The following is a 922,746-nucleotide window of genomic DNA, read 5'->3' as shown; positions in this document are numbered from 1 at the left end:
AGTCCAGCTCGTGCACGAGGTCGCGCAGGACGCCGCCCTCGCCGGCGCGGGCGGAGTAGGACTGCCGGTGGTCCCGCTCGGGACGCCAGTCGGGCAGCCACGACTGCGACCAGGCGTGCGCCGACACGACCCCGCCGGGCGTGCCCTCGACGACGGAGCCGGTGGAGGCGAGGACGTGGCGGAACGCCTCGTGGGCGCGCAGGGGAGCGGCGACCCACACGTCACCGGCGCGAGGATGCCCGGCGAGCGCCTCCGCGGCGGACCGCGTCGGGGCCACGGGCTTCTCGAGGAGGACGCGACGCGCACCGGCGTCGAGGGCGGCCACGGTGTCGGGGACGTGCCGCCCGGTGTCGGTCGCCACGACGACGAGGTCCGCCCCGCCGAGCGCGTCCGCGCCTGACGCGTCGTCGAGGAGACGGACGCCGGGCAGGTCGGGATCGGTGGAGCTGCCGCGCGGCCGGACCGGCCACAGCGAGACGGTGCACCCGATGCCCGCGAGGACGCGGGCGTGACGGCGCCCGATCGACCCGGCCCCTCGCACGACGACGACCGCGCTCACGTCGCGCTCACCCGGTCCTCCTTCGCCCTAGTAGGTTTCCCATCGTGGCAGACGACCGCGAGTCCCCGGCGACCGACACCGAGCCGCCCGAGCCCGCGCCCGCGTCCGTGCCGGGTGCAGCCGGTGCCCCGGCCGCAGTCGCTGCCACTGGTGCAGCCGCTGCGAGGGGTGCGACGGGGGTCTCGCTCGGCACCCACTCGGTCATCTACCTCGTCGGCACCGCCCTGCAGGGCCTCGGGGTCCTGCTCGTCCTGCCGTTCGCGACCCGGGTCCTCGGCCGGACCGAGTTCGGTCTGGTGGCCACGGGGCTGGTCGTCGTGCAGATGGTCGGCACCATCGCGGCCGCGGGGCTCCCGCAGGTCATCCTGCGCGAGCACCACCGCGGCGCCGAGGGGCCGAGGGTGGCGCGCGCCCTGGCCGGGACGATGGTCCTGCTCGCGCTCGGGCTCGGTGTCGTCGGCCTCGTCGTCGCCCTCGTGCTGTCGGCGGTGGGCCACGGCGACCTCACCGTGTGGCTGCCGCTCGTCGTCGCGTCCGTGGGGCTGACCACGGTGGTCTCCGGTCAGACCCTCATGCGGGCTCGCTTGCGGCCGTGGGGTTTTCTCGCGCTGGCGGTCGTGGCGACGGTCGGTGCGCAAGCGGCCGGGGTGCTCGCCGCTCGCGCCGAGCCGACCGCGGGTCGCTACCTCGTCGGCTACGCGGCGGTCGTCGTGCTCGCCGCCCTCCTCGCCCTCGTCGTCGGACGTCCGTTGCCGCCGACGGTCGAGCGGGCCCGTGTCCGGGCCGGCATCCGGCTCGCGGCGCCCCTGCTGCCGCAGGCCGTCGCGATGCTCGGGCTGCTGTCCGGCGACGTGCTGCTCACCGGCTGGCTCGTGGGCGCCGGCGCGGCCGGCGAGTACCAGGTGGCCCTGCAGCTGGGGAACATGCCCTTCGTCCTCGCCGTCGCGCTCTTCAACGCCTGGGGCCCGCTCGTCCTGTCGCGCCCGCTCGAGGACCGCTGGGCCTGGACCGCCCGCACCGGCACGGCCCTGACCACCGTCGTCGGTGCGGGGGCCGCCGGCGTCGCGCTCCTCGGTCCGTGGCTCGTCGCGCTCATGACCGACCAGACCTTCGACCGGGCCGGCATCGTCGCGGCCCTCGGCGTCGTGTCGACGGTGGCCGTGGCGTACATGGTCTACCAGGGTGCCTCGCTCGCCGTGCTCGACGCCGAGCGCACGGGGCGGCTCGCCTGGGCGGCGCTGGCGGCGCTCGGCGTCCTCGTCGTGTCGGCGTGGCTGCTGGCCGCGGTGGCCGGCCTCGGCCTCGTCGGCGTCGCGATCGCGAAGGCGCTGGCGTACGTCGCGCTCGTGGGCGCGACGACGTGGTTCGCCGTGCGGCACTCGCCGCTGAGGTGGCCCGCTCGGCTGCCCGCAGTGGCGCTGGCCTCGTTCGCGCTCGCGCTCGTCGGGGCCGCGCTGCCGGGCGACGGTGCGGGCGCGTGGGTGCGCGGCGCCCTCGCGGTCGCCGTCGCCGGCGGCGCCCTCGCCCTCGCGCCGGGCGTCCTCCGGAGCCTGCGCGGATAGGATGAGGCGCCCGCCGGGCGGCGCTTACCACGCCCCACCCGCTCGACCTTCCGCTCGACCTTTGAGGAGAGACGCTTTCGTGGTGACACCCCTCGTCCACATGGGACTGGGCTACGACGACCTCCTCGTTCCGGCGCTCGTCCACGCCGGCTTCGAGACCAAGGACCTCGTCCTCGTCGTGCGCACCGACGCCAACCTGGCATGGGTACGCCGCCACGCGCCCCGGGCCACCGTCGTGCGGCTGCCCTACGCCCGGGCGCGCAGGGCGAACGTCGTCAGCGGGCTGGCCCCGCACGCCGCCCTGAAGCGCGCCTGCGCCGGCGTCGGCCTGGACCCGCTCGACCTGCTCGTGTCCGAGCGGGCCCTGCGCCGCAACCGGGTCGACACCGCGATGAACTTCCTCAACCTCGCCGCCGAGGAGCTCGAGGCCGTCATCGCCGACCGCGGGCCGATGCTCGCGCTCGTCGAGTTCACCGTCACCTCCGAGCTGCTCACGGCCGGGCTCGTGACCCACCACGGGGGTCTCGCGACGTGGCCGCGCGGCATCCGCCTGCCCTCCGACCGGTTCGGCCTCATCGGCGCCCCCAAGGGAATCACCTTGTGGGAGAGGCAGGTCGAGGACTCCTCCGCCGTCGAGGCGGGCGAGCGGTTCATCTCCGACTGGAGGACCGAGCACGGCCGTCCCATGGGCTACGCCCGCAACCTCAAGGTCGAGACCGGCGGCGAGATCTGGCGTCTGGCCACCGACCGCGTCCGGGAGTTCGCGGTCGACCGCGGCGCCAACCTCCAGCTTCCTCGGCCCAGCGACTACGCGCGGCTGCCATGGCTCAACCCGGTCAAGGCACGGCTCAACCTGCGCGAGTACCAGTCCCGGCGGTGGGACCCGGTGCCCGAGCGGTTCGTCTTCCTGCCCCTGCAGGTGCAGCCCGAGTCCAGTGCCGACGTCATGGGGCAGGAGTGGCGTGACCAGGCGTACACGGCTCGAGTCCTCGCCGACGCCCTCGCACCCCTCGACATCGGCGTCGCCGTCAAGGAGCACGCCCACTTCATGTGGCGACGCGACCCCGACTACTGGCCGCAGTTCGACCTCCACCCGAACATCGCGACCATCGACCCGTTCGCCGACTCGCGGGACCTCATGAAGCGCGCCGTGTTCACGACGACGGCCACGGGGACCGTCGGTCTCGAGGCCGGGCTGCTCGGCCTTCCCGTCGTGTCGGGTGCACGGATGCCCTGGAGCGCGCTCGGCAACGTCGCCACCCTCGCCAGTCCCGACGACCTGCCGCAGTTCGTCGAGGACCGCGGATGGGAGTCGCTGGGCGCCGAGCAGCGCGACATCGACGACTGGTTCGTCCACTCGTACGTGCGCAACTCGTGGGAGGGCCTCGTGCTCGACCCCCCTCGCGTGCCGGCCGTCCTCGAGCCCGAGAACATTCGCAAGGTCGGCGGTGCCCTCGCCGAGGCGGCGACCTCGCTCGGCCACGTGCGGCAGGGGGCCTGACGTGGCGGGCTGGGTCGTCCTCGGCGCCGGCGGGCACGCGCGTTCGGTCGTCGACGTCCTCGAGCGCGCCGGCCACCGTGTCGTCGCGGTCGCGGGCGACGCCGGTGGGCGGGCCTGGCACGTGGAGGCCCTGGAGACCGACGTCGACGCGCTCGACCGCGCGGCCGCCGACGCCCTCGACGTCGCGGTCGCGATCGGCAGCAACCCCGCGCGCACCCGGCTGCTGGGCCAGGTCGCAGAGCGCGGTCTCGCGGCACCGGCCGTCGTGGCCGCCACCGCCACGGTCGCCCCGCAAGCCCGGCTCGGCGCGGGCACCGTCGTGCTCGAGCACGCCCACGTCGGGCCCGCGGCCTCCCTCGGCACCGCCGTCGTCGTCAACACCGCGGCCGTCGTCGAGCACGACTGCACGGTGGGTGACGGCGTCCACGTCGCACCTGGCGCCGTGCTCCTCGGGGCCGCATCGGTGGGCGCCGGCTCGCTGGTCGGCAGCGGGGCCCGCGTCCTACCGGGCGTCCGTGTCGGGGCCGGCGTCACCGTCGGGGCCGGCGCCGTCGTCACCGAGGACGTGCCCGACGGCGCCACCGTCGTCGGCGTCCCCGCCCGCCGGACCGCAGGAAGCGTCGCGGCTTCCCGGACCCTCCAGGACTCCCAAGGGTCGCGCACCCCCGAGACGAGCCACCCCCGCAGGACCGGAGAACGCCCGTGACCACCGACCCGCTCGACCCGCACGCACCGGCCGGAGGTGCGCCGGGCGTCCGCCCCGTCGACCTCGCGGGCACGACCGTGCCGACGCCGGGACAGGTCCACGTCATCGCCGAGGCGGGCGTCAACCACAACGGCGACCTCGACCTCGCCCACCGGCTCGTCGACATCGCCGCGGCCGCCGGCGCGGACGCCGTGAAGTTCCAGACCTTCTCGCCGGACAAGCTCGTCTCCTCGGCCGCCGCCACGACGCCGTACCAGCGCGACCGCGGCGGCAGCTCGGACCAGCGCAGCCTCCTCGAGGCACTGACGCTGCCGGGGTCCGTCTGGGCCGAGCTGCGCGACCACGCGCGCGAGGCCGGCACGACGTTCCTGTCCACCCCGTTCGACCTCGACAGCGCCGAGCTGCTGGTCGGCCTCGGGCTCACCGCGCTCAAGGTCAGCTCGGGCGAGCTGACGAACCTGCCGTACCTGCGCGAGCTCTCGCGACTCGGCGTGACCCTCCTCGTGTCGACGGGGATGGGCACCGGGGCGGAGGTGGCCGAGGCCGTCGAGGCGTGCGCCGACGCCCCCGGCCTGGTCCTGTTCCACTGCGTGTCGGCCTACCCGGCGCCCGTCGACGAGTGCAACCTGCGGGTCATCCCCGCGCTCGCGGCCCGGCACGGGGTGCCCGTCGGCTGGTCCGACCACACGCCGGGCCTGACCACCGCCCTGGGCGCGGTGGCGCTCGGCGCGCCGGTGCTCGAGAAGCACTTCACCGCCGACCGCTCGCTGCCGGGCCCCGACCACCTCGCGAGCCTCGAGCCCGACGCCCTGAGCGAGTACGTCCGCGAGACCAAGGCGCTGGCCCGGGCCCTGGGGGACGGCGTCAAGGTGCGCCAGCCCTCGGAGGAGGAGAACGCGACGCTCGTGCGCCGGTCGTGGCACGTGGCGTCCGACCTGCCCGCCGGGCACACCCTGACCGGCGCGGACCTGCGGCTGCTCCGGCCCGAGGGCGGGCTCAGCCCGGCCGTCGACGTGCGTGGACGCGTCCTCGTCCGTGGCGTCACGGCCGGCGCGCCGCTCACCGACGCCGACCTCGAGGCCTGACGTGCCGGCTCCCGGTGCGCACGGCGGCGACCGCACGACCGTCGCCGTCTTCGTCGGCACGCGTGCCGACCTCGGCCCGCTCTCGCCCGTGCTCGAGGCGCTCGCGGCGGCCGACGACGTCGAGCTGCACGTGCTGACCGGCGTGATGTACGCGCCCGACGACCTGGCCGCGGCGCTGCCGCCCGTGCTGGCTCCCGAGGAGTGGCGCTCCCGCGTCGAGCCGCTGGCCGACCCGATGACAGCGGTCACCGTGGGGACGCAGCTCGAGCAGGGCGCGGTGATCGCCCGGGCCGCCGGGGAGGTGCTCGGCCGGCTCGACGCCGACGCCCTCGTCGTGCTCGGGGACCGGTGGGAGCTGCTCTACGTCGTGCCGCCGGCCTTCCTGCTCGGCGTGCCGGTGGTCCACCTGCACGGTGGCGAGGTGACCGAGGGTGCCGTCGACGAACGGGTCCGGCACGCCGTCACCAAGCTCGCCGACCAGCACTGCGTCGCCTCGGAGGAGGCCGCGACGCGCCTTCGGCAGATGGGCGAGCCGGCCGACCGGGTCCACGTCACCGGGGCCCCCGGCCTCGACCGGCTCGCGGCCGCCGAGCCGCTCGACGACGCCGCGCTGGCGACCCTCGTCGGCGTCGACGCGGTGACGCGTCCCTTCGCACTGTTCACCTACCACCCGCCGACGGCCCAGCCCGGGGCCCCGGTAGGGAGGTGGGCGCGCGAGGCCCTCGAGGCGACGCTCGCCGCGTCGGGCACCGTCGTGGCGACCCACCCCGGCATGGACGAGGGGCGTGAGGCGATCATCGCCGCGCTCGAGCAGGTCGCGGCCCACGAGCCACGGCTGCGCGTCGTCGAGGCCCTCGGTCGGGACTACCCGCGGGTCCTCGCGTCGGCCGACGTCGTCGTCGGCAACTCCAGCTCGGGCGTCATCGAGGCGGCCAGCGTCGGGGTGCCGGCCGTCGACGTGGGGGAGCGGCAGCGGGGCCGGCTGCGGGGCGCCAACGTCGCCCATGCCGAGGAGGGACGCGTCCCCGTGGAGACCGCCGTGCGCGCGGCGCTGACCGCGGCGGCCCGCGCGCGGGCCCGCGCGACCACCAACCCGTACGGAGCGGGTGATGCCAGCGGGCGCATCCTCGCTATCGTTCGGGGAGCGGGCACCGCCCCGCGCGTCAAGCGCTTCGTCGACCTGCCCGTCCGCGACGGAGCCGCACCAGCGAGGCCGACGGGCGAGGAGGACCGGTGACCGCCCGAGACCTGCGCGCCGCGAGCGCGCCGACGACGGCGACGATCCGGGACGCCCTCGAGGTCGTCGACCGCAGCGCGACGCTCGTCTGCCTCCTCGTCGACGACGCCGGCCGCCTCGCCGGGCTGCTCACCGACGGCGACCTGCGGCGCGCCTTCCTCAAGGGGTCCAGCCTCGACGACCCGGCCCTGGAGCACGCGACGACGAGCCCGCAGGTCGTGGCCGCCGGCTCACCGCGGGCGCTCGTCCTCGACCTCATGCAGGCGCTGCGGATCTCCGCGGTGCCGGAGGTCGCCGACGACGGCACGCTCGTCGGGCTGCACACGCTGTCCGACGTCGTCGGGTCGGCACCGCTACCCAACGTCGCCGTCGTCATGGCCGGAGGTCGTGGCACCCGTCTCGGCGACCTGACCCGCGACACCCCGAAGCCCCTCATGACGGTCGCCGGCCGCTCGATCCTCGAGTGGATCGTCCTCGGTCTCGTCGGCGACGGCATCCGCGACATCTACGTCAGCGTCAACTACCTCGCCGACCAGATCGAGGAGCACCTCGGCGACGGCTCGCGCCTCGGCTGCACGGTCCGCTACCTGCGCGAGGAGCCCGACCTGCCGCTCGGCACCGCAGGCTCGCTCACCCTGCTGCGCGAGCAGCGCCCCGACCTCGCCCACCCGGTCGTCGTCATGAACGGCGACCTCATGGTCGACTACAGCGCGGGCCAGCTCCTCGAGGCGCACCTGCGCACCGGTGCCGCCCTCACGGTGGCCACCCGCACCTACCAGCACGAGGTACCGTTCGGCGTCGTCGAGAGCGAGGGCGGGCGGGTCACCGGCCTGTCCGAGAAGCCGACCCTCAGCCTCGACATCAACGCCGCCGTCTACGCGGTCGAGCCGCGCGCGCTCGCGTGGCTGCCCGCCGGCCGGGCGAGCACGATGCCCGAGCTCGTCGAGACGTGCCTCGGGCGGGGCGAGCCGGTGACGGCCTGGCCGATCCAGTCCGAGTGGATCGACGTCGGCACGCCCGGTGACCTCGCCCGCGCGCAGGGCCAGGGCTGAGGGCGCCGGCCTCCGTCCGAGCCCGACGTCGACCCGACCAGGCCGACGACCGACGAGCACGACGACTGACCAGCACGACGACTGACCAGCACGACGACGAGCCACGAGCATGACGAGTACGACGAACCCACACGACGAGAAGGCAGCTGTGACAACGGAACCCACGCCCCAGCCGATGACCGGGTCGATCGCCGACAAGACCGTGCTCGTGACCGGCTCCGACGGCTTCATCGGCAGCAACGTCGTCGAGCGGCTCCTCGCCGACGGCGCGAAGGTGCGGGCCTTCTGCCTCTACAACTCCAACGGCTCGACCGGCTGGCTCGACGAGTCGGACACCTTCCGCCGCGCGGTGCGCGACGGCCGGGCCGAGGTCGTCCTCGGTGACATCCGCGACCCCGAGCACGTCATGGCCAGCGCCGAGGGCGTCGACGTCGTGCTGCACCTCGCCGCGCTCATCGCGATCCCGTTCTCGTACGTGGCGCCCCGCTCCTACGTCGAGACCAACGTCATCGGCACCCTCAACGTCCTCGAGGCCGTGCGCCGCCAGGGCGTGCCGCGGATGGTCAACACGTCGACGTCCGAGGTGTACGGCACGCCCGAGTCGGTGCCGATCACCGAGGAGCACCCGCTGCGCGGCCAGTCGCCGTACTCGGCGACGAAGATCTCGGCCGACAAGATGTGCGAGTCGTACGCGTTGTCGTTCGGCACGCCGGTCACGACGCTGCGGCCCTTCAACACCTTCGGCCCGCGCCAGTCCACACGCGCCGTCATCCCGACGGTCCTGTCGCAGCTGCTCGCCGGCGCGTCCGAGCTGCGGCTCGGCGACGTGACGCCCAGGCGCGACTTCACCTTCGTCAGCGACACCGCCGACGGCTTCGTGCGTGCCGCCCTCGCGGACGTCGAGCCGGGGACGACGATCCAGCTCGGCACCGGGCGCACCGTGTCGGTCGGCGACGTCGTCGAGCTGTGCAAGAAGGTCACCGGCAACGACGCCGACGTCGTCACCGAGAGCGACCGCATCCGCCCGGAGAACTCCGAGGTGCAGGTCCTCCTGTCGGACCCGTCGCGCGCCAACGCGGTCCTCGGCTGGGCGCCGACCGTGTCACTCGAGGAGGGCCTGGCCGCGACGGCAGAATGGCTGCGCCCGCGGGTCGACCCCGAGACGGCCGGGCGGTACCACCGGTGACGACGGGCGCAGCGAGGCCGCCGGCCGGGGAGGCGCACGCGCCGGGCTCGCGCGGGCCCGAGGGCACGATCCCGCTGGCCGTCCCCAACATCGGCGAGCTCGAGCGTCGGTACGTCCTCGAGGCGGTCGAGTCCGGGTTCGTCTCGTCCGTCGGACCGTTCGTCTCGGAGTTCGAGCACCGGTTCGCCGAGCGCGTCGGGGCCCGGCACGCCGTCGCCTGCGCAACGGGGACGGCCGCGATCCACGTCGGTCTGCTGCTGCTCGGCGTCGAGCGGGACGACGAGGTGTTCTGCTCCGACTTCACCTTCGTCGGGTCGGTCAACCCCATCGCCTACGTCGGGGCGCGCCCGGTGCTCGTCGACTCCGAGGCCCGCACGTGGAACCTCGACCCCGAGCTGGTCGCCGGCGAGCTGGACCGCCGGGCCGCCGAGGGTCGCCCGCTGCCGAAGGTCGTCGAGGTGGTGCACGTCCTCGGCCAGCCCGCCGACATGGAACCCCTCGTCGATGCGTGCGCACGCCACGGCGTCGCGATCCTCGAGGACGCCGCCGAGTCGCTCGGCGCCACGTGGTCCGGCGGTCGGTACGCCGGGTCGCACACCGGCACCGTGGGGCGGGTCGGCTGCTTCTCCTTCAACGGCAACAAGATCGCCACGACCGGTGGCGGCGGGATGCTCGTCACCGACGACGACGAGCTCGCCGCGCGGGCCCGCCACCTGACCACCCAGGCCAAGGTTCCCGACGTCGGGTACCTGCACGACGAGGTCGGCTACAACTACCGGCTCACCAACCTGGCCGCGGGCCTGGGCCTGGCCCAGCTCGAGCGCCTCGACGAGTTCGTCGCGGCCAAGCACCGGATCGCGACGCGGTACGACGAGGCGTTCGCCGGCCTCCCGCTCGTCCTGCCGCCGCGCGTCGAGGGTCTCGACGCGACGTACTGGCTCTACTCGGTGCTCGTGCCCGAGGGTGACGGCCGCGGCCGGGACGAGCTGCTCGGACACCTCCACGCGCTCGGGGTCGGCGCCCGCGCGCTGTGGCGACCGCTGCACGCGCAGCCGCCGTTCGCGACGGCGCCGGTGCTCGGCGGCGGGGTCGGCTCGGGGCTCTTCGCCCGCGGCGTCTCGCTGCCCTGTGCCACCGAGCTGACCGAGGCCGACCAGGAGCGCGTCATCGAGGCGGTCCGCTCGTTCTTCTGAGCCCCCGGGCCGCCCACGCGGCGGTCCGATGACGCGCAGGGGGCCGCATGTTGGCAGGATGGCCCGGTGGAGATCGCGACCGGGTTGCTGGCGATCGCCGCGACCGTCCTCGGCGGCGCGTGGCTGGCTGACCGTCTGCGCCTGCCCGCACCGCTCGTCCTCATGCTCGTCGGCATCGTCGGGTCCTACCTGCCCTTCGTGCCCCAGGTGGCCCTGACCCCCGAGGAGGTGCTCCTCGGCATCCTGCCGCCGTTGCTCTACGCGGCCGCCATCCAGACCTCGCTCGTCGACGTCCGCACGTACAAGGGCACGATCGTGTCGCTGTCGGTGGGGCTGGTGCTGTTCACCGCCCTCGCCGTCGCGGTGTTCCTGCACCAGCTGATCGGCCTCGGGTTCGCCGTGGCGTTCGCCATCGGTGCCGTCGTGGCCCCGCCCGACGCGGTCGCGGCCACCGCGGTCGGACGGCAGATCGGGCTGCCGCGGCGGCTCGTGACGATCCTCGAGGGCGAGTCGCTCGTCAACGACGCGACGGCGCTCGTCGCGCTGAGCACGGCGCTCACCGCGGCCGGTCTCGCGACGGGCGACCGGGCGCAGACCCTGACCTTCGGCGGTGTCGTCGGACAGTTCCTCTGGGCCTCGGTCGGTGGTGCGGCGATCGGCTTCGTGGTGTCGCTGGTCGTCCTCGTCCTGCGCAAGCGGTTCTCGACCGAGGCCGCCTTCGACACCGTCCTGTCGTTCATGGTGCCCTTCGCCGCCTACGTCCCCGCCGAGGAGCTGCACGCGTCGGGGGTCATCGCCGTCGTCACCGCCGGCATCGTCCTCGGTCACCGGTCGCCGCGGTCGCAGACCGGCGCGTCACGGCTGTCCGAGCGGATCAACTGGGGGTCCATCCAGTTCCTCCTCGAGAACGCCGTGTTCCTCCTCATCGGCCTGCAGGTCTCGTACGTGGTCGAGAAGGTGCGCGCGTCGTCGCTGTCGTGGGGCACCATCGCGCTCGCCGCCTTCGGCACGCTCGTCGTGGTCCTGCTCGCCCGGCCGGTCTGGGTGTTCCCGTTCCGGTGGTTCAAGTCCAGCGTGCTCCGCCTCGAGGCGCCGTCGCCGTGGTCGCACTCGGCGGTGCTGTCGTGGGCCGGCATGCGTGGCGTCGTGACGCTCGCGGCCGCGCTGCTCCTGCCGGACCAGACGCCGCACCGCGACGTCCTCGTCCTCGTCGCCGTCGTCGTCACGGTGGGGACGCTGCTCGTCCAGGGCACGACCCTGCCGCGCCTCGCGCGTCGGCTCGGGGTGCGCGGCCCCGACCCGCGTGAGGACGCCCTCCAGGCCGCGACCGTGCTCCAGGCCGCGACGCGGGCCGGGCTGGAGGCCCTCGACGCGATGCCCGACGTCGACGACGCGACGCGGACGACGCTGCGGGACCGCGCCGACGACCGGCTCAACCAGATGTGGGAGCGCCTCGGTCCGAGGGGCGCCGACGTCGACGAGACGCCGAGCGAGCGCTACGTCCGTGCCCGCATGACGATGCTGCAGGCCGAGCGCGGCGAGGTGCTGCGGCTGCGTGACGAGGGTCGGGCCGACCAGACCGTGCTCCGCGTCGTCCTCGGGGCCCTCGACCTCGAGGAGACGATGCTGGACCGCATCGACGACCAGCAGGAACGACTGGCAGAGAGCGAGATGTTGCCCGTGGAGACCCTCGAGAGCCCGTGCGAGCACCTGGAGGACACCGACTCGTGCGCCGAGCCGCGCACGCCCGAGGGCTGCGAGGAGTGCCTCCGCGCCGGCACGACGTGGGTGCACCTGCGCCTGTGCCTGCAGTGCGGTCACGTCGGCTGCTGCGACTCCTCGGAGTTCAAGCACGCGACGGCGCACTTCCACGACGTCGGACACCCGGTCATCCGCTCCATCGAGCCGGGTGAGACGTGGCGCTGGTGCTACCTCGACGAGGTCGTCGGCTAGCCAGCCGCGGAGTCGCGCGTCGTCAGTCGAGGCGCTGCACGACCGTGTGCGTGCCGGCTGCCGGGTCGTGCTCGACGGACGTCGTGGCGCCCTGCACGAGCGCGAGGAACGGCGCGACGTGCCCGCACTCGACGTCGGCCAGGATCGGCACGCCGAGCATGCCGAGGGCGTCGCTGACGGCGTCGTGCTGGGTGAACCCGCCCGGCTCCGGGGCGTTGGTGCGGGACACGAGGATGCCGGTGGCCGCGTCGAAGAAGCCGCGCAACCGCATGGCGTGAAGGGCACGGCAGACGTCGTACGAGGGCCACTCGGCGATGTCGAGCAGGACGACGAGGCCCTCCGGGGCGTGCCGTGCGGCAAAGGTGCTCGTGTCGCCGTAGGTGCTGCCGGCGAGGAAGCTGATCGTCTCGACGCAGCCACCGACGAGCCGCCCCGAGAAGCCCGCGGGCTCACCCTCGTGCCCCGGGTCGATGCGGGTCCACGTACCGCGTCCGTCGAGGGTCATCCGCGAGACCGTCGGGTCGGCGGCGTAGTCGTCCCAGCCGCCGGAGCGGAACCGCCCGGGGGAGCGCTGCACCAGCTCTTCGCCGGCTGAGGCCGACGCGACGTCGACCCAGTGCAGGATGCCGTCGGGCAGGACGTACGGGGTGTCCATGAGGTTCTGCCCGTGGATCGTGGCCAGGCCGGTGGTGAGGGTGAGCGGGGTCAGCCACGTCGAGGTGTCGGAGAAGCCGACGCACCACGTCGGCTCGGCGGACGAGACGGCGTCCAGGTCGAGCAGGTCGAGCAGGTCGATGCCGGTCTCACCACCCCAGGGCGGCACCACGGCCCTGATCGTGGGGTCGGTGAGCATCGACATGAGCTCGGCCGCGCGTGCCTCACGCGGCCCGCTGACGTGACTCGTTGCGTGGTTGAGCTCGCCCACCACCACGTCGAACCCGCGGTCGCGCAGGCACCGGACGGCATGGGTGAACCGACCCCACAGGCGGTCCTGGACGCCCGAGCTCGGCGAGGTGACACCGACCCGGTCGCCGGGACGCAGGGGAGCGGGGTAGCGGATCGGCATGGCCGACATGCTGCCAGCCGTGCCGACCCGCCACACCCCGGCTTCCGCCGGTGCTCAGGGCTTCGCGGCCGCGAAACCCTGCTCGAGGTCGGCGAGGATGTCGTCGATGTGCTCGATGCCCACGGCGAGGCGAACGAGACCCGGCGTGACGCCCGCCGCGAGGCGGTCCTCCTCGGGGCCCTGCGAATGGGTCGTCGAGGCGGGGTGGATGACCAGGGACCGCACGTCGCCGATGTTCGCGACGTGGCTGTGCAGGGTCAGCGCCTCGACGAACCTCTTGCCGGCATCGAGACCACCGGCGATCTCGAACGAGAGCACCGCGCCCGCGCCACGGGGCGCGTACTTCTGCGCCGTGGCGTGGGAGGGGCTGTCCGGCAGCGACGCCCACACGACCCGCTCCACCTGGGGGTGACCCTGCAGGTAGGCAGCGACCCTGGTGGCGTTCGCGAGGTGGCGCTCGATGCGCAGCGACAGCGTCTCGAGGCCCTGGGCGATGAGGAACGCGTTGAACGGTGCCGCGGCCGGCCCGAGGTCCCGCAGCAGCTGCACACGCGCCTTGAGGATGTAGGCGAGGTTGGCCCCGAGCGGGCTGCCGACGCCGAGGTCCCGGGCGAAGACGAGGCCGTGGTAGCTCTCCTCGGGGGTGTTGTAGTTCGGGAACCGCTCCGGGTCGGCGCCGTAGTCGAACCGGCCCGCGTCGACGATGACGCCGGCGATGGACGTGCCGTGACCGCCGAGGTACTTCGTCGCGGAGTGGACGACGACGTCGGCGCCCCACTCGATCGGGCGGATGACGTACGGGGTCGCGATGGTGTTGTCCACGACGAGGGGGACGCCGTGCTCGTGCGCGACCGCCGCGACCGCCTCGATGTCGAGCACCTCGGCCTTCGGGTTGGCGATCGTCTCGCCGAAGAACGCCTTCGTGTTCGGCCGCACGGCGGCACGCCACGCGTCGACCGAGCTGGGGTCCTCGACGAAGCTCACCTCGATGCCGAGCTTGCGGAACGTGAACCTCAGCAGGTTGACGGTGCCGCCGTAGAGGCTCGGCGAGGCGACGATGTGGTCACCGGCCTCGGCGATGTTGAGCAGGGCCAGGGTGGTGGCCGACTGTCCCGAGGCGACGAGGAGGGCCCCGACACCGCCCTCGAGTGCGGCGATGCGTTGCTCCACGACATCCGTCGTCGGGTTCATGATCCGCGTGTAGATGTTGCCGAACTCCTTGAGCCCGAACAGGTTCGCCGCGTGGTCGGTGTCGTCGAAGACGTAGCTCGTCGTCTGGTAGATCGGCAGGGCGCGCGCACCGGTCGCGCTGTCGGCGCTCTGTCCGGCATGGATCTGCTTGGTCTCGAAGGACCAGTTCGGCTCGGTCATCGTGGTCTGCTCTTCCTGGTTCGGGTCGATGACCGGTCGTCGTCCCGACGGCCCGGCGCACCGACGGCTCGGTGCGGGGAGAGGGTCTCCGCGCTTGCCCGCGCCGGCTGTCGACGTCGGGCCAGGTCCTCACCCGGGGCACCCCGCCGCGGTTGGGAGGGTTGCCGGCCAGCGAGCCGGGGCTTGGCGCTGGCGCTCATGACCTGCCCGCAGTGTAGACAGCGGCGTCCGAGGAGTGGGAGCCGGTGTCCGAGGGGTGGCGGCCACCTCCCGCGGAAGCCGCGCCGTGGCGCGGTACTGGCGGCGTCGGGGCCGCTTCCGCGTCGGAAAGTGCGCCGCGGCGCGGTACTCGTGGCGTCGATCACGAGGACGTCCTACTAATCCGAACCCGTGAGTAGGATCAGGCCGTGAGCACGAACGCCGACTTCGACCTGTACCGCACCAGCGAGGACCACGAGGCGCTGCGGGAGGCCGTACGCGCCGTGGCCGAGGACAAGATCGCGCCCTTCGCGGCGGCGGTCGACGCGGAGGCCCGCTACCCGCAGGAGGCGCACGACGCCCTCGTGGCCTCGGACTTCTTCGCCCCCCACGTGCCGGAGGAGTACGACGGCGTCGGCGCCGACGCGCTCGCGACGTGCATCGTCATCGAGGAGGTCGCCCGCGTCGACGCGTCCGCCTCGCTCATCCCCGCCGTCAACAAGCTCGGCTCGCTCCCGCTCATCCTCGACGGCAGCGACGAGCTCAAGGGACGCTACCTCCCGCCCCTGGCCCAGGGCCGGACGACGTTCTCGTACGGGCTCTCCGAGCGCGAGGCCGGCTCGGACACCGCGTCCATGAAGTGCCGCGCCCGGCAGGACGGCGACGGCTGGGTGCTCAACGGCCAGAAGTCGTGGATCACGAATGCCGGTGTGTCCGAGTACTACACGGTCCTCGCCGTCACCGACCCCGACGGTCCCCGGGGTGGCAACGTCACGGCCTTCGTCGTCGAGAAGTCCGACCCGGGGTTCACCTTCGGCGAGAAGGAGCGCAAGCTCGGCATCAAGGGCAGCCCGACCCGCGAGCTGCACTTCGACGACGTCCGGATCCCCGGTGACCGCGTCGTCGGCCAGGTCGGTGACGGCCTCAAGATCGCGCTGCGCACCCTCGACCACACGCGCGTCACCATCGGCGCGCAGGCCGTCGGCATCGCCCAGGGGGCGCTCGACGTCGCGCTGGCCTACGTCAAGGACCGCAAGCAGTTCGGCAAGCACATCGCCGACTTCCAGGGGATCCAGTTCATGCTCGCCGACATGGCGATGGAGCTCGAGGCCGCGCGCCAGATGGTCTATGTCGCGGCGGCCAAGTCCGAACGCGGTGACAAGGACCTCTCGTTCTTCGGGGCAGCGGCCAAGTGCTACGCGTCGGACGTCGCGATGAAGGTGACGACCGACGCCGTGCAGCTGCTCGGGGGAGCCGGCTACACCCAGGACTTCCCGCTCGAGCGGATGATGCGCGACGCCAAGATCACCCAGATCTACGAGGGCACCAACCAGGTCCAGCGCATCGTCATGGCACGCCAGCTGCTCAAGGGCTGACCGGGCGACGAGGCTCAGTGCCGGCGCCGGTTCCCGCGGGTGCTCGAGCTGGAGGCGTGGATGTCGGCCGCGACGCCCCGCAGCGCCTCGGTGATGGTCGTGAGGACCTCCGTGACATGCGGCAGGCTCGCCGGGTCGAGCGTGTCGAAGGTGTGCGGCACCCAGTCGTGCACCTGCCCGAGCCGGCGCAGGTCGGCCTCGGGGATGCGCACCGTGCTCCGACGCCGGTCGGCCGGGTCGGCCACCCGCTCGACGAGGTGGCGGCGTTCGAGCCGGTCGACGAGCGTGGTCGTCGAGCTCGTCGTGAGTCCCAGGGCCTGGGACAGCTCGGTCTGGCCCATCGACCCGCGGGCCAGCAGGTAGCTGATGGCGCGGCTCTCGTTGACGGTGAGGTCGAGGTGCTCGGCCGCGGCGAGGCGGTAGCGCTCGCCGGCGAGGATGAGCTCGCGCAGGGCGGCGGTCGCCGCAGCCCGGTCGGCGGCACGGGTGGGGGTCATGGTCCCAAACCTACCGAGTCGCGGATCGGCGGCGGAGCAGGCCGACCGCCACGTGACGCGATGGTCGAACTGCTTGATGATCGCGCGACCCCGCCGTATGGTGGTCGTGCACCGCCGGGGGCGGCGCGGCCGTTCGCGGCTGCGACGCCCTTGGACACGAGGTCAAACAGCGTGCCCGTGTCCGCGGCGCTGCGTCGTCACCGGGGGTCCGAGTGGCGGGCGCCGCCGCCCCTCCCCGGAGGCGGCGCCCCACTCCCCGCGAGCGCCGCGAGCACGCTCGAGTGCGAAGGCCCGCTCCCGCGGCGGCACCGGGCCCGGTCGGGTCGTGGTGGGCCCGGGAGGCCCGGCGGCCGGCGCGTCCTCGTGGCTCGGGCGCCCCGCGGTCGACTCCCGACCCTCCAGTAGGCTGGTCGCCGCTCGCGCCCCGGGCAGCGGGCGGTACACGGGAGCCGCGACCGGGCCCCGGGACGACGAGCAGAGGACGAGGAACACCAGCGTGGACGCGTCGACGCAGCTGACCCCGCCGGTCAGCGTCATCATGCCGCTGCTCAACGAGGAGCGGCACCTGCGCGACGCCGTCGCGATGATCCTCACCCAGGACTACGCCGGCCCCATCGAGGTCGTCCTCGCACTCGGCCCGTCGACCGACGGCACGGACGCGGTCGCCGAGGCGCTGGCCGCGGAGGACCCGCGGGTCCGTCTCGTGCGCAACCCGAGCGGGCGCACCCCGGACGGCCTCAACGCCGCGATCGGTGCCTCGACCGGCGCGGTGATCGTGCGCGTCGACGGGCACGCCGAGATCCCCGACGACTACGTCTCGCGCGCCGTCCGCGAGCTGCACCGGGTCGGCGCCGACAACGTCGGCGGCGTCATGGACGCGCGCGGCACCACCGACTTCGAGCGCGCGGTCGCGTGCGCGATGCGCAGCCCCCTCGGCGTCGGTGCGTCCCGCTTCCACACCGGCGGCGAGGCCGGCGAGGCCGACACCGTGTACCTCGGTGTCTTCCGCCGCGAGGCGCTCGAGCGCGTCGGTGGCTACGACCCGCACTTCTCCCGCGCGCAGGACTGGGAGATGAACCACCGCATCCGCGAGACCGGCGGACGGGTGTGGTTCACCCCCGAGCTCAAGGTCACCTACCGGCCGCGGGCGTCCGTGAGCGCCCTCGCGAGGCAGTACTTCCACTACGGACGCTGGCGCCGTGTCGTCGCCCGCTACCACGAGGGCACCATCAACCCGCGCTACCTCGCGCCGCCGACGATGGTCGGGGTCACGACGGTCGCGACAGTCCTCGGCTTCTTCTGGCACCCGGCCTGGGCCGTGCCCGCCGCCTACGTCGCCGGCGTCACCGCGGGCGGCCTCGCCATCTCCGGCGGCGAGTCGGCCCGCACGCGGGCGAGCCTGCCGGTCGTGCTCGCGACGATGCACTGGGCGTGGGGCATAGGGTTCCTCACGAGCCCGCGGCGCCTGACGCGCTGAACCCGCCCGACACCGCTGCCACGAAGGACACCGACACCGATGGACAACGCCAAGCAGGCGGCCACTCTCGTCCGGGACGCCGTCCGGCGACAGCTCGCCAAGCGACGCCTTGCGCGCCGCCTCGCCCGTGAGGGGCTGCAGCCGGGCAGCGAGGCCCCGTTCCGCTGCGCCGTGTACTTCTCCGACGAGCCGGTCAACCTCTACCAGATCCGCCAGTGGTACGCGCCGCTGCAGGAGCTGGCGCGCACCGAGCCGGTCGTCGTCATCTCGCGGATGCCCGAGACGACCATCCTGCTCCTCGACGAGTGTCCCCTCCCGGTCCTGCACGCCCCGCGGGTCACCGACATCGAGGCGTTCATGGCCGGGCACGAGATCGGCCTGGTCCTCTACGTCAACCAGAACGTCCGCAACTTCCAGATGCTGCGCTTCGCGACGCCGGCGCACGTCTTCGTCAGCCACGGCGAGAGCGACAAGTCCTACATGGCGAGCAACCAGCTCAAGGCCTACGACCGCGTCTTCATCGCGGGCCAGGCGGCTGCCGAGCGGCTCACCGGAGCCCTGGTCGAGTTCGACGTGGCCGCACGCGCCGTCGAGATCGGCCGCCCCCAGAACGACACCACCTATCCGTCCCCGCACCTGCCGGCCGACGGGCGCACCACCGTGCTCTACGCGCCGACGTGGGAGGGCGACCGCCCGAGCATGGCCTACGGCTCCATCGACACCCACGGCGAGGCGATCCTCACCGCGCTGCTCGCCGACGCGCGCTTCCGCGTCGTCTACCGGCCGCACCCGCGCTCCGGCGCCTTCCAGCGCTCCTACGGGGCGGCGTCCGCCCGGCTCTCGGCCCTCGTCGAGCAGGCCAACGCCGCGGACCCCACCGCCCACCACCTCGTCGACACCCACACGGCGTTCGGCTGGCACCTGGCCGCCCTCGACGCCTGCATCACCGACGTGTCGGCGGTCGCCCTCGACTGGCTCGCCACCGGCAAGCCGCTCGTCCTGACGCGGCCCAGCGCACCCACCGCCGAGGTCGAACCGACCCGGCTGAACGAGAGCGTCCCGCTCGTCGACGCGTCCGAGGCCGCCGGCATCGTCAAGATCCTCGACGCGGCGTTCGCCGAGCCGGGGGAGGCGCGGGCCGACGTCGTGCGCCACTACTTCGGCGACACGTCGCCGGGCGCCGCGACGGCCCGGTTCGTCGCCGCCGCGACCGAGCTGATCGAGTCGCGGCTGGCCCGCACCTGACAGCGACCCCCGGCGGGCACCCCTAGACTGCGGCGAGAGCCGGACGGGTGCCCCGTCGCCGCGGAGGCCCCATGACGGTGCCCGCAACCCGACGAACGGCCCGAACCCACGAAGGAGAAGGTGGTCTGCGCGCATGATCGGCGTGTCCCAGTTCCGCGGCCTCATGGCCAACCGGCAGGTGCTGCGCACCCTGGTCGAACGTGACCTGCGCGTCCGCTACGCCGGCAGCTGGCTCGGGTGGCTGTGGACCATCCTGGACCCGCTGCTCATGGCGCTCGTCTACTTCGTCGTCTTCACGCTCATCTTCCAGGCGCGCCGGACCGGCAACCAGCCCTTCTTCCTGCACCTGGTCACCGGTCTGTTCCTCTGGCAGTGGTTCGCCCAGAACATGTCGGAGACCTCGCGCGCCCTGCTGGCCGAGTCACGGCTCGTCCGGTCGGCCAACCTGCCGCGCGAGCTGTGGGTGGTGCGCGTCGTGCTCGCCAAGGGCATCGAGTTCATCCTCAGCCTGCCGGTCATCGTGGCCTTCACGATCTTCTACATGATCACCGGGCAGACCCACCTGCACTGGACGATCATCCTGGCGCCGATCTCGTTCCTGCTGACCTTCCTGCTGTCGGTGGGCATCGGCATGATCCTCGCCCCGATCACCGTGCTCGTCAGCGACATGGCCCGCGTCGTGCGCATCGCACTGCGTCTCGGCTTCTACGCGACCCCCGTGCTCTACAGCGCCGACATGGCCCCGAAGACCCTGCGCGACGTGCTGGCGATCAACCCGATGAGCGGGGTCCTCGAGCTGTTCCGGTCCGGCTTCTTCCGGGGCGAGATGAACGTCCTGTCCGTCGCCTCGGCCTGCGTGCTGACCGTCGTGCTCCTGCTCGTCGGCGCCTACGTCTTCAAGCGCATGGAGCCGGCCGTGCTGAAGGAGATCTGATGGCCAAGCCGGTGATCGAGGTCCGCGACCTCGGGATCGAGTTCTACCGCTCCCGCAAGCGGCGCATGTCGCTGCGCGAGCTCGTCTTCAAGGGCCAGACCGGCGCGACGAACGAGACGTTCTGGGCGCTGCGCGACATCTCGTTCGACGTCGCCAAGGGCGAGGCCGTCGGCCTCGTCGGCGGCAACGGCTCGGGCAAGAGCACGCTGCTGCGGATGATCGCCGGCGTCATGCTCCCCGACTCCGGCTACGCCCGGGTCCGCGGCGGCGTCGCCCCGCTCATCGAGCTGACCGGTGGGTTCCTCGGCGAGCTGACCGCCCGCGAGAACGTCTACCTCGCGGCGGGCCTGCACGGCCTGACGAAGCGCCAGATCGACGAGCGCTACGAGGAGATCGTCGACTTCGCCGGCCCGCAGGTCCAGGCGGGCATGGACATGCCCTTCCGCCACTTCTCGTCCGGGATGCAGGTGCGCATCGCCTTCGCGCTCATCACGACGCTCGACCAGCCGGTCGTCCTCGTCGACGAGGTCCTGGCCGTCGGTGACCGTGCCTTCCGTGAGAAGTGCTACGAGCGCATGGAGAACATGCTTTCCGGCGGCAAGACGCTCTTCCTCGTCTCCCACAGCGAGCACGACCTCAAGCGCTTCGCCGAGCGCGGCCTCTACCTGCAGGCGGGCGAGCTCGTCGGCGACGGTCCCATCGACGAGGTCCTCGAGCAGTACAACGCCGACGCGGACGCCGGCACGTGAGGCTCGACGAGCGCCCCCTCGTCGGCGACGCTCGTGCCCGTCTCGTGGTCGGCCGCTCGGCCGGTGCCGACACCCTCGTTCTCGGGCCCGACCCGGCGTCCGACCTCGTCGAGACGCTGACCGAGCTCGGACTGTCCGTGCGACGCCCGGACGTCCCGGCACACGACGTGCCGGCCGTGCTGGCGGCGGTCGCCGCGGTGGCCGCCGCGTCCGACACGGTGCCGCTCGTCCTCGCCGCCGCCGACCTGAGGGTCAGCCCCGTCGCTCTCCTCGACGTGCTGGACTCGCCGCGCGACGCGACGCTGGTGCCCGTCGTCGACGCCCCGGTCACCGACCTGCGCGACCCGACCACCGGCCCCGCCGGTGCCCGTACCTCCGACCCGGGGTCGAGCGCCGGTGCCCTCGCCCAGGGTGGCTTCGCACCGGTGCGGGTCGACCGGCACACCCGCCTCGTGGTGTCGGCCGGATCGGGGGGCACGTCGTGACGGCCCCGACCTCGTACGCCGCAGGGCTGCTCCGGGTCGCTGCCGCGGACCGGGCCGCCGTCGCGGAGGTCCTGGCCGCCGCGGCCGCGAGCGCCTCGGAGCGGCACGTCGGCGCCTCGGCCCTGGACCTCGTCGTCGTCGCGCTCGTGCGCGCGGCCGTCGTGCCCGTCGTCGCGGTGCCGCTCGCCCACGTCACGGTCGAGCGGGGGCCCGCGCTGCGGCGGGGCGCGCCCGGCTCGGCCTGGCAGCAGCGCCTGCGGGCTGCCTCGCGAGGCAACGACGGCGTGTTCTCGATGCACGCGATCCGGCCTCTCTCGCGCGGCCTCACCGCGCTCGGCCTGCGCCACGGATGGTCCCCGAACGTCGTCACGGCGGTCAGCCTCGGGCTCGGCCTCGCCGCCTGCGCCCTCACGGCCGTCGACTCGTGGTGGACCTGGCTGCTCGCGGCGGTGCTGCTGCAGGCCTCGCTCGTCGTCGACTGCGTCGACGGCGAGATCGCCCGGTTCACGCGGCGCTACAGCGCGTTCGGGGGCTGGCTCGATGCCGTGAGCGACCGCGTCAAGGAGTTCACGATGGTGGCCGCCGTCGCCTGGGTGGCGGCCCGCCGCGGCGAGGACCTCTGGTGGCTCGCCGTCCTGGTACTGGCGCTCCTGGCGGTGCGCCACGTCGAGGACCACGCCTACTCGACCCGACAGCGCGCGTCCGCCTCCGAGCCGCGCGCCCCCCACCCGCTCGACGACCCCCGCGACGGCGGCCCGGAGCGGGCACCGACGACGGTGCCCGCGCCGCCGACCGGACGGGCCCGGGTGGTGCGCGACGTCAAGCAGGTGCTGCACCTGCCGATCGCCGAGCGCTACCTCGTCATGTCGCTCGGCCTGCTGCTGCACCGGCCGGCCCTGCTGCTCTGGGCGCTCGGCGTGGCGTCCGCCATCGCGCTCGCGTGGACGCAGGCCGGACGGCTCCTGCGGGCGCTGACCCGCACCGACGGCTTCCGTGCCGACCGCCCGGACCGCACCCTCAGGCACCTGTGCGACCTCGCCGTGCTCCCGCGACCCCGGGGCCGAGGCCGGCTCGCCTGGCAGGTGCCCGCGCTGCTCGTCGCGGTCGAGACGGCGGCCCTGCTGCTCGCGGCCGGAGCGGACCCCGCCTCACGGGCCGCCGCCTACGCCTGGCTGGCCGTGGTCTGCTGGCACCTCTACGACAACGTCTACCGGCTCCGCGAGACCGGCGCGAGCAGCACGGTCGCCCTCGTGCGGGTCACGCTCGGCGTCGAGGGACGCGTCGTGCTCCTCGGGCTGCTCGGAGGGCTGAGCGGCCATCCGGCCCCGTTCCTGCTCACCGGGGCGGTCGTGCTCGCCGTCCTCTTCGGCGCCGAGTCCGCACGGGCCTGGCGTCGACACCTCGGCGGCACACGGCAGGATGGAGCCTCATGACCCTGGCCCACGACCCGACCGACGACCGGCCGACGGCCGAGCAGCTCAAGGCCGTCGCGCAGCCGCCGGAACACATCGCGCGGTACAACGCCGAGCACTGGGCCGGCGCCCTCTACATCCGCCACCTGTCGATCCACGTCACGCGGTGGCTGCTGCCCACCCACATCACGCCCAACGGCGTCACGTGGCTCATGATCGTCACCGGCGTCGTGGGCGCCTTCGCGATCCCGTTCGGTGGGGTCGTCGGTCCCGTCGTGGCCGTCCTCGCGATGCAGCTGCAGATCCTCCTCGACTGCTCCGACGGCGAGGTGGCCCGCTGGCGGCAGCGCTTCTCGCCCGCGGGGATTTACCTCGACCGCATCGGCCACTACGTCACCGAGGCCTCCATCCCGGTGGCGATCGGACTGCGCGCCGACGGATGGGGACTCACGCACCCGGGTGACGTCGGCGGCTGGACCGTGCTCGGCCTGCTCGTCGCGGTCGGCGTGCTGCTCAACAAGGCGTTCACCGACCTCGTCCACGTCGCCCGGGCGAAGACGGGCCGCCCGCCGCTCGAGGACGTCGCGACGACGGCCCGCCCCAAGGCATCCGGCATGGCGGCGCTGCGGCGCGCCTTCGACTACGTGCCGGTGTTCCGCGCCTTCGTGGCCGTCGAGGCCTCGCTGCTGGCCCTCGCGGCCGCCGTCGTCGACGCCGTCCACGGCGACCTCATCGGCACCCAGGTGCTCGTCGTCGTCATGGTGCCGCTCGTCGTCCTCACAGCCGGCGGCCACCTGCTCGGCGTCCTGTCCAGCTCCCGGCTCGACTGAGGCCCAGGCATGTCCGCAGCCCGCCCCGTCTTCCAGTGGGCCCAGGAGCACGGCGAGGTCGGCGGCGTGCGCACGAGCCACCACCAGCTGACCGCGTCGCTGCGCGCCGGGGGCGTCGAGGTCGTCTACGTCGACACCGGGTCGGCTTTCCGGGCGCTGCGCGCCGTGCCCGGGCTGCGCCGACGCGGGCTGCACCTGCTGCACCTGACGCGGCTGTGGCGGGCGATGCTCCTCGCCCCCTGCTTCGCGCTCCTGCGCGGACGCACCGTCCTCGTCCTGCACTCGGGCTCGACGAGCGGCCAGGTGGCGCGCCTGCCGGGCTGGCGACGCCGGGCGCTCGTCGTCGCGCTGCACGCCTACGACGAGATCTGGGCCGTCAACGACGAGATCGGCGCGATCCTGCCCGAGCGGCTGCGCTCGCGCGTCACCGTCGTCACGCCCTTCGACGCCTCGGCGGCGCCCGTGCCGAGCCCGTTCCCCCGTGAGCCGCACGCCCTCGCCCTGGCCACCAACGCCGGGCTGCCGCACTACAACGCCACGCTCGGCATCGAGGCAGTCGAGCTCGTCCGCCGGACCTGGCCCGACGCGACCCTCACGGTCCTCGCCTACGGCAACGACACCGAGGCCGTGCAGGACCTCCGGCACCGAGCCGGGGGGAGCGCGTGGCTCACCGTCGCGTTCGACAGCCCGCCCGCGGAGGTCAGCGCCGTCCTCTCGCGCGTCGGCACGTTCCTGCGGCCGACGAGCTGGGACGGCGACTCGGTCATCGTCCGGGAGGCCCTGGCGGCGGGGGCCCGGGTCGTGGCGAGCGACACCGCGCCGCGGCCGGCCGGCGTCGTGCTCGCGGCTCTCACGGCGGCGGACCTCGCCCGAGCCGTCCTCGAGGGCGGGCCGGTCAGCGACGGGTCCGGGCTGGCACAGACGACGCTCGCCCAGGCCGCGCACGCGGCGCTGGCGGCCCTGGAGACCCTCTCGCGGCGCTGACCCGCCTCCTCCCGGCCGGGGCGGTCCCGTCGTTTCGGCGTGGCCGGGGCAGGGCTAGTAGCCTCGCACCGACGCGGACGGCCGCCACGGGCTGCCGACCGCGTCGCCCCGGGCGGGTCGCCGAACGACCGCCCGGGTCGAGCCGCCAGAGGAGCACCGTGAGCAACCGGACCGTCATCACCTTCGGGACCTTCGACGTCTTCCACGTCGGACACGTGCGGGTGCTCCAGCGCGCTGCCGCCCTCGGTGACCGCCTCGTCGTCGGGGTGTCGGCCGACGCGCTCAACATCGCCAAGAAGGGCCGCCCTCCGGTGTTCACGCAGGACGAGCGCATCGAGATCGTCTCGGCCCTGCGCGTCGTCGACGAGGTCTTCGTCGAGGAGTCGCTCGAGCTCAAGCGCGACTACATCCTCACCCACCACGCCGACGTCCTCGTCATGGGCGACGACTGGACGGGCAAGTTCGACTGGGTCGGCGACGTCTGCGAGGTGGTCTACCTACCACGCACGCCGTCGGTGTCGACGACCGGCCTCATCGAGCACATCGCCGGTCTCGGCTGACCCGAGGAGGCCCGTCCCGCTTCGCGACCCGCGTCACTGCCCCCAGGTCAGCGTCGACGAGGACGAGCCGGCCGACAGGGGAGTGGTCAGCCGGGCCTCGCCGAGGACCCGGTAGACGAGCAGCGCACCGTCGCTCTTGCGCCGGGTCAGCAGGTCGTCGCGGCCGTCGCCGGTGAGGTCGCCGATGCCCCGCACGGCGCTCATCGCGGTCCAGCCCGACGAGCCGATGACGCGTGCCGGCTTGAACCCGCCGGTGCCGTTGCCGCCGTAGAGGACGAGCGCACCGTCCGAGGCGCGGACGGCGACGAGGTCACGCAGGCCGTCGCCGTCGAACTCCCCGGAGGTCACCTGGCTCAGGCCGTTCCAGCCGGTGCCGACCGTCGGGCTCGAGGTGATGGCCCCGGTGCCGTCGCCCGTGCGCAGGATGAGCCGGCCGTCGCTCATGCGGGTGGCGAAGTCGGTGTACCCGTCGCCGTTCCAGTCGCCCGTCGGCACGATCATCGTCACGGCGCCCCACCCCTGGGCGAGGACGACCCGCCCGGCGTTGAGGCCGCTCGAGCCGAGTCCCGGGTAGAGCCAGGCGGTGCCGGCGGAGTCGATGGCGACGACGTCACCGAGGTTGTCGTTGCCGAAGGGTCCGACGGCTGTGGCGGCGCGCATGCCGGAGAACCCGCCGTAGAGGATCTGCCGGACGGTGAAGGACATCGAGCCGGTGTAGGACAGCGTCTTGAGCGCCGACCCCGACGGGATGATGACGTCGCCGAGGCCGTCGCCGGTGACGTCACGCGGCGAGTAGGCGGCCGAGCGGGGCGCCGGTGAGGACACCGTCCACCACGTGCTGCGCAGGCCGAGCGCCGATCGGAAGGCGTCGGCGCTGACCGCCACCGAGCCGGCCGAGCCGGTGAGCGTGACCGTCCCGACGCGACCGCCGAAGGTGCCGGTGCCGCCACCACCCGTTCGGGTCCCGACGGCGATGCTGCGTAGCGTGCCGATCACCGGGTAGCGGGCCTCGATCGCGGCGGATGTCAGCGTCGTGTCCCAGGAGTTGGGGTTGGCCGCCGAGGTGACGGCCCCGTCGTACGGGTCGGACTGGGCGAGGAGGTAGGGCGCGCTGCCGCGCACCGTCCGGCCACCGTTCGACGACGAGTACTGGGTGAAGGCGGGCTTGCCGCCGTAGCCGAGGACGACGCCGGCCGTCGCCCCGACCGCGGCGGAGGCGCGGCTGTCCTCGTTGCGCCTCGTCAGCACACCCGTGGCGGAGTAGTCGGCCACCCCGCGGTAGGCCTGGCAGGTCGTGTCGCACGTGTCGTAGGCGCGGCTGCCGGCCGTCGACAGGCCGTAGGCGGCGTAGGTGCGCGCGGCGACGGCCTGCGACGCGAGGGCAGCCGCGGGCCAGCTGGCCGGCATCTCGTTGGGGACGACCCCGAGCAGGTAGGACTCGGTCGGCACGACGTTGACCGGGTAGGCGCGGCCCGAGACCGGCACGACGCGCACGGTCCCGCGGAACTCCCGCCGCGAGCCGCTCGGCAGGACGAGGCGGACGGTCCCGGCCGACGGTCGGCTCAGGGTGAGGGGCACGCTCGACCGGGTCCAGCCGCTCACGGCGTTCCACCGGGCGTTGTAGTACGCCTGGAGCGACACGCCGGTGCCCTCGGGGACGACCCGCCAGCGCAGCGACGTCGACAGGGCCGAGTCTTCGAGCCGTTGGAGACCCACGCTCCGCTCTGGGTGACGAGCTCGGTGGACCCGGTGCCGACACTCTGGAGCAGCACGCGAAGGGACGGGTTGCCCTGTGAGGTGCGGGTCGTGCCCGGGTAGTAGAAGCCGAGGGTCTGCTGCCACGTGAGTCCGCGCGTCGCCGCGCCGTAGGCGCCCCACTGGGACAGGCCGATGCCGTGGCCGTAGCCGCGGCCGGTCAGGGTGAACGAGCCCGTCGCCGGACGCGCGTACGTCTCCGACACGGTCGTCGGCTTCTGGACGGACCACTGCCCGGCTCGCCAGATCGAGCCGGCGCCGCTGCGGATCGAGGCCACCTGCGGGTAGGCCTGGTCGCCGGGGCAGTCCGTCAGGCTGAGGTCGCGATGGCCGATGAGCCGGGGCTTGGTGACCCGGACGCCGGCCGCGTAGCGCGTGCCCCCGGCGGAGGTCAGCACCACGGACGTCGACGGGTCGAAGAGGGAGCGGTCGCCCTCCCAGGCGGCCACGCGCGTCACCATGGACTTGGCGGCCGAGCTCATCGGCGTCGACGTGAAGTCGCCGATGACCGAGATGCCGGTGGTCTCGGCGTTGAAGCCCCCGGCCTGCGCGCCCATGACGAAGGCGGCCGTGCTGCCCTTGCGGCCCTCGTACGCGCGGCCGAAGCGGTCGACGAGGATCTGGTAGCCCAGGTCGCACCAGCCGCGGCTCTGGACGTGGAAGGCGTACATCGAGCGCAGCAGCGCGGGCACCTGGTCGGCCGTGTACGTGTTGGAGTTGACGGTGTGGTGCACGACGACCGCCTTGAAGCCGCTGAGCCGCTCGCCGTCGCACGTCCGGATGCTCTCGTCGGCGCCCCACTCGGCGCGGCTGATGATCGTCGGACGGGTGACGGCCGCGACGGCCGAGCCGGCGGGCGGGTCGATCGACGCGTCGGCGGGGGAGTCGCCACCGTCGACGAGGCTCGCGCGCAGCCCGCTGGGCACCGAGCCGTCGGGCGTCGTGACCCGGATGTCGGCGGCGTCGGAGTCGGCCGCGGCGAGCGGGGCCGTGCCGGGCCGCGCGTGCCGCGCGTCGGCCGAGCCGGGGTCGGGCGCGTCGTCCTCCTCCAGGTCGAGGGAGACCCAGTCGCTCCAGCCCGACGCGTCGTGCGTGCGCACCTCGACGCGCGTGCCGGTGGGCGGCGTCCGGTCGAAGGTGACGCCGGCGACGTCGAAGTCCACGCCGGCGACGTGGGTCGCCGCGACGACCCTGCCCGGACTGCCGGCTCGGGCGGCGGGGCGCGCGCCGGCGACGGCCGGGACGGCGACCTCGTGGACCGTGGGGGCGACCGGCCGGGGCTTGGCCCCGGAGGACATCGTGGGGGCGACGACGAACGTGGCGGTCAGCACGGTCACGGCGACGGTGGTGGGGACGAGGCGCATCGCAGGACTCCTGGCAGGAACGGGCAGCACACCCATTGAGTCCCAATTGTCCCAACCACCACAGTGCGTCACGAATGATCGTTATCATCCCGTGACCGCTGGATCGTCCCGGTTTGGTAGGGCTGGCCGAGCCCGCCGACCCCGCCGATGCGCACCCGGCGGCGCGGACCCCGAGGGTGCCGCGCCGCCGGTTCGACGGGGTGTCGGGGAGTTTGCCCTCAGCCGTGCGTGGGGGCCGGCTGGAGGTCGACCGTCAGCTCGGGCTCGGTCCTGTCCCGCACCTCCTCCTCCGTGACACCGGGGGCCAGCTCGCGCAGCACGAGGCCGGCGTCGGTGACGTCGAGGACCGCGAGGTCGGTGATGATCCGCTGGACGACGCCGCGGCCGGTGTAGGGCAGCGAGCAGTCCTTGACGATCTTGTACGAGCCGTCCCTGGCCGTGTGCTCCATGAGCACGATGACCTTCTTGGCTCCGTGGACGAGGTCCATCGCACCGCCCATCCCCTTGACCATCTTGCCGGGGATCATCCAGTTCGCGATGTCGCCGCCCTCGCTGACCTGCATCGCGCCGAGGATCGCGGCATCGACCTTGCCGCCACGGATCATGCCGAAGCTCGTCGCCGAGTCGAAGAACGCCGCCCCCTTGCGCAGGGTGACGGTCTCCTTGCCCGCGTTGATGAGGTCGGGGTCCTCCTCGCCGTCGAGCGGGTAGGCACCGACGCCGAGGATGCCGTTCTCGGACTGCAGGACGATCTCGACGTCGTCGGGCACGTAGTTGGGCACGAGCGTCGGCAGGCCGATGCCGAGGTTGACGTACGCGCCGTCGGCCAGCTCGGCGGCGGCGCGCGCCGCCATCTGCTCACGGGTCAGCGCCATCTCAGGCCTCCTTGCTCGAGGTCGCGGGGGTCTCGCTGCCGGCGCCGGCTCCACCGCTGCCCTGGTCGGCCCGCGGGCGGACGGTGCGGCGCTCGATGCGCTTGGTGACCGCCTGCTCGGGGGTCAGCGGCAGGACCCGCTGGACGAAGATGCCGGGCAGGTGGACCGCGTCGGGGTCGAGCTCGCCCGGCTCGACGAGCTGCTCGACCTCCGCGACGGTGACGCGTCCGGCCATGGCGCACAGCGGGTTGAAGTTGCGGGCCGACTCGTGGAAGACGAGGTTGCCGTGCCGGTCGCCCTTCGCGGCGCGAACGAGCCCGAAGTCGGTCGTGATGGCCTGCTCGAGGACGAACGTCTTCGTCTCGCCCATCCACTCGAAGTCCTGGGTCTGCTTCGGCGGCGAGGAGACGGCCACGGCGCCGTCGGCGTCGTAGCGCCACGGCAGACCGCCCTCGGCGATCTGGGTGCCGACCCCGGTCATCGTGAAGAACGCCGCGATCCCGGAGCCACCCGCGCGCAGGCGCTCTGCCAACGTGCCCTGGGGCGTCAGCTCCACCTCCAGCTCGCCGGACAGGTACTGCCGCTCGAACTCCTTGTTCTCACCGACGTACGAGCTGACCATCCGGCGGATCCGCTTGTCACGCAGCAGGATGCCCAGGCCCCAGTCGTCGACGCCGCAGTTGTTCGACACGGCCTCGAGGTCGGTCAGGCCGGCGTCGTGGATGGCTGCGATGAGCACGGAGGGGATGCCACAGAGGCCGAAACCGCCGACCGACAGCGACATGCCGTCGCGGATCCCGGCGATGGCCTCCTGGGGGGTGGAGACGACTTTGTCCATGGGTCGGACTCTATCCGCGTCGGCGGCCGCCGCGGCCGTGGGGGCGACCCACACGAGGGCCGGAGGTGGTGGGTTGCGGGCACGTGCGCGGACGAGGGGAGACGGCCGCGAATTCCAGTCCTGTAATTCCGGCGAACCCGTTGTGGACCATGTGACGGGAGTGCATAAATGGTGCCGAAGGAGTACACGGGGCGGGAGTGGTGTCGCGGGAGGGCGACGCCGCCCCCGGCCCGGCGCATCGAGGCCACCGAGGCCACGGAGGAGCCACCATGACGACCCACGCCGCAGCGCCCCGACAGCCCCATGCCGGTGTCGCGCGCGTCGAGGTCGGCACCGCGTACACCGCGTACAAGGACCTGACACTGGGCCTGGGCGCGCGCGGGGCCGTCGTGCGGGTCCTGCAGCGGGCCCTCGGCGGCGTCCCCGTCGACGGCGTCTTCGGGCCGGTGACCCGCGACCGCGTCCTCGCCCTCCAGCGCTCCCGCGCGCTGCCCCAGACGGGCGTCGTCACCCCCGACGTGTGGGACGTGCTCGAGGCCCGCGACTTCCCGTTCGTCGGCAGCCGCTCCACGGTGCTGCGCGTCGGTGACGCGGGCCCGCAGGTCCTCGCCGTCCAGCGGCTCCTCGGTGTGCCGGCCACCGGCGTCTTCGACCGCGCGACGCGGGAGGCCGTCAAGGCCGCCCAGGCGAGGGCGGGGCTGGCCAGCACGGGGGTCGTCGCGTCCCGGACGTGGACCCTGTTCGACCGCCTCTCCGCCTGACGGGCGCGCAGCCACCGTCCGGCGAGGGTCAGGCCCGGGCGTCCACCGTGACACCCTCGGACGCGTGCCGTCCCGGACTCGGGTCGGTGCCCGACCCGCGCTCCAGGACGACCGAGCCGTCGGCGGCCCACGCCGCGAGGCACCGGCGCAGCACGACGTCGAGCGGCCCGCGGAGCGCCACGCGGGGCTGCCCGCCCCACGCGGGGTCGGGCACGACGACCTCGCCGTAGGTCAGCGTCCCCGAGCCCGTCGCGAGCGCGACGTCGGAAGGCTCGGGGTCGGCGAGCGGCGCGAAGACGTCACCGTGCGTGGACAGCTCGCGCGCCTCGTCGACCGCTGCGGGGGCCTCGCCGGCCTCGGGGTGGCTGCGGGCCAGGGCCGGCAGGGCGACGAGCACGGCGTCGCGGCCGTGGGCGGCCGCCGCCTGCGCCGACGCGGTGACGAGCACGTCGGCCCCGGTCGCGGCGTCACCGACGACGACCTCCGCGCCGACCGACCAGGCGGCGAGGGCCCAGTAGAGGGCGCGCCAGTGCGTCGGCAGGTCGAGCCCGACGGTCGTGCCGGGCTCGGCGGACAGGTCGTCCTGCAGGAGGTTGGCCGCCTTGGCCACCCAGTTGCCCAGGACGCGGGCCGACAGCTCGATACGCTCGCCGGCGGTCGGGCCGGGCTCGTCGTCGTACCACGTCAGGCGCGGACGCGTCGCGTCGGCGGCGAAGAGGCGGGCCAGCACGTCGGCGGGCAGCAGCGGGGACGGCATGGCGGCTCAGCCGTTCGACGCGCCCTCGACCGTGGTGCCCGGCGGGGGCTCGGTCAGGGGATCGTCGTCCTTGAGGGCCTTGAAGAGGGCCTTGGCCTTGTCGGTGTCCCACTTGACGGCGAGCGCGCCGCCCGGCGTCCGGTAGGACAGGTCGGAGGTCGGGACGCTGAGCGACAGGCCCTGGTCGGCGCTCACCGCCCGCATCGCCCGGAGCACGCGGAAGGCGTCGAGCAGACCCGTCTGCTCACCCACGGCCAGACCCGCCGCGGACGCGTCCGCCGTCTGCTTGTAGCGCCACGGGACGAGGACGGTGGCCGGGGTGGCGACCTTCTTCATGAGTGCGCCGAGGAACTGGCGCTGTCGGGCGGCGCGGCCGATGTCGCCCATCGGGTCCTCGTACCGCGAGCGGACGTAGCCGAGCGCGTTGCCGCCGTCGAGGGTCTGGCAGCCCTTCTTGAGGTCGATGCCGGCCTTCTTGTCCTTCATGTCGCGCGGCACGCAGATGTCGACGCCGTCCACGGCGTCGACGAGGCCCGCGAAGCCGCCGAACCCGATCTCGAGGTAGCCGTCGACGTGGACACCGGTGACGGTCTCGACGGTCTCGGTGAGCAGCTTCGGGCCGCCCATGGCGAAGGCCGCGTTGATCTTGTTCGACCCGTGACCGGGGATCGGTACCCACGAGTCGCGCGGCAGGGACACCATGACCGGCTTGCCGCCGCTGTCTGAGACGTGCACGAGCATGATCGTGTCGGTGCGCTGGCCCTCGGCGTTGCCGGTGGCGTACTTCTTCTTCTGCTCCTTGGTCAGCCCGGCGCGGCTGTCGGAGCCGACGAGGAGGTAGTTGTAGCCGGAGGTGTCGACGGGACGTTCGCCGGCGGGGACGTTGTCGACCCGGGCGACGCTGTCCCACGCCTGGACCGGCACCCAGACGAGGAAGGCGAGCCACGCGAGCACGACGAGCCCGACGACGAGCAGCGCGACGCGGCCCTTGCGCCAGCGGTAGCCGGGCTCGCGCGGCGCCCGCTCAGGCTGTTCCCGGTCACGCGCCCCCCGCTGACGCGGTGCCGGTGCGGCCGGGACGCCGCCGCCGCCTCCGCCACCTCCGACACCCGAGCTGCTCGGCAGCCCGCCGCGGTCGGGTCGCTTGATGCGGCGCCGCGTGTCGACGACGTAGGCGTCGTCGTCGCGCGGACGCCGACGGCTGGGGTCAGTCGGCATCGGCTGCTCTCGTGATCGGGGACGGGGGCGTGACGGCCAGTGTCGCAGGGTTCGGCGTGGCCGGGTCCGGGCCGGCCTCGACGACCTCCTCGAGCGTGCCCGCGGCGGACACGGCGGCGGCGTGGACGGCGGCCGGCGTCGCCTCGTCGAGGGCGATCCGGCGGGCCAGGCGCGTGTACCGGGTCTCCATCGCCCGGAACCGCTTGAACGTCGTGACGACGAAGCCGAAGAAGGCGACGGCGAGCCCGTAGAGGATGAGGTCGGCGCCGCGGCCGACCCCGAGCGCCTTGGCGAGGTTCGTCCACGTCTTGCTCGGGTCGATGATCGAGTAGACGACGAGCCCGAGCAGGACGAGCAGGCCGAGGCGCCGCACCGCCTGCGTGCGCTGCCCCGACCCGGCGAGCAGCCGCCACGCGACAGTGACGACGCCCGCGATGAGCAGGATCTGGATGAGGCTCTGCCGGCTCATCGCCAGATCAGCTCCGCGAGGATGTTGACGGCGTTCCACAGCGACTGGCCCTTGGCCCGGCTGTAGTCGGTGTAGAGGATGTGCACGGGCTCCTCCGCGTAGTCGACCCGCTCGCCGCCGAAGCGCATGGCCCCGATCTGGGCCACCAGCTCGCTCGCGTGGGCCATCCGGTTCTGGGTGATGTCGAGCCGTTCGACGACGTCGCGGTGCAGGACGCGCAGGCCGTTGTGGGCGTCGGTCAGGCGGGTGCCGGTCGTGGCGTTCGTGTAGGCGACGGCCGCGCGCAGGACGAGCTTCTTCATCAGGGAGGCCTCGGTGCGCTCGTCGAGGAACCGCGAGCCGAAGACGACGCGCACGCCCTCGCGCAGGTCGTCGCCGCGGGCCCGGTGCAGCATGACGTCGACGTCGTGCACCTGGTGCTGGCCGTCGGCGTCGTAGGTGACCACGTAGCGCATCGCCGGGTCGGCGAGGGCGTAGTCGAAGCCGGTCTGCAGCGCGGCCCCCTGACCCAGGTTGACCGGGTGGCGCACGACCGCGGCACCCGCCTGCTCGGCGATCTCGGCGGAACGGTCCCTCGACCCGTCGTCGACGCAGACGACCTTGGGGAAGGTCAGCCGGGCCTCGCGGACGACGTCGCCGATGACGGTGGCCTCGTTGTAGAGCGGCACCACCAGCCACACGTCCTCGTTCTGCACACGCCCAGCGTAGAGCGGGCCACCCCGCGCCCCGACACGCGCGCCCCGGCCGTCCGCGCGGCGCGTTGCCGCACGTCCCCGGAGAACTAGAGTCGGACCACCATGACGGACGCCCTTTCGCACAGCACGCGGGTCGAGGCACCGGGTCCCGGGTCGGCGGCCCTTCGGATCGCCGTGGTCGGACCGACCCACCCGCACAAGGGCGGGGTCGCGGCACACACGACGATGCTCGCGCACCACCTCACGGACGCCGGCCACGACGTGACCCTCGTGTCGTGGTCGCACCTCTACCCGTCCCGCCTGCGGCGCGCCGAGGGCACCGTGCCGGCGGGCGTGCCCGAGGTGCCGCCGTACCCGCGCACCGTGCGGGCGCTGAGCTGGGCCCGTCCCGACACGTGGGTCCGCGTCGGGAGACGCCTGCGCGACGTCGACGCCATCCTCGTCGTGCACGTCATGCCCCCCGTCGTGCCGGCGCACCTGGCGCTGCTGCGCGCCGCCGGAGCCGTCCCGGGCCTGCCGGGCCCGCGCCCGCGGTCCGTCGTCGTGTGCCACAACGTCCTGCCGCACGAGGCGCACCTGGGCGACGCCCGGCTCATGTCGCTGCTCTTCTCGCGGGTCGACTCCACGCTGGTGCACAGCACCGACCAGGCCCGCATCGCCCACGACCTCGGCGCCCGGCGCGTGTCCGTCGCCGACCTGCCGCCGCACCTGCCCGGCGGGGAGCCGATCAGCCGTGACGCCCGCAGCGGCCCCACCCGGCTGCTCGCGCTGGGGCTCGTCCGCGAGTACAAGGGCATCGACGTGCTGCTGCGGGCCATGCGCTCGGTGCCCGACGTCACCCTGACGATCGCGGGGGAGATCTGGGGCCCCAACCGGGGCGTCATCGGCCGGCTCGCCTCCGACCCGGCGCTCGCCGGCCGCGTCGAGATCCGCGACGGGTACGTGCCGGCCGACGCGCTCGCCGCACTGCTCGCCGACCACGACGTGCTCGCGCTGCCGTACCGGTCCGCGACGGCGTCGCAGAACGTCGTGCTCGGCCACGCCCACGGCCTGCCCGTCCTGGCCTCCGACATCGCACCGTTCTCGCAGCAGGTCGACGACGGCGTCAACGGGCTCCTCGTGCCTCCGGAGGACGAGCGGGCGCTCGCCGGCGCACTGCGCCGGCTCGGTGACCCGGACCTGCGACGCCGCCTCGCCGACGGCGTCCAGACCCCCGACCTGTCGGGGCCGTGGGCGCACTACCTCGGCACGGTCGAGGCGCTTTCGGCCGACGAGTCCGTCTCTGCGGCAGGCGGGTTCGACGGACCCTGGGCGGTGGAGGGGGGCGCCGACGCGTCCGAGCCGTCCGGCACCACGGCACCTGCAGCCGCCGGCGAGCCGACGCCCACCGCGTCCGACGCAGGGGAGCGGGCGGTGCGCGCCGCGTCCGTCCTCGCGACCGGCGGCGGACGCCGGGGCGTCCAGCTCGCGCGCGCCGCCCGCCGTGCTGCGCGGCGCACCGCGCAGCGGGCCGTCGCCTCGCGGCGGGACGTCGTCCGGCTCGGGGCGCGCGACCTGCCCGAGTGGGTGCTGTCGACCGACGTCCTCGGTGACCCCGACGAGGCCGATGACGCCCGGCGCCTCGCCCGCGACCTCGGCCTGCCGTGGGCCCGCGACGCCGTCGCGGCCTGGGCAGCGCTCGGCGCCCTCGCCGCGATCCTGCGCGTGCGGGACGACGGGCGCCGCAGCGCCGTCGTCGTCGACGAGACCGGCAGCCGCTCGCTGCTGTCGCGGTGGGCCCGCGCCGTCGGGTTCGCACCCGTCGAGATCGACTTCACCGGCGCCCAGCCGAGCGTCGCGGCCCTCGACGTCGACACCGGCTCGCTCGACGTCATCGTGCGGATCCACCCGCGCGGGTGCGACGCCGACGACGTCGACCACGTCCTCGAGCAGGCCTCGTGGGCGCTGCGCTCCGGCGGCCTGCTCGTCGTCACGGTGCCCCTCGGCCCCGTGGGCGTCGAGGGGACCGTCGGTCCGGCCGACGTGCGCGGCATCATCGCCCGGGCGCACGACCTCGGGTTCGTCCTCGTCGGCGACCTCGACGGCGACGTCACGGCCCGGATGCGCGAGGCCGCGGCCCGGGCCCGCGCGTCCGACGCGGCGTACGGCCTCGTACGGCTCACGTTGCGACGCCGCTGAGGACGCGGTGCACCGGCATGCAGGATGCACTGGGATGATGTCCCGGACATGACCCGGAAGAAGCTCTTCGCCGTCCTGCGCGTGACCATCGCGGTGGTCACGCTCGCCGCCGTCGTCTACGCCGTCGCCCGCAACTGGTCCGACGTGTCGGTGCACCTCGACAAGATCTCGCTCGCGACGTTCGCGTGGTCCACGCTCGCCGCCGCCGTCGGCACGTGGCTGACGATGATCGGCTGGCGGATCATCCTGCGCGACCTCGGCTCCGACCTGCACCTGGCGCCGGCCTCGGGCGTCTACTTCGTCGGCCAGCTCGGCAAGTACCTGCCCGGGTCGCTCTGGTCGGTGCTCGTCCAGGCGGACATCGCCGCGCACCTGCGGGTGCCCCGCCGGCGCACCGCCGTCACGGGCCTCCTCGCGCTGGGGCTCGCCCTGCTGACCGGCTTCCTCGTCGGCCTGCCGGCTGCCTCGTACCTGCTGACCCGGTCGGCCGACGGCTTCGACTGGTGGCTGCTGCTCGGGGTGCCGCTGCTCGTCGTGCTCTGCGTCCCGCGCCTCCTCAACGCCATCATCGGCCTGGGACTGCGGCTGCTGCGTCGGCCGCCGCTCGAGCACGACCTGTCCGGGGGCGCGGTCCTTCGTGCCGTCGTGAGCTTCATCGGCGTCTGGCTCTGCTTCGGGGTGCACACGCTGCTGCTCGCACGGGCCGTCGCCGACGGCTCTGGTCACGACAACCTGAACCTCGCCTCGGTCACCGGGTATGCGCTGTCGGTCTCGCTCGGCATGCTCACCGTCATCCTGCCGGCCGGTCTCGGTGCCCGCGAGGGCCTGCTGACGCTCATCCTCTCCACCGCCATCCCGACGCCGGCCGCCGCGGCCGTCGCGATCATGTCGCGGTTCATCGTCACCGTCGTCGACGTCCTGGCCGCTCTCGGCGGCTGGCTCTACGCCCGCTCGCACCACCTCGTCAGCAAGCGGCGCGACGCGGTCGCCCCCGACCCGGAGGACCTGGCCGTCTGACCCCGCGGCAGGTCCGGACCGGTCCACACCAGGGGCGCCTGTGCCCCGGCGTCGGAGGGCGGACGGACCACCTCGACCCGACGGAGGCCGGGCGTCTCAGGGCGTGCGGGGCTCGAGGACGAAGACCGGGATGAGCCGGTCGGTCTTGGTCTGGTACTCCGCGTACGGCGGGTAGGCCGCGACGCACCGCTCCCACCACCGTTCACGCTCGGAGCCGGACAGCTCCCGGGCGCGGACCGGGACCGTCTCCGTGCCCGCCTGCAGCTCGATGTCGGGGTGGGCCTTGAGGTTGCGGTACCACTGCGGGTGCTCCGGCGCACCGCCCTTGCTGGCCACCGCCGCGAAGACGCCGTCGTTCTCGACGCGCATGACCGGGACCTTGCGCACCGCTCCGGTCCTGGCACCCCGCATCGTCAGCAGCACCACAGGGCGCTGCATGATGTGCACCGAGTCCGTGGTACCCGTCCGCTCGATCTCCTCGACCTGCTTGCGCACCCAGCCGCTCGGGCTGGGGACGTAGTCGCCGTTCGTCGCCATGTCGGGACCTTAACCCGAGCGGCGGCGCGATCCTCTGCCGGACCGTGCGTGAGTGGCGGCCCGCGCGTCAGGCGGCGCCGGGCTCGGGCGCCGAGCTCCACGGGTGCTGCTTGACGAAGGTCTCGACGACCTCCGTGCTCAGACCCCCGCACAGCTGGCGGTGGCCCATCTGCTTGGAGACCTGGCCGGTCGACGGGTCGACGTCGGCCGACCAGTGCGACAGCGCGTACTTCTTGCCGGCCGGGAAGGCCCCGCGCGTGGTGTCCCAGGGCACGACGAGGAACTTGTTCGCCGACTCCTTCATCGCGTTGACCTTGGTCGCGAGCGCCTGGAAGCTCGCGGCCTGAGCCTTCTCCACGGAGGGGTCGTACCAGAGGATCGTGTAGCCGTGCTCGAGGTTGTGGACGAGCGTCTCGACGGCGGGCACGTCGGCGGTCGTGTAGACGCGCCGCTTGTCCACGGCGGGGACGGCGAAGTGCTTGCCGCTCGACGGGGGAACGGTCGAGTACTGGACCTTCGTCAGGTCCGGCTGGTCGGTGCCGGGGCCGACGTGCTCGCTCGAGCCGGTGGCGGGGTCGTTGGTCACGGGGTCGCAGCCGGCCGACGCGACGTCACCGGAGATGCTGGCCAGGGCCTGGTCCTTCTTGCTCTGCTCGCCGACGACGGCCCAGGCGACGGCCGCGCCGATGACCCCGATGACGGCGACGCACGCCGCGATGAGGACGAGGACGCGGCGGCGTTCGGCCCGCTTCTGGGCGGCCTGCATGGCGGCGACGCGTTCGCGGCGGTCTCGGCTCGTCTCGCGGGCCATCGGTCCTCTTCCTCTGGGGTGGCCGCCGCTCGGGCAGCGTGGGGTGGGCGCAGGGTGAGCTGCCGGCGCCGAGGGCCCGTGCCCATCCACGTGCCCGTCAACGACGGTGCCGAGTGTAGGCGAGGATGGTGTGCGTGCCCGAACCCCTGACCCGGCTGTGGCGCACGGACCGGCAGATCGCCCTGCGTGCGCAGCTCGGCGTCTTCCGCCGGGGAGCGGGTGACCCGACGTCCTGGTGGGGCCCTGACGGTTCGACGGCTCGGGCCTCGCAGACGCCGGACGGCGTTGGGACCCTGCACCTGGCGTGCCTGCCGGGCACGGGCGAGGTGCAGGCCCGCGCCTGGGGGCCGGGCGCGGCCTGGCTCCTCGAGTCGGTCCCGGCACTGCTCGGCGACGACGACGACCCGGCCGGCTTCGAGCCGGTGCACGCACCGCTGGCCGAGGCGTGGCGCCGGTTCGCGCACTGGCGGGTGCCGCGCTCCGGGCTGGTGCTCGACGCGCTCGCCCCGGCGGTCATCGAGCAGAAGGTCACCGGGCAGGAGGCCTTCTCCGCGTACCGGGTGCTCGTGCGACGCTTCGGGCAGCCGGCCCCCGGCCCGTTCCCACGACTGCAGGCACCGCCGACGGCCGCCGGCTGGGCGGCGGTCCCGTCGTGGGCCTGGCTGCAGGCGTCGGTCGACGGCGCCCGGTCGGGGGCCGTCGTGCGAGCCGCCGGGTACGCCGGGCGGCTCGAGGAGGCGACGCGGCTGCCCCTCGACGAGGCGCGCCGCCGCCTTCGCGCGCTGCCCGGCGTGGGCGTCTGGACCTACGCCGAGACGGCGCAGCGGGCCCTCGGCGACGCCGACGCCGTGTCGTTCCGCGACTACCACGTGGCCAAGGACGTCGGCTGGGCCCTGACCGGCAGGCCGCTCGACGACGCCGGGCTCGCGGAGCTGCTCGAGCCCTACCGCGGCCACCGCTACCGGGTCCAGCACCTGCTCGGCCTGGCCGGGCACCGCCGGCCACGCCGCGGCCCCCGAATGGCCCCCCGGACCCACCTGCCGACGCGCCGCTGACCGGCACCCGCCCACCCGGCGCCGGGTTCGGTCCGGGGTTCCGGCGTGCGTCCGTCGGAATGGGCCGAACCTCGCGTTCTGCTCCGGATGTCTGCTTCGTCGCATAGAGTCCGCGTCGGCCCTCCGGGAGCCACTGCACCAGACCCACTGACCTGAAAGGCGGCCCTCAGTTGGCTCGTCATCTGACGGGGGCACGCGCCCTCGCCCTCGGCATCGCGGCCGCGACGCTTGCACCCCTTGCTCTCGCCGGACCCGCGACCGCGCTGTCGTCCGGCGCGAGCACCGACCTCGACGCGCTGCGGTCCCGCACGGGCCACGTCGTCACCGGCCGGGTGGCCGGTGGCGAGGCATCCTCGCGCAGCCACCGCGTCTCCACGTCCCCGGCCGCGGAGGACGCCCCGCTCGACGGGACCCGTGACGCCCAGGGACGCATCGCCACGTCCAGCCCGGCCGGCGTGCGGCTCGCGGCCTCGTCCACGAGCACCACCGCCGCGGTGGACTGCGCCGACGGCGTCGTCGACCCCAACGTGCTCGCCGAGCGCTCCATCGTCCACGTCGCCTACACCGGCGCGACGACGCTGACGCTGCTGCGCCAGCGTGAGGGCGGCACGTGGCGCACGGTCGGCACCGTGAACGGGGCCTCCGGCGTCGTGACCGACCGCGGTGTCAACCAGCGCGTCGGCTACCAGTACCGCGTCGTCGCCAAGAACGGCACCTCGACCCTGCTCGACTGCGTCGACCCCGGCTGGTACGGCACGTGGACCGAGGACGGCTGGGGTGACGCCGACGCGGTGGTCGCCGGGTCGGGCGGCCTGTTCCAGCAGAGCCGTTGGAACCTCGGTGACCGGGTCTCCACCTCGGAGTTCGTCTCGCCGGCGTACTCGACCGACGGGCGCCTCGTGGCCGCGACCCGCGTCATCGACTCGGCGACGCACAGGGCAGTGCTCGACGTGCGCAAGGCCTCGACCGGAGCCGTCGTCTTCACCGTCGACCTCGGCACCTCCGCCTTCCCGGCGGACCCGGCGTTCTCGCCCGACGGCCAGACGCTCGCCTTCGCCCGCTACGACACGGCGGGCCAGGCCCAGGGCCTCGGCTTCGTCGACGTCTTCGGCGCGCACACCGTGCGCATCCTCACCACGTCGACCCGCATCGCCGAGCCGGTCTGGCGCGCCGACGGCACGACGCTCGTCGTGTCGACGTACGGCACCGCCTCCGAGGGCCTCGGACTCGTGTGCGCCACGTGCTCGACCGTGACGCCGATCAGCGGGACCGACGGCGGCTTCACGCCGGAGGTCGGCCCTGACGGCTCGATCTGGTTCGCGTGGTCGGACGGCACGACGCATGCCCTGCGCAAGCGGGTCGCCACCGGTACCGTCACGGACGTCCGCACGTCGACGACGGACCTCTACTACCAGCCGCGCTTCAGCCCCGACGGCACGCTCTTCGTCGAGCGCGACACCCCTGACTCCAGTGACCCGAGCTCGTACACGGCCGGCGTCTACGTCGCCCAGCCGGTCGTCGGCGGCACCGACACGCTGACGCCGATCGGCGCCGAGCGCGTCTCCTCGACGGTCGCCGGCTGGGACGTCCGCCAGCCGCAGAGCAAGGGCACGTCCGACTTCGTCGCGGAGGCGCACCACGACGTCGTCGCGCGCGACAGCAGCGGCTACCTCTGGGCCTACCGCAACGTCGGCGGGACCCTGAGCGGGCGCACGAAGATCGGCGCCGGCTGGGGCGGCTTCACGGCGATCCTCGCCGCCGGCGACCTCAACGGTGACGACCAGGCCGACCTCGTCGGCCGCGACGGCAACGGCGCGCTGTGGCTCTACCGGGGCAAGGCTGCCGGTGGCTTCGCGGCGCGGACCGCCCTCGGCACCGGCTGGAACGGCTACACGCTCGTCGCTCCCGGCGACTGGAACGGTGACGACAAGGCCGACATCGTCGCCCGCGACGGCGCCGGCCGGCTCTGGCTCTACCCGGGCACCGGCCGCGGCACGCTCGCTGCTCGCGTCCAGCTCGGCTCGGGCTGGGGCGGGATGAACGCCCTGCTCGGCACGGGCGACGTCGACTTCGACAACCGTGCGGACCTCGTGGCCCGCGACGGCTACGGCCGCCTGTGGCTCTACCCGGGCAACGGCACCGGTGGCTTCCTCGCGCGGCGCCAGATCGGCTCCGGGTGGGGCTCGTTCACCGGCCTGGCGGTCAGCGAGGTGACCTACGGACGACCGATGTTCTGGGCACGCATCAAGGACGGCACGCTCATCAGCTACGAGATGACCGGCGACGGCGCCTTCTCCTCGGGTGACGTCTACCGCGTCGGCACCGGCTGGAACGGGTTGTCCTTCACCGCCTGAGACCCGCCCGACACGGCCGCATGACGCCGGGCCCGGCATCCCGTCTGGGGTGCTGGGCCCGTGCGCTACCCGGTCGAGGTCGCCGCACGAGCCGATCGACGACGTCCCGTCCGAGCTGACGGCGGTGGACCGTGCGGGTCAGGGGATGTGACGCTCCTCGGCGACCCGGTTGCGCAGCTGGACGAGCTCGAGGGCGTGGTCGCGCAGGGCGGTGTCCTCGTCGGTGACCGGGTGCCACGGCCGGGCCGGGACGGCGCGCCCCTCCGCGTCCAGCGGGACGAAGACGATGAGCGAGTGGGTCGTCAGGTCGAGGTCGCCCGTGGCGGGGTCGCCGGAGCGGACGTGCACGCTGATGTGCATGCTCGAGGTGCCCGTGAGCAGCAGCCGCGCCTCGACCTCGACGAGGTGGCCGATCCGCAGCGGCCGGTAGAACCGGACGCCGCCGGCGTAGACGGCGACGTTGGCGGCGCTGCCGGTCCACCTCGTGGTGAGGACGTGGGCGGCCTCGTCGATCCACCGCATGACGATCCCGCCGTGCACCTTGCCGCCCCAGTTGACGTCGGTCGGGGCGGCGAGGAAGCGCAGGACGACGCGCGGCGCGGTGCCGGCGTCGCTGTAGGTCTGGGCTCTCATCGCCTCGGCGATGTCGGCGCGCAGGCCGATCCTCGCGACGGCGGCCTCCTGCCGGTCACGCTCGGCCCCGGTCTGCGGCTCGTAGACCGGCACCGGTGTGGGTCTCCCGTCGGCGTCGACCGCCACGAAGACCATGAGGCACTCGGTGGTCGGCTGCAGGTCGCCCACGCGCGGGTTGCCGGCCGACACGGTGACGTGGATGTGCATGCTCGACGTGCCGGTGTGCACGATGCGGGCGGTCGCCTCGACGAGGTCACCGACCTCGACGGGCCGCGTGAACCGGACGTTGCCGACGTAGGCGGTGACGCTGTAGGTGCCGCTCCACCCTGCGGCTGCGGCGTAGCCGGCCTTGTCGATCCACTCGAGGACGCGTCCACCACCGACGGTGCCGGAGTAGCCGGCGTCGGTCGGCGCGGCGAGGAACCGCAGCGTGATCTCTCGGGCACCGCGTGGCATGGCGTCTCCTCGGCTGGCTCGTCCCGGCGGTCGGGGCCTGGGTCCGAGCGTTGCAGACCGCGTCGCACGACGTCCTCGGCGTCCGCGAGTGGAACCGTCGCCCATCAGGGCCTACCGCGCGGCGTCCCGGGGTGCGACGAGCTGGATCGGGACGGCCCGGCCGTCCCGGACGAGGTGGCCGCGGCCGGGTCGCCGCTCGAACGGTCCGTCGAGGCGCGCTCCGAGCAGCTCCCCGTCGAGCGCCGAGGTGGCGCCGAGGAGGATGCCGTGCCCGTCCCGCGCGAGCTCCGGCACGAGCCCACGGAAGGCAGCGGCGGCGCGGGTGAGGTCGGCCGACCCGGCGGTGATGCCGTCGGTCGCGTCGAGCACGCTGCAGGCCTCGAGCACGGCGTCGCCGAGGGCGATGCCGTCGAACCTCTCGACGTCGTCGACGACGACGCACAGGTCGGGGTCGGCGCGCCGCGCGGCCACGAACTCGTCCCGCTCTGCCGGTCCGAGCACAGGACACGTCGACCCCTCGACGAGGGCGCGCAGGGGCGAGCGCGGGGGCGCGAGGACGACGACCGCCCGCCCTGCGCCGGCCAGCTCCCGCGCGAGCCACCCGAGGAACGAGGAGCGTCCGGAGCGGGCCGGGCCCGCGACCAGGAGCCGAGGAGGCATCGTGGACGGGTCCAGGTGGACCGGGCGGGCCGCGTCGCCCCCGACACCCACGCCGATGAGCGCTGAGTGGGCCGGGACGGGCCCGAGGTCCGTGCCGTGCACGAACGTCGGCAGGGGGCGTACGGTCCACGGGAGCGTGTCGCCTTCCGTGGTCGGGCGCTCCGGGGACGCGTCCGCCGCCGATGCGACCTCGACGGCGTCGCCCGGGCGCTGCCGGCCACGTCGCCCGCGACCCCGCCCCGCGGCCGTTGCCAGGACCGCGTCGACGGCGGACTCGAGCGTCGGGACGCCACCCGGCAGAGCGACCTGGACGTCGAGGCCCGTGGCGGGTTCGATCGCGCGGCCCGGAGGACGCCGGACCCGGGCCTGCGCCGGGTCGACGCCGGCGAGCGTCAGGTCGAGCGGGTCTGGCAGGTCGAGCACGAGCCGCCGGGCGAGCAACCCGGCCAGACGCCCGGACAGCACGCCGCGTCCGCCGGACACCGCGACGGCGAGGCGGCGGGCGGACCCGTCGCGGACGATCCGGTGCAGGTCGTCGAGCCCTGCGCCGTGGTCGACGTCGGCGAGAGCGTCCTCGACCGCCTCGAGCCCGTCGACGAGCAGGAGGGTCGTGCGCGCCGGCGGGGGCGCGTCGAGCTCGCCGGCGAGGCGGGCGAGCACGCGTCGCACCAGGTGCGGGTCCGCGGTGGAGGTGACCGACCCGACGTGCGGCAGCCCCTCCAGCCGGGCCAGAGGTCCGGGCACGCCCTCGACCACGTGCACGTGGAGGGTGTCGGGGCGCCGGCCGCCCGCCAGGCCCTCGACGAGGCGCAGCAGCGTCGTCGTGCGCCCCGAGCGTGGCCCACCGGCGACCCCGAGCGACGCGTCGACGTGCGGGTCCCACACCCACGGGCGTCGGGTCTGCTCGTCGGGGACGTCGGCGACCCCGACGACGATCCCCGCGACGACCCCGGCGACGACCCCGGCAGGCACGTCGTCGTCACCGTCGGGGACCCCGGCGACGTGGGTCAGCCCGCGGCTGGGCAGGACGGCGGGCAGCGGCGGGAGCCACGGTGACGGCGGTGGCTGCAGGCGCAGGTCCTGCGTGGCAGCCCTCACGGCCGACACCACGGCGCTCAGCTCGGTCGGGCGTGCCTCGGGTGTGGTCGTGCCGACCCCGGACCCCGGTCCGTCCGCGCCGTCGAGGCGTCGCACCACGATGCCGTCGGGATGCTCCACATCCCGGAGTAGGCCGCCGCCGACCCAGGCAGTCTGCAGGGCCACGAGGCGCTGGTCGGCGGCTCGCACGTACCCCCGCCCCGGCACGGTGTCGGGCACCGCGGCAGCGTCGGGGGCGTCGATGACGTCGAGGCTGTCGGAGCGCTCGCGGACCCGCAGGCACAGCCGCAACGAGATGTTGGCGCGCATGTCGGCGCTGACGATGCCCCCCGGGCGCTGGGTCGCGAGCACGACGTGCACGCCGAGCGACCGACCGACCGCCGCGATGCGCACGAGACCGTCGACGAACTCCGGAAGGTCGTCCGCCAGGGCCTTGAACTCGTCGACGACGATGACGAGCCGGGCCAGCCGTTGCCGCCGGTCGCCGCCCATCCGGGCTCGGTAGTCCTCCCAGTCCTTGGCCTGCCGACTCGCAAGAAGGCGTTCACGCCGCCGCAGCTCGGCGCGCAGGGAGGTCAGCGCTCGGCGCGTCAGGGCCTCGTCGAGGTCGGTGACGACGCCGACGACGTGTGGCAGGCGCGCGCACTCGCCGAACGCGGCGCCGCCCTTGTAGTCGACGAGCAGCACCGACAGGTCGTCCGGTCGGGTCGACACGGCGAGGCCCGCGACGAGTGACTGGAGCAGCTCCGACTTGCCCGATCCGGTGGTGCCGCCGACGAGGGCGTGCGGTCCCGCGGCCGCGAGGTCGAGCAGCCACGGACCGTCGACACCCATCCCGACGCGGGCGACGGGCCGCCCGTCCGAGGCTTCCCAGGCCCGGCGGACGCCTGCGCTCGACACGGGGTCGATGCCGCACGCGAGGTGCAGGTCGCGGAAGGAGACCCGGGTGGGCAGGGCTGCCGCACCGGTCCGCGGCGTCGCGTCGACGATCGGTGCCAGGGCACGCGCGAAGGCCTCGACCCAGCCGGCGCCGGGCAGGTCGGGGGTGATGCCCTCGAGGAGCGTCCCACCTCGTCGCATCGTCGTGCGCGGGGCACCCGGGTCCATCTCGACGACCGCCGTGGCCTCGGCGGGCAGGGCTTCGGGCCGGCTGTCGAGGGCGAGGAGGGCCAGACCGGCACCGGGCCCGTCCTGTAGCAGGTCGACGACGCCGGGCACCTCCCGCAGTGTGCTCGCACCGTCGAGCACGACGAGCGTGTGCACCGCGGCCCGTCCGCCGTCGGCTCGGGCCCGGTCGCGGGGGTGCAGGTCGTCACCGCCGTCGGCCGACAGGCGCCTTCGCGCGACCTCCTGGGTGAGCGCGGCGATCGTGACCGCGGGGTCGGCCCGGACAGGGCCACCGGCATCGAACGGGACCGCGTGGGGGAGCAGGTCGCACCACGACCAGTCAGCGAGGTCGCCGACGGTGACGACGGCCACGCGCAGCTCCTGCGGGGTGTGCCAGGCGCACGCCTGTCCGATGAGCGCCGCGGTGAGCGACCGCAGCTCCCGCGCCGGCCCGGAGAGGCCGACGACGCGAGTCGCCTCGAGGTCGAGGACCACGGGTACCTGGTCGAGCACGGGAGGTCGCCGGTCCCCGCCGGCGCACGTGACGTCGGCGCGTTGGTCCGCCAGGCCGAGGCGCAGGACGAGGTGGTCCGGGTCCCCCGGACGCCGACACCACAGCTCGGTGGCGCGGGCGGCGGCGACGTCGAGCAACCGGGCCGGGCCCGGGTGTGTAGCGCGACGCTCGGCCTCGTCGTCGTCGGCGGCCCGTCGCAGCCGGTCCTCGGCCCCGGCGAGGGCGGCACGATGCTCGCGCACCCGCTGCCGGTAGGACGCGCGTCCGGTTCGTCGGTCACCCCACCACTGGGCGAGGAGCAGGACGGGGGACAGCAGCGCGAACAGCAGCAACGTCGGTGAGGAGAGGGCCCAGGCAAGGACGACGGACGCCACGAGCGGCACGCCGGCGGCCACGAGGGGCGCACGCGCGTGCTCCGGGCGCCGCGGCGGCTCGGGGAAGGTCACGGTGCGCTGCCGGGACGGCGCGCGCAGCCGGGGCGAGCGGTGGAACCGGATGCGTCCGTCGGCGACCGTGTGGTGCCCGCGCCGAGCCGGCCCGTCGGCCAGCGCGAGCACCGTCGAGCCGATGCGCAGGCGGTCGCCCGGACACAGCGGCGCACCCTCGCCGGGCAGCTGGGCCCCGTTGAGGGTCGAGCCGTTCGTGGGCTCGAGGTCACGCACGCGGATCCCGTCGCTGCGCACGGTGAGCACGGCATGGGCCCGGGAGATGCCGCGGTCGTCGAGGCGCACGTGCGAGGAGGCCGCCCGGCCGACGACGTGGTCACCGCGCCCGACGGTGATGGTGCGGCCCGCGTCGAGCCCGCCGACGACGGTGAGGCGCACCGCGCCCCGCGACGCGCCGGCGGGCGCCGCCTCGGCCCCCGGCGCGCCGGGCACCTCGACGCTCGTGGCAGCATCGCCTGGACGGCGCGCCGGGGACGACAAGCCGAGGACGGCGCCGTGCAGCAGCGGCGGCTCGCCCACCACGGCGGTGTCGGCGAGGACCCGCCCGGCGGCCTCGACCCGCACCCGTGGGGCGGGGTGAGCGCTTGTGGGGCCTGTGGTCCCGGTAGCGGGCGCGATGCCCGCCGCGGCGGCGAGCGGGCCGCGCAGCTCCGCGAGCGTCGACCCGCCCGGTGCCTCGACGAGGACGTCGACCGGACCCCTCGACGGGCGGTCGAGGTCGACGACGGTGAGGCGCAGCTGCACGGGTCTCCTCCGCGTGGACGGGCGCGGCTGGGCAACCGCGCGACCGCCGTGGCCCGGCGGCACGGCCCATTCGACCCCTCCCCGCAGGCAGGCATTGCCCGTCACCCACAGCTGTGGAGACCGCGAGCGCTCGGATCGGCGTGCGGTCTAGGGTGCCCGGGCGCTGGCGCCCCCCGGGCGCAGGGGCGGTCGTCTCGGGCCGTTTGGGTGGCCTGTGGATCGTTTGACCCGGTTCAGGGCGCTTTGCCCTAGGTTGGGCGCGCCAGAACGGCTCGGCCCCGGCAGGATGGCGGGGTCCGCGACGAGTCAGGGGAACGATGTCGACACACGAGGCGGTGCGCCATGTCGAGGGTGAGGTGCGCGAGCTCATCCGCCGGACCGGCCTGGACCCGGCCAGCGACACGGCCGCAGTGCGTCGCCTCGTCGAGGACGCCGTCCAGGACTACGACCAGCGTTCCCTCCACGGCGGTCTGCCGGCCCTGGGGGACCAGCGTCTCGCCGTCCACTCGATCCTCGCCGTCGTCGCCGGCTACGGACCGCTCCAGCAGTACTTCGACGACCCGACCGTGGAGGAGATCTGGATCAACGAGCCGAGCAAGGTCTTCGTGGCACGCGGTGGCGTCGCCGAGCTGACGCCGACGATCCTGACCGCCGACGACGTCCGTGACCTCGTCGAGCGCATGCTCCGGACGACCGGGCGACGCGTCGACCTGTCCAGCCCGTTCGTCGACGCCACCCTGCCCGACGGGTCCCGCCTGCACGTCGTCATCCCCGACATCACCCGCACCCACTGGCTGGTCAACGTCCGAAAGTTCGTCGTCAGGGCCGACCACCTCGACGACCTCGTCCGGCTCGGCACCCTGACCCGCCAGGCCGCGACGTTCCTCGACGCCGCGGTCGCCAGCGGCCTCAACGTCCTGGTGGCCGGAGGCACCCAGGCCGGCAAGACGACGCTCCTCAACTGCCTCGCCGCGGCGATCCCGCCGCGGGAGCGAGTCATCACGTGCGAGGAGGTCTTCGAGCTGAAGATCCCCCTGCGAGACGTCGCGTCGATGCAGTGTCGCCAGCCGAGCCTCGAGGGCACCGGCGAGGTGCCGTTGCGTCGCCTCGTCAAGGAGGCGCTGCGGATGCGTCCTTCGCGGATCATCGTCGGCGAGGTGCGCCAGGAGGAGAGCCTTGACCTGCTCATCGCCCTGAACAGCGGCGTGCCGGGCATGTGCACCCTGCACGCCAACAGCGCCCGCGAGGCCGTCACGAAGATGTGCACCCTTCCGCTGCTCGCCGGTGAGAACGTGTCGAGCCGGTTCGTCGTGCCGACCGTGGCAGCGGCCGTCGACCTCGTCGTCCATGTCGCGCTCGAGCGTGACGGGCTGCGCCGGGTTCGCGAGATCGTGGCGGTGCCCGGTCGTGCCGAGGGTGACGTCGTCGAGATCGCCGACCTCTTCACGACGCGCGCCGGTCGGCTCGTCCGCGCCGACGGTTTCCCGCCGCACCACGAGGCCTTCGAGCGCGCGGGGTACGACGTCGCGGCACTGTTGGCCCGGGAGCCGGCATGAGCTCCCCGCTCGCCGTCGGGCTCCTCCTCGGCGCAGGGGTCTTCTTCGTCTACTGGTCGTTCTGGCCGCAGGTGCCGGCGCCCGAGTCCGGCCCGCGCCGGTCCGGCTTCGTCGTCGAGCTGCGCGACCACCTCAACCAGGCCGGGTACGCCTCGGTCACGCCCACCAACCTCGTCGTCGGCTCGACCATCCTGTTCCTGCTGACCTTCGCCGTCGTCCTCGCCCTGACCCGTGTCGCGCCGATCGCCCTGTGCTTCTCCGTCATGGCCGGAACGGCGCCGATCTCGCTGGTGCGGATGCGCGCCCGCTCACGCCGCAACAAGCTGCGCGACCTCTGGCCCGATGTCGTCGACAACGTCACGTCCGGCGTGCGCGCCGGGCTCGCGCTGCCGGAGGCGCTCTCGCAGCTGTCGACGCGTGGGCCCGAGGAGCTCCGGCCGGCCTTCGCCGCGTTCGCCGAGGACTATCGCACCACCGGTCGGTTCCACGACTCGCTCGACCGGCTCAAGGAGCGTCTGAGCGACCCCGTCGCCGACCGCCTCGTCGAGTCGCTGCGCATCGCCCGAGAGGTCGGTGGCAGCGACCTCGGCAAGCTGCTCCGGACGCTCTCCTCCTTCCTCCGCGAGGACGCCCGCACCCGCGCCGAGCTCGAGACGCGCCAGAGCTGGACCGTCAACGCGGCCCGTCTCGCGGTCGCCGCGCCGTGGATCGTCCTCGCGATGCTCGCCCTGAACGGGCGCTCCCTCGTCGCCTACGCCTCTCCCGTCGGCTGGCTCGTCCTCGCCATCGGCGCGGGCGTCTGCGTCGTCGCCTACCGCGCGATGGTCTGGGTCGGACGGCTGCCGGAGGAAGAGCGGGTGCTCCGGTGAGCGGCACGAGCGGGGCCCTGACCCGCCTGCTCGGCACCGGCTGGTCCTGGCCCGGCGCCGTCGTCGGCGTGCTGCTCGTGGCGGGGCTCGCGCTCGTCGCCGCCGGTCTGCCGGCGAGCCGTCGCCCCGGTCTGGACGAACGGCTCGAGCCGTACCTGAGGGACGCCCCTCGCCCGTCGACGCTGCTCAGCCGTCCGGCCGCCCCACGGGGTCCCTTCGGCTTCGGCGACCTCCTCGCCCCGTACGTCGCGCGGCTCGGCCGACTCATCGGGTCGGTGCTCGGCGGGTCGCCCTCGGTCGTCCGGCGCCAGCTGCGGGCCGGCGTCGCCGCTGACCTCGACCGGTTCCGCGCCGAGCAGGTGCTCTGGGGCACCCTGGGTGGCCTCGCGGGGCTGCTCGTCACCGGGCTCGTCGCGGTCGCGCAGCGGCGGCTCCCCGTGGTCGCGCTCGTCGGCGTCTTCGTGTGCGGCACCCTCGGCGGCATCATCGCGCGCGACTGGATGCTGTCGCGCGCAGCGGCGCGCCGCGAGGCGCGGATGCTCACCGAGTTCCCCACCGTCGCCGAGCTGCTCGCGCTCGCCGTCAGCGCGGGGGAGGGGGCGGTGGGTGCGCTGGACCGCGTGTGCCGCCTTTCCCAGGGCGAGCTGTCCGACGAGCTGCGCCGCTGCCTGTCCGATGCCCGCGCGGGCGCCAACCTGCCGACCGCGCTGCGCGGTCTCGCCGACCGCACGGGCTTGATGAGCCTGACCCGGTTCGTCGACGGCATCGTCGTGGCCGTCGAGCGGGGCACCCCCCTCGCCGAGGTCCTGCGCGCCCAGGCCCAGGACGTCCGCGAGGCCGGACGCCGCACGCTCATGGAGCAGGGCGGGCGACGGGAGATCCTCATGATGGTCCCCGTCGTCTTCCTCATCCTGCCCGTCACCGTGCTCTTCGCCCTGTACCCGGGCCTGAGCTTCCTGCACTTCCGGATCTGACGCGCGTCAGGTCCGGATGCCCTCCACAGACCGTGAACCGACCAGACAGGGAGAAAGACAGATGAAGCAGCTGACGACAGCGCCCGCGCGTCTGCACGACGCAGCTCTCGCGGCACTCGCACGCCGACTCGGTGGGCCCCACGACCGGGGCGACGTCCCGGGTTGGGTCCTCATCACGATCATGACAGCCGGCCTCGTCACGGCGCTCTGGGCCATCGCCGGGCCACAGCTCGGCCAGCTGTTCAGCGAAGCCATCGGCGACGTCAAGGGACCGTGACCGCGGCCGTCGCGGCCCCGAGCCCGACGGGCTGCGTCCGCACCGCCGAACCGTCACTGGCCGCGGGCCCTCGAAGGGTCGCGGTCACGGCCCGACGTGCCGTCCGTCGGTTGCCGGCGGCGCGCGACCGCGGCTCGGCCATCGCCGAGTTCGCGATGGTCTCCGCGCTGCTGCTGTTCGTCGCCCTGGGTGTCTTCCAGATCGGCCTGGCGCTCTATGTCCGCAACACGCTCATCTCGGCGGCCTCCGAGGGTGCCCGCTACGCCGCCCGGGCCGACGCGGAACCGGCTGACGGCGTCGCACGGACGCGGGCCCTCATCACCTCCTCGCTCAGTGCCCGGTTCGCGCAGGACGTCGACGTCGACGAACGGACGACGCCGGACGGTGTCCGGGTCGTGGAGGTCACCGTCCGGGCGCCGCTGCCCGTCGTCGGGCCGCTCGGCCCGTCCGAGTCCCTGGCGGTGAGCGGCCGGGCCTTCAGCGAGGACCAGGTCTCTGCGGGCAGCGTGTCGCACGGAGCCGGTGGCACGCCGCAGGCCGGCTCGCCCAGTGGGCACGAGGAGGCGGCCGCTCCCGGACCGCCGACGCGGGGGACCGGTCCGTGAGACCCCAGCAGCACGCCCGGATCGGCCGGAGGAGCAACGCCTTTCGCCTCCTCCGTGCGCAGCGGGCCCGCCTCCGCGCCGCAGGCGACGACGGCCGGGCCGTGGTCGAGTTCATCTTCCTCGGCATCCTGCTGCTGTTGCCGTTGCTGTACCTCGTGCTGACGATGGCTCGCCTCCAGGCGGCCTCGTTCTCGGTCTCCCTTGCCGGTCGGGAGGCCGGGCGGGCCTTCGTCACGGCCACCGGCGACGGCGACGGGTACGCCCGCGCGTCGGCGGCGGCACACCTCGCCTACGAGGACTTCGGCTTCACCCAGGACGCCACGATCAGCCTGACGTGCGACGGCTCGCCCTGTCTGCGGGCCGAGGGCCTCGTCCGCGCGGAGGCGCGCATCGAGGTCGCACTGCCGCTGGTGCCCGACTTCATCGCCGACCACGTCCCCTCGTCGGTGTCCGTCTCCTCGACCCACGTCTCCTCGGTCGACCGGTTCGTGGCCCGATGAACCCCGTCCGGCACCTGCGACGGCTCGTGTCTGCCCGTGGCCGCGACCGCGGGCAGATCAGCGTGCTCATCCTCGGCCTGTTCGTCATCGTCGTGGTCCTCATCCTCGGCGCGGTCGACGTCACCGCCGCCCAGCTGGCCCGGATGCGGCTGCTCGACACCGCAGACGCCGCCGCGCTCGACGCCGCGGACGCCATCGACGAGCGGGCGGCCTACGCCGAGGGTGTGCCCGACCGGCTCGTCCTCAGCGACGCGTCCGTGGTCGCAGCGGCCGCGGCCCACCTCCGACGCACCCCGCTGCCGAGCGGCGTCACCGACTGGCGCCTGGTGCCCCGCACCGGCAGCCCCGACGGGTCGACGGCGGTCGTCACCCTGCAGGGTCGGGCCACGCTGCCGATGAGCGGGTGGGTGCTCGAGCGGCTGGGCGGCGGCGTGACCATCACCGTCACCTCCAGCGCCCGCGCCCGGCTGGGGTGACGCCGGCGACCTACCGCGAGGGGCTGATTCGGGCACTTCGCCCAAAACGCCGCGGGGGCAAGCGTTCCCGACCTAGGTTTCTCGTGCGTCACCGCATCCGGGCCCTGGCTTCCTTCTCCTGGCAAGGGTCCGCCGGTCCGCCGGGTCCGGCACCGGCTCCTGCCCGCCGGAGCGGCCGACGCACCTCGCGCGGCAACCGGTCGCGCGTCGACGAACGAGGAACGCAACCGTGAGCACTCGCACCACCGCCGTCGCCGCCGCGACGGGTATCGCCCTCGGCCTGCTCGGGCCGGTCACCGCTGCCACGCAGGCCCAGGCCCTGCCGGCCGTCATGGTCTACAAGGTCCAGTACGACTCACCGGGGTCGGACACCGGCAGCAACACGAGCCTCAACGCGGAGTACGTCGTCCTGAAGAACACGACGCGCAGCAACCGCGTCATCACGGGCTGGACGCTGCGCGACAGGACCGGCTACACCTACCGGTTCCCGACCTTCACGCTCAAGGCCGGCGCGACGGTCACGATCCGCACCGGCCGCGGGACGGCGACGAGCACGAACCGGTACTACAACCGCTCCTGGTACGTCTGGAACAACACCGGTGACACCGCCTACCTGCGCAACGCGTCCGGCTCGCTGGTCGACACGTGCGCCTGGAGCTCGACCGGCGCCGGCTACCGCTACTGCTGAGACCGCCTCGGATGGGCCGACGGCCCGGCATTCAACCACGATGCCGGGCCGTCGGCGTGTCGCCACGCCGCAACCCGGGTGGCGGACTTTACGGAAACGGGGAGGAAAAGGGACATACGCCGCTAACGTGGGCGAAAGCCAACCGAGCGCACCATCGAAGGGACCCGAACCCCCGCGGGCCCTGAAACGTCCCCCGTCACCTGCAGCCCCCGTGGCTGGTCCCCCAGGAGTTGGTCCATGAAGCGGATCCTCGTCGTCGCGCTCGCGACGATCGGTCTCACCCTCGCCACAGCCGCCACGTCGGTGGCGGCCAAGCCCGTCCAGTCCGGCGCCAAGACCAGCCCGAGTGGCTCGGCCGAGGCAGCGTACTGGGGCCACTGGACGACGCAGGCCGTCGTGTACGACGGCACCGGCGGCAACACGTACGTCAAGGTCGCCGAGGCGGTGTCCGAGTGGCGCAAGTCCGGATGGAACGTCGTCACGACGTCCGACCCGAGCAAGGCCAACATCACCGTGGTCTTCGAGATGCCGACGACCGGGCTGGACAGCGTCGGCGGCGCCTCCCTGTCGGTCAACGGCGGCGTCATCAGCGCCTGCTCGATCAAGCTCGACCCCATCCTGGCGTCCTGGACGCTCGGCGAGCACACGATGATCCACGAGCTCGGCCACTGCGGCGGTCTGCCGCACTCGACGAGCACGCGCAGCGTCATGTACCCGACGGTGAGCTCCACCACGATGATGACCGCGCCGAGCAGCTACGACATCCGTTGGATGTCCAAGGACGTGTACTGACAGGCCGTGACCGGACGGACCCCCGCCACTATCGGCCGGGGCCGCGACACCCCACCCCTCGCGGTCCCGGTCCCGGCATCGCCCCGGCGCCCCGGTCGCTCCCGCAGCGACCGGGGCGCACTGGCGCCCGGGCGGCCGGGCCGCACCACCCTCACCGCGCGCCTCGGGGGAGTCCGACGGGAGTCCGACGGCGGCCCGACGGCGGCCCGACGACGCCCGAGCACCGCACGTGCTGCCGTAGGCTGTCCCATCGTGGCTGTTGACTTCACGCAAGAGATCAAGGACCTGCGCGCGACGATGGACTCCGTGCGCGGCGTCACCGACCTCGACGCGCTCGCCAGGACCATCGACGACCTCGAGCAGCAGGCCTCGGCCCCCGACCTGTGGGACGACCCCGACAAGGCGCAGCAGGTGACGAGTGCCCTGAGCCGCGCCAACTCCGAACGCGACCGTGTCGTCGAGATGGACCGGCGCATCGAGGACCTCGAGACCCTCGTCGAGATGGGCCAGGAGGAGAACGACGCCGCCACCCTCGAGGAGGCCGAGCGCGACCTCGCCACGCTGAAGAAGGACATCGGCGAGCTCGAGGTGCGCACCCTGCTGTCGGGCGAGTACGACGAGCGTGAGGCCGTCGTGACGATCCGCGCCGGTGCCGGCGGCGTCGACGCCGCGGACTTCGCCGAGATGCTCATGCGGATGTACCTGCGCTGGGCCGAGCGCCACGGCTACCCGACGAAGGTCATGGACACCTCCTACGCCGAGGAGGCGGGCCTCAAGTCGGCCACCTTCGAGGTCAACGTCCCCTACGCGTTCGGGCACCTGTCGGTCGAGGGCGGCACCCACCGCCTGGTGCGCATCAGCCCCTTCGACAACCAGGGCCGCCGCCAGACGAGCTTCGCCGCCGTCGAGGTCATCCCGCTCATCGAGAGCGACGACTCCATCGACATCCCCGAGAACGAGCTGAAGATCGACGTCTTCCGTTCGAGCGGCCCCGGCGGCCAGAGCGTCAACACGACCGACTCGGCCGTGCGCATGACGCACCTCCCGACCGGCATCGTCGTCTCGATGCAGAACGAGAAGAGCCAGATCCAGAACCGCGCCGCCGCCCTGCGCGTCCTCCAGTCCCGCCTGCTCCTGCAGCGCAAGGCGGAGGAGGCCGCGGTGAAGAAGGAGATGGCCGGGGACGTCAAAGCGAGCTGGGGCGACCAGATGCGCTCCTACGTCCTCAACCCGTACCAGATGGTCAAGGACCTGCGTACCGAGTTCGAGACCGGCAACCCGACCGCCGTCTTCGACGGCGACATCGACGGCTTCATCGAGGCCGGCATCCGCTGGCAGATCGCGCAGAAGAAGGCCGACGCGAAGGTCTGACGCATTGCGGCGGGCCCTCCCGCCGCGTCCGCACGGCGCGCCACGCCCGGTGAGGGCGAGGTGCCCGGGTTTCGCCCCCTCGCGCCCGTAGCCTCGTAGCGGCCCGCCTGCCGTCGTGCCCGCGCCACCACCGGACGCCGGCAGCCGGGCCACCGCCCAGCCGCAGTCTGCAGGAGCCGAGGCCCGACCGATGATCCTCTTCGAGAACGTCACGAAGACCTACCCGCGGACCACGCGTCCCGCCCTCGACGCGGTCAGCCTCGAGGTCCAGCGCGGTGAGTTCGTCTTCGTCGTCGGCCAGTCCGGGTCGGGCAAGTCGACGATGATGCAGCTCGTCATGAAGGAACAGGACCCGACCGCGGGGCGCATCCTCGTGGCCGGCCGCGAGCTCGACCGGCTGCCCGACCGAAAGGTGCCTGCGCTGCGCCGTGAGATCGGCTGCGTCTTCCAGGACTTCCGCCTCCTGCCGAACAAGACCGTCTTCCAGAACGTCGCCTACGCCCTGCAGGTGCTCGGGAGCAGCCGGTCGCGGATCCGCCAGATCGTCCCCGAGACCCTCGACCTCGTCGGCCTGTCGGGCATGGAGAAGCGTCTGCCGCACCAGCTCTCCGGCGGCGAGCAGCAGCGCGTCGCCATCGCGCGCGCCTTCGTCAACCGACCGGCGATCCTGCTCGCCGACGAGCCCACCGGCAACCTCGACCCCGACACGAGCCTCGGCATCGTCCAGCTGCTCGACCGCATCAACCGCGTCGGCACGACCGTCGTCATGGCCACCCACGACACCGTCACCGTCGACGCGATGCGCAAGCGCGTCATCCGGCTCCGGGACGGCGTCCTCGTCAGCGACATCGAGGCGAGCGACTACACGACCGGCAGCCTGCCCCGGGTCCGGCTCGACGAGACGTCGCGCGCCGAGCAGGTCGCGGCGTCTGCCCCGGCCACGCCCGACGTCGCCGACGGCTGGGACGATGCCGACCCCGACGGCCCCGACGGCCCCGACGGCCTTGACGGCCTTGACGACCCCGACGACAACACGCTCCCGCCCATCGGGCGAGACGCCGACGAGCCACGACCCCGTGGGGGCATCTTCAGGCGGCAGAAGGCCGTCCACACGAGCGAGCGCTGAGCGAGGACCACGATGAGGATCCAGTTCCTGCTCGGTGAGATCGCCAACGGCCTGCGACGCAACGTGTCGATGGCCCTGTCCGTGGTCATCGTCACGATGATCTCGATGTACCTGCTCGGGCTCGGCCTCATGGGCCAGCGTCAGGTCGACACGATGAAGGACTACTGGTACGACCGCGTCCAGGTGACCGTCCTGCTGTGCGCCGAGAAGACGCGGTACACCAACTGCGCCGGCGAGGCCACGACCGACGCCCAGCGTCAGGCCATCAAGGACGAGCTCGAGGCGCTCAAGCCGACGGTCAAGGAGGTCTTCTACGAGTCGCGCGACGAGGCCTTCCAGCGTTTCAAGGACACGTACAAGAACTCGCCGCTGGCCCGGGCGGGGGAGTCGTACTTCGCCGACTCCTACCGCGTCAACCTCAACGACCCCGACAAGTTCGACGTCGTCGCCAGCTCGATCAAGGGCATGCCCGGCGTCGCCGACGTCCAGGACCAGAAGAAGCTCCTCGAGAAGTTCTTCACCTTCATGAACACGGTCTCGTGGGCCGCGATCGCGTTGTCCTCGCTCATGGTCCTCGCGGCCGTCATGCTCATCTCGACGACGATCCGCCAGACCGCCTTCAGCCGGCGCCGCGAGACCGGCATCATGCGGCTCGTCGGTGCCTCGAACTTCACGATCCGCTTCCCGTTCGTCATGGAGACCGTCCTGTCGAGCGTCCTCGGGGCGGTCCTGGCCATGGCGATGCTGTGGGCCACCGTCCGTTACGGCGTCGTCGGCTTCCTCTCGACGACCCTGACGGACACCGCGTTCATCGGGGTGGCCGACGTGTTCTACGTGGCCCCGTTCATCGTCGTGGGCGTCATCGGCCTGGCGACGGTCACGTCTTGGGTCACGCTGCGCCGCTACCTGCGGGTCTGACCAGCGAAGCGCGCACGTCGGCGTCGGGGCGCAATTTGTCCCGAACCTTCCCCATCCGCGGAGGCGTGTGGTACCAATGAAACCTATGTGGCTCAGGAGGCGTTCGGAGAGGGTCCCTGTCGCGACCAAGCTGACGGCCGCGGGACTCGTCGTCGCCTGCACCGTCTCGCTGGCCAGCGCCCTCGTGGCCCGCGCCGACTCCGTCAGCGACCAGAAGAGGCGCAACGACCAGCGCATCGCCTCCCTCGGCCAGCAGCTCGAGGGGACGAACACCAAGCTCGCCGGGGCCTACGTCAACCTCCAGCGCACCAACGCGGCGCTGCCCGTGGCCCAGCAGCGCGTGGCGTCGGCACTCGCGGCACAGGCCAGGGCGGTCAGCGCGCAGCAGGCCGCCGAGGCCACCGAGCAGCGCGCCATCGCCGCCGAGGCCGCGGCCCGCGCCCACAACGACGAGGTCGCCCAGAAGCTGGCCGTGGCCAAGGCCAACGAGGCCCGCGCCACCGAGCGGCTCGCCAAGGCTCGACCCAGCTCACGACGAGCCAGGATGCCCTCGACGCGTACGCCGCCGAGGTCTTCCAGGGCTCGGACCAGCAGTCCCAGCTCGGCCTCGTGTTCGGGGCCACCTCGCCGCAGGACTTCGCCGACAAGCTCGTCATGGCCGACACGGCCTCGACCGTCGCGAGCGACACCATCGACGCCCTCGCCGCGATGACCGTCGACAACACCTCGACGCAGGCCTACCTCACCTCCGTCCGCGGCGAGATCACCGAGCTCAAGCACCAGGCCGAGATCGCGCTGCGCAACGCCGAGTCCGCGTCGGCCGCCGCGACGCAGGCCCGCAACCAGGCCGTCGTGGCGAAGAACAACGCCGTGACCGCCGCGCAGAACGCGGCGGCGGCCAAGGCGTCCCTGGACTCCCTCAAGCAGCGGCAGGTGGCCTACGCCGCGGACCTCAAGGAGCAGCAGGCCAACGAGGCGGCCGACCTCGCGGCTGCTCGGGCGGAGTCCGCCCGCCTGCAGGCGATCCTCGTCGAGCGGGCCCGCCAGGCCAAGATCCGCGAGCAGCAGCGCCTGGCGCGACTGCGGGCGGAGCGCGCGGCGAAGATCCGGGCCGAGCGGGCCAAGGCGGCCGCCGCCAAGAAGCGCGGCCACCACTACACGCCGCACATCCCGCCCCCCGTGAGCACCGGTGACTCGACGCCGTCGAACTACCTGTCCTACCCGGCCAACGGCCCCACGACGTCCGGCTTCGGGATGCGCTGGCACCCCGTGCTGCACAAGTGGATGCTCCACGACGGCCTCGACTGGGGCATCCCCTGCGGCACGCCCGTCTACGCGGCCGCGCCGGGCGAGATCATCCGGGCCGGCTGGCGCGCGAGCGGCTGGGGCAACCAGGTGGTCATCGACCACGGCATCCACCGCGGGGTCGACCTCGTGACGACGTACAACCACCTGACGAGCATCGTCCGGTTCGGCGGCTCGGTGAAACGCGGCCAGCTCATCGCCTACTCGGGCACGACCGGCTACTCGACCGGGTGCCACCTGCACTTCGGTGTCTACGAGGACGGCACCCCGGTCAACCCCCGCATCTGGCTCTGACCCACCTCGTCCAGAGGTCCATCGGCGGCGCGTCGCAAACCCGCTCGGTGGTGACCGGCCGGCCGGGGTAGCGTTGGTCCGCCGTCGCGTCCTGCGGCGCACCCCGGTCGACGAGTGGAAGGACGGTCCGGTGCCCAAGGAGAAGGGGCGGTCGCTCATCGCGAGCAACCGCAAGGCGCGCCACGACTACCTCATCGAGGACACGTTCGAGGCCGGCATCGTGCTCTCCGGCACCGAGGTCAAGGCACTGCGGATGGGCCGGGCCTCGCTCGTCGACGGTTTCGCGATGTTCACCGGCGACGAGCTCTACCTCGAGAACGTGCACATTCCCGAGTACCTCAACGGCACGTGGAACAACCACGCGCCACGCCGCAAGCGCAAGCTGCTCCTGCACCGCTCCGAGCTGGAGAAGATCGCCCACAAGACCCGCGAGAGCGGGCGCACCATCGTGCCGCTGTCCCTCTACTTCAAGGACGGCCGCGCCAAGGTCGAGATCGCCCTCGCCACCGGCAAGAAGGCCTACGACAAGCGTCACGCGCTGCGCGAGCGGCAGGACCGGCGCGAGGCCGAGCGTGCCATGAGCGCCGCCAACCGCCGTCGCTGACCCGGGCGCCCCGCCGCCGGGAACCACTGCCGCGTCCGCCGCGTCGGGTGACAGGATGCACTCAGGCCCGACCGGTGGAGGAGCGATGCAGGGATCGACGAACGAGCATGCCGCAGGGCGCCGACCGGCCCTGACGCGCGGCACCCTCCTCGCGCTCCTCGGGCTCCTCGGGGCCGCCGTCCTGCTCGTCCTCGGGCCGGCGACGGCGGCCCACGCCGTCGGCGACGAGGGCATGACCTCGTTCGCGGCGGACTACGACCTGCAGGCCGACGGCAGCATGAAGGTCACCGAGACCATCCAGTGGCGGTTCCCGAGCGGCGAGCAGAAGCACGGCATCTTCCGCGACGTCGTCGTGCGGATGGGCTGGAACGACGACCCGGGCCGCTACCGCTACTACGACCTCACCGACGTCGCCGTCTCGAGCCCGACCGGTGCGCCGGACGCCTTCCGCGTCAGCGACAACGGCGCGGCCAAGGAGATCCGCATCGGCAGCGCGGACGCGTACACGAGCGGCACGCAGGTCTACGTCGTTCGCTACACGCTGCACGACGTGCTCAACCCGATCCGTGCGGACGGCTCGCCCGCGACCGACGGCCAGGGCGCCAGCACCGTCGAGCTGTACTACAACGTCTTCGGAGCGAACGAGACCACCCCGCGCGACGCCGTGCGGATCACGGTCACCGCGCCGGCGGCCGCCACCAAGGTCGGCTGCTTCAAGGGGGAGACGCGCTCGGACGCGGCGTGCCAGAGCCTGCCGGGTGACCCCGCGACGTTCTCGGCCTCCCGGCTCGGGCCGGGTGATGCCATGACGGTCCTCGCGTCGTATCCCGCCACGGCCTTCGGACGCGTCCTTCCCGACGTGCGGCAGGGCGACGCCGCCTCGTCCATCGGCTCCGACGCGGCCCCGGCCGCCAACGCGGCCGCGTGGGTCGGGGGAATCGCTGCGCCCGTCATCGCGCTCGCGGTCATGGGCACCCTGGTGTGGACGCGGGGCCGGGACGAGCGCTACGCGGACATGACACCGGGCCTGACACCGGCCCTGACACCGGGCCTGACACCGACGCCCACCTTGGCGGCGCGCCCGACCTCCGGGACGGGCGCGACCGGGGACGGCACGACCGTGGCCGCCACGACGCGCCGGGCGGCGGAGACCGTCGCCGTCCAGTTCCAGCCGCCGGCCGGGGTCCAGCCGGGCATGGTCGGCGTCGTCATCGACGAGACCGCCAACCCGATCGACGTCTCCGCCACCGTCATCGACCTCGCGGTGCGGGGCTTCCTGCGCATCGAGGAGACCGAGGGCGGCGGCATGTTCGGCCGCACGGACTGGACGCTCACGCGTCTTCCGGCGCCCGCTGCCGAGCGCCTCCTGCCCTACGAGCGGATGGTCCTCGACGGCATCTTCGGCAGTCGCGGCGACGTCGTTCGCCTGTCCGAGCTGAAGAACACCTTCGCCGACACCCTGCGGTCGATCCAGGCCGAGATGTACCGCGAGGTCGTGCGCCGCAGCTGGTTCCGGTCCTCGCCGCAGGCCCAGCGCGGGCTCTGGCAGGGACTCGGCATCGTGCTGGCCGTCATCGGTGGTCTCCTCCTCTTCTACGGCCGGGCTGCCATCGGCGCCCTGCTCGGCACCGGGTTCAGCGGCGGGTTCGCCCTCGGGGCCGGGCTCGTCGTCGCCGGCGGCATCACGTGGTTCCTCGGCGGCAAGATGGCCGCCAAGACGGCCGAGGGGTCGGCCGTCAACGCCCAGGCGCTCGGCTTCAAGGAGTACCTCGTCACGGCCGAGGCGGGCCAGATCGCCTTCGAGGAGGCGAGCAACATCTTCAGCCGGTACCTGCCCTACGCCGTCGTCTTCGGCGTCGCCGACCGGTGGGCGCGCACCTTCGCCGACGTCGCCCGGGCGGCGGAGGCGGCGAACCAGCCGTTGCTCATGCCCACCTGGTACGTCTGGAGCGGCAGCACCTTCCCCGACTTCACCGGCATCGCCGACGGCGTCGACTCGTTCTCGACGACCTCGACCGGCACCTTCACCTCGACCCCCGGCTCGTCCGGCTCGTCGGGGTTCAGCGGTGGCGGCGGGTTCAGTGGTGGTGGCGGCGGTGGCTCCTCGTCCGGCTCGTGGTGAGGCCCGAGCCCTCGATGCCCTCGATGCCCTCGGCCCTCGATGCCCTCGAGCGGCGCTGAGGCAGGCCAACGAAGGCCGGCGGTCTCCCGCCGGCCCCCGCCGTCCTGCGCGTGCCGTCCTCAGCAGGTGACGCTGAGCGTGAACCGGATGTTCGTCGGGCTGCCCGCCAGGTTGTAGGTGTAGACGGCCACCGTGCTGCCGGACGGGACCGCGCTGGAGATGAACCCGCCCGAGCCGTCGGGGTCGGCGTGGGCCGAGCACGCGCTGACGTCGCGCGCGACCGTGGCGACGTAGACGCCGGTGGCGGTGCGCGAGGAGCCCGTCACCAGGGGCGTGCCCGAGGTGAGCGAGCCGTCGAGCTCGACGTGGGCCTGGATCTGCGGCGTGAAGTACCCGTTGACGTCGATGGCCAGGTGCGCCGGGCCGAGGACGTTCTTGACCGTGACCTTGCCGCCCGTGCCGATCTGCAGGTTGGCCCCGGTCGTGACGTTGACGCCCTTGGCGTAGTAGAGGCTGCCCTGCCCGACGGGCGTGCCGGTCGGGTAGGCGATGAAGGCCCCGTTCGCGTCCGCGGCCGTGGAGGTGATGCGGGCGCTGACGGCGGTCGCGTAGCTCGGGATGCCACAACCGCCGGAGGTGCCGCCCTGCGCCGGGAACCCCGTCGTCCCGGTGATCTGGAAGTCCCGGGTGGCACCGTTGGGGATCTTGCCACCGGCGGTCGCCGTGGCCACGGCACGGCAGTTCTTCAGCGGTACGTAGACCGCCATGGGGTTCGGCTGGGTCGTGGTCGCGAAGGCGGAGCGCGCCGTGACCCCGGTGGCCGCCGTGTCGGCCGGCGACGGCGAGGGGGACGGCGTCGAGCCGGTGACGGCGTTGGCGACGCCGTAGCCACCGCTGGCGGTGGCCAGGGTGAGGGCGGCGGCGACGGCGAGCTTGGCGGTGGTACGCATGGGAGGTCTCCATCCTTGGGTGGGCGCCCGGCAGCGCGCCGACACGCGGTCGCGTCCGGGCAGGGAGCGCGGGCGCCGGGTCGGTCGCGCAGACCCCTGTGGCGGCTCCTGACGGTCAGCCCCCGAGACGCGACGCTCGCGCCACTCAGTGCTGCACCCCCCTCGCCGTGATACATGGCGCGTCTCGCCCCAGTCGACGCTCGCCGTGCCGGCGGCCCGGGCGGGACTGACGGAGGGGCGCCGGCGGCCCGGGCGGCACGGGGGCACGGGCCCCGCGGCACCGGGGCGCGATCGGGTACGGGCGGGGCATGGCGGCCAGCAGCGACGCGTCGAAGGAGGGTCGGCGACGTCGCGACGCGCTCGCGCCGTACCGCCGCAAGCGCGACTTCACGCGCACGCCGGAACCCGCGGGCGACCCGGGCCCCGAGGTGGCCGGCGCTGCCCCCGGCACGGCCGGCGAGGCAGGCGACGATCGCGACGGGGGACGCCGCCGACGGTTCGTCGTCCAGCGGCACCGTGCACGTCGACTCCACTACGACCTGCGGTTCGAGATCGACGGGGTGCTCGTCAGCTGGGCCGTGCCGAAGGGCCCGACCCTCGACCCCGACGTGCGCCGGCTCGCGGTCCACGTGGAGGACCACCCGCTGGAGTACGAGGTCTTCGAGGGCGTCATCCCCGCCGGGGAGTACGGCGGGGGCGACGTCATCGTGTGGGACCGGGGAACCTGGGAGCCGGTCGGCACCGACGATCCCGCCCGTGCCGTGAGCGACGGGGACTTCCACGCCGAGCTGTACGGGGAGCGCCTGCGCGGCCGGTTCGCCCTCGTGCGCAGCGGGTCCGACCGGGACCGCGACCAGTGGCTGCTGCTGCACAAGCACGACCGGTCCGCCGTTCCCGGCTGGGACGCGGAGGACCACCCGACGTCGGTCCTCACGGGGCGGACCAACGAGCAGGTGCGGGCCGACCCGGAGCGGCTCTGGCGCTCCGACCTGCCGGCCGGTGAGGCGTCCGTCGAGCTCGGCCCGTTCGGGGGAGCGGCGGCCGGGCCGACGGACGAGGAGCTGGACGCCCTCGAGGGCCTCGGTCGCGAAGGGCACTGGACGGTCTTCGGCCGGCGCCTGCGCGTCACCAACCTCGACAAGGAGCTCTTCCCGCCACGCGCGGGCGAGCCCGCCGTCACCAAGCGCGAGCTGCTCGCCTACACCGCGCGCATCGCCCCGGTCGTGCTTCCGTACCTGCGCGGCCGTGCCCTCAACCTGCACCGGTACCCGGATGGTGCGGCGGCACCGGGCTTCTGGCACAAGGCGGTTCCGGACAAGGCGCCGGCCTGGCTGCCGCGTTGGGACAACCCCGCAGCGGAGGGCGACGAGACGCGGACCTACCTCGTCGTCGACGAGCCGGCCGCGCTCGTGTGGGCGGCCGGGTTCGGTGGTCTCGAGTGGCACCCGTGGACCTCGCGGACCGACGCACCGGACCGGCCCACGTACGCCCTGTTCGACATCGACCCGGGCCAGCACACCTCCTGGGAGCAGGTCGTCGAGCTGGCGCGGCTGCACCGCACCGCCTTCGAGCACCTCGGGGTGCGGGCCTACCCGAAGGTGACCGGCCGTCGCGGCATCCAGGTGTGGGTGCCGATCGCCCGCGGGCCCGACTTCGCCCAGACGCGTCACTGGGTCGAGACGGTGTCGCGCACGGTCGGCCGGGTGGCGCCCGACGTCGTCAGCTGGTCGTGGCACAAGCGCGAGCGCGGCGGCCTGGCCCGGCTCGACTACACCCAGAACGCCGTCAACAAGACCCTCGTCGCGCCCTACAGCCCGCGCGCCGGCGCCGGGGCCCCGGTCTCGGCCCCCATCGCGTGGGACGAGCTCGACGACCCGGACCTGCGACCCGACGCGTTCACGATCCGCACGCTGCCGGCCCGGCTCGAGTCACGGGGCGACCTCTTCCGCGGCGCCCTCCTCGCGGACCAGGCCCTGCCGACGCTGCGCTGAGGCCGCCTCGTCGCCCGGGCGCCGCAGCCTGCCGGAGGCCGCGGCCAGCACGGCGCCCGCCCCGGCGACGACGGCGCAGGCGGGCCACAGCAGGCTCGGTCGCGCGGCGTACAGGGCGCCCCCGAGGGGAGCCGACAGCATCGAGCCGCTCGTCGCCGCAGCGGTGTAGAGGCCCTGGTAGCCACCGACGAGGTGGTCGGGGGCGGCGTCCAGGACGTGCGCGGTGGCCGTGGTCTTGTAGAGGATCTCACCCGCGGTGAGCACGATCATGCCCGTGACGGCGGCCGCGGCGACGCCGACGGTCTGCCAGCCGACGATCGCGAAGCCGGCGGCGACGAGGGCATACCCGGTGGCGATGATCGGCACCGCGGGCCGATGCCGCAGCCACAGCGCCACCGGAACCTCGAGGAGGAGGATGAGGCCGGAACCGAGCGCCACGAGCGCCGTGTAGAGGCCGAGCGGCTGTCCCGAGTCACGCAGGTGCAGGGGCAGCGTCGAGTACAGCTGGCGGTAGACGAGGTCGACGAGCACGGCGCCACAGAGCAGCACGACGAGTGCCCGGTCGGCACGCAGGGCGCGCCACAGTCCCGTGGGCGCGTCGGGAGCGGCGGTCACGGGGGGCTCGTCGGGCAGGAGGCGTGAGGTCACGTGGCGCAGCACCAGGGTCAGGATCCCGTCGACGACGAAGAGGACGTCGAAGCCCGACGCCGCGACGAGGGCGCCCAGGGGCGGGCCGACGACGAACCCCGCGTTCGAGGCGGCGCGGCTCACGGCGACGGCTGGGCGCCGGGAGCCCACCGGCACCGCGAGGGCGGCCAGCGCCCCCTGGCTCACCGCGGCGACGGCTCCGAGGTAGCCGGCCACCGGCATCGTCGCCGCGAGCAGCCACACCGGCTGCCAGGGGATCGTCGCGGTGAGCACGCCGGTGACGCTGGCAGCCCAGAGCAGCGCGCGACGGTGCCCGTACCGGTCGCCGAAGCGGCCGCCGGTGAGGTTGCCGAGGAGCATCCCGACGCCGTTGCTGCCCGCGACGACGCCCGCGGCCACCACGCCGATGCCGCGCGGACCGGTGAGGTAGAGGACGAGGAAGAGCATGAGGAAGCTGCTCGCCGAGCCGACGAACCGGCCGGCGGCGAGGACCCAGACGACGCGGGGCAGCGACCGAAGCGGTGAGGACGCGGAGGAGGGCGCGGACGGCGACGCGGGCACCGTCTCATCAGACCACAGTGAGTATCTTTTGGGAACTGACTAGACTGGGCGAGTGACTCGGCGCCGGACCCGACCCGACGACCCGTGCGGCATCGCGCAGGCCGTCGGTGTCATCGGCGACCCGTGGACGCTCCTCGTGCTCCGCGACGTCGCCGGCGGTCGCACCCGGTTCGACCAGCTCGTCGACGAGACCGGCATCTCGCGCAAGGTCCTGGCCCAGCGGCTCGAGGCGCTCGTCGACGACGGCCTCCTGCACCGCCGTCGCTACACCGACCATCCGCGGCGGCACGACTACGTCCTGACGGCGCGCGGCCGGGGCGCCCTCCCGGTTCTTGCAGCGCTCCAGGACTTCGGCGACACGTGGCTGCTCGGCGACGGGCGCCCGAGCGCCCTCGCCGCCGAGGACTCCACCGAGGCGACGCGCGTCGCCGACCTCGTCGGCCGCCCGGTGCCGGCGCTCGCCGGCCTCGATCCCGTCACCGACGCTCCGCTCACCGTCGTGTACTGCTACCCGGGCACCGGCTTCCCCGGCGCCGACGAGGTGCCCGGCGGCGTCGGCTGCACCCTCGAGTCCTGCACCTACCGCGACCGGCTCGCCGAGTTCGCGGCCGCCGGTGCCGCGGTCGTCGGCGTCTCGACCCAGCGGGCCGGTGAGCAGGCGGACTTCGGGGCCGCGAACCGCATCGCCTTCCCGCTGCTGTCCGACGCCGACCTCGAGCTGACGACGGCGCTGCGCCTGCCCACCTTCCGGGCCGGTGGCACGACGCGGCTGCGGCGACTGACGTTCGTCGTCGACCACGAGCGGGTCGTGCGCGGCACGATCTTCCCGGTGCCCGACGTCACCGGGTCGGTCGAGGAGGCCCTCAGGCTGGTGCGCTCGCTGCACTGAGCACGACGAGCACGTCGCCGCCCGCGACGTGCGCGTGGCGGCCGACCGCGAGGCGCGCGACCGTGCCCGCCACCGGGCTGGTCACCGCGGCCTCCATCTTGGTCGCCTCGATCGTGGCGACGACGCCGCCGGCCTCGACGTGGTCACCGGGGCGCACCGCCGGCACGACGATCCCCCCGAAGGGCGCCCTGACGAGACCGACGGCGGGTTCGTCCGAGGTGTCGACCGAGCCGGCCGCAGCCGGCAGCCACCGCGGTGCGTCCGCCGGGCCGCTGCCCACGGGCGACCGGACCTCGTGTGGCATCGGACCTACCTTCCTGGCTCGTGCGAGGGTGCGTGTCGTGGCCGCAGCCTAGAGGGTGGGGGCCCGGTCCGGGAATGCGATGGCCGTGCGCGACGTTCCTCAGGCATACTGTGGTCTCCCGCGACAGCGGGCGTTGACAAGTGAACAGCGTGATGCGGTCGCCCCCATGGGGGTGATCGGTTTCGACGGTGGTCGACACACCAGGGGAAGCGGGCCGAGGATGCAAGGTCATCTCGTCAACGCTCCTTGCAAACCAATAGGTGCCAATTCCAAGCGCACCGACTTCGCCCTCGCCGCCTGAGCGAGCCTCGAAGTCCGTCAGCCTGAGGTAGTTCCCGACTCAGAGCCTGGCGTCAGCTAGGGAACTTGCTGCGCAGTCATGTCGGGGGGCTGCGCGGGACTCCTTCTCGACTGGGCCTGTCAGGGGACGTGTGCGTGCGAGCCCTGGGGCCGAGAAAGTCCACAGCGCACTGCGCCCGGAGAAGCCCTGGTCTCTCGTCATCGGACGCGGGTTCAATTCCCGCCACCTCCACCCTTCGTGGTGGCCGCATCACGCTGTCCTCGTCAGCAGGAGGGCGCCCCGTTCGCCGGGGCGCCCTCCGTCGTGTCCGGCCACCGGTGGGGCCGGCCACCGGTGCGGGATCCCCGAGTGGCCCTGCCAGCGGGTGCCGCCGACCTAGACTGAGGTTCAGGCCCGCTCCGGGCCTCCGTGCGGCGAAGGGTTCGGACGGCATGCCACGGGTGAAGCCAGCCACCAGAGTGCCTGGTCTGCTCCCTTCGGAGATGACCAGCTTCGTTGGTCGACGACGGGAGATGGCCGAGACCCGACGCATGCTCTCCACCAGCCGCCTGCTCACCCTGACCGGCGTGGGCGGGGTGGGCAAGACGCGGCTGGCGGTGCGGATGGCCTCCGAGCTGCGCCGGACCTTCCCCCACGGGGTGTGGTTCGTCGAGCTGGCCCCCCTCCGCGACCCACAGCTGCTTCCCCACACCGTGGCGAACACGCTGGACCTGCGCCAGGTGTCCGCGGACCCCGCCGCCGACCTCGCGGAGTACCTCGAGGACAAGCGCCTGCTCGTCGTCCTCGACAACTGCGAGCACCTCACCGAGGCGTGCGCGGTGCTCACCAGCAAGCTGCTGGCCGCGGCGCCCGGCCTGCACGTCCTCGCCACGAGCCGGCACGTCCTCGGGGTCGAGGGCGAGCAGATCCTGCCCGTGCCGCCGCTGTCGGCGCCCGAGGACCGCCGTGAGGACCCTGGTGACCCCCGGCGCTACGAGGCCGTCGCGCTGTTCCTCGACCGCGCCACCGCGGTCGCGCCCGACTTCAGGCTGGTGGACGCCAACCGGGCCGCGGTCCTCGAGCTGTGCCGTCGCCTCGACGGCATCCCCCTGGCGATCGAGCTGGCCGCCGTCTGGCTGCGGACCCTCTCGCCGGCACAGATCCTCGACCGGCTCGAGGACCGGTTCGCGCTCCTCAGCTCGGGACGCAGCACGGCACCGCCGCGCCAGCGAGCCCTCGACACCGCCATCGGATGGAGCTTCGACCTCTGCTCACCCGCCGAGCAGGTGCTCTGGGGCCGGCTCTCGGTGTTCGTCGGCGGATTCGACCTCGACGCCGCCGAGGACGTGTGCTCGGGAGACGGTCTGGCCCGCGAGGAGATCCTGGGTCTCGTCGCGGGTCTGGTCAACAAGTCGATCATCACGCGTCAGGACGCCACGAGCCACGAGTCGGCCCGCTTCCAGATGCTCGAGACCGTCCGCCAGTACGGTACGGCCCGCCTCGTCGACGCGGGCGAGCTGCAGGAGATGCGCCGCCGGCACCGCGACCACTACCGCTTGCTCGCCCAGGACTACGGGCGTGACAACTTCAGCCCGCGCCAGGCGGACTGGTTCCTCCGGCTCAGGCGGGAGAACGGCAACATCCGGGCCGCCATCGAGACCTGTCTCGAGAGCCCCGACGAGGCGGCCCTGGCGCTCGACATCGCGGCACCGATGTGGAACTTCTGGTTCGCCGGGTTCCTGCGCGAGGGGCACCGCTACCTCGTCCGGGCTCTCGAGCGGGCTCCCGCCCCGGACCTCCGACGCGCCTATGGGCTGTGGGCCGCGGCCTACCTGTCGATGTTCGCGGGCGAGTTCGACCGGACCCACGAGATGCTCGCCGAGTGCTCGACACTGGCCGAGCAGTTCGACGACGAGCTGCTGCGGGCCCGGATCGACGAGTGCCGCGGTCACGCGGCCATGTACCAGGGGGACCTCGTCGGCGCCTGCGGCTTCCTCGAGCGGGGTCTGAGCCAGTTCCGCGCGGTCGGTGACCCGCTCGGCGAGTTCGACACCCTCGTCCTCCTGTCGGCCGCCACCTTCTTCCTCGAGGACCCGCGCGTCGAGGCCTTCAGCGAGCAGGCCCTCGCCATCGCGGAGCGACACGATGCGCTGTCCTCCAAGGCCTACGGTCTCTGGTGCGTCGGGATCGTCCGGTGGCGCCAGGGCCGGCTCGAGGACGCCCGTCGCGTGCTGCGGGAGTCCATCAGGCTGTTCGAGCCGATGCACGACCTGACGGGGATGAGCTTCGGGGTGCAGGCCCTTTCCTGGTGCGCGGCCCTGGAGTCGCCCGACGACAAGGCAGCCCTGCTGCTCGGGGCGTCGCAGGCGGTGTGGCGGGCCAGCGGCGCCAAGGTCGACGAGACGACGGCCTACGGCATGTTCGACCAACGGTCCGAGGACGCGGTTCGCGAGGCCCTGGGTGACGCCCGCTTCGAGCGGCTCTTCGCCGAGGGGGCCGGCTACTCCCTCGAGCGGGCCCTGGCGCTGGCGTTGCGTGACGGTGAGGAGGCCGACGAGACCGCGGCGGCGTCGACGGGTCCGGCGGCGAGCGGGATCGAGGCGGGGCTGACCCGCCGGGAGCGGGAGATCGCGGGGCTCATCGCCGAGGGCCTCAGCAACAGGCAGATCGCGGCACGTCTCGTCATCTCCAGCCGCACGGCCGAGTCGCACGTCGCGAGCATCCTCAGCAAGCTCGGGCTCACGTCCCGCGGCCAGGTCGCCGGCCGGATGGCCCAGGGCGACCTGCGCTGACCGCCGCCACGGGCGGGGTGTGGCGTCGCGGCCCGTCCCGGAGGGCGCGGCCCGGGCCGGTGGTCCGCATTGGTCCGCGTCGGGAATGTCCGGACTGCGACCACCCACGGGCCCGATCTCCGTACTCATCCCCGTAGTTCTCGGGATGCCCGTCCGCTCGCTCCGGGCGATTCTGAGGGCGTTGGTTAACGCTCACATTCCTCCGAGGCGGCCATGCTCCCCACGTCGACCAGTGCCAGGTACGCGCCTGACGCGCCCGCGCGTCGGGCGCCGCACCCCGAGACATCGGCAGCTGCAGTGGACGGTACATCGAGGGGCAACCACGGCTGGTGGCGGGGAGCCGTCATCTACCAGATCTACGTCCGCAGCTTCCAGGACTCCGACGGCGACGGCATCGGCGACCTCGACGGGGTGCACCAGAGGCTGCCCTACCTGCGCCGCCTCGGCGTCGACGCCATGTGGCTCAACCCGTTCTACCCCTCGCCCCAGCACGACCACGGGTACGACGTCGCCGACTACCTCGCCATCCACCCGGAGTACGGCACGCTGGACAGCTTCGACCGCCTCGTCCGGGACGCCCACCGGCTCGACCTCAAGGTGCTCATCGACGTCGTGCCGAACCACTGCTCGGTCCAGCACCCGTGGTTCACCGCCGCCGTGGCCGCCGGCCGTGGCAGCGTGGAGCGGTCGCGCTTCCACTTCGCGGACGGCCGGGGCAGCAACGGGGAGCTGCCGCCGAACAACTGGCGCTCGATCTTCGGAGGGCCGGCCTGGCAGCGGGTCACGGAGCCCGACGGCACGCCGGGGCAGTGGTACCTGCACACCTTCGCCCCCGAGCAGGCCGACTTCAACTGGCGCCACCCCGACGTCCCGGCGCACTTCGAGGAGGTGCTGCGGTTCTGGTTCGACCGGGGCGTCGACGGACTGCGCATCGACGTGGCCCATGGCCTGCACAAGCGCGAGGGGCTCCCGGACCACGAGCTCGCCCTCGACGACGAGATCACCGGGGACCCGAACAACGCCCACGCCTGGAACCAGCCCGAGGTGCACGACGTCTGGCGCTCCTGGCGCGCGATCGCGGACGGCTACACGGCCGCCACCGGTCGGGAGCGGGTGCTGATCGGCGAGGTGGGAGTCCTGGACGCCGCGGAGCTCGCGGCGTACCAGCGACCGGACGAGCTGCACCAGAGCTTCTTCTTCGAGTTCCTCCGGGCGCCGTGGGACGTCGACGCGCTGCGAGGCGTCATCGACCGGGGCCGCACGACCGTCGCGGGCGCCGGTTCGCCCGTGGCGTGGGTCCTCAACAACCACGACATGCCCCGAGTGGTCACCCGGTACGCGGGCGGGTGGCCGGGCGGCCCCATGGGCGACGTCGAGCTGGGCATCAGGAGGGCCCGTGCGGCCGCGCTGCTCATGCTGGCGCTGCCCGGCTCGGCGTTCATCTACCAAGGCGAGGAGCTGGGCCTGCCGGAGGTGATCGACCTGCCCGAGCACGTGCTGACGGACCCCATGTTCCACCGGACGGCCGGGGTGCGACGGGGCCGGGACGGCTGCCGGGTCCCGCTGCCGTGGGACTCGGCGAGCGGCGCCTGGGGCTTCTCACCGGAGGGCGCGTCTGCGGGCACCTGGCTCCCGCAGCCCGACTGGTTCGGCTACCACGCCGTCGACCGCCAGCTCGAGTCCGGCGAGTCCATGCTGAACCTGTACCGCGAGGCCATCGCCCTGCGCCATCGGGTGCCGGACATCGCCACGGGCGACTTCCGCTGGCTCCGGACGGAGCCCGGCGTGCTGGCCTTCCTTCGCGGCGACGGCTTCGCCTGCGTCGTGAACTGCACGTCCGAGCCCGTGCTCATGCCGGTCGAGGGCCACGTGCTGCACGCAAGCGACCCCGAGGTCGGCGAGAAGCTTCCCCCGACAGTGCCGCGTGGGTGCTCGTCGGGAACGAGCCGGGGACGCGTCATGAGTGACGGCACGCGCCCGCTGGTGCTGGGCTACATCCGTGAGGACGACCTGGCAGGAGAGCGGCTGGTCAGCGCCAGGACGCGTCTCGAGGCCTTCGCCCAGGCCGAGGGCTTCACCCTCGGCACCGTGTTCGTCGAGGGCCACCACAAGGACCCCTGGGCCTTCGACGCCCTCATGGAGCAGGTCCGGCGCGGCGACGAGGCGTGGGCCGTCGTCGTCCCGCACGTCGGCCACCTGGGTCGCGGCCGGGCCCGGGCGCTGCGTGCGCGCCGCGACGGTCACACGACCGTGACCGTGCTCGTGGCCCCCTAGACCGGCGGACCTGGCGTCTGACCCCCCTCCCCATCGACGCCGGGTCCGCCACCTCCTCGCAGAGGCGGGAGACCGGCGACGCCGAGGACGACCCGACAGGCCCGGCTCCGGTGGTCAGCCGGGCCGGTGCGTCACTGCGCGGCGGCGTCGGGGCCGGAGCCCTGCGCGGCGAGCTGCTCCTTGATCGGTGCCATGTCGAGCGCCTTGACCTGCTCGATGACGTTCTGGAGCGCCGACTGGGGCAGGGCCCCCGGCTGGGCGAACACGAGCACGCCCTCCTTGAACGCCATGAGCGTCGGGATCGAGGTGATGTTGGCCGCGGAGGCGAGCGCCTGCTCCGCCTCAGTGTCGACCTTGCCGAACACGATGCCCTCGTTGTCCCCTGTCTGGGACGCCGCGTCGTACACGGGGGCGAACTGGCGGCACGGGCCGCACCACGACGCCCAGAAGTCGACGAGCACGATGTCGTTGTCGAGCACGGTCTTCTCGAAGGTCTCGGCGGTCAGGTCAGTCGTTGCCATGTCGCCTCCAACGAACGAGGGGCCCGAGGTATTCCACCGTCGAACGTCCGCTGCCGGTCCGGCTCCGGCCGCCGGGGTGACGGCGGGGTCGCGCGGCGTCAGGGGCGTCAGGGGCGTCAGGGGCGTCAGGGGAGCGTCACACCGGGTCACCCGGGTCAGGGCGCATCCGTCAGGGTCCACGTCACCGTGACCGACGCCCCGATCTCGAGGTCGCCGCCCTCGACGGGCATGGCGCCGGCCGAGTCCCGGGCCGTCGACGCGAGCCTCATCGCCGACGCCGCCACCGGCACGGCGCCGGTCTCGGCGATGCCCAGGACCCGCCCCAGAGCCGCCCCCGCGAGCGTCGCGTACTGCTCGGCCTTGGCACGCGCGTCGGCGAACGCGGCGTCTCGCGCCCGCGACAGGCCCTCGGCCCGGTCGGAGACGTCGAGCCGCACCTGGTCGACGAGGAGGGCGTTGCCGACCGCCTCGGCCGCTGCCTCGAGCACCTCACCGACGGCCTCGAGCCGCCGCACCGTCAGGCCGAGCCGCTGCTGGGCCGTGAAGCCGACCGGCGTGCCGGTGTTGTCCCAGCGCTGGCTCACCGACGCGTCGAGCGTGCGGATGTCGGCATCGGCGAGGCCGTGGGCGCGGGCCACGCGCCCGACCTCCGCGATGCCGGTGGCAGCACCGGCGAGGGCCGCCGCGACGTCCGGCGCGTCGTGACCGACCCGCAGGTCGAGCCGGACGACGTCGGGGGAGACGCTCGCCCGCCCGGAACCGGTGACCGTGACCGTGCGCCTGCCCATGGTCGCCTCCTCCTCGTCCGCCGCCGGCGTGGTGGTGCCCTGTTCCCGGCGCGGGTCCTTCGCCGAACCTACCTAGACTCCCGTGCCATGACGACCCCCTCGACGCTCGACCGGCGCCCCGCCGTGGTCCTCGCGGCCCTGGCCGTCGCGGTCCAGCTCGCCGTCCTCTACTGGCCCGTCGTCACCGTCGAGGGACCGGTCAGCTGGACCGACAAGGTCGTGCACCTGGTCGTCTTCGCCGTGCCGACGTACGCGCTCGGCCGGGCGACGTCGCCGCGCCTCGCCGTGGCGGTGCTCGCCGGGCACGCACCCGTGAGCGAGGTCGTGCAGCACCTGCTGCTGCCTGGACGTACCGGTGACCCGTGGGACGCCCTCGTCGACCTCGTCGGTGTGGCGGTCGGGGCGCTCGCGCTCGTGGTCAGGGCACGCCGCCGCCGCTGGTAGACTCGTCGCATCCGACTCCGAGGTCTCCTCGGATCACGACGGAGGGGATGGCGCCGGGGATGCCCGGCGGGCAGGCCCGTCCGACGAGGCGACATCCAACCGGAAGCCCGCGCCGACGGCGCGGCCCGGCACCCGACGCGGAGCGGATCCGAACGCCGGACGGCACAGATGCCGGGCACCGGTACACCAAGGGGCGCAGACGATGCTGCGCCTGAGGCTCGTCTGCATGGTCGTGGTTGTGACTCACGGCTCGAGACGAAGTCTGCTCGAGCTGAGAGAGTTGAACACGCATGTCCAAGAACCCGTCCTCCGGCGCGCCCAAGAAGGCCCGCTGGTCCACCGAGAAGAAGGCCGCCGCCGCCAAGAAGCCGCACCGCGGCTCCGCTCCCGGCCAGAAGGCCCGAGGCTCCTTCTCGGGCACGAGGACCTCCCGGCCGGCCACGTCCGGCACCTCGCACGTCGGCGGCCGTGAGTGGCGCGCCCCGCGCGAGGAGCACCGCTCGTACGACCGCCGTGACGAGCGTCGCGACGACCGTCCCCGTTTCGACCGCGACGACCGTGGCGACCGCGGCTTCCAGCGTCGCGAGGACCGCCCGCGCTTCGACCGGGACGACCGCGGTGACCGTGGCTTCCAGCGTCGCGAGGACCGTCCCCGTTTCGACCGGGACGACCGCGGCGACCGCGGCTTCCAGCGTCGCGAGGACCGTCCCCGTTTCGACCGCGACGACCGCGGCGACCGTGGCTTCCAGCGTCGCGACGACCGCCCCCGTTTCGACCGGGACGACCGCGGCGACCGCGGCTTCCAGCGTCGCGACGACCGCCCCCGCTTCGACCGGCCCCGCTTCGAGCGCGACGACCGCGGCGACCGCGGCTTCCAGCGCCGTGACGACCGTCCCCGCTTCGACCGCGACGACCGCGGCGACCGCGGCTTCCAGCGCCGGGACGACCGTCCCCGCTTCGACCGTCCCCGCTTCGACCGGGACGACCGTCCGCGCTTCGACCGTCCGCGCTTCGAGCGCGACGACCGCTTCTCCGGCCGCGACGCCGACCGCGCCCCGATGAGCTTCGAGGACGCCGAGGCCGAGCGCATGGACGCCGACACGTGGACCAAGGCCACGCGCAAGCCGGTCTCCGACGGCCCCGTCGAGGTTGCCGCCGACAACGGCTTCGCCGCCCTCGGGCTGCCCGAGCGGCTCGTCGAGCGCCTCGCCCGCGACGGGATCACGACGCCGTTCCCGATCCAGGCCGCGACGATTCCCGACGCCCTCGCGGGCAAGGACGTCCTCGGCCGTGGCCAGACCGGCTCGGGCAAGACCCTCGCGTTCGGCCTGCCGCTCATCGCCCGCCTGCTCGAGGCCGAGGCGCCCCGCCGCCCGCGCCGGCCGCACGCGCTGATCCTCACGCCGACGCGTGAGCTGGCCATGCAGGTCTCCGACGCCCTCGAGCCGCTCGTGCACGTCACCGGTCTGCGCCACAAGCTCGTGGCGGGTGGCCTGAGCTACACGACCCAGATCAACGCGCTCAACAAGGGCGTCGACATCCTCATCGCGACGCCGGGCCGCCTCAACGACCTGCTCGAGCGCGGCGCCGTCGAGATGGACGACATCACCATCACGGTCCTCGACGAGGCCGACCACATGGCCGAGATGGGCTTCATGGCCGAGATCACGACGACCCTCGACCGGATTCCCGCCGAGGGCCAGCGCCTCCTCTTCTCGGCGACGCTCGACCGTGGCATCGACGACCTCGTCGCGAAGTACCTCGACGAGCCGGTCGTCCACTCGACCGACGACGCCACGGCCTCGGTCGAGACGATGGAGCACCACGTGCTCCTCATCGACCCGCAGCACAAGAAGGTCATCACCGCCGAGGTCGCCAACCGGGAGGGCCGCACGGTCGTCTTCTGCCGGACCAAGCTCGGCGCCGACCGCATCGCGCTGCAGCTGCGTGAGCAGGGCGTCATGGCCGCGGCGCTGCACGGAGGCCTCAACCAGGGCCAGCGCAACCGCGTCCTCGGCGCGTTCCGCGACGGCACCCTGCCGGTGCTCGTCGCGACCGACGTCGCCGCCCGCGGCATCCACGTCGACGACGTGTCGGTCGTCCTGCAGGTCGACCCGCCGGCCGACCACAAGGACTACCTGCACCGCTCGGGCCGCACGGCCCGCGCCGGTGACAAGGGCACCGTGGTGACCCTCGCGCTGCCGCACCAGCGCAAGACGATGGAGCGCCAGCTCAAGGACGCCGGCCTCGACATCGCGCCGGTCCGGGCGACGCCCGGCGACGCGATCATCGCGGCCACCGGCGCCGCGACGCCGAGCGGCGTCGCGATCGCCGAGGAGGACTTCCAGCGCCTCATCGCCGGTCCGAAGCAGCACCGACGCGGCCCGGCCGGCGCCCGCGGCCCGCGCCATGGCTCGCGGGACGGCGTCCGCCCCCACCACGGCGGCCACCGCGACCGTGACGGGCGCGACGGTCGTCGCGGCCGCGACCGCGACCGCGACCAGGGCCTGGTGTCCCGCTGGGGTGACGACGAGCGTCCGAACCGCCGCGGCGCCCGCTTCTGAGCGACCCGGAGAACCATCCCGTCGCGACGCCCCGCGGCGTCGGCGACCCGATCGGCCGGTGTGGAAGGCTGGGCCCGTGAGCCCGCGCTTCCACACCGGCCGTCTGCTCGTGGCAACGCCCTCCGTCGGCGGCGACGTCTTCCACCGCTCGGTCGTGCTCATGCTCCACCACGACGAGGGCGGCGCCCAGGGCGTCGTGCTCAACAAGCCCCTGACCGCGGGCGTGGACTCGGTCCTGCCCGGGTGGGAGCGCGTCGTCACGGCTCCGCAGGTCATCTTCCAGGGCGGCCCGGTGTCCACCTCGTCGGCGCTGGGCATCGTCACGGTGCCCGGAGACGTGCCCGAGCCGCTCGGCGTCAAGCGCCTCTTCGGCTCGATCGGGCTTGTCGACCTCGACGTTCCGACGCCCGTCGTCGCGGCCGAGCTGGCGGGGATGCGGATCTTCGCCGGCTACTCCGGCTGGGACGCCGGGCAGCTGGAGGGCGAGATCCTCCGGGGCGACTGGTACGTCGTCGACGCGGAGGTGCGCGACGCGTTCACGTCCGAGCCGGACGACCTGTGGCGGGCCGTGCTGCGCCGCCAGCGCGACGGCCTCGCCTACGTCGCGAGCTTCCCCGACGACCCGACGATGAACTGACGGTGCCACCCATGGACCTCACCGGCCCCACCGCGCCCTCTGTCCAGCCGTCCGCGCCGTCCTCCCCGCGGAGGCGTGTCGCCTTCGTCGACAGTGGTCTGGGCCTCGTCGCCTACGCCGACGCCCTGCAGACGCTGCGTCCCGACCTCGGGCTCGTGCTCGCGATGGACCCGGACAACATGCCGTACGGGCCACGCACCCCCGAGGACGTGCGCCACCTCGTCCTCGACCTCGCCCGGGCCGCGCTCGAGCACGCCCCCGACGCGGTGGTCGTCGCGTGCAACACCGCGTCGGTGCACGGGCTCGACGCCGTACGGGCCGAGCTCGAGCCCGCGGTGCCGGTCATCGGCACCGTCCCGGCCATCCGCCCGGCCGCTGCCGGCGGGGGACCCGTCGCCGTGTGGGCGACGGCCGCCACGACCTCCAGCGACTACCTGCGCGGCCTCGTCGACGCGTTCGCAGCCGACGTCGAGACCCACGCGGTGGCGGCGCTCGGCCTCGCCGAGGCCATCGAGTCCGGTGACCTCGACGCCATCGACGCCTCGGTCGCCGCGGCGGCCGAGCGCACGCCGACGGGGGTCCGCGCGCTCGTGCTCGGCTGCACGCACTACGGTCTCGTCGCGGACCGGATCGCCGCCGCCGTCCCGGTCGGCGTCACGATCTTCGACTCCCCGGTCGCCGTCGCCCGCCAGACCCTGCGCCGCCTCGGGCTGGCGGCCGACCCCACGGCCCCGCGGGCCGGCGTCGAGGCCGTGCTGCTCTCCGGGCGCCCGGGCGCGCTGCCCGGGGTCCTCGCCACCTATCCGGCCGGTGCACGGCTGCTCGAGGGCGCCGCGTCCCGTCCTACACTCGCGACATGAGCACGATGCCTCCCGACCCCTTCGAGAACGAGCCGCAGCCGCTACGCAGCACGGGCACGGCGACGATCGAGCGCGAGGAGGTCCGTGAGGAGCTCCAGGAGCCGGGCGACCACGAACGCTTCTCGCACTACGTGCGCAAGGAGAAGATCCTCGAGAGCGCCCTGACCGGCGAGCCGGTCGTCGCACTGTGCGGCAAGATCTGGGTGCCCGGCCGGGACCCGCAGAAGTTCCCGGTGTGCCCGGTCTGCAAGGAGATCTACGAGGGCCTGCGCGACCCGCAGGACGGTGGCGACGGCGACTCCGGCGGCAGCTGAGCGCCCACTCGGCCGGGGTTCCGGCCGCCGGGACGGCTCACGAGTCGTCGTCCTCCGGTGGCCGCTCGGCCTCCATCTGCTTCTTGATCAGCTCGACGACGGTCGAGTCGGCGAGGGTCGTCACGTCACCGAGCCGGCGGTGCTCGGCGACGTCGAGCAGCAGGCGCCGCATGATCTTGCCCGACCGGGTCTTCGGCAGCTCGGGCGTGAGCAGGATCTGCCGGGGACGTGCCAGCTTGCCGATGCGCTGGGCGGTGAGCTCGCGTAGCTCGCGGACGAGAGCGACGCCGGGTTCACCCTCGGTCGGGACGTCCGCCTTGATCGTCACGAACGCGACGATGGCCTGCCCCGTGGCCGGGTCGCTCGCGCCGACCACGGCCGCCTCGGCGACGCGCGGGTCGGAGACGAGGGCGTGCTCGACCTCGGTCGTCGAGATCCGGTGTCCGGAGACGTTCATGACGTCGTCGACCCGGCCGAGGACCCAGATGTCGCCGGCGTCGTCCTTCTTCGCCCCGTCTCCGCTGAAGTAGACGCCGGGGAAGCGCTCCCAGTACGTCGTGCGGTAGCGCTCCGGGTCGCCCCAGATGCCACGGAGCATCCCCGGCCACGGCTCGGTCACGACGAGGAACCCACCCTCGCCGGCTCCGGCCGCCGACCCGTCGTTGCGCACGACCTCGGCGCTGATCCCGGGGAACGGGACCATGGCCGCGCCCGGCTTGGTCGTGGTGATGCCCGGGAGCGGCGTGATGAGGATGCCGCCGGTCTCGGTCTGCCACCACGTGTCGACGACCGCGCACCGACCGCCGCCGATGTGCGTGTGGTACCAGACCCAGGCGTCGGGGTTGATCGGCTCGCCGACCGAGCCGAGCAGTCGCAGGCTCGACAGGTCGTGGCCCTCGGGGTACTGCTCACCCCACTTCATCAGCGTGCGGATCGTCGTGGGGGCGGTGTAGAGGATGGTGACCTTGTACTGCTCGACGATCTGCCACCACCGGTCCTTGCCCCCGGCGTCGGGCACGCCCTCGTAGAGCATCGAGGTGACCCCGTTGGCGAGCGGCCCGTAGACGATGTAGCTGTGCCCCGTGACCCAGCCGATGTCGGCGGCGGTCCAGAAGACGTCGGTCTCCGGCTTCATGTCGAAGATGTACCGGCAGGTCGCGTAGCAGTGGGTCAGGTACCCGCCGGTCGTGTGCAGGATGCCCTTGGGGTTTCCGGTCGTGCCGGAGGTGTACATGACGTAGAGCGGGTGCTCGGCGTCGTGCGCCTCCGCGGTGTGCTCGGTGGGGGCGCCCTCCACGACGTCGTGCCACCACACGTCGCGTCCCTCGACCCAGCCGATCTCCTGGCCGGTGCGGCGCACCACGAGGACCTTCTCGACGTCGGGGCAGCTCTCGAGGGCCTCGTCGACCGCGGGCTTGAGGGGGTTGACGGCACCGCGCCGGTAGCCGCCGTCGGCGGTCACGACGAAGCGCGCGTCGCAGTCGAGGATGCGCGTCGACAGGGCCTGGGACGAGAAGCCGGCGAAGACGACCGTGTGCGGGGCCCCGAGCCGGGCACACGCGAGCATCGTGACGACGGTCTCGGGGATCATCCCCATGTAGATCGCCACCCGGTCGCCCTTCGTGACGCCCAGGGAGGTCAGCGCGTTGGCGGCCTGGCAGACCAGGTCCTTCAGCTGCCCGTACGTGATGGTCCGGGTGTCGCCCTCGGGCTCACCGACCCAGTGGTAGGCGACCCGGTCCCCGTGGCCCCGCTCGACCCACCGGTCGACGCAGTTCACGGCCACGTTGAGCTCGCCGCCGACGAACCACCTCGCGTCCGGGAGCTTCCACTCGAGGACGGTGTCCCAGGGCCTGGCCCACGTCAGGCCCCTGGCCTCGTCGGCCCAGAACGCGAGCCGGTCCTGCTTCGCCCTGCCGTAGATGTCGGGCTGCGCGTTGGCCTGCGCCGCGAGGTCGGGCGGCGGTGGGAACTGCCGGTTCTCGTGCAGCAGCACGTCCAGCTCGGGAGTGGTGCTCATGGCGGACTTCCTTGGTCGTGACGGAGTGCCGGGGTCCCCGGCTGACGGATGAGGGCGCGGCTCACCGCCGCCCGGGGGTCGGCCGGGCGACGATGACCGAGCGGTGGCGGCTCAGGCCAGCGGGCCGACCGGCAGGACGGTTCGCCTGAAGGTCGAGTTGGTCACGACGGCGAAGGACGTGTACCAGGCGACGGCCGCGGTGGCGACCCCGACCCACCCCCCGATCTTGGTGACGAGCGCGTAGTCGCCGTAGGCGCCGACGGCCAGCACGACGTAGGTCGCGAACAGCAGGACGAAGACGCCTAGCACGGCCATGCTGACGCGCAGCGCGGCGATGACCATGTACCCGGTGAAGAACGCCCAGACGGCCAGGAACAGCCCGGTCGCGGCCCTCGCCTCGCCCGCGCGGGTGATCCCCGGGAGCAGGAAGTTGGCGTAGACCCAGTAGGAGATCCAGAAGGCGCCGTAGGACGAGAACGCGAGGGCACCGAACGTGTTGCCCCGCAGGAACTCCCACATGCCGGCGAGCAGCTGTGCGGCCCCGCCGTACACCAGCGCGAGACCCAGCACGACGGGTGCCGCTGCGGCGCCGACGAGCCCGGTGTTGACGATGCTGAGCACCATCGTCGTCATGGCGAAGGCCGCGAGGCCGAGGGCCGCCGGGTCCGCGATGCCCGACGCGTCGGCCACGGCCGGTGTGGGCTCCGTACCGCGCTCGGGCGGGCCGGTCGTCTCGGCGGCCACCGCCCCGGGGTCCGCCGTCTGCGCCGGGTGGTCCGGGTGCCTGGGGTGAAGGATGTGTGTTGCCATGATCCGGGCCCCTCCAGAGGCCCTCTGCCGGGCGACACGGGGTGGCAGATCCGTCATGGCGACGTGGCGGGTCATGTCATCACGGCGCACCTTGCGCAACCCGACATGGCGAATCTACGTCTGTCGCGACCGACTCACAAGATCGCCGCCCTCCGTGCTGGGGGGCGCCGCGTCGCCCGGCCGCCGCGCCTGCGCCGGGCGTCCGACTGGCGTCCGGCGAGGGTTTCCTGACGCACTCTTTACCGGCTGCGGCGGCCCCACAGACCCGGGCGTTCCTACGCTCGCTGGCTAGCGACGCCCGATCGGGTGTCCTGACAGCGAGAAAGGTTCTCCTTCATGAAGCTCCGCTCACTGGCGCTGGCTGCTCCGCTCGCGCTCGTCGCCGCATCGCTGGCCGCACCGGCCATGGCGTCGCCGACCTTCGACGTCCGCGGCACCACCTGCCTCGACCCGGCCTCCGTCGGGGCGCGCAGCATGCACGGCACCGCCAAGGACCCGCACGAGCTGACCGACGCGCAGGTGCGCGCCAACGAGGCCGCGCTCCGCACGGCGTTGGCGGCCAAGGGCCTGGGCCTGACCTCGTCGGGTGCCGCGGCCCGCCCCGGGGGCGGTGCGGCCTTCGCGAGCGCGACGATCGACGTGTACTTCCACACGATCACCGACGGGTCGCAGGGGTCGATCAGCGCCTCGACGATCAGCAGCCAGATCAGCGTGCTCAACAACGCGTACGCGGGCTCGGGCTTCAGCTTCCGCCTGGCCGGCACCGACGTCACCGACAACGCGGCCTGGTACACCGTGACGCCGAGCTCCACGGCCGAGCGGAACATGAAGAGTGCGCTGCACCGGGGCGGCAAGGCCGCGCTCAACCTCTACGCCGCGAACATCGGTGACGGCCTGCTCGGCTGGGCGACCTTCCCGAAGAAGAACCCGGGCACCCAGGACGGCGTCGTCATGCTCAACGCCTCGATGCCGGGCGGCTCGGCGACGAACTACAACCAGGGCGACACCGCGACCCACGAGGTCGGCCACTGGCTCGGGCTCTACCACACGTTCCAGGGCGGCTGCTCCGGCTCGGGGGACTACGTCGACGACACCCCGGCAGAGGCCAGCGCCGCGTACGGGTGCCCGACCGGGCGCGACACGTGCACGAGCCCCGGACTCGACCCGATCAGGAACTTCATGGACTACACCTACGACTCGTGCATGACCGAGTTCACGGCCGGCCAGGTGACCCGCATGCAGGCCCAGTGGACGGCGTACCGCGCCTGACCTGCGCTGACGCCGCCGAGGCCTCCGCCGGACCCGTCCCGGGCCACCGCCCGGGCACCCGGCTCGGCTGCGGCACATAGCATCCCGACCGGGGCCCCGCCAACACGGCGGGGCCTCGGCATGTCGCCGGCCCGGAGCGGCTACCGTGGGCGGCCTATGAGTTCAGGGGCCGCCTTCCACCTCCCACCCGCCTTCCCGGAGCGGGCCGCGTGGGGTACCGCGAGCAAGCTGCGCGCCTGGCAGCAGGAGGCCCTCGACCGGTACGTCGCGCAGGCCCCGCGCGACTTCCTCGCCGTCGCGACACCGGGGGCGGGCAAGACGACCTTCGCCCTCCGCGTCGCGACCGAGCTGCTGAGCGGCGGCGTCGTGAACCGGGTCACGGTGGTGGCCCCCACCGAGCACCTCAAGACGCAGTGGGCCGACGCCGCAGCCCGCGTCGGGATCAGCCTCGACCCGAGGTTCAGCAACAGCATCGGACGCCACAGCGAGGACTACCACGGTGTCGCCGTCACGTACGCCCAGGTCGCCTCGCGCCCCTCGCTGCACCGCGAGCTGACGACGTCGCGCTCGACGCTCGTCATCCTCGACGAGGTGCACCACGGCGGCGACGCCAAGAGCTGGGGCGACGGCATCAGGGAGGCGTTCGAGCCGGCCACCCGCCGACTGTCCCTCACGGGCACCCCGTTCCGCTCGGACACCTCGCCCATCCCGTTCGTCCGTTACGAGCTCGACGAGGAGGGCGTCCTCGTCAGCTCCAGCGACTACGCCTACGGGTACGCCGAGGCGCTGCGCGACGGCGTCGTGCGCCCGGTCCTCTTCATGGCCTACGGCGGCACGATGCGCTGGCGCACCAAGGCCGGCGACGAGCTGGAGGCGCGCCTCGGCGAGCCGATGACCAAGGACGCCGTGGCCAACGCGTGGCGCACCGCGCTCGACGCCAAGGGTGAGTGGATCCCGGCCGTCCTCGCGGCCGCCGACAAGCGCCTCACCGAGGTCCGGCGGCACGTCGAGGACGCCGGTGGCCTCGTCATCGCGAGCAACCAGACCCAGGCGCGCGCGTACGCGGCGCACCTGCGGGCGCTCACCGGGGAGTCCCCGACCGTCGTGCTCTCCGACGACCAGGGCGCCTCGCAGCGCATCGAGCAGTTCGCCGGCAGCACGTCGCGGTGGATGGTGGCCGTGCGGATGGTCTCCGAGGGTGTCGACGTTCCGCGCCTGTGCGTCGGCGTCTACGCGACGTCGACCTCGACCCCGCTGTTCTTCGCCCAGGCGGTCGGCCGCTTCGTGCGCGCGCGGCGACGCGGCGAGACGGCGTCGGTCTTCCTGCCGTCGGTGCCCGTCGTCCTCGACCACGCGGCGCGCCTCGAGGAGCAGCGTGACCACGCCCTCGACCGCAGGCCCGACCCCGACGACGTCGCCCAGATGTGGGCCGAGGAGCAGGCGCTGCTCGACGAGGCCGCCCGCGACGAGAAGGCGAGCGGGGCGCTGGCCGAGGGCTCGTTCGAGGCCCTCGAGTCCGAGGCGCACTTCGACCACGTCCTGTTCGACAAGCAGCAGTGGGGCATGCACGCCGAGGTCGGCTCGGAGGACGAGCAGGACTACCTCGGGCTGCCGGGCCTGCTCGAGCCGGACCAGGTCGCCCAGCTGCTGCGCGAGCGACAGAGCAAGCAGGTGCGCAAGGCGCCCCGAGACGCCGGGCCGACCCCGGTGGCCGCGCACCGCGCCCTCGCCGCGCAGCGCAAGGAGCTGAACAAGCTGGTCGCCGCCTACGCGCGCCAGAAGGGCTACCCGCACGCCAACGTCCACCTGGACCTCCGACGTGCGTGCGGTGGGCCCGACCTCGCGGCCGCGAGCACCGAGCAGGTGACCGAGCGGATCGACAAGATCCGGCTCTGGCTCGTCGGCCGCCGCTGAGCCGTCCCGCGCCCTCACCTGGCGTTCCGCGCCGTCACGTGCCTTCACGTGCCGTCACGTGGCGTTCACGAAGGCGGGTGGTCCGCATCGCCCCGTTCGTCCCCGGCCGCGGCTAGGGTCGGGCGCGTCCCGCTCCGGCGGGACAGAACCCCACACCGCTTCGCGACCCGCGCAGCACCCCGGCGCGGAAGACAAGGACGACATGAGCACCGACGAGACCCCGGACTTCCTCTCCTCGCCCACCACCCGTCGCCAGCTGCTCGCGATGGCAGCCGTCGGTGGCGCGGGCATCGCCACGGTCGCGGCCGCCTCGCCGGCGGGTGCCGCCGGCACCGCTGGGCAGGGTGGGGGCACCGACGGCGAGGTCGTCACCCTCACCGTCCTCGGCACCACCGACCTGCACGGCAACGTCTTCAACTGGGACTACTTCAACAACCGCGAGTACGACGACAAGACGCACAACGACATCGGCATCGCCAAGGCGTCCTCGGTCATCAAGATGCGCCGCGCCGACCTCGGCGCCGCCGCGACGCTGACCCTCGACGCCGGTGACACGATCCAGGGGACGCCCCTCGCGTACTACTACGCCAAGATCGACCCGATCACCGGCGGCGCCACCCACCCGATGGCCGCCGCGATGAACCAGGTCGGCTACGACGCCGCCGCGCTGGGCAACCACGAGTTCAACTACGGCATCGACACCTTGCGCGCCTTCGAGAAGCAGCTGAACTTCCCGCTCCTGTCGGCCAACACCGTCGACTGGGACACCGGCGCGCCCGCCTTCAAGCCGTGGGTCATCAGGACCGTCAAGCTCGAGGACCGCAAGCCGATCAAGGTCGGCATCCTCGGCCTCGTCACCCCGGGCGTCGCGATCTGGGACAAGGCCAACGTCGACGGCAAGCTGAAGTTCCCCGGCATCATCGAGCAGGCCAAGGTCTTCGTGCCCCGCCTCAAGGCGGCCGGCGCCGACGTCGTCATCGTGTCGTGCCACTCCGGCACCAACGGCAAGTCCTCGTGGGGTGACGCGCTGCCCTACGTCGAGAACGCCAGCCGGCTCATGGCCGAGCAGGTCCCCGGCATCGACGCCGTCCTCGTCGGCCACTCGCACGTCGAGGTCGTCGACAAGGCCACGAACGCCCAGACCGGCAAGCAGGTCCTCCTCGTCGAGCCGTACTACTGGGGCATGCGCGTGGCCGAGATGACCCTCTCGCTGCAGAAGGTCCGGGGGCAGTGGCAGGTCGTCGACTCCGCCGGCCGGCTCTGGAACGCCAACGCCGTGCCCGAGGACCCCGCCGTCACAGGCGCCGTCCGGGCCGCCCACGAGAAGGTCCTCGCCTACGTCAACGGCGTCATCGGCACGTGCACGCAGGCGATGTCGGCGGCCACCTCGCGCTACGAGGACACCCCGGCCATGGACTTCATCAACTACGTCCAGGCCGACGCCGTCAAGAAGGCCCTCGCCGGCACGCCCGAGGGCGCGCTGCCGATGCTGTCGATCGCCGCCCCGTTCAACAAGCTCGCGGCGATCCCGGCGGGCGACGTGACGATCCGCGACGTGGCCGGGCTCTACATCTACGACAACACGCTGCTCGGCATCGTGCTGACCGGCGCCCAGGTCAAGGACTACCTCGAGAAGAGCGCGTCGTACTTCGTGCAGTACTCGGGCACCGGCCCCGTCTCGGCCGACACCATCACGAACGCCGGCGGCACCCCCGACTACAACTACGACATCATGGGCGGCCTCGACGCGCCGCTCACCTACGACATCGACATCGCCAAGGCGGTCGGCTCGCGCATCACCGGCCTCGCCTACGGCGGGGTGCCGGTCGCCCCCGAGGCACGGTTCGTCGTCGCGATCAACAACTACCGCCAGTCCGGTGGCGGCGGCTTCCCCGGCGTCACCACGGCCCCGGTCGTCTACAACCGGCAGATCGAGATCCGCCAGCTGCTCATCGACTGGGCCACGGCGAACACGGTCATCGACCCGGTGACCTTCTCCAGCACCGACTGGCGCCTCGTCAGCAACGGCACGCCGGTCACCGTCACGAACGCCTGACCTCCGGCTCCACCCGACGCCGACAGGCCCGCCCGGCCACGAGGTGGGGCGGGCCTGCCACGTCGACGGAGGGTCAGGCCCCGACGAGCACCCGGTGTCCCCACGCCGGCAGCGTCATGGTGTCGCCGACGGCGAGCGCGACCGGCGTCCCGTCGAAGGCGTCGACCCACGAGCCGGCCTGCGGGCCATCACCGAGGGTCACGGTGGCGTCGTCGGGGGAGAGGTTGAAGGCCGCGAAGACGCGGTCGTCCTCGGCTGCGCGGACGAAGGCGATGACCGAGGTCTCGTCGCTGTTGGGGACGCGCACCATCCGGCCGCCCCACGACCCGTTCCAGAGGGCTCGGTGGGCCTTCTTCAGTGCGAAGAGGGTGCGGTAGAGCTCACCCTGCGGGTCCTCGCGCCACTCGATGAGGTCCTTGTCGAAGAACGCGAGCCGCTTGTCGCTGCCCGCCTCCTGACCGTTGTAGACGAGGGGCACGCCCTCGCCGATGACCGACAGGACGATCGCCGCCTCGAGGGCGTCGCCGAACTGCTCGTACTCCGTGCCCTCCCACGCGTTCTTGTCGTGGTTGCTGACGAACGTCATGCGGTAGGCGTCGCGCGGGTAGAAGCGGTCGTTCCACGCGTAGTAGACCTTGAGCGCCTCGACGTCGGCCTTGCCCATCGCGATGCGGTGCATCGTCTCGTTCCAGCTCCACGCGTACGTCATGTCGAAGGCCCGGGTGTGAAGGTCGCGCGACTCCCACTCGGCCAGCATGAAGACCGGCTTGATGGCGTCGAGCTCGCGGCGCACACCCTCCCAGAAGTCGAGGGGGACGAACCCCGCGACGTCGCAGCGGAACCCGTCGACGTCGGCCTCACGCACCCAGTACGCCATGGCGTCGGCCATGTACCGGCGCAGGCCGGGCTGGTCGTAGTCGAGGTCGATGATGTCCTCCCAGTCCCACCACGGCGTCGGCCGGAAGTCGCCCTTCCAGTCGCGCGCGTACCACTCCGGGTGCTCCACGGTGAGCGGGTTGTCCCAGGCGGTGTGGTTCGCGACCCAGTCGAGGATGACCTTGAGGCCGAGGCCGTGGGCGGTGTCGACGAAGTGGCGCAGGTCCTCGAACGTCCCGAACTCGGGGTTGACGCCGAGGTGGTCCCGCACGGCGTAGGGGCTGCCGAGCGGCCCCTTGCGGTTCAGCTCGCCGATGGGGTTGACCGGCATCAGCCACACGACGTCGATGCCGAGGTCGCGGATGCGGGGCAGGTGCTCCTCCGCGGCGCGGAACGTCCCCTCGGGCGTCATGTTGCGCTGGTTGACCTGGTAGACGGTCGCCGACCGGCTCCACTCGGGGTGGACGAGCCGGACGCCGGGGACGGGGGTCGTGAGGTCGGGTGCCTGGTCGGGCTGGTGGTCCGCAGTCACGGGGTGGTGCCTCCTCGGGCGAGGTCGAGCAGGTGCTCGACGAGCGGGACGGTGCGGTGGTCGAGACGGGTGGCGAGCGAGATGACGGTCGAGGCGCGGGTGACGAGCTCGTCGTCGACGACGCGGTCGATGACCCGTTGCAGGTCGGCGTTGTCGCGCCCGACGATGCGGATGAGGACGTCGCCGGACCCGGTGATGGTGTGTGCCTCGAGCACCTCCGGGATCGCGGCGAGGTGCTCGACGACGGGGGAGTGACCACCGCGGCCCTGCCGGATCTCGAGGGTGCAGAAGGCGGTGACGGGATACCCCAGAGCGGCGGGGTCGACATCGGGGGCCATCGAGCGCAGGACGCCGGTGCGCTGCAGCCGGTCGAGCCGGGCCTGGACGGTGCCGCGCGCGACGCCGAGCCGGCGCGAGGCGCCGAGGACCCCGATGCCCGGCTCGTGGAGCAGCAGCAGCAGGATGCGGCAGTCGAGGGCGTCGACGGGTGGCCGGGACGCGGGGCCGGAGGACGACATGGGCAAAGTGTCCACTGTTGAGCGGTACAAGGGCAACACTTTGCGCACTGTGCCCAGCGGCGAGGCGACCTGTTGACCACTGTGGCCCGGTGGGTCACGCTCGCGCCATGACTGACACGATGCCGTCTCGGCCAGCCGAGCTCACCGACGACCGCACCCAGCAGGAGCGCGAGGCCGACCTCGATCTCGACCAGCTCAAGCAGCTCGTCGGTCTCGTCGAGTACGACGAGAACACCGACGTCTTCCCGGTCACCGGCTGGGACGCGATCGTCTTCGTCGTGGGCAACGCCACCCAGAGCGCGCACTACTACCAGAGCGCGTGGGGCATGGAGCTCGTCGCCTACTCCGGGCCGGAGAACGGCAACCGCGACCACAAGGCGTTCGTCCTGCGCAGCGGGTCCATCCGCTTCGTCGTCAAGGGCGCCGTCGACCCCGACAGCCCGCTCGCCGACCACCACCGTCGCCACGGCGACGGCGTCGTCGACATCGCCCTGGAGGTGCCGGACGTCGACCGCTGCATCGCCCAGGCCCGCCAGGCCGGCGCGACCGTGCTCGAGGAGCCGGCGAACCACACCGACGAGCACGGCACGGTCCGGGTCGCGGCCATCGCGACCTACGGGGAGACCCGTCACACGCTCGTCCAGCGCACCGTGGACGGGCAGACCTATGCCGGCCCCTACCTGCCGGGCTACGAGCCCGCCGCGTCCTCCTACGAGCGGCGCGAGGGCCAGCCCAGGCGACTGTTCCAGGCGCTGGACCACGTCGTCGGCAACGTCGAGCTGGGCCACATGGACGAATGGGTCGCGTTCTACAACCGCGTCATGGGCTTCGTGAACATGGCCGAGTTCATCGGTGACGACATCGCCACCGACTACTCGGCCCTCATGAGCAAGGTCGTGGCCAACGGCAACCACCGCGTGAAGTTCCCGCTCAACGAGCCGGCGGTCGCCCGGAAGAAGAGCCAGATCGACGAGTACCTCGAGTTCTACCGCGGCGCGGGCGCCCAGCACCTCGCGGTCGCGACGAACGACATCCTCGCCTCCGTCGACGCCCTGCGCGCCAACGGCGTCGAGTTCCTCGACACCCCCGACAGCTACTACGAGGACCCCGAGCTTCGGGCGCGCATCGGCAACGTCCGCGTCCCGATCGAGGAGCTGCAGAAGCGCAGGATCCTCGTCGACCGCGACGAGGACGGCTACCTGCTCCAGATCTTCACCAAGCCGCTGGGCGACCGGCCGACGGTGTTCTTCGAGCTCATCGAGCGGCACGGGTCCCTCGGCTTCGGCAAGGGCAACTTCAAGGCCCTCTTCGAGGCCATCGAGCGCGAGCAGGACAGGCGCGGCAACCTCTGAGCCCCAGCGGACGCGTCGGGCCCGCCACCCTTCGAGGTGACGGGCCCGGCCCGTGGCAGAGTTGGGACATGAGCCAGCAGCCCTCAGGGTGGTACGACGACCCCAGCAACCCCGACATGCTCCGGTACTGGGACGGGGTCACGTGGACGAACCACACCGCACCGAAGGCGTCGCCGACCGCGGCGCAGAGCACCATCGGAAGCCCCCAGGGCTCGGACCCGGGACGCGACGCCACCGGTGCGGCGGCGACCCCGCCGGGCGCACCCACCCCGACGAGGCCGATGCCCCAGGGCGGCTGGCAGCAGGGCGGTCAGTCGCAGTACCAGCAGTCCCCGTACCAGCAGTCGCAGTACCCCGGGGCGCCCCAGGGCGGTGCCCAGTGGATGTACAACGTCAAGACGACCGCCGACGGCGTGCCGCTCGCCTCGTGGGGCAAACGCCTCGCGGCCTGGCTCATCGACGGTGTGCTGCTCGCGATCGTCGGCGGGGCCATCGCCTGGGCGGCGACGCCGAGCCTGCAGCAGGGGATGTCGGACGTCTTCCAGGCCGCGGCCAGCGGTGACCGGACCTCGGCCACCCAGCTGCAGGGCGAGCTCATCGGTCCCTCGCTCCAGTTCGGCGTCGTGCTGTGGCTCGTCGTGACGGCCTACTGCCTCGTCTTCTGGACCACGACCGGCCAGACGCTCGGCAAGATGGCCCTCGGCATCAGCGTCCGGAGGGCCGCGGAGCCGGGACCGCTGCCGCTCCGCGCGGCGGTCCTGCGTCGCCTCGTCCCGCTCGCCGGTCAGTTCGTCAACCTCCTGACGCTCATCGACTACCTGTGGCCGCTCTGGGACGACAAGCGCCAGGCGCTGCACGACAAGGTGGCCGGTACCCAGGTCGTCGAGGGCAAGCAGCCGCGCCGGCAGGGCTGAGCCCGTCGGGGAGCGCGTCCCGCCGTCGGCGTCCGCGGCTGCGGCCGTGCGGACGCCGACGGCGAAAACGCCTTGCTCCGCTGTCGGTGGTCGGCGGCAGAATGACAGGCGCGGTCATCACCGCGCCACGGCGACGACGCCGTACCCACACTCCACAGACCACCGGAGCCCACTCGTGTCCTCACCGACCACATCGACCACGACGGGCGGACCACCCGCCCTGCCCGACAAGCTCGACGCCGCCGTCCTCAAGGTCGCCGGCGTCGTCGTCCTCGGCGCGATCATGTCGATCCTCGACATCACCGTCGTCAACATCGCGCTGACCAGGTTCCAGACCGTCTTCGCCGAGCCGGGCGGCCAGCCGCTCGCCTACTCGACCGTCGCGTGGACCGTCACGGCGTACACGCTCGCGCTCGCCACCGTCATCCCGCTCACCGGCTGGGCCGCCGACCGGTTCGGAACGAAGCGGCTCTACATCCTGGCCGTCGTCCTGTTCACCGCCGGCTCGGCGCTCTGCGCCTCGGCGGGGTCCATCGAGATCCTCATCGTCTTCCGCGTCCTGCAGGGCCTCGGTGGCGGCATGCTCATGCCCCTCGGCATGACGATCATGACCCGCGCCGCCGGCCCCGAGCGCATGGGCCGCCTCATGGCCGTCCTCGGCATCCCGATGCTCCTCGGCCCGATCTTCGGCCCGATCCTCGGCGGCTGGCTCATCGACAACTACTCGTGGCACTGGATCTTCCTCATCAACGTGCCGATCGGCGTCGTCGCCGTCGTCTACGCGCTGTGGGCGCTGCCGTCCGACCGGCCGGAGCCGTCCGAGTCCTTCGACGTCGTCGGCATGCTGCTCATGTCGCCGGGCCTGGCCCTGTTCCTCTACGGGGTCAGCTCCATCCCGGGCGAGCGCACGGTCGGCTCCGGCAAGGTCCTCGTGCCCGGCCTGGTCGGGCTGTTCATGATCGCCGTCTTCGTCGTGTACAGCTTCCGGCCCAAGCACCCGCTGCTCGACCTGCGGCTCTTCTCCAACCGGCGCCTCACGGTCGCGACCATCACGATGTTCCTCTTCGGCGCGGCCTTCTTCGGCGGCCTGCTCCTCGTGCCGCAGTACCTCCAGCAGGTGCGTGCCGAGACCCCACTGCACTCGGCCTACCTCATGGTGCCGCAGGGCATCGGCGCGATGCTGACGATGCCGGTCGCCGGGGCGCTCGCCGACCGCTTCCCGGTCGGGCGCATCGTCCCGTTCGGCCTCGTCGCCATCGTCGTCGGCATGTTCGCCCTGACCCAGGTCGGCCCCGACACCTCCTACTGGGGCTTCATCATCCCGGTGCTGTTCCTCATGGGACTGGGCATGGGCGGCACCATGATGCCGATCATGACCTCGGCGCTCAAGACGCTGACCCACCACCAGGTGGCCCGGGGTTCGACGCTGCTCAACATCACCCAGCAGATCGCTAGCTCCATCGGCGTCGCCGTCATCTCGGTCGTGTTCACCAACTACCTCAACGGGACGCGGACGGCCGGGGCGGTGCTGCAGGCGCAGTTCGACCCGGCGGTCAAGGACAAGCTGGGCCCGCAAGGCCTGGCGGCCGCGGTCGCCGAGCTCGCCGACGTCTACGGCAGGACCTTCCTCGTCGCGGCGATCCTGTGCGCGGCGACGCTCGTCGCCGCGGCCTTCCTGCCGCGGCGCCACGAGGAGTCGCACCTGCTCGACGAGGACCAGGAGGGGGTCACGGCCCCCGTCGCCCTGCACTGAGGGTCGCGCACACGCGAGCCGACGTGACCCGACACGACGCGCCCCCGCCGAACCGGCGGGGGCGCGTCGTCGCGTCGGCCTCAGCCGTCCTCGGCTGGGGACAGGGCTGCGAGGTCTCGCTCGGCGAAGAGGCGGTGGTGGTACTCCTCGTTGAGGACGATGAGGAGGCACTCGCGGACGAGGAACGACTCGCCGGCCGGCGGCCACCCCGGCGCCTCGACCGGCGTCGTCATGCGGTCCAGCTCGTCCTCGGTGAGGTGGTCGACGACCTCGCGGACCGTCGCCATGCGGTCCCGCCGCAGCGCGAGCGCCTCGTCGAGGGACGGGCGCACGTGCCGGTCGCGGGGGACGCCGGGCGTGTCCTGCATCTCGTCCCACGGCAGGTCGAGCGGGTGCCACGGCGACGGGTCGCCGAGGACGCCGCGGCGCACCCAGGCGTCGGTGGCGAAGGCGAGGTGCCGCAGCGTCTCGACGAACGACCACTCGCCGCCGACGGACGCGTGCAGCTGCTCGGCCGGGAGCGCCTGCGCCCGCTCCACCGTTCCCGCCCACAGGCGCTCGACGACGTCCCACGCCTCACGGAAGCCGGCCGGGTCGGTCGGGCGCATCCGCGGCCGGTCGGGGTCGCGCCGGTCCAGCTCGGCCTCCACGAGCGGGACGATGTCCACCCCGTTGACCGTGACGTCGAGCAGCTCCCCGGAGATGTCGACGTCCTGCAGCTCGACACCGCGCATGACGACGCGTCGCAGCTCGGTGCCGCGGACGGTGGCGTCGGTCAGGCTGACCGACGAGAGCTGCGCCCCCTGCAGGTCGACGTGCCGGAACGTGCTGTCGCGCAGGTCGACCCGCTCGAAGCGTGAGCCGCTCAGGTCCTCGCCGACGTGGGCGGTGCCGATCTGCGGTGGGCGTTCGGAGTCCTCGCTCATGCCGCGACCGTAGACCCACCACCGGACGTTCCGCGTCCGGATGCACGCCGGTCGACGGACGAGTCGGGCGACGGGATGGCGTGAACGGACGGCGAACGTCCGCGTGCGGGTCTACCGTCGAACCAGGTGCTGTGCCAGTGCCCACCAGGTGGAGGGGTCCCATGCTGCGAAGAATCCTCGCCGCCGCGACCCTCGCCGGGCTCGCGGGCCTCGGCCTCGCCGTGCCTGCCGAGGCCGACCCCGGCACGGGCACTCTCACCGTCACGGGCGACGCGGGCGACTACCTCACCCAGGGCGTCGGCCACGCCTACTCGAGCCCGGCCGACGCGGTCGACCTGACCGGTGACCTCCACCACGTCGCGGTGGGTGTCAGCGGCGACGACGGCGACTGGTGGACCATCGACGTGGCCGCGCCCCCGGGTGAGGTGCTGACCGCCGGCACCACGTACGCGGCGACCCGGTACCCGTTCAACGACGGCGCGGGTTTCGACCTGGCCGGCAACGGTCGCGGCTGTGACACGTCCAGCTCGATCGTGACCGTCGAGGCCATCGGCGTCGACGACGTCGGGGCGGTGACCCGGCTGGCCGCGACGTTCGAGCAGCGGTGCGACGCCGGAGCCGCCGCGGCTCGTGGCCACGTGGACGTGAGCCTCGCGCCGGCGCAGCCCCCGTTGCAGGTCCGCCTGACGACGACCGGCGCGACGCTGGGCTCCTCCGGCGGTGTCGTGGTGGCCGGCACGCTGACGTGCTCCTCCGACACGACGGCGTACGTGCGGGTCGTCGTCACCCAGATCGTCGGCCAGACCCTCCTCGACGGCACCGGCAGCACGTACGTCGACTGCCGGGCCGGGCGCACGGCCGGCTGGGCGGGGTTCGCCTACGACACCGCCGGACCGTTCCTCGCCGGCGACGCGGTCGTGGCGTCGACGGTCTCGGCCGGTGACGCGGCGACCGGGGAGCAGGCGCGTGCCTCGGACACCGACACGCTCCGGCTCGGCGTGCCGCCCACGTCCTGAGCCGCCGGTCCGCCGCCGGTGAGCGCAGGGTCCGCGGCCGCTGAGCGCGCGGTCGGCCGCCGGTCAGCGAGCGGGGCGGACCGTCCCGGTCGCCTCCGCGATGCCGACGCGGGCGCCGTCCGGTCCGGGCGCCCACGCGGTCATCGTCACGGTGTCGCCGTCCTCGAGGTAGGCACGGGTGGACCCGTCGGCCAGGGTCAGCGGCTCGGTGCCGTTCCACGTCAGCTCGAGCAACGAGCCGCGGGTGTCCTTGCGGGGACCCGAGATCGTCCCGGAGCCGAAGAGGTCGCCGTCGCGCAGCGAGGCTCCGTTGACGGTGAGGTGGGCGAGCATCTGCGCGGGGGACCAGTACATGGCTCGGTGCTCGGGACGCGAGACGACGGTCCCGTTGATGGCCACCTCGACGTGGACGTCGAGGCCGAAGGCGTCGCCACGCAGGTACGGCAGCACCTCGGGGTCGTGCTGGCCCGGTAACGCCACCCGGGCAGCGTCGAACGCCTCGAGGGGCGTGACCCAGGCCGAGACCGTCGTCGCGAACGACTTGCCGAGGAACGGCCCGAGCGGCACGTACTCCCACGCCTGCAGGTCGCGGGCGCTCCAGTCGTTGAGCAGGACGACGCCGAAGAGGTGGTCGGGGGCCTGGTCGACCGACACCCGTTCACCGAGGGCGGTGGCACCGCCGACGACGTAGCCGAGCTCGGCCTCGATGTCGAGCCGGATGCTCGGGCCGAAGACGGGCGCCGGGTCGCCCGGTCCCTTGCGCTGGCCGGTGGGCCGCACGACCTCGGTGCCGGAGACGACGACGGTTCCCGAGCGACCGTGGTAGCCGATGGGCAGGTGCTTCCAGTTCGGCGGCAGGGCGGGGCTGTCCGGGCGGAAGATCCTGCCGACGTTGGTGGCGTGGTCCTCGCTGGCGTAGAAGTCGACGTAGTCGGCGACCTCGACCGGCAGGTGCAGGGTGACGGCCGCGAGGGGGTGCAGGTGCGGCGTGACGCCCTCGCGGTGCACGTCGTCGGTGAGGACCTCGGTGAGCCATCGCCGGGCGACGGTCCAGGCGGGCCGACCGAGGGCCAGGAAGGCGTTGAGGCTCGGTGTCAGCCAGGCCGTCGCGAGGTCCGGCCCGTCCCCGACGAGGCCGGCGTCGCGGCCGACGGCGGCCACCGCTCCGGCGTCGAGGACGAAGTCGCCGATGCGCACGCCGACGCGCGGTCGGGGGTCTGCAGACGTGGAGAAGACGCCGTAGGGCAGGGTGTGGATGCCGAAGGCGTGGTCTGCGGGGACGTCGAGCCACGTCGTCGTCACGTCGATCTCCTTGGGGGGCTGGGGAACCGGGGCAGTGGTCAGGGCAGTTCAGTGGAGTTCAGGCGAGTTCGCCGGGCTCAGCGCAGCAGGCCGAGGGCGTCGAGCTCGCGCAGGGGGTCGAGGACGCCGCAGCAGCCGTAGGACGTGAAGGCTCGGCGGACCCGCGTGGACGCGGCCTCGTCGAGCGACGCGACGGCGCCGGCGATGACCTCGGTGTCGGTGCGCGCGAGGGTCGCTGCCAGGTGCGGTGCCTCGGCCCCGTCGAGGGCCTCGTGCACCGCGAGCAGGACGTTGAGCAGCCCGTGCATCGGCTCGTCTGCGTACCGGCCCCGGACGGCGTGGTGCAGGCCCCCGGTCAGCTTGAACGAGAGCCCGCGCAGGACGACGGCGTCGAGGAAGCCGCCGAGTCGGTCCTCGTCGGGCCAGGGCCACGTGGGCGTCGGCCCGGTGCGGAACTTCGCACGGACGTCGTGGTCCTCGTCGACGGCGGCCGCCACCTCGTCGAGCGCGCGCTCCTGCGCGCCACCGACGCTGACCTCGACGACGAGCGGCACCCCGAGGGCCAGCAGCTCGCGCCACGACTCGGTCCACCCCACCTCACCGGCCACGACGAGCACCCGGGCGTCGTCGCGGAGCAGGGCGACCGCCTCGGTGAGCGCCTCGAGCGGTTCGGAGGGTCGCACGACGAGGCTGACGGCGAGGGGGTCGCGGGTGGTGCGGTCGTCCGCCGCAGCGAGGGCCGCGAGCCGGCGCGCCGACGCCGCCGGAACGAGGAGGGGACCGACGTGCACCCCCGGTCCGGTGGCGCGCCGGTCGAGGTGCTCGCGCACGGCGACCTCGAGGGCCGCGTTGCCGGGCGGGAAGACCGCGGCGTCGTCGACGAGGCGGTCGAACAGGGGCGCGAACGGCGTCCTTGACATGGTCGGGAGCGTACTCCACTGTTGCTGTAGCGATACACCAACGTCCGGTGAGCGGACGTGCTGGGGTCCTCACCCCCAGTGCACGACAGAGAGGTCAGCGGTTCCATGGCGCACTACCACGCGGTCGGCGACATCCCCCCGAAGCGGCACACCCAGCACCGTCGCGCCGGTGCCGACGGGCAACCGGGCGAGCTGTATTACGAGGAGCTGATGGGGAGGAGGGCTTCTCCTCCGACTCGTCGCTGCTCTACCACCGCAACATCCCCTCGACCACGGTCGCCGCCCGGGTCTGGGACCTCCCGGACCAGTCCACGACCCCCAACCACCCGCTGACACCACGCCACCTCAGGCTGCACGACCTCTTCGACGCCGACGCAGTGGCCCGCACGGACGTCGTCACCGGCCGGCGCCTCGTCCTCGGCAACGGCGACGTGCGCATCTCGTACGCCGTCGCCGCACAGGCGAGCCCGTGGTACCGCAACGGCATCGGCGACGAGTGCGTCTACGTCGAGCGCGGCGCCGCCCGCGTCGAGACCGTCTTCGGCGCCTTCGACGTGGCAGAGGGGGACTACGTCATCATCCCGCGGGCCACGACCCACCGATGGCTCCCGGTCACCGATGCCGCCGAACCGCTGCGCGCCTACTGCATCGAGGCCAACAGCCACATCTCCCCGCCGAAGCGCTACCTGTCCCGGTACGGCCAGCTGCTCGAGCACGCGCCCTACTGCGAACGCGACCTGCGCCAGCCCGCGGGCCTGCTGCTCGCCGAGGACGTCGGGGCCGACCCGGACGAGGAGACCGAGGTGTACATCAAGCACCGCGGCACCGGGCCGGGTGGCGTCGTCGGCACGATCCACACGCTGCCCTTCCACCCGCTCGACGTCGTCGGCTGGGACGGCTGCCTCTACCCGTACGTCTTCAACGTGCGCGACTTCGAGCCGATCACCGGACGCATCCACCAGCCGCCGCCCGTGCACCAGGTCTTCGAGGGGTGGAACTTCGTCATCTGCAACTTCGTGCCCCGCAAGGTGGACTACCACCCCCTCGCCGTCCCCGTGCCGTACTACCACTCCAACGTCGACAGCGACGAGATCATGTTCTACGTCGACGGCGACTACGAGGCGCGCAAGGGCTCGGGCATCGGCAGGGGCTCCATCTCGGTGCATCCCGGCGGCCACGCCCACGGCCCGCAGCCGGGAGCGACGGAGGGCTCGCTCGGCGTCGAGCGCTTCGACGAGCTCGCCGTCATGGTCGACACGTTCCGACCGCTCGAGCTGGGCGAGGGCGGGCGGGCCGTCGACGACGGCCGGTACGCGATGTCGTGGTCGCGGGGCCTGGAGCGTGCCGCCCATGCGGTCCAGGACGCCGGCGGCGCGGCATCGGGCACCCAGCCGGGCCGTGGTGTCCACTCCGAGGGCTGAGGCAGGCGGACGCGTCGTGGCCGACCCCGGGGGACGCAGCGAGTCCTCCCAGACCCTCGACCGCGGCATCCGCGTGCTCGAGGTCCTCGCGGTGCCCGGGCGCGCGGCCGGTTTGACGATCACCCAGCTCGCCGGTGAGCTCGGTGTCGGCAGGCCCGTCGTCTACCGGCTCGTGGCGACGCTCGAGGCGCACCGCCTGGTCTCCCGGGTCGCCGACGGCCGGGTGCGCCTCGCCCTCGGGCTGACCCGTCTCGGCGCCGCGGTGACGCCGATCGTCCGGGCGGAGGCCCGGCCGGTGCTGCGTGAGCTCGCGGACGCGGTCGGCGCGACCGCACACCTGACGATCGCCGACGGCGACGAGGCGCTCGCGCTCGTCGTCGTGGAGCCGACGTGGACCGACTTCCACGTCGCCTACCGGTCCGGCTCCCGGCACCGCCTCGACCAAGGGGCGGCCGGGCGCGCCATCCTCGCCGGACGTGCCGGTCGCTCCGAGGTCGTCCAGACCGACGGAGAGCTGCAGGCGGGCGCGCACGGGCTCGCGGTCCCGGTGCCGACGAGCGACCCCGACGCCGTCGAGGCGTCGGTCGGCGTCGTCGCCCTCGAGCCGCTCGAGCTGCGCACGGTCGGTCCCCGGCTGGAACGAGCCGCCCGGGCCTTGCGCGCCGTCCTCACCTGACGGCGGCCCGCCTTCGCCGCTAGCCGGCGATGGTGGGGGTCCCGACGAGGTGCACGCCGGCGGCGTCGAGCTGCGCGACGGCGGCCTCGGTCGTGGTCCGGGCGACGCCGGCGGTGAGGTCGAGCAGCACCGTCGTGTCGAAACCCGCCTCACGCGCGTCGAGCGCCGTGGCGCGCACGCAGTGGTCCGTCGCGATGCCGACGACGTCGACTCGCGTGACGCCCCGCTCGCGCAGCCACGAGGCGAGGTCGGTGCGCTCGGGGTCGTCGCTGACGCCCTCGAACCCGCTGTAGGCGGCCTCGTACCGGCCCTTGCGGAAGACGGCCTCAACGTGCCCGAGGGCCCCCGCCAGGGCGGGGTGGAAGGCGGAGCCCTCGGAGTCGGCGACGCAGTGCGCGGGCCAGGTGTCGACGTAGTCCGGGTGGTCGCTGAAGTGGGCGCCCGGGTCGATGTGCCAGTCGGCAGTGGCCACGACGTGCGCGTACTCACGGGCGTGGCCGCTCACGTGGTCGCTGACGCCCTCGGCGACGGCCGATCCGCCGGCCACGGCGAGCGACCCGCCCTCGCAGAAGTCGTTCTGCACGTCGACGATGACGAGGGCGCGGGCGCCCTCCGGAGTCGTGGGTCCGGCCATCGCTCAGTGCTCCTCGTAGATCGTGGGGATGACGGGCTCGCCGCGTGACAGCTGGGCGGCGGCCCGGGGCAGCTCGGCGCGCGACGCCTCGTGGCGGGCCCGGGCCTCGTGGATGTCCTGGTGGTCGACGACGACGCCATCGCGGACGAGCTCGACCATCAGCGGCCGGTCGTCGCCGTCGTCGACCGGCCGCTCGCCGATGCCGATGACCTCCGCCTGCGCGACACCCGAGTCGTCGCGCCGCCGCATCGCCCACTTGCGCCCGCCGACCGACAGCTTGTCCTTGCTCTTCTTCGCGACCGGTCGCATCGTGCCGGCGGCGTCCTCGCGCTGGACGAGCTTGTAGACCATCGACGCGGTCGGGGCCCCCGAGCCGGTGACGAGGGCCGTGCCGACCCCGTAGCCGCTGACCGGTCCCGCGGCGAGCGCCGCGATGGCGTACTCGTCGAGGTCGCTCGTGACGATGATGCGCGTGTCCCGGTTGCCGGCGGCGTCGAGCTGGGCCCGCACCTCCTGCGCCTGGATGAGCAGGTCGCCCGAGTCGAGGCGCACGGCGCCGAGCTCGGGCCCGGCGATCTGCATCGCGAGGTCGACGGCAGCGCGCACGTCATAGGTGTCGACGAGCAGCGTCGTCCCCTTGCCGAGCGAGTCGACCTGCGCCGTGAAGGCCTCCGTCTCCGAGTCGTACAGCAGGGTAAACGCGTGAGCGGCCGTGCCCGTCGTCGGAACCCCGAAGCGACGCCCGGCCTCGAGGTTGCTCGTCGCCGCGAAGCCGGCGACGTAGGCCGCCCGCGCTGCCGCGACGGCGGCCTCCTCGTGGGTGCGGCGCGACCCCATCTCGATGCACGGCCGGTCGCCGGCGGCTGCCGTCATGCGCGAGGCCGCCGACGCGATCGCGGTGTCGTGGTTGAGGATCGACAGGACGAGAGTCTCGAGGAGGACGCCCTCGGCGAACGTCGACTCGACGACGAGCACCGGCGACCCCGGGAAGTAGCACTCGCCCTCGGGATAGCCGCTGACGTCGCCGGAGAACCGGTAGCCGGCGAGCCAGTCGAGCGTCGGCCGGTCCACGACACCCGTGCCCTCGAGGAAGCCCAGCTCGGCCTCGTCGAACCGGAACCGCTCGAGGGCCTCGAGGAAGCGGCCGGTGCCGCCGACGACGCCGTATCGCCGTCCGTCCGGCAGCCGGCGCGCGAAGGCCTCGAACACGCAGCGCCGGTGCGCCTCGCCCGAGGCGAGCGCCGCCTGGAGCATCGTCAGCTCGTAGTGGTCGGTCAGCAGCGCCGTGCTCGCGGCGCGGGGGCTCGTCGGGCTCACGAGCCTCAGCCTAGGCGCGGCGCGCTCGGGGACGGTTCGTGGACCTGCGGCCTGCCCGCGGCCTGCCCGCGGCGGGCCCTCCGGTGGACCTAGGGTGGTCCCGTGACGCCGAGCCTGTCCCTCGCCCCGGTCGAGGAGGAGACCACCTCCGTCGACGAGGTCGTCGCCCCCGACCTGCCGTGGGTGACGATCGTGTGGAACGACCCGGTCAACCTCATGACCTACGTGACGTGGGTCTTCGAGACCTACTTCGGCTACCCCCGGGCGCGCGCCGAGAAGCTCATGATGGACGTCCACGTCAAGGGGCGCGCCGTCGTGTCGAACGGTCCCCGCGAGACCATGGAGCGCGACGCCGAGGCACTCCAGGGGTACGGCCTCTGGGCCACCTTCGAGAAGGACGAGTGATGGCGCGCGCCTTCCTGCTCGAGGACGACCGGTACGTCGCCCTCCTCGACGACCTCGAGCGGACCATCCTGCGCGGGCTCATGGAGCAGACCCGCGTCCTGCTCTCGCCGGAGGTCGAGCCGACGGGCGACGCCTTCGACGACCTCGTCGCCTCGATGGGCCTGTCGCTGGGGAACGACGCGTCGGGCGGGTCCGGCTCGCCCGGGGGCACGGGTGCGGGCGGTGACGACGACGAGGCGCGCGACCCCGCCCTCGAGCGCCTCCTGCCCACCGCGCACCGCGGTGACGACGCCGTGGCGGCCGAGTTCCGCCGGCTCACCGAGGAGGGGCTGCGCCAGCGCAAGAGCGGCAACCTCGACCTCGCCGTGCGCCGGCTCGAGGCCGCCCGAGACGACCGGGTCGAGCTCGCGCGCGACGAGGCACCGGCCTTCCTCGTCGCCCTCACCGACGTCCGGCTGCTGCTCGGCGAGCGCATGGGCATGCGCACGGAACAGGATGCCGACGCGCTCTACGACGCGCTCGAGTCGATGGCCGACGACGACCCGCTGGGCTACGCGATGGCCTGGTACGACTTCCTCACCTGGCTGCAGGAGACGCTGACCCAGGCGCTCATGGGCCGCGGCCTCGAGGTCCTCGACACCGACGTCGACGTCGACGCCGACGACGACGACTCAGACGACGACACAGACGACGACATCGAGGACGACACCGACGACGACTACGACGACGCGGACGGTCACGGGCGGCCGCGCCGTCCCGGTCACTGAGCCCGCCGGCGTGGCGTCCGACACACCGGCCGCGCGCGAACGGGACCGCGTCGGTCCCGGCACCTAGGCTCGGGCCGTGGACGTGACGATCGTGGGGTGCTCGGGGTCCTTCGCCGGCCCCGACTCGCCCGCGTCGTCCTACCTCGTGCGGACCGCGCACGAAGGGCGGACGTGGAGCATCGTCCTCGACCTTGGCAGCGGGGCGCTCGGCGCCCTCCAGCGCCACGTCGTGCCGCACCAGGTCGACGCCGTGCTCCTGTCCCACCTGCACGTCGACCACTGCATCGACATGTGCGGCCTCTACGTCATGACCCGCTACGTGCCCGGCGGCACCGGTCGCGGCCCGCTCCCCGCGTGGGGGCCCGCCGGCACCGGTTCCCATCTGGCTCGCGCCTACGGCAGCGGGGAGTCCGACGCACTGCTGTCCGCCTTCGACTTCCACGACCTGTGCGACCGGCACACCTTCACCGTCGGGCCCTTCACCGTCACGCCGGTGCGCGTCGAGCACCCCGTCGAGGCGTACGGCTTCCGCGTCGAGGCGGGTGGGCGCACCCTCGTCTACACGGGCGACACCGACGCGTGCCCGCAGCTGTCCGACCTCATGGCCGGCGCCGACCTCGTGCTCGCCGACTCGGCGTTCGTCGACGGCCGCGACACCACGCCGGGCATCCACCTGTCCGGACGCCGCGCCGCCGAGGCGGCCGTCGCGGCCGGCGGCGTGGGTCGGCTCATGCTGACGCACATCCCCGCCTGGAACGACCCCGAGGTGTGCCGCGCCCAGGCGGCGCAGGTCTGGCCCGGGGAGGTCGAGCTGGCCCGGCCGGACGCGACGTACCGGGTCTGAGGCTGCGCCGAGGTCGAGCGGTCGACGCGGCGGGTCCGGGCGCCGGATGCCCGCGCCGGGTCCCGGCCGGGCATGGTTAGCCTCGGGAGCATGACTGACCGACATGACGGCCGTGCTCCCGACCAGACGCGCGAGGTGCGGATCACCCGCAACTGGCTCGACCACGCCGAGGGCAGCGTCCTCGTCGAGTTCGGCCGCACCCGGGTGCTGTGCGCCGCCTCGTTCACCGAGGGCGTGCCGCGCTGGCTCAAGGGCAAGGGGACCGGCTGGGTGACGGCCGAGTACGCGATGCTTCCGCGGGCGACGAACACCCGCTCGGACCGTGAGAGCGTCAAGGGCCGCATCGGCGGTCGCACCCACGAGATCAGCCGCCTCATCGGCCGCAGCCTGCGCGCCGTCATCGACACCAAGGCCCTCGGCGAGAACACCATCGTCCTCGACTGCGACGTCCTCCAGGCCGACGGCGGCACCCGCACCGCCGCCATCACCGGCGCCTTCGTCGCGCTCGCCGACGCCATCGAGGACGCCCGCGGCAAGGGCCTCATCGGCCGCAACGCGCAGCCGCTGACCGGCTCGGTCGCCGCGATCTCGGTCGGCGTCGTCGGCGGGCAGCCCGTCCTCGACCTCGACTACCCCGAGGACTCGACGGCCGAGACCGACATGAACGTCGTCATGACCGGCGACGGGCGCTACGTCGAGGTCCAGGGCACCGCCGAGGGGGAGCCCTTCGACCGCGCCCTCCTCGACGGCCTGCTCGAGCTCGCGGCCAAGGGGTGTGCCGACCTCACCGAACGGCAGCGCGCGGCGCTCGCCGAGGAGGTGGTCCGGTGACCATGGTCGTCCTCGCCACCCGCAACCACCACAAGGTCGAGGAGCTGCGCGAGATCCTCGCCGACGTCTGCACCGAGCTCGGGCTCGACATCGTCGGGCTCGACGACTTCCCGCACGCGCCCGACGTCGTCGAGGACGGCGTGACCTTCGAGCAGAACGCCGTCCTCAAGGCGGCGTCCGCGGCGAACGCCACCGGCCTGCCCGCGCTCGCCGACGACTCGGGCCTGGCCGTCGACGTCCTCGGCGGCTCGCCGGGCATCTTCAGCGCCCGCTGGTCCGGGGGCCGGGGAGATCTCGCCAACCTCGAGCTGCTGCTGCGCCAGCTCGGCGACGTCCGCGACGAGCACCGCGGTGCTGCCTTCGTCTGCGCCGCGGCGCTCGTGCTCCCCGACGGCCGGTCGGCCGCCGAGCTCGGGCACTTCCCGGGCACCGTGGCCCGCGAGGCCCGGGGCACGAACGGGTTCGGCTACGACCCGATCTTCGTGCCCTCCGGACAGCCGGCCGGTTCTGAACGCACACTGGCGGAGTACGGCACCGACGAGAAGAACGACGTGTCGCACCGCGCGCTCGCGTTCCGGGCGCTCGTGCCCCACCTGAAGGAGCTCCTGAGGCCATGACGACGACCAGCCCGGCCCCGACCGTCCCCGGAACGCCGACGACGCGGACACCCGCGTGGGTGGGCGCCGCGGACGGGGTGGTGGCCGGGCTGCTCACCGTCGGGACGGGCACGCTGCTCGCCGCGGTGATGACCGGCGTCGGCGCGTCTTCCGGGCAGCCGGCCCCCGTCGCCGCGGTGAGCGGGGCGTTCATCGACCGGACCCCGCCGTGGCTCAAGGACTTCGCGGTGTCCACGTTCGGGACCAACGACAAGCGAGCCCTGCTCGTCGGGGTCGTCGTCGTGCTCGCCCTCGTGTCGGCCGCGCTCGGCATCCTCGTGCAGAGACGGCCGATGCCGGCGCTCGTGGCCTTCGCGGTCCTCGGAGCCGTGGGTGTGGCGGCTGTCCTGACGCGCCCCGGTGCCGCCCCGCTCGACGCGCTGCCGACGCTGGTCGGCACGCTCGTCGGGCTGTGGTTCCTGCGCCGGTCGGCCGCCCTGGCGGGGACGCCGTCGCCAGCGGTGGGCCCCGCGCGCCGCTGGGTGCTCGGCGGCGTCGTCGGCGGTGCCGCGGCCTGGGTCGGTGGCGTCCTCGGCGGCAGCTCGTCGGCCGCGACCGCATCCCGTCAGGCGGTCGCGGCGGAGCCCGCCCGCGCCGCGAAGGTGACGGTGCCCGCGGGCGCGGACCTCAGGGTGCCCGGTCTGACCCCGTACATCGTGCCGAACGAGGACTTCTACCGCATCGACACCGCCATCGTCGTGCCGCGCGTCGACGCCGAGACCTGGAGGCTCAGGGTCACCGGCATGGTCGACCGGGAGGTGGAGATCGACTGGAAGACGTTGCAGGGCAAGCAGATGCAGGAGGCGCTGATCACCTTGACGTGTGTCTCGAACGAGGTGGGCGGGGACCTCATCGGGAATGCCGTCTGGACCGGCTGGCCCGTCCGGGAGCTGCTGAGGATGGCCGGGCCGAAGGCGGGCGCCGACATGGTGCTGCAGACGAGTGTCGACGGCTTCACCGTCTCCACCCCGCTCGGTGCGCTCACCGACGACCGCAACGCGCTCCTCGCGGTGCGCATGAACGGTGAGCCGCTGCCGTTCGAGCACGGCTTCCCGGTGCGCGTCGTCGTGCCCGGACTCTACGGCTACGTGTCGGCGACGAAGTGGGTCACCGAGCTCAAGGTGACCACCTACGCCCAGGACGTCGCCTACTGGACGCCGCGCGGGTGGTCGGCCATGGGACCGATCAAGACGGCCTCACGCATCGACGTGCCGAAGGCCGGCGCCGTCGTCAAGGCGGGTACCGTCGCCGTGGCGGGTGTCGCCTGGCACCAGCACACCGGCATCTCCAAGGTCGAGGTCCAGGTGGACGACCAGCCGTGGGCCGAGGCCCGTCTCGCCGCCGACGCGAGCATCGACACGTGGCGTCAGTGGGTGTACGAGTGGAACGCCACGCCGGGCAGCCACGACCTGCGGGTGCGGGCCTACGACGCGAGGGGAGAGGTCCAGTCGCCGTACGAGGCGCCGCCGGCGCCCGACGGAGCGACCGGCATCCACGTCGTCAACGTCCGGGTCGAGTGACGCTCGGCGCCTCCGCCCGCTCCGTGCGCTCCGGACGGCCCTCCGGACGGCTCTCCTCGCCGGTCACGACGGCGTCCACCTCGACCTCGACGAGCAGGTCGGGGTCGATGAGTGCCGCCACCTGGACCATCGACGCGGCCGGCCGGACCTCGGCGAACACCTCGCCGTGCGCGCGCCCGACCTCCTCCCAACGGCCGATGTCCGTGACGTACAAGCGAGTTCGCACCACATCGGCGAAACCGGCGCCGCACTCCGCGAGCGCCTCGCCGACGATCTGCAACGCGACCCGCGTCTGCTCGTAGGCGTCACCGACCCCGACGACCGCACCGTCGCGGACCGCCGTCGTGCCGGCGACGTGGACGAGGTCACCGACGCGCACCGCCCGGGAGTAGCCGACCGAGGTCTCCCACGCCGTTCCGGTACCGACCCGCCTGACGACCTGCTCGCGCATGCCCGCAGCCTAGGCAACTAGGCTGGGCCGCGGATCACGAGCGGACGTGGTGGAACTGGCAGACACGCAGGATTTAGGTTCCTGTGCTTCGGCGTGCGGGTTCAAGTCCCGCCGTCCGCACCGTTGCCCCGGACCCCGACGCGCCCCGACGAAGGAGACACCATGACCGACCGCCTCGAGCCCGGCGCCAAGGCCCCTGCGTTCAGCCTCCCCGACGACACCGGGGCCACGGTCGGCCTCGACGACTTCGCCGGCCGCAAGGTCATCGTGTACTTCTACCCGGCCGCGATGACGCCCGGCTGCACCAAGCAGGCCTGCGACTTCAGCGAGTCCATCGAGTCGCTGCGCGCGGACGGCTACGAGGTCGTCGGCATCTCCAAGGACGCACCCGCCAAGCTCGCCGCGTTTCGTCAGCGCGACCACCTGACGATCCCGCTGCTGTCCGACCCCGACCTGTCCGTCCACCGTGCGTACGGTGCCTACGGGGAGAAGAAGCTCTACGGCAAGACCGTCGAGGGCGTCATCCGCTCGACCTTCGTCGTCGACGCCGACGGCACGCTGAGCCACGCCCTCTACAACGTCAAGGCCACCGGGCACGTCGCCAAGCTGCGTCGTGACCTCGGCCTCGCCGACTAGAGTCGGGCCGAAACGGGAAAGGACCCAGGCATGAGCGACACCGCACGGATCGAGCAGGATATCCAGGCCACCCGCGCCCGCCTCGAGGGCACGGTCAACGAGCTCGCGTACCGCGCACAGCCGCAGGTCATCGCCCAACGGTCCATGCAGGGCCTCAGGCTGCGCCTCGACGAGGCGACGCACACCCCCGACGGTGAGCTGCGGGTCGAGCGCGTCGCCGCCGTGGCGGCAGCGGTCGTCGTCGCCGTGGTCGTCGTCGGGCTGCTGCGCCGTCGCCGCCGCTGAGCCGCGGATCCCTCTCGTGGCCAAGAGGTCCTCGGCGGCGTCCGACGAGAAGCTGCCGATCCGGATGCTGCACGACCGCGTCCTCGTGTCTCTCGAGAACGAGGGGGAGCGGCGCTCCGGCGGCGGCATCCTCATCCCCGCCACGGCGTCCGTCGGCCGGCGCCTCGCCTGGGCGCGCGTCGTCGCCACGGGCGCGAGCGTGCGGCAGGTGCAGCTCGGCGACCGCGTCCTGTTCGACCCGGAGGAGCGCGCCGAGGTGGAGCTGCACGGCGAGGACTACGTCCTGCTGCGGGAGCGCGACATCCACGCGGTGGCGGCCCAGCGCGTCGAGGACGGCCAGACCGGCCTCTACCTCTGACCGACCTGGTGATCGGCTGCCGCCGGGTCGCCGCGCTCAGTCGGGCGTGAGCTTGAGCCAGCGCAGCAGCCCCGGCCCCGGCCAGACCGGCTTGGTCGGCAGCGGCCACCGCTTCGGGTCCTTGGCGTTGAGCAGGGCGTAGCGGTCGAAGCAGACCTGCTGGGACACCGGCCCGTAGAGGTCGGCGTCCTCGCCCATCCAGGCCGCCCGGTGGGCGGCGCGGTAGTCCGCCGGCATCGAGTCCCACAGGGCCTTGTTGAACGCCCGGACCGCGGCGTTGCGCCTGCCCGGTCGGATCGCCTCGTCGTCGATGCGCCCTTCGGTGGTGATGGTCGGGCTCTGACCGAGGCCCGGGATCGCGACCCCGGCGAAGTCGCTCGACCAGCCGCGGTAGGTCAGGCGCCACACGCGGGTCATCTCGGTGATGTCGACCTCGCCGACCTGCCCCTTCCGCGGCCAGTCGGTGGACCGGACCCGGCCGCCCCCGACCGACAGCGCGATGTGACCGTGCTTGCCGCCGGCCCAGTACACCGGCGCGCCCGCCGGGGCGTCGGTGCCGCCGCGACGTCGCGTCGAGCGGTTCCACGCGGCGTTTGCGTCGGGCAGGCCGAAGCTGTGGGGCGCGGCGATGCAGTTCCACACGAAGTTGCAGCACATCCCGGAGGGGAGGTAGGTCGTGAACGCCCGCGCCTTCCCGACGCTGGCCTTCGGACCGCGGAGGACGACCAGGCCGCGGTCGATGCCACCACCGGCGCCACCATCGCCACCATCGCCACCGGCGCCACCCTCGCCACCGTCGCGGGGGGCGTCCGGCTCGTCGGTCCACGGCAGGTCCGGCTCGACGACCGCCTCGCCCTGGTCGCCGCGGTCGAGGTCCCGGTCGAAGCCATCCGGCCAGTCCGTCTCGTCCGCGCCCGGTCCTGCGCTGCCCTGTGTCGTGCTCATGTCGGTGACCTCATCGCCGTGCGCCTCCTCCGCCATCCATCGTTGCCTCGGTGGGCGGTGGTGTCCGGGTGATACACGAACGTGTCCGGAATGTGTCGAAACGGGGCCGGCGGGGCCCTGCTGCGCCATCTCGCTCGTGCGCGCTGTGGAGCGTCTCCTACCGGCGCTCGAGCCGTTCCTTGAGCCGTCGGTAGCTGACCGGCGCCTGCCGGGCGGCCCGACGGCGCACGAACAACGGGACGACGACCCTGCCGATGCCGTGGCCCTCGAGGTCCATCACCGCAGTCAGGCGGGACCTCGTGTCGTCGGCGAGAGGCTCGATCGTGATGGCGGCGTGCGGTCGGACCGGCCCGTCGACGCCCCGGACGGCCCACAGCGTCGGCGGCTCGCTGGCCGTGACCTCCTGCGTCAACGAGAACTGCCGGGCACCGGCCCGACGCGTCGTGGTGAACCGCGACCCGACCGACGTGCCGGTGCCGCCCTCGACGCGCACGACATCGTCCTGCCACTCGGGGAAGTGAGCGGGATCCGTGACGTAGGCGAAGACCTCGTGCACCGGACGGTCGATCTCGACCGTCGACCGGACGACTCTCATGAACCGCCTCCCTCATGCCGAGAACCTGGTCTGACACCAGACTCCCTCTGCAGACGGGCGAGGGCAACGGCTCGAAGGCCTCCCGCGAGCCCCCACCTCCGTCGTCTCCGTCGTCTTCGGGCCGCCTCTCACGTGGGGTGGGCGTGGCGCGCCGGGTGCGACGCGTAGAGCCGGAAGCGGACGAGCATGTCGGCGATCATGAGCGCACACGCCAGACCGCACACTCCCGACGTGACCGCGGCTGCGGGAACGATGCCCACGGCGTAGCCGGTGATCATCAGCGCCCCGGCAAGGACGGTCGATTCGGCCATCTCCAGGGTCGGCTGCCACCCCATGGCCATGAACCGCATCCACGCCACCATGGCCCCTGCCAAGGTCAGGGTGACCACGAGGGCCGACGGGACCGGGGCGCTCTGACGCGGATCGGAGAACCCGACCACGGCGGCAAGCCCGGCCACGAGCAGGCCCAGCAGGGCGAGGCTGACACACATCACGGCGCACATCTGCAGCACGTGGACCACGAACCGGGCCACCTGCCTTCCGGCCGACGGGCTGGGACCGGCCCGCACGGGTGCCTCCAGGGCGGGCTTGGTGTCGTGTTGTAGTCGCATGGCGTTCCTCCTTCGGTCTCGGACCCGTGCTGGAGTGCTGCCTGGGGAGCCGTTCGGAGAGCTGGAGTGCTGGGAGCGACCCGGGGCGGGGTCCGTGTACCCCAACCGTGCGCGTGGGTTGAGCGCCCGGGTGCGGACCAAGGTCCCTGATGTCAACGGCCGGCCCGCCGCTCGCGCGGTGTCGGCTCACGTCTCTGCGGCGGACGGCAGCGGGTCGTGGCACACGGCGCGGACACCGGTGATCTCGGCGGCGAGCGCATCAGCCAAGGCACGCTCGTTCTCACCCTTGGTGGCACTGACGGTGACGATGCCCTCGCGCACGGAGATCTGCCACCTCGGTGAGCCGTATCGGGCAAAGACCCGGGTCACGTCGTGAGCGATCTCGTCGTCGGGCCGGGACAGGCAGCGGATGACGTCACTGCGGCTCAGCATCCCGACCAAACGATGCCCTGTCACGACCGGAACGCTCTTCCAGCCATGGGCAGCCAACACGGCAACCACATCCGCGACGTCCTCCTCGGCCCGCGTGACGTACGGTTCACGGGTCATCAGGGACTCGACGGTCTCCGGAAGGGCCTCACCGGCCCGGCGCGTGGGGCGCAGGTGCCCCCGGGGATCGGGCTGGATGGAGCGGCGCAGGATGTCGGCCTCACTGACGATCCCGACGACCCGGCCCTCTGCGTCCACGACCGGCAGGCTCGTCACGTGAGCGCGCGCCATCAACCGGACAGCCGCCTGCGGTGACGTCTTCTCGCCGATGTGGACTGCCGGCGTAGTCATGATTTCGCGCACCAGCATGGACGCGCTTCCTTCCAAGCGACGAGCGACGAGCGGTCGTCCCTCGGTCCCGGGCGTATCTCAGTGTCGTTGCCAAGGCCGGCGAACGGTCAGGGATGAAGGTCCCGCCATCGGTGTCGACCCGGTCACCCCGGAACCCGAGGCAGGGCATCCGGCCAGTCCGCGCCTCCTTCTGGCGGGAGAGACGCCGGGCGTCCCCGGCAGGTCCGGGTCGGTGGCCTCGAGCACGCCGGTGCGGGTGTGCCCCGGGCGGAGCGCAGTGGGAGATGATGACCTATGCGCGAGGTGGCTGTACGTGCCTTGTCCCTGGGTCGGCTCGCCCACGTCCTCTCGGCGGAGCGCCTCGCCCTTCTGGAGGCTGCAGCCGAGGCGGCCAGAGTGTCATTGGCGTGCCGCACGGTATGGAACATCAGCTCGACCGCGCGGGGCGGTGGCGTGGCCGAGATGCTGCAGACGCTGGTGGGCTACGGCAGAGGCGCCGGGGTCGACACGCGCTGGCTGGTGCTCACGGGCGACGACCGCTTCTTCACCCTGACCAAGCGGCTGCACAACCTGCTCCACGGGACCCCGGGGGATGGCGGCGGGCTCGGCGCGACCGACCTGGACCACTACCGGCAGGTGCTGGCCCGCAACCTCGAGGGGTGGCACGAGCGAGTCCGCCCCGGCGACATCGTGCTGTTGCACGACCCGCAGACCGTCGGCCTGGCCCGTGCGCTGCACGAGCTGGGTGTGCACGTCATCTGGCGCTGTCACATCGGAACCGAGCAGGCGAATGAGCACACGGAACGAGGCTGGGAGCTGCTCCGCCCGTTCGTCGAGGCGGCCGACGTCTGTGTCTTCTCACGCAAGGAGCACGCGCCACCGTGGGTGCCGCCGGAACGTGCCTGGGTGATCCCGCCGTCGCTCGACCCGCTCAGCGCCAAGAACGCCGAGATGACGGCTGACAGCATCCGGTCGGTGCTGCATCGTGCGGGCCTGGTGGACCAGCCGACCGCCGATGGCAGCCTCGCGTTCGCCCGTCGCGACCGCTCCGGGGATGCGGTCCGCGCGCACCACGGGCTGTTGCTGGGCGAGGACCGGCGGTTGCCGCCCGACGTGCAGGTGATGCTGCAGGTCAGCCGGTGGGACCGGCTGAAGGACATGGGCGGCGTGCTCACCGGCTTCAGCGACTATCTGGACCGCTTTCCTGACAACGTGCACCTGCTGCTCGCGGGGCCTGCGATGGGTGGAGTGAGTGACGACCCCGAGAGCGAACAGGTGCTCAGGGACTGCCAGCACCTGCGCGGCGCACTTCCACGGTCGCGACGTGCGCGCGTCCACCTGTGCTGCCTTCCCATGGACGACGTCGACGAGAACGCGCACCTGGTCAACGCGCTCCAGCGGTACGCGACCGTGGTCGTGCAGAAGAGCCTGGCGGAGGGCTTCGGGCTGACGGTCACCGAGCCGATGTGGAAGAAGCGTCCGGTCGTCGCCTCGGCTGTCGGCGGCATCTCTGACCAGATCGAGGACGACGTCAGCGGCGTACTGCTCGCCGACCCCAGCGACCTGGACCGGTTCACCGCCCTCGCCTCGGACCTCTTCGGGAACCCGGAGCGACGGACGCGGATCGGAGACGCCGCGCACGAACGGGTATCCAGCGACTTCCTCAGCGACCGCCACCTGATCCGGTACGGCGAGCTGTTCGGTTCCTTGCTGGCGGGTTGACGAGGCCACCGTCTGGGCCGACGGGATCTCCATCATGGTCGCCGGGGCCGTCTGAGCGGGCACTCTCCACGCATGTGGTGAGCAAGGTGTGAGCTGGTTCCGCGACCGCCTCCCAGTTGACCAGAGGGCGGCCGACGCTTGCGTCCATCGTCATCGCAGGGCAGGCCGCCGGGGCCCGCCCGGGCGTCGACGGCGTCGAGCTGCTTCGGCTTGCGGACAGCACCACAGCCAGGAGGAGGAGAGCGCCTTCGAACTCGTCCGGGAGCCCGATGCCGGCCGGTCCTGACCGCCAAGCCCCGCCACCCGGCAGGGTGGACATCCTTTCAGTGAGTGACGTCTGATGCGATGCGCCGGCGCTCTCGGGCACCCCGGCGTGGGCCGCATTCGGAGTGGATCCGGTGCCCTCAGGGGTGCAGGGTGCCTGAGAGGTGAGGGCGCGGACGGTCGCGGGCCTCCCACGGAGCCTTGGTCAGAGGAGGGACAACCGCTACCGGGCAATGGGCCCTACGCAGCACGCCCTGAGACACAGAACCCTCGAGCAGCCCCGCCATGGACCCGCGCCCACGCGTCCCGACCACGAGCAGGTGGGCGTTCTGGCTCAGGCGCACCAGCTCGTCCACGGGGTTCCGCTCGACCACGTGCCGGCGTACGTCGACGGTGGGGAACTCCTCGCGGAACCCCGCGATGGACTCGGCCAGGAGGGATCGTCCCTGCTCGTCCAACCGGTCCCGGTTCGAGCCGCCCGGCGTGGGAACGACTGCGCCCTCCATGCTGTCGAGCTGCCAGGTGTGGACGACCGTGAGTCCCTTGCCGTGCATCGCGGCCTGCTCGAAGGCGAACCTGACCGCACCCATGGAGTGCGCGTGGCCGTCGACTCCGAGGATGACTCTCGTGTCCGGCACCGTGCGGGTGGCCGCCTCGCGGACCACGACGACCGGACAGTGCGCGTGAGCGGCCACGTGGATGGAGACCGAGCCGAGCAGGAGGCTCCCGAAGGCACCGAGCCCGCGTGCTCCCACCACCACCAGGGCTGCGGTGCGTGACGTCTCCACCAACGCTGCGCCGGGCATCGCAGGCTGCCGCCTGGTCGTGATCTCGAGCTTCCGGGTGCAGGGCGTGGGCGGTCGCGGCCGCATCGGCGCAGGCGCGCTCCGCTCGTGACGCCAACAGGTGCAGGGCACCGGTGGGCCGGGCGGCGTCCGGCACCCCGATGCCGGGATCGGGATGGTCCGGGAAGTATGCATGGAGGATATGCAGGGGCACCTGCCGGCGGGCGGCCTCGTGGGCCGCCCATGCCAGGGCGAGACCGCTCTCGCGGGACGTGTCGATGCCGACCACGATGCCGGCCCGGGCGCTCTTCCTGGGCGTCATGGCTCCTCCAGCCTCACGGGGACGTGCACTCCACGGTCGGTCGCAGACCCGGCCGTCGCCAGGGCAGTTGGTCCCGCCCGCTCCCGCCCGCGCCGGCGTCCAGCGGGCGCGTCACAGGAACCGGGCGACGCCGGGCACTCGCAGCAACACTCCGCCGACCAGGAACGAGAGGCCGACTCCCGTCACCGCCACGAGGACGAACCGGGCCTCGGTGGGCCAGGCCAGGTTCCGGCTGGCCAGGATCAGCACGACGAGGACTCCCTGGTGGACGAGGAAGGTCGCGTATGCCGCTCGGCTGAGCCACCGGGCCAGCGGTCCGTGAGCGTGCGCTCGCCGCCTGAACGCGTCGACCACCCACACGGAGACGGTGACGAGCACCGTGGCCTCGACCACCGTGAACACCAGCGACTGCCAGGTCCCACCGCCACCGTACGCGTCCGGGTCGCCGCCGGCGGTCGTGAGGACGGCGACCAGACCTGCGCACCCGGCGATGGCCAGCCAGGCGGCATGGCGCACCCGGCGCACCAGCGCCGGGTCGAGGCGTTCGAACCACTCCCGTTCAGCGGCAACCGCGCCGAGCGTGAACCCCGCGACCCACCCGGGTGCCTGCGCCAGCGCGAGGTGCCAGCGCTCCTCGCCGAACGGCACCCAGATCCGCAGCACGTAGGAGGTCGCCGCTACGAGGAAGACGGTCCCGATCATGTACCGCCCGGTCAGCCGGCCAGCCACGTCCTCGCGTGCGGGGAGGTGTCGCCGCACCGCGGCATACGCGACCGAGAACACCAGCAGGACGCCGAGGAACCACGTGGGGCCGGGAGCAGGCGGCAGCGGCCGCCAGGCGTGGGGGACGAAGTCCCAGAAGCTGCCGCCGTATCCGGCGTTGCTCGAGTCGACGAACTCGATGGGTGGCGTGAGGAGCAGCACGAAGGCCACACTGGGCGTCAGCAGCCGGATGGTGCGGTCGCGCAGGTATCGGCGGATCCCCTTGTGCTCCAGCGATCCTGGCGTGAACAGTCCTGCGACCATGAAGAACAGCGGCATCCCGAACGACACGCCGACCACGGTTGCGAGGAGGAGGACGCTCAACAGCGGCTCGCGCACGGTCGGTTCGCTCAGCACCCAGGCGCCCTCGAGCCCGTTCCATGCGAGGAAGACGTGCGCGAGGATGACGCCGGCGACCAGGGCGACCTTGAGGTTGTCGGCGTAGGCCAGCCGCGGTCGCCGCACCGGGACGCGCGCCGACTCGGAGCTGGCACCGCGCAGAGCAACGTCGGCTTCATGGGAGCCGCTCGTGCTCCGGGATCCCCCTGCCGCGGTCGTCATGACGGTCTGCCTCCTTCGCCCCTCGTCTCACACCTTGCTCGGCTGTGGCCGCCGACGGGGGAGACTTTGGTCCCACGAGGCCGGTCCATGGACGGGACCTTTGCCTCAGGACCGCTGACACACCGCAGACGACGCTGAGCACATGACCACCAGCACCGTGTCGCTCGACAGCCTCTACAAGCCACGGCGCGGCACGGTCGAGTTCGTGGACGTGCCCGAGATGGCCTTCCTCGTGGTTCCCGGTCACGGGTCGCCCGAGGGGCCGGAGTTCGCAGCGGCGCTGCAGGCGCTCTTCGCGGTGAGCTACGCCGTGCACTTTCTCGTCAAGAAGGCGCTCGGTGAGGCACCCCGGGTGATGCCCCTCGAGGCGCTGTGGTGGGTCGGCGACGGCGACGACCAGCAGGCGCTGGTCGAGGCGGTGACGCGCGGCGAGGGCACCATGGCCGAGACCGACCGGGACCGGTGGCGCTGGCAGGCCATGATCATGCAGCCGGAACCCATCGACGCCGCCGTCGTGGCGGAAGCCACCAGACAGGCGCGCTCGAAGGACCTCGCCGCCCTGGACCGGATGGCCCTGCGTCCGTGGGCGGAGGGCCGGTGCGCCCAGCTGCTGCATGTCGGCCCGTATGCCGCCGAGGCGCCGTCGCTGCGCCGTCTCCACGACGCCATCGCGGCGGCGGGGATGCGCCCGCGCGGCCGGCACCACGAGGTGTACCTGGGTGACCCCAGGCGCAGTGCACCCGAGCGGCTCCGCACGATACTGCGGCAGCCGGTCGAACCGGTGTGAGCGCACGCACCTCGCCGTGCATCGTGCAGGACTTCTGGATCTGTTGCGAGTGCAGCACCGGCAGCATGGTGGCCTCGTGAGTCGGAAGCTCGCGGCAGCAGTTGCCGCCATCGCCTCGGCGCTCGCCCTGTCCGCGTGCGTCCGGTCATCCGAGCCTCCGACAGGGTCGACCCCGTCCACCGTCGCTGTGCCCGGCTCGGCGCCGGGCACCCCGTCCGCCACGTCGTCTGCCAGCTCGTCCGGCCCTGTCACACCTCCTGCCTCGGTCACATCGACGGCGGGCCGCCCCACCCCTGGGCCGACGACCCAGAGCTCAGGCACGCTGCCGCCGTCGACGCCTCGTCCGACGCCTCCGGCACGGCCCCGCGCCGGACGTCCGGCATGGGTCACCGTCTCTGTGGCGACGCTCTGGCGCACGCCGTCCTCACCCCGCGCCGTCGACGACCCGGCGCTGCGCTCACCGGCCGACATCCGCCGGTGGCTGCGCGGCATGTCCTTGGCCGACCGGCGCGGTCTCCAGGGCCGGGCGGACACGCAGGCTCTGCTGGGTGACCGGGTGCTGGTGACGGCAGTGAGTGGCTCGTGGGCCGAGGTCGTCGTTCCCGACCAGCCGACGCCGCTGGACGGGCGGGGATATCCGGGCTGGGTGCCGATCCGACAGCTCGGTGCCGAGGCCCCGAGGCAGGCGACGGAGCTTCGCCACAGTCGTGGCGCGGACCGCTTGGCTACGGGACGACACCGCGGCCGCCGGCAGGGTGGTCGAGGTGAGCTACGGGACGCGCCTGCCGGTCGTGGGGCAGTCCGGTGGATGGCTGCGGCTGGGGCTTCCCGGCGGTGTGGTGCGCCGCGTCGACCCGGCTGTCGTGGTCCGGCACGGCGTCACAGCCCCCGCGTCGCGAGTCGCCGGCGTCTCGGTCGCGCGGTCTGCACAGGCGTTCACCGGCCTGCCCTATCTGTGGGCGGGCCGCTCCGGGTTCGGCGTCGACTGCTCGGGGCTGGCCTCGCTGGTGTACCGCGTCCACGGTCTGGTGATCCCCCGCGACGCCGGCGCGCAGGCTGCGCGGGGTCGGCGGATCCCCGCAGATGCGGCCTTGCCCGGCGACCTGCTCTTCTACGCGACGGCCTCCGGCCGCGTGCACCATGTCTCGGTCTACGTCGGCTCCGGCCTGATGGTGCACGCACCCGGGACCGGGCAGACCGTCCAGACCATCCCGACCGCAACTGAGCCATACGCCACCGAGTTCGCGGGCGCGCGCCGCTACCTACCCTGACCACGGGGCAGGACCTTCTGCTCTGCCTGCGGCACCGGCGAGGCGCAGGCTTGGCGTGTGAGACACCACGTGCTCATCTCGCTGCTCCCTGCATTGGCCATGGCGGTGGCCGGGGCTTGTGCCGCACCCGCATCGGCGCCCGTGCGGACTCCGTCCTCCACGGCATCGCAGACGGCCGCTTCTCACCCTGCGACGACCCCGGCCCCGGCGACCACACTCCCGAGCACGACCTCGACGTCGACCCGCGTCCCGGTACCGAAGCCCAGCACGACCTTCCCCGTCGCGACGTCGAGCTTCTCCGTCCTCGACCGCTCGCCCGAGTGCGCCTGTGGTGACGGGCCGCGTGGTTTCGCGCCTACCGACGTCACACAAGGTCGTCGCGCTGACCTTCGACGGCGGGTCGGGAGCAGAGGGCGTCCAGTCGGTGATCGCCACCCTGGCTCGCGAGCGTGTCCCGGCCACGTTCTTCCCGACCGGAGAGTTCGCTGACCGGTACCCGTCCGCTGCGGCGGCCCTGGCGAGGCACGGGATCGTGGGGAACCACACGTACTCGCACCCGCACGCCCCGCAGCTGAGCGACGCGGCGCTGCGGCGGCAGGTCACCTCCGCCCGAACGTCCATCCTGCAGGCCACGGGCCAGGACCCGAGACCGTTGTTCCGCTTCCCGTACGGCGACTACGACGGCCGCAGCCTGGCGACCGTCAACGCGATGGGGTACGTGGGGGTCGGCTGGACCGTCGACACCCTGGGGTGGAAGGGTCGGGCCGCGGGAATCTCGGTCGGAAAGATCGCCGACAGGGTCGCGGCCGCACGCTCCCCGGGCGCCATCGTGCTCATGCACCTGGGCGCCGCTCCTGACGGGTCGACCCTCGATGCCGACGCGCTGGCCAGGATCATCACCGAAGCCCGCTCCGCCGGATACGGTTTCGTGACCTTGGGCCAGCTGCGAGCGAGCTGAACCCCGTGCGAGGCGGCCGTCAGGTCAAACGCGGTCACACTCGCCCCAGCCGGTTGACCGCGTCGCGCGAGATGCGTCGTGCCACCTCACCGCGCGTGAGGCCCTGCGGTGGTGGCCTCACGGTCCGACCGAGCGGTCCGGGCGGTCCTTCTGTCGTCGGTGTTCCGGGGCTCCCGAAGGCTGCGGAGCCGGCCCGGCGCTGAACCGGGCCGCCCGGCGGCGCACGAAGCGGCGGCTGAGGTCGGCCGGGACGCCGGTGTGCGGAGGCGCGTCCGGCCGCGTCCACCAGCGCTTGGCCGCCTCGACGAGAACGAGGTAGACCCCGACCATCGCGACGAGTGCGGCGAAGAAGCCGCCGGGCAGTGGCGCGAAGCCGAGTGTCGGTGCCAGGGGCGTCGCGGGCAGGACCGCCCCCGTGACCACGACGCCGAGGACCGCCAGCAGCAGGGGTGCACTCGGCCGGCTCCGGACGAAGGGGACGACGCGGGTCCTGATGGCGAGTACGACAAGGGTCTGGGTGGCCAGGGACTCGACGAACCAGCCCGAACGAAACAGACCGGGACCAGCGTGGAAGCCCCACAGCATGATGGCGAAGGTCAGCAGATCGAACACCGAGCTGATCGGCCCGAACAGGAGCATGAACCGGCGGATCGAGCCGATGTCCCAGTGCGAGGGCCGGCGCAGCTGCTCCGGGTCGACGTGATCCGTGGGGATCGCGAGCTGTCCGACGTCGTAGAGGAGGTTCCCGAGCAGGATCTGTGACGGAAGCATCGGCAGGAACGGCAGGAACACGGACGCGGCGGCGGCCGACGCCATGTTGCCGAAGTTGCTCGACGTACCCATGAGGACGTACTTGAGGGTGTTGGCGAAGATGCGCCGGCCCTCGGTCACACCGTCGGCAAGCACGTCGAGGCTCTTCTCGAGGAGGATGACGTCGGCCGCGTCCTTGGCGACGTCGGTGCCCGAGTCGACGGAGATGCCGACGTCGGCGGCGTGAAGTGCCAGGGCGTCGTTGACGCCGTCGCCGAGGAAGGCGACGCCGCCGCTGCCGTGGTGGTGGGCCCGGACGATCCGCGCCTTCTGCTCCGGGCTGACGCGCGCGAACACCGTCGTGCTCGCCACTGCGTCGAGGAGTCCCGCGTCGTCGAGGGCGTCGACGTCGGCGCCGGTGAGGACGCGGTCGCCGGTCAGGCCCAGGTCATGGCACACCTTGGCGGCAACGACGGCGCTGTCACCGGTCACCACCTTGACGTCGATCCCGAGGGCTGCGAGCCGCTCGAGGGCGGCCCGAGCATCGGGCTTCGGCGGGTCGAGGAACACGAGCAGCCCACTCAGCGTCAGGCCCCGCTCGTCGCCCGGCTGGGGCGGATGCGGTTGGTCCATGCATCGGGTCGCGACGGCGACCACGCGATGACCCGCGGCGAACTCGGCCTCGAGCGCGGCCCGGACGTGCGAGTCGGTGTCGGTGCACCTCTCGAGGACCGTCTCTGGCGCGCCCTTCGTGACGAGCGTCACCGAGCCGTCCGGTGCGCGGACGAGCGTGGACACCATGCGTCGCTCATGGTCGAACGGCAGGACGCCGAGCACCTCGTAGCCGGGCAGCGAGGCCCGGACCGCATCGGCGGCCGGGGACTCCCACAGGGCGCGGTCGAGCGGGGTGGTGCCGCCCGCGGCAGGCCCCTCGGCGATGGAGCCACAGCAGAGCAGCCCCCAGCGCACGACGCCCTCGGAACGCTCACCGCGGGCTGGGACGGCCCGCGCATAGTCGACGCGTCCGGCCGTGAGAGTGCCCGTCTTGTCGGTGAAGAGGATGTCGACGTCACCGAGGTCTTCGATGCACACGAGGCGCTTGACGAGCACGTGGCGCCGGGCCAGCTGTCGTGACCCCGCCGCGAGGCTTGTCGACACCACCGCCGGCAGCAGCTGCGGGGTGATGCCGACCGCGATGGCGAGCGAGAAGAGCAGGGCGTCGAGCAAGGGTTTCTCGAGTGCGACGTTGGCGACGAAGATCGAGGCGGTCAGCACGCCGGCGACGCGCACGAGCAGGAGCGAGAACCGGCGCAGCCCTACCTGGAACTCGGTGTCGGCCTGGTGGGTCGCCAGCCCGGCCGCGATGGTGCCGAGCTCGGTGCGGGCACCGGTGGCGACGACCACGCCGCGCGCGCCGCCCGCATGCACGACGGTGCCCATCAGTGCGCACCCGGTGAGGTCGGCGAGGGCCGCGTCGGGCGCCACCGCGTCGGTGCCCTTCTCGACCGCCTGGGACTCACCGGTGACCACGGACTCATCACACTCGAGCCGTACCACCGACAGCAGTCGCACGTCGGCCGGGACGACCTCGCCGAGCGACAGCTCGACGAGGTCGCCGGGCACGAGTGCTGTCACGTCGACACGCCCGACGGTGCCGGCGCGCAGGACCACCGCCTCGTGGCTCACCTGCGCGTGCAGCGCGGCTGCAGCCAGCTCGGCACGGTACTCGTTCGCGAAGCCGAGACCCACCGACACGAACACGATGACGCCGATGATGACGGCGTCGCTGCGCTCGCCCAGGAAGAAGGACGCCGTGGCCGCCACGAGCAGCAGACCCAGCAGCGGCGACCGCAGCTGGCGCCACAGCACGGGCAGGAACCGCGCATGGTGCGTCGCAATGGCGTTAGGACCGTAGGTCCCCTGCCGCCACGTCACCTCATCGGCGTCGAGACCGCGATGCGGCGCGACGCCGAGGACCGACACGACGTCGGCGGTCGACATGGCCGCCGCCGCCCGGATGTCGAGGTCCGTCCCGTGTCCGCGCGGCATGTGTCCATGCTCGCGCCGAGTCGGGCGGACGACCCCGGGCCGCGGCACCGTGTCCAGCTACTGGAGAACGGGGTACCGCTGGACGATGCCCAACCGCTCCCACGCGCGTCCGAGGCCGAGGTCGCGCCCGGCGCGGGCGAACAGCAGCAGCATGAGGACGAGCGCGTACACCAGGTGGTCGTCCATGAACGGGTTGTTCTCCGGCCAGATCGCCGCGCTCCACATCATGAGCAGCAGCACGACGCCCGAGACGGTGGCGATCCGCATGGCGACACCGAGCAGGAGTGCGATACCGATCCCGGCAAGACCGATCATGAAGAGCCAGTCGGCCCACGCCGCGCCGGCGAAGCCCTGGTAGAAGTCCGCCAGGGGGCCCTTCGTGCCGAAGGTGAGGAAGCCGCGCGTCGGTGACCCACCGTTGACCCAGGCATCGGGGCCGAGCAGGTCGACCGCCCCGGTCTTGCTGTCCCGCCCCGTCGCGAAGCCGAGGCCGAACAGCTTGTCGAGGAAGGCCCAGAGGAAGATCCACCCGATGGCGAGCCGGCTGGCTCCGGCAAAGAAGCGGAAGGCCCGGTGGTCCCGGACGTCGGGTGTCGGCATCCCCGCATGTCCGTGGTGGGTCGGTTGGGCGCTGGACGTTGTCGTGCTCATCGTGTTCTCCCTTCTCGTGGACCGGTGAGCCGGCACGCTCAGACTGACTGCCCTTGCCCCACGGTGTTAGGGACCAATGGCCTGCGACTCCGTGGGCCACGGCGGCCCGCTGTGCGCCGATGCTGTCCGTCGCATGCTCTCCGGTCCGTGCTGTGCCTCCCGTGCTTCCCCAGTGGGGCGCCCATGAGGGCGGACGAAGGTCCCGTCCCCACCTGCGGCGCCACCGGCAGAGTGGAACTGCGGGGGAACTGCGCGGGTACGCGCCAGGAGCCGGAGGTGTGAGGATGGTCCATCGGAAGAGCTCAGCCGCGGTCGTGGTCGGATGCAGTGCCTCGGCGGCCGGGCAGGCGGCTGTCGCCGTTGCGACCATGGAAGCGGCCAGGCGCGGGCTCGACCTTGTCCTCCTGGCCGTCCCGGCGGGCGACGACGCGGCACCCGCCCGCCTCCGTTGGCCGTCCCAGGACGCCACAGGCAGTGCGACACAACGAGCTGCCCTGGTGGCCGAGGCCACCGACCCCCACGTGCCCGTCAGCGCGGTCGTCCTGGGACCGCTGGACGATGTCGACATCGAGAGCCTGGCCGCACGGACTGCGCTCTACGTCGCCCCGGTGCGGGGCTTCGGCGCGGACGACGGCCTCCTGCTGCTGGAATGCCCGACGGACGAGCTGCTCCGTCGAGCCCGGTGTCCGGTCATGATCCCCCACGTCACGCAGCCGACCCGGCCCTGGTCGACCCGCCGCGGCGGAGTCTCTCCCGTGGTCCGGGTCGTGCTCGCGGGAGTCGTCGGTGACCGGCGGGTGGTGGCCCACGGCGCACGTGAGGCCAGAATCCGGAGGGCCGCGTTCTGGGCCGTCAGTACAGTCCCCGACGGTGCTGGTCCCCGGGCCGTGTCCGACGGCCTGGCATCCGCCTGGCTGACCCTGCGGGCCCTGCCGCGGAGCATCTCTCCGCGGGTCGAGGTCGCGTGTGGCCCCCTGGCGGACGTCCTCGTGTCCAGGTGCAACCCCGATGATCTTGTCGTCGTGGGTGCCCAGCAGCTGACCGGCCGGCCGGGGCGGGCGCTGCTCGGGGATCTGGTGCGAACGGCGCTTCACGGAGGCAACCTCGAGGACCTGCCGTGTGACCTCCTGGTGGTTCCGGTCCCAGCTGCCTCGTCGGCATCGGACCGCCACGCGGCCTCGGCAATGGCCATGACCGTCGGTTGACGAGCGGCTGCTGTGGGCGATGACGCGGTCACGCCTTCCGGCCCTGCACTTGGAGCCGGCGACCCGTCGTCGCCCACGGCACCAGGCGCAGGAAGCGCGGCTTCCTGCCCACGTGCCACGTGACCAGTCCCAGCGCCAGCACAGCCATCACCTCGTCCTTGTCCCGGATCTCGGTGGCTCGACCGCGCAACACGACGCTCCAGACGGATGCGTCGGATCCGTGCAGCTCATCGACCTCGAAGGCGACCGCGCCCCGAACGCTCGCCGCCAGCTTCCGGCCGGCCGCGGTTCGAATGACGATGCTGCCGTGGTCGACCACGTAGTTCACGGGGAAGATGTCAGGCTCCCCCTCCACCACGACCGAGAGTCGCCCGACGTCCTGGGTGCGCAAGAGACGCCAGCACTCGGACTGGTCGAGTACCTCCATGTTGGAGAGGCCCACCCTCTTGGCTGCGTTGGGGGAGGAAGCGGGGTGACGCCCCGACGTCGCACCGTGGGGAGTGCGGGAGATGCCGGTCGATTTCGTCATGCCTCCAGTGCGACGCGCGGCGCCTCGCGCGAGTAGGGGCCAAGGTCCCGCAGACGACCCACCGGTGGGGTGGACGAAGGCAGGAGCGGTGCGGTGTCGGCCGGACAGGACCGAGGGAGGTGTCTGGTCATGAACGACCAGGACGACCAGTCGCACGGTGTCGTCGTCGGATACGACGGCTCGCCCAGCGTCCGGCTGGCGCTCGAGTGGGCCGCGGAGACCGCCCGTCAGCTCGGCACACGGCGCACCATCGTGCACAGCCTCAGCCTGTCGATGATCCCGGTTTCCCTGCCGTCGACGAGTCGTTGGCCGAGCCGATGCTGCACCAGGCCGCCGCGGTGGTCCGCGGCGAGGGCGGACCACGCGTCCAGTGTTCTCGAGGCGTCACAGATCGAAGCGCAGTACTTGTTGGGCAGTCCGGCCGGGCAGCTGGTCGACGCGTCCCGTGACGCCGACCTGATCGTGCTGGGCAGCCGCGGCCGCGGTCGGCTGCGGGCCGGGCTCCTGGGCTCGACGTCCTACGCCGTCACCGCGCACGCACGGTGCCCGGTCGTCATCGTGCGAGCCGGCGCCGAGCAGCAGGAGCAGCAGGAGGAGACGGCTGGCGACCTGCACGTCGCGCGCCCCGGACCCGAGCATCCCGTCGTCGTGGGCGTCGACGACTCGGAGGCCGCGCAGCGCGCCCTGGATGCCGCCGCCGCATGGGCCGAGCGGGAGCATGCGGCGCTGCATGTCGTGGCTTCAGCGGCATGCTCCTGGGTTCGGTGAGCCACCGCGTCATCCACGACGCGGTGTGCCCGGTGCTCGTCGTCCGCTGAGGCCCCGGTCATCTGCCCTTCATCCGAGAACCCCGGCAGCCGGCTCGTCGGCGCACGCCGGTCGTGCTGGATCACCCGGATGCAGGGTCCCGAGGACGACGAAGGATTCCGGACCGGGTGAGAACAGCTCGATGCGTCCGTCGCTCCAACGGACTAGGAAGGGAGGGCTCCCGTCGGGGCCACCCGTGTCGAGCACCTCACCGTCCTGCAAGGGTCCGTCTGCGGCCGTTCCGGCCACGAAGATGCGGTCACCGACTCGCGCCCTCATGGCTCCTCCTCCATCCGGACGGAGCCTGCCTGCGCGAAACCACCGGCGGGCACGGCCCTTGCCACGATGTCGGGGCGCACGACGCGGACGGGAGTCCGGGCGTAGTGGACCACCGCACGACTGACGGAGCCGAGCAGAAGTCGCTCGAAGCCACCGAGACCCCGGCACCCGACGACGAGCAGTCCTGCGCCCTCACCTGCACCCTCGGCGACCTCCAGCAACGCGGCCACGGGGTGAGCATCGACGACCCTGCCGCGCACATCCAGTCCCGGGAAGCCCGTCCGCAGATCGGCGGCAATGGTCTCGAGCGCGTCCCGTACCGGCCGTCGGGAGCCGTCGGGGTTGTCGGCGTTGTCTCGGAGGGCTTCCAGGCCGCGGGGTGGGCCGAACCAGTCCTCCACGCGTGGCAGGGCCCGGACGAGGACCAGTGGCGCGCCGTGCTCGACGGCGATGGCTGCGGCTCGGCGGGTCGCACGGTCGGCGCCGCCGCTACCGTCGTGCCCGACAACCACCGGGTGCTGTGGACCCGGCACCACCAGTTCCTGGTCGGGGACCACGATGACGTCGCACGCCGAGTGCGCCGTCACGGCGAAGGCGACCGAGCCTGTGACGTACTCCCTGGCCTTTCCCCGCGCAGGGTGCCCGACCACGACCAGCGAAGCCTGGTGGGACTCCCGGACCAGCACGCCGGCGGGGTACCCCGCCACGACGGCTGTCTCGACGCGGGAGGCGTCCAGCACCTTCTCGGCGCGGAGTCGTCCAGTCCCGCTGAGCCGTTCGGCGTCCACATGGTCCGCCGGCGGCACGGCCCCGGCGCCCATTCCACCGAACGGCAGCTCCACGTAGGGCCGTGCCGTCACGATGCGCAAGGCCACACGACGCCGATCGGCCTCGGACGCCGCCCAGTCCACCGCGCACTCAGCGCCGTGGCTGCCGTCGAAGCCGACCACGATGTCGCTCGCCGCTCTCATGGTTCCTCCTCTTCCTCGTCCACGATGCCTTCTCGCCGGCGCGCCGGCGCAGAGGCGAAGGTCCCGGTACGGCGGAGCGGCGAAGCCAACGGCCACAGTGGCAAGGGTCGAAGGTCCGTCTGAGAGGCGGCATCACATCCGTGCGCCGCCTCGCCCGCGCCGTGATGGCATGGAAGGGCAAGGAGATCGGCCATGAAGCACTCACTACGCTCACTGGCAGCATCCCTCCTCGCGGCCCTCACGGTCGCTGGCCTGGCCCCGAGCACCGGGCGACCGGTCGGGGGAGGCGCCTGGGAAGGGGCCGCAACGGCCCCCGCCGTCGCGGCCGCGCCCGTCGCGTACGCGGGCACCGTGTACCTGACCTTCGACGACGGTCCGCACCCGACGTACACGCCGAAGGTTCTGGCGATACTGCGGAAGTACGGGGTGAAGGCGGTCTTCTTCGAGGTCGGACAGAACATCTCCTGGTACCCGTCGCTCACCCGCAGCCTGCGCTACTACGGCATGAAGATCGGCAACCACACGTGGAGCCACCCGAATCTGACCACGCTGTCCACGGCGGGGGTCACGTCGCAGCTGAACCGGATGGAGTGGACCCTCGGCTACCGGCCACGATGCGTCCGCCCACCGTACGGGGCCACCAACGCGCGGATCGCGTCGATCATCGCCAGCCGCAGCCAGCGTCAGATCCTCTGGACCGTCGACCCACGTGACTGGTCACGACCGGGCACGTGGACCATCGTCAACCGGGTCCTGGCCGCGGTCCGGGACGGCTCGAGGATCCTGCTGCACGACGGAGGGGGAGACCGCTCCCAGACCGTCGCCGCACTGGACATCCTCATTCCGCGGCTCCGGGCCCGGGGCTACGTCATCGGGCTGATGGCCTGCTGACGGAGTACGTCACAGGTATGCCGCCGAAGCGAACCGCGGTTCTCCAGTGGGAACCCGGAGGTCCCGGCGGCATCCCTCGTCGTCATCCCTCGTCGTCCCCGCCGAGCCAGGACCGAGCCAGGACCGAGCCACCCTGCGAGCCCGTGGACCCGCGCGGAGCTCGTCAGCCCGCACGTTCCGGCGGCTGGTGGGTCGCGACGTAGACGGCGGCCTGGGTGCGTCGCTCCAGGCCCATCTTCGACAGCACCGAGGTGACGTAGTTCTTGACGGTCTTCTCGGCGAGCGACATGTCCTCGCCGATCTGGCGGTTCGTCATCCCCCGCGCGAGGTGGTCGAGGATGCGGCGCTCCTGAGGGCTGAGTGCCCTCAGTCGAGGGTCGGTCTCCTGTCCCCGCCTCCAGCTGTCACGCAGGCGGTCGACACGCGGTGTGTCGAGAAGGTTCTCCCCGGCCGCAACCCGCTGGATCGCCTCCACCAAGCCGTTCCCCTTGATGTCCTTGAGCACGAAGCCTGCCGCGCCGGCCAGGACCGCAGCGGTCAGGGCCTGGTCATCGGCGAACGAGGTGAGGATGAGGCAGGCGATCGTCGGGTCGATGGAGCGGACGTTGCGGCAGGCCTCGATGCCTGAGCCGTCCGGGAGGCGCACGTCGAACACGGCGACGTCGGGCCGGATGGCAGGGATCCGCCGGGCGGCTTCCCTCGCGAGCCCGGACTCGCCGACGACCTGGAAGCCCGGCGTCTCCTCGAGCAGTTCCCGCAGGCCTCGCCGCACCACTTCGTGGTCGTCGAGGAGGAACACCTTGATCGTCATTGAGGCCCACCTTTCGCTCGTCGACGGTCCTGCACGGGAAGGTCGAGACTAGGGCGCACGGGTCGTCCGGGGTAGGTGCGAAAGTCCTGCTTCTCCCGGCTCACAGCGGGACGGTCCAGACCAGCTCGGTTCCCCGCGGCTCGGAGGGTGACACGTGGAAGGTGCCGGATCGAGCTGCAGCCCTCTGGCCCAGGTTCGCCAGACCACTGCGCCGGTCGTCGGTACCGATACCGACCCCGTCGTCGGTGACCGTGACGGACAGCGAGGTCCCGAAGGTGACGACGACCGAGGCCGAACCGGCCTGGGCATGCCGCGACACGTTGGCCAGGGCCTCCCGGACGACGGCGAGAAGGTCGCCGCGCAGCCCGGCATCGTCCGGTTCAGGGCCGCCGGCGAGCTCCAGGGTCGGGGTGAACCCCAGGCTCACCCCGGCAGACCGCACGATCTCCTGCAGCTCTTCGTGCAGCGTTCGATCCTGGGTCGGGGAGCGGAGCTCGAAGATGGTGGAGCGGATGTCCTTGATCGCCTCGTCCAGGCTGTTCACGGCCTCGTCGAGCCGCGACCTCACGACCGGATGCACGGCGAGCCGTTCCGCCGCCTGGAGGGACAGCCCCGTGGCGAACAGGCGCTGGATGACGTGGTCGTGCATGTCCCGGGCGATGCGGTCCCGGTCCTCGAGCATGGCGAGCAGCTGCCGGTCGTGCTGGGCCCGCGCGGCCACCAGCCCGAGGGCCACCTGCTGCGCGAACGTGGCCAAGCCGGGCAGCGCGGTCGAGGCGGCGTCCTCCTGTCCTGGCTGCCACTGCACCGCAAGGTGACCGATGTCGCCGCGGCCGGTGGAGAACGGCACGACGGCCGTCGGCCCGCCCGCCGTGCGTCCCACCAGCTTCGCGAGGTACACCGGGAAGCGTCCAGCGGGACCCTTGTCCCCGCCCTGAGGAATGAGCAGGTTCAGCCCGCTGCCCAGGACCTCCGACCAGCCCTCCCAGCTCTCCATGGGCGGCAGGTCGGTCCGTGCCGACGCCCCCTCCTCAGGAGGCACCTCCCCAGGCGACTTCTCCGCGCCGCGTCGGTGCTGCACAGCGCGCACACGCGTCGGGGCGCTCTCCTCGTCGCGCAGCGCCACCAGACACACCTCGGCCTTCGTGAGGGCGAGGACCTCCTTGGCGAGAACGGACATCGCGAGGTTCTCGTCCTCACCCTCCAGCAGGCCTCGCGTCAGCTCGCTGACGGCCTCGGCCCACGAGCGCTGTTGCCGACTGCGCTCATAGAGACGTGCGTTCTCGATCGCGAACCCTGCAGCTCCCGCCAGCGCGACGAGCATGGCCTCGTCGCCCTCGGTGAACTCCTTGTCACCCTGGCGCTCCGCCAGGTAGAGGTTGCCGAAGACCTCGTCGCGGATCCGTATCGGGGTTCCCACGAAGGTCGTCATGGGCGGGTGGTTCGGTGGGAAACCGACGGACTCGGGGTGCGCGCCGATGTCCGACAGCCGCTGGGGACGTGGGTCCCGGATGAGCAGGCCGAGGATGCCGTGTCCCGACGGCGGGTCCCCGATGCGCTCTCGCTCGTCGGGGCTCACACCGTGCGTGATGAACTCCATGAGGTGCTCACCGTCGGGCCCCAGCACGCCCAACGCTCCGTAACGGGCGTTGACGAGGGCGCACGCAGATCGGACGATGCGCGCCAGGACCTCCGACAGGTCGAGGTCCTCGCTGACGGCAGTCACGGCGTCGAGGAGTCCCTCGAACTGGGCGCGTGACCGTTGCGCAGCCTCCGCCCGGGAGTGAAGCTCCTCCATGATGTCGTCGACGTGCAACGACAACGCGTCACCCCACGGCGAGGATCCGCGACCATGCCCGGTCTCCGACTCCACGGGTCAAGGATAGGTCGCCCGTGACCGGCTAACGCTGAGATGGAGCCCGTCCTGTCCCGGCTGAGCCCTGGCGGTCGACGTCCAGAACCGCCACGCCCGTGAGTCGACCCGACGACAGGTCCTCCAGGGCCCGGTCCGCGTCGTCGAAGGGGTAGGCAGTCACGTCGGCACGGACCGACAAGGCGGCAGCGAGGCGGAACAGCTCCTCGCCGTCCGCTCGTGTGTTGGCCGTCACCGAGGTGAGCCGCTTCTCGTGGAACAGGTGTGTCTGGTAGTCGAGTGGTGGCACCTCGGTGACGTGGATGCCCGCAAGCGCGAGGGTTCCACCTCGTTCCAGGGCGGCCATCGCCCTCGGCACGAGCTCTCCGGCGGGCGCGAAGACGATGGCGGCGTCGAGCGGAACCGGCGGATCGTCGAACGCCCCTGCGGCCGAGGCCGCCCCCAACGAGAGCGCCAGGCGGCGGGCCTCCTCGCCCCGCGTCATGACGTGGACCTCGGCGCCCTGAGCGATCGCGATCTGCGCCGTGAGGTGCGCGCTGGCGCCGAAACCATAGATGCCGAGCCGTCCTCCCGGGGGCAGGGCGGCCCGACGCAGTGAGCGGTAGCCGATGATCCCCGCACACAGCAGGGGAGCGGCCTGCTCGTCCGGCAGCCCCGTCGGCAGGGTGTACGCGTAGGCGGCCGGCACGACGGCGTACTCGGCATATCCGCCGTCGGCGTCCCAGCCGGTGAACGTCGCCGCTTCGCAGAGGTTCTCGGAGCCTGTGCGGCACCAGCGGCACTCGCCGCAGGTGCCGCGAAGCCACGCGATGCCCACACGGTCCCCGATGACGAACCGGGTCGTCCCTGCACCGACCTGCACCACCCGCCCCACCACCTCGTGTCCGGGGACGACCGAGGGTCGGTGCACCGGGAGGTCGCCGTCCGAGACGTGAAGGTCGGTCCGGCACACGCCGCACACGGCAACACGCACGAGGACCTCGTTCCCGCCGGGGGAGGGTACGGCACGTTCCACCGGACGGATCCGGTGCGGGCCACCGCGGCCGGTGACCTCCCACACCCGCATGGTCGAGGGGAGCGCGGCCCGGTCCGCTGGTGGGGCCATGTCCTGCCTCCTTCGCGCACCGCACGCCGACGTGACGGCGCCGCTGGTCCTTCCGGTTTCACCGTGGGTGCCCAGCGGCCACGGGCCGGGCGAGTCAGTGCTCTTGGCTGATGAGGCGCTTCGCCTGCTGGTACTGCTCCGCGTCGATCTCACCACGCGCCAGCCGCTCGTCGAGGATCTGCGTGGGGGTGGGCCGTCGAACCGGTCCGGCCTGACCTCCGCGCTCACGCGGGACGCGACCGGGACGTTCGCGGGCGACGATCTGCTGCACGACGTAGGCGGCGAGCAGGCCGAGCCCCACGGCCGGGAGGATCATGACGAGCCACATGCCCCAGCCCATGCCGAATCCGACTCCGCCGTTCCACCACATGGTGCCTCCTTCCGGGGCGCCGCCGTCAGCCCTTGTGCTCGGTCCGGCGCAGCCGTTCCATCTCCGCTTCGACCTGCTCCGGGCCGGGTGTGGGCGACAGGACGTCCCACGCGTGGAAGGCCATCCCGATGCCCCATCCGAAGATCGGGAACACGGGCCAGAAGAACGCGGCGCCGGTGACGTACCAGAGCGCGACCAGCAACAGGTTGACGGTGACGTACGCGAGCGCGTGTGCGGCCAGGCCGCGCTTGGCCTCGAGCCGCTTGACGGCTCTCCGACGCAGCTCGAGCTCGTCCTCGTCGTTCTTGCGCGTGTGGTCCGAGGTCAGGTACTCGGTCATCACCACTCCTCTCTCTCACGTCCAGCCTGGCCGCGCACGACGACCGGCGCAGGGGCCGAACGTCCCGTGTACGGGGTTTGCCGGACACTGTTGGCTAGTCGACGACCACTCGCTCGCCACGCCGTGGCACCACGACGGGGCAGTCGAGCCTGCCGCCGATCGTTTCGGCCAGAGCGGAGCTGGCCGCTGGTTCGCCGTGCACGACGTAGACGGCCTCAGGAGGGTCCGGCAGCTCCTCGAGCCACTGCAGCAGCTCGCGCGAGTCCGCATGGACCGAGAAGCCTTCGTCGGTGACGACCTCGGCGCGGACGCGAACGTACTGACCCATCATCTTGAGCTCCCGTGCGCCTTCCTGCAGGAGGCGCCCCCGAGTCCCGGCTGCCTGGTAGCCGGTGAGGACCACGGTGTTGCGCGGATGGGGCAGCAGCGAGCGAAGGTGGTGGACCACGCGCCCGCCGGTGGCCATCCCCGACGCCGAGATGATGATGCACGGCGTGCCGGGAGTGTTGAGCCGCTTCGACTCCTCAGCGGTGTGCGCGGTGCGCAGTCGGGACAGGGCAGACAGGGCCGAGAGGGCGTCAGGACGTAGCTCCGCCTCGTTCTCCGGGCGCCGGTAGACCTCCAGCGCCGCCAGAGCCATGGGGCTGTCGACGTAGATGGGCACATCCGGGATGAGGTTGCGCTGACGAAGTCGGGCCAGGGCCAGCAGAACCAGCTCGGTGCGGTCCACGGCAAACGCCGGGATGAGCACGGAGCCACCACGACCTATCGTGCGACGGACCACGTCCGCGAGTACCTCGTGGCCGCCGGCACCGTCGGCGTGCACGCGGTCGCCGTACGTCGACTCCACCACCACCGTGCGGGCAGCCAGTGGTCGGTCGCGTGGCAGGAGCAAGGGATGGGTGGGACGCCCCAGGTCGCCGGAGAACAGCACGCTCGCGCTCCCCATGGTGATGTGCGCCGAGGCTGACCCGAGAACGTGGCCCGCGCGGACGAGCGTGACCTCGGCTTGGCATCGCAGCGTCGTCGGCTTTCCGTACTCGCAGGGGCGCATGAGCTGCATGGTGTCGTCGGCGTCGGCCCACGTGTAGAGGGGGAGCGCCGGGTCGTGCTTGGAGAACCCACCTGCCCGCGCGTCGGCAGCGTCCTCCTCCTGGAGCTTGGCCGCGTCGTGCAGCACGATGTCCGCCAGGGCCGCCGTCCCCGTGGTGGCCCAGATCGGCCCCGTGTACCCGCGATGGACGAGAGCCGGCAGGTAGCCACAGTGGTCGAGGTGGGTGTGGGTCAGCACGACGTCCGACACCGTGCCCGGTTCGACGCCGGGGTCCTCCCAGTTGAGGCGGCGCAGCTCCCGCTCGCCCTGGTAGAGACCACAGTCCACGAGCACGCGCCCGTGGGCGTCCTCGAGAAGGAACTTGCTTCCGGTGACGGCCCCTGCGGCTCCGAGGAAGGTGAGCGTGGTCATCGTGTCATCGTCCTGCGCGCGCAAGGACGGCACCAGGGACCAATGGCACCCCCGCTGGAGGAACGAACGTGGTCAGCTGCTCTCGGCAGCCAGCACCTGAGCGTCGCCGGGCCGGGACGTTCCACGATGTGACGGGTCCTTCGGCCCTGGTCCGAGGGACGAGCCCGGCCAAGGCTGAAGGGTGGAGAGGCGGCCCGCATCGGCTCACGCCGGGACTCCTGGCCCTGTGTGACCGACGGTCCGGGGACCGCAGAGGAGGTGCGCATGCACTCACGCGTGGGAGATCCGACCGACCTCCATCTCGACCGCGGCTCGGGCCCGCCTCCCGGCGGTGGCCTCCCCGGTCTGTCCGCGTCCGAGGCCGAGGTGCGGCTCCGCCTTCACGGGCCCAATGAAGTACCGGCGCCACCATCTCCTTCCGCGGTCAGCCGGCTCGTTCGCAGCCTGCGAGACCCGCTGGTGCTCGTGCTGCTCACCGCCCTTGGTCTCACCCTGGTCACCGGCGACTACACGGACAGCGCGGTGATCGGTCTGGTCGTCATCGTCAACTCCGCGATGGGCCTGCGGCAGGAGATCAAGGCCGAGCGGTCGGTGCGCGCGCTCTCGGCGCTCGTCGAGCCGAGGGCGTGGGTGGAGCGCTCAGGGCGAGCGATCGAGGTGCCGTCGACAACGCTGGTTCCCGGAGACCTGATGCTGCTGCGGCAGGGTGACCTCGTCCCGGCCGACGCCTGGCTGGTCGACGGAGCCGGTCTCGAGGCCGACGAGTCGATGCTCACCGGGGAGTCGGTGCCGGTGCCGAAGTCCCCTCGTCAGGACCCGGGGCCGGCCGCGGGTGGGGGCTTGCCTTCGTGCGATACGGATTCTCCGAGCGCTCTCTTCTCCGGAACCGTCGTGGTCCACGGGCATGGTCGTGCCCGGGTGACCGCGACCGGCGCGCGCAGCACCGTGGGCCGGATCGCCGGCATGACGGGGCGTCCCGGCGCGCCGACGCCCCTGCAGAGGCGGATGGCTCGCCTCTCGGCCTACCTCGCGGTCGGAGCGGTGCTGCTGAGCGCCGTCGTCCTCGTCCTCGGCGTGGCGCGCGGCGAGCCCTTGGAGGTCATGCTGCTGGCGACGGTGGCGCTCGTCGTGGCCGCCGTCCCCGAATCGCTCCCGCTCGTGGTCACACTCGGTCTCGCGCTTGCAGCTCGCCGCATGGCCGGCAGGCGAGCCGTGGTGCGCGACCTGGCCGCTGTCGAGACGCTCGGGTCCGTCACCCTGCTCGCCACCGACAAGACCGGGACCCTCACGCAAGGAAGCATGAGCGTCGCGGCGACCTGGCAACCGGACGACGCTGCCCCGTCCGACCTGACGAGGGCCTTGGCCCTGTGCAACGACGCCGTGCTGGCGAAGGCGTCCGGCCGGCCCCATGGCGACCCGACCGACACCGCCCTGCTCCTGGCAGCAGTGGACCGGGGCGCCGATGTGGCGAGACTGAGGGCCGATCACCCGCGGATCCGCGAGGTGCCGTTCGACAGCACCCGCAAGGCCATGGAGACGATCCACCGGGAGCCCACCGGCGCCAGTCTCACCCTCCGGAAGGGAGCCCCCGAGGCCATGCTCACGGCGGACGCCGTGGCCGAGGATCCAGCCGTTCTCGCCGAGGCCCGGGAGCTGGCGCACCGGTGGGGACGAGCCGGGATGCGCGTCCTGGCCGTGACGCAGGACCACGCAACGGCCGGCGACGGCAACGTCGCGCGGCCGCGTCTGCTCGGGCTGGTGGCCCTGCACGACCCGGTGCGCGAGACCTCCCGGGACACGGTCGCGTCGTGTCGGGATGCCGGCCTGCAGGTCGTCCTCATCACGGGTGACCATGCCGCCACGGCCCACGCCATCGCCGAAGAGGTGGGGATTCTCGACGGCCCCCCTGAGGAGCCCGGGGACCAGCCGGCGGATTCGACCGTCGAGGCGGCCGATGTGGAGCGTCGCCGGGTCATCGCCCGTGCAACACCGGCGGACAAGCATGCCATCGTCACCGCCCTGCAGCGGTCGGGGCACGTGGTGGCGATGACCGGTGACGGTGTCAACGATGCCCCGGCGCTCAGCCGGGCCGACATCGGGATCGCCATGGGAGAGCGCGGCACCGAGGTCGCACGCCAGGCCGCGGACCTCGTCCTCGCCGACGACAACCTCGCGACCCTGGTGTCGGCGATCGAGGAAGGCCGCCGCGTCTACGACAACCTGCGGAGGTTCCTCGCCTACGGACTCTCCGGTGGCGCGTCCGAAGTCCTCCTCATGCTGGTGGGGCCCCTGGTCGGGGTGCCGTTGCCCTTGCTCCCTGCCCAGATCCTGTGGCTCAACCTCCTGACGCACTCTTTCGCCGGAGCAGGGCTCGCCGGCCAGCCCGCGGACAGCCGAGTCCTGCGTCGCGGACCCCGGGCACCCGACGAAGGACCGCTCGCTCGCGGGTTGTGGTGGCGCATCTCGGTCCTGGCCGTGTACCTCGCTGCCGTCAGCGTGGCGGCGATGTGGGTCAGTCCGGCCTCCGCCCACTCCGCGGTGCTCCTGACGCTCGGGGCCGGACAGCTGGCGGTGGCCTGGGGCGTGCGCACCCCCGGCGCGCCGGTACGGACGCGCGCCGGGCACGCCGACCCGCTGCTGCTCGCGCTGCTCCTCGCCGGACTCATGCTCACGGCGGCGGTCACCGTGCTCCCGCTTCGAGAGCTGCTGGGGACCGAGGTTGTCGACGCGACGGCGTGGGGGGTCGCGGCCGCCGCCGGCATCGGAGCCTTCCTGCTGACACGGCTCACCAGGACGAGCTCGGTTTGAGTGTCCCTGCGACGTGACCCGGTGCGTCGCGTGCGCCCGAGTTGCGTGCGCCTCGAGACCGGGTCCGGTCACGCGGGCGGGACCTCCGACCCTGCCGCGCCTGCCGTCGGTGGCCGGACAGTGGTGTCCTCGACAGAGAGGAACAGGACGATGAACACGTATGGCCTGGGGGGCAAGGCGGCCGTCATCACCGGTGGGGCATCCGGGATCGGACGAGCCTGTGCCCAGACGATGGCACGCTCAGGAGCCGACATCTCGATCTGGGACCGGGAGTGGGAGCAGATCGAGCTGGTGCTGAAGGAGCTGGACGCACTCGAGTGCCGGACGCATGGCGTGACCGTCGACGTCGGAGACCCGGCCTCCGTGGACGCCGCCATGGCCGCGACCCTGGCCGCGTTCGGGCACGTGGACATCGCGGTGTGCAACGCCGGGATCGGTGGCGCGGCGCTGCCGAGTGGGGACTACGGCGACGAGGCATGGCACGAGGTCATCCGGGTCAACCTCGACGGCGTCTTCTACACGCAGCGGGCTGCCATCGCGGCCATGAAGGCACGTGGACGCGGCGGCTCGGTCATCAACATGGCATCCGTCCTCGGGGCCGTCGGCTTCCCCACCGCGAGCGCCTACACGGCGGCGAAGCATGCGGTTGTCGGCCTCACCAAGGTGGCGGCCTGGGACCACGCGACCGACGGCATCAGGGTGAACGCGGTGGGCCCCGGCTTCATCCGCACGCCGCTGCTCGAGGCCAACCTCGACGAGGCCACACTGCAGGCGCTCGCCACTCAGCACGCACTCCAACGCATCGGCGACCCGCACGAGGTGGCCGAGCTCGTGGCCTGGCTCGCCAGCGACGGCGCGTCCTTCGCGACCGGCGGCTACTACCCGATCGACGGCGGATACCTCGCCCGCTGAGCGCGCCCCGGACGCGCTGGCCCGGGCCTGCAGCCGACGTGCCAGTCGTACGAGTCTCACGACTCGTACGACTGGCACGTCCGGCGTCAGTCCGGGCTCATGACGGGCTCACAACGAGCTCATGACGGGCTCATGGCCCGGACGACGAGCACGGGCACGGGTGCGTGGTGGACCACGGCCCGGCTCACCGACCCGAGCAGCAGCCGGTCGAACCCGCCGATGCCGCGCGTACCCACGACGACCAGGCCTGCGGACGCGCCGAGCTCGATGAGAGCCCGCACCGGGTGCTCCTCGATGACCGTCGTCTCGACCGTGAGACCAGGATGCGTGGCCCGGACCTGCGCAACAGCGCTGTCCACCGACTCGCGCGCCTCGTGCTCGAAGAAGCCGACGCCGCTGTCGAGCTGCATGTTCTCGAACGAGAGCGGCCAGCCGACGAACGACATGCTCCACGCGCGGACGATGTGCAGCGGCGCGTCCCATCGTTCGGCGAACTCGGCTGCGCGGGCGACGGCCACCTCGCCGTCGTGCGCCCCGTCGATGCCCACCATGACGGGCCGTCCCGGCCCGGGGAGGGTGAGGTTCCCGCCGGGGATGACGGCGACGTCGCACCCGGCGTGCGCCGCGACCGCGAAGGCGGTCGACCCCGTCACGAGTGCCCGGACCCGGCTGCCCGGGTGTCCGACGACGACGAGTGCCGCGCGTCTGGAGGCGTCGACCAAGGTCGCGACGGCCCCGCCGCGCACGGCCTCGGCCACGATGCGGTCGCCGTCCAGGACGGTCCGCGCGCGGTCCCGGCCGGCCGCCACGACCTGCCGAGCCCGCTGGTCGAGGTCCACCGGCAGCAGCGCGCTGCCTGTCAGCCCGTCGCCCTCGACGCCGACGTAGGGACTCGCGCACAGGACGAGAAGCCCGCTGCCACGGCGGCTCGCCTCCCGGGCCGCCCAGTCGAGCGCCGCATCGGCCCCGTGGGTGCCGTCGTAGCCGACGACGACGGTGGTTCCCTCGTCAGGGTGGGCGCCGCGCCGGGGGGCGGTGCTCGTGACCGTCTGTCCGTCTCTGTCCTGGTGCCGCACCGTGACCATGGCTCCTCCTTGGATCGTGCTCTGTCTCCAGACTTTCGGCGGCGGCACGGCGCGACACGGGTCGAAGGTCCTGACATCTGCGGAGGCCTTCGAGAGAGGCCTTCGGGGGTGACACGGGGGCGGGCCCTTGGTCCCTGCCGACGAGGAGCCCTGCCGCCCACGATCGGTGTATGACCACGAACACTCTTTCCCCTGGGGCGATCCTCGTCGGCTATGACGGGCGCCGAAGCAGCCGCGGCGCCCTGTGCTGGGCCGTGCACGAGGCGAGGTCGCGCAACCGCGCCCTGCACGTGCTGCACGTCCAGCCATGGGCCGGAGAGCCGCTCCCGGGCACGGACCCGCGACGCGAGGAGCGCGTCGTCATGGAGTCCGCGATGTCAGTGGTGGAGCAGCACGCTCCCGGCCTCGAGATGAGGTACGAGACGGTGACCGGGCCGCCGGCCCGCGAGCTGCTGACTCGCGCTCAGACCTCCGAGATGGTCGTGCTCGGCGGACAGCGTCAGGGCACCTTGGAAGCCGTCGTCGGTGGCGCGATCGCGACGCAGCTCGCGGGCCGCAGCGGCTGCCCTCTCGTGGTGGTCAACGACACGATGCGGCTGGCTGAGTCGAGCTTCCCAGCTGGGGAAAGGACGTATCGGCGGCACCTGACGGTCGGGGTGGACGGCAGCGAGGCCTGTGGTCCTGCCGTGGCCTTCGCCTTCGACCGGGCCAGCAGGCTGGGCCTCGCGCTCACGGCCGTCGCGTGCTGGTGGTGGCAGGACACCGGGCCCTATCTGGCCGGTGCCATGGACTGGTCGGACACCGCGCGGGACAGCGAGGCCCGGCTGGTCTCGGAGCAGCTGGCGGGCTGGTGCGACAAGTATCCGGACGTGAAGGTCGAGTCCACGCTGGTGCGCGGGCACCCGGTCGAGACGCTCATCGAGGAGTCGGCCGGCTCCGAGCTGCTCGTCGTGGGCAGCCGCGGCCATGGCGGATTCGCCGGGCTCGTCCTCGGGTCCGTGAGCCTGCGCGTGCTCACGCACGCTCGAACTCCCGTGGCGGTCGTCCCCTCCGAGCTTCTCGTCGGATGAGTGACGTCGGGCATGAGGGATGAGGGAGGAACCATGAACCAGCGGCGGACCAAGCAGTGGTCGGACCTGAGCAGCAGGCAGAGGACAGCCACTCTGGTGGCCGCCTCCGTGCAGCTGTCCCTGGCGGCGACGGCGTGGGTCGACCTCGCCCGCCGAGACGCTGCCGAGGTCAACGGGAGCAAGGCGAAGTGGGCCGCCATCATCGCGATCAGCTGGGTCGGGCCGATCGTGTACTTCGCGCGGGGCCGCAAGCAGGCGTCGTCTCCCGGTGGGCCTTGACAGAACAGGCTCACGAGCGGGGCGGCTGACGTGACTCGTGTTGAGCCAGCGCGAGACAACCCTGCATTGAGCCAGGGACCGCCCCCGCGTGCGCTGGCAAGGGCGATGCTGGTCATCCTGGCGCTGGCCGCCTTCTCAGCTGCCTTCGTGCTTCTCGACCAGGCTTTCAACCACTTCGTCACCTCCCGCTTCCCTCCGATCGGCGCGTCAGTGTGGCTAGCGACGGCGTACGGGCTCGCCTCTCGCCTGCATCTGATCGTCCCGCTCGCGGTGGCCTCTGTCTGGCGACCTCGAATGCTGGGCTTGCGGCAGGGTGAGACTCGACGTCACTGGCGACGGCTCCTGCTGACCCTCCTCGCCAACTGCGGCATCGTGGGTGGGTACCTCCTCCTGACCCGCGGCACCACTCTCTACAGCGGCCACGAGTGGTTGATCACCGAGGTTGTCACCGTTCCGCTCGTCGAGGAGACGATGTGGCGCGGTGCCGTCTTCGCGATGCTGTGCGCCGCATTCGCTCGCATCTACCCCGACCACATGGGCACAACGCTCGCCGTGTGGGCAGGCGGCATCGCTTTCGGTCTGCTGCACGCTGCCAACGCGCTCGTGGGGGTACCCATCGGCTTCGTGGCGGTGCAGGTGCTGAACGCCGCCCTCTGGGGCGTCGTGTACGGATATGCGCGCGCGGTGACGGGCAGCCTGTATCCGCCCCTCATCCTGCACGCAGCGATGAACCTGATCGTCGTTCTGCACTAGGCAATGCGTCGCCTGCCGTGTCTCGACCATCACCCCGCGCGCGAGACCTTCGCCTCTTCTGCGTGAGTCGAACGCAGGCCAGAGTGGGCGGTGGAAGGAGGTGTGATCATGAGACTGAGACTCAAAGACCTGGTCGGCACCATCCTCGTCGTTGCCATCGGCGTCCCCTACGTCGGTTACCTGGTCAACGGCGAGATGCCGTTCGTCAAGGACCCCCGCGGGATGTCAGCCGTCGGCCTCGTCCTGGGCACCGTCGCGTTCCTCGTCATGCGGAGCGGCGACGCCTTCGACCGAGTCGGCAAGGTGGGAACCGGTGTCGCCGTCGTCGCGCTGGTCCTCGGACTGGTGGCTTTGGCCTTCGCTGAAGCCGCCGCCGCCGAGGTACTGCTGGCCGTGTTCATGGGCTCGATCCTCGTCGTGTGGCTGATGGAGATCGTCGACCACGCCGGGTTCGTGCACGCGCACGACGCACCGGCGGCCCACGCCTGACGCCCGACGGGCCCCTGGAGGGTCCACGAGCGGGCTACGCCTGTCGGTGCGGTTCGACGATCCGGGTGCACCGGTGCACCCGGATCGTCGAAGACGCGGCCCGGTCGTGCAGGAAGGCGGAGCAAGGAAGGTGGAATCGTGAAGAACAGTCAGGCGGCCAGGGCCTGGCACGACCGACCCCTTCTCGGGCTTCGGCGGCGGCCGGGCCGGTTGGCACTCGCAGTGTTCCGGCTCCCCCTGGTCCTCTACCGCCGCGGATGGGGTCGGCTTCTCGGTCGCACCTTCATGCTGCTCGTCCACGCTGGACGCACCACGGGACGGGCGCATCCGATGACGGCGATGGTGATGCGGTATGAGCCCACTACCCGTGAGGTCGTCATCCTTTCCGGGTGGGGTCCCGACTCCGACTGGGTCCGGAACCTCCGTGCCCGTCCCGCCCTGCGCGTGGAGGTCGGCCGCGAGTCGTACACCCCGCAACATCGGTTCCTCTCGGACGAGGAAAGCGTCGACGTCGCAAGGGATTTCCTCGGACGGCACCCGTACCGCGGGATGCTGGCTTCGCGGATCCTCGGCTGGCCGGACCTGCGCGCTGAGGCTGCGCTCCGCTCCTTCGTCCGAACCCACCCGTTCGTGGCGCTGCGACCCGCAGCCGTCGGTGCCGACTCGAGTCGCCGAGACGGCGGCCTCGACCGCGCGGCGTGGCCCGGCTGACGTGATGCTCAGTGTGCGCGCTGGTCCGCGGAACCCGGGTCGACGACGACGTGGCCACGGAGCCGCGGTGCTCGGAGCGATCGCCGCGACGTCCGTCGCCCTGCTGACCGGTTCCGGAACGGGCCGGCCCTGGGCCGAGAACGCCGTGCAGTGGATCGCGGCGCGGGACCGCGCGTCGCATCGGTCCGTCGCGGAGCTGCTGATGTTCGAAGCGGCCGACAGCGTGCACCTCCTGTGCTGCAACCAGGTGGGGCCGATCCAGGGCCGCGCGGCCGTGGGCGGCTTCGTCGCGGGCACGTTCTCCTCCATCGAGAAGGGCGTGGCGGGGCGGTCGTACATCGACGTGTCCGGGGCGGTCGTCGAGTACCGGCTGACGCCCGGGTCGGACGGTGACCGCCCGCCCGGGTGGGGTGACCGTCTGGGTCCCGACGAGCTTCTGGTGTCGGAGCACGCCGCCGACGGTGCCGCGACCCGGACCGTGCACGGGGCGTCGCTCCAGTTCCTCACAGCTCCGGTATACGACGCGCGCACGTGGTTCGGCGAGGACCTGGCTGCCTCACGGGGGCTCGTGGACCGCTACCTGTCCGCGTGGTCCGGACGCGATGGTCGTGCAGTCGGCGCTCTCTACGGGGAGAACGCGACCCTGCTCGACTCTGTGCTGGGAGTGCGGCGCATCGGGCGGGATGCGATCGGGTCGTTTGCCGCGGAGCACGGTGGGGCGCCGCTGCGGCTGGACGCGATCCCCGGTGGCGGGGGGCCGGCGCTCTACGGCTACTGGCCCGAATACCGTGGTCCCCTCACGGCCTACCTGACCTACACCGGTGACGACGGCACCGGCTGCCCGGGTGGCGTCACGGCACAGCTGCAGATCGAGAAGGGCCGGATCGTGGCCGAGCGCCGGTACCACGACGTCGCGTCGATGCGCAGCTGCGTCAGCGCGTCGGAGCTGCCGGACGGCTGGTGGACGCATGCGGTCCTCCCCGCGCCCGTCGAGGACCGGGTCACCGGAACCGTCACGGTGGCCGGGCGGCGGGTCGAGGTGCACAACGGCACCGAGGCGGCCGACGATCTGGTCCGCTGGGCGATGGGACGGTTCCCCACCGCTCACCTCGGCATGCCGGACGTCGCGTCCGTCGCGTTCGACGAGCACGCCCATCCGGTCGAGTGTTCCAGCGACAGATGGGGACTGGCCCGCCCGCAGGGCAGGAGCAGCAGCATCTACCTGTGCGACACCGTCGAAGGGGCGGCCGCGACGCCGTTCCAGCGGTCGATGATGTTGCACGAGCTCGCGCACGCGTGGATGTGGCAGAACCTCGACGAGCCGACCCGGGAGCAGTTCCTGGCCCGGATGCAGCTGCGGGCGTGGAACGCGCCCGGCGTCCCCTGGGAGACCCGCGGGATGGAGCAAGCAGCCGACGTCATCGCATGGGGACTGGCCGAGGCCCCGCTACAGGGTCGGGAGCTCGCGGACCGCAGCTGTGCCGAGCTCACCCAAGCGTTCGAGCTGCTGACCGGCGCTGCCCCACTGCACCTACCGTGCCCGCCGAGGCGGTGACGGCCAGGAGCGCGCGATGTGCACGGGAGCGCGAGCGCGATCGGAGATGAGAGCGCCTGAACCCGGCGGCCGGTCGAACCTCAGGAGCGTGTGCTCAGCTCCGCTGCGATGGCGTCCGCCGCCGAGCGGAGCGGCGCCACGGCCTTCTCGACCATGCCGTCTGCCATCCGGGTGAGCGGGCCGGACATCGAGACCGCGAGCCGGCCGTCGCCCGGCACGGGGACCGCGACACACCGCACACCGAGCTCCTGCTCCTCGTCGTCCACGGCGTACCCGCGGCTCCGGGTCCGGTCGATCTCGGCGATGAACGCATCCGGCGTCGTGATCGAGTGCTCCGTTCGGCTCGCCATCCCGGTGCGCCCGAGCAGCGCTCGGATCTCGTCGTCGTCGTGCGATGCGAGGATCGCCTTGCCGACGGCGGTCGTGTGCGGGTCGACGCGACGACCCACTTCCGTGAACATCCGCATCGAGTTCTGCGAGGGCATCACCTGGCCGACGTAGACCACCTGGTCGCCGTCGAGCATCGCGAGGTTGACCGACTCGCCGAGCTCCGCGACCACGGCGGCCAGGTGCGGCCTGGCCCAGCTGGCCAGCCGCCGCGACGTCGTCTCGCCGAGCCGGATCAGGCGAGGGCCGAGGGCGTACTGCCGCGAGGGCTCCTGACGGACATAGCCGAGGTCGACGAGCGTGCGGACGAGCCGATGGATCGTGGGCAGCGGGAGGTGCGTGTCGGCCGCCAGCTGCGAGAGGCTGATCACGCCGCCGGCGTCGGCGATGGTCTCGAGGATCGCGAAGGCCCGGTCCAGGGACTGGACGCCGCCCGTGGCCCTCGCGCCGCCCGCGGGGCCGCGACCGGACGCCGAGGAGCCCGCGCTCGGCGTGGCGCTGGAGCGGGCGCTCGAACGCGTCCCGGTCGTGCGTGCGGGCATGCGGCCCTGCCTCTCTCGGCTCGTCGTCTCACGAGGCGCAACGCCGTTTGTGAGAATAGTTTTCCGTATGATGAAATCATAGCCCAGCGAGCGCCATCGGGTGGCAGCCAGCGCCGTGCGTCACTGCCGTCCAGTCTCGCAGGGGGACGGCCGCCGCCGGCGAGGCGGGGCCGCGTGTCCGAACCACGAACCAGCCCCACGCGGGCGTGAGCAAGGAGCGAGCATGACAGCCACCGGCACCCTCACTGTCGCAGGACCGCCCGTCGAGCGAAGCGACGAGGTCCTGACGCCGGAGGCGCTCGAGCTCGTGGCCGACCTCCAGCGCCGCTTCGGCGCCCGACGTGACGAGCTGCTCCGCGCGCGGGCCGCGCGTCGGGCTGCCCTCGCGGACGGTGGCACGCTCGACTTCCTCCCCGAGACGGCCGAGGTCCGGTCCGGTGACTGGACGGTCGCCGCACCGCCTCCCGCCCTGCGCGACCGGCGCGTCGAGATCACGGGTCCGACCGACCGCAAGATGGCGATCAATGCCCTCAACAGCGGAGCGAGGGTGTGGCTCGCCGACCTCGAGGACGCCAACACCCCGCACTGGCGCAACGTCGTCGGGGGACAGGTGACGCTGCGCGACGCCGTCCGCGGCACCATCGCGTTCACGAGCCCCGAGGGCAAGGAGTACGCCCTGCGCGACCCGGAGCAGGCACCCGTCATCGTGCCGCGTCCGCGGGGCTGGCACTTCGACGAGGCCCACGTCACGCTCGACGGCGCACCGGTCGTGGCAGCGCTGCTCGACTTCGGCCTCTACGCCTTCCACAACACGCACGAGCTGCTCCGGCGCGGGAGCGGTCCCTACTTCTACCTCCCGAAGATGGAGTCGCACCTCGAGGCGCGTCTGTGGGACGACGTCTTCACCCGCACCGAGGAGGTGCTCGGTCTCGACCACGGCACGATCCGGGCCACCGTGCTCATCGAGACGATCCCGGCCGCCTTCGAGATGGACGAGATCCTCTACGAGCTGCGAGACCATGCAGCCGGGCTCAACGCCGGTCGGTGGGACTACCTCTTCTCCATCATCAAGAACTTCCGCGACGCCGGCCCCGCCTTCACCCTCCCGGACCGCAACGACGTGACGATGAACGCGCCGATGATGAAGGCCTTCAGCGACCTGCTCGTCGCGACGTGCCACCGCCGCGGTGCCATGGCCATCGGCGGCATGGCGGCGTTCATCCCGAGCCGCCGCGACGCCCAGGCCAACGAGCGCGCCTTCGCGAAGGTGCGCGAGGACAAGACCCGCGAGGCGAGGGCCGGCTTCGACGGGTCCTGGGTCGCCCACCCCGACCTCGTCGGCCTGTGCGCCGAGGTCTTCACCGAGACGCTGGGCGACCGGCCCAACCAGCTGGACCGGCAGCGCGACGACGTGAAGGTGACGGCCTCCGACCTGCTCGCAGTCTCCCGGACCCCCGGCGAGCGCACGCTCCAGGGCTTGCGGGGCAACGTGTCCGTCGGCATCCAGTACCTCCACGCCTGGCTCTCGGGCAACGGCGCCGCCGGCATCGACAACCTCATGGAGGACGCCGCCACCGCCGAGATCTCGCGGTCCCAGGTGTGGCAGTGGATCCACAACGACGTGACGCTCGCCGACGGCACGACGGTGACGGCCGAGCTCGTCCAGGCCGTGGTCGAGGAGGAGTGTGCCGCCCTCCGCAGCGCCGTCGGAGGGGACCGTTTCGACGCCGACGGTCTCTGGGCCGAGGCACGTCGGCTGTTCGTCGGCAGCGCGGTCTCCGACGACTTCCCGGACTTCCTCACCCTGCCGGCGTACGCGGCCGTCCTCGACGCCGAGGCCCGCTGACCGTCGGGCTCAGCCCTTGACCCGGTCGCCGCCCACCCACACGCCGGCCAGGTCGGAGGCACCCGCGAGCGCGAACGTCTTGGCGAGGGCGTCCTCCGGGCACGCGGCGTGCCGCAGGCCGACGTCGAGCGGGTCGCCCGACAGCGGCCGCACCCACACCGCGTCGAACTGCTTGCCGACCGACAGGTCCCCGACCTGCTCGCCGAGCCCGAGTGCCAGGGCACCTGCCCGGGTGGCCAGGTGCAGCAGGTCCGGCGCCCGGAGCGGCAGACCCCGGGCGCCGAGGAGCTGCTGCATGAAGTACGCCTGCAGTCCCTCCTTGAGCAGCGAGAAGCCGGTGCCCGCGCCGACGTCCGAGCCGAGGGCGACCCGGACGCCGTGCTCGGCGTGCGCCCGGAGCGGGAAGAGGCCGCTGCCGAGCGCGGAGTTGCTCGTCGGGCAGTGCGCCACCGCTGCACCCTGGGAGGCGAGCATCGCCAGCTCCCGGTCGGTCGCGTGGACGTTGTGGGCCAGGACCGTGCTCGTGCCGACGAGCCCGTGCCGGTCGTAGGTGTCGACGTAATCCTCGGCGTCGGCGAAAAGCGCTGCCACAGCGGCCACTTCGGCCGGGTTCTCGTTGACGTGCGACGTGAACCACGCTCCCGGGACGTCCTTGAGGACGGCCCGGCACGAGTCGAGCAGGTCGTCGCTCGCGGAGTACGAGAAGCGCGGCGTCACGGCGTACCTCGACCGGCCCCGCCCGTGCCAGCGACGCGCGAGGTCGAGCGCCTCGTCATAGGCCCGCTCCGGCGTGCTGAGCAGGGCCGCGGGCAGCGAACGGTCGCTGACGACGAGGCCCGCGGTGACGCGCACACCGACCCGCTCGACCTCCTCGAAGAGGACGTCCACGGCGCTCGCGAAGTGCGAGCCGAAGACGAGGGCGGTCGTCGTGCCGGCGGACACGAGGCCGGCGACGAACTCCGTCGCCACCTCGCGCGCATAGGGCGCCGAGGCGAGCCGCGCCTCCTCGGGCAGCGCGCACTCGTCGAGCCACTGGAGCAGCGGCATGCCGAGCGCGCCGATCGCCCGGACCTGCGGGTAGTGGACGTGGGTGTCGACGAGGCCCGGGAGCACGAGGCCCCCACTCAGGTCGACGACGTCCTCGTCGGGATGGCGGCGGCGGGCGTCTGCGTAGGCGCCGCGTTCGATGATGGTGCCGTCGACGACGCGAAGGGCGATGTCCGCGTCCGCGCGGAGCACATGACCCGTCGGGGCGTAGGAGCCGCCGGGAGGGGTGTCGAAGAAGGTGCCGCGGTAGATCGTCACCGGGCCACCTCCGAACGGCCGTCGGACGGCGGGGACATCGACGAGGCTGACGAGGCTGACGGGGGACGCGAGCCGGACGGTCGGGCCGCGAACCGCCGCAGCAGGTCGCCCGCAACGCTGACGGCAATGGTCGCGGGGTCCTTGCCGACGATGTCCGGCAGGCCGATGGGCGTCGTGATCCGGGCCAGGGCGGCGTCGTCGTGGCCCTCACGGCGCAGCAGCACCTCGAAGCGACGCCACTTCGCCGATGACCCGATGAGCCCGATCGAGCCCAGGTGGCTGCTGCGCAGGGCCATGTCGCACAGGGCCGCGTCCTCTGCGTGGTCGTGCGTCATGATGAGCAGGTCCGTCCCGGCGGGGACCTGCCCCAGAGCCATCTCGGGCACCGGGGCGTGGTGCACGTGGATGCGCGCGACGGCGTCGTCGAGGACGGCCAGGCGCTGCGGCTCCACCTGGTCGGCGCGTGAGTCGACGAGGTGCAGCTCGAGGTCGTGCCTCGCGAGGATGCGGGCCAGCTCGAGCCCGACGTGGCCGACACCGAAGATCGCGACGGCGGGCACGACGGCGAGCGGCTCGAGCAGGATGGTCACCTCGCCGCCGCAGCACTGCTGACCGTGCTCGCCGGGTGCCTTGTCGCTGAGCGAGAGCGTCAGGGTCTCAGGTGCGGACGCGCCGTCGGCGATGAGCGCCCGGCTGCGGTCGACGGCGGTCGCCTCGAGATTCCCGCCGCCGATGGTGTCCCAGACCTCGTCGGCGGCCACGACCATCTTGGCGCCGGCCTCGCGGGGCGCGTGACCGCGCACGGCCGTGACCGTGACGAGGACTCCGGGCAGGCGCTGGGCGCGCAGGGCCTCGACGGCCCGGACCCAGCTCATCGTCCCGCTCCGGCCGTGGCTGCGGCCGTGGCTCCGGCCGCGACCTGCTCGGACTCCGGGCGCATCCGCGGTGCCTCGGCCGGAGGCTGGTCCGGCGCCGGCGCGCCGTCACCCAACGTCATCCCGGCACTCGCGGCACGCTCTGCCTCGCCGTCCTCGGCGTGCTGGCTGCGCGCGGACTCGACGGCCCAGTAGACCGCCTCCGGGGTGGCCGGCGAGGCGAGGGCCACGCTCGTCCCCGGCGGGCCGAACGCGGCGGCCGCCTGGCGCAGGGCCTCCCGCACCGAGAAGGCCAGCATGAGGGGCGGTTCGCCGACGGCCTTGGAGCCGTAGACGGCGCCCTCCTCGTGCGCGTGCTCGAGCAGCGACACGTTGAAGACCTCGGGCATCTCCGAGAAGGACGGCAGCTTGTAGGTGCTTGCGGCCTGGGTGGCCAGCCGTCCGCGGGAGGGCCAGTCGCTCTCGTCCCAGCGCAGGTCCTCGAGCGTGAGCCACCCTGCGCCCTGGACGAAACCGCCCTCGATCTGGCCCAGGTCGACAAGTGGGGAGAGGCTGTCGCCGACGTCGTGGACGATGTCGACGCGCCGCGTGCGGTACGCGCCGGTGAACCCGTCCACCTCCGTCTCGGCCGCCGCGACGCCGTAGGCGAAGTACTTGAACGGCGAGCCCTGCATGCGCGACGAGTCCCAGTGAAGGCCCTCGGTGCGGTAGAAGCCGGCTGCCCACAGCTGGACCCGCTGGACGTACGCGAGGCCCACGACGTCGTCCCAGTCGATGTGCTCGGCGTCGTCGCCGACGGCGTGCACCATGCCCCGGTCGAAGCGCACGTCGTGCGGGTTGACGCCCAAGGCCCCGGCCGCGACCTGGGCCAGCCGCCCCCGGATCTGCTCGCACGCGTTCTTGACGGCTCCGCCGTTGAGGTCGGCCCCCGAGCTCGCCGCGGTGGCAGAGGTGTTGGGGACCTTGTCGGTGCGGGTCGGGGCGAGGCGCACCTTGTGCAGCGGGACGCCGAGCGTGGTCGCGGCCACCTGCAGCATCTTGGTGTGCAGCCCCTGGCCCATCTCCGTGCCGCCGTGGTTGATGAGCACCGACCCGTCCTTGTAGACGTGCACCAGCGCGCCGGCCTGGTTGAACGCCGTGAGGTTGAAGGAGATCCCGAACTTCACGGGTGTGATGGCGAGGGCCCGCTTCGTGTCGGCGTGGGTCGCGTTGAACGCGGCGATCTCGTGGCGCCGCCGGTCCAGCTCACCGCTCGCGACGACCCCGTCCCAGGCGGCCACCAGGCGCTCGGGGTGGCGCACCGCCTGGCCGTACGGCGTGCTCTGGCCCTCGACGTAGAAGTTGCGGCGCCGCAGCTCGGCGGGGTCGATCCCGAGCAGGGGTGCACACCGGCCGAGGATGTCCTCGATGACGAGCATGCCCTGGGGACCGCCGAAACCCCGGAAGGCCGTCTGCGAGGTCTTGTTGGTCCGCGCGATGCGACCGTTCACGCGGACGTCCGGGATCCAGTAGGCGTTGTCGATGTGGCAGAGGGCACGGGCGAGCACCGGTTCGGACAGGTCGAGGCTCCAGCCACCGTCGGCGGTCAGGGTGGCATCGAGGGCCTGGAGGCGTCCGTCGTCGTCGAAGCCGACCCGCCACTCGGCGTGGAAGCCGTGCCGCTTGCCGGTCATCGTCATGTCCTGGGTCCGGTTGAGCCGCAGACGAACCGGGCGCCCGGTGAGTGTGGAGCCCAGGGCGGCGATGGCGGCCAGGCCGTGGGGCTGCATCTCCTTGCCGCCGAAGCCGCCGCCCATGCGGAGGCACTGGACGGTGACCTCGTTGCTCGCGATCCCGAGCACGTGCGCGATGATCTCCTGCGTCTCGCTCGGGTGCTGGGTGCTCGACTGCGCGAAGACCTGGCCGTTCTCGTCGACGTGGGCGAGCGCACAGTGCGTCTCGAGGTAGAAGTGCTCCTGCCCGGCGAACTCGAGCTCGCCGCTCAGCACGTGCGTCGAGCGCGCGAGGCCGGCACCGACGTCGCCGCGCTCGAGGCGCGGCTGGGCCCCTTGGAAGGACTCGGCGGCGATGGCCTCGCGGACCGTGACGATCGCGGGGTGCGGCTCGTAGTCGACCTCCACCGCTGTCGCGCCGAGCCGGGCGGCCTCGAGCGTCTCCCCGAGGACCCAGCACACGGCGTGGCCCACATACATCACCTCGGTGGGGAACAACGGCTCGTCGTGCTTGACCCCAGCGTCGTTGACGCCGGGGACGTCTGCTGCGGTCAGGACACGCACGACACCCTCGACGGCGTACGCCGGCTCGACGCGCAGGGCTTTCACCGTGGCGCGGGCGTGAGGTGCCTGCACCGGCCAGGCGTGCAGCACGTGGGCGGTGCGGCCGACGAGGTCGTCGGTGTACAGGGCTCGACCCGTGACGTGGAGCGTTGCTGCCTCGTGCGGGATCGTCTGTCCCACAACGGGGTTCGTCGGGCGCTCGGAGAGCTGGCTCATGCTCCCACCTCCTGCTGCGTCGCGTGCTGGGCATGGAGCTTGAGCAGGGCCGTGCCCAGCATCGTGCTCCGGTAGGCCGCACTGGCGCGGTGGTCGTCGAGCGGTGTGCCCTCGGCGCGCATCACCGCGGCCGCCTCGCGGACGACCTCCCTGCTCCAGGCGCGGCCCTCGAGGGCCGCCTCGGTCGCGAGTGCGCGGACGGGGGTCGCGGCGACGCCGCCGAGACCGATCCGGGCCTTGCGCACGGTGCCGTCCTCGACGGTGACGGCGAAGCCCACGGCGACGCTGCTGATGTCGTCGAAGCGCCGCTTGGCGATCTTGTGGAAGGCCGACACAGGAGCGAGCGGGAGCGGGACCCGCACGGCGCGGATGACCTCGTCGGCGGCCCGGACGGTCTGGCGGTAGCCGGTGAAGTAGTCGGCCAGCGGCACCTCGCGCTCGCCGCGCGACGAGGCGAGCACGACGGCCGCCTCGAGGGCGAGCAGCGCCGGGGGCAGGTCGCCGATGGGCGAGCCGGTGCCGAGGTTGCCGCCGATGGTCGCGCCGTTGCGGATGAGGCGTGAGGCGAACTGCGGGAACACCTCGGCGAGCAGCGGGATCCGACCGTCCAGCCTGGTCTCGACCTCGGACAGCGTGAGGGCCGCGCCGATCTCGACGGACGTGGCGCCGACCTCGAGGCCGCGCAGCTCCTCGACCCGGTCGATCCCGATGACGTGGGGCGCGCGGGTGCCGCGCAGGTTGACCTCGACGCCCCAGTCGGTCGACCCGGCGACGAGCACCGCGTCGGGGTGCTCTGCCATGAGGGCGAAGACGTCGGCGAGGTCCGCCGCTCGGGCGTAGGAGCCGGACGCCGTGGAGAGCCGTGTGGCGACGGCCGCCGGTGCCGGCTCGTGACGGCGCGCGGCGAGCGGGTCGGACTCCGCAGGAGCGCCCAGCGCGTACGCGGCGTCACGGATCGGCCGGTAGCCGGTGCAGCGGCACAGGTTGCCCGACAGGGCGTGGAGGTCGAAGCCGTTGGGGCCGTGTTCGTCACCGTCGTCGTGACCGGGAGCCGTGTCGCAGCGGCCGGGGCGGTAGTACTCGGCGGCCATGCTGCAGACGAACCCGGGCGTGCAGTAACCGCACTGCGAGCCGCCGCGCTCGGCCAGCTCCTGCTGCACGGGGTGCAGCCTCGTGGGCTCGCCGAGGCCCTCGGCCGTCACGACCTCCTGCCCGTCGAGCGAGGCCGCCGGGATGAGGCACGCGTTGATGGCGGTCCAGGCCGTGGCGTCGGCCGTGCCGTCCGCAGTCTCTCCGCGCCCGCCGAAGGAGTCGCTGCCGGGGCGGGCCACGAGGACCGAGCACGCCCCGCACTCACCCTCGGCACAGCCCTCCTTGGCGCCGGTCAGGCCACGCGACCGGATCAGGTCGAGCGCGCTCGTCCAGGCCGGCACACCGGCGAGGTCGATGCGCTCGCCGTTGACGCAGACCGACGGGGTCGGTGCGGTGGTCGAAGACGTCATTGTCCACTCCTCGTGGTGCGCGAAGCACCGGTTCGACCGGTCGAGACGACGATCGGCCGCATGGTTGGGGGGTGAACCGAGCCGCTGGTTATCCATGCCGAACAACGGTCGGACGCTGCATCGATCGTACGCGGCAGCCCAGTCCGTTGGGAAGGTGTGGCTCGGCAGTTATTCCACTATGTGGATAGTTGGTTCCGTTCAGAGGAACTGTCTGGACAGCTTCGGGTGCCGGTTGACGTCCTTGTAGAGCAGGTAGCGGAAGCGTCCCGGGCCTCCCGCGTAGCAGGCCTGCGGGCAGAACGCGCGCAGCCACATGAAGTCCCCCGCCTGCACCTCGACCCAGTCCCTGTTGAGCAGGTAGACGGCCTTGCCCTCCAGCACGTAGAGGCCGTGCTCCATGACGTGGGTCTCGGGAAAGGGGATGACCCCTCCCGGCTCGAAGGTGACGATCGTGACGTGCATGTCGTGACGCACGTCGAGCGGGTCGACGAAGCGTTTCGTCGTCCACGCGTCGTTCGTGTCCGGCATCGGGTTGGCCTCGACGTCGCGCTCGTGCGTGACGAACGCCTCCGGTGCGTCGATGCCGTCGACCGGCTCGTAGGCCTTGCGGATCCAGTGGAACGTCGCCGGCTCGTTCGCGTCGGCATCGACCCTGAGACGCCAGCGGGCCCCGGCCGGCAGGTACGCGTACCCGCCCGGCTCCATGACGTGCTCGTCGACCTGCCCGTCGGGGCCGACGAGGAGCCGCAGCGACCCGCCGACGACGAAGAGGACGCCCTCGGCGCCGGGGTCGAGCTCGGCCGGTCGCTGCCTCCGCCGGGCGACACCTCGACAACGTACTGCGAGAACGTCTCGGCGAACCCCGACAGCGGCCGGGCGATGACCCAGGTGCGGGTCCCCTCCCAGTAGGGGAGCGCGCTGGTGACGATGTCGCGCATCGTCCCGCGGGGCAGGAGGGCATACGCCTCGGTGAAGACGGCCCGGTCGGTCGTCAGGTCGGTCTGGGGTGGCAACCCGCCCTGCGGGACGTGGTAGCTCGGCTGGTTCATGCGTCTCCTCTCCGCAGCAGCCGCCCACGCGGCGCTGCGTCGACGTCCACGGGGGTGCCGCGCAGCCAGGTCTGCCGCACGAGGCCCGTGAGCGTGCGGCCGGCGTACGCCGACACGGGGTTCTTGTGCTGCAGGGCGTTCGCGTCGACGACGAACTCGTCGTCGGGGGCGAAGACGGCGAGGTCGGCGTCCGCTCCCACGGCGATCCGTCCCTTGGCGGCCAGACCGACCTGCTCCGCGGGTGCAGTGGACATCCAGCGCACGACGTCCGGCAGCCCGAGGCCGCGGGCCCGCGCGCCGGTCCAGGTGGCGGCGAGCCCGAGCTGGAGCCCGGCGATGCCGCCCCATGCCGTGCCGAAGTCGCCGCTGTCGAACGCCTTGAGGTCGGGCGTGCACGGCGAGTGGTCGGTGACGACGAGGTCGATGTCGCCCGAGGCCAGCCCCTCCCAGAGGCGGTCGCGGTTCGCCGACTCGCGGATCGGCGGGCAGCACTTGAACTCCGTCGCCCCGTCCGGGATCTCCTCGGCCGAGAAGGTCAGGTAGTGCGGGCACGTCTCGACGCCGAGCGCGACGCCGTCGGCGCGCGCCGATCTCAGCATCGGCAGAGCGTCGGAGCTCGACAGGTGCAGCACGTGCGCGCGGCCACCGGTCCGCCGGGCCAGCTCGATGACGTGGGCGATCGCGAGGTTCTCGGCGCCACGCGGACGCGAGCGCAGGAAGGCGGCGTACGCCCGACCGTCCGCCGGACGGGCCTGCTCGATGACGTGCGCGTCCTCGGCGTGGACGATCATCAGCGCGCCGAGGCGCGCCGTCTCGTGCATCGCGGCCTCGAAGTCGGCCGGCTCGAGGTGCGGGAACTCGTCGACACCCGAGTGCAGCAGGAAGCACTTGAACCCGAAGACGCCCTGCTCATGCAACGGTCCGAGGTCTCCGACGTTGCCGGGGACGGCTCCGCCCCAGAAGCCGACGTCGACCCAGGCCTGCCCACGGGCGACCTCGCGCTTGGCCTCCAGCGCCTCGACGGTCGTCGTCGGGGGGACGGAGTTGAGCGGCATGTCGACGATGGTCGTCACCCCGCCACGGGCGGCGGCACGGGTGGCGCTCGCGAAGCCCTCCCACTCGGTGCGCCCCGGTTCGTTGACGTGCACGTGCGTGTCGACGAGCCCGGGCAGGAGCACCTCGTCGGGTGCCAGGTCGACGAGGGCCCGCGCCGCGAGCATCCGCGCGGCGGGCTCGAGCTCGGCGAGCGTCGCCGCCGTACGGAGCTCGGCCACGCGGCCGTCCTGCACCCCGACGACCGCCGCGGTGACGTGTCCGTCGACGACGGCGCGGGGCGCGCGGATCAGCGTGTCGAGAGCCATGCGGGCGACTCCTTCGTCGGGCCTTCGTGTCCGACCGTATGCCGCGCGGCACGGATCGGGGAGCGATGTCGGCCGAGGGGCCCTCCGTCGACCTCGACGAGGTCGCCGTCGCGGAGGTACGGGCGCGGCTCCGGCGCCGCCATGGCGACACCGGCGGGGGTGCCGGTGATGACGACGTCGCCGGGCTCCAGGGTCATCAGCGCACTGACGTACGACAGCGCCGCGCCCACCCCGAGGACCATGTCGTCGGTCGTGCCGTCCTGGCGGCGCCGGCCGTTCACGTCGAGCCGCAGGCGCACCCCGGTCGCGTCCGGCGCGGGGAGCTCGTCAGGTGTGACGAGCCACGGACCCAGCGGGCAGTAGGTGTCGGCGGACTTGCCCTTCGTCCACGTGCCACCGCGCTCGAGCTGCAGCTCGCGGTCGGTGAGGTCGTCGGCGAGGGTGTAGCCCGCGACCGCGGCGAGGGCCTCCTCGGGGGTGGCGTCGGTGAGCCGGCGACCCACGACGACCGCGAGCTCGACCTCGTGGTCCGTCGTCGTGGACCCGGGCAGGAGGCGTACCGGGTCGTCGGGTCCGCAGACCGAGCTCGTCGCCTTGAGGAACACGACGGGCTCGGTCGGCACCGGGACCCCGAGGACGGCCGCGTGGTCGTGGTAGTTGAGGCCGAGGCCGACGATCTTCCCCGGACGGGCGACAGATGGTCCGTACCGGGGGACGCCTCCGGCGCCGTCCGCCGGCGAGCGACCGGCCGCGTGCAGGGGAACAGGCAGGGGAGCAAGCAGGTCGCGCTCGAGCGCCTCGTGGGCAGCGGGGATCCCGTGGGCCAGGAAGCCGGCGTCGACGTCGGTCGCGACCGGGGCGAGGTCGAGCAGCGTACCGTCCGTCGTCACGACGACAGGGCGCTCCGAGCCCGGCGGGCCCACGCGTGCGAACCTCATGCCGGAGCCACGCTCAGCGACTGCGCGAGGCGCTGCCCGATGCGTTCCAGGGCCGCCCCCGGTGCCTCGAGCGACCCCTCGAGCGACCCCGCCTCGTCGGTCGTCGTCAGGACGTCCGCGAAACCAGCAGCGGCCCAGGTCTCCCGGTCCAGGAGGCAGCGACCGGCGACGGCGACCACAGGGACGCCCGCTGCGCGCGCCGCCGCCGCCACGGCGGCCGGCGCCTTCCCGCGCAGCGTCTGCTCGTCGAGCGATCCCTCTCCGGTGATGACGAGGTCCGCGCCGGACAGCAGGTCGACCAGCCCCGTGAGCTCGAAGACGAGCTCGGCACCGGGGCGCGCGACCGCCCCCAGCGCGGCCACGAGCGCGAAGCCGACCCCACCCGCGGCCCCGGCACCCGGGACGTCACGCAGGTCGTGCCCGGTCGAGGCGGCGACGACGTCGGCCCAGTGTCCGAGCGCCGTGTCGAGACGGTCGACCTCCTCGGCGGTGGCACCCTTCTGCGGCCCGTAGACGGCAGCCGCGCCCTCCGGACCCGTGAGCGGGTTGTCGACGTCGCACGCGACGACGATCTCGGCGGTGGCGAGCGCCGGGTGCAGGCCGGTCAGGTCCAGCGTCGCGACATCCGCCAGGGCCGCGCCGCCCTCGGAGACGGGGCGGCCTGCCGCGTCCGGGGTGCGTGCTCCCAGGGCGCGCAGCAGCCCGGCCCCGCCGTCGGTGCCGGCACTGCCGCCGATGCCGACGACGAGGCGGCGGCATCCGGCGTCGAGGGCCGCGGCCATGACCTCACCCGTGCCCCGGCTCGTGGACGTGAGCGGCGCGGAGACGCCGCCCGGAAGCTGCCCCAGGCCGCTCACCTCCGCGAGCTCGACGACGGCCGTGTCGCCCCGCCTCGCCCACGCGGTCGCCACCGGCGCGCCCGTGGGTCCACTGGCACGGACGGGGACGCGGTGGAACCCCGCCGCGACGGCGGCCGCGACGGTCCCGTCGCCGCCGTCAGCCACCGGGACGGTGACGACCTCGGCGTCGGGGCAACCCGCCCGGACACCGGCCAGGAGGCACGACGCGACGGTGGCTGCGCTCAGCGTCCCCTTGAACTTGTCCGGGGCGATGACGACTCGGGGCACGGGAGCTCCTCGGGTCGGGTTCAGTCGAGGTTCGCGTAGAGCGCGGTGGGGGCGTCCTGCTCGCTGACCGCGAGCTCCTCGAACTCGGTCACGGTGCCGAGCGAGGTGCCCATGGACACGTTGGTCACCCGCTCGAGGATGACCTCGACGACGATGGGGACGCGGTGCTCGACGACCATCTTCTTGGCCTGCTCGAGCGCGGGCAGGATCTCCTCCGGTCGAGTGACCCGGATCGCCTTGCACCCCAAGCCCTCTGCCACCTTGACGTGGTCGACTCCGTACCCGTTCACCTCGGGAGCGTTGATGTTCTCGAAGGAGAGCTGGACGCAGTAGTCCATGTCGAAACCACGCTGCGACTGGCGGATGAGGCCGAGGTACGCGTTGTTCACGAGGACGTGGATGTACGGGATGTTGAACTGCGCCCCGACCGCCAGCTCCTCGATCATGAACTGGAAGTCGTAGTCGCCCGACAGCGCCACGACCGTCGAGTCGGGGTCGGCCGTGGCGACTCCGAGGGCGGCCGGCACGGTCCAGCCCAGCGGACCGGCCTGGCCGGCGTTGATCCAGTGCCGGGGCCGGTAGACGTGGAGCAGCTGGGCGGCCTGGATCTGGGAGAGGCCGATCGTGCTGACGTAGCGGACGTCGCTGCCGAAGGCCTTGTTCATCTCCTGGTAGACCCGCTGCGGCTTGATCGGCACGACGTCGAAGTTCGTCTTTCGCCACAGGTTTCGCTTGCGCTCGAGGCACTCCGCGACCCATCCGGTGCGGTCCGGCAGCCGACCCGCGGCGCGGCGCTCGCGTGCCGCCTCGACGAACAGCTCGAGGGCCGCCCTGGCGTCGGAGACGATGCCGAAGTCGGGGGCGAAGACCCGCCCGATCTGCGTCGGCTCGATGTCGACGTGCACGAAGGTGCGGCCCGCGGTGTAGGTCTCGAGGTCGCCGGTGTGACGGTTGGCCCACCGGTTCCCGATCCCCAGCACGAAGTCCGACGCGAGCAGCGTCGCGTTGCCGTAGCGGTGGCTCGTCTGCAGACCGACCATGCCGACGTTGAGCTCGTGGTCGTCGGCGATCGTGCCCCAGCCCATGAGGGTCGGCACGACGGGCACGCCGGTGAGCTCGGCGAACTCGACGAGCAGGTCGGCCGCGTCGGCGTTGATGATGCCTCCGCCCGCGACGATGAGCGGGCGGTCGGCGGCCTCGAGCAGGTCGAGCGCCTTGTCGACCTGGCGACGCGTCGCGGCCGGCTTGTAGACGGGCAGCGGCTCGTACGTGTCGACGTCGAACTCGATCTCGGTCTGCTGGACGTCGATGGGCAGGTCGATGAGGACGGGGCCGGGTCGGCCGGAGCGCATGAGGTGGAAGGCCTGCTGGAACGTGCCGGGGACCTGGGCGGCCTCGAGGACCGTGACGGCCATCTTCGTCAGCGGCTTGGCGATCGCGGCGATGTCGACGGCCTGGAAGTCCTCCTTGTGCAGCTTGGCGACGGGTGCCTGACCGGTGATGCAGAGGATGGGGATCGAGTCGGCGCTCGCCGAGTAGAGCCCCGTGACCATGTCGGTGCCCGCGGGGCCGCTCGTGCCGATGCAGACGCCGATGTTGCCGGCGCGGGCGCGCGTCCAGCCCTCTGCCATGTGCGAGGCGCCCTCGACGTGGCGGGCGAGCGTGTGGTGCAGGCCGCCTTGGGTCTGCATCGCCTTGTAGAACGGGTTGATCGCGGCCCCGGGTAGGCCGAAGACGTTGGTGATGCCCTCCTTCTTGAGGATCTCCACCGCGGCCTGGGCTGCTGTCATGCGTGCCATGTTCGTGTCCTTGCGTGGCTGCCCCCGGCAGACGGCTGGGTGTCGCGGCGGTATGCCGTGGGGCGGGTCTGTGGGTCAGGCGGGCTGCTGCCCGGACAGGCGCTGCACGCCGCGGAGCAGGGCGGAGTGGTCGAGGCCACCGTCGCCGTTGGCGCGGGCGGAGGCCATGAGCGTCGCGACGAGGCTGCCGAGCGGGAGCACGACCCCCGCCTCACGTGCGGCGGAGCTGACGATGCCCATGTCCTTGTGGTGCAGGTCGATCCGGAAACCGGGCTCGAACGAGTCGGTCCGCATGTTGTCGCGCTTCTGATCCAGCACCTTGGAGCCGGCGAGGCCGCCGCCGAGGACGGTCAGGGCGGCGTCGAGGTCCACGCCGTAGGCCCGGAGGAAGACGACCGCCTCGGCGAGAGCCTCGATGTTGGCGGCCACGATGAGCTGGTTGGCCGCCTTGACGGTCTGGCCGGCGCCGTTGCCGCCGACGTGGACCACGGTGCTGCCGACCGTGTCGAGGATCGGCTTCGCCTCGGCGAAGTCGTCGGCCGCGCCGCCTACCATGATGGACAGGGTGGCGTTGCGGGCGCCCGCCTCGCCACCGGAGACCGGCGCGTCGAGGAGACGAAACCCCTTGGCGCCGGCCTCCTTCGCGAGCTCGGCGGTGACGTCGGGGCGGATCGAGGAGAAGTCGATGACGAGTGTGCCGGGCTGCGCGTTGGCGAAGACGCCGTCGTCGCCGAGCAGCACCGCCTGCACGTCGGGGGAGTCGGGCACCATGACGGCGACGACGTCGGCGGCCTTGACGGCGTCGGCGATGGAGTCAGCGCCTCGGCCGCCGGCCTCGACGAGGGGGGCGTAGCGGTCGGGGGTGAGGTTGTAGCCCACGACGTCGTGGCCGGCCTTGGCGAGGTGCACGGACATCGGGCTGCCCATGATGCCGAGCCCGATGAAGGCGATGCTGGTCATGTCGATCTCCTTGCGATCGTTGGGAGGTCTGGTGTGGTGGAGGGAGGCCGCGCGGAGCGGCTCACTGCGCGGTCGTCGAGGCGAGCCCCAGCCGGCCGAGGCTGTCGAGGGTGGAGGTCGTCGGCGCGTACTCGAGCCCGACCCACCCGGTGTAGCCGTGCCGAGCGAGGTCGGTGAGGTGACGGTCGAGGTCGAGGCGCCCGGTCCCCGGCTCCCCGCGACCGGGCCAGTCCGCGACCTGGACGTGGGCGACCCGGTCGGCGTAGGTGCCGACGGCGGCGTCGAGGTCGTCCCCGTTGTTGGCCAGGTGGAAGAGGTCGAGCAGGAAGCCGACGTTGTGGGCGCCGGCCGCACGCACGTCGTCCACGACGGCGACGGCGTCCGCGGCCGTGCGCAGGGGATAGGGCTTGGGCCCGCTGACCGCCTCGACGAGGACCGTCGCACCGATGCGGTCCGCCGAGTGGGCGGCCGCCACGATGCTCTCGCGGCCCAGGGCGTCCTGCTCCTGCGGCGACGCGTCGTCGACGCGGTTGCCGAAGAGCGCGTTGAAGGCGCCGACGCCGAGCCGTTCGCCGATGCCGACGGCGACGTCGACGTTGTCGCGGAACTGCCCCACTCGTGAGGGGATCGACAGCACCCCGCAGTCCGGACCGGCCAGGTCGCCTGCGAAGAAGTTGAGCCCGGCGAGACGCACGCCGGCATCCTCGACGGCGCGGACGAGGGCCTCGACGTCGCGGTCGGCCGGCACGGGCTGCTCGGGCCACGGCCACCACAGCTCGATGGTGTCGAAGCCGGCGTCACGGGCGGCCTGGGGTCGCGCGAGCAGCGGCAGCTCGGTGAACAGCATCGAGCAGTTGGCCAGGTAGCGCAGGCCGCCGGGGGCGAGCGGTGCGCCGGGGTGCTGGTTCGTCGTCATCTCTCAACTTCCGTTATGTGGAAAAGAATTTCCGATATGCAAAACGGTATGGGGACGCGCGTCCTCCGTCAAGAGGCCGCAGGCCGTCGTCCCATCTCTTGAGCAGCGTTGCGCTGCAACGGCTTACGACGTAACGAGCACGCCCGGGTCGGTGGGTGGTGGAGCGGAGGTCAGCTGCCGCGGTAGGTCGAGTAGCCGTACGGGTTGAGCAGCAGGGGCACGTGGTAGTGCTTGTCGGAGTCGGCGATCGTGAAAGCGATCGTGACCTCCGGGTAGAAGCCGCGGGTGCCGTTGGCGGCGAACCAGGCGCCGGTCTCGAACCGGAGGCGGTAGTCGCCGGCCTCGAGCCGGTCGGGCCCGAGGGACCCGACCCGGCCGTCCGCGTCCGTCGTCGCGGCGCCCAGAGCCTCCCCGGACGCCGACTCGAGCGTGACCCCGAGGTCCCGCGCCGGCCGCCCGGTGCTGGTGTCGAGCACGTGGGTCGACAGGGTCGACATCAGAGCACCCCCTCGAGCCGGAGCAGGGCGATCTCGCGCAGCTGGGCCACGGTCTCGGCGCGCTCGGTCTCGTCGTCGTTGGCGAGCCGACGCCGCAGCTCCGCGAGGATCTCCGAGGCGGACCGTCCGGCGGCGCGGATGAGGAAGACGCGGTCGAAACGCTTCTCGTACGCGGCGTTGCCGGCGGCCAGGGCCGCGGCGACCTCGCGGTCGGCGGGGTCGACGCCCGACTGCTCGCGCCGGGAGAAGCTCGGCGTGGTGCTCCGGTGCGCTCGCCCGCTCCCCGATGCGGGGGTGCCCGGCGAGCGCCGCGACGAGCTCCGCGTCGTCGAGGTGGCGGGCGGATCGCTCCGCCACCTCGAGGACCGCGTCGCGTCCGGCATACGGCCGCCCGGCGAGCACCTCGTCGGCCCAGCGGTCGACGCCGAGGCAGGCGAGCAGCCGCGGTCGCAGGGACTCCACCGGCTCGTCGTTGAAGGTCTCGAGTCCCGCGGACGCCGAGGTGCTGGTGTCGGTGGTCCGGCTCATGCCATCTGGTCCACGTCGACGCTGCGCGTGCGGGCACTGTGGATCGGGTTGGCGTCGGCGACGAGGCCGTCGAAGCGGTACGCCGCGATCTTCGAGATCTCGACGAGCGCCGCCGCGTGCTCCTGGCTCGGCGAGTTGTTGAGCCGCTCCCACCCGTGACGCAGCACCTGTGCGAAGGAGTCCCGGTCGCGCACGCACGTGACGAGCGGGAAGCCGAAACGGTCGCGGTACTGGTGCGTCAGCTCGGACAGCTCCAGGTGGTCCTTCTCGTCCAGACGCGTGAGGCCCAGCGCTGCCTGGTCGCGCAGTGAGTCCTCACCCTCGTCACCGCCGGCGACGCTCTCGGCCCCGAGGTCCGGGTAGGCGTCGATGAGGTCGAGCTGCTCCTCGGTGGTGGCCGAGAAGAGCGCCTCCTGGAAGGCCTGGCGCAGGTCCTTGGTGTCGGCGAACGGCCGCTGGTCGTAGGCCCGCTCGACCACCCAGGTCGGCCCCTGGAAGAGGCTCCCGAACGTGTCCACGAACTGCTCCCGGGTCATCTCGTTGACCTCGGTGAGGCGGATGAGCCGGCCCGGGGTGCCGGCGACGGCCGGACCCCGCGTCGAGCCGACGTGGTGGAAGAGCAGGTTGAGCAGGATGGCCGTGATGCTGCCGAGCGTGATGCCCGAGCCGAGGATGATCTGCGCCCAGCCGGGCACGGCCTTGGCGACGTCGGGCTGCGCCGTGACGTACATCGCGAGCCCGACGCTCGTGGCGACGATGACGACGTTGCGGTGGTCGTGGAAGTCCACGCGCGAGAGGGTCTGGAAGCCCACGACGGCCACGGTGGCGAACATCGCGAGTGCCGCGCCGCCCAGCACGGGGTGCGGGATCCCCGCGACGACCGCTCCCGCCTTGGGGATGAGACCGATGACGATCATGATCGCGCCGGCCATGGCGACGACGTAGCGGCTCTTGACCCGCGTGAGGCGCACCAGCCCGACGTTCTCGGCGAAGCAGGTGTAGGGGAACGAGTTGAAGACGCCGCCGATCGTCGTCGCCAGACCGTCGGCCCGCAGTGCACGCGCGATGTCCTCGCGCTCGATCCGCTTCTCGACGATCTCTCCCGTGGCGAAGACGTCACCGGTGGTCTCGACCGCGGTGATGAGCATGACCACGACCATCGAGATGACGGCCGCGACGGAGAACTTCGGCCAGCCGAAGTAGAAGGGTGTGGTGACGCCGAACCACCCTGAGCCCGAGACGCTGTCGAAGTGCGCGTCGCCCAGCAGCCAGGCGACGAGCGTGCCGGCGACGAGGCCGACGAGCACGGCGACGGTTGCCAGGAAGCCCTTGAAGACGCGCTGGATGACGACGATGAGCGCGAGCGTGCCCAGCGCGTACGCCATGTTGCGACCGCTCGACGGGTTGAGGTCGGGCCCGGCGCCGCCGACGGCGTCCGCCGCGGCGACGGGCAGCAGCGCGATGCCGATGATCGTGATGACCGAGCCCGTGACGACCGGCGGGAAGAAGCGGATCAGGCGGCTGAAGTACGGGGCGATGAGGAAGGTGAAGAGGCCCGCGACGATGACCGCGCCGTAGATGACGAGCAGGCCCTCGGTGCCGCCGCCGGCGGCGAGGCCGATGGCGATCATGGGAGAGACGGCCGTGAAGGTCACGCCCTGCAGCAGCGGGAGGCGAACGCCCACCTTCCAGAAGCCGACCGACTGGATGATCGAGGCGATGCCGCACGTGAAGAGGTCGGCGTTGATGAGGTGGATGAGCTCCTCGGTGGACAGGTGGATCGCGCTCGCGAGCAGGATCGGCACGATGACCGCGCCGGCGTAGAAGGCGAGGACGTGCTGGAAGCCGTAGACGAAGAGCCGCGGTGCGGGCAGCACCTCGTCGACGGGGTGGCGCGACCGGCGGGGACGCCGGGCAGGGGCCTGCGTGGCCCCGGTGGCAGCTGTGCTCATGGTCGAGTCCCTTTCCGGTCAGCAGAAGCCGGGGGTGGCGAGCCAGGCCTCGGGTGCGGCCGGCACGTCGTCGCGCAGCACGGTCGCCTCGATGAGGCCGTAGGGGCGGTCGGCGGCGATGAAGACCTCGCCGTTGTTCTCGACGTCCGGGAAGGCGGAGAAGTCGACGAGGAAGTGGTGCTTGTTGGGCGCGGAGAACCTGATCTCGGCGATGTCCGCGTGCCGCTCGAGGACGGCCTGGCCCATGGCGTGGAGGGTCTCCTGCAGGGCGCGGCTGTACGTGGTCGCGAACACCTCGAGGAGCGTCTCGCGGACGCTGTCGAACGACTTGTTCCAGTCGACGTCGGTGCCGAGGTGACGCCACCGGGCGACGAGCGACGTCGCGAGGATGCGGTCGTCGGTCTCGGCGAGCGTCGTGTACTCGTCCTTGAGGTATCCCTTGAACTCCGAGCCGGTGGACTTGAGCACGACGAGGTCCGTGAGCCCGGAGACGACGTGCGTCGTGCGTGCCCCCGCCGCGGCCCCCGCCGACGCGTCCCCCGCGCGTTCGACCGTGACGACGGTCGTGCGCGTGTCGCCGCCGCGGCGGACGAAGGCGTGGTCGTGACCGCCGTCGCCGACCGGGATACGGTCCCAGGCGTACTGCTCGACCTCGATGCGGGCCCCGGTCGCCGCGGGCGCGGCGTCGAGGAAGCGTCCGGCGAGGGCGAGCGCGTAGTCCTCGGGCGAGCTGACGCCGTGCTTCTTGGCGTAGACGAAGGCGGTGTTCTTCTGCGTGTCCGTGGGGAGGATCTTGGACTGGTCGCCGGTCACGTGCGCGTCGGCGAAGTCACCGCGCAGTGACGTCGACACGTTGAGGTCGACGATCTCGTGTCGGGCTGTGTCCCGCGTGATGCGGACCACCCGGTTCTCAGCCTTGCCGTACTGGTTCGGGCCCAGAACGATGCTCATGTCTCAACTCCATTGTCGATGGCTGGTTCTGCTCGCGACGGTGCTTCCCATCAGCGTGCCGTGGTCGGGGTCGCGGTGGAGCGGTCTTGCGGCTCCGGTCTATGACTTCCGAGATGCGGAATCAAATTATCGAATAATGGAAGGGTAGGCGTGGCTGTCCCGTGCCGTCAACGGTCCGGCGGACCCGTCTCGCGTGCCGGGCGCAGCCGTGCGCCGTGGTGCGCGACCAGCGAGGTGGGCGGCCGACCGCTGTGGTCAGGCGCGGCGGGCCAGTTGCGCGAGGGCCGCGCGGTCCATGCCGCACCGAGTGGCCGCCTCGTCCGCGTCCAGGGCGCCGCAGTCGATGCCGCGCAGCACGAAGTCGGCGAGGGCGCGCGCGGTCGCGGGCTCGTCCATGAAGGCGGAGTCGCGCTGTGCGACGTAGTCGGCCAGGCGGCGGGCCGCTCCGGGGAATCCACTGCGGTAGAAGGCGAACACCGCGGCGTACCGTGTCGGCAGCTGGGCCGGGTGCAGGTCCCAGCCCTGGTAGTAGCCGCGCGCGAGGGAGCGGCCCACGAGCCGGTGGTGCAGTGCCCAGGCGGCGGCCACCGAGTCGGCACTGCCGACCGGGAGGACGTTCGTCGACCCGTCGGAGAGCCGCACGCCCGTCTCGGCCGCGGCGACCTGCATGACGGCCTTGGCGTGGTCGGCGGCAGGGTGGTCCATGGCCTGGTGCGCGGCGGCGATGCCGAGGGAGGCCGAGTAGTCGTAGGTGCCGTAGTGCAGTCCCGTGCACCGACCGGCTGCCGCATGGATCATGCGCGGGACGAGCGAGGTACCGTCGGGTCCGAGGATCGCCTGCGGCGTCTCGACCTGGATCTCGAAGCGGAGCGGCGTGCCCAGCCCGAGCGCGGACTCGAGCCGTTCGGCGGCCACCACCATCGCCTCCACCTGTTCGACGCTCGTCACCTTGGGCAGGGTGACGACGAACCCCGGTGGCAGGGAACCCTCCTCGCACACGCGCTCGACGAAGCGGGCCAGGGTGCGCAGCCCCCGGCGGCGGGTCGGGGCCTCGAACGACTTGAAGCGGATGCCGGTGAAGGGCGGAGCCGAACCGCGCTCGAGCGACGCGAGCAGCTCGTCGGCGGCGGCGTCGACCGCAGCGTCCTCCTCGTCGTCGGGGCGCGCCCCGTACCCGTCCTCGAAGTCGATCCGGAGGTCCTCGACCGGCTCGGTCGCGAGCTTGCGGCGCACCGCCTCCTCGGTCTGCGTGTCGTCGACGACCGACGAGAAGGCAGCCGCGTTCGAGTCGATGGCGGCGGTCGCCGCCGCGCCCCACGTCGTCGCGAGCCGGGCGTCGTACCGGTCCGCGGGGACGTACACCGTGTGCACCGGCTGCCGGCCGGCCGCGGGCCCGGGAAAGCGCTCGGAGAGGTCACGGTCGGCGGCGCTCAGACGCTCGTCCAGCTCGTCGGCGAGCGCCGTGACGTCGAGCGGCGTCGCGCCGGCCTGCATGGTCGCGGCGGGGTCCGGGGCGGCGGTGGGGTTCCTGGCGGGTCGGGTAGGCATGACTCAACTCCTCGCAGATTTCTGTCCAGCGGATAGTAACTTCTGCGATGCGGAAGTCAATGGTCGTCCTTCGCAGCAGATGCCAGCCGTCCCGGGGGAACCCTCCTCGTGGGGCCGCGCCTGCACGCGGTGACGAGCGACGTGGCCCCGAGCGCCCATCGTCCATCAGTAGGCGTCTCGCGAGGGGACGAGCGCAATCTTGGGGCAGACAATGGCCGAGCTGAAGGTGTCGGCACTTGGCCCGCGACGACGTCGAGGCATCCGCCGGAAGAGCCGCCGCTAAGGAGTGGGCGGTTCGGCGCGCACCCGGGGCCTGCCCTTGGCTGCGCGGGACCCTGACGGGGACAGCAGTAGAGCCCGGCCCAAAGGGCCGGGCTCCTGACCTGCATCAATGGTGCGCCGCCAGGGACTCGAACCCCGAACCCAGTGATTAAGAGTCACTTGCTCTGCCAATTGAGCTAGCGGCGCAACGAGGGGAAACGTTAGCAGCGCGAGTCGTTCGCGACAAAATCGGCGCTGAGCACGGATCAGGGCCGGGTCGGACGCCCCCGTGGCGGCCGGGGCCGCTGCCCGTGAGGTGCGTCACGCCGCCACCGACCACCATGCTCGGGCTTACCCGGAAAGCGTCCGTATCGTCTCGCGCATGGCGGTCCCACCCCGCCGCTGTGCCACAGTGGCCCCGTGGCCTCACCGACGACGCCTGCGACGGCACCAGGGGCGATCCCCCCACCCACGCCCGCCTTCTTCCTCGCCGGGGGCACCGGCATCTCGGCCGAGACCCTCGGCAACATGATGCTGCAGCAGTTCCCGACCGTGGGTTTCGTCAGGCGCAAGATCCCCTTCATCCGCACGGTGGAGCGGGCCCGCGAGGTCGTCGCCGAGCTCGACGCCGCGATGACCGACACCGTGACGCCCCTCGTGTTCTCGACGGTGTCCGACGAGGAGGTGTGCGCCGAGCTGCAGCAGACGCGGTGCGCCTTCATCGACCTCTTCGGGTCGCACCTGGCCACCGTGGAGCGGGTGCTGCACGTCAACGCGGCCCACCACGTCGGAGCCCTGCACGGCGTCGGCGACCTCGGCCGCTACGAGGCCCGGATGCGGGCCGTCGAGTTCGCGATGGAGCACGACGACGGCCAGAGCATGCGCAACCTCGAGCAGGCCCACCTCATCCTCATCGCGCCCTCACGATGCGGCAAGACGCCGACATCCATCTACCTCGCCCTGCAGCACGGCATCAAGGTCGCCAACTACCCCCTCGTCGAGGAGGACTTCGAGTCCAGCGACCTGCCCCGCCCGGTGCGCGCCTACGCCGGCAAGTGCTTCGGCCTCCTGTCGACGGCCGCCCGCCTGAGCCAGGTGCGCGGTGAGCGGCGACCCGGCTCGAGGTACGCGAGCCTCGCCCAGTGCAGCTACGAGCTGCGCCGGGCCGAGGCGATGTACCGGGCCCACCGAGTGCCCGTCGTCAACTCCTCGAACATGTCGGTCGAGGAGATCGCCGCGGTCATCATGCAGACGCGCCGTCTCGGCGACGGCGGCTGACCGCCGGCACCATCCACCGAACAACAGAGCGAATGACCATGCACGACAACGAGGCCCGCCCAGGCGGGCCGGAACCGGAAGGACCTGCAGTGACCGAGAACGTGGTGAGGTTCGCCGACCTCGGCCTGTCCGACGTCGAGTCGGTGGGCGGCAAGAACGCCTCGCTGGGTGAGATGGTGCAGCACCTGTCGAAGGCCGGCGTGTCCGTGCCCGACGGCTTCGCCACGACCGCCGACGCCTACCGGCGCTTCCTGGCCGAGGACGGCCTCGCGGACCGCATCAACGCCCTCCTCGACGACCTCGACGTCGACGACACGCGGCGCCTCGCCGAGGTGGGTGCAAGCATCCGCGAGATGGTGGAGCACCAGTCCTTCCCCGAGGACCTCGAGCGTGACATCCGGGGCGCCTTCGACCAGCTCGTCGCCGAGCAGGCCGGGGGAGGCGCCGAGGAGCCCAGCTTCGCCGTGCGCTCGAGCGCGACGGCCGAGGACCTGCCCGACGCGTCCTTCGCCGGCCAGCAGGAGACGTTCCTCAACGTCCGGGGCATCGACAACGTCCTGCACGCGATCAAGCTCGTGTTCGCCTCGCTCTACAACGACCGCGCCATCTCCTACCGCGTCCACAGCGACTTCGACCACTCGGTCGTGGCGTTGTCCGCCGGGGTCCAGCGGATGGTGCGCTCGGACATCGGCGCCTCCGGCGTCATGTTCACGATGGACACCGAGTCCGGCTTCCGGGACGCCGTGTTCGTCACGAGCAGCTACGGCCTCGGCGAGGCGGTCGTGCAGGGCGCGGTCAACCCCGACGAGTTCTACGTCTACAAGCCGGCGCTGCGGGCCGGGCGCCCCGCGATCCTCAAGCGCGGAGTCGGTGGCAAGGCCACGAAGATGGTCTACACCTCCGACGTGAGCGTCGGGCGCACGACCGAGTTCGTCCCGGTGCCCGAGGAGCAGCGGCCGCTGCTGTCCCTGACCGACGACGAGGTCACCGAGCTCGCACAGCACGCGCTGCGCATCGAGGAGCACTACGGCCGGCCCATGGACATCGAGTGGGGCAAGGACGGCATCGACGGGGGGCTCTACATCCTGCAGGCCCGCCCCGAGACCGTGCAGTCGCGCCAGTCCGGCTCGACGCTGCGCCGGTTCCGGATGGACGAGCGCGGGCCGGTCGTCGTCGAGGGCCGCGCCATCGGCCAGAAGATCGGCGCCGGGGCGGTGCGCGTGCTGAGCTCGATCGACGCCATGCACGACTTCGAGCCCGGCGAGGTGCTCGTGGCCGACATGACCGACCCCGACTGGGAGCCGATCATGAAGCGCGCCAGCGCCATCGTCACCAACCGCGGTGGGCGCACGTGCCACGCCGCGATCATCGCCCGTGAGCTCGGCATCCCCGCCGTCGTCGGCACCGGCTCGGCGACCACGGACCTCGCCGACGGCCGCGAGGTGACGGTGTCCTGCGCCGAGGGCGACACCGGGTTCGTCTACGACGGGCTGCGCGAGTTCACCGTCACCGAGACCGCCCTCGACGACATGCCGGACCTGCCCGTCAAGCTGATGATGAACGTCGGCACGCCCGAGCAGGCCTTCGAGTTCGCGCGCCTGCCCAACCACGGCGTCGGGCTGGCCCGCCTCGAGTTCATCATCAACCGGCAGATCGGCATCCACCCGCGGGCCCTGCTCGAGCTCGAGGACCAGGAGCCGGGGGTGCGCTCCGAGATCGAGGCCCAGATCGCGGCCTACGCCGGGCCGCGCGAGTTCTTCGTCCAGCGGGTCGCGGAGGGGGTCGCGACCATCGCTGCGGCCTTCGCGCCTGAGCCGGTCATCGTGCGGATGTCCGACTTCAAGTCGAACGAGTACGCGGGGCTGCTGGGGGGCGAGCGGTACGAGCCGCACGAGGAGAACCCGATGATCGGCTACCGCGGCGCCGCCCGGTACCTGTCGGCCGACTTCGCCGAGTGCTTCGCGATGGAGTGCGAGGCCCTCAAGTACGTGCGTGACGAGATGGGCCTGACCAACGTCAAGATCATGATCCCGTTCGTGCGCACGGTCACCGAGGGGAAGGGCGTCATCGACCTGCTCGCCTCGCACGGCCTGGTTCGCGGCGAGAACGACCTCCAGGTCGTCATGATGTGCGAGGTGCCGAGCAACGCCGTCAACGCCGACGAGTTCCTCGACCACTTCGACGGGTTCTCCATCGGCTCGAACGACATGACGCAGCTGACCCTCGGCCTGGACCGGGACTCCTCGCTCGTCGCCGGGTCCTTCGACGAACGCGACCCCGCCGTCCGCAAGATGCTCGCCATGGCGATCACGGCGTGCCGCGAGCGCGGCAAGTACGTCGGCATCTGCGGGCAGGGCCCGAGCGACCATCCGGACCTGGCCGAGTGGCTGCTCGACCAGGGCATCGAGACGATGTCGCTCAACCCCGACACCGTCGTGGAGACCTGGCTGCGTCTGGCCCAGCACCGCAAGGAGACCGCCGGCCGGCGCTGACCCAGTGCGTTCGGTGAAGCTCGACCGGGCTCGGCGGAGCCCGGTCGAGCCTCGTCGGGCCTGGGCGTGGGGTGGGCGTGGGCGCGGCTCGGCCGAGCCCGCCGGCACCTCAGCCGGCCAGCCGGTCGCGGCGGCGGGCGAGGTAGGCGCGCTCGGCCGGGTTGCCGGTGAGCCCGATGGCCCGGTCGTAGGCTGCGCGCGCCTCGTCGACGCGGCCGAGCCGGCGCAGCAGGTCGGCGCGCGCGGCGTGGAACGCGTGGTAGCGGTCGAGGACCTCGGCGAGGCGGTCGACCTCGGCCAACCCGACCGCCGGGCCCTCGACCTCGGCCACCGCGACCGCCCGGTTGAGCCGCACGACCGGCGAGGGGTCGAGGGCCGCCAGCGCCCCGTAGAGGGCGACGACGTGGGACCACTGCGTGTCGCGCGCGGAGGGAGCGTCGGTGTGCACCTTGCTGATCGCCGCCAGCAGCTGGTACCGCCCCGGCCGCTCGCCGCCGGCCGCCACGACCTCGAGCCGCTCGCGGACCAGGGCGTCGCCCTCGGCGATGAGGGCCCGGTCCCACGTGCCCCGGTCCTGCTCGTCGAGGGTGACCAGCTCGCCGGTGGCCGACACGCGCGCCGACCGTCGGGCGTCGGTGAGGAGCATGAGGGCGAGCAGGCCGGCGACCTCGCCGTCGTCCGGCAGGAGCGCACGGAGCAGGCGGCCGAGACGGATCGCCTCGTCGATGAGGTCGACGCGGACCGGGTCCTCGCCCTCGCCGGTGAGGTAGCCCTCGTTGAAGACGAGGTAGACGACCGCGAGCACGTCGTCGAGCCGGTCGCGGACGTCGGCGGCCGACGGGACGCGGAAGGGGATGTGGGCTGCGGCGATCTTGGCCTTGGCGCGAGTGATCCGCCGCGCCATCGTCGTCTCGGGCACGAGGAACGCCCGGGAGATCTCGCCGACCGTGAGGCCGCCGAGCAGCCGCAGGGTGAGTGCCACCCGGGCCTCCACCGACAGCGCGGGATGACAGCAGGTGAAGAACAGCCGGAGCCGGTCGTCCTCGACGGGACCGGTCGGCTCGGCAGGTGAGTCGTCGTGGAGCATGTGGGCCGCCTGGTGCTTGGTGGAGCGTCGGGACTCGCGACGGATCCGGTCGATCGCCCTTCGGGTGGCGGTGGTGGTGATCCAGCCGCCGGGGTTGGGCGGCACACCGTCGCCCGGCCACCGTTCCGCCGCCCTCGCGAACGCCTCGGCGGCGGCCTCCTCGGCGACGTCGAGGTCGCCGAAGCGCCGGGCCAGGCCGGCCACCACCCGGGCCCACTCCTCGTGGTGGGCCCGGGTGAGCGCCCGGGCTGCATCGGCGGTCGCGTCGGTCACGGCTCCGTCAGCGCCCCACGAGCGTCTCGAGGGGACTCCGCGCCGGCGCGCCACCGCTCAGGCCCGCTGCGCGGGCTCGGTGCGGGCCATGCCGGCACCGCGGAAGCGGTGGACCTCCTGCGGCCAGTCGAGGGCCACGGCCAGGCGTCCGGCCCAGTAGCGCGCCGTCTCGTCGTCGGGCACGTCGACGACGCAGAAGCCGCCGAGGTGCTCCTTCGTCTCGGCGAACGGGCCGTCGGTGAACACGGGTCGACCCTCGTGCGCCACGACGCTGCAGATCGCGGTGTCGGCGTCGAGGCCGCCGTTGGTGAAGATGAGCACACCCTGCTCCTGCATCTCGCGCACCACGGCCCTGCTGGCGACCCCCTTGGCCCTGATCTCGTCCTCGGTGTGCTCCTGCACCCACTCGTCGTTGAAGGCGATGAGGTACTCCGTCATGGCTTCCACTCCTCTCGGTCCGGACGAGGACCCTGCCGGGGTCCTCTTCGGCGGCACGGCGGCCACTGCTCACCGGTTCCACGAACGCCGGTGCCCCGATACGAGAACATCCCGGAAGATCGCGCGAGATGTCGCGTGTCCCGCCGCCCGAGCCGACCCCCCAGGGGCCGGGCCGGGGGCCGAGCCCCGGCGGTGCGCGAACGCCGGTCGCAGCGGAGTACGCCATCTGACGTAGAGCGTGCTCCAGCCCGTGGACGAGTGTCCGACGCGACCAGCAGCGACACTGGGAGGACAGGGGAGCAGGACGCGGGACGGAGGCAGGGATCCGCGATGACACGTTCGGAGACACTCAGGCACGGATCGTCCCGACGGCACCGGGCGGCGCTCGGGGCGGGCGTCCTCGTCGCGGCCCTCGGGCTGGCCGCCGTACCGCTCGGCGCCGCCGACGGAGCCGCGACCTACCTCTACGTCGGGGGCGCGGGCTGCTCGGACACGGGGTCCGGCACCGCGACCGTCCCCTACTGCACCATCGCCAAGGCCGCCAAGGTCGCGGTCGCGGGGCAGACCGTGCTCGTGTCGACCGGCACGTACACCGACGAGGTCTTCCCCTGGCACTCCGGCGTCCAAGGGTCACCGATCACCTTCCGCCCGGCGGCGGGAGCCACGGTGACCATCTCAGGGCCCAAGCACGCCTTCACGATCAGCAACCAGAGCTGGCTCACGGTGTCCGGCTTCACCATGCAGGACACGAGCAAGGACGCCGTCTACGTCTACAACGCCACGGGCCTGACGCTGTCGGGCAACACCATCAAGAGGTCCGGGCAGCGGGTCCAGGGGTACACGGCGTACGGCATGTACCTCAACTCGATGACCGGGTCCGTCGTCAGCGGCAACCTCGTGACCGACAACTCCGCGTCGGGGATCTTCGTGACGAACGGCTCGACCGGCAACCAGCTCACGGGCAACGAGGTCTCCTGGAACGCCTACGGCTACGTGCGCAACGCCGTCGGGATCGACCTGCGTTCTGGGGGCAACGTGGTCGGCGGCAACCGCGTCCACGACAACGAGGACTCCGGCATCCAGTCCTACCCGGGCGGTGACGGCAACACGATCGTCGACAACGTCAGCTACCACAACATGGGTTTCAGCACCGCGTCGATGTCCAACTGCAGCGCCCCGCCGACCGGCAACACCGCCGGCTGCATCACCGGCGACCACGGCATCGACAACTACGGCGTCACCGGCAGCTCGATCGTCGGCAACACCGTCTACGGGAACGTCAGCGCCGGCATCAACCTCGAGGGCGTCCCGTCCGGCACGGCCAGCGGCTTCACGATCGCCGACAACGTCGCCGTCGACAACGCGATCGGGTGCCCGGACGGCGCCGGCGGGACGGTGAAGTGTCCGAGGACGAGGGGCAACATCCGTGTCGATGCCACCTCCCAGCTCGGGACGAGCGTCGACTTCGACCTCGTCAACCTCAGCGTGGCCGGCACGATGATGGTGTGGGGCTCGACCTCCTACACCTCGCTGGCCGCCTTCCAGGCCGCGAGCGGTCAGGAGCCGCGGGGGCTGCAGGCCGCCCCGGGCCTGACCAACCCCGCCGGCGGTGACTTCACGCTCCAGCCCGGTTCGCCCGCCATCGACTCGGCGAACTCCGGCGCTCCCGGCCAACCGACGACCGACGCGGCCTCGCGCCCCCGGGTCGACGACCCGGCCACCGTCGACACGGGCGTCGGCGTGCGCACCTACGACGACCGGGGCGCGTACGAGTACCAGCCCGCGACCCAGAACGGGGTGACCCCATGAGCCCGACCACGAGCGCCGTCCGTCGGCGGCGCCACCTGACCGGAGTCCTCCTCGCGACCGGGCTGGCCCTGGGCAGCGCCGTCGTCGCCAACGGCGCCTCCCGCGAGGCCGGTGGTGCCGGGCCGGTCGGCAGCACCTCGGCGTCGCGCGTGGCCGGCCCGTCCGCCACCGACTGCGCCGCCATGGGCGCCGTCGTGGCTGCCGCCGCCACCGCCTCGTCGACGGGTACGGCTGGCACGGTCGACGCCGCGCGGGGCCGGGCGCTCGGCGTGGCGCGGTCGACGGCGTCGGACGACGTCCGCGAGGTGGCGCAGAACCTCGCCGACGACCTCGCGGCCTACCGCGTCGCCGTGACGACGGCATCGAGCGAGTCGCACCGGCGCCGCACCGACATCGGCCTGATGATCCACGGCGACCTCGTCGCGGCGCGGCTCCTCTGCGGGCGGTGACGGCGAGGCCGTGACGACACGGCGACGACACGGCGAAGGCCCCGCACCGACGGTGCGGGGCCCTCTGGCCGGGGTGAGTGACGGGACTTGAACCCGCGACCACCTGGACCACAACCAGGTGCTCTACCAGCTGAGCTACACCCACCATGCATGCCACGAGCCGGGCCCGGAGGCTCGGCGTCGTGGGACAGCGACGCCAATCGTACACGGCCCCAAAGGGTGCTCGTGACCACCCGGTCGGCAGTGCCGGGCCCGCTCGCGGGACGGTCAGTGCTGGATGACGTGGGGCTGCGCGAGTGCCTTGGCGGTGGCGCTGTCGGGCCCCGGCTGGGGCACGAAGACCGCCTCGCGGTAGTAGCGCAGCTCGGCGATGGACTCGCGGATGTCGGCGAGGGCTCGGTGGCCGCCGGACTTCTTCGGCGCGTTGAAGTAGACGCGCGGGTACCAGCGTCGGGACAGCTCCTTGATCGAGCTGACGTCGATGATGCGGTAGTGCATGTACTGCTCCAGCACGGGCATGTCGCGCGCGAGGAAGCCGCGGTCGGTGGCCACGGTGTTCCCGCCGAGCGGGGCCTTGCGCGGCTCGGGGACGAAGGTGCGCACGTAGTCGAGGACGACGGTCTCGGCCTCGCGCACCGTCACGCCCCGGTCGAGCTCCTCGATGAGCCCGGACGTCGTGTGCATGTCGCGCACAAAGTCGTCCATCTGCTCCAGGGCCTCGTCCGGGGGACGGATGACGACGTCGACGCCCTCGCCCAGCTGGTTCAGCTCGAAGTCCGTGACGAGGGCCGCCACCTCGATGAGGGCGTCGGACTGGAGGGACAGCCCGGTCATCTCGCAGTCGACCCAGATGATGCGGTCCGCGATGGCACGGTGGTTGGTCTCGCTCACCGGACCACCATAGAGGCTCGCCGCCCAGGCCCACGGCGGTGCACGCGGCACGGCTGCCACGGTCGCCGCTGCACTAGCCTTCCGCCATGACCTCAGGGGACGTCACGACGGGGCCGCAGTGGAGCCCGGCACGCAACCCGACGCGGCGCCCGGTGCTGCGCTCGCTGCTGACCGTCGGCGTCGTGGGCTCGGTGTTCCTCGTCTGCCTGCTCGTCCTCGTGGGCATCCTCGGCCAACGGCTCACCGCCCAGGTCATCATCACGTCGGCGCTCACGGCGATCATCCCGCTGTTCGTCATCGTCCCGACCTACCTCTGGCTCGACCGCTACGAGGCCGAGCCGGTGCGCTACCAGGTGTCCGCGTTCCTCTGGGGCGCGCTCGTGGCGGTCGTCGGTGCCTTCTTCCTCAACACGTTCGGCCTGAAGATCCTCGTCGAGGCGCGCTGGACCGACCCGCTCGCCACCGGTGCCGTCTACCTCGCACCGGTCACCGAGGAGACCCTCAAGGGCCTCGGCGTCCTGCTCGTCTACCTGCTGCGGCGCAGGGAGTTCGACGGGATCGTCGACGGCATCGTCTACGCCGGGCTCATCGGCGCCGGCTTCGCCTTCAGCGAGAACATCCTCTACCTCGGCCAGGCCTACGACGAGTACGGCAACGAGGGCCTGACGGCGACGTTCCTCGTCCGTGGCCTCATGGGGCCGTTCGGGCACCCACTGTTCACCTCGCTCACCGGCATCGGCATCGGGATCGCGGTGTCGGCCCGGCGTCCGGCCACGCGGGTCGTCGCCGTCGTCGTCGGCTGGGTCTGCGCCATGGTCCTGCACGGGTTGTGGAACCTGTCGGCGCTCGCCGGCATGGACGGGTTCTTCGAGGCCTACGCGACCTACCAGGTGCCGCTCTTCCTCGCCTTCGTCGGCTTCCTCGTGTGGCTGCGCCGCCGAGAGGGCCGGCTCATCGGCCAGTACCTGTCCCCGTACGCCGACGCCGGCTGGCTGACCCACGCCGAGGTGACGATGCTGTCCCAGCTGCGGCTGCGTCGGGCCGCCCGGCAGTGGGCCCGCCGCAGCGGCGGCCGTCCCGCGAAGCGGTCGATGGAGGCGTTCCAGGACAGCGCGAGCGACCTCGCCCTGCTGCGGTCGCGGCTCGTCCACGGCACGGCAGAGGCCGATGCCCAGCGACGCGAAGCTCGTCCTCCTCGAGGCGATCACCGCCCATCGCCGCGCCTTCGTCGGCTCACCGGTCACCTGAGCGATCGGGCTCTCGCCTCCGGATGCCTATCATTGGACGGCGCCCGCAAGGGCAGTGCCCCTGTAGCTCAGCGGATAGAGCAAGAGCCTTCTAATCTCTTGGTCGCAGGTTCGAGTCCTGCCGGGGGCGCGGACCCCGCAGGGTCCTCGGCGGTCGGCTCGGCCGGCTCGGCCGGCTCCGTCGACTCGGTCGGCTCGACCTGCGGCGTCGACAAGGGATCGACCGCGCGTCCGGAACACGCCGTTCGTCCGGTTTGGATGTGGTGGCGTGACACGGGAGGATTGGGACGTGGCAGGTGAGTCAGGGGTGGGTGATGCCCGCCTTCTTTCGGCGGTGGGCGCGTTGCGTGCTGCCCTGGACGACGTCACCTTCCCGCTCGAGCTTCCGGGCGCCGACGCTGCGCGGCTGACGCGCCGGCGTCTCCTCGCCCAGCTCGACGACTACGTCATCCCGAGGGTCGCCTCCCTCGACGCGCCGCTACTCGCCGTGGTCGGCGGGTCGACCGGAGCCGGCAAGTCGACGCTCGTCAACTCGCTCGTCGGCAAGGAGGTGACCCTCCCGGGGATCCTGCGTCCCACGACCCGCTCGCCCGTCCTCGTGCACCATCCTGACGACGAGCGGTGGTTCGCCGGGCCGCGCATCCTGCCGAGCCTCGCGCGGATCACCGGCCGGCACAACGCCTCCGACGGTCCGGGGGCGCTGCGGCTCGTCCCCACCGACGCCGTCACCGCGGGCCTTGCCGTCATCGACGCGCCCGACGTCGACAGCGTCGTCGAGGCCAACCGCGACCTCGCGACCCAGCTGCTGGCCGCCGCCGACCTCTGGATCTTCGTCACGACCGCCGCGCGCTACGCCGACGCCGTGCCGTGGGCCCTGCTGCGCGAGGCGTCCGAGCGCGGGGCGTCCGTCGCGATCGTCCTCGACCGCGTCGCCCGCGAGGCCGTCGACGACATCCGCACCCACCTGGCCTCGATGCTGCGCGAGCAGGGCCTCGGTGGCGCGCCGATCTTCACCATCGTCGAGTCGCCGCTGCGCGACGGCCTGCTTCCCGAGGACCAGACCGAACGGGTCAAGGGCTGGCTCGCCGCGCTCGCCGGCGACGCACAGTCCCGGGCCGCCGTCGTCCGCCAGACCCTGAACGGCGCGCTCGACGTGCTGACCGCCCGCGTCGACTCCGTCGTCGCGGCCCTCGACGAGCAGCGCGACGCCGGGCAGACCCTCGTCGCGGCGGCGTCGAGCGCCTACGGGCTCGCCGTCGAGTCGGTGCGCGACGGTGTCACGGACGGCAGCCTGCTGCGGGGCGAGGTCCTCGCCCGCTGGCAGGAGTTCGTCGGCACGGGCGAGTTCTTCCGCCAGGTCGAGTCCACCGTGTCGCGCGTCCGCGACCGCTTCGCCGCGTTCCTCAAGGGCGGTCCGGCCAAGGCGGACGAGCTGGGCGACGCGCTCCAGTCGGGCGTCGCGGCGCTCGTCGCCGATCGCGCCGAGGTGGCCGCCACGACGACCACGCGCGCGTGGCGCGGACTGCCCGGCGGTGCACAGCTGCTCGCCTCGCACCCGGGGCTCGAGCGCTCGGCACCCGACGTCGACGAGCGCATCGCCCGGCTCGTGCGCGACTGGCAGGGCGACATCCTCACCATGGTGCGCAACGAGGGCCGCGACCGGCGCACCACCGCGCGGATCCTCGCCTACGGCGTCAACGGGCTGGGGGTCGTGCTCATGCTCGTGACCTTCGCCAGCACGGCCGGGATCACCGGGGCCGAGTTCGGCATCGCCGGTGGGACCGCCGTCGTCGGCCAGAAGCTGCTCGAGGCCGTCTTCGGCGACCAGGCGGTGCGCGACCTCGCCCGCAAGGCGAGGGAGCAGCTCGTCGAGCGCGTCGAGTCGCTGTACGCCGCCGAGCAGACCCGTTTCGAAGGAGCCGTCAGCACCGTGCAGCTCGACCCCGACCACGCGACCGCACTCCGGAAGGCCGCTGCAGCGGTGCAGGACGCCCGATGAGCCCGATCCGCATGGGCCGCGCCCAGGGCACCCGCGTCAGCGCCACCGAGCTCGCCGCGCGGACCACGGCCCTGTCGAAGGCCATCCTCGCCGGCGGTGACCAGCTCGACCGCACCGACGCCGACCGGGCCCGGCACGTCGTGGACCGCGCCGTCGAACGCTCCGGCATCGGTGGCGACCACACGGTCGTCGCCCTCGCCGGCGCCACCGGCAGTGGCAAGTCATCCCTCTTCAACGCGCTCGTCGGCGCCGACGTCGCGACCATCGGCGCCCGGCGGCCGACGACCTCGGCGCCGACCGCGGCCATCTGGGGCGATGCCGACGCCACCCGCCTGCTCGACTGGCTCGGGGTCAAGGCCCGTCAGGGCGTCGGTGCCACGGCGGAGGCCGAGGCCTCCGGGTCGCTCGGGTCGCTCGGGTCGCTCGCGTCGCTCGGGTCGCTGAACGGGCTCGTCCTGCTCGACCTGCCCGACTTCGACTCGCGCGAGCAGGCCCACCGGCAGGAGGCCGAGCGGATCCTCGACCTCGTCGACGTGTTCGTCTGGGTGACAGACCCGCAGAAGTACGCCGACGCCCGGCTGCACGACGAGTTCGTCGCGCACCTGTCGCACCACGGCGCGGTGACCCTCGGGGTGCTCAACCAGGTCGACCGGCTGCCCGAAGGAGCGACCGCGACGCTGGCGACCGACCTCGCCAGGCTGCTCGAGGCCGACGGCGTCCGGCGCCCCACCGTCCTTGCCACCTCGACGGTCACCGGCCAGGGCCTGCCCGAGCTCAGGCAGCGCATCGCCAACGCCGTCGCCGGCCACGCGGCCGCGCGCCAGCGCCTGAGCGCCGACGTCGTCGCGGCGGCCACCACCCTGCGCCGGGGCGTCGCCGAGCGCGAGCCCGACGTGGGCCGCCTCCCGCGTGCCGGCCTCGACGCCTCCCTCGCGAGGGCCGCGGGCGTGCCCGTGGTCCTCGACGCCGTCGAGCGGGACCACCGCCGCGAGGCCTTCGGGCACACGGCGTGGCTCTTCGCACGGTGGAGCCGGTCCCTGACGCCCGACCCCATCCGCCGGTTGCGCCTCGACCGGGCCGGCGCGCGCCCGATCCCCGTCGAGATCGGCGGCGAGGACGTGCGCGCCGTGCTCGGCCGGTCCTCGGTCCCCGCCCCCACCGCTGCCGCCGTCTCGGCGGTCGACCTCGCGACGCGATCCTTCGTCCGCGACGCCACCGCCGAGCTGCCCGTCCGCTGGGCCACCGCCGCCGAGGACGCGGTCCGGCAGGGCGAGGACGGCCTCGCCGACGCCCTCGACCGGGCCCTGCTCGACACTCCGCTGCGGGGCCGCCGCCCGGCGTGGTGGTTCCTCGTCGACGTCCTGCAGTGGATGCTCGGGATCGGCGCCGTCGCCGGGCTCGTGTGGTACCTCGTGCTCTGGGTCATGGGCCTGCTCCAGCTGCCTCGGCCCGAGGCGCCGACGTGGTGGGTGCTCCCGCTGCCGCTCGTGCTGCTCGTCGGCGGGGTCGTCCTCGGGCTCGTGCTCGGTGCGGCCTCGAGGGCGTGGGCGCAGGTCGGCGCGCGCCGTCGCCGCCGGATCGTCGCGGCGCGCCTGACCGAGGCCGTCGCGACCGTCGCGGACGACCGGGTCCTCGTCCCGGTCGACCAGGTGCTCGCCCGGCACCGCGAGACCCGCGAGCAGCTCGACGCCGCGGCGCGCTGACGACGCGAGGGTGGTCCACACCCCCTGTCCCGCAGGGGTGTTCGTCCACAGGCCGCTGCTCGGGGCTCGGCGCGGTCGACCGGTTCGCGGCACGGTGGTCGCGGGTGGCAAGCCGCCGCCCGCCGTCAACGAGCCGGCCCCGTGGCCGGACCGAGCAGGGAGCAGGCCCATGAACGAGACCCGCATCACCGTCCACGGCAACGTCGTCAGCGACCCCGTCGAGCGACAGGGTCGCAACGGCAACGTCTTCACGACCTTCCGCATCGCCACGACACCGTTCCGCCGGACGGCCGACGGCAAGTTCGCCGACCTCGACACGAGCTTCTACTCCGTCATCGCCTTCAACGCGCTCGCCGCCAACGCGGCCGCCTCCCTGCGCAAGGGACAGCCGGTCATCGTCGAGGGCAACGTCTCCGTCAAGCAGTACGTCGGAGCCGACGGGCAGCAGCGCACGGCGACCGAGATCGACGCCGACCACATCGGGCACGACCTCGGGTGGGGCCGGGCCGTCTTCGAGCGGGTGAGCCGGGCGGCGGCTCTGGGCCAGGACCGCACCTCCGACCCGGACGTGCGTGGCGCGCTCGAGCAGCTGTCCGGTGAGGAGCGTCCGGCCGGCGTCGACGAGAACGGCGTCGTGACCGGTGAGCTCGAGGCAGGGGCCTCGCTGCTCGGTGACCCCGAGACCGACGACTACGACGTCGAGCAGGTGCCTGCCTGAGCACGCGCCGGCGGGGCGCCGTCACCCGGGCGGCACCGATTCGGTCGTGCGCGGTGCGGCAGATAGCCTTCTGCGCATGGCCGAGTACATCTACACCATGACCCGTGCGCGCAAGGCGCACAACGAGAAGGTCATCCTCGACGACGTCTCGATGTCGTTCTACCCCGGCGCGAAGATCGGCATGGTCGGTCCGAACGGTGCGGGCAAGTCGACGATCCTCAAGATCATGGCCGGACTCGACCAGCCCAGCAACGGCGAGGCCCGTCTCGCCAACGGTGCGACGGTCGGCATCCTCCTGCAGGAGCCGCCCCTCAACGAGGACAAGACGGTCCTCGGCAACGTCGAGGAGGGCGCCGGCGAGATCAAGGCCAAGCTCGACCGCTACAACGAGATCTCCGCCGAGATGGCAGACCCCGACGCCGACTACGACGCGCTGCTCGCCGAGATGGGCAAGCTGCAGGAGGACATCGACCACGCCGACGCCTGGGACCTCGACTCCCAGCTCGAGCAGGCCATGGACGCGCTGCGCTGCCCGCCGCCGGACGCCGCGGTCACCAACCTGTCCGGTGGCGAGCGCCGCCGTGTCGCCCTGTGCAAGCTGCTGCTGCAGAAGCCGGACCTGCTGCTGCTCGACGAGCCGACCAACCACCTCGACGCCGAGTCGGTGCAGTGGCTCGAGCAGCACCTCGAGTCCTACCCGGGCGCCGTCATCGCGGTCACCCACGACCGCTACTTCCTCGACAACGTCGCCCAGTGGATCGCCGAGGTGGACCGCGGCCGGCTCTACCCGTACGAGGGCAACTACTCGACCTACCTCGAGAAGAAGTCCGAGCGGCTCCAGGTCCAGGGCAAGAAGGACCAAAAGCTGCAGAAGCGCCTCAAGCAGGAGCTCGAGTGGGTCCGCAGCAACGCCAAGGGTCGCCAGGCCAAGTCCAAGGCCCGCCTGGCCCGCTACGAGGAGATGGCGGCCGAGGCCGAGCGCACCCGCAAGCTCGACTTCGAGGAGATCCAGATTCCGCCCGGCCCGCGCCTGGGCTCGACGGTCATCGAGGTGAACAACCTGAGGAAGGGCTTCGGCGACCGCGTCCTCATCGACAACCTGTCCTTCTCGCTGCCGCGCAACGGCATCGTCGGCGTCATCGGTCCCAACGGCGTCGGCAAGTCGACGCTCTTCAAGACCATCGTCGGGTTCGAGCAGCCCGATGCCGGCGAGGTCAAGATCGGCGAGACCGTGAAGATCTCCTACGTCGACCAGGGCCGCGAGGGCCTGGACCCGAAGAAGAACCTGTGGGAGATCGTCTCCGACGGCCTCGACCACATCAAGGTCGGCCAGGTCGAGATCCCGTCGCGCGCCTACGTGTCGCAGTTCGGCTTCAAGGGCCCGGACCAGCAGAAGCTCTCGGGCGTCCTGTCCGGTGGCGAGCGCAACCGCCTCAACCTCGCGCTCACGCTCAAGCAGGGCGGCAACCTGCTCCTGCTCGACGAGCCGACGAACGACCTCGACGTCGAGACCCTCGGCTCGCTCGAGAACGCGCTGCTCGACTTCCCGGGCTGCGCCGTCGTCATCTCCCACGACCGGTGGTTCCTCGACCGGGTCGCGACGCACATCCTCGCCTACGAGGGCACCGAGGACGACCCGGCGCGCTGGTACTGGTTCGAGGGCAACTTCGAGTCCTACGAGGCCAACAAGGTCGAGCGCCTCGGTCCCGAGGCGGCTCGTCCCCACCGGGTCACCTACCGCAAGCTGACGCGCGACTGACCTGCGCGCCCGCACGACGGCGACGGCCATCGCGTCAGAGTTCTGACGCGGTGGCCGTCCCTAGATCCACCCCTTGCGTCGGAACACGAGGTAGAGCAGGGCCGCGACCACGACGATGACGCCACCGCTGACGAGCACGCCTGCGTGCGAGCCGAACCCGGGGTAGGGCACGTTCTGGCCGTACCAGCCGGTGACCGCCGTCGGCACGGCGATGATCGCCGCCCAGGCGGTCAGCTTCTTCATGACGGTGTTGAGCCGGGCGTCCTGCAGCGACAGGTTGGTCTCGAAGACCGTCGTCACCATGTCGCGCAGCGACTCGGTCCACTCGGCGGCGCGCAGGACGTGGTCGTACAGGTCGTCGTAGAACCCGTCGAGCTCGGGGCGCCGCTCGTCGAGGTCCGTGCGGTGGCGCAGCACGGCGTTGACGACGTCACGCATGGGCAGCACGACCCGGCGCAGCTCGACGAGCTCCTTGCGCAGTCGGTAGGTGCGCACCTGCGCGACGCGTGTCCGACCACGGTCGTCGAAGAGGTCGTCCTCGAGTCCCTCGATCGCGTCGTCGAGCTGCTGGATCGTCTCGAAGTGCCCGTCGACGACGGTGTCGAGGAGGCCGTGGACGAGGGCGCCGACGCCGTGGCGCAGCAGCTCGGGGTCCTCGTTCCACCGGTCGAGGACCCGGCCCATGTCGAAGTCCGGGTTCGAGCGCACCGTGATGACACCACGCGGCAGGACGAACGCAGAGATGCGCGTCAGGCGCAGCCGCGAGTCCCGGGCGGTCGGGTCGTCCTCCGGTGCCTCGAGGCGGGTCGCGTACACCGTGAGGAAGGTGTGCTTGGCGTGCCGGGTGGCCTTGGGCCGCTCGCCGGCGGTGACGGCGTCCTCCACGGCGTGGGGGTCGAGACCCAGCTCGCCGGCCAGCCGGAGCAGGTGGTCGTGGTCGGGCTCGCAGAGGTCGACCCAGAGCAGGGAGCCCTCGCGGTCGAGGTGGTCGGACACCTGCTCGAGGGCGAAGCCCTCCTCGACGACGGCGCCGTCCTCCCAGCGGCACGTCCGCACCGTCACGCGTGAGCTTCCCACCTCCCCAGTGTGACAGGGCGGGTCGGCACGACCGGTGGGTCAGGCGATGAGCGGCGGCGCGTCGTCGCGGACCGGCCTCCCCGCGAGGGCGAGGTCCCAGGCGGCCGCGAGGCGTCGGCCGACCTCGTCGGCCTCATCGGCCGGGACGCAGAAGGGGATCCGGACCCAGCGTCCGAGTCCGCCGGCCGCGGCGAACTGGCTTCCCCGGGCGAGCCGGACGCCGGCCTGCTCGGCGACGCGGGCCAGCTGGTCACCGCGGGCCACCGGCAGCTCGCACCATAGGTTGAGCCCTCCGACCGGCACGTCGAACCGCCAGTCGGACAGGTGGCGCCGCACGGCCGCCACCATGGCGTCGCGGCGCGCGCGGGCCTCGCGGCGCCGGGCGACCAGCACCGCGTCCCCCTGGCGCAGCAGGTCGGCCACGACGAGCTGCTCGAGCACCGCGCTGCCGAGGTCGAGGCTGTGGCGCGACTCCACGACGGCTCCGACCGCCTCGCGCGGCGCGCGCACCCATCCGACGCGGATGCCGCCCCACCAGGTCTTGCCCGCGCTGCCGAGGGTGTACGCCGCCGGGGCCGAGGTCGCGAACGGCGGGACGCGGTCGGCGGCGGCCGCCTCGTCGAGGCCGAGCTCGACGAACGTCTCGTCGACGACCGGCACGGCGCGACCGCGAGCGAGCACGTCGGCGACGGCGACCCGCGTCGGGGCGTCCATGAGCAGCCCGGTCGGGTTCTGGTGGTCCGGGATGAGGTAGGCCATCCTGGCCCCGCTCTGGCGCAGGGCGACCTCGACCGCGTCGAGGTCCCAGCCGAGCCGGGTCAGGGGGGTCGGCACGGGCCGCAGGCCCGAGCGCCGGACCGCGACGACGGCGTTGGGGTAGGTCGGGGTCTCGACGAGGACGCGGTCACCGACGTCGAGCTCGGCCCGCAGGACCGAGGAGAGCCCGGCGTGGGCGCCGGAGGTGACGACGACCTGCTCGGGTGAGGTGGGCAGACCCCGACCGTCGAACCAGTCGGCGATCGCGGCGCGGGTCTCGGGCAGCCCGTGGGGGTGGTAGCCGGCCGTCGCGAGGTGCCGTGGCAGCTCGGCGAGAGCGCGCTCGTACGCGGCGGTGAGGCCGGCGGCCGCGGGCAGCGCGGCGTAGGTGAGGTCGATGACCTCGGGCGGCACGTCGGTCGGGATGAGACCTGCGCCGGACAGCGCGAGACCCGAAGCGCCCGTGGGCAGGGCGACGACGCTGCCAGAGCCGCGACGGGTGACGACGAAACCCTCGTCACGCAGCGCGTCCAAGGCGGCGACGACCGTCGTGCGGCTCAGCCCGAGCTCGGCGGTCAGGGCGCGCTCGCTCGGCAGCCGGGTGCCGACGAGGAGCCGGCCGTCGGAGACGAGGCGGCGCACCGCGTCCGCGAGCCCGCGGTAGGCCGGCCGGGGGAGCGGCTCGGGTCCGAGGAGGGCGGACAGGGTCCGGGCGGAGACGGAGCGCATGAGGTCCACTCTGCCATGACTGGCCCTTAACCGGCAGTCCAATCGTGGCCACGATGGTTCCATGAGACGCCACGTGCCCCTGCGCAACCTCGGACCGGTCGCCCAGCTGCGAGCGCCGCACCTGCCGCGGCGCGTCGTCCAGCTCCTCGTCGGGCTGACGCTCTACGGCGTCTCGATGGCGATGATGGTCCGCGGCGCGCTCGGGCTCGACCCGTGGGACGTCTTCCACATGGGCGTCGCGAGCCACGTGCCGCTGACCTTCGGGCAGGTCACCATCGTGATCGGCGCGCTCGTGCTGCTGCTCTGGGTGCCGCTGCGGCAGTGGCCCGGGCTCGGCACCGTGGCCAACGTCGTCGTCATCGGTCTGGCCGCCGACGCCGGTCTCGCGCTCATCGTCGAGCCGGACGCCCTGTGGGCCCGTGCGACGCTCCTGCTGTCCGGCCTCGGGCTCAACGGCGTCGCCGGCGGCCTGTACATCGGCAGCCAGCTCGGACCCGGCCCGCGCGACGGCCTGATGACCGGCCTCGCCCGCCGCACCGGACTGTCGATCCGGCTGGTGCGCACGACGATCGAGGTGGTCGTCCTCGTCGTCGGCTGGCTGCTCGGCGGCTCAGTGGGCCTCGGTACGGTGCTGTACGCCGTGTCGATCGGACCGCTCGTGCAGTTCTTCCTGCCTCGCCTCACGGTCGACCTCGGCCCCGAGCCGACGGCCGCGCGCGAGACCCAGCACGGGGCACAGACTGCCCACCCCGCCGGTCCTCTCCCGACTCCGGTCCTCGGGGACTGACCCGGACGCCTGACCCACCCCGCTAGGTGGAGGCGACCCCTTGCCCGCCGAGGCGCCACGAGCGCAGCAGGTGGCACCGGTGGGGTTCGTACCATGCGAGGTCGAGTCGCTCGGCACGGCACGCGGCCGGTGTCCACGACCTCACGGCCAGCCGGGTCGAGTCCTCGGTGACGGTGTCGGACACCGCGTCGAGGGTCAGGTGCGGCACGACGTCGGCGAACGCACCGCCGTACGGGGGACACTGCGGAAAGGACTGCCACAGGGCGGCGGTCAGGCTGCGGAACACGTCGTCGGGGTCCGGGAGCAGGTGCACAATACCGTTGGGGAACGTGTCCGTCCGCTCCAGGGTGAAGTCGAACGGCCCCGTGGCAGAGGCGATCTCGTCCACGATGCCGAAGACCTCCTCGGTGAGCTCATGGCGTGGCAGGAAGGGTCCGAGGACCGTGACGTGCGCGTGGACGAAGCTCGGGTCCTCGGACGCGTACGCCTCGTCGTAGTGGCGGGTGCGACCGAGGACGAACGGCTCGAGCTGCGGGACCGGGACGAGGAGGACGCTGTGGCCGGCGTGGGCCGCCACGCGGGTCAGCCCGCCGCGCCGACCAGCCGCAGCGCGAGGGCGGCATTGGTCGCGCCGATCTGTGCGGGGGACCGGCGGATCGTGGGGGAGTACCAGCGGGCGACGTCGACGACGATCGACAGGAGCGCGAGGGCCGTGTCGCCGCTGTCGTCGACGGTGAAGGCGCCGTCGGCGACACCCCGCTCGAGGATGCCGCGGACGAGGCCGTCCATCTCCTTGCGCAGGGCGAGCACCTCGGCGTGGTGCTCGGGCGTCAGGTGGTGGTGCTCGTACTGCACGACGCGCGCCACCTGGTACTGCTCGACGTGCCACTCGGTGAACCGCGCCATGACGTTGGCCAGCTGCTCGGTCGGCGTCGGGCCGTCGGCGATGGCGCCGCGCAGGAGGCGCAGGGCGCTCTCGTGGCCGCTGCGGCTGAGGTTGAAGAGGAGCTCCTCCTTCGTCCCGAAGTGCACGTAGACCCCCGCGGGGGACAGGCCCGCGCCCGAGGCGATGTCGCGGGTCGTCGTGGCGTGGAAGCCCTTGTCGGCGAAGGCGTGCGCGGCCGCGTGCATGAGGCGGTCGACGGTCGACGGGTCCTGGCTCGGGTTCGCGCGTGAGGTCCGGCTCGGCGTGGGCTGCGGCACGTTGACAGCATGCCGTAGCGGCGGGAGACTAAGCAAGCGCTTAGTTACCTGTCGGTACGGCGCGTCGCCAGCCACGCCCCCACGCCCCACGGAGGACGGATGCCCCGCAACATCTACGACGAGGACCACGAGGCGATGCGCGCGTCGGCGCGCGAGTTCGTGCACCGCACGCTGCAGCCGCGCGCCGAGCAGATGATCGAGGCCAAGTCGATCGACCGGGACATCTGGCGCGAGGCCGGCAAGCAGGGCCTGTTCGGCTTCGAGATCCCGGAGGAGTTCGGCGGCGCCGGTGTCAAGGACTACCGCTTCAACGCCGTCATCGCCGAGGAGATGTCGCGCTTCAACGCCGCGACGAGCTCGTGCTTCGGCATCCACTCCGACGTCTGCCCGCCCTACATCGTCGACCTCGGCACCGAGGAGCAGAAGCAGCGCTGGCTGCCGGGCATGGCCAGCGGCGACCTCGTCTGCGCCATCGCGATGACCGAGCCCTCGGGCGGCTCCGACCTCGCCGCCCTCAAGACCACCGCAGTGCGCGACGGCGACGGCTGGGTGCTCAACGGCTCCAAGACCTTCATCACGAACGGCTACCAGGCCGACCTCGTCATCGTGGCCACCCGCACCGACCCGTCCAAGGGGGCCAAGGGCATCACCCTCTTCGTCGTGGAGCGCGGCACGGAGGGATTCCACAACGGCCGCAAGCTCGACAAGGTCGGCATGGAGGAGTCGGACACCGCCGAGCTGTTCTTCGAGAACGTCCGCCTGCCCGACGAGAACCGGCTCGGGCCCGAGGGAATGGGCTTCATCGCGATGATGCAGCGCCTGCCCCAGGAGCGCATCGGCGCCGCCGTCTCGAACGTCGCGCACCCGAAGGCGATCCTCGAGGAGACCATCCAGTACGCCAAGGACCGCCAGGCCTTCGGCCAGTCCATCGGCCAGTTCCAGCACAACAAGTTCCTCCTGGCCGAGCTCGTGACGAAGATCGAGGTGGCCGAGGCCTACGTCGACGACTGCGTCCTGGCCCACAGCCAGGGCCGGCTCAGCGCGGTCGACGCCGCCAAGGCCAAGTGGTGGAGCTCCCAGGTGCAGAACGACGTCCTCGACCACTGCGTCCAGCTGTACGGGGGCTACGGCTTCATGAACGAGTACCGGGTGGCTCGCGCCTGGCGCGACGCCCGCGTCACGAAGATCTGGGCCGGCTCCAACGAGATCATGAAGGAGCTCATCGGCCGGGACCTCGGCTTCTGATGGGCGGTGAGGACGCCCGACGGCGCCACGATGGTGCCGTCGCCATCGTCACCGGTGCCTCCCGCGGCATCGGCTTCGGCATCGCCGAGCGGCTCGTCGCCGACGGTGCCAGGGTCGTCGTCACGGCGCGTCGGCAGGAGGCGCTCGCCCAGGCCGTCGAGCGGCTCGGTGGTCCCGAGTGCGCGCTGGGGGTGGCCGGCAACGCCGCCGACGAGGCGCACCAGGACGAGACCATCGCTGCGGCGAGGGAGACGTTCGGCGGCCTGCACCTGCTCGTCAACAACACCGGCATCAACCCCGTCTACGGGCCGATGCTCGACACCGACCTCGACGTCGCCCGCAAGGTGCTCGACGTCAACGTCGTCGCGGCGTTCTCGTGGATCCGCAAGGCCGTCGGCGCGGGTTTCGGTGACGCCGAGCACCCCGCCGCGGTCGTCAACCTCGCGTCGGTCGCCGGGCAGGGCGCCTCGGGCGTCATCGGCTGGTACGGCGTCTCGAAGGCCGCGCTCATCCACCTGACCACCGAGCTGGGCCACGAGCTGGGTCCCGACGTGCGTGTCAACGCCGTCGCGCCCGCGGTCGTCAAGACCAAGTTCGCCGAGGCGCTCTACACCGGCCGTGAGGAGCAGGTGGCGGCCGCCTACCCGATGAAGAGGCTCGGCGTCCCCGAGGACGTCGCCGGCGCCGTGACCTTCCTCCTGTCCGCCGACGCCTCGTGGATCACCGGCCAGACCCTCACCATCGACGGAGGCGTGACGCTGGGCGGGGCTCTGTGACAGGCCGTCCAGCGCCACGCTGAGGCGGCCTCCCCGTCGGCGAGGTGGGCGGGCGTCACCGGGTCGCCCTCACGGGGTACTGGAAGCACGGACGCGCGCAGCGGGCGTCGCTTCCCCGGCGGGCCGAGGCCCGACCGTCAGGGGAGCGGTGGTTGCGCGGCACCCCGCCGGGCACCACGATGGGCCCGGGGTGGCCGGCGCCGTCCGCCCGACGCCACACCGGTGGCGGCGCGGCCCCGGCCGCGTCCATGACGACGGAAGAAGCTCCATGGAGATCTGGCCCGGCAAGCCCTACCCCCTCGGCGCCACGTACGACGGCGCGGGGGTCAACTTCGCGGTCTTCTCGGAGGTCGCCGAGCGTGTCGAGCTGTGTCTGCTCACGGACGACCTGGCCGAGACGCGCCTCGACCTGCCGGAGGTCGACGGGTTCGTGTGGCACGGGTACGTGCCGTTCCTGCAGCCCGGCCAGCGGTACGGTTTCCGCGTCCACGGCCCCTACGAGCCCGAGAACGGGCACCGCTGCAACCCGAGCAAGCTCCTGCTGGACCCGTACGCCAAGGCCATCGAGGGGCAGGCCGAGAACGACCAGTCCCTGTACTCGTACACCTTCGGTGACCCCGACGCGGCGACGACGACCGAGATCAACACCGACGACAGCATCGCCCACACGATGCACTCCGTCGTCGTCAACCCCTTCTTCGACTGGGGCGACGACCGCCCCCCGCGGCACGAGTACCACGAGAGCGTCATCTACGAGGCCCACGTCAAGGGTCTGACGATGCTGCACCCCGAGGTCCCGGAGGAGATCCGCGGCACCTACGCCGGCATCGCCCACCCGGCGACGATCAAGCACCTGACCGACCTCGGCGTCACCGCCGTCGAGCTGATGCCGGTGCACCAGTTCGTCCAGGACGCGCCGCTCGTCGAGCGCGGCCTGTCGAACTACTGGGGCTACAACACGATCGGCTTCCTGGCCCCGCACAACGCCTACGCGGCGGGGGGTCAGCGCGGGCAGCAGGTTCTGGAGTTCAAGGCCATGGTCAGGGCGCTGCACGAGGCCGACATCGAGGTCATCCTCGACGTCGTCTACAACCACACGGCGGAGGGCAACCACATGGGCCCGACGCTCGCCTTCCGGGGCCTGGACAACAACAGCTACTACCGGCTCGTCAGCGACGACCTGTCGCACTACTACGACACGACCGGCACCGGCAACAGCCTCCTCATGCGCAGCCCGCACGTGCTCCAGCTCATCATGGACTCGCTGCGCTACTGGGTCACCGAGATGCACGTCGACGGCTTCCGCTTCGACCTCGCCGCGACGCTGGCCCGCCAGTTCCACGAGGTCGACAAGCTGTCGGCGTTCTTCGACCTCATCCAGCAGGACCCGGTCGTCAGCCAGGTCAAGCTCATCGCCGAGCCCTGGGACGTCGGGGAGGGCGGCTACCAGGTCGGCGGCTTCCCGCCCCTGTGGACCGAGTGGAACGGCCAGTACCGTGACACGGTCCGGGACTTCTGGCGCGGCGAGGGCGGGGCGCTCGGCGAGTTCGCCTCCCGCTTCACGGGTTCGAGCGACCTCTACGAGCACTCCGGCCGGAAGCCGATCGCGTCGATCAACTTCGTCACCGCGCACGACGGCTTCACCCTGCGCGACCTCGTGTCGTACAACGACAAGCACAACGAGGCCAACGGTGAGGGCAACAACGACGGCGAGAGCCACAACCGCTCGTGGAACTGCGGCGTCGAGGGTCCGAGCGACGACCCCGCGGTGCGTGGCCTGCGGGCGCGCCAGCAGCGCAACTTCCTGACGACCCTCCTGCTCAGCCAGGGCGTCCCGATGCTCCTGCACGGCGACGAGCTCGGCCGCACCCAAGGCGGCAACAACAACGGGTACTGCCAGGACAACGACATCTCGTGGATCCACTGGGCCCTCGACGAGGACGACCAGCAGCTGCTCGCCTTCACCCAGTCGATCGTCCGGCTGCGCCGGGAGCACCCGGTGTTCCGCCGGCGCCGGTTCTTCGCCGGCAGCGCCGAGCACGGCGGTGAGAGCGAGCTCGGTGACATCGCCTGGCTCATGCCGAACGCCGAGCACATGGACGACGAGGCGTGGAGCAACGGAATGGCCAAGTCGCTCATGGTCTTCCTCAACGGCTCGGCCATCCCCGAGCCGGACCCGCGGGGACAGAAGATCCTCGACGACTCGTTCCTCGTGCTCTTCAACGCCCACCACGAGTCGCTGTCGTTCACGCTGCCGGACGCCGAGTACGGGACGGAGTGGCTCCCGGTCATCGACACGGCGCGGGAGGAGATCGAGGAGTCGCCCCTCGACCCGACGTGGCAGGTGCAGGTCGAGGCCCACAGCATCGTCGTCCTCCGGTGCCCGCGGGTGCCGGCGGCGCCGCCCGTCGCGGGCGTGACGGAGGGGGCCACGGCGTGACGGACGCGGCAGCCCGTCCCGGCATCCCGGTCTCGACGCACCGGCTCCAGCTCGAGCCCGGCTTCACCTTCGGGGACGCGCTGGCCCAGGTGGACCACCTCGCCGCCCTCGGCGTCTCGCACCTCTACCTGTCTCCCGTCCTGCAGGCCACGAGCGGGTCGATGCATGGGTACGACGTCGTCGACCACCGCCACGTCGCGGAGGGTCTCGGTGGCGACGCCGGCTTCGAGCGGCTGTGCGCAGCAGCGCACGAGGCGGGCCTCGGGGTCGTCGTCGACGTCGTCCCGAACCACATGACGACGCCGACGCCCCTGTCGCTCAACCGGCCCCTGTGGGACGTGCTGCGCGAGGGCCGCACCTCGGCGTACGCGTCCTGGTTCGACGTCGACTGGGACGCCCAGGACGGGCGGATCCTGCTGCCCGTGCTCGGCTCGCGGCTCGAGGAGGCGCTCGCGGCCGGGGAGCTGTCGCTGGGGGAGCACGAGGGCGAGCCGGTGGTCCGCTACTACGACCACGTGTTCCCGCTCGCGCCCGGTACGGACCCGTCGGCCCCGCTCGCCGACGTGCTGGAGGCCCAGCACTACCGGCTGGCGTTCTGGCAGGTCGGCGACGCCGAGCTGAACTACCGCCGCTTCTTCGACGTCACGTCGCTCATCGCCGTGCGCGTCGAGGACGCCGAGGTCTTCGACGCCACGCACGAGCGGCTCCTCGCGGCGGTGCGCTCCGGCGCGGTCGCCGGGCTTCGCATCGACCACCCGGACGGCCTGGCGGACCCCGAGGGGTACCTCGAACGGCTCGCCGAGGCCACCGGGGACGTCTGGGTCGTGGTGGAGAAGATCCTCGAGGGCGACGAGCAGCTGCCGGCGTCCTGGCGCACCGCGGGAACCACCGGCTACGACGCGCTGCTGCGCGTCGGGGGCCTGTTCGTCGACCCCGCAGGTGCCGCGCCGCTCGACGAGCTCTCGGCCGAGCTGGTCGGGGAGCGTCAGGACCTCGGAGCCATCGTCGCGACGTCGAAACGGTGGGTCGTCGAGGTCATGCTCGTCGCGGAGGTCGAGCGGCTGCTGCGGCTCGTGGCGCGGGCCCGGCCCGACCTCGACACCGACGAGGCGCGCCGGGTCCTCGAGACGATGCTCGTGGGCATGGACCGCTACCGCGTCTACCGCCGGCCCGGTACCGAGCCGCAGGAGCGGGACGCGGTGGCGCTCGAGTCCGCCGTGGCGCGCGGCCGGGAGTCGCTGCACGGCCCGGACCTCGACGCCCGCACGGTCGGGGCGCTCCTCGACCTCGCGCTCGGACGGGCCGAGCGGACGGATGCCGCCGCCGCCGACGAGTTCCTCGTCCGGTTCCAGCAGACGTGCGGACCCGTCATGGCCAAGGCCATCGAGGACACCGCGTACTACCGGTTCGTCCGGCTCGTGGGCCTCAACGAGGTCGGTGGCGACCCGGAGCGGGTCGGTGTCCCGGCAGCCGAGTTCCACCGGTTCGCGACGACGCTCGCCGAGCACTGGCCGGCGACGATGACGACCCTCTCGACCCACGACACCAAGCGAGCCGAGGACGTGCGGGCCCGGCTCTTCGTCCTGGCGGAGCGTCCCGAGGCGTGGGCGGCGTGGGTGCGCACCGCCCGCGGGCTGGCCGACCCCTTCCGGGATGACGCGCTCGACGCACTCACCGAGTACTTCCTCTGGCAGACGCTCGTGGGTGCCTGGCCGATCAGCGACGAGCGACTCAACGCCTACGCCCTCAAGGCGATCCGCGAGTCCAAGCTCTACACCCGATGGACCTCGCCGAACGAGGGGTACGAGGCCGCGGTCCATCGCTTCGTCTCCGGTGTGCTCGCGTCGGAGGACGTGCGGACGCACGTCGAGGCGTGGCTGACCGGCACGGCCACGGAGATCCGGGCCAACACCCTCGGGCAGAAGCTCGTCCAGCTGACGATGCCCGGCGTGCCGGACGTCTACCAGGGCACCGACCTCGTCGACCTGTCGCTCGTCGACCCGGACAACCGGCGTCTCGTCGACTACGCCGAGCGCCGCGACCGCCTTACCCGGCTGGACGCCGGTGCCGCCCCACAGGACCTCTCCGACGAGAAGCTCCTGCTCACCACGGCGGCCCTGCGCACCCGGCGGGCTGCCCCGGACGCCTTCGTCGGGCCGTCTGCGACGTACGCCGAGGTCGACTCCTCCTCGGCGCACCTCGTCGGGTTCGTGCGCGGGAACGACGACGGGCCACGCGTCGTGACGCTGGTCACGCGACTCGCCGGCCGGCTCGCCGACGCCGGGGGCTGGGGCGACGCGACGGTAGAGCTGCCGGCCGGAAGGTGGCGGGATGCCGTGTCGGGGCGCGCGACCGACGGCGGACGGGTACGGGTGGCGCAGGTGCTGCCCGACGAGCATCTGCCCGTCGCGCTCCTCGTCCACGAGGCGTGAGGCCGGCCCGGGCGCACCTCTGACCGGACCACCGACCACAGGGAACGCGATGAGTGAGAACGAGATCCACGTCTGGGCGCCGTACGCCACGACGGTGGAGGTGAGGGTCGCGGCCGCGGCGCACGGCACGGAACCGGAGCGCCGGTCCATGCAGCAGGCCGGGGACGGGTGGTGGTCATGGACGCCCACCGATGACCTCGCGAAGGCGGGTGTCCTCGACTACGCGTTCAGCCTGGACGGCGGCGACCCGCGCCCCGACCCGCGCAGCGCCTGGCAGCCGTACGGGGTGCACGGGCCCAGCCGCACGTTCGACGTCGCGGCCCACCGGTGGCAGGACGCGGGCTGGCGCGGCCCCCGCGAGGGTCGGGGCGTGGCCGGCGGCGTCGTCTACGAGCTGCACGTCGGCACGTTCACACCCGAGGGGACGCTCGATGCCGCGACCGGGCACCTCGACCACCTCGTCGAGCTCGGCATCGACGTCGTCGAGGTCATGCCCGTCGCGGCCTTCGGTGGGACCCACGGTTGGGGATATGACGGCGTCCAGCCGTACGCCGTCCAGGACGCCTACGGCGGGCCTGCGGCCTTCCAGCGCTTCGTCGACGCCTGCCACGGTCGCGGGCTGGGCGTCTGCCTCGACGTCGTCTACAACCACCTCGGCCCCACCGGCAACTACCTCGCGGAGTTCGGGCCGTACTTCACCGACGCGCACACGACGCCGTGGGGTCCGGCCGTCAACCTCGACGGTGACGGCTCGCAGCAGGTGCGGCGGTGGGTCGTCGACAACGCGCTGCGGTGGTTCCGCGACTTCCACGTCGACGCGTTGCGACTCGACGCCGTCCACGAGCTGCGTGACTCCTCCCATCGTCACGTCCTCGCGCAGCTGTCCGACGAGACCGCTTCTCTGGCAGCCCAGCTCGGCCGCTCGCTCGACCTCGTGGCGGAGAGCGACCTCAACGACCCGGTCATGGTGACGCCGACCGCGGAGGGCGGCCGGGGCATGACGGTGCAGTGGGACGACGACGTGCACCACGCCCTGCACGTGGCGCTCACCGGCGAGACCCAGGGCTACTACGCCGACTTCGCCGGCGGCACCGCCGCGTGGCCCGACGGGGGCGTGCTGTCGGTCCTGGCCAAGGTGCTCACCCAGGCCTTCCTGCACGACGGCCGCTACTCGACCTTCCGCGACGCGACCTGGGGTCGGCCGGTCGACCCCGCCACGACGTCCGGGCACCGCTTCGTCGCCTACCTGCAGACCCACGACCAGGTCGGCAACCGCGCGGTCGGCGACCGCATCGGGGCCACCGTGACGCCGGGGCAGCAGGCCATCGGCGCGGCGCTCTACCTCCTGTCGCCCTACACGGCGATGGTCTTCATGGGCGAGGAGTGGCGCGCGGGAACGCCCTTCGCGTTCTTCACCTCCTTCGAGGAGGACTGGCTCGCCGAGGCCGTGCGCACCGGGCGCCGGGGCGAGTTCGCGGCGCACGGGTGGGACGAGGCGGACGTCCCCGACCCGCAGGACCCGGCCACCCGCGAGTCGAGCGTGCTGCGGTGGTCGGAGGTCGACGCACCGGGCCACGTCGAGACGCTCGCGTTCTACCGGCGGCTCCTCGAGGTTCGCCGCACCGAACCCGACATCGCCTCCGGTGACCTGCGGGACACGAGCGCCCGCTTCGACGAGGACGCCTCGTGGTTCGTCCTGTCACGCGGGCGGCTGCGCGTCGTGGCCAACCTGTCCGAGCAGTCCCAGGTCGTGCCCGTCGCGGACGACCTCGACGAGGTGCTGGCCTCGTGGGGCCGGCACCCCGAGAAGGCCCCCGGCGGCCTGCGCCTCGAGGGCCACGACGTCGCCGTCGTCCGCGCGGTGTGACGCGGGTGCGCCCTCAGTAGTCCTTGACGCGGACCATACCCTCCTGGGCGGTCGTCGCGACGAGGGTGCCGTCCCGGGTAAAGATCTGTCCGATCGACAGGCCGCGACCGCTCGTGGCCGACGGGGCCGCCTGCGCGTAGAGCAGCCACTCGTCGGCTCGCGCGTCGCGATGGAACCACATCGAGTGGTCGAGGCTCGCGACGCGCAGCCGACGGTCGGTCCACACGAGGCCATGGCGTCGCAGCACGGGCTCGAGCAGCGAGTAGTCGCTGGAGTAGGCCAGCACCGCGGCGTGCAGCAACGGGTCGTCCGGGAGCCGGTCGACGGCCCGCATCCACACGTGGTTGCTCGCGACCTGCTCGGGCCCCGGGTCGAGGAACATGTTGCTCTCGACGGGCCGCAGCTCGATGGGGCGGGACTCCGCGAGGTGCCGGGCGCCGGGGTGGTCGATGCCGCGGAACGCCTCGGCCAGCGAGGTCAGGCCCTCGGGGCCGGCCACCGCGGGCATCGGCTCCTGGTGGTCGAGGCCGCCGGCCCGCTCCTGGAACGAGCACACCATCGACATGATCGGCGCGCCCTTCTGCACGGCGTGGACCCGCCGCGTCGAGAAGGACCGGCCGTCGCGCATCTCCTCGACGGCGAACCGGATCGGCAGGGTGTCGTCGCCCGGACGCATGAAGTAGCCGTGCAGCGAGTGGATCGGGCGCGGGCCGTCGCCGTCGATCTCACGGACCGTCGTGCCGGCCGCCATGACGCACTGCGCGAGCACCTGGCCGCCGAAGACCCGGCCGTGCGGCATCTTCTGACTGCGCCCCTCGAAGACGCGCGCCGACGTCGCCCCGATCGACTCCGCGGCGTCGCGGCCGAGCACGTCGGTGACGGCGATCTGGGCCGTGCCGACGTCCTTGAGGGTCAGGACATCGATGAGGTCCTCGATCGGGGGGAGCACGGTGATCTCGTCGGTCACGCCCCGACCCTACCCAGCCCCCGTCGGCCCCGTCCCCGTGCCCGACGTGGGGCCGGCGCCACGGCACGGCCACCTGCCGCCGTGCTCACGCCTCGAGCGCGAGGACGAGCGGGAGCACCCCGGGCGCCCCGGCCTGACGCAGGAGGCCTGCGCACACCGTCAGCGTCCAGCGCGAGTCGGCGACGTCGTCGACGAGCAGCACGGGACCGGGCGCCCCGGCCAGCCGCGCCGCGAGCTCGGGTCCGACGACGAGTCGGCCCCACACGTTGGCCAGCCGGAAGGCGCTGTTGCCGCCAGGCTCGCCCACCGGGCCGCCCTCGGCGAGGTCGAGCGACCCGAGGTAGGGCAGCCGCCCGAGCTCGGCGATGCCCGCCGCCAGGGACCCGACGAGCCGTGGACGGCGTCGCGACGGGACCGACACGACCGCGACGGGGCGTTGCGACCACCCCCAGGTCGCGAGGACGTCGACGCACGCGCGCAGCACCTCGGGCGGCAGCTCGCCGTCGTCGCCGCGGAGCAGCTCGCGCAGCCGCTGACCCCAGCCGAGGTCGCTGAGCCGGGCGACCGCGCGGCCCTCGGTCATGGCCGTCTCCGCCCCGATGCGGCCGCGCACGGGGACACCGAGGCGGTCCATCCCGGACGGCCACTGCGCCCGGGGCTCCAGGGCGACACCGGGTCGGTCCAGCCGGGCGCGGGCGGTGGTGACGGCCGCGTCCGGGATCGTCGCGTCGAACCACGGCCCGGCACAGCCGTCGCAGCGGCCGCACGGCTCGGCCGTCTCGTCGTCGAGGCAGGTCTGCAGGAACGCCATGCGGCACCCCTCGTTGCGCTCGTAGTCGACCATGAGCTGCTGCTCACGCTCGCGGGCCTGCGTGACCCGCCCGTAGCGCTCCTCGTCGTAGGCCCACGGCTCGCCGGTGGCGGTCCACCCGCCGGGCACCCGGCGGACGGCGCCGTCGACGTCGAGCACCTTGAGCAGCAGCTCGAGCCGCGTGCGACGCACGTCGACGATGGCCTCGAGCGCGACCGTGGACAGCGGCTTCGGCGACTCGGTGAGGGCCCGCAGCACGGCGTCTGCCTGGTCCTGGCGCGGCATGGAGGCCGATGCGAAGTAGCGCCAGATGTCCTTGTCCTCGGGGCCGGGCATGAGCAGGACGTCGGCGCGCTCCGTGGCCCGCCCCGCGCGACCGACCTGCTGGTAGTAGGCGACGGGGGAGGAGGGCGCACCCAGGTGCAGGACGAACCCGAGGTCGGGCTTGTCGAAGCCCATGCCGAGCGCCGACGTGGCCACGAGCGCCTTGACGGTGTTGTCGCGCAGGGCCTCCTCGAGGCGGATGCGCTCGGCAGGCTCGGTGCGGCCCGTGTAGGCGGCGACCTCGTGCCCGGCCTCGCGCAGCGCGGCGGCGACGTCCTCGGCCGCTGCCACGGTCAGGGCGTAGACGATGCCGGAGCCGGGCAGCTGTGCCAGGTGGGCGATGAGCCAGGCCAGCCGCTGCTCCGGCGCGGCGAGCGGCAGCACGCCGAGGCGCAGCGACGCACGGGCGAGCGGACCGCGCAGCGTCAGCACGTCGTGGCCGCCGGCGCCGAGCTGCTCGACGACGTCGGTGACGACCCGCGCGTTGGCGGTGGCCGTCGTCGCGAGGACCGGCGTGTGCTCGGGCAGGGTCGTGAGCAGGTCGCGGATGCGGCGGTAGTCGGGCCGGAAGTCGTGCCCCCAGTCGCTGACGCAGTGCGCCTCGTCGACGACGAGCAGGCCGCAGGTCCGGGCCAGCTGCGGCAGCTGCTCGTCGCGGAACCGTGGGTTGTTGAGCCGCTCGGGGCTGACGAGCAGGACGTCGACGGCATCTGCCGCGAGGGCGGCCGACACCTCGCCCCACTCGTCGGCATTGGTCGAGTTGAGCGTCACGGCGCGGATGCCGGCCCGCTGGGCGGCCCCGATCTGGTCACGCATCAGCGCCAGCAGCGGGCTGACGATGACGGTCGGTCCCGCGTCCTCGGCCCGGCGCAGGGCGGTCGCGACGAAGTACACGGCCGACTTGCCCCACCCCGTGCGCTGCACGACGAGGACGCGCCGACGACCCTCGACGAGTGCGGCGATGGCCTCGAGCTGGCCGTCACGGAACTCGGCGTCAGGCCGTCCGACGAGCCGGCGCAGTGCCTCGGTCGCCCGTGACCGCAGTGGGTCGTCGACCACGTCCACGGGTCCGGCGTCGCCCATGGCGTCGGTGGTGGTGGGCTGGGCGGCAGGCGTCGGGGGCATGCGTCCAACCTACGTGCCGCCGCCGACGGGTCCGCCTCCCCGGGCCGGGCCCTGTGGACGCCGGTGGGCGCCCGGACGGGGATGGGGACGGGCTGGGAGGATGGCGTCATGACCGACGCGCCGGACGGCACGACCCGTTCCTCGACCGACCTCCAGGCCCCGTACGCCGCGCACGTGGCGCTGCGCTGGTCCGACATGGACGCCTACGCGCACATCAACAACGTGCAGTTCCTCCGGCTGCTCGAGGACGCGCGCGTCATCGCCTTCCGGGACTGGTTCGACGGCACCGGCGCGGGCAACAAGACGCTGCTCGACGAGGGCGTGCTCGTCGCGCGACACGAGATCGAGTACCGGCGGCCGCTCGGCTTCCGGCACGCACCGGTCGAGATCCGGATGTGGGTCTCGCGGGTCGGTGGGGCCGGCTTCGACGTCGCCTACATCGTCACCGACCCCGTGGGGATGGATCCGCACGGTGCCCAGGGGCGAGGTGACGGGACGCGAGGTGACGAGGTCGTGTACGCCGTCGCGGAGACCGAGCTGGCCCTCTACGACTTCGCGTCCGCGTCACCGCGGCGGATGCGGCCGGAGGAGCGGGACGCCCTGCGGCCCCACCGCAGTGGCCCGGCACCGTTCCGGCGTCGACGGTGAGGGCCCGACCGTGACCACCGACGTGCGACACGTCGACTTCGGTGACCCCCGGGGCCTGGCCGACCTCGAGACGTTCCTGGCCCGGGCCCGGCGCGCCAACCCCGACGGCGCCGTGCGGCTGCAGGTCGCCGGCGGCCTGGCCCTCGTCACGGTCGCCGTCCTCGAGGGCGGCGGCCTGCTCGGTGAGGGCACGGTCCTCGGTCTGCGCGTCGTGCGGGTCCGGGCAGTCGGCCACGACGCCGGCGCGGCCCTCGACACGACGGTGTCGTTCGCGTCGCTCGCCGACCGGCTGGCGCGCCGCGATGCGTCGAGCGTCCTCGCCGTGCCCCCGACCACCGTGCGGGCGCCGTGGGGCGGGCTGACACCCCCACGCGACGGCTGGGAGCCCGTGGGGCGGCTCACCAGCGAGGCCGTGGACGCGGTTGCGCGCGAGGGGATCTCGCAGGTTGCCGCGGGAACCCCCGACGGTGCCGGCGCTCACGCGGTCACGGCCCTGCGCCGTCGCGTGTGGGGCGCGATGACCGACACCGTGCCGCCCGTCGCGGCCGGTCTGGCCTTCGGCGCGCACGTGCTCGGCTTCACCGCGCCGGGCACCGAGGCGTCGGTGTCGACCAACGGACGCTGGACCCGCCTGTCGACCGCGCGGGGTCACGTGCTGGTGCGCTGACGAAGCGGCTTCGTCAGCGCCCGGTCCACGTGCCACGCTGGACGAGCACCTGCTTGAGCACGTCGATGCGGTCGCTGACGAGACCGTCCACGCCGAGGTCGAGCAGCCGGTGCATCTGCTCCGGGTCGTCGATCGTCCAGACATGCACCTGCTTGCCCGCTGCGTGCGCCGCCGCGACGAACCCCGGGGTCACGACCTGCACGACGCGCCCGCGCACGGGGAACGAGGCGGGCACCTGGAAGACCTCCGCGGGTGAGCGCAGCCAGCGGGCCAGCCAGCGCGGGCCGTAGCGGTTGACCGCGGCGCCGACGGGCGCGGCCGCGGTCGTGACGCGTCCGCGGGCGAGGCGTCGGAACTGGGCGATGTTGCGCTGCGAGAACGAGCCGACGCAGACCCGCTCGTGGAGGCGGCGCTCCTCGATGAGACGCCAGAGGGCCGCCGGCGTCCCCGGCGCCTTGAGGTCGAGGTTGAGGTTGACCTCCGGCCACGCGTCGAGGACCTCGGTGAGCAGGGGCACGCGCTCACCGTCGCCGATGGCGGCCTCGCGCACCTGCTCCCAGGTGAGCCGGTGGATGAGTCCGGCCCGGTCGGTCACGCGGTCGAGGCGGGTGTCGTGGAAGGCGACGAGCCGGCCGTCGGCCGTCAGGTGCACGTCGGTCTCGAGGTGGGTGTAGCCGAGGGCGACGGCATGGCCGAACGCCGTCATCGTGTTCTCGAGGCCGACGTTGGGCCGGTAGAGCGCGCCACCGCGGTGGGCGAGGGCCACCGGCGTCCGGGCGAGGTAGGGGCGGGGGCGCGGCGCCGGCACGGTCATGGCGCGAGACTAGGCGCTCACCGCCCGGCCTGGACACCTCCGGTGGTGCGGCGAGGGCGCCCCCTGGCGGGGGGCGCCCTCGCGCGGGTCGGAGCAGTGGGGGACCGGCACGGTCAGGCCCAGAGTGCCCAGACGGTCGTGTCGGTGGGGACGCTTCCGGCCACCAGGGGACCGGAGGCGACGAGCACGTCGACGCCCTCGGGCAGCTCGACCGGCTCGGCGCCGAGGTTGGTGACGACGAGGACGCGCTCGCGGTCCGGTCCGCCGTTGGTCAGCGCGAGAACGTCCTCGCCGTAGCCCTCGACCCACGTCAGCGACCCGGTGCCGAGGTGGAGGCGTCGACGCTCCGCGAGCAGCGACCGGTAGAGCTCGAGGGTGGAGCCGGGCACGCCGGTCTGCCGGTCGACCGCGTAGTCGGCGTACACCGCCGGCTGCGGCAGCCACGTCGCGTCGGTCTGGCCGAAGCCGAGGCTGGGCGCGTCGGCGACCCACGGCATCGGGACCCGGCAGCCGTCGCGGCCGGTCTCGGCGCCCGCGGTGCGCGCGAACGTCGGGTCCTGGCGGAACTCGGCCGGCATGTCCGTCGAGTCGGGCAGGCCGAGCTCCTCGCCCTGGTACAGGTAGGCACCGCCCGGCAGGGCCAGCATGAGCGCGGTCGCGGCCCGGGCGCGGCGCAGGCCCAGCTCGCGGTCCGGTTGCGGGTCGGCGGCGCTGATGCCGTTCATCCGCGGCGTGCCGGGCGCGAAACCGAGGCGCGAGGCGTGGCGCACGACGTCATGGTTCGACAGCACCCACGTCGACGGCGCGCCCACCGAGTCGGCCGCCCGCAGCGACGACGTGATGACCGAGCGCAGGTCGGCGGCGACCCACGCCGAGGTGAGGAAGTCGAAGTTGAACGCCTGGTGCATCTCGTCCGGGCGGACGTACGCGACGGCGCGCTCCTGCGGCTCGACCCAGGCCTCGGCGCACAGGATGCGGTCGGGGGTGCCGTAGGACTCGAGGACGCGGCGCCAGGAACGGTAGATCTCGTGAACGCCGTCCTGGTCCCACATCGGGCTGCGCTTCGTGTGGTCGATGCGGGGCTGGTCGTCCGGGCGCGCGGTTGCCACGGCGGCGTCGTCGTGCTCGGCGTGGCCGAGCATGACGGTGCGCTCCTCCTCGGTGTCGGGCAGGCCCTGCTCCTTGATCAGGCCGTGCGCGACGTCGACGCGGAAGCCGTCGACGCCCCGGTCGAGCCAGAAGCGCAGGATCGACTCGAACTCGGCACGCACCTCGGGGTGCTCCCAGTTGAAGTCGGGCTGCTTCGGGTCGAACAGGTGCAGGTACCACTGGCCCGGACGGCCGTTCTCCTCGGTGACCTGCGTCCACGCGGCGCCGCCGAAAACGGACTGCCAGTTGTTCGGGGGCAGCTCGCCGTGCTCGCCGCGGCCCTCGCGGAAGACGTAGCGCTCGCGCTCGGCCGAGCCGGGGCCCGCTGCGAGCGCGGCTGCGAACCACTCGTGCTCGTCCGAGGAGTGGTTCGGGACCATGTCCACGATGACCTTGAGGCCCAGCTCGTGGGCGCGCGCGATCATCGCGTCCGCGTCGGCGAGCGTGCCGAACAGCGGGTCGACGTCGCGGTAGTCGGCGACGTCGTAGCCGGCGTCGGCCTGGGGCGAGGTGTAGAACGGCGACAGCCAGACCGCGTCGACGCCGAGCGCGCTGAGGTGCTCGAGGCGCGCGGTGATGCCGGGCAGGTCGCCGACGCCGTCGCCGTCGCCGTCGCTCCACGAGCGGGGGTAGATCTGGTAGATCACGGCCTGACGCCACCACGCCCCGTCCGGGTGGTCGGCGGCGTGGACCGGGCTGTCCGCCTCGCGGACGCCCGTCACGGTGGCGGGCGTGAGGGTCTGGGCTGCTGATCGCGTCACGAGCCACCATCGTTCCTCATGCCCACGGAAACTCCAAGCAAGATCTGCAAGATCTTGCATGTCGACCTTGCGGGTGGCGTCGTCGAGCGCCGCGAGGGGGACCGTCGCGTGGCCCCGTCCCGGCAGCCTGCTGGACGAAGCGCGCGCGACGGGGTTCGGCGCGCGGACTTTCGCGCGCCGGGACCGTGCATCGCGCGACACGTGGTGTGACGCGCGCTCCGGGCCGGGATCGACGCCAGCTGCTGACGCGGCTCGTCCAGCCACCCAGTACGCCGGTCCGGCACTGCCGGCCCCAGGCCGCGGCCTGCTCACCGGCCGGGCACCGAGTCAGCACACCGCGGCCCGCTGGCCGGCCTCCCGCTCCACCGCGTGAGGCTGGACGTGGCTCGGGTCGGCCCGGTCAGTCAGGGCCGTCCATCTCGATGACCCCGGCGGCGGCCGCCTTCTTCACGGCGTCGGCCTCGGCCTGGGTCAGCGTGCCGCTCTGCACCGCCTGGGCGAGCCGGTCGTCGAAGGCCTTCTGGCGTGCGGCCTGCGCGGCCGCACGAACGGCGGCGATGGCGCCGCGCACCTTGGCGACGTCCATGCGCAGGCGCTTGGCGAGCGCCGTCGTGAAGGCATCGAGCCTCGCGTCGCGCTGGGCCGTCGACGGAGGCGAGGTCGGCGGTGTGGTGGGCGACGTGGTCGGCGGGGCGGTCGGCTGGGCCGCGGCGCGGGCGGCGCGGAGGTCGTCTCGGGCGCCCTTGATGGCGTCGCGCAACGTCGACTCGCTGACGCCGAGGCGCGCCGCGAGGTCGGCCACGCCGGCGCCGAGGTGCCCGACACCCAGACCGCGCCCGAGGTCTCCACCGCCCTTGCCGGGCCGGCCACCGGGACCCCAACCGTGCCCGTGGTTGCCGTTGCCGTTCCCGTGGTTGCCGTTGCCGGGGTTGCCGGTGGCGGTCGGGGCGGGGGTCGTCGCGGCCGCCGGGACGACCGCCACCGCGGTCCTCGAGGACGGGCTCGGCGAGTCGGCGCGGGCCACCGCGGAGACTCCCAGGGCGACGGCCAGCGCGGCGGCGCCTGCGGCAGCGACCCCCACCGACGTGCGGTTCAGCTCGACCATCTCGGCCTCCTTGCGGATGCAGGCGCCACGCCACCCGTGGCCACACGCACCAGCACAGCACGGCCCGCGTCGGGGCGTCAGGGGTTTCGCCTGTGACTCGGCTGTGACTTCCTGTGAGCCGGAGGGCGTCCCGGGACGCTCAGAACGTGCCGTCGGGTCCGGGGGTGTTGACGAGCGAGTAGGCCGCGCGCGTCAGGTAGTCGCGCAGCAGGTCGTCGTGCTCGGGCGCGAGGTCGAGCGTGTCGACGGCGTTCATCATGTGCAGCAGCCAGCGGTCACGCATGTCGGGGGTCACCGGAAAGGGCATGTGGCGCATCCGCAGCCTCGGGTGGCCGCGCTGTTGCGAGTACGTCGTCGGCCCACCCCAGTACTGCTCGAAGAACATCCGCAGGCGCTCCTCCGCGGGGCCGAGGTCCTGCTCCGGGTAGAGCGCGCGCAGCGGCTCGTCCCGGGCGACGCCCCGGTAGAACTCGCGGACGAGCTTGGCGAAGGTCTCGTGGCCGCCGAAGTCCTCGTAGTAGGTCACGCCGGTCAGTCTCTCAGGTGCGGTCCGGTGGCCTCAGAGCGGCTTGCCCCCGCCGTACGGCGGCATGACCGGTGACGGGCTCTTGATGCCGGCCCGGTCGAGGGCGCCCTTGACCTGCTCGCGGATCTCCCGCTGGATGGCGAACTGCTCGTTCGCGACGGTCTTGGCCAGGATCCTGATCGTGATGACACCGGCCGACATCGACTCGACGCCGACGACGTTCGGCTCCTCGAGCAGGACGTCCCGCCACCGGTCGTCGTCGTCCATGACCGACACGACGTCGCGGATCACCGAGGTCGCCTGCTCGACGTCCTGGTCGTAGGCGATCGGGACGTCGACCATCGCCGTGGACCACCCCTGGGTCTTGTTGCCGATGCGGATGATCTCGCCGTTGCGGATGTACCACGTCATGCCCTGCGCGTCGCGCAGCTGCGTGATGCGCAGCGACACGTTCTCGACGGTGCCGACGGCCTCACCGGTGTCGATGACGTCGCCGACGCCGTACTGGTCCTCGATGATCATGAAGACACCCGAGAGGAAGTCCTTGACGAGGCTCTGGGCGCCGAACGCGAGCGCGACGCCACCCACCCCGGCCGAGGTGAGGATCGGCGTCAGCGGGATGCCGACGAGCGAGAGCACGGTCAGGCCCGTCACGCCGAAGACGATGAAGGTCGTGATGCTCTTGAGCAGCGCACCCATCGTCTGGGTCCGCTGCACGTGGCGGGCGTTGGCGACACCCACCGCGCTCGGCGCCCGGCGGTTGCCCCCGAGGAGGCCGGCGAGGCGCTCGGCGCGTCGGGAGGCGGCCGTCGCGACGACGCGGTTGATGAGGCGGTGCACGGCCCACCGGACGAAGAGCCCGAGCACGATCGTCACGAGGATGAGCAACGGCGTGCCGACGAGCCAGTCGCCGAGCTGGGACCAGGTGACCTGCGGCATGGACAGCTCCAACGGTCCCTCCGTTCCGGGCAGGTGTGGTGGCGTGTCGGTCGGCGCGAGCGCCCTGACGAGGCGCGCGGTGGACGGTGTCGTGAGTTCGTCGGTCACAGAGTCTCGTTCGGTGCAGGGGACAGGGCCGGTGAGAGGGGGCGCCGCCGCGGCGGCGACCGGTCTCGATGGTCCCAGACGGCAGGACGCTGCCACCGGCCGGGGGAACGGGCGAGCGCCCGTCCGACCCGGGACAGGGCGGACGGGCGCTCGATGCCGGCGGCCTCAGGCCCGGCGGTCCGCCTCCTGGGCGCGCAGGGCGCGGGCGATGGTGTCGCGGTTCTCGGCGACGGTGCGCACGAGGCCGGCCGGGGCGTCGCGGTGCGCGTCGAGCCACGCGTCCGAGGCCGCGAGGAGCTCGGTGCTGGCCAGCGCGAACGGGTAGAACCCGCCGACCACCCGCTCGCCGATCGCGACGCTGCGTGCGGCCCACGCGTCGACGAGCATCTCGTGGTACCGCGCCACGTACGGCTCGAGGAGCGACAGGTCGATGCTGCGGCGGAAGCCGGCGGCCACGGCCTCGACCATCTGGTTGGACAGGACGTTCTGCTCGACGGCCTTGGCCCACGCGTCGGCCTTGGCCTCGGCGGTGGGGCGGGCCGCGAGGGCCTCGGCGTGCCGCTCCCGGCCCGTGGCGGTCGGGTCGCGGTCGAGCTCTCGCCTCGAGCTCGGCATCCGTGGCGACGCCGAGCGCGGCGAGGGCGCGGACGAACGTCCAGCGCAGCTCGGTGTCGACGCCCAGGCCCGGCAGGGACGCGTCGCCGGCGAGCAGCGCCCGGAACCGGTCGGCGTCGGAGGCGTCGGCGGTCGTGTTGGCCCACGCCTCGACGAGCTGGAACTGGGCGTCGCTGCCCGGCTCGGCCGACTCGGCCAGGGCCCGCAGCGAGCTGCTGAGCAGCGCGGAGGTCTCGGCGCGGTGCTCGGGCGCGACGTAGAGGCGGGTCGACTGGACGATCTGGCCGAGCAGCACGCGCAGCAGCGTCGAGTCGCTCTCGCCGGGCAGCGTCTCGAGGACGAACCGCACGAAGTCGCGGGCGGGCATCTCGGCGTCGCGGGTCATGTCCCACGTCGCGCCGAGGACGAGCGAGCGCGGCAGCGAGTCGCCGAAACCACGCGGGTGGGCCAGCGCCGTGGCCAGCGACCGCTCGTCGAGGCGGATCTTGGCGTAGGCGAGGTCGTCGTCGTTGAGCAGCAGCAGGTCCGGCTGCGCGACACCGACGAGCTCGGCGAGGTCGGTGCGCTCCCCGGCGCCGTCGACCTCGTGGTAGGCGGTGCGCACGAGGCTGTCGCCCTGGACGGCGTAGAGGCCGATGCCGAGGCGGTGCGGCCGCAGCGTCGGGTGCTCCTCGGCGGCGGTCTGCTCGACGGCGAACGCCGTGTACCGGCCCTCCGCGTCGACCTCGAACGAGGGGCGCAGCGTGTTGACGCCCGCCGTCTCGAGCCACAGCTTGCTCCACTCGGTGAGCTCGCGGCCCGAGGCGGCCTCGAGCTCGCCGAGGAGGTCGGCGAGCGTCGTGTTGCCCCACGCGTGCTTGCGGAAGTACGCGCGCAGCGCGGTGACGAACGGCTCGCGGCCGACGTAGGCCACGAGCTGCTTGAGCACCGAGGCGCCCTTGGCGTACGTGATGCCGTCGAAGTTGACCTCGACGTCCTCGAGGTGGCGCATGTCGGCGGCGATGGGGTGCGTCGAGGAGAGCTGGTCCTGGGTGTAGGCCCAGGCCTTCTCGGCCGTGCCGAAGGTCGTCCAGGCGCTCGTCCACTCGGTGGCCTCGGCCTGGCACGTCGTCGAGGCCCACTCGGCGAACGACTCGTTGAGCCAGAGGTCGTCCCACCACTTCATCGTCACGAGGTTGCCGAACCACATGTGGGCCAGCTCGTGCAGGATGGTCAGGGCGCGGCGCTCGACCTTGGCCTCGCTCACCTTGGAGCGGAAGACGTAGACCTCCGTGAACGTCACGGCCCCGGCGTTCTCCATCGCGCCCATGTTGTACTCGGGCGTGAAGACCTGGTCGTACTTCTCGAACGGGTACGGCTGGTCGAACTCGGACTCGAAGAACGCGAAGCCCTTCTTCGTGCAGTCGAAGAGGTTGTCGGCGTCGAGGTGCTGGGTCAGCGACCTGCGGCAGAAGACGCCGAGGGGCACCGTTCCGCGCCGCGTCTGCACCTCGTCGCGCACCTCGTCGTACGGGCCGGCGATGAGCGCGGTGATGTAGGAGGAGATGCGCGGCGTCGGGGCGAAGGACCACGTGGCCCTCTCGACGCCGTCGGCGACGCCGGCGGGCTCGGGGTGCGGCGTCGGGGAGTTGGAGATGACCTTCCAGTGCGCGGGAGCCGTCACGGTGAAGGAGAAGGAGGCCTTGAGGTCGGGCTGCTCGAAGACCGCGTACATGCGCCGGGAGTCGGGCACCTCGAACTGGGTGTAGAGGTACACCTCGTTGTCGACGGGGTCGACGAAGCGGTGCAGCCCCTCGCCGGTGTTCGTGTAGCGGCCCGTCGCCTCGATCGTCAGCTCGTTGCCGGCGGCCAGGCCGGGCAGCGCGACCCGGGAGTCGGCGAACAGCTCGGCCGGGTCGAGGTCGGCGCCGTTGAGGGTGACGCGCTCGACCGAGTCGGCGATGAGGTCGATGAACGTGTCGGTGCCGGGCTCGGCGCAGGAGAAGCGCGCCGTCGTGACCGTGCGGAACGTCTCGGGACCCGTGGTGAGGTCGAGACGGACGTCGTAGCTGTCGACCCGCAGGACCGCGGCGCGGGTGGCCGCCTCCTCGCGGGTCAGGTTCTTGCCGGGCACGAGGGGACCTCCTGGGGACGAAGTGCGTGGCTGCGACGCAGGCGGCACCGGTCGGACGGCCCCGTCGCCCGGACATCCTCGCACGGAGGTCCCACCCGACCGCCACCGCGATTCGGCCCCGCGACGACGGGTGCGAGGATGGGCCCCATGACGCAGGCGTCCCCCTCACCCTCGACCGCGGCCTCCTCCTCGCACACCGACGCCGGCGCGAGCCGGGCCGTCGAGATGTGGTTCGACCCGATCTGCCCGTGGGCCTGGATGACGTCGCGCTGGCTCATGGAGGTCCAGCGGCTGCGCGACCTCGAGGTCACGTGGTCGGTCATGAGCCTCGCGGTCCTCAACGAGCACCGGCACGACCTCGACGCCGCCTACCGGGCGCGCATGGACGAGGCCTGGGGCCCGGTCCGCGTCATCATCGCGGCCGCGGAGGCCCACGGCGACACCGTCGTCAAGCCCCTCTACGACGCCATGGGCACCCGGATCCACCTGCGGAGGATGAGCGACTTCGACGTCGTCATCCGCGAGTCGCTCGAGGAGGTCGGCCTGCCGGCGGCGCTCGCCAAGGAGGCCCACCACAAGAAGTTCGACGCGGCGCTGCACCGCAGCCACAAGCGGGGCATCAGCCTCGTCGGCACCGAGGTCGGCACGCCGATCATCTCGGTGGGCGGTGTCGCGTTCTTCGGACCCGTCGTGACCCCCGCACCGAAGGGCGAGGACGCCGTGCGCCTCTGGGACGGTTGCGTGCTCGTCGCGTCGACACCGGGTTTCTTCGAGCTCAAGCGCACCCGTACGCTCGGCCCGATCCTCGACTGACCCGACCCGACGCACCCAAGGACGGACATGCGCATCCACATCGGCGGCGACCACGCGGCCTACGAGCTCCACCAGGCCCTCCTGACCCACCTGCGCGACGCCGGCCACGACGTCGTCGACCACGGTCCGTCCGCCTACGACGCGCAGGACGACTACCCGGTGTTCGTGCTGCGGGCCGCGGAGGCCGTTGCGGCCGAGGCGGGTTCGCTCGGCGTCGTGCTGGGGGGCTCCGGCAACGGTGAGCAGATCGCGGCCAACAAGGTGAGCGGCATCCGCGCCGCGCTGGCCTACTCGACCGAGCTGGCGAGCCTGGCCCGCGAGCACAACGACGCCCAGGTCGTCTCGATCGGCGCGCGGTTCACCCCGGTCGAGACCGCCATCGCCATCGTCGACACGTTCGTCGGGACGAACTTCTCGAATGAGGAGCGTCACGCCCGTCGTCTAGGTATGGTTTCCGCGTACGAGAACACGGGGGACTTGCCGGCGCTGCCGGACTCGGACGCGTCGTGAGCTGACGCCCGGGCCGGCTCCCCTCCAGCCCAGCAAGGGAGGCACGTGGCGACCAACGAGAGCATCGTCTCTCGCCGCTCGGGGTACGCTGCCGGACCGATCCGACGCCTCACGCACCTCGGTCCGTGGCTGTCGCGCGCCCCGTGGGTCATCGTCGGCATCTTCCTCGTGCTCGGCGTCCTCGCCACGAGCTCCATCTACGTCTGGCGCGACGCCGTGCCCTGGAGTGTCTACTGCCTCCTCGTCGTCGCAGCCGGGCTCTTCCTCGAGCCGCGGTTCCTCCTCGTCGTGTTCATCGGCCTCTTCCTCAGCATGGCGATCGTCGGGGTGTACCTCGGCGGCAACAAGCCGTCCACGACCGGTTCGCAGATCGTCACCGCGGCGACGATGCTGCTCATGCTCTGGCTCTCGCACGCACGCGCCCAGGTGGGCGTCGTCGGGGTCAGCGGCGAGTCGATGCTCGTCGACATGCGCGACCGGCTCCGTGCCCAGGGCGAGCTGCCGCAGCTGCCGCCGACGTGGCACGCCGAGGTTGCCCTCGAGTCGGCCTACGGCGACGGGTTCGCCGGTGACTTCGTCGTGGCGACGAGGTCGACCGACGGCCGCACCCTCGAGGTCGCCCTCGTCGACGTCTCGGGCAAGGGCCGGGAGGCCGGGACCCGCTCGCTGCTGCTGTCCGGGGCGCTGGGCGGCCTGCTCGGCGAGATGAGCGACCGGGCGTTCCTCCAGTCGGCCAACAACCACCTGCTCCGGCTGCGGTGGCCCGAGGGCTTCGCGACCGCCGTGCACGTCGCCGTCGACCTGGAGACCGGCAACTTCACCATCGGCTACGCCGGACACCCGGCTGCGGCCCAGTTCGCCGCCGGGTCCGGCCGCTGGCGGATGCTCAACGGGGGGCGCGGGCCGCTGCTCGGCGTCATCGAGCAGGCGCAGTACCCCCGCGAGTCGGGCACCATCCGTCGCGGCGACGCCCTCGTCCTCTACAGCGACGGTGTCATCGAGGCGCGTGACAAGGCGCTCGTCGACGGCATCGACCGCATGCTCGGCCGGGCCGAGTCGTTCATCCGGACCGGCTTCGAGGGCCTGGCCCAACGGCTGTGCGACCACGCCGCCGCGGGTCTGGGCGACGACCGCGCCGTCGTGACCATCTGGCGCAGCTGACGCGTCCGCGGGGGAGAGGGTCCGGCAGCCGGCCCGGCCCAGCTCCTGACTGCGGAACGCGACAGCGGGACGCGGCGGGATTCGGGGCCTCGGCGTCGCGTCACTACGATGCCCGCGTGGACGAGCATCCCGACGAGAATCGCGACGGGCATCCCGACGGGCATCCGGACGGGCATCCCGACGAGCAGACCGCTGCACGCCGCAGGGTGCACGAGGTCCCGGACCTGCCCGAGGGCGTCACCCCGGCGCGGGTGCGCAGCTTCGTGCGGCGCGGGCGCCTCTCGTCGCTGACGCTCGAACGCATGCAGACGCTCGCGCCGGCTCGTGCCCTGCGGCCCGGCGCCTTCGACCCCGTCGCAGCCTTCGGCCGCGTCGCCCCCGTCGTGCTCGAGATCGGCTGCGGCCACGGGCACGCCGCCATCGCCTACGCCCGGACCCACCCCGAGCACGACCTGCTCGCCATGGACGTGCACACCCCCGGCATCGCCCGGATGCTGGCCGACGCCGAGGCGGCCGGAGTGCCCAACCTGCGCGTGGAGGTGGGCGATGCCGTCCTCTTCCTCGAGGAGCGCGTCGGGGATGCCGTCTTCGACGCCGTGCACCTGTTCTTCCCCGACCCCTGGCGCAAGAAGAAGCACACCAAGCGACGGTTCGTCAGCCCGACCAACCTCGACCTGCTCGCCCGCGTCCTCAAGCCCGGCGGCCACGTCCTCGTCGCCACCGACCAGGACTTCTACGCCGAGCACGTCCTTGCGGAGGCCGCCGCCCACCCGCGCTTCACCGCCCGACGCGTCGAGCGCCCCTCCTGGCGGCCGGCCGACGGCTTCGAGGCCAAGGGCGTGCGCGCCGGGCGCACCATCAACGAGCTGCGCCTCGACCTGCTGCCCGCCTGACGCCCGGGACGACCGGACGCCGTCGCTCGTGCCTCGCTCCTCCCTGTCGGAGGGACCTTCGGTCGGGGCAACAGGCCGGCCTCTCCGCCGCGGCTCGTTCCTCGCCGCGGCAGCTCGACCTCCCTGCATCCTCGTGCCCCGGCGAACGAAAGGCCGGGCTGAGCGACTCCGTCGCTTCCCGCCCGGCCCTTCGTGACGTCGGGGCAACAGGATTCGAACCTGCGACCTTCCGCTCCCAAAGCGGACGCGCTACCAAGCTGCGCCATGCCCCGTTCGCGCCCGCCGGACGCGACGAACCCGCTGGCAGCGGGTCGATTTCGGCGGACCGGACGCGAACCAGTAGGCTAGCGCCTCGGATCACCCGGTCGGCGACGGCATGCCGCCACGACCAGCGCTCCTGCGGGCGTAGCTCAATGGTAGAGCCTCAGTCTTCCAAACTGATTACGCGAGTTCGATTCTCGTCGCCCGCTCCAGAAAGCCAGTGGCACGCGGCCTCGGCCGGTGCCTACCGTGGGCCGGTGCACCGCCCCGACCTGCAGGACGCCCTGCGCGACCGTGACGCCGTCCTGCGCGCCTTCCTCGCCTCAGACGGCTCGCTGACCGCCATCCCCACGAAGATCCGCAAGCGCCTCGTGGTCCTCGACCACCTGGCCCAGCACTTCGAGCCGGGGCGCCGCTACGACGAGACCGACGTCAACAACACGCTGCGCCGCTACCACCCCGACGTCGCCGCCCTGCGCCGCTACCTCGTCGAGGAGGGTTTCCTCGACCGCGCCGACGGCCGGTACTGGCGCAGCGGGGGCACCGTCGCCGACCGAGTCGAGCCGGAGCATGCGTCCCGGACGCGTCAGCCGGCCCGGAAGCCCAGCGCCTCGGACAGGTAGGACTCGGCCCCCTCGGCCTCGAGGCCCCTCTCCACGACGGCGGCGGTCCGGGGCGAGGGCCAGGCGTGGAGCCAGAAGAGCGCAAGGCCGCCCGGCAGCGCGACGAGCAGGGTGACCCACGTGCGCGGCGTGAACGCGAACGAGGCCGCGAACGCGACCAGCACCGGGGCCTCGGCGAGGGCCGTGCGCAGGATCGTCGTCGACGTGAAGTACCGGAGACTCGTGGCCTCCGCGTTCTCGCGCGGCAGGTCCGCGGGCAGGGCCGGGACCGTGTAGCCGAACCGGCGCACCAGCACGGCCGAGCCGACGAGGACGACGAGCACCACCGCGACCGCGGTCCACGACGGCATCGACCCGGCAGGGTCGACGAGGACGCGGACCGCCGAGAGCATCAGGGCACCGATGCCGACCATCCCGGCGACCATCTGCACCGGCCGCAGCGCCGCGAGGGTGCCGGACGCCGCCGGACCCACCGGGTCAGATGGGCCGGGCGAGGGGTGCGGCGACTCGCTCATGGGCCCCGAGCATAGGCGAGCGCAGCGGGGGCGCCGTCGGCGCATTTAGCCATCCGTCGTGCGGCCGATAGCATGGTGCGTCGGTTCCCTGTCCAGCGTCGGCGCCACCATCGAGAGCGCCGACCCCCAACCGCCCAAGATGGAGTACCCCGCAGTGAAGAGTGCCCTCGAGACCCTCAGCCCGACCCGGGTCAAGATGACCGTCGAGGTCCCGTTCGAGGAGCTCAAGCCGAGCCTCGATGCGGCCATCAAGCACATCGGCGAGCACATCCAGGTCCCCGGCTTCCGCAAGGGCAAGGTCCCCGCGCGCATCATCGAGCAGCGCGTCGGCCGTGCCGCAGTCCTCGAGGAGGCCGTCAACAACGCGCTGCCGACCTTCTACGGCCAGGCCCTCGAGGCCAACGAGGTCCGCCCCCTCGGCCAGCCGGAGATCACCGACCTCAAGGTGCCCTCGACCGACGGTGAGGACCTCAGCTTCACCGCCGAGGTCGACAAGCGCCCCGAGATCGAGCTGCCCGACTTCTCCGACATCGAGCTGACCGTCGACGAGGCCACCGTGTCCGACGACGACGTCACCAAGCGCCTCGACGACCTCCGCGCCCGGTTCGGCACCCTCACCGGCGTCGAGCGCGCGGTCCAGGACGGCGACTTCGTCTCCATCGACCTGTCCGCCCAGATCGACGGCGAGGAGATCGACGCCGTCAAGGGCGTCTCCTACGAGGTCGGCAGCAAGAACATGCTCGACGGTCTCGACGAGGCGCTCGTCGGTATGAGTGCCGACGAGACCAAGACGTTCACGGCGCCGCTGGCCGGCGGTGACCGCGAGGGCCAGGACGCCGAGTGCACCGTCACGGTGACCGCCGTCAAGGAGCGCGAGCTGCCCGAGCTCGACGACGAGTTCGCCCAGCTCGCCTCGGAGTTCGACACCCTCGAGGAGCTCAAGGCCGACCTCGCGCAGAAGGCGGAGATCGACGCCAAGTTCGCCCAGGGCGTCGCGGCCCGCGACAAGCTCCTCGACGCGCTCCTCGAGAAGATCGAGGTGCCGGTGCCCGAGGGCGTCGTCGAGGCGGAGGTGCACAGCCACCTCGAGGGCGAGGGGCGGCTCGAGGACGACGAGCACCGGGCCGAGGTCGACGAGAGCACCCGCAAGGGCCTGCGCACCCAGCTCCTCCTCGACGCCATCGCCGAGAAGGAGGAGGTGCAGGTCCAGCAGCAGGAGCTCATCGAGTTCCTCGTCATGAGCTCGCAGCAGTACGGCATGGACCCCAACGCCTTCGCCCAGCAGGTCGACAAGGACGGCCAGATCCCGGCGATGGTCGCCGAGGTCGCGCGCCGCAAGGCCCTGGCCACCGTCCTGGAGAAGGTCGTCGTCAAGGACACGGCCGGCAACACGGTCGACCTCAACGAGGCCGTCCCGGGCACCGAGGGTGACGAGGACGAGGCACCCGTCGCCGAGTCCAGCGAGTCCACCGAGGCCACGGAGGCCACCGAGGCCGCCGAGGTCGCCGGGGAGAAGGCCGACGCCTGACCCGTCCGCATCCGTCGCACGAACGGCCGGTCCCGCACGGGGCCGGCCGTTCGTCGTCCCCGGGTCTCGTCGGACGACGACGGCGGAGTCTGGGTACGTCACGGTCATGAGCACCCACGACGAGAGCAACACCGGCCTGACCGACAGCGACATCAACAGCCAGCGCCCCGACGGCTCCGGTGGCGAGGGCACGTCGGCGACGACGAGCGGCGAGTCCGACGGCAGCCCCGGCGGCATCGCGACGGACGAGGACGTCGACCGCGGCAACGCCGACGGCAGCACCCCGCGCGAGACGCCTCGCGAGGGCGCCCTCGAGGACGCACAGGACGTCGTCGACCAGCAGGCTGACCAGGCCAGCGCCACGGGCGAGTCCGGACAGGACAACGGCCTCAACGAGTGACCCGTCGCTGGACGATCGCCTGAGGCGACCGGCTGAGCGCCCGCGGCTTGCGCCGGGGGCGCTCAGGTTTGTGCGCTCACGGCGAACAGGGCGCGGTTCGGGAAATCTGCCCAGGGGGGCGCGCGTTAGGGTCAGTGACGAGCCGGCCGCAGACCGCGTCGCCCCTCTTCACGGGGGTCGCGTGGGCGCCGCGACCGGACAACTTCGACGATGGAGACATGGTGAACTCGGACATCTCCGCCAACGGCAACGGCCAGCCGGGTGGTCTGGACGACCACATCTACAACCGCCTGCTCAAGGAGCGGATCATCTTCCTCGGGTCCGACGTGCGCGACGACAACGCGAACGCCATCGCCGCCCAGCTGCTGCTGCTGTCGGCCGAGGACCCCGAGAAGGACATCTGGCTCTACATCAACAGCCCCGGCGGGTCGATCTCGGCCGGCATGGCCATCTTCGACACGATGAACTGGATCCCCAACGACGTCGCGACCGTCGCCATGGGCATGGCCGCCTCGATGGGCCAGTTCCTCCTGTCGGCCGGCACGAAGGGCAAGCGCTACGCGACGCCGCACGCGCGGGTCATGATGCACCAGCCCTCCGGCGGCATCGGCGGCACGGCGACGGACATCAAGATCCAGGCCGAGCAGATGCTCTACGTCAAGAAGCAGATGGCCCAGCTCATCGCCGAGCACACCGGGCAGACGGTCGACCAGATCGAGAAGGACTCCGACCGCGACCGCTGGTTCAGCGCGGAGGAGGCCAAGGAGTACGGCTTCGTCGACCACGTGTTCAGCCGCTCCGACCAGGCCGTCGAGGGGCGCGGCGTCGGTTCGGCCGACGCGAAGCCCGACGCCAACTGACCGCGGCCGCAAGGACTTTGGAGAAGACCATGATGATCGAACCCACGAACCGCCTCGCCGTGCCGCAGCCCTCGAGCCGTTACATCCTCCCGCAGTTCGAGGAGCGCACCTCGTACGGGATGAAGCGCTCCGACCCCTACAACAAGCTCTTCGAGGACCGCATCATCTTCCTCGGGGTGCAGGTCGACGACGCCTCGGCCGACGACATCATCGCCCAGCTGCTCGTCCTGGAGTCGCTGGACCCCGACCGCGACATCCTCATGTACATCAACAGCCCCGGCGGCTCGTTCACCGCGATGACCGCGATCTACGACACGATGCAGTTCGTCCGGCCCGACATCCAGACGTTCGTCATCGGCCAGGCAGCCTCGGCAGCCGCCGTCCTCCTGGGCGCGGGTGCCCAGGGCAAGCGTTTCGCACTGCCGAACTCCCGCATCCTCATCCACCAGCCGGCGCTCTCCGGCGGTGACTACGGCCAGGCCTCCGACATCGAGATCCAGGCCAACGAGGTGCTGCGCATGCGCACCTGGCTCGAGGACACGCTGGCCAACCACACGGGTCGCACGTCCGAGCAGGTGCGCCAGGACATCGAGCGCGACAAGATCCTGTCCGCCGAGGACGCCAAGGAGTACGGCCTCATCGACGAGGTGCTCGCCTCCCGGAAGGCCTCGCTCGAGGTCTGACCCGGAAGGACGCTCGGTGCCGTCGGGCCCGGTCCCTCGACCGGGCCCGACGGCACACCTGCTTGGATGGGACCGACCTGACGTCGAGCGTGGGAGGTCCAGTCATGGCGAGTGCCGAGTTCGAGCAGGCCGTCGAGGCGGTCAAGGGGCTGGCAGCCGACCCCGGCAACGACGTCAAGCTCAAGCTCTACGGCCTGTACAAGCAGGTGACCCAGGGTGACGTGACCGGCTCGCGACCCGGGATGATGAACCCGGTCGGCCGGGCCAAGTACGACGCGTGGGCGCGCCTGTCCGGCACCTCGCCCGAGGCCGCTGAGGAGCAGTACGTCGCGATCGTGCGCGACCTCACCTCCGCCTGACGCGTCCGGCCCTTCCCGCGCGGAACCGGACCACGTGGCGCGTTGTCGCGGCCGGTCGGGCTCGCTCGCCGCAACAAACGACCGCATGGTGCGTTGTCGCAGCCGGTTGGCGCCGCTCACCGGAGCAACCGACCACCTGGTGCGGTCAGGCGGGGACCGCGAGGTCCTCCGGCAGGCTCGGGAAGTGCAGCCGCCACGCGTCGGAGAGGCGCGGCACGGGCATGCCCTGGTCGCGCATCGCGGCCGCGATCCGGCTGAGCGTGCGGGCCGGCGTCCGGTAGACGTCCTGGAGCGCACGACGACGATGCGCCACCCGTCACCGTCCAACCACTCCCGCCGGTCGATGTCGCGGTCCCACTGCTCGTCGGAGTCGGCGTGCTGCCGGCCGTCGTACTCGATGACGAGCCGCGCGCCGGGGAAGGACAGGTCGAAGCGGAAGCGGACCCGGCCGTCCGGCCACCGGATGCGCTGGTTCACGACCGGTTCCGGCAGACCGGCCAGCACCATGAGCATCCGCACGCGCGTCTCCATCGGTGAGTCCACCTCGGCCCGCACGAGCGACGCGGCGCGCCGGGCCAGCCTCCGGGCCTGCCGCGGTACGCGACGGCCGCCTCGACCAGCTGCTCGGGCGTGACGACACCTGCCTTGACGAGCGAGTCGCCCGCGACGACGAGGTCGACGAGGCCCAGCTCGTCGCTCAGGTCGAGGAAGGTCGACGACGGCGCCCCAGATCGCGTGCGGCGGTGTGGTGCGAGGCCACGCTGCCCCGGCCCGCGACGAGGAGCCCGGCCCGTGCGAGGACGACCGGCGTGACCGGTTCCGAGGTCGCCACGTAGACGCCGCGGAGCAGGCGTCGGTAGCGGCTGGAGCGCAGGTCCCAGGCGCGGACGCCCGGCGGCGGGACGACGTGGCGTCGGCCGGTGCCCGGGTCGGTGCTCGTGGTGACCCGGAACGGGCCCCGGGGTGGCACGGCTGCGGGGGACATGGCCCGATGCCGGCGCAGAGCAGACCCGCCCCGGGCGGCTCATCCACACCCTCGGCACGGGCTCACGCGGCCGGTCACGTGGCAGCTCACATGGCCGCTCACGGGACGACGCATCGGGTCGGACGCGGCACGGCGCCACGTGGCGGCTTGTCGCGGTCGGTCGGTCGCGTCCAGCCCCACAGCGCGCCTGGTGGTCGCCTGTTGCGGTGAGGCGGCGTGGGCCGTCGACGGGCGCGCGTCGACGAACGCGCCGGACGCGGCGGGCCGAGCCGCGCAGGTCGCTGACCTGCACCGATTCGGCTGGAACGCGGTTCAACTGACACGTGCGTCGTTTGTCAGCCATCAGCGGACAAACGGCGTTGCGCGAGCGGGGGTGGGGTCCTCCGTCGTCTAATAGGAGGCGACCCCGTGGGCGAGCGGGGGCGCTCGGGCGCATCCGGCACCCGAGGTCGAGCGACCAGGAGTGATTCGGTGGCACGCATCGGAGAAGGCGGGGACCTGCTCAAGTGCTCGTTCTGCGGAAAGAGCCAGAAGCAGGTCAAGAAGCTCATCGCCGGACCCGGGGTGTACATCTGCGACGAGTGCATCGACCTCTGCAACGAGATCATCGAGGAGGAGCTCGCCGAGAACAGCGAGCTCGGCTTGGACCACCTGCCCAAGCCGCGTGAGATCTTCGACTTCCTGCAGAACTACGTCGTCGGTCAGGACACCGCCAAGAAGGCGCTCGCCGTGGCCGTCTACAACCACTACAAGCGCATCCAGGCCGGTGAGGGCCCCAAGCGCGACGACGAGCACGTCGACATCGCCAAGTCCAACATCCTGCTCATCGGCCCGACCGGCTCCGGCAAGACCTACCTGGCCCAGACCCTCGCCAAGATGCTCAACGTGCCGTTCGCGATCGCGGACGCCACGGCGCTGACCGAGGCCGGCTACGTCGGCGAGGACGTCGAGAACATCCTGCTCAAGCTCATCCAGGCCGCCGACTACGACGTCAAGAAGGCCGAGACGGGCATCATCTACATCGACGAGGTCGACAAGATCGCCCGCAAGAGCGAGAACCCGTCGATCACGCGGGACGTGTCGGGTGAGGGCGTGCAGCAGGCGCTCCTGAAGATCCTCGAGGGCACGACGGCGAGCGTGCCGCCGCAGGGTGGACGCAAGCACCCGCACCAGGAGTTCATCCAGATCGACACGACGAACGTGCTGTTCATCGTCGGCGGTGCCTTCGCCGGGCTCGAGAAGCTCATCGAGTCGCGGGTCGGGCGCAAGGGTCTCGGCTTCGGTGCCGCCCTGCACAGCCCGAAGGACCTCGCCGACGGCTTCGCCGACGTCATGCCCGAGGACCTGCTCAAGTTCGGCCTCATCCCGGAGTTCATCGGCCGCCTGCCCGTCCTGACGACGCTCGCGCCGCTCGACCGCCAGGCCCTCGTCAACATCCTGACCGCCCCGCGCAACGCGCTCGTCAAGCAGTACCAGAAGATGTTCGAGATCGACGGGGTCGAGCTCGAGTTCACCGAGGACGCCCTCGAGGCCGTCGCCGACCAGGCGCTGCTGCGTGGCACCGGGGCCCGTGGCCTGCGCGCCATCATGGAGGAGGTCCTCCTCCCCGTGATGTTCGACGTGCCCAGCGACGACGGCATCGCCCGGGTGGTCGTGACGCGCGAGGTCGTCCTCGACAACGTCAACCCGACGATCGTCCGGCGGGAGGCCGAGCCGCGGGCCAAGCGTCCGCGCAAGGAGTCGGCCTGACCGCCACCGCCATCCGCCACCGCCATCCGGCCGCGGCGTCGCACCGGTCCTTGACGCGGGTCCCGACGGGAGGTTGACCGCCCGTGGTCGCACCGTTCCGACTGCGCTCCGGTGACCCGGCGCCCGTCCAGCAGACGTCGACGACGTGCGGGTCCGCCTCGCTCACGGTGGCCCGGATGCTCGTCGACCCGGCCTTCGCGCAGTGGATCCGCCTCGGGGTCCCGCGCGACCCGGACGCCCCAATGGACCGCGGCACCGAGGCGGAGCGCTTCGCCGCCTACGAGCAGGTGGTCGCCCGGCGCACCGGCGGCCTGTTCGGCGGGGGAGGGCGGCCGCAGCTGCCGTGGCCGCGCTCGCTCGGCACGTCGCCGTGGGGCGCCCGCAACGAGCTGCGGTTCGGGGCCGGGGCGCACGGGGCCAGGTGGCAGGTCCAGTGGTTCCGGCTCGGGTCACGTGCGCGGCTCGAACGGGCCTACGACCACCTCGTGTCCGCCGTCGGCCCGGGACGCCCGGCCGTCCTCTACATCGGCAGCCCGACCCTGCCGCGGCACGTCGTCCTCGCGCTGCCGGCGACCGGCTCCGACGGGCTCGACGTCTACGAGCCGTCGGTCGGACGCGTCGTCGGGCTGCCCCGCGAGGCCTTCGTGACGCGCCGGCTCCGGCTGGCCGGCTGGGACGTGCCGTGGGCTGCGGTCCACGACGTGGCCGGTCCGCCAGGGGCGGCCTGACAGACGGGTCAGCTCGGCTCTGCAGGCGGCTCGGTGCGCAGCAGGAGCAGTCCGGCCGACAGGCCGAGCACGCCGACGACGAGCGCGGCCGGCGCGGCATCGCCGACCCGGCCCGCGAGCACCCCGGCGAGGGCCCCGACCGGGAGCGCGGCAGCGGCCGCCAGCCCGGTGCGCCTCGCCCAGCGGAGGAGCTCGGGTCGATCGAGCTGGGTGGCCGGCGGCACCGACGCGCCCAGGGCGGCGGCGGCGTGCCCGACCGCGACTCCGGCCGCGGCGGGCAGGCTCCACCACGAGAACGAGGCCTCGGGCGTCAGGGTGAACCAGCCGAACAGCATGAGTCCCCAGTAGGCGAGCGGCAGCGCCGACCCGACCCACGACAAGGTCAGCAGCGGCACGAGCGCGAGCAGCCAGTAGAGCCCCTCGAAGCCGCCGGCCGCGCGGTGCAGCGACACGAGGTAGACGAGCGCGCCGAGGACGTGGACGACGGCCACCCCGAGCTGGCTGGCCGACCACTCCGGCCCGCCGAGGCGCAGGGTCCAGCGGGAGCGCCGCGGTGGGTGGGAGGCCCCGGAGCTCGGCGGCGTCGTGGAGGAGGGTCGACCCATCCCGGTCACCGCCTCGCCAGCCGGGGTGCGCGGGCACGCCGGGCGATGTCGCGCAGCACCTGGTCGAGTGAGCCCGGCCCGCGCCAGGCGACCACGGGGACGCCGCGCAGCCGCAGGCTGTGCACCTGCGCCTCGCGCTGCAGCAGCCGCAGCCGCCACGCGGTCGACTCGTAGGGGTTGCCGGAGGGGTCGGTGAGATGGTCCGGGAAGGTGTCGACGACGACCACCGTCAGGCCTCGCGCGGCGAGGGTGTGGGCGATCGTCACCATCGTGGGCTCGACGAGCGGGGACAGCACGAGGCACAGCGCGTTCGGGTCGACGCCCCGGATGGCGGCCTCGCCGGTGTCACGCCGCTCGGTGGCCGGGGAGATCGCCGCGAGCGTCTCGAGGACGCGGCGCAGGTGGTGGACGCCGGAGCCGACTCCGAGCGTCGGCACCCGGGCGGCCCCGACGGTCCGCAGCGTCAGCCGGTCGTTGCCCGACAGGAAGTGCTCGCTCATCGCGCCCGCGGCACGGACCGTGACGTCGAGGCTGGTCGGACGCCCGTCGATGCCCTCGCGCGGGCCGAGGTCGCTGAAGGCGTCGACGAGGAGGAAGACGTGGGCGTCCTCGTCGGTGTACGTCGAGGTGACGTGGAGGACCCCGGTGCGCGTCGAGACCGGCCAGTGGATGCGACGCAGCCGGTCGCCCGGGTGGAACCGGCGGATGGTGTTGAACTCCGTGCCCGACCCGGGCCGGTTCGAGCGGTTGAGCCCGACGACACCGCGCGGGTGCGGGGTCGGCGCGCTCGCGTCGAAGAGAGCGGGCAACGGCAGCGTGCCCAGCTCGAGGTCGGGCAGGTCGGTGGGCCCGACGCGGAAGGCGCCCCACGGGCTGGACAGGACGACGCTGACCGTCCCGACGCGTCGGCGCCCCCACCGGGTGGAGCGCACCGCGACGACGGCCCGCCCGTCGTCGAGCGGCACGATGCCGGTCGACGGCTTGCGCTCGAACCAGGGCACGCTCGCGAGCATGGCGACCCCGTGGGCCTCGTGGAGGGCGGGGTCGGTGGTGACGACGATGTTCGTCGCCTCTCCCTCGCGCAGGGTGCTGGTCTGCAGGTGGGCCGAGGCGCTCACCTCGCTGCGCGGACGGGCGAGGTGACCCCACACGGCTGCCACGGCGAGCGGGGTCGCGAGGACGAGCAGGTCCGCGTGACGGCTCAGCACGCCGAGGACGGCGAACGCCGCCGCGAGGACGATCGCGCGCTGGTGCGCCGCCGTCGGGGCCCACGACCCGAGCGGGCGCACGGGCTCAGGCTCCCGGCCGGTGGCCGGCGCCCTCGCGCGCGGACGGCGCCGGCACCGTGCGCAGCAGCCCGCCGACGAGCGCGGCCCCGCTGACGTTGCTCATCCACAGCTCCGGCTTGACGGTGACGCGATGCGCGAGCACGGGCACGGCGACAGCCTTGACGTCCTCGGGGGTCACGTAGTCGCGGCCGTCGATGACGGCGTACGCGCGCGCGCACAGCAGCAGGCCGAGGGCGCCCCGGGGGAGGCGCCCATGAGCACGTCACCGTGGGTGCGGGTCGCCGCGGTGAGCGCGACGCAGTACCGGCCCACCGACTCGTCGACGACCGTCGCCTCGATGGCGGCCTGCATGGCGAGCAGCTCCTCCGGGCCGACGACCGCGGGCAGCTCCTGCTCCTCCTGACGCCGGGCCATCCGGTTGGACAGGATCTGCCACTCCTCGTCGAGGCTCGGGTAGCCGAACGAGACCCGCATGAGGAAGCGGTCCAGCTGCGCCTCGGGCAGCGGGTAGGTGCCCTCGTACTCGACGGGGTTGGCCGTCGCGAGCACGTGGAAGGGCCGAGGGAGCGGGAAGGTGCGCCCCTCCACCGTCACCTGCTTCTCCTGCATCGCCTCGAGCAGCGCAGCCTGCGTCTTCGGCGGCGTGCGGTTGATCTCGTCGGCGAGCAGCAGACCCGTGAAGAGCGGGCCCGGGCGGAACTCGAACTGCCGTTCGCGCTGGTCGAAGACGAAGGAGCCGGTGATGTCGCCGGGCAACAGGTCCGGAGTGAACTGGGCGCGCTTGAACTCCAGGCCGAGCGTCTGGGCGAAGCTGCGGGCCGCGAGCGTCTTGCCCAGGCCGGGGAAGTCCTCCATGAGGACGTGGCCCCCGGCGAGGATCCCGGCGAGGACGAGCGTCAGCGACTCGCGCTTGCCGACGACGGCCCGGTCGACCTCGTCGAGGATCGCGGCACTGAGCGCACTGACACGCGACAGGTCCATCGACGGCTCCCGGCGCGGGTCCGCCGGGGCCTTTGCGACCGGGGGCGTCTGGGGGTCGATCTCGGTCATCGGTTCACCACTGCTCGATTCGTCGGAGGATCGGGTCCAGCCTGTCTGGACGGTAGAGGTCGGCTGGGGGCAGGCCGACGAGCAGCTCCCACAGCTCGGGCGGCGTGACGCCCTCGGACCAGCGCGGCTCCTCCTCGGCGACGAGGCCGTGCCGGGCGTAGAGCCGCTCACGGACCAGCTGCTGCAGCTGCACGTGCAGGTCGTGGACGAGGGCCTCGCGCCCCTCGCCGCGGGTGTTGGCCGCTTCCAGGCGCGCCGACAGGTTGGCGACCCGGAAGTCGTTGCCCCGCCCGCCCGAGCCGAGCTCGCCGTCGACGAGGGGCCACACGGTGCGCCCGAGTGAGCCGACGTGGTCGATGACGTGCCAGGCGACGACGAAGACGGCGACGAGCACGGTGAGCACCCGTGGCGCGTCGGGCATCAGGCCGAGCACGGCGGTGACGGCGAGGAACCCGAGCCAGGTGAGCAGCACGGCCAGGATCCGCCGACGCCACGGGGCGAGCGTCTCGCGCAGGCCGGCGACCACCACCGTCGACCCGGATCCGGGTGCGGCGTGGCGTCCACCGCGCAGGTCAGCGGCCACCGTCGGCCCCCTCGGCCCCCTCGGAGGCGGTGCTGGAGGCGGTGCTGGAGGGGGTGCTGGAGGCGGCACCGCCCGGGCCGGACGCGTGGGCCGCGGCGATCCGCTCGAGGTCCGCGTGCAGCACGCGCAGGTCGGCCACGGCGCGGTCGCGGTGCGCCTCGCCGAGGTCGTGCACCGAGAAGCGCGCCTCACGGTAGAGGGCCGCGAGGTCGGCGAGCCGGTCGGGGTCGACGGCCCACGTGCCGATGACACGGGCGGTGTACTCGGTGGACGTCTCGGCCGGGTCGCGCGGCAGGCCGGTGGCCGCGGCTGCGGTCTCGAGGCTGAGCCAGGCCGCGACGATGGCGTTGCGCGGCTCGCCCGTGAGCAGCAGCTCGATGCCGGAGCGGGCAGACGCGAGCAGCTCCTCGGGCACCGTCGGCGCCTCGAAGCCAGGCTCCTCGTGGCGACGCACCTGGGGCCGTCGCAGCAGCGCGATGACGACCTGGGCCAGCGCCGCGAGCACGACGAGCGCGACGAGGGCGATGACCACCTGCACGAGCAGGCCCCAGAGCGGTGAGGGTGTGCTCGGCACGATGCCCGTCGTCGGTGTGCCGGCCGAGTCGGAGGGCGTGGCCGACACGACGGACCTCGTCGGCAGCACCGAGATCGTCTCGGTGCTGACCGGCCGGGACAGCACCGGCACCGAGGGTCCCGTCGCGGCGACGACCAGCGCGACCGCGACGACGATCCCGGCGGCGGCAGCAGCGACCGTCCCCCGTCTCGACATGCGGGCCACCCTATTGCGCGGGGGCGGTCCGTACGGGAGCGACGCCGGTGATCGTTGTCGTCCTGACACGTGGCGGGGGCCCGAGGGAGGGACGGCGGAGGGTCGGGCAGAGGGCCGGGCGGAGGGCCGGTCGGGAGGGCCGGTCGGGCGGCCCCCGGCGAGCCCACCCCGCACTCGGGCCTCAGGCCTTCGGCGCGCCCGGCTTCTCGACCGGCAGGAGCTCGGCGTCGCGGACCTCGATGCCGTCGCCCTCGACGTAGCCGAGCTCGGTGACGCGCCCGCTCGCACGCAGGTCCGCCTCCGCGGCCCGCACGCGCTCGAGCTCGTCGGGCAGCCCGACGAGGGTCATGGTGCGCACCTCGGCGCGCATGCCGAGCTTGGCCTCGGACTTGACCTTGCGCACCGCGGCGAGCGCCTCGCCGACCGTCGCGAGCAGAGCCGGGTCGCCCCCGGCCGGCAGCGCGTCGCGCGTCGGCCAGGACTGGCGGTGCAGGGAGCCCTCGCCGAACCAGGACCACACCTCCTCCGTGGCGTACGGCAGGAACGGGGCGAGCAGCCGCAGCAGCGTGTCGAGCGCGAGGCGAAGGGCGGCCCGCGCGGATGCGGCCTCCTCCTCGCCCTGGCCACCGTAGGCGCGGTCCTTGACGAGCTCGAGGTAGTCGTCGCAGAACGTCCAGAAGTAGGTCTCGGTGACCTCGAGCGACCGGGTGTAGTCCCACGCCTCGAAGCCGTGCGTGGCCTTGTCGACGACGTCCCCCAGGGCCGAGAGCATCGACAGGTCGAGGGGGTTGGTCACCGCAGCGCGGAGGTCACCGGACACCTCACCGAACCCCAGCGCGAACTTGCTCGCGTTGAGCACCTTGATGGCGAGGCGTCGACCGACCTTCATCTGTCCGGTGTCGTAGGCCGCGTCCGTCCCGAGGCGACCCGAGGCCGCCCAGTAGCGCACCGCGTCGGCGCCGTGCGCGAGGACGACGTCCTCGGGCGTCTCGGCGTTGCCCTTGGACTTGCTCATCTTCTTGCGGTCCGGGTCGAGGATCCAGCCGCTGATCGCGGCGTGACGCCAGGGGGCCACCCCGTGCTCGAAGTACGACCGCGTCACGGTGGCGAAGAGCCAGGTCCGGATGATGTCGTGGCCCTGGGGGCGCATGTCGTACGGGAACACCGCCGAGAAGAGCGCCTGGTCGGAGCCGAGCCGGTCCTCCTCGGCGGCGCCGTCGCGCACCGGCCAGCCGGCGGCGATCTGGGGCGTCAGGGACGAGGTCGCCCACGTGTCCATGATGTCGGGGTCGGCCACGAAGCCCCCGGGAACACCGCGCTGGGCCTCCTCGTAACCCTCGGGCACGTCGATCTGCGGGTCGACGGGCAGGGCGGACTCCGGCGCCACGATGGGGTGGTCGTAGTCGGTCTCGCCGTCGGCGGTCACGGGGTACCAGACCGGGAACGGGACGCCGAAGAACCGCTGGCGGCTGATGAGCCAGTCGCCGTTGAGGCCCTCGACCCAGTTCTTGTAGCGCGAGCGCATGAAGGCCGGATGGAAGTCGACGTCGTCACCCATCCCGACGAGCTTGGAGCGCAGGGCCTCCTCACGGCCGCCGTTGCGGATGTACCACTGGCGCGAGGTGACGATCTCGAGGGGCTTGTCGCCCTTCTCGTAGAAGTTGGCCTTGCGCTGGGTCTTCTGCGGCTCGCCGTCGAGGTCCCCGGACTCGCGCAGCGCCGCCACGACGGCCTCGCGCGCGCTGAAGGTGGTCTTCGTCGCGAGCTGCTCGGCGTAGAGCCGCTCGCCGGGGCCGCCGGCGATCCACTCGGGCGTCTCGGCCTGCAGGCGCCCGTTGCGGGTGACGAGCGAGCGGATCGGCAGCTGCAGCTCGCGCCACCACAGCACGTCGGTGAGGTCGCCGAACGTGCAGCACATGGCGATGCCGGCGCCCTTGTCCATCTCGGCCGCGGCGTGGGCGAGCACCGGCACCTCGACGCCGAACAAGGGGGAGGTGACCGTCGTGCCGAACAGCGGCTGGTAGCGCTCGTCGTCGGGGTGGGCGATGAGGGCGACGACCGACGGGATGAGCTCCGGTCGCGTCGTCTCGATGTGGACCGGCTCGGCCCCGGCCCGGTGGAACGCGACCCGGTGGAAGGCTCCCGGGTAGTCGCGGGCCTCGAGCTCGGCCTGGGCCACGGCGGTCTGGAACGTCACGTCCCAGAGGCCGGGCGCCTCGGACTGGTAGGCCTCCCCGCGCGCGAGGTTGCGCAGGAACGCCTGCTGGGCCACGGCGCGGGAGCGCTCGTCGATGGTCCGGTAGGAGATGTTCCAGTCGAGCGAGAAGCCGAGGCGGCGGAAGAGCGACTCGAAGGCGACCTCGTCCTCGACGGTGAGCACGTCGCACAGCTCGATGAAGTTCTTGCGGCTGATCGGCTGCTGGTCGGCGGCCTTGATCGCCTTGCCCCTGGCGTCGACGCCCTCGGAGAACGGCGGCTCGTAGCCCTCGACGTACGGCAGCGTGGCGTCGCCGCGCACGCCGTAGTAGTTCTGCACCCGGCGCTCGGTGGGCAGGCCGTTGTCGTCCCAGCCGATGGGGTAGAACACCTCGAGGCCCCGCATCCGCTTGTAGCGCGCCATGCAGTCGGTGTGCGTGTACGAGAACACGTGGCCGACGTGCAGGCTGCCGGACGCGGTGGGCGGCGGCGTGTCGATGGCGAAGACCTGCTCGCGCGGCAGCGCCAGAGCGCGCTCACGGTCGAAGGCGTAGGTCTGCTCGTCCTTCCATACCTGCATCCACTTCTCCTCGAGGCCGTCGAGCGTGGGACGCTCGGGGATCCGCGAGGTCGTGGGTGCAGGTGCGTCAGTCATGCACCAATCCTTCCATGTGGCCCACCGTGCCCTCGACCGCCTTCCGGGTCGCCGACGCGGCAGGGCAGAGTGTCCCCATGGAACCGGTCTACTCGTCGGTCATCGGGTTCGCGCGGGGCCTGTTCGCCATGCAGGGGCTGCGGTTCACCATCCTCGGGGAGGAGAACGTCCCTCGGGTCGGTGGCGCCGTCATGGCGGTCAACCACATCGGCTACCTCGACTTCGCGTACGCCGGGCTGGCCGCCCGGAGGTCGGGCCGGCTGGTGCGGTTCATGGCCAAGGACGGCGTCTTCAGCCACCCCGTCAGCGGTCCGCTCATGCGCGGCATGCACCACATCCCGGTCGACCGCACGGCCGGCGCGGCGTCGTACGCAGCGGCCGTCGAGGCGCTGCGCGCCGGCGAGATCGTCGGCGTCTTCCCCGAGGCCACGATCTCGCGGTCCTTCGAGCTCAAGGCCTTCAAGAACGGCGCGGCCCGGATGGCGGCCGAGGCCGGCGTGCCCCTCCTGCCGACGGTCGTCTGGGGCTCGCAGCGGGTCTGGTCCAAGGGGCTGCCGCGCCGGCTCGGCCGGACGAACGTGCCCATCCTCGTCAACGTCGGCGAGCCGGTCCCGGTGCCCCGCGACGCCGACCCGGACGAGGTCACGCAGCGCTACAAGGCCGTCATGCAGGAGCTGCTCGACATCGCCCGCGCCGCCTACGAGCCGCTGCGCGGGGCGGACCTGCGCTACCTGCCGGCCAGCCTCGGCGGCACCGCCCCCACGCTCCAGGAGGCCGACCGGCTCGACGCCGAGGAGGCGCAGGAGCGGCGCCGTCGGGCCGACGAGCGCCTGGGCTTCGGCTCCGACGACTGACGCGGGGGACCGCCGGTCGGGCCGCCGGTCCGCCGCTTCGGCCCGTCGGACGGGTGCGCGGCGGCGCGGTAGCGTTCCGCGCATGGCTCGTCAGGCTCGTCAGCGCGTCCCAGAGGGTCCGGCCCCGGACCCGGTGGTCCAACGCCTCCGCATCCGCTACACCAAGCGCGGACGCCTGCGCTTCACCTCGAGCCGCGACTTCCAGCGGGCGCTCGAGCGGGCCCTGCGCCGGGCCGACGTGCCGATGGCCTTCTCGGCGGGGTTCCACCCGCACCCGAAGATCAGCTACGCCAACGCGGCCGCCACCGGGACGGCGAGCGAGGCGGAGTACGTCGAGATCGCCGTCACCGCGCGCGTCGACCCCGAGTCGGTCCGCGTCGCGCTCGACGAGGCGCTGCCCGACGGCATCGACATCGTCCAGGTCGTCGAGGCGCCCGCGGGGGCGCTGGCCGACCGGCTGCAGGCCAGCGACTGGCTCCTCGTCTTCGCGGGGGTCCCGCTCGAGGTGCTCGCCACCGCGGTCGAGGCGCTCCTCGCCCGTGAAGCGGCCGAGGTGACCCGCCTGACGAAGTCGGGGCCCCGGACCTTCGACGTCCGCGGCGCGATCGTGGCCGCCCGCACCGGTCGCGCGGGCGACGTGGCGGCGGACGACACGCCCTCGGCGGTCCTCGCCTCGCTCGCCATCCCGGCGGACTGTGCGATACTGCGCATGGTCGTACGACACACCACACCTGCCGTACGCCCCGACGACATTCTGACCGCGCTGCGTGAGATCGCCGACCTGCAGCCTCCGCGTCCGCCCCTGGTGACGCGTCTGGCGCAGGGACCGCTCGACACCGCAACCGCGAGGGTGGCCGACCCGCTGACATGACCAAACCAGGCATGACGACGAACCGGCTGCCGACGAGAACGCCGACGGCACGAGGGACCGGGGCCGCGCCCAGCGCGAACCGGGACCGGGTGTAACGCATCGACTTCCGTCCCGGGCAACGGGACGACAGGAACCGCGTTTCGAGCGGTGGCGACGGCTCAGGCCGCGGTGTGGGTCACACCGCTCCTGACGGGAGGCTGCCGGATGGCACCCAACGACACCACTGCTTCGACCGAGACCACCGAGGGCGGGGCCGCCCCGAACCTCTTCGACGCCGAGGCGGCCGCGCCTGCCGCCGACGCGCCCGCTGCCACGCCACGCAAACGGGCCTCGCGCCGCGTCACGAAGAAGGCGGCCGCGCCCGCGCCCGCAGCAGACCCCGACCCCTCGGAGGCCGGGGGGTCCACGCAGGCCGCTGAGCCGACCGAGGACGCCGCTCCGGCGCGTACGCCGCGCAAGCGCGCGAGCCGGGTGGCGAAGGCGGCCGCCTCCGCGGACGCCCCGAAGGCGACGCGTACCCGGCGCACGAAGGCGGCGGCCGGACCCGACGCCGCCGACGGTCGCGACACCGGGGACGGCGGCGACACCGGGGACCGCAGCGAGGCCGCCGGCACCGCCGCGCCCGCGTCCGACGCCACGGCCGGGGAGACCGGCGAGAGGACGGACGGCAGCGACCGCGCCGCCGCAGCCCTCGAGGAGCTCGTCGCGAGCGTCGACGCCCGGGGCTCCCTCGACGCGTCCATCGACGCGTCCGTCGACGAGCTCGACGATGCTGTCCACCCCGATGAGGACGAGGAGGACGAGGAGAGCGAGGAGGGCGGGGAGCAGGCCGCCGACCCGCTGGCGGTGGTCCCGAGCTTCAGCGTGCTCTTCCAGGCACCCGACACGAGCAGCGTCCCCACGCGTCGCACGCGCACCCGCCGGCCCGAGCCCGAGGAGCAGGCCACGGCCGACGAGCACGAGGTGCCCGCCGACGCCGATGCCGACCGCCACGAGGACGAGGCGGACGAGCGCCCCGAGGCCGGCACCGAGGACGCCACGGCGCGTCGCTCGCGCCGTCGCCGCGGGGGCAAGGGGCGTCGCGGCCGCGGCTCGGAGGCCGACGGCGGTGACGAGCTCGAGGACTCCGCGGACGAGCCGACGGACGAGTCCACCGACGAGGCCACGGACCACGAGCCCTCGCCCGAGCCGGAGAGCAGCCGTGGCCGTCGCCGCCGCAGCCGTGCCGCGACGGACGTCAAGGAGGCCCGGGACACCCGCGACGCGGACGCCTCCGGGGACGAGGCCGCGGCCGATGACGACTCCGAGGGTGACGAGGAGACGGGCTCGAGCCGCCGCCGGCGCCGCCGGCGCCGTGCCGGGTCGACCGCGGACTCGTCCGACGAGACCCCCGGCGTCTCGACCCGTGTGCGCCAGCCGCGCAGCGACGAGCCGGTCGCCGTCAAGGGCTCGACCCGCCTCGAGGCCAAGAAGCAGCGTCGGCGCGAGGGCCGTGAGGCCGGCCGCCGTCGCACGATCATCACCGAGGCCGAGTTCCTGGCCCGGCGCGAGGCCGTCGACCGCGTCATGGTCGTGCGCAACAAGGACGGCCGCACCCAGATGGGCGTCCTCGAGGACGGCGTCCTCGTCGAGCACTACATCGACCAGGCCACCAACGTCTCGATGGCCGGTAACATCTACCTCGGCCGCGTCCAGAACGTGCTGCCCTCGATGGAGGCGGCGTTCGTCGACATCGGCAAGGGCCGCAACGCCGTGCTCTACGCCGGCGAGGTCAACTGGGACGCCGCCGGCCTGGAGTCCGGCCAGCCCAAGCGCATCGAGAACGCGCTGAGCTCGGGCCAGACCGTCCTCGTCCAGGTGACGAAGGACCCGATCGGTCACAAGGGCGCGCGCCTCACCTCGCAGATCTCGCTGCCGGGCCGCTACCTCGTCTACGTGCCGAACAGCTCGATGACGGGCATCAGCCGCAAGCTGCCCGACACAGAGCGGGCCCGCCTCAAGAAGATCCTCCGGGAGGTCGTGCCCGACACCGCCGGCGTCATCGTGCGCACCGCCGCCGAGGGCGCGAGCGAGGAGGAGCTGCGCGCCGACGTCGAGCGCCTGACGTCGACGTGGGAGGACATCCAGGCCAAGGCCGAGGCGGCCTCGACCCCGCGCGCCGGCAAGAGCAAGGGCAAGAAGAAGAACGGTGGCACCGGGTCCGCGACCGGCGGCTCGGCCCCTCTGCTCCTGCACGGCGAGCCGGACCTCACGGTCCGGGTCATCCGCGACGTCTTCAACGAGGACTTCAAGCAGCTCGTCGTCTCCGGCGAGCAGGCCTGGCAGGAGATCCACCCGTACATCTCGTCGGTGGCCCCCGACCTCGCCGACCGGGTCACGAAGTGGACCTCCGAGGAGGACCTCTTCGCCCACCACCGCGTCGACGAGCAGCTGTCCAAGGCCATGGACCGCAAGGTGTGGCTGCCCTCCGGCGGCTCGCTCGTCATCGACCGCACCGAGGCGATGACCGTCGTCGACGTCAACACCGGCAAGTTCGTCGGCTCGGGCGGCAACCTCGAGGAGACGGTCACCAAGAACAACCTCGAGGCGGCCGAGGAGATCGTGCGCCAGCTGCGGCTGCGCGACATCGGCGGCATCATCGTCATCGACTTCATCGACATGGTCCTCGAGAGCAACCGCGACCTCGTCGTGCGACGCCTGCTCGAGTGCCTCGGCCGGGACCGGACCAAGCACCAGGTCGCCGAGGTGACCTCGCTCGGCCTGGTCCAGATGACGCGCAAGCGGGTCGGGTCCGGCCTCATCGAGGTCTTCTCGCACGTGTGCGAGCACTGCAACGGCCGCGGCTACGTCATCCACACCGATCCGGTCGACAAGGGCGCCCACCAGCAGCCCGAGTCCGCCGGTGAGAGCCGTCGCCGCGGCGGACGTGCCTCGGGTGGCTCGGGTGGCTCGGGTGGCTCGGGCGGCTCGGGCGGTTCGGGGGCCGGTTCGAACGGTGGGTCGACCGGCGCCGGCGGGTCCGACCATGCCGCGCCTGCCGACGCGCACCGGCCGTCCGGCCCGACGGCGGCCCAGATCGCCGCCGCCGCTCACGCGGCTGCGGTCAAGGGCGCGGCCGTGGCCGCCGACCAGATCGAGCGGCTCGAGCACGCCGTCGAGTCGGCCGAGGGGCACCCCGACCTGGCGCGCGTCGGGGGGCACGACCCGGCGTCGGTCGACGGGCACCCGCACGTCGTCGCCGCGCCGGCGGAGCGCCCGCAGGCGGAGCAGCAGCAGCAGCCCGCCCAGCCGACGGAGTCCGCGCATCCGACGCATCCGACGCAGCCGACGGAGCCGACGGAGCCGACGCAGCCGACGCAGCCGACGCAGCCGACGCAGCCGACGCAGCCGACGCAGACGGCGACCCGGGGCCGACGCCGCCGCGGCCGTGTCGTCGCCCCGGCCGGCCCGCCACGCGGCGGCGCCGGTGACGGGTCGGACGGCTCCGGCCCCGCCTGACCTCGGTTTGGAGCAGCACCGCCCGAGCCGGTACTCTTGATCCTTGGTGCGCCCACCGGGCCCGTGTTGACGGGCCGGTTCCGAAAGTGGCGATCCACCCCTGAACGAAGAGAGTGAGTTTCACTGTGTACGCGATTGTTCGCGCTGGCGGTCGCCAGGAGAAGGTCTCGGTGGGCGACGTCCTGCTCATCGACAAGGTGACGGGTCAGCCCGGCGACGCCGTCGAGCTCACGCCGCTGCTCCTCGTCGACGGCACGACCGTGACGTCGGATGCCGCGAAGCTGTCGAAGGCGTCGGTCACCGCCGAGGTCGTGAAGGCCGCGAAGGGCCCCAAGATCACGATCATGAAGTACAAGAACAAGACCGGCTACAAGAAGCGTCAGGGCCACCGCCAGCCGCTGACCCAGGTCAAGATCACCGCGATCGACGCCTGACCGGGCCGACACAGACCTCACAAGGAGCAACGACATGGCACACAAGAAGGGTGCGTCCTCGACCCGCAACGGTCGTGACTCGAACGCACAGCGACTCGGCGTCAAGCGCTTCGGCGGCCAGCAGGTCAATGCCGGCGAGATCCTCGTCCGTCAGCGCGGCACGCACTTCCACCCGGGTGAGGGTGTCGGCCGCGGTGGCGACGACACGCTGTTCGCCCTCGTCGCCGGCGCCGTCAAGTTCGGCAGCAGGCGCGGCCGCAAGACCGTCAACATCGAGCCGGTCGAGGTTGCCGCTGCGGAGTGACGCTCCTGTCACAGCAGACCTCGTGGAAGGGCGGGCCGCGCTGGCCCGCCCTTTCGCATGTCCGCCGCATCCGGCCCGCGTGACCCACCGAGCCGACCACCCCGATCTGGAAGAGTGAACCCATGGCAGTGACCTTCGTCGACCGTGTCGTGCTGCACCTGGCAGCCGGCAACGGTGGCCACGGTGTCGCGTCGGTCCACCGTGAGAAGTTCAAACCGCTCGGCGGGCCGGACGGCGGCAACGGGGGGCACGGCGGGTCGGTCGTGCTCCGCGTCGACCCGCAGGCCACGACGCTGCTCGACTACCACCGCCACCCGCATCGCAAGGCCGGCAACGGCGCGCCCGGTGCGGGCGATGAGCGCAACGGCGCCGACGGCGCCGACCTCGTCCTGCCGGTGCCCGAGGGCACGGTCGTCAAGGACGCGTCGGGCGGCATCGTGGCCGACCTCGTCGGCATGGGCACCGAGCACGTCGTGGCCCGCGGTGGTCGGGGCGGGCTCGGCAACAAGGCGCTGGCGTCGACCCGACGCAAGGCGCCGGGCTTCGCGCTGCTGGGGGAGCCGGGGGAGGAGATCGACGTCGTCCTCGAGTTGAAGACGCTCGCCGATGTCGCCCTGATCGGTTTCCCCAGCGCGGGCAAGTCCTCGCTCGTGTCGGTGCTGTCGGCGGCCCGGCCGAAGATCGCCGACTACCCGTTCACGACGCTCGTTCCCAACCTCGGCGTCGTCACGGCCGGCTCGAGCCGCTTCACCGTCGCCGACGTGCCCGGACTCATCCCCGGTGCCCACGAGGGCAAGGGCCTGGGCCTGGAGTTCCTGCGCCACGTCGAGCGCTGCTCGGTGCTCGTCCACGTCATCGACTGCGCGACGCTGGAGCCGGGGCGCGACCCGATGACCGACCTCGACGTCATCGAGAACGAGCTGTCGCTCTACGTGCCCGACGCCGACCTCGGTGGCCGCCCCATCTCCGAGCGCACCCGTGTCGTCGTCCTCAACAAGGCCGACGTGCCCGAGGCCCGCGAGCTCGCGGAGCTGGTCAAGCCCGACCTCGAGGCACGCGGCCTCGAGGTGTTCGTCGTGTCGGCGGTCGCCCACCAGGGCCTGAACGAGCTGACGTACGCCCTCGCGCGCCACGTCGAGGCGGCGCGCAAGGAGATCGAGGCCGAGGCGGCCCTGCCCAAGCGGGTCGTGCTGCGTCCGCGGTCGGTCGACGACCAGGGCTTCGCGGTGACGAAGGAGAACGGCCCCGACGGACCGTTCTACCGCGTCACCGGCGAGCGGCCGGTCCGCTGGGTGCGCCAGACCGACTTCAGCAACGACGAGGCCGTCGGCTACCTCGCCGACCGGCTCGCGCGCCTCGGCGTCGAGGAGCAGCTGTACAAGGTCGGCGCGGTCGCGGGCGACACCGTCGTCATCGGCGCCACCGACGACGCCGTCGTCTTCGACTGGGAGCCGACGCTGCAGTCCGGTGCCGAGCTGCTCGGCGTGCGCGGCAGCGACCTGCGCCTCGCCGACAGCGCCCGCCCGACGCGCGACGAGAAGCGCGAGGCGATGCGGGACCGGTACGCCGCCCGCGCCGCGACGCAGGAGGAGCTCGACGCCGAGCGTCGTTCCGGCCTCTGGCACCTGCGCGACGAGGAACCGGGCGACGCCTGACGGTCCGCCCGTAGGGTGGGCGCATGAGCTCGTGGGGCGCGCTGCTGCGTCGCGGTCACCTCGGCACGCAGGCCGACCGCGCCGCGTACCGGACGCTGCACACGGCGCTGCTCGCGTCGCCGCCGTTGCGGGCGGGCCTGACGCCCCAGTCGGCGGAGCGCTCGCTCAAGCACCTGCGCTCGCTGCTCGGTGCGCCGGCCGTCGCGATGACCGACACGACCCGGCTGCTGGCCTGGGAGGGCGGCAAGGCGCACCACTCCACCCAGCCGGTGCCGGTCGCGGCCGGCACGCTCCAGCACGGCCGGGCCACCGTCGTCGGGGGTCCGGACGTCGCGTGCGCCGAGCCCTCGTGCATCGTGCGGCAGGCCGTCGTGGCGCCGCTCGACGTCGACGAGAAGGTCGTCGGCACCCTGCAGGTCTTCACCGACCAGGCCTCGGCGAGCCTGGTCCGCGCGACGAACGAGGTGGCCCGGTGGGTGTCCGGGCAGCTCGAGCTCGCCGAGCTTCGACGCGTCCCGGACCCGCCTCATGGAGGCCGAGGTCCGGGCGCTGCGGGCCCAGATCAGCCCGCACTTCGTCTACAACTCGCTGACCGCCATCGCCTCGTTCACCCGCACCGACCCGGAGCGGGCCCGTGAGCTGCTCCTCGACCTCGCCGAGTTCACCCGGTACTCCTTCCGGCGGCACGGCGAGTTCACGACGCTGGCCGAGGAGCTGCGCTCGATCGAGGCCTACCTCGTCATCGAGCGGGCCCGCTTCGGCGACCGGCTCACGGTGACCGTGCGGGTCGCGCCCGAGGTGCTGCCCGTCGTCGTGCCGTTCCTGTGCCTCCAGCCGCTCGTCGAGAACGCCGTGCGTCACGGCATCGAGGGCCGCGCGGGGCCGGGGGAGATCAGCATCCTTGCCCAGGACGTCGACCAGGAGTGCGTCGTGACGATCGAGGACAACGGCGTCGGAGAGGATCCCGAGCGCGTGCGCCGCGTGCTGTCCGGCGACCCGGCGAGCGACTCGGTGGGCCTGGCCAACGTCGACGAGCGGCTGCGCGCGGCCTACGGAGACGAGTACGGTCTCGTCGTCGAGACCGCCCGCGGCGCGGGGACCAAGGTCGTCGTCCGGCTTCCGAAGTTCAGGCCCGGGGTGCACGTGTGAGGCGAGGATGAACGACCCAGGCCTGCGGGTGCTGGCCGTCGACGACGAGGCGCCGGCGCTGGACGAGCTCGTGTGGATGCTCGGGCGGCACGCGTCCGTCAGCCAGGTCGTGCCCGCCCAGTCCGGTGAGGCGGCCCTGCGCGTCCTGCACGACCAGCAGGTCGACGCGATCTTCATGGACGTGCAGATGCCGGGCCTGAGCGGCCTCGACCTCGCCCGGGTCCTCGCGCGGTTCACGACCCAGCCCCCGGTCGTCTTCGTCACGGCCCACGAGCAGCACGCGGTCGACGCGTTCGAGCTCAACGTCGTCGACTACCTGCTCAAGCCCGTGCGTGACGACCGCCTCGACCAGGCCGTCCGCAAGGTCGTGCGTCGGCTCGACGGGGAGGGGTCCGCCCCGTCCCTGCCCACGGCACCGGACGAGAGCATCGTCGTCGAGCTGGCCGGCGTGAGCCGGCTCGTCCCGCGCTCGGAGGTGCTGTACGTCGAGGCGCAGGGCGACTACGCCCGCCTGCACACGGCCACAGGCAGCCACCTCGTGCGGGTCCCGCTGACGACGCTCGCCGACCAGTGGCGAGAGGCGGGGTTCGTGCGGATCCACCGGTCCTCGCTCGTGTCGCTGGCGCACATCACCGAGTGGCGCACCGAGTCCGGGCGCACGACCGTCGTCGTGGGCGGCCACGAGCTCGTCGTCAGCCGCCGGCACACGCGCGCGCTGCGCGACGTGCTCGTCCGCCGGGCCCAGCCCCGGGGCCGGACGTGACGCCGCTCGGGCCGGGCACCCCTGACGCCGCCCCGCCGTCGCGGGTCCGGGTCACCAGCCCACGCACGGCGGCGGCCCGCACGCGGGCGACCTCGATCGCCTCGGAGATCGACGAGCAGACGCCGCTCGGCGAGGTCTACATCACCTCGCTCATGCGCAGCCAGCTGCGTCTCGCCCTCGGCGTGGCGGCCGTGGTGGCCGTGACGCTCGGTGGGCTGCCGCTGCTGTTCCGGCTGTGGCCCGAGCTCGGACGCGTGCACGTGCTCGGCGTGCCGGTGCCGTGGGTGCTCCTCACGGTCGTCGCCTTCGCCGAGATCCTCGTGCTCGGCCGGGTCTACGTCCGTCAGGCCGAGCGCAACGAGGAGAGCTTCAGCGACCTCCTCGACGGCCGCTGAGGAGCGAGCCGGTGAACAGCGCTGTCAGCATCGTGGCGGTCGTCGTCGTGTCGCTCGCCTCGCTCGCGGTCGGGGCTTTCGGGCTGCGCCTGTCGCGTACCATGAGCGACTTCTACGTCGCCTCCCGCGGCGTCAGCCCCGTCCTCAACGCGTCGGCCATCAGCGGCGAGTACCTCTCTGCAGCGAGCTTTCTCGGCGTCGCCGGCCTCATCGTGGCGCGTGGTGTCGACATGCTCTGGCTGCCGGTCGGCTGGACCGCGGGGTACCTGCTGCTGCTCGTCTTCGTCGCGGCGCCGCTGCGCCGGTCGGGGGCCTACACCCTGCCCGACTTCGCGCAGCTGCGCCTCGAGTCGCTCGCCGCCCGGCGTCTGTCGAGCCTGCTCGTCGTCGGCATCGGCGTGCTCTACCTCATCCCGCAGTTCCAGGGCGCGGGCCTGACTCTGCGGACGCTCACCGGGGCACCGTCGTGGGTGGGTCAGCTCGTCGTCGCGTTCGTCGTGTGCCTGAGCGTCCTGCCGGGCGGGATGCGCAGCGTCACGCTCGTGCAGGCGTTCCACTACTGGCTCAAGCTCGTCGCCCTGCTGACGCCGCTGTTCTTCCTCGTCGGGGCGTTCGCGAGCCGGGACCGCTCGACCGGCGTCGGCACCCTCGACGTCGCGGACTGGGTCGAGCCGCTGCGCGGGGAGAACGCGCTGTACCTCACGTACTCGCTCGTCCTCGCGACGTTCCTCGGCACGATGGGGCTGCCGCACGTCGTCGTTCGCTTCTACACCAACCGCGACGGACGCGCCGCGCGTCGCACGACCCTCGTCGTCCTGGCCCTGTTGTCCGGGTTCTACCTGCTGCCGGTGCTCTACGGGGTGCTCGGGCGCTCGGTCGCCGCGGACCTCGTCGCCAGCGGCCGCGCCGACTCGGTCGTCCTCCAGCTGCCGAGTCGGCTGCTCGAGGGACCGGCCGCGCAGGGGCTCACCGCGCTGCTGGCAGCGGGCGCGTTCGCCGCGTTCCTGTCCACCTCGACCGGCCTCGTCGTATCAGTGGCCGGCGTCCTGAGCCAGGACCTCGTCCGGTGGGGGTCCGGGCACCGGCAGGGCATCGCGTCCTTCCGCGTCTCCACCGTCATCGCCGTCGTCCTCGCGGTCCTGCTCACCGTCGCCTCGGCGGGCGTGCCGGTGGCCCACGCCGTCGAGCTGGCCTTCGCCGTCGCGGCGTCGACGTTCTGCCCGATGCTCGTCCTCGGGATCTGGTGGCGCGGCCTGACGGCTCCCGGCGCGATCTGCGGTCTCGTCGTCGGCGGTGGGCTCTCGATGGTCGCCGTCGTCGCGACGACCTTCGGCATCGCGACACAGGGGTGGCTCGGCGTCGTCATGAGCCAGCCGGCCGCCGTCACCGTGCCCGCCGCCTTCGCCACCATGGTCGCGGCCTCGGTCGTGACCCGGTCCCGGCGCCCGGAGCACGTGGCGCGCACCATGGTGCGGCTGCACGCCCCGGAGCACCTGCACCTGGACCGCGGGTCGTTCCACCCCGTCGGGTCGACCGCTCAGCGCACGAACGTGGCCGCTCGTCGCGGGTGAGTCCGCGTACGGCGAGCCGGTTCGGCCGCTCGGCGACGCCCGGAACGCCGGAGGATCCGTGACGGCCCGGACGCTCCTACCTTTGCAGTCGCCGGTCCCGTGACCGGCGAGCGGACGACAGCGACGTCGGTTCACGACCTGCCCGGGCGAGCCCGGCCGTCCTCGTCGTCCTGCGAGCACACCGACCCGCCCAACGCCAGGCCTCGTCGCCAGGCCAGTCATCCGGAGGTGGCCCGTGAGCAGAGAAGCTCCGCCGCGTGTGGCCGACGACCCCAACGTCGCCATGCAGGACTCGGCCGAGTTCGCCGCTTTGCGAACCAAGTTCCGCCGTTTCGTGTTCCCCCTGACCGCGCTGTTCCTCGCGTGGTACTTCCTCTACGTCTTCCTCGCCGTGTGGGCCAAGGGGTTCATGTCCACGCGCCTGGTCGGCAACATCACGTGGGGCCTGGTCCTCGGCCTCCTCCAGTTCGTCTCGACCTTCGTCATCACGATGGTCTACGCGCGCTGGGCCGACCGCGAGTTCGACCCCGCCGCAGAGGCCCTCGCGCAGAAGATGGGAGGGCACCACAAGTGAGCGCCGTCGCCACGTCCGCCACTGTCGTCTCGTTCGCGCCCGCCGCCACCACGGTCGGCAACCCGGCGATCAACATCGGCATCTTCGCCCTGTTCGTCGTCGTCACCCTCGCCATCGTCATCCGCGCCTCGCGCAACAACCGCAGCGCCGCCGAGTACTACGCGGGCGGGCGCGCCTTCAGCGGTCGCCAGAACGGCATCGCCATCGCGGGCGACTACCTGTCGGCCGCGAGCTTCCTCGGCATCGCCGGAGCCATCGCCCTCAACGGGTACGACGGCTTCCTCTACTCGATCGGCTTCCTCGTCGCCTGGCTGGTGGCCCTGCTGCTCGTGGCCGAGCTGCTCCGCAACGTCGGCAAGTACACGATGGCCGACGTGCTCAGCTTCCGGCTGCGCCAGCGTCCCGTGCGCATCGCGGCCGCGATCTCCACCCTCGTCGTGTCGTTCTTCTACCTGCTGGCGCAGATGGCCGGCGCCGGTGGCCTCGTCGCCCTCCTGCTCGGCGTCGAGGGCGCGGTCGGGCAGCGGGTCGTCATCGCCGTCGTCGGCGTCATCATGATCTTCTACGTCATCTACGGCGGCATGAAGGGCACGACGTGGGTGCAGATCATCAAGGCCGTGCTCCTCATCATCGGCGCCGGCATCATGACCCTGTGGGTGCTCGGCAAGTTCGGCCTCAACCTGTCCCAGCTGCTCGGTGACGCGGCGGCGGCGGCGCCCAAGGCGGCCGACGGTGCCACGCGGGACCTCCTCTCGCCGGGGCTGCAGTACAAGAACCCGATCGACTTCATCTCGCTCGCCATGGCGCTCGTGCTGGGCACGGCCGGTCTGCCGCACGTGCTCATGCGCTTCTACACGGTGCCGACCTCGCGCGAGGCGCGCCGCTCGGTCGTGTGGGCGATCTGGCTCATCGGCATCTTCTACCTGTTCACCCTCGTCCTCGGCTTCGGTGCCGCCGAGCTCGTCGGGGCCAAGGAGATCAAGGCCGCGCCCGGCGCCGTCAACTCGGCCGCGCCGCTGCTCGCCTTCCACCTCGGCGGTGAGATCCTCCTCGGCATCATCTCCGCGGTGGCCTTCGCGACGATCCTCGCGGTCGTCGCCGGTCTGACGATCACGGCGAGCGCGTCGCTGTCCCACGACGTCTACAACACCGTCGTGCGCGACGGGCAGGCGACGCCGGAGGAGGAGGTCAAGGTGGCGCGGATGGCGGCCCTCGTCCTCGGTGCGATCGCCATCGTGGGCGGCATCTTCGCCCTCGGGCAGAACATCGCGTTCCTCGTCGCGCTCGCGTTCGCCATCGCCGCGAGCGCGAACCTGCCGACGATCCTCTACTCGCTGTTCTGGAAGCGGTTCAACACCCGGGGCGCACTCTGGTCGATCTACGGCGGCCTCGTCAGCGCGATCACCCTGATCGTGTTCTCGCCGGTCGTGTCGGGCAAGCCGGTCGACCCGGCCACGGGCAAGAGCCCCTCGATGCTCCAGGGCGTCGACTTCCACTGGTTCCCGCTGGACAACCCGGGCATCATCTCCATCCCGCTCGGCTTCGTGCTCGGGTGGGTGGGCACGGTGACGAGCCGGGAGTTCAACGCCGCCAAGTACGCCGAGATGGAGGTCCGCTCGCTGACCGGCGTCGGCGCCGAGACGGCGACCCACCACTGACCCGCGACCGAGCGGCCACGCGTCCACCGGACGCGTGGCCGCTCGCGTGTCCGCGCGCCCTCCGCGGTCCCGTGCTCGAGGAGCGTCAGAGGAGCGTCAGAGGACGACGAGGTCGTCGCGGTGGATGACCTCGCGCTCGTACTCGGGCCCGAGGTCGCGGGCCAGCTCCCGTGTTGAGCGCCCGAGCAGGGCAGGCAGCTCGGCCGAGCTGTAGTTGACGAGCCCGCGCGCGACGGCCGTGCCGTCGGGTCCACAGACGTCGACGGGGTCGCCCTCGTGGAAGGTGCCCTCGACGGCGACGATGCCGGCGGGCAGCAGCGACTTCTTGCGGTGCACGAGCGCCGCGACGGCGCCGTCGTCGACGATGAGACGCCCGCGTGCCGTCGTCGCGTGCTCGAGCCAGAGCCGGCGGGAGCGCCCGCGGACGCCGATCGGCAGGAAGACGGTGCCGACGTCCCCGCCGGAGAGGACGTCGAGGACCCTGGCGGCGGCGGTCACCGTCGTGACGACGCCGGCCGCCGTCGCGATGCGGGCCGCCTCGATCTTCGTCGTCATGCCGCCGGTGCCCACCTTCGAGCCGCTGCCGCCGATCTCGACGCCGACGAGGTCCTCGGGACCGCGCACGAGGGGGATGCGGGTGGTGCCGGACCGCGAGGGCGGACCGTCGTAGAGCGCGTCGACGTCGGAGAGCAGGACGAGCGCGTCGGCGTCGATGAGGTGGGCGACGAGGGCGGCGAGACGGTCGTTGTCGCCGAAGCGGATCTCCGACGTCGCGACGGTGTCGTTCTCGTTGACGATGGGCAGCACGCCCAGGTCGAGGAGGCGCTCGAGGGTGCGGCGGGCGTTGGCGTAGTGGGTCCGCCGCGTGACGTCGTCGGCGGTCAGCAGGACCTGCCCCACGGTGATGCCGTGGACGCCGAACGCCGCGGTGTACCCGGCGAGCAGGGCGCCCTGGCCGACCGAGGCCGCGGCCTGCTGGGTGGCGAGGTCGCGCGGACGGGAGCCGAGGCGCAGGGGGTGGATGCCGGCCGCGATGGCGCCGGAGCTGACGAGGACGACCTGAGTCCCGTCGGCGTGGCGGCCGGCGAGCGCGTCGGACAGCGCGACGAGCCGCTCGTGGTCGATGCCGCCGTCCGGGCCCGTCAGCGAGCTCGACCCCACCTTGACGACGAGCCGTCGGGCGCTGGCGATGACGGATCGGGGTGACACAGCACCGACTGTAGTGAGGCGCCGGGCGGGACCGTCGGCCTGTCCATGGCGGCCCCCGTCGAGTGGGCGCTGCACCCGGCCGTCACGCGGGAGCGGTGACGGGTGCGAGCGCGCGCCCACCCGACGGGACGAGCCGGGGGAGGCGCCGGCCTCGGTCAGGGTGCCTCGACGTAGACGGACGCGCCGAGGTCGAGGAACTGGCGGCTCTTGTCGGCCAGCCCGGCCGCCACGGCGTCGTCGTCGGTCAGCCCCCGCTCGGCCGCGTAGCGTCGGACGTCCTGGCTGATGCGCATCGAGCAGAACTTCGGGCCGCACATGGAGCAGAAGTGCGCCGTCTTGGCCGGCTCGGCGGGCAGCGTCTCGTCGTGGAACGCGCGCGCCGTCTCCGGGTCGAGGGAGAGGTTGAACTGGTCCTCCCAGCGGAACTCGAAACGCGCGCGCGACAGGGCGTCGTCCCAGTCGCGCGCGTAGGGGTGGCGCTTGGCCAGGTCCGCCGCGTGCGCCGCGAGCTTGTACGTGATGACACCCGTCTTGACGTCGTCGCGGTTCGGCAGGCCGAGGTGCTCCTTCGGCGTGACGTAGCAGAGCATCGCCGTGCCGTGCCAGGCGATGTGCGCAGCGCCGATCGCCGAGGTGATGTGGTCGTACCCCGGTGCGACGTCGGTGGCGAGCGGGCCGAGGGTGTAGAACGGCGCACCGTGGCACCAGTCCTGCTGGAGGTCGACGTTCTCCTTGACGAGGTCGAGCGGCACGTGGCCCGGGCCCTCGACCATCACCTGGACGTCGTGGTCCCAGGCCCGCTCCGTCAGCTCGGCGAGGGTGCGCAGCTCGGACAGCTGGGCCTCGTCGTTGGCGTCGGCGGTGCAGCCGGGCCGCAGGCCGTCGCCGAGGCTGAAGGCGACGTCGTAGCGGGCGAGGATCTCGCACAGCTCGTCGAAGTGGGTGTAGAGGAAGTTCTCCTCGTGGTGGGCCAGGCACCAGCCGGCCATGATCGACCCGCCCCGGCTGACGATGCCCGTGATCCGACGGGCCGTGAGCGGCACGTAGCGCAGCAGGACGCCGGCGTGGACGGTCATGTAGTCGACACCCTGCTCGCACTGCTCGACGACCGTGTCGCGGAAGACCTCCCACGACAGCCGTGACGCGTCCCCGTCGACCTTCTCCAGGGCCTGGTAGATCGGCACGGTGCCGATCGGGACCGGGGAGTTGCGCACGACCCACTCGCGGGTCGTGTGGATGTCGTCGCCGGTCGACAGGTCCATGACGGTGTCCGCGCCCCACCGGGTGGCCCACGTCAGCTTCTCGACCTCCTCGGCCACCGAGCTCGTCACCGCGGAGTTGCCGATGTTCGCGTTGACCTTGACGAGGAAGGCCCGCCCGATGACCATCGGCTCGCTCTCCGGGTGGTTGACGTTGGCGGGGATGATCGCGCGTCCCGCGGCGACCTCGCTGCGGACGAGCTCGACGTCGCAGCGCTCGCGGGTGGCGACGAACTCCATCTCCTTGGTCACGACCCCTGCGCGGGCATAGGCCAGCTGGGTGACGCGGCGCCTTCCCTTGGCGCGCAGGGGGTTTCGACGCGTGCCGCGCCACTCGAGGGAGGCCGCGCCACGGCGCACGGCCGTGCGGCCGTCGTCGGCGAGGACTCGTTCCCTGCCGGTGTACTCCTCGGTGTCGCCGCGCTCGGCGATCCACCCGGCTCGCAGCGGCGGCAGGCCCTCCTCGGGCACGCTGCCGGGCCCCGACGTGTCGTAGAGGCGGAACGGGGGGTTGTCGCCGGACTGGGTCACCTCGGTGAACGGCACGGCCAGCCCGTGCGGCTCGCTGGGGACGTGCACCTTGGTGCGGGCGGGTCGGTGGGTCGTCATGGACGGGCTCCTCGCTGGGTGGTGGACGGGTGGGGGTGGGTCGTGGTGTGGGCGACGGGGCCGCGTCCCGCGCCGAGGCGCCAGGCCGCCGAGGCGAGCAGCGCGCGGCGCACGAAGGCCCGGGCGGACCCCACGGCGTCGGGGACGTCGGCGCCGCGGGCCAGGTGGGCAGCGGCGGCCGAGGCGAAGGTGCAGCCGGTGCCGTGGTCGTTGCGCGTCGGCAGCTCGGCGGAGCGCAGGACGTGGCTGCCGGACGCGTCGACGAGCACGTCGACGCGGTCCGTGCCTTCGCGGGAGGTGACGACGCCGCCGGTGACGACGACGGCCCGGCACCCGGTCGACTCCCGGAGGGCGCGGGCCTGCCGCGTCTGGCCGGCGACGTCCGTGGCGGGCCGGCAGCCCAGCAGGACGCCGGCCTCCTCGGTGTTCGGGGTGAGCAGCGTCGCGTGCGGCAGGAGCAGGTCGCGCAGGGCCGCCGGCACCCCGGGACCGGCCAGCGGGTCCCCGCTCGTCGCGACGAGCACGGGGTCGACGACGAGTCGAGGGAGGCGTCCGAGCGCCGCGAAGCCGGCCACTGCCGCCACGACGTCGACGGAGCCGAGCATCCCCACCTTGACCGCCGCCGGCGCCAGGTCGCGCAGGACCGCCTCGACCTGCGCGGCGACGACGTCGGCGGGCACCGCGTGCACCGCGTGCACCCCGGTCGTGTCCTGGACGGTGACGGCGGTGACGGCGCTCGCGCCGTGCACGCCGAGGGCGCCGAACGTCGCGAGGTCGGCCTGCAGGCCCGCGCCGCCACCGGAGTCCGAGCCGGCGACGGTCAGGGCGACGGGTGGCGTGGTGGACGTCATGGCGGGAACCCCCCTGAGGCAGAGACCGACTCGACGATGGCGCGGGTCGCGGCCGTCGGGTCGGCGGCGCGCATCACCGGGCCCATGACGGCGACGCCGTCGGCCCCCGCGTCGAGACAGGCGCCGGCGTTCGACGCGTCGACCCCGCCGAGGGCGAGGACGGCGGGCAGCGTGCGGCGGACGCGTCGGGCGGTGGTGAGGGCCGCGCGCAGCCCGGTGAGGCCGAGTGCCGGCCCGTAGCCGGGCTTGGACCGCGTCGGTGCCACCGGCGAGAGCGTCGCGAGGTCGAGCCAGTCGTCGGCTGCTCGCACGAGGTCGGACACCCGGTGGCAGGACCGGCCGACGAGCCGCGCCCCGGCCAGCTCGGGGTCGAGCTCGCGGACCCGGTCGACGTCGCGGCTGGGCAGGTGCACCCCCACCGTGTCGAGCGGCACGGTGAGGTCCGGTGGCAGGGGAGCGGCGACGAGGAGCCCGGCCTGCGCCTCGGCGCAGAGCGTCGCCACCGCCTCGACGAGCCGGGCCCGCTCGGGTGCCGGCAGGTCGCGCTCGCGGACGAGGACGCCGTCGGCGCCCCCGTCGAGCGCCAGCGCGACGACGTCGAGCACCGCGCGACCGGCGGGAACCTGGCTGCGGTCGGTGACGACGAGCACGCGTGGCGCGCTCACGCGCCGACCATTCCCTCGAGGGGCGAGGAGGCCCGGGCCAGGTGTCGCCGAGGGACCCGCCCGGCCAGCCGGGCCAGGCGCCCGGCCTCGACGGCGTGCCGCATCGCGGTGGCCATCGCGACCGGGTCCTCGGCCCGGGTCACCGCCGTGGCGAGCAGCACGGCGTCGCACCCGAGCTCCATCGCCAGCGCGGCGTCCGAGGCCGTGCCGATGCCGGCGTCGAGGACGACGGGCACGTCGACGGCGTCGCGGACCAGCTCGATCGCGTGGGGGTTGCGGATGCCGAGCCCGCTGCCGATCGGTGATCCGAGCGGCATGACCGCCGCACAGCCGACGTCGGCGAGCCGACGCGCCACGACCGGGTCGTCGTTCGTGTACGGCAGCACCGTGAAGCCGTCCCGGACGAGCTGCTCCGCCGCGTCGAGGAGCTCGACGACGTCGGGCAGCAGCGTCCGGTCGTCGGCGACGACCTCGAGCTTGACCCAGTCGGTGCCCAGGGCCTCACGGGCGAGCCGTGCCGTGAGCAGCGCCTCCCGGGCGGTGCGGCAGCCGGCCGTGTTGGGCAGCAGCCGGACCCCGGACGCGTCGAGGACGTCGAGCAGGCCGCCGGTCCCGCCCGGCGGCACGCGCCGCATCGCCACGGTGACCATCTCCGTCCCGGACGCGCGCACGGCGGCCGCGAGCACGTCGTGGCCCGTGGCTCCGCCGGTGCCGAGGACGAGCCTCGACCCGAACGTCGTTCCGCCCAGGACGAAGGGGTCTGCCGGGCCGGCCTGCGCGGCAACGGTTCCCACGTCAGCCACCTTGCAGGGCCGTGACCACCTCGACCCGGGAGCCCACCGGGACGACGGTGCGGGCCCACGCGGACCGCGGGACGACGACGTGGTCGACCGCGACCGCGACACCACGAGGTGGCACCCCGAGGTCCTCGACGAGGTCGTGGACGGTGGCGCCGGGGCGCACGAGGCGCTCCTCGCCGTTGACGTGGACGGTCACGCGTGCTCCTTCGGGTCGGGGGACGGGCAGAGTCGGACGGGGTCGAAGGCGAGGGCCGGCCGCGGGGGTGGGCGGCCGTCGACGTGGGCGGTGACCGTCTCGGCCGTCAGCGGCGCGAGCAGGACGCCGTCCCGACCGTGCCCGGCGGCCACGAGCAGCCCCTCGACGCAGGTCGGGCCCACGAGCGGGAGGTTGTCGGGCGTCGCCGGACGCAGCCGGGCCGTCGCCTCGCGGAAGTCCGCCTCCGCGAGCTCGGGCACGACGTCGACGGCGTCGTGCAGCAGGTCGTGGACGGCACCAGCGGTGACCGTGGTGTCCTCGCCGACGTCCTCGCTCGTGGCCCCGACGACCACCTCGCCGTCCGGTCGCGGTACGACGTACACCTCACGGCCGTGGACCGTGGCACGCACCGTGTGGCCCAGCACGTCGCCGGTGGTGCCCAGCCGGAGCACCTGGCCCTTGAGCGGGCGGACGGGGACGGGGTGGCCGAGGGAGCGGAGGGCGGCCGGTGCCGACCAGCCCGCCGCGACGACGACCACGTCGGCGTCGATGTCGACGTCTGCCGCGGCGCCGCCCGGGCCGAAGCCGGTCCCGACGGGACGTGCCGCGACGGCCCGTCCCTGGTGCAGCACCGGCTCCGCGGCCACGGGCAACACGGTGCCCCCGTGCGCCACGAACGCGTCTGCGAGCGCCGCGACGACGGCCCGCGGGTCGACGGCGGCCTCCTCGAGACGCAGGGCTCCCGTGACCCGTGGGCTCAGCGCCGGCTCGAGGCGGCGCGCCGCCCGCGCCGTGAGCCGCTCGGCCCGGCAGCCGCGCCGCTCGAGGAGGTGGGCATGACGGGCGAGGTGCGAGGCGTCGTCGGCGTCGAAGGCGACGAGGAGCGTCCCGCGCGGCGCGAGGTCGAGGGGTCGTCCGGCGTCACGGGCCAGCTGGTCGGCGAACTGGGGCCACGCCCGGGCCGAGACGAGCCCCGCGGACAGGAGGGCGTCCTGGCCGAAGACCGCCTCGCTCGCCGGCGCGACCATGCCGGCCGCCGCGTGGCTGGCGCCCGTGCCGAGGGCCGGGTCGAGCACGGTGACGACGTGGCCCCCTCGGGCGAGCCGCCACGCGCACGACAACCCGATGACCCCGCCGCCGAGGACGGCGACGCGCCGCGCGGGCGCCGGGTTCGGCTCCTCGGCCGTCACGACGCGGCGCCGGTCGACCCGTTCCCGACCGCCGACGCCAGGGGCGTCGACGGGTCGATCGGTGGTGGGGACCCGGACGGGAGGGGCGGGTTCGTGTCCGCGCCGGCCAGCGCCCGGAGGAGCCCCGCCAGGGACGCGGCCGGGTCGGCCGCGGTGATCAGTGCGCCCACGACCGCGACGCCGTGCGCCCCGGCCCCGAGCAGCGCGGGGACGCGGGACGCGTCGACGCCCCCGATCGCGACGACGGGCAGCCGGGTCGCGGCCGCGACGGCGGCGACGCCCGCCGGCCCGAGGGGGTCGGGCAGGCCGGGCTTGGTCGTCGTCGCGTACGCCGGGCCGACGCCCAGATAGGTGGCCCCCTCCGCCTCGGCGGCACGCGCGGTGGCCGCGTCGCGGGCCGTGGCGCCGACGACGAAGCCGGCCGGGACCAGCGCCCGCACCCGTGCGACCGGAAGGTCCGTGGCACCGAGGTGCACGCCGTCGGCGCCCGCGGCGAGTGCGACGTCGAGGCGGTCGTCGACGAGGACCAGGACGCCGGCCGGCCGGGCGACCGCGAGCACCCGGAGCGTCAGGTCGAGCGCGGCGCGGTCGGTCAGCTCCTTGGCGCGCACCTGGACGGCGAGCGACCGGGGCTCGGGGCAGGCCACGGCGGCCCGGACCTCGCGCATCGGGTCACGCCCGTCGCGGGTGTCGGTGAGGACGTGGAGCCGGGGGAGGTGCCCCGTCGGGTCGTGCGGCGTCATCGCGTCTCCTTGGTCCCTGCGCCGGCATGATCCGGATCAGGTGTGGACGGTCAGGGCCGCGTCAGCCCCCTCTCAGCCCGGTGCGCCGGACTCCCGTGAAGGACGTCACCCACCCTAGCCACCCGGTCGAGCGCCCGCGGTGCGGGGTCTCGGGTGGTGGACACGGCCGTAGGGCGCGGCGTTGACAGACCCCCTTGGCGATGTGCAATATATCGCATGCCCATTCCGGCCGAGGTCGTGCCACCGCGGCCGTTGCTGCGCGACGACGTGCACCGGCGCCTGCGCGACGCGATCGTCGACGGCACGTTGACGCCAGGGGAACAGCTGCGCGACCAGGAGCTCGCAGCGTGGCTGGGGGTGAGTCGCACCCCGGTCCGCGAGGCCCTGCTGCGGCTGGCCCAGGCCGGGCTCGTGCACGCCGCGCCGGGCCGCTCGACGACCGTCGCCGGCCTCGACGCGCGCGCCATCCGGGACGCGCAGGCTGTCGTCGCGTCGATGCACCGGCTCGCCGTCGAGCTCGCGGTGCCGCAGCTGGGCGCGGCCGACCTCGAGGCGATGCGTGCTGCGAACGAGCGCTTCGCCGACGCCCTGAGCCGCGGCGACGCCGACGCCGCCGTCGCCGCCGACGACGCGTTCCACGCCGTCACGGTGCGCGCCGCCGCCAACGCAGCCGTCGAGAGCGTCCTCGACCAGTTCACACCGGTCCTGCGCCGGCTCGAGCGGCTGCGCTTCGGCTCGCTGTCCGGACGGGCCTCGGTGGCGCTCCACGACCGCATCGTCGAGCTCTGCGCCGCCGGCGACGCGAGCGCCGCGGGACAGGCGGCTCACGAGACCTGGGAGACGCTGCGCCCGCTCATCGAGAGCCTCGAGTCCGAGAACGACTGAGCGCCAGAGCCTTCCATCCCTCGCTCGCACACGCGTCCGAGAACGCCCGCACCGCAAGGAGACCCACCATGTCGATCCACGACTTCGAGCGCTACCCGCTGACCTTCGGGCCGAGCCCGGTGCACCGGCTCGACCGCCTCACCACCCACCTGGGTGGCGCCGAGGTGTGGGCCAAGCGCGAGGACGTCAACAGCGGCCTCGCCTTCGGGGGCAACAAGACCCGCAAGCTCGAGTACATCGTCCCCGACGTGCTTGCCAGTGGTGCCGACACCCTCGTGTCGATCGGCGGCTACCAGAGCAACCACACGCGACAGGTGGCCGCGGTCGCCGCAAAGCTCGGCCTCCGGTGTCGTCTCGTCCAGGAGAGGTGGGTCGACTGGGACGACCCCGTCAACGACACCGTCGGCAACATCCTCCTGTCGCGGATCATGGGAGCCGACGTCCGGCTCGACCCGCACGGCTTCGACATCGGCATCCGGCCCTCGTGGGAGGAGGCCGTCGCCGAGGTCGAGGCGGCGGGTGGCACGCCGTACGCGATCCCCGCCGGCGCGTCCGAGCACCGCCTCGGCGGGCTCGGCTTCGCCGGCTGGGCCTACGAGGTGGCCGAGCAGGAGCGGGAGTTCGGTGTCTTCTTCGACACCATCGTCGTCTGCACCGTCACCGGCTCGACTCACGCGGGCATGGTGGCGGGCTTCGCCGCGCTGGAGGACGCCGGTGGCCGCCCGCGCCGGGTCATCGGCATCGACGCCTCCGCGACGCTCGAGAAGACCCGGGACCAGGTCGCGCGGATCGCCCGGCACACGGCCTCGCTCATCGGCCTGGAACGCGAGCTGCGCGACGACGAGCTGACCGTCCTGGCGGGCTGGGCCGGTGACCTCTACGGCGTCCCCGTCGAGTCGACCGTCGAGGCGATCCGGCTCTCGGGCCGTCTCGAGGGGATGATCCTCGACCCGGTCTACGAGGGGAAGTCGATGGCCGGCCTCGTCGACCTCGTGACCTCGGGGGAGATCCCGTCCGGGTCGACCGTCCTCTACGCGCACCTCGGGGGACAACCGGCCCTCAACGCCTACAGCGGCGTCTTCTCCTGACCCCCGCGCGGCGGCAGGTCCCACGTCGCGAAAGGCGTGCGTGGGACGCCGCCGGGCCGACCTACCCTTGGACCATGGAACGCACCATCGACCCCGCAGTCGTCGAGTACGTGACGCGGGTGGCCGAGGGCGCGCGTGTCGCGTCCCGCCGGCTCGCCCTCATGTCCCGCGCCGAGAAGGACGCCGCGCTGCTCGCGCTCGCGGACGCCGTCGACGCGGCCGCCCCGGCGATCGTCGCCGCCAACGCCGAGGACCTCGAGCGCGGGCGCGCGCAGGGCATGTCCGAGAGCCTCCAGGACCGCCTGCGCCTCGACGAGGAGCGGGTCGGCGCCGTGGCCCAGGCGCTGCGCGACGTCGCCGCGCTGCCGGACCCCGTCGGCGAGGTGGTCCGTGGCTCGACCCTCGCCAACGGGCTGCAGATCCGCCAGGTGCGGGTGCCGATGGGCGTCATCGGGATGATCTACGAGGCCCGGCCCAACGTCACCGTCGACGCCGCCGGGCTCGGCCTCAAGTCGGGCAACGCCGTCATCCTGCGCGGCGGGTCTGCCGCCGCCAGCAGCAACCACGCGCTCGTCGAGGCGCTGCGGGGTTCCCTTGCAGCCCAAGGCCTCCCGGCCGATGCCGTCAACCTCCTCGAGGAGGGCGGCCGCGACGCCGCGCGCGCTCTCATGACCGCCCGCGGCAAGGTCGACCTCGTCATCCCGCGCGGCGGTGCCGACCTCATCCAGACCGTCGTCACCGAGTCGACGGTGCCGGTCATCGAGACCGGCGTCGGGGTGTGCCACGTCTTCGTCGACCGGGCGGCCGACCTCGACAAGGCCCGGGCCATCACCCTCAACGCCAAGACGCACCGGCCGAGCGTCTGCAACGCGGCCGAGTCGCTGCTCGTGCACCGGGACGTCGCCGCGGATTTCCTGCCCAAGACGCTGACCGACCTCGCCGGCGCCGGCGTGCGCCTGCACGTCGGACCCGAGGTGACCGACTACGCCGAGGCGGCCGGCGCGGCCTACGACCTCGCCACCGAGGCCGACTTCGGCACCGAGTGGCACGGCCTCGAGATGAGCGTCGCTGTCGTCGAGGACCTCGACGAGGCCATGGACCGCATCCGCCGGTACGGGACCGGGCACACCGAGGCGATCGTCACCGAGGACCGGGGCGCCGCGCGGCGCTTCACGGCCGAGGTCGACGCAGCCGCCGTCATGGTCAACGCGAGCACGCGGTTCACCGACGGCGGCGAGTTCGGGTTCGGCGCCGAGATCGGCATCTCGACGCAGAAGCTGCACGCACGCGGGCCGATGGCCCTGCCCGAGCTGACGACGACCAAGTGGGTCGTCGAGGGGGACGGGCACGTGCGCTGACGCGGGTCGGGACCGTCCGGTGACCGCGCCGCGGCGCGCGCCGGCGCTGATGGCATGATGTGCCGTCATGGAAGGCACCGAGGTCCGCAAGCTCGCCGAGCTCGAGGACGAGCACTGGTGGTACCGCGAGCGGCGCCACCTGCTCGCGCGGGCCATCTCCGGTCTGACCCCCGGACGCGCCATCGACATCGGTGCGGCCGGTGGCGGCAACACCCGCGTCCTTCGCCGACACGGTTGGGACGCAGTCGCGTTGGAGTACGGCGCCGACGGTGCCGAGGTGGCCCACGAACGCGGGCTGGCCACCCTGCGGGGGGACGCGACCAACCTGCCGCTCGCCGACGACTCGCTCGACCTCGTCGTCGCCTTCGACGTCCTGGAGCACCTGCACGACGACGACGCCGCCGTCGCCGAGGTCCGGCGCGTGCTGCGACCCGGCGGCACCTACCTCGTCGCCGTCCCGGCCGACCCGCGGCTGTGGTCGAGCCACGACGTCGCCGTCGACCACGTCCGCCGCTACACCCGCGAGGGTCTGCTCGACCTGCTGGACCGGGGCGGCTTCGACGTGGCCGACGTGCGGTCGTGGAACGTCCTGCTGCGGCCGGTCGTCGCCATGCGCCGCCGCAACAGCTCCGGCTCGGACCTCGAGGACCTGCACCCCGTGGTCAACCTCGGGCTGCGCGCCATCATCACCGCCGAGCGGTACCTGCCGGTGGGCGGGCTGCCCGGCGTCAGCCTCCTCGTCCGGGCTCAGCCGCGCAGCTGACCCGCCTGGGCGGAGCTGCGGCCGTCGTCGACGGTCCGGACCGGCTCGGCGGCGCCCGCGGCGTGCTCGGCCGCCTCGGGGCCGCGGCCGACGATGTGGGCGTCGGTCGGCTGCGCCGGCAGGGGCGTGTCGGTCGGACCGTGACCGGCGGCGGAGGCCGTCATCGAGTCGTAGGCGATGAAGTAGGTCGGCCGGCTCTGCATCTGGGCGTACATCCGACCGATGTACTCGCCGAGGATGCCGACGCAGACCAGCTGCACGGCGCCGACGGCCGAGACGATGGCGACCGTCGAGGTCCAGCCGGCCACGGTGTGCCCCTGGGCGCGAGCCACCAGCGTGTAGATGAACAGCAGCACGGCGAGGACGGCACCGGCGAAGCCGGCGAAGGTCGCCACCCGCAGCGGGGCGGTGGAGAAGCCGGTCAGCGAGTCGAGCGACAGCTTGATCATCTTCATGAGCGGGTACTTCGAGTCACCCGCCGCGCGCTCCTCCCGCTTGTACTCGACGGTGTCGGACGGGAAGTTCAGCGCCGGGACGATGAAGCGCAGGACGCGGTTGTGCTCGGGCAGACCGTTGATGGCATCGACGGTGGCGCGCGACATGAGGCGGTAGTCCCCGGCGTCGGCGTGCGCGCTCGTCGGCGACATGACCTTGATGAGCCGGTAGAAGGACTGCGCCGACACGCGCTTGAACCACGTGTCCGTGGAGCGGTCGTTGCGCACGCCGTAGACGACGTCGACGCCGTCGTCCTTCGCCGCGGCGAGCATCTGGGGGATGATCTCCGGGGGGTCCTGCAGGTCGGCGTCGATCGTCACGACGTAGTCGCCACGGGCGCACACGAGCCCGGCCGAGATCGCGGCCTGGTGGCCCGCGTTCGCGCGCAGGCGCACGACGCGCAGCTGCGGCCACTCGCGGTGGTAGCGCTGCAGCAGCGCTGCGGTGAGGTCCTTGCTGCCGTCGTCGACCGCGACGACCTCGTACGGCGTGCCGAGTCCGTCGAGGATCGGACGCAGCCGCCGGACGAGCAAGGGGAGCACCTCCTCCTCGTTGTACATCGGGATGACGACGGACAGCTCGGGAACCATGCGAACAAGGGTACGGCCGCGGATGGGTGCTCCCTGTCACGCCGCTGTGCGCCGGCTGTCGCGCTCGGGCGGATGCGGCACTAGCGTGCGCGGGGTGATGCGTCCGACCGGTGCCCCCGGCAGCGAGAGCGGGCCCGACGGGCCGGCGGGCTCCGGCCTGCCGCCCGACGGGGTGGCCTCGGGCACCCCGGTCGCGGCCCGCTTCACCAAGTGGGGTGGGGGGCCACACTGGCAGTGGACCGGGCGCTACCTCGGCGCCGACGAGCACGGGCACTGGTGGTACGCACCGCCCGGCACCCGCTGCGTGCGGCCCGGCATGGACCTCCACGAGCCGTACGACTGGGTCTCGCTGGCCCCGAGGGGCCGCGGCTGGGCCGCGGGCTTCTACCCGGTCGAGAGGGACGTCGTCGTCTACGTCGACATGACGACGACGGCACGCTGGCAGCGCCGGGATCCGGCCCTCGACCACTGGGGCGAGGACGGTCCCGAGTGGGAGGTGACGATGGTCGACCTCGACCTCGACGTCGTCCTCACCCGCGAGGGGCACCTCTTCGTCGAGGACGAGGACGAGTTCGACGAGCACCGGGTCGCCCTCGGCTACCCGCCCGAGGTCGTGAGGCTCGCCGAGGCGAGCCGCGACGCCGTGCTCGCAGACGTCGGCCGTGGGGACGAGCCCTTCGGGTCCGTCGGCCACGCGTGGTTGCGCCGCGCCCGGACGATAGGCTGGCCCCATGTCTGATCGTGTTCTCGCCCTGGCCGCCGAGACGGAGGAGGCCACCCGCGAGCTTCCCATGCCGGTGATCGCCTACTTCATCATCGCCTTCACGCTGTTCCTCGTCGCCCTCGGCGTGACGTGGAGCTTCCGCAACACCGCCTACAAGGTGGGCCAGAGCCGCCAGCGCCAGCACGGCTCCCACGGCACGCCCGTCGACCCGAACGGACCGCACCACTGAGCATGCGCCTCGGCGTCATGGGTGGCACGTTCGACCCGATCCACCACGGCCACCTCGTCGCCGCCAGCGAGGTCCAGTCCCTCTTCGGTCTCGACGAGGTCGTCTTCGTCCCCACGGGGCAGCCCTGGCAGAAGGCCGACAAGGACGTCTCACCCGCCGAGGACCGTTACCTCATGACCGTCATCGCGACGGCGAGCAACCCCCGCTTCACCGTGAGCCGCGTCGACATCGACCGGCCCGGGCCGACGTACACGATCGACACCCTGCGCGACATCGCCGTCGAGCGACCGGACGACGAGCTGTTCTTCATCACCGGAGCCGACGCGCTCGCCGAGATCCTGTCGTGGAAGGACTCGGAGTCCCTCTGGGCACTCGCCCACTTCATCGGCGTGACCCGCCCCGGTCACGAGCTGTCCGACTCCGGCCTGCCCGAGGACCGGGTGACGCTCCAGGAGGTGCCGGCCATGGCCATCAGCTCCACCGACTGCCGCGCGCGCGTGGCCGCGGGCGAGCCGGTCTGGTACCTCGTGCCGGACGGCGTCGTCCAGTACATCAACAAGTACCGGCTCTATGCCGCGCAGACCGACCCCGTCGGTGCACCACAAGGAGACCAGTGACCGCAGCAGACCGTTCGCTCCAGCTCGCCAAGGCGGCCGCGGCCGCGGCCGAGGAGAAGATCGCCGAGAAGGTCGTCGCGATCGACGTCAGCGAGCAGATGCCGCTCACCGACGTCTTCGTCATCGCCTCGGCCGCCTCGGAGCGTCAGGTGGGCGCCATCGTCGACGAGGTCGAGGACCGCCTGCGCGAGCTCGGCAGCAAGCCGGTGCGCCGCGAGGGGGAGCGCGAGGGCCGCTGGGTCCTCATCGACTTCGGCGACATCATCGTGCACGTGCAGCACGAGGAGGAGCGCGAGTACTACGCCCTCGAGCGGCTCTGGAAGGACTGCCCCGAGATCGACCTGACGCGCGTCGACGCGCCGGCCCGGCCCGGGGACGGCGCCGCGTCCGACGACGAGGCGTGAGCGCCGCAGCGCCGGGCCGCCCGCGCCCGCGCCGCATCGTCCTGGTCCGGCACGCCGAGACGGTCGACAACGCCGCCCGCATCTGGCAGGGGCACAAGGACACCCCGCTGTCGGAGCGGGGGCTGGCCCAGGTGCGGGCCGCCGCGCCGCACCTGGCGGCGTACGAGCCGGCGCTCGTCGTCTCGAGCGACCTCCAGCGCGCCGCGTCGACGGCTGCGGCGATCGCCGCGCTGACCGGGCGCACCGTCCGGCTCGACGAGCGGCTCCGCGAGGTCCACGTCGGGCAGTGGCAGGGCCTGCACGCCGACGAGGTGCGCGAACGCTTCCCCGACGTCGTCGCCGCGTTGGACCGCGGGGAGGACGCCCCGCGCGGGGTCACGGGTGAGACGCGGGCCGACGTCGCCGCGCGCGCCGGTGCCGCGCTCCGCGAGGTGGCCGAGCAGCTGCGACCCGGCGAGACGGCCGTCGTCGTGGCGCACGGGGTGTCCGCGCGGGTCGCGGCGAGCGACCTCGTGGGCCTGGACCAGGACGTCGCCGACGCCGTGTTCCGGGGGCTCGACAACTGTCACTGGATCGAGCTCGTCGAGGTCGCCAAGAGCTTCTCGGAGCGTTCCCGGTGGCGGATCGGCGGCTGGAACCTCGGCCCCTGGACCGTCTGACCGGGTCGGCTGCGGACCCGGCCGGACCCGGTCCGGCGGTCCGTCACCGGATTTGGGATCGGGCCGAGGAACCCGCTATGGTTACGCAGTCGCCTCACGGAGACGACACCCGAAAGGGGCTGTGGCGCAGCTGGTAGCGCACCTCCATGGCATGGAGGGGGTCAGGGGTTCGAGTCCCCTCAGCTCCACACATCCAGAAGGACCGGACACGCTTTTCGTCCGGTCCTTCTGCATGTCCGAAGGACGCGAGGAACTCGGCAGGAGGCGGAGCGAAGCGAGCCGACGGCTCAGCGGCGCGGGCGGGTCGTGACGACGCGGACGGTGTCGGTGCGCCAGTCGGCCACCGAGCCGGTCCGGGCGGGCGTCGCCCGGCGGGTCCGGACGCTGCGCAGGACACCGTCGAGCGAGGTGCTCGGGTCGTTCGTGCCGGGGGCCACGGACGCGTCGAGCCCTCGCACGGTCGGGGCGGCCCCGGCCATGCCGGTCACCGGCACGGCGGCGACGTCGAGCTCGTCCTGCTCGAGGGTGCGGGGGTCGAACTCGAGGGTGCTGGTGACGAGCATCAGCACGTCGGTCACCGACACCGTGCCGGCCTCCCACAGGGCGTCGGACACCTGGCCGAGCAGGTCCACCGCCGTCGACTCGCCGGGGCCCAGGGCCACCGAACCAGCCGGGAAGGCGTCGGTGAAGATGCCGTAGGTCTCGGTGAGGTCGAGCAGTGCCGCCCACAGCGGGCCACCGGTCGTGTTCGTCAGCGTGACGGTGAACCGCGGTGGGCCCTGGGGCCCGTAACCGACCTCGAGGGTCCCACCTGCGCCGGCGGCCGTGGACGGGAGCGGGGAGCCCGGCGTCGTCACGGCGATCCGGACGGCGTCGGCGGGCAGGTGGGTGGCCGGGTTGGTCAGCCCGGACAGGCGCAGCCAGCGAGCCACGTGCTCGAGTGCTGCCACGGTGCGCTGTTCCCGGCCGGTGCCCGCGACGACGGGCACGAGCGGACGCGGCACGCCGGGCCGGGTGATGACGAAGCCCCCCGGCGTGGACTCGACGACGAGCCCGGGGGAGTCGGCTCCCGGCTCGCCGGGGTCGACGAGGTCGACGAGCGTGTGGTCGGCCTCCTCCGCGGCTCGTCGCAGCGCCGCGGTGCCGGCGTCGTCGCCCATGACGCGAACCGTCAAGGGCCGCAGGGGGATCGACGTGACGACGGCCCGGTACACGAATGCGTCGTCGAGGACCGGGTCGAGGCGGACGATGCTCCGGTCCGGCAGCACCCGCGTCACGGTGGCGACAGCGAGGGGCGCGCCCGAGGTCTGCCCGCTCAGGGGGTACACGGCGAGCTCGGTCGTGTCGTCGCCGATGGGTTCGGGCACCCCGTGCACGGCCCCGGAGTCGATCGACCACCCGTCCGGCAGGTGGCTCAGGGTCAGCGGTCGTGGCGTCGCCGGCAACGCGCCACCGAGGAAGGGCCGGTCCAGGTCCGCGGCGTCGGTGCTCTCGAGCTGCGGGTGCTGGTCGGCGACGCGGCCGAGGACCTCGGCCGTGACAGCCCGCATCACGTCGCGGTACGACGGGCAGCCGTCCGAGCCGAGCAGGACGGTCTCCAGGGCCGCGGACAGGACCCCGCGCTGTCGCCCGAGAACCGTGACCTCGCGGGCCTTCTCCGAGGAGCGGCACGCGGCCAGCAGGACGTGCCGGGCAGCCGGCGTCGCCCAGCGCGGGACCGCCCGGGTGCCACGGGTGAGGGTCCCGGCGCCCGCCTGCGCGACGAGGCCCGCCTGCGCGACGACGCCCGGCAGGAAGGACGACGCGGGCCGCGGGCGGCGGTCCTGGGGCGCCAGCCGGACGACCTCGTCGACCTCACGCGTGCCGCCGCCGGAGTGGCAGCAGTCGAGGACGACGAGCAGGTGGCATCCCGACGCGGCCACGCCCGCAGCCAGCGTCGCCACCTCCTTGTCGGCCAGGTCCCAGCCACCCTCGGACCGGCTGTCGACGCAGACGATCGTCTCGTTGCGACGGTCCGGCTCGACCGGCCACAGCTCCGGTGGCGTGTCCTGCTGGGAGCCGTGGCCGCTGAAGTAGAAGAGCGCCGTGTCGTCGGGCCCCGCACGGCCGAGGTGCTCGGTGAAGGCGGTGGTCACGCGCTCGCGGGTGGCCTCCGCGTCGGTGAGCACGAGCAGGTCGAGGACCTCGGGACCGACCCGACGGCGCAGCACGTCGGCGAAGACCGTGACGTCGTTGACGCAGCCCTGCAGCGCCGGGACGGGCGAGGTGTAGGCGTCGACCCCGACGAGGAGGGCGTGCAGGCGGCCGGGCACGCTCACCCCGAGTCGCCGAGGGCGAGGGTCTGCCACGTGCCGGGGTGGTTCTGGTTGGCGCGTGAGCGGCTCGAGTTGCTGCTCAGCATCGTCCGCAGTGCCCAGTCCGGACCGGAGCCGCGAGCGTCGCTGACGTCGAGGTTGAAGGCCAGCACCTCGCCGCGTCCCGGTGGCACGGACCGCCCGACCTCCGACCACGGCACCCGTGCCTCGAGCTCGTAGCCGGTCCTGCCGACGCGGGCGACGACGTCGATGCGGGGACGGCGTGCGCCGGTGGGGAACACGACCTGGCCCTTCGAGGTCGTGCCGACGACGTTGACCGCGGCCGCAGCGCCCCGGTCGCCGTCGTCGAGCAGGCCCAGCACGACGTGGAAGTCCTTGCCCCTGCGCAGTGGAGCCGACGCCGAGAGGGCCCGCGGGTCGGGGCCGATCTCGAAGGAGACGGCGTCGCCGCGCCACCACTGGCTCGGCTGGCCCGCGAGGACGGCGGTGTGGGTCGGGTCGGTGACGAGGGCGTGCAGGAACAGGGCGTCCTTGTCCCACAAGGCCTGCCACGTCACCGACAGGCCGTTGACGGGCACCCGCGCGAAGTCGGGGATCGGGGTCGTCACCTCGTGGTCCGTCACGGAGCGCCAGTCGTCGAAGGAGCCGTCGACGACCGGCGCGACCGGCGCGCAACCGATGGTCAGCTCGGTCGGGCCCGGGTCGACCGAGCTCGAGCCGCACGCCGCGGCGACGAGCGGGTCGGCCTTCTGAAGCAGGGAGGGCAGGGTGCGCCAGGCGACGACGCCGAGGACGACGAGGATCGTGAGCACGCCCAGGCGCACCCAGCTGCCGATGCCGTGGCTCCGGTTCCCTTGCCGGTGTTGCGGTTCCGAGTGCACGGGCCCCCGCGGCTGTGGTCTCGGCAGCGGTGTCGTCGACGGCTTCGGCAGCGTCTGCGGCTGCCCTTCCGGGAGCGTCTCCTCGGCGCCGTGCGGGAACGTCTGCGGTCGCGGGTCCGGGCCGACGGACGCCCCCGGACGCGTCGACCCGTCACCCGCGCCGGCGGGGCGCACGCGCTCGATGAGCTCGGTGACGTCGGCGTAGTCCGGCCGCTCGGCGGCGATCTGCTCGAGCATCGGCAGGGCCGTCGTCCTGTCCTCCGCGGCGATCGCCCCCTGCGCGGCCGTGTAGAGCGAGGCGAGTCGGGCGTCGCGCGCTCGCGGGTCGTCGGGCGAGGCGCTGGTGCCCGGCTGTCCGTGGGGCCGGCCCCCGACGAAGGCGAACGGCTGCTCGGAGCCCGAGCGCAGCAGCACGGCCGTGCCCCACTCGGCGGCCTCGTCGGACACCGCCATCGCCTTGCGCACCTCGCACATCGCTGCGTCGATGCCGAGACCACGAGTGAGGAACCAGTAGAACTCGTGGCTGAACACGAGCGCCGCGCGGTCGGAGATCTCCGTCTGCATCGCCACGACCGCGGGCAGACCCTGGCGCACGAGGGCCTGCCCGACGCCGGAGAACGCGTCGCGGCCGGACGTCCGTGCACCCTCGCACGCGTTGAGGACGGCCAGCTGCAGGGTCCGGGCGTCGTGCAGGAGCGTTCCGAGACGGGCCCCGCTGACCCGGTGGGCCGTCCCGTCCTCGTTCTCGAGCGCGAGGACGCCCTCCTGGGCTCCGTCGTCGAAGCCGCCGTGCCCGATGAAGTGGAAGACGTGGTAGTCGTCGAGCAGGGCCCGCTGCAGCGCCGTCAACGTCGCGTCCTCGACGACGACGATCTCGAGCAGGCCGGCGGCGACGAGGTCTCCCGTCGTCGCCTGCAGCAGCTGCTTCTCGCGGTCGACGGCGAGCGGCTCGAGGTCCGAGGGGCTGCTGACCATGACGAGCACCCGCAGAGGCGGCTCCACCGTCACGACGGGCGGCCGGTCGAGCGCGTCGAGCAGCCGCACCACGGGCGTCTCCTGGGACAGCGCCACGAACCGTTCGAGGTCCGCGTCGTAGAGGTACTCCCAGGGCACGGGGTCGAGGTCGGGCACCGCGTCGAGGCGTAGACGCAGGCGCAGGCTCCGCCCCTGCGAGGTCGCGGTGGCGAGGCTGCCGCGGAAGGCCCGGCCGACGTCGCCACCGAGCAGCGCCTCGGCCAGCCGGCGCCCGTAGTCGCGCACGTCGACGACGCGCGACTCCGCGGGGACGAGGCGGCGGGACGTGACGCGAGGGGGCCCGACGGCGACCATGAAGCGGGCCAGGTCGGCGGCGCCGAACGGCAGGACGAAAGGCGTGGACGCCTGCCCCGCAGGGGAGTCGAGCACGTGCACCGCGTATCCCTGGCCCTCGCGGGTCAGGGCGACGTCGAAGTCGAGGTAGTCGCCGCTCATGGCTGGTCCCAGGTGGTCGAACCGAACCGTCACCTCACGGTAGTGCGAGGGCGGTGTCCTGATACACGGTTCGGGCCAGGCTGCCACCGGGCGGGCCCGGTCGCCGGTCGCCGGTCGCCTACCATGGGACCCGAGCGCGTCGACCGCGCTGCGGACGAGGGAGCCGTACCCGCACAGCGACAAGACGGCCGGATCGGAAACGCCGTGCACTGGCTCGTCCTCGTCCTGTCCGGAGGCCTCGAGGCCGTCTGGGCCACCGCGCTCGCCGCGTCCGACGGCTTCCGGCGGCCCCGCGCCACAGCGCTTTTCGCCGTCTCGCTCGTGGTGAGCATGGCCGGTCTCGCATGGGCGATGACCGGCCTGCCCGCGGGGACCGCCTACGCGGTGTGGGTCGGCATCGGGGCGGTCGGCACCATCGCCCTCGCCGTGGGCCGCGGGACCGAACGGCTCGGCACGCCCCGGGCCGTCCTGCTCGTCGTGCTCGTCGGCTGCATCGTCGGCCTCAAGGCGGTGGCGTGATGCCGTGGGCCGTGCTCCTTTCCAGCGCCCTCCTCGAGGCCGTTTGGGCCTCCGCGCTCGCCGCGTCCGAGGGGCTGACGCGTCCGGTACCGGCCCTCGTCTTCCTCGCCGCCGGGGTCATGAGCATGGTGGGTCTGGCGCGTGCGGCGCGCTCCATCCCCATCGGCACGGCCTACGCGGTGTGGACCGGGGTCGGGGCCGCGTTGACCGTCACGTGGGCGATGCTCTCCGGCGGCGAGGCCTTCTCCGTCGCCAAGGTGCTGCTCCTCGCCGGCGTCGTGGCGGCCGTCATCGGCCTCAGGGTCGTCGGCTCGCCGGTGCGGCGTCCGCCCGGTGGTGGCACCGCCGGGTGAGCCGCCGGTCCCCAAGCAGGGTGCGGATCGTTGCTCCCGGTTCAGGCGGTTTTCGACCCGATTGCCCCTCTTCGCCGCGATGATGAGGGCAGTGCTCGCGGCACGGGGCCGGGGGCAGCACCGAAGGAGCCCCCACGTGCCCAAGCGCAAGTCCTGGTCGCTCGCCCTCGTCACGTCGCTGACGCTCACCCTCGGCGTCGGCGCCGGGGTCGCCACCGCGGCGCCGACCGCAGCGGTTCCGGCGACGGGCGCCGCAGCGGCGTCGAGCACCACGTTCGTCGCCGACAACGGCTACTCCTACGACCTCGTCCACGGGACGACCGACGACCCCCGGGCCGCCGCCCTGCTCGCGCGGGCCCGGGCCTTCCTGCCGGCGGACTGGCAGGCGCGCCGCCAGGCGACGGTGGCCCGACTCGGTGTCGAGGCGTCCGCGCCGCGCGAGGCCCTCGAACGAGCCATCGACCCGACCCAGTACCAGTGCGCACCCACGCACCTCGACGCCTACGTGGACGGTCTGCTCGCCCACGTCGACTTCGCCGACCTCTTCTTCCTCGCGACCACGGGCGCGCTGGACCTGCCGACCTACGACGCGATCCTCTTCGGGTCCTCCGATGACGACCGGTACGCGCTGCAGCGCGACTACCGCAACGAGCTGACCCGCTCGTTCCGCGCCGCCCAGTCCTTCTGGGACACCGACGGGTCCGACATCCAGCTCATGGCGATGCACGGTGCCGTCATGCGCGACGAGACGCGCATGACGCGCACCCTGGCCGTGCTCTACGGCGCTCCGGAGTCAGCGGTGGCCGGCCTCGCCTCGCTCATCCGCGAGGTCGTCGCGGGCGACCCCGGTCTGCAGGACGGCGAGAGCCCGCTGTTCACCCTCAACGCCTTCGCGTTCAGCGCCGCGGGCGAGACCGACCCCGCCTTCGCCGGCCTGCCCGACAAGCTGGTCTTCGGCGACGGCATCCTCGCCGCCCTCGGGGCCATCGGCGTCGGTGACGTCGGCCCCCGGGCCGTGCTGGGCCACGAGTACGCCCACCACGTCCAGTACGACAAGGGCCTGTTCGCCTCGCCGCTCACGGGGCCCGAGGCCACGCGTCGCACCGAGCTCATGGCCGACGCCTTCGGCACCTACTTCGTGACCCACAAGCGCGGTCTGGCCCTCAACGCGGCCCGCGTGCTGGAGGCCGAGCAGTCGTTCTACGAGGTCGGCGACTGCAGCTTCACCAGCGCCGGCCACCACGGCACGCCGAACCAGCGGCTGCGGGCCTCGACGTGGGGTTGGTCCGTCGCCGACGACGCCCAGAAGCAGGGGCAGGTCCTGCCCTCGCTCACCCTCGACGCCCGGTTCGAGGCGGTCCTGCCCGAGCTCGTCGCCCCCGACGCCTGACGGGGGCGCCCGACGCCCGAGACCCGCGGTGCCCTCGTCGATCCTCGACGAGGGCACCGTTCGCACTAGGGTTCGGGCCATGGGTTCCTGGTGGCTGGAGGCGATCGGCTGGATCGGCTCGGCCGTGCTCGTCTGGTCGCTGCTGCAGACCCAGCTGCACCGCCTGCGGCTCATCAACCTCGTCGGCTGTCTCGTCCTCATCGGCTACAACACCGCCAACCACGTGTGGCCGATGGTCGGGCTCAACGTCGTCCTCGCCGTCATCAACGTCTACCACCTGACGCGCATGGCCCGGGACAAGCACGACCCCGCCGCGTACGAGGTGCTCGAGGTCGCCGGTGACGACACCTACCTGCGCCACGTCCTCCGGGTGCACGAGGGCGACATCCGGCAGTTCAACCCCGACTTCGTCCACGACCCCTTCTCCGGGGACGTGTGCTACCTCGTCCTCAAGGGCGACGAGACCGTCGGGGCGGTCCTCGTCCGCGACGCCGGGCACGGTACGGCGCAGCTGCTCCTCGACTGGGTGACACCACGGCACCGCGACCTCTCGCCCGGGGAGTTCGTCCTCGGCGGCGACGGGCCGCTGCGGCACCGCGGGTTCCGCCGGTTCCTGCCCCCTCCCGACATGGTCGAGCCGTACTACGCAGGCCTGGGCCTGCGCCGCGACGGCGACGCCTACGTGCTCTGACGCGTCGGGCCGGCGAGGCGTCGGGCTGGCGACGCGTCGGCCGGGTGGCCGGTCAGCTCAGAGCACGCGTTGGCACTTCGCCATGAAGCGGTCCGGGTCGACGACCGCGCGGTGCACCTCGCCGAAGGCGATCTCCTCGCCGTCGGCGTCCTTGGCGCTGAGGTGGCAGACGAGCCGACGGCCGTCGTTGATCGGCTCGGCGCACATGATGGTGATCTCGGAGCCGACGGCGCTGCCCTTGACGTGCTCGATGACGATCTTCGTGCCGACCGTGGTGTGGTCCGGGTCGATGCTCTGCCGGCACACCTGGAAGGCGGCGTTCTCGCACCACGTGGCGAGACGCGGTGTCGCCAGCACCTCGAGGTCTCCGCTGCCGACCGTGGCGGCGGTGTCGTCGGGGGTGACCGTGTGTTGGAACTTGCGCATCGGCATTGGAAGAGTCTGGCAGACAACGGTGAGGACGCCGACTCCTGCCCGCCGGCCGTGCGCGCGGGGCGTGCGCGACGGGCGTATCTGGCGATCCTGCGTGTCGGAGCCCGGCGGCACGGCGAGGCTGGGAGTGTTGGCCTCGTGACCACCCACCTCTGGGTCCTGTCGGTGGCCCTCGGCGTCGCGGCGCTCATCAACTGGGGTGCCGTGCTGCGAGGTGAGTACGTCGTCGAGCGGCTGACCAAGCCTCTGGTCGTGCTGCTCCTCGGTGGTCTCGCGTGGTCCCTGCACTGGGAGGGGGCGGCCCCCGGGTCACCGACCCTGCTGCCGGTGCTCGTCGCGCTGGGGTTCAGCCTCGTCGGTGACGTCGCCCTGCTCACGGCGACCGAGACGCGGTTCCTCATCGGCGTCGGCGCCTTCTTCGCCGTGCACGTCGCCTACGTCTGGGCGATCCTCGAGACGCCGACCCGGCCGGGAGTCCCGTGGTGGCTGGTCGCCGCGGTGCCGGGTGCCGTGCTGCTGCACCGGCTCTTCGGCCGCGACATCGTGCGCGGGTCGGGGCCGCAGCGTGGGCCGGTCTTCGTCTACCAGCTCGCGCTCATCGCGCTGCTGCTCGTCGCGGCCTGGAAGGGCGACTGGCTCGTGCTGCTGGGCTGCCTCGTCTTCGTCGTCAGCGACACGGTGCTCGGTCACGACCGGTTCGTCCACGAACGACGCTGGGCCCCGCTCGTCGTCATCGTCACCTACCACGTCGCCCAGGTGCTCATCGTCGTCGGCCTCTTCCGCTGACCCGCTGTCGCCGCGAGGGCCCGGACCCACGGTGGCCGGTCGCGTCCGCGGGGGGAGGGCCTGCTGCGCTAACCTTGGGCCATGGCTGGTCTGCTCCTCCTTGCGCAGCCGCGTTGAGCAACGTCGGGGTCACCCGACATCAACGCGGCTTCCCCTCCTGTGCGAGGGGTTTTCTTTTGCCCCGGCGACCAGCGACGAGAGAGAAGACATGAGCCAGGCCAGCGAGAACCAGACGTCAGAGCGCCCGCAGACCGACGACACGCCGCACCGGTACACCGCGGCCATGGCCCGCGACATCGAGGTCGCGTGGCAGGACCGCTGGGAGGAGGAGGGCACGTTCGCCGCGCCCAACCCCGCGGGCCCGTGGGCCGAGCCGGACAAGGTGGCCGCGCTCGGGCGCAAGCTCGTCGTCCTCGACATGTTCCCGTACCCGAGCGGCGTCGGGCTGCACGTCGGCCACCCCTTGGGCTACATCGCGACCGACGTCTACAGCCGGTACCACCGGATGCAGGGCCGCAACGTCCTCCACGCGCTGGGCTATGACGCCTTCGGCCTGCCGGCCGAGCAGTACGCCGTCCAGACCGGCCAGCACCCTCGGAAGACCACCGAGGAGAACATGGCGAACATGAGGCGCCAGCTGCGACGCCTCGGGCTGGGCTTCGACAACCGGCGCACCTTCGCGACGATCGACGAGGACTACTACAAGTGGACCCAGTGGATCTTCCTGCAGATCTGGGAGGCCTGGTACGACCCCGACGCCCTGCGCGAGGACGGCGGACGAGGCAAGGCGCGTCCCATCGCCGAGCTCGTCGCGCAGTTCGAGTCCGGTGAGCGCGCGGTCCTGACCCGGGACGGCAGGCCCTGGGCCGAGCTGACCGCGGCCGAGCAGGCCACGGTGCTCGAGGGTTTCCGCCTGGCCTACCAGTCCGAGGCGCCGGTCAACTGGTGCCCCGGCCTCGGCACCGTGCTCTCCAACGAGGAGGTCACCAACGAGGGCCGGTCCGAACGGGGCAACTTCCCGGTCTTCAAGCGCAACCTCTCGCAGTGGATGATGCGCATCACCTCCTACGCCGACCGCCTCGCCGACGACCTCGACGCCGTCGACTGGCCGGAGAACGTCAAGCGCCTGCAGCGCAACTGGATCGGGCGCTCGCAGGGTGCGCGGGTCACGTTCCCGGTCGTGACCACCGCCGGCGAGCAGAGCGGCATCGAGGTCTTCACGACGCGTCCGGACACGATCTTCGGCGCGACCTTCATGGTCGTGGCGCCGGAGCACCCGCTCGTCGACGCGCTCGTCCCGGACGGCCCGTGGCCGGAGGGCACGAAGGACGGTTGGCGCGGCGACGACGCCGACGCCTCCGCCACGCCCGCATCGGCGGTGGCTGCCTACCGCCTCGCCGCCTCGCGCAAGGGCGAGGTCGAGCGCCAGACCGAGGGCCGTGACAAGACCGGCGTCTTCACCGGGTCGTGGGCCACGAACCCCGTGACGGGGCAACGTGTTCCGGTCTTCGTCGCCGACTACGTCCTGATGGGCTACGGCACCGGCGCGATCATGGCCGTGCCGGGGCAGGACACCCGCGACTGGGAGTTCGCGGAGCGGTTCGACATCCCGATCGTCCGCACCGTGCAACCGACAGAGGGCCACCCCGACGACGAGCCGTTCCTCGGCGACGGCGTCGCGGTCAACTCGAGCAACGAGCGGGTCAGTCTCGACGGACTGCACGTCGCCGAGGCCAAGGAGCGCATCATCGCGTTCCTCGAGGAGGCCGGCATCGGCCACGGCACCGTCAACTACCGCATCCGTGACTGGCTCTTCAGCCGCCAGCGCTACTGGGGCGAGCCCTTCCCGATCATGTACGACGCCGACGGCGTCGCCCACCCGGTGCCCCAGGACGAGCTCCCGCTGACCCTGCCGGACGTGCCGGACTACTCCCCGAAGACGTTCGACCCCGACGACGCGTCGAGCAGCCCCGAGCCTCCGCTGTCACGGGTGCCCGAGTGGGTCAACGTCGAGGTCGACCTCGGCGACGGCCGGGGCGCCCGCGCGTTCCGTCGTGAGACCAACACGATGCCCAACTGGGCCGGGTCGTGCTGGTACTACCTGCGCTACCTCGACCCGGCGAACCACGACGCGTTCGTCGACCCGGCCAACGAGGAGTACTGGCTGGCCCGTCACGACGAGACGGTCGACGGCGCGCCCGCCGGGACCCGCGACCCCGGCGGCGTCGACCTCTACGTCGGCGGCGTCGAGCACGCCGTCCTGCACCTGCTCTACGCCCGGTTCTGGCACAAGGTCCTCTTCGACCTGGGTCACGTGCGCAGCGAGGAGCCGTTCCGGAAGTACTTCTCGCAGGGCTACATCCAGGCCTACGCCTACACCGACAGCCGCGGGCAGTACGTGCCGGCGGCCGAGGTCGAAGAGCACGCGGGCGGGCACGGCGAGGAGCCGACCTTCACGTGGGAGGGCAGGCCGGTCAACCGCGAGTACGGCAAGATCGGCAAGTCGCTGAAGAACTCCGTCAGCCCCGACGAGATGTATGACGCGTTCGGCGCCGACACCTTCCGCGTCTACGAGATGTCGATGGGTCCGCTCGAGCTGAGCAAGCCGTGGGAGATCCGCGCCGTCGTCGGCTCACAGCGGTTCCTCCAGCGTCTGTGGCGCAACGTCGTCGACGAGGCGACGGGGCAGGTCCGGGTCGCTGACGTCGAGCCCGACCAAGCGCTGACCACCCAGCTGCACCAGACGATCGCCGGGGTCCGCGAGGACTTCGAGGGACTGCGCTTCAACACCGCCATCGCCAAGCTCATCGAGCTGAACAACGCCGTGACGAAGCTGGACGTGCCGCCCCGTGACGTCGTCGAGGCGCTCGTCCTCATGGTCTCCCCGATCGCCCCGCACATCGCCGAGGAGATGTGGGCGCGGCTCGGCCACGAGGGCGGTGTCGCCTTCGCCCCGTTCCCCGAGAGCGACCCGGCCAAGATCGTGCAGGAGCACGTGACCTGCGTCGTGCAGATCAGGGGCAAGGTGCGCGACCGGCTCGAGGTGAGCCCCAGCATCACCGAGGACGCCCTGCGCGAGCTGGTCCTCGCCCGGCCCAAGGTGCAGGCCGCCATCGAGAACGGGGTGCGCACCGTCATCGTGCGAGCCCCCAAGCTCGTCAACGTCGTCCCGGCCTGAGGCGCTCGACCCGCGCCTGACCGCGTCTGACGACCGAGGCACCGGGCGCGTCCCCGACGGACGCGCCCGGTGCCGGTACGTTGGGGCCACCTCGGGACCGGCGGAAGGAGCGCGACGTGACCACCCGCATCGTCACCGACTCGACCGCCTACCTGCCGGCTGCGGACGTCGAGCGGCACGGCATCGAGGTCGTGCCCCTGCACGTCGTCGTCGGTGGTCGTGACCACATCGAGGGCCACGACGTCAGCTCGCACGAGGTGGCCGCAGCCCTGCGCGAGTACACCATCGTCACGACCTCGCGCCCGACGCCCCAGGTGTTCGCCGAGACCTACGGGCGGCTCGCCGCCGAGGGCGCCGACGCCGTCGTGTCGGTCCACCTGTCCTCGCAGATGTCGGGGACCGTCGAGGCGGCGCGCGCCGCGGCCGCCGACGCGCCGATCCCCGTGGAGGTCCTCGACAGCGAGACGATCGGGATGGCCATGGGGTTCGCCGTCGTCGCGGGGGCCGAGGCCGCGCGGGAGGGCGCCGACGCCTCCGCCGTCGTCGCCGCGGTCCGGGCGCGGCTCGAACCGTCCGGCGTCCTCTTCTACGTCGACACGCTCGAGCACCTGCGCCGCGGCGGACGCATCGGCGCCGCGTCGGCGCTGCTCGGCTCTGCGCTCGCGATCAAGCCGATCCTCGCCGTCCGCGGGGGCCGGATCGTGCCGGTGGAGAAGGTGCGCACGTCGGCCCGCGCAGTGGCGCGGATCGAGGCGATGGTCCTCGAGCACGTCCGGGCCGGCGGGCACGTGGTCGACCTCGCGGTGCACCACCTCGACGCCGCCGAGCGGGCCGAGCAGATCGCCGAGCACCTGCGGTCGCAGGTTCCCGGCTCGCCCCGGGTGCTCGTCGTCGAGCTCGGCGCGGTCGTGGGCGCGCACGTGGGTCCCGGGACCGTGGCCATCGCGGTGTCGCCACGCCCGGGTGAGGTGCTCACCGAGGAGGAGGGGGGCACCCGGCCGTGACCGCAGGTTCGGCGCTCGCCTGGGCCGGAGGGGTGGTCGCCGCCTTTCTCGTCGGCTCCCTCAACCCCGCCACCGGCCTCGCACGTCTCCTCGGCAAGGACCTCGCGACGGCGGGCTCGGGCAATCCCGGGGCGACGAACGCCGGGCGCGTTCTCGGACGCAAGTGGGGGGTCCTCGTCGGCGTCCTCGACGTCCTCAAGGGCCTCGTGCCGGCCGTCGCGGCCGGCCACCTCCTCGGAGCGCACGCCGCCTACGCCGTCGGGGTCGCCGCGGTGCTCGGTCACATCTGGTCGCCGTTCCTGCGCGGGCGCGGCGGCAAGGGCGTGGCCACGACGCTGGGCGCGCTGCTCGGGGTGCACCCCTGGGTGGCGCTCGTCGTCGTGCTCGTCTTCGCGGTGGCGCTGACCCTGACCCGGTGGGTGGCCGCCGGCTCGATCTTCGGTGCCCTGTCGATGGTCGTCGTCGCCGTCCTGGTCCGGACCGGCCACGCGCCCGGTGACGGGTGGACGGTCGCGTGGCTCACCGCCGTCGCGCTGCTCGTGCTGTGGCGCCACCGCAACAACGTCCTCGGCTGGTGGCGCCAGCGACGCCTCGAGCACGTCGACCACCCCGAGCAGCGGCCGGAGGGCGAGCCGAGGAGCCGGCCGGCGGACGAAGTATGACCGAATTGCCGGTTGCGTGACTCAGATTCCTTGCAGGAAAACGGGTTTCGCTGTGAAAAGCCAGAGAGCCGAATAGCGTGGACAGGTCCACAGGGGTCATTCGACGGCCCGTGCGGCCGTCGTTCCGCAAGGAGCTGGGATGGCCGGATCATCGGTTCACAGACGGCTGCTCGTGGTGGCGGGGCTCGCGGGGGCCCTGCTGGTCGGGGGACAGGCAGTCGCCGCACCGAATGGGAACGTATGGAACTCGGCCGGCGGGGACCGGCTGAACTCAAGGGCCGCGCCGGCCGAGACGAAGATCTCGCCCGCGACCGTCGGGGGCCTGACGAAGAAGTGGGAGTTCGTCACGGGCGGGGACGTCTCGGCGACCCCCGCGGTGGACGACAAGCGCGTCTACGTGCCGGACTGGGCGGGCAACCTCTACGCCGTCGACCGAGCGTCCGGTGCTCTCGTCTGGCAGCGTCGGATCGCCGACTACACCGGCGTCACGGGCGACAAGGCGCGCGCCACGCCCGCCTTCACCGACTCGACCGTCGTCGTCGGCACGCAGGGCGCCGGCCTGCGCAACGGGGCCTGGGTGCTCGCGTTCGACAAGGCGTCCGGTGCACCACGCTGGCAGACGAAGGTCGACACTCACGAGGCTGCGATCATCACCCAGTCGGCGACGATCTTCGACGGCGTCGTCTACGTCGGCGTCGCGTCTCAGGAGGAGGCTCTCGCTGCGGGCCTCGGCGGCACCTACCAGTGCTGCACCTTCCGCGGCAGCGTCGTGGCGCTCGACGTCACCTCCGGTCGGGTCCTGTGGAAGACGTACACGTCGCCCGGCGCGGACTACCCGGGCACGGCCGTCTGGGGCAGCTCGCCGGCCGTCGACGTCAAGCGGGGGTCGCTCTACGTCGCCACGGGCAACAACTACGACGTGCCGGACTCCGTGCTCCAGTGCGTCTCGGACCACACGGGCGACCCCGCCGGCCAGCGGGCCTGCGTGCGTCCGGACGACTACTTCGACTCCATCCTCGCCCTCGACCTGCGGACGGGTGCGGTCAAGTGGGCGGTCCGGGCGCTGCCCTTCGACGCGTGGACCGTGTCGTGCATCTTCGGTGACCCGAGCAACTGCCCGTCACCGTCGGGTCCCGACTACGACTTCGGTCAGGCACCGCAGCTGTTCCGCACCGCCGACGGCAGGGAGCTGCTGGGCGCCGGCCAGAAGAGCGGCGACTACTGGGCCCTCGATCCCGGCACGGGCGCGGTGGTCTGGAAGACGTCGGCCGGCCCCGGTGGCACCGCGGGTGGGCTGCAGTGGGGTTCGGCCGTGGACGGCAAGCGGGTCTACACCGCCGATGCCAACAGCGACCTCGTGCCGTACCTGGGCTCGACCGCAGGGGTGTGGTCGGCGCTCGACGCGGCGACGGGGCGGCTGCTCTGGCAGACCAGACCTTCGCACGGGGGCGGCACCTCCGGGCCCGTGACGACGGCGAACGGCGTCGTGTTCGGCTGCGCGCTGGACCCGCTCGGCTGGATGTACGCGCTCGATGCGGCCACCGGTCGCGAGCTCTGGACCTTCCCCAGCGGCGGGTCGTGCCTGTCTGGCGCGGCCATCTCCAACGGCACCGTCTACTGGGGCTCGGGGTACAGCAACTTCGGCTTCGGCACGCCGAACAACCGGCTCTACGCCTTCGCGGTGCGCTGACCCGTCGACCGTCCGGCCCGGGCCCGGGGAACGGGGCCGGGCCGGACGCGGCTCAGAAGACGATGGTGCGGCGTCCGGACAGGAAGACGCGCGACTCCGCGTGGTCCCGGACCGCACGCGACAGGACGCGGCGCTCGACGTCACGACCGATGGCCACGAGCCGCTCGGGCGACTCCGCGTGCGTGACGCGCACGACGTCCTGTTCGATGATCGGCCCCTCGTCCAGGTCGGCCGTCACGTAGTGCGCCGAGGCGCCGATCAGCTTGACGCCGCGGTCGTGCGCCTGGTGGTAGGGCTTGGCGCCCTTGAATCCCGGCAGGAACGAGTGGTGGATGTTGATGGCCCGGCCCTCGAGCGCGCGGCACAGGCCGTCGCTGAGGATCTGCATGTACCGCGCGAGGACGACGAGCCCCACGCCGTCGGCCTCGACCATCCGCAGCAGCTCGGCCTCGGCCTCGGCCTTGGTGTCGGGGGTCACCGGGATGACGGTGAACGGCAGTCCGTAGTACTCGACGAGCCCGCGGCAGTCCTCGTGGTTGGACACGACGCCGACGATGTCGATGGGCAGGTCGCCGGACTTCCAGCGGTGGAGCAGGTCGAGGAGGCAGTGGTCGAACCTGCTGACGAGGATGATGGTGCGGCAGCGCTCGGCCTCGGGGCGGACGGCCAGGTGCTGGGAGACGACGGCGGGGCTCTCGCGGATGGCCGCCAGGACGCTCTCGACGTCGGAGGCGTCGGCGTCGAAGACGGTGCGCATGAAGAAGAGGTTGGTGTCCTCGTCGGAGAACTGCTGGTTCTCGACGATGTTCGCACCCCGCGCGAGCAGCGCCGTCGAGACGGCCGCGACGATGCCGGGACGGTCCTCACAGGTCAGGGTCATGATGTGCCGGGCCATTGGAGCAGTCTGGACCACCGCGCAGCCGACGCGGCAATCGGCACGCCCGACGTCTCGGCACGTGGCGTGCCGCTCGTCCACATCCCCCGCGTCGGCGAGGCGTCGTCCCCAGCCCCGCGTCGGGGCGACGCCGCGGACGGCCGCGTCCTCCTAGCGTGCCGTCATGTCTCGCAGCCCCTACCGTCCCGCCGACCTGGCCCGTGTGGCCGAGATCCTCGCCGAGGGCCGGGGCACGTCCGGGTGGGTGCCGGACCGGCCACCCGTGCGTCCGACCCACGCCGGGGCCACGGAGGTGGTCGGCGTGGGGGACGACGTCGACGCGTCGGGCGACGGCGGCTCGGATGAGGAGGGGTCGGACGACGACGAAGCCGCACCGGGCCGCTTTCGCGAGGGCCGGGTCGGCGAGGGCCTCGAGCGCGTCGGACTCGCGGGGCTGGGAGGGCTCGTCGGCGCCGGGGAACGGTCACCGGAGGACGAGGAGACGCGTCGCCTCGAGGCGGACCTGCGCCGGGCCCGGCGCCCCGGCCTGTTGACGGTTCCGGAGGAGGTGCGGTCGGGGCGCCGGGCGGTCTCCACGGCGGCCGTCGTGTCGTTGCTCGCACTCGTCGTCGCCGTCGGGTGCGCCTTCGTGGTTCGGGTGCTCTGGGCCGAGCGGTCCGCGGCGGGACCGGTGGAGGCTCAGGGCCGCGGGGTCTCGGTCGTCGCAGCGTCGGGTCCCGCACCGCCGACGGGCCCCGGGGCGACCGGGTCCGCCGGCGACGGGCCCGGCTCCTCGACCGCGGCCCGGGGGGCGTCGGCCCGGCTCGTCGTGCACGTCGTCGGACAGGTGAACCGACCGGGTCTCGTCCGGCTTCCCGCGGGGTCACGCGTCGCCGATGCGATCGAGGCCGCGGGCGGGGCGCGGCGCGGGGCCGACCTCGCGGCCCTCAACCTCGCCCGGCTCGTCGTCGACGGCGAGCAGGTGCATGTCCCGAAGCCCGGTGAGGCGCCCGCCGCGGGTGGCACCGGCGTGCCGGGCGCGGCGGGAGGCGTGTCGGCGGGCGGCGCGGGCGGAGCGGGCGGCCCCCTCGTCAGCCTCAACACGGCAGACGTCGCGGCGCTGGACACGCTCCCCGGCGTCGGACCGGTGCTCGCGCAGCGCATCGTCGACTGGCGCACCGAGCACGGACGCTTCACCTCCGTCGACGAGCTGGGCGAGGTCAACGGCATCGGCGACAAGCTCATGTCCCAGCTGCGTCCCAAGGTGACCCTGTGACCGGGGCCGCGCCCGGGCGTACGGGTGCCCACCTGCGGCCGCGCACCGCCGGGCTGCTCGACGTCCGGCTCCTCGTGCCGGTCGTCGTCGCGTGGCCCGTCGTCGCCTTCTGGGGGCTGGTCGCGCCACCGCCGGCCGTGTCCGTCCTGTCCGCGATGGCTGCGCTCGCCGGCCTCGGTCTGGTCGTGGTGCCCCACCGTTCGGGTCAACCGGCCGGGACCGTCAGGCAGCTCGGGGCCGCGACGCTGGCGGTGCTCGCGCTCCTCCTCGTCGCCGCCGTGGGCCACCGTGCGGTGCGGGCGGCAGGTCCCGTGCCGGGGTTGGCCGCAGACCAGGCTGTCGTCACCGTCGTCGGGCGGGCCGCGACCGACCCCCGTCCGATCCGCACCGACCGCTCCGCTCCGGAACGCTCCGGGCCGGCACTCTGGGTCGTGCGCCTCGACGCCGAGCAGGTGACCGGCCGAGGACGCACGGCCGAGGTCTCGACGCCTGTTCTCGTCGTCGGACGTGGGCCCGGCTGGGCCGACGTCGGCTGGCGCGACGAGCTCGTCGTCGTCGGCCGGCTCGCGCCGGCACAGCCCGGTGACGACGTGGTCGCCGTCGTGTCGGCCGTCGGCGAGCCCCGGGTCCGCGACGGTCCTGGCGCGCTCGTCCGGGCGGCCGACCACGTCCGCGAGCGGTTCCGCGACGCGACCGCGGGTTTGTGGCCCGACGCCCGGGCCCTCGTGCCGGCCTTGGTCGTCGGCGACACGTCCCAGACTCCTGTCGAGCTCACCGACGCGATGCAGGCGACCGGCCTGAGCCACCTGTCCGCCGTGTCGGGCACCAACGTGACGCTCGTCCTCGCTGCCGGGCTGGCCCTCTGCGGCCTCCTGCGCGTGCGGCGACGGTGGCGACCCCTCGTGGCGTTCGGCGTGCTCGTCGGGTTCGTCGCGCTCGCGCGCCCCGAGCCGAGCGTCGTCCGGGCCGCGGTCATGGGCTGCGTCGGCCTGCTCGCCCTCTCCTCGTCCCGTCGTCGTGCGGGCGTGCCCGCACTGGCGGGGGCGGTAGCGGCGCTCCTCGTGTGGGACCCGTGGCTCTCACGCTCGTTCGGGTTCGCGCTGTCGGCCGTGGCGACGCTCGGTCTGCTCGTGCTGGCCCGTCCGTGGGGTGAACGGATCGCGACGGTCCTGCCGAGGCGCCTGGCGCCTCTCGGCCCGCTGCTCGCGGTGCCCCTCGCCGCCCAGGTCGTCTGCGCCCCGCTCGTCGCACCTCTCCAGGGCAGCATCTCGGTCGTCGGCGTGCTGGCCAACCTCCTCGCCGCACCGCTCGTCGCACCGACGACGCTCGTCGGTGTCGGGGTCGCCGTCGTCGCGGTCGTCTGGGTACCCGCCGCGTCGGTGCTCGCGTGGGTGGCCGCCGTCCCCGCCCAGGGCATCGCCGCCGTCGCCCGATGGTGCCAGGGGCTGCCGGGCGGGTCCGTCGCGTGGGGAGACTCGGCCCCGGCCGCCGTCCTGCTCGCGGTACTGACGCTCACCGCGCTGCTGCTCGGTCCCTGGGCCTGGCACCGTGGCCGTCATCGGCCGCTCGCGGTCGTCGCCGCCGTCGTGGTCGTCGTCGGTGGCGCCACGCCGACGAGCGTGCTGTCGTGGCCACCGCCCGGGTGGGTGCTCGTCGCCTGCGACGTCGGCCAGGGCGACGGCCTCGTCGTCGACGCCGGCGAGGGCCACGCCGTCGTCGTCGACACCGGTCCCGAACCCGGTCTCATGCGGGGGTGCCTCGACCGGCTGGAGGTACGCGTCGTCGACCTCGTCGTGCTCACCCACTTCCACGCCGACCACGTCGACGGGTTCTCGGGAGTGCTGGACCGGCCGGTCACGGAGGTCCGCACGTCGTGGGTGGCCGACCCGGCCGACGAGGCGGACCGCGTCGGCCGGCTCGCCCGCGCCGCAGGTGCCCGTGTGGGGACCCTCCGGGCCGGGGACCGCTTCGCCGTCGGCCCGGTCAGCGCCGACGTGTGGTGGCCGGCCCGCCGCATCGACGCCGGGTCGGTGCCGAACAACGGGTCGGTCGTCCTGACCCTGCACGTGCGCGGCGTGACGCTCCTGCTCGCCGGTGACGTGGAGCGCGAGGCCGCCGCCGCCGTCGTGCACGAGGCCGCCCTGGACTCTTCCCGATGGGGACGGATCGACGTGCTCAAGGTGGCCCACCACGGGTCCGGCAACCGCGACGACCGGCTACTCGATGCCGTCAGCGGCCGCCTCGCGCTCATCAGCGTGGGCGCGGGCAACGACTACGGACACCCGGCACCGGCGACCCTGCGGGCGCTGGACGCTCGCGGCTTCGAGGTGCACCGTACCGACCTCGAGGGCGACGTCGCCGTGGTCACCGACGGGGCCGGGGGAGTGCGAGCGGTCCACCGGTGAGCCGGTCCGCCGCCATGCCCGAGGGGTGCCATCCGTCGTGGGGGAGCCGTCAGGGGGAGACGCCCACAGCCGCCTCGCGTCGCGCGTCTCCGGCCGCGACGAGCCCGTCGGCGCCGAGGAGCGCCGCCCCCACACCGCCGAAGTACATGTGCGGGCCCGGGTACGCGTGCGCCGGCAGACCGGCGTTCCGGACGGCCGCGGCGATGGCCTCGGAGGGCTCGTGCTCGACCCGGGGAGTGCCGTCGTCGGTGAAACGCACGTGCAGGCGCGGTGCGTCGATCGCCGGCTGGAGCCCCACGTGGTGCAGCAGCGCCTGACCGAGGACCTGCATGAGTGCCGTCGTGATCCGGTCCGCTCCCGGGGACCCCACGGCCAGCGCACCTCCGGTGGCACCACGTGCCGTCGTCGGGGCCATGTTGGAGGCGAGCCGCGTGCCCGGTGGCACGGCGTGCAGGCCGAGCCGGTTGAGCTCCGGCTCACCGAGCGCGTTGTTGAGCAGGATGCCGGTGCCGGGCACCACCATGCCCGCCCCGTAACCCGCTGACATCGTGATGGCACAGGCGTTCCCGTGCTCGTCGACCGCGGAGACGTGCGCCGTCGACGCGGACGTGGGCAGGCCCGCGAGACCGTGTCGCTCCACGGCGGCGAGGAGGGCGTGGCCGTCCCCGTCGAGGTCGCGCGAGCGGTCGTGGACCGACAGCCGGTAGGCGAGGACCCTGCGCTGGATGTCGATGACCTCCGACCACGTCCAGGCCTCGTGGCGGGCGAGCTCGCCGAGCATGACCGCCAGCATCGGCCCGCCCACGGACGGCGGTGGGTTCAGCGCGACGCTCCAGTCCCCGACCTGCCGCAGGCTCGGCCGGCGGACGACGGCCTCGTACGCGCAGAGGTCGGCCTGGGTGATCAGCCCCTCGTGCGCCGTCATGTCCTCGACGAGCACACGCCCGACGGCGCCGGTGGTGAACAGCGAGGGTCCTTGTGCGGCAAGGAGCTCCAGGACGTCGGCGAGGTCCGGGTTCGTCGAGGTCTCTCCGGGCTGGAGCGCCCCGCCGTCGGCGCCGGTCACGAGGGCGTGAGCCTCCGCGTCGGCGCCGAAGAGCGTGTCGCGGACGAGGCCGAGGTAGAGCGCGGCGGAGGCGCCGATGCGGTAGCCGTCGCGGCACGCGTGGACCGAGGGCTCGACGAGGTGCCGCCACGGCACGGTGCCCCATCGTTCGTTGGCGACGGCGAGAGCCGGGACGGCGCCCGACGTGGCGACCGACCCGTGGCCGGCGCCCAGGGTCACGCCGCCGCCGTAGTCGGTGCGGACCTGTCGGACGCCACGGCCGAAGGCGGACGGGTCGAGCCCCCGGCCCGGCATCTCGACGTTGCCGTCGACGACGACGGGGTCCTGGCCCGCGGGCCACACGTTGACGTACGCGCCGGCCATGAGGCTGACGATGCCGGGCTCGGTGCTCATCGCGGCGACCGCAGCGGCGATGGCGGCATCGACGGCGTTGCCGCCCTCGGAGGCGACGTGGAGACCGGCCTCGAGCGCGGCGGGTCCCGTGGCGGCGAGCGCGACCCGGGTCATGGCGCCCATTGTGCCGACGTTCCGGCCGGCGCGCCCGGTCGACGCGTCCGCGCGCGGCGCGTCAACCGCCGGCGGTGCTCCGGCTGCGGGGGCGTGTCAGCCGCGGGCAGCGCCGACGAGCTCGGCGGTCGAGAGACGGGGATCCGCTCCGGCGGCCTCGCACAGGGCGTCGAGCGCGGCGGCCACCGCAGGCACCCGCTGCAGGTCCGGCGTCGTCACGGCGAGGATCTGCCGGCGTGATGCGGGGGAGAGGGGCAGCGTCGCGACCTGCTCGTGCTTGGCGGCGTTGAGGATGAGGTCCGGCACGAGGGCGACCCCGAGGCCCGCGGTGACGAGACCGAGCTGAGCCACGTAGTCCTCGGTCTCGAACGCCACGTTGGGCCGGAAGCCGGCGTGGTCGGCGAGGGACAGCAGGTGGCCGCGACACCGGGGACACCCCGCGATCCAGTCGTCCCCGGAGAAGTCGACGAGCGAGGCCGAAGGGTCGGAGGCGTGCGGGTGCGCGCCCGGCACGACGAGGCGGACCTCGTCGTCCATGAGACGACGCGTCACGAGCAGCGAAAGGTCCTCCTCGAGCTCACCGAGGTCGGCGCCCTCGTAGGCGAAGGCCACCGCCACGTCGCAGTCCCCGTTGCGCAGGGCCGCGAGAGACTCGGGTGGCTCCGCCTCGGTGAACGTCACCGTGATGTCGGGGTGCTTGGCCTTGAGGATCGCGAGCGTCTTGGGCACGAGCGTCGCCGACGAGCTGGGAAAGGCCTGGAGGCGGACGCGTCCGGCTCGGAGCCCGGCGATGGCGGTGATCTCCTCCTCGGCGGCGTCGAGGGCGGCGAGCACGCCCACGGCGTGCCGCGCGAGAACCTGGCCGGCCTCGGTGAGGCGCACCTGGCGGCCGTAGCGCTCGACGAGGACGGTGCCGGTGCGCTGCTCCAGGCGGCGGACCATCTGTGAGATCGCCGGCTGGGTGAAGCCGAGCGCGTTCGCGGCGCTCGTGAAGCTTCCCTCGTCGGCAATGGCCTTCATGACCCGGAGGCCGGCAGCGTCGATCATGCCGGTATCATAACCGACGATTATGGAAAGTCGTGCTCTTCGCGATCGCGGGCATGGCGGGATGAACCTCTCCGCGTACGCTGGCCGGGTGCACGCGTTCGAGGAGTCCCGGGCTGCCGCTGACCCCGGTGCGACGCCCGGCCCCGCGGGCGCCGACGCGGGCATCAGGGCTGGTGCCGCCCGACGCGCTGACGGATCAGGCCCGGGCGTCCTGACGCGGCTCGCCACCTCGCGTCGGCTGCCGCTCGAGGTGAGCGACCTCGGTACCTTCGACGACCTCGTGGACCTCGTCAGCGCGGGCGGCGTCCTCGTCCTCAGCGGTGCGGGCCTGTCGACCGACAGCGGCATCCCGGACTACCGGGGTCCCGACGGCACCCGGCGCGTCGAGCCCATGACCTATGGGGAGTTCGCCGGCTCGAGCGAGGCCCGGCGCCGGTACTGGGCTCGTAGCTACATCGGCTGGCAGCGGTTCAACGCAGCCACGCCGAACGAGGGCCACCGTGTGGTCGCCGAGCTGCAGGGCGCCGGCTACGTCGGTCCGGTCATCACCCAGAACGTCGACGGCCTGCACCAGGCGGCCGGCGCGCGCGACGTCGTCGAGCTGCACGGGTCGCTGGACCGGGCTGTATGTCTGACCTGCGGTGAGGTGACCTCGCGGATCGGACTGCACGAGCGGATGACCGAGGGCAACCCCGGCTTCATGGACCGGTTCGCCGCGGCCGCCGCCGCGGTCGGGTCGCAGTGGGGTGAGCAGGTGCGGCCGGACGGCGACATCGTGCTCGCCGACGAGCTCGTCGCGTCGTTCCACGCGCCGCGGTGCCTGGTCTGTGGCCACGACACGGTCAAGCCGGACGTCGTGTTCTTCGGCGAGTCGGTGCCGAAGTCCTTGGTGGAGAAGTGTTTCGGACTCGTGGAGTCGGCGGGTGCCGTGCTGGTCCTCGGGTCATCGCTGGCCGTGATGAGCGGGTACCGGTTCGTGCGGCGGGCGCACCAGGCCGGTGTGCCGGTGGCCATCGTGACCCGCTCTGCGACGCGGGGGGACGCCGAGGCCACGATCCGCCTGCATGCCCCGCTCGGCGAAGCGCTGCCGCGCCTGCGCGCCGCGCTCGGTCACTGACGCGACGCTCCGGCTCGTACGCCGACGCCGACGCGGTGCCGACGACGGGCCTGTGGACGACGGCGGGCGCTCGGGATGCGGTTGCGGCACGATCTGTGGGAGCGTTCGATGACGTTTTCGCCCGTTTGCGCCCGGTGGGCAGGGCCACAGATTCGCCGAACAGGGGACCGAGACTCGTGCTGAGACAGAGGATGATGTGCGCCGCCGTTGGTCTGGCGCTGGCGGCGACGACGCTGGCGGCCTGCGGCGGGGGCGACCCGGCCCCGGTGCAGACGAGCACGACGGTGTCGTCGACCACGGCGAGCACGACGAGCACGACCTCAGCGGCGCCCACGACCGCCGCGACCAGTGCAGGCCCCACCTTCCCGGCCGGGCTCCCCGACGCGGCCAAGACCAAGGACAAGGCCGGCGCCGAAGCTTTTGTTGCCCACGTAATCAAGACCTTGAATCGTGCGTGGACCTACCCTTCCCCCGAGCTTCTCGTTCCCCTTTGTGACATGCACTCTTCGAAGGCCTGCCGCGCCTATGTTGAAACGGCAACGCAGCTAAAAGCGAAGACTCAAAGGTATGACCGTGATCCCGTCTCCATCACCTCGGTCACGGCCCTTTCAGCCGCCGGCGATTTGAGACGCGTTGAGTTCAAGGGCTTTCAGGAGCGGAGCAATGTTGTAGATAGGGCTGGCAAACTTGTTCTGACTGACCCTCGTGAGCCTAGCCACTGGATGTTCTATCTCGCATGGGGTACGTCTGGCTGGCGCGTGTCAGAAGTCAAGTTGATTGCGTCATGACCCGCATGTTTCCGCGACTGTGCGCCCTCGTCGCTTTGACGTTCGCGTGCGGAGTCTCGCTTGCCACCGTGGCACTCGCTGGTGTGAATGGAGATACCGGCCAAGCCGGAACGACGGTCAACATAGATCGACGGGTGGCGTCGCAATTGGCCGCAGAGTACGAAGCAGCCGTGAACGCCAACCACCCGCACTGGAAGTACCGGCTCCGGCCCTCTTACTGCGACGTCGGTGGTCGCGACTCGAGTGTTGAGTGTCAGGTATTCGCCATCGCTGCCTGCGCCAAGAACTCAGCTGAGGAAGGCAGAGGTCCATTGGTGGACGTCCTGCGCATATGGGTCGACCAAAATGGGCGCCCAGATCCCTCTGGGGCGCCGGGAGGGTCCTCTGGTGCACCCGAGCCCGGCGGCTGGTTTCTGGTGGGTTCTACGTGCCTTCCAGAAATGATTCCGGGCATTCGGCCATATCCGACAGTCACAATGATCGTAAATGCTTTCCACCATACAGCTTGGTCGCAAGCAGATATCTCCACGCAGCCGAGGGGGAACACGACGCTCGTCAACCTCAAGACCTTCTACAAGGTCGACTGGGCCAGCAGGGGGTTTGAGCCGGGCGAGATCGACCTCGTCGACCCGGCCACGATGTTCGGGTACCGCGTCGAGATCCGTCCCAAGCTCGTCAGCTACGTGTACCGATTCGGGGACGGCACGAGCGAGGGCCCGACCACCTCGCCCGGTGGCGTCTACCCCGACGGCGACATCGTTCACACCTACCGCAGACCGGGCACGTACACGTCGCGGGTCGACGTGACGTTCGGCGCGGACTTCCGCATCAACGGCGGCGCGTGGATCTCGATCCCCGACACGGTGACCGTGCCGCAGCCGGGAACCCCGATCACCGTCAAGGAGGCGCGGAGCGTCCTCGTCCGCAACTGATCGTCCGACGACCCGCTGTGGCGAACCACCGGGCCGTCACTCGGCGATGGCGGCGGCCCTACGAGCCTCGAGGTCCGTGCTGTCGCGCAGGTTCCACAGCTCCTTGGTCTGGAGGATCCAGTAGGCGCAGAACAGCACGATGATGATGACCTCGCAGATCAGGATCACGTGGTCGAAGCCGTGCAGCGTCAGGTGTGCGAGCACCGTGAGGGCCAGCAGCGCAGCCAGGGTCCCGGCGATGACGAGGTACCACCTCTTGTACCCCGCCGCTTCTTGGGTCGAGGTGTGTCGGTCCTCGACCCGGAAGGCGCTGAGGACCATGACGGCGATGACGCCGGCCACCATCGTCGATGCGGCGATGCCGTGGCTCAGGGCCACGAAACGGTCGGGCAGCGCGAGGAAGAGCACGAGCTCGAACACGACCACGGCACTGCACGCCGCGGTGACGAGCAGGGTGCGCACCGGTGGTCGGCGTGCGGGGTCCCTGAGCTCGGCGCGTCGCAGCCATGCCGTCACGACGAGGGCGAGGAGACCCACGGCGACCAGGGACCACACGCTGTTGTCGACCGCGTCGGAGATGGCCGTCGTGGGCAGGGCGAACGGGTTCGGCGCGCCTGCAACGCTGCAGCGATCGTCCGGGACGGTGGGCACCATCGCGACCACGAACGCCATGAAGCCGGAGAAGTTGAGGAGCACGTCCTCCTCCGACGAGTGGCCCTTGTAGACGACGAGGGCGGCGCCAAGCGCGCAGAGGCTGCCGACGAAGACCGTGCGCGCAGGGGTGAAGTAGTAGGCGCTGATCGAGCCCAGCCAGCACGACCGGTTCGTGCCCCACCACCACTGGAGCACGACGGACAGCAGCAGCATGAGCAGCAGCGCCACCATGCCGCCCCGCAGATAGCGATACGTGAAGACGACGTCGCGGTCGGGCCGGTCGGGCATGGCGTCCTCCTCAGGCACTGTGCTCCCAGAGTGGCGAGTCCAGGGTGCGGATACCTCACGGCGCGCCGCGGAGGATCCGCGACGCGCCCGTGATGTGGCCGCGGTGGGGGCTGCTCAGACGCGACGCAGGACTGCGGTCACCTTTCCGAGGATCGTCGCATCGTCGCCGTCGATCGGGTCGTAGGCCTCGTTGTGAGGCAGCAACCACACGTGACCGTCCTTGCGCTTGAAGGTCTTCACCGTGGCCTCGTTGTCGAGCATCGCCGCGACGATGTCGCCGTTCTCGGCAGTCGGCTGCTGGCGCACGACCACCCAGTCGCCATCGCAGATCGCGGCGTCGACCATCGAGTCGCCCTGGACCTTGAGCAGGAAGAGCTGCCCCTCGCCGACGACCTGGCGGGGCAGCGGGAAGACGTCCTCGACGACCTCCTCGGCGGTGATGGGCACCCCGGCGGCGATCTTGCCGAGGACGGGGACGTACGACGCCTCGGGGCGCGTGTCACCGGAGTCGGTCTCGACGTCGTGCTGGTCGGACGCTTCGGCGCGCCCGCGGCGCCCCGTCGCGTCTCCGGCGTCGGGGGAGACGACCTCGAGGGCGCGCGGACGGTTGGGGTCCCGACGCAGGTAGCCCTTGCGCTCGAGGGCGGCGAGCTGGTGGCTGACGCTCGACGGGCTGGCGAGCCCGACGGCCTCACCGATCTCGCGCATGCTCGGCGGGTAGCCGCGTCGGTCGACGGAGTTGCGGATCACCTCGAGCACGCGCCGCTGGCGCATCGTCAGCCCATCGCCCTTGTCGCGGTCGGGAAGCTCGGTCACGCCCATGGTGTCCCCTTCGTCGGCGGCCCCAGGCACCCCGGTCCCGGCGCTCGCGAGGCCAGTGTCAGTGGTGACTGGTGTGGTTGGTGGTGTGAGGAAAGCGTACGGGGTTCGAACACAGTTGCCAAACACCTGTTCGAAGCATGTCTCGACTTCATCGACCAGACGTGCTACAACTCGTACAGGCGTTCTATCGAACACATGTTCGCAAGTCAGCAGCAAGGGGAGGTCAGCATGAGCGTGGTCGCCATCGAAGCCGTTCGCCGGCAGCGGGAGACGGAGGTCGGGGAGTCCGACTTCGTCTCGCGGCCGCAGCTCGTCCTCGTTCCCACCGGACGCGCCGCCGTGCGGGCCGCCCGTGCCGCCCGCCCGCGGATGCGCCTGACGCGGTTCGGCCGCCTCGTCGTGACGCTCTTCGTCGGCGCCGTGGTCCTCGCCCTCGGGATCGGCCTCGCCGGTCAGCTCGCCTCGGCCACGGGTGCACCGCGCACGATCACGGTCGAGTCAGGTCAGACCCTGTCGGGCATCGCGGCTCGTGAGCTCCCGGGCCTTCCGGTGCGCGAGGGGGTCGTCGAGCTGCAGCTGGCCAACTCCCTCTCGACGTCGATGATCCACACGGGCCAGCGGCTCGTCATCCCGGCTCCCTGACGTCGCCGTTCGTGCCGCCTCCCGGCACGTCCCCCGACCGCCGCGTTGGCTCCACCTTCAGCGGCTGGCCCTCCAGGCGCTTCGACCCCGTCTGGTGGCCCGGACGCCGCACCCCTTCGGGTGCGGCGTCCTGCTGTGTCCGGCTTCGGCCGCCCTGTGGATGAGGCATGGACGCTGGGCGCCGGTCCCCGGGCCTGTGGATGCACCTCTGCCCGCGAGCGATGTCCTTCCTACCGTGGGGATCTCGGGAAGGGGAGCGCGCATGCGGTACGAGGTGGACACGGGCACGGTCGACGACGCCGCCGCGACGGCAGACTGGGCGCTCGCGCGCCTGACCGTGGTGAGGCCGGACCTCGCGGTCGAGCCGGTCGGGGTGGCGCTCGCCGGCGGCATGCTCGCCGCATCCGTCTCCCGGATCTCGCTCGCCTGGCGAGAACGTCTTCGTGAGGCCCGTGTGGAGCTGCTCGGCCTCGGGTCGGCCCTCCAGGAGGCCTCGAGGCTCTACTCCGCGGTCGAGCATGCCGCCGCCCGGGCGTTCACGAACCCGTCCGGTGACGGTGCGCCGTGACGACGTTCGACGTCGCTCGCGTGCGGACGGCTCGTCCCGGTGCCCTCGAGCTCGCCGCCCGCCGTCTCACGCAGAGCCGCCTCGAGGTCCAGGCCGTCGTCGCGGACCTGCTGCATCGCCGGGGCTCGACGTGGTCGGGACCGGCGTCGAGCGCGGCCGCCGAACGGCAGGTGACCCTCGTCGCCGGCCTCGCCCGCCTCGCGGCGTGCCTGGCGGCGTCGTCCACCGCCTTGCAGGACGGCGCCACCCGCCTCCAGGCCGCCCAGGACCTGCTCGCCCGGGCCGACGAGCGCGCGGCCTCCGACCGCGCCTGGCTCGGACACGACGGCACGCTGTTCCTGCCCGTGCGCGCGACCGGTCTCGACCCGGTCCTCGAGGCCCACCGCGCTCGACGCGACGAGCTGCTGCGCGAGGAGGTCCACACCTACCTCCGTCAGGCCGTGCGCATCGCGACAGACGTCGATGCCGGCCTCGCGGCGGACCTCCTCTCCGGCGCGCGCGGTGGTCGGTCCGCGATGGATCTTCTAGCCGCGAGGAGCACCCCGCCCGTGCCGGTGCCTCCGGTCGTCGTCCACGACGCGTCCGGCGCCTACGCGTCCGCCGCCTGGTGGCGCTGCCTCACCGAGGCGGAGCGCAACGCCGTCGTCCACGAGCACCCGCAGTGGGTCGGTGCGCGTGACGGCATCCCGGCCGTAGCGCGGCACGAGGCGAACCTCGTCCTCCTCGCGGAGGCAGAACGAGCGGCGTCGAGCGCCTACGAGGCTGCCCGCCGCGACCCGCGGAGCCGGCGGACGGCGGGCGCCGTGGCCCGGACTCGCGACCGTGTCGAGGACCTGCGGGCGATCCGCGCCGTGATCGGGCGTCGGGACGGGGTGGCTCGCCGGCTCGTGCTCGTCGATGCCACCGGCGCCGACGTCAAGGTGGTCCTCGCGCAGGGCGACGTGGACCGGGCGGAGCACGTCGTCACCTTCGTCGGGGGCATGGGGACGACGGCCCGGGGCGACCTCGAGCGCTATGACGACCTCTTCGCGCCGCTCCGCCGTCAGGCCCTCACCGAGGCGAATGGTACGGACGTCGCGATAGTCACCTGGATGGGGTACGAGGCTCCCCAGGCCGACGAGGTGCTGACCAGCATCGATCGCAGCGTGCTCAACCCGAAGCTGGCCCGGGACAACGCGGACGAGCTCGCGGCGTTCGTCACCGGGGTCGGGGCGGCACGGGACCGGCGCGTGCACCAGACCGTGTGGGCGCACTCGTACGGCTCGGTGCTCGCCGGTCACGCCCTCCTGCTGACGAGCTCGGTGGATGACGTCGCCGTCTTCGGGTCGCCGGGCGTCCCTTTCGACCGCATCGAACGGACCGGCCTCAAGCCGGGGTCGTTCAACGTCCTGTCCGCCGCTCATGACCTCGTCGCGCGGCCGGGCTGGCCGCTGCACGGGCAGCGCCCGGACACCGTCCGGGGTGCCGTCTCGCTGTCGACGACGTCGCTCAAGGACCCGACCAGGGCATGCAACGCCTGGCGCGCCATCGGGGCGGGGGCCGACGAGCCCGCACGGACCTCGACCGGCCACTCCGACTACCTGCGGGCCGGGAGCGTCAGCGCCGACAACCTCGTGGCGGTCGCGGTCGGTCGGCGCGACCTCACCGTGCGCCAGACCCCGGTCGAGCGCGGCTGCGTCTCCGTGCCGGCAATGCCTCCACCGCCTCTCGTTCGTCTCCCCATCGGTAGATAGGGGAGTCGGCGTCATGGACCACCCCTAGATCTAGGGGTGCACGGTTGTGTGACACGCCGGGACGATCGGGACGTGTGTGACGTTTCCGCAGGTCAGCGACCCGGCATGTCCGGTTTCTCCGATGTGCTTGCGACGCAGGTCACGACGTGCCTAGAGTTACCCCTACATCTAGTAGTTACACGGATGTAAGACGTCCACATGTAGTCCCCAGCCACGCGGGGGTTATGGACAGGTCGTCCCCAGTCCGTCCACAGACTCATCCCCAGGCGGCGCCCGGTCCACGAAGACGGGAGCCTGCCTGCGAGCGAGCGAGGGCGGCATAAGGGGGTGGCCGAGGGCGTTCCCACCACTGGGTTTCTCGGACGAGGGAGGTGACCACGCGTGCATTGTCCGTTCTGCCGGCACACCGACTCGCGGGTCGTCGACTCCCGCACCACCGACGACGGCACTGCCATCCGCCGTCGTCGCCAGTGCCCCGAGTGCAACCGCCGCTTCACGACCCTCGAGACCTCGAGCCTCAACGTCATCAAGCGGTCCGGCGTCACCGAGCCGTTCAGCAGGGCCAAGGTCCTCTCCGGCGTCCGGAAGGCCTGCCAGGGCCGACCGGTCACCGAGGACGACCTCGCGCTGCTGGCCCAGAAGGTCGAGGAAGCCATCCGTTCGCAGGGAAACGCCGAGATCGAGGCGCACGAGGTCGGCATGGCCGTCCTCGAGCCGCTCCGAGAGCTCGACGAGGTCGCCTACCTGAGGTTCGCCAGCGTGTACCAGGCCTGGGAGAGCCTCGAGGACTTCGAAGGGGCCATCGCGCTGCTTCGAGCCGAACGTGACGCGCTCGGGACGGGCCCGCAGCCCCACCCCGGGATCGGCGCGCAGCGGTAACCACCCTCCACACGAATCGCCCACACCACCAAGGGGACTGTCAGACCCCGGCGAGACACTGGCACCGAACGACACGACGAGCACACGGGCCCGGGGCGGGCCCGCACACGGTCAGGGAGGCCGCACGACATGACGGAGATCGGTAACCGCACATCTCGCTCGAAGACGGGCGCCAAGGGCGTCAAGATCGAGCGCATCTACACCACGCCAGGCGTCCACCCGTACGACGAGGTGACGTGGGAGAAGCGCGACGTCGTCCAGCAGAACTGGAAGACGGGCGAGACGATCTTCGAGCAGCGCGGGGTCGAGTTCCCCGACTTCTGGTCGATCAACGCGAGCACCATCGTCACGACCAAGTACTTCCGTGGTGCGGTCGGCACCGCGGCCCGCGAGGTGTCGCTCAAGCAGCTCATCGACCGCGTCGTCCTGACGTACGTCGCCGCGGGCAAGCAGCACGGCTACTTCGCCACCGACGCCGACGCCGAGGTGTTCGAGCACGAGCTGACGTGGGCGCTGCTGCACCAGGTCTTCTCGTTCAACTCGCCCGTGTGGTTCAACGTCGGCACCAAGTCGCCCCAGCAGGTCTCGGCCTGCTTCATCCTGTCGGTCGACGACTCGATGGACTCGATCCTCAACTGGTACAAGGAGGAGGGGAAGATCTTCCAGGGCGGCTCCGGCGCCGGCCTCAACCTCTCCCGCATCCGCTCCTCCAAGGAGCTGCTCTCCTCGGGGGGCACCGCATCGGGCCCGGTGTCGTTCATGCGTGGTGCCGATGCCTCGGCGGGCACCATCAAGTCCGGCGGGGCGACGCGTCGCGCGGCCAAGATGGTCGTCCTCGACGTCGACCACCCCGACATCGAGGAGTTCGTCGAGACGAAGGCCCGCGAGGAGGACAAGATCCGCGCCCTGCGCGACGCCGGTTTCGACATGGATCTCGGCGGCAAGGACATCGTCTCGGTCCAGTACCAGAACGCGAACAACTCGGTGCGGGTCAACGACGAGTTCATGAAGGCCGTCGAGGACGGCACGCCGTTCGGCCTGCGCTCACGCCTGTCGGGTGAGGTCATCGAGGAGATCGACGCCCGCGGACTGTTCCGCAAGATCGCCCAGGCCGCGTGGGAGTGCGCCGACCCGGGCATCCAGTACGACGACACGATCAACGCCTGGCACACCAACCCCGAGACCGGCCGCATCACCGCGTCCAACCCGTGCTCGGAGTACATGTCGCTCGACAACAGCTCGTGCAACCTCGCCTCGCTCAACCTGCTGAAGTTCCTCCGCGACGACGACACCTTCGACGCGGTGACCTTCCAGAAGGTCGTCGAGCTCGTCATCACGGCGATGGACATCTCCATCTGCTTCGCCGACTTCCCGACCGAGTCGATCGGTGACACGACGCGGGACTACCGCCAGCTCGGCATCGGCTATGCCAACCTCGGCGCCCTGCTCATGGCCACCGGCCACGGCTACGACTCCGAGGGCGGCCGCGCCCTCGCCGGCGCGATCACCTCGCTGCTGACGGGTGCGGCGTACAAGCGCTCGGCCGAGCTCGCCTCGGTCGTGGGTCCCTACGCCGGTTACGCCCGCAACGCCGACGCCCACAAGCGCGTCATGCGCAAGCACCAGGCCGCCAACGACGACATCAAGACGCTCGACGACATGGACTCGAGCATCCACAAGGTCGCCACGAAGGCGTGGGACGACGTCATCAAGCTCGGCGAGAAGCACGGCTACCGCAACGCCCAGGCGTCGGTGCTGGCCCCGACCGGCACCATCGGCTTCATGATGGACTGCGACACGACCGGCATCGAGCCGGACTTCTCGCTCGTCAAGTTCAAGAAGCTCGTCGGCGGCGGCTCGATGCAGATCGTCAACCTGACGATCCCGCGGGCGCTCAAGAAGCTGGGCTACCAGCAGGAGCAGATCGAGGCCATCGTCGAGTACATCGCCGACAAGGGCCACGTGATCGACGCCCCCGGCCTCAAGCCGGAGCACTACGAGGTCTTCGACACCGCCATGGGCCAGCGCGCCATCTCCCCGATGGGCCACGTGCGCATGATGGCCGCGGCACAGCCGTTCCTGTCCGGGGCCATCTCCAAGACCGTCAACCTGCCCGAGACGGCGACGGTCGAGGAGATCGAGGACGTCTACATGCAGGGCTGGAAGCTCGGCATCAAGGCGCTCGCCGTGTACCGCGACAACTGCAAGGTCGGCCAGCCGCTGTCCGACGGCGGTTCGACGGCCAAGGACAAGGCGAAGGACGCCCCGGCCGAGACCGTCGAGCCCAAGGTCGAGAAGGTCATCGAGTACCGCCCGGTGCGTCGTCGCCTACCCAAGCGCCGGACGTCGCAGACGACGTCGTTCGCGGTCGGAGGCGCGGAGGGCTACCTCACCGCCGGCACGTACGAGAACGGTGAGCTCGGCGAGATCTTCCTCAAGTTCGGCAAGCAGGGCTCGACCCTGGCCGGCGTGATGGATGCCTTCTCGATCGCCGTTTCCGTCGGCCTGCAGTACGGCGTCCCGCTCGAGACGTACGTGGAGAAGTTCACGAACCTGCGCTTCGAGCCGGCCGGCATGACCGACGACCCCGACGTGCGGATGGCCCAGTCGCTCATGGACTACGTCTTCCGTCGTCTCGCGCTGGACTACCTCGACTTCGACACCCGTTCCTTCATGGGCATCCACACCGCCGAGGAGCGTGCGCGCCAGGTCGAGACCGGCTCCTACGAGGCCATCGAGGCCGACGACTCGGAGGACGAGGAGGAGCTGGCCGAGGAGCTCGCGTCGCTCCAGCAGTCGACGCCGGTGACCCGCAAGGAGCCGAAGCCCGAGCACAAGGCCGAGAAGTCGGCCGAGGTGGACGTGAAGTTCGGGGCCGGTGCGGCGTCGGCTCGCGAGGCCTCGGGTGACGTGCACAGCTCCGCGGAGCTGCTCGAGAAGTTCGGCGGCATCACCGCCGACGCCCCGATCTGCATGACCTGTGGCACGAAGATGCGTCCCGCCGGCTCCTGCTACGTCTGTGAGGGTTGCGGCAGCACCAGCGGCTGCAGCTGATCCGGCGACAGGCACACCGAAGGGCCCCACGACTACTGTCGTGGGGCCCTTCGGTTGCGGTCACGTCCGCCCGAGTCCTAGGCGGCGTGGCGCTTGGTGCTGGGCCTGCGGATCACGGCGTCGGCGCCGATCGTCTCGTCGACGTCGATGCGCGCGCCGTCCCAGATGTGCGCACGTGGTCCGACCTTGGTGCGCGCACCGACCCGGGCGCGGCGTCCCACGACGGCGCCTCGCCCGATGTGGGCAGCCGAGCCGATCTCGGCGTCGGCGTGCACCGTGGCGCCGGCATCGATCCAGGCGCCGCTCTGGATGTTGGCGCGGGGTCCGACGGTCGCGCCCCGGTCCACGTACGCCGTGTCACCGACGTAGGCGCTCGGGTCGACCTCGGCGTGACGCTCGACGTATCCGCCACCGTTCTCGTGGCGGACGTAGTGCAGCACCGTGCCGTTGTCGGTCTCGAACTCCTCGTACTTCCTGCGCCTCACGATCCACCTCTTTCCACGTCTTCGATCCGGGTCCAGCCCGGAGGGGTCATGTGAGGAACGTTCGAGCCAACTTGAAGATTCCGGATGGCACGTCCTTTTCAGCGTCGAGCCGCGAGCCCACGGACGTCGTGCCTGGCCATCTCGAGCATCTCGGCGAACGAGCCGGTTCGACGGTCGGCGGCGGCCTCCTGCTCACGCAGGGCACGGACGATGAGGGCAGCATCCGAGGCGTCGACCGAGTCGAGGATGCCTGGCAGCTCCTGCTTCTCCTCCGCGGCGGCGTGCTGCGTGATCGCCTCCTCGAGGAGCCCGACCTGGGTCACGAAGACCGGGGAGGTGACGCCGGCGTCCTCCAGGCGCCCGATCTGCTGCCCGACGCCCTCCTCCTCGACGACGCGCTGCGAACCCAGTGCCGGGTCCGGGGTCGCCTCGGCGCGTGGGTGCAGGAGCACCTCCTCCACCGCCTCATGACCGGCCAGGTACGCGCAGAGACGGTGCAGCGCGTCAGCCCGGGTGCCGTCGTCGGCGGTGCGCACCGCGCGAAGCAGGCGGGTGATCTCACCGTGCTGCGCGGTGACGGCCTCGACGACGTCCCGCGCCGTCAGGGGTGACGAGGCGGGTTTCGGTTGCTCGGCTGCGGACATGGTCTCGTTCCTCTCGCTGAGTGCTGGGTGACGCGTCCCGACACCACGGGCGCTTGCCAGGTGTCCGCCGAGGTAGGCGGCGACACCGGTCAGGCCGGAACCGGCCAGCGCGAGCACCACCCCGGTTGCGTGGCGCCCCCTCCGTCTGGCCATCCACGAGCCGGTGTACGCCGCGAGCGACCCGACGTTGAGGACGGCGTGGACGACGCCGACACGCCGGTCGCGCTGTTCGGCCCCGTGCCACTCCGTCCAGCCGGACGCCGCCGTCGGTGCCGCAGCGAGCAGGCCGAGCCCGATGAGTCGGCGCGCCGCCGGCCGAGACTCGACCCCACCCAGCGCGTCGAGCACGCCGGCCGCGGTGAAGAGGCCGATCGGCACGTCGGTGAGGGAAGGGTGCAGGGCATGGCCCATCCAGCGTCCGCTGAGCACGGACGCGGTGGCTCCGCGGCCCAGCGGTGCGGTGACTCGCTGCGCGAGGGCCGTGGCGCGATCCAGCCGGTCGTCGCGCTCGAGCGCCACGGCGAAGCGGGCCGGCAACGGAAGCGTCTGGGTGTCTTGAGGCATATGGGTCCCGTACCCACCCGCGGCCCTCTGTCGCCCGACCGACCATGGACGCGGGATCGAGCGGCGCAGGTCGCGGGGCATACGGTGGGCGCCATGAACTTTCGTCACCTGGGCAACAGCGGGCTCAAGATCTCCGAGATCACCTACGGCAACTGGCTCACGCACGGCTCGCAGGTCGAGAACGACGTGGCGACGCAATGTGTCCGCGCCGCGCTCGACGCCGGCATCAGCACGTTCGACACGGCCGACGTCTATGCGAACACCAAGGCCGAAAGCGTCCTCGGCGAGGCGCTCAAGAGCGAGCGGCGCGAGAGCCTCGAGATCTTCACGAAGGTCTACTGGCCCACAGGCCCCGGTGGCAAGAACGACACCGGGCTCTCGCGAAAGCACATCATGGAGTCGATCAACGGGTCGCTGACCCGGCTGCAGACCGACTACGTCGACCTCTACCAGGCACACCGTTACGACACGGAGACGCCCCTCGAGGAGACGATGCAGGCGTTCGCCGACGTCGTGCGTCAGGGCAAGGCCCTCTACATCGGCGTCAGCGAGTGGACGGCCGAGCAGATCCGCGCGGGCCACGCGCTCGCGAAAGACCTTGGCGTGCAACTGATCTCGAGCCAGCCGCAGTACTCCATGCTGTGGCGGGTCATCGAGGGCGAGGTCATCCCGACGTGCCAGGAGCTCGGGGTCAGCCAGATCGTGTGGAGCCCGATCGCGCAGGGCGTCCTCACCGGCAAGTACCAGCCCGGGCAGCAGCCTCCCGCAGGTTCCCGGGCGGCCGACGAGAAGGGCGGCGCCGACATGATCAAGCGGTTCATGAACGACGACGTCCTGACGCGGGTCCAGAAGCTCCAGCCCGTCGCCGACGACGCGGGCCTCACGATGGCCCAGCTCGCGGTCGCATGGGTGCTGCAGAACGAGAACGTCGCCGCCGCTCTGGTGGGTGCCTCTCGTCCCGAGCAGGTGGCCGAGAACGTCAAGGCCGCGGGCGTGAGGCTCGAGCCCGAGCTCATGGCCCGCATCGACGACGCCCTCGGGGACATCGTCGAGCGCGACCCCGGCAAGACCGCGGAGAACGCCCCGAAGACCCGCGTGGCCTGACCCTCGCAGACCCTGGCGTTCGGCCCACCGGGGCACGAGCCCGCGCGCATCGACCTGGGGACAACTCCAGCGAGCGTTCGCGGGCTCGGGCCACGATGGCTGGCATGACCTTCGACGACCTGCCCCAGCGCGCCAGCGAGATCCCCCTCACCGACCCCGTCGCGGCCGGCGACGTCATCGACCTCATCCTCGGCGAGGCCGACCGCGCCGGGGGGTGCATCGGGCTGATGATCTGCGACCACGCCGGCCGCGGCCTGCAACCTCTCGTCCTCAACGACGTGCCGGAGGATGCGGATCCGGCCGACCTGGTCCGGCTGCTGGACCTCGTCCTTCCGCTGGTCAGAGAGTCCGGCGGCTCGATCCTGCTCGGCCGAGGGCGCCCGCACGGAGCCCGTCCGACCGACGCCGATCGGGAGTGGCACGAGGCCGGGATCGACGCCTGCCGGAAGGCCGGTGTGCGCTTGCTCGGCTTCCACGTCGCCACGGCGGAGGGGGTGCACCGACTCCCGGACCCGCTCGACGCCGCGTCGTGACGCCGCCCGCGAGCGGCGCTCAGAACGCGAGCGGGCCTCAGAACGGCGGAAGCTCGTCGATGACGCGTGGGCGGCGGGCAGGTTCGGGTGGCGGCCGCAGGTCCTCGAGCCAGTCCTTCGGCTCGGTGACGTAGCGTCGTCCGGCAGCCGTGCGCCAGTGGACCCTGGCGTCGGGGTCCCGCGACGCGCTCCAGTGACCGTGGGTGCGGGCGTTGTGGTGCAGCCGATGCTTGCTCGTGAGGTTGGTGACCTCGGTGGGGCCGTGCGGCCAGGGGATGTCGTGGTCGAGGTCGCAGCGAGCGGCCGGGACGGTGCATCCGGGCCCACGGCAGGTGCCGTCGACGGCCTCGACGACCGCACGCATCGATGCCGTCGGCCGGTAGGCGGTGGTCCCGACAGCGGTGGCAGCGCCCGTGCTCGGGTCCACCGCCAGCATCCGCCAGCGCGATGCGGGGTGCAGCATCATCCGCCGTGCCTGTTCGGGGCCCACCCAGCCGTGACCGGGCACCTCGCACGGGGCGTCGACGTGGCCGAGCGCCACGGGCAGCGGGACGACGAGCGTGACCGAGGCTGACGGGCGACGCCCCAGGAGCGTCCTCCAGGCGGCGTCGCCCGGGCCTTCGCGGACTGACACGCCATCGGCGGCCCCGCTGTCCGCCGGTATCGACCCGAGCACGAGCAGGTCGGTGATGGCGTCGGCGCGCAGGACGTCGAGGCTGCGCCGGTCGCCGGCCTGCCGTGCGGCTCGTGCAAGAGCATCGGCGCGCTCCATCGCGGCCACGATCTTGTCCGCGTCGTTGGTCACGGTGAGGACCCCGAGCCCGTCGGCATCGATGCGGGCGAACGCACCGCGTCGCCGGCGGGCGTCCCGACGGCGTCGGGCTGCGTCGCGGTCGGCCGCGACGCAGGCGCGCGTGAGGCGCTGGCGGAACAGGGTCGGGGACGGCGGCGCACCGTCCTTGGGACGCAGCGTCGAGTCCACGACGCCAACCGCCGCGGCGTCCTCGAGATGGCGGACCTCGGCGTGCAGGACACGAGCCCGATGAAGGCTGACCGCGCCTGACCGGAGCCGGTCGCGCAGCTCTGCGGCGGCGCTGGAGCGGGCCGTCGCGAGGCCCAGCCTGTCGTGCACCTCCTGCGGTCCGAGCCCCGTGGCCGTGGTGACTTCCAGGACGGTGAGCTCGTCAGCGTCGAGCCATCCGGAGGGCCGGGTGCCGCCGGTGCCGGCGACGCGCCCCAGCTCGGCCGACTCGATGCACGACCGGAGCCGAGCGAGCGCCTCCAAGCCGGCCGCGTCCAGGGCGGCCTTGCAGGACTCGACGGCCTCGACGAGCCGAAGCTCGGCATCGGCGTGGGCCTCGGGGCCGCGGTCAGGGGAGTCGTCGAGGTCGTCGGCGGCGGCGTCGAGGAGCTCGGCGACGAGATCGGGCAGCAGCTGGTTGAGGACGTGCCGAGCGGCGTTGCGCCTCAGGGACCGCTCGAGCAGGGAGAGCGACCGCTGCCGCACCGGGACGCCGCGACGCGTTCGCATGGGGTAGGCCTCGACGAGCGACGCCACGTCGGCGAGCGCCTCGGCCTCCTCGACCAGCGCGTCAGCACTGCGCGTCCCTTGACCCCTCATCTCCCTATCGAACACCAGTTCGAACAGGAAGTCAAGGTTTGATTCGACGAAAAGTCTTGCAGGCGAATCGTATTCCCTCATGAGTAAGCGTCCACGTGTGCTGTGCCACGGAGCTCAACGAGCGGACCGCATCCACATCGCGAGGTCCTCGGACAACCGCGCGATCCTCGAGAGCTCAGCCTCGTCGACCCTGCGTCGTGTGGCCGGCGTTGCGCCTTCGGGATAGCGGTAGTCCATCGAGAGCATGAACGAGGATGGTGCACGCAGGTCCGCAGCTTCCCATTGCCGGACGCGCAACCCTGCGGCCACCCAGACACGGGCGGTCCCTGATCCCGCCGTTGCGAGGGCACGGTCCCTCGCAACGGCCCTCACGACGACGTCGGCCGACGCTCCGATCTGCAGGTCCAGCATGGGCGGCACGTCCACCGCTGGCCCCAGGTACCACCTGCACCTGTCGCCGCTGTTCTCGGTGCTCGCCGTCACGGAGGTCGCGAGCACCGCCTTCATGCGTCTGACCGGATAGTCCTGGCAGTAGAGGGAGTTCGGCCTCGACGGGGTCCTGTCACCTGCTCCGGGGAGAAGCGATGTCGCAAGGGTCCTGACCCCATGCTCCCCGATGATGAACAGCCCGTACAGCAGGACGGCCGCGAGCAGCGCGAAGAGGCCAAGGGCGATGACACCCCGGGCACGTACTGTCCTGCGGCCGGCGAAGCGGCGGGAGCGCGCCGTGGAGTGTCCGTTCCCCACGCGCATTGTGCGTCGAGCGTGTGTCCCGGACCGGGTCCGGGCCGGCCCGCTGGCGAGCACCTGGGCCACCGTGAGCTCCGACGTGTCCGGGCTGACGGCGTCGACGCCCACCGACGCTGCCGGGAACGCCAGGTCGACGCGGCGTCGCAGCAGCTCCACCTCGGCAGGGGGCAGGTGGCCGGGCTGCCTGAGCAGCCACTCGCGCAGGTCGTGCACCGGCACGATGTCGATGCCGCCCACACGGCGGGAGTCAAAGGCGGCCGCGGAGCCGCCGGCCAGTGCCAGCACGGGCACGACGGGGACCGCCAGCGTCCGCTCCATCTCCCCGGCGGCGCGCCCCACCTGCTCCACCGCCGGCCGCCGGGACCGGCTCGAGCCGGTGTGCTGCCAGAGCGTCCCGTCGTACTCGGAGACGCCACCCGACCAGTTCTTCGCGTCGACGAGGAAGACCCCGCCGGGACCGATGACCACGTGGTCGAGGTTGACGCGCGACCGTCCCGGCCGCAGCAACCGGTCGTGCAAGCACGCCCACGTCCGCGGGAGGCGCGCCAGCTCGGCGCCGACGACCTGCTCCCCGGCGGCTCCCGACTCCCAGCGCCGGGCCTGCTCCTCGAGCGCCGCCGCGCGGTGCGCCGCCGCCTCCGACTCCTGCCGGGCGGCGGCCGCCTTGGCGCGCAGCGTCGCGGCGCGCTCTCGCGCGGATCCGCCTTCGGCCATGGCACCCCCCTCGTGTCCCGACGACAACGTAGGTCGGCTGGGCGCCTCCCGGGGTGAAACGCCACAACTCCACGGACCGGAGACGTCGACGCCGGACTCGGGCGTCGATGCCGGACGCCGTGGACCTGCCCGTCCACGGCGTCCGGCATCGCGCTGATCCGGCCGTCAGGCGCCTTCCTGCACCTGGTAGATCGAGTCCGCGACGAGGCCGTGCGCCTCGCGGTGCACGGTGTTCGCGGCCTCGGCGTCGGGTGCCTCGACGAGGCAGAAGATCTGGCCCCGGTCCTCGTCGACCCAGTAGCGCAGGTAGCTGACCCCGTACTGCCCCTGGGTGGCGAGGTCGGCCTCGTGGGCCTTGGCGACGTCCGACATGGTGACGCCGTCGCGGAGGGTGTGCACGTCCATGAAGAGCGGCATGGTTCGTTCCTTCCGTCGAGTGGTCGATGACTCAAGCGTCGCCGCACGCCGCCCACCGGTCATGGGTGGCGGCTACCCATTCGCGGCTACGGAGCCACCCAGGTTGGCCAGGTCGCGCCGGCTGCCCACCCCGACCTTGGCGAGGATCGAGGCGACGTGGTGCTCGGCCGTGCGACGCGAGATGACGAGCCTCTCGGCGATGGCGGCGTCGGTGAGGCCTGCGGTGAGCAGGTCGAGCACCTCGCTCTCACGCGGGGTCAGGCCGGCTGGGTGGCGACGCGTGCTGGCGCGGGCGGCGCGCGGCGCCGGCCAGCCGTGCGCCCGGAGGTCGGTCCGGACGCGCGCCGCGGCCCCGTCGGCGCCGATCCCCTCGAAGAGGCCGACGGCCGCAGTCATGAGGTCGCGGTCGCCGCTTCGGGCCAGGGCCAGGCCCTCGTCGAAGGGTGAGTGCAGGCGGGCCCAGAGCTGCGCGGCCTGCTGCCACCGTCGCTCGTGCTCGGCGGCGAACGGTGGCGCCAGGAGGGCACCGGGCGCCGTGCCCCCGAAGAGCTCGTCATCGTCCGTCTTCACGTCCTCGGGCGTGAGCCAGCGGGCCACCGCGCCACGGTTCCACGCGCAGTCGGCGTCGCGAGCCAGTGGCCAGGCGGCGAGGGCGATGTCGCGCGCGCGTTCGGGTTCGCCTGCGAGCCAAGCGAACTCGGCCTGAGCCGCCACCACCGGGGCGACGCGCTGTATCTCGCGCATGCCGTCGGCGAGCCGGGCGGCCCGCGCGATGAGCGGCTGCCACCCGTCCTCTCCCCGTCGGGCCCGCAGCTGGGCCAGCGTCACGAGCGGTTCGAGGGCACCGACCGGCGCCACCTCCCCGCGACCGACGGAGTCGGCATCGCGGCGGGCCGCCACGTGCTCGCCGCGGTCGAGCCCGAGGCGGGCACGCCAGCCGAGGAGGTACAGCGTCCACGAGTCGAGGTCGCGGTCGGCGCAGTAGTCGATGCCCTCGTCGAGCCAGCGCCTGGCCTCGTCGTGCCGCCGCTGGGTCACGGCCGCCGACGCCAGGTTGCAGTACGCCCGCGCGGCGTGCTCGTGCAGGTCCGCGGCCCGCGCTCCTTCGAGGCTGGCCGTGAGCAGCTGGGTGCCCGCGACGACGTCCCCGACGACGACCTCGATGGTGCCGAGGTTGTTGAGGGCGTGCACCCGAACCTCCGTCCGCCTCGGTCCGTTGGGCAGCCGTTCGACGAGGTCGAGGGTGCGGGCGCCCCACTCGCGCGTGCCGGCGACGTCGCTGGACAGCATCCGCAGCTGGGTCGTGTTGCTGTACGCGAGCGCGAGCTCGACACCGGGGTGCCCCGCGAGCACGTCGACGGCTGTGCGTGCCTGGGCCTCGGCGTCCTCGTTGCGCCCGGCGAACCACGACAGCCGCGACAGGCACCGCCACGCGTCGCCGACACGGACCTCGTCGCCGGCCGCGGCCCAGATGGACCTGGCCGCGTCGACGGCCGTGATGGCGGCCTCGATGCGGTCGGTGAGGTACAGCTCGTACCCGAGCGCCCACAACAGGTCCGCGCGCGTGGCGTCCGGGACGCGTCCGGTCGGCAGGGCGTCCGCGTGGGCCAGGGCACGTCGGTACTGCTCGACCGCCTGACGGTGGGCACCGAGGGCAGCAGCACGTTCGGCCGCCACCGGTGCGAACTCCAGCACCCGCACGGCGTCACCGGCCGCGTCGGCGTGGTGGGCGAGGACCTCCGGGTCCGCGCCCCGGCGCAGGTGGGCCTCGAGCAGGCGCCGATGGACGTGGATCCGCCGCCCGGGCGGGACGTCGTCGACGACGGCGAGCCGGCCGAGCTCATGGCGGAACGTCAGCTCGCCGCCGGACAGGACGAGCAACCCCCGTGAGAGCGGCTCGTCGAGGGCGGTGAGGCCGTCGCGGACGAGCTCCTCGACGAGCTTGGAGTCGACCCGGGCGCCGGCCAGGGCCACCACCTCGAGAGCGCGCTGCGCGGCCTCGTCCAGCCGGGCCACCCGGGCGAGCACTGCGTCCCGGACCGTGGGGGGCACCCGGGCCGTACCGCCGGACAGCACCTCCGTGACGAAGAAGGCGTTGCCGCCGGTGACGTCGTGCAGCCGGCGCGCGTCGACGTGCCCTGCCTCCGGGTGCCTCCGCGCGTACTCCTCGGCGAGCGCCGTCACGCCCTCGAGCGTCAGCGGCGGGAGGTCGACCCGACGCGTCCCGTCCGCGGAGGCCGTGTCACCGAGCAGGATCCGCAGCCCCGAGGTGGGCCCGGTGTCCTCGGGCCGGTACGTCACGAGCACGAGCGCCCGACAGCCGTGGACGCGTCGGGCCAGGTGCCGCAACAGGTCCAGGGTCGCCTCGTCGGCCCAGTGGGCGTCCTCGACGACGAGGAGGTACGGCTCGGCGCCCGGCGGTGCGCGCAGGACGTCGACGAGACGCGTGAGCACCTCGTGCCGCGTGGCGTCCGGCGGCCAGGTGCCGGGCGGCAGGCCGGGCACCATCTCGGCGAGCGGTCCGAGCGGTGCCGGTGTCGCCGCACCGTCGCACCGCCCGACGAGGGCGCGAGCGCGGGCGCCGGCCTGCGAGACGACGTGGCCGACGAACGTCGACTTGCCGATGCCCGCCTCGCCGGCGACGTAGACGAGCCGGCCGTGCCCCGCCGCGGCGTCGTCGAGCCAGCCCGCGACGGCGCGCAGCTGCTCGGCACGCTCGAGGAGCGTCATGTCCCGATGCTACGAGCCGCGTGACCCGGGCGCCGGGCGTTCACCACCGCCCGTGGGCTCACGCCTGAGGCGTGGCGGACGGTGTGCGCCCGGCTCACCGGGAAGCGGTCGACGACAGGGACCCGGCGGGTCTAGCGTCGGCAGAGGGCCGCCGACGTGGACGGCCCGACGACGGAGCGCGCCGCGCGTGGCCGTCGTGGAAGTGAGGACCCATGTCCGCAGACACTTCTCGGGGACGTTCTCGTTCGCTCACCGCCGCGTCCGTGGTCGCGGCCGGAGCTCTCGCCCTGTCGGGCCTCGCACCCCTCGTCGTCGCGTCCGGCGCGTCCGCCGCGGACACGTCGACGAGCGGAGCCTCCACCTACCTCGTCGTCTACTCCCAGGGCGCCTCGCTGACCGGTGCGTCGCGCTCGGTGACCGCCGCGGGCGGCCGCGTCGTCTCGTCGTGGCCCGCGATCTCGGTCGTCGTCGCGTCGTCCTCCTCCTCGTCGTTCGCGCAGTCGATGCGTGCCGTCAAGGGCGTCCAGGGAGTCTCTGCCACAGCGAAGTTCGCCACACGAGTCGACGACGCCTCAGGCGCCGACGCGACGCAGTCGGCCACCGACGCCGCTCCGACGGCGCCCACCGGCGACACCTTGTCCGGACTCCAGTGGGACATGGACCAGATCCACGCCCCGGCGGCGCACGCCGTGTCGACCGGCAACCGCTCGGTCCTCGTCGGTGACATCGACACCGGCCTCGACTGGACCCACCCCGACCTCGCCGCCAACGTCGACGACGCCGCCAGCGTCAACTGCGTCGGCGGTGCACCCGTGCCCGGCAAGGTGGCCGCGGCCGACGACAACGGCCACGGCACGCACACCGCGGGCACCATCGCGGCGGCCGCCAACGGCATCGGCATCGTCGGCGTGGCTCCGAGCGTACGGATCGCCGGCATCAAGGCCGGCAACGCCGACGGGTTCTTCTTCCCCGAGGCGGTCGTCTGCGCCTTCATGTGGGCCGGCGACCACGGCGTCGCGGTGACGAACAACAGCTACTTCGCCGACCCGTGGCTGTTCAACTGCAAGAACGACCCCACGCAGCGCGCCATCTGGACGGCCGAGGAGCGTGCCCTCAGGTACGCGCAGAACAGGGGCGTTCTCGTCGTCGCCGCCGAGGGCAACCAGGCCGACGACCTGTCGCACCCGACGTTCGACCAGACGAGCCCGGACGACACGACGCCGGTCACCCGGGAGGTCACCAACGCCTGCGCCGTCTTCCCGACCGAGGCACCCGGCGTCGTCGGCGTCACCGCGACGGGCAACCTGCACCTCAAGTCGTTCTACTCCTCGTTCGGCATCTCGACCGCCGACGTCGCGGCGCCCGGCGGCGACTCCATCCTGCAGCTCACGGCGGCCGCACCCAACGGTCGCGTGCTGTCGACCTGGCCGGCCGCGCTGCTGACGTCCACCTGCCTGGCTTCCCGACGCGTCGTCGACCCGAGCGGCGCCACGTACTGCTACCAGCAGGGCACGTCGATGGCTGCACCGCACGTCACCGGGGTCGCCGCGCTCGTCGCATCCGTGACGGGCAAGCGCACCGGAGCGCTGTCCGCGGCGGTGGAGGACGCCACCAACCCGATCGCGTGCCCGACCGACACGTCCGCCTACGCGTTCTTCCCGGGTCTGGACTCCGGGGCGCCGCAGACGTGCGAGGGCACCTTGACCCAGAACAGCTGGTACGGCGCAGGGGAGGTGGACGCCGCCAAGGCCGTCGGCTGACGGCTGTCGTCGCTCACCGGGGTGGGGCGAGGGTCGGGTCCGGCGTCAGGCGCGGTCCTCCTCGGCGAGGTCCGGGGCGTCGTCGTCGTCGTCGAACTCGACCTCCTGCTCCTGCTCGAGCAGGTCGGCCTCGGCGGCGTGCGCCGTCGCGTCGTCGGGGTGGTCGCCCACGGGCGCGTACTCCTCCTCGGGCTCGGCCTCCTCGGGCTCGAACTCGTCAGGGCGGGGCTCCGGTTCGATGCTCATGCCTCCGTGATACCCCATGCCGCCCGGGGCGGCGACACCCCGGGCGGTACGCGGTGCGCGCGGGGGAGGTGTCTCCACGGGGACGTGCGGCACGCGTCCGTCGCCCGGACCGTGTTCCACACCTCACATGTCCTGCCGGCCACAGGGGAGCGCCCGGCGCGCCCGCACGCGGGACGATGGAGGTGGCTGGAGCGACGGCCCCGGCCCCGACCCAGGGAGGGGTGCTTCCATGAACGACCAGGCCAACGAAGCCCGCGGCGTCGTCGTCGGCTACGACGGGTCGCCGAGCGCGCGGCTCGCGCTCGAGTGGGCCGCCGAGACGGCCCGCCGGCTCGCAACCCGACTCACGATCCTGCACACCATCAGTCTGTCGATGGTGCCGGCCTTCCCGGCGGTCGACGTGTCGCAGGTCGAGCCGATGCTCGAGCAGGCGGCCAAGAAGCTCGTCGACGAGGGGGCCGAACACGCCTCCGACGTCCTCGAGGCAGCCCACATCGACACGCAGTACCAGCTGGGCAGCCCGGCCGGGCAGCTCGTCGAGGCCTCCCGTGACGCCGAGCTGCTCGTCGTCGGCAGCCGTGGCCACGGTCGCCTGCGGGCAGGGATCCTCGGCTCCACCTCCTACGCCCTCGTCGCACACGCGCACTGTCCCGTCGTCGTCGTCCGGAGCCCGGGGGAGCAGGAGGGCGCCACCGTGGCGCAGGCCGTGCGGCCCGGACCCGACCACGCCGTCGTCGTCGGCGTCGACGACTCCGACGCGTCGCAGCGGGCGCTCGACGCGGCCGCCGCCTGGGCCGCGCGCGAGCACGCCGCGCTGCACGTCGTCCGCGTCGCCCACTCCGCCTCGATGGAGGCGTGGGCGTACGCCGAGACGGCCAAGGCCGGCACGGACGACACGCACGCGACCCGCGAGCACGCCGAGCAGACGGTGACCCGACTCGCGGACCGCGCCCGCGCCGACCACCCGCAGCTCGACGTCACGACCGAGGTGCTCTACGGCGACCCCGGGCAGACCCTCGCCGACCTCACCGTCCATGCGGGACTGGTCGTCGTCGGCTCGCGTGGCCACGGCGGGTTCACCGGCCTGCTCCTCGGTTCGGTGAGCCACCGGGTCATCCACGAGGCGGCCTGCCCGGTGCTCGTCGTGCGCTGACCCACGCGCTCCTCAGCCCGTCACCACACGAGACCGCGCAGCGTGCTCGTGGAGGCCCAGTGCAGGTTCTTGATCCGGTTGTCGGCGGTGGTCCAGGGCCAGGCGCCGTCGAAGTAGTCGGCGCCACCCTCGAAGGACAGGTAGGCCCGGCCGGCGTAGTCGACGAGCTCCTGCGACAGGACCGGGGCGCGGAAGCAGCGGTAGCGCACGCTCTCGATGCTCTGCGTCTTCGTGTAGCCGCGGCGCACGACGTAGATGTTGCTGCGGTTGTTGCGCCCCGACGACGTGCTGAAGACGTACGTGTCGTTCTGCACGAGCAGGCCCTGCGACTTCATCGGCACCTGGAGCGGGCCCCACGACGTGTCGAGCGACAGGCCTCCGGTCGAGGTGATCGTGTACCGGCGCATGACGTTGCGGCTGTCCTCGTCGAAGAGGCCGCCGTAGAGCTTGCCGCCGTAGATGTCGAAGAAGCTGACGCCGCTGACCCTGAGCGACGTGCCGCCGCCGAGGGACTGGATGCCGGCGCTGCGGAAGCTGGACCGGACGGCGGCCAGGCTGTAGCGCCGGATGGTGCTCGTGTCCTGCTGGACGTACAGCCAGCCCCGGTAGGTCTTGAGGCCACCGACGTGGGCGCCCTCGGGCAGGTAGGCGGCCCCGCGTACGGTGCCGCCCGGCGTCACGCCGTAGACGAGGGAGGCGTGGTCGTTCTCGTCCTCGTGGTGCATGCCGACGAGGAAGAGGTCCTCGGTGCCGCCGTTCCAGTCCTCCCACATGCCAAGGCCCTGGGGGACGTAGCTCGACAGGTAGTGGTCGATGCCGACGCCGTTGTGGAAGGTCGTGTTGTACGTGCGGCTCGAGTCGTCGCCGGGATAGAACTTCGTGCCACCGGTGGCGGTGTCACAGGTGATGGCGGCGCTCGCCTGCGGCAGCGTCGGCACCGAGCCCTGTGGCGCGGCGACGACCGCGGCCCCGGCGGCGACGGCGAGCACGGCGCCGGTGGCGGCGCGTCGGATCCTGCGGATCATGGGGTCCCCTGTCTGTGTCGTGCCGTCTGGCTGACGGACACGCGCACGCTAGCGGGCAGCCGCGACACGCGACATGGGGAGCGGTACCCATGCTGGAGGGCAGGTCCGTCCAGCCGGGAGCGCGGTGGACCGGGGTCAGCCCTTCAGCGACGCGCCGAAGCGGTCGAGCGCGTCGTCCCAGCGCCGCTTGTCGCCGGCTCCGTCCTCGGCGATGCCCTCGCCCTCGTGGAAGAGGTCGAGGCGGGTGCCCGAACCCTCGGGCCGCAGCTGGAGGTCGACGATGCTGAGCGGCCCGTCGGCGTGCGGGTGCCAGGACACGCGGATCTGCTCCATCGGGTGCCAGCTGCGCACGACGCCGTGGGGGCCCTCGTCGCTGTGCCACGACTCACCCTTGCTGCCGAGCCTGACGCCCGGGCCGAGAAGCGCCTCGGTCCCGCGTCCGTTGACCAGGTGCAGCCAGACCTGCTCGACCGAGTGGTCGAACGAGGCACTGGTGTGGACCCCGGCGAGGGACTGGTCGGGCTCGGCGTCCTCCACCGGCGCGGTGACGGGCTCGGCTGCACTGCCTGCACTGCTCATGGGCACCTCCGTGTGCCTTCGACTGGCTACGACCCGGCCCCGGACGGGCCGGACCCATCGTGGGTCCAGTCGACCAGAGGTGGGCGCCGACGACAAGGCCCCGGACGGACCCGGTCCGCCCGAGGCAGGAACCGGCCCGCGGCCCCTCAGCCGGTCCAGCCGGCGCGCCGCAGCGCCTCGGCCACGGCGCCGTTCGCGGGCGTGTCACGCCGGTCGCGCCGGCCCGCCCCCGGCTGCTGAGCAGGCTGGCTCGGCCCGGCTCCCGCCGAGCGGCCGCCCTGGCGCTGACCGCCCTGGCGCTGACCACCCTGACGCTGACCACCCTGACGCTGACCACCATCGGCGCGGCCACTGCGCGTCGTGGGCCGCTCACCGGGCGCCGGCACCTCGTCGTCGAGGCGCAGCGTCAGCGAGATCCGCTTGCGGGGGACGTCCACGTCGAGCACCTTGACCATGACGACGTCACCGGGCTTGACTACCTCGCGCGGGTCGCGGACGAACTGCCTGGACAGCGCCGACACGTGCGCCAGCCCGTCCTGGTGGACGCCGACGTCGATGAAGGCGCCGAAGGCGGCGACGTTGGTCACCACCCCCTCGAGCGTCATGCCGGGCCGCAGGTCCTTGACCTCCTCGACGCCCTCCTTGAACGTCGCGGTGCGGAACGAGGGGCGCGGGTCCCGGCCGGGCTTGTCGAGCTCGCCGATGATGTCGGTGACCGTCGGCAGGCCGAACCTGTCGTCGACGAAGTCCTCGGCGCGGATCCGGCCGAGCGCCGCGGTGTTGCCGATGAGGTCGGTCAGCTCGGCTCCGGTGGCCTCGAGCATCCGTCGCACGACCGGGTAGGCCTCGGGGTGCACTGCGGAGGCGTCGAGCGGGTCGTCCCCGCCGGCGATCCGGAGGAACCCGGCCGCCTGCTCGAACGCCTTCGGCCCGAGGCGGGGGACGTCCTTGAGCGCGGACCGGGTGCGGAACGGGCCGTGCGCGTCGCGGTGGGCGACGATCCCCTCGGCGAGCGAGCCGGTGATGCCGGACACGCGGGTCAGAAGCGGAGCCGACGCGGTGTTGACGTCGACCCCGACGGCGTTGACGCAGTCCTCGACGACCGCGTCGAGCGAGCGGGAGAGCGCCACCTGCGAGACGTCGTGCTGGTACTGGCCGACGCCGATCGACCTCGGGTCGATCTTGACGAGCTCGGCGAGCGGGTCCTGCAGGCGCCGGGCGATCGACACGGCGCCGCGCAGCGACACGTCCATGCCGGGCAGCTCCGCCGAGGCGAACGCCGACGCCGAGTAGACCGACGCACCCGCCTCCGACACGACGGCGGTCGTCAGTCCCAGCTCGGGGTGGCGCCTGACGAGGTCGGCCGCGAGGCGGTCGGTCTCGCGCGAGGCGGTGCCGTTGCCGATCGCGACGAGCTCGACGCCGTGCGCCTCGGCGAGACGGGCCAGGGTCTCGACCGACTGGTCCCACCGGTTCTGCGGCACGTGCGGGTGGATGACGTCGGTGGCCAGGACGCGTCCGGTGGCGTCGACGACGGCGACCTTGACGCCGGTGCGGAAGCCCGGGTCCAGACCCATCGTGGCGCGGGCGCCCGCCGGGGCCGCGAGCAGCAGGTCGCGCAGGTTCGCGGCGAAGACGCGGACGGCCTCCTCCTCGGCCGCCCGGCGCAGCTGCATCCGGGCGTCGACGCCGAGGTGCACGACGATCTTGGTGCGCCACGCCCAGCGCACCGTGTCGGCCAGCCACTGGTCGGCCGCGCGGCCGCGGTTCTCGATCCCGAAGCGGCGGGCGATGGCCCGTTCGAACTCGCTCGGCCCCGGCTCGGCGTCGGCGGACGGGTCGGTGGGGCTCACCTCGAGGGTCAGCACGTCCTCCTTCTCGCCGCGGAACATGGCCAGGATGCGGTGCGAGGGAAGTCTGTGCAGGGGCTCGTCGAACGCGAAGTAGTCGGCGAACTTCGCGCCGTCCTCCTCCTTGCCGCTGCGCACGCGGGCGACGAGGTGGCCCTTGGCCCAGACCCGCCGGCGCAGGTCGCCGATGAGGTCGGCATCCTCGGCGAACCGCTCGACGAGGATCGAGCGCGCGCCGTCGAGCGCTGCCGTGGCGTCGGCGACCTCCTTGTCGGCGTCGACGAAACCGGTCGCCGCGGAGGCGGGGTCGGTGTCGGGGGATGCCAGGAGGAGGTCCGCGAGCGGCTCGAGACCGGCCTCGCGGGCGATCTGTGCCCTGGTGCGCCGCTTCGGCTTGAACGGCAGGTAGATGTCCTCGAGCCGGGCCTTGGTCTCGGCGGCGAGGATGCGGGCACGGAGCGCGTCGTCGAGCCTGCCCTGCTCGTCGATGGAGGCGAGCACGGCGGCGCGGCGGTCCTCGAGGTCGCGCAGGTAGGTGAGGCGCTCCTCGAGCGAGCGCAGCTGCGCGTCGTCGAGGCCACCGGTGACCTCCTTGCGGTAGCGGGCCACGAACGGCACGGTCGAGCCGCCGTCGAGCAGCCCCACCGCCGCGGTGACCTGGCTCTCACGAACCTCGAGCTCCTCGGCGATCCGCCGCTCGATCGACTGCACACTCACCGGTCACGCACTCCTTGTCGACGACGCATGGAGCCACGCATTCTGCCCGGTCCCGAGCCGACGCCGTACGCCGCCCCGTCGGGGGTGCCGGCGGGGTGCCGGCGAGGTGCCGGCGGGGTGCCGGATCGGGTCAGTGGTCGAGGAGGGCCCGGAGGGTCGCGCGCTCGCCTGCCGGCACGTAGCCGGCGTAGTAGTCGTAGAGGCTGTGCAGCGACGCGTGGGCCGCGCGCTCGCCGTCGCCGGCGCGGATCGCGTCGAGCACCTGCTCGTGGTGGCCGAGCGAGCGCTTCATGAGCGCCTTGCTGTTGCGGGCGTGGGCGATCTTGTCCGAGATGAGGGACAGCACCGTGTCGCGCACGACGGCGTTGCACACCTGGATGAGCGTGTTGCCGCTGGCGCGGGCGATGGCCTCGTGGAAGGCGAAGTCGGCCTCGCTGAAGGAGGTGTAGCCGCCCTCCACGGCCTCGCGCATCTGCCCGATCGCGGCCTCCATCTCGGCCAGCTGCTCGTCGGTGCGCAGCGTCGCGGCGAGCCGGTTGGCCGTCGAGTCGAGCATCATCCGCGACACGAGCAGCTGGGACAGCGTCAGCCCGTCGGCCCGGGCCAGGCGGCGCATCTGCTTGGTCAGCTGTCCCGAGGTGACGGGCAGGATCTCCGGGCCGTTGGGGTCGCCGGGGCGGGACCGGACGACGCCGTTGCTCTCGAGGACGCGCAGCGCCTCGCGCACGGTCGCGCGGCTCGTGCCGAACTGGACGACGAGCTCGCGCTCGCTCGGCAGGCGCTGGCCGGGCAGCAGCTCGCCCCGTCCGACGGCCTCCTCCACCTGCTCGACGATGCGTTCGTAGAGCCGCACCGGCCGCACCTGCTCGAACGCGCGCGTGCCCGCGCCGACCTCAGGCACCGGAGCGGCCCGTCGCCGGGACGGCTTCGGGGATCGGCCACCGTGGCGTCGCCTCCGGCCCGCGTCGCTGCTCGTACCAGGCCGCCACGCGCAGGACGCCCACGTCGTCCCAGCGGCGTCCGGCCACCTGCACGCCGACGGTCCGCCCGTCGGCGGTGAAGCCGCAGTTGACCGTGGCGGCGGGCTGGCCCGACATGTTGTACGGCGCCGTGTAGCCGATGTGGGCCATGCCCTGGTCGTCGTCGCCCCACGGCATCGGCCACTCGGCGGGGAAGGCGGCCATCGGGGCGACCGGCGACAGGACGACGTCGAAGCGCTCGGTCGCGGCGACGGTGGCCTGCTGGATGGCCATGATGCTCGTGTAGTCGCGCATCACCGTGCGGCCGTCGACGTCGGCCACGGCCGCGACCCACCGCTGGATGAACGGCAGGACGCGTCGGCGGCCCTCGGGGGGCAGGGCCTCGTGGTCGACGAGGGAGCGGACCCGCCAGAACTGGTCGAGGTCGGCGAGCATCCGCGGCGTCAGGAACGGCTCGACCGGCTCCACGCGGGCCCCGGCGTCGGCGAAGACGGCGGCCGCCTGCTCGACGGCGGCGCGGACCTCGGGATCCAGCGGCAGCCCGCACCCCGCGTCGAGGTGCAGCCCGACGCTCAGGCTCGACGCGTCGAGGGGCGCCGTCGACAGGTCGAGGGCGAGGTCGGTCGGCGGCAGGGCCGTCCAGTCGCGGCCGTCGTACCGGCCGATGACCGACAGCAGGAGCGCGATGTCGTCGACCGAACGGGCCATCGGCCCGGCGACCCGGCCCAGGTAGGGGTTGTCGAGCGGCACGCGTCCGGCACTGGGCTTGAGGGTGGCGAGACCGAGCCAGGTGCCCGGCAGGCGGATCGAGCCGCCGATGTCGGTGCCGACGTGCAGCGGGCCGTAGCCGCCGGCCGCGGCCGCACCCGCCCCAGAGCTCGAGCCGCCGGTCGTCAGGGTCGGGTCCCACGGGGAGCGGGTGATGCCGTGCAGGCTCGAGACGCCCGAGCTGAGCATGCCCCAGTCCGGCATGACGGTGGAGCCGAGGACGACGCCGCCCGACTCCTCGATGCGCTCGACGACCGGGGAGCTGCGCTCGGGCACGACCGGGGTCACCCCGGCGTTGCCGGCCGGCATCGGGACCCCCGCCCGGGCCAGGTTCTCCTTGACGGTGACCGGGACGCCGTCGATCGGACCGGCGGGCCGGCCCGAACGCCAGCGGGCCTCGCTCTCGGCGGCCGCGCGCTCCGCGGCGTCGAGGTCCTGCACCCAGAACGCGTTGAGCTCCGGTTCGCGCGCCTCGACGACCGCACGGACGTCGCGCACCACCTCGACCGGCGAGAGGTCTCCGGAGCGGTAGGACGCGACCAGCTGTGTCGCCGTGAGTGCTGCGGGACGGGTTTGCGCTGCAGGCGGATTCACCATCGAGGTCCTCCAGTGCGGGCGGTGGGCCGGGCCGCGTTCGGCCCTTCGGCCGGACGGACGAACCCTTGACATCGGGCTCGATGAGAGCAACCGTACCTCTCAACGCAGAAAAGTCCACTGGTCAGACCAGTGCACGAACAGCGTCGAAGAACCACCGAGCTGCCGGGTCGGCGTGGACCCGGCACGGCCACGGACGGAGTGCCAGCAGACCCATGACGGTGCGACTTGCAGTGATCCCCGGCGACGGCGTCGGGCCCGAGGTCGTCGCGGCCACGGTGCCGGTGCTCGACGCCGCGCTCGCGGCCCAGGGCGAGACGCTCGAGACGACCGAGCTCGACTGGGGCGGTGAGCGGTTCCTGCGCGAAGGGGCCGCGATGCCTGCCGACGCCGCCGAGCGCGTCCGGGCCCACGACGCCGTGCTGTTCGGCGCGGTGGGCCGGCCCGACGTCCCCGACCACGAGCTCGTCTGGGGTCTCATCATCGGCCTGCGCCAGCAGCTCGACCTCGCCGTCAACCTGCGTCCCGTCCGTGCCTTCGCGGGCGTGCCGAGCCGCGTGCGGGACGTCGAGGGCGTCGACCTCGTCATCGTCCGCGAGAACACCGAGGGCGAGTACGTCGGCGCCGGCGGCGTCGCCCACGCCGGCACCGGGCACGACCTCGGCATCGAGGTGGCCGTCCACTCCCGCCGCGTCATCGAGCGAGCCGCCGAGCACGCGTTCACGCTCGCCGGCCGGCGTACCGGGCGCCTCGCCCTCGTGACGAAGTCCAACGCGATGCGGCACGGCTACCCGCTGTGGGACGCCGTGGTCCGGGAGGTGGCGCAGCGCCACCCCGACGTCGAGCTCGAGGTGGTCCTCGTCGACGCCATGGCCGCGCGCATGGTCCAGGACCCCCGCTCGCTCGACGTCCTCCTCGCCGGCAACCTCTTCGGTGACATCCTCAGCGACCTCGCCGCGGTCCTCGCCGGCGGCATGGGGATGGCGCCGAGCGCCAACGTGCTGCCCGGCGGCGACGTACCCGGCATCTACGAGCCGGTCCACGGCTCGGCACCGGACATCGCCGGACGCGGCATCGCCAACCCGACGGCGTGCATCCTGTCGGGAGCCCTCCTGCTCGACGACCTCGGGCACGGCGCGGCGGCCACCGCGGTGCGCGACGCCCTCGCTGCGACCCTCTCAGACCCCACCCACCACACCCCCGACCTCGGCGGAACGGCGAGCACGTCAGCGCTCGGCGCCGCGGTCCTGCACGAGATGGAGACACGATGAAGGACTCCCGCATCGGCACGGCTGCGGCCGGCGTCCTGCTCCTCACCCTCACCGCCGCCTGCTCGGCCGGCGCCGGGTCCTCCGGCGGGTCCAGCGGCGGAGCGGGCGGCTCGGGAGGCTCCGGCGGCTCCGGCGACAAGAGCCTGACCGTCGGCCTCGTCGCCGAGCCGGCCAGCCTCGACTTCACGACGAAGGACGGCGCGGCCATCCCGCAGGCCCTGCTCGACAACGTCTACGAGACCCTCGTCAAGGTGGACCAGAACGGTGACCTCAAGCCCGAGCTCGCCACCTCGTGGAAGGTCTCGGACGACCGCAAGACGTACACGTTCGACCTCGTGCCCAACGCGACCTTCTCCGACGGCGAGAAGTTCACCGCCAAGGACGCCGTCTTCTCGATCAACCGGGTCAAGAAGGACTGGACCATCTCGCTCAAGTCCGCCATGGACGTCGTCGCCGACGCCAAGGCGCTCAGCGACACCCAGCTGCAGGTGACCCTCACCAAGCCGAGCAACAACTGGCTCTACAAGATGTCGACGCGGGTCGGCGCGATGATGACCGAGAAGGGCGTCGCCGACCTCGCCAACAAGCCCGTCGGCACCGGTCCGTACACGTTCGGCACGTGGAAGCGCGGCGACTCGATCACGCTCAAGGCCAACCCGTCCTACTGGGGCACGAAGCCCTTCTTCTCGGACGTCACGCTCAAGTACTTCAAGGACCCGACGGCGCTCAACAACGCGCTGCTGACCGGGACCATCGACGTCATCGGGACCGTCCAGGCACCCGAGTCGCTGGCCCAGTTCCAGAACAACCCGAAGTACGAGATCGTCGAGGGCACGACCAACGGCGAGGTGCTGCTGTCGTTCAACAACGGCAAGGCGCCGTTCAACCAGCTCAAGGTCCGCCAGGCCGCCCGGTACGCCATCGACCACAAGGCCCTCATGGACACGTGCTGGGCCGGGCGAGGCACGCTCATCGGCAGCATGGTCCCGCCCACCGACCCGTGGTACGAGGACCTCACCGGCCTGTACCCGCACAACCTCGACAAGGCCAAGGCGCTCGTCGCCGAGACGGGCGTCGGCAAGACGCCGGTGCGCCTGCGCATCCCGACGCTGCCCTACGCCGTCTCCTGCGGGCAGGTCGTCAAGAGCATGCTCGAGCAGGCCGGCTTCCAGGTCACCCTCGACCAGCTCGAGTTCCCGGCCGTGTGGCTGAGCACCGTGTTCACCGACGCCGACTACGACATGTCGGTCGTCGCCCACGTCGAGCCGCGCGACCTGCCGGCCGTCTTCGGTGACCCGAAGTACTACACGCGCTACGACAACAAGCAGCTGCAGGCCGACCTCGCGGCGGCGGACGCCGGCACGCCGGAGGAGCAGGTGACGCTCATGAAGAAGGCGGCACGCGAGCTGTCGGAGGACGCCGCCGGCGACTTCCTCTTCCTGCTGCCGAACCTCATGGTCGCCGAGAAGGGCATCACCGGGCTGCCGAAGAACGCCATCACCGAGTCGTTCGACCTGCGCGACCTCGCGCGCTCCTGACCGCACCGAACCGATCGGACACCCACACCGATGCTGCTCCAGGTCGTCCGCCGCACCGCGATCCTCCTCGCGAGCCTCGTGGTCAGCTCCGTGCTCGTCTTCGCCTTCATGGTGCTGCTGCCGGGCGACCCGGCGCGCGTCGCCCTCGGCGTCAACGCGTCGGAGCAGGCGGTCGCCCAGCTGCGTGGCGAGTTCGGCCTCGACCGGCCGCTCGCCACGCAGTACCTGTCGTGGGTCGGGGGGCTGGTCCGGTTCGACCTCGGCACGAGCTACGTGTCCCGGGCCGCGATCGCCCCGCAGATCCTCGACCGGCTCCAGGTGACGCTGTGGCTCGTCGTCTGCGCCATGGTCGTCGCGCTCGTGCTCGCGCTGCCGCTCGGCACCCTCATGGCGATGCGGCACCGGCGACCGAGCGGGATCGTCCTGTCGGCGCTCTCGCAGGTCGGCGTCGCCGTGCCCGCGTTCCTCATGGGCATCCTGCTCATCACCGTCTTCGCGGTGAAGCTGCAGTGGCTCCCGGCCAACGGGTGGACGCCCCCGAACGAGGACCCGTCGATGTTCCTGCGCCAGCTGGTCCTGCCGGTGCTCTCGCTCGGGATCGTCCAGGGTGCCGTCCTCACCCGCTACGTGCGAAGCGCCGTGCTCGACGTGCAGCGCGAGGACTACATCCGCACGGCGCGGGCCAAGGGCCTCGGCCCGACGCGGGCCCTGTGGCGCCACGGGTTCCGCAACGCGGCGATCCCGGTCGTCACGGTCCTCGCGCTGCAGCTGGCGACACTGCTCATCGGCGCCGTCGTCGTCGAGCGGGTGTTCGTCATCCCCGGCCTCGGCAGCCTCCTGCTCGACCAGGTCTCCAACCGCGACCTCGTCTTCGTCCAGGACATCGTCATGCTGCTCGTCGTCGCCGTCCTGGTCGTCAACTTCCTCGTCGACCTGCTGTACCTCGTCATCGACCCGAGACTCAAGGTGGGCGCCCGATGAGCACCGAGACCGTCCGTCCCGACCCCGCGGGCCTGAACCCCGACACCTTCCGCGCCGAGCCCGGCATCGTGGCCGCGGGCCCGCGCCGACGGCGCCCGGGCGCCAGCTTCCTCGTCGGTGGTGCCCTCGTCGGCCTCGTCGTGCTTATGGCCCTCGTGTCGTTCGTGTGGACGCCGCACGACCCGACCTTCGTCGACGCGTCCGCCCGGCTTCGCTCGGTCGGTGATCCCGAATACCTGCTCGGCACGGACAAGCTCGGCCGGGACGTCCTGAGCCAGGTGCTCGTCGGCGCCCGGACGACGCTGTTCGTCGGGGTCGTCGCGGTCGGTGTCGCGGGGCTCGTCGGGGTGCCGCTCGGCATCGTCGCCGCCATGGCGCCGCGCGGCCTCGGTGAGACGCTGATGCGGGGCATGGACCTGCTGCTCGCCTTCCCGGCCCTGCTGCTCGCCATCATGTTCGGTGCGGTCTACGGGGGCAGCACGCTCGTGGCCATGGTCGCCATCGGCATCGCCTCGGTGCCGAGCTTCGTGCGACTCGTGCGCAGCGGCGCCCTGCAGGTGCTCCGCACCGAGTACGTCCTCGCGGCCCGTTCGGCCGGACGTGGTGCGTGGGCCATCGGCCTGCGACACGTCCTGCCGAACGTCAGCGGCCTCGTCATCGTCCAGGCCTCGGTCTCCTTCGCCATCGCCGTGCTGGCCGAGGCGGCGCTGTCGTTCCTCGGCTACGGCACGCCGCCGCCCACGCCGTCGTGGGGCCGGATGCTCCAGGAGAGCCAGGAGCTGCTCTTCTCCGCGCCGCGGCTGGCGTTCGTGCCCGGCGCCGCCATCGCCCTCGCCGTCCTCGGCTTCAACCTGCTCGGCGACGGCCTGCGCGACCACTTCGACCCGCGACTGGAGGACCGCCGATGAGCGCCGTCGCCGCGCGTCCGCGGGACGCGGTCTCCCCGAGCACCCGCGTGCTCGACGTCGAGGGGCTCGACGTCCGCATCGGACGTCACCACCTGCTCCACGACGTCTCGTTCACCATCGACCGGGGCGAGCGCGTCGGCCTCATCGGCGAGTCCGGGTCGGGCAAGTCACTGACGAGCCTGGCCCTGCTCGGGCTCCTCCCGGAGGATGCCCGCGTCGGAGGCTCGGTGCGCCTCGCCGGCGTCGACGCCGACCTCGTGTCCGCGAGCGAGGGGCAGTGGAAGCGGGTGAGGGGCGGCGAGGTCGCGATGGTCTTCCAGGAGCCGATGACCGCCCTCAACCCGACGATGCGCGTCGGTGACCAGGTGGCAGAGGCCATCACGCTGCACCGCGACCGCACGGGTGCCCCGAGCGACCGCAGGGCCGTGCGCGCCCGCGTCGTCGAGCTGCTCGACCAGGTGGGCCTGCCGGACCCCGCCGACGCCGCCCGCGCCTACCCGCACCAGCTCTCCGGCGGCCAGCGGCAGCGCGTCGTCGTCGCGATCGCCCTCGCCAACGACCCGGCCCTGCTCGTCTGCGACGAGCCGACGACCGCCCTCGACGTCACCGTGCAGGCGCGCGTCCTCGACCTCGTCGTCCGGGGTGTCGCGGCCCGCGACGCCGCCCTGCTCTTCATCACCCACGACCTTGCCGTGGTCGCCACGGTGTGCGAGCGCGTCCTCGTCATGTACGGGGGTCGCGTCGTCGAGGCGGGTCCGGTCCAGGAGGTGTTCCGGCGACCGCGGCACCGCTACACGGAGGGGCTGCTCGCCGCGTCCGACCTCGACGCCGCGGACGCCGAGGGGCGCCTGCCGACGATCCCCGGCTCCGTGCCCGCGGCCGGCACCTTCCCGGACGGCTGCGTGTTCCGCAACCGCTGCGCCCACGCGACGCAGGTCTGTGCGACCGTGCCGCCGTGGACCGGTCCCGACGCCGGCCACGGGTACGCGTGCTTCCACCCGGCGGGGGAGGAGGCCCGATGACCGCGGCGATGAGCGTCACGGACCTGCGGCGCGACTATCGGCGACCACGGACCTCCTTGCGGCACAAGGGTCCGGTGGTCGAGGCGCTCAAGGGCGTCTCCTTCGAGGTCGAGCGCGGCGAGCGGTTCGGCATCGTCGGCGAGTCCGGGTGCGGCAAGTCGACGCTGATGCGCCTCCTCGCCGCCCTCGACCGGCCGACGAGCGGCGAGATCCGCGTCGAGGGGATGGAGGTGACCGGCCGGCGGGAGCGAGACCTCGGCTTCCTCCGCTCCAGCCTCCAGCTCGTCTTCCAGGACCCCATGGGCTCACTCGACCCGCGTATGAGGGTGCGCGACATCATCGCCGAACCCCTTGTCGCACAGGGCCTCCCGGACCGTGACGCCCGTGTGGCCGAGCTGCTCGACGCCGTCGGGCTGCCGTCCCAGGCGGCGAATCGCTACCCCCACCAGTTCTCCGGGGGCCAGCGCCAACGCATCTCCATCGCCCGGGCGCTGGCGCCCCGGCCCTCGATCCTGCTGGCCGACGAGCCGGTCAGTGCCCTCGACGTCTCGGTCCGGGCCCAGGTGCTCAACCTCATCGGCGACCTCGTCTCCGACCTCGACCTCACCCTCGTGTTCGTCTCGCACGACCTGTCCGTCGTGCGACACCTGTGCGACCGCGTCGCCGTCATGAGCGGCGGCGAGATCGTCGAGACGGGCCCGACGACGCAGATCTTCGACGACCCGCAGCACCCCTACACCCAGCGCCTCCTCCGGGCGGCGCCCAGCATGCGCCGCGCCCTCGACGGGGCCGGCGCCTCCGACCTCCTGGGAGACCCTCGGTGACGACCACGTACACGCCGGACCACCCCGCCGGCCTGCCCCTCGGCGACGACTGGACCGACCCCGGCACGACCGCCCCGGTCTGCTTCCCGTACACCGGCGAGCTCGTGGCGCAGGCCCCGGTCGGCACGGCCGAGCATGCACGACAGGCGATCTCGGTGGCGCACGAGCTGCGCGGCACCGTGGCCGCCCTCCCCTCGCACGTGCGGCGCGCCGCCCTGACCGAGGCGCACCGCCGGCTCCTCCAGCGGCGCGACGACCTCGAGCGGCTCCTCGTCCTCGAGACCGGCAAGCCCCTCGTCGACTGCCGCGTCGAGGTCGACCGCACGCTGCTGACCCTCGTCACGGCCGCCGAGGAGGTCGCGCGCCTCCACGGCGAGACGGTGCCCCTCGACCTGCTGCCGAGTGGTGAGGGCCTCGTCGGGTTCTGGGTCCGCAAGCCGGTCGGGGTCGTCGTCGGCATCGCCGGCTACAACTACCCGCTGCTGCTCGCCGTCCACAAGCTCGCGCCGGCCCTGGCGGCGGGGTGCCCGGTCGTCGTCAAGCCGGCCCCGCAGACGCCGCTCGCGACGCTGTGGCTGGTCCACGCCGTCCGCGAGGCGCTCGCGGCCGCCGGTGGGCCGCGCGGTGCCGTCCAGCTCGTGACCGGCGGTGTCGACGTCGGGGTGGCGCTGACGACGGACCCCCGTGTCGCGGCCGTCTCCTTCACCGGCTCCGCCGCGGTCGGCCACCGCATCGCCCGGGACGCAGCCCCGACGAAGGTCCTGCTCGAGCTCGGCTCGAACGCGGCCCTCGTCGTCGCGGCCGACGCCGACGTCGAGGCCGCGGCGGACGCCGTCGTGCGAGGCGGCTACTACGCGTCCGGGCAGGCGTGCATCAGCGTCCAGCGCGTCGTCGTCGTCGAGCCGGCCCGGGAGGGGTTCCTCGCCGCCCTCTCGCGACGCATCGGCGACGTCGTCGTCGGCGACCCCCGCGACGCGTCGACCCGTGTGTCGGCCCTCATCGACGCCGCGTCGACGGAGCGCGTGCGCTCCTGGGTCGCCGCCGCGGTCGAGGCGGGCGGCACCCTGGTGCACGGCGGCGACGTGGTCGACGGGATCATGCAGCCGACCGTCCTCGCTGACGTCCCCGACGGCGAGAACGCCTGGGACGAGGAGGTGTTCGGACCGGTCGTCGTCGTGCGCACCGTTCCCGACCTGGATGCGGCGGTCGAGACCGTCAACCGGTCCCGCTACGGGCTGCACGCGAGCGTCTACACCGAGTCGCTCGGTGCGGCCTTCGCCGCGATCGACCGCATCGAGACCGGCGGTGTCGTCGTCAACGAGGTGCCCGGCTTCCGCTCCGACGTCATGCCCTACGGCGGCGTCAAGGACAGCGGCGTCGGCCGTGAGGGGCCCCGCTTCGCCATCGAGGAGCTGACGGTGACGCGGATGGCGATCATCCGGCCTTCGGCCACGGGCAGGGTCTCGAGCACGGCCACGGGCACCGGCACGAGCACGGCTCCGGCGGGAGGACCCCGGTGAGCGCCGCGGTCACGTCGCAGGAGCGTCCCGACTACGCCCGGCTCTTCCGCCTGGACGACCGCCGCGCCGTCGTCGTCGGTGCCGGCAGCGGCATCGGCCGCGAGAGCGCGCTGGCCCTCGCCGCCCACGGCGCCCAGGTCGTGTGCGCCGACCGCGACCTCGAGGCCGCGGCCGAGACCGTCGCGATCGGCGCCCGGACCGGCGCCACGCTGGAGGCCTACGCGCTCGACGTCACCGACGCCGCCGCCGTGGCCCGGGCCGCCGACGAGCTCGGCGCGGTCGACGTCCTCGTCTTCACGGCCGCCACGAACGTCCGCAAGCGGGTCCTCGACTACACGGCGGAGGAGTTCGACCGCGTCGTGGGGCTCAACCTGCGGGCCTCCTTCGACCTCGTCCGCGCCTTCGGCCGGGGGATGGCCGAGCGCGGCCGCGGCAGCATCGTCGGGTTCAGCTCGATCCGGGCCGTCACCGTCGAGCCCGGCCAGGGCGTCTACGCCGCGACGAAGGCCGGGCTCGTGCAGCTGCTGCGCGCGGCTGCCGTCGAGCTCGGGCGGCAGGGCGTGCGCGTCAACGCCATCGCGCCCGGCATCGTCGACACCCCCCTGACCGCGCAGATCCGTGCGGTGCCCGAGTGGGCCGACGCGTACGCCGACAAGAGTGCGCTCGGACGCTGGTCGCGACCCGACGAGCTCGTCGGTGCCGTCGTGTACCTCGCGTCCGAGGCGTCCTCGTTCGTCACCGGCAGCCAGCTGTTCGTCGACGGCGGGTGGACCGTCATCGACGGCCGGTACACGCCCCCGAGCTGACTCCCGCCCATCCGGCCGGGGCAGGCCTGTGGATGACGACCGACGACTGTCACCGGTGGCGGGGATGCTCGTCCCCATGCGCTTCGAGGACCTGCCCAGGGACTGGGCCCAACGACCCGTCACGGACCCCGACGTGTTCGAGGGCGTCGCCGACCTCATCGCCACCGAGCGGTCGAGGTCCGACGGCGCCGCGTACGTCCTGCTCTGCCATCCCAACGGACGCCTCCTGCAACCGGTGCGCCTGCCCGAGGGCACGGAGGCGCCGGAGGTGCTGCGGCGGTTCCTCACCGAGCTGACCAGGCACGAGGTCCACGACGTCGCCCTCGTGCTCGCCCGTCCGGGGGCCCCGGACGCCACCCCCGGCGACCGCCGACGACGCGACGCCTTCGAGGCCGCGTGCCGTGACGCGGGGGTCCGGCTGCACGCCGTCGCGGTCGCCGGGCGCGACGACGTCCGGGCGATCCCACCCGAGAGCGGCTGCGCGGCCGCCTGAGCCGGGTGGTGGCGTGGTGCCGCGCCCCGGGTACCGTCACGGTGAGACGCCCGGCCGGGCCGGCCGGGTACGAACGGCGCGTGGGCGGAGGATCGATGGCCGGGCAGCAGGACGGCACGCGGGTGACCCGGGCCTACCGCAGTGAGGTCGGCGGCACGTGGTGGGCGGCGCTGGTCGTCGTGACGGTCGTCCTCGGCCTGCTCGGACGGTCCTCCGCCGGTTTCTGGAGCCCGTTCCTGTGGAGCGTCGTCGGCTTCGTCGTCGGCTCGCTCGTCGCGATCGCGGTCTCGGCGGCCCGCGTGCCCGCTCGTTCGGCGGACGAGGCCTTCGCCGACGTGTCATCCGCCGGCCACTCACGAGGGCAGGCGCGGCCGTGAAGTGGCTGCTCGCGCTCGTCGCGTTCCTCCTGGGCGGCGGCCTGACCTGGGTGCTCACCGTGCACCGGGTGACACGGGTTCTGCCCGACGCCAGCGGTGAGGCCGCGGTGGGCGGCGACGAGGCGCACGAGGCCGGTGAGGCGGCAGAGGCGGACGAGGACGGCTCGGCCTTCGGGGGACCGTCCTCGGAGGAGAGCTCTGGCGAGGCCGGGGCGCGCTGGATGCCCGACGCCGAGGACGAGGACGCGTTGCTGAGGCGTGCCGCGCACCGCGACGACCCGGCCGGGAGGCCTCGGGGGACGCCCGGGGAGGCCGCCGCCGGGGGCCCGGGCACGCGTCCGTCCGCCTGAGGCCGGGGCACGGCGCGTCACCGATCCGCAGCATTCGGGGCACGAAGGCGGCGTGATCCGAAGGTCAGCCGATGGGGAGGGCCGCGAGTTCGGAGCAGCGACGACCGACAGGTAACCTTTTGCGCGGTCCTGTGCGCACCTCCACACGCGCAGTCACTACGACGCCCGAGCAGAGGGCGTGCAAGGGAGCCTGATGACACGCACCGACACCGTCGACGTCAAGCGATGGCGCGCCAAGTACACGCTCATCGAGCGTGCAGCCGAGGCCGACAAGGACGCCCAGGCCCTCTTCACGGAGCTCGACGCCGAGCGGGCGGCTCGGAACGGGGAGCTGCGAGAGATCCTCGCCGACCTCGTCGCGAGCAGCGACCTCGTCGCCTTCAAGGAGGCGATGAACCAGTGGGCCCGCAAGGACGGCCCCTACGTCGGCTTCGGCCCGGTCGGGGGGCCGTGGCTCGCCACGCTCGCGCGGCGCGCGGACGAGGAGCACGCCGAGGTTGTCGGGCTGCTCAAGCTGACGCTGCAGACCCCCGCCTCGCCCCAGGACGCCGGCGACAAGCTCCAGGCGATCGAGGCCTTCCTGGCTCGCGGGGGCTCTCGCGGGCACCGGGCCCCCAGCCCGGCCCAGACCGCGTACGTCCTGTCCCTCTTCTGGTCCACCGACGACGGCGGCGCCTGGCCGCACATGTGGGAGAACGCGCCCCACATGCTCCAGCGCCTCGGGTGGCTCGAGCGCGGCCTCAGCCACGCCGAGCGGTACGTCGCCTTCGCGGACCTCTGCTCGGCCCTGCGCCCCGAGGACCCGCGCTACGCGGCCCGCATCCTCTGGTACTTCAAGGAGACCGAGGCGTTCGTCGGGATCGCGCCGAAGATCCTCGACGTCTGCGTCGAGGCCGCCGAGCTGGCGGCCGAGTTCCGCCCGGCCACCGGCTACCCGAGCGCCCGGCACGAGGAGCGCGCCGCCGACCTCGCCCGGCAGCTGCGCGGTGAGGCCGACCACGTCTCCGACAGCCTCATCGAGCGGCTCTCGGCCGAGACCGGGCTCTACCTCGAGGCCCCGACGCTCGCGCTCCAGCAGCACGCGGGCGAGGACTCGGCCTACCGTTCCGACCTCTACGCGTCGTGGATCCTCGTGGGCGGGGCCGGCGCCCCCGGCTTCCGGCTCTGGGTCACGCCGTCGGGCGTCGCGTTCGGCCTGCACGGCGGCTGGGAGGGCGAGGGCGAGCAGCAGCTCCGCGAGGTCGCCGGCCTCGTGCAGGAGCACCTGCCGCGGGGCCTGACGTTCGTCCGCGTGCACGAGGACGGCCGGCCGGACCGGCTCGAGCCAGCGGGGCGCGAGTACGCCTCCGGCGAGGTGTTCGCGGGGCGCTGGTGGAAGGGCGACGAGGCCCTCGGCCGCGCCGACTTCGCCGACGACGTCGTCGCGACCGCTCGTTCCCTGACGCCGCTGCTGCGCTTCCTCAGCTCGAGCCAGCGCGGCGGCGTCGACGACCCGGGAGCGAGCTCGCCGCCATGGTCGACCTCGACAGCGAGGCCGAGCTCTTCCGCACCGAGCGGCCCTACCCGAACGAGCGCGACGCGTGGCACCAGGAGCAGCGCCGCGTGTTCGCCGCGTGCCTCGGCAAGGAGGGCCTCGAGGACTTCGACCTGCCGACGTTCAAGCGCATCGTCTCGACGCGCGGGTACGGCGACATCGGTGCCCAGTCGGTGCTCATCAGCTCGATCAACGCCCTCGACGCCGCCGGCATCGACCAGCTGCGCCTCATGGTCCGCGAGCTGCTCTGGGGCGACGGGCGCGACGAGGAGCGGATCAACCGGGTCCTCGGCTCCGACGACCTGCCCGTCCAGGGATTCGGCGAGAGCGTCGTGCTCAAGCTGTTCGCCATCGCCCACCCGGAGCACTGGCTGCCGCTGTTCACCCTCGGCGGCGACTCGGGCAAGGTCGCGATGCTCAAGCGGCTCGGCGGCCCGGCGCGCTGGACCGAGGGCAAGTCGCGGGGCCGCACCCACGTCGAGACCAACGCCCTGCTCAAGCAGGTGCTCGACCCGCTCCTGCCCGACGACCCGTGGGGCCAGGCCCAGCTCGCCCACTGGTTCATGCGGCGCTCCGACAAGGCTCTGGTCCCCGACCACGACGCGATCGGCGAGGCCGCCCAGGAGCTGCTCATCGAGGAGTCGTTCCTCCGCGAGATCCGCGCCCTCCTCGAGGAGAAGAAGCAGGTCATCTTCTACGGGCCGCCCGGCACGGGCAAGACCTACCTCGCGCAGCGGTTCGCGGCGGCGCTGCAGCCCGACCCCGCCAAGCGCGACATCGTCCAGTTCCACCCGAGCAGCAGCTACGAGGACTTCTTCGAGGGCTTCCGGCCCCAGATCGACCACCAGGGCCAGATGGTCTACGAGCTGCGCAAGGGTCCGCTCGCGCTGCTCGCCGAGGCGGCCGAGGCCGACCCGCTGACGCCGCACATCATGATCATCGACGAGATCAACCGGGCCAACCTGCCGCGGGTCTTCGGTGAGCTGCTCTTCCTCCTCGAGTACCGCTCGCACTCGGTGAAGACGAGCTACCGACCCGACGAGGGGTTCGAGCTGCCGCCGAACCTCTACTTCATCGGCACGATGAACACCGCCGACCGCTCGATCGCCCTCGTCGACGCGGCCCTGCGCCGCCGGTTCGACTTCGTGCCCTTCATGCCGCACGACGGGCCGATGGAGGGACTGCTGCGCCGCTGGCTCGAGGCCAACGACGGGCCGGTGTGGGTGGCCGACCTCGTCGACCGGGTCAACGAGGACCTGCGCCGGGCCCTGAGGGGGCCGCACCTGCAGATCGGGCACAGCTACTTCATGCGTCCCGGGCTCGACGACGAGGCGGCGCTGCGCCGCATCTGGGACTACAACGTCTACCCGTTCATCGAGGACCAGCTCTACGGTCGCGAGCACGAGCTGGCCCAGTTCCGCTGGGAGAACGTCGTCGCCCGCTACGGCCAGCTCGACCTCAGCCGGCCGTGACGCGGGTGACCCGCCGATGACGATCGAGCTTCCCCCGATCCCCGAGCACGGACGCTCGGGGCCGGTCCGGCTCGACCGCGTGACCCGCGCCGCCCTCGTCAACGCGGCGGGGGAGCGGCTCGTCGTCCACGCCACCGCGGACCCCGACGTCGTGACGATCGGTGCCACGAGCTGGGTGGGTGCGCTCGCGGTGCCCGGGCTCGTTGTCCGCGTCATGCCGCGGGTGTCGGTGACCAACTTCTTCGCGATGCTCGGCGCCGGCGTCTCGCCCGACGCCTTCGACCACGAGCACGTGACGTGGAGCGACACCGACGAGCTCATCGACGGCGTCGCCTACTTCGCCATCCGCCTCATCGACACCGCGACGATGCGCGGACTGGTCCACGGCTACGTCGCCCGGGAGGAGCGCATGCGCACGATCCGCGGGCGCCTCCTCGTCGAGGAGTTCGCGCGCCGGCCGTGGAACGCCGCGGAGCCACAGTGCCGCTTCGACGACTTCACCAACGACATCCGCGAGAACCAGCTGTTCCGCTGCACCCTGCAGGCCATGCTCTCGTGGCCGCAGCTCGCCCCGCGGGTGCGGCGTGAGGCGCTGCGGGTCCTCGGCCGGTTCGAGGGCGTCAGCGACACCCCCGCGACGCTGCACGCGGTGCCGGTGCCGGTGACCCGCCTCAACGAGCACTACCACGACGCCATGCGCCTCTCGCGGCTCGTGCTGCAGGCGATGTCCCTGTCGCACCAGTCCGGTGACCAGCAGGCCAACAGCCTCATGGTCGACATGGACGACCTCTTCCGTCGGTGGATCGTCCAGGAGCTGGACCACCGGCTGGCCCCCGAGCTGCGCATCGAGACCGAGGCGGACGTGTGGCTCGACGAGGGTCGCGCCGTGACCATGGCCCCCGACCTCGTCGTGCGTCGGGGCACCGAGGTCGTGCTCGTCGGTGATGCGAAGTACTCGATGGGGGCCGACGGCTACCTCGTCTCGCGTGACTACGTCGACCTCGTGGCGTACACGACGGCGATGGGCCTGCCGACCGGCCTGCTCGTGCACTGCAACGCGACCCGCTCGCCGCAGTCGGAGATGGTCATCCGCAACGCGGGCACCCGCATCCTGTGCCGGCCCATCCGCCTCGACGGCAGCTACGCGGCGGTGTGCGCGTCGCTCGACGCCGTCGCGGACCTCGTCCGCGAGCTCGCCGACGACCCGGGTGAGCTCGAGGTGCCGACCCTGATCCGCACGCGCCGCTGAACGGCCGTTCGCGGCTGTTCCCGGGATCACACTCCTACGCCTTGTCGTAGATGGCCGCTACTACTACTGTTCGTAGTACCGACAGAGACGCTGCCGGAACACCTCGAAGTTCTGGAGTTGAGCACCATGGCCACCATCCACCGTGACACCCCCGTCAGCGGCGCATCGGGCACCGCCGGCACCCCGAGGCACGACCCGACCAAGGGTGTCGTCACGTTCCAGGAGGAGGTCGTCCGCTCGAACATCGCCCGCAAGCTGCTGGCCGGCCTGCGGCTCGTCCTCGGGTTCACCTTCCTCTGGCCCTTCTTCGACAAGCTCTTCGGCCTCGGCTACGCCACTCCTGCCGCAAAGGCGTGGATCAACGGCGGCACCCCGGCCCAGGGCTTCATGAAGCACGCAGAGGGCCCGTTCGCCGGGTTCTTCAAGAGCATCGCCGGCCCGTGGGCCGACTGGGTCTTCATGGCCGGCCTCCTCGGCATCGGCGTCGCCCTCATCGCCGGCGCAGGCCTGAAGATCGCGGCCTGGACCGGTGCGGTTCTCCTCGCCCTCATGTACCTGGCCGAGTTCCCGCTCGGGGCCACGGGCATGACCAACCCGCTCGTCGACAGCCACTGGATCGAGGCTCTGGGCATCGCCGTCCTCGCGGCGACCTACGCCGGGGACACGTGGGGCCTGGGCAAGTGGTGGGGCCGTCAGGTCGGTAACGGCATCCTGCGGTGAGCGAGGTCGGTGGGCGGGTCGCCCGACCCGCCCACCCGCGGGGCCGGACCCGGACCGTGCCCCGCACCCCGAGGCGGCCCTCCCGAGGGAGGGCCGCCTCCCCGAGTGCGGCCTGGGAACGCCAGGCCTCGGAACAGGAGAGAGCCATGAAAGCAGCCGTCGTCACTCGTCTCGGTGAGCCGCTCGAGATCCGTGACCTTCCCGTCCCCGTTCCCGACCGCGGGCAGGTCCTCGTCCGCATCGAGGCCAGCGGGCTCTGCCACACCGACATCCACGCCGCGCGCGGCGACTGGCCCGTGCCGCCCACGATCCCGCTCGTGCCCGGCCACGAGGGCGTCGGCACCGTGTGCGCGCTCGGCCCCGGCGTCGACGACCTGGCCGAGGGGGACCGCGTCGCGATCCCGTGGCTCGGCCACGCCTGTGGGCGCTGCCGCTCCTGCATCGCCGGCCACGAGACCTACTGCGTCGCGCCGCAGTACACCGGCTACACGGTCGACGGCGCGTACGCCGAGTTCGCCGTCGGCTGGGCCAGCCACGTCGTGCGCGTGCCCGACGCGGTCTCCTCGCTCGATGCCGCACCCCTGACCTGCGCCGGCGTGACGACGTACGCCGCGCTCAGGGCGGCCCGCCCCCAGCCGGCCGAGACCGTCATGGTCGTCGGCATCGGCGGACTCGGACACCTCGGTCTCCAGTACGGCACCGTCTTCGGGTGCCGCACCGTCGCCGTCGACGTCGACGATGCCAAGCTCGACCTCGCCAAGCAGCTCGGGGCGGACCACGTCGTCGACGCCCGCGCCGGTCAGGCGGAGCAGGTGGCGCAGCTGGCGCAGGCAGGTGGCGCCGACATCGCGCTGGTCACCGTGCCCTCGCCGGCGGCGATGGCTGCGGCCCACGCCTGCCTCAACCCGCGGGGTCGTCTCGTCATCGTCGGCCTGCCGCACGACAACACGCTGCGGCTGCCCGTCTTCGAGACGGTGCTGCGCGGCATCAGCGTCCACGGCTCGCTCGTCGGCACCCGCAACGACCTGGCCGACGTCTTCAGCCTGCACGCCGACGGACGCACCCGCGTCGTGGCCCAGACGCGCCGGCTCGAGGACGTCAACGCCTGCTTCGAGGAGGTGCTCTCGGGCAGCGTGCCGGCGCGGCTCGTCTTCGACCTCTCGGGGGAGTGAGGTCGCCCCGGGTGGTCCCGGGACGCACGTGTGCCGCCCGGGGTCCCCGGGCGGCACACGTGTCGTGTCAGCGGTCGCTGCGCGGCGGTCGGCTCAGCGGACCGTGAGCGTCACCGCCGCCGAGGACGACGGGTTGTAGGCCCTCGACCCGGAGTAGGTCGCCGTGACCCGGTGCGTGCCCCTGGAGAGCACCGGCGCCCAGAGGGTCGCCTTTCCGGACCGCACCGTGCTCGTGCCGAGCACCCGCGAGCCGTCGCGGAAGGTCACCGTGCCGGTGGCGCCCGAGGGCGTCAGGGTCGCGGTGAGCACCGGACGACCGCCGTAGCGGTAGCTCGTGGCACTGGCCGACAGGGCCGTGCGGCTCGTCAGGCCCTTGACGGTGACACCGACCGTCCCCGAGCGGCTCGCCACCGTCGACGCGTCACCGGAGTACGACGCCGTGAACGACGCCGTCCCGCGGGGCAGCCCGCTGACAGGCAGGACGGCCTTGCCGCCGGAGACGGCGACCGTTCGCAGCGCCGTGCCGTTGTAGCCGAAGGTGACCGTCCCGGTGGCGTTCGAGGGCGACACGGTGGCCGTCAGTGTCGTGCGGCCCCCGTAGGTGATCGACGTCGGGCTCGCGGTGAGCGTCGTCGTCGAGGCACGCTTGACCGTCACCACCTGGGCGCGCGAGCCGTCGGTGTTGAGGTGGTGCAACAGCAGCAGGCCCTGCGGCTTGTCCACCGCGGCGGCCGTCGCGTCGCGGTAGACGTCGAGCGTCGCCCCCGGCAGGTCGGTGTCGAGCAGGGTGCCGTAGTCGCCGAAGGCGGACAGGCCGGGTGAGGCCAGGCTGACCGTCAGCGGAGCCTCGGGGCTGCCGACCCCGTCGACCTCGCCGTTCTGGCTGAACGAGCTGACCCAGTACCGCACCTTCGGTGCCGACCCGGAGACCAGACCGGCGTCCATGAGCACGCCGACCGAGACCGGCATGACGAGCGAGTCGCTGTTGAACGGGTTCGTCTCGAACGAGCCGTCGGTGCCGTTGACGAGCTGGTCGTCGAGGATGTGCCCGACGTGTCCCGGACGCAGGTCGACCAGCTCGGTGAGGAAGTAGTCGTAGTCGTCCGTGCTCGTGGCGTAGCGCGTCGTGTAGGCCACGGCGTCGGCGGTGCCGTCTCCGTCGGTGTCGAGGTTGACGTCGAACTCGACCTCGCTCGCCGGCGTGCGCCACGGCCCGTGCGTGCTGATGCCGAAGGTCAGCATCGCGTTCGTCGGGTCGTCCCAGCCGGGCCAGTCCGAGGCCGAACCGACGTAGCGCAGGTCGGCGCCCCGGTCGTCGGCGGTCTCGAGGCAGTCGAGGACCTGGGACGTCGAGCACGAGGTCAGGCGAGGGCTGCTCGCCTGCAGCTGGAACGTCGAGACCGTCGACACGTGGTCCTCGGGGTCGGTGCCCTGGTCGAGGCCCGAGCCGGTGAGCGGCAGTGAGGAGTGCTGGACGCTGCCCGCGCCGGTGACCGTGGTGCTGGCGGCCGCCCTCATGGCCGAGGCGGCCCGCGGGGCGGACCACACCGGCACGCGCAGCTCTCCACCCGACGTGCCGTCGACCGGGGTCAGGACGATCCGGCCGCTCGCGTCGGTGCGCTGGTTGCGCATGATGCCGAGGTCCGCCGGGTCCGCCGACGTCGTCGGGTCGGTGACGGCGCGCAGCGCCGAGCGGGTGAAGGTCGCGGTGACCGTCACGTCGACCGAGCCGCCCGCCGGGACGCGGACCTGCGACGGGCTGAACGTGTACGTGACGCCGGGCGTGGGGTGCGCGGCGACGTAGTCGAGCGTGTACGACGCCGAGGTGACGGGCCGCTTGTTGACGACGCGAACGGTCCTGGTCAGCGTCTTCGTCGCCGTCGTGACCGCCACCGGGCCGAACGAGACGCTCACCGCGCCCGGGTCGTCGGTGACGTAGGCGAGCGTCGAGGTTCCGACCGCGGCGTCGGTGACGACGCGTCCGGACCCCACCCGCTCGGGGCCGTAGACCTCGCCGGTGTGGTCGGGTCCGACGAAGACGTCCTGGGTGGCCGTGTTCATGATGGCCGCCTTGACCTCCTCGACGGTCCACCCGGGGTGGGCGGCGCGCACGAGGGCGGCCTCGCCGGCCACGTGCGGGGAGGCCATCGAGGTACCGGACTCGGCGATGCCCTCGTCCCCCGTGCCGACGGCGGCCGAGAACGTCGTGACGCCGGGCGCCGCCACGTCGGGCTTGACGCCGCCCGCGACGCCCACACCGCGCGAGGAGAAGTCGGCCAGCTGGTCGACGGCCTCGGGGTTCTTGACCGTGACGGCGTTGCGCAGCGCGTTGGTCAGCGTGACGCGGACCTCGGTGGAGGCGTCGAGCCGGGCCTTGACCGCGTCGCGCCCCTGCTTGACGAGGAGCATCGCCGGGATGTCGGCGTTGCCGCTGACCCCTGCCGAGAAGGCGTTGGAGTCGCTGCCGTAGACGACACCGACCGCGCCCGCGGCGAACGCCGCGTCGGCGCGCACCTTGGAGCCGCACCGGCGTCCGTTGCCGTCGAGCCACCAGACCATGACGACCTTGCCGGCGACTGCCGCCTTCTCTGCCGCGGAGTAGGAGTCGCAGCCGTCGATGTTGTTGCCGGTGCCGACCGGCTGGGTCCAGTCGCCGATGGTGACGAGCGGGGTGTCGGAGACGCCGGGCTCACCGGCCCAGTCGTAGCTGACCGAGCGCAGCGATGCGAAGACGTCGTCCTGATCGCTGTCGATGGTGTCGGCCGGCTCGATGCCCGCGGGGGAGTCGACGCGCAGGCCGTCGACGACGTCGTCGCCGTCGTCGGAGGCCGCGACGCCGAGGACGCGGCGGGCGTTGCCCGGCGAGCCGCCGACCTCGTACACGTCACCGGAGTTGCCGATCGAGGCGACGACCGTCGTGCCGAGCGCCGCGAGGTTGTTCGAAGCGACCGAGTCGGGGTCCTCGGGCGAACCGTAGGAGCTGCCCAGCGACATGTTGACGACGTCGAGGTGGTCGGAGACGTCGCCGTCGCCGTTGGGGTCCGCGGCCCAGTCGAGGGCCTGTCCGACGAGATTCGTCGAGCCCTCGCAGCCGAAGACCTTGAGCGCGTACAGGCTCGCGCCGGGTGCGACGCCCGGGCCGATGCGCACGGCGGCCGGGTCGATCGGGTCGGCGTAGCCGCCGGTCCACGTCGAGCCGTCGGCCGCGACGCCGAGACCCGCGGTCGTTCCGGCGACGTGCGAGCCGTGGCCGTCGCAGTCGAGCGGGTTGGCGTCGGGCGTGGGGACCGACGCGGGGTCGTCCCCGTCGTAGTCGTCGCCGGCGAAGTCGTAGCCGCCGACGACCTTCGCTGTGGGGGTGAAGGCGTTCGAGGCCTTGGCCGCGGCGTAGGCGGCCGTGGTGCCGTCGCCGCCGAAGTCGGCGTGCGTGTAGTCGATGCCGGTGTCGATGATGCCGATGCGGACGCCCTCGCCGGTGTTGCCCGTGCCGGCCCACACCTTCGGCGCACCGATGAGCGGCACCGACGAGCTGTTGGACGTGGTCTTCGGGGTGAGCCGGTGGACCGCCTTGACGCCCGGGATCGCCGCCAGCGCCCTCAGGCGGGCGGCGTCGGTGCGGACGGCGACACCGGCGTACACGGCGTGCGTGCGGAAGAGGGTGCGGGCGCGCGTCGCGCCGGCGCCGAAGCGGCTCTCGACGGCCTTCTGGGCCTGCTCGACCGCGGACGTCTGGCTCCGGGCGGCGGTCCTGGCGGCGGCGAGTCCCCGACCGCGGGCGTGGCCGAAGGCGCGGGCCGCCGGCGCGGCGTCGAGCTCGAGCATGACGTCGACCGTGCCGGTGGCCCGGCGCAGGGACGGGTCCACCGTGTCGCCGGGGGTGCGCTGCGTGCCGAGGCCGAGCGAGCCGGCACCCTTGACGCGTGCCGGTAGCTGCTTGTCGCTGCGGTGCTTGACCGACGGGTGGGGGTCAGCCGTCGCCGGCGTGGCCCCGAGGGTCGCGGCGACGAGGGCCGTTGCGGCTCCTGCGCTCACCGTGCCAACCAGACCGCGGCGACGTCGCCGCGGGCCCCGAGAGTTGATCGACACTCATCCTCCTCGCGCGGCTCCGATCGCATCGGCGCCCGCTCGGGCCCCCGTGCGCAGGGGCGCTCGCCCCCGAACCTTGCCTGCCACGCGGGGGCAACCTATCCGACGCAGGGGGTGTCCGCGCGGTCAACCGAGCACCTGCGCTCCCCGCGTGTCAGCAGGTCCGCCCGGGGCGCCCAGGCAGTCCTGCTGACGATGGACGGCACGGCTGCGCGGGCCTGTCGGTGCACCTCGGCATACTCGGGCCATGCAGCGCATCGACGGTCACCTCGTCCTGTCACCCACGGACCTCACGAAGCACGTCGCCTGCGCGCACATCACGACGCTCGACCTCGAGGCGCTCGACGTCCGCGAGGGCAGTGCGCCCCGCGTCGCGCCCGACGACTCGCTCAACCTCGTCTTCGCCAAGGGCCTCGAGCACGAGCGCGCCTACCTGGAGCGGCTGCGGGCCGAGGGCCGCGAGGTCCTCGACGTCGCGGCCCTCGGTCTGTCCGGCGCCGCCGCCGAGGCCGCCACGGTCGAGGCGATGCGACGCGGCGTCGAGGTCGTGTACCAGGCGACGTTCTTCGACGGGCACTGGGTCGGCCTGGCCGACTTCCTCCTTCGCGTCGACCTCCCCTCGGGGCAGCTCAGCGCGTTCGGCCCGTGGCGCTACGACGTCGCCGACACCAAGCTGGCCCGGCGCCTCAAGGTGCCCGCGCTCCTGCAGATGGCCACCTACGCCGCCCGGCTCGAGACCCTCCAGGGTCTGGCCCCGAAGTGGCTCACCGTCGTCACGGGCGACCAGGAGCAGCACCCGTGGCGCCTCGTCGACGTCGCCCCGTACGCGCGTCGCCGTCGCGACGAGCTCCTCGACGCCATCGAGCGCCCGCAGCCGACCGAGTCGGCACGCGTTCACCACTGCGGTCAGTGCCGCTGGAAGGAGCGGTGCGCGCAGGAGTGGCTGGACCGGGACGACCTCGTGCAGGTCGCCGGCATGCGGGCCGACCACCGGGCCGCCCTGGTCCGGCTCGGCATCCCGACGCTCCGGGCGCTCGCGGGCGCCACGGAGGAGCAGCTGGCCCCTGCCCTGTCGGCGACCACCCGGCGCCGGCTGCTCCAGCAGGCCCGGCTCCAGCTGGCCGAGCGCGAGACGGGGCGGGCGCAGTTCGAGCTCCTCGAGCCCGAGCCGGGCCGAGGCCTGCAGCTGCTGCCCGAGCCCGACGCCGGCGACGTCTACCTCGACTTCGAGGGCGACCCGTGGGCCGAGGGTGGGGCCGGGCGCGAGTACCTCGCGGGCGTCTGGACCCGCGAGGGCGAGTTCGTCGACTTCTGGGCGCACGACTTCGCCGAGGAGGGCCGCCTGACGGCCGACCTCGTCGACTGGCTCACCGAGCGCTGGCAGCGCCATCCGGGCATGCACGTCTACCACTACGCGCCGTACGAGACCACGGCCCTCAAGCGGCTCGTCGGCCAGCACGCCACCCGCGAGGCGCAGCTGGACCAGCTGCTGCGCCACGAGGTGTTCGTCGACCTCTACGCCGTCGTGCGCCAGGGCGTGCGCATCAGCAAGGGCTCGTACTCGATCAAGAAGCTCGAGGAGTTCTACTGGGGGCACACGCGGTCCGCAGACGGCGAGGGCGTCGCCGACGGCCTGTCCTCCGTGGTCGAGTACGAGCGGTGGCTCGCCGGGCGTGCCGAGGGCAGGGCCGACCCCGCGATCCTCGCCGACATCCGCCGCTACAACGAGGAGGACGTCCGCTCGACGCTCGCCCTGCACGACTGGCTCGAGGACCGGCGCCGCGACCTCGAGGCGGCCGGCCACCTCCTGACCCGGCCGGTGCCGGAGCCGCTCAGGGAGGTCTCCGAGGAGGAGCAGGCCGAGATCGACCTCACCGAGCGACTCGTCGGGGCCGGTCACGAGCTTCTCGCCGGGTGCGTCGGCTGGCACCGCCGCGAGAAGCGACCCGAGTGGTGGGACTTCTTCCGCTACAAGGACCTCGACACCGCCGAGCTCGTCGAGGACGCCACGGCCATCGGCGACCTCGGCGAGCCGGTCGAGGTCGGGCAGGTCAAGCTGTCGCGCATCTGGCGCTACCCCTTCCCGCCGCAGGACTGCAAGGTGTCCGAGGGCAAGTACGTGCCGGACGTCGACACGCACGCCCCGGTCGGCAAGGTCGTCTCGCTCGACCCCGTCGAGGGGTGGGTCGAGCTGTCGATGAAGCGCACCCTGGAGCCACCCCGCCCCCGCGGCATCGGCGGCCCGGGACCGATCATGGACGCCGTCCTGCGCCAGTCCATCGCCCGCACCGGTGAGCTCGCGCTCGCCGGCGGGAGCAACCTCGCCACGCGGCTGCTCGAGCGCGTCGTCCCCGCCCCCGACGTGCTCGCCGTCCGTCCGCACGAGACGCCGAAGGACGCCGTCGTCCGCGCCGGGTCGCGGCTGGACGGACAGGTCCTCGCCGTCCAGGGACCGCCCGGCACCGGCAAGACCCACGCCGGCTCAGCCCTCATCCGGCAGCTGCTCGACGCGGGCCTGACCGTGGGTGTCACGGCGCAGTCGCACGCCGTCGTGCTCAACCTGCTGCACGAGGTCGGCCGACCGGCCTGGCACAAGGACGGCACCAACGCCGAGGAGGGTGACGAGCCCGCCGACCCGGACTCGCTCGTCCGGCACACCTGCGACAACTCCGAGGTGGTCGAGGCCATCACCTCCGGGCAGGCGCGGCTCGTCGGGGGCACGGCGTGGCTGTGGGCCCGCGCGGACCTCGCCGACGCCGTCGACGTGCTCGTCATCGACGAGGCGGGTCAGTTCTCGCTCGCCAACGCCGTGGCCGTGGCCCCCGCTGCGCGGTCCCTCGTGCTGCTCGGGGACCCGCAGCAGCTGACCCAGCCCACCAAGGCCGTGCACCCGTTCGGCTCGGGCGTGTCGGTCCTCGACCACCTCCGCACGGAGCACATCGGCGACCCCGGCGGTCACGGCGTCCTCGTCCACGACGTCATCCCGCCGGACCGGGGCATCTTCCTCGACCGCACCCACCGGATGCACCCGAGCCTGACGTCGTTCGTGTCCGAGCTGGCCTACGAGGGGCGCCTGGAGTCGGCCCCCGGTCGCGACCGGCTCTCCGTCGAGGCCCCCGGGGCCCTCTCCGGCGACGGCCTGCGCTGGGTCCCGGTCGAGCACACCGTCGTGTCCGAGCAGGCCAGCGCCGAGGAGGCCGCCGTGGTACGCGACCTCGTGGCCGACCTCCTGCGCGGGTCGTGGACGTCGGCCGACGGGCGCTCGCAGCCGATCGGGGCCGACGACGTGCTCGTCGTGGCGCCCTACAACGCCCACGTCGCCACCCTCGCCCGGGCGCTGCCCGACGGCGTGCGCGTCGGCACCGTCGACCGGTTCCAGGGCCAGCAGGCGGCCGTGGTCATCTACTCGATGGCCAGCACGAGTGCCGCCGTCGCACCGCGCGGCGTGCCGTTCCTCTACGACCTGCACCGCCTCAACGTCGCCGTCTCACGGGCGAAGGCCATGGCGGTCGTCGTCGCGTCGCCGCTGCTGCTCGACGCGGCCGTCCACACGCCCGAGGAGCTGCGGGCCGTCAACGCCCTGTGCCGGTTCGTCGACGAGGCCAAGGCGGTCTGAGGCCCGGACAGACCGCCCGGCCGGCCCGTCTCGGCACCCCGAGCAGTGAGTCGGGGCGGGGCGTCCGGTCAGGCCCCATGGGCGGCCACCTGCCACAGCCGGCCCTCGCCGCGGATCCCCGGCAGGGCCGCCCGGATGGACCGTTCGGCGAGCTCGGGCGCCACGCCGAGGTCGACGGCGTAGCGCAGGGCGACGGCGGGGGCGCGGTCCCCGCCGTGGTGGCAGTGGACGAGGACGCGCTTGCCCTCGGCCCGGAACTGGCGCAGCGCCGAGGAGGCGTCGTCGAGGACGAAGTCGAGGTGGGGGTTGAGTTCCTGGTCGTCGTGCTCGTTGATCCAGAACTCGATGTGGTCGCGGGCCGACATGCCCTCGGCCGGGATGTCGCGCAGCCCGAGCGGGCACAGCGACACGACGGCCTGGACGCCGAGCTCGCGGACCCGGCCGAGGTCGGCGATGCTGCCGAGGAGGATGTCCGGGTCGATGGGGTGAGGCTGGGCCCGGGACGGGACGTCGGGATCGGCCATCGTCTCGACGGAGGGCCACTCGCCGTGACGGCGACCGCCGATCGAGGTCGAGACGGCCAGCTCGACGAGGTCGTGGGCGCGCAGGCCCGGCCAGCCGTGCACGAGACGGCGCCACTGCGTCGGCACCGCCGAGGCGCCGTAGCGGGCCCCGAGCAGCGACCCGGCGATGGCGGCGACGGTGTCCGTGTCGTGCCCGGCCCGCACGGCCGCCTGCAGACCACGCTGCAGGTGCATCGCCGAGCCGTCGCCACGGTCGGTCGACGTGATGGCTGCCCACGCGTCCTGCAGCGCCGTGACGGTGTAGCCGTTGTCGCCGAAGGCGCCCGGGTCGGCGCCGGTGGCGGCCTCGATCCAGTCGCCCCAGTGACCGGCGTGCTCGACGCTCACGAGGTCGAGGCCGGCGGTGAGGTCGAGTCGGCCCTCGGTGACCGCGACGCGGATCGCCTCGGACCACAGCACGGCCGAGTCGCCGGCCAGCGGGTCGGCGTGGGTCAGCTCGGCGACGGCCCGGGCGGCCCGGGCGGTGGCCTCGCGGTCGGTCAGCGTGGACAGCCCGACGACCGAGGTCCGCATCAGCGCACCGTTGCCGGCCGTCAGCCCCGTCCGGGCGTGCAGGTTCCGGCTCGCCTGCGTCAGGCGCTCGTGCGCGCGACCCTCGAGGGCGCGCGCCTCGGTGAGCACCGCGCGCGTCTGCGTCCCGACGTCGGTGGCACCACCGTCGAGCCACGCGGTGAACGACTCGGCGACCTCGTCGAGCCCGCACGGCCCGCCGAGGTCGAGGCCCTGGGCCGCCACCCGCGCGACGCACAAGGTCATCTGGGTGTCGTCGCTCCACTCGCCGGGGCCGTACGGCCCGAGGCCTCCGCCCTTCATGACGGCCTCGCCGACGGGAGGCGCCGCCATCTCGTACGGCACGCCGAGCGCGTCGCCGCAGGCCTGCCCGAGCAGGACGCCGGCGGCACGGTCGACCGTGACCGGGCGGATCGCCACGATGGCCTCCTGGCATGGCTGAAGGGAGAACGTCGACCGGGCGGACCGCCCGAGCGCGCGTCACAGGGCAACCTACCGGCCGACGGGCATGGCCCGGCTCCCGGGCACGACAGGTCGACGCCGGAGCACACAGTAGGCTCGCCGCGTGCTCCAACCGCTCACCGTCGTGCTGCTCGTCGGCAGCGGCCTGCTCGCCCTCCTCGCGGCGCACCACCTCGCGCGCAGGCGCCTCGTCGACGACGCGGTCGTCGTCACGGGGCTCGTTCTCGAGGTCGCCCTCCTCGTGCAGCTCGTCGTCGGGCTGACCCGCGCCTCAGCCATCGCCGACGGCGCGGAGCGGGCCACCTTCATCGCCTACCTGTTCACCGTCCTCGTCGTCGCCCCGGTCGCGATCCTCATCGCGATCAAGGAGAAGACGCAGTGGTCCATGGGCGTCGTGCTCGCGGCCGCGTTCGTCGTGGCCGTCCTCGTGGCCCGGCTCCAGCAGGTCTGGACGCTCCATGCCTGAGCAGGCGACGCCCTCGCCCACCCCCGGACCGCAGGCACCGCACACGGGACACGGCTTCGGCCGGCTCCTCGTGGCCGTCTACGGCCTGCTCGCCCTCGCCGCCACGGGCCGTTCCATCCTGCAGATCAGCGAGTACTTCCACCGGGCCCCGGTCTCCTACGTCCTGTCAGCAGTGGCCGCCGTCATCTACCTCGTCGCGACCGTGGGCCTGGCGCGTGGCGACCGCGCCTCGGTCCGGCTCGCCACGGTGGCGCTCGGCGTCGAGCTGGTCGGCGTGCTCGTCGTCGGCACGCTGTCCTACGTCGTGCCGTCGGCCTTCCCGGACAAGACGGTGTGGTCGCACTTCGGGTCCGGCTACGGCTACGTGCCGCTCGTCCTGCCGGTCGTGGGACTGTGGTGGATCCGCCGCACCGCGCGGGCGGGTGGCGGCACGGACGGGACGCCGACCGGCCGCCGCTAGGGTGGCGGCCATGACTTCGCAGCCCGCCGCGACCGGGGCCGCCGGCCCCCTGACCGTCCGCGAGATCAGCCCCGACGACGAGCTCGACACGCTCCACGCCGTCGGCGGCAGCTTCCTGCAGACGCCGGCGTGGGGCCGGGCCAAGGCCGGCTGGCGCCGGACGCCACTCGGCTGGTTCGACGCCGAGGGGACCCGCGTCGGGGCCGGCCTGGTGCTGTCGCGCTCCATCCCACGGCTGCGACGCACGTACGCCTACCTGCCCGAGGGGCCCGGCCTGCCCTGGGAGGCCGTGGCCGCCGATCCGGCGGCCTGGATCGACCCGCTCGTCGGGTGGGCCCGCGGTACCGGTGCCTTCGCCCTGCGTCTCGGGTTCCCCGTCGTCTCGCGGGTCTGGGACCGCGAGCCGGTCAAGAAGCAGGTGGCCGAGGGCGGCCTGCTCAGCTTCACCACCCTCGAGCCCGCCGTCGACAGCCCCGTCGCGCGGTCGCTCGAGGCCTGGCTCGGCCGCAACCGGTGGCTGCCGATCGGCGGGGACGGCGTGGCGGTCGGCCAGCCGCGGCTGCTCTGCGTCGTCGACCTGCGCGGACGCACCACCGAGGACCTCATCAAGGCCATGAACCAGCAGTGGCGTCGCAACGTCAAGAAGGCGGCCAAGTCCGGGGTGCAGGTGCGGGCCGTCGGGCTGGAGGGCCTTGACACCTTCCACGACCTGTACGTCGAGTCGGCCCGGCGCGACAACTTCCTGCCCCGGCCCAAGGCCTACTTCGAGACGATGGCCCGCTCCTTCATGGAGGGCGTCGACGAGCGAGAGTCGCGGCCGCACGCCTGGTTCTACGAGGCGCACGTGGACGGGGACGTCCTCGCCTCGGCGCTCATGATCCGGTTCGGTCCGACCTTCTCCTACCTCTACGGCGGCTCGACCGAGCGCAACCGCGAGGCCCGCGCGTCGAACGCCCTCCAGTGGCAGGCGATGCAGGACGCGCTCGAGCAGGGCTGCGAGGCCTACGACTTCCGTGGCTTCAACACCTCCCTCGGCGCCACGAGCCCCCTGACCGGCCTGCTGCTGTTCAAGCTCGGCGCCGGCGCCGACGTCCGGGAGATGGTCGGGGAGCGAGAGCTGGTCCTCAACAGGTTCTGGCACCTGGCCTTCCAGCGCGCGATGGCCCTGCGCATCGCGGTCAACAAGCGGCGCAAGGCGGCCCGGGCCTCGGCGGACGACGCCGACATCTGACCTCGGCGCCCCCGGCCCCGGGCGCTGTCGGACGGAAACCGGTGCGACCCGCACCCGGCGGCCCGCCTATCCTGTCGAGCATGCCCGACCAGTCCGCGAACGCCCCGGCGCGCCCGCGGTCACCGCGAAGCCGGGGGCGGCGCAGCGGCCGCGGGCCGAGGCCCGAGCAGCGCGAGGCGCGTCGGGCAGCCCGTGCGGCCACCGTCCCGCCGATCACCTATCCCGAGCACCTCCCGGTGGTCGACCGGCGCGACGACATCGCGGCCGCCATCCGCGACCACCAGGTCGTCGTCATCGCCGGGGAGACCGGCTCGGGCAAGACGACCCAGCTGCCGAAGATCTGCCTCGAGCTCGGCCGTGGCCTCGACGGGCAGATCGGTCACACCCAGCCGCGTCGCATCGCCGCGCGGGCAGTGGCCGAACGGCTCGCCGAGGAGCTCGACGTCGAGCTCGGCCAGACCGTGGGCTACCAGGTGCGCTTCACCGACCACGCCACGCGCGACACGCTCGTCAAGGTCATGACCGACGGCATCCTGCTCGCCGAGATGCAGCGCGACCGCGAGCTGCGGCGCTACGACACGATCATCATCGACGAGGCCCACGAGCGCAGCCTCAACATCGACTTCATCCTCGGCTACCTCAAGCAGCTGCTCCCGCGTCGACCCGACCTCAAGGTCGTCATCACCTCGGCGACCATCGACCCCGAGAAGTTCGCCCGGCACTTCGCCGACCCCTCGACGGGTGAGCCCGCCCCCGTCATCGAGGTCTCCGGCCGCACCTTCCCGGTCGAGATCCGCTACCGCCCGCTCGTCGACCCCGACCGGCCCGACGCCGAGGAGCGCGACATGGTGACCGGCGTCTGCGAGGCCGTCGAGGAGCTGTGGACCGAACGTCACACCGGCACGAGCAGCGACATCCTCGTGTTCTTCTCCGGCGAGCGGGAGATCCGCGACGCCGCCGACGCCCTGAACGGCATGAGGCTGCCGGTCACCGAGGTCGTCCCGCTCTACGGCCGGTTGTCCGCCGCCGAGCAGCACCGGGTCTTCGCGCCGCACACCGGGCGCCGGATCGTCCTGGCCACCAACGTCGCCGAGACGTCGCTGACGGTCCCGGGCATCCGCTACGTCGTCGACACCGGCACGGCGCGCATCAGCCGCTACAGCCAGCGCACCAAGGTCCAGCGCCTGCCCATCGAGCCGGTCAGCCAGGCGTCGGCGAACCAGCGGTCCGGCCGCTGCGGACGCCTCGCCGACGGCATCGCGATCCGGCTCTACTCCGAGGAGGACTACGACCGTCGCCCTCCGTTCACCGACCCCGAGATCCTCCGGACCAACCTCGCCTCGGTCATCCTGCAGATGACGAGCCTGGGCCTCGGCGACATCGCCCGGTTCCCGTTCGTCGACCCGCCCGACTCCCGCCAGGTCACCGACGGCGTCCGCCTCCTCGAGGAGCTGCAGGCGTTCGCTCCGGAGGGGGACGCCCACGGGCAGGCTCAGACCGACGGCCGGGACCGGGGCCGGCGCCGGCCCGGGCGCCGGCTCACCGACCTGGGCCGCACCATCGCCACCCTGCCGATCGACCCGCGCCACGCCCGGATGGTCCTCGAGGCCGACCGACGCGGTGTCCTGCGGGAGGTGCTCGTCGTCGTCGCGGCGCTGTCCATCCAGGACCCCCGCGAGCGACCGCAGGACAAGCAGGAGCTCGCGAACGCGGCGCACAAGCGGTTCGCCGACGAGACGAGCGACTTCGTCACGTGGCTCAACCTCTGGGCCTACCTCAAGGAGCAGCAGAAGGAGCTGAGCAGCAGCGCCTTCCGCCGGATGTGCAAGACCGAGTTCCTCCACTACCTGCGGGTGCGCGAGTGGCAGGACCTGCACAGCCAGGTGAGGCAGGCGGCCAAGCAGGCCGGTCTCGACGTCACCCGGGGCAGCGCCCACGGGGAGTACGACAACGACGCCATCCACCAGTCTCTGCTCGCCGGACTGCTCTCGCACGTCGGCGTCCGCGACGAGCAGCGCCGCGAGTACGCCGGCGCGCGCGGCACCCGGTTCGCGATCAGCCCCGGGTCGGCCCTGTTCCGCAAGCAGCCGCAGTTCGTCATGGCCGAGGAGCTCGTCGAGACGACGCGGCTGTGGGCGCGCACGACCGCCCGCATCGACCCGCAGTGGGCCGAGGACCTCGGGGCCCACCTGGTCAAGCGCCAGTACTCCGAGCCGCGGTGGTCGGCACGCCGTGGCTCGGCGATCGCCACGGAGCGGGTCACCCTCTACGGCGTGCCCCTCGTCGTCGGGCGCACCATCGGCCTGGGCCGCGTCGACCCCGAGCTGGCCCGCGACCTGTTCATCCGGCACGCGCTCGTGGAGGGCGACTGGAACACCGAGCACGCCTTCCTGCGGGCCAACGCCGCCCTCGTCGAACAGCTCGGTGAGCTCGAGGCCCGCACCCGCCGCCGCGACATCGTCGTCGACGACAGCACGCTGGTCGCCTTCTACGACAAGCGGGTTCCCGCCGACGTGGTCTCGGGGCGGCACTTCGACACGTGGTGGAAGAAGGCTCGTCGCACCGATCCGGACCTGCTGACCTTCACCGAGGACCTCCTGCTCCGCGAGAGCGCCGGCAGCATCGCCGACGAGGACCACCCGACGACGTGGACCCAGAGCGAGAACGTCCTTCCGGTCACCTATCGGTTCGAGCCGGGGGCCCCCGACGACGGCGTCACCGTGCACGTGCCCGTCGACCGACTCAACCAGGTCACGGCCGACGGGTTCGACTGGCAGGTCCCGGGCTTCCGCGAGGAGCTGGTCACCGCGCTGATCCGTTCGCTGCCCAAGGCCGTTCGCCGGCTCATCGTGCCCGCGCCCGACCACGCCCGCGCCGTCCTGCCGGAGCTCGACCCGGCGTCGGGCCCGCTCCTGCCCGCGCTCGCGACCGCACTGCGTCGTCGGGCCGGGGCGGCGGTGTCGCCGGCCGACTTCGACTGGGCGCGGGTGCCGGACCACCTTCGCATCACCTTCTCCGTCGACGGCCCGGACGGTCGGCCCGTCGCCACCGGCAAGGACCTCGAGGCCGTCCGTGAGGCCGCGACGCCGCAGCTGCGTCGCCAGGTGCGCCGCGCCGGCTCCGGCCTCGAGCGCGCCGGGCTCACCGCCTTCCCCGACGACGGCGTTCCCGAGACCTTCGAGAGCGCGGACGGTGTGCAGGGCTACCCGGCCCTCGTCGACACCGGGTCGGCTGTCGACCTGCGGGTCCTGCCGACGCGCGGGGAGGCGGAGGCCGAGCACCGCCTCGGCGTGCAGCGGCTGCTCCTGCTCGGGATCACCCCGCCGTGGAAGCAGGTCCTGGCCCGCCTGACGAACACCCAGAAGCTCGCGCTCGGCCACAACCCGCACGGCAGCGTCCCCGCCCTCCTCGACGACTGCCTCGCCTGCGCCGTCGACGCCATCGGGGCCGACGCGGCCGGTGACCAGGACCCGGCCGGGCGGGCCGACCACACGGTCCGCAGCCGCGAGGACTTCGAGTGGGCCCTGTCGGCCGTCCGCACCCACACGACGGCGCGGGTCGTGCAGGTCGTCGGCCTCGTCGAGCCGATCCTCGCGCGCCACCTGGCCCTCACCAACCGCCTGGCCGAGCTCGACCGCTCGGCGAGCCCCGCGCTGCGGCCGGTCCTCGCCGACGTCCGGGCCCAGCTGCGCGAGCTCGTGCGCCCGGGGTTCGTCGCCGACACGGGCTTGAAGCGCCTGCCCGACCTCGACCGCTACCTTCGGGCGGCGCAGCACCGCCTCGACAAGGCGCCGGACAACCTCGCGCGCGACGCGCAGTCGCTCGACCAGGTCGACCTCGTCGAGGGCCGCTACGCCGACCTGCTCGAGTCGCTGCGTCCGGCCCAGCGCGGGTCCCGCGAGGTCGTCGACATCGGGTGGATGATCGAGGAGCTGCGGGTGTCGCTGTTCGCCCAGACCCTGGGTACGTCGTACCCCGTGTCGCCGCAGCGCGTGCTCAAGGCCATCGCGAAGGTGTCCGCCTGACGCACGGCCTCGCGGGCCGGGAATCCGCGGCTCGCGCCGGGCGTTGCAGTCATCGACCCGCCACACGAAAGGCCAGACCCGTGCAGGACCCGACCGAGCTCTTCCAGTTCGAGAGCGACACCTCGCCGAGCATGCTCGAGGAGCTGCAGGCCTCGGTTCTCGTCGTCGCCCTCGACGGGTTCATCGACGCCGGCAGCACGCAGAAGCTGCTCGCCGACCACCTCCTCGCCGCGCACGAGTCGCGCGTCGTCGCCTCCTTCGACGTCGACCAGCTGCTCGACTACCGGGGCCGTCGCCCCGTCATGGTCTTCGACCGCGACCACTGGAGCAGCTACGAGGACCCGAGCCTGCTGCTGCACCGCGTCGTCGACCGCGAGGGCGTGCCCTTCCTCCTCCTCGTCGGTCCGGAGCCGGACTACCAGTGGGCTCGCATGGTCGAGGCCACGACGACGCTCATGGACGCGTTCGGCGTCGACCTGACGGTCAGCGTCCACGGCATCCCGATGGCGGTGCCGCACACGCGGCCCCTCGGCGTCACCGCCCACGGCACCAACCGCAGCCTCGTGCCGCCGAACGAGCCCGCCTTCGGCACCGTCCAGGTGCCGGCGAGCTTCTCCTCGCTGCTCGAGCTGCGCCTCGGCGAGGCCGGACGCGACGCCATCGGCTTCGCCGTCCACGTGCCGCACTACCTGGGTCAGACCGAGTACGCCGACGCGGCCCTGCTCGGCCTCGAGCGCGTCCGCACCGCCACCGGCCTCGACCTCGACACCCGCGAGCTGGCCGCGACGGCCGGGCTGAACCGGGCCGAGATCACCCGGCAGATGGAGGAGTCGGACGAGATCACGGCGGTCGTCAAGGCCCTCGAGCAGCAGTACGACACGTTCCTCGAGGGACGCCGCCAGCGCAGCCTGCTCGCCACCGACCTGTCCGACCTGCCGACCGCTGACGAGATCGGCGCCGAGTTCGAGGCGTTCCTCAAGGACGTCGCGCAGGACGACACCGACGGCGGGACCGGCGACACGGCCTGAGCCGTCAGGGGGCCCGACGGGGCCCACGGACCCGAGGGGGGCCGGCGGGTCAGCCCTTGGCCTCGCTCCAGCGGCGCACCAGCGTCGTGTCGGAGACGAACCGCACCGTGTCGGTCCCGGCCCACGTCCGGGCCGCCCGCTCGAGCGCGGTCCCGACCGCGGCGGCCGCCTCCTCACCGTGCTCCTCGGGCACGTGGACGAGCAGCTCGTCGTGCAGGCACAGCACGATCCGGCCACCGAGCGGCGCCACCGCGTGGCGCACCGTGGCCGCCCACGCCTTGAACAGCTCGGCCGCCGACCCCTGGATGATGGCGTTGCGGGCGTACCGGCCGCGTCCCGCGTCCGCGGCGGCCGACGACGGTCGCCCGGCGAGGACGTCCTCGCCGGGCTCGAGTCCCTGCGGCGGCGCGCCGGGGGAGCCGAAGCGGATGAGCCGTCCGCCGTAGGTACGGACCGGGCGCCGGGCCACGCCGTCGGCGAAGGCCCGGTCGAGCAGACCCATGGCGACCGGGTAGGCACGCTCGAGGTCCTTGAGGGCCTCGCCGGCCGGACCGGAGCGCTGGCCGTACATCGCCGCGAGGACGGCGACCTTCGCGGTGGGGCGGTCGGCTCCGAGCTTGGCGGCGACCGGCGCGTAGAGGTCGTCGCTGCGCGTCGCCTCCGCGAACGCGCGGTCGGCGCTGACGACGGCGAGCACGCGCGGCTCCACCTGGCCCAGATCGGCGCGGACGAACACGTGCCCCGGCTCCGCGGCGACAGCCGGGCGCAGGGGAGCGGGCAGGTTGTGCAGGCCGTTCTGGGCGGTCATCCGCCCGGCCGCCCCGTCGCATGCGGTCCAGCCACCACGCAGCCGGTCGTCGGGGCCGACGTGCTCGTCGAGCCACCGGTAGCCGTACGTCGTGGCGATGCGCTCGTCCTTGCGCCAGCGCAGCAGCGCGTCGACGAGGGCATGGGTCCGGCGGTAGGGCTCGAGGACGAAGGCGCGGGTGTTCGGCACGTCGACGCCGACCGACAGGAGCAGCTCGCGGACCTGTCCGGGGTTGCGCAGGTCGGCGCCGGGCCGTCCCGGGGCATGGCGCAGGACGTCGTGGTCGCGGTCGGCGCGGATGCGAGCGGCGTCGGCGTCGTCGACCGGGCGGGGGCCGGCCGAGGCCGTGATGAGCTCCTCGGCGACGTGGCGGTCGACGGGCAGGCCGTCACGCTCGAGCTCGAGGCAGAGCACCGCGGCCGCGGACTCGGACCAGACCGTGCGCTCGAGTCGCCCTGCGGCCGCACCACCGATCCGCCGGAGCGACGCCTGTTGGGACAGCTGGCACTCCAGGGCCAGCTCCGCGAGGGCGCGCACGCGCTCGGGAGTGCGGGCCCACGTGAGGGCGTCCGGACGCAGGTGGCCGTCCGAGGTCCACAGCGAGGGGTCGTCACCGGCGACGACGTCGAACAGGTCGCCGTCGAAGCCGCTGAGGTGACCGACCCGCGGGCGCGGCACGTCGAGCTCGTCCAGGCCACGGCAGCCGGCGACGACGTGGCCGGGGGTGGCCCACCAGCCGCCGTTGACGATGCGGTGGGCCTCCGCGAGGTCCCAGGTGCGCGGCACGTCCACCCCCGCGTCGACCACCGGGCGCAGGGTCGAGGATGCCGACCAGACGACCCACCGGGGCCGCATCGAGGCGGTGAGCCCGGCCACCCGGTCCACGAGGTGCGAGAGCGACACCCGCTCGTCGACCCCCTCGCCGACGAGCGCCGCCTCCGACGGCCCGACGACGAGGGCCACGAGGGGGCTCCGGCCGCCGGGGGTGACCGCCACGTGCTCGTCCGGAACGCGGGTGGCGCTGTCAGCCAAGGGATCTCGCGATCCGGTCGATGGCCTCGGTGAGGATCTCGGGTGAGGTGGCGAAGTTGACCCGGGCGTGACCGGCCCCGGGCGTGCCGAACAGGGGACCGTCGGACAGGGCGACGCGCGCCGTGTCGACGAGACGCGTCGCGGGCCGCTCGCCGAGGCCGAGCCCGCGCAGGTCGAGCCAGGCCAGGTAGGTGGCCTCCGGCACCGTGAGCTCGGCGCCCGGCAGGCGCTCGGCCACGAGCCGGGCGAGCAGCGTGCGGTTGGCGTCGAGCTCGTCGAGCAGGCGCGCGAGCCACTGCCGTCCGTCGCGCCACGCCGCGACGTGCGCGACGACGCCGAGGTGGCTGGCCCCGAACGTCACGAACGGGTGCAGGCGACGCACGTCGGGCACGGCGTCCGGCCCCGGGGCGATGACCGCGGCCTTGAGGCCGGCGAGGTTCCAGGCCTTGGAGGCCGACGACACCACGATGCCGTTCTCGGTGCCGGGAACGGCCAGGTACGGCGTGAAGGTGCTCGTGGAGTACACGAGCGCGCCGTGGATCTCGTCGGACAGGACGCGCACCCCGTGCTCGTCGGCGAGCCGGGCCACCGCCGCGAGCTCGTCCGCGGTGTGCACGGTGCCAGTCGGGTTGTGCGGGTTCGACAGCAGCAGGACGGCCCGCGCCCCACCGTCGGTCGCCGTGGCGAATGCCCTTGCGAGGGAGTCGAGGTCGAGCCGGTGGCCCTCGCCCAGCGGTGCTTCGACGACGCGCCGTCCGGCGGCCTCGACCACCTCGAAGAAGGCGTTGTACACCGGTGTGGTGAGCACGACGGGGCCGCCCGGGTCGGTGAGCAGCCGAAGCAGGTGGGTGACCCCGGTCAGCACGTCGGTGACGCGGACCGTCGTCGCGGGGTCGGGCCGCCAGCACCACGTGGCCTCGGCGTGGTCGGCGAAGGCCTCGGCGTAGTCGTCGGTCCACGCGTAGCCGGTGTCGCCCCGCCGCATCGCCTCGCTCACCGCGTCGACGACGGCGGGACAGGGCAGGGCGTCCATCTCCGCGATCCACAACGGCAGGACCTCGGGCCCGTACCGCCGCCACTTGACGCTCGTGCGGTCGCGGCGCAGGTCGTCGAGCGACGCGCCGAGGATCGGTCCGGACATGGGTCGACCCTACGAGACGCCGCCCACGCTGCTGCGTCCACGCGTCCGTCCGGGTCCGTCCACCGACCGTGCGCCGTCCGTCCGGGGGGCGTGGCAGATCGCCGCGGCGTTGGCGCGCACCGCGGCGCCGAGTCGTCATACGGTGGCGGGGGAGGGGTCGCCGGGTGCGGCCGCAGACGCGACGTCGTGCGAGGAGTGAGGGCCGGTGGGCTTGTTCGGATGGGACAGGGGCGGGGCAGTGCAGACCTCGGACGCAGGGACCGAGCAGGTGGGCGAAGGGGCGGACGGCGGCGCGCTCTCCCGTGCCGCCCTGCCCGCGGAGAGCGGCCTGACGGGCGCTGCGACGCGGCTCGTCGAGCGGCTCCTCGACGTCGGCATCGACGGCAAGGGCCCGTTCGACTCCGCCCACGAGGTGGCCGCGAAGGCCCTGCGCGACGCCCACGGCGACGCCGAGCAGGCCCTGCGGATCATCGCTCGCGACCACCGGCAGCTCGGCGCCGCAGGTGGGTTCGTCACGGGCCTCGGCGGCTTCTTCACGATGCCGGTCTCGCTGCCCGCCAACCTCCTCGAGTTCTACCTGCTCGGCACGCGCCTGACCGCCGCGACCGCGAAGGTCCGCGGGTACGACATCGACCAGCCCGAGATCCGCTCGGCGATCCTGCTGACCCTCGTCGGCGCCGACCGCGACGACCTGCTGAAGAAGGCCGGCCTCCACGCGGCCGGGGGCCGGCTGTCCATGCTCGCGCTCGACCGTCTGCCCCCGCCGACGCTCATGGTCGTCAACAAGGCCGTCGGCTTCCGCCTCCTCGGACGCATCGGTCAGGGCACCTTCGCCCGTCTCGGGCGGGCCGTGCCCGTCGTCGGTGGCGTCCTCGGCGCCGGTGTCGACGTGTACATGCTCGGCCGGATCGGCCAGCAGGCCGCCAAGGAGTTCCCGCCCGTGGCGACGTTCGGTCGGTGACCTCACCGATGACGGCCCCGACGCCCGGCCGAGGCCGCGCACGCGTCCTCCATCCCGGCGGACGCGTCGCCGGCGTCCCCGCGCACACGACGTCGGCGCCGGGAATCCATCTGCCCGGCCGCTCGTTGGGGCGGGCATGAAGACCGCCTCTCGGCTCAAGCTCGCCGCGACCGTCGCGTCCGTCGTGCGCGCCTCGACCCGCCCGGGCGCGCCCCGGCTCGGCGAGCGCGTGCAGGCGGTGCCGCGGCTCGTCCGGGCCACGCTCGACCGCACGTACGCCGGCACGTCGCTGGGCAGGCTCGCGCTCGTCGCGGCGGCGGTCGCCTACGTGGCGTCACCGCTGGACCTCGTGCCGGAGGCCATCCTGCCGGTCATCGGGGTGGCCGACGACGCCGTGGTGCTCACCTGGGTCGTCAAGGCCTTCCTCGAGGAGACCGACCGCTTCATCGCCTGGGAGATCGGCCAGGGGCTGCACCGGCCCGGGACGTCACGCCCGGGTGCTGCCGAGCGGACGCCGCGGACCCGCGCCGAGCAGCCCGGGCAGGCGTCGGAGTCCCCGACCGCACCGGACGACCGCGTGGGGACCGCGCTGGGGACGCCTGCCGACGCGCGGGCCCGGCTCTGGGCCGGCCAGGTCGCCGACGGTCGACGCCGCGACCGTGACGTGACCGGGGCTGCCGCACCGGGCCGTGTCGTCGGGCGGCTGACCGGCTCGACAGGCGCCTCGGGGGCACCGACCGCAGGCGGCCTCGGAGCGCAGCGCCCGGCGGACGGCCCGCGCTCGACCGGCCCGGGTCGATCCGAGGGGGTACGCCTGCCCGAGGGGGTCCGCCAGGCGGCCACCGACTACGTGCTCGAGTCGGTCCGCAAGCGCCTCGAGCGCTGACGCAGCACCGTCGTCCACACCCCCTCCGCGCCTGGCGGCGCGGTCCACAGGCGGCCGGCGGGGGAGTGCCGCTCCGCGCCGGCCGGGGGCAGCCTTCGGGCATGCCGAAGATCTCCCTGTCCGGACCGGCCGACCTGCTGACGGTCCTGCCCTACCACCTCGGTTTCAGGCCCGAGCGCAGTGTCGTCGTGGCCTGCTTCCACGGCCGGCGCCTCGGGCTCGTGGCCCGGCTGGACCTCGTCGCCCCACCCGACGCCGCCGCGGCGGCTGCGCAGATCCTGCCCGCCCTGGTGCGCGAGCGGCCGAGCCGCGTCGTCCTCGTCGGGTTCGCCGGCGGCGCCGCCGACGAGGATCCCGCACCGTTGCTCACCGCCCTGGGCGACGCGCTCGAGGCTGAGCTCGTCCCGGTGGGCGACCGGCTCGTCGTGCGCGAGGGCCGCTGGTTCGGGCTCGACTGCGCCTGCTGCCCACCGCCCGGGCGAGCCCTGCCGGACGTGGCCGACGTCCCGGCCGTCGCCGAGTACGTCGCCCTGGGCACCGTCGTGCTGGGCACGCGCCAGCAGCTCGCAGCGCTCGTCGAGCCCCTGCCGACGCAGGACCCGCGTCACGACGACCGGCTCGCCGCGGTCGAGGCGTGGGCCGAGCGGCACGCCCACTCGGATGTCGGGACCGGCGTTGCCGACCGCCGGGCGCGCGCTGCCCTCGTCGACGAGGCACTGGGGGCGTGGGTCCGCCTCGTGCGCCGCGGGCTCGGCACCGAGCCGACGCCGACGACGCTGGCCGCGCTGCTCGGCCCGCTCGTCGACGTCCGCCTGCGCGACCTGCTCGTCGCGTGGGTGTGCCCCGGGACCCTCTCCCTGGAGGCCTGCCCGCGCGACCTCGTCAGCCGGTTGCGCCGCGCACTCGAGGCCGACACGTCCTCCCACGACAGCCTGCCGCGGGACGTGAGGGAGGTCGTGGACGAGGAGATCGAGGAGGACATCGACGAGATGCTGGAGGGGAGCGGCGGGTGGGACCGCGCGCTGACCGAGCGAGTGCGCCTGGCGCGCCTCGAAGAGCTGTGCCGGGCGACCCCCGCCGCGTGTGCGGCACCGGTCCTGGCGGTGGTGGCCGCGTACGCCTGGTGGCTCGGCGACGGCGCCCACGCCTCCGTCGCCGTGGACCGTGCCCTCGAGGTCGACCCGCGGTACCGGCTGGCACAGCTCGTGCGGCAGTCCCTCGACTGGGGCCTGCGTCCCCGCAGCTGCGCCTGACCTGCCCTCCAGCCGTCCAGCCCGTGGACCCGAGGGCCACGCCTCGAGACGCGGTCGCGTATGGTGGTGGCAGGTCATGAGCGCCAGCGCCAAGCCCCGGCTCGCTGGCCGGCAACCCTCCTTCGCGGTGGGGTGCCCCGGGTGAGGACCAGGCCGCACCGGCACGGGACTGCGGCAAGCGCGCACACCCGAGGAGCAGCCAGAATGACTGTGACCCACCGGTCCGGCCAGGTCACGCGCCGTCCGGCCCGACGCCAGCAGGGTGTCGACGGCTCGCAGCCCGTTCGTCCCGACGTCTCGGCCGACCGACGCGGCGACGGCGTCTGGCGCGAGGGGGACCCCGTCGGCAGGCGGCAGTTCGTCGACGTCGGTGACCTCGAGCTCGAGCGCGGGGGCGTCCTTCCCGAGGTCCGGATCGCCTACGAGACGTGGGGCCGGCTCAACGAGGCCCGCGACAACGTCGTCCTCGTCGAGCACGCCCTCACCGGCGACAGCCACGTCGTCGGTGAGGCGGGCGAGGGCCACCCGTCGCCCGGCTGGTGGAACAGCCTCATCGGTCCGGGGCAGGCCGTGGACCCCGAGGACTGGTTCGTCGTCGCCGCCAACGTCCTCGGCGGCTGCCAGGGCTCGACCGGGCCGGCGAGCCCCGCCCCGGACGGGCGCCCCTGGGGCAGCCGCTTCCCGTACGTGACCGTGCGCGACCAGGTCGCCGCCGAGCGGGCGCTGCTGACCGAGCTCGGCATCACGCGGCTTGCCGCGGTCGTCGGAGGTTCGATGGGCGGCATGCGCGCCCTCGAGTGGGCCGTCAGCCACCCCGACGACGTCGACCGCTGTGTCGTGCTCGCCTCCACGCCCTACGCCACGGCCGAGCAGATCGCCTGGTGCCAGCCGCAGCTGCTCGCCATCCGCAGCGACCCCCACTACGCCGGCGGCGACTACTACGACACGGACCACCGTCCCGACACCGGCCTGGGCCTCGCCCGGCGCATCGCGCACGTGACCTACCGCACCGAGACCGAGCTCGACGACCGGTTCGGTCGTCAGGCCCAGCTCGGCGAGGACCCGTTCAGCCTCAGCGAACGCGCCGCCGGCAGAGGGCGTTTCGCCGTCGAGTCCTACCTGGACCACCACGCCGGCAAGCTCGCCCGCCGTTTCGACGCGAACTCCTACGTCGTGCTCACCGAGGCGATGAACTCCCACGACGTCGGCCGCGACCGCGGCGGCATCGAGGCGGCGCTGGCGCGCGTCACGGCCGACTGCACCGTGGTGTCCGTCGACACCGACCGGCTGTACCCCCCGCGGCTGTCGGACGAGCTGCATGCGGCTCTCCCCGTCTCGACGCGCGTCTCGATCACCTCCGCCTACGGACACGACGGCTTCCTCATCGAGGAGGAGCAGGTCGGCTCGGTGGTCCGCGAGGCCCTCGCGCGTCCGCGCTGACCCCGACGCCTCGGCAGGCCCGGCGCGCAACGCGATCCGTCCGAGCGCGCGTGCCGGTGCCCGCGGCCACCTTTTCGGGTACGGTGCGAGCACCCGGTTGTTGCCGTACAAGGAGGTCCGCGAAGTGGCCATCGTCGTCGGATACGTCGCCACCAAGGAGGGACGCGCGGCGCTCAAGCGAGCCGCCGAGGAGTGCGTCCTGAGGGGGACCAAGCTCGTCGTCATCAGCTCCCACCGGGGTGGGAAGGACTTCGACGCCGACGAGGCCAGCGCGTTCGAGGCCGAGCTCGAGCGGGTCACGACCGTGCTCGAGGACAAGGGCCTGGAGCACGAGGTGCGCCAGCTGGTCCGGGGCAACGACCCGGCCGAGGACCTCATCAGCGTCGCGGAGGCGGAGAACGCCGACTTCATCGTCATCGGACTGCGTCGCCGCAGCCCCGTCGGCAAGCTCATCCTCGGCTCCAACGCCCAGCGCATCCTGCTCGACGCGTCCTGCCCGGTGCTCGCCGTCAAGGCCGGCTGAGCCCGCCCCGCCCGCCGGCGGGGTCGTGTCACACCGGGTCGGCACCACCGCGCGGCCCGATCCGTTCGCTCGCACGCCGTTGCGCGTTTTATAATGTCCGAGTACCGGATCGCAAGAGGCACACAGCGAGATCGTCCGAGGGGACCCGACTCCGACAGGCCACGCTCTTCCGGCACGAACCCCCGTTCTCGCTCGTTGTGATGTGGCATGCCCGCGTGCTCACGTCGGCCCGCACCACACGAGACCCGCGATGAAAGGCGACTGCATCCGTGCCGAAGGCAACACCCGCTGGACCCCCGAAGACCCTGCCCAAGGTGTTCCAGCACGAGGCGATCATGCAGCTCCTGGTCAAGGGCAGCACCAACGGAAGCATCACCGGCACCGAGATCGCACGAGCGCAGGCTGAGGCAGCCCTCGACCTGAAGCAGATGAAGCCGGTCCTCGTCACCCTCGAGGCCCACGACATCGAGATCGTCGTCGACGCGCCGCACACCGACACGAAGAAGCGAACCCGATCCGGGACCAAGGGAGGCACTGTGGCCACCGCACGTTCCACCACCGCTGCTGCGACGACGACCGCCAAGAGGACGACGACCGCCAAGACGACCGCCAGGAAGGCCACCCCCGCGACGAAGGCCGGCGAGGCCGAGGCCACCGCCGAGGCCGAGGGCGCGGCGGCGCGCAAGGCGCCGGCCAAGAAGGCCGCCACGAACGCCGGCGTCGCCAAGGCCGCCGCCAAGCCGGCCGCGAAGAAGGCCGCCGCCAAGAAGGCCGCCGGCAAGACCGCCCCGAAGAAGGTGGCTGCCGCCGAGGTCGCCGGGGACTCGGACGAGCTCGAGGACGATGACGCCGAACCCGAGGACGCCGACGAGAGCGAGCTCGTCGACGTCGAGGTCACCGACGACGACGACAGCGACGAGACCGACGAGTCGCCCGCGGCAGAGGACACCGAGGAGGGCGACGACGACACGGTCCCGGTCGCCACGGACGCCGCCGCTCCCGCCGAGGAGGCCGAGGAGTCCGGGTTCGTCATCCGCGACGACGACGAGGACGACGCCCCCGCGCAGCAGGTCGTCACCGCCGGTGCCACCGCCGACCCCGTCAAGGACTACCTCAAGCAGATCGGCAAGGTCGCCCTCCTCAACGCCGAGCAGGAGGTCGAGCTCGCCAAGCGCATCGAGGCCGGCCTGTTCGCCGAGGAGAAGCTCAACTCCGGCGACAAGATCGACATGAAGCTCAAGCGCGAGCTGTGGTGGATCGCCCAGGACGGCAAGAAGGCCAAGAACCACCTCCTCGAGGCCAACCTGCGTCTCGTCGTCTCGCTCGCGAAGCGCTACACCGGTCGCGGCATGCTCTTCCTCGACCTCATCCAGGAGGGCAACCTCGGCCTGATCCGCGCGGTCGAGAAGTTCGACTACACCAAGGGCTACAAGTTCTCGACGTACGCGACGTGGTGGATCCGTCAGGCCATCACCCGCGCGATGGCCGACCAGGCCCGCACCATCCGCATCCCGGTGCACATGGTCGAGGTCATCAACAAGCTGGCCCGTGTCCAGCGACAGATGCTCCAGGACCTCGGCCGCGAGCCCACCCCGGAGGAGCTGGCCAAGGAGCTCGACATGACGCCCGAGAAGGTCGTCGAGGTCCAGAAGTACGGCCGCGAGCCCATCTCGCTGCACACCCCGCTCGGCGAGGACGGCGACAGCGAGTTCGGTGACCTCATCGAGGACTCCGAGGCGATCGTGCCCGCGGACGCCGTCAGCTTCACGCTCCTGCAGGAGCAGCTGCACTCGGTCCTCGACACGCTCTCCGAGCGCGAGGCGGGGGTCGTCTCCATGCGCTTCGGCCTGACCGACGGCCAGCCGAAGACGCTCGACGAGATCGGCAAGGTCTACGGCGTCACGCGCGAGCGGATCCGCCAGATCGAGTCCAAGACGATGAGCAAGCTGCGTCACCCGAGCCGTTCGCAGGTCCTGCGCGACTACCTCGACTGACGCGTGGACTCGCGGACGGTCCCGACGCGGGCCGGGTGGCTGGATGCCGCCCGGCCCGCGGGTTCGTCCCCCCGCGTCGGTTCCGGAGCAGGCCCTGCCACCGAAAGAGGAGTCCAGCGTGCCCTCCACCGTCCACCGACGCGTCGCGGTCATGGCCCACTTCGACCCCGACGGGCAGCTGGCGCCGCACGTGCGACGGTTCGTCGACCAGCTCGCGACCGTCTGCGACCGCGTGGTCCTCGTCACCACGAGCGGCCTGGGCCCGGACGGTGAGCGGTGGGCTGCCACACGCCCCCACCTGGAGGTCGTCCAGCGGCCCAACGTCGGGCACGACTTCATGAGCTACCGGTACGGGCTCGAGGTCGCGCACGTCGAGTCCGGCCACGAGGTCGTCCTGTGCAACGACAGCTTCGTCGGGACGACGGTCCCGTTGCTGCGGATCTGGAAGCGGATGCAGCGACGGCGTTGCGGCTTCTGGGGGCTGACGTCGAACACGGAGATCGCGCCGCACGTGCAGAGCTACTTCATGGTGTTCCGGCCCGAGGCCGCCGGCAGCGAGGCCTTCCGCTCCTTCTGGGAAGGGGTCACGGTCCTGCCGGACAAGAAGCAGGTCATCCACTCCTACGAGGTGGGTCTGAGCCGCCGGCTGCTGGAGGCCGGCTTCGAGTGTGCCGCGTACTTCCGGCCGGGGCTGCGCGACACGTGGATGGCCCTGAACCGCGTCGCGTGGCGTGCCCGGCCGGACACCGTCGCCGGCGGTCGGGCCCGGCTGCTCACCGTGGCCCGGGAGATGCGGGGAGTGCGGCGGGACCGGTGGAACCCGACCATCGTCCTGGCCGACCGGGTGCTGGGCGGTCGCCTGCCCGTCGCCAAGCTGCAGGTGTTCCGCGAGGACCCGGCCCGTCTGGGGGCGGCCAGCCTGCTGGCCCGGTGCGAGCAACGCCACCCCGAGCTGTTCGAGGGGGTCCGGGCCTACCTCGAGCGGACGGCGCCCGCGTACACCACCGGCCTCACCGAGCACGCGCCACCGGCGTCGCACGCGGCGCTCTACCGCCGGGTCCGCTACTGAGGCGACGACCTCACGTCAGCGACGGCGGGTCCGCGAGCCGAGGCGGGCGGGCAGCCCGCGCCACCACTCGACGCCGGCCGCGGGCCAGAAGAAGGAGCGCAGACGCGTCTGCCAGGCGCGGGTGCGCCCGACGTTGCGGCGGATCGCGCGGATGTCGCTGTGCAGGCGGATCGCCTCCTGCGGCGTCGTCCGCTCGGGCCGGTCGTACCGGGACTTCTCCAGCGTCGCGGTGACTCGTCCCATCGCCGTGGCGTTCTCGGTGTCGAGGTGGCCCTCGGTGACGTACCGGTGCCGCAGCTGGCGCAGCGTGACGCCGTCCGGCGCCGACAGGCCGAGGTCACCGAGGTGCGAGGTCAGCGCCTCCCACTCGGCCTCGATGAGGTCCTGACGCGTGACGGCGGCTCGGCGGCGCCGGGCCCGCAGCAGCCAGGCCGTCAAGGGCATGACGAACGCGGCGAGGAGTCCGATGAGGACGGCGAGGACGACGGCGAGGTGGCGCAGGCTGAAGACCGACGCGAGCGTGTCGCCGAACGAGGGCTGCGCCGCCACCGCCGTCGTCGTCGTGGTCGTCGCCCGGGTCGACGTCGGCCGCGCGGTGCTCCCGGACTCGGTGTCGTCGACCGAGCGGCCACCGCCCGTGCCGCCGGAGCCGGCGCCGACGACGGCGTACGGCGGTGGCGTGCCCGAGCGCGCACCCGGCGTCGGCTCGAAGCGCAGCCATCCGTAGCCCTGGAAGTACAGCTCGGGCCATGCGTGGGCGTCGGACGCCTTGACGACGTACTCGTCGCCGGAGCGGTTGCCGGGCAGGAAGCCGATGGCCATCCGGGCCGGGATGCCCTGCGCGCGGGCCATCATGATCATCGCCGTGGCGAACTGGACGCAGTAGCCGCGGCGCGTGCGGTAGAAGTTCTCGATCGGCTCGAGGAGCCGGCCGGCCTCGTCGCGCAGCGGCTCGCCCAGGTCGAGCGTGTAGGTGTACCGCGACGTGTCGCGCAGGTGGTTCTGGATCGCGATCGCCTTGTCGAGCGGGTTGTCCGCGCCGGCGGTGACCTCTGCGGACCACCGCTCGATGAGGGCCCGAGAGCGGTCCGGGATCGTCAGGTCGTCGTCGGTGAGGTCGGCGGGGTCCGGCGGCCCGGAGTCACGCAGCTGGGCGGCGCTCGGCGCGATGTCGGCGTAGGTGATCTGGTAGTCGGCGACCGCCTTGTCGACGCGGACGTCCCGGGTCGCCGGGTCGATCCGCCAGCCGGTCCCCGGCATCGACACGGCGACCACGGGGAAGGGGGCGGCGACGCGGGGCGCGGACAGCGTGTTGCCGGTGACCGAGATGACGTAGTCGCGACGCTGCGACGGTGGGGGCAGGGGCATCCCGTCGACGGGGCCCTTGTCCGTCGTGCCGAGCCCTGCCACTGGCCGCGGGAGTAGTACGACGTGGCGAGCACGCGCAGCGGCGGCCGCGTGAAACCGGTCGTCGTGTACCGCAGGACCGGGGACTGGTTCGTGTCGTTGAGGCTTCGGCTGAGGTCGAGGGTGTTGTTGAAGCCGACCGAGCCCTCGCCGCCGACACCCGAGCGCCCGAGTCCCTCGGTGAGGTAACGGGGCGGGAAGTGCGGCACGACGGCCGGGACGGCCAACGCCAGGACGACGCCGGCGGCTCCCACCCGCACCGCCGCGCCGGAGAAGGAGCGCAGGGCGGCGCGGTCGTGGGCCGCCTCGTCGATCTCGCTGTGCTCGGCCGGTCGGGCGGTGCCCCAGCGACCGAACTGCGCCCGGGCCGTCGTGTGGAGCATGACGAGCCAGAGCGCGACCGGGACGACGAAGTAGCGCAGCGCCAGTGCGGAGTCGCCGTTCGCGGCGGTGATGAGGTAGGCCGTGAGGAGGGGCAGCCCCGCGGCCGCGGGGCTGCGCCAGGTGGCGGCCGTCGCGTCGACGCTGATGGCGACGACGGCCACGACGACGAGCATGCAGAAGGTGACGCCGTCGTTGAGCGGTGCGGGCGCGGTGTACCGCTGGACCGTCTCGAGCGCCTGGAGGCCGAGGCCGTTGAGCACCTCGGCCGTCTGCACGGTCGGCACGACGAGGTAGGCGAAGGTGCCACCGGCCACCCGCACGACGAGGAAGGTGCCGAGGACGAGCACCTGGAGGGCGACGACCAGCGTGCGCGAGCGGGTCAGGCCGCGCAGGACGAGTCCGACGGCGGCGACGACGGACACGACGACGACGGCCTGGCCGAACCACGTCGCCTCCGTGAAGAGGCTGGTCACCGGGTAGCACGCGGTGAGCGTCGCGAGGGCCCCGAGCAGGGTGATGCGCCAGCGCCGGCGGGTCATCGGCTGCCTGCCACGGTCGCGGCCGTCAGGACGGCCCAGGCGTGGGCGATGTCGTCGGCGCGACCGGCGCCGGCTGCCCGCCAGCCGGCGAGGCGCAGCGCGTCGACATGGCCGCCGGCGTCCTCGGCGTCGCTCGGGCCGAAGGAGCGGGCGTCGACGACGAGGGCCAGCCCGGTCGTTCCCGGCTGGCGCAGGCTCGCCACGCGCGAGGTGACGACCGGGTCGTGCGGGCCGATGATGGCCACGACGAGCCCGCCCGCGGCCGCGAGGGCCTGCGCGGCGCGGAGGATCTCGTCCTCGCCGCTGTCGTCGCGCAGCTGGGTCACGGCGAGCACGTCGAGGATCTCGTCGACCGGCATCGGGTCGGTCACGCGCGTGCTCGCGACGGTCTCGGCGCACAGGAGGTGCACTGCGTATCCCGACTCGGCCAGGTGCACGGCGATCGACGCCGCTGCCGTCACGCACCACTCGAAGGAGCTCGTGGCGCCCGACCCTCCGTGCGCCGAGGGGCGCGGGTCGAGCAGGACGACTGCGCGGCGCTGGGCGGGGCGGTCCTCCTGGCGCACCATGAGGTCGCCGGTGCGGGCCGTGGCGGGCCAGTGGATGCGCCGCAGGTCGTCGCCGTCGCGGTACTCGCGGATCGTGACGTCGTCCTCGCCGTGCAGCGCGATGAGGTGTGCCTGCTCGCCCTCGGAGCCGACGCCGGCGCTCGGGTGCCGGCTCGAGCCGAGGGGGTGCACGGCAGGCAGGATGACGAGGTCGGCCGTCCCCTCGAGGACGGCATGGCGGTTGGCCAGCCCGAAGGGGTCCTGCACCTGGACACCGAGTGGGCCGAGGCGGTGCCGGCCCCGCAGGTGCGACCGCACGCCGTAGTCGATGGCCCGGACGCGTCCGGGCGGGATGCGCCCGACGACGAACCGGGGGCGGTCACCCAGGACGTAGTCGATGCGCTCCTCGGCCAGGAAGAGCGGCGTCGTCGAGCTCGAGACGTTCTCGAACGAGAGCGTGACGTGGGCGTCCTGCCCGACGCTGATCCGCTCGGGATGCGCGTGCCGTTCGATGCGCATCCGGGTGCGTCGCGTGCGCACGAGCGCCGCGGAGATGACCGGCAGCGCGACGAGGAGCACCCCGAACCGGGTGATGTCGCGGAAGCCGAAGACGACGCCCGCGAGAACCAGGACGACGCCGGAGCCGAAGAACGCCCGTCCCCGGGTCGTCAGGACGCTTCGCAGGGCACGCACGGGCCGGCCCTCCGCCCCTCAGCGCGCCGCCGGGGGGACCGGCACCTGACGCAGGAGGTCGACGACGACGTCGGACGTGGTGCGCCGGGCCAGCTGGGTCTCGCTCGAGGGGATGAGGCGGTGCGCGAGGACCGGACCGGCGAGGACCTGCACGTCGTCCGGGATGACGTGGTCGCGACCCTCGAGGGCGGCGTGGGCGCGCGCCGCCCGGAGCAGGTGGAGGGCGGCCCGCGGCGAGGCGCCGAGGCGCAGGGCGGTCGTGGCGCGGGTCCGCGCGACGAGGTCGACGATGTACTGGCGGACCGCGGGACTCGCGTGCACGCGGGTGACGGCCTCGACGACGCGGTTGATGGTGGGGGCGTCCGTGACGGGGGCGAGGGCCTCGAGCGGGGAGCGGGCGCCGTGCGTCTCGAGCAGCTCCAGCTCGGCCTGCGCCGCCGGGTAGCCCATCGAGATGCGGGCCATGAACCGGTCGCGCTGGGCCTCGGGGAGCGGGTAGGTGCCCTCCATCTCGATGGGGTTCTGGGTCGCCATGACGATGAACGGTGCCTGGAGCGTGTAGGTCGTGCCGTCGACGGTGACCTGGCGCTCCTCCATCGACTCGAGCATCGCCGACTGGGTCTTGGGCGAGGCGCGGTTGATCTCGTCACCGACGACGACGTTGGCGAAGATCGCGCCCGGACGGAAGTCGAAGCGTCGGGCGTCCTGGTTGAAGACGCTGACGCCCGTGACGTCGCTCGGCAGCAGGTCGGGCGTGAACTGGATGCGCCGCACGGTCGCGTCGATCGAGCGCGCGAGCGCCTTGGCGAGCATCGTCTTTCCGACGCCCGGCACGTCCTCGATGAGCAGGTGGCCGCCGGCGAACAGGACCGTCACGGTCGTGCGCACGACGTCGGCCTTGCCCTCGATGACGCTCGTCATGGCCGCGACCAGGCGGTCCGCGACGTCGTGGACGAGGTCGAGGTCGGTCCCCCCGGCACCGGCCGTGGTGTCGAGTCCGGTCTCCGTCGTCGTCACTGTTCCTCCGCTTCTTCCCCATGTCGGTGCGCCGGTCCGCTCGTGGCGACCCGACGCACTCCGTCACGTGATCTTCCCCCATGGACCTGCCGTGCCGGTAGTGACCGACGTGCCGTGACTGCAGGGAGTTCCTGCGGGCCGCGGGCCACCCGCGGCTCCCCGGTCGCCCGGGACCTCCTCCACTCTCCTCCACCGGGACGACGACCGGGTCCGGTTGGTTCGTTCCGTGTGTCCTCCGCGTGCTCCGGGCGTGCCGCCCGGCCGGGTCCGGGGAGGCAGGGCAGGTCGGGCAGAGCGCGACGCCGCGGTGACGGGGAGTGCTGCCCTCCACTTCGCACCACCGCCGCTGACCTGCGCAAACGCGACGCGCCGGACGCGATTTTGGGGGAAACGTCGTTGACGGTGGAGGGAAGTGGAGTATCGTGGAGCAACAAGGTGGGAGTGGGGTCGCCTGCGGGTCGGACAAGGGGAGGTGGCGGACCGTGTTTCTGGGGACGCACACGCCTCGTCTCGACGACAAGGGCCGCATCTTCCTGCCGGCCAAGTACCGCGACCGGATGGCCGAAGGGCTCGTCGTCACGCGTGGTCAGGAGCGGTGCCTGTTCATCTATCCGATGGACGAGTTCGTCACGGTCGCGGAGCAGATGCGCCAGGCGCCCACGACGAGCCGAGCCGCTCGCGACTACATGCGCGTCTTCCTCTCCGGCGCGTCGGACGAGGTCCCCGACAAGCAGGGGCGTTTCACCATCCCGGCCAACCTGCGCCAGTACGCCGGCCTCGACCGCGATGTCACCGTCATCGGTGCCGGCTCGCGCCTCGAGGTCTGGGACAGCACCGTCTGGAACGACTACCTCGAGCGGACCGAGCAGGCGTTCGCGGACACGGCCGAGGAGGTGATCCCCGGCCTCTTCTGAGCAGCTCGACCCGCTCGACCGCACCCTCGCGCCGTACCTAGGCGCCGGCCTCCAGCCGCTTCTCCTCCCGGGACGACTTCCCCCGTCCCGGGCGGCGCAGCGGATGGGGACCAGCCCCCAGGTGCAGCACCGCCGGACCCCGCGCCGGCCCGCACCGTCGGCCACCCTCCACCTCCACTGCCGCATCGCACACCCCTATCCCCGAACCAGTCACACCAGCAACTTCAGTAACACCAGCCCCACTGGCAGCAGAACGAGCGTGAGGACGCCCCATGAACGACCGAGGACCGGCGCAGGAACGGCACGTGCCCGTCATGCGCGACCGGATCCTCGACCTGCTCGCCCCGGCCCTGGACCGGCCGGGCGCGGTGCACGTCGACGGGACCCTCGGCATGGGCGGCCACGCCGAGGGCGTCCTCGACCGCTTTCCCGGGTGCACCGTCGTCGGCATCGACCGCGACCGTGAGGCCCTCGCCCTCGCCGGCGAGCGACTCGCCCGGTTCGGGGACCGCTTCCGCCCGGTCCACGCCGTCTACGACGAGATCCGCGAGGTCGTCGACGACCTTCGGCTCCCGGCCGTCCACGGCATCCTCTTCGATCTCGGGGTCAGCTCGCTGCAGCTCGACGAGACCGACCGGGGTTTCGCCTACCGCGTCGACGCCCCGCTCGACATGCGCATGGACCAGTCGACGGGTCTCACCGCCGCCGACGTCCTCAACACGTACACGGCCCAGGACCTCACCCGGATCCTGCGCGAGTACGGCGAGGAGCGCTTCGCGCGCAAGATCGCCGCCGCCGTGGTCCGCGACCGGGAGGTCGAGCCGTTCACGACCTCGGGCCGCCTCGTCGAGCTGCTCCGACGCGTCATCCCCGCCGCGTCGCAGCGCCAGAGCGGTCACCCCGCGAAGCGGACCTTCCAGGCCCTGCGCATCGAGGTCAACGACGAGCTGGCCGTGTGGCGCCGGGCCATCGAGGAGGCGGTCGCGGTGCTCGCCGTCGGCGGCCGGATCGCGGTGCTGTCCTACCACTCCCTCGAGGACCGGACGACCAAGCGCGCGTTCGCCGCGGGGGCCACGTCGAGCGCGCCGCCGGACCTGCCCGTCGAGCTGCCGGAGCACGCCCCCTACCTGTCCCTCGTGACCCGTGGGGCCGAGGAGCCCTCGGCCGACGAGGTCGCCACCAACCCGCGGGCCGCCTCGGCCCGCCTTCGCGTCGCCGAGCGCGTGCGCGACACCTCCACGCACTCCGCCCGCAGCACCACCACGAAGGGACCCACCCGATGAGCCAGATGACCGCCACGGCCCGGCCGCTCCGTGCACCGCGACGGGCGCCGGCCGCCGCGCCGCTCCGCGTCATCCCGACGTCGATCGCCAGGACCGGCAACGGCGCCTTCGCTGCGCTGTGCATCGCCCTGCTCGTCGGCGGGCTCATCGCGCTCCTGCTGCTCAACACGGCCCTGGCCCAGGGCTCGCTCGCGCTCGGTGACCTCCAGCGCGAGTCCGCGCGCCTCGACGACACCGCGAGCAACCTGCACGAGCAGATCGACGCCGCCTCGGCGACCGGTGCGCTCGCCCGCAGCGCGTCCGCGCTCGGCATGGTGCGGATGAACACGCGCGGCTACGTCGACCTGCGGACCGGGACCGTGAGCGGGAACCCCGAGCCGGCGACGAAGCAGAACGCCTTCCCGATCGTCACGAGCCCGACGCCGCCGACGGTGACCAAGAAGGTCCGCAGCGTCCTCGCGAAGGCGACGAAGGTCGCCACCGCCGAGGAGGCCGCGGCGAAGGCGGCCGCCGGCGCCACGGCAACGGGTGTGAGCGGGGCGTCGGGTGCCGCCACGCCGACGACGCCGGATGCGACGCAGTCGGCGACCTCTGAGCCCACACTGGGCACGACGCAGCAGCCGAGCCAGGGCACGGCCCCCACGACCACGAGGTGACCCCGTGACGCAGACCCGAGGTGGTGACCCTCGGCGCACCGGCCGCGGGGCCGCACCGTCCCGGACGCCGAGCCGGCAGGCCCCCCGCCAGGGTGCTCCCGGCGCGGGGGCAGCCCGCGCCGGGGCCCCGCGTGCGGGTACCCCGAGCGGGGGTACCCAGAGGGCGGCTACCCCGCGGCCCGGGCGCTCGGCCGGCGACGGCACCACGTCCGGCCCCAAGGCCGCCACGACGTCGCCGCGTCCGACCGAACGTCCGACCGAACGTCCGACCGGACGTGGGCGTCCGACCGGGCGTCCGAACCCGACCGGCACCGGACGGGGAGCGGCGCCGCGTCGCGCCCCGGCGGCCCGCCGCAGCAGGCCCCGTCGCCCGCTGCGCATCTCGAAGGTCAACCCGCGCCGCCGTGCGCGGGTCATGTTCGTCGCCACGCTCTTCGTCTTCACGATCTTCGCGGGGCAGCTGTTGCGGATCCAGGCCTTCGACGCCTCGGCCACCCAGACGGCGGCGCTCAGCAAGCGCCTCGTCACGCAGACGACCCCGGCGATGCGCGGCGAGATCCTCGACACCAAGGGCCAGGTGCTGGCGCAGTCCGTCGACCGCTACACCATCGCCGCCGACCCCACCATCATCGGCTGTTTCGTCAAGGTCGCCGGTGACTGCACCGCCGACGGCGTCGCGAAGGCCGCCGAGGTCCTGGCGCCACTCCTGCAACGCAGCACCGCCGACCTCACGCCGCTGCTGACGCGGGAGCGGACCCGCTACGTCGTCCTCGCGCGCAACGTCAACCCTGCCGTGTACCGGGAGATCCGGGCCCTCGGCGTCCCGGGCATCACCGGGGAGCGCACGGCCCAGCGCGTCTACCCGACCTCGATGGCCCTCGGCCAGCTCGTCGGCTACGTGCTGCCCTCGGACCAGACCGGTGCCGGTGGCGTCGAGCAGATGCTCGACCGGACGCTTGCGGGCACGCCGGGCCGGTCGGTGGCCGAGCGGGCCCGGGACGGCTACATCATCCCGGGCTCGCAGCGCACCGACACCCCGGTCGTCAACGGCCGCAACGTCAGGCTCACGATCGACGCGGACCTGCAGTGGTACGCCCAGAACGCCCTGGCCAAGCAGGTGACCGCGGTCGGCGCCGAGTCGGGGACCGCCGTCGTCCTGGAGGTCGCCACCGGCAAGGTCCGCGCGGCCGCCAGCTACCCGACGTTCGACCCCAACGACCTCGCCGACGCCAAGGCGTCCAACCTCGAGAACCAGGCCTTCAACGTCGCCTTCGAGCCCGGCTCCACCGGCAAGCTCATGACGATGGCCGCCGCACTCGAGGAGGGTGTCATCACACCCGACACCGGCGTCATCGTGCCCGAGCGCCTGCCCCGCGCCGGGGTCCGGTTCAAGGACAACGAACCCCACGGGGTCGAGAACATGACGGCCACCGGCGTGCTCGCCAAGTCCTCGAACATGGGGACGATGCTCATCGGTGAGCGGGTCCCGCCGGCCGTCATGGAGGCCTACTACCGCAAGTTCGGCGTCGGCCAGAAGACGCCGGTCGGGTTCCCGGGCGAGTCGGCGGGCCTGCTCGCCGGAGCCAAGGACTGGGTCTCGAGCCGTCGCTACACGATCCTGTTCGGCCAGGGCTACGCGGTCACCGCGATCCAGCAGGCCGGTGTCTTCCAGACCATCGCCAACAAGGGCGTCCGTGTGCCCCCGTCGCTCGTCGAAGGGGTCTACAACGACAGCGGCACCTTCATCCCGTCCGCCCCGACGACACCGCGCCGCGTCGTCACGCAGGACACCGCGGTCAAGCTGTCGCGGATGATGGAGGAGGTCACCGGGCAGAACGGCACCGCGAGCGCAGCCCGCATCAAGGGCTACCGGGTCGCGGGCAAGACCGGCACCGCCGACCGGTACGACGAGAAGCTCGGCCGGTACAACGGCTTCACGGCCTCCTTCATCGGCTACGCCCCGGCGGAGGCGCCCAAGTACGTCGTCGCCGTGTTCATCCAGAAGCCGTCGGCCGGCATGTTCGGTGGCATGCTCGCCGGGCCGGTCTTCAACCAGATCATGACCTACATCCTCGAGCGGACCGGTGCGCCACCGAGCCCGAAGTCGAACCTGGACTACCACGTGTGGGCCGACAAGCCGCTGTCCGCGAGCGACCCCACGGTCATCAGCAATGCGCGGGCCCAGCGGGATGGCCTGTAAGTTGGGATGACGTGTCACCTTCCACCGTTCGACCCGCCACGTCGGGCGTGCCACTGCGTGTGCTCGGCGCCCTCGGCGACCTGACGAGCCGGACGGGCGCCGCCGACGCCGCTTCCGAGGCCGCATCCGACGCCGCATCCGACGCTGCTTCGGTCGTCGTGACGGGCGTGACGCTGGACAGCCGCAGCGTCCTGCCGGGAGACCTCTACGCGGCCCTGCCGGGGTTCAACGTCCACGGCGCCCGCTTCGCCGCCGACGCCGTGGCTGCGGGCGCCCTCGCGGTCCTCACGGACGCCGAGGGGCGCGGGCTCGTCGAGGCCGCCGTGGCGCAGGCCGGCCTGCCGGCGGTCCCGGTGCTCGTCTCGGGGGACCCGCGTGCGGTCCTCGGGGACGTCGCGGCCACCGTGTACGGGCACCCCTCGGCGGCGCTGACGATGATCGGCATCACCGGTACGAACGGCAAGACGACGACCGCCTACCTCGTCGAGTCGGCCCTGCGCGCGCACGGCTCGCGCACCGGCCTCATCGGCACCGTCGAGACGCGCATCGGTGACGACCACGTCGACTCTGTGCGCACGACGCCCGAGGCCACCGACCTGCACGCGCTGCTCGCCGTCATGCGCGAGCGTGGCGTCGACGCCTGCGTCATGGAGGTGTCGAGCCACGCGCTCGCCCTGCACCGGGTCGACGGTGTCGTCTACGACGTCGCGCTCTTCACCAACCTCTCGCAGGACCACCTCGACTTCCACCCGTCGATGGAGGCCTACTTCGCCGCCAAGGCGTCCCTGTTCACCCCGCGGCGCTCGCGGTCCGGTGTCGTCTGCGTCGACGACGCCTGGGGTGTGCGCCTGGCCCGCGAGGCCGGCGTCCCGGTGACGACCCTGTCGACCACCGAGGTCGCCAGGGCCGACTGGGGCGTCGAGGAGGCCGAGGGCGGCGCCTTCACGCTGCGCGAGCACGCCTCCGGACGCGGCATCGCCCTGGTGTCGCACCTGCCCGGACACTTCAACGTCGCGAACACCGCCCTGGCGGCGCTCGCCCTGCTCGCCGTCGGCCTGTCCGACGCCGACGTCGAGGCGGCGATGGCCGTGCCCCCCGTCGTGCCGGGCCGCATGGAGGTCGTGGCCCCCGGTGGCGACGGCACGCCACGCTGCGTCGTCGACTTCGCCCACACGCCCGACGCCGTGGACGCAGCCCTCGCCGCGCTGCGCCCGAGCACCCGGGGCCGTCTCATCGTCGTGCTCGGGGCCGGTGGTGACCGCGACAGCGGCAAGCGGCCGGCCATGGGCGCCGCCGCCGCCCGTCGCGCCGACGTCGTCGTCGTCGCCGACGACAACCCTCGCAGCGAGGACCCCGCGACGATCCGCGCGGCCGTCGTCGAGGGAGCCAGGGCGCAGGTGGCGTCCGGTGACGCCACGGCGTCCGAGATCATCGACGGTGGCGCGCGCGCGAGCGCCGTCGCCGAGGCCGTCGCGCTCGCGGTGGTCGGGTCGGGGGAGCAGGCCGAGGACGTCGACACCGTCGTCGTGCTCGGCAAGGGACACGAGAAGGGTCAGGAGATCCACGGAGTGAAGCACCCGTTCGACGACCGCGACGCCGTCCGCGCCGCCCTCGCCGCCGTCACCTCGACGCGTCCGACGACGACCCGTCCGACGACGAGGCCGGGGGTGACCGCGTGATCGCCCTGACCCTGGCCGAGGTCCGCGACCTCACCGGTGGCACCGTCCACGGCACCGACGCGCCCGAGACCGTCGTCGTCGACGGCCCCGTGAGCACCGACTCGCGCGAGTGCGCCCCCGGCAGCCTCTACGTCGCCCGCGTCGGCGAGCACGCCGACGGGCATGCCTACGTCGGCGCGGCCCTCGCCGCAGGTGCCGTCGCCGCGCTCACCTCGCGCGTCGTCGACGGCGTGCCCTGCGTCGTCGTCGACGACGTCCAGACCGCCTTCGGCCGCGTGGCCCGCGGCGTCGTCGACCGCGCGCCGGAGCTGCGCGTCGTCGGCATCACCGGCTCGTCGGGCAAGACGAGCGCCAAGGACCTGCTCGCCTCGGTGCTGTCGACCGTCGCCGAGACCGTCGCGCCGGTCAACTCGCTCAACGGCGAGATCGGGGTACCGCTCACGGTCTGCCGGGTCACCCCGACGACGCGCTTCCTCGTCGCCGAGATGGGGGCCCGGGGCGTCGGGCACATCGCGTACCTGACCGGCATCGCGCCGCCGCAGGTCGCCATCGTCCTCAACGTCGGCACGGCCCACGTCGGCGAGTTCGGCTCGAAGGAGAACATCGCCCTCGCCAAGTCGGAGCTGCCGCGCGCCGTGCCGGCCGAGGGTGTCAGCGTCCTCAACGCCGACGACCCCCTCGTGCGCGCGATGGCCCACGGGCTCGACTCGCGCGTGGTGCTCGTGGGCCTCGCCCCCGACGCCGACGTGCGCGCCGAGGACGTCGTCCTCGACGACCGCGGACGGCCCTCGTACACCCTCGTCACGGCGCAGGGCTCCGCACGGGTCTCGCTGCGCCAGAGCGGCGCCCACCACGTCGGCAACTCGCTGTCCGTGGCCGCGGCCGCCCTCGAGCTCGGCCTGACCCTCGACCAGGTGGTAGCCGGCCTGTGCGCCGCCGAGGCCGTGAGCCGCTGGCGCATGGAGATCACCGAGCGCCCCGACGGCGTCGTCGTCGTCAACGACGCCTACAACGCCAACCCCGACTCGATGCGCGCCGCCCTCGACGCCCTCGCCGCGATGGCCGCGCCCGGCCGCCGCTGGGCGGTGCTCGGCGGCATGCTCGAGCTCGGTGCCGGCAGCGCCGCCGAGCACCGGGGCGTCGGTGAGCACGCGGCCGCGCGCGGCATCGACGAGCTCGTCGTCGTGGGGGAGGGCGCGCGGCCCATCGCCGACGCGTTCCCCGGCGCCGCGTGGGTGCCCGACGCCGACGCGGCGCACGACCTGCTCGTCGAGCGGCTGCGGCCCGGTGACGTCGTCCTGCTCAAGTCCAGCCGTGACAGCGGCCTGCGCTGGCTCGGCGACCGGCTCGCCGGCATCCCCCTGCCGGCCGGCCCGACGGCGTCGACGTCGGCGGCGGCGGTCCAGGGAGCCGCGCGGTGAAGGGCGTCCTCCTCGCGGCGTCCATCTCGCTGCTCATCTCGCTGTTCGGCACCCCGTTGTTCATCAAGTTCCTCGTCAAGCGCGGCTACGGCCAGTTCATCCGCGACGACGGCCCGACCTCGCACCACACCAAGCGTGGGACCCCGACGATGGGCGGGGCCGTCATCATCGCCGCGACCTTCGGCGCCTACCTCTTCGCCCACCTGCTCACCCTCAACCCGCCCACGGCGAGCGGACTGCTCGTCCTGTTCCTCATGGGCGGCCTCGGGTTCGTCGGGTTCCTCGACGACTTCATCAAGATCAGCAAGCAGCGCAGCCTCGGGCTGCGCTCGAAGCAGAAGCTGTTCGGCCAGACGCTCGTCGGCGTCGTCTTCGCCGTGCTCGCGGTGCAGTTCCCGAACGACCAGTACCGCACCCCGGCGTCGCTGCTCGTCTCCTTCGTGCGCGAGACGAACATCAGCCTCGCGCTGGCCGGCAGCTCGGTGGTCGGGGTCATCCTGTTCGTCGTCTTCGCCAACGTCATGATCGCGGGCGCCTCCAACGGCGTGAACCTGACGGACGGCCTCGACGGCCTGGCCACCGGCGTCTCGACGATGGTCTTCGGCGCCTACGTCCTCATCAGCATCTGGACCTTCAACCAGAACTGCCAGACCAACCCGGGCATCAAGTGCTACGAGGTCCGCGACTCCCACGACCTCGCGCTCGTCGCGGCGGCCGGGATGGGCGCCTGCTTCGGGTTCCTCTGGTGGAACGCGACGCCGGCTAAGATCTTCATGGGCGACACCGGGTCCCTCGCCCTGGGCGGGGCCCTCGCGGGCCTGGCCATCACGACCCGCACCGAGCTGCTCCTCATCATCCTCGGCGGCATGTTCGTCCTCGAGACCCTCTCGGTCGTGGCCCAGGTGGCCTCCTTCAAGCTGACGGGCAGACGGGTGCTGCGGATGGCGCCGTTGCACCACCACTTCGAGATGGTCGGGTGGAACGAGGTGACCGTCGTCGTCCGGTTCTGGATCGTCGCCGGCCTCTTCGTCGCGTTCGGGCTGGGCTTCTTCTACGCCGAGTGGGTGGTGGGTTCCCAATGACGTTCGACCCGACCTACGAGCCCCGTGAGGGCCTGACCCACCGCGACGCCGACTGGAGCGGCATCGAGGTCCTCGTCGTCGGCCTCGGCGTGTCCGGCTTCGCCGCCGCCGACGTGCTGGCCGAGCGCGGGGCCCGGGTGACCGCCGTGTCCCGCGACGCCACCGACGCCATCCGCGAGCGGGCCACGATCCTGGAGATCCTCGGCGTGGACGTGCGCCTCGGTCCCGAGCACGTCGTGACCCCGCCGGAGGGCACCGAGCTCGTCGTCACCTCGCCCGGCGTGCCCCCGCACGACCCGCTCATGCTGGCCGCGGCCACGGCCGGGATACCGGTGTGGGGCGAGGTCGAGCTCGCCTGGCGGATGCGGCCTGCCGAGGGCGCCGCGCCGTGGCTCACCGTCACCGGCACCAACGGCAAGACGACGACGGTCCAGATGCTCGCCTCGATCCTGCAGCACGCCGGCCTGCGCGCCGCGGCCGCCGGCAACATCGGCACCCCGCTGCTCGAGGCGGTCCTGCACCCCGAGCCCTACGACGTCCTCGCCGTCGAGCTGTCGAGCTTCCAGCTGCACTGGCAGCGGTCGGTGTCCGCCGTCGCGTCGGCGGTGCTCAACGTGGCGCCCGACCACATCGACTGGCACGGCGGCTACGCCGAGTACCTGCGGGCCAAGGGCCGCATCTACGAGAACACCCACCTGGCCTGCGTCTACAACGTCGCCGACATCCAGACCGAGCAGCTCGTCATGGAGGCCGACGTCGTCGAGGGCTGTCGCGCCGTGGGCTTCACCCTGGGCATCCCGGCCCCGTCGATGGTCGGCGTCGTCGAGGACGTCCTCGCCGACCGTGCCTTCGTCGAGCAGCGGCAGCGCTCGGCGGCCGAGCTGTGCACGCTCGCCGACCTCCAGGGCGACGGCCCGCCCCCGCCGCCGCACTACGTCGCCAACGCCCTCGCGGCGGCCGCCCTGGCGCGGGCCTACGGCGTCGGCCCGATCGCGGTGCGTGACGGGCTGCGCGGCTTCCGGCCCGACCGGCACCGCATCGCCGAGGTCGCCACCGTCCGCGGCGTCCGGTTCGTCAACGACTCCAAGGCCACCAACCCGCACGCGGCCGCGGCGGCCCTGCGCTCGTTCGACTCCGTCGTGTGGGTGGCCGGTGGGCTGCTGAAGGGCGCCGACGTCGACGCGCTCGTCGAGGACGTCGCCTCGCGGCTGCGCGGGGTGGTGCTCATCGGAGCCGACCGGGACCAGATCGCCCAGGCCCTTTCCCGACACGCGCCGGATGTCCCCGTCGTCGACGTCGCCGACACGGACACTGGGGTCATGGACCGCGTCGTGACGCACGCCGCACGCCTCGCCCAGCCGGGCGACGTCGTGCTGCTCGCCCCGGCGGCGGCGTCCATGGACATGTTCACGAACTACGGTGCGCGCGGCGACGCCTTCGAGGAGGCGGTCCGCCGGCACGCCAGGGGGAGCGGGGGCGACGCGTGAGTGCGGGGGTGAGCACGGGGTGAGCACGACGACCTCGTCCCGGTCGAAGGGTGCGGCCGCCAAGGGGTCGGCGGCGCAGCGGGCCCAGGCGGCGCAGGCCGCCAAGGAGCGGGCCCGGGCGCGCGCGGAGGCGCACGCCGAGGAGGCGGGGCGGTCCGGGGGCACCCGGTCGCTGCCGATCATCGCCAAGCTGGAGTCGCCCCTGACGACCTACTACCTCATCCTCGGGGCCACGACGACCCTCGTCGTCATCGGCCTCATCATGGTCTTCAGCGCCTCGAGCGTCGAGCAGCTGCTGGCCGACAAGGCCTCCTACACCGTCTTCGCCCGCCAGCTGCTGTTCGCCGTCCTCGGCGGGGTCGCGGCCGCCGTGGCGAGCCGGTTCGACGTCAAGCGCTGGAAGCGCCTCGCGATGCCCTCGCTCGTCGCGTCCGTCCTCCTCCTCGCCGCCGTCATCCCGCTCGGCGTCTCGGTCAACGGCAACCAGAACTGGCTCGCCCTCGGCCCGGTGCAGTTCCAGCCCTCCGAGCTGGCCAAGGTCGGGCTCGTCCTCGCCGGCGCCGCCATCTACGCCAACAAGTCCGCGCGGATGTCGAGCGTCCTGCACGTCGTGCTGCCCTTCCTCGTGCCCATCAGCGCGGTCGTGCTGGCGCTCGTCCTCGCCGGCCACGACCTCGGCACCGCCATGGTGTTCCTCGTCGTCATCGCCGCGGTCCTCGCGGTCGCCGGGGCCCCACTGCGGGTCTTCGTCGTCGGCGGCGTGCTCGGGGCGGCCGGTGTCGCGGCGCTCGTCGCGACGAGCGGCAACCGCGTCAAGCGCATCACCGACTTCCTCGACCCGGCGTGCAACACCAACCCCGACGGCTGGTGCGGCCAGGCGGTCCACGGCATGTACGCCCTCGCCGACGGCGGCTGGTGGGGCGTCGGCCTCGGCGCCTCGAAGGAGAAGTGGGCCTGGCTGTCCGAGGCCCACAACGACTTCATCTTCGCCATCATCGGCGAGGAGCTCGGCCTGCCGGGCACGCTGATGATCCTGCTCCTGTTCGGCATCCTCGCCTGGGCGTGCTTCCGCCTCGTGAGCCGCACCCAGGACCGCTTCGTGCGGGTCGCCGGCTCGGGCATCATGGCCTGGCTCATCGGGCAGGCGATCATCAACATCGGTGCCGTCATCGGCCTCTTCCCGGTCATCGGCGTGCCGCTGCCACTCGTCTCGGCAGGCGGCTCGTCCCTCGTCACGACCCTCCTCGCCCTCGGCATCCTGCTGTCCTTCGCCCGCAACGAACCGGGGTGCCGTGCGCTGCTCGAGTCCCGACGCGGGATGATCAGGCGGTCGCTCGCGGTGCTGCCCTCGCGCACCCGCGCCCTGTCCTCTCGCAGAAGTCGGTGATCCACCTGTCCTCGCCCACCTCCGTCCTGCTCGCCGGTGGGGGGTCGGCCGGCCACGTGTCGCCCCTGCTCTCCCTGGCCGACGCCCTCCGGCGCCGGCACCCCGACGTGCGCGTCACGGCCCTCGGCACCACCGAGGGACTCGAGGCGCGCCTCGTGCCGGCGCACGGGCTCGACCTTCGGGTGGTGCCGAAGGTGCCGCTGCCGCGCCGGCCGAGCGGTGACCTCCTGTGGCTGCCCCGCCGGCTCAAGGCTGCCGTCGACGCCGCGGGGGCGGCCATCGACGACACCGGCGCGCGGGTCGTCGTCGGGTTCGGCGGGTACGTCAGCACCCCGGCCTACCTGGCCGCCCGGCGCCGCGGCGTCCCCGTCGTCATCCACGAGCAGAACGCCCGGGCCGGGCTGGCCAACCGGCTCGGGGCACGCTTCGCCGCCCACGTCGCCACGACGTTCGCCGTCACCTCGCTGCCCAACGCAACCCGGATCGGCATGCCGCTGCGTCGCGCCGTCTCCACCCTCGACCGGGCCGCGAGCCGCGGCGAGGCCCTCGCCGGGTTCGGGCTCGACGCGTCGGCCCCGACGGTCCTCGTCACCGGCGGCTCGCTCGGGGCCCAGCGGCTCAACGACGCCTTCCGGGAGAACGTCCGGCGGCTGAGCTTCGCCGGCGTCCAGGTGCTGCACATCACCGGGCTCGGCAAGGAGTTCGACGTCGCGGTGCCCGACGGGGGCGCGCCGTACGTCGTCGTGCCGTACGCCGACCGCATGGAGCTGGCCTACGCCGCCGCCGACCTCGTCGTCGCTCGCGCGGGGGCCAACACCGTCTGCGAGCTGACCGCCGTCGGCCTGCCCGCCGTCTACGTCCCGCTGCCCATCGGCAACGGGGAGCAGCGGCTCAACGCGGCCGACGTCGTCGCAGCAGGAGGCGGCCTGCTCGTCGACGACGCCGACCTCACCGCGGCGTGGGTCGGCTCGGAGCTCGTCGCGCTCGCCACCGACCGGCCCCGCCTCGAGCGGATGGCCGCGGCGGCCGCGACGCTCGGGGAGCGTGCCGCCGACGAACGGCTCGCCGACATGGTCGACGACGCCGCGGCGCGGGCCGGGGTGCCCGCGTGACCGGCAGGCCGGCCGGGCGCCGGACGCCGACCGTGGCCGAGCCGTTCGCCGCCGCCCGCTTCGACTTCGGCACGGAGGTGCCCGATGCCGCCGACCTCGGCCGTGTCCACTTCCTCGCCATCGGCGGGGCCGGGATGTCGGGCGTGGCCCGCATCATGCTCGCCCGTGGCGTCCCCGTCACCGGCAGCGACGCCAAGGACGTCCCGGTGCTCAAGGCGCTCGAGAGCGAGGGCGCGCACGTCTGGGTCGGGTTCGACGCCGCGCACCAGGAGCGCGCCGACGCCGTCGTCATGAGCAGCTCGATCCGTGAGGACAACGTCGAGCTCGTCGCGGCGCGCGAGCGGGGCCTGCCGGTCCTGCACCGGGCGCAGGGCCTGGCCTCCCTCATGCACGGGCGGCGTCCCGTGGCGGTCGCCGGGGCCAACGGCAAGACGACGACGACCTCGATGCTCACGGTCGCCCTGCAGGGCTGCGGCCTCGACCCGTCCTTCGCCGTGGGCGGCGAGCTGGCCAAGCACGGCACGAACGCCCACGACGGCCGCGACGACGTCTTCGTCGTCGAGGCCGACGAGAGCGACGGCTCGTTCGTCGTCTACCACCCCGAGATCGCGGTCGTGACCAACGTGCAGCCCGACCACCTCGACTTCTACGACAGCTTCGAGGTCGTCCAGGCCGCGTACGACGCGTTCGTGGCGACCATCGCGCCGGGCGGCCTGCTCGTCACCTGCCTGGACGATGCCGGCTCGGCCGCGCTGGCCGGGCGCGCCCGTGCCGCCGGCACCCGCGTCGTCACGTACGGCTTCTCGAACGGGGCCGACGTCGTCCTGCGCGACCACCGGCAGGACGGCCTCACCGCGTCGGTGATCGTCGCGGACGCCGGCGCCGAGCGCACCATGACCCTCGCCGTCCCCGGGCGGCACAACGCCCTCAACGCGGCGGCGGCGTACGCGGCGGCGGTCCACGGCCTGGCCCTGGACCCCGGTGCCGTCTTCGACGGCCTGGCCGGCTTCACCGGGACCCGACGACGCTTCGAGCCCAAGGGCGAGGCCGGCGGCGTCGTCGTCGTCGACGACTACGCGCACAACGCCGGCAAGGTCACCGCCGTCGTCGAGACGGCCGCACGCCTCGTCGAGGGCGCCGGTCGCCTCGTCGTCGTCTTCCAGCCGCACCTGTACAGCCGCACCCGCGACTTCGCCACCGAGCTCGGCGCCGGGCTCGCGCCCGCCGACGTCGTCGTCGTCATGGACGTCTACGCCGCCCGGGAGGACCCGCTGCCGGGCGTCACGGGGCAGCTGGTCGCCGACGCGGTCCTCGCGGCCCGCCCGGAGGCCGAAGTCCACTACGTGCCCTCGTGGTCGGAGGTGGCCCGCCACGTCGCCGCCCGGGCCCGTCCGGGCGACCTCGTCCTCACCGTCGGGGCCGGTGACGTGACGATGATCGGACCCGAGGTGCTGCTCGCCCTGGGTGGGGGAGAGGCCTGATGCTCGATCGGTCGCCGGGACGTCAGCTCGCCGGGCGCGGGCTGTCCTCCTCGCGCGCCCGCTTCGAGCGGCGGGCCGCAGCGGCGCGGCGTCGCCCGCGTCTGCTCGCCGCCGTCGGCGTCGGCCTGCTGCTCGTGCTCTGCCTCCTCGCGTGGGTCGGCTGGTTCAGCGAGTTCCTGACGGCCACGCGGGTGGAGGTCCGGGGGGTCACGGGAGCGGCCGCCACCGACGTCCGCCGAGTCGCGGCCGTGCCCCTCGGGGGTCCGCTGCTGCGGGTCGACACCGGGGCGGCCGAGCAGCGCCTCGTCGCGGCCAAGGCGTGGGACGACGTGTCCGTCTCGCGCAGCCTGCCGCACACCGTCGTCGTCGCGGTCACACCGCGGCGGGCCGTCCTCGCCGTGCGCACCCCCGAGGGCAGCGTCGACCTCGTCGACGCCACCGGCTTCGCCTTCCGGACCGTCGACGCAGCCCCCGACGGTGTGCCCCTCGTGCGCTCGAGCACCGACACCGTGACGAAGGCCGGCGTCGCTGCCGCCCTCCAGGCCCTCACGTCGCTGCCGGCGTCGGTACGGGGCGACGTCTCGGGAGTGACGGTCTCGGCCGCCGACCAGGTGAGCTTCACCGTCACGTCGACGTCGAAGCGCAAGACCGTCGTGTGGGGCGGTCCGGGGGACGGTGAGCGCAAGGCCCGGCTCGTCGCCGTGCTCCTCGGCCAGCCCGGCAGCACCATCGACGTCAGCGTGCCCGACTCGCCCGTGACGCGCTGACCCGTGACCCGGGTGACCCTCCCGTATCGAGCCGCCGGTGCCGTGGCACAGTGGGGACGCTGCTTGGTGCCGGCGGGGTCCAGCGAGGTTGATGGTGCCGGTGTGACTGCTGTGCAGATGCCGTCGCAAAAGGCCCAATCGCCCTGGCGACACGCCGCGAGTCGGGTTGATCGGCCTCGGGTCACGGCATACCGTCGGGGCACTGGTTCGTGACCAAACTGTAACCTTCAGGTCGACCTTTAAGGTTGAGGTCCGAACCCTCGCGCCAGGCGCATCTCACCCGAACCATGCAGCACCGGCACCACCACTCAGGAAGGCCCACTCCCGTGGCAGCAGCACCGCAGAACTACCTGGCCGTCATCAAGGTCGTCGGCATCGGCGGCGGCGGCGTCAATGCCATCAACCGGATGATCGAGGTGGGTCTCAAGGGCGTCGAGTTCATCGCCATCAACACCGACGCGCAGGCGCTGCTGATGAGCGACGCCGACGTCAAGCTCGACGTCGGCCGCGAGCTGACCCGCGGCCTCGGTGCCGGCGCCGACCCCGAGGTGGGCAAGAAGGCCGCCGAGGACCACGCCGAGGAGATCGAGGAGGTCCTCAAGGGGGCCGACATGGTCTTCGTCACGGCGGGTGAGGGCGGGGGCACCGGCACCGGCGGCGCGCCGGTCGTGGCCCGCATCGCCCGCGGCCTCGGCGCCCTGACGATCGGCGTCGTGACGCGCCCGTTCACCTTCGAGGGCCGACGACGCGCCAACCAGGCCGAGTCCGGCATCGGCAGCCTCCGCGAGGAGGTCGACACCCTGATCGTCATCCCCAACGACCGACTGCTGTCGATCAGCGACCGCAACGTCTCGATGATGGACGCCTTCCGGTCGGCGGACCAGGTGCTGCTGTCGGGTGTCCAGGGCATCACCGACCTCATCACGACCCCGGGCCTGATCAACCTCGACTTCGCCGACGTCAAGTCGGTCATGCAGGGCGCCGGCTCGGCGCTCATGGGCATCGGCTCCGCGCGCGGCGAGGACCGTGCCGTCCAGGCCGCCGAGCTGGCCATCAGCAGCCCGCTCCTCGAGGCCTCCATCGACGGCGCACACGGCGTCCTCCTGTCGATCCAGGGTGGCTCCGACCTCGGCCTCTTCGAGATCAACGAGGCCGCGCGCCTCGTGCAGGAGGCCGCGCACCCCGAGGCCAACATCATCTTCGGCGCCGTCATCGACGACGCCCTCGGCGACGAGGTCCGCGTCACGGTCATCGCCGCCGGGTTCGACGGTGGCGGCCCGAGCCAGCGCCACGACGACCGCGCCCTCGGCCAGGTCATGGGCCGCTCGTCCGCACCGGCTTCGTCGCACCAGCCCAACCACCAGGCCCAGCCCGAGCACCGCCCGGCTCCGGCGCAGCCCGCGGCCCCGCACAGCAACGGCGTCCCGGCCGCGCAGCCGGTCGTCGGCCAGCAGGCGCACCAGCCCGCCCCGCACCAGGCGGCGGTGCCGCAGCAGCTGCCGACCCAGCAGCAGGCCCCCGTCCAGCAGCAGGCGCCGCAGCACCAGGCCCCGTCGCACCAGGTGCCGCAGCACCAGCAGCAGCCGGTCGCCCCGCGCTCGAGCCAGCCGCCGCGTCAGGTGACCTTCGAGGACAGCGACGACCTCGACGTGCCCGACTTCCTCAAGTAAGGCCCCCGGGCCTCGCCCGAACACCGGACCACCCCGACGGGAGGCGCCCCACGCGGCGCCTCCCGTCGGTCGCTCCGGGCGCGACGGTAGGTTGGCCCCGTGTTCTTCTGGCGTTCCGGACCCTCGGCCGACGACCCCGCCGGCGGGTCCGTCCCCGACCGCGTCGACCTCGGCTTCACCGGACGCTCGGCGGGGACCGGACGGGAGCCGTTCACCGGGCTGAACCTCGGGGGCCACGTGGGCGACGACCCCGACACCGTGGAGTCCAACCGCGCGGCCCTGGCCGGTGAGGTCGGGGTGGCGCGCGAGCGCCTCCTGTTCATGAGCCAGGTGCACGGCACGGAGGTCGTCGAGGTCGACGGCCCGTGGACGGGCGAACCGCCGGCCGTCGACGGGATCGTCACGCGTGCGCCGGGGCTCGCGCTCGCGGTGCTCGTGGCCGACTGCGTGCCGCTGCTGCTGCACGACGCCGGTGCCGGCGTCGTCGGGGCCGTCCACGCGGGCCGGCCCGGCATGGTGTCGGGCATCGTGCCCCGCGCCGTCGCGGCGATGCGCGACCTCGGCGCCCGCTCGGTGCGCGCCACCGTCGGCCCCTCGGTGTGCGGTCGGTGCTACGAGGTTCCCGCCGAGATGGCGCGCGCGGCCGCTGCGGTCACCCCTGCGGCCGCCGCCCGGTCGTGGCAGGGCACTCCGGCCGTCGACGTCGCCGCCGGCGTCGTCGAGCAGCTGGCCGATGCCGGCGTCCCGGTCGCCTGGGTGCCCGGCTGCACCCGCGAGGACCGCGACCTCTACTCCTACCGCCGCGACGGCACGACGGGCCGGTTCGCCGGTGTCGTCGTGCGTCGCGGGGCGACGGCATGAGCGCCTCGGCCGTGCGCGCGGAGGGAGAGGCGGCGCGGCGCGACCAGCTGCGGGCGGCCCTCGAGGCGGTCGAGGCACGGATCGAGCGGGCCTGTGCCGACGCCGGTCGCGACCCCGGCGAGGTGACCCTCGTCGTGGTGACGAAGTTCTTCCCGGCCTCCGACGTGCTGCTCCTGCACGGCCTCGGAGTCCGGCACTTCGGCGAGAACCGTGACCAGGAGGCCGCCGAGAAGTACGAGCAGGTGCGCCACGTGCTCGAGGAGCAGTCAGGTGGCAGGGGGCGATGGGGGCGCGGCGAGGACGCCGCGGTGCTGCACTTCATCGGGCGGCTGCAGGGGAACAAGGCAGCCCACGTGGCGCAGTACGCCGACGTCGTCCAGAGCCTCGACCGGACCAAGCTCGTCGACGGCCTCGCCAAGGGCGCCCACCGGGTCGGGCGCCCCGACCACGCGCTCGACGTCCTCCTGCAGGTCAGCCTCGACGGAGACACGTCCCGCGGCGGAGCCCTTCCCGAGACCCTCGACGAGCTCGCCGCCGCGGTCGAGGCGCAGGCCGCGCTGCGGCTGCGCGGGCTCATGGCCGTCGCTCCCCTCGGAGCCGACCCCGACGCGTCGTTCGCCACGGTGCAAGAGCTGTCCCGCCGGCTGCGGCAGGAGCATCCCGACGCCACGTGGGTCTCGGCCGGCATGAGCGGCGACCTCGAGGCGGCCGTGCGCCACGGCGCGACACACCTGCGTGTCGGCACGGCAATCCTCGGTTCACGCCCGTCACTTCTGTAACGTCGGGAGCGATTCAGCACGATCCGAACGTTGGGAGCCGGCCATGGCAGGGGCACTGCGCAAGACGATGGTGTACCTCGGACTGAGCGAGGAGGACCAGCGTCACGAGCGCTACGACGACTACGAGGCGTACGACGAGCCCGAGCGCTACGACGACGAGCCCGAGCACACCGCGGCCGTCACGCAGCTGCCGACGCGTCGTCCCGTCGCCGCGGTCGTGCGTGAGCCCGAGGTCGGCGGACTCAACCGCATCACGACGATCCACCCGCGCACGTACAACGAGGCCAAGAACATCGGCGAGTGGTTCCGCGACCAGGTCCCGGTCATCATGAACCTGTCGGACATGGACGACGCCGACGCCAAGCGCCTCGTCGACTTCGCGGCCGGTCTCGTCTTCGGCCTGCACGGCACCATCGAGCGGGTCACGTCGAAGGTCTTCCTCCTGTCGCCGGCCCACGTCGAGATCTCGGCCGACGAGCCGGAGGCGCCGTCCCCGTCGACGCGCGGGTTCTTCAACCAGAGCTGACGCGAGCCTGCCGGCCGGCGACGCACAGTGACCACACAGCACCCCGCCGGCTCCTGACGCGCGCGCATCGGCGACACTGACGACATGGACGCGTTCTGGACGATCTACGGCGTGGTCGTCTTCCTCTTCTTCATCGCCCTCATCGGCCGCTTCGTGCTCGACTGGGTGCAGATGCTGGCGCGGTCCTGGCGCCCCACCGGGGTCGTGCTCGTCCTGGCCGAGGCCGTGTACACGGTGACCGACCCACCCCTGCGGGCGCTGCGCAAGGTCATCCCGTCGCCGAACCTCGGCGGCGTCCGGCTCGACCTGAGCTTCCTCGTCCTGATGCTGCTGACCTCGCTCGCGCTCAACGTCCCCAGCTACTTCTAGCGGACCGTCGGCGGCGCGCCGCTGCGGGCGGGCCGTGGCCTGCGGCGCGCACCGCGAGGCACGGCTTTGGTTCGTGACCGGAACGTTAGATACCTTGGACCCGAACCACTACGTCTGCATCGAGGTGAGACATGGCGCTTACGCCGGAACAGGTGCTCAACAAGCACTTCCAGACCACGCAGTTCCGCCGGGGCTACGAGGAGCGGGACGTCGACGACTTCCTCGACGAGATCGTGGCCGAGATGCGCTCTCTCATCGAGCAGCGCGACGACTACCTCAAGCAGCTCAACGACTGCCGCGCGTCGAAGAACCAGACGGCGGTCCGCGCGGACGGCGCCACCGCCGCGATGCCGGTCGTCGGCCGTCCCGGTGAGGACGCCAAGCTCGGCGGGCTCACCGCCAAGATCCAGGACGCCGAGCGCGCCTTCAAGGCAGCCCAGGACCGTGCGGCCAAGGCCAAGGCCGAGGCCGACAACTCCGAGCGCCAGGCCAAGGAGCGCATCGAGCGCGCACGGGCCGAGGCCGAGCGCGCCGAGGCCGCCGCGAAGGCGGCCGTCGACTCCAAGGCCCTCAACGACGCCCAGGCCAAGCTCAACGAGCTCAACACCAAGGTCGCCGACGCGGAGTCCCGGCTGGCCAAGGCCCAGGAGAGCGCCCGCGAGGTCGAGGCCCGCATGACCAAGGCGCAGGAGAACGCCCGCGCCGCCGAGGAGCGTGCCGCCCGCGCGAACTCCGACGCCGAGGCCGCCGCCCGCATCCAGCCCGCTGCCGCGGCAGCCGCTGCTGCGCCCGCTGGCACCACCGACGCCGCCGGCGTCATCGCGTTGGCACAGCGCCTCCACGACGAGCACGTCGCCGCGGGTGAGACGCGTCGCAACGAGCTGATCTCCGAGGCCGAGAACCGTCACCGCGAGCTCATCGCGACGGCCCAGGCCAGGCACGACGAGCTCGTCAACGCCGGGCAGGCCCGTCACGAGGAGGCCACGCGTCAGGCCGAGCAGCTCGCGGCGGCAGCCGCGGCCCAGCGTGACCAGATGATCGCCGAGGCCACCTCCCAGCGCGACCAGATCCTCGCCGACGCCGCGACCAAGCGGGACGAGATGCTGACCGAGGCGCGCGAGCGCTCGACGGGCATGGTCGCCGAGGCGCAGCAGCGCAAGGCCCAGCTGCTCGAGGAGCTCGACAAGCAGAAGTCGCTGCTCGACCGCAAGATCAGCGAGCTGCGCGGGTTCGAGAAGAACTACCGCTCGAACCTCAAGTCCTACATCGAGAGCCAGCTGCAGGACCTCGACGCCAGCGTCCAGGAGCCAGCGCACGCCGGCGCCGGTGACACCCAGGGCTGAGGCGCGCTCTCACCCTCCTCGACAGACGCACGCGGGCCGCTCGGGAACCATCCCGGGCGGCCCGCGTTGTGTGCCCAGGACGACTCTTGCCTCCCGTAGCGTTTCGTGTTTGTGCCGGACCCGCGCGGGGCTTATTGTCAGCCGCACTTGCAACGTCGACAGCACGAGCGACGGAGGTGGACGCCATGGCGGCGAAGAGGACGGCGGCGGCGGTGACGTCCGCGGCCAAGCGGGCGGTGTCGGCAGTGGGCCGCACGGCCAGGGCCGCCGCGACGAAGGCGACGAGGCAGGCCCCCGCGCAGACGACCGCGTCCCCGACGCCCGCGAAGACCCGGAAGACCGCCAAGGCCACGACGGCGCCCGCGACGAGGACGGCGGCGAAGACCGCCGCGAAGACCGCCGCGAAGACCCCGGCGAAGTCCCCTGCGAAGTCCACGGTGAGACCGACCACGACGAAGAGCACGAAGAGCGCGACGACGGCGGAGAAGAGCGCGGCGAGGACGACGAGGGGCCTGTCGACCAAGACCGCAAGCAAGACCGCAAGCAAGACCGCAAGCAAGACCGCGAGCAAGACCCCGAGCAGGACCGCCGCGAAGACGTCCGCGACGAAGCCTGCCCCGAAGAAGACCGCGAAACGGTCCACGACGAAACCTGCCGCGAGGCAGACTGCGAGACAGTCCGCGACGAAGACCGCCGCGACGCGGACTGCGACGAAGTCCGCAACGACGGAGTCCGCGAAGAACGCAGCGACCACGTCCCCGAAGAAGTCCGCGACGAAGAGCGCGACGACGGCCAAGAAGAGCGCCGCGAACAAGGCCACGGCCACGAGCCCGGCCCCGAGAGGGACCCCCGAGACGGGCGCGACGAAGAAGGCGACGACCAGGACCGCGACGACCAAGACGACGACTCCGAAGACGACGACTCCGAAGACGACGAAGACGACGAAGACGACTCCGGCGCGCCAGAGCGCGAGGACCACCCGGCCGTCCGCGCAGACGGCCCCACGACCCGAGAAGGCAGCAGTGACGACGAGCCCCACGACCGGCACCCCGAGCGCGACGACCGCGAGCACGCGGGCCAGGACCGGAACCTCGCGCACCAGCGCGAAGAAGATCGCCGAGACGCTGCGCGTCAAGGACGACGAGAGCCCCTGGAGCGAGGACGAGATCGCGGAGGTCCGCGGCGTCCTCCTCGAGGAGATCGAGCAGCACCGCGTCGAGCTGAAGATCGCCGAGGAGGAGCTCGACAGCTTCCTGCGCTCGTCGGGCGACGGGGCGGGCGACGACCAGGCCGATGCCGGCGCCAAGACGGCCGAGCGCGAGCACGAGATGTCGGTGGCCGCGAACGCGCGCGCCGGGCTCCTGCAGGCCGAGCACGCGCTCGAGCAGCTCGAGGCCGGCACGTACGGCGTGTGCGAGAACTGCGGCAACCCGATCGGCAAGCTTCGACTGCAGGCCCGTCCGCGTGCGACCCTGTGCCTGTCATGCCAGGAGAAGCAGGACCGCCACTGAACGACGCCGCCGGCAGGCTGAGGCACGCCGACGCACCGACCCGGGACGCGGCGCCGCCCCTCGCTCGTCCGCGAGCGAGGGCCGGCGTCGCGTCCGACCGAGAGACCGTGAGCACCGAGAACACCGCACCGCCCACCGCGAGGGCCTCGTCCCCGCGTCCCACCTCGACGCGCCGGAGGCGGCTGTTCGCCATGCTCGCCGCGGTCGCCGTCGTCGCCTACGCCAGCGACCAGGTCACCAAGGCCGTCGCCCTCGCGACCCTGGCCGACGGCAGCCCCCGGCCGTTCATCGGCGAGGTCATCCGTTTCAAGCTCATCGGCAACCCAGGGGCGGCGCTGTCGCTCGGGGCGAGCAACACGTGGGTCATGACCGGCATCGCGCTCGCGGTGCTTGTCGCCATCGTCGTCGTCGCCCGCGACCTCGGCTCCCGCTCGTGGGCCCTGGCCCTCGGGCTCCTGCTCGGGGCGGCCGTCGGCAACCTCACCGACCGGTTCGTCCGGCCGCCCGGCGGTGGTCAGGGGCACGTCGTCGACTTCATCGACTACAACCGTTGGTTCATCGGGAACGTGGCCGACATCTGGATCGTCGGCGCGGCCTGCCTCGTCGTGATCCTGGCCATGCTCGGCATCGGCGTCGACGGGCGACGTGAGCGGGACAAGCGCGCCGCCGAGGCGGCCGACGCGCCCGAGGCGGCAGAGGCGGCAGAGGCGGCCGAGGCGGCCGAGGCGTCGGGTCGGGAGCGCGGCGATGACTGAGGCGCTGCCCGTGGGGGAGGCCCGCACCGTCCTCGTGCCCGACGGGCTCGAGGGCGAACGCGTCGACTCCGGCGTGTCCCGGCTCTTCGGGGTGTCCCGGACCAAGGCCGCCGAGCTGGCCTCGGCGGGGCACGTCGCCCTGTCCGGCAGGTCGGTCGGCAAGTCGGAGCGTCTCGTGGCCGGGGCGATGCTCGAGGTGTCGTTGCCGCGGGCGGAGGCCAGCCCCAGCCTGCAGGTCGTCGCCGAACCCGTGCCGGGCATGCGCATCATCCACGACGACGACGACCTCGTCGTCGTCGACAAGCCGGTCGGCGTCGCCGCCCACCCGAGCCTCAACTGGACCGGGCCCGACGTCGTCGGGGGCCTCGCCGCGGCCGGCTACCGCATCTCGACGTCAGGTGCTCCCGAGCGGCAGGGCATCGTCAGCCGGCTCGACGTCGGCACGTCCGGACTCATGGTCGTGGCGAAGAGCGAGTACGCCTACAGCCGGCTCAAGCACCTGTTCCGCAGCCGGCAGGTCGACAAGACCTACCACACGCTCGTCCAGGGCCTGCCCGACCCGCTCGTCGGCACGGTCGACGCGCCGATCGGGCGGCGACCGGGCGCCGAGTTCAAGTTCGCCGTCATGAGCACGGGCAAGCCCTCGGTGACCCACTACGAGGTGCTCGAGGCGTTCCGGCACGCGAGCCTCCTCGAGATCCATCTCGAGACCGGGCGCACGCACCAGATCCGGGTCCACCTGGCCGCGCTCCACCACCCGTGCTGCGGTGACCCCCTCTACGGTGCCGACCCCAGGCTCGCGGCCCGGCTCGGCCTCGACCGGCAGTGGCTGCACGCCGTCGGCCTCGGCTTCGAGCACCCCGGTACGGGTGAGTACGTCCACTTCGAGAGCCCCTACCCGGACGACCTCCAGCACGCCCTCGACGTCGCCGCGACGTTCTGAGAGCCTCAGCTTCGACCGGAGCGTGAAGGTCGGGGCGGGCTCTGCCGGGGTGAGCTGCCCTGGTCCGGGTCGGTCGAGAAGCCGACCGGCTCCGGACGCGGGGGTGCTCCGGCGTCGCCCGCGGCGGAGGGGTGCCGCGGGGAGCGGAGGCGCCGCAGCGTCGGGACACCGGCGAGGCCCGTGACCACGCCGACGAGGAGCGCGAGCCCGGCCAGCCCTGCCGTCGCCGCCCGGCCGAGCCCGGCTGTGCCCGTGGCCGGCGCGGATGCCGTGGCAGGCGTGGCGGTCGAGCGTGACGGGGCAGCCGCGCCCCGGGGCGCGTCACCGAGGACACCGAGCGAGCGGAGCGTCCGCAGCAGCAGCGCGGAGTCGGCCGGGCGGTGGCGCACCGACGGGATCGAGAAGAGGTCCTCGGTGCCGTTGGTGCTCATCGCGGTCTCGACCCACACCTCGTTCCCGTCGATGACGACGCCGTCGATGCGCCACGGCGTGACGTCGTGGATGAGCCACGTCAGGCGCAGGGTCGTGCCCATGAACGATGCCGTCGCGGTGCGCTCCCCGCGCGGCGGGTCGTACGGCGAGAGCGCTCGCTCGAGGTCGGCGTAGACGGGGCTGCCGGTCAGGGCCGCCGCGGCCCTGGAGCCGGCGTACTGGACGACGATCACCGACGTGGGTCCTCCGGCCGAGGCCGGGGCCGCGGCGCCGACGAGCACGACGAGCATCGCGACCGCAGTGGCGGCGGCGGCGGACAGCACGGCTGGGATGCGCGGTCTCTTCACGGTTTCCTCCTCGGGCGGGCCCGGCGGCGTCCGGGCGTCAGTACGTCAACACCGCCGGAGCACCGTCGGTTCGGGTCGGGGTCGCGGGGCCCTTCAGCCGGCCGAGCCGGCGACGCGCAGCGCCGTGGCGAGGTCGGCCGGCCCCTCGAGCCGGTACGTCACCTCGCCACCCGGGGAGGGAACCACCCAGACGAGCGTCGGACCGGCGAGGCGCGGCTGCTCGGCATGCGTGCTGCCGGAACGGTCCACCCACTCGATGCGGTGCGCGGAACCGAACCACAGCGCGTCGTGGCCCGACACCCGGGTCGGTGTGACGGCGTCCCACACCGTCTTGAGGTAGCCCCACGACAGCGACCCGACGAAGACGTCGAGGCGCGTCGGCACGCCGTTCGTCGCCGTACGGGGTCCCCACGCCAGCTCGACGACCCGCCCGCCGTGGGCGAGGACGACCGTGTCGGGCTGCCCCAGGGCAGCCGGGACCGCGACCGGTGCGCCGACGGCGCGCGCGGCCGCCTCGAGCGTCACCGGCGTGCCCGACGCCGTGGCCGTCCCGGACCCGGCCGACGAGGTGGGCCGCGGGGAGTCCGGCGCCGAGGCGCTGGGGCGCGGCACCTCGCGGACGACGACGCCGCCCAGGCGCAGCAGCTCGACCACCGCTGCCCGGACCGGCGGCACCAGGGCGAGCGCCAGGGTGACGGCCGCTGCCACGGCCCAGGCCAGCCGACGCCGCGCCGGTCGGGGGCGACCGAGCCCTTCCGCGGGCGCGGTGACCCGCGCGAGGACCGACGCGGCGAGGTCCTCTCGTGGAGGGTCGGTCACGAGGAGCCGGCCGAGCTCGAGGAGCTCGCGCTCCAGCCCGGAGCCCGGATCCGGTCCCGTGCGGTGGTGCGGCTCAGGCATCGGTGAGCACCTCCCGGAGGGCGGCGAGGGCGCGGTGCAGCCGTGACTTGACGGTGCCCGCGGGCACGTCGAGCACCGTGGCCGTCTCGGCCTCGGACAGCTCGAGCAGGTAGCGGCACGTCACGACCTCTCGCAGGTCGAGGGGCAGGGCGTCGAGGGCCTCGAGCAGACCGGCGCGGCGGTCGGCGCCCACGGCCGCCTCGGCGGGATCGACCGGGTCGCCGCGGCCCCCCTCCGCGGCCTCTCGGACGGCGACCCGCAGCTCGCGCAGCGCGCGACGGGACCGGCCGCGCAGCGCGTTGCGGGTCTCGTTGACGACGATCCGCAGCAGCCACGGCCGGAACCCGGCGCCGTCCCGGAACCGGGGCAGCGCCGCATAGGCCTTGACGAACGCCTCCTGGACCACGTCGTCGGCCTCGTCCCCGGCGCCGGACAGCACGGCGAGCCGTTTGGCGACGGGGGCGTGCCGCACGACGAGGACCGCGTACGCACCGGGGTCGCCGGCGCGCACCCGAGCCAGGGCCGCGGCCTCCTCGGCGGCGTGGTCGGCGGCGTGGTCGGAGGCACGGCCGGCGGCGTCCTCGGCGGCAGCCCCTGCCGGCCTGCCGCCCGGGTCCCCGGACCTGTCCGTCCTGCGGTCGATCGTGCTGATCCCTGTCTCCATCCGCTCGGCGGGGGCTGCGGACCCGACCATCGTCGCGCCCCGACGTGTCCTCTACACCGCGGCGCGCCGGTCGGTTCGCGGGCCACCGGCACGAGCGGCCGGGACACCCGTCGTCGGACCTCGTGCGACACGTCGGGCGACGCGCCGGGGCCGTCGGTGGCCGGGCTTAGACTCGTCCACGATGTCGAGCCAGCCCGCCCCGCGCAACGACCAGAGCTTCGTGCACCTGCACGTGCACACGGAGTACTCGATGCTCGACGGGGCGGCGCGCATCGGCGACCTGTTCTCCGAGGCGGCGCGGATGGGCATGCCGGCCCTCGCCACCACCGACCACGGCTACATCTTCGGTGCGTACGAGTTCTGGAAGAAGGCCCAGGGCACCGGCGTCAAGCCGATCATCGGCGTCGAGGCCTACATCACGCCGGGCACCCACCGCACCGACCGCACCAAGGTCAGCTGGGGCGACGGCGGCCGCGACGACATCTCCGGCAGCGGCGCGTACACGCACATGACGATGCTCGCCGAGAACAACGAGGGCATGCACAACCTCTTCCGCATGTCCTCGATCGCGAGCCTGGACCAGGTGTACACGAAGTGGCCGCGCATCGACCGCGAGCTGCTCTCGACGTACGGCAAGGGCCTCATCGTCACCACGGGCTGCCCCTCGAGCGAGATCCAGACCAAGCTGCGCTTCGGCATGTACGACGACGCGCGCGAGGTCGCCGGGGAGCTGCGCGACATCTTCGGCGCCGACAACGTCTTCGTCGAGCTCATGGACCACGGCCTCGAGATCGAGCGGCGCACGCAGAAGGACCTCATCCGCCTGGCGCGCGACCTCGGCCTGCCGCTCGTCGCGACGAACGACCTGCACTACACGCGCGCGGAGGACGCCAAGGCGCACGCCGCGCTGCTGTGCGTCCAGTCCGGCTCGACGCTCATGGACCCCAACCGGTTCAAGTTCGACGCCGACGACTTCTACCTCAAGTCGGCCCAGGAGATGCGCCACCTCTGGCGCGAGCTGCCCGAGGCCTGCGACAACACGCTGCTCATCGCCGAGCGCTGCGAGGTGTCCTTCACCGAGGGCGAGGGACGCTTCATGCCGCGCTTCCCGTGCCCCGAGGGCGAGGACGAGACGTCGTGGTTCATCAAGGAGGTCGAGACCGGCCTCCAGCGCCGCTTCCCCGAGGGGGTGCCCGACTACGCCCGCAAGCAGGCGGCCTTCGAGGAGGACGTCATCGTCTCCAAGGGCTACCCGGGCTACTTCCTCGTCGTCGCCGACTTCATCAACTGGGCCAAGCGCAACGGCATCCGCGTCGGCCCGGGCCGCGGCTCGGGTGCCGGCTCGATGTGCGCCTACGCCATGGGCATCACCGACCTCGACCCCGTGCCGCACGGCCTCATCTTCGAGCGGTTCCTCAACCCCGAGCGCATGTCGATGCCCGACTTCGACGTCGACTTCGACGAGCGCCGGCGCGGTGAGGTCATCCGGTACGTCACCGAGAAGTACGGCTCGGAGCGCGTCGCGCAGATCGTCACGTACGGCACCATCAAGGCCAAGCAGGCGGTCAAGGACGCCGCCCGGGTCATGGGCCACCCGTTCAGCGTCGGTGAGCAGCTGACCAAGGCGATGCCACCGGACGTCATGGGCAAGGGCGTGCCGCTCGCCGAGATCTACAACCCCGAGCACAAGCGCTACAACGAGGGCGTCGACTTCCGGGCGCTCGTGCAGACCGAGACCCACTTCCAGGAGGTCGTCGACACCGCCAAGGGCCTCGAGGGCCTCAAGCGCCAGTGGGGCGTGCACGCGGCCGGCGTCATCATGAGCAGCGAGCCGCTCATCGACGTCATCCCGATCATGAAGCGGCTGCAGGACGGCCAGGTCATCACCCAGTTCGACTACCCGAGCTGCGAGTCGCTCGGCCTGGTCAAGATGGACTTCCTCGGCCTGCGCAACCTGACGATCCTCGACGACGCCATCGAGAACATCAAGACCAACCGCGACGAGGACATCGACCTCGACGCCCTGTCCAAGGACATGACCGACGCGGCCACCTACGAGCTGCTCGGTCGCGGCGACACCCTCGGCGTCTTCCAGCTCGACGGCGGCGGCATGCGTGCCCTGCTGCGCCTCATGCAGCCCGACAACTTCGAGGACATCTCCGCCGCCCTCGCGCTCTACCGGCCCGGGCCGATGGGCGTCAACGCGCACACCAACTTCGCCCTGCGCAAGAACGGCAAGCAGGAGCTCATCCCCCTCGACCCCCAGCTGAAGGGCAAGCTCCAGCCGGAGATGGTCGAGGCGCTCGAGCCCATCCTCGGCATGACCTACGGCCTGGTCATCTACCAGGAGCAGGTCATGGAGATCGCCCAGAAGCTGGCCGGCTACACGCTCGGCAACGCCGACCTGCTCCGGCGGGCCATGGGCAAGAAGAAGAAGGAGGTGCTCGACGCCGAGTACGTGCCCTTCTCCGAGGGCATGAAGGCCAAGGGGTTCAACGAGGCCTCGATCGCCGCCCTCTGGGGCGTCCTCGTCCCGTTCTCCGACTACGCGTTCAACAAGGCGCACACCGCCGCCTACGGGCTCGTGTCGTACTGGACCGCCTACCTCAAGGCCAACTACCCGGCCGAGTACATGGCCGCCCTGCTGACGAGCGTGCGCGACGACAAGGACAAGTCGGCGCTCTACCTCAACGAGTGCCGCCACATGGGCATCAAGGTGCTGCCGCCCGACGTCAACGAGTCGGTCGCCAACTTCGCCGCCGTCGGTACCGACATCCGCTTCGGCCTGGCCGCCATCCGCAACGTCGGCACGAACGTCGTCGACAAGATCGTCGAGGCCCGCGAGAACAAGGGCACGTTCGCCTCGTTCAAGGACTTCCTCGACAAGGTCGACGCCGTCGTGTGCAACAAGCGCACCATCGAGTCGCTCATCAAGGGCGGCGCCTTCGACTCGCTCGGCGAGAGCCGTCGCGGCCTCGTCGAGGTGCACGAGCGCTACGTCGACGCGCTCGTCGACGTCAAGAAGCAGCAGGCCATCGGCCAGGACAGCCTCTTCGCCTCGTTCGGCTTCGGTGACGCCGACGGGGACGGCGCGGGGGTCGACCCGTTCGCCGGCCTGCCACCGGTCCCCCCGAGCGAGTGGGACAAGTCCACGCTGCTGTCCTTCGAGCGCGAGATGCTCGGCCTCTACGTGTCCGACCACCCGCTCTTCGGCATCGAGCACATCCTGTCGGCGCACGCCGACACCCCGATCGCCTCGCTCCTCGGTGAGGACGCCAAGCCCGACGGCACGCCGGTGACGGTCGCGGGCCTCATCACCAGCCTGCAGCTCAAGCGCACGAAGAAGGGCGACCTGTGGGCCATCGCGACCGTCGAGGACCTCGACGGGGCGATCGAGTGCCTCTTCTTCCCCTCCTCGTACATGACGTACTCGACGATGCTGGCCCAGGACACCGTGTGCGCCGTCAAGGGTCGCGTCAGCGCGCGTGACGACTCGATCTCGATCTTCGCCCAGGAGCTGACGATCCCCGACATCAAGGAGGGCCCGCGCGGCCCCGTCGTCGTCACCCTGCCGCTCGGTCGCGCGACGCCCGCCGTCGCCGAGAGCCTCAAACGGGTCCTCGGCGAGCACCCCGGCGCCACCGAGGTGCAGGTCAAGCTGACCCAGCCGGGGCGGTCGGTGCTCATGTCGCTCGACGACTCGCTGCGGGTCACCGCCACGTCGGCGCTCTTCGGCGACCTCAAGGCCCTGCTCGGGCCGGCCTGCCTCGGTTGAGGCACCGGGCCGGCGTCGGGGGAGTGGGGGCAGCGTGAAGGTCGCGGACCGGCGCCGGCTGCGTCGCGCCCGGCTCGCCGCGCTCGGCCTGGCCCCCACGCTCGGCGACGCGTCGACGTCCGTGAGCGCGCTCGAGGTGACCCGCCGTCTGGGGGCGCTGCAGGCGCAGGACTACGGCAGCGGGGCCTGGTCGCTCGGCGTGCGCTCGGGCCTGACGCTGGAGCAGGTCGAGGAGGCGGTGCACCGGCGCGAGGTCGTGCGCACGTGGCCGATGCGCGGCACGATCCACTGGGTGCCGGCCGAGGACGCCCGGTGGATGTGCCGGCTGCTCGCGACCCCCCTAGGCACCGCGCTCGCCACCCGCTACCGGCAGCTCGGCATCACCGACGAGCACGTCGACCGCGCCGGGCAGCTCTTCGAGGAGCACCTGACCGGGCCGATGAGCCGTCCGGACGTCATCGCGCTCCTCGTCGAGCACGGCTTCGACCCCACCGAGCAGCGGGCCTACCACCTCGTCGGGCACCACTGCATGACGGGCCTGCTCTGCCAGGGACCGGTCATCGGCCGGCAGCCGAGCTTCGTCCTCGTCGACAGCTGGGTTCCGCACTCCCGCAAGCCGTCCCGCGAGGAGGGGCTGGCCACGATGGCCGAGCGCTACGTGCGCGGCCACGGGCCCGTCATCGAGAAGGACCTCGCCGGCTGGCTGCTCAAGCCGCTGGGCCTGACGCGTGAGGCGCTCGCTCTCGTCGAGGACCGCCTCGTCCGCGACGAGGTCGACGGCCAGGTGTGGCTGACGCACGTCGACGCGTGCGGTGCCGTCGACGTCGCCTCGACACCCTTGGGGCACGGTGGCGTCCACCTTCTCCCGCAGTGGGACGAGTTCCTCCTCGGCTACAAGTCCCGCGACGTCAGCCTGCCTCCCGAGCACCTCCGGCGCGTCGTGCCCGGTCGCAACATGGTGTTCAAGCCGACGCTGGTCGTCGACGGCGAGGTGGCCGGCACGTGGCGGCGGGTCGCCACCGGGCGAACCACCCTCCTCGAGGTCACCCCCTTCGGTCCGCTCTCGACGGCCACCCGTCGGGGGCTCGAACGAGCGGCCGGCGGGTACGGCCGCTTCCTCGGTGCCGACGTGGAGCTCCGGCTCGTCACCGACCCCGAGGCGGCGCAGGACGCCGTGGCGGGGGAGCGCTGAGTGGCACGCGGAGGCATCCCGCCCGCACCGCTGCCGCCCCGGCACGGCGTCGACGCCCAGCGCATCCGGATGCCCCAGTCCGGGTCGTGGGCAACGCTGCGTGACCACCTCGTCGAGCGGCTCGCGCCCGGGCTGCCGGCCGCCGAGGTCGACCGCAAGCTCGCAGCCGGTGAGGTCGTCGACGCGTCCGGGACCGCCGTCGCACCCGACGCCCCGTTCGTGCCGCGCTCGGTCGTCTGGACCCACCGCGACCTGCCCACGGAGCCTCCCGTGCCGTTCGACATCGAGGTGCTGCACCGCGACGAGCGCATCGTCGTCGTCGACAAGCCACACTTCGTCTCCACCATGCCGCGTGGGCGGCACGTCGTGCAGAGCGCGTTGGCCCGCACGCGCGTCGAGACCGGCCTCGACCGGCTGACCCCGGCGCACCGGCTCGACCGGCCCACGGCCGGGGTGCTGCTCCTCACGACCGAGCAGCGGTGGCGCGGGCCCTACCAGCAGGTCTTCGCGGCGGCCCTGGCGCACAAGGAGTACCTCGCCGTGGCCCCGCTCCGTCCCGAGCTCGGGTCCCCCTTCGTCCGGCGCACCCACCTCGTCAAGGAGCACGGCACCCACCAGGCCCGCGAGGTGCCCGGTGCCCCGCCGAACGCCGAGACGCATGTCGAGCTGCTCGACGTCGCCGGCGGGCTCGGCCTCTACCGCCTCGTGCCGCGCACCGGCCGCACCCACCAGCTGCGCTGCCAGCTGGTGGGTCTCGGCATCCCCATCGTCGGCGACCCGCTCTACCCGGTGGAGGTCGACGTGGCCGACGGGGACTTCTCGTCGCCGCTGCAGCTGCTCGCGGCGGTCCTCGCCTTCCGCGACCCGGTCGACGGCAGCCCCCGACGCTTCGTGACGCGCCGCCGCCTCGAGGCGTGGCCGGGACCCTGGCCGGTCCTCTGAGCCGGGGACTCCCGCTCGCCGCCGAACCGTCACGAACCGGGCGCATCGCTCGACGCGCCACGGGGGCCTGCCCGGTCTAGGGTGACCCCGACCGTGCGCACGAGCCGGTCTCCAGGGAGGACTCACATGCTGTCATCACGACCGACCCTGCGTCGGGTCGCGGGGGCCACCGCCACCGCCCTCGCCGTCGGTGTCGTTCCGTTCGTCGTCGCGCCGAGCGCGTCGGCGGCCCCGACCGAGCTTTTCATCAGCGAGTACGTCGAGGGCTCGAGCAACAACAAGGCCCTCGAGCTGTACAACGGCACCGGGGCCCCCGTCGACCTCGGCGCGGGCAACTACAACGTCCAGGTCTTCGCCAACGGCGCCACCGCGGCCACGTCGACGACCAACCTGTCCGGCACGGTCGCGGGCGGCGACGTCTTCGTGCTGGCCAACACCTCGGCCAACGCCGCGATCCTCGCGGCAGCAGACCAGACGACCGGGAACGCCAGCTGGAACGGTGACGACGCCGTCGTGCTGCGCAAGGGCAGCACGGTGCTCGACGTCCTCGGCCAGGTCGGCTTCCGTCCTACGAACGAGTGGGGTTCCGGCCTGACGTCCACGATGGACAACACACTGCGCCGCAAGGCCGCCGTCCTTGTCGGCGACCCCGACGGCACCGACGCCTTCGACCCGTCGGTCCAGTGGGACGGCTACGCCGTCGACACCGTCGACGGCCTGGGCGCACACTCCATCGACAGCGGCCCGGCGCCCGACGCCGCACCGACCGTCACGACCTCGACCCCGGCCGACGGCGCATCGGGCATCGCCCCGACGGCCCCGCTGTCGGTGACCTTCTCCGAACCGGTGGCCCTCGGGGAGGGCGCGTTCGCCCTGGCCTGCACCTCGGGCGGCGACCGCACCGTCATCGCCTCCGGCGGCCCCACCGCGTACACGGTGACGCCCACCGAGGCGCTCCCGACCGGCGACTCGTGCACCCTGACGGTCAGGGCCTCGGCGGTGTCCGACGCCGACACGGTCGACCCGCCGGACGCGATGCCCGCAGACACGGTCGTCCGCTTCACGACGGCTGCGGCCAACCCGTGCGAGGCGCAGACCACGCCGATCCCCGTCATCCAGGGCAGCGGCGCGACCGTCGCCCGCACCGGCACGGTGACGACCCGCGGCGTCGTCGTCGGCGACTACGAGGGTGCCTCGCCGAACCTGCGCGGCTTCTTCCTCCAGGACCCCGCCGGTGACCACGACCCCGCCACCTCCGACGGCATCTTCGTCTTCGAGGGCAGCAATGCCAACGCCGTCAAGCTCGGTGACCTCGTCACCGTCACCGGCACGGCGAGCGAGAACCAGGGACAGTCGCAGATCAGCGTCGGCACCGTCACCGTCTGTGCGAGCAACCAGACGGTGGCGCCGACCGACGTCTCGTTCCCGGTGTCGAGCGACACCGCCCTCGAGCGCTACGAGGGCATGCTCGTGCGCGTCCCCCAGCCGATGAGCGTCACCGAGCACTTCCAGCTCGGACGCTTCGGCCAGGTGACGCTCTCGGCGGACGGGCGCCTGGCCCAGCCGACCAACGTCGTCGCGCCCGGCGCCGACGCGGCGGCGCTGCAGGCCTCGAACAACCTGCGCAAGATCGTCCTCGACGACGCGAGCCAGGTCCAGAACCCCGACCCCATCGTCTTCGCGCGTGGCGACCAGCCGCTCTCGGCGGCCAACACGCTGCGCGGCGGCGACACGGTGACCGGGCTGACGGGCGTGCTCAGCTACACGTGGGGCGGCACCGCCGCGAGCCCGAACGCCTACCGGATCCGTCCGCTCGGCGCGATGGGTGGCTCGGCCCGCTTCGAGGCGGTCAACCTCCGTCCCGAGTCGGTCCCGGCCGTCGACGGCCATGTCCGCGTCGTCGGCATGAACCTGCTCAACTTCTTCAACACCCTCGACACGACGGGCAACAACTGTCGCGGTGGACTGCAGGGAGCGGTCATGGACTGCCGCGGGGCCAACACCGCCACGGAGTTCGACCGCCAGTGGCACAAGACCGTCGCCGCCGTGAGCGGCACCGGCGCCGACGTCGTCGCGTTCATGGAGATGGAGAACGACGGCTACGGCACCGACAGCGCCGAGCGCTTCCTCGTCGACCGGCTCAACGAGAAGGACGGCGCCGGCACGTGGGCGTTCGTCGACGCCGACGCCCGCACCGGCCAGGTCGACGCCCTCGGCACCGACGCCATCAAGGTGGGCATGCTCTACAAGCCGGCCGCGGTGACGCCGGTCGGCACGACGGCGGCGCTCAACAGCGACGAGTTCGTCACCGGCGGTGACAGCGCGCCGCGCAACCGTCCCTCGCTCGCGCAGGCGTTCCGCGACAACACCACCGGTGGCGTCTTCGTCGCCGTCGCGAACCACCTGAAGTCGAAGGGCTCCGCGTGCGACAGCCCCGACACGGGCGACGGCCAGGGCAACTGTGCCGCGGTGCGCACCAAGGCGGCCCAGCTGCTGTCCGACTGGCTCGCCACCGACCCGACCCGAACCGGTGACGACGACGTGCTGCTCCTCGGCGACATGAACTCCTACGCCAAGGAGGACCCGATCGCGATGTTCGAGTCGAAGGGGTTCACCAACCTCATCGCGGCCCGCAACGGCGCCGAGGCGTACTCGTACGTGTTCGACGGCCAGTGGGGCTACCTCGACCACGCGCTCGGCTCGGCGTCCCTGTCGCGCCAGGTGACCGGCGTCGCCGACTGGCACGTCAACGCCGACGAGCCGTCGGTGCTCGACTACAACACCGAGTTCAAGTCGGCGAGCCAGGTCGCGAGCCTCTACAGCCCCGACCAGTTCCGCATCTCCGACCACGACCCGGTGGTCGTCGGTCTCGACCTGACCAACGCGGCCCCGGTCGTGACGTCCGTGACGGGCCCGTCGGGTGCCACGTCGGTCGGTGCCACGGCGGCTGTCACGGCCTCGTTCACCGATGCCGACGCGCTCGACACCCACACGGCCACCGTCGCGTGGGGTGACGGCTCGACGACGTCCGGCACGGTCAGCGGCGGCACCGTCTCCGGTGACCACGCGTACACCGCAGCCGGGATCTACACCGTCACGGTCACCGTCCGCGACGAGTGGGGACACGGCGACAGCGGCACGACGACCGTCATCGTCTACGACCGCGCGGCCGGGTTCCTCACGGGCGGAGGCTGGTTCGTCTCGCCGCAGGGCGCCGTCACCGGCGACCCGTCGGCCACGGGCAAGGCGCAGTTCCAGCTGTCGGCGCAGTACGCGGCCGGCGCGAGCCGTCCCGACGGCTCCTTCACCCTGGCGACGCCGGGGTTGACGCTCGCCTCGACGCGCCTCGACTGGCTCGTCGTCACCGGTGACACCGCCCGTCTCGCCGGTCCGGCCACCGTCGGCGGCGTCCCCGGCTACCGCCTCGAGGTGACGGCCACCGACGCAGCGACCGACACGCTCCGCGTCGTCGTCCGCGATGCCTCCGGTGCGCTCGTCTACGACGGCGGCACCCGGCCCGTCCAGGGGCAGATCACGCTCCACTGAGCCCCTGACCCGCGAGGGCTGACCCCTCGCGCACCGACGCGAGCGCCCCGGAGCCCACGGCTCCGGGGCGCTCGCGCAGGCCGGTCCGTAGACTGCGCGGAATGCAGCGTCCTCCCGTCGCCCGTCGCGACCCGGTGTCCCGCGTCCACCACGGCGACACCTTCGAGGACCCGTACGCGTGGATGGCCGACCGCGACGGCTCCGAGCTGCGTGAGCTCCTCGCGGCCGAGAACGCGTACGCGATCGCCCGGACCGAGCACCTTCGGCCCCTCGCCGACCAGGTCTTCGAGGAGTTCCGCTCCCGCATCGAGGAGACCGACCTGTCGGTGCCCGTGCGCCACGACCGCTGGTGGTACTACTCGCGCACCATCGAGGGCGAGCAGTATGCCGTCGACGCGCGGGTCACCGTGGCCGACCACCCGCAGCGGCCGGCCCTCGCCGAGGGCAGGCCGCCCGCGGGAGAGCAGGTGCTCCTCGACGGCAACGCCGAGGCGCGTGGCCACGAGTTCTACGGCGTCGGCGCCAGCGAGGTCTCGCCGGCCGGCGACGTGCTGGCGTGGGCCGTCGACCTCGCCGGCGACGAGCGCTACGACGTCCGGGTGCGCCGCATCGAGGACGGCGAGCTGCTCGACGAGGCGGTCCGCGACACCGGCGGCTCGCTGGCGTGGTCGCTCGACGGCCGCTACCTCTTCTACACGCGCGTCGACGACGCGTGGCGCCCGCACCAGGTGTGGCGCCACGAGGTCGGCACCGACGCCGCTGCAGACGTCCTCGTGCACGAGGAGACCGACGAGCACTTCTACATCGGCGTCGGTGCCTCGCGGGACGACCGGTGGGTCGTCATCGCGATCTCCTCCAAGACCACGAGCGAGTTCCGGCTCCTCGACGCCGCGAGCCCGCTCGACCCGCCGCGCGTCGTCGCCGAGCGACGACAGGGCGTCGAGTACGACGTCGAGCCGTGGGGTGAGCAGCTGCTCGTCGTGCACAACGCCCGCCGCGTCAACTTCGAGCTGGCGGTCGCGCCGGTCACCTGCGCCTCGGCCGACGAGTGGGTGCCTCTCGACCTGACGACCGAGGACGAGTACGTCACGGGCGCAGAGGGTTTCGACGACTTCCTCGCAGTGTCGCTGCGACGCGAGGGGGGCACCGCCGTGCGGATCGTCCTCCGAGACCCCGAGGCCCCGAACGGCCTGGGCGAGGCCCACGACATCGCGGTCGGCGAGCCGATCGGCACGCTCGTCGTCGGAGCCAACCCCGAGTCGGCCACGCCGACCCTCCAGGTCGTCCACGAGTCGCTCGTCACCCCGCGCACGATCGAGGACTACGACGTGCGCACGCGGCGGTTCACGCTGCTCAAGCGGCAGCACGTGCGCGGCGACGTCGACCTGACGCGCTACCGCCAGCGCCGCGAGTGGGCGACCGCCCCCGACGGCACTCGCGTACCGATCTCGGTCGTGCACCGCGACGACGTCGCGGCCGACGGCAGCGCGCCCGGGCTGCTGCACGCCTACGGCGCCTACGGCATCCCGAGCGACCCGTGGTTCTCGGTGCTGCGGCTGTCCCTGCTCGACCGTGGCTGGGTCTTCGCCGTCGCGCACGTGCGCGGCGGTTCGGAGATGGGACGGTCCTGGTACGACGACGGCAAGCTCGAGGCCAAGCCGAACACGTTCACCGACTTCGTCGCCTGTGCGGACCACCTCGTCGAGTCCGGGATCGTCGCGCCCGACCGCCTTGCCGCAGAAGGCGGTTCGGCAGGTGGCCTGCTCATGGGCGCCGTCGTCAACCAGGCTCCCGGGCGGTTCCGGTTCGTCCACGCGCAGGTGCCGTTCGTCGACGCGCTGACCACGGTGCTCGACCCGAGCCTGCCGCTGACCGTCGTCGAGTGGGAGGAGTGGGGCAACCCGCTCGAGGACCCGGCCGCCTACGCGCTCATGAAGGGCTACACGCCGTACGAGAACGTGCGCCCGGGGGCACACCCGAGCCTGCTCGTCACGACGAGCCTCAACGACACCCGCGTCTACGTCACGGAGCCGGCCAAGTGGGTGGCCGCCATCCGCCACGCCGACGCGCAGCTGCCGGCGGGCGCAGAGCCACCCCAGGTGCTCTTCCGCACCGAGATGGTGGCCGGCCACGGTGGGCGCTCCGGCCGCTACGACACCTGGCGGCAGTGGGCCTGGGAGACGGCCGTCCTCATCGACCAGACGACGTGAGAGCGCGTCGCCGGTCCTCGCGGTCCGGCGCCGGTCACTGCCCCCAGATCGCCGTGACCCACTCCGGGTGGTCGACGAACGGGTTCCGGTTGTGCTGCCACGTGTCGAAGATGACCTCGTTGCGGCGCTTCTCGAAGGCGTCGGGCGGGTCCTGCAGGTTCCACTGCCGCAGCACCGACAGCCGGCCGATCGCGGGCGCGGTGCCGTTGCCGACGAGGTCGTTCGGCTCGAGGTCGGCGAAGCCGTCCCCGCCGTCCCAGCGCACCGCCATGTAGAAGATCATCCGGGCCACGTCGCCCTTGACGGCGTCGCGCGGCTGGAACGAGTCACCGTCGCTGAGGCAGCCGGTGCACTGGGCCACCGCCGACCCGCCGTTGTCGAAGTCGAGGTTGCCGCGGGTGCTGTTGACCGTGACGTCCTCGGGGCGCAGGTGGTGCACGTCCGTGCCGGGCCCGTTGACCGTGCCGAAGTCGCCGTGGCTCTTGGCCCAGACGTGCTCACGGTTCCACTGGTCGACGCCGCCGCCGTTGTCGGACTTGGCGATCGAGCGACCCGAGTAGACCTCGATGACGTTGTCGGGGTTGTTCGGGTCCTGGTCGGTGTCCTTGAGCGCCGTCCAGACCTGGTCGTAGCTCAGCGTCGTGACGCCGCTGGAGATGATCCGGTGCAGCTCGGTGTGCAACGCGGAGCCCGTCTTGCCGACCGCCGACGCGTAGTAGGTCGAGTCGTACGGACTCGTCGTGCCGGTCGGAGCCGGGGTCGTGCTCGTCGTCGGGACCGTGGTCGTCGGCGACCCGCTGAAGGCGAAGGCCGTGGTTCCCGTCATGCCGGGATGGGAGAAGTACGCCGACAGCGAGCCGGTGACGTCGACCTGGCGGCCCATGAGCGAGGGGTTGCTGCGCAGGCCCCACTGGGGGCGGAACGCCGACGGGATCTGCACGTAGAGCATCCGGGTCGTGCCGGTCTCCGAGGCGGTGTCGGCGATGGCCAGCGCGTAGTCGTTGGGGAAGCCGGACCGCACGACGGTGCTCGTCGCGGTCGGCTGGCCGACGACGTAGCCGCGCACGGTCGCCGAGCGCCCGTCCTGGGCCCCGACGGCCTGCGAGACGGTGAGCGGTGCGGCGGCGGCCAGCCCGGCCGGTGCGGGTGCGTGCGCGACGCGCGGCGTCCCCGACGCGGGAGCGCCGGACGCGCTCGAGGCGGCCGTGAGCGCGATGGATGCCGGGACGATGCCGACGGCGAGGCCGAGCACGGCGGCGCCGATCCGGCGCCGGCGAAGAACGATGGGCACGGGTTCTCCTGGGTGTGGGAGCGAGAGTCGCTGACGGGGTGGGTCGCGGGCCCGGCCGGACGCTCGCGTGGACGACTCGGAGGAACAGCGACCAGGAGGTCGTGGGCGCCCGGCCGGGACGCTCCGAGCGTGGCGGAGGCCGGGGCGCGCTGGGGTCTGGCGGGGGTCTGGCGTTGGCCAGCGGTGGTTCAGGATTGGACAGCCAGGACGGGCGCAGCGGCGGCTGCGACCCGCACCCTGAGACGCTGCGGGGGCACCGGCAGGCGCCTCCTAGACTGGTGACCCATGATGTCCACCCTCGACCTGCGCGGACGCACGCTCGACGTGCGCTTCCTGCGCGGTGCCCTTCCCCGAGCCGAGTTCGACGTCACGGCGGCCCTCGAGCAGGTGCGGCCGATCTGTGAGGACGTCGAGCATCGGGGCGCCGCGGCGCTGCGCGACCTGGGGGAGCGGTTCGACGGCGTCCGCCCCACCCACCTGCGGGTGCCGGTGGCCGTCCTGCAGGCGGCGCTGGAACACCTCGAGCCGGACCTGCGCGCAGCGCTCGAGGAGGCCGTCCGGCGGGCCCGCCTCGTGCACGCCGACCAGCGCCGCACCGACACCACGACGCGTGTCGTGCCCGGCGGCACCGTCACCGAGCGCTGGGTCCCGGTCGACCGCGTCGGCCTCTACGTGCCCGGTGGCCTCGCCGTCTACCCGAGCAGCGTCGTCATGAACGTCGTGCCCGCGCAGCTGGCCGGCGTCAGCTCGCTCGCCGTCGCCTCGCCGCCGCAGCGCGAGAACACCGGCGAGTTCGCCGGCTACCCCAACCCGACGATCCTCGCCACCTGCGCGTTGCTCGGCGTGGAGGAGGTCTACGCGGTCGGTGGGGCGCAGGCCGTCGCGATGTTCGCCCACGGCTTCACCGACGAGACGCCCGAGGGCGACACCGTCACGTGCGAGCCCGTGTCGATGGTCACCGGCCCCGGCAACATCTGGGTCGTCGCCGCCAAGCGCCTCCTCAAGGGGCTCATCGGCATCGACGCAGAGGCCGGTCCCACCGAGATCGCCGTGCTGGCCGACGACTCCGCCGACCCCGAGCACGTCGCCGCGGACCTCGTCAGCCAGGCCGAGCACGACCCGCTCGCGGCCTCCGTGCTCGTCACCGACAGCGAGGAGCTCGCCGAGGCGACCCGCGCCGCGCTCGCGCGCCGGGTGCCGGCGACCAAGCACGCGGAACGCGTCAGGGAGGCGCTCGAGGGCACGCAGTCGCGCATCGTCCTCGTCGACGACGTCGACGCGGGGCTCGAGGTCGTCAACGCCTACGCCGCCGAGCACCTCGAGATCCAGACCCGCGACGCCGCCGACGTCGCGGCCCGGGTGCGCAACGCCGGTGCCGTCTTCGTCGGCCCGTACGCGCCGGTGAGCCTCGGCGACTATGCGGCCGGGTCCAACCACGTGCTGCCGACCGCGGGCTGCGCCTGCCACAGCAGTGGGCTGTCGGTGCAGTCGTTCCTGCGCGGCATCCACGTCGTCGACTACGACGAGGCGGCCCTGCGCGACGTCGCACGTCACGTCGTCACGCTCGCCCAGGCCGAGGACCTGCCGGCGCACGGCGAGGCCGTCACCGCGCGCTTCGGCGACGAGGTGCCCCGGTGACCGCGGCAACCGGAGGCGACGAGGTCGCGCGTCTGCTGCGCCCAGACCTGCGCGGGCGCACCGCGTACGGTGCGCCACAGCTCGACGTGCCCGTCCGGCTCAACACGAACGAGAACTCCTACCCGGTGCCCGAGCCCGTCGTCGAGGCCATCGTCGCCGCGCTCGCTGCCGACGTCCGCGACCTCAACCGCTACCCGGACCGCGACTTCACCGAGCTGCGCAAGGCGCTGACCGCCTACCTCGAGAAGCAGTCGGGGGTCACCGTCACCCCCGAGCAGGTGTGGGCCGGCAACGGCTCCAACGAGGTGCTCTCGCACGTGGTGCAGGCCTTCGGCGGCCCGGGCCGGGTGGCGCTGGGGTTCACGCCCAGCTACTCCATGCATCCGATCATCAGCGAGACCCTCGGCACCACCTGGGTCGACGGCCTGCGCGGCACCGGCACCTTCGACCTCACGCCCGAGTCGGCCGCCGAGCAGGCCCGGCAGCACCGCCCGTCGGTCGTCTTCCTCTGCTCGCCGAACAACCCGACCGGCACCGCGCTGCCGTTCGAGGTCATCGGTGCGGTGCTCGACGCCGCCCCGGACGCGATCGTCGTCGTCGACGAGGCGTACGCCGAGTTCGCCCGCCCCGGAACCCGATCGGCCCTGACGCTGCTCGCCGGGCACCCGCGCCTGGTGGTGACCCGCACGATGAGCAAGGCGTTCGCCTTCGCCGGCGGACGCCTGGGCTACCTCGTCGCCGCCCCGGAGGTCGTCGACGCGCTGCGGCTCGTGCGACTGCCCTACCACCTCTCGACCCCGACGCAGACGATCGCCCGCGTCGCCCTCGAGCACGCCGACGTCATGCTCGGCACCGTCGAGGTCATCAAGCACCAGCGCGACCGCATCGTCGAGCGCCTCGCCGAGCTCGGCGCCACGCCGGTGGCCAGCGACAGCAACTTCGTCCTCTTCGGCGGCCTGGCCGACGAGAAGGCCACGTGGCAGGCCCTGCTCGACGCCGGTGTCCTCGTGCGCGACGTCGGCATCGCCCACCACCTGCGCGTCACGGCGGGTGACCCCGACGAGACGACGGCCTTCCTCGACGCGTTCGCCCGCCTCGCCCCCACCCACCTGAGCAGCCAGACCGGCGTGACCGGCCAGACCAGCCAGACCAGCCAGGAGCCGCCCGCATGAACCGCACCGCGACGATCTCCCGCTCCACCTCCGAGTCCTCCGTCGAGCTCACCCTCGACCTCGACGGGACCGGCGTCGCCGAGGTCTCGACGGGCGTGCCGTTCTACGACCACATGCTCGCCTCGCTGGCCAAGCACTCGCTCATCGACCTCACCGTCAAGGCGACCGGCGACGTCGAGGTCGACGTGCACCACACCGTCGAGGACACCGCCATCGTCCTCGGTCAGGCACTGCGCGAGGCCCTCGGCGACAAGTCCGGCATCTCGCGCTTCGGCGACGCCACGGTTCCGCTCGACGAGGCGCTCGCGCAGGCGGTCGTGGATGTCGCGGGACGGCCCTACGTCGTCCACGAGGGCGAGCCGGAGGGCCAGCAGTACGCGCTCATCGGCGGCCACTTCACCGGGTCGATGACGCGCCACGTCCTCGAGTCCTTCGCCTACAACGCCGGCCTGTGCCTCCACGTGCGCGTCCTCGCCGGCCGCGACCCGCACCACATCGTCGAGGCGCAGTTCAAGGCCGTGGCCCGCGCCCTGCGCGCCGCCGTGGCCCGCGACCCCCGCGTCGTCGGCATCCCGAGCGCCAAGGGAGCCCTGTGACGGCCGGCGCCCCGGGCGTCGGGAGCACCCGTCGCGACGTCGTCGTCCTCGACTACGGAAGCGGCAACGTCCGCTCGGCGGTGCGCGCCCTCGAACGCGTCGGCGCCAGCGTCACCCTGACGGCCGACCCGGTCGCCGCCCTGGAGGCCGACGGCCTGTTCGTCCCCGGCGTCGGCAACTTCCACGCGTGCATGGCCGGACTCGCGGCCGCGCACGGACCCCGGGTCATCGGCCGGCGCATCAGCGGCGGCCGACCCGTGCTCGGCGTCTGCGTCGGCATGCAGGTCCTGTTCGACGGCTCGACCGAGCCGTCCGCCGCACCCCTGGAGGGTCTGGGGGAGTGGCCCGGCACCGTCGAGCGGCTCCCGGCCGACGTCGTGCCGCACATGGGCTGGTCCGAGGTCGACGCCGCCGCCGGGTCGCGCCTGTTCGCCGGCGTCGAGCACGAACGGTTCTACTTCGTGCACTCCTACGCGGTGCAGCGCTGGACGCTCGAGGCCACCGGGGCCTTCGAGCGGGTGGCCCCGCACGTGACGTGGGCGGAGCACGGGGCGCGGTTCGTCGCGGCGGTCGAGAACGGACCGCTCTGCGCGACCCAGTTCCACCCGGAGAAGTCCGGAGACGCCGGGGCCCACCTGCTGGAGAACTGGGTCCGCAGCCTGTGACCGACCGGGCCCCGCTGCCGAGCAGCAGCCCGCCACCCCCGCACGACGCCGAGGAGATCCCAGCCGTGACCCAGTCACCCCAGAACGACCAGCCGCGCCTCGAGCTGCTGCCCGCGGTCGACATCGCGGGCGGTCAGGCCGTCCAGCTCGTCCAGGGCGTCGCCGGCACCGGCGGCCAGTTCGGTGACCCGTGGGAGGCCGCGAAGGCCTGGCAGGACCAGGGCGCCGAGTGGATCCACCTCGTCGACCTCGACGCCGCCTTCGGGCGCGGCAGCAACCGCGACCTCATCGCCTCGATCGTCGGTCGCCTCGACCTGCGGGTGGAGCTGTCCGGTGGCATCCGCGACACGCCCTCCCTCGAGGCGGCCCTCGCCACGGGATGCCGGCGCGTCAACATCGGCACCGCCGCCCTCGAGGACCCCGAGTGGACGGCCTCGGTCATCGCCGAGCACGGCGACCGTGTCGCGATCGGGCTCGACGTGCGGGGCACGACCCTGGCCGCGCGCGGCTGGACCCGCGACGGCGGCGACCTGTGGGACGTCCTCGACCGGCTCGACCGAGAAGGCTGCGCGCGGTACGTCGTCACCGACGTGCAGAAGGACGGCATGCTCCAGGGCCCGAACACCGACCTGCTCCGCGAGGTGTGCGGGCGCACCGACCGACCCGTCGTCGCGAGCGGCGGCGTCTCGACCCTGGACGACGTCGCGGCCATCCGCGCCCTCGTCGACGTCGGCGTCGAGGGCGCGATCATCGGGTCGGCGCTCTACCGGGGCGCCTTCACCCTCCCGGAGGCGCTCGACGTCGCGGGCCGGCCCGAGGCCCGCCCGTGAGCCGGCCCCCCGCTGCCTTCCACGACGCCGCGGGACGGCCGTCCGACTCAGCCGGGCAGGCGTGGGAGGGCAAGTCGATCCCCAGCCACGGGTTCGCCGGTGACACCGGCGCGGCCGATGCCGCGCTCCTCGCGGCCGTCGAGGCCGCACGGACGGCACCGACGCCGCAGGCCGAGCAGGCGCTCGTCGCAGCCGTCGCCGCGGCGCGGTGGCTCGTGCCCGTCGTCGCGGTGGCGACCGAGGTCGACGAGACGGGCGAGCACGCCACCGACACCCGCAGCGACATGGCCGCCGTCACGCTGACGGCCCCGGACGGCTCGCGCGCGCTGCCCGTCTTCTCCTCGCTCGCCAGCCTCTCCGAGTGGGACGCCGCCGCCCGACCGGTGCCCGTCCCGGCCTCGTCCGCGGCACAGGCCGCGATCTCCGAGGAGTGCCAGGTCCTCGTCGTCGACGTCGCCAGCCCGCACGCCACGGTCCTGCGTCCGAGCATGCTCTGGGCGTTGGCACAGCAGCGGCCGTGGGTACCGAGCCACGCCGACCCCCACGTCGCCGCCGCGGTCGAGGCGGCGGTCGCGGGCGAGCCTGACGTCGCCGCACACCGCCTCGAAGCGGGGGAGCCCGCAGGTGCGGGCGTCCTGAGGGTCGTCCTGGCCCTGCGCGCGGGTCTCGGGGCCGACGAGGTCGGTGCCGTCGCGACGCGCATCGGCGAGCGCATCGCGACCGACGGCGAGACGCGTGCGAGGATCGATGCCCTGACGTTCGCGCTCGAGCCCGCGGGCTGAGCGACGCGTCGGCGGCCGGTCACCGGGCAGCGTCACGGGTGTCGGGAGCGTCGGCGGGGGCTCGCGCGTTCGTCGGGTAGGACGAGCGACATGCAGTCAGTGACGAAGGGAGCGTCGGTGCCCGGAGGACCAGGCGGCGCGAGCGGACCCCTCGGCTTCATCGCCGACCCGGCCCTCGACGCCCAGCGCCGCCACGACCTGCGCCGGATGAGGGTGCTGGCCACGGGCCTGCTCGGCCTCGCGGCGGTCGTCTACCTGCTCACCCGCGGGCAGGCCGACGGTGTCCTCGGGTTCGTCAACGCGGGCGCCGAGGCCTCCATGGTCGGTGCGTGCGCGGACTGGTTCGCGGTCACGGCGCTCTTCCGCCACCCGCTCGGGCTGCCGATCCCGCACACGGCCCTCATCCCGCGCAAGAAGGAGATGATCGGGCGCAGCCTCGAGGAGTTCGTCAGCGAGAACTTCATGCGCGAGGACATCATCCGCGAGCGGGTCCTCGACGCCGAGCCGACGCGTCGCGCCGCGGAGTGGGTGCTCGGTCCCGGCCACGCCAGGCGTCTCGTCGACGAGGTGGCCACCGTCACGGTCCACGCGCTGCACCGGATTCCCGACGAGGACGTCCGGGCCGTCATCGAGCTGGCCGTGCTGCCGCGGCTCAAGCAGGAACCGGTCAGCTCGCTGGCCGGTGGCCTGCTCGACCAGGTCGTGCGGGACGAGGCGCACGTCGCGCTCGTCGACCTCGTCCTCGACGAGCTGCGGGCCTGGCTCGTCGACAACGAGGACCTCTTCGAGGCGCTCATCACCCAGCGCGCGCCGTCGTGGGTCCCCGACGCCATCAACGACATCGTCGCCCGCAAGGTCCACGTCGAGGCGCTCAAGTGGCTGGCCGACATCCGCAACGACCCGCGCCACGACGTCCGACTGGCCCTGGACAAGCTGCTCGTCGACCTCGCCGACGACCTCCAGCACGACCCGGTGACGCAGGCCAAGGCCGAGCGGCTCAAGGAGCGGCTCCTGTCGCACCCGCAGGTGCCCGACACCGCGATGGCGCTGTGGGCCTCGCTGCGGTCGGTCGTCGTGTCGGCCCTCGAGGACGTGGACGGCCCGGTCCGCACCCGCGCCGTCAAGGAGGTCACCGGCCTCGCCGAGCGGCTCCTCGCCGACAGGGCCATCCGCGACCGGATCGACGCCCGCATCTGCGACGCCACGGTCTACGCCGTCGAGCGGTACGGCACCGAGGTGACCCAGGTCATCAGCCACACCATTGACCGGTGGGACGGCAAGGAGACCGCCGAGCGGGTCGAGCTCCAGGTGGGACGCGACCTCCAGTTCATCCGGATCAACGGCACCCTGGTCGGCGGCCTCATCGGCATGCTCATCCACGCCGTCTCGCTCCTCGTGCCCTGACCGCCTCGCCACACGCCCCCGTGGACGGTCGCGGCGGTCTGGGCCTGCTCCCTGCTACGCCTGCCGGGCCGCCCCCGCCGCCACGGCGTCGAGGCGCTCGGAGACCGTCCGCAGCACCCGGTGCAGCTCACGCAGCTCCGCGCGGCTCAGACCGCTGCGCTCGGCGATCGTCGTCGGCAGGCCGACGAGGGCGTCGAGGCGCTCGCGCCCCGCTCCGGTGAGGCGCACGACGACGCGTCGCTCGTCCTCGGGGTCCCGCGCGCGCGCCACGAGCCCGGCCGACTGCATCCGCTTGAGGAGGGGGGACAGCGTGCCGGAGTCGAGGCGCAGGAGGCGGCCGAGGTCGCCGACCGTCACCGGTCCGTGCTCGCCGAGGGCCATGAGGGCGATGTACTGCGGGTAGGACAGGCCGTGCTCGGCGAGGAGGTCCCGGTAGACGGCGTCGAAGGCGCGCACGGTCGTGTGCATGGCGTAGCAGATCTGCTGCTCGAGGCGAAGGTCCGGGGCCGAAGTGGTGCGTGCCATGGTTTCAGTCTACTATTCAATTGCGCACAATAGAGTTGACCACGATATGAAGGATGGATGATGACCTCCACCGCCCACCAGGCCCGCTACGTCGCCTCCGCCACCGCGTCCGGACGCGAGGGGCGCGCCGTCACCTCCGACGGCCGCCTCGACGTGGCGCTCGCGGCACCGAAGGAGCTCGGCGGCAGCGGACAGGGCACCAACCCCGAGCAGCTCTTCGCGGCCGGCTATGCCGCCTGCTTCGCCAGCGCCCTGGCGCTCGTGGCGCGGCAGCGTCGCGTCGAGGGCTTCGACGCAGCGGTGACGGCCGACGTCAGCCTGAGCGGCACGCCGGGCCAGGGCTTCGGGCTCGCCGTCGTCCTCGAGGTCGAGCTGCCGGACGGCCTCGACGGGGACCTCGCCCGCGAGCTCGTCGAGCGCGCGCACCAGGTGTGCCCGTACAGCAACGCGACGCGCGGGAACATCCCCGTCGAGCTGCGGGTCGCCTGAGCGGCTCCGTCCGGTCTTGTCCCGACGTCCCATTCCTGCCCGAGAACACCTGCCCGCCAAGGAGATCCGATGACCGACAGCACGCCTGCGACCCCCGCCATGCCCGCCCCCACCACCACGTCCCCCGCCACCCCCACCGCCACGACCAGCGCCACGACCGCACCGCCTCGCGAGGTGCGCCTCGTGTCACGCCCGGTCGGCTGGCCGCGGCAGGAGGACTTCGAGCTCGTCGCGAGCGACGTGCCCGAGGTGCGCGAGGGTCAGGTTCGGGTGCGCAACGTCGTCATGTCGGTCGACCCCTACATGCGCGGCAGGATGAGCGATGCCAAGTCCTACGCCGAGCCCTATGCCCTCGGTGAGGCGATGCACGGGGGAGCCGTCGGCGTCGTCGAGGAGTCGCGGGCCGACGGGGTCGCCGTCGGCGACCACGTCCTGCACGGCCTGGGCTGGCGCGAGGTGTCGGTGCTCGACGCGTCCGCCGTTCGCGTCGTCGACACGACGATCGCCCCGGCGTCGGCCTACCTCGGCGTGCTCGGCATGACCGGGCTCACCGCCTACGCCGGCCTCACCCGCGTGGCACAGGTGCGCCCGGGCGACGTCGTCTTCGTCTCCGGCGCCGCCGGAGCCGTGGGCAGCGTGGCAGGGCAGGTCGCCAAGGCGCTCGGCGCGTCGCGGGTCGTCGGCAGCGCCGGCGGCCCCGAGAAGGTCCGCCACGTGCTCGAGGACCTGCACTTCGACGCCGCCTTCGACTACCGCGCCGGGAAGGTGTCGACGATGCTCCGCGAGGCAGCGCCGGACGGCGTCGACGTGTACTTCGACAACGTCGGCGGCGACCACCTCGAGGCCGCCATCGGCTCGCTCTCCCGCGGCGGTCGCATCGCGATCTGCGGGGCCATCTCGGTCTACAACGCCACCGAGCCGCAGCCCGGACCCCGCAACCTGTCCCGGCTCATCCAGACGCGTGGCACGATCACCGGCTTCCTCGTCGGTGACCACTGGGACCTCGCCGGCGAGTACGCACAACGAGCCGCGGGCTGGATCGCCGACGGCACCCTGACCACGCGCGAGACGTTCGTCGACGGCATCGAGCACGCCGTCGACGCCTTCCTCGGCGTCCTGCGCGGGGAGAACACCGGCAAGATGCTCGTTCGCCTCTGAGGCGAGCTGGGCATCGGGGCGACGGGGGCACAGGCGGCACGCACCGAGCCGTCGCCAGGCGGGGTCAGCCGATGAGCTCCTGCAGCAGCTCGACCGCGCGCTGCGCGGCGCTGTTGCCCGCAGGGTCGCGCACGACGGCCGCGATGTGGCGCACCGGAGTCGGTGCGGTCAGGGGCAGCACCCGTACACCGGACGGGATGACGTGGGCCGCCAGCTGCGGTACCGCGGTGACGCCGACGCCGGCCTTGACGAAGGCGATGGCCGTGTAGTGGTCCTGGGCCTGCACGGCGAAGTGCGGCTGGAAGCCGGCGGACTCGCACGCCGCCGCGAAGATCCGCGAGCACGCGGTGTTCGGTAGGTCGTTGCGGATCCAGCTGTCACCGGCGAGCTGGGCCAGGCCCACCTCGTCCTCGCCGGCGAGCGGGTGGTCGGCCGGCAGGATGACGACGTACGGGTCGACGGCGAGGGGTACGCGCCGCGAGCCCGGAGGGTCCTGGGCTCCCGGGGTGTCGATGACGATGTCGAGGTCGAGCGTCACACCGACGTGCTCGGGGAACTCGGTCAGGACGAGCTCGAGGGTGAGGTCGGGCAGCTCGGTCGTGAGGCGCCGGGCCAGGGTCGGCATCCACTCGGCGCCCGCGGAGGCAAAGTAGCCGATGGTGAGCCGCCCGGAGCGCCCCTCGCGCAGGTCGCTCACGACGCCGTCGAGGCGGCTCAGCTGCCCCATGAGCTCGTTGGTGTTCGCCACGAGCGCGCGAGCCGCGGCCGTGGGGGCCAGGCCGCGTCCCTCGCGCTCGAAGAGCGTCAGCCCGGTCTCCCGGGCGAGGGCCGAGATCTGCTGGCTGATGGCCGACGGGGTGTAGCCGAGGTTGTCCGCGGCGGCCTGGATGGAACCGCTGGCCATTACGGAGCGGAAGACGCGGAGGCGGTGCGTGTCGAGCATGACCCAATACTACAGTAGGGCTTAATGGTTGTGAAGAAAGCATCGCTTGTGCTGAATGGTGCAACGTTGCATCATGGAGTCATGACGACGACACGCCTTCTCTCCCTCGACTCCCTCCGAGCGCTGGCCGCCTCCGCTCGGCGCGGCCACCTCGCCGGCAGCGCAAGCCGCCTCGGCGCGCGTGACCGTGACCTCGACCGCATCGCCGCCGGGATCCAGGCCGTGGCCCAGGCCGACCCGGAGCGCCTCACGCCGCGGCCCGCGCGCGGCGGCCGGCCCGTCGCGCCGCCCGTCGACCTCGCCGCTCGACGCGGCCGCCCTGCTGCGCCGGTGACTCCCACCCCTGCATCGCACGCACGGGCCAGCTGACACCACCAGTCGACGGCACCGGCTGGCATCACCAGCCGACGTCACCCACTGCGTCGTCGCAGCACGACGGAAACGGCCGACCGGGCACCCGCCCGGCCGGCCGTTGCCGTGTGCGCGACGCCTCAGGCGCGGACGTACTCGGCGAGGTGCTGTCCGGTGAGGGTCGCCCGCCCGGCGACGAGGGCCGCCGGCGTCCCCTCGAAGACGACGCGTCCGCCGTCGTGCCCCGCGCCCGGCCCCAGGTCGATGACCCAGTCCGCGTGCGCCATGACGGCCTGGTGGTGCTCGATGACGATGACCGACTTGCCGGAGTCGACGAGCCGGTCGAGCAGCCGCAGCAGGTTGTCGACGTCGGCGAGGTGCAGTCCGGTGGTCGGTTCGTCGAGGACGTAGACGCCGCCCTTCTCGCCCATGCGCATCGCCAGCTTGAGCCGCTGGCGCTCGCCGCCCGAGAGGGTGTTGAGGGGCTGCCCGAGCTTGAGGTAGCCGAGGCCGACGTCCTCCATCCGCTGCAGGATCGACGCCGCGACCGGCGTCCTCGCCTCCCCGGACGCGAAGAACGCGTGAGCCTCGGCCACCGGCAGCTCGAGCACCTCGGCGATGTTCAGGCCACCGAACCTCAGCTCGAGGACCGAGGCCTGGAACCGCTTGCCGCCGCACTCCTCGCACAACGTCGCCACGGTCTCCATGAACCCGAGCTCGGTGTAGATCATGCCGTTGCCGTTGCAGCTCTCGCAGGCGCCTTCGGAGTTCGCGCTGAAGAGAGCCGGCTTGACGCCGTTGGCCTTCGCGAACGCCTTGCGGATGGGCTCGAGCAGCCCCGTGTACGTCGCCGGGTTGCTGCGGCGGGAGCCCTTGATGGCGCCCTGGTCGATGACGACGACGTCCTCGTGGCCGGCGAGCGAGCCGTGGATGAGCGAGCTCTTGCCCGAGCCGGCGACACCGGTGACGACGCAGAGCACCCCGAGCGGCACGTCGACGTCGACGTCCTGCAGGTTGTGCGAGGACGCTCCGCGGATCTCGATGGCGCCCCGAGCCGTCCGCACCCGGTCCTTGAGCGAGGCCCGGTAGTGCAGGTGTCGACCGGTGAGGGTGTCGGAGGCCTCCAGCCCCGCGACGTCGCCCTCGAAGCAGACCGTGCCGCCGGCGGTGCCGGCCCCCGGGCCGAGGTCGACGACGTGGTCGGCGATGACGATGGTCTCGGGCTTGTGCTCGACGACGAGCACCGTGTTGCCCTTGTCGCGCAGCTCGAGCAGCAGCCTGTTCATCCGCTGGATGTCGTGCGGGTGCAGGCCGATGGTCGGCTCGTCGAAGACGTACGTCACGTCGGTGAGCGCCGACCCCAGGTGACGGATCATCTTGGTGCGCTGGGCCTCCCCGCCCGAGAGCGTGCCGGCCGGACGGTCGAGGGACAGGTAGCCCAGCCCGATCTCGACGAACGAGTCGAACAGGTGCAGCAGGTTGCCGACGAGCGGGGCGACCGACCGGTCCCGGATGCCGCGCACCCACTCGGCGGCGTCGGTGATCTGCATCGCGCACACGTCGGCGATGCTGCTGCCGTTGATCTTCGAGGACCGCGCCGCCTCGTTGAGCCGGGTTCCCTCGCAGGCGGGGCAGGGAGCGAAGACCGCTGCGCGCTCGACAAAGGCACGGATGTGCGGCTGCAGCGAGTCGACGTCCTTGCTGAACATCGACTTGCGGATCTTCGGGATCAGGCCCTCGTAGGTGACGTTGATCTTCTCGACCTTCACCTTGCGCGGCTCGCCGTAGAGGAAGTCCTGGCGCTGCTCGGGCGTGAAGTCCCTGATCGGCACGTCCGGTGGCACCGCGGCCTTGAACGCCGCCACCATCCAGCCGTCGGCGGTGTACCCGGGCACGAGGATCGCACCGTCGACGAGCGATCTGCTCTCGTCGACGATCGCGCCGAGGTCGAGGTCGGAGATGCTGCCGCGCCCTTCACAGGCCGGGCACATGCCGCCGAGGTAGACGACGTTGCGGGCCACGCGCTTCTCTCCGGTGTCGGAGGTCATGATGCCGCTCGCCTTGCGGGTGGGGACGTTGAAGGCGAAGGCGGTCGGCGGTCCGACGAACGGCTCGCCGATGCGGCTGAAGAGCACCCGGAGCATCGCGTTGGCGTCGGTGGCGGTGCCGACCGTCGAGCGGACGTTGGCGCCCATCCGCTCCTGGTCGACGAGGATCGCCGTCGTGATCCCCTCGATGACGTCGACCTCGGGTCGCGCGAGCGAGGGCATGAAGCCCTGGACGAAGGTGCTGTAGGTCTCGTTGATCATGCGCTGCGACTCGGCGGCGATCGTGCTGAAGACGAGCGAGCTCTTGCCCGAGCCGGACACTCCGGTGAAGACGGTGAGGCGACGCTTCGGGATCTCGACGTCGATGCCCTTGAGGTTGTTCTCCCGCGCACCCTGCACCCGGATGAGGTCGTGGCGGTCGGCCGCGTGGGCGGCCGGGCGGCTCGGTGCACCAGCCGGTCTCGTGCGCGCGTCGGTCGTCGTCGTGCCTGTGGCCATCGTGTCTCCCCGTCCTGCCGGCAGTGTGCGTCGTCGTCGTCCGGCCCGAGCGTACGTCGCGCGGCGCCGTGCCGGGCGAGGCGGCGCGCGGTCGCGGGCCACCCGGCGCCGTCCACGCTAGGTGCGGGCGAACCTGTGGCGCTTCTCGATTCCTGACCGACGCCTCAGCCTCGGAGCAGTTCCTTGGCCTTGTCCGCGGGTAGCAGGTCGTGCCGGACCGGCTCGCGCGTGAACGACCCGGTGCCGTGCGAGACCGACCGCAGGTCGATGGGATAGCGGGACAGCTCCGCCGCGGGGACCTCGGCATGGACGACCGTCCACCCGCCGCCGTCGTCGATGCCGTCGGCCGGCTCGGTGCCGAGCACCTGGCCACGCCGGCCGCGCAGGTCGGACATGACGGCGCCGAGGTACTCGTCGGCGATCGTGATGTCGACGCGGTCGATCGGCTCGAGCAGGGCCATCGTCGACTCGTTGGCGGCCTCCTTGAGCGCCAGGGCGGCCGCGGTCTGGAAGGCGACGTCGGAGGAGTCGACCGAGTGCGCCTTGCCGTCGACGAGGGTGACCCGCACGTCGACGACCGGGTGGCCCGTCAGCAACCCCTTCTCGAGCTGGAGCCGGGCGCCCTTCTCCACCGACGGGATGAACTGCCGCGGCACGGCGCCGCCGACGACCTTGTCGACGAACTCGAACCCCGCGCCGCGGGGCAGCGGCTCGATCTGGATCGAGCACACCGCGTACTGGCCGTGGCCCCCGGACTGCTTGACGTGCCGGCCCTGCACCGAGCAGGACCGCACGAAGGTCTCGCGCAGGGCGGTGCGGTACGGCTCGGCCTCCACGGTCACCCCGTACCGGTCGGACAGCCGCCCGATGAGGTCGTCGACATGGGCCTGGCCCATCGTCCAGAGCACGACCTGGTCCGTCTCGACCGAGTGGTCGAGCCGCACCGTGACGTCCTCGGCGACGATCCGCTGCAGTGCGCCGGCGAGCTTGTCCTCGTCGGACTTCGTCGCGGCGTGGATGGCGACCGGCAGCTGCGGCTCGGGCAGCAGCCACGGGGCGACGACGGCCGGCCGGTCGGGGGAGGACAGGGTGTCGGAGGTCTCGGCCCGCGTCAGCTTCGAGACGAGGACGAGGTCGCCGGCCACGGCGTTGCCGCGGGGTCGGTGCGCGTCGCCGAAGGGTGAGGCGAGGGGCCCGACGCGCTCGTCGTCGTCATGGGCCGGGTGGCCGGCGACGTCGTGCCCGACGAAGTCGCCGAGGTGGCCGGAGACGTGGACGGTGTCGTCGACGCGCAGCGTGCCGGAGAACACGCGCACCAGCGACAGGCGCCCGACGTACGGGTCGGTCGTCGTGCGGACGACCTCGGCGACGAGGGGCGCGTCGGGGTCGCACACGACCCCCGAGACGTGGCCGCCGGCGGGGGTGGTCACCATCGGCAGCGGGTGCACGGTCGGGTCGGGGAAGGCGCCCTCGATGACCCCGAGCAGCTCCTCGACACCGGCGCCGGTCAGCGGCGAGACCGGCAGGATCGGGAAGAACGAGCCGAGCTCGATGGCGGTGCGCAGGTCCGCCAGCAGGGAGGCCGTGTCGAGGGGCTCGCCCTCGAGGTAGCGGTCGAGCAGCGTCGCGTCCTCGGACTCCTCGATGACCGACTCGATGAGCGCGCTGCGGGCGTCCTCGTGCTCGGCCGACGTCTCGCCGGTGAGCAGTCCGACGACCCCCGTCACCGCGCCGTCCTGCAGGACCGGCCAGTGCGTGGCCCGCGCGTCCCCGAAGGTGCGACGGCACGTCTCGACGGTCGCCGCGAACTCGGCGCGTGGCTGGTCGAGGTGGGTGACGACGACGGCCCGCGGCATCCCGACGGCCGCGCACTCGCGCCAGAGCAGTGCGACGGGGCGGTCGATGTCGTCGGCGCCCGAGACGACGAAGACCGCTGCGTCGGCCGCCCGGAGCCCGGCCCGCAGCTCGCCGACGAAGTCGGGGTAGCCGGGGGTGTCGAGGAGGTTGAGGACGACGCCGCCGCTGTCGAAGGAGGCTGCGGTCAACGTCGTCGTGCGCACGTGGTCGGTAGGGCCCGGGCCACCGGTGCGCTGGCCCGGCACGCGGGCCGCGAGCAGGGCCTCGAAGAGGGCCGTCTTGCCGGCGCCGCCGGGGCCGACGAGGACGACGTTGCGGATGTCCTGCGGCGAGGCGGGGCTGGGGGCCGCAGGGAGGTCTGATCTGCCGGGCGTCTTTGCCATGACCCCACCTTTCCGCTCTTGCCCAGCCGCCACAAGGCATCACCACCCCTGCATGGCCGCCGCCTGGCCGCCGCCTGGCCGCTGCCCGACGACCCGGCGAAACCCGGGTGCGAGCTGTCGGCGGCGGGTGGTTGTCTTGGCCACATGGACCTCCGGAAGTACGGGCCGGTGCTCGCCGACCGCGACACCCGACGCGCGCTGCTGCTCGGCTTCCTCATCCGCGTGCCGATGTGGGCCGGCGCCGTCATCCTCACGCTGCACGTCGTCACGAGCCTGGGGCGCAGCTACGGCGCGGCCGGGCTGGTCTCGGCCGCCTCCACGGTCGCCGTCGCGGTCTCGGGCCCGTGGCGCGGTCGCCTGCTCGACCGGATCGGCCTGCGTCGCACCGTCGGCCCCTCGCTGGTCGTCCAGGTCGTCTGCTGGTCGATCGCGCCCTGGGTGGACTACGCCCCGCTGGTGGGCCTCGCCGCGCTCGCCGGGCTGTTCGTCGTGCCGACGTTCTCCATCCTCCGCCAGGTCATCATCCGGTCGGTGCCGAGCGACCAGCGCCGCACCGCCCTGTCGCTCGACTCGTCGGCCACCGAGCTGTCCTTCATGGCGGGCCCGGCCATCGGCGTCTGGCTCGCCACGTCGTGGGACACCGGGTGGGCGCTCTTCGTCTGCGAGATGGCCTCGGTCGCCGCCGGGCTCGTCCTGTGGCTCGTCAACCCGCCCCTGACGTCGACGCCGACGGGCCCGGCCGAGGCCCACCGCGCCGACGACGAAGCCCGGGCGGCGGGTGACGCCGGCGTGCCCAAGGCGGGCGGGCGCGCCTCCGTCGGACGGCTCGGGCTGCCCGGTTTCGTGACGCTGCCCGTCGCCGCCGTCCTGCTCGCTGCCGCGTGCTCGACGCTCGTGCTCTCCGGCACGGACGTGTCGGTCGTCGCCGCCCTGCGCACGTTCGGCTCGACCGCGTCCATCGGCTGGGTCCTGGCGCTGTGGGGTCTCGGGTCGCTCGTCGGTGGCCTCGTCTACGGCGCCTGGCACCGGTCGGTCTCGGTGTTCTGGCTGCTCGCGGGCCTCGCGGCCACCACGGCGCCGGTCGCCCTCGCCGCCGGGGTCCCGGCCTTCGCCGTCCTCGTCACGGTGTGCGGTGTCCTCTGCGCGCCCACCATCACCGCGACCGTCGAGCAGCTGAGCCGCCTCGTGCCCGAGCGGCACCGCGGGGAGATGATGGGGTGGCACGGCTCGGCCATGACGGCCGGCTCCGCGCTCGGTGCGCCCATCGCCGGATTCGCCATCGACCGGGCAGGCTGGCAGTGGGGGTTCCTGTCGGTGTCGGCCATCGGCGTCGTCGTCGCCCTCGCCGGGGCCCTCGCGCCCCGCGGACGCGCCAGGGGTCGGCGCGGTGGTGCGGGCCCCCGCGCCGCGGTCGCGCCCGGCGTCGATTCGGTACCGGGCGTCCCGGCTGCTACCCTTGAGCACTGACCAGTCGTCCACGCCTCGCGCCTCCGGGCCGGAGCGGGGACGACGTGCAAGAGAAGCTCGCTTCCACCCGCGACGACCAGCAGGTCGCCGGGTCCCAGGTCCGCTCGACGGAGCGTCGCCGCACGGCTGTGCGGTCGGCACCGGCGAGCCGTGTGCGGTGCCGGTGACGGCACCGCCCGCGTGACCCAGGGCTCCTCGTGCACCCACGAGGAGCCTTTTCTCGTTCCGGGTCAGGCACCAGCAGAGCAGTTCCCGCAGGTCACACCAGTCATCGAACTTAGGAGCACCACATCAGCGAGCCTCGCATCAACGAGCGCATCCGGGTCCCGGAAGTGCGTCTGGTTGGCCCCAACGGTGAGCAGGTCGGCATCGTGCGCGTCGAGGACGCGCTGCGTCTGGCCGAGGAGGCGAACCTCGACCTCGTCGAGGTGGCCCCCATGGCCAAGCCGCCGGTCGCCAAGCTCATGGACTTCGGCAAGTTCAAGTACGAAGCCGCCATGAAGGCACGGGAAGCCCGCAAGAACCAGGTCAACACGGTCATCAAGGAGATCAAGCTCCGTCCGAAGATCGACCCGCACGACTACGGCACCAAGAAGGGCCACGTCGAGCGGTTCCTCAAGGCCGGCGACAAGGTCAAGGTGACGATCATGTTCCGCGGTCGCGAGCAGTCGCGCCCCGAGCTCGGCCGCCGCCTGCTCGAGCGTCTCGCCGACGACATCGCCGAGCTCGGCTACGTCGAGTCGGCGCCGAAGCAGGACGGCCGCAACATGATCATGGTGATCGGACCGACGAAGAAGAAGGCCGAGGCCCGCGCCGAGCAGCGACGAGCCCGGGACCGGGCCGGTACCCCCGCCGAGGGCGAGGCCGCCACGGCCGCGCCGGAGGCACCCGCCGCGCAGACGACCGAGCAGACCAGCGAGCAGACCAGCGAGACCGCCGCCGCCGAGTGACCGGCGGTCCGGACTCCCGGCGGGCTCCCCGAGCCCGCCGCACCACGGACGACGTACGCCTCACGTACGCACGCAACACGAAGGAGATCGGCCACCATGCCGAAGATGAAGACGCACAGCGGTGCGAAGAAGCGTTTCCGCCTGACCGGCAAGGGCAAGGTCATGCGTGAGCAGGCCGGCGGCCGTCACCTGCTCGAGCGCAAGTCCTCGCGCTACACCCGCCGCATCGCCGGCGACGTCGAGGTCGCCGCTCCCGACGCCAAGAAGGTCAAGAAGCTCCTCGGCAAGTGAGCCGGGACCCCACAGCATCAGCTGAGCAGCCGGGTCGTCTCGGTCACGCCAGCAACACCGAAGTGTGTTCAAGTAAAGAAGGAGTGTTCACGTGGCACGCGTGAAGCGGGCGGTCAACGCCCAGAAGAAGCGTCGCGTCGTTCTCGAGCGCGCGAGCGGCTACCGCGGTCAGCGGTCGCGTCTCTACCGCAAGGCCAAGGAGCAGGTCACCCACTCGCTGGGCTACGCCTACCGTGACCGTCGCGCCAAGAAGGGTGACTTCCGTCGCCTCTGGATCCAGCGCATCAACGCCGCGGCCCGCGCCAACGGCATGACCTACAACCGGTTCATGCAGGGCCTCAAGGCCGCCGGGGTCGAGGTCGACCGCAAGATCCTCGCCGACCTCGCCGTCAACGACGCGCCGGCCTTCACCGCCCTCGTCGAGCTCTCGCGGGCCAACGTCCCCGCCGCGGCCGACAAGGCCGGCGACGCCGCCTGAGCGTCCCCCGCAGCGCACCCGAGCGCCGGGACACCCCGTGCTGACCAACCCCCGATCCGATCGGGTCAAGGCGGTGCGGGCGCTGTCCCGGCGCTCGGTCCGTGAGCGCACCGGCCAGTTCCTCGCCGAGGGCCCCCAGGCGGTCCGCGAGGCGGTCAACCACCGCCCGGACACCGTCCGCGACGTCTACGTGACACCGGAGGCCGCCGACCGCCACGGGGCCATCGTCGAAGCCGCGCGCGCCGCACAGGTCCGGGTGCACGAGGTCAGCCCGGAGGTGCTCGCCGCCATGGGGGACACCGAGTCCCCGCAGGGCCTCGCCGCCGTGTGCCGGACCGTCGACGTGCCGCTGTCCGACGCGCTGGGCCGCGTCCCCGACGGCGGTTTCGTCTGCGTCCTGACCAACGTGCGCGACCCCGGCAACGCCGGCACCGTCATCCGCGGGGCGGACGCGGCCGGCGCGCACGCCGTCGTCGTCAGCGACGCGAGCGTCGACGTCTACAACGCCAAGGTGGTCCGTTCGACCGTCGGCTCGCTGTGGCACCTGCCCGTCGTGGTCGGGGTGCCGGTGACCGAGGTCATCTCGGAGCTGCGCGCCCGCGGGGTGGCGCTGCTCGCCGCGGACGGTGTCGGCCCGACGCTGCTGCACGACGCCGACCTGCGCCGCACCCACGCCTGGGTCATGGGCAACGAGGCCTGGGGCCTGCCGGCCGAGGTTCGCGACGCCTGCGACGACGTCGTCCGCGTGCCGATCTACGGTGCGGCCGAGTCGCTCAACCTCGCGATGGCTGCCACGGTGTGCCTCTACGCGTCGGCCGAGGCCCGACGCCAGGTCGCTGACCCGGCACCGGTGCGCCGCCCGTGACTATCCTCGCTCCATGACCAGCGTCGACGGTTCCGGCGACCAGCTGCCCCGGTCCGCCGACGCCCTGGCCCCCGTCGCCCTGATGGGCGAGCTGCTGCCGGACGGTCTCGTCGTCGTCGGGCCCGACCGTCGCATCCGCTTCGTCAACGCGGAGGCGGCGCGCATCCTCGAGTGCACGCCCGACGAGCTGACCGGTCGGACGCTCGACGAGGGTCTGCCGTTCACCGACAAGTACGGCCGGCCCTGGTGGGAGCACACCGACCCGTGGGGCGGGCTGGGGTCACGCACGGGTCACCGCGAGAAGCTCCTCGTGGCCCCGGCAGGCCATGACGTCCTCGTGACGGCCCGCTACGTCCGGGACGGCGGCGGCACGATCGAGCGGATCATGCTCGGTCTGCGCGACGCCGAGGCCCGCCAGCGCGCCGAGCGAGAGCAGGCGACGGTCCTGTCGACCGTCGCCCACGAGCTGCGGGCGCCGCTGACGTCGGTCACGGGCTTCACGAGCAGCCTCCTGCGGCGGTGGGACCGGTTCACCGACGAGCAGAAGCGCCTCATGATCGAGACGATCGAGTCCGACGCGACGCGCCTGACCCGGCTCATCACCGAGCTGCTCGACATCTCGCGGCTCGACTCGGACAGCCTCAACCTGCGGCTCGGCCCCGTCGACCTGCAGGCCCTGCTGCGCGGCCACGTCGCACGCTACGAGGTCGGCCGGGCACCCGGTGCCGTGGCCCTGCGCCTCGGCCCGACTGCCAGCGAGCGCGGGCTGCCGGAGCTGTGGGCCGATGTCGACCGCCTCGAGCAGATCTTCTTCAACCTCATCGAGAACGCCCTGCGGCACGGCGCCGGGCAGGTCACCGTGACCCTCGAGAGGGACGGGGCACCCCGCGACGAGACGGTCGAGTCGCTCGTCGTCCACGTCGACGACGAGGGTGACGGCATCGCGCCGGCCGACCGTGACAAGGTGTTCGGGCGGTTCTGGCACGGCCCCTCGAACGCGAGCACCGGCCTCGGGCTCTACGTCGTGCGTGGGCTCGTCGAGGCCCACGGCGGGACGGTGCACGTCGCCGACAACGAGGCCGGCGGGGCCCGGTTCGTCGTGCGCCTGCCTGCGGGTCTGCCGGCGGTCGTCGGGCCCTGACGCGGCCCCGCGGGACGGCGCGGAAACCCGTTCGACGCCGCCCCTAGACTGGCAGCCCAGAAGCGACCCCCCGAGCGAGAGCAGCACGCACGCCGATGTCCGGACCCAACACGAACTACGACCCGGTCGAGGTCTCCGCCCTCGACCCGGTGCAGGTCGACGCCGCGGTCGAGGAGGCCCTCGCCGCGATCGCCGCGGCCGGCTCGCTCGACGACCTCAAGGCCGTGCGCACCGCCCACCAGGGGGAGAAGAGCGCCCTGGCGCTGGCCAACCGCGAGATCGGGGCGCTGCCACCGAGCGCCAAGGCCGAGGCCGGCAAGCGGGTCGGGCAGGCCCGCGGCCGCATCGCCCAGGCTGTCGCCGCGCGGCAGGTCCAGCTCGAGGCCGAGCGTGACGAGCGCATCCTCGTCGAGGAGCGCGTCGACGTCACCGTGCCGGCGGTGCGGCGTCCGGTGGGCGCGCGCCACCCCATCGAGCTGACGGCCCAGCGCCTCGTCGACGCCTTCGTCGGGATGGGTTGGGAGGTCGCCGAGGGGCCCGAGCTCGAGAGCGAGTGGCTCAACTTCGACGCGCTCAACCTCGGGCCGGACCACCCGGCACGGCAGATGCAGGACACCTTCTTCCTCGACCCCGTCGACTCGGGCCTCGTGCTGCGCACCCAGACCTCGCCGGTGCAGATCCGCACGATGCTCGAGCAGGAACCGCCGATCTACGTCGTCGCGCCCGGCAAGGTGTTCCGCACGGACGACCTCGACGCGACGCACACCCCGGTCTTCCACCAGATCGAGTGCCTCGCCATCGACAAGGGCCTGACGATGGCCCACCTGCGCGGCGCCCTCGACGCGTTCGTGCGGATCATGTTCGGCGAGGACACCCGCACCCGGGTGCGCGCCAACTACTTCCCCTTCACCGAGCCGAGCATGGAGACCGACTTCCTCTGCTTCGCCTGCCACGGGGCCGAGACCTGGGGCACCCCGCAGCAGTGCCGCACGTGCGGTGGCTCCGGCTGGATCGAGCTCGGCGGGTCGGGCATGGTCAACCGCAAGGTGCTGCGCACGTGCGGCATCGACCCCGACGTCTACTCGGGATTCGCCTTCGGGCTCGGCATCGAGCGCGCGCTGATGCTGCGTCACGGGGTGCAGGGCATGCACGAGATGGTCGAGGGCGACGTCCGCTTCTCGCAGCAGTTCGGAATGGGGGCCTGACCCGATGCGCATGCCACTGACCTGGCTCGCCGAGTACACCGACCTGCCCGCGGGCGCCACCGGCGCCGACGTCGCGGCCGGTCTCGTCAGCGTCGGGCTCGAGGAGGAGGACCTCCACGGCGGCGACATCACCGGCCCGCTCGTCGTCGGCCGCGTCCTCGACTTCGTCGACGAGCCGCAGAAGAACGGCAAGACGATCCGTTGGTGCACCGTCGACGTCGGCCAGAACGGGCAGATGGTCTCCGAGGGCAAGCACCAGGAGATCGTCTGCGGCGCCGAGAACTTCGCGGTCGGGGACCTCGTCGTCGTCGTGCTTCCCGGGGCCACGCTGCCCGGCGGCTTCCACATCAGCGCGCGCAAGACGTACGGCCACGTGTCCAACGGCATGATCTGCGCGGAGGACGAGCTCGGTATCGGCCACGACCACAGCGGCATCATCGTGCTCGAGCGGCTGCTCGGCGCCGAGCGAGCCGCTGAGGTGCGACCGGGCGACGACGCCATCGCCCTGCTCGGCCTGGCCGAGGAGACCGTCGAGACGAACGTGACGCCGGACCGGGGCTACTGCTTCTCGGTGCGGGGTCTGGCCCGGGAGTTCTGGCACAGCCAGGGCAGCCCGGCCGGGGGCTTCCGCGACCCCGCCGCGGTGCCGGTGCCCGCGGCGAACGAGGCGGGCCACCCGGTCCGCGTCGAGGACGACGAGCCGCTGGAGGGCGTCGTCGGCTGCGACCGCTTCGTGGCTCGGGTCGTCCGCGGCATCGACCCGACCCGCCCGTCGCCGCCCTGGATGCAGAGGCGCCTGACCCAGGTCGGCATGCGGCCCATCTCGCTCGCGGTCGACGTCACCAACTACGTCATGCTCGCGGTGGGGCAGCCGCTGCACGCCTACGACCTGGCCAAGCTGCACGGCCCGATCGTCGTGCGCCGGGCCCGGGCGGGGGAGTCGCTGAGCACCCTCGATGACGTCGAGCGCACCCTGTCGCCCGAGGACCTGCTCATCACCGACTCGGGCGAGCGCCCGCTCGCCATCGCCGGCGTCATGGGCGGGGCCTCCTCGGAGGTCGACGCCACGACGACCGACGTCCTCGTCGAGGCCGCGCACTTCGACCCGACCACCGTGGCGCGGTCCTCGCGTCGGCACCGCCTCGTCACCGAGGCGTCCAAGCGGTTCGAGCGCGGCGTCGACCCCAAGGTCACGGCGGCGGCGGCGCAGCTGGCCGTCGACCTCCTCGTCCGGTTCGGTGGCGGCACCCTCGACGCCGGGGTCACCGACCTCGACGCGACCACGGACCGCGAGCCCTACCTGCTCGACGTCACCGAGCCGGGACGCATCGTCGGCATCGAGTACCCGCGCGAGCGGGTCGTGCAGATCCTGCGCGACCTCGGCTGCGTCGTCGACGATCAGGGCGAGGGCGCCGACGAGGTCCACGTGCTCGTCACGCCGCCGTCGTGGCGTCCCGACCTCGTCGACGCGCCCGACTACGCCGAGGAGGTCGCGCGGATCGACGGGTACGACAACATCCCGTCCCTGACGCCGACACCCTCCCGGGGTCGAGGCCTGACCCACGCCCAGCGCACCCGCCGGCTCGTCGCCGACGCGCTCGCCGGAGCCGGGTACACCGAGGTGCTCAGCTACCCGTTCGTCGCCGAGGAGCTGTCCGACCAGCTCGCCCTGCCGGCCGACGACGACCGCCGCCAGGCCGTGCGGGTGGCCAACCCGCTGTCGGAGGAGCGGCCGCTGCTGCGCACCACCGTCCTCGGCAGCCTCGTCGACGTGCTGCGCCGCAACGTCGCCCGCGGCCACAAGGACGTCGCCCTCTACGAGGTCGGCCTCGTCTTCCGGCCGGGTGGCCCCCTCGCGAAGGCACCGGTGCCGGCGGTCGGGGCGCGTCCGGACGACGCGACGCTCGAGGACCTCTATGCCGCCGTGCCGCCGCAGCCGCGTCGGGCCGCCGTCGTCGCCACCGGGCAGGCCGAGCCCGCCGGGTGGTGGGGCCCGGGCCGCGCCGCCGACTGGAGCGACATGGTCGCGGCCGTCCAGGCGGTCGCGTCCGCGCTCGCGGTGCCCGTCCACGTCGCCAACGACGCCGACCACGCGCCATGGCACCCCGGGCGGTGCGCCCGGATCACCCTGACCGACGGCACGCTCGTCGGTCATGCGGGTGAGCTGCACCCGAAGGTGCTGGCGGCCCTCGACCTGCCGGCGCGAACGGTGGCGGCCGAGATCGACGTCGACGTCCTGACGGCTGCGAGCGAGGAGCCGGTCCAGGCGGCCGCGTTCTCGACCTTCCCGCCGGCGCTGACCGACGTCGCGCTGCTCGTGGCCGCCGACGTGGCGGCCGCCGACGTCGAGCAGGCGCTGCGCTCGGGCGCGGGCGACGCGCTCGAGTCGATCGCGCTGTTCGACGTCTACGAGGGCGAGCACGTCGAGCCCGGTCACCGGTCCCTCGCGTACCGGCTCACCTTCCGGGCCGCCGACCGGACGCTGACGACGGAGGAGGTCAACGCCTTCCGCGACGCGGCGGTCGCCGCGGCGTCGGCGGCGACGGGAGCCGTCCAGCGCTGACACTGGATGCAGAAGTATGCATCTCGGTGTATAGTCATGCATCGTGATCAGGGCAGCAGTGGCGGGTGCGAGCGGCTACGCCGGAGGCGAGATCCTCCGGCTCCTGCTCGCGCACCCGCAGATCGAGGTCGGGGCCGTCACGGCGGCCAGCAGTGCGGGTGAACGGCTCGGGGGCGTTCACCCGCACCTGACCCCCCTCGCGGACCGGGTTCTCGAGCCGACGACGCCGGAGACGCTCGGCGGGCACGACGTCGTCTTCCTCGCCCTGCCGCACGGTCACTCCGCGGCCATCGCCGCGGCCCTGCCCGAGGACGTCGTCGTCATCGACTGCGGTGCCGATTACCGGCTCGAGTCGGGCGAGGCCTGGACCACGTTCTACGACACCCCGCATGCCGGGTCCTGGCCCTACGGCCTGCCCGAGCTGCCGCTCGCCGTCGGCACGCAACGCGCCGCACTGGCCGGCGCGACGCGCATCGCCGTACCGGGCTGCTACCCGACGGGCATCTCGCTCGCGCTGGCGCCGGGCTTCGCCGCGGGGATCCTCGAGCCGCACGACGTCGTCGTCGTGGCCGCCTCGGGCACCTCGGGTGCAGGCAAGTCGCTCAAACCGCACCTGCTCGGCAGCGAGGTCATGGGCGCCATGTCGCCCTACGGCGTCGGCGGGCTGCACCGGCACACTCCCGAGATCGAGCAGAACCTCGGCCGCGCCGGCGGGACCCCCGTGACCGTCTCGTTCACCCCGACGCTCGCCCCCATGCCGCGCGGCATCCTCGCCACCTGCACGGCGCGGCTCGTGCCCGGCACCGATCCCGCATCGGTCCGCGAGGCCTGGGACAAGGCCTACGCGTCCGAGCCGTTCGTGCACCTGCTGCCGGAGGGCACCTGGCCCTCGACCGGCAGCGTCGTCGGCAGCAACAACGTCCTGCTCCAGGTGACCGTCGACGAGCGGCTGCGCCGCGTCGTCGTCGTCTCCGCGGTCGACAACCTCACCAAGGGCACGGCCGGTGCCGCCGTCCAGTGCGCCAACCTCGCCCTCGGTCTCGACGAGACGCTCGGGCTGCCCGTCGCGGGGGTGGCCCCGTGACGGCCACCGCCTCGCCCAACCCGGCGCCCGTGCGGCTCCCGCAGGGGTTCCGCGCCGCCGGCGTCACCGCGGGGCTCAAGGCGAGCGGCCGCCCCGACGTCGCCCTCGTCGTCAACGACGGACCCGACCACCACGCCGCCGCGGTCTTCACGAGCAACCGCGTCGAGGCGGCGCCGGTCACGTGGTCGCGTCAGGTGGTGGCCGACCGACGTGTCGACGCCGTCGTCCTCAACTCCGGCGGCGCCAACGCGTGCACCGGTGCCCAGGGCTTCCTCGACACCCACCGCACCGCCGAGCACGTGGCCGCAGCGGTCGGCGTGTCGGCCGGCGACGTCGTCGTCTGCTCCACCGGTCTGATCGGCGAGCTGCTCCCGATGGACAAGCTCCTGCCCGGGGTCGACGCCGCGGCGGCCGCTCTGAGCCCGGACGGGCACGAGGCCGCCGCCGTCGCGATCATGACGACCGACACGGTCCACAAGGTCGCCGCGCACCGGGGGGAGGGCTGGAGCGTCTCGGGGATGGCCAAGGGGGCCGGCATGCTCGCGCCCGCGCTCGCCACGATGCTCGTGGTCGTCACGACCGATGCGGTCGTCGACCCGGCCGACCTCGACACCGCCCTGCGCGCGGCCACGAGCGTCTCGTTCGACCGCATCGACTCCGACGCGTGCATGTCCACCAACGACACCGTCGTCGTCCTGTCCTCCGGCGCCTCCGGCGTCCGCGTCGACACCGCCGCCCTGACGGGCGCCCTGACCGCGGTGTGCTCCGACCTCGCCCGCCAGCTCATCGGCGACGCCGAGGGCGCGAGCCACGACATCGCGATCGAGGTCCAGGGGGCCGCCTCGGTCGAGGACGCCCTCGAGGTGGCCCGTGCGGTCGCCCGCAACAACCTCTTCAAGTGCGCGGTGTTCGGCAACGACCCGAACTGGGGACGCGTCCTCGCCGCCGTCGGCACCACCGGTGCTGCCTTCGACCCGGCCGCGCTCGACGTCGCCATGAACGGCGTCCAGGTCTGCCGCGCCGGTGGCGTCGGGCAGGACCGGTCCCTCGTCGACCTCACGCCCCGCGAGGTGCACGTGCTCGTCGACCTGCACGCCGGCACCGACACCGCGACGGTGTGGACCAACGACCTCACGCACGACTACGTCCACGAGAACTCGGCCTACAGCACATGACCCGTACCAGCGCCGCCAGCCCCGCAAGCCCCGCCAACCCGGCCCAGCACAACCTGCGCGGACTCATCGACGCCGCCTCGCTGCGCGTCGCCGCGGGCAAGGCCACCACCCTCGTCGAGGCGCTGCCCTGGCTGGAGCGGTTCCGCGGCGCCCTGGTCGTCGTCAAGTACGGCGGCAACGCCATGGTCGACGACACGCTGAAGAAGGCCTTCGCCGAGGACGTCGCCTTCCTGCGCTACGCCGGCCTGCGCCCGGTCGTCGTGCACGGCGGCGGGCCCCAGATCAAGGCGATGCTCGACCGGGTGGGCCTCGAGAGCGAGTTCCGCGGCGGCCTGCGGGTCACGACGCCCGAGGTCATGGACGTCGTCCGCATGGTCCTGACCGGCCAGGTCGGACGCGAGCTCGTCGGGCTGCTCAACCAGCACGGCCCCATCGCCGTGGGCCTGTCCGGCGAGGACGCCGGGCTGCTCGGGGCACGCCGCCGCAGCACCCTCGTCGACGGCGAGGAGGTCGACCTCGGGCTCGTCGGCGACGTCGAGAGCGTCAACCCCTCTGCGCTCCTCGACATCCTCGACGCCGGCCGCGTGCCCGTCGTGTCGACCGTCGCACCCGACCTCGACGTCGAGGGCCAGGTGCTCAACGTCAACGCCGACTCGGCCGCGGCCGCGATCGCGGTGGCCCTGCAGGCGGAGAAGCTCGTCGTCCTGACCGACGTCGAGGGCATCTACGCCAGCTGGCCCGACCGCAGCTCGCTCCTGTCGACGATCGACCTCACCGCTGCGCGGGAGCTGCTGACGCGCGTCGATGCCGGGATGGTCCCCAAGCTCGAGGCGTGCATCCGCGCCGTGGAGGGCGGCGTGCCCCAGACGCACGTCGTCGACGGCCGTGCACCGCACTCGATCCTGCTCGAGATCTTCACCGACGAGGGGATCGGGACGATGGTCCTGCCCGACATCCGCTCGTCCGCCGACACCGAGGGGAGCGGGGCATGAGCACCGGCGGCCAGACGGGGCGGCAGCTGCTGGACCGGTACGCCGGCGCGCTCGTCCAGGTGTTCGGCACGCCCCAGCTCGTCCTCGCCTCGGGTCACGGCTGCTGGGTCACCGACGTCGACGGCAACCGCTACCTCGACCTGCTGTCCGGCATCGCCGTCAACGCACTCGGGCACGGGCACCCGGCTCTCGTCCAGGCCGTCGCCAAACAGGCCGAGCAGGCGATCCACGTCTCGAACTTCTTCACGTCCGAGCCGGCGATCCTCCTCGCCGAGCGGCTCCTCGCGCTCTCCCGCGCGCCCGAGGGCTCCGGCGTCTTCTTCGCCAACTCCGGCACCGAGGCCACCGAGGCCGCGGTGAAGCTGTCCCGGCGGACCGGGCGCACGCGCATCGTCGCGCTGGAGGGCGCCTTCCACGGGCGCTCCACCGGGGCGCTCGCGCTGACGCACAAGGAGGCCTACCGGGCCCCGTTCGAGCCGCTCATCCCCGAGGTCGTCTTCGTGCCGCCGGGCGACGCGGAGGCCCTGCGCGCCGTCGTCGACGCCCGCACGGCCGCCGTGGTCCTCGAGCCGGTCCAGGGCGAGGCCGGCGTCCGCGAGCTGGGCGACGACTACCTGCGCCTGGCCCGCGAGCTGACGACGGCGCACGGCGCGCTCCTCGTCCTCGACGAGATCCAGAGCGGCATCGGCCGCACCGGCGACTGGTTCGCCCACCAGCGCTCCGGCATCCTCCCCGACGCCATGACGCTCGCCAAGGGCCTGGGGGGTGGCGTGCCCATCGGCGCGCTCGTCACCTTCGGCACCGACGTGACGACGCTGTTGTCGGCCGGCCAGCACGGCACGACGTTCGGCGGCAACCCGCTCGCGTGCGCGGCCGGGCTCGCCGTGCTCGACACCATCGAGCGTGACGACCTGCTGGGCAACGTCCGGCGGGTCGGTGCCCTCCTCGACACCGTGGACGTCCCCGGCGTGCGCGGGACTCGCGGTCGCGGCCTCCTCCGGGCCGTCGAGCTCGACGGCGTCCCGTCCGCGGCGGTGATGGCCGCGGCACGGGAGGCCGGGTACATCGTCAACGCGGTGACCCCCACGGCCCTGCGCCTGGCGCCGCCGCTCGTCATCACCGAGACCGAGCTGCAGGGCTTCCTCGACGACCTGCCCGCCGTCCTCGCCGCCGCGCGCGAGGCGGCGCCGTGAGCCGCACCCAGCGCCAGCGCCGCATCATCGAGCTGCTCGGTCAGCACCCGGTGCACAGCCAGGGTGAGCTCGCCGACCTGCTCGTCGCCGACGGCATCGACGTGACGCAGGCGACCCTGTCGCGCGACCTCGTCGAGGTCGGCGCGGTGAAGGTGCGCCGCGACCGAGCCCTCGTCTACGCCGTGCCCGGCGAGGGCGGCGAGGTGGCCGCCGTCGGGTCGCTGGGCGACTCCGCCTCAGCCCGTCTGCGCCGCACGTGCGAGGAGCTGCTCGTGTCGGCGACGGCCGCCGGCCAGCTCGTCGTCGTGCGCACCCCGCCGGGCGCGGCCAACTACCTCGCCTCGGCCATCGACCAGACGCGCGACCCCGACGTCGTCGGCACCATCGCCGGCGACGACACGATCATGATCGTCACCGACGGCCCACGGCGCGCCCTCGCGGTCGCCGACCGGCTGCTCGCCCTGGCCGGCACCCGCGACTGACCGCGTCGCGCCGCCCCGTACCCGCACCACCGACTCCCAGGAGGACCCGATGCCGACCGACGCCACCCCCAGCACGCCGCAGCAGGCCGAGGCCGGCGAGGGCGCCGAGGGCCGCGTCAGCCTCTGGGGCGGCCGGTTCAGCGGGGGGCCCGACCAGGCCCTCGCCGCCCTGTCGAAGAGCACCCACTTCGACTGGCGCCTCGCGCCGCACGACATCGCCGGCTCCCGGGCGCACGCGCGGGTGCTCTCTGCAGCGGGGCTGCTCTCCGACGAGCACCTGGCCGGCATGCTCGAGGGCCTCGACCGCCTCGAGGCCGACGTCCTCTCCGGTGCCTTCGTGCCCGCCGTCGACGACGAGGACGTGCACACGGCCCTCGAACGAGGCCTGATCGAGCGCGTCGGCACGGACCTCGGCGGTCGGCTGCGTGCCGGGCGCTCGCGCAACGACCAGGTCGCGACGCTGTTCCGGATGTACCTGCGCGAGCGCGCGCGCGTCGTCGGAGGGCTGGTCCTCGACGTCGTCGAGGCGCTCGTGGCCCAGGCCGACCGGCACCACGGCGTGCCGATGCCCGGGCGCACCCACCTGCAGCACGCCCAGCCGGTGCTACTGAGCCACCACCTGCTCGCCCACGCCTGGGCGCTGCTGCGCGACGTGGACCGGCTGCGGGACTGGGACGCCCGGGCCGACGCCTCGCCCTACGGGTCGGGGGCCCTGGCCGGCTCCTCCCTCGGCCTCGACCCCGAGGCCGTCGCCCGGGACCTCGGCTTCGGCCGCGCGGTCGAGAACTCCATCGACGGCACCGCCTCGCGCGACGTCGTGGCCGAGTTCGCCTTCGTCGCGGCGATGACCGCCGTCGACGTGTCGCGGATCGCCGAGGAGGTCGTCATCTGGGCCACGAAGGAGTTCTCCTTCGTGACGCTGCACGACTCCTACTCGACCGGGTCGAGCATCATGCCGCAGAAGAAGAACCCCGACGTCGCCGAGCTGGCCCGCGGCAAGGCGGGCCGGCTCGTGGGCGACCTCGCCGGCCTGCTGACGACACTCAAGGCGCTGCCGCTCGCGTACAACCGCGACCTGCAGGAGGACAAGGAGCCCGTCTTCGACGCCGTCGACACCCTCGAGGTCCTCCTGCCCGCGTTCTCGGGCATGGTGGCCACCCTCACGTTCAACACGGACCGTCTCGCGTCGCTCGCGCCGCAGGGCTTTGCGCTCGCCACCGACATCGCCGAGTGGCTCGTCCGGGAGGGCGTGCCCTTCCGCGTCGCGCACGAGGTGGCCGGGACCTGCGTCCGCGTGTGCGAGGAGCGCGACATCGAGCTGTGGGACCTCACCGACGAGGACTTCGCCGCGATCAGCGAGCACCTCACGCCGGGCGTGCGTTCCGTGCTGTCGGTGGAGGGGTCGCTCGCCTCGCGCGACGCCGTGGGCGGCACCGCGCCCGTCCGGGTGGCGGAGCAGCTCGCCGCGGCCCGCGACCGCCTCACCGCCGCCCGCGGGTGGACGGCGGCTAGCGTCTGACGGGTGAGTGCCGACCCGACGCCGACGCCCCCTGCCGAGCCCTCCTGCGACGCGTGGGCGGGGGAGCGCCTGCCGCGCTCCTTCTTCGAGCGGCCGGTGCTCGAGGTGGCCCCCGCCCTGCTCGGCTGCACGGTCACGCACGCCGGCGTGACGCTGCGCCTGACCGAGGTCGAGGCGTACGCCGGGCAGGTCGACCCCGGCTCCCACGCCTTCCGGGGTCCGACACCGCGCACCGAGGTCATGTTCGGTCCGGCGGGCTTCCTCTACGTCTACTTCACCTACGGCCACCACTGGTGCGCCAACCTCGTCGCCGGTGACCACGGGACCGCGTCGGCGGTGCTGCTCCGGGCGGGGCAGGTCCTCGCCGGTCACGAGGTCGCCGCGGCCCGACGCGTCGGCCAGCGGGAGCGGGACTGGGCGCGCGGACCGGGACGCCTCGGCCAGGTTCTCGCTCTCGGCGCGGCCGAGACCGGACGCGACTTCTGCCGTCCCCCCATCGGCGACCCGGTCGACCTCGTCGTGCGCGCACCGGTCTCGCCCACCGATGCCGGGCGCATCCGCACCGGCCCACGTGTCGGCGTCAGCGGCCCGGGTGGCGACGGCGAGGTGTTCCCCTGGCGCTTCTGGCTCGCCGACGAGCCGACGGTCTCGGCGTACCGCCCCGGCGTGGTGCGGCGCCGTCGGCCGTGATGTGGGACGGGCGGCAACCCGCTCGCCCCCGGCCGTGGGCGTAGGGCAGGCTGTGCGCGTGGGCACCGGGCCCGCACGCGACCGAGAGGAACCGATACCCGTGACCGACATCTTCGACGAGCTGCAGTGGCGCGGCCTGGTGGCACAGTCCACCGACGAGGCGGCGCTGCGTCAGAGCCTCGCCGACGGGCCGATCACGGTGTATTGCGGCTTCGACCCGAGCGCGCCCTCGCTGCACTTCGGCAACTTCGTCCAGCTGTCGGTGCTCCGGCGGATGCAGGCGGCCGGTCATCGCGTCATCTGCCTGGTCGGGGGCTCCACCGGGCTCATCGGCGACCCCAAGCCCGACTCCGAGCGGGTCCTGCAGGACAAGGACACCATCGCGGCGTCGGTGGCGCGCATCCAGCAGCTCGTCGGACCGCTGCTCGACTTCGACGGCGACAACCCGGCGCAGCTGGTCAACAACCTCGACTGGACCGCGCCGTTGAGCGCGCTGGACTTCCTGCGCGACGTCGGACGGCACTTCCGGGTCAACCAGATGATCCGCAAGGAGGCCGTGGCCCGCCGCCTCGAGAGCGACCAGGGCATCTCGTACACCGAGTTCAGCTACCAGATGCTGCAGGCCTTGGACTACCTCGAGCTGTACCGCAGCCGCGGGTGCACCCTGCAGATCGGCGGCAGCGACCAGTGGGGCAACATCACGGCCGGCGTGGACCTCGTCCACCGGGTCGAGGGCGCCTCGGTCCATGCCCTGGCGACGCCGCTGCTCGTCGACTCGACCGGGCGCAAGTTCGGCAAGTCCGAGGGCAACGCGGTCTGGCTCAGCGCCGACATGACCAGCGCCTACGCGTTCTACCAGTACTTCCTCAACGTCGAGGACGCCTCCGTGGTGGCGATGCTCAAGGCCCTGAGCGACCGCACGCGTGACGAGATCGCCGAGCTCGAACGGCAGGTCGCCGAGGAGCCCTTCCGCCGGGCGGCGCAGCGGGTGCTCGCCGCCGACGTCACGACCCTCGTGCACGGGGCTGCGGCCACCGAGGCGGTGCAGGCGGCGTCCGAGGCGCTCTTCGGCAAGGGCGACCTCGCTGCGCTCGACGCGTCGACGCTGAAGGACGCGACCTCCGAGCTGCCGTCGGCGGACGTACGGGTCGGCGAGTCGTTGGTCGACGCGCTGGTCGCCGTCGGGCTCGTCGAGTCCCGCAACGCCGCCCGCCGCGCGATCGCCGAGGGGGGCGCCTCCCTCGACAACGCCAAGGTGTCCGACCCCGAGCTCGTGCTGGGAGAGGACGACTTCCTCCACGGGGACGTGGCGGTCCTCAAGCGCGGGCGCCGCAACCTGGCCGCCGCCCGACGCACGGGCTGACCTGCGTCCGGGCCCCACCGGGGGGCGGCACCAGGCCCGTAGAGGTGCGCAGAGGCCCGGATCTTCTTGGGCGGCAGACAGATCCGGCCTTCTGGCGCCTTCCGGGCGCACGAATTTGTGTTCCGCCCACGGGGCGGGCTACTGTTCTCTTCGTCAGCCCGACAGGGAGGAACGGACGCCACCGCGATCGAGCACTTCGACCGCGAAGCTGGACGGTCCCGGGGCTGGCTCCCGGTGGACGGAACACCACGTGGTGGTGGCTCGTTCACAGGGTCCCGCCGAGACCTGGTGAGGCCCGGGTGCACGTCTCCACGGAGCAGTGCCCGAGTTGACCGGGTCCGCCGGAGCGGGTAAGTTTGAAGGGTTGCCCCGGAGGCCGGGCCTGCGTGTGTGGGTGTGGTTGATGGTGTGTGTCTGATTCTTGAGAACTCAACAGCGTGTCAAAAATCGATGCCTATTTACCTCGTCTCGAGGGGCTGGCGTTTGACTGGGTGTCCTGTGTGGCGTCTGGTTGCTGGTTCCTTGGATGATGAAAATTTCTTTGGTTGACAACGACGATCAGTATTTTGTGCTGGTTGTTCGGCTCAGCCTGGATCAGTTTGGCCCTTCGTGGGTTTGTTTGAACATCAACGGAGAGTTTGATCCTGGCTCAGGACGAACGCTGGCGGCGTGCTTAACACATGCAAGTCGAACGGTGACGGTCAAGCTTGCTTGGCCTGATCAGTGGCGAACGGGTGAGTAACACGTGAGTAACCTGCCCCAGACTCTGGGATAACCCCGGGAAACCGGAGCTAATACCGGATATGACACGGAGAGGCATCTCTACCGTGTGGAAAGTTTTTCGGTCTGGGATGGGCTCGCGGCCTATCAGCTTGTTGGTGAGGTAGTGGCTCACCAAGGCGACGACGGGTAGCCGGCCTGAGAGGGCGACCGGCCACACTGGGACTGAGACACGGCCCAGACTCCTACGGGAGGCAGCAGTGGGGAATATTGCACAATGGGCGGAAGCCTGATGCAGCGACGCCGCGTGAGGGATGACGGCCTTCGGGTTGTAAACCTCTTTCAGCAGGGAAGAAGCGGAAGTGACGGTACCTGCAGAAGAAGCACCGGCTAACTACGTGCCAGCAGCCGCGGTAATACGTAGGGTGCGAGCGTTGTCCGGAATTATTGGGCGTAAAGAGCTTGTAGGCGGTTTGTCGCGTCTGCTGTGAAAATCCGGGGCTCAACCCCGGACTTGCAGTGGGTACGGGCAGGCTAGAGTGTGGTAGGGGAGACTGGAATTCCTGGTGTAGCGGTGGAATGCGCAGATATCAGGAGGAACACCGATGGCGAAGGCAGGTCTCTGGGCCACTACTGACGCTGAGAAGCGAAAGCATGGGGAGCGAACAGGATTAGATACCCTGGTAGTCCATGCCGTAAACGTTGGGCGCTAGGTGTGGGACCCATTCCACGGGTTCCGTGCCGCAGCTAACGCATTAAGCGCCCCGCCTGGGGAGTACGGCCGCAAGGCTAAAACTCAAAGGAATTGACGGGGGCCCGCACAAGCGGCGGAGCATGCGGATTAATTCGATGCAACGCGAAGAACCTTACCAAGGCTTGACATACACCGGAATCACTCAGAGATGGGTGCGTCTTCGGACTGGTGTACAGGTGGTGCATGGTTGTCGTCAGCTCGTGTCGTGAGATGTTGGGTTAAGTCCCGCAACGAGCGCAACCCTCGTTCTATGTTGCCAGCACGTGATGGTGGGGACTCATAGGAGACTGCCGGGGTCAACTCGGAGGAAGGTGGGGATGACGTCAAATCATCATGCCCCTTATGTCTTGGGCTTCACGCATGCTACAATGGCCGGTACAAAGGGTGGCGAAGCCGTGAGGTGGAGCGAATCCCAAAAAACCGGTCTCAGTTCGGATTGGGGTCTGCAACTCGACCCCATGAAGTCGGAGTCGCTAGTAATCGCAGATCAGCAACGCTGCGGTGAATACGTTCCCGGGCCTTGTACACACCGCCCGTCAAGTCACGAAAGTCGGTAACACCCGAAGCCGGTGGCCCAACCTAAGCCCTTGTGGTGGTGGGGGGAGCCGTCGAAGGTGGGACTGGCGATTGGGACTAAGTCGTAACAAGGTAGCCGTACCGGAAGGTGCGGCTGGATCACCTCCTTTCTAAGGAGCAGCTTCGCTGCCGGGCCCGTGGGTCTGGTGGCGCAGTGGCCCGCCGCCAGCGAACGCCTGGTGGGGGTGCTCATGGGTGGAACATCGATTACTTGGCACCTGGTCGAGCCGGTGGCTCGCTAGTACAACCCGGTGACGGTCCGCGAGGATCTGAGGGAGTGGAACGCGGCGCGGGTTCGGGTGGGTGTCTGGCACGTTGTTGGGTCCTGAGGGATCAGACCCCAACGCCGGCGCGCGGTCGCGTGTGCTGGTGGTGGGTGCGCTGTTTCTTCTGGGTGTGGGCCCGCCCGATCTCCTGGCGTTTGTCGGGGTGGTGGTGGGTGCCGGTTGTGTTTTGAGAACTACACAGTGGACGCGAGCATCTTTGTGGCTCAAGTTTTTAAGGGCACACGGTGGATGCCTTGGCACCAGGAACCGAAGAAGGACGTAGGAATCTGCGATAAGCCTCGGGTAGCCGATAACCAGGCTGTGATCCGAGGATTTCCGAATGGGGAAACCCGGCTGGAGGCAAGTCCAGTCACCCGCACCTGAATATATAGGGTGTGTGGAGGGAACGTGGGGAAGTGAAACATCTCAGTACCCACAGGAAGAGAAAACAACAGTGATTCCGTGAGTAGTGGCGAGCGAAAGCGGATGAGGCTAAACCGGGCGTGTGTGATAGCTGTCAGGCGTTGCATGTCCGGGGTCGTGGGACCTTGCGGCCGGAGCTGACACTCTGGCATGGAGTGAGAAATCTGCGTCATAGTCGAAGAGCATTGAATGGCTCGGCACAGAGGGTGCGACCCCCGTAGACGAAATGGTGTGGACTCCAGTGAGGGATCCCAAGTAGCACGGGGCCCGAGAAATCCCGTGTGAATCTGGCAGGACCACCTGCTAAGCCTAAATATTCCCTGGTGACCGATAGCGGACAAGTACCGTGAGGGAAAGGTGAAAAGTACCCCGGGAGGGGAGTGAAATAGATCCTGAAACCGTGTGCCTACAATCCGTTGGAGCCTCCCGCCGTTGGGCGTGTGGGGTGACAGCGTGCCTTTTGAAGAATGAGCCTGCGAGTTAGTGCTCAGTGGCGAGGTTAACCCGTGTGGGGAAGCCGTAGCGAAAGCGAGTCCGAAGAGGGCGTTTTAGTCGCTGGGTCTAGACCCGAAGCGGAGTGATCTACCCATGGCCAGGTTGAAGCGCAGGTAAGACTGCGTGGAGGACCGAACCCACTTAGGTTGAAAACTGAGGGGATGAGCTGTGGGTAGGGGTGAAAGGCCAATCAAACTCCGTGATAGCTGGTTCTCCCCGAAATGCATTTAGGTGCAGCGTCACGTGTTTCTTGCCGGAGGTAGAGCTACTGGATAGCCGATGGGCCTCACCAGGTTACTGACGTTAGCCAAACTCCGAATGCCGGTAAGTGAGAGCGTGGCAGTGAGACTGCGGGGGATAAGCTCCGTAGTCGAGAGGGAAACAGCCCAGATCACCAGCTAAGGTCCCTAAGCGTGTGCTAAGTGGGAAAGGATGTGGAGTTGCTGTGACAACCAGGAGGTTGGCTTAGAAGCAGCCACCCTTCAAAGAGTGCGTAATAGCTCACTGGTCAAGTGATTCCGCGCCGACAATGTAGCGGGGCTCAAGCACACCACCGAAGCTGTGGCATTGACATACTGCTCGGCACCGGCTCCTGCGGGACCGGTGTCCAGGCGTGTTGATGGGTAGGGGAGCGTCGTGTTGCCAGGGAAGCGGCGGAGTGATCCAGCCGTGGAGGCTACACGAGTGAGAATGCAGGCATGAGTAGCGAATGACGGGCGAGAAACCCGTCCGCCGAATAACCAAGGGTTCCAGGGTCAAGCTAATCTGCCCTGGGTAAGTCGGGACCTAAGGCGAGGCCGACAGGCGTAGTCGATGGACATCCGGTTGATATTCCGGAACCGGCGAAGAACCGCCCCTGATGACCCCCGTGATGCTAAGTGCCTGAAGCACGCCCACCGAGACTTCGGTCTCATCGGGTGTGTGGAGCGCACGGCCCGAGCGGGTAGTAGTCAAGCGATGGAGTGACGCAGGAAGGTAGCCTCCGCGTGGCGATGGTTGTCCACGTCCAAGGGTGTAGGGCGCGGTCCAGGCAAATCCGGACCGCCGCATTGAGTTGTGAGCCTGAGACCTGATAGTGACCGCGAATGCGGGAAGAGGGTGATCCTATGCTGCCGAGAAAAACTTCTAGCGAGGTTCGAGCCGCCCGTACCCCAAACCGACTCAGGTGGTTAGGTAGAGAATACCAAGGCGATCGAGTGAATCGTGGTTAAGGAATTCGGCAAAATACCCCCGTAACTTCGGGAGAAGGGGGGCCCTGATCGTGACGGAACTTGCTTCCCGAGCGTGATCGGCCGCAGAGACCAGGGAGAAGCGACTGTTTACTAAAAACACAGGTCCGTGCCAAGTCGCAAGACGATGTATACGGACTGACGCCTGCCCGGTGCTGGAACGTTAAGGGGACCGGTTAGCACGCGAGTGCGACGCTGAGAACTTAAGCGCCAGTAAACGGCGGTGGTAACTATAACCATCCTAAGGTAGCGAAATTCCTTGTCGGGTAAGTTCCGACCTGCACGAATGGCGTAACGACTTCTCCACTGTCTCAACCACGAACTCGGCGAAATTGCACTACGAGTAAAGATGCTCGTTACGCGCAGCAGGACGGAAAGACCCCGGGACCTTTACTACAGCTTGGTATTGGTGTTCGGTACGGCTTGTGTAGGATAGGTGGGAGACTGTGAAGCGGGCACGTCAGTGCCGGTGGAGTCAACGTTGAAATACCACTCTGGTCGTTCTGGATATCTAACCTCGGTCCGTGATCCGGATCAGGGACAGTGCCTGGTGGGTAGTTTAACTGGGGCGGTTGCCTCCTAAAAGGTAACGGAGGCGCCCAAAGGTTCCCTCAGCCTGGTTGGCAATCAGGTGTCGAGTGTAAGTGCACAAGGGAGCTTGACTGTGAGACAGGCATGTCGAGCAGGGACGAAAGTCGGGACTAGTGATCCGGCGGTGGCTTGTGGAAGCGCCGTCGCTCAACGGATAAAAGGTACCCCGGGGATAACAGGCTGATCTTGCCCAAGAGTCCATATCGACGGCATGGTTTGGCACCTCGATGTCGGCTCGTCGCATCCTGGGGCTGGAGTAGGTCCCAAGGGTTGGGCTGTTCGCCCATTAAAGCGGTACGCGAGCTGGGTTTAGAACGTCGTGAGACAGTTCGGTCCCTATCCGCTGTGCGCGTAGGAAACTTGAGAAAGGCTGTCCCTAGTACGAGAGGACCGGGATGGACGAACCTCTGGTGTGTCAGTTGTTCCGCCAGGAGCACCGCTGATTAGCTACGTTCGGAAGTGATAACCGCTGAAAGCATCTAAGCGGGAAGCACGTTTCAAGATGAGGTTTCCAGGCCCGCGAGGGCGAGAGGCTCCCAGCTAGACGACTGGGTCGATAGGCCGGATGTGGAAGCACAGCAATGTGTGGAGCTGACCGGTACTAATAAGCCGACAACTTGACCCTACGAAGATGTTCCGCGTCCACTGTGCAGTTCCCGAGACACAAACACTCCACACCCCGCGTGTTTGAGATCTCCATAGAGTTTCGGCTGTCATAGCGAAGGGGAAACGCCCGGCCCCATTCCGAACCCGGAAGCTAAGCCCTTCAGCGCCGATGGTACTGCACTGGTGACGGTGTGGGAGAGTAGGACGCAGCCGGACACACTTTGGTAGAGCGCCCCGGACGGAACTTCATTGATCCGTCTGGGGCGCTCCCTTTTTGTGCCCAGGAAGTGGCGTCGGCACGGCCGGCGCGGAAGGATGACGATATGAGCGACCAGTACGGCGACGACGACCGGCGACGCTCTCACGACCGTCGCTCCGACGAGCGACGGGACGACCGCCGCGGCCCTCGACGCTCCGAGAATGATCGGGGCGGTCGGTCCAGCGGTCCCCGACGGGACGACCGCCGCGAGAATGATCGTACGTACGGTGGTGACCGGCGTCGCGAGGGCGGTGACCGTCCTTCCTACGGTGGTGGCCGGCGTCGCGACGGCGGTGACCGTCCCTCCTACGGTTCTGACCGGCGCCGGGAGGGCGGTGACCGTCCCTCCTACGGTTCGGACCGACGCCGGGAGGGCGGTGACCGTCCCTCGTACGGTGGTGACCGGCGCCGCGACGGCGGGGACCGTCCCTCGTACGGTGGTGACCGGCGCCGCGACGGCGGGGACCGTCCCTCCTACGGTGGCGACCGTCCCTCGTACGGTGGTGACCGGCGTCGCGACGGCGGTGACCGACCCTCCTACCGTGGCGACCGTCCCTCCTTCGGTGGTGACCGGCGCCGCGACGGCGGTGACCGACCCTCCTACGGTTCTGACCGGCGCCGCGAGAGCGGTCGTCCCTCCCGCGACCGTGAGCGGTCCGGCGGGAGTCCGCGCCGTGACGAGCGTGACGGCGCGCCGGCGCAGCGCGGCGGGTCGCGCCTGACGCCCACGTCGCCCCGCAAGCCCGAGCCGGCGATCCGTGAGGGTGTCACCGGCTACGAGCTGGACCGCGGCGTCAAGAACCAGCTGCGCACGCTGTCCAAGGAGAATGCCGAAGGCGTGGCGCAGCACCTCGTGATGGTCGCCGAGCTGCTCGACGTCGACGTCGAGGCGGCCCTCGCCCACGCGGAGACCGCAGTGCGTCGCGCCGGGCGGGTCCCCGCCGCGCGCGAGGCCCTCGGTCTCGTCGCCTACCGCATGGGCGACTGGGCCCGGGCGCTCGGTGAGTTCCGGACCGTTCGTCGGCTCTCGGGCTCGAGCCACCTGCTGCCGCTCATGGTCGACTGCGAGCGCGGCCTCGGCCGCCTCGCCAAGGCCCTCGAGCTGGCACAGACGCCCGAGGCGCAGAACCTGGCCGTCGACGACCGGGTCGAGCTCGCCATCGTCGTGTCCGGCATCCGGCGCGACCTCGGCCAGCTCGACGCTGCCGCCGCCGGCCTGTCCGACCTCGTCAAGCGGGTCAACCCGAACCGACCGCTTGCCGCACGCCTGTACTACGCCTACGCCGACGCCCTCCTGGCCCCGGGCGACACCGAGGCTGCGCGCGAGTGGTTCGCCCGGGCGGCCGACGCCGACCATGATCTCGTCACCGACGCCGCCGAACGCCTCGAGGAGCTCGACGGCATCGACCTCACCGACCTGCTCGAGGGTGAAGACGAGGAGGTCGACGACGTCGAGGACGTCGACGACAGCAGTGACATCGACGAGGCTGACGACCTCGACGACAGCGACGACAGCGACGACAGCGACGACGCGTCGCGCGGGCGTGGCTGACCGGGGCTTCGTCGACGCCTACGACGGGGTCGTCTGCGACCTCGACGGCGTGGTCTACCGCGGCGACGACGCCATCGACGGCGCCCCGAAGGCACTGCAGGACATCATCGCCCGGGGCGTCCGCGTCGTCTACGCGACGAACAACGCCTCCCGGGTGCCGGCCGAGGTGGCCGCCCAGCTCGGGAGCCTGGGCGCCCCCGGAGGTGCGGACGACGTCGTCACGAGTGCGCAGGCCGGGGCCGAGCGACTGGCGTCCACCCTCGCACCCGGCTCGCCGGTGCTCGCCCTGGGCGGACCCGGTGTGACCGAGGCGCTGACGCGCGCCGGGTTGCGTCCGATCCCGCCCGGCCGGGCGAACCACCTCGACCCGGAGGAGCCGTGTGTCGCGGTGCTGCAGGGGCTCGGCCGCAACCTGACCGTGCTCGACCTCGAGGATGCGGCACGCCTGCTCGGGGCCGACGTGCTGTGGGTTGCGACCAACGACGACGCGACCCTGCCGATGCCGTGGGGAGACGCCCCGGGCAACGGGGCGTACGTCGACCTGCTGGCCTCCGCCGTGGGCCGGCGCCCCGAGGTCGTCGGCAAGCCGCACGCCCCGCTCTACCGCCTGGCGACCGCCCGGCTCGGGGCAGACCCCTCCCGCGTCCTGGCCGTGGGCGACCGGCTCGACACCGACATCGCGGGCGCACGCGCGGCCGGGACCGACTCCGCGTGGGTGCTCACCGGAGTCGGTCGTCCCAGCCACCTGCTCGCCACCGACCTGCGCCCGACCGTCGTCGTCCGCCATGTGGCCGACCTTCTCGACCCGCTCGACCCGCCGACCCGTCACGAGGGCGTCTGGGTCTGCGGCGGCTGCCGCGTCCGCATGAGCGACGGCGCCCTCGAGGTCCTCGGGTCGGAGGCGTCGAAGGGGTGCTCCCGTGACACCGACCTGCTCCGCGCGGGACTCGCGGCCCTCGTCGAGCGCCGGGATGCCGGTGACCCCGTCTCGGGGCTGGCCGAGGCCGCTGCCCGGCTCGACGGCCTCGCGGCCGGGCACCCGCTAGCCTGACCCGAGCGGCACCACCACGACGGAGGACGGACATGTTCGGGCAGGACCCCAGGCAGACGGACGCCGACGAGGTCGACGAGACGACCGAGACGACCGAGACGACCGACGGCACCGACGAGACGGACACCTACACCGACGAGCAGGGCGACGTCGAGGGCGACGCGGAGGTGCCGTTCGAGCCCTCCTTCGACGAGCGGGCAGAGCCGGAGGCGCCGGCCACGGGGGACCCGTCCATCGACGACGCCATGACCGATCTCGCTGTGGCACAGTCCGGCTCGTTCGAGGAGCGCATCGAGGCGGGGGAGCGCGCGCACCGTCTGCTGCAGGGCCGGCTGGGCGGCCTCGGCGAGGCGTGAGCGGACGCCGGCTCGACGCCGAGCTGGTCCGCCGGGGGCTCGCCCGCTCCCGGGGCCAGGCTCGCGAGCTCGTCGACGCCGGTGACGTCCTCGTCGACGGGCGGCCGGCGGCCAGGGCATCCACCACCGTCGACGACGACACCGCGATCGCGCTGGCGCGGGAGCCGGACCGGTGGGTGGGTCGCGCTGCACTCAAGCTGCTGCACGCCCTCGACACGTGGCCCGTGGCCGTGCAGGGCCGGCGCTGCCTCGACGTCGGGGCGAGCACCGGTGGGTTCACCCAGGTGCTGCTGGAGCGGGGTGCCGCGCACGTGACCGCACTCGACGTCGGCCACGGTCAGCTGGTGCCCACGCTGGCCCGCGACCCCCGGGTGCGCGACCTACCGGGCACGAACGTCCGCGACGTCGACGCCGAGACCCTCGGCGGCCGCTTCGACCTCGTCGTCTCCGACCTGTCGTTCATCTCGCTCGCCGTCGCCCTGCCGGCCGTGCGCCCGCTCGTCACCGATGCCGGCGACCTCGTCGTCCTCGTCAAGCCCCAGTTCGAGGTCGGTCGCGAGAGGCTGGGGCGCAAGGGCGTCGTGACGTCCGTGCACGAGCACCGCCGTGTGCTGCGCGAGGTGGCCGCCGTCGCCACCCGGTTGGGCCTGCACGTGCACGGTGCCGCGCCCAGCCCGATCAAAGGGGGCAACGGCAACCGCGAGTTCCTCCTCTGGCTCGCGCCGAGGCGCCCGGAGCCGGGTGCCCCCGCCGCAGACCCGACGGTTGTCGATGACATGCTGGTGGCCGTAGCAGCCGTCGACCCGGAGGGAGCGCCGTGACGCGTCGGATCCTGCTCGTGGCCCACCCGCGGCGTCCCGAGGCCCTGACGGTCGCCAAGGGCGTCGTGGAGCGACTCACCCGCGTCGGCATCGACGTCTCCCTCCAGGCCGACGAGGCCCAGGTCCTCGACCTCGAGGACAGCACCCGCGTCCACGTCGCCTCCAAGCAGGAACGGGCCGCCGAGGGCTGCGACCTTGTCGTCGTCCTCGGCGGCGACGGCACGATCCTGCGGGGCGCCGAGTTCGCCCGGCGCGTCGACGTGCCCCTCCTCGGCGTCAACCTCGGCCACGTCGGCTTCCTCGCCGAGGCCGAGAAGGACGACCTCGACGCCACCGTCGAGCACATCGCCAACAAGGACTACGCCGTCGAGGAGCGCCTGACGCTCCACGTCGACGTGAGGCTGCACGGCGAGCTCATCGCGAGCAGCTGGGCCCTCAACGAGGTCAGCGTCGAGAAGGCGGCCCGGGAGCGGATGCTCGAGACGACGATCGAGGTCGACGGGCGGCCGCTGTCGAGCTGGGGCTGCGACGGCGTCATCGTCTCGACCCCGACCGGCTCGACGGCGTACGCGTTCTCGGCCGGTGGCCCGGTCATCTGGCCTCAGGTCGAGGCGATGCTGCTCGTGCCGAGCGCCGCCCACGCCCTCTTCGCCAGGCCGCTCGTTCTCGGGCCGGACTCGCACCTGGCCATCGAGATCAAGGCCGCCACCGAGGGGTCCGGCGTCATGTGGTGCGACGGGCGACGCCACGTCGCCCTGCCGCCCGGCGCCCGCATCGAGGTCCGCAAGGGTCTGCGGCCGATCCGCCTCGCGCGGCTGAGCCGGGCCCCGTTCACCGACCGGCTCGTCGCGAAGTTCGACCTGTCGGTCGAGGGCTGGCGCGGAAACGGCGACTCCGGCCAGTCGGGGGACAAGCCGGCGGTGCGTGGGGGTGCCCGGCCCTAAGGTGGGTCCCGTGTTCAGCCAGATGCGGATCCGCGGCGTCGGGGTCATCGACGAGGCCGTCCTCGACCTCAGTCCGGGTCTCAACGTGCTCACCGGCGAGACCGGTGCCGGCAAGACGATGGTCGTCTCCGGGCTGGGGCTCCTCCTCGGCGAGCGGGCCGACTCCGGGCTCGTCCGTGCCGGTGCCGAATCCGCCTTCGTCGAGGGCGTCGTCCAGCTGCCGCTGGACCACCCCGCCCTCGTCCGGGCCGACGACGCCGGCGCAGAGCACGACGACGGCGAGCTCGTCATCGCCCGCACCATCGCCGCCAGCGGTCGCTCCCGCGCCCACGTCGGCGGCCGCACGGCGCCGGTCGGCGTCCTCGCCGAGCTCGGCCGGCTGCTCGTCGCCGTCCACGGCCAGTCCGACCAGTGGCGCCTCAGGCAGGGTGATGCGCACCGCGAGGTGCTCGACGACTTCGGCGGTGCCCCGCTCCGCGACCTGCGCGACCGGGTCGGTGACCTGTACGACCGGTGGCGCGAGACGCGCCGGGAGCACGAGCGCCTCGTGTCCGAGGCTCGCGAACGCGCGCGCGAGATCGACGGGCTGACCGCGTCGCTCGAGGAGATCGAGGCCGTCGACCCGCAACCCGGCGAGGACCTGATGCTGAGGGCCGAGGACGAACGCCTGGCTCACGCCGACACCCTGCGCCTCGCGGCCGGGCAGGCCCTCGCCGACCTCAGCGGTGACGAGGTCGCCGCCGAGTCGGCCCCCAACGTCCGTGAGCTGCTCGCGGCCGCCCGCTCGGCCCTCGCACCGGCCACCGGGCACGACGAGTCGCTGCGCGGCCTCGACGAGCGGCTCCACGAGGTCGGTACCCTCGTCACCGACCTGTCGGCCGACCTCGCGGCCTACCTCGACGACGTCGAGCTCGACCCCGAGCGTCTCACCTTCGTCCAGGAGCGCCGGGCCGCGCTCGGGGCCCTGACCCGCAAGTACGGCGAGACGGTCGACGAGGTCCTCGCCTGGGGACAGCGCGCCGCCGCCCGGCTCGACGAGGTCGTCCGCGCCGACGACCGCGTCACGGGTCTGGCCGCCGAGCTCGAGGCCCTGCAGGCCGACCTCGTCGAGGCGTCGGTCTCCCTGTCCGAGGCGCGCCGCGCTGCAGCCGACGAGTTCGCGGAGCGGGTGTCCGACGAGCTGGCCCACCTGGCCATGGGCAAGGCGGTGCTGGCCGTCGACGTGCGCCACCGCACCGACCCCGACGGCACACTTCTCCCGGACGGTGAGCGGGTCCGCCTGTCCCGCACCGGGATCGACGACGTCGAGATCCTCCTGGCCGCCAACCCCGGTGCCCAGCCGCGCAGCGTCGCACGTGCGGCGAGCGGCGGCGAGCTGTCGCGGGTCATGCTCGCGCTCGAGGTGGTCGGGTCGCACACCGCGAACGCCGGCCCTCCGACCTTTGTCTTCGACGAGGTCGACGCGGGCGTCGGCGGCCGCGCCGCCCTGGACGTCGGGGCGCGCCTCGCGGCCCTCGCCGAACAGGCACAGGTCATCGTCGTGACGCACCTGGCGCAGGTCGCCGCCTTCGCCGACCGGCACCTCGTGGTCCACAAGGCCGACGACGGGCGCGTCACCTCGAGCAGCGTCAGCGCCGTCGCCGGCGGGGACCGCCTGCGCGAGCTGTCGCGGATGATGGGCGGCGATCCCGACTCCGAGGCCGGACTCGCGCACGCCGAGGACCTCCTCGAGCAGACGGCCACGGCCCGCGCTGCGCGCGGGACGAAGCGGGGCAGGAAGCCGGCCGGGGAGCCGCGCCGGCAGCGGACCAGGGCGTCCTGACCGGAGCGACGCGTCCAGGGCCACGAGCCACGACGGCCCCCGCGAGGGCGCCGTGGAAGGATTGACCCGCCATGTCGATCTCCATCCGCCGTCGCGGCCACGCCCCGAGCTCGGGTCCGGGCGTGGTCGGGCCTGCGCGCGTCGACCGGCGCACGAAGAACCTGACCAAGCGCCTGCAGGCCGGAGACGTCGCGGTCATCGACCACACCGACCTCGACAAGGTCAGCGCCGACGCGCTCGTCGCGGCCCGGCCGGCGGCCGTCGTCAACGCGGCCGCCTCGATCAGTGGTCGCTACCCGAACCTCGGCCCGCAGATCCTCGTCGAGGCCGGCATCCCGCTGCTCGACGCCGCCGGCGGGGAGGTCATGTCGCTCGAGGACGGCCAGTCCGTCCGGCTCGACGGCGACGACCTGTGGTCCGGCGACCGAAAGGTCACGACGGGCCGGCGTCTGGACGCCGACGCCGTGCAGTCCGAGATGCACGACGCGCGCGCCGGCCTCGCCGTGCAGATCGAGGCCTTCGCGACGAACACGATGGAGTTCATCCGCAAGGAGCGTGACCTGCTCCTCGACGGCATCGGCATCCCACCGATCACGACGACGATCGACGGGCGCCACTGCCTCATCGTCGTGCGCGGCTACCACTACCGCGAGGACCTCGAGACGCTGCGCCCGTACATCCGCGAGTACCGGCCCGTCCTCATCGGCGTCGACGGCGGGGCCGACGCCATCCTCGAGGCGGGGCACCGGCCCGACCTCATCGTCGGCGACATGGACTCGGTCTCCGACGAGGCGCTGACCTGCGGCGCCGAGGTCGTGGTCCACGCCTACCGCGACGGTCGGGCCCCGGGGCTGGCCCGCGTGGAGGCCCTCGGCATCGAGCCGGTCGTCTTCCCCGCGGCGGGCACGAGCGAGGACGTCGCCATGCTCCTCGCCGACGACGCGGGGGCCGAGCTCATCGTGGCCGTCGGCACCCACGTCACGCTCGTCGAGTTCCTCGACAAGGGCCGCGACGGCCAGGCGTCGACCTTCCTGACGCGGTTGCGCGTCGGGGCAAGCTCGTCGACGCCAAGGGCGTCAGCCGTCTCTACCGGGCTCGCATCCCGGGTCGCCTCCTCGTCGCGATGTGCGTCGCCGGGCTGCTCGCGCTCTTCGCCGCCCTCAGCGCGACCCCCGTGGGGAAGGCGTGGCTGCAGGTCGTCGCCGCGCGCTGGGACGACCTCTGGAACGCCGTCGTTGGGATCTTCACGTGATCGACTTCCGATACCACCTCGTCTCCATCATCTCGATCTTCCTCGCGCTCGCCGTCGGCATCGTCCTCGGCGCCGGGCCGCTGCAGGCCACGATCGGGGACACGCTCGGGGACCAGGTCGTCGCGCTCCGCTCCGAGAAGCAGACGCTCAACGACAAGCTGACGGCGAGCGAGAAGCTCGTCGAGGCCTCGGGCGAGTACGAGTCGGCGGTGCAGCCGCGGGTCGTCGAGGGACGCCTCACCGGCCACCGGGTCGTCGTCGTGGTCCTGCCGTCAGCCGACGGCACCCTGGCCGACAACCTCGAGAACGTCATCCCGCAGAGCGGCGCCACCAGCACCGGTGCGGTGACGGTGAGCCCGGACTGGTTCGACCCGACGCAGGCAGGCGACCGCGAGCAGGCCGCGCGACAGGCCGCGTCCGCGCTCGGGCTGCGCGGCACGGGGTCCGGCGACTCCCTGCTCGACCAGGTGCTGGCCCACCTCCTCGTCTCGCGGACCGACGCGGCGTCGTCGACCCAGCGCACGACCGCCCTCAAGGTCCTCGCCGACGCCGGGCTCGTCGACAGCAGCGTCGACGACCTCGCACCGGCCGACCTCGCGATCGTCGTCTCCGGCGACTTCGCCGGGACGCAGGCCGCCGTCGACCAGCGCAGCGAAGGCCTGCGCGCCATCCTCACCGGGCTCGCGCAGGGCTCGAACGGCACGGTCGTGGCGGGCGGTGAGCCGGTGGCGGCCGCCGGTCAGCCGGTGTCGTCCGATGCCGTGTCGGCCGTCCGGTCGAAGTCGGAGACCGCCGACGTCGTGGCCACCGTCGACCACGCGCGGGCCGGCAACGGCCCCGGCATCGTCGTCCTCGCGCTCGAGGGGCTGCTCGACGACCGCGTCGGGCACTACGGCATCTCCACCGGAGCGACGGCCACGGTGCCCAGGGTCCTGCCGTGACGGCCGCGCGACGGCGCGAGCACCTCCTCACCCTCGTGGGCTCGGCTGCGGCGGCCTGGGCCACCGGCCGCGCCGCCCGCCGCCTTCCGCGCCGCCTCGCCGAGCCGTGGGAGCGGACCAACCACGCCGGCCGGACGGTCACGCTGCTCGAGGGGCCCGCCTTCGTCGCCGGTGCCGTCGCCGGCGCCCTGCTCGGCCGGGCCGAGCGCCCCGTGCACCGGACGGCGGTGGCCGTCGCGGCCGGTGCGGCCGGTGCCCTCGGCGCTCTCGACGACCTCGCCGGCGGCACCGCCGACAAGGGTCTGCGGGGGCACCTCGCGGCCCTGCGCCGGGGGGAGGTGACGACCGGCGCCGTCAAGGTCGTCGGTCTCGGCGCCACGGGGCTGTTCGTTTCCGCCCTCTGCGACTCCGGACGCCGCCCGCGCGGTGGCGTCGTCGCGTCGGTCGTCGGCGGGGCCGTCGTGGCAGGGGCCGCCAACGCGGTCAACCTCTTCGACCTGCGGCCGGGCCGCGCCCTCAAGGTCACCGTCGTGGCAGCAGCCCCCCTCGTCGGGTCATCCGCGGCGGCCTCGGCCGCACTGGGCGCCTCCCTCGGCGTCGCTGCGGACGACCTCGCCGCACGGTCGATGCTCGGCGACACCGGGGCGAACGCCGCCGGGGCGCTCGTCGGCCTGGCGGTCCTCGAGCGCACCGGTCTGGCCGGGCGGCTCGTCGCGCTCGCCGGCCTCACGGCGCTGACGCTGGCCTCCGAACGCGTCAGCTTCACCCGGGTCATCGAGGGCAACGGTGTGCTGCGTGCCCTCGACGAGTGGGGCAGGAGCCCGCGGTGACCGCACCCGGCCCGGACGGCGGTGCGGGCCGCCGCGCGGCAGGGCCCGGCATCCTCGCCGCAGCCGGCACCATCGCCGCCATCACCCTGGTCGCCCGGGTCGTCGGCTTCGGCCGGTGGTTCGTCTTCTCCCACTCGGTCGGGGCCACCTGCGTCGGCAGCGTCTACCAGTCGGTGAACGCCGTGCCCAACGTCCTGTTCGAGATCGCCGCCGGCGGCGTCCTGGCCGCGGTCGCCGTGCCGCTCGTCGCCGGTGCCCTCGCGCGGGGCGCCCGGGACGAGGCCGACGCCACGGCCTCGGCGCTGCTCACGTGGGCCGTGCTCGTGCTCGTGCCGATCGGGGCCGTCGTCGCCCTGGCCGCGCGACCGACCGCGGCGGCACTCCTCGGCACCGGTTGCCCGGGAGAGGTCGACCTCGGCGCCGAGCTGCTCGTCGTCTTCGCCGCGCAGGTTCCCCTCTACGGCATCGGCATCGTCCTCGCGGGCGTCCTGCAGTCGCACCGGCGCTTCGTCGGGGCGGCCGTCGCGCCGCTGCTGTCCAGCGGCGTCGTCATCGTCACCTACCTGCTCTACCGGGCTCTTGCGGCCGACCCCGCCGCCCCGATCGCCGACGTGCCGGGTGCCGCCATCGGCGTCCTGGCCGGGGGAACGACGCTCGGCGTGGTCGCCCTGAGCCTGCCGCTCGTGGTGCCGGTGGGTCGCGCGGGGATCCGGCTGCGCCCGCGCCTGCGCTTCCCGACCGGCGTGGCGCCCCGGGTGCGCTCGCTGGCGGTGGCCGGCCTGCTCGCCGTCGCCGGTCAGCAGGTCGCCACCCTCGTCGTCATCCGCCTCGCCAACGACCGCGGTGGAGCCGGCACCCTCAACGTCTACACCTACGCCCAGGCCGTGACGCTCCTGCCGTACGCCGTGCTCGCCGTGCCGCTCGCGACGGCCGCCTTCCCATCCCTCGCGAGCGCCGCCGGCGCCCGGACCACCGACGGCGTGGCCGCCACCGGCGCCGATCCGTCGGCCACGCTGCGACGGGCGTGGCTCGCGACCCTCGTCGTCAGCCTGGCCGGAGTGGCCGGACTGGTCGCCGTCGCCCGTCCGGTGGGTGCCTTCTTCGTCGCACTCGACGCCGGGTCCCGTACCGAGGCGACCCTCGGGACCCTTGCCGCCATGGGCGACGCCGTGACGTTCTTCGCGCCGTCGGTCCTCGGCCTCGCGGTCATCGGGCTGCTGACCCGGGCGTCGTACGTGCGCGGCTCCGCCGTGCTCGCCGGCGCCCTCGCGGCCGGGGGGTGGCTCGTCTCGGCCGTGCTCGCGCTCCTCACCCTGGACCCGTCGGGTGCCGGTGGGCCGAGGACCTTGACGGTCCTCGCGGCGTCCACGAGCGGCGGCCTGCTGGCCGGTGCCCTCGCCCTCGTCGTGCTCGTCGGGTCGACGTGGGGCTGGCGGGCGCTCGCGGTCCCGGCGCGGCCGCTGCTCGGGACGCTCGCCGGCGCGGCCGTCGCCGCCCTCCTGGGCCGCGGCGCCTCCGGCTGGCTGGGACTGCACGGCATCGGCACCTCGCTCGGGGGCAGCGTCATCGTCGGGGTGACGGTCGGCGTCGCCGCCGTCGCCCTCATGGCCGGGATCGCCGTCACCGTCGACCCCTCGCTCGGCCGTCGGCTCCGCCGGGCCCGGACGCCGCGCGTCGTGGCCGGCCGGGGGGAGGCGGCCTCGTGAAGGTGCTCCAGGTCGTCGGTCGCTCCACGGGCGGCATCGGCCACCACGTCACCGACCTCGTCGCCGGCCTGCGCCGCGACGGTCACCAGGTCGTCGTGGCCACGGCCGCCTCGACGGCCGGGGCGCTGGCCTGGCACGACGCGCACCTGCTGTGGCCCGTCCACCGCGGCCTGCGTGCACCCCGCGGGCTCGTCGACTGGCACCGGATCATGCGTCTGGCATCGGGCGCCGACGTCGTGCACGCGCACGGGCACCAGGCCGCCGTCGTGGCGGCCGTCGCCGTCGCCCGCTCGCGTCCACGACCCCGCCTCGTCGTCTCGCTGCACAACGACCTGCCCCCCGGCACGTCGCGGCCGGCGCGGTCGGTCCTGCGATGGGCGCTGCGTCGGGCCGACCTCGTCACCGGCGCGAGCGCCGACCTCGTCGAGCTCGCCTCGCACCTCGGTGCACCCCGCGTCGAGGCTGCGGACGTCCCGTCGCCGCAGACGGCCTCGCTGCTCGTCGCCGATGCGCTCGGTGACGACGAGCGCACGGCGCTGCTCTCGTCGGCGGGGGTCCCGACCGACCGGCCGGTCGTGCTCACCGTCTCGCGGGTCGCGCCGCAGAAGCAGCTGGCCACCCTCGTCGACGCGGCGGCGGCGTCCCGGGAACGGGCCACGTGGGTCGTCGTCGGCGACGGCGACCCCGAGCTGCGCGAGCAGCTCGAGTCGCGCGCGTCCGGCGGCGGCGCCGCCGTCCGGTTCGTCGGGGCCAGCGACGACGTCGGGCTCTGGCTGCGCGCCGCCGACGTCTTCGTCCTGACGAGCCGGTGGGAGGCCCGCGCCCTCGTCGTGCAGGAGGCGATGGCAGCGGCCCTGCCGGTCGTCGTGCCCCGCACCGGTGGCCTGCCGCAGCTCGTCGGCGGCGCCGGCGTCCTCACGCCGGTCGGGGACGCCGCAGCCCTCGCCGCCCACGTGGACCGCCTCCTGGCCGACCCGGAGGAACGGCACGCCCTCGGGCTGGCCGCTCGCGTGCAGGCCGCTCACTGGGCGACACCCGAGGAGGAGACGCGCCGGTGGGTCGCGCGCTACACCGAGGCCCTGCGCGGATGACGTAGACTTAAAGCCCGTGGTGGAAACGACGAAGCACATCTTTGTGACCGGGGGCGTTGCCTCCTCGCTCGGCAAGGGCCTCACGGCATCCAGCCTCGGACGACTTCTGCGATCGCGGGGCCTGCGGGTCACCATGCAGAAGCTCGACCCCTACCTCAACGTCGACCCCGGGACGATGAACCCGTTCCAGCACGGTGAGGTCTTCGTCACCGACGACGGCGCCGAGACCGACCTCGACATCGGCCACTACGAGCGCTTCCTCGACGTCAACCTCGTCGGCAGCGCGAACGTGACCACCGGTCAGGTCTACAACAACGTCATCGCCAAGGAGCGCCGCGGCGAGTACCTCGGCGACACCGTCCAGGTCATCCCGCACATCACGAACGAGATCGTCTCGCGGATGCGGGCGCTCGCCACGGGTGGTCCCGACGCGCCCGACGTCATCATCACCGAGATCGGCGGCACCGTCGGCGACATCGAGTCGCTGCCCTTCCTCGAGGCGGCGCGCCAGGTGCGCCACCTCATCGGCCGCGACAACAGCTTCTTCCTCCACGTCTCGCTCGTGCCCTACCTCGCCCCGAGCGGCGAGCTGAAGACCAAGCCGACGCAGCACTCGGTCGCGGCGCTGCGCCAGGTCGGCATCCAGCCCGACGGCCTCGTCCTGCGCGCCGACCGCGAGATCCCCGAGCCGATCAAGCGCAAGATCTCCCTCATGTGCGACGTCGACGTCGACGCGGTCGCCGCGGCCGTCGACGCCCCGAGCATCTACGACATCCCGAAGGTCCTGCACCGCGAGCGGCTCGACGCCTACGTCATCCGCCGGCTCGGGCTCAACTTCCGCGACGTCGACTGGACGGAGTGGGACCAGCTGCTCCAGCGCGTCCACGACCCCGAGCACGACGTCGAGGTCGCGCTCGTGGGCAAGTACATCGACCTGCCCGACGCGTACCTGTCGGTGACGGAGGCGCTGCGAGCCGGCGGGTTCCACCACGACGCCAAGGTCCGCATCCGCTGGGTCGCGAGCGACGAGTGCCAGACCCCGGCCGGTGCCCAGCGCGCTCTCGGCGGTGTCGACGCGGTCCTCGTGCCCGGCGGCTTCGGCGTGCGCGGCATCGAGGGCAAGCTCGGCGCGCTGACGTGGGCCCGCGAGAAGCAGGTCCCGACCCTCGGCATCTGCCTCGGCCTCCAGTGCATGGTCATCGAGTACGCCCGCTCCGCGCTCGGCGTGGACGACGCCAGCTCCACGGAGTTCGACCCGCAGACCCAGCACCCCGTCATCGCGACGATGGAGGAGCAGAAGGCCTTCGTCGAGGGCGCTGGCGACCTCGGCGGCACGATGCGTCTCGGCCTCTACCCGGCGGCCCTCAGGGAGGGCAGCGTCGTGCGCGAGGCGTACGGCGCGGCCCAGGTCAAGGAGCGTCACCGCCACCGCTACGAGGTCAACAACGCCTACCGCGAGGACCTCGAGAAGGCGGGACTCGTCTTCTCGGGCACCTCGCCCGACGGCACCCTCGTCGAGTTCGTCGAGCTGCCGCGCGAGGTCCACCCGTACTACGTGTCGACGCAGGCGCACCCCGAGTTCCTCTCCCGCCCGAACCGCGCCCACCCGCTGTTCGCCGGTCTCATCGGTGCGGCCCTCGAGCGCCAGCGCAGCGAGCGGCTCGTCGAGGTCGAGCGCCGGCGCTCGGAGGCCGCAGCCGAGGGCCCGGGCCGGGACGGCGCGGAGGACCCCATGACCGTGGGCGACGCCGTCGATGCCGTCAGAGCCCCCGACGTGCACGTGCCGGTGGCCGTCGCCGCCGACCACGACTGACGCGTGAGCCCGTCCGGCCTGTCAGGCCTGTCGGCGCCCGTCGGCTCCGGTGAGGACCTCGTCGAGGAGTGGCGCAGCCACCCCGTCGTGGAGTCCGAGCTCGTCTTCGAGGGCCTCATCTTCGACGTCCGCCGCGACCGGGTCGACCTCGGCGAGGGCGGCGTCGTCACGCGCGACTACATCGAGCACCCCGGCGCCGTCAGCATCCTCGCGCTGCGGGAGGTCGACGGCGTCGAGCACGTCCTGCTCATCAGGCAGTACCGCCACGCCTCGGCCGGCTCCGTCTGGGAGCTGCCGGCCGGCCTGCTCGACGTCGACGGGGAGCCGCCCTTCGAGGCGGCCGTCCGTGAGCTGGCCGAGGAGGTCGACCTGGCCGCGGACGAGTGGCACGTCCTCGCCGACGACATCACCTCGCCCGGCGCGTTCGCCGAACCGGTCCGCGTGTTCCTCGCCCGTGGCCTGCACGACGTGCCCGAGGCCTCCCGGCACGAGCGCACCGCGGAGGAGCTGAGCCTGCGGCCGCTGTGGGTGCCGCTCGACGACGCCGTCGCCGCGGCGCTCGCCGGGCGCATCAGCAACTCGGCGACCCTCGTGGGGCTGCTCGCGGCGCACGCGTCGCGCGCCGGCGGCTGGGCATCGCTGCGTCCCCGGGACGCCGCGTGGCCGGCCCGAGACGCCCAGGCCGCCCGACGGTGAGAGCGGGCGGTCCTCCGCACCGGGGAGACGCGCCGGCGTGCCCGTGCGGCAGCGGCTCCGGCCTCGACCGGTGCTGCGGCCCGGTGGTCTCGGGGGCGCGTGCCGCCGCGACGGCCGAGGAGCTCATGCGTTCGCGCTACACGGCGTTCGCCACCGGCGACGCCGGCCACCTGTTCCGCACGTGGCACCCGCGGACGCGACCGGACGACGTCGAGCTCGACGCCTCGACGCGCTGGGTCGGTCTCACGGTGCTGCGCACCGAGGACGGTGGGCCGGCCGACGAGCACGGCCTGGTCGAGTTCGTGGCGTCGTGGGCCGACTCATCCGGAACCGGTGCGGCGCGTCGGGGCGAGCTGCACGAGGTCAGCCGGTTCGCCCGCCGGGCCGGGCGCTGGCTCTACGTCGACGGTGACCACGGCTGAGACCGCGTGCCGGCGCTCATCGGCGCGGCCCCGGCGCCGGCGCAGCACGGCCACGGCGACACCACCGAGGAGCAGGACCCCGCCGGCGACCTCGAGCGGGTGCGGCCGCTCGGCGTAGACGAGCCCGGCGGCGGCCATCCCGAAGACCGGCACGAGCATCGCGAAGGGCGTGACGCGCGCGACCGTGTAGCGGGCCAGCAGCGTGTTCCAGATGCCGTAGCCGACGAGCGAGGACAGGTAGGCGGTGTAGGCGGTCGACAGCACCGCCGACCAGTGGACATGGGTCACCGCACGGCCGATGGCCTCGGGACCCTCGAGCAGCCAGGACAGCGCGAGCGCGGGCAGCGGGACGACGAGCCCGGACCACACGGTGACGCCGAGCCCGGCGCCCGGGCCGAGGGCACCGGCCCGCCTCGTGAGGACGTTGCCCACCGCCCACGAGACCGCCGCGAGCACGAGGACGACGAGGGGCAGAAGGGGTGCGGACAGGCCACGTCCGGCGGCGATGACCAGCAGGCCCGCGCCACCGAGCGCGACGCCGACCCGCTGGGTGCGTGAGGGCCGCTCGTGCAGCCACACCGCGGCGATGACGACCGTGAGCAGCACCTGCGCCTGCAGGACGAGGGAGGCCAGCCCGGGCGGCATGCCGAGGTGCAGCGAGACGTACATGAGGGCGAACTGGCCGAGGCTCGTGAAGAGGCCGATGAGGGCGAGGTCGCGCCACGGGAGGGCGGGCCGCCGGACGATGAGCACGGCCGGTACGCAGACGACGACGAACCGGACCGCGAGGAACAGCAGCGGTGGCACGGAGTCGAGGCCGGTGCGGATGGCGACGAAGTTGGTGCCCCACAGGAGGGCGACGAGGACGGCCAGGGCGGAGTCTCGGCGGCGCATGGAGCCCATCGTCGAGGGCAGCGACCGTTCACGTCCATCAAACTGTCGTGCCGTTGACTGTGTAGCATCGCTGCATGATCGATCCGGTCGCGCTGCGCTCTCTCGTCGCCGTCGAGGCCCACGGCTCCGTCGGGGCGGCCGCGGCGGCCCTCGACTACACGCCGAGCGCCGTCTCGCAGCAGATCAAGCGGCTCGAGAACCAGACGGGCGTGCAGCTGCTCGAGCGTCAGGGCAGGGGCGTGCTGCTGACCGAGGCCGGCCGCACCCTGACCGAGTCGGCCCGGGACCTGCTCTCGCACATGGAGCGCCTCGAGTCGCGGCTGCACGGCGTCAGCGGAGAGGCCGTGGGCACCGTGCGGCTCGCGACCTTCGCGACGGCGTACCGGGGCATCGTCGTCGGCGCCATCGGCCGGCTGCGTCGCGCGGCGCCCGGGGTACAGCTGCGCCCCGACGAGATCGACCCGTGGGACGCCGTCGACGCCGTGGCATCGGGCTCGCACGACCTGGCGCTCGTGCACAACTGGGAGCCGCTGCCGCTGCCGATCCCGGACCACCTGGAGGTCCGGCACCTCGGGCGGGACCGTGCCGACGTCCTCGTGCACGTCGACCATCCGCTCGCGGGTCGTACGAGCGTCGGGGTCGGTGACGTCCTCGACGCCGAGTGGGCGAGCGTGGCGCCCGGCTCCATCTGTCACCAGTGGCTCCAGAAGATGTACTTCGACGTCGGGCGGGCCCCCAGGATCGCCCACGTCGCGCTCGAGTTCGCGACGCACGTCGCACTCGTCGCGGACGGCGAGGCCGTCGCGCTCGTGCCCCGGCTCGGACGCGGGCCCCTGCCGCCCACGGTCGTGGCCGTGCCGATCGTCGACCCGGTGTCCGAACGCACCGTCAGCCTCGTGTGGCGGCGGACCATGACGGCCAGTCCCGCTCTCGCCGCGACCGTGGACTCCCTTGCGGCAGAGGCCTCCCGAGACCTGACGCCCCTCTAGCCGGATCGGCGGGCGCGGCGCCGACTCCGCCCGTCGCGGAGCCGGGCCGTGCCCGCCGAGATCGCTAGCCCTGGAGCACGACCAGCTGCTGCGTGGCCCGGGTCATCGCGACGTACCGGTCGACCGCGCCCTCGATCCCTGTGCCGAGGCGTTCCGGGTCGACGAGCACGACGAGGTCGAACTCGAGGCCCTTGGCCAGCTCGGGGGCCAACGACCGCACGCGCGGACGCTCGGTGAACGAGGCGTCCCCGATGACGCAGGCGACCCCCTCGGCGTGGGCCGCGAGCCACTCGGAGACCACCGCCTCGAGGTCCGCCCGGGACCCGTGCACGACGGGGCGCCCGCTCTCACGGATCGAGGTCGGGACGTTGGCGTCGGGCAGGGCGGCACGGATGACCGGCTCGGCCGCGGCCATGACCTCGCTCGGGGTGCGGTAGTTGACGGTGAGCGAGGCCAGCCGGACGCGGTCGAGGCCGATGCGGGCGAGGCGCTCCTGCCACGACTCGGTGAACCCGTGCCGCGCCTGGGCCCGGTCCCCGACGACGGTCAGGCTGCGCGACGGACACCGTGCCAGGAGCATCTGCCACTCGGCGTCGGTCAGCTCCTGCGCCTCGTCGACGACGACGTGTGCGAACGGGCCGGCCAGGCGGTCCGGCTCGATGCGGGGGAGCGCGGCCTCGTCGTCGAGCGCACCGACGAGGTCGTCGCCGCGCAGCATCGACATGACGTGCATCTCCGAGTCGTCCGACTCGATGAGGTGCTCGACGACCTTGGTCCGCTCCTCCCGCTCGGCGGCAAGCGCCGCCTCCCGGCGCCGACGCCGGCCGGAGGCGGCGGCGTCGCCGAGGCGCGCTCGCGCGAGGTCGAGGATCGGCAGGTCGGACACGGTCCACGCCTGCGCGTCCGGACGCTGGAGCGCGCGGATCTCCTCCCGCGAGAGCCACGGCGCGGCCAGGTGCAGGTAGGCCGGCACCGACCAGAGGTCCCCGACGAGGTCCGACGCGTCGATGGTCGGCCAGGCCTTTCCCAGCGCCTCGAGCAGCCCCGCGTCGCGCAGGACAGCCCGGCGCAGCTGCTCCCGGGACGCCCGCACGTCGCGGGTGTCACCATGGCCGCCGTGGGTGCCCTCGCCGACGCGCGCCTGGTCGCCCGGCTCGTCACCGGGCTCCTCGTGGTCCGCCTCGTACGTCGCGACGAGGATCTCGGCGACCTCGTCGAGCACCTGGTCGCGCGCCTCGTTGTGCGGCGTGCCCGGTTCGACGGCCTCGACCGCCGTGGCCCAGTCGGCCGCAGAGAGCCACAGGTCCGCCCACGGCGTCGACACCTCGACCCCCACGGTCGGCGTCTCCTCGTAGAAGCGCACCGCGCGGTCCACGGCGCCGACCCAGTCGGCCGACGCCTTGAGGCGGGCGACCTCGGCGTCGGCCTCCGGGAGGGCCGCCGCGCCCTCGGGAAGCAGATCGCGCAGCGTGCACGTCCGGACTCCCTCCTCGCCGAGGCTCGGCAGGACGTCGGAGACGTAGGCGAGGTACGGCTCGTGCGGGCCGACGAAGAGCACGCCGCCGCGCCGGTGGCCCAGCCGTGGGTCCGAGTAGAGGAGGTAGGCGGTGCGGTGCAGGGCCACGACGGTCTTGCCCGTGCCGGGGCCGCCGTCCACGACGAGGGCTCCGCGGGAGCCGGCCCGGATGATGGCGTCCTGGTCGGCCTGGATCGTGCCGAGGACGTCGCGCATGCGCTCCGAGCGTTCTGCGCCGAGGCTGGCGACGAAGGCCGACTGGTCGTCGAGCGACACGTGCGAGGCGAAGGTCTCGGGGGTGAACACCTCGTCCCAGTAGTCGCTGACCCCGCCGCGGGTCCAGCGGTAGCGGCGCCGGCTCTCCAGGCCCATGGGGTTGGCGTGCGTCGCCGCGAAGAACGGCTCGGCGGCGGGGGAGCGCCAGTCCACGAGCAGTCGCCGCCCCGAGGCGTCGGTCAGGCCGAGGCGCCCCACGTAGACCGGCTGCCCCGGGTCGTCGGCCGGGACCATGTGGCCGAGGCACAGGTCGAGGCCGAAGCGGCGCAGGGTCCGCAGCCGGGCGCTCAGCCGGTGCACCTCCTGGTCCCGCTCGAGCGCGGCCTGGCCGTGGCCGGCGCGGGCACGCCGGGCGGCGGCCAGACGGTCGGTGAGGTCGGCGACGGTGCGCTCGAGGCTCTCGGCGATGGCCGCGAAGTGCGCCTCGTCCGCGGCGACGAGGATCGGGTCGGCCTTGTGGGCCAGTCGGTCGGGAAGGTCGAACGCGTGGGTGGTCAGCGGGCTCACGTCATCAGCTCCCATCGGGTGCGAGACCTGGGTCTGGGGCCTCGGCCCGCGATTCTGCGGCACGACGGGGGCCTTGCCGCAAGGCCCCCGGTGCGTTATACGTTGGAGATGGAGAGGGAAGTCCCTCTCCATTCGCACGTCCGGGGCGTGGCACGGGCTGCCTCGCCGTGGCGCGCTCAGCCCACGGGCTCCGCGCGCGGCGTCGAGTCGGGCTCGCGTGCCGTGCGCTCCTCGGCGGCGTGGGCCAACTGCCGACGCGACGGCTGGTCGAGGCGCAGCGGTCCGCGCAGGCGCGTCAGGGGCCGCTCCAGCAGCACCCACGACAGCCACGACACGAGCACGGCCGCTGCGATGAGCAGGAGGTTGCGCGGCACCGAGTGCTCGCCGAGGAGCAGGCTGTTGATGAAGGTCTGGTGCCAGAGGTAGAGCGCGTAGCTGATGGTGCCGAAGAAGACCATGACCCTGGACCCGACGACGCGCGAGTGTCCGGTGGCAGCGGCGTGCACGAGCCAGACGCCGATGATCGCGAAGACGGCGCCGAGCGGTCGGAAGAGCGGGTGGTCGACCGCGATGCCGTGACCGGGGAAGGCCGACACGGCGACGAGCACCGCGAAGGGCACGAGCGGGTTGGCGCGGGGGAGCGTCACGCCGCGCCTGGCCAGCTCGGCGAGACCGAACGCGAGGGCGACCCCGAGCAGGAGGGCGAAGACGTTGGTCTCGGTGGAGATGTCGAGCCGGATGGCATCGCCCTGGGTCCACACGCTGTAGAAGGTCGCCAGGGCCGCGAGCGTCAGGACGACGGCGAAGGCCCGGGCCCGCTGCCAGGTCATGAGCGCGATGAACGCCAGCGGCCACACGAGGTAGAACTGCTCCTCGACCGACAGGGACCAGAGGTGGTTGAGCACACCCAGGTCGGTGCCCGCGATCCGCACCCAGTTGCCGACGTAGAGCACCGAGGCCAGTGCGGCCGTGGGGTGACCGGCGAGCCGGGGGTCGTCCGTGGCCCAGAGCAGGACGGGCACGAGCGCGAGCAGGAGCAGCAGCGCGGGCAGCAGGCGGACCGCTCGTCGGCCCCAGAACCGCCACAGGCTGACCGACCCCCACCGGTCCCACTCGCGCAGGAGGAGGCTCGTGATGAGGTAGCCGGACAGGACGAAGAAGAGCGTCACGCCCGACAGGCCGCCCCAGCGCACCGGCAGGCCCGAGTGCGATGCGGCGACGAGGAGGATCGCGAGGCCGCGGACGCCGTCGAGGTCACGGTTGCGGGTGTGCTGCACGCGGACAAGGCTAGGCGCGGACCCGGTCTAGGATGAAACCTCGGTGCCGCACGCCGCTCGTGTGCAGGCGCATCGACAGCGCGGCCCAGGGCCGCGCCCCCGACCCGTCCTCGGAAGGATCCTCCGTGCTCCGCACTCACGAGGCCGGCACGCTCCGTGCCGACCACGCAGGCCAGACCGTCACCCTCACCGGTTGGGTGGCTCGGCGTCGAGACCACGGCGGGGTCGCCTTCCTCGATCTGCGGGACGCCTCGGGCGTGGCCCAGGTCGTCGCGCGTGACGAGGTCCTCGCCGAGGGCGGGGCCCACGACGTGCGCAACGAGTACTGCGTCCGCGTCACGGGGCAGGTGCGGATGCGCCCCGAGGGCAACGCCAACCCCGAGCTGCCCACGGGCGAGATCGAGGTCATCGTCGAGCAGCTCGAGGTGCTCAACCCGAGCGCGCCCCTGCCGTTCCAGATCGACGAGCGCGTGACGGTCGGCGAGGAGGCGCGGCTCAAGCACCGCTACCTCGACCTGCGCCGACCGGGGGCCAGCTCGGCCGGTGCGGCGATCCGGCTGCGCTCGCGCGTCAACGCGGCGGCCCGCAAGGTGCTCGGCGCCCATGACTTCGTCGAGATCGAGACGCCGACGCTGACGCGGTCGACGCCCGAGGGTGCCCGCGACTTCCTCGTGCCGGCCCGCCTCGCGCCGGGCTCCTGGTACGCGCTGCCCCAGAGCCCGCAGCTGTTCAAGCAGCTGCTCATGGTCGCGGGCATGGAGCGCTACTACCAGATCGCGCGCTGCTACCGCGACGAGGACTTCCGCGCCGACCGCCAGCCGGAGTTCACCCAGCTCGACATCGAGATGAGCTTCGTCGAGCAGGAGGACGTCATCGCCCTCGCCGAGGAGGTCGTGCGGGAGATCTGGTCGCTCGTCGACGTCGAGCTGGACACCCCGTTTCTGCAGATGACCTACGCCGAGGCCATGGCCCGCTACGGCTCCGACAAGCCGGACCTGCGCTTCGGCCAGGAGCTCGTCGAGTGCACCGACTACTTCGCCGACACGACCTTCCGCGTCTTCCAGGCCGAGTACGTCGGCGCCGTCGTCATGCCGGGCGGGGCGAGCCAGCCGCGCAAGCAGCTCGACGCGTGGCAGGAGTGGGCCAAGCAGCGCGGCGCCAGAGGCCTGGCCTACGTCCTCGTCCAGGAGGACGGCGAGCTGGGCGGCCCGGTCGCCAAGAACCTGACGGACGCCGAGCGCGCGGGCCTCGCCGCGCAGGTCGGCGCCGAGCCGGGTGACTGCATCTTCTTCGCCGCTGGGGCGACCAAGCCCTCACGCGCGCTGCTCGGCGCCGCGCGCCTGGAGATCGGCCGCCGGTGCGGCCTCATCGACGAGAAGGCGTGGAGCTTCCTCTGGGTGCTCGACGCGCCGCTGTTCGAGCCGGCGGCCGACGCCGTCGCCTCGGGAGACGTCGCCGTCGGCGCCGGGGCCTGGACGGCCGTGCACCACGCCTTCACCTCCCCGAAGAAGGAGTTCGAGGACACCTTCGACACCGACCCGGGCAGCGCGCTCGCCTACGCCTACGACATCGTCTGCAACGGCAACGAGATCGGCGGGGGGTCGATCCGTATCCACCGCCGCGACGTCCAGGAGCGCGTCTTCCGGGTCATGGGCCTGTCGCAGGAGGACGCGCAGGAGAAGTTCGGCTTCCTCCTCGAGGCGTTCCAGTACGGCGCGCCGCCGCACGGCGGCATCGCGTTCGGCTGGGACCGCATCGTGTCCCTGCTCGCCGGCACGGAGTCGATCCGCGACGTCATCGCCTTCCCGAAGTCCGGCGGCGGCTACGACCCGCTGACGGCGGCGCCGGCGCCCATCACGGCCCAGCAGCGCAAGGAGGCCGGTGTCGACGCCAGGCCCGCCGCCGACGCGCCCGCCCCCCAGGGCGCCCCCGAGGTCAGCCCGAAGCAGAGCTGAGGCGGGCGACCCCTTCCTCGGTCGCGCAGCCCTTCGTCCCGTCGGGGACGAGGGGCTGCGCGGCTCGGTCGCGCACCGGCCGCCGACGGTGGAGGATGGCCTCGTGGAGACGACCGCGCGGCCGAGCCTCCGGACGCCGGAGCGCGCCGGACGACGTGCTCGTGCACCTGCGCCGGGCCCGCGACCTCGCCGACCGCGAGTACGCTCGGCCGCTCGACCTCGACCGGCTCGCCGCCGAGGCTCGCCTCTCGAAGTGGCACTTCCTGCGCCTGTTCCGCTCGACGTACGGTCTGACGCCTGCCGAGTACGTGTCGCGGCGTCGGATCGAGCGGGCGCAGGACCTGCTCCGGGCCACCAACCTCACCGTCACCGAGGTCTGCTTCGCCGTGGGGTACTCGAGCCTCGGGTCGTTCAGCAGCCGCTTCCGCGAGGTCGTGGGGGAGACGCCGAGCGCCTTCCAGCGCCGGTACGCCGAGGTGGGTGCACCCCACATCCCCGGCTGCTTCGTCTTCATGTGGGGCCTCGCCGAGCCCGCAACCGGGGAGAAGCCGGCGATCGGGCCGGGGTCCTAGCGTTGCGCCCATGATCACCAACATCTCGATCGTCAGCCTGTTCGTGAAGGACATCGACGACGCCAAGAAGTTCTACACCGACGTCCTCGGCTTCGAGGAGAAGGACGACATCACCCTGGGCGAGGGCTACCGGTGGTGCACCATCGTCCACCCCAACCAGCCCGAGCTGGCCGTCAACCTCGCGATCCCCGGCCCGCCGCTGCCTGCCGACCTCGTCGAGGCGGTGCGGCGCGCCCAGGAGGCCGGCACGATGCACGGCCTCGGGCTCACCGTCGACGACTGCCAGCGGACCTTCGAGGACCTCACCGCCAAGGGCGTCGAGTTCCTCCAGCCGCCCTCGACCCGGCCGTACGGCACCGAGGCCGTGTGCCGGGACATCTCGGGCAACTGGGTCGTCCTCGTCGAGCCGGCCACGACGCCGTACTCGGCCGCCGACTTCGACTGAGGCCGTCGCGCGCCGTCACGGGGACGATCGGCAGAGGGCCTCCGAGCGTTGGCGCACGGACCGGCTCGCCCACGCCACCGGGCTCCAGTAGCCGAGCGAGGCGTAGAGGGAGCGAGCCACGGTGTTGTGCGCGTACATGCCGAGCGTGCACAGGCCGTGGTCGGCCACGGCCCGGCGCGTCACGGCACCGACGAGCGCCCGGCCGAGGCCCCGCCCGCGCACCGAGGCGTCGACGGCGACCGACGACACCGACGGCGCCCCGCTCGACAGGAGGCCGACGGCCGCGGTGGCGACGAGGCGACCGTCGAGGTCGATGCCCCACCACGTCTCGCCCTCGCCCGGCCCGGTGTCGGCCGTGGGGGAGTGCTCGGCGAGGAAGGCCGCGACCTCCTCGTGTCGGGCCGTGTCGTCGAGCGGCCGGACGAGGCCCTCGGGGCCGAAGGCGGGGGGCGCCGTCCGGGTGACGAACCAGTCCCAGTCACCGCCCGGGTCGACCTCGAGCCGTTCGTGCACGAGCGGCTCGAGGTGCCGCGGAACGCTCAGACCGAGGGGCCAGGACGCGTGGACCTCCTCGGCGAGCTGCGGCAGCCGGTCGAGCAGGGCACCCACTCCCGCTGCCCCGCCGAGCGCGGCGAACGCCACGCCGTGGCGACGCAGCCGACGGAAGAGGACCGCGTCCCCGGACCGCCACCACGTGTCCGAGAGCCGGGGCGGCACCTCCCAGCGGACGAACTCGTGTCCGCCCGACGCGTCGACGAGGGCCGCGTGCCCGTGACCGCGCACCACGGGGCCCGCTGCCGCGGGGGCGCGGCCGCGATCGGCGGTCACTCGCTGATCCCGAAGCGGGCGTGGAGGCGGCGGAGCGGGCCCGGCGCCCACCAGTTGAACCGGCCGAGCAGCGTCATCGTCGCGGGCACGAGGAGCATCCGCACGAGCGTCGCGTCGATGGCGACGGCCGCGACCAGCGCGACGCCCATCTCCTTGATGATGAGGATGTCGCCGGCGACGAAGCCCGCGAACACGATGACGATGAGCAGCGCCGCGCTCGTGATGATCCGTCCGGTGCGCTGGAGCCCGAGCGAGACGGCACGGTCGGTGTCGCGCCCGGCCCGGTGGAACTCGACGATGCGGGACAGGAGGAAGACCTCGTAGTCCATCGAGAGCCCGAACCCGAAGGCGAGGACGAGGAAGGGCACCATCGACTCCACCGCGCCCACCGACGTGAAGCCGAGCAACCGGTCGAGGTGGCCCTCCTGGAAGATCCACACGACGACCCCGAGGGCGGCACCGAGCGACACGACGTTCATGAGGAGCGCCTTGACGGGAACGACCAGCGAACCGGTCATGAGGAAGAGCAGCAGGAGCGTGCCGAGGACGACGAGCCCGACGGCGTAGGGCGCACGGGCCGCCATCGAGTCGAGGAAGTCGATCTGGCCCGCGGCCTGGCCCGTGGTGAGGGTCTCGAACGGTGCTGCCGCAGAGCGGATCTGGGTGACGAGGTCCTGCGCGGCGTCGGAGGTCGGGGGTCCGGCCACGCGGATGTCGACGCGCTGGTGGGCGGCGCCGAGCGGGGCCACCGTGACGCCCTCCACGCCGGGCGCCGACGAGAAGCGGCCGGCCCACGACGTGACGGTGGCACGGTCGGGTGAGGCGGCGACGACGGTGACCTCGGGCGCGGACAGGGTCGGGTAGTCACGGGCGAGCGCGTCGAAGAAGACGCGCTGCGCGGCGTCCTTGGGCAGCAGCTCGGTGCCCGAGGCGGTCAGCTTCATCGACAGCGTCGGCAGCGCGAGGGTGACGAGCACGGCGAGGACCGCCACGATGACGAGGACCGGACGGCGTTGCACCCCGGACGCCAGCCGCGAGAAGGCGCCGGTGTCACTCGGCCGCTCGATCGCCTTGCGCGCCAGGCGTTTCGCGCCGAGCACGGCCAGCGCAGGGACGAGCGTGACGGCGACCACCATGGCGACGAGCACGACGCTGACGCCGGCCACCCCGATGGCCCTCATGATCGAGGCCTCGAAGACGAGCAGGCCCGACAGCGCGATCGCGACGGTGACCCCGGAGAAGAGCACGGTGCGTCCGGCTGTGGCGACGGTGCGCTCCGCGGCGAGCACGACGTCCTCGCGCGTCGGCGACTCCTCGGCCCGGTGCGACAGCTCCTCGCGGAACCGGCTCACGGTGAGCAGGCCGTAGTCGATCGAGAGCCCCAGCCCGAGGAGCGTGACGATGTTGACGACCGTCGCGTCGAGCTCGACCGCGTGGGAGAAGCCGAAGAGCGAGAGGAGCGCCCCACCGATCGACACCACGGCACCGACCACCGGCATGCCGGCGGCGACGAGGCCGCCGAAGACGAAGAACATGACGAGGAAGGTCAGCGGCAAGGCGATGCCCTCGCCGCGGACGAGGTCGCGCTCGACGGTGCCGGTGATGGCCTTGATGGTCTTGTTCGTGCTGCCGACCGATCCCTCGGCGTGCATGGCCGACGCGACGTCGAGCAACGCGGTCTCGGCAGCGGCCTCGGCGTCGTCCTGGGCCTGCTTGGGCAGCCCCGGCCGGAAGTCGACCACGGTGACGAAACCGCCCACCGCCGGGGTCCCTCCCGCCAGCAGTGGCGCGACCGACGGGTCGCGAAGCCCCTTGGGGGACAGGAGCGGCGACCTGACGTCCTTGACGCCGTGGAGCCCGGCCAGCTTCGCGGTCGCGGCGGCGCCGGCGCGCACCACCGCTCGGTCGGCGAGGTCCGCGCCGGTCACCTGCAGCGTCAGCGTCTCCAGGGCGGGCTGGGAGGCCTCGATGACGTCCCGGGCCCTCGAGGACTCCGAGTCGACCGTCGGTGCGCCCGAGTGCAGCCGCTCGAAGAGCGACTGGCCGGTGACGCCCCCGACCGACACCGCGAAGCACGCGACGGCGACGACGACCCAGCCGGCGACCCACGAGCGGGGGTGGTGGGCGATGGCCCGGCCGAGCCGGGTGAGGAGCGAGGGCGGGCGGCCGCCCACGGCCGAGGGTCGGGACACACGGATAGGGTTCCACAGTGAGCTCCGACGACCTCTTCGGGTCCGCCGCGGCGGCAGAGCGTGCCGACCTGCCCGCGTCGGCGGGGACGGCGCCGCTCGCGGTCCGGATGCGGCCGCGGACCATCGAGGAGGTGCGCGGGCAGCGCGAGTCCCTGCGCCCGGGCAGCCCGCTGCGACGGCTCATCGAGGGCTCCGGCGGTGCCGCCGGCCCCCTGTCGGCGATCATCTGGGGCCCGCCCGGCACCGGCAAGACGACGCTCGCCCACCTCGTCGCCACGGCCGCCGACCGCCGGTTCGTCGAGCTGTCCGCCGTCACCGCGGGCGTCAAGGACGTCCGGTCCGTCATGGACGCGGCGGCCCGCGAGCGCGACCTCTACGGGCGCCAGACCGTCCTGTTCCTCGACGAGATCCACCGCTTCACCAAGGCGCAGCAGGACGCCCTGCTGCCCGGTGTCGAGAACCGCACCGTCATCCTCGTCGCGGCGACGACGGAGAACCCGTCGTTCAGCATCATCTCGCCGCTGCTGTCGCGCTCGGTCCTCGTCACGCTGGGCGCGCTGCCCGACGCCGACGTCGCCGACCTGCTCCGCGCCGCCCTCGACGACGAGCGCGGCTTCGCCGGCGCGCACACCCTGGACGACGACGCCCTCGACCACCTCGTGCGGATCTCCGGCGGCGACGCGCGCCGGGCCCTGACCTCCCTCGAGGCGGCGGCCGGTGTCGCGCTCGACGCCGAACCCGCCGGGCGCACCGACGACCGTCCGGTGGCCATCACCCTGGCCCACGTCGAGCAGGCGGTGGCGCACGCGGCGGTCCGGTACGACCGTGCCGGTGACCAGCACTACGACGTCGCCAGCGCCCTCATCAAGTCGATGCGCGGCAGCGACGTCGACGCCGCCCTGCACTACCTGGCGCGGATGCTCGAGGCGGGGGAGGACCCGCGGTTCATCGCACGCCGCATCGTCATCTCCGCGAGCGAGGACGTCGGCATGGCCGACCCGACAGCGCTGCAGACCGCCGTAGCGGCGATGCACGCCGTGGCGCAGATCGGGATGCCCGAGGCGCGGATCATCCTGGGCCAGGCCGTGGTCCACAACGCGCTCGCCCCGAAGTCGAACGCGGCCTACCTCGGCATCAACGCCGCCATCGCCGACGTCCGGGCCGGACGCGGGGGAGCGGTACCGCCACACCTGCGCGGCAGCGGGTACGCCGGTGCCGAGCGGCTCGGCCACGGGGCGGGCTACGTCTACGCGCACGACGAGCCTGACGCCGTGGCCCGCCAGCAGTACCTGCCCGACGACCTGCACGACGCCGTCAGCTACTACCGGCCCACCGACCGCGGGTTCGAGGAGCGACTGCGCACGCGGTGGGACTGGCTCGCCGGCCGTCTCGGCCGGACCCGTCGGTCCTGACGTCCGGGCCCGTCGGTCATGACGTCCGGACCCGTGGTCCTGACGTCCGCGTCAGGACCGGAGGTGCCTGGCGGTCCGACGGCTCGGCCACTCCCGCGCCCGACACGCCACGTTCGCGGTGAGTTGTCCAGGCGTGTTGCCGGCGTGACAGGTGGGGCCAGGGAGCCGTCCGACGGCCGAACATCCCTCCGGGCCCGCCCTCGTCCGCACGATGTTGTGCCGAACCGGACACTGGTAACGATTTGTCAACCAAGACCGTCTCGATGCTTGGACACCGGCCCGGCGTATGGCAGGGTGACGACGTCCCGCAGGGGGTGGAACGGCCCGTCCGTGTGCCTGTGCCGGGACCGGCGAGTGACCTCGTCGGTGATGGAACCCCACAAGGATGGAGACGACGCGTTGAACGCCATGCCGGGCTCTGCAGCTGCGACGCTGACGGAGGCGCCCGACGAGAGGACCGCCCAGGAGCCGAACCGCAAGCAGGTGAGGACCGGCCGTTCTCCGGGGCAGGTCGCCTGGGACCGGCTGAAGAAGGACAAGGTCGCCATCGTCTGCGGCGCCATCATCGTCTTCTTCGTCCTCGTCGCGATCTTCGCGCCGCTGCTGACCAAGCTCGAGGCGGTCGACCCGCTGACCAAGGCCGCGGCCGACCCGTACGCGACGCACACCGAGCTCGTCGACTTCAACGGCCTGCCGACCGTCGGCATGAGCTCGGCCCACTTCCTCGGCGTCGAGCCCCGACTGGGCCGTGACCTGTTCGCCCGCTGGGCCTACGGCGCCCAGCCCTCGCTCGTCATCGGGTTCGTCGCGGCGACCGTCTCGACGATCATCGGCGTGACGCTCGGCCTCGTCGCCGGGTACCTCGGCGGCGTCGTGGACCGCATCATCTCGTGGGTCATCGACTTCTTCCTCAGCCTGCCGATCCTGCTGCTCATCATCGCCATCGTTCCGATCGTCCAGAAGAGCATCGCCGCCGGCAGCGACCTCACCAACGAGCAGACGTCCCGCATCCGCTTCGTCGTGCTGATCTGCGTGCTCTTCTTCTTCGGCTGGATGGGCCTGGCCCGACTCGTCCGCGGTGAGGTGACGAGCCTGCGCGAGCGCGAGTTCGTCCAGGCGGCCCGGGCCATCGGGGTCCCCACCCGCCAGATCCTCTTCAAGGAGATCCTGCCCAACCTCGTGGGCCCCATCATCGTGTCCGCCTCGATCGCGGTCCCGGCCTACATCACCTACGAGGCGACGCTGAGCTACCTCGGCGTCGGCCTCGTCGAGCCGACGGCGTCGTGGGGCCGCACGATCGCCGATGCGCAGAACCTCTTCGCCACCTATCCGCTGTGGCTCTGGCCCTCGGTCATCGCCCTGTCGCTGCTCGTGCTCGCCCTGACGCTGCTTGGTGACTCGATCCGCGATGCCTTCGACCCCACCAGTCGCCGATAACCCACCCGTTCTCGGTCCTCACATGTCCCCGGCAAAGCGCCGGGACACGCACAAAAGGGAGCAACAACAATGCGCTGGACCAAAGTCCTGACCGTGGGAGCCGTGGCATCCCTCGGGTTTGTCGCGGCCTGCGGCGCTCCGGCAGCCAACAACGGCGGCGCCGGCGGCACCAACGGTGCCGGCAACGGCCCCGTCGAGGGTGCCGCTGCCGCCCTCGACCCGAACGCCAAGGGGCCGGCCCCCGCCGTCCCGGGCGCCAAGAAGGGCGGCATCCTCACCGTCGCCTACTCGTCGACGCCCGCCAACATGGACCCGAGCGACCAGTTCTTCCAGGACACGGCCGTCATCTTCTCGCTGACGCACCGCGCGCTGACGACGTTCACGATGCGCGACGGCAAGATGGTCCTCGTCCCGGACCTCGCCACCGACCTCGGCAAGCAGTCCGAGGACGGCCTCACGTGGACCTTCACCCTCAAGGACGGCCTGAAGTACGAGGACGGCACGCCGGTCAAGGCCCAGGATGTCGTGTTCGCGGCCAAGCGCTCCTTCGACCCCGACCTCGCCGCGGACGGGCCGACGTACCAGAAGGAGTTCTTCAAGGGCGGCGCCGACTACCAGGGCCCGTACAAGGGTGACAAGAACTGGAAGGGCGTCGAGGCCACCGACGACAAGACCGTCGTCTTCCACCTCGAGAAGCGCTTCGAGACGCTCCCGTACTTCGTCTCCTTCAACCAGTTCGCGCCGATCCCCGAGGCCAAGGACACCAAGGCCGACTACCAGCTGCACCCGCTGGCCACCGGTCCCTACATGTTCGACAAGTACACCCCGGGCACCGAGCTGACCCTCAAGCGCAACCCCAACTGGGACCCCAAGACGGACCCGGCGCGCAACGACTACCCGGACGGCTACCACTTCAAGTGGGGCGTCGACGACCTCAAGACGCAGACCGCCATCCTCGCCTCCAACGGCGACGACGCGACGACGATGAACTGGATGCCCATCGACTCCTCGCTCATCCCGCAGATCGAGGGTGAGAAGAAGTCGCAGTTCGTCGAGGGTCCGTCCTCGTGCGTGATCATGGTCAACATGGACGCCACGAAGATCCCCATGCCGGTGCGCAAGGCGATCGCCGCCGCGTGGCCGTTCGACTCGATCCACAAGGCCGCCGGCGAGACCTCGCACTCGTTCACCCCGGCCAGCACGATGATCCCGCCGCAGATCCCCGGCCACCTCGACTACGTCGTCGACGGCATGAACGGCCAGGGCGACGGCAACCCGGACAAGGCGAAGAAGATGCTCGCCGACGCCGGCTACGGTCCGGACAAGCCGTTCGAGCTCATCTACTACTACACGAACGACGACGACTCGGCGCAGAAGGTCAACCAGGTCCGCAAGCAGAAGCTCCAGGCTGCCGGCTTCAAGGTGACCGACATCGGCGTTCCCGGAAAGGAGCGCCGCGCGATCATCGGCAAGCCCAACGGCAAGTACAACATGCTGCAGGGCCCGCGCGGCTGGTGCTTCGACTGGCCGTCGGCCGACTCCATCATCCCGCCCACCGTCGGCTCCGGCGCCCTGTCGCAGGGTGGCACGACCTTCGGCAACTTCTCCGACGCCAAGATCGACGCCGAGATCAAGCGCATCCTGCAGCTCTCGATCGCCGAGCAGGGCCCGGAGTGGGGCAAGATGGACAAGTGGCTCATGGAGAACTACCTCCTGGCCATCCCGGACTACTACGACAAGGGCAACACGGTCTTCGGCTCGAAGGTCAAGAACGTCATGAACAACCCGAACAAGGGCATGCCCGAGATCACCCAGATCTGGCTCGACCAGTAAGTCGGTGCTGACGGCGTCCCGCCGCGGACGCATGATCTGAACCGACCGCGGTGGTGGGGGTCCGGCGATCCCGGACCCCCATCACTGGCGCCCGCCCCCTTGGAAGGCTCCTCCCGTGCTCACGTACATCCTGCGGAGGCTCGCGCTGGCCCTGAGCGTCGTCCTGGCGACCCTGGTCTCGGCGTTCCTCCTCTTCTTCGCCGCGCCGTCGGACCCGGCGCAGGCCTTGTGTCCCGACACGAAGTGCCCGCCGGCCCGCCTCGCGGCCATCCGCGCCAACCTCGGCCTGGACAAGCCGCTGCCCCAGCAGTTCACCGACTACTTCTCGGGCCTGTTCGCCGGCCGTGACTTCGTCTACGCCGGGGACCGGGTGCACTGCGGCGCGCCGTGCCTGGGCTACTCGTTCGTGACGCGGCAGTCCGTCAACGACGAGCTGTTCACGCGGTTCCCGAACACCGTGGTCCTGACGCTCATGGCGGCCGTCATCTTCCTGGTCGTCGGCATCACGCTCGGCATCCTGGCCGCCGTCCGGCGCGGCACCCCCTCGGACCGGGGCATCGTCGGCGTCTCGCAGGTCATCGGCGCGATCCCGTACTACGTGCTCGCGCTGCTCGTCGCGCTGTACCCCGTGACGCTGTGGCACATCCTTCCGCAGTACAGGTCGATCTCCTCGGGCGTCGTGCCCTACCTCCTCGGCATGCTGGCCCCGGCCCTCATCCTGGGCCTCGTCACCTCGACGACGTACGTGCGCTACACCCGCAACTCGATGCTCGAGTCGCTGTCGATGGACTACATCCGCACGGCGCGCTCCAAAGGCATCGGCGAGCGGCGGGTGCTCGTGCGCCACGGCTTCCGCGCCGCGATGAGCCCGATCCTGACGATCCTCGGTCTCGACATCGCCGCCCTGCTCACGGGAACCCTCATCACCGAGCAGATCTTCAGCGTCGACGGCATCGGCCGGCGCACCATCACGGCCTTCCGCAACGACGACCTGCCGGTCATCATGGGCAGCGTCCTCATGACCGCGGTCATCGTGGTCCTGATGAACCTCCTCGTCGACATCGGCTACTCGTTCATCGACCCGCGAGTGAGGCTCACGTGACCACGCCGTCGAACACCATCGCGACCCAGAGCGCGCAGGCCCAGAACGCCGGGGACGTCGTCCTCGAGGTCACCGACCTGTCGGTCGCCTTCCCGACCGAGGAGGGGGTCGTCAAGGCCGTCTCCAACCTCAGCTACCAGGCCCGCCTCGGCCGCACCCTCGCCATCGTCGGCGAGTCCGGGTCGGGCAAGTCGGTCTCGAGCATGGCGGTCCTCGGCCTGCACAACCCGAAGCGCACGCAGATCACCGGGAGCATCAAGCTCGACGGCATCGAGCTCGTCGGGGCGCCGCGCCAGACCTTCCAGCAGATCCGGAGCACCAAGGCCGCCATGGTGTTCCAGGACCCGCAGTCCTCGCTGCACCCGTTCCACAAGGTCGGCAAGCAGATCGCCGAGGCCTACGCGGCCCACCACAGCGTGAGCAAGCAGGTGGCGGCCAAGCGTGCCGTCGAGATGCTCGAGCTCGTCGGCATCCCGAACCCGCAGCGCCGGGCCAACCAGTACCCGCACGAGTTCTCCGGCGGCATGCGCCAGCGCGCGATGATCGCCCTCGGCCTCGTCAACAACCCGAAGCTGCTCATCGCCGACGAGCCGACGACCGCCCTCGACGTCACCGTCCAGGCGCAGATCCTCGACCTCGTCAACGACCTGCAGAAGGAGTTCGGGTCGGCCGTCATCCTCATCACGCACGACCTCGCGGTCGTCGCCGAGACCGCCGACGACATCCTCGTCATGTACGCCGGTCGCGGCGTCGAGAGGGGCGACGCCAAGGAGGTGCTGGCCCAGCCCTCGCACCCCTACACCTTCGGCCTGCTGCAGTCGGTCCCGTCGCACTCGGAGGACCGCGACGAGCTCTCGACGATCCCCGGCGCGCCGCCGAGCCTGCTCGCCCTGCCCTCGGGCTGTTCGTTCCACCCGCGCTGCGCGTTCAAGGACCTCGTCGAGGGCGACGCCTGCTTCACGCAGCTGCCCGAGTGGCGTCCGACGCCGGGGCTGTCCAACCGCCAGTTCCGGTGCCACCTCGAAGACCCGGTGACCACCCTGAACAGCGCCGAGGGAGCACGATGAGCGACCAGACGCTGCTGGAGGTCACCGACCTCCAGCGCTACTTCCCCTTCCGCGAGGTCCAGGGGCTGCGCATGGTCAAGGCCATGGTCAAGGCCGTCGACGGCATCAGCTTCTCGGTCAAGCAGGGCCAGACGCTCGGCCTGGTCGGGGAGTCCGGCTGCGGCAAGTCGACGACCTCACGCCTCGTGACCCGCCTCGACGAGCCCACCGGCGGGAAGGTCGTCTTCGAGGGCCGCGACATCACGCACCTGCCGGAGAAGGACCTCCGGTCCATCCGCCGCGACGTGCAGATGATCTTCCAGGACCCGTACAGCTCCCTGAACCCGCGGCACACCGTCGGTTCGATCCTCGCGACGCCGCTCAAGGTCCACGGTCTGCACCGGGGCAAGGAGAAGGCCCGCGTCCAGGAGCTGCTCGAGCTCGTCGGCCTCAGCCCCGAGCACATCAACCGCTACCCGTCGGAGTTCTCCGGCGGCCAGCGCCAGCGCATCGGCATCGCTCGCGCTCTCGCGGTCGAGCCCAAGCTCATCATCGCGGACGAGCCGGTGTCGGCGCTCGACGTGTCGATCCAGGCGCAGGTGATGAACCTGCTGGGCAAGCTGCGCGACGAGCTCGACCTCGCGTTCATCTTCGTCGCGCACGACCTCGGCGTCGTGCGCCACTTCTGCGACCAGGTCGCGGTCATGTACCTCGGCAAGATCGTCGAGTACGGCGACAAGAAGAAGATCTACGAGGAGCCGGAGCACCCGTACACGCAGGCGCTGCTGTCCGCTGCACCGGACATCAACGTCGCGCGCGGCATCGCCCCCAAGGAGCGCATCCGCCTCGTCGGCGACGTGCCCAGCCCGATCGACCCGCCGAGCGGGTGCCGCTTCCGCACCCGCTGCTGGAAGGCCCAGGAGGTCTGCGCCCAGACGGAGCCGCCGCTGGTGCCCTCCGAGGCGGCTCTGGCACCGGTCCGGTCCAAGCGCGAGAGCGGCAAGCACGTGCAGGCCTGCCACTTCCCCGAGATCAAGACCGACCTCGTGGCCGAGGTGGAGCCCGTCTGACGCGCCGCGAAAGCCGTCGGCGGCAGTCGGCCGGCGTCGGTCGGCAGCTCCGCCGGCGGCCCACGCGTGCTGGGCCGGTCCCCGCTTGGGGGACCGGCCCAGCCGCGTGTCCGGGGGCCCGAGCGTCTCGTCCGGGCGGGAACGCGGTGGGACCCGCAGGGCACCGTCCGTTAGGGTTGACCAGTGGCGCGAGGTCCGCGCCGACGAGTCGAAGGACGGATGCATCGTGGCCCGAGTGGCACGCAGGGTGGTCCCGGTCCGGGTGAGCGCGCGGCAGGCGCGAGCTCCCCGGGGGCCAGTCGCGCCCCGTTGAGGCGCCGGGCTGGCCCCGCCCCCACCTGCCCCGACCCGCGCCGTCGTCTCCGTGACGGCCCCGGACCACTCACCGACCCAAGGACTGACGCATGGAAACCGCTGAGATCAGGCGCCGTTGGCTCTCGTTCTTCGGCAGCCGCGACCACACCGTCGTGCCGAGCGCGTCGCTCGTGCACGACGACCCGAACCTACTGTTCGTCAACGCCGGCATGGTGCCGTTCAAGCCGTACTTCCTCGGCCAGGAGACGCCGCCGTACAGCCGCGCGACGAGCGTCCAGAAGTGCGTGCGGACCCTCGACATCGAGGAGGTCGGCAAGACGACCCGCCACGGCACGTTCTTCCAGATGAACGGCAACTTCAGCTTCGGCGACTACTTCAAGGAAGGCGCGATCGAGCTCGCGTGGGAGCTCATCACGAGGAGCCAGTCCGACGGCGGCCTCGGCTTCGACGAGAAGGACCTCTACGCGTCCGTCTACCACGAGGACGACGAGGCCATCTCGCTGTGGAAGAAGGTCGCCGGCCTGCCCGACGACCGCATCGTGCGGCTCGGCCGCAAGGACAACTACTGGAACATGGGCGTCGCCGGCCCGGGCGGCCCCTGCTCGGAGATCCTCCTCGACCGCGGGCCGGCGTACGGCGCCGACGGTGACTGGGAGGCCGGCGACCGCTACCTCGAGTTCTGGAACCTCGTCTTCATGCAGTACGAGCTCGAGAACGTCCGGTCGAAGGAGGACTTCGACATCGTCGGGGACCTGCCCAAGCGCAACATCGACACCGGCATGGGCCTCGAGCGCGCCGCCTTCCTGCTCCAGGGCGTCGACAACATCTACGAGACCGACGAGGTCTTCCCGGTCATCGCCGCGGCCGAGGACCTCACCGGCCGCCGCTACGGTGCGGTGCACGAGGACGACGTCCGCTTCCGGGTCGTCGCCGACCACGTGCGCTCCTCGCTCATGCTCATCGGCGACGGCGTCGTGCCGGGCAACGAGGGGCGCGGGTACGTCCTGCGCCGCCTGCTGCGCCGCGCGGTGCGCTCGATGCGCCTGCTCGGCGTCGACGCCCCGACCCTCGAGCACCTGCTGCCGGTCAGCATGGAGCGGATGAAGGCCTCCTATCCCGAGCTCGAGACCGACTTCCGGCGGATCAGCCAGGTCGCCTACGCAGAGGAGGACGCGTTCCGACGCACCCTGAGCGCGGGCACGACGATCCTCGACACCGCGGTCGCCAAGGCCAAGGCGTCGGGGGCGGCGACGCTCGGCGGGCCCGAGGCGTTCGCGCTGCACGACACGTACGGGTTCCCGATCGACCTCACGCTCGAGATGGCGTCCGAGCAGGGCCTGCAGGTCGACGAGGCCGGCTTCCGGCGCCTCATGGCCGAGCAGCGCGACCGCGCCAAGGCCGACGCCCGGGCGAAGAAGAGCGCGCACGGCGACACCTCCGTCTACCGGCAGCTGGCCGACGCGCTCGGCCGCGACGTCGAGTTCACCGGCTACGACCAGGTGCTCACCGACACCCGCCTGCGCGGCATCGTCCGCAACGGGGTCGTCGTCGAGCGCGCCGAGGCCGGCGACGACGTCGAGCTCGTCCTGGATCGCACCCCGCTCTACGCCGAGTCCGGTGGCCAGCAGGCCGACCACGGGCGGATCCGCCTCGCGAACGGCGCGCTCATCGAGGTCAAGGACGTCCAGCGACCCATCACGGGGCTGGTCGTCCACCGCGCCACGGTCCTCGAGGGCGAGGCGGCGGTGGGCCAGGAGGCCGAGGCGGAGGTCGACGTGCTGCGTCGGCGTTCCATCTCGCGGGCGCACACCGCGACGCACATGGTGCACCAGGCGCTGCGCGACGAGCTCGGCGAGACCGCGACCCAGGCCGGTTCGGAGAACTCGCCGGGGCGCCTGCGCTTCGACTTCCGGTCGCTGCAGGCGGTACCGGCTGAGGCGATGGGGCAGATCGAGGCCCGCATCAACGGGTTCCTGCTCGACGACCTGCCCGTGACCGCCGACGTCATGGGGCTCGACGCGGCCAAGAAGCTCGGTGCGATGGCGCTCTTCGGCGAGAAGTACGGCGAGCGCGTCCGCGTTGTCTCGATCGGCGAGTGGTCGCGTGAGCTGTGCGTGGGCACGCACACTCCGCGGATCGGCCAGATCGGGGTCGTCAAGCTGCTCGGGGAGGCCTCCATCGGCTCGGGTGTCCGACGGGTCGAGGCGCTCGTCGGCGCCGACGCCTACACCCATCTGGCCCGCGAGGCGGCGATCGTCAGCCAGCTGACCGACACGCTCGGCGTGCGCCGTGACGAGCTGCCCGACCGCATCAGCGGCATCCTGTCGCGCCTGCGCGACGCCGAGAAGGAGATCGCGGCGGTGCGCCAGGCCCAGGTGCTCGGCGCGGCCGCGGGTCTCGTCGCCTCGGCGCGCGACATCGGTGGCGTCACGTTCGTCAGCCACGACGCCGGCAGCGGGGTCGTCGCTGACGACCTGCGCGCTCTGGTCACCGACGTGCGCTCGAGGCTCGGCAACGAGCGGCCGACGCTCGTGTCCATGGCGGCGGTCGCGAACGAGCGGCCCGTCGTCATCGTCGCGACGAACGAGCGCGCCCGCGAGGCCGGCCTCAAGGCGGGCCACTTCGTCAAGCTCGCGGCCGCCGCCCTCGGCGGTGGCGGTGGGGGGCGCGACGAGCTCGCCCAGGGTGGCGGCACGGACGCCGGCCAGGTCTCGGCGGCCCTCGGCGCGGTCGAGGACGCACTGCGGAGCCGAGGCGCCGGCCAGTGACCTCGTCGGGCGCACGCCCCGGAGTTCGCGTCGGCGTCGACGTGGGCCAGGCCCGCGTCGGCGTCGCCGCGTCCGACCCGTCCGGGACTTTCGCCCACCCCGTCGAGACGCTGCCGCGTGACCTCGCGGCCGACGCCGACGTCGAGGCGCTCGCCGCGATCGTCGCCGACCTCGGCGCCGTCGAGGTCGTCGTCGGGCTGCCGCGGCTCCTGTCCGGGCAGGAGGGGGAGGCGGCCCGGCTGGCTCGCACGTATGCGTCCCTGCTGGCCGCGCGGCTCGGTACCGTGTCGGTGCGCCTCGTCGACGAGCGCTTGACCACCGTCGACGCGCACCGGAGACTACGCGACAGCGGGGTCCCCGGTCGCGGCCAGCGAGCGGTGGTCGACCAGGCCGCTGCCGTGCTGATCCTCCAGTGGGCCCTCGACACCGAGGCGGCCCTGGGCCGGGCGCCGGGCGAGACCGTCTCGCCCACCGGAAGACGGAAGAAGGAACGCCGACGATGAAGGACCACCTGGAGTCGTCCATCTTCGGCGACCACGACGACACGTACGCCTACGACGAGACCGCGCCGGGCGCCTACGAGCACGACCTCGCCGCGGGTGGGTACGACGGGTACGGCAGGCATGCGGACCACGACCACGTCGCCGGCCACGGGGGACACGAGGCAGGCCACGGTCCGGCACACGGTGCCGACGCGGAGGGTGCCGTCCCCCTGACCCGGCGCGAGCGTCGCGAGGCCGAGCAGGCCGCCCGGGCGCGCGGACGCCGCAGACGCGACGCCGGCTCGTCCACGGGGGCACCCAGCGCACCTGCACCCGCCGCGCGACGCTCCGGCAAGCCGTCGGTGCTGCGCCGCATCATCGTCATCGTCCTCGCGCTCGGTCTCATCGGTGGCGGCGTGGGCGTCGCCTACAAGGCGTTGCGGCCCGTCGTCGAGGACTTCCTCGAGGCCAACGACTACCCGGGCCCGGGCTCCGGCCAGGTCCAGGTCACCGTCGAGGACGGCCAGGGCGGCACCGCCATCGCCAAGACGCTCGTCGAGGACGACGTCGTCAAGTCGACGAAGGCGTTCATCGAGGCCGCGAACGCCGACCCGAGGAGCGCCGGCATCCAGCCGGGCATCTACACGCTGAAGAAGCAGATGCGCGCCGCCGACGCCCTCGCCGTCCTCGTCGACCCCAAGAACCGCGACATCACCCGGGTCACCATCCCGGAGGGCCTGTGGGCCACCGAGATCTACGCGCGCCTGTCGAAGGGCTCGGGCATCCCGGTCGCCCAGTACGAGGCCGCGGCCAAGAAGGTCGACGAGCTCGGCCTGCCACCGTCGGCCAAGGGCAACATCGAGGGCTACCTCTTCCCGGCCAGCTACGAGTTCGGGTCAAAGACGACCGCGCTCGACCAGCTCAAGCAGATGGTCGCCGAGTCGATGAAGCGCCTCGACGCCCTCGGCATCGCGCCGGACCGGATGGAGCGCGTCGTCACGGTCGCGAGCCTCGTCGAGGGCGAGGCCCAGACCGAGGCCGACCAGGCCAAGGTGGCACGGGTCATCGAGAACCGCCTCGCCCAGAACATGTCCCTCGGCCTCGACTCGACGGTCAACTACATCTTCAAGAAGCGCGGCATCTTCAAGAAGCGCGGCGTGCCCACCCAGGCCATGCTCGACAGCGGCAGCCCGTACAACACGCGTCGCTTCCCGGGTCTGCCGCCGGGCCCGATCGCCAACCCCGGCGACCAGGCCCTGCAGGCGGCCGCCTCGCCGGCGCCGGGCGGCTGGTTGTACTTCGTCACCGTCAACCTGGCCACCGGCGAGACGAAGTTCGCGACGACGTACGAGGAGCACCAGCGCAACGTCCAGCAGTTCCAGCAGTGGTGTGCGGCCAACAAGGGCAAGTGCTGACGCCCTGGTGCGAGGTGTGGGGCAGCCCCATCGCGCACTCGCTCTCGCCGGTGCTGCACCGGGCCGCCTACACGGCGCTGGGTCTCGGCTGGACGTACGGACGCCGCGAGGTCGGGGCCGACCGGTTCGCCGGCGAGCTCGAGGCCCTCGCGGACGGGTGCCGGGGCCTGTCGCTGACGATGCCGCTCAAGGAGGCGGCCCTCGCGGCCGCGTCCGTCGTGGACGACGCGGCCCGCGCCACCGGTGCGGCCAACACGCTGCTGCCGACCGCCGCCGGCTGGTCGGCGCATAACACCGACGTCGTCGGCGTCCGGCGGGCGCTGGCCGAGGCCGGTGCCCCCGCGCCCCGATCGGTGCTCGTCGTCGGGTCGGGGGCCACGGCGCGCTCCACGGTCGCGGCGGTGGCCGGCACCGCCCGGCGGGTCGTCCTCATGGTGCGCGACCGGGCCCGACCCGAGACGCTCGAGCAGGCGCGCGCGTCGGGCCTCGAGGTCGAGGTCGTCGGTCTCGGGCAGTGGACGCCGACCGACGTCGTCGTCAGCACCGTGCCCCCTGCGTCCGTGGTCGGCCTGGACCGGCTGCCCGTGGCCGACGCGTCGACGCGCCCGGTGCTGCTCGATGCCGTCTACGCCGGCGGCACGACGCCGCTCGAGCGGGCCGCTGCGGCCGCCGGCTGGGTCGTCGCCCCCGGTACGGACATGCTCCTGCACCAGGCCACCCGACAGGTCGAGCTCATGACCGGGCGCCCCGCGCCCCTCGAGGCGATGCGTGCCGCGCTCGACGCCGTCCTGGCGGCCCGGGCGGTCCGGACATCTCAGCAGGCGGCGGGTCGCGACGACCGCGCAGGTACGGCCGAGGCGGGGACCGCGTCGTGACCTGGGTCGCCGCGCCGCCGACGCCGTGGTGGTTCGTCGTCGTGGTGGGTCTGGCCGGCCTCGGTGTCGGTGAGCTCCTGCGCCGGCGGCTCGCGACCCTGGGCTACCGGCTCGACGATGAGATCGGTCCGGGACCGCGCGTCGGGCCGTGGGTCGTGACGGCCTCGACCGGGCTGCTCTGGGCGGTCCTCGCCTGGCGGTTCGGCCCCCTGTCGGAGTGGGCGCTGGCACCGGCCTACCTCGTCTTCTCCGCGGTCGCGGTAGCGCTCTCGTGGATCGACGCCGACGTGCACCGGCTGCCTCGGGGCCTGACCCGCCCGGCATATGTCGTCCTGCTCGTCCAGCTGACCGTCGCCTCGCTCGCGTCGGGGGACTGGGCGGCCCTGCGTCGGGCCGTCGTCGCGGGTCTCGCGCTGTGGGCGGTGTTCCTGCTGCTCGCCCTGCTCGCCGCGTTGCTGGGCAGCGGCTTCGGGTTCGGCGACGTCACCCTGGCCGGCCTGGTCGGGCTCGCCTCGGGCTACCTGTCGGTGGTGGCGACGCTCGTCGCGGCGTGCGCGGCCTTCCTCCTCGCCGGCGCCTACGGCGTCGTCCGGCTCACGGTGCTGCGTGGTTCGCGCAAGGACGACATCGCCTTCGGTCCGTGGATGCTCGTCGGGTTGCTCCTGTCGCTGCTCACCGAGGTGCGGTTCGTCCTCTGACCGTGGTGCGTCCGGGTGCGGTCGCCGGTGTGGCTGCGGTCGTCCGCCTCGCGGGCGGGTCGGAGCCGGCGACAGGCTGCGTGGGAGGATCGGGACATGTTTCGTTGGTTGACCGCCGGTGAGTCCCACGGCCCGGCGCTGGTGGCCGTCCTCGAGGGCGTCCCGGCCGGTGTCGAGGTCGGCGCCAAGGACCTGCAGGCCGCGCTCGCGCGGCGCCGGCTCGGGTACGGGCGCGGCGCCCGGATGAAGTTCGAGCAGGACGAGGTCGAGTTCCTCGGGGGCCTGCGCCACGGGGTGACGATCGGCTCGCCCCTCGCCGTGCGCATCGGCAACAGCGAGTGGCCCAAGTGGACGACCGTCATGAGCCCCGAGGCCGTCAGCGACGAGGCGTACGCCGCCGCGGACGACGTCAACGCCGAGAAGGAGGTCGCGCGCAACAAGCCGCTGACCCGCCCCCGGCCCGGCCACGCGGACCTCGTCGGCATGCAGAAGTACGGGCACGAGGACGCCCGTCCCGTGCTCGAGCGGGCCAGCGCGCGTGAGACCGCGGCGCGGGTCGCGCTGGGTGAGGTCGCCGCGCGCTTCCTGGAGCAGGCCTACGGCATCCGGCTCGTGTCGCACACGGTCTCGATCGGCACCGCAGCGGTCAGCCCCGACGCGCCCGTGCCGACGCCCGACGACGTCGAGCGTCTCGACGCCGACCCCGTCCGCGCCTTCGACGTGGCCGGGTCGGCCGCGATGGTCGCCGAGGTCGACGCCGCCCGCAAGGACGGCGACACCCTCGGTGGCGTCGTCGAGGTGCTGGCCTACGGCCTGCCTCCGGGCCTCGGCTCGCACGTGCACTGGGACCGCCGGCTCGACGGCCGCCTGGCGCAGGCGCTCATGAGCATCCAGGCGATCAAGGGCGTCGAGGTCGGGGACGGCTTCGAGACGGCCCGCCGCCGCGGCTCCCGGGCCCACGACGAGATGGACCTGCTCGAGGGCGCCATCACGCGTCGCACCGCCCGGGCCGGCGGGACCGAGGGCGGCATGTCCAACGGCCAGCCGCTGCGCGTGCGCGCGGCGATGAAGCCGATCAGCACCGTGCCGCGGGCCCTCGCCACCGTCGACGTCGCGACCGGTGAGGCCGCGACCGCCATCCACCAGCGCTCCGACGTGTGCGCCGTCCCCGCGGCAGGCGTCGTCGCCGAGGCGATGGTGGCGCTCGTGCTCGCCGAGGCGTGCCTCGAGAAGTTCGGCGGCGACTCCGTCGCCGAGACCTCGCGCAACCACGCCGCGTACCTGGCGGCGATCCCGGAGGGGCTGCGGACGTGGTGACCGCCGACTCCGGGCAGCCGACGGACGCCACCGAGGCCACGGAGGCCAGGGGGGCCGAAGAGGCGACGCGTCCGGTCGCCGTCGTCGTCGGGCCGCCCGGTGCGGGCAAGACGACCGTCGGCAAGGCGCTCGCCGAGCGACTGGGGGTCGCCTTCCACGACGTCGACGCCGCCGTGGAAGCGGTGGAGGGGCGCAGCATCTCCGACATCTTCGTCGACGACGGCGAGCCGGTCTTCCGGGAGCTCGAGCGGGCCGAGGTGGCCCGGTCGCTCGCGGAGGAGACCGGCGTCGTCGCACTCGGGGGCGGGGCGGTGATGGACCCGCTGACCGAGGAGGCGCTGCGGGGCCACGTCGTCGTGTTCCTCGACGTCGCCATCGCCGACGCGAGCCGGCGCATCGGCTTCGACCGGTCCCGTCCGCTGCTCGCCGTCAACCCGCGCGCCTCGTGGGTCACGATGATGAACCATCGCCGCCCCACCTACGAGCGCGTGGCGTCGGTCCGCGTCGACACCGCGGGCAAGGCTCCGGAGGCCGTCGTCGACGAGGTCGTCGCGCTCCTCGAGGCGGGGCGGGCGTGAGCGGCACGGCCGCGCCGACGACGATCAGCGTCGGCGGACAGTACGACGTCGTCATCGGCTCCGGTGCCCTCGACCGGGTCGGCGAGCTCGTCGGCGAGGGAGTCGAGCGCGTCCTGCTCGTCCACCCGCCGACGCTGCCCGACCTCGTGGCGCGCGTCGCCTCGGCCCTCGAGGCGCGCGGGTACGCGGTCCTTGCCGCCGAGGTCCCCGACGCCGAGTCGGCCAAGACCGCCGCGGTGGCCGCAGACCTCTGGTCGCGGCTCGGCCGGGCGGGTTTCACCCGCAGCGACGCCGTCGTCGGCCTCGGCGGTGGCACCGTCACCGACCTCGCGGGCTTCGTCGCGGCGTCGTGGCTGCGTGGAGTACGCGTCGTGCAGGTGCCGACGACCCTCCTCGGCATGGTCGACGCCGCCGTGGGCGGCAAGACCGGCATCAACACTCCCGAGGGCAAGAACCTCGTCGGCGCATTCCACCCGCCGGCCGGGGTGGTCTGCGACGTCGGCGTGCTCGCGACACTGCCGCGGGCCGACCTCGTCGCGGGCCTCGCCGAGGTCGTCAAGTGCGGGTTCATCGCGGACCCGCGCATCCTCGAGCTCGTCGAGGACGACCCGGCATCGGCCTGCCGGGCCGACGGCCCGCACGTGGTCGAGCTCGTCGAGCGGGCGGTCCGGGTCAAGGCCGAGGTCGTCGCCGCCGACCCGCGCGAGAGCTCGCTGCGCGAGATCCTCAACTACGGCCACACGTTCGGGCATGCCATCGAGCAGGTCGAGGGCTACACGTGGCGTCACGGCGAGGCGATCAGCGTCGGCATGGTGTACGTCGCCGAGCTGGCGCGGCTCACCGGCCACCTCACCGGACCGGAGGGCGACCACCTGGTCGCCCGCCACCGAGCAGTGCTCGGGTCGCTCGGCCTGCCGACGACCTACCGCGGCGACCGGTGGGAGTCGCTGCTCACGGCGATGCGCCGGGACAAGAAGTCCCGCGGGTCGACCCTGCGGTTCGTCGTGCTCGACGGGCTCGCCGTCCCCACGCGTCTGGTCGGCCCGTCCGACGCCGTCCTCGAGGAGGCGTACCGCCTCGTGTCGCGGGCCGGCGGTGCGGGGGCTCACTAGACTCCGGCCATGACGGCAACGGTCTTCGTCCTGTCCGGTCCCAACCTCAACCGGCTCGGCACCCGCGAGCCGGAGGTCTACGGCTCCGACACGCTGGACGACGTGCACGCCGCGGTCCAGCGCGAGGCGCGCGACCTCGGTCTCGTCGCCGACTGCCGGCAGACCAACCACGAGGGCGAGCTCATCGACTGGCTGCACGAGGCCGTCGACTCCGGCGCCGACGTCGTGCTCAACCCCGGTGCCTTCACGCACTACTCCTACGCGGTTCGCGACGCGTGCGCCATCGTCACGACGAGCGGACGCAGCCTCGTCGAGGTGCACCTGTCCAACCCCGCCGCGCGCGAGGAGTTCCGGCACACCTCGGTCGTCGCCGGCGTCGCCACCGGCACCGTGGCCGGCTTCGGCCTGCAGAGCTACCTGCTGGCGCTGCGCGCGCTGGTCTGAGCGAGCGCGTCGAGGTCCCGCACCGGACAGGTCGGTGTCGACGAACCGGGCTGCGGCCGAGGTCTGGTGCCGCTCCGAGGGGAGGCGCCCCCGCTCGCTACGTCAGTGCTCAGTCAGGGTGAGCAGTGACGTAGGGCCGAGCGACTGAGGGGTCCGGCAGAGGCCGGTCGACGAGCGAGGTCGGGGACAGGAACCCCTGAAGCAGCGGGTCGCCGAGGACGTCGGGCGACCGGCGGGCGACACCGGCCAGCAGGTCGGCGACCTGCACGCGGGGGTCGTCGCGGGAGTCGACGGTGACGAGTCCGGCCAGGGCGGAAGGGGATCCGTCGGCCGCGCCGGCGAGCACCTCCTGCAGACGGCGCAACCGGTCGGCCGTCAGGGCGCTCTGCTCGTCGTGGACGACCAGCACGCGACGTCGTCCGTCGCTCCAGAACAGCACCGTCTCGGCGAGCGCGGGCAGGAGCGGCTCGAGCGGCGGCGGCACCGACCGGTCGCCGTCGGCCAACCGGGTCGTCACCTCGATGACGCGCTCGCGCTCGACCGCCGCGAGGACGCCCATCGCCTCCGTCCGCCCCCGCTCGGCCTCGTCGCCGGTTGCGCTGAGCGCCCTGAGAAGCGCTTCGCGTGACACCAGGAAGGCGTCGAGGGAGGCCGCGTCCGGCGCGTGACGGGCCTTGGTCCGCACGACGTCGGAGAGGGCGCGGAGGAAGGCGGACCACTGTGCCCGGTGCGCCCGTCCGGCGCGGTAGAGCGCCAGCGACGCCCCCGGGTCGACCGCCGCCAGGCGGGTGCCCGCAGCGTACGACGGCTCGACGAGGAACAGGTCGACGACGCGGCTGACGAGGAACAGCTCCTTGTCGACGACGTGGACGTGGGCGTGACCACGGAGCCGCTCGAGGAGCCACTCGAGGGCGGCCCGGGCGTCGGGCCCCCGGAGCAGCGGTCCGGACTTGACCTCGTCGAGCGACCACCTGACCCCCGCGTGCAGGGTGCGGACGACGTCGGCGGCCTCCGCGACGGGCAGGTCGACGCTGGCGTGGACGAACAGCGGCGTCGCGGCGTCGAGCAGGTTGGTGCCGGAGAAGCCGGACTCGTCGCAGGCGATCTCGACGACGTCGTCGCCCACCTCCCCGGTCGGGGGCAGGCCACCCTGGGGCGGCAGCCGCCGCTCGCTCACCACGCCCCCATGCTCGCCCGCAGGCGGCGGGAGCGCCATCGAATTGCCGTGCTCAGCCGGCCAGGGCGTCGGGGAGCGGCTCGGCGTGCACGACGGTGAGCGCCGAGACGGCGCGCGTCAGCACGACGTAGAGGCGCCGCAGCCCGGTCCGTCCGTCAGGCTCCGCGGCGGCGATGGCCGCCGGCTCGACGACCACCGTGCGGTCGAACTCGAGTCCCTTGGCGACGCCCGCCGGCACGACCTCGACCTGGTGGTCCTCGTCGTCGCCGTGGTCCCGGTCGAGCCGGCCGTGCGGGATGCCCGCGGAGGTGAGCCCGGCGGCGACGTCGGCGACCATGGCGTCGGGCGCGATGACGCCGACGGAGCCGGGCTCGGCGCTCGCCTCTCGCACGACCCGGGCCACGGCCGCCATGAGCTCGCCGGCCACGGGCACGACGTCGAGGCGCCCGGGGTTGGACCGCACGGACACCGGCGCACCGAGACCGGGCGCCATGGCGGGCAGCAGCCGGGCCGCGTAGTCGATGACCTGTGCCGGCACGCGGAACCCGCGGTCGAGCACGACGAGGTCGTGGGACTCCTTGCCGAGGTGGCGCATCGCGTCGGCCCACGACGAGGTGGCCCACGGCGTGGTTCCCTGGGCGATGTCGCCGAGCACCGTCGCCGACCCGGTGGAGCAGCGCCGACCGACGGCGCGAAGCTGCATGGGGGACAGGTCCTGCGCCTCGTCGAGGACGACGTGCCCGAGGCTGGGCACTCGGTTCAGCAGGTCGCCGATCTCGTCGAGCAGGGCCATGTCCGCCCGGCTCCACCGCGCTGCGCCCTTCGTGCGGGCCGGCTTGTCCCACAGGAGCATCCGCTGCTCCTCGGCAGTGAGATCGTCCTCCGCAGCGGCAGCCAGTGCCTCCGCGTCGGACCAGAGCCGGTGCAGCACCGTCTGCGGGTCGAGGGCGGGCCACACCGACGCGACGTACTTCTTCATGGCGGGCGACTTCGCGACGGACTCCTGCACGCGGTCGTCGGGGGCGTCGCCGTCGCGCTCCATCCCGAGCAGGACGTGGTGCGCGAGGCGCATCGGCAGCAGGTCGCGGGCCGCGGTGTACCGGACGCCGCGAGCGGCCAGCTCGTCGAGGATCTCCTGGACCTCGTACGCCGGCACGCGCCACTTGCGGACGCCGCGAGGCACGACGAGCGCCTCGGTGGCCCGCGCGACGGTCGACCACACGGCCCGGCGCAGCACCGCCGCCAGGCGCGCGTCACCCTTGAGCGTCGCGACCGCCGCGGGCTCGTCGACACGGACCCGGCCGTGCTCGAGGAGGCTGTCGATGGTCGCGTGGCCGACGCGGACCTCACCGAGCGAGGGGAGGACCGCGCCGATGTGGTCCAGGAACGCGCGGTTGGGTCCGACGACGAGCACCCCGGATCGGTCGAGGCGCTCACGGAAGGAGTAGAGCAGCCACGCGGCGCGATGCAGCCCGACCGCGGTCTTGCCGGTGCCCGGGGCACCCTGCACACAGATCGTCGTCCCGACGTCGCTGCGCACGATCTCGTCCTGCTCCGGCTGGATCGTCGAGACGATGTCGCGCATCGGCCCGGTGCGGGGACGCTCGATCTCGGCCGCCAGCAGCGAGCCACCGGACGCGTCGTCATGGACCGCAGGCAGCCCGAGGTGCTCGTCCTCGATCGCCGTGAGCCGGCCGTGGTCGACGCCGAACCGGCGACGCAGCACGACGTCCATCGGCTCCAGGTGCGAGGCGCGGTAGAACGCCGTCGACACCGGCGCCCGCCAGTCCACGACGACCGGGTCGCCGGACTCGTCGCTGACGTGCCGGCGCCCGACGTGGAACGACTCGGCCGGGGCATCCGCCGGCTCGAGGTCGATGCGGCCGAAGAAGAGCGTCGTGCGCGGGTCGTCCTGCAGCGAGGCGATGCGTCGGGCGAGGACGCGGGAGAGCACCTCGCCGCTGACGGCGTCGCTGGCCCGCGACGCGTCGAGCGCCTCGGCGGCCTCACGCATCCGGCCCAGCTCGGCCCGCGCACGGTCGAGGAAGGCCTGCTCTCGTGCGAGCTCGTCGCTCAGGGTGTTGGTGGGCGCGGGCACGGCGAAGCCGCCTCTCTCGGGCCGGGACACGTCTGGGGGACCGGCGAGCCTACACCTGCCCCGGCCCGCGCGGCACCGGCGATTCCGCGATCGGCGCGGGCCACGGCTAGACTTGCGCGGCACCTTCCACGACATCTAAGCGACCGGGTCCCGGCGCGCCCGCGGGGCGCCCACCGGCCGGCACACGAAAGCGGTTTCCAGCAGATGGCATCTACGAACGACCTGAAGAACGGCCTGGTGCTCAACCTCGAGGGGCAGCTCTGGTCCGTCGTCGAGTTCCAGCACGTCAAGCCGGGCAAGGGCCCCGCCTTCGTGCGCACCAAGCTCAAGAACGTCCTGTCGGGCAAGGTCGTCGACAAGACCTTCAACGCGGGTGTCAAGGTCGAGACGAGCAACGTCGACAAGCGGACGATGCAGTACCTGTACAAGGACGGCTCGGACTTCGTCTTCATGGACACCGACACCTACGACCAGCTCAACGTGTCGGAGACCACCGTCGGTGACGCCGCGAACTACCTCCTCGAGAACCAGAACGCCATCGTCGCCACGCACGAGGGCGCGCCGCTCTACGTCGAGCTGCCGGCGTCCGTCGTCCTCGAGATCACCCACACCGAGCCGGGCCTGCAGGGCGACCGCTCGACGGGTGGCACCAAGCCGGCCACGCTCGAGACCGGTGCGCAGATCAACGTGCCGCTCTTCCTCGAGACCGGCACGAAGGTCAAGGTCGACACCCGCGACGGGTCGTACCTCGGCCGCGTCAACGACTGATCGGACGCGGACCCACGTGGCTGCACGCACCAAGGCCCGGGCCCGGGCCCTCGACATCCTCTTCGAGGCCGACCAGCGCGGCGTCAACGCGGTGACCCTCCTCGAGGAGCGCCTCGCCGACCGCGATTCGCGGGCGGGCAACAACCCGTACACGGCCGACATCGTCCGCGGTGTCGTCGGGCACTGGAACGACATCAACGCGGCGCTCACCGACTACAGCCAGGGATGGACGATCGAGCGGATGCCGGCGGTCGACCGGGCGCTGCTGCGTCTGGGTGCGTGGGAGGTGCTCTGGAACGAGGAGATCCCCGACGGTGTCGCGATCTCCGAGGCGGTCGCGCTCGCCACTGAGCTGTCGACCGACGAGTCGCCGAGCTTCGTCAACGGCCTGCTCAGCCGTCTCGCCGAGGTCAAGGCCACGATCGTCTGACCCGGACGCCGCCGCGGGCCCCTAGGCCTCGCGGGTCGCGGCGGCGATGGCGAGCAGCTCGGCGGCGGCATCGCTCGGGCGCTGGCTCTGGTTCCACACCGCACGGATCGAGCGCGGCATCGTCAGGTCGACGACGGGCACGGCGACGAGACGCCCGGACCGCAGGTCGCCGCGGACCGCGAGCGCGGACAGGACGGCCGGGGTCCCGGTGGTGACGACGGCGTCGCGCACCGCCCCGGTCGAGGACAGCTCGAGCGCCGGCGCGACGTGGCCGGGGACGGCCCGCTCGTACGTGCGACGGGTTCCTGAGCCGGCCTCGCGCACGACGAGCGGCGTCGCGGCGAGCTCGCCGGCGGTGATGCCGCGTCGCCGCCTGGCCCACGGGTGGTCGCGCGGCACGACGACGACGAGGGCGTCGGAGGCGACGGTGCGCCGCGCCAGCCCGCGTGGCACGGTCGGGCCCTCGACGAACCCGAGGTCCACCTCGCCGGCCGTCACCGCTGCGACGACGTGCTCGGAGTTGGCCGGGACCACCTGCACCCGCACGCCGCCCGTGGAGGCGCGCAGGGCGCTGGCCCACCCGGGCAGGAGGCACTCGGACACGGTGTTGCTCGCCGCGACCCGCACGACGCTCTCGCCTGCGGTGCGCAGGCCCGTGACGCCGTGCTCCAGCGCGCGTGCGGCGTCGACGACGTCGCCGGCCCACGTGACGACGAGCTGCCCCGCGGCCGTGAGCTCGACGCCTCGGGAGGTGCGGGTGAAGACCGCGACACCGAGCACCCGTTCGGCCGCGCGGACCCGTGCGCTCATCGCCTGCTGGGTGACGCCGAGCTCAGCGGCGGCCGCGGAGATGCTGCCGCACCGCGCCACCGCGAGCAGGGCGAGCAGCGAGCCGGTCTCGGGCACGTGCCGCAGGTCGGAGGACATCCCGCCATCGTACCCGTCCACAAGTCCGACCTTGTGGGCTCACGCATCGGTGGCGCTTCCGAGCGGACGGTGCGGGCAGCGAGGGTGGACCCGTGCCGACCGCCCTCGCCGACCCTGCCGTCCATAGAACCGCGCGACCCGGTGCCGCGACCAAACCGCCGGCTGCCGGCGGGCCTCCCACGGCTGCGGTGGGGCTCCCACCCGCCGGGCCGGCCTGGTTCCCCGCGGTCATGGGGACCGGGATCCTCGCCACGCTCCTTGCCGCGTATGCCGACGGACCGGGCCCCGGCGACCGGCTGCACGACGCCGCGAGGGCCCTGATGGTCCTCGCGTGGCTGCTGCTCGTCACCGTGGGCGGCGGGTTCCTCGTTCGCGTGATCCGGCGGCCGGAGCGCCTGCGCGCGTCGCTCGCGACACCGACCGACCGCGCCCTCTGGGGAACCGTGGCCATGGGCGTCCTGGCCGTCGGCTCGGCGACGGTCACCGTGGCGCCGGGACGGACGTCCGCCCTGCTCGGCGCCGGCCTGTGGGTGGTGGGCACCGTCCTCGGCCTGGCCACGGCGCTCGGGTTCACCGCGACCCTGGTGCGAGGCGAGGCCGGCGAGCCGACACTCCTGTGGGGCCTTCCGGTCGTGCCTCCGATGGTCTCGGCGACCGCCGGGGCCGCCCTCGTGCCGCACGTGTCCACGGTTCCCGGTGCCGGGCTCGCCCTGCTCGGCGTGGCCACGGCCTGCTTCCCCGTCGCGCTCGCGCTCGGGGTCGTCGTCTTCACGCTCGGCTACGCCCACCACTGGCGCGTGGCGCCGGTTCCCCTGGCAGCGTCGGCCACGTCGTGGATCCCGCTCGGCATCGTCGGGCAGTCGGTGGGGGCGGCCCAGGCGCTCGTCGCTGCGGCGGGCCCGTGGCTCACGCCGGTGGCCGCGGCCGACCTGCGCTCGCTCGCCGTCGGCTACGGCGTCGTGGTCCTCGCGGCGGGTGTGCCGCTCGCCGGGTGGGCGGTGGCCGTCACCGCCCGCGGCTTCGCGGGCCGGATGCCGTTCTCGCCGGGCTGGTGGGCCCTGACGTTCCCCATCGGGACGGTGTCCCTCGGGCTGCACCATCTCGCCGGGTCGAGCCACCGGACCGGGTTCGCCGTCGCCGGTACGGTCGTCCTCGCCGTCCTCTGCGGCACGTGGAGCCTCTGCGCCCTCGCCTCGGCCCGGGCCGTTCTCACGGAGTGGCGGGGTGTCGGGACCGGTCGCGCGGGACGCTAGACTCGCTGCCCGAAGACATCCTTTAACCACCGTCCCGTGAGGCGGGGAAGGAGGTCCAGCGGCTGTGACCTGCCCTGACCTGAGTGCGCCTGCAACCAGTCCGAGCACCCCTCCTGACGCGAGAGACGTCATGAGCGAGGGCGACATCTCCCGGGCGCTGCGGCGCATCGGCCACGAGATCCTCGAGCGCAACCGCGGCGCGGACAGCCTCGTCCTGCTCGGGATCCCTTCTCGCGGAGTGCCGCTCGCGCGGCGTCTCGCCGCCTGCATCGCGGACGTCGAGGGCGCCCCGGTCCCGGTCGGGGAGCTCGACATCACGCTCCACCGCGACGACCTCCGTCGCAACCCGGTCCGCACGGCGCACCGCTCCCGCATCCCCGACGGCGGCATCGACGACCGCGTCGTCGTCCTCGTCGACGACGTCCTCTACTCCGGTCGCACCATCCGCGCGGCCCTCGACGCCCTGAGCGAGCTCGGCCGGCCCCGCGCGGTGCGCCTGGCGGTCCTCGTCGACCGCGGCCACCGCGAGCTGCCGATCCGGGCCGACCACGTCGGCAAGAACCTGCCGACCTCGCGTGACGAGCGCGTCCACGTACGCGTCGCCGAGCTCGACGGCGTCGACACCGTCAAGATCAGCGGGGGAGAGGCCCGATGACCCGCCACCTCATCTCCTCGGCCGACCTGACCCGTCGGGAGGTCGAGGACATCCTCGAGACCGCCGCGTCGATGCACGACCTGCAGCGTCGCGAGGTCAAGAAGGTGCCGACGCTGCGCGGCCGCACCGTCATCAACTTCTTCTTCGAGGACTCGACGCGCACCCGCAGCTCGTTCGAGATCGCGGGCAAGTGGATGTCGGCCGACACGATCAACCTGTCGGCGAAGGGCTCCTCGACGTCCAAGGGCGAGAGCCTGCGCGACACGGCGATGACCGTCGACGCCATGGCCGTCGACGCGCTCGTCATCCGCCACAACGCCTCGGGCGCGTGCCACCAGGTGGCCCAGTGGGTGCGGTGCAGCGTCATCAACGCCGGCGACGGCACCCACGAGCACCCGACGCAGGCCCTCCTCGACGCGTACACGCTGCGCCACCGGATGGGCGAGCTCGACGGCAGGCACGTCGCGATCGTCGGTGACCTGACGCACTCGCGGGTCTTCCGCAGCAACGTCATCACGCTCAAGACCCTCGGGGCCAAGGTCACCGTCGTCGCGCCGCCGACGCTCATGCCGAGCGGCATCGGGGCCTGGAGCGCTGCGGACGGGTTCGCCACGAGCTGGGACCTCGACGAGGTCCTCGAGGGCCGGGGCGAGCACGGCACGGTCGACGCCGTCATGATGCTCCGGGTCCAGCGCGAGCGGATGAGCGGCGGGTTCTTCCCGACGCCGCGCGAGTACACGGTCGGCTACGGCCTGACCCGCGACCGCCTCGACACGCTCGTGACCCGCAACCCGGATGTGCTCGTCCTGCACCCCGGACCGATGAACCGCGGCCTCGAGATCGCCCCCGAGGCCGCCGACGCGCCCCAGTCGGTCGTCCTCGACCAGGTCTCGGCCGGCGTCGCGGTCCGGATGGCCGTCCTCTACCACCTCCTCGCGGGCGAGGACACCGCGACGTCCCCGCCCGACGCCCTCGCCGCCACCCACCCCGCCGCCTCAGGAGCCGTCCGATGACCCGCCTCGTGATCCGTGGTGCCCGCCTCCTCGGCGCCGAGGCGGCCGACGTGCTCGTCGTCGACGGCGTCGTCCGCGAGGTCGGCACCGTCGACGCCCCGGCCGGCGCGGAGGTGCTCGACGCCGACGGCCTCGTCGCGCTGCCGGGCCTCGTCGACCTGCACGTCCACCTGCGCGAGCCGGGTCGCGAGGACGCCGAGACCATCGCCACCGGGTCGGCAGCGGCCGCCGCCGGCGGGTACACGGCCGTCTTCGCCATGGCGAACACCAACCCCGTCACCGACACCGCCGAGGCCGCCGAGCGCGTCCTCGACCTCGGCCGGGCCTGCGGCCTCACCGAGGTCGTCCCCGTCGGCGCGGTGACCAAGGGCCTGGCCGGTGCCGAGCTCGCCGAGCTGGGCCTCATGGCGCGCTCGCGGGCGAGGGTGCGCGTCTTCAGCGACGACGGGCACTGCGTCAGCGACGCCCGCGTCATGCGGCGCGCCCTCGAGTACGTCAAGCCGTTCGGTGGTGTCGTCAGCCAGCACGCCCAGGACCCGCGTCTCGCGGGGCCCGACGCCTGCTGCCACGAGGGTGAGGTCTCCGGCCGTCTCGGCCTGCCCGGCTGGCCCGGCATCGCCGAGGAGTCCATCGTGGCCCGCGACGTCATGCTGGCGCGGCACACCGGCTCGCGGGTCCACGTGGCCCACGTGTCGACCGCCGGCACGGTCGAGGTCATCCGCTGGGCCAAGGCGCAGGGCATCGACGTCACCGCTGAGGTGACGCCGCACCACCTGTTCCTCACGACCGACCTGCTCGCCGGCTACGACCCCGTCTTCAAGGTCAACCCGCCGCTGCGCCCCGCCGAGGACGTCGAGGCCCTGCGCGCGGCCGTCGCCGACGGCACCATCGACGCGGTCGCCACCGACCACGCGCCCCACGCCCGCCACGACAAGGAGCACGCCTTCGTCGACGCCGCCTTCGGGATGCTCGGCCTCGAGACGGCCCTGTCGGTCGTCAGCGAGGTCCTCGTGCGCCCGGGGCGGCTCGACTGGGCCGACGTCGCCCGCGTCATGTCGGCCAACCCGGCCCGCATCGGGGGCCTGGCCCACCAGGGGCAGGCCATCGCGGCCGGCGCCCCGGCACACCTGACCCTCGTCGACCCCGACCGCGAGGTCACCGTCGACGCCGCCGCGAGCCGCAGCCGCTCGCGCAACAACCCGTGGCACGGACGAACGTTCCGCGGGGCCGTCGTGACGACGGTCCACGCCGGACGCGTCACCCACGACGTCCGCACCGGCGCGGGCACGCAGCGAGACACGCAACGACAACTGACGAACGCGACTGGAGCCCACCTGTGACGACCTCGACCCCGCTCACCGTGCCGGCCCGGCAGGGACGCACCCGGCGCCTGCGCGAGCCCGCCGTGCTCGTGCTCGAGGACGGCCGCACCTTCCTCGGCGCCTCCTACGGCGCCGTCGGCGAGACGGTCGGCGAGGCGGTCTTCTCCACCGGCATGACCGGCTACCAGGAGACCCTCACCGACCCGAGCTACCACCGCCAGGTCATCGTCATGACGGCGCCGCACGTCGGCAACACCGGCGTCAACACCGAGGACGACGAGAGCACCCGCATCTGGGCCGCCGGCTACGTCGTGCGCGACCCTGCGATCCGCGCGTCGAGCTGGCGCTCGACCCGCGACCTCGAGGACGAGCTGGCCGAGCAGGGTGTCGTCGGCATCTGCGACCTCGACACACGGGCGCTCACCCGTCACCTGCGCGAACGTGGTGCGATGCGCGTCGGCATCTTCAGCGGTGGCGCCGCCGACGCTCCGGAGGCCGACCTGCTCGAGGCGGTCCGCCGCAGCCCCGAGATGTCGGGGGCGGCGCTCGCCGCCGAGGTGACGACGGCCGAGCCGTACGTCGTGCCTGCGGAGGGCGAGAAGCGCTTCACCGTCGCGGCCCTCGACCTCGGCATCAAGGCGATGACGCCCCAGCTCATGGCTCGCCGGGGCATCGAGGTGCACGTCCTGCCGGCGACGGCCACCTTCGCCGAGGTCATGGGCGTCGCCGAGGGCGGGCCCGACGGCGTCTTCTTCTCCAACGGCCCCGGCGACCCGGCGAGCGCCGAGCACGAGGTGACGCTGCTGCGCGAGGTCCTCGGCGCCGGCGTCCCGTTCTTCGGCATCTGCTTCGGCAACCAGCTGTTCGGGCGGGCGCTCGGGTTCGGCACGTACAAGCTGAAGTACGGCCACCGTGGCATCAACCAGCCGGTCATGGACCGCACGACCGGCAAGGTCGAGGTCACCGCGCACAACCACGGGTTCGCCGTCGACGCGCCGACCGACCGTGACAGCGACACCCCGTACGGCCGCGCCCGCGTGTCGCACGTGTGCCTCAACGACGACGTCGTCGAGGGGCTCGAGCTGCTCGACGCCCCGGCCTACTCCGTCCAGTACCACCCCGAGGCCGCCGCCGGTCCCCACGACGCCGCCTACCTCTTCGACCGCTTCGTGGAGCTCATGGAAACGAGACAGCACAGCACCGACAAGACGGGAGACCTGTCCTGATGCCCAGGAACGACAGCATCAAGAGCGTCCTCGTCATCGGGTCCGGGCCGATCGTCATCGGCCAGGCCTGCGAGTTCGACTACTCCGGCACGCAGGCGTGCCGCGTCCTTCGCGAGGAGGGCATCCGCGTCATCCTCGTCAACAGCAACCCGGCGACGATCATGACCGACCCGGAGTTCGCCGACGCCACGTACGTCGAGCCGATCACGCCCGAGGTCGTCGAGGCGATCATCGCCAAGGAGCGACCCGACGCGGTGCTCGCGACGCTCGGCGGCCAGACGGCGCTCAACTGTGCGATCGCGTTGCACGACAACGGGGTCCTCGAGAAGTACGGCTGCCCGCTCATCGGCGCCAACGTCGAGGCCATCCAGCTCGGCGAGGACCGCGAGGCCTTCAAGGGCGTCGTCGAGCGCTGCGGCGCCGAGTCGGCCCGCTCGGTCATCTGCCACTCCATGGAGGAGTGCCTCGCCGCCGCCGAGGAGCTGAGCTACCCCGTCGTCGTGCGGCCCTCCTTCACGATGGGCGGCCTGGGGTCCGGCTTCGCCTACGACGAGGCCGACCTGCGCCGGATCGCCGGCGCCGGCCTGCAGTACAGCCCGACGACCGAGGTGCTCCTCGAGGAGTCGATCCTCGGCTGGAAGGAGTACGAGCTCGAGGTCATGCGCGACCACGCCGACAACGTCGTCGTCGTCTGCTCGATCGAGAACCTCGACCCGATGGGCGTGCACACCGGCGACTCCATCACCGTCGCCCCGGCCCTGACGCTCACCGACCGCGAGTACCAGCGGCTGCGCGACATCGGCATCGCGGTGATCCGCGAGGTCGGCGTCGACACCGGCGGCTGCAACATCCAGTTCGCGGTCAACCCCGCCGACGGTCGCATCATCGTCATCGAGATGAACCCGCGCGTCTCCCGGTCGAGCGCCCTGGCCTCCAAGGCGACCGGCTTCCCGATCGCCAAGATCGCGGCGAAGATGGCGATCGGCTACACGCTCGACGAGGTGCCCAACGACATCACCCGCGAGACGCCGGCGTCGTTCGAGCCGACGCTGGACTACGTCGTCGTCAAGGTGCCGCGGTTCGCGTTCGAGAAGTTCCCCGCCGCGGACCCGACCCTGACGACGACGATGAAGTCGGTCGGCGAGGCCATGGCCATCGGCCGGAACTTCACCGAGGCGCTGCAGAAGGCGCTGCGCTCGCTGGAGAAGAAGGGCGCCTCCTTCCACTGGGACGGCGAGCTGTCCGAGGCCGCCGCCGAGCGGGCTCTCGAGGAGTCGACGGTCCCGACCGACGGCCGGATCGTCGCGGTACAGCAGGCGCTGCGCGGCGGGATCAGCGTCGAGCGCGTGCACGAGCAGACCGGCATCGACCCGTGGTTCCTCGACCAGATCGAGCTCATCAACGACGTCGCGGCCATGCTCGCCGAGGCCGACGAGCTGACGCCCGACCTGCTCCGGCTCGTCAAGCGCCACGGCTTCAGCGACGCGCAGGTCGCGAGCCTGCGCCGGATGCCGGAGGCCGTCGTGCGCGGCGTCCGCCACGCCCTCGGGGTGCGACCGGTCTACAAGACGGTCGACACGTGCGCCGCCGAGTTCGCCGCCACGACGCCGTACCACTACTCGTCCTACGACGAGGAGACCGAGGTCGAGCCGCGCGAGCGCCCCGCCGTCATCATCCTCGGCTCCGGGCCGAACCGCATCGGCCAGGGTGTCGAGTTCGACTACTCCTGCGTCCACGCGTCGTTCTCCTTGCGCGACAAGGGGTTCGACACGGTCATGGTCAACTGCAACCCCGAGACGGTCTCGACCGACTACGACACGAGCAGCCGGCTGTACTTCGAGCCGCTGACCCTCGAGGACGTCCTCGAGGTCATCCACGCCGAGACGAAGGCCGGACCCGTGGCGGGCGTCATCGTCCAGCTCGGCGGCCAGACGCCGCTCGGCCTGGCCAAGGCGCTCGCTGACGAGGGCGTGCCGATCGTCGGCACCTCGCCCGACGCCATCCACCTCGCCGAGGACCGCGGGGCCTTCGGGCAGGTGCTGGCCAAGGCCGGGCTCATCGCACCGAAGCACGGCACGGCGGTCAGCGCGGACGAGGCCCTCGCGATCGCCCGCGAGATCGGCTACCCGGTGCTCGTGCGCCCCTCGTACGTGCTCGGCGGCCGCGGCATGGTCATCGTCTACGACGACGACTCGCTCGTCACCTACGTCGAGAAGGCCACCGAGGCCAGCCCCGAGCACCCGGTGCTCGTCGACCGGTTCCTCGACGACGCCATCGAGATCGACGTCGACGCGCTCTACGACGGCGAGGACATGTACCTCGGCGGCATCATGGAGCACGTCGAGGAGGCCGGCATCCACTCGGGCGACAGCTCGTGCACCCTGCCGCCCGCGACGCTCGGCGAGGCCGAGCTCGCCCGGGTCCGCGAGGCCACCCTGAAGCTGGCCCAGGGCATCGGCGTCCGTGGCCTCATGAACGTCCAGTTCGCCCTCGCCCAGGACATCCTCTACGTCATCGAGGCCAACCCGCGCGCCTCGCGCACGGTCCCGTTCGTGGCCAAGGCCACGGGCGTCCCGCTGGCCAGCGCCGCGGCCCGGGTCATGCTGGGGGCGAGCGTCGCGGAGCTGCGCGAGGAGGGGCTGCTGCCGCCCGCCGGCGACGGTGGCTCGATGCCGGCCCACGCCCCGGTCTCGTGCAAGGAGGCGGTGCTGCCCTTCAAGCGGTTCCGCACCAAGGAGGGCATCGCCGTCGACTCCCTGCTCGGCCCGGAGATGCGCTCGACCGGTGAGGTCATGGGCATCGACCTCGACTTCGGCTCGGCGTTCTCCAAGGCCCAGCAGGGCAGCGGCTCGGCGCTGCCGCGCTCGGGCGCGATCTTCGTCTCGGTCGCCAACCGCGACAAGCGCGCCATGCTCTTCCCGGTCAAGCGCCTCGTCGACCTCGGCTTCACGATCCTCGCGACCACCGGCACCGCCGCGGTGCTCAAGCGCAACGGCATCGAGGCCACCGTCGTCCGCAAGATCACCGAGCGCGGCGAGGGCGACCCGAACGAGCCCTCGATCGTCGACCTCATCGAGGCCGGCGAGGTGCAGATGGTCGTCAACACCCCCTCCGGCCAGGACGCCCGCGCCGACGGCTACGCCATCCGCGCAGCCACGACGAGCGCGGACAAGCCGATCATCACGACGATCGCGACGCTCGCCGCCGCGGTCCTCGGCATCGAGGCGCAGCTGACCGAGGAGGTGCGGGTCAAGTCGCTGCAGGACCACGCCCGCGACCTGGACCTCTACGGCCGCGGCACGAGGATCTCGGGCGACGTTGCGGCACAGGCCGATCCGCAGGACGCCGTGGCACTCACCACTGCCGACCTGCCGACCACGGTCGGGGCCGACGCGTGAGCGCGGCCACCACCGCGCGCGCCCAGCGCTCCCGCGTCACCCAGGAGGTCGCCGAGGTCATCGCGACCCGGCGCGTCGGTGCCTACCAGCACCTGACGCTCGTCGCCCCCGGCGTCGCCGAGCTGGGCCGGCCCGGGCAGTTCGTCGCGCTGGCCGTCGGCGGGGAGTCCTCGGGGACCCTGCTGCGCCGCTCGTTCTCGATCCACAAGGTCAGCCCCAGCGGCACGTACGGCGGCACGGTGGAGATCGTCGTCTCCGCCGTCGGTGCCGGCACGCGCTGGATCGTCGAGCGCCGGCCGCACGACAACATCGACGTCGTCGGTCCGCTCGGCAAGCCCTTCCCGCTGCCCACCGACCCGGTCGCGTGCGTCCTCGTCGGTGGCGGCTACGGCAGCGCGCCCCTGTTCTGGCTCGCGCACGACCTGCGCGAGCGCGGGTGCCACGTCGAGATGGTGCTCGGTGCGGCCGGTGAGGACCGCCTCTTCGGCGTCGTCGAGGCCCGCCGCTCCTGCGACGGCGTCACCGTGACCACCGACGACGGGTCGGTCGGCCAGCGCGGCTGGGTCAGCGACGTGCTGCCCGAGGTCATCTCGCGCACGGGCGCCGCCGTCGTCTACGCGTGCGGGCCCATGGGCATGCTCCGCTCGGTCACCGACGTCGCCGCGGCGCACGGCGCCGTCGCGCAGGTGGCCGTCGAGGAGGCCATGGCCTGTGGCGTCGGCGTGTGCATGACGTGCGTCATGCCGGTCGTCGGCTCCGACGGCCGCACCCGCATGTCCCGCTCGTGCGTCGAGGGCCCCGTGTTCCGCGGCGACCGCATCCGCTGGGACGCCTTCGAGGGCAACCACGCCCGGGTCCCCGACGACTGCGTCGGCGCCCCCAGGACCGGAGGTCACTGATGGCCGAGTTCACCGTCGAGTCCGCCGCCCACTCCGCCGTCGAGCCCGTCGAGCCCGTCGAGCCCGCCGAGCGGGCGCGGGGGAGCGAGGTGCCGGGCGCCCGGCTCGACCTGTCCGTCGACCTCGCCGGACGCCGGCTGCCCAACCCCCTCATGACCGCCTCCGGCTGCGCGGCCAACGGCCGTGAGCTGCACCGCTTCTTCGACGTCGCCGACCTCGGCGCGTTCGTCACGAAGTCGGTCATGGCCGAGCCACGCTCGGGTCGCGGCACCCCCCGCATGGCCGAGACGCCCTCCGGGATGCTCAACTCGATCGGGCTGCAGGGCCCCGGCATCGAGGCCTTCGTCGACGAGGACCTGCCGTGGCTGGCCTCGGTCGGGGCGCGCGTCCTGCCCTCGATCGCCGGCGGCTCGAGCTCCGAGTACGCCGACGTCGCGGCCACGCTGCGCGCCAGCCGGGCCTTCGAGGCGGTCGTCGGCGTCGAGGTCAACATCTCCTGCCCCAACGTCGCCAACCGCGGGCTGGTCTTCGCGTGCGACCCGCTGGCGTCGGCCAAGGTCATCGCCCTGGTGCGCGAGCAGCTGCCGCGCGACGTCCCGGTGTTCGCCAAGCTGAGCCCCGACGTCACCGACATCGCCGCCATCGCCGCCGCCTGCGTCAAGGCCGGTGCCGACGGCCTGACGATGATCAACACGCTGCTCGGGATGGCCATCGACACCGACCGGATGCGCCCGCACCTCGGCGGCGTCACCGGCGGACTGTCCGGGCCCGGCATCCGCCCGGTCGCGGTCCGCGCCGTCTGGCAGGTGCGCCAGGCCATGCTCGAGGGACGGATGCGCACCGTGCCGATCATCGGCGTCGGTGGCGTGCGCACCGGCCGCGACGCCCTCGAGCTCGTCGCCGCGGGCGCGAGCGCCGTCCAGGTGGGCACCGTGACGTTCAACGACCCGAAGGCCCCGATGCGCGTGCTCCACGAGCTGGCCGACCTGCTCGCCGGTCTCGGCTACGACCGCTTCGAGGACGCCGTCGGCGCCGCGCACGGCCGCTGAGGACCGCCCGTGGCGGCACCCGCCCAGAACCCCCCGACGAACGGAGACCGACGATGACGACCGGCTTCGGCGCGCGCCTGCGTGCCGCCATGGACGAGCGCGGGCCGCTCTGCGCCGGCATCGACCCGCACCGCTCGCTCGTCGAGGCCTGGGGGTTGACCTACGACGTCGCCGGCCTCGAGCGCTTCGCGCTGACGTGCGTCGAGGCGTTCGCGGGTCGGGTCGCGGCCGTCAAGCCGCAGTCGGCGTTCTTCGAGGTCTTCGGCAGCCGCGGCATCGCGGTCCTCGAGCGCGTCCTCACCGAGCTGCGCGAGGCCGGGACGCTGACGATCCTCGACGCCAAGCGCGGCGACATCGGCTCGACGATGGCCGCCTACGCCGAGGCCTACCTCGGCAAGGACGCCGTCGCCCCGCCGGACGCCCTCACGGTCAGCCCGTACCTCGGGTACGAGTCGCTGCGCCCGGCCATCGACCTCGCCGAGCAGACCGGCCGCGGCCTGTTCGTCCTCGCCCTGACGTCCAACCCGGAGGGCGCGAGCGTCCAGCACGCGGTGCGCGACGACCGCTCCGTCGCGGGGTCCGTCGTGGCCGGCGCCGCCGCGGACAACGCGGCGGCCGCCGCGCGGGGCGAGCTGGGTCACGTCGGCCTCGTCGTCGGCGCCACCGTCGGCTCGGCCGTCGCCGACCTCGGTCTCGACCTCGTGGCCGCTGCGACACCGGTTCTGGCGCCCGGTGTCGGGGCCCAGGGGGGCACCGTCGAGAGCCTGACGCGCACCTTCGGTCCGGCCCGTCGCCAGGTGCTCGCCGCGTCGAGCCGCGAGGTGCTCGGGGCCGGCCCCGAGCCCGGCCGTCTCGCCGCGCGCGCCCGCGAGGTCGCCGCCACGCTCGTGCCCTGACCTCCGGATGCGCGAGGTCGGGACGCCGCCGCGGTGACCGCCTACGGTGGGGGCATGCGCACCGCCCGCTCCGCCACCCCGACCGTCGCCGCGGCGACAGCCGTGCTCGCGGTCCTCGTGCTCAGCGGGTGCGGCGGCTCGGACACGACGGCGTACTGCGACGCGCTGCGGGCCGCACGGTCCCAGTGGGCGTCCGCGGGCGCGTCTCTCGCCGACCGGGCGGCGGCGACCCGCTTCGTCGCGAGCGTGCGCACCATCGAGGCGGCCGCCCCCGACGACGTCCGCTCCGAGTGGACGACGCTGCGGGCGTTCTTCGAGAAGTTCGCCGTCGACCACCCCGACCTGGCGGGGCTGACCACGCAGATGGCCTCGTACCAGGCGACGGCCAAGAAGATCGAGACGCACGCCCGCGAGACCTGCGACGTCGACCTGTCGCAGTGATCGCGCGCAGTCCCGCCGGTGACCCGTGGGCGACCCGCCGGCGACCCGCCGTCCGCCGGGGGCCGCGTTGCGGGCCGCACGGGCGGCTCGCTAGGTTCGGGCGGAAAGACACGAGGACACGGGGGGCGCAGGACGCGTCACCCCGCTGCAGGCAGGAGACCGGACACCGTGGCGCTTCCACCGCTCACCCCCGAGCAACGGGCTGCGGCCCTCGAGAAGGCCGCGGCCGCGCGACGGGAACGGGCCGCGGTCAAGAACCGGCTCAAGTACTCGAGCGGCTCGCTCTCCGAGGTGCTCGAGGACGGCCGGACGGACGCGGTCATCGGCAAGATGAAGGTGACCGAGCTGCTGGAGTCGATGCCGGGCGTCGGCCGCGTCCGGGCCCGGGCGATCATGGCCGAGGTCGGCATCGCCGAGTCGCGGCGCGTCCGGGGCCTCGGCGCCAACCAGGTGGCCGCGCTGCTCAAGCGCTTCGAGAAGCCGTGATGGACGGGGACAGCGCCCCCACCGCCGCCCGCACCGCCGACACTCCTGACACGAGCGACACCACCGACTCCACCGACAGCACCGCGGCTGCCCGGCGCGGCCGGCTGACCGTCCTGGCCGGGCCCACCGCGGTGGGCAAGGGCACCGTCGCCTCGTACGTGCGCACCCACTTCCCGGGAGTGTGGTTCTCGGTCTCGATGACGACCCGGAAGCCGCGCCCCGGCGAGGTCGACGGCGTGCACTACCACTTCGTCGACGACACCGAGTTCGACCGGCTCGTCGCGGCCGGCGAGTTCCTCGAGTACGCGGTCGTGCACGGAGCCGCCAAGTACGGCACGCCTCGCGGTCCCGTCGAGCGCGCCATCCGGGAGGGCCGCGACGCGCTCCTCGAGATCGACCTGCAGGGCGCGCGCCAGGTGCGCGACAGCTGGCCGGCGGCGCTCTTCGTCTTCCTCTCCCCGCCGAGTTGGGAGGAGCTGGTCCGCCGGCTCGTCGGACGCGGCACCGAGAGCGAGGCCGAGCGGGACCGCCGGCTCACCACCGCGCGGGCCGAGCTGGCCGCCCAGTCGGAGTTCGACGAGGTCATCGTCAACGACGACGTTCGGCGCGCGAGCGAGGAACTCGTATCATTGATGAGATCGGGGCCCGCCGAACGGTGAGCCCCGACCCTCGCGTGCCCCGCCAGGCAGGCACGCGCCGATCCCCGAACGAAACGAGATCACCGTGTCCGGTACCCAGGCTGCTCCCATCGGCATCACCAACCCGCCGATCGACGACCTGCTGACCGCCGCCGACTCCAAGTACGCGCTCGTCATCTACTCGGCCAAGCGCGCCCGTCAGATCAACGCGTACTACTCGCAGCTGCAGGAGGGCCTGCTCGACTACGTCGGCCCGCTCGTCGAGACCGAGGTCCACGAGAAGCCGCTGTCGATCGCGCTGCGCGAGATCAACGAGGGCCTGCTCACGTCCGAGCCCACCGAGGGCTGACCGCCCCCGTGAGCGCGTCGACCGGCGGCGCCCCGCTGCGCGTCGTCCTCGGCGTCAGCGGCGGCATCGCCGCGTACAAGGCGTGCGCGCTGCTCCGGCTGTTCGCCGAGGCCGGCCACGACGTCACGGTCGTGCCCACCGCGGCAGCGCTGCGCTTCGTCGGGGCGCCGACGTGGTCGGCGCTGTCGGGCAAGCCGGTCTCGACCGAGGTGTGGACCTCGGTCCACGAGGTGCCGCACGTGCGCATCGGCCAGTCCGCCGACCTCGTCGTCGTCGCGCCGGCCACGGCCGACGTCCTCGCCAAGGCGGCCCACGGGCTCGCCGACGACCTGCTGACCAACACCCTGCTCACGGCGCGCTGTCCGGTCGTCTTCGCCCCGGCCATGCACACCGAGATGTGGGAGCACCCGGCCACGCGCGCCAACGTGGCGACGCTGCGCTCACGCGGCGTCCACGTCATCGAGCCTGCGGTCGGGCGCCTCACCGGGGTCGACTCCGGCGCCGGGCGGCTGCCCGAGCCCGCGGACATCTACGCCGCGTGCCTCAGGGTCCTCGGCGGCGTCGCCACCCTCGACGCCGGGGCCGATGCCGATGCCGATGCCGCCGCCGTCGCCTCCGCCGACGGGTCCCTCGTCGGACGCCGCGTCGTCGTCTCCGCGGGTGGCACCCGCGAGCCGCTCGACCCGGTCCGCTTCCTCGGCAACCGCAGCTCCGGCAAGCAGGGGCTGGCCATCGCGCGGTCCGCCGCCGCCCGCGGTGCCGAGGTCGTCCTCGTCGCCGCCAACGTCGACCTGCCGGTGCCCGAGGGCGTGGACGTCGTCCGGGTCGGCACGACGCTCGAGCTGCGCGACGCCGTCGCCACGGCCGCGCGCGGGGCGGACGTCGTCGTCATGGCCGCGGCGCCCGCGGACTTCCGGCCGGCCACGGTCAGCGACAGCAAGATCAAGAAGGACCCTGCCGCACCGGGCGCCGGTGGCCTGACCGTCGAGCTCGTCGAGAACCCCGACATCGTCCGCGGTCTCGTCGCCGACCGTGACGCCCGCGGCGACACCCGTCCGCTCGTCGTGAGCTTCGCCGCCGAGACCGGTGACGCCGACGGTTCGGTCATGGACCACGCGCGCGCCAAGTTCGCCCGCAAGGGCAGCGACGTCCAGGTCGTCAACGAGGTCGGGACCGACACGACGTTCGGCAAGGACGACACGACCGTCCACGTGCTGCGCCGCGGCACCGAGGACGTCCTGACGATGGGACCGGCCGGCAAGGACGTCGTCGCCGACGCCCTCTGGGACACCCTGACTCCGCTGATCCGCTGACGGTTAGACTCACGCAACACGCCCGCGCCACGAGCCCCGCCGACCGGGCCACACCACCCGCACCCGAGCCAGGGAGAGCCAGTGTCCGCACGTCTGTTCACGTCCGAGTCCGTCACCGAGGGACACCCGGACAAGATCTGCGACCAGATCAGCGACTCCGTCCTCGACGCTCTGCTGCGGGTCGACCCGCAGGCCCGGGTCGCCGTCGAGACGATGGTGACGACCGGCCTCGTCCACGTCGCCGGTGAGGTGTCGACGACCGGCTACGTCGAGATCCCGCAGCTGGTCCGCCAGACCATCCTCGAGGTCGGCTACGACGGCTCGCAGAAGGGCTTCGACGGGCGCACGTGCGGCGTGTCGATCTCCATCGGCGCGCAGTCGCCCGACATCGCCCAGGGCGTCGACACCGCGCACGAGAACCGGCACGGTGGCATCGACCCTCTCGACAAGCAGGGCGCTGGCGACCAGGGCCTCATGTTCGGCTACGCCTGCGACGACACCCCCGAGCTGATGCCCCTGCCGATCTTCCTGGCCCACCGCCTCGCCGAGCGCCTGACCCAGGCCCGCAAGAGCGAGGAGCTGGCCTACCTGCGTCCTGACGGCAAGACCCAGGTCACCATCGCCTACGAGGGCGACAAGGCGGTCCGGCTCGACACCGTCGTGCTCTCGACCCAGCACGCACCGGACGTGTCCCTCGAGGGCATGCTCGAGCCCGACATCCGCGAGCACGTCTTCGCGCCCGTCCTCGAGGAGCTCGCCGCGAGCGGCACCGACCTCGACACGTCGAGCTTCCGCGCCCTCATCAACCCGACGGGCCGCTTCGAGATCGGTGGCCCGATGGGTGACGCCGGGCTCACCGGCCGCAAGATCATCGTCGACACGTACGGCGGCATGGCCCGCCACGGCGGTGGCGCCTTCAGCGGCAAGGACCCGAGCAAGGTGGACCGCTCGGGCGCGTACGCCATGCGCTGGGTGGCCAAGAACGTCGTCGCGGCCGGGCTCGCTCGCCGCTGCGAGGTGCAGGTCGCCTACGCCATCGGCAAGGCCCAGCCCGTCGGCCTCTACGTGGAGACGTTCGGCACCGAGACGGTGCCGGTCGACTCCATCCAGCAGGCCATCGGAGACGTCTTCGACCTGCGCCCCGCCGCGATCGTCGACGCCTTGGACCTCCTGCGCCCCATCTACAAGCCGACCGCCGCCTACGGCCACTTCGGCCGCACCAAGGCCGACGGCGTCGACAACGCCTTCACCTGGGAGCGCACGGACCGTGTGGACGCCCTGAGGGCCGCCGTCTCCGCCTGAGGCTAGATTCGCCCTCGTGGGCGACGAACCGACGAACGACCAGTCGCAGCGACCGGCCTCCGGGCCGGTCGCTGCGGTCGTCGTGGAGACGCCGCTGGCCCACCTCGACCGGCTCTTCGAGTACGCGGTCCCCGAGGAGATGGACGACGACGCCGTGCCGGGCGCGCGGGTCCGGGTCCGCTTCGCCGGGCGCGACCTCGACGGTTTCGTCGTCGAGCGTCGCGCGGCACCCGAGCACGACGGCCGGCTCGCGCCGCTGCGCCGGGTCGTCAGCCCCGAGCCGGTCCTGACGCCAGAGGTCCTCGCGCTGTGCCGGGCCGTCGCCGACCGGTACGCCGGCACGCTGAGCGACGTCCTGCGCCTCGCCGTCCCCAAACGGCACGCCACGGCCGAGCGGGCCCTCGCCCTCGAGCCCCCGCCGGCCGACCCCGTCGGCGCGCCGGAGCCGGGGCCCTGGTCGGCGTACCCGGCGGGCCCGGCGTGGCTGCGCCGGCTCGCGGCCGGTGAGGGTCCGGCCGCGGCGTGGACGGCTCTGCCGGGACGGGTCCCCGAGCAGGACTGGCCGGCAGCGCTCGCCACCGCCGCCGCGACGGCGCTCGCGGCCGGCCGGGGGTCGTTGCTCGTCGTGCCCGACCACCGCGACGTCGACCGGCTCGACGCGGCGCTGACGGCAGCACTCGGTGCCGGCCGGCACGTGCGCCTCACGGCCGACCAGGGGCCGCAGGCCCGGTACACCGCCTGGCTCAAGGTGCTGCGCGGCCACGTCCGCGTCGTCATCGGCACGCGCGCGGCGGCCTTCGCGCCGGTCCGCGACCTCGGTCTGGTCGCGTGGTGGGACGACGGCGACGACCTGCTCGCCGAGCCGCGCGCCCCCTACCACCACACGGGCGTCGTGCTCGGCCTGCGCGCCGCGGCCACCGGCGCGGCCCTGCTCACCGGCGGGTTCGCGCGGAGCCTGCGCGTCGAGGCGGCCCTGGAGTCCGGAGCACTGGTGCCGGTCGAGCCGGGGCCCGGGTGGCGAGGCGCCGTCCCCCGCGTCACCGTCGCCGGGGAGGGCACCGACGAGGAGCGCGACGGCCCGGCCGCGCGGGCCCACCTGCCGGCCCGCGCCCACCGCGTCGCCAAGGACGCGCTCGTCGACGGACCGGTGCTCGTCCAGGTGCCCCGGCGCGGGTACCTGCCCTCGCTCAGCTGCGCGGAGTGCCGGACGCCGGTCCGGTGCGGGCGCTGCCGCGGCCCGGTGGCCCAGGGCGCCTCGGGGGCGGCGCCGGGGTGCCGCTGGTGCGGGCTCGTCGTCGCGCCCGGCACCTTCCGCTGCGTCGAGTGCGGGTCGCCTCGGCTGCGTTCCTCCGTCACGGGCGCCCGGCGCACGGCCGAGGAGATCGGCCGCGCGTTCCCCGGTGTGGGCGTCCACACGTCGGGCTCGGGCGAGGTGCTGCGGGCCGTCGGTCGTGAGCCCTCCCTCGTCATCGCGACGCCCGGTGCCGAGCCGGTCGCCGAGGGCGGCTACACCGCGGTGCTGCTCCTCGACGCGTGGGCCAGCCTCGACCTGCCCGTGCACGACGCGCCCCTCGAGGCGCTGCGCCGGTGGACCGCGGCGGCTGCCCTCGCCCGCGAGGGCCGCGCGGTCGTGCTCTGCGGTGTGCCCGACGGTGTCGCGCTGCCGGCGGTCGAGGCCCTCGTGCGCTGGGACCCGGGCTGGCTCGCCGGGCGCGAGCTCGCCGACCGGCGCGAGCTAGGCCTGCCGCCGGCCGCGCGCGTCGCGCAGCTGACCGGCACGCGACGCGCGCTGGAGGAGGCCCTCGAGCAGGTCGACCTGCCCGCATCGGCGCAGGTCCTCGGCCCGGTGCCACTGCTGGGGGCGGTCGCCCAGCGGCGGGGCGCGGCCACCGACGGCGACGCCGACCGCCGGCCGAGCGACCACCACGTCCTCGTGCGCGTCCCGTCCGCCGACACCACCCAGCTGACGCGGGCCCTGCTCGCCCTCAAGGCCTTTCGGTCAGCGCGCAAGGAGCCCGAGGTCGTCACCGTGCGCGTCGACCCCGTCGACGGGTGGTGAGCACCACGGCCGCCGACCGGCGCCGGGGACCGAGCCGGCTGGCAGAGTGTGCCCCATGCCGTCCACGCCGCCGTCGCGCGACCTCGACCTCGTCCTCTTCGGCGCGACCGGCTTCGTGGGCGCGCTCACCGCCGCACACCTGGCACGGCGCGCCGGCGAGGAGCCCGGTGAACCCGTCCGCGTCGCCCTGGCCGGGCGCTCCCGCGAGCAGCTGGGGGCGCTGCGTGTCGAGCTGTCGGGGATCGACACCGCGGCTTCACGGTGGGAGGTCGTGGCTGTCGACGCTGTCGACGCTGCCGGGCTGAGGGTCCTCGCCGCCCGGACGCGGGTGCTCGCCACGACCGTCGGCCCCTACGACGCCCACGGGCGCGAGGTGGCCCGGGCCTGCGCCGAGGAGGGCACCCACTACGCAGACCTCACCGGCGAGGTGCTCTTCGTCCGCTGGTCCCTCGACGAGCTCGATGCCCTGGCCCGCGGGACCGGTGCCGCGATCGTCCACGCGTGCGGCTTCGACTCGATCCCCTCCGACCTCGGGGTGTTCCTCACGGCGCACCGAGCAGCGGCGGACGGGGAGGGCACGCTGGCCGACGTCACCCTGCGGGTGCGGTCGATGAACGGCGGGTTCTCCGGCGGCACCGTCGACTCGGTCCGCTGCCAGGCGATCGCCGCCCGGGCCGACGCCGGCGTCCGACGGGTGCTCGCCGACCCGTACGCGCTCAGCCCCCGCCGCACGGACGAGCCGCCCAGCGGCAACGGGCGACGACCCGGCGCCCTGGGGCGGCTGCGCAAGCTCGTGCCGGTCGACCGCGACCCGGGGAGCGGTCGGTGGAACGGGCCGTTCGTCATGGCCTCGTTCAACACCCGGATCGTGCGCCTGTCGAACACCCTCACCGACTGGTCCTACGGCCGCGGCCTGCGCTACCGCGAGGTGGTCGACGTCGGGCGCGGCCCGCTGTCGCCCCTCGTCGCCGCGGTCCTGGGCGTCGGTCTCGTCGGTGGCCTCGCCGCGCTGTCGTTCGCGCCGACGCGAGCCGTGCTCGACCGCTTCCTGCCGCGGCCCGGGGAGGGGCCCGGAGAGGCGCAGCGCGCGGCCGGCCGGTTCCGGATGGACCTCCACGCGACGACGACGACCGGGGCGCGGTACCTGACCCGAGTGGCCGCACCGTTCGACCCCGGGTACGGCGGGACGGCCGTCATGCTCGGCGAGGCGGTCCTCGCGCTGGCTTGCGACGACGGGCTTCCGCGACGCACCGGGGTGTCCACGCCTGCCACGGCTCTGGGGGAACGCCTGGCCGAGCGCCTCCGCGAGCAGGGTTTCACGTTCGAGGTGCGTCGGTCGTCCTGAGCGTGACCCCCAAAGAGATGCTTGACGGTGAGCCCGGGAGCGCGTCATGCTCCCCGGCATGTCTTTGGAGCAGAAGCGGATCAGCGAGCTCCGCGCGACCGCACACCCGCTGCGGCTGCAGATGCTCTCGCTGCTCACCGGGGCGGAGCTGAGCGCCGCGGAGGTGGCCCGCGAGCTCGACGTCACCCAGGCCAACGCCAGCTACCACCTGCGGCTGCTCGAGTCGGCCGGCCTGCTCGAGGTGGCCGGCGAGGAGACCGTGCGCGGAGGCCGGGCCAAGAAGTACCGGCACCCGTGGGACGCGCCCGTCGCGCGCCCGGAGGCGACCCGCGAGGAGGACCGGCTCGCGTACGTGCGCGTCCTCGCGGACATGATCCCGCGGCGGTTCCTCGAGCGTCAGCAGGGTTCGCCGAGCCGCTTCACCGACGCCGACCTCTGGGTCGAGCCGGGGGTGTGGGACCGCGTCTGTGCCCTCGTCGACGAGGCGAGCACCCTGCTGCACGCATCAGCCAGGCCGCCGCGCACCGAGGGCACGGTGCGGGCGGCACTGTCCGTGGCCGCCTTCCGGCTGCGGGTCGAGGACGACACCGGGGACGACACCGAGGACGACAGCGGGCGGCAGGAGGAGGCATGAGGCTGCGGCAGTCGCTCGGCGCACTCGGCGACCGCCGGTTCGCCTGGTACTTCACGGCCCGCACCGTCTCGACCGTGGGGTCCGTCATGGCGCCGGTGGCGCTGGCCTTCGCCGTCCTGCACGTGGACGAGTCGGCCGGGGCGCTCGCACAGGTCCTCGGGGCACGGACGCTCGCGATGGTCGTCTTCCTCCTCGTCGGCGGGGTCGTCGCGGACCGGTTCTCGCGCGTCACCGTCCTGCAGGCCTCGCATGCGCTGACCTTGCTGACCCAGGCGGCGGCTGCCGTCCTCGTCGTCAGCGGGCACGCGACGCTGACGCAGCTGACCGTGATCGAGGCCCTCAACGGGGCCGTGTCGGCGTTCACGATGCCGGCGATGATGGGCATCGTGCCGCTCGTGGTCGAGCGCCCACGGCTCCAGCAGGCCAACGCGCTGCTGTCGTTCAGCCGCAGCGGCCTCGCCGTCGTCGGGCCGGCGGTGGCCGGTGGGCTCGTCGTGTCGGTCGGGCCGGGCTGGGCCCTCGCCGTCGACGCCCTGACGTACGCGGTGGCCATCGTCTGCCTCGCCCGGGTCCGGCTGCCACGGACCGACGCCGCCGCCCGGCCGGCCCAGTCCTCGATGGTGCGCGAGCTGCGGGAGGGCTGGAGCGAGTTCAGCGGCCGCCAGTGGCTCTGGGTCGTCGTCCTCGTCTTCGGCGTCCTCAACGCGATCCACGTCGGTGCGGTCGGGGTGCTCGGCCCGCTCGTGGCCACCTCCGACCCGGCGATCGGCGAGGCCGGCTGGGGCATCGTCCTGTCCGCCGAGGCCCTCGGCACCGTCATCATGACGGTCGTCATGATGCGGCTGCGGCTGCCGCACCCGCTGCGGGCCGGCATGCTCGCCATGACGGCCCTCGCGGTCCCGATGGCGATGCTCGGGCTCGCCCCGTCCCTCGTGGCCGTGGCGCTCGGCTTCCTCGTCGCCGGCGCGGCGGTCGAGGTCTTCGGCGTCGGCTGGTCCACGGCCCTGCACGAGCACGTGCCCCTCGCGGTGCTGTCCCGCGTGTCGAGCTACGACGCGCTCGGGTCCTTCGTCGCGATGCCGGTCGGCACCTTCCTCTACGGCTGGCTCGCCTCGGTCGTCGACCTCGAGGCGCTCCTCGTCGGCAGCGCCGTCGTCTACCTGGTCGTCGCGCTGTCCGCGCTGCTGTCACGCGCGGTCCGCGACCTCGGACGCGACGACGCCCCCGACACGAAGGTCGAGGGCGCCGCCACCGGGGCCCGCGCGTCGGCGTGACGCGTCGGGCGTGGTCCGGATCAGCGGATGGTGACGCCGTTGTGCGCGGCCATCACCCGCTGCAGGGACCGCGAGTCGACGAGCGTCGGGTTCGACGAGCTCTGGTGGCCCCAGCCGTAGGAGTAGTCCATGACCGGCGTCGGGACGAGCCGGCGCCACTCGGCGAGCATCGCCTGCATCTGCGTGGCCGTCGGCAGTCGGTAGTAGCCGCCGGCGATGTTCTGCTGGCCGAAGGTCTGGAACACCGGCACGATCGCCCCGAGCGGGATGCCCGCGCCACGGGCGGCGGTGACCTTCTCGCGGATCTTCGTCACCGGGCAGGTGGGGGAGGCCGTGGAGCACGGGTACGGGTCGAGGCCGACGAGGTCGACGTGGCTGGCCGCCGGTCGGAACGGCTTGTAGTCGGCGATCTTCGACAGGGCGATGAACGACTTCTGCGTGCCGCGGCTGCGGTAGCGGATGTAGTCCGCACGGCTCGCGAGGGCGGCCGGCCCCCGCGGGCAGGCGGAGATGTGCGGCTCGTCGGACAGGTAGTAGCCGAACACTCTCGGGTTGGCCGCGAGCCGGTCGACGGTCGCACGGAACGTCGCGTCGGCCGGCGTCGGGCACTTCTGGCCGAGCCACACGAGGCCTTGGACGCCGCTCGGCAGGCTCGCGACACCCGACGGCCCGGTGTCGAACACCGTGTAGCCGAGCGCGCGAGGTGCGGTCGAGCCGTGGAGGTTGGTGATGAAGTGCTTGGTCGCGGGCGCCGCGGCGACGAGGTCGGTCGCGGCGCCGGAGGGGAGCAGGAACACGGCGGCCGACGCGGCCAGCATGACGCGTCGGACGCTGCGGACGAGGCCGCGACGGCGGCCGGTGGTGGTGAGTTGCTGCACGGAACGTCCTCCGGGGGTGGGGTGACTGCGGCCGAGTGGCCAGAGCGCACGAGGAACGTGGCAGTCCCACGGTGCACCCATTCGCCCCGTTTCGGAGGGATTTGGCCGAAGATGCCCGGCGTGGCGCCCCCCGTCCCCGGGCCTAGAATCGGCCGCAGCCCGCCCGGACCCACCCGAAGGACCCGCCTCCGTGTCGATCAAGGACATCCGCCTCTTCGGCGACCCGGTGCTGCGCACCCGCGCCGCCGAGGTCGTCGACTTCGACAAGGAGCTCCGGGTCCTCGTCAAGGACCTGGAGGACACCATGCTCGACGCTCCCGGCGCGGGCCTCGCCGCGCCCCAGCTCGGCGTCGGGCTGCGGGTGTTCACCTACTACGTCGACGGCATCCTCGGCCACCTCGTCAACCCCGACCTGCAGCTGTCCGAGGAGGAGCAGGACGGCCCGGAGGGGTGCCTGTCGATCCCCGGCCTCGCCTTCGACACGAAGCGCGCCCTGTCCGTCGTCGCCAAGGGCCAGAACATGTGGGGCGAGCCCGTCGTCCTCGAGGGCACCGAGCTGCTCGCCCGAGCCGTCCAGCACGAGACCGACCACCTCGACGGCATCCTCTTCGTCGACCGCCTCGACCCCGAGGCGCGCAAGGCGGCGATGCGCGCGATCCGCGAGGCGGAGTGGTTCGCCGAGAACCCGCCGGAGGTCCGCATCAGCCCGCACTCGACGTTCGGCCGCGCGCTGTGAGGGTCGTCTTCGCCGGCACCCCCGAGGTGGCCCTGCCGAGCCTCGACGCCGTCGCAGCCTCGGGCCACGAGCTCGTCGGAGTGCTGACGCGTCCGGACGCTCCCGCCGGCCGCGGCCGCCGGCTCGAGGCCTCGCCGGTGCGTCGCCGGGCCGAGGAGCTCGGCGTGCCCGTGCTGACCCCGGCGCGGCTGGGTGAGCCGGAGCTCCTCGACGCGCTGCGTGCCCTCGCGCCCGACGCGTGTCCCGTCGTCGCCTACGGCAACCTCATCCCGCAGGCCGCTCTCGACGTCCCGACCCGGGGCTGGGTCAACCTGCACTTCTCGCTCCTGCCCGCCTGGCGCGGTGCCGCGCCGGTGCAGCACGCCATCATGGCCGGCGACGAGGTCACCGGCGCCTCGACGTTCCGCATCGAGAAGGGCCTGGACACCGGGCCCGTCTACGGCGTCATGACCGAGCCGATCCGGCCCACCGACACCGCCGGCGACCTGCTCGACCGCCTGGCCTCCGCCGGAGCGGGTCTGCTCGTCGCCACGCTCGACGGCATCGAGAGCGGGAAGTCGTCGCGGTCCCGCAAGCGGCGGAGGGCGTGTCGCTCGCCCCGAAGATCGAGGTCGAGGACGCGCGCATCACGTGGACCCACCCGGCCACCGCCGTCGACCGCCTCGTGCGCGGCTGCACCCCGTCGCCGGGAGCGTGGACGACGTTCCGTGGCGAGCGGTTCAAGCTCGCCCCCGTGACGCCGGTCGCTCCCGGCCAGGTCCCCGACGAGGAGACGCTGCCACCGGGCCGGCTGCTCGTCACGAAGCGGGCCGTCTTCGTCGGTACCGGCACGGTGCCGGTCCGTCTCGGCACCGTGCAGGCCCACGGCAAGAAGCCGATGCCTGCCGCCGACTGGGCCCGCGGGAGCCGCGTCCAGGCGGGGGAGGTGCTCGGCGGTGAGTGACGAGCAGACCGGGCGCGACCTGCCCGACCGGCCCGACCGGCCCGACCGGCCGGACCGGCGAGGGGGGCGCCAGCGTCCGCCGGCGCGCAGTCGCTCGGCCCAGCACCGGTCCTCGCAACGCCCGTCCGAGCGCGCTCGCCGCACCGACCCGGCGCGCCTGGCCGCCTACACCGTCATGCGCGACGTCGCGCAGGGTGCCTACGCCAACCTCGCGCTGCCGAAGCACCTGCGCGAGAAGCGGATCAGCGGCCGTGACGCCGGTTTCGCCACCGAGCTCGTGTACGGGGCGACGCGTCTGCGCGGGCTCTACGACGCCATCGCGGCCGTCGCCGCCGACCGCCCCGTCGACAGGATCGACCCGCGCGTCCTCGACACCATCCGCCTCGGGGCGCACCAGCTGATCGGGATGCGGGTGCCGACGCACGCTGCTGTCGACGAGACGGTCGCCCTCGCGCGGCAGGTGAACGGGGCCGGGGCGGCGGGGTTCGTCAACGCCGTCATGCGCCGGATCAGCGAGCGCGACCTCGACGCGTGGCTCGAGGCGGTGACGGCCCGCACCACCGACCCGGTCGAGGCGCTCGCCGTCCGCACCTCGCACCCCGCCTGGGTCGTCAAGGCGCTGCGCGCCGCGCTCATCGGTCACGGAGCCGCGACGGCCTCCGACGTCGACGAGCCGCTCGCGGCGCTGCTCGCCGCCGACAACGCACCGCCCCGCGTCGCGCTCGTCGCCCGGCCGGGCCTGGCCACCGTCGAGGAGCTCGTCGACGCCGGCGCCGAGCCGTCGTTGACGAGCCCGGTCGGGGCCGTGCTGCCCGAGGGTGACCCCGGCGCCCTGGCCGCGGTCCGGCAGGGGCGGGCCGCCGTGCAGGACGAGGGCTCGCAGCTGCTCGCGCTCGCCCTGGCCGCGGCCGAGGTCACCGAGGATGCGGCGGCCCACGAGCGGTGGCTCGACCTGTGCGCCGGGCCGGGTGGCAAGGCCGGGCTCCTTGCGGCCATCGCCGTCCAGCGGCGGACTCCCTTCGTGGCCAACGAGGTCAGCGACCACCGCGCCGACCTCGTGCGCCAGACCCTCGACGCGGCGCGCGCCGCAGCCGCCGACGCCGGCACGACGGTCGAGGTGCGCCACGGTGACGGCCGCGACGTCGGCGACGACGAGCCGGGCCGGTACAGCCGGGTCCTCGTCGACGCGCCCTGCACCGGCCTCGGCGCCCTGCGCCGCCGCCCCGAGGCGCGGTGGCGCCGCAGCCCGGGCGACGTCGCCGCGCTCGCCGGCCTGCAGCGTGAGCTGCTCGCGTCGGCCATCGACGCCACGGCCCGGGGCGGCCTCGTCGCCTACGCCACGTGCAGCCCGCACCTCAACGAGACGCGGTTCGTCGTCACCGACGTGCTGAAGAAGCGCGACGACGTCGAGCTCGTCGATGCCCGTGACCTGTTCCGCGACGCGTCCGGTCGTCGGCTCGACGGTCTCGGCGAGGGACCATTCGTCCAGCTCTGGCCCCACGTCCACGGCACCGACGCGATGTTCCTCGCCCTGCTGCGTCGGCGCTGAGCGCGGACCCGCAGGTGCGCCCCAGGTGCGCGCGTCCGCCAGAGGCGCACACCTCTGCCGCCAGTGCTGCACCCTTCCGCCAGAGGTGCGCCGTGCACCGGCCACTCCTGCCGCAAGCGCGCACTCCTGTCGGTGACGCCCTCGAGTCGCCGTGCAGCCGCCCGCCCGCTGCGGACACCGAACGTCCGGAACTGCCGATACGGTCCGGGTCATGGCCATCGCCCGCTATCCCAGCTTCGTCATCGACTGCCCTGACGCGGCCGCTCTCGCAACGTTCTACGGTGCCCTGCTCGACTGGTCGGTCGAGGTGTCCGACGGGTGGGGCGAGGTGCGCGCCGAGAACGGCCAGTGCATCTGCTTCCAGCAGGTCGAGGGCTACCAGGCCCCGGAGTGGCCCGGCCAGCAGGTGCCGCAGCAGATGCACGTCGACATCGTCGTCGACGACCTCGACGCCGCCGAGCCCGACGTCCTCGCCCTCGGTGCGACGCGGCACGACCATCAGCCCGGCACGAGCTTCCGGGTCTTCCTCGACCCGGCCGGCCACCCGTTCTGCCTCTGCGTGGACTGACGCCCCGCGGCCGCGCCTGGGACGGCCCCTAGGCTGTGCGCGTGCAGATCTCCCCGAGCATCCTGTCCGCGGACTTCGCCAACCTCGAGTCCGAGCTGCGCCGCATCGGCAACGCCGACTGGGCCCACGTCGACGTCATGGACGCCCACTTCGTGCCCAACCTGACCCTCGGCCTTCCCGTCGTCGAGGCCCTGCTCAAGGTCAGCCCGGTCCCGGTCGACGCGCACCTGATGATCGAGGACCCCGACCGGTGGGCGCCGATGTACGCCGAGGCCGGCTGCCAGTCGGTGACCTTCCACGTGGAGGCGGCACAGGACGCCCGCGCGCTGGCCCGGACGCTGCGGGCGGCCGGTGCCCGCGCGTCGATGGCGATCAAGCCGGGTACGCCGTTCGCGCCGTACGAGGACCTCCTTCCCGAGCTCGACATGGTCCTCGTCATGACCGTCGAGCCCGGGTTCGGCGGCCAGTCGTTCATGGCCGACCAGATGCCCAAGGTCGCGCAGGTGCGCGAGGCCGTGCGGCGCCACGGCGGCGAGATCTGGGTGCAGGTCGACGGTGGCGTCAGCGCTGACACGATCGAGCAGTGCGCCGAGGCCGGTGCCGACGTGTTCGTCGCCGGATCGGCCGTCTACGGGGCCGAGGACGCGGCCGCCGCGGTCGAGCAGCTGCGCCTCCTCGCCGAACGCCACCGCCACTGACCCCTCGGCCGCGAAGTCCCGCGAAGACCGTGGTCGGCGTCACCGTGGACGCCGGGTGCAGGGCAGCGTGGGCCGGGTGCATACTGGGAGGCACGTGCTCCGGGGTCGGTGTAATTCCGAGCCGGCGGTTACAGTCCGCGACCCGACCGCATCCAGCGGCCGGTTGACCTGGTGAGATTCCAGGACCGACGGTGAAAGTCCGGATGGGAGGCAGCACGAGACAGGCCGTCGTCGGCCGGTGCGCGCGCACCCGTGAGGTCCGCGCCAGCCAGACCCGACCTGTGGAGTACCCCCGGAGTTCGTCCGACACACACCACGAACCTCCGAGGACGAACACCACATGGTCACACTCGCAGCAGCGGGCGCATCGCAGAACCTGTTCCAGCAGGTCCTCGACGCCGCCATCCCCATCGGTCCCTACCAGCTGCACTGGACCGAGCTCGTCGGCGTCCTCATCGGCGTCGCGTCCGCCTACCTCGGGATGAAGCGCCTCGTCTGGGCCTGGCCCGTCGGCATCGTCGCCAACATCCTGCTCTTCTTCGTCTACACCGGCGCCCTCTTCGGTGCCGACCAGCGCATCCCGCTCTTCGGCCAGGCCGGCCGGCAGATCTTCTTCATCGTCACGAGCGTCTACGGCTGGTGGCGCTGGAGCCAGGTGCGCCGGCTCAACCACGCCGGTGACGCGTCTGGGGTGGCCATCACCCCGCGCTGGGCCACCGGGCGCGAGCGCACCGTGTCGGTCGCGTTCTGGCTCGTGGGCACCGTCATCGCCGCGCAGGTCTTCCGGATGCTGTCCGAGGCCGCCCCCAACCCGTTCTGGACGCCTCAGTGGTGGTTCTTCTGGTGCGACGCGTGGATCTTCGTCGGCTCGATCGTCGCCACGTACGCGATGGCCCGCGGCTGGAACGAGTTCTGGCTCGCGTGGATCGCCGTCGACCTCGTCGGGGTGCCGCTCGGTTTCGCCACCGACTACGTGCCGACGTCGGTGCTCTACATCTTCTACGGCCTGTTCGTCGTCTACGGCTTCCTCCAGTGGGTCAAGGTGACTCGCACGAGCGACCGCGTCGACGTCGAGCCCGACCTCACCCCCGCCAAGACCGGCTGACCGGAGCACCACATGCGTGACACGGTGGCCACGGCCTGGATGCGGCGAGCACTCCACCTCGCCGCGTCCGGCCCGTGGCCCGACCCCAACCCGCGCGTCGGCTGCGTCCTCGTCGCGCCCGACGGCACCGTCGCCGGGGAGGGGTTCCACCACGGGGCCGGGACGCCCCACGCCGAGATCGACGCCCTCGCCGACGCGGGGGAGCGCGCCGTGGGCGCGACTGCCTACGTGACGCTCGAGCCGTGCGCCCACCACGGGCGTACCGGGCCCTGCGCGGCGGCCCTCGTCGAGGCCGGCGTGGCCCGGGTCGTCTTCGCCCAGAGCGACCCGAACCCCGACGCCGCCGGCGGGGCCGAGCACCTGCACGCGGCCGGGGTCGAGGTCACCGGTGGGCTGCTCGCCGACGAGGCGGCCGAGCTCAACGCCCGCTGGGCGCGCACGGTCGCGCTCGGCCGCCCCCTCGTGACGTGGAAGTTCGCCGCCACGCTCGACGGGCGCAGCGCCGCCGCCGACGGCACGAGCCGGTGGATCACCGGTCCGGGCGCCCGGGCCGACGTGCACCGGCTGCGCTCGACCCGTGACGCGGTCCTCGTCGGCACCGGCACCCTCCTCGCCGACGACCCGCGTCTGACCGTCCGCGACGCGTCGGGCACCGACGTCCCCGTCCAACCGCTCCGCGTCGTCATGGGCCTGCGCGACGTGCCCGCCTCCGCGGCCGTGCACGCCGGGCCCGGCGACGTGCTGCACCTGCGCACGCGTGATCCCAAGGAGGCCTTGGAGCGGCTGTGGGACAAGGGGATCCGTGACGTCTGGCTCGAGGGAGGGCCGACGCTCGCGGGTGCCTTCCTCGCCGCTGGGCTCGTCGACGACGTCTACGCCTATCTCGCGCCGGCCCTCCTGGGGTCCGGTCCGACCGCCGTGGCCGACCTCGGGGTCGGCACGGTCGCCGACACCCTCCGCCTGCACACCACGGACGTGACGCTCGTCGACGGAGACGTGCGCATCCACGCCACCACCAAGGAGTAGTCCCATGTTCACCGGAATCGTCGAGGAGCTCGGCACCGTCGCGGCCATCGAGCACGGCGCGGACTCCGCCGTGCTCCGCATCACCGGTCCGCTCGTCGTGTCCGACGCCGTGCACGGCGCCTCGATCGCCGTCAACGGCGTGTGCCTGACCGTGACCGAGCACGACGCCGAGGGCTTCGCCGTCGACGTCATGGCCGAGACTCTCCGCCGCAGCTCGCTCGGCGCGCTGCGCGCGGGCGAACGCGTCAACCTGGAGCGCGCCATGCCCGCCGACGGACGCTTCGGCGGCCACGTCGTGCAGGGTCACGTCGACGGCACCGCGACGATCACGGGGCGCACGCCCGGCGACCGCTGGGAGACCGTCGAGCTGACGCTCCCCGCCGACCTCGCCGGCTACGTCGTCGAGAAGGGCTCGATCACGGTCGACGGCGTCTCGCTCACGGTCGCGTCGGTCACCGACGATGCCTTCACCGTCTCGCTCATCCCGACGACGCTCGCACTGACGACCCTGGGGCACAAGGGAACCGGCGAGGTCGTCAACCTCGAGGTCGACGTCATCGCCAAGTACGTCGAACGTCTGCTCCGGTACCGACCGGCCGGCGAGGAGGTCGCGCCATGAGCGGCCTGTCGACGGTCGAGGAGGCCCTCGACGCGCTGCGCGCCGGCCGGCCCGTGCTCGTCCTCGACGACGAGGACCGCGAGAACGAGGGCGATCTCGTGCTGGCCGCCGCGACCGCCACCGAGGAGTGGATGGCATGGACGATCCGGCACTCGTCGGGTTACCTCTGCGCGCCGGTACCGGACGCCGTGGCGGACCGCCTCGACCTGCCCCTCATGGTCGCCGAGAACCGCGACCCGCTCCGGACGGCCTACACGGTCTCGGTGGACGCCGCGTCGGGGGTCACGACGGGGATCAGCGCGGCCGACCGCCTGCGCACCGCGCAGGTGCTCGCGGACCCCGCGTCGACTCCCGCGGACCTCATCCGCCCCGGACACATCCTGCCGCTGCGCGCCCGACCGGGAGGCGTGCTGACGCGAGCCGGGCACACCGAGGCCGCGGTCGACCTGACGCGCCTGGCCGGCCTCGAGCCCGTGGGCGTCATCGGTGAGCTGGTCCACGACGACGGCCGGATGATGCGCTTCGACGCCGTCGTGGCGCTCGGCCGGGAGTTCGGTCTGCCGGTCGTCACCATCGAACAGCTCGTCGAGCACCGCCAGCGCCACGACCGCGTCGAGCGGCTCGCCACGACCCGGATCCCCACGGTCCACGGCACCTTCACCGCGCACGGCTATCGCGACACCCTGACCGGCGACGAGCACGTCGCGCTCGTCAGTCCCCGCGGCCTGCAGGGTCTCACCGGGACCGGCCCGGTGCTGACCCGGATGCACTCCGAGTGCCTGACCGGCGACGCCTTCGGCTCGCTGCGCTGCGACTGCGGTCCGCAGCTGCAGGCGTCGCTGTCGCGCGTCGGCGCCGAGGGGGGCGTCGTCGTCTACCTCGGGGGGCACGAGGGGCGCGGTGTCGGGCTCGTCGACAAGCTGCGGGCCTACGCCCAGCAGGACCGGGGCGCCGACACCGTCGACGCGCAGACCGCGCTCGGGCTGCCGGTCGACGCGCGCGAGTACGCCGCCGGCGCCGCCATGCTGCACGACCTGGGGGTGGAGGCCGTCGTGCTGCTGACGAACAACCCGCGCAAGGTCCAGGCGCTGCGCCACCTCGGCCTCGACGTCGTGGCCGTGGAGGGGCTGCACGGTCCGGTGGGTCGCGACAACGAGCAGTACCTCATCACCAAGCGCGAGCGCCTCGGCCACGACATCCCGACCGGTGGCGGCCCGGTGCCCGGGCGGCACCCACAGCAACACCGACAGCACCATGAACACGGACAGGAGACGGCATGAAGGACGGCGCCCCCACCATCAGGACCGACGGGCGGGGCCTGCGCGTCGCCGTCGTCGCCGCGAGCTGGCACCAGACGGTCATGGACGGGCTGCTCGACGGCGCCCGCAGGGGCCTGCGCGACGCCGGGGTCGAGCACGTCGACGTCGTGCGGGTGCCGGGCACCTTCGAGCTACCGGTCGCCTGCGCGCGACTCGCGGAGTGGTACGACGCCCTCGTGGCCCTCGGCGTCGTCATCCGCGGCGGCACGCCACACTTCGAGTACGTCTGCCAGGCCGCGACCGCCGGGCTGACCGACGTCGCGGTCCGAACCGGCACGCCGGTCGGTTTCGGCGTGCTGACCTGTGACCACGAGCAGCAGGCCCTCGACCGCGCCGGCCTGCCCGGTTCGGCCGAGGACAAGGGGCACGAGGCGGCCACCGCGGCGGTCGCCACCGTCGTCGCCCTCGCGCGCGTGGCGCCGCCCGGAGCCGGAGGCAGCGGGGGCCCCCGCGTCGTCCCGGCGGCCCGGTCCGCCACGGAGTGAGCGGGGTCGGGGCGGTGAGCACGGCCCCCGTACGCTTGGGCCTCGTGAAGACCTTCGAACAGCTGTTTGCCGAGCTCGCCGACAAGGCGGCGACGCGGCCCGAGGGCTCGGGCACCGTCGCGGCCCTCGACGCCGGGGTGCACGCCATCGGCAAGAAGATCGTCGAGGAGGCCGCCGAGGTGTGGATGGCCGCGGAGCACCAGACCACGGACGAGGCCGCCGAGGAGATCAGCCAGCTGCTCTACCATCTGCAGGTCCTCATGCTCGCCAAGGGCATCTCGCTCGACGACGTGTACGCGCACCTCTGAGGCGCGGGCCGCTCACCGCCACAACGACTTCCGAGGACCACCCATGCTCCGCATCGCCGTGCCCAACAAGGGCTCCCTGTCCGAGGCGACCGTCGACATGCTCCGCGAGGCGGGCTACCGGACGCGTCGCGACACCAAGGAGCTCGTCGTCACCGACCACGACAACGACGTCGAGTTCTTCTACCTGCGCCCCCGCGACATCGCCGTCTACGTCGGCTCCGGCACCGTCGACGCCGGTGTCACCGGCCGCGACCTGCTGCTCGACTCCGGCTCCGGCGCCATCGAGGTCATGACGCTCGGGTTCGGCGCGTCGACGTTCCGGTACGCCGCACGCCCGGGGCACGTCGCGTCGATCGAGGAGATCGCCGGCAAGCGCGTCGCCACGTCGTACGCCGGGCTCGTGCGCTCGGACCTCGAGCGGCGCGGCGTGACCGGAGAGGTCGTGCGTCTCGACGGTGCGGTCGAGACCGCGATCACCCTCGGCGTCGCCGACGTCATCGCCGACGTCGTCGAGACCGGCACGACGCTGCGCCAGCAGGGCCTCGAGGTCTTCGGCGAGCCGATCCTGCACTCGGAGGCCGTCCTCGTGCGCGGGGACCGGCCCGGAGAGGACCAGGCCGTCGCGGTCCTCCAGCGTCGCCTGGCCGGCGTCATCACCGCCCGCACCTACGTCATGCTCGACTACGACTGCCCGCGCGAGCTCGTCGACCGGGCCACCGAGCTGACGCCCGGCCTCGAGTCACCGACGGTGTCGCCGCTGCAGGACGAGGCCTGGGTCGCCGTCCGCGCGATGGTGCCGCAGGTGGGGCGCAACCGCCTCATGGACGAGCTCTACGACCTCGGGGCGCGAGCCATCCTCGTCACCGACATCGCCGCGTGCCGGCTGTGAGCGACGACCCCGCCCCCGTCGCCCCGCACCACGAGGGTGACGCGCTGGCGCCGTTCCGCCCGCGCCGCGGACGGGTCGTCGCCCTCGTCGCGGTGTGGGGCTCCCTCGTGCTCTTCGGCGCCATCGCACTGCTCATGCCGGCCCAGACCATCGGTCACTGGGGCCTCGTCGACCGTCTCATGCTCTTCGGCCTCGGCGTCGTCCTCGCCGCGGTCGCGTGGCGCTACGCGACGATCGTCGCGGTGCCGAGCCGTGACGGGCTCGTCGTGCGCAACCTCGTCGTGACCCGGACGCTCGAGTGGGCGGAGGTCGTGGGCGTGCAGTTCGGCGGCGGTGAGCCCTGGGTCAGCCTCGACCTCGAGGACGGTGACACCGTGGCCGTCATGGCGATCCAGAAGGCCGACGGCGACGTCGCCGGGCACGAGGCCTCGCGGCTCGCGGCGCTCGTGCAGGCGTTCGGCGAGGCCCGGGAGCCGGGGCAGGGAGAGCGACCGTGACCGACGTGACGCCGGTCTACCCCTCGCCGGAGCACCTGCGCCACGCGCTCGGGCACTTCGCGACCGGGGTCACGATCGTCACCGGATACGCGGCGGACGGCGAACCGGTCGGTTTCGCGTGCCAGTCCTTCGCCTCGGTGTCCCTGCGCCCGCCGCTCGTCCTCTTCTGTGCCGACCACCGCGGGCGGTCCTGGCCGCGGATGCGCGACCAGGCACGCTTCACCGTCAACGTCCTCGAGCACGAGCAGCGTGACGTCGTGGCCCGGTTCGGCTCGAGGGCGGGACGTCGCTTCGACGGGCTGGAGTGGACACCCTCCGAGCACGGCGGTCCGAGCCTCCCGGGGGCCATCGTCCGCGTCCACTGCACCGTGGAGCAGGTGCACGTGGCCGGTGACCACGACGTCGTCATCGGTCGCGTCCGCGGCCTCGAGGACGGCGAGGCCGGCCGGCCGATGCTCTTCTACCGGGGCCGGTTCACGGTCACCGAGCGGCGTGGCAGCTCTGCCCGCGACGACGCAGCCGAGCCGATGGACGACTACTGGGGCTGAGCCCTGCAGGCACCGCAGCGCCGGCGGCCGTCGGTACGGCACGGTCCCGGACGGCATCGAGGAGGTCCACGGAGCCGAGGACTCAGCCGACGCCGAGCCGGGCGAGACGCCGAGCGCCGGGAGGGTGACCCTCGCGGCGCTCAGCATTGCTCCGTGTGGCGAGTCACCATCCGTGCCGCGCCAGCCGGCTCGTGCCGTGGAGCAATGCTGAGCGGTCGGGGTGTCCCGATCCCGCTGAGGGCGTCATCGCGCGCGCCGAGGCGCGACTCAGGCGAGCACCTTGTACGTGACGACGAGGCGCACCTGGCCGATGTCGTAGTCGTTGGTGTAGTAGGCGTTGGGGACGTAGAGGGTTGCCTCCACCTGACGGGTCGAGCTGACCAGACCAGCAGGCGACACCGACCCGATCGTGCGCCAGGCGTTGGACGTTCCGGTGAGTCGCACCCGGGGACCTGCGCGGGTACCGTCGAACGATGAGCGACGGACCCGCGGAGGACCGCGTCGAGGCGCGCGCAGAGCTCCTGCCGGAGGAGCAGGCCGCGGGCAGCGACGACCCCGAGACCCAGGCACGGGCCATCCTCGCCGAGTCGGACGAGCGCACCGAGGATCCCGAACGGACACGACACGAGTCCACGCAGACGCCGGACGAGCACTGACGCGACGGCGCACCGGGCGTCACCGGCTCCGGCGATGGCCCGCGGCGTCCGGTCACCCCCTGCCCGGGCTGTCCAGACGCGCCAGGGGCCCGGCGTCACGCACGTGCACCACCTGCCACGGCGAGGCGACGTAGAGGGCTGCGCCGACCACGGCGACCGCGGTCCCGACCACGCAGACCCGGACCAGCACCGCGACGGTCCTGACCCGGAGCCGGCGCCGGACGAGGGCGAGCACAGCGAGTCCGGCCAGAGCACCGGCGGTGTTGACGATGATGTCGGTGGTGTCCGACCTCCCCACACCGAGCACGTACTGCGCGAGCTCCAGGGCCAGGCTGGCCGCCGCTGCGGTTGGAGCGACCGTCCGTACCCGTCGCTCCCGGCGCAGGAGACCCAGGTACACGCCGAACGGGACGAAGAGCAGGAGGTTCGCCGCGACCTCGGACGGCGCGCTGGCACCGGCCTGCCGGGTCGCCACGAACGGAACGAGCTTGACGACGCGCTCGCTGCCGGTCCACGGGACGTCGAGCTTCCACAGCACGGCCCACCCGAGGAGGGCGAGGTAGAGGCCGAACAGCGCGCCGAGGCGGCGTCGGCCCGTCAATGCTGCATCCGGGGGTCGTGCGACGGGTCGCTGAACATCGCCGGGCAGCCACGCTCGCCGGCATCGGCGCGGAGCTCGTAGTGCCAGGGCTCGTTGGCGTAGACCTGGCACAGGCCGTATGTCGCCCCGTGCTGCGAGAGCCACGTGGTGGCGTCGAGCTTCCCCGACGTCGACCGCCTCTCCCGCGACGTGGGGGGACGCGGCTGCGTCGGCGACCCAGCGGGAGGCCTCCGCACCCGTGCCGTACCTGGTGACCGCCTCGTCGCGCAGCCGGTCCTGGTAGGCCGCCGAGCGCCAGCCGCTGTTGACGAAGATCGTGACCCCCTGCCGCTCGGCAGCCGTCGTGGCCCTGCGGAGGGCGCGGACCAGGGCCGGGTCGAGCTTGCTCAGGGCCGGGAACCCGGTGTCGAACGCCGTGACACCGTCAGGGAGCCGACCGTCCGCGACGCCGAGTCCGTGCCTGTCGCCGGTCAGCTCACCGGGCGCGTGGAGGGAGGCAGTCGCTCGGATGCGCTCGTAGGAGGCGTGCACGGACGGCTCGGCAACCCCGGGTGGTGCTGCCGACCCACCGGCCGGCGCGCGGCAGGCGGTGACGCCCACCAGCACGATGACGATGCCGAGGACGGTGGGCAGGGCCGACCGACGGCGGTGCCGTCGCGCCGAGGAGTGCTGGAGCGGGAACATGCCGCCCAGCCAAGCCCGGGCCGCGTTGCCGGCGCGTATGCCGTTTTCGATACGCGGACGATAGGGGCGCGGTCCCTATCCTTGGCGCATGCGCGTGTTGGTCGTCGAGGACGAGCCCCTGCTCGCAGGAGCCATCCGTGACGGCCTGCGGCTGGAGGCGATCGCGGCCGACACGGCCGGGGACGGCGACCTCGCTCTGGAGCTGCTGGCCGTCAACGCGTACGACATCGCCGTGCTCGACCGCGACGTCCCCGGGCCCAGCGGCGACGAGATCGCCAGGCACATCGTCGAGTCCGGTGCCGGGACGCCGATCCTCATGCTGACGGCGGCCGACCGCATCGAGGACAAGGCCTCGGGCTTCGAGCTCGGCGCCGACGACTACCTCACCAAGCCGTTCGAGCTGAGGGAGCTCGTGCTCCGCCTCCGGGCGCTCGACCGCCGGCGCACCCACAGCCGACCACCGGTGCGCGAGATCGCAGGTCTGAGGCTCGACCCGTTCCGCCGTGAGGTCTACCGCGACGGTCGGTACGTCGGCCTCACCCGGAAGCAGTTCGCGGTGCTCGAGGTCCTCGTGGGTGCGGACGGCGGTGTCGTCAGCGCCGAAGAGCTGCTCGAGCGGGCCTGGGACGAGAACGCCGACCCGTTCACCAACGCCGTCCGCATCACGGTCTCGGCGCTGCGCAAGCGACTCGGCGAACCGTGGGTCATCGCCACGGTTCCCGGCGTCGGCTACCGCATCGACGCAGGGCCGGACGCCGGCCGGGGCGGTCCGGGTGCCTAGGCCGCCGGGCCTGAGCGTCCGCCTCAAGCTCACGCTCAGCTACACGGGCTTCCTCATGGTCGCGGGCACCTTGCTGCTGGCGACGGTCTGGGTCTTCCTCCTGCGCTACGTGCCCGAGCACACGCGCACCGGTCCGGGCCTGCCGGGCCCCTTCACCCCGACGCGCTCCGACCTCCTCGATGCGTTCACGCCGCGCGCCGTCCAGGCGCTGACGTTCCTTCTCGCGTTCGGCCTCCTCGGGGGGTGGCTGCTTGCCGGACGGATGCTGGCGCCCCTGAGCCGGATCACCGAGGCGACCCGCGTCGCGGCCACCGGCTCGCTGGCGCACCGGGTCCGGCTCGAGGGCCGCAGCGACGAGTTCCGTGAGCTCGCAGACGCCTTCGACACCATGCTCGCGCGGCTCGAGGCACACGTCGCCGAACAGCGGCGCTTCGCCGCCAACGCCTCGCACGAGCTGCGCACCCCCCTCGCGATCACCCAGACCCTCCTCGAGGTGGCCCGCAAGGACCCGGACCACGACCACGGGCAGCTCGTCGGACGGCTCCTCGACCTCAACGCCAGGGCAGTCCGGCTCACCGAGGCGCTGCTCCTGCTCAGCCGGTCCGGCCAGCGCTCCTTCACCCGGGAGGAGGTCGACCTGTCACTGCTCGCGGAGGACGCCGCCGAGACGCTGCTCCCGCTGGCAGAGGAGCGTGGTGTCGCCATCGAGAAGCTCGGGCGACACCGCCTCGACGCTCGGGTCGCCGGTGCTCCTGCAGCAGATGACGACGAACCTCGCGCACAACGCGATCGTCCACAACCTGCCTCGGGGCGGCACGGTGTGGGTCACGACCAGCGCGCGGACGGAGGGGAGCGTCGTGCTCACCGTCGAGAGCACCGGTGAGCACCTCGACGCCGCCCTGGTCGGCACGCTCGCCGAGCCCTTCCAACGCGGGGCCGGACGCACGCGAACGGAGCACGCCGGTGTCGGCCTCGGCCTCGCCATCGTGGACAGCATCGTCCGGGCACACGACGGGACCCTCACGCTCACCCCGCGTCCGGGTGGCGGACTGCACGTCGCCGTCCGGCTGCCTGCCGCCGGGGCTCGCCCGCGCCATCCCCACCAGGCCTCGGGGACCTCCGTGTCATCGTGCGAGACGTGAGTGCCGTGGCAAGGGCCGGCCCCGCTCAACCGGTGGCGGTCCGGCTCACTCGGACCGACCCGCTTCGTGCTCGTGGGCGATCACGTGCATGACCGCGTTGATCAGGGCCAGGTGGGTGAACGCCTGCGGGAAGTTGCCCAGGTGGCGGCCGGTGTGGGTGTCGATCTCCTCGGCATAGAGCTCGAGCGGCCCGGCCAGCGACAGCAGCTTGGCGCACAGCTCGTGAGCTCGCCGGTGCTGCCCGATCTCGGACAGCGCCGACACGAGCCAGAACGAGCAGATCGTGAAGGTGCCCTCCTTGCCGGAGAACCCGTCATCGGTCTCGTCCACCCGGTACCTCAGCACCAAGCCGTCCTCGGTGAGCTCGTCCGCGATCGCGAGCACCGTCGCCCGGATCCGCGGGTCGTCGGACGGAAGGAACCGCACCAGCGGCGCCAGGAGCAGCGACGCATCGAGGGCGTCGGTCCCGTAGTACTGGGTCAGCACGCCGCGATCGTCGACGCCGTGTTCGAGGACGTCCGCCTTGATCTCGTCGGCGGCCAGCCGCCACTGGGAGGCCTCGGCCTCCTGCCCGATCATCGCGGCGAGGCGCGCACCGCGGTCCGCCGCGACCCAGCACATGATCTTCGAGGAGGTGAAGTGCTGCAGCTCGCCGCGTACCTCCCAGATGCCCGCGTCCGGCTCCCGCCAGTGCTTGAGGGCCGCCTCGACCTGCTTGCCGAGGATCGGCCAGATCCGCCCGTCCAGGTGGTCGGCGACCTTCGAGTGCAGGTACACGGAGTCGAGGAGCGCGCCCCAGACGTCGTGCTGCACCTGCGAGTGGGCGGCGTTGCCGACGCGCACCGGCCGTGAGCCGGCGTACCCGGGCAGGTGGTCGAGCGTCGACTCGGAGAGGTCGCGCTCTCCACCGATCCCGTACATGATCTGCAGGTCGTCGTCACGCTCGGCGACGTCGGCGATGAACGAGAAGAAGTCGACTGCCTCCCAGTCGAACCCGAGCGAGTACATGCCCCAGAGGGCGAACGTCGCGTCACGGATCCAGGTGAAGCGGTAGTCGTAGTTGCGTGCCCCCCCGACGGTCTCCGGTAGCGACGTCGTCGCGGCCGCCGCGATGGCTCCGGTCGGGGCGTACGTCAGTCCTTTGAGCGTCAGGGCGCTTCGCTGCAGGTAGCTGCGCCACGGATGGTCGGGGAAGCGGCCGCGCGCGAGCCAGTGCTGCCAGTGGTGCGCCGTCCACTCGAGCCGGTCGTGCGCCTCGGCGGTGGTCAGCGGTGGCGGGACGGCCCCCCACGAGAGGGCGAGAAAGCGCTCGTCGCCGGCCTTGAGCAGCGTCCGGGCCGTGGCCTGCCCGCCCTCGAAGCCGAGACGAAGATCCGTCGTCAGCGTCAGCGACACGTCGGACCCCTCGGCCGATGCGCGCCCCTGGTGGTAACCGCGGTCGGTGTACTCCCATCGCGCCGTCCGACGGCCGTAGTCGAGCACGGGCTCGCACTCCATCACCAGCTGCACCTCGCCCGACACGCAGCGGATGTTGCGCAGGAGCGTGTGCTCGGAGTCGTAGTCCACGGGCGTGCGATGGTGCTTCAGGGACACCCCGTCGTCGTGGTGCCACGGACCGATGAGCAGGACGTCCCGGACGATGATCCACCCTGTCGGGGTGCCCCAGCTCGTCTCGAGCACCATCGTCCCCGGCAGGTAGCGGCGTGCCGACGGCACGCTCACGTCCGAGGGCCCCAGGCGGAAGCGCCCCGAGTGCCGCCCGAGCATCGCGCCGAAGACGCTCGGGGAGTCCAAGCGCGGCAGGCACATCCAGTCGACGTCCCCGCCGGGAGCCACGAGCGCCGCCACCTCACCGTCCGACAGGAACCCGTAGTCCGCGATCGGCACCGTCTGGTGCGTCGGAATGCCCTGCCCGTGCGGTGTGTCGGCCATCGGGTCCATGGCAACAGGTTCGTCGACGACGACGGTCGCCACAAGAGCAAGAGCCGGCGCACCGTACCTAGTGCCCGCTGAGCAGCGCCTCCACGTGGTCCGCCCCGGACACCGCCCCGCCCGCGGCGGTGTAGCCGGCGGCGACCCGGCGCGCACCCTCGGCCATGGTCATCGCCTGACGGACCTTGTGGCGCAAGGACTCCGGCGTCAGCCTGCGTGGCGACAACCGGGTCCCCGCACGCGCGTGCACGACGCGGGCGGCCACCTCGTGCTGGTCGCGGCCGAAGAGGACGACGCAGACCGGCACCCCCCGGGCGAGAGCCTTCTGCGTGGCGCCCATCCCGCCGTGCGTGACGGCGACGACGGCCCGCTCCAGGACGGGGCCGTGGGGCACGAAGTCGACGACCCGGACGTTGCCAGCTGACCTCCCCGCGGCAGCGGCGACGTCGCCGTGGGTCCCGCTCGTGCCGGCCGGTGCGGTGACGACGACGGTGAACGGCTCGCCGGCGAGGCCGTCGACCGCCGCCCGGACGAGGTCCCCGTCGGCCTGGTACTCCGAGGAGGTCGTCACCAGGGCCAGCGGTCCTTCGAGGTCGTCGAGCCACTCCGGGACCTGGACCGGAGGTTCCCAGGGGAGCGCGCCGATCATGGCGACCCGGCCGCTCCAGTCGGGGTGCGGGTACTCGAACGGCTCGCCGGTCGCCACGAGCATCACGTCGGCGCGGTGGAAGAACGCGTCGGCCGACGTCACGACCGGCAGGCCACGCTGCCTGCGCAGGGCGTTGATCCTGGGCGTCATCGCCGCCTCGGCGGCGCCCAGCACGAGCGGTCGGAGCAGGGCGTCGCGGACGCGTCCGACGGGTCCGGGGATCGGTGCCAGTCCCGGCCCGAACGGCGGTGTGCCCCGTGAGCGGATGGGTGGGGTGTACGGGCTGAAGAAGGCCCACGGTCCGCCCCAGGCCTCGGCGGTCAGGGACGCGCCCCAGGCGTTGAGGTCGACGACCACGACGTCGGGGTGGACCTCGTCGATGGCCCGTTGCAGGTCCGGTCCGTCGAGGCCGGCCCGTTCGCAGAGGGTGAGGACGGTCCGCTCGAGAGCACGCCGAGCACCGCGGGCGGACCAGTCGGTGTGGCCGATGGCCGCGACGGCGGGGTCGATGGGCTGAACGGACAGCCCCAGCCCGCGCAGCGTCTCCACCTGGGAGGCCAGGGTGCGGACGTGCACGTCGTGGCCGCGCCGTCGCAGCTCGAGCAGCAGCGGCGTCATCGGGAACACGTGACCGATGGCGGGGGAGGTGTAGGCGAGGACGACGGACATGGTCGCTCCGATCGCTCAGCTGCTCGGCGCAGCAGCGGGTTGGGTGAGCGGCTCGAGGATCTCGAGCAGCGCCTGGGTGACCTGGCGCCGGCTCAGACCGGCGTCGGTGCGCAGCAGCTTCCAGGTGTGGACGTCGCACACGGCGACGAGCTGGGCCAGACGCCGTCGGCGTGCGGGTCCACGCAGGTTCGCAAGGGTCGGCGCGAAGACGCGGGCGCACCACTGGCGGTGGAGGTCTCGGCCGCTCTGCGCGATCTCGGCGATGGTCGGCGAGAACTCCTCCTCGGCGAGCAGCCGGAGCGCGATCGCGCCGGCCTGCTCATAGTGCTCGACGAGGTTGTGCACGATCCCTCGCAGGTCGCCGACCGGCGCCTCCTGACGCTGGGCCTGCACCGCGGCGCGTCCGCGGGCCGCGGCTGCGGCGACCAGGCGCTCCTTGTCGCCGAAGCGACGGATCACCGTCTGCACCGTGACGCCGGCCCGTTCCGCGACGCCGGCCAGCGTGAGACGGGCGTACGGGACCTCGACGAAGAGGCTGGTCGTCGCGTCCAGGATCCGCTCGCCCGTCTCGGCCGCAGCGCGGGCCCGCGCATCCATGACGTACGGCCGTGACGCGAGGGCCGCTTCTTTCATGTCAATGACATTAACGCGAAAGAGGGGGCCGTCCACACCCGGTCAGACGCGGAGCACGTGCTCCTGCCGGTAGCCGGTCGTCAGGTCGGTGAGGGAGAAGCTCGACGATGCCGTCCGAGTCGACGGTGTAGCGCTCCTCGAGCAGCGGCCCGGCCTCGAGGCGCACGATGGGCAGGCCCTGCAGGACCGACGCGTCGAGAGCCTCGCCGCTCGCGGTCCGGTCCGCCGCCTGCTGGAGCTCCGGGTCGAACGGGAAGACGATCTGGGCCATCGGCGCGAGGTCGCCGCGAGGCTCGCCCTGGTCGTCGACCGAGGAGTACTCCACGAACCGGAACCAGCCGATGTTGTGAGCCGCCTGGTACCGGCGGGTCACGACCACCGGGGCGGCGGACTCCGGCTCGCCCAGCGCGTCGGCGGTCGGCAGCGACCGGTCGAGCACCGGGTCGAAGGACACGGCAGCCCCGCCCTCGCGCTCGCGGAAGACGCCGAAGCCGCGCGAGAGCCGGTCGCGCAGCGAGAACCCCGCGTCGGGGTCGGCCGCGATGGCGAGGCCGACGGCCGTGGACGCGCTCGGCAGCGGGGAGCGGTGCACGCGACGACCGAAGCGCGACCGCAGCACGCGGGGGACGAGCGGCAGGCCGCTCGCCCCGCCGACGATGTAGATGCCGGCCACTCCCTGCAGCTCGTCACCGTCGTCGTCGGCCGAGAGCGACCGCACCAGCGGCTCCATCGCCTCCGTGGTGGCCGCGACGAGGGGCGTCACGGCGGAGTAGAAGTCGTCGACGGGAACGGTCACTGCGGTGCTGCCGTCGTCATCGACCCCGGGTACCTCGACGGTGACCCGTCGGGACTGCGGACCGATCCGCTCCTTGGCCTCGCGGCACTCCTCGAGCAGGCTCGCCCACGACACCTCGGACAGCTCGGTGCCCGAACGGCCGGCAGCCCGAAGGGCGACCGCGGCGAGCTCCTGGTCGAAGTCGTCCCCGCCGAGCCGGTTGACGCCGAAGGAGTCGAGCACCTCGTGGTGGGTGCCCGACAGCCGCAGCAACGACGCGTCGAAGGTGCCTCCGCCGAGGTCGTAGACGATGACGAGGTCTCGCCGAGACGTGATCGACCGTGCCTGCCGGTGGGCGAACTCGAAGCTGGCGGCCGAGGGCTCGTTGACCAGGCCGGCCACGTCGAAGCCGGCCCGCCGGCAGGCCTCCAGCGTGAGGAAGCGTTGGGCGCTGTTGGCCTGGGCGGGTACACCGAGCACGGCCCGCGGTGTGGCCGTCCGATCCAGCCTGCCCTCGATGCTCGAGCCCGTCCGGAGTGCGTCCAGCACGGCCGAGAAGTGCCCGGTCAGGACGTCGAACAGCGGCACCTGCCGGTCGCCGAGGCGCATGGGGGTGTCCGGCGTGACTCGGGGCTCGGCGAGCAGCCGCTTGAACGAACGCGCGGACGGCGCGCCCCGGCGGGCCGCCTCCAGCGCCGCGAAGCCGTGGAGCAGCGTCCCTCCGTCGTCCGCGACGACGGACGGGAAGTGGTCACGGGCGTCTCCGTCCTCGTCGAGGAAGGCCACCACCGGGTAGTTGCCCCGGTCGGCGTGGGCGACGACGGTGTACGTGGTGCCGAAGTCGAGGCCGAGATCCATCCCCCAAGGCTAGGCCGCGCGCGCCGGCACCGACGATCCGGCCCGGACCTCGGCGCGCCCGGACCACAGCCCTCCGGTGGGTCGCGACCGGGCCTCAGGTGTTCGGGTGGATCAGCTCGTCCTCGAGCTGTCGAGTGAGAGCGGGTCGTAGCCGGGCCAGCTCACCGTCGGCGTCCTCCGTGTCGGACAGGGCCAGCATGCCCTCGGCGTCGCGTGCCTCGACGAGCGACAGTCGCAGGTCGTCGCGCGGGTGACTCGCGTCCCAACGCAGGTCCTGGTCCTCGGCACGGCGGCGGGCGGCGGCGACCTGCTCGGCCGTCGGGGCCGGACGTGCGCGCACCGACTCGAGGACGGCGAACGGGTCCTCGCGGCGACGTACACCGGCGGCCGTCAGCGTTCGCGCCAGGACACCGCCCGAGACGCCCGCCGGGGATGACGGCGCCTCCCCGTGGCCGGCCTTGGCGCAGAGCCCATCGTGGATGCGGGCCGACGCACGGTCGAGCGCTGCTCGCCGTCGGCGCGCGAACCACGAGAGGCGGGGTCGTGCGGGGTCGGCGACCCGCTGCGCGGCCCGTGTGGGGACGCCGCCGGCGGGCTCGGGCGTGGAGGGCACGGGGCGGAGCTCGGACAACGGGATCCCTTCTGGTGGCAGCGTCTGCCGGATGCTACGGCCGCCTGACCCGACCACGGGCCCGTTCGACGCCCAGAGGTCGTCGGCGACGAGCCGGTGCAGCCGATGGGTCGGGCGCGGGCGGTGAAGTCCGCTCGGACAGCCGGCTCACCCCCGCCGTCACCGGTGCCCGCTCAGCGGAAGTGGATGAAGTTCGACGGCCAGGACGACGTGCCCTTGGTGAGGATGCGGCGACCGCTCATCGAGGTGTACGTGACGCCGAGGACCGTGCCGCCGTACCCGCTCTCGGAGATCGCGACCTTCGTGCCGTCGGAGCTGACCCAGTCGACGTAGGCCACGTGGTTGCTGTTCCACTGCGCGATGGTGCCGACCTTCGGCCTCTGGTCCACGACGAAGCCCTTGGCCCGGGCCCGGTCGTCCCACGTCGCCGCGTTGCCGAGGTTTCCGGGGTTGGGCACGCCGTCGCGGGACAGGCGGTAGGCAGAGAAGTTGGTGCAGTTGTTGCCCCACGCGTCGACCGGGTAGCCCCACGCGCTCTGGCCGTAGTAGCCGAAGCGGGTGATGCACGTCTGGGTGGCCTTGGAGTAGCACGCCCAGCTGCGCGGGCCCGGACCGCCGGTGATGGCCCACACGACCTTGGGGCCCTCGTACACCGCCACGTTCGCGTCACCGAGCATCCGCACGATCGACCCGGGGGCGTCGGTGGTCTTCGTCGACCACAGCACCGATCCCGAGCGGGACTTCACGACGAAGCTGCCGTCGGTGCGCATGACGGCGACGTTGCCCGAGCCCGAGGTCAGCGCCGACCACTGCAGCCGGCCGGCCGAGGTCGTGACGACGAGGTTGCCGTCGGTGCGCATCGTGAGGCGCCACGACGCGTTGACCGACTGCAGCGACTCGCCGGCGCGCAGGGTCTGCCCCGACAGGAGGCGGTCGTACCGGATCCCGCGGTGGTCCCAGACGGGCGTGACGCCCTGGCTCAGGAGCAGGAGCCCGTCGTCACCGAGCGTCAGGTGCGCGCCCGTCCAGCCGGACGTCGCGCTGCTCCAGATGCCCGCGCCGCTCGCGTTGAGCAGGACGACGTTGCCGTCCGCGCGGACGGTCAGCCGGTTGCCGGTGCCCGTGGTGCCGGCCGACCAGAGGCGGGTGGTGCCCTTGGTCAGCACGAGGTCGCCGCCGGGCTGGAGCGTCAGCGTGTAGGCGCCGTTGGGCGAGCGCATCGTCGTGGCCGCGGTCAGGGACTGGCCCGGCTGCAGCGAGGCGCCGGCGTCGTAGAGGAAGCCGTCGCTCTTGACGACGGTGCCGGCGGGGGTGGTGACGCGGACCGGCACCGTGCCGGTCCAGACCCGGGCCGGGACGACGGCGGTGAGGCGGGTCGCCGAGACCCGGGTGAAGGACGTGGCCGGTACCCCGTTGAACAGCACGGCGGACGCGTTCTGGAACGACGTGCCGCTCAGCGTGACGGTGGTACCCCCCGCGAGCGGGCCGGACGACGGCGACACGAGGGTGACGACCGGCGGGTCCTGGTACGTGAAGGCGTTGGCGGCACGAGGAGCCGAGTTGCCACCGGGTGTGACGACGTGGAGGTTGACGACGCTCTCCGCCATCGGCGGCACGGTGGCGGTCACCGTGGTGGAGGAGACCCGGGTGAACGCCGTCGCGGGCTTGCTGCCGAACGTGACCGCGCTGACGCGGTCGAAGGCCGTGCCGGTGATGGTGACGGTCGTGCCACCCCTGGTCCGCGACAGCGTGGGCGTCACACCGGTGACGGTCGGGACGGCCTGGTAGACGAAGCGGCTGGCCGAGCCGGTGGCCGACGTGCCGCCGGGCGCGACGACCTGCACGTCGACGGTGCCGTCGGCGTGGGCGGGGCTCGTCACGCGGAGCTGCGTGTCGGACACCCGGACGAGGGCGGTTCCCGGCACGCCGTCGAAGGTGACCGACCCGGCCCGCCCGAACGTCGTGCCGGTCAGGGTGACGACGGTGCCACCGCGCAGCGGACCGGCCGGGACCGACAGCGAGGTGACGCGCGGGGCGGGCTCGTAGGCGAACGTCGCCGCGGCGACGTCGGGGGAGGTGCCGTTGGCGTTGACGGCGCGCACCGACACCGTGCCCGCGGCGTGCGCGGGGGTCGTGACCCGGAGCGTCGTCGAGCTGACGACGACGAGGTCGGTGCCCGGCGTGCTGCCGAACCGCACCGAGGTGACGTCCTCGAGGTGGGTGCCGGTGACCGTGAGAACCGTGCCGCCCGCGAGCGGCCCCGCGTCTGCCGAAAGACCCGTCACCGCGGGCGGGGCGCCGAAGGTGTACCTCGTCGCCGGGCCCACCGCCGACCAGCCGCCGGCGGACGTGACCCGGACCCAGACCGTCCCCGCGGCGTGCGCGGGGGCGGTGACCTTCAGCGTCGACGCCGAGACCCGGGTGACCTGGAGGACCCGGGTGCCGCCGAAGAAGACGGAGCTGGCGTTGCCGAGGTTCGTGCCCGTCAGGGTCACGACCGTGCCGCCGCGCGACGGGCCGCTCGAGGGCGACACGTTCGTCACGGTCGGGACCGCCTCGTACGAGTACCGGCCGCTCGGGACGACGGGGGTCGTGCCGTTCGGCGTCGTGACGCGGACGTCGACCGTCCCCGCCGGGCGGGCCGGGGTGACGGCGCGCACCGACGTCGCGGACAGGCGCGTGAACGACGGGGCGCGTGAGGTGCCGAACCAGACGGTCGTGGCACCGGTGAGGGCGGTGCCGCTGATCGTGACCGTCTGGCCGCCCGCCGTCGGACCTGCGCTGGTGGACAGGCCGGTGAGGGTGGGCGTGACGGCGTAGCGGAAGCGGGTGGCCGTCGTCGCCGCCGACGTGCCGCCGGGCGTCGTGACGCGTACGTCGACGAGTCCCACGGCATGGGCGGGTGTGGTGACGCGAAGCTCCGTGGCCGACACCCGCGCGACGATCCGCGCGTATGCCGTGCCGAACCGCACGGCCGAGGCCCGGTAGAGGCCCGTTCCCGTCAGCGTCACCGGGGTGCCCCCGGACGTCGAGCCGAGCGTCGTCGACAGCCGTGACACGGTCGGGACGGCCTCGAACGCGAAGGTGGAGCGCAGGGACTGGGGCGAGAAGCCGGCCGCGTTCGAGACGCGCACGTAAACGACGCCGGCTGGGCGGGCGGGGGTCGTGACGCGGATGCGGGTGGTGGAGAGGGGCTGGATGGCGGTCACCGCCGTGCCGCCGAACCACACCCTGGTGGCCGAGGCGACGCCGGTGCCGGACAGCTCGACGGCGGTCCCGCCGCGCGTCGGACCCGCGACGACCGACAGGGTGACCGGGCCCGGCGCGGCGACGGCCGCGACGCCGGCCATGCCCGCGAGACCGACTGCGGCCGGCGCCACGGCGGCGCCCGCGGCAGTGGCCGGTAGCAGGGTCGCGGCGGCGGCCACCGAGACCGCGGCGGCGAGCAGGCGGCTCGCGCGACGCGTCCGGGGACGTCGTGGGCCGGCGGCGGGGCCGGACGTGGTGGGGTGGAGGGGCATCGGTCGTCTCCTCGGAAGTCAGGGTCGTCGAACGTCGCTGTCCTTCGTGGAGGGATGCCGTCTCGCCCGAGCGGGGGACAGGTCACGAGACCGGCCGCACAGCAGTGTGCGATGCCGATCGGGAGGATGTGAGCGGTTTCGTCCGAATTGACAGGATTCGCCGCAGCCGCGCGCACGGATGCGCAGAGGACACACCGGTCACACGCGTGTCCACGCCCCGACGGGACGGGCGCCGACGGGCCGGTCAGCCCACCCGGCGCAGGTCCGGCCGCAGGAGGAGGACGACGAGACCCTGGACGACGCCGATGACGCCGAGGACGAGCCAGACGGGCGACAGCCCACCCGAGACGTCGCGGACCAGGCCCATGGCGAGCGGCCCGACCGAGGCGAGGCCGTAGGAGACGAGGAAGGCCATCCCGGTGAGGCGGCCACTGGCGTCCGGCGTCACGGCGTACCGGACGAGCAGGACGAGTGCGAGCGAGAACGCGGCGCCCTGCCCGAGCCCGGTGACGAGGGCCCAGAGCCACGGAGCGGCGAGCGGCGCGAAGGAGACGCCGAGGCTGCCGACCACGCCGAGGAAAGCCGACGGCAGGAGCAGCCGGCGCATGTCGCGGGTCCGGTCGCTGAGGAGGGGCCCCACGAGACCGGAGACGATCTGGGCGGCGCTGAACGCGGCGGCGAGGTACCCCGCGGAGGCGCGTGACCATCCCTGCTCGACGTACGTCGGCGCGAGCCACGTGATGGCGGAGTAGAAGCACCACGACTGCAGCGCGAGGTAGAGCGCGACGAGCCACGCGGTGCGGCTGCGCCAGGGCAGGCGTCCGGCGCCCTCCTCGCCCGTCGTGTGGTGCGGGTTGGCCCGCTGCGTGAACGGGGCCCACGCGAGCCCGCCGACGAGGGCGACGACCGACCAGGACCCGAGGGAGGCCTGCCACGAGCCGAGCCGGTCGGCCAGCGGCACCGACAGCGCCGAGCTCACCGCGGCGCCGCCCATCATGGCGAGCATGTAGAGGCCGGTCACCAGCCCGACCCGTTCGGGCGGGAAGAACGTCTTGACGAGCCGCGGCAGGAGGGTGCCGGCGACCGCGATGCCGACCCCGGCGAGGAAGGTGCCGGCGTACAGCACGACGCCGTGGTCGCCGGCGAGGCGGCTCACCGTGCCGACGAGGATGCTCCCCACCGCGGCCAGGACGGCGGCCACGGCGCCGAGCCGGTGGGCCAGCCGGCTCGCGACGGGCGCGAACACGCCCATGCACAGGACGGGCAGCGTCGTCAGCGCACCGGCGGCCGCGTGCGACAGGTGCAGGTCGGCCGAGATGCTGTCGAGCAGGGGCGGAACGCTGGTGATGGCGATGCGCAGGTTCGCGGCGACGGCGACGAGCGCGACGGCCATGGCCCAGACGGGTGGAAGGGGACGGATGGCGGTGCGGGCGGTGCGGGCGCTCATCCCGTCGTGCCGTGCAGCGCGTGCGGCCGCGTCTCGATCCGGTCCATGCCTCAGAGACTAGAGGTGTCGATGACGAGGTCCGCGCGCTCCCTCGTGCGGTCCGACGCGAAGAGCGCCGCCTCCTGCCGGGCCCAGCGCTCCCAGTGCGGCTCGTACGCGTCGCCGTCGCGGGCCAGGCCCCGGGTCCGGCGCAGGTCGCGGTCGGCGTCGAGGAAGACCGCGACGGCCACGAACGGCCGCGCCGGTCCGACGCTGCTGCCGCAGCCCTCGACGACGAGGACCCGGCATGGCGCCACCTCGCGGGTGCCCGCCCACGTCTGCCGGACCCAGCTCCAGCGTCGGTACGCCGCGGGCTCACCGCGCGACAGCGGGGCGAGGACCTGCTCGGCCAGCAGGCCCGGCGCCGCGGCCAGGCCGTCCCAACCGGGGTAGATCTCGTCCAGGTGCAGGAGCCCGACGCCGGTGACGCCGGCGGCGGTCAGGGCGTCGCGGGTGCCGCGGGCCAGCGTCGTCTTGCCCGCGCCGCTGTGCCCGTCGACCGCCACGACGACGGTGTCGCCGCAGCGCGGCGCTGCCGCGAGCGTGCGGGAGACGACGGCCTCCACGTCCTCGGGGCGCGGCGGCGTCGTGACGTCGTCCCACATGGCGGCGACGATACCGACCGCCGGCGGCGCACCCGCCTGCCCTAGCCTTGGCGCATGCCCGTCGCCACCCGCGTCATCGCCTGTCTCGACGTCGACGCCGGGCGCGTCGTCAAGGGTGTCAACTTCGAGAACCTCCGCGACGCCGGCGACCCCGTGGAGCTGGCGAAGGTCTACGACGCCCAGGGCGTCGACGAGCTGACCTTCCTCGACGTCACGGCGAGCAGCGGCAACCGCGAGACCACCTACGACGTCGTCCGGCGCACCGCCGAGCAGGTCTTCATCCCGCTCACGGTGGGTGGGGGTGTGCGCGCCGTCGACGACGTCGACCGGCTGCTGCGGGCCGGGGCGGACAAGGTCGGGGTCAACACCGCCGCCATCGCCCGACCCGAGCTCATCTCCGAGATCGCCTGGCGCTTCGGCGCGCAGGTGCTCGTCCTGTCGGCCGACGTCCGGCGCCGGCTCGGTGACGACGGCCGACCCACCGACGACTTCGTCATGACGACCCACGGCGGACGCACCCCGGTCGACCTCGACGCCGTCGAGTGGTGCGCCCGGGCCGCCGAGCTCGGCGCCGGCGAGATCCTCCTCAACTCGATGGACGCCGACGGCACCAAGGACGGCTTCGACCTCGAGCTGATCCGTCGCGTCCGCGCCGAGGTCTCCGTGCCGGTCATCGCGAGCGGGGGAGCCGGCCGCCTCGAGCACTTCGCACCCGCCGTCCGGGCCGGCGCCGACGCCGTCCTCGCCGCGAGCGTCTTCCACTTCGGCGAGCTGACCGTGGGCCAGGTCAAGGACGCCCTCCGCGAGGCCGGGGTCACCGTCCGGTAGCGGCGTGCGCGGGGATCCCGTGCGGTCGGGTGCTCGTCAGGCGATGCCGAGGTGGGCCCCCTGCAGGGCGGCGATGTCGTCGGCGTCCCCCGAGGCCTCGACCTGGGCGACGTCCTGGCGACCGTACGCGAACAGGAGCAGCTCGAGCGGCGCGCCGCGCAGGACGACGGTGCCGTGCGCGTCGGGGAGCTTGGCGGAGTGCCGGCCGCGGCCCGGCGCGACGAGCACGATGCCGGTCGGTGCCTTGCGGAACATGAGGCGCGCGGTGCGGCGCAGCGCGGCCCAGAGCGCGGCCTCGAGGTCGGCGGACAGCTCGCGCGGCGCCCAGTCCGGTTGGGCGCGGCGCACGTCCTCGTGGTGCACGACGTACTCGACGGTGTTCGTCAGCTCGTCGACCACGCCGAGATGCATCGGGTTCCAGGCCGGTGCACCGGCCCGCACCCGGGCGACGAGGCCGGGGTAGTCGCCGTCGGCCAGGGCGCGCTGCTCGCGCTGGAGGCGGTCGGCCAGGAACGGCACGTAGACGCCGGCCTGCAGGTCCGGGCGGTGCTCGCGGATGACGAGGTGCGCCGCGAGGTCGCGGGTGGCCCAGCCCTCGCACAGGGTGGGTGCGTCCGGGCCGAGCCGGTCGAGCGTGTCACAGAGCTGGAGCCGTTCGGTCCGGGCGTGGCGCGTCATGGCGCCCATCCTCTCAGGCGGGACGCTTCGGCAAACCCGGTGGCCCCCGGCACGACGGTCTGCCTAGGGTCGTCTGGTGATCGAGCTCGTGCGCCCCACCACCGACCTCGCCGCCTCGTGGTGGGAGCTCGTCGACGCCTTCGAGGGCGAGACCGTCCACGGCTCCGGCTACCGGCACACCGACCGCGCGCGGCTCGCCGAGCCCGCCGTGTTCGCCGAGTGGGTCGACTGGCTCGGCCGCATGGAGCGCACCGACCTCGCGCTGCCCGAGGGACGCGTCGCGTCGTCCTACCGCTGGGTCGTCGAGGACGGGCGGGTCGTCGGGACCGTCGCGCTGCGGCACGCACTCAGCCCCGCGCTGCTCGTCGAGGGCGGGCACATCGGGTACGCCGTCGCGCCCTTCGCGCGGCGACGCGGCATCGCCACGGCGGCGCTGCGGCTCGCGCTCGCGATGGCCGCCGCCCGGGGGATCGACCCGGTCCTCGTCACGTGCGACGACGACAACGTCGGGTCCGCGCGCACCGTCGAGTCGTGCGGCGGCTACCTCGAGCAGACCGTCGACGGGCACCGCCGTTACTGGGTGGCCACCGGTGCCCTCGCCGACCCGATCGGGCCCGACCCGCTCGAGACCCGGTGGGCGCGCCTGGTCCCCGTGACGTGGGAGGACGCCGACGCCATGCGACGCGGCGAGCGCCGGCCGACGTGGGCGCCCGGCTACCCGCGTCAGGACGACCTCGACGCCGTCGGCATGCTCGACCGGCCCGACGCGTGGTCGCCGCGCCACGTCGTGCGCCGGTCGGACGGCCTGACGGTTGGCACGATCGGCTGCTTCGGCCCGCCCGTCGACGGTGTCGTCGAGGTCGCCTACGGCCTCGTCCCCGAAGCCCGCGGCGGCGGGCTCATGACCGACGTGCTGGGCACGATGTGCCGTGCGCTCGACGCGGCAGGGCTCGCCGTCGTCGCGCGCACCGCGCCCGACAACGCCCCGAGCCACCGCGTCCTCGCCCGCCTCGGCTTCCGCCGCACGCCCGCCGGCGGCACGGCCGCCGACGCCGAGTGGCTGTGGACGCGTCCTCGAAACGGCGTCGTCACCGATGCGTGAGAAGGTGGGAAGTCGGCGGGCCGCCGTGCCGGGGCGGCCACGACCAGCCGGCAGCAGCGGCCCGACCGGCCACACCGGCCACACCGGCCCGACGACAGGGGAGCGCCACACCGTGAACGGCCCATCGACCCCGCGTGCTCGCGGCGGCGCCTCCACCCTGCGCGAGGGGTTCGGCGTCATCGGCCTCGGCATCAGGGACCAACCCCGGTGGTTCGCCCTCGCGGTCCTCGGCAGCGTCGTGTACGGCGTCATGACCGGCCTTACCGCGTGGGCCATCGGCTGGGTCGTCGACCACTCGGTCACGCCCGCCATCGCGGCCCGGCACGTCACCGCCGCGCAGCTGTGGACCATAGGCGGCGTCCTCGCCCTCGTCGTCCTCGTCAACGTCGTCGGTGTCATCGGCCGCCGCCTCGCCGGCGGCATCGCCATGTTCAACCTCGGGGCGATGTACCGGCAGCGGGTCACCCGGCAGTACCTGCGGCTGCCCCTCGCCTGGCACCACCGGCACCCGTCCGGGCAGCTGCTCTCCAACGCCAACGCCGACGTCGAGGCGACGTGGAACATCTTCGCTCCGCTGCCGATGGCACTCGGCGTCGTCGTCATGCTGGTGTTCGGCATCGTCCAGATGGCCGTCATCGACCCGTGGCTCGCGCTCGTCGGACTCACCGTGTTCCCCATGCTCTTCGCGGCCAACGTCGCGTTCCAGCGAGCGATGTCGCCGCGCGTCACCCGGGCGCAGCAGCTGCGCGCGGACGTGTCGGAGGTGGCCCACGAGAGCTTCGAGGCCGCGCTCGTCGTCAAGTCGCTCGGCCGCGAGGACCACGAGGCCGAGCGGTTCGCGGCCGTCACGCACGAGCTGCGAGACGCCAACGTCGAGGTCGGGCGTACCCGCGGGCGCTTCGACCCGGCCATCGAGGCGATCCCGACCCTCGGGACGCTCGCCGTGCTGCTCGTCGGCACGCTGCGCGTCGGCAGCGGCTACCTGTCCGCCGCCCAGGTCGTGCAGATCGCCTACCTCTTCTCGATCCTCGCCTTCCCGGTGCGAGCGCTCGGCTGGGTCCTGGCCGAGCTGCCGCGAGCCGTCGTCGGGTGGCGTCGCATCGAGGCGGTGCTCGAGGCCACGGGCGGCATGACCTACGGCACCCGCGAGCTACCGAAGGGCCGTTCGAGCCACCTGCAGGCCGACGGCCTCGCCTACGCCTACGAGATCGAGACCGAGGACGGCGGCACCGACCTCAACCCGGCCGTCGTCGACGTCACCCTCGACCTCGCGCCCGGCTCGACCGTCGCCGTCGTCGGACCGACGGGCAGCGGCAAGACGACGCTGACCAACCTCGTCCTGCGCCTCGTCGACCCCGACAGCGGAGCCGTCCTCCTCGACGGCGTCGACCTGCGCGAGGTGCGCAAGGGCGGCGTCAGCGACGTCGCCGCTCTCGTCGCCCAGCAGACCTTCATGTTCGACGACTCCGTCCGCGGCAACGTCACCCTCGGCGGCGACCACGACGACGAGGCGGTCTGGCACGCCCTCAACGTGGCCCAGGGCGCGGGCTTCGTCGAGCGGCTGCCCGACGCCCTCGACACGCGGGTCGGCGAGCGCGGTGCCAGCTTGTCCGGCGGTCAGCGCCAGCGGATCGCCTTGGCCCGTGCGGTGGTCCGCGAGCCGCAGCTGCTGGTCCTCGACGACGCGACGTCCGCCGTCGACCCCAGTGTCGAGCAGGCCATCCTGGCGCGGCTCCGCGAGGCCAGCTCGGGAACGACCGTCCTCGTCGTGGCCTACCGGATGGCCACGATCCTGCTCGCGGACCAGGTCGTCTACGTCGAGGCCGGGCGCGTCGTCGACCACGGCCGCCACGACGAGCTGATACGTCGGTGCGCCGGGTACGAGCGGCTCGTCACGGCCTACGCCCGCGAGGCGGCCGAACGCGCGGCGCTCGCCGCCGAGGCGGGCGGTGAGGACCTCGACGAGTACGACCTCGACGGGTACGACCTCGAGGACGCCGAGCGGCCCGACGGACGCGGCGACGAGCGGGAGGCGGTCCGATGAGCCTCCGTTCGCAGGCGCCGGTGGAGCACCACGGCATCGCGACGGGTCACGAGCTGACCACCGGCGAGACCCTCCGGCGGGGGCTCCAGCTGTCGCCCGAGCTGCGACGCGGCATCGGGGTCACCATGGCGCTCGCCGTGCTGTCGACCGTCGGACGCGTCCTCGTGCCGTTCGTCGTCCAGCGCATCACCGACGACGGCATCCTGGCCCGTGGCGGGCCCGACACCGGCGTCGTCGGCTTCTGGATCGCGGTCGCGCTCGTCGGCGTCGTCGTCACGGCCCTGTCGGCCTACCTCGTCAACGTCCGGCTCTTCCGGGCCTCCGAAGGCGGCCTGGCCACCTTGCGGCTCAAGGCCTTCCGCCACATCCACGACCTCGCGATGCTGACGCAGAACACCGAGCGCCGCGGTTCTCTGGTCTCGCGGGTGACGAGCGACGTCGACACCATCTCGATGTTCGTGCAGTTCGGCGGCCTCATGCTCATGGTCAACGTCGCGCAGATCTCGCTCGCGACCGTGCTCATGGTCGTCTACAGCCCCCTGCTCGCCCTCGTCGTGTGGCTGTGCTTCGTGCCCCTGTTCGTCATCATCCGCACCTTCCAGGGCATCGTCGGACGCGCCTACACGCGGGTGCGTGAACGCGTCGGCGACATGCTCGGCGCCGTCTCGGAGGCCGTCGTCGGCGCGCAGGCGATCCGCGCCTACGGTGTCGAGGCGCGCACCGAGGCGCGCATCGACGCCGCCATCGAGGGGCACCGCAGGGCTGCCATCGGAGCGCAGGCGCGGGCGGTCATCGCCTTCACCTCGGGCCAGCTCGTCTCGGGGCTGACGACCGCGGTCGTCCTCGTCGTCGGCACCGTCCTCGCGGTCGACGGGCGCCTCACCCTCGGCGAGCTGCTCGCGTTCCTCTTCCTCGTCAACCTCTTCACGATGCCGGTGCAGCAGGCCACCGAGATCCTCAACGAGATGCAGAACGCCGTGGCCGGCTGGCGCCGCGTCATCGGCATCATCGACACGCCGGCCGACGTGTCCGACCCCGCCGACGACGGCGTCGAGCTGCCCCGAGGCCCCATCACCGTGCAGTTCAGCGGCGTCGGGTTCGCCTATCCGGGAGGCGAACCCGTGCTCCACGACGTCGACCTGACCATCGCCCCGCGCAGCCGCGTCGCCATCGTCGGGGAGACCGGGTCGGGCAAGTCAACGCTCGCCAAGCTGCTGACGCGCCTCATGGACCCGACCGACGGCAGGGTGCTGCTCGACGGCACCGAGCTGCAGCGCATCCGCTTCTCGTCCCTGCGGTCGCGAGTCGTCCTCGTGCCGCAGGAGGGGTTCCTCTTCGACGGCACGCTCCTCGACAACATCCGGTTCGGCCGGCCGGAGGCCACGCCGGAGCAGGTGGGCGAGACCCTCGCCGAGCTCGGTCTCGCCGGCTGGGTCGAGACGCTGCCGCTGGGCCTGGCCACCGACGTCGGCCAGCGCGGCGAGTCCCTGTCGGCGGGGGAGCGGCAGCTCGTCGCGCTCGCGCGCGCCTACCTGGCCGACCCCGACCTGCTCGTCCTCGACGAGGCCACCTCGGCCGTCGACCCGCACACCGAGGTGCGGCTCCAGCGGGCGCTCGACTCGCTGACGCGCGGCCGCACCTCGATCGCCATCGCGCACCGGCTCTCGACCGCCGAGAACGCCGACGAGGTCGTCGTCGTCGACGCCGGCCGCATCGTCGAGCGCGGCCACCACAGCGAGCTCGTCACCCTCGGCGGCGTCTACAGCCGGCTGCACGCCTCCTGGGTCGCCCAACAACAAGCCGTCTGACCCCGGCTTCCGAGACCGAACGAGTCGTTCGGTCTCGAACTGCCCGGTGCACCACCGCTTTCGAGACCGAACGAGTCGTTCGGTCCCGAGGGCGGCGGTAAGTCTCGAACTGCCCGGTGCACCACCGCTTTCGAGACCGAACGACTCGTTCGGTGCCGAGGGCGGCGGTAAGTCCCGAACTGACCGGTGCACCACCGCGTTCGAGACCGAACGACTCGTTCGGTGCCGGGGGAGCCAGAATGTCGGGGTGATGGACGCGACCGACCCGACCACCGACGTGACCCCTGACCCGACGCAGCTCGACCCGGCGATCGCCGGGCTGCTCAAGCGTGACGAGCACGGCCTCGTCGCGGCGGTGGTGCAGCAGCACGACACCCGCGACGTGCTCATGGTCGGCTGGATGGACGACGAGGCCCTGCGGCGCACCCTGACCGAGGGCCGGGTCACGTTCTGGTCGCGCAGCCGTCGGGAGTACTGGCGCAAGGGCGACACGAGCGGCCACGTCCAGTGGGTCAAGGGCGTGCGGCTCGACTGCGACGGCGACGCGCTCCTCGTCACGGTCGACCAGGTCGGCGCCGCCTGCCACACCGGTGACCGCACGTGCTTCGACGCCCGGGTGCTGCCTGTCGTCGTCGGTGACGCCTGACCTGCCGGACGGCGTCCGCTGGGTGAGGTGCGGGCCGAGGACCGCAGGCCGTGGGCCAGAATGGGCCGGTGCCTGACACGACCGCCCCGCTCGCGCCCGCCCCGCACGCCGACCTCGCGTGGGGCCGCACGTGGCCGAGCCTGCCGGTCTTCACCGAGCTGGCCCTCGAGCACCGCCGGGTCATCCCCGTCGTGCGCCGGGTCCTCGCCGACGCCGAGACCCCCGTCGGCGTCTACCGCAAGCTCGCGGCCGACGCCCCGGGCACCTTCCTGCTCGAGTCGGCCGAGCACGGCGGTGTCTGGTCGCGCTACTCGATCGTCGGCGCGCGGAGCGCCGCGACGCTGACCGAGCACGGGGGACAGGCGCACTGGATCGGCGAGCCGCCCGTCGGCGTGCCGACGTCGGGCGACCCCACCGCCGCCGTCCGCGACACGGTCGCGGCCCTGGCGACGCCGCGCATCCCCGGGCTGCCCCCGCTGACCGGTGGTCTCGTCGGCGCCGTCACCTACGACGCCGTGCGCCGGTGGGAGGCCGTGCCGGACGGCGGCCGCGACGAGCTCGACCTGCCCGAGCTCGCCATGATGCTCGCCACCGACCTCGCCGTCTTCGACCACAGCGACGGCTCCCTGCTGCTCGTGGCCAACGCGGTCAACCACGACGCCACCGACGAGCGGATCGAGGAGGCCTGGGCCGACGCGGTCGCCCGGCTCGACCGGATGGCCGAGCTGCTCGCGCAGCCCGCGCCGAGCACCGTCTCGACGATCGACCCCGTCGACCTCGTCCGCTCGAGCAGCCACACCCAGCCGCAGTTCGAGGCGATGGTCGAGGAGGCCAAGGAGGCGATCCGGGCCGGTGAGGCCTTCCAGATCGTCGTGTCGCAGCGGTTCAGCGTGCCGTGCCCGGCCGACGCCCTCGACGTGTACCGGGCGCTGCGCGTCAGCAACCCGAGCCCGTACATGTACCTGCTGCGCCTGCCGCACCCGGACGGGTCGGTCTACGACGTCGTCGGGTCCAGCCCCGAGGCCCTCATCAAGGTCACCGGCCGCCAGGCGATCACGCACCCCATCGCGGGGTCGCGCCCCCGTGGCAAGGGGCCGGACCACGACGCCCACCTGGCCGAGGAGCTGCTGGCGGATGCCAAGGAGCGGGCCGAGCACCTCATGCTCGTCGACCTCGCCCGAAACGACCTCCAACGCATCTGCCGGGCCGGCACGGTCGACACCGTCGACTTCATGTCGATCCGCCGCTACAGCCACATCATGCACATCGAGTCCACCGTCGTCGGCGACCTGCGCGAGGACCAGAGCGCCTACGACGCCCTCGTCGCGACGTTCCCGGCCGGGACGCTCAGCGGGGCGCCGAAGCCGCGGGCCATGGCCCTCATCGACGGCTACGAGGGCCTGCGCCGCGGCCTCTACGGCGGGGTCGTCGGCTACCTCGACTTCGCCGGCGACCTCGACATGGCCATCGCCATCCGGACCGCCCTCATCAAGGACGGCCGCGCGCACGTGCAGGCCGGCGCGGGGATCGTCGCGGACTCGGTCCCCCACCTCGAGTACGAGGAGACGGTGAACAAGGCGGCGGCCGCCCTGCGTGCCGTCGCCGCGGCGGCGGGTCTGCGACGTGTCGGCGACGACGCCCCCGACCGGCACCCCGACCACCGACCCGACGCGCGTCCGGCCGACACGGCAGGGCACCCATGACGCTGTCGAAGCGGCTCGCCGCGCTCGCCGTCCTCGGGCCGGCAGCGGCCCTCGGCGGCCTCTCCACCCTGCCCTGGGCCCGCGGCGAGGCCCGCGACGTCCTGGCACACGGCGTCACCGAGGTCACCGGCGCCCAGGCCGCGCCCGGCATCCCGGGCCTCGCCGTCGTGTGCGCCGTCGCGCTCCTCGGCCTCATGACCGGTGGCCGCCTCATCCGGGCCGTCGCATCGGTCGCCATGGTCCTGGCCTCGCTCGGCGCAGCGCTCTTCACCGTGCTCGTCGCACTCCGCCCGGTCGATGCCGTGGCCGGGGCGGTCGCCCGCGAGCTGGCACGTACGACGGCGCCCGACGCCACCGGGTCGACGACGCCGTGGGCCTGGGTCGCGCTCGTCGTCGCGGTGGCCCTCGTCGTGGGGTGCGCCGCCACCGCGGTCTCGAGCCGCGCCTGGGCGGGCCTCTCGGGTCGCTACGAGCGTGGCGGACGCCCCGACAGCGGGCCCCGGGGCGAGGTGCGCACGGCCTGGGACGAGCTCACGGACGGCGGCGACCCCACGCTGCGCGACCGTCCCGACGAGACCTGACCGAGGACTCGCCGGAGGACCTGACAGAATGTCGGGGTCGGCCCACCGGACCCCGGCCGACGCGACGAGAGAGGACGCCATGGAAGAGCAGCACGAGGACCACGGACACAGCGTCGCCGCGTGGACGGCGGTCGGCATCATCCTGCTCGGCTCGGCCATCACGTCGGTCGGCATCGTCGTGTCGAACGTGCCGGTCAGCGTCGTCGGTGGGGTCGTCATCGTGCTCGGCGCGGTCGCCGGCAAGGTCCTGTCCATGGCCGGCTACGGCGCCTCGTCGCACCACGCGCAGGCCGGCACGTTCGTCGACGCGCCCGACGAGGTCGGCAGCAAGACCCGCGGCCAGAGCTGAGCACCGTGGCGACGGTTCTCGACGGGATCATCAGCGGCGTCCGCGAGGATCTCGGGCGTCGCCGTGCCGCGACGCCTCTCGCCGAGCTCGAGCGCCGGGTGGCCGACGTCGCGCCGGCCCTCGACCCGCTGCCCGGCCTCCGTTCCGCCCGTGGCGTCGCGGTCATCGCCGAGGTCAAGCGGTCGAGCCCGAGCAAGGGCGCGCTCGCGCAGATCCCCGAGCCGGGGCGTCTCGCCTCGGCCTACGCCGCCGGCGGGGCGGCAGCCATCAGCGTCCTCACCGAGGAGCGTCGCTTCGGCGGCACCCTTGCCGATCTCGACGACGTCCGCCGGGCCGTGCGGGCCCCCTTGCTGCGCAAGGACTTCATGGTCGACGCCTACCAGGTGACCGAGGCCCGCGCCCACGGCGCGGACCTCGTCCTGCTCATCGTGGCGGCCCTCGACGACGCGCAGCTGCGCGACCTCGGCGACCAGGCCACCGAGCTCGGCATGACCTGCCTCGTCGAGGTGCACGACGCCGACGAGCTCGAGCGCGCGCTCGCCGCCGACGCGGTCCTCGTCGGCGTCAACGCCCGCAACCTCAAGACGCTCGAGGTCGACCGACGCACGGTGACCGACCTCCTGCCGCGCATCCCGACCGGGGTGCTCGCCGTCGCCGAGTCCGGCGTCGCGGGCCCCGAGGACGTCGCGGCCTACGTCCGCGCCGGAGCCGACGCCGTGCTCGTCGGCGAGGCTCTCGTCAAGGACGGCGACCCCGCGGCCGCCGTCCGTTCGTTCATGGACGCGGCCGCGGCCGCGCGCACCGCCGGCGCGCCCGCCGCCCGCGACGGCGTCAGGGAGAGGGCATGACCGCAGCACCCGCACCAGCACCCGGACCCCAGCCGGGCGCACCGCACGGCCGCTTCGGCGAGTTCGGCGGGCGATACGTCCCCGAGGCGCTGATCCCGGCGCTGGAGCAGCTCGAGGAGGTGTGGCGCAAGGCCGTCGTCGACCCCGAGTTCGTCGGTGAGCTCGAGCGGCTGCACCGCACCTACACGGGTCGACCGAGCATCGTCACCGAGGTGCCGCGGTTCGCCGAGCACTGCGGTGGCGCCCGGGTCATCCTCAAGCGCGAGGATCTCAACCACACCGGTTCGCACAAGATCAACAACGTGCTCGGCCAGGCGCTGCTGACCAGGCGCATGGGCAAGACGCGTGTCATCGCCGAGACCGGCGCCGGCCAGCACGGTGTCGCAACGGCCACGGCGGCGGCCCTGCTCGGCCTGGAGTGCGTCGTGTACATGGGCCGCAAGGACACCGAACGCCAGGCGCTCAACGTCGCCCGGATGCAGCTGCTCGGGGCCACCGTCGTGCCCGTCGACCACGGCAGCAAGACGCTCAAGGACGCCGTCAACGAGGCCTTCCGCGACTGGGTGACCAACGTCGAGACGACGCACTACGTCCTCGGCACGGTCACCGGTCCGCACCCCTTCCCCGAGATGGTCCGCGACTTCCACCGCATCATCGGCGTCGAGGCCCGCCAACAGGTCCTCGACCTCGTCGGGCGCCTGCCCGACGTCGTGTGCGCGTGCGTCGGCGGCGGCTCGAACGCCATGGGCATCTTCCACCGGTTCATCGACGACGCGTCCGTCCGGCTCGTCGGCCTCGAGGCCGGCGGCTCCGGCATCGCGTCGGGCAAGCACGCGGCGCGGTTCTCGGCCGGCACGCCCGGCGTCCTGCACGGCGCCTTCACCTACGTGCTGCAGGACGACGACGGCCAGACCATCGAGTCGCACAGCGTCTCGGCGGGCCTCGACTACCCGAGCGTCGGCCCCGAGCACGCGCACCTGCTGCGCTCCGGCCGCGCCGAGTACCGACCGATCACCGATGACGAGGCCATGGAGGCCTTCCGGCTGCTCGCGCAGACCGAGGGCATCCTGCCGGCCATCGAGAGCTCGCACGCCCTCGCGGGTGCGATGCAGCTCGGCCGTGAGCTCGGCCCCGACGCCGTCGTCCTCGTCAACCTGTCCGGCCGGGGCGACAAGGACGTCCACACGGCGGCGGCGTGGTTCGGCCTCATCGGCGACGAGGGACAGACCGTCATCACCGACGCCGCCGCCGACGTCGCCGCCACGTACGACGACGGAGCCAAGGGCATGGGGGAGCAGCTGTGAGCGTCGGACCCGTCCTGCAGGCTTGCCGCGACGAGGGCCGGGCCGCCCTCGTCGGGTACCTCCCCGTGGGGTTCCCGTCCGTCGAGGGCTCGGTCGAGGCGATGCGTGTCCTCGTCGAGAACGGCGTCGACGTCGTCGAGGTGGGCGTGCCCTACAGCGATCCGGTCATGGACGGGCCGGTCATCCAGGATGCCGCCGTCCGGGCCCTCGCGGCCGGCGTCCGCCTCAAGGACGTCTTCACCGCGGTCCGCGGGGTCAGCGACGCCGGGGCGCAGGCCCTCGTCATGACCTACTGGAACCCGGTGCTGCACTACGGCGTCGACCGGTTCGCCGCCGACCTCTCTGCCGCCGGTGGGGCGGGCCTCATCACGCCCGACCTCATCCCGGACGAGGCGTCCGAGTGGCTCGCGGCGGCCGATGCCCTGGACCTCGACAAGGTCTTCCTCGTCGCGCCCAGCTCGACGCCCGAGCGCCTCGCGTACGTCACGTCCGCGTGCAGGGGGTTCGTCTACGCCACCGCGGTCATGGGCGTCACCGGTGCCCGGTCCTCGGTCGGCGCGCAGGCCGACGCGCTCGTCTCGCGGACCCGCGAGCACACCGACCTGCCGGTCTGCGTCGGTCTCGGCGTGTCCACGGGGGAGCAGGCCGCGGAGGTCGGACGCTTCGCCGACGGCGTCATCGTCGGCTCGGCGCTCGTGCGCTGCCTGACCGAGGCCACCTCGCCGGAGGCGGGCCTCGAGGCCCTCGGTGCCCTGGCGCGCGAGCTCGCCGACGGCGTCCGGGCGGGTCGGCGATGAGCATGCTCGCCTCCGTGCCCGCCTACATCCCCTCGCCCACCGTGGGGGTGTGGCACCTCGGGCCGCTGCCGATCCGCGGCTACGCCATGTGCATCCTCGCGGGCATCGTCGTGGCCGTGTGGCTGACCTCCCGGCGCCTCACGGCCCTCGGGTACAGGCGGGGCGTGGCCATCGACATCTCCGCGTGGGCCGTGCCCTTCGGCATCGTCGGCGGCCGCATCTACCACCTCATCACGACGCCGCAGCCCTACTTCGGACCCGGCGGCCACCCGTGGAAGGCCTTCGCGATCTACGAGGGCGGCCTGGGCATCTGGGGTGCCGTCGCCCTCGGCGCGCTCGGCGCGTGGATCGGCGCCCGGCACCACGACGTCAGCTTCCGCCACTTCGTGGACGCCGCGGCACCCGGGCTCGCGATCGCCCAGGCCATGGGCCGGTTCGGCAACTGGTTCAACAACGAGATCTACGGCGCGCCCACGGACGTGCCGTGGAAGCTGAAGATCTACGACTGGGACACGAGCGCGGGGCACGCGGTGCTCGACTCCGCGGGGCAGCCGGTCGTCAAGGGCTTCTTCCACCCGACGTTCCTCTACGAGGCCATCTGGTGCCTCGTCCTCGCGGCCTTCCTGCTCTGGCTGGGTCGCCGGCGCAGCCTGCGGCCCGGGCAGACGTTCGCCGCCTACGTCATGGGCTACCCCATGGGCCGCATCGTCATCGAGAACATGCGCACCGACGAGGCCAACCACATCCTCGGCCAGCGGGTCAACACCTGGGTCTCGATCCTCGTGTTCCTCCTCGGCCTCACGCTGTGGTTCCGGCTCCGCGGCATGGCCGAGCCCGGGACGCCGCGCCGGGACGACGCGGACGACGCGGACGACGCGGACGACGCGAGCGGCGCCTCTGGTGCCCCCGGTGACTCCGGTGCCTCCGGTGACGTGGACGTCACACCGGCGGAGGTCGGCGACGGCGCGTCCGAAGATCCTGCGGCAGCGGCCTCCCGCGACCGGGCAAACCACGCCACCGGCGGGTCGGCCCCGAAGGAGCGCGCGTCGGGCGGCTGACGCCCGGTCCGTCCCCCGAGCACGCGCCGTCCACGCACGGCGTCTCACCATCCGAAATCTCGTGTATCAACAGGTAGGACGGCGGGCGGCTCCGATAGCCTCTCCCCACACAGCCTGTGGCCAGCGCCGTCCACACGCTTTCGTCATGCGTTGCGGCCCTCCCACGCCGCTCCTTGGTACTCGAGAAGGACGGTGAACATGTCGCCGCACACCCGTACCCGGAACCTCTTCAGCGCCCAGCCTGAGGACTCCGGTCTTTACCGCCGCGAGTTCGAGCACGACGCCTGTGGCGTCGCCCTCATCGCGACGATGCGCGGGAGCGCCGGGCACGACATCGTCGAGCACGCGCTGACGGCGCTGCGCAACCTGGACCACCGCGGCGCCACGGGCGCCGACCCGCTCGTCGGCGACGGCGCCGGCGTCCTGACGCAGGTCCCCGACGCCTTCTTCCGCGCCGTGCTGCCGTTCACGCTGCCCAACGCGGGTGCCTATGCCGCCGGCATCGCGTTCCTGCCGCGCGACCCCGACGAGCGGGCGGCCGCCAAGGCACGCATCGAGGGGATCGCGGCGCAGGAGAACCTCAAGGTGCTCGGCTGGCGCGACGTCCCCGTCGAGGCCGACCTCGTCGGCCAGGTCGCCCGCGACTGCATGCCGCACTTCGAGCAGCTGTTCGTCAGCAGCTCCATGGGCCGCCAGGTCGCGCTGGGCCTGGACCGGCTCGCGTTCTGCCTGCGCAAGCGTGCCGAGCGGGAGGTCGACGTCTACTTCGCGTCGCTGTCGGCCCGGACCATCGTCTACAAGGGCATGCTGACGACCGGCCAGCTCGAGCCGTTCTTCCCGGACCTGTCCGACCCGCGCTTCGCCACCGAGCTCGCGCTCGTGCACTCGCGGTTCTCGACGAACACGTTCCCGTCGTGGCCGCTCGCGCACCCGTACCGGCTCATCGCGCACAACGGTGAGATCAACACCGTCAAGGGCAACCGCAACTGGATGCGCGCCCGCGAGAGCCTCCTGACGAGCGACATCATCCCCGGCGACCTCGAGCGGCTCTTCCCGATCTGCACGCCCGACGCGTCGGACTCCGCGAGCTTCGACGAGGTCCTCGAGCTGCTCCACCTCGGTGGCCGCTCCCTGCCGCACGCCGTCCTCATGATGATCCCGGAGGCCTGGGAGAACCACGAGACGATGGACCCGGCACGCCGGGCCTTCTACGAGTTCCACTCGAGCTTCATGGAGCCGTGGGACGGACCGGCGAACGTGTGCTTCACCGACGGGACGCTCGTCGGTGCGGTGCTCGACCGCAACGGCCTGCGCCCGGGGCGCTACGCCGTCACCGACGACGGTCTGGTCGTCCTCGCCTCGGAGACCGGCGTCCTCGACCTCGACCCGGCCCACGTCGTCCAGCGCGGACGCCTCCAGCCGGGCAAGATGTTCCTCGTCGACACCGAGCACGGACGCATCGTCGGCGACGACGAGATCAAGTCCCAGCTGGCCGCCGCGAAGCCGTACGCCGAGTGGCTGCACGCCGGCCTCATCCGCCTGGAGGACCTGCCCGAGCGCGAGCACATCGTGCACACGGCGGCGTCGGTGGCCCGGCGGCAGCAGACCTTCGGCTACACGGCCGAGGAGCTGCGCCTGCTGCTCGCGCCCATGGCGCGCACCGGTGCCGAGGCGCTCGGCTCGATGGGCACCGACACCCCGATCGCGGTCCTGTCCTCGCGGCCACGGCTGCTCTTCGACTACTTCACCCAGCTGTTCGCCCAGGTGACCAACCCGCCGCTCGATGCCATCCGCGAGGAGCTCGTCACCTCGCTCGGCACGTTCATGGGTCCCGAGGGCAACGCCCTGTCGGCCTCGCCGGCGCACGCCCGCCAGCTCGTCCTCGAGTTCCCGGTCATCGACAACGACGAGCTGGCCAAGATCGTGCACATCAACGCCGACGGCGACCTGCCCGGCTACGCGACGCACGTCGTGCGCGGCCTCTACGACGTGACCGGTGGCGCGGGTGCCATGCGCGACCGCCTCGAGGAGATCTTCGCCGAGGTGTCGCACGCCATCGCCCGAGGCGCGCGCTTCGTCGTGCTGTCGGACCGCGACTCCGGCCGCGACCTCGCGCCGATCCCGTCCCTGCTGCTCACGGCCGCCGTGCACCACCACCTCATCCGCGAGAAGACCCGCACCCAGGTGGGCCTGCTCGTCGAGGCCGGTGACGTCCGCGAGGTGCACCACGTCGCGCTGCTCATCGGCTACGGCGCCGCGGCCGTCAACCCCTACCTCGCCATGGAGACCGTCGAGGACCTCGTCCGCTCGCGCCAGATCGAGGGCGTCACCCCCGAGAAGGCCGTCAGGAACCTCATCAAGGCCCTCGGCAAGGGTGTCCTCAAGGTCATGTCGAAGATGGGGATCTCGACCGTCGCGTCCTACCGCGGCGCGCAGGTGTTCGAGGCCATCGGCCTGTCGCAGGACCTCGTCGACCGGTACTTCACCGGCACCGTGAGCCAGCTCGGCGGCGTCGGCCTCGACGTCATCGCCCGCGAGGCGGCCGAGCGCCACGCCACGGCCTACCCGCCGGACGGCGTCCACCAGCCGCACCGCGTCCTCGACGTCGGCGGCGAGTACCAGTGGCGCCGCGAGGGCGAGCCGCACCTGTTCGACCCCGACACCGTGTTCCGCCTCCAGCACTCGACGCGCCAGCGTCGCTACGACGTCTTCAAGCAGTACACGAACCGCGTCGACGACCAGACGACGCGCCTCATGACGCTGCGTGGCCTCATGGGCTTCAAGCCGACCGGCGTCACCGGCCGGCTGCCCGTGCCGATCGAGGAGGTCGAGCCGGTCAGCGAGATCGTCAAGCGGTTCAACACCGGCGCCATGAGCTACGGCTCGATCTCCCAGGAGGCGCACGAGACCCTCGCGGTCGCGATGAACCGCCTCGGCGGCCGGTCGAACACGGGGGAGGGCGGCGAGGACTACGAGCGCCTCCTCGACCCCGAGCGCCGCTCGGCCGTCAAGCAGGTCGCCTCCGGACGCTTCGGCGTCACGAGCCTCTACCTGACGCACTCCGACGACATCCAGATCAAGATGGCCCAGGGCGCCAAGCCCGGCGAGGGCGGGCAGCTGCCCGGTCACAAGGTGTACCCGTGGGTCGCGCAGACGCGGCACTCGACGCCCGGCGTCGGGCTCATCTCACCGCCGCCGCACCACGACATCTACTCGATCGAGGACCTGGCCCAGCTGATCCACGACCTCAAGAACGCCAACCCCGCCGCACGGGTGCACGTGAAGCTGGTCTCCGAGGTCGGAGTCGGCACCGTCGCCGCGGGCGTGTCGAAGGCGCACGCCGACGTCGTGCTCATCTCCGGCCACGACGGCGGTACGGGTGCCTCGCCGCTCACGTCGCTCAAGCATGCCGGGGCGCCGTGGAAGCTCGGGCTCGCCGAGGCCCAGCAGACGCTCGTGCTCAACGGCCTGCGGGACCGCATCGTCGTGCAGGTGGACGGCCAGCTGAAGACGGGCCGCGACGTCGTCGTCGCCGCACTGCTCGGCGCCGAGGAGTTCGGCTTCGCGACCGCCCCGCTCGTCGTGTCCGGCTGCGTCATGATGCGCGTCTGCCACCTCGACACGTGCCCCGTCGGCATCGCCACCCAGAACCCCGAGCTGCGGGCGCGCTTCACCGGCAAGCCGGAGTTCGTCGAGACGTTCTTCGAGTACATCGCCGAGGAGGTCCGCGAGCACCTCGCCGCGCTCGGGTTCCGCTCGATCGAGGAGGCCGTCGGCCAGGTCGGCAGCCTCGACATCGAGAAGGCCGTCGCGCACTGGAAGGCGTCGGGCCTCGACCTCACGCCGATCCTCAGCGTCGCCGACAACCCGACCGGTGGCACGCTGCACCAGTCGACGGCGCAGGACCACGGTCTCGACAAGGCGCTCGACAACGAGCTGGTGAGCCGGGCCCTGCCGGCCATCGAGAGCGGTGAGCAGGTCCGCTCGTCGATCGCGGTCCGCAACGTCAACCGCACCGTCGGCACCATGCTCGGCCACCACGTGACCAAGGCGCACCCCAAGGGGCTGCCGGACAACACCATCGAGCTGACCATGACCGGATCGGGCGGGCAGTCCTTCGGGGCCTTCCTGCCGGCCGGCGTCACGATGCAGCTGTTCGGGGACGCCAACGACTACGTCGGCAAGGGCCTGTCCGGTGGCCGCGTCGTCGTCCGCCCCGACACGCAGGCCCGCCTCGTCGCCGAGGAGAACGTCATCGCCGGCAACGTCATCGCCTACGGCGCGACGACCGGCGAGCTGTTCCTGCGCGGTGTCGTCGGCGAGCGCTTCTGCGTCCGCAACTCCGGCGCCCACGCCGTCGTCGAGGGCGTCGGCGACCACGGCTGCGAGTACATGACCGGCGGCGTCGCCGTCGTCCTCGGGGCCACGGGCCGCAACTTCGCGGCGGGCATGTCCGGCGGTGTCGCGTACGTCCTCGACCTCGACCCGCGACTCGTCAACGGCGAGCTCGTCGACCTGTTCCCGCTGCGCCCGGACGACGAGACGACGCTCCGAGGCCTCCTCGAGGGGCACGTGCGGTGGACCGGCTCGCCGGTCGCGCAGGCCCTGCTCGACGACTGGGCGACCGCCCCCGAGCGCTTCACGCTCGTCCTTCCCCGCGACTACCAGCGTGTCCTCGACGTCCGCACGCAGGCCGAGGCCGAGGGCCTCGACCCCGACGGCGCCGACGTGTGGGACCGGATCATGGAGGCTTCCCGTGGCTGACCCCCAGGGCTTTCTCAAGACGCGCGAGCGCGAGCTGCCGACCCGCCGCCCGGTCCCGGTCCGCATCCGGGACTGGAAGGAGGTCTACGAGGAGCAGGAGCGCAGCCAGCTCCAGCGGCAGGCCGGCCGGTGCATGGACTGCGGCATCCCGTTCTGCCACTCCGGCTGCCCGCTCGGCAACCTCATCCCGGAGTGGAACACGCTCGCGTGGCGAGGTGACTGGTCCGATGCCATCGAGCGCCTCCACGCCACGAACAACTTCCCCGAGTTCACCGGACGCCTGTGCCCGGCGCCGTGCGAGACGGCCTGCGTCCTCGGCATCAACCAGCCGGCCGTGACCATCAAGCAGGTCGAGGTCACGACCATCGAGCAGGCCTTCGACAGCGGTCTCGTGCGGCCGCTGCCGCCCGAGCGGCTCTCCGGCAAGACCGTCGCCGTCATCGGCTCGGGCCCTGCGGGTCTCGCCGCCGCCCAGCAGCTGACCCGGGCCGGCCACACGGTCGCCGTCTTCGAGCGCGCCGACAAGCCCGGCGGCCTGCTGCGCTACGGCATCCCCGAGTTCAAGATGGAGAAGTCGGTCCTCGACCGCCGCCTCGCGCAGATGGAGGCCGAGGGCACCCGCTTCCGCAACGGCGTCGACGTCGGCACCGACATCACGGGCCAGCAGCTGCGGGACCGGTACGACGCGGTGGTCCTCGCCCTCGGCGCGACCGTCCCGCGCGACCTGTCGGTGCCCGGGCGCGAGCTCGGCGGCATCCACCAGGCGATGGACTACCTCCCGCAGGGCAACCGGGCGGCACTCGGCGAGGACGTGCCCGACCAGATCCTCGCCACCGGCAAGCACGTCGTCGTCATCGGCGGCGGCGACACCGGCGCCGACTGCATCGGCACGGCGCACCGCCAGGGGGCGGCGTCGGTCACGAGCCTCGAGATCATGCCCCAGCCCGGTGAGGACCGCCCCGCGAACCAGCCCTGGCCGACCTACCCGATGCTCTACCGCGTCGCCAGCGCGCACGAGGAGGGCGGCGAGCGGATCTACGCCGTCAGCACGACCGAGTTCGTCGGCGACGACGACGGCAACGTCGCCGCGCTGCGCCTCACCGAGGTCGAGCTCGTCGACGGCAGGCTGACCCCGAAGCCGGGGACCGAGCGCGAGATCCCGGCCCAGCTGGTCCTGTTCGCCATGGGCTTCCTCGGCCCGGAGGGGCCCGGTGTCGTCGAGCAGCTCGGCGTCGACCTCGACGAGCGCAGCAACGTCCGGCGCGACAAGACCTTCATGAGCTCGGTGCCGGGGGTCTTCGTCGCCGGTGACGCCGGGCGCGGCCAGTCCCTCATCGTCTGGGCCATCGCGGAGGGTCGCGCGGCCGCCGCAGGCGTCGACGCGTGGCTCACCGGGTCGTCCTCGTTGCCGCGTCCGATCGGCCCCGACGACCGGCCGCTGGCCGTCTGAGCCGTCCGTCCCACCCGACACCGAGGGGGTTCGTCCACGGGGCGAACCCCCTTGGTGACTCAGGTCACAGCCCCCCTAAGGTTGCCCCATGCGCCGCGCCAAGATCGTCTGCACGATCGGACCCAAGACCTCCTCGCCCCAGCAGCTGCGCGCCCTCGTGGACGCCGGCATGGACGTGGCCCGCCTCAACCTCTCGCACGGCGACCACTCCGTGCACGAGCAGGTGTACCGCGACGTCCGCGCGGCGAGCGACGAGTCCGGCCGCGCCGTCGGCATCCTCGTCGACCTGCAGGGTCCGAAGATCCGCACCGGCCGTTTCGGCGAGGGGCCCGTCGCCCTGAGCGTCGGCCAGCGCTTCACCATCACGACGCGTGACGTCGTCGGCGACGAGTCCATCGTCGGCACGACGTACAAGGGCCTGCCCGGTGACGTGCAGCCCGGGGACCTCATGCTCATCGACGACGGCAAGGTCATGCTGCGTGCCGTGGACGTCAGCGACACCGACGTCCTCGCCGAGACGGTCGTGCCGGGCGAGGTGAGCAACAACAAGGGCATCAACCTGCCGGGTGTCGCCGTCAGCGTCCCGGCCCTGTCGGAGAAGGACCGCGAGGACCTGCGGTTCGCGATGCGCCTGGGCGTCGACCTCATCGCCCTGTCGTTCGTCCGGTCGGCCGACGACATCGCCGACGTCCACGCGATCATGGACGAGTTCGGGTACCGCCTGCCCGTCATCGCCAAGATCGAGAAGCCGCAGGCCGTCGAGAACCTCGAGGCGATCGTCCGGGCGTTCGACGGCATCATGGTCGCCCGTGGTGACCTCGGCGTCGAGATGCCGCTCGAGGACGTCCCGATCGTGCAGAAGACCGCGATCGAGCTGGCCCGGCGCGAGGCCAAGCCGGTCATCGTCGCGACGCAGGTGCTCGAGTCGATGATCGAGAACCCCCGCCCGACGCGCGCCGAGGCCTCCGACGCCGCCAACGCGGTCCTCGACGGTGCCGACGCGCTCATGCTCTCGGGCGAGACGTCGGTGGGCGCCTGGCCCATCGAGGCCGTGCGGACCATGGCCCGGATCATCGAGTCCACCGAGGAGCACGGCTACGACAAGATCGCGCGGATGAAGACCAACCCCAAGACCGTCGGGGGAGCCGTCACCAAGGCCGCGGTCGAGATCGGCGAGGTCGTCGACGCGAGGTTCCTCATCACCTTCAGCGAGACCGGCGGGTCGGCCAAGCGGATGGCACGACTGCGCCCGCGCCTGCCGATGCTGACCTTCACCTCCGAGCAGCGGGTCCGCTCGCAGCTCGCCCTCGTCTGGGGCATCGAGACCTACCTCGTGCCGCGGATGCACCACACCGACCAGTTCGCGATGCAGGTCGACCTCAAGCTCATCCCGGAGGGGCGTGTCCCCGAGGGCGACCACGTCGTCATCGTCGCCGGGTCGCCCCCCGGCATCCCCGGCTCGACGAACGCGCTGCGGGTCCACCGCGTCGGTGACGCCGTCCACCGTCGGGCGCCCGCGTACCGCCCGGAGGAGGTCACCGGCTGAGCCGGTCCGTCGACGCACCCGAGGGCCGGTGCCCGCCATGGCGGACACCGGCCCTCGACCGTCCGCCGGTATGCTGGCCCGGCACTCCGGCCGGGGTGGTGGAATGGCAGACACGGGGCACTCAAAATGCTCTGGCCGCAAGGCCGTGCGGGTTCGAGTCCCGCCCTCGGCACCGCACGACGGGCACGTCTCGCAGCGCGTGACACCCGTTGCCTGCCGGCGCGTGCGGCCACCGGCCCGAAACGTCCGCGAAACCTGCCCCCGGCTACGCTGTGACGCGTGACCAGCGAGCAGAGCACCGACGAGAGCACGACTCCCAAGCCCCGCCCGACGAAGGCCGCCCCGGCGGCCGAGGACGTGCCGGCTTCGGCACCCACCCCGGCTCCGGCGTCCGGCACCACCCGCATCCTCGTCGCCGAGGACGAGGCGCTGATCCGTCTCGACCTCGTCGAGATGCTCGGGGAGCAGGGCTACGAGGTCGTCGGCCAGGCCAGCAACGGCGAGCAGGCCGTGACGCTGGCCAAGGAGCTCGCGCCCGACCTCGTCATCATGGACGTCAAGATGCCGGTCCTCGACGGCCTCTCGGCCGCCGAGCAGCTGCACGAGACGAAGGCGTGCCCGGTCATCATGCTGACCGCCTTCTCCCAGACCGAGCTCGTCGAGCGGGCCCGGGACGCCGGTGTCATGGCCTACATCGTCAAGCCGTTCACGGCCGACGACCTGCGCCCGGCCATCGACATCGCCACGTCCCGCTGGCAGGAGCTCAAGGCCCTCGAGGCCGAGATCGCGGACCTCGGCGAGCGCCTCGAGACCCGCAAGCTCGTCGACCGCGCCAAGGGCGTGCTCATGTCCCAGCTCAAGCTGTCCGAGTCGGATGCGTTCCGGTGGATCCAGAAGACCGCGATGGACCGTCGCCTCGGGATGAAAGAGGTCGCCGAGGCCGTCATCAACGGCTTCCCGGCGTCGTGACGTCCTGACCGCCGCAGATCCTCCGTGCAGGCAGGTCACGACACGGTCACCGATCGCCGAGAGTCCGTGACCTTCCGAGGGGATGGGCCTAGTCTCCGTGTCAGCCCTCACACGAGGGAAGAGTGACATCAGGAGGACACCCGTGCGTTCCACCCTCAAGTTCGTCGTGCCGGTCGCGGTCGCGGCGCTGGCTCTCGGTGCCTGTGGCACCAAGGGCGGCGACACCACGGCCGGCAGCGGCGGGTCGGCCAAGGCGGCTTGCGACCAGAAGATCGGCATGTTCGGTGCCCTCACCGGGCCCAACGCCAACCTGGGCATCTACATCCAGAACGGCGTCAACCTGGCGCTCGACGACTACAACAAGAAGCACGCGGACTGCAAGGTCACCCTGGAGAACTACGACTCGCAGGGCGACCCGACGCAGGCGCCGGCGCTGGCCAAGAAGGCGATCGACGACAAGAAGGTCGTCGGCATCGTCGGTCCGGCCTTCTCCGGTGAGTCCAAGGCCGCCGACCCGGCCTTCAACGAGGCGGGCCTCGTCACCATCACGCCGTCGGCCACCAACCCCAAGCTGGCCGACAACGGCTGGAAGACCTTCTTCCGGGTGCTCGGCAACGACGCCACCCAGGGCCCGGCAGCGGCCAAGTACATCAAGGACACGCTCAAGGCCGCGAAGCCGTTCGTCATCGACGACGCCTCCGAGTACGGCAAGGGCCTGGCCGACATCGTGCGCCAGGACCTCGGCTCGGCCGTCGTCGGCAACGACACCATCCAGCAGAAGCAGACCGACTTCAGCGCCTCCGTCACCAAGGTGAAGTCCTCGGGCGCCGACGCGCTCTTCTTCGGCGGGTACTCGCCGGAGGCCGCGCCGCTCGTCAAGCAGCTGCGTGACGCCGGCTGGAAGGGCACGTTCGTCGCTGCGGACGGTGTCAAGGACCAGTCGTTCATCGACAACGCCGGTCCCGCGGCCGACGGCGCCGTCGTCACCTGCCCGTGCGTGCCTGCCGACATCGCGCCCGACTTCGCCAAGGCCTACAAGGCGAAGTACAACCAGGACCCCAACACCTACTCGGGTGAGGGCTACGACGCCGCGACGATCCTCCTCGACGGCATCGCGGCCGGGAAGAACCGCGAGACCATGGTCGACTTCGTCAAGTCCTACGACAAGAAGGGCGTCACGAAGCAGCTGAAGTTCGACGCCAAGGGCGAGTCCTCGGACATCAAGGTGTTCGCCTACAAGGTCTCGGGCGGCAAGTTCACGCCCGTGGGAGAGATCAAGTAGGACGGGCGCCATCGTCAGGGGGGCGGTCGGAGCACTATGCTCCGGCCGCCCTTCGTTCGGCTGATGCCCGACCTGTGACCCCTCCCCTCGCACCCGGCCCAGGAGGTCTTGGATGCAGTACCTGTTGGAAAACTTCTTCTCGCTGACCGTCACGGGCACGACGCTCGGCGCCGTCTACGCCCTCGTCGCCCTCGGCTACACCCTCGTCTACGGCGTGCTGCGACTGATCAACTTCGCGCACTCCGAGGTCTTCATGTACGGCACGTTCGCCTCGCTGTGGGTCGTCGTCCTCCTCGGCGGCAAGGGCGGCAGCAGCGTCGGCCAGGTGATCTTCTGGGTCGCCATGATGTTCGTCGCCGCGATGCTCGTCTCCGGGCTCATCGCGGTGCTGCTCGAGCGGGTGGCCTACCGCCCGCTGCGCAAACGCAACGCCCCGCCCCTCATCGCCCTGATCTCCGCCATCGGCGCCTCGTTCGTGCTCTCCGAGATCATGGGCCTGCGCCAGCAGATCACCGGGGTGTTCGGGCTCGACACACCGCTGCGCACCTACGTCGCGAACTCGCGCAACAACACCGGCATGCCCGAGATCATCTCGCCGCAGCCGGTGTTCACCCTGGGGGACTACCAGGTCACCAACGTCGACATCCTCGTCGTCGTCGGGGCGATCGCGATCATGGTGGTGCTCGACCAGTTCGTGAAGCGCTCGCGCCTCGGCCGCGGCATCCGCGCCGTCGCCATGGACCCCGAGTCCGCCGCGCTCATGGGCGTCAACCGCGACCGCGTCATCCAGGTGACCTTCCTCGTCGGCGGCGTCATGGCCGGAGCCGCGGCCGTCTTCTACATGCTGAAGATCGGCATCACCCGCTACGACGCCGGCTTCATCCTCGGCGTCAAGGCGTTCACGGCGGCCGTCCTCGGCGGCATCGGCAACCTGCGCGGTGCGCTGCTCGGTGGTTTCGTCCTCGGCCTCGCCGAGAACTACGGCTCCGCGCTGGTGGGCACCCAGTGGAAGGACGTCGTCGCGTTCGTCCTCCTCGTGCTCATCCTGCTCTTCCGGCCCACCGGCCTGCTCGGTGAGTCCCTCGGAAAGGCGCGCGCATGAGCACGACGACCGCCACCACCACGCCCCGCCGGCCCGGTTTCCGGCAGCGCGTCGACGGCCTGCCCAGGGGCGCCAAGATCGGCCTCTGGGTGCTCTTCGCGCTGTTCCTGTTCCTGCTGCCCATGCTCAACATCCCGATCATCACCACCGAGGGCTCGGACTTCGGCGGGGTGCTCTTCACCGTCGCCACGTACGTGCTCGTCGCCCTCGGCCTCAACATCGTCGTCGGCTACGCCGGCCTGCTCGACCTCGGCTACGTCGGCTTCTACGCGATCGGTGCCTACACCGTGGGCGTCCTGAGCGCCGAGCACGCGTCGCTGTCATGGGTCGTCGTCGTGCCGATCGCGATCGTCGTCGCGATGATCTCGGGCGTCATCCTCGGTGCGCCGACGCTGCGCGTGCGTGGTGACTACCTGGCCATCGTGACGCTCGGCTTCGGTGAGATCGTGCGCCTGACCCTGGTGAACTCGCAGTGGCTCGGCGGTGCCCAGGGCATCTCGGACATCCCGAAGCCCCCGGGCCTGGAGCTGTTCAAGGTGCCGAGCATCGACTGGAGCACCGGTGCCCCGGTCATCGACCTCGACACCACGTCGACGTTCCTCAAGTTCGGCATCACCGACTTCATCCCGTACTACTGGCTCGCGCTGGCGGTCATCGGCCTCGTGCTGCTGTTCGACGTCCTCGTCAAGGGCAGCCGCGTCGGCCGGGCCTGGGAGGCCACCCGTGAGGACGAGGACGCCGCAGAGCTCATGGGGGTGCCCACCTTCCGGTTCAAGCTGCTCGCCTTCGCCCTCGGCGCCGCCATCGGCGGCCTGTCGGGTGCGCTCTTCGCGACGAAGTCCGGCTTCATCAACCCGCAGAGCTTCGAGCTGCTGCTGTCGATCCTGTTCATCGCGGCGGTCGTCGTCGGCGGGGCGGGCAACCGGGTCGGCGTCATCCTCGGCGCCATCGTCGTCAGCTACTTCCCGGAGCGCTTCCGTGAGTTCGCCGACTACCGCGTCCTCGTCTTCGGTCTCGCGCTCATGCTGCTCGCGATCTTCCGTCCGCAGGGCATCCTGCCCCCACGGCGTACGATCCGGGCCAAGCGGGCCGACGAGAGAGAGCACGTCCTCGAGGAGGGAGAAGCCAGTGTCTGAGCCCACCAGCCCCGACGACGCCCGTGCCACGACCCGCGAGCCGACGCTCGAGGAGACGCACGAGGGGACGCACACGGTCGAGCCGGTGCAGGACGTGCAGCCGCTCGCCGACCCGGCCGACGAGGTCACCGAGATCAACCCCGACGTCGACATCGCGCCCGAGGACATCGGGCCGAGCGTGGCCGAGGGGGAGCGCCTCCTCGAGGTCGACGACGTGACCCTTCGCTTCGGCGGCGTCGTCGCCCTCAACGAGGTGAGCTTCCACATCAACAAGGGCGAGATCCTCGGCCTCATCGGACCGAACGGTGCCGGCAAGACGACGTGCTTCAACGTCATGACCGGCGTCTACCAGCCGACCTCCGGCGGCGTCCGGTTCCTCGGCGAGCCCCTGGGCAAGCGGAAGAAGTTCCAGATCACCAAGCTGGGCATCGCGCGCACCTTCCAGAACATCCGGCTGTTCGCGAACATGACGGCCCTCGAGAACGTGCTCGTCGGTGTCGATGCGCACCACTCGACCGGCGTCGGGTCCGCGATGTTCCGCCTCCCGCGGCACCGCCGCGAGGAGACCCAGGGCCACGCCCGGGCGATGGAGCTGCTCGAGTTCATGGGACTCGACGGCAAGGCGGACGAGCTGGCGCGCAACCTCCCGTACGGCGACCAGCGTCGTCTCGAGATCGCGCGCGCCCTCGCCACCAACCCGCAGCTGCTCTGCCTCGACGAGCCGGCCGCCGGCTTCAACCCGGCCGAGAAGGCCCGGCTCATGGAGCTCATCCGCACGATCCGCGACCAGGGCTACACCGTCCTGCTCATCGAGCACGACATGAAGCTGGTCATGGGCGTGACCGACCGGATCGTCGTGCTCGAGTTCGGCCGCAAGATCGCCGAGGGCTCGCCCGCGGAGATCCGCGACAACCCGGCGGTCATCGCCGCCTACCTGGGAGTGGATGAGGAAGATGCTTCTTGAGGTCAACGGCCTGTGCGTCAACTACGGGCGCATCGAGGCCATCCGCGACATCAGCTTCACCGTCGAGGAGGGTGAGATCGTCACCCTCATCGGCGCCAACGGCGCGGGCAAGACGACGACGATGAAGACGATCTCGGGCCTTCGCCCGGTGCGCGCCGGCTCGGTCGTCTTCGACGGCAAGGACATCACGTCGACGCCGTCGCACGAACGACCGGTTCTCGGCATCTCCCAGTCCCCCGAGGGTCGTGGCTGCTTCGTCGGCATGACGGTGATGGAGAACCTCGAGATGGGCACGTACGCGCGCCCGGACCGCAAGAGCAAGGCGGTCCGCGACGACCTCGACCGCGTCTTCGAGCTGTTCCCCCGGCTCAAGGAGCGCAGCAACCAGGCCGCCGGCTCGATGTCCGGTGGCGAGCAGCAGATGCTGGCGATGGGGCGCGCCCTCATGGCCAAGCCGAAGCTGCTGCTCCTCGACGAGCCGTCGATGGGCCTGGCGCCCAAGCTGATCCAGCAGATCTTCGACATCGTCACGGAGATCAACAGCCAGGGCACGACGGTCCTGCTCGTGGAGCAGAACGCGGCACAGGCGCTGAAGCGCTCGCACCGCGCCTACATCCTCGAGACCGGTGAGATCGTCCGCGAGGGCACCGGCAGCGAGCTGGCGGCCGACCCGGCCGTCAAGGCCGCCTACCTCGGCGGCTGACCCGGGCCCGTTCGGTCACCCTCCCGCCGGGGGCGTCACGCAGCGCGTGGCGCCCCCGACGGCCGTCCGGCGTCCGTCGTGCACCGACGCCCGGGGGGTGCCCTTCCGCCGGTGGTCCGTTGGCCGTAGTGTCTGCCGGGTGGCCTCGGGGAGGACCGGATGGCGATCGGAGGGACGATGGGGCGAGCGGGTGTGTCCGTGCGGAGGGTCGACGAGACGCTGCACTCGAGGTTCATCGAGCTGTGGATCGCCCACCGGATCGAGGGCGGCACGACGCCCGAGGCCGCCCAGCGCCTCGCTCTCGACGGCACGCTGCGACACGCGCTGCAGCGCGAGGACATCTGCGCCTTCATCGCGTTCACCGGTGACGAGGCCTCCGGGTACGTGGTTCTCGCCGACTCGACGCGCAGCCTCCTCGTCGACGCGCCCTGCGTGTCCATCGACATGCTCTTCGTCCTGCCGGAGCACCGACGCCAGGGCGTGGCGCGCGCGCTGCTGACGGCGGCGGCGCGGTACGCCGACCGACAGGGCGCCGAGCACCTCGCGAGCACCGTGCCCGCCGGCGACCGGGAGGCCAACCGGTTCTTCGCCCGTCTCGGCTTCGCCGCCGAGACCGTGCGTCGAGTGGCGACGTCGGCCACCGTCCAGCGCAAGCTCGCCGGCGAGCCGACACCGCGCTCGCAACGCGTCGGGCTCGAGCAGGTGCTCAGGCGCCGCCGCGACCTGCGACGCGAGCCCCACGGCCCCGGCCAGGCCCGGCACCCGCGGCACCGCGGCCCGCAGGTCGCGGGCTGATCACCCCGCGCCTGCGCGGGGGCGGCGGGTGGTCACGACCCCGGTGCGGCGTCGCGCAGCAGGCAGGTGATGCGGGAGGTGCACACGCGTCGCCCGCCGTCGTCGACGACGACGACCTCGTAGCTGACGAGCGTCCGCCCGGCGCTGAGGACGGTGGCGGTGCCGGTCACGACGCCGGAGCGCGCGGCCCGGTGGTGCGTGGCGTTGATGTCGAGGCCGACCGCGACGCGGCCGGGGCCCGCGTGCAGCGCCGCCCCGATGGAGCCCAGACTCTCGGCGAGGACGACGCTCGCGCCACCGTGGAGCAGCCCGTACGGCTGGGTGTTGCCGGCCACCGGCATCGTCGCCACGAGGCGTTCCGGGCTGGCCTCGACGACCTCGATGCCCATCCGCTCGAGGAGCGTGCCCGCCGCCATGTCGCGCATCACCTGGAGCGCCGTGTCGTGCGCGGTGTCGTGGGCGGTGTCGTGCGCTGCCGCGGGCGCGGTGTCGTGCGCTGCCGCGGACGCCGTGTCGTGCGCGGCCTCGCCGGCCGTCTCTGCGGGCGCCGGTGCGGCTGCCGAGGTGGCGAGGTCCTCGCCGGTGCTGGGGTCGGTCATGCCGGCGATCGTATGCCGCGTGCGGCGTCGGGGCGCCGTCGGCCACGACACCGTGCCCGGGGTCACGGCGTCGGTGCCCGCCACTAGGGTTGCCACCGTGAGCCGACTTCTCCTCCTCGACGGACACTCGCTGGCCTACCGCGCGTTCTTCGCGCTCCCGGCCGAGAACTTCTCGACGAGCACCGGCCAGCACACCAACGCCGTGTACGGCTTCACCTCGATGCTCATCAACATGCTGCGCGACGAGGAGCCGACGCACGTGGCGGTGGCCTTCGACAAGTCGCGCCAGACCTTCCGCACCGAGGAGTACGCCGAGTACAAGGCCGGCCGCGCCCGTACGCCCGACGAGTTCCAGGGGCAGCTGCCGCTCGTCAAGGAGGTCCTCGACGCGCTGCGCATCACCTACGTCGAGCTCGACGGCTACGAGGCCGACGACATCATCGCCACGATCGCGACCGCGGCGGGCGGCGAGGGTCTCGAGGTGCTCATCTGCTCCGGCGACCGCGACACGTTCCAGCTCGTCGACGACAACGTCACGATCCTCTACCCGGTCCGGGGCGTCTCCGAGGTGTGGCGCATGGGTCCGGCGCAGATCGAGGAGAAGTACGGGGTCCCGCCCACTCGGTACAGCGACCTCGCGGCGATGGTCGGCGAGAGCTCCGACAACCTTCCCGGTGTCCCGGGGGTCGGGCCCAAGACGGCCGCCAAGTGGATCACCCAGTTCGGCGACCTCGACGGCGTCGTCGCCGGGATCGACCAGATCAAGGGCAAGGCCGGCGAGTCGCTCCGCCAGCACCTCGACCAGGTGCTGCGCAACCGGCGCCTCAACCAGCTCGTCCGCGACGCCCCGGTCGGCGTCGGGGTCGCCGACCTCCAGCGCCACCAGTGGGCGCGCGAGGAGGTCCACGAGGTCTTCGACCGGCTCGAGTTCCGGGTCCTGCGCGACCGGCTCTTCGCCTCCGTGGAGGCGGCCGAGCCCGAGGCCGAGCAGGGCTTCGACGTCGAGGGCGTGCTGCTCGCGCCGGAGCAGGTCGCCGACTGGGTCGCCGCGCACCTGCCCGCCGGTCAGCGGGCCGGGCTGTCGGTGACCGGCACGTGGGCCCGCGGCACGGGGGACGCCACGGGTCTGGCGGTCGCCGCGCCGGACGGTTCGGCCGCCTGGATCGACCTGACGACGCTGCCCGACGAGGGCGAGACCTCCGTGGCCTCGTGGCTGGAGGACCCCGAGCGGCCCAAGGCGATGCACGACGCCAAGGGACCGATCGAGGCGCTGACCGCCAGGGGCTTCACGCTGGCGGGGCTCACGAGCGACACGCAGCTCGCGGCCTACCTCGTCAAGCCCGACCAGCGCACCTACCACCTCGACGACCTCGTCCTGCGCCAGCTCAAGCGCGAGCTGAGCGGCAGCGCGCCCGCCGAGGGGCAGGGCATGCTCGACTTCGGTGGTGACGCCGACGAGAAGGCCGCCGTGCAGGAGATGGTCCGCGCCACGGCGGTCCGCGACCTCGCCGCGGCTCTCGACGAACAGCTCGCGGCGACCGGCGGCACCGAGCTGCTCGCCGACATCGAGCTTCCCCTCATCGACGTGCTCGCCCGGATGGAGCGCACCGGCATCGCCGTCGACGCCCCGGGCCTCGACGCGCTCGAGACCGACTTCGCCGCCAAGGTTGCCCAGGCGCAGGAGGATGCGTGGGACGCCATCGGCGGCAACCGCATCAACCTCGGCTCGCCGAAGCAACTGCAGGAGGTGCTCTTCGGCGACCTCAACATGCCGAAGACCAAGAAGACCAAGACGGGCTACACGACCGACGCCGACGCGCTCGCCGACCTCTTCGCCAGGACCGAGCACCCGTTCCTCGAGGCGCTGCTGCGCCACCGCGACGCCGCGCGCCTGCGTGTCACCGTCGAGGGCCTGCAGAAGTCGGTGTCCGACGACGGCCGGATCCACACGACGTACCTGCAGACCATCGCCGCGACCGGGCGGCTGTCCTCCACCGAGCCGAACCTGCAGAACGTGCCGATCCGCACCGAGGAGGGTCGCCGCATCCGCGAGCTGTTCGTCGTCGGCGACGGCTACGAGGCGCTCATGTCGGCCGACTACTCCCAGATCGAGATGCGCGTCATGGCCCACCTGTCCGGTGACGCCGGGCTCATCGAGGCCTTCCGCACCGGTGAGGACCTGCACAAGTTCGTCGGGTCGCGGGTGTTCAACGTCGAGCCCGACGACGTCACGCCGGCGATGCGCTCGAAGGTCAAGGCCATGTCGTACGGGCTGGCCTACGGCCTGTCGGCGTACGGCTTGTCCAAGCAGCTGACGATCAGCACCGAGGAGGCCCGCGGCCTCATGGACGGCTACTTCGAGCGGTTCGGCGGGGTCAGCGCGTACCTGCGCGACGTCGTGGCCGAGGCCCGCGGAACGGGTTACACCGCAACGATGCTCGGGCGTCGTCGCTACCTTCCGGACCTCACGTCCGACAACCGGCAGCGTCGCGAGGCCGCCGAGCGCATGGCCCTCAACGCGCCGATCCAGGGCTCGGCCGCGGACATCATGAAGGTCGCGATGATCGGCGTCGACCGGGCGCTGGCGGCGGCGGGCGCGAGGTCCCGCATCCTGCTGCAGGTCCACGACGAGCTCGTCCTCGAGGTGGCGGCGGGGGAGCGCGACGACGTCGAGAAGCTCGTCCGCCACGAGATGGGCAACGCCGCACCGATGGACGTCCCGCTCGACGTCAACGTCGGGGTCGGCCGCTCCTGGCACGACGCGGCTCACTGACGCGGCGGCTGGGCTCGCGGGCCGACCCCGCCGGACCGGCGGCGGCCGCCGAGACGTCAGGAGCGTTCACAGACGAAGACGGCGGTGCCGGGCAGGACCCGACCGCGCAGGGGCGACCAACCGCCCCACGGCTCCTCGTGGCCGTCCGGCCACTCCGGCTCGACGACGTCGACCAGCCGCAGACCCGCCGCCGCGATCTCGCGGACGCGGTCGCCCAGGGTGCGGTGGTGCTCGACGTAGGTGGCCCGGCCCGAGGCGTCCTGCTCGACGTAGGGCGTCCGGTCGAAGTAGGACTGGATCGCGGTGAGCCCGCGCGGCCCGGGGTCGTCGGGGAAGGCCCAGCGGACCGGGTGCGTCGTGGAGAAGACGAAGCGCCCGCCAGGACGCAGGACGCGCGCCGTCTCGGCCATGACGACGTCGGAGTCGGCGACGAACGGCACGACCCCGTAGGCGGTGAACACCACGTCGAAGGACGCGTCGGCGAACGGCAGCGCGCGCCCGTCGCACTGGACGAACGGGACGCGCTCAGGGGCGTCCGGCGGGAGCGTGCCGTTGACACGCAGCCCCGTCGCGACCATGCCGGCCGACAGGTCGGTCGCGACGACGCGGGCTCCACGGGTCGCGAGCCACCGCGAGCACTGGCCCGAGCCGGCGCCGATCTCGAGCACGTCGCGACCGGCCGGGTCGCCGAGCAGCCCCGCATCCTCCTCGCGCAGCCGCTCCGGGCCCCAGACGAAGTCGGTGTCGCCGAGGAAGGCGCCGTGCTCGGCGTGGTAGCCGGGCGCCTCGGCGTCCCACCAGGTGCGGTTGGCGGTGGCGGTCTCGCCCGGGTCCGCGGCGCGGCGGGTGGCCTCGGTCGGGACGCCGCCGGGCGTGCTCATCGGGTGCTCCCTGTCTTTTGACCGGATGCTGACAGCGCCGATAGGATTGCCGGGCGCACACGACTGTGTGCGCTCAATGTTGAACCAGCCCACACGACCTCAGGCCCCCGAGCCCGGTGCTCACCGCCGCGAGGTCTCCAACGTAACTGTCCACAATCGGAGTTCCTACTACATGACTGCCAACACGGTCGAGAAGACCGCTCCTGAGGTCGCCATCAACGACATCGGCTCTCAGGAAGACATCCTTGCCGCGATCGACGCGACCATCAAGGACTTCAACGACGGCGACATTGTCGAGGGTCGCATCGTCAAGGTCGACCGGGACGAGGTCCTGCTCGACATCGGCTACAAGACCGAGGGCGTCATCCCCTCGCGCGAGCTGAGCATCAAGCACGACGTCGACCCGTCCGAGATCGTCGGCGTCGGCGACGAGGTCGAGGCGCTTGTCCTCCAGAAGGAGGACAAGGAGGGTCGCCTGATCCTGTCCAAGAAGCGCGCCCAGTACGAGCGCGCCTGGGGCACGATCGAGAAGATCAAGGAGGAGGACGGCGTCGTCACCGGCACCGTCATCGAGGTCGTCAAGGGTGGCCTCATCCTCGACATCGGCCTGCGCGGCTTCCTGCCGGCCTCCCTCGTCGAGATGCGCCGCGTCCGCGACCTCCAGCCCTACGTCGGCAAGGAGATCGAGGCCAAGATCATCGAGCTCGACAAGAACCGCAACAACGTGGTCCTGTCGCGCCGTGCGTGGCTCGAGCAGACGCAGTCCGAGGTGCGCACGACGTTCCTCAAGGAGCTCCAGAAGGGCCAGGTCCGTCAGGGCGTCGTGTCCTCCATCGTCAACTTCGGTGCGTTCGTGGACCTCGGCGGCGTCGACGGTCTCGTCCACGTGTCCGAGCTGTCGTGGAAGCACATCGACCACCCGTCCGAGGTCGTCGAGGTCGGCACCGAGGTCACCGTCGAGGTGCTCGACGTCGACATGGACCGCGAGCGTGTCTCCCTGTCGCTCAAGGCGACGCAGGAGGACCCGTGGCAGCACTTCGCCCGGACCCACGCGATCGGCCAGGTCGTCCCGGGCAAGGTCACCAAGCTCGTCCCGTTCGGCGCGTTCGTCCGCGTCGAGGACGGCATCGAGGGCCTCGTGCACATCTCCGAGCTCGCCGAGCGCCACGTCGAGCTGCCCGAGCAGGTCGTCAACGTCGGTGACGAGATCTTCGTCAAGGTCATCGACATCGACCTCGAGCGCCGTCGCATCTCGCTGTCGCTCAAGCAGGCCAACGACGAGTCGGTCCCGGTGTCGGAGTTCGACCCGACCCTCTACGGCATGGCCGCCGAGTACGACGAACAGGGCAACTACAAGTACCCCGAGGGCTTCGACCCGGAGACGAACGAGTGGCTCGAGGGCTTCGAGGCCCAGCGCGAGAAGTGGGAGCGGCAGTACGCCGAGGCCCACGCTCGCTGGGAGGCCCACAAGACGCAGGTCGAGGCCGCGCACAAGGCCGACGCCGAGGCTGCGTCCGGCGCCGGCACGTCGACGTCCTACTCGTCGGCGACCGGTGACCAGCACGGTGACGACCAGCGCAACGCGCCGGCTCCCGCCGAGGGCACCCTCGCCTCCGACGAGGCTCTCGCGGCGCTCCGCGAGAAGCTGACGGGCAACTGAGCCGACGCTCTGACGCCACCGACGCTGTCGCGTCGACGGGGCCCCGGACCACACGGTCCGGGGCCCCGTCGCATGTCCGTCGGCCGCCGGGGCAGCGGCACGGCGTCGGACCACGACCGTTCACCGTCCGGCCGAAAACCGGACGCGTCAAAGCCGCAATCCGTCGCCCCGCTTGGTTACGTTGACGGGGTGCAGTCACCGGCGACAGAGACACCGACCGAGCCGCGCGCACCGGCGGGTCCGCCCCAGCCGGTCGGACCGGCGCCGCGACGCTCGAGCGGCAGGGCGTGGGAGTGGACGCTGGCGGCGCTCCTGCTCCTGCCCAACCTCGTCCTCCTCGTCGTCTTCACCTACCGGCCGCTCCTCGACAACATCCGGCTCTCGTTCACCGACTGGAACATCAGCTCGCCGGTCGCCAACGGCGTGGGCCTGGCCAACTACGTCGAGTGGTTCGGCCGCGACGACACCCGCCTCATCCTGCGCAACACCGTCGTGTTCACGCTGGCGACCGTCGGCATCTCGATGGCGCTCGGGCTCGCCTTCGCCCTGCTGCTCGACCAGCGGCTCAAGGGCCGCAACGTCGTGCGCTCGGTCGTCTTCGCCCCGTTCGTCATCTCCGGGGCCGCCATCGGCATCGCCTTCCAGTTCGTCTTCGACCCGAACTACGGGCTGATCCGCGACCTGCTGGCCCGCTTCGGGGTCACCGTGCCCGACTTCTACCAGCAGCCCGGGTGGGCGCTGTTCATGGTGACCGTCACCTACATCTGGAAGAACCTCGGCTACACCTTCGTCATCTACCTCGCCGCCCTGCAGGGCCGGCGCGCGGACCTCGACGAGGCGGCCGAGATCGACGGCGCGTCGCCCTGGACGCACCTGCGTCGCGTCCTGCTGCCGCAGCTGCGGCCGACGACGTTCTTCCTGTCGATCACCGTGCTGCTCAACTCCGTCCAGGTCTTCGACATCATCAACGTCATGACCCGTGGAGGGCCCGCCGGCAACGGCACGACCACGCTCGTCTACCAGGTGTACCAGGAGACGTTCGTCAACCAGCGCGCCGGGTACGGCGCCACGGTAGCGACGGTCATGTTCCTCATCCTCCTCGCGATCACCGTCATCCAGGTCAGGGTCATGGACAGGGGGCGCACGCCATGAGCACGCCGGCGATCATCGGCACCGTCGACGACGACGAGGTGCGCCCGACACGGGGACTCGGCCGGCGAGGCCGCCGCCGGGAGGCGGCCCACGGCACCGAGACCTCGGCCCACCACCGCGGACCGCTCATGACCGCGCTCGGCTACGCCGGGATGGTGCTCGTCGTCCTCTTCATCGCGGTGCCGCTCTTCTGGATCCTCATCACCTCCTTCAAGGAGCGCGGTGACATCTACGTGCGTCCGGCGCAGTGGTGGCCCCGGCCGGCCACGAGCGCGAACTACCACGACGTCACGACGCGCATCCCGTTCTTCGACTACGTGCGCAACTCGGTCATCATCACCTCGGCCACCGCCGCGGCCAAGATCGTCCTCGGCGTGCTCAGCGCCTACGCCCTGTCCCTGCTGCGGTTCCCCGGACGCGGCGTCGTCTTCCTCGTCGTCATCGCGGCGCTCATGGTGCCGAACCAGATCACGGTCATCAGCAACTACGCCCTCGTTGCACAGCTCGGGTGGCGAAACACCTTCCAGGGCATCATCATCCCGCTCGCCGGGGTCGCCTTCGGCACCTTCCTCATGCGCAACCAGTTCCTCAGCCTGCCGGGGGAGATCATCGAGGCGGCCCGCCTCGACGGCGCCGGCCCGATGAAGCTGTTGTGGCGCGTCGTCATGCCGATGTCCTGGCCGACGCTCGTCGCCTTCTCACTCATCACCGTCGTCAACGAGTGGAACGAGTACCTCTGGCCGTTCCTCATGTCCGACGACGAGAGCACCGCACCGCTGCCGGTCGGCCTGACGTTCCTGCAGAACAACGACGGCGTCACCAACTGGGGCCCGGTCATGGCCGGCACCGTCCTCGCGATGCTGCCGATCCTCGTCCTGTTCCTCTTCCTCCAGCGGCAGATGATCAAGGGCCTCACCGCCGGCGCGGTCAAGAGCTGAGCGGTTCGGGCCGAGCCCGCACGGCCGGACACCGGCCCCACGGATCCCACACCACCACAGGGAAGGCACCTCACGAATGAACGAGTTCTCACGCGACCTGTCCCGGCGCGGCTTCCTCGGCATCGCCGGCATCGCCGGAGTCGCAGGTCTGGCCGCGTGCGCAGGGACCGGCACGGCTCCCTCGAGCGGCGGCAACGGCGGCGGCTCGAGCAACACCATCGAGTTCTGGAGCAACCATCCCGGAAACAGCAAGCCGGTCGAGCAGCAGATCATCGCGGCGTTCGAGAAGGCGCACGCCGGGCTCAAGGTCAAGCTCGTCGACGCCGGCAAGAACTACGAGGAGGTCGCGCAGAAGTTCAACGCCTCCCTCGCCGGCGGGCAGCTGCCCGACGTCGTCGTCGTCTCGGACGTGACGTGGTTCAACTTCGCCCTCAACAAGCAGCTCACGCCGCTCGACGACCTCCTGTCGGCGGCGAAGGTCGACACGTCCGACTACGTCGACTCGCTCTACAACGACTACAACCTCGACGACAAGCACTTCGCGTTGCCGTACTCGCGGTCGACGCCGCTCTTCTACTACAACAAGGACCTCTGGAAGGCGGCCGGTCTCGAGGACCGTGGGCCGAAGGACTGGGACGAGTTCCTCACGTGGGCACCGAAGCTCAAGGCCGCTGCCGGTTCGGACAAGATCGTCATGGAGCTGCCCGACGGCTCCAACTACCTCGACTGGGTCTTCCAGAACATCGTCTGGGACTACGGCGGGGCCTACTCGAAGGACTGGACGCCCACCTTCTCCGACCCCGGCACCGTCAAGGCGGGGCAGTACCTGCAGAACCTGGCCAAGCAGGGCTTCCTCAAGCTCTCGAAGGACCCGGCCCCGGACTTCACGGCCGGCATCGTCGCGTGCAGCATGATGTCGACCGGGTCGCTCGGCGGGGTTGCCAAGGACGCGAAGTTCGACGTCGGAACGGCCTTCCTGCCCGGTGACGGCAACTGCCCGACCGGTGGTGCGGGTGTCGGCATCCCGGCGACGATCTCCGACGCGCGCAAGAAGAACGCCCTGACGTTCATCGAGTTCCTCACGAACGCCCAGAACACCGTGACGTTCACGCAGGCGACCGGGTACATGCCGGTGCGCAAGTCCGCCGTGGAGCTGCCGGAGGAGAAGGCGTTCCTCGAGAAGAACCCGAACGCGAAGACGGCGATCGAGCAGCTGCCCAAGACCCGGTCGCAGGACAACGTGCGCGTGCTCCTGCCGGGTGGCGGCGCCCGCATCGGCAAGGCGCTGGACCAGGTCGTGCAGGGCCAGGACGTCGCGACGGTCTTCAAGGGCCTGGACACCGAGAGCCAGCAGGTCTTCGACACCCAGATCAAGAGCAAGCTCGGCGCCTGAGGCGTGGCGCCGGCGCCGCCGGGCCCCACCGTCGTCGGTGGGTGGTCCGGCGGCGCCGCACGCTCCTCATGCCGGCACGCCCCTGAACTCGAGAGACCCGAACCCGAGACACCGAAACACCCGAGACACCCGAGAGGCCGGTCATGGCAACCGTGTACTTCGACGAGGCGACTCGTCGGTTCAGCAAGGACGACGCCCCGGCGGTCGACGGCATCACGCTCGACATCGCCGACGGTGAGTTCCTCGTCCTCGTCGGCCCGTCCGGCTGCGGCAAGTCGACGACGCTGCGGATGCTCGCCGGCCTCGAGCCCGTCGACGGCGGTCGGGTCCTCGTCGACGGCCACGACCAGAAGGGCGTCCGCCCGCGGGACCGCGACATCGCGATGGTCTTCCAGAGCTACGCGCTCTACCCGAACATGACGGCGGCCCAGAACATGGCCTTCGCCCTCGACAACGCCAAGGTGAGCCGGGCCGAGACGAAGCAGCGCGTCGCCGAGGCGGCCAGGATCCTCGAGCTCGACACGCTCCTCGACCGCAAGCCGGGCCAGATGTCGGGCGGCCAGCGCCAGCGGGTGGCCATGGGCCGGGCCATCGTGCGCAACCCCAAGGTCTTCTGCATGGACGAGCCGCTGTCCAACCTCGACGCCAAGCTGCGCGTGTCGACCCGCTCGCAGATCGCCGGCCTGCAGCGCCGGCTCGGGATCACGACCGTGTACGTCACCCACGACCAGGTCGAGGCGATGACGATGGGCCACCGGGTCGCGGTGCTGCGCGACGGCCGGCTCCAGCAGGTCGACACCCCGGAGCGCCTCTACGACGCGCCGGTGAACACGTTCGTCGCCTCGTTCATCGGGTCGCCGGCCATCACCCTCGTCGAGACGTCGCTGCACGGGGCGAGCGCCGACGTCCTCGGTGTCCGGGTCCCGGTCGAGCGCAGCCTCGCCTCGCAGGCGCGGGAGAAGGTCGTCGTGGGGCTGCGTCCCGAGTCGTGGCACGTCGTCGAGGCCTCCGCGCGCGATGCCAACGGCGGGTCGGTCGGCCTCAACGTCGAGCTCGTCGAGGCGCTCGGCTCCGAGTCGTTCGTCTACGGGCGGCCGGTCGGTGCCGGCCCGGAGGCCACTCGCGTCACGGTGCGTCTCGACAAGCGAACCCATCTCGGCGTCGGGGACGTCGTCCACGTCGCCCCGAACCCTTCGGAGGTGCACCTCTTCGACGCGTCGACGGGCGAGCGGATCGGGCCGTGAGGTGACCGTGCGCCGAGGGCCGTGGCAGTCGGGCCGCTTCGACGTCGAGGGCCACCGCGGCGCCAAGGGCCTCGTCGTCGAGAACACCCTGGCGAGCTTCACGGCCGCCTTCGAGGCGGGTGTCTCGGGCGTGGAGCTCGACGTGCGGCTCACGGCCGACGGCGAGCTCGTGGTCTGGCACGACCCGGTGCTCCTGCCGGCCAAGTGCGTCGACACCGGCCCCGACGTCGTCGGCCGACGCGTCGGCGACCTCACCCTCGAGCAGCTGCGGACCGTCGACGTCGGCAGCCGGGCCCTGCCGGGCTTCCCCGGCCAGCGGACCGCCCCCGGTGCCCGCGTCTCGACGCTGCGGGAGGTCGTGGGCCACGGGCTCGAGCACGCACCGCAGGTGTGGTGGACGATCGAGCTCAAGGTCGACCCGAACGACCCCACGGAGGCGGCGCGACGCGACGAGCTGCTCGACGGCGTGCTCGACGTCGTCCACGACCTCGCCATCGACCGGCGGTGCTTCGTGCACTCGTTCAACTGGTCGGTCCTCGAGCGCGCCCGCGAGGTGGCCCCGGACGTCGCCCGGTCGGCCCTCGTCGAGTCCGGCGTCACCTGGGTGCCGGGCAGCCCGTGGACCGGTGGCGTCGACGTCGCGGCGCACGGCGAGGACGTCGCGGCCGGCGCCGCCGAGGTCGGCGCGGACGTCCTGTCGCCTGAGCACGTGCTCGTCGACGCGACGCTCGTCGCACGGGCCCACGACCTCGACCTGGCCGTGCTGCCCTGGACCGTCAACGACCCGGAGCACATCCGCGCCGTCGTCGCGGCGGGCGTCGACGGGCTCGTGTCGGACTACCCCGACCGTGCGCTCGCACTGGTGGCCGAGCGAACCTGAGCGCCGTCGGGCGAGGGACCGTGCCGACTGGTGCGGCACGGTCCCTCGCTCCCGTCCATGGGCCGGGCCCCGGACGGTCGCCGGGGCGTCCCGTGGGACACTCGGTCGTCGACAGGTCGCCGCTGTCGGCCCCGTTGGACGCGTGAGCGCAGCGAATGGGTGGGGACCCCTGACCCCACCCATTCGCTGGAACGCCGTTCCAGCGAAACTCATGATCCACACGAAGGGCGCAGATGTCAACAGACCGGGTCTACGACAACAGCTCCCGGGCGCAGGCGGCCCGAGCAACCCGGCGGCGCATCGTCGACGCCGCGCGGGGCATGCTCCTGGCCGACGGGTACCACGCGATGTCGGTCAGCCAGCTCGCCTCGACCGCCGGGGTCAGCGCCCAGACCGTCTACAACGCCATCGGCGGCAAGGCCGACGTCGTCAAAGCCGTCTACGACGTGCTCCTCGTCGGGGACGACGAGCCGGTTGCCATGCAGGACCGGCCGGAGTTCCGCGCCATGTCGGACGCGCCCGACCGCCAGGGTTTCGTCCGCGCGTACGCGGCCCTGTGCGCGACGATCTACGAGCGCGTGGGCCCGCTGCTCGGCGTCATCCTCGCCCAGGGCGCGGGCGGCGACACCGGCCTGCAGGCGTTCGTCGCGACGATCGACGCGGAGCGCCGGGCGGGCAACACGAACGCGCTCAACGCCCTCGAGGAGACCCACGGCCTACCCGGAGGCCTGGACCGCGAATGCTTCACCGACCTCGTGTGGACGTTGACGGCCCCCGAGATCTACGACCGGTTCGTCCGCCGCTGCGGGTGGACCCACGAGATGTACGCCGCCTGGCTGGCCGAGGCGCTCGTGGCCGTCTTCGACCGGGCCGGGACAGGAGGGCAGTGACCGATGCCGCGCCAGATCGCGACGAGCACGACCGTCGACCGTGAGGGGATGCTCGACTTCGTCCGTCCGCGCCACTCGATGGTCCTCGTGACCACGCGCTCGGACGGGCGCCCCCAGGCCTCGCCGGTCACCGGCGGGGTCGACGAGCGGGGGCGCATCGTCATCTCGACCTATCCCGAGCGGGCCAAGACGACCAACGCCCGGCGTCGCCCGGAGGTCACCGTCCTCGTGCTGTCCGACGACTTCGGGGGCGAGTGGATCCAGGTCGACGGTGACTGCGAGGTCATCGACGTGCCCGACTCCGTCGAGCCCCTCGTCGACTACTACCGCTCGGTCTCCGGCGAGCACCCGGACTGGGACGAGTACCGCCGGGCCATGCGCGACCAGGGCAAGTCGCTGCTGCGGGTCACCCCGACGCGGTGGGGGCCGGTCGCCAAGGGAGGCTTCCCCGCCCGCCTCGCCTGACCGGCCGGCCTGCGTAGGCTGGCCCCCGTGCTGCGCGTCGGGGTCACCGGAGGGATCGGGTCGGGCAAGTCGACGGTGTCACGGCGGCTCGGCGAGCTCGGCGCGCACGTCGTCGATGCCGATGCCGTGGCCCGCGAGGTCGTCCAGCCCGGACGGCCGACGCTCGAGGCGATCCGGCAGCGGTTCGGCGACGCCGTCGTCCGCGCCGACGGCACCCTCGACCGGGCGGGCCTGGCCGCCGTCGTCTTCGCCGACCCGGACGAGCTGGCTGCGCTCGACGCCATCACCGGCCCGGCGATCGTCCGACGTGTCGCGGCGTCGCGCGCGGACGCGCCGCCGGACGCGGTGTCCGTCTACGACATGCCCCTGCTCGTCGAGCGCGGCCTCTGGGTGCACGAGCACCTGTCCGTCGTCGTCGAGGCCGACGAGGAGACGCGCGTGCGACGGCTCGTCGAGCAGCGTGGGCTCGACGCCGACGACGTCCGGCGCCGCATGGCCGCGCAGGCCACCGACGAGCAGCGACGCGTCGCCGCGGACGTGCTCCTCGACAACACCGGGTCGCCCGAGGCACTGACCGGCGCCGTCGACCGGCTCTGGCACGAGCGCCTCCGGCCCTGGGCCGACAACCTCGCCGCCGGGCTGCGCAGCCGCCGCCCCGACCGTGGCGCCGTGGTCGAGCCGCGAGCCGACTGGGAGGCCCGGGGCGAGCGCGTCGTCGCGCGCCTCGCCGCCGCCCTGGCCGGCACCGGCGCCGTCACCGAGGTGTCGCACGTCGGGTCGACCTCCGTGGCCGGGCTCCTGGCCAAGGACGTCATCGACGTCCAGGTCGGTGTCCGGCACCTTCCCGACGCGGACGGCGAGGCCTTCGGGACGGCGTTGCGCGACGCCGGGTACGTCGTCGCCCACGGCATCGACGCCGACACCCCGCACCCCGCAGGAGCCGACGCGTCGGCCTGGGCCAAGCGCTTCGCCGGCGGGTGCGACCCGGGCCAGGTCGTGCAGGTCCACGTGCGCGAGCACGGCTCGCCGGGTTGGCGCTTCGCGCTGCTGTTCCGTGACTGGCTGCGCGCCGAGCCGGCCGAGCGCGACGCGTACGCCGCCGAGAAGCGCCGGCTCCTCGCGCTCGACGACGACACGTCGGCCTACGTCGATGCGAAGGAGCCGTGGTTCGAGGGCGCCTGGCACCGTGCCGAGGCGTGGGCCCGCCGCACCGGCTGGCGTCCCTGACCGGTCCCGGGGCCGGACGGGCGTGGGCCCGGTTGGGGGTGGGCTCGGGTGCGCGGAGGCGCCCTGCGGCATACACGGCGGGGTGTCCGTGTTGTCCACGGCATGCGTGGTGAGTACAAGGTCCCCGGTGGCAAGCTCGTCGCGGTCGACGTCGAGGAGGCGGGCGGCCGGCTCGCCTCGGTCAGCGTCTCCGGCGACTTCTTCCTCGAACCCGACGAGGCGCTGGGCGACATCAACGCGGCCCTGACCGGGCTTCCGGTCGACGCCGGCGTCGAGCGGCTGGCCTCGGCCGTGACGGCGGCCCTCGACGGGTCCGTGGCGCTCGTCGGGTTCACGCCCGAGGCCATCGGCATCGCCGTGCGCCGGGCCCTCGGCAAGGCCGCCGGGTGGGACGACCACGTCTTCGACGTCATCCCGCCGCGGGTGCTGCACCCAGCCCTGCACGTCGCGCTCGACGAGGTCATCGCCCACGAGGTCGCGAGCGGCGAGCGCCCGCCGACGCTGCGGTTCTGGGACTGGGACAGCCCGCTCGTCGTCATCGGCTCGTTCCAGTCGGTCCGCAACGAGGTCGACCCCGAGGGTGCCGCCCGGCACGGCATCGACGTCGTGCGGCGGGTCTCCGGCGGCGGCGCGATGTTCATGGAGCCGGGCAACTGCATCACGTACTCGCTCGTCGTGCCGAGCTCGCTCGTCGAGGGGCTCAGCTTCGAGCGGTCCTACTCCTTCCTCGACGAGTGGGTCATCGGTGCCCTCGAGGAGGTCGGGGTCAAGGCCCACTTCGTGCCGCTCAACGACATCGCCAGCGAGGCCGGCAAGATCGGCGGGGCCGCCCAGAAGCGGTTCGCCAACGGTGCGGTCCTGCACCACGTGACGATGTCCTACGACATCGACGCGGCCAAGATGCTGGAGGTGCTGCGCATCGGTCGCGAGAAGATGAGCGACAAGGGCCACCGCTCGGCCGACAAGCGCGTCGACCCCATGCGCCGCCAGACCGGGCTGTCGCGCGCGGCGATCCTCGACGCCTTCGCGGCGTCGTTCTCGCGCCGGTACCGCACGACGGCCTCGGACTACACCCAGGCCGAGCTCGCCGAGGCGCAGCGGCTCGTCGACGAGAAGTTCGCGACGCCGGAGTGGACCAACCGTGTGCCGTGACCGCGTGGACGTCGCGGCGGCCCGGGGTGTGGGCGCTGTCGGTCCCCGGACGTACGGTTGAGCCATGCGTCCGACGACCGACCTCCAGCGCACGGTGGCCCCGTTCGAGGTCATCTCCGAGTACCGGCCGAGCGGTGACCAGCCGGCGGCCATCGCCGAGCTGTCCCGACGCGTCAGGGCGGGGGAGCAGGACGTCGTGCTGCTCGGTGCCACCGGCACCGGCAAGTCGGCGACGACGGCCTGGCTCATCGAGCAGGTCCAGCGCCCGACCCTCGTCATGGCGCCGAACAAGACCCTCGCCGCGCAGCTGGCCAACGAGTTCCGCGAGCTGCTGCCGAACAACGCCGTCGAGTACTTCGTCAGCTACTACGACTACTACCAGCCCGAGGCGTACATCCCGCAGACGGACACGTACATCGAGAAGGACTCCTCCGTCAACGACGAGGTCGAGCGGCTGCGTCACTCGGCCACCAACTCGCTGCTCACCCGCCGCGACGTCATCGTCGTCGCGTCGGTGTCCTGCATCTACGGCCTCGGCACGCCGCAGGAGTACGTCGACCGCATGGCCCGACTGCGCGTCGGCATGGAGATCGAGCGGGACCAGCTGCTGCGGCGGTTCGTCGAGATGCAGTACACGCGCAACGACCTCGCCTTCACCCGCGGCACCTTCCGCGTCCGGGGCGACACGGTCGAGATCATCCCGGTCTACGAGGAGCTCGCGATCCGCATCGAGTTCTTCGGCGACGAGGTCGAACGGATCTACACCCTGCACCCGGTGACCGGTGAGGTCGTCAACGAGGAGCAGGAGATGTACGTCTTCCCGGCCTCGCACTACGTCGCCGGGCCGGAGCGGATGGACCGCGCCATCCGCGGCATCGAGCTCGAGCTCGAGGACCAGCTGGCCCGTTTCGAGAAGCAGGGCAAGCTGCTCGAGGCCCAGCGGTTGCGGATGCGCACCACCTACGACGTCGAGATGATGCGGCAGGTCGGGTTCTGCTCCGGCATCGAGAACTACAGCCGCCACATCGACGGCCGGGGCCCGGGCTCGGCCCCGAACTGCCTCCTCGACTACTTCCCGGAGGACTTCCTCCTCGTCATCGACGAGTCGCACCAGACCGTCCCGCAGATCGGTGCCATGTACGAGGGCGACATGTCGCGCAAGCGGATGCTCGTCGACCACGGCTTCCGGCTGCCGAGCGCCATGGACAACCGCCCGCTCAAGTGGGAGGAGTTCCTCGAGCGCATCGGCCAGACGATCTACCTGTCGGCCACGCCCGGCGAGTACGAGCTGGCCAAGTCAGGTCCGCCGGTCGAGCAGATCATCCGCCCGACGGGGCTCGTCGACCCCGAGGTCGTCCTCAAGCCGACCAAGGGCCAGATCGACGACCTCATGCACGAGATCCAGGAGCGCACCAAGCGCAACGAACGCGTGCTCGTCACGACCCTGACCAAGAAGATGGCCGAGGACCTCACCGACTACCTGCTCGACAAGGGCATCCGGGTGCGCTACCTGCACAGCGAGGTCGACACCCTGCGCCGCGTCGAGCTGCTGCGCGAGCTGCGCACCGGCGTCTTCGACGTCCTCGTCGGCATCAACCTGCTCCGCGAGGGTCTCGACCTACCCGAGGTGTCGCTCGTGTCGATCCTCGACGCCGACAAGGAGGGCTTCCTCCGGTCCGCGCGCTCGCTCATCCAGACGATCGGTCGTGCGGCCCGCAACGTCTCCGGCCAGGTCCACATGTACGCCGACTCGATCACGCCCTCGATGCAGGAGGCGCTCGACGAGACCAACCGCCGGCGCGAGAAGCAGCTGGCCTACAACGCCGAGAAGGGCATCGACCCGCAGCCGCTGCGCAAGAAGATCGCCGACATCACGGATCTGCTCAACCGTGAGGACGCCGACACGGCCGAGCTCATCGGCTCGGGCCGCTCCCAGTCGCGGGGCAAGACCGGTGGTGGGCGTGGCGCCGTCCAGGCCGACGTCGGGGTCTCCGCCGGGTCGGCCAGGCGCCCGGCCGACATGGCGGCGGCCGACCTCGCCGGCCTCATCCAGGAGCTCACGGAGCAAATGCACCAGGCTGCCGCCGAGCTGCACTTCGAGCTCGCGGCGCGGCTGCGCGACGAGCTCGGCGATCTCAAGAAGGAGCTGCGCCAGATGAGCGCGGCCACCCGGTGACGGCGTGAGCACCGTGGCCGGGAGTGGTGGCGGCGCGGTTGCCGCGCGGCTGCGCGTCGAGGCGCTCAACAAGCCGGGGGCCTGGGAGGACTCCCCGTGGGAGGGCGACACCGTGGCCAAGGTCGGTGACAAGATCTTCGCCTTCCTCGGTGCGGACTCCATCGGCGTGAAGTGCGCCCGCAACCGTGAGGAGGCGGACGAGTGGCTGCACCGGCACCCGGCCGACGCCTCCGTCATGGCCTACATCGGTCGGCACGGCTGGAACACGCTGCGCACCGACGGCACCATCGCCGAGGACGAGCTCCTCGAGGCGCTCGACATCTCCTACGAGCTCGTCGTCGCCGGGTTGCCGCGCCGCCAGCGCCCCGACGCGTCGGCCTCGTCCTGACCGTGGCCGGCGGCGGCCGCAACCGCGCGGCCGCCACGCACCGGTGCGCGTGGCGTCCTCCGGTGGCCTGGGCACGGACGCCGATTTGGGGGGTGGGGCGTCGCGGTGAGAGGATCAGGCGTTCTCGGAGGGGAGTATCCCTGCTGCGACGGGCTCGTCATCACGAAGCGGTACACCGCTGCTTCCGGTCCCGTCGGTCCGGTCGCCACGTGCGGCGGGGCGGGAGAGACCTCCGGTTGCTGATCTCGGTGACCGGAAGGTTGTGCCCATGAACGTTCCCGCTTGGGGCTGGTTCCTGACCATCGGCCTCGTGGCCGTGTTCCTCCTGATCGACATCTTCGTCATAGCCCGACGGCCGCACGTGCCCTCGATGGCCGAGGCGGGCCGCCACCTCGCCTTCTACGTCTCTGCGGCGGTGCTCTTCGGCCTCTACGTGTGGTTCCAGTGGGGCGGCCAGTACGCCGGCGAGTTCTACGCCGGGTGGCTGACCGAGTACTCCCTCTCGGTCGACAACCTCTTCGTCTTCCTGCTCATCATGGCCAGCTTCAAGGTGCCGCAGAAGCTGCAGCAGTCGGCGCTCATGATCGGCATCGTCATCGCCATCGTCCTGCGTGGCGTCTTCATCGCCCTGGGCGCCGTCGTCATCAACGCCTACGCCTGGGTCTTCTACATCTTCGGTGCCTTCCTCGTGTACACGGCCGTCAAGCTCGCGACCCAGGGCGAGAGCGACGACGACGAGTTCGAGGAGAACCGGTTCCTCCGGTGGGTCGAGAAGCGCTTCCGGGCCACCACCGAGTGGAACGGCACGCGCCTCACGGTCATCGAGCAGGGCAAGCGCCTGGTGACGCCGATGTTCATCGTCATCCTCGCGCTCGGGACGACCGACCTGCTCTTCGCGCTCGACTCGATCCCCGCGATCTACGGCCTGACGAAGGAGCCCTTCCTCGTCCTGACGGCCAACGTCTTCGCCCTCATGGGCCTGCGCCAGCTCTACTTCCTCATCGGCGGGCTGCTCAAGCGCCTCGTCTACCTCAGCATCGGACTGGCCGTCCTGCTCGGCTTCATCGGCGTCAAGCTCGTCATGCACGCGCTCCACGAGAACAACCTGCCGTTCGTCAACGGTGGGCGCCCGGTCGAGGGAGTCCCCGACATCCCGATCTCGGTCTCGCTGGGTGCGATCGTCGTCATCCTCGGCGTCACGACCGTGGCCAGCCTCGTCAGGTCCCGCCGCGACGCCGGGCGCGAGGCCGCCGGCGGGGCGGGCGCCGACACGACGGGCACCGGCACGGCGGGCACGCCCTCGCATCGCCCCTGACGGCTCGCCCGGGCGCTCGCTCCCGCGCTAGGTTGCGGGGAGGCCACCGGTCCCGGCGGCGGGAGCGAGGAGCACGCGATGACCAGCACCGGCCCCACCGGAGACGGCCGCGGGGCGGCCGACCCACGCAGCACGCCCGGCGGCGGACCCGTCCTCGTCACCGGCTGCAGCTCGGGCATCGGGCGAGCGACGGCGGCCCGGCTCGTCGCCGACGGCCACGTCGTCTACGCGTCGGCCCGTCGACCCGAGACGCTCGAGGACCTCAGGGTCGCGGGGGCCCGGACGCTCGAGCTCGACGTCACCGACGAGTCGTCGATGCGCGCGGCCGTGGCCGTGGTCGAGCGGGAGCACGGCGCGGTGGGCGTCCTCGTCAACAACGCCGGGTACGGCGAGTACGGGCCCGTCGAGGAGGTGCCGCTCGAGGCGGTGCGTCGCCAGTTCGAGACGAATGTCTTCGGTCTGGGCCGGATGTGCCAGCTCGTGCTGCCGGCGATGCGGGCCGCCGGCCGGGGGCGCATCGTCAACATCGGGTCGATGGGCGGCCGGATCACGTTCCCGACCGGTGGCTGGTACCACGCGTCGAAGTACGCGGTCGAGGCCCTCACCGACGCGCTGCGCGTCGAGGTCGCTCCGTTCGGTGTCGCCGTCGTCCTCGTCGAGCCGGGGCTGACGCGGACCGAGTTCGGTGACGTCGCCTCCCAGGGCTTGGCCCGGGGCGGTGACGACGGGCCGTACGCGGCCTTGCGGGCCACGTCCGACGCGGTCACCGAGCGCAACTACCGGTCGCGCAGCGCGGTCGGCCCCGACGCCGTGGCGCGCGTCGTCGCGAGAGCCGTCGAGGCGGACCACCCGCGCAGCCGGTACCTCGTCACCCCGGCCGCCAGGGCGCTCGTCGCGACGCGGCTCCTCGGTGGCGACCGGGTGTGGGACGCCGTCGTCCGGCGCAGCTTCGACCTTCCGTCCGCCCCGCCGGCACCCGACGGGCCCGCCGAATCCGGCTGAGTCCGGCCCCGGGCGCTCAGCGGACCCGGTGGGCGCCGAGCCAGCCGACCGCGGCCGGGACGAGCATCGTCACGAGGACGGCGACGTACGCCGGCGCGCCATAGGCCTCCGGGCGGCTCGACCCGGCGGCCGTGAAGACGAGCGCCGAGACGGCGATGGCCGTCGCTGCACCGGCCGAGTCACCGATCTGCAGGGCCGAGCTGACGAAGCCCTGCTCACCGTCCGAGGCCCGTGCCAGCGCCTGGGCCGTGACGCGTGGGTAGAGGGTGCCGATGCCGAGGCCCAGCACGGGGAACACGGCGACGAGGACCCAGGCCGGCGCGCCGGCAGCCACCCCGACGGCCAGCGCCACGAGCGTCACCACCATGGCTCCGAACGCGACGCGGGCGGTCCGCCCGATCTCGTACCGGTCGGCCCACCGCCCCTGGACCCACGACCCGGCGAACCAGGTGACACCGGTGACGGTGAGGGCGACGCCGGCAAGGCTGGGAGACAGGTGGTCGCGTTCGGTGAGGAGGCGCGGCAGGTACACCTCGCCGCCCGTGAAGGCCGCGAACGCGACGGCCCGCAGCGCGACGTCGCTCGGCAGGCCCCGACGCAGGCGCAGGGTCCCGGGCGGCATGAGCCGGTGCACGGTGCCCGCGACGACGACGACCGCGACGACGGCGACGAGGACCGAGCGCACGTCGACGGCCCCCGAGGCGGAGTTGAGCACGAGGACGGCCACGGCCAGCGCCACCGAGGCCACGATGGCTCCGCGGCGCCACGGTACGGGCACCGGCTCCTGCCGGAGGCCGGCGACGATCCGGGACAGGAGCGCCGCGGCGACGACGAGGACGACGATCGCCAGGCCGAAGACCCACCGCCAGCCGACGGTCTGCGCGATGAGCCCGGCGACGAACGGGCCGGCGATCGAGGGCACGACCCAGGCCGCGGAGAACCCGGCGAGGATCGCGGTGTGGAGGCGTCGTGGGTAGACGCGGGTCACCATGACGTAGAGCGCCGTGCTCGTCATGCCGGCCCCGAGGCCCTGGACCACCCGCGCCCCGACGAGCACCGGCATCGTCGGGGCCAGGCCGGCCCCGACGAGGCCGGCGGCGAAGAGGACCAGGCCGATGAGCAGCGGTGGGCGTGGTCCGCGGCGGTCGGCGAGGTTGCCGGACCACACGATGCTCACGATGCCGGCGGCGAGCGTCGCGGTGAACGCCATGGCGTAGAGCGACTCGCCGTCGAGGTCGGCGGCGATGGTCGGCATGACGGTGGTCAGGGCGAGCGCCTCGAACGCGTGCAGCGACACGAGCGCGAGCATCCCGACCGTCGTGGCCCGCAGAGCCGGCGACAGCAGACCGCCGCGCTCGTCGGCGGGCAGGTGCGGGTCAGCGGTCACGGCGTCGGAGGTGGTCACCCGCCGACGCTACGACCTCGAGCCGACCTGAGGTCAAGCGGCCGGCGTCAGCCTGCGGTGCGCCGTGCCGCGTCACGGGCCGAGGCTGGGGTCGGGCTCGGCCGGCGGTTCACGGCGTCCCTGCGCGCCGAGCACCATGGCGCTCGCCCCGACGACGAGAGCCATCCCGGCGAGCTGCCCGGCGTCGAGCACCTGGTGCAGCACGACGAACCCGGCGACCGCCGCGACCGCCGGCTCCAGTGACAGCAGGATGCCGAAGACGCTCTGGGCCAGGTGCCGGAGGGCGACGAGCTCGAGCGAGTACGGCAGGACCGAGGACAGCACGGCGATGCCGAAGCCGAGGGCGACGTCACCTCCCGTCCACGTGGCGACCGAGGGCAGGCCGACCGGTGCGACGAGCAGCGTGGAGACGACGAGCGCGAGCGCGAGGCCGTCCAGGCCGGCGAAGGCCCGGCCGGTGCGCTGGCTCAGCACGATGTAGGCGGCCCACATGGCGCCGGCGAGGGCCGCGAAGAGGATGCCGACGGGCTCGAAGCGGGCCCAGGCCGCGCCGAGCGCTCCGGACACGAGCACGACGCCGAGGCCGGCGGCGACGACGGCGACGAGATCGCGCCCGCGGCGGCTGAGGACCGCGGCCAGTGTCAGCGGACCGAGGAACTCGATCGTCACGGCGACCCCGATCGGCAGGTGCGCGAGCGAGGCGTAGAACGCTGTGTTCATCGCGGCGAGAGCCGCCCCGAAGAGGACGACGGTGAGCCAGTCCTCGCGGGACCGGCCACGTGCCGAGGGCCGCGCGACGGCGGCGAGGACCACCATGGCGAACAGCAGGCGCAGCAGCACCGACCCGGCAGCGCCGATGCGTGGCACGAGGGTGGCCGCGAGCGCCCCGCCGAACTGGACGGAGACGACGCCGCCGAGGACGAGCAGCGGCGCGGTCCGACGGTCGATGCTCACCTGAGGGGGAGCCGCCCGGCGGCCACGAGGCTGTCGAGGCGCTCCTGCGGCAGGTCCTCCTCGACGAGGACGCCTCCGGTCTCCGACGCGTGGACCATCCGCCCCGGGGCGACGACGATGCCGACGTGGTGGACCGGCCGGCCCGGTCGGGCGAAGAAGTAGAGGTCACCGGCACTGACGTCCGCGACCGGGACCGGCTCGGCGGTCTCGGCCTGGGCGTAGGCGTCGCGGGCGACGACGACCCCCAGCTCGCGCCACGTGGCGAGGACGAGGCCCGAGCAGTCGAGACCGAGCGGCGACGTGCCGGACCAGAGGTAGGGCAGCCCGAGGTGGCGTCGGGCGAGGGTGACGGCCGGGTGCGGCCCCTCGAGCGTCGCGGCGTCGACCGAGGCCACGGGCCCGTCCGGGGCCGCCTCGTCATCTGCGAGCGCCCGCAGGTGCGCGGTGGGCACCCAGCCGGGGTAGCCGCGTCCGTCCTTGGGGGAGCGCTGCCAGGGGGCGAGGACGTGCGACCACCGGCCCGAGGCGTCGGTCCCGGTGACCTGCACCGGCTCGCCCTCGAGCAGCTGGGTCTCGACGCGTCCGTGCAGCCCGAGCCGGCCGCCGCCGTCCTCGTCGGCGCCCGCGGCGTCGAGAGCGGCGAGCCACGCCACCGGGTCCGGCTCGTCCGCGACCGCAGGGGCGTCGACCGGGCGCGGGCTTGCCGGGTCGGTCCAGACGGTGGTGACGGCGACGCGGGTCAGGTGCGTGACCTGCGTGGTGGTGGGGGTCGGGACGGCGCTCACGCGAGCCATCCTCGCACCCCGCCGGCCCCGCGCAGCCGCCCGGCCCCGCCGGGACCGACGCGTCGGCCGGTGGTTCGTGGACGCCGGCTGGGTGGCGGCTGCGAGTCTCGTGACGATGGCGACTCGCCCACCGGTGAAGGGTCCTGCGGGCAGGGGCCGAGGAGTACCGTCGAGACATGGACGAGCGGATCACCGTCGAGAGATTCGATCCCCCGAAGAACCGACGGCACGGCCCGGACGGCGACATCGTCGACGTGCAGGGCTGGCTCCTTGCCCCGGTCGACTGGGACGGCGGGCCGGCCCTCGAGCGGGCCTGGCGCGAGCGACACGGGCGTTCTCGTCTCGGCGTCGGGCTCTGCGTGGCCCACAGCCCGCGGCGGCACATCATCCTGACGAACGTGCCCGACGACCTGCCCTTCCTGCGCACCGAGCTCGAGGAGCTCATCGCGGTCGTCGAAGGGACCGACCGCGAGTCGGACATCTCGGACGTCGACGAGGCCGAGAGCGCCTGAGCCCCACCGGTCTCCCAGCGCGGGCCGGCGGGATCCGGCGAGAACGGCCCGGCGTCGCCCGCCGGCTCCTACGCTGACGTGGTGGGCAGGCCGGTCATCCTCACCGTCGACGACGACCCGCACGTGTCCGAGGCGGTGGCGCGCGACCTGCGCTCCCGCTACGGAGGCGAGCACCGGGTCGTGCGCGCCACCTCGGGACCGGAGGCACTCGAGGTGGCGCGGCGGCTGGTCCTGCGTGACACCCCGCTCGCGCTGGTGCTCGCCGACCAGCGGATGCCCGGCATGACCGGCATCGAGCTGCTCGGGCAGGTTCGCGGGGTCGTCGCCGAGGCCAAGCTGCTCCTGCTCACCGCCTACGCCGACACCGAGGTCGCCATCGCCGCCATCAACGAGATCGGCCTCGACCACTACCTGCTCAAGCCGTGGGACCCGCCGGAGGAACGGCTCTACCCGGTCCTCGACGACCTCCTGTCCGACTGGCACGCCGAGCACCCGGACCACTCGGCCGACGTCCGGGTCGTGGGGCACCGCTGGTCCGAGCGCGGCCACGAGGTCAAGAGCTTCCTGGCCAACAACCACGTGCCCTACACGTCGTTCGACGTCGAGCGCGACCCGGAGGGGGCGCGGCTGCTCGAGCTGTCGGGGGCCGCCGCGTCCGACCTGCCGCTCGTCCTCGTGCCCGACGGCGAGACGCTGCGCAGTCCGGCGATCGTCGACCTCGCGGCAGCGCTCGGGCTGCGCACCCGCGCCGAGCGCAGCCTCTACGACCTGTGCATCGTCGGCGGCGGCCCCGCCGGTCTCGCGGCTGCCGTGTACGCGGCCTCGGAGGGCCTGTCGACGATCGTCGTCGAGCACGCGGCACCCGGCGGCCAGGCCGGCCAGAGCGCGGCCATCGAGAACTACCTCGGCTTTCCCCGCGGCCTGTCCGGGGCGGACCTGACGCAGCGCGCCCTCGCCCAGGCCCGACGTTTCGGCGCCGAGGTCGTCGTCGCGCGCGACGTCACGGCGCTCGAGGCCCGCGGACCGGTACGGGCCGTGCGGATCGAGGGCGCCGACGACGTGGAGGCCCGCAGTGTCGTGCTCGCCACCGGCGTGTCGTACCGGCGCCTCGACGCCGAGGGCATCGACGCGCTCGTCGGCCGCGGCGTCTACTACGGCGCGAACGCCCGGGACGCCTCCCAGTGCGCCGGTGACGACGTGTTCGTCGTCGGCGCCGCCAACTCGGCCGGGCAGGCAGCGCTCAACCTGGCCCGCTTCGCCGGCGGCGTGACGCTCGTGGTGCGCGGCCCGAGCCTCGAGGCGTCGATGTCGGCCTACCTCGTCGACCGGATCCGTGCCCACCCCGCCATCGAGGTGCGGCTCGGCTGCGAGGTGGCGGCCGTCGCCGGTGACGGGCACCTCGAGGGGCTGGCGCTGCGCCACCGGCAGTCCGGCGCCGTCACGGAGGTCCCGGCGTCCTGGCTGTTCGTCTTCATCGGCGCCGAGCCCCGGACCGACTGGCTCGGGGACGACGTCGTCCGCGACGATCACGGGTTCGTCGTCACCGGAACGGATCTCGTCAACGTCCACGCGGGTATGTCTGTCTCACAAGGCGTTCCGCAGTGGCCGCTCCGGCGTGCGCCCTTCGCCCTGGAGACCAGCGTGCCGGGGGTGTTCGCCGCGGGCGACGTCAGGCTCGACTCGATGAAACGCGTCGCCTCCGCGGTCGGCGAAGGCGCCATGGCGGTCCATTTCGTGCACCGCTACCTCGCGACGGTCTGAGGAGGCTGCGGTGGTCACACGCACCGACCTGCGAGCGGTCCCGCTCTTCGACGGCCTGTCCGACGAGCAGCTCGACGAGCTCATCGAGGCCGGGGAGGAGGTGCGCGTCGACCCCGGCACGCTGCTCTTCCGCGAGGGCGAGCACGCCGACGCCTGGTGGGTGCTCCTCGACGGGGCCCTCGAGCTGTCGAGGCACGGCGGGCGCGAGGACGTCGTCGTCGGGCGCATGGACGTGCCGGGGCGATGGGCGGGCGGGTTCCGTGCGTGGGACGAGCACGGCGTCTACCTCGCGACGGCCCGCGGCCGCGAGACCGGCCGCGTCCTGCGCGTCCCGGCGGACCGGCTCCGGGCGCTCGCGGACGCGTGGTTCCCGTTCGCCGCCCACCTCGTCGCGGGTCTCTACGGCACGGCCCGCTCCATCGAGGCCACGGCCCGCCAGCGGAGCGCGCTCGTCACGCTCGGCACGCTCGCGGCGGGCCTGGCCCACGAGATCAACAACCCGGCCGCCGCCGCGACCCGCTCGGCCGCGGACCTCGAACAGGCGTGCGACGTGCTCCTCGAGTCCCTGCGGGGCATGGCCGTCCGAGCCGTGACGTCGGAGCAGTTCACGACGCTCGACGCGCTGCGCCGCGAGCTCAGGCCGGTGACGACGCTACCCGACGCCCTCGTGCAGGCCGACCGCGAGGAGGCTCTCGGCGAGTGGCTCGAGGCGCGCGGGGTCGCCCGGGCCTGGGAGCTCGCGTCCTCGCTCGTGGCCGCCGGCGCCGACCCCGCCTGGTGCGAGCGCGTCGCCCGGGTCCTCCCTCCTCCCGCCGTCGGGCCGGGTCTGGCCTGGGTCGGCGCGACCGTCGACGTCGCAGCCCTCCTGCGCCAGGTGCGCGAGTCCACCCGACGCGTCTCCGAGCTCGTGTCGGCCATCAAGTCCTACTCGCAGATGGACCGTGCCTCGCTGCAGCGCGTCGACGTGCACGACGGCCTCGAGAGCACGCTGCTGGTCATGGGGCCGAAGCTGCGCGACGGCGTCACCGTGGTGCGCGACTGGGGGGAGGACCTGCCGGCGGTCGAGGGGCTGCCGGGCGAGCTCAACCAGGTGTGGACCAACCTCGTCGACAACGCCGTGGACGCCATGGACGGTTCGGGCACCCTCACGGTCAGGACGCGGTCCGAGGAGGGCTCGGTCGTCGTCTCGGTCCACGACACCGGCCCCGGCCTGGACGCCGAGTCCCTCGAGAGGGCGTTCGAGGCGTTCTACACGACGAAGGAGGTCGGGCGGGGCTCCGGCCTGGGGCTCGACATCGCGCGCCGCATCGTCGTCGACCGGCACGGCGGCACCATCGAGGTGGACTCCCGCCCCGGGGACACGACGTTCCGGGTGCGCCTGCCGGTGGCCGGGACGCCCTGACGCTCGGAGGTCACCAGCCGCGGGCACGCCACTCCGGCAGGTGCGGTCGTTCGGCGCCGAGCGTCGAGTCGTCACCGTGCCCCGGGTAGAACCACGTGTCGTCCTCGTAGACGTCGAAGACCCGGGTCGTGACGTCCGCCATGAGCGCGTCGAAGCTCTGGCCCTCGTTCCGCGTGTTGCCGACGCCGCCCGGGAAGAGGCTGTCGCCGGTGAACAGGTGCGTCCGCCCCGCGGGGTCCTGGGCGTCGGCGTAGGCGAGCGCCACCGACCCCGGGGTGTGACCGCGCAGGTGGACGACGTCGAGGACGACGTCACCGAACCGGACCGTGTCGCCCTGGCCGACCCGGTCGTCGACCGGCACCGGCAGGGCGTCGGCGTCCTCGGCCCCCGCGACGGTGCGCGCCCCCGTGGCACGGACCACCTCGGCGAGGGCCCCCACGTGGTCGCGGTGGCGGTGCGTCGTGACGACGACGTCGAGGTGCGGTTGTCCGCCGGCCCCCGCCGCGACGAGCTCGAGGACGCGCTCCGGCTCGGCCGCCGCGTCGACGAGCAGCTGCCGGCCCGTGGTGCGGCAGGTGAGCAGGTAGACGTTGTTGTCGAACGAGGACACCGACAGCTTGCGGATGGTCAGCCGGGGCAGCTCGCGGACCGCTGCGGGGCCGCCCGGCTCGACGTGGCCGGTGTACGGTGCGGCGCCGGGCACGGTCAGCCTCCGAAGGGCAGCGTCGGCAGGGGCCCGTCGACGACGACGCCGTCGGTCCGTCCACGGGCCAGCCAGAGGAGAACCCCGGCCCGGGGGCCAGAGACCCGGGTCGTCCCCGCTCCGAGGACGTGCTCGTCACCCTCGTCGGTCCGCAGGCGGACGTCCGGCGCGTCCTCGCCCGCGAGCCGCTCCACGGCGTCGGCGAGCAGCAGCTCGACGACGTCGGCGGGCGCGTCGGCGAACCGGAAGCCGGCATCGAGGTCGACGTGGTGGAAGACGAGCTCACGCAGGCGCAGGTACGGCACCGCTCCCACGGCGATCTCCGGCCCGTCGGGTGTGCGGTGCACCCGGATGCCGCCGTGGTCGGGGGCGAGCCGGTCCAGCTCGGCGGCGAGGCGTGCGGACGAGGCCCGCAGGTCCTCGGCCTGCGCCCCCAGCGAGCGCCCGGCACCGGCCTCGATGTCGGCGTCCCGGGCCTCGGTGCTGTCGTACATCGTGTCGGGGACCCCGGTCGTGGCGACCGACACCACGCGGGTCAGGGCGTCCGCGTTGCGGGCGAGGTGCGCGAGGACGTGACCGCGCGACCACCCCTCGCACAGTGACGGCCCGGCGAGGTCCGCGTCGGAGAGCCGGTCGACCGTGGCCAGCAGCCGGTCGGTCTCGGTGGCGACGTGCCGGGGCGTGACGTCACGACGGTGCATGGGAAGCCTCCTGGTGGTCCTGCGTGTCCTGGGTGTCCTGCGTGTCCTGGGTGTCCTGGGTGTCCTGGGTGTCCTGGGTGTCCTTGGTGTCCTCGGTGTCGGGTTCCTCGTAGGGCTGCTGCTCGGGGCCCTCGGCGGCGTCCCCCGGGCGCCGGCTCGCCCGCTCGATGGCGAGGGCGGCCCCGACGAGCGCCAGGTGCGAGAAGGCCTGGGGGAAGTTGCCCACCAGGTGTCCGCTCCCGGGGTCGTACTCCTCGGAGAGCAGGCCGACGTCGTTGGCCAGGCCGACGAGCCGGTCCATGAGCGTCGTGGCCTCCTCGACGAGCCCGGCCCGCGCATAGGCGGTGACCAGCCAGAAGGAACACGCGAGGAACGGGTGCTCGTCGCCGGCCAGCCCGTCGACGCCGGTGCGCGTGCGGTAGCGCATGACGAGGCCGTCGCGCAGGAGGTCCTCCTCGACGGCCCGGATCGTGCCGACCATGCGGGGGTCGTCACCGTCGACGAAGCCGATGGAGGACAGCGTCAGCAGCGACGCGTCGAGCTCGGTCGTGTCGTAGTGCTGGACGAAGGTGTTGCGGGCCGGGTCGTAGCCCTTGGTCAGCACCTCCTCGCGGACCCGGTCGCGCAGCTCGCGCCAGAGGTCGACCGGCCCCTCGAGGCCGTACTCCTCGACCGCGCGGACGGCCCGGTCGAAGGCGGCCCACACCATGGCGCGGGAGTGGGTGAAGTGGCGCAGGGGGCCGCGGATCTCCCACAACCCGTTGTCCGCCTCCTGCCAGTGCGTCGTGAGGTGGTTGACGAGGGCACGCTGCAGGCTCCACGAGTCGTCGCTCTCCTCGAGGCCGCGCTGGCGGGCGTGTTCCAGAGAGATCATGACCTCGCCCAGCACGTCGGTCTGGCGCTGGTCGACGGCGGCGTTGCCGATGCGGACCGGTCGCGAGCCCGCGTAGCCGGACAGGTGCGGCAGGGTGCGTTCGGGCAGGTCGCGGCCGCCGTCGACGCGGTACATGATCTGCATGTCCTGGGGGTCGCCGGCGACGGCGCGCAGCAGCCAGTCGCGCCACAGCGCCGTCTCGTCGAGGTAGCCGCAGCCGAGCAGGGCCTCGAGCGTCAGCGCGGCGTCGCGCAGCCAGCAGAAACGGTAGTCCCAGTTGCGTTCGCCGCCGACGTCCTCGGGCAGCGAGGTCGTCGCCGCCGCGACGATGCCGCCGGTCGACCCGTGGGTCAGCGCCCGCAGGACGAGCAGCGAGCGCGTCACCGCCGCGGCGTAGGGTCCGGTGTAGTGGCTCTGCGCGGCGTAGTTCTCGCTCAGGGCGAGGGTCTCCTCGATCCGGGCCCGGACGCGCAGCGGCGGCGGGATGGCCTCGTGGCTGCGGAACCACGTCGTCGAGAAGGTCATCGTCTCCCCGGCGGCCACGTCGAACTCGTCGACGTGGTGGCCTTCCCGGGCATGCGGGAGCCGCGCACCGCGCAGGACGAGCATGTCGGGGCCGGCGATCGCCGTGATGATCTCGTCGGTGCGGCCCTCGCGGTCGTCGGTGTGCCGCATGACCCACGGTCGGGTGCGCCCGTAGTTGAAGCGCACCGTCCACTCGTGGCGCATCCGGACCGTCCCCTCGACCCCCTCGACGCGGCGCAGCACGTCGGAGCGACCGTCCCCGAGCGGCATGACGTCGGTGACGAGGACGGTCCCGGTGGACGTCACGTGCGTCGTCTCGAGGACGAAGGAGTTGCCGACGTAGCGACGCGTCGTCCGGGCGTCGGGGTCGGCCGGCGTGAGCAGCCAGCGGCCGTTGTCGGGGGTGCCGGGGAGCGCCGAGAAGCAGGCTCGCGAGTCGAACCGGGGTAGGCACAGCCAGTCGACCGAGCCCTTGAGGCTGACGAGGGCTGCGGTACCGAGGTCGCCGAGGACGGCGTAGTCCTCGATGGGCGTGGACCGCGGCGTGCTCATGGAGCGAGTATGCCGAACGGTGCCAGTGGCGCCGCGAGGCACTGTCGGTGGCCCGACCTAGCATGGGGCGCGTGACTGCTACGCCCTCCGGCACCTCCCACTCCCTCGTCGTCCGCGGCGCGCGCGAGCACAACCTGCGCGACGTCTCGGTCGACCTCCCCAGGGACAGCCTCGTCGTCTTCACCGGGCTGTCCGGGTCGGGCAAGTCGAGCCTCGCGTTCGACACGATCTTCGCCGAGGGGCAGCGCCGGTACGTCGAGTCGCTCTCCGCGTACGCGCGGCAGTTCCTCGGCCAGATGGACAAGCCCGACGTCGACTTCATCGAGGGGCTCTCGCCCGCCGTCTCCATCGACCAGAAGTCGACCAACCGCAACCCGCGCTCGACGGTCGGCACCATCACCGAGGTCTACGACTACCTGCGTCTGCTGTTCGCGCGTGCGGGCCGCCCGCACTGCCCGGTGTGCGGTGAGCCGGTCACCCGGCAGTCGCCCCAGCAGATCGTCGACCAGCTGCTCACGCTCGAGGACCGCACCCGGTTCCAGGTGCTCGCCCCCGTGGTCCAGGGGCGCAAGGGCGAGTTCGTCGACCTCTTCGCCGAGCTGCAGACCAAGGGGTTCTCCCGCGCCCGCGTCGACGGCGAGGTCGTCTCGCTCACCGAGGCCCCCAAGCTCGAGAAGCAGCGCAAGCACACCATCGAGGTCGTCGTCGACCGGCTCGTGGCCAAGGGCGACGACGCCGGGTCCAAGCGACGCCTCACCGACTCCGTCGAGACCGCGCTCGGCCTGGCCGGAGGCGTCCTCGTCATCGACTTCGTCGACCGTGACGCCAAGGACAAGGACCGCGAGCGCCGCTTCTCCGAGAAGATGGCCTGCCCCAACAACCACCCCCTGGGCATGGACGAGGTGCAGCCACGGTCGTTCTCCTTCAACTCCCCGTTCGGTGCGTGCCCGACGTGCACCGGCATCGGCACCGAGCTCGAGGTCGACCCCGAGCTCGTCGTGCCCGACGACGACCTGACCCTCGCCGAGGGGGCCATCCAGCCGTGGGCCCAGGGCTCGGGGTCGGCCGAGTACTTCCAGCGCGTCATGAGCGCGCTCGGGGAGGACATGAAGTTCTCGATGGACGTGCCGTGGCGGGCGCTGCCCGAACGGGCCCGCGAGGCGCTGCTCCACGGGCAGAACTACAAGGTCCACGTCCGCTACCGCAACCGCTACGGCCGCGACCGCTCGTACACGACCGGCTTCGAGGGTGTCGTCCCGTTCATCAAGCGGCGCCACTCCGAGACCGACTCCGACTGGAGCCGCGAGCGGTACGAGGGCTACATGCGCGAGGTCCCGTGCCCCGTCTGCAAGGGCGCCCGCCTCAAGCCCGAGTCGCTCGCCGTGCTCGTCGGCGGCAAGAACATCGCCGAGGTGTGTGCCCTGGCCATCAGCGAGGCGGCCGGGTTCCTCGACACCGTCGACTTCACGGCCCGCGAGAAGCAGATCGCCGAGCGGGTCATCAAGGAGATCGACGCCCGTCTGGGGTTCCTCCTCGACGTCGGCCTCGACTACCTCTCGCTCGACCGGCCGGCCGGCACGCTGTCCGGCGGCGAGGCGCAGCGCATCCGGCTCGCCACGCAGATCGGCTCGGGCCTCGTCGGCGTGCTGTACGTGCTCGACGAGCCCTCGATCGGCCTGCACCAGCGCGACAACCACCGGCTCATCGAGACCCTGACGCGGCTGCGCGACCTCGGCAACACGCTCATCGTCGTCGAGCACGACGAGGACACCATCGCCACCGCCGACTGGGTCGTCGACATCGGTCCGGGCGCCGGGGAGCACGGCGGACACGTCGTGCACTCCGGCCCGGTCAAGGGTCTGCTCGAGCACCCCGACTCCCTGACCGGCATGTACCTGTCCGGCCGGCGCGAGATCCCGACGCCGCCGGTGCGCCGCGGCCACGACGGCCGGCAGGTGACCGTCACCGGGGCGCGCGAGAACAACCTGCGGGACGTCACGGTCAGCTTCCCGCTCGGCAACCTCGTCGCGGTCACCGGCGTCTCGGGTTCGGGCAAGTCGACGCTCGTCAACGACATCCTCTTCAACGTCCTCGCCAACAAGCTCAACGGTGCCCGGCACGTCCCGGGCCGGCACAAGACCGTGACCGGGCTGGACCAGCTCGACAAGGTCGTCCACGTCGACCAGAGCCCGATCGGCCGCACCCCGCGCTCGAACCCGGCGACGTACACCGGCGTCTTCGACAACATGCGCAAGCTCTTCGCCGAGACGACCGAGGCCAAGGTCAGGGGCTACCAACCCGGCCGGTTCTCGTTCAACGTCAAGGGCGGTCGCTGTGACGCGTGCTCGGGCGACGGCACGATCAAGATCGAGATGAACTTCCTGCCCGACGTCTACGTCCCGTGCGAGGTGTGCCACGGGGCCCGGTACAACCGGGAGACGCTGGAGGTCCACTTCAAGGGCAAGACGATCGCCGACGTCCTCGACATGCCGATCGAGGAGGCCGCGGACTTCTTCGAGGCGGTGCCAGCGATCGCGCGCCACCTGCGGACCCTCAACGACGTCGGCCTCGGCTACGTGCGCCTCGGCCAGCCGGCACCGACCCTGTCCGGTGGCGAGGCCCAACGCGTGAAGCTCGCGAGCGAGCTGCAGAAGCGCTCCACCGGCCGCACCATCTACGTCCTCGACGAACCGACCACCGGGCTGCACTTCGAGGACATCCGCAAGCTGCTCGACGTGCTCCAGGGCCTCGTCGACAAGGGCAACACCGTCATCGTCATCGAGCACAACCTCGACGTCATCAAGAACGCCGACTGGATCATCGACATGGGGCCCGAGGGCGGCTCGGGCGGTGGCACCGTGATCGCCGAGGGCACCCCCGAGGAGGTCGCTGAGGTCGCGGCCAGCCACACCGGCCGCTTCCTCAAGCCGATCCTCGAGCGCACCGCGCGGACGACGACGCGGGCCTCGAAGGCCTCGTCCTCAAAGACGTCCTCCAAGGGCTCCGCGGCGAGCTCATCGACGGGCTCCTCAACGAGCTCCTCGACGAGCTCATCGACGGGGTCCACGTCCTCGGCCCGCTCCCAGCGGACTACCGGGGCAGGATCAGGCTCGACGCGGACCATGACGACAGCCGCGAAGGGCAGCCCCACCAAGGGCGGCGCGACCGGCGGCCGCACCCGTGGGGGTGTCACGACCGCCGCCGCGAAGAAGACGTCCTCGGCCTCCACCGTGAGCACCGCCCGCACGTCGCCGAGCACCACGACGCGAAAGAGGAAGGCATGACCGAGCACGACCAGGACGGCGGTACCGACGCGGGCGCGTGCCTGCCCGGACGCCGCGGCGTGCTGCGCGCCGCCGGCGCCGTCGCCGGAGCGGTCGCCGGAGCGGGTGCGCTCGCCGCCTGCAGCAGCCCGCCCGTCCCGACCGGCACCTCCGGCGGTGCGGCAGGCGGTGCCGGTGGATCGGCCACGCCGACGCCGACGTCGGAGGTGCCGGTCGGCGGCGCGAAGTTCTTCCCGGACACCCAGACCGTCGTCACCCAGCCCCAGGCGGGCACCTTCAAGGCCTTCGACACCACCTGCCCGCACCAGGGCTGCGCGGTGTCCGCGGTGGAAGGCGGCCAGCTCGTGTGCCCGTGTCACCAGAGCCACTTCGCCCTCGCCACCGGTGAGGTCGTGTCGGGCCCGGCGCCGACGGGCCTGAGCCCGAAGACCGTCACCGTCAGCGGTTCGGGCTTCACCGTCGGCTGAGTCCCACGGCCCGGCCACCGGTCACGTCGGGCACGTCGGTCCCGTCGGGCACCTCGGTCACCTCGGTCACCTCGGTCACCTCGGTCTGGCCGCCGCGCTCGAGAGGGAGGGGACCGGGCCGTCGGTGGCCCGACATAGGGTGGAGCCGTGGCCGACCCGACGACCTATCGACCGAAGCCGGGGGAGATCCCGACCGATCCGGGCGTCTACCGGTTCCGCGACGGGCACGGTCGCGTCATCTACGTGGGCAAGGCCAAATCGCTTCGCCCGCGGCTCTCCTCGTACTTCCAGGACATCACGGCGCTGCACCCACGCACCGCCACGATGGTCACGACGGCCGCGTCGGTCGAGTGGACCGTCGTGCGCACCGAGGTCGAGGCGCTCCAGCTCGAGTACTCGTGGATCAAGGAGTTCGACCCCCGGTTCAACGTCAAGTACCGCGACGACAAGTCCTATCCGTTCCTCGCCGTGACCATGGGCGAGCCCGTCCCGCGGGCGCAGGTGATGCGTGGGGCCAAGCGCAAGGGCACGCGCTACTTCGGTCCGTACGGCCACGCGTGGGCCATCCGCGAGACCCTCGACCTGCTGCTGCGCGTCTTCCCGCTGCGCACGTGCTCCTCCGGCGTCTACAAGCGCGCGGCGGCCAGCGGCCGGCCGTGCCTGCTCGGCTACATCGACAAGTGCTCGGCACCGTGCGTCGGCAGGGTCACGCCCGAGGAGCACCGCGCCATCGCCGAGGACTTCTGCGACTTCATGGCCGGCAACACGACCCGGTTCGTCAAGCGGCTCGAGGCCCGGATGCGCGAGGCCGCGGCCGACCTCGACTTCGAGCAGGCGGCGCGCCTTCGCGACGACATCGGCGCGATCAGCAAGGCCCTCGAGAAGCAGGCCGTCGTCCTCGGCGACGCCACCGACGCCGACGTCTTCGCGCTCGCCGACGACGACCTCGAGGCGGCGGTCCAGGTCTTCCACGTCCGTGGCGGCCGCATCCGGGGCCAGCGCGGCTGGGTCGTGGAGAAGGAGAGCGAGGACCTGCCGGCCCTCGTCGGCCACCTGCTCCAGCAGGTCTACGGCGACGCCGACCGCGAGACGGTCCCGCGCGAGGTGCTCGTGCCGACCCTGCCCGAGGACTGCGAGGCCGTCGTCGAGTGGCTCTCGTCGGTCCGCGGCGCGCGGGTCGACGTGCGCATCCCCCAGCGGGGTGACAAGCGCACCCTCATGGAGACCGTCCGCCGCAACGCCGAGCAGTCCCTGGCCCGGCACAAGGTGGCTCGAGCCGGCGACCTGACGCTGCGCAGCCAGGCCCTCCAGGAGCTGCAGGAGTTCCTCGAGCTCGACGAGGCACCCCTGCGCATCGAGTGCTACGACGTCAGCCACGTCCAGGGCACCAACGTCGTGGCCTCGATGGTGGTCTTCGAGGACGGCCTGCCCCGCAAGAGCGAGTACCGACGCTTCATCGTCCGTGGCACGGCGGGCAGGGCGGGCACGACGGGCGCGGCCGTCGCACTCGAGGCCGCGGCAGACGGCACGGTGACCGTCGACGACACCGCCGCGATGCGCGAGGTGCTGACCCGGCGGTTCCGCCGGTACCTCGAGGAGGCGGAGGCGGACGGCGACCTCGCCGGCACCGAGGACACGGAGGGCACCGCCGACGACACCCCTGCCGCGTCGGGGCCCATCGACCCCGAGACCGGTCGCCCGCGTCGCTTCGCCTACCCGCCGAGCCTCGTCGTCGTCGACGGCGGCCTGCCCCAGGTCAACGCGGCGCAGGCGGTGCTCGACGAGCTCGGCATCGAGGAGGTTGCGCTCGTGGGGCTGGCCAAGCGGCTCGAGGAGGTCTGGGTCCCACGCACCGAGCACCCGGTCATCCTGCCCCGCACCAGCGAGGGCCTGTACCTGCTCCAGCGCCTGCGCGACGAGGCGCACCGGTTCGCCATCACCTTCCACCGGCAGCGTCGGTCCAAGGCGATGACCACGAGCGCCCTCGACGGCATCCCGGGCCTCGGGTCGAGCCGGCAGAAGGCGCTGCTGCGCCACTTCGGGTCGGTCAAACGGCTTCGGGCCGCGGACGCGACGGACATCATGGCGGTACCTGGCATCGGCCCGTCGCTTGCCTCGGCGGTCGTGACCCACTTGGCTGAGGGTGCACCGCAGGAGCCAGCCGTGAACCTCACGACGGGAGAAGTCCTCGAATGACCGCCGACAGCAGGACCGCCGACCTGGCCTCCCTCGCGGACGCTCCGATCGTCATCGTCACCGGCATGAGCGGTGCGGGCCGCAGCACGACGGCGAACGTGCTCGAGGACCTCGGGTGGCTCGTCGTCGACAACCTGCCACCGCAGCTGCTCGGTCACCTCGCCGAGCTGCGCGACGCGGCGCTCGCGCACAACCCCGACGCGAGCCACCAGCAGGTCGCGGTCGTCGTCGACGTCCGGGCCGGTGGTTGGTTCGGCCACCTCGACGAGGCCATCTCCGCGGCACGCGAGCGGGGGGAGCGGCCGAGCCTGGTGTTCCTCGACGCCACCGACGAGGCGCTCGTCCGACGCTTCGAGAGCGTGCGCCGGCCGCACCCCCTGCAAGGCAGCGGCCGCCTCCTCGACGGCATCCAGCACGAGCGCGAGCTGCTGCAGGACCTGCGTTCGTCGGCCGACGTCGTCATCGATAGCTCTGGGCTCAACGTGCACCAGCTCAGTGCCAAGCTGTCCTCGCTGTTCGCCGGTGACCGCAAGGTGCAGCTGCGCATCGCCGTCATGTCCTTCGGCTTCAAGTACGGCCTGCCCCTCGACGCCGACGTCGTCTTCGACATGCGGTTCCTGCCCAACCCCTACTGGGTGCCCGAGCTGCGGGCCCTCACCGGCCGCGACGAGCCGGTGGCCGAGTTCGTCATGAAGCAGCCCGGTGCCGAGGAGTTCCTCGACCGCGCCGCCGACCTGCTCGAGACGATGATCGGTGGCTACGTCCGCGAGGGGCGCCGGTACGTCACGGTCGCCGTGGGCTGCACGGGCGGCAAGCACCGGTCCGTCGCCACGGCCGAGGCGCTGAGCCGGCGGCTGCGGGGCCACGACCGCGTCGACACGTTCGTCGTGCACCGCGACCTCGGCCGCGAGTGAACGGTGGACGCGTGACCCTGCCCGCCCCCCGCGTCACGCTCGGCCCGTCCCAGCAGCGGCGCATCGTCGCGCTCGGCGGCGGGCACGGCCTCTCGGCGACGCTGAGCGCGCTGCGCCTGCTCACCGACGACGTCACGGCCGTCGTGACCGTCGCCGACGACGGCGGGTCGAGCGGCCGGCTGCGCCGTGACTTCGAGGTCCTGCCGCCCGGCGACCTGCGGATGGCCCTTTCGGCGCTGTGCGACGACAGCGACTGGGGGCACACGTGGCGCGACGTCCTCCAGCACCGCTTCGGCGGCGACGGCGACCTCCGGGGCCACGCGCTCGGCAACCTCATGATCGTCTCCATCTGGGAGCTGCTCGGCGACACGGTCCGGGGACTCGACCTCGTCGGCCGGCTGCTCGGCGCGCGCGGCCGGGTCCTGCCGATGGCCGCCGAGCCGCTCGAGATCGTCGCCGAGATCGTCGGCCACGACCCGGACCGCCCGGGTGAGGCCGTCACCGTCCACGGGCAGCACCGCGTCGCGTCCTCACCCGGCATCGTGTCCTCCATCGGCATCGTGCCGACCTGCCCGGCGCCCTGCACCGAGGCGCTGGGCGCGGTGGCCGAGGCCGACTGGGTCGTGCTCGGGCCCGGGTCGTGGTTCACCTCGGTCATGCCCCACCTGCTCGTGCCCGACCTCGCCGACGCCCTCGTCGCCACGCGGGCGAGGCGCCTGCTCAACCTCAACCTCGAGGTGCACAAGGGCGAGACCCGGGACTTCCGCGCCGAGGACCACCTGGCCTCCTTCGCCGCGAACGCGCCGCACCTGCGCCTCGACGTCGTCCTCGCCGACCCGAGCGTCGTCGTCGACGAGCCGTCGCTGCGGGCCGCGGCGGCGGAGCTCGGTGCCGAGTCGTCGTGGCGCCGGTCTCCGCGCGCGGTGCACCCGGTGTCCACGACCCGCTCCGGCTCGCGGCCGCGCTGCGGGACGTCATCGCCTGAGGACCTCCTCGCCCGACCTCGTGAGCACGGGTGGGGACGAACCGTGACGAACCGCCCGGGTGGCCGCCACGAGGCGCCATGGCGCATCGCTCACCCCTCTGCGGCCGAGGGTGCTTGATCAGGGTGGCAGGATGTGCCGCATGGCCATGACAGCGAAGGTGAAGGACGAGCTCTCGCGCCTCGAGGTGACCAAGCCCTGCTGTCGCAAGGCCGAGGTGTCGACCATGCTGCGCTTCGCCGGCGGGCTGCACATCATCGGGGGGCAGATCGTCGTCGAGGCCGAGCTCGACACCGCGAACGCCGCGCGCCGACTCCGCCGCAACATCGGCGAGGTGTACGGCCACCGGAGCGACGTCCTCGTCCTCGCGGCCGGCGGGCTGCGCCGCGGCTCGCGCTACGTCGTCCGGGTCGTCGAGGAGGGTGCCACCCTCGCGCGCCAGACCGGCCTCATCGACACGCGGGGCCGCCCGGTCCGGGGGCTGCCGCCGAAGGTCGTCAGCGCGGCGACGTGCGACTCGGAGGCGGCCTGGCGGGGCGCCTTCCTCGCGCACGGGTCGCTGACCGAGCCGGGCCGCTCGTCGGCGCTCGAGGTGACCTGTCCCGGCCCCGAGGCCGCCCTCGCCCTCGTCGGGGCGGCGCGTCGCCTCGGCATCCAGGCCAAGGCCCGCGAGGTGCGGGGGGTCGACCGCGTCGTCATCCGCGACGGTGACGCCATCGGCGCCATGCTGACGCGGCTCGGCGCCCACGACGCGGTCCTCGCCTGGGAGGAGCGCCGGATGCGGCGCGAGGTGCGCGCCACGGCCAACCGCCTCGCCAACTTCGACGACGCCAACCTGCGCCGCTCCGCGCGCGCAGCGGTCGCCGCCGGTGCCCGCGTCGAGCGCGCCATGGAGCTGCTCGGCGAGGAGGTCCCCGAGCACCTGCGCGAGGCGGGCCGGCTGCGGCTCGAGCACAAGCAGGCCAGCCTCGAGGAGCTCGGCCAGCTCGCCAAGCCGCCGATGACCAAGGACGCCGTCGCGGGCCGCATCCGACGCCTGCTGGCGATGGCCGACAAGCGGGCCGAGGACCTCGGCGTCCCGGGCACCGAGGCCAACCTGACGCCGGAGATGCTCGAGAGCTGAGCCCGGCGCGGCATCCGCCCGGCAACGCGCGCTGCCCGGGTTGCCTCTCCACGCCCTGAGACTGCCGACTCGGCGCCTCGGGGGAGCGACTAGGGTGGACTGTGACCGAGGTCGCAGCGTCGCGGCCCTCCCGTCGGACGAAGGTCGTCTGACGACGTCCGACACACCCTCACACCGTCTCACCGAAGAGGTGCACAGCAGTGACCGTTCGCGTTGGTATCAACGGCTTTGGCCGCATCGGCCGCAACTTCTTCCGCGCCATCGTGGCGTCCGGGGCCGACATCGAGGTCGTGGCCACGAACGACCTCATGGACAACAAGACCCTGGCCCACCTGCTCAAGTACGACTCGATCCTCGGGCGCTTCCCCGGCGAGGTGTCCTACGACGAGACGTCCATCACCGTCGACGGCAAGGCCATCCGCGTCTTCGAGGAGCGCGACCCGTCCGCGATCGACTGGGCCGGCGTCGGTGCGGACGTCGTCGTAGAGTCCACCGGCTTCTTCACCGACGCGGAGAAGGCCAAGGCGCACGTCGCCGGCGGCGCGAAGAAGGTCGTCATCTCGGCGCCGGCCAAGAACGAGGACATCACCATCGTCATGGGCGTCAACGACGACCTGTACGACGCCGACCAGCACACCGTCATCTCGAACGCCTCGTGCACGACGAACTGCCTCGCGCCGATGGCCAAGGTCCTCCACGAGGAGTTCGGCATCGTCAAGGGCCTCATGACGACGATCCACGCGTACACGCAGGACCAGAACCTGCAGGACGCCCCGCACAAGGACCTCCGTCGCGCCCGCGCGGCCGCGCTCAACATCGTCCCCACGACGACCGGCGCCGCCAAGGCCGTCTCGCTCGTCCTGCCCGAGCTCAAGGGCAAGCTCGACGGCTACGCCCTCCGTGTCCCCGTGCCCACGGGCTCGGCCACCGACCTGACGTTCGAGGCCGGCCGCGAGACCACCGTCGAGGAGGTCAACGCCGCGGTCAAGGCCGCCGCCGAGGGTCCGCTCAAGGGTTACCTCGTCTACACCGAGGACCAGATCGTCTCCAAGGACATCGAGACCGACCCCGCCTCGTGCATCTTCGACGCCGGCCTCACCAAGGTCATCGGCAACCAGGTCAAGGTTGTCGGCTGGTACGACAACGAGTGGGGCTACTCCAACCGCCTCGTCGACCTCGTGAAGCTCGTCGGCGCGTCCCTCTGAGCCACCCGGCCACCGCCCTCGGCTGTCATCGACACGCCCGGGGCGGTGGCCGTCTCCGTGTCCGGCTGACCCCAACCACTGAAGAGGCATACCGCGTGAAGACCACCAGCGACCTCGGGGACGTGCGAGGCAAGCGCGTCCTCGTCCGGTCCGACCTCAACGTGCCGCTCGACGGCTCGACGATCACCGACGACGGCCGCATCCGCGCCTCCGCCCCGACGATCCAGGGCCTTGCCGACGCCGGCGCCCGCGTCATCGTCTGCGCCCACCTCGGCCGGCCCAAGGGCGCGCCCGAGGCCAGGTACTCCCTCGCGCCCGTCGCGAAGCGCCTCGCCGAGGTGCTCGGCCGCGAGGTCGCCTTCGCCGAGGACACCGTCGGCGAGGACGCGAAGGCCAAGGCCGCCGCCCTGCAGGACGGGCAGGTGCTGCTCCTCGAGAACCTCCGCTTCAACGCCGGGGAGACCGCCAAGACCGACGAGGAGCGGGCCGAGTTCGCCGGCGAGCTCGCTTCTCTCGCAGACGCCTTCGTGTCCGACGGCTTCGGCGTCGTCCACCGCAAGCAGGCGTCGGTCTACGACGTCGCCCGGCTCCTCCCGCACGCCACCGGTGGCCTCGTCCAGACCGAGGTCGACGTCCTGCGCCGCCTCACCAAGGACCCCGAGCGGCCGTATGCCGTCGTGCTCGGAGGGGCCAAGGTGTCCGACAAGCTCGGCGTCATCGGCAACCTGCTCGGCACGGCCGACCGTCTCCTCATCGGGGGCGGCATGGTCTTCACCTTCCTCGCCGCCCAGGGCCACGAGGTCGGCAAGAGCCTGCTCGAGACCGACCAGGTCGACACGGTCAAGGGCTACCTCGAGCGGGCCGAGCAGGATGGCGTCGAGATCGTCCTGCCCGTCGACGTCGTCGCCGCCGACGCGTTCAGCGCCGACGCCGACCACGACGTCGTCGCCGTCGACGGGATCCCGGCCGACCGGATGGGCCTGGACATCGGTCCCGAGTCGAGCCGCCTCTTCGCCGAGAAGCTCGCCGACTGCCGGACCGTCTTCTGGAACGGCCCGATGGGCGCGTTCGAGATGGAGCCGTTCGCCGCCGCGACGAAGTCGCTGGCCCAGGCGCTCGTCGACATCACGGCCCGGGGCGCCCTCACGGTCGTCGGTGGTGGTGACTCGGCGGCCGCGGTGCGCCAGCTCGGCTTCGAGGACTCCGACTTCGGCCACATCTCCACCGGTGGTGGCGCCAGCCTCGAGTACCTCGAGGGCAAGGAGCTGCCCGGACTGACCGTTCTCGAGGAGGACGACGCCTGATGGCCAAGGACACCAAGCCCGCGGGTCGCATCCCGCTCATGGCCGGCAACTGGAAGATGAACCTCGACCACCTCCAGGCGACGCACCTCGTGCAGAAGCTGGACTGGACGCTGCGTGACGCCAAGCACGACCACGCTGCGGTCGAGGTGGCCGTGCTGCCGCCCTTCACCGACCTGCGCTCCGTGCAGACCCTCGTCGAGGGCGACAAGCTCGAGCTGCGCTACGGCGCCCAGGACCTCTCTCCGCACGCGTCCGGCGCCTACACCGGCGACATCTCGGGCGCGTTCCTCGCCAAGCTCGGCTGCACCTACGTCGTCGTCGGGCACAGCGAGCGGCGCGAGGGCCACGGTGAGACCGACGCGGTCGTCAACGCCAAGGTCAGGGCGGCCTACGCCCACGGCCTGACGCCGATCCTGTGCTGCGGCGAGGCGCTCGACGTGCGTCGGGAGGGCCGCCAGGTCGAGCACGTCGTCGCGCAGCTGCGCGAGGACCTCGACGGCGTCACCCCCGAGCAGGCCGCCACCATCGTCATCGCCTACGAGCCCATCTGGGCCATCGGGACCGGCGAGGTCGCGACCCCGGACGACGCGCAGGAGGTCTGTGCCGCGATCCGGGCGCTGCTCGCCGAGCTCTACGGGGCCGAGGTCGCCGACGGCGTCCGCGTCCTCTACGGCGGCAGCGTCAAGGCCGCCAACGTCGCCGCCATCATGGCGCAGGACGACGTCGACGGCGCCCTCGTCGGCGGCGCCTCGACCGACCCGGCCGAGTTCGCGTCGATCTGCCGCTACCGCGACCACGTGACCGCCGGCTGACCGCTCGCGTCACCGCACCTCCCGCCCGCCGCGGCCGTTCGGCCGTGGCGGGCCCGGGAGGTATCCTGTCCCGAGCGCCGGGGACCGGCCGCGCGAGCGGACGGCACGAGACCCGAGCGCCGACGACCCCGACGAGATGGAGTGACCCCCGTGGATGCGGTTCGCATCGTGCTCCAGGTCCTGCTGGTCCTGTCCAGCCTGGTCCTGACCCTGTTCATCCTGCTGCACAAGGGCAAGGGTGGTGGCCTGTCGGACATGTTCGGCGGGGGCATGTCGACGTCCCTCGGTGGCTCGTCGGTGGCCGAGCGCAACCTCGACCGCTTCACCGTCGCCGTCGCCGTGGTCTGGGCGACGGCGATCATCGGCCTGGGCCTGCTGGCCCGTTTCGCGAGCTGAGAGGAGCACGCCATGGCCAGTGGTAACGCCATTCGTGGAAGCCGGGTCGGCGCGGGCCCGATGGGTGAGGCCGAGCGCGGCGACGCCGCCCCCCGCGTCTTCATCTCCTACTGGTGCTCCAACGGGCACGAGACCCGGCCGAGCTTCGCCGAGGAGCCCGGCATGGTCGTGCCGGAGACGTGGGACTGCCCCCGCTGCGGCTTCCCCGCGGGCCAGGACAAGGACAACCCGCCCGCCCCGCCGAAGGTCGAGCCGTACAAGACGCACCTCGCGTACGTGAAGGAGCGGCGCAGCGACGCCGACGGCGCAGCGATCCTCGACGAGGCCCTGAGCACGCTCCGGGAGCGCGGCCTCATCCAGTGACCTGACGGTCACCACCGACGCACGACGGAGGGCCCGGGACGACGTCCCGGGCCCTCCGTCGTTCCCGTGGGGTGCCGGCTCAGCCGAGCCCGGAGGCGGCGTCGGCGTCGACGAGCCACAGCGTCGCGTCGGTGCCGCGGACGCCCGCCGCGGGGACGTCCCAGCGGTCGGTGCCGGGGGCGAGCGCGGCAGCCACCGCCTCGGCCTTGTCCGGACCTGCGACGAGGAACCACACCTCGTGGCTTCGCTCGAAGCACTCGAAGGTCAGGCTGACCCGGTCGGGCGGCGGTTTCGGTGACTCGTGGACCGCCACGGCGATCGCGTCCCCGATGCGCTGGGCCGGGTGGTGCGGAAAGAGCGAGGCGACGTGCCCGTCAGGCCCGACGCCGAACAGGACGACGTCCCAGGCCTGCTGGCCGAACTCACGGATCGACGCGGCGTACGCCGCGGCGCTGGCCTCGGCGTTCTCGGACGCGTCCGGCCCGGCGACCCGGTGCACCTTCGATGGGTCGAGGCCGAGGGTGGTCAGGCCCGCCTCGTCGTTCTGGGTGTCGTTGCGGTCGGGGTCACCGGCGGGCAGGTAGCGCTCGTCGCCCCACCAGACCCGCACGCGTGACCAGTCGACGGCCGAGCGGCCGGGGACCTGCGCCAGCGAGGCGATCACCGCCGACCCCATCGACCCACCCGTCAGGGCCACCTGGGCCTCGGGGGAGCGGGCCTGGGCGTCGAGCAGGGCGGTGACCAGGCGAGCGGCGGCGGCATCGGCGAGCGACTGCTTGTCCGGGTGGACGACGACGCGGGGCTCGCTCACGAGGACGCCTTCTTCGCCGTCGCGGGCCCGGTGGTCGCCGTCGCCGCAGCGGTCCGCTTGGCCGTCGACGCGTCGGACTTCTTGCGCGCCCTGGCTGTGGCCTTCTCGCGCGGCGTCCGCTTGCCGGCGAGCTTGCGGGCCGTCGCCTCCTTGACCTGCGCGGTCTCGGCCGTCCCGGGGGCCGGAGGCGCGGTGATCATGGCGCTGGCGTCCTGGGCGGACTCGTCGTGGCCGAGGCGCGCGGCGAGCCGGCGAGCCTCCGCGAGGTCGGGGGCCTTGCCGGCCTTGGCCGCCGCGGCGGCCGACAGCCGGGCCGGTTGCAGGTCGGACAGGCCGCGGCACAGCGCCTCGGCGTAGGCCTCGTCGGGGTCGAGCCGGCGCAGCTCGTCGGCGAGGCACTCGGGCAGCTCGCGCCGGGGCAGGTTGATCCGCCGGTCCGGCTGGCCTGCCTGCGACAGCGTCGCGACGACGTCGCCGGGACGGACGAGGTCGATGGGCCCGCTGCGCCGCTCCAGGCGCACCGAGCTGATGCCCGAGCCCCGAGGCGTCGAGACGCGCCGCACCGGCACCTTGAGGCGGCGGGTGAGCCAGGCCGCGAGCAGGTCGGAGGACGGCGAGTCCGGGGCGCCGCTGACGACGGCCCCGGTGATCGGCTCGTACGGCGGCTGGTCGAGGGCGGCGGCGAGCAGCCCGCGCCACAGCGTGAGTCGGGTCCACGACAGGTCGGTGTCGCCCGGTGCGTACGTCGCCGCCCGCTTCTTGAGCATGAGCCGCGGGTTGTGGTGCAGGGCGGCGTCGGTGATCCGACGCTGTGCCATGGCGCCGATGGGGTCCTTGGCGACGTCGTCGGGCGCCTTGCCCGGCCACCACGCGACGATGGGGGAGTCGGGCAGCAGGAGCGGCACGACGACGCTCGGCCCGTGCCCGGCCAGCGCGCCGTAGAGCCGCAGGACGACGATCTCGCTTGCGCCGGCGTCGCCGCCCAGGCGGATCTGCGCGTCGAGGCGGTTCCTGCCGCGCCGCTCACCGGGGATGACGACGATGATGCGGCAGGGGTGCTGCCGGCTGGCCTGGTTGGCGGCGTCGATGGCCTCCTGGGCGTCGGTGTCCTCGACGACCATGACGAGCGTCAGGACCCGGCCGAGCGCCATGGCGCCGACCTCGTTGCGGAGGCGGACGAGCGTCTTGCTGATGCCCGTGGTCGTCGTGTCGGTCAGGTCCCTGATCACGGCATCCTCCAGTGACGTCCGTCCCGCTTCAGCATCTCGTGGGCCGACGGCGGCCCCCACGTGCCGGCCGGGTACTGCTCCGGCTTGCCGTCCTTGGCCCAGTGCGCCATGAGCGGGTCGAGGATGCGCCAGGACAGCTCGACCTCCTCGTGGCGGGGGAACAACGGCGGGTCGCCGAGGAGGACGTCGAGGATGAGCCGCTCGTACGCCTCGGGAGAGGCCTCGGTGAACGAGGACCCGTAGCCGAAGTCCATCGTCACGTCACGCACCTCCATCTGCGAGCCCGGCACCTTCGAGCCGAACCGCAGCGTCACGCCCTCGTCGGGCTGGACGCGGATGACGATGGCGTTCTGGCCGAGCTCCTCGGTGGCCGTGTGCTCGAACGGCAGGTGCGGCGCCCGCTTGAAGACGACGGCGATCTCGGTGACGCGCTTGCCGAGCCGCTTGCCGGCGCGCAGGTAGAACGGCACGCCGGCCCAGCGTCGGGTGTCGACCTCGAGGGTCACCGCGGCGAAGGTCTCGGTGTGCGAGTCCGGGTCGACGCCGTCCTCGCTGAGGTAGCCGACGACCTCCTCGGCACCCTGCCACCCGGCGGCGTACTGCCCGCGGGCCGCGCCGGTGTCGAGGTTCGCAGGCAGCCGGACGGCCGAGAGCGCCTTCTCCTTCTCGGCGCGAAGGTCCTTGGCGTCGAAGGAGACCGGCTCCTCCATCGCGGTGAGGGCGAGGAGCTGGAGCAGGTGGTTCTGGATGACGTCGCGGGCCGCCCCGATGCCGTCGTAGTAGCCCGCCCGGCCGGCGATGCCGATGTCCTCGGCCATCGTGATCTGCACGTGGTCGACGTAGTTGGCGTTCCACACCGGCTCGAACAGCTGGTTGGCGAAGCGCAGGGCGAGGAGGTTCTGGACGGTCTCCTTGCCGAGGTAGTGGTCGATCCTGAAGACGGCGTCGGGCGGGAAGACGCCCTCGACGATGTCGTTGAGCTGTTGGGCGCTCTTGAGGTCGTGGCCGAACGGCTTCTCGATGATGACGCGTCGCCAGCTGTCGCCCTCGGCCCGGGTCAGGCCGCACCGCTCGAGCTGCTCACACACGGTGGCGAAGAAGGCCGGGGGGATCGACAGGTAGAACGCGTGGTTGCCGCCGGTGCCGCGGTCCCGGTCCAGCTCCTCGACCGTCTTGGCGAGCAGGTCGAAGGCGTCCGGGTCGTCGAAGGTGCCCGGCACGAACCGGAAGCCCTCGGACAGGTTGCGCCAGACGTCTTCGCTGAAGGGCGTCCGGGCGTGCTGCTTGACGGCGTCGTGGACGACCTGGCCGAAGTCCTGCGTGGCCCAGTCGCGCCGGGCGAACCCGATGAGGGAGAAGCCCGGCGGGAGCAGTCCGCGGTTGGCGAGGTCGTAGATCGCCGGCATGAGCTTCTTGCGGGCGAGGTCGCCCGTCACGCCGAAGAGGACGAGGCCGCAGGGACCCGCGATGCGGGGCAGCCGCTTGTCCTCGGCCGTGCGGAGCGGGTTGTGCCCGTGGGCGACTCGCGCCGGCGTCATGCATGCCCTCCCGCGGTCGACCCCTGCCCGAACGCGTCGCGCACCTGGGCCAGACCGGCGTCGTGGTCGGTCAGGTGCAGCCGCAGGACCGGGCGGTCGTGGTCGGCCAGGACCGCGGCGTCGCCGCCGGCCTGCGAGGCGATGAAGTCGCCGAAGGTGAAGTCCCGGCCGGGGATCGGCAGGTCCTGCGTGGGCGCCGTCGTGACCTGCACGTAGACGCCGACGGCGGGGCCGCCCTTGTGGAACTGGCCGGTGGAGTGGAGGAACCGCGGGCCCCAGCCGAAGGTGGTCGGCCGCTCGGTGCGGCGTGCGAGCGCGGCGCGGGTGTCCGCCAGGTGCGCGTCGGCGAGCCGGTCGAGGTAGGCCATGACCGCGACGTAGCCGCGCTCGGGGTCGAGCTGCGCGAAGAGCGCGTCGAGCGCAGCGGGCACGGTCGACGCGTCGCCGAGCCACGCACCGTCACCCCCACCGACCGCGCGGATCTCGACGGCGCCGTCGGTCGCGGCGGGGGCGTCGGCCGACGCGGTGCCCTGGTCGAGGAGTGCGCGGGCGGCCTTCTTGGCGCTCTCGACGTCGGGCTGGTCGAAGGGGTTGATGCCGAGGAGGCGGCCCGCGACGGCGGTGGCGACCTCCCAGAGCAGCAGCTGCGCGCCGAGCGACCCGCCGACGCGGACCTCCGAACCGCCTTCTGCGACAGTCGAGTCCGGCGTACCGTCGTCGTCGCCGCCGACGAGTCGGGCGACCGTGACGTCCGCGGCGGGCCAGCGCACCTCCGGGTCGTCGGCACTGCCCACGACGACGGGTAGCACGCCGGTGCCGTCCTTGCCGGTGGACTCGGCGATGAGCTGCTCGGCCCAGTCGGCGAACCCGACGATGCCCGAGCCGTCGTCGACGAGGACCAGCTTGTCGCGCAGCGGCGTCGTGCCACCCATCGCGGCACCGAGGCGCAGCCCGGGGTTGGCGTCGTCGTCGGCCGACAGGACGTCGGCGACGGACTCCGCCTCGTCGAGGAGCGCCTCGACGTCGACACCCGCGAGGCCGCTCGGCACGAGGCCGAAGGCGGTCAGGGCCGAGTAGCGGCCCCCGACGTTCGGGTCGGCGTTGACGACGCGGTAGCCCTTCTCGCGGGCCTCACCGTCGAGCGGGCTGCCCGGGTCGGTGACGACGACGATGCGCTCGGCCGGGTCGATGCCGGCGTCGGTGAACGCCTGCTCGTAGGCGCGGCGCTGCGAGTCGGTCTCGACCGTGGAGCCGGACTTGCTCGAGACGACGACGACGGTGTGCTCGAGGTCGTCGGCGAGGGCACGGCGCACGTAGTCGGGGTCGGACGAGTCGAGGACGACGAGGTCCTTGCCGGCCGTGGCGCAGATGACCTCGGGCGCGAGCGAGCTGCCACCCATGCCGCAGAGCACGACGTGGGTCAGGCCCTCGCCGGCCAGCTCGTCGCGCAGCGCGGCGATCTGGCCGACGAGCGGACGCGAGGACCGGGCCAGCCCGGTCCAGGACAGACGGATGCCCGCCTCGGCCTCGGCGGCCTCGCCCCAGAGCGTCCGGTCCTGCTCGAAGAGCCGGCTCGCGACGCGGTCGGACACCAGGGTGTCGACGTGCGCCGCGATCGCCTCGGCCGCCGCGCCGGACGCGGTGACGCAGATCGAGCTCATGCCCGGACCTTGTCCATCTCGGCTCGCACGCCGTCGAGCAGGTCGCCCCACGCCTTCTCGAACTTGTCGACGCCCTCCTGCTCGAGGAGGTCGGTCACCTCGGTGTACGAGATGCCGATGCCGTCGAGGTCGTCGAGGACCTTCGAGGACTCCTCGTAGGCGCCGGTCACCGTGTCGCCCCGGATCTCGCCGTGGTCGGCGGTGGCCTCGAGGGTGGCGCTCGGCATCGTGTTGACGACGCCCGGTGCGACGAGCTCGGTGACGTACATGGTGTCGGGGTAGGCCTTGTCCTTGACGCCCGTGGAGGCCCAGAGCGGACGCTGCGGGTTGGCGCCCTCGTCGGCCAGGCTGGTCCAGCGCGGGGTCGAGAAGACCTCCTCGTAGGCCTGGTAGGCGAGGCGCGCGTTGGCGATGCCGCCCTTGCCGCGCAGCGCCTTCGCCTCGTCGGTCCCCATGGCGTCGAGACGCTTGTCGATCTCGGTGTCGACGCGGGAGACGAAGAACGAGGCGACCGAACGGATCGTCGACAGGTCGTGGCCGTTGGCGTGCGCCCTCTCGAGGCCCTCGAGGTAGGCGTTCATGACGCCCCGGTACCGCTCGAGGGAGAAGATGAGCGTCACGTTGACGCTGATGCCCTCGGCCGTGACCGCGGTGATGGCCGGCAGGCCCGCCTTGGTCGCCGGGATCTTGATGAGGACGTTCGGACGGTCGACGGCGGCCGCCAGCTGCTTGGCCTGCTCGACCGTCTTGTCGGTATCGTGCGCCAGACGGGGGTCGACCTCGATGGAGACCCGCCCGTCGACGCCCTTGCTGCTCTCGTAGAGGGGCAGGAAGAGGTCGGCGGCGTTGCGGACGTCCTCGGTCGTCAGCTCGAAGACGACGTCCTCGACGTCCTTGCCGGCCGCGGTCAGCGCGGCGAGGTCCTCGTTGTAGCGGTCGCCCTTGGACAGCGCCGACTGGAAGATCGACGGGTTCGACGTGACGCCGACGACGTTGCGCTCCTCGATGAGCTCGGAGATCTTGCCGGTCTCGATGAGCTCACGGGAGAGGTCGTCGAGCCAGATCGAGACTCCGGCGTCCGTGAGGGCCTGGGTGTTCGGGTTGCTCATGGTGTCTGTCCCCTTCTGGTTGGGTCGTCGGGTCAGTTGGCCTCGGCGGACGCGGCGTGTGCGCCGGAGGCCACGTCGGTGCCCATGACGTCGGTGGCGGCGCTCTGCTCGGCGCGTCGCGGGTTCGTCTCGGTGACGCGCGGGGCGGTCCGGCCGGAGCCGGCCGACCCGGCGGCCGCCTTGAGCGAGTCCTTGGCGGCCTTGACGACGGCGTCGGCGGTGATGCCGAACTCGCGGAACAGCGTCTGGTAGTCCGCCGAGGCCCCGAAGTGCTCGATGCTGACGATCCGGCCGGCGTCACCGACGAGGTCGTGCCAGCCCATCGACACCCCCGCCTCGACGCTGACGCGGGCGCGGACCGCGGGGGGCAGCACCTTGTCCTGGTAGGAACGGCTCTGCTTCTCGAACCATTCCCGGCACGGCATCGACACGACGCGCGTGGAGACCTTGCCCTTCTCGAGCTTCTCGGCGGCCTCGACCGCCAGCTGCACCTCGGAACCGGTGGCGATGAGGATGACGTCGGGCTCACCGGCGCGGGACTCCTCGACGAGGACGTAGGCGCCCTTGGCGACGCCGCTGACCTTGCCGTACCTCGAGCGGTCCCACGTCGGGACGGCCTGGCGGGTCAGGCACAGCGCGGCGGGGCCCTCCGCGCGGGTGAGGATCTGGGCCCAGGCGGCCGCGGTCTCGTTGGCGTCGGCCGGACGGACGACGTCGAGGCCGGGGATCGCTCGCAGGGCGGCCAGGTGCTCGATGGGCTGGTGCGTCGGGCCGTCCTCGCCCAGCCCGATGGAGTCGTGCGTCCACACGTAGGTGACCGGCGCCTGCTGGATCGCGGCGAGGCGCACGGCCGGGCGCATGTAGTCGGAGAAGACGAGGAAGGTGCCGCCGTACGGCCGGGTCAGACCCTCGAGGGCGATCCCGTTGAGGATCATGCCCATCCCGTTCTCGCGGATGCCGAAGTGCAGGGTGCGCCCGTACGGGCCGCCCTTCCACTCGCGGGTCTGCTTGCCGGTGGGGACGAACGAGGGCTGGCCCTCCATCGTCGTGTTGTTCGACTCGGCGAGGTCGGCCGAGCCGCCCCACAGCTCGGGCATGACGTCGGCGAGGGCGCCGAGGACCTTGCCGGACGCCGCCCGGGTCGCGATGCCCTTGGCGTCGGCCGGGAACGTCGGGAGGGCGCGCCTGAGGTCCTTCGGCGGCTCCTTGGCCAGGACGCGGTCGAGCAGCTCGGCGCGATCCGGGTTGGCCTTGCGCCACGCGCGGAACGAGGCGTCCCACTCGCGGTGGGCCGCCTTGCCGCGCTTGACGACGTCGCGGGCGTGCTTGAGGACGGCCGGCTCGACGACGAAGCTCTTCTTCGGGTCGAAGCCGAGCAGCTCCTTCGTCGCCCCGACCTCGGCGTCGCCGAGGGCCGAGCCGTGCGACTTGCCGGTGTTCTGCTTCGTCGGCGCCGGCCAGGCGATGATCGTGTGCAGGACGACGAGTGTCGGCTTGTCGCGCACCGAGTCACCGCTGCGGATCGCGGCGAGGAGCGCGTCGACGTCCTCCACGTAGGTGGCGCCGTCGGCGTCCTTGCGCCAGTCGACCTCGACGACGTGCCAGCCGTAGGCCTCGAAGCGCTTGGCGACGTCCTCGCTGAACGCGATGTCGGTGTCGTCCTCGATGGAGATCTGGTTGGCGTCGTAGACGACCGTGAGGTTGCCGAGCTCCTGGTGGCCGGCGAGCGCGCAGGCCTCGTGGGTCACGCCCTCCTGCATGTCGCCGTCGGAGGCGATGACGTAGACGTGGTGGTCGAACGGGCTCGTGCCCGGCTTGGCGTCGGGGTCGAACAGGCCGCGCTGGCGGCGCTGGGCCATCGCCATGCCGACGGCCGACGCGAGTCCCGAGCCGAGCGGGCCGGTCGTGATCTCGACGCCCTTGGTGTGGTGGACCTCGGGGTGGCCCGGCGTCTGCGAGCCCCACGTCCGGAGCGCCTTGAGGTCGTCGAGGGACAGCCCGTAGCCGGACAGGTAGAGCTGGATGTACTGCGTCAGGCTCGAGTGGCCGCAGGAGAGGACGAACCGGTCGCGTCCGAGCCAGCTCGGGTCGGACGGGTCGTGGGTCATGACGTTCTGGTAGAGCAGGTAGGCCAGCGGGGCGAGCGACATCGCCGTGCCGGGGTGCCCGTTGCCGACCTTCTGCACGGCGTCGGCGGCGAGCAGGCGGGTCGTGTCGACGGCGCGGATGTCGAGGTCGGTCCAGCCGGCCTTCTTCGCCACCGGACGAGGCAGGCCCGGGTCTCGTTGTGCCAGCAGGTCCTTCGGGCTCTTCGTCGACCTCGAACGGGTTGGGCTCTTCGCCTTCGTGGCGGTGCTGGACACGGACCGGTCTCCTTCGGACGAGGTGGATCGCGTAACGCCACGAGCCTAGTCCCGCCGTTGTGAGCCACGACACCACGCCCGCTGGGTGGTCACGCGTCGGGCCGCGGGTCTCGTGGACGGTCCGCCCAGGTCGCCGTGGGGGCCTGGGTTGGGCGGCGGACTCGACGGCGGACTCGACGGCGGGCTCGACGGCGACGGTGCGGTGTCTGGTCGAACGGACGACGGTCTAGACTTGCGACGCAATGCTCTGTACCTCGTGGTGCGTACCCGGTGGTCCGAGCGACGAACCAGCGGTGAGGATCTCAGTGACAACGGTGGACCCCCGCGCCGACCTCTCGGCGCTGCACGGTCCGGACGGCAGTGGGCTGAAGTTCCTCGTCGGGCAGTACGTCTCCCTGATGAAGCCGCGGATCATCGAGCTGCTGCTCATCACGACGATCCCCGTCATGTTCCTCGCGCAGCAGGGCGTGCCGAACCTCTGGCTCGTCGTGGCGACCGTCGTCGGCGGCACGCTCTCGGCCGGTGCGGCCAACACGCTCAACTGCTACATCGACCGCGACATCGACGCCGTCATGCACCGCACGAGCCGGCGCCCCCTCGTCACGGGCACGGTCTCACCGACGGGTGCGCTCGTCTTCGGGGTCACCCTGACCGTCGTGTCGACGCTGTGGCTGGGCCTGCTCGTCAACTGGCTGAGCGCCGGACTCGCCCTCGCGGCGTTGCTCTTCTACGTCTTCGGCTACACGCTCCTGCTCAAGCGGCGCACGGCGCAGAACATCGTGTGGGGTGGGGCCGCGGGCTGCATGCCGGTTCTCATCGGGTGGTCGGCCGTGACCGGCACCGTCAGCTGGTCGGCCTTCATCCTCTTCCTCGTCATCTTCTTCTGGACGCCGCCGCACTACTGGCCGCTGTCGATGCGCTACAAGGAGGACTACTCCGCGGCGCACGTGCCGATGCTGCCGGTCGTCGAGCGGTTCGTCGTCGTCGCCAAGCAGGTCGTCCTCTACTCGTGGGCCATGGTCCTCGCCTCGCTCGCGCTGGTCCCCGTCCAGCGCGTCGGCTGGGTCTACACCGTCGCGGCCCTCGTGTCCGGCGTGCTGTTCCTCACCGAGGCGCACCGCCTGCTGGCCCGGGCACGGGCCGGCGTGGCGCACGACGTGCTCAAGCCGATGCGTCTGTTCCACTTCTCCATCACGTACCTGACGCTGCTGTTCGTCGGCGTCGCGCTCGACCCCATCTGGCACCTGCCGCTGCCCGGGCTGGGCTGAGCCGGCTGAGTCGGGCGGGCAGGAGCCGGCCGCAGCCATCCGTCGGCCCCCTCACGTGCCCGACGCCACGACCGGCCGGCCGTCCTCGAGATAGAGCGTCGGCGCATCGCTCCCGCGCCGGCCCGAGGGGAGCAGGGCCTCGAGCAGGCGCCGGTTGTACGGCGCGACCCGGGCGGCCCACTCGTGCGGCTCGCTCCAGTGCACGGCGGCGACCTCCCGACGCTGCAGCCGCGCCGGGTCGAGGAGGCTCGGGTCGAGGGTGCCCAGACCGAAGACGAAGACGGTGGCGTCCGCCCAGCCGTGCAGCGCCGGCAGCCAGTTCACCGCGAGCAGGGACCGCACCGTGACGTCGAGCGCGAGCTCCTCGCGCAGCTCGCGCACGACGCAGGCCGCCGGCGACTCGTGCCGGTCGACGACGCCGCCGGGCAGGTCCCAGTCGCGCTTGTAGACCAGCTCGAGCAGCAGCAGCCGGCCGTCGGGGGAGCGGAGCACGCCCTGCGCGATGGCGCGCTTGGTCGGCAGGGTCGAGTCGAGCATCGCGGTGAACCCGTCGCGCGTGTCGGGGGCCGGGTCGCCGCGGCGGCGGCCGAGCACGACGGTGTCGGTGCGGGTGCCGCCGAGGGTGGTGTTGCCCCGCAGCAGCCCCTCGCGCAGCAGCCCGGCCCGGAGGGCGGTGCGCAGCGAGGCGCGGTTGGCCGGGTCGACGTGGGCCTCGACGCGCTCGAGGTCGAGCTCGTCGAAGGCCCACTCGACGAGCAGCCGCACGGCGCGCCAGCCCAGCCCGCGGCCGCGTGAGGACGGGTAGATGGCCCACGACAGGACGCCGACGCCGGGCTGCGAGCGACGGACGTCGACCGAGCCCGCCGGCCGGCCGTGCCACTCGACGAGGAAGGTCGCCTTGGCCCGGTCGTCGGCCCACTCGTCGTGGGTGCGCCCGATCCAGGCGAGGTGCTCGTCGGCGGGCGGCACGACGTCGGGAACGTCGAACCAGTGGGCGATCTCGGCGTCGTGCAGCTCGCGCGTGACCTCGCTGTCCTCGGCACGCCAGGGGCGCAGCACGAGGTCGCCGTCACGGAGTGTCGGCTGCTCGCTCACGCGCCCAGCCTAGGCAGCGCGGACGGGTTCGTTCAGACGGGGGAGCGACGCGTCGACAGCACGCCCCACGTGAGGGCGGTGGTCAGCAGCGCCGCGCCGACCATGTGGAGCAGGACGAGCACCTCGGGCAGACCGGTGAAGTACTGGGTGTAGCCGATGAGGCCCTGGACGACGGTCACGACGAGCACGAGGTCGAAGCAGCGGCGGGCCCGGTCGGTCGTGGCCGTGATGCGGACCGCCACCAGCGTCGCGACGACGAGGCCGCAGAAGAGCATGACGGCGTCGGCGTGCATCCACGACACGAAGCGCGGGTCGAACCCGGTGCGCGCCGGCCGGTCGGCATCGCCGGAGTGCGGCCCCGAGCCGGTGACGACGGTGCCGAGGACGAGCACCACGGTGCCGACGGCGGCCGTGAGGTGGGCGACGCGCCGCGCGAGGGGATGGACGACGAGCTCGCCCGGGCCGTCCTGCTCGTAGAGCGCACCGCGCACCAGAGCCGTCGACAGCGCGACGAGCGCCATGGACAGGAGGAAGTGCCCCATGACCAACCACGGGTTGAGGCCCGTCAGGACGGTGATGCCGCCGAGGACCGCCTGGGTCGGGATGCCCGCGAGGACACCCACCGCCACCACCTGCAGCCGTCGACGGGCCGGCCAGTGCGTCGCGACGACCCACACCGACACGAGGGCGAGGACGGCGACGACGAACGTCAGCGTGCGGTTGCCGAACTCGACGAGGTCGTGGAACGAGCTCGCCGGCGTGCGGACCGGGGTGAAGGACCCCGGCTGGCACTCGGGCCAGGTCGAGCAGCCCAGGCCGCTGCCGGTGAGGCGCACGATGCCGCCCGTGGCCACGATGCCGATCTCGGCGACGAGGTTGGCGACGAGCAGCGGCCGGACCCACCGCCCGGGCACCGCGGGGAGCCGGAGCGGCCTCAGCATCCGGGACAGCCCCGTCGGGGCGTCCGTCGATGGAGCGGGGGCGGACACGTGCGTCGACACGACACGAGGGTACGGGCAGCGCCGCCTGGTGGAGGAACCGGCCTCAGCCGAGCCCGCTCCAGACCACCTGCGACCCGGCGTGCCCGGCGAGGACGATCGTCGTCGTCGCCGCTGCGGCCGCGAGGACCGTGACGACACCGAGGACGGCGTCGAGCGGGTGCGTCCGCGGTGCGTCCTCCTCGGGTGGCCGGACGAACCGGACGAGGGCGAGCGTCAGAACCATGAAGGCGAGGCAGAGCAGCTTGGCGCGGTCCCCCCACTCCACGTGCTCGGCGAGCAGGCCCGCGTCGGTCGTGGCCGCCCGGACCTGCGAGACGCGCCGGAGCAGCTGCTCGCCGCTCTCGGCCGCCACGAACGCGGAGACGCCGGTCAGGAGCGCGCCGACGACCGTGGGCCAGCGCAGGACGCGGCGCCAGCCGGGGCGGACGGCGTAGCCGACGGCCGCGAGCGCGGACAACGGTCCCAGCACCACGACGGCATGGACGACGAGGATGTGCATCGGCAGCCCGAAGACGAAGTCGAACACGGTCACCTCTCCCTGGGCCGACGCCGGCGCCCAGTGCTCTCGAGTGTCCCCGGCACTCCCCGCGCGGTCGCGGAGCGCCGGGTCGGTCAGTCGTCGAACCGGAAGAAGCGCGCCGCGAGCACGGTCGCGACGACGCCCCACGCGAGGACGACGAGGAGGGCGCCGAGGTTCAGCGACCCGTGCACGAGGGCGCTCCGCAGCCCGTCGGCCAGTCCGGCGGACGGCAGCACCCCGGCGACGTGCGACAGCCCGGCGGGCAGCTCGCTGCGCGGGACGACGACCCCGCCGAGGCCGAGGAGGAGCACCCACACGAGGTTGGCGAGGGCGAGCACGGCCTCGGCGCGCAGCGTGCCCGCGAGCAGCATGGCGAGCGCGACGAACGCCCACGTGCCGGCGACGACGAACAGCAGCGCCCACACGACGCCGACGGGCTCCGGTCGCCACCCGAGGGCGAGGCCGAGCGCCGCGACGACGAGCAGCTGCACGACCTCGACGGCCAGGGTCGCGAGGGCCTTGGCGACGACGAGGCCGCCGCGCCCGAGAGGCGTCACCCCGAGGTAGCGCAGCACCGCGTAGCGCCGGTCGAAACCCGTGGCGATCGCCTGGGCCGTGAAGGCGGCCGACACGACGCACAGGGCCAGGACGCCGGGGGCGGCGAGGTCGATGCGGCGCCCGGCGCCCAGGGAGGGTGTGCTCGTCACGGCGAGACCGACGAGCGCCATCGCCGGCAGGACGAGGGAGACGAGGAGCTGCTCGCCGTTGCGCAGCAGGTTGCCGACCTCGAAGGAGGCCTGGGCGAGGACCCGCTGCCGGGCCGGGGCGGCACCGCGCCGGCTCCCGGTCGCCGGACCGGCCGGGGAGGGCGTGGGCGTCGGCGCGGCGGTCATGCGGCCCCCCTCCGGGTCAGGCTGAAGTAGACGTCCTCGAGGGCTCGGCCACCCGTCACCTCGTCGAGCGTGCCCTCGCCGACCGTGCGCCCGGCGTTCATGATGACGAGGTGGTCGGCGAGGCGCTGGGCCTCCTCGAAGGAGTGCGTCGTGACGACGACCGTGACGCCGGCGTCGCGCTGCGCGGCGACGAGGTCCCAGACGTCGAGGCGTCCGTGCGGGTCGAGGCCGGCCGCCGGTTCGTCGAGGAAGAGCACGTCGGGCCGGGGGAGGAGCGCGGCAGCGAGGGAGAGCCGCTGCTTCTGGCCGCCGGACAGCCGCCGGACCGTCGTGCGGGCGAAGTCGGTGATGCCGAGCTGCCGGGCCAGGGCGTCGACGTCGGCCGGCTCGGCATACAGCCGGGCCAGGTGGTGCAGCAGGCGCATCGGTCGGGTGCCGTTGGGCAGACCTCCGGCCTGGAGCATGACGCCCACGCGGGAGCGATGGTCCGGCGAGGCGTCCCACGGGTCGGTGCCGAGCACCCGCACCGAGCCGGCGTCGGGGCGCCCGAGGCCGACGGCGCACTCGATGGCGGTCGTCTTGCCGGCTCCGTTCGGGCCGAGCACCGCGGTGACACGGCCCGCCGGTGCGCTCCACGAGAGGCCGTCGAGGGCCGTGACGTCGCCGAACGAGCGGTGCAGGTCGGTCAGTGTCACCGCGGCGGTCATGGCTGATGAGTCTAGGCTCGGTGGCGGGAGGCCCCGTCACCGCACCGGCCAGCGCAGGACGCCCCGAGGCGGTACCGTCCCGGCCGAGCCCTCGCCCCCTCGCCCCCTCCACGCCACCGAGAACCGAGAAGCCGGAGTGACCACCCCGTGAAGATCGACCCCGCCGCCCGACCGTTCACCGCCATGGCCGCGGTACCGACCGTCGTCGCGGCGCTCGCCCGCCGGCCGCGGACGACGCTCGCCCTCGGCCTGCTCACCGCGGGCGTCACCCTCTTCTTCCGCGACCCCGACCGGACGCCCGACCGGACCCCGGTCGGCGACCCCGACGTCGTGCTCGCGCCGGCCGACGGCATCGTCATGCACGTCGGCGAGCCGCAGCCGGGCCTCGCCCCGGCCGGGCAGTGGCAGCAGGTCAGCATCTTCCTGTCCCTGCTCGACGTGCACATGAACCGCTCGCCGTACGGCGGCCGGGTCGTCGACGTCACGCACACGCCGGGCCGCTTCCTCGCCGCCTACCGGGCCGAGAGCGCCACGAAGAACGAGCGCAGCGAGATCGTCGTCGAGCGCGAGGTCGGCGGCACCGTCCGACGCGTCGTCTACCGCCAGCTCGTGGGCCAGCTCGCCCGCCGCATCGTCACCCGCGTCGCACCCGGGGACGAGGTACCGACCGGCGCGCGCATGGGCCTGATGAAGTTCGGCTCGCGCATGGACGTCTTCGTCCCGCCGGAGGTCGTGCTCGAGGTCACCAAGGGCAAGCGGGCCGTCGGCGGCGAGACGGTTCTCGGCCGCTTCCCCGCGACGGACGCGTCGTGACCGGCGACCCAGCAGCAGGGTCGCGACCACGACGGCGCGACCGCGTCACCCGCGGCATCCGTCTCGTCTCGTCCACCGGGGCGCGCGTCGTCCCGTGGAGCCGGCTCAACCCGCGGGTGCGCGCCCGCGCCGTGCTGCCCAGCCTGTTCACGCTCGGCAACATGCTCTGCGGCTTCTCCTCCGTGCTGCTGTCCTTCCAGGGGGAGTTCCGCGCGGCGGCCGTGCTCGTCGGCATCTCGATCGTCCTCGACATCTGCGACGGCGCCGTGGCCCGCGCCGTCGGGGCCATCACCCCCTTCGGGCTGCAGTTCGACTCGCTCGCGGACCTCATCTCCTTCGGCATCGCGCCCGCGGTCCTCGTGTACACGTGGGCCCTGCCCGCGCACCCGGTCTGGGCCTGGGCCGGCGCCATGTTCTGGCTGGCCTGCGCGGCCTACCGCCTCGCCCGCTTCAACGTCACCATCGACCCGCTCGCCGACAAGCGGTACTTCGTGGGCCTCGCGAGCCCGGGCGCCGCCGGTGTCGTCATCGCCACGGTCATGGCCATCGGCGAACCGCTCTACGACTGGGCACCGCTGCTGCCGGTCGCCGCGGGCGTCGTGCCCGCCGCCCTCATGGCCTCCTCGTTCCGGTTCCGGTCCTTCCGTGACCTGCTCTCGCCGCGGCACCTGCGGATCTCGGTCCCGCTCGGCGTGCTGCTCGTGCTCGGGCTCGTGTTCTTCCCCGGGGCCACCGGAATGGTCGTCGCCTACGGCTACGTCCTCACCTGCCCGCTGGGCTGGGTCACCGCCCCGCTGCGACGCCGGTGGTTCGGGCCCGACGCCGTGGCCCCGCCCCGCACGAGGCTGCCGTCGGTGATCATGCCGCCGGAGCCCACGCCGGAGGAGGAGGACGCGGGCGACGGCTTCGACGCGTACGACCGGCCGTACGGTGACGACGGCTACGGGGACGACGACGAGGAGGACGCCGCCGAGCGGCGCGAGCGCGACGAGGAGGAGTGAACCTCGCATACCGGTCGACGTCGCCGGTTAGGCGGACCTAACTGGCACTTCCACGAGCAATTACGTCACAATGGTGTTGTGTTTTTCCCGGAGCATGCACCGCGCGAGGGCAGGGACGGCGACCACGTGTCGCCGCTCGAGTCCCGGACGCGCTCGCGCGTGCTCCACATGGTCTCCTCCGACGGGCCCGTCACGGCCGCGGAGCTCGGCCGTCACCTCGACCTGACCCCGGCCGCCGTCCGACGCCACCTCGACGCCCTCGTGGAGCAGGGCGCCGTCGTGCCCCACGAGCCGGCCGGCCAGCGGCGGGGCCGCGGCCGACCGGCCCGCGCGTACGTCGTCTCCGAGGTCGGTCACCGCTCCCTCGAGGCCGACTACGACTCGCTGGCCGTCGAGGTGCTGGGGTTCCTCGAGGAGCGGGCCGGCAGCGGCGCTGTCGGTGCCTTCGCCCGCGAGCGCGTCGGCGCCCTCGAGGCACGCTACGCGGCGCGTCTCGACGCCGTCGGCGACGACCCCGCCGCCCGCGCCGACGTCCTCGTCGAGGCACTGAGCGAGGACGGCTTCGCCGCGACGGCACGCCCGGTCGGCAGCGGAGGTCTCGCCGGCGTCCAGCTGTGCCAGGGCCACTGCCCCGTGCAGCACGTCGCCGAGGAGTTCCCCCAGTTCTGCGAGGCCGAGACCGATGCGTTCTCCCGGCTCCTCGGGGTGCACGTGCAGCGGCTGGCGACGCTCGCGGGCGGCCACCACGTGTGCACGACGTTCATCCCGACGGGTGGACTCGCACGGAAGAGCGCCGACGCCCCCGATGTTGCCTCCGGTGCAGCACTGAGTAGCCCCGCACCCGCGAGCCCGGGCTCGACCACGTCCGCCAGCACGTCCGCCAGCACGTCCGCCACCACGTCCGCCACCACGTCCGCACGGAACGACCGAACGCACGTCAAGGAAGGTTCCTCATGACCACCCACATCGAAGAGCTGAACCCCGGCCTCAAGGGCATCGGCACCTATGAGTACGGCTGGGCCGACAGCGACGTGGCCGGCTCGTCAGCTCGCCGTGGGCTCAACGAGGACGTCGTGCGCGACATCTCGGCCCGCAAGAACGAGCCCGAGTGGATGACGAAGCTGCGCCTGAAGAGCCTGAGCCTCTTCGGCAAGAAGCCGATGCCCTCGTGGGGCTCCGACCTGACCGGCATCGACTTCCAGAACATCAAGTACTTCGTGAAGTCCACCGAGAAGCAGGCGGCCACGTGGGACGACCTGCCCGAGGACATCAAGAACACCTACGACCGCCTGGGCATCCCGGAGGCCGAGAAGCAGCGCCTCGTCTCCGGCGTCGCCGCGCAGTACGAGTCCGAGGTCGTCTACCACCAGATCCGTGAGGACCTCGAGCAGCAGGGCGTCATCTTCCTCGACACCGACACCGCGCTCAAGGAGCACGAGGACATCTTCCGCGAGCACTTCGCGACGGTGATCCCCGCAGGCGACAACAAGTTCGCCGCGCTCAACACCGCCGTGTGGTCCGGTGGCTCGTTCATCTACGTGCCCAAGGGCGTCCACGTCGACATCCCGCTCCAGGCGTACTTCCGGATCAACACCGAGAACATGGGCCAGTTCGAGCGCACGCTGATCATCGCCGACGAGGGCTCCTACGTGCACTACGTCGAGGGCTGCACCGCGCCGATCTACAAGTCGGACTCCCTGCACTCGGCCGTCGTCGAGATCATCGTCAAGAAGAACGCCCGCGTGCGCTACACGACGATCCAGAACTGGTCCAACAACGTCTACAACCTCGTCACCAAGCGCGCCACCTGCGAGGAGGGCGCGACGATGGAGTGGATCGACGGCAACATCGGCTCCAAGGTGACGATGAAGTACCCCGCCGTCTTCCTCATGGGCGAGCACGCCAAGGGTGAGACGCTCTCGATCGCCTTCGCGGGCGAGGGGCAGCACCAGGACACCGGCTCCAAGATGGTCCACGCGGCTCCCAACACGAAGAGCTCGATCATCAGCAAGTCCGTGGCCCGCGGTGGCGGTCGCGCCTCCTACCGCGGTCTCGTGCAGGTGCTCGAGGGCGCCTCGCACTCGGCCTCGACCGTGCGCTGCGACGCCCTGCTCGTCGACACGATCAGCCGCTCCGACACCTACCCGTACGTCGACATCCGCGAGGACGACGTGTCGATGGGTCACGAGGCCACGGTCTCCAAGGTGTCCGAGGACCAGCTCTTCTACCTCATGTCCCGTGGCATGGCCGAGGACGAGGCCATGGCGATGATCGTGCGCGGCTTCATCGAGCCGATCGCGCGCGAGCTGCCCATGGAGTACGCCCTCGAGCTCAACCGCCTCATCGAACTGCAGATGGAAGGAGCCGTCGGCTGATGAGCCTTCTGGCTGACACGACCACCGACACCACCGACACCCAGCAGAGCGAGACCACGGTGCACGACGCTGTCACGACCGCCGCCGTTCCCGGTACGACGGCGCACACCGACTCGGCCGCGGCCTTCGTGCCGAGCCAGTCGCGTGCCGAGCGCACGGCGTCCTTCGACGTCGCCGCCTTCCCGCTGCCCTCGGGCCGCGAGGAGGACTGGCGCTTCACGCCCGTCAAGAAGCTCGCCGGCCTGCTCGCCGAGGGTGCGACGGGTCGCCTCGACGTGGGCAGCCAGCTGCCCGAAGGGGTCACGACGTCGACGATCACGGCCGGCCAGGCCCAGGGGCTCGGCATCCTCCCGCCCCAGGACCGTGCCGCGGTCGTCGCCGGCGCGGCTGCCGACGGCGCGCTGCTGCTCGACATCCCGGCGGAGGCGGAGCTCGACGCGCCGGTGCGCCTCTCGCTCGTCGGCACCGGCGGTGAGCCGGTGCACGGCCACCTCGTCGTGCGCGCCGGGCGCTTCTCCAAGGCGACCGTCGTCGTCGAGCACACCGGCTCGGCGCAGTACTCCCAGCTGCTCTCCGTCGTCACCGGCGACGGGTCCGACCTCACCGTCGTGTCGGTGCAGCGGTGGGACGACGACGCCGTCCACCTGGCTCAGCACGACGCGCTCGTCGGGCGCGACTCGCGCTACAAGCACCTCGCGGTGACGCTCGGCGGCGAGGTCGTCCGCGTCAACGCGAACGTGCGGTACGCCGGACCGGGCGGCGACGCGACGCTCCTCGGCGTCTACTTCGCCGACGCCGGACAGCACCTCGAGCACCGGTCCTACGTCGACCACAACGAGGCGCACTGCAAGAGCCGGGCGACCTACAAGGGCGCGCTCCAGGGCGAGACCGCCCGCACCGTGTGGGTCGGCGACGTGCTCATCCGTGCCGAGGCCGAGGGCACCGACACCTACGAGCTCAACCGCAACCTCGTCCTGACCGACGGCGCCCGGGCCGACTCGGTGCCGAACCTCGAGATCGAGACCGGTGAGATCGAGGGCGCCGGGCACGCCTCTGCGACAGGGCGTTTCGACGACCTGCAGCTGTTCTACCTGCAGTCGCGCGGCATCACCGAGGACGAGGCCAAGCGCCTCGTCGTGCGCGGCTTCTTCGCCGACATCATCCGCGAGATCCCGCTCGCCGACCTGCGGGACGAGGTCACCGCGGCGATCGAGGAGGAGCTCGCCTCCACGGCCTACGCGGCCGCCACCCAGCAGACCCCCAGCACGACGAACAGCCCGACGAACAGCCCGACGAACAAGGAGAACTGACCCGATGAGCACGCTCGAGATCAAGGGACTCACGGTCTCGGTCGAGACCGAGGACGGCCCCAAGGAGATCCTGCGCGGGGTCGACCTCACCGTGAAGTCGGGGGAGACCCACGCGATCATGGGGCCGAACGGCTCCGGCAAGTCGACGCTGGCCTACAGCATCGCCGGCCACCCGAAGTACACGGTCACCGGTGGCACGGTGACCCTCGACGGCGAGGACGTCCTCGCGATGAGCGTCGACGCGCGCGCCCGGGCCGGGCTCTTCCTCGCGATGCAGTACCCGGTCGAGGTCCCCGGCGTCACGGTGAGCAACTTCCTACGCACCGCCAAGACCGCCGTCGACGGCGAGGCCCCGAAGCTGCGGACGTGGGTCAAGGAGGTCAAGGAGGCCATGAACAACCTCCGCATGGACCCCGCGTTCGCCGAGCGCAACGTCAACGAGGGCTTCTCGGGCGGCGAGAAGAAGCGCCACGAGATCCTCCAGATGGAGCTGCTCAAGCCGAAGGTGGCCGTCCTCGACGAGACCGACTCCGGCCTCGACGTCGACGCCCTGAAGATCGTCTCCGAGGGTGTCAACCGCGCCAAGGAGAACAGCGACCTCGGCGTCCTGCTCATCACGCACTACACGCGGATCCTGCGCTACATCAAGCCGGACTTCGTCCACGTCTTCGTCGAGGGCAAGATCGTCGAGGAGGGTGGCCCCGAGCTGGCCGACCGCCTCGAGGACGAGGGTTACGACCGCTACCTCACCGCGGCTCCCGCGGTGGTGGAGGCCTGAGCCCGATGACTGACGTCCTGCCGTTCACGGATGGGGAGCTCGCCGCGATCCGCGGTGACTTCCCCATCCTCGCGCGCACCGTGCGCGACGGCAGGCCGCTGGTCTACCTCGACTCGGGGGCGACGTCGCACAAGCCGACCGCTGTCCTGGACGCCGAGCGCGCCTTCTACGAGCAGCGCAACGCCGCGGTCCACCGCGGCGCGCACCAGCTCGCCGAGGAGGCGACCGACGACTTCGAGGCAGCCCGCGCGACCATCGCCTCGTTCATCGGCGCGCCGTCCGACGAGGTGGTCTTCACCAAGAACGCCACGGAGGCCCTCAACCTCGTCGCGTACGCGTTCTCCAACGCCGCGCCCACCGACGACCCCAAGGACGAGCGCTTCGTGCTCGGTCCCGGGGATGAGATCCTCGTCACCGAGATGGAGCACCACGCCAACCTGGTGCCCTGGCAGGGCTCGCCCGTCGCACGGGCGCGACCCTGCGCTGGGTGCGGGTCGGCGAGGACGGCGCCCTGCTCCTCGACGGGCTCGGCGACCTGCTCACCGAGCGCACCAAGGTCTTCGCCTTCACGCACGTCTCCAACGTGCTCGGCACGGTCAACCCCGTGACCGAGCTGGCGGAGCGCGCCCACGCCGTCGGTGCGCTGGTCGTCGTCGACGCGTGCCAGTCGGTGCCGCACCTGCCCGTCGACGTCGCGACGCTCGGCGCCGACTTCATCGCGTTCAGCGGCCACAAGATGTACGGCCCGATGGGCGTCGGCGTCCTCTGGGGTCGCGGTGCGCTGCTCGACGTGATGCCGCCGTTCCTCACGGGCGGCTCGATGATCGAGCTCGTCACGATGGAGCGCTCGACGTACGCCCCTGCACCGCAGAAGTTCGAGGCCGGCGTGCCCAACGCCGCACAGGCAGTGGGCCTCGCCGCGGCCGTGCGCTGGATCGAGTCCATCGGCATCGACCGCGTCCACGCGAACGAGGCCGCTCTCGTCGACCTGCTCCAACGCGGGCTCGCCGCGCGCCCCTGGGTACGCGTCGTCGGCCCGGCACGCGGTGTCGAGCGCGGCGGGGCCGTCGCGTTCGTCGTCGAGGGCGTCCACGCGCACGACGTCGGGCAGGTGCTCGACGACGCCGGCGTCGCCGTGCGCGTCGGCCACCACTGCGCGTGGCCGCTGCACCGCGTCCTCGGCGCCACGGCCACGACGCGCGCGTCGTTCGGCGTGCACAACGGTCCCGACGACGTCCGGGCCCTGCTCGCGGCGCTCGACCGCGTGCCCCGGATCTTCGGCATCGACGTGACCGGCACCGACCTCGACTCCGACCCCGACGCCGACCTCGAGGCCCGCCACGACGCGCGGGCGCTGCGCGGCGAGGCCGACGACGCGAGGGAGGCGAGCTGATGGACCTCTACCAGGAACTCATCCTCGACCACTCGAAGCGGCCGCACCACGCGGGTCTGCGCGAGCCGTTCGACGCCGAGGTGCACCACATCAACCCGACGTGCGGCGACGAGGTGACCCTGCGGGTCGAGGTCGCGGGCGAGGGCGCCGACGCGGTCGTGCGCGACGTGTCGTACGACGCCCGGGGCTGCTCGATCTCGGTGGCCAGCTCGTCGGTCCTCGCCGAGGAGGTCATCGGCCGACCCGTGGCCGAGGCGCTGTCGACCTTCGCCGCGATGCGCGCGATGCTCACCTCCAAGGGCACCCTGAGCGGTGACGAGGAGGTCATCGGTGACGGCGTCGCCTTCGCCGGCGTCGCGAAGTACCCGGCACGCGTCAAGTGCGCGCTGCTCGGCTGGACCGCCTTCACCGATGCGCTCGCCCGCGCCGGCGTCGACATCGGCGAGGCCTCCACCGCCCCCGCTGACAGCACCCGACCTGCCCGACCCACCCATCGACCGACCCACGGAGTGTCGTCATGACCGAGACCACCACCCCGACCAACGTCGCCGACGTCGAGGAGGCCCTGCGCGACGTCGTCGACCCCGAGCTCGGCATCAACGTCGTCGACCTCGGGCTCGTCTACGGCATCACCGTCGACGCGCAGGCGCACGCCGTCATCGACATGACGCTGACCTCCGCCGCGTGCCCGCTCACCGACGTCATCGAGGACCAGACCGCGCAGGCGCTCGAGGGCCTCGTCGCCTCCCACCGGATCAACTGGGTGTGGATGCCGCCGTGGGGCCCGGACAAGATCACCGAGGACGGCCGCGAGCAGCTGCGCGCCCTCGGCTTCAACCTCTGAGCCGCACCCTGAACGCGACCTGACCGTGGGCAGCCGGGTCATCGAGGTCGACCCCGACCGGTTCGACCGCTGGATGGCCGGGTTCGCCGAGCGCCACGGCCTCTACGACGCCGCCGAGGAGACCGCTCCCGGCGGGGTCGTCGTGTCCGCGCGGGCGGCCGACGGATCCACCCTCGTGGCCACGCCGTTCTCCCACGACCCGCTCGGCGTCGTGCTCGTTCGGCGCGGTGGGTACGCGGTCGGCCTGGCCGTCGACGGCGCGTGGCGTGGCTCGAAGGTCGGGACGCGGCACGTCCAGTCGCGCACGGCAGCCGGCGGCTGGTCGCAGCAGCGGTTCGCGCGACGGCGCGGCAAGCAGGCCGACGAGCTCGTCGAGGCCGTCGTCGGGCATGCGCGCCGGGTGCTGCTCGGCGGCGACGAGTCGCCCGCCTCCGCTGCACCCGGGCTCCCGCGCGGCCTCGTGGTCGGCGGCGACCGGCGCCTCGTCCGGCAGGTCCTCGACGCGTCGGCCCTGCGGGCGCTGCGCGACCTGCCGCTGCGCGAGCTCTACGACCTGCCCGACCCACGCCGTGACGTGCTCGACAGCGCCCTGCGACGCGGCCGCGCGGTGTGGGTCGAGCTCACCGAGCCCGACGCGCCCTGAGCTGCTCGGTGCGTCAGCTCACCGACTCGACGCCGAAGGTGTTGCACTGGTTGATGTCGCCGGTGCGGTAGCCCTGCGTGAACCACGCCTGCCGGGCCTTCGCCGACCCGTGGGTCCAGGACTCCGGGGTGACGCGGCCCTGCATCTTCTCCTGGATGCGGTCGTCGCCGACGGCGGCGGCGGCCGACAGGGCGGACCTGATGTCGGACTCGGTGATGGGCTTGAGCAGCGTCGTGCCGTTCTGGTCGGTGGTCTCGGTGGCGTGCTTGACCCACGTGCCCGCGAGACAGTCGGCCATGAGCTCCATGCGCACGGAGCCGGAGTTCGGGCCCTGCGGGTCCTGCTGGGCCCGGTTGAGGATGCCGAGGAGGTCCTGGATGTGGTGGCCGTACTCGTGCGCGACGACGTACTCCTTGGCCAGCTGGCCGCCGTCTGCCCCGAACGTGCTCTGCAGCTCGGCGAAGAAGCTCGCGTCGATGTACACCTTGCCGTCGAGGGGGCAGTAGAACGGCCCGACCTGCGAGTTCGCGGTGCCGCAGCCGGAGGGTGTCTGGCCCTGGTAGATGACCGTCTTGGCCGGCTCGTAGTTCACCTGGTACTTCGGCAGCGTCTTCGTCCAGTAGTCCTGGACGCTGTTGACCGTCGCGACGACGAGGCAGACGTCGTCCCGGTTGGCGTCCGCGCCCGTCCTGCACCGGGAGAAGCTCGCCCTGGTCGACCTGCCCGGCCGCGGCGACCTGGCTGTTGTCGAGCTGCTGGGCCGGCAGGCCCCCGACGCCGGCGTCGCCGGAGTCGCCCCCGCCGAGGAGCCGTCCGCCCCCGAAGATGAGCAGCAGGACGAGCACGATGAGGCCGCCGATGCCGCCCCCGACCTGGATGCCGCCGGGGAACCCCCCGCCTCCGCCGCCGAAGCCGCCGCCACGTCCGCTCTCGACCTGCGAGGTGTCCAGCTGCGCATTGTCGTTGAAGGTCATCGGGCTGCTCCTGTGGCTCGGGACCGGCGCCCCGGGGCGTCGCGGTCCGCTGGGTCAGCCGGGCCTGGGCCCGTCCGTCTCGATCTGGTGAGGCCGTACCCACCGGCGGGTCCGGGCTCGCGTCCGGACACGCGTCAGGGCACGCGTCAGGACACGACGACGGCGTCGGGGGTCGTCGTCGTCAGGCGCATCCGGACCGTCACCTCGTCGCCCACCTGCGGCGGAGTCACGCCGTCGGGCAGGGTGAGGATGCTGCACTGCATGTGGGGTGGCTCCGCGAAGCGAGGCATCGTGCCCGAGACGGTGAAGGGCGACCGGACGCGGTGGGCAGCCTCGAGCACTCCCTCGGCGACCGCCACGGCGCGCGACCGGGCTGTGGCGGCCGAGGCGGGACTCTCCATGGCGACGCCGTGCGACGTGCCGCCGCTGACCACCACGAGGTGGCCGGGCGCCACCGGACGCTGCCGGTAACCGGCGCGGGCCCCGCGTCCGACGCGGCGTACGTCGAGGACGTGCGCCCGGACCTCGTAGGAGCCCTTGTCGGCGTACCAGAGGTCGGTGCCGATGCGGGGGCGGAACTCGAGCCCGGGGTGGCGCCGGTGCAGCTCGGCGAGCTCCGCCGCGCTGACGTGCGAGACGTACCACGTCAGCTCGCCGGGGACGGCGGCGACGAACCGGCTGATCTCCTCGACGTGGCCGCTGCCGAGCGGCAGGTGCAGCGTGACGCCGACGGCATCCGCCTCGCCGACGAGGGCCGCGACCTCGGTCATCGGGGTTCCGAACCGGTTCATCGAGGTCAGGCCCTCGACGACGACCCGCGCGTGGGCGTTCGCGGCACGCAGGTCCGCGAGGTCCTCGCGCGTCGTGACCGTGTGCACGGCACGGTCGTGGACGAGCTCCGGCACACCGTCGTGGACGGCCGCCCGGTACGGCTCCATGACGAGGACGTCGCCGCCGAACCAGCCGAGGGTCTCGGGCAGCTCGGCGTAGGTGCCGATGGCCACCATGGGCACGCCGAGGCGGCCGGCCTCCGCGCACAGCAGCTCGCGCCCGAACCCGTAGCCGTTGCCCTTGACGACGGGCACGAGGCCCGGACGGTCGGCGACGAACCGGTCGTGGGCCGAGCGCCAGCGCTCACCGTCGACGTGCAGCACCAGGGACACGAACCGTCACCGCCGCTTCATGTAGAGGTCGAAAGCCTTGTACAGCAAGCGGTTCAGCGGCAGATCCCATTCACCGGCGAGACGCACCGCCTCGCCGCCCGTCCCGACCTTGAACCGGATGAGCCCGATGTGGGGGTTGTCGGCCGCGACGGTGTTGGTGATCCCGCGCAGGTCGTAGACGGTCGCGCCCGCGGCGATGGAGTCGCGGATCATCTGCCACTGGATCGCGGTGGACGCCTGCAGCTCGCGCTTGGCGGCGGTCGAGGCGCCGTAGGAGTACCAGGCATGCTCACCGACGCGGATCCAGATCGTCGCGGCGAGGGCGTCGCCCTCGTGCTCGGCGAGGTACACCCGGATGCGGTGGGCGTCCTCGGCCGACATCGTCGCGTACATGTGCTCGAAGTACTCACGTCCCCGTGGGGTGAACCGGTCCCGCTCTGCCGTCTCCACGTAGAGGCGGTGGAACGTCCCGAGGTCGGCCGCGTCGCCGACGCGGACCGTGACGCCGTTCTTGGTGGTCTTCTTGACGTTGCGGCGCCAGAGCTGGTTCATGCCGGCGAGGACGTCGGCCTCGGTGCGCCCCGCGAGAGGCACCTGGAAGACGTACTCGGGCTGCCCGGCCGCGAACCCGTCCTCGGGCGAGAGGTGCCGGAAGCCGAGTCGCTCCAGCTCGGCGACGACCGCGGTGCCGACGGGCTCGACGACGTCGGGGGTCGCCTCGTCGTAGCGGCGCACGTCGTCGTCGGCGATGGCCGCCTTGATGGTGGCGGCGTGCCAGCGGTGCGTGGGCACGGGTGGCCCGAGACGCAGCGCGAAGGCCCCCTTGCCGCGGAGGTGGTCCCGCAGTGCGCGGAGCAGCTCGACGAGACGCGGGGAGGTCCAGTCGATGACCGGACCCTCCGGGACATAGGCGAGCGACCGCCCGATGCGCGGCAGGGACCGATGGAGCACGAGCGCCGCGCCGACCATCCGGTCGCCCTCGAAGAAGCCCACCGACCCGTGTCGCCAGTCCCGCTTGACCTCTCCCCACGCCGGGGTCTGCAGGAAGCTCGCGGACGGCTGCGTGCGCAGCCAGGCGAGGTGCTCGGCTGCGGTGATGTCACGGGCGGTGATGGGGGCTGTCACGGGGGCTCACGCTACCCGAGCGCATCGACGCCGCAACGACGTGAGCCGGCGGCGGGACGACCCGTCGGCGGCACCCTCGCGACGCTCCTAGAATGGTGGGGTTGTCCGGCCGCTGACGAAGTGCGGCACATCGAGGAGGAACGCCGTGATCGTCGCCACCGGGATCGAGCTGCGTGCTGGGGCGCGCCTGCTGCTGGAGGACGCCAGCTTCCGCGTCGACTCCGGCGACCGCATCGGCCTCGTCGGTCGCAACGGGGCCGGCAAGACGACCCTGACCAAGGTCCTCGCCGGGGAGGGGCTGCCCGCCGCGGGCACCGTGACTCGCACCGGCGCGGTCGGCTACCTGCCCCAGGACCCGCGCACGGGCGACCTCGAGATCCTCGCCCGGGACCGCATCCTGTCGGCCCGCGGCCTCGACACGATCGTCCGCGACCGCGCCGCGGCCGAGGTGAGGATGGGCAGCGACGACGAGAAGGTCCGCGACAAGGCCATGCGCAAGTACGCGCGCCTCGAGGTCGAGTTCGAGGCCCAGGGCGGCTACGCCTCCGAGTCCGAGGCAGCCTCGATCGCGAGCGCCCTCGGGCTCGACGAGCGCATCCTCTCCCAGCCCCTTCGCACGCTCTCCGGTGGCCAGCGGCGACGCGTCGAGCTGTCGCGGATCCTCTTCTCCGGCAACGAGACCCTGTTGCTCGACGAGCCGACCAACCACCTCGACGCCGACTCGATCGTGTGGCTGCGCGAGTACCTGCGCGCGTACAAGGGCGGGCTCATCGTCATCAGCCACGATGCCGACATGCTCGACGCGGTGGTCAACAAGGTCTACCACCTCGACGCCAACCGCTCGGCCCTCGACGTCTACAACGTCAGCTGGAAGACCTACCTCCAGCAGCGCGAGACCGACGAGCGACGCCGACGCCGCGAGCTGCAGAACGCGCAGAAGAAGGCCGGCGCACTGCTGGCCCAGGCGGACAAGATGCGTGCCAAGGCCACGAAGGCCGTGGCCGCCCAGAACATGGCCAAGCGTGCCGAGCGCCTCCTCGCCGGCGTCGAGGGCGAGCGCGTCCAGGACAAGGTGGCCAAGCTGCGCTTCCCGAAACCGGCTGCCTGCGGCAGGACGCCGTTGCGCGCCTCAGGGCTGTCGCGCTCGTACGGGTCGCTCGAGGTGTTCACCGACGTCGACCTCGCCATCGACCGGGGGAGCAAGGTCGTCGTGCTCGGCCTCAACGGCGCCGGCAAGACGACCCTGCTGCGGATGCTCGCCGGCGTCGACGCCCCGGACACGGGCGAGGTCGAGCCGGGCCACGGCCTGCGCCTCGGCTACTACGCCCAGGAGCACGAGAACCTCGACGTCGAGCGGACCGTCCTGGAGAACATGAAGTCGAGTGCCCCGGACCTCGGCGAGACCGAGGTCCGCAAGGTGCTCGGGTCCTTCCTCTTCTCCGGCGACGACGTCCACAAGCCCGCGGGCGTGCTGTCCGGCGGTGAGAAGACGCGCCTGTCGCTGGCGATGCTGGTGGTCTCGGCCGCCAACGTCCTCCTCCTCGACGAGCCCACGAACAACCTCGACCCCGCCTCGCGCGAGGAGATCCTCGGCGCGCTCAAGACGTACGAAGGCGCCGTCGTCCTCGTCACCCACGACGAGGGCGCGGTCGAGGCCCTCGAGCCCGAGCGCATCCTCCTGCTGCCCGACGGTGTCGAGGACCTCTGGGGGCCGGACTACCGGGACCTCATCGCGCTCGCCTGACTCATAAGTGTCTGTGATGGGTCACATCATGGACCGTTATTGTCTTTCGTCCCCGGCGGCGTGACACTTCTCGACATGCCGACCGACCACACCCTTAGCTGCCCGTTCTGCGCGGGCGAGGACGTGACGCCCTTCCCCGACCCGACCGCCGCCTGGTCGTGCCTGGACTGTGCACGCGTCTTCCGGGTCGAGGTCGTCCAGCCGGCGTCCGTCGCCGGGTGGGGCGTGCTCCGGGCCGTGCTGCCGGCCCGGCTGCCCGCGGCCGCCTGACGAGGTGACCCGCCGGTAGCCTGCGAGGCATGACCGCGACGCAGCACGACCGACCCCATCCGCACCTGCGTGTCGAGACGGCCGGCCCCGTTCGCACCCTCGTCCTCGACCACCCGGACCGGCGCAACGCCCAGACGCCCTCGCTGTGGGCGGCGCTCGCCGACCAGGCCCGCTCGGTGCCCGAGGAGGTGCGCGTCGTCGTCCTGCGCGGGGAGGGCGCGGCGTTCTCGGCCGGCATCGACACCGCGATGTTCACGCCCGAGGGCGTGCCGGGGGAGGAGAGCGTCCTCGCGCTCGTCTCCGGCGGCTCCGCGTCCGTCCAGGACGGCATCGCGCGCTTCCAGGAGGGTTTCACGGCCTGGGCGCAGTGTCCGGCCGTCGTCGTCGCCCAGGTGCACGGCTACGCGATCGGGGCGGGACTCCAGCTCGCGCTCGCCGCGGACCTGCGCGTCGCGGCGCTCGACTCGTGGTTCGCCATGCGTGAGGTGAGCCTCGGCCTCGTCCCGGACCTCGGCGGCACGGGTCCGCTCGTCCACCTCGTCGGGTACGCCCGGGCCCTGGAGATGTGTGCCACGGGCCGACCGGTGTCGGCGCCCGAGGCCCACGCCATGGGCCTGCTCACCTCGATCGCGCCGGCGGCCGATCTCGACGAGGCCACGGCCTCCCTCGTCGCGGCCCTCCTCGAGGCCCCCGCCGAGGCGGTGCGTGCCCTCAAGCCGTTGCTGCGCGCCGCCGTGACCAACGACGCCGAGACCCAGCTGCGCGCCGAGCGTCAGGCCCAGACCGGGCTCCTCCTCGGCATGGTGGGGCGCCTGCGTCCCGACGCTCCCGACGCTCCCGACGCGTCCTGACACCCCCGAGGCCTCCGGGGGCTTTCCGACGCCGGGGCACGTCGCCGGGTGCTGTGAACGGTGTCGGGAATCGGTGTCGGGAATCGGTGTCGGTGGTCGCGGGTTGGATGGAGAGGAGCAGCCGGTCCGAGAGGGCCGACGCGGAGCAAGGAGGAGTCGCCGTGGGGATGCAGCCATGGATGGCGATGCGGTCGATGTCGCGCGACTCGTCCGTCGCCGAGCGGAGCCTCGCGCCGGGCACCCGGCGTCGGGTGCTCGGCTACGCGCGCCCCTACAAGGGCGCCATCGCGGCCTTCCTCCTCGTCGTCGTCCTCGACTCGCTCCTCGTCGTCGCCGTCCCGCTCCTGCTCAAGGGGATCGTCGACGACGGCGTCGTACCGAGGGACTCCGGCCTCGTCGTCCGGCTCTCCCTGGTCGTTGCCGCCATCGCGGTGGTGGACGTGCTGCTCACGGTCGTCTCACGCTGGTACTCCGCGCGCATCGGCGAGGGCCTCATCAACGACCTGCGCACCGAGGTCTTCGGCCACGTCCTGCGCCAGCCGATCGCCTTCTTCACGCGCGCCCAGACCGGCTCGCTCGTCTCGCGTCTCAACAGCGACGTCGTCGGCGCCCAGCAGGCCTTCACCTCGGTGCTGTCGAACGTCGTCAGCAACGTCGTGTCGGTCGTGCTCGTCGTCGGCGCGATGTTCGCCCTCTCCTGGCCGCTGACGCTGGGTTCGCTGCTGCTCGTGCCGCTCTTCCTCGTCCCGGCGCGGCTCATGGGGCGCCGTCTCGCGACGCTCGCCCACCGCCAGATGACCGTCAACGCCGACATGGGCACCCGGATGACCGAGCGGTTCAACGTCGCCGGTGCCCTCCTCGTCAAGCTCTTCGGCTCGCCCGCGCGCGAGGAGGCCGAGTACGCCGAGCGCGCCGGACGCGTCCGCGACATCGGCATCGAGATCGCGGTCAACCGCACGGTCTTCATGGCGGGACTCACCTTGGTGGCGGCCCTCGCCACCGCGATGGTCTACGGCTTCGGCGGGGTCATGGCCGTCGGCGGGACGCTCTCGGTCGGCACCCTCCTCGCACTGGCCGCCCTCCTCGCCCGCCTCTACGGCCCCCTGACGTCGCTGTCCAACGTGCGCGTGGACATCATGACCGCCCTCATCTCCTTCGAACGCGTCTTCGAGGTGCTCGACCTCGAGCCCCTCGTCCGGGAGCGACCCGACGCCGTGGCCCTGCCCAGGGGTCCGCTCGGCGTCGCGCTCGACGGCGTGTCGTTCCGCTACCCCTCCGCCGACGAGGTGTCGCTGGCCTCGCTCGAGTCGGTCGCGTCCGGCGACCGCCGGGGCAGCGGTCTCGTCCTGCACGACATCGACCTCGACGTGCCCGCGGGGTCCCTCGTGGCGCTCGTCGGTCCTTCGGGCGCCGGCAAGACGACGCTCACCGCGCTCGTCGCCCGGCTCTACGACCCGAGTGCCGGGAGCGTCCGCATCGGCGGCCTCGACCTGCGCGACGTGACGATGGAGTCGCTGCGCCAGCGCGTCGGGGTCGTGACCCAGGAGGCGCACCTGTTCCACGACACGATCCGCGCCAACCTCCTCTACGCCCGTCCCGATGCCACCGAGGCGCAGGTCGCGGCGGCGCTGCGCGCGGCCCAGATCAGCGACCTCGTCGAGGAGCTGCCCGAGGGGCTCGACACGGTGGTGGGTGACCGTGGTCACCGGCTCAGCGGCGGCGAGAAGCAGCGCTTCGCCATCGCACGGCTGCTGCTCAAGGCGCCGGACGTCGTCGTGCTCGACGAGGCGACGGCCCACCTGGACTCCGAGTCGGAGGTGGCCGTCCAGCGCGCGCTCGACGCCGCCCTCGAGGGCCGCACGTCGATCGTCATCGCCCACCGGCTCTCGACGATCCGGCAGGCCGACCTCATCGTGGTGCTCGACCACGGCCGTGTCGTCGAGACGGGCCGACACGCCGAGCTGCTCGCCCGGGGCGGGCTGTACGCCGACCTGCACGCCACCCAGTTCGACGAGAAGGCCGTCGAGCGCGCGGTCTGAGCGCCACCGCCCGCGATCTGCGCCCGAGGACGGTTACGCGTCCTCCTCGTCCCAGATGCGCACCTTCCTGGGTCTGGCCGGCTTGGCCGGACGTGCTGGCCGTGACGGACGGTCCGAGGCGGCGGGAGCGGCGGCGCGGTCGACGCCGACCGGGACGTGCCCGACCGACCCCTCACCCGGCGCCGGCCGCCATGTGCCGTCGCCCTCGATGTCGCCCTCGATCCCGTCCTCGGTCTCGCTGTCGGCCAGCAGGACCTCGCGGCGCATCGCCCACCAGACGAAGACCACGCCGCCGGGCATGAACAGCCACCACTGGTAGGCGTAGGCCTGGTGCGGTCCGAGGTCCTCCTCGGGGCGGGGCAGCGGCCGCACCGGGTGGGCGCCCGGCGACGCGGCGGGCTGCTGGGAGCCGAGGACGACGTACCAGTCGAGGGGGCTCAGCGCGGGCACCTGGGCCCGGGCGTCGGTGAGGTCGATGCTCGCCAGCTGGGGGTGCGGCAGGTCCCGGCCCAGGCTCGGCTCGTCGGTGCGCAGCCATCCCGTCACGGCGACCTCGCCCGCGGGGGCGGGGTCGGCCGGGGGCGTCGTCTCGGCGTTCTGCGCGTTGGGCACCCAGCCCCGGTCGACGAGGACGACGTGTCCGTCGGTCGAGAAGGGGGTCAGCACCTCGAACCCGACCGTCTGGTCGAGGGTGCGGTTGCGCACGAGCAGGTCGCTGCCCGACGCGTACGTGCCCCTCAGGGTGACGCGCGTCCACTGCCGCTCGGGCGTGAGCGGCCCTGCCGCGAGGGCCTGCTCCAGCGGGACCGGCGAGGCGTCGTAGTGGCGGCCGATGGCGTCGACCTTGACCTGCTTGTCCTCGTGGCGGTGCCACTGCCACAGGCCGAGGTAGAAGCACGCGACGCCGAAGAGGACCGCGAGGAGGGTCCCGACCAGCCAGCGCCGGGTCAGCCACAGTCTGAGCACGTCTTGACGGTACCCCGGCCTAGAGTGGAGGCCATGACCAGCCTTCCCGACCCCACGGTGCTGCCCGTCGGCACCGGCCTCGCCGACCGGTTCGGGCGGGTGGCGCGCGACCTGCGGGTGTCGGTCACCGACCGGTGCAACCTGCGCTGCACGTACTGCATGCCGGCGGAGGGTCTGCCGTGGATGCCGCGCGCCGAGATGCTCACCGACGCGGAGATGCTGCGCGTCATCGGCCTGTTCGTCCGAGACGGCGTCACCCAGGTGCGCCTCACCGGTGGCGAGCCCCTCCTGCGTCGCTCCCTCGTGGACCTCGTCGCCGGCATCGCCGCGCTCGAGCCTCGGCCCCGCATCGCCATGACGACCAACGGCGTCGGCCTGGAGAAGGTCGCCTCCGCCCTTCGCGACGCGGGGCTCGACCGCGTCAACGTCAGTCTCGACACCATCGACGCCGAGACCTTCACGCGGCTGACGCGCCGGGACCGGCTCGCCGACGTCGAGGCCGGGCTCCGGGCGGCGGCCGAGGCCGGGCTGACGCCGGTCAAGGTCAACGCCGTCGCGATGCGCGGTCTCAACGACGACGCGGTCGCCGACGTGCTGGCGTGGTGCCTCGAGCGCGGTTACGAGCTGCGCTTCATCGAGCAGATGCCCCTCGACGCCCAGCACGCGTGGGACCGGCGCGACATGGTCACGGCCGACGAGATCCGGGCCCGGCTCTCGCAGCGGTGGACCCTGACACCCCTGCCGGCCGCGGACCGGGGCAGTGCCCCCGCCGAGCGGTTCCTCGTCGACGGCGGTCCCCAGACGGTCGGCATCATCGCCAGCGTGTCGGCCCCCTTCTGCGCGGCCTGCGACCGCACCCGACTCACCGCCGACGGACAGGTGCGCAACTGCCTGTTCTCCACCACCGAGACCGACCTGCGCGGGCCGATGCGCGACGGCGCCTCCGACGACGAGCTGCTCGCTCTGATGCGCGGCGAGATGTGGCGCAAGCGGCGCGGGCACGGCATCGGCGACCCGGACTTCGTGCAGCCGGACCGGCCCATGTCCGCCATCGGCGGCTGAGCCGGCCGAGCACCGTCGCGGCCGACCGGTCAGCCGTCGGCGTCGGTCAGCGCCTCCACGGGGACGACCTCGATGAGGAACCCCCGGAGCGCGACGAAGTCGGCGAGGGACGTCCGGTGCTCGTCGCACGCGAGCCAGACCTTGCGGCGGTCGGCGGCGTGCAGCTTCGGGTTGTTCCAGACGACCGCGTGACGGGCCGTCGCTCGGCAGCCCTTCGCGCTGCAGACGTGCTCGGGTGCCTCGACCGGGTCGAGGGAGGGAAGGACGCTCACCGGTGGGTCACTGCTCGAGGCGGTGGGTGTCGTCGGGTCGCGGCGTCACGGCCTGGATGGAGCCGACCTCCCGCGGTCGCACCGCGTTCGCGATGACGACGGCGAAGTAGGGGATGACGACCGCGCCGGCGACGGCGGCCCAGCGCACCCAGCCGGACGTGACGAAGACGAGCCCGAAGCACGCGACGCGGATCCCCATCATGATGAGGTAGCGCTTCATCCGCGCGCTCTGGTCGTCGGTCGTCGACGTCGCCGCCGAGGTGACGGTGTGGACCACCGGTCGGTCGTTGTGTCGTGCCACCTCTCCACCTTAGGTCGCCGTCGGCCCGCGACCTACGGTGCTGTCTACCCTTGGGTAGTCCGTTAGGTTTCGGGGCAGCACCAGACAGCACTGATGGGGCTCCGGACCGCCGAGGTGGCCGGACCGTGAGCACGACGACCCGGCCTGGCCGGACGGACGGAGGAACGACCAGTGGCATCGACCGCATCGCCCGGCGCACCCGCGGGGACGCAGCGCAACGTGCTCGTGACCGGAGGAAACCGCGGCATCGGCCTGGCCATCGCCCGGTCCTTCGCGGACGCCGGCGACAACGTCGTCATCACCTACCGCTCGGGGGAGCCGCCGGACGGGCTGCGCGGCGTCGTCTGCGAGGTCACCGACACGGCGTCCGTCGACCAGGCGTTCACGCAGGCCGAGGAGCTGCTCGGTGGCCCGGTCGAGGTGCTCGTGGCGAACGCCGGGATCACCCGCGACACGCTGCTGATGCGGATGAGCGACGAGGAGTTCGACGCGGTCATCGACACCAACCTCGCCGGTGCGTTCCGTTGCGCGCGCCGGGCCGCCACCGGCATGATCCGCAAGCGCAAGGGGCGGATCGTCCTCATCAGCAGTGTCGTCGGCCTCTACGGCTCGCCCGGCCAGACCAACTATGCCGCGTCGAAGTCCGGGCTCGTCGGCCTGGCCCGGTCGATCACCCGCGAGCTCGGTGGGCGCGGCATCACGGCCAACGTCGTCGCCCCGGGCTTCATCGAGACCGAGATGACCGCGGGGCTTCCCGAGGACCAGAAGAAGGCCTACCTATCCGGGATCCCCGCCGGCCGCTTCGCCACGCCGGAGGAGGTCGCCTCCGTCGTCCGGTTCGTCGCGAGCGAAGAGGCGGGCTACATCACCGGCGCCGTCATCCCCGTCGACGGCGGCCTCGGCATGGGGCACTGACCCAGCGGCGCTGACCGGCGCTGACCGGCGCTGACCGGCGCTGACCGGCGCTGACCGGCGCTGACCGGCGCTGACGCTCCGACACGCTGCAGGCGCGTCGACCGCATCTCCTCCCCGAACCCACAGAAAGTCGCAGGCATGGGAATCCTCGAAGGCAAGAAGCTGCTCGTCACCGGTGTCCTCATGGACAGCTCGATCGCGTTCCACGTCGCCAAGATCGCTCAGGAGGAAGGGGCGCAGGTCGTGCTCACCTCGTTCGGGAGGACGATGAAGATCACCCAGACGATCGCGCGTCGCCTGCCCGAGACGCCTGCGGTCATCGAGCTCGACGTCGCCGAGCAGGAACACCTCGACACCCTCGCCGACCGCCTGGCCGAGCACGTCGACGGCCTCGACGGCGTCCTGCACTCCATCGGGTTCGCCCCGCAGGGCGCGTTCAACTTCATCGAGGGGACGTGGGAGGACGTGTCGACGGCCCTGCACATCTCGGCGTACAGCCTCAAGTCCCTCGCGGTCGCGGCCCTGCCGCTCATGAAGGAGGGTGGCAGCGTCGTCGGGCTCACCTTCGATGCGAAGTTCGCCTGGCCGGTGTACGACTGGATGGGGGTGGCGAAGGCCGCGTTCGAGTCGACGAACCGCTACCTGGCCCGCGACCTCGGCCCGAGGAACGTGCGGTGCAACCTCGTCGCCGCGGGTCCGATCCGCACCACCGCCGCCAAGTCGATCCCCGGCTTCGAGCAGTTCGAGCAGGTCTGGGACGAGCGCGCCCCGCTCGGCTGGGACGTCAACGACGCCGTCCCCGCGGCCAAGGCGTGCGCGGCGCTGTTGTCCGACTGGTTCCCGGCGACGACCGGCGAGATCGTCCACGTCGACGGCGGCGTGCACGCCATGGGCCAGTGACCTGACCGGCGCCGCGCGAGCGCCCCAGCCCGTCGCTAGAGTCCTGCCCATGCCTGACGCCGCGACCGACGCCACCACCCTCGGCGCGACCGACGCCACCACCGACGCCGCGACCGACGCCGGGACCGACGCCGCCACCGCGACCGAGGCCGTCCGGGTCGACGAGGTGCGCGTCCTCGACGGTCCGAACCTCTACTTCGCTCGGCCCGCCATCAAGGTCAGCCTGCACCTGCCCGGCTACCTCGACCTGCGGCGGACCGAGGCCGAGGCCCTCGCGGCGCGCCTCGGGCTGCGCTCGGCGCGGCCGGGCAAGCGCGGCACGGCGCTGCGCCAGCGCTTCGTCATGCGGGTCATCCGCACCGTGACCCGACGCCTCGGGACCGAGATCGGCGTCGGCCGGCTCGGCGTCCGGGTTCGCGCCGGAGGAGCCGTGGAGGACGCGGTGCTCGCCTTCCCGTGGGTCCACCGCACCCGCGGACAGGTGGCCGGCGAGCAGGTCGCCGTGGTCCTCGAGCAGCTCCTCGCGCCGACGTGCCGGGCCGAGGACGCCATCGGCGCGGCGGCCGAGAGGATCCTCGCCGCGCCGGACGGCCCCGGCCCCAGCGTCATCACACCCACCGTGCCGGTCGCGTCCGTCACCGGCACGAACGGCAAGACGACGACGACCCGGCTCATGGCGCACATGTGCATGGCCGCCGGGCTGACGACGGCCTGGAGCTCGACCGACGGGATCGTCGTCATGGGCGAGACCACGGAGGCCGGTGACTTCTCGGGCCCGGCCGGCGCCCGCGGCGTCCTCGAGACCCCGGGCCTCCAGGTGGGCATCCTCGAGACGGCCCGCGGCGGCATGCTGCTGCGTGGCATGGGCGTCACGGCCAACGATGTCAGCGTCGTCACCAACGTCAGCGCCGACCACCTCGGGCTGCAGGGCATCGACACCCTCGACCAGCTCGCCGAGGTCAAGGCCATCGTCACCACGGTCACGCGGCCGGAGGGCTGGTGCGTCCTCAACGGCGACGACCCACGCGTGTGGGCGATGCGCCGCCGCAGCCGGGCGAAGCCGTGGGCGTTCAGCCTCGACCCCGACTCGCCGGCCCTCTGGGAGGCGGTCAACGCCGGCGGTCGGGGGATCACGGTGCTCGAGGGCGAGATCGTCGTCCTGTCGGCCAACGGCGACCCCGACCGGCTCGTCAAGGTCACCGACGTGCCGATGACCCTGAGCGGCCTGTCGCGCAACAACATCGCGAACGCCCTGGCGGGTGCGGCCGCGGCCCTCGGGCTCGGCGTCCCGCGCTCCGCGGTCGTGGAAGGGCTGCGCACCTTCGCGCCCGACCCCGAGCACAACTGGGGGCGCCTCAACACCTACACGCTGCCGCTCGGGCGTGGCGGTCGAGCCACGGTCATCATGGACATGGCCCACAACGAGGCGGGTCTCGAGGCGCTCCTCGAGGTGGCGCACGGCCTGGCGGCCCCCGGCGGGGCGGTCCGCGTCGGGCTCGGCTGCGCGGGTGACCGCACCGACGAGGCGATCGAGGCCATGGGCGAGATCGCCGGGCGGGGCGCCGACGACGTCGTCCTCAAGATCGCGAGGCGCTACCTGCGCGGCAGGGAGCCGGAGAACCTCCTGGGGCTCTTCCGGGACGGCCTGGCGCGCGTCGGCGTCCTCGACGTCCCCGCCCACGACACCGAGCTGTCCGCCCTCGAGCAGCTCGTCGCGCATGCCCACGACGGCGACGTCGTGGCCCTCATGTGCCACGCCGAGCGCGCGGAGGTCGACCGCTGGCTGCGGGACAACGGCGGAACCGTCGACGACGCCCGGGTGATCCGACGCAAGGTCGTGGCTGCCCGGGGCGAGCACGAGCTCGAGGCGGAGATCGCCGCCCTGTGGGAGACCGCGGACCCGGAGGGGCGCATCTCAGCGGCCCGGCGACTCCTCGACGAGCACCCCGGCGACGCGCGGCTCGAGTTCGAGCTGGCCGGCGCGATGGACTCGGCGGGCGACGAGCACGGGGCGATCCCGCTCTACGAGAAGGCGATCCGTGGCGGACTGCCCGAGCCGCACCGGCACCGGGCGCAGCTGCAGCTCGCGTCGAGTCTGCGCGTCGTCGGTCGGCCCGAGGAGGCCGACGCGGTCCTCGAGGACGTGCTCGAGACCCGGCCCCACAGCACGGCGGCACTGCTGTTCCGCGCGCTCGTGCGCACCGACCTAGGCCGTGAGCGTGAGGCAGTCGCGGACCTGGTGCGCGCGACCCTGGACGCCACGACCGACCCCGAAGCCCAGTCCTACCGCCGGGCCCTGCGGGCCTACGCCGACGACCTCGCCCCGGCCGACGGCTGACCCAGGCGCCCTCGCGGCAGGGCCGTCCCCGGACGCCGTCCGGAACCGCGCCGTGGCGCAATTCTGGGCGACGGGGAGGGGCCGGATCGCGGCCGGAACCGCGCCGTGGCGCACTTCTCGTCGCCGAACGGGGCCGGATGCCGGCCGGAACCGCGCCGTGGCGCACTTCTCGTCGCCGAACGGGGCCGGATGCCGTCCGGAACCGCGCCGTGGCGCACTTCCGGGCCGCAGGGCCTCGGTCAGACGGCGGTGTCGTCGGCCTGGCCGGGGTCCGCCTCGCCCGGCGCGTCACCCGGGAGCCCGACGAGCGCCTCCTCCTCGGCCTCGGTGCCCTCGGCCTCCGCGGTCTCGGTGAGCGTGCTCGGGTCGAGGTCGGGGTCGCTCGTGGCCGCCCCGGGGGTTCCGAGGCGCGCGCCGGCCTGCGCCGACTTCGTCCGCTCCTCGAGCTCGGCGACGACGCGGGCGTGGTTGTCGACGCACATGACGACGACGTCACCTGGGTTGGTGCGCGCCAGCACGTGCCGCGTCGCCTCGAGCTCGTCGAGGACGATCTCGACCTGCCGGCAGCGGGCCCCGTCGGCCATCGCCTTGTGCGCACCCTCGGCGACCAGCTGCGCCGACTCGCCGGGGCGGCGCCCACGCAGGCGGGCGTCCTCGCGGACGACGACGACGTCGAAGTGGTGCGCGGCGACCTCGCCGAGCTCGCGGATGTCGTCGTCTCGACGGTCGCCGGCGGCTCCGATCATGCCGATGCGTGAGACCCGGGCCAGGTCGGCCTGCCCGCGCTTCTGCTCGGCGTAGCGGTCGACGAAGGTCCCGAGCTCCTTCATGCCGGCGGCGTTGTGGCAGTAGTCGACGAAGACGTCGGCGTTGCCCACGTGGACGAGGTTGAGGCGCCCGGGGGACAGGTAGTAGGTGGTGGCGAAGGTGCGCAGACCCTGCCGGATGTCATGCAGGGGCGCCCCCGCGGCGAAGGCCGCCCCGGCCGCGGCCAGCGCGTTGGCGACGTTGAACCGCGCCGCACCGCCGAAGGTCGAGGGAAGCAGGTGCGTCCAGGCCAGCTGCATGCTGCGGCGCCCGTGCTTGATGACGATCATCTCCCCGCGGTCGCTCGGCTCGAGCACGACGGCGCGCCCGCCCCGACGGCAGTGGTCGTCGACGAGCTCACGCACCTCGGTGCCGGGTTCGGACATCGTGAACCAGACGATGCCGCCCGAGCACCGGCGTCGCATGTTGCGCACGTGCGGGTCGTCGGCGTTGAGCACGGCAAAGCCGTCGCGGGGCACCGCCTCGACGATGACGGCCTTGACGTCGGCGAGCTGGCGCAGGGTGTCGATCCCCTTCATCCCGAGGTGGTCCGGCGCGATGTTGGTGACGACCGCGATGTCGTTGCGGTCGTACCCGAGGCCCTCGCGCAGGATCCCGCCCCGCGCGACCTCCATGACGGCGAAGTCGACGCGTGGGTTCTGCAGCACCATCCGCGCCGACCGGGGGCCCGACGCGTCGGCCTTGATGACGAGGCGCTCGTCGATGACGACGCCGTCGGTCGAGGTCATACCGACCTTGCGGCCGAGACCCTTGAAGATGTGGGCGATCATCCGTGACGTCGTCGTCTTGCCGTTGGTGCCGGTGACCGCGACGATCGGCACCCGCGAGGGCGTCCCCGGCGGGAAGAGCAGGTCGACGACCGGCTTGGCGATGAACTGCGGCTCGCCGACCGTGGGGTGCGTGTGCATCCGGAAGCCGGGCGCGGCGTTGACCTCGCAGATGGCACCTCCCGTCTCACGGACGGGGTAGGTGATGTCGGGGCAGATGAAGTCGATGCCCGCGACGTCGAGGCCGACGATGCGCGCGGCCTCCTCGGCGATCTCGACGTTGTCGGGGTGTGCGTCGAAGGTGCGGTCGATGGAGATGCCCCCGGTGGACATGTTGCCGGTCAGGGCGAGCTTGACCATCTCACCCTCGGGCGGCACCGAATCGAGGGAGTACCCCTGTGCGGCAAGGACATCCAGTGCGGGGCCGTCGACGCGGATCTTCGTCAGGACCTTCTCGTGGCCGACGCCGCGGCGCGGGTCGGCGTTGGTGGCCTCGACGAGCTCGCCGACGGTGTGGGTGCCGTCACCGACGACGTGAGCCGGCACCCGCTCGGCGATGGCCTGCATCCGGCCACCGACGATGAGGCACCGGTAGTCGCGGCCGGTGACGAACGACTCGACGATGACCGTGCCGCGCCGCGACTGCTCCCTGGCGATGTCGAACGCCTTCTCGACGTCCTCGTCGCTGCGCAGGTCGAGGCACACACCACGGCCGTGGTTGCCGTCGAGCGGCTTGACGACGACGGGGAAGCCGATGCGTCGGGCCGCCTCGACGGCGCCGCGCAGCGTGCGGACCGACGCCTGCTTGGGCACCGGCAGGCCCGCCGAGCCGAGGAGCTTCGTGGTGAGGTCCTTGTCGCCGGCGATGTCGACGGCGAGCGCACCCGTGCGGCTCGTCATGGTCGCCCGGATCCGCTGGGCGTGGACGCCCTGGCCGAGCTGCACGAGCGAGCCGGTGTTGAGCCGGATGAAGGGGATGTCGCGCGACGCCGCCTCCTCGAGGATCGCCGACGTCGACGGGCCGAAGGCGACGCGCTCGGCCTGGCGCAGGAAGTCGTGGAACGCCGTGTCGAAGTCGAAGCCCTCCTCGGGCTGCACGAGGTGGTTGATGAGCCGCACCGCGAGGCGTCCGGCGGCGACACCGACGGTCTCGTCGGTGTAGGCATAGATGACGTCGTAGCGGCCGGGGTGACCCTTGACGCCGCGCGTCTTGCCCCGACGGGAGTCGTGCCCGGCGAGCGTCTGCAGCTGCAGGGCGACGTGCTCGGTGACGTGCCCGAGCCAGGTCCCTTCGCGGAGTCTCTCGACGAAACCGCCCTTGCGGCCCCGGGAGCACGTGTGGTTCTCGAGGCCGGGGACCGCTGCCAGCAGCTGGTCGGTGAATCCCGGCAACGACACCGTCGGGTACTCCTCGAGGCTGCCGAGCTCGACGACGAGGTGGACCGCCTGCTGGTAGGACCAGACGTTCGGACCGCGGTAGATCCTCGTCTCGAGGATCGTCAGGTCCGGACGCGCGAGTCCGGTGGGGGTCGGTACCTCGACGGCCATCGCAGTGCTCCTGGGGGATGGGGGATCTCAGTGGACGGTGCTGCTGCCCGGACCGACCCGGGCCGTGCGGTCCTTGGCCGGCACGACGGCGCCCTCGATGTCGGGGTGCCGCTCGACGAACGAGGTCAGCTCGACGTGCTCGAGGTCGAACGTACTGCCGGCGGGCAGCGAGTGCACCACCGCGCCCGACACGAGCAGCGGGGCCCCGCGCCGGGCGTCGGGGGCGTCGGTGACGGCGTCGCGGGCGTTGACGAGGAAGATGGCGCCCGCTCCGAGGACGGTGAGCCACCGGCCGTCGCGGATCTCGGCGGCGGTGTTCTCGTCGATCCCCAGGCCGAGCAGGTTCGGCGAGGCGGCGACCATCGACATGAGCCGGCCGTAGCGGCCTCGCTGGTCGAAGTGCTGGTCGATGATGGCGTCCTCCACCAGGCCGAGGCCGGCCGAGATCTGGCTCGCCCGCTGCCGCGGGGTCAGGCCCTCGTCGCCGAGCGAGATCATGAACCGGCTGAGGATCGAGGCGCCCGCCGACGTCCCGGCGACCACGGCCCCGCGTTCGTAGGCGCGGACGATCGCGTCACCGACCGGGGTGCCGACGACGTTCTGGGCGAGCTTGACCTGGCTGCCGCCGGTGAGGAAGACACCGGTGGCGGCGTCGAGCTCCGCGACCAGGTCTGGCGAGGCGGCGTCGCGACGCGTCCGCGGGTGGACGGCGACGACGTCACCGCCTCGCAGCCGGGTGAACGCGTCGCGGTAGGACTCCGACACCTCGTCCGCGTAGGCCGACGCGGTGGGGATGACGACGATGCGGGAGGAGCGTCCGCCGGCCAGGCGCACGAACCGCTTGAGCACGACCGAGCGTCCGAGCCGGTCCTCGGCGCCGCCGATGACGAGCAGCGTCCGGCGCACGCCGCCCACGGGGGGCGAGGCCGGGCCGAGGGACGGGGTGCTGTGCATCGGCCCAGCCTAGTGACCGGCGTGCGACACGGGCGGAGCCTGCGTCGGCGTGCCGTCCGACAGGTCCGCGTCCTCGATCTCCTCGCGCGAGATGCCGAGCAGGTAGAGCACCGAGTCGAGGTAGGGCACGTTGACCGACGTCTGGGCCTGTTCGCGCACAAGGGGTTTGGCGTTGAAGGCGACCCCGAGCCCGGCGATGTCAAGCATGTCGAGGTCGTTGGCCCCGTCGCCGATCGCCACGGTGCGGCTCAGCGGCAGGCCCTCGTCCGCGGCGAACTCGCGCAGCGCACGCGCCTTGCCCGCGCGGTCGACGACCTCGCCGACGACGCGTCCGGTCAGGACGCCGTCCGCGACCTCGAGGCGGTTGGCGCGGGCGTGGTCGATGCCGAGCTCCTGCGCGAGCTCGCCCACGATCTCGATGAACCCGCCGCTGACGAGCCCCACGGTGAAGCCCAGACGCTTGAGCGTGCGCACGAGCGTGCGCGCCCCCGGCGTCAGCACGACGGAGTCGCGCACCTCCGCGAGCACCGACTCGGGCAGGCCGGCGAGGGTGGCGACACGGGCCCGCAGCGACTCCTCGAAGTCGAGCTCACCGGCCATCGCCCGGGCCGTGACCTCTGCCACCTCGGCCTCGCGGCCGCAGTGCGCGGCGAGCAGCTCGATGACCTCCTGCTGGATCAGCGTCGAGTCCACGTCGAGGACGACGAGCCTGCGGCCGCGTCGGGCGAGCCCACCGGGTGCCACGGCGACGTCGATGCCCGCGCCGGCGGCGACGAGCGCGAGCTCGGTGCGCAGCGAGGCGACGTCGGCACCGGAGATGTCGAACTCGACGGTCGTCACGGGGTAGCGCGACAACCGGCGGATGCGGTCGATGTTGGCCCCGTGCTGCGCGATGTGGCTCGTCACGAGCGAGACCGCGTCGGCGCGCAGCGGGGCGCCGAGGACCACGACCGCCGCCCTGCCCTGACGCGACCGCGCGTTGTCACCGGTGCCCTCGAGGACCGACAGGGTCAGCCCGAGCCGGTGCGCGGCGACGGCGGCGGCGTCGCGGAGCTGCTCGGCGTGGTCGCCGGCGCGCAGCAGGACGGCGAGGGTCAGGTGGCCGTGGACGGCGACCTGCTGGATGTCGAGCAGCTCTGCACCGACCCCGGACAGCGCGCTGAGGAGTCCCCCGGTGACGCCGGGGCGGTCCTTCCCGGTCACCGTGACGCTGAGCGTGGCGCCGGGCTCGGTCACCCCCGGCTCGGTGCCCTCCGCTCCCGCCGCGGCCCCACCGAGGGTCTGCGCAGCGTCGGGCATGCCCTCGGGCGTGGGACTGGCGTCGACCGGTCGGGTGCTGGCGTCACTCACGTCGTCAGGCTAACGAGCCGCCCCGGACCGCGGCCGCCCCATCCGGCATGCGACCGCCGGCGAGCCGGCTCACGGCTCACCGCGACGCATTGACCTCGTCCCGCCACTGGAGCAGGTCGCGGACCCGGGCCAGGTCGGGCTCGGCCGCCGCGACGCTCGCCGTGAACAGGCGGGTGCCGACGTCGTGCAGCTGCTGGGCGTTGCTCGCGTAGTCCCCGCGCTGGTCGGGGTTGCGGCCCGGCACGAAGGCCACGCCGGCGGAGCGCTCGATCTCCAGCGGGTCCCGGCCGCGCCGCTCGCACCAGGCGTCGAGCACACGGTGCTTGTGGGCGATCTGCTCGGGACCACCGAAGCCGTGCCAGATGTCCGCGTGCTCGGCGACGATGCGCAGCGTCTTCCGCTCGCCGCCACCGCCGACGAGGACTGGGATGTCGCGCGTCGGCGGTGGGTTGAGGCGGGTCCACCGGTCGCGGATGACCGGCAGGTCGCGAGCGAGGTCGTCGAGGCGTCCGCCCGCGGTGCCGAACTCGTAGCCGTACTCGTCGTAGTCGAGCTGCGCCCAGCCCGAGCCGATCCCGAGCACGAGCCGGCCGCCGCTGATGTGGTCGACGGTGCGGGACATGTCTGCGAGGAGGTTGGGGTTGCGGTAGCTGTTGCACGTGACGAGGGCGCCGATCTCGACGCGTTCAGTGGACTCCGCCCAGGCGCCGAGGATCGTCCAGCACTCGAAGTGCAGCCCGCCGCGGTCACCGCTGAGTGGGAAGAAGTGGTCCCAGCCGAGGAGGACGTCGACGCCCATCTCCTCGAGCGTCGCGGCGGTGCGCCGGATCTGGGCCCACGTCGCGTGCTGCGGCGGGACCTGGACGCCGACCCGCGCCGGCCGCGGGTCGGCGGCGCTCCGCGGCGTGGCGAGCTCGTCGGGTGTCGTCGCGGCCGCGCGGGTCACGCGGTGACGACCTGGTCCTTGCCGACCACGACGATGCCTGTCTCGGTGACGTGGAAGCCGCGAGCCCGGTCGTGGTCGTGGTCGATCCCGATCTGGCAGCCGTCGGGCACGCGGACGTTCTTGTCGATGATCGCCCGCCGGATCTGCGCGTGCCGCCCGACCTCGACACCGTCGAGGATCACCGACCCCTGGATGCTCGCGTACGAGTGCACGTGCACGAGGGGGAGAGCACGGACGCGTACACGTGGGCACCGGACACGACGACGCCGGGGGAGACGGCCGAGTTGAGGGCCTCGCCGATCCGGTCCCCGCTGCCGTGCACGAACTTGGCCGGCGGGTACGGCGCGTGCTGTGTGTAGATCGGCCATTCGTAGTTGTAGAGGTTGAAGACGGGGTGGATCGACACGAGGTCCATGTGCGCGTCGTAGTACGACTCGATGGTGCCGACGTCGCGCCAGTAGCCCCGGTCGCGGTCGGTGGAGCCCGGCACGTCGTTGTCCTTGAAGTCGTAGACGCCGGCCTCGCCACGGCCCACGAAGTACGGCACGATGTCGCCGCCCATGTCGTGGTTGCTCGCGTCGTTGTCGTGGTCGCGGGTCACGGCGTCCTCGAGCGCGTCCGCGGTGAAGACGTAGTTGCCCATGGAGGCCAGCACCTCGTTCTCGTTGTCGGGCAGGCCTTTCGGGTCGCTCGGCTTCTCGAGGAACGCGGCGATCTTCGTCGGGTCGGCGTCGTCGACCTCGATGACGCCGAACTGGTTCGCGAGCGAGATGGGCTGGCGGATCGCGGCGACTGTGCACGCCGCTCCGGAGTCGATGTGCTGCTCGACCATCGCTCCGAAGTCCATGCGGTACACGTGGTCGGCGCCCACGACGACCACGATGTCGGGACGCTCGTCGTGCATGAGGTTGAGGCTCTGGTAGATCGCGTCGGCGCTGCCGAGGTACCAGTTCTTGTCGACGCGCTGCTGGGCCGGCACGGTCGTGACGTAGTTGCCGAGCAGCGTCGACATGCGCCAGGTCTTGGTCACGTGCGCGTCGAGGCTGTGCGACTTGTACTGCGTGAGGACGACGACCTGCAGGTAGCCGGAGTTGACGACGTTCGACAGCGCGAGGTCGATGAGGCGGTAGATGCCCGCGAAGGGCACGGCTGGTTTGGCCCGGTCGGCAGTCAACGGCATCAAGCGTTTGCCCTCACCTCCCGCGAGAACGATCGCGAGCACTTTCGGTCCTGCGGCGGGGCTTCGTCGGGCCATGTCGCCACAGTAGGGCAGGCGTGCACGACCCGACAGGTTGCGCCACGAACAAACCCTTGCCGTCCCGAGAGGCGGGACTAGTCTGCCAACGTGCGCGTCGACATCCTCAGCAAGGAGTACCCGCCCGCGATCTACGGTGGAGCCGGCGTTCACGTCGCCGAGCTCGTCCGTGCCCTGCGCGAGCGAGGTGACCTCGACGTGCAGGTGCGGTGCTTCGGGGCGCCGCGGGACGAAGAGGGCACGACGGCCTACGCCGACGTGCCCGGGCTCGTCGGCGCGAACGCCGCGCTGCAGACTCTCGGCGTCGACCTCGGCATGGCCGGTGACTGCGTCGGCGCGGACCTGGTCCACTCGCACACGTGGTACGCCAACCTGGGCGGCCACCTCGCCTCCCTCCTCGGCGGGATGCCGCACGTCGTCACCGCCCACTCGCTGGAACCCATGCGCCCGTGGAAGGCCGAACAGCTCGGCGGCGGCTACCGCGTCTCGTCGTGGGCCGAGCGGACCGCCTACGAGGCCGCGGCCGGGGTGGTCGCCGTGAGCGCCGGCATGCGCGAGGACATCCTCAAGAGCTACCCGTCGCTCGACCCGGAGCGGGTGCACGTGGTGCACAACGGCATCGACTCGCAGCTGTGGGCGCCGGACCGCTCGGAGGCGGCACGCGCGACGGTCGTGCGGCACGGCGTCGACCCCGACCGCCCGTCGGTCGTCTTCGTCGGTCGCATCACCCGCCAGAAGGGCCTGCCGTACCTGCTCCGGGCGTGTGCCCAGCTGCCGCCCGACGTGCAGCTCGTGCTGTGCGCCGGTGCTCCCGACACGCCGGAGATCCTGGCCGAGGTCGAGGGCCTCATGAACGACCTGCGGGCGAGCCGCGAGGGCGTCGTGTGGATCGCCGAGATGCTGCCGCGTTCCGAGGTCGTCGCGCTGCTCAGCCACGGCACGGTGTTCGTCTGCCCGTCGGTCTACGAGCCGCTCGGCATCGTGAACCTCGAGGCCATGGCGTGCGAGCTGGCCGTCGTGGCCACCGCCACGGGAGGCATCCCCGAGGTCGTCGTCGACGGCGAGACGGGGTGGCTCGTGCCGATCGAGCAGGTGCAGGACGGCACCGGCACCCCGGTCGATCCCGACCGCTTCGTCGCCGACCTCGCCGCCGCGCTGTCCGACGCCGTCTCCGACGTCGACCGGGCCCGGGCGCGTGGGCTGGCGGGCCGGGCCCGCGCCGTGGAGTCGTTCTCGTGGGCCTCCATCGGCGACCGCACCCTCGACGTCTACCGGGCGGTCCTCGACAGCTGATGCCGTCCGGTTCGACCAGGCGGTCCGACTGGGCCGATGCACCACGCGCGCTCGTGCGCGCGGTCGAACGGTCGCTCGGCGCGCGCGTGGTGGGGCAGGAGGCGGTGCAGGGCGGGACGTCATCGCGTGTCGCCGCTCGTCTGAGTCTCGACGACGAGCGCCAGGTGTTCGTGAAAGCGGTTGCCGCACAGCAGGATCCGAGGGCCTTCAGCCGGTACGCTCAAGAGGCCGACGTGCTCCGGCGACTGCCGGAGGACGTCCCGCACGCCCCCCTGCTCACCTCGGCGAGGCACGACGACTGGTTCGCCATCGTGACGAGCGCCGCGTCCGGGTCTGCCGTCGGGCCGCCGTGGCGCACCCAGCACGTCGCGGCCGTCACCGACGCCATCACCCGGACCTCGGGACGCACGGACGTCCGCGGTCTCGCGCCGGCCGTCGAGCGGCTGCCCGCCCTCGACGGGTGGCAGCAGCTCGCGTCCCGGCCAGAGGTGCTCGACGACTGGGAGCGCGGCCGCCTGCAGACCCTGGTCGCGATGAGCGACGGCTGGCGCACGTGGACGGCGGGGCCGCACCTCGTGCACCTCGCCGTGCGCTGCGACAACGTCGTCGAGCACGAGGACGGTGTGTGGCTCGTCGACTGGGGGCGTGCCGCCGCCGGCGCGGCGTGGCTCGACGCAGCCGGGCTCGCCGTCGACGTCGTCGCGTCAGGGCATGTCGGCGGAGGCGCGATGGCGCTCAGTACCGCTCGCGGAATCCTGGCCGGGCTCCCGTACGAGGCAACGCGACTCATGGTCGCCCTGGCCGGGACGCTGCGTCAGAGCTCGCTGCGTGAGCCGGTGGCGGCGGTACCCGGCCTGCGCGCCTGGCAGGCCGCCCGGGCCGGGGCGTTGCGACCTCTTCTCGAAGCGACCGTCACCCGATGAGACGCCCGGCCACGCTGTACCTGGCGCCGGTCGCCTCGGCGGGAGCGCCCAGGATCATCTCGAGCAGGTCGCGCGGCTTCGGGTACTCCGGGCCGAGGGCGGCCAGGTAGGCCTCGTGCGCCTCGAGTGAGGCCACCGCCGCCTCGAAGTGGTCGGATGCGTCGACGAAGTGCGTGGGCTCGGGGTCGCCGGTGACGAGAAGCTGCTTGACCTGCCACGGCTCGTGCCCCTCGTCGACGAGGTCGGGGAAGATCCACCGGTTGCCGGCGTCGGCCTTGGCGTCGATGGTCGCGAGCCCGACCGCCCGATGGTCGGCCTGGTTGACGAAGCCGCCGGGGAAGCGGTCGGCGTAGGTCTGCCCGACGACGAGGTCGGGTCGGCGGATGCGGATCTCGCGCGCGATGGCCCGACGCAGCGGCAGCCCGTACTCGACGGCGCCGTCGGTGAAGTCGAGGAACTCGACCACCTCGACGCCGACCCGTGCGGCGCCCTCGCGCTCCTCCCGCTCCCGGAGGGGACCGGCCTCGTCCGGGTGGGTCGTGTCGATGCCGGCCTCACCGCGGGTCGCGAGCAGGTAGGTCACGGTCTTGCCGGCCTTGACCCACTTGTCGACCAGGGCGGCCGTGCCGTACTCGAGGTCGTCGGGGTGTGCCACGACGCACAGCACGCGCTCGAAGGCGGACTCGTCGAGGGGCGTCAGCTGCGGCGGCGTCGTCGTCATGGCACCAATCTAGGGACCTTGGCGGGTCCGGCGGGGGATGTGAGGATGGGGCATGCTGAACCTCGACCTCGCGCGCCGGCTCTCGGACGCCGGCCTGGCCTGGGAACCCCGCTCGGGCGACCGGTTCGTCGTCCCGGTCGCCGGCATGGAGGAGGAGGTCTTCGTCATCAGCGACCTCACCGTCGACGTGCACCACTTCACGACCGGCGACGTCATCGGGTTCAACGGTACGACCGAGTGGGCCCTCGACAGCGTCGAGCGGGACAAGGTGGTGTGGCTGCCGCGCGAGGAGCAGCTGCGCGACCGGCTCGGTGACGCGTTCGTGGCGCTCGAGCGGCTCGACGGCGGCTTCGCCGTCGTCCTGAGGAGTCCGTCAGGAGAGGAGGAGCGGCACGTCGACATCGACGCCGAGCGCGCCTACGCCAGAGCGCTTCTCGAACACCTTGCGGCCTGAGCCCTCAGGCCGGACGCCACCCGGCGATGGACATGACGGCGACGTTGGTCGCGTCGGCGAGCGCTGCGTCGGCGTCCGCGCCGAGGTCGCGCAGGAGCATGGCGCGGGTCGCCGTCGTGGCGACGTCGACGCCGGCGCTGCCGAGGCTCGTCAGCCCGGCGGTGCGGTGGGCCAGGCGGGCGACGTTGGCGGCGAGCGACATGATGCGCAGTGCCCGTCCGGACGTCCCCTCGGGCACGCCCCACAGCGACGCGTCGAGGTCGGTCTCGGCGTCCGCGCGGGCCCGGGTGCCCCAGGGCTGGCCGCCGGCGGCCTCGAACCGGTCGGTGTGCGTGCGTAGCGACTGGATGAGGCCGCGCTCGATCTCGCGCAGGTCGAGCATCTCGAGGCGGTGCCGCGGGATGGGGTCGGCCTCGTACGCGGTCCAGTCCGCGCGGTAGCCGACGTCACCGTCGGGGCCGAACTCCGACAGCGTCGGGACGAGGACGCCGCCGATGCCGGCGACGAACACGCACTCACCCGAGTCCGCGGCGGCGGCGGCAGCAGCCGCCGACCCCTGCGGCATGCGGCTGACGTCGCCGGGACGGGGCAGGGCGACGAAGAGGGCCCGCTCGCCGAGGTCACGCCACACGTCGAGCCGGCCGAGGTCACCGGCGACGTGGTCGAGGTCGGGGAAGGAACGCCGCAGCGCCTCGGTCGTCGTGACGTCGCCGCGCCACGAGGCCGTGACCCAGAGCGCGAGGCGCACGGACGCGGGCAGCTCGGACACCCCGCCATCGTAGGGTGAGCCGCGGGGTCGACCGGCGGTGCGTGCCATAGGGTCGGGGCCATGAGCGACGTCCTCGCCCTCGCCGGTGTCAGTGTCCGACGCGGACCCACGACGCTCCTCGACGACGTCTCGTGGGAGGTCGAGGAGGGCGAGCGCTGGGTCGTCCTCGGCCCCAACGGCGCCGGCAAGACGACGTTGCTCCAGGTGGCGGCGGCGCGGATGCACCCGACGACCGGCGTCGCCGGGGTCCTGGGCGAGGTGCTCGGTGCCGTCGACGTCTTCGAGCTGCGACCCCGCATCGGCCTGGCGAGCGCCGCGATGGCCGAGCGCATCCCCGGCGACGAGATCGTGGGCAACGTCGTCGTCACCGCCTCGTACGGCATCATCGGACGCTGGCGCGAGTCGTACGAGCACGTCGACTACGTGCGTGCCATGGAGCTGCTCAAGGCGCTCGGCGCCGACCACCTCGCCGACCGCCGGTACGGCACCCTGAGCGAGGGTGAGCGCAAGCGCGTCCAGATCGCCCGCGCCCTCATGACCGACCCGGAGCTCATGCTGCTCGACGAGCCGGCCGCCGGCCTCGACCTCGGTGGCCGCGAGGACCTCGTGCGTCGGCTCGGCGACCTCGCCTCCGACACCGAGGCCCCGGCGCTGGTCCTCGTGACCCACCACGTCGAGGAGATCCCACCCTCGTTCACCGACGTCCTCCTGCTCCGGGAGGGACGCGTCGTCGCGGCCGGGCCGATTCCGCTGACCCTCACCGAGGAGAACCTGTCCGAGACCTTCGGGATCCCGCTCGTGCTCGAGCAGCACGGCGAGCGCTGGTCGGCCCGCGCCCGGTCCTGATCTCAGGGAACTGGGGCAGAATCGGAGACGTCACAGGAGTGACGCACGGGGCGTCGGTGCCCTTCGCCGGGCACCGACTCTGACGAGACGGGGTGGGCGCGGTGTTCGAGGGCTACGCGTGGGTGGTCTGGCTGGGGGTGGCGCTGGTCCTCGTGGCGGTCGAGACGGCCACGGTGGACTTCACCTTCCTCATGCTCGCCGGTGGCGCGGTCGGCGGGTCCCTCGCCGCGGCCTTCGGTGCCCCTCCGGCCGTCCAGGCCGTCGTCGCGGCCCTCGTGGCCGTGGCGCTGCTCGCCGTCGTGCGTCCCTGGCTCAAGAGGCGCCTCACCTCCCACGCCCCGGCCCTCCTCATGGGTGCGGCCGCGAACGTCGGCCGGTCGGCCGTCGCGCTCGACCGCGTGACGAGGGCCGGCGGCCGCGTCAAGCTCGCGGGCGAGGAGTGGTCGGCCCGCACGCTCGGGGACAGCATCGAGCCGGGTGAAGAGGTCGTCGTCGACTCGATCGACGGCGCCACCGCCATCGTCAGCCGCGCGCACATCGTCGGCGGCTGACCGTTTCGACGCCCGGGCCGACCGGTCCGGGCCAGCGACCACGCGTCCTCGGGGGCGCGTGGCCAGACAAGGAGAAGGTCGTGGACCCGGTACTCATCATCCCGATCCTCATCGTGATCGTCGCAGCCGTCGTCGTGCTGCGGACGGTCCGGATCGTGCCCCAGCAGACCGCGCAGATCGTCGAGCGCGTCGGCAGCTACAACAAGACGCTCACCGCCGGCATCCACTTCCTCGTGCCGTTCGTCGACAAGGTGCGCGCCAACATCGACCTGCGCGAGCAGGTCGTCTCGTTCCCCCCGCAGCCGGTCATCACCTCGGACAACCTCGTCGTCAGCATCGACACCGTCATCTACTACTCGGTCATCGACGCCAAGGCGGCCGTCTACGAGATCGCCAACTTCATCCAGGGCATCGAGCAGCTGACGGTCACGACCCTGCGCAACGTGATCGGCTCGCTCGACCTCGAGCAGACGCTGACGAGCCGCGACCAGATCAACGGCCAGCTCCGCGGTGTCCTCGACGAGGCCACCGGAAAGTGGGGCATCCGCGTCAACCGCGTCGAGCTCAAGGCCATCGACCCGCCGCACTCGGTCCAGGACTCGATGGAGAAGCAGATGCGCGCCGAGCGCGACCGCCGCGCCGCGATCCTCACGGCCGAGGGCGTCAAGCAGTCCGCGATCCTCACGGCCGAGGGTGAGAAGCAGAGCCAGATCCTCCGCGCCGAGGGCTCGGCCCAGGCCCGAATCCTCGAGGCCCAGGGCCAGGCCCGCGCCATCCAGCAGGTCTTCTCGGCGATCCACCGCGGCAAGCCCACCCAGAAGCTGCTCGCGTACCAGTACCTCCAGGTGCTGCCCCAGATCGCCCGCGGTGACTCGAACAAGATGTGGATCGTCCCCTCGGAGCTCACCGACGCCCTCAAGGGCATCGGCAACGCCCTCGGGGGCACCGACCCGCGCACCACCGAGGACGACGAGGCCTGGGTGCAGACGACCGACGCCGAGGAGGACGCCTTCGCCGAGACGATCCTCGAGGACTCGGCCAAGGCGCTGGCCGAGGCCCGGGGCCAGGCCGCCGCGGCCAGTGCCGAGTCGACCGAGCACGCGGCGCCGATCGGCCGCCAGCAGCCGCCCGTGCAGCCGACCGGGGAGGTGCCCCCGCCGCCGGTGGCGCCCTCGCAGCCGATGCCTGGTCAGACGCCGGCCGTCGCGCCCGCAGCTGAACCCCAGACACCGGGCGAGGTCGGGGAGGCGCCGGTTACCGGCCAGGAGCCGCCGACCCGGCAGTGACGCGTCCGGCCGGCGACCGTGGACCGGCTCGATCGACACCGGGCCACCCTCTGTAGGGTGGCCGGGTGTCGTTCTGGTCCTCGGCCGCCGTCGCGCTCGCCGGGACCGGCGCCGGCATCATCAACACGATCGTCGGGTCCGGCACGCTGCTGACCTTCCCGACGCTCCTCTTCTTCGGCGTCAACCCGCTCGTCGCCAACGTGTCGAACAACATCGGGCTCGTCGCCGGCGGGGTCACCGGGTCGTGGGGGTACCGGCACGAGCTGACCGGGGCCGGGCCGACCCTGCGCCGCCTCATGCCGCTGTCGTTCCTCGGCTCGGTCGTCGGCGCAGGGCTGCTCCTCGTGCTGCCGCCCCAGGCGTTCAAGGCCATCGTGCCGGTGCTCATCCTCGTCGCGGTCGCCCTCGTGGTCGCCGGCCCGGTGGTGCAGCGGCGCCGGGCCCTAGCCGACGTCAGCGCGGTGCCCACACGGCACCCGGGCGGGGCGGGCGAGCCCGGACCCGCCGACGGAGCGGCCGTGGACGCGTCACGGCTGCGCGAGCCCCGATGGCACACCCCGGCCGTGGCGGTCGGCGTCTTCGTCGCCGGCACGTACGGCGGGTACTTCGGCGCGGCCCAGGGCGTCCTGCTCATGGGTCTGTTCAGCCTGCTCAGCAGCGAGTCGCTCCAGCGCCTCAACGGCTACAAGAACGTCCTGTCGCTCATCGTCAACTTCGTCGCGGCGTGCGTGTTCGTGCTCTTCGCCCGCGACCACGTCGACTGGCTGGTCGTCCTGCTCGTCGGGGGCGGCTCGTTCGTCGGCGGCATCATCGGCGCGCGCATCGGCCGACGCATCCCGCCGAACGCCCTGCGCGCCCTCATCGTCGTCATCGGCGTCGTGGCCGTGGTCCGGCTCGTGTGGTTCTCGTGAGGGGAGCAGCCGACGTGCCGATCGAGATCACCGACCCCGCCGACCCGAGGCTCGAGGACTACGTCGGGCTCACCGACGTGGCGCTGCGTCGGCGTACCGAGCCCGAGCGCGGCCTCTACATCGCCGAGAGCGAGAAGGTCATCAGACGGGCGCTGGGGGCGGGGCACGCGCCGCGGTCGTACCTCATGGCGCGGCGCTGGCTCGACGACCTCGCCGACGTCGTGACCGACGCCGAGGCCGCCGGTGTGCCGGTGTTCGTCGGCGAGCACGACGTCATCGAGCAGCTCACCGGGTTCCACCTGCACCGCGGAGCCCTGGCCGCGATGCAGCGTCCGGTCCTGCCGGAGGTGCCCGACCTGCTGCGCGACGCACGCCGGGTCGTCGTGCTCGAGGACATCGTCGACCACACGAACGTCGGGGCCGTCTTCCGTAGCGCCGCCGCGCTCGGCGTCGACGCCGTGCTCGTCACGCCCCGGTGTGCCGACCCCTTGTACCGCAGGTCGATCCGCGTCTCCATGGGCACCGTCTTCCAGGTGCCCTGGACCCGCATCGACCCGTGGCCGCAGGGTGTCGACGTGCTCCACGACGCCGGGTTCACCGTGGCCGCCATGGCCCTGACCGACGACTCGGTCGGCCTCGACGAGCTCGAGGCGGACCCGCCCCCGCGCCTCGCGGTGGTCCTCGGCACCGAGGGGGACGGGCTCCGGCCGCGCACGGTCGCTTCCGCGGACCTCACGGTCCGCATCCCGATGGCCGGCGGCGTCGACTCGCTCAACGTCGCGGCGGCGAGCGCCGTCGCGATGTGGGCCGTGCGGCCCCGCTGACCCACGCCCTGCGCCTCAGCCGCGGACGAGGCGCGCCATCAGCCGGTCGAGCTCGACGGCGGGGTCCTCGCAGAGCCCCCCGTGCACCGGTCCCGGCTGCACGACGGTGGAGCGCGGCGCGATGATCCAGCCGAACCGCTGTCCGAGCTTGTCGAGCACCGGTCTGCCGCGCCCGGTCTCGCCCCGGCACACGGCCCGCACCTGGTCGAGCATGGCGCGCACGCCGTCGAGGTCGCACGTCGGGCACAGCGCCGCGGCCCGGGCCACGTCGAGCTCCCAGGCGGCGTCGAGGAAGTCGGCCTCCTGGCTGTAGAGGACGACGCCGACGTTGATGAACTCCTCGCGGTCGACGCGGGGGACCAGTCGCAGCAGGACGTACTGGTAGGCGTTCACGCGGCGACCTCCGTCGGCAGCCACGCGGCCGGGCTGCCGAGCCGAGCGGCCAGCATCCGGGCGTACGCCTCGCGCACCTGCGCAGGACCGGTGAGGAACGGGGTGTCCTCGAGCCACTCGTCGGGCACGTCGGCGAGCAGCGTGGACACGGCACCGGGCGTGACGCGCGCCGCGAGCTCGTCGTGACGGGCGCCGACGTCCCCGGCCACGTCGCGCAGGACGTGTCGCGACGCGTCGAACGGCTGGGCGGCGAAGCGGTCGGGGTCCGGCGCGCGGCTCGGCCACGAGTGGTGGAAGTAGAGCGAGGCGCCGTGGTCGATGGCCCACGTGCGCCCGTGCCAGACGAGCAGGTTGGGGTTGGACCAGGTGCGGTCCACGTTGGCGGTGAGCGCATCGAGCCACAGGATGCGCTCGGCGAGGTCGCGGTCGGGCGGCAGCGAGCCGTCGTAGCCGAGCGAGCCGGGCAGGAAGTCCACCCCGAGGTTGGTGCCGACCGAGGCGGTCAGCAGGTCCTGGACCTCCTCGTCGGCCTCGTAGCGGGCGATGCGCGGGTCGAGGTCGATGACGGCGAGGTCCGGCACCGGCACGTCGACGAGGCGCGCGAGCCCGGCGACGACGACCTCGGCCACGAGCACCTTGAGGCCCTGTCCGGCGCCGCGGAACTTCAGAACGTACGTTCCGTCGTCGTCGGCCTCGACGATCCCCGGGAGCGACCCGCCTTCCTTGAGCGGCGTGACGTAGCGGGTCGCGGTGAGCCGGGGGAGCACGGCGTCAGCCTAGTGGCCGCTCCTCGTCGAGCCGCGCCGCTCCCGACCAGGCGCGTCCGACGGTCGTCGCCGCGGCCGCGTAGAGGCCGCCGAAGGCGATGAGCGGCCACCAGGCGAGGCCGGACTCCGGCAGCAGGAGCGCACCGAGCGCGGCGGCGGCGACCATGCCCGCGTTGTAGACGACGTCGTAGGCCGAGAAGGCCCGGCCGAGCAGGTGGTCGGGCACGTGCGCCTGCATGAGGGAGTCGACGGTGATCTTGACGGCCTGGGAGGTCAGCGCGACCGCGAAGGCGACGGCCACGATGCTCCACGGCTGCAGGAACGGCCCGAGCAGCGCGCAGACGAGGGCGCCGACGACAAGGACCCGGGCCACGAACGGCAGCGCGGTGAGCCGCGGCTCGAGCCACGGCGTCACGAACGCCGCGGACGCGAAGCCGACGGCCGAGGCCGCCGCGGCCACCGTGAAGCCGAGCGCCCCGTGGCCGTGCTCGAACGGCCCGCGGAAGAGCAGCAGCGTCTGCAGGAGGAGGAACCCGAACGGCAGCCGCGTGAGGAAGACGAGCCCGAGCAGGACCCGCGCCCGACGGGGGCCGGTGCGGACCGCCTCGACGACACCGGCCACGACGGACCGCGCCACGTGCCCCAACGAGGGTGCCTCGGCGACGTCGTCGGGCCCGATGTCCGTCAGGCGGGAGGCGGCCCACATCGCCACGAGCGCGCCCGCCGCGCCGAGGACGACGACGACGAGGTCGGAGCCGCCGAGCGCCCGGATGCCGGTGCCGACGCCACCACCGAGGAGGTAGGCCAGGGACCCGCACGTCGGCGCGACGGAGTTGGCGCTGACGAGGTCGTCCGGCTCGACGACGTGCGGGATCGCCGACCCCAGGCCGGCGAGGATGAACCGGTTGACCGAGAAGACGAGCAGGACGAGGCCGAAGAAGAGCGGCCCGCTGTCGGCCCCGGTGACGATCGTGGCCACGCCGAGCATCGCCGCCGCCCGCAGCCCCTGGCTGACCACGAGGACGCGCCGGCGGTCCCACCGGTCGAGCAGCACCCCGACGAACGGTCCGAGCAGGCTGTAGGGCAGCAGCACCGTGGCGAAGGCCAGGGCGATGCTGCGGGCGTCGGCCGCCTTCTCCGGGTTGAAGAGCACGTGGCTGGCCAGGGCCACCTGGAAGATGCCGTCGGCGCCCTGGGAGGTGACCCGGCTGACGAACAGCCGACGGAAGCGGCGCCCGTGCAGCAGGCTCCAGAGCGCGCGCAGGAAGGTCACGGCGCACAGCGTACGGTCGGTGCCCCCACTCCGCGGCACGCGGGCAGTCGGGTCAGCGGGCGAGCCGCCCGATGAGGGCAGCCGCGCAGGCGATGCCGGCCACGGCGCTGCCGGCGAGCACGCCGAGGTCGAGCCAGTAGCTCGTGGGGGTGCCGAGGAGCAGGCCACGCAGGGCCGACACCTCGTACGTCAGCGGGTTGACGTGGCTGAGCACGCGGAGCCAGCCGGGCATGAGCTCGACCGGGTAGAGGGCGTTGGAGGCGAAGAAGAGCGGCATCGTGATGGCCTGCCCGATGCCCATGAGGCGGTCGCGTCTCAGCGCGATGCCGGCGATCGACAGGGACAGGCACGAGAAGAACGCCGCCCCGAGCATGACGACCACGACGACGCCGAGCAGGCGCAGCGGGTTCCACGTCATCCCGACGCCCATGAGCGCGGCCACGACGACGACGATGACGGCCTGGGCCACCGAGCGGACACCGGCCGCGAAGGCCTTGCCGGCGACCAGTGCGGCCCGTGGCGTCGGGGTGACGAGCAGCTTGGTCAGGACTCCCGCGTCGCGCTCCCAGATGATCTGGATGCCGTAGAAGATCGCGATGAACAGGGCCGACTGCGCGATGACCCCGGGGGCCAGGAAGTCGAGATAGGGCACGTCCCCGGTCGGGATGGCCCGGATGCGGCTGAACGTCGTGCCGAAGATGACGAGCCAGAGGACCGGCTGGATGGCGCGCGTCGCGAGCTCGCTGCGGTCGTGCCGCAGCTTCTGCAGCTCGACGAGGCAGAACGTGCCGACGCGCGAGACGAGCAGCCGCGGTCCGGTGCGCGGGGCGCGCTCAACCGAGGCGGCGCGCGGTTCGACGCGTTGCCCGGACACTGCGCAGCCCTCCGTCCTGCTCGTCCTCGAGGGTGTCGCCGGTGTGCTGGCGGAAGACGTCCTCGAGGCTCGCGCCGCCGCCGGCGGCGGCCTTGAGGTCGCCGGGCGAGCCGAGGGCGCGCAGCGCACCGTGGTGCAGGAGGGCCACGCGGTCGCACAGCGCGTCGGCCTCCTCCATGTAGTGCGTGGTGAGGACGACGGTCATGCCGTGGTCGTCCTGCATCTGGGCGACCCGCTGCCAGACGCTGTCGCGCGCGACGGGGTCGAGGCCGACCGTCGGCTCGTCGAGGACGAGGAGCGCCGGCTGGTTGACGAGCGCCTGGGCCAGCTCGAGGCGCCGGACCATGCCACCGGAGTAGGTCGAGGCCAGCCGGTGCTGGTCGGGCAGCAGGTCGACCATGGCGAGGACCTCGTCGACGCGGGTGGCCCGCTCGCGGCGGGGCACGTCGAAGAGCCGGGCGAACCACTCGACGTTCTCGCGGCCGCTCAGGGCCCCCTCGATCGACAGTTGCTGGGGCACGTAGCCGATGAGGCGCCGCACCTGCATCGCCCGGGCGCGCACCGAGTGGCCGAACACCTCGACCTGCCCCTCCTGCAGGGGCAGCAGGGTGTTGAGCAGGCGGATCGTCGTCGTCTTGCCGGCGCCGTTGGGTCCGAGCAGGCCGAAGCACTCACCGGGCTCCACCGTGAGGCTGAGGTGATCGACGGCCCGGTGCCGGCCGAAGCTGTAGCCGAGGTCACGGATGTCGAGGGCGGGCGCCGCCGTCACGCGGTCACCGTCCTGGTTGCTCGACGGTGGCGCCCGCCGGTGTGGTGGCGTTCGCAGCGGTCGTCGTCGACGGGACCGAGGAACCGGGCGGGGTCGGCGGGTTCGGGGTGCCCGGCTCGGGGAGCGATGCGGCGACGCGCGCCAGGAGCGGCAGCGCCCGGGCGACGGCGGCGCGTTCCTCGGCGTCGAGCGCGTCGAGGGCGACGACGGTGGCCTGGGTCCGACGGTCGCGCCAGTGCTCGAGCGCCGCAGCGGCTGACGGTGTCAGCTCGAGGCGCGCGATGCGTCGGTCGGCGGCGTCGCGCACGCGCACGATGACGTCGAGCCCGGTCAGCTGGCCCACGAGCGTCGACACGGTGTTCGGAGCCAGCCCCAGTGCCGAGGCCGCCTCCGCGACGCCGATGCCGGGGTTGCGCCGAACGACGCGGACCAGCTCGAGCTGGGCGCCCGAGAGCCCGAGATCGGGCAGGGGAGTGCCGACCAGGCGGCGCGACCGGCGACGGAACAGGCCGATGACGTCGTGGACGTCGTCGGCCAGGGCCGCGGCGGTGCGGGCAGGGCGGTCTCGGCCGGTCACGAGATCGAGATTATCTCGATGGTCATCTCGGTGTCAGAGGTGTCGACGGGCCCCGTCGACGGTCATCGAGTCATGGAGTCATGGAGTCATGGAGTCATGGGGTGATGGGGTCATGTCGTCAGGGCCCGGGACAGGGACGGGGACCGGCGCTGGGAACGCGAGAACCCCCGGGCGCTGGGGCCCGGGGGTTCCGTGGGTGTCGAGGGGGGGACTTGAACCCCCACGCCCGTTAAGGGCACTAGCACCTCAAGCTAGCGCGTCTGCCATTCCGCCACCCCGACAAGGTGATGAGCAAGGGGGCTCGAGGGAGCCCCTTGCGGCGAGGAGAACGTTACAGGGGCCCCGACCAAAAGACCAAACGACCCCAGCCGTCACCGGCATCCGTCCGGTCGGGGTCGCCGCCGACCACCTAGGCTGGCCGCATGAGCGAGCCCGTCGACCGCACCGCCACGATCGCCGCCGAGGACGAGGTGGCCCGCATCTGCGCCGATCTCATCCGCATCGACTCGACGAACTACGGCGACGGCAGCGGGCCGGGGGAGCGCAAGGCGGCCGAGTACGTGCTGGGCCAGCTCGCCGAGGTCGGCCTCGACGCGGAGCTGCTCGAGAGCGAGCCGGGACGCGCGACGGTGGTCCTGCGCCTCGAGGGCGAGGACCCGACGCGTCCGGGTCTGGCCGTTCACGGTCACCTCGACGTCGTGCCGGCCGACGCCGCCGACTGGCAGGTCGACCCGTTCGCGGCGGAGGAGCGCGAGGGCTGCATCTGGGGCCGGGGCGCGGTCGACATGAAGGACATGGACGCGATGATCCTCGCGAACGTCCGGCAGCTGGCACGCACGGGGACCAAGCCCGCCCGCACCACGACGGTGGTCTTCTTCGCCGACGAGGAGGCCGGCGGCACGTACGGCAGCCACTGGCTGGTCGACCACCACCCGGAGTGGTTCGAGGGCGTCAGCGAGGCGGTCAGCGAGGTCGGCGGGTACAGCGTCACGGTGCCCACGCCGCAGGGCGAGCGTCGGGCCTACCTGCTCCAGACGGCGGAGAAGGGCATCGCCTGGCTGCGCCTGCGCGCGCACGGACGGGCCGGGCACGGCTCGGTTCCCAACGCCGACAACGCGATCGTGCACCTCGCAGGGGCCATCGGCCGGATCGCCGCGCACGAGTGGCCGCGCGAGTACATCGCCTCGGTGCGCGACCTGCTCGAGGGGCTGAGCGCGCTCACCGGCATCGGGTATGCCGACGACGACCTCGAGGAGCTGCTGGGCGCCATGGGCGGCGCCCAGGGCTTCGTGCGCGGGACGCTGCGCGACACCGCCAACGTCACCATGCTCGAGTCGGGCTACAAGCACAACGTCGTCCCGCAGACCGCGACGGCCGCGCTCGACTGCCGGTTCCTGCCCGGCCACGAGGACGACCTCATGGAGACGGTGCGCCGCCTCGCCGGCGAGCACGTCGACGTCGAGGTCGTGCACCGTGACGTCGCGCTCGAGGCGCCGTTCGACGGGCACCTCGTCGAGGCGATGAAGCAGTCCCTGCTGCGCGAGGACCCCGAGGCGAGCGTGCTGCCCTACTGCCTCTCCGGCGGCACCGACAACAAGGCGCTCGGCCGCCTGGGCATCACCGGGTACGGGTTCGCGCCGCTGCGCCTGCCCGCCGACCTCGACTTCGCCCCGATGTTCCACGGCATCGACGAGCGGGTGCCCGTCGAGTCGCTGCGGTTCGGGGCGCGCGTCCTCGGCGACTTCCTGCGCACCTGCTGACCCGCTGCCGGACGGGCCGGACCCACCCCGCTCACCGGGCGAGGGGCCGAACGGTCAGGCGGTGCGCTGGACGCGCATGATGCGCCGCCGCAGCCACATCCGCCGGACGCCGCCCTCGTAGACCACGGTGCGGAACAGCTCCCAGCGGCCGTACTCGGCGTGCTCGCGCAGCTGCTGCCGCGCGTCGGTCTTGGACGTGCGGCGGTCGAAGGTGAGGACCCGGTACTCGTACTCCGTCATCGCCGCCCATTGTGACACCACCGATACCTGAGGCGTCGACGCATCGCGATAGCCTCGACCGGTACTCGTCGGAGGGGAGCCGACGCACACAGGGGAACCGCCGTGGCCTGGCCCGGCGCCGATGGCCCAGGAGGTCAATCACATGAAATGGAACCTGCGCCGGGTCGCGGCCGCGCTCGTCGTCGTGCCCGCGGTCCTCGGTGTCACGGCCTGTGGCAAGGCCGACGCCCCGCCGGCCGCCAGCACCGCGCCGGCCTCGGCCGCCGCCACGAGCACCAGCGCGCCTGCCGACGCGGGCGGCCCGTACAAGGACAAGGCGGCGTTCGTCGACGCGCTGAAGAAGGGCGCCGCGACGGCCACCACGGCGCACGTGACGATGACGATGGGTACCGCCGGCCAGAAGATGGAGATGACCGGCGACACCAAGGTCGACCCGGGCAACCCGGCCATGAAGGTGTCGATGGACATGGCCGGCCAGATGCAGCTCGACATGATCCTCGTGGACAAGAAGATCTACATGAAGGGCGTCCCCGGACAGAAGCCCGGCAAGTGGGCGGTCCTCGACAGCTCGTCGGCGATGGGCCGGCAGCTGACGTCCTCCCTGGCCCAGGCCGACCCGACGAAGATGTACGACCAGTTCGACAAGGCCCTCACGGACGTGAAGTTCGTCGGAGAGGACTCCCTCGACGGTCAGTCGATGGACAAGTACCAGCTGACGCTCGACACGTCGGCGATCGAGGGTCAGCTCGGCGCGGACGCCAAGGGCCAGCTGCCCAAGACCATCCTCTACACGGTGTGGCTCGACGACCAGGACCACCTGCGCCGCGTCACGTTCGACATCTCCGGCGTCAAGGCCGACATGCGGATGAGCAAGTACGGCGAGCCCGTCGACATCACGGCGCCTGCCGCCAAGGACACCGTGAAGGCGCCGATGTGACCGACCCCGTCCACGGCTGAGCCCCCCCGCCCGGCCCGCCGACGCCGACGACCCCGCCGCGACCCGTCGCGCCGGGGTCGTCCCGCGTCCGGACCCGGGTCCACGACGCGAGCGGCAATGCGGTTCTCTGCACGCGACGCGTCGACTACGGTCGTGGCATGACCGTCGACCCGCGTTCCGCGCTCGAGAAGCTCGTCGCCGCCTTCGAGCGCCACTACGAGGCCGCGTCGGCCAGCCGCGACCCCGACCACCCGATGGTGGTCGCCGCCGCGCAGGACCTCGCCGAGGCGTTCGACGACTACGACGAGGCGCTCTACGAGGCCACCGAGGTCGCGACGCCGCTCGCCATCTACGGCGACGACTTCGACGGGCACGAGGACGACGACGGTTCTGACGGCCGGGTCTACGCGGGCCTCGACCCCGACGAGTACGACGAGGACGACGACCTCGACGACGAGGACGACGACCTCGACGACGAGGACGACGACCTCGACGACGAGGACGACGACCTCGACGACGAGGACGACGACGAGGACGACGACTACGAGGACGAGGAGGCGGACCTGCCCCGGCGCGACGCCTCGCACGGCGCGCGTCCCGGGTCCTCCGGGAGCTGAGTCGCGGGTCGACCCGGCGTCGAACCGGGTGGCTCGCTCAGGCGGAGACGTCGTCCAGGGCGCCGACGATCTCGGCCGGCAGCTCGAGGTCCAGGCTGGCCAGGGCCGTTCGCAGCTGGCTGGTCGTGCGCGCGCCGACCACCGGCGCGGCCACGGCCGGGCGGTCCCGTACCCAGGCCAGCGCGACCTCGGCGGCCGACGTGCCCAGGCCACGCGCGGCCATGGCCACGGCCTCGACGACCCCCGCGCTGTGCTCGTCGAGGAAGCGCTGGGCGAAGCCGGGGAAGTCGCTCGAGGCCGCCCGGGAGCCCGAGGGGATGCCGTTGCGGTACTTGCCGGTCAGCACGCCGCGTCCGAGCGGTGACCACGGCAGGAGGCCGAAGCCGAGCCCCACCGCGGCGGGGACGACCTCCGTCTCGGCGTCGCGATGGACCAGTGAGAGCTGGACCTCGTTGGCCACCAAGGGCACCCGCGCCGACTCGAGCAGGCTGAACGCGCGTGCGGACTGCCAGCCGGAGTAGTTCGACACGCCGACGTAGCGGGCCCGGCCCGACACCGCGGCCCACTCGAGCGCCGACAGGGTCTCGGACAGCGGCACGTCGTCGGACCACGTGTGCACGAGCCAGAGGTCGACGTGGTCGGTGCCGAGGCGACGCAGCGACGCCTCGAGCTGGGCCATGAGGCCACGACGCGACACGTCGACGCGTCGCTCGCCCGACGCGCGGGAGATGCCGGCCTTGGTGCACACGACGAGGTCCTCGCGAGGGACGACGTCGCCGATGAGCCCGCCGAGGATGGTCTCGGCGTCGCCGCCGCCGTAGCCGTAGGCGGTGTCGACGAGGTTGCCGCCCGCGTCGACGAACGCCCGCAGGTGCTCGGCGGCGTCGTGGCGGTCGACGGCGTTGCCCCAGAGCATGGTCCCGAGCGCCAGGGGCGTGACGGAGAGACCGGACGACCCGAGACGCCTGCGCATGGTGGGACACGTTAGCCGGTCGGCCGACGGCGTCGTGACCGATAGCCTCGCCTGCATGAGACTCGGCGTGAACCTCGGGTACTGGGGACGCGGCACGACCGGCGAGGACATGGTCGCCGTGGCCCGCGCCGCCGACCGCCTCGGCTACGACAGCGCCTGGGTCGCGGAGGCCTACGGCAGCGACAGCGTCTCGATGCTGTCGTGGATCGGGGCGCTGACCGAGCGCATCGGCCTCGGCTCGGCCGTCATGCAGATCCCGGGCCGCACCCCGGCGATGACGGCCATGACCGCCGCCACCCTCGACACCATGTCGGGCGGCCGGTTCCGGCTCGGGCTCGGCGTCTCGGGCCCCCAGGTGAGCGAGGGCTGGCACGGCGTGCCCTTCGCCCAGCCGCTGGCGCGTACGCGCGAGTACGTCGAGGTGGTCCGTGCCGCCCTGCGGCGCGACGTCGTCGAGCACGCGGGCCGGCACTACCCGCTGCCCCTGCCGGGCGGCCCCGGCAAGGCCCTCAGGCTCGGGACGCGCCCCCTGCGCCCGCATGTTCCCGTCTACCTGGCAGCTGTCGGCCCGCGCAACCTCGCCCTCTCGGGAGAGATCGCCGACGGCTGGCTCGGCATCTTCTTCAGCCCCGACCACGCCGGCGACCACCTCGAGGTGATCCGCACCGCCCGGCGCGCCGCCGGTCGGGGCACGCCCGAGGACCCCCTGGCCGGCTTCGACGTCGTCGCGACGACCCCCGTCGTGCTCCTCGACGACGTCGAGGCGGCCGCGGCCCACGTGCGTCCGTACTGCGCCCTCTACATCGGTGGCATGGGCTCGCGGGAGCAGAACTTCTACAACCAGCTCGCCTGCCGGATGGGCTTCGAGGACGCCGCCGCCCGCGTCCAGGACCTCTACCTCGACGGCCGGCACCGCGAGGCCGCGGAGGCCGTCCCGCTCGAGTTCATCGACGAGACGGCCCTGCTCGGCTCGCCGGCACGCGTGGCCCGGCGGATGCAGCGCTACGCGGACGCCGGCGTCACGACGCTCGCCGTCGCCACGAGCGGCGGCATGACGCGCGACCAGGCGCTCGACACCGTCGAGGTGATGGCGGGCATCGCCGGCCTCGACGCGTCCGGCCGAGCCGACGCGGCGGGCTGACGCGGCTGGCTGACGCGGCGGCCCCGCAGGACCGCCCGCTAGGGTGCAGGCTGGTGCCGAGTGGCCGCCCCGTGCCGGGGCGCGCCGGGGCGCCGGTCCCGACCCCCACGCAGAAGGCTGACCACGACATGGCCGACCTCAGCTACCTCGATGCCGTCGTCCTCGGCGTCGTCGAGGGCCTGACCGAGTACCTGCCCGTCTCGTCGACGGGGCACCTCACGATCACCGAGAAGCTGCTCGGTCTGTCGGTCGACGACCCGGCGGTCACCGCCTACACCGCGGTCATCCAGCTCGGGGCCATCGTCGCGACGCTGCTCTACTTCTTCCGCGACATCGTCCGGTTCGCCCTGGCCTGGTTCCGTGGTCTCGGCAGTGCGGAGGCGCGCCGCGATCCCGACTACGGGCTCGCGTGGGCCGTCGTCATCGGCTCGGTCCCCGTCGGCGTCGTCGGGTTCCTCGGGCGGCACGCGATCGAGAGCACGTTGCGCAGCCTGTGGGTCGTCGCGGCGGCCCTGCTGCTGTGGAGCGTCGTCATGGTCGTCGCCGAGCGCGTGTACGCCCGGCACGAGGCCCGCGGCCTCGTGCGGGACGAGCACTCGGTCCGCCCGGTGGACGGGCTCGTCATCGGCCTCGTCCAGTGCTTCTCGCTCGTCCCGGGGGTCTCGCGCTCGGGTGCGACGATCTCGGCGGGCATCGCGCGCGGCATCAGCCGCGTCACGGCCACGCGGCTGTCGTTCTTCCTCGCGATCCCGGCCCTGACGGCCGCGGGCCTCTTCCAGGCGGTGCAGGAGAAGGAGGGCCTGACGGCGCTCGGCCTGGGGCCAGTGGTCGTCGGGCTCGTCGTCGCCTTCGTCGTCGCCTACGCCTCGATCGCCTGGCTGCTGCGCTTCGTCGCGACGAACAGCCTGATGGCCTTCGTCTGGTACCGCGTGCTGCTCGGCGTCGTCCTCGCAGCGGTGCTCGCCGCCGGCGTCATCAGCGCCACCTGACCCCTAGAGCCAGCCGGAGCGCTTGAACGCGCGGTAGAGACCCAGGCACGACGCCGCCATGACGGCCAGGGCGACGAAGTAGCCGTAGTAGAACTCGCCGCTGCTCGTGTGGATGCTGGCGGTGAGCTCCGGGATGCGGTCGAAGTTCATGCCGTAGATACCGGCGATCATCGTCGGCACCGCGGCGATGGCGACCCACGCCGAGATCTTGCGCATGTCCTCGTTCTGCTGGATCCCCACCGAGGCCAGGTGGGCCGACAGGACGTCGGTCAGCAGCCGGTCGTAGGACTCGACGTGGTCGTTGACGAGGCGCAGGTGGTCGGCGACGTCGCGGAAGAAGACGAGGATCTCCGTCGGCAGGAACCGGCCGCGGCCGCGCTCCATGAAGTTGGCGAGGGTGTCGGCGAGCGGCTTGCTCGCGCGCCGGAACTCGAGCACCTCGCGCTTGAGGCGGTAGATCGTGTTGGCGTCACCCTGCTGGTCCGAGCCGAGGACCTCCTCCTCGATCTGGTCGAGGTCCTTCTTGATCTCGGCGTCGACGACGACGTAGTTGTCGACGACGGAGTCCATGACGGCGTGCAGCACCGAGAGGGGTCCGTGGTCGAGCCGCTCCGGGTCGGCTTCGAGCCGCTGACGCACGCCGGCGAGGGGGTTGCCCTCGCCGTGGCGCACCGTGACGACGAAGCGGTCACCGATGAAGAGCATGACCTCGCCGGTCTCGATGTCGCTCGTGACCTCGACGTAGCGCAGGGTCTTGAGGACGACGAACGTCGAGGTCTCGTACTGCTCGATCTTGGCGCGCTGCCGGCCGTTGACGGCGTCCTCGACGGCCAGCGGGTGCAGGTGCAGCTCCTCGTTGACGAGGTCGAACTCCTCGTCGGTGGGGTCCTTGAGCCCGATCCAGAGGAAGCCGTCTTGGGTGAGGCGCAGCACGTCGAGCTCGTCGCTGAGGTCGCCGCACCCCTGCCGCTTGCCGTTGCGGTAGATGGCCTTGTCCACGATCACCCCCCTATGTCACCACGCCGTCCTGCGAGGGGACTGGAGGCCGAGGTCACCTGCGCGTCTAGGCTGGCGCCCGTGCCCACCGTGATCTTCGTGCGCCACGGCCGCTCGAGCGCCAACGTCTCGGGCACGCTCGCCGGCTGGATGCCCGGCGTCTTCCTCGACGAGACCGGTGAGGCGCAGGCCGCCTCGGTCGGGGCGCGTCTGGCCGCGGCGACGCTGCCCGTCGTGGAGGTCGTGTCCTCCCCGCTGGACCGGTGCGTCCAGACGGCCGACCTGCTCTGCGCACCGCTGCCCGGCCGCGTCCGCCGCAGCGTCCACGACGGGCTGGGGGAGTGCCGCTACGGGGCCTGGACCGGCCGACCGCTCGCCGAGCTGGCCCGCGAGGAGCTGTGGAAGGTCGTGCAGGACCGTCCGAGCGAGGCCCGGTTCCCCGACTCCGCCCAGTACCCGGGCGAGTCGATGGTGCAGATGCAGGACCGGGCCCTGCAGGCGGTCCGCGAGGTGGATGCGCGGATCCTCGAGACGCACGGCCCGGACGCCGTCTGGGTGGCCGTGTCGCACGGTGACGTCATCAAGGCCGTCCTGTCGCACGCCACGGGTGCCCACCTCGACGACTTCCAGCGGATCTTCGTCGACCCGGCCTCGGTGAGCGTCGTCCGGTACACGAGCCGCAAGCCCTTCGTCCTGCGCGTCAACGACGTCGGCGGGGACCTGACGGGGCTGCGGCCGGACGGGCGGCCGGCGGTCCCGGAGGGCGACGCGGTCGTCGGCGGTGGCGCCGGACCTGCGGACCTCGTCGGATAGGGTCGAACGCATGACGGTCCAGGACTTCGACCCCGCCGACCGGTTCGTCGCCGGCACCGTCGGACCGACGGGACAGCGGGCCTTCTACCTCCAGGCCACCGACGGCCTGCGCCTCGTCACGGTGGGGCTCGAGAAGCAGCAGGTCGCGATCCTCGCCGACCGCATCAACGACGTCCTCGACCAGCTGGCCCCGGCGGCCGCGGTCGAGCCCGGCCAGCCCGGTGGCGCGTCCGAGGACACCGAACCGCTGCAGACGCCCTTCGACGAGGACTGGCACGTGCAGACCCTCTCGCTCGCCTGGGACGAGGACCGCCAGCGCATCGTCATCGAGTGCCACGACCACGACCCGGACGAGGTCGACGAGGACGACGACGAGGAGCCGGTCGGCCCGCTCGGACGCAACTCGCTGCGGGTGACCCTCGACCCCGCCGACGCGCGGGCCTTCGCCCGCCGCAGCTCGGCGCTCGTGGCCGCCGGCCGGCCCCCGTGCCCGTTCTGCGGCGGGCCCCTCGACCCCACGGGCCACATCTGCCCGCGGGCCAATGGCTACCGCCGCTGAGACGCACCCGCAGCCGGTCGACCTCACCGGCGAGCTCGAGGTGCTGGGGCGCGTCGCCGGGTCCTCGAACATGGCCGTCGTCGCCCGCGTGTCGACGCTGCCCGGTGGGCACGTCGTCTACAAGCCCGTGCGTGGCGAGCGACCGCTCTGGGACTTCCCCGAGGGCACCCTGGCGGGCCGCGAGGTCGCGGCACACGTGGTGTCCGAGCTGGGTCGGTGGCACGTCGTGCCGCCGACGGTGCTGCGCGACGGCCCGCTCGGGCCCGGCTCGGTGCAGCTGTGGGTCGGTGACCCCTTCGACCCGGTGCCCGACGACGCCGTCGTCGACCTCGTCCCGGAGGGCCGTGCCCCTGCGGGATGGCACGCCGTCTTCGACGGCGAGGCGCCGGGCGGCTCGGCGGTGACCGTGGTGCACTCCGGCGCCGACGACGTGCGCTCGCTGGCGGTGCTCGACGCCGTCATCAACAACAGCGACCGGAAGGGCTCGCACTGCCTCCGCGACGCGTCGGGCCGGCTGTGGGCCATCGACCACGGGGTCACGTTCTCGCCGGTCCCCAAGCTGCGGACGGTGCTCTGGGGCTGGGCAGGCGAGCCGTTCGCCGACGCCGACCGCGAGCGCCTGGCCCTGTTGTCCGCCGCCCTCGACGAGGAGGCCGAGCGTGACCGGCTGCTCGCGCTCCTGCCCGAGGGCGACGTCGACGCGCTGGTCCTGCGGGTGGAGCGCCTGCTGGACCGCGGCATCCATCCGTACCCGAGCCCCGGCTGGCCGGCGGTCCCCTGGCCGCCGCTGTGACGCCGGCACCGCGGCGGACGCCGGTCGAGGGGTGTGGGCGGCCCGGGATAGAGTCTGCGCGTGAGAAGCTGGCCCACGCCGTTCATCCCGCAGGTCCCCGGCTCCGCCCCCGAGGTGAAGGTCCGCGACACGGCGACCGGCGAGCTCGTCCCCGCGGCAGCGGGGCCTGAGGCCACGGTCTACGTCTGCGGCATCACGCCCTACGACGCGACCCACCTCGGGCACGCCGCCACGTACGTCACGTTTGACCTGCTCGGCCGCATCCTGCGCGACAGCGGCCGCACGGTCCGCTACGTCCAGAACATCACCGACATCGACGACCCCCTGCTCGAGCGTGCCGAGCGCGACGGCATCGACTGGCGCGACCTCGCCACCCGCGAGATCGCCCTGTTCCGCGAGGACATGACCGCGCTCGGCGTGATCCCGCCGGACGAGTACCTCGGAGCCGTCGAGAGCATCCCGACGTTCGTCGCCCCGATCGAGCGGCTCGTCGCCGACGGCGCCGCCTACCCGGTGCCCGCCCCTGACGCGTCGCGCGAGGGCGCGACCGACGTCTACTTCGACGTCGCGCGGGACCCGCGCTTCGGCTCGGTGAGCCACCTCGACGAGGACGGCATGCTGGAGGTCTTCGAGGAGCGCGGCGGCGACCCCGACCGGCCCGGCAAGCGCAACCGGCTCGACGCGCTCCTGTGGCGGGCCCACCGCGAGGGCGAGCCCGAGTGGGACGGCGGCGGCCTCGGTCCCGGCCGACCCGGCTGGCACATCGAGTGCGCCTGCATCGCGATGGACCACCTCGGTGTGCCCGTCGACGTCCAGGGCGGCGGCACGGACCTCGTGTTCCCGCACCACGAGATGAGCGCGGCGCACGCCAGGGCGCTGAGCGGCGCCCCGGCCTTCGCCGGCGCGTTCGTCCACCAGGGCATGGTCGGGCTCGACGGCGAGAAGATGAGCAAGAGCCGCGGCAACCTCGTGCTCGTCTCCCAGCTGCGGCGCGAGGGCGTGGACCCCATGGCGATCCGCCTCACCCTGCTCGCCAAGCACCACCGCGAGGACTGGATGTACGACGACGCGATGCTCGTCGACGCGCAGCAGCGGCTCGAGACGTGGCGAAAGGCCTTGTCCGGCAACGGCGGTCCGGTCGCCGACCAGACCGTCGAGGACATCCGCGCGGCCCTCGCCGACGACCTCGACAGCCCGCGCGCGCTCCAGGCCGTCGACCGCTGGGCCGCGCAGGCGTTGACCCGCGGCGGTGACGACCCCGGCGCGCCCGGCGTCGTCGGACGCGCGCTCGACGCGCTGCTCGGCGTCCGCCTCTGAGGCAGGACGCCCGGGACGGTCAGCGACCGCGCTGGTCGTCGTCCCGGCCGCGCAGGTACCGCTCGAACTCGCGCGCGATGGCGTCGCCGCTCGCCTCCGGCAGCTCGGCGGTGTCCTGGGCCTCCTCGAGCGACTGCACGTACTCGGCGACCTCCTCGTCGGACTGCGCGAGCTCGTCGACGCCGCGCTCCCACGCCCGGGCCGTCTCCTCGAGGTCGGCGTGCGGCACCGTGATGCCGAGGAGGGCCTCGATGCGGCGCAGCAGGCTCAGCGTCGCCTTGGGCGAGGGCGGGCCACCGGCGTAGTGCGGGACGGCGGCCCATGCCGACACCGTCGGGATGCCGGTGTCGGCGGCCGTGTGGCTGAGGACACCGACGATGCCCGTGGGGCCCTCGTAGCGGCTCGCCTCGACGTCGAAGCGGTGCATCGCCGAGTCGTCCTCGGCGGTGGCCGTGACCGGGATCGGACGGGTGTGGGGCACGTCGGCGAGCAGCGCGCCGAGCGTGAGGATGGTCGTCACGCCGAGCTGCTGGGCCAGCTCGAGCAGCTCGATGCAGTAGGCGCGCCAGCGCATCGAGGGCTCGATGCCCTGGACGAGGACGACGTCGCGGTCGAAGCCGGTGTCGGTGGCCACGAGGATGCGGGTGGTCGGCCAGGTGAGGACCCGGCGGCCGTCCTCGACCGACACACGCGGCCGGTTGACCTGGAAGTCGTAGTACTCCTCGGGGTCGAAGGCGGCGACGAGCTCGGCGTCCCACACGTCGGCGAGGTGACGCACGGCGCTCGTGGCGGCCTCACCCGCGTCGTTCCAGCCCTCGAAGGCCGCGATGAGCACCGGGTCGTTGAGCTCCGGCACGTCCTCGAACTCCAGCACCTTGCCTCCTTCGTCGCGGCCGCGCCCGCGACCACACCGCCAGCCTATGCCGTGGTGCGGACGCCGTGCCCGCACTGCGGGCGGCGACGCGCCCGTCGGCACGGGTCCGTAGAATTCGGTCGGTCCGACGTTCCGCGACCCGATCCCCGGCCGCCCGCCGAGAGGAGACCCCTTGACCCAGTCGCCGCAGGTGCGGCCCGACGCCACCGATGCCCTCACCGCGACGCTCCGCGAGCGGATCATGGTGCTCGACGGGGCGATGGGCACGGCGATCCAGCGCGACCGGCCGGACGAGGCCGGATACCGCGGCCAGCGGTTCAAGGACTGGCACACCGACGTCCAGGGCAACAACGACCTGCTGTCGATCACCGCCCCCGAGATCATCGCCGGCATCCACCGCGAGTACCTCGAGGCCGGCGCCGACATCATCGAGACGAACACCTTCAACGCCACGGCGATCTCGCTGTCGGACTACGGCATGGAGGACCTCGCCTACGAGATCAACCACGCGTCGGCAGCACTGGCCCGCCGCGAGGCCGACGCGATGACCGCGCGCACGCCGGAGCGTCCCCGCTGGGTGGCCGGCGCGCTGGGCCCGACGTCGCGCACGGCGTCGATCTCACCGGACGTCAACGACCCGGGTGCGCGCAACGTGACCTTCGACGGTCTGGTCGCGGCCTACCTGGACGCCGCGCGCGGCCTCGTCGACGGCGGCAGCGACCTGCTCTTCGTCGAGACGATCTTCGACACGCTCAACGCCAAGGCGGCCATCTTCGCCCTCGAGCAGCTCTTCGACGAGCGCGGTCGGCGCTGGCCGGTCGTCGTCTCCGGCACCATCACCGACGCGTCGGGGCGCACCCTGTCGGGCCAGGTCACGGAGGCGTTCTGGAACTCCGTGCGCCACGTGCACCCCATCGCCGTCGGCCTCAACTGTGCGCTCGGCGCCAAGGAGATGCGTCCGTACATCGCCGAGATGTCGCGGGTCGCCGACACGTTCGTCTCCTGCTACCCGAACGCCGGGCTGCCCAACGCCTTCGGTGAGTACGACGAGGCGCCGGACGAGACCGCGGCGATCCTGTCCGAGTTCGCCGACGCCGGGTTCGTCAACCTCGTCGGCGGCTGCTGCGGCACGACACCGGAGCACATCGCCTCGATCGCCAAGGCCGTCGACGGCAAGCCACGGCGCGAGGTGCCGACGCCCCGGCCCGCCATGCGCCTGTCGGGCCTCGAGCCCTTCACCATCGATGCCGACAGCCTGTTCGTCAACGTCGGCGAGCGCACGAACATCACCGGCTCGGCCCGCTTCCGCTCGCTCATCAAGGACGGCGACTACGACACCGCGCTGTCCGTGGCCGCGCAGCAGGTCGAGAACGGCGCCCAGGTCATCGACGTCAACATGGACGAAGGCATGATCGACGGCGTCGCGGCGATGGAGCGCTTCCTGCGGCTCGTCGCGAGCGAGCCCGACATCAGCCGGGTGCCCGTCATGGTCGACTCGAGCAAGTGGGAGGTCATCGAGGCCGGCCTCAAGCAGGTCCAGGGCAAGCCCATCGTCAACTCGATCTCGCTCAAGGAGGGCGAGGCGTCGTTCGTCGAGCACGCCCGGCTCGTCCGCCGGTACGGCGCCGCGGCGGTCGTCATGGCCTTCGACGAGGACGGCCAGGCCGACTCGCTCGAGCGCCGCACGGCGATCTGCGAGCGCGCCTACCGGATCCTCACCGAGCAGGTCGGCTTCCCGGCCGAGGACATCATCTTCGACCCCAACGTCTTCGCCGTCGCCACCGGCATCGAGGAGCACGCCTCGTACGGGCGCGACTTCATCGAGGCCACGCGCTGGATCAAGCAGAACCTGCCCGGCGCCAGGGTGTCCGGCGGCATCTCCAACGTCTCGTTCAGCTTCCGCGGCAACAACCCCGTCCGCGAGGCCATCCACGCCGTGTTCCTCTACCACGCCATCGCGGCGGGCCTCGACATGGGCATCGTCAACGCCGGTGCCCTCGCCGTATACGACGAGGTCGACGCCGAGCTGCGGGAGCGCATCGAGGACGTCGTGCTCAACCGTCGGCCCGACGCCGCCGAGCGGCTCCTCGAGATCGCCGAGTCCTACAACCGCGACTCGGCCGCGGCGGAGGCCGACGAGGAGGAGTGGCGCTCGCTGCCGGTCGCCGAGCGCATCACGCACGCCCTCGTCAAGGGCATCGACGGGTACGTCGAGGCCGACACGGAGGAGCTCCGGGCCGAGATCGCCGGGCGAGGCGGCCGGCCCATCGAGGTCATCGAGGGTCCTCTCATGGACGGCATGAACGTCGTGGGCGACCTCTTCGGCGCGGGAAAGATGTTCCTGCCCCAGGTGGTCAAGAGCGCGCGGGTCATGAAGAAGGCCGTCGCCTACCTCATCCCCTTCATCGAGAAGGAGAAGGCCGCCGACCCCGAGCTGGCCAAGCAGAAGGACACCAACGGCACCATCGTCATGGCCACGGTCAAGGGCGACGTCCACGACATCGGCAAGAACATCGTCGGCGTCGTCCTGCAGTGCAACAACTACGAGGTCATCGACCTCGGCGTCATGGTGCCCGCCCAGAAGATCCTCGACGCGGCCAGGGAGCACGACGCCGATCTCATCGGCCTGTCCGGCCTCATCACCCCCTCGCTCGACGAGATGGTCGGTTTCGCGGCCGAGATGCAGCGCACCGGCATGACGATCCCGCTGCTCATCGGCGGCGCGACCACGTCCCGGGCACACACGGCCGTCAAGGTGGACAAGCGGTACGACGGCCCGGTCGTCTGGGTCAAGGACGCCTCGCGCTCGGTCCCGGTCGCCGCCGCCCTGCTGTCGGACGAGCAGCGTCCCCGGCTGCTCGCCCAGGTCAAGGCCGACTACGACGCGCTGCGGGCCCGGCACGCCGCCAAGACCGAGCGCAAGCTCCTGCCGCTGGCGGCCGCTCGCGAGCGTCGCACCCCGGTCGACTGGACCGGGTACCGGCCGCCGCACCCGCACCTGCTGCTCCAGCAGGAGAAGGACGTCTCCACGATCACCCGGTCGCGCACCGCCCCGCAGCACGTCCGGGCCTTCCACGACTACCCGCTCGCCGAGCTGCGCCGGTACATCGACTGGTCGCCGTTCTTCTCGGCGTGGGAGCTGAAGGGCACCTACCCCGACATCCTCAACAACCCGGCGAGCGGACAGGCCGCCCGCAAGCTGTTCGAGGACGCACAGGCGATGCTCGACCGCATCGTCGAGGAACGGTGGCTGACGGCCAACGGCGTCATCGGGTTCTTCCCGGCCAACGGTGTCGGTGACGACATCGAGGTGTACGCCGACGAGTCGCGCGCCGAGCCGCTGGCCGTGCTGCACCACCTGCGACAGCAGGGCGAGCACCGCGCCGGCGTGCCCAACCGCTCGCTCGCCGACTTCGTCGCCCCGAAGGGCACGCGTGACTGGGTCGGCGGCTTCGCCGTGACCGCCGGGCTCGGCAGCGCCGAGCGGGTGGCCCGGTTCCGCGAGCGCCTCGACGACTACGACGCGATCCTGCTCGAGGCGCTCGCGGACCGGCTCGCCGAGGCCTTCGCCGAGCGGATGCACGAGCGGGTGCGCAAGGAGTTCTGGGGCTACGCGCCCGACGAGCACCTCAGCAACGCCGCGCTCATCAAGGAGCAGTACGCGGGCATCCGTCCGGCGCCCGGCTACCCCGCCTGCCCCGAGCACACGGAGAAGCGCACCCTGTGGGACCTGCTCGACGTGGAGGCCCGCACCGGCATCACGCTCACCGACAGCATGGCGATGACGCCCGGGGCCTCGGTCTCCGGCTGGTACTTCTCGCACCCGGAGTCGCAGTACTTCGTCGTCGGCCGCGTCGACCGCGACCAGGTGGCCGACTACGCGCAGCGCAAGGGGTGGACGCTGGCCGAGGCGGAGCGCTGGCTCTCGGCCAACCTCGCCTACGACCCGGAGGACTGACGCCGTGACCGGCCCCGCAGCACCCGTCCCGACGGACCGCCCGGCCCTGCCGGCGGCGGTCCTCTGGGACATGGACGGCACGCTCGTCGACACGGAGCCCTACTGGATCGAGGCCGAGCACGAGCTCGTCGCGGCGCACGGCGGCGTGTGGAGCGACGAGTTCGCCCACCAGCTCGTCGGCAACGCGCTGGAGGTGTCGGCCCAGCTCATCATCGACCAGTCGGGCATCGCGCTGTCCGTGCCCGAGATCATCGACGCCCTCCTCGTGCGCGTCATCTCCCGGGTGGAGCAGCGCGTGCCGTGGCGCCCGGGAAGCTCGCGAGCTGCTCCTCGAGCTGGGCTCGCTCGGCGTGCCGAACGTGCTCGTCACGATGTCGTGGCGCTCCCTCGCCGAGACCGTCGTGCGACACCTGCCCGACGGCGCCTTCGCCGCGCTCGTGACCGGTGACGAGGTGAGCCACGGCAAGCCGCACCCCGAGCCCTACCTCGCCGCCGCCCGGGTCCTCGGGGTCGAGCCGGCCGACTGCGTCGCGATCGAGGACTCGCCCGCAGGGGTGCGCTCGGCAGCTGCCGCGGGCGTGCCGACGATCGCGATCCCGCACGTCGTGCCGGTGCCGGCCGTCGCCGGCGCGGTCCGCATCGACACCCTCGCGGGCGTGGCCGCTGCCGACCTGACCGGGATCGTGTCCGCGGCCGGCATCGCCTCCTGACCAGCCGGCCTCTCGGGCCCGACTGCGCGCCGGTGCCGGCGCGCGTGCGCGTACCCGGCAGGGTGAGCGCTACCGACGCCGAACGTCCGCAACGAGGGATACGTTGCCGACATGCCCGACCTCACGATCAAGGCGCTCACGCCGGAGACGTTCGACGACTTCGCCGATCTCGTCGAGCGGAACGCGCTCAGCGACCGCGACGGCGGCTGCGGGTACCGCCACGGCGGGGGGCGGCGCCTCGCTGAGGCAGTGAGCGCCCCGGACTGCGGCGTCGGTCGCTCGTGCCGCTCGAGCCGCTCGAGCCACTCGTTGCGGTTCTGCCACCCCCGTCGGGGCTGGGTGTCGTGCCCCGGCTGCTGTTCTCCGTGCGGCCGCGGACGATGCCGATGAACACCTCGACGCCGGGGTCGGGGTCGTCGACGCGCCAGGCCAGCCCGATCCGGGAGCCGGCGACCCCGTGGACCGGCCGGTGCACGACGTCCTGGCGATGGTGCAACCGCGCGATCGACAGCGGCAGGATGGCGATCCCGCCTCCCGCTGCGACGACCTCCACGACCTCGGCGTCGGTCATCGGCGGCATCGTCGCGGACCGGTCCTTCGCGTCGCGGCTGGCGACGGCGGCCCACTCCGGCACGGCGTCCGGACCCTGGACGAGGACCTCGTCGGCGAGGTCCTCGACCTCGACCTCCTCGAACGCCGCCACGACGTGCTCGCGGGAGGCGACGACGACGGGCACCTCCTCGTAGAGCGGGATGAGGTGCAGGCCCTCGCGTGCGACGGGCAGCCGGACCAGCGCCATCGACGCCTCACCGGCGCGGACGGCGTCGAGCTGCACGTCGACGGTGACGGGCACGAGCTCGAGTTCGCGGTCAGCCACCCGGCGCGCCCAGCGACGGGCCCACTTGTCCGGGGACACGCCGGCGACGAAGTCGACGCGGAAGGCGGAGGTCATCCTGGGCCTCCTGTCGGGGTGGGGCCGGGCGGGGTTCCCGACGAGGGTAGTGCAGCCGGCGCACCCCCTTCCCGGTCAGCGGTGCTGGGCGGACCACGCCCCCGCGGCCGCCGCCTCGGCCAGCAGCTCCGCGAGACCCTCGTGGTCGTCCCGGACCAGGCCCGTCGTGACGCGCACGTGTCCGCCCGCACCCGAGCCGTTGTCGACGGAGAACGGTGACCCGGGCGTCACCGCGATGCCCTGGCTCGCGAGGCGCAGCACCGCGGCGCTCTCGTCGCGGACCGGCACCCAGATGTTGAGGCCCTCGGTGCCGGGCACGGTCACGCCCAGGCCGGCGAGCCGGTCGACGACGAGCTCACGGCGCCGGGCGTACTCGGCGCGGGCGCGCCCGATCGCCCGCACGGCGTCGGGGTCGGTGAGCAGGCCGGCGAGGACCCGCTGGAGCAGCCGGCTCGACCAGCCCTGCCCGAGGGACCGCGCGTGCCGCAACGGGGCGAGCAAGGCCGCGGGCCCGCTCAGCGCGGCCAGGCGCAGGTCCGGTCCGTGCGACTTGCTGAAGCTGCGGACGTGCAGCACCTGTTCGGGCACCCACGCCCCGAGGCTCGTCGGCGACGAGCTCGCGATGGGGCCGCTCGAGTCGTCCTCGACGACGACGAGGTCGCGGCCGCTCACGAGCGAGGCCAGGCGTCGGGCCCGCGTCGGCGACATCGTGACGCCGGTCGGGTTCTGCCCGCGCGGCTGGAGCACCAGGGCTGTCGGCCGGCGGGCCAGTGCCGACTCGAGGGCGTCGACGTCGAGGCCGGTCTCGTCGAGCGGCACCCCCAGCACGTCGACGCCCCGGTCCTCGAGGAGGTCGAGCAGGGGAGGGAACCCGGGGTTCTCGACGACGACCGTGTCGCCGGGTCGCAGCAACGTGCGCGAGACGATGTCGAGCGCGTCCATGGCTCCGTCGACGACGAGCAGGTCGTCCGGCTCGTACGGCCAGTCGGCGAGGAGCACCTCGCGCAGCTCGGGCAGGACCGGGTCGTCGAGGTAGCTGCTCGGGCCGCGCGGCTCGTCGATCGCCGCCAGCACTCGGGCGAGCGAGGGCAGCAGGGCGGCGTCGGGAATGCCGGTGGACAGGTCGAGGCTGACGGGGGAGTCGTGGCGCAGCGCGCGGGTGTAGCGCTCGCCGCCGCGACGCGTCTCGGCGACGGTCGTGCCGCGCCGGCCGTCCGACCGGATCGTGCCGGACCGCGAGAGCAGCTGCCACGCGGCGCTCACGGTGGTCGGCGACATCATCAGCTCCTGCGCGACCTGCCGGATCGGCGGCAGCAGGTCGCCGGGAAGCAGGCGACCGTCGCGGATCGCGCGGGAGACCGCCTGGGCCAGGCCCTTGGCGGTCGGGTGCTCGAGGCGCTCCTCGAGGTCAGAGATGACGGCACGCACGTCTGTAACATAGCAATCAAGCCTTTGTACCGCACCCATCTGGCACGTAGTGTTGACGGCATGACGACCCCTGCCGTGACCTCCATCGACCACTGGATCTCCGGGACCCGCGTCGCGGGCACCTCCGGGCGCACCGCACCCGTGCACGACCCTGCGACCGGCGTTCGGACCGGTGAGGTGGCGCTCGCCTCGGCCGCCGAGATCGACGCCGCCGTCAAGACCGCCGTCGCCGCTGCACGCGAGTGGCGCACGAGCTCGCTGTCGAAGCGGGCCGCGGTGCTCTTCGCCTTCCGCGAGCTGCTCCACGAGCGCACCGACGAGCTCGCCGCGATCGTCACCGCCGAGCACGGCAAGGTCCTGTCCGACGCCGCCGGTGAGATCGCGCGCGGTCTCGAGAACGTCGAGTTCGCCACCGGCGTGCCGCAGCTGCTCAAGGGGGGCTTCTCCGAGCAGGCGTCGACCGGCGTCGACGTCTACAGCATCCGCCAGCCCCTCGGCGTCGTCGCCGGCATCACGCCGTTCAACTTCCCGGTCATGGTGCCGCTGTGGATGTGCGCCAACGCCATCGCCTGCGGCAACGCCTTCGTCCTCAAGCCGAGTGAGAAGGACCCGTCGGCCTCGCTCTTCCTCGCCGAGCTGTGGAAGGAGGCCGGACTGCCCGACGGCGTCTTCACCGTCGTCCACGGCGACAAGGAGGCCGTCGACGCCCTCCTCGACCACGACGACATCGCCGCCGTCAGCTTCGTCGGGTCGACGCCGATCGCGAAGTACATCTACGAGCGGGGCACCGCGCGCGGCAAGCGCGTCCAGGCCCTCGGTGGCGCCAAGAACCACGCCCTCGTGCTGCCCGACGCCGATGTCGACCTCGCGGCGGACTCCATCGTCTCGGCGGCCTACGGCGCCGCCGGGGAGCGGTGCATGGCCCTGTCGGTGGCCGTCGCGGTCGGCGACGTCGGTGACCGGCTCGTCGCCGCGGTCGCCGAGCGCATCCCCGGCCTGCGCGTGGGCAACGGCGCCGACCCGGGCACCGACATGGGCCCCCTCATCACGCGTGAGCACCGCGACAAGGTGGCGGGGTACGTCGAGGCGGGTGCGCAGTCCGGCGCGACCGTCGTCGTCGACGGGCGCACGAGCGAGGTGCCGGCAGAGGGGTTCTTCCTCGGCATGACGCTGCTCGACGACGTCACGCCCGAGATGACCGTCTACCGCGACGAGATCTTCGGTCCGGTGCTGTCCGTCGTCCGGGTGGACAGCTACGACGAGGGCCTGGCGCTCATCAACCGCAACCCGTACGCCAACGGCACGGCCATCTTCACCCGTGACGGCGGCGCCGCCCGACGCTTCCAGAACGAGGTCGAGGTCGGCATGGTCGGCATCAACGTGCCGATCCCGGTGCCCGTCGCCTACTACTCCTTCGGCGGTTGGAAGGACTCGCTCTTCGGTGACACCCACATGTACGGACCCGAGGGTGTCAACTTCTACACGCGGGGCAAGGTCGTCACGCAGCGCTGGCCCGACCCGGCCACCTCGAGCGTCGACCTCGGCTTCCCCCGCACCCGCTGACCGGCCGGAGAGGACACACCCATGACCGAACTCGACCACCGCAGCGTCATCGCCGAGCAGCTCGACGCCATGGGGGAGGCCGACGTCCGCGCGCTGGACCGCGGGCACGTCTTCCACTCGTGGTCGGCCCAGGGGCTCATCGACCCGCTGCCCATCGCCCGGGCGCAGGGCTCGTACTTCTGGGACTACGCCGGTACGCGCTACCTCGACTTCAGCAGCCAGCTGGTCAACGTCAACATCGGCTACCAGCACCCGAAGGTCGTCGCGGCCATCCAGGAGCAGGCCGCCCGTCTGACGACGATCCAGCCCTCGTTCGCCAACGACGCGCGCAGCGAGGCGGCCCGGCTCATCACCGAGGTCGCGCCCGAGGGGCTGTCGGCCGTCTTCTTCACCAACGGCGGTGCCGAGGCCAACGAGAACGCGATCCGGATGGCGCGTCTGCACACCGGCCGGAACAAGGTGCTCGCCACCTACCGCAGCTACCACGGCGCGACGGCCGGCTCGATCACCCTGACCGGCGACCCCCGCCGCTGGCCCTCCGAGCCCGGCTACCCCGGCATCGTGCACTTCTGGGGTCCGTACACCTACCGCTCGGCGTTCCACTCCGAGAACGAGGAGCAGGAGCGCGACCGGGCCCTGCAGCACCTTCGCGACACGCTCATGGTGGAGGGACCGCAGACCGTCGCGGCCGTCATCCTCGAGACCGTCGTCGGCACCAACGGCATCCTCGTGCCGCCGGACGGCTACCTGCAGGGTGTCCGGGACCTGTGCGACGAGCACGGCATCGTCCTCATCGCCGACGAGGTCATGTCCGGGTTCGGCCGGTGCGGCGAGTGGTTCGCCGTCGACCGCTGGGGCGTCCGGCCGGACCTCATCACGTTCGCCAAGGGGGTCAACTCCGGCTACGTGCCGCTCGGCGGCGTCGTCATCTCCGACGAGGTCCGCGCCTCCTTCGAGACGCGCGCCTACCCGGGCGGGCTCACGTACTCGGGGCACCCGCTGGCCTGCGCGTCCGCCGTCGCGTCGATCAACGCCTTCCACGAGGAGGGCATCATCGACAACGCCCGGATGCTCGGCACCGAGGTCATCGGGCCGGGGCTGGCCGAGCTCGCCAGGAAGCACCCGAGCGTCGGCGAGGTCCGTGGCCTCGGGGTCTTCTGGGCCCTCGAGCTGGTCCGCGACCGGCAGACGCGCGAGCCCCTCGTGCCGTTCAACGCTGCCGGCGAGGCGGCCCGGCCCATGACGGCCTTCGCAGCGGCGTGCAAGGAGCGCGGTCTGTGGCCGTTCACCCACTTCAACCGGACGCACGTCGTGCCGCCGTGCACGACCACGCCGGACGAGGTGCGCGAAGGCCTGGCCATCCTTGACGAGGCACTGTCGGTCGCCGACGAGTTCACGGCCTGAGGCGAACCTCCGGACCGGTCGGCGCGCCGACGTCGACCGGCCCGGGGGCCGACCCCGGCGCCGGGGGGTAGCAGACCTCCCGCATCCAGAGCTCGACGTTGAGGATCCGCCAGAAGACCATCGAGTCGTGCGGGCCACCGCCGGCGAGCCACTGCTCGAAGGCCGCGGCCACGGCGTCCGCGTCGAACCACGGTCGTGCCCGGAAGGAGTCGGAGCCGAACACGTCACGCAGCAGGCCGGGTGACTCACGGAACCAGTCGTCCTGGGGCGTGGTGAAGCCGATCTTGTTGCGGCGCAACGTGATCGACTCGGGCAGTAGATCGCGCACGGCCTCACGGAGCATCCGCTTGTTCCACCCGTCACCCAGGACCGACGCGTCCGGCTGGTCGAACACGAACCGCACGAGGTCGACGGCGAGGAACGGCACCCGGCCCTCGAGCGAGAAGCGCATGGTGTTGCGGTCCTCGTAGCGCAGCAGGGCCGGCAGCGAGCCGACGAAGAGGTCGTGGACGAGGCGCTCGCGCAGTGTCGTGCCGGCGGGGGCATACCGCTCGTCGCGGTGCTCGTCGACGAAGGCGGAGGCCAGCAGCGGTGCCACGGAGGCGTCGTGTGCGGTCGGCAGCAGGCGCCTGGCGCGGTTGGCGACGAGGCCGCGAAGGACGTCGCGCTCGGCCAACGCCTCACGCAGGGCGCGGACCGGGTGGCGGCGCAGCAGGTCGCGCAGGTGCACGACGGTCTGGGGCACGTAGCCGGCGAGCAGCTCGTCGGCCCCCTGCCCGTCGAGCATGACGGTGACGTGACGGGACGCCTCGCGCATGACCCGGTACTGCGCATACGGCCCGGACGAGACGACCGGCTCCTCCTGGCTCCGCACGAAGTCGGCGAGGTCGGCGACGAGGTCCTCGGTGACGGGCGCGACGAGATGGCGCTCGACCCGGTCGCGGCGGCCGTCGAGGGCGTCCTCGACCCACCGGCGCTCGTCGTTGCGGTGTCCGGGGAAGACGGCGGAGAAGGTCCGCTGGCGCACCCCGACCGCGCGGGCGGACGGCTCGGGCAGGAGCTCGTCGACGAGCGCGGCGACCGCAGAGCTGTCGAGCCCTCCGGACAGCGACGTGCCGACGGGCACGTCCGAGGACAGGCGCATCCGCACCGCTCGGGTCAGCGCGTCGCGGAACCGGAGGGAGGTCGCAGGCTCGTGGCGGTCGCCGCGGGACGCGCGCCTGGCCGCGGCGAGAAGGTCCTCGCGCAGCGAGGTGAAGGGGCGGCGGTCCATCCCGTCGGGGCCGATCGTCACGACCTCGCCGGGCAGGACCCGTTCGATGCCGGTGAAGAAGGTGGCCCGGTCGTCGTCGTGGACCCGGAAGCGCAGGTAGCGGTACACCGAGCGCTCGTCCGGCGTGGCGGGCACGAGGCCGGTGGCCAGGATCGGGCGGATCTCGCTGGCGAACAGCCAGCCCTCGCCGCCGGTGCTCCTCACCCGGGCCAGGTGCAGCGGCTTGATGCCGAAGTGGTCGCGGGCGAGCAGGAGCGTGCCGGTCGTGCGGTCCCAGAGCGCCAGGGCGAACATGCCGTCGAAGCGGTCGAGAGCACCGGCGCCCCACTCGACGAGGGCGTGGAGCACGACCTCGGTGTCACTGCGGGTGCCGAACCGGTGGCCTGCTTCGCGCAGCTCGTTCCGCAACGCGTCGTGGTTGTAGACCTCGCCGTTGTAGACGAGGACGTACCTTCCGTCCTCCGTGCACATCGGCTGCCGGCCACCTGCACGGTCGATGATCGCGAGGCGCTGGTGGGCGAACCCGGCCCGGCCCATGTCGTCGGTCCAGGTGCCCGAACCGTCCGGGCCCCGGTGCCGTTGCGCGGCGTCCATGCGCTCGAGCAGGCGCGGGTCCGCGTCCAGCCCGACGTAGCCCGCGATGCCGCACATGCCAACCTCCCGCGGCCGTCGGCACCGGAGACCGGCAAGACCGCAGGCCCAGCGTCGCGGGGCGCGCTGGGCGCCGGCTGGACGGCGACTGCGGAGCCGCTGGACACGCGCCCGGGTCTCACGCTGCCGTGCGTGACGGGGACCCGCACGCGCCGTCCGGGCGTCTCAGGCGTCGATGTCGACCAGCCCCGACGCGGTGGGGTCCACCGCGCGCTCGGCCGCGTCCTCGGGAAGGGGAGGGGGAGTGCCGCCCCACGCCGGGCACAGGGCGCGGTGCTCGCACCAGTCGCACAACCGGCTCGGGCTCGGGCGCCAGTCGCCCGTGGAGGCGGCCCGCTCGATGGCCGCCCAGAGCGCCTTGACCTTGCGCTCGACGCCGAGGAGGTCCTGCTCGTCGGGCTCGTAGGCCACGATCTCGCTGTTGCCGAGGTAGACCAGCTGGAGGCGGCGAGGGATCTCACCGCGCAGCCGCCAGAGCACGAGCGCGTAGAACTTCATCTGGAACAGCGCCTTGGCCTCGAAGTGCTCGGCGGGGGACCGGCCGGTCTTGTAGTCGACGACGCGCATGGCACCGCTCGGGGCGACGTCGAGGCGGTCGACGTAGCCGCGCAGCGTCAGGCCGTCGATCTCGGTCTCGACGTAGAGCTCGCGCTCGGCCGGCTCGAGGCGCGTCGGGTCCTCCAGCCCGAACCACGTACCGAGCAGGGCGTGGGCGTCGGCGAACCATTCCTCGGTGCGACCGTCGCGGTCGGCGAGCAGCCCGAGCAGCTCGGGCTCCTCGCTCGTGAGGCGGTCCCACTCGCGAGGGACGATCGAGACGGCGGCCTCGAGGGTGCGCTCGGCCGCGGGCAGGTCGAACAGGCGCTCGAGGACGGCGTGCACGAGCGTCCCCCGAGCGGTGGCCGGCGTCGGTGGTGACGGCAGCTTGTCGATGACCCGGAAGCGGTAGAGCATCGGGCAGGTCATGAAGTCCGAGGCGCGGCTCGGGGACAGTGCTGCGGCCATGCACCGACTGTAGGCGGCCGGACCGACAGCGCCCGAGGACCACCCACAGGAGCGGGCCGGCCCGCGCGCCGGGCCGCCGGTGTCCACAGGGGCGGAGAAGGCCCCGCACGGCCGGGGGCGGCGGACCGAGGCATAGGGTCTGGGCATGAGCAGCACCGCGCGCCCGGCCGCCGGACCCGGGTGGCGGATCGGCGCCATCGCCGGGACGCCCGTCTACCTGGGCCGCTCCTGGCCGCTCGTCGTCGTGCTCATCATGCTCGTCGTCGTGCAGGCGCAAGGTGGTGGAGGGGCGTCGCTGGGGCAGTCCGTCGTCGTCGCGGCGGCGTTCGCGGTCATGCTGCTCGTCTCGGTCCTCGTGCACGAGGCCGCGCACGCGCTCGTCGCGCTGCGGCGTGGTCATCGGGTCGACCGGATCGTCGCCGACGTGTGGGGCGGCCACACCGTCTACGACGCCACGACGGGGACGCCGGTGTCGACGGCCCTGATCGCCGTGGCGGGCCCCTTGTCCAACCTCGCCCTCGCCCTGCTGGCCTGGCTCGTCCAGCCGCACGCGACGGGCGCCGTGGTCGCGGGCGTCCTCGACGCGGTCACCTACACCAACCTGTTCGTCGGGCTCTACAACCTGCTGCCCGGCCTGCCCCTCGACGGCGGCCAGATCGTCAGCTCGCTCGTGTGGCGGGCGACCGGCCGCAAGGGCACCGGACTCACCGCGGCGGGCTGGCTCGGGCGCGTGGTCGCCGTCGGCAGCGTCCTGTGGTTCGTGGGCAGACCCCTGCTCGAGGGCCAGACGCCGACGCCGGTCGCCCTCGTGTGGACGGCCATGATCGGCTTCTTCCTCTGGCGCGGCGCGTCGGCGGCGATCCGCTCCGGGCAGATCCACGACGCCACGGGTGGGCCGGCCACCGAGGTGCTCGACCCCGTCGTCCTCGTCCCCGGCGAGACCAGCCTCGGTGAGCTCGACCGTGGGCTCGCGCCACGGGCGGACGGGTCCGTCCCGTCCGTGGTGGCAGCCGACCCGGCGGGCTGGCCGCTCGGGATGCTCGACGCTGCGAGTGCCGCCCGGGTACCCGTGGACGTCCGCGACCGGACGCCGTTGTCGTCCGTGGTCCTCGCCCAGCCGGCGTCGTGGGTCGTGGCGCTCGACGCGGACGCGGTGCTCACCGACCTCATCCGCGTCATGAGCTCGCGCGAGCTGTCCTTCGCCGTCGTCGTCGACGAGGCGACCCGTGAGGTGCGGGGGCTGGCCAGCGCGGAGCGGATCAACACCGTCGTCGGCGCGGAGCTGGCCCGGCGCGCGCGCCGCTGAGGGCGCCCCGCCCAGCCCAGCCCAATCGTCCACACCCCCGCGACGCCGGGTCCGGCCGTCCACAGGGCGGGCCGGGACGCTGGTTCGGCCCTGTCGGGCGGCCCAGGCTGGTCCCGTCCCGGCACCACTGGCAGCGACCGCCGAGGGAGTCGCAGGACCCCGACGAGACCAACGGCAGGAGCATCCATGGGCACCGAGACGACGACGAAGCGCGGCACCCGCGCCGCGAGCCCCGACCCCGCCGAGAACGCCCGCAACGAGGTACGGCTGCGGGGCCGGGTGGGTGCGGCCGCGGAGGAGCGCGTCCTGCCGAGCGGAGACGTCATCGCCACCTTCCGTGTCATCGTGCCGCGGCCCCCGGCGAGGGCCGTCTCGGCCAGCGTCGACACCCTCGACGTCGTCTGCTGGGCGGCTGTGCCACGGCGCGCCGCCGGACGCCTCGAGGCCGGTGACGTCGTCGAGGTCGAGGGTGCGCTGCGGCGCCGCTTCTTCGGGGTCCCGGGCGGCCGGTCGAGCCGCTACGAGGTCGAGGCGGCACGGGTCCGACGGGTGTCCGGCGGGCGCCGCGCCGGCACCTAGACTCTGCTGCCATGACCGACGCCGTCCAGTCCGCCCCGTCCGGAACCGCGTACAGCCGACGCGGCGTCTTCGAGGTCGGCGAGCGCGTCCAGCTGACCGATCCCAAGGGCCGACTGCACACCATCACCCTCGAACCCGGGCGTGAGTTCCACACGCACCGCGGCTTCCTGCGTCACGACGACCTCATCGGTGCGCCCGACGGCTCGGTCGTCGTCAACACCGCAGGTGTGGAGTACCTCGCGCTGCGACCCCTGCTGTCCGACTGGGTCATGTCGATGCCCCGCGGCGCCGCCGTCGTCTACCCGAAGGACTCCGGACAGATCGTCCAGATGGCCGACATCTTCCCGGGGGCCACGGTCGTCGAGGCCGGGGTCGGCAGCGGCGCCTTGTCGATGTCGTTGCTGCGCGCCATCGGGGAGCAGGGGCGGCTGCTCTCGTTCGAGCGGCGGGCCGACTTCGCCGACATCGCCCGGGGCAACGGACGCGCGTTCTTCGGCGGCGACCACCCGGCTTGGACCGTGACCGTCGGCGACCTCGTCGAGACCCTTCCAAGCGTCGTCGAGCCGGGCACGGTCGACCGTGTCGTCCTCGACATGCTCGCCCCGTGGGAGTGCCTCGACGCCGTCGGTGACGCCCTCGTGCCCGGTGGTGTCCTCATCTGCTACGTCGCGACGACGACCCAGCTGAGCCGGGTCGCCGAGGGTGTCCGGGCCCACGGTGGGTTCACCGAGCCATCGGCCTGGGAGTCGCTCGTGCGGGGTTGGCACCTCGAGGGCCTCGCGGTCCGTCCGCAGCACCGCATGCACGGCCACACGGGCTTCCTCATCACCACCCGCCGGCTCGCCCCGGGGGTCCTCGCACCCGAGCGCAAGCGACGTCCGGCCAAGGGCGCCTACGGTGAGTCCGGCTCGGGTGACGCCGCGCCCGCCGGGCCCGGCCTCGACCCGTCGGCGGGTTCCGGTTCACTCGCCTCCACCGACGTCCCGGACGACGCCTGGACCTCGGAGGCGCTCGGTGAACGTGTCAAGAGCGACAAGTCGATCCGGCGCGCGCGGCGGTCAGTGGCTGGAACGTCCGACTAGATCGGCCCGCAGCGGGTTAGGGTCGAGACGTCACACGTGGTGCGAGTGACGGATGAGGAGGCCGAGATGTCGGACGACGTCTTCAACCCAGACCGCGACGACGTGAGTGGTGCGGGCACCCCGGAAGCCGGCCAGCGCGAGCTCGACGCCCTGCGCTCCGAGGTCCGGGCGCTCCGCGACGCGGCGCGCACATCGCCCCAGCGCACGCGTGAGCTCGAGGCGCGCCTCGCGCACGTCCAGACGAGCCTGTCCACGCTGTCGGCGCAGAACGAGCGTCTCGTGCGCACCCTCAAGGAGGCCCGCGAGCAGATCGTCACCCTGAAGAAGGAGGTCGACCGCCTCGCCCAGCCGCCGAGCACGTACGGCGTCGTCGTCGACGAGCCGGCCGACGGGGCCGTCGACATCCTGACCGGCGGGCGCAAGATGCGGGTGGCCGTCAGCCCTTCCGTCGACGCCGCCACGCTCGGCGTCGGCCGGGAGGTCATGCTCAACGAGGCGCTCAACGTCGTGTCCGCGCACGGCTACGAGCGCGTCGGCGAGGTCGTCACGGTCAAGGAGAAGCTCGAGGACGGCCGCGTCGTCGTCGTGACGCACGGTGACGAGGAGCGCGTCTGCCGCCTCGCCGAGCCGCTCACCCACGAACACGTCCGGGTCGGGGACTCCCTGACGCTCGATGGCCGCGCCAACTTCGTCCACGAGGTCGTTCCCAAGCTCGAGGTCGAGGAGCTCGTCCTCGAGGAGGTGCCCGACGTCGGCTACGAGGACATCGGTGGCCTGGGCAGCCAGATCGAGCAGATCCGCGACGCCGTCGAGCTGCCGTTCCTCCACCCCGAGCTGTTCAAGGAGCACGCGCTCAAGCCGCCCAAGGGAGTCCTGCTCTACGGCCCGCCCGGCTGCGGCAAGACCCTCATCGCCAAGGCGGTCGCGGCGTCCCTGGCCCGCCAGGTCGCCACCCGCGCGGCCCAGGCCGGTGAAGCCGACGGGTCGGACAAGAAGAGCTACTTCCTCAACATCAAGGGCCCCGAGCTGCTCAACAAGTACGTCGGCGAGACCGAGCGGCACATCCGGCTCATCTTCCAGCGGGCCCGCGAGAAGGCGTCCGACGGCACGCCCGTCGTCGTCTTCTTCGACGAGATGGACTCGCTGTTCCGCACCCGTGGGTCCGGGGTCAGCAGCGACGTCGAGACGACGATCGTGCCGCAGCTGCTCGCCGAGATCGACGGCGTCGAGCGACTCGAGAACGTCATCGTCATCGGCGCCTCGAACCGCGAGGACATGATCGACCCGGCGATCCTGCGCCCCGGGCGCCTCGACGCGAAGATCAAGATCGAGCGACCCGACGCCGAGAGTGCGCGCGACATCTTCAGCAAGTACCTGACCCCGTCGCTTCCGCTGCACGAGCACGACCTCGCCGTCAACGGCGGCGACCGGGACGCGACCATCGAGGCGATGATCACGGCCGCCGTCGAGCGGATGTACTCGGAGATGGAGGAGAACCGCTTCCTCGAGGTGACCTACCAGGGCGGCGACAAGGAGATCCTCTACTTCAAGGACTTCAACTCCGGCGCGATGATCCAGAACATCGTCGACCGGGCCAAGAAGCTGGCGATCAAGGAGTTCCTGACCACCGGCCAGAAGGGCATCCGCGTCGAGCACGTCCTCACCAGCTGCGTCGACGAGTTCAAGGAGAACGAGGACCTGCCCAACACGACGAACCCCGACGACTGGGCCCGGATCAGCGGCAAGAAGGGCGAGCGCATCGTCTACATCCGGACCCTGCTCAAGGGCAAGGACGGCACCGAGCCCGGCCGGTCGATCTCGACCGCCAACACGGGCCAGTACCTCTGAGCCGCAAGGCTGTTCACTCACGAACGACGACTCACCCGCGAGGGGCCGCGACCGACCAGGTCGCGGCCCCTCGCGCGCGGACGGCGCCCCGGCCGACCCGACCCGCGGGGTCCTGTGCCGGGGCAGCACCCCGGCTCAGGCGGCGCGACGCCGTGCGACGACACCGGCGAGGGCACGCCAGCCCAGCAGGAACACCGCGAGCACGACCGAGGCGACGACGACGAAGCTCGGGGCGGTACCCGCGCCGGTGAGGTGGCGCAGCAGGATGCCGAACAGCACGGTCGCGAACCAGACCGTGACGCCCGGGCCCAGGTCCACGGGCCAGCGGTGGCGAAGGACCCGGACGACGAGCCAGCCCACCCAGCAGCCCACCAGGAACGGCCATGCGGTCGCGAGCGTGCCGACGACCGAGCCGGCCTCGGCGTGGCTCGCCCGACCGATCGCGGCGAAGACGACGACGAGGGCGATGTCGAGCGCGAGGGCGACGACGGGGCGACGCAGGCCCGTCCCGCGCGGCGAGGAACGGGCGGCACCTCGCCCATCGGCGCGGGTCCCGGTCGGCCGGCTCATGCCGGCGCGTCGAAGGGCAGCTTGGCCTGGGGCGGGGCGTGCGTCGGGTCGACTCCCTCGAACAGCGAGCTGATCGAACGGCCGTGGTGGATCCGGCTGATGGCCTCGGCGAAGAGCGCCGAGACGGAGCGGACGGTCAGCTCGGGCCAGCCGTGCGGCGGGGGCACGGTGTCGGTCGTGACGACCTCGGTGACGAAGGGGTGTCCCCGCAGCCGTTCGACGGCCTTGCCCGCGAACAGCCCGTGCGTGCAGACGATGGCCGCCTCGGTGGCGCCGGCGTCCTTGAGTCGGTCGAGCAGCTCGAGCATCGACCCGCCCGTGGCGATCTCGTCGTCGAGGATGATGGCGCGCCGTCCGGACACGTCGCCGACGATGGAGTCGATGACGACGCGGTCGTCGGCGACCCGCTGCTTCGAGCCGGCGGCGACGGGCAGGCCGAGCAGCCGCGAGAACTGCGTGGCCACCTTGGCGTTGCCGAGGTCGGGACTCACGACGATCGAGTCGGTGAGGTCGGTTTCGCGGAAGTGGTCGGCCAGGACGCCGATGGCCGTGAGGTGGTCGACCGGCGTGGAGAAGAAGCCGTGGACCTGGGGCGCATGCAGGGCCATCGTCAGGACGCGGTGGGCGCCGGCCGTCGAGATCATGTCGGCGACGAGACGCCCCCCGAGCGAGATGCGGGGGGCGTCCTTCTTGTCCGAGCGCGCGTAGGCGTAGTGCGGCATGACAGCCGTGATCTGGGCGGCGGAAGCGCCCCGGGCCGCGTCGATCATGAGGAGCAGCTCCATGAGGTGCTCCTGGGTCGGCGGCACGAGCGGCTGGACGATGTACACGTCGCGCCGGCGACAGTTGGCCAGCAGCTGGGCCTGCAGGCAGTCGTTGCTGAACCGCTTGAGGTCCACAGGGGAACGGGTCACTCCGAGGTGGCCGCAGATCCGGTCGGCGAGCGCCGGATGAGCCGAGCCGCTGAACACGACGACATCGTTCACTTCGAGTCATCCCTCTCGAGGTCCGCGTGCCACGCAGACTAGCCGACCCGCCGCGCGGTGTCGCGGCGCCGAACTCACGGCTGCGTGGGGCACCATGAGCAGGTGTCCAGCGAACCCGGTCAGCAGCAGACGGCCGCGGAGCCGTCTGCGCCGGAGGAGGAGCGCCACCCCGCGCGCGCCGTCGCGACGTCCGCCGCCTCCACCCAGCCGACGGACCCCACCCGTCCGACAGTCCCAGCCCACTCGGACGCCGGTGACGCCGGTGACGCCGGTGACGCCGGTGACGCGGACACCGAGGCACAGCTGCTCGACCCCGCGGTCCCGCCCCCCGTGCCGGCCGCCGACGTCGAGGTCGTTGAGCCCCCGATCCCGGTTCGCGTCCGCCGCCCCGCCGACGTCGTGCGCCTCGTCGTCGTCGTGCTGCTGCTCGTCCTCGGACTCGTCCTGGCCGACATCGCGTCCGGCACGCGCGGCGCCGTCGAGCAGGACCTCACCGACGCCACGAGCGGCCTCCCGCGCGTCCTGCTGACGTTGCTGGCCTGGATGAGCGGCATCGGCGTCCTGCTCCTGCCCATCGGGGTGGGCATCGACCTCGTCGTGCGCCGGCGCGGGCTCCAGCTCATCCAGGCGCTCGGGGCCGCCGTCGTGGCGGGAGTGCTCGTCATCGTCCTCGCCGTGCTCGTGCAGACCGGCAACGGCGGCTTCCTCACCGACGTGCTCACCCGCCCGACGACGACCGGACACACCGGGCCGCTCGACATCGTCGTCGTGTCGACCGTGTCGCTGCTCACCGTCGCGGACATCTCCGGGCGCAAGTGGATCTGGCCGGCCGCGGTCACCGTCGTCATCGCGACCCTCGTCACCACACTGCTGTCGGGGGCCATGACGCTCGCGGCGCTCACCGCCTCCCTGCTCATCGGCTGGCTCGTCGGGCTCGCCTTCCGGCTCGCCTTCGGCGTCACGACGACGCGGGCGCCGGGCCGTGAGGTGGCCGACGTCCTCGTCGCCACCGGGCTGCGGCTGCGCCGGCTCGAGCTCGTCGACGCCAACGACGCCGGGGACCGGCGCTACACGGCGACGGCGGACGACGCCGACGCCTCGGGCGCCGACGCGACGGACGCCGGCGCCTCGGGCGCCGGCACGTCCACGCGCACCCTCGACGTCCACGTCGTCGACCGCGACACGTTCGGCCTCGCCTCGGGCCGGCGCTTCCTCCGGGTCCTGCGACTGCGCAGCGGGTTCACGCGCGCACCGGCGCTGACGCTGCGCTCGGAGATCGAGCACCGCACGCTCATGGGCCTGGTCCTCGACGACCTCGGCATCCGGGCGCCGCGGCCGGTGTCGGTGGCCGAGGTTGGTGCCTTCTCGGCCGTCATCGCCTACGACCAGCCCGAGGGCACGCCGATCACCGAGGTCGGCCCGGCGCTCACCGACACCCAGCTGGCGGCGGTCTTCCGGCTGTCCGAGACGCTGCACCGCCGCCGCGTCGCCCACCGCGCCCTGAGCCCGCAGAACGTCCTCGTCGACGGCGACCGGGTCGCCCTCGCGCGGCTAGGCAGCGGTGACGTCGCCGCCGACGACATCAGCCTGCGCATCGACCTCGCCCAGCTGCTGACGACGGTCGCGCTCGCCGTCGGGGCCGAGCGGACCGTCCGGGCCGCGATCGAGACGCTCGGTGAGGACGCCGTGCTGCGGGCCGTGCCCCTGCTGCAGGCCGTCGCCCTGACGCCGGACACCAGGGAGGCGCTCCGCGAGCGCCGCGGCGTCCTGAAGGACCTCCGCGGCAGGCTCGTCGAGCTGCGCCCGTCCATCGAGCACGTCGAGCCGGTCCAGCTGCGGCGTGTGTCCGCGCGGGCCGTCGTCACCGTCATCGGTGGCGTCGTCGCCGCCTACTTCATCCTGACCCAGCTGGCCCAGGTCGACCTCTCGACGGTCTTCCGCCAGGCCGACTGGCGCTGGGTCGTGGGTCTGGTCGTCTTCGCGGCCGCGACGTTCGCCGGCGCCTCGGTCGCGCTGGCCGGTGCCTCGCCGATCCACCTGCGTTTCGTGCGCACGTACATGACCCAGCTCGCCGTGGCGTTCAGCGGCCTCGTGGCGCCGGCGGCGGTGGGCAACATCGCGCTCAACACCCGCTACCTGCAGACGTCGGGCCTGACGCCGACCCTCGCGGGGGCCAGCGTCGGTGTCGCCCAGGTGGCCCAGTTCTGCTCGTACTTCGTGCTGCTCGTCATCTCCGGCGTCCTCGCGGGTACCGGGCCCTCGGTCTCGTTCAGCCCGTCGCCGGTGCTCGTCGCGGGGATCCTCGCGGTGGTCATCGCGGTGCTCGGACTGCTCGCCGTCCCGCGCATCCGGTCGCTGCTCACCGAACGCGTCATGCCGCACGTGCGCTCGGCCCTGCCGCAGGTGCTCGAGACGTTCCAGCACCCGCAGCGGTTGCTGCAGCTGCTCGGTGGCGCGCTCCTGCTCGACACCTCGTTCGTCGGCGCGCTCGTCTGCGCCACGCGCGCCCTGGGGGAGCAGCCCGCCGTCGCCTCGGTCGCGGTCGTCTACTTCGCCGGCGCCATCATCGGCTCCGCCGTGCCGACGCCCGGTGGCCTGGGCGGCATCGAGGCGGCGATGTCGGCCGGCCTCATCGCCGTCGGCGTCCCGAGCGGCGCGGCGGTCTCGGCCGTCATCCTCTACCGGCTCGCGACCTACTGGCTTCCCATCCCGTTCGGCTGGGGGGCCCTGAACCGACTCCAGAAGGTCGGGGCGATCTAGCCTCGCGTCACGAGCGCTGCGCTGGCGGGCCGCCCGTGCGGTTGCCGGCGCCGAGGCGTCCGCGGCCGTGCTGCCCCGGACCGTTAGGGTCGGGCCATGACGGTGCGTCGGATCATGGGACTCGAGACCGAGTACGGCATCTCGGTGCCCGGCGACCCGCTCGCCAACCCGATGTTCCTGTCGGGGCAGGTCGTCAGCGTCTACGCCGCCGCGCAGGGCATCCGCTCCAACCAGTCGAGCTGGGACTACGCCTTCGAGGACCCCCTGCGCGACGCGCGCGGCTGGCAGCTGGACCGGCAGACCGCCGATCCGAGCCAGCTCACCGACGTCGAGGACCCGACGCTGGCCAACGTCGTGCTGACCAACGGCGCCCGCTACTACGTCGACCACGCGCACCCCGAGTACAGCTCGCCGGAGGTGACGCGGCCGCGCGACGCGGTGACGTGGGACCGGGCCGGTGACGCCGTGGCGCTGGAGTCGGTCCGGCTGCTCGCGTCGCGCCCGGGTCAGGCGCCGGTCAACCTCTACAAGAACAACGCCGACGGCAAGGGCCAGTCCTACGGCACGCACGAGAACTACCTCATGCCGCGTCGGACGCCGTTCGCCGACATCGTGCGCCACCTCATCCCGTTCTTCGTCACGCGCCAGGTCGTCTGCGGCGCCGGGCGCGTCGGGCTCGGGGTCGACAGCAGGGGAGCGGGCTACCAGATCTCCCAGCGCGCGGACTTCTTCGAGACCGAGGTCGGCCTCGAGACGACGCTCAAGCGCCCGATCATCAACACCCGCGACGAGCCGCACGCCGTCGCCGACCGGTACCGCCGGCTCCACGTCATCATCGGCGACGCCACCCACCTCGACGTCGCGACGCTGCTCAAGATGGGGACCACCTCGCTCGTCCTCGGCATGATCGAGGACGGCCACCTCACGCAGGACTGGTCCGTGCGGCGACCGGTGGCGGCCCTGCAGACCGTGTCGCACGACCCCGGCCTCACCGCCAAGGTCGAGCTCGTCGACGGCCGGACCGTCACCGCCCTCGACGTGCAGTGGATGTACCTCGAGGCCGCCCGGGCCTGGCTCGACGGCCGCGGCGACGACCCCGAGCCCGAGGCCACGGCGGAGGTCATGGCCCTGTGGGAGGACGTCCTGACGCGCCTCGGCAGCGACGTGTGGTCGGCGGCCCCGATGGTCGACTGGGTGGCCAAGCTGCGCCTCCTCGAGGGCTACCGCGCGCGGGACGGCCTCGGATGGGACGACCACCGGCTGGCGGCCATCGACATCCAGTGGGCCGACGTCCGCCCCGAGAAGGGCCTCGTGCACCGCCTGCGCGACCGCGGCAGCACCCGCGAGCTCGTGACGCCCGAGCAGGTGCGCGCCGCCCGGACGACGCCACCGGAGGACACCCGCGCCTGGTTCCGCGGTGAGTGCGTGCGCCGGTTCACCCCCCACGTGTTCTCCGCGAGCTGGGACTCCGTCGTCTTCGACGTGCCCGGTCACGCGAGCCTGCAGCGCGTGCCGATCCTCGACCCGGAGCGCGGCACCCGGGCCCAGGTCGGCAGGCTGCTCGAGGAGAGCGAGGACGTCGCGGCGCTGCTCCGCGGCCTCGCTGCCCCCGAGTAGCCGGGGCGAGCAGACCCTCCGGCATCGCGTTCGGGCCGGTCGAAGCCGGTCGGTGACCGTTCGGTGACCGGGTGGTGACCGGTCGGTGCTCCGAACGGCGGGGCCCACGCGTTAGGGTCGTGGTGAGCGAATGAGCCCCCCGGACTGCCGGGGGCTCACCAACTTCCAGGAGGTCGTCATGTCGGGACAGGAGCACGCCAAGCCACAGCGTCGCGAGGACGAGCCGCCGGAGGCTCCCGAGACCCCGCCAGCAGCCCCGGCGGGCGCCGCGGTCAAGGAGGGTCTCGACGACGACATCGACAACGTCCTCGACGAGATCGACGGTGTTCTCGAGTCGAACGCCGAGGAGTTCGTCCGCGGCTTCGTCCAGAAGGGCGGCCAGTGACGCAACCCGTGCCGGGGCGTCCTCGCCGGCTCGACGACGCCTACCTCGCGGCCGGGTCCTCGTCCTTCACCGAGTTCGTCTCCACGTTCCGTCCCGAGCTGCTCCCGTCCGGTCGCAACCTGCCCGCCGGCACGAGCATCGAGGCTCCGCACGGCACGACGATCGTCGCGCTGCTCTTCGAGGGCGGCGTCGTCATGGCCGGTGACCGTCGCGCGACGATGGGCAACTTCATCGCCAACCGCGACATGGAGAAGGTCTTCGCCGCGGACGAGTTCAGCGTCGTCGGCATCGCCGGTACCGCCGGTGTCGCCGTCGAGCTCGTCCGCCTCTACCAGGTCGAGCTCGAGCACTACGAGAAGATCGAGGGCACGGTCATGTCCCTGGAGGGCAAGGCCAACCGCCTCGCCTCGATGATCCGGGGCAACCTCGGCCTGGCCATGCAGGGCCTGACCGTGGTGCCGGTCTACGCCGGCTACGACCTCGTGGCGGGCGTCGGGCGCATCTTCTCCTACGACGTCACCGGCGGCTGCTACCCCGAGGCCGGGCACCACTCGACCGGCTCCGGCTCGGTGTTCGCCCGCGGCGCCCTGAAGAAGCTGTGGCGACCCGGCATCGACGAGGAGCAGGCGGTCTCCATCGCCATCGAGGCGCTCTACGACGCCGCCGACGACGACTCCGCCACCGGCGGCCCCGACCTCGGCCGGCAGATCTGGCCGTCCGTGTCGGTCGTCGACCACGCCGGCTCGCGATTCGTCGGCCAGGACGTCCTGGAGGGGCACGTGCAGCGCGTCGTCGCCGCCCGCCGCGACAACCCCGGAGGTGCGCGATGAGCATGCCGTTCTACGTGCCGCCCGAACAGGTCATGAAGGACCGGGCCGACTTCGCGCGCAAGGGGATCGCGCGGGGGCGCTCGGTCGTGGTGCTCGGCTACGACGAGGGCATCGCCTTCGTCGCGGAGAACCCGTCCCGGGCCCTGCACAAGGTGTCGGAGATCTACGACCGCATCGCGTTCGCCGCGGTCGGCCGCTACAACGAGTTCGAGAGCCTGCGCGTGGCCGGCATCCGCTACGCCGACCTGCGCGGCTACTCCTACGACCGGGCCGACGTCACGGCGCGGGCCCTGGCCAACACCTACGCCCAGACGCTGGGTGCCGTCTTCACCCAGGAGTCCAAGCCGTTCGAGATCGAGATCGTCGTGGCCGAGGTCGGCGCCACGAGCGAGGACGACCAGGTCTTCCGGCTCACCTACGACGGCTCCGTCGCCGACGAGCAGGGCTTCGTCGTCATGGGCGGCGCGAGCGATGCGGCCGAGGAGCGCCTCGGCACGCGCTGGCGGCCGGGACTCGACCTCGGCGAGGCGCTGCGCCTTGCCGTCGACGTGCTCGCGCAGGGCGAGAACGGCGACCGACGCACCCTCGACGCCTCGCAGCTCGAGGTGGCCGTCCTCGACCGGGGCCGCCCGCGTCGGTCGTTCCGCCGCATCGTCGGGCCGCTGCTGGTCCGCCTGCTCGAGGAGGTCGGCCCCGAGGTCGGCCCCGACTCCGGTGGCGGCTCCGCTGCCGACCCCGGTGGCGACCCCGGTGGCGACCCCGGCAGCCAGCAGGGCGCCTCGGAGCCGACCGACGGCCCGGACGCCTCGGGAACCGGCCTGACGCCGACGCCGGAGGCCTGAGCGCCGCCCTGGCGTCGCGCTCGCGGTCGAAGCGGTCGACGCGCGCGACGCGCCCCACGAGACGGACGGACGCACGACGGAGGCCGCGCACCAGACCTGGTGGGCGGCCTCCGTCGTGTCCCCGGCTACCCGCGCCGGGCGCGGGGCGTCAGCGACGCGTGCGGACGTTCCCGCGCTGGTAGTAGGAGGCCTGGTCCGAGCCGTACTGTGCCTCGCCCTCGGCGGGCGCCTCGACCTCGGCCTCGGCCCGGGCGTCGCCGGACCCGGTCGCCCCGCCCTCGGCGGGCTCCTCGGACGCGGTGCCCTCTGCGGTCTCGTCAGCCCGGTCGGCCTCGGGGGCCTCGCCGGCCTCCGCGGTCTGGTCCTCGGGAGCCTGCGCCTGTCGTGCCTCGGCGATGGCCTCCTCGGCCGGCGACGGCGTCGCCTCGACGGGGGGCTGGGCGTTGGCCGGCTTCTCGGGCGCGCCGAGGCTGTCCATGAGGGCGCCGCCACCGAGGGTGGCCAGCATCTGGCGGACGTTCGTCAGCTGGGCCGTGATGCTGTCGCGCTGGGCCGTCGCGGCCGCCAGTTCGCGGTCGGACTCCTCGCGCAGGCGCGACGCGTGGTCGCGGGCCTCCGAGACGATCTGGTCGGCCTGCGCCTGGGCGTTCTCGAGGAGGCGCTGGGCGCGCGTCCGCATCTCCTGGGCGTCGTGCTCGGCGCGCTCGGTCAGCTGGCGCAGGCGAGAGTCGCTCTCGGCGAACGCGGCCTCCTGCTGCTGGCGGCGCTGCTCGAACTCCTTCTCGGCGGCGTCCCGGCGCGCGGCGAGCTTGACCTCGAGCTCGGCGGACGCCTGTGAGGCCTTGAGCCGGTGGTTCTCGTACTCGGCCGCCGCCTCCTGACGCTGCGCGGACGCGACGCTCTGGGCCTCGGCCAGGATCGCCTGGGCCTCGCGGTTGGCCTGGGCGATGATGCGCACCGCCTCCTCGTCGGCCCGGGCGCGGGCCTGCTCGGCGTAGGTCGTCGTCGTCGACTTGAGCTCGTTGGCCGCCCTCGTCGCCCTCTCGCGGATCTCCTCGGCCTCGCTCGCGGCCCGCTCGCGGATGTCGCCGGCCTCCTGGTCGGCGAGTGTCAGGATCTGCGCGATGCGCTCACCGAGGTCGGCGAAGGTCTGCGCCGGGGTGGGGGAGCTGTTCTTCTTCAGGTCGGCCATGACGCGCGACTGCTGGCCGAGCTGCCCCCGCAGGTCGGTCAGCGCGGCGTTGAGCTTCGTCAGCTCGACGCTGCGCTCGGCGGCGTCCTTCTTGGCGGCCTGGAGAGTCCGGTTCTGCTGCTCGATGAACGAGTCGACCTCCTCCGGCTCGTAACCGCGGCGGGCGAACTTGAAGTTGGGTCTGTCGATCATTTCCGTCCAATGCAGGGAGGTGGAGGGGCGTGCCGGGGACAGGCGTCATTGTGTCAGGCGCACCTCGCTTGCTATCACACGGACGGACGCCTGATGAGACGGCTCGGAGAGTCGTCTCGCGACCGAGACACTCCTCGCCGCCCCGAGCGCGAGGGGGGCCCCGAGTGCCCCGAGCACCCGGAGCACCTGAAGCGCCTCGAGCGGCTCGGGTCCCGGCCGGCCCTGCGTCTCAGTGCAGCCGGACGCGGGGGTCGAGCACCGCGTAGACGATGTCGACGACGATGTTGGCGACGACCACGGCAGCAGAGGCGAACAGCACGATGCCGATGATGACCGGAAGGTCCTGCTGGTTGATCGCGTCGATCGCGGTCTTGCCCAGGCCGGGCAGCGAGAACACCGTCTCGGTGACGACGACGCCGCCGAGCAGGGCCCCGACGTCGATGCCGAACTGCGTCACCACCGGCGTCAGGGCGGCGCGCAGCGCGTGCCGGACGACGACGCGTCCCTCGCCGATCCCCTTGGAGCGCGCGGTACGCACGTAGTCCTCGCCGAGGACGTCGAGCATCGAGGCACGGGTCAGGCGGGTGTACGTCGCGGCCGACACGAGGGCCAGGGTGAGCCAGGGCAGCACCATGTGGAGGAACCACGGGCCGAGCCCCTCGCTGAAGGCCGCGTAGCCGCCCGGGGGGAAGACGGCGACACCGCTCAGGGTGAGCCGGAAGTAGAAGAAGTAGAGCAGCAGCAGCCCGAGCAGGAAGGTGGGCATCGAGTAGAAGAAGAGGCTGAAGGCCGTCAGGGACCGGTCGACGAACGACCGCGGCCGCACCGCCGACACGACCCCGTTCGTCACGCCGAGGACCAGCCAGATGACGGCTCCGCCGACGACGACGGACAGCGTGATGGGCAGGGCCGCGCCGAGGATCTCGGTGACCGGCACCTGGTGGTAGTAGTCGTACCCGAGGTCGCCGTGCAGGGCCTTCCAGATGAAGTCGGTGTACTGCTTCCACACCGGCTGGTCCAGGCCGAGGCGGTGGGAGATGAGGGCGACGGTCTCGGGGGTGGCCTGCCGGCCGGCGAGGGTGCGGGCCACGTCGTTGGGGGCGATGAAGAACAGGGCGAACACGGCCACGGTGATGAGCCACAGGACGAGCACACCGAGTGCGAGCCGGCGCACGAGGAAGCGGGTCATGGGGGCCTCCTACTCGGCGGTCTCGACGACGGCGGGGGCCACCACGGCCATCAACCGGTCGGCGCGCGGGTCGAACGCGTCGCGGACGCCGTCGCCGAACAGGTTGAAGGCAAGCGTCGTGATGAGCAGCGCGACACCGGGGAAGACGACGAACCACCAGGCCGTCGTGTAGTAGTTCTGCGACTCGCTGATCATGCCGCCCCAGTCGGCCGTCGGCGGCGCCAGGCCGAGTCCGAGGAAGCTCAGCGTCGCCTCGACGACGATGACGACGGGGATGAGCAGCGACGCGTACACGATGACCGGGGCCAGGACGTTGGGCAGGATGTCGACGAACATGATCCTGCTGTCCGAGGCCCCGAGCGAGCGCGCCGCCTCGACGAACTCGCGCTCGCGCAGCGAGAGCACCTGCCCGCGGACGATACGGGCCACGGACGCCCAGCTGAAGAACCCGATGACGAGCACCGTGACGAGCAGGCTCGGTCCGGTGATGGACACGAGGGCGATGGCGACGAGCAGGAACGGGATCGACAGGACCACGTCGATGAGCCGCGCGAGGAGGGTGTCGACGATCCCGCCCAGGAAGCCGGCGGCCAGGCCGATGACGACGCCGATGACGACGGTGAGGGCGGTGGCGACGACGCCGACGAGCAGCGAGATCCGGGCCCCGTAGGCGATCCGGACGAGGATGTCGCGCCCGAGGTCGTCGGTGCCGAGCCAGAAGAGGCTCGACGGGGCCGTCGGCAGGCCGTCCGCCGTCAGGCCCTGCTGACGGTACTGCTCGTTGACCGGGTGCCCGGTGATCGTCGTCGCGAGCGGCGCGAAGACGGCCATGAGGATGATGAGCACGATGACGACGAGCGAACCCATGGCCACCTGGTCACGGCGCAGCCGTTGCCAGGCGAGCAGCCACGGGCTGCGCCCCTCGATGCTGCGCCGGGTGCCGGCCGGCGCGCCGCCGGGTTCCGGGGCCAGCTCGGGCGCGACGCCCTCGCTCGATGTCGGGGTGGGAAGGATGCCGCTCACGGCTGCTCGCCTCCTCGGGTGGTCGGTGCCTGGGGCGCGGCCGGCTCGGCGGGCGCGTCGGAGGCCAGGTCCTCGCCGGCGGCGAGGGGGTGGAAGCACGCGGTGCGGTGGGTCGGCGCGTCGCCCAGGACCGGCTCGAGCGGTGGGACCGAGACCGAGCAGTCGGCCTGGGCCCGCGGACACCGCGTGTGGAACCGGCACCCGGGCGGCGGCGCCGTCGGCGACGGCAGGTCGCCGACGAGGATCGTCTGGCTGCGGCTGTCCGCGACGTCGGGGTCCGGTACCGGCAGGGCCGACAGCAGGGCTCGCGTGTAGGGGTGCCGCGCGCTCGTGAACAGCTCCTCGGTGGGAGCGATCTCGGCGACCTTGCCGAGGTACATGACGGCGACGCGGTCGCTGACGTGCCGCACGACGGACAGGTCGTGGGAGATGAACAGGTACGTCAGGCCGAAGTCGTCCTGCAGGTCGATGAGCAGGTTGATGATCTGGGCCTGGATCGACACGTCGAGGGCCGACACCGGCTCGTCGCAGATGACGAGGCGCGGTTGGAGCGCCAAGGCTCTCGCCACACCGATGCGCTGGCGCTGCCCGCCGGAGAACTCGGCCGGGAAACGGTTGTAGTGCTCGGGGTTGAGCCCGACGCGCTCCATGAGCTCCTGGACGCGGCGCTTGACGTCGCGGTCCGAGCCGATTCCGTGGATGACGAACGGGTCGCCGATGATCGAGCCGACGCGTCGCCGCGGGTTGAGCGAGCCGTACGGGTCCTGGAAGATCATCTGCACCTCGCGACGGACCGCGCGGAGGTCGCGCCGGCCGAGGTGCGTGATGTCGCGGCCGTCGAAGGTCACGGTTCCGGCGGTCACCTCGTGGAGCCGGGCGATGCAGCGGGCCAGGGTCGACTTGCCGCACCCCGTCTCGCCGACGAGGCCGAGGGTCTCGCCGGCGCGGATGTCGAGGGACACGTCGTCGACGGCGTGGACCCATGCGTCACCGCGGTGCCACAGCCCGCCGGAACGGACGGGGAACGTCTTCGACACGTGCTCGACCGTCAGCAGCGGCGCGTCCGAAGAGCGTCGGGTCGGCTGGGACGCCGGGGCGACCGGGCTCGTGCTCATGCCGGCTCCTCCTCCCGGTCGGGGGACCTGCGGGTCCGGGCGCCGACGATCCCGAGGTCGGCGCCGTCCTTGGGCAGGAAGCAGGCGGACGTGTGCTGGGGGTCGTGCGCGACCGGTTCGAGCAGCGGCAGCTCGCGCCGGCACCGGTCGAAGACGTGTGGACAGCGGGGTGCGAAGGGGCACTGCACCGGGGGGTCGATGAGCGAGGGTGGGGTGCCGGCGATCGGCGTGAGCCGGCTGCGGGTGCCGCCCTGGGCCGGCAGCGAGGCGAGCAGCCCCTGCGTGTACGGGTGGTGGCCGAGGTAGAAGATGGTGCGGCGGGGAGCCCGCTCCATCGCGCGCCCCGCGTACATGACGACGACGTCGTCGGACATCTGCGCGACGACGCCGAGGTCGTGGGTGATGAGGATGATCGCCGTGCCGAACTCCTCCTGGAGCCGGCGCATGACGCCCAGCACCTGCGCCTGGACGGTGACGTCGAGCGCCGTCGTCGGCTCGTCCGCGATGAGCAGGGCCGGGTCGAGGGCCATCGCCATGGCGATCATGACGCGCTGGCGCATGCCGCCGGAGAACTGGTGCGGATAGTCGTCGAGGCGCCCGGCGGCCCCTGGGATGCCGACCAGGGCCAGCAGCTCGGCGGCCCGGGCCCGGGCGGTCGCCGTCGCGGTGTCGGGCCTATGCGCCTTGATCATCTCGACGATCTGCCAACCGACGGTGTAGTACGGGTGCAGGCTCGAGAGCGGGTCCTGGAAGATCATCCCGATCCGGGCCCCGCGGATCCGCTGGAGCGTGCGGGCGGGGGCGCCGAGCAGCTCGACGCCGTCGAACCGCGCCGACCCGGACACGTGCGCGCCGCGGGTCAGGCCCGTGATCGTCTGCGTCGCGACGCTCTTGCCCGACCCGGACTCGCCGACGATCGCGAGGGTCGTGCCCCGCTCGACGTCGAAGGACAGGTTGCGCACCGCCTCGACGACGCCGTCCGGGGTGGCGAAGGAGACCGAGAGGTCACGAACCTCGAGCAGGGCCATCGGATCGCCTTTCCGAGAGGGTCGGTCCCCGGCGTGGCGGTTCACCCCGGGGAGGGTTCCCGTGGGCCGGTCGGGCCCACGGGAACCGAGGGTGGGGGAGGTTTCCGAGGGAGCGTCGGGCCGTCAGCCACCCTGCTTGTCGGCACTGAGCCACACGTTGGTCGGGTCGTAGTTCTGCATGGCCGGCACGTAGACCCCGCCCTGGACCTGACTCGCGTGGTAGTTGGCCTGCTTCGGGTTGGTGATGGGGAAGAACGGCGCGTCCTCCATGACCTTGTGGTCCGCCTTGGCCCACAGCGTCGCCGCGCCCTCCTCGGTCGGCGCCTCGGCCGCCTGCGTGATGAGCGCGCTCGCGCCCGGGTCCTCGTAGAGGCCGAAGTTGCTGCCGACCGGTGGGAACGAGGCCGAGCCGGAGAAGAGCGGGTTGAAGAACGACAGCGCCGCGTTGCCGTACCAGTCGGCGCCCCAGCCGGCCACCGCGAGGTCCCAGACACCGCGCTTGGCGACGGAGGGCACCTGCAGGTACTTCGTGTAGAAGTCGGCGTTCGGCGAGGGCACGCCCTGCACGGTGATGCCGGCCTTGGACAGGTCCTGCTGGGCGGTCTGGAACGTCTTGCTGCTGCCCTCCGAGGAGTTGCGGTAGAGCATCTTGAGGGTCAGCCCGTTCGGGTACCCGGCGTCGCTCAGCAGCTGCTTGGCCTTGGCCGCGTCGTACGGGTACAGGTCGAAGTTCTGCTCACCGCCGACGATGTCCGAGGGCAACACGTGGCTCAGCGGTTCGTTGAGGTTCGGTCCACCGATGACCTGGATGATGTTCGTCCGGTTGAGCGCGTACTCGATGGCCTGGCGCACCTTGACGTTCTGCAGCGCCTTGTTCTCGTTCGGCGAGGCCGTGTTGAAGACGATGTACGGGTTGGACGACGCCGACGGCCCGATCGTCAGGTTCGGGTCCTTCTTGGCGATGAGGGCGGGCAGCTGCGAGGGCGGCGGGAAGTTGTCGAACTCCATGTCGGCGCTGGCCGTCCCGGTCTGCAGCTGCTGCTGGGTCGAGTCCTGCGTGACCGTCTCGTTGATGACGATCTTGTCGACGTAGGCCTTGCGGACCGGGTCCGTCGAGCCGTCCCACGCCGGGTTGCGGCTGAACGTGATGTTCTTCGTCGCCGAGTAGCTGTCGATCTGGTAGGGGCCGTCGGACAGGGTGTGCTGGGCCAGCTCCGGGCTAGCCGGCAGGTAGGCGTCCCACTCCTTCGGGGCGGGTGAGAAGGCCGGCAGCGTCAGCATGTCGGGGAAGTAGCTGGCCGGGCTGTTCAGGGTGAAGACCACGGTGAGGTCGTCCTTGGCCACGACGCCGGGCAGCGGCGTCTTGTCCATGTACGCGGCGAGGGCGGCCGGCGTGTGGCCGACCTTGGCGAACCCGTCGCAGAAGCTCTGGAACCCGACGATGAGGGTCTCGTAGTCGGGCAGGCCCCCGAAGGGCTGCACCGGGTTGCACGTGCGCTTGACGCCGCGCACCATGTCGGCCGCGGTGACCTGCCGGGGCGGGGAGGTGTTCCACTTGGCGCCCGAGCGGATCTTGATCGTGTACGTCTTGCCGTCGGCGCTGATGCCGCTGCCCTGCGTCGGCATGCTCTGCGCGAGGTCGGGCACCGGCTTGGTGGTCTGTCCCTCGACGGCCGGGTAGGTGAACAGCTGCCGGCTCCACATCCGGAGGCCGAGGTAGCCGATGGAGTAGTAGCTGATGTTCGGGTCCATGTAGTCGACGTCACCGCTGCCGAGCATGTTGAGCGTTCCGCCCTTGACCGGTGTCGACGACGAGGTGGCGCCGGTTGCGGAGCCACCCGTCCCGCCGCCCGTCGTGCAGGCAGCGAGCGTGAGGCAGCCGGCGGTCACGGCCGCCGCCGCCCCCACGGGCCACGTCCTCTGTGGCATCTCGTTCTCCCTTGGTGTCGGGGTCACCGGCCGTCGGGCCGGTACGGTCGCCCGGGTCGGGGCAGCCGTCGTGGTCACGCTAGGCAGGGTGCGAACCGGCGCCGACTCGCTCGCAGGCGAAGTCACGAGATCGCAAAGTGACCGTCACACAAGGCGTCCCGGCGGTCACGAACCCGTCACGGACCCGACACGGACGGGATCTGCGCCCAGGACCGCCGCAGCGGCGGACGTATATTGGCCGTATGGGGCGACGGGTGCTTCTCGTCGAGGACGACGCCCGCGTCAGGCGGGTCCTGCGACTGGCTCTGGAGGACGAGGGTTTCACGGTGCTCGAGGCGGCCGACGGCCGGCAGTGCCTCGAGCGCCTTGCCGAGGGCGCGCCCGACGTCGTCCTGCTCGACCTCATGCTGCCGGACCGCGACGGCTTCTCGGTGTGCCGTGAGGTGCGGCGCGGCAGCGAGGTGCCGGTCATCATGGTCACGGCGCGGACCGACAGCCACGACGTCGTCGCGGGTCTGGAGTCGGGCGCCGACGACTACGTCACCAAGCCCCTCGTGGCCAAGGAGCTCGCGGCCCGGATCCGGGCCCTGCTCAGGCGGACCGAGCCGCTGCTCGGTGGTCGTGCCCCGAGGCAGATCGTCACCGGGGACCTCGTCATCGGCGTCGAGGACGGTCTCGTCACCCTCGCCGGCGAGCCGGTCGGCCTGACCCGCACGGAGTTCCGCCTCCTCGTCGAGCTGGCCCAGGCCGAGGGCCGCATCTGCAGCCGCGAGCAGCTGCTCGACCGGGTCTGGGGCTACGACTACTTCGGCGACAGCCGCATCGTCGACGTCCACATCCGGCGTCTGCGCACCAAGGTCGAGCGCGACCCCGCCAACCCCCGGCACGTCGTCACCGCACGGGGCCTGGGCTACCGGCTCGCGGGCTGAGGACGCGACGATGCCTGGGGCACAGCGCGTCTCGCTCCCTCGGCGTCGCCCTGGCCCATGGCGCTCCCTGTCGCTGCGAGCCCGCCTCGAGCTTCTCCTTCGGTCTCCTGGCGCTCGCGATCTCCGCTCTGCTGTCGGTCGTCTCGTGGGCGGTGGTCTCGCGCTACCTGCTCGCCCAGCGCGAACAGGTGGCCGTCACCGAGACCTCGCTCGACCGGGCCTCGGTCGAGGGGGCGCTGTCCCGGCCCGGGGCGTCACCGGCATCGGTCGTCAGCGGGCTGCCCACGAACGACGCCGTCGCGTCCGTGGCCTTCGTCGCCGGGCAGTGGTACGGCACCAAGTCACAGCTGGCACCCGGCGCGATCCCGGACTCCCTTCTCGCGTCGACCTCTCGGGGGCAGGGCGCCACGCAGCGGGTGGCCGTCGACGGCGGCCTCTACCTCGTCGTCGGGCTGCCGCTGGAGCGTCCGGGCGACGCCGTGTTCGAGGTGTTCTCGCTCGTCGAGCTCGACCAGACGCTGGTGACCATGGGCTGGGTCCTCGCCTCCGTCGCCGCCGTGACGACCTTCGTCGGCGCGGGCCTGGGGCGGTGGGCCAGCGGCGTCGCCCTGCGACCGCTGACCGAGCTGACGCAGGTGGCCGGTGACGTCGCCGGTGGGCGGCTGGACGCCCGGCTGGCGCCACGCGGCGACCCCGACCTGGACCCGCTCACGGACTCGTTCAACCGGACCGTCAACGAGCTGGAGCACCGGGTGCGGGCCGACTCGCGGTTCGCCCTCGACGTCAGCCACGAGCTGCGGACGCCCCTGACGACGATGCTCAACTCGATGGAGGTCATCACGAACCGGCGGGCCCTGCTCCCGGAGTCGGTGCGCGAGCCGGTCGACCTGCTCGCCGACGACCTCGCCCGTTTCCGCAGCCTCGTCGTCGACCTGCTCGAGATCTCGCGGCACGACGCCGGGGAGGGGCTCGTCCTCGAGCGGGCCGACGTCGGCGACCTCACGCGCCGGGCCGCCGACGCCGCGGCGGGACGCCCGGTGACCCGGGTCGCGGAGCGGGCGGACCTCGTCGGGGCCGTCGACAAGCGGCGGCTCGAGCGCGTCGTGGCCAACCTCGTCGGCAATGCCGAGACCCACGGGGGTGGCTGTCGGTCGGTGACCGTGCAGCGGGTCGGTGACCTCGCGCGCATCGTCGTGGACGACGCCGGCCCCGGCATCCCCGCCGCGGAACGGACCCGGGTCTTCGACCGGTTCGCCCGCGCGGGCGGTGACCCCGGCCAAGGTGTCGGGCTGGGCCTGGCGATCGCGCAGCGCCACGTCGCGGCGCACGGCGGGACGGTCCGCGCCGAGGAGTCACCGGAGGGAGGCGCCCGGCTTGTCGTCGACCTCCCGCTGCGCTGACCACCAACGGACCTGCCGAGCAACGCGTGCCGACCGCCGGTGGGGTCGACGCGTCGCCGTCACGCTCGTCGCCTGGGCCGCGGCGCTCGTCCCTGCGGCCTGCGTCCTCACCCCGCAGGACGAGCCCGTGCCGATCCAGCTGCCGGAGCCCCCACGCCCCGAGCGGGCCATCAGCACGATGGGCACCGACGCCGTTCCCCTGACGATGCAGGTCTACCTCGTGCACGGTGACCGCCTGCAGCGCGTCACACGGACGGTGCCCTCCGGCGTCGGCATGGGGCCGGTCATGGAGGCGCTGACGCAGCCGCTCAACGAGGTCGAGCTGGCCAACGGGCTGCGCTCGGCGCTGCCGGTCTCGACGCGGTCCCTGGCGGCCGAGCTCACGGCCCAGGGCACCGCCCGCGTCGGCGTCCCCACCGGTTTCGACCGGCTGGCGCTGCGCGACCAGCAGCTCGCCGTCGCGCAGATCGTCTTCACCGTCAGCGCCAACACCCTCGCCAGCGACGTACAGCTCGTGAGCGGCACCCGCGTCGTCCCGGTGCCCGACGCGCGCGGTGCCCTCGTGTCGACACCGGTCGCGCGCTCGGACTACGCCGAGCTGGCGCCGACGCGCTGAACGGGCCGCCCTCAGTGCGAAGGGAGCCCGCGGATGATCGCGAGCTCGTCGTCGCGCTTGAGGCCCGCGCGAGTGCGGGCCCGGTCGAGGCCGAGCTCCTCCTCCCACGCGAGGGCGTCGCGAACCGTGTCCGCCAGCGGCCGCTGCGTGAGGCCGTGGGACCGTGCGGCGGAGGTGTCGCGGTCCTGGAAGCCGACCCAGTCGGGGTCGTGGAGCCACAGCGGCAGCGAACGCGGCCCCATGTACTCCTCCACGCCCGCCGCGGCAAGGGCCTCGTCACCGGCGGGCACCCGCTCACCGGTGAACCCGGATGCCTCCGCGGCCGCGTCGAGGACCGCACCGAGCGAGGTCGTCGCGCCCGAGGCGTTGAACGCGCCGGTCGTGCCCGTCAGCCCGGCCGACAGCAGCCACGCCGCGAGGTCGTCGACGTGCACCCACTGGACCGGCCGGTCGGCCCGCTCGGGGACGAGGACCGGGCCACCGTCGCGGGCCGCGAGGGCGAACCGCGAAGGCCAGTAGCCGAAGCGCTCGCTCGGGTCACCGGAGCCGACGATGAGCCCCGAGCGGGCCACGAGGGCGGCCCCGTCGCGGGCCTCGAGCACGGCCTGCTCGCAGGCGACCTTGCCCTCGCCGTACTGCTCGGCCGTCGCCTCGTCGGCCTCGAGGGCCGGCAGGAGCGCGGCCGTCTCGTCGGCGGCGTGGTCGGCGTGCGAGGCGTACACCGAGCACGAGCTGACGAAGGCCCACGCGTCTGCCCGGTCGGACAGGGCGGCGACCGCGCCGCGCACGTGGCCGGGCTGGCGCGCGACGTCGACGACGAGGTCCCAGCGCGCGTCCGGCAGGGCGGCGTAGGCGTCCGGCTGCGACCGGTCGCCGCGCACCAGCCTGACACCCTCCGGCACCGGGCCCGACCGTCCGCGGGCCAGGCACGTGACGTCGTGGCCGGCCTCCCGGGCGAGGGCGGCGACACGGCCGCCGAGCCAGGAGGTGCCGCCGAGGACGAGGACCGAGGACGCGGGTGAGGTCATGGCGTCAGCACACCACGCGCCAAGCCCCGGTACGTCGAACGCGGCCTGTCCTACGCCGGGGGCGGAACTGGGTGCCTAGAGTTGGTGCATGGAGCGGCGGATCTTCGGGATCGAGAACGAGTACGGCGTCACCTGCACGACGCAGGGCCAGCGGCGGCTCACGCCGGACGAGGTCGCGCGCTACCTGTTCCGACGGGTCGTGGCGTGGGGTCGCTCGAGCAACGTCTTCCTCGGCAACGGCGCCCGCCTGTACCTCGACGTTGGCTCGCACCCGGAGTACGCGACAGCCGAGTGCGACTCGGTCCGCGAGCTCGTTATCCAAGACAAGGCGGGCGAGCGCATCCTCGAGGGCCTCGTCGAGGACGCCCAGAGCCGGCTGCACGACGACGGCGTCGAGGGCGAGATCTTCGTCTTCAAGAACAACACCGACTCGGCCGGCAACTCCTACGGCTGCCACGAGAACTACCTGTTCGGTCGCACGGGCGACTTCCAGCGCGTCTCCGACATGTTCATCCCGTTCCTCATCAGCCGGCAGATCACGTGCGGCGCCGGCAAGGTCGTCGCCACGGCCCACGGCGCGTCGTTCGCGGTGAGCCAGCGCGCAGACCACATCTGGGAGGGCGTGTCGTCGGCGACAACGCGCAGCCGACCCATCATCAACACCCGCGACGAGCCGCATGCCGACGCCGAGCGCTACCGCCGCCTGCACGTCATCGTCGGCGACGCGAACATGTCCGAGACGACCAACCTGCTCAAGGTCGGCAGCGCCGACCTCGTGCTGCGGATGATCGAGGCCGGCGTCGTCATGCGCGACCTGTCGATGGAGAACCCGATCCGGGCGATCCGCACCATGAGCCACGACCCGACGGGCCGCGCCACGGTGCGCCTCGCCAACGGCCGCGAGCTGTCGGCCCTCGACATGCAGCGGGAGTACCTCGACAAGGCCGTCGAGTTCGTCGAGCGCGAGGGCATGGACAGCGCCGACACAAAGCAGGTCCTCGAGCTGTGGGGACGCGCCCTCGACGCGATCGGCGCCGGCGACCTCGGGGCCATCGAGACCGAGATCGACTGGGTCATCAAGTACCGGCTCATCGAGCGGTACCGGGCCAAGCACGGCCTCGGCCTCGGCGACGCCCGCATCCAGCAGCTCGACCTCGCCTACCACGACATCAACCGACGCCGCGGCCTGCACTACCTGCTGCAGCGCCACGGTCGGGCGGCCCGCGTCGCCTCCGACGTCGAGGTGTTCGAGGCCAAGGTGCGCCCGCCGCAGACGACCCGCGCCAAGCTGCGCGGCGACTTCATCCGGGCCGCCCAGGCCCATGGGCGCGACTTCACCGTCGACTGGGTCCACCTCAAGCTCAACGACCAGGCTCAGCGCACGGTGCTCTGCAAGGACCCCTTCCGGTCCGTCGACGAGCGGGTCGAGCGGCTCATGGAGACCATCGAGCGCTCCCCGGTGGTGCAGCGGCCGCTCTGAGGCGGGCACACCGACCTGTCAGGACGCTGTGGGCGCGGCCCAGCGGGCGGCGTTACAGTGGCCGGGTTTGCCGCCCCTCCGACCGGCACCTGCCCCGCAGACCTACCGCCAGACCCGAACGGAAGACACCCCTGTGCGTTCCCACCGACACGCGGCCCGTACCGCCGCCGTCCTCGCCCTCGCCCTCGGCGCCACCACCCTGACCGCGTGCGGCTCGCAGTCCGGCGGCGGCGGGCAGAGCACCGCGTCGACGAGCACCGCGTCGACGAGCGCCGCGTCGGTCGCCCTCAAGGGCGTCACGGCCACCGGCCCCGTCGACCTCAAGACCGCTCCCAAGGTCAGCCTCGGCGCGACGCCGATCAAGAGCACGACCGTCGAGCACAAGGTCCTGACGCCGGGCACCGGCGCGGCCGCGACAAGGTCGGACACCGTCCTGCTGCGCGCCCGCATCTACAACGGGACGAGCGGGAAGCTGCTCGACGACGGCTATGCCAAGGGCCGGCCCGTGGAGGGCTACCGCCTCGGGCGCACCGACATCGTCGCGGGGTTCACCGAGGGGCTCGTCGGCGCCACGAAGGGTGGCCGCATCGCCTTCACCATCCCGCCGGCCAAGGGTTTCGGGTCGGCCGGCAACCAGCAGCTCGGCGTCTCGGGCACCGACACGATCGTCGTCGTCGCCGACATCTCCGACGTGCACCCGAGCCCGACGAAGATCGATGGCACGCAGGCGGCCAGCCCGGCCGGCCTGCCGACGGTGGCCTTCCCGAGCGGCACCGCCAAGGAGCCCAAGGTCACGGTCCCGAAGACGGCGGCGCCCACGACGCTGCAGCAGGCGACGCTGGTCGAGGGCAGCGGCCCGGTCGTCAGGAAGGGCCAGACGATCGCCGCGCAGTACCACGGCGTGCTCTGGAAGGACGGCAGCGTCTTCGACTCCTCGTGGCAGCGCGGCCAGGCGGCCGACTTCCCGATCGGTGTCGGCGCGGTCATCCCCGGCTGGGACAAGGCGCTCGTCGGCAAGAAGGTCGGCAGCCGGGTGCTCGTCGTCATCCCGCCCGCCGACGGCTACGGCAAGGCCGGCGCGCCGCCGAAGATCTCGGGCACCGACACCCTCGTCTTCGTCGTCGACATCCTCGACGCCTACTGAGGGCTACCACCGGGCAGGCCCGACGACGGCCCGCCCGGCTGACACACTGGACGACCGACCGATACGACACGACACGACACGACACCTGAGGAAGAGGAACGCAGCATGGCACTCGACCCCGACCGCACCAAGCCGGAGATCGACTTCCCCGAGGGCGAGCCGCCGGCCGACCTCGTCGTCGAGGACCTCATCGAGGGGCAGGGCCGCGAGGCCAGGGCCGGTGACACGGTCAGCGCCCACTACGTCGGCGTCGCGCACTCGACGGGGGAGGAGTTCGACTCGTCGTGGAACCGTGGCGCGCCGCTCGACTTCCGTCTCGGCGTCGGCATGGTCATCCCCGGCTGGGACAAGGGCATCCAGGGCATGAAGGTCGGGGGACGGCGCAGGCTGACGATCCCGGCCCACCTGGCCTACGGCGAGCGCGGCGCGGGCGCGGCCATCGCCCCGGGCGAGACGCTGATCTTCGTCGTCGACCTCGACGACGTGCGGTAACACTGGCTCGGTGACACTGGCTCGCTCCGCTCGTGTGGGGTGCGGCGCGCTCACGTGCTGCCCCGAAAACCGGGGCAGTGCGTGAGGGAAGGCGCTCGGCTCATGTCCCGCCTTCCCTCCTCGGCTCGCTCGCTGCGCTCGCGTCGCTCGTCACCCCAGGCGTGACGCGCGCGGCGACACTAGCTCGCTCGGCTCGTGTGGGGTGCAGCGCGCTCACGTACTGCCCCGAGAATCGGGGCAGTACGTGAGGGAAAGGCGCTCGGCTCATGTCCCGCCTTCCCTCCTCGGCTCGCTCGCTGCGCTCGCATCGCTCGTCAGCCCAGGCGTGACGCGCGCCGAACCGCCAGACCGGCGGCGTAGCGTCCTGCGACGGCCGCGGCGAGGAAGCCGGCGCGGTCGTCGTCGTAGCCGCGGCCCATGGTGCGCAGCGGCACCGGCGTCCGGCGCAGGACCTCCTCGAGCCCGTCCACGGGGACCTCGTGGGCGGTGAGCCGCCCGCCGGACGCGTCGCACAGGTCGCGCGCTTCGGCACGCACCCGCTCGCCGAAGACCCCGCCGAGGATCGGGACGGCGACGTCCGCGGGCACGAGGGCGACGCGTCCGTAGGCGGTGCGGCTGTGGTGGGAGATCCCGACGTGGCGCTCGCGCGGGTCGGCCTCGGAGATCCGGAGGGCACACACCGGGCGCCCGCCGAGGGTGCCGGTCGCGTTGACGGCCTCGCCGGCGGACGTGCCGGAGAAGCCCCACCGGGTGCCGGTGCCGAGGTTGCCCGGGCCCTGGGCGACCACGACGACGTCGGCCCCGGCGACGAGCTTTGCCGCCAGCAGCCCGCTGTGGACGTTGACGGCCTCGAGGTCGCCGCCCCAGGCCTGCCCCACCGTGACCGACGCGGCGAGCCAGCCCGCCTCGCGCAGGCCCGCCACGGTGCGGGAGAAGTCGAGGGGGAGCGCACCGCCGTCGGTCATGACGTAGGCGACGCGCAGCGTCCGGTCGGTCTCGCGCAGGCCCGCGAGCACGGCCGGCAGGCTGGAGTGCAGGTCGGCGACGACGACGGGCAGCCCCGCGAGGTCGTCCGCGTCGCGCAGGAGGGCGTGGTGGGGGCTGTCCTGCTCGTCGACGCCGAGCACCATCGTCTGGCTCGGGGTGTAGCGGGCCTTGACGAGGTGCCCGGGCACGCCTCGCACGTCGTCGACCGGTGCGGGCAGCGTGTCGGGCGCGGCGACGACGAGAGCGAGCCCGCCCGTGCCGAGGCCCCGCTCGAGGGCGGTCGTGTTGAGCAGGACACCGGTGCCGGGCCCGAGGACCCCCACGGTGTCGGCGTAGCCGAGGGCCCGGACCTCCTCGCCGGAGTCGAGCCGGACCGCGTACTCGACCGCCCCCGCCCAGCGGGCCCGGACGTGCGCCACGACACCCCGGCGCCACTGGATCATGGGTGAACCCTATCGATCGCATGTTCGGGTAGCGTCGGACTGCCCGCCGCCCAGCCGCTCACACGAAAGGTCGACGATGTCCGCGTCCGCCTCGGCCGAGAAGACCGAACGGCTGCTCAACCTCATCCTCGCGCTCAAGTCCGCCCGCCGGCCGGTGTCGAAGCAGCGGATCCGCGAGTCCCTGCCTGCGTACGCCCAGGCGAGCTTCCGACGAGGCGTTCGACCGGATGTTCGAGCGCGACAAGGACGAGCTGCGCGAGATGGGCATCCCCATCACGACGACCGTCATCGACGTCCTCTTCGACGACGAGGTCGGGTACCGCATCGACTCCGGCGAGACCTCGCTGCCGGCGATCGCCTTCGAGCCGGACGAGGTCGCTGCCCTCGCGCTGGCGGCTCGCGCGTGGTCGACGGCGAGCATCTCCGGGGCCGCGTCCGCGGGGCTTCGCAAGCTGCGGCTGGCCGGCGTCGAGATCGACGAGTCCGTGGCCGCCGGCGTCGAGCCGCGGATCCGCACCAAGGAGCCGGCGTTCGAGGCGGTGCACGCCGCCCTCACGGCCCTGCAGCCGATCGTCTTCGACTACCGCAAGAACGACGGCTCGGTGACGACCCGGCACGTCCAGCCCTGGGCGCTGAAGAACTGGCACGGCCGCTGGTACCTGACCGGGTTCGACGTCGACCGCGCGGACGAGCGCGCCTTCCGGCTCAGCCGGGTCGAGGGTCCGGTGCGCCGCAAGGGCAGAGCCGGCTCCTACACCGTGCCCGCCGACCACGTGCCCGAGGTGGCCCTCGAGGGGCAGCCGGCCGAACCGGAGGGCACCGCGGTGGTGCGGCTGCGCACCGGCCGGGGCCACACGCTGCGCCGGCACGCCGAACGGACCACCGAGCTCGGCGGACGCTGGGACGAGGTCGAGGTGCCCTACCGCCGCGGCGTCACCGACCGTGACGTCGTCGCCCTCGGTGCCGACGCCGTCGCCGTGTCGCCGCCCGAGCTCGTCGACGCGGTCCGGGCCACGCTCAGGGCGGCCGCCGCGGCCAATGGGCGCACCGGCGCACGGACCCGGGACGCGGCGCTCGGCGACCTGGCGGATGTGGCGAACCAGGGGGACCAGCGATGACCGACACCCGACGGACGACCGCCCGCCGCCCCCAGGAGACCGCCACGCAGCGCCTGGGCCGCCTGCTCGACATGGTGCCGTGGTTGCTGCAGCACCGCGGCGTGCCGATCTCCGAGGCCGCCGACGAGTTCGGGGTCACCGAGGAGCAGGTCGTCGACGACCTCCAGCTTCTGTTCCTCTGCGGCACGCCCGGCTACGGCCACTCGGAGCTCATCGACGCCGACTGGGACAGCGGCCACATCTACCTGGACAACGCCGACGACATCGCCGCGCCGATGCGCCTGACGCGCGACGAGGCCATCACGCTGACCGCCGGCCTGCAGGCCCTCGGGTCGAGCATCGTCGGGTCGGACGTCGCCGAGCGGACCCTCGACAAGCTGCGCCGCGCGGTCGCGACGACGGCCGGTGACCCGGCGGGCCGCATCGCGCTCGACCTCGACGACGGCAGCCAGCACGAGGCGATGGCCCCGCTCAAGGACGCCTTCGCCCGCGGCCGGCGCGTCCACCTGCGGTACTACGTCGCGACGCGCGACGAGAGCACCGAGCGCGACGTCGACATCATGCGCATCGTCAACCTCGACGCCCAGTGGTACGTCGAGGGCTGGTGCCACCGGGCCGAGGCCGTGCGCCTCTTCCGGCTCGACCGCATCGAGTCGGTCGAGGTCCTCGACGTCGACGGCACGCCGCCCGAGCAGGCACGGCCCCGCGACCTCGACGACGTGTTCGTCCCGGGCGAGAACGACCTCACGGTCGTCCTCGAGGCGACCCGGTGGGCGGCCTGGATCGCCGACTACTACCCGAACGAGGGCGTCGAGCGCCTCCCCGACGGCTCGCTGCGCGTCACGCTCAAGGTCGCCGATCCTGCGCTCGTGCAGCGGCTCGTGCTCCGGCTCGGCGGCGACGTGCGCGTCGTGTCGCCGTCGGGGCTCGCCGACGCCGTCGCCGAGGAGGCCCGCGCCGCGCTGGCCGGCTACGAGACCCCGGGCTGAGGCTGCGGTCCCGAGCGGGCCCACATCGTGGGCACACCTGCGTCGACGGGTCGGCGTCCGGGCCGCGCACGTATGCTGGTCACCTGCAGCGCCGATGCTGCGCCTGACGGCCCGATCACCCGGGCCGGCCTTCGACGAGGAGTAGACACCATGCCCAACCTGGGTGCCCCCGAACTCATCATCATCGCGATCGTGCTCATCGCCCTGTTCGGATGGAAGAAGCTCCCCGACATGGCCCGCAGCCTCGGCCGGTCGGCGCGCGTCTTCAAGTCGGAGGTCGACGAGCTGAAGAAGGACGGCAAGTCCAGCGAGGCCTCCCGGACCACCGTCCCGGGTGAGGCCGTCGACGCCGACGCCGAGCGACGCGCCGCCGAGGCCCGGCTGGCCGAGGCCGAGCGACGCGCCGCCGAGGCCCGCGCCGAGGCCGACCGACTCCGGGCCGCCTCGGGGGGCGGCACCACGAGCCCCGCGGGCGGCGCGGGTGCGGCCAGCACGCCGGACGCGACCTCCGACGTCCGCCGCGACACGACGCTCTGAGCGGTGTTCGGCGCCAGCACCCTGTTCGAGCCCGTCCCGTTCCGGCGGCCCTGAATGCCATCGCTGCTCCGCAAGCGCAACCCCGAGGGGCGGATGTCCCTCGGCGACCACCTCCGTGAGCTGCGCAACCGCCTCGTCATCAGCGCGACGGCGATCGTCGTCGGCGGCGTCGTCGGGTGGATCTACTACGAGCGGGTCATCGACGCCCTGACCAAGCCGCTCAAGGACCTCGCGGCCGAACGGCACAGCGTCGTCAACATCAACTTCGCCGGGATGACCGACGCCTTCGCCCTGCAGCTGACGACGTCGCTGTTCGTCGGTCTCATCCTGGCCTCGCCGGTGTGGCTCATGCAGATCTGGGGCTTCATCGTCCCCGGCCTGACGAAGAAGGAGCGGCTCGTCGCGCGGCTGTTCGTCGTCGCCGCGGTGCCGCTGTTCCTCACCGGGTGCTTCTTCGCGTTCGTCATGGTGCCCAAGGCCGTCGCGGTGCTGCTCGGGTTCACGCCCGAGGGGGCCTACAACCTCCAGGACGGCTCGCAGTACCTCAACTTCGTCCTCAAGTTCATCGTCGCCTTCGGGTGCGCGTTCCTGCTGCCCGTCTTCCTCGTGGCGCTCAACCTCGTCGGGGTGCTGCCGGCGCGCACGATGCTCAAGGGCTGGCGGCCCGCGGTCATGATCATCTTCGTCTTCGCCGCGGTCATGACCCCCACGCCCGACGCGTACACGATGCTCTTCCTCGCCACGCCGATGATCGCGCTCTACTTCGCGTCCGTGGGGCTGGCCTTCCTCTTCGACCGGCGCAAGGAGGCCGACCGGCCGGACTGGCTGGAGGTCGCGGACGACCAGGCCTCCGCCCTGTAGCGTTCGGCTGTGCCCGACCGCGTCGCCCTCGTCGTCAACCCCACGTCCGGCAAGGGGGCCGGCGTCGCCCTCGGGGAGCAGACGCGTCGGCTGCTCCTCGCCGCGGGCCACGACGTCACCGAGGTGTCCGGCCCCGACTACGGGCAGGCGCGGGCCCGGGCCCTGCAGGCCGTGGCGGACGGCGTCGACACCCTCGTCGTCGTCGGAGGTGACGGCATGGTCCACCTCGGCGTCAACCTGTGCGCTGCCTCGTCGACCCGGCTCGCCGTCGTCGCCGCAGGCACCGGGAACGACTTCGCGCGCAACCTGGGTCTGCCGGTACGCGACCCCGTGGCCGCGGTGGAGCTGCTCGTCAGCGGTCGGACGCGACACGTCGACCTCGGCCGGGCCAGTCACGGCGTCGCGGGGGAGCGATGGTTCGGCGGCGTCCTCGGCGCCGGGTTCGACGCGGTCGTCAACGAGCGCGCGCGGCGCATGACGTGGCCGAGGGGACAGCTGCGCTACACCCTCGCCGTGCTGCGCGAGCTGCCCGTCTTCCGGGCGATCCCCTACGTCGTGGACGTCGACGGGCAGCGCATCCAGACGCGTGCGATGTTGGTGACCGTGGCCAACACGACCTCCTTCGGCGGCGGCATGAAGGTGAGCCCGGACGCCGACGTCGCCGACGGGCTGCTCGACGTCATGGTCGTCCACGAGCTGTCGGTCCCGGCGTTCCTGCGCGTCTTCCCCTCCGTGTACTCGGGCCGGCACGTCACCCATCCGGCCGTGCAGCTGCTGCGTGGCCGTCGCATCCGCCTCGAGGCGTCCGGGATCCCGTCGCAGGCCGACGGCGAGGCGTTCGCCGACCTGCCCGTCGAGATCGAGGTGGTGCCCGGCGCCCTGGCGGTCGTCGTGGCCGGGCCGCGGGTAGGGGAGGCGGCGTGATCCCGACCTGGCCGCAGCTCGCGGCGTTCACGTCCGAGCTGGACTTCCCGCTCGACGACTTCCAGACCGAGGCGTGCCGAGCCGTCGAGGAGGGACGCGGTGTCCTCGTGGCGGCCCCCACCGGCGCGGGCAAGACCGTCGTGGGCGAGTTCGCCGTCCACCTGGCCCTCGCCACCGGCCGCAAGGCGTTCTACACGACGCCGATCAAGGCGCTGTCCAACCAGAAGTACGCCGACCTCGTCCGGCGCTACGGCGCCGACAAGGTCGGGCTGCTCACCGGCGACTCGTCGGTCAACGGTGAGGCACCCGTCGTGGTCATGACCACCGAGGTGCTGCGCAACATGATGTACGCCGGGTCCGCGACGCTGCGCGGGCTGGGCTGGGTCGTCATGGACGAGGTCCACTACCTGGCGGACCGGTTCCGGGGTGCCGTGTGGGAGGAGGTCATCATCCACCTGCCGGCGGACGTCAGCGTCGTCTCGCTGTCGGCCACCGTGAGCAACGCCGAGGAGTTCGGCGCGTGGCTCGGCGAGGTCCGCGGGGACACCGAGGTCATCGTGTCCGAGCACCGCCCGGTGCCGCTGTGGCAGCACATGATGGTCGGCCAGACCCTCTTCGACCTCTTCGTCGAGGAGGAGGTGTCCGCGTCGGGCCCCACCGTCGAGGTGGGGGTCAACCCCGACCTCGTCCACGCCATCCGCGGCACCGAGCAGCGCGGCGCCTGGGACAGCCACTGGGTCAGCAACCGGGGCGGCCGCGCCAAGGGCCGCCCGGGAAGAGGCGGCCGCAACGGGCGCGACGGGCGCGACGACTGGGCCGGCCGGGGACGGCGCGGCAACGGACGGGGGCCGGGCGGTGGCGAGGGCGGCAACGGGTTCGCCCGGGGTGGCCGGCCGGGCGGAGGTGCCACGCGCGGGGAGGTCGTGACCCGCCTCGAGCGCGAGGGTCTGCTGCCGGCGATCACCTTCATCTTCAGCCGGGCCGGCTGCGAGGCCGCGGTCGGCCAGCTGCTGGCCGGGGGCCTGCGTCTCATCCCCGAGGCCGACGGCGAGCGCAACCGCCGCGTCGTCGAGGAGCGCGTCGCGGGGCTGGCCGACGAGGACCTCTCGGTGCTCGGCTACTGGGACTTCGTCGACGGCATCTCGCGCGGCTTCGCTGCCCACCACGCCGGCATGCTCCCGACCTTCCGCGAGGTCGTCGAGGAGCTGTTCACGCAGGGCCGCATCCGGGCCGTGTTCGCCACCGAGACGCTCGCCCTGGGGATCAACATGCCGGCCAGGACCGTCGTCCTCGAGCGACTGGTCAAGTTCAACGGCGAGAACCACGTCGACATCTCGCCGGCCGAGTACACCCAGCTGACGGGTCGGGCCGGGCGCCGCGGCATCGACATCGAGGGCCATGCGGTCGTGTTGTGGAACCGTGGCCTGGACCCGGCGGCCGTCGCCGGTCTCGCCTCGACCCGCACCTACCCGCTGCGCTCGAGCTTCCGGCCCACGTACAACATGGCGGTCAACCTCGTGCGCCAGTTCGGCCGCGACACCGCCCGAACTGTCCTCGAGACCTCGTTCGCCCAGTTCCAGGCCGACCGCGCGGTCGTCGGGTTCGTGCGCACGGTCCGCCGCAACGAGGAGGCGCTCGCCGGGTACGCCGAGTCGATGGCCTGCCACCTCGGCGACTTCACCGAGTACGCCGCCATGCGCGAGGAGATCCGCAGCCTGGAGAAGGAGGGCGCCAAGCGCAGGTCCGCCTCCCTGCGGGCAGCCGCCGCGATCTCCCTGGAGAGCCTCAAGATCGGCGACATCGTCCGTATCCCCGCGGGCCGGCACACGGGCTTGGCCGTCGTCGTCATGCCGAACCGTGGCGGCAAGGGTGACCCCGCCTCACCCTCTGTCGTCACCGAGGACCACCACCTGCGTCGCCTGACCCTGCACGACGTGCCGACGCCCATCGAGCCCCTGGGCACGATGCGGGTTCCCAAGCAGTTCAACGCCAAGAACCCCAAGGCGCGCCGTGACCTCGCCGCGACCCTGCGCGCCACCGTCCCGTACGACCCGCCCCGGCGCGGCGGGTCCGAGCCGTCCCAGGACCCGACGGACGCCCGCATCGAGGAGCTGCTGCGGGCGCTGCGGCACCACCCCTGCCACCGGTGCCCGGACCGCGAGCAGCACGCGCGGTGGGCCGAGCGGTACTTCCGCCTCAGGCGCGAGACCGAGGGTCTGCAGCGCAAGATCGACGGCCGGACCAACTCGGTGGCCAAGACCTTCGACCGCATCTGCGACCTGCTCGGCGAGATGGGCTACCTCGCCGACGGCGGGACGCGGGTCACCGGTGACGGCGACCGGCTGGGCCGCCTCTACACCGAGAAGGACCTCCTCGCCGCCGAGTCGCTGCGCGAGGGCCTGTGGCGTCGGCTCGACCCGCCGTCGCTCGCCGCGGTCGTGTCGACGCTCGTGCACGAGCCGCGGCGCGAGGACGGCGGGCTGACACCGCGGTGGCCCAACGACGAGGTTCGCGAGGCCTACGACCGCATGGTGCGCATCTGGTCCGACCTCGAGGACGCCGAGGGCGCCCTCGCGCTGCCCCGCACGGCGATGCCGGACGCGGGCATCGCGTGGGCGGTCCACCGGTGGGCGAGCGGCCAGCGGCTCGAGGACGTCCTGCGCGGCACCGACCTCGCCGCAGGCGACTTCGTCCGCCGGTGCAAGCAGGTCGTCGACCTGCTCGGGCAGCTCACGGACGCCGGTGACCCGGTCCTGCAGGAGACCGCGCGACGCGCGTCCGACGGCGTGCTCCGCGGCGTCGTGGCCGCCGACCGCATCGACTGACGCCGCCGCCCGCATGGTCTCGCCGAGGCGGGGGAGCGGCACCCGGCCCGCTGTCGAGTCGTCGTCTGCCGGTGCCGTCGGCTAGGCTGGTGGGACCGTCGACGTTTTTGGTGCTGTGCTCGCACGCTCGCAAGGACCGAACAGCGAGCGCGCCTCATCTCAGGTCTCTGGGGTCGTGCGTTTGTGGCGACACGGAGCCCTCGTCCGAGCGGCTCCGACCTCCAACCTGAAGGAGCCAGACATGGCACAGGGAACTGTCAAGTGGTTCAACGCGGAGAAGGGCTTCGGCTTCATCGCTCCGACCGAGGGCCCGGACGTCTTCGTCCACTACTCCGAGATCACCGGCAACGGCTACCGGAGCCTCGAGGAGAACCAGGCCGTCGAGTTCGACGTCGAGCAGGGCCCCAAGGGCCCGCAGGCGATGCGCGTCCGCGCTCTCTGACGCCGCGGCCCGTCGGGCCGTCACGAGGAGGTCGGTCCCGTCCGGGACCGACCTCTTCGCGTACCAGAGCCCGGATCAGCGGATGCCGAGGGCGGTGACGACGCGGTCGAAGGACGACGTCAGGCCGTGCTCGAGGGCCAGGCGCGACATCAGCGCGGGGTCGGCGACCGCGGTCGGCAGGGCGAGGTCGACGTGGGGCAGCGGGGCGTCGCGGACCACCTCGACCACGCGTGGCGCGGCGTCGAGGTACTGGCCGGCGGCCTCGAGCCTGGCCCGCTGGGCGCCCTTGAGCGCCGGGTCGCCCCCGTCGATCGCCGCGCGCAGCCCCTCCAGCGTCCCGTAGGTCGTGATGAGCTTGGCGGCCGTCTTCTCACCGATGCCGGCGACGCCCGGCAGGCCGTCGCTCGTGTCGCCCCGCAAGGCCGCCATGTCGGCGTAGGCGCGTCCGTTCGCGACGCCGTACTTCTCGGCGATGAACGCCTGGTCGACGAAGTCGGGGGCGCGGACCCCGCCCCGGGCGGTGTAGACGACGCGCACGCCGTTGGCGTCGTCGACGAGCTGGAACAGGTCGCGGTCGCCGGTGACGATGTCGATGGGCATCCGCCCGGACCATGTGGTGGCCAGCGTGCCGATGACGTCGTCGGCCTCGTGCCCGTCGACTCCGACGCGGGCCAGGCCGAGGGCGCGCAGGGCGTCGACGATGATCGGCACCTGGACGGTGAGGGCCTCGGGCGCCTCCTCGCCGTTCAGCTCGTTCTCGCCGCGGGCGGCCACGCGGTGCGCCTTGTACGACGGGATGGCCGCGACGCGGAAGGCCGGCCGCCAGTCGTTGTCCCAGCAGGCGGCCAGGTGGGTGGGGTGGGCGCGCTCGACGAGGGAGGCGATCATGTCGAGGAGTCCGCGAACCGCGTTGGTCGGGGTGCCGCTCGGGCCGATCACCTCGGGAACGCCGAAGAAGGCCCGGAAGTACAGCGAGGCCGAGTCGAGGAGCATGAGCCGCGGAGACGCCATGCGCCGAGACTAGCGGTGCCCGCGGGCCCGCCGCGGCGGGCCCGCGGGCGCCGACGACGCGTCCGTACCGCGATGAGGAACTGCCCGGCGGGCACCGCACTGCTGGTCTACCCTTCCGGCATGGAGGAACTCGACCGTCGCCTCGTCGGCCTGCTGCTCGCAGACGGCCGCATGAGCTACACCGACCTCGGCAAGGCGACGGGCCTGTCGACGTCCGCGGTGCACCAGCGCGTCCGGCGGCTCGAGGAGCGGGGCGTCATCACCGGGTATGCGGCCACGGTCTCGCCCGAGGCGCTCGGCCTGTCGCTGACAGCGCTGATCTCCGTCACGCCGTTCGACCCCAGCGCGCCCGACGACGTGCCCCAGCGCCTCGCGCACATCGCCGAGATCGAGGACTGCCACTCGGTGGCCGGGGTCGAGAGCTACATCCTCAAGGTGCGCGTCGGCACACCGGGCAACCTGGAGGACCTTCTCGCGCGGATCCGCTCGGCCGCCAACGTCTCGACCCGCACGACCGTCGTCCTGTCGACGCCGTGGGAGGGTCGAAGCGCCTCAGCCATCCCGCGCGAGCAGGAGTAGCGCCCGCCCGAGCGACCTTGCGGCACAAGGGAAGCCGTGCCGGACGCGTCACAGCCGGTCGGTGGGCTCCTCGGCCGACGCGTCGGGCGGGACCGGTGCGCGCGACGCGGTCAGGTGCGTCCGACGGTGCCAGGCCCACAGGGCCAGCGCGGCGCTCGTCAGTGAGCCGGCCACGAGGGCGAGCGTCGTCAGCGACCCGCTGACGAGGGGCGAGAGGGCCCCTGCCACAAGGGCGTTCGCGCACGTGCTGAGGAACGACTGGAAGGAGGACACCGCGCCACGCTCACGCGGTCGCAGGTCGAGCATGGCGATGGTGAGGACGGGGAAGACGAGCGCGACACCGAGCGAGATCGCGCCGACCGGCAGCACGGTCCACACGGTCGAGGGGGCCGCCGACAGGCCCTGGTACAGCACGGCGAAGACGCTTCCCGCGAGCGAGACCACGAAGCCGGCGAGGACGAACGCGCCCTGGCGGACCCGCCCGGCGAGCCGCCCCGTGAGGAACGAGCCGAGCATCATCGCGACGACGAGCGGGACGAAGAGCACCCCGAAGTCGCGCGGCCCGAGACCGAGGTGCTCCACGACGACGACGGGCGCGGAGGACACGTAGAGGAACAGCCCCGCGAAGTTGAGGGCGATCGCCGCGCCGAGGCGCACGACCGACGCGTCGCGGGCCACCGACACGAAGGACGCGACGAGCGGGCGCGGGCGGAACGGGACCCGCTCGGACGCCGGATGGGTCTCGGGCAGGGCCACGAGCGTCGCCACGACGAGGGCGACCCCGTAGCCGGTCAGCACCCAGAAGATCGTGCGCCACTGGCCCCACCCGAGGATCCAGCCGCCGACCATCGGCGCGAGTGCGGGCGCGACGGCGAAGATGACCGAGATGTGCGACATGAACCGCTGCGCGGCCGACCCGTCGAACAGGTCGCGCACGACGGTCCGGCCGACGATCATCCCGGCACCGGCGACGAGGCCCTGCACGGCGCGGGCGCCGAGCAGCAACGGCATGCTCGGCGCGAGGGCACACAGCGCGCTCGTCGCGGCGTAGAGCCCACAGCCGACGAGGATCACCGGCTTGCGCCCGAGCGCATCCGACAACGAGCCGTGGAAGAGGCTCGCCACCGCGAACGTCGCCAGGTAGACGCTGAGCGTCTGCTGCATCGTCACCGCGTCGACCGCCAGCTCGCGGCCGATGACGTCGAACGCGGGGAAGATCGTGTCGATGGAGAACGGGCCCACCATCGTCAGGGCCGCGAGGATCACGACGAGCCGGGCGCGGCCGAGCCGCGTGCTGGCGGGTACGGCCCTCATCCGTTGGGTCCCCGCGCGATCGGGGCCCGGACGGCACGTGTCACGGCGGCCAGGTCCGCCGGTGCCAGCTCGACGTCGAACCCGCGGCGACCCCCGGACACGAGGACGGTCTCGTGCTCGAACGCCGAGTCGTCGAGCACCGTCGGGAGCGCGCGCTTCTGGCCCACGGGGGAGATGCCGCCGACGACGTACCCGGTGCTGCGCTCGGCGGCTGCGGGATCGGCCATCGTCACCGACTTCGCGCCGAGCGCCGAGGCGACGGCCTTGAGGTCGAGCTGTCCGTCGACCGGGACGATGCCCACGGCCAGGCCGCGACCGGTGTCGACGAGCAGCGTCTTGAAGACACGTGCCGGCTCGACACCGAGCGCTGCCGCCGCCTCGAGCCCGTAGCTCGGGGCCGACGGGTCGTGGTCGTACGGACGTCCGCGCCAGGCGACCTTCGCGCGGTCGAGCGCGAGCGTGGCCTGCGTCGTCGGCCCCTCGGCGCCCTTGCGACGCGGCGTCACCGGGCGTCCGCCGGGGTGTCCGCAGGGGTGTCCGCATGGGTGTCCCCGTGAGGGTCGAGGCCCGCCGCGCCGACGCTAGACAGGCCGTCCCAGATCGTCGTCACGACGAGGTCGGTGGCCTCGTCGGCGTCCATGCCGCCGGGGTGCGTGCTGCGCCAGACGGCGAGCCGTTCGCAGCCGCCGATGAGCACCTCGGCCATCGCGGTGACGCGGGTGGCGGTCTGCGCCCCGAACTCCGGCAGGGCGAGCAGGCCCTCCGCGAAGGCCTTGGCGGTCTGCTGGCGGATCCGCTCGACCGAGTCGGACGCCTCGCCGATGAGCGCGCCCTCGGTGCGCAGCAGGGCGAACGCGGCATCGTGCGCGTCGATGAAGGTGAAGAACGCGTGGACGACCTGCCGGACGCGTTCACGGACCGGGGTGTCCGCGGCGTCGGCCGCCGCCCACGAACCGATGAGCGCGGCCATGAGCTGGCCCCGGGCCCGCTCGATCGTCGCCGCGAGCAGGCCCTCCTTGGAGCCGAAGTAGTCGTAGATGAGGGGTTTGGTCACCCCGACCTGCTCGGCGATCTCGTCCATCGTCGCGGCCTGCACCCCACGCCGGGAGAAGACGCTCTCGGCCACCTCGAGCATCTGCGCCTCGCGTTCGGCGCGGGGCATGCGGACGCGGGTGGCGGGGGAGCGGGAGGTCACCGCGGCAGTCTACGTGCGGTGCCGGTGGCCTCAGACGAGCTGCGACTCCGCGGCCGCCCGGCTCGACGCGGCCCGCTCGTCCGCGGCCGCCAGGACCTCCTCGTGGTCGACGGTCTCGCGCCACCACTGCTGCCCGGAGGCCGGCAACGTGTCGATCGGGTCGTAGTAGACGTACTCGCGCGACAGCGCCTCGGTGTCGTCAGCCTCGATGGAGGTGCGGTAGTTCTTGCGCCAGTAGGAGATTCCGCGCTCCCGGTCGTACTGCTCCACCTGGTGGACCCAGCGCTTGCCGACGAGCGGGACGTCGCAGACGATGCGGGGCGTCGAGAATCCCGGCAGGTAGCCCATGATCTCGTGCTGGAGCCGCTGGGCCTCCGCGAGCGAGACGCGCCAGTGCTCGGCGAACGGGATCATGTCGCACATGTAGAAGTAGTACGGCGTGACCATCGCCCCGTCGGCGAGGGCGAAGCACAGGTCGAGGAGGCGCTCGGGGGTGTCGTTGACGCCGCGCATGAGGACGCCCTGGTTGCGCACGTCGCGGACCCCCGCCTCGAGCATCGCCCGCGAGGCCCGCGCCACGGCCGGCGTCACGGACTGCGCGCTGTTGACGTGGGTGTGGATGGCGAGGGACACGCCCCGCTCGCGGGCGGTCCGAGCCACCCGGGCCACGCCCTCGACGACGTCGCCGGCGAACCAGTGCTGGGGCAGACCCATGAGGGCCTTGGTGGCGAGGCGGATGTCGCGCACGTTCTCGATCTCCAGCAGCCGGTCGAGGAACGCCTCGAGGTTCTTCCACGGCATGTTGGCGACGTCGCCGCCGGAGACGACGACGTCCCTGACCGCCGGGGTGCGGCGCAGGTAGTCGAGCATCGCCTCCTGGCGGTCGACCGGCTTGAGCCCGAACCGCAGCTTGGCCACCTGCGGCGTCGAGTTGCCGACGAGGTCCATGCGCGTGCAGTGCCCGCAGTACTGCGGGCACGTCGACAGCAGCTCGGCGAGGACCTTCGTCGGGTAGCGGTGGGTCAGCCCCTCGGCCACCCACATGTCGTGCTCGTGCAGGGAGTCGCGCGTGGCGTGCGGGTGCGAGGGCCAGTCCGTGCGCCGGTCGGAGAACACCGGGAGCATGTAGCGGCGGACGGGGTCGGCGTAGAAGGCCGCCGTGAAGGCGGCGCCGGCCGCCGGCACGGGCTCGTCGGTGGCGGGCACCATGGTGTTGAGCATCTGCGGAGGCAGGAGCATCGACATCGTGGCCCGTTGCGCCTGGTCGCGCTCGAGGTCGGCGTAGAAGCGGTCCTCGAGGAGGTTGCCCATGACGGCCCGCAGCTGCGCGACGCTCTTGACGCAGCGGGCGCGCTGCCACTGGGCGCTGTCCCAGTCGGATGGCGTGACGGCGGTCCAGCCGGGCAGCCTGGTCCAGTCCGGCTCGACGAGCTCGCGGCGGCGGTAGGCGTACGGCTGCGACACCTGTGTCATGTCCCGACGATAACCGAAGCATCACCCTCCGACCTCCTATGATGCGAAAGGATTTGTCGTACGCATCCACTGCGACCGGAGGATCTCCGCCGTGACCACCACACCACCCCCGCCCACGGACGCGCGTGAGACCTCACCCGTGGGGCTGCACCGCGTTCTCGACCCCGTGGGGGAGGAGGGGCCGACCCTCCCGCAGGCGGCCCACCGGCTCGACGCGCGCCCGCAGCTGTGGCCGGACGAGGTCCGCATCACGGTCGACACCCTCAACCTCGACGCCGCCTCCTACCGCCAGCTCGCCGACAAGCACACGCGGGCGGGCGTCCTCGACGGCGAGGCGGTCCGCGAGGAGGTGCTCGCCATCGTCGCCGACCGCGGCAAGATGCAGAACCCCGTCACCGGCTCGGGCGGCATGCTCATCGGAACCGTCGAGGAGGTGGGCCCGGCGAGCCCACTGGGTCTGGCCGTGGGCGACCGGGTCGCCACCCTCGTCTCGCTGTCCCTGACGCCGCTGGCCATCAGCGACGGGCTCGCCCGCTGGGACGGCCGATCCGAACGGGTGCCGGCGCGGGGCCACGCGATCCTCTTCGGCCGCAGCATCGCCGCCGTCCTGCCGGACGACCTCGAGCCCCGGCTGGCCCTCATGGTCATGGACGTGTGCGGGGCTCCCGCCCTCGTGTCCCGGGTCGTCGGGGAGCACACGGCCCGCGGCACCGCGCCGACCGTCGCGGTGCTCGGTGCGGCCGGCAAGTCCGGGTCGCTGTCGCTGGCGGCGGCGCGCGCGTCGGGGGCCGCGCGCACCATCGGCGTCGTGCCGGTCGAGCGCGAGCGCCGCCTGCTCGAGGCGACCGGCCTGGCCGACGTCGTGGTCCTCGCCGACGCGCGCAGCCCCCTCGGGCTCGCCGCTGCGGTCGAGGCCGCGGGCGGACCTGCCGACGTCACGGTTGTCTGCGTCGACGTGCCCGGCTGCGAGCAGCCCGCGATCCTGGCCACCGCCGATGGCGGCACCGTCATCTTCTTCAGCATGGCCACGAGCTTCGCGGCGGCGGCGCTCGGAGCCGAGGGCGTCGCCGCCGATGTGCGGATGCTCATCGGCAACGGGTACGTGCCCGGCCACGCCGAGCTCGCCCTGTCGCTCATGCGCACCGTGCCGGCGGTCCGGGCCCTGTTCGAGTCGCGGCTCGCGCGCGAGACGGCAGGATCTGAGGCGTGAGCCGCCCCGCACCTGTCCTCGAGCTCGACCCGGCGGTCGTCCGGCGGGCGCGGTCCCTGGCGCGCCGGGCCGCGGCCCCGGTCGTGCGGCTCGCGCGGAGCCACACGACGGTCTCGGTCGAGCGGGCCACCCTGCGCCTCGCCGGCCTCGCCGGTGCCGACCACGAGCGCGTGCCGTGGGTCAACCACCTCGTCGACGCCGTCCGCACCGGCGTCGGCCTCGAGCACGGCGTCACGACGCCGGTCTACGACGCCCTGCTCCGCGGCGAGGCGCCCGACCTCCTGACGCTCGCCCAGAAGGCGGCCGGCGGGAACGTCGCGTTCCGGCTCCCGGAGGGGCGCGCGGCCACGGCGGCCCGGCGGGCGGCCGCGCGTGGCGTCGGGACAGGGCTGCGGACCGTGGACCGGGCCCGCGCCACGCGTGAGCGCCTCGTCCGACGGCTGGGCGAGCCCCCGCACAAGCCGTGGGTCTACCTCATCGTCGCCACCGGAGACATCCACGAGGACATCCCGCAGGCCCAGGCCGCGGCCCGCGAGGGCGCCGACGTCATCGCCGTCATCCGCTCGACCGGGCAGTCGCTGCTCGACTACGTGCCCGAGGGCGCGACGCGCGAGGGTTTCGCCGGCACCTACGCGACCCAGGAGAACTTCCGGCTCATGCGAGCCGCGCTCGACGAGGTCAGCAGGGAGCTCGGACGCTACGTCCGCCTGACGAACTACGCATCCGGCCTGTGCATGCCGGAGATCGCGGCTCTCGCGGGCATGGAGCGCCTCGACATGATGCTCAACGACTCGATGTACGGCATCCTCTTCCGGGACATCAACCCGGTCCGGACCTTCGTGGACCAGCGGTTCTCACGGCAGATCCACGCACGAGCCGGCATCATCATCAACACGGGCGAGGACAACTACCTCACGACCGCCGACGCGGTCGAGGCAGCGCACACCGTGACGGTCAGCCAGCTGCTCAACGAGCGCTTCGCCAAGGAGGCCGGGCTCGAGGACTGGCAGCTCGGGCTCGGGCACGCCTTCGAGATCAACCCCGACCTGCCCGACAGCTTCCGCATGGAGCTGGCCCACGCGCTGCTGGCCCGCCGGCTGTTCCCGGACGCACCGCTGAAGTGGATGCCGCCGACCAAGCACATGACCGGCGACGTCTTCCGCGGCTACCTGCTCGACGGGTTCTTCAACCTCGTCGGCGCCATGACCGGGCAGGGGATCCTCCTCGTCGGGATGATGACCGAGGCCGTCGTCACCCCGTTCCTGTCCGACCGCGACCTCGCCCTCCAGAACGTCCGGTACGTCATGAATGCCGCGAGCGGGCTCACCGAGGACTTCCACCCGCCACGCGACGGGTTCATCCAGACGCGGGCCCGGCAGGTGCTGTCCGAGGCCGTCGACCTCCTCGAGCGGATCGTCGAGGACACCGATGCCTCCGGCGAACCCCCGCTGCTGGCGGCCATCGCCGACGGGACCTTCGGGCTCATGCGCCGGCCGCCCGACCGGGGCAAGGGGCTCGAAGGGGTCGTCAGGCGGGCCGAGGGCTACGACAACCCGGCCGTCACCGCGCTCGACGCGTGGACGACCGGCAGGGACGCGCGATGAGCCGCGCACCGCGCGCCGCGGAGCCGCGCAGAGGCCCGCACGGCAGCATCGTCCGGCCCTACGGGGACACGACCGGTGACGGCATGGTGCAGGTGTCGTTCACCCTGCCGGTGCCGCACGACAAGCGGGCCGAGGGCGCGGCCCTCCAGCTGGCCCGCAAGATGGGTCTGGACCCGGCGCTGCTCGTGCACGCCAAGCCTATGGGCCCGGACTTCACCTTCTTCGTCGTCTACGGCAGCGTCACCCACCTCGTCGACCTCGACGCGGTCCGGGTCGTCGAGCGCGAGTACCCGTTGCTCTCGGCCAAGGACGCCAACTCCGCGATCAGGAGGCTGCTGCGCCGACGGCTCGTGGTCGTCGGTGCCTGCATCGGCACCGACGCGCACACCGTGGGCATCGACGCCATCCTCAACATCAAGGGCTTCGCCGGCGAGAAGGGCCTGGAGTACTACCGCGAGATCACGGTCGTGAACCTCGGTGCACAGGTGCTCGTGCCCGACCTCGTGGCGCGGGCCCGCGCCGAGAGGGCCGACGCCGTCCTCGTGAGCCAGGTCGTGACCCAGAGGGATGCCCACGTGCACAACACGACCCAGATGTCGGCGGCCTTCCGCGAGGCGTACCCGGCCGGTGAGGTGCCGATCCTCGTCGCGGGTGGCCCCCGGTTCGAGGAGGGCTCGGCGAAGGCCCTCGGCGTCGACCGGGTCTTCGGCCGCGGCACGACCCCCGGCGAGGTCGCCAGCTACCTCGTGCACGAGATGACCCGGCGAAAGGCGAGACGATGAGCGACCCGACGAGCACGACGAGCACGACGAGCACGACGAGCACGACGAGCACGACGAGCACGACGAGCACGACGAGCACGACGAGCACGAGCAGTGCTGAACCGCCGGCGCAGCGGGCGACGACGGCGGAGGTCGGACGACGCGTCACCCACCGCCGCTACGTGCCGTACAACCACGCGCACTATGCCGGCAACCTCGTCGACGGCGCCTACTCCCTCGCGGCGTTCGGCGACGTCGCGACCGAGATGTGCATCCGGACCGACGGCGACGAGGGCCTCTTCGCCTCCTACAGCGACGTCCAGTTCCGGGCACCGGTGCGGGCCGGTGACGTCATCGAGGTCTCGGCGGAGATCGTCCGCGTCGGGCACCGCAGCCGTGAGATGGAGTTCGAGGTCCGCGTCGTCGGCCGGGGGGCGCCCGAGCGCGGTGCGTCGGCCGCCGACGTGCTCGACCCGCCCCTGGTCGCGACGACGGCCCGCGGCGTCGTCGTCGTCCCCTGACCTCGCTCGAGCGCCGAGCCGGTTCCGCGGTCCGGGCCCCGACGACATACGGTGATGCCCGTGCGGCGTCACCTCGCGCCCCTCGGCCTCGCGGTGGCCGGTGGGGGTCTCCTCTGCTTCGCGTTCCCCACGTTCGACGTGTGGTGGGCGGCGCCGCTCGCGCTCGCGCTCATGGCCTGCGCCTGGACCGGCGCGTCCGCGGGTCTGCCCGGGGGTGCGGATCGGCGCCGGCCGCTCCGGCCGGGCCGTCGGGGCCTGCTGCTCGGCACCGCCTCCGGCCTCGTGTTCTTCGTCCCGACCCTGTCGTGGTCGGGCATCTACGTCGGTGCCGTCCCGTGGATCGCCCTCGCGACGTTGGAGGCGCTGTTCCTCGGGCTGGCCGGCGCGCTCTACGGCTGGCTGAGCCGGTCCGGGCGGGTGCGACCGCTCGCGTTCGCCCTCGTGTGGGTGGTCGCCGAGGGCCTGCGCGCCCGCGCCCCGTACGGCGGGTTCCCGTGGCTCAAGATCGCCTTCGGGCAGGCCGACGGCACCTTCGGTCGCCTCGTCGCCCTCGGCGGCACGCCCTTCGTCGCCTTCGTCGTCGCGCTCACGGGCGGCCTCCTCGCGCTCGCGGCCCAGCGGCTGCTCGCACGGGGGGCCCACACCGACGCGGTCGGCACCCCGGCGCCGGCCCCGTCGGGCCCGCGGCGTCGAGACCTGGCTCCGCTCGCGGGCGCGCTCGTGCTGGGCCTGGCGGGCCTGGCCGTCCCGCTGCCGACCGACGGGCCCACCGAGCAGTTCCTCGGCGTGCAGGGCAACGTGCCGCGTCCGGGTCTGGACTTCAACGCCGAGAGGCGGGCCGTCCTCGACAACCACGTCGCAGCGACGATCAAGGCCCAGCAGGACGTCACCGCTGGTCGGGCGCCGGCACCCGACCTCGTCGTCTGGCCCGAGAACGCCTCCGACATCGACCCGCTGCGCAACGCCGACGCCAAGCAACTCATCCTCCAGACCGTCGAGTACCTCGACCGGCCGCTCGTCGTCGGCGGCCTCCTCGAGGAGCCGGCCGGCAAGCTGTCCAACGTGTCGCTGCTCTTCGCCCCCGGGCGCGGCAACACCGACCGCTACGTCAAGCGCCACCCGGTGCCGTTCGCCGAGTACATCCCGGACCGGGCGTTCTGGCGCACCTTCAGCCGCGAGGTCGACCTCGTCAGGCGCGACTTCGCCAAGGGGAGCCGCCCGGGGGTCTTCACGGTGGAGGCGGCGGACGGCCGACAGGTCCGCGCCGGCCTCGCGATCTGCTTCGAGGTGGCCTATGACGACATCATGCGCGACGTCGTGACCTCGGGCGCCAACGTCCTCGTCGTCCAGACGAACAACGCGACGTTCGGGTACACGGCCGAGTCGCCGCAGCAGCTGGCGATCAGCCGGATCCGTGCCATGGAGGCTCGGTCGCTCGGTCGTGCACGTCTCGACGGTCGGCCAGAGCGCCCTCATCCTCCCGGACGGAACCGCCCACCAGGTGACGTCGTTGTTCACACAGGCGGTGGTCCGCGGGGCCCTACCATTGCGGGACGCCACGACGCTGGCGACCCGGGTGGGGGAGGTCCCCGAGGGGGTCGCCGCGGCGGCGCTGCTCGTCCTGCTCGTCCTGCCCCTGCCGGCCGTGCGGAGGGGCCGCCGGACGGCGCCGACCCGGGCGCCGCACCAGACGAAGGAAGAGGATGACGACGACGCAGCGTGAGCCGGTCACCCGGGTGGCCGTGCTCATCCCGACGTACAACGAGCGCGACAACCTGGCCGGGATCGTCGCTCGCGTGCGGGCCAGCGCGCCGGAGGCCGACGTCGTCGTCCTCGACGACGGCTCGCCCGACGGCACGGGTGCCGTCGCCGACGCCCTGGCGGCGTCCGACCCGCAGGTCCGCGTCGTGCACCGCGACCGCAAGCAGGGACTCGGCCAGGCCTACCTCGCCGGCTTCCGCCTCGTCATGGACGAGGGCTACGACGCCGCCGTCGAGATGGACGCCGACGGTTCCCACCTGCCCGAGCAGCTGCCGTCGCTGCTGGCGGCGCTCGCGGGCGCAGACCTCGTCATCGGGGCCCGCTGGGTGCGCGGCGGCGAGGTGCGCAACTGGCCGGTGCACCGCAAGGTGCTCTCGGTCGGCGCCAACGTCTACACCAAGGTCATGCTCGGCATGCACGTCAACGACGCGACGGCCGGCTACCGGGTCTACCGCACGAGCGCGCTGCAGGCCATGGGCCTCGACGGCGTCCAGTCCCAGGGGTACTGCTTCCAGATCGACCTGACCCTGCGCGCGGTCCGGACCGGCCTGAGGGTGGTCGAGGTGCCGATCACCTTCGTCGAGCGCGAGGTGGGCGTGTCGAAGATGGGGCGAGACATCGTCCGTGAAGCGCTGACGTCGGTGACCCGCTGGGGGATCCAGCACCGCGTCGGGCAGGTGCGGGGGCTCGTCTCCGCCCGTCGAGAGACGCCGGCTCCGGTGGGGGAGCGGACGTGACGCCCCCGCCGCGTGGCCGTGCAGGCGGCGGTCGCCGTCTGCGTCCCTCCCGGGTGGCGCTCGCGGCGCTGCTCGTCGTGCCGGTCGTCGAGATCGCGGTCGTCGTCGCGGTGGGCCACGCCATCGGCGGCTGGTGGACCTTCCTGCTCCTGCTCGCGACGTCCCTGCTCGGGGTGTGGTTCATCCGGCGCGAGGGCGCGCGGGCCTGGCACGCCCTGGTACGCGCGCTGCGCAGCGGCCGGATGCCCGCCCGGGAGCTCGCCGACGGCGTCGTCGTCCTCGTGGGCGGGACGCTGCTGCTCGCGCCGGGGTTCGTGACCGACGTCATCGGCCTCCTGCTCGTGCTGCCCGTGACGCGGCCGGTGGCCCGGCGCCTGGTGGAGGCGGTCGTCAGCCGTCACCTGCTCGCCTCGGCGGAGCGCTTCGGCGGCCCGGCGGTCACGGCCCGGCCCGGCTGGGGCACGACGGCACCACCGACGGGCCCGACGCGCTCGACCTCGAGCGACGAGGTCGTCGAGGGCGAGATCATCGACGACGACCGCTGACGGTCGACGCGACGAGGAGCCCGCCCCCACGAACGGGGCGGGCTCCTCGGTGGTCCTTGCGGGAGGGCGTCAGGCGCTCTTGCGCCGCCGCGGCTTCTCACCGCGCGACTCGCGCAGCAGGGTCAGGCGCTCCTCCAGCAGCTCTTCCAGCTCGGGGATCGAGCGACGCTCGAGGAGCATGTCCCAGTGCGTGCGCTGGTGCTTGACCGGCTTCGCCTCGGGCTCGGGGCCGCCGCCCTGGAGCTTGGCGTCCAGGCCGCAGCGGCACTCCCACGTCGCAGGCACGTCGGCCTCGATGGAGAACGGGAAGCTCCGTACGGTGGCCCTCCGGGCACACGTAGACCGTGATCTGTCGCTCACTCGGGACGACGTTGTCGTCCGACTCCATGCTCCTCGCCCCGAGGTTGGAACCGCGAAGTGCTCGATCGGCCATGTGGACCCCTCCAGACATCCTGCCTCTGACGACACCCCTGCAGGTGTCTTACCCTCACAGACGCATGAACGACCGAAACGGTTGACTTGTTCCCGCCGGGTCGCGAATTGTAGGTGGGCCTCAGATGACCGCCGGAACCGGGTTTCCGGCCTGCTCGATGCCCTCGCGCATCCGGACCCGGGAGAGCAGGACGCCACCGACGACGAAGAAGACGACCAGCGCCACGATGGCCCAGCGGTAGCTGTGGCTGAACTGGTAGACGAGACCGAAGATGAGGGTGCCGAGCCAGCTCGTGCCGCGCTCCATGGCCTGGTACAGGCTGAAGTACTCGGCCTCGCGCCCCCGCGGGATGAGCTGGCTGTACAGCGAGCGCGACAGCGCCTGCGTGCCGCCGAGGACGATGCCGATGAGCAGCGCGAGGACGACGAAGAGCACCAGCTGCCTGGCCGGTACGAAGAACGCGATGACGACCACGACGGTCCAGAGCGCGATGCCGTACAGCACGGTCCGCCAGGCTCCGATGCGGGCGGCGGTCAGGCCGAAGAGGCGCGCACCGCCGTAGGCGACGAACTGGACGAACAGGAAGACGCCGAGCACCGTGCTCTGCCCGAACCCGAGCTCCTCCTGGCCGTAGAGGCTCGAGCTGCCGATGACCGTCTGTATGCCGTCGTTGAAGAAGAGGTAGGCGAGGAGGAACAGCAGCGTCTGGGGGTAGTGGCGCAGGTCCCGGAAGGTGCTCGCGAGCTGCTTGAGGCTGCCGCCGACGACTCCGGCCGGACGGTCGACCGGCGTCGTGACCGTTCCTGTGAGGTGGCGCAGGCCGAGGTAGGGGATCACCGTGAAGGCTCCCCACCACAGGCCGGCCGACAGGAGGCTGATGCGCACCGCCGTGCCCTCGCTGATGCCGAGCGTCCCGGCGAAGGTGAGCAGGCCGAAGTTCAGGGCGAGCAGGATGCCGCCGCCGAGGTAGCCCAGCGCCCAGCCCTTGGAGCTGACCCGGTCGCGCTCGTTCTCGTTGGCGATGCGGATGAGGATGGAGTCGTAGATGACCAGGGACGCGCCGAGGCACAGGTTCGCGACGAGGATGAGCAGGACGCCCAGCTGCCAGCTGGTGCCGGCGACGAGGAACATGAGGCTCGCCGCGACGGCCCCGGCCCAGGCGAAGGCGGTCAGCAGCCGCGTCGGGTGGGCGCTGCGGTCGGCGATCGCGCCGATGACGATGAGGATCAGCGCGGAGATGATCGTCGAGACCGTGACGGTGTACGCGTAGAGCGACCCCGCCGCCACCGGGATGCCGAGGACGGACAGGTCGGTCGTGCAGTCGACCCCGTCGGCGATGCCCGGGCAGGCGGCCTGCTTGGCGATGGCCGTGAGGTAGGGACCCATGAGCACGGTGGCCGTGGTCGTCACGTAGGCGGAGTTGGCCCAGTCGTACCAGTACCAGGACCGCTGCTCCCGCGTCTCCGGTCGGGCAGCGTTGACGGCGACGTCGGACATGGCAGGAGCGTCCCACAACGCGGCGGGGCTGGGCCCCGGCACCGCCTCAACACGCCGTCGGGCCTCGGGGCCGCGGAGCCGTCTCCCGTGCCGACGAGCGTGAAGCACGTGGCCGAGACGACGGCGTAGGAGGTCGACAGCTCCATTGCGGCATCACCCTCGTGCGTCGGGGCCCCGACGGGGGCCTGACGCCTGGTGCCGACGACGTTCGCACCGCGAGACCGCGCCTGCCAGCCAATTTAGCGCTAAAGTATTGGTGGTGGAGGACGTGACGGGGGACGAGGTCGAGGCGGTCGTCGACGCGTGGCGGCGTGAGCGCCCGGACGTCGACGTGTCGTCGGTCGGCATCGTGACGCCGCTCGTGCGCCTGGCCGCGATGGTCGCCGACGGCAGGTCGCGGGCGCTGGCCGCCCACGAGCTCGACCAGAGCCACCTCGACGTCCTCGCGACGTTGCGCCGGGCCGGCGCGCCGTACCGCCTGACGGCCGGTGAGCTTCTCGAGGCGCTGCCGGGTGACGCCGGGCGCGACAACGCAGCGCGTGGCGGCACTGGAGCGGCTGGGGCTCGTCGAGCGGGTCCGTGAGGAGCCGGACCGACGCACCGTGCACGTGCGGCTGACGCCACGAGGCCGCGAGCGCGTCGACGAGACCATCGGCGGGGTCATGGCGGCCGACGACGCCCTGCTGGCCGGGCTGACGCCCGTGCAGCGCAGAGCGCTGGAGAGCTCGTTGCGGACGTGGCTTCGCGTCGTCGGGTCGGGTGGGCACGCCTGACGCCCACCTCGGCGTGCCCGACGACCACCCCAAAACGCCGATAATCGACATTATGTCACTCCAGAGGATCGGGTCCTCTACCCCTCGCGGTAGACCACCGCCCGCGACCGTAGCCTTGACCCCGATGCAGTGTGACTACTTCGACGCCGCGCGCTGCCGCTCGTGCAGCCTCATGGGCCTGCCGTACGCCGACCAGCTGGCGGACAAGCAGCGGCACGTCGCCGGCGTCCTGGCTCCGGTCGCCCCGGGCGTCCGGTGGCTGCCCGCACACGCCGGCCCGGAGTCACACTTCCGCAACAAGGCCAAGCTCGTCGTCGGCGGCTCCCCCGGTGCCACGACCGTCGGCATCCTCGACCGCGACGGACACGGCGTCGACCTGCGCCACTGCGGCCTCTACGAGCCCGGGCTCGCCGAGCTCGTGCCGCGCGTCGCCGACCTCCTCGACGCCCTCGGCCTCGAGCCCTACGACGTGCCCGCCCGGCGGGGCGAGGTCAAGCACGTGCTGCTGACCCACTCCCCCGACGGGGAGGTCATGCTCCGCTTCGTCCTGCGTTCGCAGAAGCACGTGGCCCTGCTGCGGTCCCGGCTACCCGTCATCCTCGATGCCCTGCCCGGGGTGCGCGTCGTGTCCGTGAACCTCCAGCCCGAGCACAAGGCCGTCACCGAGGGCGAGGTAGAGATCGTCCTGACCGACGCCGACGTCCTGCCGATGCGCCTCGACGACATCGAGCTGTTCCTGCGTCCGGCGAGCTTCTTCCAGACGAACACCGGGGTCGCCGGCGCCCTGTACCGACAGGCCCGGAGCTGGGTGGCGCGAGTCGACCCGGCGGTCGTCCTCGACCTCTACTGCGGCGTGGGCGGGTTCGCGCTCCAGGCAGCCGTCGCGCCGGGTCGCCGGGACCGCGTCGTGCGGGGCGTCGAGGTGGCGCCGGAGGCCGTCGCGTCGGCTCGGCGGAGTGCCCAGCGGCTCACCGCGTCGGGAGCGGCGCGGGCCGACCTCGCGTTCACCGTGGGTGACGCCACGCAGGTGCACCTGCTGCCCGCGACCCCGGCCTCCGCCTCGCTCGTCGTCGTCAACCCGCCCCGGCGCGGCATCGGCCCCCGGCTCGCAGCCTGGCTCGAGGCGTCGGAGGCATCGCACGTGGTGTACTCCAGCTGCAACGTCGAGAGCCTGGCCCGTGACCTCGCCGCGATGCCGTCCCTGCGCCCCCGCGAGGCGCGCCTCTTCGACATGTTCCCGCAGACCTCGCACCACGAGGTCGCCGTCCTGCTCGAGCGAGCACCCTGACCCCCGGAGGACCCGTGACGACGACATCGACGAGCGCCGACGCCCCGTGGAGGGCACCGGTCGTCGAGCGGCCGGACGGCTCGCTCGTGGCGCGCGAGCCGGAGCTGCTCGCCGGTCTGCTGGACCACCACCGCACCACGCTGCTCGCGATCTGCTCCGGCCTGACCGGCGAGCAGCTGGCCATCCGCGCGGTCGACCCGTCCGGGATCAGCCTGCTCGGCCTGCTGCGCCACCTGCGCAAGGTGGAGCGGGTCTGGTGGCGCCAGCGTGTCGGTGGCCAGGACGTCGCGCCCCTCCACGGGTTCGGCGAGGGCGTCGACCGCGACTTCGACGAGCTGGACCCCGAGGGCGCCGCCGACGACTACGCCGCCCTCCTCGACGAGTGGCGCGAGGCCGACGCCGTGGCAGCGGTGCACGACCTCGAGGAGGTCGTGCACTCCGGCGCCGAGCCCTTCTCGGTGCGTTTCGTCTACCTCCACCTCATCGGCGAGTACGCCCGCCACAACGGGCACGCCGACCTCGTCCGGGAACGGGTCGACGGTGCGACCGGCTTCTGAGCCGGGCCGGGCGCGCGACGAGGACGGCGGGGCCGACGTGGAGCGCCTCGACCGGGTGCGTCGGCGGTTTCGCGAGTTCGGTGCCGAGTACGCCTCCCTGCCGCTGTACGGCACGGTGAGCCGACGCGTCGCGGAGGACCTGCAGACGGCCGGGCTGCTCGTGGCGGCCCAGTCCGGTCAAGCCCGTCCCGTGCTGTGGTTCGCGGCTCTGCACGACCTGGTCCTGCGGCGGCCCGACGTGCCGGCTGCACGGTGGTACGCCAGCGTGGTCGGGCGCGATGCCGTCGCCACCGGTGACCCGTGGCCCGACGTGCGCGAGACCGTCCTCGACCACGTCGACGAGCTGCGTCGGACCGTCGCCACGCGGACGACGCAGACCAACGAGGTCAACCGCTGCGTCTACGTGGCAGCGGGACTCGCTGCAGCGGCGGGCAGCTCGGGTCCGCGGTCCCGCGAGGCGGCCGGACCAGGTCGCGTGGCACTCGTCGAGCTCGGGGCGAGCGCTGGGCTGCTGCTCGGTGTCGACCGGTACGCCGTGACGACGACCACCCGGGACGGTGCGCGTGCGACGGTCGGCGACGCCGCGTCGCGCGTCCGGTGCGAGGGCCTGGACCGCTCGGCCCGCCGGCCGGCCCTCGGACCGCTGCCGCAGGTGGCGGGGCGCGCCGGCCTCGACCGCGACCCCGTCGGGCTCGAGGACGAGGACGCCGTGCGCTGGCTGCGCGCGTGCCTGTGGCCGGACGTGCCGGGCCGGGTCGAGCGGTTCGAGGCCGCCCGGCAGGTGCTGCGCGCGGACCCTCCCCTCGTCCTGCGGGGCGACATCGTCGAGGACGTCGCCCGGGCCGTGGACGCGGCGCTGGAGGACGCGCGCGCCGGTTCGGACGCGGGTGTCGCCGAACACCTCGTCGTGTTCAGCTCGTGGGCGCTGACCTACGTCGAGCGCGAGCGGCGGGCGGCCCTCGGCGCCGAGCTGGCCCGGATCGCCGGGTCGGTCCCGCGGCTGACGTGGTTCACGGCGGAGCCGCCGGGCTGCGTGCCCGGCCTGCCCGATCACCCGCGGGGCGGCGAGGGCCCGACGGTGCTCGGACTGCGATGCTGGGTCGACGGCGCCGAGGGTCGGCCGAGCGTCTTCGGTGTCGGGCACCCGCACGGCACGTGGATCGACACCTGGTGAGCCTCGAGTTCGCCTGCCAGCGAACATCATAATGTCGATTATGGGCGAATCATGTTGTGGCGCAATGGAACTCGATCACGGAACCCGACGGCCAAGGCCGGCGGCGTAGTCGTCGAGCGCGGCGAGCACATCAGGCGCCCGGTACACGCGGTTGCGCCGGTGTCCGGTCGACTCCACGACGATCTGGTCGCCGACGAGTCGCTGGATCGCGGACTGCGCGGTCGGCGCCGTGACGCCGAGCTCGCGGGCCACGACGCGCGCCGTGACGACGGGCTGGCGGACGAGGAGGTCGAGCACTGCCCGAGCGGTGGACCCCGCACGGGCCGTGAGGCGCTCCTCCCACTCCGTACGGACGTCTCGCAGCGCCCCGACGAGTCGTTCGCCGACGTGGGCCCCGCTGCGCGCGGCACCGGCGACACACCGCAGGATGGGCTCCGCGTCACCGGCCCGGTACGCGGTCAGGGCGGAGAAGTACTCGTCGCGGACGGCGAGCAGGCCGGCGGAGATGGGCACCGTGACCCGGTGGATCGCGCCGGTGTGCAGCAGCACCGAGTGCAGCAGGGCCCGACCGGTCCGGCCGTTGCCGTCGGTGAACGGGTGGATCGTCTCGAACTGGGCGTGCGCGAGGGCGGCCTGGGCCAGTGGCGGCAGGTCGTCGCGGTCCATGAAGGCGACGAGGTCGGCCACGAGGCCCGGGACGTCCGCGGCCACGGGCGGCACGTAGTCGGCCCGGCCGGGGTGCAGGGGTGAGCCGCCGACCCAGACCTGCTCGGTGCGCCACTCCCCTGCCGCGTGGCGGACCTGCTGGGCCATGAGGGCCCGGTGCATCGCGAGGATCGCCGACTCGTCCAGGCGGCCGGCGAGGTCGAGAGCGGCCTGCATCGTCCGGACGTTGCCGAGGATGAGCGAGGCGTTCGCGCGGTCGCCCTCCCCGATCTCGGCCTCGGCGAGGGCTCGGGCCGAGGACGTGAGGTTCTCGATCTGCGAGCTCGCGGCGCTCTCCGAGCGCAGCAGAACCGCGGCGAACGGGGCGATCTCCCCCGCTCCGCCGGCGTCGAACGCGGCCAGCAGCCGGGTCGCCTCGTCCAGGTCCGCGGCCAGGTCCCCCGGCAGCATGAGCGTGGCGGCCGCCACGGCCGGGACGAGGGCCGCGTCGTAGGTGCGGGGCGTGGCTCGCAGCGCCCGGCGCGACAGGTCGAGCAGCCCTTCGATCGGCTGCCAGGGCACGCTGCGCCACCCGAGCGCGGGCCAGCTGACCGCCATGTCGCCACCTCCTTGGTAAAGGTTATCGGACAACCTTTACCAAGGAGGTGGCCAGGGGTCAGCGTCCACCCGGCGGCGGCGAGCCCTCAGACGGACGCGTCGACGACCCACCACGCGGCATACGGACTCAGCGCGGCCATGCCGTCCGGCCCGGCGTACACGGGGTGCCCGCCGAGCGCGTCGACCGGCTGTGCGATGCCCGCCTCGTGCAGGTGGCGCACCTCGACGGTGCGCCACGTCGGCGTCACGTTGTAGACGCCGACCATCGGCCCGCTCGGGTGCGAACGGACGACGACGAGCACACCGTCGTCGGTGTCGGCGACGACGGTCACCGGCGCCGAGGCGTGCAGCTGCGGCAGCCCGGCCCGCACCCGGGCCAGGTGTCGCAGGCCCTGGAACACCTTCCCCGCGTCGGTCGACAGATCCCCCCGCCGGGCGGCGACCTCCCAGTCGAGGCGTTCACGGTGCGCCCAGCGGTTGTCATCCTCGTGACCCGGCTCGAGGTCCCACAGCGGGTCGTTGGGCAGGCCGAGCTCGTCACCGCTCCACACGACGGGGATACCTCCCCAGCCGGCCACCACGGCGTGCGCGAGGAAGAGACGCGCCAGGCCGAGGTCTCGCTCGAGCCGGTCGCCGTCGTCCTCCCCGGCCTGCAGCCCGGTCAGGGCGGCGGCGGTGCCACTGATCCGCTTGTCCCCGGTGAGCGGATTGGCCTGGAACACCAGGCCGCGCGCCCAGGACCCCGGGAACTCGCCGGCATACCAGTCGGACAGGAAGCGCCGGTGCGCGAAGCCGTCGAGCCCGGCCCGCGCGGCGTCCTCGTCGTCGATGGCCCAGCCGATGTCGTCGTGGCAGCGGACGTAGCAGATCCACGTGCCGCTCGGGGGCGTCGGCGGCAGGGCGGCGAGCGCGACCCGGGCCAGCGTCGTGCTGCCCGTGGCGAGCATCGACCAGACCTGGACCATGAGGCTGTTGTGATAGGCGAGGTCGCTGACCCGGCCGGCGTGGGGTCCCAGGCCGAGGTACTGGACGAGGTCGCGCGGGCCGACGATCGCCTCGGCCTTGAACGCGAGCGCCGGGCACGCGATGCGCGCCACCGCGTGAAGCGCCTGGGCCACCGCGTGCACCTCCGGCTGGTTCTGGCAGTTGGTGCCGAGGCGCTTCCACGTGAAGGCGATGGCGTCGAGCCGGAGCACCTCGACTCCGAGGTTGGCCAGGTGCAGGACGATCTCCGCGTACTCGACGAGGACGTCGGGGTTGCCCCAGTCGACGTCCCACTGCCACTCGTTGAACGTCGTCCAGACCCACGCTCCGAGCTCGTCGTCCCACGTGAAGTTGCCGGGCGCGAAGTCGGGGAAGACCTCGGGCAGGGTGCGCTCGAACGCGTCGGGCATGACGCGGTCGGGGTAGATGTGGAAGTAGTCGCGGTAGTGCTGCTCCCCCGCTCGGGCGCGCCGGGCCCACTCGTGCTCGCGGGCGACATGGTTCAGGACGAGGTCGAGGACGAGCGAGATGCCCTCGGTGCGCAGGGCGCGGGTCAGCTCGCGAAGGTCCTCGACGTCGCCGAGGTCGGGTCGCACGCGTCGGTAGTCGGCGACGGCGTAGCCGCCGTCGTTGTCGCCGTCACGCGGCAGGAGCAAGGGCATGAGGTGCAGGTAGGTGACGCCGAGGTCGCGCAGGTAGTCCAGGTGGCCGGCGAGGCCGCGCAGGTCCTCGGCGAACCGCTCGGTGTAGCAGGCGTAGCCGAACATGTCCGGCTGCTGGAGCCAGTCCGGACGCAGGAGGCGCTTCTGGTCGAGGCGCCGCAGCTCGGGGTCACGGTCGCGGAAGCCGGCGACGGCCCGCCCGATGAGCCGCAGCGCCAGCGCGGACACGTCACGCCCGGGGTAGAGCGTGGCCAGCGCCGCGACGAGGTCGTCGGTCCAGCGGTCGAGCCGCAGCCGGATCGTCTCCCGCTCGGCAGGGTCGAGCCCCGCGAGCAGTGCCGTCATCGACTCCTTCGTCGGCGCGTGGCTCATGGCCCGATTGAACCCCACGCGGCGACGCGGCGACAGTGGGGACCACGCGAGCGCGGCCCGTGTCGCAGCCAGGTCCGCAGCCAGCTCCGCAGCCAGATCCGCAGCCAGGTCCTTGGTCTCGGCGGGGTCGAGGGCAGCGCGACAGCGGCGACCGGAGCGCGCCGCACGCGCTCACGCGAAGGGCGAGGGGTCACCGGCCCCCACCCGCGTCACCTCGGGGTGGCCCTCGGACCAGTCGACGACGGTGGTCGGCTCGAGTCCGCACTCCCCCGAGTCGATGACGGCGTCGACCACGTGGTCGAGGCGGTCCTTGATCTGCCAGCCGTCCGTCATCGGCTCGTCGTCGCCGGGCATGAGCAGGGTGCTCGACAGGACCGGCTCGCCCAGCTCGCGGAGCAGCTCGCGCACGACGGGATGCTCGGGGATGCGGACGCCCACGGTCTTCTTCTTCGCGTGCAGGAGGCGGCGCGGCACCTCGCGGGTCGCCGGCAGGATGAAGGTGTAGGGCCCGGGCGTCGCGGCCTTGACGGCGCGGAACACGGCGTTGTCGAGGTGGACGAGCTGGCCGAGCTGCGCGAAGTCCGCGCAGACGAGCGTGAAGTGGTGCTTGTCGTCGAGCTGCCGGATCCGCAGGATGCGCTCCTTGCCCTCGGGGTTGTCGAGGGTGCAGCCCAGGGCGAAGCAGGAGTCGGTCGGGTAGGCGACCAGGCCGCCGTCGCGCAGCACCTGGACGGCCTGGCGGATGGCTCGAGGCTGGGGGTCCACCGGGTGGACGTCGAAGTACTTCGCCATGACGCCACCCTGCCATGCTGGGCCCATGACCGAGCCTGCCAGCCCCCCGGAGGACGGCCGCCCCGTCGCAGCCACCGACACGGCACCGGCACCGCCGGACGTCGATGCCGACCGTTTCACCGTCGTCGACGCGACCGCCGCCGGACGCTGGGAGGTGCGCGACGGTGAGCGCGTCGTCGGCATCGCCCAGTACGAGGTCGTGCCGGGCCACGACGGGCGTCCCGACCGCGTCGTCTTCTTCCACACCGAGGTGCGCCCCGAGCTGGAGGGCCACGGCCTGGCGAGCCGGCTGGCGCGGACGGCCCTCGACGCGACGATCGAGTCCGGACGCGTCGTGGTCGCCCTGTGCCCGTACATCCGGGCCTGGGTCGCTCGGCACCGCGAGCCGTACGCGGCGCACGTCGTGCCGGCCACGCGGGCCGACGTCGAGGCCGTCGAGCAGAGCGGGTGACCGGAGTGTGAGCCGGACGCACGTCGCGGTCGTCGGCGCCGGCATCGTCGGTGCCGCGGTGGCGCGCCGGCTCGTCTCGCTCGACCCGCGTCCCGTGGTCACGGTCGTCGAGAAGGAGGCCACGCCCGGCCGGCACCAGACCGGCCACAACAGCGGGGTGGTCCATGCCGGCGTCTACTACGCGCCGGGCTCGGACAAGGCACGCCTCTCGCGTCAGGGCGTGCGCAGGCTCTCCGCGTACTGCCGCGAGCGCGGCCTGCCCTACGACGAGCTGGGCAAGGTCGTCGTGGCGCTCGACGCCGAGGAGGAGCTGCGGCTGCGGGAAGCTCGAGCGACGGGCCCGCGCCAACGGCGTCCCCGGCCTCGAGCGTCTGGGGCCCGACGGCCTGCGAGCCGTCGAGCCGCACGTCGCCGGACGCGCCGCCCTGCTGTCCCCGACGACCGCCGTCACCGACTTCGGCGCGGTCGCGCGGTCGTTCCTCGAGGACGCGTCGCGCGCGGGTGCCACGCTCGTCACCGACTTCGACGTCGTCGACGTGCGCCGAGGGGGCTCGGAACCGGTCCGGCTGACCGCGTCCGACGGCCGGGTGGTCACCGCCGACGTCGTGGTCCTCGCCGCCGGTCTGGGCGCCGACCGGCTCGCGGTGCTCGCGGGTGACGGCCCCGACCCGCGCATCGTGCCCTTCCGTGGCGAGTACCTGCGCCTCCGTCCGCAGGCGCGCCACCTCGTCAAGGGCCTCGTCTACCCGGTCCCCGACCCGCGGTACCCGTTCCTCGGCGTGCACCTCACCCGGCGCACCGACGGCGAGGTGCTCCTCGGACCCAACGCCGTCCTGGCCACCGCCCGCGAGGGCTATCGTCGTGGCGACGTCGACCTCGACCAGCTGCGCCGGCTCGCGGCATCACCCGGGTTCCGACGCTTCGCGCGTGCCAACGTGCGCACCGGGCTGCACGAGCTCGCGGGCTCGCTCAGCCGGCGGACGTACGTCGCCCGGGTCCGTCGGTACGTGCCCGAGCTGCGGACCTCGGACGTCCTCACGGCCCCGGCCGGCGTACGGGCACAGGCCATGGACGCCGACGGCTCGCTCGTGGAGGACTTCCGCTTCAGCCGCGTGGGCCCGGTGTTCTGCATCCGCAATGCGCCCTCCCCCGCCGCCACCGCGTCGTTGGCCATCGCCGACCTCGTCGTCGACCGCCTCGGCCTGACCTGACCACGCGTGCGGCGGCGGGCTCACTGCTTGCCGAACCAGGTGCTCGCCTCCATGGCCTCGATGACCGAGGGCGCCTGGTGCTCGTGCACCGACCAGCTGCCGAGGTCCACGGCGACGTCGACGACACCGACGACCGGGCTCACGGCCGCCCAGCCGGACACGGACACGCGCGGCCGCTCGGCCGGGTCGAGCGCGATCTGGGTGCCGAGCGCGTCGGGCGCCAGGACGTTGTCGCCGATGCCGAACGGCACGTGGTCGACGAAGGAGCCGAGCGGGTTCTGCAGGGTCGTGAGCAGCTCACCGCGCACGTGGTAGTTGCGCACCTGGTCGGCGGCGATGCCGACGTGCCCGCCCCCGAGCGCGGCGGCGGCGAGCAGCGTGTTGGGGTGCACGCCGGCGGCGTTGAAGGTGACGGCGGGCTGTCCCGTGGCCGCCGCGGCCGTGCTGGCCAGCCCGCCGCCGAGGGAGTGCCCGGTCAGGACGAGGTGGTCCGGCCCGACGGCGGAGTCGAGGTCCCGGGCCAGGCCGATGGCCTGCAGGTGCTGGGTGCTCAGCTGCCCGGTGCCCTGCTGGATGTTGGTGGCCCAGTCGCCGACGCTCGTCGGGTCGGTGCCGGCGAACGCGAGGACGTAGCCACCGTCGCTGTCGGCGTACACCTGGGCCTGGAAGCCACCCGGTCCGGTGAGCCGCGACGGGTCGATGCCGAGCGCGCGCAGGTCGTCGTCGGCCACCGCGACGAACCGTTCGGTGCCCGTCCCGTCGTAGACGCCCCGCGCCAGCCGGGCCAGCTCGAGGTCGACAGGACGCGGCTCGGTGCCGCGCGTCTCCTCGGCGAGCGGCCGTGGCTCGGGTCCACCCGGCCCGGTCGGCGGGGGCCCGGGTGTCGGCCCGAGACCACCGAACGGCCAGGGCGGCCACGGGGTGCGGCCTCCGGCACCAATGGCACCGCCGGCAGTGCTCGGTCCGGCTGGACCGCTCGCGGCGCGTTGGCCCCGGGCGTTGTCGCGCAGCCTGGTCGCCAGGTCGTCGAGCCGCGTCCCGAGGAGGGACAGCTGGGCCGCCGCGCGCTGCCAGTCCTCGGTCAGGCGGTCGGCGTCGTCGCCGCCCCAGGCCTGCCCGAGCATCGAGACCGCACGGGACGCGTCGATGCGGACCCCGTCGACGTCTCGTGCACTACGAGCGAGCTCGACGGCCACCCGGTCGAGCGCCTCCGGGTCGGCCCCCTTGCGGTAGAGCACGGCACGCACCTCCTCCAGCAGCGGTGCGGTCACGCTAGGGCCCCGGGGGTCACGGGTCCATGGGGAGCGGTCCCCGGCGTGTGCCATCCGGTCGCCGCCCGGGCGTGCACGACGCTCAGGAGGGTCCGGCCCGCCTCGCGCGGACCACGACGAGCCGGCCGAGCAGGCCCGCCGCGAGCACCCCGACACCGGCGACCAGGGAGCCCAGCGGGACCGCCCAGGCGAGGGCGAGGCAGCCCACGAGGCCGAGGACCGCCACGGCCCGCGGATACCGCCGGTGCTCCGACGTCTGGGTCAGCGCCGCTGCGTTGGCCACGGCGTAGTAGGTCAGGACGCCGAACGAGGAGAAGCCGATGACGCCGCGCAGGTCGGTGAGCAGGACGAGGACGATGACGAGGGCACCGAGGGTCAGCTCCGCCACGTGCGGCACGGCGAAGCGGGGGTGGACGGCCGACAGCCGGCGGGGCAGGTCCCCCTCCCGGGCCATCGCCAGCGCCGTCCGGCCGACCCCGGCGACGAGGGCGAGCAGCGCGCCGAGCGTCGCGACAGCGGCCGCGGCAGCGGTGACCCACACGAGCCACCCGTCCGGCCCCTGCGCGACCGAAGCCGCGGTGCGAACGGGTGCCGGCGACGCCGCCGTGGCGGTCGGTCCCAGCACGTGCAGCAGCAGCGCGCCGGTGAGCGCGTAGATCGGCACGACGACGGCGAAGCTGAAGGCGACGGCGCGCGGGATCGTCCGGGAGGGGTCGAGCACCTCCTCGCCGAGCGTGGCGACGCGCGCGTAGCCCGCGAAGGCGAAGAAGAGCAGGGCTGCGCCCTGGAGCACACCGCCGAGGCCGGCGGAGCCGGACGCAACCTGTGCTGAGTCGACGGGCGGCGCGTCCCACCTGAGCACGGCGCCCGAGACGAGCACGACGGTGAGCAGGACGAGGACGACCGTGACGAGCGCGCGGGTCAGGGCGGCCGTGCGGGTGATGCCGCGGTAGTTGACGCCGACGAGCGCGGCGACGGTGACGGCAGCAACGGGGCGCTCCCAGGTGGGTGGGACGACGTAGGCGGCGAAGGCGAGCGCCATCGCCGCGCAGCTGGCCGACTTGCCGACGACGAAGCCCCAGCCGGCGACGAAGCCCCACCACGGTCCGAGTCGCTCACGGCCGTAGACGTAGGTGCCGCCCGACGTGGGGTACTGGGCCGCCAGCTGGGCCGACGACGCCGCGTTGCAGAAGGCGACGAGCCCGGCCAGCAGCAGCGCACCGAGCAGCCAGGAGCCGGTCGATGCGGCGGCAGGCGAGAACGCGGTGAACAGGCCCGCGCCCACCATCGAGCCGACGCCGATGAGGGTCGCGTCGGTCGTCGTCAGGCGGCGGGCGAGGGCGGGCCCGGGTCGGCTCCCCGGCATGGACGTCACGGCCCGAGTCTGCCCGTTCCCGCTCCTCTGCGCCGAATGGGCCGGGCCCGTCCCGCCGACGCCCCGGAGCCGCGACCCGTCGTGGGCCGCGGCTCCGGCGTGCGTCCACCGCTTCGGCGGTCAGGCCCTCAGGCGCTCAACCCGTCGAGCAGCGCCGCGAACGGCGTGACGTCCTCGAAGGGGTCGATGCGCTCGCGTCGCGGCGCGCCCGACACGAGCCCGGCGAAGGCGGCACCCGCGCGCGTGATGCGCTCGCCGAGCCGGCCCGCCTCGACGCTGCCCCAGTCCTCGGACGCCGCGAAGACGGCGACCGGGGCGACGAGGGAGCCGAGGTGGGCGAAGAGGGGCCGCAGCGCGTGGTCGATCGCCAGCGAGTGGCGGGCCGTGCCCCCGGTGGCGCCGAGCAGGACCGGCGTGTCCCGCAGGGCGTCCTTGGGCAGCACGTCGACGAGCATCTTGAACAGCCCGCTGTAGGAGGCTGCGTAGACCGGCGTGGCGACGATGACGGCGTCCGCCCCGGCGATGGCGTCGAGCCGCGACTGCAGCTCGGGCGCCGCGAAGCCGGTGAGGACGTTGTCGGTCAGCTCGTGGGCGATGTCGCGCACCTCGACGACCTCCACCACGACCTCGCGGGGGGCGAGGGCGCGTACGACGGCCTCGGTGAGGCGGTCGGCGAGCAGCCGCGTCGAGGACGGCTGGGTCAGTCCGGCCGTGACGACGGCGAGGTGGAGCGGCCGGCGCAGGTCGGTGGGACGGGTGGTCATCGGGTCACCTCCACGGTGCTCTCGGTGGTCTCGGTGGGCTGGGCGGGCGCCGCGTCGGGCGAGGCGCCGGTGACGTCGTCGGCGGGGGCGTACACGGTGGCGTCCTGCGCGCCACCCGCGGCCGCGACGAGGCCGGCGTGGGTCGGGGCGTCCGGCACGTGGGCCGGCTTCAGGGCGGCGAACTCCTGGCGCAGGACGGGCACGACCTCCTCGCCGAGGATGTCGAGCTGCTCGAGGACGGTCTTGAGCGGCAGGCCGGCGTGGTCCATGAGCCAGAGCTGGCGCTGGTAGTCGCCGACGTAGTCGCGGAACCCGAGGGTGCGCTCGATGACCTCCTGCGGGCTGCCGACGGTCAGCGGCGTCTGGGCGGTGAAGTCCTCGAGCGACGGCCCGTGGCCGTAGACCGGCGCGTTGTCGAAGTACGGACGGAACTCGCGGACCGCGTCCTGGCTGTTCCTGCGCATGAACACCTGACCGCCGAGGCCGACGATGGCCTGGTCGGCGGTGCCGTGGCCGTAGTGCTCGAAGCGCCGGCGGTAGAGCTGCACCATCTGGGCGGTGTGGCTCGCGGGCCAGAAGATATGGTTGGAGAAGAAGCCGTCACCGTAGTACGCGGCCTGCTCGGCGATCTCCGGGCTGCGGATCGAGCCGTGCCAGACGAACGGCGGCACGCCGTCGAGCGGGCGCGGCGTCGACGTGAAGCCCTGCAGCGGGGTGCGGTAGCTGCCCTGCCAGTCGACGACGTCCTCGCGCCACAGCCGGTGCAGGAGCGCGTAGTTCTCGATGGCCAGCTGCAGTCCCTCGCGGATGTCCTTGCCGAACCACGGGTACACCGGGCCGGTGTTGCCACGGCCCATCATGAGGTCGACGCGGCCCTCGGCCAGGTGCTGGAGCATCGCGTAGTCCTCGGCGATGCGCACGGGGTCGGTCGTCGTGATGAGGGTCGTCGACGTCGACAGGATGATCCGCTCGGTCTGGGCCGCGATGCTGGCCAGCAGCACGGGCGGGTTGCCCGGGGCGACGAAGGGCGGGTTGTGGTGCTGCCCGGTGGCGAAGACGTCGAGCCCGACCTCCTCGGCCTTCTTCGCGATGGCCACGGTGGCCTTGATCCGCTCGTGCTCGGTCGGCGTCCGTCCCGTGGTGGGGTCGGTCGTGACGTCGCCGACGGTGAAGATCCCGAACTGCATGGCTCCCAGCTCCTTGGTTGTTGAGAATTCAACTTGCAGAACGCGGGACCTCCCCGGCCCATTCCCGGCCTCGGGTCCGGGCCCATCATGCCTGCGTCGGCGGCCTCCACGGACGGGCCGGGCACCGGCACCGTGCCGAGCGCGCCGGGCCCTCACCCTGCCTGTGACATCCTGACGCCGTGAGCTCGCAGGACCCACGCACCACCCGCCCGGGCACCGGCCACCCGGGCCAGGCCGAGCCCGTGTCCCCCAAGGACCGGTTCATCACCGTCTACGGGCGAAACCCGGTCCACGAGGTGCTCCTCGACGCCGGCCTGCACGTCGACAAGGTCGTCGTCGCCGAGGGGGTCCGCGGATCCGGCATCCGCGAGATCGAGCAGGCCGCCCGCCGTCGCGGCGTCCCGGTTCAGCGGGCCAGCGCCGAGCGCGTCAAGAAGCTGGCCGGCAACGGGCGCCAGGACCAGGGTGTGCTCGCCGACGTCGTGGCGCCGCGGATGCGTCCCCTCGGCGCGGCGCTCGCCGCGCTCGTCGGGGGGCAGGGCCTCCCGGCCGGCGCGCTCGGGGAGCCCGCGACCACGCTCGGCGCCGTCCTCGTCCTCGACGGCATCACCACGCCCGCGAACGTCGGCATGATCCTGCGGTCCGCGACGGCCGCCGGGGTGGACGGCGTCGTCGTCCCCCGTCGCGGGGTCGCCTCCCTCGACCCGCTGGTCGTCAAGGCCTCGGCCGGCGTCGCGTTCCGCGCGCCGATCCTCAAGACCGCCACAGCCGCCGAGGCCGTGGCCACCCTCAAGGACCACGGCTTCCACGTCGTGGGGCTCGACGCGTCCGGTGACGACGACCTCTTCGCGGCGCACCTGCCCACGCCGGTCGCGTTCGTCCTCGGCAGCGAGACGGCCGGCCTGTCCCCCGACGTCGCGCGGCTCGTCGACACGTGGGTCTCGATCCCGATGGCCTCGGGGGTCGAGTCGCTCAACGTGTCGGCGGCCGCGGCGGTCGTCTGCTTCGAGCTGGTCCGCCGGTCGCGCCTCTGACGCGCGCCACGGCTCAGGCGCAACCGCGCCGGTCGGGCCTCAGGGGCACCACCTGTCGGCGAGGGCCCGGACCACGGTGATGCTGCGGGCGGTGCCGACGGCGCCGGTGAGCCGCTCGATGCGGGCGTGGGTCAGCCGGGCGCCCTGCACGCCGTCGGACAGGAACAGCACGATGTCGGTGCCGAGGACGCGGGCCGCCTCGGTCGGTACGTCCCAGGCGTGCAGCGCCTCGACGCCGTCGGGATCCAGGTCGCCGGTCATGAACGTGACGTAGCGTCGGGCGTCGGGCGCGATGGGCGAGTCCAGCTGCTCGGCCTCCTCGGCGAGCCGGCGCAGCTGCGCCGGCGTCCGGACGACGACGGGCACGTCGAACCCGAACGCGTCGCTGATGAGTCGGTGCAGCTCCTTCTCGACCTTGGCGGCGCTGCGCATCGGCGAGGTGACCTTGACGTTGCCGGTCTGGATGTGGGTCTCGACGTCGCGGAAGCCGTGCTCCGACAGCACCTGTCGGAGTCGCTCCATGCGCACCTGGCGCTTGCCGACGTTGACGGCCCGCAGGAAGCCGATGTAGACACCCACCTCAGCGCTCCCGTCCCGCCGCGGTGGCGTCGCGGCACGTGCCCGCGCCGACCCGCTCGACGCGGCCACCGACGTGCACCCCTCCGGCGGCGTCCACCTCGAGGACGAGCCGGGACGGACGCCCGACCGCGGCGCCCTGGCTCACCTCGATCACCGCGTCGCGCCGGCCCTGCTCGGCCAGCCACCCGCCGAGGTTGGCGCAGGCGGAGCCGGTGGCGGGGTCCTCGGCGACCGCAGACCCCTGGGTGAAGAAGAGCCGGGCCTCGATGCTGCCGGGGCCGGTCCAGGCCCACACGTAGACGTGCGGCGGGTGACCCGGGGACGCCATGTGCCGGGCCATGAGCCGCGGGTCGGCGACGCAGGCCCGCACGTCCTCGACGTCGCGCAGGCGCACGATGAGCTGCTCGACGCCGGCGTCGACCCACGACGCCTCGACCACGGCCGCCTGCTCGAGCCCGAGGGCGGTGGCCAGGTCGGCCGGGCTCGCGTCGACCGGGCGGGTCCGGGCGGTCGGTGCGTCGAGGCGCCAGCCGCCCTCGACCCGCTCGACCGGGATGCGCCCCGCGGGCATGGTCAGGTCGACCCGGTCCGGCGGACGGCCGCTGACGAGCCCGGCGACGACCTCCGCGGTACCGAGCGTCGGGTGGCCGGCGAACGGCATCTCGTGGTCGGGGGTGAAGATCCGCACCGACGCCTCGCCCGCGCCGTCCTGCCCCGTGACGAACGTCGTCTCGCTGAGGTTGAACTGGCGGGCCCACCGCTGCATCGCGGCCTCCCCCAGGCCCCCGGCGTCGGTGAAGACGCACAGGGGGTTGCCCGAGAACGGGTCGCCCTCGACGGCGAAGACGTTGAGCAGCTCGAACGGCAGGTCCATGGGGCGAGTCTGCCCGAGCAGGTGCGAGGATGGCGCCCATGGCCCAGCGCGACAGCGCCGTTCCCGGCGACCTCTACCTGTTCCGGCACGGCGAGACCGAGTGGTCGCTCACCGGCCAGCACACCGGCACCACGGACCTGCCGCTCCTGCCCGAGGGTGAGCAGGCGGCCTGCGAGCTCGCCGACATCCTCCGCGCGCGCACCTTCTCGCGGGTCCTCGTCTCGCCGCTGCAGCGCGCCCGTCGCACGGCCGAGCTCGCCGGCCTCGGCGACTTCGAGGTCGAGCCGCTCCTGCGCGAGTGGGACTACGGCGCCTACGAGGGCATCACGACGAAGCAGATCAGCGCCGAGGTCGGCCACCCGTGGGAGGTGTTCGTCGACGGCGTGAAGCCCGGTGTCACACCCGGCGAGACCGTCGAGCAGGTCGCCGCACGGGGCCAGCAGGTCATCGACAAGGTGTGGCCCGACCTCCAGGAGGGGAACGTCGCGCTCTTCGGGCACGGCCACGCCCTGCGCGTCCTCACCGCGGTCTACCTCGGTGTCGACCCGCGCTTCGGCCAGCAGCTGGTCCTCGACGCCGGGTCGATGAGCGTCCTGACCCACCACCGGTCGACGCGCTGCATCGGCTCGTTCAACCTCTCGCCCTGGCGGCTGCTCAAGGACGCCTGAGGCCCACGCGTCAGGGCAGCTCCCACGTGTGGACCGGCGCGTTGGCGCTCATCCCCTCGATGTAGCGCGCGAGCATCTCGCGCAGCGCCTTGTCGCGGGTCAGGCCCTGCGCCTCGAGCCGGGCGACGCACTCGGTCTGCCACGAGGCGCCGTTGACGCCGTTGAGGCAGCGCTGCTCGATGATCGTCAGGTACCGGTCGCGGACCGCCGCCGACACGCCCCAGCGGTCGAGGCCCTCGTGGGCCATCGGCAGCAGCCGGCGCAGGACCAGCTCGGTCGTCGGCACCTCACCGAAGCCGGGCCAGTACGTCCGGGCGTCGATCCCGAGCCGCGCGCCCTCCTCGAAGTTCGCCTCCGCGGCCGAGAAGCTCATCCGGGTCCACACCGGACGGTCCTCCTCGGCGAGGTAGCGCAGGGTCCCGTAGTAGAAGGCCGCGTTGGCGAGGACGTCGGCGATGCTTGGCCCGGCCGGCAGCACCCGGTTCTCGACCCGCAGGTGCGGGCGGCCGCCGACGATGTCGTAGATGGGTCGGTTCCAGCGGTATACGGTGCCGTTGTGCAGGCGCAGCTCCTTGAGCGCCGGCACCTCACCGCGCTCGAACACCTCCTCGGGCTCCTCGTCCGAGATCTCCGGCAGCAGGGCCGGGAAGTAGCGGACGTTCTCCTCGAAGAGGTCGAAGATCGAGGTGATCCACCGCTCCCCGAACCAGACCCGCGGCCGGACGCCCTGGTTCTTCAGCTCGACCGAACGGGTGTCGGTGGACTGCGTGAACAGCGGGATGCGGGTCTCCGCCCAGAGCCGCTGCCCGAGGAAGAACGGCGAGTTCGCGCCGAGGGCCAGCTGCGGGCCGGCGAGGACCTGCGCGGCGTTCCAGTGGTCGGCGAACCGCTCCGGCTGCACCTGCACGTGCAGCTGGATCGAGGTGCACGCCGACTCCGGCGCCAGGCTGTCGGAGTAGCGGGCGATGCGCTCGCCGGTCGGGCCCTCGAGCTCGAGCCAGACGTCCTCGCCGCGCGCGTCGAGGACGGCGTTGTTGAGAGCCGCGTAGCGGATGTTCTCGCTGATCCAGTCGCCCTCGAAGTGCTCGGCCATGATCGTCGGCAGGATGCCGATGGCCACGATGCCGACGCCGAGGTCGGCCGCGCGCGCCGAGGCCTGGTTGAGCGACTCGCGCAGGTGCTGCTCGAGCTCGAGCGCCGAGTCCCCGGGCAGCGGGCGCGGGTGGACGTTGAGCTCGATGTTGTAGCGGGCGAGCTCGGTCTGGAAGTTCTCGTCGGCGATCTGCTCGAGGACGACCTTGTTGTCGAGCTTGGGCCCGAGGTCCTCGGAGACGAGGTTGAGCTCGATCTCGAGCCCGGTCATGGGCCGGTCGAACTCGAACTCGCTCTTGCCGAGCATCCGTTCGAACACGTCGAGGTCGCGGCGGACCTTCTCCCGGTACTGCTGCCGCTGCTCCCGGGTGTACCTGGCCTGCTCGACGTCGGCGCCCACGAGCCGAGACAACCACACTCGCGGGCTCGACGCGAGAAATTCCCCCGGGGTGTTTCAGCCCTCGAACGCCTCCGGCGGCGGGCAGGAGCACACGAGGTTCCGGTCGCCGTAGGCGCCGTCGATGCGGCTCACCGGCGGCCAGTACTTGTCCGGCGCGGACACGCCGACGGGGAAGGCGGCCGTCGCGCGGTCGTAGGGGTGGTCCCAGTCGCCCGCGAGGCGCATCGAGGTGTGCGGCGCGTGCCGCAGGACGCTGTCGGCCACCGCCACCTCGCCGCGACCGACCTGCTCGATCTCCTCGCGGATGGCGACCATCGCGTCGCAGAAGCGGTCCAGCTCGTCGAGGTTCTCGGACTCGGTCGGCTCGACCATGAGCGTGCCGGCGACGGGGAAGCTCATCGTCGGCGCGTGGAAGCCGTAGTCGATGAGGCGCTTGGCGACGTCGTCGACCGTGACACCCGTGCGGGCCGTGAGGGCCCGTAGGTCCAGGATGCACTCGTGCGCGACGAGGCCGTCGGTGCCGGAGTAGAGGACCGGGTAGTGCTCACGCAGCCGAGCGGCGACGTAGTTGGCGTTGAGGACAGCGGTCTGCGTGGCGTGCCGCAGGCCGGCGCCCCCCATGAGCCGGACGTAGGCCCACGAGATCGGCAGGATGCTCGCCGAGCCGTAGGGCGCCGCCGAGATCGGGCCCACCCCGGTCGCGGGACCGGCCTCGGGTGCGAGCGGGTGGTTGGGCAGGTGCGGCGCGAGGTGGGCGCGCACGGCGACCGGTCCGACGCCCGGGCCGCCGCCGCCGTGCGGGATGCAGAACGTCTTGTGCAGGTTGAGGTGGCTGACGTCGGCGCCGAACCGGCCGGGCTGGGCCAGGCCGACGAGCGCGTTGAGGTTGGCGCCGTCGACGTACACCTGGCCGCCCGCGTCGTGGACGAGCTCGCACAGCTCGGTGATGGTGTCCTCGTAGACCCCGTGCGTCGAGGGGTAGGTGACCATGATCGCGGCGAGGTCGTCGCGGTGCGCCTCGATCTTGGCGCGCAGGTCGTCCATGTCGACGGTGCCGTCCGCGGCGGTCTTGACGACGACGACCGTCAGTCCGGCCATGACCGCCGACGCGGCGTTGGTGCCGTGGGCGCTCGCCGGGATCAGGCAGACCCGGCGGTGGCCCTCGCCCCGTGCCTGGTGGTACGCGTGGATCGCGAGCAGTCCTGCGAACTCGCCCTGCGAGCCGGCGTTCGGCTGCAGCGACACGGCGTCGTAGCCGGTGATCTCGCACAGCCACGCGGCGAGCTCGTCGATGAGGGCGCGGATGCCCTCGGACTGGTCGGCCGGGGCGAACGGGTGCAGGTTCGCGAACTCCGGCCAGGTGATGGCCTCCATCTCGGTGGTCGCGTTGAGCTTCATGGTGCAGGAACCGAGCGGGATCATGCCGCGGTCCAGCGCGAAGTCGCGGTCGGCGAGGCGGCGCAGGTAGCGCAGCATCGCGGTCTCCGAGTGGTGCGCATGGAAGACCGGGTGGGTCAGGAACTCGGACGTGCGCTCGAGCTGCCTCGGCACACCGGTCGCCACGCCGGCGTCGCCGTCCGATGCCGGCTCGGCGACGTCGGACGCGTCGAGGCCGAGGGCGGCGAGGACGGCGGACACCGTTGCGGCCGTGGAGGTCTCGTCGAGGCTCAACGAGACACGGTCGGTGTCGACGCGGCGCACGTTCATGCCCCGGTCGGCGAAGGCGGTGACCACGTCGTCGGCGCGGGAGGGCACGACGACCGTCAGGGTGTCGAAGAAGGCGGTCGTCTCGACGTCGACGCCGCCGGCCACGAGGCGCGCGCGCAGGCCCGCGGTCAGGCCGCCGACGCGGCGTGCGATGCCGACGAGGCCCGCCGGCCCGTGCCACACCGCGTACATGCTCGCCATGACGGCGAGCAGCACCTGCGCGGTGCAGATGTTCGAGGTCGCCTTCTCGCGTCGGATGTGCTGCTCGCGGGTCTGCAGCGCCAGGCGGTAGGCCTGGTGGCCGTCGGCGTCGACGGAGACACCGACGAGGCGACCGGGCAGCTGGCGCTCGAGACCCCGGTGCACCGACATGTAGCCGGCGTGGGGGCCACCGAAGCCCATCGGCACGCCGAACCGCTGGGCGCTCCCGACGGCGATGTCCGCGCCCCACTCCCCCGGAGCCGCGACGAGCGTCAGGGCCAGCAGGTCCGCGCACGCGGTGACGAGGCCACCCGCGGCATGCACCGCCTCCGCGAGCGTCGACCAGTCGTGCAGCTGCCCGGACGCGTCGGGGTACTGGACCACGACGCCCGCCACCGGGGCGCCGCCGGCCGCCGTGGCCAGCGCCTCGGTATCGCTGACCGAGCGCAGGTCGGTGACGACGAGGGGCAGCCCGATGGCCTCCGCACGGGTGCGCATGACGGCGATGGTCTGCGGGAAGACGAGCTCGTCGACGAGGACGACGGCCTCGGCCTTGGCCCGGGTGGCCCGGTGCATCAGCGACATCGCCTCGGCCGCCGCGGTGGCCTCGTCGAGCAGGGACGAGCCGGCGACGTCGAGGCCGGTGAGGTCGGTGACGACGGTCTGGAAGTTGAGCAGGGCCTCCAGCCGGCCCTGGGAGATCTCCGGCTGGTACGGGGTGTACGCGGTGTACCAGGCCGGGTTCTCCAGCACGTTGCGGCGCACGACCGGCGGGGTGACGGTGCCGTAGTAGCCGAGGCCGATGAGCGAGGTGAGCACGGTGTTGCGCGAGGCGAACCGACGCAGCTCGTCGATGACGGCGCTCTCGCTGGCGGCCGCCTCGAGGCGCAGCGGGGCCTGCTCCCGGATGGCGCCGGGAATGGCCCGGTCACAGAGGGCGTCGAGGCTCGGCTGGCCCACGACGTCGAGCATCCGGGCGACGTCGTCCGCGCGCGGACCGACGTGCCGGCCGACGAAGTCGGCGAAACCGTCGGCGGGGGTGGTGGGCGTCGGGGTCGCGGCGGCGAGCTGGTCGGTCGACATGCGGGGCTCCTGGTGGGGATGAGCGGATGACACACGCTCCCCGTCTGTCGCCCGAGAGCTCCAGAGATGCCTGGCCCGCGTGGTCCTGGCGCCTGAGAGGTTCCGGGGAATGTTGCCCCTTCGGCGCCTCGCAGGTGGTGGACACCTCGAGGACTCTCCCACGCAGGGTGATCGGCACACCAAATCTAGCAGCCGACGCCCGAGGGCCCGTCCCGGACGTGCCGGGCGGGCCCTCGTGGACGGCGCGACGTGCTGCGGTGCCTGGTGCCTGCCGCGCCCTCAGGCCATCCGGCGCGCGTGGCGGCGAGCGGTCAGCTCGTCACCGGGGTGCTCGGCCGGGGCGTCGTCGTCCGGCCGCTCGCTCGGCAGCTGGGCGAGCTCGCCCTCGACCTCGCGCCACACGCGTCCGACGGCGATGCCGAAGACCCCCTGCCCGCCCTGGACGAGGTCGATGACCTCGTCGGCGGACGTGCACTCGTAGACCGACGCGCCGTCGCTCATCAGGGTGATCTGGGCGAGGTCCTCGACGCCGCGCTCGCGCAGGTGGCCGATGGCCACCCGGATCTGCTGCAGGGAGACGCCGGTGTCGAGGAGCCGCTTGACGACCTTGAGCACGAGGATGTCGCGGAACCCGTAGAGGCGCTGGGTGCCGGAACCGGTCGCGCTGCGGACCGAGGGCTCGACGAGGCCGGTCCGGGCCCAGTAGTCGAGCTGCCGGTAGGTGATCCCGGCCGCTCGGCAGGCCGTGGGGCCGCGGTAGCCGATGTCCTCGGCGAGGACGGGCAGGTCGTCGGTGAAGAGCAGACCTTGGGCGCCGCTGGGCACCGTGCGACCCGGTTCGGGTGCGTTCTCCATGGCGGCCATGCCGTCCTCCTCGGGCTGAGCCTGCGCGACGTGCGCAGACGACATCGGGATAACTACACACACGTCGTTATCCGACGGTAGGACTCGGGTAGGTGGGCGTCAATCACCGGGCGGCTGCGGGGTCGGCGTGTCGCCGTTGCCGTCGACCACTTTCACCTTCGACCTCAACGTGAAGGTTGGTCACTCCCCCTGGCCCGGCTGCCCCGGCCGGTCGGGGTCCCCACCCGGCTCGTCGCCGGCGGGCCCGTCGAAGTCCTCCGCCGAGACGTGGTCGAGGAACTCCTTGAACCGCTCGACCTCGTCGTCCTCCTCGGAGCTGACGACGATGGCGGCCTCGTCGAGGATCGCAGGGTCGACGAGCACCGGTGACCCGGTGCGCAGGGCGAGGGCGATGGCGTCGCTCGCCCGAGAGCTGATCTCGATCGAGCCGTCGACGATGAGCGCCGCGTGGAAGACCGAGTCCTTGAGGGCGACGATGCGCACCTCGGTCAGCTCGTGGCCGAGGACTGCCAGGACGTCACGAAGCAGGTCGTGCGTCAGGGGGCGCGGCGGGACGACGCCCTGCTGGGCGTAGGTGATCGCCGCAGCCTCGGCAGCACCGATCCAGATCGGCAGGTAGCGGCCTCCGTCGCGCTCGCGCAGCAGCACGATCGGGTTGTTCGTCGGCATCTCGACCCGGACGCCCAGGACATCGACCTCTCTCACTCCTCCACCGTACCCCGCGCGTGCCCTCGCGTCGGGGGGTCCTGCGGGTCGGCGGCGGGATCACGGGCGCGCTGCCACAAGCCGATCCACCCGCCGATGCGCGTGAGAGAGACTGTGCACCGGCCCATCGACCAGCCGCTCCGGGCGGCTCAGCGGGCGAGGCCCGCCTTGACGAGCGCGACGTGCAGGGCGATGCACGAGGCCGCGATCTCGGCCGCCCGCTCGGGGCGCGTGTCGTCGTCGCGGTGGGTGGCCAGGACCTGGTCGACGAGCCCGATCTCGCGGTCGGCCGCGGTGCGGAAGGGCCGCAGGTGCCGGGGCTCGAGGCCGTGCGCGGCCAGCGCGTTCGCGGCCGCCGCGACGGCCAGCTGGTCCTGCGCGTAGTGCCCCGAGGCGTCGGGCACGAGCAGGCCGAAGGACTCGAGGGCGTGCATCGTCGCCCGGTCGATGCCGGTGGCCTCACGCAGCTCCGGCCCGGTGAGCGTGACACCCGATCGCGGGAGAAGGACGGACGCGTCCGGCACGTCGGGGTCGGTGACCGGCTCGGGCGGGCGGGGCCGCCCTCCCCCGGTGCCGGCGTCCGTCAGGCCACGGTCGAGCGCGTCGAGCGCCTCACGGATGACCTTGAGCGGCCAGAACCGGTCGCGCTGGGCCGCGAGGACGTACCGCAGCCGCTCGACGTCCGCCTCCGAGTAGGTGCGGTAGCCGGACGCCGTGCGGTGCGGCGTCACGAGGCCCTCGGCCTCGAGGAAGCGGATCTTGGACGCCGTGGCGTCGGGGAACTCCTCGGAGAGCGCGGCGATGACCTTGCCGATGGTCAGGCGTGGCCCCGAGGCCGGGTCGGCCTCGCCCGTCGTCCCCGTGGGCATCCCGTCGGTCAGGCGGCGTAGTAGACGAGGCGGAACTTGCCGATCTGCACCTCGTCGCCGGTGTGCAGCGGTGCCTCGTCGATGCGCTCGCGGTTGACGTACGTCCCGTTGAGGGACCCGGCGTCGCGCACGACGTAGCGCTCACCCTGCTTGACGAACAGGGCGTGCTTGCGGGACACGGTGACGTCGTCGAGGAAGATGTCGGAGTCGGGGTGGCGCCCCGCCGCGACCTCCTGGTCGTCGAGGAGGAAGCGCGCACCGGTGTTGGGGCCGCGCAGGACGACGAGCAGGGCCGTACCCGGGCGCAGCGCCTCGATCGTGGCCTGGTCCTCGGCGGTCAGCCCGCGCGGGTCCAGGTGCTCGGCGTCCTGGGCCGGGACGCCCTGGAACCGCATGGTGCGCGGCTCGACGTTCGTGTCGTCGGAGTCGAAGTGGTCGCTCGACATGCGGTCCTCCTGGTTCTGGGAGTCGGAGCTCGGGTCGTCCCGGTCAGGCGTGCCGTGATCGTCGTCGCTCGACATGCCGTCCTCCTCCGTCGTGGGGGCGAAGCGGGCGTCACCACTCTAGTTGACGCCTGTTCCCGTCGCGCCCGCCGACGCGCCTGCCGGACACCGACCGGCGTGTACGGGCCGGTCGGTGCGTACAGGCCGGTCGGGCGTGACGGGCATGACGGGCCGCACGTGAGGGGGCGTGCGGGTGTCGCGGATGCTACCGGTCGTTCCGGTGGGGCGCGTGGGACGTCAGGACAGCGAGGCGGTGTACGCCGAGGCGTCCATCAGGCCGTCGACGGCGGCGGCGTCGCTCGGGCGCATCTCGAACATCCAGCCCTCGCCGTACGGGTCGGAGTTGATGAGCTCGGGCGAGGCGTCGAGGGCCGGGTTCACGGCGGTGACCTCACCGTCGAGCGGGGCGTAGATGTCGCTGACCGACTTCGTCGACTCGACCTCTCCGCACGAGTCCCCGGACGCGACGGAGTCACCGACGGCCGGGAGCGAGACGTACACGACGTCCCCGAGGGCGTCCTGCGCGAAGGCGGTGATGCCGATGCGCACGACCCCGTCGTCGCCCACCCGGACCCACTCGTGGTCGCTGGTGTAGCGCAGGTCGGCGGGGTACTCGAGGTCGCTCATGTCGCTCCTAGCTCGTCGCTGAGGTGGTCAGGGGGTGGGGCACACGTGTCGTCGCTCCACCGGCAAGGGAGAGGATGCCACGTCGCCGGCGACGCGTCAGCGACCGGGCGGTCACTCGACCGGCTTCGCGTGCGTCAGCGGGCGCGGCTCGTGGACCGAGGTGATCTGGATCGACTCCGACTCGATGACGCTCGCGTTGGCGCCCTTCTGGCGAACCGTCTCGACGATCCCGCCCGGGATGGTCATCGCGGACGAGAGCGTCTTGGCGTCGCCGATGGCCTTGATCTCGATGGGGCGGGTGATCGCCTTGCCGTCCACGAGCAGGTCGCCGCCGGCGTCACCGACGAACGAGGAGGCGACGACGCGGACGCCACCGACGTCGATCGACTCGGCACCCGCGTCGCGCAGCTCCTGGATGATGTCGAGCACGACCGGACCGGTGACCTGCTTGTCGGGGTCCGAGACGGTCAGGATGATGCCCTGGCCGGTGGCGCCGATGGTGCCGGCGAGGATCCCCAGCGTGTCGACGCGCTTCTGGGCCTGGTCGAGGGCCTCCGCGGCGGTGCCGGTCCCGCTCTTGAGCCGGTCGCGGGTCGCCTCCAGCTCGCGGACCTGCTGGTCGAGGCGCGAGGACTTGACCGAGATGTCGTCGAGGACGCGGACGAGGTCGGTCTGGCTCAGCTGGTCCAGTCCCCGCTCGTTGGTCAGCTGCACCTGGGCCGCGATGCCGGCGCCGAGGAGCACGGCGAGCAGGGCCCCGAGGAGGTTGGCTCGCGTGGCCCGTGGGCGGGACATCGCGAAGAGGCGGTGCCAGGCCGCCCTGCCCTCGACGGGCTGACGGGCCGGCTCGGTGGTCACCGCCGACGTCCCGGTGCCAAGACCGTGCGGAGCGGGCGGCTCGGGCGCTTCCGGCACGAGCCTGCCCCGGCTGCCGGGGCCGGCTCGGGTGCCTCCGGGACCGCTGCCGGCTCGGGAGTCGACGCGGACGGCTGCGACGACTCGGGCGTCCCGTCGGGCTGGCGTTGGCTACGGCTCATCGTCAGGCCCTGAACAGGTGCCGCCGGATCGAGGCGACGTTGGAGAAGATCCGCACCCCGAGCACGACGACCACGCCGGTCGACAGCTGCGCGCCGACGCCGAGCTGGTCGCCGAGGAAGACGATGAAGGCGGCGACGACGACGTTCGACAGGAACGACACGACGAACACCTTGTCGTCGAAGATCCCGTCGAGGACGGCCCGGATGGCCCCGAACACCGCGTCGAGTGCCGCGATGACGGCGATGGGCAGGTACGGCTGGAGCCACACCGGCACCGACGGGTGCAGGAACAGACCGATCGCCAGGCCTGCGAGCAGTCCGACTACGGGGATCACGGGGTCTCCTGACTGTTGCCGCCGAGGCTCGTCGTCGGTACGGCGGATCGATCGGTGGCGGTGGCGCCGGGTCGGTCGGTGCCAGCGCCCGGGCCGGCCGGCGGCGTGCCGGCCGCGGCCTTGCGCTGGGGCGTGACGCCCGGAGTCGTCGAGGTGGTGGCCGAGCCCGACGGCGTCAGGGGCCGGGCGACCTCGAGGTGGGACGCGGAGTCGGCGGGGACGGTGAGGCTGTCGGCGACCTTGAGCACCGAGCGGATCTTGAACTCCTGGGTCAGCTGCGACAGGTAGACCCCCGCGAAGGACTGCTCGAACAGCTGCTGCATGCCGGTGCCGTCGCCGAGCGCGGTGACGACGTAGGGACGGGCGAGCGGTCGGAAGTCGACGATGATCGCCTGACCGGCGAACCGGATGGCGGCCGTCGAGCTGAGCCGGTGTCCGTTGACCGAGATCGCCTCCGCGCCGGACCCCCACAGCCCGTTGACGATGATCTGGAGGTCGGCCGACGTCACCCGGCCCTGCTCGAAGCCGCTGCTCGGGCGCGACCCGGCGTCGCCGCCCGCCTCGGTGGACGCGGCGTCGTCGAGGGTCAGCGTCAGCCCGGGCCCGGTGAGGGCCACGGTGCCCGCCTGGACCTCGAGCGCTGCGATCTGGCCGCTGAGGTCACCGCCGCCGCTCTGCTGCAGGGCCAGCGCCTCGTAGTCGCGCACCTGCCGCGTCAGCGTCGTGATCGCGGTCTCCTGCGCGTTGGCCTGCTTCTGGAAGTCCTCGATGCGGCTGACGAGCTGGGCCTTGAGCTGTGCCGCCGCGGTGGGTTTGGGCCTCAGCGACAGGGCGGCGACGGCGAAGAGGAACCCGGTGAGCACGGCCAGCACGACGACGAGAGGCGTGCGGTACGAGGTCGACCTCGGCAGTCCCTGCGCGGCCCGTCGCTCGGCGGCCTGCTGGTACCCCGGGTCGAGGGGTCGCTCGAGCATCGAGGTGATCAGCGTCATCGAGGCGTCGGGCCGCCGCGCGCCGGTGCTCACGTGCTCACCGCCCGGGCACGCTCGCGCAGGACGATCCGCGCGTGGATGCCGTAGAGCACCGCAGCCAGCCAGTAGAGCGTGATGCCCCACCACGCGAAACCCCAGCCGATCGGCCGGGCGAGGTCACCGAGCCAGTCGTCGCGGTTGGCGAGCAGCAGCAGCGGGAAGGCGTACAGGAGGTTGAACGTCGCGGCCTTGCCGACGTAGTGGACCGGCAGGCCGAGCTGCCCGCGCAGTCGCAGGAACAGCAGCATGACGCCCATGACGGCCTCGCGCCCGAGGAGCACGATGACGACCCACCACGGAATGAGATCGCGCCAGGCCAGCCCGAGCAGCGTCGTGAGGATGTAGAGCCGGTCGGCGATCGGGTCGAGGAACTGGCCGAGGCGCGACTCCATGTCGAACGACCGGGCGATCTTGCCGTCGAGGTAGTCGGTGATCCCGGAGAGCGCGAGCAGGAGCAGGGCCAGCCCGTCGCGTCCGGCGAGGATCGCCCAGAGGAAGACCGGGACCCCGAGGAGGCGCAGCACGGACAGCGCGTTGGGGATCGTCAGGAGCTCGTTCGACACGACGTGCGCGCGGTCCGCCGCGTCCTTCTGCTCACCCACGGCGGTCAGCCTAACGGGCACCCTCGGGCCCGGCGCGCCACGCTCGGCATCGATCCGGACACGCTGTGCGACACTCCGGACCATGTCCGGCGGTCACGGCCACAGCGCCCTTCCAGGTACCCCCGAGCGGCAGCAGGACGTGTCCGTCGGCGTCCTCGCCCGTGTCGCGCTGACGACCTTCGTCGTCCTCGCCGCGGCCGCGACGCTCTTCGGCATCGTGCGGTTCTGGCCCTCCGACCACGGTGCCCTCGGGCGTGTCGGCACGACCGACTTCGCCGCGCCGGGGGTCACCTTCCCGCTGGCCGAGGTGCTCGAGGTGCTGCCCGCCTGTGAGGGTCAGGACGCGTCCACCGGCGCCCGGCCGGCGGCCGGGCAGGGGGGTGACGTCGCCGAGGCAGGCGCCACCTGCGGGGCCGTCCGGGTGCAGCTGGAACACCCGACCGCGTCGTCCGGGGACGTTCATCCGACGGTGACCGTCGCCGTACCTCCGGCGGTGTCCCAGTCGGGGCTGCGCGCCGGCGACACCGTGCAGCTGCTGAGGACTCCCCCTGCGCAGGGCCAGCCGGAGGGCTTCTCGTTCCTGCAGGTCCAACGGGGTGCCCCGCTCTCGCTCATGCTCGGCCTCTTCGTGCTCGTGGTCGCGGTCGTCGCGCGCTGGCGAGGCGTCCTGGCCCTGGTCGGGCTGGGAGTCGGCGGGCTCGTCGTGGCCCGGTTCATGCTCCCGGCTCTGCTCGAGGGGCAGTCCGGCCTCCTCGTGGCGGTCGTCGGCAGCTCGGCGATCATGTTCGTCGTCCTCTACCTGGCGCACGGGCTGTCCGTCCGCACGAGCACGGCCCTCGCCGGCACGCTCTTCGGCGTCGGCATCACGGCCGGTCTGGGTCTGCTCGGCGTCGACCTGGCCCGCCTGAGCGGCGTCGCCGACGACGAGGGCGCGACGCTGTCCTCGTTCGTCACGACCCTGCACCCCCAGGAGCTGCTGACGTGCGCCATCATCGTGGCCGGGCTCGGCGTCCTCAACGACGTGACGATCACGCAGTCCTCCGCCGTCTGGGAGCTGCGTGCCGCCGCGCCGGGGATGGGGCGTCGCGAGCTGTTCCGCTCCGGGATGCGCATCGGTCGGGACCACATCGCCTCGACCATCTACACCATCGTCTTCGCCTATGCGGGTGCCGCGCTGCCGGTGCTCATGCTGCTCTTCCTCTATGAGCGGCCGGTCCTCGACCTGCTGCAGACCGAGTCGCTCTCGGAGGAGGTCGTGCGCACGCTCGCGTCGGCGATCGGCCTCGTCCTCGCCGTTCCCGTCACGACGGCGATCGCCGCGCTCACCGTCGGTGCCGCAGAGCAGCCGGCCGGCACGCCACGGCCGGTGGTGGACGACCGCGACGGGAAAGGGGCGCACGGTCCGAGCGCGGTCGCCATCGAGCGCGCCGTGAGCGGCCCTGCCCCGCCACGCACCCGGGCGGAGGCGCGAGCCGGGGCCCGCTCGCGCGGTGGCCGCGCGGGCGGCTGAGCCGCGAGTCGTGCCGTGCCTGCGGGGCGACTCGGCCGCGCCACTATGCTCCCCGCCATGGCTGTCGTCACCGTGCTCGAGACCTGGCAGGACGACCGGGGCAACCGGATCGTGTTCGAGGGTCGCGTCGACGCGAACGTCAAGATCAAGTTCACCGGGTCGAACAACACCCTGCGCATCGCCTCTCCCTTCCGCATCGGCAAGCTGGTCGTCGACTTCGACTGCGACGACGGCCTGTGCGAGATCGGGCCGAGCCAGGGTGTTCCCGCGCTCATGGGCGCCATCCGCGTGGGTGACGGCGCGACGGTCCGCCTCGGCAGCAACGTCTCCACGACGACCACGGTGTCGATGTCGGCTGCCGAAGGGGCGACGATCACGCTCGGCGACGACGTCATGATCGCCTCCGACGTCCAGGTGCGCGCCGACGACGGCCACCCGATCTTCGACGTGCGCACGGGCAGGCGGGTCAACACGCCACGCGACATCACCATCGGCAGCCACGTCTGGCTCGGCCTCCAGTCGTGCGTGCTGGGGGGCGCGGTCATCGGCGACGGCACCGTCGTCGGCATGCGCTCGATCGTGACGCGTCGGCTCCCCAACAACGTCATCGCCGCGGGCGTCCCGGCACGGGTGGTCAAGCGTGACATCGCCTGGGAGCGTCCGCACCTGACGCTGACCAAGCCGTGGCGCAAGCCGGACGCGTCCACTCTCAGGAAGTCGACGGCCTACTGGAACCCCACCATCGACACGCAGGCCGCGCCGGTCGGTGCACGCGGCCGGGCGCTGCGGGCGGGCCTGCGGCGGACGGCGCGCCGCACCGCCCGGCGCGTCGTCAGGACGGTGCGATCCCTGACCTGATCCCGGACCGGGCCCGGGGCGACCGGCCCGGCCGGACATGCCGAACCACGGACGTCCACGCGGGACGCCCGTGGTTCGGTGCCCCTCCTGTCCGGGGCTGGTGGGTTCAGAGCACCTTGTCGAGGAACTTGCGGGTGCGGGGTTCCTTCGGGTTGCCCAGGACCTGGGTGGGGGGGCCTTGTTCGACGATGCGGCCGCCGTCCATGAACAGGACGGTGTCGGCGACCTCGTTGGCGAAGCCCATCTCGTGGGTGGCCACGAGCATGGTCATGCCGCGGTGGGCGAGGTCTTTCATGACCGCGAGGACCTCGCCGACGCGTTCGGGGTCCAGGGCGCTGGTGGGTTCGTCGAAGAGCATGACCTTGGGGTCCATGGCCAGGGCGCGGGCGATGGCGACGCGCTGTTGCTGGCCGCCGGACAGCTGCCAGGGGTAGTGCTCGCCGTGGCCCTGCAGGCCGACGCTGGCCAGCAGGGCCTCGGCGCGGTGCCGGGCGGCGGTCTTGGGGGTGCCCTTGACCAGGACCGGGCCGGACATGACGTTCTCGCGGGCGGTCATGTTGGGGAAGAGGTTGAAGGACTGGAAGACCATCCCGATGCGGGTGCGTTGGGCGGCGACCTGTTTGCGGGTCAGGGCCTGGTAGGCGGTGTCGTGCTCGCGGAAGCCGAGGTCCTCGCCGTTGACGCGCAGGATGCCGCGGTCGATCTCCTCGAGGCCGTCGATGCAGCGCAGCAGGGTCGACTTGCCCGAGCCGCTGGGGCCGATGAGGCAGACGATCTCCCCGCAGGCCACGTCCAGGTCGATCCGGTCCAGCACGACCCGCTGGCCGAAGGACTTGCGCAGGCCGTGGGCGTACACCGTGCCCACCCCGTCCGGGCGGTCCACCGCACGGTCCACCGCACCGTCCACCGCACCGTCCGGTGTGCCGGTCGTCCGGCTGGTCGGCTTGCTGCTGGTCGGCTTGCTGGTCGTCTTGCTGTTGGTCGCACCGGTCATCGGGCTTCACCTCCGAGGGTGGCGTCCAGCGGCAGTGGGGGCTGTGCGGCACCGGTGGTGGCGCGGGTCCTGGTGCGGGAGTACTTCTTCTCGATGAGGGACTGGGGGTAGCTCAGGGCCAGGGTCATGAGCAGGTACCAGAGGCAGGCCACGATCAGCAGCGGGATGGTCTGGTAGGTGCGGGCGTAGATGAGCTGGACGCTTTGCAGCAGCTCGGCCACCCCGAGGACGCTGACCAGGGAGGTCTCCTTGAACATGCCGATGACCTGGTTGCCGACGGCCGGGATGACGGTGGGCATGGACTGCGGGATGATGATGCGCCACAGTTTGGTCCGTCCGCTCATGCCCAGGGAGTCGGCGGCCTCGAGCTGGCCCTTGTCGACGGAGGCGAACCCGCCGCGGATGATCTCGGCCAGGTAGGCGGCCACGTTCAGGGACAGCCCGACGATGGCCGCGGTGGTGGCCGACATGAGGGCGTTGACGTCCACGGCGCGGGAGATGTCGGTGAACGGGATGCCGATGCTGATGTTCGGGTAGAGCGCGGCGATGTTGAACCAGAAGATGAGCTGGACCAGCACCGGGGTGCCGCGGAAGAAGGTGATGTAGCCGGAGGCCAGCAGCCGCACCGGGCGGACCTTGGACACCCGCAGGATCGCGATGAGCAGGCCCAGGATGGTCCCGAAGAACATCGTCAGCGCGGTCAGGACCAGGGTCAGGCCCAGGCCCTTGAGCACGGTGGGGGCGGTGAAGTACTGCCCGACCACGTCCCACTGGTAGTGCTCGTTGCTGGTCAGGGTGCGCGCCAGGCCGGCCACGACCAGCACGCACAGCGCCCACGCGGCGTACTCCCAGAGCCCGCGGCGGTGCAGCCGCGGCTTGTCGGCCGCCGCCGGCACCGAGCCGGCGGGGCCGGCCGGCCCGGTGGGGCCGGTGGGGCCGGTGGGGCCGGTGGGGCCGGTGGGGCCGGTGGGGGGTGTCGGACCTCTGTGTCGCAACGTCGTACCGGCCATGGCGTTACTTCAGCAGCTCGGAGCTGGAGATGGCGCCGGTGCCCAGGCCCCACTTGTCCAGGGTGGCCTTGTACGCCGGGCCGGCCATCAGCGACTGCATCGCCGCGTGCAGCGCCGGGGCCAGCGGCGAGTTCTTGGCCACGCCGAGGGCCACGATGCTGTTGCCGACCTTCTTCTTGTACTGCTGGGGCAGCAGGTCGAAGGCCTGCGGCTGCTGCTTGGCGGCCCAGCCCAGCTGCGAGGTGTCGGAGAAGACGCCCTCGATCCGCTTGGAGGCCAGCTGGGTCAGCGCGGCCTGCACGTTGGGCAGGACCACCGCGTCGACCGCCGGCTTGCCCGCGGCCTGACAGTCGTCGGAGATCTGCGGCAGGTACTTCTCGGCCTGGGTGGAGCCGCTGAGCACCGCGATCTGGTGCCCGCACAGCGTGGACTGGTCGGCCAGACTCAGCTGGGCCGGGTTGCCCTTGGCCGCGATCAGCGAGGACCCGGCCGACCAGTAGGTGACCATGTCCAGCACCTTGAGCCGCTCCGGGGTCGGGCTCATGTTCGTCGCGGTGAAGTCGTACCGGCCGGCGGCGATCCCGGGGATCACCGAGTCGAAGGACACGTTCTTGACCTCGACCTTGAGTCCCAGCGTGGCCGCGAGCAGGTTCGCGATGTCCACGTTGTAGCCGATCGGGGTCTTGTTGTCGGTGTCCAGGAACGAGGTCGGCGGGTAGTGCAGGTCCGCGGCCATCGTCAGCGTGCCGCGCTCCTTGACCGCCGCCGGCAACAGCTTGACCGCCGCCGGGTCCACCTGAACCGCCGGCACCGACCCGGTCGGAGCCGCACCCGCACCGCCGCTCGCCCCGCCGGCGGCGCCCCCGCACGCGCTGATCGTCATCGTCAGCGCAGCCCCGGAGGCGACTGCAGCGAGCTTCGTTCCGAACCTCATGATCGTTCCCTTCAAGCGATGGACTTGTCGGGGTATATGGAAGCATGTAGATCGCTGATTGTCGACAATCGGCTACGACTTTCCATCTTTCGTGCGAGAAGGAGGAGCCGAGCATGGGCCGGGTCCCGGCACAGCACGACGCCCGGACCAAGCACCTGAAGGACCGGTCGGTCGGTCCGTCGGGGCGGCCGGGCGTCGGGGCTGGGCCCGTCGAGCGGATGGCTTGTCCGGGCCGGGTCAGCCGGGGCGAAGGGCGCTCCCGTTCGCCCTGGCCGGCGGCGCGGCGAGGTTGCCCGCCGCCATCGTCAGATGCGCCTCGACGGCCTTGACGGCGGCTTCCCGGTCGCCGCTGGCGACCACGTCGACCAGGACCTGGTGGTCGTCGACGACCTCTTCGCCCGATGGCAGCGCGATCTCCAGGCGGTTGATGCAGGTCAGCGTCTGGGCCGAGAGGATCGAGTAGGCATCGACGAGCCGTGAGTTGTCAGCCGCCGCCACGAGGCTCATGTGGAAGTCGAGGTCGGCGGCCGAGATCTGCCGGTGGTCGCCCCGTTTGACCGCTGTCCCAAGCCTGCTCAGCATCGTTCGCAGTGAGTCCACAGCACGTGCGCGCGCACCGGGCGGGCCCTCCACGATCCGGGCCGCCGCGTGGCTCTCGATCGCACACCGGGCGTCGTAGATCTCCCAGATGTCGGCGGCCGAGAAGGTCACCACCGAGACGCCCTTGTTGCGGGCCGCGACCACCAGCTTCTGCTGGACGAGCTGTTGCAGCGCCTCTCGCACCGGGGCACGGGAGACCCCCAGCTGCTCGGCGATCCTCGCCTCGCCGAGCTGCTCCCCGGCATGAGGGCGCCCTCGATGATCATCTGCCGAAGCTCGTCGCTGATGCGATCCGACGTCGACTTGCGTTCCAGCGCCTTGAGACTGCTCAGTCCCGACACCATCACGATCCTCCCCTCACGAGGGCCGGAGCCCTCGGGCAGGCGCCAGCCACTCTCGTATCTTCGCACTCCTCGGTAACTTGTCAACAACGGGTTGCCGACGGTCGACAATCTGCAAAGGTCGGGTTACGATTCCCATCGCGTCCTCGGAACGGGCGCCACCCTTGCTCCCCCAGCGATAGGACAGAACATGCCGAACCAGCTCACCCGCCCGAAGTACGTCTCGTTCGACTGCCTGGGCACGCTCATCTACTTCGAGATCACCAGCACGACGCGCCGGCTCATCGGGGACCGCCTGACCGAGCCCCAGATCCAGACCTTCATCCGCCAGTTCAGGAACTACCGCTACGACCAGGTGTGCGGCGAGTTCTACGCCTACGACCAGGTGCTGCACGACGCCTACGCACGGACGTGCAAGAAGTGGGGCCTCGAGGTCCAGGAGGACGCGGGCAAGCAGTTCGCGGCCGCGGTGCTCTCGTGGGAGCCGCACGACGACGTGCCCGCCCCGCTGAAGAAGCTCGGCGACAACTTCCCCCTCGTGATCCTCTCCAACGCCGACACCAGCTACCTCGACGCGCTCGTGCCCAAGCTCGGAGCGGACTTCCACGCCGTGTACACCGCGGAGCAGGCCGGCTTCTACAAGCCCCGCTACCAGGCCTTCGAGTACATGCTCGACCAGCTCGGCGCCAGCCCCGAGGAGCTCCTGCACGTCTCCTCGCACACGCGCTACGACCTGATGCCGGCGGACGACCTGGGCTTCACGAACAAGGTCTACCTCGACCGGGGCTACGACCCGGAGAGCCCGGCCTACAACTACACGACCGTCACGTCCCTCGACGAGCTCAACGACCTCCTCGGTCTCTGACCGACTGCCACTCCCAGGAGCAACAGGTGAAGCTCACCCCGTACTGGCTGGACACCGCGACCCCTTCAGGGGACTATCGCCGGACTCCGGTTCCCGAACGCGTCGACATCGCCATCGTGGGCGCCGGCTTCACCGGTCTGTCCGCGGCCCTCGAAGCGGTCCAGCACGGTGCCAGCGCCGTCGTGCTCGACCAGCACACGGTGGGTTGGGGCGCCTCCGGCCGCAACGGCGGCATGGCCACGACCGGGCTCGCCATCGGCTTCGGCAAGGCCATCAAGCGCTATGGGCGCGACCAGGCCGTCGAGATGTTCGGCGAGTACAACCGGGCCATCGACACCATCGAGCAGCTGGTCAAGGAGCACTCCATCGACTGCGACTTCCAGCGGTCCGGCAAGCTCACCCTGGCCATGAACGCCAAGCAGGTCGGCCACATGCGCGAGACGCAGGAAAAGCTCGCTGACCTGGCCGGCTACTCGGTGGACGTCGTCGACAAGCACGAGATCCACACCGAGATCGGCAGTGACTTCTACGCCGGCGGCATGGTGGACCCGCTCGGGGCCGGTGTTCACGTCGGCAAGCTCGCGCACGGTCTCGCCGGGGCCGGAGTCCGGGCCGGCGTCACGGTGTGCGAGAACGCCCAGGTCACGCAGCTCGAGCGTCGCAACGGCGGACACGCCGTGCACACCACCCGAGGCATCGTCCAGGCCGACAAGGTGCTCGTGGCGACGAGCGGCTACACCGGTTCGCTCACTCCGTGGCTCCAGCGACGGACCATCCCGGTCGGCAGCTTCATCATCGTGACCGAGCCGCTGCCGGCCGAGACGGTCCAGCGGATCCTGCCGCGCCAGCGGCAGGCCTCCGACAACAAGATGCTCACCTACTACTTCCGGATCACACCGGACAACCGTCTCCTCTTCGGAGGGCGGGCCCGGTTCGCTCTCTCGAGCCCGGACTCGGACCTCAAGAGCGCCGCGATCCTCAAGCGCGCCATGACCGAGCTGTTCCCGTACCTGGCCTCGACACGCATCGACTACACCTGGGGCGGTCTCGTGGACCTCACCATGGACCAGATGGTGCACGCCGGCGAGCGCGACGGGGTGCACTACTCGCTCGGGTACAGCGGCCACGGCGTCCAGATGGCCACCTACATGGGCAAGCAGATGGCCCTGTCGATGGTCGGGGAGCACTCCCGCAACTTGTGGGAGCGACTCCCCTACCGGGCTGTGCCCGGCCACGTCGGGCCGCCCTGGTTCCTTCCGATCATCGGCGGATACGCCAAGGTCGTCGACCGATTCAGCTGACGAGGAGTCCAACCGTGTACGCATCAGACCAGCGGGTGGTCAGCCACGACGCGCAGGTCGGCAGCCGGCCCGTGGCCGACCTGTCGGTGCCGGGAGGCGCCCTCATCAACGGCAGCTGGCAGCGCCACGACCTGACGCTGCCGGTCACCGACCCCGAGGACGGCCGGGTCATCGGCCACGTCGCGGACTCGACCCCGGCGGACGTCGCGGCGGCGGTGTCGGGCGTCCTCGAGTCGGTGACGGGCGAGGACTGGCCGCTGTGGGCCCGGAGCGAGGCGCTGCACGAGGCGGCGCGGCTGCTTCGCGAGGAGGCGGGCCGGTTCGCCCATCTCATCGCCTCGGAGGGCGTCAAGACGCTCACGGAGGCCGAGCGCGAGGTCGGCCGCTGCGCCGAGACGCTGCGGTTGTCCGCCGAGGCCGGGGTGTTCCTCAAGGGCGAGACGATCCCCTTCGGTGCGAGCAGGCGCGGCGGTAACCGGCTCGGCTGGTTCACCCGCGAGCCCGTCGGGGTCGTCGCCGCGCTCACCTCGTTCAACGACCCGCTCAACCTCGTGGCGCACAAGCTCGGTCCGGCCCTGATCGGTGGTAACGGGGTGGTCCTCAAGCCGTCGGACCACACCCCCCTCACGGCCCTGGCGTTCGTGGAGCTGCTGCTCCGCACCGGTGTGCCGTCGTCGAGGATCGCCGTGGTCTGCGGCCGTGCCGGAGCCGGGCAGTCGCTGGTGGCCGACCCGCGCATCGCCCTGGTCTCGTTCACCGGCGGACCGGCCACGGCCGCCAAGATCACCGCGGCCGCCGGCCCCCGGAAGATGCTCATGGAGCTCGGCGGCAACAACCCCACCATCGTGTGCGCCGACGCCGTGCGGCCCCACGCTGTCGAGGCCGTCGTGGACGGCGCGTTCGGGGTCGCGGGCCAGAACTGCCTGTCGGTCCAGCGCGTCTACGTCGACACGTCGATCTACGAGGAGTTCCTCTCTGAGACCGTCGACCGCACCAGCCGGCTGCGGGTCGGCGGCAAGTTCGACGCCACGACGGACGTCGGCCCCCTCGTCACCGAGGGCGAGGCGCAGCGGGTCGAGGAGTGGGTCGGCAAGGCCGTCGCGGACGGAGCGACGGTCCGCGTCGGGGGCTCCCGGCGAGGCGCCTTCTACGAGCCGACCATCCTCACGGACGTCCCGGCAGGCTCGAAGGTCCTCACCGACGAGATCTTCGGACCGGTGGTGACCATCGTCCCCTTCGAGGACCTGACCGGCGCGGTCGCCGCGGCGAACGAGGGTGACTACGCCCTGCAGGCGGGCGTCTTCACCCAGTCCGTGGAGACGGCGTTCAGCGTCGCGTCCCGCCTCGTCGCGGGAGCCGTCGTCGTCAACGGCACGAGCGACCTGCGGATCGACGCGATGCCCTTCGGCGGGTTCAAGGGCTCGGGTATCGGCAGGGAGGGCGTCCAGTTCGCCGTCGAGGCCATGACGGAGCCGAAGAACACCATCATCAACCTGCTCTCCTGAGGCCGGACCGCCGCAGACGCGGGACTGGGACCGACGACTGCGCCGAGGGGAGGCTCATCGACGGCGCCCTCACCGCGGACCTCGACGAGGCGGCGTCCCTCTGGTGCGCGGTCGGCGGGGTGGCCGCGCTCGGGGCGCCGTCGTCCGTGCCGCTCGCGCGCCCGCGGGTGATCCTGGTCATCCGCCGGGCTGTCCGGGCTGCGGTGGGCCGATCCGGTACGGACGCATCATCTCGTTGTCCTCGTGCTCGACGATGTGGCAGTGCCACACGTACTGACCGGGGGTGGCGAACTGCACCCGGACGCGGGTGACCTGTCCGGGGTAGGCGACCACGGTGTCCTTCACCCCGGTCTCCCAGGCCTCGGGTGGAGTCGTCTGGCCGTCGAGCCGCAACGGCAGGATGACCTCGCCGTCCTCGTCGAGGGCGAGCGCCTGACGGTTCACCACCTCGAACGCCACCTCGTGGATGTGCATCGGGTGGGCGTCGGCCGTCGTGTTGTAGAACTCCCAGACCTCGGTGTCGCCCACCCCCGGGGTCTCGCTGGGTGGGTCCATCCAGAGCCGCTCGACGAGCACCCCGGCCTCCGCGGTGCCGAGCACGGCCTCCACGGGTCCTTCCACCTCGCCACCCGCGGCATCCGTGCCGACGCCCGCCTTCTCGATCAACGCCAGTGGCCGGCTTCGCGCAGCCGCTGGCAGTGGGGTGAGGGCGGGCAGCTGGAGGAACTCGGGCGGGGTGGTCGGGTCCGGGCCCACTGGCGCCACGACCCGGAACTGCAGGAGCTGTCCCGTCGAGTCCGGGTCGGCCGCCTCGAAACCGTCGGGCGGCTCACCGCCGGGTTCCCCGCCGCCGAACGGCTCGTCCGGGCCGACGTTGCGCAGCACATGGTTGCCCAGTGGCACGTTCGTGAAGTCGACGATGAGGTCGGCGCGCTCGGCCAGCGCCATGAGCAGACGGTTGCCGTGGTTGGCCGTCAGGTCCACGGGCGCGGCGAGGAAGCCGCCCTCGTTGCCGATGGCCCAGACACGAACGCCCGCGATCTGGCTGAAGTCCAGGATGAGGAAGCGGGACTGGCAGCCGTTGAGGAAGCGCAGCCGGTAGCGCCGCTGCTCGACCTGCTGGTAGGGCCACGTCGCGCCGTTGGCGATGATGGTGTTGCCGAAGAACTCCGGGTTCCAGATCGGTGAGAACTCTCCCGCCGGGATGTAGTCGGCCACGAGGCCGTCGAAGAACTCGCGGGAAGCTCGGGTAGAACAGTGACCCGTCGGCGTTGAACGACCGGTCCTGCAGCGCGACCGGGATCTCGTAGTACGTCTTGTTCGACGGGAACCGGTCACCCTCCCTCGGCGCCGGACCCGGGAGCACGGCCACGTTTCCGCTGCGGCGGTCCAGGACCGCCTTGTCGCCGTCCGGACCTCCCCGGATGATGTAGAACCCGGCCGGTCCGGCGTACACGTTCAGGCGGGTCATGCCGAGGGTGTGGTCGTGGTACCACTTCGTTGATGCCCGGTCCGGGTTCGGGTACTGGAACGTCGCGAAACCCGGCCCCCAGGTCGCGCCGTAACCGGACTTGGCCTTGCCGGCGAAGAAGTCGTACCAGCTGCCCACGACGGCATGGTCCTTCGGGATGTTGCCGGCCGCCGGCAGGTACCAGGCCTCGGCGTAGCCGTCGCTCTCATCGCCCACGTGCAGGGCCCCGTGCACGTGGGTCACCATCGGCACCGGCCCGGTGTAGGGCCCGGGCGTCGCCGTGAACGAGGGCCGCGAGTCACGGCCGGAGGCGCCACCCGGAGGGTTGGCCCAGTGCAGCGTCGGGTCGACGGGAAGCAGGTGAGGCAGGTAGGTGCCATCCGGCCGGACGAGCTCGTTGACCCACTTCACCCGCACCGGTCGCCCCGTCCGGGCCTCGATCGTCAGCGACGGCGCGTGGTGCACCAGGACGCCTCGGGTGCCCTGCGCCGCGATGGGGCCGTAACCCCACACCGTCGTGGCCGGCAGACCTGCCGGCAGGATCTGCTGGCGGAACTGCCGCACCGAGATCTCGTAGTAGTCGGCCGGCTTCCCGCCCGGCAGGGTGAGAGTGCCGGCCCGTGGCATGACGGGCGGGATGAGCAGGGGCGTGACGAACTTCGGGATGGCGGAGGGATCGAGCGTGCCACCAGGTACCGCAGCGAGGGCCGCCTTCGTGCCGTCCGGCAGGTAGGCGTACAGGACGAAGCCGAGTCCGGCTCCCCCCACCGCCCTGATGAACGTCCGCCGGCTGAAGGACGACCCTCCAGTGTCGTGCGCTTGCCCAGAAGCCGAAGCCGTCGGGCCTTCCAGAGAACCGCCGCGCAGGGCCATGGCACTCGCTCCTTCACCGTTCGTCCCCCACCGGCACGCTAGCCAGCCGCAGCCAACGGACAGCAGAGGCAAAGGTCCCACCGCAAATGACCGTAGAACCGGGCTTGTGCCGCCTTGCGGGCCTCTGTACCCGGGAGCGTCGGCGGCCGAGATGACTAGCTCGGCTGGGCGCCCACGAGGCTCAGCCAGGCATGCAGCTGACGGTCCACGACACCGCAGCGGAAGCCGACGTAGCCGTCGGGACGGACCCCGACGACGCCCTCCCCGTCGTGGTCCACGAGTCGGTGGAGGTGGGCCCGCGGACCTGCTGGCAGCGTCCCGAGAACTGCGCCGTCCCAAGGAGCATCGCGTTCGAGCAGGACGTGAATGCCTGGCGTTGCCGTCAGCTCGTGGAGGCGAGCCTGGCCGCTTGCAGCGAGCACCAGCTGGTCCGGCAGCCGGTCCCCCGGCCGCGGCCAGCCGGTGGTGCGAGGTGTGCCGTCGTGGGAGAGGGGGCTGTGTCGATAGTGCACGAAGGGCTGGGCGAGCAGTCTGACCCCCGCAGCGGCGACGCGCGGCTGGCGAGCCAGTCCGGGAAGCAGTGGGGCGGCATACGGCAGCAGCCTGCTCCGGATGAACCGGGCGACAGGGTGAGGGGAGGCCTCCCCGAAGAAGATCAGGTGAGTCAGGGCCAGGACCTCCAAGGCGGCTCGACGCCGCTCCTGCTCGTAGGAGTGCAGCAGCAGCTCCGGTGCACCACTGGTGGAGGCGAGCCCGAGCTTCCAGCCGAGGTTGACGGCGTCGAGGATCCCGTTGTTCATCCCCTGCCCGCCGGCCGGCGAGTGGGCGTGCGCCGCGTCACCGGCCAGGAAGAGCGGGCCGCGACGGAAGGTACTGGCGACCCGGTGCTGCAGGGGCACCCGCGCGGACCACCGAACGTCGTCGATGCTCGCCCCCAGGCCCGAGTCGGCAACGAGCCGGCACAGTTCCTCCGGCGCTACGGCAGCCCCCGGCTGTCCGAAAGACGCACTCCGGCCCGCGTTCGCAGGGCGGGTGACCAGCATCCGCCACGAAGCGCCCTCGCCGAGGGCGAAGAGGAACGCCAGGCCGGCTTCCCCACGGCAACGTGGAGCACCCCGGGCTCGAGGCTCCCCGTGACCTCGACGTCGGCAAGGACGGCCTCCACGCTGTACGGCGCGCCGCGCCACGCTGCCCCGATGAGCCCGCGAACGGCACTGGCCTGGCCGTCGCATCCCGCGACGAACCGGAAATGGTGCTGCTCCACGCTCCTGTCAGTGGTACGAAGGACGGCGGAGACGACGCCGTCCCCCGCCAGTTGTGAGCGCAGCCCGAGGAACTCCGTGCCCCACTCGACGCGGACGCCGCGCTCGTGGAGCGCGGACCACAGCACCTCTTCGACGTCGGCCTGCCGCACCAACGTCAGGTGCGGGAAGGCGGTGTCCGGAAGGTCGACCTGGCCGAGTGCCACCTGCACGACCCGCCGGCCAAGGTGGATGCGCGCTCGCGGGGCGATGTCGGCCCGGTCCAGGAGCGCCGCGGTGACGCCGAGCGGGCGAAGGCACTCGAGGGCCCGAGCGTGCAGCATCATCGCCCGGGAGCGACGGAAGCGCTCCGCACGACGATCGACCACCCGCACGTTGGCACCGTGTGCGCTCGCCTCGAGTGCGGCGGTCAGACCGGTCGGCCCAGCTCCCACGACCAGCACGTCGGTCGGGGTCGTCATGCCGCGGGGACGAGCAGCCACCAGGAGTCCTCAGCAGCTCCCCTGCCCTGCATCAACCCGGGATCGGCGAGGACGTCGTCGCGCCGCAGCCCGGGCAGCACGTGGTACTGGATCGAGCCCGGGACGCTGACCAGCTCGAGCACCCGCCACAGGGCGGCGGCATACTCCTGTGCGCGCTGCGGGCCGTCCCACTCGTAGAGGCCCCGGTAGACGCCGGAAGAGTCGTGCGCGCACCAGAGCTTGGAGACATATCCCGGGAAACCGACGAAGAGCGGCGTGTTGAGAAGGCTCTCTGCCTCGAAGAGGCGGTGCACCACCCCTCGAACGAGGCGCAACCGGAAGGCAACCACGAGCACACACGGGCTGGTGGGGCTGCTCCGGTCCACGGCCGTCTCCCGGTAGACGCGCGTCGTGCTCCCATCGGCGAAGCGCAGCACCCGACCCACGTTCCCGCGCGGAAGATGCACTCGGCGACGGGCGAGCATGCCAAGACTCGTCGCGACGCATCGCGCTACCGCCCGCCAAGCCGCGCCCCTGGGCGCCGGTCCGAACTCGCTGACCATGGCTTCCCCTCTCATCCACCAGTCTGCGACGGCCTACGGCGTCGAGGCAGGGGCCAGAAGTCCTTCGTGCGCCGCGGCCGGACGAACCCGTCCGGGTCAACGCCGCGACGGGGTCTCTGCACGGACAGCTGGTCCTCCGCGTGCGCGCCTCCGCGCCAGGCGGTGGGGCCGTCACATGGACCGATCCCGTCACCTCGCGACCGGTGTTACGACGCCGTCCCGCTCGGGTCGTCCACGCTGTCGTCACGCCTCGTGCGACGCCTGAGGACGTCGAACACGCCTGCGCCCGGACGGAACCGCAACGCAGCCTCGAGGCCGGTGTCCGTTGCTGCTGGGCGCCTCGAGCTCACTGAGTTGACGGCGACTCTGCGGAGGCGCTCGTGATCGAGATCTGACATGACGTGCTGACGTCGAGACAGGATCGCGGGCGCGGCGCGTCACGACCTGCCGGTCAGCCAGCACGCTGCAACCGGCCGGACGCCGCTGGAGTCAGTGAGCGCATGCGCCGGCGCAACTGCAGCCAGGGACCGCGTCCGGTAGGCGATCCACCCGTAGCCCAGCCCGATCAGGCCAGCACCCGCTAGCAGCGAGGCCCGACGTCGCGGACTTGCGGGTCGCGTGCTGAGCGGAACCAGGTGCCAGGCGGTGAACCCGACGGCGGGCCACAGCCATCCTCTCACCGGGTCGCCGGGGAACATGGTGACGGGCACCCCGCGCCAGAATGCCTCTTCGGCGAGGGCGTTGGTTGTCCCCACCGCCACGGCCACGGCCACCGCCACGGGACCGCTGGCTCGGGCGTTGGGAAGCCATTGCGTGGCCACGGCGCCCAACGGAGGCGCCACGATCAGGGCAGCGCTCAGTCCGCTGGGTGGCGGCAGCACCTGCTCCGGCACCCGCCAGAGCCCGAGCAGACGTCGAGGACCGATGATGCTGCCCGCCAGCGTCCAACAGCCGGCCCAGTAGGCGGCGAAGCCCGCCTGGTAGCCACGCTCGGGTCCGTACCGCCGGGTGGTCTCACCGAACACCGCCTGCATCGCGAGCGGCATCACAGCGGGCAGCAACGTCGCGACGGTTCGACGCCACCTCGATGTCACCGGATCCGATGAAACGGGCACGCCTCGAGTGTGCCGCGCCGGTGCCATTCGGTCATCTCCAGGTGGTGGGCCCAGACTTGGCCAAAGACGAAACGGCACCTGTGGCTTGGAGCACGGGAGGTGGCATGAAAACGGGCCCTGACCTGCCGAAGCAGATCAGGGCCCGATCGGTCGGGCTGACAGGATTTGAACCTGCGACCCCTTGACCCCCAGTCAAGTGCGCTACCAAGCTGCGCCACAGCCCGATGCCCTTGGGGCGAACGAAACCATAGCGCACCGTGTGCCACTGCTCCCAATCGGCCCGCCGAGCGGTCCGGTTCAGCGCCGGCGCTTCTCCCGGACCCGCACCGAGACCTCGATCGGCGTTCCCTCGAAGCCGAACTGCTCGCGCAGCCGACGCTCGATGAAGCGGCGGTAGCCGGCCTCGATGAAGCCCGACGCGAAGACGACGAAGCGCGGCGGACGCGTCGATGCCTGCGTGGCGAAAAGGATGCGCGGCTGCTTGCCGCCGCGGACCGGGTGCGGGTGCGCCGCGACGATCTCGCCGAGGAACGCGTTGAGGCGGGCCGTCGGGATCCGGGTGTCCCACGACTCGAGCGCCGTCTCGAGGGCCGGCACGAGCCGGTCGGTGTGGCGCCCCGTGCGAGCGGAGATGTTGACCCGTGGCGCCCACGGCACCTGGACGAGCTCCTTCTCGATCTCGCGCTCGAGGTAGTAGCGGCGCTCCTCGTCGAGGGTGTCCCACTTGTTGTAGGCGATGACGAGGGCACGACCCGCGTCGATGACCTGCTGGACGACGCGGATGTCCTGCTCGGCGATCTGCTGCTCGGCGTCGATGAGGACGACGGCCACCTCGGCCTTCTCCAGCGCCGTCTGGGTGCGCAGCGAGGCGTAGAAGTCCGCACCACGGGTCTGATGCACGCGACGGCGGATGCCCGCGGTGTCGACGAACCGCCACGTCGTGCCGCCGAGCTCGATGAGCTCGTCGACCGGGTCACGGGTCGTGCCTGCCACGTTGTCGACGACGACGCGGTCCGAGCCGGCGAGCTTGTTGAGCAGGCTCGACTTGCCGACGTTGGGCCGGCCGACGAGGGCGACGCGGCGGGGACCACCCTGCGCGTAGGCGCCGTGCGCCGAGACCTCGGGCAGCACCTCCAGGACGGCGTCGAGCGCGTCACCGCTGCCGCGTCCGTGCACGGCGGACACCGGCCAGGGCTGCCCGAGCCCGAGGTTCCACAGGGCCGCTGCGTCCGCCTCGCCACGCTCGTCGTCGACCTTGTTGGCGACGAGGACGACGGGCTTGCCGGAGCGCCGCAGCAGGCGCACGACCTTCTCGTCGTCGTCGGTGGCCCCGACCGTGGCATCCACCACGAAGACGACGACGTCGGCCAGGTCGATGGCGATCTCGGCCTGCTCGGCCACGCGCAGGTGGATGCCGGACGCGTCTGCCTCCCAGCCGCCGGTGTCGACGATGGTGAACCGCCGACCGCCCCACTCGGCCTCGTAGGAGACTCGGTCACGGGTGACGCCGGGGACGTCCTCGACGACGGCTTCGCGTCGGCGCAGGATGCGGTTGACGAGGCTCGACTTGCCGACGTTCGGCCGTCCGACGACGGCGACGACCGGCAGCGGGCCGCGGCCGGTCTCGTCACCGACGAGTGGACCCTCGGCCGACAGCAGCGCCTCGTCCTCGGGGCTCAGCTCGAACTCGGAGAGGCCGGCTCGCAGGGCGCGCTCGACGCCGGCCTCGTCGGCGGTGGTGGTCGAGATCGGAGCGCCCTCGTGGGTGGGGCGGGCGGTCTCGTCAGTCACGGTGTCCTCGAATCAGTGAACGTCTCTGGAGGCACCATTCTCCACCCGCGCACGACGCACGTGTGACGCGAGGCGGTCGCGCAGCTGCTCGCTGGCCAGCCGGAGGCGCTCCCGGCCCGGTGCGGAGGCGTCCACGTCGAGGTGGAACGGCTCGCCGAAGTCGACGAGGAGGCGCGAGCGCGGGGCCGGCCAGGCGTCCTTCGAGCCGCCCAGGACACGGGTGCCCATGACCGCCACCGGCACGATCGTGGCGCCGGTGCGCAGGGCGATCCACGCCGCGCCCTGGTTGACCTGCTGGACCTCGCCGTCGGTCCGGTTGCCCTCGGGGAAGATGCCGACCGCTCCCCCTCCTCGAGCACCGCGGTCGCGGCGGCCAGGGCGGCCCGGTCGCCGACGGTGCGGTCGATGGGGATCTGCCCGACGTTGCGGATGGTCCAGCCGAAGAAGCCCGCGAACGCCTCCTGCTTGACGAGGAAGCTGACCGGGCGCGGCGCCATCGAGAAGACGAGCGGGCCGTCGAGGAAGGCCGCGTGGTTGGCCACGAGGATGACCGGGCCGGAGCGGGGTACCCGTTCGCGGTGCCGGGCGGTGCCCCGGTAGAGCGTGGTGAAGATGAACCGCCCGATGGGGCGCCCGACGCGGGCCCGGCTCGGGTGCGGGGCCGCGGCCGTGCTCATGCCCGTGCTGCCTCGACGACGGCGAGCACGGCCGCCACGGAGCCCTCGAAGTCCAGGTGCGAGGTGTCGACGGTCGTGACGCCGTCTGCCGCGACGGTGAACTCGGACACGGCCGAGTCGGCCCGGTCACGGTCGATGACCTGCGACCGCGTCGCCGCGACGGCGTGCTCCCCGGCGTGGCCGTGCAGCTCCTTGCTCCGGCGGGCCAGGCGGGCCTCCTCTGAGGCCGTGAGGAGGATCCGTACCGGGGCGTCGGGAGCCACGACGGTGGTGATGTCGCGACCCTCGGCGACGACGCCGCCGGAGGCGCGCGCCGCGTCGGAGATGAGCCGGCGCTGCAGGTCGCACAGGATCTCCCGGACGGGGATCACGGCGGCGACGGCCGAGACGTTCGTGGAGATGCGGCCCTCCCGGATGGCCGCGGACACGTCCGTGCCGTCGACGGTGACGGTGGGCGCGTCGGGGTCGGTGCCGATCGTCAGGGGGAAGTCGGCCGCGGCCTTCTCCACCGCCTCGACGTCGGCAAGGTCCACGCCGCGGTGCAGGCACCACCACGTCAGGGCGCGGTACATGGCGCCGGTGTCGAGGAAGGCGAAGCCGAGCGCGCGGGCGACCTGCTTGGAGACGCTCGACTTGCCGGAGCCCGAGGGCCCGTCGATGGCGATGACGAATCCGGAGACGGGCTGCTCGTGCTGATCGGCGGTCTGCGACATGCGCCAGAGGATAGTGCCTGTCCCGGGGGCCCTCGTGGGCGCGGGCTCAGTCGTGGACGCGCCAGCCGAGGCGGGTCAGCTCGGCCCGCAGCGGCTCCACGGAGGCCGGGACGACCGACACCTCGGCCACACCGACGGCCTGCCCGAGTCCGTGCTCGAGGTGGAGGTCCTCGAGGTTGATGCCGGCCGCGCCGATGTCGGTGAGCAGACGCGCCAGGGCGCCCGGCTCGTCCGGCACGACGACGGACACGACCTCGTAGGCAGCCGGTGCGGACCCGTGCTTGCCGGGGATGCGCGCGTGCCCCAGGTTGCCGGACTCGAGGACGCGGCTCAGCGTCGCCAGCGAGCCGGCGCCGTCGTCGTCGACGAGGCTGTCCAGGGCCGCGAGGACGTCGTCGACCTGCCCGCGAACCTGCTGCAGGACCTCCCGCACCGCGACGGCGTTGCCGGCCAGGATCTGCGTCCAGAGCCGCGGGTCGCTCGCCGCGATGCGCGTGACGTCGCGCAGGCCCTGGCCGGCGAGGCCGACGGCGGGCTCGGGCAGCTCGCGCAGGCAGGCGGCGACGATGCTCGCGGCGAGCTGTGGCACGTGCGAGACGGCGGCCACGGCGGCGTCGTGCTCCCGGGCGGGCATGACGCGCACGGCGGCCCCGACGTCGACGGCGAGCGTCCGGACGGCTCGCACGGCGGCCTCGCTCGACCCGGGGTGCGGCACGACGACCCACGCCCGACCGTCGAAGAGGTCCGCGCGCGCGGCCGCCGCGCCCGACCGTTCGCGCCCGGCCATCGGGTGCGAGCCGACGTAGCGGGAGGCGTCGGCCCCCGAGGCGAGGACGCGCTCGAGCACCGTCTCCTTGACCGAGGCGACATCGGTGACGACGGCGCGCGGCCAGCGTCGCAGCGCCGCCGCGACGGTGTCCGCCGCGACGTCCGGGGGCGCTGCGACGACGACGACGTCGGGGTCGCCGTCGGCCCGCTCCCCCGCGGCGTCGAGCGGCTCACCGGCACGCAGGTCCCGGGCCAGGTGGACCGCCGTGGGCGAGGGGTCCTCGAGCGTGACCCGGTAGCCGCGGCTGGTCAGGGCGATGCCGAGGCTCGTGCCGATGAGGCCCGTCCCGACGACGTGGACGCGGGTCACAGACCGGCGGCCTGGTAGAGCGCGCCCACCTCGGCCTTGTTGAGCCGGCGCAGCCGGCCGGACTTGAGGTCGGCGAGGCGGATCGGGCCCACCTCGGTGCGGACGAGCTCGAGGACCGGGTGCCCCACGGCCTCGAGCATCCGGCGCACGACGTGCTTGCGACCCTCGTGCAGGACGACCTCGACGAGCGCCTTGCCCGGCTGGCTGTCGACGACGCGGAAGGAGTCGACCTTGACGGGGCCGTCCTCGAGGTCGACGCCCTCGCGCAGCCGCTTGCCGACGTCGCGGCCGACCGGCCCGCGGACCGTGGCCAGGTAGGTCTTGAGGACCCCGTAGGCCGGGTGCTGGAGCCGGTGGGCCAGGTCACCGTCGTTGGTCAGCAGGAGCAGCCCCTCGGTGTCGGCGTCGAGGCGTCCGACGTGGAAGAGCCGCTCCTCGCGGTTGCCGACGTAGTCGGCGAGCGAGACGCGACCGAGCTCGTCGCTCATCGTCGTGACGACGCCCTTGGGCTTGTTGAACGCCAGGTAGACGCGGTCCTCGTCGAGGTTGACGCGGACGCCGTCGACGTGCACGACCGCGGTTCGCGGGTCGACGCGCACCCCCAGCTCGGTCACCACCTGCCCGTCGACCTCGACGCGGCCCTCGGCGATGAGGTTCTCGCAGACACGGCGCGAACCGACGCCGGCGGCGGCCATGAGCTTCTGCAGCCGGGTGCCCGCCGGGTCGTGGACGTCGACCTGCGGCTGCTCGCGCCGCTCGGGCAGGCGCGTCGGCTGGCTGGGTTTCGTCGAACCCGCGAACCGCGGGGCGGAGCGCTGGCCGCGCCCGCCCGAGCCGCTCGAGCCGCCTGAACCACCGCGGCCGGCGGTCTTGCCCCCGCGGGCCGGCTTCCCGCTGCCACCCCGGGCCGGCTGGCCGCCGCGACCGCGCCCGGCGCCTCCCGGAGCACCGGACCCGCCGGCACCACGGGGCCCGCCGCCGGCGCGTCCCGAGCCGGAGCCCTTCTTCCGCGGCTGGCGCGGGGACCGTGAGTACTCGCTCATGCGTGTCCTTCCTCGATGAGCTCGTCGATGACGTCGGCGTCCGGCAGGTACGGCGCGAGCGGCGGCAGGTCGTCGAGCGACCCGAGTCCCATCCGCTGGAGGAAGTAGGGCGTCGTGCGGTAGAGGACCGCACCGCTGTCGCCCGTGCCCTCGACCTCCTCGATGAGGCCGCGCGAGACGAGCGTGCGCACGACACCGTCGACGTTGACGCCGCGGACGGCGCTGACCCTGGCGCGGGAGACCGGCTGTCGGTAGGCGATGACGGCGAGGGTCTCGAGGGAGGCCTGGGTCAGCTTGGCCTGCTGCCCGTCGAGGACGAACTTCTCGACGACAGGGGCATAGTCGGGCCGGCTGTACATGCGCCAGCCGCCGGCGACGCTGCGCAGCGTGAACCCGCGCTGCTGCTCGGCGTACTCGGCCTCCAGGGCAGCCAGGTGCTCCCGGACGTCCTCGACGGGCAGCTCGAGCGCCGAGGCGAGGGCCAGCTCGGTGACCGGCTCGTCGACGACCATGAGGACGGCCTCGAGCGCCGAGCGCGCGCCGCCCGGGAAGTCGTTGATGTCGAAGGCGATCTGCTCGTCGGCCTCGACCACCGGGTCCGGCACCGGTTCGTCCGAGTGCTCGGGGGACGTGTCGACCTCCTCGAAGCCTGGTTCGTCGTCGGCGTCCGCCGGGACGACCACGACGTCCTCGTCACTCATCGTCTGCTCCTGCGTCGATCTGGGATGTGGTGCTCGGGGCGTCCGCTGCCGGCGGGACGTCGGCCTCGGCGACGGCGTCGGCCTCGGCGACGGCGTCGGCCTCGGCGACGGCGTCGGTCGCGTCCACGGCGTCGGACTCGTCGGACTGGTCGGACTCGTCGAACTCGTCGGTGATCTGCACGTCGCCCTCGTCGGCGCCGGTCCACCGGATGTCGAGCTCACCGAGGGCCTCGGCCTGCTCGAAGGCGATGGCCGCCTCCTTGAACAGCTCGAGGAGGGCGAGGAAGCGGGCGACGATGACGAGCGTGCTGTCGGCGTCGGCGACGAGGCTGCGGAAGGACACCTGGCCACGGGACCGCAGGCGCGACACGATGATCGCCGCCTGCTCGCGGACGCTGACCTGGGGCGCGTGCAGGTGGTCCAGGCCCACGGTCGGAGGCACCTTGGGCGTCATGGCCCGCGCGGCGACCATGGCGAACTGCTCGGGCGTCAGGGCGATGACCAGCTCGGGCAGCAGGCTCGCGAAGTGCGGCTCGAGGCCGGCCTGACGGGGGGTGATGCGCCCGGCCGTGGCCATCCGCTCGCGGAACGTCGCGGCGATCTCCTTGTAGGCGCGGTACTGCAGGAGCCGGGCGAAGAGCAGGTCGCGGGCCTCGATGAGGGCGAGGTCCTCGTCGTCCTCCGGGCCCGACTGCGGCAGGAGCCGGGCCGCCTTGAGGTCGAGGAGGGTCGCCGCGACGAGGAGGAACTCGCTGGCCTGGCCGAGGTCCCAGTCGTCGTCGACGGCCTGGGCCGCCCGGATGTGGGCGATGAACTCGTCGGTGACCTGGGCCAGTGCCACCTCGGTGATGTCGAGCTTGTGCTTACTGATGAGGCCGAGGAGCAGCTCGAAGGGCCCGGAGAAGACGTCGAGGTGCACCTGGAACGGCGCGGTCGCGGATCGCCGGGTCAGCACGCCGCCCGGCGTGATCCTCGGCGTGGCCTCAGAGGTGGCCTCCGAGGCGACCCCCGACGGCTCGAGGTCGACGTCCAGCGCCGGGGCCGCTGCCGTCGGCACGGCGCTCGGTGCGTCGACCGCCCCGCGGTCGACGATGTCCTGCTCGGTCATGGCGTCAGCGGGGATCAGGCAGCACCGCCGCGCGAGATGAGCTCGCGCGCGAGCTGCCGGTAGGCGTTCGCCCCGGAGTGCTCGGAGGAGTACGTCGTGATGGGTTCAGCGGCGAGCGTGGCGTCCGGGAACTTCACCGTCCGGCTGATGACGGTGTGGAAGACCTGGTCGCCGAAGTGGTCGACGACCGACCGGACGACCTCGCGGCTGTGCAGGGTGCGGGCGTCGTACATCGTGGCGAGGATGCCGTCGACCTGCAGGCGCGGGTTGAGCCGGTCGGTGATCTTCTCGATCGTGTCGATGAGCAGCGCCACGCCCCGCATCGCGAAGAACTCGCACTCGAGAGGGATGACGACGCCGTGCGCAGCCGTCAGGGCGTTGACGGTCAGCAGGCCGAGCGAGGGCTGGCAGTCGATGAGGATGACGTCGTACTCGTCGACGACCGGGCGCAGGACGCGGGCGAGGATCTGCTCCCGAGCCACCTCGCCGACGAGCTGGACCTCGGCGGCAGACAGGTCGATGTTGGCCGGCACGACGTCGAGGCCCGGCGTCCGCGTCGTCCGGATGACCTCGTGGATCTCGTGACCGCGCTCGACGAGCAGGTTGTAGATCGTCGTGTCGAGCTCGAGGGCGTTGACGCCGAGACCGACCGAGAGGGCGCCCTGCGGGTCGAAGTCGATGACGAGGACCCTGCGGCCGAGCTCGGCCAGGGCCGCGCCGAGGTTGATGGTCGTCGTCGTCTTGCCGACGCCGCCCTTCTGGTTGCACATGGCGATGATCCGCGCCGGGCCGTGGCTCGACAGCGGCGCAGGCGTCGGGAAGTCGGGCAGCGGACGACCGGTGGGGCCGAGTCCGGCGCGGGCGTCGGCCTGGAGCGCGGCGGCGGACACGATGCGCTCGGGCGCGGGGCCGGGGTGCCGGCCGGCGTCGCCGGGTCGCGTGTCGAGGTGCTCGGACGGCACGGACTGCATGGTCTCGTGTGACTCCTCGTTCACCTGGTGTTCCACTCGGTCGACCTCGTCTCAGGTCAGTGGTCGGGCTCTCGCCGATCACGAGCGACCCTATCAGCGTGCACGCGGATGGGCCGTCGCATACACCTCCCGGAGCCGGTGTGTCGAGACCATCGTGTAGATCTGCGTCGTCGTGACCGACGCATGCCCGAGCAGCTCCTGCACGACGCGCACGTCGGCGCCGCCGTCGAGCAGGTGGGTGGCGAACGAGTGGCGCAGCGTGTGCGGCGACACGTGCTCGCTGAGGTCGGCCCGCTCGGCCGCGCGGCGGATCACCGCCCAGGCCGACTGGCGCGAGAGCCGGTTGCCGCGCTGGTTGACGAAGAGCGCGGGGCCTCCCCGGCCCTTGACCGCGAGGGCCGGCCGGCCGCGGACGAGGTAGGCCGTGACCGCGTCGACGGCGTACCGCCCGACCGGCACGAGACGCTCCTTGCCGCCCTTGCCGTGCAGGCGCACCGCCGAGACGCCGACGCCAGAACCGGACGTGGGGGCCTCCCCCGCGACGTCCGGGCCCGGCGGGCCGGGAAGGTCGAGGTCGTCGACGTCCAGCCCGACGACCTCGCTGATGCGGGCACCCGCGCCGTAGAGCAGCTCGAGCAGGGCCCGGTCCCGCAGGGACTCGGGCGTGTCGCCGACCGACGCTGCGGCGAGCAGCCGCTCGACGGCCTCGACGGAGATGGCCTTGGGCAGCCGGGCCGGCGGCTTCGGCGGTGCCACGTTGGCGGCCGGGTCGGTCGGCGCCTGCCCCTCGAGGGCCAGGAAGCGGTGGAACCCACGGACGGCGACGAGGGTCCGCGCGGCCGAGGACGGCGCGAGCCCCCGCTCGTGCAGGCCGGCGAGGAAGTCGGTGACGTCGGCCTCGGTGACCCGGGCGGCGTCGGTGACCCCGCGGGCCGCGAGATGGGCGGTGTAGGCGCGCAGGTCGCGGCGGTAGGAGGCGAGCGTGTTGTCGGACGCGCCCTTCTCGACGCGGACGTGGTCGAGCCAGCCGCGGACGTCGCGCTCGATGCGCGTGACGCCCGCGGCCGGCGGGGCTGCGGGCGGCTGGGTCAGGACAGCGCCTCGTCGAGCGAGACGGCGGTCATGCCGTGGGCCTCGGCGACGCCGGCATACGTGACGTGACCGTCGTGGGTGTTGAGACCGAGCGCCAGCGCGTGGTCCGAGCGGAGGGCGTCCTGCCAGCCCTGGTTGGCCAGCTTCACCGCGTACGGCAGGGTCGAGTTGGTCAGCGCGTACGTCGACGTGTTCGGCACCGCCCCCGGCATGTTCGCCACGCAGTAGAACACCGAGTTGTGCACCTGGTAGGTCGGGTCGGCGTGCGTCGTGGCGTGGCTGTCCTCGAAGCAGCCGCCCTGGTCGATGGCGATGTCGACGAGGACCGACCCCGGCTTCATCCGGGCCACGAGGTCGTTGGAGACCAGCTTCGGGGCGGCCGCACCGGGGATGAGCACCGCACCGATGACCATGTCGGCCTGCAGCACCTGCTCCTGGACCGTCAACCGCGACGAGGCGAGGCCGTGCACCTGGTTGTCGTAGCGCCAGAAGGACATCCGCAGCTTGTCGAGGTCGGTGTCGAGCAGCGTGACGTCGGCGCCCATCCCGAGGGCGATGTTCGCGGCGTTCTGCCCGGAGACGCCGGCGCCGAGGATGACGACCTTGGCGTTGGCGACCCCGCCGACACCGCCCATGAGCACGCCACGACCGCCCTGGGCACGCATCAGCGCGTGGGCCCCGACCTGCGGGGCGAGGCAGCCGGCCACCTCGGACATCGGGTAGAGCAGCGGCAGCGCGCCCGAGGGCAGCTGCACCGTCTCGTAGGCGATGCCGGTGACCCTGCGGGCCACGAGCTCCTCGGTGAGCCGCTTGTCGGCCGCGAGGTGCAGGTAGGTGAACAGCGTCAGCCCCTCGCGCAGGCGGTGGTACTCCTCGGCCACGGGCTCCTTGACCTTGAGGACGAGGTCCGCCTCGCCCCACACGTCGTCGGCCGAGCCGATGATGCGGGCGCCGGCGGCGACGTAGTCGTCGTCGCCGATCTGCGAGCCGACGCCAGCGTCCTTCTCGACGAAGACCTCGTGACCGTGCTCGGTGAGCTCGTGGACGCCCGACGGTGTGATGGCCACGCGGTACTCGTGGTTCTTGACCTCGCGAGGGATACCGACCTTCATGCCTGTTGCACTTCCTTCCGGACTCACGACCTCCCGCGGCGCCGTTGCCGCGGTCGAACGGCCCCGTCCAGCGGCCGCGAGGCCAGCGTATCCACGTGGTGGACGCGTCCGCGGCCGCCCCGGCACACTGCCGGGCCGGGCTCCGGCGCGTAGGTTGGCTACCGACCAGGGAGGCGCACCGATGAGGCCCGACTCATGAAGCTCTACGCCGACACCCCCGCCCGGCGGACGCGTCAGCTGCTGTCCGACGTGCTGGTGCTGCTGTGGGTCGGCCTCTGGGTGTGGCTCGGACGCCGGACCCACGACGTCGTCCTGGGGCTGCGCGGGCCGGCCGACTCGATCACCGCGGCCGGCGACTCGGTGCACCGCTCCCTCGCCGGCGCCGGTGACCAGGCCGGACGGATCCCTCTCGTCGGTGACCAGCTCGAGCAGTGGCTCGGGCAGGCCGCGAGGTCGGGCACGACGCTGAGCGACGCCGGCGCGTCGATGGCCACGGCCGTCGAGCGCGTGGCCCTCGTGCTCGGGCTCGTCGTGGCCCTCGTGCCGATCGTCATGGTCGTCGGGCTGTGGCTCTACGTGCGCATCGGCTTCGCCCGCCGGGCCGCGGCAGCCCAGCGGTTCGTCGACTCCGGCTCGGACCTCGACCTCTTCGCGCTGCGGGCCCTGGCCAACCAGCCGATGCGGGCCCTGGCCCGAGTCTGCGACGACCCGGTCGGCGCGTGGCGGCGCCAGGACACCGTCGTCATCCGCGAGCTGGCGCGGCTCGAGCTGCACGACCAGGGCCTGCGCCCACCGCCTGCGTGAGCGGGCCGTTCAGCCCTCGACGCGCGTGACGGCCGGGCGCAGGTCCTCGGCGGGCGGGGTCCACGCCTCGGCGTCCGCCGGCAGCTGTTCCCCGGAGCGGATGTCCTTGACCTCGTCGCCGGACTCCCCCGCCTCGGGGAACCAGACGAACGGGATGCCCCGACGCTCGGCGTAGCGGATCTGCTTGCCGAAGCGGGCCGCCGACGGTGCCACCTCACAGGCGATGCCGCGTCGGCGCAGGGCCGTCGCCACCGCCACCGCACCCTCGCGCGAGTCGTCGTCCTTGAGGGCGACGAGGACCGCGGCGGGGGTGGACCGCGACGCCGTGACGAGGCCGCGGCCGACGAGCAGGCCGAGGATGCGCGTGACCCCGATCGAGATGCCGACACCGGGGTAGGTGTTCCGGCCGTCCGTGGCGAGCGCGTCGTACCGGCCCCCCGAGCAGAAGGACCCCCACGACTCGTGCCCGACGAACTGCGTCTCGTAGACGGTGCCCGTGTAGTAGTCGAGGCCCCGCGCGATCCGCAGGTCGGCCACGATGCGGCCCGGGGCGTGCGCCATGCCGGTGCGGATGACCTCGGCGAGCGACTCGAGGCCCTCCTCGAGCAGCGGGTGCTCGACGCCGAGCGCCCGGACCTGCTCGACGAACGAGAGGTCCTCGCTGCGGATGTCGGCCAGGGCCAGGCAGCGGTCGGCCTGCTCGTCGGTGGCGCCGGCCTCGACGAGCATCGCCTTGACCTTCTCGGGGCCCACCTTGTCGAGCTTGTCGACGATGCGCAGGGTGCCGACGACGTCGGTGATGCCGATGCCCTGGTAGAAGCCGTTGGGGATCTTGCGGTTGTTGACCTGGATGACGAACTCGCCGACCGGGAACCGGCTGAAGACGTCGGCGATGACGAGCGGCATCTCGGCCTCGAAGTGCGGGCTCAGCTCACCGGTGTCGACGACGTCGATGTCGGCCTGCGTGAACTCGCGGTAGCGCCCCTCCTGGGGACGCTCACCGCGCCAGGCCTTCTGGATCTGGTAGCGCCGGAACGGGAACGACAGCTTGCCGGCGTTCTCCAGGACGTACCGGGCGAAGGGCACCGTCATATCGAAGTGCAGGCCCCAGCGGGCGTCCGCGTCGTCACCGGCGAGCCGGGAGACCGCGTAGATCTCCTTGTCGGCGTCGCCGCCCTTGCCGAGCAGGCGGTCGACCGGCTCGATGGAGCGGGTCTCGACGGAGGAGAAGCCGTGCAGCTCGAAGGTCTCGCGGATGACGTCGAGGAAGCGTTGCTCGACGATGCGCTCGGCAGGCAGGTACTCGGGGAACCCGCTGATCGGCGTGACCTTGGTGCTCGGGGTGCTGCTCACGCGCCCAAGTCTGTCAGGTACGGGTTCGTGGCCCGCTCGTGGGCCATCGTCGTGGCCCGGTAGTGCCCCGGCAGGACGAGCGTCGTGTCGGGCAGGGGCAGGACCTTCTCGCGCAGGCTGCGCCGCATCGCCTCCGCGTCGCCGCCGGGCAGGTCGGTGCGCCCGATCGAGCCGGCGAAGAGGACGTCGCCGGTCACCATGGTGCGGTCGACGTCGACCTGGCCCCGGATGCCGTCGGGCACGCGGTCGATGCCGAACATGACCGAGCCCTCGGTGTGGCCCGGGGCGTGGACGACGTCGACGTCGAGCCCGGCGAGCGTCAGGCGCGTGCCATCGCCGATCTCCACCACGGTGCTGGGTTCGGTCCACTGCGCCGCCGTGCCGAACTGTTGCTCGAGCATCGCGACGAGTCCCGGGTTGCTGCGCGCGAGGAGGTCGGTCAGCCGGTACCGGTCATCGGCGTGGATGTAGGCGGCGGTGTCCGAGCCGCACACGGGCGTGACCGAGTAGACGTGGTCGACGTGCCCGTGGGTGAGCAGCACCGCGGCAGGCCGGAGCCGGTGCTCGGCCAGCACGTCCCGGAGCCTCTCGACGACGCCGACGCCCGGATCGACGACGATGCACTCCTCCCCCGCCGCCGGCGCGATGACGTAGCAGTTCGTGTCGAAGGCCTGGGCCGGGAAGGCGATGGTGAGCACATCGCGAGCCTAGCGAGACGTGCCCTGGCGCCCGCTCACCGCAACATCTCCGGAACCGAGCCAGTTGTCATGGACTCGTGACCGGTCCTGCTGCGCCCGACCCGGGCTCCTTCCTTAAAATGACCGAACGCCCGGGGACCACCCCCAGCGGCCCGTTCGAGGAGAGGTTCGTGACCAAAGAGCAGGAACGCGCACGTGCGCGCCGCCGCCACGAGGAGCAGCTGAAGAAGGCCAAGCCGCCGGTCAGCGACTCGACGCGGGACAAGCAGGTGTTCGGCGTGATCCTCGCGGTCATCCTCGTCGTCGCGGCCGTCATCGCAGTGCCCAAGATCATCGGCAGCTCCGACACCGGCACGCCGGCCGCCGCAGCCACGACCACGCCCGCCGCGTCGACGACCTCCGAGCCCGGCGCGACGGCCGGCGCCAACGGCCTCCAGGCCGGCCAGAAGCTCGCCGCGGGCTGCACCAGGCCCCCGGCGCTGCAGAAGACGCCGAAGAAGCTGACGCAGGTCCCCGACAAGAAGACAGCCGCCGGCAAGACCTTCGTGGCCACCATCAGGACCACCTGCGGGCCCGTCGTCGTCGAGCTCGACGGCGCCAAGGCCCCGCAGACGGTGGCATCGTTCCTCAACCTGGCCAAGGCGGGGTACTGGGCGCCGAGCCCCTGCCACCGCGTCACGACCGAGGGCATCTACGTACTCCAGTGCGGCGACCCCACGGGCACCGGCTCGGGCGGCCCCGGCTACACCTTCGGCATCGAGAACGCGCCGAAGGACGGCACGTACCCGGCCGGCAGCCTGGCCATGGCGCGCACGCAGGACCCGAACAGCAACGGCGGCCAGTTCTTCATCACGTACAAGGAAACGAAGTTGCCGACCGACGGCGGCGGCTACACGATCTTCGGGAAGGTCATCAAGGGCCTCGACGTCGTCGCGAGGATCGCGGCGAACAAGGCCCTGCCGCCGAGCCCGGCCGACGGCACCCCGGTGTCCCCGATCAGCATCCTCAGTGTCAGCGTGACGGAGAAGAAGGCATGAGCGACGTGCAGCACCCCCAGCCCGACGAGACCCCGGAGGTGGTGCCGGCCGCGGAGGGCTCCGAGGCCGCTGGCACGACGACGGACGCGCCGGGGGCGGGAACGGCGGAGGCCACCACCGAGAACGCGACCGACGCCCAGCCCGACGCCCAGCCCGACGTCCCCACCGAGGAGCAGGCACCCGTGAACCCCGCAGCCGACATGGCCGACACGCTCGAGTCCGTCCGCGCCACCGAGGCGGCCCACGCGGCCGACCCCGTCGAGACCGCCGACAGCACGGGGACCGCGGAGAGCGCCGAGCCCGAGACCGCCGAGACCGAGACCGCCGAGACCGAGACCGCCGAGACCGAGACCGCCGAGACCGAGACCGCCGAGACCGAGACCGCCGAGACCGAGACCGCCGAGACCGTGGCGCCGAGCGTGGCCGCTGGACCCATAGAGACCTCGCAGCCGAGCGTCGCGGCGGAGCCTGAGGTGGCCGAGCCCGAGGCGGCTGAGCCGGCCGTCGCCGAGCCCGCAGGGGCGGCTCCCGCGGACGTCGCGGTCCCGGAGTCGGCAGAGCCGGCCGGCACTGCTCCGCAGCCGCCGGCCGAGACGCCGGCCGACGCCGAGGCGCCTGCTGCCGGGGTCACCGGGGTCGCGGCGGCAGCGCCGGCGGCGCCGGCAGCGCCGGTGCCCGCGCCCCCGAAGCCGAGCGCGGTGCCCAGGCCGTCGGGGATCCCGACGCCCGCGGCCGTGGCCAAGGTCGCCGGCCACGCCCCGGCGCCCGCCGCCCCGGCACCGGTGACGAGCGACCACTCCGCGTCGGCCGCGTTCGGTCGCGTCGCCGAGGACGGCACCGTCTTCGTGCGCACCAGGGACGGCGAGCAGGAGGTGGGCTCCTACCCGGGTGCCACGCCGGAGGAGGCGCTGACCTACTTCGCGCGCAAGTACGACGAGCTGTTCGCCTCCGCCGTGCTGCTCGAGCAGCGGCTGGGACAGCCGGAGGTGCCGTCCAAGGACGTCGCCGAGGGGCTCAAGACGCTAACGGCGCAGGTCAAGGACGCGACCGTCGTCGGCGACCTCGACGCGTTGGCCGCCAAGCTGGACGAGATCCAGTCCGGCATCGCGAGCAAGCGCACCGTCGAGCAGCAGCACCGCGCCGAGGCTCGAGCCCTGGCCACCGCCGAGCGCGAGAAGATCGTGGCCGAGGCGGAGCAGATCGCGGCCCAGCCGGAGAACCGCATCCAGTGGAAGAGCAGCGGTGCCCGGATGCGCGAGCTGCTCGACGAGTGGAAGGCCCACCAGCGGGCGGCCACCCGCCTCGACCGCGAGACCGAGTCCGCGCTGTGGCAGCGCTTCAGCGCCGCGCGCAACGGCTTCGACAAGGCCCGCCGTGCCCACTTCGCCCAGCTCGACGCCCAGCACGCGGACGCCAAGACCCGCAAGGAGCGCCTCGTCGCCGAGGCCGAGAGCCTCGCAACCAGCCATGACTGGGCCGCCACCGCCGGCGCGTTCAAGCGTCTCATGGACGAGTGGCGGCGGGCCGGACGCGCGAGCCGCACCGACGACGACAAGCTGTGGACCCGGTTCAAGGCCGCGCAGGACGCGTTCTTCGCGGCCAAGGACGAGGTCGTCGCCGCCGAGGAGGAGCAGTACCGCGGCAACCTCGAGGTCAAGGAGGCGCTCCTCGTCGAGGCGGAGGCGATCCTGCCGGTGACCGACCTCGAGAAGGCCAAGGCGCAGCTGCGCATCGTCCAGGACAAGTGGGACGTTGCCGGCAAGGTCCCGCGCGCCGACATGGACCGGGTCGAGAAGGCGATGCGCCGCATCGAGCAGGCCGTCCGCGACGCCGAGGACCGGAAGTGGCGGTCGACCAACCCGGAGGTCGCCGCGCGCGCCCGGGGCATGGTCGACCAGCTCGAGCGTGCCGTCGCCGACCTGCGCGAGGAGCTCGAGAAGGCCGAGCGGACCGGCAACGAGTCCACGATCCGCAAGGCCCGTGAGGCGCTCGAGGCACGTCAGACCTGGCTCGACCAGGCCCGCGCCGGCGTCGCCGAGTTCGGCGGCTGACCCAGCCGCGACCGACCGTCGGTGGGCCACGACCCGTGGCTCGCCGACGGTCGTGCGTTGGCGCGGGGTCGGTCAGCGGCGCAGGGCGGCGTCGGTGGACTTGCCGCCGTTGACCCGGTAGACGTCGAAGACGCCGTCGATCTTGCGGACCGCCTTGATGACGTGGTCGAGGTGGGCCGGGTCGCCCATCTCGAAGGTGAACCGCGAGATGGCGACACGGTCGCGGGAGGTCTGCACCGACGCCGACAGGATGTTGACGTGCTGGTCGGACAGCACCCGCGTCACGTCGGACAGCAGCCGGTTGCGGTCGAGGGCCTCGACCTGGAGCTGCACGAGGAACACGCTGGCCGAGCTCGGGGCCCACTCGACGTCGATGAGCCGCTCGGGGTTGGCGGTCAGCTGCGTGGCGTTGGTGCAGTCGGCCCGGTGTACGGAGACGCCGTTGCCGCGGGTCACGAAACCGATGATCGGGTCGCCGGGCACGGGCGTGCAGCACTTGGCGAGCTTGACCCAGACGTCGGCCGTGCCCACGACGACGACGCCCGGGTCTCCCCCGCGGCGCCGCTTGGCCTGACGGGTGGGGACGGTGGCCTCGGCGAGGTCCTCCGTCGCACCGTCGACGCCACCCATCGAGGCGACGACCTTTCCGACGACGTGCTGCGCCGACACGTGGCCCTCGCCGACGGCCGCGTAGAGCGCCTCGATGTCCTGGTAGCGCAGGTCGGTGGCGACGGCCGTCATCGACTCGTGGCTCATGAGCCGCTGCAGCGGCAGGTTCTGCTTGCGCAGGGCCTTGGCGATGGCGTCCTTGCCGGCCTCGATGGCCTCCTCGCGCCGTTCCTTGCTGAACCAGGCCTTGATCTTGTTGCGGGCCCGCGGGCTCTTGACGAACTGGAGCCAGTCGCGCGAGGGACCCGCGCCGTCGGCCTTGCTCGTCAGCACCTCGACGACGTCGCCGTTCTCGAGCGTCGACTCCAGCGGTACGAGGCGGCCGTTGACCCGGGCGCCGATGCAGTGGTGGCCGACCTCGGTGTGGACCGCGTAGGCGAAGTCGACGGGGGTGCCGCCCATCGGGAGGGCGACGACCGCGCCCTTGGGCGTGAAGACGTAGACCTCGCTGCTGCCCATCTCGAAACGCAGCGAGTCGAGGAACTCGCCGGGGTCCTCGGTCTCGCGCTGCCAGTCGAGCAGCTGGCGCAGCCAGGCCATGTCGTTCTGCGGGGTGATCTCGCCGGGGCGCGCTCCCCCGCCCTTGACGGCCTGGTCCTTGTACTTCCAGTGGGCCGCGACGCCGTACTCGGCGCGGCGGTGCATCGTGTGCGTGCGGATCTGGATCTCGACCGGCTTGCCCTGCGGGCCGATGACCGTCGTGTGCAGCGACTGGTACATGTTGAACTTCGGCATCGCGATGTAGTCCTTGAACCGGCCCGGGACCGGGTTCCACCGCGAGTGCAGCGCACCGAGCGCCGCGTAGCAGTCGCGCACCGTGTCGACGAGGACGCGGACCGCGACGAGGTCGTAGATCTCCTCGAAGTCCCGGCCGCGCACGATCATCTTCTGGTACACGGAGTAGTAGTGCTTGGGCCGGCCGGTGACCGTGGCCTTGATCTTGGCCGCCGTGAGGTCCTCCGTGACCTGGGACCGGACGCCGGCGAGGTACTCCTCACGGGCCGGGGCCCGCTCGGCGACGAGACGGACGATCTCGTCGTAGACCTTCGGGTAGAGCGTCGCGAAGGAGAGGTCCTCGAGCTCCCACTTGATGGTGTTCATGCCGAGGCGGTGCGCGAGCGGGGCGTAGATCTCGAGGGTCTCGTTCGCCTTGCGCTTGGCCGACTCCGGGCTCACGTAGCGCCACGTGCGAGCGTTGTGGAGGCGGTCGGCCAGCTTGATGACGAGCACGCGGATGTCGCGGGCCATCGCGATGACCATCTTGCGCACGGTCTCGGCCTGCGCGGCCTCGCCGTAGGTCACCTTGTCGAGCTTGGTGACGCCGTCGACGAGCATCGCGATCTCGTCACCGAAGTCGCGACGCAGCTCGTCGAGACCGTACGAGGTGTCCTCGACGGTGTCGTGCAGCAGCGCCGCGGCAAGGGTCGGCGGCGTCATGCCGAGCTCGGCGAGGATCGTCGTCACGGCGAGCGGGTGGGTGATGTACGCGTCGCCGCTCTTGCGCATCTGCCCGTCGTGGGCCCGCTCGGCCACGGCGTAGGCCCGCTCGATGACCGACAGGTCGGCCTTCGGGTGGTTCTGGCGCACCACCGTCATGAGCGGCTCGAGGACGGGGTTGCCCCCGGCCGGGTGGCCCCGAACCGGGCGAAGCGGGCGCGCACCCGCGAGGGGGTGGACAGCTCGCTGCGGACGTCCTCGCTCATGGAGAGAGTCTAGGCGGTCGGCCCGGGGTCACACGGTGAGGATGGCGTTGACCGGCCGTCCGGTGAGACGTTCGCGGCCGCCCAGGAAGGCCAGCTCGAGGACGACTTCGACGGCCACGACCTGCGCCCCGGCTCGCTCGACGAGCTGGACGGTCGCCTCCGCCGTCCCGCCCGTGGCGAGGACGTCGTCGACCACGAGGACGCGCTGGCCCGGCTCGAAGGCGTCGGTGTGCACCTCGATCTCGGCGGTGCCGTACTCGAGGGCGTAGGACTCCCTGAGCGTGTCACCCGGCAGCTTGCCGGCCTTGCGCACGGGGACCATCCCGAGACCGAGCTCGTGGGCGACGGCCGCCCCGAGGATGAACCCGCGCGCCTCGATGCCGACGACGACGTCGACCGCGCCGGCGTACCGGCGCGCGATGTCGCGCACCAGGGCACCGAAGGCCACGCCGTCGGCGATGAGCGGGGTGAAGTCCTTGAAGAGGACGCCGGGCTTGGGGAAGTCGGGGATGTCGCGCAGCCGGCTGGCGACGAGGTCGCTGATCTCGCTCACTCGTGGTGGTCCTTCGCTCTGGCTGGTCAGCGTCGCGACTTGGGCGCCCGCTTGGGCTGGTTGCGGGGGCCCGCCTGTGCGTACTTGTGCACCGGACGCGCCGACGCCGGCGTGTCCGCGTCGCCTCTGCCGCCAGTGGCCCCGCCGGTGGCCGAGCTGCCGGAGGCCGCGGCGACCGGGGCGTCGGCCCCCACCGCGACCGGCTCGCCGTCGGCGAACACGTCGGACGCCGGGGCGTCCGCCCGCGGAGCGTGCTTGGCCACGTAGCGGTCGAGGTCCCGGACCGCCTTCTCGCCGCGCCGCAGGTCGACGAGCAGCGGCGTCGCGATGAAGATCGACGAGTACGCCCCGACGCCGATGCCGATGAACAGGGCGAGGGCGAGGTCGAGCAGGGTCCCCGGACCGAGCAGGGTGAAGCCGACGAAGAGGATCGCGGCGATCGGCAGCAGGGCCACGACCGTCGTGTTGATCGAGCGCACGAGAGTCTGGTTGACGGCCAGGTTGGCCGCCGCGGGGTACGTCATGCGCCGCGTCCGGAAGGCGTCCGCCGTGTTCTCGCGCACCTTGTCGAAGACGACGACGGTGTCGTAGAGCGAGTAGCCGAGGATCGTGAGGAACCCGATCATGGACGACGGCGTGATCTCGAACCCGAAAAGGGCGTAGATGCCGACGGTGATGACGAGGTCGTGCAGCAGGGCGACGAGGCCCGACAGCGCCATCTTCCACGTCCGGAAGTACAGCGCCATGACGATCGTGACGAGCACGAGGAAGACGATGAGGCCGCGGATCGCCTGCTGGCTGACGGTCTCACCCCAGCTCGGGCCGATGAGCGAGGCGCTCACGGCGTTCTGCTGGACGCCGAACTCCTCGGCGAGGGCGGTGCGCGCCGCGTCGGTCCTGTCGTCGGCCGCCTCGGTCTGCACCCGGACGGTGTTCTGCCCGACGACGGTCGTGACGACGTTGCCGCTGATCCTCGCGTCGGCGATGGCCGCCTGGGCCTTCTCCTCGTAGCCCTCGGTGCTCGTGACGTTCTGGACGCGGAACTCCGAGCCGCCGCTGAACTCGATGCCGAAGTTCAGCCCCCTGGCGAAGATGCCGAGGAGGGCGAGCGCGACGAGGACGCCGGAGAAGGCGTACCAGAGCTTCTGGCGCTTGATGAAGTCGATCGAGCGCTTGCCCGTGTAGAGGTCGTTGCCGACCTGCGCGAAGCTGATCATGGGTCAGGCCTTCCCCTCGGCGGTGCGGGTGCTGGCGCCGGCACGGGCCGGCGTGCCGGCGGGGGCGGCCGGGCGCGGCGGGCCGAACTGGCCACGGCCCCGGTAGCGCGGCGACTCCTTGGCGCCGAGGCGCTTCGGGTCCAGGCCGGACCACCGGTGCCCGCCGCCGAAGAACGTCGTGCGCGCGAGCAGCTGCACCGTCGGGTGCGTGAACATGACGACGACGAGCAGGTCGATGATCGTGGTGAGCCCGAGCGTGAAGGCGAAACCGCGGACGTTGGCGGAGGCGAGCACGTACAGCACGATGGCGGCGATGAAGTTGACGGCGTCGGCGGCGATGATCGTGCGTCGGGCCCGCTTCCAGCCCGTCTCGACCGCGGCCACGAGCGGGCGCCCGTCGCGGACCTCGTCGCGGATGCGCTCGAAGTAGACGATGAACGAGTCGGCCGTGACACCGATGGCCACGATGAGGCCCGTGACGCCGGCCATCGTCAGGCGCAGCCCGTGCGTCGTGCCGAGGATCGTGACGGCGAGGTAGGTGATGGCCGACGCGACGAGCAGCGAGGCCACCGTGACGAACCCGAGTGCCCGGTACTGGAAGAGGGAGTACACGACGACGAGGAGCAGGCCGACGAGCCCGGCGAGCAGGCCGATGCGCAGCTGCTCCTCACCGAGCTGTGGCGTGATGGTGTCGTTGGTCTGGAGCTTGAACTCCAGGGGCAGGGCACCGAACTTCAGCTGCTGGGCCAGGGCCTTGGCCGAGTCGATCGTGAACGAGCCGGTGATCGAGGCGCGGCCGTCGCTGATGACGGCGCGGGCCTGGGGAGCGGTGATGACGGACTTGTCGAGCACGACGGCGAACTGGTCCATCGGCGGCTGGCTCTGCAGGCCGTAGAGGCGCTTGGTGACCTCCGCGAACTTCTTGGCGCCGGCCGAGTTGAAGGACAGGACGACCTCGACGATCGAGGTGGGCTGGCCGTTCGGGCCGGGCTGGAAGCCGCTCGAGGCGTCGGAGATCTGGCTGCCGTCGATCTCGACCGGGCCGAGGACGAACTTGGACGTGCGGTCGTCGCTGCAGGTGGCCAGCGGCTGGCTCGGGTCGTCGACGATGGCGTCGACGACGCCGGGCTTGCCGCAGCTGAGCGCCACGAAGTCCTTGGCGGCCTTGGCGGCAGCGGTGTCGGCCTTGGCCTTGGCCCAGCCCAGCCCGACGAGGCCCTTGCTGACCTGGGCCTTGACGGCGGCCTCGGACTGCTCGGGCGTCGGAGCGGCGGGCGTCGTCGCGGCGGGAGGCGGGGTCGCGGCCGTCGTGGCAGTGCCGCCGGTGGCCTTCGGCGCCGGGGTGGAGGTGGCCGCCCGCAGCGCCTGCGGGACCGCGCCGTTCTGGGCCGTCGCCGACGTCGACGGCTTGGCGGCCGGCGTCGTGGCCGTGCCGGTGGGTGTGCCGGTCGCCGTGCCCGTGGGCGTCGGCGTGCCGGTCGAGCCCGTCGCGCCGCCACCGGGGTTCACCTGAGCTGCGGTGGTGTCGACGGTCTGGACGAACACGGCCCGGAAGCGCAGCTGGGACGGCTTGCGGATGGCGTCGAGCTGCTCCTTGGTCGGGCTGCCCGGGATCGACACGACGATGTTGTCGCCGCCCTGCGTCGAGATCTCCGCCTCGCTGACCCCGTTGGCGTCGATGCGCTGGCGGATGATGTCGACGGCCTGGTCGATCTGCCCCTGGGTCACCGGTGCGGCGTTGCCGACCGTCACCGGCTTGAGGACCAGCTCGGTGCCGCCCTCGAGGTCGAGACCCAGACGCGGGGCGACGGAACCGCCACCCCACTTCGCCAGGCCCGCGGTCAGGGCGCCGAGGCCGAGGATGAGGACGACGAGCGCGACGAGGGTGCGTGTCGCGGACCTGCGGATGGACGTGCGTGCCACGGAGGCCTCACTGACCCGTCGGGGTGGTGCCGGGCGCGTCGTCGCCGGGAGCCACGGCAGGACCCTCGCTGGAGCCGCCGGCGGCCGCGGGGTCCTGCTTCATCGCGACGGCGCGGCGGTCGACGCGGATCGTGACGCCCTCGGCGACCTCGAGCCAGGCGGAGGAGTCGTCGAGGTGGCGGACGGTGCCGAAGATGCCGGAGGACGTGACGACCTGGTCGCCGACGGACAGGGCGGAGCTGAACTCCCGCATCTGCCTCATCCGCTTGTTCTGGGTCCAGAACAGCCACCCGATGAGGAGCAGGGGCAGGAGGAAGATCAGCAACGAGAAGGACCCGTTGGAGTTCATGTCAGCTCAATCCTTCGTGTCTACGTCCGGTGCACACCCAGCACGGCGATCCCGATCGTGTGGGACCGGTGGGGCGTCGGCTGTGGCGTCAACGACCGGAGGCACCTGATGGTGCCGCGGCAGCGGCGAGGGTGCCCGCAGGAGTCTACGTGCGCGCCCGCAGTTTGTCAGAACGCTCACATCGTTCACACGCGGGCCTGCGGTCACGTTTTGGCAGCGTTTGCTCAGCCGTCGAAGCGGCCGCCGCCGGCGTCGTCGAGCGGCAGGGTCGCCGACCAGATGGCCTGGGCGTCGGCGGGCGGAGCCAGACCGAGGTGCTCCCAGGCCAGGGTCGAGGCGGCGCGGCCGCGGGGCGTGCGCACCATGAAGCCCTCGCGCACGAGGAACGGTTCCGCGACGGTCTCGACGGTGTCCGGCTCCTCCCCCACCGCCACGGCGAGCGTGGACAATCCGACCGGGCCTCCGGCGAAGCGCCGACACAGTGCCTCGAGGACGGCGCGGTCGAGGCGGTCGAGGCCGCGTTCGTCGACGTCGAACAGCTCGAGGGCCCTGCGCGCCGCGCTGCGGCTGACCCGGTGCTCGCCGTGGACCTGTGCCCAGTCGCGGACCCGGCGCAGCAACCGGTTGGCGATGCGCGGGGTCCCGCGGGAGCGCAGCGCGATCTCGGCGATGCCGTCCTCGTCGGCGTCGAGCCCGAGCAGCCGCGCCGAGCGGTGCAGGATCGAGACGAGGTCCTGCGGCGCGTAGAAGTCGAGGTGGCCGGTGAAGCCGAAGCGGTCGCGCAGGGGCGCCGGCAGCAGACCGGCGCGCGTCGTCGCGCCCACGACCGTGAAGGGGGGCAGCTCGAGCGGGATGGCGGTGGCTCCGGGGCCCTTGCCGATGATGACGTCGACCCGGAAGTCCTCCATGGCCAGGTAGAGCATCTCCTCGGCCGAGCGGGACATCCGGTGGATCTCGTCGAGGAAGAGGACCTCGCCCTCGGCAAGGGAGGACAGCACGGACGCGAGGTCACCCGCGTGCTGGATGGCGGGTCCCGACGTGATGCGGATCGGCTGCTCGAGCTCGCTCGCGACGATCATCGCCAGCGTGGTCTTGCCGAGCCCCGGGGGCCCGGACAGCAGGACGTGGTCCGGCGGCGTGCCGCGACCGCGGGCCGCCGTGAGGACGAGCCCGAGCTGCTCGCGGACGCGGTCCTGCCCGGGGAAGTCGTCGAGGCGACGCGGGCGGAGCGCGGCCTCGACCTGGCGCTCGTCACCCGGGCCGTCGTCGTGGACCCGCGCGTCGACGATGCGCGCGGTCGCGTCGAACGACCCGTCGTCCCAGACCTCGAGGTCGGGCAGGTCGGCGGCCTCGGCGCCGGACCGGTCGCGGCTCATCGGCCCAGCTCCTGGAGGGCGGCCCGCAGGAGCGCGGAGACGCCGGCGCCCTCCGCGGCTCTCGGCGCGACCTTGTCGAGGGCGTCCTCGGCCTGTCGCACGTTCCACCCCAGCCCGACGAGGGCCTCGCGCACCTGCTCGCGCCACGCGTCGCCCGTCTCGAGCGGGACCGGCTCGGCCGCGCTGCCGGACCCGGGGAGCGCGCCGAGCTTGTCCTTGAGCTCGAGCACGAGCCGCTCGGCGCCCTTGCGGCCGATGCCCGGCACCTTGGTCAGCGCCGCGACGTCGCCCGTGCCGAGGGCCACCCGGACCGCGTCGGGCGAGTGGACGGCGAGAAGCGCGAGCGCGAGACGCGGGCCGACGCCGGACACGGTCTGGACGGTCTCGAAGACGAGCTTCTCGTCGTCGGTGGCGAAGCCGTACAGCGTCAGCGAGTCCTCGCGCACGACGAGCGTCGTGGCGAGGTCGGCCTGCGCGCCGTGCCGGACCGACGCCGCCGTCGCGGGCGTCGTGTGCACGAGCATCCCCACGCCGCCGACCCCGAGGACGAGGGAGTCGAGGCCGACCTTGAGGACGGTGCCGGACAGGGACGCGATCATCGGGGGCGGGCTCCTGGGAGGGTGCGAGCGGGACGGGCCGGTGGGGTCGAGGCGGTCGGCGTGCGCGACGGACGGGAGGCGCGGGGCCGGCGGGCGAGCAGCTCGTCGCGCGCCTGCTCGAGCCGGTTCTGGGTGCCGCCGCGCCACACGTGGCAGATGGCGAGGGCGAGGGCGTCGGCGGCGTCGGCGGGCTTCGGTGGCGTGTCGAGGCCGAGGAGGCGGGTCACCATCGTCGTGACCTGCGCCTTGTCCGCGCGGCCGCTGCCGCTCACGGCCGCCTTGACCTCGGTGGGGGTGTGCAGCGTGACGGGTAGGCCGCGCCGCTCGGCGAGCATCATGACGATGCCCGTGACCTGGGCGGTGCCCATGACCGTCGAGACGTTGGTGTCGGCGAAGACGCGCTCGATGGCGACGGCCTCGGGCCGGTGCCGCTCGAACCAGTGCCGCATCTCGTCCTCGACGGCGACCAGGCGGCGCGGCGTCGGGTCGCCGGACGGGGTGCGGATCACGCCGACCTCGACGAGCGCGAGCCGCCGCCCGGGAGACCCGTCGACGACGCCGACGCCGCAGCGGGTCAGGCCGGGGTCGACGGCGAGGACGCGCACGGCACCTCCTGGGGCGGTCGTCGGGTCGGTCGGGCGGTTCGAACCGGCGGCCGATCCGAACAGGTGTTCGGGACCAACGCTAACCGCCCGGTCCGCCGGCGACGAGGAGGCACGCCGGTCACCGACGTGCCTCCTCGTCTGCGCTCGGACGACGCCGTCCGGGTGGGCTCACTCCTCGGCGTCGAGCTCCGCGAGCACGTCGTCGGGGATGTCGCCGTTGGCGTAGACGTTCTGGACGTCGTCGCTGTCCTCGAGGGCGTCGATGACGCGGATCATCTTCTTCGCGCCGTCGAGGCCGAGGGGCACCTGCAGGTTGGGCACGAAGGACGCCTCGGCGGAGTCGTAGTCGATGCCGGCCTCCTGGACGGCCCGGCGGACCGCGACGAAGTCGCTTGCCTCGGAGACGATCTCCCAGGTGTCGCCGTTGTCGTTGACCTCTTCGGCGCCCGCCTCGAGGACGACCTCGAGGATGTCGTCCTCGGACGTGCCGTCCTTGGGCACGATGACGACGCCCTTGCGGTTGAAGACGTAGGCGACCGAGCCCGGGTCGGCCAGCTGGCCGCCGTTGCGGGTCAGGGCCGTGCGGACCTCGGCAGCCGCACGGTTGCGGTTGTCGGTGAGGCACTCGATGAGGAGCGCGACGCCGTTGGGCGCGTAGCCCTCGTACATGATCGTCTGCCAGTCGGACCCGCCGGCCTCGGCACCCGAGCCACGCTTGACGGCGCGGTCGATGTTGTCGTTCGGGACCGAGGTCTTCTTCGCCTTCTGGATCGCGTCGTAGAGCGTCGGGTTGCCGGCGGGGTCACCGCCGCCCTGCTTGGCCGCGACCTCGATGTTCTTGATGAGCTTGGCGAAGAGCTTGCCGCGCTTGGCGTCGATGGCAGCCTTCTTGTGCTTCGTGGTGGCCCATTTGGAGTGGCCGCTCATGCAGTGTCCTCGCGTTCCGGTCTACTGGCAGTGCTGCGTGACGATCTTGACGAACTCGGCGTGGATGCGGCGGTCTCCCCCGACCTCGGGATGGAAGGAGGTCGCCATGAGGTTCCCCTGCCGAACCGCGACGATCCTACCGGCGGCCGGCCCGTCGCTGACTCGCGCGAGCACCTCGACGGCCTCCCCCGCCGTCTCGACCCACGGAGCGCGGATGAAGACGGCGTGCACCGTGCCGTCGAGGCCGGCGAACTCGAGGTCCTGCTCGAAGGAGTCGACCTGCCGGCCGAAGGCGTTGCGGCGCACGGTGACGTCGAGGCCGCCGAGGGTCTGCTGGTCCGGGCGTCCGTCGGCGATGCGGTCGGCGAGCATGATCATGCCGGCGCACGACCCGAACACCGGGAGTCCCTCGGCGATGCGCCGTCGCAGCGGTTCCTGGAGGTCGAAGGCGCGGACGAGCTTGTCCATGGTGGTCGACTCGCCGCCGGGCACGACGAGCCCGTCGAGCCGGTCGACCTCGCCGGGACGCCGGACCAGGGTGACGTCGGCGCCGAGGTCGGTGAGGGCTGCGGCGTGCTCGCGGACGTCGCCCTGGACGGCGAGGACGCCGATGCGGGGTGCTGCCATGAGGGCGAGGGTATGCCGCGCGCTCCCTGCGGGTCACACCGGCCCGGCGTCTGGGACCCGAGACAGTCGGTGACGGACCGGTCCTGACGCGCGCCGGGCCGACCGGGATACGTTGCGGCCATGACCCTCAGCGCTCTCGACACCCTCCTGTCCGCCGCCGAGGCCGCGGACGCCGCGTCGCCCCTGGCGGGAACCCGTGACCTCTTCGACCTGCCGGAGGGCGTCATCTACCTCGACGGCAACTCGCTCGGGGCCCTGCCGCGCGCCGTCGGACCGGTCCTCGAGGACGTCGTGCGCCGCCAGTGGGGCGAGCGACTCATCCGGTCCTGGAACGAGGCCGACTGGTGGGGCGCGCAGACCCGCGTCGGCGACGCGGTGGGGCGCATCGTCGGGGCGGCACCGGGCCAGGTCGTCGTCACCGACTCGACGTCGGTCAACCTGTTCAAGGCCGTCGTGGGCGCGGCACGACTGCGGCCGGGCCGCACCGTCGTGCTCACCGACCCCGACTCGTTCCCGACCGACCTCTACATGACCGAGGCAGCCGCCCGCCTCTGCGGCCTCGAGGTGCGACGGGTGTCGCCGCGCGACGCGGTCGCCGCCGTCCACGAAGTGGGTGACGCCCTCGCCCTCGCCGCCTACTCGAGCGTCGACTACCGCACCGGTGAGCTGTGGGACCTTCGCCCCCTGACCGACGTCGCGCACGAGGAGGGTGCGCTCGTCTGCTGGGACCTGTGCCACTCGGCGGGCGTCGTCGACGTCGACCTCGACGCGAACGGCGTCGACCTGGCCGTCGGCTGCGGCTACAAGTACCTCAACGGCGGCCCCGGGGCTCCGGCGTTCATCTACGTCGCGGCCCGGCACCAGGACCGGTTCGACCAGCCGCTGGCCGGCTGGCAGGGGCACGCCCGGCCCTTCGACATGAGCCCGGACTACGAGCCGCACGCCGGCATCACCCGAGCCCGGGTCGGCACCCCGCCGCTGCTGTCCGTCCTCGCCCTGGAGGCGGCCCTGACGGCCTACGACGGCCTGTCCCCCGCCGACGTCCGCGCCGCGTCGCTGTCGGTGACGGCCACCTTCCTCGACGCTCTCGGGGCGCTCGGCGTGGACCTGCCCCTCGCGACGCCGCGCCCGGCGGAGCGTCGCGGGTCCCAGGTCTCGCTGCGCCACCCGCAGGCCTTCGCCGTCGTGCAGGCGCTCATCGCCCGCGGCGTCATCGGTGACTTCCGCGAGCCCGACATCGTGCGGCTCGGGTTCGCGCCGCTCTACGTGACGCACGTCGACGCGGTGAGGGCCGCGGAGCACGTCCGCGACGTCGTCGAGGGCCGCGAGTTCGAGCGTCCGGAGTTCGCCGAGCGCGGCGCGGTCACCTGAGGCCTCTCACGGGCCATGGCCGTGCGGGCTTCGCGGGGCCGTGACGGCGCGCCCAGCCGGTGCCGGAACGGCGGACGCCGCCGCACCCACGGGTGCGACGGCGTCCGCCGGTCGTGCGATCGCAGCGGGCTGGGTCACCAACCGCGCTCGGCGAGCCGGTGCGGCTGCGGGATCTCGTCGACGTTGATGCCGACCATGGCCTCGCCGAGGCCGCGGGAGACCTTGGCGATGACGTCGGGGTCGTCGTGGAAGGTCGTGGCCTTGACGATCGCCTCGGCGCGCTGCGCCGGGTTGCCGGACTTGAAGATGCCGGAGCCGACGAAGACGCCCTCCGCGCCGAGCTGCATCATCATCGCCGCGTCGGCCGGGGTGGCGATGCCACCGGCCGTGAAGAGGACGACGGGCAGCTTGCCGGTCTCGGCGATCTCCTTGACGAGGTCGTACGGTGCCTGCAGCTCCTTGGCGGCCACGTAGAGCTCGTCCTCCGGCAGGCTCTGCAGGCGGCGGATCTCCTGGCGGATCTGGCGCATGTGCGTCGTCGCGTTGGAGACGTCGCCGGTACCGGCCTCGCCCTTGGAGCGGATCATGGCCGCACCCTCGGTGATGCGGCGCAGGGCCTCGCCCAGGTTGGTGGCGCCGCAGACGAAGGGCACGGTGAACTGCCACTTGTCGATGTGGTTGGCGTAGTCGGCCGGGGTCAGGACCTCCGACTCGTCGACGTAGTCGACCCCGAGGCTCTGGAGCACCTGGGCCTCGACGAAGTGGCCGATGCGGGCCTTGGCCATGACCGGGATCGAGACGGCCTCGATGATGCCGTCGATCATGTCGGGGTCGCTCATGCGCGAGACGCCGCCCTGGGCACGGATGTCGGCCGGGACCCGCTCGAGGGCCATGACGGCCACGGCGCCGGCGTCCTCGGCGATCTTGGCCTGTTCGGGCGTGACGACGTCCATGATGACGCCGCCCTTGAGCATCTCGGCCATGCCTCGCTTGACGCGAGTGGTGCCGGTGCTCGTGCCGGCGTGCCGGTCGGCCGCGGCCGCGCCGCCGGGCGTCTGGGTCGTGCTCACGATGTCCTGCTTTCGCTGTGTCGCGGGTGGCCCGTGGGAGGTCACGAGCCCCTCGCCTCCAAGGGTAGGGCCCCGCGCGCGGTGGTCCCGACCGGGTCCGCGCGCCGGGCGCGCGTCGGGACGCCGATCAGTCGACAACGAGCGCGGGAACCTCGTCGTCGAACTCGATGGTGTGCGGCATCGGGGTGTGACCCGCCAGGTGGAACACCCGCACGGTCCACGTCCGCCGCACCCGGCGGACGTCGGTCACCGCGTCGTTGTGGAACCGCCGCGCCAGCTGCACCCGCGTGCACGCCGACGTGACGCGTTCGACGACGTCGCGCCCCACTGGGTCCTCGCGCAGGTCGGCCACGACCTCCGGGGCGAGGGCGAGCCCGAGCGCCTCGGTGAGGTCGCTCTCGGCCTGCTCGCGCTCCTCGCCGTGCTCGGCCGGCGCCTCGAGAGAGTCGCCCGCCGCGTCGGCGACGATGAGCGCCGTCGCGACGTCGAGCAGCCCGCTGTTGGCCAGCTCGACCGCCGCCTCGGCGCGCCGCACGAGCCGCGCGTCGAGGGCGGCCAGGGTGCCGCTGAGGCGGACGTGGAGCCGGTCGAGACGGGCCGCCGTGTACGACAGGTACCAGGCGATGACGACGAGGACGAACAGGACCGCGAAGACCCACGTCAGCAGCTCGCTCACCGGGTCCTCCCCGGCAGGAAGCGGCTCCAGCGGGCGGGCGGCTCGAACCGCGCCGCAGCGCGGCCCTCGATGACCGTCTCGTAGACCGCGAGGATGCGGTCGGCGACGACCGACCAGTCGAACAGGCGCGCGCGGAGGCGGCCGGCCTCGGCGAGGGTGCGGCGTCGGGCCGGGTCGCGGAGCAGCCCGACGAGGACGCGGGCGAGGTCGGCCGGGTCCTCGTTGGCGAACATCGCGCCGGCCTCGCCACCGTCGAGCACGCGGGAGAAGGCGCCGAGGTCGCTGGCGAGGACGCAGGCGCCCGCGGACATCGCCTCGATGAGGATGATGCCGAAGCTCTCGCCCCCGGTGTTCGGGGCGACGTAGACGTCGACCGACGCCAGCAGGGAGGCCTTCTCGTCGTCGGAGACGGCGCCGAGGAACTCGCACGCGGCGACGACCTCCGGTGGCCACCCCTCGGTGACGTCCTCGGGGTCGCCGGGACCGGCGACGAGGACGCGCAGGCCCGGCACGGCCCGCAGGACGTCGGGCAGGGCCGCGGCGAGGACCGGCAGCCCCTTGCGTGGCTCACCCATCCGGCCGAGGAAGGCGATCGTCGGCGCCGTCGGCGTGCCGATCCAGGCGCTGCGCCTCGGCGCGGCCGCGAAGCGCTCGACGTAGACGCCGTTCGGGATGACGACGGCGTCCCCACCGACGTGCGTCGTGACCGTGCGGCGGGCGTCCTCGCTCACGGCGATGCGTCCGGCGATCTTCTCCAGGCTCGGCCGGACGATCGGGTAGGCGGTCTGCATCGTGCGTGAGCGGACCATCGAGGTGTGGAACGTCGCGACGATCGGGCCCTCGGCCGCGAAGAGCGCGAGGACGCTGATGCTCGGCGTCACGGGCTCGTGCAGGTGCAGGACGTCGAACTCCCCCTGCTCGAGCCACCTGCCGACCTTGGTCGCCGTCACCGGGCCGAAGTTGAGCCGGGCCACCGAGCCGTTGTACCGGACCGCCGTGGCTCGCCCGGCCGACGTCACGTAGTCCGGCAGGGCGGTCTCGCTGTCGGCAGGCGCGAGGACGGACACCTCGTGGCCGAGGCCGATGAGGTGCTCGGCGAGGTCGCGGACGTGGAACTGGACCCCGCCCGGCAGGTCGAAGGAGTACGGGCAGACGATGCCGACCCTCACGACGGGCTCCGGCCCTCTGCTGTCCAGGCACGGCTCGCGGCCGGAGCGGGGACGGCCGCGGAGGGCGACAGGGCGGACGGAGCCGGGGTGCGGGCCGGGTCCAGGTCGTCGACGAAGACCCGTTGCAGCATGTGCCAGCTCGACGTGTGCTCACGGATGGTGACGGCGAGGTGGTCGGCGCACTGCTGGACGAGGTCGGCGGCGCGTGCGCCCGTCGTGCCCTGGACGCGCGGCACGAGCCGCTCGCTGAACTCGATGACGGTCCGGTGGCCGCCGAGGCCCTCCCCCCGAGGTACCGGCTCGTACCAGAGACGGGCGGCGTAGAGCGGGGCGCCGGTCATGAGGGACAGCACGGCGGGGCCCTTGGCCATGCGTGCGCGGTGGCCGAGCAGGTCGACCTCGACACCACCGTTCGTGAGGTCGCGGTCGGAGGCGAGGGCGATGATGCGACCCCCACCCCGGGCGGCCGCGAGCAGGCCCCGGAACGGGTCGTCGCCACCGGTCAGCGGAAGGATGTCCATCCCGATGCTGCGGCGGAAGGCGACGAACTCCTGGTACACCTCCTCCGGCTTCAGGCGCTCGGCGACCGTCGTGACCGGCATGAGGTTGCCGGCCGACCACGCCGCCGCGAGGTCGAAGTTGCCGAGGTGGCCGACGAACACGACGACGGCCTCCCCCCGGGCCGAGAGCTCGGCGACCTCGTCGGCCCCGCGCGTCACGACCGCGCGGTCCACCTGCTCGCGGCTCAGCGAGGGCAGGCGGAAGGCCTCGCAGTAGTAGCGCATGTAGGAGCGCATGCCCGCGTGCACGAGCTCGTCCAGCTCGGCCTCGGACAGCTCCGGCCGCACCCGGCGGTAGTTGGTCCGCAGCCGGTCGATGCCCGAGCCGCCACGGCGCACCGCGATGTCCGCGACGCGGTCGAACAGCCCGTACGCGGCACGTTCGGGCAGCCCGCGCACGGCCGACCAGCCGAGCGAGAAGCCGAGGACGCTGAGCGAGTCGGTGGCCCGCCGGACGAGCCCGCTCAACTGCGTGCCTCCCCCGCCGCGAGCGCCTGGCGTCGGACCGTGACCATCCGCTGCAGCACCGTGACGAAGCTGGCGACCGCGAGCAGGGCGAGGACCACCCCGAGCAGCAGCGTCGAGTCGAGCAGGTCGGCGAAGAAGGCGGCGACGAGAACGGCGACGAGCCGGTCGGCCCGCTCGGCGATGCCGACGTCGGCCGTGTAGCCGAGCCCCTCTGCCCTGGCCTTGGCGTACGAGACGACGCTGCCGAGGATGAGGCAGGCGAGTGCGAGGCCGGCCATCAGCCGGTTGTCGCCGGGGCCGGCGTAGTAGAGGACGAGGCCGCCGAAGATCGCGGCGTCCCCGACGCGGTCCAGCGTCGAGTCGAGGTAGGCCCCCCACTTGCTCGACCGGCCGGACGCCCGCGCCATGATGCCGTCGACGGTGTCGGAGAAGACGAACGCGGTGATGAGGAGCACCCCCACCCAGATCTGTCCACGCGGGAAGAACGCGAGGGCTCCCACGCAGACCCCGACCGTTCCGACGATCGTGACGACGTCCGGGCTGATGCCGAGCCGGAGGAAGAGGTGGGCGATCGGACCGAGGACCTTGGTCAGCGACGCGCGCAGGAGTCTGTTGAGCATGGTGGTGACAGCGTACTGACCGCCGCTCAGCCCTCGGGCCAGGCGGCGACGAGGCGCGCGCGCGTCTCCTCGAGCAGCACGGGCAGGGCCTTGGTCTGGGCCACGATCGGCAGGAAGTTCGAGTCGCCGCTCCACCGCGGCACGACGTGCTGGTGCAGGTGCGCCGCGACCCCGGCCCCGGCCACCGCACCCTGGTTCATGCCGAGGTTGAACCCGTGCGGGCCCGACGCGGCCTCGAGCGCGCGCACGGCCTGCTTGGTCAGCGCCGTGAACTCGTGCGTCTCCTCGTCGGTGAGGTCGACGTAGAGGGAGACGTGCCGGTACGGGCAGACGAGGACGTGGCCGGGGTTGTAGGGAAAGAGGTTCATGACGACGTAGCAGCTCCGGCCGCGGTGCACGACGAGGCCCTCGGCGTCGGGCTTGCCCGGCGCCGCGCAGAAGGGGCAGTCGGTGCCGGCCTCGTCGGTCGGCCGGTCGCCCAGGATGTAGGCCATCCGGTGCGGGGTCCACAGCCGTTCGAAGCCGTCGTCGACGCGGGCGAAGTCCTCGGCCGGCTCGGGCGCGCTCCCCTGCTCCGTCATGGATGTCGATCCTAGGACTGCGGGGTTGCCGGACGTCAGCGGCCCTGCGGTCTCACACACCGCAGGGCCTGCGACCATTGAATCGTCTCGGTCGGGCAGGCAGAAATCGACACGCCTCGTCCGGTCCGATGCCGGACGGACGCCGGTTCGAGCGCAGGACCGACGCAGATCAGCCCCGCGGGTGTGAGAGCCGCGGGGCCGAGGTGCGAACAGTCTCGGCCACGAGCCGGAGCCGCGCAAGGAGTCGAGGCGACCAGGTCCGGCTGTGCGCGGGCCCGGCGCGCGACGGCGCCGGACCCGCGAGCGGTCGACGTCAGCCGAGCGTGACGGCGTAGACCTCGAAGCGGTCGTCGCCCGGCAGCGTGACCGACTGCAGCTGCCTGCTCGGGTCGGCGGCCACCGTCGCGCCGAAGAGCTGCACCGGCGGCCCGTCGACGCCTGAGCCCCCCTTGATCCGGTGGTCCATCGCGATGGCGACCTGGTTGCCGTTGTGCCCACTGCCGGCAGCCCAGTCGGTGAGGGAGATGGGCACCGACTGCACCGTGCCGTCGGTGTAGGCGAGGCGCAGAGCGGTCGAGACGTCGCCGTTGTGCGTCGCCCCGACGACGTGGACCGCGCTCCGGCTCGCCGCGGGCACGAGGATCGTCTGTCCCCGGGCCTCGACGAAGTTCGGCGTCGTGCCCGAGGTCACCGGCGCGGCGTACGTGACGCCGTTCCAGTCCCACGTGGCACCCGTCGGCAGCAGGGCGGCGTCGTAGCTCCAGCCGCTGCCGTCGAAGTTGCCCTCGCTCGGCGCGGACACCGTCGCCGTGCCGTCGTGGTTGCGGGCCTGCCCGAGGTCGACGGCGCAGCCGGCGGCACCGGGCACGCACTCGAGAGCCTCCTGCAGCTGCACCGTGACGACCTTCGTCACCGGGTCGACGCCCGGCGCCGAGGCGGTGACCCGGACCTCGTGGGTCCCGACGCCGAGGCCGGCGGGCAGCGTCACCGTCACGGGCACCGACGCGCTGGCCGGGACGCCGTCGCTGTGCAGCACGGCGGCAGCGTCACCGCTGCCGCCGACCGCGGCCGACCAGCCCTGGGGCGTCGCGACGTCGACGTGCACGGGCAGGCTCTTGGGCGCCTGTCCGACGAGGTCGACCGAGAGGCGGGCCTGCCGGGCGCCGGTGGGCACGACGACCGGGTTCGGGCGCGCCGTCATCGACAGCGACAGGCGCGGGTCGCGTCCGGCCCGCACGGCCGAGGGCGGCACGTCCGCGGGCGTGGTGCCCCACCGGCTCGGCGTCGTGCCGACCGTGTGGGCGATGGTGCCGCCGCGGCGCAGGGCGTCCCAGCCGACCCAGCTCTTCGTGCTCTTCGTCCCGTTGACCGTGAGGGTCTGGACGTAGCGGTCGGCGTCGGAGACGCCGGGCGCCGTGATGGTGAGGCGGCCGCCCTGACCGGTACCCACCGTCGCCGGAGAGGCGACGTCGATGTCGACGCGCTCGAACTGCGGCGAGCTGACGACGAAGTAGTCGGCCCCGCTCATCGTCGGGTAGAGCCCCCAGGACCAGAAGACGTACCAGGCGCTCATCGTGCCGAGGTCGTCGTTGCCGGTCATGCCGTCGGCCCCGTCGGTGAAGAGCGTGAACGCGGCACGGGCCACGGTTGCGATCTTCGCCGGCTGCTGGACCCACGCGTAGAGGTACGGCGCGAGCAGGTCGGGCTCGTTGTTCGGGTTGTACGTCGGCTTGCTGTAGTAGGCGTACGTCGCCTCGATCCAGTCGGTGCGCGCGGTGCCGGCCGGGTCGGTGAGCAGCTTGTCGTAGGCGAAGAAGTCGTCGAGGCGCTTCTCCGTGGCTGCGCGTCCGCCCATCAGCTCCACCAGGCCGGCGGGGTCCTGCGGGGCCAGCCACTGGTACTGGTAGGAGCCGCCTTCGTGGAAGGCGTGCGAGGCCTCGACCGGGTCGTACGGGTCGAGCCAGGTGCCGTCGCTCATCCGCGGGCGGAAGGTCTGCGTGCCGGCGTCCCAGAGGTTCTTGTACCAGCCGCTGCGCTCGGTGAGCATCGACGCGTCCGCCGCGTGCCCGAGGGCCTTGGCCATGATGGCGAGCGACGCGTCGGCCGCGGCGTACTCCATGGTGGCCGACGCCGGGTGGGCGCAGTCGTTGTCGCCACCGTGCGACACGCAGTCGGTGCCGACGCGGAGGCCGAACGGGATGTAGCCGAGCTTCTCGTACCAGTGCTGCCCGGAGCGTCCGTTGTACTGGCTGTCGGCCGGCGGCCGCTCGGTCGCGTTCTGCCTGAGCAGGGCGTACGCCTGCTCCTCGTACCCGGCGAGAAAGCCCTTGCTCCAGCCCTCGACGAGGAACGGCGTCACCGGGTCACCGGTCATGATGTTCGTCTCGCTGTTTACGAGGGCCCAGCGCGGCAGCCAGCCACCCTCGCGGCCGATGGCCAGCAGCGACAGGTAGGAGTCACGGGCGACGTCAGGAGCGAGCACCTCGAGCAGCTGGTTCTGTGGCCGGTAGGTGTCCCACAGTGAGAAGTTCTGGCGAGGGGTGTAGCCGTCGGCGACGTGCGTCCTGCCGTCCCAGCCGTGGTACGTCCCATCTACGTCGGAGGCCAGGTTCGGGTGCATGAGCGAGTGGTAGAGCGCCGTGTAGTAGGCCGTGCGCCGTTCGTCGGATCCGCCTGTGACCCGGGCGTGCTCGAGCTGCTGCTCCCACCGCTGGGTGAGGGCGGCGCGCGTCGCGTCGAAGTCGAACCCGTCGCCGGTCTCCTTCGAGAGGTTGGCGCGGGCGCCCTCGGGGCCGGTGTAGCTGAGGCCCACCTTCATCGTCACCGACGTCGTGCCGGTCGGGAAGGTGACCGCGGCGCCGTTGCCGCCGCCCGTGGTGGACGTGTCGCGGCGACCGTTCGTCAGCGTCGAGCCGCTCCACGTGCCGAACGACGAGAACGGCCGGTCGAACTCGGCGCGGAACCACACCGTGTGCTCGTCCTTGCCGGCGCAGAAGTTGCCGTCGTGGATGCGGCCCTCGACGACGCGGTCGCCCACGACGTGCACCTCGGAGTCGAAGACGCGCATGTTGGCCTTGCCGGTGTTGAGCAGCACGTTGGCGGCCTTGCCGGATGGGAAGGTGAACCGCTGCCAGCCGGTCCTGTCGGTCGCCGTCAGCTCGGCCTGCACGCCATAGGTCGGCAGCCCGACGCGGTAGTAGCCGGGGCTCGCCTCCTCGTCGGCGTGGGAGTACGCGGACGCGTAGCGCGCGGCGTCGACGGTCGTGATCGCGCCTGTCGTGGGCATGACGGGCAGCTCGCCGACGACCGGGCACCCGACGCCGGACAGGTGCGTCTGGCTGAAGCCGTAGATCGACGTCTGCGAGTAGTCGTAGCCGCCCTCTCCCCCGGTGTCCGGGCTGACCTGGACCATGCCGAACGGCGCACTGGCGCCGGGGAACGTGTTCCCGTTGTCCTGCGTGCCGATGAACGGGTTGACGGACCCGACGAGGGTCTGGCCGGCCGCCGCAGCTGCCGCCGCCGTCGGCGGTGCGCCCGAGGGCAGCACCGGTCCGAGGACCATGGCGGCGAGGACGACGGTGCCGAGCGATCTGAGCACGATGCGCATGAGAGCGTTCCTTCACGGGGCGACGGCGGTGTCTCGCCCGAGACTCGTGTCGTGCGTCCCGTGTGGCAACCCGTGACCACTGCCCTGTCCGAAGTCGACACGACATCGGACAGGACAGTGGTCCGCGGCTCAGCGCATCCCGTCGCGGTCAGACCTGCGCGCGGCTCTCGATCGCGGCCAGCACCTCGGCGATCGCGTCGTCCACCGGCACCCCGTTCTTCTGGGACCCGTCGCGGTAGCGGAAGGACACGGCTCCTGCGGCCCGGTCCTCCTCGCCGGCGATGAGCGTGAAGGGGACCTTCGACTTGCTCGCGTTGCGGATCTTCTTGGGGAAGCGGTCGTCGCTGGCGTCGAGCTCGACGCGGACTCCCTTGCGGCGCATGCGGTCCAGTACCTCGCCGAGGTAGTCGGCGTAGTCCTCGGCCACCGGTACGCCGAGCACCTGCACGGGCGCGAGCCACACGGGGAACGCACCGGCGTAGTGCTCGACGAGGACGCCGAGGAACCGCTCGATCGAGCCGAACTTGGCCGAGTGGATCATCACCGGCTGCTGGCGCGACCCGTCGGCCGCCTGGTACTCGAGGCCGAAGCGCGCCGGTTGGTTGAAGTCGTACTGGATCGTCGACATCTGCCAGGTGCGGCCGATGGCGTCGCGGGCCTGCACGGAGATCTTCGGGCCGTAGAACGCGGCACCGCCCGGGTCGGCCACGAGCTCGAGCCCGGACTCGGTGGCCACCCTCTCGAGGACGGCCGTCGCCTCCTCCCACTGCTCGTCGCTGCCGATGAACTTGGCCGACTTCTCGCCCTCGGTGTCGCGGGTCGACAGCTCGAGGTAGAAGTCGTCGAGGCCGAAGTCGCGGAAGAGTCCCAGGCAGAAGTCGAGGAGGTGCTTGATCTCCGCTGGTGCCTGCTCGGGCGTGACGTACGAGTGGGAGTCGTCCTGGGTCAGGCCGCGGACGCGGGTCAGGCCGTGCACGACCCCCGACTTCTCGTAGCGGTAGACGCCCCCGAACTCGAACAGGCGCAGCGGCAGCTCGCGGTAGGACCGGCCGCGTGACTTGAAGATGAGGTTGTGCATGGGACAGCTCATGGCCTTGAGCTGGTACTTCGCGCCCTCGAGCTCCATCGGCGGGAACATCGTGTCGGCGTAGTAGGGCAGGTGCCCCGAGGTGTGGAAGAGCCCGTCCTTGGAGATGTGCGGCGTGCCGACGTAGGCGAAGCCCTCCTCGACGTGCCGGCGCCGCACGTAGTCCTCCATCTCGCGCTTGATGACGCCGCCCTTCGGGTGGAACACGACGAGACCGGACCCGAGCTCGTCCGGGAAGGAGAAGAGGTCCATCTCGGCACCGATGCGGCGGTGGTCCCGGCGCTCGGCCTCGGCGAGCCGGTCGAGGTAGGCCTTGAGATCGTCCTTGGTCGGCCAGGCCGTGCCGTAGATGCGCTGCAGCTGCGGGTTCTTCTCCGACCCGCGCCAGTACGCGGCCGCGGAGCGCATCAGCTTGAAGGCGTTGCCGATGACCTTGGTGCTGGGCAGGTGCGGGCCGCGACAGAGGTCGCCCCAGGCGCGGGTGCCGTCCCGACGGATGTTGTCGTAGATCGTCAGCTCGCCGCCCCCGACCTCGACGCCGGCGCCCTCGGCCGCGTCCTCGGCGTTGCCGCCCTTGAGCCCGACCAGCTCGCACTTGTACGGCTCGTCCGCGAGCTCCTCGAGGGCGTCGGCGTCGGTGACGACCCGGCGTGCGAAGGTCTGGCCCTCGTTGATGATCTTCTGCATGACCTTCTCGAGGGCCTTGAGGTCATCGGGATGGAACGGGGTGTCGACGTCGAAGTCGTAGTAGAACCCGTCGCGGATGGGCGGGCCGATGCCGAGCTTGGCGTCGGCCCGGACCTGCTGCACGGCCTGCGCCAGCACGTGGGCGGTGGAGTGGCGCAGCACGGCGAGCCCGTCCTCGCTGTCGACCGGGACCGGCTCGACGACGTCGCCGTCGGCGAGCACGTGGAAGAGGTCGCGCAGCTGGCCGTTGACGCGGGCGACGACGACGGAGCGGTCGCCCTCGAAGAGGTCACCCGCCGTCGTCTGCTCCGCGACCGTTCGCTCGCTCCCGGCGACGGTGACGGTGATCTGTGCAGACACGGTGCGTGCTCCTTCTCGTGCGCGATCCGACCGTCGCCGGCCGGATCGCCTCGTGTTCCCTGGGTGGACGCCGTTTGGGTCACGGCGCGATCAAGGGTATCGATGACCCATGCGGACCAGCGACACGGTTCTCGACAGGCCCCGGCCCCACGACCGTGGGTCCGCCCCAGCGCGCCGGCGGTGGCCACGTCCGGCCCGTCGGGCCCTCGCGCTCACGGTCGTCGCCACGACGACGCTGGCGGCCGGATGCGGCGCCCCGCCGCCGGCCAGCGGCCCGGGCCCGCTCCGTCCGGCATCGTCGTCCGACCCGGCACCGAGCTCTTCGCCCGCCACGTCCCGCCCGACGGCATCGGACTCCGGTCCGGGGGTCGCCTCCCACCAGCTGCCGCGGGGCGGGCGCACCCTGTTCCCGACCTACCGCCTCGTCGGCTACGTCGGACATCCGGGGGCCCCCGCCCTCGGACGTCTCGGCATCGGCGACCTCGACGCCCGGGCGCAGGAGGCGGCGTCCGTCGCCGACCGGTTCGCGGCAGGTCGCCGGGCCCTGCCCGTCCTCGAGCTCATCAGCACGATGGTGTCTGCCGACCCCGGGGCCGACGACCTCTACCGCACCCGGACGTCCGACGCCGTCATCGCCCGGTACCTCGCGGCGGCCCGCAAGGTGCGCGGCATCCTGCTCCTCGGCATCCAGCCCGGCCGCGCCGACTTCCTCGACGAGGTGCGGCACTACGCGCGGTGGCTCGCCGAGCCCGACGTCGGGGTCGCGCTCGACCCCGAGTGGGCGATGGGTCCGCGCGAGGTGCCGATGCGCACCTTCGGCCACACGACGGGCCGTGAGATCGACGCCGTCGCCGCCTACCTGTCGCAGGTGGTCACCGCGCACGACCTTCCGGACAAGGCGCTCGTCTTCCACCAGCTCGCGCCCCGGATCGTCCGGTCGGAGAACGACATCCGGGCTCACCGGGGCGTCGCCGTCGTCAAGTCGGTCGACGGCATCGGCGACCCGGACCTCAAGCGGGGCACGTACCGAGAGCTCACGGCTCGGTTGCCGCGCACCGTCCACGCCGGGTTCAAGCTCTTCTACGACGAGGACCGCAGGTCCGGACCGCTGATGACCGCGAAGCAGGTCCTCGCGCTGCGGCCGCAGCCGGAGTACGTCCTGTACGAGTGAGGTCGCGCCGCCCCGGCCGCCACCACGCCTCACCAGGTGTTGCGCACCACCGCGTGATCGACGTCGCCGGTGGCCGACTCCAGCACCGAGAGCGTCGAGTCGTCCTCGAACGCCGTGCGCAGCCGGACCGTCGAGGGCAGGCGCACGGGCTTGCGGAACCACACGCTGCTCGTCAGCCCCGACCGCGGAAGCCTGGGCCCGAGGGAGGCCAGCGTCCTGGCGTACGAGTACATCCCGTGCGCGATCGCGGTCGGGAAACCGAGCGGCCTGGCCATGAGCGCGTGCACGTGGATCGGGTTCCAGTCGCCCGAGACCGACGCGTAGGCCCGCCCCGTGCCCTCACCGAGCCGCCAGAGGGGCCCGCTCGGGACGGCGTCGAGGGGTGCCAGCGACGGCGGCTCGGACGCGACGGCGTCCGGGTGCTCGGTGCCCCGCGACAGGTACGTGCTGACCCCGCGCCACACGAGCTCGCCGCCGACGCTCACCTCCGACACGAGGTCGACCTGGCGGCCGCGGCGGTGCGGGCGCAGGTCGGCCGCGTGGACCGACACGTCGAGGGCCTCTTCGACACCGACGGGGCGAGCGACGGTGATCGTGTTCTCCAGGTGCACCGCGCCGAGGAGCGGCAGCGGGAACCTGTCGCCGCTCATGACGACCATCTGGAGCGGGAACGCGAGCAGGTGGGGGTAGGTCGGCGGCAGGGTGCCGTCGACGGCGAAGCCGCACACCCTCGAGTAGGCGACGAGCTCTGCGACCTCGACCCGGACCGCCGCGCGCGAGACCTCGACGTCCGGCAGCTCGCCGCCGGACGACCCCCGGCGCAGCAGCGCCGTGGCGTAGATCCGGCGCAGGTCGGGCGGGCCCTCGAGCGTGGTGCGACGGGTCATCTGCCTCACGCCCCGAGCAGGCTCTGGCCGCAGACCCGCACGACCTGGCCGGTGAGGGCGGCGGCCCCGGGTTGGGCGAACCACGCGATCGTCTCGGCGACGTCGCGCGGCCGGCCGCCCTGCTGGAGGGAGTTCATCCGCCGGCCGAGCTCACGCGTCGCGAACGGGATCCTGGCCGTCATCTCGGTCTCGATGAACCCGGGCGCGACCGCGTTGACGGTGATGCCGCGCGGGGCCACCTGCGCCGACAGCGCCGTGACGAGGCCGATGACGCCGGCCTTGCTCGCGCCGTAGTTGGTCTGCCCCCGGTTGCCCGCGATCCCCGCGATCGAGGCGACGCACACGATGCGCCCGCCGTCGGCGAGACCGCCGTCGTCGAGGATCGCCTCGTTCATCCGTAGGATCGAGGCGAGGTTGACGGCGATGACCGAGTCCCAGCGGGCATCGTCCATGTTGACGAAGAGCTTGTCGCGGGTGATGCCGGCGTTGTGCACCACGATGTCGAGCGAGCCGTGGCGCGACCGCGCGTGCTCGACGACGCGCCGGCCGGCGTCGGTGGCGGTGACGTCGAGCTGGAGGGCGGTTCCCTTGACCTCGTTGGCCACCCGTGCGAGGGCGTCACCGGCCTGGGGCACGTCGACGGCCACCACGGTCGCACCGTCGCGGGCCAGGACTCGGGCGATCTCGGCGCCGATGCCCCTGGCCGCACCGGTGACGACGGCGACCTTGCCGGAGAGGGGGCGGAGGGCGTCGGGGTTGCTGCCGGTGCGCTCGTCGACGCGGACGACCTGGCCGTCGACGTAGGCCGAACGGCCCGACAGGAAGAACTCGACGGCCGACCGGACGCCGTCGGCGGCCGCGCCGCGGGCGAGCACGAGGTTGGCGGTGGCCCCCGCGCGCAGCTCCTTGGCCAGGGAGCGCACGGCGCCCTCGAGGGCGCGCTGGGTGGCGACCTCGCCGACGTCCGTCAGTGACGCGGGGTCCGTGCCCACGACGACGACCCGGCCGTTGCGGGCGAGGCGCTTGACCGCCGGCGCGCCGAGGACGCGCAGGGCGGCGAGCTGCTCGGGGTCGGTGGCGGCGCTGAGGTCGAGGACGACCGCGCCGACCCGCGCGCCCTCCGCCAGGCCGTCGACCGACTCGACCACGGCGGTCCCGCACGAGCCGAGCCAGTCGCCGATGCCGGCCGCGAAGCGACCGCCGCCGGCGACGAGGACCGGGCCCTCGCACAGGGGCAGGCCCGGCTCGTACCGCCGCAGCGTCGTCGGCTGCGGCACGCCGACCTTCCTGGCGACCGGCGAGCTGATGAGCGTGGTGAACAGGTCGGACACGGGTCAGGCCTCCAGGATCGCGACGACGCCCTGCCCGCCGGCAGCGCAGATGGAGATGAGGCCTCGCCCGCCACCGGCCTCCTTGAGCTGCTTGGCGAGCGAGGCGACGATGCGCCCACCGGTGGCCGCGAAGGGGTGGCCGGCCGCGAGGGAGGACCCGTTGACGTTGAGCCGGCTGCGGTCGATGGAGCCGAGCGGCGCGTCGAGCCCGAGCCGGGCTTTGCAGAAGTCGGGGTCCTCCCACGCCTTGAGCGTCGTGAGCACGGTCGCGGCGAACGCCTCGTGGATCTCGTAGAGGTCGAAGTCCTGCAGCGTCAGCCCGTTGCGTTCGAGGAGCCGGGGCACGGCGTAGGCGGGCGCCATGAGGAGGCCCTCGTCGCCGTGGACGTAGTCGACGGCCGCGGTCTCGGCGTCGACGAACCACGCGAGCGGCTCGAGATGGTGCTCGGCGGCCCAGTCCTCGCTCGCGAGCAGGACGGCCGAGGCGCCGTCGGTGAGCGGCGTCGAGTTGCCGGCCGTCATCGTCGCACCTTCACCACGGCCGAAGACCGGCTTGAGCGCGGCCAGCTTCTCGACACTGGTGTCGGGTCGCAGGTTGTCGTCGCGCGTGAGCCCGAGGTAGGGGGTCATCAGGTCGTCGAAGAAGCCGCGGTCGTAGGCCGCCGCGAGGTGGTGGTGACTGGCCGCGGCGAGCTCGTCCTGGGCCTCGCGCGGAATGCCCCACTGCGCAGCCGTGACGGCCATGTGCTCGCCCATCGACATGCCGGTGCGCGGCTCGACGTTCTCGGGCGCGGACGGCACGAGGTGACCGGGGCGCAGGCCGGCGAGTGCCTTGGCCCGGGCACCGGGCGTTCGGGCGCGGTTGACGGCGAGGAGGGTGCGGCGCAGCCCCTCGCTGACGGCGATCGGGGCGTCGCTCGCAGTGTCGACGCCCCCGGCGATGCCGGAGTCGACCTGCCCGAGGGCGATCTTGTTCGCGACGAGGATCGTGGCCTCGAGGCCGGTGCCGCAGGCCTGCTGGACGTCGTAGGCCGGGGTGGCCGGCGACAGTCGCGTGCCGAGGACGGTCTCGCGGGTGAGGTTGAAGTCGCGGCTGTGCTTGAGGACGGCGCCGGCGACGACCTCGCCGAGGCGCTCCCCCGCGAGGCCGTGGCGGGCGACGAGCCCGTCGACCGCGGCCGTGAGCATGTCCTGGTTGGAGGCCTGCGCGTACGCCCCGTTGGCGCGGGCGAACGGGATGCGGTTGCCGCCGAGGACCGCGACGCGGCGCGGGGCTCGGGCGGGGGTCGTGGACGCCATGGGTCGTACCTGCTCTCGGTGGGGTGAACGGTGACGTGCTGTCGGCTCTCGACCCAAGATAACCGAAACTCGTAGTAGTCGATACAGCAAGTACCTGTTACTTTCGAGACATGGACGCCGACGTGGACCAGACGCCGCGGGACGGTCGCGACGCCCGGTGGGAGCGCCACCGCGAGGAGCGTCGGGCCGCCCTCGTCGACGCCACCATCCGCGCCATCCGTCGCCACGGCGCCACGGTCGGCATGGACGACATCGCCGCCGAGGCCGGCACGAGCAAGACCGTCGTCTACCGGCACTTCGAGGACCGGGCCGGGCTCTACCGGGCCGTCGCCGCCCGCATCGACGCGCGCGTCGTCAGGGACGTCGGTGCCGCCCTCGCGCGCACCGACGCCGACGACATCGCCACCGACCCTCGAGGGCTCATCGCCTCGACCGTCGAGGCCTACCTGGCCCTCGTCGAGTCCGACACCGAGGTCTACCGCTTCGTCGTCAACCGGCCCCTCGTCGACCGGCCCCTGCCGGACGACCCCGTCGGCGGCACCGTGGCGCAGGTCGCCGACCAGCTCACCGACCTGCTCCGGCGCTCGCTCGAGGCCTCGGCCGCCGACCCCGGACGGGCGCGCACCTGGGCCATCGCCCTCGTCGGGTCGGTCCGGGCCGTTGCCGACGACTGGCTCGCCACCGCGCACCGCCCGCCGCGGGCCGAGGTCGTCGCGGCGCTGACCGACCTCGCGTGGAACGGCCTGGCCCCCGTCCTGTCCCCCGTCAGCGCGCGTGAGGAGACCCGCCGTGTCCGCTGAACCGATGCCCCTCCCGGTGCCCACGCCGCCGACCGCGGAGGCCCTGCGGGCCTACCTCGACGGCCCGCGTCGGGCCGTTCGGGAGCGGTGCCGCGTGCTCGACGCCGAGGTCCTCGGCCCGCCCGCGGAGCCGCTGCCGCTCGAGGAGCACCGCGCCCGTGTCCGCCGTCAGCTGGTACGTCTTGCCGCGGAACCGTTCGCGGCACAGGGCTTTCCGGAGCACCAAGGCGGCAGCGCACAGTACGGCGACTCGGTGACCGCCTTCGAGATGCTCGGGCACGGCGACCTGTCGCTCTTCGTCAAGGCGGGGGTCCAGTGGGGCCTCTTCGGCGGGGCCGTGTCGATGCTCGGCACCGAGCGCCACGACCACCTCGTGCCACGCATCACCAGCGGCGAGCTGCTCGGCTGCTTCGCGATGACCGAGACCGGCCACGGCAGCGACGTCCAGGCCCTGCTCACCACGGCCACGTACGACCCGGCGGGCGACGAGCTCGTCGTGCACTCTCCCACCCCGGCCGCGCGCAAGGACTACATCGGCGGGGCAGCGCACGACGCCCGCCTCGCCGCCGTCTTCGCGCAGCTCGTCGTGGGAGGCGAGTCCCGGGGCGTGCACTGCGTCCTCGTGCCGCTGCGCGACGAGCGGGGGCAGACGCTCCCCGGGGTCACGGCTACCGACTGCGGCCCCAAGCTCGGCCTCGACGGGGTCGACAACGGCCGCCTGTCCTTCGACCACGTCCGCGTCCCGCGCACCAACCTCCTCGGTCGCTACGGCGACATCGACGCCGACGGGCGGTACACGAGCCCCATCGACAACCCCTCGCGGCGGTTCTTCACCATGCTCGGCACCCTGGTCCGCGGCCGCATCTCCGTGGCCGGCGGGGCCGGGGCCGGCGCCCGGTCGGCCCTCGCGGTGACGACGCGGTACGCGCTCGCGCGTCGCCAGTTCGCCCCTCCCGGGGGCGGCGAGGAGGTGACCCTGCTCGACTACCGGACCTACCAGCGTCGGCTGCTGCCGCGCATCGCCGCCGCGTACGCGCTCCAGTTCGCCCAGCACGAGCTCGTCGGCGCGATGGACGACGTCCTCGCCAGCCGCACCCCGGGTGAGGAGGCGCAGCGTCGTCTCGAGACGAGCGCCGCCGGGGTCAAGGCGCTGACGACCCGGCACGCCACGGACACGATCCAGGAGTGCCGCGAGCTGTGCGGCGGGGCCGGGTACCTGTACGCCAACCGGCTGGGCCGGCTCAAGGCCGACACCGACATCTTCACGACGTTCGAGGGCGACAACACCGTCCTGCTGCAGCTCGTCGCCAAGTCGCTGCTCACCGACTACCGGTCCACGTTCGGCGACCTCGACACCGTGGGCATCGTGCGGTTCGGGGCCAGGCTGGCCGCCGGCACCGTCCTCGAGCGCACCGCGGCCCGGGGCATCGTCCAGCGCATCGTCGACGCCGCCCCCGGCCGGGACGAGGACCTCACCCTCGCCGCACGTGGTACCCAGCTGCGCCTGCTGCGCGAGCGTGAGGAGCACCTGCTCGAGGGCCTGGCCCGGCGGCTGCGCCGCGCCGAGGTGCGCGACGCCGACGCCTTCGCGGTCTTCAACGCGTGCCAGGACCACCTCGTCGACACCGCGCGGGCCCACGTCGAGCGTGTCGTCACCGAGTCCTTCGCGGCCGCCGTCGAGGAGTGCGACGAGCCGCAGGTGCGCACCCTGTTGGCCCGGGTCTGCGACCTGCACGCCCTCGCGACGATCGAGGCCCACAAGGCGTGGTACCTCGAGCACGACCGGCTCAGCCCGGCCCGTGCCAAGGCCCTGACCGCGGTCGTCAACGAGGCGTGCACGGAGCTTCGTCCGCATGCAGGCCTCCTCGTCGAGGGCTTCGGCATCCCGGACGCCTGGCTGACGACGGAGATGACGAGCGACCTCGCTCGCGGCTGACCCGGTCGGCACCGGGCTCGCGGTCGAGCCGCTCAGGCCTCCGGCCGCTGGTACCGGCCTCGTCGGTGCACGAGCGGCTCCTCGTCGTCGCCGAGCTCGAGGTGCTCGACGACGGCCTCGACGAGGCGTGACCAGCCGACCTCGTGCGTCGCCCCGGGGTCGAGCCGGACCCCCGCCCACGTGGGCACGGCCCGCAGCCGGGGTCCCCACGGCGTCTGCTCCCAGCTCTCGCCGCGGAACGGCCCGCCCGGAGCCGGGCGCATCCCGGCGAAGACGTCGGCGACGTCACGGTGTCGCCACTCGAGGAGGGCCACGACCGCCGTGCCGTCGCTCTCGAGGCGCTCCAGCAGGTCGGAGTCGGGGTGCAGGAGGGCGACGACCCGCGCGGGACGGCCCGCGGCGACGAGGTAGGACGACACCGTCAGGCCGGCCCGGTCGGGCCCCGCGCCGGCCGTCCAGAGCGTCACGGTGGCGCCGACCCGCGCGCGCAGCCGGCGCACGGGGTCGCGCTCCGGCTCCGGGGGAAGGAAGGGGTGCTCCGAGTGGATGGTCACGCCGGCGTCGTCCCCGGCTCGCCCCGGCTCACTCGGGCTCGGCGACGAGGAGGAGGTCCTCGACGGCGACCTCGCCGGGCTCGACGACCTCTGCGTAGACGCCCGCGCACTGCGACGGCGTGCGGGTGACGCGCAGGGTGCACTCGCCCAGACGGACGGTGCGCCCGACGAGCCCCTCGAGCACGGAGGCCTCCATGTCGAGCACGACGTTGGCCTTCGGGTGGGTCTCGACGTAGTCGGCCACGGACACGAGGTGGACGGCGTTCTTCTTGGCCCGGTTACCCGCCGGACCGGCCGGCGTCATCTCGACGGTGTCGAGCTCCTGACCGGGGGCGTCGGAGTCCGGGTAGATGAACAGGCTCGACACGGCAGCGTTCATGCGGCTCAGGCTAGTCCGTCGGCGCCGTGCGCGGGTGTACGAAGGCCCCCGGCCTGCGGCGACGCAGACCGGGGGCCCCGGTGGTGGACGTGAAGGGACTCGAACCCCTGACCTCTCGCGTGTGAAGCGAACGCTCTAACCAACTGAGCTACACGTCCGGGCGCCCCGTGCCGTCGGCGTCGGGGCGACGGAGGGAACAATAGCCTGTGCCGGACCGGTGGTGGAAATCGCCCTGCCGCCCCGCCCCGGGCGACCGGTCACCGGCGCGGGCCGGACCGCCTCACTCGACCCCCGGCAGCCGGGTCAGCAGGTCCTCCGCCCACGACGGGACGAACTGGGGGATGCCGGCCACGGCGAGGTAGCCCCACAGCACCGCCCACACGATGAGGAGCGTGCCGAGGGCCACGAGGCCGCGTACACAGGCCGCCTGCCCCATGATCCACGTGTTCCACCGGCTCACCTGGTGCCTGGCGAAGTCCAGCCAGCGCTGGGCGAACTCGAACTCGCTGGCCAGGATGAGCAGCCCGAAGAAGACGACGAGCCATCCCGGGCCGGGCGCCGGCACCATGATGAGGCCGGCCACGGTGACGACCGCGCCGACCACCCCCACGGCCGTGCGCCACACGAGGTGGGTGACGCGGTTGCGCCGCAGACGGGCCCGCCAGGCCCAGCGGTCCTCGCCGGCATCGAGGGTCACGTTCCGGTCCGAGTAGTCCGGGTCCTGCGGCGCGTCGGTCCGGGTCCGGCGGCCGGTGTCCTCGGGCCCGGTCACGGGTCGAGGTCCCGCCCGGCGGCCTCGCGGAAGACCCGCTGGAGGGTGTCGGTGACGGGGTGGGCGGCCGGCAGCACCCGGTCGTCGACCGCGTGGACCGGCAGGACGTCCTTGGTCGAGCTCGTGATGAACACCTCGTCGGCCGAGGCGAGGACCTCCACGGGCAGGGTCTCCTCCCGCACGTCGAGGCCCGCCTCGCGACCCCACTCGAGGACGAGCTCCCGCGTGATGCCGAGGAGGAGCCCCGACTCCGCGGGAGGAGTGAGAACGACGCCGTCGACGACGACGAACACGTTGCTCCCCGTGCACTCGCACAGCTCGCCGCGGGTGTTGGCGAAGACCGCCTCGATGGCCCCCACCTGCTTCGCACGGGCCAGGGCGACGACGTTCTCGGCGTACGACGTCGTCTTGAGCCCGACGACCGCGGAACGCTCGTTGCGCGTCCACGGCACCACGGTGAGCTTGCCGCTCGCCGGCGGGCGTGGCTGCGGCCCGGCCAGGACGATGTGGGTCAGGTCGGCCTCGCCGCGGTCCGAGCCGAGGGGGCCGACACCCCCGGTGACGCTGTAGCGCAGCCGTCCGAACGGGATCGGGTCACCGTCGAGGACGGCGGCCACTCCCTTGTCGACGAACGCGAGGTCGACGGGCGGCAGGCCGAGGCCGGCGGCGGACCGCTCGAGGCGCCGGTGGTGGCGGGACAGGGCGAAGGGATGCCCGTCCACGATCTTGGCGGTCTCGAAGACGCCGTCGCCGACGGTGACGGAGTGGTCGAGGGCCGACACCGCCGGCCCGGTCGGGTCGACGATCCTCCCGTCGACCCAGACGCGTGTGGTCGTGCTCATGGCTCCTCGGCTGCGCTGCGGCGGTCGGGGCCGGACGCGTCGGGCCCGGCCGGGGCCTGCTGGTGTGGCCTCATGGTGTCACAGTGCCCGCGGCGAGCCCGACGAGGCGGGCGGCCTTGAGCTCGGTCTCGGCCCACTCCCCCTCCGGGTCCGAGCTCCACGTGATCCCCGCGCCGGTGCCGAAGCGCAGCCAGCGCCCTCCGGTGGCGTCTCGCTCGGCCCAGAACGTGCGGATGCCGACGGCGAGCCGGGCCTCGCCGCGGTCTGCATCGACCCAGCCGACGGCACCGCAGTAGGGGCCACGCGGCACCGTCTCGAGGTCGGCGATGGCGCGCAGCGCGCTCGACTTGGGGGCACCGCTCACCGAGCCGGGCGGCATGGTCGCCGTGGCGACCGCCCGCCAGCCGGCGTCGGGCCGCAGCCGTCCGCTGACCGTCGACACGAGATGGACGAGGCCGGGGTGCTCCTCGACGGCACAGAGCGCGTCGACGGAGACGGTGCCCGGTCGGCAGACCCCGGAGAGGTCGTTGCGCATCAGGTCGACGATCATGACGTTCTCGGCGTGGTCCTTGGGCAGCATGAGCGCGGGCGTCGGTGCGGTGCCCTTGATGGGACGCGTCACGACGCGTCCGTCGGCCCGCGAGAGGAACAGCTCGGGCGATGCTCCGACGACGTCGAGGTCCGCCGCGTCGCAGCGGATGCGTGCGGCGTACGGAGCCGGATTCCCTTGCCGCAGAAGTGCATCCAAGCCGTCGAGGTCGGCGTCGGCGCGCAGCTCGTGGCTCAGGACGCGGCAGATGTTGACCTGGTAGACCGTGCCCGAGGCGATCCGGCGCCGGACGTCGCGCACGGCGGCGACGTACTCGGACCGGTCGAGGGAGGTCGTCCACTCCCCCGTCAACGGCGTCCAGGGCCGGACCGCCGGGGCGGGCGGACCCGGGACGACCTCGGCGAAGCGGACGGCCGTGACCTCGCCCTCGAAGGTCGCGACGACGGCCCAGAACCCCTCGCTGTCGAGGGCGTCCAGGGCGTCCGGACCACGGCGGACGTCGACGACCGTCGTGGCGACCCGGTCGGCGAAGCGGGCGAGGTCCACCCGCAGATCGTAGGGCCCGGCAGCCGCAGGAGGTCACGCCCGGGGGGCGGCCGTCCCCCGGTCGACGCTCACTCGTCGTCGGGCTCGGGCGGGGTGTCGACGCCCTCGCGCTCGTCGCGGTCGGCCCACTCGAGCAGCGGCGTGAAGTCGAAGACGGCCTCGTCGATGCCGGCGTGCAGGTCGCCGAGCTCGGCGAACCGGGCCGGCATCGTGGCGATGGTCAGGTCGGGTGGCTCGACGTCGGGGACCTCGTCCCAGCGCACCGGCGCCGACACGGTGCCGTGCGGTGTGCCGCGGACGCTGTAGGCAGCGGCGATGGTGTGGTCGCGGGCGTTCTGGTTGTAGTCGACGAACAGGTCGGTCGGCGCGCGGTCCTTGCGCCACCACGTCGTCGTCACGTCGTCGGGCAGGCGACGCTCGACCTCGCGGGCGAAGGCGAGGGCGCCGCGGCGGACCTCCTTGAAACCCCAGCGGGGCTCGATCCGCACGTACACGTGCAGGCCCCTGCCGCCGGAGGTCTTCGGCCAGCCCACCGCCCCGAGCTCGTCGAGGATCTCGTGCACCGTGCCCGCCGCGCGACGGACGGTCTCGAACCCGCACCTCGGCATCGGGTCGAGGTCGATGCGCCACTCGTCGGGCTTCTCGGTGTCCGCGCGCCGGGAGTTCCACGGGTGGAACTCGACGGTCGACATCTGCACCGCCCAGACGACGTCGGCCAGCTTGGTGACGCAGAGCTCGTCGGCGTGCAGGCCGTACCGCGGGAAGTGCAGCCGGACGGTCTCGACCCAGGGCGGGGCGCCGGCGGGCAGCCGCTTCTGGTGCACCTTCTGGCCGTCGACGCCCTTGGGGAAGCGATGGAGCATGCACGGCCGCTCGCGCAGGGCGTTGACGATGCCGGGGCCCACCGACCGGTAGTACTCGACGAGGTCGAGCTTGGTCTCGCCGCGCTCGGAGAAGTAGACCCGGTCCGGGTTGCTGACGCGCACGGGCAGCCCGTCGACGTCCACCTCGGTGGCAGGGGTGCTGCGCGACGCGGCCATGGGCCTCACTCTAGGGCGGCGGGACGACGAAGGCCGGGACCCTCGGGCCCCGGCCCCACGTGGAGCGGACGACCGGGCTCGAACCGGCGACCTCAACCTTGGCAAGGTTGCGCTCTACCAACTGAGCTACGTCCGCACGCCACCGGGCCCGCGACGCCCGGCCCGGTGCGGGCCGGACGCGGCGTCCGGTGGTGGGCGATACTGGGTTTGAACCAGTGACCTCTTCCGTGTCAAGGAAGCGCGCTACCACTGCGCCAATCGCCCTCGGTCGTGGGCGGCCGGCCGCTGAGGACCGGACCACCCACCGGAGAGCCCCACGACCAGGTCGTGAGGCCCTCCTGCGTGGAGCGGACGACCGGGCTCGAACCGGCGACCTCAACCTTGGCAAGGTTGCGCTCTACCAACTGAGCTACGTCCGCGCGTGCTGCTCCGGGCGATGCCCTCGGCTGCGAGGTAGACCATAGCGGACGCACCGGCCCGCGGCGAATCCGCCTGCCCGACATGCACCGTCGCGCCGCTGCGTGGCGAGCCCCCGGCGGTCACCGCGTCCGGAACGTCCCCCTTCGCCCTCGCGGACCGGGACCCTCCGGGAACGACGAGAGACCCCCGGCGGCGCCGGGGGCCTCTCGTGCTGGTGGGCGATACTGGGTTTGAACCAGTGACCTCTTCCGTGTCAAGGAAGCGCGCTACCACTGCGCCAATCGCCCTGGGGTGTTGTCGTACCCGAGGTGGAGACGGGATTTGAACCCGTGTACGCGGCTTTGCAGGCCGCTGCCTCGCCTCTCGGCCACTCCACCGTGAAGGCAAGTACCGATTTGCCTCCGAGCGGACGACCGGGCTCGAACCGGCGACCTCAACCTTGGCAAGGTTGCGCTCTACCAACTGAGCTACGTCCGCGGGAACACCAGCGATGTAACTCCCCGCTCGGTGCGAGGTAGACACTAGCGGATCGGTCTGCGCGACACAAAACCGGCTCCACGCTCGCCCTCCCCGGGATGCTCGCGGGTCTCCCGACCCTCCGACTCGGGCTCGCGTGCCGCCCCGGGATCCGTCTGCTTGGCGTCGGCCGGTACAGGCACCCGGGTGCGGCGGCCGCGCGCCGCCTGGCGCTCCTGCGCCCCCCGCCGGGCCAGCCACTGGCCGATGCTCGGCGGCCGGTGCTCGGTCAGCTCGACCGGCCACAGGACGCGGGTCGCGGCGTTGAGCCCCGCCCCGATGAGGATGGCCAGGGCGAGGAAGTAGAGCCAGATGAGCAGGACGATCGGCGCGCTGAGCGGACCGTAGATCGTCGAGCCGCCGAGCGAGGCCGCGAGCGAGATGCGGACGATGTACGAGGCGCCGAGCCAGATCGCCAGCGCCAGCAGGGCACCCGGGAGGTCGCGGCGCCACGGGCCGCGGCGCGGCGTCGCCACGTGGTACAGGGTGGTCAGCGCGACGACGCTGAAGACGAGCAGCGCGGGCCAGTAGAGGTAGCGCAGCAGGGCGAGGGAGTCCGGGAGCCAGTCCGACACCAGCTGCGGACCGAGGAGGACGAGCGGCAGGAGCACGACGCCGGCGACGGTGCTCACGGTGTACAGGCCGAGGCTGAGTACCCGGAGCCGGATGATGCCGCGGACGTCCTTCTGCCCGTACATGATCGAGACCGTGTCGATGAAGACGTTGAGGGCCCGCGACCCCGACCACAGCGACAGGAGGAACCCGACGGAGACCAGCTCCGGACGCCCGCGTCGCAGGACGTCCTGGACCGTCGGCACGAGCAGGTCGCTGATGCTCTCCTGGGTGAGGAACCGCGCGGCGTAGTCACGGATCGAGCTCACGACCGTGTCGACGTTCTCCGGACCGATCCAGGCACTGACGTAGCCGAGGCCGCCGAAGAGCCCGAGGACGAGCGGCGGCAGCGACAGCAGCATGAAGAACGCCGCCTCGGCGGCCAGGCCGGTGACCCGGTACTCGAGGCAGACGTCGACGGTCCGAACGGTGAGCCGCCCGACGGCGAGGCCCCCCGGCACACGCCGCAGGGTCGCTCGAACCCGCTCCTTGACCGTCACCGAACGAGGCTAACCGGGCGCGGCGCGCAGGGGCGGGGTGTGCGACACGACACGCCCCGCCGCCACGTGTCCACCCCTCGGCCCGTCCTAGGCTCGGCGGATGGGCACGCACGAGGTGACGAACCAGGTCCCTCCCTACGAGGACCACGACCTCCTCCGCGAGGACCCGGCCCTGGCCGAGGCGGTCGACCGCTGGGTGGGCGCCGAGGACCTCGACGGGCTCGCCGACCTGGCGCGGCTCGCCGGGTCCGCGGAGGCGCAGGCGCACGGGCGTCTCGCCGACACGCACGTGCCGGTGCTGCGCACCCATGACGCCCGGGGGAACCGCGTCGACGAGGTGGAGTTCCACCCCTCGTGGCACTGGCTCATGGACCGGGCCGTCGGCGCCGGTCTGACGGCCGAGCCGTGGACGCGTCCGGCGCGCTCCGGCCCCCACGCGCGCCGGGCGGCCGGCTTCATGCTCTGGTCGCGCGTCGAGGCCGGCCACGGCTGCCCGGTGTCGATGACGTACGCCGCGGGTTCCGCGCTCCGGCACGACCCGACGCACGCGATGCGCTGGCTGCCGGCCCTCGCCAGCCGCAGCTACGAGTTCGGCATCCGACCGGTGGCCACCAAGAAGGGGGCCATCGCCGGAATGGGCATGACGGAGAAGCAGGGCGGGTCGGACGTGCGCGCCAACACGACGCGAGCCGTGCCGACCCCGGACGGACCGCTGCCCGGCGACACCTACCGCCTCACCGGGCACAAGTGGTTCTGCTCGGCACCGATGTCGGACGTCTTCCTCGTGCTCGCGCAGGCACCGGGAGGCCTGACGTGCTTCCTCGTGCCGCGGGCCCTCGACGACGGGACGCGCAACCCGTTCGCCCTCCAGCGCCTCAAGGACAAGCTCGGCAACCGCTCGAACGCCTCGAGCGAAGTGGAGTTGGACGGCACGTGGGGCAGCCGGCTCGGGGACGAGGGGCGCGGGGTGCGCACGATCATCGACATGGTGGGCGCGACGCGTCTGGACTGCGTCCTCGGTTCCACCGCGACGATGCGCGACGCCGTGGCGCGCGCCGTCCACCACGCGCGGCACCGCAGGGCGTTCGGCGCCCCGCTCGTCGACCAGCCGCTCATGCGCAACGTCCTCGCCGACCTCGCGCTCGAGGCCGAAGCCGCCACCGTCCTCGCGATGCGCCTCGCGCACGCCGTCGACGCCGGCGAGACCGAGCTCGCCCGGCTCGGCGTCGCGCTCGGCAAGTTCTGGGTGTGCAAGCGCACTGCCCCCGTTGTCGCAGAGGCGCTCGAGTGCCTCGGCGGCAACGGCTACGTCGAGGAGAACGGCCTGGCGCGGCTCTACCGCGAGGCCCCCCTCAACTCCATCTGGGAGGGCTCGGGCAACGTCAACGCCCTCGACGTCGTGCGCGCCCTCGGCCGGGAGCCGGCCAGCCTGGAGGCGCTCGAGAAGGAGCTGCAGCGCGTGCGCGGCCGCAGCCGGGAGCTAGACGCGCTCGTCGACGCGGCGGTGGCACGCGCCCGCGTTCTCGACCCCGGCACCCCCGGTGCGGCGTTCCAGGCGCGCTCGGTCGTCGAGGGTCTGGCCGTCGCGCTGCAGGCGAGCCTGGTCGTCGAGCACTCCCCCGCAGCCGTCGCCGACGCCTTCCTCGCGAGCCGCGTCCACGGCGGCCACGGCTCCCGTGGGCACGTCTTCGGCACGCTGGGTGCCGACCTCGCGGGCGTCGCGGGCCACGTCGTGGACCGGGCCGGCTGAGTCAGCTCTCGGCGAGTCTGCGCTTCTCCACCTCGACGTCGAAGTCGGCTTCGGGCCACTGCAGGTCCATCTCGCGCAGGGCTTCGAGGAGCAGCTGCTGCACCGCGAGCCGGGCGTACCACTTGCGGTCCGCCGGCACGACGTGCCACGGCGCCCCGACCGTCGAGGTCGTGTCGAGGACGGCCTGGTAGGCCTGCATGTAGTCCGACCAACGGGCGCGCTCGTCGATGTCGCCCGGGTTGTACTTCCAGTGCTTGTCCGGGCGGTCGAGGCGTTCCTGCAGGCGGGCCCGCTGCTCGTCCTTGGACAGGTGCAGCATGACCTTGACGATGTGCGTGCCAGCCGAGACGACGTCGCGCTCGAAGGCGTTGATCCGGGCGTACCGCGCGCCCCAGACGTCGGGCGGCACGAGCTCGTGGACCCGGACGACGAGGACGTCCTCGTAGTGCGAACGGTCGAAGACGCCGAGCTGCCCCGGCCCGGGCAGGGCCCGCTCGATGCGCCAGAGGAAGTCGTGCTTCTTCTCCTCGTCGGTCGGCGCCTTGAACGCGGTGGCCTTGACGCCCTCCGGGCTGACGGCGACGACGTGCCGCAGGATGCCGCCCTTGCCGGAGGTGTCCATGCCCTGCACGACGAGCAGCACGGACCGGCGCGAACCGGCCGTCGACTCGGCCCACAGCCTCTCCAGGAGGTCGCTGAGCTCGGCCTGACCCGACTCGAGGGCCGCCCTGCCATCGGACTTGCCGCCGTGGAAGGCAGGTGTCGAGGCGGGGTCGACGTCGGCCAGGAGGTCCCCGGTTCCGACGCGCAGCGCGTCGCCGAACCCGCCGAGGGCCGCGCCGTCGTCGGCGACGGACGCCGCCGCGTCCTCGGTCTCGCGGGCCTTCTCCTCGGCCTTCCTGCGGCCCTTCTCGGACCCCTTCTCCGACCGCTTCCTCGACCCCTTCTTGCCCATGGGCGCCATCCTGCCCGACCGACTCCCGCCGCAGGGGCGGACGCGCTGGACCACCCCGTCGGCCGGCGGTCCGCCGCTCGTGGAGACGCCTCGCCATACTGGCGTCATGCGCCTCCTCGTGCCCGGCCGGACCGGCCTGGACCCGTTCACCGAGCTCGACAGCGAGGGGCTCGCCGCGGCGTACCGACCGCCGTCCCCCGCCTGGCTGCGGGCCAACATGGTCACGACGCTCGACGGGGCCGCGACGGGTCCGGACGGTCGCTCGGGGACCATCAACACCGATGCCGACCACGTCGTCTTCGAGCTGCTCCGGGCGCTGAGCCACTGCGTCGTCGTCGGGGCCGGCACGGTCCGGGCCGAGCACTACCCGGCTCTGTCGGTCGACCCGGCACTGGCCGCGCTGCGCGAGGATGAGGGCCTGCCGGAACCCCTGCCGCTCGTCGTCGTCAGCAACTCCGGGGACGTCCCCGACTCGGTGCGGCCGTTCACCGACGGCTCGGTGCTCCTCGCGGTACCGGCCGGTGCCCGTGGGCTCGACGCGGCGCGTGCGGCGCTGGGGCCCGACCACGTCCTCGTGCACGGGCAGGACCGCGTCGACCTCGTCTCGCTCGTCGCCGGACTGCACGCGCGGGGTTGGACCCGGGTGCACACCGAGGGCGGGCCGGCGCTGCTGGGCAGCCTGCTCGCCGCGGGTGTCGTCGACGAGCTCTGCTTCACGGTGACGCCGGCGGTCGTCGCGGGCGGGGCCCCGCGCCCGGTGTCGGGACCGCCGCTCGACGTCGACCTGGAGCTGGCGGTCCTCGTGGAGCAGGACGCGACGCTGCTCGGCCGCTGGACCGTGCGACGCTGAGACGTCGGTCATCCCCCGGACGGGGGCGCCCCCAGCCCGGCGACGAACGCACCGACGACGCGCTCCCAGCGGGCGGTGTCGTGGTTCCACTCCCGGCAGTGCCGGGCGACCTGCCAGCGCTCGAGGTGCACGAGGTCGGGGCGCCTGGCCGCGAGCGCCACCGCCGGCCCGATGGGCACGAAGTCGTCGTCGTCGGAGTGGATGACGAGCATGGGGACCCGCAGCTCGTCGGCGCGGGCCACCCAGTCGGTGCGGGCGACGTCGATGGGCTCGCGCACGCCGACGAGGCGGCGGCTGCGGGCCGAGCCCATGAGGTCGGTGGCGACGCGCACGAGCGCAGCGGGAACGCGGTGCAGCCGGCCGTGGTGACGCAGCACGACGCCCCAGTCGAGCACCGCCGAGTCGAGGGCGACGCCGGCGACCCGGTCCGCGAGCGATGACCGGTCGAGGGCCTGGAGCACCACGGCCCCACCCATGGACCAGCCGAAGAGCAGGAGCCGACGGGCACCGTGCGACACGGCGTGGGCCATCGCGGCCTCGACGTCGCGCCACTCGGACAGCCCGAGGTTGTACCGGCCGTCCGGCCCCCGGGGCGCGTCGCGGTCGTTGCGGTACGACGTCACGAGACTCGTCCACCCGGCCGCGCGCAGGACCGGCACGGCGCGCAGGGTCTCCTCACGCCGGGCACCGCGGCCGTGCACGAGGACGGCCCAGTCTTGGCCGCGACCCGTTGCCGGGCGCACGACCCACCCCGGCAGGGGTCCGACGTCCGACAGGACCGTGACGTCCTCGTCCGGCAGCCCGAGGCTGACCCGCGGCCGGTCCCAGAAGTAGTACTGGTTCCACCGCGCCGGCCCGGGCGCGAGCCGGCCGCGGTCGACGGCGAGCAGGCGGCGGGTCACCGACACGTCGTCCACGTCGAGGATGTCCCCGACGCGGGCGTGCCCGAGGCCGCCGTCCAGCCAGAGGCCGTAGCGCCCCGGCACCACCGGGTCCGGGCCGGCGGCGAAACGGACGGTCTCGGCGTCGTGCTCGAGGACCACGACGTCGTCCGGCTGCAGCTCGTCCGGGGTCAGGACGCGACGGGCGAAGTAGGCCGCCGCCGCCACGGAGCCGGCGGCGGCCCCCACGGCGGTGCCGGCCCCCGCCGCCGCGGCGGCGAGGAGCGGTCGAGGGACCCTCTGGCGCTGCTCCACGGGCCCCATCGTGGCAAACGGTGCCCCGCTCGTCCCAGCAGCCACACATTCCGGCGGTTCTCGTATCAAAACGGACAGGCCGCGCCACGGTAGGGGCAGGGAGACTCGAGCGCCGGCGCCTCCATCGCCGGTGCCCGACACCTCCCCGGTCCACCACCCAGGACCGTCGACGGCCGGGACGACTGCCATTCGGGGTCGTGGCGTCCCCCGCCCGCCTCGGGGCCGCGCCGGAGGCACGGATTCCGGCCCCACCCATCCCTCACGTCCCACGAAAGGGGACAACCGTGCTCAACGGAATGCGCCGCGGCGCACTCTCGATCCTTGCAACCGGAGCCCTCGTCGGGGTCCCGGCCGTCGCGTTCGGTGCCGGCGTCAGCCCGGCCACCTACGACGCCGCCCTCGACCCGGGCCAGACCGTCCACGTCACCAAGACGGTCAGCACCCCGGAGATACCGCCCAAGCCCGACATTGTGCTCGTCGTCGACGAGACGGGCAGCATGGGCCCGGCCATCGCGAACGTCAAGTCCGAGATGAGCTCCATCGTCTCGAGCGTCCAGGCGGCCCAGCCCCAGGCCCAGTTCGCCATCACGTCCTACCAGGACGTCGGCGACGGTCCCGAGCTCTTCCAGGTCGAGTCGGGCCTGACCGGCGACCAGACCACGGCGCAGACCGCGATCAACAGCCTCTCGGCCGGGGGTGGCGGCGACCTTCCGGAGGCCCAGCTCAACGCGCTGTGGCAGGTCGGTTCGGGGGGCGACGCCATCTCCTTCCGGCCCGACTCGACGCGCATCGTCGTCTGGTTCGGCGACGCCAGCGGCCACGACCCGAGCAACGGGCACAGCGAGGCCGACGCCATCGCCTCCCTCCAGGGTGTCTCCGCCCAGGTCATCGCGATCAACGTGAACTCCGGCTTCGGCGACGGCCTCGACGCCACCGGGCAGGCCACGCGGATCACCGCCGCGACCTCGGGCACCTTCTTCCCGAGCGTCGCACCGGGCGGCGTGTCCGCGGCCATCCTCGCCGGCCTCGGCAACCTGCCGGCCGAGGTGACGGCGAACGTCGCGTGCGACCCGGGCCTGTCCGTGTCGTACTCGCCGTCGCTGCCGCAGACCGTGACGAGCGGCACCGACCTCGCCCTCGACGAGGCCGTGACCGTGGCCTCGGACGCGCCGCAGGGCTCGACGCTGACGTGCACGTCGACGTTCCTCGTCAACGGCGCCGACGCCGGGCCGGGCTTCGTCCAGACCGTGAGCATCAAGGTCAACGACGTGACGCCGCCGACCGTCGCCTGCGGCCCCGGCGTCAACCCCGCCGGCAGGACGCCGGTCGGTTACGCGAGCTCCGGCTTCTTCCAGCTGGTCGCGACCGACAACCTGCCCGGCGTGTCCGTGACGCTCTCCGACACGGCCTCGGGCTCCACCTTCGGCCCGTACGCGCCCGGCACGCACATCAAGCTGACCCAGGCTCCGGGGGCGACGCCGTCGGCCGTGGCGGGCTCGGGCGCCGTCGACTGGGACGTCACGGTGCGGGGTGACCTGCTCGTCACCGCGACCGACGCCGCCGGCAACACGGCGACGGCCACGTGCTCCGTCCCGCCGAAGCAGAAGTGAGGCAGGCGGCCCGGGCGTGCGCAACCGGCACGCCCGGGCCGTCGCCTGCGCCCGACCTGCGCCGCGACGAGGCAGGGCACAAACGCGGGGGCCCCGGCGTTGCCCTGACATGAGCGACCAGAGCACCTCCCGTAAGGCGTACGCCGTCCAGCGCACCGACGCGGAGTGGCGTGACGCCCTCTCCCCCGCCGAGTACCACGTGCTCCGCGAGGCGGGCACCGAGCGCGCCTTCACCGGCGAGTACACCGACACGAGGACCCAGGGCGTGTACTCGTGCCGGGCCTGCGGCGCCGAGCTGTTCCGCAGCGACACCAAGTTCGAGTCCCACTGCGGGTGGCCGTCCTTCTACGCTCCCCTCGCCGGTGACAGCGTCGAGTACATCGAGGACCGCAGTCTGGGCATGAAGCGCGTCGAGGTGCGGTGTGCCACCTGTGGCTCGCACCTCGGCCACGTCTTCGAGGGCGAGGGCTACGACACCCCCACCGACCAGCGCTACTGCATCAACTCGATCTCGCTACGCCTCGAGCCGGCGACCGGCACGAGCACCGGGGACGCCTGAGGTCACCGCGCCTAGATTGGTCCCATGGAGGGCGACGGCGAGCTGCGCATCGGTGACCGCGAGCGCCAGGAGGCCCTCGCGGCGCTCGCGGCGCACCGGCAGGCCGGCCGGCTCGACGCGTTCGAGTACGAGGACCGCCGAGGGAAGGCCGCCGACGCCGTGACGCGGCGCGAGCTCGAGGCGCTGTTCACCGACCTGCCCGAGCCCCGGCCGAGGTTCGACCCCGTCGCCCCGGCCCGGGCAGCGTCCACCGCCCCCGGGCGACCCGCCGCGCAGCCGGCGACGTCGTTCGGCGCGCGCCTCGGGCGAGCCCTCGTGACCCTGTCGCCGTTCATCGCGCTGCTCGTGTTCCTGCGCACGGGCGAGTGGTTCGTGTTCCTGTTCATCCCGATCGCGGCCGGGGTCGGCAGGCTGTTCCGGGGCGAGGACTGACCGCCACCCCGGCGGCACGCCTCAGCGCAGGTTGGCGACGAGCTGGGCGGGCTCGACGCGTGGCCCGGTGAAGAACGGGACCTCCTCGCGCACGTGCAGCCGGGCGCGCGAGGCGCGCAGCTCACGCATGAGGTCGACGATGCGGTGCAGCTCGTCGGCCTCGAAGGCGAGGAGCCACTCGTAGTCGCCGAGGGCGAAGGAGGCGATGGTGTTGGCCCGCACGTCGGGGTAGTCGCGCGCCATCTGGCCGTGCTCGCGCAGCAGGTCGCGGCGCTCGGAGTCCTCGAGCAGGTACCAGTCGTAGGACCGGACGAACGGGTACACGCAGAGGTACCTGCGGGTCTGCTCCTCGGCCATGAAGGCGGGGATGTGGCTCTTGTTGAACTCGGCCGGCCGGTGCAGCGCCGCCGAGCTCCACACCGGCTCGAGGTGCTGCCCGAGCTCGGTGCGCAGCAGCCGGTGGTAGGCCGACTGGAGCAGCTCGATGGACTCGGCGTGCCACCAGACCATGACGTCGGCGTCGCCGCGCAGGCCCGCGACGTCGTAGAGACCCCGGACGACGACGCCCTCGCCGGCGATGTCGTCGAGGAAGCCCTCGAGCTCGCCGAGCAGCGCGCCCCGGTCGTCACCGAGCGGGGTCGCCGACGCGAACACCGACCACATGCTGTAGCGGATCGTGTCGTTGATCTCCCGCATCCGGGCCGGTGTCAGGCGCTCGCTCATGACCGCATCATCCCAAGGTCGCCGGGGCGTCCGACCACCGGGTCAGCAGGTCGCGCGCCGCCGCCCTGGCCGACCCGATGCAGGCCGGGATGCCGACGCCGTCGTAGGCGGCGCCGCAGACGGCGAGTCCCGGCGGCAGCAGGCGCGCCGCGCGGACGCGGTCGAGGTGACCGACGGCGTACTGCGGCAGGCCGCCGCCCCAGCGCTGGACGTGCGCGGCCACCGGGTCCGGCAGGCCCGGTCCGAGCACGGTGCGCAGGTCGGCCAGCGCCGTGGCGACGAGCTCGTCGTCGGAGCGCTGGAGCGTCACCACGTCACGGTGGCGTCCCAGCGAGGCCCGGAGGAACGTCCGGTCCGGGTGGGCCCTGGCCAACCAGGGCCACTTGACGGTGCTGAACGTCGAGGCCTTGATCGACAGCGGCTCGGTCGGCGGCACGAGGAAGCCGCTGCCCTCGAGCACCGCGGGCGGCGGACCGTCGAGGGCGAGGGTGACGATCGCCATCGACGCGTACTCGATGGCGGCCAGAGCGGCGCTGGCCCCCGGCGCGACGCCGGCGAGCAGGCGTGACGTGGGCCGGGCCGGGGTCGCGAGGACGACGGCGTCGTAGCGCTCGTCGACCTCGGCGGTCGTGGGTCCGGTCGTCACGACCCAACCGTCGCCGTCGACCCGGAGGCCACGGACGACGGCACCGGTGCGCACCCGGGCGCCGGCTGCCGCCAGGGCCTCGGCGAGAGCGACCGGCAGCGTGCCGAGGCCGCCTTCCACGGTGGCGAACACGGGCAGCCCGGCGGACGCGGCGCCCGCCTCGGCGGACTCGCGGGCGACGTCGAGCAGGGAACGACCCTCACGGGCGGCCCGGGCCAGCGCCGGCACGGCAGCGGCCGCCGAGATCTCGCGGGCGTGCCCGGCGTAGACGCCGGCGAGGAGCGGCTCGACGAGGCGGTCCGTCACGGCGGGTCCCAGGCGGGCGTCGACGAGGTCGCCGACGGACACGTCGGGGGCATCGGGACCGTGCGACCCGTCGGGACCGGTGACGCGCTCCGCGCGCACCCGCTCGACCTCCGCCTCGGACAGCAGCCCGTGCAGCGACTCGGGGGACGAGGGCACCCCCATGAGGGTGCCCTTCGGCAGCGGCCGGCGGCGGCCGCCCGCCAGCACCGAGGCACCGACCGGGGCCGGGTAGGTCAACCGGTCGGCCAGGCCCAGCTCCTGCACGAGCGCGACCGCCTCGGGACGGCGCGCGAGCACCGACTCGGCCCCGACGTCGACCGGCACCCCGGCGACGTCGGCGAGGCGCAGCTTGCCGCCCACGCGGTCGGACCCCTCGAGGAGCGTGACGTCGACGCCCTCCGGACCGCCGGAGCGGACGAGCTCCCAGGCGGCCGCCAGACCGCTGATCCCGCCACCGACGACCGCCACGCTCCTGCGACCCATGGAGCCCACTGTGGCACCCCGCGACCCGAGGCCCCGCGCCGGGTGGCCATCGGGACCGGATGTGATGATGGCGCCATGACCGTGCAGGCCACGAGCCCCGAGGCGTACGTCGCCGCCGAGCCGTCCGGCCTCGTCGGCCTCGCGATGCGCGTCATCGCCACGCTCGGAGAGCTCGGCGTCGGCGTCCTCGCCCTCGTCGAGACCGTCGTGCCCCCGATCCCCAGCGAGGTCGTGCTGCCGCTCGCCGGCTTCATCGCCCGACAGGGCCGGCTCGACCTCGGCCTGCTCCTGCTCACGAGCACCCTCGGTGCCTACCTCGGAGCGCTCGTGCTCTACCTGCTCGCGGCCCGGCTCGGGCAGGACCGCGCCGTCGACCTGCTCGCCCGGCTGCCGCTCGTGGACCGTGAGGACTTCCTCCGGGCGACGGGGTGGTTCACGCGGCACGGTCGGCGCTCCGTGCTCGTCGGCCGGCTCGTCCCGGGGGTGCGCAGCCTGGTGTCCCTGCCGGCGGGGGCGGTGCGGATGCCGCTCGGCCGGTTCAGCCTCATGACCCTGCTCGGCAGCGCCGCGTGGAACGCGCTCCTCATCGGTCTCGGCTGGGCCCTGGGGTCGCGGTACGAGCTCGTCGACCGGTACTCGGGGATGCTCGACCGGGTCGTCGTCGCGGCCGCGGTGGCCCTCGTCGGCTGGCTGGTGGTCCGGCGGGTCCGGCGGGTTCGGCGGGCCCGCCGCGTCAGCCCCGACGACGACGCCTGAGCGACGGGCCGCCCCGCAACGTTCGCCGCTGCCCCGGTGTCTTTCCCGGCAGGACGTCGCCGACGGACACGGCCGAGAGGGGCCGCGGCCCGGGCGACCCGTCGGAAGGCCCGCCATGGAACAGCTCGCCCGCCTGCGTCGCCACCTCGACCGACTCCCACGGGAGCGCCGCCGATGGCTCGCCGTCGCCCTCGTCGCCGTCGCCGTCCTCGCCCTGGCGGTGCCCGTCGGGCTGTCCGTCCTCGGCCGGGTCGGTGGGGGCACCCGTGCAAGCGGAGGGTCGGAGTCCGTCGCCGGGACCGGGTCCGGGCGTGACTCGTCCGGGAGCGGCAGCGTCGGCAAGGAGGCGGCCCCGCAGGCGCCCACGGAGGGCCGGCGTCCCACGCCGGACACGTCCGAGGGCGGGGCCGCCACGGGCACGACCGGTTCGGGGCTCGCCGACGCGCTGCCTGCCGACCTCGGGGCCCGCCTCGCGCGCACGGCGTGGCTCGGGGTCGAGGTCGGCGACCTCGTCGCCGCCAGTGCCCGAGCCCGGGTCGTCACCTCCGAGGCCGGTGGCGTCGTCACCTTCGAGAACGTCGTCACCGCCGCCGACCCGACGGGCCGCTACGGCGCGCCGGGTGGTCTCCGCTCCCCCGAGCCGGCCCCGGACGGCGCCGGTGACTCACCGGCCATCGCCGAGCCGGTGGGTGTCGACGAGGCCCGCATGGTGCTCAGCGTGCCGGCCGACAAGCTGGACGGGGTCCTCACCGAGCTGTCCCGCCTCGGGTCGGTGTCCTACCGGTCCTCCCAGACCGAGGACGTCACCGACACCTATGTCGACGCCCGAGCCCGGGTGCAGCCGGCCCGCGACAGCATCGCCCGGGTCCGGGCCCTGCTGACCAAGGCGACCGACCTGCAGCAGGTGGTCCTGCTCGAGAGCGAGCTCAGCCGCCGTCAGGCTGACCTCGACGCACTCGAGCAGCGGCTCGCCGAGCTCGACCGCCGCACGACGAACAGCGACGTGACGCTGACCCTGTGGACCGCCGCGACGACACCGGTCGTGGCCACCACGGGCGAGGACGTGGCGTCCCGGCTGCGCGGAGCCTGGGAGGGCCTGCTGACCTCGGCGACGGTGATCGTCACCGGTCTGGCCGCGCTGCTGCCGTGGCTCGTCGTCCTCGGTCTCGTCGCGCTCGTCGTCCTCCGGGTCCGACGCCGCCGGCCCGCGGCTGCGAGCCCGGCCCTCGCGGCCCCCGGCGGGTCGGCCGGCTCGGGCACCGGCGGCTCGGGTTCGGCCGGTTCGGGCTCGGTCGGTTCGGGCTCGGCCGGTTCGGGTTCGGCAGGTTCCAGCTCGGGGGGTCCTGCTCGCGCAGCCTCCTCGGCCGGAACGGGAGAACCCGAGGAGCACGGCGGCCCGGCCACGCCCGCACCAGGTCGCTGACCTCGGCCCTCGGCCGCGGCCGGCGTCGCGTGGGACGCGGTCAGCGGCCGAGGCGCCCGCGGACGAGACCGGCGACCTCGCGGACCTCGCGGACGTGGAGCAGGTGCGCGACCCCGATGTAGACGACGGTGAACACGACCCCGACCAGGCCGATCTCCACGGCGTTGGCGATCATCCGGCCCACCGCCGTCGTGCCGTCGCCCTCGGCCGCGTAGACGCGGATCGGGGCGAGCACGTTGTGCGTGCCCATCGCGAGCAGGCCGGCGACGAGGGCCGCGACGCCGACGCGGGCGGCGGTGTCGAGGACCGCGGCGCCGCCGAGGGGGCCGACGCGGCGTCGGCAGGCCCGCAGCCCGTAGGCGCAGGAGACGACGTTGCCGGCGGTCTGCCCGAAGGCCATGACCGCGACGGCGTACTGCGGCGGCACGACGAGGGTCACGCCGAGCGCGAACAGGCTCGTACCGGTGAGCAGCACCTGCATGACGAAGGTCGGCCGGCCGTCCTCCAGGGCGAAGAGCGTGCGGTAGCAGAGCAGGTCGACGCCGAACGGGATGATCCCGAGGATCATGACGACGAGCGTGATGGCCGCGGTCTCGACGGAGCGCAGGTTGAGGCCCGGGTTGAGCAGGGCGATGATCGGCTCGGCCTCGACCATGACGAAGGCCATGACCGCCACGTTGACCACGAGCGGCAGGGCGAGACCGGTGCGGACGTCCTCGCGCATGCGTTCCAGGCGTCCGCTCGCGGCCGCGGCGGACAGGCGCGGGAAGAGCGCCGTGACGATCGAGACGGTGACGAAGGCGTGCGGCAGCATGAAGATCGTGAACGCGATCCCGTAGACCGCCGGCCCGCCGACGGCGACCTTCTCCGGGACCCGGCTGACCGCGTGGTTCAGGGCGCCCTGGCTCACGAAGAAGCCGAGCTGCGAGACGACGAGGCCGACGAAGGCCCAGACCGCCAGCCGGCTCACCCCGCCGAGACCCGCGCCACGCACGCCCCACCGCGGGCGGTACCGGAACCCGGTGCCCCGAAGGGCCGGCACGAGCCACAGCGCCTGGACGACGACAGACAGGGTCGCCGACCCGGCGAAGAGCCAGACCATGCCGGGCGTCCACTGCTCCGGGGTCCGGGGGAACGGCTGCCCGTCGTGGAACTGGCGCGGCGCCGGGTACAGGACGATGAAGACGACCAGCCCGGTGACGGCGACGACGTTGGCCATGAACGGGGCCCACGCGAACGCGCCGAACTTGCCGCGGGCGTTGAGGATCTGGCCGAGGAGGGCGAACAGCCCGTAGAAGAAGATCTGCGGCAGGGTGATGAAGGAGAAGGCGAGCGCGAGCTGCTTGACGCTCGGCTGGCTGGTGCCGGCGAGCATCCACACGAACAGGCCGGCCCCCGCCGTGACGAGGACGGTGATGGCCGCCATGCCGACGAGGGCGAGGGTGATGACGCGGTCGGTGAACTCCTGCCCGCCGTCGGGCAGCCGCATCGCCCGCGACAGCGACGGGATGAGGACGGCGTTGAGGATCCCCCCGGCCGCCAGCATGTAGAGGACGTTCGGCAGCGTGTTCGCCAGCGAGAACGCGTCACCGGCCAGGCTGGCGCCGATGATCGCCGTGATGAGGCCGGCGCGGACCGTGCCGAGGACCCGCGAGGCGATCGAGCCCCCGAACATCGTCAGGCTCGAGCGGGCGACCGACGGTGCCGCGACCGACTCGACGCCGGGGGCGCTGGCTCGGGGTGCGTCGGGGACGGTGGCCGTCATCGGCGGCTCGAGTACTCGTGGACGAGCTCGGTGACCCGGGTCAGGACGTCGGGGTCGGTGTTCGGCGGGACGCCGTGCCCGAGGTTGAACACGTGGCCGGGGGCCTGCCGGCCCTCGTCGACGATCTCGCGGACGCGTCGCTCGAGCGCCTCCCACGGCGCGAAGAGCAGCGCCGGGTCGAGGTTGCCCTGGACCGCGTAGCCGGGGCCGAGCCGCTCGACGGCGTCGGTCAGTGACACGCGGTAGTCGACCCCGACGACGTCGGCGCCGGCCTCGCCCATGAGGGCGAGCAGCTCGCCGGTCCCGACGCCGAAGTGGATGCGCGGGACGTCGAGGTCGGCGACCGCCCCGAGCGCCACGGCCGAGTGCGGCATCGCGCGGGCCCGGTAGTCGGTGCGTGAGAGCGCCCCGGCCCACGAGTCGAACAGCTGGACGGCGCTGGCACCGGCCTGGACCTGGACACGGAGGAACTCCCCGGAGATCAGGGCCAGGCGGCCGCAGAGGTCGTCCCACAGCTGCGGGTCGCCGTGCATGAGGGCCTTGGTCCTCTCGTGGTTCTTCGACGGGCCGCCCTCGACGAGGTAGGAGGCCAGCGTGAACGGCGCCCCGGCGAACCCGATGAGCGGGGTCTCGCCGAGCTCGGCGACGAGCAGCCGCACCGCCTCGGAGATCGACGGCACGTGCTCGGGCGTCAGCGGGACGAGCTGGTCGAGGTCCGCGCGGGTGCGGATCGGGCGGGCCACGACCGGGCCGACGCCGGGGACGATGTCGAGGTCGACGCCGACGGCCTTGAGCGGGACGACGATGTCGCTGAAGAAGATGGCCGCGTCGACGCCGTGGCGGCGGACCGGCTGGAGCGTGATCTCGGTGACGAGCTCGGGACGCAGGCACGACTCGAGCATCGGGACGCCCTCGCGCACGGCCCGGTACTCGGGCAGCGACCGTCCGGCCTGACGCATGAACCACACGGGGGTGCGGCCCACCGGCTCGCGGCGCGCGGCACGCACGAGGTCGCTCTGTCGCGTGGCAGCAGGGGCATACGTCGGCACCGGTCAATCCTGCCATGGGCGCACCCCTGCCCCGGTCATCCTCGACGGGCGGCCGGCCTGTGGGGCCCGGCCGCGAGTGACGCCCGTGACGCCTGCGCAGACCTGTGCCGTCCTGCCCGGAACGCCCCGGCGTGCCCTGAGACAGATCCGGCGCTCCCGGCATACCCTCGTCTGGTGCACACCAGAACGTTGCCGGGAGGCCACGGTGCGGTCTTCGCGAGGACGCTGACCGCCCTCCGCGACGTCCGGCTGCGCTCCGAGGTGCGCCTGACCGAGGTGCCTGCGCCGACGCGCATCGCGCCGTACGCGGCCGCGCTGACGGCCGACGTCATCGACGTCACCGACCCCGAGGAGGACCTCGCCACGGGCCGGTTCGTCCTCCTGCACGACCCCGCCGCCCCCGACACGTGGGACGGCCAGTGGCGCGTCGTCACGTTCGCGCGCGCGGAGCTCGAGGCCGAGCTGGCGGGTGACCCGATGCTCGGGGCGGTCGGGTGGTCCTGGCTCAGCGACTCCCTCTCCGGCCGGGGCCTGGCGTGGACGGCGGAGGCGGGCACCGTCACACGGGTCGTCAGCGAGAGCTTCGGCGGGCTCGCCGACCGCGAGGCAAGCGTCGAGATGGAGATCCGGGCCTCCTGGACCCCCACCGCCGGCGACGTCGTCGAGCACCTGCGGGCCTGGGCCGACATGCTGTGCACCATCGCGGGGATCCCGCCGCTGCCCGACGGCGTCGTCCCCCTGCCGGGGCAGCGCCGGTGACGGTGCACGAGGAGCACACCGGCAGCGACCCGGCCCACCGCCACGCGTCCCCCCGACGCGCGAGGACCCGTCGTCCGTCGCGGTGGCCACGTCCACCGCGACGATCGAGCCGACGCCGCTGCTGCACCCGCGCGACGGCGTGCCCGACGTCGTCGCCGACGAACGGACCCTGATGCGGGCGGCGGAGGCCATCGCCGCCGGGACCGGCCCCGTGGGCATGGACGCCGAGCGTGCCTCCGGCTACCGCTACGGCCAGCGCGCCTACCTCGTCCAGCTGCGGCGCGACGGCTCCGGGACCTGGCTCGTCGACCCCGTGGCGTGCCCCGACCTCTCCCCGCTCGACGAGGCCATCGGCGACGCCGAGTGGATCCTCCACGCGGCCACCCAGGACCTGCCGTGCCTGGCCGAGGTGGGTCTGCGCCCCCGCGCGCTCTTCGACACCGAGCTCGGCGGCCGCCTCGCCGGGCTGCCCCGCGTCGGCCTCGGCGCGATGGTGGAGCACTACCTGGGTCTGCAGCTGGCCAAGGAGCACTCGGCCGTCGACTGGTCCTCGCGGCCGCTGCCCGAGCCGTGGCTGCGCTACGCCGCCCTCGACGTCGAGGTGCTGTCCGACCTCCGGGACGCCGTGGCCGCCGACCTCGCGAGCCAGGGCAAGGCCGCGTGGGCCGCCGAGGAGTTCGAGAGCCTGCTGTCCTTCACCGGTCCCGACCCGCGCGTCGACCCGTGGCGCCGCACCTCCGGGATGCACCGGGTGCGGGGCCGCCGCGGCCTGGCCATCGTGCGCGAGCTGTGGCTCTGGCGCGACGCCGTCGCCCAGCAGCGCGACGTCTCCCCCGGACGCGTCCTGCCCGATGCCGCCATCAGCGAGGTCGCCGTCGCCAACGCCCGGGCCACGACGCCCCCGCGGTCGGTCGGGTCGCCGGAACCGCGTCTGGCACGCTCGATCCGTCGCAACCAGGAGGCCATCCTCGAGGCGGTCGGCCGCGCGCTCGCGCTGCCCGAGGAGGACCTCCCCCCGCTGACGCTGCCCCCGACCGGTCCCCCGCCGCCGAAGGCCTGGGTGGACCGCGACCCCGTCGCCGCCGCCCGGCTGGCCCGCGCCCGCGAGCTGCTCACGGCCGTGTCCGGCGAGCTGGCCATCCCGGTCGAGAACCTGCTGACCCCCGACCTGCTGCGGCGCTACCTCTGGGAGGGACCGCCGGCGCCGCAGACCGCCGAGATCGCCGAGGCCCTCGAGGGAATGGGCGCCCGGCACTGGCAGACCCGCATCGCGGCTCCCCTCGTCGCGGTGGCGTGCGCGGAGCACCCACGGTGAGGTGGCTCACGCCGCCCGCCCCGGACGGAGATGTTACCCGGCAGTAGGATCGAGGGGGCGGTCTCGCGCCGCCCATCCCCTGTCCACGACCGGAGGAGGCCTCGTGCCCCGTCAGCTCCAGGAGGTCGTCTTCGTCGACGGCGTGCGCACGCCGTTCGGCAAGGCCGGTGAGAAGGGCATGTACGCCCACACCCGTGCCGACGACCTCGTCATCAAGTGCGTCCGCGAGCTCCTGCGCCGCAACCCCGACCTACCCAAGGACCGTGTCGAGGAGGTAGCCATCGCGGCCACGACGCAGATCGGCGACCAAGGCCTGACGCTCGGGCGCACCGCCGCGCTGCTCGCGGGCCTGCCGAACACGACGCCCGGCTACTCCGTCGACCGGATGTGCGCCGGCGCCATGACCGCCGTGACGAACACCGCCAGCTCGATCGCCTTCGGGGCCTACGACGTCGCCATCGCCGGCGGCGTCGAGCACATGGGCCGACACCCCATGGGTGAGGGCGTCGACCCGAACCCCCGGATCCTCGCCGAGAAGATCGTCGACCCCGATGCGCTCGTCATGGGCAAGACGGCCGAGAACCTCCACGACCGCTTCCCGAACCTGACCAGGGCCCGCGTCGACGCCTTCGCGGTCGCGAGCCAGGACAAGCTCGCCGCTGCGTACGCCGACGGCCGCATCCAGCGCGACCTCGTGCCCGTCGCGGTCCGCGACGGCGACAACGCATGGGGCCTGGCGACGGCCGACGAGCCCCCGCGCCCCGGGACGACCGTCGAGGACCTCGCCGGACTGAAGACCCCGTTCCGCCCCCACGGCAACGTCACCGCCGGCAACGCGGCCGGGCTCAACGACGGCGCGACCGCGTGCCTGCTCGCCTCCGAGGCCGCGGCGACCGAGCTGGGCCTTCCGGTGCGCATGCGCCTCGTGTCGTGGTCCTTCGTCGGCGTCGAGCCGGAGGTCATGGGGGTCGGACCCGTCCCGGCCACCGAGAAGGCCCTCGCCAAGGCCGGTCTGTCGATCGAGGACATCGGCCTCTTCGAGCTCAACGAGGCGTTCGCCGTGCAGGTGCTCGCCTTCCTCGACCACTTCGGCATCGCCGACGACGACCCCCGGGTCAACGAGTACGGCGGCGCCATCGCCACCGGTCACCCGCTCGCCAGCTCGGGCGTGCGCCTCATGACGCAGCTGGCCAGGCAGTTCGAGGCCCACCCCGAGGTGCGCTACGGCCTCACTGCCATGTGCATCGGCATCGGCATGGGCGGCGCGGTCGTGTGGGAGAACCCGCACCACGCCGACTACCTGCCCACCAGCGCCCAGGAGGAGGTCGCGTGACCACCATGACCGAGAAGCCCGCAACCGCAACCGAGTTCGCCGACGAGGTCGTCACCCACGCCACGGTCCGCGACATCTGCCTGCCCGGAGGCGCGGGTGTCCTCGCCCTCATCACGCTCGACAACGGGTTCGACCACACGAAGCCGAACACCTTCGGCCCCCAGGGAGTCGCCGAGCTGACCGCGGTCGTCGAGCGACTGCGCGAGCGCGCCGGTGCCGGCGAGATCGTCGCCGCCGCCGTCACCGGCAAGCCGTTCGTCTTCGCCGTCGGCGCCGACCTCACCGGCATCCCCCACGTACGCGACCGCGAGCAGGCACTCGAGATCGCCCGCGCGGGCCACGCGGCGTTCTCGGCGTTCTCCGACCTGCCGGTGCCCACCTTCGCCTTCGTCAACGGTGCGGCCATGGGCGGTGGCGTCGAGCTGGCCCTGTCCGCGACGTACCGCACCATGAGCGCCGGCGTCCCGGCCGTGGCCCTGCCGGAGGTCTTCCTCGGGCTCGTCCCCGGGTGGGGCGGTTGCTGGCTGCTGCCCAACCTCGTCGGCATCGAGACGGCCGTGACCGTCGTCATCGACAACCCGCTGAGCCAGAACCGCATGCTCACCGGCGTCGACGCCTACGGGCTGGGCCTGGCCGACGCCCTCTTCGAACCGGCCGACTTCCTCGAGGAGTCGCTCGCCTGGGCCTCGTCGGTCGTGCGCGGCGAGGTCGTCGTGTGCCGTCCGGACGTCGACCGCGACGAGCAGCGCTGGGATGCCGCGGTCGCCAGGGCGCGCGCCACCGCCGACGCGCGGACCGGTCGACGGGCCCGGAGCCCGTACGCCGCCCTCGACCTGCTCGCCGCGGCGCGAACCGCTTCGCGCGCGGAGGGGTTCGCGGCCGAGGACGAGGCGCTGGCCGACCTCGTCATGAGCGACGAGCTGCGGGCCGGGCTCTACGCCTTCGACCTCGTGCAGCGTCGAGCCAAGCGCCCGGCCGGTGCCCCCGACAAGACGCTCGGGCGTCCCGTCACGAAGGTCGGCGTCGTCGGCGCCGGTCTCATGGCCAGCCAGCTGGCGCTGCTGTTCGTCCAGCGCCTCCAGGTGCCGGTCGTGCTCACCGACGTCGACGAGGCCCGCGTCTCCCAGGGCGTCGGGTACGTCCACGCCGAGCTCGACAAGCTCGCGGCCAAGGGACGCCTCACCCCCGACCGCCTCAACCGCTACAAGGGACTCGTGACCGGGGCCGTCGACAAGGCCGGCTTCGCCGACGCCGACCTCGTCATCGAGGCGGTGTTCGAGCAGATGGCCGTCAAGCAGCAGGTCTTCGCCGAGGTCGAGGCGGTCGTGTCGCCCGAGTGCGTCCTCGCGACGAACACCTCGAGCCTGTCCGTCGCCGAGATGGCCTCGCGGCTCGAGCACCCCGAGCGCGTCGTCGGGCTGCACTTCTTCAACCCCGTGGCCGTGATGCCACTGCTCGAGGTGATCCCGGGCGAGGCGACCGACGCGGCAACGCTGGCAACTGGGTTCGCCGTCGGCAAGGCGCTGCGCAAGACGTGCGTGCTCGCGGCGGACCGGCCCTCGTTCATCGTCAACCGGCTCCTCGGCCGGTTCATGGGCGAGGCCGCCCGGATCCTCGACGAGGGCACGCCGATCGAGGTCGTCGACCGGGCGTTCGCCGGTCTGGCGCCGATGCCGCCGTTCGTCCTCATCGGGCTCGTCGGCCCGGCGATCGCGCTGCACAACGGCGAGACCCTGGTCCGCGCCTTCCCGGACCGGTTCTACTCCTCCCCGACGCTGCAGCGCCTCGTCGCTGCGGGCAAGCGTGGCTTCTACGACCTCAGCTCGGGCCGCCCGGTGCTCGACCCCGAGGCCGCGGCGCTCGTCGAGACGCCGGCCGACCCGGTCGTCCTCGACGCCGGGCAGGTGCGCGAGCGGGTCCTGACGGTCCTGTCGGACGAGGCCCGACGGATGCTCGACGAGGGGGTGGCCCAGTCACCCATGGACCTCGACCTTGCGATGATCACCGGCGCCGGCTTCCAGTTCTGGAACGGCGGGATCACGCCGCTGCTCGACCGGACGGGCGTGGCCGAGCGCGTCACGGGGTCGCGGTTCCTGCCGCCGGGTGTGGCCGACGCCCCGCGCTGAAGGGCCTGTGGGCCGGGACCGGCCGTGGCGCCCTCACCACGCCATGGCTGGTTCCGGCCCGCTCGAGCATCACGGCAGCAGGTGCGCGGTCAGGCCCCGCTCGACGAAGGCACTGAGCTGCTCCGGCGTCCAGCCGGCGTCCGTCACGAGCCGCTCGTAGAAGGTCGTGTAGAGCAGAAGGACGTCGCGGGCCTGCTCAGGGGTGACGTCGTCGCGCAGGTAGCCGCCGTCGACGAGGTACGCCGCGTTGTGGGTCATCCGCTCGGCTCGCTCACGCTCGATCCGGGCGTACAGGTCGGCCACCTCGGGGTCGCCGGCCGCCGAACGCTCGACGAGCCGGTACACGGGGTCGCCCACCGCGCCCACCTCGGCGGCCAGCCGGGCCCAGTTCCGGATGATCGACCTCCCGTCCGACGCGGCCCGCGACCCGGCGTCGCTGCGGGCCTCGGCGGGCGTCGGCGCCGACCCGGCGAGGGACCGGTGCCAGACCGCCTCGAGCAGCCCCGCCTTCGAGCCGAACCACTTGTAGACGCTCTCCACCGAGACGCCCGCCTCGGCGGCCACCGCCGCCACGGTCGTGGCGCCGAAGCCGTCCGCGAGGAAGCGTCGGCGGGCGACGCCCAGGACCTCGCCCCGGCGCGCGGCAGCGCGGGCCCGACGAGCGGACGCGTCGTAGCGACGACGGGTCGGCTCGGGGTCGTCCGCCGCCCCCTTGACTCGCGGCGACATGAGGCGCATCCTCTCAATCAGATACAGATAACTGTATCGAATTGTTGGAGGCCAGCATGGACCCGACCCGCACCCCATCCGAGGTCCTCGACCGGCTCGTGCTGGCGACCAACGCCCACGACCTCGACGGCCTCGTCGACTGCTTCGCCGAGGACTACGAGCTCACCGACCCGGTCCATCCCGCCCGGTCCTTCACCGGCTCGGCCCAGGTCCGCCGGAACTGGACGACGATGTTCACGGCGGTGCCCGACATCCGTCTCGACGTGGAGCAGCAGGCCGTCACCGAGGACGGCTTCTGGCTCGAGGCGGCCCAGGTCGGGACCCGCCGGGACGGCCGGCCGCTCGAGAACCGGATGGTCTTCATCGCGACGGTCGCCGGTGGCCGCATCACCCGCGCGCACCTGTACGCCGGGCCCGTCGAGCCCGGCGGCCCCGGCATCGACGCCGTCTTCGCGGCCCTGGCCGGGACCGGGCAGCCGTGATCACCGTGGTGGGCGGCACCGGGAGGCTGGGCCGCCTCGTCACCGCCCGGCTCGTCGCCGAGGGCCGACCGGTGCGGGTCGTCGCGCGCTCGGATCCCCGCGTCCCCGTGCCGGACGCCGAGCTCGTCACGGCGGACGTCCGTGACCCGTCCTCGCTTCACGCGGCCGTCGCCGGCTCGGAGGTCGTCGTCTCCGCGGTTCACGGGATGGACCCGAACGCCGGCCAGTCCCCCGCGGCCGTCGACCGCGACGGCAACCGCAACCTCGTCGCCGCCGCTCGCTCCACCGGTGCGGACATCGTCCTCGTGTCGGTCATCGGCGCCGCCCGCGAGCACCCGATCGAGCTGTTCCGCATGAAGGCCGCCGCCGAGGACGAGCTCCGCGGCGGTGCCGTCCCTGCCGTGCCGGACTGGACCATCGTCCGCGCGTCCGCCTTCGCCGAGATGTGGCTCGAGCTGTTCCGCACGACGGCGGGCTCGTCCGGGGTGCCCAAGGTCCTGGGGCCGGGCCGCAACGTGGTGAACTTCGTCTCGGTCCACGACGTGGCCGTCGCCGTGGCCCGGGCCGCTGTCGACCCGGCCCTGCGCGGGCGGGTCGTCGAGGTTGCCGGCGAGGACCTCAGCGAGACCGAGCTCGCCGCACTGGTCACGGCGCCGGGCCGGCACCCGGCCCACGTGCCGACCGCCGTCGTCTGGGCCATCGGCACCGGGCTGCGGCCGTTCCGCCCGGCCATGGCTCGGATCGCCCGCCAGACGCTGGCCATGGAGCGCGTCCCGCTGGGCGCCGACCCCGCGCCGGGGCACGCCGAGCACCCGTGGCTGCCCCTGACGCCGATCGCCCGGACGGTGTCCCCCGCGGGCCGGGACTCCTGACGCCCGTCGTGCCGGCCACGTCCCGGCGGACGCGTTTTTCGAGGCCCCTCGGGCCTGTCGCTTAGCAGTTATCTCATATATGAGTTAGAGTCGCCGCTCGTGACGCAGACCTACCTGACCCGGATCGGCGGACTCATCCGCGACGCCCGACGCCACAAGGGCATGACGCAGTCCGAGCTCGCCGAGCACCTCGGCACCTCGCAGAGCGCCGTCGCACGCATCGAGCAGGGGCGCCAGAACCTCAGCCTGGACACCCTCGCCAAGATCGGCGACGCCCTCGACTCGGAGTTCGTCTCGCTCGGGCACTCCGGTCCCCAGCACCTGCGGATCGTCGGGGGGCAGAAGCTGTCCGGCGAGATCGACGTCAAGACGAGCAAGAACGCCGCCGTCGGGCTGCTCTGCGCCTCGCTGCTGAACCGCGGACGCACGACGCTGCGCAACCTCGCGCGCATCGAGGAGGTCAACCGGATCCTCGAGGTGCTCTCCTCGATCGGCGTGCGCACCCGCTGGCTGCCCGACAGCAACGACCTCGAGATCGTCCCGCCCGCGCGGCTCGACCTCGACGGCATCGACGTCGCGGCCGCGCGCCGCACCCGCACCGTCATCATGTTCCTCGGTCCGCTCCTGCACGAGCACGACCGCTTCCGGCTGCCCTACGCGGGCGGCTGCGACCTCGGCACGCGCACCGTCGAGCCGCACCTGGCCGCGCTGCGGTACTTCGGCCTCGAGGTGACCGCGACCCACGGCTTCTACGAGGCCGAGTCGGACCGTTCGGTCAACCCGACCCGCTCCATCGTCCTGACCGAGCGTGGCGACACCGTCACCGAGAACGTCCTCATGGCCGCTGCGCGGTACGAGGGCGAGACGGTCATCCGCAACGCGTCCTCGAACTACATGGTGCAGGACCTGTGCTTCTTCCTCGAGAAGCTCGGCGTGCGCATCGAGGGCATCGGCACGACGACCCTTACCGTCCACGGCCGCGCCACCATCGACGTCGACGTCGAGTACTCGCCGAGCGAGGACCCCATCGAAGCGATGAGCCTCATCGCCGCGGCGGTCGTGACCGACTCGGCCATCACGATCCGCCGCGTCCCGATCGAGTTCATCGAGATCGAGCTCGCGACGCTCGAGGGCATGGGGATGAAGTACGACCTCTCCGCCGAGTACACGTCCGCCAACGGCAAGACGCGCCTCGTCGACCTGACGACGATCCCCGGCCCGCTCACGGCGCCGACCGACAAGATCCACCCGATGCCCTTCCCGGGCCTCAACATCGACAACCTGCCGTTCTTCGCGCTCATCGGGGCCGTCGCCGAGGGCAGCACGATGATCCACGACTGGGTCTACGAGAACCGGGCCATCTACCTGACCGAGCTGACGAAGGTCGGCGGGCGCGTCCAGCTGCTCGACCCGCACCGGGTCATCGTCGAGGGCCCGACGCGGTGGCGCGCGGCCGAGGTCGTGTGCCCCCCGGCGCTGCGTCCCGGCGTCGTCATCCTCCTCGCCATGCTCGCGGCCCCCGGCACGTCGGTGCTGCGCAACGTCTACGTCATCAACCGCGGCTACGAGGACCTCGCCGAGCGCCTCAACCGCCTCGGCGCGACGATCGAGGTCTTCCGCGACATCTGAGCCGGACACGAGCCGGCCCCGGGCGGCGCGCAACCCTTGCGTCCTCCGGGGCCGGTGTTACACCGAGCCTCGGGAGCCGGCTGGCCCGGCGCCCGAGCGGTCAACAACCCGACCGCTCACGACACTGGAGTCCAGCATGCTTCGCACCGCCAGCGCTCTTGCCGCAACCCTCTGCGCCGTTGCCGTCGGGCTGGAGCAGCTCGGTCTCTGACGCAGCACGTCGGGCACCTGCAGCCGCCTCCCCGGCGGGTCACAGGTGCCCGACCTAGCGTCGACGCATGAGGACTCGCGCGTCCCTCGCCGCCGTCGTCGGCCTCGGGCTCGTGCTCGCCGGCTGCACGGGCGGTTCCCCGGCCCCGACTCAGGCCCCCCAGGGCGGGACGGCCAGTGCCCGGACCAGCACGAGCGACCCGCCGACGACCAGCCCGTCCTCGGGCATGCCGTCCGCCGGCCCCACGCATACGGCCACGCCGTCCCGGCCCGCCTCCTCTGCGCGCGCCTCGACGAGCACGAGCGCCCCGACGCCGGCGAGCTATCGGGTCCAGGTCGTCCACCGGGGCGCCGACCATCCCGACGACCTGGTGCTCGACCCGTCGGGCGCCCTCCTCTACAGCGACTACGCGTTCGGCACCATCAGCCGGCTCAATGCCGACGGCTCGGCGACCGTCCTGCACCGAGGGCTGCCCGGCCCCGAGGGCATGGTGTTCCTGCCGGACGGGAGCATGGTCGTGGCCGAGGAGGACGCGAACCGGCTCGTCGAGTTCCGCCCGGGCCAGTCGACGCCGACCGTCCTCGCCGCCCTGCCGGGCACGTCCGTCAAGGCGACGTGCCACCAGGGCGTCGACGGGATCGGGTGGGACGCGACCACCAGCACCCTCGTGGTCCCCGACCCGGTGACCGGCACCATCTACCGGTTCTCGCCCGACGGGCGGTCGCGGACCGTCCTCGCGAGCGCGTTCGTCCACCCCGTCGGCGCCGCCGTCGGTCCGGACGGGGACGTCTACGTCGCCGACGAGTGCGGCGGTGGAGTCTGGCGGCTGGGTCCGGGGGGCTCGCGGGTCCGCGCAGCGGAGGCCGTCATGCCGGACGACGTCGCCTTCGACGCCGTTGGCAACCTGCTCGTGACCGACGTGCGGCACACCCGCCACGACGTGCTGCGCTGGCCCGGTGGTGGGGGCCCCTCGACCGTCCTCGTGAGCAGCGGCCTCATCGAGCCCCAGGGCCTGCTCGTCACGCCCTCGGGCACCCTCTACGTCGCCGACGACCAGGCCCGGGTCATCCTCCGGATGACGCCCGCCTGACGACTCCGGCCCGACGCTCCTTCAGCCCGACGCCTGGCTGCAGGCGTCCGGCTGAAGGGCGCGGCCTGAAGGCGTCGGCGCTGCCTAACGCCGATACTGCCTCCAGATGAGCTTGTGCACCCCGAGATGCTTCGGCAGGGTCCGCAGTCCCGGCATCCACGGGATACAGATGAACCCGATGCTGAGCAGGATCATCAGCGCCCACACCTGCACGTCGGCGTTGTCGGACGTCGAGAACGGGGGCACCTGGTACCAGAGGGTGTAGAGCCACAGCCACGGCTGGCCGGGATAGTTGCCGGTCTCGTTCATGATCCCCCACTGGTCGCCGCCGAGGTTCTGGGCGCGGGCCTGGTCCTCGAGGTGCGAACCGTCGGACAGCAGGAGCAGCGGCTTGGTGCTGTTGACGCCGAAGAAGCTGGTCCTCGACGTCAGCAGGCCCTCCAGCGCACCGCTGGATGCGAGCGCCAGCACCCCCTGCGCCAGGACCGGCACCGGGCCGTAGTCACCGGCCGCCACCTTGGCCGGGTCGCCGTCGGGCGCCTTGCCCAGGGCGTCGGAGTAGGCCTGCGCCCACTTCGTCTGCTGGTCCGGCGTCGCGGCCGACCATCGACGCAGGGCCGCTGCCACGAGCGGCTGCGACGAGAGCGTGCGCAAGGGGGTGATGACGAAGTCGTTGGCGGAGTCGACCGGCTCCGTGACGCCGGGGAGCTTCTGCAGGTTGACCGGGCCGAGGGTCTGGCCGTCGGCCGCGGTGTTGTAGGGCGGCCCGTAGCCGGCTGAGGTCGTGGTGCCGGCCAGCTCGCCGGTTGCCGTGGCCACCACGTCGTTCGGCGCCTGCTGGGCCCACTGCTGCAGCGAGATCGCCGGGTCGTCGGGTGAGGAGAAGACGATGGCCGCGACGAGGGTCAGCACGAGTATGACGCCCAGCGCGATGACGAACTCCTTGACGAGGTCGTAGCGCCGGGTCGGGAAGTCGTGCGAGTCGGGCGCCCACGTGGCGCTCCGTCGCTGGCTCCGGGGAACGCGTACGGCGGTCATGGCCTGACCCCCGTTCCCGTGCGAGTGCGCTGCGGGCGGCTGTCCTCAGGGGCGGACGTGGGAGCGGGGCCCGTGGGTGCCGAGCTCCCAGGCGGTGCCGAGGGCAGCAGCGACTCCGGCTGCACGACCTCGGCGGGTGCCTCGGCGCCGATGGGCGGCACCACGCCACGGCGCCGAACCAGGAGCAGGTGGAGGCCGACGATGACCCCGACGACGAGCGGCAGGAGCGAGACGTGCCACAGCACCATCTGCCCCACGTTCATGACGTTGAAGTAGGCGCCGATGCCGGCGGCGTTGAGCCCGTCCTTGGCCTGGGTGCTGATCCACTGGGAGTCGAAGTTGGTCTGGATCAGGTAGCCGGTGAAGGCGGTGCCCAGCGAACCGAAGAAGGCCAGGGCGCCGGTGGCCCACGTGAGGCCACGGTGGCCGCGCCACGCGGCCATGAAGAACTTGCCCCACAGGTGGATCACCATCGTCGCGAAGAACAGCTCGACGCTCCACAGGTGCATGGAGTTGATGAACCGTCCCACGGAAGCTCGAGTGCCACCACGTCAGACCGCCGAGCGTGAGCACCAGACCCGACGCGATGACGACGACGAGGCTTGCCAGGCAGGCGACGCCGAAGACGTACACCCACGAGGCCACGTATGCCGGCTGGCGGTCGGGCAGCCACTGCCCCTTGGGGACGAGCCCCTCGATCCACCCGCTCAGCCTGCCCGTCCACGTGGTGCGGGCACCCGCCGCGGGGCTCGGTGCGGGGCTCGACGGTGCTGCCCGAGAGCTCATCGGTCGTCCTCCCCCTGCGAGCCCGGGAAGGGCAGGAGGACCGCAAGGACGAAGACGAGGAGCATCACGAGGATCGTGACGAGGTTGGCGACCGTGACGGTGATGAAGCCCCACTGGACGACAGCACCTGCGGGCGTCGGCTCTCCTGCTGTGAAGAACACGGTGGACATCGAAGACCTCCTGGACGGAAGGAACTGTGAGTCGCCCCTGCACCAGTCGATCTACTACGTCTTGTCAGAGTAGGTCCGACACCGGCGGCCGGCGGGTGCATCGGCACATTTACAGCCTCCTCACAGCCACGCCCCGATGGAGGGCCAGTCGGTTCGACGCCCACCGCGCCCTCCACACCACTTCGCGCGTTTTGTGTCCGGGGACCACACAGGTGTCGAGCAGTCGGCTCCCCTAGCCTTCCCGCATGCCCGGCGCCCGCGACGACGCACGCGACCCAGCACCCGACCGCCCCGGCCCAGGCCGGCGGGCGGTCAACGAACCGATCGACCTGAGCGGGCGCACGGCGCTGGTCACCGGCGCCGCGAGCGGCATCGGCGCAAGCGTCGCGCGGGCTCTCGCCGCTGCGGGCGCCACCGTCCACGCCGTCGACCGGGACGGGGACGGCGTGCGTACCCTGGCAGACGGCTCCGACCGCAGCGACGGTGCTGACGGGGGCGCCATCATTCCCGTGATGGCGGACCTCGCCGACCTCGACGCCCTCGCCGAGTTGCCGACCGCAGTGGACATCCTCGTCAACAACGCCGGCATCCAGCACGTCAGCCCGGTGGAGGAGTTCCCGCTCGAGCGCTTCGACCTCATCCTCGACCTCATGCTCGTCTCGCCGTTCCGCCTCATCCGCCAGTCCCTGCCGCACATGTACGCCCAGGGCTGGGGCCGCGTCGTCAATGTCTCGAGCGTGCACGGGCTGCGGGCCAGCGCCTTCAAGTGCGCCTACGTCACGGCCAAGCACGGCCTCGAGGGCCTGTCCAAGGTCGTGGCCCTCGAGGGTGGGCCGCGGGGAGTCACCTCGACGTGCATCAACCCGGCGTACGTGCGGACTCCCTTGGTGGAGAAGCAGATCGCTGACCAGGCCCGCACGCACGGGATCCCCGAGTCGGAGGTCGTCGCGAAGGTCATGCTCGAGCCGGTCGCGGTCAAGCGCCTCGTCGAGCCCGAGGAGGTCGCCGCCCTCGCCCTGTTCCTCTGCGGGCCGGCCTCGGCGTCGGTCAACGGCACGTCGTTCTCCATGGACGGCGGCTGGACGGCGCACTGAGGGTCCGGCCTCCCGACGAAGCCTAGGATCTGCCCGTGGCCACGCACAGCCCTGCCGACGCGTCCGAGGACGTCCCCGAGGACCTCGGACGCGACCTCCAGCACGACCTCCCCCAGGTCCTCTCGGCGGTCCCGGACGACGGTTCGGAGGCCGGGCGGCTGATGCGGCTGCTCGAGCTGCTGGCGACCGACGCGCCGGTCGCCGAGGTCGCGGCGGCTCCCGCCCCGGCCGGCGCCCGCGACCTCGCGCTGCGCATCACGGCCTCCCGCGAGGTGCACCTGCACCGCGAGGCCGGCCTCGCCGCCCTGCTCGACACCGCCCGTGAGCTGGCCACCGAGCACGACCCTGCGCAGGTGCTCGACGCGATCGTGCGGCGCGCCCGCCGGCTCGTGGGCACGGACCTCGCGTACCTGACGCTCTACGACCCGGAGGCGGGCGACACGTTCATGCGCGCGACGGACGGGTCGGTGTCCGCGGCGTTCCAGTCGGTGCGCCTCGCCCTCGGTGCGGGCCTCGGCGGGCTCGTGGCATCGACGCACAAGCCGTACTGGACGGCCGACTACTGGTCCGACGAGAGGTTCCGCCACACGGCCGCGATCGACGGTGCCGTCGGCGAAGAAGGCATCATCGCGATCTGCGGCACACCGCTCATCGTCGAGTCCCACTTCGTCGGGGTGCTGTTCGCCGCGAACCGCTCGTCCCGGCCCTTCACCCGCGAGGAGGTCGCGCTCCTCGGCAACCTCGCCACGCTCGCCGCGGTAACTCTCGTGCAGACCCGTGCCCTCGCCGACGCCGAGAACGCCCTGGCGCAGCTTTCGGAGGCACACGAGACGGTGCGCCGGTACGCCGAGGGGATCGAGCGCGCGGCGGCCGCGCACGACCGGTTCGCCTCGCTCGTGCTCGGTGGTGGCGGCGTCGACGACGTCGCCCGGGCCCTGTGCGACCTCCTCGGTGGCTGGGCCGTGCTCGTCGACGAGGACGGCGCCCGCATCGGGACCGCCGGCCCGGCGCCGGAGCCGGGGTCGGGGCGCGTCGGCCTCCTCGAGGACCTCCTGTCCAGCGTCCCGGGCCAGGGCACCGGGCGCCTCGTCGAGCGCGAGGGCATGTACGTCCTGCCCGTCACGGCAGCGCGCGAACGGCTCGGGACCCTCGTCGTCGGCGGCCTCGGACGGCTGAGCGAGTCCGAGCAGCGGACCGTCGAACGCGCCGGCGTCGTCACGGCGCTCGTCCTGCTCTTCGAGCGGCAGGCCGCCGACGCGCGCCAGTCCGCACGCAACCGTCTCGTCTCGGACCTCGTCAGCGCCCGGGGCAGCCACGACGAGCGACTCCAGCTGGCCCGCGCGGCCGGCCTGGACCCGAACCGTCCGTTCTGCCTGCTCGTCCTGCGGGGCGAGGACCCGCACGGCCACCGCGCCCTGCTCATCTCGGCGAGCGCGGCCACCGACGAGAGCGCGCTCGTGGGCTCGCACGACGGCGACGTCGTCGCCCTCGTGCCCGGCACCGATGCCGACGGTCTGGCCCGTGCCGTGGCGGCCCGCATCGGGCGGCGCACCTGCGTCACCGTGGCCGGCGTCGGGCCGCTCGAGGGCGTCGACGCCATCCCCACTGCCCACGAGGAGGGCGCTCGTACCGTCGGTGCGCTCATCGCTCTCGGGCACCGGGGCCAGGGCGCCGCGGCGACGCAGCTCGGCTTCGCCGGCCTCATCGTCGGCTCGGCACCGGACGTCGACGACTACGTGCACCGGCTGCTCGGCCCGGTCATCGACTACGACGAGCGGCGCGGCACCGACCTGCTCGGCACGCTGGCCGCATACTTCGCCGCCGGTGGCAGCCCCCGTCACGCCGCCGGCACGCTGCACGTCCACGTCAACACGGTGTCCCAGCGGCTCGAGCGCATCGGGGCACTGCTGGGGGCGTCGTGGCAGCAGCCGGACCACGCCCTCGAGCTGCAGCTGGCGCTGCGGCTGCGAGCGCTCCAGTCCCCCGGCTGAGGCCCGCGCGGTCGAGGTGGATCGTCGCGCTCCGGCGCGCGGTATCACCTCGACCCGGGGCCGGTCGCGTCGGATGGAGGTGCGGCGTCGCGCGCCGGCGCGAGGTATCACCTCGACCGAGGGGCGGCCTTCCGGCGTCAGGCCAGCCGGGGCTCGAGGTCGGCGACGACCTGGTCGGCGGTCAGGCCGAGCTCCTCGAGCACCTGCCCGCGCGAGCCGTGGTCGAGGAACCGTTTCGGGATGCCGTACGTGCGCACCGGCACGTCGAGCCCCGCCTCGCGCAGGGCCAGGGTCACCGCCGCACCGACGCCGCCGCTGACGATGTTGTCCTCGACGACCGCGACCGTGCCGGCCCGCCGGGCCAGGTCGACGACGGTGTCGCTGACCGGCAGCACCCAGCGGGGGTCGACGACGCGGACCGTGCGCCCGTGGGCGGCGATCTTCTCCCCCACCTCGCCGGCGAGCCCGGCGAAGGCACCGACCCCGACGACGAGCAGGTCCACGGCCTCGCCGGCGTTCTCGAAGAGCACGTCGACGTCGCCGATCGTGCGCTCGGCCGTGAGCGGGTCGCCGACGTCGCCCTTGGGGAAACGGATGACGGTCGGACCGTCGAACACGTCGAGCGCCTCGCGCAGCTGGCGTCGCACCTGCTCGCCGTCACGGGGGGCCGCGAGGCGCAGGCCCGGCACGACCGAGGTCAGGGTCATGTCCCACATGCCGTTGTGCGAGGCACCGTCGCTGCCGGTGACGCCGGCCCGGTCGAGGACGAAGGTCACTCCCGCCCGGTGGAGGGCGCAGTCCATGAGCAGCTGGTCGAAGGCCCGGTTGAGGAAGGTGGCGTAGACGGCGACGACCGGGTGCAGGCCGGAGTAGGCCAGCCCCGAGGCCATCGTCACGGCGTGCTGCTCGGCGATGCCGACGTCGAAGACGCGGTCGGGGTAGGCGGCCGCGAAGCCGTCGAGGCCGACGGGGATGAGCATGGCGGCGGTGATCGCCACGACGTCGGGGCGCTCGGCCCCGACGGCAACCATCTCGTCGTTGAACTCGTCGGTCCAGATGCGGCCCGAGACCTCGAAGGGCAGGCCGGTCTCGGGGTTGATCTTGCCGATGCCGTGCATGTGGTCGGCGACGTCGTCGAGGGCCGGCTGGTACCCGCGACCCTTCTGGGTGATGACGTGGACGAGGACCGGACCGCCGAAGTCGCGCGCCTTGCGAAGCGCGCGCTCCACGGCCTGCTCGTCATGGCCGTCGACGGGCCCGAGGTACTTCAGGCCGAGGTCCTCGAACATCCCCTGCGGCGCGACGATGTCCTTGATGCCCTTCTTGACGCCGTGCAGCGTCTCGAACATCGCGCCACCGACGACGGGTGTGCGCGCCAGGGAGCGCTTGCCCCAGTCGAGGAAGCGCTCGTAGCCGCGCGTCGTCCGCAGCGTCGCCAGGTGGTCGGCCAGGCCCCCGATGGTGGGCGCGTAGGAGCGCTCGTTGTCGTTGACGACGATGACGAGCGGCAGGTCCTTGTCGACGGCGATGTTGTTGATCGCCTCCCAGGCCATGCCGCCGGTCAGGGCGCCGTCACCGATGACGGCCACGGTGTGCCGACCCTTCTCACCGCGCAGGCGGCGCCCCTTGGCGATGCCGTCGGCCCACGACAGCGCCGTGGAGGCGTGGGAGTTCTCGACGACGTCGTGCTCGGACTCGGCGCGGCTGGGGTAGCCCGAGAGGCCGCCCTGCTTCTTGAGCTTGCTGAAGTCGCGCCGCCCGGTGAGCAGCTTGTGCACGTACGACTGGTGACCCGTGTCGAAGACGACGGCGTCCCGCGGCGAGTCGAAGACGCGGTGCAGGGCGATGGTCAGCTCGACGACGCCGAGGTTCGGACCGAGGTGTCCACCGGTCTTGGAGACCTCGGTCACGAGGAAGGTACGGATCTCCTCGGCCAGCGCCGGCAGCCGCTCGGCCGGCAGCGCCCTGAGGTCCGCCGGGCTCGTGATTGTCTCCAGCAGGGCCACGCTGGGTCGTCCTCTCGAAGTCGGTGCCGCGTCGTCGGGTTCTCGACACGTCGGGCATGCGCGTCGATCGAGTCTAGGTGCAACGACCGAGCACGCGAAAACGTGCAGGCGGGCCGGCACGCGACCCTCACATCATCCTCACGCAGCGGTCACCGTCAGAGCCGGGGTGCGAAGACCTTGCCCTGCAGCGCCTCGTGGAGCAGGCGGGCGGACCGGGTGGCTGCGACCAGCCGGATGCCCTCGGCCTCGATCTCGGACAGGATCTCCGCGAGGGCCTCGGCGGGCACGTGTGGTCCGAGAGCGACGCGGGCCTCGCGCCACGCGTCGCGCGTCGCGCTCACCTGCCCCTCGAGGTGTCGGCACGTGATCCACGCGAGCGCGACCGGGTGGCGGCGCCAGCCACCGTAGGAGCGGTAGTCCGGTGGGCACTGGTCGAGCAGCCACAGCACGGCCCGCTCCTGCCAGCCGGGGGCCTGGGCCGGCGGCACGCCCGGGGGCCAGCCGGGCGGGGTGTGGGCGGACATGTCCCCAGTCTGCCTCGCCTACGCTCGGGGCATGACGACACCGTGGGCGGTCTCGTGGGTCACCGCGTTCCTCGACGTGCCACCGGCGGTGCACGACGCGGTCGTCCGGTTCTGGTCGGCGGTCTCGGCGTCCGCGGTGTCGACGGCGCGCGGGGTCGAGGGCGAGTTCGTCAGCCTGCTGCCCGAGGACGGCGACCCGTACCTCGCCGTGCAGCGGACCGGCACCGGCGGGGCCAGCGCCACCGGCCCGTCGCTGCACGTGGACCTGCACGTGGACTCCCCCTCGGTGGCCGCCCGCCGTGCGGTCGATGTCGGGGCCACGCTCCTGCACCGGTCGCCCCACGGCTACGTCGTGCTCGCCTCCCCCGGCGGCTTCGTCCACTGCCTCGTGCCGGACGGCGAGCACGTGCGTCCCACGGCGGTCCGGTGGCCGCGCGGGCACGAGAGCATCGTCGACCAGGTGTGCCTCGACATCCCGCCCGACGCGCACGAGGCCGAGTGCCGGTACTGGTCGGAGCTGACCGGCTGGCGGCTCCGTCGGTCCGCCGGCCGGCCGGAGTTCCACCACCTCGAGCGCCCGGCTGGGATGCCGATCCGGTTCCTGCTCCAGCGTCTCGACACCGTCGCCGACGACCGGACGCAGGGCAGGGCGGGCGTGGCGGACGGCCATGCCGTGACCGCGCACCTGGACCTGGCCTGCGACGACCGTACGGCCGAGGTCGCGCGCCACGTGTCGCTCGGCGCGGAGGTCCTCGGTGACCCCGGCGGCGGGTGGACCGTGCTGCGCGACCCCGGTGGCTCGCGCTACTGCGTCACCGACCGCGACCCGCACGGCGCCTGAGCGCCATCCGCCCGGGCGTCGGTCTCCCCGGGTGCGGCCGACGGCGGCGCGTGCTCTCAGGCCCAGTTCGCCTCGGCGGGCGGCGTCGGCAGGGCGACGCCGTGGGGGTGGATGACGTAGGCCAGGCCACCGTTCGTGCCGAGCCAGGCCCGCTCGAACTGGTCGCGCCGGTACACGGTGCGCACCTCGTCGTTGCGCGCGACGCGGTGGGAGTTCGGGTCGTTCGACACGACGTCGCCGCCCTCGGTGAACCCGACCACGGTGAGGAGGTGACCGCTCGTCTCGTAGCCGGCACCATCGAGCTCGCCCTCGCGGAAGGTCACCGAGACGACGAGCGGCACGCCCGCCGCGACGAACGCCTCGGCCTCGCTGAGGTCCCGCAGCCGCGTCACGTAGGCCCGAAGGCCGCGGGTCCCCGCGTACGCCGTGTTGAAGGCCCAGTTTCCGGCTCCGCCGTACGAGCGGTCGAAGACCCGTCGCACCCCGTGGACGACGACGGGATCGACGTCATGGCCCACCCAGGCGGCCTCCTCGGCGCTGGGCCCCGACCCCCAGTGCTCGAGGAGCATGGTCGTCGACGTGGGCGAGCACCAGGACTGGCCGCCCTCGTCCCAGTGCGGGAACGTGTCGAGGTGCAGCCGCTGGGAATACGGGGGCACCGGGACCTCCTGGCCACGGGCGGCGCCGGGGCGGCTCGTCGGAGCGTCCGCCGCGATGGCGAAGCGCGAGGCCACGGCCCCGGCCAGCGACACCGTGACGCCCCCGACAGGCGTCCCCGACGGGACGCCGACCCGAGCCGCCTCGACGCCCTCGAGGGCGTCGGCGGCCTCGTCGCCCTCGAGGGCGTCGGCGGTGGCGAGGGCCGTGAGCCGCAGCTGCCACCGCTCGAAGGCGCGCCCCGGCGCCGAGCGCCACGTGTCGGCGGCGACGGCGCCCGCGTCGAGCTGCTGGCCGCGCACCGTCGTGCGTGTCATCGGTGCCTGCCCGTCCGGGTCGTCCTCGGCCCACCGGGCGAAGGTGACCCACGGCGTCCAACCGGCGGCGTCACCGACGCGGCCCTCGACGTGCAGCCACGTGCCTGCGGGCGTCCGCGCGTTCCACGACGGAATGAGCTCCCTTGCGGGGAAAGGAAGCTCGACGACGGGCGACTCCCAGACGCTGGCGGCATAGGTGACGACGGCGGCATCGGCGACGTGCACGTCGCGGTAGGCGACGTGCGGAGCACGGGCCCACCGGAACCCGGACTCCCACAGGGTCAGGGACGCGTGTCGGTCGCTCACCCGTCGAGCATGCCACCACCGGAACGCCGGTGACGCGTCGGGGCCCGGCCACCGAGGGACGGTGGCCGGGCCCGGACGGGCGGCGCCTCGCGACGCCTCCCCCTGCTCAGCTCGCGACGAGCGAGCGCAGGACGTACTGGAGGATGCCGCCGTTGCGGTAGTAGTCGGCCTCACCGGGGGTGTCGATGCGCACGACCGCGTCGAACTCGACGGCCTCGCCGCCGTCCTTGGTGGCGGTCACCTTCACCGTCCGCGGCGTGCGGCCCTCGTTCAGCTCGGTGATGCCCGAGATCGCGAAGGTCTCGGTCCCGTCGAGGCCGAGCGAGTCGGCGTTCTCCCCCGCCGGGAACTGGAGCGGGATGACACCCATGCCGATGAGGTTGGAGCGGTGGATCCGCTCGTAGCTCTCGGCGACCACGGCGCGCACGCCGAGGAGCCGGGTGCCCTTGGCCGCCCAGTCGCGCGAGGAGCCGGAGCCGTACTCCTTCCCGGCGAGGACGACGAGGGGCGTGCCCGCGGCGGCGTAGCTCTGCGCGGCGTCGTAGATCGTCGTCTGCTCGCCGCCCGCGGTGAAGTCGCGGGTGAAGCCGCCCTCGACGCCGTCGAGGAGCAGGTTCTTGAGGCGGATGTTGGCGAACGTGCCGCGGATCATGACCTCGTGGTTGCCACGGCGGGAACCGTAGGAGTTGAAGTCCTTGCGCTCGCTGCCGTGCTCGGCCAGGTACCGGCCGGCGGGGCTGTCGGTCTTGATCGCACCGGCCGGGCTGATGTGGTCGGTCGTCACCGAGTCACCGAGCTTGGCCAGCACGCGGGCGCCCTCGATGTCGGTCACGGGGGTGGTCTCCATCGACATGCCCTCGAAGTACGGGGGCTTGCGCACGTAGGTCGACTCATCGTCCCAGGCGAACGTGTCACCCTCGGGCGTCGGCAGCGAGCGCCAGCGCTCGTCACCGGCGAAGACGTCGGCGTAGTCGTCGGTGAACATCTGCTGGCTGATGCTCTCGCCGATGGTGCGCTCGACGTCGGCCGGGGCGGGCCAGATGTCCTCGAGGAAGACGTCGTTGCCGTCGGTGTCCTTGCCCAGCGGCTCCGACGAGAAGTCGAAGTCCATCGTGCCGGCGAGGGCGTAGGCGATGACGAGCGGCGGGCTCGCGAGGTAGTTCATCTTGACGTCGGGGTTGATGCGACCCTCGAAGTTGCGGTTGCCCGACAGGACCGAGGTGACGGCGAGGTCGGCGTCGTTGATGGCCGCAGAGATCTCGTCGTTGAGCGGGCCCGAGTTGCCGATGCACGTCGTGCAGCCGTAGCCGACGAGGTGGAAGCCGAGCTTCTCGAGGTAGGGCCACATGCCGGCCTTGTCGTAGTAGCCCGTGACGACCTTCGAGCCGGGCGCCATCGACGTCTTGACCCACGGGGCGACCGTGAGGCCCTTCTCGACGGCGTTCTTGGCGAGCATCGCCGCGGCCATCATGACGGAGGGGTTGGACGTGTTGGTGCAGCTCGTGATCGAGGCGATCGAGACGATGCCGTGGTCGATCTCGAACTCGCGCCCCTCGGCGTCCTTGATCGCGACCTTCTTCGAGGGGCGGCCGTCGGCGTTGCCGTCGTGCGGCTTGTCGCCGCCGTTGTCCTCGCCGGGGTCGCTCGCCGGGAACGACTGGGCCGAGCCGGGGTCACCCTCGTCGTGCGCGACGTAGGTGGGCAGCACCTTCCGGAAGGCGTCCTTGGCGTCGACCAGGGCGATGCGGTCCTGCGGGCGCTTCGGGCCGGCGATCGACGGGACGACCGTCGACAGGTCGAGCTCGATGTACTCGCTGTAGCGGGCCTCGGGCTGGTCGGGACCGGCCGTCAGCCACATGCCCTGCTCCTTGGCGTACGCCTCGACGAGCGCGACGCTCTCCTCCGAGCGGCCGGTGAGGCGGAGGTACTCGAGCGTGACGTCGTCGATCGGGAAGATCGCACACGTCGAGCCGAACTCGGGGCTCATGTTGCCGATGGTGGCGCGGTTGGCGAGCGGCACCTGCGAGACGCCCTCGCCGTAGAACTCGACGAACTTGCCCACGACGCCGTGGTCACGCAGCATCTCGGTGATCGTGAGCACGACGTCGGTGGCCGTGGCCGCGGTGGGGATGGTGCCGGAGAGCTTGAAGCCGACGACCCGCGGGATGAGCATCGAGACGGGTTGGCCGAGCATGGCGGCCTCGGCCTCGATGCCACCGACGCCCCAGCCGAGGACGCCGAGGCCGTTGACCATCGTGGTGTGCGAGTCGGTACCGACGCACGTGTCGGGGTAGGCGAAGCGCTCACCGTCGATCTCGCGGACCATGACGGTGCGCGCGAGGTGCTCGATGTTGACCTGGTGGACGATGCCCGTGCCCGGCGGGACGACCTTGAAGTCGTCGAACGCGGTCTGGCCCCAGCGCAGGAACTGGTAGCGCTCGCGGTTGCGCTGGTACTCGATCTCGACGTTGCGCTCGAAGGCGTCGGCACGGCCGAAGACGTCGATGATGACCGAGTGGTCGATGACGAGCTCGGCCGGTGCGAGGGGGTTGATCTTCGTCGGGTCACCGCCGAGGTCGGCCATCGCCTCGCGCATCGTGGCGAGGTCGACGATGCACGGCACGCCCGTGAAGTCCTGCATGATCACGCGGGCCGGCGTGAACTGGATCTCGGTGTCCGGGTCGGCGTTCTCGTCCCACGAGCCGACGGCGCGGATGTGGTCGGCGGTGATGTTCGCGCCGTCCTCGGTCCGCAGCAGGTTCTCGAGGAGCACCTTGAGGCTGTACGGGAGGGTCTCGTGGCCCTGCACCCCGGCGAGCCGGTAGATCTCGTAGGACCGCTCACCGACCTCGAGGGTCCCCTTGGCCTTGAAGCTGTCAACACTGCCCACAGCGGGCTCCTTCCAGCGTCTTCGCTCGATTTATCTTGACGTCAAGATATATCTAACCACACGGTCGCGCGGGTGTCAGTCCACGCCATCGACCCATCTTGGTCGCCGGGACGGGCCGTGTCTCCCCGTACCCCGGCGACCGTGTGGACGCCGCGCGGTCCAGCGGGCGGACGCCGCGCCGTTCAGGGCGCGGACGCCGCGCCGTTCAGGGCGCGGACGCCGCGCCGTTCAGGGCGCGGACGCCGCGCCGTTCAGGGCGCGGACGCCGCGGCGGGCACGCGATCCAGCACGGCGATGCACTCGACGTGATGGGTCATCGGGAACGCGTCCCAGCCCTCGAGCACGGTCAGCGAGTAGCCGTGGGCGGACGCCTCGCGCACGTCGCGGGCGAGCGCCGCGGGGTCGCACGCGACGTAGACGACGCGCCGGGGGCGCAGCTGGGCCAGCAGCACCATGACGTCCTTGCCGGCCCCGGTGCGGGGCGGGTCGAGCACGGCGAGGTCGGCCGTGACCTCCTGGCGCACGAGCGAGCGCAGCTCGCGGTCGACGCGGCCGGCGCGCCACTCGACGTTGGGCAGGTGCTCGGTGTTGCGCTCGCCGTTGCCGACCGCGACACGATCACCCTCCACGCCGAGGACGAAGCCGCCCGGCTCGACGAGCTCACCGAGGCGCATGGTGAACAGGCCGGAGCCGGCGTACAGGTCGAGGACGCGGTCACCGGGCCGGGCGCCGAGCAGGTCGACGACCCGGGACAGGAAGGTCGAGGCGGCACCGGGGTGCACCTGCCAGAAGCCGCGGGCGGCGACGACGTACTCGCCCTCCCAGTCGCCCTGCCGGACGAGCTCGCCGACGAGGCCCCCGCTCGGACCGCCGGCGGCGTCGGACCAGTCCGTGCCCTTCTCCTGCGCATCCTCCGGCACCGGCACGAGGACCGGTTCGGCGGGGTACGCGGCGTCGACCACGTCGACGGACGTGCAGCCCTCCCACTCCGTGTCGAGGACGCCCGAGGCGATGACGTCCTCGGTGGAGATGAGGCAGTCGTCGATGCGCACGACCTCCCGCGACCGGTGCCGCCGCAGCCCCGCCCGTCCGTCGGCGTCGACCGCGAACTCCGCCCGGGTGCGCCAGCGCAGACCCTCGGCGTCGCCCGGCACCGGTCGCACCACGACGTCGACGTCGGGCATCCGGGCGACGCGGGCGAACTGCTCGCGGACGACGTCGGCCTTGAGGCGGCGCTGCGCGTCGAGCGCCGCGTGCTGAAAGTCGCAGCCGCCGCAGCGACCCGGGCCCGAGAAGGGGCACGGCGGCTCGACGCGGTCGGCCGACGCCTCGAGCACCTCGACGGCGTCGGCGCGCACGAAACGGTCGCCCTCACGACCCTCGGTGACGACGGCCACGACGCGCTCCCCGGGCAGCGTGTGCCGGACGAACACCACGCGTCCGTCGTGGCGGGCCACGCAGTGCCCGCCGTGCGCCACCGGGCCCACCTCGAGCGTCCAACGGCTGCCGGCGAGGCTCTCGCCACCGGCCGAGCGCTCGCGCGGCCGGCGAGCCGTCACAGCGCCCCGCCGCGCACCGAGCCTCCGACGGGCGGCTCGTCGATCCAGTCGCGCTCGGCACCCTGCGAGGACTGCAGCTGCCACGGCACGCTGACGACCATGACCCCGGGCGTGAACAGGAGGCGGCCCTTGAGCCGCAGCGCACTCTGGTTGTGCAGCACCTGCTCCCACCACTTGCCGAGGACGTACTCCGGCAGGTAGACCGTGACGATGTCGCGCGGGTTGCCGCTGCGGATCGAGCGCACGTAGTCCAGGATCGGCCTGGTGATCTGCCGGTAGGGCGAGGCGAGGACCTTGAGCGGCACGGGGATGTCGTGCTTCTCCCACTCCGCGAGCAGGGCCTGCGTCTCGTCGTGGTCGACATCGACGGTGACGGCCTCGAGGTAGGTGGGTCGGCTGGCCCGGGCGTAGGCGAGCGCCCGCAACGTCGGCTTGTGCACCTTGGAGATGCAGACGATGGCGTGCACGTGGCTCGGCAGCATGGGCCGCTCGATGCTCCAGTCGATCTGCAGCTCGTCGCGCACGCGCGAGTAGTGCCGCCGGATACCGAGCATGAGGAGGAAGAGGATCGCCATCGCGATGATGGCGTAGCGGGCGCCCGCCTGGAACTTCGTGATGAGCACGACGACGAGGACGGTCGCCGACATGGCGGCGCCGACGGCGTTGATGACGCGCGAGCGCACCATCCGGGCCCGCGTCTTCGCGTCGCGCTCGAGGCGCAGGTGGCGCGTCCAGTGCCGCACCATGCCGACCTGGCTCGTCGTGAACGACACGAAGACGCCGACGATGTAGAGCTGGATGAGCGCCGTGACCTCGGCCTTGAAGATGATGACGAGGACGATCGCCGCCGCCGAGAGCATGACGATTCCGTTGGAGAACGCGAGCCGGTCGCCGCGGGTGTGCATCTGCCGCGGCAGGTAGCCGTCGCGGGCCAGGATCGAGGCGAGCACCGGGAAGCCGTTGAAGGCGGTGTTGGCGGCGAGGACGAGGATCAGGCCGGTGACGATCGAGACGAACACGACGCCGAGCGGGAAGCTCGCGAAGACCGAGTTCGCGAGCTGGCCGATCACGGTGTGCTGCACGTAGTCCCCACCGACCGGTGCGCCGTTGCGCAGCAGCTGCGTGGCCGGGTCGTCGGCCACCTTGACGCCGGTCCACATGCTCAGCGCGATGATCGAGCCGAGCATGGTGATCGACAGGCCGCCCATGAGCAGCAGCGTCGAGGCGGCGTTGCGGCTCTTGGGCTTGCGGAAGGCGGGGACGCCGTTGCTGATCGCCTCGACGCCCGTGAGCGCGGCGCAGCCCGAGGAGAACGCGCGCAGGAGCAGGAAGGCCGCGGCGAGGCCGGTCAGCTCCTTGCCGCCTTCCGGCACCAGGGTCAGGCCGGCGCTCTCGGCTGGCTGAAGCGTGCCCGTGACCTTCTGCAGGACGCCGTAGAGACCCATGCCGAGGATCGCGATCATGAAGGCGTACACCGGGATCGCGAAGGCCTTGCCCGACTCGCGCACGCCGCGCAGGTTCATCGCGGTGAGGAACACGATGAGCCCGACGGCGACGACGACCTCGTGGCCCCGCACGAAGCCGAGGACGGTGGCGGCGTTCTGCACGCCCGAGGAGATCGACACGGCGACGGTCAGGACGTAGTCGACGAGCAGCGCGCTCGCCACGGTCAGCCCGGCCTTGGGCCCGAGGTTGACCGTGGCCACCTCGTAGTCGCCGCCCCCCGAGGGGTAGGCGTGCACGTTCTGCCGGTAGGAGGCGACGACGACGACCATGACGAGGACGACGCCGACCGTCACCTGCCAGCTGTGCGTCGTGACGAAGGCGCCACCGGCGAGGCCCAGCATGAGGAGGATCTCGTCGGGCGCGTAGGCGACCGAGGACAACGCGTCGCTGGCGAAGATCGGCAGCGCGAGCCGCTTGGGCAGCAGGGTCTCGCCGAGCTTGTCGCTGCGCATCGCGCGACCGACGAGGAGGCGCTTGAACAGCGATCCGGTTCCGGGCACGACGACAGAGTATGCCGTCGACCCGGCCCCTCCGCGGCACGGCAGCGCCGGTCGTCCACCCTCCGAAACGGCGCCGTCGGACCCGCCCGGACCTGCACGGTGCGTGGCGAGCCCACGGTGTAGCGTCGCGTCCGTGCACTTCGTCATCATGGGCTGCGGCCGCGTCGGCTCGACCCTGGCCCGCACCCTGGGCCGGGGTGGTCACGACGTCGCGATCATCGACGTCGACGCCTCGGCCTTCCGCCGGCTCGGCACGTCCTTCGAGGGACAGACGGTCACCGGCGTCGGCTTCGACCGCGACACGCTCGTCGCCGCCGGCATCCGCGACGCCTACGCCTTCGCGGCGGTCAGCAGCGGTGACAACTCGAACATCCTGGCCGCCCGGGTCGCCCGCGAGACGTTCGGCGTCGAGCACGTGGCCGCTCGTATCTACGACCCGCAGCGCGCCGCCGTCTACCAGCGCCTCGGCATCCCGACCGTGGCGACGGTGCGCTGGACCGCCGACCAGATGATGCAGCGCCTCCTGCCCCAGGGGGCCGTGCCCGAGCTGACCGACCCGAGCGGCAAGATCGTCATCGCGGAGGTGCCGATGGCCGAGAGCTGGATCGGGCGGCGGTTCGTCGACGTCGAGGAGCAGACCGGGGCGCGGGTCGCCTACGTGACGCGCCTCGGCGAGGGCACCCTGCCGCGTCCGGACATGGTCGTCCAGCAGGGTGACCTCGTGCACCTCACCGTCCCCCGCGACGACCTCGCCCGCGTCGAGCGCGTCTGCGACCAGGCCCCGGCAGCCGGCTGAGCACGGCACAGGAGAACCCATGCGCGTCGTCATCGCCGGAGCCGGAAGCGTCGGCCGGTCCATCGCCCGAGAGCTGCTCGGCAACGGGCACCAGGTGCTGCTCATCGACAAGGACGCCGACGACGTCCAGGCCTCCCGGGTGCCCGAGGCGTCGTGGCTGCTCGCCGACGCGTGCGAGCTCGCGGCGCTCGAGGAGGCCCGGCTCGAGGAGTCGGACGTCTGCGTCGCCGCCACCGGCGACGACAAGGCGAACCTCGTCCTGTCGCTGCTCGCCAAGACCGAGTTCGGGGTGCCGCGCACCGTCGCCCGCGTCAACAACCCGAAGAACGAGTGGATGTTCGACGAGTCCTGGGGCGTCGACGTCGCCGTCTCGACACCGCGCCTCATGACGGCGCTCATCGAGGAGGCCGTGAGCATCGGCGACCTCGTGCGCATCTTCGAGTTCCAGCAGGGCCGCGCCTCGATGGTCGAGATCACCCTGCCCGAGGCCAGCCCGTTCGCCGGCCAGCGGGTCGGCGACGTCGACTGGCCGAGCGAGACCGTCCTCGTGGCCATCATCCGCGAGGAGCGCCCGCTCGCCCCGACGCCCGACGACGCGATGGAGGTCGGCGACGAGCTGCTCTTCATCACGACGACGGAGCAGGAGGTCCAGCTCCAGAAGCTCGTGGCCCCCGGCGCCCGCGTCCGTACGGGCGACGACGACGAGGTCTGAGCCGCAGTCGAACCCGGGCGCGGCTCAGGCGGTGCGGCCCGGGTCGATCGGCGTCCGCCCGCGCACCAGGACGGCGCCCATCGCCGTGACGGCCAGCAGGTACGCGGGCCAGCCCAGCACGACCTTGGCGACGCCGAGCGCCGCCACCTGCTCGGCGAGGTAGAGCGGCACCATGATCGACAGCCGTACGACGTTGAGGGCGATCAGCACCCACGCCAGGCGCATCGCGACGGTGACGATCCCGCGGTGCCGCCGCCACCACGTGGGGTTCTCGGCGAACGCCTCCGGCTCGGCGACGCCGACGACGAAGCCGAAGAGCGGCCATCGCGCCAGGTTGGTCACGAGGAGCAGGAGCAGCAACCCGGCGTTCTGGAGCATGCCGGGCAGGAAGGCGTCCTCGGCGCGGCCCGACCGGAGGGCGAAGAACGCCGAGATGCCGACGCCGACGGCGGCGTAGACGACGAACCGGGGGTCCTGACGCTGGACGAGCCGCACGACGAGCGGCACGGCGACGCACGCCGCCGCGACGAGCAGCGACGTGCGCAGGTCCTGGGTCCGCGCCCACGCGAGGGCGAAGGCGAGCGTCGGCACGGCCGACTCGACGGCGCCGCGCCACCCACCGATCGCCTCGGACAGCTTGTCGCGCAGCAGCTCCTCGACGGTGTCGTACCGACGCAGGTCGGCCTCTCCTCGTTCGAGACCGTGCTCCGGCGCGGTGGCGTCGCGCGCCGCGATGCCGTCGGTGTCGCGGTCAGCCATGCTGGCTCCCGGGCTTGCCGATGATCTCGTAGGCGGGGTTGAACAGGGTCAGCACCGAGCGCTGCTGCGTGATGCGGCCGGTGGCCTGGATCTTGATCCCGGGGACGATGCCGGCGATGCGCCGCCGTCCGAGCCACACGAGGTGCAGGGACGCGGTGCCGTCCCAGAGCTCGGCGTCCAGGGCGGGGGTCTCGTCCCGGGGCCGCAGCGTCACCGAGCGGATCTCGCCGCGCACGGTGGCACGGCTGCGCAGCGTGGCGTCGACGATGTGGATGACGCCCACGTCGGTCGACTCCTGGCGCAGCTCGGCCGCCTCGAGCTCGTGCGACGGGCGAACGAGGTCGGCGAGACGGCGCAACGTGCCACCGCGGACGGACACCTCAGCGGACCTCGGTGATCTCGGGTCCGCGCTCGAACGGACGCAGGTCCTCGGCCCGGGGCGGCGTCGGCTCCTGCGATCCGGACGCGTCGTCGCCGCCCGGCTGGGCGTCGGGCAGGCGCAGCGGGAGAAGCTCGCGCGGCGGCATCGCGTCGGGACCCCGGTCGACGACGGCCGTGCGGATGACCTCGTGGATCGGCCCGGCCGCGGCCGGCTCGATGGCCGCCCGTCCGGATACCACGGCGCGCAGGAACCAGCGAGGGCCGTCGACACCGACGAACCGGGCCGGCATGAAGACGGTGCGACCGTCGGGGCCGTTCTGCGGCATCCGGGTCAGCAGCTCCTCGCCGAACTCCCCGGTCTGGACCTCGGCCGTGCCGCCGGCGTCCGTGATGCTCTTGGCGATCTCGTTGCGGATCTCGACCCAGACCCCCTCGGTGCGGGGAGCGGCGAAGGCCTGCAGCTGGACGGCCGACTCGCCGACGACCGCGGTCACGCCGACGATCTGCTGCTCCTGCTCGTTCAGCTCGAGACGCAGCTCCATGCCCTGCTGGCCACGCAGCCAGATCGAGCCGAGGTTGAGGTAGTCGGTGTCGTCCGCGACCGAGCCGCGGTCGAGCGGGCCCTCGGGGGCAGGCGTAGCGGCAGGGGCGTCCTCGTCGAGGCCCTCGGTGCTCCCGGGACCGCCGTCGCCCCCGAGGTCGTCGACGAAGGCCTCGTCGTCGTTCCTGCCCGACTTGCCGCGGCTGAAGAGTCCCACGTCATTCCGTCCTTAGAAGTCCTGCTGACCGGCCTGGGCGGTGGCCCGCCGGTGGGTTGGCCGAAGGGCCCGAGTGGGCGCCCGGCGAACCGTACCCGATCACCGGGGCGCCGTGGCGGCGTCCCGCCCGGTCGGCGGGGCGCCGGGTGCGTCGCCCGACCGACCCGGTACGGCGTCGCCGGGACCGAAGCCTCCGGTCGACCCGTGTCCAGTGTCACCCCGGACGGTCTCGTCGAGCGAGTCCACGGCGACGAACACCGGCCGGGCGACGCGCTGGACGACGAGCTGGGCGATGCGGTCGCCGCGGCGGACCGTGAACGCCTCCCGGGGGTCGAGGTTGACGAGGTTGACGAGGATCTCGCCGCGATACCCCTCGTCGACGGTGCCCGGCGCGTTGACGATCGAGATGCCGTGCCTGGCCGCGAGGCCGGACCTGGGGTGGACGAAGCCGGCATGGCCGGGCGGCAGCGCCAGAGCCACACCTGTCGGCACGAGGACGCGCTCGCCCGGCTCGATGGTCACCTCGACCCGGGAGCGCAGGTCCGCCCCGGCATCGCCCGGGTGGGCGTACGACGGCATCGGGAGCTCCGGGTCGAGCTGCAGGACCGCGACGGTCCCGCCGTGCCCCCCGTCGGCGTGAGCGCCGGCACGGAGGTCGGCGCGAGAGGTGCCGGTGGCGTCCGGGACAGCACAAGGGTCGGTCACGTGGACCGACCCTACTTGCTCCTGCCTCGACCGCACGGCTCCGCTCAGGCGGCGCAGTCCGTGCAGATCATCATGCCGTTGCTCTCCTTGGCGAGCTGGCTGCGGTGGTGGACCAGGAAGCACTGTCCACAGGTGAACTCGTCGGCCTGCTTGGGCAGGACCCGGACCGACAGCTCCTCGCCGGACAGGTCGGCACCGGGCAGCTCGAAGCCCTCCGCCTGCTCGGTCTCGTCCACGTCCACGCTCGACGAGGTCTTGTCGACCCGCCGCGACTTCAGCTCCTCGAGCGAGTCCTCGCTGAGGTCGTCGTCGGTCTTGCGTGGCGCGTCGTAATCGGTTGCCATCTGGTTTCTCGCTTCTCCTCGTGCGCCTGCGTCTGTGTGGCGGAGAACGCCCGGTGGGCCACGCTTGTTCCCGCCCGGAGGCCCGGTCTCGCCCACCCGAAACTTCTCTCTGCGTGCGCGGATTGTGCCTGAACATCCTCGCGATGTCACGTCGGCCCATTCACCCGCTGAGACGCAGGCCGCGCCACCGCCCGTCAAGACCGTTTCCGGACCAACCGCTCACCCCCGCTTTGCCCTTCCGCGACCCGGTCCGGTGCACAGTGGTGCTGCCCAGCCGCGGTAGGGTCTGCCGACCCGACCGAATCCTTCCACCGGCCCGGAGGTGCACCATGACCCAGTTCGTCGACGAGATCCGCCAGCGCGTGAGCGCCACCCTCGACGAGCTCGCCGAGGCGCAGGCCGCCGGCGACGAGTACCGCGTCCGCGTGCACACCGGCGAGCTCGAGTCCTTCGCCCGCCTCGCCCAGGACAACGACATCCACGTCCCTGAGCTCGTGCCGTTCGCGGCCGCCTGACCCCCGACGCCGGCCCCGGGGTCAGCAGCACCCGCGGGCGGCCGGCTCCTCCGAGGACGCGCGTCTCCCCAGAGGTGCGCGTCCGCCGCACGAGTGGGCGCTGCTCGACGCACCCGTGGCGGATACACGCACTCCTGGCCCGGAAGCGTGGGGCGCCTGACGCCCCCGCCCTCCGGCCGGCTCGGCGCCGGCTGAGGACGTGAAGAGGACCCGGACCGGCTCGGCGCCGGCTCAGGACGTGAAGAGGACCCGGACCGGCTCGACGAGGGCGGGTCCGGCCGCGACGGTCAGCTCCTTGCCGGGGTCGCCCTCGGCGCCGACCACGACGCCCCCCGCCTCCTCGACCACGAGCCACCCGGCCGCGAGGTCCCAGGCGTTGAGGCCGGACTCGGCATAGGCGTCGACGGACCCGTCGGCCACACGGACGAGGTCGAGGGCGGCGCTGCCGATGCGGCGGATGTCGCGGACCTGTGGCAGGACGTGTCGCAGCACCTCCGCCTGCCTCGCACGCTTGTCGGGGTCGTAGCCGAAACCGGTGGCGAGCAGGGTGCGCCCGAGCCGCTCCTCCGTGGAGACGTGGAGCCGCGTCCCGGGGTCGTCCGGCGTCGCGCCCTCGGGCCGGGTCCACGCCCCACCGCCGCGCCGGGCGTGGTGGACGAGGCGCAGGCACGGGTCGGCGACCGCGCCCACCACCGGCGTCCACGCCCCGTGGACCGCGGGGTCGCCGACGACGACGGCGACGGACACGGCGTAGGCGGGGACCCGGTAGAGGTAGTTGACGGTCCCGTCGATGGGGTCGACGACCCAGGTCAGGCCGGACGTCCCGGCGACATCCGCACCCTCCTCGCCGAGGATGCCGTCGTCCGGACGCGCCTGCTGGATGAGCCGGTGGAGCAGCTCCTCGGAGCGCCGGTCCATGACGGTGACGACGTCGGTGTCCGTGGACTTCGTCGCCGCGACGCCGACGCCGTCCGGGCGTTCGTCGCGGATGAACCGCGACGCCTCGGTGGCGATGGCGACGACGGTGCGTTCCAGCTGGGCCAGGTCGAGGCCCTCGGGCAGCCCCGGGTCGGCTCCGGCGCTGGGTCGGGCGCTGGGTCGGGCGCTGGGCCGGGGGTTGATGGCGGGGCTGGTGGCGGGGCGGGTGGTGTCGGTCATGCGTCCTCCTCAGTCGCGGCCGCACAGGGCCGGTCGGGCCGCGCGCAGGTTCGGGCAGCAGCCGGGTGCGCACACCGAGGGCATCCGACCCTCGTAGGTCGGGACGGCCTCCCCGCGGGCCTCGGCGGCCCGCTCGAGCAGGGCGTCGACCAGGTCGCGCACGAAGGTGTCGGCCGCGCCCACGGTGGGCACCCGGACGAGACGGACGCCGAGACGGTCGCACGTCCGCTTGGCCTCCGTGTCGAGGTCGTAGACGACCTCCATGTGGTCCGAGACGAAGCCGATCGGGGCCAGCACCACGGTCGTCACCCCCTCGGCCGCCAGCTGCTCGATGCGGTCGTTGACGTCCGGCTCGAGCCAGGGCTGGGTGGGCGGCCCGGACCGCGAGCAGTAGACGAGCTCACCGGTGAGGTCGCGACCGAGCACCCGACCGGCCTCGTCGGCCAGCCGCGAGGCGAGCGCCAGGTGCTGGCGCCGGTAGAGGTTGCCCTCGCCGTCGCCGGGTCCGGACGTGTCGTCCATGGCGTCCGGGATCGAGTGCGTGACGAACAGCAGGGCGAGGTCACGGTCGGGCAGCCCGTCTAGCGCGCGCAGGGACCGGACCAGCTCCTCGAGGTTGGCGGCGGCGAAGCCGGGCCGCGGCGCGTACGGGGCCACCTTGTCGATGCTCAGCTCGATGCCGTCCTCGCGCAGCTCGGCGGCCGCGTCGGCGAGGTTCTCGCGGTACTGACGGCACGAGGAGTAGGACGAGTAGGCGCTCGTGGTCAGGGTGAGGACGCGTCGGTGCCCCGCCGCATGGGCGTCGCGGAGGGCGTCGACGACGAACGGCTCGCTGTTGCGGTTGCCCCACACGACCGGGGCGTCGAGGCCGCGCCCGTCGAGCTCGCGGCGCAGCGCGGCGACGAGGGCACGGTTCTGGTCGTTGATCGGGCTGCGGCCGCCGAAGAGGTGGTAGTGCTCGCCGACCTCGGCGAGGCGCTCGTCGGGAATGCCCCGGCCGGCGGTGACGCGGCGCAGGAACGGCATGACCTCGTCGGGGCCCTCGGGGCCGCCGAAGCCCAGCAGGAGCACCGCGTCGTAGGGCTCGAGCGAGGACCCGCTCGGGCCGGGTGCACCCGGCCCCGGAGCGGGCCCTGGAGCCGACCCTGGACCCGGCGTCGTGCCGGGCCGGTCGCCGCTGCTGGGGGTCTGCGCTGTCATGGGGTGGCCGTGGCCTCTCGTCGGGGTCGGGGCTCGGGCGTCTGGGCGCCGGTGCCGGTGGTCGTGGGTCCCGGTGGCCGGTCAGGGACCGGACCGCAGGGGGGTGGGGGCGTTGAGGTCGAGGCGGACGGCGACCATGCGGACGGCGAAGACGAGGCCGACGGCGGTCCACAGCAGCCAGTCCCGCAGCGAACCGAGCTGGGCGGCGGCGACGATGACGACCGCGCCGAGCATGGCCGGCACGGCGTAGAGCTCGCGTCGCAGCACCTCGGGCACCTGCCCGGCGAGCACGTCGCGCACGACGCCGCCGCCGACCGCGGTGATGATGCCGACGAGGACCGCGGCGACGGGCGCGACCCCGGGCGTCGTGACGGCCTTGAGGCTGCCGGACACGGCGAAGACGGCAAGGCCCGCGGCGTCGAGGACCCGGACGAAGCGCGACGTGCGCTCGACGGCCGGGTGGTAGAGGAAGGTGACGAGCCCGCCGAGACCCGCGGCCGTGAGCAGCCGCCAGTCGCTGATGCCCACCGGCGGGACGTCACCGATGAGCAGGTCGCGCACGATGCCGCCGCCGAGCGCCGCGGCGCACGCGAGCACGAGGACGCCGAAGAGGTCGAGCCCCTTCTTGACGGCGACGAGACCGCCGGAGAGCGCGAAGACGAACACGCCGACGATGTCGAGGGCGAGCTGGGCGGAGGCGTACGAGGTGGGCATGCCACAGCAAACGGTACCTGCGCGGCGTGGGCGCTTTCGTGCCCGCCCGCCCGGTGGCATGCTCGACGCACATCCAGCCCACCGACCCGTCCGACCCCACCCACCGAAGGACCCTTCCATGCAGCACCTCCGGCTCGTCGGCGTCCACGAGGACGGCACGCACCTGCTGCTGACCGACGACGACGGCAACCGGTTCGCCCTCCCGCTCGACGAGCCGCTCCGGGCGGCCGCGCGTCGCGACCGGCCCCGGCTCGGGCAGCTGCAGATCCAGGTCGCGGGGGGCCTGCGCCCCCGGGACGTCCAGGCGCTGATCCGGGCCGGCATGTCCGCCGAGGACGTCGCGGACCGGGCCGGCTGGCCGGTCGAGAAGGTGCACCGGTACGAGGGTCCCATCCTCGCCGAGCGAGAGCACGTCGCCGGGCTGGCGCGGGTCGCCCGGCTCCGCGCCCGGGGCGCGTCGCACGGCGGGTCCCCGACGCTCGAGGCCCGGGTGTCCGAGCGCCTCCGGTCGCGCGAGATCGACCTCGGCACGGTCCGGTGGGACTCCCGCCGTACCGAGGCGGGAACGTGGACTGCCCTGCTGCGCTTCAGCGCCGGGGGCCGCGAGCGCGAGGCCGCCTGGCACTACGACCCGCTGTCGCGCACGGTCGCGGCGCTCGACGACGAGGCCCGCTGGCTCAGCGAGGACGAGGAGCAGCAGACCCCCGGCCCCATCCCCTCCCCGCACCTGTCGGTGTCGAGCCGCCCGAGCCGCGTCTACGACGTCGAGGCCGAGGGAGGCGTCGGCGAACCCCGCGACAGCGGTGACGCCCGACGCGCGACCGGCGCCTCCGCGAGCGCCCGGCGCCGCGAGGGCGAGACCGTCGACCTCATGGCGGCGATGCGCGAGCGCAGCGCGCAGCGCCGCGGACGCCGCCGGCCACGCGCCACCGAGGTGCCCGGACTCGAGGACGCGCCGGAGGAGGCGCTGCCGCTCGAGGAGCTGGCACGCGACCCCCGCGAGGAGCTGCCGCCCGCGGCGCACACCCACCCCGAGGACGACCCCGACGTCGAGAAGCACGGGTCGGCCCAGGAGCGGATCGGTGCGGAGGCGGCCGCCCGCAAGGTCCGTCGGGCCGAGCGCACCCAGCCGGTGCGTCAGACCGACCCCACCAGCGACCCGAGCACCGACGCCGAGCTGGCCGCAGCCGAGCAGGGCGCCGTCGAGCAGGCGGCCGAGGTGGACGGAGGGGACGACCGTGGCGTCGCCGGGGCGTCGGTTGTCGCGGGTGAGGTCGACGACACCCACGACACCGACGACACCGACGACACCGGCGACACCGACGACACCGACGACACCGACGACACCGGCGACACCGACGACACCGGCGACACCGACGACACCGGCGAGCCGGGCGAGGTCGACGACACCGACCCTCCCGCCCACGCGGCCGAGGCGGCCGAGGGCGTCCGGGCGGTGGCCGACACCGGCCGGCCCCTCGGAGCCGACGCCGGGCAGGAGGAGACGGGCGAGCTCATCGAGGAGCGGGCCACGTCGGGCGACCCTCGTCCGGCTCCGGCGCGGCGCCCGTCCACCGCGCGCAAGTCCGGACGCCCGAGCGTCCCCAGCTGGGACGACATCATGTTCGGCCGTCGCGGCGACTGAGGCACCGACACCCGCGGCCGGCCACGACCGGCCCGCCTGCCCCGGCCGGATCGGTTCGTCCCCCTCAGTCGGCCTGCGTGATCGGCAACGGCGGCAGCGGGCACACGTCGAGGTCGAAGGGCAGCACCTCGGGCGAGACCGCGGCGGCGCGAGCCGCGTGCGAGGTCATCCGTCGCATGTAGTGGCGGCGGCACAGCACCTCGTACTCGACGACGCCTGCCGCCGGCTTCGTGTCCCCGACGACGACCTGCTCGCCCTCGACGACCATGACCCCGTCGAGCACGCGGGCGTTCGTCGTCGCGCGGCGACCGCACCAGCACAGGGCCTCCACCTGGAGCACTTGGACCCGGTCGGCGAGCTCGATGAGGCGCTTGCTGCCGGGAAACAGCTCGGTGCGGAAGTCGGCGGTGATGCCGAAGGCGAAGACGTCGACGTCCATCTCGTCGACGATGCGGGCCAGCTGCTCGACCTGCTCGCCGGTGTAGAACTGGGCCTCGTCGCAGACGAGGTAGTCGATGCGGTGGCCGGCGGTGGCGCGGTCGACGACGGTCTCCCAGAAGTCGAGGCTGTCCTCGACCTCGAGGGCCCCGGTCGACAGGCCGAGCCGGGAGGACAGCACGTTGGTCCCGGCGCGGTCCATCTTCGTGAAGATGAGGCCGACGCGACCGCGCGCGCCGTGGTTGTGGTCCATCTGCAGGGCGAGCGTCGACTTGCCGCAGTCCATGGTTCCGGAGAAGAAGACGAGCTCAGCCACGGGCCACCACCCTAGGACCCGAGGCGGGGCGGGACCACGACCACCGGCACGGCGAGTTCCGCCTCGCTCGTCGACCCGTGCAGGCCGAGCAGGCGCACGACCTCGGGGCGCATGACGCCGGAGTGGACGACGGCCAGACCGTCGCCCGTCACGACGAGCAGGTCGCCGATCCGTGGCGCGACGTGCGGGCTCACCACGCCGAACCAGCCCTCGTCGACGGCCTGCTCGCGGGTCAGGACGCGGGCGCGTCCGGCGAACCGTGACTCCCAGGTGGCGGCGACGTCGGCCTCCGCTCCGACCTGCGTGTAGAGCTGGAGGTTGCGCGGCTCGCCGCCGAGGTGGCGCACCCCGGTCATGAGGGCCGGTTCGTCGACGAGGTCGACGCGGGCCTCGAAGGGAACGTCGACCATGCCGTGGTCGGCCGTGACCACGACCGAGGTGTCGGCCGGCACGCTCGCGGCGAGACGGCGCAGGGCGGCGTCCACTGCCTCCACCTCGTCGCCCCACTGCCAGGACTGGCAGCCGTGGACGTGCCCCACCTTGTCGACCTCGCCCCAGTACAGGTAGACGAGCGACCGCGGCGCGGCCCGCACCGCGGCCAGTGCGGCGTCGACGCGGGCCTCGAGGGCGTGCGCGGCGCGGAAGCCCCCGCCGCGCAGGGCCGCCGTGGTCAGTCCCGAGCCGTCGAAGTAGTGCGGACCGACCATCGTCACGCGAACGCCCTCGGACTCGACCTGCTCGAAGACGGTGCGGTTCGGCTGCCAGGCGCGCGGGTCGGGTCCGTTCTCCCAGGACAGCTCGTTGAGGACCCGGTCGGTCTCGGGGTCGAGCACCTGCATGCCGACGAGGCCGTGGGCGCCGGGCGGCAGGCCGGTGCCGAACGACCCCATCGAGGTCGCCGTGGTCGTCGGGAAGCCGCAGGGCACGCGTCGCATCGCCTCGAAGCGCGAGCGCAGGAACGGCGCGTGCCCGCTGCGCTGGCGCAACAGGTCGTGACCGAGCCCGTCGACGAGCACGACGACGCTGCGCGCCGCCTCAGGCAGGTCGAGGACGTCACGTCCGGCGAAGGCGGGGACGCCGAGGCTCGCCGCCACCGACGGCAGGACCGACGCGAGGGTCGGTCCGGACCAGTCGAGCGCCGGGGCGGCCTCGCGTGGGGGCGTCGTCACCTCAGAGCGCCGAGCCGCCGCCGATGCTCGCCGACAGGACCCGCGCGAACCGCATCGCCTTGCCCACGGCGGCCTCGCCGTCCGCGGCCGAGCTGATGCGCAGCGAGATGTCGTCGGAGGCGATGGTGCCCTCGAACCCGTGGTCGGCCGTGCAGTCCGGGTCGCCGCACTGTGCGGGGATCATGTCGAGGCGGCTCACCGCGCCCCAGCCGAGCGTGAGCGTCAGGTCGCGGCCGTGGCTGCCCGGACTGAAGCTGGCCGGCTCGGACACGACGTGGGTCAGCATGACGCCCCGGACGGCCGCGAGCGGCACGGTCTCGGTCGTCGCGGTCGCCATGAGCTTGTCGTCGGGCTCGGCGTGGTCGTCCGCGTGCGCGATGACGAGGCGCTGCGGCGTGACGACGAGGACGGTGACGTGCCGCCGGACCGTCTCGTGGTCGAACGTCGTCTCCTGGTGGACGAGGTGGCTGACGACCTCGTCGTCGGCGACGGCGGACTCGACGACGTCGCACACGAGGTCCGGGTAGTAGCCCGCGCGGGTGATGTCCGCGGTGAGCTCGTCGGGAAGGGCCCGGTGGGCGTCCTGGGTCATGCGTCGCATGGGGTCATCCTTGCACTCGCGGTGGGCCGCACCGGTCAGGTCATCCGCCGGCGGCCCGGGTCCTTGCGCACGAGGGCGTGCCGCACGACGACCTCGGCCCCGAGCACGTCGACACCGCCGGTCCACGCATTGACCGGGTTGAGCTCGACCGACGCGAGCTCGGGATGGTCGTCGGCGAGGACCGAGAGCCGCGCGACGAGGTCGGCCAGTGCCGCCCGGTGCACCGGCGCCGCGCCCCGGTGGCCGTTGAGCAGGGGCGCCGCCTTGACCCCGTCGATGAGATCGGTGACGTCGACGTCGGTCAGCGGTGGGATGCGGTGGGCGACGTCGCCGAGCAGCTCGGTCGGCGGCCCGGCGACGGAGAAGGAGACGACCGGGCCGAAGAGCGGGTCCTCGCTCGCCCGCAGGACGCACGAGACGCCGGGCACCGCCATCCGCTGCACGACGAACCGGTCGGCGCCCAGCGGCCCGAGCCGCCCGGTCAGGGACGCGTGGGCCTCGCGCACCGCCTCGGCGTCGACGAGGTCACCACGGACGCCGACGAGTCCGGGCTGGTGGCGCACGACGGGCGACGTGGACTTGAGGATGACCGGGTAGGTCAGCTCGTCGGCGGCGGCCACCGCGGAGTCCGCGGTCGTCACCTCGACGGCAGGCCAGAGGCGGATGCCGTACGAACCGAGGAGGTCTCGAGCCTCGTCGCGGGTCAGGGCCCGGCCGTCGGGCGACCCGGCGAGCACCGTGTCGATGACCCGCTCCGCGCGCAGCCGGTCGATGCCGACAGGGGCGACCGGGCTGCCGCGGTCGCGCGAGCGCCACAGGGCGTACCGGGTCACGGCGTTGAGCGCCCGGATGCCGTCCTCCGGCATCGAGTACACGGGGACCGAGCGGCGCTGCCCGTCCTGCTCGTAGGAGAGTCCGTCACCGACACCACGCATGCCGAGGAACGTTGCGACACACGGCTTCTCGTGGCTGGCAGCGATGGACCGCACCGCCGTGAGCACCTCCTCGTCCTGGGTGACGAGGGGAGGGATGAAGGCGGCCACGACGCTGTCGACCTCGTCGTCGGCGAAGGCCGCGTCGAGTGCCGCGGCGAACTCCTCCGCGGACGCCTGCGGCATCAGCGACACCGGGCCGTGCGTCACCCGCAGCCCCCAGCTGAGGCAGGCCGATGCGCTGAGCGCACCGAGGGCGTCGGAGTTGCCGACGATGGCGACGCGCTCCCCCGGGGCAGCGGCTGGTGCAGGGTCAGCTGGGCGACGTCGAAGAGCTGGTGGACGTTCTCCACCCGGATGACGCCCGCCTGGCGCAGCAGGGCGTCGAAGGCCTGCGGCGGCGCGTTCGTGACGCGCGTGCGGTGCCCCGGGGGCGCCGCGTAGCTCGACACGCCCGAGGACACGACGACGACCGGCTTGACCTGGGCCAGCTGGCGGGCGATGCGGGAGAACTTGCGGGGGTTGCCCATCGACTCCAGGTAGAGGCCCACGGTGTCGGTGGACTGGTCGTCGATCCAGTACTGCAGGAGGTCGTTGCCCGAGACGTCGACGCGGTTGCCGGCCGAGGCGAACACCGAGATGCCGAGGCCGCGCCGGGCCGCCGAGGCGAGGACGGCGACGCCGAGGGCACCGCTCTGGGCGAAGAGGCCGAGCCTCCCTCGCTCGGGGATGACGGGGGCGAGCGTCGCGTTCAGCCTCACCTCGGGGTCGTTGTTGACGAGGCCGAAGCTGTTCGGCCCGACGAGGCGCATGCCGGCCCGCCGGACGCGTCGCCGCAGCCGGTCCTGCAGCCTGGCGCCCTCCTCCCCCGCGTCGGCGAAGCCGGAGGACATGACGAGCAGGGCCCGGACGCCGGCCTTGCCGCACTCCTTGACGACGCCGACGGCCTGCTCGGCCGGGACGACGACGACGGCGAGGTCGACCTGCTCGGGCACGTCGGCGATCGTCGGGTAGGCCGGCAGCCCCTGGACGGTGTCGGCGACGCGGTGGATCGGGTAGATCTCGCCCGCGAACCCGGCGGCCAGGATGTTGCGCAGCACGAGGGCACCGATCGACTCCTCGCGGCGGCTCGCCCCGATGATCGCGACGCGCCTCGGGAACAGGATCGTGCTCATGCTGCGCGCCTCGGCACGGTGCTCACGGGCCAGCTGCACGGCCTTGCTCTGCTCGGTCGGCAGGATGTCGAAGGACACCTCGACGACGCCGTCCTCGACGTGGTGCGACACCTCGTAGCCGGCCTCGCGGAACACCTGGAGCATCTTGCGGTTCTGAGGCAGCACCTCTGCGGTGAACCGGGTGATGCCGAGCTCCTGGGCGATGGCGGCGAGGTGCTCGAGCATGACCGAGCCGATGCCCTTGCCCTGGAAGTGGTCGGAGATGTTGAAGGCGACCTCGGCGCTCTGGTCGTCGATGCGGTCGTACCGGCCGATGCCGATGATCTCGTCGTCGAGCGTGGCCACGAGGGCGACGCGGTCGTGGTGGTCGACGTGGGTGAAGCGGTACACGTCGCGGTCGCTCAGCTGGCGCAGCGGCGCGAAGAAGCGCAGGTAGATCGACTCCGCTGACTGCCGCGCGTGGAAGGTGCGGATGCCGTCGGCGTCGCCGGGCCCGATGGGGCGCACGTGGGCCACGGTGCCGTCGCGCAGCACGACGTCGGCCTCCCACTCGACGGGGCCCGTCGGCGACTCGTCGGCGCCCCCGCCGGCTGCCGTCGCGGGACCGGACGCGTCGGCGCCGGCCTCGTGGTCCGCTCCCGAAACCATGGGGCCCATCGTGTCACGTCGCGTCGGTGGCGCACCCCCGGTGCGAAGGTGGCCACATGGAGTTCACCGACGTCGTCCGCGCCCGTCGCATGTGCCGCCGCTACGACCCCGACCGCGCCGTCCCGCGGGAGGTCGTGCAGCGGTGCCTCGACAACGCGGTACGGGCCCCGAGCGCCGGTTTCAGCCAGGGCTGGGACTTCCTCGTGCTGTCGACGGACGCCGAGCGCGCGCCCTTCTGGACGGCCACGGCCGAGCCGGGGTCCACGGCCACCGACGACCCGTGGCTCGCCGGCGTCAAGGCCGCACCCGTCCTCGTGCTGTGCCTGTCGGACAAGGACGCCTACCTCGACCGGTACGCCGCTCCCGACAAGGGCTGGACCGACCGTGACGAGGCCCGCTGGCCGGTGCCCTACTGGGACGTCGACACGGGCATGGCGGCCCTGCTCATGCTGCTCACGGCCACGGACGAGGGTCTCGGCAGCCTCTTCTTCGGCGTCCCACCGGCGCGGCACCCCGCGGTCAGGCAGGCCCTCGGCATCCCCGACGGACGCCGCATCGTCGGGGTCGTCTCCCTCGGGTACGCCGTCCCGGGGCCGAAGAGCCCGAGCCTGCGACGGCACCGGCGCACCGGTGCGGAGGTCGCCCACTGGGGCCGTTTCGGCGTGGCAGGTGAGCCGTCGTGAGCGGCCTGCGCGAAGATGGGGTGTTCACCCGCTAGCGGCAAGGAGCAGCACCCGGCATGGCCCGACGCACGACCACCACGCCTGCCCCCGAGGACTTCGAGGAGAAGATCGTCGGGATCGACGTCGAGGAGGAGATGCAGAACGCCTTCCTCGAGTACTCCTACAGCGTCATCTACTCCCGTGCCCTGCCCGACGCGCGTGACGGCCTCAAGCCGGTGCAGCGACGGATCCTCTACGGCGCCAACGAGCTCGGCCTGCGCCCCGACCGCGGGCACGTCAAGAGCCAGCGCGTCGTCGGCGAGGTCATGGGCAAGTACCACCCGCACGGCGACCAGGCGATCTACGACGCCCTCGTGCGCATGGCCCAGCCCTTCACGCTGCGCCTGCCGCTCATCGACGGCCACGGCAACTTCGGCTCGCTCGACGACGGCCCCGCAGCCGCCCGGTACACCGAGGCGCGGATGGCCGACGCCGCCCTGCTCATGGTCTCGGGCCTCGACGAGGACACCGTCGACTTCGTCCCGAACTACGACGACACCCAGCTGCAGCCCGGCGTCCTGCCCGCCGCGTTCCCCAACCTGCTCGTCAACGGGGCGTCCGGCATCGCCGTCGGCATGGCGACGAACATGCCGCCGCACAACCTCGTCGAGGTCATCGGGGCGGCCCGGCACCTCATCGCCAACCCGACCTGCTCGCTCGACGAGCTGATGAAGTTCGTGCCCGGCCCGGACCTGCCCTGCGGCGGCAGGATCGTCGGCCTCGAGGGCATCCGCGACGCCTACCTCACCGGCCGAGGCAGCTTCCGCACCCGCGCCACCGCACGCGTCGAGTCGATCACGCCGCGGCGCAAGGGCATCGTCGTCACCGAGCTGCCCTACCTCGTCGGGCCCGAGAAGGTCATCGACAAGGTCAAGGACCTCGTGCAGTCCAAGAAGCTGCAGGGCATCTCCGACCTCAAGGACCTCTCGGACCGCACCCACGGCCTGCGCCTCGTCATCGAGGTCAAGAACGGGTTCAACCCCGACGCCGTGCTCGAGCAGCTGTACCGGCTGACGCCGATGGAGGAGAACTTCGGCATCAACAACGTCGCGCTCGTCGACGGCCAGCCCCGCACCATGGGGCTCAAGGAGCTGCTCAAGGTCTACGTCGACTTCCGCACCGACGTCGTCCGCCGGCGCACCTCCTTCCGCAGGCGCAGGGCCGAGGACCGGCTGCACCTCGTGGACGGCCTGCTCATCGCGATCCTCGACATCGACGAGGTGATCCAGCTGATCCGCTCCTCGGACGACGCCGGCACCGCCCGCGAACGGCTCATGGGCGTCTTCGAGCTGTCCGAGCTGCAGGCCAACTACATCCTCGAGCTGCAGCTGCGCCGCCTGACGAAGTTCTCGCGGATCGAGCTGGAGAAGGAGAAGGAGACGCTCGAGCGGACCATCGAGGAGCTCCGCGCCGTCCTCGAGAACGAGAAGCTCCTCCTGAAGCTCGTCTCGACCGAGCTCGCCGACGTCGCCAGGTCGCACGGCACCCCGCGGCGCACCGTGCTGCTCGAGAGCTCCGGACAGAGCGCCACCGCGGCCGCCGCCTCGCCCCTCGAGATCGCCGACGACCCGTGCTGGGTGCTCCTGTCCTCGACGGGCCTGCTGGCCCGGACCGGCTCCGACGAGCCGGTGACCGCCGAGGGGTCGCGCTCCAAGCACGACGTCGTCGTCGGTGCGGTGCGCACCACGGCCCGCGGCGAGTTCGGTCTGGTCACCTCCGCCGGACGAGTGGTCCGCCTGTCCGCGCTCGACCTGCCGACGCTGCCGCCCACCAACGGCGCCCCCAGCCTGTCCGGCGGCGCGCCCCTCGCGGCCTACGTCGACCTGGCCGGGGGCGAGCAGCCGGTGACGATCGTGCCGGTCGGCGCCGAGGCACCCGTCGTCGCGCTCGGCACCGCGAGCGGCGTCGTCAAGCGCGTCACGCCCGACGCCCCGAAGAGCAACGAGTGGGACGTCATCGCCCTCAAGGACGGCGACACCGTCGTGGGGGCGGCGGTGGCCGACCGCGACGAGCTCGACCTCGTCTTCGTCACGACCGACGCCCAGCTGCTGCGCTTCGCCGCGAGATCCGTTCGGCCGCAAGGCCGCTCGGCGGGCGGGATGGCCGGCATCAAGCTGGCACCCGGTGCGCGCGTCGCCTGGTTCGGGGTCGTCGACCCGACCCGCGAGGGCGTCGTCGTGACGTCGGCCGGCTCGTCGGGCGCCCTGCCCGGCACCGAGGGCGGGTCGCTCAAGGTGACGCCCTACGCCGAGTACCCGGCCAAGGGCCGGGCCACCGGCGGCGTCCGCTGCCACCGCTTCCTCAAGGGAGAGGACACGCTCGTGCTCGCCTTCGCCGGCAACACCCCGGCCCGCGCGGCGGCCGCCAACGGCGTCGCCATCGACCTGCCGCCGGCCGAGGGCCGGCGCGACGGCTCCGGGATGCCGACCAGCTCGGTGATCGCCAGGGTCGCCGCTCCCCCGACGGAGGGTGCCGCATCATGACCCCACCTCCCACGGACGCCACGACACCCGACGACGGGACGGCCGACGCCGGCCACGACACGCATCCCGCCACGACCGGTCACGGCGAGCCGGCGAGCGACGCGTGCTCGGTCCTGTTCGACCACGACGGCACGAGCGCGTTCGGCACCGCCGCCCGCGCCCGGTTCTTCGTCGTCGTCGAGCAGCCCGGCCCCTGGGGCCGCGACGCCGCGCGCGAGTCGCATCTCGACCACGACCTCGGCGCTGAGCTCGACGCCCGCTCCGCCCAGGCCGGTGGGCGGTTCATGCTCGTGCGCAAGCCGGGCGGCCACCCGGCGACGGACGCACCCCGAACGGTCCTGCTCGCCCACGCCGGCGAGCAGCCGGCCGACGCCTGGCTGCTGCGGGCCCAGGTCACCAGCATCGGTGACCTGCTCGGCCTCGACTGGGGAGCCCTGGCCCGTGGCAGCGAGGCGCTCGTGCGCGCCTCCCTGCCCGGCGCGGAGCCGGCCGAGCCCAGCCTCCTCGTGTGCACCAACGGCCGACGCGACGTCTGCTGCGCGGTGCGTGGGCGACCGCTCGCGGTCCACGCCGCCCGGGTCGCGCCCGGTCGCGTGTGGGAGGTGTCGCACACCGGCGGTCACCGCTTCGCCCCGACGGCGGTGCTCCTGCCGTGGGGCCAGACCTACGCCCGGCTCGACGACCCCGCGGCCGAGTGGGTGCTCGGTGCGAGCGCCTCGGGCCACACGCCGGCGGAGCTGCTCGGACCGCTGCACGACCGCGGCCGGTCCGCTCTCGAACCGGCCGCGCAGTGCGCCGAGTCGCACGTCCGCAGCCTGCTCGGCGAGACGCACCTGCCGGCGCTCTGGGCCGGGGTGCCGGAGCCGCGGACCGGCACGGCGACCCCAGCGACCGCCCCGACGGCGACCGACGGGGCGGCGCAGGGGCCGACGGAGGGGGCTGGGGAGAGGCCGACGCAGAGGTCCACGGACACACCCGCGGAGCAGGCGGGGACCCGGGTCCCGCAGCCCGGCACGGACGTCGCGGCGACCCCGGATGCCTGGATCGTCCCGGTCACCCACCTCGACGGACGCGCGTGGCGGGTCCGCGTCGAGCGCACGTCGGCGGGCCGGGCTCGACCCGAGTCGTGCGGCAAGAAGGCGGTGCCGGTGCACGAGTACCGCGTCACCGTCGTCGCCGGGCCGTCGCCGACTCCTGCAGAGGCCTAGCCTCGAGCCGAGCTCGACCCGCCCGCGTCACCACGGCTTGGGGTAGGTCTGTCCCGAGTCCCCGGGCAGCACGCGGTCGTCGTCGCCCTGCTGCTGGTTGCGCTCGATGGTGTTCTTGCGCTGCTGCTCCTGGAGGTAGTCCTGCTCCTCCTGGCTCGGGGTCCGACCCGGGTCCGGGGTGGGCGTGGGCTGAGGCGCCGGTCCCGGCTGCGGCGGCTGCTGGTCGCCCTGCCCCTGGTCCGGCGGGGCGTCGGCGTTCTTCTGCTCCATCCGCTGCTGGGCCTGCTCGAGCTGGTCACCGGTCCGACCGCCCTCCGGCGCGTCGCACAACGGCGGGCGGTCCTTCGTGATGCGGATCCCCTTGTCGTAGAACTGCTTCCACTCGTCGGGCCGTTCGCGTGCCTTGGCGGCGTCCCCGAGGGCCTCGTAGGTCAGTCCGAGGTTGACGCGCACCTTGCAGTCGTCGATGCCGCCCTTGGGGACGAGCTCGAAGGCCTGCTCGAACCACGGGCGAGCCAGCTCGTAGTGGCCCGAGAGCACGTGGGCATCGCCCACGGCGAAGGGCGCCCGGAACTGCTCGACGACGTTGACCCAGCCCTGCCGCTGCGCCCACGTCATCGCGCCGTCGGGGTCACCGCTGGTGTACGAGGCGAGCGTGCGGTCGTGGACGAGGTTGAGGGTGAGCAGGCGCACGGCGACGAGCACGAGCAGGACCGCCACGGGCAGCGACGCGAGGACGAGCCGGCGCCGCCGGCGACGCAGGTGTGGCGGTCGCGGCGCCCGGTGGGTCGCGGCCGACCCACCTGCGGCGCCCCGGCCCAGCGCGGACAGTCGCGAGCGCAGGACGGCGAGCACCTGCCGGGACCGGGGCGGGGGCTCGGCTGTCGCTGGCGGGCGGTCGACGAGCGAGGTCATGACCCCACCTCCCTGCGACGACGGGTCTGGGCAAGAGCGGCGGCACCGGTCCCGACGTCCCAGACCGCGATCCCGGCGAGCCCGAGCAGCGGCAGCCAGTAGAGCTCGTGCCGGGCCGCGACCTGCTGCCTCTCGAGCTGCTCGCTCGTGCCGAACGCGTCGAGGTCGACGTCGGCCATCGCGGCGTCGACCGGGTCTCCCGCCTCCCGGTGCACGTACGGCACGCCGAGCTGGGCGGCGATCTGGCGCAGCTCCGGCTCGGAGATGACCGAGCGCGCGTCCTCGCCCGTGGAGGGGTCCTTGATGTAGGAGGCGGACGAGTCGAAGCGCGAGCGCGTGGACTTCATCCGGCCACCCTCGGTCGTGCCGTACCCGAGCACCGCCCCGCCGTTGACGAGGGAGTGGTCGATCGTGAACGGGGCGGGAGGTTCGGGGGCCGTCTGCTCGCCGTCACCGAGGTAGTAGACGATGCGGCCCCGCTCGGGGGTGCGCTTCTGCGCCTGCTCGAGCAGGGTGCCGAGGCGGTCGTTCGCCTCGGTCACCGACGACCCGTGCGAGTACTCGGACGGTTCGGGCAGGAGGCTCTGCAGCGCGGCGTCGAGGGCGTTCGTGTCGGTCGTCAGCGGCAGTCTGACGCGGGCGGCCTGGTCGAAGGTGACGACGCTGTACCGCGCACCCGGGAGCCGCTCGGCGATGTCCGCGATGTCGCTCGCGACGCCCTCGATGCGCGGACGCCCGTCACCGTAGTCCTCGGCGATGATGCTGCTCGTCGTGTCGACGACGAAGTACACGTTGAGGTTGGCGGCCGTCGTGTCGACGCGGTCGCCCGGCACGCCCGGGCGGAGCGCGGCCAGCCCCAGCAGGACGACGGCCGCGGTCAGGCGCCAGTGCGTGGCGCGGGACTCCCCCGGCATCGACCGCGACGACGGGTTCCACCACACGGCTGCCAGGCCCGCCACGGCGAGGACGAGAAGGACGGGCCAGGGCAGGACGGGCAGCAGGGTCACGTCACCCACCTCCGGCTCGCGCCGACGAGGCCCACGAGACCGACGCCCGCGAGGGTGATCGGCAGCGTCGGGTTGTCGGAGTAGAGGGCCCGCGCGGCGGAGTCGATGATCGTCGCCTCCTGCGCCTGGACGGCATCGACGATGCCCCTGACCGCCGAGGGGTCGCCCATCGTGTAGTACTGGCCGGCCGTGCCCGTGACGACCTCGCGCATCTGCTCCGCCTCGTCGTCGGGTCCGTCCTCCTCGGGGTTGAGGCCGTAGACCCGCACGCCCTTGGCCTTGGCCAGCTCGCCGGCCTCCGGCAGGTCGATGATGGGCCGGCCCGCGACGTGGTTGTCGGTGGCGAAGACGACCGACCGAGCGCGCCGGAGGTCGACCCGGTCGAAGCTCGACACGCACGTCGCCAGGCCGTCGCCGATGAGCGAGGTGCCGCGTCCGTTGAAGGTCCCCGCGAAGAACGACTCCTGGTCGGGGTCGCCACCGAGCGCGTCGGAGGCGGTGTCGAGCTCGTCGTTGATGAAGTCGTAGTCGTCGGTGAGGGGGAAGACCGTGGCGGCGGAGGAGTTGAAGATGACCAGGCCGATGCGCTCGCCCTCGAAGCTGCGCACGAGCGTCTTGAACGTGGCGACGAGCTCGGCGTCGTAGGCCGCCATGGACCCGGAGATGTCGAGGCAGAGCAGGATGTCGCGTGAGCGCGTCTGTGGCTTCTCGACCGTCGTGTCGAGGGGGCGCGCGGCGCCGAGGAGCGCCGCGCACGCGAGGAGGGCGGCGCTGCCGGTCAGCACGCCCATGCGCACGCGGTGCACGCGCAGGGCCCGGCGGAACTCCGGCAGTGCGGTGAGGGCCTGGGAGTTGGCCACCGGAGCGCTCGCCCCCCGGGCCCGGCGCCCGATCAGCCGGTAGACCGCCGTCGCCCCCACCGCGGCGACGAGCAGGCCGAGGGTCAGGACCGCGGGCCACTTGAGGTCGAGCGAGGTCACGCCCACCGCGCCACCACCTGCCTGGCCACCTCGCCCGCCCCGACGAGCGTCTGGGTCTCGTGGGGACCGAACTCGCCCGGGTAGAGGCGGCTGACGACCTGTGACACCGGCGAGAACCGCTCCCCCGACGCCGTCAGCTCGGTCAGGGTCATCGTCGGGGCGTGGACGCCGGAGACCTCCTGCACGAAGTGGCGCACGAGGATGCTCAGCTGCTGGTGCGCGCGTCGTTGGGTGATCTCGCCGGCGGCGGCGCGGCGCAGGACGAGGTCGATCTGGCGGGTGTAGTCCGCGCGGAGCCTGGTCAGGCGGTCCGGGGTGACCCGTGGTGGCACGACGACCAGGCGTCGCCGCGTCGACCAGAGCACCCATGCGTACCAGAGGGCGACGAGGGCGAGGGCCGCGAGCCCCAGCCAGACCCACCTCGGGGCGTACGGGTCAGGCGCGTAGAAGCCCGGCGGGGGTGCGTCAGCGACGTGCACGGCGCTGCCTCTCCAGGAGGGCGAACACCGTGGGGACGACCTCGTCGCTCGACCCGAGGCGGGCGTGGTTGATGCCACGGCGGTCGAGGAGACTGGCCGTGCGCTGCACCCGCTCCTGCACGGTGCGCGCGTACGCCGCCCGGACCCGCGGGTCGAGCCGCACCAGCGTCGGCAGGGTGTACGTGTCGGCGACGTCGTAGGTGGTCCGGTCGCCGGCCACGACGGTCGGGTCGGCGTCCTCGACGGTGAGCCAGAGGATCTCGTGCTGGACGTGCAACCGCCGTAGCAGGTCGTCAAGGGCAGGGTCGAGGTCGCGGTCGTCGGCCACGACGAGCAGGACGAGCCGGCGTCGGACGTTGCGCACGACCCAGCGCAGCTGCGTCGCGAGGTTGCTGCCGTCGCCGTCGAGGCGGGTCGCGGCCTCGACGGCGCGCAGGAGCAGCTCGAGGTGCGCCTCGCTGCCGCCCAGCTCGTGGGCGACCGTCGAGGACGCCGTGCCGCGCACGAGCCCGACCAGGTCACCGTGCCGTTGCGCGAGGTAGCCGACGAGACCGGCCGCGGCGATCGCGACGTCCTTCTTCGCCTCGCCGCTGCGGGTCGTGGCCGCCATGCCGCGGCCGGTGTCGACGACGAGCAGGACGTTCTGCTTGCGTGTCGCGACGTAGCGCTTGACGAGGGGAGCCTGGTGGCGGGCCGTGGCCTTCCAGTCGATGTCGCGTACCTCGTCGCCCGGCACGTAGGCGCGCAGGTCGTCGTAGTCGAGGCTGCGGGCGTGGAAGATCGACGCGTCCTCGCCCTCGAGCAGGCTGCGCGACCGGCGTCGGGCGTGGACGAAGAGCTTGCTCTTGACCCGGGTCAGCAGCGTCGTCGGCATCGTGGCTCCCGCCCCGGTCAGGGTGTGCGGATCCCGCCCACCATGGCGTCGATGACGCGCTCGACCGGCACCTCGTCGGCGGCGGCCTCGAACCCGAGCGTGACGCGGTGGCGCAGGACGCGGTGCGTCAGCGCCTTGACGTCGTCGGGCACGACGTGGTTGCGGCCGTCGATGAGGGCCCGCGCCCGGGCGGCGGCGGTGAAGGCGATGCTCGCCCGCGGGCTCGCCCCGAAGTCGACGTAGCCGGCAAGGCGCGGCTCGATGTAGTCGCGCGGGTGGCGCGTGACGTAGGAGATGCCGACGACGTAGTTGACGATCGCCGGGTCGATGTAGACGCGGGACACGAGGGCCTGCAGCTGTTTGACGTCATCGGGCGACACGACGGGCGAGCCGGGCCGGGCGTAGACGCCGGAGTCGATGCGCCGCAGCACCTCGGCCTCCTCGGCCGGGGACGGGTAGTCGAGGACGTCCTTGAGCATGAACCGGTCGAGCTGCGCCTCGGGCAGGGGGTAGGTGCCCTCCTGCTCGATGGGGTTCTGCGTCGCCAGGACGAGGAACGGGTCGGGCAGGGCGTAGCTCCGGTCCCCGATCGAGGTCTGCCGCTCCTGCATCGCCTCGAGCATGGCCGACTGGGTCTTGGCGCTGCTGCGGTTGATCTCGTCGAGGAGGACGAAGTTGGCATGGACCGGGCCGAGCTGGGTCTCGAAGGCGCCCGAGTGCTGGTTGTAGACCTGGGTGCCGACGATGTCGCTCGGCAACAGGTCCGGCGTGCACTGGATGCGGTGGAAACGGCCACCGACCGCCTGGGCGATGGTCTGGGCGGCGGTCGTCTTGGCCAGGCCGGGCACGCTCTCGAGGAGGACGTGCCCACCGGTCAGCAGGGCGATGAGAAGGGTCTCCTGCAGCCGCACCTGCCCGACGACGCGCGACGCGAACGCGGCCGAGATGGCCGCGATCCGGTCGCCCGCCCAGCGCAGCTCGTCGGGCGACAGGTAGCTCGCCGCCGGCACCGTGCGTTCGGGCGCCTCGTCGAGGCGGGCCACCGCCACGTCGTCGTCGGGCACCGCGGGCCCTGCCGACAGGTGGCCGGGCTCGGTGGGCGCCGAGGCATCGGGCCCCGAGCCGTCGGTCGGCACGGCGACGGTGAAGCTGTCGCCACCGGCTCCCAGGCCGGCCGGACGCCTGTCCGGATGCCCGTCCGGGTGACCGTCCGAGGGGCTCTCCGACGGTCCGGCCCACCGCTCGTCGCGCGCGGCGTCCACCGACCCGTCCCCACCGCCGTCGCCCACCTTCGACACCCCTTCTCGACGCAGCCGCCGGAGGGAGCCCCGCCGGCAGGCACATCGTAAGCACGCCACCCCCGGTGGCGTCCTGAGGACGACGCCTCAGGCGTCGATGCGCTCGCGGTCGACGTCGCTCGCGGACTCGACGATGAAGTCCTTGCGCGGGGCCACCTCGTTGCCCATGAGCAGCTCGAAGACCCGCTCGGCCGCCTCGAGGTCGCGCATCGTCACCTGGCGCAGCGTGCGGTGCCGGGGGTCCATCGTCGTGTCGGCCAGCTGGTCGGCGTCCATCTCGCCCAGACCCTTGTAGCGCTGCATCGGCTGCTTGATCTTCTTGCCCAACTTCTCGAGGCGTGCGACGGTCCGGCGCATCTCGAGCTCGTTGTAGGTGTAGATGAGCTCGTTCTTGCGCGCACCGGCGTTGATGACCTCGAGCCGGTGCAGCGGCGGCATCGCCGCGAAGACGCGACCGGCCTCGACGAGCGGACGCATGTACCGGAAGAAGAGGGTCAGCAGCAGGGTGCGGATGTGGGCGCCGTCGACGTCGGCGTCGGTCATGATGATGACCTTGCCGTAGCGGGCCGCCTCCAGGTCGAAGCTGCGGCCGGACCCGGCGCCGATGACCTGGATGATGGAGGCGCACTCGGCGTTCTTCAACATGTCCGAGACGGACGCCTTCTGGACGTTGAGGATCTTGCCGCGGATCGGCAGCAGCGCCTGGAACTCGCTGTTGCGGGCCTCCTTGGCCGTGCCCATGGCGCTGTCGCCCTCGACGATGAACAGCTCGGAGCGGCCCACCTCGGTGGTGCGGCAGTCGCGCAGCTTCGAGGGCAGGCTCGAGCTTCTCGAGGGCGTTCTTGCGACGCTGGGTCTCCTTGTGCAGCCGCGCGCTGATGCGCGACTTCATCTCCGAGACGACCTTCTCCAGCAGCAGGGCGGCCTGTGCCTTGTCGCCACGCTTCGGTGACGTGAGCCGCTCGGTCAGCTCCTTCTCGACGACGCGGGCCACGATGGCGCGCACCGCGTTCGTGCCGAGGACCTCCTTGGTCTGTCCCTCGAACTGCGGCTCGGCGAGCCGGACGGTGACGACCGCCGTCATCCCGGCGAGGACGTCGTCCTTCTCGGGCTTGTCGTTGCCGACCTTGAGCCGGCGCGCGTTGACCTCGAGCTGTCGGCGGAAGACCTTGAGCAGCGCCTGCTCGAAGCCGGCGACGTGGGTGCCGCCCTTGGGCGTCGTGATGATGTTGACGAAGGACTGGACCTTCGTGTCGTAGCCCTGCCCCCACCGCAGCGCCACCTCGACACCGCACTCGCGCTCGAGCTCGGTGGGCGTCATGTGGCCGTTGACGTCGAGGACCGGAACGGTCTCGGTGAAGGTCCCGGAGCCCTCGAGGCGCCACACGTCGGTGATCGGGGTGTCGGGCGCGAGGAACTCGACGAAGTCGGTGATGCCGCCGTCGTGCTGGAACACCTCCTCGATGGGTCCCTCCTCGCCGGGGGTGCGCTTGAGCCGCCGCTCGTCGCGGATGACCAGACGCAGGCCCGGCACGAGGAAGGAGGTCTGGCGGGCCCGTCCGAGGATCGCGTCGTAGTCCAGCTCGGCGTCCTTGAGGAAGATCTGCCGGTCCGGCCAGAACCGCACGCGGGAGCCGGTGACCCCGCGCTTGGCCTTGCCCACGACGGGCAGGGCGCTCTTCTTCTCGTACGGCGTGAAGGACGCGTCGGGCGAGTGGGGGGCGCCCGGGGCGTCGGTGAAGGTGCCGGGCTCGCCCCGGCGGAAGCTCATGCCGTACGTCTTGCCGCCCCGGTCGACCTCGACGTCGAGCCGGGCCGAGAGGGCGTTGACGACGGACGCCCCGACGCCGTGCAGACCACCCGTGGCCGCGTAGGAGGCGCCGCCGAACTTCCCGCCCGCGTGCAGCTTGGTGAAGACGACCTCGACGCCGGACAGTCCCGTGCGCGGCTCGATGTCGACGGGGATGCCCCGGCCGTCGTCGCGCACCTCGATCGACCCGTCGGAGCCGAGGATGACCTCGATGTCGGTGCAGACCCCCGCCAGGGCCTCGTCGACGGCGTTGTCGATGATCTCCCAGAGGCAGTGCATGAGCCCGCGCTGGTCGGTCGAGCCGATGTACATGCCGGGACGCTTGCGCACGGCCTCGAGGCCCTCGAGGACCTGCAGGTGACGCGCGGTGTAGTCGCCGTTGCCGGAGGGAGCGGGGCGGGAGGCGGAGGCCACGGGTGTCGGTTCTCTCTCGTTTCGTCGGAGCTGCTCGCCGGAGGTCGGACCTCGCAGGGGGCTCGGGCCCACCGGCACCCGCAGCCTAGTTCCCCTCGCCGACGACGCCCCGCAGGCTCGCGGCGACCCCTCCGAGGTCGGCCTCCGCGGCCCCTGCCGCCGCGAACCCCGGACAGTCGGTAACGATCCGGGAATCTTGCGAGTGCCTTGCAGCCGAGCGTGCCATCGGGGAAGCATTCCGCGTGATTCACTGTTGGAAGGACCGCGAGAGCAAGGGGCGACGCAGGCGCCCGGAGCCTCGGGCAAGCAGGGATCTCCCTAGGGAGGCCCCGCGAGGAACAGAGAGAAGGCGAGCACTGAGATGACGACAGCACTGGCACCCGAGTTGACTGCAGCAGACCGCTGCGACCGGTGTGGCGCCCAGGCCTACATCCGCGCTCGCCTTGTCGGCGGCGGTGAGCTCCTCTTCTGCGCCCACCACGGACGGCAGCACCTGCCGGCCCTCATGGACAAGGCCGTCGACATCCACGACGAGACGGCCCGGCTCATCGAGACGCCGGCGTCCGCACCCGTCGACGAGCGCTGACCGGGGTCCGGCAGCACAGCGCGGACGCCACGCGTCCCACACCCGCACAGCGGTCCCGACCGGCTGACCCGTGATCACCGAGACGAACCTCGTGATCCTGGGCGTGATGCTGGTCGGGACCGCTGGCGTCGTCGTGCCCGTCCTGCCCGGTCTCGTCCTGGTCTGGGGAGGCGCGCTCGCCTGGGCACTGCTGCGCCAGGACGCCGCCGGCTGGGTCGTGCTCGCCCTCGCGACGGTCGTGTTCGCCGTGGGCCTCACGGCCAAGTACCTCGTGCCGGGCCGGCGCCTGACGCGTCGTGGTGTCGACTCGACGCTCGTGACCGTCGCTGCCCTCGTGGCGGTCGTCGGGTTCTTCGTCGTGCCGGTCGTCGGCGGCCCGCTCGGCTTCGTGCTGACCGTCTACCTGCTCGAGCGCGTCAAGCACCGCGAGCACGCTCGGGCCTGGTCAGCCACCCGGGAGGCCGTGCGTGCAGTCGTCACGAGCATGGGCATCGAGCTGCTCACGGCGCTCGGCATCCTCGCCACCTGGGTCGCGGGGGTCTACCTCACGCGTCCCTGACGTGGCCCTTCTCACAGCCGCCTCTGACACCCGAGCGTCGCGTGACGCACGAAGGCCGCCGTCCCGAGGGAGTGGCGGCCTTCCGTTCGTGCCGGTGCTTCGGTGTCGCTTTCGGTGTCGCTTTCGGTGTCGCTTCGAGTGTCGCTTCCTGCGTCGCTTCCGGTGTCGCCGTCCAGGTCACCACTGGTCGCGGCGACGCTTCTCCCAGCGCTCCTCGAGGCGCTCCATGAACGTGCCCTGCCGAGGGCTGGGGGCGCGGAGCCGACCGCCGGTGCGCGGCTTCGGGGTGCCGTCGGCATCGACGGCGGCCAGCCGCGCCTTGGACGGGGTGATGGCGTAGACGATGCCGGCGACCATGATCGCGAAACCCACCGCACCGAGCCAGATCGTGCTGCTCATCGCGGAGAACACGACGAGCGCGAGGCCCGCCACACCGGCGATGACGCCGGCGACGATCCTGCCTCGCCCGGCACCACGCGACTTGGTCTTGCGGATCCGCGACGCGAAGCGCGGGTCCTCGGCGTAGAGGGCCTCCTCCATCTGCTGGAGCAGGGCTTCCTCGTGTTCCGAGAGTGCCACTCGGCACCTCCCTGTGCGATCTCGACTGTCACCGAATCGTAGGCCGGTGAGAGCCGACGGGGTTTCTTTCCTTCAGGATAGGTCGCGCGTCTCACGTTGGGAACCCGAGGTCGGCTCACGCATGAGGCTCGCCGGACGGACCGACCCGGCACCGAACCGGGCGCTCGCCCGGTCGACGGCACGGTCGGCGTCGCGCCACCCCTTCTCCGGCTCGTCGAGGCGCGCCTGGATGGGGGCGTTCTCGGTCGGCACGAGCCCCTCGAGGCGCACGCCGACGAGCCGGATGCGGGCCCGCTGGAGCCCGAGCCGGTCGTAGAGGCTCACGTGCGGTGGCGTAGATGTCGCGCGAGACGTCGGTGTGGTGGCGCAGCGTCCTGGCCCGCGTGATCGTCGTGAAGTCGGCGAACCGGACCTTGATCGACACGGTGCGCCCCGACATCCCGGCCGACCGGGCCCGGGCGGCGGTCCGGTCGGCGAGCCGGAGCAGCTCGCGGTGGATGCGCACCGGGTCGTCGATGTCGTGGGCGAAGGTCTCGTCGGCGCCGATCGACTTCTCGCGCCGCTCGGGCACGACCCGGCGCGGGTCGCGACCCCACGCGAGGTCGTGCAGGCTCAGGCCGGCGACGTCGCCGAGGGCCCGCTGGAGGGTCTCGACCGGGGTGTGGGCCAGGTCGGCGACCGTGCGCAGGCCGAGGCGGTGCAGGTGCTCCTCGGTCTTGTCGCCGACACCCCAGATGGCGGCGACGGGCAGCTGGTGGATGAACGAGACGACCTCGTCACGGGGCACGACGAGGAGGCCGTCGGGCTTGGCGAGGTTCGAGGCGAGCTTGGCCACGAACTTCGTCGGCGCGACCCCGACCGAGCACGTGATCCCCTGCTCGTCGGCGATCGTGTCGCGCAGCCGTTGGGCGATCCGGGTCGGGCTGCCGAGCCGCCGCACCGCCCCGGCCACGTCGAGGAAGGCCTCGTCGAGGGAGAGTGGCTCGACGGAGTCGGTGACCGTCTCGAAGGTGGCCATGACGGCGTCGGAGATGGCCGCGTAGCGCCGGTGGTCCGGCTCGATGACGACGGCCTGCGGGCACAGCCGCCGCGCGCGGGCCATCGGCATCGCGGACGTCACGCCGAACGCGCGGGCCTCGTACGTCGCGGACAGGACCACCGAACGACCACCCGCTCCCCCGATGATGACGGGCTTGCCGCGCAGGTCGGGCCGGGAGATGAGCGAGGCCGACGCGTAGAAGGCGTCCATGTCGACGTGCAGGACGGTGCACCCGGTGTCGTCGGGTGGCTGCCCGTCCGGCCGGAGCGGGGCGGTGAACTGGCGCCGGCTCACCGGGACCCCACCGTCGCGAGCCCGGCCCCGGCGAACCCGTCAGTCGCGGTGGGCGACGACGTGCAGGGCATTGCCGAGCGTCCGCAGGAACTCGCGGCCGGGACCGGAGACGAGCAGGTCGTCGAGCTCGGTGAGCGCCGCGCGGTCGGCGTCGGAGTCGACGAGAGAGGCCGGCACGAGGTGCCCGACGATGTCGGTGCCACGGACCTGGACGCGGGTGAACCCGGCGTCGAGCAGGAGCGCCTCGAGCCGCTCGGCGTCGAAGCGGCGGGGAAGCGGGTCGGTTCCGCCCCACCGGCCGGACGGGTCGACGAGTGCCGCCCGGGCCTGGGAGAACTCGCCGGCGATCGCCTTGGCGAACACGACGGCGAGCCGGCCGGACACGAGCAGCGACAGGACGCCGCCCGGACGCAGCGCCGCGGCCAGCGCGCGCAGGGTGGCCGCGGGGTCGTCGACGAACTCGAGGGTTCCGTGGCAGCAGGCGAGGTCGACGGACCGGTCGGCCAGGACGCTCGCCAGGGTGTCGCCGTCGCCCTGCACGCCGGTGACGCGGTCGACGATGCCGGCCTCGCGGGCGCGCCGGGCCAGGGCTGCCAGCGCGTCGGGGCTGGGGTCGACGACGGTGACGCGGTGCCCGGCCACGGCGAGCGGGACGGCGACCCCACCGGTGCCGCCACCGAGGTCGAGGACGTCGAGCGGGCGTCCGAGGTCCTCGGCGTGGTCGCTCGCGATGCGTCCGACCGCCGACACGACGGCCGAGGGCCGGGCCCCGCCGCGTCGCTGGGGGCGCTGCTCGTCGGGCACGGTGTCCTCCGTCGGGGGGCTCGCTCGCCCCGGACGTCGGTCGGGGCGACGCGGCCGGTGACGTGCATGGCGGGCACGGCTGGCACGGCGGGCGCGACGGACAGGCCGACGACGGGGTCGATGTGGTGGTTCGGGTGCATCCTCACCCTAGTGCCCCGAGCTTCCCGGGCTCGCGTGCCACAGCTTGCGTGGCGGGCCGCCGGTGGGGCCGCCACCGGTGGCAGCGGCGCCGCCGAACGGGTCGGGCGGGACGAGCCCGGCCGTGCCGCGGGCGCCGCGCACCTCCTCGCCTGCCGGGCGGATGTCCGCGTACGGCGACTGCTTGAACCCCGACGCGTGGACGAGGACGCGTCGACCCTCCGCGGTCTCCCCGACGCCGGACCCCGGTCCCTCGAGGGCCCCGGCGCGCTCCCACGCCGCCCGGTCGGCCTCCTCGAGCGCCGCGTGGACGGCCTCGAGGCCGCCGGTGGTCCAGGCCTCCTGGAGCGCGGAGAGCTCCCAGGCTCCGGTGGCCCGGATCGAGACGCCGCGCGGACCGGTGCGGCGCACGAGGCCGCGGGCGAGGATGAGCCACGAGTGGAACACCGTCGCCGCGTACGGGCCCTGGACGTCCTCGAAGAAGGTGAGGTCGGCGGGACCGGTCGCGTCGTCGAGGGTGAGGAACACGACGCGGCGCCCGGTGCGGATCGGCGGGGTCTGGGTCGCCACCTTGACCCCGGCGACCCACACCTCGCGGCCGCTGCGACCGTCGAGGAGGTCACGGGCCTTCGTGACGCCGAGGGCGTCGAGCAGTGGCCGGTAGAAGTCGACGACGTGGCCGGACGCGTCGAGGCCGAGCACCTCGAGCTCGGCCCGGACGCGTTCCGGGCCGGTCATCTCGGGCAGGCCGCTCGTCGCCGTGAGCCGGGGCGCGTCACCGAGGTCGAGCGTCAGCTGGGTGGCGAGGTGCTCGGGGGCGCCCGACGACGCCTGCGACTGTGCCGCGGCGAGGGCGCGGATGTCGCCGGTGGCCGACACCGACGTGACCCGTCCGCGGGACCGGCTCGCGGCCGCGACGCGCCGGCTCGACCGGCGTTGCGAGGAGGACCACCGGTCGAGCTCGGCGACGTGCAGGAGCAGGTCACGCCGGGTGACCCGGCCTCGCCGACCGAGGCCGCTGCGGGCCCGGCGCGTCAACCCGCCGGCGTCGTCGAGTCGGGAGGGTCCGACGAGGTCGATGTCGTGGATCGTGTCGAACGCCCCGGCGAGGACGAGCTTCTCGGCGACGGGCCGCGACACCTGCGCCCGTTGCCAGAAGTCGGACAGGCTCGAGTACGGCTGGCCGGCGACGATGCGGGCGACCTCGGCCTCGCTGATGCCGTGCACGTCGGCGAGCGAGAGGCGGATGGCCTCGCCGCCGTCCTCGGTGCGCTCGAACCGGTACGTGCCGGTGGAGGCGTTGACGTCGAGGCCGAGGATCGTGACGCCGAAGGCGCGGGCGTCGTCGAGGATGAGCCGCTTGGGGTACATGCCGGGGTCGTGGGTGAGGACGCCCGCGAGGAACGCGGCCGGGTGGTGCGCCTTGAGGAAGGCCGACTGGTAGGTCGGCAGCGCGAAGGCCGCCGCGTGCGCCTTGCAGAACCCGAACGAGGCGAACGCCTTGAGGACCTCCCAGATGCGGTCGACGTCCTCGGGGGCGTAGCCGCGCGCCCTCGCCGCCGGACGCCACCACGCCTCGACCTCCAGCTGCCCGGCCGGGCTGCCGAGGGCGCGGCGCACCTCGTCGGCCTGGGCGAGGCTGACGCCGGTGGTCTCGGCGACGATCTTGAGGACCTGCTCGTGGAAGACGACGACGCCCTCGGTCTCCTCGAGCGCGGGCACGAGCGTCGGGTGCAGGTACGCCGGCTCCTTCCACCCCTGGCGGGCGTTGAGGAACGGCACGATCATGTCGCTCTTGACCGGTCCCGGGCGGAACAGCGAGATGTCGACGATGAGGTCCTCGAAGGTCTGCGGGCCGAACTTGCCGATGAGCTCGCGCTGGCCGGGGCTCTCGATCTGGAAGCAGCCGAGGGTGCGGGTCGAGCGGATCATCTCGAAGGTCGGCTCGTCGTCGAAGGGCACCTGCTCCTCGTCGTCGAGGTCGACCCGGACGCCGTCGACCCGCTCGACCTCCTCGACGGCGTGCGCCATCGCCGACTGCATCCGGATGCCGAGGACGTCGAGCTTGAGCAGGCCCATCTCCTCGACGTCGTCCTTGTCGAACTGGCTCATCGGGAAGCCGAGCCAGCTGGCCTCCACGGGCGTGCGGTCCAGGAGCGCGGAGTCGGACAGGACGACGCCGCACGGGTGCAGCGCGATGTGCCGTGGCAGGCCGTCGAGCCGCTCGACGATGTCGAACATCAGCTGCAGGCGCGGCACGTCGAGACCCGACGCGCGCAGCTCGGGCAGCTCGGCGAGGGCGTGGCGCACGTTGCGGGCGGCGATGTGCGGGAAGGCCTTGGCCATGGCGTCGATCTCGGGCGGCGGCAGGCCGAGCGCCGCACCTGCGTCGCGGATCGCGTGGCGCACCCGGTAGGTGTCCATCATCGAGACGCACGTGACGCGGTCGCCCCCGAAGTGGTCGAGGATCCGCTCGTAGATCTCGGTGCGGCGGGCCGACTCGACGTCGATGTCGATGTCGGGCAGCTCGGCGCGCAGCGGTGAGCAGAACCGCTCCATGAGCAGGCCGTGGCGCATCGGGTCGACGCCGGAGATGCCGAGCAGGTAGTTGACGAGCGACCCGGCGCCCGAGCCGCGGGCCGCGACGCGCACGCCCATCTCGCGGACGAGGTCGCACACCTGGGCGACGGTGAGGAAGTACGTCGCGTAGCCGAGGGTCTCGATGACGCCGAGCTCGTCCTCGAGACGGTCGCCGACGGCGGCGAGCCCGGACCCGGACCGGTCGGGGTAGCGGGTCGCGATCGACTCGCGGCAGCGTCGGGCGAGCACGTGCTGCGGGTCGGTGCCCGCGCTGATGCCGAGGACGTCGGGCTCGGGCAGGTGCACCGAGCCGATGCCGAGGTCTGCACGCGGGTCCTGGACGCACTCGGTGGCGAGGGCGGTCGTGCGCGCGACGAGCTCGTGGGCCTGCTCGCGGGCGAGCGCCCCGCCGCCGACGAGCCCCGGGCCCGACACCTGGACGACGTCGCGGGCGAGGGCGTGCATGACCGGCGTCGGCGCGAGGTGGCCGGCGGTCGTGACGCGGTCCAGGTGGCGCGCGTCGAGCGCGACGAGGCGCCGGGCCGCGTCGAGGACGTCGACGACGGCGGCGTCCTGCGGGTCGGCGTGGCGCACCGCCGCGGTGATGACGCTCGGCACGCCGACCTCGCGGGCGAGGGAGAGCATCCGGCCGGCCTGGCCGAGGCTGGCCGGCAGGTGCTCGGGACCGCCGTGGCACACGACCTCCACGACGAGGCCACCGGGCGGCAGCAGCGCGACCCATCGCTCGAGGGCCGCCCGTGCATCGCCGTGTCGCCGGGCGAGGACCGCGCGGCCGACGTCGGAGTCGGGGCCGAGGAGGACGACGAGCGGTGCGGGTCCGGCGTCCGCCCGCCTTGACGGGTCGACACCGGAGGTGACGGGCAGGGTCCCGGGGCCGGGGGTCCCACCCTCCCCCGACGGGAGCGGGCCGCCGGGGCGCGCGTGCTCCGCGAGGAGCTCGGGCGTCGTGACCGGGGTGCCCCGCTCGCCCCGCAGGTGGGTCGCCGTGACGAGCCGGCACAGGGCGGCCCACCCGAGGCCGGGCGGCAGCCCCGCGGCCCGGCCACGGGCGAGGACGGTGACGCGCGGCAGGCGCGGGTCGACGAGAGCACCCCCGCGAACCGGCGTGCGGCTGTGCTCGGACCGACGCGGGCGACCGGTCGGGCCGGTGCGCGGCGGCTCGAGGGCGAGGTCGACACCGAGGACGGGGGCGACGTCGTGCTCCATGCAGGCGCGGACGAACTTGACCGCGCCGTAGAGCCCGTCGCGGTCGGTGAGGGCGAGCGCCGGCTGGCCCCAGGCGGCGGCCCGCTCGACGAGCTGGCGGGGTGTCGCGGTGCCGTAGCGCATCGAGTAGCCGCTCGCGACGTGCAGGTGCACGAAGCTGTCGCCGACGCGGCCGGCTCCCGCCCCGGACCTCGGGCCGACCCCCCGGGGCGTCGTGCTGGTGGTCGTGCTGGTGGTCGTGCTCGTCATGCCCCGCTCGCACGGCTCCTCGGCCCGGACGAGACCGGGGTGATGGTCCGCGGCAGCGGGACGGCGATCGGCACGCCGAGCAGGTCCTGGACGATCTCGAGGAACATCTCGGCCTGCCGGAGCAGGTCGTCGGCCTCGCGCGGCGCGATGTGGCCCCCGCGGTCGACGACGGACCGGCGTGCGGAGCACGCGGCGAAGAACGCGGCCCACTCCCCCAGCTCGGGGGCGACGAGGGGCAGCACCTGCCAGACGCTGCGGGGTCGGGACCGCGGCGTCGGCGCCGTCCGGGCCGCGACCAGCGCGGCGGCGGCGCGCAGGGCCCCGAGGTGGGCGTCGCGGTAGCGCTCGGTGGCCTCGCTCACGCGGCAGGCCGACTCGAGGCTGCCCCTCGAGCGGTCGAGCAGGGTGAGCACGGCGACGGAGATGGGCGGGCGGTGCAACGGTGCGGTGGCCACGGGTCGGCTCCTCTCGACAGGCGCGGGTACAGGCGCGGGTACAGGCGCGGGTACAAGCGCGGGGACGGTGGCTGGTGGGGCGGGCATCAGTCGGCGACCCGGACGAGCGACCAGCGGTCACCGCGGGGGGACGCGTCGTGGGCGAGGTCGTAGACCCCGGGCGTGAACGACCACCCGGGGCTCGCCTCGACCCGCCAGACGTGCTGCTCGCTCGCGGCGGCGAGGAGCGTCTCGCCGGGGCGCACCTGCGCCTCCTCGGCGTCGAGGGCGTCGTGCCACCACGCCCGCCGCTCCCGCCACTGCGCGAGGACCTCCCGCACGACGTAGAGGCGGCCCTTCCAGATGAAGGCCTCGGGCCGCTCCCGGGCGGCGCCGTCGACCGGAGCCTCACCCGGACCTGCATCCGGGCCTGCACCTGCACCTGCACCGGCCCGGGAGGCACCCGTCACCTGGGATCCGTCCTGCTCGAACCGGACCCTGACCTGCACTGCATCACTGAACCTGCGCACCACGACACGTCTCCCTCGGACACGTCGAGGCGGGAGGTCACGACCCTGGCTGCCCGCGCCCCACACGGACGGCCGACACCCCAACCGACGACTGGACTGAACGATGAACACTCGAACACCTGTTCGAACTCGACCAGCGTAACCCCTGCCGCCGACACCGTGTCAAGGCGATCCGACGGCCGGCGGCGCAGGCCGTGTTTGCTCACGTTCGGGGCGGTTTGCGTGGACCTGAGTACCGGTGCTCAAGTCCACGTGGACGTGCTCGACCAGAGTGGGTCACCACGGGTCCGGCCCGTGGCCGGAAGGGCGCAGGGGTCCCGTCCGTCCAGGGCCCGGGCCCGTCTCTCGTGCGCGCCCACCCGGCAGGGCAGCGCCCCACCCGGCAGGGCAGCGCCCCGACCGGCCGTCCTCGCAGCCCTTGCGCGCACCTCGGGATTACGGGACGGTCGGCAGCGTTGGACCGAGGCTCGGCCGTCCGGCCGCGCCTGGACCCCGCCGCCCCCGCAGGCCGGCTTGGACGAAGGAGTGACGTGGGAGCCGAGCTCATCCCCCTGGCCTTCACCACCGGGTGGGGCAGCGGCATCAACGCGTACGCGGTCGTGCTCGTCCTCGGCCTCGCCGACCGCCTCTTCAACCTCGGACAGGTCCCCGACGCGCTCGCCCGCACCGACGTCCTCGTCGGTGCGGCGGTCCTCTTCCTCCTCGAGCTCGTCGCCGACAAGATCCCCTACGTCGACTCGGTCTGGGACTCGGTCCACACCGTCGTGCGGCCCGCCGTCGGGGCCACGATCGGCTACCTCATCGGCCACGAGACCGCGAGCCTCGATGCCGCCGTCGGTGCTGCCACCGGTGGCGTCACGGCCCTGGTCTCACACGGCGTCAAGGCCGGACTGCGGGGCATCGTCAACACCTCGCCCGAGCCCGCCAGCACCATCGTCGTCAGCACGGGCGAGGACGTCACCGTCACCGGCGTCATGGCCCTGGCGATCGCCCACCCCTGGGCGGCTGCGACAACCGCGCTGCTGCTCCTCGCGGCCGGGGGGCTGCTCGTGTGGACGCTCGCCGGGCGCCTGCGCCGGCTCAAGCGGCGCTACGACGCATGGGGCGAGCGGGTCGGCATCGCCGTCCCGACCGCGGCGCCGCCGACGGCTCCGCCGGGCCGCCGGCCGGGCCGCGCCCGCCCGACGCGTCCGCCGGCCCCGGACGAGGCCTCCGAGGACCCGCCGGCCTGACCCGGCGACGCTCGAGGCCGTCGACCGACGCCGCTGCCGACCCTCAGAGCCGGCCGAAGACCTCGAGCGTCGCCGACGAGCGGTTCATCGTGATGAAGTGGATGCCCGGCGCACCCTCGTCGAGGAGGCGCCGCGCGGACTCGGTGGCGATGGCCAGGCCCTCGGCCCGCACGCCCTCCGCGTCGTCCCCGAGCCGGTCGAGGCGGTCGGTGACGGCAGCCGGCATCGGCTGGCCGGCCAGCTGGGCCATGCGCACGACCTGGCGCGCGTTCGTGATCGGCATGATCGCCGGCACGACGGGAAGCTGCGACCCGCGCCGGGCCAGCTCGTCGCGCAGCCGCAGGTAGTTGTCGACGTCGAAGACCATCTGGGTGATGGCGAACTGCGCCCCGGCGCGCTCCTTGCGGATCAGCGTCTCGGCGTCCTCGGCGGGGTCGCGCGACTCGGGGTGACGGTCGGGGAACGCCGCGACCCCGACCGTGAAGTCGCCGAGCCCGCGGACCAGCGCGACGAGCTCGTCGGCGTGGTCGAGCCCCTCCGGGTGGGCGACCCACGGCTGCCCGAGGCCCCCCTGCGGGTCACCGCGCAGGGCCAGGATGTTGCGCACCCCCGCCGAGGCGTACGCCCCGACGATGCCGCGCAGCTCGGACACCGAGTGCCCGACGCAGGTCAGGTGCGCCATCGGCGTCAGCGTCGTCTCCTCGAGGATCCGCTGGGTCAGGCGCACCGTGCGGTCCCGGGTGCTGCCCCCCGCGCCGTAGGTGATCGACACGAAGCTCGGCGAGATCTTCTCGAGGTGCCGGACCGCCTGCCACAGCTGCACCTCGGCCGCGTCGTCCTTCGGGGGGAAGAACTCGAAGCTGAAGGTGGGGGTGTCGGCCTCGATGAGCGCCGGGATGGACCGGGTGAACCGCTCCGCCCGAGCCATCGAGGATGCGGTGCCGTGCGCCATGCCGCTCACCCTAGGCGGCCCCCGTCCGGGGTGTGTGGGCTGTTCACGGGGCGGTCGGACGCCCGCGTAGGCTGACCACGATTCCCGACTCGATGGAGGAGCCCGTGCAGACCCCCACCGACCTCGACGTGCTGCGCCGTCGGGTGCAGCACGCGATCGACGGCCAGGTCGCGGGGGCGACGCAGGCGCTCGCCGCCATCGGTGAGGAGACCGCGCCCCTCGTGTCCGCCGTCTCGGGCCTGCTGTCCGGGGGGAAGGGCCTGCGCGCCGGCTTCCTCTACTGGGGCTACCGCGCGGCCGGGGGCGCCGACTCCGACGCACTCGTGCGGCTCGCGGCGAGCATGGAGTTCTTCCAGGCCGCTGCGCTGCTGCACGACGACGTCATGGACCGCAGCGACACCCGCCGCGGCAAGCCCTCGGCCCACCGGGCGGTCGCCTCGCTCCACACCGACCACGGCTGGTCCGGCGACTCCGACCGTTTCGGGGAGGGCGCGGCGATCCTCGCCGGCGACCTGTGCCTCACGTGGTGCGACGAGCTCTACTCGTCGTGCGGCCTGCCGGCCACCGATCTGGCCCGGGGCCGGGGCCTGTTCGACCTCATGCGGACCCAGCTCATGGGTGGGCAGTTCCTCGACCTGCTCGAGTCGGCCCGCGGCTGGGACGGTCTCGACCTCGAGGCGCGGGTCGCCTCGGCCCGCAAGGTGATCCGCTTCAAGAGCGCCAAGTACACGATCGAGCACCCGCTGCTCATCGGCGCCCTCGTCGGCGGAGCACCCGAGGACGCCCTCGAGCCGCTGTCCGACTACGGCCTGGCGCTCGGCGAGGCGTTCCAGCTCCGTGACGACCTCCTCGGCGTCTTCGGCGACCCCGAGGCCACCGGCAAGCCGGCCGGCGACGACCTGCGCGAGGGCAAGCGGACCGTCCTGCTCGCGCACGCCCTCGATGCGGCGTCGGAGCCGGACCGCCGTCTCGTGGAGGGGCTGCTCGGCCGCGACGACCTCGACCTCGCCGGCGTCGAGTCGATCCGCGAGGTGCTCGTCCGCACCGGAGCCGTCGAGCGCGTCGAGGCGCTCATCGGCGAGCTCGCCGAGGCGTCGGGCACGGCCGTGGCGCGGGCCCGGGACACCGGGGTCCTCGCCGACGAGGCCCTCGGCGTCCTCGAGGGCCTCGTCGCGGTCTCGACGGCCCGCCACTCCTGACCGCCACTCCTGACCGCCGCGCCTGACCGACACGTCAGAAGGCGAGCTCCTGGGCGCGCCGGCGGATCTCGGTCTTGTGACCGGCGCGCAGGGCGTCGATCGGGGCCCCCTCGACGGGCAGCGTCGGGTCCGGGGTGAAGAGCCAGGTGATGATCTCGTCGTCGTGCATGCCGCCGTCGGCCAGCACCGTGAAGGTGCCGCGCAGCTCGGGCCGCGGGCCCTCGTCGTCGAGGAACTTCGCCGGCACGGACTGGACGTGGCGCTCCCCGACGCGCGCGGCGAGGAGCTCGCGGTCGGCGATGAGGCGACGCACGCGCGCCAGCGGCACCCCGAGCCGTTCGGCGACGTCGGGCACCGTCAGCCACTCCCCGACGAGGCGCTCGAGGTCGTGCGACGGACCCGTCTCAGGAACGGCGTCGGAAACGGCGTCGGAAACGAGGTCCGAGCCGGCGTCGGGGCCGGGGTGGGAGCGTGCTGCGGAGTCGGTGTTCGGGCTCTGGCTCACGTCGTCAGAGTCTGCCACCCGAGCCGGGCAGTGCGACACACGGACCGAAGCCGAATTACATCGCTGTATTTTTACTTTAGCGCTCAATCATGCGATATCGTCACACACGCCCCATCCCTCACAGGAGTCCCGGGACCGCACGACAGCGAACCCGCCTCGAGCAGCTCACCGCACCACCAGCCCCTTCCCAGAGCCCCTCCACACCTCATTTCCTGCAACCGGGCCCCAGGAAAGGACCCCACATGCCCTTCGCCGACGTCGCCGCGCTGGCGCAGCCGCCCCACGCCGTCGTCGTGCCCGTGCACGCGACGCCGTGGAAGACGATCACCGTCCGGCCCGGCGACACGTTGTGGCATCTCGCCATCGCCCACCGCACCACGGTGCGCGCGCTCGTGGACAAGAACCGGCTCGCCGCCGGCGGGAGCCTGATCCTGCCGGGCCAGAGGCTGCTCGTCCCCGGCTCGCCCGCGACGGCCACGACGCCGCGGTCCGCGGCGACACCGACGAAGCCGGCCAGGGGTGCCGTCACGTCGTCCGGCTCGTCCGCCCCGGTCTCCGTGCCCGCGGGCAGCATCGTCCACGTCGTCGTCCGTGGTGACACGATGTCGGGCATCGCCGCCAGGTACAAGGTGTCCCTGACCAAGCTGCTCGCCGCCAACAAGCTCAAGAACGCCGGCCTCATCTACATCGGTCAGCGCATCGTCGTGCCTGGTGTGGCCAGCGCACCGGCGCCCGCGAGCCCGGCACCGAGCCCGACGCCGCCGAGCGGCTACTCGACGCCGACGAAGACCCAGCTGGCCGTCGCGGCCAGCAAGGCCAAGCTCGCCGCCCGAGACGTCCCGAGCCGCACCGAGACGGCCGACATCATCCGGGCGACGGCGACCCGCAACGGCGTCGACCCCAAGCTCGCGCTCGCGATCGCGTGGATCGAGTCGGGGTGGAACCAGCGGGCGGTGTCCTTCAGCGACGCCGTCGGGGTCATGCAGCTGATGCCGATCGCCGAGACGTGGTCCTCCCAGCTGGCCGGGCGCTCTCTCGACCGCTACGACACGCGGGACAACGTCACCGGTGGAGTCCTCATCATCCGCGCGCTGCTCGCCTCGGCCGACTCGCGGGAGCAGGCGGTCGCCGGGTACTACCAGGGCCTCTACTCGGTCCGCACCAAGGGCCTCTACGAGGACACGAAGAAGTACGTCGCCAACGTCCTTGCGGTCTACGACCGCATGTGACGCTCCCAACCCCCCGGGAGCCCAGGAGACCGCGGCCCCGCACACCCTCCCCCGGGTGCGCGGGGCCGCGGCTCGCCTGCACGGGATGCGCAGGGTCAGCCCGTAAACTCCTGCCCGTGACGTCCAGCGTGGCGGACGCCCTCGTCGGTCGGGTGATCGACGGCCGGTACCGCATCCTGTCCCACCTCGCAGACGGAGGCATGGCCTCGGTCTACGTGGCGCTCGACGCACGCCTCGACCGTGAGGTCGCGCTCAAGATCATGCGTCCTGGCCTGGCCGTCGACGACGTCTTCGTCGAGCGCTTCCGCAGCGAGGCCCGCTCCGCGGCGCGCCTGAGCCACCCCAACGTCGTCGCCGTCTTCGACCAGGGCGAGGACGACGGCGACGTCTTCCTCGCGATGGAGCTCGTCGAGGGCAAGACCCTGCGCGAGGTCATCCACGAAGAGGCGCCGCTCACCGCCCGCGAGGCCCTCGCCATCCTCGAGCCGATCCTCCTCGCGCTGCGCGCTGCGCACGCGGCGGGCATGATCCACCGCGACGTCAAGCCCGAGAACGTCATCGTGCGCCACGACGGCGAGGTCAAGGTCGCCGACTTCGGGCTGGCGCGCGCCATCACGAACCAGACCGCCACGAGCCAGACCGGCGTGCTCCTCGGCACGGTGTCGTACCTGTCCCCCGAGCAGGTCGAGCGGGGCCAGGCCGACGCCCGTAGCGACGTCTACGCTGCGGGCCTGCTGCTCTTCGAGATGCTGACCGGGCGCAAGGCGGTCACCGGTGACACCCCGATCCAGATCGCCTACCAGCACGTGCACGGGTCCATCCCGGCGCCGTCGACGCTCGTGCCGGAGGTCCCGCGGTCGCTGGACGAGCTCGTCGCTCGCTCCACCGCGCTCGACCCGGACCACCGCTTCGACTCGGCCGCCGAGCTCGTCGCGGCGCTGCGCCACGTGCGCCGTGTGCTGTCACCGACCGACCTCGACCGGCGCGGCACCGCGCCCCGGACCGATACCGCCGTCCGTGCGCCGGCCGCGGCCGACACCTCGGCGCGGACCGCCTCCCCCGGTGACACGGGCCAGCTCACCGGTCTGCACACCACCCCGGTCCTCGAGCGCACCACGGCGATGCCGCTCACGGCAATACCGGTGCAGCGCCGGCGCCGCCGACGGTGGCCGGCCTGGCTCGCCGCGGTGCTCCTCGTGCTCGGCGGTGGGGCTGCGGGCTGGTGGTTCACCGCGGGCCCGGG

The 922,746-nt window shown here is 72.7% G+C and carries 802 protein-coding genes, 17 tRNA genes, 3 rRNA genes, 1 other RNA gene, 21 pseudogenes and 6 riboswitches (2 of these 850 cut by a window edge); of the genes and pseudogenes, 493 read left to right on the top strand and 351 right to left on the bottom strand.

What is annotated here, in order from left to right:
- A protein-coding gene (locus AC1VM9_RS21075) for a Gfo/Idh/MocA family protein (protein ID WP_483123927.1) crosses the window boundary here: on the bottom strand, positions 1-559 show its 5' portion. Its footprint begins 431 nt before the window's first position; only the first 559 of its 990 coding nucleotides appear in the window; the start codon lies at positions 557-559; its stop codon lies off the left edge, out of view.
- 44 nt (positions 560-603) lie between these two features.
- On the opposite strand from AC1VM9_RS21075, the gene AC1VM9_RS21070 reads away from it, so the two are divergent.
- The 9 genes from AC1VM9_RS21070 (at position 604) to AC1VM9_RS21030 (ending at position 12,034) form a co-directional block, all read left to right on the top strand.
- A complete protein-coding gene (locus tag AC1VM9_RS21070) occupies positions 604-2,121 on the top strand; it encodes a lipopolysaccharide biosynthesis protein (RefSeq protein WP_483123926.1) in 1,518 nt (505 codons plus the stop codon).
- A 79-nt stretch (positions 2,122-2,200) separates the two neighbouring features.
- A complete protein-coding gene (locus tag AC1VM9_RS21065; RefSeq protein WP_483123925.1) occupies positions 2,201-3,622 on the top strand; it encodes a hypothetical protein in 1,422 nt (473 codons plus the stop codon).
- A gap of 1 nt (position 3,623) precedes the next feature.
- Complete coding sequence (locus AC1VM9_RS21060) at positions 3,624-4,328, top strand: NeuD/PglB/VioB family sugar acetyltransferase (protein ID WP_483123924.1); 705 nt, start codon at positions 3,624-3,626, stop codon at positions 4,326-4,328.
- Positions 4,325-5,413, top strand: coding sequence for an N-acetylneuraminate synthase family protein (locus AC1VM9_RS21055; RefSeq protein ID WP_483123923.1), 1,089 nt, complete (start codon positions 4,325-4,327; stop codon positions 5,411-5,413). The genes AC1VM9_RS21060 and AC1VM9_RS21055 overlap by 4 nt, the downstream gene beginning before the upstream one ends.
- Position 5,414: 1 nt before the next feature.
- The gene (neuC, locus tag AC1VM9_RS21050) at positions 5,415-6,650 is read left to right on the top strand and encodes a UDP-N-acetylglucosamine 2-epimerase (RefSeq protein WP_483123922.1); all 1,236 of its coding nucleotides are present in this window, start codon (positions 5,415-5,417) and stop codon (positions 6,648-6,650) included.
- Complete coding sequence (locus AC1VM9_RS21045) at positions 6,647-7,702, top strand: sugar phosphate nucleotidyltransferase (protein ID WP_483123921.1); 1,056 nt, start codon at positions 6,647-6,649, stop codon at positions 7,700-7,702. Before neuC ends, AC1VM9_RS21045 begins: the two co-directional genes overlap by 4 nt.
- A 148-nt stretch (positions 7,703-7,850) precedes the next feature.
- Positions 7,851-8,888 (top strand): SDR family NAD(P)-dependent oxidoreductase, encoded by a 1,038-nt coding sequence (locus AC1VM9_RS21040; protein ID WP_483123919.1) that lies wholly within the window; start codon positions 7,851-7,853, stop codon positions 8,886-8,888.
- Positions 8,885-10,081 (top strand): DegT/DnrJ/EryC1/StrS family aminotransferase, encoded by a 1,197-nt coding sequence (locus tag AC1VM9_RS21035; RefSeq protein WP_481340758.1) that lies wholly within the window; start codon positions 8,885-8,887, stop codon positions 10,079-10,081. The genes AC1VM9_RS21040 and AC1VM9_RS21035 overlap by 4 nt, the downstream gene beginning before the upstream one ends.
- Before the next feature lie 66 nt (positions 10,082-10,147).
- On the top strand, positions 10,148-12,034 hold the full coding sequence (locus AC1VM9_RS21030; protein WP_483123918.1) for a Na+/H+ antiporter: 1,887 nt from the start codon (positions 10,148-10,150) through the stop codon (positions 12,032-12,034).
- 22 nt (positions 12,035-12,056) lie between these two features.
- Here AC1VM9_RS21030 and AC1VM9_RS21025 read toward each other — a convergent pair whose 3' ends face one another.
- Positions 12,057-13,100, bottom strand: a complete 1,044-nt coding sequence (locus AC1VM9_RS21025; protein ID WP_483123917.1) for an LD-carboxypeptidase — start codon at positions 13,098-13,100, stop codon at positions 12,057-12,059.
- A 54-nt stretch (positions 13,101-13,154) separates the two neighbouring features.
- A complete protein-coding gene (locus AC1VM9_RS21020) occupies positions 13,155-14,501 on the bottom strand; it encodes a bifunctional o-acetylhomoserine/o-acetylserine sulfhydrylase (protein WP_481340781.1) in 1,347 nt (448 codons plus the stop codon).
- A gap of 55 nt (positions 14,502-14,556) precedes the next feature.
- Positions 14,557-14,675: riboswitch (SAM riboswitch) on the bottom strand.
- 203 nt (positions 14,676-14,878) lie between these two features.
- Between AC1VM9_RS21020 and AC1VM9_RS21015 the strand changes: the two genes are divergently transcribed.
- Positions 14,879-16,045, top strand: coding sequence for an acyl-CoA dehydrogenase family protein (locus AC1VM9_RS21015; RefSeq protein WP_481340755.1), 1,167 nt, complete (start codon positions 14,879-14,881; stop codon positions 16,043-16,045).
- 14 nt (positions 16,046-16,059) lie between these two features.
- On the opposite strand, the gene AC1VM9_RS21010 is transcribed toward AC1VM9_RS21015, so the two are convergent.
- Positions 16,060-16,542 carry a MarR family winged helix-turn-helix transcriptional regulator gene (locus AC1VM9_RS21010; RefSeq protein ID WP_481340754.1) on the bottom strand — a complete coding sequence of 161 codons (483 nt, stop codon included), beginning with the start codon at positions 16,540-16,542 and terminating at the stop codon, positions 16,060-16,062.
- 496 nt (positions 16,543-17,038) lie between these two features.
- Between AC1VM9_RS21010 and AC1VM9_RS21005 the strand changes: the two genes are divergently transcribed.
- From AC1VM9_RS21005 to AC1VM9_RS20965, 9 genes are all read left to right on the top strand, one after another.
- A complete protein-coding gene (locus tag AC1VM9_RS21005; protein ID WP_481344552.1) occupies positions 17,039-18,019 on the top strand; it encodes a glycosyltransferase family 2 protein in 981 nt (326 codons plus the stop codon).
- A 39-nt stretch (positions 18,020-18,058) separates the two neighbouring features.
- Positions 18,059-19,264: a CDP-glycerol glycerophosphotransferase family protein gene (locus AC1VM9_RS21000; protein WP_481340752.1), complete on the top strand. Its 1,206-nt coding sequence runs from the start codon at positions 18,059-18,061 to the stop codon at positions 19,262-19,264.
- A 133-nt stretch (positions 19,265-19,397) separates the two neighbouring features.
- Positions 19,398-20,198: an ABC transporter permease gene (locus AC1VM9_RS20995; RefSeq protein ID WP_481340751.1), complete on the top strand. Its 801-nt coding sequence runs from the start codon at positions 19,398-19,400 to the stop codon at positions 20,196-20,198.
- The gene (locus AC1VM9_RS20990; protein ID WP_481340750.1) at positions 20,198-20,947 is read left to right on the top strand and encodes an ABC transporter ATP-binding protein; all 750 of its coding nucleotides are present in this window, start codon (positions 20,198-20,200) and stop codon (positions 20,945-20,947) included. The genes AC1VM9_RS20995 and AC1VM9_RS20990 overlap by 1 nt, the downstream gene beginning before the upstream one ends.
- Positions 20,944-21,432 (top strand): hypothetical protein, encoded by a 489-nt coding sequence (locus AC1VM9_RS20985; RefSeq protein WP_483123915.1) that lies wholly within the window; start codon positions 20,944-20,946, stop codon positions 21,430-21,432. Before AC1VM9_RS20990 ends, AC1VM9_RS20985 begins: the two co-directional genes overlap by 4 nt.
- Entirely contained in the window at positions 21,429-22,865 is a 1,437-nt protein-coding gene (locus tag AC1VM9_RS20980) for a DUF5941 domain-containing protein (protein WP_483123913.1), read from the top strand. The genes AC1VM9_RS20985 and AC1VM9_RS20980 overlap by 4 nt, the downstream gene beginning before the upstream one ends.
- Complete coding sequence (locus tag AC1VM9_RS20975) at positions 22,862-23,674, top strand: CDP-alcohol phosphatidyltransferase family protein (RefSeq protein WP_483123912.1); 813 nt, start codon at positions 22,862-22,864, stop codon at positions 23,672-23,674. Before AC1VM9_RS20980 ends, AC1VM9_RS20975 begins: the two co-directional genes overlap by 4 nt.
- Positions 23,675-23,683: 9 nt before the next feature.
- Entirely contained in the window at positions 23,684-24,658 is a 975-nt protein-coding gene (locus tag AC1VM9_RS20970; protein WP_483123911.1) for a glycosyltransferase family protein, read from the top strand.
- A 158-nt stretch (positions 24,659-24,816) separates the two neighbouring features.
- Positions 24,817-25,218: an FAD synthase family protein gene (locus AC1VM9_RS20965; protein WP_483123909.1), complete on the top strand. Its 402-nt coding sequence runs from the start codon at positions 24,817-24,819 to the stop codon at positions 25,216-25,218.
- Between the two features lie 33 nt (positions 25,219-25,251).
- On the opposite strand, the gene AC1VM9_RS20960 is transcribed toward AC1VM9_RS20965, so the two are convergent.
- The 4 genes from AC1VM9_RS20960 to AC1VM9_RS20945 form a co-directional block, all read right to left on the bottom strand.
- Positions 25,252-26,934 carry a SpoIID/LytB domain-containing protein gene (locus tag AC1VM9_RS20960; RefSeq protein ID WP_483123908.1) on the bottom strand — a complete coding sequence of 561 codons (1,683 nt, stop codon included), beginning with the start codon at positions 26,932-26,934 and terminating at the stop codon, positions 25,252-25,254.
- Positions 26,817-28,337, bottom strand: coding sequence for an N-acetylmuramoyl-L-alanine amidase (locus tag AC1VM9_RS20955; protein WP_483123907.1), 1,521 nt, complete (start codon positions 28,335-28,337; stop codon positions 26,817-26,819). The genes AC1VM9_RS20960 and AC1VM9_RS20955 overlap by 118 nt, the downstream gene beginning before the upstream one ends.
- Positions 28,338-28,555: 218 nt before the next feature.
- On the bottom strand, positions 28,556-29,212 hold the full coding sequence (locus AC1VM9_RS20950) for a 3-oxoacid CoA-transferase subunit B (RefSeq protein WP_483123905.1): 657 nt from the start codon (positions 29,210-29,212) through the stop codon (positions 28,556-28,558).
- 1 nt (position 29,213) lies between these two features.
- Positions 29,214-30,050 (bottom strand): CoA transferase subunit A, encoded by an 837-nt coding sequence (locus tag AC1VM9_RS20945; protein WP_483123904.1) that lies wholly within the window; start codon positions 30,048-30,050, stop codon positions 29,214-29,216.
- 269 nt (positions 30,051-30,319) lie between these two features.
- Between AC1VM9_RS20945 and AC1VM9_RS20940 the strand changes: the two genes are divergently transcribed.
- Entirely contained in the window at positions 30,320-30,811 is a 492-nt protein-coding gene (locus AC1VM9_RS20940; protein WP_481342830.1) for a peptidoglycan-binding domain-containing protein, read from the top strand.
- A 28-nt stretch (positions 30,812-30,839) separates the two neighbouring features.
- Here AC1VM9_RS20940 and AC1VM9_RS20935 read toward each other — a convergent pair whose 3' ends face one another.
- From AC1VM9_RS20935 to AC1VM9_RS20920, 4 genes are read right to left on the bottom strand one after another with little or no spacing between them, the layout of a single operon-like run.
- Positions 30,840-31,568, bottom strand: a complete 729-nt coding sequence (locus AC1VM9_RS20935) for a TIGR03089 family protein (RefSeq protein WP_483123903.1) — start codon at positions 31,566-31,568, stop codon at positions 30,840-30,842.
- Positions 31,569-31,574: 6 nt separating this feature from the next.
- Complete coding sequence (locus AC1VM9_RS20930; protein ID WP_483123902.1) at positions 31,575-32,786, bottom strand: LCP family protein; 1,212 nt, start codon at positions 32,784-32,786, stop codon at positions 31,575-31,577.
- The gene (locus AC1VM9_RS20925; RefSeq protein ID WP_483123901.1) at positions 32,776-33,255 is read right to left on the bottom strand and encodes a DUF2304 family protein; all 480 of its coding nucleotides are present in this window, start codon (positions 33,253-33,255) and stop codon (positions 32,776-32,778) included. The genes AC1VM9_RS20930 and AC1VM9_RS20925 overlap by 11 nt, the downstream gene beginning before the upstream one ends.
- Positions 33,252-33,950: a glycosyltransferase family 2 protein gene (locus AC1VM9_RS20920; protein WP_481342834.1), complete on the bottom strand. Its 699-nt coding sequence runs from the start codon at positions 33,948-33,950 to the stop codon at positions 33,252-33,254. The genes AC1VM9_RS20925 and AC1VM9_RS20920 overlap by 4 nt, the downstream gene beginning before the upstream one ends.
- Before the next feature lie 102 nt (positions 33,951-34,052).
- Between AC1VM9_RS20920 and AC1VM9_RS20915 the strand changes: the two genes are divergently transcribed.
- Together AC1VM9_RS20915 and AC1VM9_RS20910 are read left to right on the top strand one after the other, a co-directional pair.
- Positions 34,053-36,128 carry a glycosyltransferase gene (locus AC1VM9_RS20915; RefSeq protein ID WP_483123899.1) on the top strand — a complete coding sequence of 692 codons (2,076 nt, stop codon included), beginning with the start codon at positions 34,053-34,055 and terminating at the stop codon, positions 36,126-36,128.
- A gap of 48 nt (positions 36,129-36,176) precedes the next feature.
- A complete protein-coding gene (locus tag AC1VM9_RS20910; protein WP_483123898.1) occupies positions 36,177-37,145 on the top strand; it encodes a lysylphosphatidylglycerol synthase domain-containing protein in 969 nt (322 codons plus the stop codon).
- 96 nt (positions 37,146-37,241) lie between these two features.
- Here AC1VM9_RS20910 and AC1VM9_RS20905 read toward each other — a convergent pair whose 3' ends face one another.
- Both AC1VM9_RS20905 and AC1VM9_RS20900 read right to left on the bottom strand, forming a co-directional pair.
- The gene (locus tag AC1VM9_RS20905; protein WP_483123896.1) at positions 37,242-37,682 is read right to left on the bottom strand and encodes a nitroreductase family deazaflavin-dependent oxidoreductase; all 441 of its coding nucleotides are present in this window, start codon (positions 37,680-37,682) and stop codon (positions 37,242-37,244) included.
- A 67-nt stretch (positions 37,683-37,749) separates the two neighbouring features.
- Positions 37,750-38,493 carry a DUF3105 domain-containing protein gene (locus AC1VM9_RS20900; protein ID WP_483123895.1) on the bottom strand — a complete coding sequence of 248 codons (744 nt, stop codon included), beginning with the start codon at positions 38,491-38,493 and terminating at the stop codon, positions 37,750-37,752.
- Between the two features lie 134 nt (positions 38,494-38,627).
- On the opposite strand from AC1VM9_RS20900, the gene AC1VM9_RS20895 reads away from it, so the two are divergent.
- Both AC1VM9_RS20895 and AC1VM9_RS20890 read left to right on the top strand, forming a co-directional pair.
- Positions 38,628-39,548 (top strand): DNA-3-methyladenine glycosylase family protein, encoded by a 921-nt coding sequence (locus tag AC1VM9_RS20895; RefSeq protein ID WP_483123894.1) that lies wholly within the window; start codon positions 38,628-38,630, stop codon positions 39,546-39,548.
- Between the two features lie 170 nt (positions 39,549-39,718).
- A complete protein-coding gene (locus AC1VM9_RS20890; protein ID WP_483123893.1) occupies positions 39,719-41,902 on the top strand; it encodes an FG-GAP-like repeat-containing protein in 2,184 nt (727 codons plus the stop codon).
- 138 nt (positions 41,903-42,040) lie between these two features.
- Here the strand turns inward: AC1VM9_RS20890 and AC1VM9_RS20885 are convergent, their stop codons facing one another.
- Together AC1VM9_RS20885 and AC1VM9_RS20880 are read right to left on the bottom strand one after the other, a co-directional pair.
- Entirely contained in the window at positions 42,041-42,991 is a 951-nt protein-coding gene (locus AC1VM9_RS20885) for an acyl-CoA thioesterase (RefSeq protein ID WP_481342843.1), read from the bottom strand.
- A 111-nt stretch (positions 42,992-43,102) separates the two neighbouring features.
- Positions 43,103-47,560: an FtsK/SpoIIIE domain-containing protein gene (locus AC1VM9_RS20880; protein WP_483123892.1), complete on the bottom strand. Its 4,458-nt coding sequence runs from the start codon at positions 47,558-47,560 to the stop codon at positions 43,103-43,105.
- A 317-nt stretch (positions 47,561-47,877) separates the two neighbouring features.
- Between AC1VM9_RS20880 and AC1VM9_RS20875 the strand changes: the two genes are divergently transcribed.
- From AC1VM9_RS20875 to AC1VM9_RS20800, 16 genes are all read left to right on the top strand, one after another.
- A complete protein-coding gene (locus tag AC1VM9_RS20875) occupies positions 47,878-49,116 on the top strand; it encodes a TadA family conjugal transfer-associated ATPase (RefSeq protein WP_483123891.1) in 1,239 nt (412 codons plus the stop codon).
- Positions 49,113-49,985 carry a type II secretion system F family protein gene (locus tag AC1VM9_RS20870; RefSeq protein WP_483123889.1) on the top strand — a complete coding sequence of 291 codons (873 nt, stop codon included), beginning with the start codon at positions 49,113-49,115 and terminating at the stop codon, positions 49,983-49,985. The genes AC1VM9_RS20875 and AC1VM9_RS20870 overlap by 4 nt, the downstream gene beginning before the upstream one ends.
- Positions 49,982-50,959 carry a type II secretion system F family protein gene (locus tag AC1VM9_RS20865; RefSeq protein WP_481341283.1) on the top strand — a complete coding sequence of 326 codons (978 nt, stop codon included), beginning with the start codon at positions 49,982-49,984 and terminating at the stop codon, positions 50,957-50,959. The genes AC1VM9_RS20870 and AC1VM9_RS20865 overlap by 4 nt, the downstream gene beginning before the upstream one ends.
- 61 nt (positions 50,960-51,020) lie before the next feature.
- Positions 51,021-51,236, top strand: a complete 216-nt coding sequence (locus AC1VM9_RS20860; protein ID WP_481346205.1) for a hypothetical protein — start codon at positions 51,021-51,023, stop codon at positions 51,234-51,236.
- On the top strand, positions 51,233-51,841 hold the full coding sequence (locus AC1VM9_RS20855; protein WP_483123888.1) for a TadE family protein: 609 nt from the start codon (positions 51,233-51,235) through the stop codon (positions 51,839-51,841). Before AC1VM9_RS20860 ends, AC1VM9_RS20855 begins: the two co-directional genes overlap by 4 nt.
- On the top strand, positions 51,838-52,341 hold the full coding sequence (locus AC1VM9_RS20850) for a pilus assembly protein (protein WP_483123887.1): 504 nt from the start codon (positions 51,838-51,840) through the stop codon (positions 52,339-52,341). The genes AC1VM9_RS20855 and AC1VM9_RS20850 overlap by 4 nt, the downstream gene beginning before the upstream one ends.
- Positions 52,338-52,817, top strand: coding sequence for a pilus assembly protein TadG-related protein (locus AC1VM9_RS20845; protein ID WP_481341279.1), 480 nt, complete (start codon positions 52,338-52,340; stop codon positions 52,815-52,817). Before AC1VM9_RS20850 ends, AC1VM9_RS20845 begins: the two co-directional genes overlap by 4 nt.
- A 229-nt stretch (positions 52,818-53,046) precedes the next feature.
- Positions 53,047-53,505 carry a lamin tail domain-containing protein gene (locus AC1VM9_RS20840; protein WP_483123886.1) on the top strand — a complete coding sequence of 153 codons (459 nt, stop codon included), beginning with the start codon at positions 53,047-53,049 and terminating at the stop codon, positions 53,503-53,505.
- A 237-nt stretch (positions 53,506-53,742) separates the two neighbouring features.
- Positions 53,743-54,297 (top strand): matrixin family metalloprotease, encoded by a 555-nt coding sequence (locus AC1VM9_RS20835; protein ID WP_481346209.1) that lies wholly within the window; start codon positions 53,743-53,745, stop codon positions 54,295-54,297.
- 252 nt (positions 54,298-54,549) lie between these two features.
- Positions 54,550-55,668 (top strand): peptide chain release factor 2, encoded by a 1,119-nt coding sequence (gene prfB, locus AC1VM9_RS20830; protein ID WP_481345306.1) that lies wholly within the window; start codon positions 54,550-54,552, stop codon positions 55,666-55,668.
- A 115-nt stretch (positions 55,669-55,783) separates the two neighbouring features.
- Entirely contained in the window at positions 55,784-56,794 is a 1,011-nt protein-coding gene (gene ftsE, locus AC1VM9_RS20825; protein ID WP_481345283.1) for a cell division ATP-binding protein FtsE, read from the top strand.
- A 12-nt stretch (positions 56,795-56,806) separates the two neighbouring features.
- Positions 56,807-57,712 (top strand): permease-like cell division protein FtsX, encoded by a 906-nt coding sequence (gene ftsX / locus AC1VM9_RS20820; RefSeq protein WP_481341274.1) that lies wholly within the window; start codon positions 56,807-56,809, stop codon positions 57,710-57,712.
- 85 nt (positions 57,713-57,797) lie between these two features.
- Positions 57,798-58,424 (top strand): hypothetical protein, encoded by a 627-nt coding sequence (locus AC1VM9_RS20815; RefSeq protein WP_483123885.1) that lies wholly within the window; start codon positions 57,798-57,800, stop codon positions 58,422-58,424.
- Positions 58,322-59,311 carry a M23 family metallopeptidase gene (locus tag AC1VM9_RS20810; RefSeq protein WP_483123883.1) on the top strand — a complete coding sequence of 330 codons (990 nt, stop codon included), beginning with the start codon at positions 58,322-58,324 and terminating at the stop codon, positions 59,309-59,311. Before AC1VM9_RS20815 ends, AC1VM9_RS20810 begins: the two co-directional genes overlap by 103 nt.
- 130 nt (positions 59,312-59,441) lie before the next feature.
- Entirely contained in the window at positions 59,442-59,915 is a 474-nt protein-coding gene (gene smpB / locus AC1VM9_RS20805) for an SsrA-binding protein SmpB (RefSeq protein WP_481341272.1), read from the top strand.
- 85 nt (positions 59,916-60,000) lie between these two features.
- Positions 60,001-62,037, top strand: a complete 2,037-nt coding sequence (locus tag AC1VM9_RS20800; protein ID WP_483123882.1) for a DUF2207 domain-containing protein — start codon at positions 60,001-60,003, stop codon at positions 62,035-62,037.
- A 119-nt stretch (positions 62,038-62,156) separates the two neighbouring features.
- Here the strand turns inward: AC1VM9_RS20800 and AC1VM9_RS20795 are convergent, their stop codons facing one another.
- Complete coding sequence (locus AC1VM9_RS20795; protein WP_481341270.1) at positions 62,157-62,987, bottom strand: hypothetical protein; 831 nt, start codon at positions 62,985-62,987, stop codon at positions 62,157-62,159.
- A gap of 308 nt (positions 62,988-63,295) precedes the next feature.
- On the opposite strand from AC1VM9_RS20795, the gene AC1VM9_RS20790 reads away from it, so the two are divergent.
- Entirely contained in the window at positions 63,296-64,978 is a 1,683-nt protein-coding gene (locus AC1VM9_RS20790) for a DNA polymerase domain-containing protein (RefSeq protein WP_483123880.1), read from the top strand.
- Here the strand turns inward: AC1VM9_RS20790 and AC1VM9_RS20785 are convergent.
- Positions 64,916-66,187 (bottom strand): MFS transporter, encoded by a 1,272-nt coding sequence (locus AC1VM9_RS20785; protein WP_481345288.1) that lies wholly within the window; start codon positions 66,185-66,187, stop codon positions 64,916-64,918. The genes AC1VM9_RS20790 and AC1VM9_RS20785 overlap by 63 nt on opposite strands.
- Before the next feature lie 52 nt (positions 66,188-66,239).
- Between AC1VM9_RS20785 and AC1VM9_RS20780 the strand changes: the two genes are divergently transcribed.
- Positions 66,240-67,076: a winged helix-turn-helix transcriptional regulator gene (locus AC1VM9_RS20780; RefSeq protein ID WP_481345289.1), complete on the top strand. Its 837-nt coding sequence runs from the start codon at positions 66,240-66,242 to the stop codon at positions 67,074-67,076.
- Here the strand turns inward: AC1VM9_RS20780 and AC1VM9_RS20775 are convergent.
- A complete protein-coding gene (locus tag AC1VM9_RS20775; RefSeq protein WP_481345290.1) occupies positions 67,051-67,380 on the bottom strand; it encodes a biotin/lipoyl-containing protein in 330 nt (109 codons plus the stop codon). The genes AC1VM9_RS20780 and AC1VM9_RS20775 overlap by 26 nt on opposite strands.
- Positions 67,381-67,548: 168 nt before the next feature.
- Between AC1VM9_RS20775 and ssrA the strand changes: the two genes are divergently transcribed.
- The 3 genes from ssrA to AC1VM9_RS20760 all read left to right on the top strand — a co-directional run bounded on the left by ssrA (position 67,549) and on the right by AC1VM9_RS20760 (position 72,726).
- Positions 67,549-67,915: a transfer-messenger RNA gene (gene ssrA / locus AC1VM9_RS20770) on the top strand.
- Between the two features lie 296 nt (positions 67,916-68,211).
- Positions 68,212-70,452 carry a helix-turn-helix transcriptional regulator gene (locus AC1VM9_RS20765; RefSeq protein ID WP_483123879.1) on the top strand — a complete coding sequence of 747 codons (2,241 nt, stop codon included), beginning with the start codon at positions 68,212-68,214 and terminating at the stop codon, positions 70,450-70,452.
- Positions 70,453-70,749: 297 nt separating this feature from the next.
- Positions 70,750-72,726, top strand: coding sequence for a glycoside hydrolase family 13 protein (locus AC1VM9_RS20760; RefSeq protein WP_483123877.1), 1,977 nt, complete (start codon positions 70,750-70,752; stop codon positions 72,724-72,726).
- A gap of 131 nt (positions 72,727-72,857) precedes the next feature.
- Here AC1VM9_RS20760 and trxA read toward each other — a convergent pair whose 3' ends face one another.
- Both trxA and AC1VM9_RS20750 read right to left on the bottom strand, forming a co-directional pair.
- Entirely contained in the window at positions 72,858-73,247 is a 390-nt protein-coding gene (trxA, locus tag AC1VM9_RS20755) for a thioredoxin (protein WP_481343887.1), read from the bottom strand.
- 155 nt (positions 73,248-73,402) lie between these two features.
- Positions 73,403-74,035: an SIMPL domain-containing protein gene (locus AC1VM9_RS20750; protein ID WP_481345294.1), complete on the bottom strand. Its 633-nt coding sequence runs from the start codon at positions 74,033-74,035 to the stop codon at positions 73,403-73,405.
- A gap of 87 nt (positions 74,036-74,122) precedes the next feature.
- Between AC1VM9_RS20750 and AC1VM9_RS20745 the strand changes: the two genes are divergently transcribed.
- From AC1VM9_RS20745 to AC1VM9_RS20725, 5 genes are all read left to right on the top strand, one after another.
- Positions 74,123-74,479, top strand: coding sequence for a VanZ family protein (locus AC1VM9_RS20745; RefSeq protein ID WP_481343885.1), 357 nt, complete (start codon positions 74,123-74,125; stop codon positions 74,477-74,479).
- Positions 74,480-74,769: 290 nt separating this feature from the next.
- Positions 74,770-77,043 carry a DEAD/DEAH box helicase gene (locus tag AC1VM9_RS20740; RefSeq protein ID WP_481345295.1) on the top strand — a complete coding sequence of 758 codons (2,274 nt, stop codon included), beginning with the start codon at positions 74,770-74,772 and terminating at the stop codon, positions 77,041-77,043.
- 76 nt (positions 77,044-77,119) lie between these two features.
- On the top strand, positions 77,120-77,680 hold the full coding sequence (locus AC1VM9_RS20735) for a YqgE/AlgH family protein (protein WP_481343928.1): 561 nt from the start codon (positions 77,120-77,122) through the stop codon (positions 77,678-77,680).
- A gap of 11 nt (positions 77,681-77,691) precedes the next feature.
- Positions 77,692-78,540, top strand: a complete 849-nt coding sequence (locus AC1VM9_RS20730) for a glutamate racemase (RefSeq protein ID WP_481345296.1) — start codon at positions 77,692-77,694, stop codon at positions 78,538-78,540.
- Entirely contained in the window at positions 78,537-78,854 is a 318-nt protein-coding gene (locus tag AC1VM9_RS20725; protein WP_481345297.1) for a DUF3039 domain-containing protein, read from the top strand. Before AC1VM9_RS20730 ends, AC1VM9_RS20725 begins: the two co-directional genes overlap by 4 nt.
- Before the next feature lie 37 nt (positions 78,855-78,891).
- Here AC1VM9_RS20725 and acs read toward each other — a convergent pair whose 3' ends face one another.
- Together acs and AC1VM9_RS20715 are read right to left on the bottom strand one after the other, a co-directional pair.
- Positions 78,892-80,874, bottom strand: coding sequence for an acetate--CoA ligase (acs, locus tag AC1VM9_RS20720; RefSeq protein ID WP_481345298.1), 1,983 nt, complete (start codon positions 80,872-80,874; stop codon positions 78,892-78,894).
- Positions 80,875-80,985: 111 nt separating this feature from the next.
- Positions 80,986-81,684, bottom strand: coding sequence for an acetate uptake transporter (locus tag AC1VM9_RS20715; protein WP_481343732.1), 699 nt, complete (start codon positions 81,682-81,684; stop codon positions 80,986-80,988).
- 336 nt (positions 81,685-82,020) lie between these two features.
- Between AC1VM9_RS20715 and AC1VM9_RS20710 the strand changes: the two genes are divergently transcribed.
- The 3 genes from AC1VM9_RS20710 to AC1VM9_RS20700 all read left to right on the top strand — a co-directional run bounded on the left by AC1VM9_RS20710 (position 82,021) and on the right by AC1VM9_RS20700 (position 86,923).
- Complete coding sequence (locus tag AC1VM9_RS20710; RefSeq protein WP_481345299.1) at positions 82,021-82,953, top strand: zinc metalloprotease; 933 nt, start codon at positions 82,021-82,023, stop codon at positions 82,951-82,953.
- Positions 82,954-83,109: 156 nt separating this feature from the next.
- Positions 83,110-84,867, top strand: a complete 1,758-nt coding sequence (locus AC1VM9_RS20705; RefSeq protein ID WP_481345300.1) for a DEAD/DEAH box helicase — start codon at positions 83,110-83,112, stop codon at positions 84,865-84,867.
- A 202-nt stretch (positions 84,868-85,069) separates the two neighbouring features.
- On the top strand, positions 85,070-86,923 hold the full coding sequence (locus tag AC1VM9_RS20700; RefSeq protein WP_481345301.1) for a bifunctional metallophosphatase/5'-nucleotidase: 1,854 nt from the start codon (positions 85,070-85,072) through the stop codon (positions 86,921-86,923).
- A gap of 73 nt (positions 86,924-86,996) precedes the next feature.
- Here the strand turns inward: AC1VM9_RS20700 and AC1VM9_RS20695 are convergent, their stop codons facing one another.
- Both AC1VM9_RS20695 and AC1VM9_RS20690 read right to left on the bottom strand, forming a co-directional pair.
- Positions 86,997-88,331, bottom strand: coding sequence for an alpha-amylase family glycosyl hydrolase (locus AC1VM9_RS20695; protein WP_481345302.1), 1,335 nt, complete (start codon positions 88,329-88,331; stop codon positions 86,997-86,999).
- Positions 88,328-88,849 (bottom strand): Lrp/AsnC family transcriptional regulator, encoded by a 522-nt coding sequence (locus AC1VM9_RS20690; protein ID WP_481343900.1) that lies wholly within the window; start codon positions 88,847-88,849, stop codon positions 88,328-88,330. Before AC1VM9_RS20690 ends, AC1VM9_RS20695 begins: the two co-directional genes overlap by 4 nt.
- A gap of 107 nt (positions 88,850-88,956) precedes the next feature.
- Here AC1VM9_RS20690 and hppD point away from each other — a divergent pair, with 107 nt between their 5' ends.
- The 3 genes from hppD to AC1VM9_RS20675 all read left to right on the top strand — a co-directional run bounded on the left by hppD (position 88,957) and on the right by AC1VM9_RS20675 (position 92,868).
- Positions 88,957-90,201 (top strand): 4-hydroxyphenylpyruvate dioxygenase, encoded by a 1,245-nt coding sequence (gene hppD / locus AC1VM9_RS20685; RefSeq protein ID WP_481345303.1) that lies wholly within the window; start codon positions 88,957-88,959, stop codon positions 90,199-90,201.
- Between the two features lie 68 nt (positions 90,202-90,269).
- Entirely contained in the window at positions 90,270-91,115 is an 846-nt protein-coding gene (locus AC1VM9_RS20680; RefSeq protein WP_481345304.1) for an RDD family protein, read from the top strand.
- Positions 91,116-91,290: 175 nt separating this feature from the next.
- A complete protein-coding gene (locus AC1VM9_RS20675) occupies positions 91,291-92,868 on the top strand; it encodes a DHA2 family efflux MFS transporter permease subunit (protein ID WP_481345305.1) in 1,578 nt (525 codons plus the stop codon).
- An 80-nt stretch (positions 92,869-92,948) separates the two neighbouring features.
- Here the strand turns inward: AC1VM9_RS20675 and AC1VM9_RS20670 are convergent, their stop codons facing one another.
- Positions 92,949-93,794 (bottom strand): DinB family protein, encoded by an 846-nt coding sequence (locus AC1VM9_RS20670; RefSeq protein WP_481345480.1) that lies wholly within the window; start codon positions 93,792-93,794, stop codon positions 92,949-92,951.
- Between the two features lie 161 nt (positions 93,795-93,955).
- On the opposite strand from AC1VM9_RS20670, the gene AC1VM9_RS20665 reads away from it, so the two are divergent.
- The gene (locus AC1VM9_RS20665) at positions 93,956-94,810 is read left to right on the top strand and encodes a hypothetical protein (protein ID WP_481345481.1); all 855 of its coding nucleotides are present in this window, start codon (positions 93,956-93,958) and stop codon (positions 94,808-94,810) included.
- 63 nt (positions 94,811-94,873) lie between these two features.
- On the opposite strand, the gene fahA is transcribed toward AC1VM9_RS20665, so the two are convergent.
- Complete coding sequence (fahA, locus tag AC1VM9_RS20660; RefSeq protein ID WP_481345482.1) at positions 94,874-96,112, bottom strand: fumarylacetoacetase; 1,239 nt, start codon at positions 96,110-96,112, stop codon at positions 94,874-94,876.
- 77 nt (positions 96,113-96,189) lie between these two features.
- Positions 96,190-97,032 carry a hypothetical protein gene (locus AC1VM9_RS20655; protein WP_481345483.1) on the bottom strand — a complete coding sequence of 281 codons (843 nt, stop codon included), beginning with the start codon at positions 97,030-97,032 and terminating at the stop codon, positions 96,190-96,192.
- A 105-nt stretch (positions 97,033-97,137) separates the two neighbouring features.
- On the opposite strand from AC1VM9_RS20655, the pseudogene AC1VM9_RS20650 reads away from it, so the two are divergent.
- Both AC1VM9_RS20650 and AC1VM9_RS20645 read left to right on the top strand, forming a co-directional pair.
- A pseudogene (locus AC1VM9_RS20650) lies at positions 97,138-98,453 on the top strand (homogentisate 1,2-dioxygenase domain-containing protein).
- Positions 98,454-98,469: 16 nt separating this feature from the next.
- Positions 98,470-99,129, top strand: coding sequence for an IclR family transcriptional regulator (locus AC1VM9_RS20645; RefSeq protein WP_481345485.1), 660 nt, complete (start codon positions 98,470-98,472; stop codon positions 99,127-99,129).
- A gap of 19 nt (positions 99,130-99,148) precedes the next feature.
- On the opposite strand, the gene AC1VM9_RS20640 is transcribed toward AC1VM9_RS20645, so the two are convergent.
- The gene (locus tag AC1VM9_RS20640; protein WP_481345486.1) at positions 99,149-99,763 is read right to left on the bottom strand and encodes an isochorismatase family protein; all 615 of its coding nucleotides are present in this window, start codon (positions 99,761-99,763) and stop codon (positions 99,149-99,151) included.
- A 3-nt stretch (positions 99,764-99,766) separates the two neighbouring features.
- Positions 99,767-101,080, bottom strand: a complete 1,314-nt coding sequence (locus AC1VM9_RS20635; RefSeq protein WP_481345487.1) for a nicotinate phosphoribosyltransferase — start codon at positions 101,078-101,080, stop codon at positions 99,767-99,769.
- A 102-nt stretch (positions 101,081-101,182) separates the two neighbouring features.
- On the opposite strand from AC1VM9_RS20635, the gene clpS reads away from it, so the two are divergent.
- From clpS to AC1VM9_RS20605, 6 genes are all read left to right on the top strand, one after another.
- Entirely contained in the window at positions 101,183-101,485 is a 303-nt protein-coding gene (gene clpS, locus AC1VM9_RS20630) for an ATP-dependent Clp protease adapter ClpS (RefSeq protein ID WP_481342663.1), read from the top strand.
- A complete protein-coding gene (locus tag AC1VM9_RS20625) occupies positions 101,485-102,252 on the top strand; it encodes a DUF2017 domain-containing protein (protein WP_481345488.1) in 768 nt (255 codons plus the stop codon). The genes clpS and AC1VM9_RS20625 overlap by 1 nt, the downstream gene beginning before the upstream one ends.
- 76 nt (positions 102,253-102,328) lie before the next feature.
- Positions 102,329-103,096, top strand: a complete 768-nt coding sequence (locus AC1VM9_RS20620) for an MBL fold metallo-hydrolase (RefSeq protein WP_481345489.1) — start codon at positions 102,329-102,331, stop codon at positions 103,094-103,096.
- A gap of 90 nt (positions 103,097-103,186) precedes the next feature.
- Positions 103,187-103,927 carry a ribonuclease PH gene (gene rph, locus AC1VM9_RS20615; protein ID WP_481345490.1) on the top strand — a complete coding sequence of 247 codons (741 nt, stop codon included), beginning with the start codon at positions 103,187-103,189 and terminating at the stop codon, positions 103,925-103,927.
- A complete protein-coding gene (gene rdgB / locus AC1VM9_RS20610) occupies positions 103,924-104,544 on the top strand; it encodes an RdgB/HAM1 family non-canonical purine NTP pyrophosphatase (RefSeq protein ID WP_481342659.1) in 621 nt (206 codons plus the stop codon). Before rph ends, rdgB begins: the two co-directional genes overlap by 4 nt.
- Positions 104,541-106,103, top strand: a complete 1,563-nt coding sequence (locus AC1VM9_RS20605) for a molybdopterin-dependent oxidoreductase (RefSeq protein ID WP_481345491.1) — start codon at positions 104,541-104,543, stop codon at positions 106,101-106,103. The genes rdgB and AC1VM9_RS20605 overlap by 4 nt, the downstream gene beginning before the upstream one ends.
- Here the strand turns inward: AC1VM9_RS20605 and AC1VM9_RS20600 are convergent.
- Entirely contained in the window at positions 106,084-106,554 is a 471-nt protein-coding gene (locus AC1VM9_RS20600) for a RidA family protein (RefSeq protein ID WP_481342657.1), read from the bottom strand. The two genes, AC1VM9_RS20605 and AC1VM9_RS20600, sit on opposite strands and share 20 nt — an antisense overlap.
- 40 nt (positions 106,555-106,594) lie before the next feature.
- On the opposite strand from AC1VM9_RS20600, the gene AC1VM9_RS20595 reads away from it, so the two are divergent.
- From AC1VM9_RS20595 to AC1VM9_RS20580, 4 genes are all read left to right on the top strand, one after another.
- A tRNA-Leu gene (locus tag AC1VM9_RS20595) sits at positions 106,595-106,674 on the top strand.
- A 42-nt stretch (positions 106,675-106,716) separates the two neighbouring features.
- Complete coding sequence (gene bcp, locus AC1VM9_RS20590; protein WP_481345492.1) at positions 106,717-107,190, top strand: thioredoxin-dependent thiol peroxidase; 474 nt, start codon at positions 106,717-106,719, stop codon at positions 107,188-107,190.
- A 30-nt stretch (positions 107,191-107,220) separates the two neighbouring features.
- The gene (locus AC1VM9_RS20585; protein WP_481345493.1) at positions 107,221-107,475 is read left to right on the top strand and encodes a DUF3618 domain-containing protein; all 255 of its coding nucleotides are present in this window, start codon (positions 107,221-107,223) and stop codon (positions 107,473-107,475) included.
- A 64-nt stretch (positions 107,476-107,539) separates the two neighbouring features.
- Positions 107,540-107,833 carry a GroES family chaperonin gene (locus tag AC1VM9_RS20580; RefSeq protein WP_481342206.1) on the top strand — a complete coding sequence of 98 codons (294 nt, stop codon included), beginning with the start codon at positions 107,540-107,542 and terminating at the stop codon, positions 107,831-107,833.
- Positions 107,834-107,869: 36 nt separating this feature from the next.
- On the opposite strand, the gene AC1VM9_RS20575 is transcribed toward AC1VM9_RS20580, so the two are convergent.
- From AC1VM9_RS20575 to AC1VM9_RS20560, 4 genes are all read right to left on the bottom strand, one after another.
- Complete coding sequence (locus tag AC1VM9_RS20575; protein WP_481345494.1) at positions 107,870-108,778, bottom strand: hypothetical protein; 909 nt, start codon at positions 108,776-108,778, stop codon at positions 107,870-107,872.
- A gap of 157 nt (positions 108,779-108,935) precedes the next feature.
- Entirely contained in the window at positions 108,936-109,373 is a 438-nt protein-coding gene (locus AC1VM9_RS20570; RefSeq protein ID WP_481345495.1) for an SRPBCC family protein, read from the bottom strand.
- A gap of 128 nt (positions 109,374-109,501) precedes the next feature.
- Complete coding sequence (locus AC1VM9_RS20565; protein ID WP_481345496.1) at positions 109,502-109,984, bottom strand: hypothetical protein; 483 nt, start codon at positions 109,982-109,984, stop codon at positions 109,502-109,504.
- Positions 109,985-110,170: 186 nt separating this feature from the next.
- Positions 110,171-110,782 carry a CBS domain-containing protein gene (locus AC1VM9_RS20560; protein ID WP_481345497.1) on the bottom strand — a complete coding sequence of 204 codons (612 nt, stop codon included), beginning with the start codon at positions 110,780-110,782 and terminating at the stop codon, positions 110,171-110,173.
- A gap of 276 nt (positions 110,783-111,058) precedes the next feature.
- Here AC1VM9_RS20560 and AC1VM9_RS20555 point away from each other — a divergent pair, with 276 nt between their 5' ends.
- Complete coding sequence (locus tag AC1VM9_RS20555; protein ID WP_481345498.1) at positions 111,059-112,486, top strand: glycosyltransferase; 1,428 nt, start codon at positions 111,059-111,061, stop codon at positions 112,484-112,486.
- Positions 112,487-112,890: 404 nt separating this feature from the next.
- On the opposite strand, the gene AC1VM9_RS20550 is transcribed toward AC1VM9_RS20555, so the two are convergent.
- The 3 genes and pseudogenes from AC1VM9_RS20550 to AC1VM9_RS20540 all read right to left on the bottom strand — a co-directional run bounded on the left by AC1VM9_RS20550 (position 112,891) and on the right by AC1VM9_RS20540 (position 115,180).
- The gene (locus tag AC1VM9_RS20550) at positions 112,891-113,622 is read right to left on the bottom strand and encodes a universal stress protein (protein ID WP_483123873.1); all 732 of its coding nucleotides are present in this window, start codon (positions 113,620-113,622) and stop codon (positions 112,891-112,893) included.
- Position 113,623: 1 nt separating this feature from the next.
- A pseudogene (locus tag AC1VM9_RS20545) lies at positions 113,624-113,857 on the bottom strand (universal stress protein); the annotation flags it as partial.
- A gap of 111 nt (positions 113,858-113,968) precedes the next feature.
- Positions 113,969-115,180 (bottom strand): acyltransferase family protein, encoded by a 1,212-nt coding sequence (locus tag AC1VM9_RS20540; RefSeq protein WP_481345500.1) that lies wholly within the window; start codon positions 115,178-115,180, stop codon positions 113,969-113,971.
- Positions 115,181-115,322: 142 nt separating this feature from the next.
- On the opposite strand from AC1VM9_RS20540, the gene AC1VM9_RS20535 reads away from it, so the two are divergent.
- The 3 genes from AC1VM9_RS20535 (at position 115,323) to AC1VM9_RS20525 (ending at position 118,196) form a co-directional block, all read left to right on the top strand.
- Positions 115,323-115,967, top strand: coding sequence for a GyrI-like domain-containing protein (locus AC1VM9_RS20535; RefSeq protein WP_481342195.1), 645 nt, complete (start codon positions 115,323-115,325; stop codon positions 115,965-115,967).
- A gap of 575 nt (positions 115,968-116,542) precedes the next feature.
- Positions 116,543-117,238 carry a C40 family peptidase gene (locus AC1VM9_RS20530; RefSeq protein WP_483123871.1) on the top strand — a complete coding sequence of 232 codons (696 nt, stop codon included), beginning with the start codon at positions 116,543-116,545 and terminating at the stop codon, positions 117,236-117,238.
- Between the two features lie 343 nt (positions 117,239-117,581).
- Positions 117,582-118,196 (top strand): polysaccharide deacetylase family protein, encoded by a 615-nt coding sequence (locus AC1VM9_RS20525; RefSeq protein WP_481345501.1) that lies wholly within the window; start codon positions 117,582-117,584, stop codon positions 118,194-118,196.
- 117 nt (positions 118,197-118,313) lie between these two features.
- On the opposite strand, the gene mgtA is transcribed toward AC1VM9_RS20525, so the two are convergent.
- Entirely contained in the window at positions 118,314-120,995 is a 2,682-nt protein-coding gene (mgtA, locus tag AC1VM9_RS20520) for a magnesium-translocating P-type ATPase (protein ID WP_481345502.1), read from the bottom strand.
- Between the two features lie 57 nt (positions 120,996-121,052).
- A complete protein-coding gene (locus tag AC1VM9_RS20515; RefSeq protein WP_483123870.1) occupies positions 121,053-121,646 on the bottom strand; it encodes a hypothetical protein in 594 nt (197 codons plus the stop codon).
- A 497-nt stretch (positions 121,647-122,143) separates the two neighbouring features.
- Between AC1VM9_RS20515 and AC1VM9_RS20510 the strand changes: the two genes are divergently transcribed.
- The gene (locus tag AC1VM9_RS20510) at positions 122,144-122,851 is read left to right on the top strand and encodes a hypothetical protein (RefSeq protein ID WP_481345504.1); all 708 of its coding nucleotides are present in this window, start codon (positions 122,144-122,146) and stop codon (positions 122,849-122,851) included.
- A gap of 28 nt (positions 122,852-122,879) precedes the next feature.
- On the opposite strand, the gene AC1VM9_RS20505 is transcribed toward AC1VM9_RS20510, so the two are convergent.
- Positions 122,880-123,380 carry a pyridoxamine 5'-phosphate oxidase family protein gene (locus AC1VM9_RS20505; protein ID WP_483123868.1) on the bottom strand — a complete coding sequence of 167 codons (501 nt, stop codon included), beginning with the start codon at positions 123,378-123,380 and terminating at the stop codon, positions 122,880-122,882.
- Between the two features lie 129 nt (positions 123,381-123,509).
- Between AC1VM9_RS20505 and AC1VM9_RS20500 the strand changes: the two genes are divergently transcribed.
- Complete coding sequence (locus AC1VM9_RS20500; RefSeq protein WP_481345506.1) at positions 123,510-124,148, top strand: universal stress protein; 639 nt, start codon at positions 123,510-123,512, stop codon at positions 124,146-124,148.
- Positions 124,130-124,198, top strand: coding sequence for a universal stress protein (locus tag AC1VM9_RS20495; RefSeq protein ID WP_481345510.1), 69 nt, complete (start codon positions 124,130-124,132; stop codon positions 124,196-124,198). Before AC1VM9_RS20500 ends, AC1VM9_RS20495 begins: the two co-directional genes overlap by 19 nt.
- Positions 124,199-124,217: 19 nt before the next feature.
- On the opposite strand, the gene AC1VM9_RS20490 is transcribed toward AC1VM9_RS20495, so the two are convergent.
- A complete protein-coding gene (locus AC1VM9_RS20490) occupies positions 124,218-124,466 on the bottom strand; it encodes a DUF1918 domain-containing protein (RefSeq protein WP_481345507.1) in 249 nt (82 codons plus the stop codon).
- Complete coding sequence (locus tag AC1VM9_RS20485; RefSeq protein WP_481345508.1) at positions 124,463-125,437, bottom strand: universal stress protein; 975 nt, start codon at positions 125,435-125,437, stop codon at positions 124,463-124,465. The genes AC1VM9_RS20490 and AC1VM9_RS20485 overlap by 4 nt, the downstream gene beginning before the upstream one ends.
- Before the next feature lie 192 nt (positions 125,438-125,629).
- On the opposite strand from AC1VM9_RS20485, the gene AC1VM9_RS20480 reads away from it, so the two are divergent.
- Complete coding sequence (locus AC1VM9_RS20480) at positions 125,630-126,328, top strand: polysaccharide deacetylase family protein (RefSeq protein WP_483123867.1); 699 nt, start codon at positions 125,630-125,632, stop codon at positions 126,326-126,328.
- A 163-nt stretch (positions 126,329-126,491) separates the two neighbouring features.
- Here the strand turns inward: AC1VM9_RS20480 and AC1VM9_RS20475 are convergent, their stop codons facing one another.
- From AC1VM9_RS20475 to AC1VM9_RS20450, 6 genes are all read right to left on the bottom strand, one after another.
- The gene (locus AC1VM9_RS20475; RefSeq protein ID WP_481343387.1) at positions 126,492-127,139 is read right to left on the bottom strand and encodes a response regulator; all 648 of its coding nucleotides are present in this window, start codon (positions 127,137-127,139) and stop codon (positions 126,492-126,494) included.
- 100 nt (positions 127,140-127,239) lie between these two features.
- Positions 127,240-129,012, bottom strand: a complete 1,773-nt coding sequence (locus AC1VM9_RS20470; RefSeq protein ID WP_481344690.1) for a GAF domain-containing sensor histidine kinase — start codon at positions 129,010-129,012, stop codon at positions 127,240-127,242.
- 28 nt (positions 129,013-129,040) lie between these two features.
- Positions 129,041-130,117, bottom strand: a complete 1,077-nt coding sequence (locus AC1VM9_RS20465) for a zinc-dependent alcohol dehydrogenase family protein (protein ID WP_481344689.1) — start codon at positions 130,115-130,117, stop codon at positions 129,041-129,043.
- 94 nt (positions 130,118-130,211) lie between these two features.
- Positions 130,212-130,487 (bottom strand): SHOCT domain-containing protein, encoded by a 276-nt coding sequence (locus AC1VM9_RS20460; RefSeq protein ID WP_481344688.1) that lies wholly within the window; start codon positions 130,485-130,487, stop codon positions 130,212-130,214.
- A gap of 25 nt (positions 130,488-130,512) precedes the next feature.
- Positions 130,513-130,827 (bottom strand): 2TM domain-containing protein, encoded by a 315-nt coding sequence (locus AC1VM9_RS20455; protein ID WP_481344687.1) that lies wholly within the window; start codon positions 130,825-130,827, stop codon positions 130,513-130,515.
- A 94-nt stretch (positions 130,828-130,921) separates the two neighbouring features.
- Positions 130,922-132,292 (bottom strand): MBL fold metallo-hydrolase RNA specificity domain-containing protein, encoded by a 1,371-nt coding sequence (locus tag AC1VM9_RS20450; RefSeq protein WP_481344686.1) that lies wholly within the window; start codon positions 132,290-132,292, stop codon positions 130,922-130,924.
- Between the two features lie 264 nt (positions 132,293-132,556).
- Between AC1VM9_RS20450 and AC1VM9_RS20445 the strand changes: the two genes are divergently transcribed.
- Both AC1VM9_RS20445 and AC1VM9_RS20440 read left to right on the top strand, forming a co-directional pair.
- The gene (locus tag AC1VM9_RS20445; RefSeq protein ID WP_481344685.1) at positions 132,557-135,100 is read left to right on the top strand and encodes a cation-translocating P-type ATPase; all 2,544 of its coding nucleotides are present in this window, start codon (positions 132,557-132,559) and stop codon (positions 135,098-135,100) included.
- Between the two features lie 150 nt (positions 135,101-135,250).
- Positions 135,251-136,012: an SDR family NAD(P)-dependent oxidoreductase gene (locus AC1VM9_RS20440; RefSeq protein ID WP_481344684.1), complete on the top strand. Its 762-nt coding sequence runs from the start codon at positions 135,251-135,253 to the stop codon at positions 136,010-136,012.
- A 119-nt stretch (positions 136,013-136,131) separates the two neighbouring features.
- On the opposite strand, the gene AC1VM9_RS20435 is transcribed toward AC1VM9_RS20440, so the two are convergent.
- Positions 136,132-137,097: a universal stress protein gene (locus AC1VM9_RS20435; protein WP_481344683.1), complete on the bottom strand. Its 966-nt coding sequence runs from the start codon at positions 137,095-137,097 to the stop codon at positions 136,132-136,134.
- A 170-nt stretch (positions 137,098-137,267) separates the two neighbouring features.
- On the opposite strand from AC1VM9_RS20435, the gene AC1VM9_RS20430 reads away from it, so the two are divergent.
- From AC1VM9_RS20430 to AC1VM9_RS20405, 6 genes are all read left to right on the top strand, one after another.
- Positions 137,268-138,167, top strand: a complete 900-nt coding sequence (locus AC1VM9_RS20430; RefSeq protein WP_483123864.1) for a universal stress protein — start codon at positions 137,268-137,270, stop codon at positions 138,165-138,167.
- A gap of 33 nt (positions 138,168-138,200) precedes the next feature.
- Positions 138,201-138,446, top strand: a complete 246-nt coding sequence (locus AC1VM9_RS20425; RefSeq protein ID WP_481344681.1) for a PLDc N-terminal domain-containing protein — start codon at positions 138,201-138,203, stop codon at positions 138,444-138,446.
- A gap of 105 nt (positions 138,447-138,551) precedes the next feature.
- Positions 138,552-139,199, top strand: a complete 648-nt coding sequence (locus AC1VM9_RS20420) for a CPBP family intramembrane glutamic endopeptidase (protein WP_483123863.1) — start codon at positions 138,552-138,554, stop codon at positions 139,197-139,199.
- A 108-nt stretch (positions 139,200-139,307) separates the two neighbouring features.
- Positions 139,308-139,688 carry a hypothetical protein gene (locus AC1VM9_RS20415; protein WP_481343692.1) on the top strand — a complete coding sequence of 127 codons (381 nt, stop codon included), beginning with the start codon at positions 139,308-139,310 and terminating at the stop codon, positions 139,686-139,688.
- 138 nt (positions 139,689-139,826) lie between these two features.
- Positions 139,827-140,399 carry a nitroreductase/quinone reductase family protein gene (locus AC1VM9_RS20410; RefSeq protein WP_481344679.1) on the top strand — a complete coding sequence of 191 codons (573 nt, stop codon included), beginning with the start codon at positions 139,827-139,829 and terminating at the stop codon, positions 140,397-140,399.
- Positions 140,400-140,466: 67 nt separating this feature from the next.
- A complete protein-coding gene (locus tag AC1VM9_RS20405) occupies positions 140,467-141,954 on the top strand; it encodes a nuclear transport factor 2 family protein (RefSeq protein ID WP_483123862.1) in 1,488 nt (495 codons plus the stop codon).
- A gap of 80 nt (positions 141,955-142,034) precedes the next feature.
- Here AC1VM9_RS20405 and AC1VM9_RS20400 read toward each other — a convergent pair whose 3' ends face one another.
- Positions 142,035-142,883 (bottom strand): IclR family transcriptional regulator, encoded by an 849-nt coding sequence (locus AC1VM9_RS20400; protein WP_481344677.1) that lies wholly within the window; start codon positions 142,881-142,883, stop codon positions 142,035-142,037.
- A gap of 223 nt (positions 142,884-143,106) precedes the next feature.
- Here AC1VM9_RS20400 and aceB point away from each other — a divergent pair, with 223 nt between their 5' ends.
- Positions 143,107-144,729: a malate synthase A gene (gene aceB, locus AC1VM9_RS20395; protein ID WP_481344676.1), complete on the top strand. Its 1,623-nt coding sequence runs from the start codon at positions 143,107-143,109 to the stop codon at positions 144,727-144,729.
- A gap of 9 nt (positions 144,730-144,738) precedes the next feature.
- Here aceB and guaD read toward each other — a convergent pair whose 3' ends face one another.
- The 18 genes and pseudogenes from guaD to AC1VM9_RS20305 form a co-directional block, all read right to left on the bottom strand.
- Positions 144,739-146,034: a guanine deaminase gene (guaD, locus tag AC1VM9_RS20390; RefSeq protein ID WP_481344675.1), complete on the bottom strand. Its 1,296-nt coding sequence runs from the start codon at positions 146,032-146,034 to the stop codon at positions 144,739-144,741.
- Positions 146,031-146,909, bottom strand: a complete 879-nt coding sequence (gene xdhC / locus AC1VM9_RS20385) for a xanthine dehydrogenase accessory protein XdhC (protein WP_481344674.1) — start codon at positions 146,907-146,909, stop codon at positions 146,031-146,033. Before xdhC ends, guaD begins: the two co-directional genes overlap by 4 nt.
- Positions 146,906-149,401 (bottom strand): xanthine dehydrogenase molybdopterin binding subunit, encoded by a 2,496-nt coding sequence (gene xdhB, locus AC1VM9_RS20380; RefSeq protein WP_481344673.1) that lies wholly within the window; start codon positions 149,399-149,401, stop codon positions 146,906-146,908. Before xdhB ends, xdhC begins: the two co-directional genes overlap by 4 nt.
- On the bottom strand, positions 149,398-150,903 hold the full coding sequence (locus AC1VM9_RS20375) for a xanthine dehydrogenase small subunit (protein ID WP_481344672.1): 1,506 nt from the start codon (positions 150,901-150,903) through the stop codon (positions 149,398-149,400). The genes xdhB and AC1VM9_RS20375 overlap by 4 nt, the downstream gene beginning before the upstream one ends.
- A gap of 198 nt (positions 150,904-151,101) precedes the next feature.
- Positions 151,102-151,952 (bottom strand): annotated as a pseudogene (locus AC1VM9_RS20370) (bifunctional allantoicase/(S)-ureidoglycine aminohydrolase).
- Positions 151,949-153,313 carry an allantoinase AllB gene (gene allB / locus AC1VM9_RS20365; RefSeq protein ID WP_481344670.1) on the bottom strand — a complete coding sequence of 455 codons (1,365 nt, stop codon included), beginning with the start codon at positions 153,311-153,313 and terminating at the stop codon, positions 151,949-151,951. The pseudogene AC1VM9_RS20370 and the gene allB overlap by 4 nt, the downstream one beginning before the upstream one ends.
- Complete coding sequence (locus AC1VM9_RS20360) at positions 153,295-154,251, bottom strand: fumarylacetoacetate hydrolase family protein (RefSeq protein ID WP_483123860.1); 957 nt, start codon at positions 154,249-154,251, stop codon at positions 153,295-153,297. Before AC1VM9_RS20360 ends, allB begins: the two co-directional genes overlap by 19 nt.
- Complete coding sequence (locus AC1VM9_RS20355; protein WP_481344668.1) at positions 154,248-155,378, bottom strand: glycerate kinase; 1,131 nt, start codon at positions 155,376-155,378, stop codon at positions 154,248-154,250. The genes AC1VM9_RS20360 and AC1VM9_RS20355 overlap by 4 nt, the downstream gene beginning before the upstream one ends.
- A 20-nt stretch (positions 155,379-155,398) precedes the next feature.
- Positions 155,399-157,177 carry a glyoxylate carboligase gene (gene gcl, locus AC1VM9_RS20350; RefSeq protein WP_481344667.1) on the bottom strand — a complete coding sequence of 593 codons (1,779 nt, stop codon included), beginning with the start codon at positions 157,175-157,177 and terminating at the stop codon, positions 155,399-155,401.
- A gap of 75 nt (positions 157,178-157,252) precedes the next feature.
- Entirely contained in the window at positions 157,253-158,137 is an 885-nt protein-coding gene (locus AC1VM9_RS20345; RefSeq protein ID WP_481344666.1) for a 2-hydroxy-3-oxopropionate reductase, read from the bottom strand.
- Between the two features lie 61 nt (positions 158,138-158,198).
- Positions 158,199-159,053, bottom strand: a complete 855-nt coding sequence (locus tag AC1VM9_RS20340) for a hydroxypyruvate isomerase family protein (protein ID WP_481344665.1) — start codon at positions 159,051-159,053, stop codon at positions 158,199-158,201.
- A 170-nt stretch (positions 159,054-159,223) separates the two neighbouring features.
- Positions 159,224-159,550, bottom strand: coding sequence for a hydroxyisourate hydrolase (gene uraH, locus AC1VM9_RS20335; RefSeq protein WP_481344664.1), 327 nt, complete (start codon positions 159,548-159,550; stop codon positions 159,224-159,226).
- Positions 159,550-159,933, bottom strand: coding sequence for a 2-oxo-4-hydroxy-4-carboxy-5-ureidoimidazoline decarboxylase (locus AC1VM9_RS20330; protein WP_483123858.1), 384 nt, complete (start codon positions 159,931-159,933; stop codon positions 159,550-159,552). The genes uraH and AC1VM9_RS20330 overlap by 1 nt, the downstream gene beginning before the upstream one ends.
- A pseudogene (locus AC1VM9_RS20325) lies at positions 159,884-160,078 on the bottom strand (hypothetical protein); the annotation flags it as partial. The gene AC1VM9_RS20330 and the pseudogene AC1VM9_RS20325, both read right to left, overlap by 50 nt.
- Positions 160,075-162,030: a 2-oxo-4-hydroxy-4-carboxy-5-ureidoimidazoline decarboxylase gene (uraD, locus tag AC1VM9_RS20320; RefSeq protein ID WP_481344662.1), complete on the bottom strand. Its 1,956-nt coding sequence runs from the start codon at positions 162,028-162,030 to the stop codon at positions 160,075-160,077. The gene uraD and the pseudogene AC1VM9_RS20325, both read right to left, overlap by 4 nt.
- Positions 162,031-162,048: 18 nt before the next feature.
- Positions 162,049-162,981, bottom strand: coding sequence for a factor-independent urate hydroxylase (pucL, locus tag AC1VM9_RS20315; protein ID WP_481342446.1), 933 nt, complete (start codon positions 162,979-162,981; stop codon positions 162,049-162,051).
- 255 nt (positions 162,982-163,236) lie between these two features.
- Positions 163,237-164,475 (bottom strand): DUF6986 family protein, encoded by a 1,239-nt coding sequence (locus tag AC1VM9_RS20310; protein ID WP_481344691.1) that lies wholly within the window; start codon positions 164,473-164,475, stop codon positions 163,237-163,239.
- Between the two features lie 446 nt (positions 164,476-164,921).
- Positions 164,922-164,997 (bottom strand) — tRNA-Lys (locus tag AC1VM9_RS20305).
- Positions 164,998-165,210: 213 nt separating this feature from the next.
- Between AC1VM9_RS20305 and AC1VM9_RS20300 the strand changes: the two genes are divergently transcribed.
- Positions 165,211-166,068, top strand: a complete 858-nt coding sequence (locus AC1VM9_RS20300; protein WP_481342875.1) for a pyruvate, water dikinase regulatory protein — start codon at positions 165,211-165,213, stop codon at positions 166,066-166,068.
- Between the two features lie 89 nt (positions 166,069-166,157).
- The gene (gene ppsA, locus AC1VM9_RS20295; protein ID WP_483123857.1) at positions 166,158-168,560 is read left to right on the top strand and encodes a phosphoenolpyruvate synthase; all 2,403 of its coding nucleotides are present in this window, start codon (positions 166,158-166,160) and stop codon (positions 168,558-168,560) included.
- 109 nt (positions 168,561-168,669) lie between these two features.
- On the opposite strand, the gene AC1VM9_RS20290 is transcribed toward ppsA, so the two are convergent.
- Together AC1VM9_RS20290 and AC1VM9_RS20285 are read right to left on the bottom strand one after the other, a co-directional pair.
- Positions 168,670-169,920 carry an RNA polymerase sigma factor gene (locus AC1VM9_RS20290; RefSeq protein ID WP_481345815.1) on the bottom strand — a complete coding sequence of 417 codons (1,251 nt, stop codon included), beginning with the start codon at positions 169,918-169,920 and terminating at the stop codon, positions 168,670-168,672.
- Between the two features lie 57 nt (positions 169,921-169,977).
- Positions 169,978-170,358, bottom strand: a complete 381-nt coding sequence (locus AC1VM9_RS20285) for a YciI family protein (protein WP_481342870.1) — start codon at positions 170,356-170,358, stop codon at positions 169,978-169,980.
- A 330-nt stretch (positions 170,359-170,688) separates the two neighbouring features.
- Between AC1VM9_RS20285 and AC1VM9_RS20280 the strand changes: the two genes are divergently transcribed.
- Both AC1VM9_RS20280 and AC1VM9_RS20275 read left to right on the top strand, forming a co-directional pair.
- Complete coding sequence (locus AC1VM9_RS20280; RefSeq protein WP_481345814.1) at positions 170,689-172,167, top strand: right-handed parallel beta-helix repeat-containing protein; 1,479 nt, start codon at positions 170,689-170,691, stop codon at positions 172,165-172,167.
- Positions 172,164-172,616: a hypothetical protein gene (locus AC1VM9_RS20275; protein WP_481345813.1), complete on the top strand. Its 453-nt coding sequence runs from the start codon at positions 172,164-172,166 to the stop codon at positions 172,614-172,616. The genes AC1VM9_RS20280 and AC1VM9_RS20275 overlap by 4 nt, the downstream gene beginning before the upstream one ends.
- Before the next feature lie 72 nt (positions 172,617-172,688).
- On the opposite strand, the gene AC1VM9_RS20270 is transcribed toward AC1VM9_RS20275, so the two are convergent.
- Together AC1VM9_RS20270 and orn are read right to left on the bottom strand one after the other, a co-directional pair.
- Positions 172,689-172,761, bottom strand: a tRNA-His gene (locus tag AC1VM9_RS20270).
- 122 nt (positions 172,762-172,883) lie between these two features.
- The gene (gene orn, locus AC1VM9_RS20265; RefSeq protein ID WP_481342876.1) at positions 172,884-173,450 is read right to left on the bottom strand and encodes an oligoribonuclease; all 567 of its coding nucleotides are present in this window, start codon (positions 173,448-173,450) and stop codon (positions 172,884-172,886) included.
- Between the two features lie 143 nt (positions 173,451-173,593).
- On the opposite strand from orn, the pseudogene AC1VM9_RS20260 reads away from it, so the two are divergent.
- From AC1VM9_RS20260 to ettA, 6 genes and pseudogenes are all read left to right on the top strand, one after another.
- Positions 173,594-174,355, top strand: a pseudogene (locus AC1VM9_RS20260) (PrsW family intramembrane metalloprotease); the annotation flags it as partial.
- Positions 174,356-174,811: 456 nt separating this feature from the next.
- A tRNA-Arg gene (locus AC1VM9_RS20255) sits at positions 174,812-174,884 on the top strand.
- A gap of 204 nt (positions 174,885-175,088) precedes the next feature.
- The gene (locus AC1VM9_RS20250) at positions 175,089-176,753 is read left to right on the top strand and encodes a dynamin family protein (RefSeq protein ID WP_483124057.1); all 1,665 of its coding nucleotides are present in this window, start codon (positions 175,089-175,091) and stop codon (positions 176,751-176,753) included.
- Positions 176,750-178,456 carry a GTPase gene (locus tag AC1VM9_RS20245; RefSeq protein ID WP_481345812.1) on the top strand — a complete coding sequence of 569 codons (1,707 nt, stop codon included), beginning with the start codon at positions 176,750-176,752 and terminating at the stop codon, positions 178,454-178,456. Before AC1VM9_RS20250 ends, AC1VM9_RS20245 begins: the two co-directional genes overlap by 4 nt.
- A gap of 169 nt (positions 178,457-178,625) precedes the next feature.
- A complete protein-coding gene (locus AC1VM9_RS20240) occupies positions 178,626-179,174 on the top strand; it encodes a single-stranded DNA-binding protein (protein ID WP_481345811.1) in 549 nt (182 codons plus the stop codon).
- A 76-nt stretch (positions 179,175-179,250) separates the two neighbouring features.
- Positions 179,251-180,933, top strand: coding sequence for an energy-dependent translational throttle protein EttA (ettA, locus tag AC1VM9_RS20235; protein WP_481342862.1), 1,683 nt, complete (start codon positions 179,251-179,253; stop codon positions 180,931-180,933).
- Positions 180,934-180,993: 60 nt separating this feature from the next.
- Here the strand turns inward: ettA and AC1VM9_RS20230 are convergent, their stop codons facing one another.
- Positions 180,994-182,010: a magnesium transporter CorA family protein gene (locus AC1VM9_RS20230; RefSeq protein ID WP_481345810.1), complete on the bottom strand. Its 1,017-nt coding sequence runs from the start codon at positions 182,008-182,010 to the stop codon at positions 180,994-180,996.
- A 39-nt stretch (positions 182,011-182,049) separates the two neighbouring features.
- Positions 182,050-183,495 carry a MocR-like transcription factor YczR gene (gene yczR, locus AC1VM9_RS20225; protein ID WP_481345809.1) on the bottom strand — a complete coding sequence of 482 codons (1,446 nt, stop codon included), beginning with the start codon at positions 183,493-183,495 and terminating at the stop codon, positions 182,050-182,052.
- A gap of 61 nt (positions 183,496-183,556) precedes the next feature.
- On the opposite strand from yczR, the gene yczE reads away from it, so the two are divergent.
- Positions 183,557-184,282 (top strand): membrane protein YczE, encoded by a 726-nt coding sequence (gene yczE, locus AC1VM9_RS20220; RefSeq protein ID WP_481345808.1) that lies wholly within the window; start codon positions 183,557-183,559, stop codon positions 184,280-184,282.
- 22 nt (positions 184,283-184,304) lie between these two features.
- Here the strand turns inward: yczE and AC1VM9_RS20215 are convergent, their stop codons facing one another.
- Positions 184,305-184,859: a 2'-5' RNA ligase family protein gene (locus tag AC1VM9_RS20215; RefSeq protein ID WP_481345807.1), complete on the bottom strand. Its 555-nt coding sequence runs from the start codon at positions 184,857-184,859 to the stop codon at positions 184,305-184,307.
- Positions 184,860-184,864: 5 nt separating this feature from the next.
- Positions 184,865-185,485 (bottom strand): TetR/AcrR family transcriptional regulator, encoded by a 621-nt coding sequence (locus AC1VM9_RS20210; protein WP_481343311.1) that lies wholly within the window; start codon positions 185,483-185,485, stop codon positions 184,865-184,867.
- Between the two features lie 99 nt (positions 185,486-185,584).
- Between AC1VM9_RS20210 and AC1VM9_RS20205 the strand changes: the two genes are divergently transcribed.
- The 5 genes from AC1VM9_RS20205 to treZ all read left to right on the top strand — a co-directional run bounded on the left by AC1VM9_RS20205 (position 185,585) and on the right by treZ (position 194,245).
- On the top strand, positions 185,585-186,730 hold the full coding sequence (locus AC1VM9_RS20205) for an acyl-CoA dehydrogenase family protein (RefSeq protein WP_481345806.1): 1,146 nt from the start codon (positions 185,585-185,587) through the stop codon (positions 186,728-186,730).
- Positions 186,730-187,506 carry an SDR family oxidoreductase gene (locus AC1VM9_RS20200; RefSeq protein ID WP_481345805.1) on the top strand — a complete coding sequence of 259 codons (777 nt, stop codon included), beginning with the start codon at positions 186,730-186,732 and terminating at the stop codon, positions 187,504-187,506. Before AC1VM9_RS20205 ends, AC1VM9_RS20200 begins: the two co-directional genes overlap by 1 nt.
- A gap of 268 nt (positions 187,507-187,774) precedes the next feature.
- Positions 187,775-189,946 (top strand): glycogen debranching protein GlgX, encoded by a 2,172-nt coding sequence (glgX, locus tag AC1VM9_RS20195; protein WP_481342763.1) that lies wholly within the window; start codon positions 187,775-187,777, stop codon positions 189,944-189,946.
- Positions 189,943-192,378, top strand: a complete 2,436-nt coding sequence (gene treY, locus AC1VM9_RS20190) for a malto-oligosyltrehalose synthase (protein WP_481342761.1) — start codon at positions 189,943-189,945, stop codon at positions 192,376-192,378. Before glgX ends, treY begins: the two co-directional genes overlap by 4 nt.
- A gap of 49 nt (positions 192,379-192,427) precedes the next feature.
- The gene (treZ, locus tag AC1VM9_RS20185; RefSeq protein WP_481345803.1) at positions 192,428-194,245 is read left to right on the top strand and encodes a malto-oligosyltrehalose trehalohydrolase; all 1,818 of its coding nucleotides are present in this window, start codon (positions 192,428-192,430) and stop codon (positions 194,243-194,245) included.
- A gap of 13 nt (positions 194,246-194,258) precedes the next feature.
- Here the strand turns inward: treZ and AC1VM9_RS20180 are convergent, their stop codons facing one another.
- Entirely contained in the window at positions 194,259-195,212 is a 954-nt protein-coding gene (locus tag AC1VM9_RS20180) for an acyl-CoA thioesterase (protein WP_481345802.1), read from the bottom strand.
- Positions 195,213-195,297: 85 nt separating this feature from the next.
- Positions 195,298-197,430, bottom strand: coding sequence for a RecQ family ATP-dependent DNA helicase (locus AC1VM9_RS20175; protein WP_481347106.1), 2,133 nt, complete (start codon positions 197,428-197,430; stop codon positions 195,298-195,300).
- A gap of 150 nt (positions 197,431-197,580) precedes the next feature.
- Here AC1VM9_RS20175 and AC1VM9_RS20170 point away from each other — a divergent pair, with 150 nt between their 5' ends.
- Positions 197,581-198,120, top strand: a complete 540-nt coding sequence (locus AC1VM9_RS20170) for an acyl-CoA thioesterase (RefSeq protein ID WP_481347105.1) — start codon at positions 197,581-197,583, stop codon at positions 198,118-198,120.
- A gap of 10 nt (positions 198,121-198,130) precedes the next feature.
- Positions 198,131-198,787, top strand: a complete 657-nt coding sequence (locus tag AC1VM9_RS20165) for a DUF8185 domain-containing protein (protein WP_481347104.1) — start codon at positions 198,131-198,133, stop codon at positions 198,785-198,787.
- Between the two features lie 13 nt (positions 198,788-198,800).
- On the opposite strand, the gene AC1VM9_RS20160 is transcribed toward AC1VM9_RS20165, so the two are convergent.
- From AC1VM9_RS20160 to pepN, 7 genes and pseudogenes are all read right to left on the bottom strand, one after another.
- The gene (locus tag AC1VM9_RS20160; RefSeq protein ID WP_481342754.1) at positions 198,801-199,601 is read right to left on the bottom strand and encodes a glycerophosphodiester phosphodiesterase family protein; all 801 of its coding nucleotides are present in this window, start codon (positions 199,599-199,601) and stop codon (positions 198,801-198,803) included.
- A 113-nt stretch (positions 199,602-199,714) separates the two neighbouring features.
- Positions 199,715-201,511 carry a glycoside hydrolase family 13 protein gene (locus tag AC1VM9_RS20155; protein WP_481347102.1) on the bottom strand — a complete coding sequence of 599 codons (1,797 nt, stop codon included), beginning with the start codon at positions 201,509-201,511 and terminating at the stop codon, positions 199,715-199,717.
- Positions 201,512-201,911: 400 nt separating this feature from the next.
- On the bottom strand, positions 201,912-202,616 hold the full coding sequence (locus tag AC1VM9_RS20150) for a hypothetical protein (RefSeq protein ID WP_481342752.1): 705 nt from the start codon (positions 202,614-202,616) through the stop codon (positions 201,912-201,914).
- A gap of 139 nt (positions 202,617-202,755) precedes the next feature.
- A complete protein-coding gene (locus tag AC1VM9_RS20145) occupies positions 202,756-203,142 on the bottom strand; it encodes a globin (RefSeq protein WP_481342751.1) in 387 nt (128 codons plus the stop codon).
- A gap of 33 nt (positions 203,143-203,175) precedes the next feature.
- Positions 203,176-203,664, bottom strand: a complete 489-nt coding sequence (locus AC1VM9_RS20140) for a mechanosensitive ion channel family protein (RefSeq protein WP_483124056.1) — start codon at positions 203,662-203,664, stop codon at positions 203,176-203,178.
- Between the two features lie 90 nt (positions 203,665-203,754).
- Positions 203,755-203,841 (bottom strand): annotated as a pseudogene (locus tag AC1VM9_RS20135) (hypothetical protein); the annotation flags it as partial.
- A gap of 513 nt (positions 203,842-204,354) precedes the next feature.
- Positions 204,355-206,917: pseudogene (gene pepN / locus AC1VM9_RS20130) on the bottom strand (aminopeptidase N).
- 147 nt (positions 206,918-207,064) lie between these two features.
- Between pepN and AC1VM9_RS20125 the strand changes: the two are divergent.
- The 4 genes from AC1VM9_RS20125 (at position 207,065) to trmB (ending at position 210,294) form a co-directional block, all read left to right on the top strand.
- The gene (locus AC1VM9_RS20125) at positions 207,065-207,730 is read left to right on the top strand and encodes a mycothiol-dependent nitroreductase Rv2466c family protein (protein WP_483123853.1); all 666 of its coding nucleotides are present in this window, start codon (positions 207,065-207,067) and stop codon (positions 207,728-207,730) included.
- Between the two features lie 27 nt (positions 207,731-207,757).
- A complete protein-coding gene (locus tag AC1VM9_RS20120) occupies positions 207,758-208,240 on the top strand; it encodes a ribose-5-phosphate isomerase (RefSeq protein ID WP_481342528.1) in 483 nt (160 codons plus the stop codon).
- A gap of 45 nt (positions 208,241-208,285) precedes the next feature.
- On the top strand, positions 208,286-209,401 hold the full coding sequence (locus tag AC1VM9_RS20115) for a PP2C family protein-serine/threonine phosphatase (protein ID WP_481342527.1): 1,116 nt from the start codon (positions 208,286-208,288) through the stop codon (positions 209,399-209,401).
- A gap of 116 nt (positions 209,402-209,517) precedes the next feature.
- A complete protein-coding gene (gene trmB, locus AC1VM9_RS20110; protein ID WP_483123852.1) occupies positions 209,518-210,294 on the top strand; it encodes a tRNA (guanosine(46)-N7)-methyltransferase TrmB in 777 nt (258 codons plus the stop codon).
- Positions 210,295-210,492: 198 nt separating this feature from the next.
- On the opposite strand, the gene AC1VM9_RS20105 is transcribed toward trmB, so the two are convergent.
- Positions 210,493-210,566 (bottom strand) — tRNA-Pro (locus tag AC1VM9_RS20105).
- 127 nt (positions 210,567-210,693) lie between these two features.
- Between AC1VM9_RS20105 and AC1VM9_RS20100 the strand changes: the two genes are divergently transcribed.
- Together AC1VM9_RS20100 and AC1VM9_RS20095 are read left to right on the top strand one after the other, a co-directional pair.
- Positions 210,694-210,767 (top strand) — tRNA-Gly (locus AC1VM9_RS20100).
- Between the two features lie 45 nt (positions 210,768-210,812).
- Positions 210,813-211,178, top strand: a complete 366-nt coding sequence (locus AC1VM9_RS20095) for a DUF2087 domain-containing protein (RefSeq protein ID WP_483123850.1) — start codon at positions 210,813-210,815, stop codon at positions 211,176-211,178.
- Here AC1VM9_RS20095 and AC1VM9_RS20090 read toward each other — a convergent pair.
- Entirely contained in the window at positions 211,142-211,693 is a 552-nt protein-coding gene (locus tag AC1VM9_RS20090) for a hypothetical protein (RefSeq protein ID WP_483123849.1), read from the bottom strand. The two genes, AC1VM9_RS20095 and AC1VM9_RS20090, sit on opposite strands and share 37 nt — an antisense overlap.
- Positions 211,694-211,847: 154 nt before the next feature.
- On the opposite strand from AC1VM9_RS20090, the gene tig reads away from it, so the two are divergent.
- The 5 genes from tig (at position 211,848) to AC1VM9_RS20065 (ending at position 215,523) form a co-directional block, all read left to right on the top strand.
- Entirely contained in the window at positions 211,848-213,221 is a 1,374-nt protein-coding gene (gene tig, locus AC1VM9_RS20085) for a trigger factor (protein ID WP_483124055.1), read from the top strand.
- 106 nt (positions 213,222-213,327) lie between these two features.
- Positions 213,328-213,621 carry a hypothetical protein gene (locus AC1VM9_RS20080; protein WP_481342523.1) on the top strand — a complete coding sequence of 98 codons (294 nt, stop codon included), beginning with the start codon at positions 213,328-213,330 and terminating at the stop codon, positions 213,619-213,621.
- Between the two features lie 218 nt (positions 213,622-213,839).
- On the top strand, positions 213,840-214,481 hold the full coding sequence (locus tag AC1VM9_RS20075) for an ATP-dependent Clp protease proteolytic subunit (RefSeq protein WP_076259080.1): 642 nt from the start codon (positions 213,840-213,842) through the stop codon (positions 214,479-214,481).
- A 29-nt stretch (positions 214,482-214,510) separates the two neighbouring features.
- Positions 214,511-215,164: an ATP-dependent Clp protease proteolytic subunit gene (locus AC1VM9_RS20070; protein WP_481342522.1), complete on the top strand. Its 654-nt coding sequence runs from the start codon at positions 214,511-214,513 to the stop codon at positions 215,162-215,164.
- Between the two features lie 104 nt (positions 215,165-215,268).
- Positions 215,269-215,523, top strand: coding sequence for an acyl-CoA-binding protein (locus AC1VM9_RS20065; protein ID WP_481342521.1), 255 nt, complete (start codon positions 215,269-215,271; stop codon positions 215,521-215,523).
- Positions 215,524-215,668: 145 nt separating this feature from the next.
- Here the strand turns inward: AC1VM9_RS20065 and AC1VM9_RS20060 are convergent, their stop codons facing one another.
- Both AC1VM9_RS20060 and AC1VM9_RS20055 read right to left on the bottom strand, forming a co-directional pair.
- On the bottom strand, positions 215,669-215,836 hold the full coding sequence (locus AC1VM9_RS20060; protein WP_483123847.1) for a hypothetical protein: 168 nt from the start codon (positions 215,834-215,836) through the stop codon (positions 215,669-215,671).
- A 384-nt stretch (positions 215,837-216,220) separates the two neighbouring features.
- Positions 216,221-216,508 carry a hypothetical protein gene (locus AC1VM9_RS20055; protein WP_483123846.1) on the bottom strand — a complete coding sequence of 96 codons (288 nt, stop codon included), beginning with the start codon at positions 216,506-216,508 and terminating at the stop codon, positions 216,221-216,223.
- A 471-nt stretch (positions 216,509-216,979) separates the two neighbouring features.
- On the opposite strand from AC1VM9_RS20055, the gene clpX reads away from it, so the two are divergent.
- Together clpX and AC1VM9_RS20045 are read left to right on the top strand one after the other, a co-directional pair.
- The gene (clpX, locus tag AC1VM9_RS20050; protein WP_481342519.1) at positions 216,980-218,257 is read left to right on the top strand and encodes an ATP-dependent Clp protease ATP-binding subunit ClpX; all 1,278 of its coding nucleotides are present in this window, start codon (positions 216,980-216,982) and stop codon (positions 218,255-218,257) included.
- Between the two features lie 83 nt (positions 218,258-218,340).
- Positions 218,341-218,985, top strand: a complete 645-nt coding sequence (locus AC1VM9_RS20045; protein ID WP_483123845.1) for a hypothetical protein — start codon at positions 218,341-218,343, stop codon at positions 218,983-218,985.
- Between the two features lie 8 nt (positions 218,986-218,993).
- Here the strand turns inward: AC1VM9_RS20045 and AC1VM9_RS20040 are convergent, their stop codons facing one another.
- The 7 genes from AC1VM9_RS20040 to valS form a co-directional block, all read right to left on the bottom strand.
- Complete coding sequence (locus AC1VM9_RS20040) at positions 218,994-219,590, bottom strand: hypothetical protein (protein ID WP_481342517.1); 597 nt, start codon at positions 219,588-219,590, stop codon at positions 218,994-218,996.
- Positions 219,591-219,595: 5 nt separating this feature from the next.
- On the bottom strand, positions 219,596-220,879 hold the full coding sequence (locus AC1VM9_RS20035) for a DUF58 domain-containing protein (RefSeq protein ID WP_481342516.1): 1,284 nt from the start codon (positions 220,877-220,879) through the stop codon (positions 219,596-219,598).
- A gap of 4 nt (positions 220,880-220,883) precedes the next feature.
- Entirely contained in the window at positions 220,884-221,075 is a 192-nt protein-coding gene (locus tag AC1VM9_RS20030) for a hypothetical protein (protein WP_483124053.1), read from the bottom strand.
- Positions 221,054-221,929: an AAA family ATPase gene (locus AC1VM9_RS20025; RefSeq protein WP_483123843.1), complete on the bottom strand. Its 876-nt coding sequence runs from the start codon at positions 221,927-221,929 to the stop codon at positions 221,054-221,056. Before AC1VM9_RS20025 ends, AC1VM9_RS20030 begins: the two co-directional genes overlap by 22 nt.
- A 4-nt stretch (positions 221,930-221,933) precedes the next feature.
- The gene (locus AC1VM9_RS20020) at positions 221,934-222,512 is read right to left on the bottom strand and encodes a hypothetical protein (protein WP_481342515.1); all 579 of its coding nucleotides are present in this window, start codon (positions 222,510-222,512) and stop codon (positions 221,934-221,936) included.
- Positions 222,502-223,281, bottom strand: a complete 780-nt coding sequence (locus AC1VM9_RS20015) for a DUF4129 domain-containing protein (protein ID WP_483123842.1) — start codon at positions 223,279-223,281, stop codon at positions 222,502-222,504. Before AC1VM9_RS20015 ends, AC1VM9_RS20020 begins: the two co-directional genes overlap by 11 nt.
- Positions 223,282-223,462: 181 nt before the next feature.
- Positions 223,463-226,132 (bottom strand): valine--tRNA ligase, encoded by a 2,670-nt coding sequence (valS, locus tag AC1VM9_RS20010; protein ID WP_483123841.1) that lies wholly within the window; start codon positions 226,130-226,132, stop codon positions 223,463-223,465.
- 77 nt (positions 226,133-226,209) lie between these two features.
- On the opposite strand from valS, the gene AC1VM9_RS20005 reads away from it, so the two are divergent.
- The 13 genes from AC1VM9_RS20005 to AC1VM9_RS19945 all read left to right on the top strand — a co-directional run bounded on the left by AC1VM9_RS20005 (position 226,210) and on the right by AC1VM9_RS19945 (position 239,858).
- On the top strand, positions 226,210-226,986 hold the full coding sequence (locus tag AC1VM9_RS20005) for a lysophospholipid acyltransferase family protein (protein ID WP_483123839.1): 777 nt from the start codon (positions 226,210-226,212) through the stop codon (positions 226,984-226,986).
- An 82-nt stretch (positions 226,987-227,068) separates the two neighbouring features.
- On the top strand, positions 227,069-227,857 hold the full coding sequence (locus AC1VM9_RS20000) for a TIGR03936 family radical SAM-associated protein (RefSeq protein WP_481342079.1): 789 nt from the start codon (positions 227,069-227,071) through the stop codon (positions 227,855-227,857).
- A 204-nt stretch (positions 227,858-228,061) separates the two neighbouring features.
- A complete protein-coding gene (locus tag AC1VM9_RS19995; RefSeq protein WP_483123838.1) occupies positions 228,062-231,355 on the top strand; it encodes an Rne/Rng family ribonuclease in 3,294 nt (1,097 codons plus the stop codon).
- A 125-nt stretch (positions 231,356-231,480) separates the two neighbouring features.
- Positions 231,481-231,789 carry a 50S ribosomal protein L21 gene (gene rplU, locus AC1VM9_RS19990; protein WP_481342097.1) on the top strand — a complete coding sequence of 103 codons (309 nt, stop codon included), beginning with the start codon at positions 231,481-231,483 and terminating at the stop codon, positions 231,787-231,789.
- Between the two features lie 34 nt (positions 231,790-231,823).
- The gene (gene rpmA, locus AC1VM9_RS19985) at positions 231,824-232,093 is read left to right on the top strand and encodes a 50S ribosomal protein L27 (protein ID WP_481345822.1); all 270 of its coding nucleotides are present in this window, start codon (positions 231,824-231,826) and stop codon (positions 232,091-232,093) included.
- 122 nt (positions 232,094-232,215) lie between these two features.
- A complete protein-coding gene (gene obgE / locus AC1VM9_RS19980; RefSeq protein WP_481345821.1) occupies positions 232,216-233,748 on the top strand; it encodes a GTPase ObgE in 1,533 nt (510 codons plus the stop codon).
- A 23-nt stretch (positions 233,749-233,771) separates the two neighbouring features.
- A complete protein-coding gene (locus tag AC1VM9_RS19975; RefSeq protein ID WP_483123837.1) occupies positions 233,772-234,386 on the top strand; it encodes a hypothetical protein in 615 nt (204 codons plus the stop codon).
- A complete protein-coding gene (locus AC1VM9_RS19970; protein ID WP_483123835.1) occupies positions 234,277-234,897 on the top strand; it encodes a sensor histidine kinase in 621 nt (206 codons plus the stop codon). Before AC1VM9_RS19975 ends, AC1VM9_RS19970 begins: the two co-directional genes overlap by 110 nt.
- A gap of 7 nt (positions 234,898-234,904) precedes the next feature.
- The gene (locus tag AC1VM9_RS19965) at positions 234,905-235,660 is read left to right on the top strand and encodes a LytR/AlgR family response regulator transcription factor (RefSeq protein ID WP_481345820.1); all 756 of its coding nucleotides are present in this window, start codon (positions 234,905-234,907) and stop codon (positions 235,658-235,660) included.
- On the top strand, positions 235,657-236,055 hold the full coding sequence (locus AC1VM9_RS19960) for a hypothetical protein (protein WP_481345819.1): 399 nt from the start codon (positions 235,657-235,659) through the stop codon (positions 236,053-236,055). Before AC1VM9_RS19965 ends, AC1VM9_RS19960 begins: the two co-directional genes overlap by 4 nt.
- A gap of 11 nt (positions 236,056-236,066) precedes the next feature.
- Positions 236,067-237,626, top strand: coding sequence for a sodium/solute symporter (locus tag AC1VM9_RS19955; RefSeq protein ID WP_481342087.1), 1,560 nt, complete (start codon positions 236,067-236,069; stop codon positions 237,624-237,626).
- Between the two features lie 283 nt (positions 237,627-237,909).
- The gene (locus AC1VM9_RS19950; RefSeq protein WP_481342098.1) at positions 237,910-238,200 is read left to right on the top strand and encodes a DUF485 domain-containing protein; all 291 of its coding nucleotides are present in this window, start codon (positions 237,910-237,912) and stop codon (positions 238,198-238,200) included.
- Positions 238,197-239,858 (top strand): solute symporter family protein, encoded by a 1,662-nt coding sequence (locus AC1VM9_RS19945; protein WP_483123834.1) that lies wholly within the window; start codon positions 238,197-238,199, stop codon positions 239,856-239,858. Before AC1VM9_RS19950 ends, AC1VM9_RS19945 begins: the two co-directional genes overlap by 4 nt.
- 96 nt (positions 239,859-239,954) lie before the next feature.
- Here AC1VM9_RS19945 and proB read toward each other — a convergent pair whose 3' ends face one another.
- From proB to thiE, 8 genes are all read right to left on the bottom strand, one after another.
- Entirely contained in the window at positions 239,955-241,067 is a 1,113-nt protein-coding gene (gene proB, locus AC1VM9_RS19940) for a glutamate 5-kinase (protein ID WP_483123833.1), read from the bottom strand.
- A 155-nt stretch (positions 241,068-241,222) separates the two neighbouring features.
- Positions 241,223-242,935, bottom strand: coding sequence for a phosphomethylpyrimidine synthase ThiC (gene thiC, locus AC1VM9_RS19935; protein ID WP_483123831.1), 1,713 nt, complete (start codon positions 242,933-242,935; stop codon positions 241,223-241,225).
- Entirely contained in the window at positions 242,932-243,786 is an 855-nt protein-coding gene (gene thiD / locus AC1VM9_RS19930) for a bifunctional hydroxymethylpyrimidine kinase/phosphomethylpyrimidine kinase (RefSeq protein WP_483123830.1), read from the bottom strand. Before thiD ends, thiC begins: the two co-directional genes overlap by 4 nt.
- Positions 243,783-244,451: a thiamine phosphate synthase gene (locus tag AC1VM9_RS19925; protein WP_483123829.1), complete on the bottom strand. Its 669-nt coding sequence runs from the start codon at positions 244,449-244,451 to the stop codon at positions 243,783-243,785. The genes thiD and AC1VM9_RS19925 overlap by 4 nt, the downstream gene beginning before the upstream one ends.
- On the bottom strand, positions 244,448-245,254 hold the full coding sequence (locus AC1VM9_RS19920; RefSeq protein ID WP_483123827.1) for a thiazole synthase: 807 nt from the start codon (positions 245,252-245,254) through the stop codon (positions 244,448-244,450). The genes AC1VM9_RS19925 and AC1VM9_RS19920 overlap by 4 nt, the downstream gene beginning before the upstream one ends.
- A complete protein-coding gene (gene thiS / locus AC1VM9_RS19915) occupies positions 245,247-245,447 on the bottom strand; it encodes a sulfur carrier protein ThiS (protein WP_481342094.1) in 201 nt (66 codons plus the stop codon). The genes AC1VM9_RS19920 and thiS overlap by 8 nt, the downstream gene beginning before the upstream one ends.
- Positions 245,444-246,637 (bottom strand): glycine oxidase ThiO, encoded by a 1,194-nt coding sequence (thiO, locus tag AC1VM9_RS19910; protein WP_483123826.1) that lies wholly within the window; start codon positions 246,635-246,637, stop codon positions 245,444-245,446. Before thiO ends, thiS begins: the two co-directional genes overlap by 4 nt.
- Complete coding sequence (thiE, locus tag AC1VM9_RS19905) at positions 246,634-247,380, bottom strand: thiamine phosphate synthase (protein ID WP_483123825.1); 747 nt, start codon at positions 247,378-247,380, stop codon at positions 246,634-246,636. Before thiE ends, thiO begins: the two co-directional genes overlap by 4 nt.
- Positions 247,376-247,487: riboswitch (TPP riboswitch) on the bottom strand. It overlaps the preceding gene by 5 nt.
- A gap of 109 nt (positions 247,488-247,596) precedes the next feature.
- Between thiE and AC1VM9_RS19900 the strand changes: the two genes are divergently transcribed.
- From AC1VM9_RS19900 to AC1VM9_RS19885, 4 genes are all read left to right on the top strand, one after another.
- Entirely contained in the window at positions 247,597-248,265 is a 669-nt protein-coding gene (locus AC1VM9_RS19900; RefSeq protein WP_483123823.1) for a GntR family transcriptional regulator, read from the top strand.
- Positions 248,266-248,333: 68 nt separating this feature from the next.
- A complete protein-coding gene (locus tag AC1VM9_RS19895) occupies positions 248,334-249,353 on the top strand; it encodes a 1-aminocyclopropane-1-carboxylate deaminase (RefSeq protein WP_483123822.1) in 1,020 nt (339 codons plus the stop codon).
- Between the two features lie 74 nt (positions 249,354-249,427).
- The gene (locus AC1VM9_RS19890; RefSeq protein ID WP_481344940.1) at positions 249,428-250,711 is read left to right on the top strand and encodes a glutamate-5-semialdehyde dehydrogenase; all 1,284 of its coding nucleotides are present in this window, start codon (positions 249,428-249,430) and stop codon (positions 250,709-250,711) included.
- A 67-nt stretch (positions 250,712-250,778) separates the two neighbouring features.
- The gene (locus tag AC1VM9_RS19885; protein WP_481342141.1) at positions 250,779-251,474 is read left to right on the top strand and encodes a class I SAM-dependent methyltransferase; all 696 of its coding nucleotides are present in this window, start codon (positions 250,779-250,781) and stop codon (positions 251,472-251,474) included.
- Here AC1VM9_RS19885 and AC1VM9_RS19880 read toward each other — a convergent pair.
- On the bottom strand, positions 251,459-252,559 hold the full coding sequence (locus AC1VM9_RS19880) for a glycosyltransferase family 2 protein (RefSeq protein ID WP_483123821.1): 1,101 nt from the start codon (positions 252,557-252,559) through the stop codon (positions 251,459-251,461). The two genes, AC1VM9_RS19885 and AC1VM9_RS19880, sit on opposite strands and share 16 nt — an antisense overlap.
- 97 nt (positions 252,560-252,656) lie before the next feature.
- Here AC1VM9_RS19880 and AC1VM9_RS19875 point away from each other — a divergent pair, with 97 nt between their 5' ends.
- From AC1VM9_RS19875 to AC1VM9_RS19850, 6 genes are all read left to right on the top strand, one after another.
- A complete protein-coding gene (locus tag AC1VM9_RS19875) occupies positions 252,657-253,298 on the top strand; it encodes a DUF402 domain-containing protein (protein ID WP_483124052.1) in 642 nt (213 codons plus the stop codon).
- Positions 253,291-253,512, top strand: coding sequence for a transposase domain-containing protein (locus AC1VM9_RS19870; RefSeq protein ID WP_481342139.1), 222 nt, complete (start codon positions 253,291-253,293; stop codon positions 253,510-253,512). The genes AC1VM9_RS19875 and AC1VM9_RS19870 overlap by 8 nt, the downstream gene beginning before the upstream one ends.
- Positions 253,513-253,514: 2 nt before the next feature.
- Positions 253,515-254,129 (top strand): nicotinate-nucleotide adenylyltransferase, encoded by a 615-nt coding sequence (nadD, locus tag AC1VM9_RS19865; protein ID WP_481342138.1) that lies wholly within the window; start codon positions 253,515-253,517, stop codon positions 254,127-254,129.
- Complete coding sequence (gene rsfS, locus AC1VM9_RS19860) at positions 254,126-254,533, top strand: ribosome silencing factor (protein WP_483123819.1); 408 nt, start codon at positions 254,126-254,128, stop codon at positions 254,531-254,533. The genes nadD and rsfS overlap by 4 nt, the downstream gene beginning before the upstream one ends.
- Positions 254,530-255,192 (top strand): histidine phosphatase family protein, encoded by a 663-nt coding sequence (locus AC1VM9_RS19855; RefSeq protein ID WP_481344943.1) that lies wholly within the window; start codon positions 254,530-254,532, stop codon positions 255,190-255,192. The genes rsfS and AC1VM9_RS19855 overlap by 4 nt, the downstream gene beginning before the upstream one ends.
- Before the next feature lie 115 nt (positions 255,193-255,307).
- Positions 255,308-255,380: transfer RNA gene (locus AC1VM9_RS19850), tRNA-Ala, on the top strand.
- Between the two features lie 99 nt (positions 255,381-255,479).
- On the opposite strand, the gene AC1VM9_RS19845 is transcribed toward AC1VM9_RS19850, so the two are convergent.
- Both AC1VM9_RS19845 and AC1VM9_RS19840 read right to left on the bottom strand, forming a co-directional pair.
- The gene (locus AC1VM9_RS19845; protein ID WP_483123818.1) at positions 255,480-257,510 is read right to left on the bottom strand and encodes a caspase family protein; all 2,031 of its coding nucleotides are present in this window, start codon (positions 257,508-257,510) and stop codon (positions 255,480-255,482) included.
- Entirely contained in the window at positions 257,507-259,858 is a 2,352-nt protein-coding gene (locus AC1VM9_RS19840) for a CHAT domain-containing protein (protein WP_483123817.1), read from the bottom strand. Before AC1VM9_RS19840 ends, AC1VM9_RS19845 begins: the two co-directional genes overlap by 4 nt.
- A gap of 129 nt (positions 259,859-259,987) precedes the next feature.
- A riboswitch (guanidine-III (ykkC-III) riboswitch) is annotated at positions 259,988-260,052 on the top strand.
- A gap of 10 nt (positions 260,053-260,062) precedes the next feature.
- Between AC1VM9_RS19840 and AC1VM9_RS19835 the strand changes: the two genes are divergently transcribed.
- From AC1VM9_RS19835 to AC1VM9_RS19820, 4 genes are all read left to right on the top strand, one after another.
- The gene (locus tag AC1VM9_RS19835) at positions 260,063-260,377 is read left to right on the top strand and encodes a DMT family transporter (RefSeq protein ID WP_481344946.1); all 315 of its coding nucleotides are present in this window, start codon (positions 260,063-260,065) and stop codon (positions 260,375-260,377) included.
- Entirely contained in the window at positions 260,377-260,730 is a 354-nt protein-coding gene (locus AC1VM9_RS19830) for a DMT family transporter (protein ID WP_483124051.1), read from the top strand. Before AC1VM9_RS19835 ends, AC1VM9_RS19830 begins: the two co-directional genes overlap by 1 nt.
- Positions 260,731-260,866: 136 nt before the next feature.
- The gene (locus tag AC1VM9_RS19825; RefSeq protein WP_483123815.1) at positions 260,867-262,120 is read left to right on the top strand and encodes a neutral zinc metallopeptidase; all 1,254 of its coding nucleotides are present in this window, start codon (positions 260,867-260,869) and stop codon (positions 262,118-262,120) included.
- Between the two features lie 79 nt (positions 262,121-262,199).
- A complete protein-coding gene (locus AC1VM9_RS19820) occupies positions 262,200-262,811 on the top strand; it encodes a hypothetical protein (RefSeq protein WP_483123814.1) in 612 nt (203 codons plus the stop codon).
- Positions 262,812-262,868: 57 nt separating this feature from the next.
- Here the strand turns inward: AC1VM9_RS19820 and AC1VM9_RS19815 are convergent, their stop codons facing one another.
- Entirely contained in the window at positions 262,869-263,243 is a 375-nt protein-coding gene (locus AC1VM9_RS19815) for a thioesterase family protein (RefSeq protein WP_481342129.1), read from the bottom strand.
- A gap of 138 nt (positions 263,244-263,381) precedes the next feature.
- Here AC1VM9_RS19815 and AC1VM9_RS19810 point away from each other — a divergent pair, with 138 nt between their 5' ends.
- The 5 genes from AC1VM9_RS19810 to AC1VM9_RS19790 all read left to right on the top strand — a co-directional run bounded on the left by AC1VM9_RS19810 (position 263,382) and on the right by AC1VM9_RS19790 (position 270,563).
- On the top strand, positions 263,382-264,029 hold the full coding sequence (locus AC1VM9_RS19810; protein WP_481342128.1) for a lysoplasmalogenase: 648 nt from the start codon (positions 263,382-263,384) through the stop codon (positions 264,027-264,029).
- Positions 264,030-264,237: 208 nt separating this feature from the next.
- Positions 264,238-267,207: a class I tRNA ligase family protein gene (locus AC1VM9_RS19805; protein ID WP_483123812.1), complete on the top strand. Its 2,970-nt coding sequence runs from the start codon at positions 264,238-264,240 to the stop codon at positions 267,205-267,207.
- A gap of 116 nt (positions 267,208-267,323) precedes the next feature.
- A complete protein-coding gene (locus AC1VM9_RS19800) occupies positions 267,324-268,211 on the top strand; it encodes a DegV family protein (protein ID WP_481344951.1) in 888 nt (295 codons plus the stop codon).
- On the top strand, positions 268,208-268,873 hold the full coding sequence (gene plsY / locus AC1VM9_RS19795) for a glycerol-3-phosphate 1-O-acyltransferase PlsY (RefSeq protein WP_483123811.1): 666 nt from the start codon (positions 268,208-268,210) through the stop codon (positions 268,871-268,873). The genes AC1VM9_RS19800 and plsY overlap by 4 nt, the downstream gene beginning before the upstream one ends.
- A gap of 139 nt (positions 268,874-269,012) precedes the next feature.
- Positions 269,013-270,563: an outer membrane protein assembly factor BamB family protein gene (locus AC1VM9_RS19790; protein ID WP_483123810.1), complete on the top strand. Its 1,551-nt coding sequence runs from the start codon at positions 269,013-269,015 to the stop codon at positions 270,561-270,563.
- 52 nt (positions 270,564-270,615) lie between these two features.
- Here the strand turns inward: AC1VM9_RS19790 and purU are convergent, their stop codons facing one another.
- Entirely contained in the window at positions 270,616-271,458 is an 843-nt protein-coding gene (purU, locus tag AC1VM9_RS19785; protein ID WP_481342123.1) for a formyltetrahydrofolate deformylase, read from the bottom strand.
- A 163-nt stretch (positions 271,459-271,621) separates the two neighbouring features.
- On the opposite strand from purU, the gene AC1VM9_RS19780 reads away from it, so the two are divergent.
- Both AC1VM9_RS19780 and AC1VM9_RS19775 read left to right on the top strand, forming a co-directional pair.
- A complete protein-coding gene (locus tag AC1VM9_RS19780; RefSeq protein WP_483123809.1) occupies positions 271,622-272,713 on the top strand; it encodes a ComEA family DNA-binding protein in 1,092 nt (363 codons plus the stop codon).
- Positions 272,710-275,118 (top strand): ComEC/Rec2 family competence protein, encoded by a 2,409-nt coding sequence (locus AC1VM9_RS19775; RefSeq protein ID WP_483123808.1) that lies wholly within the window; start codon positions 272,710-272,712, stop codon positions 275,116-275,118. The genes AC1VM9_RS19780 and AC1VM9_RS19775 overlap by 4 nt, the downstream gene beginning before the upstream one ends.
- A gap of 49 nt (positions 275,119-275,167) precedes the next feature.
- On the opposite strand, the gene AC1VM9_RS19770 is transcribed toward AC1VM9_RS19775, so the two are convergent.
- Both AC1VM9_RS19770 and AC1VM9_RS19765 read right to left on the bottom strand, forming a co-directional pair.
- The gene (locus AC1VM9_RS19770) at positions 275,168-276,691 is read right to left on the bottom strand and encodes a gamma-glutamyltransferase (RefSeq protein WP_483123807.1); all 1,524 of its coding nucleotides are present in this window, start codon (positions 276,689-276,691) and stop codon (positions 275,168-275,170) included.
- A gap of 96 nt (positions 276,692-276,787) precedes the next feature.
- Positions 276,788-277,738, bottom strand: a complete 951-nt coding sequence (locus AC1VM9_RS19765) for a LysR family transcriptional regulator (RefSeq protein ID WP_481340215.1) — start codon at positions 277,736-277,738, stop codon at positions 276,788-276,790.
- An 88-nt stretch (positions 277,739-277,826) separates the two neighbouring features.
- On the opposite strand from AC1VM9_RS19765, the gene AC1VM9_RS19760 reads away from it, so the two are divergent.
- The 3 genes from AC1VM9_RS19760 (at position 277,827) to AC1VM9_RS19750 (ending at position 280,575) form a co-directional block, all read left to right on the top strand.
- Complete coding sequence (locus tag AC1VM9_RS19760) at positions 277,827-278,855, top strand: Sir2 family NAD-dependent protein deacetylase (protein WP_483123806.1); 1,029 nt, start codon at positions 277,827-277,829, stop codon at positions 278,853-278,855.
- Positions 278,856-279,049: 194 nt separating this feature from the next.
- Positions 279,050-279,643, top strand: a complete 594-nt coding sequence (locus AC1VM9_RS19755; RefSeq protein WP_483123804.1) for a hypothetical protein — start codon at positions 279,050-279,052, stop codon at positions 279,641-279,643.
- A gap of 476 nt (positions 279,644-280,119) precedes the next feature.
- Positions 280,120-280,575, top strand: a complete 456-nt coding sequence (locus AC1VM9_RS19750; protein WP_483123803.1) for a PKD domain-containing protein — start codon at positions 280,120-280,122, stop codon at positions 280,573-280,575.
- A gap of 36 nt (positions 280,576-280,611) precedes the next feature.
- Here the strand turns inward: AC1VM9_RS19750 and AC1VM9_RS19745 are convergent, their stop codons facing one another.
- Together AC1VM9_RS19745 and lexA are read right to left on the bottom strand one after the other, a co-directional pair.
- A complete protein-coding gene (locus AC1VM9_RS19745; protein ID WP_483123802.1) occupies positions 280,612-281,517 on the bottom strand; it encodes a hypothetical protein in 906 nt (301 codons plus the stop codon).
- 114 nt (positions 281,518-281,631) lie between these two features.
- On the bottom strand, positions 281,632-282,339 hold the full coding sequence (lexA, locus tag AC1VM9_RS19740; RefSeq protein ID WP_483123800.1) for a transcriptional repressor LexA: 708 nt from the start codon (positions 282,337-282,339) through the stop codon (positions 281,632-281,634).
- A 228-nt stretch (positions 282,340-282,567) separates the two neighbouring features.
- On the opposite strand from lexA, the gene AC1VM9_RS19735 reads away from it, so the two are divergent.
- From AC1VM9_RS19735 to AC1VM9_RS19715, 5 genes are all read left to right on the top strand, one after another.
- A complete protein-coding gene (locus AC1VM9_RS19735) occupies positions 282,568-282,981 on the top strand; it encodes a LysM peptidoglycan-binding domain-containing protein (RefSeq protein WP_481340196.1) in 414 nt (137 codons plus the stop codon).
- 262 nt (positions 282,982-283,243) lie between these two features.
- Positions 283,244-283,549, top strand: a complete 306-nt coding sequence (locus AC1VM9_RS19730; RefSeq protein WP_481340193.1) for a hypothetical protein — start codon at positions 283,244-283,246, stop codon at positions 283,547-283,549.
- Complete coding sequence (locus AC1VM9_RS19725) at positions 283,546-285,282, top strand: alpha/beta hydrolase (protein ID WP_483123797.1); 1,737 nt, start codon at positions 283,546-283,548, stop codon at positions 285,280-285,282. Before AC1VM9_RS19730 ends, AC1VM9_RS19725 begins: the two co-directional genes overlap by 4 nt.
- Positions 285,283-285,663: 381 nt before the next feature.
- Entirely contained in the window at positions 285,664-286,161 is a 498-nt protein-coding gene (gene nrdR, locus AC1VM9_RS19720; protein WP_481340186.1) for a transcriptional regulator NrdR, read from the top strand.
- A gap of 129 nt (positions 286,162-286,290) precedes the next feature.
- Positions 286,291-289,215 carry a vitamin B12-dependent ribonucleotide reductase gene (locus AC1VM9_RS19715; RefSeq protein WP_483123795.1) on the top strand — a complete coding sequence of 975 codons (2,925 nt, stop codon included), beginning with the start codon at positions 286,291-286,293 and terminating at the stop codon, positions 289,213-289,215.
- 77 nt (positions 289,216-289,292) lie between these two features.
- On the opposite strand, the gene AC1VM9_RS19710 is transcribed toward AC1VM9_RS19715, so the two are convergent.
- Together AC1VM9_RS19710 and AC1VM9_RS19705 are read right to left on the bottom strand one after the other, a co-directional pair.
- Positions 289,293-289,700 carry a transferase gene (locus tag AC1VM9_RS19710; protein WP_481340179.1) on the bottom strand — a complete coding sequence of 136 codons (408 nt, stop codon included), beginning with the start codon at positions 289,698-289,700 and terminating at the stop codon, positions 289,293-289,295.
- A gap of 98 nt (positions 289,701-289,798) precedes the next feature.
- The gene (locus AC1VM9_RS19705; protein ID WP_483123793.1) at positions 289,799-290,908 is read right to left on the bottom strand and encodes a DUF2231 domain-containing protein; all 1,110 of its coding nucleotides are present in this window, start codon (positions 290,906-290,908) and stop codon (positions 289,799-289,801) included.
- A 93-nt stretch (positions 290,909-291,001) separates the two neighbouring features.
- Here AC1VM9_RS19705 and AC1VM9_RS19700 point away from each other — a divergent pair, with 93 nt between their 5' ends.
- On the top strand, positions 291,002-292,012 hold the full coding sequence (locus AC1VM9_RS19700) for an aldo/keto reductase family protein (protein ID WP_481347506.1): 1,011 nt from the start codon (positions 291,002-291,004) through the stop codon (positions 292,010-292,012).
- Positions 292,013-292,116: 104 nt separating this feature from the next.
- On the top strand, positions 292,117-292,545 hold the full coding sequence (locus AC1VM9_RS19695) for a hypothetical protein (protein WP_483123791.1): 429 nt from the start codon (positions 292,117-292,119) through the stop codon (positions 292,543-292,545).
- 37 nt (positions 292,546-292,582) lie between these two features.
- Here AC1VM9_RS19695 and AC1VM9_RS19690 read toward each other — a convergent pair whose 3' ends face one another.
- The 4 genes from AC1VM9_RS19690 to AC1VM9_RS19675 form a co-directional block, all read right to left on the bottom strand.
- Positions 292,583-294,166 (bottom strand): HNH endonuclease signature motif containing protein, encoded by a 1,584-nt coding sequence (locus tag AC1VM9_RS19690; protein WP_483123790.1) that lies wholly within the window; start codon positions 294,164-294,166, stop codon positions 292,583-292,585.
- Positions 294,167-294,280: 114 nt separating this feature from the next.
- The gene (locus tag AC1VM9_RS19685) at positions 294,281-295,630 is read right to left on the bottom strand and encodes a nuclease-related domain-containing protein (protein ID WP_483123789.1); all 1,350 of its coding nucleotides are present in this window, start codon (positions 295,628-295,630) and stop codon (positions 294,281-294,283) included.
- Positions 295,631-295,795: 165 nt separating this feature from the next.
- The gene (locus AC1VM9_RS19680) at positions 295,796-296,047 is read right to left on the bottom strand and encodes a DUF4242 domain-containing protein (protein ID WP_483123788.1); all 252 of its coding nucleotides are present in this window, start codon (positions 296,045-296,047) and stop codon (positions 295,796-295,798) included.
- A gap of 72 nt (positions 296,048-296,119) precedes the next feature.
- The gene (locus tag AC1VM9_RS19675; RefSeq protein ID WP_483123787.1) at positions 296,120-298,777 is read right to left on the bottom strand and encodes an ATP-binding protein; all 2,658 of its coding nucleotides are present in this window, start codon (positions 298,775-298,777) and stop codon (positions 296,120-296,122) included.
- Positions 298,778-298,989: 212 nt separating this feature from the next.
- Between AC1VM9_RS19675 and AC1VM9_RS19670 the strand changes: the two genes are divergently transcribed.
- Positions 298,990-300,537, top strand: coding sequence for a S8 family serine peptidase (locus AC1VM9_RS19670; RefSeq protein ID WP_483123786.1), 1,548 nt, complete (start codon positions 298,990-298,992; stop codon positions 300,535-300,537).
- A 45-nt stretch (positions 300,538-300,582) separates the two neighbouring features.
- On the opposite strand, the gene AC1VM9_RS19665 is transcribed toward AC1VM9_RS19670, so the two are convergent.
- The gene (locus tag AC1VM9_RS19665; RefSeq protein WP_483123785.1) at positions 300,583-300,783 is read right to left on the bottom strand and encodes a hypothetical protein; all 201 of its coding nucleotides are present in this window, start codon (positions 300,781-300,783) and stop codon (positions 300,583-300,585) included.
- A 229-nt stretch (positions 300,784-301,012) separates the two neighbouring features.
- On the opposite strand from AC1VM9_RS19665, the gene AC1VM9_RS19660 reads away from it, so the two are divergent.
- Positions 301,013-301,936 carry a universal stress protein gene (locus AC1VM9_RS19660; protein WP_481340147.1) on the top strand — a complete coding sequence of 308 codons (924 nt, stop codon included), beginning with the start codon at positions 301,013-301,015 and terminating at the stop codon, positions 301,934-301,936.
- A gap of 20 nt (positions 301,937-301,956) precedes the next feature.
- Here AC1VM9_RS19660 and AC1VM9_RS19655 read toward each other — a convergent pair whose 3' ends face one another.
- From AC1VM9_RS19655 to AC1VM9_RS19635, 5 genes are all read right to left on the bottom strand, one after another.
- Positions 301,957-302,961, bottom strand: a complete 1,005-nt coding sequence (locus AC1VM9_RS19655; protein ID WP_483123784.1) for a hypothetical protein — start codon at positions 302,959-302,961, stop codon at positions 301,957-301,959.
- Between the two features lie 135 nt (positions 302,962-303,096).
- Positions 303,097-303,540, bottom strand: a complete 444-nt coding sequence (locus tag AC1VM9_RS19650; protein ID WP_483123783.1) for an SRPBCC domain-containing protein — start codon at positions 303,538-303,540, stop codon at positions 303,097-303,099.
- 146 nt (positions 303,541-303,686) lie between these two features.
- The gene (locus AC1VM9_RS19645; RefSeq protein WP_483123782.1) at positions 303,687-306,107 is read right to left on the bottom strand and encodes a Tex family protein; all 2,421 of its coding nucleotides are present in this window, start codon (positions 306,105-306,107) and stop codon (positions 303,687-303,689) included.
- 130 nt (positions 306,108-306,237) lie between these two features.
- Positions 306,238-307,008, bottom strand: a complete 771-nt coding sequence (locus tag AC1VM9_RS19640; RefSeq protein ID WP_483123781.1) for a FadR/GntR family transcriptional regulator — start codon at positions 307,006-307,008, stop codon at positions 306,238-306,240.
- On the bottom strand, positions 307,001-308,452 hold the full coding sequence (locus AC1VM9_RS19635) for an amidase (protein ID WP_483123780.1): 1,452 nt from the start codon (positions 308,450-308,452) through the stop codon (positions 307,001-307,003). Before AC1VM9_RS19635 ends, AC1VM9_RS19640 begins: the two co-directional genes overlap by 8 nt.
- Before the next feature lie 212 nt (positions 308,453-308,664).
- Here AC1VM9_RS19635 and AC1VM9_RS19630 point away from each other — a divergent pair, with 212 nt between their 5' ends.
- The 11 genes from AC1VM9_RS19630 to arfC all read left to right on the top strand — a co-directional run bounded on the left by AC1VM9_RS19630 (position 308,665) and on the right by arfC (position 318,539).
- The gene (locus tag AC1VM9_RS19630) at positions 308,665-309,720 is read left to right on the top strand and encodes an isocitrate/isopropylmalate dehydrogenase family protein (protein ID WP_481340128.1); all 1,056 of its coding nucleotides are present in this window, start codon (positions 308,665-308,667) and stop codon (positions 309,718-309,720) included.
- Positions 309,717-311,258, top strand: a complete 1,542-nt coding sequence (locus AC1VM9_RS19625) for an ABC transporter substrate-binding protein (RefSeq protein WP_483123779.1) — start codon at positions 309,717-309,719, stop codon at positions 311,256-311,258. Before AC1VM9_RS19630 ends, AC1VM9_RS19625 begins: the two co-directional genes overlap by 4 nt.
- Positions 311,259-311,288: 30 nt before the next feature.
- The gene (locus AC1VM9_RS19620; protein ID WP_481345782.1) at positions 311,289-312,239 is read left to right on the top strand and encodes an ABC transporter permease; all 951 of its coding nucleotides are present in this window, start codon (positions 311,289-311,291) and stop codon (positions 312,237-312,239) included.
- A complete protein-coding gene (locus AC1VM9_RS19615; protein ID WP_481340116.1) occupies positions 312,236-313,147 on the top strand; it encodes an ABC transporter permease in 912 nt (303 codons plus the stop codon). Before AC1VM9_RS19620 ends, AC1VM9_RS19615 begins: the two co-directional genes overlap by 4 nt.
- Positions 313,144-314,169: an ABC transporter ATP-binding protein gene (locus tag AC1VM9_RS19610; RefSeq protein WP_481345783.1), complete on the top strand. Its 1,026-nt coding sequence runs from the start codon at positions 313,144-313,146 to the stop codon at positions 314,167-314,169. The genes AC1VM9_RS19615 and AC1VM9_RS19610 overlap by 4 nt, the downstream gene beginning before the upstream one ends.
- Positions 314,166-314,993, top strand: a complete 828-nt coding sequence (locus AC1VM9_RS19605; protein WP_481340110.1) for an ATP-binding cassette domain-containing protein — start codon at positions 314,166-314,168, stop codon at positions 314,991-314,993. Before AC1VM9_RS19610 ends, AC1VM9_RS19605 begins: the two co-directional genes overlap by 4 nt.
- The gene (locus tag AC1VM9_RS19600) at positions 314,990-316,513 is read left to right on the top strand and encodes an aldehyde dehydrogenase family protein (protein WP_483123777.1); all 1,524 of its coding nucleotides are present in this window, start codon (positions 314,990-314,992) and stop codon (positions 316,511-316,513) included. The genes AC1VM9_RS19605 and AC1VM9_RS19600 overlap by 4 nt, the downstream gene beginning before the upstream one ends.
- Positions 316,510-317,319: an SDR family NAD(P)-dependent oxidoreductase gene (locus AC1VM9_RS19595; protein ID WP_481340102.1), complete on the top strand. Its 810-nt coding sequence runs from the start codon at positions 316,510-316,512 to the stop codon at positions 317,317-317,319. The genes AC1VM9_RS19600 and AC1VM9_RS19595 overlap by 4 nt, the downstream gene beginning before the upstream one ends.
- A 76-nt stretch (positions 317,320-317,395) precedes the next feature.
- Positions 317,396-317,812 carry a hypothetical protein gene (locus tag AC1VM9_RS19590; protein WP_481340098.1) on the top strand — a complete coding sequence of 139 codons (417 nt, stop codon included), beginning with the start codon at positions 317,396-317,398 and terminating at the stop codon, positions 317,810-317,812.
- Between the two features lie 95 nt (positions 317,813-317,907).
- The gene (locus AC1VM9_RS19585) at positions 317,908-318,189 is read left to right on the top strand and encodes a hypothetical protein (RefSeq protein WP_483123775.1); all 282 of its coding nucleotides are present in this window, start codon (positions 317,908-317,910) and stop codon (positions 318,187-318,189) included.
- Positions 318,186-318,539 (top strand): channel accessory protein ArfC, encoded by a 354-nt coding sequence (gene arfC, locus AC1VM9_RS19580; RefSeq protein WP_483123774.1) that lies wholly within the window; start codon positions 318,186-318,188, stop codon positions 318,537-318,539. The genes AC1VM9_RS19585 and arfC overlap by 4 nt, the downstream gene beginning before the upstream one ends.
- A 64-nt stretch (positions 318,540-318,603) precedes the next feature.
- On the opposite strand, the gene AC1VM9_RS19575 is transcribed toward arfC, so the two are convergent.
- Positions 318,604-319,803, bottom strand: a complete 1,200-nt coding sequence (locus AC1VM9_RS19575; RefSeq protein WP_483123773.1) for a hypothetical protein — start codon at positions 319,801-319,803, stop codon at positions 318,604-318,606.
- 248 nt (positions 319,804-320,051) lie between these two features.
- On the opposite strand from AC1VM9_RS19575, the gene AC1VM9_RS19570 reads away from it, so the two are divergent.
- The 4 genes from AC1VM9_RS19570 to AC1VM9_RS19555 all read left to right on the top strand — a co-directional run bounded on the left by AC1VM9_RS19570 (position 320,052) and on the right by AC1VM9_RS19555 (position 324,686).
- On the top strand, positions 320,052-321,545 hold the full coding sequence (locus AC1VM9_RS19570; RefSeq protein ID WP_483123771.1) for an McrB family protein: 1,494 nt from the start codon (positions 320,052-320,054) through the stop codon (positions 321,543-321,545).
- Between the two features lie 16 nt (positions 321,546-321,561).
- Positions 321,562-322,794: an McrC family protein gene (locus AC1VM9_RS19565; RefSeq protein WP_483123770.1), complete on the top strand. Its 1,233-nt coding sequence runs from the start codon at positions 321,562-321,564 to the stop codon at positions 322,792-322,794.
- A 126-nt stretch (positions 322,795-322,920) separates the two neighbouring features.
- Positions 322,921-323,514, top strand: coding sequence for a DoxX family protein (locus AC1VM9_RS19560; protein ID WP_483123769.1), 594 nt, complete (start codon positions 322,921-322,923; stop codon positions 323,512-323,514).
- Positions 323,515-323,660: 146 nt separating this feature from the next.
- A complete protein-coding gene (locus AC1VM9_RS19555; protein ID WP_483123767.1) occupies positions 323,661-324,686 on the top strand; it encodes a zinc-dependent alcohol dehydrogenase in 1,026 nt (341 codons plus the stop codon).
- A gap of 93 nt (positions 324,687-324,779) precedes the next feature.
- On the opposite strand, the gene AC1VM9_RS19550 is transcribed toward AC1VM9_RS19555, so the two are convergent.
- The gene (locus tag AC1VM9_RS19550) at positions 324,780-328,718 is read right to left on the bottom strand and encodes a S8 family serine peptidase (protein ID WP_483123766.1); all 3,939 of its coding nucleotides are present in this window, start codon (positions 328,716-328,718) and stop codon (positions 324,780-324,782) included.
- A gap of 301 nt (positions 328,719-329,019) precedes the next feature.
- Here AC1VM9_RS19550 and AC1VM9_RS19545 point away from each other — a divergent pair, with 301 nt between their 5' ends.
- Positions 329,020-332,388 carry a TM0106 family RecB-like putative nuclease gene (locus tag AC1VM9_RS19545; protein WP_483123765.1) on the top strand — a complete coding sequence of 1,123 codons (3,369 nt, stop codon included), beginning with the start codon at positions 329,020-329,022 and terminating at the stop codon, positions 332,386-332,388.
- A gap of 68 nt (positions 332,389-332,456) precedes the next feature.
- Here the strand turns inward: AC1VM9_RS19545 and AC1VM9_RS19540 are convergent, their stop codons facing one another.
- Entirely contained in the window at positions 332,457-333,902 is a 1,446-nt protein-coding gene (locus AC1VM9_RS19540) for an ADP-ribosylglycohydrolase family protein (protein WP_483123764.1), read from the bottom strand.
- A gap of 145 nt (positions 333,903-334,047) precedes the next feature.
- Here AC1VM9_RS19540 and AC1VM9_RS19535 point away from each other — a divergent pair, with 145 nt between their 5' ends.
- The 5 genes from AC1VM9_RS19535 to AC1VM9_RS19515 all read left to right on the top strand — a co-directional run bounded on the left by AC1VM9_RS19535 (position 334,048) and on the right by AC1VM9_RS19515 (position 341,154).
- Positions 334,048-334,410 (top strand): hypothetical protein, encoded by a 363-nt coding sequence (locus AC1VM9_RS19535; RefSeq protein WP_481344509.1) that lies wholly within the window; start codon positions 334,048-334,050, stop codon positions 334,408-334,410.
- On the top strand, positions 334,403-334,870 hold the full coding sequence (locus AC1VM9_RS19530; protein WP_483123763.1) for a hypothetical protein: 468 nt from the start codon (positions 334,403-334,405) through the stop codon (positions 334,868-334,870). The genes AC1VM9_RS19535 and AC1VM9_RS19530 overlap by 8 nt, the downstream gene beginning before the upstream one ends.
- A 10-nt stretch (positions 334,871-334,880) precedes the next feature.
- Positions 334,881-336,101: a lipid II:glycine glycyltransferase FemX gene (locus tag AC1VM9_RS19525; RefSeq protein WP_483123762.1), complete on the top strand. Its 1,221-nt coding sequence runs from the start codon at positions 334,881-334,883 to the stop codon at positions 336,099-336,101.
- 80 nt (positions 336,102-336,181) lie between these two features.
- A complete protein-coding gene (gene hrpA / locus AC1VM9_RS19520; protein WP_483123760.1) occupies positions 336,182-340,126 on the top strand; it encodes an ATP-dependent RNA helicase HrpA in 3,945 nt (1,314 codons plus the stop codon).
- An 80-nt stretch (positions 340,127-340,206) separates the two neighbouring features.
- Positions 340,207-341,154, top strand: coding sequence for a proteasome assembly chaperone family protein (locus tag AC1VM9_RS19515; protein ID WP_483123759.1), 948 nt, complete (start codon positions 340,207-340,209; stop codon positions 341,152-341,154).
- Between the two features lie 49 nt (positions 341,155-341,203).
- Here AC1VM9_RS19515 and AC1VM9_RS19510 read toward each other — a convergent pair whose 3' ends face one another.
- Positions 341,204-342,994, bottom strand: a complete 1,791-nt coding sequence (locus tag AC1VM9_RS19510; RefSeq protein ID WP_483123758.1) for a DNA polymerase — start codon at positions 342,992-342,994, stop codon at positions 341,204-341,206.
- Positions 342,987-344,135 (bottom strand): MalY/PatB family protein, encoded by a 1,149-nt coding sequence (locus AC1VM9_RS19505; RefSeq protein WP_483123757.1) that lies wholly within the window; start codon positions 344,133-344,135, stop codon positions 342,987-342,989. Before AC1VM9_RS19505 ends, AC1VM9_RS19510 begins: the two co-directional genes overlap by 8 nt.
- Before the next feature lie 268 nt (positions 344,136-344,403).
- On the opposite strand from AC1VM9_RS19505, the gene AC1VM9_RS19500 reads away from it, so the two are divergent.
- From AC1VM9_RS19500 to AC1VM9_RS19470, 7 genes are all read left to right on the top strand, one after another.
- On the top strand, positions 344,404-345,096 hold the full coding sequence (locus tag AC1VM9_RS19500; protein WP_483123756.1) for an EcsC family protein: 693 nt from the start codon (positions 344,404-344,406) through the stop codon (positions 345,094-345,096).
- A 136-nt stretch (positions 345,097-345,232) separates the two neighbouring features.
- A complete protein-coding gene (locus AC1VM9_RS19495; protein WP_483123754.1) occupies positions 345,233-345,982 on the top strand; it encodes a YkvA family protein in 750 nt (249 codons plus the stop codon).
- A 101-nt stretch (positions 345,983-346,083) separates the two neighbouring features.
- A complete protein-coding gene (locus AC1VM9_RS19490) occupies positions 346,084-347,235 on the top strand; it encodes a DUF4192 domain-containing protein (RefSeq protein WP_483123753.1) in 1,152 nt (383 codons plus the stop codon).
- Between the two features lie 72 nt (positions 347,236-347,307).
- Positions 347,308-347,422: riboswitch (SAM riboswitch) on the top strand.
- Positions 347,423-347,439: 17 nt separating this feature from the next.
- Positions 347,440-348,675 (top strand): homoserine O-acetyltransferase MetX, encoded by a 1,236-nt coding sequence (gene metX / locus AC1VM9_RS19485; RefSeq protein ID WP_483123752.1) that lies wholly within the window; start codon positions 347,440-347,442, stop codon positions 348,673-348,675.
- Positions 348,676-348,799: 124 nt separating this feature from the next.
- Entirely contained in the window at positions 348,800-349,198 is a 399-nt protein-coding gene (locus AC1VM9_RS19480; protein WP_481339082.1) for a universal stress protein, read from the top strand.
- A gap of 314 nt (positions 349,199-349,512) precedes the next feature.
- Entirely contained in the window at positions 349,513-351,192 is a 1,680-nt protein-coding gene (locus AC1VM9_RS19475) for an RNA polymerase sigma factor (protein WP_481344518.1), read from the top strand.
- A gap of 118 nt (positions 351,193-351,310) precedes the next feature.
- The gene (locus tag AC1VM9_RS19470) at positions 351,311-352,261 is read left to right on the top strand and encodes a rhamnan synthesis F family protein (RefSeq protein ID WP_483123750.1); all 951 of its coding nucleotides are present in this window, start codon (positions 351,311-351,313) and stop codon (positions 352,259-352,261) included.
- 15 nt (positions 352,262-352,276) lie between these two features.
- Here the strand turns inward: AC1VM9_RS19470 and AC1VM9_RS19465 are convergent, their stop codons facing one another.
- The 4 genes from AC1VM9_RS19465 to AC1VM9_RS19450 form a co-directional block, all read right to left on the bottom strand.
- Positions 352,277-353,269 (bottom strand): transglutaminase-like domain-containing protein, encoded by a 993-nt coding sequence (locus AC1VM9_RS19465; protein ID WP_483124050.1) that lies wholly within the window; start codon positions 353,267-353,269, stop codon positions 352,277-352,279.
- A gap of 89 nt (positions 353,270-353,358) precedes the next feature.
- Positions 353,359-354,591: a TgpA N-terminal domain-containing protein gene (locus AC1VM9_RS19460; protein WP_483123749.1), complete on the bottom strand. Its 1,233-nt coding sequence runs from the start codon at positions 354,589-354,591 to the stop codon at positions 353,359-353,361.
- Entirely contained in the window at positions 354,588-355,832 is a 1,245-nt protein-coding gene (locus tag AC1VM9_RS19455; RefSeq protein WP_481339052.1) for a DUF58 domain-containing protein, read from the bottom strand. Before AC1VM9_RS19455 ends, AC1VM9_RS19460 begins: the two co-directional genes overlap by 4 nt.
- Before the next feature lie 18 nt (positions 355,833-355,850).
- Positions 355,851-356,849, bottom strand: a complete 999-nt coding sequence (locus AC1VM9_RS19450) for an AAA family ATPase (RefSeq protein WP_481339050.1) — start codon at positions 356,847-356,849, stop codon at positions 355,851-355,853.
- A gap of 482 nt (positions 356,850-357,331) precedes the next feature.
- On the opposite strand from AC1VM9_RS19450, the gene mraZ reads away from it, so the two are divergent.
- The 18 genes from mraZ to AC1VM9_RS19360 all read left to right on the top strand — a co-directional run bounded on the left by mraZ (position 357,332) and on the right by AC1VM9_RS19360 (position 377,866).
- A complete protein-coding gene (gene mraZ, locus AC1VM9_RS19445) occupies positions 357,332-357,763 on the top strand; it encodes a division/cell wall cluster transcriptional repressor MraZ (RefSeq protein ID WP_481339048.1) in 432 nt (143 codons plus the stop codon).
- Positions 357,764-358,035: 272 nt separating this feature from the next.
- Complete coding sequence (gene rsmH, locus AC1VM9_RS19440) at positions 358,036-359,046, top strand: 16S rRNA (cytosine(1402)-N(4))-methyltransferase RsmH (protein WP_483123747.1); 1,011 nt, start codon at positions 358,036-358,038, stop codon at positions 359,044-359,046.
- Positions 359,043-359,702 carry a cell division protein FtsL gene (gene ftsL / locus AC1VM9_RS19435; protein ID WP_483123746.1) on the top strand — a complete coding sequence of 220 codons (660 nt, stop codon included), beginning with the start codon at positions 359,043-359,045 and terminating at the stop codon, positions 359,700-359,702. The genes rsmH and ftsL overlap by 4 nt, the downstream gene beginning before the upstream one ends.
- 415 nt (positions 359,703-360,117) lie before the next feature.
- On the top strand, positions 360,118-361,902 hold the full coding sequence (locus tag AC1VM9_RS19430) for a peptidoglycan D,D-transpeptidase FtsI family protein (protein ID WP_481339042.1): 1,785 nt from the start codon (positions 360,118-360,120) through the stop codon (positions 361,900-361,902).
- Positions 361,903-361,913: 11 nt separating this feature from the next.
- Complete coding sequence (locus AC1VM9_RS19425; protein WP_483123745.1) at positions 361,914-363,581, top strand: UDP-N-acetylmuramoyl-L-alanyl-D-glutamate--2,6-diaminopimelate ligase; 1,668 nt, start codon at positions 361,914-361,916, stop codon at positions 363,579-363,581.
- Positions 363,578-365,002 (top strand): UDP-N-acetylmuramoyl-tripeptide--D-alanyl-D-alanine ligase, encoded by a 1,425-nt coding sequence (locus tag AC1VM9_RS19420; RefSeq protein ID WP_483123744.1) that lies wholly within the window; start codon positions 363,578-363,580, stop codon positions 365,000-365,002. Before AC1VM9_RS19425 ends, AC1VM9_RS19420 begins: the two co-directional genes overlap by 4 nt.
- Positions 364,999-366,084, top strand: a complete 1,086-nt coding sequence (gene mraY / locus AC1VM9_RS19415; RefSeq protein ID WP_481339037.1) for a phospho-N-acetylmuramoyl-pentapeptide-transferase — start codon at positions 364,999-365,001, stop codon at positions 366,082-366,084. Before AC1VM9_RS19420 ends, mraY begins: the two co-directional genes overlap by 4 nt.
- Entirely contained in the window at positions 366,081-367,571 is a 1,491-nt protein-coding gene (murD, locus tag AC1VM9_RS19410; protein ID WP_481339035.1) for a UDP-N-acetylmuramoyl-L-alanine--D-glutamate ligase, read from the top strand. The genes mraY and murD overlap by 4 nt, the downstream gene beginning before the upstream one ends.
- Positions 367,572-367,590: 19 nt before the next feature.
- Entirely contained in the window at positions 367,591-368,958 is a 1,368-nt protein-coding gene (ftsW, locus tag AC1VM9_RS19405; protein WP_483123743.1) for a putative lipid II flippase FtsW, read from the top strand.
- Positions 368,955-370,070: an undecaprenyldiphospho-muramoylpentapeptide beta-N-acetylglucosaminyltransferase gene (gene murG, locus AC1VM9_RS19400; protein ID WP_483123742.1), complete on the top strand. Its 1,116-nt coding sequence runs from the start codon at positions 368,955-368,957 to the stop codon at positions 370,068-370,070. The genes ftsW and murG overlap by 4 nt, the downstream gene beginning before the upstream one ends.
- A complete protein-coding gene (murC, locus tag AC1VM9_RS19395; RefSeq protein WP_483123741.1) occupies positions 370,067-371,551 on the top strand; it encodes a UDP-N-acetylmuramate--L-alanine ligase in 1,485 nt (494 codons plus the stop codon). Before murG ends, murC begins: the two co-directional genes overlap by 4 nt.
- Positions 371,551-372,318: a cell division protein FtsQ/DivIB gene (locus tag AC1VM9_RS19390; RefSeq protein ID WP_483123740.1), complete on the top strand. Its 768-nt coding sequence runs from the start codon at positions 371,551-371,553 to the stop codon at positions 372,316-372,318. Before murC ends, AC1VM9_RS19390 begins: the two co-directional genes overlap by 1 nt.
- Positions 372,319-372,644: 326 nt before the next feature.
- Positions 372,645-373,988: a cell division protein FtsZ gene (gene ftsZ / locus AC1VM9_RS19385; protein WP_483123739.1), complete on the top strand. Its 1,344-nt coding sequence runs from the start codon at positions 372,645-372,647 to the stop codon at positions 373,986-373,988.
- A 99-nt stretch (positions 373,989-374,087) separates the two neighbouring features.
- Complete coding sequence (pgeF, locus tag AC1VM9_RS19380; RefSeq protein WP_483123738.1) at positions 374,088-374,849, top strand: peptidoglycan editing factor PgeF; 762 nt, start codon at positions 374,088-374,090, stop codon at positions 374,847-374,849.
- Positions 374,846-375,628 (top strand): YggS family pyridoxal phosphate-dependent enzyme, encoded by a 783-nt coding sequence (locus tag AC1VM9_RS19375; protein ID WP_483123737.1) that lies wholly within the window; start codon positions 374,846-374,848, stop codon positions 375,626-375,628. The genes pgeF and AC1VM9_RS19375 overlap by 4 nt, the downstream gene beginning before the upstream one ends.
- Positions 375,629-375,671: 43 nt before the next feature.
- Positions 375,672-376,154, top strand: coding sequence for a cell division protein SepF (locus AC1VM9_RS19370; protein ID WP_481339019.1), 483 nt, complete (start codon positions 375,672-375,674; stop codon positions 376,152-376,154).
- Between the two features lie 84 nt (positions 376,155-376,238).
- Positions 376,239-376,523, top strand: a complete 285-nt coding sequence (locus AC1VM9_RS19365) for a YggT family protein (RefSeq protein ID WP_481339017.1) — start codon at positions 376,239-376,241, stop codon at positions 376,521-376,523.
- A 131-nt stretch (positions 376,524-376,654) separates the two neighbouring features.
- Positions 376,655-377,866: a DivIVA domain-containing protein gene (locus AC1VM9_RS19360; RefSeq protein ID WP_481339015.1), complete on the top strand. Its 1,212-nt coding sequence runs from the start codon at positions 376,655-376,657 to the stop codon at positions 377,864-377,866.
- On the opposite strand, the gene AC1VM9_RS19355 is transcribed toward AC1VM9_RS19360, so the two are convergent.
- Positions 377,778-378,905, bottom strand: a complete 1,128-nt coding sequence (locus AC1VM9_RS19355; RefSeq protein WP_483123736.1) for a hypothetical protein — start codon at positions 378,903-378,905, stop codon at positions 377,778-377,780. The genes AC1VM9_RS19360 and AC1VM9_RS19355 overlap by 89 nt on opposite strands.
- Here AC1VM9_RS19355 and AC1VM9_RS19350 point away from each other — a divergent pair.
- The 3 genes from AC1VM9_RS19350 (at position 378,889) to AC1VM9_RS19340 (ending at position 381,075) form a co-directional block, all read left to right on the top strand.
- Positions 378,889-379,377 (top strand): TraR/DksA family transcriptional regulator, encoded by a 489-nt coding sequence (locus AC1VM9_RS19350; protein WP_483123735.1) that lies wholly within the window; start codon positions 378,889-378,891, stop codon positions 379,375-379,377. The genes AC1VM9_RS19355 and AC1VM9_RS19350 overlap by 17 nt on opposite strands.
- Positions 379,378-379,484: 107 nt before the next feature.
- Positions 379,485-380,132: a signal peptidase II gene (locus tag AC1VM9_RS19345; RefSeq protein WP_481344532.1), complete on the top strand. Its 648-nt coding sequence runs from the start codon at positions 379,485-379,487 to the stop codon at positions 380,130-380,132.
- Positions 380,125-381,075, top strand: a complete 951-nt coding sequence (locus AC1VM9_RS19340) for an RluA family pseudouridine synthase (RefSeq protein WP_481344533.1) — start codon at positions 380,125-380,127, stop codon at positions 381,073-381,075. The genes AC1VM9_RS19345 and AC1VM9_RS19340 overlap by 8 nt, the downstream gene beginning before the upstream one ends.
- Positions 381,076-381,080: 5 nt before the next feature.
- Here the strand turns inward: AC1VM9_RS19340 and AC1VM9_RS19335 are convergent, their stop codons facing one another.
- The 3 genes from AC1VM9_RS19335 to AC1VM9_RS19325 form a co-directional block, all read right to left on the bottom strand.
- Positions 381,081-381,854, bottom strand: coding sequence for a hypothetical protein (locus tag AC1VM9_RS19335; protein ID WP_481344534.1), 774 nt, complete (start codon positions 381,852-381,854; stop codon positions 381,081-381,083).
- A gap of 93 nt (positions 381,855-381,947) precedes the next feature.
- Positions 381,948-382,754 carry a hypothetical protein gene (locus AC1VM9_RS19330; RefSeq protein ID WP_481344535.1) on the bottom strand — a complete coding sequence of 269 codons (807 nt, stop codon included), beginning with the start codon at positions 382,752-382,754 and terminating at the stop codon, positions 381,948-381,950.
- A complete protein-coding gene (locus AC1VM9_RS19325; protein WP_481344536.1) occupies positions 382,747-383,448 on the bottom strand; it encodes an RNA polymerase sigma factor in 702 nt (233 codons plus the stop codon). Before AC1VM9_RS19325 ends, AC1VM9_RS19330 begins: the two co-directional genes overlap by 8 nt.
- A gap of 151 nt (positions 383,449-383,599) precedes the next feature.
- On the opposite strand from AC1VM9_RS19325, the gene dnaE reads away from it, so the two are divergent.
- The 5 genes from dnaE (at position 383,600) to AC1VM9_RS19300 (ending at position 395,083) form a co-directional block, all read left to right on the top strand.
- Positions 383,600-387,193 (top strand): DNA polymerase III subunit alpha, encoded by a 3,594-nt coding sequence (gene dnaE / locus AC1VM9_RS19320; RefSeq protein ID WP_481344537.1) that lies wholly within the window; start codon positions 383,600-383,602, stop codon positions 387,191-387,193.
- A gap of 34 nt (positions 387,194-387,227) precedes the next feature.
- Positions 387,228-388,385 carry a winged helix DNA-binding domain-containing protein gene (locus AC1VM9_RS19315; protein WP_481344538.1) on the top strand — a complete coding sequence of 386 codons (1,158 nt, stop codon included), beginning with the start codon at positions 387,228-387,230 and terminating at the stop codon, positions 388,383-388,385.
- Complete coding sequence (locus AC1VM9_RS19310; protein WP_481344539.1) at positions 388,386-389,327, top strand: pseudouridine synthase; 942 nt, start codon at positions 388,386-388,388, stop codon at positions 389,325-389,327.
- 126 nt (positions 389,328-389,453) lie between these two features.
- Positions 389,454-392,873 carry an ExeM/NucH family extracellular endonuclease gene (locus tag AC1VM9_RS19305; protein WP_481344540.1) on the top strand — a complete coding sequence of 1,140 codons (3,420 nt, stop codon included), beginning with the start codon at positions 389,454-389,456 and terminating at the stop codon, positions 392,871-392,873.
- A 101-nt stretch (positions 392,874-392,974) separates the two neighbouring features.
- On the top strand, positions 392,975-395,083 hold the full coding sequence (locus AC1VM9_RS19300) for a S9 family peptidase (RefSeq protein ID WP_481344541.1): 2,109 nt from the start codon (positions 392,975-392,977) through the stop codon (positions 395,081-395,083).
- Between the two features lie 34 nt (positions 395,084-395,117).
- On the opposite strand, the gene AC1VM9_RS19295 is transcribed toward AC1VM9_RS19300, so the two are convergent.
- Positions 395,118-396,374 carry an endonuclease gene (locus tag AC1VM9_RS19295; protein WP_481344542.1) on the bottom strand — a complete coding sequence of 419 codons (1,257 nt, stop codon included), beginning with the start codon at positions 396,372-396,374 and terminating at the stop codon, positions 395,118-395,120.
- A 285-nt stretch (positions 396,375-396,659) separates the two neighbouring features.
- Between AC1VM9_RS19295 and hisD the strand changes: the two genes are divergently transcribed.
- From hisD to AC1VM9_RS19260, 7 genes are all read left to right on the top strand, one after another.
- Entirely contained in the window at positions 396,660-398,012 is a 1,353-nt protein-coding gene (gene hisD / locus AC1VM9_RS19290) for a histidinol dehydrogenase (RefSeq protein WP_481344543.1), read from the top strand.
- Positions 398,009-399,184, top strand: a complete 1,176-nt coding sequence (locus tag AC1VM9_RS19285; protein ID WP_481344544.1) for a histidinol-phosphate transaminase — start codon at positions 398,009-398,011, stop codon at positions 399,182-399,184. Before hisD ends, AC1VM9_RS19285 begins: the two co-directional genes overlap by 4 nt.
- On the top strand, positions 399,181-399,780 hold the full coding sequence (gene hisB, locus AC1VM9_RS19280; RefSeq protein ID WP_481344545.1) for an imidazoleglycerol-phosphate dehydratase HisB: 600 nt from the start codon (positions 399,181-399,183) through the stop codon (positions 399,778-399,780). Before AC1VM9_RS19285 ends, hisB begins: the two co-directional genes overlap by 4 nt.
- Positions 399,777-400,445 (top strand): imidazole glycerol phosphate synthase subunit HisH, encoded by a 669-nt coding sequence (gene hisH / locus AC1VM9_RS19275; protein ID WP_481341089.1) that lies wholly within the window; start codon positions 399,777-399,779, stop codon positions 400,443-400,445. Before hisB ends, hisH begins: the two co-directional genes overlap by 4 nt.
- Before the next feature lie 65 nt (positions 400,446-400,510).
- Complete coding sequence (priA, locus tag AC1VM9_RS19270; protein WP_481347552.1) at positions 400,511-401,275, top strand: bifunctional 1-(5-phosphoribosyl)-5-((5-phosphoribosylamino)methylideneamino)imidazole-4-carboxamide isomerase/phosphoribosylanthranilate isomerase PriA; 765 nt, start codon at positions 400,511-400,513, stop codon at positions 401,273-401,275.
- Complete coding sequence (locus AC1VM9_RS19265; RefSeq protein WP_481341087.1) at positions 401,272-402,057, top strand: SseB family protein; 786 nt, start codon at positions 401,272-401,274, stop codon at positions 402,055-402,057. Before priA ends, AC1VM9_RS19265 begins: the two co-directional genes overlap by 4 nt.
- A 117-nt stretch (positions 402,058-402,174) precedes the next feature.
- Complete coding sequence (locus tag AC1VM9_RS19260) at positions 402,175-403,461, top strand: DUF445 domain-containing protein (RefSeq protein WP_483123733.1); 1,287 nt, start codon at positions 402,175-402,177, stop codon at positions 403,459-403,461.
- 54 nt (positions 403,462-403,515) lie between these two features.
- On the opposite strand, the gene AC1VM9_RS19255 is transcribed toward AC1VM9_RS19260, so the two are convergent.
- A complete protein-coding gene (locus AC1VM9_RS19255; protein WP_481341085.1) occupies positions 403,516-403,986 on the bottom strand; it encodes a MarR family winged helix-turn-helix transcriptional regulator in 471 nt (156 codons plus the stop codon).
- A gap of 60 nt (positions 403,987-404,046) precedes the next feature.
- Here AC1VM9_RS19255 and AC1VM9_RS19250 point away from each other — a divergent pair, with 60 nt between their 5' ends.
- Both AC1VM9_RS19250 and AC1VM9_RS19245 read left to right on the top strand, forming a co-directional pair.
- The gene (locus AC1VM9_RS19250; protein ID WP_481341084.1) at positions 404,047-404,475 is read left to right on the top strand and encodes an organic hydroperoxide resistance protein; all 429 of its coding nucleotides are present in this window, start codon (positions 404,047-404,049) and stop codon (positions 404,473-404,475) included.
- 99 nt (positions 404,476-404,574) lie between these two features.
- The gene (locus AC1VM9_RS19245) at positions 404,575-405,633 is read left to right on the top strand and encodes an NADP-dependent oxidoreductase (protein ID WP_481341095.1); all 1,059 of its coding nucleotides are present in this window, start codon (positions 404,575-404,577) and stop codon (positions 405,631-405,633) included.
- 64 nt (positions 405,634-405,697) lie between these two features.
- Here AC1VM9_RS19245 and AC1VM9_RS19240 read toward each other — a convergent pair whose 3' ends face one another.
- A complete protein-coding gene (locus tag AC1VM9_RS19240) occupies positions 405,698-406,576 on the bottom strand; it encodes a LysR family transcriptional regulator (protein WP_481341083.1) in 879 nt (292 codons plus the stop codon).
- A gap of 81 nt (positions 406,577-406,657) precedes the next feature.
- Between AC1VM9_RS19240 and AC1VM9_RS19235 the strand changes: the two genes are divergently transcribed.
- The gene (locus AC1VM9_RS19235; RefSeq protein ID WP_483123732.1) at positions 406,658-406,945 is read left to right on the top strand and encodes a hypothetical protein; all 288 of its coding nucleotides are present in this window, start codon (positions 406,658-406,660) and stop codon (positions 406,943-406,945) included.
- Positions 406,946-407,067: 122 nt separating this feature from the next.
- Here the strand turns inward: AC1VM9_RS19235 and AC1VM9_RS19230 are convergent, their stop codons facing one another.
- Positions 407,068-409,473: an ATP-binding cassette domain-containing protein gene (locus tag AC1VM9_RS19230; protein ID WP_481347063.1), complete on the bottom strand. Its 2,406-nt coding sequence runs from the start codon at positions 409,471-409,473 to the stop codon at positions 407,068-407,070.
- A gap of 164 nt (positions 409,474-409,637) precedes the next feature.
- A complete protein-coding gene (locus AC1VM9_RS19225) occupies positions 409,638-411,713 on the bottom strand; it encodes an elongation factor G-like protein EF-G2 (protein WP_481347064.1) in 2,076 nt (691 codons plus the stop codon).
- 144 nt (positions 411,714-411,857) lie between these two features.
- Here AC1VM9_RS19225 and AC1VM9_RS19220 point away from each other — a divergent pair, with 144 nt between their 5' ends.
- From AC1VM9_RS19220 to AC1VM9_RS19060, 33 genes and pseudogenes are all read left to right on the top strand, one after another.
- Positions 411,858-413,180 carry an MFS transporter gene (locus tag AC1VM9_RS19220; protein ID WP_481347065.1) on the top strand — a complete coding sequence of 441 codons (1,323 nt, stop codon included), beginning with the start codon at positions 411,858-411,860 and terminating at the stop codon, positions 413,178-413,180.
- Between the two features lie 332 nt (positions 413,181-413,512).
- Positions 413,513-414,130: a translation initiation factor IF-3 gene (gene infC, locus AC1VM9_RS19215; RefSeq protein WP_481341078.1), complete on the top strand. Its 618-nt coding sequence runs from the start codon at positions 413,513-413,515 to the stop codon at positions 414,128-414,130.
- 96 nt (positions 414,131-414,226) lie between these two features.
- Complete coding sequence (gene rpmI / locus AC1VM9_RS19210) at positions 414,227-414,421, top strand: 50S ribosomal protein L35 (protein ID WP_481341077.1); 195 nt, start codon at positions 414,227-414,229, stop codon at positions 414,419-414,421.
- A 91-nt stretch (positions 414,422-414,512) separates the two neighbouring features.
- Complete coding sequence (rplT, locus tag AC1VM9_RS19205) at positions 414,513-414,899, top strand: 50S ribosomal protein L20 (RefSeq protein ID WP_481341076.1); 387 nt, start codon at positions 414,513-414,515, stop codon at positions 414,897-414,899.
- A gap of 37 nt (positions 414,900-414,936) precedes the next feature.
- Entirely contained in the window at positions 414,937-415,764 is an 828-nt protein-coding gene (locus tag AC1VM9_RS19200) for a TrmH family RNA methyltransferase (protein ID WP_481346628.1), read from the top strand.
- Positions 415,765-415,777: 13 nt separating this feature from the next.
- Entirely contained in the window at positions 415,778-416,905 is a 1,128-nt protein-coding gene (locus tag AC1VM9_RS19195; protein ID WP_481341074.1) for a sensor histidine kinase, read from the top strand.
- A 95-nt stretch (positions 416,906-417,000) separates the two neighbouring features.
- The gene (gene pheS, locus AC1VM9_RS19190; RefSeq protein ID WP_481341073.1) at positions 417,001-418,110 is read left to right on the top strand and encodes a phenylalanine--tRNA ligase subunit alpha; all 1,110 of its coding nucleotides are present in this window, start codon (positions 417,001-417,003) and stop codon (positions 418,108-418,110) included.
- Between the two features lie 4 nt (positions 418,111-418,114).
- Positions 418,115-420,673, top strand: coding sequence for a phenylalanine--tRNA ligase subunit beta (pheT, locus tag AC1VM9_RS19185; RefSeq protein WP_481346627.1), 2,559 nt, complete (start codon positions 418,115-418,117; stop codon positions 420,671-420,673).
- A gap of 43 nt (positions 420,674-420,716) precedes the next feature.
- Positions 420,717-421,757, top strand: a complete 1,041-nt coding sequence (gene argC / locus AC1VM9_RS19180; protein ID WP_481346626.1) for an N-acetyl-gamma-glutamyl-phosphate reductase — start codon at positions 420,717-420,719, stop codon at positions 421,755-421,757.
- Positions 421,754-422,932: a bifunctional glutamate N-acetyltransferase/amino-acid acetyltransferase ArgJ gene (argJ, locus tag AC1VM9_RS19175; protein WP_481346625.1), complete on the top strand. Its 1,179-nt coding sequence runs from the start codon at positions 421,754-421,756 to the stop codon at positions 422,930-422,932. Before argC ends, argJ begins: the two co-directional genes overlap by 4 nt.
- Positions 422,929-423,924 (top strand): acetylglutamate kinase, encoded by a 996-nt coding sequence (gene argB / locus AC1VM9_RS19170; protein WP_481346624.1) that lies wholly within the window; start codon positions 422,929-422,931, stop codon positions 423,922-423,924. The genes argJ and argB overlap by 4 nt, the downstream gene beginning before the upstream one ends.
- Positions 423,921-425,117: an acetylornithine transaminase gene (locus tag AC1VM9_RS19165; RefSeq protein WP_481341068.1), complete on the top strand. Its 1,197-nt coding sequence runs from the start codon at positions 423,921-423,923 to the stop codon at positions 425,115-425,117. The genes argB and AC1VM9_RS19165 overlap by 4 nt, the downstream gene beginning before the upstream one ends.
- Positions 425,114-425,599 (top strand): arginine repressor, encoded by a 486-nt coding sequence (gene argR / locus AC1VM9_RS19160; RefSeq protein ID WP_481341067.1) that lies wholly within the window; start codon positions 425,114-425,116, stop codon positions 425,597-425,599. The genes AC1VM9_RS19165 and argR overlap by 4 nt, the downstream gene beginning before the upstream one ends.
- 49 nt (positions 425,600-425,648) lie before the next feature.
- Positions 425,649-427,118, top strand: a complete 1,470-nt coding sequence (argH, locus tag AC1VM9_RS19155) for an argininosuccinate lyase (RefSeq protein WP_481341066.1) — start codon at positions 425,649-425,651, stop codon at positions 427,116-427,118.
- A 3-nt stretch (positions 427,119-427,121) separates the two neighbouring features.
- A complete protein-coding gene (locus AC1VM9_RS19150; protein ID WP_481346622.1) occupies positions 427,122-427,808 on the top strand; it encodes a DNA-3-methyladenine glycosylase in 687 nt (228 codons plus the stop codon).
- A gap of 100 nt (positions 427,809-427,908) precedes the next feature.
- A complete protein-coding gene (gene tyrS / locus AC1VM9_RS19145) occupies positions 427,909-429,171 on the top strand; it encodes a tyrosine--tRNA ligase (RefSeq protein ID WP_483123729.1) in 1,263 nt (420 codons plus the stop codon).
- 626 nt (positions 429,172-429,797) lie between these two features.
- Positions 429,798-431,331, top strand: a 16S ribosomal RNA gene (locus tag AC1VM9_RS19140).
- Positions 431,332-431,709: 378 nt separating this feature from the next.
- Positions 431,710-434,850: ribosomal RNA gene (locus AC1VM9_RS19135) — 23S ribosomal RNA — on the top strand.
- Between the two features lie 80 nt (positions 434,851-434,930).
- Positions 434,931-435,047: ribosomal RNA gene (rrf, locus tag AC1VM9_RS19130) — 5S ribosomal RNA — on the top strand.
- The 16S, 23S and 5S rRNA genes sit together here, the layout of an rRNA operon.
- An 881-nt stretch (positions 435,048-435,928) precedes the next feature.
- Positions 435,929-436,642 carry a tetratricopeptide repeat protein gene (locus tag AC1VM9_RS19125; protein ID WP_483123728.1) on the top strand — a complete coding sequence of 238 codons (714 nt, stop codon included), beginning with the start codon at positions 435,929-435,931 and terminating at the stop codon, positions 436,640-436,642.
- The gene (locus AC1VM9_RS19120) at positions 436,635-437,693 is read left to right on the top strand and encodes an HAD-IIA family hydrolase (RefSeq protein WP_483123727.1); all 1,059 of its coding nucleotides are present in this window, start codon (positions 436,635-436,637) and stop codon (positions 437,691-437,693) included. The genes AC1VM9_RS19125 and AC1VM9_RS19120 overlap by 8 nt, the downstream gene beginning before the upstream one ends.
- 32 nt (positions 437,694-437,725) lie before the next feature.
- Positions 437,726-438,049 carry a hypothetical protein gene (locus tag AC1VM9_RS19115; RefSeq protein ID WP_481339823.1) on the top strand — a complete coding sequence of 108 codons (324 nt, stop codon included), beginning with the start codon at positions 437,726-437,728 and terminating at the stop codon, positions 438,047-438,049.
- Positions 438,046-438,870: a TlyA family RNA methyltransferase gene (locus tag AC1VM9_RS19110; protein WP_483123726.1), complete on the top strand. Its 825-nt coding sequence runs from the start codon at positions 438,046-438,048 to the stop codon at positions 438,868-438,870. Before AC1VM9_RS19115 ends, AC1VM9_RS19110 begins: the two co-directional genes overlap by 4 nt.
- The gene (locus AC1VM9_RS19105) at positions 438,867-439,814 is read left to right on the top strand and encodes an NAD kinase (RefSeq protein ID WP_483123724.1); all 948 of its coding nucleotides are present in this window, start codon (positions 438,867-438,869) and stop codon (positions 439,812-439,814) included. The genes AC1VM9_RS19110 and AC1VM9_RS19105 overlap by 4 nt, the downstream gene beginning before the upstream one ends.
- A 10-nt stretch (positions 439,815-439,824) precedes the next feature.
- Positions 439,825-441,636, top strand: a complete 1,812-nt coding sequence (recN, locus tag AC1VM9_RS19100) for a DNA repair protein RecN (protein WP_483123723.1) — start codon at positions 439,825-439,827, stop codon at positions 441,634-441,636.
- 71 nt (positions 441,637-441,707) lie between these two features.
- A pseudogene (gene steA / locus AC1VM9_RS19095) lies at positions 441,708-442,888 on the top strand (putative cytokinetic ring protein SteA).
- The gene (locus AC1VM9_RS19090; protein WP_483123721.1) at positions 442,885-443,829 is read left to right on the top strand and encodes a copper transporter; all 945 of its coding nucleotides are present in this window, start codon (positions 442,885-442,887) and stop codon (positions 443,827-443,829) included. Before steA ends, AC1VM9_RS19090 begins: the two are co-directional and overlap by 4 nt.
- Positions 443,826-444,659 carry a hypothetical protein gene (locus tag AC1VM9_RS19085; protein ID WP_483123720.1) on the top strand — a complete coding sequence of 278 codons (834 nt, stop codon included), beginning with the start codon at positions 443,826-443,828 and terminating at the stop codon, positions 444,657-444,659. Before AC1VM9_RS19090 ends, AC1VM9_RS19085 begins: the two co-directional genes overlap by 4 nt.
- Positions 444,656-446,365: a murein biosynthesis integral membrane protein MurJ gene (gene murJ, locus AC1VM9_RS19080; protein ID WP_481346526.1), complete on the top strand. Its 1,710-nt coding sequence runs from the start codon at positions 444,656-444,658 to the stop codon at positions 446,363-446,365. Before AC1VM9_RS19085 ends, murJ (AC1VM9_RS19080) begins: the two co-directional genes overlap by 4 nt.
- A complete protein-coding gene (locus AC1VM9_RS19075; RefSeq protein ID WP_481346527.1) occupies positions 446,362-447,456 on the top strand; it encodes a glycosyltransferase family 4 protein in 1,095 nt (364 codons plus the stop codon). Before murJ (AC1VM9_RS19080) ends, AC1VM9_RS19075 begins: the two co-directional genes overlap by 4 nt.
- 16 nt (positions 447,457-447,472) lie before the next feature.
- On the top strand, positions 447,473-449,269 hold the full coding sequence (locus tag AC1VM9_RS19070) for a CTP synthase (protein WP_481346528.1): 1,797 nt from the start codon (positions 447,473-447,475) through the stop codon (positions 449,267-449,269).
- Between the two features lie 3 nt (positions 449,270-449,272).
- Positions 449,273-449,965 (top strand): NUDIX domain-containing protein, encoded by a 693-nt coding sequence (locus AC1VM9_RS19065; RefSeq protein ID WP_481346529.1) that lies wholly within the window; start codon positions 449,273-449,275, stop codon positions 449,963-449,965.
- An 83-nt stretch (positions 449,966-450,048) separates the two neighbouring features.
- Positions 450,049-450,387, top strand: coding sequence for a YchJ family protein (locus AC1VM9_RS19060; protein WP_483123718.1), 339 nt, complete (start codon positions 450,049-450,051; stop codon positions 450,385-450,387).
- On the opposite strand, the gene AC1VM9_RS19055 is transcribed toward AC1VM9_RS19060, so the two are convergent.
- Entirely contained in the window at positions 450,286-451,281 is a 996-nt protein-coding gene (locus AC1VM9_RS19055) for an EamA family transporter (protein WP_481346531.1), read from the bottom strand. The genes AC1VM9_RS19060 and AC1VM9_RS19055 overlap by 102 nt on opposite strands.
- Before the next feature lie 74 nt (positions 451,282-451,355).
- Here AC1VM9_RS19055 and AC1VM9_RS19050 point away from each other — a divergent pair, with 74 nt between their 5' ends.
- Entirely contained in the window at positions 451,356-452,270 is a 915-nt protein-coding gene (locus AC1VM9_RS19050) for a LysR family transcriptional regulator (RefSeq protein WP_483123716.1), read from the top strand.
- Between the two features lie 64 nt (positions 452,271-452,334).
- Here AC1VM9_RS19050 and helR read toward each other — a convergent pair whose 3' ends face one another.
- The gene (helR, locus tag AC1VM9_RS19045) at positions 452,335-454,569 is read right to left on the bottom strand and encodes an RNA polymerase recycling motor ATPase HelR (protein ID WP_483123715.1); all 2,235 of its coding nucleotides are present in this window, start codon (positions 454,567-454,569) and stop codon (positions 452,335-452,337) included.
- 176 nt (positions 454,570-454,745) lie between these two features.
- Complete coding sequence (locus tag AC1VM9_RS19040) at positions 454,746-455,846, bottom strand: acyltransferase family protein (RefSeq protein WP_481339868.1); 1,101 nt, start codon at positions 455,844-455,846, stop codon at positions 454,746-454,748.
- Between the two features lie 125 nt (positions 455,847-455,971).
- On the opposite strand from AC1VM9_RS19040, the gene aspS reads away from it, so the two are divergent.
- The 3 genes from aspS (at position 455,972) to AC1VM9_RS19025 (ending at position 458,818) form a co-directional block, all read left to right on the top strand.
- Complete coding sequence (gene aspS / locus AC1VM9_RS19035) at positions 455,972-457,801, top strand: aspartate--tRNA ligase (RefSeq protein ID WP_481339870.1); 1,830 nt, start codon at positions 455,972-455,974, stop codon at positions 457,799-457,801.
- A 95-nt stretch (positions 457,802-457,896) separates the two neighbouring features.
- Positions 457,897-458,373 carry a helix-turn-helix transcriptional regulator gene (locus AC1VM9_RS19030; RefSeq protein WP_481347074.1) on the top strand — a complete coding sequence of 159 codons (477 nt, stop codon included), beginning with the start codon at positions 457,897-457,899 and terminating at the stop codon, positions 458,371-458,373.
- Positions 458,374-458,383: 10 nt separating this feature from the next.
- Entirely contained in the window at positions 458,384-458,818 is a 435-nt protein-coding gene (locus AC1VM9_RS19025; RefSeq protein ID WP_481347073.1) for a VOC family protein, read from the top strand.
- 15 nt (positions 458,819-458,833) lie between these two features.
- Here AC1VM9_RS19025 and AC1VM9_RS19020 read toward each other — a convergent pair whose 3' ends face one another.
- Entirely contained in the window at positions 458,834-459,646 is an 813-nt protein-coding gene (locus AC1VM9_RS19020; RefSeq protein ID WP_481347072.1) for a GNAT family N-acetyltransferase, read from the bottom strand.
- A complete protein-coding gene (locus tag AC1VM9_RS19015; protein WP_483123713.1) occupies positions 459,643-461,838 on the bottom strand; it encodes an MMPL family transporter in 2,196 nt (731 codons plus the stop codon). The genes AC1VM9_RS19020 and AC1VM9_RS19015 overlap by 4 nt, the downstream gene beginning before the upstream one ends.
- A gap of 17 nt (positions 461,839-461,855) precedes the next feature.
- On the opposite strand from AC1VM9_RS19015, the gene AC1VM9_RS19010 reads away from it, so the two are divergent.
- The 15 genes from AC1VM9_RS19010 to aroQ all read left to right on the top strand — a co-directional run bounded on the left by AC1VM9_RS19010 (position 461,856) and on the right by aroQ (position 479,742).
- On the top strand, positions 461,856-463,250 hold the full coding sequence (locus AC1VM9_RS19010; protein WP_481339883.1) for a replication-associated recombination protein A: 1,395 nt from the start codon (positions 461,856-461,858) through the stop codon (positions 463,248-463,250).
- 408 nt (positions 463,251-463,658) lie between these two features.
- Positions 463,659-464,687, top strand: a complete 1,029-nt coding sequence (locus AC1VM9_RS19005) for an ABC transporter permease (protein ID WP_481339935.1) — start codon at positions 463,659-463,661, stop codon at positions 464,685-464,687.
- 69 nt (positions 464,688-464,756) lie between these two features.
- Positions 464,757-466,520, top strand: a complete 1,764-nt coding sequence (locus AC1VM9_RS19000; protein ID WP_483123711.1) for an ABC transporter substrate-binding protein — start codon at positions 464,757-464,759, stop codon at positions 466,518-466,520.
- Positions 466,521-466,635: 115 nt separating this feature from the next.
- A complete protein-coding gene (locus AC1VM9_RS18995; protein ID WP_481339889.1) occupies positions 466,636-467,622 on the top strand; it encodes an ABC transporter permease in 987 nt (328 codons plus the stop codon).
- Positions 467,619-468,689 carry an ABC transporter ATP-binding protein gene (locus AC1VM9_RS18990; RefSeq protein WP_481344456.1) on the top strand — a complete coding sequence of 357 codons (1,071 nt, stop codon included), beginning with the start codon at positions 467,619-467,621 and terminating at the stop codon, positions 468,687-468,689. Before AC1VM9_RS18995 ends, AC1VM9_RS18990 begins: the two co-directional genes overlap by 4 nt.
- Positions 468,686-469,738: an ABC transporter ATP-binding protein gene (locus AC1VM9_RS18985; protein WP_481339894.1), complete on the top strand. Its 1,053-nt coding sequence runs from the start codon at positions 468,686-468,688 to the stop codon at positions 469,736-469,738. The genes AC1VM9_RS18990 and AC1VM9_RS18985 overlap by 4 nt, the downstream gene beginning before the upstream one ends.
- Positions 469,739-470,142: 404 nt before the next feature.
- Complete coding sequence (alaS, locus tag AC1VM9_RS18980; RefSeq protein WP_481344457.1) at positions 470,143-472,821, top strand: alanine--tRNA ligase; 2,679 nt, start codon at positions 470,143-470,145, stop codon at positions 472,819-472,821.
- Positions 472,818-473,324 (top strand): Holliday junction resolvase RuvX, encoded by a 507-nt coding sequence (gene ruvX, locus AC1VM9_RS18975; protein WP_481344458.1) that lies wholly within the window; start codon positions 472,818-472,820, stop codon positions 473,322-473,324. The genes alaS and ruvX overlap by 4 nt, the downstream gene beginning before the upstream one ends.
- Positions 473,321-474,718, top strand: a complete 1,398-nt coding sequence (gene mltG / locus AC1VM9_RS18970; protein WP_483123709.1) for an endolytic transglycosylase MltG — start codon at positions 473,321-473,323, stop codon at positions 474,716-474,718. Before ruvX ends, mltG begins: the two co-directional genes overlap by 4 nt.
- Entirely contained in the window at positions 474,712-475,593 is an 882-nt protein-coding gene (locus tag AC1VM9_RS18965) for a shikimate dehydrogenase (RefSeq protein ID WP_481344460.1), read from the top strand. The genes mltG and AC1VM9_RS18965 overlap by 7 nt, the downstream gene beginning before the upstream one ends.
- Positions 475,590-476,291, top strand: a complete 702-nt coding sequence (locus AC1VM9_RS18960) for a prepilin peptidase (protein WP_481339907.1) — start codon at positions 475,590-475,592, stop codon at positions 476,289-476,291. The genes AC1VM9_RS18965 and AC1VM9_RS18960 overlap by 4 nt, the downstream gene beginning before the upstream one ends.
- A gap of 96 nt (positions 476,292-476,387) precedes the next feature.
- Positions 476,388-477,608 (top strand): chorismate synthase, encoded by a 1,221-nt coding sequence (gene aroC / locus AC1VM9_RS18955; RefSeq protein WP_481339910.1) that lies wholly within the window; start codon positions 476,388-476,390, stop codon positions 477,606-477,608.
- On the top strand, positions 477,605-478,186 hold the full coding sequence (locus AC1VM9_RS18950) for a shikimate kinase (protein WP_481339937.1): 582 nt from the start codon (positions 477,605-477,607) through the stop codon (positions 478,184-478,186). Before aroC ends, AC1VM9_RS18950 begins: the two co-directional genes overlap by 4 nt.
- Positions 478,183-479,298, top strand: a complete 1,116-nt coding sequence (aroB, locus tag AC1VM9_RS18945; protein ID WP_481344461.1) for a 3-dehydroquinate synthase — start codon at positions 478,183-478,185, stop codon at positions 479,296-479,298. The genes AC1VM9_RS18950 and aroB overlap by 4 nt, the downstream gene beginning before the upstream one ends.
- 9 nt (positions 479,299-479,307) lie before the next feature.
- Complete coding sequence (gene aroQ, locus AC1VM9_RS18940) at positions 479,308-479,742, top strand: type II 3-dehydroquinate dehydratase (RefSeq protein WP_481339917.1); 435 nt, start codon at positions 479,308-479,310, stop codon at positions 479,740-479,742.
- Between the two features lie 109 nt (positions 479,743-479,851).
- Here the strand turns inward: aroQ and AC1VM9_RS18935 are convergent, their stop codons facing one another.
- Positions 479,852-480,922, bottom strand: a complete 1,071-nt coding sequence (locus AC1VM9_RS18935; RefSeq protein ID WP_481344462.1) for a DUF3800 domain-containing protein — start codon at positions 480,920-480,922, stop codon at positions 479,852-479,854.
- A 49-nt stretch (positions 480,923-480,971) separates the two neighbouring features.
- Positions 480,972-483,017 (bottom strand): HelD family protein, encoded by a 2,046-nt coding sequence (locus AC1VM9_RS18930; RefSeq protein ID WP_481344463.1) that lies wholly within the window; start codon positions 483,015-483,017, stop codon positions 480,972-480,974.
- Between the two features lie 204 nt (positions 483,018-483,221).
- Between AC1VM9_RS18930 and efp the strand changes: the two genes are divergently transcribed.
- Positions 483,222-483,785 carry an elongation factor P gene (gene efp, locus AC1VM9_RS18925; RefSeq protein ID WP_323101757.1) on the top strand — a complete coding sequence of 188 codons (564 nt, stop codon included), beginning with the start codon at positions 483,222-483,224 and terminating at the stop codon, positions 483,783-483,785.
- 16 nt (positions 483,786-483,801) lie between these two features.
- On the top strand, positions 483,802-484,215 hold the full coding sequence (nusB, locus tag AC1VM9_RS18920) for a transcription antitermination factor NusB (RefSeq protein WP_481344464.1): 414 nt from the start codon (positions 483,802-483,804) through the stop codon (positions 484,213-484,215).
- A gap of 21 nt (positions 484,216-484,236) precedes the next feature.
- On the opposite strand, the gene AC1VM9_RS18915 is transcribed toward nusB, so the two are convergent.
- Complete coding sequence (locus AC1VM9_RS18915) at positions 484,237-485,142, bottom strand: LysR family transcriptional regulator (protein WP_481339929.1); 906 nt, start codon at positions 485,140-485,142, stop codon at positions 484,237-484,239.
- 92 nt (positions 485,143-485,234) lie between these two features.
- On the opposite strand from AC1VM9_RS18915, the gene AC1VM9_RS18910 reads away from it, so the two are divergent.
- The 19 genes from AC1VM9_RS18910 to AC1VM9_RS18820 all read left to right on the top strand — a co-directional run bounded on the left by AC1VM9_RS18910 (position 485,235) and on the right by AC1VM9_RS18820 (position 506,694).
- On the top strand, positions 485,235-486,395 hold the full coding sequence (locus AC1VM9_RS18910; RefSeq protein WP_481344465.1) for a TDT family transporter: 1,161 nt from the start codon (positions 485,235-485,237) through the stop codon (positions 486,393-486,395).
- Positions 486,396-486,474: 79 nt separating this feature from the next.
- A complete protein-coding gene (pyrR, locus tag AC1VM9_RS18905; RefSeq protein WP_481344500.1) occupies positions 486,475-487,050 on the top strand; it encodes a bifunctional pyr operon transcriptional regulator/uracil phosphoribosyltransferase PyrR in 576 nt (191 codons plus the stop codon).
- Complete coding sequence (locus tag AC1VM9_RS18900; protein WP_481344466.1) at positions 487,047-488,063, top strand: aspartate carbamoyltransferase catalytic subunit; 1,017 nt, start codon at positions 487,047-487,049, stop codon at positions 488,061-488,063. Before pyrR ends, AC1VM9_RS18900 begins: the two co-directional genes overlap by 4 nt.
- A complete protein-coding gene (locus AC1VM9_RS18895; protein ID WP_481344467.1) occupies positions 488,060-489,403 on the top strand; it encodes a dihydroorotase in 1,344 nt (447 codons plus the stop codon). Before AC1VM9_RS18900 ends, AC1VM9_RS18895 begins: the two co-directional genes overlap by 4 nt.
- Positions 489,404-489,423: 20 nt before the next feature.
- Positions 489,424-490,611, top strand: a complete 1,188-nt coding sequence (gene carA / locus AC1VM9_RS18890; RefSeq protein WP_481344501.1) for a glutamine-hydrolyzing carbamoyl-phosphate synthase small subunit — start codon at positions 489,424-489,426, stop codon at positions 490,609-490,611.
- Positions 490,611-494,009, top strand: coding sequence for a carbamoyl-phosphate synthase large subunit (gene carB, locus AC1VM9_RS18885; protein ID WP_481344468.1), 3,399 nt, complete (start codon positions 490,611-490,613; stop codon positions 494,007-494,009). Before carA ends, carB begins: the two co-directional genes overlap by 1 nt.
- Positions 494,006-494,908, top strand: coding sequence for a dihydroorotate dehydrogenase electron transfer subunit (locus AC1VM9_RS18880; protein ID WP_481344469.1), 903 nt, complete (start codon positions 494,006-494,008; stop codon positions 494,906-494,908). Before carB ends, AC1VM9_RS18880 begins: the two co-directional genes overlap by 4 nt.
- 152 nt (positions 494,909-495,060) lie before the next feature.
- A complete protein-coding gene (locus AC1VM9_RS18875; RefSeq protein WP_481344502.1) occupies positions 495,061-495,957 on the top strand; it encodes a dihydroorotate dehydrogenase in 897 nt (298 codons plus the stop codon).
- A gap of 53 nt (positions 495,958-496,010) precedes the next feature.
- Positions 496,011-496,853 carry an orotidine-5'-phosphate decarboxylase gene (gene pyrF, locus AC1VM9_RS18870; RefSeq protein WP_481344470.1) on the top strand — a complete coding sequence of 281 codons (843 nt, stop codon included), beginning with the start codon at positions 496,011-496,013 and terminating at the stop codon, positions 496,851-496,853.
- Between the two features lie 54 nt (positions 496,854-496,907).
- Positions 496,908-497,294 (top strand): hypothetical protein, encoded by a 387-nt coding sequence (locus tag AC1VM9_RS18865; protein WP_481344471.1) that lies wholly within the window; start codon positions 496,908-496,910, stop codon positions 497,292-497,294.
- A gap of 168 nt (positions 497,295-497,462) precedes the next feature.
- Positions 497,463-497,780 carry an integration host factor, actinobacterial type gene (mihF, locus tag AC1VM9_RS18860; RefSeq protein WP_481342575.1) on the top strand — a complete coding sequence of 106 codons (318 nt, stop codon included), beginning with the start codon at positions 497,463-497,465 and terminating at the stop codon, positions 497,778-497,780.
- Positions 497,780-498,439: a guanylate kinase gene (gmk, locus tag AC1VM9_RS18855; protein ID WP_481344472.1), complete on the top strand. Its 660-nt coding sequence runs from the start codon at positions 497,780-497,782 to the stop codon at positions 498,437-498,439. The genes mihF and gmk overlap by 1 nt, the downstream gene beginning before the upstream one ends.
- 64 nt (positions 498,440-498,503) lie before the next feature.
- Positions 498,504-498,767 (top strand): DNA-directed RNA polymerase subunit omega, encoded by a 264-nt coding sequence (gene rpoZ, locus AC1VM9_RS18850; RefSeq protein WP_323101854.1) that lies wholly within the window; start codon positions 498,504-498,506, stop codon positions 498,765-498,767.
- 35 nt (positions 498,768-498,802) lie between these two features.
- Positions 498,803-500,080 carry a bifunctional phosphopantothenoylcysteine decarboxylase/phosphopantothenate--cysteine ligase CoaBC gene (gene coaBC, locus AC1VM9_RS18845; RefSeq protein WP_483124049.1) on the top strand — a complete coding sequence of 426 codons (1,278 nt, stop codon included), beginning with the start codon at positions 498,803-498,805 and terminating at the stop codon, positions 500,078-500,080.
- 81 nt (positions 500,081-500,161) lie between these two features.
- Entirely contained in the window at positions 500,162-501,382 is a 1,221-nt protein-coding gene (metK, locus tag AC1VM9_RS18840) for a methionine adenosyltransferase (protein ID WP_481342577.1), read from the top strand.
- Between the two features lie 16 nt (positions 501,383-501,398).
- Positions 501,399-503,441: a primosomal protein N' family DNA-binding protein gene (locus AC1VM9_RS18835; RefSeq protein WP_483123706.1), complete on the top strand. Its 2,043-nt coding sequence runs from the start codon at positions 501,399-501,401 to the stop codon at positions 503,439-503,441.
- Between the two features lie 55 nt (positions 503,442-503,496).
- Positions 503,497-504,786 carry a saccharopine dehydrogenase family protein gene (locus tag AC1VM9_RS18830; RefSeq protein WP_483123705.1) on the top strand — a complete coding sequence of 430 codons (1,290 nt, stop codon included), beginning with the start codon at positions 503,497-503,499 and terminating at the stop codon, positions 504,784-504,786.
- A gap of 58 nt (positions 504,787-504,844) precedes the next feature.
- Positions 504,845-505,420 carry an ArsR/SmtB family transcription factor gene (locus tag AC1VM9_RS18825; protein ID WP_483123704.1) on the top strand — a complete coding sequence of 192 codons (576 nt, stop codon included), beginning with the start codon at positions 504,845-504,847 and terminating at the stop codon, positions 505,418-505,420.
- A complete protein-coding gene (locus tag AC1VM9_RS18820) occupies positions 505,417-506,694 on the top strand; it encodes an MFS transporter (protein WP_483123703.1) in 1,278 nt (425 codons plus the stop codon). Before AC1VM9_RS18825 ends, AC1VM9_RS18820 begins: the two co-directional genes overlap by 4 nt.
- Before the next feature lie 20 nt (positions 506,695-506,714).
- On the opposite strand, the gene AC1VM9_RS18815 is transcribed toward AC1VM9_RS18820, so the two are convergent.
- Positions 506,715-507,572, bottom strand: a complete 858-nt coding sequence (locus AC1VM9_RS18815; protein WP_483123702.1) for a hypothetical protein — start codon at positions 507,570-507,572, stop codon at positions 506,715-506,717.
- A gap of 190 nt (positions 507,573-507,762) precedes the next feature.
- On the opposite strand from AC1VM9_RS18815, the gene def reads away from it, so the two are divergent.
- The 14 genes and pseudogenes from def (at position 507,763) to AC1VM9_RS18745 (ending at position 518,862) form a co-directional block, all read left to right on the top strand.
- Positions 507,763-508,308: a peptide deformylase gene (gene def, locus AC1VM9_RS18810; RefSeq protein WP_483123701.1), complete on the top strand. Its 546-nt coding sequence runs from the start codon at positions 507,763-507,765 to the stop codon at positions 508,306-508,308.
- Positions 508,305-509,251, top strand: a pseudogene (gene fmt / locus AC1VM9_RS18805) (methionyl-tRNA formyltransferase). Before def ends, fmt begins: the two are co-directional and overlap by 4 nt.
- The gene (locus tag AC1VM9_RS18800) at positions 509,244-510,800 is read left to right on the top strand and encodes an RsmB/NOP family class I SAM-dependent RNA methyltransferase (RefSeq protein ID WP_483123700.1); all 1,557 of its coding nucleotides are present in this window, start codon (positions 509,244-509,246) and stop codon (positions 510,798-510,800) included. Before fmt ends, AC1VM9_RS18800 begins: the two are co-directional and overlap by 8 nt.
- A gap of 211 nt (positions 510,801-511,011) precedes the next feature.
- A complete protein-coding gene (locus AC1VM9_RS18795) occupies positions 511,012-511,368 on the top strand; it encodes a VOC family protein (protein WP_483123699.1) in 357 nt (118 codons plus the stop codon).
- 41 nt (positions 511,369-511,409) lie between these two features.
- Positions 511,410-512,066 (top strand): ribulose-phosphate 3-epimerase, encoded by a 657-nt coding sequence (gene rpe / locus AC1VM9_RS18790; protein ID WP_483123698.1) that lies wholly within the window; start codon positions 511,410-511,412, stop codon positions 512,064-512,066.
- A gap of 91 nt (positions 512,067-512,157) precedes the next feature.
- A riboswitch (FMN riboswitch) is annotated at positions 512,158-512,286 on the top strand.
- 120 nt (positions 512,287-512,406) lie between these two features.
- Positions 512,407-513,171 (top strand): nicotinamide riboside transporter PnuC, encoded by a 765-nt coding sequence (gene pnuC, locus AC1VM9_RS18785; RefSeq protein WP_481343626.1) that lies wholly within the window; start codon positions 512,407-512,409, stop codon positions 513,169-513,171.
- Positions 513,172-513,183: 12 nt separating this feature from the next.
- Complete coding sequence (ribD, locus tag AC1VM9_RS18780; protein ID WP_481343627.1) at positions 513,184-514,197, top strand: bifunctional diaminohydroxyphosphoribosylaminopyrimidine deaminase/5-amino-6-(5-phosphoribosylamino)uracil reductase RibD; 1,014 nt, start codon at positions 513,184-513,186, stop codon at positions 514,195-514,197.
- A 4-nt stretch (positions 514,198-514,201) separates the two neighbouring features.
- Positions 514,202-514,816: a riboflavin synthase gene (locus tag AC1VM9_RS18775; RefSeq protein ID WP_481343628.1), complete on the top strand. Its 615-nt coding sequence runs from the start codon at positions 514,202-514,204 to the stop codon at positions 514,814-514,816.
- Positions 514,813-516,096: a 3,4-dihydroxy-2-butanone-4-phosphate synthase gene (ribB, locus tag AC1VM9_RS18770; RefSeq protein WP_481344483.1), complete on the top strand. Its 1,284-nt coding sequence runs from the start codon at positions 514,813-514,815 to the stop codon at positions 516,094-516,096. The genes AC1VM9_RS18775 and ribB overlap by 4 nt, the downstream gene beginning before the upstream one ends.
- Entirely contained in the window at positions 516,093-516,620 is a 528-nt protein-coding gene (ribH, locus tag AC1VM9_RS18765; RefSeq protein ID WP_483123695.1) for a 6,7-dimethyl-8-ribityllumazine synthase, read from the top strand. The genes ribB and ribH overlap by 4 nt, the downstream gene beginning before the upstream one ends.
- Before the next feature lie 44 nt (positions 516,621-516,664).
- A complete protein-coding gene (locus AC1VM9_RS18760; RefSeq protein ID WP_481342554.1) occupies positions 516,665-516,928 on the top strand; it encodes a phosphoribosyl-ATP diphosphatase in 264 nt (87 codons plus the stop codon).
- 43 nt (positions 516,929-516,971) lie between these two features.
- A complete protein-coding gene (hisG, locus tag AC1VM9_RS18755; protein ID WP_481342555.1) occupies positions 516,972-517,817 on the top strand; it encodes an ATP phosphoribosyltransferase in 846 nt (281 codons plus the stop codon).
- On the top strand, positions 517,814-518,314 hold the full coding sequence (locus tag AC1VM9_RS18750; RefSeq protein WP_481342556.1) for a PH domain-containing protein: 501 nt from the start codon (positions 517,814-517,816) through the stop codon (positions 518,312-518,314). The genes hisG and AC1VM9_RS18750 overlap by 4 nt, the downstream gene beginning before the upstream one ends.
- Positions 518,311-518,862: a flavin reductase family protein gene (locus AC1VM9_RS18745; RefSeq protein ID WP_483123694.1), complete on the top strand. Its 552-nt coding sequence runs from the start codon at positions 518,311-518,313 to the stop codon at positions 518,860-518,862. The genes AC1VM9_RS18750 and AC1VM9_RS18745 overlap by 4 nt, the downstream gene beginning before the upstream one ends.
- A gap of 267 nt (positions 518,863-519,129) precedes the next feature.
- Here the strand turns inward: AC1VM9_RS18745 and AC1VM9_RS18740 are convergent, their stop codons facing one another.
- The gene (locus AC1VM9_RS18740) at positions 519,130-519,306 is read right to left on the bottom strand and encodes a hypothetical protein (RefSeq protein WP_481344485.1); all 177 of its coding nucleotides are present in this window, start codon (positions 519,304-519,306) and stop codon (positions 519,130-519,132) included.
- Between the two features lie 29 nt (positions 519,307-519,335).
- On the opposite strand from AC1VM9_RS18740, the gene AC1VM9_RS18735 reads away from it, so the two are divergent.
- Positions 519,336-519,518, top strand: coding sequence for a hypothetical protein (locus AC1VM9_RS18735; protein WP_481342559.1), 183 nt, complete (start codon positions 519,336-519,338; stop codon positions 519,516-519,518).
- A gap of 52 nt (positions 519,519-519,570) precedes the next feature.
- Here the strand turns inward: AC1VM9_RS18735 and AC1VM9_RS18730 are convergent, their stop codons facing one another.
- Positions 519,571-520,803, bottom strand: a complete 1,233-nt coding sequence (locus AC1VM9_RS18730) for a VanZ family protein (protein ID WP_483123693.1) — start codon at positions 520,801-520,803, stop codon at positions 519,571-519,573.
- 88 nt (positions 520,804-520,891) lie between these two features.
- Here AC1VM9_RS18730 and AC1VM9_RS18725 point away from each other — a divergent pair, with 88 nt between their 5' ends.
- Genes AC1VM9_RS18725 through AC1VM9_RS18715 form a run of 3 tightly spaced genes read left to right on the top strand, consistent with a single transcriptional unit; the run spans position 520,892 to position 522,726 of the window.
- Positions 520,892-521,584, top strand: coding sequence for a response regulator transcription factor (locus AC1VM9_RS18725; protein WP_481342562.1), 693 nt, complete (start codon positions 520,892-520,894; stop codon positions 521,582-521,584).
- Positions 521,577-522,467, top strand: coding sequence for a sensor histidine kinase (locus AC1VM9_RS18720; RefSeq protein ID WP_483123691.1), 891 nt, complete (start codon positions 521,577-521,579; stop codon positions 522,465-522,467). The genes AC1VM9_RS18725 and AC1VM9_RS18720 overlap by 8 nt, the downstream gene beginning before the upstream one ends.
- Entirely contained in the window at positions 522,373-522,726 is a 354-nt protein-coding gene (locus AC1VM9_RS18715; protein WP_483124048.1) for a sensor histidine kinase, read from the top strand. The genes AC1VM9_RS18720 and AC1VM9_RS18715 overlap by 95 nt, the downstream gene beginning before the upstream one ends.
- Before the next feature lie 45 nt (positions 522,727-522,771).
- Here AC1VM9_RS18715 and AC1VM9_RS18710 read toward each other — a convergent pair whose 3' ends face one another.
- The 8 genes from AC1VM9_RS18710 to AC1VM9_RS18675 form a co-directional block, all read right to left on the bottom strand.
- Entirely contained in the window at positions 522,772-524,658 is a 1,887-nt protein-coding gene (locus AC1VM9_RS18710; protein ID WP_483123690.1) for a glycoside hydrolase family 15 protein, read from the bottom strand.
- Between the two features lie 67 nt (positions 524,659-524,725).
- Positions 524,726-525,976, bottom strand: a complete 1,251-nt coding sequence (locus tag AC1VM9_RS18705) for a glycosyltransferase (RefSeq protein WP_483123689.1) — start codon at positions 525,974-525,976, stop codon at positions 524,726-524,728.
- 15 nt (positions 525,977-525,991) lie between these two features.
- Positions 525,992-526,609, bottom strand: coding sequence for a TetR/AcrR family transcriptional regulator (locus AC1VM9_RS18700; RefSeq protein ID WP_483123688.1), 618 nt, complete (start codon positions 526,607-526,609; stop codon positions 525,992-525,994).
- A 10-nt stretch (positions 526,610-526,619) separates the two neighbouring features.
- Entirely contained in the window at positions 526,620-528,242 is a 1,623-nt protein-coding gene (locus AC1VM9_RS18695) for an Hsp70 family protein (RefSeq protein WP_483123687.1), read from the bottom strand.
- A 94-nt stretch (positions 528,243-528,336) separates the two neighbouring features.
- A complete protein-coding gene (locus AC1VM9_RS18690; protein ID WP_483123686.1) occupies positions 528,337-528,855 on the bottom strand; it encodes a hypothetical protein in 519 nt (172 codons plus the stop codon).
- Between the two features lie 191 nt (positions 528,856-529,046).
- Positions 529,047-532,394 carry an IPT/TIG domain-containing protein gene (locus AC1VM9_RS18685; protein WP_483123685.1) on the bottom strand — a complete coding sequence of 1,116 codons (3,348 nt, stop codon included), beginning with the start codon at positions 532,392-532,394 and terminating at the stop codon, positions 529,047-529,049.
- 244 nt (positions 532,395-532,638) lie between these two features.
- Complete coding sequence (locus AC1VM9_RS18680; RefSeq protein ID WP_483123684.1) at positions 532,639-533,841, bottom strand: MFS transporter; 1,203 nt, start codon at positions 533,839-533,841, stop codon at positions 532,639-532,641.
- Between the two features lie 50 nt (positions 533,842-533,891).
- On the bottom strand, positions 533,892-534,485 hold the full coding sequence (locus tag AC1VM9_RS18675) for a nucleoside/nucleotide kinase family protein (RefSeq protein ID WP_483123683.1): 594 nt from the start codon (positions 534,483-534,485) through the stop codon (positions 533,892-533,894).
- Positions 534,486-534,539: 54 nt separating this feature from the next.
- On the opposite strand from AC1VM9_RS18675, the gene hisF reads away from it, so the two are divergent.
- Complete coding sequence (gene hisF, locus AC1VM9_RS18670) at positions 534,540-535,313, top strand: imidazole glycerol phosphate synthase subunit HisF (protein WP_481340827.1); 774 nt, start codon at positions 534,540-534,542, stop codon at positions 535,311-535,313.
- A 36-nt stretch (positions 535,314-535,349) separates the two neighbouring features.
- On the opposite strand, the gene AC1VM9_RS18665 is transcribed toward hisF, so the two are convergent.
- Positions 535,350-535,991: a TIGR03085 family metal-binding protein gene (locus tag AC1VM9_RS18665; RefSeq protein WP_483123681.1), complete on the bottom strand. Its 642-nt coding sequence runs from the start codon at positions 535,989-535,991 to the stop codon at positions 535,350-535,352.
- Positions 535,992-536,067: 76 nt separating this feature from the next.
- On the opposite strand from AC1VM9_RS18665, the gene AC1VM9_RS18660 reads away from it, so the two are divergent.
- The 22 genes from AC1VM9_RS18660 to AC1VM9_RS18555 all read left to right on the top strand — a co-directional run bounded on the left by AC1VM9_RS18660 (position 536,068) and on the right by AC1VM9_RS18555 (position 562,942).
- A complete protein-coding gene (locus tag AC1VM9_RS18660; protein WP_483123680.1) occupies positions 536,068-537,093 on the top strand; it encodes a GNAT family N-acetyltransferase in 1,026 nt (341 codons plus the stop codon).
- A gap of 112 nt (positions 537,094-537,205) precedes the next feature.
- Positions 537,206-539,137 carry an ABC transporter ATP-binding protein gene (locus AC1VM9_RS18655; protein ID WP_483123679.1) on the top strand — a complete coding sequence of 644 codons (1,932 nt, stop codon included), beginning with the start codon at positions 537,206-537,208 and terminating at the stop codon, positions 539,135-539,137.
- Complete coding sequence (locus tag AC1VM9_RS18650; protein ID WP_483123678.1) at positions 539,134-540,945, top strand: ABC transporter ATP-binding protein; 1,812 nt, start codon at positions 539,134-539,136, stop codon at positions 540,943-540,945. Before AC1VM9_RS18655 ends, AC1VM9_RS18650 begins: the two co-directional genes overlap by 4 nt.
- A gap of 250 nt (positions 540,946-541,195) precedes the next feature.
- Positions 541,196-541,591 (top strand): phosphoribosyl-AMP cyclohydrolase, encoded by a 396-nt coding sequence (gene hisI, locus AC1VM9_RS18645; protein ID WP_483124047.1) that lies wholly within the window; start codon positions 541,196-541,198, stop codon positions 541,589-541,591.
- A 68-nt stretch (positions 541,592-541,659) separates the two neighbouring features.
- Positions 541,660-543,294, top strand: a complete 1,635-nt coding sequence (locus tag AC1VM9_RS18640; protein WP_483123676.1) for an anthranilate synthase component I — start codon at positions 541,660-541,662, stop codon at positions 543,292-543,294.
- Positions 543,291-543,875: a Trp biosynthesis-associated membrane protein gene (locus AC1VM9_RS18635; protein ID WP_483123675.1), complete on the top strand. Its 585-nt coding sequence runs from the start codon at positions 543,291-543,293 to the stop codon at positions 543,873-543,875. The genes AC1VM9_RS18640 and AC1VM9_RS18635 overlap by 4 nt, the downstream gene beginning before the upstream one ends.
- 79 nt (positions 543,876-543,954) lie before the next feature.
- Complete coding sequence (locus AC1VM9_RS18630; RefSeq protein WP_481340834.1) at positions 543,955-544,224, top strand: HGxxPAAW family protein; 270 nt, start codon at positions 543,955-543,957, stop codon at positions 544,222-544,224.
- Between the two features lie 5 nt (positions 544,225-544,229).
- Positions 544,230-545,072, top strand: a complete 843-nt coding sequence (gene trpC / locus AC1VM9_RS18625) for an indole-3-glycerol phosphate synthase TrpC (RefSeq protein WP_483123674.1) — start codon at positions 544,230-544,232, stop codon at positions 545,070-545,072.
- Positions 545,069-546,376: a tryptophan synthase subunit beta gene (gene trpB / locus AC1VM9_RS18620; RefSeq protein WP_483123673.1), complete on the top strand. Its 1,308-nt coding sequence runs from the start codon at positions 545,069-545,071 to the stop codon at positions 546,374-546,376. Before trpC ends, trpB begins: the two co-directional genes overlap by 4 nt.
- Positions 546,373-547,173 (top strand): tryptophan synthase subunit alpha, encoded by an 801-nt coding sequence (gene trpA / locus AC1VM9_RS18615; protein ID WP_481340837.1) that lies wholly within the window; start codon positions 546,373-546,375, stop codon positions 547,171-547,173. The genes trpB and trpA overlap by 4 nt, the downstream gene beginning before the upstream one ends.
- Positions 547,174-547,187: 14 nt before the next feature.
- A complete protein-coding gene (gene lgt, locus AC1VM9_RS18610; RefSeq protein ID WP_483123671.1) occupies positions 547,188-548,231 on the top strand; it encodes a prolipoprotein diacylglyceryl transferase in 1,044 nt (347 codons plus the stop codon).
- A gap of 198 nt (positions 548,232-548,429) precedes the next feature.
- A complete protein-coding gene (gene gltB, locus AC1VM9_RS18605; protein ID WP_483123670.1) occupies positions 548,430-552,995 on the top strand; it encodes a glutamate synthase large subunit in 4,566 nt (1,521 codons plus the stop codon).
- Positions 552,988-554,445, top strand: a complete 1,458-nt coding sequence (locus tag AC1VM9_RS18600) for a glutamate synthase subunit beta (RefSeq protein ID WP_481340840.1) — start codon at positions 552,988-552,990, stop codon at positions 554,443-554,445. Before gltB ends, AC1VM9_RS18600 begins: the two co-directional genes overlap by 8 nt.
- A gap of 88 nt (positions 554,446-554,533) precedes the next feature.
- Positions 554,534-555,991, top strand: coding sequence for a pyruvate kinase (gene pyk / locus AC1VM9_RS18595; protein ID WP_481340841.1), 1,458 nt, complete (start codon positions 554,534-554,536; stop codon positions 555,989-555,991).
- A gap of 89 nt (positions 555,992-556,080) precedes the next feature.
- Positions 556,081-556,163: transfer RNA gene (locus tag AC1VM9_RS18590), tRNA-Leu, on the top strand.
- 185 nt (positions 556,164-556,348) lie between these two features.
- Entirely contained in the window at positions 556,349-556,960 is a 612-nt protein-coding gene (locus tag AC1VM9_RS18585; RefSeq protein ID WP_481340856.1) for an ANTAR domain-containing response regulator, read from the top strand.
- Between the two features lie 142 nt (positions 556,961-557,102).
- Positions 557,103-558,242: a branched-chain amino acid ABC transporter substrate-binding protein gene (locus AC1VM9_RS18580; RefSeq protein WP_481346481.1), complete on the top strand. Its 1,140-nt coding sequence runs from the start codon at positions 557,103-557,105 to the stop codon at positions 558,240-558,242.
- Between the two features lie 112 nt (positions 558,243-558,354).
- Positions 558,355-559,344 (top strand): branched-chain amino acid ABC transporter permease, encoded by a 990-nt coding sequence (locus tag AC1VM9_RS18575; RefSeq protein WP_481340843.1) that lies wholly within the window; start codon positions 558,355-558,357, stop codon positions 559,342-559,344.
- A complete protein-coding gene (locus tag AC1VM9_RS18570) occupies positions 559,341-560,480 on the top strand; it encodes a branched-chain amino acid ABC transporter permease (RefSeq protein WP_481346479.1) in 1,140 nt (379 codons plus the stop codon). Before AC1VM9_RS18575 ends, AC1VM9_RS18570 begins: the two co-directional genes overlap by 4 nt.
- Complete coding sequence (locus AC1VM9_RS18565) at positions 560,473-561,444, top strand: ABC transporter ATP-binding protein (RefSeq protein WP_483123668.1); 972 nt, start codon at positions 560,473-560,475, stop codon at positions 561,442-561,444. The genes AC1VM9_RS18570 and AC1VM9_RS18565 overlap by 8 nt, the downstream gene beginning before the upstream one ends.
- Complete coding sequence (locus AC1VM9_RS18560; protein WP_481340857.1) at positions 561,434-562,147, top strand: ABC transporter ATP-binding protein; 714 nt, start codon at positions 561,434-561,436, stop codon at positions 562,145-562,147. The genes AC1VM9_RS18565 and AC1VM9_RS18560 overlap by 11 nt, the downstream gene beginning before the upstream one ends.
- A gap of 198 nt (positions 562,148-562,345) precedes the next feature.
- Positions 562,346-562,942 (top strand): GNAT family N-acetyltransferase, encoded by a 597-nt coding sequence (locus AC1VM9_RS18555; RefSeq protein ID WP_483123667.1) that lies wholly within the window; start codon positions 562,346-562,348, stop codon positions 562,940-562,942.
- 32 nt (positions 562,943-562,974) lie between these two features.
- Here AC1VM9_RS18555 and AC1VM9_RS18550 read toward each other — a convergent pair whose 3' ends face one another.
- On the bottom strand, positions 562,975-563,367 hold the full coding sequence (locus AC1VM9_RS18550) for a PaaI family thioesterase (RefSeq protein ID WP_483124046.1): 393 nt from the start codon (positions 563,365-563,367) through the stop codon (positions 562,975-562,977).
- 271 nt (positions 563,368-563,638) lie between these two features.
- On the opposite strand from AC1VM9_RS18550, the gene polA reads away from it, so the two are divergent.
- A complete protein-coding gene (gene polA, locus AC1VM9_RS18545; protein ID WP_483123665.1) occupies positions 563,639-566,314 on the top strand; it encodes a DNA polymerase I in 2,676 nt (891 codons plus the stop codon).
- Between the two features lie 56 nt (positions 566,315-566,370).
- On the opposite strand, the gene AC1VM9_RS18540 is transcribed toward polA, so the two are convergent.
- Positions 566,371-567,195, bottom strand: a complete 825-nt coding sequence (locus tag AC1VM9_RS18540; RefSeq protein ID WP_481340848.1) for a class I SAM-dependent methyltransferase — start codon at positions 567,193-567,195, stop codon at positions 566,371-566,373.
- Between the two features lie 172 nt (positions 567,196-567,367).
- Here AC1VM9_RS18540 and rpsA point away from each other — a divergent pair, with 172 nt between their 5' ends.
- From rpsA to AC1VM9_RS18470, 14 genes are all read left to right on the top strand, one after another.
- Entirely contained in the window at positions 567,368-568,855 is a 1,488-nt protein-coding gene (gene rpsA / locus AC1VM9_RS18535) for a 30S ribosomal protein S1 (protein ID WP_481346476.1), read from the top strand.
- Positions 568,856-569,044: 189 nt separating this feature from the next.
- Positions 569,045-570,007 (top strand): carbohydrate ABC transporter permease, encoded by a 963-nt coding sequence (locus AC1VM9_RS18530; RefSeq protein WP_481346475.1) that lies wholly within the window; start codon positions 569,045-569,047, stop codon positions 570,005-570,007.
- Complete coding sequence (locus tag AC1VM9_RS18525) at positions 570,004-570,945, top strand: carbohydrate ABC transporter permease (protein WP_481346474.1); 942 nt, start codon at positions 570,004-570,006, stop codon at positions 570,943-570,945. The genes AC1VM9_RS18530 and AC1VM9_RS18525 overlap by 4 nt, the downstream gene beginning before the upstream one ends.
- Positions 570,946-571,021: 76 nt before the next feature.
- Entirely contained in the window at positions 571,022-572,338 is a 1,317-nt protein-coding gene (locus AC1VM9_RS18520; RefSeq protein ID WP_483123664.1) for an ABC transporter substrate-binding protein, read from the top strand.
- 143 nt (positions 572,339-572,481) lie between these two features.
- Positions 572,482-573,582, top strand: a complete 1,101-nt coding sequence (locus AC1VM9_RS18515) for an ABC transporter ATP-binding protein (RefSeq protein WP_483123662.1) — start codon at positions 572,482-572,484, stop codon at positions 573,580-573,582.
- Positions 573,583-573,589: 7 nt separating this feature from the next.
- A complete protein-coding gene (locus tag AC1VM9_RS18510; protein ID WP_483123661.1) occupies positions 573,590-574,462 on the top strand; it encodes a glycerophosphodiester phosphodiesterase family protein in 873 nt (290 codons plus the stop codon).
- Between the two features lie 233 nt (positions 574,463-574,695).
- Positions 574,696-575,352, top strand: a complete 657-nt coding sequence (locus tag AC1VM9_RS18505; protein WP_481347525.1) for a TetR/AcrR family transcriptional regulator — start codon at positions 574,696-574,698, stop codon at positions 575,350-575,352.
- Positions 575,353-575,355: 3 nt separating this feature from the next.
- A complete protein-coding gene (locus tag AC1VM9_RS18500) occupies positions 575,356-575,817 on the top strand; it encodes a PPOX class F420-dependent oxidoreductase (protein WP_481343975.1) in 462 nt (153 codons plus the stop codon).
- A 27-nt stretch (positions 575,818-575,844) separates the two neighbouring features.
- Positions 575,845-577,044 (top strand): dephospho-CoA kinase, encoded by a 1,200-nt coding sequence (gene coaE, locus AC1VM9_RS18495; RefSeq protein ID WP_483123660.1) that lies wholly within the window; start codon positions 575,845-575,847, stop codon positions 577,042-577,044.
- Positions 577,045-577,146: 102 nt separating this feature from the next.
- Positions 577,147-578,196 (top strand): lipoate-protein ligase LplAB, encoded by a 1,050-nt coding sequence (lplAB, locus tag AC1VM9_RS18490; protein WP_483123658.1) that lies wholly within the window; start codon positions 577,147-577,149, stop codon positions 578,194-578,196.
- A gap of 64 nt (positions 578,197-578,260) precedes the next feature.
- The gene (gene uvrB, locus AC1VM9_RS18485) at positions 578,261-580,372 is read left to right on the top strand and encodes an excinuclease ABC subunit UvrB (RefSeq protein WP_481343031.1); all 2,112 of its coding nucleotides are present in this window, start codon (positions 578,261-578,263) and stop codon (positions 580,370-580,372) included.
- Positions 580,373-580,376: 4 nt separating this feature from the next.
- A complete protein-coding gene (locus tag AC1VM9_RS18480) occupies positions 580,377-580,760 on the top strand; it encodes an MmcQ/YjbR family DNA-binding protein (protein ID WP_481347154.1) in 384 nt (127 codons plus the stop codon).
- A 268-nt stretch (positions 580,761-581,028) separates the two neighbouring features.
- Positions 581,029-582,075: a TerC family protein gene (locus AC1VM9_RS18475; protein WP_483123657.1), complete on the top strand. Its 1,047-nt coding sequence runs from the start codon at positions 581,029-581,031 to the stop codon at positions 582,073-582,075.
- Positions 582,076-582,153: 78 nt separating this feature from the next.
- Positions 582,154-583,077, top strand: a complete 924-nt coding sequence (locus tag AC1VM9_RS18470) for an oxidoreductase (protein ID WP_483123656.1) — start codon at positions 582,154-582,156, stop codon at positions 583,075-583,077.
- 16 nt (positions 583,078-583,093) lie between these two features.
- Here the strand turns inward: AC1VM9_RS18470 and AC1VM9_RS18465 are convergent, their stop codons facing one another.
- The 3 genes from AC1VM9_RS18465 to AC1VM9_RS18455 form a co-directional block, all read right to left on the bottom strand.
- Positions 583,094-584,482, bottom strand: a complete 1,389-nt coding sequence (locus tag AC1VM9_RS18465; RefSeq protein ID WP_483123655.1) for an MFS transporter — start codon at positions 584,480-584,482, stop codon at positions 583,094-583,096.
- A 72-nt stretch (positions 584,483-584,554) separates the two neighbouring features.
- Positions 584,555-585,436: an EamA family transporter gene (locus AC1VM9_RS18460; RefSeq protein ID WP_481343026.1), complete on the bottom strand. Its 882-nt coding sequence runs from the start codon at positions 585,434-585,436 to the stop codon at positions 584,555-584,557.
- Positions 585,433-586,221: a C40 family peptidase gene (locus tag AC1VM9_RS18455; protein WP_483123653.1), complete on the bottom strand. Its 789-nt coding sequence runs from the start codon at positions 586,219-586,221 to the stop codon at positions 585,433-585,435. The genes AC1VM9_RS18460 and AC1VM9_RS18455 overlap by 4 nt, the downstream gene beginning before the upstream one ends.
- Positions 586,222-586,397: 176 nt before the next feature.
- Between AC1VM9_RS18455 and AC1VM9_RS18450 the strand changes: the two genes are divergently transcribed.
- From AC1VM9_RS18450 to AC1VM9_RS18440, 3 genes are all read left to right on the top strand, one after another.
- Positions 586,398-586,733, top strand: a complete 336-nt coding sequence (locus AC1VM9_RS18450) for a hypothetical protein (RefSeq protein ID WP_481343024.1) — start codon at positions 586,398-586,400, stop codon at positions 586,731-586,733.
- A gap of 81 nt (positions 586,734-586,814) precedes the next feature.
- Positions 586,815-588,494 (top strand): FAD-dependent oxidoreductase, encoded by a 1,680-nt coding sequence (locus tag AC1VM9_RS18445; RefSeq protein ID WP_483123652.1) that lies wholly within the window; start codon positions 586,815-586,817, stop codon positions 588,492-588,494.
- Between the two features lie 10 nt (positions 588,495-588,504).
- The gene (locus AC1VM9_RS18440; protein ID WP_483123651.1) at positions 588,505-589,896 is read left to right on the top strand and encodes an ATP-binding protein; all 1,392 of its coding nucleotides are present in this window, start codon (positions 588,505-588,507) and stop codon (positions 589,894-589,896) included.
- A 10-nt stretch (positions 589,897-589,906) separates the two neighbouring features.
- Here the strand turns inward: AC1VM9_RS18440 and AC1VM9_RS18435 are convergent, their stop codons facing one another.
- From AC1VM9_RS18435 to AC1VM9_RS18425, 3 genes are read right to left on the bottom strand one after another with little or no spacing between them, the layout of a single operon-like run.
- The gene (locus AC1VM9_RS18435; RefSeq protein ID WP_483123650.1) at positions 589,907-590,599 is read right to left on the bottom strand and encodes an MBL fold metallo-hydrolase; all 693 of its coding nucleotides are present in this window, start codon (positions 590,597-590,599) and stop codon (positions 589,907-589,909) included.
- A gap of 2 nt (positions 590,600-590,601) precedes the next feature.
- Positions 590,602-591,300: a maleylpyruvate isomerase family mycothiol-dependent enzyme gene (locus AC1VM9_RS18430; RefSeq protein ID WP_483123649.1), complete on the bottom strand. Its 699-nt coding sequence runs from the start codon at positions 591,298-591,300 to the stop codon at positions 590,602-590,604.
- A complete protein-coding gene (locus AC1VM9_RS18425; protein ID WP_483123648.1) occupies positions 591,287-593,251 on the bottom strand; it encodes a glycoside hydrolase family 15 protein in 1,965 nt (654 codons plus the stop codon). The genes AC1VM9_RS18430 and AC1VM9_RS18425 overlap by 14 nt, the downstream gene beginning before the upstream one ends.
- 62 nt (positions 593,252-593,313) lie before the next feature.
- Here AC1VM9_RS18425 and uvrA point away from each other — a divergent pair, with 62 nt between their 5' ends.
- The 11 genes and pseudogenes from uvrA to AC1VM9_RS18370 all read left to right on the top strand — a co-directional run bounded on the left by uvrA (position 593,314) and on the right by AC1VM9_RS18370 (position 606,298).
- Entirely contained in the window at positions 593,314-596,535 is a 3,222-nt protein-coding gene (uvrA, locus tag AC1VM9_RS18420) for an excinuclease ABC subunit UvrA (RefSeq protein WP_483123647.1), read from the top strand.
- Positions 596,532-597,002, top strand: a complete 471-nt coding sequence (locus tag AC1VM9_RS18415) for a Rieske (2Fe-2S) protein (protein ID WP_481344930.1) — start codon at positions 596,532-596,534, stop codon at positions 597,000-597,002. The genes uvrA and AC1VM9_RS18415 overlap by 4 nt, the downstream gene beginning before the upstream one ends.
- Positions 597,003-597,149: 147 nt before the next feature.
- Positions 597,150-599,198: an excinuclease ABC subunit UvrC gene (gene uvrC / locus AC1VM9_RS18410; RefSeq protein ID WP_483123646.1), complete on the top strand. Its 2,049-nt coding sequence runs from the start codon at positions 597,150-597,152 to the stop codon at positions 599,196-599,198.
- Entirely contained in the window at positions 599,195-600,112 is a 918-nt protein-coding gene (gene rapZ, locus AC1VM9_RS18405; protein WP_481343455.1) for an RNase adapter RapZ, read from the top strand. The genes uvrC and rapZ overlap by 4 nt, the downstream gene beginning before the upstream one ends.
- 17 nt (positions 600,113-600,129) lie before the next feature.
- A pseudogene (locus AC1VM9_RS18400) lies at positions 600,130-601,097 on the top strand (gluconeogenesis factor YvcK family protein).
- 140 nt (positions 601,098-601,237) lie between these two features.
- Entirely contained in the window at positions 601,238-602,218 is a 981-nt protein-coding gene (gene whiA, locus AC1VM9_RS18395; protein WP_481343453.1) for a DNA-binding protein WhiA, read from the top strand.
- A gap of 200 nt (positions 602,219-602,418) precedes the next feature.
- A complete protein-coding gene (gene gap, locus AC1VM9_RS18390) occupies positions 602,419-603,423 on the top strand; it encodes a type I glyceraldehyde-3-phosphate dehydrogenase (protein ID WP_481344928.1) in 1,005 nt (334 codons plus the stop codon).
- 95 nt (positions 603,424-603,518) lie between these two features.
- Complete coding sequence (locus AC1VM9_RS18385) at positions 603,519-604,727, top strand: phosphoglycerate kinase (RefSeq protein ID WP_483123644.1); 1,209 nt, start codon at positions 603,519-603,521, stop codon at positions 604,725-604,727.
- Positions 604,727-605,539: a triose-phosphate isomerase gene (tpiA, locus tag AC1VM9_RS18380; protein WP_483123643.1), complete on the top strand. Its 813-nt coding sequence runs from the start codon at positions 604,727-604,729 to the stop codon at positions 605,537-605,539. Before AC1VM9_RS18385 ends, tpiA begins: the two co-directional genes overlap by 1 nt.
- Positions 605,540-605,689: 150 nt before the next feature.
- Positions 605,690-605,935: a preprotein translocase subunit SecG gene (gene secG, locus AC1VM9_RS18375; protein WP_481343781.1), complete on the top strand. Its 246-nt coding sequence runs from the start codon at positions 605,690-605,692 to the stop codon at positions 605,933-605,935.
- A 12-nt stretch (positions 605,936-605,947) separates the two neighbouring features.
- Positions 605,948-606,298 carry an RNA polymerase-binding protein RbpA gene (locus tag AC1VM9_RS18370; protein ID WP_481343778.1) on the top strand — a complete coding sequence of 117 codons (351 nt, stop codon included), beginning with the start codon at positions 605,948-605,950 and terminating at the stop codon, positions 606,296-606,298.
- 79 nt (positions 606,299-606,377) lie between these two features.
- Here the strand turns inward: AC1VM9_RS18370 and pgl are convergent, their stop codons facing one another.
- From pgl to tkt, 6 genes are read right to left on the bottom strand one after another with little or no spacing between them, the layout of a single operon-like run.
- On the bottom strand, positions 606,378-607,109 hold the full coding sequence (pgl, locus tag AC1VM9_RS18365) for a 6-phosphogluconolactonase (RefSeq protein ID WP_483123642.1): 732 nt from the start codon (positions 607,107-607,109) through the stop codon (positions 606,378-606,380).
- Positions 607,106-608,338, bottom strand: a complete 1,233-nt coding sequence (gene opcA / locus AC1VM9_RS18360; protein ID WP_481343776.1) for a glucose-6-phosphate dehydrogenase assembly protein OpcA — start codon at positions 608,336-608,338, stop codon at positions 607,106-607,108. Before opcA ends, pgl begins: the two co-directional genes overlap by 4 nt.
- Positions 608,335-609,876: a glucose-6-phosphate dehydrogenase gene (gene zwf, locus AC1VM9_RS18355; RefSeq protein ID WP_481344924.1), complete on the bottom strand. Its 1,542-nt coding sequence runs from the start codon at positions 609,874-609,876 to the stop codon at positions 608,335-608,337. The genes opcA and zwf overlap by 4 nt, the downstream gene beginning before the upstream one ends.
- Positions 609,873-611,537, bottom strand: coding sequence for a glucose-6-phosphate isomerase (locus AC1VM9_RS18350; protein ID WP_483123640.1), 1,665 nt, complete (start codon positions 611,535-611,537; stop codon positions 609,873-609,875). The genes zwf and AC1VM9_RS18350 overlap by 4 nt, the downstream gene beginning before the upstream one ends.
- Positions 611,534-612,646: a transaldolase gene (gene tal / locus AC1VM9_RS18345; RefSeq protein WP_483123639.1), complete on the bottom strand. Its 1,113-nt coding sequence runs from the start codon at positions 612,644-612,646 to the stop codon at positions 611,534-611,536. Before tal ends, AC1VM9_RS18350 begins: the two co-directional genes overlap by 4 nt.
- Before the next feature lie 32 nt (positions 612,647-612,678).
- Entirely contained in the window at positions 612,679-615,009 is a 2,331-nt protein-coding gene (gene tkt / locus AC1VM9_RS18340) for a transketolase (protein WP_481344922.1), read from the bottom strand.
- Between the two features lie 293 nt (positions 615,010-615,302).
- Here tkt and AC1VM9_RS18335 point away from each other — a divergent pair, with 293 nt between their 5' ends.
- Positions 615,303-616,277 carry a heme o synthase gene (locus AC1VM9_RS18335; RefSeq protein WP_481340739.1) on the top strand — a complete coding sequence of 325 codons (975 nt, stop codon included), beginning with the start codon at positions 615,303-615,305 and terminating at the stop codon, positions 616,275-616,277.
- Between the two features lie 51 nt (positions 616,278-616,328).
- Here AC1VM9_RS18335 and AC1VM9_RS18330 read toward each other — a convergent pair whose 3' ends face one another.
- The 5 genes from AC1VM9_RS18330 to AC1VM9_RS18310 all read right to left on the bottom strand — a co-directional run bounded on the left by AC1VM9_RS18330 (position 616,329) and on the right by AC1VM9_RS18310 (position 620,493).
- Complete coding sequence (locus AC1VM9_RS18330) at positions 616,329-617,372, bottom strand: NUDIX hydrolase (RefSeq protein ID WP_483123637.1); 1,044 nt, start codon at positions 617,370-617,372, stop codon at positions 616,329-616,331.
- 32 nt (positions 617,373-617,404) lie between these two features.
- Positions 617,405-618,373, bottom strand: a complete 969-nt coding sequence (locus AC1VM9_RS18325; protein ID WP_483123636.1) for a COX15/CtaA family protein — start codon at positions 618,371-618,373, stop codon at positions 617,405-617,407.
- A 43-nt stretch (positions 618,374-618,416) separates the two neighbouring features.
- The gene (locus AC1VM9_RS18320; RefSeq protein ID WP_481340736.1) at positions 618,417-618,899 is read right to left on the bottom strand and encodes a DUF2231 domain-containing protein; all 483 of its coding nucleotides are present in this window, start codon (positions 618,897-618,899) and stop codon (positions 618,417-618,419) included.
- A gap of 86 nt (positions 618,900-618,985) precedes the next feature.
- Positions 618,986-619,786 carry an ABC transporter permease gene (locus AC1VM9_RS18315; protein WP_483123635.1) on the bottom strand — a complete coding sequence of 267 codons (801 nt, stop codon included), beginning with the start codon at positions 619,784-619,786 and terminating at the stop codon, positions 618,986-618,988.
- On the bottom strand, positions 619,783-620,493 hold the full coding sequence (locus tag AC1VM9_RS18310; RefSeq protein WP_481340734.1) for an ABC transporter ATP-binding protein: 711 nt from the start codon (positions 620,491-620,493) through the stop codon (positions 619,783-619,785). The genes AC1VM9_RS18315 and AC1VM9_RS18310 overlap by 4 nt, the downstream gene beginning before the upstream one ends.
- 147 nt (positions 620,494-620,640) lie before the next feature.
- Here AC1VM9_RS18310 and AC1VM9_RS18305 point away from each other — a divergent pair, with 147 nt between their 5' ends.
- From AC1VM9_RS18305 to AC1VM9_RS18260, 10 genes and pseudogenes are all read left to right on the top strand, one after another.
- Positions 620,641-621,306, top strand: coding sequence for a phosphatidylserine decarboxylase (locus tag AC1VM9_RS18305; protein WP_481340733.1), 666 nt, complete (start codon positions 620,641-620,643; stop codon positions 621,304-621,306).
- Entirely contained in the window at positions 621,303-622,307 is a 1,005-nt protein-coding gene (locus AC1VM9_RS18300; RefSeq protein WP_481340732.1) for a CDP-alcohol phosphatidyltransferase family protein, read from the top strand. The genes AC1VM9_RS18305 and AC1VM9_RS18300 overlap by 4 nt, the downstream gene beginning before the upstream one ends.
- A 78-nt stretch (positions 622,308-622,385) precedes the next feature.
- The gene (locus AC1VM9_RS18295) at positions 622,386-623,264 is read left to right on the top strand and encodes a helix-turn-helix transcriptional regulator (RefSeq protein WP_483123633.1); all 879 of its coding nucleotides are present in this window, start codon (positions 622,386-622,388) and stop codon (positions 623,262-623,264) included.
- Complete coding sequence (gene sufB, locus AC1VM9_RS18290) at positions 623,261-624,682, top strand: Fe-S cluster assembly protein SufB (RefSeq protein ID WP_481340730.1); 1,422 nt, start codon at positions 623,261-623,263, stop codon at positions 624,680-624,682. Before AC1VM9_RS18295 ends, sufB begins: the two co-directional genes overlap by 4 nt.
- A complete protein-coding gene (gene sufD, locus AC1VM9_RS18285; RefSeq protein ID WP_483123631.1) occupies positions 624,682-625,992 on the top strand; it encodes a Fe-S cluster assembly protein SufD in 1,311 nt (436 codons plus the stop codon). The genes sufB and sufD overlap by 1 nt, the downstream gene beginning before the upstream one ends.
- Before the next feature lie 4 nt (positions 625,993-625,996).
- Complete coding sequence (sufC, locus tag AC1VM9_RS18280) at positions 625,997-626,770, top strand: Fe-S cluster assembly ATPase SufC (protein ID WP_483123630.1); 774 nt, start codon at positions 625,997-625,999, stop codon at positions 626,768-626,770.
- A gap of 5 nt (positions 626,771-626,775) precedes the next feature.
- Positions 626,776-628,058, top strand: a pseudogene (locus AC1VM9_RS18275) (SufS family cysteine desulfurase); the annotation flags it as partial.
- 104 nt (positions 628,059-628,162) lie between these two features.
- Positions 628,163-628,684 (top strand): Fe-S cluster assembly sulfur transfer protein SufU, encoded by a 522-nt coding sequence (sufU, locus tag AC1VM9_RS18270; protein ID WP_483123629.1) that lies wholly within the window; start codon positions 628,163-628,165, stop codon positions 628,682-628,684.
- On the top strand, positions 628,681-629,007 hold the full coding sequence (locus AC1VM9_RS18265; RefSeq protein WP_481340725.1) for a metal-sulfur cluster assembly factor: 327 nt from the start codon (positions 628,681-628,683) through the stop codon (positions 629,005-629,007). The genes sufU and AC1VM9_RS18265 overlap by 4 nt, the downstream gene beginning before the upstream one ends.
- 25 nt (positions 629,008-629,032) lie before the next feature.
- Positions 629,033-629,650 (top strand): acVLRF1 family peptidyl-tRNA hydrolase, encoded by a 618-nt coding sequence (locus AC1VM9_RS18260; protein WP_481340724.1) that lies wholly within the window; start codon positions 629,033-629,035, stop codon positions 629,648-629,650.
- A gap of 13 nt (positions 629,651-629,663) precedes the next feature.
- On the opposite strand, the pseudogene ypfJ reads toward AC1VM9_RS18260, so the two are convergent.
- From ypfJ to AC1VM9_RS18245, 3 genes and pseudogenes are all read right to left on the bottom strand, one after another.
- Positions 629,664-630,624, bottom strand: a pseudogene (ypfJ, locus tag AC1VM9_RS18255) (KPN_02809 family neutral zinc metallopeptidase).
- A gap of 146 nt (positions 630,625-630,770) precedes the next feature.
- On the bottom strand, positions 630,771-631,787 hold the full coding sequence (locus tag AC1VM9_RS18250; protein WP_483123627.1) for an alanine racemase: 1,017 nt from the start codon (positions 631,785-631,787) through the stop codon (positions 630,771-630,773).
- 6 nt (positions 631,788-631,793) lie between these two features.
- The gene (locus tag AC1VM9_RS18245) at positions 631,794-632,912 is read right to left on the bottom strand and encodes a lipid II:glycine glycyltransferase FemX (protein ID WP_483123626.1); all 1,119 of its coding nucleotides are present in this window, start codon (positions 632,910-632,912) and stop codon (positions 631,794-631,796) included.
- 145 nt (positions 632,913-633,057) lie between these two features.
- On the opposite strand from AC1VM9_RS18245, the gene AC1VM9_RS18240 reads away from it, so the two are divergent.
- The 4 genes from AC1VM9_RS18240 (at position 633,058) to AC1VM9_RS18225 (ending at position 637,816) form a co-directional block, all read left to right on the top strand.
- The gene (locus tag AC1VM9_RS18240) at positions 633,058-634,656 is read left to right on the top strand and encodes an ABC-F family ATP-binding cassette domain-containing protein (RefSeq protein WP_481344906.1); all 1,599 of its coding nucleotides are present in this window, start codon (positions 633,058-633,060) and stop codon (positions 634,654-634,656) included.
- Positions 634,657-634,731: 75 nt separating this feature from the next.
- Positions 634,732-634,926, top strand: coding sequence for a hypothetical protein (locus tag AC1VM9_RS18235; RefSeq protein WP_481344905.1), 195 nt, complete (start codon positions 634,732-634,734; stop codon positions 634,924-634,926).
- Between the two features lie 29 nt (positions 634,927-634,955).
- Positions 634,956-635,777, top strand: coding sequence for an enoyl-CoA hydratase/isomerase family protein (locus AC1VM9_RS18230; RefSeq protein ID WP_483123624.1), 822 nt, complete (start codon positions 634,956-634,958; stop codon positions 635,775-635,777).
- A 167-nt stretch (positions 635,778-635,944) separates the two neighbouring features.
- On the top strand, positions 635,945-637,816 hold the full coding sequence (locus AC1VM9_RS18225) for an ABC transporter ATP-binding protein (RefSeq protein ID WP_483124045.1): 1,872 nt from the start codon (positions 635,945-635,947) through the stop codon (positions 637,814-637,816).
- Between the two features lie 33 nt (positions 637,817-637,849).
- Here AC1VM9_RS18225 and AC1VM9_RS18220 read toward each other — a convergent pair whose 3' ends face one another.
- Positions 637,850-638,782, bottom strand: coding sequence for an SURF1 family cytochrome oxidase biogenesis protein (locus tag AC1VM9_RS18220; RefSeq protein WP_483123623.1), 933 nt, complete (start codon positions 638,780-638,782; stop codon positions 637,850-637,852).
- Positions 638,783-638,815: 33 nt separating this feature from the next.
- Between AC1VM9_RS18220 and moaA the strand changes: the two genes are divergently transcribed.
- Positions 638,816-639,844: a GTP 3',8-cyclase MoaA gene (gene moaA / locus AC1VM9_RS18215; RefSeq protein ID WP_481340715.1), complete on the top strand. Its 1,029-nt coding sequence runs from the start codon at positions 638,816-638,818 to the stop codon at positions 639,842-639,844.
- A 29-nt stretch (positions 639,845-639,873) separates the two neighbouring features.
- Here the strand turns inward: moaA and AC1VM9_RS18210 are convergent, their stop codons facing one another.
- Both AC1VM9_RS18210 and AC1VM9_RS18205 read right to left on the bottom strand, forming a co-directional pair.
- Positions 639,874-640,116 carry a hypothetical protein gene (locus tag AC1VM9_RS18210; protein WP_483123621.1) on the bottom strand — a complete coding sequence of 81 codons (243 nt, stop codon included), beginning with the start codon at positions 640,114-640,116 and terminating at the stop codon, positions 639,874-639,876.
- A gap of 7 nt (positions 640,117-640,123) precedes the next feature.
- Positions 640,124-640,417: a DUF3099 domain-containing protein gene (locus tag AC1VM9_RS18205; RefSeq protein ID WP_481340713.1), complete on the bottom strand. Its 294-nt coding sequence runs from the start codon at positions 640,415-640,417 to the stop codon at positions 640,124-640,126.
- 171 nt (positions 640,418-640,588) lie between these two features.
- Here AC1VM9_RS18205 and fabG point away from each other — a divergent pair, with 171 nt between their 5' ends.
- The 3 genes from fabG to AC1VM9_RS18190 all read left to right on the top strand — a co-directional run bounded on the left by fabG (position 640,589) and on the right by AC1VM9_RS18190 (position 644,570).
- Positions 640,589-641,332, top strand: a complete 744-nt coding sequence (gene fabG, locus AC1VM9_RS18200) for a 3-oxoacyl-ACP reductase FabG (protein WP_481340712.1) — start codon at positions 640,589-640,591, stop codon at positions 641,330-641,332.
- A 138-nt stretch (positions 641,333-641,470) separates the two neighbouring features.
- Positions 641,471-642,232: an enoyl-ACP reductase FabI gene (fabI, locus tag AC1VM9_RS18195; RefSeq protein WP_481347277.1), complete on the top strand. Its 762-nt coding sequence runs from the start codon at positions 641,471-641,473 to the stop codon at positions 642,230-642,232.
- Between the two features lie 49 nt (positions 642,233-642,281).
- Positions 642,282-644,570 carry a tetratricopeptide repeat protein gene (locus AC1VM9_RS18190; RefSeq protein ID WP_483123620.1) on the top strand — a complete coding sequence of 763 codons (2,289 nt, stop codon included), beginning with the start codon at positions 642,282-642,284 and terminating at the stop codon, positions 644,568-644,570.
- 239 nt (positions 644,571-644,809) lie between these two features.
- Here AC1VM9_RS18190 and cphA read toward each other — a convergent pair whose 3' ends face one another.
- The 5 genes and pseudogenes from cphA to glgC form a co-directional block, all read right to left on the bottom strand.
- Positions 644,810-647,713, bottom strand: coding sequence for a cyanophycin synthetase (gene cphA / locus AC1VM9_RS18185; protein WP_483123619.1), 2,904 nt, complete (start codon positions 647,711-647,713; stop codon positions 644,810-644,812).
- Positions 647,714-647,740: 27 nt separating this feature from the next.
- Positions 647,741-648,667, bottom strand: coding sequence for a cyanophycinase (locus tag AC1VM9_RS18180; RefSeq protein WP_483123617.1), 927 nt, complete (start codon positions 648,665-648,667; stop codon positions 647,741-647,743).
- A gap of 9 nt (positions 648,668-648,676) precedes the next feature.
- A complete protein-coding gene (serB, locus tag AC1VM9_RS18175) occupies positions 648,677-650,017 on the bottom strand; it encodes a phosphoserine phosphatase SerB (protein WP_483123616.1) in 1,341 nt (446 codons plus the stop codon).
- 76 nt (positions 650,018-650,093) lie between these two features.
- The gene (locus AC1VM9_RS18170) at positions 650,094-650,963 is read right to left on the bottom strand and encodes an LLM class F420-dependent oxidoreductase (protein ID WP_483123615.1); all 870 of its coding nucleotides are present in this window, start codon (positions 650,961-650,963) and stop codon (positions 650,094-650,096) included.
- Positions 650,960-652,218 (bottom strand): annotated as a pseudogene (gene glgC, locus AC1VM9_RS18165) (glucose-1-phosphate adenylyltransferase). The gene AC1VM9_RS18170 and the pseudogene glgC overlap by 4 nt, the downstream one beginning before the upstream one ends.
- Positions 652,219-652,308: 90 nt before the next feature.
- Here glgC and glgA point away from each other — a divergent pair.
- Together glgA and AC1VM9_RS18155 are read left to right on the top strand one after the other, a co-directional pair.
- The gene (gene glgA, locus AC1VM9_RS18160) at positions 652,309-653,511 is read left to right on the top strand and encodes a glycogen synthase (protein ID WP_481346222.1); all 1,203 of its coding nucleotides are present in this window, start codon (positions 652,309-652,311) and stop codon (positions 653,509-653,511) included.
- Positions 653,512-653,744: 233 nt separating this feature from the next.
- Complete coding sequence (locus AC1VM9_RS18155; protein ID WP_483123613.1) at positions 653,745-654,434, top strand: hypothetical protein; 690 nt, start codon at positions 653,745-653,747, stop codon at positions 654,432-654,434.
- Here AC1VM9_RS18155 and AC1VM9_RS18150 read toward each other — a convergent pair.
- Positions 654,424-655,155, bottom strand: a complete 732-nt coding sequence (locus AC1VM9_RS18150) for a PIG-L deacetylase family protein (protein ID WP_483123611.1) — start codon at positions 655,153-655,155, stop codon at positions 654,424-654,426. The genes AC1VM9_RS18155 and AC1VM9_RS18150 overlap by 11 nt on opposite strands.
- A 52-nt stretch (positions 655,156-655,207) precedes the next feature.
- Between AC1VM9_RS18150 and AC1VM9_RS18145 the strand changes: the two genes are divergently transcribed.
- The gene (locus AC1VM9_RS18145; RefSeq protein WP_481346219.1) at positions 655,208-655,609 is read left to right on the top strand and encodes a pilus assembly protein CpaE; all 402 of its coding nucleotides are present in this window, start codon (positions 655,208-655,210) and stop codon (positions 655,607-655,609) included.
- A 4-nt stretch (positions 655,610-655,613) separates the two neighbouring features.
- Here AC1VM9_RS18145 and AC1VM9_RS18140 read toward each other — a convergent pair whose 3' ends face one another.
- Positions 655,614-656,378, bottom strand: a complete 765-nt coding sequence (locus AC1VM9_RS18140) for a hypothetical protein (RefSeq protein WP_483123610.1) — start codon at positions 656,376-656,378, stop codon at positions 655,614-655,616.
- A gap of 60 nt (positions 656,379-656,438) precedes the next feature.
- On the opposite strand from AC1VM9_RS18140, the gene AC1VM9_RS18135 reads away from it, so the two are divergent.
- The 5 genes from AC1VM9_RS18135 to AC1VM9_RS18115 all read left to right on the top strand — a co-directional run bounded on the left by AC1VM9_RS18135 (position 656,439) and on the right by AC1VM9_RS18115 (position 660,796).
- On the top strand, positions 656,439-657,224 hold the full coding sequence (locus AC1VM9_RS18135; RefSeq protein WP_481343555.1) for an ABC transporter ATP-binding protein: 786 nt from the start codon (positions 656,439-656,441) through the stop codon (positions 657,222-657,224).
- A 92-nt stretch (positions 657,225-657,316) separates the two neighbouring features.
- Positions 657,317-657,775 (top strand): NfeD family protein, encoded by a 459-nt coding sequence (locus AC1VM9_RS18130; protein ID WP_481343554.1) that lies wholly within the window; start codon positions 657,317-657,319, stop codon positions 657,773-657,775.
- 80 nt (positions 657,776-657,855) lie between these two features.
- Positions 657,856-659,061, top strand: a complete 1,206-nt coding sequence (locus AC1VM9_RS18125) for an SPFH domain-containing protein (protein WP_483123609.1) — start codon at positions 657,856-657,858, stop codon at positions 659,059-659,061.
- 65 nt (positions 659,062-659,126) lie between these two features.
- A complete protein-coding gene (locus AC1VM9_RS18120) occupies positions 659,127-659,972 on the top strand; it encodes a sulfite exporter TauE/SafE family protein (protein WP_481343552.1) in 846 nt (281 codons plus the stop codon).
- A gap of 14 nt (positions 659,973-659,986) precedes the next feature.
- Positions 659,987-660,796 (top strand): TrmH family RNA methyltransferase, encoded by an 810-nt coding sequence (locus AC1VM9_RS18115; RefSeq protein WP_483123608.1) that lies wholly within the window; start codon positions 659,987-659,989, stop codon positions 660,794-660,796.
- A gap of 15 nt (positions 660,797-660,811) precedes the next feature.
- Here AC1VM9_RS18115 and AC1VM9_RS18110 read toward each other — a convergent pair whose 3' ends face one another.
- The 7 genes from AC1VM9_RS18110 to AC1VM9_RS18080 all read right to left on the bottom strand — a co-directional run bounded on the left by AC1VM9_RS18110 (position 660,812) and on the right by AC1VM9_RS18080 (position 665,730).
- Positions 660,812-661,189, bottom strand: coding sequence for a DUF3037 domain-containing protein (locus AC1VM9_RS18110; protein ID WP_481343550.1), 378 nt, complete (start codon positions 661,187-661,189; stop codon positions 660,812-660,814).
- Complete coding sequence (locus AC1VM9_RS18105; RefSeq protein WP_483123606.1) at positions 661,186-661,956, bottom strand: HipA family kinase; 771 nt, start codon at positions 661,954-661,956, stop codon at positions 661,186-661,188. Before AC1VM9_RS18105 ends, AC1VM9_RS18110 begins: the two co-directional genes overlap by 4 nt.
- Positions 661,957-661,960: 4 nt before the next feature.
- On the bottom strand, positions 661,961-663,229 hold the full coding sequence (locus AC1VM9_RS18100) for an MFS transporter (protein ID WP_481346214.1): 1,269 nt from the start codon (positions 663,227-663,229) through the stop codon (positions 661,961-661,963).
- Between the two features lie 52 nt (positions 663,230-663,281).
- Positions 663,282-664,103, bottom strand: a complete 822-nt coding sequence (locus AC1VM9_RS18095) for an ABC transporter permease (RefSeq protein WP_481346213.1) — start codon at positions 664,101-664,103, stop codon at positions 663,282-663,284.
- Positions 664,063-664,872: an ABC transporter ATP-binding protein gene (locus tag AC1VM9_RS18090; RefSeq protein ID WP_481346212.1), complete on the bottom strand. Its 810-nt coding sequence runs from the start codon at positions 664,870-664,872 to the stop codon at positions 664,063-664,065. Before AC1VM9_RS18090 ends, AC1VM9_RS18095 begins: the two co-directional genes overlap by 41 nt.
- A 4-nt stretch (positions 664,873-664,876) precedes the next feature.
- Positions 664,877-665,449 (bottom strand): MarR family winged helix-turn-helix transcriptional regulator, encoded by a 573-nt coding sequence (locus AC1VM9_RS18085; RefSeq protein ID WP_481346211.1) that lies wholly within the window; start codon positions 665,447-665,449, stop codon positions 664,877-664,879.
- Positions 665,450-665,646: 197 nt separating this feature from the next.
- Positions 665,647-665,730 (bottom strand) — tRNA-Leu (locus AC1VM9_RS18080).
- A gap of 141 nt (positions 665,731-665,871) precedes the next feature.
- On the opposite strand from AC1VM9_RS18080, the gene AC1VM9_RS18075 reads away from it, so the two are divergent.
- Positions 665,872-667,209, top strand: a complete 1,338-nt coding sequence (locus tag AC1VM9_RS18075; RefSeq protein WP_481341743.1) for a M20/M25/M40 family metallo-hydrolase — start codon at positions 665,872-665,874, stop codon at positions 667,207-667,209.
- A gap of 54 nt (positions 667,210-667,263) precedes the next feature.
- Here AC1VM9_RS18075 and AC1VM9_RS18070 read toward each other — a convergent pair whose 3' ends face one another.
- Complete coding sequence (locus AC1VM9_RS18070) at positions 667,264-667,449, bottom strand: DUF5703 family protein (protein WP_481341742.1); 186 nt, start codon at positions 667,447-667,449, stop codon at positions 667,264-667,266.
- Positions 667,450-667,591: 142 nt separating this feature from the next.
- Between AC1VM9_RS18070 and AC1VM9_RS18065 the strand changes: the two genes are divergently transcribed.
- Positions 667,592-668,386, top strand: a complete 795-nt coding sequence (locus tag AC1VM9_RS18065) for an SCO4651 family lipoprotein (protein ID WP_481346210.1) — start codon at positions 667,592-667,594, stop codon at positions 668,384-668,386.
- A gap of 158 nt (positions 668,387-668,544) precedes the next feature.
- A complete protein-coding gene (locus tag AC1VM9_RS18060) occupies positions 668,545-669,003 on the top strand; it encodes a hypothetical protein (RefSeq protein WP_483123604.1) in 459 nt (152 codons plus the stop codon).
- A gap of 37 nt (positions 669,004-669,040) precedes the next feature.
- On the opposite strand, the gene AC1VM9_RS18055 is transcribed toward AC1VM9_RS18060, so the two are convergent.
- Positions 669,041-669,976, bottom strand: a complete 936-nt coding sequence (locus AC1VM9_RS18055) for an aldo/keto reductase (protein ID WP_481346171.1) — start codon at positions 669,974-669,976, stop codon at positions 669,041-669,043.
- A gap of 55 nt (positions 669,977-670,031) precedes the next feature.
- On the opposite strand from AC1VM9_RS18055, the gene AC1VM9_RS18050 reads away from it, so the two are divergent.
- Entirely contained in the window at positions 670,032-671,117 is a 1,086-nt protein-coding gene (locus AC1VM9_RS18050) for an LLM class F420-dependent oxidoreductase (RefSeq protein ID WP_483123602.1), read from the top strand.
- Positions 671,118-671,245: 128 nt separating this feature from the next.
- Positions 671,246-672,106 carry an undecaprenyl-diphosphate phosphatase gene (locus AC1VM9_RS18045; protein WP_481341737.1) on the top strand — a complete coding sequence of 287 codons (861 nt, stop codon included), beginning with the start codon at positions 671,246-671,248 and terminating at the stop codon, positions 672,104-672,106.
- A 3-nt stretch (positions 672,107-672,109) separates the two neighbouring features.
- Here AC1VM9_RS18045 and corA read toward each other — a convergent pair whose 3' ends face one another.
- Positions 672,110-673,111: a magnesium/cobalt transporter CorA gene (corA, locus tag AC1VM9_RS18040; protein ID WP_481341736.1), complete on the bottom strand. Its 1,002-nt coding sequence runs from the start codon at positions 673,109-673,111 to the stop codon at positions 672,110-672,112.
- A gap of 72 nt (positions 673,112-673,183) precedes the next feature.
- Here corA and AC1VM9_RS18035 point away from each other — a divergent pair, with 72 nt between their 5' ends.
- The 4 genes from AC1VM9_RS18035 to mshC are packed head-to-tail and all read left to right on the top strand — an operon-like array spanning position 673,184 to position 676,584.
- Positions 673,184-673,915: an MSMEG_4193 family putative phosphomutase gene (locus tag AC1VM9_RS18035; RefSeq protein WP_481346168.1), complete on the top strand. Its 732-nt coding sequence runs from the start codon at positions 673,184-673,186 to the stop codon at positions 673,913-673,915.
- A gap of 10 nt (positions 673,916-673,925) precedes the next feature.
- Complete coding sequence (locus AC1VM9_RS18030; RefSeq protein ID WP_481341734.1) at positions 673,926-674,474, top strand: DUF3090 domain-containing protein; 549 nt, start codon at positions 673,926-673,928, stop codon at positions 674,472-674,474.
- Complete coding sequence (locus tag AC1VM9_RS18025) at positions 674,458-675,267, top strand: SCO1664 family protein (RefSeq protein ID WP_481341733.1); 810 nt, start codon at positions 674,458-674,460, stop codon at positions 675,265-675,267. Before AC1VM9_RS18030 ends, AC1VM9_RS18025 begins: the two co-directional genes overlap by 17 nt.
- 60 nt (positions 675,268-675,327) lie before the next feature.
- Entirely contained in the window at positions 675,328-676,584 is a 1,257-nt protein-coding gene (gene mshC, locus AC1VM9_RS18020; RefSeq protein WP_481346167.1) for a cysteine--1-D-myo-inosityl 2-amino-2-deoxy-alpha-D-glucopyranoside ligase, read from the top strand.
- A gap of 19 nt (positions 676,585-676,603) precedes the next feature.
- Here mshC and AC1VM9_RS18015 read toward each other — a convergent pair whose 3' ends face one another.
- On the bottom strand, positions 676,604-677,458 hold the full coding sequence (locus tag AC1VM9_RS18015) for a PAC2 family protein (protein ID WP_481346166.1): 855 nt from the start codon (positions 677,456-677,458) through the stop codon (positions 676,604-676,606).
- Between the two features lie 172 nt (positions 677,459-677,630).
- Between AC1VM9_RS18015 and metH the strand changes: the two genes are divergently transcribed.
- Together metH and AC1VM9_RS18005 are read left to right on the top strand one after the other, a co-directional pair.
- Positions 677,631-681,416, top strand: a complete 3,786-nt coding sequence (gene metH, locus AC1VM9_RS18010) for a methionine synthase (RefSeq protein ID WP_481346165.1) — start codon at positions 677,631-677,633, stop codon at positions 681,414-681,416.
- Between the two features lie 70 nt (positions 681,417-681,486).
- Positions 681,487-682,126, top strand: a pseudogene (locus AC1VM9_RS18005) (HAD family hydrolase).
- Positions 682,127-682,313: 187 nt separating this feature from the next.
- Here AC1VM9_RS18005 and AC1VM9_RS18000 read toward each other — a convergent pair.
- Positions 682,314-683,078 (bottom strand): LysR family substrate-binding domain-containing protein, encoded by a 765-nt coding sequence (locus AC1VM9_RS18000; RefSeq protein WP_481346164.1) that lies wholly within the window; start codon positions 683,076-683,078, stop codon positions 682,314-682,316.
- Positions 683,079-683,153: 75 nt separating this feature from the next.
- Positions 683,154-684,506 carry an aminotransferase-like domain-containing protein gene (locus tag AC1VM9_RS17995; RefSeq protein ID WP_481346163.1) on the bottom strand — a complete coding sequence of 451 codons (1,353 nt, stop codon included), beginning with the start codon at positions 684,504-684,506 and terminating at the stop codon, positions 683,154-683,156.
- 60 nt (positions 684,507-684,566) lie between these two features.
- Between AC1VM9_RS17995 and AC1VM9_RS17990 the strand changes: the two genes are divergently transcribed.
- The gene (locus AC1VM9_RS17990) at positions 684,567-686,069 is read left to right on the top strand and encodes a CoA-acylating methylmalonate-semialdehyde dehydrogenase (protein WP_481346162.1); all 1,503 of its coding nucleotides are present in this window, start codon (positions 684,567-684,569) and stop codon (positions 686,067-686,069) included.
- Between the two features lie 21 nt (positions 686,070-686,090).
- The gene (locus AC1VM9_RS17985; protein WP_481346161.1) at positions 686,091-687,473 is read left to right on the top strand and encodes an aminotransferase class III-fold pyridoxal phosphate-dependent enzyme; all 1,383 of its coding nucleotides are present in this window, start codon (positions 686,091-686,093) and stop codon (positions 687,471-687,473) included.
- On the opposite strand, the gene asnB is transcribed toward AC1VM9_RS17985, so the two are convergent.
- Both asnB and AC1VM9_RS17975 read right to left on the bottom strand, forming a co-directional pair.
- Positions 687,463-689,397 carry an asparagine synthase (glutamine-hydrolyzing) gene (gene asnB, locus AC1VM9_RS17980; protein ID WP_481346160.1) on the bottom strand — a complete coding sequence of 645 codons (1,935 nt, stop codon included), beginning with the start codon at positions 689,395-689,397 and terminating at the stop codon, positions 687,463-687,465. The genes AC1VM9_RS17985 and asnB overlap by 11 nt on opposite strands.
- A 165-nt stretch (positions 689,398-689,562) precedes the next feature.
- A complete protein-coding gene (locus AC1VM9_RS17975) occupies positions 689,563-690,402 on the bottom strand; it encodes a RecB family exonuclease (RefSeq protein WP_481346159.1) in 840 nt (279 codons plus the stop codon).
- 145 nt (positions 690,403-690,547) lie between these two features.
- On the opposite strand from AC1VM9_RS17975, the gene AC1VM9_RS17970 reads away from it, so the two are divergent.
- The 4 genes from AC1VM9_RS17970 to arc all read left to right on the top strand — a co-directional run bounded on the left by AC1VM9_RS17970 (position 690,548) and on the right by arc (position 695,217).
- The gene (locus AC1VM9_RS17970; protein WP_483123600.1) at positions 690,548-691,708 is read left to right on the top strand and encodes a site-2 protease family protein; all 1,161 of its coding nucleotides are present in this window, start codon (positions 690,548-690,550) and stop codon (positions 691,706-691,708) included.
- A 186-nt stretch (positions 691,709-691,894) separates the two neighbouring features.
- A complete protein-coding gene (locus tag AC1VM9_RS17965; protein WP_481341166.1) occupies positions 691,895-692,287 on the top strand; it encodes a single-stranded DNA-binding protein in 393 nt (130 codons plus the stop codon).
- Between the two features lie 11 nt (positions 692,288-692,298).
- Positions 692,299-693,369 carry a tRNA (adenine-N1)-methyltransferase gene (locus AC1VM9_RS17960; RefSeq protein WP_481347472.1) on the top strand — a complete coding sequence of 357 codons (1,071 nt, stop codon included), beginning with the start codon at positions 692,299-692,301 and terminating at the stop codon, positions 693,367-693,369.
- 66 nt (positions 693,370-693,435) lie between these two features.
- Positions 693,436-695,217 carry a proteasome ATPase gene (gene arc / locus AC1VM9_RS17955; protein ID WP_481341168.1) on the top strand — a complete coding sequence of 594 codons (1,782 nt, stop codon included), beginning with the start codon at positions 693,436-693,438 and terminating at the stop codon, positions 695,215-695,217.
- Between the two features lie 135 nt (positions 695,218-695,352).
- Here arc and AC1VM9_RS17950 read toward each other — a convergent pair whose 3' ends face one another.
- Complete coding sequence (locus AC1VM9_RS17950) at positions 695,353-695,787, bottom strand: DUF3054 domain-containing protein (RefSeq protein ID WP_481345511.1); 435 nt, start codon at positions 695,785-695,787, stop codon at positions 695,353-695,355.
- Complete coding sequence (locus AC1VM9_RS17945) at positions 695,784-696,773, bottom strand: ribose-phosphate diphosphokinase (protein WP_481341169.1); 990 nt, start codon at positions 696,771-696,773, stop codon at positions 695,784-695,786. Before AC1VM9_RS17945 ends, AC1VM9_RS17950 begins: the two co-directional genes overlap by 4 nt.
- A 102-nt stretch (positions 696,774-696,875) precedes the next feature.
- Between AC1VM9_RS17945 and AC1VM9_RS17940 the strand changes: the two genes are divergently transcribed.
- From AC1VM9_RS17940 to prcA, 5 genes are all read left to right on the top strand, one after another.
- On the top strand, positions 696,876-699,533 hold the full coding sequence (locus AC1VM9_RS17940; RefSeq protein WP_483123598.1) for a lysylphosphatidylglycerol synthase domain-containing protein: 2,658 nt from the start codon (positions 696,876-696,878) through the stop codon (positions 699,531-699,533).
- Between the two features lie 96 nt (positions 699,534-699,629).
- Positions 699,630-701,150, top strand: coding sequence for a depupylase/deamidase Dop (gene dop, locus AC1VM9_RS17935; RefSeq protein ID WP_483123597.1), 1,521 nt, complete (start codon positions 699,630-699,632; stop codon positions 701,148-701,150).
- A gap of 178 nt (positions 701,151-701,328) precedes the next feature.
- Positions 701,329-701,535 carry a ubiquitin-like protein Pup gene (locus tag AC1VM9_RS17930; protein WP_481341195.1) on the top strand — a complete coding sequence of 69 codons (207 nt, stop codon included), beginning with the start codon at positions 701,329-701,331 and terminating at the stop codon, positions 701,533-701,535.
- On the top strand, positions 701,532-702,365 hold the full coding sequence (gene prcB, locus AC1VM9_RS17925) for a proteasome subunit beta (RefSeq protein ID WP_483123595.1): 834 nt from the start codon (positions 701,532-701,534) through the stop codon (positions 702,363-702,365). Before AC1VM9_RS17930 ends, prcB begins: the two co-directional genes overlap by 4 nt.
- Positions 702,362-703,207 carry a proteasome subunit alpha gene (gene prcA, locus AC1VM9_RS17920; RefSeq protein WP_483123594.1) on the top strand — a complete coding sequence of 282 codons (846 nt, stop codon included), beginning with the start codon at positions 702,362-702,364 and terminating at the stop codon, positions 703,205-703,207. The genes prcB and prcA overlap by 4 nt, the downstream gene beginning before the upstream one ends.
- 148 nt (positions 703,208-703,355) lie before the next feature.
- On the opposite strand, the gene AC1VM9_RS17915 is transcribed toward prcA, so the two are convergent.
- The 6 genes from AC1VM9_RS17915 to AC1VM9_RS17890 all read right to left on the bottom strand — a co-directional run bounded on the left by AC1VM9_RS17915 (position 703,356) and on the right by AC1VM9_RS17890 (position 710,875).
- Positions 703,356-704,591 carry a hypothetical protein gene (locus AC1VM9_RS17915; protein ID WP_483123593.1) on the bottom strand — a complete coding sequence of 412 codons (1,236 nt, stop codon included), beginning with the start codon at positions 704,589-704,591 and terminating at the stop codon, positions 703,356-703,358.
- 229 nt (positions 704,592-704,820) lie between these two features.
- Positions 704,821-705,780, bottom strand: coding sequence for an ABC transporter permease (locus tag AC1VM9_RS17910; protein ID WP_483123591.1), 960 nt, complete (start codon positions 705,778-705,780; stop codon positions 704,821-704,823).
- Between the two features lie 9 nt (positions 705,781-705,789).
- A complete protein-coding gene (locus AC1VM9_RS17905) occupies positions 705,790-706,803 on the bottom strand; it encodes an ABC transporter permease (protein ID WP_481341176.1) in 1,014 nt (337 codons plus the stop codon).
- Complete coding sequence (locus AC1VM9_RS17900) at positions 706,800-707,918, bottom strand: ABC transporter ATP-binding protein (RefSeq protein WP_481341177.1); 1,119 nt, start codon at positions 707,916-707,918, stop codon at positions 706,800-706,802. The genes AC1VM9_RS17905 and AC1VM9_RS17900 overlap by 4 nt, the downstream gene beginning before the upstream one ends.
- Positions 707,915-708,946, bottom strand: coding sequence for an ABC transporter ATP-binding protein (locus tag AC1VM9_RS17895; protein ID WP_481341178.1), 1,032 nt, complete (start codon positions 708,944-708,946; stop codon positions 707,915-707,917). Before AC1VM9_RS17895 ends, AC1VM9_RS17900 begins: the two co-directional genes overlap by 4 nt.
- 123 nt (positions 708,947-709,069) lie before the next feature.
- Entirely contained in the window at positions 709,070-710,875 is a 1,806-nt protein-coding gene (locus AC1VM9_RS17890) for an ABC transporter substrate-binding protein (protein WP_483123590.1), read from the bottom strand.
- Between the two features lie 242 nt (positions 710,876-711,117).
- Between AC1VM9_RS17890 and AC1VM9_RS17885 the strand changes: the two genes are divergently transcribed.
- From AC1VM9_RS17885 to AC1VM9_RS17875, 3 genes are all read left to right on the top strand, one after another.
- A complete protein-coding gene (locus AC1VM9_RS17885; protein ID WP_481341180.1) occupies positions 711,118-711,804 on the top strand; it encodes a response regulator in 687 nt (228 codons plus the stop codon).
- A gap of 152 nt (positions 711,805-711,956) precedes the next feature.
- Complete coding sequence (locus AC1VM9_RS17880; protein WP_483123588.1) at positions 711,957-713,204, top strand: HAMP domain-containing sensor histidine kinase; 1,248 nt, start codon at positions 711,957-711,959, stop codon at positions 713,202-713,204.
- The gene (locus tag AC1VM9_RS17875; RefSeq protein WP_483123587.1) at positions 713,179-713,820 is read left to right on the top strand and encodes a GerMN domain-containing protein; all 642 of its coding nucleotides are present in this window, start codon (positions 713,179-713,181) and stop codon (positions 713,818-713,820) included. Before AC1VM9_RS17880 ends, AC1VM9_RS17875 begins: the two co-directional genes overlap by 26 nt.
- 11 nt (positions 713,821-713,831) lie before the next feature.
- On the opposite strand, the gene AC1VM9_RS17870 is transcribed toward AC1VM9_RS17875, so the two are convergent.
- Positions 713,832-714,848, bottom strand: a complete 1,017-nt coding sequence (locus AC1VM9_RS17870) for an NAD-dependent epimerase/dehydratase family protein (protein WP_483123586.1) — start codon at positions 714,846-714,848, stop codon at positions 713,832-713,834.
- Positions 714,849-714,936: 88 nt separating this feature from the next.
- On the opposite strand from AC1VM9_RS17870, the gene pafA reads away from it, so the two are divergent.
- From pafA to AC1VM9_RS17855, 3 genes are all read left to right on the top strand, one after another.
- Positions 714,937-716,328 carry a Pup--protein ligase gene (gene pafA / locus AC1VM9_RS17865; protein WP_481341184.1) on the top strand — a complete coding sequence of 464 codons (1,392 nt, stop codon included), beginning with the start codon at positions 714,937-714,939 and terminating at the stop codon, positions 716,326-716,328.
- A 133-nt stretch (positions 716,329-716,461) separates the two neighbouring features.
- Entirely contained in the window at positions 716,462-717,472 is a 1,011-nt protein-coding gene (locus AC1VM9_RS17860) for an FKBP-type peptidyl-prolyl cis-trans isomerase (protein WP_483123584.1), read from the top strand.
- Positions 717,473-717,577: 105 nt separating this feature from the next.
- Positions 717,578-717,964: an FKBP-type peptidyl-prolyl cis-trans isomerase gene (locus tag AC1VM9_RS17855; protein WP_481341186.1), complete on the top strand. Its 387-nt coding sequence runs from the start codon at positions 717,578-717,580 to the stop codon at positions 717,962-717,964.
- 314 nt (positions 717,965-718,278) lie between these two features.
- On the opposite strand, the gene AC1VM9_RS17850 is transcribed toward AC1VM9_RS17855, so the two are convergent.
- A complete protein-coding gene (locus AC1VM9_RS17850) occupies positions 718,279-719,394 on the bottom strand; it encodes a DUF3866 family protein (protein WP_483123583.1) in 1,116 nt (371 codons plus the stop codon).
- Between the two features lie 227 nt (positions 719,395-719,621).
- On the opposite strand from AC1VM9_RS17850, the gene AC1VM9_RS17845 reads away from it, so the two are divergent.
- The 7 genes from AC1VM9_RS17845 (at position 719,622) to AC1VM9_RS17815 (ending at position 727,090) form a co-directional block, all read left to right on the top strand.
- The gene (locus tag AC1VM9_RS17845; RefSeq protein WP_483123582.1) at positions 719,622-720,512 is read left to right on the top strand and encodes a helix-turn-helix transcriptional regulator; all 891 of its coding nucleotides are present in this window, start codon (positions 719,622-719,624) and stop codon (positions 720,510-720,512) included.
- Complete coding sequence (locus AC1VM9_RS17840) at positions 720,509-721,501, top strand: helix-turn-helix transcriptional regulator (RefSeq protein WP_481341189.1); 993 nt, start codon at positions 720,509-720,511, stop codon at positions 721,499-721,501. The genes AC1VM9_RS17845 and AC1VM9_RS17840 overlap by 4 nt, the downstream gene beginning before the upstream one ends.
- Before the next feature lie 150 nt (positions 721,502-721,651).
- Entirely contained in the window at positions 721,652-722,038 is a 387-nt protein-coding gene (gene tatA / locus AC1VM9_RS17835; RefSeq protein ID WP_481341190.1) for a Sec-independent protein translocase subunit TatA, read from the top strand.
- Between the two features lie 54 nt (positions 722,039-722,092).
- On the top strand, positions 722,093-722,899 hold the full coding sequence (gene tatC / locus AC1VM9_RS17830; RefSeq protein ID WP_481341191.1) for a twin-arginine translocase subunit TatC: 807 nt from the start codon (positions 722,093-722,095) through the stop codon (positions 722,897-722,899).
- 9 nt (positions 722,900-722,908) lie between these two features.
- Complete coding sequence (locus AC1VM9_RS17825) at positions 722,909-723,823, top strand: diacylglycerol/lipid kinase family protein (RefSeq protein WP_483123580.1); 915 nt, start codon at positions 722,909-722,911, stop codon at positions 723,821-723,823.
- Positions 723,820-726,648: a DEAD/DEAH box helicase gene (locus AC1VM9_RS17820; protein WP_483123579.1), complete on the top strand. Its 2,829-nt coding sequence runs from the start codon at positions 723,820-723,822 to the stop codon at positions 726,646-726,648. Before AC1VM9_RS17825 ends, AC1VM9_RS17820 begins: the two co-directional genes overlap by 4 nt.
- 241 nt (positions 726,649-726,889) lie before the next feature.
- The gene (locus AC1VM9_RS17815) at positions 726,890-727,090 is read left to right on the top strand and encodes a cold-shock protein (RefSeq protein WP_481341194.1); all 201 of its coding nucleotides are present in this window, start codon (positions 726,890-726,892) and stop codon (positions 727,088-727,090) included.
- A 75-nt stretch (positions 727,091-727,165) separates the two neighbouring features.
- Here the strand turns inward: AC1VM9_RS17815 and AC1VM9_RS17810 are convergent, their stop codons facing one another.
- Positions 727,166-728,101, bottom strand: coding sequence for a 5'-3' exonuclease (locus AC1VM9_RS17810; protein ID WP_483123577.1), 936 nt, complete (start codon positions 728,099-728,101; stop codon positions 727,166-727,168).
- Positions 728,102-728,221: 120 nt separating this feature from the next.
- Between AC1VM9_RS17810 and AC1VM9_RS17805 the strand changes: the two genes are divergently transcribed.
- Positions 728,222-728,680 (top strand): Lrp/AsnC family transcriptional regulator, encoded by a 459-nt coding sequence (locus AC1VM9_RS17805; RefSeq protein WP_481344997.1) that lies wholly within the window; start codon positions 728,222-728,224, stop codon positions 728,678-728,680.
- Between the two features lie 48 nt (positions 728,681-728,728).
- Here the strand turns inward: AC1VM9_RS17805 and AC1VM9_RS17800 are convergent, their stop codons facing one another.
- From AC1VM9_RS17800 to AC1VM9_RS17785, 4 genes are read right to left on the bottom strand one after another with little or no spacing between them, the layout of a single operon-like run.
- Positions 728,729-729,994, bottom strand: coding sequence for a multidrug effflux MFS transporter (locus tag AC1VM9_RS17800; RefSeq protein WP_483123576.1), 1,266 nt, complete (start codon positions 729,992-729,994; stop codon positions 728,729-728,731).
- Entirely contained in the window at positions 729,991-730,500 is a 510-nt protein-coding gene (gene ybaK / locus AC1VM9_RS17795) for a Cys-tRNA(Pro) deacylase (RefSeq protein ID WP_481343674.1), read from the bottom strand. Before ybaK ends, AC1VM9_RS17800 begins: the two co-directional genes overlap by 4 nt.
- Complete coding sequence (locus AC1VM9_RS17790) at positions 730,497-731,189, bottom strand: TetR/AcrR family transcriptional regulator (protein WP_483123574.1); 693 nt, start codon at positions 731,187-731,189, stop codon at positions 730,497-730,499. The genes ybaK and AC1VM9_RS17790 overlap by 4 nt, the downstream gene beginning before the upstream one ends.
- A gap of 30 nt (positions 731,190-731,219) precedes the next feature.
- Positions 731,220-732,662 (bottom strand): KamA family radical SAM protein, encoded by a 1,443-nt coding sequence (locus tag AC1VM9_RS17785; protein ID WP_483123573.1) that lies wholly within the window; start codon positions 732,660-732,662, stop codon positions 731,220-731,222.
- 91 nt (positions 732,663-732,753) lie between these two features.
- On the opposite strand from AC1VM9_RS17785, the gene kdd reads away from it, so the two are divergent.
- From kdd to AC1VM9_RS17750, 7 genes are read left to right on the top strand one after another with little or no spacing between them, the layout of a single operon-like run.
- Positions 732,754-733,872 carry an L-erythro-3,5-diaminohexanoate dehydrogenase gene (gene kdd, locus AC1VM9_RS17780; RefSeq protein ID WP_483123572.1) on the top strand — a complete coding sequence of 373 codons (1,119 nt, stop codon included), beginning with the start codon at positions 732,754-732,756 and terminating at the stop codon, positions 733,870-733,872.
- Positions 733,869-735,476, top strand: a complete 1,608-nt coding sequence (gene kamD / locus AC1VM9_RS17775; protein WP_483123571.1) for a lysine 5,6-aminomutase subunit alpha — start codon at positions 733,869-733,871, stop codon at positions 735,474-735,476. Before kdd ends, kamD begins: the two co-directional genes overlap by 4 nt.
- Positions 735,473-736,258: a lysine 5,6-aminomutase subunit beta gene (gene kamE, locus AC1VM9_RS17770; protein WP_481345004.1), complete on the top strand. Its 786-nt coding sequence runs from the start codon at positions 735,473-735,475 to the stop codon at positions 736,256-736,258. Before kamD ends, kamE begins: the two co-directional genes overlap by 4 nt.
- On the top strand, positions 736,255-736,758 hold the full coding sequence (gene kal, locus AC1VM9_RS17765; RefSeq protein WP_483123569.1) for a 3-aminobutyryl-CoA ammonia lyase: 504 nt from the start codon (positions 736,255-736,257) through the stop codon (positions 736,756-736,758). Before kamE ends, kal begins: the two co-directional genes overlap by 4 nt.
- 60 nt (positions 736,759-736,818) lie before the next feature.
- The gene (gene lnt, locus AC1VM9_RS17760) at positions 736,819-738,465 is read left to right on the top strand and encodes an apolipoprotein N-acyltransferase (protein WP_483123568.1); all 1,647 of its coding nucleotides are present in this window, start codon (positions 736,819-736,821) and stop codon (positions 738,463-738,465) included.
- Entirely contained in the window at positions 738,462-739,256 is a 795-nt protein-coding gene (locus tag AC1VM9_RS17755; RefSeq protein WP_481345007.1) for a polyprenol monophosphomannose synthase, read from the top strand. The genes lnt and AC1VM9_RS17755 overlap by 4 nt, the downstream gene beginning before the upstream one ends.
- Positions 739,253-739,801, top strand: coding sequence for an FxsA family protein (locus tag AC1VM9_RS17750; RefSeq protein WP_481345008.1), 549 nt, complete (start codon positions 739,253-739,255; stop codon positions 739,799-739,801). The genes AC1VM9_RS17755 and AC1VM9_RS17750 overlap by 4 nt, the downstream gene beginning before the upstream one ends.
- A 69-nt stretch (positions 739,802-739,870) precedes the next feature.
- Here AC1VM9_RS17750 and AC1VM9_RS17745 read toward each other — a convergent pair.
- Together AC1VM9_RS17745 and AC1VM9_RS17740 are read right to left on the bottom strand one after the other, a co-directional pair.
- Positions 739,871-740,189: pseudogene (locus AC1VM9_RS17745) on the bottom strand (RNA polymerase-binding protein RbpA).
- 165 nt (positions 740,190-740,354) lie between these two features.
- Positions 740,355-741,731, bottom strand: a complete 1,377-nt coding sequence (locus AC1VM9_RS17740) for an MFS transporter (protein WP_483123567.1) — start codon at positions 741,729-741,731, stop codon at positions 740,355-740,357.
- Between the two features lie 259 nt (positions 741,732-741,990).
- Between AC1VM9_RS17740 and AC1VM9_RS17735 the strand changes: the two genes are divergently transcribed.
- From AC1VM9_RS17735 to AC1VM9_RS17715, 5 genes are all read left to right on the top strand, one after another.
- A complete protein-coding gene (locus tag AC1VM9_RS17735; protein WP_483123566.1) occupies positions 741,991-742,314 on the top strand; it encodes a hypothetical protein in 324 nt (107 codons plus the stop codon).
- On the top strand, positions 742,271-742,504 hold the full coding sequence (locus AC1VM9_RS17730) for a MarR family winged helix-turn-helix transcriptional regulator (protein ID WP_483123564.1): 234 nt from the start codon (positions 742,271-742,273) through the stop codon (positions 742,502-742,504). The genes AC1VM9_RS17735 and AC1VM9_RS17730 overlap by 44 nt, the downstream gene beginning before the upstream one ends.
- A gap of 124 nt (positions 742,505-742,628) precedes the next feature.
- Positions 742,629-743,792: a methyltransferase domain-containing protein gene (locus tag AC1VM9_RS17725; protein ID WP_483123563.1), complete on the top strand. Its 1,164-nt coding sequence runs from the start codon at positions 742,629-742,631 to the stop codon at positions 743,790-743,792.
- 14 nt (positions 743,793-743,806) lie between these two features.
- Positions 743,807-744,349: a DinB family protein gene (locus AC1VM9_RS17720; protein ID WP_481341120.1), complete on the top strand. Its 543-nt coding sequence runs from the start codon at positions 743,807-743,809 to the stop codon at positions 744,347-744,349.
- A complete protein-coding gene (locus tag AC1VM9_RS17715) occupies positions 744,333-745,523 on the top strand; it encodes a DUF2332 domain-containing protein (protein WP_483123562.1) in 1,191 nt (396 codons plus the stop codon). The genes AC1VM9_RS17720 and AC1VM9_RS17715 overlap by 17 nt, the downstream gene beginning before the upstream one ends.
- Positions 745,524-745,598: 75 nt before the next feature.
- On the opposite strand, the gene AC1VM9_RS17710 is transcribed toward AC1VM9_RS17715, so the two are convergent.
- The 3 genes from AC1VM9_RS17710 to AC1VM9_RS17700 form a co-directional block, all read right to left on the bottom strand.
- A complete protein-coding gene (locus AC1VM9_RS17710; RefSeq protein WP_483123560.1) occupies positions 745,599-746,786 on the bottom strand; it encodes a Fic family protein in 1,188 nt (395 codons plus the stop codon).
- Between the two features lie 86 nt (positions 746,787-746,872).
- On the bottom strand, positions 746,873-748,804 hold the full coding sequence (locus AC1VM9_RS17705; protein ID WP_483123559.1) for an alpha-amylase family protein: 1,932 nt from the start codon (positions 748,802-748,804) through the stop codon (positions 746,873-746,875).
- A 171-nt stretch (positions 748,805-748,975) separates the two neighbouring features.
- Entirely contained in the window at positions 748,976-749,596 is a 621-nt protein-coding gene (locus AC1VM9_RS17700; protein ID WP_481341116.1) for an L-threonylcarbamoyladenylate synthase, read from the bottom strand.
- Positions 749,597-749,621: 25 nt separating this feature from the next.
- On the opposite strand from AC1VM9_RS17700, the gene AC1VM9_RS17695 reads away from it, so the two are divergent.
- The 3 genes and pseudogenes from AC1VM9_RS17695 to lhgO all read left to right on the top strand — a co-directional run bounded on the left by AC1VM9_RS17695 (position 749,622) and on the right by lhgO (position 751,258).
- Positions 749,622-750,047 (top strand): GNAT family N-acetyltransferase, encoded by a 426-nt coding sequence (locus tag AC1VM9_RS17695; protein WP_483123557.1) that lies wholly within the window; start codon positions 749,622-749,624, stop codon positions 750,045-750,047.
- Positions 750,048-750,054: 7 nt separating this feature from the next.
- Positions 750,055-750,345 (top strand): annotated as a pseudogene (locus AC1VM9_RS17690) (FAD-dependent oxidoreductase); the annotation flags it as partial.
- A gap of 73 nt (positions 750,346-750,418) precedes the next feature.
- Positions 750,419-751,258, top strand: coding sequence for an L-2-hydroxyglutarate oxidase (lhgO, locus tag AC1VM9_RS17685; RefSeq protein WP_483124044.1), 840 nt, complete (start codon positions 750,419-750,421; stop codon positions 751,256-751,258).
- 20 nt (positions 751,259-751,278) lie between these two features.
- Here the strand turns inward: lhgO and AC1VM9_RS17680 are convergent, their stop codons facing one another.
- From AC1VM9_RS17680 to AC1VM9_RS17665, 4 genes are all read right to left on the bottom strand, one after another.
- Positions 751,279-752,529, bottom strand: coding sequence for a Tle-like phospholipase domain-containing protein (locus AC1VM9_RS17680; protein WP_483123556.1), 1,251 nt, complete (start codon positions 752,527-752,529; stop codon positions 751,279-751,281).
- Positions 752,530-752,611: 82 nt separating this feature from the next.
- The gene (locus AC1VM9_RS17675) at positions 752,612-753,895 is read right to left on the bottom strand and encodes an APC family permease (protein ID WP_483124043.1); all 1,284 of its coding nucleotides are present in this window, start codon (positions 753,893-753,895) and stop codon (positions 752,612-752,614) included.
- A gap of 137 nt (positions 753,896-754,032) precedes the next feature.
- Positions 754,033-754,668 (bottom strand): CE1759 family FMN reductase, encoded by a 636-nt coding sequence (locus tag AC1VM9_RS17670; RefSeq protein WP_483123555.1) that lies wholly within the window; start codon positions 754,666-754,668, stop codon positions 754,033-754,035.
- The gene (locus AC1VM9_RS17665; protein WP_483123554.1) at positions 754,665-755,855 is read right to left on the bottom strand and encodes an LLM class flavin-dependent oxidoreductase; all 1,191 of its coding nucleotides are present in this window, start codon (positions 755,853-755,855) and stop codon (positions 754,665-754,667) included. Before AC1VM9_RS17665 ends, AC1VM9_RS17670 begins: the two co-directional genes overlap by 4 nt.
- 179 nt (positions 755,856-756,034) lie before the next feature.
- Between AC1VM9_RS17665 and AC1VM9_RS17660 the strand changes: the two genes are divergently transcribed.
- Positions 756,035-756,889: a TrmH family RNA methyltransferase gene (locus AC1VM9_RS17660; RefSeq protein WP_481345023.1), complete on the top strand. Its 855-nt coding sequence runs from the start codon at positions 756,035-756,037 to the stop codon at positions 756,887-756,889.
- 39 nt (positions 756,890-756,928) lie between these two features.
- On the opposite strand, the gene AC1VM9_RS17655 is transcribed toward AC1VM9_RS17660, so the two are convergent.
- Complete coding sequence (locus AC1VM9_RS17655; RefSeq protein ID WP_481341109.1) at positions 756,929-757,468, bottom strand: DUF1697 domain-containing protein; 540 nt, start codon at positions 757,466-757,468, stop codon at positions 756,929-756,931.
- A 1-nt stretch (position 757,469) separates the two neighbouring features.
- The gene (locus tag AC1VM9_RS17650) at positions 757,470-758,342 is read right to left on the bottom strand and encodes a PhzF family phenazine biosynthesis protein (RefSeq protein ID WP_483123553.1); all 873 of its coding nucleotides are present in this window, start codon (positions 758,340-758,342) and stop codon (positions 757,470-757,472) included.
- Between the two features lie 38 nt (positions 758,343-758,380).
- Here AC1VM9_RS17650 and AC1VM9_RS17645 point away from each other — a divergent pair, with 38 nt between their 5' ends.
- Positions 758,381-759,010, top strand: a complete 630-nt coding sequence (locus AC1VM9_RS17645) for a histidine phosphatase family protein (RefSeq protein ID WP_483123552.1) — start codon at positions 758,381-758,383, stop codon at positions 759,008-759,010.
- A gap of 10 nt (positions 759,011-759,020) precedes the next feature.
- On the opposite strand, the gene AC1VM9_RS17640 is transcribed toward AC1VM9_RS17645, so the two are convergent.
- The 11 genes from AC1VM9_RS17640 to clsA all read right to left on the bottom strand — a co-directional run bounded on the left by AC1VM9_RS17640 (position 759,021) and on the right by clsA (position 770,066).
- The gene (locus tag AC1VM9_RS17640) at positions 759,021-760,502 is read right to left on the bottom strand and encodes a glutamate-cysteine ligase family protein (RefSeq protein ID WP_481341106.1); all 1,482 of its coding nucleotides are present in this window, start codon (positions 760,500-760,502) and stop codon (positions 759,021-759,023) included.
- Positions 760,503-760,556: 54 nt separating this feature from the next.
- Positions 760,557-763,493 carry an aminomethyl-transferring glycine dehydrogenase gene (gene gcvP / locus AC1VM9_RS17635; RefSeq protein ID WP_483123550.1) on the bottom strand — a complete coding sequence of 979 codons (2,937 nt, stop codon included), beginning with the start codon at positions 763,491-763,493 and terminating at the stop codon, positions 760,557-760,559.
- A 70-nt stretch (positions 763,494-763,563) separates the two neighbouring features.
- Positions 763,564-763,664, bottom strand: a riboswitch (glycine riboswitch).
- A gap of 108 nt (positions 763,665-763,772) precedes the next feature.
- Entirely contained in the window at positions 763,773-764,357 is a 585-nt protein-coding gene (locus AC1VM9_RS17630) for a MerR family transcriptional regulator (RefSeq protein ID WP_481341131.1), read from the bottom strand.
- Between the two features lie 180 nt (positions 764,358-764,537).
- Entirely contained in the window at positions 764,538-765,062 is a 525-nt protein-coding gene (locus AC1VM9_RS17625; RefSeq protein ID WP_481341104.1) for a bifunctional nuclease family protein, read from the bottom strand.
- 149 nt (positions 765,063-765,211) lie between these two features.
- Positions 765,212-765,931, bottom strand: a complete 720-nt coding sequence (ftsR, locus tag AC1VM9_RS17620) for a transcriptional regulator FtsR (RefSeq protein ID WP_483123549.1) — start codon at positions 765,929-765,931, stop codon at positions 765,212-765,214.
- Between the two features lie 8 nt (positions 765,932-765,939).
- The gene (locus AC1VM9_RS17615) at positions 765,940-766,377 is read right to left on the bottom strand and encodes an FHA domain-containing protein (RefSeq protein WP_481341130.1); all 438 of its coding nucleotides are present in this window, start codon (positions 766,375-766,377) and stop codon (positions 765,940-765,942) included.
- A 294-nt stretch (positions 766,378-766,671) separates the two neighbouring features.
- Entirely contained in the window at positions 766,672-767,061 is a 390-nt protein-coding gene (gene gcvH / locus AC1VM9_RS17610) for a glycine cleavage system protein GcvH (RefSeq protein WP_481341102.1), read from the bottom strand.
- A 111-nt stretch (positions 767,062-767,172) separates the two neighbouring features.
- Positions 767,173-767,919: a DUF881 domain-containing protein gene (locus AC1VM9_RS17605; protein ID WP_481345029.1), complete on the bottom strand. Its 747-nt coding sequence runs from the start codon at positions 767,917-767,919 to the stop codon at positions 767,173-767,175.
- Between the two features lie 181 nt (positions 767,920-768,100).
- Complete coding sequence (locus tag AC1VM9_RS17600; RefSeq protein WP_481341100.1) at positions 768,101-768,433, bottom strand: small basic family protein; 333 nt, start codon at positions 768,431-768,433, stop codon at positions 768,101-768,103.
- Positions 768,430-769,458, bottom strand: coding sequence for a DUF881 domain-containing protein (locus tag AC1VM9_RS17595; RefSeq protein ID WP_483123547.1), 1,029 nt, complete (start codon positions 769,456-769,458; stop codon positions 768,430-768,432). Before AC1VM9_RS17595 ends, AC1VM9_RS17600 begins: the two co-directional genes overlap by 4 nt.
- Complete coding sequence (gene clsA / locus AC1VM9_RS17590; RefSeq protein WP_481341098.1) at positions 769,455-770,066, bottom strand: cardiolipin synthase ClsA; 612 nt, start codon at positions 770,064-770,066, stop codon at positions 769,455-769,457. The genes AC1VM9_RS17595 and clsA overlap by 4 nt, the downstream gene beginning before the upstream one ends.
- Before the next feature lie 82 nt (positions 770,067-770,148).
- On the opposite strand from clsA, the gene AC1VM9_RS17585 reads away from it, so the two are divergent.
- On the top strand, positions 770,149-771,576 hold the full coding sequence (locus tag AC1VM9_RS17585) for a YibE/F family protein (RefSeq protein WP_483123546.1): 1,428 nt from the start codon (positions 770,149-770,151) through the stop codon (positions 771,574-771,576).
- Between the two features lie 57 nt (positions 771,577-771,633).
- On the top strand, positions 771,634-772,434 hold the full coding sequence (locus tag AC1VM9_RS17580) for an acyltransferase (RefSeq protein ID WP_483123545.1): 801 nt from the start codon (positions 771,634-771,636) through the stop codon (positions 772,432-772,434).
- Between the two features lie 106 nt (positions 772,435-772,540).
- On the opposite strand, the gene AC1VM9_RS17575 is transcribed toward AC1VM9_RS17580, so the two are convergent.
- The 5 genes and pseudogenes from AC1VM9_RS17575 to AC1VM9_RS17555 form a co-directional block, all read right to left on the bottom strand.
- The gene (locus AC1VM9_RS17575) at positions 772,541-773,428 is read right to left on the bottom strand and encodes an amino acid ABC transporter ATP-binding protein (protein ID WP_483123544.1); all 888 of its coding nucleotides are present in this window, start codon (positions 773,426-773,428) and stop codon (positions 772,541-772,543) included.
- Positions 773,425-774,438 (bottom strand): amino acid ABC transporter permease, encoded by a 1,014-nt coding sequence (locus tag AC1VM9_RS17570; protein WP_483123543.1) that lies wholly within the window; start codon positions 774,436-774,438, stop codon positions 773,425-773,427. Before AC1VM9_RS17570 ends, AC1VM9_RS17575 begins: the two co-directional genes overlap by 4 nt.
- A 4-nt stretch (positions 774,439-774,442) precedes the next feature.
- On the bottom strand, positions 774,443-775,372 hold the full coding sequence (locus AC1VM9_RS17565; RefSeq protein WP_483123541.1) for an ABC transporter substrate-binding protein: 930 nt from the start codon (positions 775,370-775,372) through the stop codon (positions 774,443-774,445).
- 237 nt (positions 775,373-775,609) lie between these two features.
- On the bottom strand, positions 775,610-776,083 hold the full coding sequence (locus tag AC1VM9_RS17560; protein ID WP_483124042.1) for a GntR family transcriptional regulator: 474 nt from the start codon (positions 776,081-776,083) through the stop codon (positions 775,610-775,612).
- A 12-nt stretch (positions 776,084-776,095) separates the two neighbouring features.
- A pseudogene (locus AC1VM9_RS17555) lies at positions 776,096-776,218 on the bottom strand (GntR family transcriptional regulator); the annotation flags it as partial.
- Between the two features lie 285 nt (positions 776,219-776,503).
- On the opposite strand from AC1VM9_RS17555, the gene AC1VM9_RS17550 reads away from it, so the two are divergent.
- The 3 genes from AC1VM9_RS17550 to AC1VM9_RS17540 are packed head-to-tail and all read left to right on the top strand — an operon-like array spanning position 776,504 to position 779,984.
- Positions 776,504-777,178, top strand: coding sequence for a haloacid dehalogenase type II (locus tag AC1VM9_RS17550; RefSeq protein WP_481341520.1), 675 nt, complete (start codon positions 776,504-776,506; stop codon positions 777,176-777,178).
- Positions 777,179-777,204: 26 nt separating this feature from the next.
- Positions 777,205-778,479, top strand: a complete 1,275-nt coding sequence (locus AC1VM9_RS17545; RefSeq protein ID WP_481341519.1) for an NAD(P)/FAD-dependent oxidoreductase — start codon at positions 777,205-777,207, stop codon at positions 778,477-778,479.
- Positions 778,480-778,493: 14 nt separating this feature from the next.
- Positions 778,494-779,984 carry an aldehyde dehydrogenase family protein gene (locus AC1VM9_RS17540; protein ID WP_483123540.1) on the top strand — a complete coding sequence of 497 codons (1,491 nt, stop codon included), beginning with the start codon at positions 778,494-778,496 and terminating at the stop codon, positions 779,982-779,984.
- 177 nt (positions 779,985-780,161) lie between these two features.
- On the opposite strand, the gene AC1VM9_RS17535 is transcribed toward AC1VM9_RS17540, so the two are convergent.
- The 17 genes and pseudogenes from AC1VM9_RS17535 to ald all read right to left on the bottom strand — a co-directional run bounded on the left by AC1VM9_RS17535 (position 780,162) and on the right by ald (position 796,075).
- Entirely contained in the window at positions 780,162-781,202 is a 1,041-nt protein-coding gene (locus tag AC1VM9_RS17535) for a multicopper oxidase domain-containing protein (protein ID WP_483123538.1), read from the bottom strand.
- A gap of 1,281 nt (positions 781,203-782,483) precedes the next feature.
- Positions 782,484-783,227, bottom strand: a complete 744-nt coding sequence (locus tag AC1VM9_RS17530; RefSeq protein WP_483123536.1) for an FAD-dependent monooxygenase — start codon at positions 783,225-783,227, stop codon at positions 782,484-782,486.
- 77 nt (positions 783,228-783,304) lie between these two features.
- Positions 783,305-784,072, bottom strand: a complete 768-nt coding sequence (locus AC1VM9_RS17525) for an FAD-dependent oxidoreductase (RefSeq protein WP_483123534.1) — start codon at positions 784,070-784,072, stop codon at positions 783,305-783,307.
- On the bottom strand, positions 784,048-784,488 hold the full coding sequence (locus AC1VM9_RS17520; protein ID WP_483123533.1) for a hypothetical protein: 441 nt from the start codon (positions 784,486-784,488) through the stop codon (positions 784,048-784,050). Before AC1VM9_RS17520 ends, AC1VM9_RS17525 begins: the two co-directional genes overlap by 25 nt.
- 563 nt (positions 784,489-785,051) lie before the next feature.
- Complete coding sequence (locus AC1VM9_RS17515) at positions 785,052-785,729, bottom strand: CPBP family intramembrane glutamic endopeptidase (protein ID WP_483123532.1); 678 nt, start codon at positions 785,727-785,729, stop codon at positions 785,052-785,054.
- A 150-nt stretch (positions 785,730-785,879) separates the two neighbouring features.
- Positions 785,880-785,953, bottom strand: a tRNA-Pro gene (locus tag AC1VM9_RS17510).
- A 73-nt stretch (positions 785,954-786,026) separates the two neighbouring features.
- On the bottom strand, positions 786,027-787,520 hold the full coding sequence (der, locus tag AC1VM9_RS17505) for a ribosome biogenesis GTPase Der (RefSeq protein ID WP_481341513.1): 1,494 nt from the start codon (positions 787,518-787,520) through the stop codon (positions 786,027-786,029).
- 12 nt (positions 787,521-787,532) lie between these two features.
- A complete protein-coding gene (locus tag AC1VM9_RS17500; protein WP_483124062.1) occupies positions 787,533-787,748 on the bottom strand; it encodes a hypothetical protein in 216 nt (71 codons plus the stop codon).
- A 12-nt stretch (positions 787,749-787,760) separates the two neighbouring features.
- A pseudogene (locus AC1VM9_RS17495) lies at positions 787,761-788,197 on the bottom strand (lysophospholipid acyltransferase family protein); the annotation flags it as partial.
- Complete coding sequence (gene cmk / locus AC1VM9_RS17490; protein WP_483123531.1) at positions 788,194-788,910, bottom strand: (d)CMP kinase; 717 nt, start codon at positions 788,908-788,910, stop codon at positions 788,194-788,196. The pseudogene AC1VM9_RS17495 and the gene cmk, both read right to left, overlap by 4 nt.
- Before the next feature lie 46 nt (positions 788,911-788,956).
- A complete protein-coding gene (locus AC1VM9_RS17485) occupies positions 788,957-790,048 on the bottom strand; it encodes a prephenate dehydrogenase (protein ID WP_483123530.1) in 1,092 nt (363 codons plus the stop codon).
- Complete coding sequence (locus tag AC1VM9_RS17480) at positions 790,045-791,091, bottom strand: pseudouridine synthase (RefSeq protein ID WP_483123528.1); 1,047 nt, start codon at positions 791,089-791,091, stop codon at positions 790,045-790,047. Before AC1VM9_RS17480 ends, AC1VM9_RS17485 begins: the two co-directional genes overlap by 4 nt.
- Positions 791,088-791,792, bottom strand: a complete 705-nt coding sequence (gene scpB / locus AC1VM9_RS17475; RefSeq protein WP_481341508.1) for an SMC-Scp complex subunit ScpB — start codon at positions 791,790-791,792, stop codon at positions 791,088-791,090. The genes AC1VM9_RS17480 and scpB overlap by 4 nt, the downstream gene beginning before the upstream one ends.
- Complete coding sequence (locus AC1VM9_RS17470) at positions 791,785-792,900, bottom strand: segregation and condensation protein A (RefSeq protein ID WP_481341507.1); 1,116 nt, start codon at positions 792,898-792,900, stop codon at positions 791,785-791,787. Before AC1VM9_RS17470 ends, scpB begins: the two co-directional genes overlap by 8 nt.
- A 14-nt stretch (positions 792,901-792,914) precedes the next feature.
- Positions 792,915-793,871 carry a ParA family protein gene (locus tag AC1VM9_RS17465; RefSeq protein WP_481341506.1) on the bottom strand — a complete coding sequence of 319 codons (957 nt, stop codon included), beginning with the start codon at positions 793,869-793,871 and terminating at the stop codon, positions 792,915-792,917.
- Between the two features lie 93 nt (positions 793,872-793,964).
- Complete coding sequence (gene xerD / locus AC1VM9_RS17460) at positions 793,965-794,963, bottom strand: site-specific tyrosine recombinase XerD (protein WP_481341523.1); 999 nt, start codon at positions 794,961-794,963, stop codon at positions 793,965-793,967.
- Complete coding sequence (gene ald / locus AC1VM9_RS17455) at positions 794,960-796,075, bottom strand: alanine dehydrogenase (RefSeq protein ID WP_481341505.1); 1,116 nt, start codon at positions 796,073-796,075, stop codon at positions 794,960-794,962. The genes xerD and ald overlap by 4 nt, the downstream gene beginning before the upstream one ends.
- 195 nt (positions 796,076-796,270) lie before the next feature.
- On the opposite strand from ald, the gene AC1VM9_RS17450 reads away from it, so the two are divergent.
- Positions 796,271-796,879 (top strand): hypothetical protein, encoded by a 609-nt coding sequence (locus tag AC1VM9_RS17450; protein WP_481341504.1) that lies wholly within the window; start codon positions 796,271-796,273, stop codon positions 796,877-796,879.
- 9 nt (positions 796,880-796,888) lie between these two features.
- Here AC1VM9_RS17450 and hisS read toward each other — a convergent pair whose 3' ends face one another.
- Positions 796,889-798,232 (bottom strand): histidine--tRNA ligase, encoded by a 1,344-nt coding sequence (gene hisS / locus AC1VM9_RS17445; protein ID WP_481341503.1) that lies wholly within the window; start codon positions 798,230-798,232, stop codon positions 796,889-796,891.
- Complete coding sequence (locus AC1VM9_RS17440) at positions 798,229-798,930, bottom strand: MBL fold metallo-hydrolase (RefSeq protein WP_481341502.1); 702 nt, start codon at positions 798,928-798,930, stop codon at positions 798,229-798,231. The genes hisS and AC1VM9_RS17440 overlap by 4 nt, the downstream gene beginning before the upstream one ends.
- A gap of 170 nt (positions 798,931-799,100) precedes the next feature.
- On the opposite strand from AC1VM9_RS17440, the gene AC1VM9_RS17435 reads away from it, so the two are divergent.
- Both AC1VM9_RS17435 and AC1VM9_RS17430 read left to right on the top strand, forming a co-directional pair.
- The gene (locus tag AC1VM9_RS17435) at positions 799,101-799,967 is read left to right on the top strand and encodes a peptidylprolyl isomerase (protein WP_481341501.1); all 867 of its coding nucleotides are present in this window, start codon (positions 799,101-799,103) and stop codon (positions 799,965-799,967) included.
- Entirely contained in the window at positions 799,964-802,018 is a 2,055-nt protein-coding gene (locus tag AC1VM9_RS17430; RefSeq protein ID WP_483123527.1) for a DUF349 domain-containing protein, read from the top strand. The genes AC1VM9_RS17435 and AC1VM9_RS17430 overlap by 4 nt, the downstream gene beginning before the upstream one ends.
- A 72-nt stretch (positions 802,019-802,090) precedes the next feature.
- On the opposite strand, the pseudogene AC1VM9_RS17425 reads toward AC1VM9_RS17430, so the two are convergent.
- The 10 genes and pseudogenes from AC1VM9_RS17425 to pdxT all read right to left on the bottom strand — a co-directional run bounded on the left by AC1VM9_RS17425 (position 802,091) and on the right by pdxT (position 812,566).
- Positions 802,091-804,390: pseudogene (locus AC1VM9_RS17425) on the bottom strand (RelA/SpoT family protein).
- 28 nt (positions 804,391-804,418) lie between these two features.
- Positions 804,419-804,943, bottom strand: a complete 525-nt coding sequence (locus tag AC1VM9_RS17420) for an adenine phosphoribosyltransferase (RefSeq protein WP_481341498.1) — start codon at positions 804,941-804,943, stop codon at positions 804,419-804,421.
- 26 nt (positions 804,944-804,969) lie between these two features.
- Entirely contained in the window at positions 804,970-806,160 is a 1,191-nt protein-coding gene (gene secF / locus AC1VM9_RS17415; RefSeq protein ID WP_483123526.1) for a protein translocase subunit SecF, read from the bottom strand.
- A gap of 3 nt (positions 806,161-806,163) precedes the next feature.
- Positions 806,164-808,083, bottom strand: a complete 1,920-nt coding sequence (gene secD, locus AC1VM9_RS17410; protein WP_481343171.1) for a protein translocase subunit SecD — start codon at positions 808,081-808,083, stop codon at positions 806,164-806,166.
- 7 nt (positions 808,084-808,090) lie between these two features.
- On the bottom strand, positions 808,091-808,432 hold the full coding sequence (yajC, locus tag AC1VM9_RS17405) for a preprotein translocase subunit YajC (RefSeq protein WP_481343170.1): 342 nt from the start codon (positions 808,430-808,432) through the stop codon (positions 808,091-808,093).
- A gap of 224 nt (positions 808,433-808,656) precedes the next feature.
- Positions 808,657-809,808, bottom strand: a complete 1,152-nt coding sequence (gene ruvB / locus AC1VM9_RS17400) for a Holliday junction branch migration DNA helicase RuvB (protein WP_481343169.1) — start codon at positions 809,806-809,808, stop codon at positions 808,657-808,659.
- Complete coding sequence (gene ruvA, locus AC1VM9_RS17395; protein ID WP_481343168.1) at positions 809,805-810,407, bottom strand: Holliday junction branch migration protein RuvA; 603 nt, start codon at positions 810,405-810,407, stop codon at positions 809,805-809,807. Before ruvA ends, ruvB begins: the two co-directional genes overlap by 4 nt.
- Positions 810,404-811,012: a crossover junction endodeoxyribonuclease RuvC gene (gene ruvC / locus AC1VM9_RS17390; RefSeq protein WP_481343167.1), complete on the bottom strand. Its 609-nt coding sequence runs from the start codon at positions 811,010-811,012 to the stop codon at positions 810,404-810,406. The genes ruvA and ruvC overlap by 4 nt, the downstream gene beginning before the upstream one ends.
- Positions 811,013-811,180: 168 nt before the next feature.
- Positions 811,181-811,939: a YebC/PmpR family DNA-binding transcriptional regulator gene (locus tag AC1VM9_RS17385; protein ID WP_481343166.1), complete on the bottom strand. Its 759-nt coding sequence runs from the start codon at positions 811,937-811,939 to the stop codon at positions 811,181-811,183.
- Positions 811,940-811,960: 21 nt separating this feature from the next.
- A complete protein-coding gene (gene pdxT / locus AC1VM9_RS17380; RefSeq protein ID WP_481343165.1) occupies positions 811,961-812,566 on the bottom strand; it encodes a pyridoxal 5'-phosphate synthase glutaminase subunit PdxT in 606 nt (201 codons plus the stop codon).
- Between the two features lie 120 nt (positions 812,567-812,686).
- On the opposite strand from pdxT, the gene kynU reads away from it, so the two are divergent.
- Entirely contained in the window at positions 812,687-813,937 is a 1,251-nt protein-coding gene (gene kynU, locus AC1VM9_RS17375) for a kynureninase (RefSeq protein WP_481343164.1), read from the top strand.
- 134 nt (positions 813,938-814,071) lie between these two features.
- Here kynU and pdxS read toward each other — a convergent pair whose 3' ends face one another.
- The 8 genes from pdxS to thrS form a co-directional block, all read right to left on the bottom strand.
- Positions 814,072-815,007 carry a pyridoxal 5'-phosphate synthase lyase subunit PdxS gene (gene pdxS, locus AC1VM9_RS17370; protein ID WP_481343163.1) on the bottom strand — a complete coding sequence of 312 codons (936 nt, stop codon included), beginning with the start codon at positions 815,005-815,007 and terminating at the stop codon, positions 814,072-814,074.
- A 127-nt stretch (positions 815,008-815,134) separates the two neighbouring features.
- Positions 815,135-815,683 (bottom strand): LemA family protein, encoded by a 549-nt coding sequence (locus AC1VM9_RS17365; RefSeq protein WP_481343162.1) that lies wholly within the window; start codon positions 815,681-815,683, stop codon positions 815,135-815,137.
- Entirely contained in the window at positions 815,680-816,852 is a 1,173-nt protein-coding gene (locus AC1VM9_RS17360) for a glycosyltransferase family 4 protein (RefSeq protein ID WP_481343161.1), read from the bottom strand. Before AC1VM9_RS17360 ends, AC1VM9_RS17365 begins: the two co-directional genes overlap by 4 nt.
- Positions 816,849-817,880 (bottom strand): phosphatidylinositol mannoside acyltransferase, encoded by a 1,032-nt coding sequence (locus AC1VM9_RS17355; RefSeq protein WP_481343160.1) that lies wholly within the window; start codon positions 817,878-817,880, stop codon positions 816,849-816,851. Before AC1VM9_RS17355 ends, AC1VM9_RS17360 begins: the two co-directional genes overlap by 4 nt.
- Positions 817,877-818,500, bottom strand: coding sequence for a phosphatidylinositol phosphate synthase (gene pgsA, locus AC1VM9_RS17350; protein WP_481346905.1), 624 nt, complete (start codon positions 818,498-818,500; stop codon positions 817,877-817,879). Before pgsA ends, AC1VM9_RS17355 begins: the two co-directional genes overlap by 4 nt.
- A gap of 26 nt (positions 818,501-818,526) precedes the next feature.
- On the bottom strand, positions 818,527-819,081 hold the full coding sequence (locus tag AC1VM9_RS17345; RefSeq protein ID WP_481343641.1) for an HIT family protein: 555 nt from the start codon (positions 819,079-819,081) through the stop codon (positions 818,527-818,529).
- Positions 819,082-819,394: 313 nt separating this feature from the next.
- Positions 819,395-822,688, bottom strand: coding sequence for a GH92 family glycosyl hydrolase (locus AC1VM9_RS17340; protein WP_483123524.1), 3,294 nt, complete (start codon positions 822,686-822,688; stop codon positions 819,395-819,397).
- Positions 822,689-822,836: 148 nt separating this feature from the next.
- Complete coding sequence (gene thrS / locus AC1VM9_RS17335) at positions 822,837-824,822, bottom strand: threonine--tRNA ligase (RefSeq protein ID WP_481343643.1); 1,986 nt, start codon at positions 824,820-824,822, stop codon at positions 822,837-822,839.
- A 109-nt stretch (positions 824,823-824,931) separates the two neighbouring features.
- Here thrS and AC1VM9_RS17330 point away from each other — a divergent pair, with 109 nt between their 5' ends.
- Positions 824,932-825,993 (top strand): hypothetical protein, encoded by a 1,062-nt coding sequence (locus tag AC1VM9_RS17330; protein ID WP_481343644.1) that lies wholly within the window; start codon positions 824,932-824,934, stop codon positions 825,991-825,993.
- A gap of 29 nt (positions 825,994-826,022) precedes the next feature.
- Here AC1VM9_RS17330 and AC1VM9_RS17325 read toward each other — a convergent pair whose 3' ends face one another.
- Genes AC1VM9_RS17325 through AC1VM9_RS17315 form a run of 3 tightly spaced genes read right to left on the bottom strand, consistent with a single transcriptional unit; the run spans position 826,023 to position 829,510 of the window.
- Entirely contained in the window at positions 826,023-826,880 is an 858-nt protein-coding gene (locus tag AC1VM9_RS17325; RefSeq protein ID WP_483123522.1) for a MaoC family dehydratase, read from the bottom strand.
- Positions 826,881-826,885: 5 nt separating this feature from the next.
- Complete coding sequence (locus AC1VM9_RS17320) at positions 826,886-828,211, bottom strand: 3-oxoacyl-ACP reductase (protein ID WP_481343829.1); 1,326 nt, start codon at positions 828,209-828,211, stop codon at positions 826,886-826,888.
- 3 nt (positions 828,212-828,214) lie between these two features.
- Positions 828,215-829,510, bottom strand: a complete 1,296-nt coding sequence (locus AC1VM9_RS17315) for an acetyl-CoA C-acetyltransferase (protein ID WP_481343830.1) — start codon at positions 829,508-829,510, stop codon at positions 828,215-828,217.
- 110 nt (positions 829,511-829,620) lie between these two features.
- On the opposite strand from AC1VM9_RS17315, the gene AC1VM9_RS17310 reads away from it, so the two are divergent.
- Positions 829,621-830,310: a TetR/AcrR family transcriptional regulator gene (locus tag AC1VM9_RS17310; RefSeq protein ID WP_481343831.1), complete on the top strand. Its 690-nt coding sequence runs from the start codon at positions 829,621-829,623 to the stop codon at positions 830,308-830,310.
- Entirely contained in the window at positions 830,300-832,246 is a 1,947-nt protein-coding gene (locus AC1VM9_RS17305; RefSeq protein ID WP_483123521.1) for an acyl-CoA dehydrogenase family protein, read from the top strand. The genes AC1VM9_RS17310 and AC1VM9_RS17305 overlap by 11 nt, the downstream gene beginning before the upstream one ends.
- Before the next feature lie 32 nt (positions 832,247-832,278).
- On the opposite strand, the gene AC1VM9_RS17300 is transcribed toward AC1VM9_RS17305, so the two are convergent.
- The 14 genes from AC1VM9_RS17300 to AC1VM9_RS17235 all read right to left on the bottom strand — a co-directional run bounded on the left by AC1VM9_RS17300 (position 832,279) and on the right by AC1VM9_RS17235 (position 838,977).
- Positions 832,279-832,800, bottom strand: a complete 522-nt coding sequence (locus tag AC1VM9_RS17300) for a flavin reductase family protein (RefSeq protein ID WP_481343806.1) — start codon at positions 832,798-832,800, stop codon at positions 832,279-832,281.
- Positions 832,801-832,828: 28 nt separating this feature from the next.
- Positions 832,829-833,179 carry a hypothetical protein gene (locus AC1VM9_RS17295; protein WP_481343805.1) on the bottom strand — a complete coding sequence of 117 codons (351 nt, stop codon included), beginning with the start codon at positions 833,177-833,179 and terminating at the stop codon, positions 832,829-832,831.
- Positions 833,180-833,260: 81 nt separating this feature from the next.
- Positions 833,261-833,337: transfer RNA gene (locus AC1VM9_RS17290), tRNA-Val, on the bottom strand.
- A 122-nt stretch (positions 833,338-833,459) separates the two neighbouring features.
- Positions 833,460-833,951: a TIGR02611 family protein gene (locus tag AC1VM9_RS17285; protein ID WP_481343804.1), complete on the bottom strand. Its 492-nt coding sequence runs from the start codon at positions 833,949-833,951 to the stop codon at positions 833,460-833,462.
- Positions 833,948-834,793 (bottom strand): aminotransferase class IV, encoded by an 846-nt coding sequence (locus AC1VM9_RS17280; RefSeq protein WP_481343803.1) that lies wholly within the window; start codon positions 834,791-834,793, stop codon positions 833,948-833,950. The genes AC1VM9_RS17285 and AC1VM9_RS17280 overlap by 4 nt, the downstream gene beginning before the upstream one ends.
- A 70-nt stretch (positions 834,794-834,863) precedes the next feature.
- The gene (locus tag AC1VM9_RS17275; protein WP_481343802.1) at positions 834,864-835,889 is read right to left on the bottom strand and encodes an anthranilate synthase component I family protein; all 1,026 of its coding nucleotides are present in this window, start codon (positions 835,887-835,889) and stop codon (positions 834,864-834,866) included.
- Between the two features lie 68 nt (positions 835,890-835,957).
- Positions 835,958-836,929 carry a non-homologous end-joining DNA ligase gene (ligD, locus tag AC1VM9_RS17270; protein ID WP_481343801.1) on the bottom strand — a complete coding sequence of 324 codons (972 nt, stop codon included), beginning with the start codon at positions 836,927-836,929 and terminating at the stop codon, positions 835,958-835,960.
- Positions 836,930-836,989: 60 nt separating this feature from the next.
- Positions 836,990-837,065, bottom strand: a tRNA-Gly gene (locus AC1VM9_RS17265).
- Between the two features lie 53 nt (positions 837,066-837,118).
- A tRNA-Val gene (locus AC1VM9_RS17260) sits at positions 837,119-837,193 on the bottom strand.
- 79 nt (positions 837,194-837,272) lie between these two features.
- Positions 837,273-837,348: transfer RNA gene (locus tag AC1VM9_RS17255), tRNA-Gly, on the bottom strand.
- Positions 837,349-837,561: 213 nt separating this feature from the next.
- Positions 837,562-837,636 (bottom strand) — tRNA-Val (locus tag AC1VM9_RS17250).
- Between the two features lie 19 nt (positions 837,637-837,655).
- A tRNA-Cys gene (locus tag AC1VM9_RS17245) sits at positions 837,656-837,726 on the bottom strand.
- Between the two features lie 27 nt (positions 837,727-837,753).
- Positions 837,754-837,826: transfer RNA gene (locus AC1VM9_RS17240), tRNA-Gly, on the bottom strand.
- A 44-nt stretch (positions 837,827-837,870) separates the two neighbouring features.
- Positions 837,871-838,977 carry a YihY/virulence factor BrkB family protein gene (locus tag AC1VM9_RS17235; RefSeq protein ID WP_481343739.1) on the bottom strand — a complete coding sequence of 369 codons (1,107 nt, stop codon included), beginning with the start codon at positions 838,975-838,977 and terminating at the stop codon, positions 837,871-837,873.
- A 100-nt stretch (positions 838,978-839,077) separates the two neighbouring features.
- Here AC1VM9_RS17235 and AC1VM9_RS17230 point away from each other — a divergent pair, with 100 nt between their 5' ends.
- Complete coding sequence (locus AC1VM9_RS17230; protein WP_481343738.1) at positions 839,078-840,727, top strand: acyl-CoA dehydrogenase family protein; 1,650 nt, start codon at positions 839,078-839,080, stop codon at positions 840,725-840,727.
- Between the two features lies 1 nt (position 840,728).
- Here the strand turns inward: AC1VM9_RS17230 and AC1VM9_RS17225 are convergent, their stop codons facing one another.
- Positions 840,729-841,682, bottom strand: a complete 954-nt coding sequence (locus AC1VM9_RS17225) for a PPK2 family polyphosphate kinase (protein ID WP_481343737.1) — start codon at positions 841,680-841,682, stop codon at positions 840,729-840,731.
- Between the two features lie 106 nt (positions 841,683-841,788).
- On the opposite strand from AC1VM9_RS17225, the gene AC1VM9_RS17220 reads away from it, so the two are divergent.
- Entirely contained in the window at positions 841,789-842,532 is a 744-nt protein-coding gene (locus AC1VM9_RS17220; RefSeq protein ID WP_481343736.1) for a dihydrofolate reductase family protein, read from the top strand.
- A gap of 8 nt (positions 842,533-842,540) precedes the next feature.
- On the opposite strand, the gene AC1VM9_RS17215 is transcribed toward AC1VM9_RS17220, so the two are convergent.
- Positions 842,541-843,728 carry an alpha/beta hydrolase family protein gene (locus AC1VM9_RS17215; protein ID WP_483123519.1) on the bottom strand — a complete coding sequence of 396 codons (1,188 nt, stop codon included), beginning with the start codon at positions 843,726-843,728 and terminating at the stop codon, positions 842,541-842,543.
- A 284-nt stretch (positions 843,729-844,012) separates the two neighbouring features.
- Here AC1VM9_RS17215 and AC1VM9_RS17210 point away from each other — a divergent pair, with 284 nt between their 5' ends.
- The 3 genes from AC1VM9_RS17210 to AC1VM9_RS17200 all read left to right on the top strand — a co-directional run bounded on the left by AC1VM9_RS17210 (position 844,013) and on the right by AC1VM9_RS17200 (position 846,329).
- Entirely contained in the window at positions 844,013-845,338 is a 1,326-nt protein-coding gene (locus AC1VM9_RS17210) for a vWA domain-containing protein (RefSeq protein ID WP_481343302.1), read from the top strand.
- Between the two features lie 109 nt (positions 845,339-845,447).
- Positions 845,448-845,897, top strand: coding sequence for a peptide-methionine (R)-S-oxide reductase MsrB (msrB, locus tag AC1VM9_RS17205; protein ID WP_483123518.1), 450 nt, complete (start codon positions 845,448-845,450; stop codon positions 845,895-845,897).
- 24 nt (positions 845,898-845,921) lie between these two features.
- Complete coding sequence (locus tag AC1VM9_RS17200) at positions 845,922-846,329, top strand: DUF1707 SHOCT-like domain-containing protein (protein WP_483123517.1); 408 nt, start codon at positions 845,922-845,924, stop codon at positions 846,327-846,329.
- A 21-nt stretch (positions 846,330-846,350) separates the two neighbouring features.
- Here the strand turns inward: AC1VM9_RS17200 and hemQ are convergent, their stop codons facing one another.
- Together hemQ and hemG are read right to left on the bottom strand one after the other, a co-directional pair.
- A complete protein-coding gene (hemQ, locus tag AC1VM9_RS17195; RefSeq protein WP_481346038.1) occupies positions 846,351-847,052 on the bottom strand; it encodes a hydrogen peroxide-dependent heme synthase in 702 nt (233 codons plus the stop codon).
- Positions 847,053-847,059: 7 nt separating this feature from the next.
- A complete protein-coding gene (gene hemG / locus AC1VM9_RS17190) occupies positions 847,060-848,487 on the bottom strand; it encodes a protoporphyrinogen oxidase (RefSeq protein ID WP_483123515.1) in 1,428 nt (475 codons plus the stop codon).
- Between the two features lie 75 nt (positions 848,488-848,562).
- Here hemG and AC1VM9_RS17185 point away from each other — a divergent pair, with 75 nt between their 5' ends.
- Together AC1VM9_RS17185 and AC1VM9_RS17180 are read left to right on the top strand one after the other, a co-directional pair.
- A complete protein-coding gene (locus AC1VM9_RS17185; protein ID WP_481346040.1) occupies positions 848,563-849,243 on the top strand; it encodes a DedA family protein in 681 nt (226 codons plus the stop codon).
- Positions 849,244-849,358: 115 nt separating this feature from the next.
- Positions 849,359-850,666 (top strand): DUF4349 domain-containing protein, encoded by a 1,308-nt coding sequence (locus AC1VM9_RS17180; RefSeq protein ID WP_483123514.1) that lies wholly within the window; start codon positions 849,359-849,361, stop codon positions 850,664-850,666.
- Positions 850,667-850,706: 40 nt separating this feature from the next.
- Here AC1VM9_RS17180 and murJ (AC1VM9_RS17175) read toward each other — a convergent pair whose 3' ends face one another.
- Positions 850,707-852,431: a murein biosynthesis integral membrane protein MurJ gene (murJ, locus tag AC1VM9_RS17175; protein ID WP_481346043.1), complete on the bottom strand. Its 1,725-nt coding sequence runs from the start codon at positions 852,429-852,431 to the stop codon at positions 850,707-850,709.
- The gene (gene hemE / locus AC1VM9_RS17170; RefSeq protein ID WP_483123512.1) at positions 852,428-853,480 is read right to left on the bottom strand and encodes a uroporphyrinogen decarboxylase; all 1,053 of its coding nucleotides are present in this window, start codon (positions 853,478-853,480) and stop codon (positions 852,428-852,430) included. The genes murJ (AC1VM9_RS17175) and hemE overlap by 4 nt, the downstream gene beginning before the upstream one ends.
- A 174-nt stretch (positions 853,481-853,654) precedes the next feature.
- Between hemE and AC1VM9_RS17165 the strand changes: the two genes are divergently transcribed.
- The 4 genes from AC1VM9_RS17165 (at position 853,655) to AC1VM9_RS17150 (ending at position 859,013) form a co-directional block, all read left to right on the top strand.
- A complete protein-coding gene (locus tag AC1VM9_RS17165; protein ID WP_481343287.1) occupies positions 853,655-854,239 on the top strand; it encodes a DUF3000 domain-containing protein in 585 nt (194 codons plus the stop codon).
- A gap of 82 nt (positions 854,240-854,321) precedes the next feature.
- Positions 854,322-855,554 (top strand): HRDC domain-containing protein, encoded by a 1,233-nt coding sequence (locus AC1VM9_RS17160; RefSeq protein WP_483123511.1) that lies wholly within the window; start codon positions 854,322-854,324, stop codon positions 855,552-855,554.
- Positions 855,555-855,657: 103 nt separating this feature from the next.
- Positions 855,658-856,887, top strand: a complete 1,230-nt coding sequence (locus tag AC1VM9_RS17155; RefSeq protein WP_483123510.1) for a thiolase family protein — start codon at positions 855,658-855,660, stop codon at positions 856,885-856,887.
- A 5-nt stretch (positions 856,888-856,892) separates the two neighbouring features.
- Positions 856,893-859,013, top strand: a complete 2,121-nt coding sequence (locus AC1VM9_RS17150; protein WP_483124041.1) for a 3-hydroxyacyl-CoA dehydrogenase NAD-binding domain-containing protein — start codon at positions 856,893-856,895, stop codon at positions 859,011-859,013.
- A 69-nt stretch (positions 859,014-859,082) separates the two neighbouring features.
- On the opposite strand, the gene AC1VM9_RS17145 is transcribed toward AC1VM9_RS17150, so the two are convergent.
- Entirely contained in the window at positions 859,083-859,742 is a 660-nt protein-coding gene (locus AC1VM9_RS17145; protein ID WP_483123509.1) for a TetR/AcrR family transcriptional regulator, read from the bottom strand.
- Between the two features lie 56 nt (positions 859,743-859,798).
- Between AC1VM9_RS17145 and AC1VM9_RS17140 the strand changes: the two genes are divergently transcribed.
- From AC1VM9_RS17140 to AC1VM9_RS17125, 4 genes are all read left to right on the top strand, one after another.
- Positions 859,799-860,224, top strand: coding sequence for a nuclear transport factor 2 family protein (locus AC1VM9_RS17140; protein ID WP_483123508.1), 426 nt, complete (start codon positions 859,799-859,801; stop codon positions 860,222-860,224).
- Entirely contained in the window at positions 860,221-861,096 is an 876-nt protein-coding gene (locus AC1VM9_RS17135; protein WP_483123507.1) for an SDR family oxidoreductase, read from the top strand. Before AC1VM9_RS17140 ends, AC1VM9_RS17135 begins: the two co-directional genes overlap by 4 nt.
- A 99-nt stretch (positions 861,097-861,195) precedes the next feature.
- On the top strand, positions 861,196-862,725 hold the full coding sequence (locus AC1VM9_RS17130; RefSeq protein WP_483123506.1) for a helix-turn-helix domain-containing protein: 1,530 nt from the start codon (positions 861,196-861,198) through the stop codon (positions 862,723-862,725).
- A gap of 278 nt (positions 862,726-863,003) precedes the next feature.
- Entirely contained in the window at positions 863,004-864,026 is a 1,023-nt protein-coding gene (locus AC1VM9_RS17125; protein WP_483123505.1) for an NHL repeat-containing protein, read from the top strand.
- 84 nt (positions 864,027-864,110) lie between these two features.
- Here the strand turns inward: AC1VM9_RS17125 and AC1VM9_RS17120 are convergent, their stop codons facing one another.
- From AC1VM9_RS17120 to AC1VM9_RS17110, 3 genes are all read right to left on the bottom strand, one after another.
- Complete coding sequence (locus tag AC1VM9_RS17120) at positions 864,111-865,064, bottom strand: hypothetical protein (RefSeq protein ID WP_483123504.1); 954 nt, start codon at positions 865,062-865,064, stop codon at positions 864,111-864,113.
- A complete protein-coding gene (locus AC1VM9_RS17115) occupies positions 865,061-865,594 on the bottom strand; it encodes a cytochrome b N-terminal domain-containing protein (protein WP_483123502.1) in 534 nt (177 codons plus the stop codon). The genes AC1VM9_RS17120 and AC1VM9_RS17115 overlap by 4 nt, the downstream gene beginning before the upstream one ends.
- Positions 865,595-865,846: 252 nt before the next feature.
- Positions 865,847-866,020 (bottom strand): hypothetical protein, encoded by a 174-nt coding sequence (locus AC1VM9_RS17110; RefSeq protein ID WP_481342632.1) that lies wholly within the window; start codon positions 866,018-866,020, stop codon positions 865,847-865,849.
- A 245-nt stretch (positions 866,021-866,265) separates the two neighbouring features.
- On the opposite strand from AC1VM9_RS17110, the gene AC1VM9_RS17105 reads away from it, so the two are divergent.
- Positions 866,266-867,114 (top strand): 3-hydroxybutyrate dehydrogenase, encoded by an 849-nt coding sequence (locus tag AC1VM9_RS17105; protein WP_483123501.1) that lies wholly within the window; start codon positions 866,266-866,268, stop codon positions 867,112-867,114.
- A gap of 35 nt (positions 867,115-867,149) precedes the next feature.
- A complete protein-coding gene (locus AC1VM9_RS17100) occupies positions 867,150-869,105 on the top strand; it encodes a helix-turn-helix domain-containing protein (protein ID WP_483123500.1) in 1,956 nt (651 codons plus the stop codon).
- Positions 869,106-869,242: 137 nt separating this feature from the next.
- Here AC1VM9_RS17100 and dxs read toward each other — a convergent pair whose 3' ends face one another.
- Positions 869,243-871,111: a 1-deoxy-D-xylulose-5-phosphate synthase gene (gene dxs / locus AC1VM9_RS17095; RefSeq protein WP_483123498.1), complete on the bottom strand. Its 1,869-nt coding sequence runs from the start codon at positions 871,109-871,111 to the stop codon at positions 869,243-869,245.
- Positions 871,112-871,266: 155 nt separating this feature from the next.
- Positions 871,267-871,635 carry a hypothetical protein gene (locus AC1VM9_RS17090; RefSeq protein WP_481342636.1) on the bottom strand — a complete coding sequence of 123 codons (369 nt, stop codon included), beginning with the start codon at positions 871,633-871,635 and terminating at the stop codon, positions 871,267-871,269.
- Between the two features lie 31 nt (positions 871,636-871,666).
- Here AC1VM9_RS17090 and AC1VM9_RS17085 point away from each other — a divergent pair, with 31 nt between their 5' ends.
- Positions 871,667-872,476 (top strand): VOC family protein, encoded by an 810-nt coding sequence (locus AC1VM9_RS17085; RefSeq protein WP_483123497.1) that lies wholly within the window; start codon positions 871,667-871,669, stop codon positions 872,474-872,476.
- A gap of 56 nt (positions 872,477-872,532) precedes the next feature.
- Here the strand turns inward: AC1VM9_RS17085 and AC1VM9_RS17080 are convergent, their stop codons facing one another.
- The 4 genes from AC1VM9_RS17080 to AC1VM9_RS17065 form a co-directional block, all read right to left on the bottom strand.
- Positions 872,533-873,756: a C39 family peptidase gene (locus AC1VM9_RS17080; RefSeq protein ID WP_483123496.1), complete on the bottom strand. Its 1,224-nt coding sequence runs from the start codon at positions 873,754-873,756 to the stop codon at positions 872,533-872,535.
- A gap of 106 nt (positions 873,757-873,862) precedes the next feature.
- Positions 873,863-876,646, bottom strand: coding sequence for an aconitate hydratase AcnA (acnA, locus tag AC1VM9_RS17075; RefSeq protein ID WP_483123495.1), 2,784 nt, complete (start codon positions 876,644-876,646; stop codon positions 873,863-873,865).
- 251 nt (positions 876,647-876,897) lie between these two features.
- A complete protein-coding gene (locus tag AC1VM9_RS17070; RefSeq protein ID WP_483123494.1) occupies positions 876,898-878,205 on the bottom strand; it encodes a class I SAM-dependent RNA methyltransferase in 1,308 nt (435 codons plus the stop codon).
- Positions 878,202-880,163: an APC family permease gene (locus tag AC1VM9_RS17065; protein WP_481343004.1), complete on the bottom strand. Its 1,962-nt coding sequence runs from the start codon at positions 880,161-880,163 to the stop codon at positions 878,202-878,204. The genes AC1VM9_RS17070 and AC1VM9_RS17065 overlap by 4 nt, the downstream gene beginning before the upstream one ends.
- Positions 880,164-880,344: 181 nt before the next feature.
- On the opposite strand from AC1VM9_RS17065, the gene AC1VM9_RS17060 reads away from it, so the two are divergent.
- A complete protein-coding gene (locus tag AC1VM9_RS17060; RefSeq protein WP_481343000.1) occupies positions 880,345-881,007 on the top strand; it encodes a potassium channel family protein in 663 nt (220 codons plus the stop codon).
- A 19-nt stretch (positions 881,008-881,026) separates the two neighbouring features.
- Complete coding sequence (locus AC1VM9_RS17055; RefSeq protein WP_481342999.1) at positions 881,027-881,719, top strand: potassium channel family protein; 693 nt, start codon at positions 881,027-881,029, stop codon at positions 881,717-881,719.
- 24 nt (positions 881,720-881,743) lie between these two features.
- On the opposite strand, the gene AC1VM9_RS17050 is transcribed toward AC1VM9_RS17055, so the two are convergent.
- From AC1VM9_RS17050 to AC1VM9_RS17030, 5 genes are all read right to left on the bottom strand, one after another.
- The gene (locus tag AC1VM9_RS17050; protein ID WP_483123492.1) at positions 881,744-882,478 is read right to left on the bottom strand and encodes a DUF3159 domain-containing protein; all 735 of its coding nucleotides are present in this window, start codon (positions 882,476-882,478) and stop codon (positions 881,744-881,746) included.
- Positions 882,471-882,857, bottom strand: coding sequence for an OB-fold nucleic acid binding domain-containing protein (locus tag AC1VM9_RS17045; RefSeq protein WP_481342997.1), 387 nt, complete (start codon positions 882,855-882,857; stop codon positions 882,471-882,473). The genes AC1VM9_RS17050 and AC1VM9_RS17045 overlap by 8 nt, the downstream gene beginning before the upstream one ends.
- A 1-nt stretch (position 882,858) precedes the next feature.
- Positions 882,859-883,617, bottom strand: coding sequence for a DUF3710 domain-containing protein (locus tag AC1VM9_RS17040; RefSeq protein ID WP_483123491.1), 759 nt, complete (start codon positions 883,615-883,617; stop codon positions 882,859-882,861).
- Between the two features lie 99 nt (positions 883,618-883,716).
- Complete coding sequence (dut, locus tag AC1VM9_RS17035) at positions 883,717-884,322, bottom strand: dUTP diphosphatase (protein WP_483123490.1); 606 nt, start codon at positions 884,320-884,322, stop codon at positions 883,717-883,719.
- Between the two features lie 44 nt (positions 884,323-884,366).
- Positions 884,367-884,666 carry a DUF4193 domain-containing protein gene (locus AC1VM9_RS17030; RefSeq protein ID WP_481342995.1) on the bottom strand — a complete coding sequence of 100 codons (300 nt, stop codon included), beginning with the start codon at positions 884,664-884,666 and terminating at the stop codon, positions 884,367-884,369.
- 329 nt (positions 884,667-884,995) lie between these two features.
- Between AC1VM9_RS17030 and AC1VM9_RS17025 the strand changes: the two genes are divergently transcribed.
- Complete coding sequence (locus AC1VM9_RS17025) at positions 884,996-885,181, top strand: hypothetical protein (RefSeq protein WP_481342994.1); 186 nt, start codon at positions 884,996-884,998, stop codon at positions 885,179-885,181.
- A 231-nt stretch (positions 885,182-885,412) separates the two neighbouring features.
- On the opposite strand, the gene AC1VM9_RS17020 is transcribed toward AC1VM9_RS17025, so the two are convergent.
- The 3 genes from AC1VM9_RS17020 to AC1VM9_RS17010 form a co-directional block, all read right to left on the bottom strand.
- Positions 885,413-886,339 carry an inositol monophosphatase family protein gene (locus AC1VM9_RS17020; protein WP_483123489.1) on the bottom strand — a complete coding sequence of 309 codons (927 nt, stop codon included), beginning with the start codon at positions 886,337-886,339 and terminating at the stop codon, positions 885,413-885,415.
- 9 nt (positions 886,340-886,348) lie between these two features.
- Positions 886,349-887,539, bottom strand: a complete 1,191-nt coding sequence (locus AC1VM9_RS17015) for a ferrochelatase (RefSeq protein ID WP_483123488.1) — start codon at positions 887,537-887,539, stop codon at positions 886,349-886,351.
- A gap of 81 nt (positions 887,540-887,620) precedes the next feature.
- Positions 887,621-888,253: a trimeric intracellular cation channel family protein gene (locus AC1VM9_RS17010; protein ID WP_481342991.1), complete on the bottom strand. Its 633-nt coding sequence runs from the start codon at positions 888,251-888,253 to the stop codon at positions 887,621-887,623.
- Between the two features lie 118 nt (positions 888,254-888,371).
- On the opposite strand from AC1VM9_RS17010, the gene sepH reads away from it, so the two are divergent.
- Positions 888,372-889,898, top strand: a complete 1,527-nt coding sequence (gene sepH, locus AC1VM9_RS17005) for a septation protein SepH (RefSeq protein WP_483123487.1) — start codon at positions 888,372-888,374, stop codon at positions 889,896-889,898.
- A 64-nt stretch (positions 889,899-889,962) separates the two neighbouring features.
- On the opposite strand, the gene AC1VM9_RS17000 is transcribed toward sepH, so the two are convergent.
- The 5 genes from AC1VM9_RS17000 to AC1VM9_RS16980 are packed head-to-tail and all read right to left on the bottom strand — an operon-like array spanning position 889,963 to position 895,177.
- Positions 889,963-890,652: a thymidine kinase gene (locus AC1VM9_RS17000; RefSeq protein ID WP_481341006.1), complete on the bottom strand. Its 690-nt coding sequence runs from the start codon at positions 890,650-890,652 to the stop codon at positions 889,963-889,965.
- An 11-nt stretch (positions 890,653-890,663) separates the two neighbouring features.
- Positions 890,664-891,821 carry an alkaline phosphatase family protein gene (locus AC1VM9_RS16995; RefSeq protein ID WP_481341007.1) on the bottom strand — a complete coding sequence of 386 codons (1,158 nt, stop codon included), beginning with the start codon at positions 891,819-891,821 and terminating at the stop codon, positions 890,664-890,666.
- A 1-nt stretch (position 891,822) separates the two neighbouring features.
- On the bottom strand, positions 891,823-892,422 hold the full coding sequence (locus AC1VM9_RS16990) for a DUF5998 family protein (RefSeq protein WP_481341008.1): 600 nt from the start codon (positions 892,420-892,422) through the stop codon (positions 891,823-891,825).
- A 35-nt stretch (positions 892,423-892,457) separates the two neighbouring features.
- Entirely contained in the window at positions 892,458-893,540 is a 1,083-nt protein-coding gene (locus AC1VM9_RS16985; protein ID WP_483123486.1) for an acetate--CoA ligase family protein, read from the bottom strand.
- Positions 893,541-893,560: 20 nt separating this feature from the next.
- Positions 893,561-895,177: a GNAT family N-acetyltransferase gene (locus AC1VM9_RS16980; protein ID WP_483123485.1), complete on the bottom strand. Its 1,617-nt coding sequence runs from the start codon at positions 895,175-895,177 to the stop codon at positions 893,561-893,563.
- A 56-nt stretch (positions 895,178-895,233) separates the two neighbouring features.
- On the opposite strand from AC1VM9_RS16980, the gene AC1VM9_RS16975 reads away from it, so the two are divergent.
- Genes AC1VM9_RS16975 through AC1VM9_RS16965 form a run of 3 tightly spaced genes read left to right on the top strand, consistent with a single transcriptional unit; the run spans position 895,234 to position 899,590 of the window.
- Positions 895,234-895,860 (top strand): nitroreductase family protein, encoded by a 627-nt coding sequence (locus tag AC1VM9_RS16975; protein WP_483123484.1) that lies wholly within the window; start codon positions 895,234-895,236, stop codon positions 895,858-895,860.
- 56 nt (positions 895,861-895,916) lie between these two features.
- The gene (locus AC1VM9_RS16970; protein WP_483123483.1) at positions 895,917-898,382 is read left to right on the top strand and encodes a DNA gyrase/topoisomerase IV subunit A; all 2,466 of its coding nucleotides are present in this window, start codon (positions 895,917-895,919) and stop codon (positions 898,380-898,382) included.
- Positions 898,379-899,590, top strand: coding sequence for a sucrase ferredoxin (locus AC1VM9_RS16965; protein WP_483123482.1), 1,212 nt, complete (start codon positions 898,379-898,381; stop codon positions 899,588-899,590). Before AC1VM9_RS16970 ends, AC1VM9_RS16965 begins: the two co-directional genes overlap by 4 nt.
- A gap of 27 nt (positions 899,591-899,617) precedes the next feature.
- Here AC1VM9_RS16965 and AC1VM9_RS16960 read toward each other — a convergent pair whose 3' ends face one another.
- From AC1VM9_RS16960 to AC1VM9_RS16930, 7 genes and pseudogenes are all read right to left on the bottom strand, one after another.
- Complete coding sequence (locus AC1VM9_RS16960; protein ID WP_483123480.1) at positions 899,618-900,505, bottom strand: hypothetical protein; 888 nt, start codon at positions 900,503-900,505, stop codon at positions 899,618-899,620.
- Positions 900,502-901,512, bottom strand: coding sequence for a vWA domain-containing protein (locus AC1VM9_RS16955; protein ID WP_483123479.1), 1,011 nt, complete (start codon positions 901,510-901,512; stop codon positions 900,502-900,504). The genes AC1VM9_RS16960 and AC1VM9_RS16955 overlap by 4 nt, the downstream gene beginning before the upstream one ends.
- Positions 901,509-902,492 (bottom strand): VWA domain-containing protein, encoded by a 984-nt coding sequence (locus AC1VM9_RS16950; RefSeq protein WP_481341015.1) that lies wholly within the window; start codon positions 902,490-902,492, stop codon positions 901,509-901,511. Before AC1VM9_RS16950 ends, AC1VM9_RS16955 begins: the two co-directional genes overlap by 4 nt.
- The gene (locus AC1VM9_RS16945) at positions 902,489-902,971 is read right to left on the bottom strand and encodes a hypothetical protein (RefSeq protein WP_483123478.1); all 483 of its coding nucleotides are present in this window, start codon (positions 902,969-902,971) and stop codon (positions 902,489-902,491) included. Before AC1VM9_RS16945 ends, AC1VM9_RS16950 begins: the two co-directional genes overlap by 4 nt.
- Entirely contained in the window at positions 902,958-903,845 is an 888-nt protein-coding gene (locus AC1VM9_RS16940) for a DUF58 domain-containing protein (protein WP_483123477.1), read from the bottom strand. Before AC1VM9_RS16940 ends, AC1VM9_RS16945 begins: the two co-directional genes overlap by 14 nt.
- Before the next feature lie 17 nt (positions 903,846-903,862).
- A complete protein-coding gene (locus AC1VM9_RS16935) occupies positions 903,863-904,888 on the bottom strand; it encodes an AAA family ATPase (protein ID WP_481341034.1) in 1,026 nt (341 codons plus the stop codon).
- A gap of 342 nt (positions 904,889-905,230) precedes the next feature.
- Positions 905,231-907,367: pseudogene (locus tag AC1VM9_RS16930) on the bottom strand (DNA gyrase/topoisomerase IV subunit B).
- 361 nt (positions 907,368-907,728) lie between these two features.
- Between AC1VM9_RS16930 and AC1VM9_RS16925 the strand changes: the two are divergent.
- The gene (locus AC1VM9_RS16925; RefSeq protein ID WP_481341019.1) at positions 907,729-907,953 is read left to right on the top strand and encodes a DUF7455 domain-containing protein; all 225 of its coding nucleotides are present in this window, start codon (positions 907,729-907,731) and stop codon (positions 907,951-907,953) included.
- Between the two features lie 70 nt (positions 907,954-908,023).
- Positions 908,024-908,512 carry a DUF456 domain-containing protein gene (locus AC1VM9_RS16920; RefSeq protein ID WP_481345205.1) on the top strand — a complete coding sequence of 163 codons (489 nt, stop codon included), beginning with the start codon at positions 908,024-908,026 and terminating at the stop codon, positions 908,510-908,512.
- A 177-nt stretch (positions 908,513-908,689) separates the two neighbouring features.
- Here AC1VM9_RS16920 and AC1VM9_RS16915 read toward each other — a convergent pair whose 3' ends face one another.
- From AC1VM9_RS16915 to AC1VM9_RS16890, 6 genes and pseudogenes are all read right to left on the bottom strand, one after another.
- Positions 908,690-909,091, bottom strand: coding sequence for a DUF3040 domain-containing protein (locus tag AC1VM9_RS16915; RefSeq protein ID WP_481341021.1), 402 nt, complete (start codon positions 909,089-909,091; stop codon positions 908,690-908,692).
- Between the two features lie 72 nt (positions 909,092-909,163).
- Positions 909,164-910,424, bottom strand: a pseudogene (gene dinB / locus AC1VM9_RS16910) (DNA polymerase IV).
- Between the two features lie 39 nt (positions 910,425-910,463).
- The gene (locus AC1VM9_RS16905) at positions 910,464-911,228 is read right to left on the bottom strand and encodes a class I SAM-dependent methyltransferase (protein ID WP_481341023.1); all 765 of its coding nucleotides are present in this window, start codon (positions 911,226-911,228) and stop codon (positions 910,464-910,466) included.
- A gap of 147 nt (positions 911,229-911,375) precedes the next feature.
- The gene (locus AC1VM9_RS16900) at positions 911,376-915,296 is read right to left on the bottom strand and encodes a DNA polymerase III subunit alpha (protein WP_483124039.1); all 3,921 of its coding nucleotides are present in this window, start codon (positions 915,294-915,296) and stop codon (positions 911,376-911,378) included.
- Positions 915,297-915,418: 122 nt separating this feature from the next.
- Positions 915,419-915,877, bottom strand: a complete 459-nt coding sequence (locus tag AC1VM9_RS16895) for an SAV_6107 family HEPN domain-containing protein (RefSeq protein WP_481341024.1) — start codon at positions 915,875-915,877, stop codon at positions 915,419-915,421.
- An 86-nt stretch (positions 915,878-915,963) separates the two neighbouring features.
- Positions 915,964-916,389, bottom strand: coding sequence for a DUF6504 family protein (locus AC1VM9_RS16890; RefSeq protein ID WP_483123475.1), 426 nt, complete (start codon positions 916,387-916,389; stop codon positions 915,964-915,966).
- Between the two features lie 527 nt (positions 916,390-916,916).
- On the opposite strand from AC1VM9_RS16890, the gene AC1VM9_RS16885 reads away from it, so the two are divergent.
- The gene (locus tag AC1VM9_RS16885; RefSeq protein WP_483123473.1) at positions 916,917-917,618 is read left to right on the top strand and encodes a DUF4126 domain-containing protein; all 702 of its coding nucleotides are present in this window, start codon (positions 916,917-916,919) and stop codon (positions 917,616-917,618) included.
- A gap of 43 nt (positions 917,619-917,661) precedes the next feature.
- Here the strand turns inward: AC1VM9_RS16885 and metF are convergent, their stop codons facing one another.
- The gene (gene metF / locus AC1VM9_RS16880) at positions 917,662-918,570 is read right to left on the bottom strand and encodes a methylenetetrahydrofolate reductase [NAD(P)H] (protein ID WP_481341027.1); all 909 of its coding nucleotides are present in this window, start codon (positions 918,568-918,570) and stop codon (positions 917,662-917,664) included.
- 92 nt (positions 918,571-918,662) lie between these two features.
- Between metF and AC1VM9_RS16875 the strand changes: the two genes are divergently transcribed.
- The gene (locus AC1VM9_RS16875) at positions 918,663-919,769 is read left to right on the top strand and encodes a polyprenyl synthetase family protein (RefSeq protein ID WP_481341028.1); all 1,107 of its coding nucleotides are present in this window, start codon (positions 918,663-918,665) and stop codon (positions 919,767-919,769) included.
- 34 nt (positions 919,770-919,803) lie between these two features.
- Here AC1VM9_RS16875 and AC1VM9_RS16870 read toward each other — a convergent pair whose 3' ends face one another.
- Positions 919,804-920,130: an Rv2175c family DNA-binding protein gene (locus tag AC1VM9_RS16870; protein ID WP_481341036.1), complete on the bottom strand. Its 327-nt coding sequence runs from the start codon at positions 920,128-920,130 to the stop codon at positions 919,804-919,806.
- Positions 920,131-920,516: 386 nt separating this feature from the next.
- On the opposite strand from AC1VM9_RS16870, the gene AC1VM9_RS16865 reads away from it, so the two are divergent.
- Entirely contained in the window at positions 920,517-921,503 is a 987-nt protein-coding gene (locus AC1VM9_RS16865; protein WP_481341029.1) for a lytic transglycosylase, read from the top strand.
- A gap of 116 nt (positions 921,504-921,619) precedes the next feature.
- On the top strand, positions 921,620-922,746 hold the 5' portion of the coding sequence (gene pknB, locus AC1VM9_RS16860) for a Stk1 family PASTA domain-containing Ser/Thr kinase (protein WP_483123472.1). Its footprint extends 799 nt past the window's final position; the window shows 1,127 of its 1,926 coding nt (coding positions 1-1,127); the start codon lies at positions 921,620-921,622; the stop codon falls past the right edge of the window.

This window comes from Monashia sp. HAY1-11D (assembly GCF_056868035.1).
The sequence above is the reverse complement of the archived record's forward strand: the minus strand, read 5'-3'. Positions and strand labels throughout refer to the sequence as shown.

Excerpts from the sequence above, each read along its gene's own strand:
- AC1VM9_RS17030 (WP_481342995.1), bottom strand. The coding sequence starts at position 884,666 with ATGGCAACCGATTACGACGCGCCACGCAAGACCGACGACGACCTCAGC.
- pheS (WP_481341073.1), top strand. The coding sequence starts at position 417,001 with ATGTCCGGACCCAACACGAACTACGACCCGGTCGAGGTCTCCGCCCTC.
- AC1VM9_RS17150 (WP_483124041.1), top strand. The coding sequence starts at position 856,893 with ATGACCGAGAAGCCCGCAACCGCAACCGAGTTCGCCGACGAGGTCGTC.
- AC1VM9_RS20740 (WP_481345295.1), top strand. The coding sequence starts at position 74,770 with ATGTCCAAGAACCCGTCCTCCGGCGCGCCCAAGAAGGCCCGCTGGTCC.
- AC1VM9_RS17010 (WP_481342991.1), bottom strand. The coding sequence starts at position 888,253 with ATGCCCACCTCGTACGCCTCCGCCCAGCTCGCCCTCGACATCGTCGGC.
- AC1VM9_RS20475 (WP_481343387.1), bottom strand. The coding sequence starts at position 127,139 with ATGACGATCAAGGTGTTCCTCCTCGACGACCACGAAGTGGTGCGGCGA.
- AC1VM9_RS18685 (WP_483123685.1), bottom strand. The coding sequence starts at position 532,394 with ATGCCCCTCCACCCCACCACGTCCGGCCCCGCCGCCGGCCCACGACGT.
- hrpA (WP_483123760.1), top strand. The coding sequence starts at position 336,182 with ATGCCCGACCAGTCCGCGAACGCCCCGGCGCGCCCGCGGTCACCGCGA.
- AC1VM9_RS18265 (WP_481340725.1), top strand. The coding sequence starts at position 628,681 with ATGACCGAGACCACCACCCCGACCAACGTCGCCGACGTCGAGGAGGCC.
- cphA (WP_483123619.1), bottom strand. The coding sequence starts at position 647,713 with ATGGCCGTCGAGGTACCGACCCCCACCGGACTCGCGCGTCCGGACCTG.
- AC1VM9_RS18985 (WP_481339894.1), top strand. The coding sequence starts at position 468,686 with ATGAGCGACCAGACGCTGCTGGAGGTCACCGACCTCCAGCGCTACTTC.
- AC1VM9_RS20160 (WP_481342754.1), bottom strand. The coding sequence starts at position 199,601 with ATGACCGTGCCGGCGCCGCGCCCCCGCCCCTACCTCGCCCGGACGCCG.
- AC1VM9_RS20540 (WP_481345500.1), bottom strand. The coding sequence starts at position 115,180 with ATGACGACCGCGGCAGGGGGATCCCGGAGCACGAGCGGCTCCCATGAA.
- AC1VM9_RS20845 (WP_481341279.1), top strand. The coding sequence starts at position 52,338 with ATGAACCCCGTCCGGCACCTGCGACGGCTCGTGTCTGCCCGTGGCCGC.
- lexA (WP_483123800.1), bottom strand. The coding sequence starts at position 282,339 with ATGGGCGTGACCGAGCTTCCCGACCGCGACAAGGGCGATGGGCTGACG.
- uraD (WP_481344662.1), bottom strand. The coding sequence starts at position 162,030 with ATGAGCACAGCTGCCACCGGGGCCACGCAGGCCCCTGCCCGGCGTCCC.
- AC1VM9_RS20925 (WP_483123901.1), bottom strand. The coding sequence starts at position 33,255 with ATGAGCCGGCAGAGCCTCATCCAGATCCTGCTCATCGCGGGCGTCGTC.
- AC1VM9_RS20000 (WP_481342079.1), top strand. The coding sequence starts at position 227,069 with ATGGCTCGTCAGGCTCGTCAGCGCGTCCCAGAGGGTCCGGCCCCGGAC.
- AC1VM9_RS17020 (WP_483123489.1), bottom strand. The coding sequence starts at position 886,339 with ATGACCGACACCACCCGCCCCGCCACCAGCCCCGCCATCAACCCCCGG.
- uraH (WP_481344664.1), bottom strand. The coding sequence starts at position 159,550 with ATGTCGACCCTGTCGACCCACGTGCTCGACACCAGCACCGGGCGGCCG.
- AC1VM9_RS18570 (WP_481346479.1), top strand. The coding sequence starts at position 559,341 with ATGAGCACGACGACCGCCACCACCACGCCCCGCCGGCCCGGTTTCCGG.
- AC1VM9_RS18730 (WP_483123693.1), bottom strand. The coding sequence starts at position 520,803 with ATGTTCCCGCTCCAGCACTCCTCGGCGCGACGGCACCGCCGTCGGTCG.
- AC1VM9_RS20655 (WP_481345483.1), bottom strand. The coding sequence starts at position 97,032 with ATGTCAAGGACGCCGTTCGCGCCCCTGTTCGACCGCCTCGTCGACGAC.
- AC1VM9_RS17065 (WP_481343004.1), bottom strand. The coding sequence starts at position 880,163 with ATGCGCAGCGACAAGCTCGGCGAGACCCTGCTGCCCAAGCGGCTCGCG.
- AC1VM9_RS18695 (WP_483123687.1), bottom strand. The coding sequence starts at position 528,242 with ATGGATCTCGGCCTCGACTTCGGCACCACGTACACCGTCGTCGCCCAC.
- AC1VM9_RS20605 (WP_481345491.1), top strand. The coding sequence starts at position 104,541 with ATGACGACGACCAGCCCGGCCCCGACCGTCCCCGGAACGCCGACGACG.
- AC1VM9_RS20550 (WP_483123873.1), bottom strand. The coding sequence starts at position 113,622 with ATGCGGCCGCGACCGCCCACGCCCTGCACCCGGAAGCTCGAGATCACG.
- AC1VM9_RS19585 (WP_483123775.1), top strand. The coding sequence starts at position 317,908 with ATGGCCGGGCAGCAGGACGGCACGCGGGTGACCCGGGCCTACCGCAGT.
- uvrB (WP_481343031.1), top strand. The coding sequence starts at position 578,261 with ATGCGTCCGACGACCGACCTCCAGCGCACGGTGGCCCCGTTCGAGGTC.
- AC1VM9_RS17200 (WP_483123517.1), top strand. The coding sequence starts at position 845,922 with ATGGAGGGCGACGGCGAGCTGCGCATCGGTGACCGCGAGCGCCAGGAG.
- AC1VM9_RS19230 (WP_481347063.1), bottom strand. The coding sequence starts at position 409,473 with ATGGCCACAGGCACGACGACGACCGACGCGCGCACGAGACCGGCTGGT.
- AC1VM9_RS20205 (WP_481345806.1), top strand. The coding sequence starts at position 185,585 with ATGCCCCGCAACATCTACGACGAGGACCACGAGGCGATGCGCGCGTCG.
- AC1VM9_RS20450 (WP_481344686.1), bottom strand. The coding sequence starts at position 132,292 with ATGACCACGCTCACCTTCCTCGGAGCCGCAGGGGCCGTCACCGGAAGC.
- kal (WP_483123569.1), top strand. The coding sequence starts at position 736,255 with ATGAGCGACCCGACGAGCACGACGAGCACGACGAGCACGACGAGCACG.
- AC1VM9_RS18370 (WP_481343778.1), top strand. The coding sequence starts at position 605,948 with ATGGCCAGTGGTAACGCCATTCGTGGAAGCCGGGTCGGCGCGGGCCCG.
- uvrA (WP_483123647.1), top strand. The coding sequence starts at position 593,314 with ATGGGGCGCGTGACTGCTACGCCCTCCGGCACCTCCCACTCCCTCGTC.
- thiD (WP_483123830.1), bottom strand. The coding sequence starts at position 243,786 with ATGACGTCCACCACGCCACCCGTCGCCCTGACCGTCGCCGGCTCGGAC.
- AC1VM9_RS18515 (WP_483123662.1), top strand. The coding sequence starts at position 572,482 with ATGGCAACCGTGTACTTCGACGAGGCGACTCGTCGGTTCAGCAAGGAC.
- AC1VM9_RS20815 (WP_483123885.1), top strand. The coding sequence starts at position 57,798 with ATGTGGCTCAGGAGGCGTTCGGAGAGGGTCCCTGTCGCGACCAAGCTG.
- pucL (WP_481342446.1), bottom strand. The coding sequence starts at position 162,981 with ATGAGCATCGTTCTGGGCCCGAACCAGTACGGCAAGGCTGAGAACCGG.
- AC1VM9_RS20795 (WP_481341270.1), bottom strand. The coding sequence starts at position 62,987 with ATGCGTACCACCGCCAAGCTCGCCGTCGCCGCCGCCCTCACCCTGGCC.
- ligD (WP_481343801.1), bottom strand. The coding sequence starts at position 836,929 with ATGGCCGCGTCGCGCAGCACCCCTGCCACCGAGGTGGACGTCGACGGG.
- AC1VM9_RS19650 (WP_483123783.1), bottom strand. The coding sequence starts at position 303,540 with ATGAGCAGTGCAGGCAGTGCAGCCGAGCCCGTCACCGCGCCGGTGGAG.
- AC1VM9_RS20005 (WP_483123839.1), top strand. The coding sequence starts at position 226,210 with ATGGAACCGGTCTACTCGTCGGTCATCGGGTTCGCGCGGGGCCTGTTC.
- ftsR (WP_483123549.1), bottom strand. The coding sequence starts at position 765,931 with ATGCCCACGGGGACGACGGGCGAGGCCGACCCGGCCTCGGGGCCACGC.
- xdhB (WP_481344673.1), bottom strand. The coding sequence starts at position 149,401 with ATGAGCCAGCTCTCCGAGCGCCCGACGAACCCCGTTGTGGGACAGACG.
- AC1VM9_RS19025 (WP_481347073.1), top strand. The coding sequence starts at position 458,384 with ATGATCACCAACATCTCGATCGTCAGCCTGTTCGTGAAGGACATCGAC.
- rpmA (WP_481345822.1), top strand. The coding sequence starts at position 231,824 with ATGGCACACAAGAAGGGTGCGTCCTCGACCCGCAACGGTCGTGACTCG.
- AC1VM9_RS17930 (WP_481341195.1), top strand. The coding sequence starts at position 701,329 with ATGTCGGGACAGGAGCACGCCAAGCCACAGCGTCGCGAGGACGAGCCG.
- AC1VM9_RS19805 (WP_483123812.1), top strand. The coding sequence starts at position 264,238 with ATGAGCCAGGCCAGCGAGAACCAGACGTCAGAGCGCCCGCAGACCGAC.
- AC1VM9_RS20500 (WP_481345506.1), top strand. The coding sequence starts at position 123,510 with ATGAACGACCAGGACGACCAGTCGCACGGTGTCGTCGTCGGATACGAC.
- AC1VM9_RS20490 (WP_481345507.1), bottom strand. The coding sequence starts at position 124,466 with ATGAGGGCGCGAGTCGGTGACCGCATCTTCGTGGCCGGAACGGCCGCA.
- thiE (WP_483123825.1), bottom strand. The coding sequence starts at position 247,380 with ATGACGCCGCACGACCCGACGGGGCACCTCCCCCGGCTCCACGTCCTC.
- efp (WP_323101757.1), top strand. The coding sequence starts at position 483,222 with ATGGCATCTACGAACGACCTGAAGAACGGCCTGGTGCTCAACCTCGAG.
- AC1VM9_RS19250 (WP_481341084.1), top strand. The coding sequence starts at position 404,047 with ATGACCTCCACCGCCCACCAGGCCCGCTACGTCGCCTCCGCCACCGCG.
- AC1VM9_RS17580 (WP_483123545.1), top strand. The coding sequence starts at position 771,634 with ATGGCTGTCGTCACCGTGCTCGAGACCTGGCAGGACGACCGGGGCAAC.
- hisG (WP_481342555.1), top strand. The coding sequence starts at position 516,972 with ATGCTCCGCATCGCCGTGCCCAACAAGGGCTCCCTGTCCGAGGCGACC.
- AC1VM9_RS20575 (WP_481345494.1), bottom strand. The coding sequence starts at position 108,778 with ATGAGCACGACACAGGGCAGCGCAGGACCGGGCGCGGACGAGACGGAC.
- acs (WP_481345298.1), bottom strand. The coding sequence starts at position 80,874 with ATGAGCACCACTCCCGAGCTGGACGTGCTGCTGCACGAGAACCGGCAG.
- valS (WP_483123841.1), bottom strand. The coding sequence starts at position 226,132 with ATGACTGACGCACCTGCACCCACGACCTCGCGGATCCCCGAGCGTCCC.
- AC1VM9_RS20245 (WP_481345812.1), top strand. The coding sequence starts at position 176,750 with ATGAGCCCGATCCGCATGGGCCGCGCCCAGGGCACCCGCGTCAGCGCC.
- AC1VM9_RS19780 (WP_483123809.1), top strand. The coding sequence starts at position 271,622 with ATGTCTCGCAGCCCCTACCGTCCCGCCGACCTGGCCCGTGTGGCCGAG.
- AC1VM9_RS20940 (WP_481342830.1), top strand. The coding sequence starts at position 30,320 with ATGACGACCCACGCCGCAGCGCCCCGACAGCCCCATGCCGGTGTCGCG.
- cmk (WP_483123531.1), bottom strand. The coding sequence starts at position 788,910 with ATGTCGCAGACCGCCGATCAGCACGAGCAGCCCGTCTCCGGATTCGTC.
- aroC (WP_481339910.1), top strand. The coding sequence starts at position 476,388 with ATGTTTCGTTGGTTGACCGCCGGTGAGTCCCACGGCCCGGCGCTGGTG.
- AC1VM9_RS20730 (WP_481345296.1), top strand. The coding sequence starts at position 77,692 with ATGGACCTCACCGGCCCCACCGCGCCCTCTGTCCAGCCGTCCGCGCCG.
- AC1VM9_RS19220 (WP_481347065.1), top strand. The coding sequence starts at position 411,858 with ATGGACCTCCGGAAGTACGGGCCGGTGCTCGCCGACCGCGACACCCGA.
- trpB (WP_483123673.1), top strand. The coding sequence starts at position 545,069 with ATGACCGCAGCACCCGCACCAGCACCCGGACCCCAGCCGGGCGCACCG.
- tpiA (WP_483123643.1), top strand. The coding sequence starts at position 604,727 with ATGGCCAAGGACACCAAGCCCGCGGGTCGCATCCCGCTCATGGCCGGC.
- AC1VM9_RS17650 (WP_483123553.1), bottom strand. The coding sequence starts at position 758,342 with ATGGACCTGCCGTTCGAGCTGCTCAACGTCTTCGCCGTCGAGGGCGAC.
- argB (WP_481346624.1), top strand. The coding sequence starts at position 422,929 with ATGACCCGTACCAGCGCCGCCAGCCCCGCAAGCCCCGCCAACCCGGCC.
- AC1VM9_RS20025 (WP_483123843.1), bottom strand. The coding sequence starts at position 221,929 with ATGACCGAGATCGACCCCCAGACGCCCCCGGTCGCAAAGGCCCCGGCG.
- AC1VM9_RS18680 (WP_483123684.1), bottom strand. The coding sequence starts at position 533,841 with ATGAGCGCCCGCACCGCCCGCACCGCCATCCGTCCCCTTCCACCCGTC.
- AC1VM9_RS17565 (WP_483123541.1), bottom strand. The coding sequence starts at position 775,372 with ATGAGGTTCGGAACGAAGCTCGCTGCAGTCGCCTCCGGGGCTGCGCTG.
- AC1VM9_RS19050 (WP_483123716.1), top strand. The coding sequence starts at position 451,356 with ATGATCGATCCGGTCGCGCTGCGCTCTCTCGTCGCCGTCGAGGCCCAC.
- AC1VM9_RS20175 (WP_481347106.1), bottom strand. The coding sequence starts at position 197,430 with ATGGGCGACGCCGGACCCGTGGACGTGGTCGACGACCCACTGCGGTCA.
- AC1VM9_RS19240 (WP_481341083.1), bottom strand. The coding sequence starts at position 406,576 with ATGCTCGACACGCACCGCCTCCGCGTCTTCCGCTCCGTAATGGCCAGC.
- gcvH (WP_481341102.1), bottom strand. The coding sequence starts at position 767,061 with ATGAGCGACCTCGAGTACCCCGCCGACCTGCGCTACACCAGCGACCAC.
- AC1VM9_RS17910 (WP_483123591.1), bottom strand. The coding sequence starts at position 705,780 with ATGACCCGCTTCCTCGTGCGCCGGCTCGCACTCGGTGTGCTCGTCCTG.
- AC1VM9_RS19360 (WP_481339015.1), top strand. The coding sequence starts at position 376,655 with ATGGCGCTTACGCCGGAACAGGTGCTCAACAAGCACTTCCAGACCACG.
- msrB (WP_483123518.1), top strand. The coding sequence starts at position 845,448 with ATGAGCGACCAGAGCACCTCCCGTAAGGCGTACGCCGTCCAGCGCACC.
- AC1VM9_RS20600 (WP_481342657.1), bottom strand. The coding sequence starts at position 106,554 with ATGCGCGAGCAGGTCGTCAGGCGGGTCGGTACCGGAACGGCGTGGGAG.
- ftsX (WP_481341274.1), top strand. The coding sequence starts at position 56,807 with ATGAGGATCCAGTTCCTGCTCGGTGAGATCGCCAACGGCCTGCGACGC.
- ribD (WP_481343627.1), top strand. The coding sequence starts at position 513,184 with ATGCGTGACACGGTGGCCACGGCCTGGATGCGGCGAGCACTCCACCTC.
- AC1VM9_RS18710 (WP_483123690.1), bottom strand. The coding sequence starts at position 524,658 with ATGGCCGACACACCGCACGGGCAGGGCATTCCGACGCACCAGACGGTG.
- AC1VM9_RS16900 (WP_483124039.1), bottom strand. The coding sequence starts at position 915,296 with ATGCGCTACGGCACCGCGACACCCCGCCAGCTCGTCGAGCGGGCCGCC.
- AC1VM9_RS18415 (WP_481344930.1), top strand. The coding sequence starts at position 596,532 with ATGACCGAGCACGACCAGGACGGCGGTACCGACGCGGGCGCGTGCCTG.
- lplAB (WP_483123658.1), top strand. The coding sequence starts at position 577,147 with ATGCGTGGTGAGTACAAGGTCCCCGGTGGCAAGCTCGTCGCGGTCGAC.
- AC1VM9_RS17430 (WP_483123527.1), top strand. The coding sequence starts at position 799,964 with ATGAGCGACGTGCAGCACCCCCAGCCCGACGAGACCCCGGAGGTGGTG.
- AC1VM9_RS19370 (WP_481339019.1), top strand. The coding sequence starts at position 375,672 with ATGGCAGGGGCACTGCGCAAGACGATGGTGTACCTCGGACTGAGCGAG.
- AC1VM9_RS16975 (WP_483123484.1), top strand. The coding sequence starts at position 895,234 with ATGGAGTTCACCGACGTCGTCCGCGCCCGTCGCATGTGCCGCCGCTAC.
- AC1VM9_RS20910 (WP_483123898.1), top strand. The coding sequence starts at position 36,177 with ATGACCCGGAAGAAGCTCTTCGCCGTCCTGCGCGTGACCATCGCGGTG.
- AC1VM9_RS18550 (WP_483124046.1), bottom strand. The coding sequence starts at position 563,367 with ATGCGCGACATGGCGGCGGGCACGCTCCTCGAGCGGATGGGCATCGAG.
- AC1VM9_RS16970 (WP_483123483.1), top strand. The coding sequence starts at position 895,917 with ATGGCCCGACGCACGACCACCACGCCTGCCCCCGAGGACTTCGAGGAG.
- AC1VM9_RS20435 (WP_481344683.1), bottom strand. The coding sequence starts at position 137,097 with ATGGTCACGGTGCGGCACCAGGACAGAGACGGACAGACGGTCACGAGC.
- AC1VM9_RS20900 (WP_483123895.1), bottom strand. The coding sequence starts at position 38,493 with ATGGCCCGCGAGACGAGCCGAGACCGCCGCGAACGCGTCGCCGCCATG.
- AC1VM9_RS19255 (WP_481341085.1), bottom strand. The coding sequence starts at position 403,986 with ATGGCACGCACCACTTCGGCCCCGGACCTTCGCCTCGAGCAGCAGATC.
- AC1VM9_RS19505 (WP_483123757.1), bottom strand. The coding sequence starts at position 344,135 with ATGTCCGGACCGATCCTCGGCGCGTCGCTCGACGACCTGCGCCGCGAC.
- AC1VM9_RS20285 (WP_481342870.1), bottom strand. The coding sequence starts at position 170,358 with ATGACGGAGTACCTCATCGCCTTCAACGACGAGTGGGTGCAGGAGCAC.
- AC1VM9_RS17855 (WP_481341186.1), top strand. The coding sequence starts at position 717,578 with ATGGCACTCGACCCCGACCGCACCAAGCCGGAGATCGACTTCCCCGAG.
- AC1VM9_RS17975 (WP_481346159.1), bottom strand. The coding sequence starts at position 690,402 with ATGGCCGCAGCACTGTCCCCGAGCCGCGCCTCGGACTTCATGACCTGC.
- AC1VM9_RS17050 (WP_483123492.1), bottom strand. The coding sequence starts at position 882,478 with ATGGCTGACCGCGACACCGACGGCATCGCGGCGCGCGACGCCACCGCG.
- hisF (WP_481340827.1), top strand. The coding sequence starts at position 534,540 with ATGCCCGTCGCCACCCGCGTCATCGCCTGTCTCGACGTCGACGCCGGG.
- AC1VM9_RS20715 (WP_481343732.1), bottom strand. The coding sequence starts at position 81,684 with ATGGCAACACACATCCTTCACCCCAGGCACCCGGACCACCCGGCGCAG.
- AC1VM9_RS17325 (WP_483123522.1), bottom strand. The coding sequence starts at position 826,880 with ATGACCCGTCGCACCACGCTCGAGGGCCCGCCCGACCTGCGCCGGATC.
- mgtA (WP_481345502.1), bottom strand. The coding sequence starts at position 120,995 with ATGCCGCGCGGACACGGGACGGACCTCGACATCCGGGCGGCGGCGGCC.
- AC1VM9_RS17385 (WP_481343166.1), bottom strand. The coding sequence starts at position 811,939 with ATGAGCGGCCACTCCAAATGGGCCACCACGAAGCACAAGAAGGCTGCC.
- secF (WP_483123526.1), bottom strand. The coding sequence starts at position 806,160 with ATGATCAGCTTCGCGCAGGTCGGCAACGACCTCTACACGGGCAAGCGC.
- mltG (WP_483123709.1), top strand. The coding sequence starts at position 473,321 with ATGAAGGACCACCTGGAGTCGTCCATCTTCGGCGACCACGACGACACG.
- AC1VM9_RS19675 (WP_483123787.1), bottom strand. The coding sequence starts at position 298,777 with ATGACGCTCCTCGAGCGTGCCGAGCAGCTGCGCGCCGTCGCGGGCTGG.
- AC1VM9_RS20280 (WP_481345814.1), top strand. The coding sequence starts at position 170,689 with ATGACACGTTCGGAGACACTCAGGCACGGATCGTCCCGACGGCACCGG.
- AC1VM9_RS20440 (WP_481344684.1), top strand. The coding sequence starts at position 135,251 with ATGAACACGTATGGCCTGGGGGGCAAGGCGGCCGTCATCACCGGTGGG.
- AC1VM9_RS20415 (WP_481343692.1), top strand. The coding sequence starts at position 139,308 with ATGAGACTGAGACTCAAAGACCTGGTCGGCACCATCCTCGTCGTTGCC.
- AC1VM9_RS19390 (WP_483123740.1), top strand. The coding sequence starts at position 371,551 with ATGCTCGATCGGTCGCCGGGACGTCAGCTCGCCGGGCGCGGGCTGTCC.
- AC1VM9_RS18135 (WP_481343555.1), top strand. The coding sequence starts at position 656,439 with ATGAGCGACGTCCTCGCCCTCGCCGGTGTCAGTGTCCGACGCGGACCC.
- AC1VM9_RS17225 (WP_481343737.1), bottom strand. The coding sequence starts at position 841,682 with ATGGGCAAGAAGGGGTCGAGGAAGCGGTCGGAGAAGGGGTCCGAGAAG.
- AC1VM9_RS20665 (WP_481345481.1), top strand. The coding sequence starts at position 93,956 with ATGCTGCGAAGAATCCTCGCCGCCGCGACCCTCGCCGGGCTCGCGGGC.
- AC1VM9_RS20700 (WP_481345301.1), top strand. The coding sequence starts at position 85,070 with ATGAGCACCGACGAGACCCCGGACTTCCTCTCCTCGCCCACCACCCGT.
- AC1VM9_RS20765 (WP_483123879.1), top strand. The coding sequence starts at position 68,212 with ATGCTCTCCACCAGCCGCCTGCTCACCCTGACCGGCGTGGGCGGGGTG.
- AC1VM9_RS17230 (WP_481343738.1), top strand. The coding sequence starts at position 839,078 with ATGGGCACGCACGAGGTGACGAACCAGGTCCCTCCCTACGAGGACCAC.
- yczE (WP_481345808.1), top strand. The coding sequence starts at position 183,557 with ATGAGACGCCACGTGCCCCTGCGCAACCTCGGACCGGTCGCCCAGCTG.
- AC1VM9_RS20140 (WP_483124056.1), bottom strand. The coding sequence starts at position 203,664 with ATGATCATCGAGGACCAGTACGGCGTCGGCGACGTCATCGACACCGGT.
- AC1VM9_RS20150 (WP_481342752.1), bottom strand. The coding sequence starts at position 202,616 with ATGGTCGAGCTGAACCGCACGTCGGTGGGGGTCGCTGCCGCAGGCGCC.
- AC1VM9_RS19975 (WP_483123837.1), top strand. The coding sequence starts at position 233,772 with ATGAGCTCGTGGGGCGCGCTGCTGCGTCGCGGTCACCTCGGCACGCAG.
- AC1VM9_RS19030 (WP_481347074.1), top strand. The coding sequence starts at position 457,897 with ATGGCCTCGTGGAGACGACCGCGCGGCCGAGCCTCCGGACGCCGGAGC.
- murD (WP_481339035.1), top strand. The coding sequence starts at position 366,081 with ATGACGTTCGACCCGACCTACGAGCCCCGTGAGGGCCTGACCCACCGC.
- sufB (WP_481340730.1), top strand. The coding sequence starts at position 623,261 with ATGACCACCCACATCGAAGAGCTGAACCCCGGCCTCAAGGGCATCGGC.
- hisD (WP_481344543.1), top strand. The coding sequence starts at position 396,660 with ATGATGTCCACCCTCGACCTGCGCGGACGCACGCTCGACGTGCGCTTC.
- AC1VM9_RS17630 (WP_481341131.1), bottom strand. The coding sequence starts at position 764,357 with ATGGCCGCCATGGAGAACGCACCCGAACCGGGTCGCACGGTGCCCAGC.
- AC1VM9_RS20935 (WP_483123903.1), bottom strand. The coding sequence starts at position 31,568 with ATGCCGTCCCCGCTGCTGCCCGCCGACGTGCTGGCCCGCCTCTTCGCC.
- AC1VM9_RS17845 (WP_483123582.1), top strand. The coding sequence starts at position 719,622 with ATGTTCGAGCGCGACAAGGACGAGCTGCGCGAGATGGGCATCCCCATC.
- kynU (WP_481343164.1), top strand. The coding sequence starts at position 812,687 with ATGACCCTCAGCGCTCTCGACACCCTCCTGTCCGCCGCCGAGGCCGCG.
- carB (WP_481344468.1), top strand. The coding sequence starts at position 490,611 with ATGCCCAGGAACGACAGCATCAAGAGCGTCCTCGTCATCGGGTCCGGG.
- AC1VM9_RS17700 (WP_481341116.1), bottom strand. The coding sequence starts at position 749,596 with ATGGCGAAGTACTTCGACGTCCACCCGGTGGACCCCCAGCCTCGAGCC.
- whiA (WP_481343453.1), top strand. The coding sequence starts at position 601,238 with ATGGCCATGACAGCGAAGGTGAAGGACGAGCTCTCGCGCCTCGAGGTG.
- AC1VM9_RS17295 (WP_481343805.1), bottom strand. The coding sequence starts at position 833,179 with ATGAACGCTGCCGTGTCGAGCCTGTTCATCTACCCGGACTCCGACGCC.
- rpmI (WP_481341077.1), top strand. The coding sequence starts at position 414,227 with ATGCCGAAGATGAAGACGCACAGCGGTGCGAAGAAGCGTTTCCGCCTG.
- AC1VM9_RS20875 (WP_483123891.1), top strand. The coding sequence starts at position 47,878 with ATGTCGACACACGAGGCGGTGCGCCATGTCGAGGGTGAGGTGCGCGAG.
- AC1VM9_RS19885 (WP_481342141.1), top strand. The coding sequence starts at position 250,779 with ATGGAAGGCACCGAGGTCCGCAAGCTCGCCGAGCTCGAGGACGAGCAC.
- AC1VM9_RS19005 (WP_481339935.1), top strand. The coding sequence starts at position 463,659 with ATGCCGGGCTCTGCAGCTGCGACGCTGACGGAGGCGCCCGACGAGAGG.
- tatC (WP_481341191.1), top strand. The coding sequence starts at position 722,093 with ATGCCATCGCTGCTCCGCAAGCGCAACCCCGAGGGGCGGATGTCCCTC.
- AC1VM9_RS17055 (WP_481342999.1), top strand. The coding sequence starts at position 881,027 with ATGCGCGTCGTCATCGCCGGAGCCGGAAGCGTCGGCCGGTCCATCGCC.
- AC1VM9_RS18560 (WP_481340857.1), top strand. The coding sequence starts at position 561,434 with ATGCTTCTTGAGGTCAACGGCCTGTGCGTCAACTACGGGCGCATCGAG.
- AC1VM9_RS20200 (WP_481345805.1), top strand. The coding sequence starts at position 186,730 with ATGGGCGGTGAGGACGCCCGACGGCGCCACGATGGTGCCGTCGCCATC.
- AC1VM9_RS19630 (WP_481340128.1), top strand. The coding sequence starts at position 308,665 with ATGACGGTGCGACTTGCAGTGATCCCCGGCGACGGCGTCGGGCCCGAG.
- AC1VM9_RS17345 (WP_481343641.1), bottom strand. The coding sequence starts at position 819,081 with ATGACGGAGCAGGGGAGCGCGCCCGAGCCGGCCGAGGACTTCGCCCGC.
- AC1VM9_RS19635 (WP_483123780.1), bottom strand. The coding sequence starts at position 308,452 with ATGGTGAATCCGCCTGCAGCGCAAACCCGTCCCGCAGCACTCACGGCG.
- AC1VM9_RS19750 (WP_483123803.1), top strand. The coding sequence starts at position 280,120 with ATGATCGTAAATGCTTTCCACCATACAGCTTGGTCGCAAGCAGATATC.
- AC1VM9_RS20725 (WP_481345297.1), top strand. The coding sequence starts at position 78,537 with ATGAGCACGATGCCTCCCGACCCCTTCGAGAACGAGCCGCAGCCGCTA.
- AC1VM9_RS18540 (WP_481340848.1), bottom strand. The coding sequence starts at position 567,195 with ATGAGCACGCCCGGCGGCGTCCCGACCGAGGCCACCCGCCGCGCCGCG.
- AC1VM9_RS20460 (WP_481344688.1), bottom strand. The coding sequence starts at position 130,487 with ATGTGGTGGAACGGCGGAGTCGGATTCGGCATGGGCTGGGGCATGTGG.
- AC1VM9_RS18425 (WP_483123648.1), bottom strand. The coding sequence starts at position 593,251 with ATGAGCACGCCGCGGTCCACGCCCATCGAGGACTACGCCGTCCTCGGC.
- AC1VM9_RS20580 (WP_481342206.1), top strand. The coding sequence starts at position 107,540 with ATGCTGCACGACCGCGTCCTCGTGTCTCTCGAGAACGAGGGGGAGCGG.
- thiC (WP_483123831.1), bottom strand. The coding sequence starts at position 242,935 with ATGACGACCCACCGACCCGCCCGCACCAAGGTGCACGTCCCCAGCGAG.
- AC1VM9_RS19895 (WP_483123822.1), top strand. The coding sequence starts at position 248,334 with ATGTCGATCCACGACTTCGAGCGCTACCCGCTGACCTTCGGGCCGAGC.
- AC1VM9_RS17805 (WP_481344997.1), top strand. The coding sequence starts at position 728,222 with ATGGAGGAACTCGACCGTCGCCTCGTCGGCCTGCTGCTCGCAGACGGC.
- AC1VM9_RS17970 (WP_483123600.1), top strand. The coding sequence starts at position 690,548 with ATGAGCAGCACCGCGCGCCCGGCCGCCGGACCCGGGTGGCGGATCGGC.
- AC1VM9_RS19840 (WP_483123817.1), bottom strand. The coding sequence starts at position 259,858 with ATGAGCGGCGACTACCTCGACTTCGACGTCGCCCTGACCCGCGAGGGC.
- AC1VM9_RS18000 (WP_481346164.1), bottom strand. The coding sequence starts at position 683,078 with ATGACCTCCGCCTTCCGCGTCGACTTCGTCGCCGGCGTGTCCCCGGAC.
- AC1VM9_RS17550 (WP_481341520.1), top strand. The coding sequence starts at position 776,504 with ATGCCGAACCAGCTCACCCGCCCGAAGTACGTCTCGTTCGACTGCCTG.
- AC1VM9_RS17785 (WP_483123573.1), bottom strand. The coding sequence starts at position 732,662 with ATGACACAGGTGTCGCAGCCGTACGCCTACCGCCGCCGCGAGCTCGTC.
- murJ (WP_481346043.1), bottom strand. The coding sequence starts at position 852,431 with ATGACGGCCACCGTCCCCGACGCACCCCGAGCCAGCGCCCCCGGCGTC.
- AC1VM9_RS20330 (WP_483123858.1), bottom strand. The coding sequence starts at position 159,933 with ATGCCGGACGCGACGCGGTCCTCGAGGTGGCGGAGCGATCCGCCCGCC.
- AC1VM9_RS19055 (WP_481346531.1), bottom strand. The coding sequence starts at position 451,281 with ATGCGCCGCCGAGACTCCGCCCTGGCCGTCCTCGTCGCCCTCCTGTGG.
- hisI (WP_483124047.1), top strand. The coding sequence starts at position 541,196 with ATGGACGCGACCGACCCGACCACCGACGTGACCCCTGACCCGACGCAG.
- pafA (WP_481341184.1), top strand. The coding sequence starts at position 714,937 with ATGGAGCGGCGGATCTTCGGGATCGAGAACGAGTACGGCGTCACCTGC.
- yczR (WP_481345809.1), bottom strand. The coding sequence starts at position 183,495 with ATGCGCTCCGTCTCCGCCCGGACCCTGTCCGCCCTCCTCGGACCCGAG.
- AC1VM9_RS19495 (WP_483123754.1), top strand. The coding sequence starts at position 345,233 with ATGAAGACCGCCTCTCGGCTCAAGCTCGCCGCGACCGTCGCGTCCGTC.
- AC1VM9_RS19225 (WP_481347064.1), bottom strand. The coding sequence starts at position 411,713 with ATGGCAAAGACGCCCGGCAGATCAGACCTCCCTGCGGCCCCCAGCCCC.
- AC1VM9_RS18775 (WP_481343628.1), top strand. The coding sequence starts at position 514,202 with ATGTTCACCGGAATCGTCGAGGAGCTCGGCACCGTCGCGGCCATCGAG.
- AC1VM9_RS20990 (WP_481340750.1), top strand. The coding sequence starts at position 20,198 with ATGGCCAAGCCGGTGATCGAGGTCCGCGACCTCGGGATCGAGTTCTAC.
- ettA (WP_481342862.1), top strand. The coding sequence starts at position 179,251 with ATGGCCGAGTACATCTACACCATGACCCGTGCGCGCAAGGCGCACAAC.
- AC1VM9_RS19530 (WP_483123763.1), top strand. The coding sequence starts at position 334,403 with ATGCCTGAGCAGGCGACGCCCTCGCCCACCCCCGGACCGCAGGCACCG.
- AC1VM9_RS16875 (WP_481341028.1), top strand. The coding sequence starts at position 918,663 with ATGGAGGAGCCCGTGCAGACCCCCACCGACCTCGACGTGCTGCGCCGT.
- AC1VM9_RS17885 (WP_481341180.1), top strand. The coding sequence starts at position 711,118 with ATGGGGCGACGGGTGCTTCTCGTCGAGGACGACGCCCGCGTCAGGCGG.
- AC1VM9_RS18865 (WP_481344471.1), top strand. The coding sequence starts at position 496,908 with ATGCGCACCGCCCGCTCCGCCACCCCGACCGTCGCCGCGGCGACAGCC.
- AC1VM9_RS18820 (WP_483123703.1), top strand. The coding sequence starts at position 505,417 with ATGAGGCTGCGGCAGTCGCTCGGCGCACTCGGCGACCGCCGGTTCGCC.
- AC1VM9_RS18070 (WP_481341742.1), bottom strand. The coding sequence starts at position 667,449 with ATGACGGAGTACGAGTACCGGGTCCTCACCTTCGACCGCCGCACGTCC.
- AC1VM9_RS19815 (WP_481342129.1), bottom strand. The coding sequence starts at position 263,243 with ATGCCGATGCGCAAGTTCCAACACACGGTCACCCCCGACGACACCGCC.
- AC1VM9_RS20555 (WP_481345498.1), top strand. The coding sequence starts at position 111,059 with ATGCGCGAGGTGGCTGTACGTGCCTTGTCCCTGGGTCGGCTCGCCCAC.
- AC1VM9_RS21010 (WP_481340754.1), bottom strand. The coding sequence starts at position 16,542 with ATGACCCCCACCCGTGCCGCCGACCGGGCTGCGGCGACCGCCGCCCTG.
- AC1VM9_RS20425 (WP_481344681.1), top strand. The coding sequence starts at position 138,201 with ATGAACCAGCGGCGGACCAAGCAGTGGTCGGACCTGAGCAGCAGGCAG.
- AC1VM9_RS19330 (WP_481344535.1), bottom strand. The coding sequence starts at position 382,754 with ATGCCTGAGCCGCACCACCGCACGGGACCGGATCCGGGCTCCGGGCTG.
- AC1VM9_RS19235 (WP_483123732.1), top strand. The coding sequence starts at position 406,658 with ATGACGACGACACGCCTTCTCTCCCTCGACTCCCTCCGAGCGCTGGCC.
- AC1VM9_RS19605 (WP_481340110.1), top strand. The coding sequence starts at position 314,166 with ATGACCGCGGCGATGAGCGTCACGGACCTGCGGCGCGACTATCGGCGA.
- obgE (WP_481345821.1), top strand. The coding sequence starts at position 232,216 with ATGGCAGTGACCTTCGTCGACCGTGTCGTGCTGCACCTGGCAGCCGGC.
- purU (WP_481342123.1), bottom strand. The coding sequence starts at position 271,458 with ATGGCCCGGCACATCATGACCCTGACCTGTGAGGACCGTCCCGGCATC.
- AC1VM9_RS18915 (WP_481339929.1), bottom strand. The coding sequence starts at position 485,142 with ATGTCCTCCGACCTGCGGCACGTGCCCGAGACCGGCTCGCTGCTCGCC.
- AC1VM9_RS17315 (WP_481343830.1), bottom strand. The coding sequence starts at position 829,510 with ATGGCGTCCACGACCCCCGCCCGAGCCCCGCGCCGCGTCGCGGTCCTC.
- metF (WP_481341027.1), bottom strand. The coding sequence starts at position 918,570 with ATGGCGCACGGCACCGCATCCTCGATGGCTCGGGCGGAGCGGTTCACC.
- AC1VM9_RS17570 (WP_483123543.1), bottom strand. The coding sequence starts at position 774,438 with ATGGCCGGTACGACGTTGCGACACAGAGGTCCGACACCCCCCACCGGC.
- AC1VM9_RS20015 (WP_483123842.1), bottom strand. The coding sequence starts at position 223,281 with ATGTCGAGACGGGGGACGGTCGCTGCTGCCGCCGCCGGGATCGTCGTC.
- AC1VM9_RS20570 (WP_481345495.1), bottom strand. The coding sequence starts at position 109,373 with ATGAGAGTCGTCCGGTCGACGGTCGAGATCGACCGTCCGGTGCACGAG.
- AC1VM9_RS18630 (WP_481340834.1), top strand. The coding sequence starts at position 543,955 with ATGGAAGAGCAGCACGAGGACCACGGACACAGCGTCGCCGCGTGGACG.
- AC1VM9_RS17470 (WP_481341507.1), bottom strand. The coding sequence starts at position 792,900 with ATGACCGAGCAGGACATCGTCGACCGCGGGGCGGTCGACGCACCGAGC.
- AC1VM9_RS19570 (WP_483123771.1), top strand. The coding sequence starts at position 320,052 with ATGGTCGACCTCGACAGCGAGGCCGAGCTCTTCCGCACCGAGCGGCCC.
- AC1VM9_RS19460 (WP_483123749.1), bottom strand. The coding sequence starts at position 354,591 with ATGACCCGCCGGCGCTGGCGCATCACCCTGCTCGGGGCCCTCGCGACG.
- sufU (WP_483123629.1), top strand. The coding sequence starts at position 628,163 with ATGGACCTCTACCAGGAACTCATCCTCGACCACTCGAAGCGGCCGCAC.
- AC1VM9_RS20070 (WP_481342522.1), top strand. The coding sequence starts at position 214,511 with ATGATGATCGAACCCACGAACCGCCTCGCCGTGCCGCAGCCCTCGAGC.
- AC1VM9_RS19790 (WP_483123810.1), top strand. The coding sequence starts at position 269,013 with ATGGCCGGATCATCGGTTCACAGACGGCTGCTCGTGGTGGCGGGGCTC.
- AC1VM9_RS16985 (WP_483123486.1), bottom strand. The coding sequence starts at position 893,540 with ATGCCGCAGGCGTCCGCGGAGGAGTTCGCCGCGGCACTCGACGCGGCC.
- rpsA (WP_481346476.1), top strand. The coding sequence starts at position 567,368 with ATGACTGCCAACACGGTCGAGAAGACCGCTCCTGAGGTCGCCATCAAC.
- AC1VM9_RS20670 (WP_481345480.1), bottom strand. The coding sequence starts at position 93,794 with ATGAGCGAGGACTCCGAACGCCCACCGCAGATCGGCACCGCCCACGTC.
- AC1VM9_RS17900 (WP_481341177.1), bottom strand. The coding sequence starts at position 707,918 with ATGAGCACGAGCCCGGTCGCCCCGGCGTCCCAGCCGACCCGACGCTCT.
- xdhC (WP_481344674.1), bottom strand. The coding sequence starts at position 146,909 with ATGAGCTGGGTCCGGGCCGTCGAGGCCCTGCGCGCCCAGCGCCTGCCC.
- AC1VM9_RS17330 (WP_481343644.1), top strand. The coding sequence starts at position 824,932 with ATGCGGACCAGCGACACGGTTCTCGACAGGCCCCGGCCCCACGACCGT.
- AC1VM9_RS17850 (WP_483123583.1), bottom strand. The coding sequence starts at position 719,394 with ATGATCCAGTGGCGCCGGGGTGTCGTGGCGCACGTCCGGGCCCGCTGG.
- AC1VM9_RS19560 (WP_483123769.1), top strand. The coding sequence starts at position 322,921 with ATGGCCACCATCCACCGTGACACCCCCGTCAGCGGCGCATCGGGCACC.
- rph (WP_481345490.1), top strand. The coding sequence starts at position 103,187 with ATGACTGACCGACATGACGGCCGTGCTCCCGACCAGACGCGCGAGGTG.
- AC1VM9_RS20995 (WP_481340751.1), top strand. The coding sequence starts at position 19,398 with ATGATCGGCGTGTCCCAGTTCCGCGGCCTCATGGCCAACCGGCAGGTG.
- AC1VM9_RS20690 (WP_481343900.1), bottom strand. The coding sequence starts at position 88,849 with ATGTCGTCCTCCGGCCCCGCGTCCCGGCCACCCGTCGACGCCCTCGAC.
- AC1VM9_RS16940 (WP_483123477.1), bottom strand. The coding sequence starts at position 903,845 with ATGCCGACGACGCTGCTGACCCGGGTCAAGAGCAAGCTCTTCGTCCAC.
- AC1VM9_RS20275 (WP_481345813.1), top strand. The coding sequence starts at position 172,164 with ATGAGCCCGACCACGAGCGCCGTCCGTCGGCGGCGCCACCTGACCGGA.
- AC1VM9_RS18180 (WP_483123617.1), bottom strand. The coding sequence starts at position 648,667 with ATGCACAGCACCCCGTCCCTCGGCCCGGCCTCGCCCCCCGTGGGCGGC.
- AC1VM9_RS18795 (WP_483123699.1), top strand. The coding sequence starts at position 511,012 with ATGGCCATCGCCCGCTATCCCAGCTTCGTCATCGACTGCCCTGACGCG.
- pgsA (WP_481346905.1), bottom strand. The coding sequence starts at position 818,500 with ATGCTCAACAGACTCCTGCGCGCGTCGCTGACCAAGGTCCTCGGTCCG.
- gcl (WP_481344667.1), bottom strand. The coding sequence starts at position 157,177 with ATGGCACGCATGACAGCAGCCCAGGCCGCGGTGGAGATCCTCAAGAAG.
- AC1VM9_RS17870 (WP_483123586.1), bottom strand. The coding sequence starts at position 714,848 with ATGACCTCACCCGCGTCCTCGGTCCTCGTCCTCGGCGGCACCTCCTGG.
- AC1VM9_RS20480 (WP_483123867.1), top strand. The coding sequence starts at position 125,630 with ATGAAGCACTCACTACGCTCACTGGCAGCATCCCTCCTCGCGGCCCTC.
- AC1VM9_RS18900 (WP_481344466.1), top strand. The coding sequence starts at position 487,047 with ATGACCCGCCACCTCATCTCCTCGGCCGACCTGACCCGTCGGGAGGTC.
- AC1VM9_RS21025 (WP_483123917.1), bottom strand. The coding sequence starts at position 13,100 with ATGCCGATCCGCTACCCCGCTCCCCTGCGTCCCGGCGACCGGGTCGGT.
- tal (WP_483123639.1), bottom strand. The coding sequence starts at position 612,646 with ATGAGCAACCCGAACACCCAGGCCCTCACGGACGCCGGAGTCTCGATC.
- AC1VM9_RS20745 (WP_481343885.1), top strand. The coding sequence starts at position 74,123 with ATGACGACCCCCTCGACGCTCGACCGGCGCCCCGCCGTGGTCCTCGCG.
- AC1VM9_RS19525 (WP_483123762.1), top strand. The coding sequence starts at position 334,881 with ATGACTTCGCAGCCCGCCGCGACCGGGGCCGCCGGCCCCCTGACCGTC.
- AC1VM9_RS17585 (WP_483123546.1), top strand. The coding sequence starts at position 770,149 with ATGTCCGGCGGTCACGGCCACAGCGCCCTTCCAGGTACCCCCGAGCGG.
- scpB (WP_481341508.1), bottom strand. The coding sequence starts at position 791,792 with ATGAGTGACGAGGACGTCGTGGTCGTCCCGGCGGACGCCGACGACGAA.
- hppD (WP_481345303.1), top strand. The coding sequence starts at position 88,957 with ATGACTGACACGATGCCGTCTCGGCCAGCCGAGCTCACCGACGACCGC.
- AC1VM9_RS17810 (WP_483123577.1), bottom strand. The coding sequence starts at position 728,101 with ATGGCGTCTCCGCGGCTCATGCTCCTCGACTCGGCCTCGCTGTACTTC.
- rsmH (WP_483123747.1), top strand. The coding sequence starts at position 358,036 with ATGAACGACCGAGGACCGGCGCAGGAACGGCACGTGCCCGTCATGCGC.
- fabI (WP_481347277.1), top strand. The coding sequence starts at position 641,471 with ATGGGAATCCTCGAAGGCAAGAAGCTGCTCGTCACCGGTGTCCTCATG.
- AC1VM9_RS21000 (WP_481340752.1), top strand. The coding sequence starts at position 18,059 with ATGGACAACGCCAAGCAGGCGGCCACTCTCGTCCGGGACGCCGTCCGG.
- AC1VM9_RS17695 (WP_483123557.1), top strand. The coding sequence starts at position 749,622 with ATGACCGAGCCTGCCAGCCCCCCGGAGGACGGCCGCCCCGTCGCAGCC.
- AC1VM9_RS18030 (WP_481341734.1), top strand. The coding sequence starts at position 673,926 with ATGACGGTCCAGGACTTCGACCCCGCCGACCGGTTCGTCGCCGGCACC.
- AC1VM9_RS19995 (WP_483123838.1), top strand. The coding sequence starts at position 228,062 with ATGGCACCCAACGACACCACTGCTTCGACCGAGACCACCGAGGGCGGG.
- AC1VM9_RS19690 (WP_483123790.1), bottom strand. The coding sequence starts at position 294,166 with ATGAGGGGTCAAGGGACGCGCAGTGCTGACGCGCTGGTCGAGGAGGCC.
- pyrF (WP_481344470.1), top strand. The coding sequence starts at position 496,011 with ATGACGACCGGCTTCGGCGCGCGCCTGCGTGCCGCCATGGACGAGCGC.
- AC1VM9_RS17465 (WP_481341506.1), bottom strand. The coding sequence starts at position 793,871 with ATGCAGTCCGTGCCGTCCGAGCACCTCGACACGCGACCCGGCGACGCC.
- AC1VM9_RS19970 (WP_483123835.1), top strand. The coding sequence starts at position 234,277 with ATGGAGGCCGAGGTCCGGGCGCTGCGGGCCCAGATCAGCCCGCACTTC.
- AC1VM9_RS20090 (WP_483123849.1), bottom strand. The coding sequence starts at position 211,693 with ATGAGCGAGTCGCCGCACCCCTCGCCCGGCCCATCTGACCCGGTGGGT.
- bcp (WP_481345492.1), top strand. The coding sequence starts at position 106,717 with ATGACCGACCGCCTCGAGCCCGGCGCCAAGGCCCCTGCGTTCAGCCTC.
- AC1VM9_RS17725 (WP_483123563.1), top strand. The coding sequence starts at position 742,629 with ATGCAGTGTGACTACTTCGACGCCGCGCGCTGCCGCTCGTGCAGCCTC.
- AC1VM9_RS18430 (WP_483123649.1), bottom strand. The coding sequence starts at position 591,300 with ATGCACCGTCGTGACGTCACGCCCCGGCACGTCGCCACCGAGACCGAC.
- AC1VM9_RS18225 (WP_483124045.1), top strand. The coding sequence starts at position 635,945 with ATGCAGCCATGGATGGCGATGCGGTCGATGTCGCGCGACTCGTCCGTC.
- sepH (WP_483123487.1), top strand. The coding sequence starts at position 888,372 with ATGCAGCACCTCCGGCTCGTCGGCGTCCACGAGGACGGCACGCACCTG.
- AC1VM9_RS20565 (WP_481345496.1), bottom strand. The coding sequence starts at position 109,984 with ATGCGACTACAACACGACACCAAGCCCGCCCTGGAGGCACCCGTGCGG.
- AC1VM9_RS17615 (WP_481341130.1), bottom strand. The coding sequence starts at position 766,377 with ATGTCGAGCGACCACTTCGACTCCGACGACACGAACGTCGAGCCGCGC.
- AC1VM9_RS20560 (WP_481345497.1), bottom strand. The coding sequence starts at position 110,782 with ATGCTGGTGCGCGAAATCATGACTACGCCGGCAGTCCACATCGGCGAG.
- AC1VM9_RS17990 (WP_481346162.1), top strand. The coding sequence starts at position 684,567 with ATGACGACCCCTGCCGTGACCTCCATCGACCACTGGATCTCCGGGACC.
- AC1VM9_RS17705 (WP_483123559.1), bottom strand. The coding sequence starts at position 748,804 with ATGAGCCACGCGCCGACGAAGGAGTCGATGACGGCACTGCTCGCGGGG.
- argH (WP_481341066.1), top strand. The coding sequence starts at position 425,649 with ATGCCGACCGACGCCACCCCCAGCACGCCGCAGCAGGCCGAGGCCGGC.
- AC1VM9_RS19730 (WP_481340193.1), top strand. The coding sequence starts at position 283,244 with ATGCGGTACGAGGTGGACACGGGCACGGTCGACGACGCCGCCGCGACG.
- AC1VM9_RS20340 (WP_481344665.1), bottom strand. The coding sequence starts at position 159,053 with ATGACGACGAACCAGCACCCCGGCGCACCGCTCGCCCCCGGCGGCCTG.
- hisB (WP_481344545.1), top strand. The coding sequence starts at position 399,181 with ATGAACCGCACCGCGACGATCTCCCGCTCCACCTCCGAGTCCTCCGTC.
- treZ (WP_481345803.1), top strand. The coding sequence starts at position 192,428 with ATGAGTGAGAACGAGATCCACGTCTGGGCGCCGTACGCCACGACGGTG.
- AC1VM9_RS20485 (WP_481345508.1), bottom strand. The coding sequence starts at position 125,437 with ATGAGAGCGGCGAGCGACATCGTGGTCGGCTTCGACGGCAGCCACGGC.
- AC1VM9_RS17220 (WP_481343736.1), top strand. The coding sequence starts at position 841,789 with ATGCGCCTCCTCGTGCCCGGCCGGACCGGCCTGGACCCGTTCACCGAG.
- AC1VM9_RS19950 (WP_481342098.1), top strand. The coding sequence starts at position 237,910 with ATGCAGGACTCGGCCGAGTTCGCCGCTTTGCGAACCAAGTTCCGCCGT.
- AC1VM9_RS19365 (WP_481339017.1), top strand. The coding sequence starts at position 376,239 with ATGGACGCGTTCTGGACGATCTACGGCGTGGTCGTCTTCCTCTTCTTC.
- AC1VM9_RS17015 (WP_483123488.1), bottom strand. The coding sequence starts at position 887,539 with ATGACAGCGCAGACCCCCAGCAGCGGCGACCGGCCCGGCACGACGCCG.
- rapZ (WP_481343455.1), top strand. The coding sequence starts at position 599,195 with ATGACCGCCGACAGCAGGACCGCCGACCTGGCCTCCCTCGCGGACGCT.
- AC1VM9_RS19705 (WP_483123793.1), bottom strand. The coding sequence starts at position 290,908 with ATGCCTCAAGACACCCAGACGCTTCCGTTGCCGGCCCGCTTCGCCGTG.
- AC1VM9_RS20585 (WP_481345493.1), top strand. The coding sequence starts at position 107,221 with ATGAGCGACACCGCACGGATCGAGCAGGATATCCAGGCCACCCGCGCC.
- AC1VM9_RS17310 (WP_481343831.1), top strand. The coding sequence starts at position 829,621 with ATGGACGCCGACGTGGACCAGACGCCGCGGGACGGTCGCGACGCCCGG.
- AC1VM9_RS17915 (WP_483123593.1), bottom strand. The coding sequence starts at position 704,591 with ATGATCGACAGACCCAACTTCAAGTTCGCCCGCCGCGGTTACGAGCCG.
- metX (WP_483123752.1), top strand. The coding sequence starts at position 347,440 with ATGACTGTGACCCACCGGTCCGGCCAGGTCACGCGCCGTCCGGCCCGA.
- AC1VM9_RS18875 (WP_481344502.1), top strand. The coding sequence starts at position 495,061 with ATGACCGCCTCCGGCTGCGCGGCCAACGGCCGTGAGCTGCACCGCTTC.
- AC1VM9_RS19375 (WP_483123737.1), top strand. The coding sequence starts at position 374,846 with ATGAGCGCCTCGGCCGTGCGCGCGGAGGGAGAGGCGGCGCGGCGCGAC.
- AC1VM9_RS19115 (WP_481339823.1), top strand. The coding sequence starts at position 437,726 with ATGTTCGGGCAGGACCCCAGGCAGACGGACGCCGACGAGGTCGACGAG.
- AC1VM9_RS19655 (WP_483123784.1), bottom strand. The coding sequence starts at position 302,961 with ATGATCCGCAGGATCCGACGCGCCGCCACCGGCGCCGTGCTCGCCGTC.
- AC1VM9_RS20970 (WP_483123911.1), top strand. The coding sequence starts at position 23,684 with ATGTCCGCAGCCCGCCCCGTCTTCCAGTGGGCCCAGGAGCACGGCGAG.
- AC1VM9_RS20125 (WP_483123853.1), top strand. The coding sequence starts at position 207,065 with ATGACGCAGGCGTCCCCCTCACCCTCGACCGCGGCCTCCTCCTCGCAC.
- ruvB (WP_481343169.1), bottom strand. The coding sequence starts at position 809,808 with ATGAGCCGCGACCGGTCCGGCGCCGAGGCCGCCGACCTGCCCGACCTC.
- AC1VM9_RS17965 (WP_481341166.1), top strand. The coding sequence starts at position 691,895 with ATGGGCACCGAGACGACGACGAAGCGCGGCACCCGCGCCGCGAGCCCC.
- glgX (WP_481342763.1), top strand. The coding sequence starts at position 187,775 with ATGGAGATCTGGCCCGGCAAGCCCTACCCCCTCGGCGCCACGTACGAC.
- AC1VM9_RS20080 (WP_481342523.1), top strand. The coding sequence starts at position 213,328 with ATGAGCACCCACGACGAGAGCAACACCGGCCTGACCGACAGCGACATC.
- AC1VM9_RS19490 (WP_483123753.1), top strand. The coding sequence starts at position 346,084 with ATGCCGAAGATCTCCCTGTCCGGACCGGCCGACCTGCTGACGGTCCTG.
- AC1VM9_RS17895 (WP_481341178.1), bottom strand. The coding sequence starts at position 708,946 with ATGGCCCTGCTCGAGGTTCGTGACCTCTCGGTCTCCTTCGCCACCCCG.
- AC1VM9_RS17665 (WP_483123554.1), bottom strand. The coding sequence starts at position 755,855 with ATGCAGTTCGGGATCTTCACCGTCGGCGACGTCACGACCGACCCCACC.
- AC1VM9_RS17815 (WP_481341194.1), top strand. The coding sequence starts at position 726,890 with ATGGCACAGGGAACTGTCAAGTGGTTCAACGCGGAGAAGGGCTTCGGC.
- pyk (WP_481340841.1), top strand. The coding sequence starts at position 554,534 with ATGCGCCGCGCCAAGATCGTCTGCACGATCGGACCCAAGACCTCCTCG.
- AC1VM9_RS17890 (WP_483123590.1), bottom strand. The coding sequence starts at position 710,875 with ATGCCACAGAGGACGTGGCCCGTGGGGGCGGCGGCGGCCGTGACCGCC.
- AC1VM9_RS20710 (WP_481345299.1), top strand. The coding sequence starts at position 82,021 with ATGAAGCTCCGCTCACTGGCGCTGGCTGCTCCGCTCGCGCTCGTCGCC.
- AC1VM9_RS18190 (WP_483123620.1), top strand. The coding sequence starts at position 642,282 with ATGCCTGACGCCGCGACCGACGCCACCACCCTCGGCGCGACCGACGCC.
- AC1VM9_RS17960 (WP_481347472.1), top strand. The coding sequence starts at position 692,299 with ATGACCGACGCCGTCCAGTCCGCCCCGTCCGGAACCGCGTACAGCCGA.
- AC1VM9_RS19195 (WP_481341074.1), top strand. The coding sequence starts at position 415,778 with ATGACCAGCGTCGACGGTTCCGGCGACCAGCTGCCCCGGTCCGCCGAC.
- AC1VM9_RS20885 (WP_481342843.1), bottom strand. The coding sequence starts at position 42,991 with ATGCCACGCGGTGCCCGAGAGATCACGCTGCGGTTCCTCGCCGCGCCG.
- AC1VM9_RS19610 (WP_481345783.1), top strand. The coding sequence starts at position 313,144 with ATGAGCGCCGTCGCCGCGCGTCCGCGGGACGCGGTCTCCCCGAGCACC.
- AC1VM9_RS19735 (WP_481340196.1), top strand. The coding sequence starts at position 282,568 with ATGAGCGTGGTCGCCATCGAAGCCGTTCGCCGGCAGCGGGAGACGGAG.
- AC1VM9_RS20950 (WP_483123905.1), bottom strand. The coding sequence starts at position 29,212 with ATGGCGCTGACCCGTGAGCAGATGGCGGCGCGCGCCGCCGCCGAGCTG.
- AC1VM9_RS19555 (WP_483123767.1), top strand. The coding sequence starts at position 323,661 with ATGAAAGCAGCCGTCGTCACTCGTCTCGGTGAGCCGCTCGAGATCCGT.
- AC1VM9_RS19680 (WP_483123788.1), bottom strand. The coding sequence starts at position 296,047 with ATGCCGCTCTTCATGGACGTGCACACCCTCCGCGACGGCGTCACCATG.
- pnuC (WP_481343626.1), top strand. The coding sequence starts at position 512,407 with ATGGTCACACTCGCAGCAGCGGGCGCATCGCAGAACCTGTTCCAGCAG.
- AC1VM9_RS18635 (WP_483123675.1), top strand. The coding sequence starts at position 543,291 with ATGACGCTGTCGAAGCGGCTCGCCGCGCTCGCCGTCCTCGGGCCGGCA.
- AC1VM9_RS20860 (WP_481346205.1), top strand. The coding sequence starts at position 51,021 with ATGAAGCAGCTGACGACAGCGCCCGCGCGTCTGCACGACGCAGCTCTC.
- AC1VM9_RS17740 (WP_483123567.1), bottom strand. The coding sequence starts at position 741,731 with ATGTCCGACGTCGCCGTCAACGCTGCCCGACCGGAGACGCGGGAGCAG.
- AC1VM9_RS20400 (WP_481344677.1), bottom strand. The coding sequence starts at position 142,883 with ATGCCCGCACGCACGACCGGGACGCGTTCGAGCGCCCGCTCCAGCGCC.
- AC1VM9_RS20915 (WP_483123899.1), top strand. The coding sequence starts at position 34,053 with ATGACGGACGCCCTTTCGCACAGCACGCGGGTCGAGGCACCGGGTCCC.
- moaA (WP_481340715.1), top strand. The coding sequence starts at position 638,816 with ATGACCAGCCTTCCCGACCCCACGGTGCTGCCCGTCGGCACCGGCCTC.
- AC1VM9_RS18705 (WP_483123689.1), bottom strand. The coding sequence starts at position 525,976 with ATGTCCGTCGTCCTCGCCTACACCTCCCCCGCCATCGGTCACGTGTTC.
- AC1VM9_RS19745 (WP_483123802.1), bottom strand. The coding sequence starts at position 281,517 with ATGCCCGACCGGCCCGACCGCGACGTCGTCTTCACGTATCGCTATCTG.
- AC1VM9_RS16965 (WP_483123482.1), top strand. The coding sequence starts at position 898,379 with ATGACCCCACCTCCCACGGACGCCACGACACCCGACGACGGGACGGCC.
- AC1VM9_RS18060 (WP_483123604.1), top strand. The coding sequence starts at position 668,545 with ATGACCGTCGACCCGCGTTCCGCGCTCGAGAAGCTCGTCGCCGCCTTC.
- AC1VM9_RS20310 (WP_481344691.1), bottom strand. The coding sequence starts at position 164,475 with ATGCAGGCCGGCGCGACGCCGCTCGACGTCACGGCGCTCGCCGACGAG.
- sufC (WP_483123630.1), top strand. The coding sequence starts at position 625,997 with ATGAGCACGCTCGAGATCAAGGGACTCACGGTCTCGGTCGAGACCGAG.
- AC1VM9_RS17710 (WP_483123560.1), bottom strand. The coding sequence starts at position 746,786 with ATGGCGGTCAGCTGGCCCGCGCTCGGGTGGCGCAGCGTGCCCTGGCAG.
- AC1VM9_RS20430 (WP_483123864.1), top strand. The coding sequence starts at position 137,268 with ATGACCACGAACACTCTTTCCCCTGGGGCGATCCTCGTCGGCTATGAC.
- AC1VM9_RS19700 (WP_481347506.1), top strand. The coding sequence starts at position 291,002 with ATGAACTTTCGTCACCTGGGCAACAGCGGGCTCAAGATCTCCGAGATC.
- hemQ (WP_481346038.1), bottom strand. The coding sequence starts at position 847,052 with ATGAGCGAGCGCCTGACACCGGCCCGGATGCGGGAGATCAACGACACG.
- gmk (WP_481344472.1), top strand. The coding sequence starts at position 497,780 with ATGGACGGGGACAGCGCCCCCACCGCCGCCCGCACCGCCGACACTCCT.
- ruvA (WP_481343168.1), bottom strand. The coding sequence starts at position 810,407 with ATGATCGCGTCCCTGTCCGGCACCGTCCTCAAGGTCGGCCTCGACTCC.
- AC1VM9_RS19245 (WP_481341095.1), top strand. The coding sequence starts at position 404,575 with ATGCCCGCCCCCACCACCACGTCCCCCGCCACCCCCACCGCCACGACC.
- AC1VM9_RS19830 (WP_483124051.1), top strand. The coding sequence starts at position 260,377 with ATGCCGTGGGCCGTGCTCCTTTCCAGCGCCCTCCTCGAGGCCGTTTGG.
- dnaE (WP_481344537.1), top strand. The coding sequence starts at position 383,600 with ATGTCGAGCCAGCCCGCCCCGCGCAACGACCAGAGCTTCGTGCACCTG.
- AC1VM9_RS19900 (WP_483123823.1), top strand. The coding sequence starts at position 247,597 with ATGCCCATTCCGGCCGAGGTCGTGCCACCGCGGCCGTTGCTGCGCGAC.
- ribB (WP_481344483.1), top strand. The coding sequence starts at position 514,813 with ATGAGCGGCCTGTCGACGGTCGAGGAGGCCCTCGACGCGCTGCGCGCC.
- AC1VM9_RS19660 (WP_481340147.1), top strand. The coding sequence starts at position 301,013 with ATGAACGACCAGGCCAACGAAGCCCGCGGCGTCGTCGTCGGCTACGAC.
- AC1VM9_RS17800 (WP_483123576.1), bottom strand. The coding sequence starts at position 729,994 with ATGAGGGCCGTACCCGCCAGCACGCGGCTCGGCCGCGCCCGGCTCGTC.
- AC1VM9_RS20515 (WP_483123870.1), bottom strand. The coding sequence starts at position 121,646 with ATGAGCACGACAACGTCCAGCGCCCAACCGACCCACCACGGACATGCG.
- AC1VM9_RS20790 (WP_483123880.1), top strand. The coding sequence starts at position 63,296 with ATGGCGGCCAGCAGCGACGCGTCGAAGGAGGGTCGGCGACGTCGCGAC.
- AC1VM9_RS17645 (WP_483123552.1), top strand. The coding sequence starts at position 758,381 with ATGGCCCAGCGCGACAGCGCCGTTCCCGGCGACCTCTACCTGTTCCGG.
- AC1VM9_RS18675 (WP_483123683.1), bottom strand. The coding sequence starts at position 534,485 with ATGTGGGACGACGTCACGACGCCGCCGCGCCCCGAGGACGTGGAGGCC.
- AC1VM9_RS18520 (WP_483123664.1), top strand. The coding sequence starts at position 571,022 with ATGAACGAGTTCTCACGCGACCTGTCCCGGCGCGGCTTCCTCGGCATC.
- AC1VM9_RS20750 (WP_481345294.1), bottom strand. The coding sequence starts at position 74,035 with ATGGGCAGGCGCACGGTCACGGTCACCGGTTCCGGGCGGGCGAGCGTC.
- AC1VM9_RS19820 (WP_483123814.1), top strand. The coding sequence starts at position 262,200 with ATGGGTTCCTGGTGGCTGGAGGCGATCGGCTGGATCGGCTCGGCCGTG.
- AC1VM9_RS17340 (WP_483123524.1), bottom strand. The coding sequence starts at position 822,688 with ATGCGCATCGTGCTCAGATCGCTCGGCACCGTCGTCCTCGCCGCCATG.
- pdxT (WP_481343165.1), bottom strand. The coding sequence starts at position 812,566 with ATGGCAGCACCCCGCATCGGCGTCCTCGCCGTCCAGGGCGACGTCCGC.
- ribH (WP_483123695.1), top strand. The coding sequence starts at position 516,093 with ATGAAGGACGGCGCCCCCACCATCAGGACCGACGGGCGGGGCCTGCGC.
- AC1VM9_RS18650 (WP_483123678.1), top strand. The coding sequence starts at position 539,134 with ATGAGCCTCCGTTCGCAGGCGCCGGTGGAGCACCACGGCATCGCGACG.
- AC1VM9_RS17025 (WP_481342994.1), top strand. The coding sequence starts at position 884,996 with ATGACCCAGTTCGTCGACGAGATCCGCCAGCGCGTGAGCGCCACCCTC.
- AC1VM9_RS17180 (WP_483123514.1), top strand. The coding sequence starts at position 849,359 with ATGGAACAGCTCGCCCGCCTGCGTCGCCACCTCGACCGACTCCCACGG.
- AC1VM9_RS17450 (WP_481341504.1), top strand. The coding sequence starts at position 796,271 with ATGAAGCTCTACGCCGACACCCCCGCCCGGCGGACGCGTCAGCTGCTG.
- AC1VM9_RS20640 (WP_481345486.1), bottom strand. The coding sequence starts at position 99,763 with ATGGCCGGACCCACGACTCCGGAGGGCGCCCGCGCCCTCGTCATCGTC.
- AC1VM9_RS19765 (WP_481340215.1), bottom strand. The coding sequence starts at position 277,738 with ATGATCGACGCTGCCGGCCTCCGGGTCATGAAGGCCATTGCCGACGAG.
- aroQ (WP_481339917.1), top strand. The coding sequence starts at position 479,308 with ATGACGGCAACGGTCTTCGTCCTGTCCGGTCCCAACCTCAACCGGCTC.
- AC1VM9_RS20055 (WP_483123846.1), bottom strand. The coding sequence starts at position 216,508 with ATGTCCCCCGCAGCCGTGCCACCCCGGGGCCCGTTCCGGGTCACCACG.
- AC1VM9_RS20705 (WP_481345300.1), top strand. The coding sequence starts at position 83,110 with ATGAGTTCAGGGGCCGCCTTCCACCTCCCACCCGCCTTCCCGGAGCGG.
- AC1VM9_RS19665 (WP_483123785.1), bottom strand. The coding sequence starts at position 300,783 with ATGAGCATCGAACCGGAGCCCCGCCCTGACGAGTTCGAGCCCGAGGAG.
- AC1VM9_RS19965 (WP_481345820.1), top strand. The coding sequence starts at position 234,905 with ATGAACGACCCAGGCCTGCGGGTGCTGGCCGTCGACGACGAGGCGCCG.
- AC1VM9_RS20455 (WP_481344687.1), bottom strand. The coding sequence starts at position 130,827 with ATGACCGAGTACCTGACCTCGGACCACACGCGCAAGAACGACGAGGAC.
- AC1VM9_RS20120 (WP_481342528.1), top strand. The coding sequence starts at position 207,758 with ATGCGCATCCACATCGGCGGCGACCACGCGGCCTACGAGCTCCACCAG.
- AC1VM9_RS19880 (WP_483123821.1), bottom strand. The coding sequence starts at position 252,559 with ATGGTTCCCGAGCTGTCCGTCGTCATCCCGATGTACAACGAGGAGGAG.
- AC1VM9_RS19545 (WP_483123765.1), top strand. The coding sequence starts at position 329,020 with ATGCAGCGCATCGACGGTCACCTCGTCCTGTCACCCACGGACCTCACG.
- prcA (WP_483123594.1), top strand. The coding sequence starts at position 702,362 with ATGAGCATGCCGTTCTACGTGCCGCCCGAACAGGTCATGAAGGACCGG.
- asnB (WP_481346160.1), bottom strand. The coding sequence starts at position 689,397 with ATGTGCGGCATCGCGGGCTACGTCGGGCTGGACGCGGACCCGCGCCTG.
- AC1VM9_RS20800 (WP_483123882.1), top strand. The coding sequence starts at position 60,001 with ATGCAGGGATCGACGAACGAGCATGCCGCAGGGCGCCGACCGGCCCTG.
- AC1VM9_RS19325 (WP_481344536.1), bottom strand. The coding sequence starts at position 383,448 with ATGGTCGGGTCCGCAGCCCCCGCCGAGCGGATGGAGACAGGGATCAGC.
- AC1VM9_RS17090 (WP_481342636.1), bottom strand. The coding sequence starts at position 871,635 with ATGTCCGCCCACACCCCGCCCGGCTGGCCCCCGGGCGTGCCGCCGGCC.
- AC1VM9_RS20870 (WP_483123889.1), top strand. The coding sequence starts at position 49,113 with ATGAGCTCCCCGCTCGCCGTCGGGCTCCTCCTCGGCGCAGGGGTCTTC.
- AC1VM9_RS20345 (WP_481344666.1), bottom strand. The coding sequence starts at position 158,137 with ATGACCAGCATCGCCTTCATCGGGCTCGGCATCATGGGCAGCCCGATG.
- AC1VM9_RS20775 (WP_481345290.1), bottom strand. The coding sequence starts at position 67,380 with ATGCCACACGAGGTCCGGTCGCCCGTGGGCAGCGGCCCGGCGGACGCA.
- AC1VM9_RS20835 (WP_481346209.1), top strand. The coding sequence starts at position 53,743 with ATGAAGCGGATCCTCGTCGTCGCGCTCGCGACGATCGGTCTCACCCTC.
- AC1VM9_RS17950 (WP_481345511.1), bottom strand. The coding sequence starts at position 695,787 with ATGAGCCGGCCGACCGGGACCCGCGCCGATGGGCGAGGTGCCGCCCGT.
- AC1VM9_RS18470 (WP_483123656.1), top strand. The coding sequence starts at position 582,154 with ATGACCAGCACCGGCCCCACCGGAGACGGCCGCGGGGCGGCCGACCCA.
- AC1VM9_RS18235 (WP_481344905.1), top strand. The coding sequence starts at position 634,732 with ATGCCGACCGACCACACCCTTAGCTGCCCGTTCTGCGCGGGCGAGGAC.
- AC1VM9_RS19670 (WP_483123786.1), top strand. The coding sequence starts at position 298,990 with ATGTCCGCAGACACTTCTCGGGGACGTTCTCGTTCGCTCACCGCCGCG.
- AC1VM9_RS20930 (WP_483123902.1), bottom strand. The coding sequence starts at position 32,786 with ATGCCGACTGACCCCAGCCGTCGGCGTCCGCGCGACGACGACGCCTAC.
- AC1VM9_RS18500 (WP_481343975.1), top strand. The coding sequence starts at position 575,356 with ATGCCGCGCCAGATCGCGACGAGCACGACCGTCGACCGTGAGGGGATG.
- AC1VM9_RS19890 (WP_481344940.1), top strand. The coding sequence starts at position 249,428 with ATGGAACGCACCATCGACCCCGCAGTCGTCGAGTACGTGACGCGGGTG.
- AC1VM9_RS18230 (WP_483123624.1), top strand. The coding sequence starts at position 634,956 with ATGACCGCGACGCAGCACGACCGACCCCATCCGCACCTGCGTGTCGAG.
- kamE (WP_481345004.1), top strand. The coding sequence starts at position 735,473 with ATGAGCCGCGCACCGCGCGCCGCGGAGCCGCGCAGAGGCCCGCACGGC.
- AC1VM9_RS17985 (WP_481346161.1), top strand. The coding sequence starts at position 686,091 with ATGACCGAACTCGACCACCGCAGCGTCATCGCCGAGCAGCTCGACGCC.
- AC1VM9_RS17110 (WP_481342632.1), bottom strand. The coding sequence starts at position 866,020 with ATGTCCACCGTGTTCTTCACAGCAGGAGAGCCGACGCCCGCAGGTGCT.
- AC1VM9_RS18505 (WP_481347525.1), top strand. The coding sequence starts at position 574,696 with ATGTCAACAGACCGGGTCTACGACAACAGCTCCCGGGCGCAGGCGGCC.
- trxA (WP_481343887.1), bottom strand. The coding sequence starts at position 73,247 with ATGGCAACGACTGACCTGACCGCCGAGACCTTCGAGAAGACCGTGCTC.
- AC1VM9_RS18315 (WP_483123635.1), bottom strand. The coding sequence starts at position 619,786 with ATGACCGCCGCGCCGACGCCCACGCCCTCCCCGGCCGGTCCGGCGACC.
- AC1VM9_RS18525 (WP_481346474.1), top strand. The coding sequence starts at position 570,004 with ATGAGCACGCCGGCGATCATCGGCACCGTCGACGACGACGAGGTGCGC.
- gcvP (WP_483123550.1), bottom strand. The coding sequence starts at position 763,493 with ATGTCGACCGACCAGCTCGCCGCCGCGACCCCGACGCCCACCACCCCC.
- AC1VM9_RS19870 (WP_481342139.1), top strand. The coding sequence starts at position 253,291 with ATGTCTGATCGTGTTCTCGCCCTGGCCGCCGAGACGGAGGAGGCCACC.
- gltB (WP_483123670.1), top strand. The coding sequence starts at position 548,430 with ATGTCGCCGCACACCCGTACCCGGAACCTCTTCAGCGCCCAGCCTGAG.
- AC1VM9_RS20420 (WP_483123863.1), top strand. The coding sequence starts at position 138,552 with ATGCTGGTCATCCTGGCGCTGGCCGCCTTCTCAGCTGCCTTCGTGCTT.
- AC1VM9_RS18150 (WP_483123611.1), bottom strand. The coding sequence starts at position 655,155 with ATGACGACGACGCCGCCGCAGCTGACGCCCCTCGACGAGTCCGCCTTC.
- AC1VM9_RS18145 (WP_481346219.1), top strand. The coding sequence starts at position 655,208 with ATGCTGAACCTCGACCTCGCGCGCCGGCTCTCGGACGCCGGCCTGGCC.
- AC1VM9_RS18725 (WP_481342562.1), top strand. The coding sequence starts at position 520,892 with ATGCGCGTGTTGGTCGTCGAGGACGAGCCCCTGCTCGCAGGAGCCATC.
- AC1VM9_RS19875 (WP_483124052.1), top strand. The coding sequence starts at position 252,657 with ATGCGTCCGACCGGTGCCCCCGGCAGCGAGAGCGGGCCCGACGGGCCG.
- AC1VM9_RS20955 (WP_483123907.1), bottom strand. The coding sequence starts at position 28,337 with ATGCGCCTCGTCCCCACCACCGTCGCCGTGACCGTGCTGACCGCCACG.
- tatA (WP_481341190.1), top strand. The coding sequence starts at position 721,652 with ATGCCCAACCTGGGTGCCCCCGAACTCATCATCATCGCGATCGTGCTC.
- arc (WP_481341168.1), top strand. The coding sequence starts at position 693,436 with ATGTCGGACGACGTCTTCAACCCAGACCGCGACGACGTGAGTGGTGCG.
- alaS (WP_481344457.1), top strand. The coding sequence starts at position 470,143 with ATGGAAACCGCTGAGATCAGGCGCCGTTGGCTCTCGTTCTTCGGCAGC.
- AC1VM9_RS19615 (WP_481340116.1), top strand. The coding sequence starts at position 312,236 with ATGAGCACCGAGACCGTCCGTCCCGACCCCGCGGGCCTGAACCCCGAC.
- AC1VM9_RS16990 (WP_481341008.1), bottom strand. The coding sequence starts at position 892,422 with ATGCGACGCATGACCCAGGACGCCCACCGGGCCCTTCCCGACGAGCTC.
- AC1VM9_RS16925 (WP_481341019.1), top strand. The coding sequence starts at position 907,729 with ATGACGACAGCACTGGCACCCGAGTTGACTGCAGCAGACCGCTGCGAC.
- aceB (WP_481344676.1), top strand. The coding sequence starts at position 143,107 with ATGACAGCCACCGGCACCCTCACTGTCGCAGGACCGCCCGTCGAGCGA.
- sufD (WP_483123631.1), top strand. The coding sequence starts at position 624,682 with ATGAGCCTTCTGGCTGACACGACCACCGACACCACCGACACCCAGCAG.
- AC1VM9_RS18075 (WP_481341743.1), top strand. The coding sequence starts at position 665,872 with ATGAGCGAGCCCGTCGACCGCACCGCCACGATCGCCGCCGAGGACGAG.
- pheT (WP_481346627.1), top strand. The coding sequence starts at position 418,115 with ATGCGCATGCCACTGACCTGGCTCGCCGAGTACACCGACCTGCCCGCG.
- allB (WP_481344670.1), bottom strand. The coding sequence starts at position 153,313 with ATGGCTCTCGACACGCTGATCCGCGCGCCCCGCGCCGTCGTCGACGGA.
- AC1VM9_RS17280 (WP_481343803.1), bottom strand. The coding sequence starts at position 834,793 with ATGAGCACGACCACACGCGTCTGGGTCGACGGGAGGATCGTCGACCCG.
- AC1VM9_RS20240 (WP_481345811.1), top strand. The coding sequence starts at position 178,626 with ATGAACGAGACCCGCATCACCGTCCACGGCAACGTCGTCAGCGACCCC.
- AC1VM9_RS19715 (WP_483123795.1), top strand. The coding sequence starts at position 286,291 with ATGACGGAGATCGGTAACCGCACATCTCGCTCGAAGACGGGCGCCAAG.
- AC1VM9_RS20065 (WP_481342521.1), top strand. The coding sequence starts at position 215,269 with ATGGCGAGTGCCGAGTTCGAGCAGGCCGTCGAGGCGGTCAAGGGGCTG.
- AC1VM9_RS19340 (WP_481344533.1), top strand. The coding sequence starts at position 380,125 with ATGACTGAGGCGCTGCCCGTGGGGGAGGCCCGCACCGTCCTCGTGCCC.
- AC1VM9_RS18575 (WP_481340843.1), top strand. The coding sequence starts at position 558,355 with ATGCAGTACCTGTTGGAAAACTTCTTCTCGCTGACCGTCACGGGCACG.
- AC1VM9_RS19565 (WP_483123770.1), top strand. The coding sequence starts at position 321,562 with ATGACGATCGAGCTTCCCCCGATCCCCGAGCACGGACGCTCGGGGCCG.
- AC1VM9_RS17840 (WP_481341189.1), top strand. The coding sequence starts at position 720,509 with ATGACCGACACCCGACGGACGACCGCCCGCCGCCCCCAGGAGACCGCC.
- AC1VM9_RS18350 (WP_483123640.1), bottom strand. The coding sequence starts at position 611,537 with ATGAGCTCGATCTGCGTCACCGCGTCCGGCGCGGCGGCCGAGGCGATC.
- AC1VM9_RS17085 (WP_483123497.1), top strand. The coding sequence starts at position 871,667 with ATGACGACACCGTGGGCGGTCTCGTGGGTCACCGCGTTCCTCGACGTG.
- AC1VM9_RS18450 (WP_481343024.1), top strand. The coding sequence starts at position 586,398 with ATGGACGAGCGGATCACCGTCGAGAGATTCGATCCCCCGAAGAACCGA.
- AC1VM9_RS17185 (WP_481346040.1), top strand. The coding sequence starts at position 848,563 with ATGACCGTGCAGGCCACGAGCCCCGAGGCGTACGTCGCCGCCGAGCCG.
- AC1VM9_RS19625 (WP_483123779.1), top strand. The coding sequence starts at position 309,717 with ATGAAGGACTCCCGCATCGGCACGGCTGCGGCCGGCGTCCTGCTCCTC.
- AC1VM9_RS18045 (WP_481341737.1), top strand. The coding sequence starts at position 671,246 with ATGGCCGACCTCAGCTACCTCGATGCCGTCGTCCTCGGCGTCGTCGAG.
- ald (WP_481341505.1), bottom strand. The coding sequence starts at position 796,075 with ATGAAGGTCGGTATCCCTCGCGAGGTCAAGAACCACGAGTACCGCGTG.
- AC1VM9_RS20170 (WP_481347105.1), top strand. The coding sequence starts at position 197,581 with ATGACCGACGCGCCGGACGGCACGACCCGTTCCTCGACCGACCTCCAG.
- AC1VM9_RS20445 (WP_481344685.1), top strand. The coding sequence starts at position 132,557 with ATGCACTCACGCGTGGGAGATCCGACCGACCTCCATCTCGACCGCGGC.
- AC1VM9_RS20945 (WP_483123904.1), bottom strand. The coding sequence starts at position 30,050 with ATGGACAAAGTCGTCTCCACCCCCCAGGAGGCCATCGCCGGGATCCGC.
- AC1VM9_RS20975 (WP_483123912.1), top strand. The coding sequence starts at position 22,862 with ATGACCCTGGCCCACGACCCGACCGACGACCGGCCGACGGCCGAGCAG.
- AC1VM9_RS19000 (WP_483123711.1), top strand. The coding sequence starts at position 464,757 with ATGCGCTGGACCAAAGTCCTGACCGTGGGAGCCGTGGCATCCCTCGGG.
- AC1VM9_RS20905 (WP_483123896.1), bottom strand. The coding sequence starts at position 37,682 with ATGGCGACGAACGGCGACTACGTCCCCAGCCCGAGCGGCTGGGTGCGC.
- AC1VM9_RS16980 (WP_483123485.1), bottom strand. The coding sequence starts at position 895,177 with ATGGTTTCGGGAGCGGACCACGAGGCCGGCGCCGACGCGTCCGGTCCC.
- AC1VM9_RS18475 (WP_483123657.1), top strand. The coding sequence starts at position 581,029 with ATGAACGTTCCCGCTTGGGGCTGGTTCCTGACCATCGGCCTCGTGGCC.
- AC1VM9_RS17480 (WP_483123528.1), bottom strand. The coding sequence starts at position 791,091 with ATGAGCGAGTACTCACGGTCCCCGCGCCAGCCGCGGAAGAAGGGCTCC.
- AC1VM9_RS18025 (WP_481341733.1), top strand. The coding sequence starts at position 674,458 with ATGGCTACCGCCGCTGAGACGCACCCGCAGCCGGTCGACCTCACCGGC.
- AC1VM9_RS17145 (WP_483123509.1), bottom strand. The coding sequence starts at position 859,742 with ATGTCGCCGCGAGTCAAGGGGGCGGCGGACGACCCCGAGCCGACCCGT.
- zwf (WP_481344924.1), bottom strand. The coding sequence starts at position 609,876 with ATGACGCCGGCGCGAGTCGCCCACGGGCACAACCCGCTCCGCACGGCC.
- orn (WP_481342876.1), bottom strand. The coding sequence starts at position 173,450 with ATGACCGGGCTGTCCCTCCAGTCCGACGCCCTCATCGAGGTGGCGGCC.
- AC1VM9_RS20625 (WP_481345488.1), top strand. The coding sequence starts at position 101,485 with ATGGCGCGCGCCTTCCTGCTCGAGGACGACCGGTACGTCGCCCTCCTC.
- AC1VM9_RS20040 (WP_481342517.1), bottom strand. The coding sequence starts at position 219,590 with ATGGGTCGACCCTCCTCCACGACGCCGCCGAGCTCCGGGGCCTCCCAC.
- hemG (WP_483123515.1), bottom strand. The coding sequence starts at position 848,487 with ATGGGTCGCAGGAGCGTGGCGGTCGTCGGTGGCGGGATCAGCGGTCTG.
- AC1VM9_RS20505 (WP_483123868.1), bottom strand. The coding sequence starts at position 123,380 with ATGACGAAATCGACCGGCATCTCCCGCACTCCCCACGGTGCGACGTCG.
- AC1VM9_RS20360 (WP_483123860.1), bottom strand. The coding sequence starts at position 154,251 with ATGAGGTTCGCACGCGTGGGCCCGCCGGGCTCGGAGCGCCCTGTCGTC.
- AC1VM9_RS18665 (WP_483123681.1), bottom strand. The coding sequence starts at position 535,991 with ATGACGCGCCACGCCCGGACCGAACGGCTCCAGCTCTGTGACACGCTC.
- AC1VM9_RS17105 (WP_483123501.1), top strand. The coding sequence starts at position 866,266 with ATGCCCGGCGCCCGCGACGACGCACGCGACCCAGCACCCGACCGCCCC.
- AC1VM9_RS16960 (WP_483123480.1), bottom strand. The coding sequence starts at position 900,505 with ATGACCTCGCTCGTCGACCGCCCGCCAGCGACAGCCGAGCCCCCGCCC.
- AC1VM9_RS18050 (WP_483123602.1), top strand. The coding sequence starts at position 670,032 with ATGAGACTCGGCGTGAACCTCGGGTACTGGGGACGCGGCACGACCGGC.
- AC1VM9_RS19755 (WP_483123804.1), top strand. The coding sequence starts at position 279,050 with ATGTGCGCCGCCGTTGGTCTGGCGCTGGCGGCGACGACGCTGGCGGCC.
- AC1VM9_RS20680 (WP_481345304.1), top strand. The coding sequence starts at position 90,270 with ATGAGCCAGCAGCCCTCAGGGTGGTACGACGACCCCAGCAACCCCGAC.
- AC1VM9_RS16865 (WP_481341029.1), top strand. The coding sequence starts at position 920,517 with ATGCCCTTCGCCGACGTCGCCGCGCTGGCGCAGCCGCCCCACGCCGTC.
- AC1VM9_RS18055 (WP_481346171.1), bottom strand. The coding sequence starts at position 669,976 with ATGCGCAGGCGTCTCGGGTCGTCCGGTCTCTCCGTCACGCCCCTGGCG.
- AC1VM9_RS20535 (WP_481342195.1), top strand. The coding sequence starts at position 115,323 with ATGACCACCAGCACCGTGTCGCTCGACAGCCTCTACAAGCCACGGCGC.
- AC1VM9_RS19685 (WP_483123789.1), bottom strand. The coding sequence starts at position 295,630 with ATGGCCGAAGGCGGATCCGCGCGAGAGCGCGCCGCGACGCTGCGCGCC.
- AC1VM9_RS19300 (WP_481344541.1), top strand. The coding sequence starts at position 392,975 with ATGCAGCGTCCTCCCGTCGCCCGTCGCGACCCGGTGTCCCGCGTCCAC.
- AC1VM9_RS18825 (WP_483123704.1), top strand. The coding sequence starts at position 504,845 with ATGTCTTTGGAGCAGAAGCGGATCAGCGAGCTCCGCGCGACCGCACAC.
- AC1VM9_RS18895 (WP_481344467.1), top strand. The coding sequence starts at position 488,060 with ATGACCCGCCTCGTGATCCGTGGTGCCCGCCTCCTCGGCGCCGAGGCG.
- AC1VM9_RS17675 (WP_483124043.1), bottom strand. The coding sequence starts at position 753,895 with ATGCCGGGGAGCCGACCCGGGCCCGCCCTCGCCCGCCGCCTGACGACG.
- AC1VM9_RS18065 (WP_481346210.1), top strand. The coding sequence starts at position 667,592 with ATGAAATGGAACCTGCGCCGGGTCGCGGCCGCGCTCGTCGTCGTGCCC.
- AC1VM9_RS18830 (WP_483123705.1), top strand. The coding sequence starts at position 503,497 with ATGCCGTCCACGCCGCCGTCGCGCGACCTCGACCTCGTCCTCTTCGGC.
- AC1VM9_RS19695 (WP_483123791.1), top strand. The coding sequence starts at position 292,117 with ATGACCTTCGACGACCTGCCCCAGCGCGCCAGCGAGATCCCCCTCACC.
- yajC (WP_481343170.1), bottom strand. The coding sequence starts at position 808,432 with ATGAACTCCAACGGGTCCTTCTCGTTGCTGATCTTCCTCCTGCCCCTG.
- nadD (WP_481342138.1), top strand. The coding sequence starts at position 253,515 with ATGCGCCTCGGCGTCATGGGTGGCACGTTCGACCCGATCCACCACGGC.
- AC1VM9_RS19165 (WP_481341068.1), top strand. The coding sequence starts at position 423,921 with ATGAGCACCGGCGGCCAGACGGGGCGGCAGCTGCTGGACCGGTACGCC.
- AC1VM9_RS20375 (WP_481344672.1), bottom strand. The coding sequence starts at position 150,903 with ATGACGTCTTCGACCACCGCACCGACCCCGTCGGTCTGCGTCAACGGC.
- AC1VM9_RS20075 (WP_076259080.1), top strand. The coding sequence starts at position 213,840 with ATGGTGAACTCGGACATCTCCGCCAACGGCAACGGCCAGCCGGGTGGT.
- AC1VM9_RS18310 (WP_481340734.1), bottom strand. The coding sequence starts at position 620,493 with ATGACCGCCGCGGTGACACTGACCGACCTGCACCGCTCGTTCGGCGAC.
- AC1VM9_RS18735 (WP_481342559.1), top strand. The coding sequence starts at position 519,336 with ATGAGCGACGGACCCGCGGAGGACCGCGTCGAGGCGCGCGCAGAGCTC.
- AC1VM9_RS17575 (WP_483123544.1), bottom strand. The coding sequence starts at position 773,428 with ATGACCGGTGCGACCAACAGCAAGACGACCAGCAAGCCGACCAGCAGC.
- AC1VM9_RS17125 (WP_483123505.1), top strand. The coding sequence starts at position 863,004 with ATGAGGACTCGCGCGTCCCTCGCCGCCGTCGTCGGCCTCGGGCTCGTG.
- AC1VM9_RS19770 (WP_483123807.1), bottom strand. The coding sequence starts at position 276,691 with ATGACCCGGGTCGCGCTCGCCGCCACGGGACCCGCCGCGCTCGAGGCC.
- AC1VM9_RS20465 (WP_481344689.1), bottom strand. The coding sequence starts at position 130,117 with ATGGCCCCACCAGCGGACCGGGCCGCGCTCCCCTCGACCATGCGGGTG.
- AC1VM9_RS17500 (WP_483124062.1), bottom strand. The coding sequence starts at position 787,748 with ATGGGCACCCGTGTCCTGGGCGGCTCGAAGGACGCCTGGCCGGCCCCG.
- AC1VM9_RS19590 (WP_481340098.1), top strand. The coding sequence starts at position 317,396 with ATGCGCTTCGAGGACCTGCCCAGGGACTGGGCCCAACGACCCGTCACG.
- ftsL (WP_483123746.1), top strand. The coding sequence starts at position 359,043 with ATGAGCCAGATGACCGCCACGGCCCGGCCGCTCCGTGCACCGCGACGG.
- AC1VM9_RS19305 (WP_481344540.1), top strand. The coding sequence starts at position 389,454 with ATGCTGTCATCACGACCGACCCTGCGTCGGGTCGCGGGGGCCACCGCC.
- dop (WP_483123597.1), top strand. The coding sequence starts at position 699,630 with ATGACGGTGCGTCGGATCATGGGACTCGAGACCGAGTACGGCATCTCG.
- AC1VM9_RS17120 (WP_483123504.1), bottom strand. The coding sequence starts at position 865,064 with ATGACCGCCGTACGCGTTCCCCGGAGCCAGCGACGGAGCGCCACGTGG.
- AC1VM9_RS19430 (WP_481339042.1), top strand. The coding sequence starts at position 360,118 with ATGTTCGTCGCCACGCTCTTCGTCTTCACGATCTTCGCGGGGCAGCTG.
- AC1VM9_RS17140 (WP_483123508.1), top strand. The coding sequence starts at position 859,799 with ATGGACCCGACCCGCACCCCATCCGAGGTCCTCGACCGGCTCGTGCTG.
- AC1VM9_RS17670 (WP_483123555.1), bottom strand. The coding sequence starts at position 754,668 with ATGACCACCCGTCCCACCGACCTGCGCCGGCCGCTCCACCTCGCCGTC.
- AC1VM9_RS18700 (WP_483123688.1), bottom strand. The coding sequence starts at position 526,609 with ATGAAAGAAGCGGCCCTCGCGTCACGGCCGTACGTCATGGATGCGCGG.
- AC1VM9_RS17755 (WP_481345007.1), top strand. The coding sequence starts at position 738,462 with ATGACGACGACGCAGCGTGAGCCGGTCACCCGGGTGGCCGTGCTCATC.
- AC1VM9_RS19620 (WP_481345782.1), top strand. The coding sequence starts at position 311,289 with ATGCTGCTCCAGGTCGTCCGCCGCACCGCGATCCTCCTCGCGAGCCTC.